The sequence below is a fragment of the Butyricimonas paravirosa genome (genome assembly GCF_032878955.1).
In the GTDB taxonomy this organism is placed as follows: Bacteria; Bacteroidota; Bacteroidia; order Bacteroidales; family Marinifilaceae; genus Butyricimonas; species Butyricimonas paravirosa.
The window spans coordinates 1,326,445-2,249,190 of the sequence record NZ_CP043839.1 but is presented as its reverse complement, the minus strand read 5'-3'; the positions used below and the strand labels follow the sequence as shown (position 1 = coordinate 2,249,190).

739 protein-coding genes, 8 tRNA genes, 3 rRNA genes, 1 other RNA gene, 3 pseudogenes and 1 riboswitch (2 of these 755 cut by a window edge) are annotated in these 922,746 nt (G+C 43.3%); of the genes and pseudogenes, 471 read left to right on the top strand and 283 right to left on the bottom strand.

Going from position 1 to position 922,746, the window contains the following annotated elements; genetic code table 11:
• The 3 genes from F1644_RS09405 to F1644_RS09395 all read left to right on the top strand — a co-directional run.
• On the top strand, nt 1-2,768 hold the 3' portion of the coding sequence (locus tag F1644_RS09405) for a SusC/RagA family TonB-linked outer membrane protein (RefSeq protein WP_087422520.1). Its footprint begins 553 nt before the window's first position; only the last 2,768 of its 3,321 coding nucleotides appear in the window; the start codon falls outside the window, past its left edge; it ends in the stop codon at nt 2,766-2,768.
• 12 nt (nt 2,769-2,780) lie between these two features.
• Entirely contained in the window at nt 2,781-4,121 is a 1,341-nt protein-coding gene (locus F1644_RS09400; protein WP_229782478.1) for a RagB/SusD family nutrient uptake outer membrane protein, read from the top strand.
• A 152-nt stretch (nt 4,122-4,273) separates the two neighbouring features.
• Nucleotides 4,274-5,008, top strand: coding sequence for a LytR/AlgR family response regulator transcription factor (locus F1644_RS09395; RefSeq protein ID WP_168044540.1), 735 nt, complete (start codon nt 4,274-4,276; stop codon nt 5,006-5,008).
• Here F1644_RS09395 and F1644_RS09390 read toward each other — a convergent pair whose 3' ends face one another.
• The 18 genes from F1644_RS09390 to F1644_RS09305 all read right to left on the bottom strand — a co-directional run bounded on the left by F1644_RS09390 (nt 5,009) and on the right by F1644_RS09305 (nt 27,279).
• Nucleotides 5,009-5,911 (bottom strand): helix-turn-helix domain-containing protein, encoded by a 903-nt coding sequence (locus tag F1644_RS09390; protein WP_118260707.1) that lies wholly within the window; start codon nt 5,909-5,911, stop codon nt 5,009-5,011.
• Nucleotides 5,912-5,994: 83 nt separating this feature from the next.
• Nucleotides 5,995-7,302, bottom strand: a complete 1,308-nt coding sequence (locus tag F1644_RS09385) for a TolC family protein (RefSeq protein WP_370818640.1) — start codon at nt 7,300-7,302, stop codon at nt 5,995-5,997.
• Nucleotides 7,303-7,318: 16 nt separating this feature from the next.
• Nucleotides 7,319-10,441 (bottom strand): efflux RND transporter permease subunit, encoded by a 3,123-nt coding sequence (locus F1644_RS09380; protein WP_118305108.1) that lies wholly within the window; start codon nt 10,439-10,441, stop codon nt 7,319-7,321.
• Nucleotides 10,442-10,449: 8 nt separating this feature from the next.
• Nucleotides 10,450-11,571: an efflux RND transporter periplasmic adaptor subunit gene (locus F1644_RS09375; protein ID WP_168044541.1), complete on the bottom strand. Its 1,122-nt coding sequence runs from the start codon at nt 11,569-11,571 to the stop codon at nt 10,450-10,452.
• A 201-nt stretch (nt 11,572-11,772) separates the two neighbouring features.
• Entirely contained in the window at nt 11,773-12,381 is a 609-nt protein-coding gene (locus F1644_RS09370; protein WP_087422527.1) for an outer membrane beta-barrel protein, read from the bottom strand.
• 41 nt (nt 12,382-12,422) lie between these two features.
• Complete coding sequence (locus tag F1644_RS09365; protein WP_027201729.1) at nt 12,423-13,079, bottom strand: DUF4136 domain-containing protein; 657 nt, start codon at nt 13,077-13,079, stop codon at nt 12,423-12,425.
• Between the two features lie 195 nt (nt 13,080-13,274).
• A complete protein-coding gene (locus F1644_RS09360) occupies nt 13,275-13,667 on the bottom strand; it encodes an ExbD/TolR family protein (RefSeq protein ID WP_027201730.1) in 393 nt (130 codons plus the stop codon).
• A 17-nt stretch (nt 13,668-13,684) separates the two neighbouring features.
• Nucleotides 13,685-14,353, bottom strand: coding sequence for a MotA/TolQ/ExbB proton channel family protein (locus F1644_RS09355; RefSeq protein ID WP_168044542.1), 669 nt, complete (start codon nt 14,351-14,353; stop codon nt 13,685-13,687).
• Nucleotides 14,354-14,618: 265 nt separating this feature from the next.
• Complete coding sequence (locus F1644_RS09350; protein WP_087422533.1) at nt 14,619-15,575, bottom strand: ABC transporter permease; 957 nt, start codon at nt 15,573-15,575, stop codon at nt 14,619-14,621.
• Nucleotides 15,568-16,308 (bottom strand): ABC transporter ATP-binding protein, encoded by a 741-nt coding sequence (locus tag F1644_RS09345; protein WP_087422534.1) that lies wholly within the window; start codon nt 16,306-16,308, stop codon nt 15,568-15,570. Before F1644_RS09345 ends, F1644_RS09350 begins: the two co-directional genes overlap by 8 nt.
• Before the next feature lie 3 nt (nt 16,309-16,311).
• Complete coding sequence (locus F1644_RS09340) at nt 16,312-17,457, bottom strand: COG1470 family protein (RefSeq protein WP_168044543.1); 1,146 nt, start codon at nt 17,455-17,457, stop codon at nt 16,312-16,314.
• 263 nt (nt 17,458-17,720) lie between these two features.
• The gene (locus tag F1644_RS09335) at nt 17,721-18,662 is read right to left on the bottom strand and encodes a YeiH family protein (RefSeq protein ID WP_168044544.1); all 942 of its coding nucleotides are present in this window, start codon (nt 18,660-18,662) and stop codon (nt 17,721-17,723) included.
• Between the two features lie 270 nt (nt 18,663-18,932).
• Nucleotides 18,933-22,160 carry a type I restriction endonuclease subunit R gene (locus F1644_RS09330; protein ID WP_168044545.1) on the bottom strand — a complete coding sequence of 1,076 codons (3,228 nt, stop codon included), beginning with the start codon at nt 22,158-22,160 and terminating at the stop codon, nt 18,933-18,935.
• A gap of 12 nt (nt 22,161-22,172) precedes the next feature.
• A complete protein-coding gene (locus tag F1644_RS09325; protein WP_168044546.1) occupies nt 22,173-23,270 on the bottom strand; it encodes a restriction endonuclease subunit S in 1,098 nt (365 codons plus the stop codon).
• 31 nt (nt 23,271-23,301) lie between these two features.
• Nucleotides 23,302-24,348, bottom strand: coding sequence for a PDDEXK nuclease domain-containing protein (locus F1644_RS09320; protein WP_168044547.1), 1,047 nt, complete (start codon nt 24,346-24,348; stop codon nt 23,302-23,304).
• Nucleotides 24,335-25,924, bottom strand: a complete 1,590-nt coding sequence (locus F1644_RS09315) for a class I SAM-dependent DNA methyltransferase (RefSeq protein WP_168044548.1) — start codon at nt 25,922-25,924, stop codon at nt 24,335-24,337. Before F1644_RS09315 ends, F1644_RS09320 begins: the two co-directional genes overlap by 14 nt.
• Nucleotides 25,925-26,001: 77 nt before the next feature.
• Nucleotides 26,002-26,208 (bottom strand): helix-turn-helix transcriptional regulator, encoded by a 207-nt coding sequence (locus F1644_RS09310; RefSeq protein WP_168044558.1) that lies wholly within the window; start codon nt 26,206-26,208, stop codon nt 26,002-26,004.
• A 174-nt stretch (nt 26,209-26,382) separates the two neighbouring features.
• A complete protein-coding gene (locus tag F1644_RS09305) occupies nt 26,383-27,279 on the bottom strand; it encodes a LysR substrate-binding domain-containing protein (protein ID WP_168044549.1) in 897 nt (298 codons plus the stop codon).
• A 733-nt stretch (nt 27,280-28,012) separates the two neighbouring features.
• On the opposite strand from F1644_RS09305, the gene F1644_RS09300 reads away from it, so the two are divergent.
• From F1644_RS09300 to F1644_RS09085, 44 genes are all read left to right on the top strand, one after another.
• On the top strand, nt 28,013-28,534 hold the full coding sequence (locus F1644_RS09300; protein WP_027201723.1) for a UpxY family transcription antiterminator: 522 nt from the start codon (nt 28,013-28,015) through the stop codon (nt 28,532-28,534).
• A 9-nt stretch (nt 28,535-28,543) separates the two neighbouring features.
• Nucleotides 28,544-29,299 carry a hypothetical protein gene (locus F1644_RS09295; RefSeq protein ID WP_118305114.1) on the top strand — a complete coding sequence of 252 codons (756 nt, stop codon included), beginning with the start codon at nt 28,544-28,546 and terminating at the stop codon, nt 29,297-29,299.
• Nucleotides 29,300-29,436: 137 nt separating this feature from the next.
• On the top strand, nt 29,437-31,359 hold the full coding sequence (locus F1644_RS09290; protein ID WP_118305115.1) for a polysaccharide biosynthesis protein: 1,923 nt from the start codon (nt 29,437-29,439) through the stop codon (nt 31,357-31,359).
• Nucleotides 31,360-31,379: 20 nt separating this feature from the next.
• Nucleotides 31,380-32,594 (top strand): NAD(P)-dependent oxidoreductase, encoded by a 1,215-nt coding sequence (locus F1644_RS09285; protein WP_087422543.1) that lies wholly within the window; start codon nt 31,380-31,382, stop codon nt 32,592-32,594.
• A gap of 36 nt (nt 32,595-32,630) precedes the next feature.
• Entirely contained in the window at nt 32,631-33,743 is a 1,113-nt protein-coding gene (locus tag F1644_RS09280) for a sugar-transfer associated ATP-grasp domain-containing protein (protein ID WP_158572075.1), read from the top strand.
• Between the two features lie 25 nt (nt 33,744-33,768).
• Nucleotides 33,769-34,914, top strand: a complete 1,146-nt coding sequence (locus F1644_RS09275) for a CapA family protein (RefSeq protein ID WP_087422545.1) — start codon at nt 33,769-33,771, stop codon at nt 34,912-34,914.
• Nucleotides 34,915-34,923: 9 nt separating this feature from the next.
• Nucleotides 34,924-36,006, top strand: a complete 1,083-nt coding sequence (locus tag F1644_RS09270; RefSeq protein WP_118305116.1) for a sugar-transfer associated ATP-grasp domain-containing protein — start codon at nt 34,924-34,926, stop codon at nt 36,004-36,006.
• Between the two features lie 5 nt (nt 36,007-36,011).
• Entirely contained in the window at nt 36,012-37,013 is a 1,002-nt protein-coding gene (locus F1644_RS09265) for a sugar-transfer associated ATP-grasp domain-containing protein (RefSeq protein ID WP_087422547.1), read from the top strand.
• A 3-nt stretch (nt 37,014-37,016) separates the two neighbouring features.
• Complete coding sequence (locus F1644_RS09260; protein ID WP_118305117.1) at nt 37,017-38,477, top strand: lipopolysaccharide biosynthesis protein; 1,461 nt, start codon at nt 37,017-37,019, stop codon at nt 38,475-38,477.
• Between the two features lie 52 nt (nt 38,478-38,529).
• Complete coding sequence (locus F1644_RS09255) at nt 38,530-39,645, top strand: sugar-transfer associated ATP-grasp domain-containing protein (RefSeq protein ID WP_087422549.1); 1,116 nt, start codon at nt 38,530-38,532, stop codon at nt 39,643-39,645.
• A gap of 204 nt (nt 39,646-39,849) precedes the next feature.
• Complete coding sequence (locus F1644_RS09250; RefSeq protein WP_140402625.1) at nt 39,850-40,932, top strand: hypothetical protein; 1,083 nt, start codon at nt 39,850-39,852, stop codon at nt 40,930-40,932.
• Nucleotides 40,933-40,990: 58 nt separating this feature from the next.
• Complete coding sequence (locus F1644_RS09245; RefSeq protein ID WP_087422551.1) at nt 40,991-41,983, top strand: sugar-transfer associated ATP-grasp domain-containing protein; 993 nt, start codon at nt 40,991-40,993, stop codon at nt 41,981-41,983.
• A gap of 16 nt (nt 41,984-41,999) precedes the next feature.
• The gene (locus F1644_RS09240) at nt 42,000-43,073 is read left to right on the top strand and encodes an ATP-grasp domain-containing protein (protein WP_118305118.1); all 1,074 of its coding nucleotides are present in this window, start codon (nt 42,000-42,002) and stop codon (nt 43,071-43,073) included.
• 2 nt (nt 43,074-43,075) lie between these two features.
• Nucleotides 43,076-43,699: a sugar transferase gene (locus F1644_RS09235; protein WP_027201710.1), complete on the top strand. Its 624-nt coding sequence runs from the start codon at nt 43,076-43,078 to the stop codon at nt 43,697-43,699.
• Nucleotides 43,700-43,713: 14 nt separating this feature from the next.
• Complete coding sequence (locus tag F1644_RS09230; RefSeq protein WP_027201709.1) at nt 43,714-44,211, top strand: GNAT family N-acetyltransferase; 498 nt, start codon at nt 43,714-43,716, stop codon at nt 44,209-44,211.
• A 32-nt stretch (nt 44,212-44,243) separates the two neighbouring features.
• Entirely contained in the window at nt 44,244-45,458 is a 1,215-nt protein-coding gene (locus tag F1644_RS09225) for a carcinine hydrolase/isopenicillin-N N-acyltransferase family protein (protein WP_051465904.1), read from the top strand.
• A 91-nt stretch (nt 45,459-45,549) separates the two neighbouring features.
• Nucleotides 45,550-46,719 carry an aminotransferase class I/II-fold pyridoxal phosphate-dependent enzyme gene (locus F1644_RS09220; protein WP_118305192.1) on the top strand — a complete coding sequence of 390 codons (1,170 nt, stop codon included), beginning with the start codon at nt 45,550-45,552 and terminating at the stop codon, nt 46,717-46,719.
• A gap of 7 nt (nt 46,720-46,726) precedes the next feature.
• Nucleotides 46,727-47,497 carry a polysaccharide biosynthesis/export family protein gene (locus tag F1644_RS09215; protein WP_034502565.1) on the top strand — a complete coding sequence of 257 codons (771 nt, stop codon included), beginning with the start codon at nt 46,727-46,729 and terminating at the stop codon, nt 47,495-47,497.
• A 17-nt stretch (nt 47,498-47,514) separates the two neighbouring features.
• Nucleotides 47,515-49,866 (top strand): GumC family protein, encoded by a 2,352-nt coding sequence (locus F1644_RS09210; RefSeq protein ID WP_229782479.1) that lies wholly within the window; start codon nt 47,515-47,517, stop codon nt 49,864-49,866.
• A 5-nt stretch (nt 49,867-49,871) separates the two neighbouring features.
• Nucleotides 49,872-50,570 (top strand): tyrosine-protein phosphatase, encoded by a 699-nt coding sequence (locus tag F1644_RS09205; RefSeq protein ID WP_118305119.1) that lies wholly within the window; start codon nt 49,872-49,874, stop codon nt 50,568-50,570.
• Between the two features lie 88 nt (nt 50,571-50,658).
• Nucleotides 50,659-51,000, top strand: a complete 342-nt coding sequence (locus F1644_RS09200) for a hypothetical protein (RefSeq protein WP_118305120.1) — start codon at nt 50,659-50,661, stop codon at nt 50,998-51,000.
• Nucleotides 50,894-51,274, top strand: coding sequence for a hypothetical protein (locus F1644_RS09195; protein ID WP_147378876.1), 381 nt, complete (start codon nt 50,894-50,896; stop codon nt 51,272-51,274). The genes F1644_RS09200 and F1644_RS09195 overlap by 107 nt, the downstream gene beginning before the upstream one ends.
• 186 nt (nt 51,275-51,460) lie before the next feature.
• The gene (locus tag F1644_RS09190; RefSeq protein ID WP_168044550.1) at nt 51,461-51,769 is read left to right on the top strand and encodes a nucleotidyltransferase domain-containing protein; all 309 of its coding nucleotides are present in this window, start codon (nt 51,461-51,463) and stop codon (nt 51,767-51,769) included.
• Between the two features lie 329 nt (nt 51,770-52,098).
• On the top strand, nt 52,099-52,734 hold the full coding sequence (locus tag F1644_RS09185; protein ID WP_118305121.1) for a DUF6266 family protein: 636 nt from the start codon (nt 52,099-52,101) through the stop codon (nt 52,732-52,734).
• A complete protein-coding gene (locus tag F1644_RS09180) occupies nt 52,731-53,105 on the top strand; it encodes a 3TM-type holin (protein WP_118305122.1) in 375 nt (124 codons plus the stop codon). The genes F1644_RS09185 and F1644_RS09180 overlap by 4 nt, the downstream gene beginning before the upstream one ends.
• A 120-nt stretch (nt 53,106-53,225) precedes the next feature.
• Nucleotides 53,226-53,831: an N-acetylmuramoyl-L-alanine amidase gene (locus F1644_RS09175; RefSeq protein WP_118305123.1), complete on the top strand. Its 606-nt coding sequence runs from the start codon at nt 53,226-53,228 to the stop codon at nt 53,829-53,831.
• Nucleotides 53,832-53,982: 151 nt separating this feature from the next.
• Entirely contained in the window at nt 53,983-54,615 is a 633-nt protein-coding gene (locus tag F1644_RS09170; RefSeq protein WP_087422559.1) for a hypothetical protein, read from the top strand.
• A 10-nt stretch (nt 54,616-54,625) separates the two neighbouring features.
• Nucleotides 54,626-54,790: a hypothetical protein gene (locus tag F1644_RS09165; protein ID WP_158571966.1), complete on the top strand. Its 165-nt coding sequence runs from the start codon at nt 54,626-54,628 to the stop codon at nt 54,788-54,790.
• Nucleotides 54,791-55,196: 406 nt separating this feature from the next.
• Nucleotides 55,197-55,805 carry a V-type ATP synthase subunit E family protein gene (locus F1644_RS09160; RefSeq protein WP_118305125.1) on the top strand — a complete coding sequence of 203 codons (609 nt, stop codon included), beginning with the start codon at nt 55,197-55,199 and terminating at the stop codon, nt 55,803-55,805.
• A gap of 71 nt (nt 55,806-55,876) precedes the next feature.
• The gene (locus F1644_RS09155; protein WP_118305126.1) at nt 55,877-56,713 is read left to right on the top strand and encodes a DUF2764 family protein; all 837 of its coding nucleotides are present in this window, start codon (nt 55,877-55,879) and stop codon (nt 56,711-56,713) included.
• Nucleotides 56,714-56,776: 63 nt separating this feature from the next.
• Nucleotides 56,777-58,537 (top strand): V-type ATP synthase subunit A, encoded by a 1,761-nt coding sequence (locus F1644_RS09150; protein ID WP_168044551.1) that lies wholly within the window; start codon nt 56,777-56,779, stop codon nt 58,535-58,537.
• A gap of 102 nt (nt 58,538-58,639) precedes the next feature.
• Complete coding sequence (locus F1644_RS09145; RefSeq protein WP_118305128.1) at nt 58,640-59,962, top strand: V-type ATP synthase subunit B; 1,323 nt, start codon at nt 58,640-58,642, stop codon at nt 59,960-59,962.
• A gap of 35 nt (nt 59,963-59,997) precedes the next feature.
• Entirely contained in the window at nt 59,998-60,378 is a 381-nt protein-coding gene (locus tag F1644_RS09140; protein ID WP_118260754.1) for a four helix bundle protein, read from the top strand.
• 36 nt (nt 60,379-60,414) lie between these two features.
• Complete coding sequence (locus F1644_RS09135) at nt 60,415-61,005, top strand: V-type ATP synthase subunit D (protein WP_118305129.1); 591 nt, start codon at nt 60,415-60,417, stop codon at nt 61,003-61,005.
• Between the two features lie 15 nt (nt 61,006-61,020).
• The gene (locus F1644_RS09130) at nt 61,021-62,856 is read left to right on the top strand and encodes a V-type ATP synthase subunit I (RefSeq protein ID WP_158571965.1); all 1,836 of its coding nucleotides are present in this window, start codon (nt 61,021-61,023) and stop codon (nt 62,854-62,856) included.
• A gap of 41 nt (nt 62,857-62,897) precedes the next feature.
• Nucleotides 62,898-63,353, top strand: a complete 456-nt coding sequence (locus tag F1644_RS09125; RefSeq protein ID WP_027201691.1) for an ATPase — start codon at nt 62,898-62,900, stop codon at nt 63,351-63,353.
• Nucleotides 63,354-63,505: 152 nt separating this feature from the next.
• On the top strand, nt 63,506-64,423 hold the full coding sequence (locus F1644_RS09120) for a L,D-transpeptidase (protein ID WP_168044552.1): 918 nt from the start codon (nt 63,506-63,508) through the stop codon (nt 64,421-64,423).
• Between the two features lie 126 nt (nt 64,424-64,549).
• A complete protein-coding gene (locus tag F1644_RS09115) occupies nt 64,550-65,134 on the top strand; it encodes a murein L,D-transpeptidase catalytic domain family protein (RefSeq protein WP_229782481.1) in 585 nt (194 codons plus the stop codon).
• 24 nt (nt 65,135-65,158) lie between these two features.
• Nucleotides 65,159-65,761, top strand: a complete 603-nt coding sequence (locus tag F1644_RS09110; protein WP_168044554.1) for a rhomboid family intramembrane serine protease — start codon at nt 65,159-65,161, stop codon at nt 65,759-65,761.
• A 90-nt stretch (nt 65,762-65,851) separates the two neighbouring features.
• A complete protein-coding gene (locus tag F1644_RS09105) occupies nt 65,852-66,433 on the top strand; it encodes a sigma-70 family RNA polymerase sigma factor (RefSeq protein ID WP_118305132.1) in 582 nt (193 codons plus the stop codon).
• A gap of 45 nt (nt 66,434-66,478) precedes the next feature.
• Nucleotides 66,479-67,639 (top strand): FecR domain-containing protein, encoded by a 1,161-nt coding sequence (locus F1644_RS09100; protein WP_118305133.1) that lies wholly within the window; start codon nt 66,479-66,481, stop codon nt 67,637-67,639.
• 106 nt (nt 67,640-67,745) lie between these two features.
• A complete protein-coding gene (locus F1644_RS09095; RefSeq protein ID WP_118305134.1) occupies nt 67,746-71,318 on the top strand; it encodes a SusC/RagA family TonB-linked outer membrane protein in 3,573 nt (1,190 codons plus the stop codon).
• A gap of 19 nt (nt 71,319-71,337) precedes the next feature.
• Nucleotides 71,338-72,813, top strand: coding sequence for a RagB/SusD family nutrient uptake outer membrane protein (locus F1644_RS09090; RefSeq protein WP_158571964.1), 1,476 nt, complete (start codon nt 71,338-71,340; stop codon nt 72,811-72,813).
• 29 nt (nt 72,814-72,842) lie between these two features.
• On the top strand, nt 72,843-74,027 hold the full coding sequence (locus F1644_RS09085) for a TlpA disulfide reductase family protein (RefSeq protein ID WP_158571962.1): 1,185 nt from the start codon (nt 72,843-72,845) through the stop codon (nt 74,025-74,027).
• A gap of 310 nt (nt 74,028-74,337) precedes the next feature.
• Here F1644_RS09085 and F1644_RS09080 read toward each other — a convergent pair whose 3' ends face one another.
• Nucleotides 74,338-78,348 (bottom strand): DEAD/DEAH box helicase, encoded by a 4,011-nt coding sequence (locus F1644_RS09080; protein ID WP_118305137.1) that lies wholly within the window; start codon nt 78,346-78,348, stop codon nt 74,338-74,340.
• A gap of 657 nt (nt 78,349-79,005) precedes the next feature.
• On the opposite strand from F1644_RS09080, the gene F1644_RS09075 reads away from it, so the two are divergent.
• Nucleotides 79,006-79,899: a lysophospholipid acyltransferase family protein gene (locus tag F1644_RS09075; RefSeq protein WP_087422583.1), complete on the top strand. Its 894-nt coding sequence runs from the start codon at nt 79,006-79,008 to the stop codon at nt 79,897-79,899.
• A gap of 50 nt (nt 79,900-79,949) precedes the next feature.
• On the opposite strand, the gene F1644_RS09070 is transcribed toward F1644_RS09075, so the two are convergent.
• Nucleotides 79,950-80,948, bottom strand: a complete 999-nt coding sequence (locus F1644_RS09070) for a GGGtGRT protein (RefSeq protein ID WP_118305138.1) — start codon at nt 80,946-80,948, stop codon at nt 79,950-79,952.
• A gap of 109 nt (nt 80,949-81,057) precedes the next feature.
• Nucleotides 81,058-81,750, bottom strand: coding sequence for an iron-sulfur cluster assembly scaffold protein (locus F1644_RS09065; RefSeq protein ID WP_027201981.1), 693 nt, complete (start codon nt 81,748-81,750; stop codon nt 81,058-81,060).
• Between the two features lie 244 nt (nt 81,751-81,994).
• Here F1644_RS09065 and F1644_RS09060 point away from each other — a divergent pair, with 244 nt between their 5' ends.
• From F1644_RS09060 to F1644_RS09005, 12 genes are all read left to right on the top strand, one after another.
• Nucleotides 81,995-83,392, top strand: coding sequence for an alkaline phosphatase (locus F1644_RS09060; RefSeq protein ID WP_118305139.1), 1,398 nt, complete (start codon nt 81,995-81,997; stop codon nt 83,390-83,392).
• A 105-nt stretch (nt 83,393-83,497) separates the two neighbouring features.
• Entirely contained in the window at nt 83,498-84,052 is a 555-nt protein-coding gene (locus F1644_RS09055; protein WP_118305140.1) for an RNA polymerase sigma-70 factor, read from the top strand.
• A 110-nt stretch (nt 84,053-84,162) separates the two neighbouring features.
• Entirely contained in the window at nt 84,163-85,329 is a 1,167-nt protein-coding gene (locus F1644_RS09050; RefSeq protein ID WP_118305141.1) for a FecR family protein, read from the top strand.
• A 268-nt stretch (nt 85,330-85,597) separates the two neighbouring features.
• On the top strand, nt 85,598-89,035 hold the full coding sequence (locus tag F1644_RS09045; protein ID WP_118305143.1) for a SusC/RagA family TonB-linked outer membrane protein: 3,438 nt from the start codon (nt 85,598-85,600) through the stop codon (nt 89,033-89,035).
• A 13-nt stretch (nt 89,036-89,048) separates the two neighbouring features.
• Nucleotides 89,049-90,551, top strand: coding sequence for a RagB/SusD family nutrient uptake outer membrane protein (locus F1644_RS09040; RefSeq protein ID WP_158571960.1), 1,503 nt, complete (start codon nt 89,049-89,051; stop codon nt 90,549-90,551).
• 13 nt (nt 90,552-90,564) lie between these two features.
• Nucleotides 90,565-91,302, top strand: coding sequence for a DUF4843 domain-containing protein (locus F1644_RS09035; RefSeq protein WP_087422591.1), 738 nt, complete (start codon nt 90,565-90,567; stop codon nt 91,300-91,302).
• A 16-nt stretch (nt 91,303-91,318) separates the two neighbouring features.
• Nucleotides 91,319-92,974: a PKD-like family lipoprotein gene (locus tag F1644_RS09030; protein WP_118305145.1), complete on the top strand. Its 1,656-nt coding sequence runs from the start codon at nt 91,319-91,321 to the stop codon at nt 92,972-92,974.
• Nucleotides 92,975-93,076: 102 nt separating this feature from the next.
• The gene (locus F1644_RS09025; protein ID WP_118305194.1) at nt 93,077-95,413 is read left to right on the top strand and encodes a S9 family peptidase; all 2,337 of its coding nucleotides are present in this window, start codon (nt 93,077-93,079) and stop codon (nt 95,411-95,413) included.
• Nucleotides 95,414-95,416: 3 nt separating this feature from the next.
• On the top strand, nt 95,417-97,744 hold the full coding sequence (locus tag F1644_RS09020) for a S9 family peptidase (RefSeq protein ID WP_118305146.1): 2,328 nt from the start codon (nt 95,417-95,419) through the stop codon (nt 97,742-97,744).
• A 5-nt stretch (nt 97,745-97,749) separates the two neighbouring features.
• Nucleotides 97,750-100,467: a S9 family peptidase gene (locus tag F1644_RS09015; protein ID WP_118305147.1), complete on the top strand. Its 2,718-nt coding sequence runs from the start codon at nt 97,750-97,752 to the stop codon at nt 100,465-100,467.
• Nucleotides 100,468-100,511: 44 nt separating this feature from the next.
• Complete coding sequence (locus F1644_RS09010) at nt 100,512-100,916, top strand: lipocalin family protein (protein WP_087422609.1); 405 nt, start codon at nt 100,512-100,514, stop codon at nt 100,914-100,916.
• A gap of 62 nt (nt 100,917-100,978) precedes the next feature.
• Nucleotides 100,979-103,597 (top strand): S9 family peptidase, encoded by a 2,619-nt coding sequence (locus F1644_RS09005; RefSeq protein ID WP_158571958.1) that lies wholly within the window; start codon nt 100,979-100,981, stop codon nt 103,595-103,597.
• Between the two features lie 323 nt (nt 103,598-103,920).
• Here the strand turns inward: F1644_RS09005 and F1644_RS09000 are convergent, their stop codons facing one another.
• Together F1644_RS09000 and F1644_RS08995 are read right to left on the bottom strand one after the other, a co-directional pair.
• Complete coding sequence (locus tag F1644_RS09000) at nt 103,921-104,523, bottom strand: LysO family transporter (protein WP_087422596.1); 603 nt, start codon at nt 104,521-104,523, stop codon at nt 103,921-103,923.
• 10 nt (nt 104,524-104,533) lie between these two features.
• Nucleotides 104,534-104,803 carry a LysO family transporter gene (locus tag F1644_RS08995; RefSeq protein WP_087422597.1) on the bottom strand — a complete coding sequence of 90 codons (270 nt, stop codon included), beginning with the start codon at nt 104,801-104,803 and terminating at the stop codon, nt 104,534-104,536.
• A gap of 134 nt (nt 104,804-104,937) precedes the next feature.
• On the opposite strand from F1644_RS08995, the gene F1644_RS08990 reads away from it, so the two are divergent.
• Nucleotides 104,938-105,375 carry a DoxX family protein gene (locus tag F1644_RS08990; RefSeq protein WP_087422598.1) on the top strand — a complete coding sequence of 146 codons (438 nt, stop codon included), beginning with the start codon at nt 104,938-104,940 and terminating at the stop codon, nt 105,373-105,375.
• Nucleotides 105,376-105,392: 17 nt separating this feature from the next.
• Here F1644_RS08990 and F1644_RS08985 read toward each other — a convergent pair whose 3' ends face one another.
• The 3 genes from F1644_RS08985 to folB form a co-directional block, all read right to left on the bottom strand.
• Nucleotides 105,393-105,542 (bottom strand): hypothetical protein, encoded by a 150-nt coding sequence (locus tag F1644_RS08985; RefSeq protein ID WP_168044555.1) that lies wholly within the window; start codon nt 105,540-105,542, stop codon nt 105,393-105,395.
• 190 nt (nt 105,543-105,732) lie between these two features.
• Nucleotides 105,733-105,803: transfer RNA gene (locus tag F1644_RS08980), tRNA-Cys, on the bottom strand.
• 64 nt (nt 105,804-105,867) lie between these two features.
• Complete coding sequence (folB, locus tag F1644_RS08975) at nt 105,868-106,221, bottom strand: dihydroneopterin aldolase (protein WP_087422665.1); 354 nt, start codon at nt 106,219-106,221, stop codon at nt 105,868-105,870.
• Between the two features lie 424 nt (nt 106,222-106,645).
• Between folB and F1644_RS08970 the strand changes: the two genes are divergently transcribed.
• Nucleotides 106,646-108,835, top strand: a complete 2,190-nt coding sequence (locus F1644_RS08970; RefSeq protein ID WP_087422664.1) for a M18 family aminopeptidase — start codon at nt 106,646-106,648, stop codon at nt 108,833-108,835.
• Between the two features lie 190 nt (nt 108,836-109,025).
• On the opposite strand, the gene F1644_RS08965 is transcribed toward F1644_RS08970, so the two are convergent.
• From F1644_RS08965 to F1644_RS08935, 7 genes are all read right to left on the bottom strand, one after another.
• A complete protein-coding gene (locus tag F1644_RS08965) occupies nt 109,026-110,372 on the bottom strand; it encodes a TlpA family protein disulfide reductase (RefSeq protein WP_118305149.1) in 1,347 nt (448 codons plus the stop codon).
• A gap of 18 nt (nt 110,373-110,390) precedes the next feature.
• Nucleotides 110,391-111,497, bottom strand: coding sequence for a TlpA disulfide reductase family protein (locus F1644_RS08960; RefSeq protein WP_158571956.1), 1,107 nt, complete (start codon nt 111,495-111,497; stop codon nt 110,391-110,393).
• Nucleotides 111,498-111,507: 10 nt separating this feature from the next.
• Nucleotides 111,508-113,034, bottom strand: coding sequence for a RagB/SusD family nutrient uptake outer membrane protein (locus F1644_RS08955; protein WP_087422661.1), 1,527 nt, complete (start codon nt 113,032-113,034; stop codon nt 111,508-111,510).
• Between the two features lie 11 nt (nt 113,035-113,045).
• A complete protein-coding gene (locus F1644_RS08950; RefSeq protein ID WP_118305150.1) occupies nt 113,046-116,594 on the bottom strand; it encodes a SusC/RagA family TonB-linked outer membrane protein in 3,549 nt (1,182 codons plus the stop codon).
• A gap of 91 nt (nt 116,595-116,685) precedes the next feature.
• The gene (locus tag F1644_RS08945) at nt 116,686-117,726 is read right to left on the bottom strand and encodes a FecR family protein (protein WP_158571954.1); all 1,041 of its coding nucleotides are present in this window, start codon (nt 117,724-117,726) and stop codon (nt 116,686-116,688) included.
• 151 nt (nt 117,727-117,877) lie between these two features.
• On the bottom strand, nt 117,878-118,450 hold the full coding sequence (locus F1644_RS08940; RefSeq protein WP_209279557.1) for an RNA polymerase sigma factor: 573 nt from the start codon (nt 118,448-118,450) through the stop codon (nt 117,878-117,880).
• 222 nt (nt 118,451-118,672) lie between these two features.
• The gene (locus tag F1644_RS08935) at nt 118,673-119,248 is read right to left on the bottom strand and encodes a DUF4251 domain-containing protein (RefSeq protein WP_087422658.1); all 576 of its coding nucleotides are present in this window, start codon (nt 119,246-119,248) and stop codon (nt 118,673-118,675) included.
• A 139-nt stretch (nt 119,249-119,387) separates the two neighbouring features.
• Here F1644_RS08935 and F1644_RS08930 point away from each other — a divergent pair, with 139 nt between their 5' ends.
• Together F1644_RS08930 and F1644_RS08925 are read left to right on the top strand one after the other, a co-directional pair.
• The gene (locus F1644_RS08930) at nt 119,388-119,612 is read left to right on the top strand and encodes a hypothetical protein (RefSeq protein ID WP_087422657.1); all 225 of its coding nucleotides are present in this window, start codon (nt 119,388-119,390) and stop codon (nt 119,610-119,612) included.
• Between the two features lie 143 nt (nt 119,613-119,755).
• A complete protein-coding gene (locus F1644_RS08925) occupies nt 119,756-120,142 on the top strand; it encodes a pyridoxamine 5'-phosphate oxidase family protein (RefSeq protein WP_118305153.1) in 387 nt (128 codons plus the stop codon).
• Between the two features lie 340 nt (nt 120,143-120,482).
• Here F1644_RS08925 and F1644_RS08920 read toward each other — a convergent pair whose 3' ends face one another.
• The 6 genes from F1644_RS08920 to F1644_RS08895 all read right to left on the bottom strand — a co-directional run bounded on the left by F1644_RS08920 (nt 120,483) and on the right by F1644_RS08895 (nt 131,183).
• A complete protein-coding gene (locus tag F1644_RS08920) occupies nt 120,483-122,780 on the bottom strand; it encodes a Gldg family protein (RefSeq protein WP_118305154.1) in 2,298 nt (765 codons plus the stop codon).
• A 26-nt stretch (nt 122,781-122,806) separates the two neighbouring features.
• Nucleotides 122,807-123,730 carry an ABC transporter ATP-binding protein gene (locus F1644_RS08915; RefSeq protein WP_087422654.1) on the bottom strand — a complete coding sequence of 308 codons (924 nt, stop codon included), beginning with the start codon at nt 123,728-123,730 and terminating at the stop codon, nt 122,807-122,809.
• A gap of 166 nt (nt 123,731-123,896) precedes the next feature.
• Nucleotides 123,897-124,799: a hypothetical protein gene (locus F1644_RS08910; protein ID WP_118305155.1), complete on the bottom strand. Its 903-nt coding sequence runs from the start codon at nt 124,797-124,799 to the stop codon at nt 123,897-123,899.
• Nucleotides 124,800-124,820: 21 nt separating this feature from the next.
• A complete protein-coding gene (locus F1644_RS08905) occupies nt 124,821-126,251 on the bottom strand; it encodes a RagB/SusD family nutrient uptake outer membrane protein (protein WP_118305156.1) in 1,431 nt (476 codons plus the stop codon).
• Nucleotides 126,252-126,277: 26 nt separating this feature from the next.
• On the bottom strand, nt 126,278-129,874 hold the full coding sequence (locus F1644_RS08900; RefSeq protein ID WP_118305157.1) for a SusC/RagA family TonB-linked outer membrane protein: 3,597 nt from the start codon (nt 129,872-129,874) through the stop codon (nt 126,278-126,280).
• Between the two features lie 82 nt (nt 129,875-129,956).
• A complete protein-coding gene (locus F1644_RS08895) occupies nt 129,957-131,183 on the bottom strand; it encodes a FecR family protein (RefSeq protein ID WP_118305158.1) in 1,227 nt (408 codons plus the stop codon).
• A 351-nt stretch (nt 131,184-131,534) separates the two neighbouring features.
• Here F1644_RS08895 and F1644_RS08890 point away from each other — a divergent pair, with 351 nt between their 5' ends.
• From F1644_RS08890 to F1644_RS08875, 4 genes are all read left to right on the top strand, one after another.
• On the top strand, nt 131,535-132,032 hold the full coding sequence (locus F1644_RS08890) for an RNA polymerase sigma factor (RefSeq protein WP_118305159.1): 498 nt from the start codon (nt 131,535-131,537) through the stop codon (nt 132,030-132,032).
• A gap of 163 nt (nt 132,033-132,195) precedes the next feature.
• The gene (locus F1644_RS08885; RefSeq protein ID WP_118305160.1) at nt 132,196-133,029 is read left to right on the top strand and encodes a helix-turn-helix domain-containing protein; all 834 of its coding nucleotides are present in this window, start codon (nt 132,196-132,198) and stop codon (nt 133,027-133,029) included.
• 15 nt (nt 133,030-133,044) lie between these two features.
• Complete coding sequence (locus F1644_RS08880; protein ID WP_118305161.1) at nt 133,045-135,750, top strand: hybrid sensor histidine kinase/response regulator; 2,706 nt, start codon at nt 133,045-133,047, stop codon at nt 135,748-135,750.
• A gap of 387 nt (nt 135,751-136,137) precedes the next feature.
• Entirely contained in the window at nt 136,138-136,593 is a 456-nt protein-coding gene (locus F1644_RS08875) for a hypothetical protein (protein ID WP_118305162.1), read from the top strand.
• 329 nt (nt 136,594-136,922) lie between these two features.
• Here F1644_RS08875 and F1644_RS08870 read toward each other — a convergent pair whose 3' ends face one another.
• Complete coding sequence (locus F1644_RS08870) at nt 136,923-137,474, bottom strand: RNA polymerase sigma factor (protein ID WP_118305163.1); 552 nt, start codon at nt 137,472-137,474, stop codon at nt 136,923-136,925.
• A 121-nt stretch (nt 137,475-137,595) separates the two neighbouring features.
• Between F1644_RS08870 and F1644_RS08865 the strand changes: the two genes are divergently transcribed.
• From F1644_RS08865 to F1644_RS08840, 6 genes are all read left to right on the top strand, one after another.
• Nucleotides 137,596-138,768 carry a FecR family protein gene (locus tag F1644_RS08865; protein ID WP_118305164.1) on the top strand — a complete coding sequence of 391 codons (1,173 nt, stop codon included), beginning with the start codon at nt 137,596-137,598 and terminating at the stop codon, nt 138,766-138,768.
• 77 nt (nt 138,769-138,845) lie between these two features.
• Complete coding sequence (locus tag F1644_RS08860; RefSeq protein ID WP_118305165.1) at nt 138,846-142,166, top strand: SusC/RagA family TonB-linked outer membrane protein; 3,321 nt, start codon at nt 138,846-138,848, stop codon at nt 142,164-142,166.
• 20 nt (nt 142,167-142,186) lie between these two features.
• On the top strand, nt 142,187-143,722 hold the full coding sequence (locus F1644_RS08855) for a RagB/SusD family nutrient uptake outer membrane protein (protein ID WP_118305166.1): 1,536 nt from the start codon (nt 142,187-142,189) through the stop codon (nt 143,720-143,722).
• A gap of 6 nt (nt 143,723-143,728) precedes the next feature.
• Nucleotides 143,729-144,574 carry a DUF4843 domain-containing protein gene (locus tag F1644_RS08850; RefSeq protein ID WP_118305167.1) on the top strand — a complete coding sequence of 282 codons (846 nt, stop codon included), beginning with the start codon at nt 143,729-143,731 and terminating at the stop codon, nt 144,572-144,574.
• Between the two features lie 11 nt (nt 144,575-144,585).
• On the top strand, nt 144,586-146,178 hold the full coding sequence (locus tag F1644_RS08845) for a PKD-like family lipoprotein (RefSeq protein ID WP_118305168.1): 1,593 nt from the start codon (nt 144,586-144,588) through the stop codon (nt 146,176-146,178).
• Nucleotides 146,179-146,186: 8 nt separating this feature from the next.
• Entirely contained in the window at nt 146,187-147,272 is a 1,086-nt protein-coding gene (locus F1644_RS08840) for a thioredoxin family protein (RefSeq protein WP_158581834.1), read from the top strand.
• Nucleotides 147,273-147,370: 98 nt separating this feature from the next.
• On the opposite strand, the gene F1644_RS08835 is transcribed toward F1644_RS08840, so the two are convergent.
• The 4 genes from F1644_RS08835 to F1644_RS08820 form a co-directional block, all read right to left on the bottom strand.
• Nucleotides 147,371-148,465 carry a TlpA disulfide reductase family protein gene (locus F1644_RS08835; protein ID WP_118305170.1) on the bottom strand — a complete coding sequence of 365 codons (1,095 nt, stop codon included), beginning with the start codon at nt 148,463-148,465 and terminating at the stop codon, nt 147,371-147,373.
• Between the two features lie 25 nt (nt 148,466-148,490).
• Nucleotides 148,491-150,008, bottom strand: coding sequence for a RagB/SusD family nutrient uptake outer membrane protein (locus F1644_RS08830; protein ID WP_209279558.1), 1,518 nt, complete (start codon nt 150,006-150,008; stop codon nt 148,491-148,493).
• Between the two features lie 10 nt (nt 150,009-150,018).
• Complete coding sequence (locus F1644_RS08825) at nt 150,019-153,597, bottom strand: SusC/RagA family TonB-linked outer membrane protein (protein WP_158571949.1); 3,579 nt, start codon at nt 153,595-153,597, stop codon at nt 150,019-150,021.
• A 144-nt stretch (nt 153,598-153,741) separates the two neighbouring features.
• Nucleotides 153,742-154,599, bottom strand: coding sequence for a FecR family protein (locus F1644_RS08820; RefSeq protein WP_168044556.1), 858 nt, complete (start codon nt 154,597-154,599; stop codon nt 153,742-153,744).
• Nucleotides 154,600-154,972: 373 nt separating this feature from the next.
• Between F1644_RS08820 and F1644_RS08815 the strand changes: the two genes are divergently transcribed.
• A complete protein-coding gene (locus tag F1644_RS08815) occupies nt 154,973-156,151 on the top strand; it encodes an IS4 family transposase (RefSeq protein WP_168044627.1) in 1,179 nt (392 codons plus the stop codon).
• A 68-nt stretch (nt 156,152-156,219) separates the two neighbouring features.
• Entirely contained in the window at nt 156,220-157,509 is a 1,290-nt protein-coding gene (locus F1644_RS08810) for an IS1380-like element IS612 family transposase (protein ID WP_008766692.1), read from the top strand.
• A gap of 134 nt (nt 157,510-157,643) precedes the next feature.
• On the opposite strand, the gene F1644_RS08805 is transcribed toward F1644_RS08810, so the two are convergent.
• Complete coding sequence (locus F1644_RS08805) at nt 157,644-157,847, bottom strand: hypothetical protein (protein ID WP_168044614.1); 204 nt, start codon at nt 157,845-157,847, stop codon at nt 157,644-157,646.
• Between the two features lie 79 nt (nt 157,848-157,926).
• Nucleotides 157,927-158,484: an RNA polymerase sigma-70 factor gene (locus tag F1644_RS08800; RefSeq protein WP_118305173.1), complete on the bottom strand. Its 558-nt coding sequence runs from the start codon at nt 158,482-158,484 to the stop codon at nt 157,927-157,929.
• Between the two features lie 411 nt (nt 158,485-158,895).
• Here F1644_RS08800 and F1644_RS08795 point away from each other — a divergent pair, with 411 nt between their 5' ends.
• The 7 genes and pseudogenes from F1644_RS08795 (at nt 158,896) to F1644_RS08765 (ending at nt 168,331) form a co-directional block, all read left to right on the top strand.
• Complete coding sequence (locus F1644_RS08795; protein ID WP_147344487.1) at nt 158,896-159,492, top strand: RNA polymerase sigma-70 factor; 597 nt, start codon at nt 158,896-158,898, stop codon at nt 159,490-159,492.
• Nucleotides 159,493-159,550: 58 nt separating this feature from the next.
• Entirely contained in the window at nt 159,551-160,714 is a 1,164-nt protein-coding gene (locus F1644_RS08790; protein ID WP_118305175.1) for a FecR family protein, read from the top strand.
• Between the two features lie 171 nt (nt 160,715-160,885).
• Nucleotides 160,886-164,365, top strand: a complete 3,480-nt coding sequence (locus F1644_RS08785) for a SusC/RagA family TonB-linked outer membrane protein (RefSeq protein WP_245168617.1) — start codon at nt 160,886-160,888, stop codon at nt 164,363-164,365.
• Nucleotides 164,366-164,370: 5 nt separating this feature from the next.
• Nucleotides 164,371-166,098 (top strand): RagB/SusD family nutrient uptake outer membrane protein, encoded by a 1,728-nt coding sequence (locus F1644_RS08780; RefSeq protein WP_118305177.1) that lies wholly within the window; start codon nt 164,371-164,373, stop codon nt 166,096-166,098.
• A gap of 1 nt (nt 166,099) precedes the next feature.
• Nucleotides 166,100-166,762, top strand: coding sequence for a fasciclin domain-containing protein (locus F1644_RS08775; protein ID WP_118305178.1), 663 nt, complete (start codon nt 166,100-166,102; stop codon nt 166,760-166,762).
• Nucleotides 166,763-166,787: 25 nt separating this feature from the next.
• Nucleotides 166,788-167,228: a hypothetical protein gene (locus F1644_RS08770; RefSeq protein WP_118305179.1), complete on the top strand. Its 441-nt coding sequence runs from the start codon at nt 166,788-166,790 to the stop codon at nt 167,226-167,228.
• Nucleotides 167,229-167,590: 362 nt separating this feature from the next.
• Nucleotides 167,591-168,331, top strand: a pseudogene (locus F1644_RS08765) (RteC domain-containing protein).
• Between the two features lie 27 nt (nt 168,332-168,358).
• On the opposite strand, the gene F1644_RS08760 reads toward F1644_RS08765, so the two are convergent.
• From F1644_RS08760 to F1644_RS08745, 4 genes are all read right to left on the bottom strand, one after another.
• Nucleotides 168,359-168,499: a hypothetical protein gene (locus tag F1644_RS08760; RefSeq protein ID WP_158571947.1), complete on the bottom strand. Its 141-nt coding sequence runs from the start codon at nt 168,497-168,499 to the stop codon at nt 168,359-168,361.
• A 72-nt stretch (nt 168,500-168,571) separates the two neighbouring features.
• Nucleotides 168,572-168,850, bottom strand: a complete 279-nt coding sequence (locus F1644_RS08755) for a hypothetical protein (protein ID WP_118305182.1) — start codon at nt 168,848-168,850, stop codon at nt 168,572-168,574.
• Nucleotides 168,851-169,453: 603 nt separating this feature from the next.
• Complete coding sequence (locus F1644_RS08750) at nt 169,454-169,768, bottom strand: helix-turn-helix domain-containing protein (protein ID WP_118305183.1); 315 nt, start codon at nt 169,766-169,768, stop codon at nt 169,454-169,456.
• A 345-nt stretch (nt 169,769-170,113) separates the two neighbouring features.
• Nucleotides 170,114-170,356, bottom strand: a complete 243-nt coding sequence (locus F1644_RS08745; RefSeq protein WP_118305184.1) for a helix-turn-helix transcriptional regulator — start codon at nt 170,354-170,356, stop codon at nt 170,114-170,116.
• Between the two features lie 204 nt (nt 170,357-170,560).
• Here F1644_RS08745 and F1644_RS08740 point away from each other — a divergent pair, with 204 nt between their 5' ends.
• The 5 genes from F1644_RS08740 to F1644_RS08720 all read left to right on the top strand — a co-directional run bounded on the left by F1644_RS08740 (nt 170,561) and on the right by F1644_RS08720 (nt 177,043).
• A complete protein-coding gene (locus F1644_RS08740) occupies nt 170,561-170,962 on the top strand; it encodes a hypothetical protein (RefSeq protein WP_118305185.1) in 402 nt (133 codons plus the stop codon).
• Nucleotides 170,963-171,121: 159 nt separating this feature from the next.
• Nucleotides 171,122-174,463, top strand: coding sequence for a SusC/RagA family TonB-linked outer membrane protein (locus F1644_RS08735; protein ID WP_118305186.1), 3,342 nt, complete (start codon nt 171,122-171,124; stop codon nt 174,461-174,463).
• 4 nt (nt 174,464-174,467) lie between these two features.
• Nucleotides 174,468-175,985, top strand: a complete 1,518-nt coding sequence (locus F1644_RS08730; protein ID WP_118305187.1) for a RagB/SusD family nutrient uptake outer membrane protein — start codon at nt 174,468-174,470, stop codon at nt 175,983-175,985.
• Nucleotides 175,986-176,001: 16 nt separating this feature from the next.
• Nucleotides 176,002-176,622 (top strand): fasciclin domain-containing protein, encoded by a 621-nt coding sequence (locus F1644_RS08725; protein WP_118305188.1) that lies wholly within the window; start codon nt 176,002-176,004, stop codon nt 176,620-176,622.
• 10 nt (nt 176,623-176,632) lie between these two features.
• A complete protein-coding gene (locus F1644_RS08720; RefSeq protein ID WP_118305189.1) occupies nt 176,633-177,043 on the top strand; it encodes a hypothetical protein in 411 nt (136 codons plus the stop codon).
• A gap of 883 nt (nt 177,044-177,926) precedes the next feature.
• On the opposite strand, the gene F1644_RS08715 is transcribed toward F1644_RS08720, so the two are convergent.
• Together F1644_RS08715 and F1644_RS08710 are read right to left on the bottom strand one after the other, a co-directional pair.
• Nucleotides 177,927-178,430 (bottom strand): ORF6N domain-containing protein, encoded by a 504-nt coding sequence (locus F1644_RS08715; protein WP_118305190.1) that lies wholly within the window; start codon nt 178,428-178,430, stop codon nt 177,927-177,929.
• 21 nt (nt 178,431-178,451) lie between these two features.
• Nucleotides 178,452-178,661 (bottom strand): annotated as a pseudogene (locus tag F1644_RS08710) (tyrosine-type recombinase/integrase); the annotation flags it as partial.
• Between the two features lie 285 nt (nt 178,662-178,946).
• On the opposite strand from F1644_RS08710, the gene F1644_RS08705 reads away from it, so the two are divergent.
• From F1644_RS08705 to F1644_RS08695, 3 genes are read left to right on the top strand one after another with little or no spacing between them, the layout of a single operon-like run.
• Complete coding sequence (locus F1644_RS08705; protein WP_004313905.1) at nt 178,947-180,176, top strand: site-specific integrase; 1,230 nt, start codon at nt 178,947-178,949, stop codon at nt 180,174-180,176.
• A gap of 13 nt (nt 180,177-180,189) precedes the next feature.
• On the top strand, nt 180,190-181,410 hold the full coding sequence (locus F1644_RS08700) for a site-specific integrase (RefSeq protein ID WP_004313906.1): 1,221 nt from the start codon (nt 180,190-180,192) through the stop codon (nt 181,408-181,410).
• A gap of 21 nt (nt 181,411-181,431) precedes the next feature.
• Nucleotides 181,432-181,854, top strand: a complete 423-nt coding sequence (locus tag F1644_RS08695; protein ID WP_004313907.1) for a hypothetical protein — start codon at nt 181,432-181,434, stop codon at nt 181,852-181,854.
• Nucleotides 181,855-182,144: 290 nt separating this feature from the next.
• Here F1644_RS08695 and F1644_RS08690 read toward each other — a convergent pair whose 3' ends face one another.
• From F1644_RS08690 to F1644_RS08680, 3 genes are read right to left on the bottom strand one after another with little or no spacing between them, the layout of a single operon-like run.
• Complete coding sequence (locus F1644_RS08690; RefSeq protein ID WP_005822096.1) at nt 182,145-182,450, bottom strand: helix-turn-helix domain-containing protein; 306 nt, start codon at nt 182,448-182,450, stop codon at nt 182,145-182,147.
• Nucleotides 182,451-182,496: 46 nt separating this feature from the next.
• A complete protein-coding gene (locus tag F1644_RS08685) occupies nt 182,497-182,808 on the bottom strand; it encodes a helix-turn-helix domain-containing protein (RefSeq protein ID WP_004312622.1) in 312 nt (103 codons plus the stop codon).
• A gap of 11 nt (nt 182,809-182,819) precedes the next feature.
• Nucleotides 182,820-183,056: a hypothetical protein gene (locus F1644_RS08680; protein WP_168044612.1), complete on the bottom strand. Its 237-nt coding sequence runs from the start codon at nt 183,054-183,056 to the stop codon at nt 182,820-182,822.
• Between the two features lie 314 nt (nt 183,057-183,370).
• Here F1644_RS08680 and F1644_RS08675 point away from each other — a divergent pair, with 314 nt between their 5' ends.
• Complete coding sequence (locus tag F1644_RS08675) at nt 183,371-183,838, top strand: DUF3408 domain-containing protein (RefSeq protein ID WP_004312623.1); 468 nt, start codon at nt 183,371-183,373, stop codon at nt 183,836-183,838.
• A 279-nt stretch (nt 183,839-184,117) separates the two neighbouring features.
• Nucleotides 184,118-184,552: a conjugal transfer protein MobA gene (mobA, locus tag F1644_RS08670; RefSeq protein ID WP_004312624.1), complete on the top strand. Its 435-nt coding sequence runs from the start codon at nt 184,118-184,120 to the stop codon at nt 184,550-184,552.
• A gap of 220 nt (nt 184,553-184,772) precedes the next feature.
• Here mobA (F1644_RS08670) and F1644_RS08665 read toward each other — a convergent pair whose 3' ends face one another.
• Both F1644_RS08665 and F1644_RS08660 read right to left on the bottom strand, forming a co-directional pair.
• On the bottom strand, nt 184,773-185,528 hold the full coding sequence (locus F1644_RS08665) for a LytR/AlgR family response regulator transcription factor (protein WP_004312625.1): 756 nt from the start codon (nt 185,526-185,528) through the stop codon (nt 184,773-184,775).
• On the bottom strand, nt 185,509-186,600 hold the full coding sequence (locus tag F1644_RS08660; RefSeq protein WP_168044615.1) for a sensor histidine kinase: 1,092 nt from the start codon (nt 186,598-186,600) through the stop codon (nt 185,509-185,511). The genes F1644_RS08665 and F1644_RS08660 overlap by 20 nt, the downstream gene beginning before the upstream one ends.
• Before the next feature lie 281 nt (nt 186,601-186,881).
• On the opposite strand from F1644_RS08660, the gene F1644_RS08655 reads away from it, so the two are divergent.
• Genes F1644_RS08655 through F1644_RS08630 form a run of 6 tightly spaced genes read left to right on the top strand, consistent with a single transcriptional unit; the run spans nt 186,882 to nt 196,682 of the window.
• The gene (locus tag F1644_RS08655; protein ID WP_004312627.1) at nt 186,882-187,436 is read left to right on the top strand and encodes a GNAT family N-acetyltransferase; all 555 of its coding nucleotides are present in this window, start codon (nt 186,882-186,884) and stop codon (nt 187,434-187,436) included.
• 15 nt (nt 187,437-187,451) lie between these two features.
• Nucleotides 187,452-188,570, top strand: a complete 1,119-nt coding sequence (locus F1644_RS08650) for an efflux RND transporter periplasmic adaptor subunit (RefSeq protein ID WP_004312628.1) — start codon at nt 187,452-187,454, stop codon at nt 188,568-188,570.
• Complete coding sequence (locus tag F1644_RS08645) at nt 188,567-191,680, top strand: efflux RND transporter permease subunit (protein WP_005822092.1); 3,114 nt, start codon at nt 188,567-188,569, stop codon at nt 191,678-191,680. The genes F1644_RS08650 and F1644_RS08645 overlap by 4 nt, the downstream gene beginning before the upstream one ends.
• A complete protein-coding gene (locus F1644_RS08640; RefSeq protein ID WP_004312631.1) occupies nt 191,681-193,042 on the top strand; it encodes an efflux transporter outer membrane subunit in 1,362 nt (453 codons plus the stop codon). It abuts the gene before it with no gap.
• A gap of 15 nt (nt 193,043-193,057) precedes the next feature.
• Nucleotides 193,058-195,367: an ATP-binding protein gene (locus F1644_RS08635; protein ID WP_004312632.1), complete on the top strand. Its 2,310-nt coding sequence runs from the start codon at nt 193,058-193,060 to the stop codon at nt 195,365-195,367.
• Nucleotides 195,360-196,682, top strand: coding sequence for a sigma-54-dependent transcriptional regulator (locus F1644_RS08630; RefSeq protein WP_004312633.1), 1,323 nt, complete (start codon nt 195,360-195,362; stop codon nt 196,680-196,682). Before F1644_RS08635 ends, F1644_RS08630 begins: the two co-directional genes overlap by 8 nt.
• 166 nt (nt 196,683-196,848) lie before the next feature.
• Here the strand turns inward: F1644_RS08630 and F1644_RS08625 are convergent, their stop codons facing one another.
• From F1644_RS08625 to F1644_RS08595, 7 genes are all read right to left on the bottom strand, one after another.
• Nucleotides 196,849-197,448, bottom strand: a complete 600-nt coding sequence (locus F1644_RS08625) for a hypothetical protein (protein ID WP_008640975.1) — start codon at nt 197,446-197,448, stop codon at nt 196,849-196,851.
• Nucleotides 197,449-197,523: 75 nt separating this feature from the next.
• Nucleotides 197,524-198,414, bottom strand: a complete 891-nt coding sequence (locus tag F1644_RS08620) for an AAA family ATPase (RefSeq protein WP_004312636.1) — start codon at nt 198,412-198,414, stop codon at nt 197,524-197,526.
• Complete coding sequence (locus F1644_RS08615) at nt 198,411-199,277, bottom strand: DNA adenine methylase (protein WP_004312637.1); 867 nt, start codon at nt 199,275-199,277, stop codon at nt 198,411-198,413. The genes F1644_RS08620 and F1644_RS08615 overlap by 4 nt, the downstream gene beginning before the upstream one ends.
• Nucleotides 199,278-199,281: 4 nt before the next feature.
• Entirely contained in the window at nt 199,282-200,667 is a 1,386-nt protein-coding gene (locus F1644_RS08610) for a hypothetical protein (protein ID WP_004312638.1), read from the bottom strand.
• 216 nt (nt 200,668-200,883) lie between these two features.
• Nucleotides 200,884-201,987 (bottom strand): site-specific integrase, encoded by a 1,104-nt coding sequence (locus F1644_RS08605; protein WP_168044611.1) that lies wholly within the window; start codon nt 201,985-201,987, stop codon nt 200,884-200,886.
• Nucleotides 201,988-202,181: 194 nt separating this feature from the next.
• The gene (locus tag F1644_RS08600) at nt 202,182-203,327 is read right to left on the bottom strand and encodes an IS256 family transposase (RefSeq protein ID WP_273493712.1); all 1,146 of its coding nucleotides are present in this window, start codon (nt 203,325-203,327) and stop codon (nt 202,182-202,184) included.
• A gap of 204 nt (nt 203,328-203,531) precedes the next feature.
• Nucleotides 203,532-203,606 (bottom strand) — tRNA-Val (locus tag F1644_RS08595).
• A gap of 558 nt (nt 203,607-204,164) precedes the next feature.
• Between F1644_RS08595 and F1644_RS08590 the strand changes: the two genes are divergently transcribed.
• The 27 genes from F1644_RS08590 (at nt 204,165) to F1644_RS08460 (ending at nt 240,471) form a co-directional block, all read left to right on the top strand.
• Entirely contained in the window at nt 204,165-204,836 is a 672-nt protein-coding gene (locus F1644_RS08590) for a hypothetical protein (protein ID WP_118594352.1), read from the top strand.
• Nucleotides 204,837-205,527: 691 nt separating this feature from the next.
• Nucleotides 205,528-208,857 (top strand): SusC/RagA family TonB-linked outer membrane protein, encoded by a 3,330-nt coding sequence (locus F1644_RS08585; protein ID WP_229782477.1) that lies wholly within the window; start codon nt 205,528-205,530, stop codon nt 208,855-208,857.
• A gap of 11 nt (nt 208,858-208,868) precedes the next feature.
• Complete coding sequence (locus F1644_RS08580) at nt 208,869-210,371, top strand: RagB/SusD family nutrient uptake outer membrane protein (protein WP_118305381.1); 1,503 nt, start codon at nt 208,869-208,871, stop codon at nt 210,369-210,371.
• Nucleotides 210,372-210,391: 20 nt separating this feature from the next.
• Nucleotides 210,392-211,204, top strand: coding sequence for a DUF4843 domain-containing protein (locus F1644_RS08575; RefSeq protein ID WP_118305382.1), 813 nt, complete (start codon nt 210,392-210,394; stop codon nt 211,202-211,204).
• 21 nt (nt 211,205-211,225) lie between these two features.
• Nucleotides 211,226-212,749 (top strand): PKD-like family lipoprotein, encoded by a 1,524-nt coding sequence (locus F1644_RS08570; protein ID WP_118305383.1) that lies wholly within the window; start codon nt 211,226-211,228, stop codon nt 212,747-212,749.
• A gap of 624 nt (nt 212,750-213,373) precedes the next feature.
• Nucleotides 213,374-213,946, top strand: a complete 573-nt coding sequence (locus tag F1644_RS08565; RefSeq protein ID WP_118305384.1) for an RNA polymerase sigma factor — start codon at nt 213,374-213,376, stop codon at nt 213,944-213,946.
• 75 nt (nt 213,947-214,021) lie between these two features.
• Nucleotides 214,022-215,164, top strand: coding sequence for a FecR family protein (locus F1644_RS08560; RefSeq protein WP_118305385.1), 1,143 nt, complete (start codon nt 214,022-214,024; stop codon nt 215,162-215,164).
• A 96-nt stretch (nt 215,165-215,260) separates the two neighbouring features.
• Nucleotides 215,261-218,794: a SusC/RagA family TonB-linked outer membrane protein gene (locus tag F1644_RS08555; RefSeq protein WP_118305386.1), complete on the top strand. Its 3,534-nt coding sequence runs from the start codon at nt 215,261-215,263 to the stop codon at nt 218,792-218,794.
• Nucleotides 218,795-218,805: 11 nt separating this feature from the next.
• Nucleotides 218,806-220,245, top strand: a complete 1,440-nt coding sequence (locus F1644_RS08550; protein WP_118305387.1) for a RagB/SusD family nutrient uptake outer membrane protein — start codon at nt 218,806-218,808, stop codon at nt 220,243-220,245.
• Between the two features lie 58 nt (nt 220,246-220,303).
• Nucleotides 220,304-222,223, top strand: coding sequence for a protein-disulfide reductase DsbD N-terminal domain-containing protein (locus F1644_RS08545; RefSeq protein WP_229782476.1), 1,920 nt, complete (start codon nt 220,304-220,306; stop codon nt 222,221-222,223).
• 292 nt (nt 222,224-222,515) lie between these two features.
• Nucleotides 222,516-222,875 (top strand): hypothetical protein, encoded by a 360-nt coding sequence (locus F1644_RS08540; RefSeq protein WP_118305388.1) that lies wholly within the window; start codon nt 222,516-222,518, stop codon nt 222,873-222,875.
• Between the two features lie 93 nt (nt 222,876-222,968).
• A complete protein-coding gene (locus F1644_RS08535) occupies nt 222,969-223,511 on the top strand; it encodes an RNA polymerase sigma factor (protein ID WP_118305389.1) in 543 nt (180 codons plus the stop codon).
• A 4-nt stretch (nt 223,512-223,515) separates the two neighbouring features.
• Nucleotides 223,516-223,845 carry a hypothetical protein gene (locus tag F1644_RS08530; protein WP_118305390.1) on the top strand — a complete coding sequence of 110 codons (330 nt, stop codon included), beginning with the start codon at nt 223,516-223,518 and terminating at the stop codon, nt 223,843-223,845.
• Nucleotides 223,846-223,857: 12 nt separating this feature from the next.
• The gene (locus F1644_RS08525; RefSeq protein ID WP_118305391.1) at nt 223,858-224,304 is read left to right on the top strand and encodes a hypothetical protein; all 447 of its coding nucleotides are present in this window, start codon (nt 223,858-223,860) and stop codon (nt 224,302-224,304) included.
• A gap of 7 nt (nt 224,305-224,311) precedes the next feature.
• Entirely contained in the window at nt 224,312-224,581 is a 270-nt protein-coding gene (locus F1644_RS08520; RefSeq protein ID WP_118305392.1) for a hypothetical protein, read from the top strand.
• On the top strand, nt 224,578-224,823 hold the full coding sequence (locus F1644_RS08515) for an SUMF1/EgtB/PvdO family nonheme iron enzyme (protein WP_229782475.1): 246 nt from the start codon (nt 224,578-224,580) through the stop codon (nt 224,821-224,823). Before F1644_RS08520 ends, F1644_RS08515 begins: the two co-directional genes overlap by 4 nt.
• A gap of 494 nt (nt 224,824-225,317) precedes the next feature.
• Nucleotides 225,318-225,887: an RNA polymerase sigma factor gene (locus F1644_RS08510; RefSeq protein ID WP_118305393.1), complete on the top strand. Its 570-nt coding sequence runs from the start codon at nt 225,318-225,320 to the stop codon at nt 225,885-225,887.
• A gap of 70 nt (nt 225,888-225,957) precedes the next feature.
• Nucleotides 225,958-227,085, top strand: coding sequence for a FecR family protein (locus tag F1644_RS08505; protein ID WP_118305394.1), 1,128 nt, complete (start codon nt 225,958-225,960; stop codon nt 227,083-227,085).
• Between the two features lie 150 nt (nt 227,086-227,235).
• Nucleotides 227,236-230,652: a SusC/RagA family TonB-linked outer membrane protein gene (locus tag F1644_RS08500; RefSeq protein WP_158572020.1), complete on the top strand. Its 3,417-nt coding sequence runs from the start codon at nt 227,236-227,238 to the stop codon at nt 230,650-230,652.
• Nucleotides 230,653-230,670: 18 nt separating this feature from the next.
• A complete protein-coding gene (locus F1644_RS08495; RefSeq protein WP_158572019.1) occupies nt 230,671-232,176 on the top strand; it encodes a RagB/SusD family nutrient uptake outer membrane protein in 1,506 nt (501 codons plus the stop codon).
• Nucleotides 232,177-232,200: 24 nt separating this feature from the next.
• Entirely contained in the window at nt 232,201-232,893 is a 693-nt protein-coding gene (locus tag F1644_RS08490; RefSeq protein WP_118305397.1) for a DUF4843 domain-containing protein, read from the top strand.
• Between the two features lie 14 nt (nt 232,894-232,907).
• Nucleotides 232,908-234,485, top strand: coding sequence for a PKD-like family lipoprotein (locus F1644_RS08485; RefSeq protein WP_158572018.1), 1,578 nt, complete (start codon nt 232,908-232,910; stop codon nt 234,483-234,485).
• 107 nt (nt 234,486-234,592) lie between these two features.
• Nucleotides 234,593-236,461, top strand: a complete 1,869-nt coding sequence (locus tag F1644_RS08480) for an FG-GAP-like repeat-containing protein (protein ID WP_118305399.1) — start codon at nt 234,593-234,595, stop codon at nt 236,459-236,461.
• A 34-nt stretch (nt 236,462-236,495) separates the two neighbouring features.
• Nucleotides 236,496-237,578, top strand: coding sequence for a TlpA family protein disulfide reductase (locus F1644_RS08475; RefSeq protein ID WP_118305400.1), 1,083 nt, complete (start codon nt 236,496-236,498; stop codon nt 237,576-237,578).
• Between the two features lie 22 nt (nt 237,579-237,600).
• Nucleotides 237,601-238,380 carry a peroxiredoxin family protein gene (locus F1644_RS08470; protein ID WP_118305401.1) on the top strand — a complete coding sequence of 260 codons (780 nt, stop codon included), beginning with the start codon at nt 237,601-237,603 and terminating at the stop codon, nt 238,378-238,380.
• A gap of 26 nt (nt 238,381-238,406) precedes the next feature.
• Nucleotides 238,407-239,405, top strand: coding sequence for a DUF4369 domain-containing protein (locus F1644_RS08465; protein WP_118305402.1), 999 nt, complete (start codon nt 238,407-238,409; stop codon nt 239,403-239,405).
• A gap of 10 nt (nt 239,406-239,415) precedes the next feature.
• Nucleotides 239,416-240,471 (top strand): TlpA disulfide reductase family protein, encoded by a 1,056-nt coding sequence (locus F1644_RS08460; RefSeq protein WP_158572017.1) that lies wholly within the window; start codon nt 239,416-239,418, stop codon nt 240,469-240,471.
• Nucleotides 240,472-240,540: 69 nt separating this feature from the next.
• Here F1644_RS08460 and F1644_RS08455 read toward each other — a convergent pair whose 3' ends face one another.
• A complete protein-coding gene (locus tag F1644_RS08455) occupies nt 240,541-240,957 on the bottom strand; it encodes an acyl-CoA thioesterase (RefSeq protein ID WP_118305404.1) in 417 nt (138 codons plus the stop codon).
• Nucleotides 240,958-240,959: 2 nt separating this feature from the next.
• Nucleotides 240,960-241,622 carry a lactate utilization protein gene (locus F1644_RS08450; protein WP_229782474.1) on the bottom strand — a complete coding sequence of 221 codons (663 nt, stop codon included), beginning with the start codon at nt 241,620-241,622 and terminating at the stop codon, nt 240,960-240,962.
• Between the two features lie 206 nt (nt 241,623-241,828).
• Between F1644_RS08450 and F1644_RS08445 the strand changes: the two genes are divergently transcribed.
• From F1644_RS08445 to F1644_RS08415, 7 genes are all read left to right on the top strand, one after another.
• Nucleotides 241,829-242,887, top strand: coding sequence for a hypothetical protein (locus F1644_RS08445; RefSeq protein WP_118305406.1), 1,059 nt, complete (start codon nt 241,829-241,831; stop codon nt 242,885-242,887).
• Nucleotides 242,888-243,013: 126 nt separating this feature from the next.
• Nucleotides 243,014-244,003 carry a virulence RhuM family protein gene (rhuM, locus tag F1644_RS08440; protein ID WP_118305433.1) on the top strand — a complete coding sequence of 330 codons (990 nt, stop codon included), beginning with the start codon at nt 243,014-243,016 and terminating at the stop codon, nt 244,001-244,003.
• A gap of 279 nt (nt 244,004-244,282) precedes the next feature.
• Entirely contained in the window at nt 244,283-247,537 is a 3,255-nt protein-coding gene (locus tag F1644_RS08435) for a golvesin C-terminal-like domain-containing protein (RefSeq protein ID WP_147344499.1), read from the top strand.
• A gap of 54 nt (nt 247,538-247,591) precedes the next feature.
• Entirely contained in the window at nt 247,592-248,281 is a 690-nt protein-coding gene (locus F1644_RS08430; protein WP_118305409.1) for a hypothetical protein, read from the top strand.
• 214 nt (nt 248,282-248,495) lie between these two features.
• Complete coding sequence (locus F1644_RS08425; RefSeq protein WP_158572016.1) at nt 248,496-249,629, top strand: OprO/OprP family phosphate-selective porin; 1,134 nt, start codon at nt 248,496-248,498, stop codon at nt 249,627-249,629.
• Between the two features lie 110 nt (nt 249,630-249,739).
• Nucleotides 249,740-251,854, top strand: coding sequence for a type IA DNA topoisomerase (locus F1644_RS08420; protein ID WP_118305418.1), 2,115 nt, complete (start codon nt 249,740-249,742; stop codon nt 251,852-251,854).
• Nucleotides 251,855-251,956: 102 nt separating this feature from the next.
• Nucleotides 251,957-252,460 carry a TlpA family protein disulfide reductase gene (locus F1644_RS08415; protein ID WP_087422635.1) on the top strand — a complete coding sequence of 168 codons (504 nt, stop codon included), beginning with the start codon at nt 251,957-251,959 and terminating at the stop codon, nt 252,458-252,460.
• 172 nt (nt 252,461-252,632) lie between these two features.
• On the opposite strand, the gene F1644_RS08410 is transcribed toward F1644_RS08415, so the two are convergent.
• A complete protein-coding gene (locus tag F1644_RS08410) occupies nt 252,633-253,001 on the bottom strand; it encodes a YccF domain-containing protein (RefSeq protein WP_087422634.1) in 369 nt (122 codons plus the stop codon).
• A gap of 133 nt (nt 253,002-253,134) precedes the next feature.
• Between F1644_RS08410 and F1644_RS08405 the strand changes: the two genes are divergently transcribed.
• The 3 genes from F1644_RS08405 (at nt 253,135) to F1644_RS08395 (ending at nt 256,719) form a co-directional block, all read left to right on the top strand.
• Entirely contained in the window at nt 253,135-253,494 is a 360-nt protein-coding gene (locus tag F1644_RS08405; protein ID WP_229128374.1) for a thioredoxin family protein, read from the top strand.
• A 133-nt stretch (nt 253,495-253,627) separates the two neighbouring features.
• Nucleotides 253,628-255,283, top strand: a complete 1,656-nt coding sequence (locus F1644_RS08400; protein WP_118305419.1) for a SulP family inorganic anion transporter — start codon at nt 253,628-253,630, stop codon at nt 255,281-255,283.
• Between the two features lie 20 nt (nt 255,284-255,303).
• Nucleotides 255,304-256,719, top strand: a complete 1,416-nt coding sequence (locus F1644_RS08395; protein ID WP_087422631.1) for an amidophosphoribosyltransferase — start codon at nt 255,304-255,306, stop codon at nt 256,717-256,719.
• A gap of 123 nt (nt 256,720-256,842) precedes the next feature.
• Here the strand turns inward: F1644_RS08395 and cydB are convergent, their stop codons facing one another.
• From cydB to F1644_RS08380, 3 genes are read right to left on the bottom strand one after another with little or no spacing between them, the layout of a single operon-like run.
• Nucleotides 256,843-257,961 (bottom strand): cytochrome d ubiquinol oxidase subunit II, encoded by a 1,119-nt coding sequence (cydB, locus tag F1644_RS08390; protein WP_118305420.1) that lies wholly within the window; start codon nt 257,959-257,961, stop codon nt 256,843-256,845.
• Between the two features lie 29 nt (nt 257,962-257,990).
• Complete coding sequence (locus F1644_RS08385) at nt 257,991-259,541, bottom strand: cytochrome ubiquinol oxidase subunit I (RefSeq protein WP_087422629.1); 1,551 nt, start codon at nt 259,539-259,541, stop codon at nt 257,991-257,993.
• A 4-nt stretch (nt 259,542-259,545) separates the two neighbouring features.
• Nucleotides 259,546-259,755, bottom strand: coding sequence for a DUF4492 domain-containing protein (locus F1644_RS08380; RefSeq protein WP_027201765.1), 210 nt, complete (start codon nt 259,753-259,755; stop codon nt 259,546-259,548).
• A gap of 206 nt (nt 259,756-259,961) precedes the next feature.
• Here F1644_RS08380 and F1644_RS08375 point away from each other — a divergent pair, with 206 nt between their 5' ends.
• Entirely contained in the window at nt 259,962-261,083 is a 1,122-nt protein-coding gene (locus F1644_RS08375; protein ID WP_087422628.1) for an AI-2E family transporter, read from the top strand.
• 41 nt (nt 261,084-261,124) lie between these two features.
• Here F1644_RS08375 and ahpF read toward each other — a convergent pair whose 3' ends face one another.
• From ahpF to lon, 5 genes are all read right to left on the bottom strand, one after another.
• The gene (gene ahpF / locus F1644_RS08370) at nt 261,125-262,675 is read right to left on the bottom strand and encodes an alkyl hydroperoxide reductase subunit F (protein WP_118305421.1); all 1,551 of its coding nucleotides are present in this window, start codon (nt 262,673-262,675) and stop codon (nt 261,125-261,127) included.
• A gap of 86 nt (nt 262,676-262,761) precedes the next feature.
• Nucleotides 262,762-263,328, bottom strand: coding sequence for an alkyl hydroperoxide reductase subunit C (gene ahpC / locus F1644_RS08365; RefSeq protein WP_087422626.1), 567 nt, complete (start codon nt 263,326-263,328; stop codon nt 262,762-262,764).
• Between the two features lie 293 nt (nt 263,329-263,621).
• Nucleotides 263,622-264,722 (bottom strand): Fic family protein, encoded by a 1,101-nt coding sequence (locus F1644_RS08360; RefSeq protein ID WP_118305435.1) that lies wholly within the window; start codon nt 264,720-264,722, stop codon nt 263,622-263,624.
• A gap of 96 nt (nt 264,723-264,818) precedes the next feature.
• Nucleotides 264,819-264,965, bottom strand: a complete 147-nt coding sequence (locus tag F1644_RS08355; protein WP_158572015.1) for a hypothetical protein — start codon at nt 264,963-264,965, stop codon at nt 264,819-264,821.
• Nucleotides 264,966-265,463: 498 nt separating this feature from the next.
• Nucleotides 265,464-267,878, bottom strand: a complete 2,415-nt coding sequence (gene lon / locus F1644_RS08350) for an endopeptidase La (protein WP_087422623.1) — start codon at nt 267,876-267,878, stop codon at nt 265,464-265,466.
• A 209-nt stretch (nt 267,879-268,087) separates the two neighbouring features.
• Between lon and F1644_RS08345 the strand changes: the two genes are divergently transcribed.
• Nucleotides 268,088-269,263: a GlmU family protein gene (locus tag F1644_RS08345; protein ID WP_118305436.1), complete on the top strand. Its 1,176-nt coding sequence runs from the start codon at nt 268,088-268,090 to the stop codon at nt 269,261-269,263.
• A gap of 86 nt (nt 269,264-269,349) precedes the next feature.
• On the opposite strand, the gene F1644_RS08340 is transcribed toward F1644_RS08345, so the two are convergent.
• Nucleotides 269,350-269,550 (bottom strand): hypothetical protein, encoded by a 201-nt coding sequence (locus tag F1644_RS08340; RefSeq protein WP_087422622.1) that lies wholly within the window; start codon nt 269,548-269,550, stop codon nt 269,350-269,352.
• Between the two features lie 434 nt (nt 269,551-269,984).
• Between F1644_RS08340 and F1644_RS08335 the strand changes: the two genes are divergently transcribed.
• Nucleotides 269,985-272,984: a golvesin C-terminal-like domain-containing protein gene (locus F1644_RS08335; protein WP_317147151.1), complete on the top strand. Its 3,000-nt coding sequence runs from the start codon at nt 269,985-269,987 to the stop codon at nt 272,982-272,984.
• A gap of 73 nt (nt 272,985-273,057) precedes the next feature.
• Here the strand turns inward: F1644_RS08335 and F1644_RS08330 are convergent, their stop codons facing one another.
• Both F1644_RS08330 and F1644_RS08325 read right to left on the bottom strand, forming a co-directional pair.
• Nucleotides 273,058-273,321, bottom strand: coding sequence for a type B 50S ribosomal protein L31 (locus F1644_RS08330; protein WP_027201758.1), 264 nt, complete (start codon nt 273,319-273,321; stop codon nt 273,058-273,060).
• Between the two features lie 229 nt (nt 273,322-273,550).
• On the bottom strand, nt 273,551-274,306 hold the full coding sequence (locus F1644_RS08325; protein WP_118305423.1) for a Fic family protein: 756 nt from the start codon (nt 274,304-274,306) through the stop codon (nt 273,551-273,553).
• 137 nt (nt 274,307-274,443) lie between these two features.
• On the opposite strand from F1644_RS08325, the gene pgeF reads away from it, so the two are divergent.
• Genes pgeF through F1644_RS08305 form a run of 4 tightly spaced genes read left to right on the top strand, consistent with a single transcriptional unit; the run spans nt 274,444 to nt 276,839 of the window.
• A complete protein-coding gene (pgeF, locus tag F1644_RS08320; RefSeq protein ID WP_118305424.1) occupies nt 274,444-275,259 on the top strand; it encodes a peptidoglycan editing factor PgeF in 816 nt (271 codons plus the stop codon).
• Between the two features lie 5 nt (nt 275,260-275,264).
• Nucleotides 275,265-275,621, top strand: coding sequence for a CidA/LrgA family protein (locus F1644_RS08315; RefSeq protein WP_087422618.1), 357 nt, complete (start codon nt 275,265-275,267; stop codon nt 275,619-275,621).
• Nucleotides 275,622-275,632: 11 nt separating this feature from the next.
• Nucleotides 275,633-276,331 carry an LrgB family protein gene (locus F1644_RS08310; RefSeq protein WP_087422617.1) on the top strand — a complete coding sequence of 233 codons (699 nt, stop codon included), beginning with the start codon at nt 275,633-275,635 and terminating at the stop codon, nt 276,329-276,331.
• Nucleotide 276,332: 1 nt separating this feature from the next.
• On the top strand, nt 276,333-276,839 hold the full coding sequence (locus F1644_RS08305) for a 3'-5' exonuclease (protein WP_118305425.1): 507 nt from the start codon (nt 276,333-276,335) through the stop codon (nt 276,837-276,839).
• Nucleotides 276,840-277,241: 402 nt separating this feature from the next.
• On the opposite strand, the gene F1644_RS08300 is transcribed toward F1644_RS08305, so the two are convergent.
• Genes F1644_RS08300 through sppA form a run of 3 tightly spaced genes read right to left on the bottom strand, consistent with a single transcriptional unit; the run spans nt 277,242 to nt 280,883 of the window.
• Nucleotides 277,242-278,054, bottom strand: coding sequence for a purine-nucleoside phosphorylase (locus F1644_RS08300; protein ID WP_118305426.1), 813 nt, complete (start codon nt 278,052-278,054; stop codon nt 277,242-277,244).
• The gene (gene lpxK / locus F1644_RS08295) at nt 278,029-279,081 is read right to left on the bottom strand and encodes a tetraacyldisaccharide 4'-kinase (protein ID WP_118305427.1); all 1,053 of its coding nucleotides are present in this window, start codon (nt 279,079-279,081) and stop codon (nt 278,029-278,031) included. Before lpxK ends, F1644_RS08300 begins: the two co-directional genes overlap by 26 nt.
• 8 nt (nt 279,082-279,089) lie before the next feature.
• Complete coding sequence (gene sppA, locus F1644_RS08290; protein ID WP_118305428.1) at nt 279,090-280,883, bottom strand: signal peptide peptidase SppA; 1,794 nt, start codon at nt 280,881-280,883, stop codon at nt 279,090-279,092.
• Nucleotides 280,884-281,173: 290 nt separating this feature from the next.
• Between sppA and murA the strand changes: the two genes are divergently transcribed.
• Complete coding sequence (murA, locus tag F1644_RS08285) at nt 281,174-282,481, top strand: UDP-N-acetylglucosamine 1-carboxyvinyltransferase (RefSeq protein WP_027201748.1); 1,308 nt, start codon at nt 281,174-281,176, stop codon at nt 282,479-282,481.
• A gap of 230 nt (nt 282,482-282,711) precedes the next feature.
• Here murA and folK read toward each other — a convergent pair whose 3' ends face one another.
• The 3 genes from folK to F1644_RS08270 form a co-directional block, all read right to left on the bottom strand.
• Nucleotides 282,712-283,188: a 2-amino-4-hydroxy-6-hydroxymethyldihydropteridine diphosphokinase gene (folK, locus tag F1644_RS08280; RefSeq protein ID WP_118305429.1), complete on the bottom strand. Its 477-nt coding sequence runs from the start codon at nt 283,186-283,188 to the stop codon at nt 282,712-282,714.
• A gap of 82 nt (nt 283,189-283,270) precedes the next feature.
• Nucleotides 283,271-283,900, bottom strand: a complete 630-nt coding sequence (locus tag F1644_RS08275; RefSeq protein WP_087422611.1) for a DUF4290 domain-containing protein — start codon at nt 283,898-283,900, stop codon at nt 283,271-283,273.
• Between the two features lie 143 nt (nt 283,901-284,043).
• Nucleotides 284,044-286,314 (bottom strand): ATP-dependent helicase, encoded by a 2,271-nt coding sequence (locus F1644_RS08270; protein WP_229782473.1) that lies wholly within the window; start codon nt 286,312-286,314, stop codon nt 284,044-284,046.
• A gap of 366 nt (nt 286,315-286,680) precedes the next feature.
• Here F1644_RS08270 and F1644_RS08265 point away from each other — a divergent pair, with 366 nt between their 5' ends.
• Together F1644_RS08265 and F1644_RS08260 are read left to right on the top strand one after the other, a co-directional pair.
• On the top strand, nt 286,681-287,916 hold the full coding sequence (locus tag F1644_RS08265; protein ID WP_004291422.1) for a site-specific integrase: 1,236 nt from the start codon (nt 286,681-286,683) through the stop codon (nt 287,914-287,916).
• 11 nt (nt 287,917-287,927) lie between these two features.
• Nucleotides 287,928-288,290, top strand: a complete 363-nt coding sequence (locus F1644_RS08260; RefSeq protein WP_004291423.1) for a hypothetical protein — start codon at nt 287,928-287,930, stop codon at nt 288,288-288,290.
• Nucleotides 288,291-288,367: 77 nt separating this feature from the next.
• Here F1644_RS08260 and F1644_RS08255 read toward each other — a convergent pair whose 3' ends face one another.
• On the bottom strand, nt 288,368-288,673 hold the full coding sequence (locus F1644_RS08255; protein WP_004291424.1) for a helix-turn-helix domain-containing protein: 306 nt from the start codon (nt 288,671-288,673) through the stop codon (nt 288,368-288,370).
• Nucleotides 288,674-288,704: 31 nt separating this feature from the next.
• On the bottom strand, nt 288,705-289,004 hold the full coding sequence (locus F1644_RS08250; RefSeq protein WP_004291426.1) for a helix-turn-helix domain-containing protein: 300 nt from the start codon (nt 289,002-289,004) through the stop codon (nt 288,705-288,707).
• Between the two features lie 138 nt (nt 289,005-289,142).
• Here F1644_RS08250 and F1644_RS08245 point away from each other — a divergent pair, with 138 nt between their 5' ends.
• The 11 genes from F1644_RS08245 to F1644_RS08195 all read left to right on the top strand — a co-directional run bounded on the left by F1644_RS08245 (nt 289,143) and on the right by F1644_RS08195 (nt 310,749).
• A complete protein-coding gene (locus F1644_RS08245) occupies nt 289,143-289,568 on the top strand; it encodes a helix-turn-helix domain-containing protein (RefSeq protein ID WP_004291432.1) in 426 nt (141 codons plus the stop codon).
• A 3-nt stretch (nt 289,569-289,571) separates the two neighbouring features.
• Nucleotides 289,572-289,922 carry a helix-turn-helix domain-containing protein gene (locus tag F1644_RS08240; protein WP_004291454.1) on the top strand — a complete coding sequence of 117 codons (351 nt, stop codon included), beginning with the start codon at nt 289,572-289,574 and terminating at the stop codon, nt 289,920-289,922.
• Between the two features lie 20 nt (nt 289,923-289,942).
• Nucleotides 289,943-291,514, top strand: a complete 1,572-nt coding sequence (locus F1644_RS08235) for a DUF3945 domain-containing protein (RefSeq protein WP_004291455.1) — start codon at nt 289,943-289,945, stop codon at nt 291,512-291,514.
• Nucleotides 291,515-291,574: 60 nt separating this feature from the next.
• Nucleotides 291,575-293,662: a type IA DNA topoisomerase gene (locus F1644_RS08230; protein ID WP_004291456.1), complete on the top strand. Its 2,088-nt coding sequence runs from the start codon at nt 291,575-291,577 to the stop codon at nt 293,660-293,662.
• Between the two features lie 162 nt (nt 293,663-293,824).
• Complete coding sequence (locus F1644_RS08225; RefSeq protein ID WP_004304266.1) at nt 293,825-294,277, top strand: DUF1896 domain-containing protein; 453 nt, start codon at nt 293,825-293,827, stop codon at nt 294,275-294,277.
• Nucleotides 294,267-300,083, top strand: coding sequence for an N-6 DNA methylase (locus tag F1644_RS08220; RefSeq protein WP_004291462.1), 5,817 nt, complete (start codon nt 294,267-294,269; stop codon nt 300,081-300,083). Before F1644_RS08225 ends, F1644_RS08220 begins: the two co-directional genes overlap by 11 nt.
• A 657-nt stretch (nt 300,084-300,740) precedes the next feature.
• Entirely contained in the window at nt 300,741-302,666 is a 1,926-nt protein-coding gene (gene tet(Q) / locus F1644_RS08215) for a tetracycline resistance ribosomal protection protein Tet(Q) (RefSeq protein ID WP_004291466.1), read from the top strand.
• Nucleotides 302,666-304,984: a hybrid sensor histidine kinase/response regulator gene (locus F1644_RS08210; protein ID WP_004291467.1), complete on the top strand. Its 2,319-nt coding sequence runs from the start codon at nt 302,666-302,668 to the stop codon at nt 304,982-304,984. The genes tet(Q) and F1644_RS08210 overlap by 1 nt, the downstream gene beginning before the upstream one ends.
• Nucleotides 304,977-306,299 (top strand): sigma-54-dependent transcriptional regulator, encoded by a 1,323-nt coding sequence (locus F1644_RS08205; protein WP_004291471.1) that lies wholly within the window; start codon nt 304,977-304,979, stop codon nt 306,297-306,299. Before F1644_RS08210 ends, F1644_RS08205 begins: the two co-directional genes overlap by 8 nt.
• A 48-nt stretch (nt 306,300-306,347) precedes the next feature.
• A complete protein-coding gene (locus F1644_RS08200; RefSeq protein WP_004291480.1) occupies nt 306,348-307,478 on the top strand; it encodes an ATP-binding protein in 1,131 nt (376 codons plus the stop codon).
• A 16-nt stretch (nt 307,479-307,494) separates the two neighbouring features.
• Entirely contained in the window at nt 307,495-310,749 is a 3,255-nt protein-coding gene (locus F1644_RS08195; RefSeq protein ID WP_004291481.1) for a P-loop NTPase fold protein, read from the top strand.
• Between the two features lie 131 nt (nt 310,750-310,880).
• On the opposite strand, the gene mobC (F1644_RS08190) is transcribed toward F1644_RS08195, so the two are convergent.
• From mobC (F1644_RS08190) to F1644_RS08175, 4 genes are all read right to left on the bottom strand, one after another.
• Entirely contained in the window at nt 310,881-312,899 is a 2,019-nt protein-coding gene (gene mobC / locus F1644_RS08190; RefSeq protein ID WP_004291482.1) for a conjugal transfer protein MobC, read from the bottom strand.
• Between the two features lie 30 nt (nt 312,900-312,929).
• The gene (gene mobB / locus F1644_RS08185) at nt 312,930-314,177 is read right to left on the bottom strand and encodes a conjugal transfer protein MobB (protein ID WP_004291483.1); all 1,248 of its coding nucleotides are present in this window, start codon (nt 314,175-314,177) and stop codon (nt 312,930-312,932) included.
• Nucleotides 314,156-314,584 carry a conjugal transfer protein MobA gene (gene mobA / locus F1644_RS08180; RefSeq protein WP_004291488.1) on the bottom strand — a complete coding sequence of 143 codons (429 nt, stop codon included), beginning with the start codon at nt 314,582-314,584 and terminating at the stop codon, nt 314,156-314,158. The genes mobB (F1644_RS08185) and mobA (F1644_RS08180) overlap by 22 nt, the downstream gene beginning before the upstream one ends.
• Before the next feature lie 381 nt (nt 314,585-314,965).
• Nucleotides 314,966-315,130 carry a hypothetical protein gene (locus F1644_RS08175; protein WP_196029218.1) on the bottom strand — a complete coding sequence of 55 codons (165 nt, stop codon included), beginning with the start codon at nt 315,128-315,130 and terminating at the stop codon, nt 314,966-314,968.
• Here F1644_RS08175 and F1644_RS08170 point away from each other — a divergent pair.
• The 19 genes from F1644_RS08170 to F1644_RS08080 all read left to right on the top strand — a co-directional run bounded on the left by F1644_RS08170 (nt 315,129) and on the right by F1644_RS08080 (nt 329,334).
• A complete protein-coding gene (locus F1644_RS08170; protein ID WP_005783105.1) occupies nt 315,129-316,055 on the top strand; it encodes a ParA family protein in 927 nt (308 codons plus the stop codon). The genes F1644_RS08175 and F1644_RS08170 overlap by 2 nt on opposite strands.
• Before the next feature lie 2 nt (nt 316,056-316,057).
• On the top strand, nt 316,058-316,498 hold the full coding sequence (locus tag F1644_RS08165) for a DUF3408 domain-containing protein (protein WP_004291503.1): 441 nt from the start codon (nt 316,058-316,060) through the stop codon (nt 316,496-316,498).
• 2 nt (nt 316,499-316,500) lie between these two features.
• Complete coding sequence (locus tag F1644_RS08160) at nt 316,501-316,854, top strand: DUF3408 domain-containing protein (RefSeq protein WP_004291505.1); 354 nt, start codon at nt 316,501-316,503, stop codon at nt 316,852-316,854.
• 16 nt (nt 316,855-316,870) lie between these two features.
• Nucleotides 316,871-317,599: a hypothetical protein gene (locus tag F1644_RS08155; RefSeq protein ID WP_004304280.1), complete on the top strand. Its 729-nt coding sequence runs from the start codon at nt 316,871-316,873 to the stop codon at nt 317,597-317,599.
• A gap of 201 nt (nt 317,600-317,800) precedes the next feature.
• The gene (locus F1644_RS08150) at nt 317,801-318,118 is read left to right on the top strand and encodes a DUF4134 domain-containing protein (RefSeq protein ID WP_002560983.1); all 318 of its coding nucleotides are present in this window, start codon (nt 317,801-317,803) and stop codon (nt 318,116-318,118) included.
• Nucleotides 318,119-318,128: 10 nt separating this feature from the next.
• On the top strand, nt 318,129-318,461 hold the full coding sequence (locus F1644_RS08145; RefSeq protein ID WP_004291514.1) for a DUF4133 domain-containing protein: 333 nt from the start codon (nt 318,129-318,131) through the stop codon (nt 318,459-318,461).
• The gene (locus F1644_RS08140) at nt 318,458-320,962 is read left to right on the top strand and encodes a TraG family conjugative transposon ATPase (protein WP_004291515.1); all 2,505 of its coding nucleotides are present in this window, start codon (nt 318,458-318,460) and stop codon (nt 320,960-320,962) included. Before F1644_RS08145 ends, F1644_RS08140 begins: the two co-directional genes overlap by 4 nt.
• A 40-nt stretch (nt 320,963-321,002) precedes the next feature.
• Nucleotides 321,003-321,383, top strand: a complete 381-nt coding sequence (locus tag F1644_RS08135; protein WP_004291516.1) for a DUF3876 domain-containing protein — start codon at nt 321,003-321,005, stop codon at nt 321,381-321,383.
• Nucleotides 321,384-321,406: 23 nt separating this feature from the next.
• Nucleotides 321,407-322,036 (top strand): DUF4141 domain-containing protein, encoded by a 630-nt coding sequence (locus tag F1644_RS08130; protein WP_004304283.1) that lies wholly within the window; start codon nt 321,407-321,409, stop codon nt 322,034-322,036.
• 3 nt (nt 322,037-322,039) lie between these two features.
• Nucleotides 322,040-323,044 (top strand): conjugative transposon protein TraJ, encoded by a 1,005-nt coding sequence (traJ, locus tag F1644_RS08125; protein ID WP_004291518.1) that lies wholly within the window; start codon nt 322,040-322,042, stop codon nt 323,042-323,044.
• A gap of 31 nt (nt 323,045-323,075) precedes the next feature.
• The gene (gene traK, locus F1644_RS08120) at nt 323,076-323,699 is read left to right on the top strand and encodes a conjugative transposon protein TraK (protein WP_004291519.1); all 624 of its coding nucleotides are present in this window, start codon (nt 323,076-323,078) and stop codon (nt 323,697-323,699) included.
• Between the two features lie 27 nt (nt 323,700-323,726).
• The gene (locus F1644_RS08115) at nt 323,727-324,014 is read left to right on the top strand and encodes a TraL conjugative transposon family protein (RefSeq protein ID WP_018697145.1); all 288 of its coding nucleotides are present in this window, start codon (nt 323,727-323,729) and stop codon (nt 324,012-324,014) included.
• On the top strand, nt 323,995-325,347 hold the full coding sequence (gene traM / locus F1644_RS08110) for a conjugative transposon protein TraM (protein ID WP_004291521.1): 1,353 nt from the start codon (nt 323,995-323,997) through the stop codon (nt 325,345-325,347). Before F1644_RS08115 ends, traM (F1644_RS08110) begins: the two co-directional genes overlap by 20 nt.
• 34 nt (nt 325,348-325,381) lie before the next feature.
• On the top strand, nt 325,382-326,368 hold the full coding sequence (gene traN / locus F1644_RS08105) for a conjugative transposon protein TraN (RefSeq protein WP_168044536.1): 987 nt from the start codon (nt 325,382-325,384) through the stop codon (nt 326,366-326,368).
• Nucleotides 326,369-326,370: 2 nt separating this feature from the next.
• Nucleotides 326,371-326,946 (top strand): conjugal transfer protein TraO, encoded by a 576-nt coding sequence (locus tag F1644_RS08100; RefSeq protein ID WP_004291523.1) that lies wholly within the window; start codon nt 326,371-326,373, stop codon nt 326,944-326,946.
• Nucleotides 326,947-326,953: 7 nt separating this feature from the next.
• Nucleotides 326,954-327,856 carry a toprim domain-containing protein gene (locus tag F1644_RS08095; RefSeq protein WP_004291524.1) on the top strand — a complete coding sequence of 301 codons (903 nt, stop codon included), beginning with the start codon at nt 326,954-326,956 and terminating at the stop codon, nt 327,854-327,856.
• A complete protein-coding gene (locus tag F1644_RS08090; protein ID WP_004291525.1) occupies nt 327,853-328,356 on the top strand; it encodes a DUF3872 domain-containing protein in 504 nt (167 codons plus the stop codon). Before F1644_RS08095 ends, F1644_RS08090 begins: the two co-directional genes overlap by 4 nt.
• Complete coding sequence (locus tag F1644_RS08085; RefSeq protein ID WP_004291526.1) at nt 328,353-328,880, top strand: glycoside hydrolase family protein; 528 nt, start codon at nt 328,353-328,355, stop codon at nt 328,878-328,880. Before F1644_RS08090 ends, F1644_RS08085 begins: the two co-directional genes overlap by 4 nt.
• 64 nt (nt 328,881-328,944) lie before the next feature.
• Nucleotides 328,945-329,334 (top strand): hypothetical protein, encoded by a 390-nt coding sequence (locus tag F1644_RS08080; protein WP_004291527.1) that lies wholly within the window; start codon nt 328,945-328,947, stop codon nt 329,332-329,334.
• 33 nt (nt 329,335-329,367) lie between these two features.
• Here the strand turns inward: F1644_RS08080 and F1644_RS08075 are convergent, their stop codons facing one another.
• From F1644_RS08075 to F1644_RS08025, 10 genes are all read right to left on the bottom strand, one after another.
• The gene (locus F1644_RS08075; RefSeq protein WP_004304290.1) at nt 329,368-329,676 is read right to left on the bottom strand and encodes a hypothetical protein; all 309 of its coding nucleotides are present in this window, start codon (nt 329,674-329,676) and stop codon (nt 329,368-329,370) included.
• Nucleotides 329,677-329,729: 53 nt separating this feature from the next.
• On the bottom strand, nt 329,730-329,975 hold the full coding sequence (locus F1644_RS08070; protein ID WP_004291529.1) for a DUF6956 domain-containing protein: 246 nt from the start codon (nt 329,973-329,975) through the stop codon (nt 329,730-329,732).
• On the bottom strand, nt 329,972-330,205 hold the full coding sequence (locus tag F1644_RS08065) for a DUF3873 domain-containing protein (RefSeq protein ID WP_004304291.1): 234 nt from the start codon (nt 330,203-330,205) through the stop codon (nt 329,972-329,974). The genes F1644_RS08070 and F1644_RS08065 overlap by 4 nt, the downstream gene beginning before the upstream one ends.
• Before the next feature lie 19 nt (nt 330,206-330,224).
• Complete coding sequence (locus tag F1644_RS08060; RefSeq protein WP_004291531.1) at nt 330,225-330,482, bottom strand: hypothetical protein; 258 nt, start codon at nt 330,480-330,482, stop codon at nt 330,225-330,227.
• A gap of 24 nt (nt 330,483-330,506) precedes the next feature.
• Nucleotides 330,507-331,838, bottom strand: a complete 1,332-nt coding sequence (locus F1644_RS08055; RefSeq protein WP_004291532.1) for a PcfJ domain-containing protein — start codon at nt 331,836-331,838, stop codon at nt 330,507-330,509.
• Nucleotides 331,835-332,251 (bottom strand): PcfK-like family protein, encoded by a 417-nt coding sequence (locus tag F1644_RS08050; RefSeq protein ID WP_004291533.1) that lies wholly within the window; start codon nt 332,249-332,251, stop codon nt 331,835-331,837. The genes F1644_RS08055 and F1644_RS08050 overlap by 4 nt, the downstream gene beginning before the upstream one ends.
• Before the next feature lie 13 nt (nt 332,252-332,264).
• A complete protein-coding gene (locus F1644_RS08045) occupies nt 332,265-332,486 on the bottom strand; it encodes a hypothetical protein (protein ID WP_004291534.1) in 222 nt (73 codons plus the stop codon).
• Between the two features lie 11 nt (nt 332,487-332,497).
• A complete protein-coding gene (locus tag F1644_RS08040) occupies nt 332,498-332,713 on the bottom strand; it encodes a hypothetical protein (protein ID WP_004291535.1) in 216 nt (71 codons plus the stop codon).
• A gap of 161 nt (nt 332,714-332,874) precedes the next feature.
• Entirely contained in the window at nt 332,875-333,261 is a 387-nt protein-coding gene (locus F1644_RS08035) for a hypothetical protein (protein WP_009126113.1), read from the bottom strand.
• Between the two features lie 547 nt (nt 333,262-333,808).
• On the bottom strand, nt 333,809-334,519 hold the full coding sequence (locus tag F1644_RS08025) for a 16S rRNA (uracil(1498)-N(3))-methyltransferase (protein WP_118305647.1): 711 nt from the start codon (nt 334,517-334,519) through the stop codon (nt 333,809-333,811).
• 322 nt (nt 334,520-334,841) lie between these two features.
• Between F1644_RS08025 and F1644_RS08020 the strand changes: the two genes are divergently transcribed.
• The 3 genes from F1644_RS08020 to F1644_RS08010 are packed head-to-tail and all read left to right on the top strand — an operon-like array spanning nt 334,842 to nt 339,770.
• Complete coding sequence (locus F1644_RS08020) at nt 334,842-335,651, top strand: FimB/Mfa2 family fimbrial subunit (RefSeq protein WP_087422005.1); 810 nt, start codon at nt 334,842-334,844, stop codon at nt 335,649-335,651.
• A gap of 17 nt (nt 335,652-335,668) precedes the next feature.
• Nucleotides 335,669-338,605 (top strand): FimB/Mfa2 family fimbrial subunit, encoded by a 2,937-nt coding sequence (locus F1644_RS08015; RefSeq protein ID WP_087422004.1) that lies wholly within the window; start codon nt 335,669-335,671, stop codon nt 338,603-338,605.
• Nucleotides 338,606-338,642: 37 nt separating this feature from the next.
• Nucleotides 338,643-339,770, top strand: coding sequence for a FimB/Mfa2 family fimbrial subunit (locus F1644_RS08010; protein ID WP_118305649.1), 1,128 nt, complete (start codon nt 338,643-338,645; stop codon nt 339,768-339,770).
• 114 nt (nt 339,771-339,884) lie between these two features.
• Here F1644_RS08010 and F1644_RS08005 read toward each other — a convergent pair whose 3' ends face one another.
• The gene (locus tag F1644_RS08005) at nt 339,885-342,044 is read right to left on the bottom strand and encodes an elongation factor G (protein WP_118305650.1); all 2,160 of its coding nucleotides are present in this window, start codon (nt 342,042-342,044) and stop codon (nt 339,885-339,887) included.
• A gap of 217 nt (nt 342,045-342,261) precedes the next feature.
• On the opposite strand from F1644_RS08005, the gene F1644_RS08000 reads away from it, so the two are divergent.
• Nucleotides 342,262-342,951 carry a zinc metallopeptidase gene (locus tag F1644_RS08000; RefSeq protein WP_118305651.1) on the top strand — a complete coding sequence of 230 codons (690 nt, stop codon included), beginning with the start codon at nt 342,262-342,264 and terminating at the stop codon, nt 342,949-342,951.
• Nucleotides 342,952-343,379: 428 nt separating this feature from the next.
• On the opposite strand, the gene metK is transcribed toward F1644_RS08000, so the two are convergent.
• On the bottom strand, nt 343,380-344,666 hold the full coding sequence (gene metK, locus F1644_RS07995) for a methionine adenosyltransferase (RefSeq protein WP_087422000.1): 1,287 nt from the start codon (nt 344,664-344,666) through the stop codon (nt 343,380-343,382).
• A 308-nt stretch (nt 344,667-344,974) separates the two neighbouring features.
• Between metK and F1644_RS07990 the strand changes: the two genes are divergently transcribed.
• Nucleotides 344,975-345,880, top strand: a complete 906-nt coding sequence (locus F1644_RS07990) for a cation diffusion facilitator family transporter (protein WP_118305652.1) — start codon at nt 344,975-344,977, stop codon at nt 345,878-345,880.
• On the opposite strand, the gene F1644_RS07985 is transcribed toward F1644_RS07990, so the two are convergent.
• On the bottom strand, nt 345,859-346,806 hold the full coding sequence (locus F1644_RS07985) for an NUDIX domain-containing protein (protein ID WP_118305653.1): 948 nt from the start codon (nt 346,804-346,806) through the stop codon (nt 345,859-345,861). The two genes, F1644_RS07990 and F1644_RS07985, sit on opposite strands and share 22 nt — an antisense overlap.
• Nucleotides 346,807-347,011: 205 nt before the next feature.
• On the opposite strand from F1644_RS07985, the gene F1644_RS07980 reads away from it, so the two are divergent.
• Together F1644_RS07980 and nagB are read left to right on the top strand one after the other, a co-directional pair.
• Nucleotides 347,012-348,196 carry an ROK family transcriptional regulator gene (locus F1644_RS07980; protein WP_118305654.1) on the top strand — a complete coding sequence of 395 codons (1,185 nt, stop codon included), beginning with the start codon at nt 347,012-347,014 and terminating at the stop codon, nt 348,194-348,196.
• Nucleotides 348,197-348,224: 28 nt separating this feature from the next.
• Nucleotides 348,225-350,147 (top strand): glucosamine-6-phosphate deaminase, encoded by a 1,923-nt coding sequence (nagB, locus tag F1644_RS07975; RefSeq protein ID WP_168044537.1) that lies wholly within the window; start codon nt 348,225-348,227, stop codon nt 350,145-350,147.
• Between the two features lie 234 nt (nt 350,148-350,381).
• On the opposite strand, the gene F1644_RS07970 is transcribed toward nagB, so the two are convergent.
• A complete protein-coding gene (locus F1644_RS07970) occupies nt 350,382-352,019 on the bottom strand; it encodes an ABC-F family ATP-binding cassette domain-containing protein (protein ID WP_118305655.1) in 1,638 nt (545 codons plus the stop codon).
• A 375-nt stretch (nt 352,020-352,394) separates the two neighbouring features.
• Here F1644_RS07970 and F1644_RS07965 point away from each other — a divergent pair, with 375 nt between their 5' ends.
• The 6 genes from F1644_RS07965 to F1644_RS07940 all read left to right on the top strand — a co-directional run bounded on the left by F1644_RS07965 (nt 352,395) and on the right by F1644_RS07940 (nt 358,757).
• Entirely contained in the window at nt 352,395-353,303 is a 909-nt protein-coding gene (locus F1644_RS07965) for a PLP-dependent cysteine synthase family protein (RefSeq protein WP_087422230.1), read from the top strand.
• Between the two features lie 141 nt (nt 353,304-353,444).
• Nucleotides 353,445-354,920: a decarboxylating NADP(+)-dependent phosphogluconate dehydrogenase gene (gene gnd, locus F1644_RS07960; protein ID WP_087421994.1), complete on the top strand. Its 1,476-nt coding sequence runs from the start codon at nt 353,445-353,447 to the stop codon at nt 354,918-354,920.
• A gap of 2 nt (nt 354,921-354,922) precedes the next feature.
• Entirely contained in the window at nt 354,923-356,425 is a 1,503-nt protein-coding gene (gene zwf / locus F1644_RS07955; protein WP_087421993.1) for a glucose-6-phosphate dehydrogenase, read from the top strand.
• Nucleotides 356,422-357,258, top strand: a complete 837-nt coding sequence (locus F1644_RS07950; RefSeq protein ID WP_087421992.1) for a patatin-like phospholipase family protein — start codon at nt 356,422-356,424, stop codon at nt 357,256-357,258. Before zwf ends, F1644_RS07950 begins: the two co-directional genes overlap by 4 nt.
• Before the next feature lie 10 nt (nt 357,259-357,268).
• A complete protein-coding gene (locus tag F1644_RS07945) occupies nt 357,269-357,676 on the top strand; it encodes a DUF2721 domain-containing protein (protein ID WP_027202061.1) in 408 nt (135 codons plus the stop codon).
• Between the two features lie 307 nt (nt 357,677-357,983).
• Entirely contained in the window at nt 357,984-358,757 is a 774-nt protein-coding gene (locus F1644_RS07940; RefSeq protein WP_087421991.1) for a Cof-type HAD-IIB family hydrolase, read from the top strand.
• 107 nt (nt 358,758-358,864) lie between these two features.
• Here F1644_RS07940 and F1644_RS07935 read toward each other — a convergent pair whose 3' ends face one another.
• From F1644_RS07935 to F1644_RS07925, 3 genes are all read right to left on the bottom strand, one after another.
• Nucleotides 358,865-360,637: a 1-deoxy-D-xylulose-5-phosphate synthase gene (locus F1644_RS07935; RefSeq protein WP_118305656.1), complete on the bottom strand. Its 1,773-nt coding sequence runs from the start codon at nt 360,635-360,637 to the stop codon at nt 358,865-358,867.
• A gap of 12 nt (nt 360,638-360,649) precedes the next feature.
• Entirely contained in the window at nt 360,650-361,189 is a 540-nt protein-coding gene (locus F1644_RS07930) for a flavodoxin family protein (protein WP_087421989.1), read from the bottom strand.
• A gap of 166 nt (nt 361,190-361,355) precedes the next feature.
• Complete coding sequence (locus F1644_RS07925; RefSeq protein ID WP_118305657.1) at nt 361,356-361,736, bottom strand: MmcQ/YjbR family DNA-binding protein; 381 nt, start codon at nt 361,734-361,736, stop codon at nt 361,356-361,358.
• Between the two features lie 155 nt (nt 361,737-361,891).
• Between F1644_RS07925 and F1644_RS07920 the strand changes: the two genes are divergently transcribed.
• The 7 genes from F1644_RS07920 to F1644_RS07890 all read left to right on the top strand — a co-directional run bounded on the left by F1644_RS07920 (nt 361,892) and on the right by F1644_RS07890 (nt 373,099).
• Nucleotides 361,892-362,428 carry a sigma-70 family RNA polymerase sigma factor gene (locus F1644_RS07920; protein ID WP_118305658.1) on the top strand — a complete coding sequence of 179 codons (537 nt, stop codon included), beginning with the start codon at nt 361,892-361,894 and terminating at the stop codon, nt 362,426-362,428.
• 68 nt (nt 362,429-362,496) lie between these two features.
• Nucleotides 362,497-363,633: a FecR family protein gene (locus tag F1644_RS07915; RefSeq protein ID WP_158572013.1), complete on the top strand. Its 1,137-nt coding sequence runs from the start codon at nt 362,497-362,499 to the stop codon at nt 363,631-363,633.
• Between the two features lie 84 nt (nt 363,634-363,717).
• A complete protein-coding gene (locus F1644_RS07910) occupies nt 363,718-367,221 on the top strand; it encodes a SusC/RagA family TonB-linked outer membrane protein (protein ID WP_158572012.1) in 3,504 nt (1,167 codons plus the stop codon).
• A gap of 19 nt (nt 367,222-367,240) precedes the next feature.
• The gene (locus F1644_RS07905) at nt 367,241-368,689 is read left to right on the top strand and encodes a RagB/SusD family nutrient uptake outer membrane protein (protein WP_118305661.1); all 1,449 of its coding nucleotides are present in this window, start codon (nt 367,241-367,243) and stop codon (nt 368,687-368,689) included.
• Between the two features lie 27 nt (nt 368,690-368,716).
• Nucleotides 368,717-369,811, top strand: coding sequence for a hypothetical protein (locus tag F1644_RS07900; RefSeq protein ID WP_087421983.1), 1,095 nt, complete (start codon nt 368,717-368,719; stop codon nt 369,809-369,811).
• Nucleotides 369,812-369,833: 22 nt separating this feature from the next.
• Nucleotides 369,834-370,754: an ABC transporter ATP-binding protein gene (locus tag F1644_RS07895; RefSeq protein ID WP_087421982.1), complete on the top strand. Its 921-nt coding sequence runs from the start codon at nt 369,834-369,836 to the stop codon at nt 370,752-370,754.
• A gap of 17 nt (nt 370,755-370,771) precedes the next feature.
• Nucleotides 370,772-373,099, top strand: coding sequence for a Gldg family protein (locus F1644_RS07890; RefSeq protein ID WP_118305662.1), 2,328 nt, complete (start codon nt 370,772-370,774; stop codon nt 373,097-373,099).
• Between the two features lie 76 nt (nt 373,100-373,175).
• Here F1644_RS07890 and F1644_RS07885 read toward each other — a convergent pair whose 3' ends face one another.
• A complete protein-coding gene (locus F1644_RS07885; RefSeq protein ID WP_370818644.1) occupies nt 373,176-373,778 on the bottom strand; it encodes a copper resistance protein NlpE N-terminal domain-containing protein in 603 nt (200 codons plus the stop codon).
• Between the two features lie 780 nt (nt 373,779-374,558).
• Here F1644_RS07885 and F1644_RS07880 point away from each other — a divergent pair.
• The 8 genes from F1644_RS07880 to F1644_RS07845 all read left to right on the top strand — a co-directional run bounded on the left by F1644_RS07880 (nt 374,559) and on the right by F1644_RS07845 (nt 387,339).
• Nucleotides 374,559-375,137, top strand: a complete 579-nt coding sequence (locus tag F1644_RS07880; protein WP_158572011.1) for a sigma-70 family RNA polymerase sigma factor — start codon at nt 374,559-374,561, stop codon at nt 375,135-375,137.
• Nucleotides 375,138-375,210: 73 nt separating this feature from the next.
• Nucleotides 375,211-376,320: a FecR family protein gene (locus F1644_RS07875; RefSeq protein ID WP_118305665.1), complete on the top strand. Its 1,110-nt coding sequence runs from the start codon at nt 375,211-375,213 to the stop codon at nt 376,318-376,320.
• Between the two features lie 98 nt (nt 376,321-376,418).
• On the top strand, nt 376,419-380,111 hold the full coding sequence (locus F1644_RS07870; RefSeq protein WP_118305666.1) for a SusC/RagA family TonB-linked outer membrane protein: 3,693 nt from the start codon (nt 376,419-376,421) through the stop codon (nt 380,109-380,111).
• Between the two features lie 11 nt (nt 380,112-380,122).
• Entirely contained in the window at nt 380,123-381,583 is a 1,461-nt protein-coding gene (locus F1644_RS07865) for a RagB/SusD family nutrient uptake outer membrane protein (RefSeq protein ID WP_118305667.1), read from the top strand.
• A gap of 23 nt (nt 381,584-381,606) precedes the next feature.
• Nucleotides 381,607-382,578, top strand: a complete 972-nt coding sequence (locus F1644_RS07860; RefSeq protein ID WP_087421975.1) for a hypothetical protein — start codon at nt 381,607-381,609, stop codon at nt 382,576-382,578.
• Between the two features lie 88 nt (nt 382,579-382,666).
• Entirely contained in the window at nt 382,667-384,349 is a 1,683-nt protein-coding gene (locus tag F1644_RS07855; protein WP_118305668.1) for a TldD/PmbA family protein, read from the top strand.
• 37 nt (nt 384,350-384,386) lie between these two features.
• Nucleotides 384,387-386,051, top strand: a complete 1,665-nt coding sequence (locus F1644_RS07850) for a metallopeptidase TldD-related protein (RefSeq protein WP_087421973.1) — start codon at nt 384,387-384,389, stop codon at nt 386,049-386,051.
• 94 nt (nt 386,052-386,145) lie between these two features.
• The gene (locus tag F1644_RS07845; protein ID WP_118305669.1) at nt 386,146-387,339 is read left to right on the top strand and encodes a peroxiredoxin family protein; all 1,194 of its coding nucleotides are present in this window, start codon (nt 386,146-386,148) and stop codon (nt 387,337-387,339) included.
• A 162-nt stretch (nt 387,340-387,501) separates the two neighbouring features.
• Here the strand turns inward: F1644_RS07845 and F1644_RS07840 are convergent, their stop codons facing one another.
• Both F1644_RS07840 and F1644_RS07835 read right to left on the bottom strand, forming a co-directional pair.
• The gene (locus F1644_RS07840) at nt 387,502-388,647 is read right to left on the bottom strand and encodes an IS256 family transposase (protein ID WP_273493712.1); all 1,146 of its coding nucleotides are present in this window, start codon (nt 388,645-388,647) and stop codon (nt 387,502-387,504) included.
• 229 nt (nt 388,648-388,876) lie between these two features.
• Nucleotides 388,877-388,950: transfer RNA gene (locus F1644_RS07835), tRNA-Ile, on the bottom strand.
• Between the two features lie 172 nt (nt 388,951-389,122).
• On the opposite strand from F1644_RS07835, the gene rlmH reads away from it, so the two are divergent.
• Both rlmH and F1644_RS07825 read left to right on the top strand, forming a co-directional pair.
• Nucleotides 389,123-389,596 carry a 23S rRNA (pseudouridine(1915)-N(3))-methyltransferase RlmH gene (gene rlmH, locus F1644_RS07830; protein ID WP_118305702.1) on the top strand — a complete coding sequence of 158 codons (474 nt, stop codon included), beginning with the start codon at nt 389,123-389,125 and terminating at the stop codon, nt 389,594-389,596.
• Nucleotides 389,589-393,215 (top strand): sensor histidine kinase, encoded by a 3,627-nt coding sequence (locus F1644_RS07825; protein WP_087421971.1) that lies wholly within the window; start codon nt 389,589-389,591, stop codon nt 393,213-393,215. The genes rlmH and F1644_RS07825 overlap by 8 nt, the downstream gene beginning before the upstream one ends.
• A gap of 85 nt (nt 393,216-393,300) precedes the next feature.
• On the opposite strand, the gene F1644_RS07820 is transcribed toward F1644_RS07825, so the two are convergent.
• The gene (locus tag F1644_RS07820; RefSeq protein WP_168044609.1) at nt 393,301-394,320 is read right to left on the bottom strand and encodes a glycosyltransferase family 9 protein; all 1,020 of its coding nucleotides are present in this window, start codon (nt 394,318-394,320) and stop codon (nt 393,301-393,303) included.
• A gap of 93 nt (nt 394,321-394,413) precedes the next feature.
• Between F1644_RS07820 and pssA the strand changes: the two genes are divergently transcribed.
• Nucleotides 394,414-395,256 (top strand): CDP-diacylglycerol--serine O-phosphatidyltransferase, encoded by an 843-nt coding sequence (pssA, locus tag F1644_RS07815; RefSeq protein ID WP_118305671.1) that lies wholly within the window; start codon nt 394,414-394,416, stop codon nt 395,254-395,256.
• Here the strand turns inward: pssA and F1644_RS07810 are convergent.
• On the bottom strand, nt 395,222-395,929 hold the full coding sequence (locus F1644_RS07810) for an HU domain-containing protein (protein ID WP_118305672.1): 708 nt from the start codon (nt 395,927-395,929) through the stop codon (nt 395,222-395,224). The genes pssA and F1644_RS07810 overlap by 35 nt on opposite strands.
• A gap of 128 nt (nt 395,930-396,057) precedes the next feature.
• Between F1644_RS07810 and galE the strand changes: the two genes are divergently transcribed.
• Nucleotides 396,058-397,074: a UDP-glucose 4-epimerase GalE gene (gene galE, locus F1644_RS07805; protein WP_118305673.1), complete on the top strand. Its 1,017-nt coding sequence runs from the start codon at nt 396,058-396,060 to the stop codon at nt 397,072-397,074.
• A 32-nt stretch (nt 397,075-397,106) separates the two neighbouring features.
• Here galE and glmS read toward each other — a convergent pair whose 3' ends face one another.
• Nucleotides 397,107-398,945 (bottom strand): glutamine--fructose-6-phosphate transaminase (isomerizing), encoded by a 1,839-nt coding sequence (gene glmS, locus F1644_RS07800; protein WP_118305674.1) that lies wholly within the window; start codon nt 398,943-398,945, stop codon nt 397,107-397,109.
• A gap of 72 nt (nt 398,946-399,017) precedes the next feature.
• The gene (locus tag F1644_RS07795) at nt 399,018-399,824 is read right to left on the bottom strand and encodes a glycogen/starch synthase (protein ID WP_087422227.1); all 807 of its coding nucleotides are present in this window, start codon (nt 399,822-399,824) and stop codon (nt 399,018-399,020) included.
• Nucleotides 399,825-399,973: 149 nt separating this feature from the next.
• On the opposite strand from F1644_RS07795, the gene F1644_RS07790 reads away from it, so the two are divergent.
• The 18 genes from F1644_RS07790 (at nt 399,974) to pyrF (ending at nt 423,883) form a co-directional block, all read left to right on the top strand.
• Nucleotides 399,974-400,387 (top strand): YraN family protein, encoded by a 414-nt coding sequence (locus F1644_RS07790; RefSeq protein WP_229782496.1) that lies wholly within the window; start codon nt 399,974-399,976, stop codon nt 400,385-400,387.
• A 210-nt stretch (nt 400,388-400,597) separates the two neighbouring features.
• A complete protein-coding gene (locus F1644_RS07785) occupies nt 400,598-401,005 on the top strand; it encodes an OsmC family protein (protein ID WP_118305675.1) in 408 nt (135 codons plus the stop codon).
• On the top strand, nt 401,005-401,997 hold the full coding sequence (locus tag F1644_RS07780) for an NAD-dependent epimerase/dehydratase family protein (protein ID WP_118305676.1): 993 nt from the start codon (nt 401,005-401,007) through the stop codon (nt 401,995-401,997). The genes F1644_RS07785 and F1644_RS07780 overlap by 1 nt, the downstream gene beginning before the upstream one ends.
• Nucleotides 401,998-402,315: 318 nt before the next feature.
• On the top strand, nt 402,316-402,855 hold the full coding sequence (locus F1644_RS07775) for an RNA polymerase sigma-70 factor (RefSeq protein ID WP_118305677.1): 540 nt from the start codon (nt 402,316-402,318) through the stop codon (nt 402,853-402,855).
• Nucleotides 402,856-403,282: 427 nt separating this feature from the next.
• Nucleotides 403,283-403,534 (top strand): hypothetical protein, encoded by a 252-nt coding sequence (locus F1644_RS07770; protein WP_118305678.1) that lies wholly within the window; start codon nt 403,283-403,285, stop codon nt 403,532-403,534.
• Between the two features lie 124 nt (nt 403,535-403,658).
• Entirely contained in the window at nt 403,659-407,036 is a 3,378-nt protein-coding gene (locus tag F1644_RS07765; protein WP_147344508.1) for an ABC transporter permease, read from the top strand.
• A 182-nt stretch (nt 407,037-407,218) separates the two neighbouring features.
• Nucleotides 407,219-408,403 carry a FecR domain-containing protein gene (locus F1644_RS07760; RefSeq protein WP_168044608.1) on the top strand — a complete coding sequence of 395 codons (1,185 nt, stop codon included), beginning with the start codon at nt 407,219-407,221 and terminating at the stop codon, nt 408,401-408,403.
• Between the two features lie 158 nt (nt 408,404-408,561).
• A complete protein-coding gene (locus tag F1644_RS07755; protein WP_158572067.1) occupies nt 408,562-412,125 on the top strand; it encodes a SusC/RagA family TonB-linked outer membrane protein in 3,564 nt (1,187 codons plus the stop codon).
• 9 nt (nt 412,126-412,134) lie between these two features.
• Nucleotides 412,135-413,667: a RagB/SusD family nutrient uptake outer membrane protein gene (locus F1644_RS07750; protein WP_118305683.1), complete on the top strand. Its 1,533-nt coding sequence runs from the start codon at nt 412,135-412,137 to the stop codon at nt 413,665-413,667.
• Between the two features lie 18 nt (nt 413,668-413,685).
• On the top strand, nt 413,686-414,546 hold the full coding sequence (locus tag F1644_RS07745) for a putative zinc-binding metallopeptidase (protein ID WP_087421958.1): 861 nt from the start codon (nt 413,686-413,688) through the stop codon (nt 414,544-414,546).
• A 69-nt stretch (nt 414,547-414,615) separates the two neighbouring features.
• Nucleotides 414,616-415,935, top strand: coding sequence for a thioredoxin family protein (locus tag F1644_RS07740; RefSeq protein ID WP_158572069.1), 1,320 nt, complete (start codon nt 414,616-414,618; stop codon nt 415,933-415,935).
• An 18-nt stretch (nt 415,936-415,953) separates the two neighbouring features.
• Nucleotides 415,954-417,192, top strand: coding sequence for a thioredoxin fold domain-containing protein (locus F1644_RS07735; protein ID WP_118305685.1), 1,239 nt, complete (start codon nt 415,954-415,956; stop codon nt 417,190-417,192).
• Nucleotides 417,193-417,215: 23 nt separating this feature from the next.
• Entirely contained in the window at nt 417,216-418,331 is a 1,116-nt protein-coding gene (locus F1644_RS07730; RefSeq protein ID WP_118305686.1) for a TlpA disulfide reductase family protein, read from the top strand.
• A 93-nt stretch (nt 418,332-418,424) separates the two neighbouring features.
• The gene (locus F1644_RS07725; RefSeq protein ID WP_118305705.1) at nt 418,425-421,061 is read left to right on the top strand and encodes a zinc-dependent metalloprotease; all 2,637 of its coding nucleotides are present in this window, start codon (nt 418,425-418,427) and stop codon (nt 421,059-421,061) included.
• 165 nt (nt 421,062-421,226) lie between these two features.
• Complete coding sequence (locus tag F1644_RS07720; protein ID WP_087421954.1) at nt 421,227-421,520, top strand: nucleotidyltransferase family protein; 294 nt, start codon at nt 421,227-421,229, stop codon at nt 421,518-421,520.
• Nucleotides 421,504-421,878, top strand: coding sequence for a HepT-like ribonuclease domain-containing protein (locus tag F1644_RS07715; protein ID WP_118305687.1), 375 nt, complete (start codon nt 421,504-421,506; stop codon nt 421,876-421,878). The genes F1644_RS07720 and F1644_RS07715 overlap by 17 nt, the downstream gene beginning before the upstream one ends.
• A 52-nt stretch (nt 421,879-421,930) precedes the next feature.
• Nucleotides 421,931-423,016 (top strand): peptide chain release factor 1, encoded by a 1,086-nt coding sequence (prfA, locus tag F1644_RS07710; RefSeq protein WP_118305688.1) that lies wholly within the window; start codon nt 421,931-421,933, stop codon nt 423,014-423,016.
• Between the two features lie 39 nt (nt 423,017-423,055).
• Entirely contained in the window at nt 423,056-423,883 is an 828-nt protein-coding gene (gene pyrF / locus F1644_RS07705) for an orotidine-5'-phosphate decarboxylase (protein ID WP_087421952.1), read from the top strand.
• Nucleotides 423,884-423,995: 112 nt separating this feature from the next.
• Here the strand turns inward: pyrF and F1644_RS07700 are convergent, their stop codons facing one another.
• From F1644_RS07700 to F1644_RS07685, 4 genes are read right to left on the bottom strand one after another with little or no spacing between them, the layout of a single operon-like run.
• On the bottom strand, nt 423,996-424,565 hold the full coding sequence (locus F1644_RS07700) for an AAA family ATPase (protein WP_118305689.1): 570 nt from the start codon (nt 424,563-424,565) through the stop codon (nt 423,996-423,998).
• A 2-nt stretch (nt 424,566-424,567) separates the two neighbouring features.
• On the bottom strand, nt 424,568-425,392 hold the full coding sequence (locus F1644_RS07695; RefSeq protein WP_118305690.1) for an HAD family hydrolase: 825 nt from the start codon (nt 425,390-425,392) through the stop codon (nt 424,568-424,570).
• A gap of 36 nt (nt 425,393-425,428) precedes the next feature.
• Nucleotides 425,429-426,298: a pyridoxamine kinase gene (locus F1644_RS07690; protein WP_118305691.1), complete on the bottom strand. Its 870-nt coding sequence runs from the start codon at nt 426,296-426,298 to the stop codon at nt 425,429-425,431.
• 38 nt (nt 426,299-426,336) lie between these two features.
• Entirely contained in the window at nt 426,337-428,628 is a 2,292-nt protein-coding gene (locus tag F1644_RS07685; protein ID WP_168044607.1) for a sensor histidine kinase, read from the bottom strand.
• 285 nt (nt 428,629-428,913) lie between these two features.
• On the opposite strand from F1644_RS07685, the gene F1644_RS07680 reads away from it, so the two are divergent.
• Nucleotides 428,914-431,094 carry a glutamine synthetase III family protein gene (locus F1644_RS07680; protein WP_168044606.1) on the top strand — a complete coding sequence of 727 codons (2,181 nt, stop codon included), beginning with the start codon at nt 428,914-428,916 and terminating at the stop codon, nt 431,092-431,094.
• A 3-nt stretch (nt 431,095-431,097) separates the two neighbouring features.
• Here the strand turns inward: F1644_RS07680 and F1644_RS07675 are convergent, their stop codons facing one another.
• Nucleotides 431,098-431,751, bottom strand: a complete 654-nt coding sequence (locus F1644_RS07675; RefSeq protein ID WP_229782495.1) for a hypothetical protein — start codon at nt 431,749-431,751, stop codon at nt 431,098-431,100.
• Between the two features lie 268 nt (nt 431,752-432,019).
• Here F1644_RS07675 and F1644_RS07670 point away from each other — a divergent pair, with 268 nt between their 5' ends.
• From F1644_RS07670 to F1644_RS07650, 5 genes are all read left to right on the top strand, one after another.
• Entirely contained in the window at nt 432,020-432,703 is a 684-nt protein-coding gene (locus F1644_RS07670; RefSeq protein ID WP_168044605.1) for a hypothetical protein, read from the top strand.
• 47 nt (nt 432,704-432,750) lie between these two features.
• The gene (locus tag F1644_RS07665; protein ID WP_087421945.1) at nt 432,751-433,557 is read left to right on the top strand and encodes a KilA-N domain-containing protein; all 807 of its coding nucleotides are present in this window, start codon (nt 432,751-432,753) and stop codon (nt 433,555-433,557) included.
• A gap of 68 nt (nt 433,558-433,625) precedes the next feature.
• A complete protein-coding gene (locus F1644_RS07660; protein WP_168044604.1) occupies nt 433,626-434,054 on the top strand; it encodes a hypothetical protein in 429 nt (142 codons plus the stop codon).
• Nucleotides 434,055-434,158: 104 nt separating this feature from the next.
• Nucleotides 434,159-434,455: a hypothetical protein gene (locus tag F1644_RS07655; RefSeq protein WP_087421943.1), complete on the top strand. Its 297-nt coding sequence runs from the start codon at nt 434,159-434,161 to the stop codon at nt 434,453-434,455.
• Nucleotides 434,456-434,503: 48 nt separating this feature from the next.
• A complete protein-coding gene (locus F1644_RS07650) occupies nt 434,504-435,718 on the top strand; it encodes a sodium ion-translocating decarboxylase subunit beta (RefSeq protein ID WP_168044603.1) in 1,215 nt (404 codons plus the stop codon).
• A gap of 66 nt (nt 435,719-435,784) precedes the next feature.
• On the opposite strand, the gene F1644_RS07645 is transcribed toward F1644_RS07650, so the two are convergent.
• Nucleotides 435,785-437,167, bottom strand: coding sequence for a C1 family peptidase (locus F1644_RS07645; protein ID WP_118305697.1), 1,383 nt, complete (start codon nt 437,165-437,167; stop codon nt 435,785-435,787).
• 70 nt (nt 437,168-437,237) lie between these two features.
• Nucleotides 437,238-438,629 (bottom strand): dihydrolipoyl dehydrogenase, encoded by a 1,392-nt coding sequence (gene lpdA, locus F1644_RS07640; RefSeq protein ID WP_168044602.1) that lies wholly within the window; start codon nt 438,627-438,629, stop codon nt 437,238-437,240.
• A 342-nt stretch (nt 438,630-438,971) separates the two neighbouring features.
• Between lpdA and F1644_RS07635 the strand changes: the two genes are divergently transcribed.
• The 3 genes from F1644_RS07635 to F1644_RS07625 all read left to right on the top strand — a co-directional run bounded on the left by F1644_RS07635 (nt 438,972) and on the right by F1644_RS07625 (nt 442,768).
• Nucleotides 438,972-439,844: an electron transfer flavoprotein subunit beta/FixA family protein gene (locus F1644_RS07635; protein ID WP_118305699.1), complete on the top strand. Its 873-nt coding sequence runs from the start codon at nt 438,972-438,974 to the stop codon at nt 439,842-439,844.
• Nucleotides 439,845-439,943: 99 nt separating this feature from the next.
• On the top strand, nt 439,944-440,963 hold the full coding sequence (locus F1644_RS07630; RefSeq protein WP_118305700.1) for an electron transfer flavoprotein subunit alpha/FixB family protein: 1,020 nt from the start codon (nt 439,944-439,946) through the stop codon (nt 440,961-440,963).
• Between the two features lie 98 nt (nt 440,964-441,061).
• The gene (locus F1644_RS07625; protein ID WP_118305701.1) at nt 441,062-442,768 is read left to right on the top strand and encodes an acyl-CoA dehydrogenase family protein; all 1,707 of its coding nucleotides are present in this window, start codon (nt 441,062-441,064) and stop codon (nt 442,766-442,768) included.
• Nucleotides 442,769-442,825: 57 nt separating this feature from the next.
• Here the strand turns inward: F1644_RS07625 and F1644_RS07620 are convergent, their stop codons facing one another.
• On the bottom strand, nt 442,826-443,041 hold the full coding sequence (locus F1644_RS07620) for a hypothetical protein (protein WP_087421936.1): 216 nt from the start codon (nt 443,039-443,041) through the stop codon (nt 442,826-442,828).
• A 294-nt stretch (nt 443,042-443,335) separates the two neighbouring features.
• On the opposite strand from F1644_RS07620, the gene F1644_RS07615 reads away from it, so the two are divergent.
• From F1644_RS07615 to kdsA, 3 genes are all read left to right on the top strand, one after another.
• Nucleotides 443,336-443,644, top strand: a complete 309-nt coding sequence (locus tag F1644_RS07615) for a DUF3276 family protein (RefSeq protein WP_027201254.1) — start codon at nt 443,336-443,338, stop codon at nt 443,642-443,644.
• A 129-nt stretch (nt 443,645-443,773) separates the two neighbouring features.
• Nucleotides 443,774-445,045, top strand: coding sequence for a replication-associated recombination protein A (locus tag F1644_RS07610; protein WP_118305819.1), 1,272 nt, complete (start codon nt 443,774-443,776; stop codon nt 445,043-445,045).
• Between the two features lie 28 nt (nt 445,046-445,073).
• Nucleotides 445,074-445,877 carry a 3-deoxy-8-phosphooctulonate synthase gene (kdsA, locus tag F1644_RS07605; RefSeq protein ID WP_168044601.1) on the top strand — a complete coding sequence of 268 codons (804 nt, stop codon included), beginning with the start codon at nt 445,074-445,076 and terminating at the stop codon, nt 445,875-445,877.
• A gap of 138 nt (nt 445,878-446,015) precedes the next feature.
• Here kdsA and F1644_RS07600 read toward each other — a convergent pair whose 3' ends face one another.
• Both F1644_RS07600 and F1644_RS07595 read right to left on the bottom strand, forming a co-directional pair.
• Nucleotides 446,016-447,146 carry an AAA family ATPase gene (locus tag F1644_RS07600; protein ID WP_168044600.1) on the bottom strand — a complete coding sequence of 377 codons (1,131 nt, stop codon included), beginning with the start codon at nt 447,144-447,146 and terminating at the stop codon, nt 446,016-446,018.
• Between the two features lie 100 nt (nt 447,147-447,246).
• Nucleotides 447,247-448,218 carry a type I phosphomannose isomerase catalytic subunit gene (locus F1644_RS07595; RefSeq protein WP_168044599.1) on the bottom strand — a complete coding sequence of 324 codons (972 nt, stop codon included), beginning with the start codon at nt 448,216-448,218 and terminating at the stop codon, nt 447,247-447,249.
• Nucleotides 448,219-448,347: 129 nt separating this feature from the next.
• Between F1644_RS07595 and F1644_RS07590 the strand changes: the two genes are divergently transcribed.
• Nucleotides 448,348-449,391, top strand: a complete 1,044-nt coding sequence (locus F1644_RS07590; protein WP_168044598.1) for a hypothetical protein — start codon at nt 448,348-448,350, stop codon at nt 449,389-449,391.
• 10 nt (nt 449,392-449,401) lie between these two features.
• On the opposite strand, the gene F1644_RS07585 is transcribed toward F1644_RS07590, so the two are convergent.
• The 8 genes from F1644_RS07585 to F1644_RS07550 form a co-directional block, all read right to left on the bottom strand.
• Nucleotides 449,402-450,178, bottom strand: a complete 777-nt coding sequence (locus F1644_RS07585; protein ID WP_158572070.1) for an alpha/beta fold hydrolase — start codon at nt 450,176-450,178, stop codon at nt 449,402-449,404.
• A gap of 115 nt (nt 450,179-450,293) precedes the next feature.
• Nucleotides 450,294-451,055 carry a succinate dehydrogenase/fumarate reductase iron-sulfur subunit gene (locus tag F1644_RS07580; protein ID WP_118305811.1) on the bottom strand — a complete coding sequence of 254 codons (762 nt, stop codon included), beginning with the start codon at nt 451,053-451,055 and terminating at the stop codon, nt 450,294-450,296.
• 19 nt (nt 451,056-451,074) lie between these two features.
• The gene (locus F1644_RS07575; RefSeq protein ID WP_118305810.1) at nt 451,075-453,015 is read right to left on the bottom strand and encodes a fumarate reductase/succinate dehydrogenase flavoprotein subunit; all 1,941 of its coding nucleotides are present in this window, start codon (nt 453,013-453,015) and stop codon (nt 451,075-451,077) included.
• Between the two features lie 92 nt (nt 453,016-453,107).
• On the bottom strand, nt 453,108-453,797 hold the full coding sequence (locus F1644_RS07570) for a succinate dehydrogenase cytochrome b subunit (protein ID WP_087421927.1): 690 nt from the start codon (nt 453,795-453,797) through the stop codon (nt 453,108-453,110).
• A 269-nt stretch (nt 453,798-454,066) separates the two neighbouring features.
• Entirely contained in the window at nt 454,067-456,943 is a 2,877-nt protein-coding gene (locus tag F1644_RS07565; protein WP_317147150.1) for a glycoside hydrolase family 3 N-terminal domain-containing protein, read from the bottom strand.
• A gap of 189 nt (nt 456,944-457,132) precedes the next feature.
• The gene (locus F1644_RS07560) at nt 457,133-458,218 is read right to left on the bottom strand and encodes a TlpA disulfide reductase family protein (RefSeq protein ID WP_087421925.1); all 1,086 of its coding nucleotides are present in this window, start codon (nt 458,216-458,218) and stop codon (nt 457,133-457,135) included.
• A 35-nt stretch (nt 458,219-458,253) separates the two neighbouring features.
• Nucleotides 458,254-459,513 (bottom strand): hypothetical protein, encoded by a 1,260-nt coding sequence (locus F1644_RS07555; protein ID WP_168044596.1) that lies wholly within the window; start codon nt 459,511-459,513, stop codon nt 458,254-458,256.
• A gap of 31 nt (nt 459,514-459,544) precedes the next feature.
• Entirely contained in the window at nt 459,545-460,912 is a 1,368-nt protein-coding gene (locus F1644_RS07550) for a DUF4270 family protein (protein WP_168044595.1), read from the bottom strand.
• 232 nt (nt 460,913-461,144) lie between these two features.
• Between F1644_RS07550 and F1644_RS07545 the strand changes: the two genes are divergently transcribed.
• Together F1644_RS07545 and F1644_RS07540 are read left to right on the top strand one after the other, a co-directional pair.
• Complete coding sequence (locus F1644_RS07545; protein ID WP_168044594.1) at nt 461,145-462,305, top strand: Kelch repeat-containing protein; 1,161 nt, start codon at nt 461,145-461,147, stop codon at nt 462,303-462,305.
• Nucleotides 462,306-462,729: 424 nt separating this feature from the next.
• On the top strand, nt 462,730-463,893 hold the full coding sequence (locus tag F1644_RS07540) for an IS4 family transposase (RefSeq protein ID WP_008666211.1): 1,164 nt from the start codon (nt 462,730-462,732) through the stop codon (nt 463,891-463,893).
• A gap of 472 nt (nt 463,894-464,365) precedes the next feature.
• Here the strand turns inward: F1644_RS07540 and F1644_RS07535 are convergent, their stop codons facing one another.
• Nucleotides 464,366-465,079 carry a hypothetical protein gene (locus F1644_RS07535; RefSeq protein ID WP_168044616.1) on the bottom strand — a complete coding sequence of 238 codons (714 nt, stop codon included), beginning with the start codon at nt 465,077-465,079 and terminating at the stop codon, nt 464,366-464,368.
• A gap of 313 nt (nt 465,080-465,392) precedes the next feature.
• Between F1644_RS07535 and F1644_RS07530 the strand changes: the two genes are divergently transcribed.
• Both F1644_RS07530 and F1644_RS07525 read left to right on the top strand, forming a co-directional pair.
• Nucleotides 465,393-466,751, top strand: coding sequence for a sensor histidine kinase (locus F1644_RS07530; protein ID WP_168044617.1), 1,359 nt, complete (start codon nt 465,393-465,395; stop codon nt 466,749-466,751).
• Nucleotides 466,736-467,434, top strand: a complete 699-nt coding sequence (locus F1644_RS07525; RefSeq protein WP_168044618.1) for a response regulator transcription factor — start codon at nt 466,736-466,738, stop codon at nt 467,432-467,434. The genes F1644_RS07530 and F1644_RS07525 overlap by 16 nt, the downstream gene beginning before the upstream one ends.
• Before the next feature lie 274 nt (nt 467,435-467,708).
• Here F1644_RS07525 and F1644_RS07520 read toward each other — a convergent pair whose 3' ends face one another.
• The 3 genes from F1644_RS07520 to F1644_RS07510 are packed head-to-tail and all read right to left on the bottom strand — an operon-like array spanning nt 467,709 to nt 470,502.
• Nucleotides 467,709-468,473, bottom strand: a complete 765-nt coding sequence (locus tag F1644_RS07520; RefSeq protein ID WP_317147149.1) for a restriction endonuclease subunit S — start codon at nt 468,471-468,473, stop codon at nt 467,709-467,711.
• A gap of 8 nt (nt 468,474-468,481) precedes the next feature.
• Nucleotides 468,482-470,287, bottom strand: a complete 1,806-nt coding sequence (locus F1644_RS07515; protein WP_168044620.1) for an HsdM family class I SAM-dependent methyltransferase — start codon at nt 470,285-470,287, stop codon at nt 468,482-468,484.
• The gene (locus F1644_RS07510) at nt 470,278-470,502 is read right to left on the bottom strand and encodes a helix-turn-helix domain-containing protein (protein WP_168044621.1); all 225 of its coding nucleotides are present in this window, start codon (nt 470,500-470,502) and stop codon (nt 470,278-470,280) included. The genes F1644_RS07515 and F1644_RS07510 overlap by 10 nt, the downstream gene beginning before the upstream one ends.
• A gap of 646 nt (nt 470,503-471,148) precedes the next feature.
• On the opposite strand from F1644_RS07510, the gene F1644_RS07505 reads away from it, so the two are divergent.
• Complete coding sequence (locus tag F1644_RS07505) at nt 471,149-473,113, top strand: tetratricopeptide repeat protein (protein WP_229128348.1); 1,965 nt, start codon at nt 471,149-471,151, stop codon at nt 473,111-473,113.
• Between the two features lie 149 nt (nt 473,114-473,262).
• On the opposite strand, the gene F1644_RS07500 is transcribed toward F1644_RS07505, so the two are convergent.
• Nucleotides 473,263-474,621: a methyltransferase RsmF C-terminal domain-like protein gene (locus F1644_RS07500; RefSeq protein ID WP_168044622.1), complete on the bottom strand. Its 1,359-nt coding sequence runs from the start codon at nt 474,619-474,621 to the stop codon at nt 473,263-473,265.
• 104 nt (nt 474,622-474,725) lie between these two features.
• On the opposite strand from F1644_RS07500, the gene murB reads away from it, so the two are divergent.
• From murB to F1644_RS07470, 6 genes are all read left to right on the top strand, one after another.
• A complete protein-coding gene (gene murB, locus F1644_RS07495; protein ID WP_168044623.1) occupies nt 474,726-475,739 on the top strand; it encodes a UDP-N-acetylmuramate dehydrogenase in 1,014 nt (337 codons plus the stop codon).
• A 135-nt stretch (nt 475,740-475,874) separates the two neighbouring features.
• The gene (locus tag F1644_RS07490; protein ID WP_168044624.1) at nt 475,875-476,624 is read left to right on the top strand and encodes an acyl-[acyl-carrier-protein] thioesterase; all 750 of its coding nucleotides are present in this window, start codon (nt 475,875-475,877) and stop codon (nt 476,622-476,624) included.
• Nucleotides 476,625-476,731: 107 nt separating this feature from the next.
• Nucleotides 476,732-476,815 (top strand) — tRNA-Leu (locus F1644_RS07485).
• A 774-nt stretch (nt 476,816-477,589) separates the two neighbouring features.
• On the top strand, nt 477,590-478,618 hold the full coding sequence (locus tag F1644_RS07480; RefSeq protein WP_168044625.1) for an aminoglycoside phosphotransferase family protein: 1,029 nt from the start codon (nt 477,590-477,592) through the stop codon (nt 478,616-478,618).
• Between the two features lie 21 nt (nt 478,619-478,639).
• On the top strand, nt 478,640-479,269 hold the full coding sequence (pyrE, locus tag F1644_RS07475; protein ID WP_027201274.1) for an orotate phosphoribosyltransferase: 630 nt from the start codon (nt 478,640-478,642) through the stop codon (nt 479,267-479,269).
• A gap of 5 nt (nt 479,270-479,274) precedes the next feature.
• Complete coding sequence (locus F1644_RS07470; protein WP_087421917.1) at nt 479,275-479,736, top strand: SRPBCC family protein; 462 nt, start codon at nt 479,275-479,277, stop codon at nt 479,734-479,736.
• A gap of 34 nt (nt 479,737-479,770) precedes the next feature.
• Here the strand turns inward: F1644_RS07470 and F1644_RS07465 are convergent, their stop codons facing one another.
• The gene (locus tag F1644_RS07465; RefSeq protein ID WP_027201276.1) at nt 479,771-480,124 is read right to left on the bottom strand and encodes a DUF3276 family protein; all 354 of its coding nucleotides are present in this window, start codon (nt 480,122-480,124) and stop codon (nt 479,771-479,773) included.
• 365 nt (nt 480,125-480,489) lie between these two features.
• Here F1644_RS07465 and trpS point away from each other — a divergent pair, with 365 nt between their 5' ends.
• From trpS to F1644_RS07410, 11 genes are all read left to right on the top strand, one after another.
• A complete protein-coding gene (trpS, locus tag F1644_RS07460; RefSeq protein ID WP_168044626.1) occupies nt 480,490-481,473 on the top strand; it encodes a tryptophan--tRNA ligase in 984 nt (327 codons plus the stop codon).
• Nucleotides 481,474-481,545: 72 nt separating this feature from the next.
• Nucleotides 481,546-482,127 (top strand): Holliday junction branch migration protein RuvA, encoded by a 582-nt coding sequence (gene ruvA / locus F1644_RS07455; RefSeq protein ID WP_087421915.1) that lies wholly within the window; start codon nt 481,546-481,548, stop codon nt 482,125-482,127.
• Between the two features lie 772 nt (nt 482,128-482,899).
• Nucleotides 482,900-484,424, top strand: a 16S ribosomal RNA gene (locus tag F1644_RS07450).
• A 299-nt stretch (nt 484,425-484,723) separates the two neighbouring features.
• Nucleotides 484,724-487,610 (top strand): 23S ribosomal RNA (locus tag F1644_RS07445).
• A 142-nt stretch (nt 487,611-487,752) separates the two neighbouring features.
• A 5S ribosomal RNA gene (rrf, locus tag F1644_RS07440) occupies nt 487,753-487,863 on the top strand.
• The 16S, 23S and 5S rRNA genes sit together here, the layout of an rRNA operon.
• A gap of 87 nt (nt 487,864-487,950) precedes the next feature.
• Nucleotides 487,951-488,580 (top strand): RNA polymerase sigma-70 factor, encoded by a 630-nt coding sequence (locus tag F1644_RS07435; RefSeq protein ID WP_189021513.1) that lies wholly within the window; start codon nt 487,951-487,953, stop codon nt 488,578-488,580.
• Between the two features lie 77 nt (nt 488,581-488,657).
• A complete protein-coding gene (locus tag F1644_RS07430; RefSeq protein WP_168044582.1) occupies nt 488,658-489,830 on the top strand; it encodes a FecR family protein in 1,173 nt (390 codons plus the stop codon).
• A gap of 161 nt (nt 489,831-489,991) precedes the next feature.
• Nucleotides 489,992-493,486 (top strand): SusC/RagA family TonB-linked outer membrane protein, encoded by a 3,495-nt coding sequence (locus F1644_RS07425; protein WP_168044583.1) that lies wholly within the window; start codon nt 489,992-489,994, stop codon nt 493,484-493,486.
• Between the two features lie 12 nt (nt 493,487-493,498).
• A complete protein-coding gene (locus F1644_RS07420; protein ID WP_168044584.1) occupies nt 493,499-495,013 on the top strand; it encodes a RagB/SusD family nutrient uptake outer membrane protein in 1,515 nt (504 codons plus the stop codon).
• 12 nt (nt 495,014-495,025) lie between these two features.
• Nucleotides 495,026-495,982: a zinc-binding metallopeptidase gene (locus F1644_RS07415; protein WP_168044585.1), complete on the top strand. Its 957-nt coding sequence runs from the start codon at nt 495,026-495,028 to the stop codon at nt 495,980-495,982.
• A gap of 11 nt (nt 495,983-495,993) precedes the next feature.
• Nucleotides 495,994-497,208: a TlpA disulfide reductase family protein gene (locus tag F1644_RS07410; RefSeq protein ID WP_168044586.1), complete on the top strand. Its 1,215-nt coding sequence runs from the start codon at nt 495,994-495,996 to the stop codon at nt 497,206-497,208.
• A 66-nt stretch (nt 497,209-497,274) separates the two neighbouring features.
• Here F1644_RS07410 and F1644_RS07405 read toward each other — a convergent pair.
• Nucleotides 497,275-497,347, bottom strand: a tRNA-Arg gene (locus F1644_RS07405).
• Nucleotides 497,348-497,545: 198 nt separating this feature from the next.
• On the opposite strand from F1644_RS07405, the gene F1644_RS07400 reads away from it, so the two are divergent.
• Together F1644_RS07400 and dapA are read left to right on the top strand one after the other, a co-directional pair.
• On the top strand, nt 497,546-498,055 hold the full coding sequence (locus F1644_RS07400) for a DUF6913 domain-containing protein (RefSeq protein WP_168044587.1): 510 nt from the start codon (nt 497,546-497,548) through the stop codon (nt 498,053-498,055).
• A gap of 1 nt (nt 498,056) precedes the next feature.
• Nucleotides 498,057-498,932, top strand: a complete 876-nt coding sequence (dapA, locus tag F1644_RS07395) for a 4-hydroxy-tetrahydrodipicolinate synthase (RefSeq protein WP_168044588.1) — start codon at nt 498,057-498,059, stop codon at nt 498,930-498,932.
• A 4-nt stretch (nt 498,933-498,936) separates the two neighbouring features.
• Here the strand turns inward: dapA and F1644_RS07390 are convergent, their stop codons facing one another.
• The 7 genes from F1644_RS07390 to folE all read right to left on the bottom strand — a co-directional run bounded on the left by F1644_RS07390 (nt 498,937) and on the right by folE (nt 507,087).
• Nucleotides 498,937-500,436 carry a GldG family protein gene (locus tag F1644_RS07390; protein ID WP_118305594.1) on the bottom strand — a complete coding sequence of 500 codons (1,500 nt, stop codon included), beginning with the start codon at nt 500,434-500,436 and terminating at the stop codon, nt 498,937-498,939.
• A 17-nt stretch (nt 500,437-500,453) separates the two neighbouring features.
• A complete protein-coding gene (locus tag F1644_RS07385) occupies nt 500,454-501,176 on the bottom strand; it encodes an ABC transporter permease subunit (RefSeq protein WP_168044589.1) in 723 nt (240 codons plus the stop codon).
• 3 nt (nt 501,177-501,179) lie between these two features.
• Nucleotides 501,180-502,106 (bottom strand): ATP-binding cassette domain-containing protein, encoded by a 927-nt coding sequence (locus F1644_RS07380; protein ID WP_087421566.1) that lies wholly within the window; start codon nt 502,104-502,106, stop codon nt 501,180-501,182.
• 117 nt (nt 502,107-502,223) lie between these two features.
• On the bottom strand, nt 502,224-503,270 hold the full coding sequence (locus F1644_RS07375) for a LacI family DNA-binding transcriptional regulator (protein ID WP_168044590.1): 1,047 nt from the start codon (nt 503,268-503,270) through the stop codon (nt 502,224-502,226).
• An 18-nt stretch (nt 503,271-503,288) separates the two neighbouring features.
• Complete coding sequence (locus F1644_RS07370; protein ID WP_168044591.1) at nt 503,289-505,349, bottom strand: HD family phosphohydrolase; 2,061 nt, start codon at nt 505,347-505,349, stop codon at nt 503,289-503,291.
• Nucleotides 505,350-505,566: 217 nt separating this feature from the next.
• Entirely contained in the window at nt 505,567-506,442 is an 876-nt protein-coding gene (gene fabD / locus F1644_RS07365; protein WP_087421885.1) for an ACP S-malonyltransferase, read from the bottom strand.
• Between the two features lie 18 nt (nt 506,443-506,460).
• On the bottom strand, nt 506,461-507,087 hold the full coding sequence (gene folE / locus F1644_RS07360; protein WP_087421569.1) for a GTP cyclohydrolase I FolE: 627 nt from the start codon (nt 507,085-507,087) through the stop codon (nt 506,461-506,463).
• A gap of 325 nt (nt 507,088-507,412) precedes the next feature.
• Here folE and F1644_RS07355 point away from each other — a divergent pair, with 325 nt between their 5' ends.
• Nucleotides 507,413-507,919, top strand: a complete 507-nt coding sequence (locus tag F1644_RS07355) for an NfeD family protein (RefSeq protein ID WP_438358287.1) — start codon at nt 507,413-507,415, stop codon at nt 507,917-507,919.
• Nucleotides 507,920-507,922: 3 nt separating this feature from the next.
• On the top strand, nt 507,923-508,909 hold the full coding sequence (gene floA / locus F1644_RS07350; protein ID WP_027201591.1) for a flotillin-like protein FloA: 987 nt from the start codon (nt 507,923-507,925) through the stop codon (nt 508,907-508,909).
• Nucleotides 508,910-508,992: 83 nt separating this feature from the next.
• On the opposite strand, the gene lysA is transcribed toward floA, so the two are convergent.
• From lysA to F1644_RS07330, 4 genes are all read right to left on the bottom strand, one after another.
• The gene (gene lysA / locus F1644_RS07345) at nt 508,993-510,138 is read right to left on the bottom strand and encodes a diaminopimelate decarboxylase (RefSeq protein ID WP_118305590.1); all 1,146 of its coding nucleotides are present in this window, start codon (nt 510,136-510,138) and stop codon (nt 508,993-508,995) included.
• An 18-nt stretch (nt 510,139-510,156) separates the two neighbouring features.
• Nucleotides 510,157-511,473: an aspartate kinase gene (locus tag F1644_RS07340; RefSeq protein ID WP_118305589.1), complete on the bottom strand. Its 1,317-nt coding sequence runs from the start codon at nt 511,471-511,473 to the stop codon at nt 510,157-510,159.
• Nucleotides 511,474-511,788: 315 nt separating this feature from the next.
• Nucleotides 511,789-512,664, bottom strand: coding sequence for a 50S ribosomal protein L11 methyltransferase (prmA, locus tag F1644_RS07335; protein ID WP_118305588.1), 876 nt, complete (start codon nt 512,662-512,664; stop codon nt 511,789-511,791).
• A gap of 49 nt (nt 512,665-512,713) precedes the next feature.
• Nucleotides 512,714-514,075, bottom strand: a complete 1,362-nt coding sequence (locus F1644_RS07330; protein ID WP_118305587.1) for a TrpB-like pyridoxal phosphate-dependent enzyme — start codon at nt 514,073-514,075, stop codon at nt 512,714-512,716.
• 576 nt (nt 514,076-514,651) lie between these two features.
• On the opposite strand from F1644_RS07330, the gene F1644_RS07325 reads away from it, so the two are divergent.
• On the top strand, nt 514,652-514,864 hold the full coding sequence (locus F1644_RS07325) for a hypothetical protein (RefSeq protein ID WP_147344507.1): 213 nt from the start codon (nt 514,652-514,654) through the stop codon (nt 514,862-514,864).
• A gap of 73 nt (nt 514,865-514,937) precedes the next feature.
• Here F1644_RS07325 and F1644_RS07320 read toward each other — a convergent pair whose 3' ends face one another.
• On the bottom strand, nt 514,938-516,128 hold the full coding sequence (locus tag F1644_RS07320; RefSeq protein ID WP_087421575.1) for a 6-phosphofructokinase: 1,191 nt from the start codon (nt 516,126-516,128) through the stop codon (nt 514,938-514,940).
• A gap of 129 nt (nt 516,129-516,257) precedes the next feature.
• On the opposite strand from F1644_RS07320, the gene F1644_RS07315 reads away from it, so the two are divergent.
• The 8 genes from F1644_RS07315 to F1644_RS07280 all read left to right on the top strand — a co-directional run bounded on the left by F1644_RS07315 (nt 516,258) and on the right by F1644_RS07280 (nt 522,584).
• Nucleotides 516,258-517,388, top strand: coding sequence for a glycosyltransferase (locus tag F1644_RS07315; RefSeq protein ID WP_087421576.1), 1,131 nt, complete (start codon nt 516,258-516,260; stop codon nt 517,386-517,388).
• Entirely contained in the window at nt 517,379-517,999 is a 621-nt protein-coding gene (locus F1644_RS07310; protein WP_027201599.1) for an RNA polymerase sigma factor, read from the top strand. The genes F1644_RS07315 and F1644_RS07310 overlap by 10 nt, the downstream gene beginning before the upstream one ends.
• Nucleotides 517,986-518,660, top strand: a complete 675-nt coding sequence (locus F1644_RS07305) for a hypothetical protein (RefSeq protein ID WP_087421577.1) — start codon at nt 517,986-517,988, stop codon at nt 518,658-518,660. The genes F1644_RS07310 and F1644_RS07305 overlap by 14 nt, the downstream gene beginning before the upstream one ends.
• Before the next feature lie 89 nt (nt 518,661-518,749).
• On the top strand, nt 518,750-519,343 hold the full coding sequence (locus F1644_RS07300; protein ID WP_087421578.1) for an OmpH/Skp family outer membrane protein: 594 nt from the start codon (nt 518,750-518,752) through the stop codon (nt 519,341-519,343).
• A 109-nt stretch (nt 519,344-519,452) separates the two neighbouring features.
• Nucleotides 519,453-519,833, top strand: coding sequence for an SRPBCC domain-containing protein (locus F1644_RS07295; RefSeq protein ID WP_118305585.1), 381 nt, complete (start codon nt 519,453-519,455; stop codon nt 519,831-519,833).
• A gap of 89 nt (nt 519,834-519,922) precedes the next feature.
• On the top strand, nt 519,923-521,170 hold the full coding sequence (locus F1644_RS07290; RefSeq protein ID WP_087421580.1) for a YeiH family protein: 1,248 nt from the start codon (nt 519,923-519,925) through the stop codon (nt 521,168-521,170).
• A gap of 139 nt (nt 521,171-521,309) precedes the next feature.
• Nucleotides 521,310-521,966 (top strand): fructose-6-phosphate aldolase, encoded by a 657-nt coding sequence (gene fsa, locus F1644_RS07285; RefSeq protein WP_027201604.1) that lies wholly within the window; start codon nt 521,310-521,312, stop codon nt 521,964-521,966.
• A gap of 9 nt (nt 521,967-521,975) precedes the next feature.
• Complete coding sequence (locus F1644_RS07280) at nt 521,976-522,584, top strand: L-threonylcarbamoyladenylate synthase (RefSeq protein ID WP_118305584.1); 609 nt, start codon at nt 521,976-521,978, stop codon at nt 522,582-522,584.
• Between the two features lie 133 nt (nt 522,585-522,717).
• Here the strand turns inward: F1644_RS07280 and F1644_RS07275 are convergent, their stop codons facing one another.
• The 6 genes from F1644_RS07275 to F1644_RS07250 all read right to left on the bottom strand — a co-directional run bounded on the left by F1644_RS07275 (nt 522,718) and on the right by F1644_RS07250 (nt 528,964).
• On the bottom strand, nt 522,718-524,166 hold the full coding sequence (locus F1644_RS07275) for a TrkH family potassium uptake protein (RefSeq protein WP_118305583.1): 1,449 nt from the start codon (nt 524,164-524,166) through the stop codon (nt 522,718-522,720).
• Nucleotides 524,163-525,506, bottom strand: a complete 1,344-nt coding sequence (gene trkA, locus F1644_RS07270) for a Trk system potassium transporter TrkA (protein ID WP_087421583.1) — start codon at nt 525,504-525,506, stop codon at nt 524,163-524,165. Before trkA ends, F1644_RS07275 begins: the two co-directional genes overlap by 4 nt.
• 64 nt (nt 525,507-525,570) lie before the next feature.
• Complete coding sequence (locus F1644_RS07265) at nt 525,571-527,499, bottom strand: ComEC/Rec2 family competence protein (protein WP_118305582.1); 1,929 nt, start codon at nt 527,497-527,499, stop codon at nt 525,571-525,573.
• A 166-nt stretch (nt 527,500-527,665) separates the two neighbouring features.
• Nucleotides 527,666-528,220 (bottom strand): peptide deformylase, encoded by a 555-nt coding sequence (gene def / locus F1644_RS07260; protein WP_118305581.1) that lies wholly within the window; start codon nt 528,218-528,220, stop codon nt 527,666-527,668.
• Between the two features lie 2 nt (nt 528,221-528,222).
• The gene (gene ruvX / locus F1644_RS07255; RefSeq protein WP_087421586.1) at nt 528,223-528,648 is read right to left on the bottom strand and encodes a Holliday junction resolvase RuvX; all 426 of its coding nucleotides are present in this window, start codon (nt 528,646-528,648) and stop codon (nt 528,223-528,225) included.
• Between the two features lie 4 nt (nt 528,649-528,652).
• A complete protein-coding gene (locus F1644_RS07250) occupies nt 528,653-528,964 on the bottom strand; it encodes an FtsB family cell division protein (RefSeq protein ID WP_229128360.1) in 312 nt (103 codons plus the stop codon).
• A 250-nt stretch (nt 528,965-529,214) separates the two neighbouring features.
• Between F1644_RS07250 and F1644_RS07245 the strand changes: the two genes are divergently transcribed.
• The 28 genes from F1644_RS07245 to F1644_RS07110 all read left to right on the top strand — a co-directional run bounded on the left by F1644_RS07245 (nt 529,215) and on the right by F1644_RS07110 (nt 565,043).
• Nucleotides 529,215-530,183: a carbamate kinase gene (locus tag F1644_RS07245; protein ID WP_087421588.1), complete on the top strand. Its 969-nt coding sequence runs from the start codon at nt 529,215-529,217 to the stop codon at nt 530,181-530,183.
• A 136-nt stretch (nt 530,184-530,319) separates the two neighbouring features.
• Entirely contained in the window at nt 530,320-531,321 is a 1,002-nt protein-coding gene (locus F1644_RS07240) for an ornithine carbamoyltransferase (protein WP_118305580.1), read from the top strand.
• Nucleotides 531,322-531,520: 199 nt separating this feature from the next.
• A complete protein-coding gene (locus F1644_RS07235; protein ID WP_087421590.1) occupies nt 531,521-532,066 on the top strand; it encodes an RNA polymerase sigma factor in 546 nt (181 codons plus the stop codon).
• A 63-nt stretch (nt 532,067-532,129) separates the two neighbouring features.
• On the top strand, nt 532,130-533,311 hold the full coding sequence (locus tag F1644_RS07230) for a FecR family protein (RefSeq protein ID WP_158572061.1): 1,182 nt from the start codon (nt 532,130-532,132) through the stop codon (nt 533,309-533,311).
• 89 nt (nt 533,312-533,400) lie between these two features.
• Nucleotides 533,401-536,826 (top strand): SusC/RagA family TonB-linked outer membrane protein, encoded by a 3,426-nt coding sequence (locus F1644_RS07225; protein ID WP_118305579.1) that lies wholly within the window; start codon nt 533,401-533,403, stop codon nt 536,824-536,826.
• A 41-nt stretch (nt 536,827-536,867) separates the two neighbouring features.
• Nucleotides 536,868-538,352 (top strand): RagB/SusD family nutrient uptake outer membrane protein, encoded by a 1,485-nt coding sequence (locus tag F1644_RS07220; RefSeq protein WP_118305578.1) that lies wholly within the window; start codon nt 536,868-536,870, stop codon nt 538,350-538,352.
• Between the two features lie 16 nt (nt 538,353-538,368).
• The gene (locus F1644_RS07215) at nt 538,369-539,043 is read left to right on the top strand and encodes a DUF4843 domain-containing protein (protein ID WP_118305577.1); all 675 of its coding nucleotides are present in this window, start codon (nt 538,369-538,371) and stop codon (nt 539,041-539,043) included.
• A gap of 19 nt (nt 539,044-539,062) precedes the next feature.
• Nucleotides 539,063-540,649, top strand: a complete 1,587-nt coding sequence (locus F1644_RS07210; RefSeq protein WP_158572060.1) for a PKD-like family lipoprotein — start codon at nt 539,063-539,065, stop codon at nt 540,647-540,649.
• 168 nt (nt 540,650-540,817) lie between these two features.
• On the top strand, nt 540,818-543,505 hold the full coding sequence (locus F1644_RS07205; protein ID WP_118305575.1) for a zinc-dependent metalloprotease: 2,688 nt from the start codon (nt 540,818-540,820) through the stop codon (nt 543,503-543,505).
• Between the two features lie 20 nt (nt 543,506-543,525).
• Nucleotides 543,526-546,099, top strand: a complete 2,574-nt coding sequence (locus F1644_RS07200) for a zinc-dependent metalloprotease (protein ID WP_118305596.1) — start codon at nt 543,526-543,528, stop codon at nt 546,097-546,099.
• Between the two features lie 39 nt (nt 546,100-546,138).
• Nucleotides 546,139-548,754, top strand: coding sequence for a zinc-dependent metalloprotease (locus F1644_RS07195; RefSeq protein WP_118305574.1), 2,616 nt, complete (start codon nt 546,139-546,141; stop codon nt 548,752-548,754).
• An 871-nt stretch (nt 548,755-549,625) separates the two neighbouring features.
• Nucleotides 549,626-550,147 carry a UpxY family transcription antiterminator gene (locus F1644_RS07190; protein ID WP_118305573.1) on the top strand — a complete coding sequence of 174 codons (522 nt, stop codon included), beginning with the start codon at nt 549,626-549,628 and terminating at the stop codon, nt 550,145-550,147.
• Nucleotides 550,148-550,149: 2 nt separating this feature from the next.
• Complete coding sequence (locus tag F1644_RS07185; RefSeq protein WP_118305572.1) at nt 550,150-550,884, top strand: hypothetical protein; 735 nt, start codon at nt 550,150-550,152, stop codon at nt 550,882-550,884.
• A gap of 106 nt (nt 550,885-550,990) precedes the next feature.
• Nucleotides 550,991-552,013, top strand: coding sequence for a polysaccharide biosynthesis protein (locus tag F1644_RS07180; RefSeq protein WP_118305571.1), 1,023 nt, complete (start codon nt 550,991-550,993; stop codon nt 552,011-552,013).
• 2 nt (nt 552,014-552,015) lie between these two features.
• Nucleotides 552,016-553,104 carry a DegT/DnrJ/EryC1/StrS family aminotransferase gene (locus F1644_RS07175; RefSeq protein WP_118305570.1) on the top strand — a complete coding sequence of 363 codons (1,089 nt, stop codon included), beginning with the start codon at nt 552,016-552,018 and terminating at the stop codon, nt 553,102-553,104.
• Complete coding sequence (locus F1644_RS07170) at nt 553,104-554,183, top strand: DegT/DnrJ/EryC1/StrS family aminotransferase (protein ID WP_118305569.1); 1,080 nt, start codon at nt 553,104-553,106, stop codon at nt 554,181-554,183. The genes F1644_RS07175 and F1644_RS07170 overlap by 1 nt, the downstream gene beginning before the upstream one ends.
• Nucleotides 554,173-555,075, top strand: a complete 903-nt coding sequence (locus tag F1644_RS07165) for an LbetaH domain-containing protein (protein ID WP_118305568.1) — start codon at nt 554,173-554,175, stop codon at nt 555,073-555,075. The genes F1644_RS07170 and F1644_RS07165 overlap by 11 nt, the downstream gene beginning before the upstream one ends.
• A 24-nt stretch (nt 555,076-555,099) precedes the next feature.
• On the top strand, nt 555,100-556,569 hold the full coding sequence (locus F1644_RS07160; protein ID WP_118305567.1) for an oligosaccharide flippase family protein: 1,470 nt from the start codon (nt 555,100-555,102) through the stop codon (nt 556,567-556,569).
• A 5-nt stretch (nt 556,570-556,574) separates the two neighbouring features.
• Complete coding sequence (locus F1644_RS07155; protein WP_118305566.1) at nt 556,575-557,747, top strand: glycosyltransferase family 2 protein; 1,173 nt, start codon at nt 556,575-556,577, stop codon at nt 557,745-557,747.
• Entirely contained in the window at nt 557,740-559,017 is a 1,278-nt protein-coding gene (locus F1644_RS07150) for a hypothetical protein (RefSeq protein ID WP_118305565.1), read from the top strand. The genes F1644_RS07155 and F1644_RS07150 overlap by 8 nt, the downstream gene beginning before the upstream one ends.
• A gap of 52 nt (nt 559,018-559,069) precedes the next feature.
• Nucleotides 559,070-560,008, top strand: coding sequence for a glycosyltransferase family 2 protein (locus tag F1644_RS07145; RefSeq protein ID WP_118305564.1), 939 nt, complete (start codon nt 559,070-559,072; stop codon nt 560,006-560,008).
• A complete protein-coding gene (locus F1644_RS07140) occupies nt 560,008-560,829 on the top strand; it encodes a glycosyltransferase (protein WP_118305563.1) in 822 nt (273 codons plus the stop codon). Before F1644_RS07145 ends, F1644_RS07140 begins: the two co-directional genes overlap by 1 nt.
• 109 nt (nt 560,830-560,938) lie before the next feature.
• A complete protein-coding gene (locus F1644_RS07135; protein WP_118305562.1) occupies nt 560,939-561,367 on the top strand; it encodes an adenylyltransferase/cytidyltransferase family protein in 429 nt (142 codons plus the stop codon).
• 83 nt (nt 561,368-561,450) lie between these two features.
• Nucleotides 561,451-562,332 carry a LicD family protein gene (locus F1644_RS07130; RefSeq protein WP_118305561.1) on the top strand — a complete coding sequence of 294 codons (882 nt, stop codon included), beginning with the start codon at nt 561,451-561,453 and terminating at the stop codon, nt 562,330-562,332.
• 27 nt (nt 562,333-562,359) lie between these two features.
• Nucleotides 562,360-562,992 (top strand): sugar transferase, encoded by a 633-nt coding sequence (locus F1644_RS07125; protein ID WP_118305560.1) that lies wholly within the window; start codon nt 562,360-562,362, stop codon nt 562,990-562,992.
• A 126-nt stretch (nt 562,993-563,118) separates the two neighbouring features.
• Nucleotides 563,119-564,288: a DegT/DnrJ/EryC1/StrS family aminotransferase gene (locus tag F1644_RS07120; protein WP_118305559.1), complete on the top strand. Its 1,170-nt coding sequence runs from the start codon at nt 563,119-563,121 to the stop codon at nt 564,286-564,288.
• Nucleotides 564,289-564,409: 121 nt separating this feature from the next.
• Entirely contained in the window at nt 564,410-564,709 is a 300-nt protein-coding gene (locus F1644_RS07115) for a hypothetical protein (protein WP_118305558.1), read from the top strand.
• On the top strand, nt 564,648-565,043 hold the full coding sequence (locus F1644_RS07110; protein ID WP_147344506.1) for a hypothetical protein: 396 nt from the start codon (nt 564,648-564,650) through the stop codon (nt 565,041-565,043). The genes F1644_RS07115 and F1644_RS07110 overlap by 62 nt, the downstream gene beginning before the upstream one ends.
• An 82-nt stretch (nt 565,044-565,125) precedes the next feature.
• On the opposite strand, the gene F1644_RS07105 is transcribed toward F1644_RS07110, so the two are convergent.
• Nucleotides 565,126-566,448 carry an ATP-binding protein gene (locus F1644_RS07105; RefSeq protein ID WP_118305556.1) on the bottom strand — a complete coding sequence of 441 codons (1,323 nt, stop codon included), beginning with the start codon at nt 566,446-566,448 and terminating at the stop codon, nt 565,126-565,128.
• Nucleotides 566,449-566,741: 293 nt separating this feature from the next.
• Between F1644_RS07105 and F1644_RS07100 the strand changes: the two genes are divergently transcribed.
• The 4 genes from F1644_RS07100 (at nt 566,742) to F1644_RS07085 (ending at nt 569,272) form a co-directional block, all read left to right on the top strand.
• Nucleotides 566,742-567,368 (top strand): DUF6266 family protein, encoded by a 627-nt coding sequence (locus F1644_RS07100; RefSeq protein ID WP_118305555.1) that lies wholly within the window; start codon nt 566,742-566,744, stop codon nt 567,366-567,368.
• Nucleotides 567,365-567,745, top strand: coding sequence for a 3TM-type holin (locus F1644_RS07095; protein ID WP_118305554.1), 381 nt, complete (start codon nt 567,365-567,367; stop codon nt 567,743-567,745). The genes F1644_RS07100 and F1644_RS07095 overlap by 4 nt, the downstream gene beginning before the upstream one ends.
• Before the next feature lie 109 nt (nt 567,746-567,854).
• Nucleotides 567,855-568,460 (top strand): N-acetylmuramoyl-L-alanine amidase, encoded by a 606-nt coding sequence (locus F1644_RS07090; protein WP_118305553.1) that lies wholly within the window; start codon nt 567,855-567,857, stop codon nt 568,458-568,460.
• A gap of 179 nt (nt 568,461-568,639) precedes the next feature.
• Nucleotides 568,640-569,272, top strand: coding sequence for a hypothetical protein (locus tag F1644_RS07085; RefSeq protein ID WP_118305552.1), 633 nt, complete (start codon nt 568,640-568,642; stop codon nt 569,270-569,272).
• Between the two features lie 38 nt (nt 569,273-569,310).
• Here the strand turns inward: F1644_RS07085 and F1644_RS07080 are convergent, their stop codons facing one another.
• Nucleotides 569,311-569,655: an STAS domain-containing protein gene (locus tag F1644_RS07080; RefSeq protein WP_118305551.1), complete on the bottom strand. Its 345-nt coding sequence runs from the start codon at nt 569,653-569,655 to the stop codon at nt 569,311-569,313.
• A gap of 240 nt (nt 569,656-569,895) precedes the next feature.
• Here F1644_RS07080 and gcvT point away from each other — a divergent pair, with 240 nt between their 5' ends.
• The 4 genes from gcvT (at nt 569,896) to F1644_RS07060 (ending at nt 574,679) form a co-directional block, all read left to right on the top strand.
• A complete protein-coding gene (gcvT, locus tag F1644_RS07075) occupies nt 569,896-570,993 on the top strand; it encodes a glycine cleavage system aminomethyltransferase GcvT (RefSeq protein WP_087421600.1) in 1,098 nt (365 codons plus the stop codon).
• 225 nt (nt 570,994-571,218) lie between these two features.
• Complete coding sequence (serC, locus tag F1644_RS07070; protein ID WP_087421601.1) at nt 571,219-572,292, top strand: 3-phosphoserine/phosphohydroxythreonine transaminase; 1,074 nt, start codon at nt 571,219-571,221, stop codon at nt 572,290-572,292.
• A 104-nt stretch (nt 572,293-572,396) separates the two neighbouring features.
• Nucleotides 572,397-573,314 carry a 3-phosphoglycerate dehydrogenase gene (locus tag F1644_RS07065; protein WP_087421602.1) on the top strand — a complete coding sequence of 306 codons (918 nt, stop codon included), beginning with the start codon at nt 572,397-572,399 and terminating at the stop codon, nt 573,312-573,314.
• A gap of 114 nt (nt 573,315-573,428) precedes the next feature.
• Entirely contained in the window at nt 573,429-574,679 is a 1,251-nt protein-coding gene (locus tag F1644_RS07060; RefSeq protein WP_087421603.1) for a DUF1015 domain-containing protein, read from the top strand.
• Nucleotides 574,680-574,725: 46 nt separating this feature from the next.
• Here F1644_RS07060 and F1644_RS07055 read toward each other — a convergent pair whose 3' ends face one another.
• The 4 genes from F1644_RS07055 to F1644_RS07040 form a co-directional block, all read right to left on the bottom strand.
• The gene (locus tag F1644_RS07055) at nt 574,726-576,066 is read right to left on the bottom strand and encodes an ABC transporter permease (RefSeq protein ID WP_118305550.1); all 1,341 of its coding nucleotides are present in this window, start codon (nt 576,064-576,066) and stop codon (nt 574,726-574,728) included.
• 117 nt (nt 576,067-576,183) lie between these two features.
• Complete coding sequence (locus tag F1644_RS07050; protein ID WP_118305549.1) at nt 576,184-577,104, bottom strand: ABC transporter ATP-binding protein; 921 nt, start codon at nt 577,102-577,104, stop codon at nt 576,184-576,186.
• Between the two features lie 44 nt (nt 577,105-577,148).
• Nucleotides 577,149-577,463, bottom strand: coding sequence for a biotin/lipoyl-containing protein (locus F1644_RS07045; protein WP_087421606.1), 315 nt, complete (start codon nt 577,461-577,463; stop codon nt 577,149-577,151).
• Between the two features lie 17 nt (nt 577,464-577,480).
• Nucleotides 577,481-579,025 (bottom strand): acyl-CoA carboxylase subunit beta, encoded by a 1,545-nt coding sequence (locus tag F1644_RS07040; protein ID WP_087421607.1) that lies wholly within the window; start codon nt 579,023-579,025, stop codon nt 577,481-577,483.
• Between the two features lie 413 nt (nt 579,026-579,438).
• On the opposite strand from F1644_RS07040, the gene F1644_RS07035 reads away from it, so the two are divergent.
• Together F1644_RS07035 and tamL are read left to right on the top strand one after the other, a co-directional pair.
• The gene (locus F1644_RS07035) at nt 579,439-584,109 is read left to right on the top strand and encodes a translocation/assembly module TamB domain-containing protein (protein ID WP_158572058.1); all 4,671 of its coding nucleotides are present in this window, start codon (nt 579,439-579,441) and stop codon (nt 584,107-584,109) included.
• Nucleotides 584,090-586,411: a translocation and assembly module lipoprotein TamL gene (gene tamL, locus F1644_RS07030; protein WP_118305547.1), complete on the top strand. Its 2,322-nt coding sequence runs from the start codon at nt 584,090-584,092 to the stop codon at nt 586,409-586,411. Before F1644_RS07035 ends, tamL begins: the two co-directional genes overlap by 20 nt.
• Nucleotides 586,412-586,741: 330 nt before the next feature.
• On the opposite strand, the gene F1644_RS07025 is transcribed toward tamL, so the two are convergent.
• The 6 genes from F1644_RS07025 to glpA form a co-directional block, all read right to left on the bottom strand.
• Complete coding sequence (locus F1644_RS07025; RefSeq protein ID WP_027201626.1) at nt 586,742-588,091, bottom strand: porin; 1,350 nt, start codon at nt 588,089-588,091, stop codon at nt 586,742-586,744.
• 19 nt (nt 588,092-588,110) lie between these two features.
• Nucleotides 588,111-589,637 (bottom strand): glycerophosphodiester phosphodiesterase family protein, encoded by a 1,527-nt coding sequence (locus tag F1644_RS07020; protein ID WP_087421610.1) that lies wholly within the window; start codon nt 589,635-589,637, stop codon nt 588,111-588,113.
• A 31-nt stretch (nt 589,638-589,668) separates the two neighbouring features.
• Nucleotides 589,669-591,069 (bottom strand): phosphoglycerate transporter protein PgtP, encoded by a 1,401-nt coding sequence (gene pgtP, locus F1644_RS07015; protein WP_317147148.1) that lies wholly within the window; start codon nt 591,067-591,069, stop codon nt 589,669-589,671.
• Nucleotides 591,070-591,417: 348 nt separating this feature from the next.
• Nucleotides 591,418-592,638, bottom strand: a complete 1,221-nt coding sequence (gene glpC / locus F1644_RS07010) for an anaerobic glycerol-3-phosphate dehydrogenase subunit GlpC (RefSeq protein WP_118305837.1) — start codon at nt 592,636-592,638, stop codon at nt 591,418-591,420.
• A 7-nt stretch (nt 592,639-592,645) separates the two neighbouring features.
• Entirely contained in the window at nt 592,646-593,902 is a 1,257-nt protein-coding gene (gene glpB, locus F1644_RS07005; protein WP_118305836.1) for a glycerol-3-phosphate dehydrogenase subunit GlpB, read from the bottom strand.
• Nucleotide 593,903: 1 nt separating this feature from the next.
• Entirely contained in the window at nt 593,904-595,529 is a 1,626-nt protein-coding gene (glpA, locus tag F1644_RS07000) for an anaerobic glycerol-3-phosphate dehydrogenase subunit A (RefSeq protein ID WP_118305835.1), read from the bottom strand.
• A 530-nt stretch (nt 595,530-596,059) separates the two neighbouring features.
• On the opposite strand from glpA, the gene F1644_RS06995 reads away from it, so the two are divergent.
• The 6 genes from F1644_RS06995 to F1644_RS06970 all read left to right on the top strand — a co-directional run bounded on the left by F1644_RS06995 (nt 596,060) and on the right by F1644_RS06970 (nt 602,862).
• Nucleotides 596,060-596,479, top strand: coding sequence for a helix-turn-helix domain-containing protein (locus tag F1644_RS06995; RefSeq protein WP_118305834.1), 420 nt, complete (start codon nt 596,060-596,062; stop codon nt 596,477-596,479).
• 334 nt (nt 596,480-596,813) lie between these two features.
• Entirely contained in the window at nt 596,814-598,046 is a 1,233-nt protein-coding gene (locus F1644_RS06990; protein ID WP_118305833.1) for a site-specific integrase, read from the top strand.
• 185 nt (nt 598,047-598,231) lie between these two features.
• Nucleotides 598,232-599,632 carry a phosphoglycerate transporter protein PgtP gene (gene pgtP / locus F1644_RS06985; protein WP_317147148.1) on the top strand — a complete coding sequence of 467 codons (1,401 nt, stop codon included), beginning with the start codon at nt 598,232-598,234 and terminating at the stop codon, nt 599,630-599,632.
• 60 nt (nt 599,633-599,692) lie between these two features.
• Nucleotides 599,693-600,634: an HAD family hydrolase gene (locus F1644_RS06980; protein ID WP_118305707.1), complete on the top strand. Its 942-nt coding sequence runs from the start codon at nt 599,693-599,695 to the stop codon at nt 600,632-600,634.
• A gap of 51 nt (nt 600,635-600,685) precedes the next feature.
• A complete protein-coding gene (locus tag F1644_RS06975; RefSeq protein ID WP_087421615.1) occupies nt 600,686-601,852 on the top strand; it encodes a porin in 1,167 nt (388 codons plus the stop codon).
• A 41-nt stretch (nt 601,853-601,893) separates the two neighbouring features.
• Entirely contained in the window at nt 601,894-602,862 is a 969-nt protein-coding gene (locus F1644_RS06970; RefSeq protein ID WP_087421616.1) for a YncE family protein, read from the top strand.
• 190 nt (nt 602,863-603,052) lie between these two features.
• Here the strand turns inward: F1644_RS06970 and F1644_RS06965 are convergent.
• From F1644_RS06965 to ffs, 3 genes are all read right to left on the bottom strand, one after another.
• Nucleotides 603,053-603,124, bottom strand: a tRNA-Thr gene (locus tag F1644_RS06965).
• A gap of 41 nt (nt 603,125-603,165) precedes the next feature.
• Nucleotides 603,166-603,239 (bottom strand) — tRNA-Thr (locus F1644_RS06960).
• Between the two features lie 8 nt (nt 603,240-603,247).
• An RNA gene (gene ffs, locus F1644_RS06955) (signal recognition particle sRNA small type) lies at nt 603,248-603,346 on the bottom strand.
• 227 nt (nt 603,347-603,573) lie between these two features.
• Between ffs and F1644_RS06950 the strand changes: the two genes are divergently transcribed.
• Nucleotides 603,574-604,677: a PAS domain S-box protein gene (locus F1644_RS06950; RefSeq protein ID WP_118305708.1), complete on the top strand. Its 1,104-nt coding sequence runs from the start codon at nt 603,574-603,576 to the stop codon at nt 604,675-604,677.
• Nucleotides 604,661-605,785, top strand: coding sequence for a hybrid sensor histidine kinase/response regulator (locus tag F1644_RS06945; protein WP_118305709.1), 1,125 nt, complete (start codon nt 604,661-604,663; stop codon nt 605,783-605,785). Before F1644_RS06950 ends, F1644_RS06945 begins: the two co-directional genes overlap by 17 nt.
• An 18-nt stretch (nt 605,786-605,803) precedes the next feature.
• On the opposite strand, the gene F1644_RS06940 is transcribed toward F1644_RS06945, so the two are convergent.
• Nucleotides 605,804-606,403 carry a 3'-5' exonuclease gene (locus tag F1644_RS06940; RefSeq protein ID WP_087421625.1) on the bottom strand — a complete coding sequence of 200 codons (600 nt, stop codon included), beginning with the start codon at nt 606,401-606,403 and terminating at the stop codon, nt 605,804-605,806.
• An 11-nt stretch (nt 606,404-606,414) separates the two neighbouring features.
• Complete coding sequence (locus F1644_RS06935) at nt 606,415-606,951, bottom strand: DUF5063 domain-containing protein (protein ID WP_118305710.1); 537 nt, start codon at nt 606,949-606,951, stop codon at nt 606,415-606,417.
• A gap of 1,333 nt (nt 606,952-608,284) precedes the next feature.
• On the opposite strand from F1644_RS06935, the pseudogene F1644_RS22730 reads away from it, so the two are divergent.
• Nucleotides 608,285-608,452: pseudogene (locus F1644_RS22730) on the top strand (IS3 family transposase); the annotation flags it as partial.
• A 203-nt stretch (nt 608,453-608,655) separates the two neighbouring features.
• Nucleotides 608,656-609,417, top strand: a complete 762-nt coding sequence (locus F1644_RS06930; protein ID WP_118305712.1) for a Fic family protein — start codon at nt 608,656-608,658, stop codon at nt 609,415-609,417.
• Between the two features lie 203 nt (nt 609,418-609,620).
• On the opposite strand, the gene F1644_RS06925 is transcribed toward F1644_RS06930, so the two are convergent.
• The 12 genes from F1644_RS06925 to F1644_RS06870 form a co-directional block, all read right to left on the bottom strand.
• Nucleotides 609,621-609,708, bottom strand: a tRNA-Ser gene (locus tag F1644_RS06925).
• A gap of 528 nt (nt 609,709-610,236) precedes the next feature.
• On the bottom strand, nt 610,237-612,414 hold the full coding sequence (locus tag F1644_RS06920; RefSeq protein ID WP_118305732.1) for a S46 family peptidase: 2,178 nt from the start codon (nt 612,412-612,414) through the stop codon (nt 610,237-610,239).
• A 4-nt stretch (nt 612,415-612,418) separates the two neighbouring features.
• The gene (locus F1644_RS06915; protein WP_118305713.1) at nt 612,419-615,229 is read right to left on the bottom strand and encodes a M16 family metallopeptidase; all 2,811 of its coding nucleotides are present in this window, start codon (nt 615,227-615,229) and stop codon (nt 612,419-612,421) included.
• A gap of 264 nt (nt 615,230-615,493) precedes the next feature.
• The gene (locus tag F1644_RS06910) at nt 615,494-617,434 is read right to left on the bottom strand and encodes a 4Fe-4S binding protein (protein ID WP_087421629.1); all 1,941 of its coding nucleotides are present in this window, start codon (nt 617,432-617,434) and stop codon (nt 615,494-615,496) included.
• Nucleotides 617,435-617,465: 31 nt separating this feature from the next.
• On the bottom strand, nt 617,466-619,052 hold the full coding sequence (locus F1644_RS06905; RefSeq protein WP_147344519.1) for a DUF6850 family outer membrane beta-barrel protein: 1,587 nt from the start codon (nt 619,050-619,052) through the stop codon (nt 617,466-617,468).
• Between the two features lie 26 nt (nt 619,053-619,078).
• On the bottom strand, nt 619,079-620,266 hold the full coding sequence (locus F1644_RS06900) for a DUF4876 domain-containing protein (RefSeq protein WP_087421631.1): 1,188 nt from the start codon (nt 620,264-620,266) through the stop codon (nt 619,079-619,081).
• Between the two features lie 21 nt (nt 620,267-620,287).
• Nucleotides 620,288-623,125, bottom strand: coding sequence for a TonB-dependent receptor (locus tag F1644_RS06895; RefSeq protein WP_118305715.1), 2,838 nt, complete (start codon nt 623,123-623,125; stop codon nt 620,288-620,290).
• A 27-nt stretch (nt 623,126-623,152) separates the two neighbouring features.
• Nucleotides 623,153-623,446 carry a hypothetical protein gene (locus tag F1644_RS06890; protein WP_087421633.1) on the bottom strand — a complete coding sequence of 98 codons (294 nt, stop codon included), beginning with the start codon at nt 623,444-623,446 and terminating at the stop codon, nt 623,153-623,155.
• A gap of 71 nt (nt 623,447-623,517) precedes the next feature.
• Nucleotides 623,518-624,105, bottom strand: coding sequence for a Spy/CpxP family protein refolding chaperone (locus tag F1644_RS06885; RefSeq protein ID WP_087421634.1), 588 nt, complete (start codon nt 624,103-624,105; stop codon nt 623,518-623,520).
• Between the two features lie 11 nt (nt 624,106-624,116).
• Entirely contained in the window at nt 624,117-624,662 is a 546-nt protein-coding gene (locus F1644_RS06880; RefSeq protein ID WP_087421635.1) for an RNA polymerase sigma factor, read from the bottom strand.
• Between the two features lie 308 nt (nt 624,663-624,970).
• Complete coding sequence (locus tag F1644_RS06875; RefSeq protein ID WP_118305716.1) at nt 624,971-626,440, bottom strand: bifunctional metallophosphatase/5'-nucleotidase; 1,470 nt, start codon at nt 626,438-626,440, stop codon at nt 624,971-624,973.
• Nucleotides 626,441-626,485: 45 nt separating this feature from the next.
• On the bottom strand, nt 626,486-627,535 hold the full coding sequence (locus F1644_RS06870) for a tyrosine-protein phosphatase (protein ID WP_118305717.1): 1,050 nt from the start codon (nt 627,533-627,535) through the stop codon (nt 626,486-626,488).
• A 178-nt stretch (nt 627,536-627,713) separates the two neighbouring features.
• On the opposite strand from F1644_RS06870, the gene F1644_RS06865 reads away from it, so the two are divergent.
• Nucleotides 627,714-628,025, top strand: coding sequence for a hypothetical protein (locus F1644_RS06865; RefSeq protein ID WP_087421638.1), 312 nt, complete (start codon nt 627,714-627,716; stop codon nt 628,023-628,025).
• Between the two features lie 115 nt (nt 628,026-628,140).
• On the top strand, nt 628,141-628,617 hold the full coding sequence (locus F1644_RS06860) for a YbaK/EbsC family protein (RefSeq protein ID WP_118305718.1): 477 nt from the start codon (nt 628,141-628,143) through the stop codon (nt 628,615-628,617).
• Here the strand turns inward: F1644_RS06860 and F1644_RS06855 are convergent.
• From F1644_RS06855 to rhuM (F1644_RS06840), 4 genes are all read right to left on the bottom strand, one after another.
• Nucleotides 628,607-630,667 (bottom strand): HelD family protein, encoded by a 2,061-nt coding sequence (locus F1644_RS06855; RefSeq protein WP_118305719.1) that lies wholly within the window; start codon nt 630,665-630,667, stop codon nt 628,607-628,609. The genes F1644_RS06860 and F1644_RS06855 overlap by 11 nt on opposite strands.
• A 104-nt stretch (nt 630,668-630,771) precedes the next feature.
• On the bottom strand, nt 630,772-632,130 hold the full coding sequence (locus tag F1644_RS06850; protein ID WP_118305733.1) for a Fic family protein: 1,359 nt from the start codon (nt 632,128-632,130) through the stop codon (nt 630,772-630,774).
• A 95-nt stretch (nt 632,131-632,225) separates the two neighbouring features.
• Nucleotides 632,226-632,993: a response regulator transcription factor gene (locus tag F1644_RS06845; RefSeq protein WP_189021516.1), complete on the bottom strand. Its 768-nt coding sequence runs from the start codon at nt 632,991-632,993 to the stop codon at nt 632,226-632,228.
• Between the two features lie 16 nt (nt 632,994-633,009).
• The gene (gene rhuM, locus F1644_RS06840; protein WP_118305720.1) at nt 633,010-634,413 is read right to left on the bottom strand and encodes a RhuM family protein; all 1,404 of its coding nucleotides are present in this window, start codon (nt 634,411-634,413) and stop codon (nt 633,010-633,012) included.
• Nucleotides 634,414-635,248: 835 nt separating this feature from the next.
• Here rhuM (F1644_RS06840) and F1644_RS06835 point away from each other — a divergent pair.
• The 5 genes from F1644_RS06835 (at nt 635,249) to F1644_RS06815 (ending at nt 644,008) form a co-directional block, all read left to right on the top strand.
• Nucleotides 635,249-638,359, top strand: coding sequence for a SusC/RagA family TonB-linked outer membrane protein (locus tag F1644_RS06835; protein ID WP_118305721.1), 3,111 nt, complete (start codon nt 635,249-635,251; stop codon nt 638,357-638,359).
• 12 nt (nt 638,360-638,371) lie between these two features.
• Nucleotides 638,372-639,847 carry a RagB/SusD family nutrient uptake outer membrane protein gene (locus tag F1644_RS06830; protein ID WP_158572077.1) on the top strand — a complete coding sequence of 492 codons (1,476 nt, stop codon included), beginning with the start codon at nt 638,372-638,374 and terminating at the stop codon, nt 639,845-639,847.
• Nucleotides 639,848-639,858: 11 nt separating this feature from the next.
• Nucleotides 639,859-640,692: a DUF4843 domain-containing protein gene (locus tag F1644_RS06825; protein ID WP_118305723.1), complete on the top strand. Its 834-nt coding sequence runs from the start codon at nt 639,859-639,861 to the stop codon at nt 640,690-640,692.
• Nucleotides 640,693-640,709: 17 nt separating this feature from the next.
• A complete protein-coding gene (locus tag F1644_RS06820; protein WP_118305724.1) occupies nt 640,710-642,320 on the top strand; it encodes a PKD-like family lipoprotein in 1,611 nt (536 codons plus the stop codon).
• A gap of 329 nt (nt 642,321-642,649) precedes the next feature.
• Nucleotides 642,650-644,008: an MATE family efflux transporter gene (locus F1644_RS06815; protein ID WP_118305725.1), complete on the top strand. Its 1,359-nt coding sequence runs from the start codon at nt 642,650-642,652 to the stop codon at nt 644,006-644,008.
• Nucleotides 644,009-644,048: 40 nt separating this feature from the next.
• Here F1644_RS06815 and F1644_RS06810 read toward each other — a convergent pair whose 3' ends face one another.
• From F1644_RS06810 to F1644_RS06790, 5 genes are read right to left on the bottom strand one after another with little or no spacing between them, the layout of a single operon-like run.
• Complete coding sequence (locus tag F1644_RS06810; RefSeq protein WP_168044610.1) at nt 644,049-645,107, bottom strand: ABC transporter permease; 1,059 nt, start codon at nt 645,105-645,107, stop codon at nt 644,049-644,051.
• Between the two features lie 15 nt (nt 645,108-645,122).
• A complete protein-coding gene (locus tag F1644_RS06805; protein ID WP_087421648.1) occupies nt 645,123-646,223 on the bottom strand; it encodes an ABC transporter permease in 1,101 nt (366 codons plus the stop codon).
• Between the two features lie 11 nt (nt 646,224-646,234).
• Nucleotides 646,235-647,695, bottom strand: coding sequence for an ATP-binding cassette domain-containing protein (locus F1644_RS06800; RefSeq protein ID WP_118305727.1), 1,461 nt, complete (start codon nt 647,693-647,695; stop codon nt 646,235-646,237).
• 2 nt (nt 647,696-647,697) lie between these two features.
• Nucleotides 647,698-648,591 (bottom strand): HlyD family secretion protein, encoded by an 894-nt coding sequence (locus tag F1644_RS06795; RefSeq protein WP_118305728.1) that lies wholly within the window; start codon nt 648,589-648,591, stop codon nt 647,698-647,700.
• 55 nt (nt 648,592-648,646) lie between these two features.
• Nucleotides 648,647-649,900 (bottom strand): TolC family protein, encoded by a 1,254-nt coding sequence (locus F1644_RS06790; protein ID WP_118305729.1) that lies wholly within the window; start codon nt 649,898-649,900, stop codon nt 648,647-648,649.
• A 158-nt stretch (nt 649,901-650,058) separates the two neighbouring features.
• Here F1644_RS06790 and F1644_RS06785 point away from each other — a divergent pair, with 158 nt between their 5' ends.
• The 3 genes from F1644_RS06785 to F1644_RS06775 are packed head-to-tail and all read left to right on the top strand — an operon-like array spanning nt 650,059 to nt 651,919.
• Nucleotides 650,059-650,964, top strand: coding sequence for a helix-turn-helix domain-containing protein (locus F1644_RS06785; protein ID WP_087421652.1), 906 nt, complete (start codon nt 650,059-650,061; stop codon nt 650,962-650,964).
• 28 nt (nt 650,965-650,992) lie between these two features.
• Nucleotides 650,993-651,442, top strand: a complete 450-nt coding sequence (locus F1644_RS06780; protein WP_118305735.1) for a GNAT family N-acetyltransferase — start codon at nt 650,993-650,995, stop codon at nt 651,440-651,442.
• 24 nt (nt 651,443-651,466) lie between these two features.
• Nucleotides 651,467-651,919, top strand: a complete 453-nt coding sequence (locus F1644_RS06775) for a DUF2867 domain-containing protein (protein ID WP_118305730.1) — start codon at nt 651,467-651,469, stop codon at nt 651,917-651,919.
• Between the two features lie 140 nt (nt 651,920-652,059).
• On the opposite strand, the gene F1644_RS06770 is transcribed toward F1644_RS06775, so the two are convergent.
• Nucleotides 652,060-653,091: a PDDEXK nuclease domain-containing protein gene (locus tag F1644_RS06770; protein ID WP_118305731.1), complete on the bottom strand. Its 1,032-nt coding sequence runs from the start codon at nt 653,089-653,091 to the stop codon at nt 652,060-652,062.
• A 184-nt stretch (nt 653,092-653,275) separates the two neighbouring features.
• On the opposite strand from F1644_RS06770, the gene F1644_RS06765 reads away from it, so the two are divergent.
• Nucleotides 653,276-654,124, top strand: a complete 849-nt coding sequence (locus F1644_RS06765) for a GNAT family N-acetyltransferase (RefSeq protein WP_189021517.1) — start codon at nt 653,276-653,278, stop codon at nt 654,122-654,124.
• 453 nt (nt 654,125-654,577) lie between these two features.
• On the opposite strand, the gene F1644_RS06760 is transcribed toward F1644_RS06765, so the two are convergent.
• Nucleotides 654,578-655,723, bottom strand: coding sequence for an IS256 family transposase (locus F1644_RS06760; protein WP_273493712.1), 1,146 nt, complete (start codon nt 655,721-655,723; stop codon nt 654,578-654,580).
• A gap of 91 nt (nt 655,724-655,814) precedes the next feature.
• On the opposite strand from F1644_RS06760, the gene F1644_RS06755 reads away from it, so the two are divergent.
• Nucleotides 655,815-656,465 carry an HAD family hydrolase gene (locus F1644_RS06755; RefSeq protein ID WP_118304850.1) on the top strand — a complete coding sequence of 217 codons (651 nt, stop codon included), beginning with the start codon at nt 655,815-655,817 and terminating at the stop codon, nt 656,463-656,465.
• Between the two features lie 72 nt (nt 656,466-656,537).
• Here the strand turns inward: F1644_RS06755 and F1644_RS06750 are convergent, their stop codons facing one another.
• The 12 genes from F1644_RS06750 to F1644_RS06695 form a co-directional block, all read right to left on the bottom strand.
• Entirely contained in the window at nt 656,538-658,205 is a 1,668-nt protein-coding gene (locus F1644_RS06750) for a nucleoside kinase (protein ID WP_118304849.1), read from the bottom strand.
• Between the two features lie 60 nt (nt 658,206-658,265).
• A complete protein-coding gene (locus F1644_RS06745) occupies nt 658,266-659,192 on the bottom strand; it encodes a lytic transglycosylase domain-containing protein (protein WP_118260250.1) in 927 nt (308 codons plus the stop codon).
• Nucleotides 659,193-659,565: 373 nt separating this feature from the next.
• Nucleotides 659,566-660,123, bottom strand: coding sequence for a hypothetical protein (locus F1644_RS06740; protein ID WP_087421131.1), 558 nt, complete (start codon nt 660,121-660,123; stop codon nt 659,566-659,568).
• A 214-nt stretch (nt 660,124-660,337) separates the two neighbouring features.
• Nucleotides 660,338-661,465, bottom strand: coding sequence for an LPP20 family lipoprotein (locus tag F1644_RS06735; protein WP_317147147.1), 1,128 nt, complete (start codon nt 661,463-661,465; stop codon nt 660,338-660,340).
• A 27-nt stretch (nt 661,466-661,492) separates the two neighbouring features.
• Nucleotides 661,493-662,740 (bottom strand): DUF6175 family protein, encoded by a 1,248-nt coding sequence (locus tag F1644_RS06730; protein ID WP_118304847.1) that lies wholly within the window; start codon nt 662,738-662,740, stop codon nt 661,493-661,495.
• 10 nt (nt 662,741-662,750) lie between these two features.
• Nucleotides 662,751-663,665, bottom strand: a complete 915-nt coding sequence (locus F1644_RS06725; RefSeq protein ID WP_118304846.1) for a hypothetical protein — start codon at nt 663,663-663,665, stop codon at nt 662,751-662,753.
• Between the two features lie 39 nt (nt 663,666-663,704).
• Nucleotides 663,705-664,898, bottom strand: coding sequence for a zinc ribbon domain-containing protein (locus tag F1644_RS06720; protein ID WP_118304845.1), 1,194 nt, complete (start codon nt 664,896-664,898; stop codon nt 663,705-663,707).
• 12 nt (nt 664,899-664,910) lie between these two features.
• The gene (locus F1644_RS06715) at nt 664,911-665,252 is read right to left on the bottom strand and encodes a hypothetical protein (protein WP_118304844.1); all 342 of its coding nucleotides are present in this window, start codon (nt 665,250-665,252) and stop codon (nt 664,911-664,913) included.
• Nucleotides 665,253-665,284: 32 nt separating this feature from the next.
• Nucleotides 665,285-667,600 (bottom strand): zinc-ribbon domain-containing protein, encoded by a 2,316-nt coding sequence (locus tag F1644_RS06710; RefSeq protein WP_118304843.1) that lies wholly within the window; start codon nt 667,598-667,600, stop codon nt 665,285-665,287.
• 33 nt (nt 667,601-667,633) lie between these two features.
• Nucleotides 667,634-669,367: a C25 family cysteine peptidase gene (locus F1644_RS06705; RefSeq protein WP_118304862.1), complete on the bottom strand. Its 1,734-nt coding sequence runs from the start codon at nt 669,365-669,367 to the stop codon at nt 667,634-667,636.
• Between the two features lie 12 nt (nt 669,368-669,379).
• Nucleotides 669,380-670,813 (bottom strand): murein transglycosylase domain-containing protein, encoded by a 1,434-nt coding sequence (locus F1644_RS06700; RefSeq protein ID WP_158571928.1) that lies wholly within the window; start codon nt 670,811-670,813, stop codon nt 669,380-669,382.
• A 685-nt stretch (nt 670,814-671,498) separates the two neighbouring features.
• Nucleotides 671,499-672,830, bottom strand: a complete 1,332-nt coding sequence (locus F1644_RS06695; protein ID WP_118304841.1) for an MATE family efflux transporter — start codon at nt 672,828-672,830, stop codon at nt 671,499-671,501.
• Nucleotides 672,831-672,944: 114 nt separating this feature from the next.
• On the opposite strand from F1644_RS06695, the gene F1644_RS06690 reads away from it, so the two are divergent.
• Both F1644_RS06690 and hydG read left to right on the top strand, forming a co-directional pair.
• Nucleotides 672,945-673,394 (top strand): GatB/YqeY domain-containing protein, encoded by a 450-nt coding sequence (locus F1644_RS06690; RefSeq protein ID WP_087421141.1) that lies wholly within the window; start codon nt 672,945-672,947, stop codon nt 673,392-673,394.
• A gap of 222 nt (nt 673,395-673,616) precedes the next feature.
• Nucleotides 673,617-675,122, top strand: coding sequence for a [FeFe] hydrogenase H-cluster radical SAM maturase HydG (hydG, locus tag F1644_RS06685; protein ID WP_087421142.1), 1,506 nt, complete (start codon nt 673,617-673,619; stop codon nt 675,120-675,122).
• A gap of 113 nt (nt 675,123-675,235) precedes the next feature.
• Here hydG and F1644_RS06680 read toward each other — a convergent pair whose 3' ends face one another.
• The 3 genes from F1644_RS06680 to F1644_RS06670 all read right to left on the bottom strand — a co-directional run bounded on the left by F1644_RS06680 (nt 675,236) and on the right by F1644_RS06670 (nt 679,583).
• Nucleotides 675,236-675,985, bottom strand: coding sequence for a hypothetical protein (locus F1644_RS06680; RefSeq protein WP_087421143.1), 750 nt, complete (start codon nt 675,983-675,985; stop codon nt 675,236-675,238).
• Between the two features lie 148 nt (nt 675,986-676,133).
• Nucleotides 676,134-677,522: an MltF family protein gene (locus F1644_RS06675; protein WP_118304840.1), complete on the bottom strand. Its 1,389-nt coding sequence runs from the start codon at nt 677,520-677,522 to the stop codon at nt 676,134-676,136.
• 84 nt (nt 677,523-677,606) lie between these two features.
• Nucleotides 677,607-679,583 carry a putative porin gene (locus F1644_RS06670; RefSeq protein ID WP_087421145.1) on the bottom strand — a complete coding sequence of 659 codons (1,977 nt, stop codon included), beginning with the start codon at nt 679,581-679,583 and terminating at the stop codon, nt 677,607-677,609.
• Nucleotides 679,584-679,662: 79 nt separating this feature from the next.
• Between F1644_RS06670 and F1644_RS06665 the strand changes: the two genes are divergently transcribed.
• The 13 genes from F1644_RS06665 (at nt 679,663) to F1644_RS06605 (ending at nt 691,694) form a co-directional block, all read left to right on the top strand.
• Nucleotides 679,663-681,366, top strand: coding sequence for a glutamine--tRNA ligase/YqeY domain fusion protein (locus F1644_RS06665; RefSeq protein ID WP_118304839.1), 1,704 nt, complete (start codon nt 679,663-679,665; stop codon nt 681,364-681,366).
• A 4-nt stretch (nt 681,367-681,370) separates the two neighbouring features.
• Complete coding sequence (locus F1644_RS06660; RefSeq protein ID WP_087421147.1) at nt 681,371-682,267, top strand: YitT family protein; 897 nt, start codon at nt 681,371-681,373, stop codon at nt 682,265-682,267.
• A 633-nt stretch (nt 682,268-682,900) separates the two neighbouring features.
• On the top strand, nt 682,901-683,848 hold the full coding sequence (locus tag F1644_RS06655; protein ID WP_028729970.1) for a hypothetical protein: 948 nt from the start codon (nt 682,901-682,903) through the stop codon (nt 683,846-683,848).
• Nucleotides 683,849-683,927: 79 nt separating this feature from the next.
• Nucleotides 683,928-686,930, top strand: coding sequence for an N-6 DNA methylase (locus F1644_RS06650; RefSeq protein WP_028729971.1), 3,003 nt, complete (start codon nt 683,928-683,930; stop codon nt 686,928-686,930).
• Nucleotides 686,931-687,238: 308 nt separating this feature from the next.
• Nucleotides 687,239-687,733, top strand: coding sequence for a hypothetical protein (locus tag F1644_RS06645; RefSeq protein WP_005834205.1), 495 nt, complete (start codon nt 687,239-687,241; stop codon nt 687,731-687,733).
• 11 nt (nt 687,734-687,744) lie between these two features.
• The gene (locus F1644_RS06640; RefSeq protein WP_005834203.1) at nt 687,745-688,059 is read left to right on the top strand and encodes a hypothetical protein; all 315 of its coding nucleotides are present in this window, start codon (nt 687,745-687,747) and stop codon (nt 688,057-688,059) included.
• 28 nt (nt 688,060-688,087) lie between these two features.
• A complete protein-coding gene (locus tag F1644_RS06635; RefSeq protein WP_005834201.1) occupies nt 688,088-688,588 on the top strand; it encodes a DUF4313 domain-containing protein in 501 nt (166 codons plus the stop codon).
• 73 nt (nt 688,589-688,661) lie between these two features.
• On the top strand, nt 688,662-689,009 hold the full coding sequence (locus tag F1644_RS06630; RefSeq protein WP_209279531.1) for a hypothetical protein: 348 nt from the start codon (nt 688,662-688,664) through the stop codon (nt 689,007-689,009).
• Between the two features lie 8 nt (nt 689,010-689,017).
• Complete coding sequence (locus F1644_RS06625) at nt 689,018-689,224, top strand: hypothetical protein (RefSeq protein ID WP_005834197.1); 207 nt, start codon at nt 689,018-689,020, stop codon at nt 689,222-689,224.
• 25 nt (nt 689,225-689,249) lie between these two features.
• Entirely contained in the window at nt 689,250-690,272 is a 1,023-nt protein-coding gene (locus tag F1644_RS06620; protein ID WP_028729973.1) for an LPD29 domain-containing protein, read from the top strand.
• Nucleotides 690,273-690,301: 29 nt separating this feature from the next.
• On the top strand, nt 690,302-690,460 hold the full coding sequence (locus F1644_RS06615; RefSeq protein WP_005834194.1) for a hypothetical protein: 159 nt from the start codon (nt 690,302-690,304) through the stop codon (nt 690,458-690,460).
• A gap of 90 nt (nt 690,461-690,550) precedes the next feature.
• Complete coding sequence (locus tag F1644_RS06610; protein ID WP_005834192.1) at nt 690,551-691,534, top strand: hypothetical protein; 984 nt, start codon at nt 690,551-690,553, stop codon at nt 691,532-691,534.
• A gap of 10 nt (nt 691,535-691,544) precedes the next feature.
• Nucleotides 691,545-691,694, top strand: coding sequence for a hypothetical protein (locus tag F1644_RS06605; RefSeq protein ID WP_157395738.1), 150 nt, complete (start codon nt 691,545-691,547; stop codon nt 691,692-691,694).
• On the opposite strand, the gene F1644_RS06600 is transcribed toward F1644_RS06605, so the two are convergent.
• The 18 genes from F1644_RS06600 to F1644_RS06515 all read right to left on the bottom strand — a co-directional run bounded on the left by F1644_RS06600 (nt 691,683) and on the right by F1644_RS06515 (nt 708,848).
• Nucleotides 691,683-694,784 (bottom strand): DEAD/DEAH box helicase, encoded by a 3,102-nt coding sequence (locus tag F1644_RS06600; RefSeq protein ID WP_028729974.1) that lies wholly within the window; start codon nt 694,782-694,784, stop codon nt 691,683-691,685. The two genes, F1644_RS06605 and F1644_RS06600, sit on opposite strands and share 12 nt — an antisense overlap.
• Nucleotides 694,781-695,614: a hypothetical protein gene (locus F1644_RS06595; RefSeq protein WP_137569085.1), complete on the bottom strand. Its 834-nt coding sequence runs from the start codon at nt 695,612-695,614 to the stop codon at nt 694,781-694,783. Before F1644_RS06595 ends, F1644_RS06600 begins: the two co-directional genes overlap by 4 nt.
• A 224-nt stretch (nt 695,615-695,838) precedes the next feature.
• Nucleotides 695,839-696,339, bottom strand: a complete 501-nt coding sequence (locus F1644_RS06590) for a glycoside hydrolase family protein (RefSeq protein ID WP_028729976.1) — start codon at nt 696,337-696,339, stop codon at nt 695,839-695,841.
• On the bottom strand, nt 696,336-696,929 hold the full coding sequence (locus tag F1644_RS06585) for a DUF3872 domain-containing protein (protein ID WP_028729977.1): 594 nt from the start codon (nt 696,927-696,929) through the stop codon (nt 696,336-696,338). Before F1644_RS06585 ends, F1644_RS06590 begins: the two co-directional genes overlap by 4 nt.
• Nucleotides 696,930-696,943: 14 nt before the next feature.
• Entirely contained in the window at nt 696,944-697,513 is a 570-nt protein-coding gene (locus tag F1644_RS06580; RefSeq protein WP_028729978.1) for a conjugal transfer protein TraO, read from the bottom strand.
• A gap of 2 nt (nt 697,514-697,515) precedes the next feature.
• The gene (gene traN / locus F1644_RS06575) at nt 697,516-698,514 is read right to left on the bottom strand and encodes a conjugative transposon protein TraN (protein ID WP_028729979.1); all 999 of its coding nucleotides are present in this window, start codon (nt 698,512-698,514) and stop codon (nt 697,516-697,518) included.
• Nucleotides 698,515-698,540: 26 nt separating this feature from the next.
• Nucleotides 698,541-699,842: a conjugative transposon protein TraM gene (gene traM / locus F1644_RS06570; RefSeq protein ID WP_028729980.1), complete on the bottom strand. Its 1,302-nt coding sequence runs from the start codon at nt 699,840-699,842 to the stop codon at nt 698,541-698,543.
• A gap of 2 nt (nt 699,843-699,844) precedes the next feature.
• Nucleotides 699,845-700,150, bottom strand: a complete 306-nt coding sequence (locus F1644_RS06565) for a TraL conjugative transposon family protein (protein WP_005834178.1) — start codon at nt 700,148-700,150, stop codon at nt 699,845-699,847.
• A gap of 13 nt (nt 700,151-700,163) precedes the next feature.
• Nucleotides 700,164-700,787 (bottom strand): conjugative transposon protein TraK, encoded by a 624-nt coding sequence (gene traK / locus F1644_RS06560; RefSeq protein WP_005834176.1) that lies wholly within the window; start codon nt 700,785-700,787, stop codon nt 700,164-700,166.
• An 18-nt stretch (nt 700,788-700,805) separates the two neighbouring features.
• Complete coding sequence (gene traJ, locus F1644_RS06555; protein WP_028729981.1) at nt 700,806-701,813, bottom strand: conjugative transposon protein TraJ; 1,008 nt, start codon at nt 701,811-701,813, stop codon at nt 700,806-700,808.
• A 21-nt stretch (nt 701,814-701,834) separates the two neighbouring features.
• Entirely contained in the window at nt 701,835-702,464 is a 630-nt protein-coding gene (locus F1644_RS06550; RefSeq protein ID WP_028729982.1) for a DUF4141 domain-containing protein, read from the bottom strand.
• A 74-nt stretch (nt 702,465-702,538) separates the two neighbouring features.
• The gene (locus F1644_RS06545) at nt 702,539-703,555 is read right to left on the bottom strand and encodes a hypothetical protein (protein WP_028729983.1); all 1,017 of its coding nucleotides are present in this window, start codon (nt 703,553-703,555) and stop codon (nt 702,539-702,541) included.
• Between the two features lie 12 nt (nt 703,556-703,567).
• Nucleotides 703,568-706,084 (bottom strand): TraG family conjugative transposon ATPase, encoded by a 2,517-nt coding sequence (locus F1644_RS06540; protein WP_168044341.1) that lies wholly within the window; start codon nt 706,082-706,084, stop codon nt 703,568-703,570.
• A complete protein-coding gene (locus tag F1644_RS06535; protein WP_005834165.1) occupies nt 706,081-706,413 on the bottom strand; it encodes a DUF4133 domain-containing protein in 333 nt (110 codons plus the stop codon). Before F1644_RS06535 ends, F1644_RS06540 begins: the two co-directional genes overlap by 4 nt.
• Before the next feature lies 1 nt (nt 706,414).
• Entirely contained in the window at nt 706,415-706,711 is a 297-nt protein-coding gene (locus tag F1644_RS06530; protein ID WP_005834163.1) for a DUF4134 domain-containing protein, read from the bottom strand.
• A 237-nt stretch (nt 706,712-706,948) separates the two neighbouring features.
• Nucleotides 706,949-707,638 carry a DUF4122 family protein gene (locus tag F1644_RS06525; RefSeq protein WP_005834161.1) on the bottom strand — a complete coding sequence of 230 codons (690 nt, stop codon included), beginning with the start codon at nt 707,636-707,638 and terminating at the stop codon, nt 706,949-706,951.
• A 2-nt stretch (nt 707,639-707,640) separates the two neighbouring features.
• A complete protein-coding gene (locus F1644_RS06520; protein WP_005834159.1) occupies nt 707,641-708,081 on the bottom strand; it encodes a DUF3408 domain-containing protein in 441 nt (146 codons plus the stop codon).
• Nucleotides 708,082-708,086: 5 nt separating this feature from the next.
• A complete protein-coding gene (locus F1644_RS06515) occupies nt 708,087-708,848 on the bottom strand; it encodes a ParA family protein (RefSeq protein ID WP_005834157.1) in 762 nt (253 codons plus the stop codon).
• Between the two features lie 140 nt (nt 708,849-708,988).
• On the opposite strand from F1644_RS06515, the gene F1644_RS06510 reads away from it, so the two are divergent.
• From F1644_RS06510 to F1644_RS06460, 11 genes are all read left to right on the top strand, one after another.
• Nucleotides 708,989-709,189 carry a hypothetical protein gene (locus F1644_RS06510; RefSeq protein ID WP_168044343.1) on the top strand — a complete coding sequence of 67 codons (201 nt, stop codon included), beginning with the start codon at nt 708,989-708,991 and terminating at the stop codon, nt 709,187-709,189.
• Nucleotides 709,190-709,502: 313 nt separating this feature from the next.
• Entirely contained in the window at nt 709,503-709,952 is a 450-nt protein-coding gene (mobA, locus tag F1644_RS06505) for a conjugal transfer protein MobA (protein WP_005834153.1), read from the top strand.
• Between the two features lie 3 nt (nt 709,953-709,955).
• Nucleotides 709,956-711,206, top strand: coding sequence for a conjugal transfer protein MobB (gene mobB / locus F1644_RS06500; protein WP_028728912.1), 1,251 nt, complete (start codon nt 709,956-709,958; stop codon nt 711,204-711,206).
• Nucleotides 711,207-711,240: 34 nt separating this feature from the next.
• Nucleotides 711,241-713,268 carry a conjugal transfer protein MobC gene (gene mobC, locus F1644_RS06495; RefSeq protein WP_005834149.1) on the top strand — a complete coding sequence of 676 codons (2,028 nt, stop codon included), beginning with the start codon at nt 711,241-711,243 and terminating at the stop codon, nt 713,266-713,268.
• A gap of 325 nt (nt 713,269-713,593) precedes the next feature.
• The gene (locus F1644_RS06490) at nt 713,594-713,851 is read left to right on the top strand and encodes a hypothetical protein (protein WP_005834147.1); all 258 of its coding nucleotides are present in this window, start codon (nt 713,594-713,596) and stop codon (nt 713,849-713,851) included.
• 16 nt (nt 713,852-713,867) lie between these two features.
• On the top strand, nt 713,868-714,125 hold the full coding sequence (locus F1644_RS06485; RefSeq protein ID WP_005834145.1) for a DUF6926 domain-containing protein: 258 nt from the start codon (nt 713,868-713,870) through the stop codon (nt 714,123-714,125).
• A gap of 16 nt (nt 714,126-714,141) precedes the next feature.
• The gene (locus tag F1644_RS06480) at nt 714,142-714,420 is read left to right on the top strand and encodes a hypothetical protein (protein WP_005834143.1); all 279 of its coding nucleotides are present in this window, start codon (nt 714,142-714,144) and stop codon (nt 714,418-714,420) included.
• A gap of 11 nt (nt 714,421-714,431) precedes the next feature.
• Complete coding sequence (locus tag F1644_RS06475; protein ID WP_005834141.1) at nt 714,432-714,626, top strand: hypothetical protein; 195 nt, start codon at nt 714,432-714,434, stop codon at nt 714,624-714,626.
• Nucleotides 714,627-714,645: 19 nt separating this feature from the next.
• Nucleotides 714,646-715,416 (top strand): DUF3560 domain-containing protein, encoded by a 771-nt coding sequence (locus F1644_RS06470; protein ID WP_005834138.1) that lies wholly within the window; start codon nt 714,646-714,648, stop codon nt 715,414-715,416.
• Between the two features lie 99 nt (nt 715,417-715,515).
• On the top strand, nt 715,516-715,944 hold the full coding sequence (locus F1644_RS06465; RefSeq protein ID WP_225607944.1) for a hypothetical protein: 429 nt from the start codon (nt 715,516-715,518) through the stop codon (nt 715,942-715,944).
• Between the two features lie 40 nt (nt 715,945-715,984).
• Nucleotides 715,985-716,275: a DUF4120 family protein gene (locus F1644_RS06460; RefSeq protein ID WP_005834134.1), complete on the top strand. Its 291-nt coding sequence runs from the start codon at nt 715,985-715,987 to the stop codon at nt 716,273-716,275.
• A gap of 111 nt (nt 716,276-716,386) precedes the next feature.
• Here the strand turns inward: F1644_RS06460 and F1644_RS06455 are convergent, their stop codons facing one another.
• From F1644_RS06455 to F1644_RS06445, 3 genes are all read right to left on the bottom strand, one after another.
• Nucleotides 716,387-717,460, bottom strand: a complete 1,074-nt coding sequence (locus F1644_RS06455) for a nucleotidyl transferase AbiEii/AbiGii toxin family protein (protein WP_005834132.1) — start codon at nt 717,458-717,460, stop codon at nt 716,387-716,389.
• The gene (locus F1644_RS06450) at nt 717,457-718,179 is read right to left on the bottom strand and encodes a type IV toxin-antitoxin system AbiEi family antitoxin domain-containing protein (protein ID WP_005834130.1); all 723 of its coding nucleotides are present in this window, start codon (nt 718,177-718,179) and stop codon (nt 717,457-717,459) included. The genes F1644_RS06455 and F1644_RS06450 overlap by 4 nt, the downstream gene beginning before the upstream one ends.
• 524 nt (nt 718,180-718,703) lie before the next feature.
• Entirely contained in the window at nt 718,704-718,856 is a 153-nt protein-coding gene (locus F1644_RS06445) for a hypothetical protein (RefSeq protein WP_168044345.1), read from the bottom strand.
• Nucleotides 718,857-718,961: 105 nt separating this feature from the next.
• Between F1644_RS06445 and F1644_RS06440 the strand changes: the two genes are divergently transcribed.
• From F1644_RS06440 to F1644_RS06320, 25 genes are all read left to right on the top strand, one after another.
• Nucleotides 718,962-720,734: a DUF3945 domain-containing protein gene (locus F1644_RS06440; RefSeq protein WP_005834127.1), complete on the top strand. Its 1,773-nt coding sequence runs from the start codon at nt 718,962-718,964 to the stop codon at nt 720,732-720,734.
• Between the two features lie 42 nt (nt 720,735-720,776).
• The gene (locus F1644_RS06435) at nt 720,777-721,037 is read left to right on the top strand and encodes a DUF4099 domain-containing protein (RefSeq protein ID WP_005834126.1); all 261 of its coding nucleotides are present in this window, start codon (nt 720,777-720,779) and stop codon (nt 721,035-721,037) included.
• Nucleotides 721,038-721,099: 62 nt separating this feature from the next.
• Entirely contained in the window at nt 721,100-723,247 is a 2,148-nt protein-coding gene (locus F1644_RS06430) for a type IA DNA topoisomerase (RefSeq protein ID WP_168044347.1), read from the top strand.
• 274 nt (nt 723,248-723,521) lie between these two features.
• Complete coding sequence (locus F1644_RS06425) at nt 723,522-723,749, top strand: hypothetical protein (protein WP_005834122.1); 228 nt, start codon at nt 723,522-723,524, stop codon at nt 723,747-723,749.
• 11 nt (nt 723,750-723,760) lie between these two features.
• Nucleotides 723,761-724,081, top strand: a complete 321-nt coding sequence (locus F1644_RS06420) for a hypothetical protein (RefSeq protein ID WP_028728124.1) — start codon at nt 723,761-723,763, stop codon at nt 724,079-724,081.
• 340 nt (nt 724,082-724,421) lie between these two features.
• Nucleotides 724,422-724,673 (top strand): hypothetical protein, encoded by a 252-nt coding sequence (locus F1644_RS06415; RefSeq protein ID WP_028728122.1) that lies wholly within the window; start codon nt 724,422-724,424, stop codon nt 724,671-724,673.
• A 31-nt stretch (nt 724,674-724,704) separates the two neighbouring features.
• Complete coding sequence (locus F1644_RS06410) at nt 724,705-725,661, top strand: PRTRC system protein E (RefSeq protein WP_028728121.1); 957 nt, start codon at nt 724,705-724,707, stop codon at nt 725,659-725,661.
• 3 nt (nt 725,662-725,664) lie between these two features.
• Nucleotides 725,665-725,886: a PRTRC system protein C gene (locus F1644_RS06405; protein ID WP_005834114.1), complete on the top strand. Its 222-nt coding sequence runs from the start codon at nt 725,665-725,667 to the stop codon at nt 725,884-725,886.
• 40 nt (nt 725,887-725,926) lie between these two features.
• A complete protein-coding gene (locus F1644_RS06400; protein ID WP_028728120.1) occupies nt 725,927-727,012 on the top strand; it encodes a hypothetical protein in 1,086 nt (361 codons plus the stop codon).
• A gap of 4 nt (nt 727,013-727,016) precedes the next feature.
• Complete coding sequence (locus F1644_RS06395) at nt 727,017-727,715, top strand: prokaryotic E2 ligase family D protein (protein ID WP_005834110.1); 699 nt, start codon at nt 727,017-727,019, stop codon at nt 727,713-727,715.
• Nucleotides 727,712-728,500: a PRTRC system ThiF family protein gene (locus F1644_RS06390; RefSeq protein WP_005834107.1), complete on the top strand. Its 789-nt coding sequence runs from the start codon at nt 727,712-727,714 to the stop codon at nt 728,498-728,500. Before F1644_RS06395 ends, F1644_RS06390 begins: the two co-directional genes overlap by 4 nt.
• Nucleotides 728,501-728,595: 95 nt before the next feature.
• Nucleotides 728,596-728,793, top strand: a riboswitch (cobalamin riboswitch).
• A gap of 170 nt (nt 728,794-728,963) precedes the next feature.
• A complete protein-coding gene (locus F1644_RS06385) occupies nt 728,964-729,932 on the top strand; it encodes a DUF4465 domain-containing protein (protein ID WP_028728119.1) in 969 nt (322 codons plus the stop codon).
• Nucleotide 729,933: 1 nt separating this feature from the next.
• On the top strand, nt 729,934-731,835 hold the full coding sequence (locus F1644_RS06380) for a PKD-like domain-containing protein (protein ID WP_005834103.1): 1,902 nt from the start codon (nt 729,934-729,936) through the stop codon (nt 731,833-731,835).
• Between the two features lie 8 nt (nt 731,836-731,843).
• Nucleotides 731,844-733,892: a DUF4971 domain-containing protein gene (locus F1644_RS06375; RefSeq protein ID WP_028728117.1), complete on the top strand. Its 2,049-nt coding sequence runs from the start codon at nt 731,844-731,846 to the stop codon at nt 733,890-733,892.
• Between the two features lie 85 nt (nt 733,893-733,977).
• Entirely contained in the window at nt 733,978-735,057 is a 1,080-nt protein-coding gene (locus tag F1644_RS06370) for a glutaminyl-peptide cyclotransferase (protein WP_005834100.1), read from the top strand.
• A 13-nt stretch (nt 735,058-735,070) separates the two neighbouring features.
• Nucleotides 735,071-737,161, top strand: a complete 2,091-nt coding sequence (locus F1644_RS06365; protein ID WP_005834098.1) for a TonB-dependent receptor — start codon at nt 735,071-735,073, stop codon at nt 737,159-737,161.
• A 4-nt stretch (nt 737,162-737,165) separates the two neighbouring features.
• The gene (locus tag F1644_RS06360) at nt 737,166-738,305 is read left to right on the top strand and encodes an ABC transporter substrate-binding protein (RefSeq protein ID WP_005834096.1); all 1,140 of its coding nucleotides are present in this window, start codon (nt 737,166-737,168) and stop codon (nt 738,303-738,305) included.
• The gene (locus F1644_RS06355; RefSeq protein ID WP_005834094.1) at nt 738,306-739,286 is read left to right on the top strand and encodes a FecCD family ABC transporter permease; all 981 of its coding nucleotides are present in this window, start codon (nt 738,306-738,308) and stop codon (nt 739,284-739,286) included.
• Nucleotides 739,283-740,038, top strand: a complete 756-nt coding sequence (locus tag F1644_RS06350) for an ABC transporter ATP-binding protein (protein ID WP_028728116.1) — start codon at nt 739,283-739,285, stop codon at nt 740,036-740,038. Before F1644_RS06355 ends, F1644_RS06350 begins: the two co-directional genes overlap by 4 nt.
• Before the next feature lie 24 nt (nt 740,039-740,062).
• Nucleotides 740,063-742,390: an ATP-binding response regulator gene (locus F1644_RS06345; protein ID WP_005834090.1), complete on the top strand. Its 2,328-nt coding sequence runs from the start codon at nt 740,063-740,065 to the stop codon at nt 742,388-742,390.
• Nucleotides 742,365-743,678, top strand: a complete 1,314-nt coding sequence (locus F1644_RS06340) for a sigma-54-dependent transcriptional regulator (RefSeq protein WP_028728115.1) — start codon at nt 742,365-742,367, stop codon at nt 743,676-743,678. The genes F1644_RS06345 and F1644_RS06340 overlap by 26 nt, the downstream gene beginning before the upstream one ends.
• 314 nt (nt 743,679-743,992) lie before the next feature.
• Entirely contained in the window at nt 743,993-744,409 is a 417-nt protein-coding gene (locus tag F1644_RS06335) for a hypothetical protein (RefSeq protein WP_028728114.1), read from the top strand.
• 215 nt (nt 744,410-744,624) lie between these two features.
• Nucleotides 744,625-744,945, top strand: a complete 321-nt coding sequence (locus tag F1644_RS06330; protein ID WP_005834085.1) for a helix-turn-helix domain-containing protein — start codon at nt 744,625-744,627, stop codon at nt 744,943-744,945.
• 22 nt (nt 744,946-744,967) lie between these two features.
• Nucleotides 744,968-745,261, top strand: a complete 294-nt coding sequence (locus F1644_RS06325) for a helix-turn-helix domain-containing protein (RefSeq protein ID WP_005834084.1) — start codon at nt 744,968-744,970, stop codon at nt 745,259-745,261.
• Nucleotides 745,258-745,572, top strand: a complete 315-nt coding sequence (locus tag F1644_RS06320) for a helix-turn-helix domain-containing protein (RefSeq protein ID WP_005834083.1) — start codon at nt 745,258-745,260, stop codon at nt 745,570-745,572. The genes F1644_RS06325 and F1644_RS06320 overlap by 4 nt, the downstream gene beginning before the upstream one ends.
• An 84-nt stretch (nt 745,573-745,656) precedes the next feature.
• Here the strand turns inward: F1644_RS06320 and F1644_RS06315 are convergent, their stop codons facing one another.
• Both F1644_RS06315 and F1644_RS06310 read right to left on the bottom strand, forming a co-directional pair.
• On the bottom strand, nt 745,657-746,958 hold the full coding sequence (locus F1644_RS06315; RefSeq protein ID WP_005834082.1) for a site-specific integrase: 1,302 nt from the start codon (nt 746,956-746,958) through the stop codon (nt 745,657-745,659).
• A 30-nt stretch (nt 746,959-746,988) separates the two neighbouring features.
• A complete protein-coding gene (locus F1644_RS06310) occupies nt 746,989-748,212 on the bottom strand; it encodes a site-specific integrase (protein ID WP_005834081.1) in 1,224 nt (407 codons plus the stop codon).
• A gap of 413 nt (nt 748,213-748,625) precedes the next feature.
• On the opposite strand from F1644_RS06310, the gene F1644_RS06305 reads away from it, so the two are divergent.
• From F1644_RS06305 to F1644_RS06280, 6 genes are all read left to right on the top strand, one after another.
• Nucleotides 748,626-749,264, top strand: coding sequence for an MBL fold metallo-hydrolase (locus F1644_RS06305; protein ID WP_118304838.1), 639 nt, complete (start codon nt 748,626-748,628; stop codon nt 749,262-749,264).
• Nucleotides 749,265-749,270: 6 nt separating this feature from the next.
• Entirely contained in the window at nt 749,271-749,966 is a 696-nt protein-coding gene (locus tag F1644_RS06300) for a 5'-methylthioadenosine/adenosylhomocysteine nucleosidase (protein WP_087421149.1), read from the top strand.
• Between the two features lie 10 nt (nt 749,967-749,976).
• The gene (locus tag F1644_RS06295) at nt 749,977-750,456 is read left to right on the top strand and encodes an S-ribosylhomocysteine lyase (protein ID WP_118304837.1); all 480 of its coding nucleotides are present in this window, start codon (nt 749,977-749,979) and stop codon (nt 750,454-750,456) included.
• Nucleotides 750,456-751,337, top strand: coding sequence for a metal ABC transporter solute-binding protein, Zn/Mn family (locus F1644_RS06290; RefSeq protein ID WP_118304836.1), 882 nt, complete (start codon nt 750,456-750,458; stop codon nt 751,335-751,337). The genes F1644_RS06295 and F1644_RS06290 overlap by 1 nt, the downstream gene beginning before the upstream one ends.
• 4 nt (nt 751,338-751,341) lie before the next feature.
• Nucleotides 751,342-752,097: a metal ABC transporter ATP-binding protein gene (locus F1644_RS06285; RefSeq protein WP_118304835.1), complete on the top strand. Its 756-nt coding sequence runs from the start codon at nt 751,342-751,344 to the stop codon at nt 752,095-752,097.
• Nucleotides 752,098-752,170: 73 nt separating this feature from the next.
• Complete coding sequence (locus tag F1644_RS06280; RefSeq protein WP_087421153.1) at nt 752,171-752,971, top strand: metal ABC transporter permease; 801 nt, start codon at nt 752,171-752,173, stop codon at nt 752,969-752,971.
• Between the two features lie 25 nt (nt 752,972-752,996).
• On the opposite strand, the gene F1644_RS06275 is transcribed toward F1644_RS06280, so the two are convergent.
• The gene (locus tag F1644_RS06275; protein WP_087421154.1) at nt 752,997-753,212 is read right to left on the bottom strand and encodes a (4Fe-4S)-binding protein; all 216 of its coding nucleotides are present in this window, start codon (nt 753,210-753,212) and stop codon (nt 752,997-752,999) included.
• Between the two features lie 6 nt (nt 753,213-753,218).
• A complete protein-coding gene (locus tag F1644_RS06270; RefSeq protein WP_027202300.1) occupies nt 753,219-753,521 on the bottom strand; it encodes a GNAT family N-acetyltransferase in 303 nt (100 codons plus the stop codon).
• A gap of 508 nt (nt 753,522-754,029) precedes the next feature.
• On the opposite strand from F1644_RS06270, the gene F1644_RS06265 reads away from it, so the two are divergent.
• Nucleotides 754,030-754,569, top strand: coding sequence for an RNA polymerase sigma factor (locus tag F1644_RS06265; protein WP_087421155.1), 540 nt, complete (start codon nt 754,030-754,032; stop codon nt 754,567-754,569).
• On the opposite strand, the gene F1644_RS06260 is transcribed toward F1644_RS06265, so the two are convergent.
• Nucleotides 754,555-755,628 carry a thioredoxin family protein gene (locus tag F1644_RS06260; RefSeq protein ID WP_118304834.1) on the bottom strand — a complete coding sequence of 358 codons (1,074 nt, stop codon included), beginning with the start codon at nt 755,626-755,628 and terminating at the stop codon, nt 754,555-754,557. The two genes, F1644_RS06265 and F1644_RS06260, sit on opposite strands and share 15 nt — an antisense overlap.
• 159 nt (nt 755,629-755,787) lie before the next feature.
• On the opposite strand from F1644_RS06260, the gene F1644_RS06255 reads away from it, so the two are divergent.
• The 5 genes from F1644_RS06255 to F1644_RS06235 all read left to right on the top strand — a co-directional run bounded on the left by F1644_RS06255 (nt 755,788) and on the right by F1644_RS06235 (nt 764,344).
• Nucleotides 755,788-756,912, top strand: a complete 1,125-nt coding sequence (locus F1644_RS06255; protein WP_118304833.1) for a FecR family protein — start codon at nt 755,788-755,790, stop codon at nt 756,910-756,912.
• A gap of 148 nt (nt 756,913-757,060) precedes the next feature.
• Complete coding sequence (locus F1644_RS06250; protein WP_118304832.1) at nt 757,061-760,456, top strand: SusC/RagA family TonB-linked outer membrane protein; 3,396 nt, start codon at nt 757,061-757,063, stop codon at nt 760,454-760,456.
• Nucleotides 760,457-760,486: 30 nt separating this feature from the next.
• Entirely contained in the window at nt 760,487-761,968 is a 1,482-nt protein-coding gene (locus F1644_RS06245; RefSeq protein WP_158571927.1) for a RagB/SusD family nutrient uptake outer membrane protein, read from the top strand.
• A gap of 30 nt (nt 761,969-761,998) precedes the next feature.
• A complete protein-coding gene (locus F1644_RS06240; RefSeq protein WP_158571925.1) occupies nt 761,999-762,751 on the top strand; it encodes a DUF4843 domain-containing protein in 753 nt (250 codons plus the stop codon).
• 21 nt (nt 762,752-762,772) lie between these two features.
• Nucleotides 762,773-764,344 (top strand): PKD-like family lipoprotein, encoded by a 1,572-nt coding sequence (locus F1644_RS06235; protein WP_118304830.1) that lies wholly within the window; start codon nt 762,773-762,775, stop codon nt 764,342-764,344.
• 97 nt (nt 764,345-764,441) lie between these two features.
• Here the strand turns inward: F1644_RS06235 and F1644_RS06230 are convergent, their stop codons facing one another.
• A complete protein-coding gene (locus F1644_RS06230) occupies nt 764,442-765,029 on the bottom strand; it encodes an indolepyruvate oxidoreductase subunit beta (protein ID WP_118304829.1) in 588 nt (195 codons plus the stop codon).
• 47 nt (nt 765,030-765,076) lie between these two features.
• Nucleotides 765,077-766,669, bottom strand: a complete 1,593-nt coding sequence (locus tag F1644_RS06225; RefSeq protein WP_087421163.1) for a thiamine pyrophosphate-dependent enzyme — start codon at nt 766,667-766,669, stop codon at nt 765,077-765,079.
• A gap of 445 nt (nt 766,670-767,114) precedes the next feature.
• Between F1644_RS06225 and F1644_RS06220 the strand changes: the two genes are divergently transcribed.
• Nucleotides 767,115-769,058, top strand: coding sequence for a SpoIIE family protein phosphatase (locus tag F1644_RS06220; RefSeq protein ID WP_168044349.1), 1,944 nt, complete (start codon nt 767,115-767,117; stop codon nt 769,056-769,058).
• A gap of 31 nt (nt 769,059-769,089) precedes the next feature.
• Here F1644_RS06220 and F1644_RS06215 read toward each other — a convergent pair whose 3' ends face one another.
• The 10 genes from F1644_RS06215 to F1644_RS06170 all read right to left on the bottom strand — a co-directional run bounded on the left by F1644_RS06215 (nt 769,090) and on the right by F1644_RS06170 (nt 784,767).
• Entirely contained in the window at nt 769,090-771,864 is a 2,775-nt protein-coding gene (locus F1644_RS06215; RefSeq protein WP_118304826.1) for a M16 family metallopeptidase, read from the bottom strand.
• Nucleotides 771,861-773,177 carry a thioredoxin family protein gene (locus F1644_RS06210; RefSeq protein ID WP_118304825.1) on the bottom strand — a complete coding sequence of 439 codons (1,317 nt, stop codon included), beginning with the start codon at nt 773,175-773,177 and terminating at the stop codon, nt 771,861-771,863. The genes F1644_RS06215 and F1644_RS06210 overlap by 4 nt, the downstream gene beginning before the upstream one ends.
• A gap of 391 nt (nt 773,178-773,568) precedes the next feature.
• Nucleotides 773,569-774,378, bottom strand: coding sequence for a hypothetical protein (locus F1644_RS06205; protein WP_118304824.1), 810 nt, complete (start codon nt 774,376-774,378; stop codon nt 773,569-773,571).
• Nucleotides 774,379-774,390: 12 nt separating this feature from the next.
• On the bottom strand, nt 774,391-775,086 hold the full coding sequence (locus F1644_RS06200) for a hypothetical protein (RefSeq protein WP_118304823.1): 696 nt from the start codon (nt 775,084-775,086) through the stop codon (nt 774,391-774,393).
• A complete protein-coding gene (locus F1644_RS06195; protein ID WP_118594301.1) occupies nt 775,068-776,648 on the bottom strand; it encodes a RagB/SusD family nutrient uptake outer membrane protein in 1,581 nt (526 codons plus the stop codon). Before F1644_RS06195 ends, F1644_RS06200 begins: the two co-directional genes overlap by 19 nt.
• 11 nt (nt 776,649-776,659) lie before the next feature.
• Entirely contained in the window at nt 776,660-780,235 is a 3,576-nt protein-coding gene (locus tag F1644_RS06190) for a SusC/RagA family TonB-linked outer membrane protein (RefSeq protein ID WP_229782438.1), read from the bottom strand.
• Between the two features lie 73 nt (nt 780,236-780,308).
• Entirely contained in the window at nt 780,309-781,496 is a 1,188-nt protein-coding gene (locus F1644_RS06185) for a FecR family protein (protein WP_158571923.1), read from the bottom strand.
• 210 nt (nt 781,497-781,706) lie between these two features.
• Nucleotides 781,707-782,258: a hypothetical protein gene (locus F1644_RS06180; RefSeq protein WP_087421169.1), complete on the bottom strand. Its 552-nt coding sequence runs from the start codon at nt 782,256-782,258 to the stop codon at nt 781,707-781,709.
• 298 nt (nt 782,259-782,556) lie between these two features.
• A complete protein-coding gene (locus F1644_RS06175; protein WP_118304821.1) occupies nt 782,557-784,125 on the bottom strand; it encodes an ATP-binding protein in 1,569 nt (522 codons plus the stop codon).
• 75 nt (nt 784,126-784,200) lie between these two features.
• Nucleotides 784,201-784,767, bottom strand: a complete 567-nt coding sequence (locus F1644_RS06170) for an RNA polymerase sigma-70 factor (RefSeq protein ID WP_118304820.1) — start codon at nt 784,765-784,767, stop codon at nt 784,201-784,203.
• A gap of 605 nt (nt 784,768-785,372) precedes the next feature.
• Between F1644_RS06170 and F1644_RS06165 the strand changes: the two genes are divergently transcribed.
• Together F1644_RS06165 and rsgA are read left to right on the top strand one after the other, a co-directional pair.
• Nucleotides 785,373-786,149 (top strand): class I SAM-dependent methyltransferase, encoded by a 777-nt coding sequence (locus F1644_RS06165; RefSeq protein WP_118304819.1) that lies wholly within the window; start codon nt 785,373-785,375, stop codon nt 786,147-786,149.
• Nucleotides 786,149-787,204, top strand: a complete 1,056-nt coding sequence (gene rsgA, locus F1644_RS06160; RefSeq protein WP_118304818.1) for a ribosome small subunit-dependent GTPase A — start codon at nt 786,149-786,151, stop codon at nt 787,202-787,204. The genes F1644_RS06165 and rsgA overlap by 1 nt, the downstream gene beginning before the upstream one ends.
• A gap of 3 nt (nt 787,205-787,207) precedes the next feature.
• On the opposite strand, the gene F1644_RS06155 is transcribed toward rsgA, so the two are convergent.
• A complete protein-coding gene (locus F1644_RS06155; RefSeq protein WP_118304817.1) occupies nt 787,208-788,611 on the bottom strand; it encodes a CCA tRNA nucleotidyltransferase in 1,404 nt (467 codons plus the stop codon).
• A gap of 125 nt (nt 788,612-788,736) precedes the next feature.
• Here F1644_RS06155 and F1644_RS06150 point away from each other — a divergent pair, with 125 nt between their 5' ends.
• Complete coding sequence (locus F1644_RS06150) at nt 788,737-789,390, top strand: HAD family hydrolase (protein ID WP_118304859.1); 654 nt, start codon at nt 788,737-788,739, stop codon at nt 789,388-789,390.
• 158 nt (nt 789,391-789,548) lie between these two features.
• Here the strand turns inward: F1644_RS06150 and F1644_RS06145 are convergent, their stop codons facing one another.
• From F1644_RS06145 to F1644_RS06095, 11 genes are all read right to left on the bottom strand, one after another.
• On the bottom strand, nt 789,549-790,121 hold the full coding sequence (locus F1644_RS06145) for an electron transport complex protein RnfA (RefSeq protein ID WP_087421175.1): 573 nt from the start codon (nt 790,119-790,121) through the stop codon (nt 789,549-789,551).
• A 76-nt stretch (nt 790,122-790,197) separates the two neighbouring features.
• A complete protein-coding gene (locus F1644_RS06140; protein ID WP_087421176.1) occupies nt 790,198-790,785 on the bottom strand; it encodes an RnfABCDGE type electron transport complex subunit E in 588 nt (195 codons plus the stop codon).
• Nucleotides 790,786-790,813: 28 nt separating this feature from the next.
• On the bottom strand, nt 790,814-791,395 hold the full coding sequence (locus F1644_RS06135) for an RnfABCDGE type electron transport complex subunit G (RefSeq protein ID WP_168044351.1): 582 nt from the start codon (nt 791,393-791,395) through the stop codon (nt 790,814-790,816).
• Between the two features lie 69 nt (nt 791,396-791,464).
• Nucleotides 791,465-792,439, bottom strand: coding sequence for an RnfABCDGE type electron transport complex subunit D (locus F1644_RS06130; RefSeq protein ID WP_118304816.1), 975 nt, complete (start codon nt 792,437-792,439; stop codon nt 791,465-791,467).
• A gap of 122 nt (nt 792,440-792,561) precedes the next feature.
• Complete coding sequence (rsxC, locus tag F1644_RS06125) at nt 792,562-793,893, bottom strand: electron transport complex subunit RsxC (protein ID WP_118304815.1); 1,332 nt, start codon at nt 793,891-793,893, stop codon at nt 792,562-792,564.
• Between the two features lie 133 nt (nt 793,894-794,026).
• Nucleotides 794,027-794,890, bottom strand: a complete 864-nt coding sequence (locus tag F1644_RS06120) for a Fe-S cluster domain-containing protein (protein WP_118304814.1) — start codon at nt 794,888-794,890, stop codon at nt 794,027-794,029.
• 66 nt (nt 794,891-794,956) lie between these two features.
• Nucleotides 794,957-795,373: a SoxR reducing system RseC family protein gene (locus F1644_RS06115; protein ID WP_118304857.1), complete on the bottom strand. Its 417-nt coding sequence runs from the start codon at nt 795,371-795,373 to the stop codon at nt 794,957-794,959.
• 74 nt (nt 795,374-795,447) lie between these two features.
• On the bottom strand, nt 795,448-796,755 hold the full coding sequence (der, locus tag F1644_RS06110; protein WP_087421180.1) for a ribosome biogenesis GTPase Der: 1,308 nt from the start codon (nt 796,753-796,755) through the stop codon (nt 795,448-795,450).
• A 36-nt stretch (nt 796,756-796,791) separates the two neighbouring features.
• The gene (era, locus tag F1644_RS06105) at nt 796,792-797,676 is read right to left on the bottom strand and encodes a GTPase Era (RefSeq protein WP_087421181.1); all 885 of its coding nucleotides are present in this window, start codon (nt 797,674-797,676) and stop codon (nt 796,792-796,794) included.
• 75 nt (nt 797,677-797,751) lie between these two features.
• Nucleotides 797,752-798,324 carry a hypothetical protein gene (locus F1644_RS06100; protein WP_118304813.1) on the bottom strand — a complete coding sequence of 191 codons (573 nt, stop codon included), beginning with the start codon at nt 798,322-798,324 and terminating at the stop codon, nt 797,752-797,754.
• 232 nt (nt 798,325-798,556) lie between these two features.
• Entirely contained in the window at nt 798,557-799,519 is a 963-nt protein-coding gene (locus F1644_RS06095; RefSeq protein WP_147344481.1) for a hypothetical protein, read from the bottom strand.
• A gap of 168 nt (nt 799,520-799,687) precedes the next feature.
• Between F1644_RS06095 and F1644_RS06090 the strand changes: the two genes are divergently transcribed.
• The 27 genes from F1644_RS06090 (at nt 799,688) to F1644_RS05960 (ending at nt 835,296) form a co-directional block, all read left to right on the top strand.
• On the top strand, nt 799,688-800,140 hold the full coding sequence (locus F1644_RS06090) for a YhcH/YjgK/YiaL family protein (protein ID WP_118304811.1): 453 nt from the start codon (nt 799,688-799,690) through the stop codon (nt 800,138-800,140).
• A 168-nt stretch (nt 800,141-800,308) separates the two neighbouring features.
• Nucleotides 800,309-801,457, top strand: coding sequence for a serine hydrolase domain-containing protein (locus F1644_RS06085; protein WP_118304856.1), 1,149 nt, complete (start codon nt 800,309-800,311; stop codon nt 801,455-801,457).
• Between the two features lie 425 nt (nt 801,458-801,882).
• Nucleotides 801,883-802,440: an RNA polymerase sigma-70 factor gene (locus F1644_RS06080; protein WP_087421185.1), complete on the top strand. Its 558-nt coding sequence runs from the start codon at nt 801,883-801,885 to the stop codon at nt 802,438-802,440.
• A gap of 105 nt (nt 802,441-802,545) precedes the next feature.
• The gene (locus tag F1644_RS06075) at nt 802,546-803,676 is read left to right on the top strand and encodes a FecR family protein (protein ID WP_118304810.1); all 1,131 of its coding nucleotides are present in this window, start codon (nt 802,546-802,548) and stop codon (nt 803,674-803,676) included.
• Between the two features lie 127 nt (nt 803,677-803,803).
• The gene (locus F1644_RS06070; protein WP_158571921.1) at nt 803,804-807,373 is read left to right on the top strand and encodes a SusC/RagA family TonB-linked outer membrane protein; all 3,570 of its coding nucleotides are present in this window, start codon (nt 803,804-803,806) and stop codon (nt 807,371-807,373) included.
• A 20-nt stretch (nt 807,374-807,393) separates the two neighbouring features.
• Complete coding sequence (locus tag F1644_RS06065; RefSeq protein ID WP_087421188.1) at nt 807,394-808,848, top strand: RagB/SusD family nutrient uptake outer membrane protein; 1,455 nt, start codon at nt 807,394-807,396, stop codon at nt 808,846-808,848.
• Between the two features lie 14 nt (nt 808,849-808,862).
• Nucleotides 808,863-809,792, top strand: a complete 930-nt coding sequence (locus F1644_RS06060; RefSeq protein ID WP_087421189.1) for a hypothetical protein — start codon at nt 808,863-808,865, stop codon at nt 809,790-809,792.
• 75 nt (nt 809,793-809,867) lie between these two features.
• Nucleotides 809,868-811,871, top strand: a complete 2,004-nt coding sequence (locus F1644_RS06055; RefSeq protein WP_118304809.1) for a TlpA family protein disulfide reductase — start codon at nt 809,868-809,870, stop codon at nt 811,869-811,871.
• 5 nt (nt 811,872-811,876) lie between these two features.
• The gene (locus F1644_RS06050) at nt 811,877-814,567 is read left to right on the top strand and encodes a S9 family peptidase (protein WP_118304808.1); all 2,691 of its coding nucleotides are present in this window, start codon (nt 811,877-811,879) and stop codon (nt 814,565-814,567) included.
• A gap of 240 nt (nt 814,568-814,807) precedes the next feature.
• Nucleotides 814,808-816,301, top strand: coding sequence for a 4Fe-4S binding protein (locus F1644_RS06045; protein ID WP_118304807.1), 1,494 nt, complete (start codon nt 814,808-814,810; stop codon nt 816,299-816,301).
• A gap of 13 nt (nt 816,302-816,314) precedes the next feature.
• Complete coding sequence (locus F1644_RS06040; RefSeq protein WP_118304806.1) at nt 816,315-817,733, top strand: aldo/keto reductase; 1,419 nt, start codon at nt 816,315-816,317, stop codon at nt 817,731-817,733.
• 18 nt (nt 817,734-817,751) lie between these two features.
• Nucleotides 817,752-818,189, top strand: a complete 438-nt coding sequence (locus F1644_RS06035) for a DUF1893 domain-containing protein (RefSeq protein ID WP_168044361.1) — start codon at nt 817,752-817,754, stop codon at nt 818,187-818,189.
• 6 nt (nt 818,190-818,195) lie between these two features.
• Nucleotides 818,196-820,088, top strand: coding sequence for a TonB-dependent receptor (locus F1644_RS06030; RefSeq protein WP_168044353.1), 1,893 nt, complete (start codon nt 818,196-818,198; stop codon nt 820,086-820,088).
• A gap of 78 nt (nt 820,089-820,166) precedes the next feature.
• A complete protein-coding gene (locus tag F1644_RS06025) occupies nt 820,167-821,084 on the top strand; it encodes a DUF362 domain-containing protein (protein WP_370819001.1) in 918 nt (305 codons plus the stop codon).
• 13 nt (nt 821,085-821,097) lie between these two features.
• Entirely contained in the window at nt 821,098-821,610 is a 513-nt protein-coding gene (locus F1644_RS06020) for an ECF transporter S component (RefSeq protein WP_118304805.1), read from the top strand.
• A gap of 3 nt (nt 821,611-821,613) precedes the next feature.
• Nucleotides 821,614-821,805 (top strand): Sec-independent protein translocase subunit TatA/TatB, encoded by a 192-nt coding sequence (locus F1644_RS06015; RefSeq protein ID WP_183312882.1) that lies wholly within the window; start codon nt 821,614-821,616, stop codon nt 821,803-821,805.
• Between the two features lies 1 nt (nt 821,806).
• Nucleotides 821,807-822,595, top strand: coding sequence for a twin-arginine translocase subunit TatC (tatC, locus tag F1644_RS06010; RefSeq protein WP_118304804.1), 789 nt, complete (start codon nt 821,807-821,809; stop codon nt 822,593-822,595).
• A gap of 127 nt (nt 822,596-822,722) precedes the next feature.
• Entirely contained in the window at nt 822,723-823,049 is a 327-nt protein-coding gene (locus F1644_RS06005) for a DUF6922 domain-containing protein (RefSeq protein WP_118304803.1), read from the top strand.
• Nucleotides 823,004-823,669 carry a nucleotidyl transferase AbiEii/AbiGii toxin family protein gene (locus F1644_RS06000; RefSeq protein WP_118304802.1) on the top strand — a complete coding sequence of 222 codons (666 nt, stop codon included), beginning with the start codon at nt 823,004-823,006 and terminating at the stop codon, nt 823,667-823,669. Before F1644_RS06005 ends, F1644_RS06000 begins: the two co-directional genes overlap by 46 nt.
• Before the next feature lie 212 nt (nt 823,670-823,881).
• Entirely contained in the window at nt 823,882-824,427 is a 546-nt protein-coding gene (locus tag F1644_RS05995; protein ID WP_118304801.1) for an RNA polymerase sigma factor, read from the top strand.
• Nucleotides 824,428-824,618: 191 nt separating this feature from the next.
• A complete protein-coding gene (locus tag F1644_RS05990; RefSeq protein WP_118304800.1) occupies nt 824,619-825,803 on the top strand; it encodes a FecR family protein in 1,185 nt (394 codons plus the stop codon).
• Between the two features lie 87 nt (nt 825,804-825,890).
• On the top strand, nt 825,891-829,304 hold the full coding sequence (locus F1644_RS05985) for a SusC/RagA family TonB-linked outer membrane protein (RefSeq protein WP_158571919.1): 3,414 nt from the start codon (nt 825,891-825,893) through the stop codon (nt 829,302-829,304).
• Between the two features lie 11 nt (nt 829,305-829,315).
• Nucleotides 829,316-830,800: a RagB/SusD family nutrient uptake outer membrane protein gene (locus F1644_RS05980; protein ID WP_158571917.1), complete on the top strand. Its 1,485-nt coding sequence runs from the start codon at nt 829,316-829,318 to the stop codon at nt 830,798-830,800.
• Between the two features lie 11 nt (nt 830,801-830,811).
• Nucleotides 830,812-831,558, top strand: a complete 747-nt coding sequence (locus F1644_RS05975; protein ID WP_118304797.1) for a DUF4843 domain-containing protein — start codon at nt 830,812-830,814, stop codon at nt 831,556-831,558.
• 33 nt (nt 831,559-831,591) lie between these two features.
• A complete protein-coding gene (locus tag F1644_RS05970) occupies nt 831,592-833,187 on the top strand; it encodes a PKD-like family lipoprotein (protein WP_158571915.1) in 1,596 nt (531 codons plus the stop codon).
• Between the two features lie 12 nt (nt 833,188-833,199).
• Nucleotides 833,200-834,198 (top strand): hypothetical protein, encoded by a 999-nt coding sequence (locus F1644_RS05965; RefSeq protein WP_087421203.1) that lies wholly within the window; start codon nt 833,200-833,202, stop codon nt 834,196-834,198.
• Between the two features lie 60 nt (nt 834,199-834,258).
• On the top strand, nt 834,259-835,296 hold the full coding sequence (locus F1644_RS05960) for a TlpA disulfide reductase family protein (RefSeq protein WP_118304795.1): 1,038 nt from the start codon (nt 834,259-834,261) through the stop codon (nt 835,294-835,296).
• An 83-nt stretch (nt 835,297-835,379) separates the two neighbouring features.
• Here the strand turns inward: F1644_RS05960 and F1644_RS05955 are convergent, their stop codons facing one another.
• Nucleotides 835,380-835,877, bottom strand: a complete 498-nt coding sequence (locus F1644_RS05955; protein ID WP_147344480.1) for a hypothetical protein — start codon at nt 835,875-835,877, stop codon at nt 835,380-835,382.
• Between the two features lie 224 nt (nt 835,878-836,101).
• Between F1644_RS05955 and F1644_RS05950 the strand changes: the two genes are divergently transcribed.
• The 5 genes from F1644_RS05950 (at nt 836,102) to F1644_RS05930 (ending at nt 844,812) form a co-directional block, all read left to right on the top strand.
• The gene (locus tag F1644_RS05950; protein WP_118304793.1) at nt 836,102-836,659 is read left to right on the top strand and encodes an RNA polymerase sigma-70 factor; all 558 of its coding nucleotides are present in this window, start codon (nt 836,102-836,104) and stop codon (nt 836,657-836,659) included.
• A 289-nt stretch (nt 836,660-836,948) separates the two neighbouring features.
• Entirely contained in the window at nt 836,949-838,118 is a 1,170-nt protein-coding gene (locus tag F1644_RS05945) for a FecR family protein (RefSeq protein ID WP_118304792.1), read from the top strand.
• Between the two features lie 96 nt (nt 838,119-838,214).
• Nucleotides 838,215-841,922, top strand: coding sequence for a SusC/RagA family TonB-linked outer membrane protein (locus tag F1644_RS05940; RefSeq protein ID WP_118304791.1), 3,708 nt, complete (start codon nt 838,215-838,217; stop codon nt 841,920-841,922).
• A 32-nt stretch (nt 841,923-841,954) separates the two neighbouring features.
• The gene (locus F1644_RS05935; RefSeq protein ID WP_158571913.1) at nt 841,955-843,559 is read left to right on the top strand and encodes a RagB/SusD family nutrient uptake outer membrane protein; all 1,605 of its coding nucleotides are present in this window, start codon (nt 841,955-841,957) and stop codon (nt 843,557-843,559) included.
• 98 nt (nt 843,560-843,657) lie between these two features.
• A complete protein-coding gene (locus tag F1644_RS05930; RefSeq protein ID WP_118304789.1) occupies nt 843,658-844,812 on the top strand; it encodes a TlpA disulfide reductase family protein in 1,155 nt (384 codons plus the stop codon).
• Between the two features lie 214 nt (nt 844,813-845,026).
• Here the strand turns inward: F1644_RS05930 and F1644_RS05925 are convergent, their stop codons facing one another.
• The 4 genes from F1644_RS05925 to F1644_RS05910 form a co-directional block, all read right to left on the bottom strand.
• Nucleotides 845,027-846,505, bottom strand: a complete 1,479-nt coding sequence (locus F1644_RS05925) for a glycoside hydrolase family 10 protein (RefSeq protein ID WP_118304788.1) — start codon at nt 846,503-846,505, stop codon at nt 845,027-845,029.
• Nucleotides 846,506-846,638: 133 nt separating this feature from the next.
• Nucleotides 846,639-848,507, bottom strand: a complete 1,869-nt coding sequence (locus F1644_RS05920; RefSeq protein WP_118304787.1) for a hypothetical protein — start codon at nt 848,505-848,507, stop codon at nt 846,639-846,641.
• A gap of 112 nt (nt 848,508-848,619) precedes the next feature.
• On the bottom strand, nt 848,620-849,678 hold the full coding sequence (locus F1644_RS05915) for a BF3164 family lipoprotein (RefSeq protein ID WP_118304786.1): 1,059 nt from the start codon (nt 849,676-849,678) through the stop codon (nt 848,620-848,622).
• Between the two features lie 6 nt (nt 849,679-849,684).
• Entirely contained in the window at nt 849,685-849,918 is a 234-nt protein-coding gene (locus F1644_RS05910; protein ID WP_087421214.1) for a hypothetical protein, read from the bottom strand.
• A gap of 169 nt (nt 849,919-850,087) precedes the next feature.
• Between F1644_RS05910 and F1644_RS05905 the strand changes: the two genes are divergently transcribed.
• The 3 genes from F1644_RS05905 (at nt 850,088) to F1644_RS05895 (ending at nt 853,155) form a co-directional block, all read left to right on the top strand.
• Nucleotides 850,088-851,461 (top strand): sensor histidine kinase, encoded by a 1,374-nt coding sequence (locus tag F1644_RS05905; RefSeq protein ID WP_158571911.1) that lies wholly within the window; start codon nt 850,088-850,090, stop codon nt 851,459-851,461.
• Between the two features lie 18 nt (nt 851,462-851,479).
• Nucleotides 851,480-852,178, top strand: a complete 699-nt coding sequence (locus F1644_RS05900; RefSeq protein WP_087421216.1) for a response regulator transcription factor — start codon at nt 851,480-851,482, stop codon at nt 852,176-852,178.
• Nucleotides 852,179-852,249: 71 nt separating this feature from the next.
• The gene (locus tag F1644_RS05895; protein WP_230328288.1) at nt 852,250-853,155 is read left to right on the top strand and encodes an Rpn family recombination-promoting nuclease/putative transposase; all 906 of its coding nucleotides are present in this window, start codon (nt 852,250-852,252) and stop codon (nt 853,153-853,155) included.
• Between the two features lie 19 nt (nt 853,156-853,174).
• Here F1644_RS05895 and F1644_RS05890 read toward each other — a convergent pair whose 3' ends face one another.
• On the bottom strand, nt 853,175-854,149 hold the full coding sequence (locus F1644_RS05890) for an N-acetylmuramoyl-L-alanine amidase family protein (protein ID WP_118304784.1): 975 nt from the start codon (nt 854,147-854,149) through the stop codon (nt 853,175-853,177).
• Nucleotides 854,150-854,367: 218 nt separating this feature from the next.
• Between F1644_RS05890 and F1644_RS05885 the strand changes: the two genes are divergently transcribed.
• Nucleotides 854,368-855,234: a NigD1/NigD2 family lipoprotein gene (locus F1644_RS05885; RefSeq protein ID WP_118304783.1), complete on the top strand. Its 867-nt coding sequence runs from the start codon at nt 854,368-854,370 to the stop codon at nt 855,232-855,234.
• 336 nt (nt 855,235-855,570) lie between these two features.
• Here the strand turns inward: F1644_RS05885 and F1644_RS05880 are convergent, their stop codons facing one another.
• The 3 genes from F1644_RS05880 to F1644_RS05870 all read right to left on the bottom strand — a co-directional run bounded on the left by F1644_RS05880 (nt 855,571) and on the right by F1644_RS05870 (nt 864,157).
• Nucleotides 855,571-857,874, bottom strand: coding sequence for a TonB-dependent receptor (locus F1644_RS05880; protein WP_118304781.1), 2,304 nt, complete (start codon nt 857,872-857,874; stop codon nt 855,571-855,573).
• A 236-nt stretch (nt 857,875-858,110) separates the two neighbouring features.
• The gene (locus tag F1644_RS05875) at nt 858,111-858,473 is read right to left on the bottom strand and encodes a hypothetical protein (protein ID WP_118304780.1); all 363 of its coding nucleotides are present in this window, start codon (nt 858,471-858,473) and stop codon (nt 858,111-858,113) included.
• Between the two features lie 221 nt (nt 858,474-858,694).
• A complete protein-coding gene (locus F1644_RS05870; protein WP_229782437.1) occupies nt 858,695-864,157 on the bottom strand; it encodes an alpha-2-macroglobulin family protein in 5,463 nt (1,820 codons plus the stop codon).
• Nucleotides 864,158-864,291: 134 nt separating this feature from the next.
• Here F1644_RS05870 and F1644_RS05865 point away from each other — a divergent pair, with 134 nt between their 5' ends.
• Both F1644_RS05865 and F1644_RS05860 read left to right on the top strand, forming a co-directional pair.
• A complete protein-coding gene (locus F1644_RS05865; RefSeq protein WP_118304779.1) occupies nt 864,292-865,614 on the top strand; it encodes a UDP-glucose dehydrogenase family protein in 1,323 nt (440 codons plus the stop codon).
• A 102-nt stretch (nt 865,615-865,716) separates the two neighbouring features.
• Nucleotides 865,717-866,625, top strand: coding sequence for a diacylglycerol/lipid kinase family protein (locus F1644_RS05860; protein ID WP_118304778.1), 909 nt, complete (start codon nt 865,717-865,719; stop codon nt 866,623-866,625).
• Between the two features lie 15 nt (nt 866,626-866,640).
• Here F1644_RS05860 and F1644_RS05855 read toward each other — a convergent pair whose 3' ends face one another.
• Nucleotides 866,641-867,117 (bottom strand): Lrp/AsnC family transcriptional regulator, encoded by a 477-nt coding sequence (locus F1644_RS05855; RefSeq protein WP_087421230.1) that lies wholly within the window; start codon nt 867,115-867,117, stop codon nt 866,641-866,643.
• Nucleotides 867,118-867,128: 11 nt separating this feature from the next.
• A complete protein-coding gene (locus F1644_RS05850) occupies nt 867,129-867,752 on the bottom strand; it encodes a hypothetical protein (protein WP_027202309.1) in 624 nt (207 codons plus the stop codon).
• A gap of 161 nt (nt 867,753-867,913) precedes the next feature.
• Between F1644_RS05850 and F1644_RS05845 the strand changes: the two genes are divergently transcribed.
• Nucleotides 867,914-869,482 carry an alkaline phosphatase family protein gene (locus F1644_RS05845; RefSeq protein ID WP_229782436.1) on the top strand — a complete coding sequence of 523 codons (1,569 nt, stop codon included), beginning with the start codon at nt 867,914-867,916 and terminating at the stop codon, nt 869,480-869,482.
• Nucleotides 869,483-869,648: 166 nt separating this feature from the next.
• Here the strand turns inward: F1644_RS05845 and gldE are convergent, their stop codons facing one another.
• Both gldE and F1644_RS05835 read right to left on the bottom strand, forming a co-directional pair.
• Nucleotides 869,649-870,986 carry a gliding motility-associated protein GldE gene (gene gldE, locus F1644_RS05840; RefSeq protein ID WP_118304777.1) on the bottom strand — a complete coding sequence of 446 codons (1,338 nt, stop codon included), beginning with the start codon at nt 870,984-870,986 and terminating at the stop codon, nt 869,649-869,651.
• A 158-nt stretch (nt 870,987-871,144) separates the two neighbouring features.
• A complete protein-coding gene (locus tag F1644_RS05835; RefSeq protein WP_027201489.1) occupies nt 871,145-871,558 on the bottom strand; it encodes a single-stranded DNA-binding protein in 414 nt (137 codons plus the stop codon).
• A 340-nt stretch (nt 871,559-871,898) separates the two neighbouring features.
• On the opposite strand from F1644_RS05835, the gene F1644_RS05830 reads away from it, so the two are divergent.
• From F1644_RS05830 to F1644_RS05820, 3 genes are all read left to right on the top strand, one after another.
• Nucleotides 871,899-872,183, top strand: a complete 285-nt coding sequence (locus F1644_RS05830; RefSeq protein ID WP_027201488.1) for an HU family DNA-binding protein — start codon at nt 871,899-871,901, stop codon at nt 872,181-872,183.
• A gap of 187 nt (nt 872,184-872,370) precedes the next feature.
• Nucleotides 872,371-873,918 carry an Rne/Rng family ribonuclease gene (locus F1644_RS05825; RefSeq protein ID WP_087421328.1) on the top strand — a complete coding sequence of 516 codons (1,548 nt, stop codon included), beginning with the start codon at nt 872,371-872,373 and terminating at the stop codon, nt 873,916-873,918.
• Nucleotides 873,919-874,079: 161 nt separating this feature from the next.
• Nucleotides 874,080-876,107 (top strand): protein-disulfide reductase DsbD family protein, encoded by a 2,028-nt coding sequence (locus tag F1644_RS05820; protein WP_118304776.1) that lies wholly within the window; start codon nt 874,080-874,082, stop codon nt 876,105-876,107.
• 63 nt (nt 876,108-876,170) lie between these two features.
• On the opposite strand, the gene F1644_RS05815 is transcribed toward F1644_RS05820, so the two are convergent.
• Entirely contained in the window at nt 876,171-877,406 is a 1,236-nt protein-coding gene (locus F1644_RS05815; protein WP_118304775.1) for an MFS transporter, read from the bottom strand.
• Between the two features lie 339 nt (nt 877,407-877,745).
• Between F1644_RS05815 and F1644_RS05810 the strand changes: the two genes are divergently transcribed.
• The 17 genes from F1644_RS05810 (at nt 877,746) to F1644_RS05730 (ending at nt 902,644) form a co-directional block, all read left to right on the top strand.
• A complete protein-coding gene (locus tag F1644_RS05810) occupies nt 877,746-879,872 on the top strand; it encodes an HRDC domain-containing protein (RefSeq protein ID WP_118304774.1) in 2,127 nt (708 codons plus the stop codon).
• Nucleotides 879,873-880,039: 167 nt separating this feature from the next.
• The gene (locus tag F1644_RS05805) at nt 880,040-880,573 is read left to right on the top strand and encodes an RNA polymerase sigma-70 factor (RefSeq protein ID WP_118304773.1); all 534 of its coding nucleotides are present in this window, start codon (nt 880,040-880,042) and stop codon (nt 880,571-880,573) included.
• Between the two features lie 135 nt (nt 880,574-880,708).
• Nucleotides 880,709-881,884, top strand: coding sequence for a FecR family protein (locus F1644_RS05800; RefSeq protein ID WP_158571909.1), 1,176 nt, complete (start codon nt 880,709-880,711; stop codon nt 881,882-881,884).
• Between the two features lie 78 nt (nt 881,885-881,962).
• Nucleotides 881,963-885,316, top strand: coding sequence for a SusC/RagA family TonB-linked outer membrane protein (locus F1644_RS05795; protein WP_118261173.1), 3,354 nt, complete (start codon nt 881,963-881,965; stop codon nt 885,314-885,316).
• A 13-nt stretch (nt 885,317-885,329) separates the two neighbouring features.
• On the top strand, nt 885,330-886,925 hold the full coding sequence (locus F1644_RS05790; RefSeq protein WP_118304771.1) for a RagB/SusD family nutrient uptake outer membrane protein: 1,596 nt from the start codon (nt 885,330-885,332) through the stop codon (nt 886,923-886,925).
• 11 nt (nt 886,926-886,936) lie between these two features.
• On the top strand, nt 886,937-887,866 hold the full coding sequence (locus F1644_RS05785) for a DUF4843 domain-containing protein (RefSeq protein ID WP_158571907.1): 930 nt from the start codon (nt 886,937-886,939) through the stop codon (nt 887,864-887,866).
• 17 nt (nt 887,867-887,883) lie between these two features.
• Nucleotides 887,884-889,530, top strand: coding sequence for a PKD-like family lipoprotein (locus F1644_RS05780; RefSeq protein WP_158571905.1), 1,647 nt, complete (start codon nt 887,884-887,886; stop codon nt 889,528-889,530).
• 54 nt (nt 889,531-889,584) lie between these two features.
• Complete coding sequence (locus F1644_RS05775; protein ID WP_118261169.1) at nt 889,585-890,673, top strand: thioredoxin family protein; 1,089 nt, start codon at nt 889,585-889,587, stop codon at nt 890,671-890,673.
• Between the two features lie 388 nt (nt 890,674-891,061).
• The gene (locus F1644_RS05770) at nt 891,062-891,625 is read left to right on the top strand and encodes an RNA polymerase sigma-70 factor (protein WP_118304769.1); all 564 of its coding nucleotides are present in this window, start codon (nt 891,062-891,064) and stop codon (nt 891,623-891,625) included.
• A gap of 64 nt (nt 891,626-891,689) precedes the next feature.
• Complete coding sequence (locus F1644_RS05765; RefSeq protein WP_118304768.1) at nt 891,690-892,850, top strand: FecR family protein; 1,161 nt, start codon at nt 891,690-891,692, stop codon at nt 892,848-892,850.
• A gap of 137 nt (nt 892,851-892,987) precedes the next feature.
• Nucleotides 892,988-896,236: a SusC/RagA family TonB-linked outer membrane protein gene (locus F1644_RS05760; RefSeq protein WP_158571903.1), complete on the top strand. Its 3,249-nt coding sequence runs from the start codon at nt 892,988-892,990 to the stop codon at nt 896,234-896,236.
• A 21-nt stretch (nt 896,237-896,257) separates the two neighbouring features.
• Nucleotides 896,258-897,754 carry a RagB/SusD family nutrient uptake outer membrane protein gene (locus tag F1644_RS05755; RefSeq protein ID WP_118304766.1) on the top strand — a complete coding sequence of 499 codons (1,497 nt, stop codon included), beginning with the start codon at nt 896,258-896,260 and terminating at the stop codon, nt 897,752-897,754.
• A gap of 17 nt (nt 897,755-897,771) precedes the next feature.
• A complete protein-coding gene (locus tag F1644_RS05750; RefSeq protein ID WP_118304765.1) occupies nt 897,772-898,482 on the top strand; it encodes a DUF4843 domain-containing protein in 711 nt (236 codons plus the stop codon).
• Between the two features lie 28 nt (nt 898,483-898,510).
• Nucleotides 898,511-899,941, top strand: coding sequence for a PKD-like family lipoprotein (locus tag F1644_RS05745; protein WP_118304764.1), 1,431 nt, complete (start codon nt 898,511-898,513; stop codon nt 899,939-899,941).
• Between the two features lie 67 nt (nt 899,942-900,008).
• Nucleotides 900,009-900,506, top strand: a complete 498-nt coding sequence (locus tag F1644_RS05740; RefSeq protein ID WP_118304763.1) for a TlpA family protein disulfide reductase — start codon at nt 900,009-900,011, stop codon at nt 900,504-900,506.
• Nucleotides 900,507-900,519: 13 nt separating this feature from the next.
• Complete coding sequence (locus F1644_RS05735; protein WP_147344478.1) at nt 900,520-901,608, top strand: TlpA disulfide reductase family protein; 1,089 nt, start codon at nt 900,520-900,522, stop codon at nt 901,606-901,608.
• A gap of 157 nt (nt 901,609-901,765) precedes the next feature.
• The gene (locus F1644_RS05730; protein WP_118304761.1) at nt 901,766-902,644 is read left to right on the top strand and encodes a carbohydrate kinase family protein; all 879 of its coding nucleotides are present in this window, start codon (nt 901,766-901,768) and stop codon (nt 902,642-902,644) included.
• Nucleotides 902,645-902,649: 5 nt separating this feature from the next.
• On the opposite strand, the gene F1644_RS05725 is transcribed toward F1644_RS05730, so the two are convergent.
• The gene (locus F1644_RS05725; protein ID WP_118304760.1) at nt 902,650-903,579 is read right to left on the bottom strand and encodes a DUF1848 domain-containing protein; all 930 of its coding nucleotides are present in this window, start codon (nt 903,577-903,579) and stop codon (nt 902,650-902,652) included.
• On the bottom strand, nt 903,576-904,181 hold the full coding sequence (locus F1644_RS05720) for a GNAT family N-acetyltransferase (protein WP_118304759.1): 606 nt from the start codon (nt 904,179-904,181) through the stop codon (nt 903,576-903,578). Before F1644_RS05720 ends, F1644_RS05725 begins: the two co-directional genes overlap by 4 nt.
• Before the next feature lie 128 nt (nt 904,182-904,309).
• Between F1644_RS05720 and F1644_RS05715 the strand changes: the two genes are divergently transcribed.
• Nucleotides 904,310-905,392: a tyrosine-protein phosphatase gene (locus F1644_RS05715; RefSeq protein WP_118304758.1), complete on the top strand. Its 1,083-nt coding sequence runs from the start codon at nt 904,310-904,312 to the stop codon at nt 905,390-905,392.
• Nucleotides 905,393-905,451: 59 nt separating this feature from the next.
• On the opposite strand, the gene F1644_RS05710 is transcribed toward F1644_RS05715, so the two are convergent.
• The 5 genes from F1644_RS05710 to F1644_RS05690 form a co-directional block, all read right to left on the bottom strand.
• On the bottom strand, nt 905,452-906,186 hold the full coding sequence (locus tag F1644_RS05710; RefSeq protein ID WP_118304757.1) for a class I SAM-dependent methyltransferase: 735 nt from the start codon (nt 906,184-906,186) through the stop codon (nt 905,452-905,454).
• Between the two features lie 44 nt (nt 906,187-906,230).
• Nucleotides 906,231-906,866, bottom strand: a complete 636-nt coding sequence (locus F1644_RS05705; RefSeq protein WP_118304756.1) for a flavodoxin family protein — start codon at nt 906,864-906,866, stop codon at nt 906,231-906,233.
• A 58-nt stretch (nt 906,867-906,924) separates the two neighbouring features.
• On the bottom strand, nt 906,925-907,818 hold the full coding sequence (locus F1644_RS05700; protein WP_118304755.1) for a DUF4261 domain-containing protein: 894 nt from the start codon (nt 907,816-907,818) through the stop codon (nt 906,925-906,927).
• A gap of 149 nt (nt 907,819-907,967) precedes the next feature.
• Nucleotides 907,968-908,543, bottom strand: a complete 576-nt coding sequence (locus tag F1644_RS05695) for an RNA polymerase sigma factor (RefSeq protein WP_118261155.1) — start codon at nt 908,541-908,543, stop codon at nt 907,968-907,970.
• Nucleotides 908,544-908,552: 9 nt separating this feature from the next.
• Complete coding sequence (locus tag F1644_RS05690) at nt 908,553-908,912, bottom strand: hypothetical protein (protein ID WP_189021501.1); 360 nt, start codon at nt 908,910-908,912, stop codon at nt 908,553-908,555.
• A gap of 740 nt (nt 908,913-909,652) precedes the next feature.
• Between F1644_RS05690 and F1644_RS05685 the strand changes: the two genes are divergently transcribed.
• The 10 genes from F1644_RS05685 to F1644_RS05640 form a co-directional block, all read left to right on the top strand.
• Nucleotides 909,653-910,918, top strand: a complete 1,266-nt coding sequence (locus F1644_RS05685; protein ID WP_118304754.1) for a uracil-xanthine permease family protein — start codon at nt 909,653-909,655, stop codon at nt 910,916-910,918.
• 46 nt (nt 910,919-910,964) lie between these two features.
• Nucleotides 910,965-911,687, top strand: a complete 723-nt coding sequence (locus F1644_RS05680; protein ID WP_118304753.1) for an MBL fold metallo-hydrolase — start codon at nt 910,965-910,967, stop codon at nt 911,685-911,687.
• A 47-nt stretch (nt 911,688-911,734) separates the two neighbouring features.
• The gene (locus F1644_RS05675) at nt 911,735-912,115 is read left to right on the top strand and encodes a VOC family protein (protein ID WP_118304752.1); all 381 of its coding nucleotides are present in this window, start codon (nt 911,735-911,737) and stop codon (nt 912,113-912,115) included.
• A 138-nt stretch (nt 912,116-912,253) separates the two neighbouring features.
• A complete protein-coding gene (locus F1644_RS05670) occupies nt 912,254-912,826 on the top strand; it encodes an RNA polymerase sigma-70 factor (protein ID WP_118304751.1) in 573 nt (190 codons plus the stop codon).
• 380 nt (nt 912,827-913,206) lie between these two features.
• Nucleotides 913,207-914,367 (top strand): FecR domain-containing protein, encoded by a 1,161-nt coding sequence (locus F1644_RS05665; protein WP_118304750.1) that lies wholly within the window; start codon nt 913,207-913,209, stop codon nt 914,365-914,367.
• Between the two features lie 104 nt (nt 914,368-914,471).
• Nucleotides 914,472-917,867: a SusC/RagA family TonB-linked outer membrane protein gene (locus tag F1644_RS05660; RefSeq protein WP_229782435.1), complete on the top strand. Its 3,396-nt coding sequence runs from the start codon at nt 914,472-914,474 to the stop codon at nt 917,865-917,867.
• A gap of 12 nt (nt 917,868-917,879) precedes the next feature.
• Complete coding sequence (locus tag F1644_RS05655) at nt 917,880-919,364, top strand: RagB/SusD family nutrient uptake outer membrane protein (RefSeq protein ID WP_087421248.1); 1,485 nt, start codon at nt 917,880-917,882, stop codon at nt 919,362-919,364.
• Nucleotides 919,365-919,381: 17 nt separating this feature from the next.
• The gene (locus F1644_RS05650; protein ID WP_158571901.1) at nt 919,382-920,077 is read left to right on the top strand and encodes a DUF4843 domain-containing protein; all 696 of its coding nucleotides are present in this window, start codon (nt 919,382-919,384) and stop codon (nt 920,075-920,077) included.
• 19 nt (nt 920,078-920,096) lie between these two features.
• The gene (locus F1644_RS05645) at nt 920,097-921,662 is read left to right on the top strand and encodes a PKD-like family lipoprotein (RefSeq protein ID WP_168044359.1); all 1,566 of its coding nucleotides are present in this window, start codon (nt 920,097-920,099) and stop codon (nt 921,660-921,662) included.
• Nucleotides 921,663-921,868: 206 nt separating this feature from the next.
• Nucleotides 921,869-922,746, top strand: partial view of an ABC transporter ATP-binding protein gene (locus F1644_RS05640; protein WP_118304746.1) — the 5' portion only. The gene runs 49 nt beyond the window's last position; only the first 878 of its 927 coding nucleotides appear in the window; its start codon is at nt 921,869-921,871; its stop codon lies beyond the right edge, outside the window.

Sequence of the window (922,746 nt, the reverse complement as noted above, 5' to 3'; positions counted from 1 at the left end):
GTACTGATCCGCTTTGGGTGTTGGATGGGATGATTTTGGAAGGGAATGATATTCCAGAAAATTTTAGTGACAAGGATAATATTGATAACTTGTATAATACTTCCATTGCAGGGGTAAACCCGGCGGATATTGAAAGTATAACAATCTTAAAGGATGCCTCGGCCACGGCTATTTATGGAGCACGTGCAGCAAATGGAGTCATTGTTGTAACTACCAAAAAGGGATCTGCCGGGAAAATGCGGGTGAATGCGTCAGCGGCAATGTTTATAACAACGAAACCTGACTTGGGGAAATTGAATTTAATGAATGCTTCTGAAAAAGTGGATTTCGAGTTAGGTATGGCGAGTATACCTGAGTTGACGTATCGTTCTAACTACGGAAGTGTGGCTCGAATTTTGTCAAATTCGGGAGAGTTAAGTGCTTTCCAAGAAGGAGGATTTAATGCATTGTCTGCACAGACTCAGAACGAGATTAATGCTTTGCGTACAACAGGATCCGATTGGGGAGATCTTGTGTATCAGAATGCTGTGAATCAGCAATATAATATAAGTGTATCAGGAGGCTCTGAAAAAGCTCGTTACTATGCTTCGATCGGTTATTATAATGAAGAAGGTACAACGATTGGGACGAATTTTGAGCGGATTACAGGTACTATGAAGACTGATTTTGATTTGAGAGATAACTTGACTCTTGGTCTTTCTTTATTCATGTCTCACAGTAAACGGAAAAGTTATATCACAGATTCGGATTCTTTCACGAATCCTTCTTATTATACTCGTAATGTGAATCCTTATTTGAATGTTCGTGATGAAAATGGTAAGTATGTTTATGACCAGGATATAAAGGGGTTGGATGATGCTTACTTGGAATTTAATTTACTGGAGGAACGTGAAAATACAGATTATTGGTTAAAGAATCTGGCTTTTAAGCCTATGTTAACTTTAAATTACAAGCCATGGTCTTTCTTATCTTTGACAACACAGTTTTCGATGCAGCTAGAGGATTCGAAGACAGAGAAATTTGCAGACGAAGAAACATATTTCGTGAGAAAATATAGGGAAGATTCTAACTATAACGGGACATATTTTTTACCGGATGGTGGAATTATTCAGAACTGGGCTGCTGATATGTCACAATACCAATGGAAGATACAAGGGGAGTTCAGTCATATTTTTGCCGAGCGTCATTCCGTGAATTTCATGGCCGGTTTTGAAATGCGAGGGAATAAGAATACAAATGTTCATACCAAGGGCTTCGGCTATGATTCCAGAGCTTTGACGACCCAGCCTCTCGTATTCCCGGACGGTTACAGTACTTCTTCCATGTCTTCGTCGAAATGGAAACAATATCAAAAGACCATGAGTGAGGATCGTTATCTGTCTTATTATATGACCGGGTCTTATACTTATGATAATCGATATACATTCTTTGGAAGTATGCGTTTTGATGGTTCGAATTTATTTGGTGTTGCTCGTAAATACAAATATCTGCCATTGTGGGCAGCTTCTGCCGCATGGAATGTTAATCGGGAAGAATTCTTGAGTAATGTTGAATGGTTGAATGATTTGAAATTGCGTGTATCATACGGTCTGCAAGGAAATGTGGATAAGAATACCTCTCCTTATGTTGTCGGGGAGTGGAATTCGACAACGGTTCTGCCTGGTTTAAATGAACCGACGATTAACGTGACCTCTCCTCCTAATCAAAATTTGCGTTGGGAGAAAACTAAAAACTGGAATGTTGGTATTGATATGGCAGTTTTGGATAATCGTCTCTCTTTTACAGTTGATGCTTATTATCGGAAAAGTGAAGATTTGATCGGGGCAAGGGCTTTGCCGCTTGAAAATGGTTTCTCTTCTTCTACGATGAACTGGGCTGAGGTTTCCAATAAGGGTATTGAATTTGCTCTTTCTACGGAGAATATCCGTACTCCGAATTTCCGTTGGAAGATGGATTTCAATATTGCCCATAACACGAGTAATGTGGATAAGATTCAAGTGAGAGATGATTCGTATTCTCCTTCTTTGGAAGGACATTCCATTGGGGCTCTTTTCAAATTAAGAACTGCAGGATTGGATGAAGACGGACTACCGATGTTTTATAATAAAGCAGGCGAGAAGGTGAATTTTGAGACTTTTTATGCTATAACGGATGAATGGAATATTGGCTATCCGACATCTTCGCTGACAAATGCAGAGTATCGAGACTTGTTCGTGTATGCAGGAACAACAGAGCCTAAGTTTACAGGAGGTTGGATCAATCGATTCTATTATAAGAATTTTGATCTTACGGTAAGTTCTAGTTTTGTGATAGATCAGTTGATGCAAGAAACTCCATTTTATTCACCGAGTGAAACGTCTCCCGGTCAGAATTATTCGAAACGGGCTTTAGACATCTGGTCTCCTTCTAATACAACTGGAAAATATCCTCGTTTGGTGAATTATACGATGGAAGAGAATATGCGATTGGTAAATTATTATCAATGGGTAAATGGATTGGATTTAGGAGGAAATTCGTTCAGTAACTATGATTACTGGTTTAAGAATATGAGTTATTGGCGGATAAGTAGTATTCGCTTAGGGTATAATTTACCTCGGGAAATAGCAGATAAGTTACATATAGGCTCTGCCAGAATTAGTTTTGAAGCTCGGAATCCGTTTGTGATTGCTTCAAATTACAAGGGATATTTTGATCCTGAGACTTGGGGAAATATTTACACGCAACCCCTTGCACGGACTTTCTCAATAGGTTTAGATGTGTCATTTTAAAACTAGGTAAAAATGAAAAGAATAATATATATAATAAGTTTACTTGCCTTGTTCACATCTTGTAATTATTTGGATGTGAAACCCGTGGGGAAAGTAATTCCGGAAAAAGTAACGGAATTCAGAGCCTTGATAACTTCTGGTTATACGGCGGTGTCTGGCTATAAATATTTGTTAGCTTTACGGGCTGACGAGGTAATTCCTTCCGGTAGTGCTTACGCTTATCCTCGGTTGATAGATTTTGCTATTTGGAATGACAATTCTGTGAATATGGAAGAATCTTATCCGTGGGGAACTCCTTATAAAGTGATATTTTATGCTAATAGCGTTATTGATGATGTAATGAATGCGGATATTGATACGGAGGATGATTCTCGTGAGCAGATATTAGGAGAAGCTTATCTTTTGCGTGCTTATATGCATTTTGATTTGTTGAATCTTTACGGGAAACCTTACAATCCTTCGACGGCAGAAACGGATCAAGGGATTCCTTTAGCAACCCAAATAGACATAGAACAGGCGTATTCTCCCTCGACGGTAAAAGAAGTTTATGATCAGATATTTGAAGATATTGCTGCGGCTAACGAAGTTTTAACGGTTGACGAGCAACCTGCTTCTACTCTTTATCGGTTTTCCAAAAAATCTGCAAAAGCATTCGAGGCGCGCGTACGTCTTTACCATCAAGAATGGGAGAATGCGATGAATCTTGCTGAAGGGTTACTGTCTTCTTCTCCTCTGGAGGATTTGACTAGTGCAGATTTTACGGAACCTTATAATATCAATTCAAAAGAAGCTATTTTGTGTCTTGAAGAATGGGGAGACAATGATATGACTTCATATACAGAGCTTCTTCCGTCATTGATAGAAAAATATGATGCTGTAAATGATTTACGTTTTAACCTGTATTTTACAAGTAAAAATGATAAATATGTTCCGACCAAAGGAGGCCCAAATTCTAATTACAAGGTTTCTATCCGTTCTTCCGAAATTTATTTGATAGCAGCGGAAGCAGCGGCTCATGTTGATGGAAAACTGGATCAAGCTAAAGACAGGCTGAAAGAGTTAATTAAAGTGCGATTACAACCTGATTACTATGAGGAAAGAGCAGCAGAGATAGATCAAATGACGGCTGAAGAGTTACTAGTAGAGATTGCGAACGAAAGAGCTAGGGAATTAGCTCTTGAAGGGGGACATCGTTGGTTTGATTTGCGTCGTACGGATCGTCCGGAAATAGTGAAAGTTTATACGACAGATCAAGGAAAACAAGATCGTCAGGTTTTGTCTAAAGATGATTCCCGGTATACGATCGCTTTCCCAAAAGAAGCAACGGAATCTAATCCGAATTTGCACAATTAATTTGTATGTTACTAGGTTGATCTAGTAGTTGGAAGGCCGTGGGGGTGGTTCCCCACGGCTGTTTTATTGTTACATGAATTATTTTCGTTATTTTTGTGAATACAGAAACGATGGATGAAAGAATCCGGAGAAAGTATTGATAAAAATAGCTTATGAATGCAATTATAATTGAAGATGAATATCTTGCAGCGGCAGAGTTGGAACGGCTGTTGGGAGAGGTTGCCCCGGAGATCACTATATTGACGAAACTGGATTCGGTGAGCGAGAGCGTGAAATGGTTGAAGAAGAATAAAGCCGATGTGATTTTCATGGATATTCATCTGGGGGACGGGCAGAGTTTTGATATTTTTGAGCAGGTGGAGATCACGGTACCGGTTATTTTTATCACGGCTTATGATGAATATGCGCTCAAGGCATTCAAATATCAGGGGATTGATTATATATTAAAGCCTTTTGACAAGGAAGAGTTACAGCAAGCATTGAATAAGTTGGAATCGCTTTCCCCGGTAAATGCTCCTTTCCCCGTGGCATCGTTGACCGTGTATCAGGAGCGTTTCCTGGTTACCGTGGGGACGAAGATGAAATCCGTGACGGTGGGAGATGTTGCCTATTTCATGGCGGACGGAAAGTATCTGGTACTTTTCACCCGTGACGGGCAAAATTATATCTTGGATCAAACGATCAGTGGTATAGAGATAAAATTGAATCCGGCACAGTTTTTCAAGATCAACAGGAAATTTATTATCAGCTATAATTCGATCAAGGAGATGGTGAAATATTCCAACAGTAGAATCAAGATCGTGTTAACCCCGGCACCTCCTGCCGGAATTGAGGCAATCGTGAGTTCCGAGAGGATTCAAGAGTTCAAGCAATGGCTGAATCAGTAATTATTCTATCGGAATGTTGGTATCAGCTCGGTAAGTAGCGGGAGTTTTTCCTGTATGTTTTTTAAAGAATTTTCCGAACGAGGATTGATCGCAGAAGTGAAGGCGGTCGGCAATCTGTTGCAACGTGTAATCCGGATTCCGGAGTAGTAGTGAGGCTTGGGTGATTAGTTCATTGGCGATCACTTTATTTGCCGCGAATCCGATATATTTATGTGTTATTTTTGTGAGGTAATGAGGGGTGATGTTCAGTTTGTCCGCGTAGAACAAAACTTCGTGCTCTTCTTCTATATGTTGCGTGAGAAGCTGGGTAAATTGATTGCAGAGTAATGAAGAGCGAGAGATTAATCCTTTTTTCTGTTGTTTTTCCATCTCCGCGAAGATCATTTGTGCAACCTTTAAATGATACAGTAAAACTGCATGTTCGAAGATACTTCGGTTTAACGGGCTTTCATTGGTTTGCGAGTTTTCCACGATGAGACGGAAATAGTCTGCCAAAATTTCGATTCCGGCCTTGGGGATTGTGATCGTGTGTTGAAAACGCATGGAAAGGACATCCCGGAAGGGGATCGGTTTGACCCCGTGATCTGCTCTGTCCATGAATGATTTGGGCAGGATGATGATGTGTCCTTTAAAGTCGTTACCCGGTGTCATCTGGGTGATGGTGTTCACCGGTTTAATGTTGACGATATTATTGTTTGAAGGGGTACATTTATGCCGGATGTTATCAATGACAATTTGAAGCGTTCCTTTTAAAATGACAATGTTTATAATGATGTTGGATATGGGTGGGAATTGCTGCAGGACGGTGTGGTCGAAACTATCGGCTTGTAATTCAGCGAACAATACCTCTTGTTCGACTTGTTTGTTGGTTATCAGGGAAGAAAGAATGTCGATGTTTGCCATATCCTTGTTTAATTTATAGTACAAAAATAAGAAATACGGATGAATACAAAAAAATGATTCGATCCGTATTTCAATCTATGAAACTATCTCCCTCCTCCGAGAGCCTGATAGAGCGTAATCGTGTTGGAAATTTCCGTCAAGTGGTTGGTCACTTGATTTACTTGTGCTTCCAACAAGGTTTGTTGGGCTGTCAACACTTCCAGGTAAGTGGTCGACCCGTGTTTCATGAGTAACTGGGTGCTTTTCACCGCATCTTGTAGATGTTTTACTTGTTTTGAGTAATTTTCTGCTTTTTCCCGTGCGCTTTTCACTGCAACCAAGGCGTCGTTCACTTCGATGCCGGCTTCAATGATTGTTTGACGGAAAGATATATCGGCTTCTTTCTGTTCGGCTTTGGCAATGTCAAGATTGGCTTTTAGTGTCCCTCTTTGGAATAGGGGCTGTACGAGCGACCCGACAATATCGTATAGCGAGTGTCGGAATTCGTAGTTTCCCGATATGGTCAAAGCGGGGTAGAAGGCTGCACGAGCCTCGTTCGTGGCATAAAATGCCTGAGCCAAAGTGTACTCGGCTTGTTTTACGTCCGGACGATTGGAGAGAACATGAAGTGGTACTCCCACATGAATCACCTCTGGAGCCAACCAGTCAGCGAGTTCTCCTCGCTCGATCGGGTGGGGTGTTTCCCCGAGTAAGGCACAAAGTTGATTTTCCGTTTGTTGAATCTCTTGTTGGATATCGATCAGGTTATTACATACATTGTAATAATTTGCCTCTGTTTGTGAAAGTGAGGCGGCATTGTATTTCCCGGCTTTCATCAACCGGCGGGTGACTTCCACGTTTTGTTTCCAACTCTGTTCTGTTACCTCGTAGATTTTGTATTGTGCATCGAGGGATAACAAGGTGTAATAGGTGGAGGCTACCGTGGCGATCAATTGCGAGCGTACAGCTTGCATGTAAGCTCCTGATTGGAGGTAAGCCGCCTGTTTTCTTTTCTTGGCATTACGCAGGTTTCCGAACAAGTCGACTTCCCAACTTGCATTTACAGGTAATTGAACGTCCCAGGAACCATCGAAATCTGCACTGGGAGAAACGTTGAACGAGGGGAGAAATGCCAATTTTGATGCTTTGAGAGAGGCTTGTGCTGCCTGAATTTTCAAGATTGCGCTTTGCATATCGGCATTATTCTTTAAGGCGGTTTCTATCAAAGCGTGTAGTTTTTCATCTTGGAAAAAGGTTTGCCAGTGTATATTTCCTGTTGAGGCCGTATCCGGGGAAATGATGTCCCCGTAGGCCTTGTCTGTTATATCGTAGCGAGGCGTTTGGAATGTCTCGTATATGCCGCAGCTCCCCATCGTGAGTATGAAAATACATGAAACGATGGTGCGATGTATCTTGTAAATAATTATTTTATTCATAACGTTCTTCTTTCTTTTTGTGAATGATAAAACCGTATTTTTCCTGAAGTCTTTGCATGATGATGAAAAGGGGAGGAACGATGAATAGCAAGGCTATTGTTCCGATGATCATGCCCCCGACAACTCCGGCTCCCAAAGTACGATTCCCATTAGCTCCCGCACCACTGGCGTAGAGCAGGGGCAACATACCGAAGATCATGGTAAGTACGGTCATCAAGATGGGACGCAGGCGGACTTTGGCAGCGTCGAATGCCGCATCTTCAATACTCATTCCGGTTTGTCGACGCTGGGCTGCATATTCCGTGATCAGGATGGCTGTTTTTGCCAGCAGACCGATGATCATGATCATACCTGTTTGCAGGTAAATGTTGTTTTCAACATCGAATACCTGTGCCGCGATGAAACATCCCAGGATTCCGAAAGGCACGGAGAGGATAACGGCAAACGGGACAAAGAAACTCTCGTAGAGAGAACAAAGTAACAGATAGATGAATACTACACAAACGATAAGGATAAATACTGTATTATCTGATTGGCTTTGTTCACGGGAGGAACTTCCGAACTCGTAGCCGTATCCTTCCGGCAATGTATTTTGTGCCACTTCTTTGATGGCGTTGATGATGTCTCCTGAACTGTATCCGTTGGCCATGGTTACGTTGGCCGAGATACAGTTGAACAGGTTAAAGCGGCTCAGACTTTCCGGACCGGAGGTTTTGGTTAGTGTTACATATTGGCTGACCGGGGCCATTTCATCCCCGTTTTTGAAATAGATGTTGTCTAGGGAATGTGTGTCCAGCCGATATTCCGGGCTGGCTTGGAGGATGACCCGGTATACTTTTGAGAAACGAATGATGTTGGAGGCATAGATTCCACCGTAGTACCCGGAAATGACATCCAGTATATCGGAGGGGGAGATCCCGGCCCGCTTACATTTTGCTGCATCCACGTCCACCACGTATTGTACGTAATCCACTCTGAAGGAGCTGAAAGCGGACATGACTTCCGGGCGTTGGTTCAGTGCGCTGAGAAAGTTTTGGGCAACATCATAGAAATCATTGATTTCCCCGCCTTTCTTGTCCTGCAGGTAGAGTTCCACGGCATTACCCGTACCGTATCCGTCAATCATACTTGGAGCCATGACGAAGACCGAGGCCTCTGTAACTTGTTGCATATCCCGGTTGAGCCGATTCATGATTGCCGTGGAGGAATGTTCGTCACCTTTCCGTTCGGACCAATCCTTGAGCTGGATAATAAGCATCCCGCTGGATGAACCGGAACCACCTGTCATGCTATGGCCTACTACTCTGGAATAGGCTTTTATCTCGGGATAGGACAGAACAATCTTTTCAATCTGGTCCATGACCCCTATCGTGAATTGCATATTACTTCCGGGTGCGGTGCTGACGGAAACGAACAAGGTACCCGTGTCTTCATCGGGAATTAAACCGGTTTTCGTGTTATTCATCAGGAGAACGGCAAGGACAATGGAACAAGCGAGTGCTATTCCGGCAATCCATTTCCGTTTGAACATGAGGCGCAATCCGGATTGGTATTTGTTGTACAGTGCCAGATAGGAAATACTGTATGCTTTTTTGACGAGGGTGGTCAGTTTGCGGTCTTTGGATTTCCGTTGAAGTAATAGTGCGCTTAGTGCCGGACTTAATGACAGGGCGTTGACGGCAGAGATTGCAACGGCAACGGCCATTGTCAGACCGAATTGTTTGTAGAATGTTCCGCTTGTCCCGCTTATGAAGGATACGGGGATGAATACAGCCATGAATACGATCGTGGACGTGATGACTGCTGCCGTGATGTCATGCATGGCGTGACTTGTTGCAGTGGCAGAGTTTGTTTCTCCCGAATCCATTTGAGTCTGTACGGCCTCAACGACGACAATGGCGTCGTCGACAACTGTTCCGATCACCAGTACCAAGGCAAACAACGTGAGTAGGTTCAAGCTGAATCCCATCAAGTAGATGAAAGCAAAAGTTCCGATAAGGGATACGAGGAGTGAAAGTGTGGGTATTAAGGTTAGTTTATAGTCGTGAAGGAAGAAAAATACTACCAGTACGACGAGAACAATGGCTTCCAGCAATGTTTTGACAACTTCACCGATAGAGGCAAAAAGGAAATCATTGGTATTCTGGAGATATAGGTAATCAAGTCCCGCGGGGAACGATTCTGATAATTCTTCCAGTAATGTTTCTATTTGAGAGTTGATTTCCGTGGCGTTGGAACCGGCAGTCTGGTTGATCATCATGGTCACTCCGTGGTGTCCGCTGATCCCTCCGGCATAACTGTAACTCTGGTCTCCCAATTCGATTTCGGCGACATCTTTTAACCTTAGGACTTCTCCGTCTGCGGTGGAACGTACCACCAGTTCACCGAATTCTTCCGGGGTCTGGTAACGTCCCCTGTATTTCAGCGTGTACGTGAATACATTGTCAGAGTTTTCTCCGAAAGAACCCATGGAGGCTTCAATGTTCTGTTCATCCAGCACGGCCGTGATGTCTGCCGGGACAAGTTTGTAGTGGGCCATCGTTTCCGGGTTTAACCAGATTCGTATACTGTACGTGGCTCCCATGCTCCGGACTTCCCCGACGCCTTCGATACGCTGTATCTGTGGGGCAATATTGATATTGATGTAGTTTGTAATGAATGACTCGTCGAATGAGTCATCCGGGCTGTATATACCTAGAATGGCAAGAGTACTGATCTGTCTTTTCCCGACCGTGATACCTACTTTGGTGACCTCACTCGGTAGTTGTCCTTGTGCTTCTGATACCCGGTTCTGCACGTTCACGGCTGCCTGATCGGGATCTGTTCCTTGTTTGAAGTAAATGTTGATACTGGCGGAACCTGATGATGCGGAGGATTCCATGTAGGTCATGTTTTCCACCCCGTTGATCGTTTCTTCCAGGGGGACGATCACGGCTTTCTGGACGGTTTCCGCGCTTGCCCCCATGTAGGATGCGGAGACATGAACTGTAGGCGGAGCGATGTCCGGGAACTTTTCTACTGACAGGGATTGCAATGCCAGTAACCCCAAGAATACGATGGCTATGGATATACAAATAGCCAGTACGGGGCGTTGTATAAATCTATTTTCTTTCATGGCTTCTTTTATTTTTCAGGAGACGTGGTGTTTACACTTTTCACTTGGACTCCATCTTTGAGCAGTCCGGCACCGGATGCAATAATTTCATCCCCGACTTTTAACCCGTCGAGTACGATGTATTCTTTACCGTCATTGGTGGAAGAAACGGTAATTTGTGTTGACTTGGTTTTGCCGTCAATAATCTTGTAAACGAAAACCTTGTCTTGTAACTCGAAGGTCGCTTCTTGTGGAATTAGAATAATATCGGTGTAAGTTTCGGGGATAACCACGCTCCCGTTTGCCCCGCTATGAAGAAGTCGGTCCGGGTTGGGGAAGACTGCCCGTAGGGATGCCGTTCCCGTGTTCTCGTTGATGACACCGCTGATACTGGCCACCCGTCCGGTTTGGTTGTACAGGGTTCCGTCGCTCAATTTGAGTTGAATATCGGGCATTTGTTCCAGTGCTTTTTCCAGAGTTCCGTACTCCCGTGCCATGTTAAGCAGGTTGTTTTCGTTGATGGAAAAATATACGTACATTTCTGAGTTGTCGGACACGGTTGTTAACGGTTCGGACATCGTTGAACTAACGAGTGTTCCCTGGCGATAGGGAATCGTACCGATCACCCCGTCTGATGGACTTTTGATTTCCGTGTAGGAAAGGTTGTTTGCTGCGTTGACTCGAGATGCCTCCATTTGTGCCAGAGTTGCCTCTGCCGTGTGTAACTGGTTTAAGGCCGTTTGGAGTTCATAATCGGATACAACTTGGTTGTCGTATAACTCCTTCGTGTTGTCATAGTCTAAACGGGCGGAGGCGACCCCGACTTTTGCTGCCGCGTAATTGGCTTCTGCCACTCCCAGGGCTGCATTATAGGGTACCTGGTCTATAACGAATAGAATCTGTCCTTTCTTGACCCTTTGTCCTTCCGTGACTTTAATATCGGTGATTTTGCCCGATATTTCTGCATAAATACTGACATCTTGTTTTCCTCGGATCGTTGCGGAGTAGGATGTTGATAGGGTTTTACTACTGTCTTTTACGACAAGGGTTGCGTACTCCTTGCTTATCGGTTGCGATGTCTCGTTCTTGCAGGAAGAGATCATTAGCACGAATCCGATTAATACCAAATAATAATTTTCTTTAATTCTCATATCCTTTTTCGTTTTGTGTGTATTCCAAATAACTGGTGTAAAATAAGCTAATAGAACTTATTTTGTCCATAGCCATACCCGCACGGGTTTGGTTCAAAACGAAACACTTTTTGTTGTCAGGAAAATGGAGATTAAAGTAAATGGAGCCGTGACATTGCCACGGCTCCATTCCCCTATTGATTACCTAGTTGTTTAACCTGTTTAATTTCCCATAAAGACGATACCGACACTGATCGTGAAGTTTTGCATGGCTTCCACTTTCCCGGATTTGGTTCCGTAGGTGTATTTAGCCCCGATGTTGAATGCAAATTGGTCATTGACGGGGATAATGGTACCTATTTCGGGTGCGAAAGCGAATTGCCATCTTGCGTTCGTGGCAGTGAATTGTCCCAGATCGGTTTTTAGTTCTGTCCAACTGGTACCTAATCCGAGTCCTAGGTAAGGTCTGAACATGGTGTTTTGATCTGTCAGCCAGTAACGTCCCATCACCATGATGGGTACCGTGTTGATGTAACGGTATTGATAACCGGTGATCGTGTGTATATCTTTACTGCCTTTGAAAAGGAAGTCTCCCGTTAATTTACCTTTGTCCTTGTAGAACGTGTTCCAACCGATCATACCCCCGATAGAGAATTTCTCGTTTAGGAAATGATGGTATTCAAGATCCATACCCCGGAAACTCATTTTGCCGGCGTAATCATTCATTTTTCCAAGTGGAACAGACATCTGGTAGTTTAAGTTCAGCATTTGTCCTTTTACTAATGGGCTAAGCCCGAATAGTATGAGCGATATAATTAATAACTTTCTCATAATCGTTTAAATTTAAAATTGACAATTAATGATCTATCCTACTATTTTTTCAAGTATGGTGACTGGATGAAACACTGGTCAATCGTTGTTTCCATTCTGTCAATAATAGATTGTTTTGATCCTTGTAGCAAACCGTCGGCGATACCGCTCCAGAGTACAGGAACTTTCTTGGTTGAGCTGGCTTCTTGGTTGGTTGCAATCATGTCAATCACGATGGAACCACTTCTGTAAGAGTATACCGTTACCGGGTACCACGGGTATGAAGGACCCCAGCCCGGACCCCATGTCGGACCCCAGATCCAGTTCCAGCCCGGATACCAACCCCAGTAGTTATACCAGTAGTCAGAGCCATAATAGTAGTTCACGTTAGAGAAAGCTGATACGGTGACAATGAAACTCGGTTGTTGATCCTCCTCGCTAGTCGGTTCGATGTACGAGTATCCGAGTTGGGTAAAATTGTCTTTTACCAGTTGTAAGATTTGGGCATCGAATTCGTGGTTCGGAGTTTCTCCTTTTGCCACGAAATAAACAATAGTGTCGGGGAGCGAGAATGTGGTGTACTTGGTGAAGTCCGCATTTTTGTCATAATTCGTTATGGCAACGTCCATCTCCTCCACGTTGTCAGCGCCTCCGGGATAGCATGATACCAGAAACTGTGCAAACAGCCCGATGAATGATAAAAATAATAAACGTTTCATACTGTGTTAGTTTTAGTTTAACAATTGTTGCTAATATATTTATCTACAACGAGATAATCATTACAAGCGATGAATGTCAAGTTTTGCTCACTTGTGAGGTTGTATACGCCGACTAGGACGATAGGTTTCAGCTACACGATTATTTTTTTTCGTGAACCTGTTCTGTGTTAATCCGGTAGTATGAATTTTTAGAGGCTATTCGGGTTCCGTGCTTAGGATAAGGCGGTAGTTGTGATCTTTGGCGATATTCATCACTTTCACGATTTGTTCCAAGGGAACAGATTTATCTGCTTGAAGAGAGATACACGGATCTTCCAATTCCCGTAGTTCTTCCACGAGTCGGCGCTCCAGCATGGAGAAAGGGATTACTTTTTCGTTCAGGTAGAACGTGTAGTTTTTGTCGATAGACACGACCGTGACAGGTTTGTCCGAAGTTTGATTCGTGCTTTTGGGTAATAATAATTTCAATGCGTTGGGATTGATCAACGTCGAGGATATCATGAAGAATAGCAACAATAGGAAGAATATGTCGGTCATGGACGACATGTTGAAATTCGGGTTGATCTTGCTTTTACGTTTTATTGCCATGACGAAATAATTGAAAATTATTTTTTGGGACGGAGGTATTCGATAAGTTCAGAGGAGTAGTGTTCCATGCGGAAAACGATTTTGTCAACACGGGCAACCAAAAAGTTGTAGGCCAGTTGGCCGATGATTCCGACGATCAACCCGGCCACGGTGGTGATCATGGCGGTGTAGATACCCCGGGAGAGAAGACCGATGTCGATGCTGTTTCCGGCCATGGACATATCGTAAAAAGATTGTACCATCCCGACCACGGTTCCCAAGAATCCGATCATGGGAGCGGTTCCGGCACAAGTGGCTAAGGTCGGAAGACCTCGTTCCAAGTTGGCGACCTCGTAATTGGCCGTGTCTTCCATGGCCTGGCGAATTTCTTGCGGGTCTTCGTTGCTTATTTTGATCCCCTTGGCGATAGTGTGTGCCAGTGGAGAGCCTTCTTTTTCACATTCTTCGAGTGCGACACGTGTGTTTCCGGTTTTCAAAATTTCTTGTATTTTTTCCATGAAAGGGACATCCGTTAGCCCTGTTTTGCGGATAAGCCAGAATCTTTCGCAAGCAATGTAGATAATGATAACAGACAATATAAATATGGGGATCATCAACCAGCCGCCCATCACGACCATATCCCATAGATTCATTCCAGCGTTGTTTGTAGGTGCAGTTTGAACTGCCAGTATAAAAGTTTTAATCATACTCGTTTTTTATCGTCGTGCGAAGATAATGTGGTTTTTACGAATTCACAAATTCGAGGGGAGAAAGTTTGTAAAGTCTATAAAGTTCATAAGGTTTGTAAAGTTAATAGAGGCCTTCGAACAATGTTTAGCGGCAGCTCTGGCTGCCGTCGACAAAGCTAACCGCTAAAGTTAACGGACGTTATGAACTTTTAGAACCGAAGGTTCAACTTTATAACTTTACAAACTAGAGGTGTGTCAAAAGTCTTTTGACACACCTCTTGCATTATCGGGATCTGATCTCCTTTCTCATGAAAGAACCATACGAGAGTGCGAAACAGATGACGGTGGCAGCAATCAGTCCCGTGAGTTGCGGCCAGACAACCATTAAACTTTGTCCCAGTGGTAGCGGGCTGGGGATTGCCCCATGAACCTGTTCCATGGTCAAGGGGCCCAAGCTACGAACCGAGGGCATCAGTAGTGTCGTGGTTGCCTCGTTGAAGAGCATGCTCGGGGCAAAACGCAACAGGTTGAGCATGAATTTCTGATAACTGATGACTTGGTAGGCGCTAGCCATGGCCGAGGGGCTGATGGCTTTACCGACCAAGTTGATAATCATGTTGTAAAAGACGCTGAAGAATAACCATACGGCCACGCATGCTAGAGCCGAGGTGGCGGCCTGTTTGAACTTTATCGAAAAGAAAATGGATAAGTTCAGCCAGAAAGCCACGTAAATAATACTAACCACCACAAAGGCTATAATGCGTAAAAACTCTTCCGCTGTCGGCGGTATTCCTATCGCTATTAGCCCGAATCCCATAACCAGAAGTGCCAGGGCTAGTAACATGCTCCCGATAACGATCAAGGCTCCCACGAATTTGGCGTTGATCAGGTAATCCCGATGAATGGGTTGGGACAGGATGCGGCTAAGCGTTCCTTTACTTTGTTCGGAATTGATGGCATCAAACCCGAGCGCGATGCCTAATAACGGTCCGAGAAAGTTAATGAAGATCACGAACGAGGGCAGGGTGCCGTCGGATACGGTGAATAGTTTCAAAAACAAAAATGAACCGTCGGGATCATTGGGTTTGATGGCTGCTCCGATATTGGTTAATGCCGTGTAGAGGGAACCCATGCAAGTCAGCGCGATAATGGCTATCAGGATAATGAATTTCCAGCTTCTGACATGGTCGGCGACTTCTTTACGGACAATAACCCAGAACGGACTTTGTATTTTATTCATGGCTTTTTCCTCCTCCGAAATAACGGTTATACATATTTTCGAGCCCGTGTTCCTCGTTTTGTAACTCGTTGACGTTGACCTCTGCCAAGAGTTTACCTCCCCCGAACAGGCCTACCCGGTCACAGATTTGCTGAACTTGATCCAGATGATGGGAAGAGAATAGCACGGTCAGCCCGTTTTCTTCTCTTAACTGCCGGATCAAATCCATGAATTCCTGAACCCCTGCCGGGTCAATACCGGATGTCGGTTCGTCAAGGATAATCACTTCCGGTTGCTTGATCAGCACATCCGCCAGTCCGAGACGTTGGCGCATACCCCGGGAGTATTTCCCGGCTTTCTTCTGTGTGTCAACCGGTAGCCCTACCCGTTCGAGCAATTCCTTGGCCTTGGTTCTTGCATCCGCTTCCGGGATCCGGTTCAGGCGGGCCGTGTACAACAGGTTTTCGATACCTGTCATGTCATCATAGAATCCGACGTCTTCCGGCAGGTAACCCACCTTTTCCCGTACCTGTATCGGGTTCCGGGTTGAATTGATCCCGCAGACCTGTACCGTTCCGGAAGTCGGATCCGTCAATCCGAGCATCATTAGGATTGTCGTGGATTTGCCGGCCCCGTTCGGGCCGAGAATCCCGAATATTTCCCCTTTCCGGACGGATAGATTTACGTGATCAACAGCGGTGAATTTCCCGTACTTTTTCGTCAGTTCATGAAGTTCGATGATAGGCTCGCTCATGATCTACCTCCTTCCATATTTGCGGAACAGGTAGTACACGCATCCCAAGGCGACAAGGATGACCAGTACGCCCATCCAACCCCAGATCATGGGTGTTCTCACCGCAATTCTGAAATCTGCCGAGGAGTTTACTTCCGGGGTTTTGGCAGATATTTTAGTCACGTAATCTCCCGGAAGAGCTTTTTTGGATGCTTTTACCGTGGCCGTGACGTTAGCGGTTTCACCTGCTTTCAAGCGATTGATTTTTGCCGGTTCGAAGGTTACTTCCCAGTCAACCGGTTTGTTGGCAGATAGCTGGATGTCCTTTAGTTCTGCCGATCCGGTATTCCGGACAATTAAATCTATATTCTTGTTATCTCCCGCGGTGATCTCGCTGCTGAGCAGGCCACGGGGTGTTGTCAGTTCCATCTGGTAGGTTCCCGTGATCACAACTTCCAGCTCCAGCTCGGCAGAGGTGGTGCTTGTCGTTGCTCGTACCGGAATTTTGTAACTTCCAGCTTCAACGTTGGCCGGAGGGTTAATGTCAATCGTGATGCTCTGTGTGGCATTCGGTTCAACTTGGGCCGATGTGGCTTGCTTGTAGTTTGCCTTGAAGACCACGTTCCAGCCTCTGGGAGCTTGTGCCATCAGCGCATAGAGCTGTTGTTCTGCTGTTTGGTTTTTCAGCGTGGCATTGAAGGTAAACGAGGATTTGGAGTTCCCCTGCATGTTGGGTTGATTCGTGGTAAAATCGGTTTGGTAGGTACCCTGTTTGGAGACCGTGATCGCGATGGGGAGTTCTCCAAGTCCCTCTGCAACAACCGTGAAACGGTAAGTCCCTTTGTTGACTTTTAGCGGGATGTCCACTTTTAGCGAAACGTTCTTTTTCTCGTGGGGTAGGACCGCAAGTTCACTGATGGTCCACGTGCCGGCCTTTAGTTCGTAATTCCAGCCTCGTGGCAGTCCTTTCACGGATAAGTTCACGTTTTTAACTACATCGTAGTTGTTGATAACGTCAATACTGTAGTTTACAGATTCTCCCGGTGGAACAGCGATTTTCGTGTAGGGAGTGTACAGAATCACATTTTTGTCGGATTCCGAGGCCTGCAATTGTATGGGAAGAACACCCATCAGCAGTACCAGTAATAGATTAAGATAATTTGCACGCATTGTCATAAAAATTTTCGTTAGATAATTTTGATATGATTTTCAATACGTTCCCAAATATATATACTATCTGTATTACTTATTTTTAAAAGATTTAAAAAAAAATTATTTTGGTTCATAAGGTTCGTAAAGTTTATAAGGTTTGTAAAGTGACGGGAGTCCTTCGAACCGTGTTTAATGGTTGTTCTAGCTGCAATAGACAAAGCGTCCTGTAAGGACGCTTTGACTTTATGAACCTTATAAACCTTATGAACTTTATACCCCCATCATAGTAACATGATCACGCTAGCCGATAGTGTGCTGATGCAAATCCAAAGGATGATGCCTAACAGGATCGGTTTGAAACCTACTTGTTTGATGGTATCTTTAGAGAGTCCGGCACCGATAAGGAATAGCGTGAATAACATTCCGACTTTAGCGAATCCCACAATCTGAGTGTAGAAATGCCCCCATTGCGGCGTGTAGGTAGCGATGATCATGGCGACAATGTAGAAGAAAATAAAGTAAGGAATGGATATTTTTGATTTGGTGTTTGTTCCTTTATTATAGAAGAAGGCGGCGATCAATGAAACCGGAATGATCCAAAGTGCCCGGATCAGTTTGGTTGTGGTAGCGATAGCCAAAGCCTCGTTGCTGTATGTTTTGGCCGCACCGACCACGGAACTCGTGTCGTGGATGGCAATAGCGCACCAGTATCCGAATTGATGATCGTCCATTTCCAGCCAGCGTCCGATTATTGGGAAGATGAATAGTGCCACGGCGTTAAGCATGAAAATGGTTCCCATGGCCACGGTGATGTCCTTGTCTTTGGCTTTAATGACAGGAGCCAAGGCGGCAATGGCACTTCCCCCGCAGATGGCGGTTCCCCCGGAAACGAGGAATCCGGTGTCCCGGTTGACTCTTAGTTTGCTGGTAAAGAACAATCCCAAACCGATGGTAACGACAATGGAAAATATGGTGAACAGGATTCCTGTTTTCCCGGCTTCGATGGCTTGTTCCACGTTCATGCCGAAACCTAGTCCTACAACGGAAATTTGGAGAAGTATATGGGTGATCCGGCTATTAATTGCCAAGAACGGGTGACCGATAGTCAGCGATAAAATTAGACCTAGTAAAAGGGCAAAGCCCGGATCAAGAAATGGTACAAGAAATAAAGCTACGATGAAAAGTACTTCCTTTTGATTTTTGTTCAGTTGAATTTTGCTCATAATCTTTAGTTATTTGTTCGGTGCAAAATTCTCTCAAATATATGAATCTTGGAAATAAGAAATATTCAGATGGTATAACTAAAAGTAATATATTATTCGTTCCTGTAAATTTGAGATAGGAAAGTTATCCGTTTCATAGAAAGTCTGGCACAATAGAACATTCTACATCATTAATAATCTCATCTATCAAATTATTAGCACGTGATATGGCTTCTTTCAATAGTTTCATATCAATCTCAATGGACACAATGAACAATAATTGCAATGTTACTAATTATTCTTCTTATAATTTTCTACCTGCTCCAATACTTTTTGAAAGACCTCTTCATCCCATTGAGGAGGATAATCCTCTTTGTAGAGAAGGTAGGTGAGTTGACTAGCGAGCTTATTTTTCAGGTTGTCGTTATTCAACCAATCGGCATAAACAGCGGTATCATCAATCAGAGTCTTGATTTTCTTTGCCAACTCAATACAACGTTTATCCGCATATTCAAAACCGTGTTTATCTCGAACTTCAACAAGGACATCAAAGAATGCTTTTTCTTCGAAAGTGATACCCAATTCCTTGAATTTCTCACTATCAGCCTTAAGTTCTTTCAGAATGTTCATCAATTTGTTCGACAGCCCGTTGATTTTGTATGAAACAATGTCATATACATCGTCCACGACGTTCTGTGTCACATCATTGGTAAATGTCAACCTGTCCCGTGTGTTATAGGCATCTATTGTATCTTCAAGCATTTTCTGGAAATGTTCGGCCTGTATCTTGTTTGTCCGGTTGTATGCTCTGATGGCTTTGGCGACAAGTTTACAGAGAATCTGGAACTTGGTGAACGGCATTTTTATTTCATCCACCTCTTTGGCAAACGAGTCACTGAAAATATTTTCTTCAACACCTTCATTCATTACTCGTTCCACGCCGCTTGCAAGAATTGCTTCCTGAACCATCTGTTCCACATACCTGTTCATGCTTTCCGTGTCGTGCTCTGTAGTGGTCATTTTGTTTACGTATGAGCAGATGCCCATGAAACATTGGCTCCATGCAACCTCCTCTTCAGTCAGAATGCCGGCTGGGTTACAGATATTATAAGCTGAGCGCAGGCGTTTGACATGTTCCTTGAAAAGTTTGAGGAAGGAAACCTCTCCTTTCCGTTCAACACTGTTTGCAAGGATATGTTCAGCAGCTTCCTGAATAAACTGAAGGCGGGCAAGGTCATTGTTCCCGAAAAAACGGTCAAATGCTACTCCAGACAATCGCTCTTGCAAAAGTTGCAGTTCGTTCTGCAATACTTCATGTGCAACCTCCAAATCTTCTTGTGGTCCGACTTCTCCACCATATTTTTTCATGGCCTTCTTCATCTCTTCGCGGATGCCTATGTAGTCGATAATAAAACCACATTCTTTTGTGCCGAATTTACGATTGACACGCGAAATGGTCTGAATAAGCGAATGTTTCGATAATGGTTTGTCGTTATAAAGCATTGTTAAACAAGGTACATCGAATCCGGTGATCCACATATCTACATTGATGGAAATATGGAAATTTGACTTTTCCGATTTGAACTCCGTATCAAGAAATTTACGATATTCCTTGTCTCCAAGCAGATTGTAAAGTTCCTTTTCATCATCCTTATCTCTGGTCATAACCATATTGACAAATGCGATGTCGTTCAGTTTGTTCTTTTCGTCTGCTGTCAATACAAGTTCGTTCAATGCTTTCTTTTTCTTGAACCAGTCAGGCTGCATCTCTCGCATGATTTTATACAGTCTGAATGCAATCTTGCGGTCAGCGCAAGTAATCATAGCCTTTTGCAAACGGTCTGTTGTCTCAGTCCGACGCTTATAATCTTCGATAATGTCTTTTGCAACACGGTGCAGGACATCTTCATCACCGATAATCATCTCCATGCTTGACATGGCGGCCTTGCTCTTGGCAATATTCTCCGGTGTTGCACCCTCGTCCGAACATAGACGATAATACTCTTCTACTTTCTCTGCTTGTTCTTTATTAAGGAACACGCGAGCCAATCGAGGGTCATATTTGATTGGGACGGTGATTCCGTCATCCTCCGATTCTTTCATCGTATATTGATCTACTACCTTTCCAAATACATGTATGGTTTCATCAATAGGTGTTCCGGTAAAACCTACGTATGTAGCATTTGGCAACGCATCCCGCAAGTATTTTGCAAAGCCGTATGTGATTTTCGCTCCGATCTTACCGGCCTCTCCTTCGGTTTGTATGGACAGTTTCGAGCCGATATTGTTTTGGGAACGGTGAGCCTCGTCACTCAAACAGATAACATTGGAACGTTCTGTCAGCAATCCTGTAGTTTCTGCGAATTTTTGGATGGTAGTAATATAAACACCTCCGGTCTTGCGCATACTCATCTCTTCTGCAAGTTTTTGCCTTGTCTCGAAGACTTTTACTGCTTCATCCTCAAGATATTGCTTCGAACGACAGAACAGTTTTCCGCTTTGTGTCTCCAAATCCTCCCGATCCACTATGATGAGAATAGTCGGGCTACCTAGTTGTTTTCTGCATCGCAAAGCCAGTTGGCGGGCAAGGAACAACATGGTATAGGTTTTCCCACACCCTGTGGCTCCGAAATATGTCCCACCCTTGCCATCACCTCCGATAGAACGTAAATGGTTCAGGATGTGGTCTCGCAGTTTGCGTGTAGCAAAGAACTGCGGATAGCGGCATACGATTTCAGTCGTGTCGTCTTCTTTTACCGGATCGGGGAAATAGACATAGTCCCGTAATATCTCCAATATACGTTCCGGTGAAAGCGCTCCACGAATGAGCGTACGAAGTGTGTCAAGTCCTTTTCCGGCTTTGTCTTCATTCTCAATCTTTTTCCATTCGTAGAAAAATTCAAATGGCGTGTAGGTTGTACCCAAAGCGTTCTTTGCACCATCGCTGATTACTGCCAATGCGCAATATTTCAGCAATGTCGGAATATCTCGCGTATAACGAATGCAAATTTGCGTATGAGCATCGCGTATGGTGGCATTCTGCTTGGTCGGATTTTTCAGTTCAATGATGCAGACGGGTATGCCGTTTATGAAAAGCAAAATGTCGGGGCGACGGTTCTCACGACCTTGCTCCATGACAAACTGATTGACGCAACGGAAAATATTATGGTCGGGATGCTCGAAGTCGATATATTCCAGGCGGAATGGATTATTCCGCCCATCGCTGTATGTAAAGTCGTAACCATCACGATATAGCAAAAAAGCATTCCGAAGAGCGTAATAGTCATTTTGCCCGCCTGTATTGCGTAGATTGGCGACAATACCGTCAATTTCGGCAACCGTCAATTTCTTGTTTTTGTATTGAGTGGCAAGAAAATTTCTAAGATCCTCTTCGATGAGTGGGTCGGTATATTTCCTGTGAATGTCATCACCGAATGTATATTGCCAATGTGCCTCTCGCAGAAGAGCGATAGTTGCTTCTTCGAATTGACTTTCATAATATTTCCCTTTATTTGCCATGACCGCTGCTATTTAAGAATGTATGATATGTTGAAGCAATGCAGAACAAATCTCACGAGAAAGTCTGTTTGCTTCTTCGGCTATTTGTTTGGCTTCGTTAGCGCATTTGTAGATATTGACGATTGCACGTTGTAACTCAATAGAAAGTTTCGGTATTTCAATATCAATAAATCTGTTCCAATCCAAATTTGCTCTTACACTTGAATCACTGTAAAACCAACCTAATCTATCCATTTCCGGATTTTTGAATATCATCATGAAATACTCTGGAAGAATTGGTTCATTTTCATCAAGAGCGAAAATTGTATAAGCAGGAGATATTAGAGCCGGAAGATCTTTATCATACAATGCTATACGAATACATTTATCTCTGCCTGTCTGCATACCACTAAATGCAAACTCACCTTTTCTAATAACCTTATATTTGCTTGTATTTATAGTGTCTATTGAGGCTACTGTTGGCATAAATGTTTTATTATTATTCAACCCCAAAACCTCATAGGAATACCCTTCTTTATTTATCGTATCTACAATTTTTATCGCATTACCAATACGATACTTATCTACATTATTCTTTTTTGCCTTGTGTATATAACTTTGACAAATTTGCATAAGTGGAACAGCCTTAGCCTCGTTTTGTTCTTTGATTTCCCGAAGTGCTTTCCATGCATTCACCACCTTCTGCTGTTCGTCAGGAGATGGCAACGGAATTTCAATATCAAGGAAACGATCTTCGCGCAGGTTACCTCGAATGGAATTATCTGTATAGAACCATGTTAAACGGTCTATTTCTTTATTGCAAAATATTATATATAAATATTCATTCAAAATCTCATCACACTTATCTTTCTTGACATGGAATACATAATAAGCCGATGTAACCACAAGGTTTGTGCTTGTATTATTATAAGCTATTGGGATTCTTTCATCACGTCCAATATGCATAAGATTACAAGCAAAAAAAGTTGGAGGTACAAGATAATACCCAGATATATCAGTCCCTTCTAAATTTGCTCTTGTTGGAATGAATTGCTTATTAATATCAACCCCGGAAACAATCGCATCATTATTGGCACATTTTTGCCTGAATTGCTCGATGTACTCTCCCAACCTAACCCATTTTACATTACTAGCCCTCATATCACTCTCCCTTTCCATGTTGTTCCAAAAAGAAACGTTTTTGCTGTTCTATCTCCCTACTTAACTCTTCTTCTGTCGGCATATATGCCATATATTTAGCGGCAAAAAGCTGCTCGCTACCGTTAAGGACAGAATATTTTGCCATTACTTTGTCGGTTTCAGTGCAGAGCAGTATGCCTATTGTCGGGTTATCATTCTCATCTTTTACAAGATCATCATACATCCGTACATACATGTCCAATTGTCCCACATCCGCATGTGTCAGAGGATGTGTTTTCAACTCAAACAGCACGTAACGCTTGAGTTTAATGTTATAAAACACGAGGTCAATGTAAAAATCACCAGTGTCCGTTGAAATGTGTTTCTGTCTATCGACAAAAGCGAAACCACGCCCTAATTCCATGATAAATTGTTGCAAATGATCTATTAAGGCTTGCTCCAACTGGCTCTCGTCATATTTGCTGTCCTTGCGGAAACCCAAAAACTCGGCAACCACCGGATTCTTTATATACTCCAATGGATCACTGGCTTCAATATCGGGAGATGGTAATGTCAATCCTTCTCTTGCACAAGCCATACGGCGACCATAGTATTGTGTACCGATATTGCGATTGAGTGTCCTCACACTCCACATCTGTTCTGAGGCTTCTTTTACATACCACTCTCTGGCCTTTGGGTCTGCAACCTGTATAATCGAGCGGAAATGCGACCATGTCAAATTGTGAACACACGTGTTCACAATCTCCAAGTTATCGAAACACGAATAGAATTGACGAAAGTAATCCAGATTTCGCTTGTTGAACGTGTTGCCGTATTTAGGCATCAGTTGCTCTGCCAATGTTTTAATCAACCGGGTGCCATATTGTGCACGGGCCTTCCCATGCTGTTCTTCCTCCACTATCCGCCGTCCGATGTGCCAATAGGTGAGTACCGCAATTTGATTGACTGCTGCGTATGCCCGCCCCCGACCTTGTTCTATGATGCCTCGAATATCATCAAAGAGTTTATCGGTTGCTATATCATGATGTTGCAACTTATTCTTTTCCATACCCTAATACTTTGAAAGCGTTTACGAGTTCCGTTTCGTTTGTATCCCATCTTTTCTTCAGCACATCAAATTTATAACTCATTTCAGAAAGAGCAGATTTATAGTCTATTTCCGTATCGCGGTCAATAAACTCAATATATCTGGAAGGTACGAGGGAATATCCCTTTTTTTGAATTTCGTCGTGATGCGCAGCATAGTATAATTCCGGCTCGGCATACTCGGCAAAATTCTCGGTTTGCCAATTGAAATATATTTGACTTACTCTGTTGATTTCCGTTTCTGACAGACGGACATATTTCTTTTCGTATATATTATTGTTCCAAGTTCGCAAGTCGATAAACAAGACCTCTCCGGTACGGTTACGAAGCTGCCTGCCATGCCAAGGGCCACCTTTCTTGTTATTGTTCAAAATCCAAAGGGTGACGGATATATCGGTAGAATAGAACATGTTTCGCGGCAAAACGATAATAGCTTCTATTTTGTCGCTTTCGATTAGCTGTTTGCGTATTTCCCGCGTATCGCTATCATCCAAAGCTCCATTGGCAAGCAGGAATCCGGCTATTCCACGACTGACATTCAGTTTGTTTAGGATATGAAGAATCCATGCGTAGTTGGCATTGCTGGCAGGAGGAACCCCATAGCCTTGCCACCGAGGATCAGTCTCAAAACCTCCATATTCGGCGTATTTCTTCAAATTGAACGGCGGGTTTGCCATGATGTAATCAAACTTGAGTTCCTTATGCTGATCATCGGAGAACGTGGACACGGCTCTATCGCCCAAATGGTAAGAGATGCCTCGGATAGCCAGATTCATCTTTGCAAGGCGATAGGTTGCCGGTTCTGATTCCTGCCCATACACATTGACAGCTTTCGTGTTTCCACCATGAGCCTCGATGAACTTTGCCGCTTGAACAAACATACCTCCCGAACCACAGCAAGGATCATAGACCGTTCCATCAAAAGGTTCAATAAGAGAGGCGATAAGTTCCACGATAGAATGTGGCGTATAAAATTCTCCTTCCTCTTTGTCTGCGTTGATGGAAAAGGCCTGTAAGAAATACTCGTATACACGTCCTATGAGGTCGTGGTCATTAAATTTTTGTAGGTCTATCTTGTTTATTTCATCCACTACACTTTTCAAAACTCCCGGTTCAAGGGCTGTTTTCGTGAAAATTTGCTGCGGGAGGGCATTTTTCAGCTTGGGTTCGTTGTCATCCAAAGTTTTTATAGCCGTATCGAAAGCAATAGCCATACTGGTAGGCGAAGTAAGAATCAGTTCGTCCCAAAATGTTTCGTCTGTCAGGAAAAACACTCCATCCTGCATATATTGGTTAGGGCGCGAAAGTTGCAACTCGATGAAATCTGTATCATTAATACCCTGCACTTCCACTATTTCATGCCTGATTTTCTCCTTTTGCTGTTTGAATCGTTCTCCTATGAATTTCAGGAATACAAGAGTCAACAGCAAGTCACGCTTATCTGTCATTGCTGCACGCCCACGCAGACTATTACGACAGCTGAAAAGTATCGTTTCAAGGTTTTCTTCCTTTACCGGTTTATTTTGTTTCTTAGCCATTTTACTTTTTTATCAATTCTGCATTTAACTTAAAAGCATTTACATCAATCTTATATGATTTGACTGCTCCCATAAGTTTATTGTTCCGTTCTCAATAAGTCATCCACAGTTACACCCAAAATTTTGGATATTTGAATTAGCGTCTCCACATTGGGTTGTGTTGTATTGGTAACCCATTTGGAGATTATAGCAGGATCTTTATCCAATTGTTCCGAGAGCCACTTATTGCTCTTGTTTTTCTCTGCGAGAACGACTTTGATTCGGTTCAGTAATTTACGCTCCATGTTCATGTGTCTATTCAACATAAATACGAAGGTACAAATTATTTAGGAATATATTTGATTGAACAGGTTATATATTGCGGGAAAACACAAAAAAGTGACTAAAACATCAATTGTATTGTTAGCAATATGGTAACGAAAATATTAGGTATATTCAGTAAATACCTAAATTGTCTATCATCGTTTCGATTTTCTATTTCGGGATTCGCAGAATCTCAGGAGTAGCTCGGCGTAGGGGTCAATGGTGCCCTGCTTGTGAATGGCATAGAGCGTACGGGAGATTTCGAGGTCGTCGATGTCGATGATTTTTAGCAGGCCACAGGACAATTCGTCTTGGATGGAAAACACGGAGACCAAGGCGTAGCAATCGGAGTGTTTGAGGTATTGTTTGATTCCCTCGGTACTTCCGATAACGATCTGTTGGTTTAGCTCGTTGATAGACATCCCGGCTGCGGATAGCTGGCGCTGGATAATATTATATGTTCCGGAGCCTTCTTCCCGAACGACGAATTTTAACGTCTTCAGTTGTTCTTTCGTGATCGATTCCGGGGAATCATTTTTGGCCGAGGTAACCAGGACGATTTCATCTTTTAAAAAAGGGATATAGTGAATGTCCGTTTGCGAGGGTACACCTTCAATGAAGGCGAGTTGGATGTTTTTATCCAGCAATTCCTGCTCGATCTGGTAGGTGTTACCACTGATCAGGTTTATTTCGATATAGGGATGAGTTTCCCGGAAACGGGCCAAGTATTCAGGTAATATGTACTGGGATAGCATGGTACTGGCTCCGATGTGTAAAGTTCCGGAGAACTCTTTTTTCATGTGCTGCAGGTTGAAGGTGATGATGCGTTCCCGTTCAATCAGTTCTTCGCTTTGTTCCAAAAGGTATTTTCCGGCAGGGGTAAGCATCAACCGCACTTTCTCACGATCAAAAAGAGTGATCCCCAATCCCTTTTCCAGTTCTTTGATACTTTTGGAAATGGCCGGCTGGGAAAGCCGTAATATCTCGGCGGCCTTTGTCGTGTTCAAATGTTTTGCCGTGTGATAAAAGATCGTGAGTTTATGGTCTAGCATCTTGTTTGCTTTTAATTCTGAACAAAGGTAGAGAAAAATGGTCAATCTATTGCTTTAAAGTACACGTTCCTTTGCATCGTGGTTATTTTGATGTCATTATTGGTAAAAAGATAGTAATAATCATGTAATAATCTGATGTAAGTCTTTGAGGGGAGTTCATTCGCACTTGTAGTTCTATTGACAATGGGCGATGAAAGGGCGATGAAAGGGTGTGAGATGGGAGAGAGGAGATTATTACGGTGGCTTTTGTATGCCTTTATGGAGAACATATAGTGTTAAATGGATAATTTTTTTCAAGAAAATATTATTTGTTTTTTGTAAAGAATTTTTGGGTAGGGAAAGGGGGTAATTTGTTGTTTATTAGTATGCTGTAAAGATCGAAAAACGATCGTTTAATGCGCTGCAAATATACATCAATTTTAAATATCACCATCTATTTGTCAATTTTTTTTGGATTCTTGTAATTAGATATTTACACTTTTAGGTTATCAATTTAACAGATCTGCTTTGTTAATATCATTAAACGATCGTTTTTTAATTCAAATGAATCGTTCGTGCAGACAGCTTTCATGCATTGTTGCTGTGTAAAGTGAAGTGCGTGGAACACATGGCCGTAAATCAGGACCCGTGACAGGGTTAGTGCGCGAAGCGCGTCCGGGCGGTTCGTGTGTCCGGGGATTACAGAGACAAAGGAAATCATCGTTCGCTAGAAAATAGGGAAAGAATAAAAATAATGGTTGCGTGTAACAAGTTAAACTGGTATGCTGCTTATACCCGTGTAAATCAGGAATTATTGATCAAAAGAAAGCTGGATGAACTGGGGATCGAGAATTTTTTGCCCCAGGAAGAACAGGTGCGAGAAACACCCGTTGGACGTAAAAAGATCCGGGTACTTTTGATTCATGGGTTAATATTTATCCGGACGGATAAGGCAACAAGTTTTTCCTTGATAAATGATCATTCGTTGAATATTGTTTATTTGAAAGATATTGAGGGACGCCATTCGCTGATCGTTCCGGATAAACAAATGCAGGATTTCATGTTTTTGTTGGATTTCTCAACTGGTAGCGTGGAGGTTTTGAACAAAGGAATCAAACGGGGTGATCGGGTAAGAGTTATTAAAGGTCCCTTGCAAGGATTGGAAGGTGAGTTGGTACGTTTGAAAAATCATAAACGTGTAATTATTCGTTTGGATGGGGTAGCCTCTATTGCTACTTCTTATATTCCAAGTTCGTTTCTTGAAAGAATAGAGTGATACAAAAAAATGGAAAAAGGTTTATTTCACGAATTGTATAAACGGTCGTGTGAGTTAGAAATGGGGCGTTGTCCCTCCCCGGCGTTGTCAGGATTCTTGCATGGTTACTTGTCCGTGTACTCGATGGTTCGCGTCTATCCTTGGTTGGAAGAGAGTTTCGGGGAGACGTATGAAATTCATGAACGAGTGCGTGAGATCGCCCGGTTTATAGAGCCTCTGGCTGGAAACAAAAACCTCCCTGCAGATGTTCGGGCCGGTTACGTGGTGGATTTGATGGATGCTTACCAGTTATATTCAGACTTGAATTTCTTAAACACGGCGTTGGATGCGGCTTATGACATACTTACCCCGTGGGGAAGTGACAAAATTGTTTTACCGTGTCGTACTCCGAATATTTGCCGATTGTTATGTAATTGTTACTATTTCACGGGTGAAATGGAGAACGGGGTTTTGGCTGGTAGCCTGATTTCCGAGGCGCTTGGCTCTATTCGTGATTTGGACCGTCAGGGATTGATGGCATGGTGGGATACATTTTGTTTTTATGAAGATGTTGTTGGGGCAATGGAGTTGCCGGAACCGGAACGGGTACGATTGGCCGAAGAGCGAGTTCGGTTGGCCGTCAGTGTAAAGCAGGAGGAGGAGGAAATGATAGAACGTTTTGCCTTGTCTACTCGTGACGATTTGGAGTTGTTCGGCCGGGTGTTTTGTATCTTGGCTAGGCGGGAGTTTGCCATCCATGACAAATTGTATGGTAAGAAGGAATAATTTAGACGTGATTCACAATATAAATCTCAGATTCCGGGAGATGCAACCCCCGGTTATAGCGTCTCCCTCAACGGTACTTCTAAGCCGGATCAGCTATTAATACCGGAGGGGACGCTCCTTTTTGACGTTTGGTATAAATGAGATACTCCATTCATTCCATTTGTGATCGTTTGTGCGAGAGAAAAAAGTACGTTAATTCTTGGACGGTTCTTTTCGTGGACATTTTGTTGTCCGTGGGAAGTTCATTCGTGGCTCTTCTTTTTGTAGACAATTTTATTGTCGACTTGTCAAAGAATGCTTACTTGTTCGTCATTGTGGGATCGTTCTTGATCAGTTTTCTCGTGTTTATGGCGTTGGGAGTGAACAAAAATATAATTCGCCATGCCACTATAAAAAGTATCGGGAAGATGGGCGTTGCGATCTTTTTTAAGGAGATGCTTTTATTAGGATTAGTTTCTCTTGTTGTTTCCCGGATGTTCAATAACCATACTTTCGCGTGTTTTCTTGTTGATTTTCTGGTAACAACGGTGGTTCTTATCGGGTTCCGGGTGATGCTTGTGCTTGTTTATGATTTGGTAATATCTCTGTATCGTTCGAGTAAAACGAGGGTGCTGGTGTATGGGACGGATGATAAAAGTGTGGCGTTGAAAAAAAGGATGCACACGAGTAAGCATTATCACGTGGTGGGATTCGTGAATCCGGATAAGCGACTTAAGTCTTACTCCATTTCGGAACTGCCGGTTTATTATTTTGAAGACGAGGCTAATTTTGCTTGTTTCGTGAAGAAATACAATATAAATGGCCTGCTATTTCCTTCTCCGGAAACAGCTCAACGGGAGGCTGAAGGGTTGGTTCGTTACTGTCAAGCTTATGGAGTGAAAAACTTGGTGGCTCCACCCATAAACGTTTTGGGTGACGGGTTGAAGAAAACTGTTATCCGAGAAATCCGGATCGAGGATTTGCTTGGTAGGGAGGAAATCGAGATAAACACAAAGGAGATTGAGGCGAATTTTGCCGGAAAGGTCGTGATGGTAACGGGGGCAGCCGGAAGTATCGGTAGCGAGTTGTGTCGTCAACTGGCAACTTTTGGTGTAGCTCATTTGGTATTGTTTGATAATGCCGAGACCCCGATGCATGAACTCCGTCTTGAATTGGAACGGAATTTTTCAAGCCTAAAATTTACCCCTTTTATCGGTGATGTCCGGCAGAAAGAGCGTTTGAAAGGAGCTTTTGAGAAATTTCATCCGCAGGTAGTGTTTCATGCTGCGGCCTATAAACACGTTCCGTTGATGGAAGAGAATCCTTGCGAAGCCGTTCGGGTGAACGTGGTTGGTTCGAGACTCGTGGCAGACTTTTGTGTGGAGTACGGGGTGGACATGATGGTGATGATTTCGACGGACAAGGCGGTAAACCCGACTAACGTGATGGGGGCATCGAAACGTTTGGCAGAGATATATGTGCAGAGTTTGGGGCTGGCGATGGAACGAGGAGAGATCAGGGGAAAGACCCGGTTCGTGACCACCCGATTCGGGAATGTGTTGGGAAGTAACGGTAGTGTGATACCGTATTTTCGAAAACAAATAGAACAAGGTGGGCCGGTTACGGTAACCGATCCGAGGATCACTCGTTTTTTCATGACGATTCCGGAGGCATGTCGTTTGGTGATGGATGCGGCAACGATGAGTACAGGTAATCAGATTTTTGTTTTTGATATGGGTGATCCCGTGAAGATTGTGGATTTAGCAGAAAGAATGATTCGATTAGCCGGGTATACGCCAAATGAAGATATTAAGATCAAATTCATCGGGCTGAGGCCGGGAGAGAAACTGTACGAGGAAGTACTAAGTAACGAGGAAAATACGATACCCACGGGACATGATAAGATTCGGGTGGCTAAAGTTCGGGAGTACAAGCGTAAAGAGGTGTTAGAGACTTATGATAAGTTGGCAGAATTGGCGTTGGCGGTGAAAGTGGAAGATTCCGTGCGATTGATGAAACAGGTGGTGCCGGAGTTTAAGTCGAGGAATTCGGAGTTTGAGAAGTTAGATAAAAAAGAATAACAATTATTGCTTGAATAATTATGAGAATTGGTATTATTAAAGAAACAAAAGTTCCTGAAGACAATCGTGTGGCATTATCACCTCAAGAGATCGTTGATTTGCAGCAAAAGTTTCCTGATGTTGAATTTGTAGTACAAAAGAGTGATATTAGAGTGTATTCAGATGAAGAGTATGCTTTGAAAGGGATTAGGTTGGTTGATCATGTGGATGATTGTGATGTTCTTTTCGGGATAAAAGAAGCTGACATTGAATCTTTAATACCTAACAAGCATTATTTTTTCTTTGGTCATATAGCTAAAATGCAACCTTACAATAAGCCATTGTTGAAAAGAATGATGGAATTGAATATTACTTTTTCTGATTACGAATATTTGGTTGATGAAAAGGGATATAGATTGTGTGCTTTTGGTTGGTGGGCTGGTGTCGTTGGGGTATACAATACGTTGCGGGCTTACGGTTTGCGCATGAGGACGTTTGAATTACCCAAACCGGATAAACAATTCACCTTGATCAGGATGCAAAGTGAAGTGAAGGTTGTGGAGTTGCCTGCATTAAAAATTATTGTAACTGGTAATGGTCGGGTATCGCATGGGGCACAACACTTTTTGGATGAGGTTGGAATAAAGCAAGTTTCTCCACGAGAATTTTTAGAGCAGGAATTTGAGTTTCCCGTTTATACTGTGGCAAAGTTGCCTGATACGGTTTGTCGTATAGATGATGAATCTATTTTTGATCGAGAGGAATTTCATTCTCATCCGGAATTATATAAAAGTAATTTTTTACGTTTTGCTAAGGTTACCGATATATTTATTCCTTGCCATTATTGGGGACCTGAAGATCCGATTTATTTAGGGAAGGAGAATTTACGTAATCCGGAGGTAAAGATTAAAGTTATCGGAGATGTTACTTGTGATATCATGGGAAGTGTACAATCAACACTTCGTCCGTCGACACATAAAGACCCATTCTATGATTATAATCCTTGTACTGAAATGGAGGAAATTGCGTTTTCTTCTGAAAGTAATGTGACGGTAATGGCTGTTGATACATTGCCTAACGCATTGGCTTTAGACACGAGTGATTATTTTGGAAAAGCTCTCGTGAAGCATGTCATTAATGATATGTTACGTGGCAATACGGATGAGAGTGATGTGATAAATCGTGCCACGATTTTGAAGAATGGAAAGTTGACGGAACGATTTGCTTATTTGCGAGATTATGTATATTCTGAATGAGGTTTGTTGACTATTTAAATGATATTGCACTTTATTATGGGAAGAAAAGTGGGAAAAATAAAAGTATTTTTGTCTTTTTTGCGAGATGTTCATAAGGATTCTAGAAAGGGGTATTTCTTTTTATTGCGAGATTTTATACGATTAAAAAAAGAAAAAGGTATCAGTATAGAAGAGTATTCTAATTTCAAATTTGAAAGTCGAGGGAAAAAATTTCGAGATTCTTTTTTGTCGGGAGTCGAGCAGCGTCCTTGTTTGAATTTGTTAAATCCTAAAAAGTATTATATATTAGCTCGTAATAAATATCTATCTCATTTAATATTAGGGGCAAATAATATCAGGAAAGCGGAGTTGTATTGTTACTATCATCCGGAAGGAAGAGTAAAAAATGATCATATTGCTTGTGATTATGATTCCGTATTGGCAATATTGAAGTCTAAAAATATACATTCTTGTGTCATTAAGAGTACAGAAACATCTCATGGAGATGGAGTTATCGTTGTAAATGATATAGAGTATACAGATAAAGATTGTATCTTACATCTTTTTGATGGTCGTAAAGTTTGTTTGAAGGATAGATTGAAAGAATACGAGCCACTTATTTTTGAAAGTAAAATATATCAGACCAAACAGTTTGATTCATTTAACTCATCCTCTGTGAATACCATTCGCTTTATGACTACATTATATCCAACGGGAGATGTAAAGATTATTGCGATATGGATGAAGTTTGGTCGGGCGGGAGTTTGTGTTGATAATGCGGGTGCTGGTGGTAATGTTGATGCTGGGGTTGATATTAAAACTGGACGAATTTTTAATGTAACTCTTTTTGATGAGTGGAGAGAAACTCGGTCCATAACCCATCATCCTGATAGTGGTACTCTTTTGGAGGGGGTATTTATCGAAAATTGGAAGCAAATAACAGATGAAATTATTCAATTTCAGAAATCAATACCTTATTTGAAAGCCATTGGTTGGGATATCGCAATAACTCCGGAAGGACCTCTAGTTGTGGAGTTTAATGACTATTGGGATAGGACAGGGCAATTGTTTTTGGGGTATGGATGGAAAAAGGAAATTCAAGATTGTTATAAACAATGGAAGAAGTTGGAAGATGTAGGAAAGGTTTCTTATAAAATGGGGAGGTTATAAGTCGTAAATGTGAAATCAATTTTGTATGTCAGAAAATAAGGTAAGGCTTTTTATTTGTGGAGATTTTTGTTCTACTCCATCTCCATCTTTTATTTCCATAGCGTCAGATTTAAGATCGTTAATTGATTCTTGTAATTTGAAAATATGTAATTTTGAAGGACCGGTGAAGAGTGATGGGAGAAAATTGAATAAAATACCGCCTAATATACAGCAACACCCGGATGTACCAGATTTTATAGAAAACATGGGTTTCAATGTTATCTCCTTGGCAAATAATCACGCTTTTGATTATGGTGATGATGGATTTTTGGCGACCCAAAGAGCTTTTCGTAAGGCGAAAGTAATTGGTGCGGGAACATTTGATGAGGCTTATAAAGTGGAAATAACAGAGGTGAATGGTATTTCTATTGGAATTTTGGCCTTGACTTATGCGAGTTTTGGTGCTTGGGATTTAAGTACTGGTAAATTTGGTTGTGCGGAAATGGATCATTTACGGGTGAATCATTTGATTTTGGAAACCAAGAGTAAAGTAGATTATTTGTTTATTTATTTGCATGATGGGATTGAATATATAGATATTCCGCTTCCGGAACAAAGAGAGCGTTATCGAGATTTTGTAGATTATGGTGCTGATGGCGTGTTTGTACATCATCCGCATGTACCGCAAGGTTGGGAGGTGTATAAAGGTAGGCCGATTTTTTATAGTTTGGGGAATTTCTTTTTTAATTCTAAAAATACACCTGATTATAAGGCATCTAAACGATATTGGTATAATGGTCTAGCTGTGGTATTGGAGATTAGGGAGGAAAATAATTCACTAAAATTTGAAGTGTACAATATATTGAATGATAGAAACAGAAAAATTAGTATTGATACTTCAGAGAAGATGTTGATTCATACGACAGAGATTTGTGACCTTTTGAAGGAAAGTAAACTTTATGAACCGAAAGTTCGGCAAGAAACGGATAATTTGTGGAAAACAAAATATATGGGAGGGATGGTTTCATCTCTTGTTGCTGTCGGTTTGCGAACTAATTTTTTGGGGTGTTTGAAAAGTGTGGTTAAAGCTTTATTGAGTAATAATTCTAAGTTAGTTTATTCATATATACGGAATAAAAATCATCGGAGCAATGTAATTCGTTTGCTTAGGGAGATGCAAAAATATCGTTAAAATTGTATTATGGAGAAAAGTGTAAAACATCTTTTCAAGGCGACAATGAAAAAGTTGTCTCAAGAATGGGTAAAATATCAAAAGAGAAGGATATATAAACAAATGGTTTCTGGGGTGAAACTGAATAAATTATCAAAAGAAGAGAAAGAAGAGATCCGTTCTTATTATGAAAAACATTTGGGGAATGCTGTAAATCCACGTTGGCATCAGTATTATTATTCGATAAATGGATGTTTCACTCCGAAATACGTGCCGTTAGGTTTATATTATGCCGATATTTTGCCTTTGATGAATGATCGTTCCGTGACAAAAGCGTATGCGGATAAGAATTTCACTGAACGTTTGTTCCCTGACGTACTTCAGCCAAAAAGTATTGTGAAAAATATAAATGGTTTTTATTACGAGGGAATGAAAGTCATTTCAGAAGAGCGGGCGCTAGATATATGTTCTAATTTGTCTGATGCTATTATCAAACAGGCGGTAGAGAGTGCTCAAGGTAAAAGTGTTATTCGCTTCTCGTCTGTTCAGGGGAAGACGGATAGTGACAATTGTTCTGTAAAGGAGTTATTCAAAAAATATAAAAAGAATTTTATCGTGCAACAAGCCGTGATACAACATCCGGAATTGAGCCGATTGAATCCGACATCCTTGAATACTGTGCGCTTAACAACATTTAGAAGGGAAAATGAAGTGGTGGTACTAACTTCATTGCTTCGGATGGGACGTAAAGGTTCAAAAGTTGATAATGTTTCAGTAGGTGGCGTTTTTTGTGAGATAGAGAATTCCGGTAAATTGAAATCTCCGGCATACGGGATAAATCCCACGGGTGTATATGAAGAGAATGATTTTGGTTTGAAATATGATGGTGTTGTTGTTCCGCTATTTCAACAAATTGTAGATGAAGCTAAGAGTATGCACATGACATTGCCTTACACGAGAATAATCGGGTGGGATTTTACGGTGAATGACAAGAATGAGGTCGTGTTGATTGAATTGAACTTGCATTCTCCGGGAGTATACCAATTGATAGGCCCTGCATTGGGAAATTATACGGATGAAATATTGGAAATGGTGCGTCAATCTAAAAAATAAACGTGATGAAAGAGTGGAAAAGAAGATACTGTAAATTTTGTCGGTTGAGGGATTTGATGCTTGATGAGGTAAATTGGTGGTGGAAGGTGTATTATTTGGTGGATTATATGTTTGCCTATGGATGTTATAAATTAGGGGTTGAAGAGTATTGGAATTATCGTTTTGATCAATTGAGACGGTCTGGCAGAAAAGAATTCATCGTAGGAGGTAAGCGGGATAGAATTTATAATATATGTAACCAAAAAGAATATCGGCGTTTGGTCTTTGATAAAATAGAATTTAATACGTTATATGATCGATTTATAAAACGTCGTTGGATTAATTTAAGTACTTGTTCTTTTTATGAATTTAATGTTTTTTTTGATTTGTTAAAAGAAAAACAGATGATAATAAAACCAACTTTAGGAAGTGAAGGAAGTGGAGTTGAAATTGTTAAAATTGCAAAAGAAGATGATTTATTTGAATGGTTTACATCATTGCAGACAAAGCTACAAAAAACAAAAGAAAGGTGGGTTGGGGAAGAGTTGTTAGTTCAAAGTGACGAGATGAGATCTTTTTATCCTCACGCAATAAACACTTTGAGAATTTATACGTTATTGGGAACAGACCAAGTTACGAGGATTATGGGTGCAGCAGTACGTTGGGGGAACAATGGTTCACATACGGATAATATTCATAACGGGGGAATTGCTGCATGTGTAGATGTGGAAACAGGGATAGTAGTATCCCCCGGGATAGATACAAATTATAAGACTTATTTATGTCATCCGTATTCGAGTAAACAGATTATCGGATATAAGATTGAACATTGGGATAAAATACTTGCTGTTGTGACAGAGGCTTCGAGAGTGTTACCTCAGGTTAGGCATGTCGGTTGGGATGTAGTGATAGGGAAAAATAGCGAAATTATTATTTTAGAAGGGAATAGTCGGCCTGATCCAATTTTAGTACAATTGACTAATCGGAAAGGAATTTGGAATGATTATAAAAGAAACATTGGGAAATAAGTGATGTCTGATAGTTTACGGGAAAGAACGATTTCAGGGATGTTGTGGAGTTTTATGCAAAAGTTTGGAACAATGGCTATAGCTTTTGTTGCAAATATTGTTTTGGCAAGACTATTAACTCCGGACGATTATGGGTGTATTGGGATGTTGTTGATTTTTATTGCGGTTGCCAACACATTTATAGACGGAGGGTTTGGTTCGGCGTTGATCCAAAAGAAAGAACCTACACAAGAAGATTATTCTACAATATTCTATTGGAATTTATTTCTATCTATTGTGTTGTATGGAATTTTATTTTTTACAGCCCCCTTTATTGCAGACTTTTATGAGATTTCTTTGTTAACTCCCGTGTTGCGAGTTCAAGGAGGTGTGTTGATTTTAAATGCATTAAGTATAATTCAATGTAATCAATTGCGTAAACAATTGAGATTTAGATCAATAGCGTCTGTGAATTTAACCGCATCGCTTCTTTCTGTTGTAATAACAATTGTTCTTGCATGGATAGGCTGGGGAATATGGGCTTTGGTCGCACAACAATTGCTTTTTAGTTTGTTTAATGCCATCTTGTTTTGGAGTTTCAATAAATGGGTTCCGTCTTTTTTATTTTCAAAAAAATCTTTTAAGGAATTATTTGGATTTGGTGGATTTATATTATTATCAAGTTTGATAAATACGTTTTGTGATAATATACATGGAGTATTGATAGGAAAATTTTTTTCGCCGGCAATAATGGGGTTATATACGCAAGCAAGAAAATTAGAAGAGATTGCATCCACAAGTATTTCCAGTGTGGTTAATCAAGTTGCTTATCCTGTTCTTTCTGAGTTTCAAAACGATAATTTATCTATGATTAGAGTGTTACAAAGATTCATAACTTCATTGGCTTTTCTTGTGTTCCCGTTGATGATGTTATTAATTCTTATAGCAAAACCTCTTATCATCTTATTGTATTCAGACAAATGGGTTGCGAGTGTTCCTTATTTCCAGATTCTTTGTATTGCAGGAATGGCTATTTGTTTGCAAATGATAAATTATAATGCGGTTGCTGCAATTGGGAGAAGTGATATCCTTTTAAAATGGACTATTATAAAAAGAAGTTTAGGTTTGATTCTTAATATAGGAGGATTAATTTGTTTTGGTATGTATGGATTATTGTGGGGAGGGGTATTGACAGCGTATTCTCTTTATTTTATAAATTCATATCTCGTATCAAGATATGTGGGGTATAGGATTAAATCTCAGATAAAAGATTTATTTCCAATAATTATTACTGTTTTGTTAACTTTTGTTATTACCTATTTCTTGAGTAATCTTGTCGTCTTGAATATTTATTTCGAAGGCTTAAGCGTTACGATTATCTTCATGATTCTTTATTTAAGCTTGTCAAGTGTTTTTAATTTAAGTTCGTTTAATCAATTCCGGACGTTGGGAGTTGAGGTGATTAAAAAATTTAGAACAGCATAAAATGTGTTTGTTGATATTTTACATTGTGGAAGTTTAAATTGTAATATATTTTATGAGAGGATTATATCAAAGATTGAAAAGTTTTATTGTTTTAATAAAACATTATGATCGTTATATAATAGCTCCATCTTATTATATGGAGTATGAACATAAATCGAGTGTTCGAATATTTTTAGAGCAATTGTATTTTATTTTGCGATATAGAGATTTTGAACCATATTATTTTACCTATGGATTTGATAGGAAAAACATGTCAATTCGGGAAATATGTTTTTCATATATTGTTCCATATTACCTTTTCCAAAAAAAAGTAAATCGATTAAATACGATTAATCCTGTGTATGGAATATTTCATGGAAGGAGTATTACTGCGGATAAGTTCTATTTCAGTATATTTTTAAATAGTTTTGGTATCCCTACTCCGAAAGTGCTCTGCTTTGTAAAAGGGCGGAATATCATATATATGGACTCTAAATTCGTAAACATAGAGGGAGTGACAGATAGAGAGAAATTGAAAATATTTTTTTCCATGGATATGGATGCTTTTGCGAAACCCTCAGATGGACAGTTGGGGAATGGGGTATTCTCTTTGCAGGTGAAAAATAAACAGATTTATAAAAATGGTCATATCGTGACGCTGGATGAATTGTTGGAGGTGATTTTATCTGCAGATTATTTGATTCAAGAACGAGTTTATCAGCATCCTGCAATGTCAGCATTATGTTCATCTACACTAAATTCGATAAGATTACAAACAGTTATGACTAAAGAGGGAAAGGTTATTCCTTTTGGTGCTGGGCTTAGAATCGGAAGGGAAGGTAGTTCGGTGGATAACTGGGCGAAAGGAGGTACGTTTGTTGGAATAGACATGCAAAAAGGTAGGTTATTGGAAAATGGCTTTTTAAAGCCACAATATGGGACGATAACTAAAAGGCACTTGGATTCGGGTGTCGTATTTAAGGATTATGAGATACCTTTTTTCCGTGAAGCTGTTGACCTCGCACTAGAATTACATACAAAGATGTATAGATGTCATTCTGTCGGTTGGGATATAGCCATAACAGAAAAGGGACCGGTATTTATTGAGGGTAATGGATTGTGGGAGATTTCTTTGTTGCAAGCTGTTCATGGAGGTCTTAAGTCTTTTGAAAAATATTTTATTGTTTGATATACTGAATGGTAGGAGTGTTCTTTTTTATGTTTGTAGATGAATGATTTGTTACAAATAAATGTAAAGAAGATAGGAGCATTGTTCTTGTGTTTCTGTTTGTTGGTGATGATCGGTCCCCCTGTTTTGAGATTATTGCCAATGGAAATAATGTTGCATTATTTATCGTTGTTCTTGATGATACTTGTATTTACTCTGTCGTATATGCAAAGACAATTAGTGTTTACAAAACAGCGGTATATTCTTGCTTTTCTTTTCTTTTTGTTAGGGGTTTCTTTTGGGTTACCTGTAGGTGGACATTCTTGGACTGCTAAGATATTTCTACCTTTACTAACAAGCGTATTTATTGTTTTTTTTGATAATCAAGTGTATTATATTACATTTGATTATTTCCGGAAAATGATGATTTTTTTTGCAGCCAGTTCTGTTTTATTGTCTGTTTTATTACTTTTTCTTCCCGCTAATGCTCTACCTTATTTTGAAATGGAACCGGTTTCTGCTGCCCATTTGAACAAACACATTATTTACCGAGTATATGGTTTTATTCTTTCGTATGATACTATTATTTTTGATATAGGCGGTTTCCACTTTTTAAGAACGACGGGACCTATGACGGAGCCGGGGCATTTTGGAATTCTTTTAGGATTAACATTGTCCATGGAAAAATTATTATATGCTAAGCGAACTCCAATTTTAGTAATTTGTGGATGTATGACATTTTCAACTGCCTTTTTTGTGATCTTGGTAATTTTAGAAGTGTATAATATGTTTATCATTCGGAAATTTCATTGGAAATGGTATGTTTGTGCGGTTGTGATCTTACTTGCATTTTTGATTTTAGCCGATAGTGTTTTGCTAAATGCCGTGTGGGAATATTCAATCGGAAGGAATTTCGGTGTGGAAGAAGTAAATATATTGGATGGTAGAACGAATAATACGGCTCTATTTATTTATGATAAATTTTTGAAATCCTCTTTTCCTCTTTTATTATGGGGGCATGGAACGTTTGCTTTGGAAGTGAATGAAAATGTAGTTTTGTCCGATTATCGGGAGTTTTTATATGATAGTGGTTTTATCGGCTTGCTTTTGGTTTGTTTGACGTTTTATGTCATATTTATGAAAGTAAGAGTGAGGTATTTGTGCCTTTTTTTACCAATTATTATTATTATTTTTTTGCATAGAGCCTGGATGTTTTGGTATTGTTATTTGTATATACTTCTCATTGTTGGTTTTGGGGCCTATACTTATAAAGCGAATTGTGGTAAAAATTCTATCTTGAAGAATTAGCAAATTGAATAAGGAGGCTACTGAAGAATAGAATCAATTGTTAGATATTTTGTTAAACATGAAACATCTCATTTATTTTTGTTACTATCTCAAGATTACCAATTGGTGTAAATTGAGAGAGCATCGTAATTTCGTAAAGAAAGCTTACGGTTTATCCTGTGGGTATCAAATATGGGATATGATTTGTACAACGTTAAGATTGGGTACGGCTTTTCACGAGTACTATTATTATGGTTTTTACAAAAAGCCCATGAAAGAGAGGCGAGAGTATGCTTCTATGGGTTTTATGTATGAGTTTCAGAAGAAAAATAATCCACCGCAAAAACGAGTGATACTATCTGATAAAATTAAGTTTTTCGATGCTTATAAGGAATTTTTAGGACGTTCGTGGATGAATCCCTTGTTGGGATCTGTTAAAGATATTGCCGCATTTATTGCGGGGAAAGAGAAGATCGTTCTGAAAGGTTCCACGGGAGGTGGAGGGAAAAACGTGAAAATTTTGAGAATTGCGGGAAATACTCCTGAAAAGATACTGCAACTTGCTCAAGAGTTACATTTTGATATTTTAGAAGAGTTTGTTTATCAGCATAATGATTTACAACGATTGGCTCCCAATAGTTTAAATACGGTGCGTTTTATCACGCAATTGAATCAAGACGGAGGTGTTGATATGATCGGAGCCAGCTTAAGAATGGGGATTTATAAAAATACTGATAATTTATCTTCCGGTGGAATTACTGCTAAAATAAACGTGGAAACAGGAGTAATAGAATCGGACGGAGTGTCGTTTGATATTACGTTACCAGATTATAAGGTTCATCCTGTTTCAAATATGAAAATTCAGGGTTTTAGAGTTCCTTATTGGAAAGAGGTGCGGCAACTTTGTGTGAATGCTACTTCTAAATACGGTGATAATAAATCAATAGGTTGGGATGTTGCCATAAAGCAAGATGGGCCTATTTTGATTGAAGGAAATCATGATTGGGGGGCAAGAGTATGGCAAATGCCGGCAGGAACAGGATTGAAAAAGATTTTATCAAAATATATCTAATCAGATTATTGTACCAATGAAAACAATTTTAATTACAGGTATTGGTGGAATGACTCCTCGTTCCATAGCTCGATTTATAAAAAAGCATTATCCCAGCTATAAGATTATAGGTATTGATGCGAATCCGAAAGCATTGGGTTTTTATATGCAAGGCTTAATTGACAAAGGATATGTTGCCCCAAGGATGGATAATCCTGCTTATTGGGAATTCGTGATAAACCTGATCAAGAGAGAATCCATTGATTATGCTTTTGTGCAACCGGAAGTTGAAGTTATCGGCTGGGAAGTGTATCGTAAGGAACATGGCACTTACCCTTGTCCTACTTTTATACCACCGTTAGAATTGGCAACAACTTTGATGGACAAATCGATCATGGCAGACATCTTGAATGGTTCTGTGTATATTCCCAAGACGATAAAGGTCACTCAAGATAATCCACATTTTGAAGAGGTTGAGAAAGAAATAGGTTTCCCTTGTTGGATAAGGGCGACGAAAGGTTCCGGGGGACTTGGTTCGTTAAGATTGGATAGTATTGATAATTATAAATCTTGGCTTTTTATCAATAAAGAAATTCCCGAATTTACTGTTTGTGAATTTTTGACTGGACGCCATCTTGCCACACAGATGTTATATATTGATGGAGAATACTTAAAGGGTGCTGCATTGGAATGCGCAGAGTATGTGATGGCTAATTTGGTGCCCTCTAAAGTTACTGGTAATACTTCTTTTGGACGTTTTTTGAATGAGGATCGAATCTTGTCGTTTTGTAATAGCTGTATTGAATATATTTGTAATAAATTGAACTTAAAGGCTCATGGTGTATTGAGTTTCGATTTGAAGGAAGATCGGGAAGGAAATATGAAGGTGACGGAGTGTAATATTCGCCATATGGCTTATACAGGGATTATGTCTGAAATCGGTTTTGACTTGGTTGGAGATTCCATGCGTTATATAGAGGCGGGGAATGCTTATGGGATAGAACGAGCACCTTATTATCACTATGAAAAACCTTATATTTTCTTGAGAGACGTTGATATAGAACCTATTATTTTGGATAGAGAAAGTGAATTGTTAGTTTCTTATGAGTGATTATGTACAAGTATTTTTTTAAGCGCTTGTTTGATTTTTTTATTTCATTGGTGGTCCTACTCTGTTTGAGTCCCTTGTTGTTGATTATTACCATTTGGTTGCATTTTGCGAATAAAGGAGCTGGTGTTTTTTTCTGCCAATCCCGCCCGGGTAAAAATGGGAAAATTTTTAAAATAATCAAGTATAAATCAATGACAGATGAGAGGGATGAGCATGGAAATTTTCTTCCGGATGTACAGCGTTTAACTTCTGTTGGACGATTCATAAGGGCAACATCTATAGATGAGCTTCCTCAATTCATTAATGTATTGATGGGTGATATGGCATTGATCGGGCCTCGTCCTTTGCTAACAGAATATCTACCCTATTATAAGGAGCGAGAAAAGTTGAGACATGTAGTTAGACCAGGTATTACGGGATATACACAGGTGCATGGAAGGAATAATCTTTCTTGGGATGAAAGGTTGGAAATGGATGTGTATTATGTTGAGCATCTTTCATTATGCTTGGATATAAAGATTGTATTACGTACGGTCGTGAATGTGATTACACGTAAGGATGTTCAAGTTATTACGGGAGATCAGGTAACCAGTAAACTTAGCCAACAACGGCAGATATGTAAATAATCGACCAATTAATTATGTTTGAGGTAGAAAATGTATTCAGGGGTGTAGAATCCAAACTTCAGATAAATGAAGATGTGAGTATTTATATCGGGCAGCCTCGAGAAGAGTTTTTTTATCAATACGTTTGTGATTATGATAGTGATTTTTATGAACCACTTAGTGTGCGAGTAAATTTGGTCGCTTTTGCAGAGAAAATTAGTCGGTTATCGACCATGTTTGTCGTTGTTTCAAGCAGTCATGTGGCAGGAATTGTGGCTTCGTATTTTTATGATGTTGAGAGTCGAAAAGGTTTTATTACGTTAGTGCATACGAAAAAAGAGTTTAGAGGGAAACGTTTAGCTTATCGCTTGATAGATGCTGTTGTGCATTACGCTAAAATGAAAAATTTTTTGAATGTAGATTTGGTTGTCTATAGAGATAATGTTGCTGCATTCAATCTGTATTTGTCCTCTGGTTTTGATCTGATTTCAGATGACGGTGGTAGATGTACATTAAGGCGTGTAGTGAAATAATTGAGAGATAAATCAAATAAAGATTGTTTGAAATGAAATTTTTCTTGTTTATATTTTTTGTTTGTTTTGTTTATCAAAGTAGAGCTTGTACTTCTGCTATTATTTCGGGGAAAGTGACAAAAGATGGGCGTCCGTTAATGTGGAAACATTTTGACAATGAGCAACAATTGAATAAGAAAGTTCTTTATTTGTCTGGCGGGAAATATTCGGCTATGGCGATTGTAAATGCCGGGTATAAGGAGAATAAAACGATCTGGATGGGATATAATTCAGAAGGATTTGCAATTATGAGTACTGATTCAGGAAATTTGCGTGATTCCGTTCGGGTTGAGACGAATATGTCCGGGGTGTTTATGAAGGAGGCATTACTTAATTGTGCGTCCGTGGAGGAGTTTGAGTCTTTTTTGAAGAATTATCCTAAACCTCATGGTTTTCGGGTGAATTTTGGTGTTATTGATGCGAGAGGGAATGGGGCGTATTTTGAGACGAATAATTTCACGTATGTTTGTTATGATGTAAATGATGCCAGAGTTGCTCCTAATGGTTATTTAATACGCACGAACTATTCTTTATCCGGTTTGCAGGGGAAAGGGCATGGATATATACGTTATAAAACAGTTGAAAAAATATTAGAACGTTATGGAGGTAAAAGATTGGATATTAATTTTTTATTGAATTCTGTTTGTTTTTCTTTGGAAAATTCTTTAAGTGGGCAGAAACTTCAAGATTTTGAAAATGCACGGGAACATGAGAAACATTATATGTATTTTCAGGATTGTATAAATCGCTATTCCACAAGTGCTGCTGCTGTCATTCAAGGGGTGAAAAATAATGAAGATTCGGGGATGACAACGATGTGGACGATAATTGGTTTCCCTTTGACATCGGTGGCGATACCTGTCTGGTTGTCGACCTCGGGAGAATTGCCTTCAATAATTACAGGGAACGGAGAGAAAAAATCTATGCTTTGTAATTTTTCTCTTCAATTGAAAAAAACACTTATTGCTGCAACTTATGGTGATATGAGGTATTATATAAATACAACAGGATTAAAAAATATAGAGGGAACTGGAATTTTACAACGCATTGATCCCGTGAGAAAAGAGGTGTTTCAACGTGGAATTGGATTAAAAGAGAAGTTGAAAAACGAGAAAGGAAGAGACGGGAAGATTAAAATGTATTATGAGTGGTTGGATTCTTATTTAAAGAGGGAATTGCAAGGAATAAAAGAATTGTACGTAAGATAATTATTAAAAAAATTTCAATATAGAGTTTCAAGCGGGACGGGATGAATGAATCTCGTGATGGCCCGTGGCGGGACGTTTACTGTTTACATGTATGGATCGAAAACGAATTTATCTTTGCTTGGCACACATGAGCGGCAAGGAACAAGACTTTATTAAAGAGGCGTTTGATACGAATTGGGTGGTTCCATTGGGACCGAACGTGAATGCTTTTGAAAAGTCCTTGCAGGACTTTCTAATTGAAAATGGAAAGTTGAAAATTGAGAATGAGGGAAAACAGGTGGTGGCGTTGAGTGCGGGGACGGCGGCGTTGCATTTAGGATTGATCTTATTGGGTGTGCAAGCGGGGGACGAGGTGATTTGCCAGAGTTTCACGTTTTGCGCATCAGCGAATCCGGTGACTTACTTGGGAGCAACGGCTGTTTTCGTGGACTCGGAAGAGGATACTTGGAATATGAATCCCGTGTTGCTGGAGGAAGCTATACGAGACCGGATCGCAAAAACCGGACGGGAGCCGAAAGCGATTATCCCGGTGCATTTGTACGGGATGCCGGCAAAGATGGACGAGATTTGTGCTGTGGCCGAGAAATATGGGATCCCCGTGTTGGAGGATGCCGCAGAGGCGTTGGGATCGGAATATAAGGAGCAGAAATGCGGTACTTTCGGGAAGTTCGGGGCGTTGAGTTTTAACGGGAACAAGATGATCACCACCTCGGGGGGCGGGGCATTGATTGTCCCTGATGAAAAGGCGAAAAAGGCGGCGATGTTTTACGCTACGCAGGCTCGGGAACCGTACCCTTACTATCAGCATGAGAAGATAGGTTATAATTATCGGATGAGTAATATTTGTGCCGGGATCGGGTTGGGACAGATGACTGTATTGGAAGAGCATGTGGTTCACCATCGTCATGTACATGAGTTATACGAACAAGCATTTGCCAACGTGAAAGGGATCGAGTTAAAATCGAATCCAGACGAGCGGTTTAATGCTAATTACTGGTTATGTACAATACTAATAGATAAGGAGGAGACAGGAGTGGATTGTGAAGAATTGAGAGTGTTCTTGGATCGTAAAGGGATTGAAACCCGGCCACTCTGGAAACCAATGCATTTGCAGCCGGTGTTTGCGGGCAGTCCTTGTTACGTGGATGGAACTTCGGAGAAATTATTCGAGAAAGGATTGTGTATTCCTGCTGGGCCTTGTGTGATGGATGAGGATGTAGCTTATATTGTGAGTGAGATAAAAAGTTGTATCTGTAAATAGTTAAAATATGCATTTGATAAAGAACGTGATCATGTTGATATGGGCTGCGGGATTGTTTGTTTCGTGTGCTTCGAGCAAGAAGGTGGTGTATTTGCAGGATGTTGATGTAAACAAACGGATTAAAGCGGAGTGTGAATATAAAACCGTGATTCATACGGATGATTTGTTGTCGATTATAGTGTCGTGTGATGATCTGGAATCAGCACTACCCTTTAACACGCCGATGATTGGTTTGGGGCGTGAAGTAAATACAACCTCTAGCCAGCAAATTCCGAGGGGGTATCTCGTGGATAAGAATGGTGAGATTGATTTTCCCGTGTTGGGGAAATTGAAGGTCGAGGGAATTTCGAGAAACGAGTTGGCGGAAATGTTGAAAGAGAAGCTGTCGGAGTACTTGAAGAACCCGATCGTGACTATTCAGTTCCAGAATTTCAAGGTGACGATATTAGGGGAGGTGAAAGCTCCCGGTAGCTATAAGGTCGTTAGCGAGCGGGTATCGTTGTTGGATGCACTTGGAATGGCAGGGGACTTGCAAATAAATGGTAAACGGAAAAACGTTTTGGTGATGCGGGAGCAAGGAGATGAGAAGATTTTTGCCCGAGTAGATTTGACATCAAGTGATTTTATTGATTCACCATTTTTTTACTTGCAGCAGAATGATGTGGTTTACGTGGAACCGAACAAAGGACGGATTGCCGGGGGAAGTGTCAGCACGTTCTTGCCTTATATCTTATCAAGTTTGTCGACAATCGTGGCCTTGATTTCTTTGACAAGATAGTTCCAGATTAATAATATATGAAAATGATCAATCAAGATAATAATTTGTTACAGACAGAAGAAGAGGAGTATTTTGATCTGAAAACTTTTTTCTATAAAATTTTGGCCCGTTGGTGGTGGTTTGCTATTAGCATACCGTTATGCGCTCTAATTGCTTTGTATATTTGTTTTAGTTCTACTCCGGTGTATAAGGTGGGGGCGAAGGTGATGATTAGCGATTCGAAAAAAGGGGAGGTCGGGGTAAATCCGATGTTAAAGGAATTGGGGTTGTTTCAAGGAACGATGATGGTAGAGAATGAGATCGTGGAGTTGAAGTCTAAAAATTTGATATTGGATGTAGTAAAAGAGTTGGAGCTAAATGTGGATTATACGAGGGAAAAGGTATTGAGAGAAGAGAAGCTGTACAAGGATTCTCCTTTTCGAGTACTCGTGGATTTACCGGAGAATATCAAGGATACAACCTTTTACGTGATTGCAAAGGGGGCAGATAAGATTGAGGTATTGGATGCGGATAAGAACGTGATGTTCGAGGGAAATTTTTCTCAAGCGATATCAATGGGAGACTACCGTATGACCGTGGAAAAAAGTGATTCGTTATTACAAGTTGGAGATGAGATTCGAGTGGATTTATTAACTTACGGGAAAGCAGCAACGGATTTTCACAAGCGTTTGGAGATAAGTTTGTTGGAGAAAAATGCTAGCGCTGTGGGTGTTTCGTTAAAGGAAACGAATCCGGGGAAAGGGGTAGATTTCCTTTACACGATGATTCGGCGTTACAACCAAAATGGTATAGAGGATAAACAACTCGTGTCAGAAAAGACGGTTGAGTTTATCAACGAACGTCTTCGGGTCATTAATCAGGAATTAGGGGATATTGAGAATAGTGCGGAAACATTTAAAAAGACGAACCAGTTAACTAACTTGACGTCGGATGCAGCTCTTGCCATGGAACAAAAGAAGGCGACTGATGCTGAATTATTGAAATTGGGTACCGAGATGGATGTGGTGAAGAGTGTGCGTGCTTACTTGGAAGATAGACGAGGAGAAGAGTTTAGAATATTACCGGAACAGTTAGGGTTGACAGATGAATCTCTTAATAGTGGTATCAGTAAGTATAACGAGATGATTCTTCGTAGAGGGAAATTGTTACAATCGGCTCGGGAAAGTAACCCGATCGTGTTGGGTTTGGAAGCTCAGTTACGGGATTTAAAGAGTAGTATTCGGTCGGCTATTGCTAACGTGGAGAATGGATTGGATATAAAGATTAAGAGTTTGGAGCGGGAAAGCCAACAGGTGGAGGATAAATTAACTTCTGTGCCGACACAGGAAAAGCAGTATCGTTCTATTGCCCGAGAGCAGGAGTTGAAGGAGAACTTGTTTTTGTTCTTAATGCAAAAACGCGAAGAGGCGGAGATCGCCAAGTTGATGTATGTGCCGATGGCTAAGATCATAGAGAATCCGGATCCGGGGGAACATCCAGTGGCTCCTAGAAAAATGCTTATATTGTTGTTCGGAATGTTCATGGGAGTGGTGCTTCCCGTGGGAATCATGTTCGTGGCGGATATGTTGGATACAAAAGTGAGAAATGCTGATGAGGTGGGAAAAGTGGTAAATGCCCCGTTACTTGGAACTTTGCCGCAATTGCCGGAAGAGAAAACGTCGATAGAGAGCGAGGACTGGATGATGTCGGAGTCGATGCAGTTGATCCGGGAGAATTTGAATTACCTGATCAAGCGAAAGGACACGCCCGTGATCATGGTGTCATCGACGATACCGAGTGAAGGAAAATCTTTGGTCGCGGCGCATTTAGCGAGTGCCTACGCCCGGGCAGGCAAGAAGGTGATCGTGATCGGTTGTGACTTGCGTAACCCGAGGTTAAACGAGTACTTCAAGAGAGAAGGCCGGAAGGGATTATCGGCTTACCTGGCCGGGATGGTTGATGACCCGGGAATGCTGGTTGAGAAGGTAAATGATAACCTGCACGTGATATTTGGAGGAACGGTCCCCCCGAACCCGACACAGTTGATAGCTAGTCCCCGGATGGGAGAGTTGCTGGCGTGTTTGAAGAGCGAGTTCTCGTGTATTATCCTTGACACGCCGCCGCTGGGTATCCTGGCTGACGGTTTCTCGTTGAGCGAGTACGCGGATGCTTGTGTTTACGTGGTTCGTGCGAACGTGCTTGATAAAAAAGGTCTGAGGGTTGTTGCCGACCTGGAGAAGGGTGGTCGTTTGGCGAACCTGGGAATCGTGGTGAACGGGATCAAGGTCAGTCGTTCCGGTGGTTACGGGTATGGTTATGGCTACGGGTACGGTTACGGGTATGGCTATGGTTACGGACAGGATGGCAAGGATAAAAAGAAGAAAAAATAACGATCATGGACTGGTTTAAAAGAAGGAACAAGCAATATTTTTCTTACGATCATGACATCCATTCTCATATTCTACCGGGATTGGATGACGGGGTGAAACGGGTAGAGGATTCCGTGGTGATCGTGAAAAAGATGTTGGAACTGGGGGTGAAACAGTTTTCTTTTACTCCTCATATTTCTTTTCCGTCACCGATGAACACGCCGGAGATAATTCTTGAAAAACTGAACGAGCTGAAAAAATGTTTATTGAAGGAGAAAATTGAAATTGAGGCGGATGCCGGGGCGGAGTACAAGATCGGTGAATACATGATAGATTTGATCCGTCAAGGGAATATCGCCTCGTTTCACGGAGGAAAGGTGCTGGTGGAACATAGTTTCGTGGCCCCGTCTCCGGTTTTCGAGGAGGTGATTTTTCGTCTGCAGGACAAGGGCTACACGCCCGTGTTGGCACACCCGGAGCGTTACCCGTTTTACGCGAAACATCTGACGGAACGGGTGTGGGAGTTGAAACGACGGGGATGCCGGATACAAGTGAACTTGCTGTCGTTTGTGGGTTTTTACGGGAAAGAGGCAATGGCAGGGGCAAGGGAGTTATTGGTGGCAAGGTTGATCGATCATTTTTCCGGGGACATACACTCGGTGAAACAGGTGGAGTTGTTGGAGAAATTCTTGAAATCGAAAGAATCGGAAAAGTTATTGGTTTAAGATTTACAAATTTGTATTTAAGCGGAGATATAACCTCGGACGAAGAGTGTCCGAGGTTTTTTAATTTATAAATTTTAATATTTAAGTTATGAAAGAGTTATTAAACGCAAGGTTTTTCTCTTGGTTAGAAGAGTGTAGTGGGAAAGATGTCACGAAAGATGAGGTAGAACTGGTCGTCGGGGAATTCGTGGCGGATTTGGAACGGATGTGTGATAAGGAAAAGAACTACAAGGAAGAGGTGCGGGTGTTGGAACGAGTACGAATCCGCCTGCACGTTTGGGATGAAGTGTGCCAAGCGAGTGACGGATCGGGGAAAAAAGGGAATGCTCGGGTATTGCGTGGAGGCCGTGTTACAACGGGTAGAGGCCGAGATCCGGTTTTCCCGAGAGCGGAAGGAATACCCGGAGAGGTATGCCGGGAGTTCGGATGATGGACCGTTGGCGGTCTGGACATCGAACAATAACAAAATGGAGATAGCGGAACTGATGCTGGGAATTTATCTGGCGAAGGTGTTACGCACGCCGGACGGGATGTTGATGGAGTATCGAGAGGTTATCCGGTTGGCCGAACGGGCGTTTGGGGTAAAAATTTCGAATCACAGGGAGTTGAAGCGGGATATTTTTAAACGGACGAACGAGCTGGTGATTTTCCTGAAACGGTTGATCTTTTTGATTGAACAGGAACGGGATAAGAAAGATGCTTGACAGGAGGGAAGGCGTGGTAAAAGTTTTTTGCCACGCCTTTAATTTATACAGTTTAATATCGGTTCTGAAAGAATTCATTAAGTCAATAAATATTTATTTATAATGAATAAAACACGTTTTAGCTGCCTGTATATCTGAGAAAAAATATTAATTTTGTGTGATAACTGATTTATAAGGAGGACTATCATGAATCGATTACAAGTTATATCTCAAATTAGAGAAGCTCTACATCGGATTGCTCCGGGCATTAGGGTTATTCTTTACGGAAGTGAGGCAAGGGGGGATGCTCACCCAGATAGTGATATTGATTTGTTGTTATTGTTAGATAAAGACGTTATTACCTTGGAAGATCGAATGGCCTTGACTGCTCCATTGTATGATATAGAATTACAAACGGGCATACAAATTAACCCGTTCATAGAATCTATGCGTAAATGGGGAAAGCGTTTTACACCATTTTATGAAAATGTAATGAAAGAAGGAGTGGTATTATAATAATCGTTCTGAAGCCGATTATGAAGATTTTAAGAATTTTGACTTGGCTACAGTGGAAGAATTTTATCCTTTGGTTTGTGAGTTTATAAATTTGATCAGAGAGCGGATTATTTCTAATAAGTTAGATTAATAGTAATTTACTCAATAAAAACTTAATAAAAAGAGGCTTGAGCGATGTGCTCAGGCCTCTTTTTTTATTGATAATAATCAGTGGCTTGTGGGAAGATGGAAACACACGTGGGATGGTGTGTAGTGATGAAGTTTCGGGGGTGTTGTAGTTTTGTCGTTAGAAAAATGAGAGAGAGTATTCATTTAAAAAACGAGAAATTATGGCATCATTTAAAAATGATTTTGGATTAAGCGGGAAATTGGGGGATGTGATTATTTATCAGATAGGTAACAAGTCGTATGCAAGAAGAACGTTTCGAGCGAATAATCCGAAGACAATGAAACAACAGGAAGTGAGGGCGAGATTTTTAGTTGCAATCCGGTTTTACCAGAAGTTGAAAGAGACTTCGTTAAGGAGGATATTGAAGGTGTCTGCTCAAGGAAACAGTTTCAATGGTTATACGTTTTATCTTGAAAAAAATATGAAGGTGTTCTGTGCGGATGGGCGTATCGGAGATTTCTCTCAACTTCAGTTTTCCGCGGGAAAGAGACAACGAGTGTTTCATTTAAGAGGACAGATTGATTTGGAAGGTCGTGTTTTATTACAATGGGAAAAGGTGGGTGGACGAGGATTTGTGGAGGATAATGATCATTTGATGGTGGTCGTGTTACATGAAGGGAGGGCGTTTTGTCCGAGGGTGTTGGAGAATATAGGGGGTGTGCGGAAAGATGGTGTGGCGAGTTTTACGATTGACGGGTGGAAGGGGGAAACGTTGCATTTGTATTGTCTCTTTATTTCGCCTGATGAGAAGCAGTTATCTATGAGTCAGTATGTACGTTTACAGGGAAGGAAATGAAGCCGATAGCAGATGTTGTCAATGCTATTAGCGGGGTGATTAATGGCTTGACGCTCCCGGCACGGGAGAAGAAAGAGTTACAGGCGGAGATATTGAGATTGGTGTACGAGCGGGAACGTGAAATGATTGAAGCTCGGGCTGGCGTGATAAGAGCCGAGGCTGCTGGGAATTGGCTACAGCGTTCGTGGCGGCCATTGGTGATGTTGATATTTGCTGTTATTGTACTTATTGGCACTTTCACGAGTTTGCCCATGTTGGCGGATACTTCCCGGTTCTGGGATTTGCTGGAGATTGGGTTGGGCGGGTACGTGGTGGGGAGGAGCGGGGAAAAAATGGCGGGGGCCATTTTTAAGATAAAAGATAAAAACTAATCAATTTTAGATCCTATCGATTAAGTGATTTAATGATTTTCGATTAAGTGATTTTAATCACCCAATCATCGAATCGGCAATCACGGAATCTTTTTCATTCTAAATTTTAAACTTTTTGTTATGGATGTATTTTCAAGTTCTAATTCATCTTTTTCAATTGTCAATCACCGGTTAATGGGTGGTGGGGTGATTCATCTGGAATGCCCGAAGAATAGACGTGGACTAGGAGAGCCGGATATGATTATTTTACATTACACGGCAGGTATGGATGCCATATCTTCAGCAAAATTCTTGGTAAAGCCGGATGTGAAGGCATCGGCGCACGTGGTGATCGGACGAGACGGGCAGGTGATACAGATGGTGCCGTTTAATATCGAGGCGTGGCATGCCGGGAAGAGTAGTTACGGGGGAAGGAACGAGCTGAATCATTGCTCGATCGGGATTGAGCTGGATAACCTGGGGCAGTTGCGACTGGAAGGGGGAAAGTTCGTGGCGGAATGTGGTAAGGAGGTTCTCGTGGGGGAAGTGTACACGGAAGATTCGGGAGAGGTGCCGACGTACTGGCATGATTACACGGACGTGCAGATGCGGGTGTTGAACGAGGTGTGTGGTTTACTGGTGGATACTTATCCCATCGGGGACATCGTGGGGCATTCGGACGTGACGTCGAGGAAAGTTGATCCGGGACCGGCGTTGAGGGTGGCGGACTGGATTAAATTCTACTAATTTTAAATTTTAGATTTTAGATTTCAGCGCACGGGGCTGCGTTTTCATTCTAAATTAAAATAAGTTTCTTGCATTTTTCGTGTAGGGCCCATGCGGGGAGTGCGGAATCATTTTAAATTTTCTGATTTATTCATTTTTAAATTTTAATGTTATGGCAAAATTTGATTCTTATTTATTGGGTAAGGTAACGAAAACCCTTGGTAACGTGACGATGTGTTACATGAACAAACAGAATATCGCTAGGGCGAGGATATTCTCGAGAAAGGATAAGCCGACTTCGGAGATGTTGGATCAGCGAGCCCGCATGAAGGTGTTGATCGAGTTGTCCCGTTTCTTGTTGCCGGTTGTGCAGAAAGGATTCGTGGGAATTGGGAACGGAACTACTTCGAATGCATTCGTCGCGAAAAACATGAAAGCGGTAGACGTGGACGAAAAACACGTGGCAACGGTAGATTACGAACGGTTGAAAATGGCTACTGGAGTTCAGGATGTTCCGGAAGTCTCGGTCACGTATTCCTCGGAGAATAAAATGTATTCTTTCGAACAGGAGATGCAGACGGAGGAGAACGGGTTCGCTTTGGTTGACGATCTGGTGTATGCCGTGGTGTTCGAGAGCGTGTTGATGCGGGTGAAATTGATCTCGTTAAGAAGTCGGGGGGAGAACGGCAATACCAGCGTGGCACTTCCGAAAAATTGGAACCATGCGAACGTGAAGATCTATTGTTTTGCAACCTCGAAGAACGGGAAAAGTATTTCGCCTAGCCAGTATCTCACGGTTGAGTGATTTTAAGGTTATGATGAGCTTATACTTTTTCACGGGAATATTTTTCACGCTGAGTTTGAATGCTTTTTTCACGCAGTTGGCAAATGATTTTGTCGCGGGAGTGTTAAGCATCGTGGGAGGAGTGATCAGCTCGGTCGTGGTGGCTTGGTGCAAACGTCGGTGGGAACAACATTGATGCGGATGGGGAGTGTCAAAATCTTTTGACACTCCCCTAGTTCGTAAAGTTTGTAAAGTCCTTGCTAATTTTAGATCCTACTAATTTTAGATTTTAGATTCCAGCCGCACGGTCCGACGCTTTTTGATTTCCAACTTTTATCTTTTAGTTTTTAACTTATAGTTTATAACACGGCTTCGTTACGCTATGAATTTTGTCTCTTTTATGGTTTGAGTGGAACCCTTGATGGTGGAATTCGTATCTGATACGGGGATATTTTTAGGAGTTTGCTTGTATAATTTTTATTTGTTATTGTCAATGTTTTTTAATATCTTGACGCCGTTTTTCTGGATTACTGGCACATTTATTGACACTTAGTTTTAATGAAAGTTTGTAAGATAAAATTAATATATAACACGTTTTTAGTATGGAGAATAAATTAGATATTTTGACCCAAAAGCTTTACAACGAGGGGGTAGATAAGGCTCGCCAGGAGGCGGAGAATATCATCAACCAGGCAAAGCAAGAGGCCGAAAAGATTATTGCCGATGCGAAAGCGAAAGCAGCACAGATGAATGCTGATGCGGAGACAGAGGTTTCTAACTTGAAAAAGAAGGCCGAGTCTGAAATGACGTTAAGTGCGCGCCAAGCTATCACGGCTTTAAAACAGGCAATCACGAATCTGGTTGCCGGGGATGTTGCCGGGGATGTTGCCAAGATCGGGTTCGAGGAAAAGGCTTTTATTCAGGAGTTGCTTATGACGATCGTGAAGAAGTGGGATGTTGCCGGTGGAAACCTGAACATGGAAATTCTTCTTTCCGAGGATGAAAAGGCGAAGTTCGAATCGTTTGTTGCGGCCAAGTACAAGGATCTGTTGGATAAAGGTCTTGAGGTAAAGGTGGGTAATTTAGAAGAAGGGTTTGTGATCCAGCCTAAAGATGGTGGTTTCCAGATTGCTTTCTCCGAGAAACTATTTGAAGCTTTCTTTAATCAATATATGAAAGGCTTCACGAAAAAACTGTTATTTAAGGATTGAGTGATTGGGTGATTATAGATTAAGTGATTGAATCACAAAATCGTTGAATCATTAAATCACGGAATCACAGAATGAATAATATGATATTAAAAAATAATTACTACTGTTTTATTGCAGGACTACCGGAGGTCTTTCTGGATGATCGGAAACTAGCGTTGTCCGTGAACGGGTTTCGGGAGTTGGCTCGGGAGGCTCTGAAGAAGGAGGATGTGAAGTTGATGGAGTTGTTTTTTCTGCCTGCCGATAATAAACAAGTTCTGCGGTTGCTAAATAAAATGGCTCCCGATACCCATCTTGAAACAGTATATCCATTACAACGTCTGGAAGACGAAATCACCGAACCGACGAATTCTTTACCTGCTTACCTCAATCGATTTATCGCGGATTTTAAAGGGGAACATTTGAAATATGATGTTTCTCCGGAGAATGTGTTGAGTTGGATGTATTACGATCACTTGATGAAGAGTGGTAGTAAGTTTGTCCGGAATTACGCGGAATTCGTGATGAACGTGAAGAATCTGGAGACGGCCTTGACTTGTCGGAAGTACGGGAAAGAGGTTGCCCCGGAGATTATTGGTGATAACGTGTTTTCTAAGGCGCTGAGAACTTCGAACTCGAAAGATTTCGGTTTGGGGATGGAATTCCCGTACGCGGAGAAGGTGATTTCTCTGATGGGAAATACAAACCTTGTCGAACGGGAGAGAGGACTGGATTTACTTCTTTGGGATTATATCGAAGAGGCCGTGGTTTACGAGTATTTCTCCATGGAGAAGGTTTTGAGTTTCATGCTTGAGCTGATGATCGTTGAGCGATGGAGCAAGATGAGTTCCGAATCGGGACGAAAAGTCTTCATGGAAGTCGTGGATAAGTTCAGAAAGAGTTTCGAGTTTGCGGAAGAATTTAAGTAATTGGGTGATTTTGAGATTGCCGATTAGGAGATTAAGGAATCAGAATAATTTACAAATAGAGATATGAATAAGACACAAGGAAAAGTTCATAGTATTATTTCCAACCTTGTACTTGTGCGTACCGAAGGACCGGTATCTCAGAATGAGATTTGCTTTATCCAGCTTGGAAACGAGCGGTTGATGGCCGAGGTGATCAAGGTTGTCGGGGATATTGCTTATGTACAGGTTTTTGAAAGTACCCGGGGATTGAAACCCGGTTCCCTCGTGGAGTTCGAAGACCACATGTTGGAAGTTACATTGGGTCCCGGTTTGCTGTCAAAGAATTTTGACGGTCTTCAAAATGACCTGGATAAGATGACGGGTGTATTCTTGAAACGAGGAGAGTACACGAACCCGTTGGAAGAAGATAAAAAATGGAGTTTTACCCCGTTGGCCAAGGTTGGTGATAAGGTGACCGGTGCCGATTGGTTGGGTAACGTGAAGGAAAACTGGCTGGATCATAAGATTATGGTACCTTTCAAGTTGAAAGGGGAATATACCATCGCGTCAATTGCCGTTGCCGGGGAATACACGATAAAGGACACGATTGCCGTGCTGAAAGATGAGGCCGGAAAAGAGATTCCTGTTACGATGATCCAGAAATGGCCGGTGAAGGTGGCTATCCGTAATTACGTGGATAAACCCCGTCCTTCCCGTCAAATGGAGACCGGAGTACGTGTTATCGACACGATGAACCCGATTTTGGAAGGGGGAACCGGTTTTATTCCGGGACCGTTCGGTACGGGAAAGACCGTGTTGCAGCACGCGTTGTCCCGGTTTGCAGATGCTGATATTATTATCATGGCTGCCTGTGGTGAGCGTGCGAACGAGGTGGTGGAGATCTTTACCGAGTTCCCGGAATTGGAAGACCCTCGTTCCGGTCGTAAATTGTACGAGAGAACCACGATTATTGCTAATACGTCCAATATGCCCGTGGCTGCCCGTGAGGCGTCCGTGTACACGGCTATGACGATCGGGGAATACTATCGTTCCATGGGAATGAAGGTGTTGTTGCTGGCCGACTCGACTTCTCGTTGGGCGCAGGCTTTGCGTGAGATGTCCAACCGTATGGAGGAGTTACCGGGACAGGATGCGTTCCCGATGGACTTGTCGGCTATCATTTCAAACTTCTACGCTCGTGCGGGAATGGTGTACTTGAATAATGGTAAGACGGGTTCCGTTACTTTTATCGGTACGGTATCTCCTGCCGGTGGTAACTTGAAAGAGCCGGTGACGGAGTCCACGAAGAAAGTGGCACGTTGTTTCTACGCTTTGTCTCAAGCACGTGCGGATGCGAAACGTTACCCGGCAATCGATACGTTGGAATCTTATTCAAAATACTTGGAATATCCGGAATTTATCGAGTTCGCCAAGAAGAATATTTCCGATACGTGGATTGCTGATGTGAACGAGGCTCGTAATATGTTGGTTCGCGGTCGCGAGACGGCAGAGCAGATTGATATTTTGGGCGATGATGGTGTACCTTTGGAATATCACGTGGTATACTGGAAGTCCGAGTTGATTGACTTCGTGATTCTGCAACAGGATGCTTTTGACAACATTGACGGTTCTACCGCGATGGAGCGTCAGAAGTATATGCTGAATATGGTACTGGGTGTGGTTCGTTCCGAATTTAATTTTGACACGTTCGAAGAGATTAATCCCTATTTCAAACGTATCATTAATGGTTTCAAACAGATGAACTATTCCGAATATCAATCGGAAGCGTTCAAAAAGTATGAGGCAGAAGTGAACGAGATCATTAACGAAAGAAAAAAGAAATAAATTTAGTGATTAGGTGATATAATGATTAAGTGATTTGACTTTATATTGAGAAGAATCACACAATCATGGAATCGAAAATCACAGAATCAAAAAATAAATTATATGACGACTGCTTTTCAAAAAGTTTATACAAAGATCACCCAGATCACGAAAGCAACGTGTACGTTGAATGCCCAGGGCGTCGGGAATGACGAGCTGGCTATTGTCGACGGACGGTTGGCGCAGGTCGTGAAGATTTGGGGAAATGATATAACCCTTCAGGTGTTCTCCGGGACAGAAGGGATTCCGACGAATGCAGAAGTGACATTCCTGGGAAAAGCGCCTACTCTGAGAGTGGGAGACGATTTATGCGGGCGTTTCTTCAATGCCTTCGGTGACCCGATTGACGGGGGACCGGCTGTTGACGGGGAAGAAAGAGAGATCGGGGGACCATCGGTGAACCCGGTGCGTCGTAAACAACCGTCGGAATTGATTGCAACCGGTATCGCGGGGATTGACTTGAACAACACGTTGGTGTCCGGTCAGAAAATCCCGTTCTTTGCCGACCCGGATCAGCCGTATAACCAGGTGATGGCCAACGTGGCGCTGAGAGCAAAGACCGATCGAATCATCTTGGGTGGTATGGGATTGACAAACGATGACTACCTGTATTTCAAAAATTTGTTTGATAATGCCGGGGTATTGGATCGTATCGTTAGTTTCGTGAATACCACGGAGGCTCCGCCTGTTGAGCGTTTGTTGGTACCGGATATGGCATTGACGGCTGCCGAGTATTTCGCAGTGGATAAGAACGAGAAGGTGTTGGTGTTGTTGACGGACATGACGTTGTATGCCGATGCGCTGAGTATCGTGTCTAACCGTATGGATCAGATCCCGTCGAAGGACTCCATGCCGGGTTCATTGTATTCCGATTTGGCGAAGATTTACGAGAAGGCCGTGCAGTTCCCTGCCGGAGGTTCTATCACGATTATAGCCGTGACCACGTTGTCCGGTGGTGATATTACCCATGCTATCCCGGATAACACCGGGTACATCACGGAGGGACAGTTATTCTTGCGTAAAGACACGGAGATCGGTAAGGTTATCGTTGACCCGTTCCGAAGTTTGTCTCGTTTGAAACAGCTCGTGATCGGTAAGAAAACCCGGAAGGATCACCCGCAAGTGATGAATGCCGCCATCCGTCTGTATGCCGATGCTGCTAACGCCCGGACCAAGATGGAGAACGGTTTCGATCTGACGGACTACGACCGCCGTACCCTGGATTTCGCCAAGGACTATTCCAACAACTTGCTTGCTATCGATGTAAACATCAGTACCGACCAGATGTTGGATACCGCTTGGGATCTTTTCCGCAAATACTTTAACAAGGCGGAATTGGGGATTAAGCAGGAAATCGTGGAAGAGTTCGGAGGATTTAGTGATTAGGTGATTGACGATTCAGTGATTAATTAATACAGTTTATGAATCAGATAGAGTTTAAACGTAGAACAAAACAGTTGGGTTTAGCCGTGATCAGGATGACAGAAAAATTTCCGGAGACACGGTTAGCTTGGGTCGTGAAAGATCAGATTTTACGTTCGGCTTTATCGGTTGGTGCTAACTATCGGGCTGTGTGTCGAGCAAAATCGGATAAGGATTTCATCAATAAAATGAGGATCGTTGAAGAGGAAGCGGATGAAACAGCTTATTGGCTTGAAATTATTGAAGAGTCTGATTTACTAAAATCAGATGATTTGAGAGAACTCAAGAGAGAAGTAAATGAATTAGTGGCTATGGTTGTGGCTTCTATCCGGACTAAAAGTATCGGGCTTAACAAAGAGCAGCAATCACAGAATCATTAAATCGCAAATCACAGAATAATTTAATAATTTGGTAAGGTGATAAAGTTTCAATATAATAAGACATCGCTTCAAGGGCTGGATAAGCAGTTGAAGATGCGAGTGAGGGCATTGCCTACCATCAAAAATAAGGAGTCGGCTTTGCGTTCGGAGGTGAAGAAGGCGAAACAGGTGGCGGATGAGTTTAATGTGAAGTTGGAAGAAACGCTGAATTCATTGAACGATATGCTGCAACTTTATGACGAGTATAAGGAAGATATACTTGTCGTGAAGGATGTCAGGATGTCGGTGAAAAAGATTGCCGGGGTAAAGACGCCTGTTCTCGACGGGGTGGATTACGAGGTGAAGGATTTCAGCTTGTTTAATCAACCCGGGTGGCTACTCGATGGTGTGGAATACATCAAAGAGGTAGTAAGTATCGCTTTGGAGAGGGAATTTTTCACCCGGAAAATGGAGCTGTTGGATAAGGCGAGAAAGAAAACGACACAGAAGGTGAATTTGTACGAGAAAGTGCAGATTCCGGGATTCCAAGAGGCGATTCGCAAGATCAAGCGGTTCTTGGAAGACGAGGAAAACCTTTCCAAGTCGTCACAGAAGATCGTGAAAACCCGTAAATTGATGGAGGAATAGCCTATGATAGTACCTATGATGAAATTGTCCCTGTTGATATTTTACAAGGAATATCAAACATTTCTCGGAGAACTCCGGGAAAAGGGAATGGTTCATATTCATGAGAATACGGAACGTACGGCAGAAGATACGGATCTACAGGCGAAATTGATGTTGATCAGGCGGACCGGGGAAATGATCACGCACATGCAGAGTCGGAATGACGTGGAGCAGGTGGAAAAAGTGAAGGTGGACGACGAGCATTTGCTGGATTATCTGGAAGGTTTGTATAGTCGGCAGGATCAGATCGAGCAACAATTGGCAGGTTTGGAGAAGGACCATGCGGCTTATCGTCCTTGGGGAAAGTTTTCCCGGGAGATGATCCAAAAACTGGAGACTGCCGGATGGGAATTTCATTTCTTTTCCGTGCCGGAACAGAAGTATCAGCCGGAATGGGAAGAGATGTATGACGCTGTTATAATCAGCGAGATGATGGGGCAAAAATATTTTGTTACCGTTACTCCTGCCGGGACAAGCGTGAATCTGGAGGCTGACCCTTATCTTTTCCCTCAAGCCACGGCAGAAGAGCTGGCAAGGCAAATTACGGCTTTGCGAGAGGAATCCGTGAATATCGGGAAAGAGTTGGATGCTGTTTCGCAGGATGCGATTGAACGGCTGAAAAAGTATCGTTTGAAGATTACGGAGGTGGCAGACAAGATTAAAGTGGAGGATGCCGCTCAACATCTGATCGACGAGAAAGTCATTGCTTTGGAAGGATGGATTCCGGTGGAGAGAGAGGCTGAAATGAGAAGTTTTTTGGAAACAAAAGATGTGTACTTCGAATTTACCCGGCCTACTCCGGAGGATGATGTTCCCGTGCAGTTGAAAAACAATGCTTATTCCAAGTTGTTTGAACCGGTAACGGAGATGTTTGCCCTGCCGCAATATCGAGAGTTGGATTTGACGCCTTTCTTGGCCCCGTTCTTCATGCTGTTCTTCGGAATGTGTATGGGTGATGGCGGCTACGGGTTGATCATCTGGCTGGCTTGTTTCATTATTGGCCGGAAAGCCTCGCCTTCGGTGAAGGGTTACCTTGTGCTGGGGCAATATTTGGGAATCATGACGGTTATTGTCGGCTTACTGACGGGTTCATTCTTTGGTATCGCTTTGGATTCCGTGGAATGGCCTTGGCTGGCTGGCGTGAAGTCACTCTTCCTGACGGAGGCGAACTACGGGAAGTATCTGGGAGGATATAACCCGATGATGATTATCGCGGTTGCCGTGGGTATTATCCAGATTCTTTACGGAATGTGCTTGAATGCCGCAAGGTTAACGAAGCAGTTCGGATTTAAATACGCGGTATCGACGTTAGGCTGGGTCGTTGCCATTATCCTGTTGGGCGTGTTGATCGGGTTACCGATGCTAAAAGTCGTGATTCCGGAAGGTTTGAAATACGTGCTTTACGCTCTGTTAGGGCTTTCCGCGTTGACGATTTATTTCTACAATTCTCCGGGAAAAGGGATTTTCTCTAATTTCGGGTCCGGATTGTGGGGAACGTACAACATGGCTACAGGATTGCTGGGAGACACGCTTTCATATATCCGGTTGTTCGCGATCGGGTTAACGGGAAGTATCTTGGGAGGAGTGTTTAACACGCTGGCTTTCCAGCTCACGGATGGACTACCGTTTATCGTGAAATTCATTGCTGTGTTCTTGATCCTGCTTGTCGGTCACTCGATTAACTTCGGGTTGTGTATGATCAGTTCGTTTGTACACCCGATGCGTTTGACCTTCGTGGAATTCTACAAGAATGCCGGATTTGAAGGTGGGGGTAAACAATATGCCCCGTTCAGAAAAAAAGTAAATGATTAAAAATAAAGATTATAAAAATAACAATTAAATAGATTAGAATTATGGAACCAATTTTATTAGCTTATCTAGGTGTTGCATTGATGGTGGCATTATCAGGAATCGGTAGTGCGTATGGAGTTACTATTTGCGGTAATGCCGCGGTAGGTGCTTTGAAGAAAAACCCGACCGCATCGGGTCAGTATATTGGTTTGTCCGCGCTGCCTTCCTCTCAGGGATTGTATGGTTTCGTGGGATATTTCCTGTTAAGTAGTTTCTTGACGAACGTGGATATGGGTTGGGGACCTGCTTCAGCTATCTTCGGTGCCGGATTGGGACTTGGTTTAGTGGCTTTCTTCTCTGCTATTCGTCAAGCACAGGTATGTGCTAACGGTATCGTGGCAATCGGTAGTGGTTACAACGTGTTCGGAACCACGATGGTATTGGCCGTGTTCCCGGAGTTGTACGCCATCTTGGGATTGTTGGTATTGATCCTGATTACCGGGTTGATTCCTGCATAAGTTGCATTTGACATTTTAATTATAAAAACGTGATGGCGCCCGGCAAATTCTTGTCGGGCGTTGTTATTTTTGTTCGGGAACCATGAATTTTGAATACCGGATGTAAACCATTTTTCTTTGCCAGCGTATCTTTTTTAAAAAGGTAATGAAAAATGATGATATTAAGACACTATATTACAATTCTCTTTTTGATGGGGTGGGGCTGGAATAGTTTTGCCGTGAAAATCGAGAAAAAATTGCTATATGACAAACATACGTTACAGGATACCTATAAATACGGAAAACTGGAGAGGCGTTTTCAATGGGATAAAATTTCAGTGTTTCTGGATTCGCTGGAGGCTTTTCAGGAAAGGAATGACGGGTACGGGATGTTGCGGAATTACAAGAACGCAAACGGGGTGGCGCCTCTCACGAGAAAGTACGTGACCAATAAATACAAGCAGATTCAAGATACTTTCGGGGTGAATCGTTACCAGGGAATTCCTCTCTACCGCTTGGATGATGTTCGTGTACCGGAGCGCTACGGACGGGACGGGGCTTATGTTTCCGTGATCAGCGATAGTGCCGATTACTTTCAGGTTATCCCGGCAACATTTGGCGGAATATGGCATGTTCCTAAAAAATACATGAAACTGATAGGGCCTCTTTCGATTAAAAAAGTTATATTTGTTGACCGAACGAATCAGAATATTGCAACTTTGGAACAAGAAGGAGCGACTTGGTTGGTGAGAAGTATGAACCCGATAACGACGGGAGCTAACCGACCGCCTTACCAGCAACCGACACCGCCGGGAATTTATTTTATACAGCGGAAATTGTCGGAGATGCTTTTCTTGAAGGATGGGTCAGACGAGGAAGGAGGTTTCGCTCCTTATGCCAGTCGGTTTACCGGGGGAGCCTATTTACACGGGGTTCCGGTCAATTATCCCGATAACAAGTTGATTGAATATAGCTGGACGCTCGGAACGACACCCCGGTCTCATATGTGTGTGAGGAATGCGACATCACATGCCAAGTTCATGTACGATTGGTCGGAGGTGGAAAAGACTTTGGTAATTGTGTTTGATTGATGAAAAAATAACTTTATGCGTGCGTTATCGCTTATCTTGATTATAGGGGGAATTTGTTGGGGATCGCTATCGGGGATAGCGGCAGAGAGGTCGTCTGTACCGAATAGCCGGGCGCTTTATCACGAGATGGCGTTAGAGGGAACGATTGATTATGCGGTGTTCGAGCGGGCTATCGCGGGGTACAACCGGATGGGTGGTCACGACAAGGACATCCTTACGGTGATTGATTTCACGAAACCTTCCACGGAAAAACGCTTGTTCGTGATTGATCTGAAACTGAAAAAGATCCTGTTTATTTCTTACGTGGCTCACGGTCGGAATAGCGGGGAGAAATACGCCACGTCATTTTCCAACCGGGAAGGCTCTTTCAAGAGCTCGTTGGGTTTTTACAAAACGGAAAACACGTATTACGGGAAGAACGGGTATTCTTTGGTGTTGGACGGTTTGGAGCGGGGAATTAATGACAAGGCGAAAGAGCGGGCGATCGTGATGCACGGGGCGACTTATGCAGACCCGTCAACCATCCGGTCATGTGGTCGATTGGGGCGTAGCTTGGGATGTCCGGCATTACCGTTAGCCGTGTGCAAAAAAATTATAGATACGATTAAAGGCGGGACCCTTCTGTATATTCATGGAGATGACAAAACTTACGCGAGTCGGAGTACGTTCATCAAACAAGATGAGATACGGAAGGACCGGGCGGATATTTAATAATATTATTTTTTAGAGTAGATTATGATGACTTATGTTATACTTATTGTCACGGTTATCGTGTCAATTGCTTGTTTTAATAATTATTCCCTGTTCAATAAATTGTCGTGTAACCCCTACCGGATGGTACATTCCAGAGAGTGGTACCGAATTATTTCTCACGGTTTTGTCCATGCCGATTGGACGCACTTGATCGTGAATATGTTTACCTTTCTCTCTTTCGGGTTATACGTGGAGAACCAGTTTGTCGCGTGGGGATTCGGTAGTTCCAGTTTCTTGATCCTGTATTTCGGGGGAATGGTGGCAGCCTCGGTATATGATGTGTGGAAATACCGGAACAATCAATATTATTCTTCCATTGGGGCATCCGGTGCGGTTTCGTCTGTTTTGTTCACGGCGATATTTTTGCATCCTTGGGATAAGATCTACTTCTTCGCGATCGTTCCGATTCCCGGTATTGTGTTTGGTTTCATCTACTTGCTTTATTGCCAGTACATGGCAAAACGAGACGGAGATAACATCAATCATAACGCCCACTTCTATGGAGCGGTGTTCGGCTTGATTTTTCCCGTGTTACTGGAACCGAGATTATTACAGATGTTCATTCAGCAACTTTTGCGGCATTAATTCGTTGTGTACGGAAACAAGAACTTCATATTATCTTTTGTTCCGGAAATTAAATCTCCTATATTTGTATAGTTCAAGTGTGGAAAAGTTATGCGTCCGATAGATCAAGAGATTTGCTCGTTATTAAAAGTGCGGAAGATTGGCGGAATGGAACTTCTGTTTCGTGAATACTACAAGCCGTTGGTGGTTTGGGCCACGACTTTTTTACATGATACCCAGCGGGCTGAAGATATTGTGCAGGACTTTTTCGTGAAACTTTGGGAAAAACCTTATTCCGCATTACTTCCGGAAACGTTGAAATCTTACCTGTTTACCTCTATTCGTAATCTGGCATTAAACCAGTTAGATAAAATTGATCCTCTGCGCCGGGCTTGTGATGTGACTTACTACGATAGTCCTTGGAAGGAGTATGATAACTTTGAGGACGAAGTTTTTCGGCGTGTAGAGGAAGAACTGGAAAAATTGACTCCCCGGGCGCAGGACGTGATCCGTAAGATATATTTGGAAGGGATGAAATATAAGGATGTGGCAGATAAGTTGGGAATATCTGTTGCCACGGTAAATAGTATTCTGGTAAGGGCATTAAAAAAACTCCGTCAACAGGCTGATAATAAGGATGAGTTGGCAATCTATTTATTTTTTCTTGAAAAAAGTTTGATTTCAGAGCAATGATTTTTGTTGTTGAGCTGTATTATAGTTGTAAAATGGATTATAACTATGATAGAGCAAAACGAAATAGATGAAAAATTACTGGCGTATCTTCTTGATGAGTTGGATGATGTCGGGCGGGAGGAAGTTAAGGCATGGCTCGAAGAGAGTGAACGTAACAAGGAATATTTCCGGGAATTTCAACGGGTACATCTGGAATTTCAATGGGGCGTATATGCCCGGGAGGTAAAATCGGATTTCAATGTCTTGCGGAAAAAATTGAGAAGGCGCTCCTCTCTTCAAGTTTGGTATGGCGTGGCCGCAGCTGTGGTGATATTACTGAGTGTGGGTGGAATGCTATTATGGAATTCGGGAGAGATAGAGGAAAAACCGGTACAGGTGGCAAAAAAGGTAACCATTCAACCGGGAAAATCACAAGCCATATTAGTGTTGTCTTCGGGAGAGGAAGTGGCGATGGGTAATGTTTCCCGGCAATTGGAAGAAAAGGATGGAACGTCTGTTGTGGTGAGTGAGACGGGTCGAATCTCCTACCAGTCAGCCGAGGGTAAAGGAGGAATAAGCAAGGATACGGCAAGAGTAATGAACCGTTTGGTTATTCCGAGAGGAGGAGAATTTAATCTAACCTTGTCCGATGGCACCCGTGTGTGGTTGAATGCCGAGACCGAGTTACGTTATCCGGTACAATTCAATGGAAAAGAGCGGGTCGTTTATTTGAAAGGAGAAGCTTATTTTGAAGTTTCCAAGAATAAGGAAAAGCCTTTCTTGGTACAGGTTGATGATATGTCTGTCAAAGTGTACGGAACGGAATTTAACGTAAACACCTACAACAAGATCGAAACCGTTTTGGTGACAGGAAGTGTGGGTATGAATCAAGGAGGAAAAGAGGTGTTGTTGAAACCTAACCAGAAAGGCGTGTTTGATCAAGTGTCGGGTAAAATCACGGTGGAGGATGTGGATGTATTGGCTTATGTGTCGTGGAAAAACGGGGATTTCATTTTCCGGAATGAATCTCTGAACTCGATCATGGATAAATTGAGTCGGTGGTACGGGTTGGAAGTACTTTACCAAGATGCCGGGTTACAGGACGTACGATTGTCCGGAAACTTGAAACGTTACAAGGACGTACGGGAATTGTTTGTTTCTTTTGAAAAAATATCAGATGCACGTTTTAAAGTACAAGGAAATAAAGTAATAGTAAGTAGTAAATAAAAAAAGTGAAGATGTTTCCCCCATCTCCACCTTTTGAAAGATCAATGAATAGGTCCATTGGCAATCGGATACCTATTCAGAATGTATAATCTTTAATAACAAAGTTATGAAATCTAATTGGAAAAGCGCTGTTTTCAGCGTGAAAAAATCAAAGACTTTTAAAATTATGAGACTGTTGATGATTTTTTGTTTCTTTTTCGTTTCCGGGGCCATGGCGAATGGTTACTCGCAGGAGCAAGTTGTTTCCCTCAATTTGCATCAATGCGACGTGAACACGTTGTGTCAGGAAATATGGAAACAGACTGGGTTACGCTTCATTTATAATGAAGAACACGTGAAAAATCTGACAGCTTTTGACGTGAAGGCGGACAAGAAAACGGTGCGGGAAGTGTTGGATCAGGTTTTTGATAACACTTCGTTGCGTTATTTCTTCGAACAGGATGTGATTTATATCCTTGCGAAGAGCGGTCAGGTGAAAAAGCCGGAAACGAAACAGGCTTCCGGAACGGTAAAGGATAAAAAAGGAGAGCCACTTCCGGGTGTAACGGTGTTGATTAAAGGAACTCACAACGGGGTGGTAACCGACATCGACGGAAACTTTATGATTAAGATTCCAAGTGACACGGTCACTTTTGTCTTCTCTTTCGTGGGTATGAAAAAACAAGAGGTGAAATACGCTCCCGGTAAGAAACTGAACATCGTGATGGAAGAAGACGTGGAGCAGATGGAGGAAGTGGTCGTGACTGGATATCAAACCCTATCAAAAGAGAGAAATGCCGGTTCTTTCGGTATTGTTTCCGGTAGCGAGATTAAAGAGCGTGTTGGATTGACCGGTAGTGTGTTGGAAAGTATGGAGGGATTGACTTCCGGTTTGAATATCAACTATGCCGACGGACAGGATAAATACTTGATCCGGGGATTAACTTCCATTTCATCCAACCGGAGCCCGTTGTTCGTGGTTGACGGGGTGGCCATGAGCTCCGAAAATTTCGAGAACATGGTGAATAGCAATGACATTGAAAACATCACGTTTTTGAAAGATGCAACGGCAGCATCTATCTGGGGAGCCCGGGCGGCTAACGGTGTTGTCGTGATCACGACGAAAAAAGGTAAAGATACCGATCGGAAGATTAAAATCAGTTATGACGGCTCCTTTACTTATAAAGGAATGCCTGATTTTGGTTATATGCAGTATATGTCAAGCGGCACGTTAATCAAAAGTGCGACAGAAATATTTGATCCGGAATTTTATACTTGGAATGCGGTAACGACAACCAACAACGGTATTAGCGGATTCCTCCCGATCGTGTATCCTCACGAACTCCCGATGTACAAGGCTGTCAATAAGGAGTATACCGAAGCCGAAAGGGATGAGGAACTTGCGAGACTGGCCTCTCTGAATAATCGTTCGCAAATTGAAGATTTGTTCATGCAACCGGCTTTTTTCACTAATCATAGCCTTTCCTTCATGGGGGGAAGCGGGGTACATCGTTATTACGGATCCTTGGGTTTCGGTAATGATCAGACCAACGATAAAGTGCGGACAAATAAATACATGCTAAATCTGAAGCAGGATTTTAATTTCACCGATTGGTTGAAAATTGATTTGACGGTCAATTTGGCCATGACGGACAAAAAAAACAAATCGATGTATTCGGTGGATAATAGCATATTACCTTATATGATGTTCAAGGACGAGAATGGAAATGCACTTTCTCATTCTGTGTTGAATTTTTACGAGCCAGATCGCTTGAATTACGAGAATTTAAGTGGAGTTAGTCTGGATTATATTCCTTTGGAAGATAATCGGGATGGATTCAATAAATCGACACTTCTGAATGCCCGGGTGAATGCCGGAATTGAAATTAAACTATGGAAGGGCTTGAGTTATAGCGGTCGTTTCCAATACCAACGCAGCGAAGGTAAAGCCGAACAATTTAATGATCAAGAATCCTTCTCCGTGCGTCGGGAATTAGTGGAATTTGCTCAAGCTGCCACGACAGAGAACGGGGTACCCACGTTCTATTTGCCGGAAACCGGAGGTCATTACACGAATACCTCGACGTATAACACGGACTGGACTGTACGTAACCAGTTAATGTATGATCGGAACTTTGAAGAGAGCGCCTCTCACGTGACCGGTCTTGCCGGAATGGAGGTTCGAGGAACCTTGACCAATAGTCATGGCACCTTCTCTAGGGGATATGACCCGCAGACAATGACGTATAATTCTTATGACGAGGGCGAATTAATAAAGAACGGGATCAAGAATCCGATTTTAAAACAAGGAACGTCTGCCGTGAACAAATTGACAAAGAAACATTTCACGGACAGCGAGACGGAATATCGTTTTGTTTCTTTCTACGCTAACGGGGCGTATACCTATAATTCCAAGTACACGCTGAATGCCAGTATCCGTGTGGACCAGTCAAATCTATTCGGGAGTGATCCGAGTGTTCAATACAAACCGGTATGGTCCGTTGGTGGTGCATGGACCCTGGGACAAGAAAACTTCATGCAGCGCATCGGTTGGTTGGATCGCTTGGTTCTTCGCTTTAGCTACGGTTTGGGTGGAAACTCTCCGGATCCGGGTTTGGGCGGACCGTATGATGTATTGATTGTGACGCAGGATGCTACTTATCCGGGTAAAGGGTATAACGTCGTGACTCCTGCCAATGATAAATTGACTTGGGAAAAGACCCGGACCGTCAATGCTGGGGTGGATTTCTCGGTGTTACAAGGACGTTTGAACGGAAGCTTGGATGCTTATTTCAAAAAAACGACCGATTTGTTGGGTAACGTGCCATTGAATCCTGTTACGGGTTGGGTGAACGCCTTAGCAAACTTGGGAACGATGACGAATAAGGGATTTGAATTCTCGTTGAATAGTCAGAATATGAGTGGCGTGTTTAACTGGTCAACGAATTTTACATTGACTTACAATAAAAACAAGATTGAAGAGTTATCTGTTGCAAATGCCTTATCTCCTTCCAGTATTATCTATGAAAACTATGTAGAGGGATATGCCGCCGGTAGTTTATTTGCTTATCGCTGGGCAGGTTTGGATAATATGGGAGACCCGCAAGTGTACGATGAGAACGGGGAGAAGGTGAAACTGACACAGGACCTTACCGATTTGAAATGTATGCGCTACATGGGAACCATGCAGGCTCCCTGGTATGGAGGTTTGACAAACACGTTTAGCTACAAGGGGATAGAATTGTCATGTATGTTTGTCTATAACTTGGGACATAAAATGCGGAATGATGTCAATCAATTTTATGCGGGGCGTATCACCTCGAACTTGCACAAGGATTTCGACAAACGGTGGCGTCAACCCGGGGATGAAAATATTACGGATATTCCTTCTTACGAGGCGAACACGAAGACTTCAACTACTCGTCGGGATATAAGTCTCTATCGTTTCTCGGATCAACAGGTGCTGGATGCGTCGTACATAAAATTGCGTAATCTATCCTTGGCCTATGCTTTACCTAGTGGAATCTGTGATCGTCTGTCGGCAGAAAATATCAAGATACGTTTTCAAGTATCCAATTTATTCTACTGGGCGGCCAACCATCAAGGTATAGACCCGGAGGCAATGAATCTACGAAATGGCGTGCGGGCAACCCAGTTCGGACCCTCTTGGTCGATTGGATTAACAGTTAATTTTAAGTAATAATATAATGCGAAAAGATATGAAAACGAGATACAATATATTTTTTCTGATATGGGGGCTTTTGCTTTGCGGGTGTGATGATTTCCTCGATGTGAAGCCTAAAGGGAAGGATATTCCGGAAAAGATTGCTCATTATGACGGGTTGTTCAACAACACGATCCTGTCAAACCTGATCTTTTCAAAAGTAAATGAAAACGGTTCTATTACCGCACAGCAGTCCGAGATATATTTTATTTACATGACGGACGAATTGATCACGGATGAGGCTTCATACACTAATATGGGACGTTCGGCCCGGGCGGCATACACGTATGATCCGGATATATTCTTGGAAGAAGATTACAGTGCCGAGTGGAGTGCGGCCTATCAGCAGATTTATTTATACAATGTTATCGCCAACGGTGTGATGGATGCCGAGGACGGAACAACCCAAAAGAAAAAGGAGCTTTTGGCCGAGGCCAGGGTGGGACGTGCATTCATGCATTTTTATCTGACCCAATTCTTCTGTAAACCTTATCAAGAAGCGACGGCTGCAACTGATCCCGGTGTGCCTGTCGTGACAAAGGCTAATTCAGGGGAGACCTCTTTCTCCCGGGGAACGGTAAAAGACGTGTATGATTTTGTTACCAAAGAACTGGAAGAAGCTTGTCCTGATTTACCGTTACAGACTCAACATCGTCAGCGGGTGTATCGTGCCGCCGGTTATTTCATGTTAGGTAAAGTGTATATGGCAATGGGTGAATACGGTAAAGCTTTGAAGGCTTTGGAAATTGCCTACGAGGGAACTCAAAATTCATCCATTATCTTGGAATTGTTTGATTATAACCAAGAGATTTATAATTGGGGTTACACGGGAGCTTCCAATAAATGGGGAATGTCGTGTACTTATCCGATCAACTTGAGTGAAGATAATAATGAATTGATATACAACAAACAGGTAAGCATCCTGCCGATTACCTTATTCCTGTATCCCCCGCAAGTGTACGTGAAACCGGAATACATGGCTTTGTACTCGAAGAATGACCATCGGGCGAAGTTTTTCAGTGACAAGGATTATACCGGGGTAACTCAATGGCCTTATTCGAAGAGAGTATGTCGCTATATGTTTACCGTTTGTGGCGATCTCCCGGATTTGTACTTGATGCTGGCAGAATGTAAGGCCCGTACGGGGGACGAAACAGGAGCGAGAGCGGATTTACTGACACTGAGAGAAAAGAGGATGCCGGCAGCAGAGGCCGCTATCCCGGCAAGCGTGAATAGTAAAGAAAAATTGATTCGTTTCGTGTTGGAGGAAAGAACACGTGAATTCATGATGAGTGGAATGCGCTGGTTCGACATCCGCCGCTTGTGGAATGATCCGCTTTTCCAAGATGATAAGAAAAATTATACCCATAAAGTGGGTGAACAAACCTACACGTTGACCGAAGATCGGTTGACTTACCGGATCCCGCCTAAGGTGATGAGCTTTAACAGCGGATGGGTGGATAATAATTGATAGTTAGTCGTGACATGAACTGAAATATGATGAAAAGAATAGTATTGATCGGATTCATTTGCTTGTTTTGTGGAATACAGCAAATGATGGGGCAGACGGATAGTTACACGGTGAAAGGGAAATTATCCGGGATGAGTGAAGATATAAAAATTATCGTTTTGGACAGGCAGGGTGGAAATTCCAAGTTTGATACCTTGAAAGTGGAGAACGGTGAGTTCGTGTACTCCGGGAAAGCGGATCAACGACAACAACTGACGTTTATGCGTTTATCCCAAAAAGAGCAGGAAGCAAGTCGGGCAAAATGGAAAGGGAAAAGGGGAATGATTTTGTCCGGGAAGTTTGATTTGACCTTTTTTGTCAGCCCCGGGGCCCAAATTGAGATTCAAGGTGACCAGAAAGATTTTCCTTTCGTGGAGGTGGTAAGCGAGGATGAATTTAACCAAGGGATGATGGAATTACAACGTCTGAATCTGAAAGAGCTGAAAGAGATAAATGTTTTACACGATGCGTTGAATGATGCCGTGTTGGCCGATGATTCGGTGGCCAAGATGGATGTTTTCGAGCAACAAAATGCTTGGCGGGCACGAATTTCTCAACGTACAACGGAGTGGATTACTTCTCACCCGAATCGGGAATACGCTATGTGGTTATACTTGAATTCCGGTTTGACCAGTAAGACTGCGGGGGAATTGAAACAACAATATGATCGGTTTTCAAACGAGGTGCAACAATCTGAAGCCGGAAAGAAACTCGCGGAATTGATTCGGGTTAGAACGGCTTTGGCTCCCGGAGCTCCGGCTCCTGATTTCACGTTGAAGAATATTTACACGGGCGAAGATATTCATTTGGCAGATTACAGGGGAAAATACGTGTTATTGGATTTCTGGGCCTCTTGGTGTGTACCTTGTCGGAAAAGTCATCCCCATCTGATTCAAATTAATCAAAAATACAAGGGTGAAAATTTTGTTCTTCTGGGAATTGCTTCGGATCGTAAGGATGAGGTCATTAAAAAAGCTGCCCAAGAAGATAAAATAGACTGGCCACAAATGAATATTTACGAAAAACGGGACCAGCAAAAACAACTCAACGAGATGTATGATATTTCAGCAATTCCGACTAAAATTTTGATTGATCCGGAGGGAAAGATCGTGGTGAAATATGTTGGAGACTCGGCCGGGCTTGATCAAGAATTAGAAAAGATATTCAAAAAATAGTAGAGGGATAAAGTAGGGAATAAGGAGTGTCCCCCAAAGTCATTTTTCAAACTTCCTCCCCCCTTCGGGGTATTGAGCCTGCAAGCAGTCTCGAATCGGCTCTCGCTCGACAGACAACGAGTAAACTCTCTGTCTGTTCTCGCTTACTCGCCGATTTCCCTCTATAAACAGAGGGAGAGCTGAAATACTCCCTGTTTTCGGGAAGAGTCACCAGCTCCTCCTCTGTTTATAGAGGAGGTGGCACGAAGTGACGGAGGAGTTTTTTTCAATAAAATGACTTTGGGGGACAGCTCTATTTTATGGTCATGACCTACTCCTGCCTCAACAGCTCCAGAATCTCTTCCCGTGTCAGCTTGTGTGAAAGATCCGTACCTTCGAGTAAGGAATCGGCGAGATCTTTTTTCGTGTGATGCAGACGGATGATTTTCTCTTCGATGGTACCCTTGGCAATCAGGCGGTAGATCGTTACCGGGCGGGTTTGGCCGATTCGGTAAGTCCGGTCTGAGGCTTGATCTTCGACGGCGGGGTTCCACCACGGGTCCATGTGGATCACGAAGTCGGCTGCCGTGAGATTCAGTCCCAATCCTCCCGCTTTGAGGCTGATGAGAAACAGTAGGGATGTTCCCTCTTGGAATTGAGCCACGAGTTGCTCCCGCTGACGGATAGGCGTACTACCATCCAAGTATAAATAGGAAATACCCGTTTGGTCAAGCGCTTGGCGGATAAGTGCCAAGTGGGAGGTGAACTGGCTGAACACGAGTGCCCGGTGATTGTTTGCCTTGAGTTCGTTGACGATGTTTAAAAAGGTTTCCACCTTGGAGGCCTGCGTGGTGAAGGCTTTGTTGACTAAGTTTATGTTACAGGCGGCTAACCGTAGGCGAGTGATTTCCGCAATAATCTTTAGTTGGTCCCCGTTTGTAGCGTCTGCCAGTGTCATTTCCGCCTCTCGGCGTAACAACTCGTACTGGGCCATTTCCGCTTCGCTGAGTTCCACGTCCCGGATGATCTCCGTTTTCGGGGGTAATTCGTCTAGAACGGCATTCTTCGTACGTCGTAATAGGAAGGGGGACAACAAACGTTTCAGTTGATTCTGGCAGGATTTATCTTTTAGTTGAGTGATGGGCTGCACGTAGCGTTCCGTGAAATGTTCGAGACTGCCGAGTAGTCCCGGGTTGATAAATTGAAATAGGTTCCATAGCTCCCCGAGATGGTTCTGAATGGGCGTTCCGGTAAGAATCAAACGGAAATCAGCTTGTAGCTTCATGGCCGCCTTTGACATTTTGGTTGTTCGGTTCTTGATCGCGTGGGCTTCATCCAAGACGATCATTTGCCACGGTCTCCCTGTCAACCCCTTTTCTTCCGAGACAAGCATTCCGTATGTAGCCAGCAACACGTCGCCCGGTTGCATGGCGGTAATGGTTTGTTGTCTTTCGGTGGCCGAGTTTAGTCGGTAGACATTCAACGTGGGGGCAAATCGTCGTAATTCATGTTCCCAGTTGGGTAACACGGAGGCGGGGCAGATGACGAGTGAAGGGCCTTTACGGGCAACGTGTAGCAACATGGTGATGGCTTGAACCGTTTTCCCCAGTCCCATATCGTCCGCGAGGCATCCTCCGGCTCCCCAGGCTTCGAGGCGGGCCATCCATTCGAACCCGTCTTTCTGGTATTCCCGCAGGTCGGCCTTCAGCGTAACGGGAATTTCTGGTTTTAAGCGGGAGGCCTTCTCGATCTTTTTCTGTAAATCCTTGAACCGTTTATCCGTGGTTAATTGAATTCCTTCTTCTTCCCAGTTGTCAAAAACAGGAGAGGCGAATTGTTGTATCCGGAAACGGTTGTTTTCCTCGACAGACATGGATTCCAGTTCTTCCAAACGTCTCTTCAGGGTTTGCGTGAGCGAGAGATACTCCTTGTCCCCGATGGGAATGAAACGTCCCTTGCTATGGCGACAGGCTTGCAGCAACTCGCTGATCGTCATGATTGTCTCTTCCCCGACACGCAGTTCTCCCTCAAGATCAAACCATTGGTTGCGTCCGGTGAGCGAGAGATGTAAATTATCCCCCGTGATGTAATGCTTTATCCGGTAGCGAACGCCTTCCGGCCATTCGATGGAAGCTATCTCGTCGCGGTGTTTTAGCGTTTCCAGTAGGTTCAGACAACTTTCCGGTGAGTGGAGCACGTAAGCGTCCCCGTCGTAGTCATCCGATAATCTTTCCACGTCCGCTAAAACGGCATCCTTGAATCTCTTTTCTTCATCAAGGTCCCGGGTGGCGAGGCTTTTTTCCTCGTTCACGATCCCCGTGACACTTTTAGCCCCTTTCCCCGGCTTACAATATGGAGGAACTTCCCCGAAAGGTTTACAGAAAAGTTCAGCCCGCAGGGAATCGCCAATCGGGAGGAGTTGCACGACGATACGACTGTCTCCCTTGATTGTCGGGAGTTGTTCTTGATCACCGATCAGATCGGAATGTACGACAATATTTCCGTTCAGATGCTTGATTAATTCCAAAAGACGTTCTTTAGCCTCTGGCGGGAAAGTTTTCACGCGTTGGAGCGTGCTGATGATCGTGTATTGTTCCGTTGTCATGTGAATTACTTTCGCCCGTGTCTGGGTTTCCCACGTGATCAGTATGGTCGAGTCGGGGGCTCCCGCGTTGCTCGTGATCGTGAACCCGTCGGCTTGCTGGCGAATGACGAGTTCCGGCTTTTCTTCCACGATCTCCACGGGGATACGAGGGTTGGAAGCGAGGAACACCAGCGGGTAACCCGTGAGGCAGGCGATGGCTTCCATGTCATTTAAATAGTAGTTGGGGCCATTGTAAGAGTAGCTTTGTTTCACGAGTCGGGCGATTTTTTCATCCACTTCGCTCATGTCTTGGAGACTCCTATCACTATATCGTTTTAAAGCGATATTCCTTCCCGCGCTCCATGTGATTCCATCTTTGGATTGTTGTAACGTCGGTTGTACGTGGTGATATTTGGGATCGATAAGATAGACGATTCGCGAAGTGCTTTTCGTGCCGACCGTTTTTTCCCTTTTCGAGGGAAGCAATAACTCCAGCGTTTTTTCCCATTCCGGAATGACTTTGATCCTGCTGATTAAAGGGGTGATGCCCAACTTTTTTTCTAATTCTACCCGAGTTCCCTGCAATTCGGGATAGGGTGCGGAAGTTTCCAGTAAGAGCAGATCCCACCCGTTCTTCTGCAATTCTGGGACAAATAAATGTTTGTTTGTGCCAAAGGACGAGAGTGCTAGATCGTGATGCTGGAGAATCGTATGTACTAACAACCGGACGAGAGATGTTGAGAACATGATGTCTCGTAACCGAATCGTGTCGTGCAGTTCCTCTGCCGGAGTGTTTTTATGTATCATGAATAATAATGCGGCCGGGAAAGCTTCTTCCTCCTGCATGGATTTTTTCTTACTCAACACGGCTATGCGTTTGTTGCTTTGCTCCGATTTATCCAGCATGAGTGCTATGGCGTACCCGTAGTTGTAGAAAGGCCACTGTGGTATATCCGTCTTCGCGAGTTTCATGCCGGCCTCGAAGTGTTTGATCGCTAGCGGGTAGTCTTCTTTATACAGATGGTACATCCCTTGTAAATAATATCCCTCGGCATTTACCGCGTTTTCTCCCGGGATACGACTTAAGTCACCGGGTAACAGGGCGTTGATTCTGGCAAACGTTTTTTCCAGTTTTTCTAGATATGGCGGGTTATGCCCGATGAATGAAATCGTGCGTTGATACGTGTGTTCGAAATTTGGAGGAAACTCTAACGTTTCATCCATCATGTCGACTTCTGCTTCGAAGGTTTCCAGGAACTTTGTTATCGGGAAAAAATGTTCAATTCCGCTAAATTCCGGCATGTCCAATGCCGCATCCAGCAAGAATTTGGCGTGAATATTTTGGTTTGCGACGGAAAGATAGCTGAAGGGCGTTTGGGTATAATAGTATTTTAATAACGTGTCTCGGACCCGCTTACCAAGGTAATTCGCCCCGTTCCAAAAATTGGTATCGCAAATTTCCTTTTTAAAATCTCGCTTCTGTTTGTCTAGCTGAAGCAAGAGGTGAAGGGAAAGGTGAGGTTCCAGCACGTAGTAGGAGTCTAGTATATTTTTGCTAGGCCAGATAATCTCGGGATAATCTTTTAACGAGAGGATGATTGCTCGGCGTTTTGATTTGGATTTTTCGAAAGGTAATTCAAGCCGTTCCAGTGTACTTTTGGAAATAGGACAACAGGAATAGGCTAGTAATTCCACGATATATTTGATCTCGGGTGGTAAAGCTTGGTATTTTTGTTCAAGGATTTCGCGTGATTCCATGATTATAAGAGGTTTATTATGTACAAAATTAACTATTAATAGGCTCTTATGCAATGGTTCCGTGGAAAAATGCGAAGAGATCGAAAACAGGTACTGACGAGTACAATAGTTATTTCGTGATAAATAGGTGATGACTACTGGATGAAATACGTAAGATATATTCTTCTTAGATTATAAAAATACTTTATGAACCTTATTATATATAAGGTTCATATAAGGTTTCTATAAGGTATCTATAAGGTTCATGACGGTATTCATCAGGTAGTGATCAACTTGTAATAAAGGATTTAGGTATTAATTGGGATTAAAAAGGGGATGTCCTAGAAGTCTATTTTTTGATATATTGGGGGCGCAGTTTAGAAAAGCGGTGATGGTTTGCCGGAAGAAAACAGTGGGATGGAATATTTCTTTGTTTATTATCGGGTGGTATGACTCACATTTGCTGTTCCTTGACTTGAACGAGTAACAAGGGAATCGATCTTGATATTGTTTTTTGATGTAGAGCTTAAAGAATGAACGGGGGCTTTAGAATGCAATTTGTGTAGAAAAAGTATAAATGTTGGATCATTTTCGTCGAATGGCTGATAATTGTATTATCTTTGATTGACTTGGCGTAGGAATCAAGTCTAAAATGCGTGTGAAATTTATACTTTTTAGATGAAATTATTTGTAAATGTATGTTCGTATTTGGGATATGGAATGTTGTGGGTGGCTAGTTTTTTACCTCTGCCCGTGATGTATTTGGTGACGGATGTGTTGTTCGTTATTTTGTTTTATGGTGTTCGGTATCGTCGGAAGATTGTCGATATGAATTTACGGAATTCTTTTCCGGAGAAGAGCGAAGAGGAACGGAGGCAGATTGCCCGGAAGTACTACCGCCATTTGTGTGATACTTTTGCCGAGTTTTATAAATTGTGGCATATCTCGGAGAAAGAGCTAAAAAAACGTTGTGTCATGGTGAATATGGATGTACCACACCGCTATTTTGAACAAGGACGTAGCGTGATCGCTTTTTCCGGCCACTATGGGAACTGGGAGATGATGTATTCATACAAGTTGTGGGAGAAGGATATAGAGTTGATCCCGATTTATAAACCGATACATAATAAGGTCTTTGACCGGATGACTTGTAAGATTAGAGGCCGTTTCGGGGCGACGCCTTTAGCTAAAGCGGATACGCTACGGGTTATGTTGAAGAATCAGCAAGAGGGGAAGATTACGATGACCGGGTTTATCGGAGACCAGACTCCTAATAAACATTCTCTTAATTTCTGGACTCGTTTCCTGAATCAAGATACGGCCGTGTTGGAGGGTACGGAAAAGATCGCCCGAAAGTTGAATCAGCCGGTGGTTTTCGTGAATATGCGTAAAGTGAAACGAGGTTATTATCATGCCGAGTTTTACGACCTGTGTTCTGATCCGAAAAGTCTGGAACCGGGGGAATTGACGCGAATGCATATTCAAATGCTGGAACGTTTTATCCGGGAGGAACCTGCTTATTGGTTGTGGTCACACCGGCGGTGGAAACATAAGAGGGTGGTTGTAGCATAAAAAAATCCAGGACTGAAATCCTGGATTTTTTATGAAGTGATGTCTCAACACTATTTCATTGCTTCCTCGATAGAAACAGCAACAGCAACGGTAGCACCAACCATCGGGTTGTTACCCATTCCAAGGAATCCCATCATCTCCACGTGTGCGGGAACAGAAGAAGAGCCTGCAAACTGTGCGTCTCCATGCATACGACCAAGCGTGTCGGTGAATCCGTAACTAGCAGGACCAGCAGCCATGTTGTCCGGGTGAAGGGTACGTCCGGTACCACCACCAGAGGCAACAGAGAAGTATTTTCTTCCGGTTTCCATACACTCTTTTTTGTAGGTTCCGGCAACCGGATGTTGGAAACGAGTCGGGTTGGTTGAGTTTCCGGTGATGGAAACGTCCACTCCCTCGTGACGCATGATAGCTACGCCTTCCCGAACATCGTCTGCCCCGTAGCATCTTACTTGGGCACGTTCGCCTTTAGAATATGCTTTTTCTTTCACGATTTTCAGTTCTCCGGTGTAGTAGTTGAATTCGGTTTGCACGTAAGTGAAGCCGTTGATGCGGGAGATGATCATGGCAGCGTCTTTACCCAAACCGTTTAAGATTACTTTCAACGGTTGTTGACGTACTTTGTTTGCTGATTTTGCGATACCGATTGCACCTTCTGCCGCGGCGAACGATTCATGGCCGGCAAGGAATGCAAAGCATTTGGTTTCTTCACGAAGCAACATTGCTGCCAGGTTTCCGTGGCCTAAACCCACTTTACGATCGGCGGCAACAGATCCCGGGATACAGAATGACTGCAACCCTTCTCCGATAGCTTCGGCGGCTTCAGCCGCTTTTTTGCATCCTTTTTTAATAGCGATAGCTGCACCGACTACATAAGCCCAAGCTGCATTCTCGAACGCTATGGGTTGAATATCTTTACACATTTTGTACGGGTCGATCCCCTTGGCATCACAGATGGCCTTTGCCTCTTCGATGTCTTTTATTCCGTAATTATTTAGAACCGCATTGATTTGATTAATCCGACGGTCGTAACTTTCAAATAAAGCCATAATTAATTTTAGATTTAATGATTACAAAGTCGCGGGCGACTTTTGTGATTTCAGATTTTTTGATTAGGTGATTATCACTTAATCATAAATCGTAAATCACTAAATTGTTTTATTCTTGACGCGGATCGATGTATTTTACTGCATCCGCGAAACGACCGTATGATCCTGTAGCTTTTTCGACAGCTTCTTTGGGATCAATACCTTTTTTCAACATATCGGTGAATTTACCCAAGTGGATGAATTCGTAGCCGATGACTTCTCCGTCTTCATCAAGACCCATGCGGGTTACATAACCTTCGGCCATTTCGAGGTAACGGGTACCTTTGGCTTTGGTTCCGAACATGGTTCCTACTTGACTTCTCATGCCTTTACCCAAGTCTTCGAGGCTGGCCCCGATGGGAAGTCCGCCTTCCGAGAAAGCGCTTTGGCTGCGACCGTAAACGATTTGCAGGAAGAGTTCGCGCATGGCCGTGTTGATAGCATCGCAAACAAGGTCCGTGTTCAAGGCTTCCAGTAAGGTTTTGCCCGGTAAAATCTCGGAGGCCATAGCCGCAGAGTGGGTCATTCCGGAGCAACCGATCGTCTCGATCAATGCTTCTTCGATAATCCCGTCCTTGATGTTCAAGGTCAATTTACAAGCTCCCTGTTGTGGGGCACACCAGCCGATACCGTGAGTCAATCCTGAAATGTCCTTGATCTCTTTGGAACGAACCCATTTCCCTTCTTCCGGGATGGGTGCCGGACCGTGATTCGGTCCTTTTTTCACAACACACATGTGTTGTACTTCATGTGAGTAAATCATTGTTTTTGTTTTTTTGTTGATATATTGTTAAATACCTTGTCTTTGTTTTAAAGTCGGGCAAAATTAACACATTTGTTTTGGATAAAAAACATCTTATAAAACATAAAATCGTGCATACGTTTGCATGATAAGATATTGTAATATAGTGTATTACTGGTGGAGTTCCAATGGAAAGGAAATAATGATTGTTGTGTTTGGCTTTTTGTTTCTTTATGCCTAGTTTTGAGGAATAAAATGTAAGAGGATGAGAAAGTTGTTATTTATTTGGCTTGTTGGAGTATTGGTTTTCCTTTTCGAAAGTTGTAGTGAGTCCCGGCAGGTAAAGTACGTGTTCTATTTTATCGGTGATGGCATGGGCGTGAACCAGGTGAACGGGACAGAAATGTATCTGGCCGAACGAGATAGCGTTATCGGGGTGAAAGGGCTGAATTTTGCCAGTTTCCCGGTTCGTAATTACGCAACGACTTATTCTTCTTATCATGGTGTTACTTGCTCCGCTGCCGCCGGAACTGCCTTGGCTACCGGGGAGAAAACAAAGAATGGCACGATCGGGATGGATAAGGAACAGAAGGAGCCTTTATATAGTGTTGCCGTACGGGCAAAAGAAGCCGGACGTAAAGTAGGAATCATTACCAGTGTCGGGATGAATCATGCCACTCCGGCGGCGTTTTACGGGCATCAGCCCCGGCGGACGATGTATTTCGAGTTGGGGAAAGATGCCATTGAGGCCGGGTTTGATTTATATGGCGGTGGAGGTATTATTCAATCCGTATCCCCGAAAGATTCCACGAATCTTTTTGATTTGTTGCATGAGTCGGGATATTTGGTTGTCCGGGGAAACGAGATGTTTCGGGAAAAGATGGTCGAGACCTCTAAACTGGTGGTCATTCAGGGTGGGGCTCAGACGACGTTGTCTTACGCGATAGATCGGGAAGAAGATGATTTCACGTTAAGTCAGATGACGGAAGGGGCGATAGATTTTTTGAGTCGGGGAAAACAGGGGTTTTTCCTGATGGTGGAAGGTGGTTTGATTGATTATGCTTGTCATGTGAATGATGCTGCCACGGCTTTTCGGGAAGTGGAAGATTTTGCTGATGCGGTACAAAAAGCATACGAGTTTTATTTGAAACATCCGGATGAGACGTTGATCGTGGTTACTGCCGATCACGAGACGGGAGGCATCGTTCTCGGGACAGGCTCGTATCAATTAAATCTTCGGGTATTGGAGAATCAGAGGGTGTCTCTGGAAAAATTGACTCGTGAGATTCGGGAATTACGAGATATGAAGAGTAATCAGGTGGTGTGGGAGGATGTGCAGGATGTTCTGGCGAAGAATTTAGGTTTCTGGAATACCGTAAATTTATCGGCGGAAGATGAACAGACCTTGAAGAATTGTTATCGAGAAACATTCTCGGGCAAGACCGTTGAGATGGTTAAAAATTTGTATTCGGAGAATGAGCCGATCGCTCAATTGTCCATCAATATACTAAATCGTCTTGCCAAAATTAGCTGGGCTAGCGGAGGACATTCGGCGGGAGTTGTTCCGGTATATGCTATCGGGGTTGGTGCAGAACGGTTTAATGGGCGTTTGGATAACACGGATATTCCTAAACTAATTAGGACTTTAGCAAAATATGAATAGTGTTTAATTAGCAATATTTATTTTTTATTAAATGTTATTGGGTGGCGTGGTGTCGTTGAATTTAATTTCTTTATCAGTTTTTATTTCATCAATAAAATTGATAGAATGGAAAAGCGAGAGATTACTGGTGTACAAGGTCAAGTTAACAATATTGAGGTAATATTCAAAGAGTATTACGGTTCTCTTTGTTATTTCGCTTCCCAGTTCTTGAAAAACGAGGAGGTGATAGAGGATCTTGTGCAGGATGTTTTTATCGCTCTACTGGAGAAGAAGATGCTTTTCCAATCCGAAGTACATTTGAAAAATTTCTTGTATTTATCTATTCGAAACTCTTGTTTAAATTATATCCGCAGTACCCGTTCGAAAGATCGGTATATTGCTTCGTTAGCTCATGAAGAACAGACTGAGGATCTTGAGGAAAGTATTATTTTGACTGAAATCCATAGGGAGTTGGCCGCTGCAGTTGAAAAATTACCGGAGGAGTGCCGGAAGGTCTTTCAGCTTTGTTATTTTCAAGGGTTGGATAATGAACGTGCCGCACAAGAACTTGGATTGAGTGTTAACACTGTAAAAGCACAAAAGGCTCGCGGAAAAAAGATTTTAAGAGAAAATTTGAAAGATATTTTCCCTTTATTAATGTTACTAAATCCCTTGTTCTAAGGGATAAATGTGGTGTATGGAAATTAGGCGTAGGTGTGAATTGTATTTTTTTTAGAAAAAAATGCGATCCCGTTTAATCCTTTCGAGGTTGGGTTGTGTAATAATAATGTATGAAAAATAGTATTAACACATATCCGTATGACATTGCCGCGATAATATTAGCTTATTTGCGGAATGAAATAGATGAGAAAGGACAACAAAAGCTAGATGCATGGTTGGAAGAGGCCGATTCTCATAAAGCTCTTTTTGCCCGGATTCAGGATGAAGGGATGCAATATGAAGACATTCAAAAAATTTTGTCTTATGATGCTGGTGGAGCATGGCAGATCGTGAAACAAAAAGCAGCCCGGAGAAAGAGAAAACGTTTGATGAGGGTATATCAAGTTGCGGCTTCTGTTGTGGTTATTTTGGGAGTGGCAATCGCTTTCTTGTTGAAGGAAGAGGCTACTGTTGTTCCGGTTGCCAAGGTGGAAGAGATTACTCCGGGGCGTTCCATTGCTAAACTAACTGTCGCATCAGGAGACGTCTATCATTTGGATTCATTGAATCAGGTTGATCTCGTTACTTCTTTGGCAGAAAATAACGGAAAAGAGGTTGTTTTTACAGATCGACAGTTGGAGGAAAGTGTGGGAGAAATAAGGTATAATAAAGTCGAGATTCCAAGAGGGGGAGAGTATCAGATTGTGTTGGGTGATGGAACCCGGGTGTATTTGAATGCGCAGACGGAACTTCGTTTCCCGGAAAGTTTTGCTAATAGCGAGCAGCGTTTGGTGTATTTGTCCGGGGAGGCTTATTTCGAGGTGGCTAAAAATCCGTCCAAGCCTTTTATCGTACAATGTAAGGATTATGCGGTGAAGGTTTTGGGGACTTCGTTTAACGTGAATAGTTACGAGGGAGACGAAACATCTAAAACGACGTTGGCTACCGGTAAGGTTGAAATTGATATGGATGGGAAACAGACGATCTTGAAGCCTGGTCAACAGGCGATTATAAAAGATGGAGAAGTGAACGTGAGGGAAGTGGATGTTGAGGTGTACACGACTTGGATGTATGAGAATTTCCGGTTTAAAAGTGAAAGTATTCAGGAGATTATGACGAAACTTTCTCGCTGGTACACGATAGATGTGTTCTATATGAACGAGGCTGTCAAAAATTATCATTTTACCGGTTACTTGCCTCGTTATGCCAAGATTGCTGATGTGTTGGAATTATTGAGTTTAACAACAAATATAAAATTTGATGTAAAGGGTAGAACAGTGACAGTAATGGAGAAGTAGTGAAATAGTAAAGCCGAAGCTGCAACTCCGACTTTACAAAAATGTGTACTAAAATAAACCCAAAGGGGATTTCACAAATATACTTGATTTTTCTCCAAAACAAAATGATGTGTCTCAAACAATGGAAAATAATTTCATTGAACGGGTGTGTTATGTTTGAATTTTTAAGTTTTAATAAACATCAATTGCTTGGGCCAGAGGCAAATTCAAAGAATTTGCCGAAACGTCCGGGTGTATGTGTGCAAAAATGACCTAAATAAAATTATCAATGAAAAGAAAAATTAAAAACTGCATGTTAGGTGGTAGCAAACGATCATTAGTCTGCAAGCTAATGATGATGATGCTATTGCTTACACATTTGGCATTTTCGGGCGAAAATGCGTTCAGCCAGCAGAGCATTACAGTTCGGTTTGAACAACAGTCTTTGAGCGAAGTCTTGAATGTTCTAAAACAAAAAACAGGTTACGAGTTTCTGTATAATGATGAGGAGATTAAAGGAGTGACCGGAATTACACGTTCATTCTCTAATGCCTCTCTTCAGGAGATCCTGAAGAGTTGTTTGACAGGGACGAAGTATACTTTTAAGATTGTTGACAATCTGATTGTAATTACTCCGGATAATAAAAAAGATGAGGTGAAAAAAGTAACAGTGCAGGGAAAAGTCGTTGACGATAGAGGAGAGATCCTCCCGGGTGTAACTGTACTTTTGAAGGGTACTGCAGTTGGAGTTGTGACGGATATTGATGGAAAATTTAAAATTGAATTGCCCAAACAGGATACGCTGGTCTTGATTTTTTCTTTTGTGGGGATGAAGTCACACGAGGTGGATGTGAATAAGATAAAAGATTTGGGTAAGGAGATTTTTATTAAAATGTTGCCGGATACCGAAGACTTGGAAGAGGTTGTTGTAACTGGATATGCTAATGTAAAAAAAGAGAGTTTTACGGGTAGTTCTATCTCGGTGAAACGGGAAGATTTACTGAAAGCTTCTCCGACGAATGTTGTGCAGGCTTTGGCTTCTTTTGATCCTTCTTTTCGGATACAGAAGAGTAATATTTGGGGATCAGACCCGAATGCAGTGCCTGAGATGTATATCCGGGGACGGTCGGGTATTGGTGTGAAAGGATTGGATAAGGATGCATTGTCAAAATCATCTTTGGAGAATAATCCGAATTTGCCGACTTTTATCATGGATGGATTTGAGGTGAGCGTTCAGAAAGTGTATGACTTGGATCCGAACCGGGTGGAAACGATTAATATATTGAAGGATGCTGCCGCTACGGCGATGTATGGTTCACGTGCAGCTAATGGTGTGATTGTGATCACGACAAGAGCTCCGAAACCGGGAGAAGTGACGATTTCTTACAATTTGACGGGATCGCTTTCTTTGCCGGATTTATCAGATTATAATTTGGCTAATGCCCGGGAGAAATTGGAGATAGAGCAGGCTGCGGGGATTTATGAGCCAGAAAACGGATATTATTCTAATCGAGAAGCTGCAATCAGAGCTTATAACGAGCGTTTGGTGAACGTGCAGAAAGGGGTTAATACGGATTGGTTGTCATTACCTTTGCGTAACGCAGTGAATCATAAGCATAGTTTGTCGATAGAGGGTGGTAATGTCGATTTACGTTATAATTTGGAGTTAGGGTACACGAATGAGAATGGCGTGATGAAAGGTTCATACCGAGATAACGTGGACGTGGGTTTCACGGTGGATTGGAGATTGAAGAATAAATTGCAGGTATTGAATAAAATTTCGTATAATTTCACGGATGCACCAGATTCTCCTTATGGAAGTTTCTCTGATTACGCACATTTGCAACCGTATGATCGTTTGTATGATGATGACGGAATTTTGGTACAACAGCTTAAATTTTCAAGAGATCGGAGTGGCAATTCGTTGAATAACCCGTTCTACGAGGCTAAATTGAATAATTATAACTGGGATAAACAGGATGAAATTATTGAACAATTCATGTTCCAGTGGTTTATCAATGATTATTTAACATTAAAAGGACAATTAGCATTGACAAAGACTATGGGGAGAACGGAACGTTTTATTGATCCCAAATCTTCTAATGCTACGGCTAGAACGGCGAATTCTAGTACTAGTACAAATTCTTCTTTATTGGGGGACCTTTATACGACCAGTAGTGATAACACTAAATGGGACACGCAGTTCTCATTGTATTATTCGAGATCGTTGGGCTTGCACAATCTGAACGTGTCGGCTATTGTAAACGCTCAGTCCACGAAGTCGGAATCTACTTCCGCTCATTACAGAGGATTCCCGTCGGGAGCGTTTCACTCTCCGAACTATGCGGCAGAGATTTATCAGAAGCCGAGTAAGAGCGAGAGTTTGAAACGGTTGGTTGGTTTCTTGTTGAGTGCCAACTACACGTGGAATGATATTTATTTGGCTGACTTATCCGTACGTTTCGACGGTTCATCGGAGTTCGGGTCAGATCAAAAATGGGCGCCATTCTGGTCTGCCGGGGTGGGGTTGAATGTTCATAATTATAGTTTCTTGAAAGATAATGACATGATAAATCAGGTGAAGGTACGTGTGTCTTACGGCCAGACGGGTAAAGTGAATTTCCCGTCGTATTCAGCTAAGACGGTTTATGAAACGAATGACCGTTGGTACGCAACCGGATTCGGGACGCAGTTAAAAGCACTGGGTAATCATAATCTGAAATGGGAAACGACGAATAAGTTGAATATGGGTACGGACCTGCAGTTTTGGAACGAACGAATTTCATTGAATTTTGATTATTATTACAACAAGACAGTAGATTTGATTACGGACGTGTCATTACCTGCGTCGGCTGGATTCACTTCTTATAAAGATAACCTAGGAGAAACGTTGAATAAAGGGTTTGATATTCAAGTACGTTTCGACGTGTATCGGGATAAGGATTGGAATGTATCGTTGTGGGGTAATTTGAATCACAATAGAAATGAAATTTTAAAAATCTCGGACGCTTTACGTGCTTATAATGAGCGAGTTAATGAGAAGTATGAGGCGGCAGAAGATGCGCAAGGTAATGTTAATTTATCTGCCTATGGATCGGAATATTCCGAACCGGAAATGAAATATGAAGAGGGTGCTTCGTTGACCTCTATTTTTGCGATTCGTTCTCTAGGTATTGATCCGATGACGGGTAACGAGTTGTTCTTGTATAGAGATGGTTCTGTTTCTTCACTTTGGAAAGCTACTGAAACGGTTCGCGTGGGTGATGAAGAGCCTAAAGCAAGTGGTTCGTTTGGAGTGAACTTGACGTATAAAAATTTGACGTTGTTTGCTTCGTTTGCATACGATTGGGGAAAACAGACGTATAACCAGACCTTGGTGGATGGGGTTGAGAATGCCGACATTGAGAATAGTAATGTGGATCGTCGGGTGTTGACTCAACGTTGGCAGAAACCGGGTGATATTGCTCCTTTGAGAAACATTAAGGATATGAACACTTCAACAATGCCTACCTCTCGATTCGTGCAAGATGATAATGAATTGTCATTAAGCGCACTGACGTTGAGTTATGACTTTAACACGGATTGGTTGAAGAAGATACGTCTGAAAATGTTGCGCTTAGAGTTGAGTACGAACGATCTTTTCAGAGCGTCTACGGTAAGACAAGAACGGGGGACGAGTTATCCGTTTGCCCGCACGTTTAATTTCTCTTTGAGAGCCACTTTCTAAAATGGGAAAAGTTATGAGAAAATATAGATTATTATCATTGTTGATTTTAGTGCTGTTTGCATATTCTTGCAACAGTTGGTTGGATGTGAAACCGGAGGATGAACTTGATGAGAGCGATATGTTTGCTAGCGGAGATGGATATCGTCACGCATTGAATGGTATTTATTATGGTATGAGTGGTCAGACCCTATATGGAGAAGATTTGACTTGGGGACTTGTAGATGTATTTGGGCGTACTTACACGACGTACAGTGTTTATGGTAGTGGCAATCGAGCTCTTGCTATGTTTTATTATGGTGTATATTTGAATAATTGGGATAATGATCAATTGGAGCCGGAGATTGAATCTATCTGGGAGAGTGCTTACAAGATGGTCGCCAATTGTAATAATTTGATCCAAAATATCTCGAAAGAGGACTCCGATAAATTTGCATATAAAGAGCGAGAACAGAAGATGATTTGGGGAGAGGCGCTTGCACTTCGGGCTTTTATCCAGTTTGATATGTTGCGATTATTTGCTGCTTCTCCGGCAATGAATCCTGGGGCAACGAAGTATATCCCATACATTTCAGAGTACCCGTCATACGTATCTATTCCGTTGACCGTGGATAGTTGTTTAAATAGTGCAATTCGGGATTTGAAGGCGGCACGAGAGCTGTTATGGAAGGCTGATTCTGCAACAACTTTCACGGCGCAAAGACGTTTCGAAACGAGTTCTTCGGACGATGACTTTTTCTTGGACCACAAGAGAGGTTATCGGTTAAATTATCATGCCGCAACGGCTATTCTTGCACGGGTCTGCCTGTATGCACAACGGGTAGATGAGGCGTATCAATATGCCAAAGAATTGATTGATTACAACACGGCGACAAATAGCTTTACAGTGAAATATAGTAGCGTTAAAGATGGAGATATCAAGTTGTATGGAGATGTACTTTGGGGAGTGGAGTCATTGGATGTAATCGAGTATATAAATGTTTATAATAATTTGACAGATCCTAGCCCTTATAAACATACCTATTTGATAACAACTAATCTGGATGAGATATTCGAAGGGGAAGGAACTAAGGATATGCGCTATAAGAAATGGCAGAATAATAGTTCAGGCGAGTACCGTTTCAGTAAATATGAAAAATATGATGCAGATAATACAGCAGCTAATATAAGTAATTATTTAGTACCATTGGTGCGTATGTCAGAGGTATATTATATTGCGGCAGAGGCCATTTATAAGAAAAACTTGGATGAAGCAAAGGGGTATTTGCGGGCGGTGAAACAATCTCGATATGCTTCTTATAATAGCCTTTCGTTGGATAAAGTGAATAATGCTACTGAGGGGACTTTTATGGATGTGTTGATTAATGATATGCGTAGAGAGTGGATCGGGGAAGGGCAAATTTTTTATTTATATAAACGTTTGAAAAAAGATATGCCTTTTGAGGGGAACGAGGTTGTGCCGATTGAAGCGAAGTATGTGATTTGGCCGGTACCGGATACAGAAACAAATCTTAAATAAAATAGTAAAGTGTATGGAAAAAATATATGTTTATTCGATCATATTGTTCCTGTTTTTCTTAGGAGCTTGTTCGAAAGAAGAAATAAAACTATATAACGGGGATACTGTGTATATATCTTTCGTGAACAATTCGACACAGGATAGTGCTGTGTATTCTTTCAAAACGTACCCGGATGGGGAAATTGTTGCCGAGATTCCTGTACAAATTCATGGAGCTTATTTGACTGAGCCTCGAAAGTTCACAATTTCTCCGACAGATTCGACCACACTTCCAGGGACAGCCTATGAGTTACCGGAGGTATGTGAGTTTGCCCCCGGCCAGGATGTTGATACGATACAAGTGAAGTTCTTCAATAATTTTGATGAATTGGATGATAAATCGTTCCGTTTGTTTTTGAAAATAGATAATAGTGAGAATGTAAAACAAGGGGATCGAGATTACCAAATAGCAAAATTTTACGTGTCTGATAAATTGGAGATTCCTATTTGGTGGAGTCGTAACGATGGTACGGTAGATCGACCAACTAATATTGTGGAAAAAGTTTATTTGGGTGAGTATTCAGAGACGAAATATATCATGTTTTTAGAGGAGTTAGAAAAAGGTGGGGAGTCGTTTGACGGAACGGATATGAATGTGATGAAGAAGTATGCTATCCGATTGAAATATACTTTGGAAGAGTACGAAAGGGTGAATGGAGAGCCGAAGAGAGATGAGAATGGGCGTGTAATAACTGTGCCTGTTGCAGGATAATTTAAATAGAAAAGTTATGAAATATATATTGTTTATATTTGTATCGGTGTTTATTGCCGTGTCTTGTATTGATGATAAGACAAACTTGGATTACAAGGAGATAAACGAGTATCAGAATTGGAAAATAGAGGGAGTTGACGCAAGTTATTCATTATTTCCTGGAGAATCAGTGACACTAACACCTAAAGTCCGTTTATCTATCGACTCTTTGAATCCGGACGTGAGTTATTCTTGGTTGTTGGATGGAAAAGAGGTGTCTACTCACGCTTCTTATACGTTTACAGCAGATGTGTACGGAGAATACGAATTGATATTTAATGCTATTGATAATAAAACGGGAGTGGCTTTCCCGGAAGCGATTATCATGAATGTGACTCCATTGTATAAATTGGGTTGGTTGTTTTTGGGACGTACGGCTTCTGGTGCCAGTCGCTTAGATATGTTAATCACGAAAAGGCAAACGATTCATTATCTTAATGAGTATGGTTATGATAGATGGCGGGATTCTTTGTTGCATGTACAATTTGCGACTGGACTTGGAGAACAATTAGGAATGGGGCCGATAAAATTAGTTGAAGAATTTTCTTATAATGACTATGTTTCAACCGAAAATTCAGAAGTTATGGTGTTGCAAGAAAGTGGTCCTGTTGAATTAAGTGGTAATGCATTAACTTATGCGGGGCGTCCTTTTGATGAATTTATGGGTACTCTTCCGGAAAATTTAGTTATCCAAGATGCCGCTCTTTCAAAAACAAGTAAATGGTTATTGGCGGAAGATGGCTTGTTATATTATGCTGTTGCTAACGTGTTGACGGATTTGCATTCAGGACGTTATAACGATGATCCAGCATTTAATGGGATGAAATTTACATCTTTAATTCAGACATCGAAGGCTGATAATGATTACCATATAGATGTAGTACCTGCTATCGATGCAGAAGGAACAATGTGGGCATTTTATGATGATGCGGGTAAGGATAATAGTACTTTTATTATTAATCCGCAGAATGAGGTTGGACGGAAGTTGGAGATACGGAATAACACTGCTGGCGAGTTTGATATGAGTTTGTTTCAAAAGTTTAAAGGAAAGCGTATTAAGGATTGTTTTGTCAGTGATTACGATTACCTTTTATCGTTATTGAAGTTGGAAAATGGAACTTATGTATGGCATCGATATGCTTTTGGTGATCATAAAGATGCTGCGGATTTTATAGGCTTAGAAGAGTCTCAAGTGAGAGAATTTGCAGATCAGTCGATGTTTACGAATTTTAAGGATGCTGCTTATTTCCATTACAATTACGGTTATGATCCAAATACTTATGACGATTATGAGTGGTTATTTATTGCTGCCGGAAACCAACTTTACGGGTGTGGTATGGAATGGGAAGGAACAGGGCAACAGTCTAGCGAGCATTTTTACACGGCGCCTGTAGAGATTCAATCCATAAAAATCCGTTATATCTCGGAGTTGGATTACATATTACTTGGTGTGTTAATGGTAGACGGGACTTTTGAAGTGTTGGAAGTGAGACGTTCGGAAGAAGAAAGGTTTGTGTACAAGAGTGTGTATAAAGAAAACTTGAAGACTTTAGATCCGGAGATGGTGGAAGTGGTTGATTTTATTCCTAAATGGGGAAGTGGCGCTAACCTATTCCAAGGAACTTGTTTATAATTTTGGTTGATGGAAGTTAATGCTTAGATGAGCCTCGCTTGCCCGTCATGCGGGGAGGCGGGGTTTATTTTAGATGTTGTATGTTTGTTTGTTTTTACTTGTATGAAAAAGATATTTTTTTTGTTGGTCGGTTTGACGATGACCTCATTGTTGTGGGGACAACAAAAAGCAAATTTTAAGTTAGCAGACCGTTTCACGAGTAGTAATTTTCGGGTAGCAGATGGAAATAGCATGAGTATATACCCTATGTATATCAATGACGGGGAATGTTTTTGGTATTCGTTCACGACAGAAGAGGGAAAACGTTATTACTATGTGAATCCAGAGAAAGGGGAAAAACGCTTACTGTTTAACCCGGAGAAATTGTTTGGATTTTTAAATCAGGAAACACATGGGGTGTGTGATGCAAAGAATTTCACGTTTCAAGAGTTGAAATTTGATAAAAAGGGGACTTCTTTTACGTTCAATTTTGAAAAGCGCAAGTATCGTTATAATATGATAACAGAGGACGTGACGAAATTGGATACCGTGATTAACGAGGGATTTGGGGACTCGTGGAAAAAATATTCACCGGATAGTACATATATAGTGTTTGCCCAACGGCATAATCTCTATGTTATGGGTAATAAGGATAAAGGGAAAGATACCACGATCGTGCAGTTGACGACAGATGGGGAGAGATATTTTTCTTACACCAAGGACGAGGACGAGATTGCGGCAGATACTTTTCCAACGGCACCCATAGCTGTGTGGATGAAGGATTCAAAAAAAGTGTATGCATTACGTTGTGATAACCGACACGTGGATGAGTTGTTTTTGGTGGATGTGATGACAGATCCCCGTCCCACACTGAAAACCTACAAATATGCTATGGCAGGGGACCAGAAATTGGAAAAATACGAGTTAACGGTTATTGACGTGGAAACGAAAGAGGTGAAAACGATCGATATCAATGGTTGGCAAGACCAGTACGTGGATGTACTTTACACCTCGAAAGATGGTAATAAGATTTATTTTGAACGGAAAACCCGGGCTTTTGACGAACAAGAGGTTTGTGTAGCCAATCTCGCAACGGGAGAGGTGAACGTGTTGATTCATGAAATAGACAAACCTTTCATGGATTATAAAATGGCGAATATTATGTTCCTGAACGACGGGAAAGATATTATTTATCGTTCCGAGCGTACGGGATGGGGACATTATTATCTCTACGATAACGAGGGGAATTTTAAACATGCCATTACTTCCGGAGAATGGGTGGCAGGACCTTGTGCGGAAATCGATACGGTGGGACGTACACTTTATTTTTATGCATTGGGGAAAGATAAAAATATTGATCCCTATTATTATATTCCATGCAGGGTAAATATTGATAAGCCGGAGAGCTTGACACAATTGACTTTCGATAATACGAATCATCAAGTGCATTTCTCGAAATCTTTCAAGTATTTTGTGGATATTTACGAGCGAGTGGATATGGTACCCCGTATCGTGTTGAAAAACCGGAATGGGAGAGAGATTATGGAATTGGAAAGGCCTGATATTCGCCGGGCGTTAGAGATGGGGTGGAAGGCGCCGGAGCGTTTTAAGGTGAAAGCTGCCGATGGAATGACAGACCTTTACGGGGTGATGTGGAAACCGTTTGATTTTGATTCGACGAAAGTTTATCCGATTATCTCTTCCGTGTATCCCGGCCCTTTTTATGAATACGTTCCAACACAGTTTCGATTGATTCATGATGAAAATACCCGTTTGGCCCAGTTAGGATTTATCGTAATTGCCGTGGGACACCGGGGAGGAACACCTATGCGGGGGAAATTTTATCACACTTATAGTCATGGGAGATTGCGGGATTATCCGTTAGCGGATGATAAATATGCGATTGAGCAATTGGCTGATCGTTATTCTTTTATTGACGTGACGAAAGTGGGAATTTACGGCCATTCTGGGGGAGGATTTATGTCAACTGCCGCTATTTGTACCTATCCGGATTTTTATAAAGCAGCTGTGTCGTCTGCGGGAAATCATGATAACCATATTTACAATCACTGGTGGGGGGAAACTCACAACGGCGTGAAGGAGGAAAAGAAAGTGATTAAGGATAGCGTGAATGGTGATCGGACCGAATCGACCTTTAAATTTAGAGTGGGGACGAATATGGAATTAGCGAAGAATTATAAAGGCGGTTTGTTGTTGGTACACGGTTGGATGGATGATAATGTACATCCGGCTCACACCTTGCGAGTGGTGGATGCGTTGATTAAGGCCGGTAAGAATTTTGATTTAATTATGCTGCCGAGATCGAATCATGGTTTCAGTGGAGAGGAGAATATTTTTTATGAGCGTAAGATGTGGTTCCATTTTGCCCGTCTCCTGTTGGAGGATAATACCGGGGATTACTATTATGAAATTGAACAATACAAGAAATCTGATAAATAGGATATGTTAAAGAAATTAGTTATTAGTCTGTTTCTGCTTGTTTCTGTTGGAACATTCGGGCAGCAAAAAGCGAATTATGAGCTTGCCGAACGTTTCCGGCGTATAACACAAATGCCTTTGACGAAGAATAGCTTGGAAGTGAATCCTTGTTTTATTAATAACACGGATCGTTTTTGGTATTCTTTCCGCACGAGTGAGGGGAAAAACTATTATTTAGTTGATCCGGCTAAGAAAGAGAAACGTTTGCTTTTCGACAATGCAGAGCTATTAATGAAAATCAGTGAGATCACTAAAAAGGGATACAATCACAAAGATTTAGAATTGAATCTTGATTTCGATGGGGATGGGGAAACTATTCGTTTTTGGTTTGATAGAAAAGATTTTACTTATAATATCAAAACGAAAGAATTAAAACTAGAAGAAAAGCAGAAGGGGCGGACGAAGTATAATCCTTATTGGATGTATTATTGTCAGGATAGTTCTTATATGTTGTTTGCTAAGCGGCATAATCTCTATATCGTGGGAAATGCGAGTAAAGGTAAGGACACGACTGGAGTGCAATTAACGACTGACGGAGAACGTTATTATACTTTTAATCGAGAGGATGAAGGCGAAGTGGATGAACGTATGGGATGTTCTGCCCAATGGTTTAAGACGGGACACAAGTTTTACGCTGTTCGAGACGATTCCCGTAAGGTGGAGGATTTGTGGTTGATCGATGCTTTAGCAGAGCCTCGTCCTCGCCTGAAAACTTATAAGGCAGAATTAGCGGGTGATAAAAACGTGGTTCAATTCGAATTATTAATCGGGGATGCGGATACTCGGGAGGTAAAAAAGATTAATATTGATCGTTGGAAAGATCAATATGTAGATATTTTGTATGCTAGTAATGATGCAAAACGACTTTATTTTCAACGTTACAAGAGAACGTGGGATGAATGTGAGATTTGTGTAGTCGATACGGAAACGGGAGAGGTGAAAGTGTTGATACATGAAGTTGACAAGCCTTATTTAGATTATCAAATGCGAGCAATTCATTTCTTGAATGATGGAAACGAGATCCTTTTCCGTTCAGAACGTAGTGGGTGGGGACATTACTATTTGTATGATAAAGATGGTAATTTGAAAAATCAAGTGACATCTGGGGCATGGGTGGCCGGACCGATTATGAAGATTGATACCGCCCGTCGACAGATTTATTTTATAGGTTTGGGAAAAGAGAAAGAGATTGATCCTTACTATTATGTCCTTTACCGTGCTGATCTGGATAAGGCTAATGCAATAACATTGTTGACCCCGGAAAATGCTTCACATGACGTGGATATATCTCCATCAAGCAAGTATATTGTGGATTGTTATTCCCGGGTGGACATGGAGCCCGTCAACGTGGTGCGTGACCGGAAAGGAAAAGTGATTCTGGATTTGGAGAAAGCGGATTTGGAGAGCCTTTATGCTTTCGGTTGGAAAAAGCCCGAGCGTTTTAAAGTGAAAGCTGCTGACGGGGTAACGGATATTTATGGTGTGATGTGGAAACCAGCGGATTTCGATTCCACGAAAATTTATCCAATTATTTCGTCTGTTTACCCAGGACCGTTTTTTGAATACGTGCAAACTCGTTTCACGATAAATGATGATTTAAATACTCGTTTGGCCCAGGTCGGTTTTATCGTAGTTTCTTTGGGACATCGGGGAGGAACGCCTATGAGAGGTAAATATTACCATACATATGGGTATGGCAACCAGCGGGATTATCCTTTGGCTGATGATAAATATGCAATTGAACAATTAGCAGAACGTTATTCTTTTATAAATGAGGAAAAAGTAGGTATTTTTGGTCATTCCGGAGGTGGATTTATGTCTACGTCGGCTTTGTTGACTTATCCTGATTTTTATAGTGCGGCGGTGTCGTCTGCTGGAAATCATGACAATAATATTTATAATAAAGGTTTTGTCGAAATTCATTACGGGGTGAAAGAGAATAAGCGAGTCGTCAAGGATAGCGTGAATGGAGATAGAGAGGAGATTACTTTCGAGACGAAGAGTAAAACGAATCAAGAATTGGTAAAGAATTATAAGGGAGGATTATTAATTGTGACGGGCGATATGGATAAGATTGTACATCCTTCGCATACTTTACGGGTTGTGGAAGCTTTGATTCAGGCCGGAAAAAATTTTGATATGATTGTATTGCCTGGTAGTACGCATGGTTTCTTTGGAGAAAATGGTGATTTCTTTGAACGGAAAATGTGGTTCCATTTTGCCAAATATTTGTTGGGAGATGATTCTGCCAATTATCAAGGAGATATCGATTACTTCATGAAAAAGCATTGATCTAAATGAGTAAAGGTATTATGTTTTTATGCAGTCTGCTATTTATTGGAATTGCAGACTGTATGTCTCAAAAAAAGCCTTTGGATATGGAGGCTTATAAATTGTGGCGAAGAGTGGAGGGGCAACAGATGTCGGAGGATGGGAAATGGGTAACTTATCGTTTTGTTTATATTGATCAGGAAGGACATGATAAGGATGTTCCTGTTACTTATTTACGAAACATGACGTCTGGTAAGGTATATGAGTTGCCGAATGTTCGGGAGGTGAGTTTTTTTAACCGGGGAAAGGGACTGAGGTACGTGGTACAGCCTTCTCCACTTGATACGTTGAAAGAAAAAAAAGATTCTCTTTTCTTGCTATCCTTGAAGGATATGAGAAAGACTTGTTGGGATAAACCTTATGGTTTTCGAGAGTCTCCCAATTCTCCCTTGATTTCTTATTCCTACCCGATTGATCAGAAGGGTAAGAACCGGGCACTTCGTCGGTTGATTGTTTGGAATTTCGAGACAGGAGATTCTGTACGAATAGATAGTGTGGAAAACTATTTTTCTGCAGATGATTATAAATCTGTGGCTTACATTCAAAATGCTAACGGGAAGAAATCTTTACGAGTGGGGCCGGTACAAGGGCAACATCGGGTTATCTATGATGACGAAAAGGCTGTTGTTACTAATTTTTCTCTGAACCGAGGGGGGCTGGAAGGCGTGTTCTCGGTGGCTTCGGATTCTTCTTATTTGAGTGAACCGGATTTGTTATATATGTTTTCAGTGGTAGATGGGAAGTATCGGTTGGTGATGGACACAAAAGAGGTGATTGTGTCGGATGAGTATAAAGTTCGGGGAGGAATTTATTCTGTTTTCAATAATGGAAAATATATATTCGTGGACGTGGGATTACAGCAGTCGGAGGCACGGAAGCCGAAAGCGAAACCGGATAAGAGTTTTGAGTTGGAGTTGTGGAAATGGGATGATGAAGTTTCACAGAGTAGACAGTCGTATGGATCAGGGGGAGGTAGACGGAAGGTGCCTAAATACGTGTACCATGTGGATACAAAAAAATGCGTCCTAGTGGCCCCACCCCATATGGATCAAATGTATCAGCCGGATTGTGACGAGTATAGTCATGTTATTATTGCAGATGAAACTCCTTATCGGGCGCTTACAGATTGGCGGGATGGTGTAACGGCTGACTTGTATTTAGTAAGTTTGGAAACGGGTGAACGGACATTATTATTTAAAGATTTTCGGCAACGGCCCGTGTGGAGTCCGAATGGAAAATATGCCATGCTGTATCATGCCGAGAAGAAGGTATGGTATAAGTTGAATCCGGAAACGGGAGAATTGACAGATGTTTCGACACCGATAGGATTTGCAGTGTATAATGAAGAGCATGACTTACCGAAACCTGCGGCTCCTTATGGTATTGTAGGTTGGTTGGCAGGTGGAGATCAAGTTGTCCTGTATGATAAATATGATATGTGGGTGGTGGATCTTACTGGTAAACAACCCACGTATTCATTAACGGATGGTTGGGGACGAGAACATGGTATTTCTTTGCGTTTGTTGAAAGCGAATCGAGAGATACGTTGGATTAATCCGAAACAGGATATTTTATTGCGTGGTTTGGATCGGAAGACTTTGGATCAAGGTGTTTATGTGTTGACACCTAACCGGAAAGTAAAAAAACGGATGTCTGGAGCTTATGATTTGTATTTTAACCAACAGTCTGAGGATGGTAAATTTTATCTGTTTACTCGACAAAGCTATACAGAATTCCGGGAGCTTTGGTGGAGTAAGAATGATTTCACACATCCCGTACGAATAACGAACACGAATCCTCAGCAAGAAAATTATTTGTGGGGAAGCGTGCAATTGGTAGAGTGGACGAATTTTGAGGGAAAATCGAATCGGGGTTTGTTGTATTTACCAGAGAATTATGATTCAACGAAACGTTATCCTGTAATTGTAAATTTCTACGAGACTCACACAGGAGATATTCATACTTACCAACTTCCCTCATTGAGTAGTGCGATGATTAATACGGTAACTTATGTGAGTAACGGATATGTGGTGTTTATGCCAGATGTACATTTTACTGTAGGAACCCCAGGTGAAAGTTGTTATAATGTGGTGGTCAGTGGGGCTCAAATGTTGATTGATCGTGGTATTGCAGATAAGGATCGCATTGGAGTACAAGGGCATAGCTGGTCTGGTTATCAGGTCGCTTATCTGGTGACACGAACCAATATGTTTAAATGTGCTAGTCCGGGAGCTGCCGTGTCTAATATGGTCTCAGCTTACACTGGTATCCGAACGGGAAGTGGTATGCCTCGAATGTTTATGTACGAGGAAACGCAAAGCCGGATGGGAAAGACACTTTGGGATGATCCGGAGGCATATATTAAGAATTCGCCAATTTTTTATGCGGATAAGATTCAGACTCCATTGTTAATATTTCATTGTGATGGGGATGAGGCGGTGCCGTATTCCGAAGGGTTAAATCTTTTCTTGGCAATGAGACGGTTGCATAAACCTGCGTGGTTGTTGAATTACAAGGGAGACCGACATTTCCTTTATAATAAGGCGGCAGAGATTGACTGGACAATTCGTCTGCAACAATTTTTTGACTATTATTTGAAAGATACTCCGATGCCTCGTTGGATGAAAGAAGGAATTAATGTGAATGAGCGTGGGGTTGACCAGAAATATGACTTTGTGAAATAAATCATGTGTTTAGATAAATATAATTTAAATTTAAAATGGAAAAAATGAAAAAGTTATTATGTATTAGTTTGATTTTGTTTGCTTTTGCTTGTGCAAGTGATCCTCAAAAGGAAATGGAAAAAGCAATTGTCGGTGAATGGTGTAATCCGTATACATATCAATCTACAGGCGAATTGAAAGGTTTTAATTTCAAAAAAGGTGGTGTTTGTGAGTCAATTAATATTCCTTCTTTGGAATTGAAATCTTGGGAAATAAAAGATGGTTATCTTATCGTGAAAGGATTGGAGGTTACAGAGGATGGAAGCAAGACCGAGTATGCAACAAAAGAGAAGATAGGTCAATTAACCACCGATTCTTTATGTTTGGTTGTGCAAGAGGCGAACCCCCGTCTGGCCTTTTTGTACTTGAATTCAAAGGTTATCAAAGAACGTGTTAATGCTCAGAAGTAGTTTTTTATTGTGATAGACAGATGAATATGTATCGTGTTATTTTTATTTCAATTGTTTTATTTGTGATAACGTTGTCTGGTTATTCTCAAAAGAGAGAATTAGATGAAGAAGCTTATAAGCAATGGCGACGTGTTGATAATTATGAATTAGCAAATAACGGAGCATGGGTAAAGTTTCGATACATGTTTTATGATAATGACTCGTTAAATAGTCTTATTTGCAATACCTATTATTTTTATGAATTAAAGTCAGGGAGAATCCGTATCTTAAGGGATATTGATTCTCCCGAATTTTTTGCGGGGGGAAATTGGATTGCTTTTTTCAGAATAGGAGGGGATGGAACAAGTGTTCGTGTCGCTCATCGATTAAAAGATGGGTTTGAGATTCATATACATGCGGATGCAGAATTGAATTACGTTGTTCCACAGGTGGCCTACAAGGAGGATGATCGCTTGATTATTTTGAATGTGGCCGAGCGTGACAGTACGATATTAACCGGTGTTCTCCAATATTGTTTATATGGTGACCAATGGAAGGTGATTTGCGTGCATCAAGAAGATCAAGGATACGTGTTGCGTTATGGAGGAGACGGGAATAGCGAGGGGAAAGTGCTCTATGTGGATAAAACGAGAAGTTTAGATAACTTTTATTTTTATGAGGGGAAACTAGAAGGGAATTTTTTTGTTTGTACAGACACAAATGATAAAGAGAAACAAGATTATTACACTTTTTCTTTGACGGATGGAAATGTAGAAAAGATTCTTGGAGCTGAACAAATGGCACAATTGTCATTAGATAAATATTCAATACAGTTCCTCGAAGGAAATAAACGATTTATGTATCGGAAAGAAGGAGTACAAAGGGTTAAAGCTAAAAAGCAAGTGAAGGATGAAAGTTTTCAATTGGAGCTTTGGAGTTGGCATGATCCGGTGGTCCCTTCTGAACAGGCTAAAGGAGGTTTTTATAAAAAGCGGTCTCAGCCTGCAATGTATTTATATGATAGAGAAAACGGGAAAGATTATAAAATTTGCGAGGAGAATCATTCGGGGCTATATGTTGCAGAAGGAGAGAATCCTATTTTTGCTTATGAAAAAGATGAAAAGCCTTATTTAGGGCAGAAGGATTGGAGGCATGATCAACGTTTTGATCTTTACCTGGTGGATTTGAGAAATGGGGATCATCATTTGTTGGCGAAAGAATTGACACGGTCTGTTCATTGGAGTCCCCAAGGAAATCATCTTCTTTATTTTGATAATACGAAATTGTCGTGGGTTGTTGTAGATCCATTGACAAAGCAACAAAATATATTAACAGATGTTATCCCCTTTGCTTTGTATGATGAGCTATATGATCGTCCTAATCCAGCACCTCCCTATGGTTTGGCAGGATGGAGCAGGGATGGGAAGAATGCGATTGTTTATGATCGTTTTGATATATGGGTCATTCATTTGGATGAAATTCAGAAATCGTATTGTTGGACAAAGGGAGAAGGACGTGAGAATAATACCATATTGCGGTTATTAGATCCCGGTAGAAATGGGTTATCCGTTGATTTATCACGGGATAATAAGGTGGAGATGTTTGATTGGAAAAATAAGAATCAAGGGTTGGGTAATTTATCTGCCAATGGGAAGTTAATTCCGTTGGTTCAAGGGAATTTTGCTTTTTCTGTTGTTCAAGAGGCAAAAAATGCCAATACTATGTTGTGCATGAAACAGAGTTATACAGATGATCGAGATTTGTGGGTATGTGATGGACAAGGGCGTCGTCTAAGAAAGGTTATTGACGTTAATCCCCAGCAATGTAATTATAAATGGGGTTCTGCTCAATTGGTGGAATGGACAAATTACAAGGGTAAAAATAATCAAGGAATCCTTTATTTGCCTGATGGATACGATAAGAATGAAAGTTATCCGACTATTGTTACTTTTTATGAAACACATTCTTCGGAATTACATATACATCCCGTACCCGGATTGAGTCAAGCTATGATAGATATTCCAACGTATGTTAGCAGGGGATATGTTGTTTTTCAGCCAGACGTTTATATCGAGATTGGAAAACCGGGCGAGAGTGCTTATGATGCAGTCGTTAGTGGAACTCGGGCATTGGCGGATAGAGGAATTATTGATTCGTGTCGTGTCGGTTTACAGGGACATAGTTGGTCGGGTTTTTTAGTTGCTTATCTCGTCTCTAGAACAAATTTGTTTAAATGCGTGAATATTGGGGCGGCGACAGTGAATTTAACCTCTGTGTATACGGCTCTTCGTGAAGGAAACGGTCAGCCGAATATGTTTATGTTTGAGGACTGGCAATGTCGTATGGGAGCAACCTTATGGGAAGATTTAGATGGCTATATTGCTAATTCTCCTTTACTTTTTGCCGATAAGATACATACTCCGGTTTTGATTTTTCATTGTGATCAAGATGAGGCTGTCTCATTTTATGATGGACGTAATCTTTTTTTAGCTTTGAGGCGTTTGCAGCGTCCGGTTTGGATGTTGAATTATATGGGACAAGGACATTTTTTAACTTCACGTCCGGCTGAAGTGGATTGGACGATTCGTCTGCAACAGTTCTTTGATCATTATTTGAAAGATATCCCGATGCCTCGCTGGATGAAAGAAGGGATTAATATTAATGAACGAGGGATGGATCAGAAGTATGATTTGGTAAGATAGTTTTGTGTATAAAGTTGGGACTGTCTAACAATAAAATGTTATTCAGTCCTCTTTTTGTATCCCTCTAATAATATCTCTTCTTTTCATTAAGTTTATGTAGCCTTATTTTCTCTATAATAGTTCGTTTATTAATATATGAGATGGTTCCGTTTGTTTGGAAAAATGTTTTTTGAACTATCTAATTATCAATTAATAAAAAAACGATGCGTTAAATTGGAGAGAAAGTTATTTTTATTACTTTTGATATCAAAAAATGAACGTTTAATAATAGGTCGAGTTTGAATATTGATTGGGAGTATATTCTTGGTATATAGTTAATTGTTTTATATTGTACAAAAAAATGTTACTAGAAATGGGACGCTTAAATCGACCGTAATTCCGTGAACGATTGATATGATTACAAATTCTTTCCCGCAAAATTTTGTGATAATTGGAAGTGTGGTGTCTGCGGTGGTTGCTCCTCCCACGGAAATAGGGGCTAGTTTACCAAAATAGCGAACGAGCAAAGGAGCGGCTAATAGAGCAATTAATTCACGGAGAATATTAGACACCAAGGCAATCGTACCTAGTTCTGCTCCTTTATATTGAGTGATAAAAATAGTAGAAAGGGAATAATATCCAAATCCAGAGCCCACCGCAAGACAATCGGTAAGGCTTTTACCACTAATAACTAGGCTGATTAAAGCGGAGCCGGCTAGAGTTCCGATAATGGTTGCCAATGGTACTAGGACAATTTTAAAGTTCTGGTGTTTTAGTGCTTCTAAAGCTTTTTTATCACTCCCAATACTGATTCCTACGAGGAACATGAGTGCATACAGTGCGTAGAGCGTGGGCTCCTCTGCTGTTAACAAGTTTGGAATGTCAACGAATCGTCCAAGTAATACTCCTACGACAAAGAAAGAAACAATAATTATACTACCTTTCATGTAAATGTATTTATTTGGTGGTCATGAAGAAAAAACGATAAACACCCCATGCGCATAATACACTTCCAGTGACTGCTGCGAGGGTAATAAGTAAGGCATCTGATCCAATAGAGTCGAGATTATTCATCACGTCTCCGTTAGCACCAACCGTGATGCCTAAAAGAAATAAGAGGAGAAATATAGCATAATTAATAAGTTTTTGTACAAACTTCAAATTTCTCTCTTTAAAGGCATATCCTAAAATAATGCCGCAAATCATCAAGCTAATAACTATAATCATGATCTTAGATTTCTTTCCGCGAAACTACGATTTATTTTACAAAACAGCTATATTTATAAATTCATACTTAAAATGTAACATTAATAAAATGTGTTACGTTAATACTATTGTATTTAAATCTTTAAAATGTTGTTATGAAAAAAGTGATTTCGTCTATAATTGCCCCCAATCAAAAGTTTTTAAGTTTGGGATTGTTAATTCTGCGTGTATTTGTTGGGATAACCATGTTAACTCATGGTTTAGCCAAATTAACGTCGTTCTCCGAGTTGTCTGCTACATTCCCAGATCCTATTGGTTTAGGACGTACATTGTCGTTGATTTTAATTATTGGAGCTGAAGTTGGGTGTTCTTTGTTCGTTATCGTGGGAGCTTTCACTCGGTTAGCTACAATCCCGTTGGTGTTTTCTATGCTAGTGGTTATATTTGTCGTTCATGCCAGTGATCCATTTCAGATGAAAGAATTACCTTTACTATATTTAGGTATCTATATCCTATTATTTTTCACAGGTGCGGGGAGAATATCTATTGACACGATAATTTCTAAAAAGATAAATGTAGATATTCGAAAATAAGAAGAAAAGCAGGAATCCTAAGGGATTACCTGCTCTGTTCCGTCTAGAATGGGAATCACGTTTTCGTCTTCTTCTAATATGGTTGCTGTTAATAGCCAGTATATTAATAGAATGATGGCGATAGCAATTCCGATAATAGTCCAGGGATTAGTTCTTTTCTTTTTCATGCTTGCTAATATTATAAATGTTTTGTTAAGTATGAACGTAAATAAATATGTTTTGTTTGTATATTCGAGAATTTTCTTGGATGTATAGACTGGAAAATAGGTAACGGTATTGGTGATGGTTACAAGAGAATTAGGGTCCTAAACACTCCATAAACAAAAATCAGCCACTTCGTAAGTGACTGATTTCCTGAGGTCGGTAGCAGATTTGAACTGCTGTACACGGTTTTGCAGACCGCTGCCTAACCGCTCGGCCAACCGACCCTATTGCGATTTTGCGTGGCAAAGATAAGGTGATATTTTGGATTTTGCAATACCTTGCTACAATTTATTTTGATAAAGTAACACTCGTGGCTGCGATTTTTCCTCCTAGTGGAGGGTTTAGTTTTGAAACCTTGATAGTTACATGAGAAATTTGTGGGAAGGCATTATAGAGTGCGTCGATCATTCTTTTGGCCACGTGTTCCAACAAGTGTGAGGTAATCATCATTTCTTTGGCGATAATCTCGTATGCGGTGAGATAACTTAATGCATCTGCGATGTTATCTGTTTGGGCAGCCTTGCTGCAATCTGTTTCGATACGGGCGTAAACCATGAATTTATTTCCCACGACACGTTCCGTTTCATAACATCCGTGGAAGGCAAAAAATTCCATTCCTTCAATTTCGATGATTCCATTCATAATTGTTAACTTTTGTTTCTGCAAAAATAATAGTATCTTTCGTCTTTAAATACAAAAGAGCCGACGGGGAATGTCGACTCTTAAGATTACATTACTAACTACTAACCTAAACCATACAAACTTATGAAAAATCTTCAATCTCTTAAAGACGGTGCAAAGATAAAGCGCCTGTTGTATATAGACCAATTTTTATTGTTAATAAAAGCTATTAATTGGGTTAATGTTAGTTAATCTTCTCGTGCCTCTAAAGCTATATTTTGAGTGATTATAACTGTATTCCATTGTAACTGATTAATTCATAGTGACGATGGTATTTTTGTCGTGTGAATGCAGATGTATTTTTGTTAATTTCTTGTTAGTGTATGGCCTATAAAATGAATTTTATTTGTAAGTTTAACAAATCGTTTAAGATGAATTAATTATTATGGTAGATAGGATAAAAGTGTCAGATATTCAGTGTATTATTGAACAAGCGGGAGTGTTGATAAAAGAGGTGTATGATAAGAGAAATTTTAATGTAGAGCTAAAGGGAGATAATACACCCGTGACAGAAGCGGATAAAATTTCGAGTGAGTATATTACAAGTGCTTTGAAAAAGTTATATCCGGAGATTCCGGTGATTAGCGAAGAGGCGTCATTACCGGTTTATGAAGAAAGAGAGAAATGGGTGTATGCTTGGATTATTGATCCTCTGGATGGTACAAAGGAATTTATATATCGGAATGGGCGTTTTTGTATTAATATTGCTCTTGTCGAAAAGGGAAAACCCGTATTCGGGATGATTAATAGCGTGTGTGATGGTGAGATTTTATGGGCTTTTGCAAGCGGGGAGAAAGGAATAGTAAAAAAAGGAAAGGAAGAAGCATTGTCGGGAATCGGGGAAAAAAGTTCAAAGTTGAGAGTGGCTGTCAGCCGTTTTCATATAACAGAATGGGAACTACGGTATGTCGATTATTTGAAATCTCTGGGCCATGATGTTGAACTTGTCCCGTTAGGAGCATCATCAAAACATTGCCTTCTTGCTAAAGGAGAGGTGGATATATGTCCTAAATTCGGGAAATGTTCGGAATGGGATGTTGCTGCAGGACAAGTGCTTGTTGAAGCAACTGGTGGTTGTGTGGTAAATGCGGAGACAGGAGGGGAGGTTCGGTATAATAAACAGAATATGATAAGCCCTCCCTTTGTTATGTTTGGTAAACGTGTTTACGACGAAATTAAAGAAGGAAACAAGACTTTTTTAGATTTCAAGGCAAAAAGTGTGGTAAAAAATGATTATCTTGGGGCTCGAAGAAATGAAATAAAAAAACAAGATATAATGGAAAAACAATACGCGAAAGAATTAGTCGAGTTTATACATGAGAGTCCGACGAACTTTCATGCTGTGGCAAATGCCAAAAAAGAATTACTTGGTAATGGTTATAAGCAACTTTTCTCTGGTGAAGCATGGCAAATAGAAAAAGGAGGTAAATATTTCGTGACGAAAAATCACTCTTCCCTTTTTGCTTTCGAGATAGGTAGCGGGGAGATCGCTGAAGAAGGGTTCAAGATTATTTGTGCCCACAGTGATTCTCCGACGTTTAAAATCAAACCGAATGCAGCAATGCCTGTTGCCGGGAAATATTTGAAGTTAAACACGGAAGTGTATGGTGGGCCCATTATGTACACGTGGTTTGATAGGCCATTGTCCATGGCTGGACGGGTCATGTTGCGTAGTTTGAATCCGTTGAAACCTGCGACTCAGTTCGTGAATTTCAAGCGTCCATTAATGGTTATTCCTCACATTGCCATCCATTTTAACCGTGCCGTGAACGATCAGGGAAACCCATTGAGCAAGCAGAAGGATATGCTTCCCGTGATTGCCATGATAAATGAGACTTTCGAAAAAGATAATTACTTGGTTAAACTTATTGCGGAAGAGATGGGTGTAAGTCAGGAAGACATACTTGATTTTGACTTAACTCTATATGAATACGAGAAAGGCTGTTTGTTCGGGGCGAACGAGGAATTCATTTCAAGTGGCAAGCTGGATGATTTAGCCATGGCTCATGCCGGGTTAAAAGCATTCGTGGCTTCAGAGAAATGTCGTAAGACAAAAATCCTTGCTATTTTTGATAATGAAGAAGTGGGAAGTGGAACGAAACAGGGTGCTGGTTCTCCGATTTTGAGAACGATTGTTGAACGTATCGTTTTTGGCTTGGGAGGTAAACCAGAAGATTTGTATCGAGCAATTCATAATTCGTTCATGATTTCTGCGGATATGGCCCATGCTCTTCACCCGAACTACGTGGAGAAACATGATCCTACGAATCACCCGGTAATAAATGGTGGTCCAGTAATCAAGATCAATGCGAATCAGAAATACATCACGGATGGGGATTCTGCTGCCGTGTTTAAGACGATTTGCAAGATGGCGGGGGTACCTTGTCAGGAATTTGTAAACCATTCAGATATGGCAGGAGGTTCAACTTTGGGAAATATATTATTATCGCAAATGGAAATGCGTGGAGTGGATATCGGTAATCCCATGTGGGCAATGCATTCCGTTCGGGAAACGGGCGGGGTTTTGGACCATGCTTACGTGATAAAAGCTTTCACCACGTTTTATAATATTTAAAATTGTTGTTATTTGAAGGAAAAGTCGGGCTGGTAATCGGTCCGGCTTTTTTTGAAAAAATAGAAATGAAAATAGTTTCGATTTAATTGTTGGTTTGACGAAAAATAAATTTGTAAGTATTGAGAATCAAAATATAGAATGATTGAAGCCATCAGATTAAATCGAAACTGTTTTTGAGATTAATTGTATTTTATTTGTTTAAGAGAGATTTTAGGTTGTCAGCACAGCCCAGAGTGGATGGTTTCATGTAATTAACCTCTACAATTTTTCCGTTTTTGTCTATTAGCATGAAACGAGGAATAAATTCGATGGCATATTCTTTATAGAAAAAGGAATCGGTTCCTCCCTCTACAATAAATTGTTGCCATGCAAGGTCCTTTTCTTCGACCATTTTTTTCCAAACTTTTGTCTTTGTGTCAACTGATATACTAATAAATTCAATCCTGTTATCATCTTTAAATTGTTCGTGTAAAGTAGCTACATGAGGAATTTCTGCTTTGCAAGGTGCGCACCAAGTAGCCCATACGTCAATGTAAACCATTTTCCCTTTGAAATCTGATAGGCGAACTTTTTGACCATCAATACCAATCATTTCAAAATCGGGAGCCATTACTCCATTACGAATTTTAAAATAATTTAGATACACGTCCAATTTTTTTTGACAACCAGCAACTAAAGCCGTGTCTGTACAAATAGCTTTGTATTTATCGAAAATCTCTTGAATATTAGGATTTTTTGCTCCTTTCAGTTGTAATTCCATGTATTCTGTGGTATGTCTATTTCTGGTTGATTGATCCGAGATCACATTTTCAATTGTCTCTAGATAATGGATTGATGTGTTGCCTGTATTGGAATTGTTGCTTTTGTCCATATACCAGTGAATAACTCCGGAAATTACGTTGTAGTCAGCTTTACAAGAGTCCGTCAGGTCAATGCTTTGGATGAAAGTTATAAAATCTTGATCTGTGTTAGCTTTGGCTTGATTGGTTTGATAGTAGTCTAATCCGAGATACAGAGGTACGACGTTTTGTAGTTGAGTCCATGTCTTTCTTAATTTCTCATCAGAAACTCTTTTTAGTCTTTCTTCGGCAACACTCACATTTTCTTTTATTTTGACTTGGTATGCTTTGAAAGGAATATTTTCGACAGATGTTAGCCACTTTCGTAACTGACCGAGTTGAGAGAAGGCATACTGGTAATTATTTTCAGCGGCACGATCTCCTTTGAAAATGATTCGTTTTACACCATCTTTTTGCATATTAACGGTCATGTTGATTTCATCTCCGGGTTGTAGGTAAAGAGGCATTTCCTCGCCTGCTATAGATAAAATTTCGGGTATATATTGTTCGTTTTGATAGATAAATTTTCCATTTTTTTCTATTTGTACGGTATCTATCTGTTTTTTTCTGTCTACCCAATAGGACAGATATATATTTTCATCTTCATGCTGTTTGACTGTACCTTGGATTTTTATTTGTGCGTGAATCGTGTTAACTATTCCACTGAATAGTATGAACAGAATAATATATTTTTTCATGATATGTAAAGAAATCTGTTATTTTAAATATTGAGCAATCTTTTCTTCTAATTCTTTTCCTCTTAGGTCTTTTGCAAGGATGCCTCCTGTTGGATCCAGTAATATCGTGTGAGGAATTGCTCCTACCACGTATGTTTTAGATGCTTCTTTATTTTCATCGATCATTTGTGGCCAATTCATTTGTAGCTCCTTGATCTTTTTTTGCCAGGCATCTTTGTCTTGATCAATAGATATGCTGACAATCTCCAAACCCTTCTCCTTGTATTGATGATATAGTTGTTTTAGTTCCGGCATTTCAATACAGCATGGTTTACACCATGATGCCCAAAAATCAATTAGCACATATTTACCTTTACCTGCATAATCGGATAAACGGCTAGGTTGGTCTTGCATGTTTACTGCAATCACATCTTGGAATATCTTGCCTACAGCTACGGCTTTGTACGTGTTTATCCGTTTGGAAATCTGTTGCATAAGGGGATGGCGGAGGCTTATTGAATCGGCTTTTTCAACCACATCGACGAGTAAGCGATCCGGTAGTCCCATAATTTCCATGAGTAAACTTTTACCTGCCGGATTATTAATGTTTTCTTTGACAAATTCTAGCGAAAGTAGTCGCATTTCTCGCATATAACTTTGACTATTTTTGTCTAGGGAATCTAGCGTGTTACGTGTTAGTTGTCCGGCTTGTTCCAAACGGTACATTTCTTCGGAAGATTGCCTCATTTTGTTGTAGGGAATATACCAGCGATTGAAATGCTGTTGCAAGAGTTCGTTGTTAGGAGTTCCTGCAATTAGCGTGTTCCCCTGACTGTCAGAAGTGATCTTGATATTGCCCTCTTCCAATATGAATTGAGTTGTCCATGCAGGTTTCCCCTGTTCGATGATACTCAATAAGGCGGTTTGAGGAGAGACAGAGGTTTGTGCGAACTTGAATTCTCCTTGATTAATTATGGTTGAATCAATGGACTGCGGTCTCATATTTTCTTCTTCAATGATTTGTAAATACACGGTTTTACCGTTCCATTTTGATTCAATTTTTCCTTGTATAACACAAGCAGGCTTACCACAGCCGGCATAACCAAAAGTAAGGAATAATGCGATGTATATTATAAAATTTTTCATCATTAATGTTTTAATAAATATTTTGTTGCATAGCTCCATTGGATAATTCAATCTCGTTCTCTCTGATCGGGAATGCGTATTTTCTAGAGTTCTTTTTCAATGTATAAATAATTGGTTCCTCTTTATCATAGATGGCTGTGGAACTGATGCGGTAGAATGTTCGGGTAACGTCTGCGATGTCGTCATTAGGGTCTTCGTTGTTATTTAGCCTACGAAGGTCGAACCAACGTTGAGAGAATGGCATTTCTCGACGTCTTTCTTCTAAAATTTGACGGATGGCTTCCGTTTGATTATTTGCTTGAAGCTTTACCCATTTACCGGGAACCATACGTTTAGCTCTTAATGTGTTTACAGTCTCTATCGCTTGGGTGTAATCACCTAAACGTGCTTGACTTTCAGCTTTGATCAAATACATCTCAGCGGTAGTTGGTCCGCTAGGAATATGGTTCATAGAAAAGAATGTGTATACCGGATAAGGGTAATCGCAAAGGTACATATCCATCACTCCTTCAGTAAAGTGGTATTTGTAACGAAGGTCATGCTCCGTGTCATATAAATCCTGTAAATCTTCACTTGGGAAAAATAGAGTTGATACATTTGTCGAGTACAGGAATTTCATATAAAGTGTTTCTTTCCATTCAATCCGTTTGGTATATATATTGGCATCCCATTCGAACGTGGTCGGGAAATTAATTCCTATACCCATTGAATCTTCCTCACCCATTTCAGTGTTGTAATCCACTAATGTACTGTATTCTGTTAGAGCATCATTTGCATGCTTTAGTGCATTGGTATAATCATTACGGTTCAGGTAATATCGAGCCATGAAACCGTTAATGCCGGCTGTGTTGGCTCTCCAATGTTTACATTTACCATCTTGTATTAATGTGGTTTTGCATTTAAGGGCCTCTTGTAAATCAGATTCGATAAATTTGTATGTATCTTCAAGAGTTCCTCTTCCTGCGGATTCTTCAAAACTTGTAGATCTTTTCAAAGGTATGCCGGGTTCAGTCTTTGTGGCATCCGTGTAAGGTAGACTATAAGTGTTTACAAGATTCCAATGGCTGTAAGCTCTAATGAAATGGGCCTCCGCTTTTAGCCTAGCTTTGTCTTCATTACTACCTTCAACATCGTTCAAGCAAGAGAGTACCATGTTTGCCCGGAAAATCTTACTGTATTCGCCTGATTTATTGTATCCGTCCCCGCCCCAGAAGACATCACTTCCATTAGCTAAATTCTCGTAGTCCCACAAATAGCTTTGAAGGATTTGGGTTGGTCCGGGAAAGAACATCGGTTGAGCATCATATAATGCGACAGGAAATCCGTAGTCATCATGCCCGCATAGTGCAGCTTTATTGGGTTCTTCGCAAAAATCAGTATATTTAGCTAGGATAGCATCTAACTGTTCAATCGTGCTAACAGGTAGACGTGTACTTTTGGAGGGTAATTCGTCCAAAAAGTCATCACAAGCGGTGAATAGAATGATCCCACAGATGATGGATGCTATTTTTCTTGATATTTCAATTGCTTTTTTCATGGCTTCTTGTTTTAGAAATCTAACTTAAATCCAAAAGTGTATTGAGGCTGCAAACGATAAGTCCCTAATGGTGTTTCCGGGTCCTCATCATATTTGTTATTAGTAATCACGAACAAGTTGTTAGCTTGAGCGTAGAGACGTAAAGAGGAAATACCGATTTTTGCTAATAATTTAGCCGGTACATGGTAGGTCAGGTTGATTTCCTGTAGACGAACGTGATTCGCCTTATCTGCTAGATAGTCCAGGCTCTTGTACATGGGAAACCATGTGCTATACGTCTTTTCCACGTCGTTTTGGGGTAACGGTAACATCTTCATCGGATCACAATTCAGAACTTCTGAATATCTGGCGTTGGGTAATGCCTTTGCGCTGACATCCGGGTAGTTAAACGAATGATGGTTGAATACATGGCCGAATTTGCCCGTGATGATAAAGGAAAAATCAAAATTGTAAATCTTGAATTGATTGGTAAATCCTAGCGTGTAGGGTGCTACTTTCGTGCCCATGTCTAGCATGTAGGTTGTGGCATCTCCTTTGGGAAATCCGTCTGCAAAAGCGAAAAGGGTGTCTTCGTCTGGACCTTGCACCATGGGTTGCCAATCCGGAGATTCTGCGGTTCCTACATTATGAATTCCTGCGTATTTGTAAGCCCATAAAGTTTGTGAATTTTTTCCTTCTACGTAGGCACTGGTGGCGTCTCCGTAAGCTAGGTCGGAAGAAGTGTAATTCTGTTTGAATAGTTTTGTGATCTTGTTACGGTTCCAAGCGAAATTCAGATTGCCTTGCCATTCTATATTTTCTGTGATGGCAAGTGTGGTTCCGATTTCTAATTCGATACCATGATTCTGCATGGCAGCATTGTTAAACTTCTGGCTGGTCGTCCCGTTAATGGAAGGGATAGAAATTTTAGCTAGTAAGTCTTTCCCGTCTTTCCGGTAATAATCCAGTTTCCCGAGTAGTTTCCCAGCAAATATGGAATAATCAAATCCGATATTGAGAGTCCCTACTTTCTCCCAACGGAGAGTCGGATTACCGAAACTGACGATAGTGGCTACGTTCTCGTTCGTGTAAAGGTCCGGGGTAGATTGTAGTGAAATCAAGGGTCTAAAAGAAGTACTATTATCTACGTTACCGTTATAACCATAGGTTACACGTAAAGTTAGGCGATCCAACCACTCGATACTTGTCATGAATTTTTCCCGATAGAGTTGCCAGCGGAGTCCTATTGACCAGAATGGCGAATAACGGTATTTGGGATCGTCTGTGATTAAGTTCGAGGCATCCGTGCGGACGCTACCCGATAACGTGTACTTGCTATCGAATGTGTATGCGACATTGCCATATAGAGAGAAGTATCGGCTAGTCAGATAAGAATAACTGGGCGTGTAGTAAAATGTTTTGTTATAGCCCATCCAGTCCTTCACGGTTGTCCCGTTGGGGAATGTTCCTACTGTTAACCGATCATCATTATACCCGTAAACAGTCGGGGAGGCAGTTCCTTTGATAATTGTATTGCTTATCTCTGTTCCGGCGATAGCATCGATTTCATGTTTGTCGAATCTTCTACTAAAATTCAGTTGATTACGGAAATTATACCCGGTTGTCCGGACTTGACGCTCTTCGAGTATATCTCCTTTCATCAGGTTCGGGGTGACGGTTCCGTCGGTCTTATTCCATGTCGATGATGTGTTCACAAGATTCCTGACGTAATATGAACCTTCTTTGTATAGATTTCGGCTTTCGTCTTGTAAAATTTCATACTGTACTTTCGCATCATAAGAAAGTCCTTTCAATAATTGCAAGGTAATTCCTGCCTGCAAACGAATATTTAGTTTTTGCGTGGTAAGATCACGGTTATCCATTTCTGAAAGAGGGTTATAACTCCAGTCTGAATAAGGGAATTTTTCAACAGGGACTTGGTTCTCAATGATAGGTTGGTAATAATCGTTAATAACATTCAGATAATCTCCGTTTTCGTCTATCAGCATATCATAGGGAGAAAGAGCTTGGATCGTGGCTAATGAGCAACCGTTATTATTGTCTTTGCTATAATGTAACATTCCGGAAAGGGAGAAGTCCATCCATTTCGTGATCTTGGCAAAATTTCGGTAGTTTAGCATATATTCTTGTGAATCCGTATTTTTGAATTGGGATTGATGGTCAGAGAACATAAAAGAGAATATATTGCTACTACGTTGTGAAGCGCTTGATACGGTAAGGTTATATTGTTGGCTTAGAGGTACGACCAGCATATGATGCTTGATTTGGCCACGATTGTCATTCTTGCGGAGGGCATTTAAAATATCGTTTTTCTCAATTTCTGTGATATTCCCCAGACGGTATTCATTTAATGCTGTTAACCCTTGAGAATAAGCCATGTAATAATCTCGTTGCAGATTACCGTTATTCTGGGTGGTACTCCAACGGTCAAAAGCCATTTGCTCGTAATCTATTGTTTCGGAAGAACTAGCCAAAGGATTAACGTAATTGAGATCCAATTTTGGGCTGAATTTTACGAAGCCACTTAGTTCTACTTTCAACCGATTACCAGCTTCGGCTTTTTTTGTGGTCACTACGATAACCCCGTTGGCGGCTCTGGCTCCCCAAATAGAGGCGGCAGCAGCATCTTTTAGTATCGTAACGCTTTCAACATCATTCGGATTGATACTGTTAAAACCACCTTCCACGGGAAAGCCGTCAACGACAAGCAGGGGTTGTGCGTTTGCGTATAGGGACGTTTGTCCTCGTATTTCAAAAGTTGGGTTCCCCTCCGAATCAAGAGTAGATGCCAATCCCGCAGTTGTTCCGATTAACCTTGAAGCAAAGTTTGTTGTAGGTTTGTCCAATTGCTTTTTTGAAATAACGTTGATAGATCCTGTCGCGCGTTCTTTGGGTAAGGATGAATATCCAGTGACCACTACTTCTTGAAGATCCTCGGAGGCGGCTTCTAGTGTAATTTCTATTAATTTGTCTTTTTCGTCAACAACAACTTCTTGTGTTTGCATACCGACAAATGAAAATACCAGTGTCGTTTTTCCTTTTTGGGGGAGCATAAAACCAAAAGTTCCATCGTGGTGTGTGGCTACGCCTTGAGTGGTACCTTTAATTAAAACGGTCACTCCCGGAAGAGGTAGACCTTCCTTGTCCCGTACCATACCTCGGATTTCCCGTTTGGTATCCTGTTCCTGAGGTAAGGCGAATTTGGACGAGATCATGACGATCTTGTCTTCTACACGGTAGCCTAATCCTGTTTCTTTTAAACAAGTTTGTAAAACAACATCCAGATCAGTTTGATTAAAAGAGATCGTTATTCGTTGTTGTTTTTCCAGCAGGTTATCACTATATGCAAAGTGATAACCAGTTTGTCGGGAAATCTCTTCGAATATTTCCGGTAGTGTTGCGTTTGTCAGCGACAAACTTAATTTCACTTGTGCATTGGTACTGCCCATTACGGTTGAGAAGCCCAATGTCAGTAAGCATACGACTAATTTCATCATCACGCAAATCTTTTTTATCATGCTGGAACTTCTTCCAACATCAAATTCTTGATTCTTTTTCATAACTTTGTGTTTGAATTAATAATATGACCCTACGCCAATAGGGAATTAATTGATTACTTACAGGGAAGTAGTGCTAATACTTTCCTGTTTTTCATTCTGGTTTTATAATAATTTCTTGATCATTTGTTTCACATTTTACACGGGCAATATTTTCGATGATATGTAATATTTTCTCTATATTTTCGTATTTGGGTAAATTTGCTGTTAAACGTATTGGTTGAGCATCCTGACGAATAGTGAGGCGAACATTATACCAGCGTTCCAAATCCCGGGCAACTTCTTGTAAGGGTTTATTCTTGAATACGAACCTTCTTTCTTTCCAACTTGTATAAGTGGCGATATCGACCGCATGTACGATCATGCCTGAATCTGTTAATAAGGCTTGTTCTCCGGGGGATAATATCACTTGTTTCTCTTCATATATTGCTTTGATCTTTCCTTTGGCGAGTGTTGCATGGTGCGATTCGTCGGGATAAGCTGAAATGTTGAATGAGGTCCCTAAAACGTTGATTTGTAAATGTTTTGTTTCAACAATGAAAGGCATGGAAGTGTCTGCGGTGACTTCAAAATAAGCCTCTCCTTTTAGCTTGACTCTTCGGTCTTTTCCTGAAAAATAACTGGGATAACTTAATTCAGTTTCCGCATTTAACCATACTCGTGTTCCGTCTGCCAATACCAGAGCATATTCTCCACCTCTGGGCACTTGTAGTAAATGGAAACGTGGAGAGCCGGAGGATTCTGTATGTTTGTAAACAAGTTGTTTTCCATCGCTCTTGAAATCCTCGTGTTCAAGTCTTTGAGAGGAATCTGTCGTGTTTAATTCCAGCGTATTTCCGTCTTCCATTACCAAGCGGACTGTAGGGTTCGATATGTTTTTATGCAGGGATACGGGAATGTTCGTTTGAGGGGAATTTGTGCGTAAAAAGGTAATAATTCCGATGCATAGAATTAAGATTGCAGCATAAGGTAATAAACGATAGAATCGGTTATTGGATTTTGATTTTAACCGAGGTTCTACTTTTTCCCATCCTTCAATAGCGTTGAATTGTGTGTATCTTGAAAAATGTTGTGATTGATAAGCAGGATCTTCTAGGTGTTGAAAAAGTGTTTGATTTTCTTTTCTTTTTTTCAACCATTTATTTAATTCCGACCGCTTCTCTTCGTCTATCAAGTCAAAGAGAGAGAGAAACATCAGGTGCGCTATCTTTTTTCTTTCGGCTAATTTCATTTTTTCTTTTTCTTATAAAGCAAATGAAAAGGAAAAAGGATGACAAAAAAATGAATTAATTTATAGAAAAAATTGCGACAGCCAGAGGGTAAAGGTGTTTTAGCCTGTCTTTCAGTATTTTCTTTGCTCTTTGGCGTTGTGTCTTTATCGTGGATTCAGCGATCTCTAGAGTTTCCATAATTGATTTCGTACTTTTCCCTTCAATGTAACTCATTTTGAAGATGCGCTTACATTCGGTTGGAAGTTCTTCAATAGCTTGAAATATTTCCTCGAATACCTCTGTTTCAATCTGAAATTCTTCATAACTGTTATCTTCCTCGGAAAGAAAGTTTTTCATCTTTTCCCGAATTGCAGCTTGGTTCCGGTTGGTCTTCAAAAAATTTATTGCTTTGTTATACACGCTTCCGTAAAGATAGGATTTAACAGCTAGTAAACTGTCAAAAGAGTTCCTTTTTTCATAAAACCAGGTAAAGACTTCCTGAACAATATCTTGAGCTGCTTCTTTATCGCAGACATATTTGTCTGCAAAATAACACAATGAGTTGTAAAATTGGATAAAGACGTATTCGAATGCTTGTTTATCTTTTGCATTCAAGCGTTCTATTATTTCTTTTTCACTTTTCTCCATGAGTTAAAGCTTTTTTCTCGTTTCGACCGGAATTCCTTCTGCAAATGTATATTAATAAATTTCTTTTTTTAGTACTTTACACAAAAAAACAGTAAGTGAGATTTTCATTATTTATTTTGTCTTTATAAAAGAAACCCTTTTCTTGGTTCTTTACTTAGAATCGGAAAAGGGTCTTTGTTATTTTCGAAAAACATTGTCTTTTAAAAGTAATCAGATGTAGATTTAACGTTTAAATCCTTCAAAGACACGAGCTTTTTCTTGTGTCACTAATTCTCCGGTCATGGTGAGTGTATTGGAGTGGAATGAAGGTGAGATGTTTGCCGATACATTATTTGAACCCCGGTGAAGGGTGAGGCTGACTTGTGCGGAAATGCTGACTCCTTGGACGAGAAAGCTATAAATGATACTTCCTTTTTTATCCTTTTTCATCCGGATGTCTGAAACATTGCCTTCTACGGTAAAACCACCCAACCCGTTTTGAAGTGGGCGAGGGGTGTCAAAACTTACTTGCACCGTGGCTTTTTTGTTTGCCATGGAAATGAAATTTTTGATTGAACTGACATTTGCCGATCTACCTCGCTTGAAGATCAGTCGATTGGCCTCTAGTACGAACGTGTTGTTTTCTAAAGCACGAACAGCGTCTTGGTACAATTCTTCTTTTACTTTTTGTTGAGCGATTTTACGCTCTTGTCTGGTTTGCGTACGTTTTTCCTTTGCCGTCATTTTGTTTTGAGCGGTAAGAGGCGCTAGTGAGCCTAGCACTAGGGCTAATGCGATGAGTGTAGTGATGTGTTTCATAATACTTTATGTTTTATTGCTTTTCTACGGGGAAGAGAATAATGATGTTTTATAAAATACTGTTTTTGTGGTGTCGGATGGCGATAACAACTTAAAGATGTCGTATCTTCGCATATAGTAAATAATAAATTGAAATAAAATGAAAGATCAACATCAAGTTCTGCATAAATGCTTAACGGAGGATGTTCCGGCATTTGTTTTGACGGGAAAAGACGTGTGTGCGATAGCGACATTAAAGACGTACTTGCAGACTGCGATTGAAAAGGGATGTAGTGATGAATTCGTTAATGATATGGTATTAGTATTACGGGAATTTGAGCGGTTTCAGCATGAAGAACCAAAGAAAGTGAAGATACCGGATTGATGTCGACTTGGGGAGAATAGGAGGAATCCCATCTTGAACGACGAAGTTAAATTTTGCATGGGCAAAGTAACAAAAAGCCTTTTGATACGTACATATTAGAATAAGTAAATATATCCAGACAAAATAATCAAGTTGAAAAAAATATGAACGAAAACAAAAGATTACCCGAAAAATTCTTCGATGTATTAGAACATGAAGGTGTTGTGACTGTTATGTCATGGGGTGTTGAACCTCATATTGTTAATACATGGAATTCTTATATCGTGGTTACAGATGACAAACGCCTTCTCATCCCAGCCTACGGTTTTAGGAAGACTGAAAAGAATGTTAATGTGAATAACAAAATAAAACTGGCATTAGGTAGTAGAGAAGTTTTAGGCTATAAGGATTATCAGGGAACAGGTTTTATTGTCACGGGAACGGCTCGATATATCAGTTCTGGTGATGAATATGAATATATGAAAAAGAAATTTCCCTTTCTTACTAGGGTATTTGAAGTTACCGTAGATAAAGCGACACAGATGCTATAAACGTGAAATTATGAATAGTTTTTATTGCATGGCAGGAAATTGTAACATCATGCGGTCAACATCTGTTGTAATGTCGATGAAAATAGGAGACACTCTCGCTTCACTCTCGGTACAAGTTCGGTACATCTTCGCTCACGAGCGAGGATGAAGCGTGGGTTCACCTCAAGTATGTCGGAGAAGAATACTTATCTGAATATTATTTCAATAGATCTACTTACTTTGTAATATTTTAGCAGACCTCCTTCTTGGGAAGTTCACAAGCATTTCAAATTTGGCGTGTGTCGCTAAAATTGAGTTTCGCTTCACACGCCATTTGATCTAAAGCTTTACTTTATTTCCGTTATCTCCCTCGTCGACGCAACCAAATCACGAAAGCCAAAATAATCATTAACGCCGGGATGATCCATCGCAGAATAATTGTCCACGTGGAGGCCTCTTTTTCGCTGAGATAAACCAAGTCATCAGGAGGGGTTGGACGGCGCACGTCAATAGGTACTTCTTCGTCGGACAACCAGAAGAAACTACCCGGGATTAATGTGAAGTTGCTGGCCCGGATTCCCTTGTGGCCGGAACTCAATTCACCGTTACTGATACAATCTGCATCTCCAAATACCATTACTTTTTGTGTCCTTCCGTTCACCTTGCGAGTTAGAGCCAAGGTCGTGTTATAACGTTGTTGTACTTCCCCTAGGTCTGGATTCAAGCGGGCCGTGTCGTCTACGAAATCGGTGGTTTGCATTTCGTTCCACACCAGCGAGTCGGTCACGAATAGCGGTATTGCCTTGTATCCTTTCTCTGGGTTAAATTCCAAACCGGACACTCCGGGATTTACCACTACATACTCCAATTTAGCCATCTGATCGAAGTGGTAAATCAATTCTTGTCCCTCTTTCGTCGGTTTTACTACCACTAAGTCGGGGGCGTGATCTTCCGAGATGCTCACCAGTTGCCCGGGTACCAATTTTACGCCAAACTCGGCCAATAGTGGGTCCATATATTCCTTGCGTTTGGGTTCGCTTAAAATCATTAAATTACCACCACGAGCGATATATTGATCTAGATTCGTTTTTTGAGTAGGGAGTAGTTCGCTTCTCATCTCGGCGATCACCAAGATATTAATGTCTTTCGGGATCGGACTGTTCAGGTTTACTTCCTCTACATCGAAGCCTTGATTCAACAAGGAGTTACGGAAGGGTTTGTCCCAAGTGAAAGTATTGTAATCTCGGTCGCCGATTTTTTTCACGTCCCGTTCGCCGTGGCCTGTCAAGAATCCGACTTTTGGTAATTCCATCACTAAACGTTTGAAAGCGGCCGTGATCTCTGTTTCGAATGGATGATGATACATATCGTTATATACACGCAGGAATGTCTTTTCTCCACTTTCCCGTTCCAGTAAACGCACGAACCTGTTGCCTTCCGGCCACAAATCAATCTGCTTGCGGATGGTTGTCGGTGCGAGGAACATCGTGGAGTCCAAATGATAACCTTTCACAATCTCTTGGAACCGTTCTTGCGTGTTTTTATCCGGCCATCGCTCATCTTGTCGAGGGTCAATGACCGTGTCGTAATAGTACACGTATTTCATCTTGATTTCCGGTTTAAAGCGCACGTATTGGCGGAACCGTTCTTGATCCTGCTTTACCTGTGCAGGCATGGCCGTCCACAAGTCGTTTAAATCCAGAGCATTCACGTATGTCGTGATTGTTAAACCGCCTTTCATCTTCGCCACCACGTCTTGACTATTCTCCGTCAGCGTGTTTGATTTCGTTGCCGTGGCATCATAATAGGTCATCAATGCTGGGCGGGAAGAGAAATATCCGATTACGCTGGCGATCAACAATACACTTGAGTACTTTCCGATCGTCATTGTCCAAGGTGCTTTCTGGCGGTTTGCTTGTAAGCGGATTACCGTTAAAACTAAGAACAAGGCTGATACCGTGATGAAATAAATCACATCTTCGCTGCAAATCAAACCGCGAATAAATTCCCCGGAACGTCCCGAGATGGAAAGCCAGTAGGTGATTTCTCGTACTAACTCGAATTCCTGCCACAAATTTTTCACGTAACTCAATAAACCGAGTACAACCAGAGTCATGATAGCTGCTACCACTTGGTATGACGTCAAACTCGACATAAATAGACCTACTGCGGCATAAGCGCAAATCAAAAAGTAGAGACCCAACAAACCAGACAAAACCATTGGAAAATCGAAATCTTTAATTGTGAAAGAGCCGAACAATGCGATGACCAGTAATACAAAAATTAGTGCCAACCCGTAGATCATCATCGAGAGATATTTCCCAAGGATAATTTGCCAATTTGTCACGGGTGATGAGTACAACAACTTGATTGAACCACTACTTAATTCCCGGCTCATCAGTCCCATGGTTAAAAGTGGGATGTAAAGGTAGAGGTAACCTTGTACGGTCGTGAATAATCCACCCCAAGGACTGGCAAACAATCTGGTCGTGATCGATGATACCGGGTAACCCAGTTCTTGGGATTGTACATACGATTCTATATTCCCCATGAAATTTGTTACCGTCTGGAAGGCAAAAATCACAAGAATCAACCATGCTATTGGTGAATAAAAGAGCGTTTGCAGCTCCATTTTTGCTATCTTGAAAATCTTTTTCATTTCTATCTTTTTCTTTATGGATTACGTTATTTTTTTGATAACTCTGCAAATATGGCATCCAGCGAACTTTTCTCCATGTTCAATTCATTTAACCGCCAGCCACGGGTTGCGCTCACCTCGGCTACCCTTTCCAATGCCTCCTGTGCATCGGCAAAGTGAAGGCGGTACCTTGTTCCTCCTAATTCTTCCACTTGAAGTACACCCGGGATTCCGGATCGTAAATCTTCCACTGGTGGGCGGGCGATCAGTGATACTTCCACGGTACTAGGGACGATATAATTATCAAACTCGTCCACGCTACCGGAGAATACCAGTGTTCCCTGCTCGATCATACGAATGTATTCACATGTGGCCTGCACTTCCGGTAAAATATGGGTGGAAAGGATTACTGTACGATCTTGGGCAATATCCTTGATTAAGTGGCGTACCTCTACGATTTGGTTGGGATCCAGACCATTCGTCGGCTCGTCCAGCACGACTATGGCGGGTTCATGAATGATGGCTTGGGCTATACCCACTCGTTGTTGGTATCCACCGGAAAGGTTGTGAATCACTCGTTTACGAAAATGAGAGATACCGCAGCGATCGAGAGCTTTATCAATAGCCTTGTTTACCTCTTTAGAGGGAACGTCACGCATGAAGGAACAATACTCCAAATACTCTTCCACTGTCAAGTCCATTTGCAGCGGTGGTTGCTGTGGCAGAAAGCCGATATGGCGTTTGGCTGCTACTGGGTTCTCCCGCATATTGATCCCTTTGATATGGACGCTTCCTTCTGTTTGCTTGAGAACACCGCAGATGATATTCATCATCGTTGACTTGCCGGCCCCGTTGGAACCTAATAGGCCGTAAATGCCGTTTTTACTAATTTCTAAACTGATGTCCCGCACCGCCCATTGAACGCTGTAGCGATGGGACAGTCTCTCTACTTTCAAGATCGACTCTTCCATAAACTTTTAAATTAACTTGTTACAATGATTTATTTAATAATACTTCCAATTCAAACTCTTTTTCTTGGGCATAATACCCCCCTTGAGGTGGCTCTTTTGTGTTGTTAAGCCACCACTTGTCAAATCTTGGTTGGAAGGGGATTCCGAGAGTAGAACCCCCATTTTTTTAATTGTACATGATTTCTCCTATTTTCTTTAAATCCACTTTGTATTTGGTTAAAAACCAGCTGTGTAATATGTCATATTTACGCTTTAGTAAAGGGTATTTCGTGAGATAATCACCCCATTCACTTGCGGTACGGGTGATCATGGCATACATAAAATGTTGCAAGTCTTGCTCTGAATCTACTAGTTTGGTTTGATAATTTACATACAAACACCAATCAAAGATGTATTTATTTTGATAAGCGAACCACATTGGCATAAAACCTCGTGCCAAGGCAAAATCCGGATCATCCGGATTTTCGGGATCATAATCTTTGGCGGCCCGCGTGTAGTCGCTCACCTTGTAAAATTCCTCCGGGAACTCTAAAGTTCCCTTGGTGCGCCAGTAATTCCACAAGCACAATTGCAACTCGTTCTTTTTGGCTCGTTTCTCTTCTGCGGACAAATTTTTCAATTCCTCCGAGCAATCATTCACGTAAAATGATTGGCCATCGTTTCCCATGGTTGCGTACGCCCGTGTGCCATAAGTCGTTTCCATGGATTTAGCCACCATGATTTTATAAGGCATATACTTTGCGTGAAACTCCGTAAGATAGAGGTCGAACCAAATATCTTCCAAAAAATCCAATACAACATCCATGCATAAAGGATCAACTTTTTCATAAATGTAGCTGTTGTTGGTTTGTGATAGGCCGTATATAAAATCTGGTTGAGTGTATTCATACAGGATATAACTCTTATATGAGTTGTAATACTCCACGATCCGGTCATCTGCCGGGGATTCTCCTTGCGGTAACACATAATCCTGTGGTAACGTTCCCACGTCGCCCACCTTATCCTCGTCCGTGCAAGCCACGCCTCCGAACAGACATAAAGTAATCAAATATAAATTTATTTTTTTCATCTCTATTACATGATTAAATGGTTATTTAAGTACGCCTTCTCTTTCCGGAGCTTTGGCGGAAGCATTTTGTACCAACTGGATGTTTTTGTTGACAATATCCAACGGGAAAGGTAAAGTGTACATTGGGTCCTTCTCCTTCAAGGTATAGATCTTGTATTGGTCTTGCTGTCGTTGTTTAAACTCCCGGCTGATGGATGGCATCCCGTAGCGGCGCAGGTCGAACCAGCGGTGAAACTCATAGCACAATTCCAAGCGGCGTTCCTGACGGATTTTCTCCAATAAACCCGTCGTGCTTGTTTCGTCCGTGTAACCCACGATACGATGGCGACGTAACTCGTTCAAGTCAGCCAAAGCCCCACTCTCATCCTTGTTTGTGGGCGATAACACTCTGGCCTCTGCCCTCGTTAGGTATGCTTCCGAAATTCGGATGGCATTTCCCGGGGTATTTGCACCGCTATTATTGCCGAGTTCTCCCGGACAGAGTTGTTTGTGTACCCAGGTTGCGTCAACGGGGAACCAAAAGTCTCGACGTTTATCGCCTGCCGTAAATCCGGTCAGTAGTTCCCCCGTCGGACACAAGGACGGATCAATGTAAGTCCTCCCGTACAGCCACTCCACCTCGGAGAGATCGTATCTAGCCAAGCTGAATTCTTTTTCCCCGTGGCTCATCTTCGTGTAGTCGCTTAGTCCCTCGGCAGATTCAATGGCTTGTGTGGCTGCCGTGATAGCTTTGTCGTATTCCTCCATGTAGAGGTAAGCCCGGGCTAGTAGAATGTCCACTGTTGTCCCGTTCAGCCGGTAGTTACCTCTTGTCTTCGGGTGTTTTGCAAACAATTTGGACGCTTCTTCCAGGTCGGCTACAATCTGGTTATACACCTCTTCCACTGTACTCCGGGCGATCCCATTTTCTACTAGGGCGGCTGTCAATTTTAAAGGTACGCCTAAGGCTTTTTTGTTATAATTATAAGGTTCCCCGAACATATTCACGATCCGGAAATAACCGAAAGCACGTAAGCCCAATGCTTCTGCCCGAATCAGATCTCGATCCCGTTGTGTTCCGACTGCATCCCCCACGCCGTCCAAAACAGCATTGATCCCCATGATTTGTGTGTAGGTATACTCGTAGCCGTCATCCGGGGAGGCTCCATTCTCCAGTTCCCACATATCCGGCTGCCAGGTAAAGGTGCGGATTAGGGCTGCCGGCCCCCAAATATAATCTCCTGTCGGTAATTTACTCTCGTTAACCTTTAAATCATCATCCAGATAGTAAAGCACGTTGTAATTGTACTTGGATGTTTTATACATATACATCATTAGCAGTTCGCTGTAATCTGTCGTGGTGGTTGGGATGGTCTCGTCCTGCGAGGACTCTTCCAGAAAATCCGAACAAGCCCCCAGCATCAGCGAGAAGATCAAGTTCAGCACGATATATATATTTCTATACTTTCTCATCTCTTTATCTCTTTATTCGTTAATTATTAGAACATCACTTGCACGAAGAACGAAGTCACCCGGCGGGTCGGCCAGTTGCCCGTTTCCGGGTCCAGTCCGTCCCATTTTTTATCGGATACCCACATGAAGGGATTCGTCATGCTTAACTTCAATTGTAAATGACTTAATCCTATCGAATTCAACGCCTTCTCGCCAAAATTGTAGGCTAACGATAGAGAACGGCAGCGGATAAAGTCTGTGTTAGCAACCCGTGCATCAGATTGATTATACATCACGTAGGAATTTTCACCTGATCTGTAATTCGCTGCTAAAACCGTATTTTCCGGGAAAGAGATAATATCGGTTCGACTACCTATACTGGGAAGTGAGGGAATATTCGTTTTGTCCCCTACTTTTTTCCATCGCTTCAACAATTTCTTGGATGCGTTCTGATGTGGAAGAGGCAAACCGTCTTTACTTGTTGTAGCCTCGTAGAGATTAGGTAAACGATTGTGTCCTCCCCATTGCACGGCGAACAGGGCATAGAGCGTGATATTTTTATACTTGAACATGGTGTTCAATCCACCCGAGAAATCCGGGGTGAATTTACCCGAGTTTACCATGAAATCCTTGATGTCTTCCACGGATTCTAAATCCATGTATTTGAATCGGGGACGGCCGTACTCTTGCTCCAGTTGGTCGAACACGTAAGAATAGAACGTGGAGAAGGCCTCGCCGTCAACGATACAATTACCGTCTAGGTAATCGTCCAGCAGATTTGTCCGACTGTTTTTTGTTACTTTGTTCTTGGTTCGTGATGTATTCAAAGACAGTTGCCACGTGAAATTTTTTGTCCTCACTGGTATCACGTTGATCACGAAATCATACCCGGAATTCTCCATCGTGGAACCGGAAATAATCCCGTTGGCTACTCCGTTTTCCAAAGCAACCCCTTTGGATGAGAGTACATCGCTGGTCTTTTTAAACCAGTTGAAATTGAAATTTACTCTACCATCAAGGAAGGCGGCATCAATACCCACGTTCCAAGTCTTGGTCTTTTCCCAGCCGAGATCCGGGTAAGGCAAGGAAACAATTTCCAACCCGTAAGAATTATATAAATATTCGTACACGTCAGTAGCGATCAATTCCGGAGATACCGTATTTACCGTATTTCCTTGATACCCGTAGGAACCATAAAGGTCCAAGTTGTTCAACCACCAGTGTTTGCCGATAAAGTGTTCGTTGACAACCCTCCATTTCAACCCGGCCGACCAGGTTGGTTGGAAACGTTTATTCTTATCTTGACCGAAACGATTGGATGCATCGAAACGTCCGCTTAGGTTCAACACGTAGCGATTATCATAAGTGTAAACAGCCATTGCGTACTCGCTTAGCGTGTTTTCTATGCGATTTACCACGGTATGAGTTCCTGAAACTTTATCAATATTATCCCTGTAATATTGACTGCCTCCATATTGATAATACTCGGTCGGCGGGATGGCAAACGTTTCTCCCCGGTCGGGCATATATCCCCAGCGTGTGTTGGATTCTCCTTTGGTTTTGGAAGAGTTGGTCTCGATTCCTGCCTGCAACGTGATCCGGTGTTTAAGATTAAACGTCTTGTTGTACACCAGTGCGTTCCGGGTTGTGATGGTCGACACGTTTGTCAAATCCGTCTCTAGCAAACCTCCCATTGGTAAGGGGGTAGAAATCGTCTCTACACTGTTGGGGGCCACGGAACCATACTCGTATCCCCGAATCTCTGAAATATAGTAGGAACGTTCCGTGGCATACTTTTTCGAGTCGGAAGAAGAGGAAGAGTAGGAAAACATTCCTTGGTATTCCAGATCTCCGAATAACTGCCACCGTAAATCGAAAGTGGCTCCCCACGTACGTGTATTATTCTCACTTCCCGTGTGTGCTTGCTCGTTGAGAATATTATAATTGTATGTTGTCTTACCTTGTACGGCATCGCTATTACGGCCGGATTTTTCATGATATAAAAGGGTGCCGTCTTCGTTATAACAAGGGATCACTCGGGAGGTATTGTAAGCATACGAGAAAGGATCTACCCCGTAGGCAAAACCGTCCACTTTACGCATACTGCCGTTTACCGTCATGTTCACGGTTAATTGTTCCCAAAGTCGGACTGTGGTGTTCGATGCTACAGTAAATTGTGATAAATTATTTCCTTTTGCGTCTCCCAATTGGCGACTGTAGCCGAAAGAGGTTCGATTCTGAATTTTTTCCGAGCCTCCATTAATACTCAACGAATGGTTGTGATTGAATGAATTGCGGAATAGAATTTTGAACCAGTCTGTGTTCTGGCGAGACATTTTCTGATACTCCACCTCCATCTCGTCTTTCGTGATTTTCTTGTCCAAGTAACGCTTGAGCAGTCCTTCAAAACCGATCGGTAACACGATGTCTGTTGCGCCAAAACATCTACGCTCCATGTAAATATCCCGTGAAAGATCCATTCGCTCTGCTGAATTCATCAAATCGTACAGACCATAGTGGGGGCGTTGACCGATAGAAAAATCACCGGAATAGTTTACATGTAACTTTCCGGCAGTCGCTTTCTTTGTCGTGATTACGATCACGCCGTTTGCAGCTTTTGATCCATAGATAGCTGTGGCCGAGGCATCTTTTAATACCGTAATGCTCTCAATATCATTCGGGTTCAACCAGGAGATTGCGTTTCCCGCCAGTTGTTTGATGTCATCAGCATCCACGGAGAATTTTGTGTTATCTTCCGAGTTGAATGGCTGTGGGTCCCGTTGGATTACGCCATCTACCACCCACACAGGTTCTTGACTACCCAACAAGGTGGAAGTTCCGCGTACCCGTACTTTTGGAGTGGCTCCCACTAGTCCTGTGGTATTGCGCACCAACATTCCTGACACCACGCCTTGTAACATTTGATCCACGGAAGTTGCCCCTGACATCAGAATATCTTCGGCTCGTACCGTGGTGGTTGCTCCCGTGTAATTCCCCTTGGAAATATTACCGTAACCTGTCACCACGACTTCATTCATCTGTTTCACGTCCTCCCGCAAGACCACGTTTATCGTGTCTTTCCCCGTGTACATGATCTCTTGGGTTTCCATGCCCACGAAGGAGAATACCAAGGTCAGTTTTTCCATTGCTGGTAGACTCAAAACATATTTTCCATTCGTGGTAGTAACGGTTCCCAAGGGTACTCCCTTCACCAGTACCGTGACTCCAGGAAGTGGCATTTTACCATCTGTCACGAGTCCTGTAATTTTCAACGTTTTTACCCCCTCAACCGTGATAATAATCTTACCGTTTCTTTCCACGCATCCTAGGGACGTTCCTTTCAAACATTCTTTCACGACCTCTAGCACGGGTTTGTTTTTCATGTCCAGAGTGATTCGGGTCCTCTCCTTCATAATCTCTTCGGAGCGGAACATGACTAAGTTATCACACAAACGATTCACTTCATGTAGTGCCTGCAAAACAGACACATCTGTTACTTTAAGAGAGATTCGTTTCGTCTTTTCCTGTCCGTAAACTTCCATATTCATGAACGACAACATCCCTACGATACAAACGGTAAAGGATAGTCGCTTAAAACAATAGGAAAAGCCTACAAAACGTTTCCGGTTTCGCATTTTTTTCATAGATTTGTAAATAATTTAATTAAACGATTCACTTGCTTTTTAGCAAGTTGCTTTCCCGAAGCTGCCCCAAACAGCTTCGGTTTTATTTTTTCGTTATATACACGTTCTTACCCACGACGTTAAATATCGGTCCTCCTGCCAATGTCAAATTCTCCAACACGGTCTCCAACTTCTCGTCTTTATTGATCAAACCGTTAAACGTATATTTTTCCATTTGCGTGTCTTTGCAAATGAAATTCACCCCGTACCAGCGGGACAAAGTCCTTAAAACCACCTCTATATCCTCTTCCGTGAAAATGAATTTACCGTCTTTCCAGGCGGCAATATTAGCGACATTTACCGGCTGTACCGAAATGGCCTTACTTCCCTCATGCCACATGGCTTGCATTCCCGGTTCAAGCACAACTCTCGAAGTGGGTACATTTCCATTATCCAGCACTTCCACCGCGACACTTCCCTTAACCAAAGTTGTGAAAACATTTTGCTCGTCTCGGTAAGCTTTCACGTTAAAGGAAGTTCCTAATACTCGTGTCCTCAAACCATTTGCGTCGACAATAAAAGGCTTGTTAACATCTCGTTGCACCTCGAAATAAGCTTCTCCCTGTAATTTCACGACCCGTTCATTTCTCACGAAACTAACCGGAAATTCCAGTTCCGAGTCTGCATTTAACCATACCCGTGTACCGTCACTTAATGTCAGAAAATAATCACCACCGACGTAAGTAACCACTCGGTTGAAAGTTTCCTCCACGGTTTCATCGTTTAAGAGAGAATCCCGTTTTACTTCATACAAAAGTTTACCATTTTCTCCCCGGATAATCGCTCTCTTCTGTTCCACCACTTCCGGGAGATCATGAACCAAATCAATCTGAACCCCGTCTGCCAGTATTAACATTGCCCGGGTATTTGTTTCCGGCTTTGCAGCAATGATTATATTTTCTTCTCCCGAGGTTCTTCGGATTTCTTTGTCCGGTTTATTATTCAGTACAAACAACACGGCTCCCACCAGACATGCGGCGGATATACTCCCGCTCACCAACCTCAAGAATCTTCTTGTTTGTTGTTTTCTCACCAAACGCCGGATGATACCATCTCGTACAAGTACAAAATTAACCGATTCATTGATTTGATCCTCTTCTTTCAGTCTTTTAGCAATACTCTGCCCGCGTACGATTCGCTTGTATAATTGACGATTATTCTCGCTTTCTTCCAACCAATCAGCTAGAGTGGCTCGTTCTTGAAACGTTACATTCCTTAATCTAATCTTGACGATAATCTCGGCCAACTGTCTTGCTTTTGAATAATCCATGATAATTTTTTTGTTCGTTTATATAAATGACGTCGTGACATGAAAACGGGATGAATAGAATTCCATTTTTATTTTCAAAAAAGAATAGTAGTAGGTTCAAATAATTGATTGATAGGTGATTATTTTGTGATGTTAACAAAGAGATCGGTACGTTTGATGATGGTGATTGTATTTACGTCTTACATTAGTCCTCCACGGCCAGAAAGTTGAATAGATGCGGAGCCATATTGAATAATATATTCTGGAAGAGAGAGAGTTCCATGTTTGTTCGGGGACTGGATATTTGTTACTAGTAAATTTTTTTTAAGGAAATTAATACTATATTTGTAAGTGGAACTCACTTGATAGTGCATGGAAGATTATTCAGCTTTAGAGAAATTTATTCGAAATCATTACGCATCTTTATGTGCGGTGGCAAGGCGTTTTGTTGATAATGACACCGCCCAGGACATCACACAAAATGTACTTTTCAAGTTTTGGGAAAAACGGGAGAAATACATGAATCTTGATTCTATCGATGATTTCCTTTTCATCATGATCAGAAATGAGGCAATAAGTCATCTTCGTCAAGTGAAACACGAGAAAGAACGCTATGCTAAACTTCCCCAAGATGAAAGCGAGGATCCTGAAATACTAAACATTTTAATTGAAGAGGAATCCAACCAAATACTGGTCAATGGTATTAATCAACTTCCCCCTCAGGCAGCCCTCATCATGCGTCTCGTTCTCTCCGGGTATGATAATAAAGAGATAGCACTATTAATTGATGTTTCAATCAATACGGTCAAGACATTGAAATACGGAGCCATCCGAAAATTACGGGAATATTTTAATAACCACAAATTTTGACGAGCGATTTTGTTGAAGGAATTGCAAAGCACGAATCTTTGGGGGGGGAATTGTCGTTTTTGATACTCAAACTTATGGATTGCGTTCATTTTTTATGGGAAAATCCGGAATGAAATAGGAATAATGTACTTTTGTATGGATAAAGGCTCTAAATAGCAAATAAGTGGAGAATTTTCAGATACATACGGATATTTCATTACTTCCTGCAAATGAACATGAGGTCTACCTTAAAGAAGGTTTTAACGGAATTTGTACGGGAGGCGGTGCCGTTATACAACTTTTTTCAGTTCGCTATCGGATTTCTGAAGGCGAGTTAATCACCATTTTACCACAACAATTGGTTTCTATTAGTGAAATCAGTGATGATTTTTCCATGACCTTTTTTAAGGTAGACAAAGTGATGTTCTTGGATATTATGAGTGGTCTTGGAAAATTGACTCCTGCTTTTTTCTTTTATATGCGGAAGAATTTTTATACCCGTCTCGGTGACAATGATATCAAAAGGTTTCTAGGGTATTGTCGGGCGCTCGATTTTCGTGGAAACAATGACGATCCTGTTTTCCGGAACGAGACCATTCTTCATTTATTACGGATTTATTATTGGGATCATTACGTGGCCTTCCAAAAAAGAACTTCTTCGGAAAACTATCCCCTTCTCAATTCCCATAAAGAGAGAATTGCTTTCAAATTCGCCATGCTCGTCTCGGAATATTGTGGCACGCACCGGGATGTAGCTTTTTATGCGGATCAATTGTGTATCTCTTCTATATATTTGACACAGGTCATTCAAGAAGTGAATGGTCAGAGGGCACGTGAGATGATTGCAGATTACGTGGTTGTCGAAATTAAATCCTTGTTGCGGAATGCTGACTTGGATATAAAAGATATCGTCCGGCAAATCGGATTTGCCACACAATCTTCTTTAAGTCGCTTTTTCCGGAGGCAGACGGGTATGTCTCCCTCGGAATACCGGCGAACGGTTCACGTTATACGATAAAAACAAAATGTTATCATGAAGGAAACGAAAGAGAATGCCTGTGATGCAGGTAAAATATCATTTGAGAAGGATATGTCTGCATTGCTAAGCGAACAGATTTTCTTTTCGGAAGGGGTGTTTGCACGTCTTCCAATGGGTGTCGAAATTTATGATTCCCAGGGAATTTTGCGTGGATTGAATAAACGAGCCGAGCAAATTTATGGTGTCGAGCCGGGCACAGTAATAGGTACGGTGAATCTTTTTGACAGTCCGTATGTCGATGAACAACTGGAAATGAAAATAAAAACTGGAGAAGAGATTGTACTGGAATTTGAATACGATTTTGACCGAATGAACCGAGAATACTTTCAGACTCGGAATAAAAAATCGATCATTTATGAAGTGAAAATAGTTCCCATTTGCAATAAAGAAGGAGTAATTGCGGGACATATGTTGTTGACTAATGACGTGACTTCTACCAAAGAGGCAGAATACCGTACTGAAGAGGCCAAGAAAAACCTTGAGATGGCGATGGAGGCTGCAAGTATGTCTTCATGGGTGTACGATATCCATAAGCAAGTGTTCTCCCCTTTGTTTGGGGAACCTATTGTTCGGGAGGGGATGACCTTAAATGAATTACAGGAAATGTTGCATCCTAATGACAGGATACCGTTGATGAAACTCTTTTCCCGGTTGGTTAACCGGGAAATTCAACAGGGGCAAATTACAGTTCGTATGTCTGATGGGGAAGACCTTCGTCATTACGAAAGCCGGATGCGGCTTTCCACGGAACACCGGGGTAAACTACAGATTGTTGGGACTCAATTGGATATAACTGAAAAATTCAGGATGGCGAAACGGGCACAGGATCTGCAAGCTAAACGCGAACTAGCCATGAAAGTCAATGATATCGTTCATTGGGATTTCGATGTGAAGGCACGAAAATTCGAATCCTATAACGATCCCGTCAACGACTATGTTGCCGGTCGACCGGTGTCCATAAATGAGTACTTGGAAGTCATACATCCGGAGGATCGGTCTTTGGTCAATGATGTACTGCAAACGATGCTTTCGGGTGAGAGAAGTAATATTAATTTTACCTGTCGTATGCAGACAAAATACGATGAAATATGGCAATATTGTAATATCACTGGAGTGCCTTTTGAAGAAGAGGAATGCGGTAAAATCTCCCGTTTCACGGGTTTCAGACAGAACATCTCTAAACTTCATCAGTTGAATGAAGAACTTAAAGAACGGAATTACAAGATGGAGCTGACGTTTAAAACGGTAGGGATGTCCTATTGGGATTTTGACGTGAAGACAGGACAATATAGAGCATTTAATGATTCTGTTAATGATTTTCGTTCCGAAAAAAACATTTCTCCGGAGGATTATTTGAATGCGGCACATCCCGATGATACGGAACGGATACGTGAGAATATCGAAACAATGTTGCGAGGTGAAGCCAGGGAGTTTACCTTAGAATATCGTTCTCGGACGAAATGGGATCAGGAATGGCAGTCTCTGATAGTGACCGGGCTACCATCCGAGTGGGACAAAAGGGGAAATATCGTCCGTTATACAGGTATCGCTTTCAACAACACGAAATGGGAAAAGATGGCTCGGGAACTGAAAGAGATGAAAGAGAGGGCAGAACTTTCAGATCGGCTCAAATCTGCTTTTCTAGCCAATATGAGCCACGAGATTCGTACGCCACTGAATGCGATTGTTGGATTTTCCGAGCTATTAATCGATAGCGATGATCCGGACGAAAGGGCAGAGTGTGGGCGTATGATTGAGTCAAACAACGAATTGTTGTTACGGCTTATTAATGATATTTTGGACTTATCGAAGATCGAGTCGGGTATACTGGAAAGCAAGCGGGTAAAATTCAGTATCACGCAGTTATGTGATGAACTCTACAGGATGATGTTGCAAAAAATACCAAATATGGATGTTAAATTATTGCAAGACAAATTATTGCAAGATTACTGGGTTTTTCTGGATCGAGATCGACTTAAGCAGGTGTGGATGAATTTCTTGACTAATGCGATGAAATGTACTCGTTCCGGGTATATCCGGATGGGATTCTCTGTTGAAAACGGGGGATTCCGTTTTTATGTTGAAGATACAGGATGCGGCATACCGAAAAAGTTGCATAGTCAGGTTTTCGGACGTTTCCAGAAGCTCAACGAATTTACACAAGGGACCGGCTTGGGACTTGCGATTTCCAAAGCCATCATCGAGGCCGCAGGAGGTGAAATCGGGTTTACATCTAAACCGGGTGTCGGTTCGACCTTTTGGGGATGGGTTCCGTGTGAGATATCCGTGTCCGGAGGTAGCAGTACTCCGGATTTGTCTTCTCTGCCACCGTGTGATAAGTCCGGTGAATTTGAAACTAGAAGAAAAAAGATCTTGGTGGCCGAAGACAATGATAGTAATTATGCATTGTTACTTCATATGCTTAAGGATTATGATCTTATGCGAGCGGAGAATGGTGTGGAGGCTGTTGATGCGGTTCGTAATGGAAATTTCGACTTCGTGTTGATGGATTTGAAAATGCCGATTATGGGCGGTTTGGAAGCTACCCGGAAAATTCGGGAATTCGATACCGAAATCCCGATTATTGCGCTGACGGCCAATGCTTTCGATTCAGACCGAGTGAGTGCCATGGAAGCCGGATGTAACGCATTCTTGACAAAACCCGTGAAGAAGAAACAGTTGCTCGAACTCTTCTTTTGAATAAAATGTTTATGAGATAATTATGGTTGCCAATTTATGACAGCTTTTTGCAAAGAGTATACTTACGAGCATAGGTGGGATATAGAGGTAGGAGTGGGCGGAAGAAAAATCCTCTGATCACTTCTAGAGAGCCTCTTCATTGAAGGATAACGGGGTTATTTTCGTGGCAAAAAACGCATCACTAGCACAAGAGTTTTAAAATTACAAACAAAATATCAAGAAAATACCAATCTCACGAACAAACAACAGAATATGCCTAAAACCTCTAAAATAAGGTAATAAGATTAAACTTTACAAGTAGAATAACAAAAACTGAGGGATAATCCTTCAGTCTTTGTTATTTTACTTAAAAGCATTATCTTAGTCTTTAGAAATAAAATTATTCCTATGAAAAATGATAATGGAAATATACCCAAGACAGAAAAAGAACTTGAAGAATGGATGAAAGCAAATTGCGCAAACTTCAATTCTTATTCTATTAACGGAAACGCTATTTATGAAGGATTCGGGATTGAAATAATCGGGGGAACTTTTATCTGGTATTATACTGAAAGAGGGCAAAAGGACACAATAAAAACCTTCACATCAGAGCAAGATATTATTGAACACGCCTATATACAAATACAATCAGACAAATGGGCTTGGACGCACTGCATCGGTTTTACGAGCGACAAAGCTAAATCGGAGGAATTATGCAGCATTCTTACAGAAATGGATATAGAACATTTTCAAGATGAAATACCTTATTACGGTATAAATCATCCCGTTTACAGGGTGTTTGTTTTGGGATGTGACATAAAAAAGACCATGCACCTGAAAGAAAGATTTCAAACAGAGAAATGATAGTGTCTCAAAAAGTGTGTATTTTCATGGAGTGGAAAAAGTAACCTCAAACAAAAAAAGAGTCTCATTATGAGACTCTTGTGGGCGCTGAGGGATTCGAACCCAATATCTTATAAATCTTAATTTTCAACTATTTACGTGCAAATAACTCCTTGATTTTTAATTGGGGTTACTCTTAAGTAACTTATTCGAGACAAACTTTTGTCATCTATAGTCCTCTAACTATCTCGCAATAAAAATACGATTTTTTCCCAAAATCACCTTATCTTTTGCTATTTTCCTTTTGGATACTAGCTTTGAGGACTGGATAGATGTTCTTTCTATTACGTTTAGAATCCTCCCAAGATAATATGTAAATTCTCTCTCATAAAAGTCATTGCCCGTTTGTAATGAGTTTTTGTAGTGGATTCCGCAACACCGAGTTCTCGAGCGATCTCTGGTAAGGTTTTACGTTCCACGATATGCTTTAACAAAACCTCTTTTTGTTTATCCGGTAAGCGAGACAGGACTTCGTTTAGGCGTTTTAATAAATTCTCATCAGGTTCCTCGTCTGTCATGTTAGAAAAAAGTAAGGCTTCGATCACCTTATCTTGATTATTGTCCCGTATTTTTAAATTGCGAATATATTTCAAACAGCTATTTCGAACAAATGTGAGTAGATAATAAACTACATTACGTTCCTCATCATACTTGTCTAAATTACACCATAAAGAGAGAAAAGCATCTTGAACAAGGTTTTCTGCTTCCTCCCAATCATAAAGGTAGCGCATAGCATAATATTGTAAATTGTAGAAATATTCTACGTACAATATCTGAAATGCTTTTTCATCTCCTTTTTTTATCCTATACCCAAGTTCTTTTATGTCAATATCGTGATTCACACCGAGTAATTTTACTGCAAATGTGTATATAATTTAGTTTGAATGCAAAAAAAATGAATTTTTTTGTCCCCCATTTGAGAGATGAGTGGTTATTATGATCGGATGTAAGAAATAGTAACTCATGGAAAAGAATAAATATATAAATTGGGATTTATTAGTGCGTCACATGAGCGGGGAATTGTCTAAAGAAGAAGAAATTGTGTTCAAAAATTGGATTAAAGTAGATGAAAAACATCGAAAATACTATGAACGCATGGTTGAGGAATGGAATCGAGAAACATTATATGAACGTGATCTTCCTCGCATCTTGTCTAACTTTGATTTATTACTTGAAACACAAAGAAAAAAACGGAAGTTGGTTATTCGTAAAAGAGTTATCAGTTGGAGCGTGGCAGCTGCCTTAATTATAGGTTTTGGAACGTTATTGCTTTTAAGCCGTCAGCAATCGGAAATGTTGACGGTGGCTTCTTCTGTCGTAATTACTCCCGGTGAAAGTAAGGCATATCTTGTCATGTACGATGGTACAAATATTCAATTAGATAAAACAACTGATAGCTCTAATTTAATCGTTGGCTCCACTAAGATCAGAAATAATAAAGGAACCGTGACATTTATTGATAATGATAAATTATCGCAACAGATGGAGTACAATACTCTTGTGATACCTCGAAATGGTGAGTATCATATTGTTCTAAATGACGGGACCGAGGTATGGTTAAATGCTGAATCCAAATTGAAATTTCCTACAGATTTCAAAGGGGATGAACGTCGTGTTTTTCTCTCTGGCGAGGCTTATTTTAAAGTGTCCTATGATAATTCACATCCTTTTATTGTAGAAACAGATCTTGGCAATATCAAGGTTTACGGAACGGAGTTTAACGTGAGACGTTACACGGATGAGCAAACTGTTCGTACGACATTGGTAAATGGCAGCGTGGGATTTCAAAGTAAAGAAAGTGTTACAGAAAATTACGTGAAAATTGAACCCGGATATCAGATCAGTTATGAAAGAGGAGAAGATGTAGTTGTAAAAAAAGTAAAGGTAGCCAATGAAATAGCTTGGCACAAACAATTGTTCTGTTTTGAGAGATGTACATTAGAAGAAATCATGAAAGACGTGGCTCGTTGGTATGATGTAAAAGTGACTTTTGATAACGAAAATTTGAAAGGATTATCTTTCACCTGTACTTTGGATCGTTATGATGAAATAGAAAAACTATTGCGTTTTTTTGAGGAAGTATATAACATTGAATTTAAAATTGAAGGAAAACATATAACTGTCATGGAACAATAAAAAAAGTGCGGGTTGTAGTTTGGCGACATCCTCCCGCACCTTATTCACATATTTATTAACATGTATTCAACAAAAGTATGAAAAAAAAATCACTTGACAGGCGAGAAATTCCTGTTAAATTTAGACGGCCATGCCTAAGTACGAGATTACACGTTGTTTTCACGTTGTTCCTCGTTCTTTTAGTGACGATGCCTTCTTTTGCTCAAGACAAAAAGGTATCGTTACATGTTAAATCGGAATCTTTAAGTACAATTCTAATTCAGATTAAAGATGCAAGTGGAGAACGAATTATCTTTAACGAGAACCAACTCGAAAAGGTAACAAAGGAAAATGTTTCTTTTAAAGATCTTCCAGTAAAAGAAGCTATTGATTTCGTGTTAAAAGGAACAGGGTTCAAATGTGAAGTTCTTGATGGTGTTTACGTGATCAAGAAAGACGTTCAACGTCCCCCTGTAGATGCATTGACAATTACAGGACAGGTAGTTGATATCTATAAAACCCCACTGCCGGGAGTTACCGTCCGGATAAAAAACACGACGATCGGGGTTGCCACTGATATGGATGGTAAATATACGCTTACGGTTGCTGATGGAACGGAAAATCCGACTCTTGTTTTCTCGTTCGTGGGGATGGAAAGTCAGGAAATCGAGTATTCTGGTAAAAACATTATCAATGTGATTTTAAAAGAGGATGCCGCAGAGATTGAAGAAGTTGTTGTTACTGGTATGTTTACTCGTCGGGCCGAGAGCTATACAGGATCGACAGCAACCTATAAAGCAGAAACATTAAAAGAAATTGGGAATCAAAATGTTCTTCAAAGTTTAAGTGCTCTTGATCCCTCTTTCGTGATTGCAGACAATAACATAACCGGGTCAGATCCAAATGCGGGGTGGGATATCACGATTAATGGAACAACGAGTATTACGGGCTTATCGGACACTTATTCGGCTACGGCAAATCAGCCTTTGTTCATTTTGGACGGATTTGAATCAAACCTGCAAACTATTTCTGATTTAAGTATGGATAGAGTTGAGAGCATCACAATATTAAAAGATGCTGCATCTACTGCAATCTATGGTGCTAAAGCGGCCAATGGAGTTATTGTCGTGGAAACTAAAAAGCCTGAAGCTGGGGAATTGCGGTTAAGTTATAACGGGAATTATCAAGTTGCATGGGCAGACCTTAGTGACTATAATCTGATGAATGCGAAAGAAAAGCTCGAATTTGAACGTCTGGCTGGTCATTATGGTAAACTAGACGATGATGGAGGTATACTTGATGATAGTAAGCGTTTTCTTTATAATAAACGTTTGGCCCGTGTTGTTGCGGGACAAAATTCTTACTGGATGAACGAACCGTTACGTACAGCCTATACGCATGAGCATTCTATCAGTATGGAAGGAGGGGATATTGCTCTTCGCTACGGTTTGACATTTCGTTACAAGAACAATCAAGGCGTGATGAAAAAATCAAACCGACAGAATATAGATGGTGTGATCAATTTATTTTATAGAGTGGATAAATTTAATCTAAGCAACCAGACTACGATTAGTTATACTGATGCGGCAAATAATACCGTTCCTTTTAGTTCTTTCTCTCGAATGAATCCGTATGAGGCAAAATATGCTGCGAATGGAGAGATACAGAAAGTGCTTGAGGAAAATGACGTGTATAATCCATTGTGGGATTTTATTCAAAAAAGTTATGATGAAAATGATGCATTAGAATTAAAAAACAATTTTATTATTGAATATCGTCCGATAACGCGAATGCGTGTTCAAGGTAAATTTGGTTTTAATACATCAAGAAGTAGTTCAGAAATTTTTAAGTCTCCTTATAATACTGAATTTATTGGAACAGAGTCTACCAAACAAGGATCGTACAATCGTACGGAATATCGGAATACAGCTTATGATGGGAGCGTGCTTGTCAGTTTTGGTGAGGTGTCGGGGATACATACTTATAATTTAATTGCAGGAGCCCAATTATCAGCCAGCCATAATACCAATGAGGGATATTCTGCCATTGGATACACGACGGATCAATTTTCGAATCCTAATTTTTCTAATAGTTATCCGGAGGGTGAGCATCCTTCTTCGAGTGTGGATAAATACCGTTCTGCAAGTTTTTACTTCAATGGAAATTACGCTTTTGACATGAGATATTTATTAGACGTGAATTTGCGTTCTGATGGAGCTTCCGTGTTTGGTGTCAATAATCCATTTTCTACTACGTGGTCATTGGGGATAGGTTGGAATGTATATAATGAAAATTTTTTGAAAAATGGCAATGTTATAAATTATTTCAAGATTCGTTACTCGTTGGGTAATCCTGGAAATCAAAATATTGATGCCAAGACGGTTCATAGTGTATATACTTATTATACTTCTTATCCAAATATGTTTGGCCTGGCGTCTGTCGTTAGTAAATGGGGTAACAAAGACTTGAAATGGCAACGTACGATGACTCAGAATATCGGTTTCGACATAGAAATATTTGATTCTCGTTTTCGTTTAACCGCGGATTATACATACAAAAATAGTGATCCTATTTTATTGTCCATCACTCAACCTACTTCAACAGGAGTAGAAACAATCCCGATGAATATCGGTGCGACTAAAAATAATAGTTACTCTCTTATAGCTATTTATCAAATTATCAGGCAACGTGATTGGAGATGGCAGGTGAATTTTAATTTGTTACATACTCGTACGAAATATCATAAAATAGGAACATTACTTGAAAAATACAATGAAGAAGGACGTGAAAACCAATCGTTGCGTCGTTATTATGATGGAGTGAGTTCCACTGCTATTTGGGCTGTTAAATCAATGGGAATTGATCCGATGACAGGTGATGAGGTCTTTCAACGAAAAGATGGCTCTTACACTTATAATTGGGATTCAAGCGAAGAGATCATTGTGGGGGATACGAATCCTGATTTTGAAGGAAATTTTGGTTCGACTGTACGATACAAGGGGTTTTCTTTAGGAGTTAATTTCCGTTATCGTTATGGTGGGCAAATGTTTTTATCCACGTTATTTAATAAAGTGGAGGGCTTGAGTGCTTCCGATTTGCAATATAATCAAGATAAGCGTGCTTTGTATGATCGCTGGCAAAAACCGGGAGATGTGGCAAAATTTAAGCGTATCGATGATACCTCGTTGACTAATATGTCAAGCCGTTTTGTCGCGGATGACAATACATTAGAATGCAAGTCGATATCCTTGGGTTATGAAACGACGAATGCAACTTGGTTAAAACCGATAGGACTATCTTCTTTGACTTTTCGTGTTTACATGAATGACATTTTCCGGGTTTCAACTGTAAAGGAAGAGCGTGGTCTTGATTATCCGTTTCAACGTGCTGTTTCTGCGTCTTTAAGCGTTCGTTTTTAATCTTAAAAGAATATAGATATATGAAAACAATAAATGATATAAAACATTTAATCTTGGTGTGTATATTCATCCCGATTTTTACTTCTTGTAATAATTGGCTGGCTGTTGACATGGAAGATGGTATGTTGGAAGACAAACTTTATGAGAGTAATGAAGGTTATATGACCGTGTTAAATGGCGTGTATGCCAGATTGAACGAGAATTATTCTACCACGCTTTCGATGACGATTCTCGATGTGATGGCACAATATTACAATGTCCGCCAAAATACGGATCATATTTTTCATGTTTATGGTAATTATATCTTTGATGATAAAGTATTTGAGGAAACAAGTTCAAGTGTTTGGGCTCGCCAATATGCGCAAATTGCCAATTTGAATACATTGTTAACACATATAGATGCAGAGGATTCAAATATCAAGGTTTCTTATTACTCGTTTGTAAAAGGAGAGGCTTTAGCCTTGCGAGCATTCCTTCATTTTGATTTAATACGTCTTTATGGTCCAATCTATAATTCTGCGACAGAGAATATTACGTGTATTCCTTATCAGGAAAGTGATTCTAAAGAGATTCAACCGTTACTTCCGGCGAAAGATGTGATGGGAAAAATTATTCGTGATTTAAAGGAAGCGGCAGAATTGCTAGAAGAAGATCCAGTACGTACAAAAGGGGTAATGGCTGAAGATTCTGAGGATTTGAATGAAACGAATGATTTTCGTTATAGACAATACCGTTTAAATTATTATGCTGTGAAAACATTGCTAGCTCGTGCTTATTTGTGGGTGGGAGATAAAGCAAATGCCTTACTCGTCAGTAAAGAATTAATTGTTGAGAATGATGAAAAGAAAGTTTTTCCATGGATAACAAAGGCGGACGTTTTAAATGCAGAAATTCCGGATCTTTTATTTTCCACGGAGGTCATATTTGGTCTATATAATACTAGTAGAGTAAGTGTATTTAACCAGTATTTCAAGGAAACGACGACTATTAATAATGCACTTGTATTTAAGGGCGAAAGATTGAACGATATTTCATGTAAGTTACCTTATTATTTTTCAGATGATGATGATTTGCGTCGAGGCTCTAATTTTTGGAGTGAAGAAACATTAGAACAGATGACTAATTCTGGTTCTGCTTCTCAGCCATCAATTTGTTTTAAAAAATATGCAGATATACCCGGAACGACGAAACCTTTTCGTTATATGATCCCAATGATTCGAATGAGCGAGATTTATTTAATGGCGGCAGAATGTACTGATGATTTGACAGAATCGATAGGATATATAAATGAAATACGAAACAATCGAAATTGCGTGGATCTTAACTTGCAACCGGGAGATACGAAGGAGAGCATCCAGCAATATATTACGAACGAGTTTATTCGTGAGGTGATAGGAGAAGGACAATTATATTTTTACTATAAACGTTTGGGAATGGAAGAAATCTTATCTGGGACAGAGTTTAGCGAAGATAGGTGGCTTGAAAGTATAAATCTACAGAATTATGTGTGGCCGTTACCAAAAACTGAGACAGATCAACGTGTTAATGTAAATTAATAAAATATGAAAACATATTTATATTATTTCACTACTCTTGTGAGCATCGTGTTAATCTCGATGGGTTGTGAAAAAGAAATGATGGATTATGAAGGTGAGGATGCCTTATATTTTGATGTACGTTATTCAATGGATGCCCATCAATTTTTTACGGCAGTCCCTTTTGGAAGTACTTTAGAAGATACAGTGCATGTAGAATGTCAGGTCATGGCTTCTGGCTATCCTCGGAATTATGATAGAGAGTTTACTGTTATTGCAAATCCGGATAGTACGACAGCGGTAAACGAACGTGATTACAGGGGACTCCAGAACACGTATGTGATTAAAGCTGGAGAATGTCGTACTACGATCAGATTTATTGCAATTCGTAGTGCGGAAATGGCAGAGGATACTCTTGTCTTGCAATTAAAGCTGCAAGGGGGGAAGCATTTTAAGTTATTATATACCAATTATGAAGATGGACCTAATAATTTTTCCCCCATTTATAATGATAAATTTTCACGTAATCATGATGCAGCTTTCCATAATATTTATATGTACGACGTTATGACACAGCCGCAAGGTTGGTGGAAGGGGCTGTGGGGAGAGTTCTCTGCCACTAAATGGCGATTGATGATGCACTTAACTGAAACAACGTTCGATGATTATTCATCTATTCTAACCACGATGCCTATGGCACGAGCAAATACAATCAATGATGAAGTTGGTAAATATCTGTTGGAAATGGCGAAAAGTCGTGAAACAGTAGTTTTGGATGAAGATGGAACGATGATGTATGTAAAAGCAGTTCAAACATTAGGCGGTTCGTCCGGATGGGGAGCAGGCACAAAACCTGAAGACTATTTTAAATAAAGAATGGTAAGATGAAAAAGATAAATTTATATACAATGCTGTTAATCGCTTTATGGCTAGGCAGCTTCTTGTCTTGTGTTGAAGATAAGGGAAACAATGTGTTATCGGAAATAAATGAGATTAAAATTTCTGGTATAGAGGATCGTTATGATTTAACATCCTACTTGGAAACGCTGAATATAGAGCCGGAGATTGAATGTACTTTAAAAGATTTTTCTGAAGATAACTTGGAGTATTCGTGGTTTTTTTGTAGAGATTCGGCATCAACTTCAAATCATAGTCATGAAAAGATAAGTACAGAACGTGATCTTTCATATAAAGTTGATGTTCCACCGGGGACATACACGATCTATTTACAAGTAACGGACAAACTCTCTGGTTTAAAATTTGAGAAAGCTTTCAAGCTTTATGCCAGTAGTCGTTTTGTTCGAGGTTTTTATCTTTATGGAGATAAAGCAGATGGTACCGTTGGGTTAGATTTTGTAAGTATGCCGGTAGGTAAAGATACGATGTTGATGAAAGATATTTTCATTAATTCTTTACAAGTAAAAGGAGCTAAAGATTTAATCTTTACTGGCCATTACAATAATGGATATAATGCTTTGTGGGCCGTTACACATGATAATCAATACGCCATAGAATATAGTGCTCAACTGGAAAAAGTTGATATTATTCCGGACAAAAATATAGATGATCATATTTATACGACCCTTTCTTCCGTGCAAAGACCATTTCATTTGACGAATATCAGTCCGGGAACTTATGGGCCGATGTGTGTTAGTTTGAGCGGGGAAGCTCGTTCTAGATTGATTATCACGGAGAATGAAATATTTGTAGGAAATCTTTCTTTGTCCGAGGCTTATAGTAATCCGATCAATCGGGATAATGCAAATACCGACCAATTATTCAAACCTTATCCGGTCGCATTCTATTCTGCGGCAGCGTCTACTGTTTCGTACGCTTGCTTTTTTGATATGACGAATCGTTGTTTTAAGAAACCTGGGCATCGAGTATTGTCGAGTGCTACAAAATGTGATAAACCGTCATACGATTCCGAATCCCCTTTCTATTTTGATCAAAATAAATACACTCCCGTGCGTCAGATTGTTCATGGTGAAAATGGGTATGGGAACAATGGACGTTCGTATGCATTGATGAACGATTCTGATGGCAATTATTTTGTGTATGCTTTTACAGCACCGACAGATTATAGTTCAGACCCGATTAAGCATTACGCCAAATCCATTGATATGTCTGTTGCAATAGATTTTGCCCGTGCAGATTATTATGCTTTCTTCTCGATGCAATCAATCATCTTGTATAGTGTAGATAGTAAATTGTATGCTTATGACTATAATCGGAATGATTGTAAATTAATAGAAGATTTTGGGGCGCAAATTACGTATTTGGCGATGGAACATCAATCTACGCTTAGTCCAACAAACTTTGTTGTTGCCACATATAGCGATTCCGGTGGAGGAGTTGTTCGTAAATATTCCATTGCAGATGATATGAATACAATTAAGGTAACCCCGCATGAGAAAGATGTTTGGGAAACGGATCTAAAAGTTGTAAAAGTTTTATGGAAGTATTCAACCTATTAAATTTTTTGATGAGAAAAGTAATATTAAGTCTATTCTTTTGTGCCTTGAACCTTGTGGTTCTGGCACAAACAGAATTTAAGAACTTGAACTATAATGATGCCTTGGCTATGGCGAAGGCTGAGGATAAAATGGTTTTCATCGATTTTTATACAGATTGGTGTGGACCTTGTAAACGCATGGCAAAAGAGGTTTTCCCTCGAAAGGAAATAGGTGATTATTTGAATTCTAGATATGTCTGTATTCAACTTAATGCAGAAAAGGATGGCAAAAATTTAGCAAAGACTTTACATGTAGATGCTTATCCAACCTTTATAGTACTTGATACTACTGGACATCCTCTCTTTCGCATTGTTGGTGGTATGGATGAAACACGATTTATTAATAGGATGGAAGAAAATATCAATCCTGAATTTTCACCTGCTCGTGTTGCAGAACGCTATGCTTCTGGGGAAAGAACGCCTAAAGTCATTGAGTTTTATGTTTCCTCTTTAATGCGAAATGGTAAATATGCAGAAGGAATTGATGTGGTAGAGGACTATTTTAATTCATTATCTAACGAACAACGTATGAGGGAAGAAAATCTTTTTTTATATTTACGTTATACAGTGGATTGGAATAACGATCGGGCGCAATTTTTTATTGATCATCATGATGATTTTGATGGGGCAACAAAAGAGAAAATAAATAAGCATTTTATTTTTTTGTATCAAAATGAAATTAAGCGTTATTTTTTAGGTTCTATATTTCAAAATAAAGAATTTAACGATAGGCAGTATCAAATATTAAAGCAAAAAGCAATTCTTTTGCCTAAAGAAATGCTTAAAGAATTAAAACCAGTTTTTAAGCTAATCGAATATAGTGCTGTTGCTGATTATGAGAAATATATTAAAACCTGTATTGTTGAATTTGATAAATTGGATATTTATAAACAAGAGTTGCTAATTAAGAATATTGCTCGAATAATTAATAATATGAATTATACATCTCAACGGGCAGTAACTAAATTCGCAAGGAGTCAATTAAATAAGCGATCTTCCAAGGCCGTCGTATTTACTAGTAAATTATTGGAAGAATTGTCTCAACATCAAGAATAAGATGGTTATTGCTTTGATTAGAACTCTGAATGTACATTCAAAAGTGTACATTCAGAGTTTTGTATATGATTAAAGTTACTTACTTCGCTAAAAATAAATTATTGTAGCAGTTCAGCTATTTTCTTTTCTAACTCATCACCTCCTCTTAATCCGCTGGCAAGGATAACGTTATTTTCATCGAGTATGATCACATAGGGTATCCCATTTTTTAATTTATACAATTCATGGGCAATATTTTTCGTGTCCATTACTTGATTCCAGGTAAGTTTATCGTCTGCAATGGCTTTTTTCCATGCATCCGGTTGATGATCTAGGGAAATACCCAAGATGACAAGACCTTTATTATGATATTTTTCATACAATTTTATCATGTGAGGATTTTCTGCACGGCAGGGAGCGCACCAGGAAGCCCAAAAATCAAGAAGTTTTATTTTCCCTTTAACTGCATACATAGAAAGAGAATCGCCCGTGGGTGTACTTAACGTGAAGTCTGGTGCCACTCGTCCCGCTACAAACTCACTCATTTCTTGGATGCGGGTAGCTACTTTTTGGGCAAAAACAGAGGTTTTGGCATTCTTTCCTAACCGGTTGTATTCTTCTTGCAATTTATCCATAATCGGGTAATTGTATCTCTTCTTAAATAATAGAAAAGCAGCAGTTTCCGTATCCATTTTAGATGCCATAAATTGTTTGCGTTGCGTAAATATTTTGTTATTTATGACTCCTATCTGATCAAACAATTTTGCCATCAATGCCTTGTCATTCTGTTGTCGGGCCACCATGTATTGGTTCCGTATTTTATCTATTTCTTTACCTTCTTCTTTTCCAATGGCATTGTAAGCGGAGAGAATATCCTGTGAAGGAGTTCCTGTAACTTGGTTTGCTGTCGGGTCTTTTACATTTATATATGCTTTGTAGTTTGCATTTTCCAGCAAGATAACAGAGTATACACGTTCTTCGTTGAAGATGTACAACAATGCTTCAGTGCTTTCATTTACTTTACCTTTCAACACGAATTTCCCATCTTGAATATTAGCCCACCCTAACGTATCTGGAGATTCATTGTATCCGACTAAAAAAACTTTGCCATCTTGTTTACCTTCTACAGTTCCCTCAATGGAAAATTGATCTGTCTGTCCGCAGGAAAACAAGCACCCAAGACATATAAAGTATATAATAAATAATTTTTTCATTACGTCACGCTTTAAAATCTATAAATCAATATTTATTCTGTTCTATTTCTCCACGACTACTCTCGATTTCTGTCGTCAGAATGGGTTGTGCGAACCGTCGTGATTGTTTTTCAAGACGATATGTCCTAAGGGGCTCGTTTCCACGAATGGATGAATTTGTATAAGGATAAAACTCTTTGGTTAAAATCACATCGTCATCAGGATAATCGTTATTATTAAAACGACGAATATCAAACCAGCGCATGGTGAACGGCATTTCACGACGGCGTTCTGCCAATATTTGGGAGATCGCTTCTTTGGGTGATTCTGCCGATAAATTGATTACCGTGCGGGGTGCGTCATTACTCATACGTTTTGCTCTAAGCAAATTGACCGTATTCATGGCAGCCGTATAATCTCCTTCCCGAGCCTGACATTCAGCTTTAATTAAGATCATCTCGGCAACGGTAGGACCGGAAGGAATTCTATCTTTAAAGAAAAAGACATAACCGGGCCATTCATATGCAGGACTGATCACTCCCATGTCGTAGGAATAATTAAGGACGAAATGATACTTGTAACGCAAATCATATTGATGGTCATAGGATGCCAAGAGTTCTTTGCTGGGAACATACCACCAGAAAGAATTATTCAGCATGCGGAAATAATAAAACTCTTTCCAGCCTAGTTTGTCATTCATGTCATTTTGATTATCAAAAGTGTGTGGATACTTGATTTCAACCTCCTGTCCATTGATAATCACAGTCCTTTTTTGTGTGCTATAACGCATCTCCGTGTTATAATCCACTAGATCTGCGTGTTTTTTTAAAGCCAGATCAGCATATTTTAGAGCTTCGTTATAATTGTTCATGAAGAGGTAATAGCGTGCGGCAAAAGCATGCACTGCAGGAAGACTGGCTCTCCATATTTTGTATTTCCCGTTTACCATGGTCAAGTCCACGTTTATTTTCAACGCTTCTTGTAGGTCCTTTTCAATTTGGTCGTAGGTTTTTTCCAAGCTAGCACGTTTCATAGATTCCTCAAAATTGGTTGACAATTTAAGAACCAATCCAGGTTCCTGCTTGTTAATATCGCTATAAGGTAAGCAATAAGTATTAGCTAGTACCCACATACTATATGCTCGAATTAAATGAGCTTCTGCTCGAAGGAGAGCCTTCGTACTTTCATCTCCCTTTACTTCAGGTAGGTAATCCAATATCATGTTAGCTGTGAAGATTTTCTTGTACTCCGTTGTCCAAAAAGCATCGCGACTTGCTGCAGGAAGGTATTCCATATCCCAAGTGGCAAATTCTACCGTGGAAATGTTATACACGCTATTTTTGGCCTCGTAAAGTTCTCGGTATAATCCAAAATCATCCGAACTAAAAGAAGCCGTACTGTTCTCTTCCAAGTAAAAGGAACTATAATCGTTCAACAAGCTTTCCAAATGTCCGGTCGTTTCCGGTACTAAAGATGTTGTTTTAGAAGGTTTTTCTTCTAAAAAGTCATTGCATGCGAACAAGAACAATGATAAAGAGTAGATCAAATATTTCTGTATTTTCATAATCAAAATCTTAAAAATCAAACCTTAAACCAAATGTGTAAGTAGCCTGAGGCTTCACGCTTCCCAAAGGATGTTCCGGATCCTCATCGTATTTATTATTGAACCACGAGTACAGATCATTACCTTGTGCATAAAGAGCTAAAGAATTGATTCCTATACGAGATAGCCAGTGTGAAGGCATTTGGTAAGATATATTAATCTCACGTAAGCGAACGTGACCGGCATTTTCAACCAAATAATCTAAAACGGGGTAAAAACGGTCCCAATATAAGAAACGAGGCTCCGACTTCCCAAAAGGAATGGGTACTCTGTCACTCGGATCTGATGAAACGATTTCTTGATAATACTTGTTAGGTAATGCCTTCCCATCCCACATGCTTGGATAATTGAAGGATTGGCGCAAGAATTTGTGTCCAAATTTTCCTGTTATAAGAAAAGAGATATTAAAATCATATATTTTAAAAGAATTGGAGAAACCGAAACTATAAGGAGCCACCTTCGTCCCTGCATGTTTCATATAATTTCTTCCATCACCAGGAGTCGAAGTTGTAAAGTCATACATATCTCCGTTCGCACCCTCTACTACCGGTTGCCAGTCAGGGTTGTTTTCATTGCCTTTGTTTATAACCCCGGCATACTTAAATACCCATAGAGTGTTTGCGTCATAACCTTCGAGATAACTTCGAGTACTTCCCTCGTACAATTCCGTTGCGGTATACATAGACTTGTGCAACTTACGGATACGGTTTTTGTTATATGAAAAATTCACACTACCGGACCAAGTGATATCATTTTCAAGTATTTTCAGGGAAGTTCCGACTTCCAATTCTATCCCTCGATTTGTCATTTCTGCGGCATTAAGAGCTTGTGTTGAAGTTCCATTTACCGAAGGGATTGTCATAGAAGCAATCAAGTCCTTCCCCATTTTACTGTACACATCAATCTTTCCGAACAATTTACCTTCTAAGAGAGTGTAGTCTACTCCAAAATCCCAAGTTCCGGTTTTTTCCCAACGTAGAGAAGGATTCCCGAAACTTTGTATAGTGGCTGTAACATCTTGTATGTAGGTATTTTGAGTTGGGGAAACATTAATCAAAGGTCGAAAAGAAGTAGACCTGTCCACGTTTCCATTGTAACCATAAGTAAGGCGGACATTTAAACGATCAATCCAATCATATTTTTGCATGAATTTTTCTTTTCCTATCTGCCAGCCTAAACCGATCGACCAAAAAGGAGAATAACGGTATTTAGGATCATCCGTGATTAAATTGGAAGCATCTGTCCGTACGCTACCTGAAAGCGTATATTTGTCATCAAAAGTATAAGCTGCATTTGCGAATAAGGAAAAATAACGATCGGAGATATAGTTAAAACCATTCGTGTAACTGAATGCATAATTGTAATCATTACTACTTCCTTGCCAGTCCTTTGTACCGGATCCCATCGGGCCATTAGGGAAAATCCCCACGCTTAGGGTCTTATTGTTATACCCGTATGTGCGAGCGTAAGTAGTTTGTTCCCGGACACGTTCACTGATTTCCATTCCGGCAATAACATTCACGGCATGGCGTTCCTCAAATGTGCGCACAAAATTCAATTGATTACGGAAATTGAAAGCTCGCACGTCAACTTTGGCCTCATCTCGTATACCTCCTTTAGCTAAATTAGGTGTAACCTCATCACTAATCTTATCCCAAGAAGAAGTAGTATTGATCAATCTGCGAACATAATACGTGTTCTCGTTGAAAACATCCTTGTAATACGTGTTATACATCTCGTATTGTAATTTCGTATCGAAGGTAAAGCCTTCCCATAAACGGACTAAAAATCCTCCTTGAATTCTTGTATTCAGTTCTTTACGGCCTAAATCACGATTCTCGATTTCAGTAATTGGGTTATACGACCAATCTACATAAGGAAAATTTTCACTAGGGACTTGACTTTCTAAAATCGGTACGTAAAAATTCCCACTAAGTTGTGTGCGTGTTCCATCCTCGTTGACTAACATATCATAGGGAGAAAGCTCCTTTATACTACCAATAGCGGCCCCGAAAGAGGGAGATGTATAATTTGCAAAACTAGCATAGCGTGGTAAAGACGAGGCGTTGATACCACTATTCTTGATCTTGTTATATTGAACCATCCCCGAAAAATTGAAATCCAGCCATTTGGATAGTTTGACATCCGTCCTATAATTAACCATCAATTTATCTTTCTTATTTTCCTTGAAACCATCTCGATCACTCTCGTACATTAAGGATAATAAATTGCTACTTCGTTCGTTCGCCCCGGAAATATTTACATTATACTGATGTGTTAGTGGGTTTTGCAATAAATATTTACGGATTTGATCCTTGTTATTTTGGTTTTGAAGTTTATTCAATGCTGTATTCAGCTGGGTATCGGAGAGATGTCCTAAACGATGTTCGTTCAAGGCAACAACCGCTTGAGAATAAGAGACTGTAGCTTCCCAATAATTGCCATTGACAAGGCCTCCTACTCCGAAAAACTCAGTCTCAAACCCTTTTTGTTCATACTCCACTGTTTCTGCTGAGGAGGCTAATGGGTTGTAATAATCTAAATCCAATTTCGGGGCAACTTTTACAAAAGCAGAAACCTCTATCTTCGCACCTTTCTTTGCGGACATTTTTCCACGTTTCGTTGTAACTACAATTACCCCATTAGCGGAACGTGCCCCCCAGATGGAAGCTGCGGCAGCATCTTTTAAGATTGTTACACTCTCGACATCATTGGGATTGATTGAACTAAATTCGCCTTCCACGGGAAAACCGTCAACAACGATTAATGGACGTGCATTATCCTTATTTAGAGAAGTTTGTCCTCGAATCTCAAATATCAGATTACCATCTGCATCCAAATTGCTTTGTACCCCAGCCGTGACCCCAACTAGGCGAGAGGCTAAATCTGATGTCGGTCTTGACAATTGATCCGCTGAGATCAAATCGAAAGACCCGGTTGCCCGTTCTCGAGAGATCGTTTGGTAACCGGTAACTACCACTTCATCAATTTTTTTCGTGTCAGATAATAGTACTACATTTATTTCCGAGCGTTTACCGACAACTTCCTCTTTTGTTTGTAATCCCAAAAACGAGAACTGCAACGTGACTGAATCGCTACTTACGGATATGGAATAATTTCCTTGATTATCGGTTACCACTCCCGTTGTACTCCCCTTGATCAAAACTGCAACCCCTGGTAGGGTCACTCCCGTTTCGTCTTTCACCACTCCTTTTACGGTTCTTTTCGTTTGCTGGGGTTGAGAGGGAATTTTCCTCATTTTAATTACGATTACGTCATCCTCAAAGTCAAAATCGAATCCACGTTTTTCTAAAACATTTTTCAAAACGTCCTTTAAAGCAACATTTTGTACGTTTATAGACACTTTTGACACTTCAGAAAATAATGAAGCATTGTAAAAGAAACTGATGTTTGTCTGTTCCTTTAACTCTTCTATGAATTCCTCCAAGGTGGCATTATCTAACTTTAGAGAAATCCGGTTGTCTTGTGCAAGTGTACTTGCAGACAAATGAAACGTAAAAAATACACATAGAACAAATGTTAATTTCATAATTAAAAAAGTTTTACACAAGGATTTTATCTCCTTCCATTTGTCACACATTCGTTTCTTTTTCATACATTTGTAATTATTAAATGAATACAATAGGAGTATATAGGTTTCGGACGTGAGAAATTTGAATCCTATGTCTCCTTTTTACTTATATAAAATAATTGTTTTTCCTTCTATTCGATAATTAATATCTCCAGAGCGTTTAATAATTTTCATAAAGGTGTTAATCGTATCATACCGTTTAAGATTTCCTGTAAATAATATATTTTTTAATCCTTCATCCTTGTACACGACTTCGATGTCATACCAGCGAGCCAATTCATTCATGATTGATCCTAATGAGCGTCTTTTAAAAATATACAACCCGTCTTTCCAACCAATGTATTCAGCTACATTCACTTTTCTTTTTTCCATCGCCTCGTGCTTGGATGTAATAGCTTGTTCTCCCGGTTGTAATTCGATCTCTTGATTCTCGTATGTACAACTCACTTTTCCGGAAACTAATGTCGTGTAAGTCTTTTCTTCTTCTTTGTAAGATTTCACGTTGAAAGATGTCCCGTGAACATATACATTCCCATAAGTAGATCGAACAATAAAGGGTTTATTTCCCGGTGTTACTTCAAAATAGGCTTCCCCTTCTAGTTCCACAACTCGTTCTGCTCCCACGAATTTTACCGGATAAGTAAGCTTGGAACCTGCATTCACCCATACGCCAGTTCCATCATCCAAAACGATGTAACACTCTCCCCCGATCGGCACTTCCAATTTATTATAAACTAACTCGGTAATCTCTTCACTATTTTTGTAAGAGATTTTCCCTCCCGTATAGTTAATTTCTATTCCCTCCCGAACCTTGAGTCTCAATGAATCATTATCCATGTGAACGATGTCTCCATTAGCCAGTGTAATTTGAGCCTTACTGCTACCTGCCGGGATCACGCTTTTTTCAGCTATAGCAAATGGTTCGTTCGTTGATGGTACAACTGTTTCTACATGATACATCCAAATTGTACTTAATGATATAATTACGATTGCGGCCACGGAGCCTCCCCGAATCAACCATTTTCTAAGTCTTCTTTTCCGTATGGTTGTGACAAATTCTTGATATCCTTTTGCGGGAGAATACCCTTTATAGTCTACCTTAATTCCGCAACACTTTGATTTAAATTAATTTATAAGTTCCTGAGCAACAAAAAGTTGCCCAGGATTTTGCTGTGTCAGATTTTTCACTTATCTTAGTGTTGCAATTATTAGTGGTGCGATAAAAACCACACCACTGTAGTTAAACGATTAATTTTTAGTCAAATATAAGCGTTCATTGATTTTTTGATTTGAAAATGATTTATTAGTCCTGTAGTTTCAACACATCAGGATTATGAATCAAGGCAAGTTTGTATTTTCCCAAGTTGTCGAGTATATACCGCGTTATCAGTTTGATAAACTCGTAAAGCAATATAAAGGAGATTGGCATACCAAAAATCTCAGCAGTTACAATCACCTCCTTCATCTGCTTTTCGGACAGTTGACAGGATGTGATTCTCTGAGGGATATTTGTCTATGCCTCGAAGCCCATAACAAGATGCTTTATCATCTCGGTTTTCGTAAGGCCGTGAACCATACCTCATTGTCTCGTGCAAACGAAAGCAGGGATTATCGCATTTTTGAGGGGCTGGGCCTTTATTTGATTGCCACGGTCAGACCGATGTTCTCAAATATCCAACTGTCTCAAATTACCATTGATAACGTGATATATGCGCTTGATTCCACGACCATATCAACCAGTATAAGGCTTGCAACGTGGGCTTTGGGGAAATACAGCAAAGGAGCTGTCAAGATGCACGCCCTGTTGGATTTGAGAGGCAGCATACCTGCCAATATCCATATCACGGACGGCAAGTGGCATGACAGCAACGAGCTTGATGCACTGGCACCGGAGCCTTATGCTTTCTACGTGATGGATAAGGCCTATGTTGACTTTAAAGCACTTTTCAGATTTCATCAGGCTCAGGCATTTTGGGTATCACGTCCAAAAGAGAACATGAAATTCGAGACTGTCGAGCAGATGGATATTTCCGATGTCAAGTCTGGCGTACTGGAAGACTCCCGTATAAGGGTAACGGGGTATAACTCAAGCAAGCTGTATCCCGAAGCCATGAGATTTGTCCGCGTTTATGACCCTGATAATGATACTATTGTGGACTTTATATCCAATAACTTTGAAGTCAGTGCCTTGGAAATATCCAACTTGTACCGCCATCGATGGGATATAGAGGTATTCTTCAAGTGGATTAAACAGAACATTACCGTAAAAACTCTGTGGGGATATTCGGAAAATGCTGTCAAAATCCATCTTTGGGCTGCCATCATATCGTATCTGACAGTAGTAAGAATAAAGGTTGCCAGCAACAGCCCTTATTCAATCACCGAGGTGGCTACCCTGATTAGAATATCCGCGTTGGAAAGGACTGACCTGCGGTCGTTGATAACCAAGCTAGACTCATCAATCATTTCAAACCAAAATGTCAAAGAACTCTCGTTATTTGATGATATTTAAAACTAATGCGATTTTATCGCACCAGTAGTATGTTGCAATTAGAAAACAAGCGAAAATCGTAACAAGGCATGGCAAAGGTACAAATAAAATCTGAGAAACTCACACCTTTTGGAGGAATTTTTTCAATCATGGAGAAATTTGACTCCATGCTTTCACCCGTTATCGACTCAACACTGGGTCAGAGATGCCGCAGTATCATCGGATATCAGTTCAGCGAGATAGTCCGTTCGCTGATGAGCGTTTATTTCTGTGGCGGCTCATGCGTGGAAGACGTAACGTCACAACTGATGCGCCATCTCTCGTATCATCCTACCCTTCGTACATGCAGCTCTGATACCATCCTCAGAGCCATCAAGGAACTGACAAAGGAAAACATCTCCTATACTTCCGACCAAGGCAAGACCTATGATTTCAATACTGCAGACAAACTCAACACATTGCTTATAAACGCTTTGGTTTCTACAGGCGAGTTGAAGGAAATTGAGGAATACGATGTTGACTTTGACCATCAGTTTCTTGAAACGGAGAAGTATGATGCAAAACCGACCTACAAAAAGTTCCTCGGCTACAGGCCTGGCGTATATGTTATCGGTGACAAGATAGTCTATATCGAGAACAGCGATGGCAACACGAATGTGCGTTTTCATCAGGCAGACACCCATAAGAGATTCTTCGCTCTTCTGGAATCCCAGAACATCCGTGTAAATCGCTTCAGGGCAGACTGCGGTTCCTGCTCGAAGGAAATCGTCAGTGAGATAGAGAAGCATTGCAAACATTTCTACATCCGTGCCAACCGATGCAGTTCGCTCTACAATGACATCTTTGCTCTGAGAGGATGGAAGACGGAGGAGATTAACGGCATCCAGTTCGAACTCAATTCCATTCTCGTTGAGAAATGGGAAGGCAAGTGCTATCGTCTTGTCATCCAGAGACAAAGACGCAACAGTGGCGACCTTGACCTGTGGGAAGGCGAATACACTTACCGTTGTATTCTGACCAACGATTACAAGTCATCGACAAGGGACATTGTTGAATTCTACAATCTGCGTGGCGGCAAGGAACGTATCTTTGACGACATGAACAACGGATTCGGTTGGAGCAGGCTCCCCAAGTCATTCATGGCGGAGAATACTGTCTTTCTTCTGCTTACTGCATTGATACACAATTTCTACAAGACCATCATGAGCAGGCTTGACACCAAGGCTTTTGGGCTCAAGAAAACGAGTCGCATAAAGGCTTTTGTCTTCAGATTCATCTCCGTACCTGCCAAGTGGATCATGACTGCAAGGCAATACGTGCTGAATATCTACACAGAGAACCGCGCTTATGCAAAACCCTTCAAAACAGAATTCGGATAAGAATCCTTTCTTTCCGGTTAGAATCTGCGTATTACCTCAAGTCGCATCGTGGGGTAAGGGGATGTTGGCTACATATTGATGTTGTGCTGTTGCTTTTTACTGAAAGCTACTACTAACGACTCATAAATCTACCCTTAATCGTGTATTGGATGATAGTTGCGGATTTTAGGGTCTATAAATTTTTTGACAAGAAATTCATCATCATGTAAATTCCTGTATATTGGTCCTAGATGCTTGTCCTGCAGTATTTCATCGGATTTTTTATTTGCATTTTGAGCATCTTTTTCGGTCAGTAATTTTCGGAAAAATTCAATAGTAATTATAAATCGTTCTTTCATTTTTACATCTTATATCTACTATAAAATGCAAAAAAGCGAATTGGTGTGACAAAAAAATAATTTTTTTTCAAACGATGTTTCAGAGGAGAAATAACCATACACTATCTTGCAATTTTTCTCGAAGGTATTTAAAGCCTCTGTTCTTTTGCTTTTTTACCGTGTTAATCGTTATTCCCAACGTTTCTGCAATCTCGTTTCCCGAATACCCTTTTAAGCTTAACAGGATAATTTCTCTACGGTCTTTAGGTAGATCATCAATATACACATATAATTGCCTGATTAATTCTTCTTGTACGGTAAAGGCAAATTGTTCGTCATCAAATTCTAACTGTTCCTCTGCCGCTATTTGACGAAAGGCTTTTTCGCGAACTTGTAAAGAACGTAAATGATACAATGAATTGTTATATACTGCCCGGTAAAGAAACCAAGTTAAATCTTTTACCTCCTTAAAATGGCCATTCGAATCCCAAATCTTGATCAATATGTCTTGAACAAGATCTTTTGCTGTTTCACTATCCTTAATTATACTATTGGCATATGAACATAGAGCTGAATAATAAAAATCATAAAGCGTTTTCCAAGATTTCAAATCTTTTTGGTTTACGGCTTTTAATATTTCATGACACTCTATTGACATCCTCGAATTGTTTTTGCAAAATTAAGAAATAAAAATTCTTTCTCAAATATAATGCAAGTCCTTTGTCATGTGAGTCTAAAATAGGAGAATAAAAAAGGGTGCCAAAAGCTCTTTTATGGATGTGGATGTATTCTGATGTGATGTATTATGTGGTTGAATATAATTTGTTTATGTATGAATAATTTCTTGTTTTTTATAGGGGTTACTTTTAAGTTATTTATTCGTGACAAATTTATTATTTACTAGAGTATACACAGCTTAATGGATTATTTGAATGATAATATTTGCATATAGAAATATTTCAATATTGCATGAGGTAGAATTGAAATTGCTAATATTATTGTGATTTTGAATGAAATATATATAAAAAACAAAATTGTTATTATATTTGTAGGAGCAATTTGTGGAGTGATGCTTGATATACAAGAAGAAATGCTTTATATTAATCGGATGCAGCGAGGTGATGCGGCGGCTTTTGAATACTTTTTTAAAAAGTATATGAAGATGCTGTATGCTTATGCACTAGGATTCGTGAATGAGAAAAGTGTGGCGGAGGATGTGATTCAGGATGTTTTCGTGCAATTCTGGCATAAACGAGAACAAATTCAATATACCACTTCAGTTTATAGCTATTTACAACGAGCTGTAAAGAATGCATGTATTAACATGCGTTTGCACGAGGATGTTGAAAGAAAATACGAGCAAGAGGTTAAGTACACGGAAGAGGAAGCTTTTGACTGGCGGGAGGCGGAGGAACTTCAGAAGTTGCGACAAAGATTGTTTGATGCCATGGATCGTTTGCCGGAACGATGTCGGAAAATTTTTATCATGAGTTGCGTGGATGGCTTGAAATACAAGGAAATCGCTGTTCGTATGGGAATTACTGAAAACACGATAAAAACTCAAATCAAGTTGGGCTATAAAAAATTGCGAGATGAAATGAACTTGTCTGATAGCGAGTTATCGGTTTTATTATTATTGTTTTTTGATTTTGTATTAATTTTTTGATTTTCACTTCACCCGTTTGTTCCTTGATCTTGTCTTAAAGATATAAAGACAAGTGAAAATGGAAGAAAAAACATCAACAAATAGCGGGAGTAAATGGCTAAAAGCTTTTCTGGATCGGGAGGAATCTCTCGATATGAAAGCGTTGGCGGACGAATTGCGTGAACGGGGAGATGATGAATTGGTTCAGAAATTTCAGCGTTTACGCGGTATGGAGGATTTATCTCCCGATGAACAAAAAATATGGGGAAACATTCAATCCCGGTTAAAATTCAAATCCCGACGTTTTGTCCGGAATCTCTTGAAATATGCTGCAATGATTATGATTCCTCTGTGCGTGGGAGGTGCTTTATGGTTATTGCAGAAAGAGAGGGGGAATGTACAGCCCGTTTCAGTCGCGTCAACTTCTATCGCCCCCGGGCAGCATAAGGCGTATTTATTATTGTCTAACAAGGTTCAGATGGATTTGTCGCGAAAAGGAGCGGATACGTTATTCGTGGAACGGGGGGTGCAGGTCCGGATAGATTCGTCGGGGAAAATTTCTTATCAGGATGCAGAGCGGCAACCAGCAAACAAGGAATTAGTGTATCATACGATGGTTGTACCCAAGGCCGGGGAGTATTTTCTAGAACTTCCCGATGGGACGAAGGTGTGGTTAAATTCTTTTTCCGAGTTAAAGTTCCCGATAAATTTTAGGGGAGGGGAGCGGAAAGTATATTTAAAAGGGGAGGCTTACTTTGAAGTAGCCAAAGATGCGAGTAAACCGTTTTATGTTATGCTTGATGATATGGCGGTGAAAGTGCTGGGGACCTCGTTCAACGTGAACGCTTACCGGGATCGTGGAAACGTCCTGACGACGTTAGTCACGGGGAAGATCGAGATTCTGGATACTTTGGGGAAAAGTTTGGCGGTTTTGAACCCGAGCGAGCAAGCCGATTTTTCAAACAGCAAGGTGGACGTGACCCGAGTTAACGTGGATAATTGTATCTCTTGGCGGGAGGGAAAGTTTTATTTCGAGGCGATGCGTTTGGAAGATATTATGTTGCAATTACAACGATGGTATGATATTGAAGTCTTTTTTGCTTCAGAAAATTTGAAAAACAAAACGTTCACGGGAGTGGTTCGGAGAGATCTTGTGGCAGGGGAGATCTTTTCGATAATAGAAAAAACGACGCGAGTAAAATTTGAGGAAAATGGAAAATGTGTGATCATTAGTTATCAATGAAAATAAAAACCGGGAATTGCGGTAACAAATCCCGGTTCGTGAAAATCAATTTCTAACCACGTATTGCAGAGTGTGGTTAGAGTAACGTTAATTTCTAATTACAAAAGTATGAAAAAAAATCCAAGAATGTGGCATGGAGTTTTACGAACTCCGCGTTCTAAATTATTTTTAATGATGAAACTGACTTTTTTCTTTTTGATGTTAGGGTTGCTAGAAGTACATGCTTCTGTCAAAGCCCAAGTGAAAACGGTTAATCTGGATGTGAGAAACATGCCTTTGAAAGAAGTATTCGGTGAACTGAAGAAACAAACAGAGCTGGATTTCTTTTTTAGTAATGAAGAGCTGGATATGAATAGCCGGGTGACGATTCAAGTCGAGAAAGCTGATTTAATGGATGTGTTAGCTCGTATTCTGGGGAGAAGTTATCAAGTCGAGATAATCAAGGGGATGGTTATTATCAAGCCGGCAATCGAGATAGATTCAGTTCGAGTCAAGTCTATCACGTTAAGGGGATTCGTGCGGGATGTGAAAAAGCAACCTTTGCCGGGTGTCACGATTCAACTATCCGGGACATCCGTGGGGGTAGCTACGGATGTGAACGGGTGGTTTGCGGTAAAACTGCCTGTACTGAAAGGTAAGTTGGAGTTCTCGTATGTCGGTTACCAAAAAATAGTCATGGAGTTTACTGAAAAAATGGGAAAAGACACTTTGCAAGTAGTTTTGAAGGAAGATGTTGCGGCGTTGGATGAGGTAGTTGTGCGGGCTTATAGCACGCAGAATAAGAAAGAGGTTGTCAGTTCGATAGCCACGATTACTGCGGAGGAGATGAAGGAACTTCCCGCTGCTAGTTTCATCAGTATGTTGCAGGGACGTTTGCCGGGTTTGAATATCGTGAATCAATCCGGGGCCCCGGGGAGTGCGGCGGATGTTGCGATACGCGGCTATAATTCACTGGTTAGTGTCTTGGGAAACAGTGCGAATGGAGCTTCCGATAACCAGCCTTTGTACGTGGTAGACGGTATGCCCATGCAATCCTTTGTTTCACCCCAGACTGGAACGAATACTCTAGCGGATTTGGATCCCAGTATGATCGAGTCGGTTTCTGTGCTGAAAGATGCTGCTGCGGCTGCGATTTATGGTTCACGTGCTGCTAACGGGGTAATTCTGATTACGACTAAAAAGGGGAAAGCGGGATACAATAAGTTTATCGTGAATGGTTCCTATTCTGTATCTAAAATGTTGGAATACCCGGAGCAAACGGGAGGAAGAATGGAACGCAGGATCAAGAGTTTGTGGATTGAGAATCAGAGGGGATCTACTTATAACTCGTCAATGGGGTCTTACGTGTACCCGACTTCTTATGAGGAAGCATGGGAAAATGGAGGGACAAGTAGTTATGACGGCTGGTGGGGAAACGGGACAGTTTCTGCTGCAAGTAAGAAAAAGAAGCCTTTATATCAGGATAGTTTGAATCCTTTTTATAATAACCAGACGAATTGGTATAAATATGCGACCCGGACGGCTAACGTGAAAAATGTAAATTTGCAAGTATCGGGGGGGAGCGACAAGTTTCAATACATGTTGGGGGCAGGGTATTATGACGAAACGGGAATCATGTTAAATTCCAGATATGCCCGTGCTAATGTTTTGTTCAACCTGTCCGCACAACCGGTTCCTCATTTACGAATAGACGGTCGGGTATATGGGGCGTATATGGACCGGAGTTTTAATAGCGGCTCCATGATTTCCAACCGTTACGAGGGGATGACCGTGAATCCCCGTGAAATGAGTACATTGTTGCTTGGAGGCGGTGTCGTGGAGGAAGATTGGTTGAAAGTGCAAAACGGGGAGCGTTCCCGGGCAGATGACTATCGGGCGCAAGGAAGTTTGTTGATGGAATACGAGATTTTGAAAGGTTTATCCATTTCTGTTTCCGGTATGCTTGATTTTACGCAAGGAAATTTGAATCAATTCCGCCCCAGTACGTTAGATCCCCAGTTTAACGAAAATTACTCTAAAGGCGGTATGCTTCGAAAAATTTCTCTTTTGACTGAAGAGTTATTACGCTACAATACAAGCATTCGGGAAAAACATAATATCGAATTGTTGCTTGGATTGAGTGTTTCCAAAGACCAAGAGTTCTCTATGCAAGGTTCGGGGAGGAGAAGTGGAAGTGATTATGTTTACTATTATCCGGTTCAGGTGGAAGGCGGAATTCATAATTACGGAACAGCCACAAGCCCGCGGTATAGGCCCTTGACAACTTACGAGTCTAATTTTAAGGAGAAAACTATGGTTAGTTATTTTGGCCGTATCGGTTATAACTACAAACGACGTTATCTTGTTGAATTTACTTACCGTCAGGATGGTTCGTCTACTTTTGGGGAGAATCACCGCTGGGCAAAGTTCCCGTCAATAGCGTTAGGATGGGCTTTCTCAGAGGAGTCGTTCATAAAAAAATGGACAGAGCGTTGGCTCTCTTGGGGAAAAGTTCGAGCAAGCTACGGGACTTCCGGCCAGATATTTGATGACGCATACTTGGCGCATGGTATCGTGAAAATGGAAGGAGGGAGTTTCAATGGAGTAACGCTGGCAGAACCGGGAGAAAACATCGCTCCGGAATTGACGTGGGAGAAAACAAAACAATATGATATCGGGCTTGACATGGATATGTTTGATAATCGAGTGGGACTAAAATTCGATTACTATTACAAGTACACGGACGGTTTGCTATATTCGGTATCCCTTCCGGGAGACATATACTATAATTCCACACAAATGCAAAATGCGTTGGAGGTATCCAACGAGGGTATCGAGTTTGACGTGCAGGCTGATATTTTTCGGGAATCGGCAGTGAAGTGGCGTACAAAATTTAATGTTTCGCGAAATTGGAACCGTTTTGAAAAATCGGCTAACGGGCGGGATATAGGTAATCTTATACAGGGAAGGCCGGTAAATGCGTTCAACGTGTATGTGGATGACGGTTATTTCCAGAATGAGGATGAGGTGCCCCGATATTATAATATGCAGGGAGATGAGAAATACCTGTCGAATGATCGTCTCATCACGATAAGTGCGAAAACGGGTTATAGTAATCTGGTCGGGACTCCCAAGATCATGGATCTTAATGGAGATGGAGTGATAAATAATAAGGATCGCATGTTTTATGGTACGTCTCTCCCCATGGCTCATGGTGGGTGGGCGAACGAGATTTCGTGGAAAAATTTCGATTTGAATGTTTTGTTTAATATCACGTTAAGTAGACAGATGCGAAATAATAATGCGTGGACTTTAACTCAAGGTAATCCCGTGTTTGTAGACTTGCGTGGTGTCTCTTTTTGGTCGAAAGAAGGAGATAACACGACGTATGGACGTATTGGGACCTATGCGGAGTCTTTACGTTCCCAGATAGAAAAAGTGAATAGTGTGAGCTTGAAACAAATCACGTTGGGGTATAATCTTCCTAAGCAATTCGTGAAGAAAATACGATTGAGCGAGGCTCGTGTTTTTGTTACGGGTGAAAATATTTTTTACTGGAGCAATTATTCTGGGGGGAATCCGGAGGTCATTAGTGTCTACACGGGAGTGGATGATGGAGGACAATATCCTCTTCCTCAGAAATGGACAATCGGTTTAACGCTTAACTTTTAACGTGCATGAAAAAGATTTTTATTTATTTACTTTTGTTTTCTGCTTTGTGGAATACGGGATGCGAAGGTGTTCTGGAGGTAGAACCGGAAAATAGTGTGACTTATACAAATTATTTTAAAACCGTTCAGGATGCGGAAGCGATATTAGCCGGTTGCGAGCGCAAAATAAAAATGATCAAAATGCCGATGGGAGCAATGTATTATGTTGCTACGGCACATTGTGGAGCGGGACTGTTGGTAGATGTGTATGATTACCAAATTGATGCCTATCGGAGTATGGCCCCTTCTCGGTACGAGTGTAGTGTATCCTCGTGCTATGCCATTATAGAACAAGCGCACATGCTTCTTGATAATGCCCATCGTTTTGAGATATCGGAAGAAGAATTACGTCCTTATTTGCAACAAGCTCATTTTGCCCGAGCTATCGGGTATTTTGAACTCGCCCGGGAATGGGGAGAAGTCCCGATAGTGACCGATTACGTGAATTACCCTCCTGTTCCACAAAGTCCTGTGTCAGAGGTGTTTGACGAGGTTGAAAAGAGTGCGCTAATCGCTTTTGAACTGCCTATTTACGAGGAATTAACGGATGGGTATGGTAAGCCTCGTACTTCCAAACAATATGCTAGTAAGGGAGCTGCCGCCGCTCTTTTGGCTCAACTCTATGCGTGGAGGGCAGCCGTGGAGAATAAGCCGGAATACTGGAAAGAGGCTGAAAAATACTGTACGATGATTATAGAGGGTAAGGTAGGGCATTACGCCTTGGCAACTGATCCGCATGAAGTGTGCAATGTAGTGATGAAAGGGGAAAGTAGTGAAGGAATTTGGGAAATTCTGAACACGATTGCCTCCGGTGAATTTGATCCGAATTATGGGTTTGGACAGGACGCTTATTATGAGCAAACTTTCTTCTCGACCTATCCTGTTCGTACGGAGTCTAATATGGGGCCGGATCCGGATAATTATTCCACACAGTTTTATAAAGAACGAGTGAATCGAATGTATGACAAGGAAGATATGCGTCGTGATGCTTATTTTTATGCTGTTGATGCCGATTCCCTCTATGTCATTTACAATCAAGCCTCGGGGGAAATGGTGCAGAAATACGTGGTGAAGGAGAACGGAAGATCTCGTTATTACCGTTTGAATCGGTCGACTTGGAAAGTGGAGGAAGAAAATGGGCTGTTAGGGGCAGGGGAGACGATTAGTGCGGCATACGATAATCGAAGAATAGATATGGCTTTTCTCCAGAAATATCGTTTTCCCTATTATGCGAAAGAGGATAATTCGCTGGAGCCTTTTTACATGGGGATGGAGATGAACCGTGTCGTGTGGCGGCTGGCTGATATTTATTTGCTTCGGGCCGAATGTCGGGCTTATCAAGGTAAAGCGAATGCTGAGGATGATTTGAATATCATTCGTCACCGGGCTTATGGAAATGATAATCATAAATATACGACAGCTGAGGGTGATATAAAACTTGCTATTTTCCGGGAACGGGAAAAAGAATTTTTGTTCGAGGATAATCGTTGGTATGATGTCGTGCGCAACGGGTTCAATCATTTGAACGGGCATACTGATTATGATTATATCCGGAACGAGTTGTCCGAAGCCTACGCGGACTTGACAGACCAGGATATCCGGGATGGGGCATTATATTTATCATTTTCTTCTTATATATTCGTTAATAATGAGTTGATTCGACAGAATGTTTACTGGAACCAAAAAGTGCAATAAAATGAAAAAGATAGCAAAGCAAATAAAAGGATGGATGACGATATTAATTTTTATGTTGTCTGTAAGTAGTTGTATCCAAGATAATTTCTGGTACTCCGGGGTGAGTAATGGTAAGTTTGATGGTAGCTTGTTAGAGTATTTGGAGGCTCCGGGACATTCTTATAATTGGGATTCAACGGCATTGATGGTGCGTCATGCCGGGGAGGAAATAGTTCGGATTTTTGAGGGGAATGATCCCGATTTAAAAGAGATCACTTTCTTCGGACCAACCAATCATTCTATTCGTCGTTATATGTTGGAGAAAGGGATCAAACGGGTGACCGATATGGATCCGACTTGGTGTGCGGCCCAGCTGAAACGTCATATCGTGAAAGGAAAGATATATCGGGATGATGTTCCTGCGGGCAAACCGGCAACCTCTGGAGCGGCGGTAGGAGAAGGTGGAAAGGATTACACTACCTTGGCTGGTAATCGGATTCACCTTTACACGTACAAGACGGACTACAACGGGGTGGCGGAAATGGGACCTGTTACTTTGTTTGGATCTTCGCTGGATTCTCCGTTCGGGGTGAAAAATTTTGAAGAATTAGCTTCAACGAATATAGAACCGAATAATTGTGTGGTTCATTCTTTGGGATATGATTTTACGTTGGGCAATATGTAATTATTAACACTAAAGGAAATGTAAGATGAAAAAATTATGGATAATGTATTTGCTCATGTTTGTGGGAATGGTGCTGGGAGGATGTCATGAGTCTACGGTTGGTTACCTTATCACCAAGGATGCGTCATATAATCCGGATTCAATCGTGATTCGTTTAACTCCTGATCCTTCGTTGGATGCCATGCGGATAGAAAGTAAGGCTCCATGGGTGAGTTTAAGAATGGAAGGATACGTGGGAACGGAGCCGATTTCTTTCTCGATCGATGATGTTTCCTCTACTGCTGGTGATGAGGCTGCCCTTCTTTTTAAGGAAGATGTTTATATTCGGGGTGGTGGTGTGCTACTTTACCCTTTCGAACCCAAAAACAAAATTCCTGCAGGCCGTTATACTGTTTCCGTGCGTGTGACAAATGAAGATTGGAGTGAAGTGGTAAAGGATGCTTTAACTTTTGTCGTGAAACCTTGAAAGAGTAAGCTGATGTTTTAAAGTGTGCTTTTAAGAATTATTGAGAGAACCCGTGGATGCTTTTTTTAGTTATTCACGGGTTTTCTTTGTTGGTCTAGGTGTACGATAGAGTCCTAGAGGTATCTAAGTTTTATTCTTGTGCTAGGAAAATAGACATATAAATAAACCCTTATTTTCTTAATAAGGATTGTTTTTAACTTATTTATGGCAAACTTGTGTCATAAATAATCTTTTAACTATCTCTATATTAAGGTGCGAAAACCTGATATTATAATTTTTTTTTTCTTTTGGATGCTAGCAAGTTATCGTTTTTTCTTTGTATCATTAATTGTTTTTTCATTGCCGCAACAAATTAGTGTATTATGAAAAAGTATTTTATGATGATAGTAAGCGAATTAGAAAAAGAAATTTATTCGCTTAAAGGAATTAACACGTTAAATTTGTCAGTGAAGGCAATAGAGATTATTAATAACGTCGCGAAGAAAGTAAAGGAATACATCTGTTGTAATGGTTTCAAGGACATCGAGGAAGAAATCTTGTTTTTTAAAGAATTGAAACCGATACTGTATAGCAAACTTATTTATTACACGGAACTTAAAGAAATAGAATCTAAACGTGTTTCGTTCGTGAGTAATGAATATGTACGTGTTTATTTGTTAGAGCATACACAACGTTTAATGGATTATTTAAACGATAATATTTACACGTATCAATATTTAAAGCTTGGCTCCACCTTCTTGGATGCCGCTTTATTTACATGAAAGAATGTTTTAGAATCCTCACGGGTTAGTGATTATGATTTGGATGTTTCTTTTATGACCGTGTGGGATGATAAAGTTTCCCGAATACGGGCTTATGAAATGCTTTTAGCATATCTAAATTACGAAATATCTCGCTTAGATAAGCCGTACCCTCCATCAGAATTAATATGGCATGGCTCTAAACGTGGAAATTTCAATGAGGTTCCTTGTATCATCTTTTTCTTGTTGTACCACCTTTTTGCTTTGTACCACCTTTTGGGGTGGTACAAACTATGGCCACGTGCCAATGTCTTTTTCTATCTCCCATGTGCGAGATGTTGCAGGTTTTTGATTTGTTTTTAGACTGTGTAATCTTCTCATAAAATGGTTTTAATGAAGTTGCCGGATGAAAGTTCTTGTCAAAGGGGTTTTTGTTGCCGCCTTTGTTTGCATCATTTTCAAACCGACATCATGGGCTTTCATTTCCTCCAAGTCTTTCATGTCGGCTTCGTCAATCACTTTTCCAAACACAAGAGCGGTAGTGCGTCCATATCAATTGGTCACGTGGTGTGTGACTAGCCAGAAACGTGTTGTAAAATAACCTCATGTACTTAAGCTTCGTGGCGTTGAACGGATATAACGTTCTATGCTTCTTTTGCTTTTTCCTAATCGAACGGCAAGTTTTTTCGTGGTCAGCCCTCCGGTTCCTGTTATTATCTCTAATAAGGTATCTTTGCCTTTTGTTCCCTCATTTACTCTCTCATCTACTCCGCCATTTATACACTCGTTAGTCTTATTATATTGGATAGCAAGTTTAAAGACATCACCTTCTTCAATAACGGGTAGAGCATCTTTAAAATAGAGAGGGCAATATTTGTACATTTATTTATAATTACTTATGCCGTGAAATGGGTGAAAGTAAAATAAGGAACAGAACGAGACAATGATATATGAAACTTTTAAATTGAGATTTATCGAAAAGAATGTTTTGAAAAAAATAGTTGTTAATATGATAGTCATAAGGAGGCAAGCTATTTTTGGCCATTTATGCGAGTAGGTAAAGTGTGTGTTGATTTATCCATTATTCCCAATCTTTACCGGGGATTAATGGCCTGAAATATTATTCTTGCATGTGAAAAGTCTCGTTATTGGTCTAGTTGATGGGTTATTCGTTTGTGTTATTTTTGCTTTTCTTTTGTTAAAACGGCGGCGATAATCGGGCGATGATCGGGCGATGGCGCCTAACTGTCACCCAATAGTCACCCTGCCGTCATGTAACGGGAATGGATAACCCCAGGAAAAGAGAGGCTAAATCCTAGGTTAACTTTAGATACTACTAATTTCTTGATTTATGCTTTTAGATTTATTCTAAACTGATGGTTTTATTTTGCCATTTTTTGATGGAACAAAGTTACCGACTGCATCAAGGATTTAGAAGAATTGTAACCAGAAATAATGAAAAACTAAAAAAAGGAGTATATTAAGTTACTTTTCTTTTCGTCCTCTTTTTTCCTTTGCTTTCCTTCTTGCCTCTGCAAGATAATCTCGATATTCTTTTAAAGAATTTTCTTCTTGATACGGGCGTGGAAAAAAATCTGCAATATCACAGTCAAGAATTTTGGCTAGTTCATTTAGATGATAAATGTTGTATTTTGCTTTTCCATTTGCTTCAACGCCTCCGATATAGCCGGAACCTGTGGCAAATCCAAGTTTGTCATTTATTTCGTCTTGCTTTATTCCTTTTGCGTCTCGAATTTCTTTTACTCTTTGAATGATGTATTTATCAATAGATGTTTTCATTATAGTATAATTTTGATAAAGGAAATATTATTATTGGAATAGAAAACTTTGTCATGGTAAAGTTTTTTATTCTAATTTCTTTGGAAGTGTTTTTTTGAAATCATATCTTTGTTGTATTGTTTACGGAAAAATAATCGTAATCTTGTGGGGAAACGTTTAGTTTGTAAGGATGATCAAAATATTGTTTGTGGATTATACTATCAAAGCGAAACGTGATTTTTGATTTAACCGGATCTAATAATAATTCAAAAACTGAATAATTAGTTTTGCGAGGAATACTATTTGCTAACTTAAATACAATACCATGAAAAAAATATCACAATCTAAAAAGGAGAGAAATGATTGTTATTTTTTGTTGTTCTTAAAAGGTTTATCTGGGAAGAAATCTTTTATAGAACATTCAAGGAGAACAGCTATGTCATTCAAATGATCAAGATTATATGCTTTGTCTGTATCACAATCTTCTATTTTAGAGATAAATTGATGAGACATATTCATACAATCAGCAAAATAGGTTAATTTCATATCTAGCTGTTCTCTGCGTTCTTTTACTTTCTCTATCGTATATAATTCAATTTTTGACTTCATAATGGAAAAATTTAATAAATAAAGAGCTTTTTTTTAAAGTAATTCGCACCCTATAGGGTGCGAATTGGAAAATATGTTGGAGAGAAAAGTTATCAAATGTTTAAGGGGCGAAATTTGATAGATATTTATATGTTTTGATTGATAATATTGTAATGTAGAAGTTGAATAGTGAAGAATGATGTAATAATAATAACTGATAACAAAATGAAAGAAGATCATGAACTTATTGATGATGAAGAATTGAAAGAATTCTTTTTGACTGAAGCAAAATTACTTTGCCCTTCCGTTGAAAAGGAGGAATCGGAATGTGAGAAATTACAAATTCTGTACAACACGCAGCAAAAAATCGTGAAGCTGTTAAGCGTGATGAATCATTGTAATTTCGAGATGCATTACGTGGAGATATACCACGTGTTCGGGTTCTACTTCACGGAGAAGGAGGGAGAGAAAAAGAAGAAACGTAAAATGAGTGAACGCTTGGAATCTTACGGGCAATTCATTGTACCGGTTGCTAAGAATGAAAGCCTTGATCGCTCATTATTACGCTTACAGCCTGCGGCATTTGAGAAGCATGGAGCGAATTATGGAACTCTATTTTCCGGGTGAATTGAGAAATAAAATGAAAGAGATACCGGGAGATGGACAAGTAAATTTGGAAGAGGGGAAGGAAAGTATGGAAAACTAAAAAAGGAGTGTATTCAATGTTTCTCAGGCGAAGAATACACCCCCTAGTACTAATTGTTTTACCAATTAACAATCAAAATTATGAAAAAAAAATTACAACCGAAAGCGAGGGTAAAAAGATTACCAGCGCGAGTAAGAATCAAGCCTTCACGACAGCGGGGGGTTGGAGTGTCAACAATCATCAGTATGCTGATTTTGCCCCTGTTATGTTGCCTGTCCCTAACATCGAAGGCTGTTCTAATCAGAGATAGCACGGGGATAAAAGATTGTATTGTAAAGGGAAAGGTCGTGGATGAAAAGGGGCAGCCCTTGCCGGGCGTAACGGTTCTTCTGGATTCCACGAAAGTGGGTGTCATTACCGACGTGAACGGGAATTTCCAGTTAAAATTAGCCCGATCCGGTGGCGTGCTTGTTTTCTCGTTTATCGGTTATGAAACCGTGAAAGCCACGTTCAAGGCAGAACAACCGCTAAACGTGAGAATGAAAGAAAGTATCTCCAAGCTCGATGAGGTGACCGTGGTCGCTTACGGCACGCAGAGCAAAAGGGAGGTCGTGGGTGCCATGTCCGTGGTGAGGGGTGAAGATATACGAGATGTACCTTCCCCCTCTTTATCCAACTTGTTGCAGGGACGAGTCGCGGGGATGAACGTGACGAACATGACGGGCGCACCCGGTGGTGGTGGAACGGCATTGAATATCCGGGGGTATAACAGTTTCGACATAGAGGGAGAACAACGGTATAGCAATCCCCTGTGGGTGATTGACGGTGTACCGATGCAGGCTTTCACGTCCCCGTTGACAGGGACGAACACGCTGGCGGAAATAGACCCGAACGATATAGAGAGCGTGCAGGTGTTAAAGGATGCCGCTTCTGCCGCTATATACGGTTCACGCGCCGCGAACGGGGTAATCCTCGTGACAACGAAAAGCGGACGGCTGAATCAACGGGCGAAAATCAGCGTGAACGTGTCCCGCACTTTCTCGTTCAACCCCTCGTTACCGGATTTAACGGGAGGAAACGCGGAACGTCTTCTCCGGATGGAGGCGTTGCGAAATTTCGAGCAAGCCATTTTTGACCGTGAAACCAACACGTACAGGTATATCGGATCGAACGCGGAGGCGTACAGGGAACAAATGCACCATAATTATTTCTGGAATAAAGGTGACGGGGCGGGTATAGCCGCCTTTCAAGACAGCTTGAACCCGTTTTATAACAATAGCACGAACTTTTTTAAATACTATTTCAGGACGGCGAAGGTGCTAAACGCTAACTTGCAGTTATCAGGAGGGAGCGTGAATACAAGCTATAATATCGGCTTGGGGTATTACGATGAAGACGGGGTGCTGAGAAACACGGGCTTTAGTCGCGTGAACCTCTTGGGGAATATCTTCATCAAGCCGTTACCTAAAATTGAAAGTAACTTTCGCTTTTATCTGGCTCGAACGGGACGTAAACGAGCCTCTCGGCTCACGGCTTACACGGGCTTTACCTCCGGTGAAGAGTTGGAACAGATCCCCAACGAGTTGCTAACCATGTCAACCTTGCTGCCGGGAAAGGGGACGGTTGCTTTTGACGAAATGATCAAGCGGTTTAACACGATCAAGGAAAACAACGAATCTTACCGTTTGAGAACCTCGCTTGACTTGTCTTACGAGATACTGGAAGGGTTGAAATTGAAATCTTCCGTGTCGTTGGATTACACGCAACAAAATCAAAATTTGTTCATCCCTTCAGACCTTGACGAGTATAACGAGAGTTATTCATCTGGACAGGTCGAGCGAAATTTAATGCTTCTCAATGAAAATCTTTTAACCTATAAACAGACGTTCGCGGAGCAACATACCGTGGACGTGTTACTGGGCGTGTCCTTTCAAAAAGATGAAATGAACATGATCGGGGCGTGGGGAAAAGCGTCACCTTCGGATTTGATACATTATATAAGCTGGTACGGGAATGTTTACGACGTGAACGACAACCGGACGCTAAAAGACGCGACGACCGGGCGTGAGGTTAGCACGATGGTCGGCGTGTTCGGGCGTGTGAATTACAATTACTTGCAACGGTATTTCCTGTCTGTTACCTTGCGACGGGACGCGAGTTCCAAGTTCGGGGAAAACGTGCGTTGGGGTACATTCCCCTCCTACGCCGTGGCTTGGATTTTTAGTGAAGAGAAGTTTTTAGACTGGAGCAGGGGCGTGCTGGATCACGGGAAATTAAGGGTATCTTACGGGACGTCGGGAAAACAATTCGATCAACCCTATATCGCGCAGGGGGTATTGGAACCGGGCGATCCTTACCTCGGAAACCCGACCATTCACCCGGATTTAATGCGAGGGTTAAGTAACCGCGAACTCACGTGGGAAGAAACTTCACAGTATGATTTCGGCTTGGATGTGGGTATGTTCGATTCCCGCTTGAATGTCGTGCTTGATTATTATTATCGTTACACGGATAAATTACTGTACCCCGTTCAATTACCCGGTAATTACTCCGCTTTTGCCCACCAGTGGCGCAACGCTTACGCGATTTCTAACGAGGGTATAGAGTTAGAGATAAAGTACGATATAATCAGGGGTGAAAAATTGAATTGGAACATTGGTTTAAATATCGCCCGTAACTGGAACAGATTGGAAAAAAGCGAGAACAGGCGGGATTTCCAAACGGAAAACAGCAACACGAATTTAAGCATTATCGGCAAGCCCCTGAACGGGATTTATGTTTTAAAAACGGGCAAAATATACGATTCAGACGAGGAGGTGCCGGGTAGGTTTATAAACGGTAAATATACCTTGCTCGGGGGAAATTCAAACACTCAACACTATCGCTCTGGTGATCGAGTGGTACAGGATGTAAATGGTGACGGGGTGATAGATTCCAAGGATCGGGTGTACGCTGGTTCCCCCGTTCCTGTCGCGCAGGGTGGGATAACGTCCTCGCTAAACTGGAAAGGATTCGATTTGAACGTGTTGTTTAACTTCGTGATTAACCGTCATATATTGAACGCGGCTAGGGGCGAGAGCGTGGGAACGGTGTTAGGTCTCTCCCCCGATGAAACCGTGCGTCCGGTGTTCGTGGATTTGGCAAACGTGACTTTCTGGAAAGAACCGGGGGATAAGGCTGATTTCCCGATGAATCGTTTAGAAACGGGATTAGGCTCTTTTAATTCTTACACGACAGCGAACGTCGAGAGCGTGAATTACTTGAAATTAAAAACGCTCGTTCTCGGGTACACCTTGCCTGAAGTTATCAGGAAAAAACTAAAATTGGGTATAAGGTTTTTCGTGTCGGGTGAGAATCTTTTCACGTGGACGAATTACACGGGGGCAGACCCGGAGAGCGTGGGATTGATCACGGGGGTGGATAATCTTGGAAATTACCCGTTAGCACGACGTGTCACTTTTGGTCTAACGCTAAATTTATAATCACATGAAAAAATATTTATATTTATTGATCGGGGCGTTGTTTCTCTCGTCTTGTGAAGATTTCCTGACAGTCGAATCGGACACGGGGGTTACGGACGTGAATTACTGGAAGAACGCGAGTGATCTGGACGCCGCTAATTATGGCTTGTATCAAACTTTCAGGCGTTACATGGCAGACAATATAGTGATTAAATATCGTGATCGTGGGTTACCGTTTGACGTGATGGGGACATGGGCGAACCCCTCGAACAACGATCTTTCGCGATCTTGGACGCCCACGCACCCTTGTATCAACTGGAACACTGAATATTATATTATCAACGAGGCGAATCTAATACTGGATAATATTGACCGAGCCGACTTGACGCCTGAACAGTACAATTTTTTCCGGGGGCAGGCTCTCGGTCTTCGGGCTTACGTGTATTTCTACATGATACAGAACTGGGGGGATTTACCGTTGATCGTCCACGCGGAGGACGTGGGAATGAAGTCCCGTACCCCTTGGCAAGAAGTGGCGGGGCAATGTATTTCAGACTTGAAAGAAGCGGCAAAGTTGTTGCCCGTGGCGAACGAGTTGAAAGATATTAAGGGTAATCTAGTAACGAGTAAACAGGCTGTATCTCGTGGTACTTGTCACGCGATCTTGGCTCACTTGTACGCTTGGAAAGCCGCGTTAAACAAAGAGCCGGATTTGTTACGTTTGGCTATTTTAGAATGTGATAGCGTGATTACTGATAATAGTTACAAGCTAGTGAACTCGATTCGAGAAGTTTGCCAAATCGTGATTCCCGGTAATAGTCGCGAGGGAATTTTAGAATGTAATTTCAAGGAGACGGAGTACGACAGCAACGGATGGTCGGGTTACCTGGCAGGATATTGCCAGTGGTGGCCCGTTGTCCCCTTGACAACAGCATCCACGGCACGCAGGGGATTACTAATCAGTAATAATTCCGTGTATAAAATGTACCGGGACGAGAAAGACCAAAGACGGGAAGAGTATTTCTATAAACTGGATAGCATGGCGAAAGTATCGACTTCTATCACGAAAGGGAATGCCTACGTGTATAAATATCAAAGGATTATAAAGTACGATTCAGGTAATCAAGCGGGTAAAATTAAATCGTACGACGCGAACGAAATTTTAATCCGGCTCGCTGATATTATATTATTACGGGCTGAATGTAAAGTACGCACGGGGGATTACGCCGGGGCGAGGGTTGATCTAAACCATATCCGGAACCGGGCGGGAATGGTTGATTATGCCGGGACGGATGCCAGTTTACAGGACGAGATACAGGACGAGCGAGAGAGGGAATTGTTTATCGAGGGAAATGGAATCAGGTATTTTGATTGCGTGCGTAACGGGACGTTTCGTGAACGTTTAAAGGGAAAATTCAAGACCTTGACTGATAAAGACGTTGAAGACGGGGCTTTGTTCCTTCCTATCGGGAAAATCGCGTTTAATAATAATACCTTGATATTACAAACGCCTTACTGGAAACGAAATGGATACGCTTATTAATTAAAAAACTGAATTTATGAAGAATATATTAATATTGCTTGGATTGTTATTTGCAGTCTGCTCCTGTGACGATTATTTTCACGATAGCGGGTTAGCTGACGGAAAGCATGATTGCACGATGTGGGAATATTTAAACACGCAACCACAAGATTGGGATTCGACGGTACTCTTGATTGAACGGGCTGGATTGGTGGATCTGTTTGACGGGAAAGATCACGAACACCCGGAGATCACGTTTTTTGGCGTGACGGATTTATCCATCGAGCAATTTTTATTGAAAACGGTAGATGAAGAGGACGAGCCCTTGTACGCGAGGGTTGATGACATTCCCGTTGACTTGTGCCGGGAAATGCTTCTCTCTCACGTCGTTCCCGGAAAGATAATGAAAGAAGAATTTGATTACGAGGTAAAGGGAACGCTCACGGGTGGAACGATGGTGACTACCTTATCGGGCGTGGAGTTGCGAGTGTACCGGACGAGATCAGAATACGGCGGGGTTCCCGACATCGGGGCGGAAGGTCTGTCTATTCACGCGATGGTCAGCGGGCAAATGGCAAGTGTCGCCTCCGCGAATATAGAAACGCGAAGCGGTGTTGTACACTCGTTGAGTTACACGTATCAATTTACCGAATTATAAAATAGTGATTATGAAAAAGTATATTATCTTTTTAGGCGTGATGGTCTTGATTTTCACGAATTGTCAAGACATCACGGTCGGTTACTTGGAAACAAGGGACGCGGTTTACGCTCCGGATTCGATGGTCGTTAAATCTGTTCTTGATCCGGTAGAAGATGAATTACAAATTAAATTCAAAATACCTTGGCAATCAACAAGTATCGAGGGTGTTTTGGGGACTGCTCCCGTCAAGTATTCCATTAAAAGCGTTGACAGTGAATACCCGGACGCCGCGAGCCAGTTCACGATGCAAGGGGCAGGGATAATAGAATTACAACACGATCATACAGTGCCCCCGGGACGTTATGTATTTAGCGTGTTGATTGAAAACGAAGGGTATAGTGTCGTGCTAGATTCGATCTATACCGTTATCGTGGAATAATTCCACTTGCTGGCTATGCAGGTGAAATTAGGAATAAAATTTGCAAAGATTGAAAATTTTGTGTTTCTTTGTAACTAAGAAAAGGTTTTGAGCCTTTTAAACGTTCTTAAAAGTATTAGCGTGCAGTATTGCATCTGTGTGGTCGGAAACTAGCTATTTCTCCTTGGATGAAATTTTATCAAGTTTTTAACTTGGTAATATTAATCTTGGAACACCTGATGATTGTTGCAACGCTTGTGCTTCGACCACGTATATATATACTATCTATATATAAAAACTGGTCGGGCACGGTGTTGCTCTTTCGTTTCCAAGGGTTAGCTAGTCCTCCGACGCGATTGAGTACCCGTGTTTGACCTCTGTCTATCCCGGTACTTGAATAGCTACCGGGTTTATTTTTTTCTCCCGGTTTGCACTAGAACAAGAGTTGCCGGTTCACTCGTGGCATAGATATTTACTTCCTTGCCTCTGAATGTATATACACCCGGCACTCTTTTTTAAGACGTTTTTTTGGTGCAAGAGATTTGAACTTACATATTTGCAACCAGAAAAATCTCGTGATTGGAGGAGGCATAATCCCCTTCCAATTTTAAGGTAGCCGTAATCCCTATATAACATCAGTTTAACCCACGGCTACCTTTTCTTATTTTTTGAATTTTGCTAACATGGATAGAGATATATCAAAATTGTTATTTGAAAGTATCAAGATTGCTTGACACGGGTTATTGATTTTATCTTTATCTTCGCGAAAGAGGCTGGTCTAATTTAGAACTCGTACCTTACACGTGACTTTTGCATGTGAAACCCGGCTTCTAATTTGGGAAATGGATTATATCGGTGTACCGAAAGGTACACCGTTTTATATACAAGAGTGGTTAGATTGAGTTTAATCACTAGCCGGAAGGTAGCCGATCGGTCGCCTTTCTTTATCTTTCTCTTGTTTCGATAGTAGTCGTGTTAGGGCTTGATATATCTCGCTAAATTGCGCGTCCGTACTTTCTTCCAACTCCTCGATGCGTTTTAAAATTTCTTCGTAATTAATGATCATTTGTCGCATCAGAACAAAAGCACGCATGATAGATATATTTACTTGCACGGCAACATCCGAGCGTAATACTCCACTTAGCATTGCTATCCCTTCTTGGGTAAAGGCAAAAGGTTCGTAACGAGAGCCTCCCCAACTTGAGGTGCCAATTTGGCACCTCAAGTTGGTAAATTCTTCTCCTGTAAGCGTGAACATGAAGTCTGGGGGAAAGCGTGCGATGTTTCGCTTAACAGCTCTTTTTAGAATTTTTGTCTCTGTCTGGTACAATTCAGCTAAATCAAAATCAAGCATTACTTTGTAACCTCGGATCGTGTAAATTTTGCTTTGGATGATTTGTAAGTCCATGATGATATTTTTAATTCGTTGTTATTGATTTTGTAAATTAAATTCGTTCTCTATGCCTGTCATTTTCGCGTTCCACGCCGCGGCGTCTTTTCTTAGTTTTGAATTTACCACTTTCGCGTAAATTTGTGTCGTGACGGTATTCGTGTGCCCTAACATTTTAGAAACAGATTCCAGTGGTACACCTTCGGTTAGTGTTACGGTTGTCGCGAATGTATGTCGTGAAAAGTGGAATATACACGGCAAAGCAAGCAACAGCGAACAGGTATAGATTAAACGTAAACCGTTAGGAATAAGCGATATTTCGGTATTTTGCGAAGTTGAAAAAATGCAAACGACAACGGAATATTGAGGTTGTTCAGTTACCAAACCGTTAGCCGGGCAGTTACCGAAACGGGAACAGGTAACGGAAAGCGATGAAAAGAAATCCCCACCGTTTTGTTTGCGTTAATACACAGTGTTTTGCGCATCAAGGGACGCTTATATGGCAAGTAAATTTGCACTTAAAAATATAAGCGTATGAAAGTAGAAAAATTCAAGGTGCTGCTCTACCTCAAAAAGAGCGGACTGGACAAGTCGGGCAAGGCTCCCATCATGGGACGCATTACCGTCAACCGCACGATGGCGCAGTTCGGATGCAAGCTGTCATGCCCTCCCGAACTGTGGAATCCCTGTGAAAGCCGTCTGAATGGCAAGAGCAAGGAGGCGGTGGAAACCAACACCAAGATTGAGAAACTGTTGTTGGCGGTAAACAACGCCTTTGACAACCTTGTGAGCCGTAAAATGGATTTCGATGCCACCGATGTGAAGAATCATTTTCAAGGAAGTATGGAAACGCAGATGACACTCATGCGAATGACTGATGTTGTCTGTGACGACCTCAAAGCCCGTATTGGTATTGACCGTGCGAAAACTTCTTACTCGACTTATCATTATATGCGTCTGACACTTGGTGAGTTCATTGGGCATCAGTACAAGGTCAAGGATTTAGCATTTGGGCAGCTTACGGAACAGTTCATCCATGACTATCAGGTTTTCGCTATGGAGAATAAGGGTTATGCAATAGATACTGTCCGACATCACCTTGCCATACTGAAAAAAATATGCCGTCTGGCTTATAAGGAAGGCTATGCAGACAAAATCCATTTCCAGCATTTCACCCTGCCCAAGCAGTCGGATAAAACCCCACGGGCATTGAGCCGTGAATCGTTCGAGAAAATCCGTGATGTGGAAATTGAACCGCATCGTAAATCTCACATACTGGCAAGGGATATGTTTCTCTTCGGGTGTTATACCGGGGTCTCGTATGCGGATGTGATATCCATTACCGATGAGAACTTGTACACGGACGATAACGGAGCGTTGTGGCTGAAATACCGCAGGAAGAAGAACGAACATCGGGCAAGCGTGAAGTTGCTTCCCGAAGCGATTGCACTGATTGAAAAGTATCACAGTGAGGACAGGGACACATTGTTCCCTTTACTACGCTGGCCTAATCTTAGAAGACACATGAAGGCGTTGGCGGCATTGGCTGGCATCAAGGATGATTTGTGCTATCATCAGGCGAGGCATAGTTTCGCCTCGCTGATAACGCTCGAAGCGGGTGTGCCGATTGAGACCATCAGCCGGATGCTGGGACATTCCGACATTTCCACCACTCAAGTATATGCCCGTGTCAGTCCGAAAAAACTCTTCGAGGATATGGACAAGTTCATAGAGGCGACACAAGATTTCAAACTAACCCTATAAATCCAACAACAATATGCGAAGCACATTTTCATTATTGCCATATATTAACCGCAGCAAGGTGAGGGCTGACGGTACGACCGCCGTACTCTGCCGTATAACCATTGACGGCAAGCAGACCGCCATAAGCACAGGTATCTATTGCCGCCCCGAAGACTGGAACGGCAGGAAGAATGAGATAAAGACCGTCAGGGAGAACAACCGCTTACGGGAATACCTGCGTCTGACTGAGGAAGCCTATACCGAGATACTTAAATCGCAAGGAGTGGTCAGTGCGGAAATGTTGAAGAACCATATTTCCCTGAATAATATCCATCCGACTACCTTATTGCAAATGGGTGAATGGGAACGGGAGCGGTTGAAGAAACATTCCGAGGAAATAGATTCCACTTCTTCCTACCGTCACTCCATGTATTATCAGAAATACCTGACGGACTTTATAGCGTCAATCGGGAAAAAGGAAATTCCTCTTGAAGAAGTGACGGAGGATTTTGGCAAGTCCTATAAAGCTTTCCTGAAGAAGTGCAAGAATTTCAGCTCTTCCCAAACCAACAAATGTATGTGCTGGCTTAATCGTTTATTGTATTTGGCAGTCGATAAGGAGATTATCCGTGTGAACCCCTGCGAGGACTTGGAGTATGAACCGAAGCCGGAGGCAAGGCACAGGTACATCAGCCGCGATGAGTTCAAAAAGATACTTTCCACCCCGATGTATGACAAGCGTATGGAACTGGCAAGACGGGCTTTCATCTTCTCGACCCTGACGGGACTGGCGTATGTGGACATCAAACTTCTTCATCCCCATCATATCGGGACGAATGCGGAGGGCAGACGGTATATCCGCATCAACCGCAAGAAGACAAAGGTGGAGGCTTTCATACCCTTACATCCCATAGCGGAACAGATATTGTCGTTGTACAACACAACCGATGATGAGAAGCCCGTGTTTCCTCTCCCAAGCCGTGATTCACTTTGGTTTGACATCCACGAGATGGGTGTTGCCATAGGCAAGGAGGAAAATCTGAGCTATCACCAAAGTCGGCACAGCTTCGGAACTTTCCTGATTTCAGCGGATATACCGATTGAGAGCATCGCCAAGATGATGGGACATTCCAACATCAGAACTACTCAGGGGTATGCACGGATAACCGATGATAAAATCTCCAAAGACATGGACAAACTGATGGAGCGAAGAAAGAAAATATCGGCTGGCGAAAAGAAAGAAAACAGTATATAATCATCATAAAATAAAGGGATTATGAGCAGAGAAATAATAACAATCAGTAAAATGGGAGCGGTCACCGTACCGACAGCCCCAGTGTGGATGACCCAGTTCGAGATAGCCGACCTGTTCGGGGTGTTCTCTTGCAATATCCGCAAGATGATACAGGCAATTTACAAGAACAAAGAGTTGAACGAAACTGATACGATGAAGTATATCAAGCAAACTGACGGCATCAGTTATGATGTGTATAATTTTGAAATGATTATAGCCATCGCTTTCAGAATATGTAGCAAAGAGACCCTTTTGTTCAGGCGGTTCGTAATAAATGAAATCTGCACCACCAAGAAAGGAATCCCGGTTACATTGTTTGTTTCCTATGGTAAGAATGGCAACCTATGGTATAGTCGAGGTTCTTCCCGTCAGCCACCTGTTCCCGATGCACGGATGCAAAGGTAGCGTGTGGCTCTGACAGCATTGGCAAGGTCGGGCGGCATAGCCGTTTCGGGCAGAATCTTCCTCAACGGGGTTGAGCGTATTCAGCCCGAAAACCTTGCCCCTGCCAACCACACGCATTTTGGGCATCCGGCAACGGAAACAAGCGACTGACGGGAAATCAGAAGAAAGAGAAGGAACGGCTTACAGACGAAGCTAAACATTGATGCTTCATCCGTAAGCCGTTCCTTTTTTATTGTACCATTGCTGTCGCAAACATAGGGCAGACGGCAAACTGCGCTCTTTCAAGAAAATCAGATAGCCGTCTGTCGGTAGGCGGTACGGTAGCTGTCAGTCAGCATCCTTTCGATGTCGGACTCTCGGTAGAGGATTTTGCCGCCCAACTGAATGTAGGCTATCCGCCCTTCGTTGCGGTAATCCTGAAGTGTTCGGCGGCTCACTTTCAACCGTGCCGACACCTCCTTGTCCGTGAAGAAACGCTCCCCGTTCAGTGTCGGGCGGTAGCTGGCAGTCAGATGCTCTACGTTGTCCAGCAGACGGTCAAGACTGCCCATGAAGTGGATTATCCACTCGTTGTCTTTGTTAATCAGTTCGTTCATATTACTCTGGATTTAGTGGAATTATTGTCATTACTCTATTCGGTTATCAGATTGTCCTGCCTTTGAACTTTGCTTCCTTCCGTCTGTCCTCCACGATGGAGACGATACGTTGCACATCTTCGGGACGGTAATAGGTCTTGTGGTTGATTTGGCTGTATGCCAAAGTCCCATTGTCCCGAAGCGTCTGCAAGGTTCGTGGGCTGATATTGAGCATCCGGCATACGTCCTGATTATCCATCCACTCGCTCATTTTCTTTTCGCCGTGCCGATGGCAGATGGCATCCATACGGCAGACGAAGCGGTCGAACTTGGCGACCAGCTCCTCAAAGGTCTTTCTTTCGATTGATACGATTTCCATATTGTCTTTTTTTAGTTGTTACTGTTTCTTATGCCGCAAAGGAATGTATAATCCGTTACTTGACAATGGGTTTCCCGGAAGTGGTAGCATGTTGCGCTGATACGGTAGTCATTGTCCGTGATACCGACTTTTCCTTTGGCGGCTATCATTCCTTCTCCCGCAAAGAAATACATAATCCGGCATCCGGCAATGGATTCAATTTGGTCTGGCAGCAAGTGGCACAGGGTGGTAGAGGTTGGCACAGGCATGGTTCACCGATTGCCCAATCCGCCCAGTCCTTAGCCCTTAATTCCTATATTTAATAAGGACACCACAGCCCAAATAAGAGCTTAATTCAAAATCACCCGTAACTAAACCTTTTTCCCTTTCGGTTATATACATCCGGCAAAACGGTGAAGTCTGCACCGTTATTTCTATCACCATAAAGCAAAACCATACAAAATTGCCTAAGAGAACCCAAGTGCTTGACAGACTGCACTGAAGCATCTTACTTTGCTCCCGATAATCGGTCGAGGTGCTTACCAAGACCACAGTTAATAACTTAATCAATTTGTTTTTTACAATGAAGAGAGAACCAAGCATTACAGAGCAGCAGGCTCGTGAAATCGTGGAAAAGATGGGACGCAGGGAATCCTACACTCCCAAGTCGATGAATGACATCTACAGGCGTATCGGCCTGGAGCCGGATGAGCCGGAACAGCCCGGCAAGACCGTCACGGAAGAAACGGAGACCGCTATGGCGGATGAACCGTCAAGTGAGGCGGTCGGGGAAACAGCAATGCCGCAGAAGCGTGTCAGCAGCAAGCAGCGCAGGCTGTCGCTGGAGGAGTACCGCGCCACCTATCTCCAAGTCCCCAAGATTATCAACCGCAAGCCCGTGTTTGTCAGCGAGACGGTGCGTGACGAACTGGACAGGGTTGTCCGCTTCCTCGGAGGAAAGGGTATGAGCGCATCGGGGCTGATTGAAAACCTCGTCCGCCTGCACCTCGACACCTATCGGAACGACATCGAGCAGTGGCGCAAGCTCTGACGGGATTACAGAAAGTCGGTTAGGCTGGTGAATACACTTCATCGGCTTAACCGATACCCAAGATGAGTGATTACACTCGGAAAACAATCCGACAAGCGGAGGATTGTTATGTCTTCAAAGACATAGCAAGATATATTTTCAGTTACCCGAATAATTCTAAGTAACTGAAAACACCTTCACCGCCGTGGGCAGAATTATCCTCCGCAGTCGGATAATTTCGGGGTTCATTAATCAAAGATTAAACAATGGACAAGCCATAAAATTGAAAAAATAAGAAGTATGAAAAAGAAGAGCAAGTACGGGAGAAATCCCAAGTTGAACCCGAAGACGCACTGCGTGATGGTGCGCTTCGATGATGTGGAATGGAACAGATTCCTGACGATGTACGAGGAATCTAACGTGTACGCGAAAGCCGTCTTTCTCAAGGCGCACTTCTTCGGACAGAAGTTCAAGGTGCTGAAAGTGGACAAGACGCTGGTGGACTACTACACCAAGCTGTCGGATTTCCATGCCCAGTTCCGTGGCATAGGCACGAACTACAATCAGGTCGTCAAGGAGCTGCGCATCCACTTCTCGGAGAAGAAGGCGATGGCGTTGCTCTACAAGCTGGAGGAGTGCACCATCGACCTTGTGAAGCTGAGCCGGGAGATAATGGAGCTTTCAAGAGAAATGGAGGCTAAGTGGCAACAAAGACGGGATGATTCTATGGTATAGCTGGATGTCCCTTTGGTTCGCAGTTCGGCAAGTGAACGAAGTCCGACGGGTAACTTCATTGCCGACCATGTCATTGTCGGACATCTGTTAAGAATAAGAACTAACTGAAAGGGATGAAAATATAGTAGAATCAAGTATCTGGCTTTCTAACTGATAAATAGAAATCTAGATACTTGATTTACAAACTAAATATATTTGATACTCTTTTTGCAAGAATAGTCTACCTGTCAATCCATTCTTTAAGCCTCTGCGCCTTTTCCTTGCTCACTTGTATTTCCGTCTTCGGATAACCTTTCAAACGGACAATCAACTTTCCTCCAAAATAATTACCGAGGAACAAAACGTGCTCTACATTGATGATATATTGGCGGTTTGCCCGGAAGAAATAGTCCGGGTTCAGTTGGTGTTCAAGTTCATCCATTGACACATTGACCACTTCGGAAGTGCCATTGTTGAGACGAAGATGTACAATCTTGTTTTCTGTTTCGATATGGTTGATGTCCGAAACTCGCACGGTCTTATATCCGTCACGATAAGGAAGCAGGAAACGCTCCCTATAACGGAACTTGCTCTTCTGTAAGGCGTCAAAAAGCTGTTGCAAGTTTTCGTCGGTATAATTCTTTCCGGCTTTGACTGCCTTGTCAATGGCCGCTTCAAGTTCATCCGGATCCAGCGGTTTCAGAAGATAGTCAAAACTGTTGAACTTGAATGCCTGTACTGCATATTCATCGTATGCGGTGGTAAATATGATGGGAACGGTTGCCTGGGCATGTTTAAGAGCCTCGAAACTCAAACCGTCAGTTAGCCGGATATCAGCAAGGATGAGGTCTGTGGTTTTGCCAGATTGAAAGAATTCGACTGTTTCTTTGATGCTGGCAAGCGGACCTTCAACAATAAATGTTCTGTCAATATCGTTCAGCAGCCTTATGAGGCGTTTGGCATTGCGCTGTTCGTCTTCAAGAATCAGTATTTTCATAAGGGTTGATGTTTTTTATGATGGGCAGACTTACCGAATAGAAGTTTTCGGCATTCTCTATCTTGACCTTTTTATCACAAAGTAAAGCATATCGTTCTATGATATTTTTAAGTCCTAAACCGGTTGATTCGATTGGGGACATCAAAGGTCGTTTCAGGTTGCAGACGGTTATGTAATCATCGGACAACTTTATGTTGATAACCAACGGATGTTCAGATGAAAAGCTGTTGTGTTTTATTGCGTTTTCTACAAGAAGCTGCAATACAGCCGGAGGAAGAAAACCTTTGCATTGTCTGACGCCCGGACTTACTTTTGCAATGACCCCTTCGTTGTGGCGTACTTTCATCAAATACAAGTATGAATCAAGAAACTTGATTTCGTCGGCAACGGGTATCAGATTGCGGTCCAGATTGGTGATGATGTATCGGTACACTTTCGATAGGTTACTCAGGAATTTTCCGGCAAGCTCGGTATCTTCCTCAATCAGTTCCAGCAGGTTGTTGAAGTTGTTGAACATGAAGTGCGGGTTGATTTGCAGTTTCAGCGAGTTGAGTTGCGACTGCAAGGCGATCTCTTTTTCCTTCATCAGCGCCATTTCGAGTGCTTGTTTCTCGTCGCGCACCTTGATGTAAGACTGAAGGTAGAAGGAGTTGGCATAGACGCTTGACAGGAAGGTAGATATCATGGCAAAGGTGTATGCGCCTTTCATGTTGAGGAGTTCGTCGAGAAGCCCGTTGTCGGTTTCGTCCCATAGGAAATTGAACAAGGTTATCATACCGAACGCAACGATATTGTTCAGTGCCATTAGGCAGGATGCATAGACCATTCCCCACACGTAGGATGTCCTGAACGGCAATACCCTGAAGACCAGAAAACAGAATCCTAAGGATATGTAGGTAAAAAGCATACACAGCAGAAAATCGACCATGTAATCAGCGATTGTCATTCCCGGCAATTGGTCGATGGTCTTGTCATCGAGTATAAACCACATGACAAGGTAGAATACATAGGAGACGGCAGATAGCAACAGGCCGTTCTTCCAACTCATTATTTTCATTTTCACTTGGGTCATATCGGGTGCAAAGTTACTCTTGATTCGGCAAAGATAAGGCTTTACTCCTTTGGTTGATAGGATAAACAGGCTGAAACGGATAAAATTACTATCGAAACGATAATAACTATTGGTGAAATACACATTGTATTTGTTAAAACCGATCTGCACTTGAAAGATTATCCTTTTTTCGGTCTTAACTGTCAGTTTGGATAGTTCGGACTTTAATTTATCCGCTTCGATACTCTTTGAATTGCAAGAACTTTTATAGGGGTATAATTTTGCATCTCAAAAAAAAGTGTATGAAAATTGAAACAGAACGTCTTGTAATCAGAGACTTTCAAAAGAGAGACGTTGTTGGACTTTTGGAATATCTTTCAAATCCTCGTGTGAATTGCTTTGCCGCCGACCGCCTTTGTTCTGAAGAGGCGGCATTCGTATATATGCAGTATTCCCAAAAAGATATGCAACGCTATGCAGTGAGTTTGAAAAAGGAGGACTTTATAATCGGTGATGTTTTCGTTTTGCGTGAAAATGAAGATACTTACAATGTGGGCTGGCATTTCAACAAACGTTTTGAGGGCAAAGGATTAGCTCGTGAAGCGGTTATCGGATTGTTGGATTATCTTTTTCGGGAGGCGGGTGCACGGCGTATCTATGGATTTGTGGAAGATGACAATATTCGCTCCAAACGCTTATGCGAACGCCTTGGTATGCGCCGCGAAGGATGCTTCAAGGAATTTGTGACATTTATAAACAATCCTAACGGCACCCCGAAATATGAAGATACCCGTGTTTATTCCATTCTAAAAAAAGAATGGAATTCAATCAGTGCTAAATCAATTACGAATAATTAAGAACAAGAAAAGAATATGAACAAGCGATTCATTATCATTAATTTCGCCGCATTTGCCGTCATGCTGTTTCTGTCGACTGGATGCAAGCAGGACGGTAAGCAGGATGCGGTACCGAGTTATCGGGTCATAACAGTATCGTCCATGCCGGTGGAAATATCCGAATCTTATTCCGCCACTATCCGCGGGCGACAAGATGTGGATATCATGCCGCAAATATCCGGCCGCATCACGCGTCTATGCGTGAAGGAGGGCACACGGGTGACGACAGGGCAAGTACTGGCAGTGATAGACCAAACACCCTATCTGGCAGCCTTACGCACAGCTTTGGCTAATGTCAGCGCAGCACGGGCAAAAGCGGAAACGGCACGAATCGAACTGCAAGGTAAGCAAGCCTTGTTTGATGAGAAGGTAATATCCGAATACGACCTTTCTCTTGCCCGAAACCAACTAGCTGTGGCACTTGCCGAACTCCAACAGGCCGAGGCGCAGGAAGCGGATGCACGAAACAACCTCTCTTATACTGAAATCAAAAGTCCGAGTAACGGCGTGGTAGGCACATTGCCCTACCGCATCGGTGCGCTTGTCAGTCCCAACATGGAGCAGCCTTTCACGGTCGTGTCCGACAATGCGGAGATGTATGCCTACTTCTCCGTGTCGGAAAACATGCTGCGACACCTATCCACTCGCTACGGCTCGATTGACAGCCTGATAGCCAAGATGCCGGAAGTGAGCCTGCAACTCAACGACGGTAGTCTGTACAAAGCGAAGGGACGCATCGAGACCGTAAGCGGTGTGGTGGACCCTGCGACCGGAGCGGTGCAGATCAAAGCCCTGTTCCCCAATCCCGAACGCGAACTGCTGAGCGGCAGCATCGGCAACATCGTCCTTCGGAACCCCCAAACGGATGCCATCACCATTCCCATGACCGCCACCGTGGAACTGCAAGACAAAATCATCGCCTACCGACTGAAAAACGGACGGGCGGAAGCTGCCTATCTCACGGTGGACCGCCTGAACGATGGCAACCGGTTTATCGTAAAAGAAGGTCTCTCGGTCGGCGACACCCTCATCGCCGAAGGCGTGGGACTGGTGAGAGAAGGCATGAGCATAACCCCTAAAGACGAAACGAAATGAAGCTACGATTTTTTATAGACCGCCCGGTGTTCTCGGGCGTTATCTCGGTGGTGATTGTGCTGTTGGGCGTCATCGCCATGTTCTCCCTGCCGGTGGAGCAATATCCCGACATCGCCCCGCCCACCATCAATGTATGGGCATCCTATCCCGGAGCCAACGCCGAAACCGTGCAGAAAGCCGTGATAGTGCCGCTGGAAGAAGCCATCAACGGCGTGGAAGACATGACCTATATGACCTCCACGGCATCGAACACGGGAGACGCCTCCATCAACATCTACTTCAAGCAAGGAGCCAATGCCGACATGGCAGCCGTGAACGTGCAGAACCGTGTGAACGCCGCATTGAGCCAGCTTCCGGCAGAAGCCACCAAGACCGGTGTCACCACCGAAAAGCAGCAGAATGCCGAGCTGCTGACCTTTGCCCTCTACTCGCCCGATGACCGCTTCGACCAGACGTTTCTGAACAACTACATGAAAATCAATGTCGAACCGCGACTGAAGCGCATCAGCGGCGTGGGAAAGGCGCAACTGTTCGGCTCCAATTACAGCATGCGCCTCTGGCTGAAGCCCGACCGTATGGCGCAATACGGGCTCATACCCGACGACATATCCGCCGTACTCGCGCGGCAGAACATCGAAGCCGCCACCGGCTCCTTCGGTGCCAATCACCCCACGGCCAACGAATACACAATGAAGTACCGCGGACGCTTGTCCGGTGCCGATGAGTTTGGCGAACTGGTAGTCAAGTCCTTGCCGGGTGGCAACGTGCTTCGGCTGAAAGAGGTTGCCGATGTGGAGCTGGGCGATGAATACTACAACTACTCCTCCCAAGTGAACGGCCATCCGGCAGCCATGATGATGATAAACCAGAAGGCAGGGTCCAATGCGTCGAGCACCATCAACGAGATTCACGAAGTGCTCCACGAACTGGACCGTGACCTGCCCGAAGGAGCGGAATTCGTAGTGCTTACCGACACCAACAAGTTTCTGTATGCCTCCATCCGCTCGGTCATCCGCACCTTGCTGGAGGCGATACTGCTGGTTATCGTAGTGGTATATGTATTCTTGCAGGACATCAAGTCAACGCTTATTCCTGCCATATCCATCTTCGTTTCCATCATCGGCACGTTCGCCGTGATGTCCATGATAGGCTTTTCCATCAACCTGCTCACCCTGTTTGCGCTTGTGCTTGCCATCGGCACCGTGGTCGACGATGCCATCGTGGTGGTGGAAGCGGTGCAGGCGAAGTTTGATGAGGGCTACCAGTCGGCGGTGCTTGCGGCCGATGATGCCATGAAAGACGTTTCATCGGCCATTCTGACCTCTACCATCATCTTTATGGCAGTGTTCTTTCCCGTTGCCATGATGGGCGGCACTTCGGGAGCCTTCTATGCGCAGTTCGGCATCACGATGGCGGTTGCCGTGGGCATCTCGGCCATCAATGCCTTCACCCTCTCACCGGCACTTTGCGCCCTGTTGCTGAAGCCCTATATCGACGAGCACGGCAATACAAAGGACAACTTTGCAGCCCGTTTCCGAAAGGCGTTCAATGCCGTTTTCTACCGTCTGAGCCGACGCTATGTGCGTGGAGTGATGTTCATCCTCCACCGCCGGTGGCTGATGTGGAGCTCTATAGCAGTGTCCTTTGTATTGCTGGTGCTGCTGGTCAACGCCACCAAGACGGGCCTTATCCCCGAAGAAGACACCGGAACGGTCATGGTGAGCATGAATACGAAGCCCGGCACGTCAATGGCGCAGACCGTCAAGGTGATGGAGCGCATCAACAGCCGCCTCGACAGTATCGGCGAGATAGAATACAACGGTGCGGTTGCCGGCTTCTCTTTCAGCGGTTCCGGTCCGTCGCAGGCCATGTATTTCGTGACACTCAAAGACTGGGAACAGCGTGAGGGAGAGGGGCAGTCGGTCAACGACGTCATCGGAAAAATCTATGCCGCCACCTCCGACATCCCTGATGCCACGGTGTTTGCCATGTCGCCCCCAATGATAGCCGGATATGGCATGGGGAACGGCTTTGAGCTCTACTTGCAGGACAAGGCAGGCGGAGACATTACCGCTTTCAAGAAAGAGGCGGACAAGTTTGTCGAGGCCTTGTCGCAGCGGCCCGAAATAGGCGAAGTCTATTCCTCCTTTGCCACAGACTATCCGCAATACTGGGTGGATATCGACGCCGCCAAATGCGAGCAGTCGGGAGTGTCGCCCGCAGAGGTGCTTTCCACCCTGTCGGGCTATTATACCGGACAATATGTTTCCGACTTCAATCGCTTCTCCAAGCTCTACCACGTCACCATGCAGGCTCCGGCGGAATACCGTGTGAATGCAGAGTCCATTCATCATATCTATGTACGCACCTCTGATGGCGGCATGGCACCGTTGAGCCGGTTCGTGCGTCTGACCAAGACCAACGGTCCGTCAGACCTCACCCGCTTCAACCTGTTCAATGCCATCTCCATCAATGGGTCTCCGGCCCGGGGTTACAGTTCGGGGCAGGTGCTCGAAGCCATCAGTGAGACGGCACGCAAGGTTCTCCCGGCAAATTACACCTACGAGTTTGGCGGCATCTCGCGCGAGGAGAGCAAGACAACCAACAATGCCACGCTGATATTCCTGCTCTGTATGGTCCTGGTCTATATGATTCTGTGTGCCTTGTACGAAAGCGTGTTTATTCCCTTTGCGGTTCTGCTGGCAGTGCCTTGCGGGTTGATGGGCAGTTTCCTGTTCGCATGGCTCTTCGGTCTGGAGAACAACATCTACATGCAGACCGGTCTGATTATGATTATCGGCCTGCTTGCCAAGACCGCCATCCTGCTTACCGAATATGCAGGCAAGCGGCGGTCGGAAGGCATGACACTGGCACAAGCGGCATACAGTGCGGCAAAAGTCCGTCTGCGCCCCATCCTGATGACCGTGTTGTCTATGGTGTTCGGCCTTATCCCGCTGATGCTGGCTCACGGAGTGGGTGCCAACGGTAGCCGTTCGCTTGCCACAGGTGTAATCGGCGGAATGATTGTAGGTACATTGGCTCTGTTGTTCCTCGTGCCTTCATTGTTCATCGTCTTCCAATATATCCAAGAACGTATTAAGCATAATTAAATGAAAAAGACAGCAATATATATCATATTGTCAGGATGGATGCTTACCGGCTGTGGCACGTACAGCCGGTATCATCGCCCCGACCTCTCGATGGAGAATCTGTATAGCACCCTTCCGGCAGACGCCGATACCACCACTCTGGCCTCCCTGTCGTGGCGGGAAATGTTTACCGACCCTAAACTTCAGTCCTTGATTGAAACAGGACTTGACCGAAACACAGACCTCAATGTGGCACGGCTACGGGTGGAAGCGGCAGCCTCCGCCTTGCTGACAGCTAAACTCTCCTATCTACCCTCACTCGGACTGAATGCCGAAGGTAATGCCGGCAAGCACGATGGAGCAACGGCAAAGACATATAATGCAGGAGCGACAGCAAGCTGGGAACTGGACATCTTCGGCAACCTCACAGCTGCAAAACGTGGTGCCGCTGCCGCCTTGCAAGGAAGCCGTGATTACCGGCAAGCCGTACAGACTCAGCTTGTCGCCACTATTGCCGACAGTTACTATACCCTTGCCATGCTCGACGCGCAAATGGCAATAAGCCACCGCACCCTTGAAAACTGGCAGACTACCGTGCGCACTCTCGAAGCATTGAAAAAAGCCGGACAGTCAAACGAAGCCGGTGTATTGCAGGCAAAAGCGAACGTGATGCAGCTCGAATCGTCCCTATTATCCATCCGCAAGAGCATCTCCGAAACAGAAAACGCCTTGTTTGCAATACTTGCCATGCCGTCACACTCAATAGCACGAAGTAATCTGGTCGAAGCAGCTTTCCCCGATACCGTCTCTATCGGAGTCCCCTTGCAGTTACTTTCCAACCGTCCCGATGTGCGTCAGGCAGAAATGGAACTGGCGCAGGCGTTCTACACAACCAATGCGGCACGTGCCGCATTCTACCCCCATATCACCCTTTCGGGAACACTTGGATGGACCAATAACGGTGGCGGTATAATCACCAATCCCGGACAATGGTTGCTCAATGCCATCGGTTCCCTGACACAGCCCTTGTTCAATCGAGGCGCAAACATCGCCAACCTGAAGACTGCCCAAATCCGCCAGGAAGAAGCGAAGTTACTGTTCCAACACTCTTTGTTGAACGCAGGCAAAGAGGTAAACGATGCTTTGACCGCATGGCAGACTGCGAAATCGCAACTTGAAATCAATGCTCGGCAGGTGGAAACATTATGCGATGCCGTGCGGAAAACAGAATCACTGATGCGTCATTCCAATATTACCTATCTGGAAGTATTGACCGCCCAGCAATCTCTCCTTGAAGCGGAAGTGCAACAGCTGCAAACTCGTTTTGAACGCATACAAAGTGTAATCAAACTTTATCACGCGTTGGGAGGAGGACGATTTTAATTCGTAAGAGAATAGATGGAATTTGTACGTAAGGCAATAGCATTAAGTCACACTTTCATAATTCTAATAGTAGTAGCCATTGCATTTACTTGTCATAATGAATGGCAGGAAGTGGAAGCATTGGAGGTTGGCAACCGGCATATAGATGAATTCAGGAAGGAGGTAAACCGTATTCATATCCAACTGATAGAGTTTTCGCTATTAGGAGAAACTGCATTGGATTGGGACGAAACGGATTTGGAGAATTACCATGCCCAACGCATTGCATTGGACAGCACATTGTGCCTGTTCAATGAAACTCATGTAATTGGACGTATTGACAGTGTGCGCAGTCTTTTGGAAGATAAGGAACGGCAGATGTTTCAGATTGTTCGGTTAATAGACGAACAACAATCCATCAACAAGAAGATTGCCAGTCAAGTACCTCTCATTGTTCAGACAAGTATGCAGGAACAGCCCAAGAAACCGAAACGAAAAGGGTTCTTGGGCATATTCGGCAAAAAAGAGGAAACGAAGCCGCCGACAACAACAACTACGCTTCGTTCACCCAATAGAAGCATGGTCAGTGAACAGAAAGAGCAAAGCCGTCGATTGTCGGAACAAGCCGACAGTCTTGCCGCCCGCAATGCAGATCTTAACAGGCAGTTGAAGGGGCTAATCTGTCAAATAGAAAATAAGGTACAAGCCGACCTGCAAGGGCGGGAAGACGAAATAGTTGCCATGCGTGGAAAGTCATTTATGCAGGTAGGCGGTTTAATGGGATTCGTCCTTCTGCTGTTGTTAATTTCCTACATCATCATACACCGTGATGCAAAGAGTATCAAACAATACAAGCGCAAGACAACGGATTTGATAGGGCAACTGGAACAATCCGTACAACGGAACGAGGCACTGATAGCATCAAGGAAGAAAGCGGTACATACCATCACCCACGAACTGCGCACACCACTAACGGCAATAACAGGTTATACTGAGCTGTTACAGAAAGAGTGCAGCAAGGAGAACAATGTGAATTTTCTTCAAAGCATACAACAATCTTCCGACCGTATGCGGGATATGCTTAACACCCTGCTGGACTTCTTCCGCTTGGACAACGGCAAGGAGCAGCCCAAACTGTTGCCCTGCCGCATCTCCACAATCACGCATACCCTTGAAACGGAGTTCATGCCCGTCGCCATGAACAAGGGGCTTTCCTTGACCGTAAAGAACGGAAACGATGCGGTTGTACTGACCGACAAGGAGCGAATCATCCAAATTGGAAACAATCTGCTGTCAAATGCCATCAAGTTCACGGAGAAAGGCGGTGTGTCGCTGACTATCGATTATACCAACGGAGTGCTGACACTGATTTTCGAGGATACAGGCACAGGCATGACAGAAGATGAACAGCAACGTGTATTTGGGGCATTTGAACGCCTCTCAAACGCCGCCGCAAAAGACGGTTTCGGACTTGGACTTGCCATCGTGCATAACATAGTGGCGATGCTTGACGGCAAAATCCATTTGGAAAGCGAGAAAGGGAAAGGAAGTCGTTTCACAGTGGAAATACCCATGCAGAAAGCCGAAGAAATACCGGAAAAAGAGATACAGACTTATATCCACCGGGAGGAGAGAAACCTCAATGTTGTCGCCATCGACAATGATGAGGTGCTGCTCCTGATGTTGAAAGAGATGTATGCACAGGAGGGAATACATTGCGACACTTGCACCGATGCGGCGGAACTGATGGAAATGATACGCCGAAAAGAATACAACTTGTTGCTGACGGACTTGAATATGCCCGGCATAAACGGCTTCGAGCTGCTGGAACTGCTCCGATCGTCCAATGTTGGCAATTCACAGACAATCCCCGTGGTCGTGGCAACCGCTTCGGGCAGTTGCGATGCGGAGGAACTTTTGGAACGAGGCTTTGCCGGATGCCTGTTCAAACCATTCTCCATATCGGAACTGCTGGAAATTTCCGACAAGTGCGCCATTAAAGCGACACAGGACGGTAAACCGGATTTTTCCGCCTTGTTGTCCTACGGCAATGAAGTTGTCATGCTGGAAAAACTGATAACGGAAACCGAGAAAGAAATGCAGGCGGTACGGGATGCGGCAATGCGAAACGATCTGCAAGAACTTGATGCCTTGACACACCACTTACGCAGTTCGTGGGAGATACTCCGTGCCGACCAGCCGCTGAAGGTGCTTTATGGTGTGCTTCATGGAAAGGATAAGTCCGATAACGAGGCGTTAAGTAATTCCGTGACCACCGTGTTGGATAAAGGAGCGGAGATTATACAGTTGGCAAAGGAGGAAAGGAGAAAATACGAAAATGGATAAGACAAGAATAATCGTGGTGGAGGATAACATCGTGTATTGCGAATATGTCTGCAATCTGCTGGCACGGGAGGGATACAGTACCGTGAAGGCTTACCACCTGTCAACAGCGAAGAAACATCTGCAACAGGCAACGGATGATGATATAGTAGTTTCTGACCTGCGCCTAAACGATGGCAACGGAATAGACCTGCTGCGCTGGATGCGCAAGGAGGGAAAGATGCAGCCGTTCATCATAATGACCGACTACGCCGAAGTGCATACGGCAGTCGAAAGCATGAAACTCGGTTCGATAGACTATATTCCGAAGAAACTGATAGAGGACAAACTCGTCCCCCTTATCCGCTCCATACAGAAAGAGCGTCAGTCGAGACACAGCCGGATGCCCGTTTTCGCCCGTGAAGGTTCCGCCTTTCAGAAAATCATGCACAGGATAAAGTTGGTAGCCGTCACCGACATGAGCGTGATGATATTCGGAGAGAACGGCACAGGCAAGGAGCATATCGCCCACCATCTGCACGACAAGAGCAAACGGGCTGGCAAGCCCTTCGTGGCGGTGGACTGCGGTTCGCTATCCAGAGAACTTGCGCCGTCGGCTTTCTTCGGACACGTCAAAGGCGCGTTCACGGGTGCGGACAGCACCAAGAAAGGATATTTCCATGAGGCGGAAGGAGGCACGCTGTTTCTTGACGAGGTGGGCAACCTTGCGTTGGAGACCCAGCAGATGTTGCTCCGTGCCATACAGGAGAGGCGGTATCGCCCGGTCGGTGACAAATCGGACAAGAGTTTCAACGTCCGCATCATCGCCGCCACCAACGAGGATCTGGAGGCGGCAGTGAGCGAAAAGCGTTTCCGGCAGGATTTACTCTACCGTCTGCAAGACTTCGTGATAACCGTGCCGCCCTTGCGTGACTGTCAGGAGGACATCATGCCGTTGGCGGAGTTCTTCCGCGAGATAGCCAACAAGGAACTGGAGTGCAATGTGAGCGGTTTCAGTTCCGAAGCCCGTAAAGCGTTGCTGACCCACGCATGGCCGGGCAACGTGCGGGAGCTTCGGCAGAAAATCATGGGAGCCGTGTTGCAGGCTCAGGAAGGTGTGGTCACGAAAGAGCATCTTGAACTTGCCGTGACGAAACCGACCTCACCTGTCAGCTTCGCCCTGCGCAATGATGCGGAGGATAAGGAGCGGATAATGCGTGCGTTAAAGCAGACAAACGGCAACCGGAGTGCCGCCGCCGAACTGTTGGGAATAAGCAGAGCTACACTATACAGTAAACTTGAAGAGTATGGACTTAAATATAAATTCAAGCAATCATAACTGATAATCAGACACTGTTTCACTGAGTGTGCCTGAGCAAAAGCTCTAAAAGAAACAGTATCTTATTCGGTTAATGAAAGAGAAAGTCTGATTCTGATTATATATCGACCAAGAACCCAAAGAATACTTTCGGCATTTAAGCTCCTTTATTGTGGTCACCGGAAGTTTAGTCATAAATATACCGTTTTATCATATTTTCAAAATTTCTTTTAAACTCTTGTACTTCGATAGGAATCGAACGTAAAAAGGGATTAAAAACCTTATTACCATTTCGTCCCCAATATTCCAACTGACCATTAAACCATTTTTTTGCATCTTGACGCCCCAACTCACCTCCTGCATTTATTTGTTCCATAGTATAGTCTCGGAAACATAATTGTTTGGTATATCCATTTGCTATATTGCCCCATAATGGATCTGCATCAGAGAGATTATACAAATAGGATGCCAGCAGTCTTTCAGGAGAGTTGTTCCCTGGCAATATTAAAATGTTATCTGCATTTTTTATTTTCTTAAGATACGCCCTATTCATCCTAACATCTCCATCCAATATGATGATAGAATATGGGTGTTTAAATGCAGGTATGTTTTTATTTACAAGTTCAGTTAAGGTTGAACACGGCAGAGTTACATCTACAAAATCTAATATAGATGCTTTAGTCTTTAAAATAGCTTTAACGAATAATATATTTTCATTATCCTCTGTATATACAGTAATTTTGTTTTTCTTACGTTTTTTTCCTTCTGCAACAACATTCAAATCCAATTTAATACCTTTAAAATCTACATTTTGTTTGATTGTTATCTTGTCATCGACTTTCTTTAGATAAAGAATCTTTACCTACTTAGCTGTTTCTTCTTGTTTACTTACTTCTTGAACTAAATCGTCCATAACCTTAAGAAGAGACATTGAATGAGTAGTAAATAAAATTTGCAAATTAAGTTTAGACGCATATTTGCGCAAAATCTTTAATAGCTCAACTTGAGACGCTGGATACATTGTAGCATCCATCTCATCAATGGCAAGAATTCCACCTTTATATTGTTGGGGATATTTGTCATGCAATCTTTTAAAAGAAAATAATGCCAAGATAATTTTGCCCAGATTATCTTGTCCCATAGAGTTTTGATTCCAATCGTATAATTCAGTGGATACGCCTATAGATTGCTTATTTTTTGAGGTTATTGTTGTTGCAGAAGAAATGGGAGTTTGTACTATTAGAATTTTATTGTGTAATTGTTTAAACTCACTTAGTTCCTCTGGAGTTAATAATGTGTCATCAGTTATAATCTTGGCCTCCTCTGCCATAGGAACTAACCGCTTTAAACTTAAAAAGATTGTGGGAAAGGAGATATATCCATCCCCTTCTTGCCTTGCTCCTTTCTTCCAAAATCGCACATTAGGGTCTCCAGTACGTTTGATGCTTTCGACAGTAAAGTCATCTACTCCTATATCAAAAGAAATGGTCCATTCATGACCTTTAGGTCTATCAAAAATGGGCGATAATCTAAACTTATCTTTGAATGCAGAAATATAGCTACCACCACACAAAGGTTTTTCCGCTCTCATTGGATCCTCAGGCTTAAGAGTGAAGGTTTGTGTTACAATACCCAGTAATGTTGACTTTTGAGTTCCGTTTTGTCCTGCAATTGCTGTTAATTGAGAGCCTACTTCAAAGTCTTCATTTTGGAAGCCTCGAAACCTTTCGATATGAATGTGAGTTATTTTCACTTTGTTGAATGATTAAATAATTTGTGTTTGGGAATAACTATATCGTCACAAAATATCATTATTTCTTCACCTTTTCCTGAGTTACTCGCACTATAATTCAATTCAAAACATTGTTGCCTATATTTTGAATATAGGTTGGTTATGAATGGCACATTATCATAAGAGACAATCCACTTACAATTTACTATTGCACCTATAGCATTTGCGATGTTTTGATGGTCTGTGTCATTATAGTAGTTCAGATAAAGCCCTTTTCCTTTTATATAGTATGGCGGGTCTAAATATAATAGAGTATTGTAAGGTAATTCATCTTTTAATCGTTGCACTAAAGTAACAGCATCGTCATTTGTTAGATGAATTCTCTCCGCGTAGTCTGCTATACGTTGAATCCTTTTTATCAAATCTTCTTTGTTAAACCTCGCATCAATCTTGTAATTTCCAGTTTGGTCGTATCCACCTATGATTCCAGCTTTTAAAATTCCTGAACGATTTGTTCTATTTAGGAAGAAAGTGGAAAACCCTAAATTTAATAAATCAACATTTCTATTTTCTTTATTCTGCTGAAACTCTTTTTGCTTAAACCATGTTTCGACATTTATGGGAGTATCCTTAATTAATTGGCAAAGAGCATCCGTGTTATTAAGAACACTATACCAAAAGGCATAAATAGATATGTCTTTATCGTTTATATATATATCACTAACATATTCATTAAAGAGCAAGGATAAAGCAACAGAACCACCTCCTACATATGGCTCAACATAAGTACCATCAAGCAATGCATTTTCTTTGATTAAACACTGTACGAAATCAGCGACTTTTGCCTTTCCACCGGGATATCTTAAAGGTGATAAAAACTCCATAATGTCATTCTTTATTTATAGATTCCCATAATTGGATAAAAAAACTTTCTATGTTGTCCCATCCTATAATCAAATTGTCTGCTTTAGGATAGAAAAACTCATTATGAACATATGCATTCAAGGATTCAATGGATAGGACTGAATTTTTATCATTTATTTCAGACCTTATACCTTTAGATAAATCATTACTCATTGTTCCTAATTGGGTCATATGATTTAATACTTTACAAACTTTCCCGTTCAAATCCTCTTTGGAAGAACACGCAGTTATAGCATTGTTTTTTACCAAATCATATCTTTCCAAATAAGCATCAACTGACAATTCTAAAAACACTCTCAGCAGTACAGAAGATGCATTAGGACATGTTTTAACTTGGATATGTTTTAACTCCTCAAAAATTTTATTGATTTTGGGGTTGTTGATATGCAAAATCAAAGTCTTGGGCACTAAGCCAGCTCTGTTTCTAGCTTTCTGATTATTAGCCTTTTTTATTTCTCTGCGTTCACTATTTATTAATACCTGCCCTTTATTGTCTACAATATCTTGAACACTCCATTGTTCAGACGCTTCATTAGATAGGTCTGGCTTTTGGTTCGTGTCAAAATTGTCAATATATTGCTTCCTTTTTTCTCTATTATAGATTTCTGAAACTTTGAATTCTGGATTAAGAATATCCGTAACAACTTTTATAAGCCCCTTGACGACTTCTGACACTTCAACCTTTGAAACTAAAGTTCCATTGTTAATTCCCAAACCAAGGTGTTCTCTAACATAAGGGTCTGACATCAAACGTTGCAGGTTGGTAATATTTAGTTTGGATAACGAATCCTTAATCGTATCAGAAACATTATCTTGTGATTTCAATAAAGTGATAATTTGCAATGGAATCGATGATTTTCCTTCTGTCTTCTCCTCGAATCTTTGCTTTTGTTGAGCATTCCAAGTAACTGTACCGATACCATTCAGCTCTCCCGAGTGTTTACGTTTTATCCAAATATCAGCTTCCGTTGGGTTTTCAAAAACAGCGCAAGCAATATTCTTCAATTCAGAAATAGCATTAGGATTTTCTTTTTGCAATTTCTGAAATTTTTTCCTTAAAGAAATGTACTTGTCATCAATTAATGTTGGATTGTTTAATAATTTTAATGATGTTATTCTCCTATTACCTTCGAGTACTATATATTTGTTGTTATCTTCGTTAGGCGTTACAATGATTAAATCGACTGGACTAAGACCATTAGTTACAATATCGTCTACAAGAGAATATAATTTATCCCCTTGGTCCTCTACCATCTTGTCTATCGCTTCCTTTTGTGAAGACAGAGGCTCAAATCTATAATTTTCAGTATTGACAAATAGTGATGTCAATTTTATTGTTTTTACAACCATGGTAACACTCATACTTATTAAAGTACAAAATTACTCATTTTTAGTGAAGTTAGCAGTAATTGAGCAATAAAAATATATGGAATTCACTTTTTGTAGGCTAAAACCTATTATAATCCAATTATAATGCCTATCTTTGTAATGCTAAAAGGCGTTCTTTTGAATTACTGCAAAACGAAGTGGAATACAGATTTTCGCTGGTTTCTAAATCGTTACCTGTCAAACTGGGATATTTTGTAAGCTATTGATTTTTAAGAAAAAAGAAAATACACTATGGCTTGCCACGTGTGACGTGAGATTTTTATTTATACCACATAAAACGGCGATCTCTTTCAAATACGCGTTTGTTTTCTGGCAGCTACGTATGGGTAATAACTCGTTCCCCCGACGCTCGTTCTTGTATTTCTCGACAATCAAGTGAGGGATGGCACTAAATAAAATTTGCGCGTTCACGCATGTTTTTCCCCGGTCTTTGTCGATCCAGTCGTTCTCGTCATTTTTTAGTTCAAAATCCTCAGTCGTGAGCGACTTTAAATCTCCATAGGATAATCCGGTGAAACAAGCGAACACGAAAAAATCTCTAATCCTCTCCAAGCGGGCATGATAGAATTTTTTTTGCATGATCCGTTTCAGTTCATTCCACGTGAGGCAGGTAGGGTCGTGTTTGTCGTGTTTAAGTTTATGACGAACGAGTTTGTCCGCGACAAGATAACCATTTCCCCACGCGTCAGTCACAACGGTTTTTAATTTTTGCACGTATTTCTGCGCGGTATTATTCCCACATTCATATTTGCCGCGTATAAACAAGTTGAATCTTCGGGCAAATGAGATATTTATTTCATCCAGATACATATCGTCTCGCTCGTACTTTTCTTTCATGTAATCTTTTAACCGATCGCGAGTTAATTCATAGCGTTTGAAGGTTTCGTCGGATAAATCGCCGATATTGACTCTTTCATTTTGCTCTTTCAGGAATTGTTCAAAATATGTCAGGATGGAAACATTCTCTTTGTTTTGGATTTTCCCGTGAATGTAATCCCGAAGGTAGAACGCGTCAAATCGTGATCGCCTCTCTTTGATCGTTTTGTAGGCGTCGTTAATTCTCGTTTCTAGCTTTGAAAGCACGTTGTTGATTTCGATGCTAGATTTTGATTTGCCTTTAGCACGGTTTGTAGCTTGATCCCAGAGATTGGGATTTATTTTTAATTGCGTGGAAAAAGGTGCTTTCGAACCGTTGATGGAAATACGACAATAAATGAGTTTTACACTCATTTCTTTCTTGTAATTTTTGAGGTAAAATAGGATGCTGAAAGTTTCTCTCATAACAAAATAATTTAGCTGAAAATACTTATAAAAAATTGTTTATGAGATAATTATGATTGCCAATTCATGACAGCTTTTTGCCAAAGAGTAACCTCATTCTAGCAAAAAATGCCGGGGTTACTTTTAAGTTACGATAGTGTTTCAAAAAGTGTGTAAATTCCTTCTTTTCTCATGACTGCAAAATTATAAATAGTTCAATAAAATAATCTTGATTCTAAAAAATTATAAATAGGATATTTATAAATATCTGCATTTTGGGCTACCGTTCCCATTAGGAGAATAACGGCTTGGGGGTTTGGCATGGCGCCCCTCATGTTGATGACCCTCTTGTAATCCCTGTTCAGCCTTTCGATCCAGTTTGTGGTGTAAATCATCCCCCTGATTTCCCTCTCGTACTTGAAGTAGGTGAAATAGAACCTGTACCTGTCGTGGCAATATCTTTTCAAAACGGGATAACTTTTCTGCCACCTGGCAATAAACTCTTTAAATTTTTCGAAAGCCTTTTCCGGGGAGATCTCCCACTGGTCGGGAGCGCAAACCTGCTTGAGTTCTTCCATGACCTGTTTCTTGTCCCTGGGCTTGACTTTCCCAGCTATATTCCTCTTCAGGTGCACGGTACATAATTGTAAATCTGCTTTTGGAAAGGTTTCTGCCAGCACGTTTTCAATACCGGGCAATCCATCACACACCAGGAGATCAATCACGGCCACGCCTCTTTCCTTGAGGTCTTCAAACACGTCCTTCCAGTTCGTGGCACTTTCCGTGGGGAAATTCACCACGGCCAGCACCTCGCGGGTTCGGTCTTCTTTCACCCCCAAAACCGTGTAGTAAGCCTCGTTGGAAACGGAATCATCACGACGGGTGAGGACATAGGTGGCATCGATGTAAATTATCGGGTAACGATTATCCAGTTCACGACCTAGCCAGGCATTTACATCCTCGCGGGCCGTGTTCAACAAGCGGCTAACCTGGCTTTTACTGTAATGTTTGCCGTAAAATTGCTCGTAAATTTTACCCACCTGTTCCGTGGTTAAACCGCTGCAATAAAGGCTACTCACTAGCTTTTGAGCCTCTTCTTCCTGGTCTTTTAGCACCCCCAGTAACATCGGGTAAAAATGGTTGTTACGACTACGCGGGACCCGAAGTTCGAAGACCTTACCGCCATGACATACTCGACGACCACGAAAACCGTTACTCACGTCACCACGTGTCTCGTTATGAAGATCACGTTCCGATAACATTAAACTCTCTAAACCTTGTTTAACCAAGCCTTGTAAACCTAGTTCACCGTTTGTGATTTCGGAAATTATTTCCGAGATTTGTTCATGTGTAAATTCCATAATTATTCATTTTTGAAAATTGCATTACAAAAATAATCAATTCGGAATTTACACACTTTTTGAAACACTATCTAAGTTACTTTCTTTACGTGCAAATGGGCATTATTCAGTCAAAAATTGGCGGGGATAAAAGAAAAAAGTCTTGTAAACCCGATGATTTACAAGACTTTGGCATTTTTTTGTCGCCTTTTGGCGTTTGTTCCGTGGGCGCTGAGGGATTCGAACCCCCGACCCTCTGGGTGTAAACCAGATGCTCTGAACCAGCTGAGCTAAGCGCCCGTGTTGCTTGATTGCGGATGCAAATGTAGTGCATTTTTTGAATTCTGCAAAAAATGTATGCCGAATTTTTCAAGAAAAATATAAAATATGGGCGTGTTTTGAGAAAGGTTCTGTTTCTTGGAGTGGATTTGTGTAAAATAAAATCTTCGAAATTATAGCTACAAAGGATTGAAGTGTTTGATTCTGTGAAATAATATCATATATTTGTAGAGATAGAAAGATAAGATGTGGAAGAGTCTGCATGGAAATATAGTGAGTCAGCTCTAATCTTTATCTGAAAATTGCTAAGACATCAGATGCTCGGTAACTAGTGTGGATTGTTGTTTATTTGTGGGTGATGCCTTAGATAAGATAGACGTTGACAATCCTCGCTTTCTTGTTGTATAATTTTTGCTTGGGGGATTGGGCAAAATTGAAATAACAATAATTTATGGACGAGCCACCATACTGATGTGTAAAGAGAAAAGGAGTGTATTCAGAGCCTAGAAAACACAGAATACTCACTTCTCCTGTTAATCAATTTTACAAGTTAATCAACAATTAAAGTTTTCAAAAAATATGAGTAAATATCTAGTTATAATATTATTCTTGGTATGTAGTTGCATGGATAAGAATAAAAATAGTCATTCGGATAAAGTTGGTGAAGGTGTGAATTTTCCTCTGACCGAAGACGTGAATCAAATCTTGGATGCGTTAGTAGAGAGATACTCGACAGTTTCTCGTTCGATGTTGCAATATGAACCGGATAAGACGTTAGTGGAACTTAAAAAGTTTAGTATAGAGGCGTGTCCTTATTATGAATTTGATGTTCAGAAGTTTTATGCCGCTCCATCTCCTGCACAAATCTTGGAAGGTTTATCACTACCTCAAGATAAAGCGTGTCTATTGGGAAAACGGACGGATGGAACAACTTTTTTACTGATAACAATAAAAGAAGGTGGCGTGTGGAAAATGGAATCCATGATTGAGGATTGGGAGAAAGTGGTCTCTTGGCTTCCGGGTAAATTGTTGCAAGCAGATACGCGAGAGTATAAAATGTTTACGCTTTATGCCATGACTTATTTCCTTTTTTATCGAGACGGGGAACCTGTTTATTGTGATTTAACGGGAAAGGAATATACGCCGGATAAAGCTTGCGAAGAGTTGGTGAATGAAGTAAATCGAATGAATTTGTATCAAGAGAAAGTCAAGGAAATGAAATCGAAAACGGATACGGACTTGAAATTGTGAATATTCCGGAGGACTTGGAGTTCCAAGGGAAATTGGATGAGATCCAGGTAGTTGTCTCGGTTGAATAAAAAATAGGTGTAAATATAGCTACGAAGGAATAAAGTGTTTGATTTTATGAAATAATATCATATATTTGCAGGTGTTGAAAAATAAAGTGCGGAAGAGTCCGCATTAAAATATTGTGAATTTGTTCTAATTGCTATCTAGAAATCGCCAATTTAAGGAGCAAGATTAGGCAGTAAATTCACGCTGGCTAGCGTGGATTGTTGTCTATTTGCTCCGAGGCGTTTGGCGATGCCCTAGATAGGATAGAATGTACGATCCTCGCTTTTTTTATTGTATAATTTTTGCTTGGGGGATCGGGCAAAATTGAAATAGCGATAATCTATGGATGAGCCGCCACATTAGTTCGATGAAAAAAAGGAGTGTATCCCGAGCCTAGAAAACACAGAATACTCACTCCTCCTGTTAATCAATTTTACAAATGAATCAACGATCAAAGTTATGAAAAAAACTTATGAGTGGAAAGTTTTACGCCTAAATTGTCGTTCGAGAGGCTGACTGCAAACAAGATTCAAGAGAATATACGTGGATGTAACATGATGAAAAACCGGGTGTTGCGCTAACAACTCCCGGTTCGGACTAGATGTTGGAAGCATCTAGTAAATGTTTAATTTTAAAATACAAATCTATGAAAAAAAGCAAGAAGTATTTTGTTTTTTGGGACCATTGTACCCGTGGAAAAACAAAATTGCAATGGAGGCACGTTTGCCTGATGTGCGTGATTTTGCTGATGTTGCCCTTTGTTGGTAGAGCCCAGCAACAAAAAGTGTCTGTTCGGGTGAATAAAGCGGGGGTACAGGAAGTTTTCCGGCAGATTAAAGAACAGGCGGGGTTGAATTTCGTTTACGACAAGGCGCAGGTGGCCACCTTGCCGCCCGTGACGCTGACCATGCAAGGGGTGACGGTGGATGCGGTTTTGAAACGAGTGTTTCAGGGGAGTCCATTCGAGTACATTTATGAGAATTCAACTGTCGTGATAAAAAAACGGGCTACTGTTCCCCAGAAACCGGGAGAAGTGGTTATCCGGGGAGTCGTGTCGGATCAAGACGGGAACACGATTCCGGGGGTATCTGTCGTGTTGAAAGGAACCACGTTGGGTACGGCGTCGGATGCGGACGGGAAGTTCGTGCTTGCCTTGCCCTCGCTGGATGGCGTGATGCTGACATTCACGTGTATCGGGATGAAGACACGGGAAATAGCCGTGAAGGATGCGAGGACGTTGAATGTTACCTTGGAGGAGGATTCCGAGACGATTCAAGAAGTGGTGGTGACCGGAATCTATTCCCGTAATAAAGAAAGTTTCACGGGATCATTTGCAACCTACTCGAAAGAAGACTTGAAAATGATCGGGAGCCAGAATGTTATCCAGAGTCTGAAAAGTTTGGACCCTTCCATGCTGGTGCTGGAAAGTAAACAATGGGGATCGGACCCGAACCGGATGCCGGACATTGAAATCCGGGGAAAGACGAGCGTGGTAGGTTTAAAGACGGAATTTGATAATGACCCGAATCAGCCTTTGTTTATTTTGGATGGTATCGAAACGACGCTGGAGACGATTGTTAATTTGAACATGGACCGGGTGGCTAGTGTGACGATTTTGAAAGATGCTGCCTCCACGGCTATTTACGGGTCAAAAGCGGCCAACGGCGTGATTGTCGTTGAGACGGTTCAACCGGAAGCGGGGAAATTACGTCTTTCTTATAACGGTAATTACGGGATTCAATTTGCGGATCTTTCTGCCTATAATTTGATGAATGCTTCCGAGAAGTTGGAGTTTGAACGCCTAACCGGGCTTTACGGGGATTTGGAGAGTTACTCGAATACAAGTAATATTGAAAAATATAATCGGCGGCTAGCCGAGGTGAAGCGGGGTGTTGATACTTATTGGATGAACGAACCGCTCCGTACCGTATTCAATCATAGTCACAACGTTTATATTGACGGGGGTGATGATGCCATGCGTTACGGGTTGGGATTCGGTTACAATAATTCCAATGGCGTGATGCAAGGGTCTGATCGGAATGTCATCAGTGCCAACATTGATTTGACTTATCGTCGGGAAAAGTTGTTGTTTGCCAATAAGTTTAGCATGGATGTTACTCATACGGAGCGGGAACCCGTGGCTTTTTCCGAATTTTCGAAAGCGAACCCGTATTATCGGAAGAGACTGGAAAACGGATATATTCCCATGTGGTTGGAGGATACCGGGACGGAACAAAACAAAGGATCATTAAAGAATCCGTTATATGCGTGGGGAATAAAAAATACGAATATCGGGAATTCGATCGCCTTGCGTGATAATTTCTCGATCGAGTGGAGGATGTATTCTTTTTTGAGGGCGACGGCGAGGGTCGGGCTTACCAAGAACGTGAGCCGGGATGAGCAATTCAAATCCCCCAAACATCCTGATTATCTGGAAACGGATAAGTTGAAACAGGGTTCATTCTCGGCTTCAACTTCGGAGGCATTCTCTTATAACGGGGATTTGAATATTGCTTTCGGTAAGTTGTTCGTGGAAAAACATCAAGTGAACGTGGTGGGAGGATGGTCTTTTAGCGAGAATAAAAATAAGCGGGATGGTTATAGTGTTGTCGGTTTTAACGATGATCTGCATATGAATCCGGCTTTTTCCACGGGTTTTACAGATGGACAGAAGCCTAATTACTCTTTGGAGCGTAGCCGTTCGACCAGCTTTTTTATGAATGTCAACTATTCTTTTATGAATCGCTATCTGATGGATTTCAACGTGCGTTCGGACGGTACGTCTAAATTCGGGGCGAATAAACGTTTCTCGACAACTTGGTCTGTGGGATTGGCTTGGAATCTTCATAACGAGGAGTTTATGAAGTCTTTGGGACTTTTCACGAATTTCAAGATCAGGGCATCCGTGGGTAACCCCGGGAATCAGAATTTTGACGCTTATCAGGCGATGAAAATTTACAAGTATAATGTGGAACTGCAAAATATGTTTGGTTCAAGCGCGATAATTGACCAGTTTGGCAACAAGGATTTAGATTGGCAACGTACGTTGGATAAGAATATCGGGGTGGATATATCCATGTTGCGGAATCGAATCCGGGTGACGCTGGATTATTATTACAAGGATACCGATCCTCTTTTGATCAGTGTGCCGATGCCTCCGTCCGTGGGCGTGGGTTCCATTAATGCGAATGCCGGGCGGCAGCTTTCTTGGGGATGGAACGGGAGTTTTTTCGGGACGGTGATCCAGAAACAGAATATGAGTTGGACGTTGAACGTGAATTTTAGAACCTCCAAGTCCGAGTATCGGGATATTGGTGATAAATTGAACAAATTTAATGAATTGGGAAGCGCGCAGAGCTTGGTTCGTTACTATGAAGGAGCCAGTCCCGATGATATGTGGGCTGTGCCCTCGTTGGGAATTGACCCGGCCACCGGGGCGGAAATGTTTAGAAAGAAAGATGGTTCCCAGACCTTTATCTATTCGACATCCGACGAAGTGGTTGTGGGGTGTTCCCGTCCGGACGTGGAGGGAGTTATCGGTTCTTCCTTCTATTACAAAGGTTTTTCCGCTTCGGTAAATTTCCGGTATCGTTTAGGGGGAGAGGTGATGGCCTCGGCCCTGTACTCGAAAGTGGAGAATATATCGGAAGAGCAAATTTATTATAATCAGGATAAGCGGGCGTTACATGATCGTTGGAAACAACCGGGAGATAAGGCAAAGTTCAAGTCGATAAAAGATAATTCTCCGACACCGATGTCTTCCCGTTTCGTGCGAACGGAAAACACGTTCTCCGGTGAATCCATTTCCATGGGATACGAATCTTCTGCCGCGTGGATAAAGAAAATCGGGGCGGAAGGAGTTACTTTCAGGGCATATATGAATGATATTTTCCGGCTGTCTTCTTTCAAGGAAGAACGGGGAACGGATTATCCTTTTGCCCGCACTGTTTCATTTTCATTGAGTTTACGATTCTAAAAGACGAAATTATGAAATTTGCGAGTAAATTATTGAACAAGTTGAAATGCCTCACGATGATCGTGTTGGTCTCCACCGTGGTGTCTTGTGACAGTTGGTTGGATTTGGGATCGGAAGACCGGATTATGGAAAACACTCTTTTCTCTTCTCAAGCCGGGTTTATGACCGCGCTGAACGGGGTGTATATTGAATTGCTGAGTTCCAACTTGTATGGAGGTACGTTGTCCTACAAGACGTTTGATATTCTTGCGCAATACTATGATTGTGATAAAGATGAACAGACGTGGCAAAAGTTATCAACTTTTGACCAAACGGCTAAAAAAGGACAGGTGGCCGGGTTATGGTCGAAGGTTTACACGTTGCTTGTCAACGTGAATACGATTATAGAGGCGTGTGACGGGAGAAAGGATGTGCTGAATAGCGAATATTATCATGTCCTCAAAGGGGAAGCTTTGGCGTTGCGGGGATTGTTGCATTTTGAAGTTTTCCGGGTGTTTGGACCGATTTATTCTGTTGATCCGGAAACAGAGTGTATGCCTTATTCGGAATCTTCTGATTTGAAAGTAAGACCTTTACTGAAAGCATCGGAAGTGGCAAAGTTGATTATGGATGATTTCAAGGCGGCAGAGGAGTTGCTGAAGGATTATGATCCGGTGATTAAAAAAGGAGCGCTTTGGGGGGATGAAGGTCCGGGACTACCCAATGATATGGTGTATCGCTCCCTGCGTTTGAATTATTATGCGGTAAAGGCGTATATCGCCCGGTTGGCATTGTACACGGGGGATAAGGAAACCGCGTTGACCTATGCCCGGCAAGTGATCAAGGAAACGCAGGAGGATAATGACTGGTTTCCTTTTGTCACCCGTGCGGCGGCCACGACTCTCTCGAAATGGGACCGGGTGTATAAAACGGAAATCTTGTTCGGGTTGTATAATTTGAAACGATCGGACGTGTACGAATCCACGTTTTCTAACAAATTGGGAGAGAAGGTAATTCTACGCCCGACAGAGGTTAATATCGAGAATTTGTACGAGGAGGACACGAGGGTGAATGATTGGCGTTACACGGAACAATGGATGACCTTGAAAGACCCGGATGGGAATGAAAAGAAACATTTCGTGAAGTATATGGCTGTGGATGATACGGAAGGACCTGAGGATAATAAAGTTAGTCAGGGATACACGTATCTCATGCCTGTCATGCGGATTTCCGAGATGTATCTGATCGTGGCGGAATGTTCCAACGACGAGGCGGAAGCGTTTGACCACCTGAATCGATTACGGGCGGCACGAGGAGTTGCCAAGGCAAACCAAGCGCTCGGGTTGATGAATCTGGTAGAGGCCGAATTTCGGAGGGAGTTTATTGGAGAGGGACAATTGTTCTGGTTTTACAAACGACAGAATAGGACGCAAATACCTTCAAGTAAAGATCTGAATAACATGATCACGATGGAAAAGAGTTTTTATTTGTTTGATTTGCCTCAAGACGAGAAAGATAAACGAGGTGTGGAATAACGAATTAAACGGATGAGATTATGAAACGAAGATATATAGTAATATTGATCATTGGTCTGGCAACGTGGTTGTGCGCTTGCGAGACAGAGATGATGGGATACGAGGGGGAGAGCGGTATTTATTTTATGATGCAGAAACCTCCGGCCTCCGGGTATGGTGACCCGGAACAGTATGAATACGTGGATACCACTTTGATCCCTTTCGCGATGTTCACGGCCAAGGATACCGTGTTACCGATCCGGGTGAGGATTACCGGGGACGTGGTTGATCACGACCGTTATTTCACGATTCGGGTGGTAGATACCCTCACGACGGCAAAGGCGGGGGAAGATTACGAGCCGTTTGAGAATAGCCAGGTGGTAAAAGCCGGGGAGAGACAGGCGGAAGTCCCTTGTCGGATCGTGTGGACGGAAAAATTAATGCAAAATCCTGACACGGTGATTTACTTGACCGTGCGGCTGGAGGAGAGCGCGGATTTTAAATTGCCGTTGAAAAGGTGGATTCCTTTCGGAAGCATATATGGTTCAACGGATAAAGTAATTAACCCGCTCGTTCACGTGATCGGGATAAATGATCAAGTGGTTGTGCCCAAGCAATGGACCGCGAATTATTGGGGTGCTTTTTCTCCCACGAAATTTAAACTGGTATGCGTGGTACTTGGTTTAACGATGCAGGATTTTGAAGATTACAAGACCATGAACCAGAACAGGTCGAAAGCATTGGCCCAGAATTTTGATCGCTATCTGAAAGAGGAAAAAGCGGCAGGGCGTACGGTGATGGATAAAGATGCTGCGGGTAACGAGTTCGAGATGACGATGGGGCCTCTGATATGATTTATTTTTAAATGAAATGTTATGAGAATGATGTATAAGATTTTTCTGATCGAATTACTGGGAATTTTCCTGTTTGAAAGTTGCTATGATGACAAGGGAAATTATTCCTATCGCGCGATTAACGAGATTACCGTGAAACATGACTTTTTTGGAGACACGATGTTACGTATGTATTCTTTCGTGGATACGTTGCGAGTCTTTCCTGAAATTTCAACGACAGTTAACCATGATCCCGATAATTACGAGTATGAATGGGTGGCCGTGGGTGGCGATCCGACTATTGGGGGACAATATACGCTGGGAAAAGAGAAGGATTTGGTTTATCCGATTACTTTGCCTTCCCAGAGCTATGTTGTTCATTTTAAAATTCAGGATAAGTCCACGGGATTAACCACGATTTCAAGTTTAAGTTTGCAATTGTCAACCTTGTTTTCGCGGGGATGGCTTGTGTTGGGGGAAGGAGATGACGGGCGAACCCAGCTTGATATGGTATCAACGGGAGGAGAGGACACGACTTTGTTGAAGAATATTTTACAAGAGGTTGATTTGCAGGAATGGGGTAAGCCGACTTGCATTTTTGTTCCTCCCTATCGTCCTGCCGCTGCATTGAATTATATTCATGTCGGAACGGATAAGGGTACTTACAGGCTTAGTACTTCAACCCTGTTGCCTATCGAGGGGGCCCATTTGAAATGGTCTTTTTATGATGTATCGGCTGCCGGAGAGTGCGTGATGACCGAGGCTGTACAGATTATGGGATATTATCGGGCTGCCCTTGTGGATGGTAATTTGTATTATACGGAGTTATCCGGACAACAGGCTTGTTTCTTTGGATCCCCAAGTAATCATTACAAGGGTGATTATGATCTCTTCCCGGTGGGGGATAAAATCGGGTATAGCGTGAAAGAACGGGGATATGCTACCGTGTTGTATAATAAGCGGGATGGGCGTTTCGTGTATCAACAAAGTGGTTATGGAACTCCTCTTGGCTACTGTGCGGATATGTCTGATCGGGTGGGGGATCCTTTCTCTTGGAAACCGGAATACGAGTATGTGACAACACTGAATTGTCATAAAGGTTCGGGTTCGACTTACACGATATTAAGGGATGGAGGTGATTTTTATCTGTATAGTTACCGGATTTCCTATAGTTTCGGTATAATAAAGCAGTTAATGGTAAAAATGGATAACGTGATCGACTTGGATAAGGCGGAGTTTTTCGGGGCAAGTAATATGTTGTCCGTGATTTACTATACCGTGGGGAATAAATTGTATGGTTACGATTTCGCGAGGAAGAAGTGTGAACTGTTGAAAACGTTTGATGGTTACGAGATTACCTTGTTTTTATCGGATATCTTGGTAGAGACTTCGAGTGATTATTTTTATATAGCTCTTTATGACCCGTCGAAACCGGCATCAACGGGCGGTGAGATCAGGAAATACGCAATCGTTGATGACGTGGATGATATTGTGATCAAGGAGGAGAAAGGCTCGAAGTGGGAGGGGCTGTGCAAGGTGAAGAGTATTGCGTATAAAACCAGATAATGGAACGTGTGGGTGTTTAGTAGGCGGATTCTGCTGAAACAGGTGTTGTGTCCCCTTCCTTTTTGGACGGGGACCTTTTTATTTGTGACAATGACTTGAAACGGCTACCGTTCTGCCCGGGTAATGTAACCGTATTTTCTAGGTAATAATCTCCCATACTGTTTGCAAACCTCTTGCCCGGGCCTTGTTTGTCTATTGCGAAAGGGCGATGAAAGGGCGATGAAAGGGTAGTGAAAGGAACGGAGGAGATTATTACCTTAGTTAAAGGGTGTGATAACTAGGGCTGATGTGTGTGAATGGATTTTGTGATTTTTGGGTATCAGGGAGAACCAAAAGAGAAGTAAGGGAAATGGGAAGGTAATAATCCCACTCTTTCGATGATTCCTCGAAACTTATTCAGAGCTGCTGCATGGCGTGTTGTGTGAGCCACGAGTAAGCTCTGAATAAGCTCTGGGGAAGGGGGATTATTTGGGTTAGATTACTTCTTTATTTGGGTTCGTTTATACACTTCATGGCTTATCAAATTGGGGAAGGGTATTTTTCGTGTTTTGAAAATTATTCACGTGCTATCCGATTGTATGATAAAAAATGTTATCTTGCGAATAATTTCATAGATTAAGGCTGATGCATCAAGATATTCCTTCTGATATTTCCCAATGGGATGATCAAGACCTACGAGCATTTATTAAAGAGAATGCCGCGGTGTTTCGTGCGTTTGCAAGTAAATATGTTCATGATCTGGACGTGGTGGATGATGTGTTGCAAGAGGCCTACATCAAGTTATGGACGAATAAGGCGAAAATAGGAGAGGTGAAATCTCCCCGGAATTATTTCTTTTCGATTGTAAAACACACGATTTTAGGTAATAAAAACTATTATATGCCGGAGAATATGGAGCGTGACGAGGCTAGCTACATGAATATCTCCGATGAAAATACTTTCCTGCAAAATATTATCGAGGTTGAGGCATCGAATATGATTGCCCAAGCGATTATGAAATTGTCCCCTCAAAGTCAACAGGTGATTTTGATGAGTATAGAGGGGAAAAGTATGAAGGAAATAGCTGAGGATCTTGATATAACAGTAAATACCGTGAAGACGGTAAAATACCGGGCAATTGAACGTTTGGCCGGGTTGCTGTCCAAGGAGGATTTTGTATGCTTGTTGGGGGCGTGTGGCATTTCTCTGATTTTTTGAAATTTTTTTGCTTCACGTGTCATACTTTTTTGATGAAAGGAGTGTCTACTTGTTAGAAACTCTTGAATTTGAAGTATGGATAAAACGAATCATATATCGCGTATCATTGCGGACAAAGTGCTGGGGCAGGAACTTTCGGGAGAAGATGCTCGGGAGTTTGAAGAGTGGTCGAAAGCTACTACTGAAAACGAAATTCTTTTCGAACGGGTTAAAAGTATGAGAACAAGTCGGGAGATTCTTGCGTTGGAACAGGAGGATTACGGGGAAAAGATGGTGGTCCGGGTTATGACGGAGAAGGGACGGCGGGAGAGGCGTACCGTAAGACGTCGTTTTCGTGCTTGGTTGGGAAGTGCCGCAGCGATTTTGTTACTTTTTGTCACGGGATGGGTATTGCTCCAGACGGGACACGATTTATTTCCGGAAAAGCGTGTGCTGTCGTGTAATATGATTGTTCCCGGGAAGGTGGAGGCCGTGCTCACGTTTGCTGATGGTCGGACGATGAATATTACGGATAAATTGAAAGAAGGGGAGTTGCAGGAGAGTTTGAGGAAAGAGGTCGTGGATCAGAATGAATCCGCTTATCACACGCTTTCCGTGCCACCCGGTGGGGAGTTTTATTATGCACTGGCAGATGGAACAAAGATCTGGTTAAATTCGGATTCGGAGCTTCGTTTCCCCGCATCTTTTACCGGGGATAAACGACAAGTGTTCTTGAAAGGAGAGGCTTTTTTTGACGTGGTGAAGAACAAGGAGCAACCTTTTGTCGTTTCGTTGTCCCGGGGGAATATAACCGTCTTTGGGACACGTTTTAACGTGACGGATTACGAGGAGTCCCGATTGTCGACCGTGCTTGTCGAAGGAAGTATCGGTTTCGAGACCCAAGGAGGACAATCGATAAAGTTGAAACCTTCCGAGAGGTTGGTTTACGATGAGGCGAACGGGACGTTTTCCGTGGAGCAAGTGGATCCTGCCCTTTACACGGCTTGGATTGATAAGATGTTCATTTTTAACGGGCAACCGTTGAGTGAGATCATGGACACTCTTTCCCGATGGTATGATTTTGATATTTCTTTCGAGACGGAAGATATTAAGAACATCCGGTTGTCTGGGCGCTTAAACCGTTACCAGGATATACGGGTTTTGTTGAACACATACGAGGAGGTCGCTAATATTAAATTCAAGATAGAAGGAAAGAGTATAACGATTTCGAGAAAATAATTATTTGAACTTTTGATATAAAAAATCCGATCCCTAGCTGCTACCCCGGAATCGGATCTTGTATCAAGTTCATCATTGAACCTAAAATTCAAAATTATGAAAAAAAAATTACATCACGTGTGGAAGTTTCCACAAAAATGGAGAAAAATGTTTGTTCGTGTCGTCTTTCTGTTTGTGATCCTTATCCCTTCGGGGGTTATGGCGCAAGGACTGACGATCCGTATAGAAAAAGGTTCGCTTGATAAGGCGTTCCAGCTGATTATGAAAAGTAGTAATATTCAATTGGTTTATAATACCAATGTGGCCTCTAAAATACCTTGTACAGCCACGGTGTTTGAAAATAAAGAGATCACGACAATATTGAATACTTTGCTGGAGGGAACAGAGCTGGCGTGGTACCGGGGAGAGAATGACATTTACATTATCACGGAAAGGAGGGAACAGCCATCGCAACAAATCGGGAAGGTTTCCGGGAGAGTGGTTGATAAGGGGGGGGAACCTTTGATCGGGGTTACTGTCGTGATAAAAGGTACAAGCACGGGGGCGGCTACCGATGTGGACGGTAATTTCACGATTAATGGATTACGGGATTCCAGCGTGGTGATTGTCGTGAGTTATATCGGGAAAGAATCGAAAGAGGTTACCGCTAAATTGAATGCTCACGTGCTGGTTACGTTGGAAGATGATGCCAGTGAGATCGAGGAAGTCGTGGTGACGGGCTACCAGAGTATTTCCAGAGAAAAGGTGACGGGATCGGCTTCTACGGTGACTTCGGATGATTTGTCCAGACGCCACACAACGAATATCATGGATAATCTGGAGGGAAGGGTGGCCGGATTGGTGAATTACGACGGTAAGATGACCATTCGGGGGACTAGTAGCTTGTACGCCGAAACATCGCCGTTGCTGGTGGTGGATGGCTTACCTATAGAGGGGAAGATCGAGGACCTTAATCCTTATGACATCGAGAGTGTTACTGTTTTGAAGGATGCGGCAGCTGCGGCCATTTATGGCGCTCGTGCCTCTAACGGAATTATTGTTATCACCACGAAAAAAGCGAAAAAAGTCGGTGTCACGGAGATCGATTTTTCCGGGAACCTGACTGTTTACGAGAAACGGAATCTGGATTACTCAGACAATTTTTACATGGAACCGGCACAACAAGTAGATAAGGAGAGCGAGTATTATGATTATTATTTTTTCCATAATGATTCGGGAGAGGATCCGATTGCAACTTTTGAGGGAAAGCTTTCTCAGTTTTCTCCTATTTCCCCGTTGAATTATGCTTATTATCAGTATGCTAAAGGCTTGATTACTGAAAAGGACTTGGAGGATATAAAGAAGTCGTTGAAAAAGAATAATTTTGCAAAAGAATTTTCCGATCAAATTCTTCGGATGCGTATTTTGCAGCAGTATAATTTGGCGATTCGTAATCGTTCGGAGAATTTCAATTCGAGTCTTGTATTTAATTTACGTCGGGATAATAACGGAATTATTAAGTCTTATGATAATCAAATAAATGTTTCTTACCGAGGCTCGTATGATATGAAAAAATGGTTGACTGTTAATTTTGGTATAAACGGGATTCTTGCTAAGGCAAAAAAGAGTAATAGTAAGTATGCGACAGACCCTTTTAATGTTCCTTCTTATTATCGGTTGCTGAAAGATGATGGTAGTTATAATTATTATTCTTGTGATTTCAATGATTATTACACGTTGGATGATGAAAACCCGGCTTTGCGTTCGATGAATTTTAATCATTTAGAGGAGCTAGATCACGATAAGACAACGACTGATCGTCGTAATATGCGCTATCAAGGGGAGCTGATTTTTAAGGTAATAGATGGTTTGTCTATAAATACACAGTTGATTTACGAAACAGAACGTTTGAATGAATCGAGTTATTCCGATGTGGATAGTTACACGATGCGTTTTTTGAGAAATATTTATACTTTGCAGAAGGGTACGGAAGGTAGCTATACTTATGAATATATGATTCCGGAGAGTGGGGGAAAACTAGCCACTGTAGATACCCGTGGGGATTACTGGACGGCTCGCACGCAATTAAATTTTCGGCGTACGGTAGCAGACAAACATGCTGTTGATTTATTGGCTGGTTTTGAATTTCGAGAAACAAGGAGTAAGGGAACGAAAGGGTTGTTGTTAGGTTATGATGATCAATTGCAGACCCAGTCAACCACAAATGTTAATTTTACAGACCTTAGTAACTATCAATACACGACATTTTTTGTTGCTGGCTATCCGGCACGTGAATGGGCCTATTTGGAATATATTGAACCTACTATTGATATGGTTCAGGAGGAATACCATCGTTACGCGTCAGGCTATGCCAATATCACGTATACTTATGACAACCGTTTCAACCTGTTCGCTTCATTTCGCAAGGATTACGCAGACTTGTTCGGTGCAAATGCTAAGTTCCGGGGTAGGCCATTATGGTCTGTCGGGGTCAGTTGGAATCTTTCAAACGAGACTTTCTTGCATTCGTTGACGTGGATGAACAGTTTGAAATTTAGGACAACTTACGGGGTGACAGGGAATATTTATCAAGGGGCAACGAGCTATATGACGGCCACCACGGGAGATGTGAATCATTATACCATGAAACCGGTTGCGGCTGTGGAGTCTCCGGCGAACCCGGAATTGAAATGGGAAAAAACGGCAACGTTTAACTTGGGAATTGATTTTTCTCTGTTTGATAATCGGTTACGCGGGACTTTGGATTGGTACAACAAAAAAGGGACTGATATATTTTCACCTAAATCATTGGATGTATCTAAAGGATTCACCTCTCTAAATATGAACCTTGCCGATATGAAAAATAACGGGGTTGAGTTGGCTTTGGCTTATTCCTGGTATCGTGAAAATAAACCCGGAGATTTTGGATGGAGGACGTCGATCACTATGGCTTATAATAAAAATAAAATCACTTCGATGGAACTTCAAGCCACGACTCCTTATGATTTGACCGAATCCGGTTTTAAAACCGGTTATCCGACAAGTGCTTTGTTTTCCTATAAGCATGCTGGACTGGATGAAAACGGACGCCCCCTATGGTACACTGTTGATGGACGTAAGGTAGGTAATATAGAGAATGAAAGTCCCGATGTACTTATTTTTAGCGGCCAGTCTGAACCGAAAGTGAATTTGGGAATGGAGAATACTTTTCGTTATAAAGGGTTTAGTTTGAATTTTATGATGGTGTATTATGGCGGTCATAAGATGCGAGTACGTCAGTATTACGAAGTGAATAAAATGCCATTTGGACCGATTGACGATTATTATATAGATAGTTGGACTCCTGAAAACACGGAAACTAATGTGCCGGGAATAGGGCAGTACGGGACCAATGTCATACGAGACCTGGTGAATGAATGTAGTGATATTTTCGTGCAACCTGCTGATTTTATCAAGGTGCGAAACATTGTTTTTGGATATAGTTTGCCGCACGAGTTTATTAAACGATTAGGGATAAATCACTTGGCATTGTCGTTCCAGATAGATAATCCTCGAACTTTATGGCAAAAAAATGATATGAAAGTAGATCCGGAAACAAAGTCTATTCGGCGACAAACTTCTTATATTATTGGTCTTAATTTTAACTTCTAATACGTGAACTTATGGAAAAGAAGATATGCGTCATATTGTTGGGACTCGTTTTATTCCTGATAGGGTGTTCTGATTTTACAGAGATTGATCCCAAGGGTAAAAATATATTGAATCGGGTGGAGGAGTTGGATTTATTGCTTAATTATAATTATTCGTTGTATGCCCCGGAGGCTTCGTATTTTGTTAATGATTGTTATGTACAATTGACGAACATTCCAGCGTTGTTAAACGAGACGATAAAAACGAACAAATATGCTTATTTTACTTGGGATGAATCCGTAGACAGGGTTGCATTGACGGAATCGGATCGGAAATATACTTCACTTTACGAGATGATCGGGAAAGTAGCTAATCCGGTATTGTTGAATGTCGATGAGGCATCCGGGGATCGTGGCGTTGCAGATCGGTTGAAAGCGGAAGCGTTGGTATTAAGGGCTTGGTGTCATTATTTGTTGGTGAATTTTTATGCTAAGGCTTATGATCCGGCAACAGCGGTTCATGATGAAGGAATTGTATATAGTAAGGAAAGTGATCCGATAGCGACACCCAACAAAAAATTAAGTGTGGCAGCCGTTTACGAGCTGATTTTGAAAGATCTTGATGCAGCGTTTGAGTTGGAAAGTTTGTCTGCATTACCGGAGAAGATGCGCATCGGGTTACCGTTTGCTTATGCGGTAAAAGCCAAGGTGTTGATGTCTATGCGTGATTACGATGGGGCTTATGCTGCTGCTGGAGAGTCATTAAAGCTGAAGAGTACTATCGATGATTATAATCAATTGCTAGCCCCGGAGACAATGAGCGGGAGTGGTATGATTGAGCTTACCCGTCCATTGTTAACTCTGGAGGAAGAGCTTTTCGAAACCCCCTCTCGTTTGATTTACGAGGCATGGACCCCAGAATTATGGGAGGCGTTTGAAGAGAACAGTGTTTTTAAAAATTATATTATGACTGACGTGAGGTTGCGAGGCTATCCAGTGATGGGTAATACTTTTTATGGATTGAATATCGCTTGTTCGTATAGTCTCAATGTATATTACAGTAGTATGGGTTTATCGACAGTGGATATGTATCTTGTTCGGGCAGAATGTGAAATTCGCAAGGGGAAGATTGATGAGGCAATGGATATGTTGAATCTTATTCGAGAAAAAAGAATTCTAACCGGAAAGTATGTTGCGAAAGAAGCTGTTTCGGAGGCGGATGCTTTTGTGTTATTGAAAAATATTTCTCGGACAGAAAATTTTGCCACAGTGAAGACTTACATTAATTTGAAACGTTGGAACACGGAAGAGGCCTATAAAGAGACCTTACATCGAAAAGTCGAATATACAAAAGATGGACAGGATGTTGTGAAAGAGTATTCTCTATCTCCCGATTCGCCTCTATGGGTGTTCCCGTTCCCGCAAAATGCGACGAATTTTAATCCGAATCTGACTCAGAATTACGGTTTATAGGTATACATAGAATTTGTACTTCTTTTGGGTAATTGAAAATGTGTTTAAATTGAAGGAAATGAAAAATATTATTTTAATAGGATTGTTGTTTGTTTTTAGTAGCGGTTTGCAAGCGGCTATCAAGAAAAGTAATTTAAGAATACTTTACGTGGGAGGTACTCCGGAGATTAATACGATGTTGGATAAGGTGGATTCTCTGACTTACGCACGGAGTGCTAGTCAGCGTATGGCATCATTCGAGAAGATGTTGAAACAGTATTTTAAGTATGTGACCGTGATCCATGCAAAAGATTATAATTATTTACTATCTAATGATTATGACGTGACAATCATGGATGGAGTGCCGCGGCCGCTTGAACCGAAGGTGGAAGAGAAAGATGCTTCGGGAAGAATCGTGAAACGTAAGAGAGCTGCTTATTTGCCACAGGATTTCAGTCGTCCAATGTTATTGATCGCAGAATTAAGTAGCGAAATGGGGTCCCGTATCGGTTTGAAAACAGATTGGTATTGCCTCTGTTTGGATGCAGATGCTCATCATATGCGAATGGAACATCCCATTTTTCACGGACCGTTTCCGGTAAAGATGACAATTGTACAGAAACCTACACCGGAACTCGGCAAGTTCGAGCCTTATTTTAAAGGGGGACCTACTCCAGATTCAATTCCGATGTGGAGGGTGAGGAAAGATAGTTATGGGAATGTCAATAATGGGATACAAATACGCATTGGTTTAGTATCGCGTCCCGGTGGATTTGAAGATTCTCCGGAAGCGGAATTTATTTCGGGAGGTGTTTCGGCTAAAACGTTGGATGCCGTGGCTATCGGACGGCATGGAAATTTTTTCCATTGGGGATTTGCAGCTTCTCCAGCGGATATGACGGAAGAGGCTAAATCTGTATTCGCTAATGCGATTGTTTATATTTCGCAATTTGATGGTCAAAAACCGATAGCCCGGAAATATGACGAGCAAATCATTACTCGCGATGTAGTTAAAAAATTTGCTTATAGGGCTACTCGTGAAGCCTATGAAAAATCCTTGGCTCGGGACGAAAGGTATGATCAGATGAAGAAAAAAGCGCAACAGGCTATTCGGGAGAAACAAGCGAAGGGAGGAACGTTGAATGACGCGGAGTTACTTTTTCTGAATTATCAAACCCCGAAACAAAAAACTCGTGAAGAATTTTTGCAGGAAAATTTTCCGGAATTATACTTCCTGTTCGGGACAGATGAAAAAGGATATATTGATTATTTCCGAAATAATGCTGCTTATTTCCTTCCGAAACCGGGCCAATATGATTTTATCATTGATGAAGATGCTCGAAGTTTGGGAATTGCAAATAATGATATCCATTTATTGGATAAGGCAATTGAATTGATGGAACGGGGAATTGATCCTGCGAAAGGATTACGTTTGTTAAAACGTTATACGCTTTGTCGTTTTGAGACTCCGGAGGAATGGCGTGCTTGGTTTGAGGCCAATAAATCCCGTTTGTTTTTCACGGAATCTGGTGGGTGGTATTTTTTGGTGAATACCCGGGAGAAAGATGTGCTTGGAAATGATTATAGTGTGTTGAATGATTCGCCCTTGTCAGTATCTTCTCTCTCTGCGGAAACAGATGATAACAATCCGGTACTTTGGGTGGCCTCGGTGGAAAATCTGCCTAATGGGAATCGGCAAATAGTTATCCGGGTGAAGATTCATCCCGGTTATCATATTTACGCTAGGGTGGCTGAAAGTGATCCCTTTATTTCGACGACGGTTGACTTTCGTCTTCCGGAAGGAGTTGAAAAAGTGGGTGGATTAAAACAACCTTCCAGTAAGGTATATAATAGTGCCGGAACTGAGGTGTATGAGAAAGAAGGCATTTTCTGTCAAGAGATTCAAGGTGCGGGAGAAATAATTTGTATTGTTGATTACCAGTGTTGTAATGATCAAATTTGTATGCCACCGGCAAAAATTGAATTAAGAGTTAAATAATGAATAATATGTTTTCTCTTCTATTGCGGAAGCGAATAACTACATGATGAAAGTAAATGTTATCCCTTTCCCTAGCTTGAAAAAGACAAGGGGAGAGGGATTAATTATGATTGTGTGTAGGGTGTAATGACCTATGTTTTTATTTACTAGTATTTTAGTGAAAAATTCAAAAAAAATACTTGTTCCATTTTACTTTCATCTTTTTTTCTGGTCTTTTATATAGAACGTCTATTCGAACGAGCTCACGAGAAGGAACGTGGAATATAAATGTATAATGTAATAATAGAAGATTATGAGTACAACAGGAAAATTAAAAATAATGATAGTAACAATAGCTCTAGCTTTGGTTTGTGGAACGGTGAATGCACAACCTCGGCGTTGGTATCATCGTCCGCACAAGGTGGTAACAGTTGTGTCTCGGCCAGCTGTGACCATCCACGTTAGCAATCGTTTTAGCCAAAAGGAACGTTTGGCAATGGTAATTGCCTATTTAGAAACGCATGAATACCTTACAATAAAGAAATATGTCCAAATGACAAAACTTGCAAAAGCGACTGCAGAAACTGAACTTGACGCATTTGCGATGGATAAAAATAAGCCTGTAAAAGTTGTCATAAGAGGAAAAAAGAAGGTCTACATAAAAAATGATTAAAGAATACGTAATCTATGAAGTTTACACATGAAGGCAAAAGTAATCATTGTTTCGCTCTTCTAGAATGTTTAGCTATGGTTAAATCCATGATGTATGGCAGCACAGAATGACAAGAATATAATTTTACTACTGGCGAAAGATCCCGAGAAAGGTTTTCGGTTATTGATGGCGAGATACAAAGAAGCGGTATATTGGCACATTCGTCGAATTGTCGTGTCACACGCTGATGCGCAGGACGCAACACAGGAGACGTTTGTACGTGTATTTCGTTCGTTCTACCAATTCAAAGGCGAATGTGCCTTTACTTCTTGGATTTATCGCATAGCGACGAATGAAGCCTTACGTTTTTTGAGTCGTTACCGAGATGGACGGGTTTCATTGGATAACGCTAATGAAGAAATAAACGAGATGATGGCTGACGATTATGTGGATTACAGCGATTTGGAAACGGTTAAACTACAGAAAGCTATTTTAGCATTACCTACCAAACAACAACTGGCTTTCAATTTGCGATATTATAACGAATTAGGATATGATGAAATAGCTGAAATTCTAGGCTCCACGCCTGATAATGTAAAGTCAAATTATCATATTGCGAAAGAGAAGATAATAAAGTATATGCACTTAAACAATTAGAAATATGGAAGAAAGATTTGATTTCAACCGTATGGGAAAGCGTATGCCATACACTGCTCCCGAGGGCTTTTTGACCGAAATTGAAAAGAATGTATGGGAAATTGTGAAAAGCGAAGTGATGCCTAAATCGAAACATAATTATCGCCTTTTGTACACTGTTTTAGGTGGTGTAATTGCTGCAAGTGTAGCTATATTAATTGTTTTTAGTTTAATTTCTGACAGTCCTGCTACTAGCGATTTTGCGAAGATTGAACAGGCTTTCTCGGATTTGAGTAGTATGGACCAAGCATATTTACTTACGGTCTTTCAAAATGACTTGTTTATAAACGAATAAAAGGAATAAATCATGAAAAGTTTTTTAAGAATTATTTTACTGACAGTGACGATGGCAACTTTCTGTGTAAGTACTTATGCCCAAAAAAGTGATAGGCAGCGTATGACACGTGAACAATTGGCAGAATTTCAAGCTGAATATATAGCAAAGGAGTTGGAGATGGATGATATGACTACCCAACAATTTATCAAGACCTTCTGCCAATTCCAGAAAGATATTTGGGCGCTCGGTCCTCGTCCCAAGAAAGATATTTCAACTTGTACGGACGAAGAAGCAGAACAAGCCATAAAAGAGCGATTCGCCCATAGCCAAAAGATACTCAACTTGCGGCAGAAGTATTATGAGGAATATAGCAAGTTCTTGTCACAAAAGCAAATTGGGCGTGTATATGAATTGGAAAGGAAGATGATGGATCATCTGTTCCATCGCTCTCAAAAGGAAAAATCTCAAAAAAAATGATTTGATTATGAAGAAAATGTTGGAAACTTCCCGTTTGTGTTGTATTTCATTTTTCTTGCTGTCTGCGATGTTTGCATGTCAAGATGACGAAAATGTTGAATTTTCTGGCGAGCAAGGACTGGATCCCGTCCATGAAAGTCTTACTGCAATCATTTCTGATGGACTTCATGATAATTGGAGTGAAGGTGATCCTGTGGAAGAAATGCAGAGTATTGTAGATGAGATGGTTGAAAAATCGAGAGATTCGATTGGAACAACAATTCTTGAGACTTATTGACCCTCGAATTGACGACGGTGGATGCTTACAGTCAGACGACTGGTGCTTGTGGTGGTATCGATTTCTGGGGTAATTGTTGGGAATGGACTTTGTCAACCGATGCAAGTGGTTCGTATATCGTGAAAGGAGGTAGTTGGGATTCTGAGCGTGATGATTACCGTAGCGAGAAATCGGATGTCGTGAGAACGGGTACCCAAGGCTATGTCAATGTCGGTTTCAGAGTGGTACGGGTTGAGCCTTGAAAAAATTGTAAGCGAACTGATAAACTGATTATTAATTGGAATGCCAAAAAGGTGCAGTTCACTATCAAGTGTACTGCACTTTTTTATGTGATCCAAGAATGATGATTTAAAAATTGTTACATCTCTGTCTTTATAGAAGAGTTAGTTGGCAACATTGCTCAACAAATTGTTGAAATCTGCATGGTTGCTAAATCGTTTAAAACCTAAAATAAAATGATCAACAAGTTAGAATCGGGGATAGGGTTTAGATAAGGAAATGCCAGCCTTCTCCTAGGGTTATGATACCTCTCGGACGTTTCAAGTCGCTGACAAAAACGTTATCCTGTCGCCATGTGGCGAGGGTATGGTGGGGAAGAAACGGGAGGGGAGCGATCGAGAGGTAGGTAAACCCTAGTATAACAATAGGATTGGGATAGAAATACTTGCCTCTAGTTGATTTTTGTTTTTTAATCCTTATTTTTGCGAGAAATATATGTGATTTTATCCATCTGACTATGGCCGTTGATTATGATATGAATTCGTCTGTGCTTATCGATGATTTTAATCGACGGGATAATCATGCTTTTGAATATATTTTTCTGCATCTATATGATGCTTTGTATCGATTCAGTTCAAAATTGTACGTGGGTACGGAAGTGGTTCCCGATGATGTCGTGCAGGATGTTTTTATGAACGTTTTAAAGTCTCGTATTTCTTTTGAATCGCTGGAGCATTTGAAGGCCTATCTTTATTTGAGTGTGAAAAATTCGTACAGACGTTATTGGTCTCATCAGCGACATGTGGAGAATTATGTGCAGCATATCAAGCACTTGAGCGAGGAAGAGATGGAGTCGGAGGTTGTGACCTCTGAGGTTATCGCCTATCTGAGTCAGGCTGTTGAGGTCTTGCCGGAAGAATATGCTGCGGTATTGCGGATGTACATAGAGGGTTATTCGCCCGCGGAGATTTCGGAACGGTTGGGAATAGCCCTTAGTACGGTCTATAAGCGCAAGGATAAGGCGGTGGAGGATTTGAAAAAAAGGCTTTCTTCAAATATGCTGGATTTGTTTTTATCTTTTTTATAGAATTTTTACACGTTCTCGGTAGAAAATCGGGTTGTTCAAGTATATATAGTACAGAAACAATCGGAAAGATATGAAGAATACGAGTACTGAAGAACGGGAATTACATACCGCACAAAATATAATAAATGCAGGGACGGGCCAGTCGGCAGACGTGGAGCAAATGTGTGAATGGTTCGAAAAACATCCGAAAGCGAGGAATCTATTAACGGATGCCAAACTGTTGGCAGGAGAGATTGCAGCGATAGATCCGGAACGGAAGAAGCGTAATCTTGTCCGCCTCAGAACTCGGGTACGTGGTTACAAGCGGGCGAGGATGGTTCGATGGACGACGATTTCCGTGGCGACATCTGCCGCGATGGTTTTGTTGTGTTTCGGAATTTTTGAATATGCAGGCGTGGTTCAGCCTGAACCGGAATTGCTGATAGCAAGCGTACCTGTTGTGAAAGATAGTGTGCCGACGTTGATATTTGCCTCCGGAGAGAAGATGGACATGACGGAATATGCGGTGAATAAAAAAGTGATTGATGTGGTTCACGTGGCAGCACGGGCAACGGATGAGACTTCTTCCGTTCTTAACGTGTATAAGGTGCCGAGAATGTTCACGAGCCGTTTGGCTTTACCGGATAGCACGATCGTGTACTTGAATTCGGATTCGGAATTGTCGTTTCCTTCCCGGTTCTCGGATTCCGTTCGGGCGGTGTCTGTTCGGGGAGAGGCTTATTTTGAGGTCCGGCATGGTGAGGTCCCGTTTGTTGTTCGGGCGAATGATGCAGAAATAAAGGTGTACGGGACAAAATTTAACGTCAGGGCTTACACGGAAAAACGGGTTGCGGCAGTATTGGTGGAAGGAAGTATCGGGGTTGAATACCGGGGGTGTAACGTGATGATGCGTCCTAACGAGTTGTGCCGGGTGGATAATATAAATGGAGACATAAGTACCGAACGGGTAGATGTGAGTAAGTATATCGCGTGGACGGAAGGTATGTTTATGTTTGAACGTGACCGTCTGCAAGACATCGTGTCGGAGCTTTCCCGCTGGTACGGGATCGAGATTGTCGTGGAGGGCCAAACGTTACAGAACAGTACAATTACGGCATTTTTTGAGAGAAGTGTCTCGATCGATGAAATTATGACAACTATCGAGCAAACTATAAATGTAAAAATCACTAAAGAAGAAGGGAGGTACGTGATCCGGTAGAGAGGCTGTAAATAAAAAGGGGGATCTTCGTTTTGTAGCAATCCGAAATCCCCGCTGGTTCAAAATTTATCCATCATTACACGAGGTCAGAGGTGTGTTATGAGGGAGTAATTCAATAAAAATACTAGACACAAATTTATGGGAAATTTTATGAAAAAACTAACACGGACGCATAAATCTTTGTTTTTGCGTATGCTGTCGATACTATTGACGTGTATCGCGGTGATTTCTGTAAGCCCGTCAGGGGCTTTCGGTCAGGCGGTGGAGAAGAGAATCACGATCGATTTAAAAAACACTTCCGTCCGGCAAATTATTTACGAGTTGCGTAAGCAAAGCGGTATGAATTTCATGTTCGAGGATTCTCAGATTGATAAGATGGCGCCTAGGACATTGCAGTTGAAAAACGTTTCTATTGAAAAGGCGTTGGACGAGTTGCTGAAGGACACGGAGTACACGTACAAGATCACGGGAAATAGTGTGGCGATTGTGCGTAAGGTGGAGAACAAGCAAGTGGAGGGACATACCGTGTCGGGTGTGGTTACGGACAAGAATGGTGATCCTCTGGTTGGGGTAACTATTGTTATCAAAGGGACTTACCGGGGAACGACGACGAATATAGATGGGAAATATTCTTTGGCGGGAATCCCGGCTGATGCCACGTTGATTTTTACTTTTATCGGGATGGATAGTCAGGAGGTTGCGATTGAGGGACGCTCGGAGATTGATGTCCGGATGAAGGAGACATCCACGGAGATCGAGGGAGTGGTGGTAACGGGTATGTTTACCCGGAGAGCGGAGAGTTTCACGGGGTCGGCAACGACGTTTAAACGGGAGGCTATTTTACGTGCGGGGAATCAGAACTTGTTGAAGAGTTTGAAGAATCTGGACCCTGCTTTTCAAATTATGGAAAATTTGGAGTTCGGTAGTGACCCGAATCGTCTGCCGAATGTCCAGTTGCGCGGGCAGACTTCTTTTTCCAATTTGCAGGGGGATTACGAGGGGAACCCGAATCAACCGTTGTTTATTCTCGATGGTTTCGAGACAACGATCGAGAAAGTGTTCGATCTGGATATGAATCGTGTGGCCAGTGTCACCTTGTTGAAGGATGCGGCGGCAAAGGCGATCTACGGTTCGAAAGCGGGTAACGGGGTTGTCGTGATCGAGACGATTCGCCCGAAAGCCGGGGAACTTCGCGTGTATTATTCCGGAGATTTTGGTATTGAAGCTCCCGATTTGACGGGGTATGATTTGATGAATGCGGCAGAAAAACTGGCTTACGAGGTACAGATTGGTATGTACGGTCCTAACACGGCTCCCGGAGTGATTACGGCGTATGACTCGTACAAGAAAGTGTACGATGATGTGCAGCGCGGGGTGGACACTTACTGGCTTAGTAAACCGTTACGCGTCGGGTTCAGTAACAAGCATTCCTTGACTCTGGAAGGTGGTGACGAGCGGATGCGCTACCAGTTGGGTGTGTCCTACAATAACGTGGCCGGAGTTATGAAGGGTTCGGAACGTAACACGTTGAACGCGAATACGACGCTTTCTTACACGTATAAAAATTTTCTTTTCCGGAACACGATAGAATTTACTCGTAACTGGTCAAAGAATTCACCTTACGGTTCGTTTTCCGAGTACACGTCACTGAATCCTTACTGGGCTCCTTATGATGAGAACGGTAATTTGATTAAAACGTTCAAGGTACATACCGGTTACGGGGAAGGAAGTAATTTCGAACAGGAGGTGTATAACCCGCTGTATAACGCCACGTTGAATACGAAGGATGAAACGGCATACACGGAGATTCGGGATAATTTCTCGATGGATTGGAGTATCAGTAAGGCTTTTCGTGCCGTGGGAAGTTTTTCTTTCACTCGTCAGGAGTCAGGATCGGATGTGTTTTACCCGGCCAGTCACACGAAGTTTGCCAAGTATGATGAAAATGGCATGAGTGACCGCAAGGGGGAATACACGAAAGGAGATGGTTCAAGTCAAACGGTATCCGTGCAGGCGGGACTTAATTTTAACAAGACGTTCGGGGAGCATTTGCTTTTCGCCAATGTGACTTGGAATATGTCAACAGCCCGCACGATTTCGACAACAACCGTGGCGGAGGGATTTGGTAATGACTATATGGATGATATTTCTTTCGCGACAAAGTATCAGAAGGACGGAAGTCCGTCAGGTAGTAATAGCCGATCCCGGGAAATCGGTGTTATCGGGGCTATAAATTACTCGTTCGCTGATCGGTATCTGTTTGACGCTTCGCTTCGCAAAAGTGCATCATCTGTTTATGGAAGTGATAGTCACTGGGGGACTTTCTGGTCTTTGGGTGCCGGATGGAACGTGCATCACGAGAAGTTTCTGGAAGGTAATGCCTGGATCAAACAGTTTAAGTTACGTGCATCCATGGGATATACCGGGACGCAAAATGTTGACCCGTCTCAGTCTCGCGCTCGTTACGAGTATTATGATTACGTGTATGGTGATAAGATCGGGGCTCAACTGGTGGCCTTGCCTAATGACAAGTTAAAGTGGCAGCGGAATATGGATTACAATTTGGGAGTGGATGTTACGCTAAAGCGTTTCTTGACGTTGCGTGCCGATTATTACATTCAGCGGACGGATGATTTGCTTTCCAATATTTCGCTCCCGCCTTCTACGGGGTTCCTTACTTACACGGAAAATTTGGGAAAAATTGAAAATCGGGGGTATGAATTGGCTGTTTCCGTGACTCCGTGGCGTGATGATGAACGGCAGGCATACGTGACCCTTTCTGCGACGGCGTTACATAACAAAAATAAGATCAAGAAGATTTACGATATTTTCAAGAATAGTAATGACGAGCAAAATTCATCGCTTGATGGTAGTTATGATTATAATGACGGGCAGCCCGGGGACACGGAAGTGTTGGAAAAGTATTTGAATAAATTCACGAAACCAGCCACACTTTATTACGAGGGATGTTCCATGACTGCAATATGGGGAGTCCGTTCGTTGGGAATCGATCCGGCCACGGGGCAGGAGATGTTCTTGACGAAGGACGGGAGGAGTACCTATACTTGGAGTTCTGCCGATCAGGTGGTTATCGGTGACACCTCTCCGAAGATGAGCGGGACGCTTAATTTGAATGCCGGCTACAAGGGTTTCACGTTCTCTGCATCTTGTAGCTATAAATTCGGGGGAGATTTGTATAATTCGGAGCTGGTGGCTCGTATGGAGAACATTAACGGCCAGTCGAATCTTGACCGCCGCTTGTTTAAGGCATGGCAGAAGGTGGGAGACGTGGCCCCGTATAAAGTGACCGTGATTTCGTCAGGGTCAACGAACTACACTAAACCAACTTCCCGTTTCGTGCAAAAGAATAATGAACTTTATATTTCTTCTGTAAACGTGGGGTATGATTTTGCCGGGGCTGCCTGGTTGAAGAAGATTGCCTTGGAACGTTTGAAGGTTTCATTCTACATGAATGAGTTATTGCGTTTGTCAAGTATTGACATTGAACGTGGTACATCTTACCCGTTTGCCCGGAATTTCTCGTTCTCATTACAAGCTACTTTTTAACTGTTAAACGACAAGATGATGAAAAGAATAAAAATATTACTGGTTGCGGGCATCCTTTTCTCTTTGCTCACGGGGTGTGAGGATTGGTTGGATGTGAATGCCTCTTCACAGTTGGACCGGAATGATTTGTTTAAATCTGAGAATGGCTACGGGGAGGCGCTTACCGGGGTGTATGCCAAGATGTGTGATAAGTCGCTTTACGGGCGAGAGCTGACATTTGATATCGTGGATATGTTGGCCGGGTACTATAATATTCAAATGTATAATCATATTAATTGGTATGAGTATAGTTATGCCGATCCGACGAATTCTTTTGCGGTGAGTTATTGTGCGGGGTATATTGAAAATTTCTGGAATAATATTTATGCCCAGATCGCAAATATTAATTCCCTGTTGGAGACGATTGACGGGAATAAGGGTGTTTTTTCCGATGATAATTACAATTTGATCAAGGGGGAGGCTCTCGGTTTAAGGGCGTATCTGCATTTTGATTTGTTGCGTTTGTTTGCCGAGGCGTATTCTACGGGGAAGGACAAGGAGGCGATTCCTTATGTCACGAAACTAACCTCTTCGGTGACTCCTTTGTTCACGCAGGAGGATGCGATCACGATGATTCTTGAGGATTTGAAGAATGCCAAGATGTTACTGGCTAATGATCCGATGCATTTAGGTACGAGCCCGGCTAGTTGTCTGGCGTCGTTACCTTCCGGAGCGTATTTGTCTTCGGATAAGATTCAAAGTTGGCATAATCGGCGTTTCCGTTTCAATTATTACGCGGCTGTTGCGACAATGGCAAGGGTATATCTCTGGAAAGGAGACCGGGAAAATGCTTTGCTTTGTGCCGGGGAGGTTATCGCCGATCAGGACTCCAGGTTTCCGTGGGTGTTGAAGGCGAATTTGAGTAATATCGGTAATACCAGTAACGAGTATTACCGGAATCAGGATCGTTCGTATGCCACGGAACATATTTTTGCTTTGAATGTCACGGACTTGGAGGATTGTATGGATAGTTATATTTTTGACGGGGAGATCGGGATGAAAAATTCGATGGAAGGGTTAGAAATAACCACAGATGAACGTTCTCAAGTATATGAAAATTATTCTGCCGATATTCGTTATCAGTACGGTTTTGCCGAGTATGGGAATAAGTATCTGATTTCTAAATTTTACCAGAATTCGGTGACGGCCCGTTATTTTCAAGAGCGGGTTCCTTTGATCCGGTTGTCCGAGATGTACTATATCGCTGCCGAATGTGCTGCGACAACCTCGGAAGGGGTAGATTATCTGGAAAAAGTGCGTACCAATCGGGGGTTACTTAGCTATCCTTTAAGTAAGAGTATGTCTGCAAGTGAGTTGGAGGCGGAGATTCGTAAAGAGTATAAGAAGGAGTTTTGGGGTGAAGGGCAGCTATGGTATTACTATAAGAGAAAGTCGTACATGGATTTTTCTTCATACATGACGAACGTTGATTTCTTCACGTTTGATCGTCCGGATGTGGAGGAGTCGAATGCTGGAAGAGAGTAATGTGTAATCTAAACGTGGAAGAACATGAAAAATATACTATATTTTACGATAGGTTTTTTATTGATAATGACCGCTTGTTCAAAGAGTGAAATTGATACTTGGGATGCCCGGCCGCGGGTCTGGTTTACGAATTCGAATGATACTACGCTATTTTCTTTTTATACGCAGCCGGAAGGAACCACGGAGAGCGTGGTTGAAGTGCCGATTTCCATGGCGGGAAGAGTGGCTGACGAGGATCGTACGGTTACGGTCAAGGATTTAGGAAGTAGTCCCTTTAATCCGGGATCAAGATACGAGATTGTCTCTGCGGTAATTCCGGCAGGAGAGGTAACCGGAACGTTACAAGTGAAGGTGTATAAAACGGAAAATTTGGAAGAGGCAAGTGATACGCTGAATTTTGAGATTTATGGTTCCGAGGTGTTTGAAGTTGGTTTGTCTGACTATCTGCACCATGCGATAATAATTTCTAGTTCTTTAGCCAAGCCATCGTGGTGGGATTCTACTGCCGATCGGTATGTCGGTTATTATTCCGAGAAAAAACTGGAAATTATTTATACCGTGCTTGGATCTGACGAGATATTTAGTAGTGCGAGTAGTTGGTGGAGTGATGATGTGCAAATTGCTATTTATCAATTGAATCAGTATTGCAAGAAAAATAATATTAAATATCATCCGGACGATGAGGACGTGATCACGTTTGATTTTTGGAGTAACTAAAATAGTTGATGATTATGAAAAATATATATATCGTATTGCTGGTAGCGATAGCCTTGTTTAGTTGTTACGATGACAAGGGAAATGATGATTATAAGGAGCTTGAAGAGGTCGAGGTGGTGTTACCCGACGAGACTTATAATCGGTCTTTCGGGGAAAAATTACAGATTACTCCGACGGTTACTACTTCTATTCCAGAAAACGATTTGATGTTTGATTGGGAATTTTATGGGAGTTTAGGGAATTGGTGGAGTAAATATGTTTCCGTGTATCAAGGGAAGGTGATGGATTTTACTTGTGTGCAGGATGATACGTTACTTAAAAATGACGGGACATATAAATTACGGTTGAACGTGACACAACAAAGTACCGGACGGCATTTTTATTCCAATGTTGTTTCTGTGAATTTGGTCAGCCAGGTTAGCCAACTAGGGGCATTAGTCCTTCATGGTGACGGAACGTCAAGTGATATGGGTGTGATTGTTGCCGAGGAGTTCCAACTTACAGCGAGTTCGTCTTCGATCGTGGCCCAGGTTTTTCCGAACTGTTATTCCAATGCGAATGGCGGGGAGAGGATTGCGGGTAAGGGGGTGTGGAACGTGCAGGTGTATCCTTCTTATGGTAGTGATGCGCCTGATAATATTGTTCTCATTGCGGTAACAGACCAAGGTTCTGCTGTTGTCAATAGTAAAACATTTTCTCGAATTGGAGAGTGGAATGATTTGTTTTATAAAGGGTTGAATGACGGGGTCCCACAGGCTTGCTGGAATGATGATTACAACGTGTACGCTTTTGACGGGGGTGATATTTTCCAGAAATCGTACGGGAAGTCTACTTTTACAATTCCATCTCTTTCGGGAGATGAGTATGGTTATGAGTTGTATCCTTTGTTATACAGGTCGTCCGGTTCGTCTTCCATACAAGGAGTGTTGTTTGATCAGAAGAGTCGTGGTTTTATAGCTATTGGGCAGATTTATGATTTTACCCGGTTGGCGCCTATTGATGTGAATTCCGATGAAGAGGAAACTGTTTCCGCACCTTTTAATCCGGCTAATATGCAGGCTGATTTGATTCATATGGATGAGGGAGGGGCTAGTGGTCGGGTTTTGGCTGTCATGAAGAGGGATAACGGGGAGTATTTTATGGCAGAACTTGATTTCAAGGCATCCGGTTATTCCAAGGTTCCCAAGTATATTTACGAGCTGAATCATTTGGATGACGTGAAGAATGGAGAGGTGATTGACTGGGCTTTTGGAAGTTCTTATATTAACATGTGCTATTATGCAACGGCAGATGGTGTGTACCGTTTCTCGGCAGATGCGGGAAAAACCGTGACACCGGAGGCATTAATGACCGTGGACAATACACGGATTCAGTTTGACGGAACGATTACGTTGATGAAGATTTTAAAGCCCGTGGTGGGCAAAGGGTATTATTTGTCGAACGTGGAGATGGTTGTGGGAACGTATGGCGGGACTGCCGGGTCCGGGAAGCTTTATAGCATGGAGATTGATCCTTTTTCCGGACGTGTGCAGACGATGAATACCTACACGGGATTCGATCAGATATATGATGTGAGTATCAAAGGGTGGTAGAGTAAGATATGTTTTTAGAAGATGTACAATACGACCGAAAGGTCGTATATGTACTCTTCATGTGCAAAATTTACGGTATCACCAGTTTTTAATTAATCTTTTTGTATATGAAAAAGCTATTATCTTTTGCCATGTTTGTCATGGCGTTTGTACAGTTGCCGGGACAGGAGATCCCAGAGATAAAGGTTCCCACGCATGATTCGTTGCAATGGCATGTGCGTACGACAAACTTTCCAGTTATGAAAGAGTTGTATTTCGAACCGATAGCCGGAGCCCCGATTCTGAGCCAGCCACAACGTATTGATGGCGGGGAGTGGGAAATCAGGACGGAGGAACACGGGATGATTTATCCCACGCTTTATGATTGGAATAAAGACGGCAAGCCGGATTTGTTGTTAGGGGAGTTTTTAACCGGGGAATCCAGGATAAAAGTGTACCTGAACGAGGGAACAAAGAAGAAACCCAAATTTTCGGGGAAATGGTTTTATGCTACTGACGTGAATGGTAACGTGATGTCCAATTATCAATGGTGTTGTATCGGGATTCACCCGCAAGTGGTTGATATTGATGGGGACGGGTACGAGGATATTATTTCCGGGCAGTATGATCCCGGTGTAATTTCTTTGTGGAGAGGGAGTGCGAATGGATTTTTGCCTCGTGAAGAAATCCCTCAGTTGGGGTACCAGCCCGGTAAGCAATTTGTCAGTTTCAATGAGCCGTGTTGGTCGGTAGAATCCCGTGATTACTGGGTGTATAGTTCGGCCCGTTTGGCAGATTTTAACGGGGATGGTTTACTGGATTTGTTTGTTGCCGGAGGTGGAGGTTTCCGGGTGGCGTTGAATATCGGAACAAAAGAACAGCCTAAATTCGGGCGTAGGGAGTTTCTTTGTCATGTGGATGGCTCTATCTTGTGTACACGAGATCATAACGAGGTGGTTGCCACGGGAGAAAACTTTAATGCCGTGAATGCCAGTGGAGCTGGTGATTTTCATACTTATCTTAATCCGGTGGATTGGGATGGGGATGGAGTGCTGGATATTATTGCCACGGATTCGTATGGAGATGCGAGTAGCTGGGGAGTGTATTTTTTTCGAGGAGTGGAAACGGATGACGGGTTACGTTTTGAACGCCCTCGCCCTTTATTTATGGCGAAAGACGGATCGAAGGCTTTGCCGGGTTGCGCCCCGCAGGTACAGGTTGTTGATTATAACGGGGATGGAGTGAATGATTTGATTATCGGGCTTTCCATCGAGACAATTAACGGTTTCGAGGGGGCCGAGGATGTTTACTGGCGTTGGTTGAGTGATATGCGGATTCAATTTCCGGGTAAAGATACCGGAGAGTCTCTTTATTTCGAAGGGGGAGTAGAATGGATGGAGAAACATTTGAAAGAGGATTATAAGAATTATAAAGGATTTTATTTAGGTAATCTGGATGATTGGAAATATCTGACATTGAGGCATCGAGGTTATCCTTTCATTTTACTGGGAAAAGAGAATCCGCAGAAGGCGGTTGCCATTAGACAACATGCGGCTCCCCGCCATTTTGAGTATGATAAGCCCGCGGCTAAAAAGTATGAACTGCCCCAAATCGATAAAAAGCCGGTAACGTGTCGGGGGCGGGTGATGAAAGATAAAGAAGGGTATTACGCAACTATTTATATGGAGACGACGGGGACATATCATCTTTACACGGCGGCGGCAGTTAATATGAATGAACCCGTGAAGATTGAATTCGAGTTACCGGAGGGTGTGACTCTGAAGGGCGACTTGGAAACACCGCCAACCATCGTGAAGGGGGGAAGTGAAATTTATGACGGTAAGGTACTTGAGTTTGTACAAAAGTTGAACGTGTCCCCGGATTTGAAGGGCGTGCTGGATGTTAAAATTAAAGTTTCCTACCAGAGTTGTGATGACGATCATTGCTTGCCGCCGACGGAAGTCGAGATTGTCGAGAAGTTGGATCTAGGAGAATAGTGTCGGGGGAAGATAATTCTTAATATGTAGAGATATGAAAAAGTTTATAATACTTGCTTTTACAATTTTGTTGGGAGGGACGGTTGGTTATGCCCAAGATTACGAACGTTTGGATAAATTTCTCCGTGAATATGGTTCAAACTGGCGACATGGTTATCAGGAACAGGCTGCGGATGGACAGGTGAAGACCGTGAATCAGTTGGGAATGCCTGCACCCCGTTATTCTTTTAGCAAAGAGTTGAATAGTAAAAAGCTAAAGGGTAAATTCGTGATTATGAATTTCTGGTCGACTTGGTGCGGGGGATGTCGGGCTTTGTGTCAGGATCTTGATTCGATCATGGTGAAAGGTAGTGATGAGTATCGGGATGTGCAAATTATTGGTGTGAATTACAAGGAAAATTTGGTAGACAAAGGTTATAAAGCAAGAGAATGGTGGGAACAGAAGGCATTCGGTTATCCTACGACAGACGATAATAAGGGGGTGGAAGAGTTCAGTACGGCCGTGCATGCAGGGCATCCGACTATGATGTTGATTGATGACCGGGGTATTATTCGCGGACGTTGGGATGCGTGGTCTCCCGGTACGGCGGCTAATGCGGCACTTGCCGTGTGGGTTTTGAAAATTGTTCCCCAGCAAGGGGTGACACTTGATTTGGATCTTGCTCGTCAGTATATGAAAGAGAAAAATTATTTGCGGGTGCTTTATATCCTTGAAGGATTGCCTGAAACGGATGAGACGAGGTTGATGAAACTGGAGGCCCTGTTGCATGAATCGTCTTATCAGGCCGGAATTTTTATTGGTAAGTTGATGGAGAATGCCAAGGAACAGGCAAATTACGGGATGTTATTGGGAATCGCCCAGATCGTGGAACGTACCGAGGTGTATTCGAGCTTTTGTAAAATTGGACTGGAGGCAGTCTCTCTTCATAATCGGCAGAGTAAAAGAGCGGATGACGATAGCTGGATTTTGGAATATAAGTTAAAGTTCCGGTATGGGAAACAAATGCAGATGGAGGCCGAGCGGGCTATTGATGAACGAATCCGTATATACGGTGAAGATAAAAGTAATAAAGATGAGTTGAGCGTATGGGAACAGGCCCGGAAGGAGTTGAAATGAAATAACATTAAGATTGAAATTTATGAAACAATTATTGTTGATGATTTTGTTGGGGCTGGCCGTAACTGCCACAGCTCAGAGCGTGGCGGAAAAAGCACGAGAGGATAAGGCTGTCCGGGAGATCGAGGCTCTTTACGCGGCAAGTACTCCGAGAGTATTGCGGGGAGATGCCGTATTTATTGATAAAATGCGGGCTGTTATAGAGAAAGGTAACGAGGGGTCGTTGTACGTGGCAGATAAGTACAGCACTTTTGCATACGTGGTGGGTTTGAAAGATTGTATTGAAGAGGTGTTGGTCGGGATGCCTGTTGCATTGAAGAGGACGGAGGAAGGAATGAGAGTGCAAGACAGGTGTTATCGTATGCATTTGCTGAAAGTGGGTGAGCGTGTCCCGGATTTTACACTTTCTACTCCTGACGGGAAGGAGGTGAATTTTTATCGTTTTGTCAAAGATAAGAAATGCGTGATTCTTGATTTTTGGGCATCGTGGTGTTCGTGGTGTCGTAAGGAAAGCCCGAATGTAAAAGAGGTTTATGACAAGTATCGGAACAAGGGTGTAGATGTGATCAGCGTGTCGTTTGACACGGACCGGGAGCGTTGGGTGAAGGCTATCGAGGAAGACGGAACTCCGTGGACCCAAGTGTCTGATCTCAAAGGTACGGATAAAGGGTATCTCTATGGCTGGTACGGGTTGAAAGGTATCCCGGCTATTTATTTGATAGATTCCGAGGGGCGAATCATTGTCGAAAACATGAGGGGTGAGGTTATTATGAATAGCGTGAAGAAATACCTTGGTGAATAATGAATTGTGTGTAAATAGAAATAAATATGAATAATTTTATCAGAATTGTGTTGGGTATCATGTTTTTATCCTGTGGTAGGGAAGCATCATTTACGGTTACCGGAGACGTGGAGGGACTGGACGATGTGATGGTTTATTTTGAGCTGGGAGCGCGTCAGGTGGACAGCGTGAAAGCTGTTGGCGGGCATTTTGAATACAAGGGAAATACCCTGGAGGCCCCGGAATACATCACGGTAAGAAGTGGAAATAATCAATGGGGAGGGCGTTTCTGGGCGGAGAATTCGAGGATAAAGATTACGGGTTCAGCAACGGGTAGTTGTGAGATTACCGGTTCGCGGACGGAGGATGAGTACCAACTTTATCGGGAACATATGAAACCTGTCTGGATGGCGAAAGAGGCTGCGAATTCCATGGAAGATAGCGTGTTCATGGAGTTTGCCCGTCGGTATCCCAGAAGTCAGGTGAGTTTGAATCATGTTTATAATTGTCGCCTTCTTCATAAATATTCTTTTCCCCGGTTGAACGTGTTATTCCAATGTTTGGATACTACCGCTTTTAAGGGACGTCAGTGGAATACTTTTATGGAGGTGTATAATATCGATCGGAAATTGCAACCGGGTTGTACATTCCCTGCTTTTAGTTTTCCTGACGTGTTCGACACATCCTTGTCGCTTGCTGATTATAAGGGACGTTATTTACTGGTTACGATAGGTTCAGCCGGGTTGGATGAATACGAGGACGGTTTATTGTCCCGGAAAGAGTTGTATGACCAATACGCGGATAAGGAATTTACAATGGTGGATATTCTCTTGGAACGAAACAAAGAAAAGATGATTAAAGTGATCGCGAACTATGGTATCAAGTGGGACCTTGTTTCTGATTGTAAATATTGGGATTGCTATATTGTCCGGGAATGGGGAATCGATCATATCTGCCAGAATTTTTTGTTGGATCGGGAAGGAAAAATTATTGCCCGTAATCTTTCTTTAGGAGATTTGAAAAAGACGATGAACGATTTAAAATAATAACTGAATGATGAGAAAGATCGTAATTTTATTTATCCTTGTTTTTGTGACAACAGGGATGTTTGCTCAAAAAGTGATGTCATTAAGCGGCGAGGGAAGCACGCTGAAGGAAGGAGAGAAATTGTATTTGTATGCCGGTAGTAATTATCCGAGTGATTCTACTTATGTGAAGGATGGGAAGTTCCGATTTTCACTGAAAGGTATGCAAGCCAGAGAATGTTCTTTGGTGAGGGGGAATGATGAAAAACAAGCGAATATGCTTGTTTATTTAGATAACTGTGATACCTATATAAAAATAGGAGCAGGTACGTATGAGAGTTTTCATAACACGTTTATGGAGGCAGAGGTTCTGGGAAATCCGACTCATGTGAAGGTGCAGGAGGTGAATGATCTTATATTTAGAAATACGGATCATACTAAAGATCCCATGCAATCTCCGGAGTTTGTTGCCAAGTTGAAAGAGGCTTGCTCGCGGGCAGATATGTCTTCGGCATATATACTTGGAAAGTATTGTTCTATTGCCTCTGGTCTGGGATTTATGTCGGACGTGAAACGGTGTTATGAGAATTTATCCGATGACGTGAAGTCATCTGTTCCCGGGGAAAATTTGAGGGAAGGAGTGGAAAAGTATGTCTCCCTGTCTGTCGGATTTGAGGCCAAGGATTTTACATTGGATAATGTGGACGGAAAAGCTATCGGTATGAAACAATATTTGAAAGGGAAGAAATTAGTCCTTCTCGATTTTTGGGCCTCATGGTGTGGACCGTGCCGTAAAGAAGGGGAAAATATTAAAGCTATTTATCAAGATTTTCATGATCAGGGGTTCGATGTGTTGGGAATTTCTTTGGATAGTAAGAAAGAGGCGTGGTTGAAAGGTATTCAAGAGGAGGGGTATAAATGGGAGCAAGTGAGCGATTTGCTGGGGTTCAAATCTCCCGTGTGTAAGGCGTACGATGTTAACGGTATTCCTGCTTTGTTTTTGCTGGACGGAGATGGGAAAGTGATTGGCAAAAATTTGCGGGGTGATGATTTGAGAAAAAAGGTGGCGGAGTATCTGAATAGATAATGAATTTAAAATCCGTGAAAAGAGTGTGTGACAAAATGACTTTTGCCGCACGCTCTTTTATTCGTGTTCTTATTCTTGTTTCTTTTCAACTTTGTTGATGAAGATGGTTTCGAATAGTTCCCCACGGGTAAGTTTACCGTTTTGCAGGCAAATGGCCTCGATTCTTCCTTTGGCACATAGAATGTTTTCGGGGAGCTTGTAGATGTCCTCGAAGAACACCAGTTTGATACCTTCTCTTTGGTAGGCAACTTGAACGACAAAGCGGTCGCTGCCGCGAAGGGAGTGTTTGTAGGAAATGTCGATGCGGGAGACCATCACGTCGATGCCTTGGTCGTGCAGGGCGGAAAAGCTGGTTCCGGTGGTTTCCAAGAATTCGTGACGGGCGTGTTCCATGTAGTGTTGATAGTTGGAATTATTGACCACGCCTTGCAGGTCACATTCGTAGTCCCGTACTTTCATCTCTATTTCAAATGCGTAATCTTTCATGGTTATAAGCCTAATGATTCGTTGATAAGGATAATTTTGATCCGTTTTTTGGGGTGTGATTTTTCCGTGATGGTCCACGTGTTGCACAGGCGGTCGGCACTTTGACAATTCATGCAGGTCCTTGTTGTTTGACAAGGGGTATGCAAGTGAGGGTGGCGGATGGCGTTGAGTGGGGCGGCTGTTGTGCGAATACGCTCCATGGCTTGCTCGATGTTGTCCGTGATCTTGTTGGTGCCGATGAACAGGACGACATGTTCCGGCCCGAAGGTGATGCCCGCAACTCGGTTGCCAACCATGTCCACGTTGACGAGTTGCCCTTGGCGGGTGAGGGCGTTGGTCCCCGTGACGAATAAATCGGCGAGGAGGGCTTGGCGGCGCCAGTATGTTTTCTGGGCCCGGCTGTAACCGTCTTGGAAAGTCCGGATGAGAATACATTCCGGTCGTTGCTCGATCTCGGAAAGGATTCCCGTGGCTTTCATCGTTTCGGAGTCTCCCCATGAAATAGTGGTTGGTTTTATCTTGTCAAAAATTTCTTGGAAGAAAATGTCTCTAGCCTCTTGCCGGTTGTTGGCGAAGTAAACTTCGAAATGGTTCCTTTCCAGGGCTTTTATGGTTTGATCGATAATTGCTTGTTCCATATTCCATAGTTTCTGTTCGAGGAGCAAAGATACAGATAAAAAATGAGAGAACGAGCCGGGAGGTTCAGAAAGCTACAAGTAAATGGCGGCTGTTGATGTGTAAATAAATTGTTGTAAATATAGCTATTGTTCGATGTTTTAGATTAATTTTGTGTGTGGGCGGGATGATTGTCCGGGGATACAGCTGTCCGAGATTTACCATCCGTGTGTGTACAATTCTAAAACGATATATTATGAGGAATAGATTACGATACACTATTTATGGTTTTATCTTGGCGTTTGTTTTATCGGCATGTGGAGGGCCGTTGGATAAATCGGTGACGGAGTCGTTGACTCCGGAAGAATCGGACGAAGTTGGACAAAAGTTCCCCGATTTTGTTGGGGTTTACGAGCGATTTATTTTTCCCGAAGTTCGTAAATGGGATGATCATTCGCTTTACAAACAAAAGTTGAAAAAGCTTACTTACGGGGATTTCATGGAGTTTTATAATTTGGTGTATCACCATGATTGGAAGGAGCAATTAAGTCGTGAATGGGAAGAGAGATTTGACTTAGAGCGGATTACCCGTCAACTTGACGGGATGGTTGATTCTCTTATTACGTATTGGGATAATTACATAGCGGAAAACGCTCCTTCAACCTACGTGTCTGTCGAGTTGTTGGAGATAAAAAAGACGGTTTGGGATGATCCGGAGTGGAATATAAGAAAGTTGGATGCTACGGCCCAGCTAAAGGTGGTGCCATTGCGGGGAACGATTGATAAAATGTCCGGGGAGTTTACTTTGTACCGGACGGATAAAACTGATGCTGATACTTACACGTTGGCAGAACATCTCGGTTCCGGTAAGATCGAGATTGAAACTCCTTTTGATGTTCCGATTGTGGTTGAATGCAAACTCTCGGTTTCCAGTAGTTGGTTTGCTCCTTGGTATGATTATGTCTGTGATACTCCTGCCGATGTCCTGACAAGGAAATGTAAGCTCCACACGGGGCATCCGGAGTTGATGGTTAAAGGGAAGAAAGTTCGTATGCCGGACTTGTGGGATGCGAAACCTTCTTATTTGGAAAGGTATAAGGATGCCAGAAGCAAGGGAGATACTTCTTCTTCGGACTATAAATTGTACCGGGAACAATTTATAAAGGAACATATAGACAAGGAGTATATGGATCGGTTGCCGTATATCGAGAAACGTGAACTTCAGATGTTGTACGAGCATAACCCGCTGGCATTCTCTCTCTTTTACTCGGATGCAGCCACGCAAGAGCTTTTGATGGAATGGGGGTGGAAATAGTTGACGAGATCATTGAAAAGAGATTATTTTGTCGATGATCGTGTGGCTTTTAGGAATAATCAATATCTTTACATGAAGTATCAAGTTCGTGCCGTTGGCATGAAACAGAACTACGATAAAGTGCTTATGGAACCAAAGAATGAAATTATTATATACCAGTCACAGGATGGCTCGATAAAAGTCGACGTGTTATTCTCGGAAGAAACAGTTTGGCTGACGATTGACCAGATGGCCTCTCTATTTGGGAAATCTCGGTCAACAATAAATGAGCATATCTTGAATGCGTATAATGAGGGAGAATTGGATGAGGACAAGACAAAGAGAAAAATCGGAATTTCCGATTTTTCTACCAAACCTACTAATTATTACAATCTAGATGTTATCATTTCGGTCGGTTACAGGGTGAAGTCTTTACAAGGTACGCAGTTTCGTATTTGGGCAACACAGCGTTTACGGGATTATATCATTAAGGGGTTTGCTTTAAACGACGAGCGCTTCAAGAGTGGGTCGTCCATGAATTATTTCCGGGAATTACTGGATCGGATTCGAGAGATCCGTTTATCGGAACGTTTATTTTATCAACAGATTAAAGATATTTATGCCACGAGTGTCGATTATGACCCGTCAGATGAAATGACCTTTGCCTTTTACAAGGAGGTACAAAATAAACTTCTTTGGGCAGTTAGCGGGAAAACTGCGGCGGAACTTGTTTACTACCGGGCAAATGCCTCTTTACCGCAAATGGGGTTGACGTCAACCTCTTTGCCGAATAAGGTTAGTAAAACAGATGTGGAAATTGGCAAAAACTATCTGACGGAAGAAGAAATCGGATTATTAAAATTAATCGTGGAGCAATTCCTTGCATACGCCGAGACGCAGGCCATGCAACACAAAGTGATGTATATGCGGGACTGGATTGAAAAGTTAAAACAGGTGCTGACCATGAATGATAAAAATATATTGGAACATGCCGGGTCGATTTCTCATAAACTCGCAATGCAAAAAGCTGCTGACGAATATGATAAATACAAGGTGGCACAAAAGCAGTTGGAGCATTTGGAGAGTATCAAAGAGCTGGAGCAGGACATACAGAAACTACGTGAGAATAAAAAATAGCTTGTTATTTCTTGTCAATCCGTTGAATATAAATGATTTCTTGTCTGATACGGGGGGGTAGAAAGTAACGTTCGCTACCCTGTTTTTTGATATGGTCATGTTCACGGGTTATCTTTAACTGGAGGAAGTGTCGGGACTTCGCGTGATGGAAATATAATATTTTACCGTTATTTTGTTTTTGATAAACATTCTTCATACATTTGAGTTGTAAATATTGCGATATAGCATGTATTTATTTAATTTGAAAAAGCAATGATCGGCGTCGAGTTTTTATATGAAATGAAGAGGATATTTAGGAATAATATATTTAGGCTATTTATATTATTCTCGGTGGTGGGAGTGATCACGATGCAATACACGTGGATTAATCTTACTATGCTTCACTTGCCTCACATCAGGTTGTACGATTGTTGGATACCTTGGAGTTATAAAGGGTTACCTTTTGCAATGCCTTTTATGAATGCTTTCCTGTTCAATTTTGTTCAGGTGGTGTTTGTTATATTTATATGCAGTAATGATCTTTGCGTTAGGAGCCGGGAAACGGTAGAGGCTTTATATGTTAGACCCGTGAGTAATGTGAAGATCGTGATGGGACGAAATGCGGGAAAACTGGTTGCGGTGACTTTGTTGAATTTCCTTTCCATGGGGGGCGCCTTGTTTTTCAACATCCTGTATAGTGGTTACGCTTTTAATGGATCGCTGTATTTGTTTTATTGGCTGACGTTGACTTTCCCGACCCTTGTGTTTATTCTGGGGTTGTCAAATTGGTTGGGTCAGGTGGTAAAACATCAAGGATTGTTTATTTTACTCGTCTTGTCGATCGTGGGGGCGGGAATATTATTTCTGGCTACTCGTTTAGAGGGGTTTTTGGACCCGTTTGCCAGGGAAATTCCTAACGTGTTTTCAGATATTACGGGACACGCGGGCATCGTTAATTATTTGCTGCAACGCATAACCATTTTTTTGATCGGGATTGTATTTATTTTTTTGACTGTGGGTTTCTATCCCCGCTTGGATAACTCGGTAAATACACGTAAAAAGACAGGGGTGTTGGTCGGCGGGCTTTTGCTCGTTTTGATGATCCCGGTCGTGACTTTTATAAACCGTCATGATGCTAGGTGGGAACAACAAGCGTTTTGTAAATCGTTGCAGGATCGTTATGGAGGTGTTTTGGTGGATCATGTCGTGTCCCAGCGGATCGTGTTGCAGGAAGAAACGCACGGTTTTCATGCTGAAAGCTGGATGCGAATAACGAGGTTAACCTCTTCCGATAGTTCTCTCGTGTTGTTTTTGAACCCGGGGCTTGAAGTTGATGCATTGGAACAAGACGGTATCCCGGTAACGTACTCGCGGACGGGACAAGTGTTAGTCACGGATTTGCATCTGGTCGAGAAGGACACGGTGAATCTTCACGTGACTTATCACGGGCATATCGATGGTTCCGTGGTCTGTTCTGATTTGCCGAGGGAAAGCCGGGGGCGTGAGCTAAGCAAGCGTTTGGGAGGAATGTACCGTTCGGGTACCCGGACCGTGCTTGATCTTGAGAATTACAAGTCATATTCTCCCGCGAGCCTGTGGTATCCCACGTGTGTCATCCCTTCCACTTCATTCTTGCAAGTGAAGGATTTTACCTGTTATTCATTAACCGTGCGGCACAGGGAGGGTGCGACGGTTATTTCACAGGGAATACCGGAAGAGCTAAAAAATGATGAAACGATTTTTCATCACGCCCATGCTTTACCGGGAATCAATCTATGTATTGGAAATTATAATTGTAGAACGATCCGTGTTGATTCTATTCGTTATAACGTGTACTATTTCCCGGGGCATGAATATTTTTTTGAAAGGTTTGGCAAGGTGGATGACAATGTTCTCGTGGAACGAATAAGGGAAATAAAACAGGATATAGAATATCATAAAGGAAATCTTAGTGGTGCCGTGGTCTGGGGCGGGGAGAAGCGTGATCGAAAATATGATCGTGTTGAACGTTATCCTTATGAATGGTTGTATTTGGTAGAAACGCCTATTTCTCTTTATTTCTTCCTGGGGGATCAGGGGGAGGGGGAGAGAGAATCCTGTGGTCTCGTGTCCCTCCCGGAAAATTTGCTTACGAGTTTCTTTTGGGGGTATGAAGAGCAAGAATGTCGGGAGGATGATTCCGATCTCGTGTTTTGTTCGTTCTTGGGGGATCAGGAGTGCGGGTTGTTGGCTAGTGGACCTTGTAGTGTTAGTTCCGCGCTGAGAGGAAACACGTGTTTCATAGCTTCCGGCAAGTATCCGTTTATTCATGAAACGATGTCTCGTGTGTGTAAGGATATAGAATCATTACTTACGTTTACCTTGGATGATAACAGGAAAGTGAACGTGATTAATTACTTGTCAAAACATAGTTTGCAAAACGCCATCGAGAGCAAGCTTCCTTCATCTCTTTTGAACGATATTTTTATCATGAAAACCGCCGAACTGAAAGCATTAATTGCTTTGCAGGTAGATTTAAATGAATTTGAAATGTTTTATCGTGACTTTTTGTTGCGTCATTTGTTTGAAGAGGTGCAATTAAGTGCTTTTGAACAAGAAGTAAAAGATAGTTTGGGGTTGGAGTTGGCTCCTATCTTGGAAAAGTGGTATAAGTCCGATCGATTGGCTTCTTTTGTTGTAAAGGAATGTAAAGTATGTGCGATTTATCATGATATTTTTTACTCTTTTAAAATATTCAATCAAGGGGAAGGTGATGGAGTTATTATAACCGGTGACAATCAAGCTTGGCATATCGAGGCTGGTGCTGCCGTGGAAATAATGTCTCGTAAACGTATGAGGAGACCTGATTATTTGTTCATGCCCCTCGCGTGTAATTTACCTGATGTGTTGTCTTTAAAAAGAGACAACACATTACCTTATTTAGACACGCTTGCTAAAACCATCGAGATGGATCCTCGGGAGTTTGCACTAGATTCGACTGAAATAATTGTTGATAACGAGGATCCGGGATTTCGAATCGTGAAAAATGACTTATTGGAGAAGATATTTCCATTTAAGAATAAAGGAACGGGGAAAAAATACGGGAGTGTCAGTAGATCTGGTCGTTGGGAGTTATTGATTGATAAGAAATATTTTGGGAATCCAATAAAGAGCGCTCTTGTTATTGGAATAGGAGAAGGAAAACACCGGGTTGAATGGCATACCTCCTTGCCTGATGATGGAGAATACGAGGTGCTTTATTACTACTTTCCGGGAAAAGAGTATCATAGTAATAAATTTGCAGATAAAGAGTCTCGTAGTCATGAATTTGTAGATAATAAAAGATATTTTATTGTCGATGATGGCGTTTTTGAACATAAACTGGAAGTGGAGCTGGATCCGGATGGTGGAGAATGGATTTCTCTTGGCGTATTTCATTTCCCAAAAGGGCGAGATGTTAAAGTGGTTTTAAGTGATGAGGGAGACATAAATAGATATGTACGCTATGCTTATTTGGGACTAAGCTCTCCAAAGGTCGTGGCTGACGCGGTCAAATGGAAAAAATGTGATAAGTGACGGAGTATCCAAGGAAGAAGTACAATACTTTTTTATCATTAAAAATCGAAGATTATGAAAATTGTTAATTATTTATTATCCTGCTTGATTGCATTGGTTATATGCAGTTGTCAGAAAAACGAAATGGTTGATTCCACGATTGGAAACGATTTGCCTCAAGTTTTGGCGGAACTTTCGGAAGAATATGGCGTGCAGATCACGGAAAGTGTCAGCCGGGCTGAAAATGCAGAAATCTTGTCATTGGATGAAATTAAGGACAGATTGAACTTTTTCAAAGCATTGTCCCGAGATACGATTTGGTTTAAGAATAGTACAACGGATCAAAATGCTCTTTTGGAAACAAGTACGCGTTCTTTGCCTTTTCAAGATTTAACATATTATGCCACAGAGTATATTACTACACCTGAAGGAGTAAATGATTTTGAGGATCATTTTCCTGAGAGTTATATTAACGTTAGGGTTGAGTTAACAACTCAGTTTTCTCAAATGCGTTTTAAACTAAAACTTTCATCGATAAATTCTACTTATGTTGATTATACGGATTTAGTCCGGAATTATTTGGTATATCACGATTATACAGGTTTCTATGACCTTGACGGAGCTATTAGGATTATTTATTACTATCAATCTCTTGAAACAGGAAATACTTATCGGATTACGGGGAAATATGCTATTAAAGGTAGTATAAATGTTAGTAGTTATGAACTGATATATATAAGTTTTAGTTATACGGATCCTTGGTGATCTGATTAAAATACATTCTTTCTTGGATACTTTTATTTCCTGATTTTGTATTTATAATTTGGGCGTGTTGTGTAATCCGTTGTGGTGTTTTCCAAGTTGTGGACGATATGATTAAATCTCTTCTGAGGAAGAAATCTATGAATTGTTGATTTTTTTGTATTTTTGCAAGGTATTCTAATTCTATACAATTAAATTAATCCTTAAACTATTGATGATGAGGCATACGCTATTGATTTTGATGCTACTGGTTTGTGGAGTGAGTGCTTCGGCGCAGTTGACGTTGAAGTCGGAGAAGGGAGATTTCGAGGCTCGTTTGATTGGTCGGGCGTTATTTGACGGAGGGGTATTTTTTAGTGATAAAACGTCTTTGGGAAATGCGGTTGAGGTATATGATGTCCGTATGGGGACGGTGATTCGTTTCTTGGAAAGGTGGACCGGGAAGATCGAGATGGGATTTGCCAAGAGCAAAGTGTCGATGAAAGATATTTATATCGAGTATAATGACGGGAAGAATTTGTTCCGGGTGGGACATTATTTCGAACCGTTCAGTTTGGAGTACCGGATCGGGACGTCGGATATGAAGTTTAACGGGGCGGCCGTGACCGGGATTGCTTTCGGGGATCGCCGACGGCTGGGAATCAGTTACACGTATAATTGCGACGTGTTGAACGTGTCGGGAGGCGTGTTCAGCGATAAAGATATTGACAACACGGAGAAAGGGGATGAGGGGTATGCGTTTTCGGGGAGAGTGTTGTTCCGTCCTTATTCAAAGGAGAAAAACGTGATTCATGTCGGAGTTTCTTCTCGGTTTGGCGTGCAGGGTGAGGCAGAAGAGAACACATTGACTTATTCGGCCGGGGCTCCCTCGAATTTGATTTCCGAGAAGTTTTTGAAGGCAGAGGTGACCGAGGCAATTAATGAATGGAAGTTCGGGGCCGAGGTGGTGATGGTGCTTGACAGGTGGTATTTCCAAAGTGAATACCTGATGGCTCACGTGAATCGTAAAGCGTCGGTCGAGAACTATACCGGAGACGGTTGGTATGCACAGGTGGGGTATGCCTTACTGAATGGTCGTTATGGTTATAATAAAACGAGTGGTATGGCCACGGCTCCGGGGGAGAAGAGCTTGGAAATCCTGTGTCGCTATAATATCACCAACATGAACGATAAAGATGCCGGAATTATGGGAGGGAAACAAAATGATTTCTCGATCGGGGGTATCTATTATTTCAACAAGTATGTGGCAGCGAAAATGAGTTATAGCTTGGTAAGTTTGGATAAACATGCACCGATAGATGGGAAACAGACGTTTAGCATGATACAGGGGAGGATTCAGTTGAGCTTTTAAGTGATTGAAAACAAATGGATTATGTGATTGGCGATTCAATGATTCGGTGATTAATAATCACTTAATCGGAAATCATTAAATCTCAGAATTTTTAAATCTAAAATTAATCGATGCGTGTTTGTATAGCGGAAAAGCCGAGTGTGGCGAAGGAGATAGCAGAGGTTCTGGGAGCCAAAGTACGTCGGAATGGTTATTTCGAGGGGAATGACTATTGTGTGACGTGGACATTCGGGCATCTTTGTTCGTTACAGGAACCGCACGAGTACACGGAAAAGTGGAGGCAGTGGAATTTAAGTATGTTGCCGATGATTCCGTCCTCGTTCCGGATCAAGTTGATTGATGATGAGGGGATCAAACGGCAGTTTGCCATTATAGAAGAGTTGTTCAACCGGGCGGAGATGGTGATTAATTGCGGTGATGCGGGGCAGGAAGGGGAGTTGATCCAGCGCTGGGTGCTTACGAAGGCAAAGTGCAAGGCTCCGGTGATGCGGTTATGGATTTCTTCGTTGACGGAAGAGGCGATCCGGGACGGGTTTGCCAAGTTGATGTCGTCGAAGGATTTTGACACGTTATACGCTGCCGGGTCAGCCCGGGCGATCGGGGACTGGCTGTTGGGGATGAATGCCACGAGAGCTTACACGTTGCGCTACGGGAACGGGAAGAACGTGTTGTCGATCGGGCGGGTGCAGACCCCGACGTTGGCTCTGATTGTCGATCGGCAGAAAGCGATAGAACAGTTCAAACCGGAAACTTATTGGGAGGTACGGACGGATTACCGGGGAGGTTGGTTCTCTTACACGAAAGGACGTTTCACGGTAAAGGAGGAGGCAGAGGCTTTCATGCAGGAGATTCTACCTTTGGAGTTGGAAATCAAGAGTGTGGAGCGCAAAAAGGCCATGGAACACCCGCCGAAATTGTTCGATTTGACGTTGTTGCAGGTGGAGTGTAACCGGAAGTTTGCTTTCTCGGCGGACACGACTTTGAAAATCATCCAGTCGCTGTACGAGAAGAAGTTGACGACTTATCCCCGTGTAGATACGAATTTCTTACCGAATGATATATATCCCAAAGTCCCCGGGATTTTGAAGGGGCTGAAACCATACGTCACGTTGATCGACCCGATTATTAACGGGAGTAAAATACGCAAGTCTCCGAAGGTGTTCAACGACAAAAAAATCACGGATCACCATGCTATTATCCCGACAGGAGTTTTCAGCTATGATATGACCCCGGATGAAAAGCGGGTGTATGATTTGGTGACCCGACGGTTTATCGCGGTGTTCTATCCGGATTGCGAGATCGCGAACACGACGGTTATGGCTCAGGTGGGGATGAACGAGTTCAAGGCAACCGGAAAACAGATTATTGACCCGGCTTGGCGGGTAGTCTTTCCCGCAGCATCGAACAAACAGAGTGATGAGAACGTGTTGCCCGTGTACGAGGTTGGGGAAAAGGGACCGCACACGCCCGAATTGCAGGAGAAGGAAACGCAGCCACCGAAGTATTACACGGAGGCGGATTTGTTGCGGGCGATGGAGACTGCCGGAAAACAGGTGGAAGACGAGGAACTCCGAGATTTAATGAAGGAGAACGGGATAGGGCGTCCGTCTACCCGGGCGGGGATTATCGAGACGTTATTGAAAAGAGGGTATATTCGGAAGGATAAAAAGCGGTTGGTGGCAACAGCCACGGGTGTTGAACTGATTGATACGATTCAGAATGACCTGTTGAAGTCGGCTGAGTTGACCGGGCAATGGGAGAAGAAATTGCGGATGATCGAGGAGGGGACTTATAACGTGTCGGATTTTATGGAGGAGTTGAAGGTGATGGTGAACGAACTGGTACACGTGGTGAAATGTTCGCCCCGGAAAGCGATCACCGTAGAGGTGGCAGAAGAGGCGAAAAAAGAAACGGCCACGAAAGAGAAAGCCCCGAAAAAGGAAAAAGCTCCCGCGGACCCCGTCGTGTTGAAATGTCCGAAATGCGGAAACGGCGAGATTATCAAGGGACGGGCGGCCTGGGGGTGTAGCCTGTATAGGAAATCTTGTGATTTTATTATCCCCATGGAATTTTTTGGGAAAAAATTAACACAGAAGCAAGTCGAGGCTTTGGTGTTGAAAGGTAAAACCGGGTCGCTGAATGGCTTTAAAAATGAGGACGGTAGTACGTTTAGCGGAGTACTGCGTCTGGACGATAACTTCCGGGTGATCGTGGATAAAAAATAGGGGGTTGTATTAAATCTATCTTAAAACCTTTTTTACGTGATATAGGTCTGAGTTTTAATCCTTAGCTTTGTGTTACAATAAAAAAATAAACAAAGAAAAGCTATGAGATTAAAGCATTATTTATCCTGTATGTTGATCTTGTTGTCATTTGTTACGGTGAATGCACAAGAGAAAAAAGAGTTAAAAGAAGGAGATCAAGCTCCTACGTTTAAGTATTTGGATATTAACGGTAAGGAAGTTTCCTTGAGTGATTTGAAGGGTAAGTATGTTTACATTGATATATGGGCTACGTGGTGCGGACCTTGCACGGGAGAACTTCCTCATTTGAAGGAGTTGGAGAAGAAAATGCACGGTAAGAAGATCGTGTTCGTGAGTATCTCTTGCGACAAGGATAAAGCTGCATGGGAGAAAATGGTGAAAGAGAAAGGATTAGAAGGAGTTCAGTTGCATAATGGCGGAGACCGGGCATTCATGGACGCTTTCGGGGTGAAGTATATTCCTCGTTTTATTCTTTTGGACAAAGAGGGTAAGGTGGTGAATGCGAACATGACTCGTCCTTCAAATGCAGAAACCGAGAAAACGCTGAAGGCGTTGAAGGGAATTTAGGAATTTTAGATTTGATGATTTTAGATTGAGGGAGGGATTGAAGTAACTGGAATTTAAAATTTACAATCTAAAATTTAAAATTAATAAGATCACTGAATTTTTAGTTTGGCTTTGGACAATTGTTTAGAGCTTTTTATCAGACGAGCGGGCCTTAGGGATGGGGCCCGCTTTTTTATAGAACGTCGTGACCGAAGGGGGTGATGGCTAAGCGGGCTAGTTTGAAATGTTGCATACCGAAGGGGATACCGATGATGGTGATGCAGAAGATTACCCCGAAAAGGAGATGGGACAGGAATATCCATACTCCCCCTATGAAGAACCAGATGACATTCATGAGGAAGGAAAGACAACCGCTACTTTGCGGGATGTCTACCACTTGGCTGCCGAAAGGCCAGAGGGCCAGCACTCCGAGTTTTAGGGTTTGTATTCCGAAAGGTATTCCGATGATCGTGATAAACAAGCCGATACTGGATACAAAGTATTCTAGTGCGATGAAGAAACCGCCGAACAGGACCCAGATGATATTTCCAAGAATTTTCATGTGTTATCGTGTTTTATAATGATTTTCCAAAGATACGATAAAGAATGCAATTGGGGAACAGGGTTGGGAAAGAACTTGTAACTTGTTGTGGGAATAGTGCGTATGATTCATGTACTTATTAATTTGTAACAATATGACTATGATCGAGCATTTGACAAAGGATAGTTTTAAGCGGAAAGTGTTTGACTATCAGAATGAGAGGATGTACAGATTTGAGGGGGAGCGTCCGGTTGTGATAGATTTCTACACGAATTGGTGTGTCCCGTGTAAGACCATAGCCCCGATCCTGGAAGAGTTGCAGCGGGAGTACGAGGGGAAAGTTGATATTTACAAGGTGGATAGCGATATGGAGAAGGAGTTGGTAAAGGCCTTCAACGTGCGGAGCATCCCGACCTTGATGTTTGTTCCGGTGGAAGGCCAGCCGCAAGTGGGATGCGGGGCTGTGTCCAAAGGGGAATTGAAACATTTCTTTAGCCAGGTATTTCATATTTGACATGGAGATAATTTCGTGATTTACAGGAAATAATCTTGTGAATGGTGGGATTATTAATTTCTATTAATTTCGGAGCCTTGAATTTGAAATTAATATATACCTTTGTGCGTTTTAAAATTAAGGGTATAATAGTATGGAAAAGGTGTTTAGTCCGAAATTATTCGGATTAATTAAAGACGGTTCGGTAAAGAAGAATTTATCGAAAGATATTCTTGCCGGAATCGTGGTAGGTATCGTGGCCTTACCGTTGGCAATCGCTTTTGCCGTGGCCTCGGGTGTTTCTCCTGAAAAGGGAATTATAACGGCTATCGTGGCCGGATTTCTCATTTCATTCTTTGGTGGTAGCCGGGTACAGATCGGTGGCCCCACGGGAGCTTTTATCGTTATTGTCTACGGGATTGTAAATGATTATGGTCTGGACGGGATGATTATTTCAACGATATTTGCCGGGGTGATCATGATCGGGTTCGGTATGCTGCGGTTGGGGACGTTACTGAAGTTTATTCCTCACCCGTTGATTGTCGGTTTTACTTCCGGTATCGCCTTGACGATTTTCTCCACGCAAATATCGAATGCACTGGGACTGACACTGACGGACGTGCCGGGGAGTTTTATCGGTAAATGGGGTGCTTATTTTGGGGGAATAGATACCGTGAACTGGTATGCCGTGGGAATCACGATCGTGACCGTGTTGATTGCGGTGTATATGCCGAAGATTACAAGTAAGGTGCCGGGTTCGTTCGTGGCAATATTGGTGGTGACGCCTATCGTGGTATTCCTTTTGCCGGAAGGTGCGGTGACGACGATCGGTTCCGAGTTCGGGGAGATTAAGTGTAATTTGACCCCGGTGTTCCCGTCAATCGAGTGGGGACAGTTGTCTCATTACTTGCAGCCTGCCATGACGATTGCCATTTTGGGAGCTATTGAGTCCTTGCTGTCGGCGGTAGTTGCCGATGGTATGATCAGCGGGCATCATCGTTCGAATACAGAGTTGATAGCCCAGGGGATTGCTAATATTGCCTCACCTTTGTTTGGTGGTATTCCTGCCACGGGAGCCATTGCCCGTACGGCAACCAACGTGAAGAACGGGGGACGTACTCCGATTGCCGGTATCACGCATGCCGTGGTGCTATTGCTGATCATGTTGTTCTTCGGGAAATGGGCGTCCTTGATTCCGATGTCATGTCTGGCGGGAATCCTGATTGTGGTGTCTTATAACATGAGTGAATGGCGGTCATTCCGTTCTATCCTCCGGGCATCGATGTCCGATGTGGTGATTTTGCTGGTGACGTTCTTCCTGACCGTGCTAGTCGATCTGACCGTGGCGATTGAAATCGGGGTTGTGTTGGCTGCCCTGTTATTTATGAAACGTATGGCGGATAACGCCCCGAAAGAGATTATCGGAGCCACAAATATGGATAGTGATGTGCTTGAAAATTACAAGGATCTGCCGAAAGGTTTGGGTATATACGAGATTAGCGGGCCATTTTTCTTCGGGTCGGCAAAGACATATTGTGAAACAATTCGTAACTTGGGCGTGAATTACGAAGTCCTGATTATTCGTATGCGTCATGTGCCTTTCGTGGATTCTACCGGGTTGAAGAACTTGAGAGAGACAATCCTTCAATTAAAGAACGAGGGTACGTATATCGTTTTGTCAGGGGTGAGTGAACCGGTGAAAAAGGATTTGTTAAAGGGGGGAATCGGTGAGCTTGTCGGGGTTGAGAATATTTATCCGAAATTCGATTTGGCTTTACAGGCCGCGAAAGAGAAGATTGAAGAGAAATAATTACAAAAAGATATTGAAGTATGAGCGGATTTTTTGGCTGTGTATCTCGTAAAGATTGTGTTGCTGACGTGTTTTATGGCACGGATTACCATTCTCATCTGGGAACGAAACGTGCGGGATTGGCTTTTTATAACGGGGCGGATTTTAATCGCTCCATCCATAGTTTGGAGAGTGCCTATTTCCGGAATAAGTTTGAACCGGAACTGGATCGTTTCGCCGGGTCTAACTTGGGAATCGGGGTGATCAGTGATATGGAATCCCAGCCCATCACGGTGACCTCGCATTTAGGACGGTTCGCTGTCGTGGTGGTCGGACGTTTGGCTAATTTGGACGAGATTGTAGATGAGTTTCTGAAGGAACGAAAGCATTTTGCCGAATTGTCGAGTTCGACGGTGAACCCGACAGAGGCGGTGGCCATGCTGATTAATGCCGGGAATACGTTTAAGGAGGGAATCGAGAACGTGTATAACAAGGTCAAGGGGTCTTGCTCCTTTTTGATCCTGACGGAGACGGGGATTTATGCGGCTCGGGATAAATATGGTCGTACGCCGATTATTCTGGGAAAAAATGAGCATGGTTATGTGGTGGCCAGCGAAAGTTCTTCGTTCACGAATCTGGGATACACGATTGTGCGGGATATTCAGCCGCGGGAGGCTTTGCAGATTACCCGGGATGGGATCACGCAAGTGACGACTCCGGGATGCAAGAAACAGATTTGTTCTTTCTTGTGGGTATATTACGGTTACCCTTCTTCATATTACGAGGGGATTAACGTGGAAGATGCCCGTTATCGTTGTGGAGCGGCTATTGCCGAACGGGATGACGTGAAGGTAGATTATGTGGCGGGAATACCCGATTCGGGAGTCGGTCATGCGATTGGTTACTCGAATGCCCGTTGCCTGCCGTACAAGCGTCCGTTCGTGAAGTACACTCCGACATGGCCCCGTAGTTTTATGCCACAGAATCAGGCGATGCGGGATCTGGTGGCCAAGATGAAATTGTTGCCTAATGAGGCATTTACGCGGGATGCCCGGATTCTGTTCCTGGATGATTCAATCGTGCGGGGAACCCAGTTGAAGGATAACGTGGTGAAATTGAAAGAATGTGGGGTAAAAGAGGTGCATATGCGGATTGCTTGTCCGCCTCTGGTTTATCCTTGTGCGTTCTTGAATTTCTCCTCTTCCCGTTCTAATTTTGACTTGTTTACCCGTCGGGTGATCCGGGATTTGGAAGGTACCTCCGATTTGACGGAAGAGATATTAAAACCATATACCGATCCCGATTCGGAGAAGTACAAGAAGATGCTGGACGTGATGGCTCAACATTTACAGTTGGATTCATTAAAGTTCCAACGTCTGGAAGATATTGTGAAGGCAATTGGATTGCCGAAGGAGGAGCTTTGTACTCATTGTTGGGACAATTCTTCTTATATGTAAAAAAGGGCTGGAAACAGCCCTTTTTTATATATAAGAGGAAAGATAAAAGTTAAAAACTAAAAGGTAAAAGTGGAAAATGTTTTCCGGCTTTTATCTTTTAGTTTTTAACTTTTAGTTTTTATCTTAATATGCATGGTGGTCGTCTTTCACATCTTGTATGTCAATTTGTTTTTTGTTGAGAGCCCGCCAAGCGTAGAATATATAGGCCAGCACGATCGGTGAGGCCAGTGACACGTATGCCATGGTTTTCAGCGTGTAGAGGGAGGACGAGGCATTGTAAATGGTCAATGACGAATTGAGATCCGTGTATGACGGGTAGAATGCCGTGTTATTGAATCCTGCCACGATAAACAAGGCGATTACAGCCAAGACGATTCCGATTCCGGAAAACCAAATCCCTTTTCTCCAGTGGGGTTTCAGGATGGATTGGATGATTCCGAATAAAACTCCGACAACACCGATCAATAAAATAAGCGTGTTCAAAGGCATTTCCAGCAGGTTGTGGAAATATTTGTACGGGACGAGCTGGATGCTCTTGTCTTCCATGATTGCGTAACCTTTGCCTAATAATATGATGGCTAGGAAGGCGAGTAGGAATACCACGAACGGAATGGAGTTGTATAATACTTGTTTTTTACTTCTCTCATAGATCACGTCGTGTTTGATGTTATTCATAAAATAGAGAGAGGCTAATGTACGGGCCAAGAAGAAAATGGCTAGACCCAGACAGAGGTTTGCGACATTGAACAACACCTCGATTCCTCTCCAGGGACTCATCCAGGTAACATCATTCATTTCCCCCAGTTTAAACGGGTTGCCCGTGAAGAAAGAGCCGACAACGGCACCGATACAGATGGTGCCGATGACCCCGTTAATGATCAGGAATATGTTGTATGTTTTTTCCCCGAGCAGGTTTCCGGCTTTCCGGCGATACTCGTAGGAAACGGCCTGCATCACGAAACAGAACAATACAACCATCCAAGCGAGGTAAGCTCCCCCGAAACTGGTTGAATAGAATAGCGGGAAACTGGCAAAAAATGCACCCCCGAACACGACTAATGTTGTGAACGTGAATTCCCACTTACGTCCTAAACTGTTGACCAACAGATTGCGTTCATCGTCAGTCTTGGCAATGGTATATAATAGTGTTTGTCCTCCTTGCACGAACAACAGGAATACGAGCAATCCGCCAAGTAATGATATTAAAATCCACCAATAATGTTGAAGAAATTCCATATTCATTTGCGATTTGTGATTTATGATTTTAGATTTTAATGATTTTCCGGTCCTTTTTTTATCTGGTGGAACATAATTTTCAGTTCTGCAATTAGCAGGACGGTGAAAAGTATGGCAAACATCCAGAATGTGGTCATTACCCAGTCGGACGCTATTTTGGTAACGGCGACATTCGTGGGCATCAGATCCTGTACGACCCAAGGTTGGCGACCAACTTCAGCCACGATCCAACCGCATTGGGAGGCGATGTAAGCCAAGGGAACGCAGACAAGAGCCAAGTAAGGAATGAGTTTGAATTTCTCGAATTTTCTCTTCTTTGCATACCACAGGGAAAGAATGAATAGAAGTGTGAATAACATACCCAGACCGACCATGATTCGGAAACTGAAGAATACGAGCGGCACGTGAGGTATGGCGTCATACGGGGATGACAAGTAGCCGTACCCGAAGTCGGAATAGTTGGCTTTAAAGACTTGCAACGTGCTGTCGGCAAGGGGATGGTTTTCGTCCTTGACGGCTTGCTTATATGTTTTCAAGGCATCGATGGCGGTGCGGCCGTTAGCCATACGTTGTTCCAAAGAGGGATAGGTGATACCTTCTTGTGAGGTGTAACCATCTAAAATATTTTGAATACCGGGAATATAGGCGTTGAAATCATGATACCCCAAGAAGGAAAGCATTTTAGGAACATGGATCGCGTATTCCATTTTTTTCATCTTGGGAGTCGGTAATGACGGATCGTTTGTCGGAATACCGATTACGGTGAATTCTACCCCATTACCACCCTCGTTCAGGCCCTCCATGGCGGCGAATTTCATGGGTTGTGTCTTGGTTACATCCTGCGCGCTGGAGTCTCCCGTGTACATGGTGAGCAGAATACTGATTAACCCGAACACGGAGGCAAGCATGATACTCTTACGAGCGAATTCAAGATTCCTTTTCTTCAGGATAAACCATGAACTCACTCCTACCACGAAACAGGCCGAGAGCGTGTAGGCCGAAGTTACCGTGTGGGTAAATTTACTGATTGCGGTGGGAGAGAAGAGAATTGCCCAAAAATCATCCATTTCATTTCTGGCCGTCAGCGGGTTGAATTCCATACCGACGGGATTCTGCATCCAAGCATTGGCAACCAGAATCCATAGTGCAGAAATGTTTGCCCCGACAAATACCATCCAGGTTGAAACCAGATGGAAGCGTTTGCTTACTTTATTCCAGCCAAAAAACATGACAGCCACGAAGGTGGATTCTAAGAAGAATGCTATAATTCCTTCAATGGCCAGCGGGGCGCCGAAAATATCTCCCACGAACCAAGAGTAGTTTGACCAGTTTGTTCCGAACTGGAATTCCAGAATTAACCCGGTAGCCACGCCGATGGCAAAGTTAATACCGAACAGTTTCATCCAGAATTTAGTGGCATTCAGCCAACTTTGATCACCCGTTTTTACCCACATAGTTTCCATGATGGCGAGCATCAGGGCCAATCCCAAGGTCAGGGGTACAAACATGTAATGGTAGATTGCTGTCATGGCAAATTGCCATCGTGACCACTCCACCAGAGTGGTTGTTGTCAGATCAAGAAGCATAATATTAAGGTTTTGTTGTTAATTCTTCAAAAACATGATTACTTTTCTCCTCGGCACTGTCGTAGTGGGAGTTCAAGTAATTGGGCATTAACCAAAGTTTAAAGACTAAAAACATGATACATAGCTTAATAATGATAATAAGCCAAAGAGTTCTTCCCCACCGGGGCATATTCCTGAATCCGTCGTAATATAGATCCCAAGCTTTTCTTAGCATACACGACTTTATTTTGTTATTTATCCATTAAAGAACGTAATCAAAGATAAAAATGTTTTCTTGATTTCCATGTTTTTTTCGCATAAATAATACCTATGTACTTATAGAGTAAATTTATTTATCTATTTTTGGGCTAAGAAATGTGTAACGTCAAGTTGCTTTTGTCGTAAACGGAGAGTTGTTTGTTACATTGTAAAGATTGAATTATGAATAATATAGGAAAATATTGTCTGGGAGGGTTCGCTTTGGCGGTTGTGGGATTTTTGTGTTGGTATTTTTCTTCCATAATAGCTTATATCTTGATTGCCGTGATCATCTCTTTTTTGGGACGACCGGTGATGAATTGTTTGGAGCGCTTGGAAATTAAGGGGTATCATATACCGGGAGGTTTGCGAGCCGCGATAGCTTTGATTTGTATTTGGGTTGTATTTATCCTTTTCTTTTACACGGTGATCCCGTTAGTGAGCCAAGAATTTCAGTCGTTGAGTGATATTAGTATCACGAATATCGTGAACAAGCTGGAAGATCCTTTGGCTGATTTGGAGCAGGGATTGAAACGGTTTGGAATTCTTGAATCGGATCAGGACGTGAAGGAATATATCGTGACGAACTTGAAGTCGGTGGTGGATGTCACGCAGATTCAAAATATATTCGGTTCTTTGGCGGGTACGATCAGTAGTATTTTTATAGCCTTGTTTTCCGTGACGTTTATGGCATTCTTTTTCTTGAAGGATAGCAAGTTATTTTACCGGATGTTGTTGACCATCGTGCCGACACGTTACGGGGAAGGCGTGGGGAATGCGCTGGATTCGATTCAAAAATTACTGATGCGTTATTTTATCGGGATTACCTTCGAGGTGCTGATCGTGATGGGTTTGAATATACTGGGATTGACGATCGTGGGTCTACCGTTTAATAATGCGGTGTTGATTGGTTTGATCACGGGGATTACGAATGTAATTCCTTACATCGGGCCTCTGATCGGGGCGGCTTTCGGATTGTCTGTCGGGATCGCGACGAATGTGGATGTCGATTTCTACACGGTGGTATTTCCCTTGTTGATATACATGAGTATCGTTTTCATTATTACCCAGTTGATTGATAACGTGGTGTTACAGCCTCTGATTTACGGGAATAGTGTTCACGCTCACCCGATGGAGATCTTTTTGGTGATACTGATTGCGGGAAATCTGGCGGGTATACCGGGAATGATCTTGGCGATACCGGGGTATACGGTTTTGCGGGTAATATTGAGAGAATTCTTTAATAAGTATAAACTGGTAAAGTCATTGACCAAAGGCCTGGAAGATGAAAATAAAAAAAACTAGAAGTGTGGTTAACTTCTAGTTTTTTACTTTTATCTTTTACTTTAAATCACCCCTCGCATCCGATCTTCAAAAGCAGAAAGTGCGGCTTTTGCTCCTTCTCCCATGGCGATGATGATTTGTTTGTAGGGTACGGTGGAGACATCTCCTGCGGCATAGATTCCCGGAATATTTGTGCGGCAATGTGTGTCGATGGCGATTTCTCCCATTCGATTCGTGTCGACTACATCCCGGAAAACGCCGCTATTAGGCATTAAACCGATCTGAACGAAAATTCCGTCCAATTCAATGGTACGAACCTCTTCGGTAGTCCGGTCTTTTACCCGGATGCCTGTTACCTTATCCCCGTTGCCGATAACTTCAAGTGTTTGCGAATTGACAAAGACTTCCACGTTGGGTAAGCTCTTTAGTTTTTCCTGTAACACTTGATCGGCCTTTAAATTGTCCAAAAATTCCAATACGGTAACTTTTGAACATATTCCTGCCAAATCAATGGCAGCTTCTATCCCTGAATTGCCCCCTCCTACAACTGCAACGTGTTTGCCTTTGTAGAATGGCCCGTCACAATGCGGGCAGAACGCAACGCCTCTACCGATATACTCGGCCTCACCTGATACGTTCAGTTTTCTCCAACTGGCTCCGGTAGCTACGATAACAGCCGGTGCGGAGAATTTCTCCCCGGTAGCCGTGGAAAGTATTTTTTGTTTGTCCTCTAATGCTATTTTTTCAATCTGCCGATGTTCCAGCAGGTCAATCGGGTAACATTGTAAATGTGTCCGTAAATTGTCTGCCAATTGATTACCTGTTGTTTCCGGTACGGAAATCAGGTTTTCAATTCCCACGGTCTCTTTGACTTGTCCCCCGATACGTTCCGCTATGATGGCCACGTTCAAACCCTTACGTGCGGAGTAAATGGCGGCTGCCGATCCTGCCGGTCCTCCTCCTAGAACGATGACATCATAACTTTTTTCTTTTACCTCTAACGTGTTTTCTTCTATTCCGTATTGAGCCTCAAGTTTGTTTAATAATTCACCGAATTCCCCTCTTCCGACATGGATGAGTTTTCCATCCGCAAACACGGAAGGTACTCCTTGTATCTTTAATTTTTCTACTTCATCTTGGTAGATTGCCCCGTCGACCATTTCGTGATGGATTTGCGGGTTTAAAGTTGCCATGGCATTCAGTGCTTGTACGACATCCGGACAGTTGGTACAAGTTAAAGATACGTAGGTTGTCAGGTGTATAGGACCTTTCAATGCTTTCACCCGGTTGCAGATGGTCTCATCCGGAAAATTCTTCCCTTTCCCGTCTGCATTCATGATGGCAAGCAGGAGGGAGGTGAACTCGTGTCCGTTGGGGACTCCCCGGAATTTGATGCCTGTGGGTTCTCCGTTTTTCAGTAAAGAGAACTCCAGTTCTTTTCCCTCTTTAATCTGGCAAGATATTTTATCTGAACATTCTGCCACGTCAGCCAACATTTCCGTTAATTCCTGCCGACTTTCGTGGTGAGGAGCCACGGCGATGTCCAACGTGTATTGAGCCTCTAAAACGGCGAAAATATTTTTAAGTTGATCTTTCAAAGAGGTATCTAGCATATAAATGAAGTTTAGAGGTTAAAGGGTAAAAATTAGAGTTTAGAATGTTTTTCACTTTAAATTCTAAACTCTAAACTTTGAATTATTTAAATTTTACCAACCAAATCAATGCTCGGTTTCAGTGTGTTTGCACCTTTTTTCCATTTTGCAGGGCAAACTTCGTTCGGGTGTTCTGCCACGAATTGAGCAGCTTCAACTTTCCGAAGTAATTCGTCAGCGTTACGTCCGATGTTGTTGTCGTGGATTTCTGCAATTTTAATCTTTCCTTCCGGGTTTACCACGAATGTTCCGCGATAAGCCATCCCGTCTTCCTCGATCATCACGCCGAAGGCACGGCTCAATACTCCGGTCGGGTCTGCCAACATCGGGTATTTGATTTTGCGGATGCTTTCAGAGGCATCATGCCATGCTTTGTGTACGAAATGAGAATCCGTGCTTACAGAGTAAACTTCTACTCCCATTGCTTTGAATTGTTCGTATTTCTCTGCCACGTCAACTAATTCGGTCGGGCAAACAAAAGTAAAGTCTGCGGGATAGAAAAAGAAAATTGCCCACTTGCCTTTTACGTCTTCGCTACTTACTGTTTTGAACTCTCCGTTGTGAAATGCCTGAACTTTGAATTCAGGAAGTTGTGAATTGATAATTGGTTCCATTGTTTTTTATTTTTATAATTGATTCTTGTTTTTATTTTCTCGATACAAAAATATATCATTTATTTTTATTAAAACAAGAAATTTGATTGAATTATTCTATGTGTGGATAGGCAAAACTAATAAGCAAAAGTAATTGATTGATTATTAGCATGAATTATCTTTTGCTCACTGCTATTTTATTTATCATTCACCAGGGGGAAAAGAAATGTATTTGAAAGAAGATACAGTAGATATTATTAGTGATTTTTGTCGCAAATTTTGCGGAGAATAAGGTGGTTATTCTCCGCAAAATTCTATAAAGCCAGCTCGTAATTCGTGCTTCGGCCACCTTCATTTGTTTTGCGTAGTACGCCTTTGCCGATCAAATCTTGTATGTCGCGTAAAGCAGTATCGGCGGAGCATTTGGTGATCTTGCCCCATTTGGAAGAAGTTAGTTTCCCGTTAAAGCCATCCCACAATAGATTTACCATCTTGATTTGACGCTCATTCATGGGAACCCGGTGTTTGTCCCAAAAAGCGGCTTTCTGTAAAATGGTACTGATCGTTTTCTCCGTGTCAAGTAAAGCCGTGTTTAAACAGTCAAGAAACCATTCGAGCCAGTTTGTTATATCCAGTTTTCCCTTTTGTGTTTTTTCCAGTATCTCGTAATATTCTTTTCGTTGTTTGCGTATTTCGGCGGACATACTGTAAAAACGATGTGGCATTTCGTCAGCCCGGGCTAAGAATAAGTCCATTATGGTACGGGCGATACGACCGTTACCGTCATCAAACGGGTGGATTGTCACGAACCATAAATGGGCGATAGCTGCTTTCAAGACGGGGTCTATTCTTTGCTCGTCATTCACCCAATCTAAAAATAGTTTCATCTGGTAAGGCACATTGTCAGAATCAGGGGCTTGATAATGTATTTTTTCTTTTCCCATAGCACCGGATATGACTTGCATGGGATCCGAGCCTTGTCGCCAATCTGCAACGGTGATTTTATATGCCCCGCTTCTGCCTGTTGGAAACAGTGCCGCATGCCAATTGAAGAGACGTTCGTTTGTTAACGGTTGTGCGTAGTTTTGAGTTGCATCGATCATCAGTTGAACCACCCCATCCACGTAATGATCGGCTTCGGGCAATCCTTCTGTTTCTATTCCTAGATGACGGGCTACGGAAGAACGTACCTGATCGCTGTTCAATATTTCTCCTTCTATTTCAGAAGATTTGGTGATGTCGGCTGTTAGTGTATCCAGTATGGCGTTATTTTGCAGGTCAAAGCCGAGCATACTCATTTTGCCTACAAGTTTACCTTGCAAATTGCGAACATTGCCTAATTTGTAAGATAGTTGAGTGTTATCCCATATGAAATTAGGCCAATCTTTTTGTTGCCAAATGTAGATCGCTTTCATATTCTCCGTATATTTTGCGGTAAATATACTCATTATATTGTAATGCCGTGATGCTCCGTGTGAAATATTTGTATTCTCCCTGTCCGGTTACAACAATTAATATTCACGTTCTAACCACTTTGAAAAAAATACATCATAGATTTGGTACGTCACTCCTGTTTTATCCACGGTTTCCAGTACCAACTCTTTTTCAATCATCACTTTTGCCAATCGTCTGGCATTGGTGGGGGGGGCCGATTCCATATTTATTGATAAAATATTGTGCTGAGATTTGTTTGACGTCGTGTTCTTTGGCAATGCAATTAAAAAATTCCACTGAATTGGAGTCAATAGTTGACGATATTGCAAGAAAACAGGTTCATTACGTTCCAATAGATCCGGGCAAGCTCATTTTACTTGTTCTGTTGTCACGTGGGATGTGCTCATGGCAAAAATTCGGTTACATAAACTTTGCGTGTAAAATGTATGCCTTCTGCTCCCGTTGATAATTTCTGCAACACAATCCGGATCTATTTATTTTCCGTAACGTTCAAATAAATCAGTAATGAATGCGGCGTACACGTCCTGCTGGATTTTTCCATGACTTCAATTATTTCCTAAAAGATACGAATTAATTCTAAAACTATCTATTTTAGATAGTCTAAAATAGATAGTGTCATCATGTGAGGGGGGAAAAAACGAAGTGCATCTTAAAAACGAAATTTGATTTTTAAGATGCACTTCAAAATGGGTAGATCCCTTTTAGATCAAGGCAATGTCCAATACTTCCCGAATGTGGTCAACGAAATGGAATTTAATGCCTTTGACGTATTCTTTTTTAATCTCGTCAATGTCTTTTTTGTTTTCCCGGCAAAGGATGATTTCTTTGATTCCGGCACGTTTGGCAGCTAGGATCTTCTCCCGGATACCACCCACGGGGAGAACTTTACCTCTCAACGTGATTTCTCCGGTCATGGCGAGGGCTTTCTTTACCTTTCTTCCGGTTAGCGATGAGGCTAACGAGGTGACCATGGTGATACCTGCCGAGGGACCATCCTTCGGTACGGCACCTGCCGGCACGTGAATGTGGATGTTGTGTTCTTCCACGGCTGAGGGCTGGATGCCTAGTTCTTCGGCATGCGATTTAATGTATTCTAATGCCAAGGTGGCAGACTCTTTCATCACATCACCGAGGCTCCCTGTCATGGTTAGGACGCCTTTGCCCTTGCTGATACTTGATTCCACGTAAAGAATTTCACCGCCCACGGCTGTCCATGCCAAACCGGTAACCACTCCGGGTAATTCGTTACCTTGGTATTCTTCCCGGGTAAAGATAGGGGTACCTAGGTATTCTTCCACGGTCGTTTTTGTCGGTTTAATCGTGAAAGACGAGTCCAGAGCCACGTTCTTTGCCACTTGACGCATGATCTTTGCCAAAGTCTTATCCAATCCCCGTACTCCCGATTCCCGGGTGTATTTGTCAATGATGAAATTTAATATATCATCCGTGAACTCGATTTGTTCTGCTTTTAACCCGTGATTCACCAGTTGTTTAGGGATCAGGTGCCGTTTGGCAATCTCTATTTTTTCTTCCATGAGATAACCACTTACTTCGATCATTTCCATACGATCCCTTAGTGGGGCGGCGATTGTTGAAATGTCGTTTGCCGTGGCGATAAACATGACTTTCGATAAATCATAGTCAATATCCAGGTAGTTATCGTGGAAGGCCGTGTTCTGTTCCGGATCAAGAACCTCCAACAGGGCAGACTGTGGGTCACCCCGGAAATCCTGACCGACTTTATCGATTTCATCGAGTATAAATACCGGGTTTGACGTGCCGGCTTTCTTGATACTTTGAATGATTCGTCCGGGCATGGCTCCAATATAGGTACGACGGTGTCCCCGGATCTCGGATTCATCGTGTAAACCACCCAATGACATACGTACAAACTCCCGGTTAAGTGCCCGTGCAACAGATTTTCCTAAAGAGGTTTTGCCGACTCCCGGGGGGCCGTACAGGCACAGGATCGGGGATTTCATATCTCCTTTCAGTTTCAGTACGGCGAGGTATTCGAGAATTCTCTCTTTCACCTTATCCAGCCCGTAATGATCGGCATCCAGTATCTCAGAGGCTTTCTTCAAGTCGAAATTGTCCTCGGAATAGTGTTCCCAGGGTAGCTCGGTCAATTCTTTCACGTAATTGAATTGCACGGAATAGTCCGGGGTGGAGGGATTTTGGCGTTTTAGTTTTTGAAGTTCTTTTTCAAAAATTTCCTGTACGTTCTTTCCCCACTTCTTCTTTTTGGCTGCCTCTTCCAGTTCTTGAAGATCTTCATCCACCGGGTTAGCTCCCAGTTCGTTCTGAATAGTCTTCATCTGCTGGTGGAGTAGGTATTCCCGTTGCTGTTTATCTAAATCGACTTTCACTTTCTTCTGGATATCCTCTTTGAGTTCCAGTATTTTGACCTGTTTGCCCAAAAGTTCCAATAATTTAGTTGCCCGTTCTTTCAGGATGTCAATTTCCAGTAATTCCTGTTTATTCCGGTAGTCAATATCCGTGTTCGAAGAAATGAAATTGATCAGGAATAACATGCTCTCGATGTTTTTCAAGGCGAATCCTGCCTCGTTCGGGATGTTGCTGGAGTATTTTACAATCTTCAAGGCCATGTCTTTTAAAGCCTCTCCGATAGCATTATACTCTTGGTCTTCTTCCGTGATCGTGTCCTCTTGTTTAACAATGATTTTTCCCACGTGATAGGGTTCATCGTACAGGATATCATCAAGTTCAAATCTCTTTTTCCCTTGTATGATAGCCGTCGTTGTTCCATCCGGCATTTCCAATATCTTCAAGACGGTGGCAACTGTACCTATCGTGTATAGGTCTTCCAGTTTGGGATTTTCCGTGTTGGTGTCTCTCTGGGCTATAACACCGAAGGGTACGCTGCTTTTATACACGTACCGGATGAGTTTCAGTGATTTTTCCCTACCAATATTTATAGGAATTATGACGCCGGGAAACAGAACCGTGTTCCGTAGCGGTAAAATTGGCAGAGTGTCAGGAATATCCGTGTGGTCGTTGAGCATCTCCTTCTCGTCTCCTAGGATGGATAAATAATCTTGATTATCGTCCGCCAAGTTTTCTTGTAAAATATCTTTTAAATCTATTTTATTCATTATGATCTCCTTATCTCTATTGTTTTAAACTTTTCCACATTTGGTTTATTTCCGGTTTTCCCGTGGTTAGCCTTGTTTCAAAAAACTGACATTTTGACAAAAAGGCGCTGAAAAATAAACCACTACATAATAGGACAATTCCTATGCCAAAGATTTTTTTGTGAAATATGATGCATTTGTTACTTTTGTGTGCAAATATAAAACACACAATGAAAATAATTTTGTTTGATGATAAGAGTTGGGGTACTTTAAGGCCCTTGACTTTTACTCGTCCGATTTCTGAATTGAGGGTTGGAATTCTCACGATCCGGGAAAAGTGGGAAAAGCGGTTTGGGGATAAGGTTGCATATCTGACCAAAGATTACCTTCAGGAAAAGTTCCCGTTGTCTGTGGAAGACGATAATTTGCTTATCAATAGTTCGGTATGTCCGAATGAAGAATTAATGCAGGAAATCAAGTCTTTGCAGGCTGGAGAGATGTTATTACAGGGTGATTGTCTGATCGCCGTGCGAATGGGTAAACAGGACGTTGCAACCTTTGATCCGGTGACGATACCCGATTTTACACGTAAAGAATACACGGGAGTGTTTACCCGTGTTGTTTATCCTTATCATTTGTTTTCTCTGAATGCCCGAGAACTGGAGGTTGATTTCCGGTTGATCACGGAAGGGCGTGAGAGTGTCCCGTTGAATAGTTGCGTGCAGGTGTATGGAGAACATCCCGTTTTCGTCGAAGAGGGGGCTGTTGTACGTTGTGCGGTAATTAACACGGAGGGTGGTCCGGTGTATATCGGTAAAGATGCCGAGATTATGGAAGGTGTTTTGGTGCGGGGACCATTGGCCATGTGTGAACATTCGGTACTGACGATGGGGGCCAAGGTGTACGGGGCAACGACTCTCGGGCCGTATTGCAAATGTGGGGGAGAGGTCAATAACGTCGTGATGATTGGCTATTCGAATAAGGCGCATGATGGTTTTCTCGGGAATTCCGTGCTGGGCGAATGGTGTAACATTGGTGCCGGGACGAATAATTCTAATCTGAAGAACACTTACGTGGAGGTGAAGTTGTGGGATTACGAGACTAAGCATTTTCGTCGGACCGGACTTCAATTTTGCGGTCTGATCATGGGTGACCATGCAAAACTGGGTATTTCCACCATGATTAACACCGGAACGGTGATCGGTGTGGGAACCAATATTTTCGGTTCGGATTTTCCTCGGAATTTTGTTCCTTCTTTCTCATGGGGTGGAGCCAGTGGGTTTACGGAGCATAAAATGAATCAGTTCGTTTCCACGGCTGAGGCTGTCATGAAACGCCGGAACAAGACGTTTGATGATGTTGATCGCCGGATTATTGAGCATGTTTTTGCCGATCCGGAAAGATAGAATCCCCGTGAAATCCTAAAGTAATTCTAGAAATGATACTTGAATTACTTTAGGAATCATTTATGATCGTGAGGAAAAACTCGTTTTTAATGATCATCTAGTTTATACCAAGTTTCAGGGAGGGGATATTCTACGTCTACACCATACATCCTTATATTTGCCTTGACTTTGAATTCTGTAATATCAAATGGTGCATCTGCGGCAATGTACATTTCCTTAAATTCATCTTTGGATAGGCGTATGGGATCTCCTGGGTCATAACCAGCGACATTCCAATAAGAAAACATTTATAATTTATAGTTATTATTGATTGTAAATATAGTAAAATAATTCATAATCATGTCGTTTTTTGTATATTTGTAAATAGGTGAAATGTGTGTTTAATATTGAATGAATTATGGATTATTTTAATATCGGCGTGATTGCGTCTTATAATATTCGGTTATTATTAAGAGAAAAACTATTATGGTGTTATACATTAGGGGTGTATGTTGTTATTTTGTTTGCTCAATTGAGTAGTCAAAGTGTTTTGATGAGGAACTCATCTGATATTGCAGATTTTTCCTCTTCTGTTCCGTTCATGAATGTATTTTTTTTCTTGGTATTTCAAACGCTGCCTTTAGTGATCCTTGGTTGTCATTTCTTGTACAAGGGACGTGGTGTAGATAGTATGGAAGCGATATATTATCGCTCGGAGAGTAATGCTGAGTATGTATACGGTATGTTTGTTGCTTTTATTAGTGTGTTTGGAGGTGCGGCAATATTTTCGTTGTTGATGGTTCTGTTGGTGCATTTGTTGTTCATGCCTTTTCCTTTGGGAGGGGAATACTATTTGTTTTATTTGTTTTTGATGGTTATACCGGCTCTTGTATTCATGATAGGATTTTCTTTTTTTGTTGTTACATGGATCAGGAATCGGGTACTGAGTGTGATTTTTCTTCTTGGATTCCTGGGAACTACAATATTTTATCTATCAGATTGTCTGTTTGGCTTATTTGATCCGTTGGGACTCTCCTTGCCGAGTGCTTTTTCTAGAATAACAGGGCATTCTGATATATGGGGCTATTTTTTACAGCGAGGGATGTGGTTTTTTCTTGGTCTTAGCTTTGTTGGGTTAACTATTCTCAAATTTGATCGAATTCCCAATCGGGTTTCTTGTGTTGGTAAACGTGTTTTGGTCCTTTTTTTCTTGATCATAGGAATACTTTGTGGAGGTTCTTTTTTCTTTTTGCAACAAAATAAGTTTTGGGAGCGTTTGAATTATAGATCCATTTACGAAAAATATTCTTCTTATCCTAAGGCCTATCTTGAATCTCAAGATGTTGATTATGAGCAGAGAGAAAACGAGATGTTCGTGAATACAAAACTTGTTGTGCGGAATCGTACGGGAAAGGATATGAGTAATGTATTACTTTATTTGAACCCAGATTTGGATATAACTGCTTTATCCATAAATGGGATGACCTCTTTGTTTGAACGGGAAAAGCAGGTGATTGTAGTACCAGCGAGTCTGTCGCCTGGAGATTCTTTGTTATTAGAACTATCTTATAAAGGCCAAATCGACGAAAGAATTTGTTATCTAAATGTTCCGGACGTTGAAATAGCGGATACACGCAAGCGTATGTATTTGGCCTGTCGTTTGGGGAAACGTTATTCGTATTTACGAAAGGATTTTACTTTATTGATCCCGGAGGTTTTGTGGTATCCAACAACCGTTCCTCCTGAAAATCCGAGTTCTCCATATGATAATTCTAGAAATTTTACTCGATATTCGTTACGGGTACGTGGTCATGGAAAAAATAAAGTTATCTCTCAAGGGATGCGAAAAAGAAATGGGGATCAGGTTATATTCAGAAATGAACATCTATTGCATGGTATCACACTTAACATAGGCGATTACATTACCCGGCAGTTGACCGTGGATAGCGTAACTTATGAGTTGCATATGTGGCGTAAACATGCGGCATTATTAAAAATATTGAATGATCGACTAGAACCTTCCCCTGATCAAAAGGTCTCTTCTACCGAATTAATAATCCGTCATGTACGACATATAGCAGAAATATCCACTGGGAGGAAATATCCTTATAAGCGTTTTCAACTTGTAGAAACGCCATTGGATTTCACTTCTTATTTTAGAGATGAGATGAAATCTAGCGGGTTTGTACAACCTGAGGTCTTGTATTTTCCTGAACGTGGATTTAGGACGAAAGTGTTTTTTTCAGAGGTAGAATTGGCCGTTAATTCCTTGTTATTTCAGGAGGATAAATTTCGAAATACTTTTTCATGGGATGGTATCTTAAGATGGAACGTGTTGTTGAAAAGATTTCATTTAGAAGATGGTGTATTTGACAAAAATCCGTACTTGATTCGTACTCAATTTTACAATCAAATTTCGGATATAATTTGTCAAACTTATCCTTTTTTAAATTCTTTAGTGAATTTAATTATTGAAGATAATAACCAGACAAGAATTCAGCCACGGCCTTCTTTAACTCCAATATTGGAACAACAAGCTATTGATTACCTTCGTTCACATAGTTTGAAAGATGCTCTGTATGACCATTCTTTGACCATGGCTGTACTTGGCGCTATTTTTGTGCTGAAGGAGCGGGAGTTGGTGGATATATTTCAAACGAAAGGAGTAGATCAGGATAGTCTTGTGTCTTTTTTAATGAATTTTTTGGATAGGCATCGTTTCAACGTGACAGATTTTGAACAATTGAATGAGGAGTTCAAATCTGTTTTTCATGTCGATTGGAACACGGTATTACCTTCTTGGTATGCACGTAGTAGAATTCCTACATATTTGTTGAAAATTGCAGATGTGATGCGGGTTAAAACTGAAAATCCGAAAGATTTATACTCCCGGATTGAGTTTGCTATTTTTAATGATAGTGATGTGGATGGTGTGGTGAATATTAGAACTTCTACTTATTTACCGGGAGGTTGGGCAGAGATGCAGTTAGCGCATAAAGAGAAGAGACGAGAATCTACTATTAAATATCAAGCGTTTAAAATTAAAGCCAAGACAGGTAAACGATTTGCTTTGGTAGTTGGTGAATTTTTGGATTTCATGATAAATACTAACATAGCTGGAAATTTGCCTAACTCTTTTTTCTTCCATGAGACGGGAATATTTACCCAAGATACTTCTCAGTATATAGAAGAAGTTTCTAGGAGGTATTTTTTGCCTGACACGAACGTATTTATCGTCGATAACACGGATCCCGGGTGTAAACTTACACAGCCTTCAACCTTTTTGAAATTAGTAAATAATGATCATTTAATGTCCCCAAAATCTTGGATTCGGTTTATAAATTTTAAAGAAGGTATATTTATGCCGAGTTCTAGTTGGAAAGAGTTTCTTGCTCAAGATTGCCAGGGAACCACGGTTCGGAGTTTTGTATTTACAAGGGGTGGGGCAGGTGATTATCGTTTGACTTGGGAGGTTGATCTCCCCAAGGAAGGAGAGTATGAGGCTTTCGTATATATCCCGAGTTATTCATTAAATATGAATATACAGAAATATAGAATTTCACCGCTAGGAGATGAGGAAAAAGTCGTTTCTATTGATACTAAAGGCAAATGGTGTTCCTTGGGAATTTACAATTGCCTTCCTGGCATTAGTAAAATATCTCTTAGTAATGAAGGGGAAGAAAATCAAATGATTATTGGGGATGCCGTCAAGTGGGTGTATCAAGGGAAAGCGATAAGATGATCTTGAGCTTATTGATATAATACAAAAAGAGGAGATTCTTAGAATCTCCTCTTTTTGTATTATATCAGAAAAATTATTTCTTTCTGTTTTCCATGTGGTTCTTGTAACGGTTCATGAACTTGTCAACACGTCCTGCAGTGTCGATCAGTTTAATTTTACCGGTATAGAACGGGTGTGAAGAGTTGGAGATTTCCATCTTTACTAATGGATATTCAACTCCGTCGATCTCGATAGTCTCCTTCGTTGCGGCAGTAGACTTGGTGATTGTAGTCGTTCCATTAGACATATCTTTAAACGCTACTAATCTGTAATTTTCAGGATGTATGCCCTTTTTCATTTCGTATATAATTTTAAAATTGTTCCTTGGTTTAACGGGCAGCAAAGATAGTTGATTCATTATAAATCACAAAGAATTTCAGAGACTTTTTTAATTGAGGGCGAGAAAAGTCTGGCGAAAAGGGTTGAAATTCACGAGTTATAGTAGGGAGGGAGGTTTCTGGATTAAAAAGTGATGCCGGAGTTTATGCTTGTTAGAACATACTTCCGGCATTGGGAAATGGATAATATTATTTCCGCGGGGTGACTTCTTTGCGAAGCTGAGAAAGTAATTCCTCACCCACGAAGCGTTCGAATGTTTCGGGTGTTGGGGTGTCCTTTTGCATTTTTATGGCAGCGAGGTATTTTGCCTTGTCTTCTCCCGGGATGATGATGAGCGGTTCCCTGAACATCATCTGGATATAGTTCATCATCAGGAGGCCGACGGTAATATTCCCAGCCTCGAAAGGTTTTATGTGCATGAAGCGATAGTGAAAGTCTGCGGCAAGTTTCACGGTCAGTATGTCGTGAACGTTCCCCAGCTTTTCATTTGTCTCTTTACACAATTGTTCCAGCATATCCGGGATCTGGGCATAGTTGGCGAGGATACCCTCTTCATAGTACTCTTCTCCCAGCCGGAAATCGCCCAGCGAGGTATCGTAACCGCCGATCGTCGTGTACACCTCTTTGCCTGTGTGTTGCATTACTTTTGCGCTGATTTCTCGTACGAAGTCGAGCGAGAACCTTTTGCGTTGTTGCGCGCATTTAACCAGGTAAAGGAATGCGTTGCTCAGGTCTTTTATCCGGTGCGTGTCTTCTCGTGTTACTTTGGGTGAGATCTCAATGTCGTTCAAGATATTGAAAAAGTCCTGTTTTTTGATGTCCATGCCGTCTAGGCGGGCAATCTCGTAAAGTAACGTTTCCGACCGTCGGGGCGAATAGCCTTTCGTGTCCAGTTTCGCTCTTTCGAGGTATTCTTCGCGGGTTTTACATAGTTCTTGCCACATAATCGTTCTTTTTTATCGATGATACGTGTAAACAAAACGGGGGTTTGTTTTTTTATGGTTATTTGTGACAAGGCGATTTATGTTGACAATTTTGTTTGGAATGTTGTATCTTTGTGTGCTCAAAAGAACGAATAAATATGATTAGGGTTGAGAGAGATAAAGTTACGTTCTACCAGTTCTTGGGATTACGGGATTTTCCGGGATTAATTCATTTCGTGTCGGGAAGGGAAGGTGGCGTTAGTGTCGGTGGGCAAGCTGCGTTGAATCTGGGATTCATGGATGAGGACCGGGATGACCGAGTGTTGACTAACCGGATGTCACTGGCGGAGGCTGTTGGTTGTGGTGTGGATGATTTTATTTTAGGAGAACAAAAACATACCACTCACGTAGAAGTCGTGACCCGGTCGCAACGTGGCCGGGGAGGACGGGAGAAAGCGACTCGCTTATCTTCGACAGATGCTTTGATTACGAGAGAAACGGGTGTTTGTCTGATGGTGCTTGCTGCCGATTGTGTTCCTGTTTTGATGTACGATCCCCGGGTACGGGTTATTGCTGCTGTTCATGCGGGATGGCGAGGTACGGTGGGAAGAATTACAGCGAAGACCGTAGAGCGGATGCGGGAGGAATTTGGATGTGACCCCCGGGATGTGATTGTCGGGATAGGGCCTTCTATCGGCCCCTGTTGTTTTGAGGTCGGGGAAGAAATCGTGGAGGCGGCACGTGAGGGGTTGGGAGATTTGACGGGATTGATCGAACCGGGGAAACAGGCCGGGAAGTATCTATTGAATTTATGGGAGGCTAATCGTCGTCAATTACGGCAAGTGGGGGTGGAGGATATTCGTATTGAAGTGGCGGGAATTTGTACCGTCTGTCATCATGATCGATTTTTTTCCTATCGAGGGGACCGGGGAAACACGGGACGATTCGGGGCGGGAATCATGTTAAATATATAGATGGAATGTTAGGAGGAATTTTTATTATTATGGCTTTTTATTTACTGGGTGAATGTTGTGCCTGGTTGATGAACGGTTTTGTGCCGGGGAGCGTGTTGGGGATGATGTTTTTGTTTTTGGCGTTATCCATGCATTGGGTCCGACCGGAGAGAGTGCGTCCGGTGGCTCGTTTTCTTTGTGATAACATGGCGTTTTTCTTTCTCCCGGCGGGAGTGGGGATTATCACGTCTATGGATGTGTTGTCCCGTTATTGGGACATCGTGTTGGTGGTGGGGACGGTGACGACTTTGTTGGTTTTGATCGTGGTGGCGGTTTTGCAACAATGGCAAGAGGATCATCGGGCGCATGGTAAAACGAATTAATTTGTAGGAAGATGCAGTCTATTATTTCGTCAGAGATATTTGTAATAACGTTGGTAGCCGGGGTATACTTGGCTGCGCTTTGGCTATACCGGAAAACGAAGTTGGCGCTGTTACATCCTTTGTTAGTTTCTATTCCGGCGTTAGTGGCGGTGATGAGTGTGATAGGGATTCCGTATGAATCTTTCCAGCAAGGGAGCCGGATGATTAATTTCCTGCTGGGACCTTCTGTCGTGGCCTTGGGCTACGTGTTGTGGGAACAGGTGGAATACATGAAGAGTAATGCGGTGTCGATCATGACTTCTATTTTTGTCGGGAGTTTGGTGGGAATCGTGAGTGTGATTTGTATTGCTCGCTGGATGGGAGCGGACCACGTGTTGATAGCGACATTGGAGCCGAAGTCCGTGACGACCCCGATAGCGATGGGAGTGGCCGAGAAAGCGGGTGGTATTCCTGCCATTGCGGCGGTAATTGTTATCGTGGTGGGGATATTCGGGGGAATCGTGGGGCCTTTCGTGTTGAACAAGTTGAACATTGATAGTAAGATTGCCCGGGGATTATCTCTTGGTGCCGCGGCTCACGGGTTGGGTACTGCCAGAGCGATGGAGTTGGGCGCATTGGAAGGAGCTATTAGTGGTTTGGCAATTGGTTTAATGGGAGTGATGACGGCGATACTGGTACCTGTCGTCGAGTGGGTAATGTCATTATTTTAGTATGTTACGGGATTTCACGGCCATAGATTTCGAGACGGCTAACCGTTACCCGACAAGCGCTTGCTCTATCGGGATTGTTGTCGTGCAGGACGGAGAGATCACGGAAGAGTTTTCGCACTTGATTAAGCCGGAACCTTACTATTTTAACAAGAAGTTTATCGAGATACATGGGATTACTCCCGTGATGGTGAAGGATGCACCTTCGTTTTATGATTTGTGGGGCGTGATCGGGCGTTACTTTGATACGGAGGCTTTGGTTGCCCACAACGCAGGGTTTGATATGAGCGTGCTGAAAGCTTGTTTGGAACGGGCGGATCTGTATGCCCGTTTACCTGAATCTTTTTGTACTTGCCGGTTGTCTCGGAAGTTGGTGAAAGGCTTGCCGAATTATAAATTGAATACTTTGTGTGATCATTTCGGGATTGCGTTAAATCACCACGAGGCGTTAAGTGATGCCCGGGGGGCGGCAAAAATCATGATTGAATTGTCGAAGTTGAGTCTTTTTTAAATATGTTCTGTATTTTCTAAGCTAAAGAGGTGTATCTCAAATGTATTGCATTGGTGTCGTGCTAGAGTCTCGTTAGTAAGTCAACGGGAAGTTAACGGAAAGTCAACGGGAAGTGGATGGGGAAAGTGGCACTTTTGTGGTGGATAAAACCTTGAAGTAAGGTTTATATATTAACGAGACACCTAAGAGTGTATCGTGGGATATATACGAGTGGGGCTGTTCAAAAAGTCATTTTATCTCAAAAAACTCCTCCGTCACTTCGTGCCACCTCCTCTATAAACAGAGGAGGAGCTGGTGATTCTTTCCGAAAATAGGGAGTATTTCAACTCTCCCTCTGTTTATAGAGGGAGTACCCCGAAGGGGGAGGAAGTTTGAAAAATGACTTTTGGGAACCCCTCGAATTTATAGTTTACTGATAATCTCTTTGAATATGGTTCCCATTCGAGGTTGAGCGTGGTTGCCCACGTCCTGTACTTCCGCGTGGTTCGTTTTGATAAGTTCCTCGCTGGCCGTGCTGTTCGTGATAACCGACATCCCGAAACATTCCATGTTCATGTGACGGGCAACAATGACTTCCGGCACGGTGGACATTCCCACGGCGTCTCCTCCGATAACCCGAATCCAGTTATACTCTGCCGGAGTTTCGAAGGATGGCCCTTGCAGTCCGGCGTACACGCCTTTTTGCAATGGAATGTTTAATTTCTTCCCGGCCTCTTCTGCCAGTTGAATCAAGCGTTTGCTATATGCCTCGGCCATCCCGGGAAAACGGGGACCGAGTTCATCGATATTTTTACCCCGTAGCGGGTGTTCCGGGAATAGGTTGATATGATCCCGAATGATCATTAGGTCACCAACCAGGTAATTCGTGTTCACGCCCCCGGCTGCGTTGGAAACGAAAAGAGTCTTTACCCCGAGAGCGTGCATCACTCTCACGGGAAAGGTCACTTCTTTCATGGAATAACCCTCGTAATAGTGGAAACGTCCCTGCATGGCAATGACTTTTTTGCCCCCAAAGGACCCGATAAGCAATTCTCCCCGGTGTCCCTGTACCGTGGAAACGGGGAAGTTTGGAATTGCCATATATGGGATGGCGTGTTCTATCTCGATTGATTTTCCCAATTCTCCCAGTCCTGTTCCTAGGATAATACCGATTGTATGCTCTCCTTTCACGAAGGGGGCTAGGTATTTGCTACTTTCTTGTATCTTGTCTAACATAGTCGTATATATTTTTTATGAGTTGATCTCTTGGAGTTAGGAATTCCGGTTCGATCGGGATATAGAAAATTTGTTGTCTGATCTCTTCCGGTATGTCGCATAACGTGAGGCGGACAGCATCTTTTTCCGTGGTGAAGATACATTTGTCCGTGGAGCTGATTTTATCGTACTCTTGGAGAATACGTTTTATGTCCGTGTCACTGTAATTGTGATGGTCCGGGAATGTGATGTGATCAATCTGGTCTGTCATCTGTTTTAAGTGTTCCACGTAGGGAGCCGGTTGGGCAATCCCGGTGACACAGAGTATGGCCGTTTTCGGGGTTACTGCGTGATGACTGTCCCCGTCCAGCGAACGAGGTCCCCCGTATCTCATGGACGTGAACAAAAGCTGTTGATAGGCTTTTAAATTTAAGTGTTTCAGGATGATCCGTTTCTCTATAGGAGAGATGTTAGCGGGACATTTGGTCACGATGACATAGTTTGCCCTGTCCTTGGCATGGATACTTTCCCGGAGACGTCCAAGGGGAAGTAAATGGTCCTCGTAGATAGGGCGGTTGTAGTCAATCAGCATGATATTTATGTCCGCTTTCACGTAGCGGTGTTGAAAACCGTCATCCAAGATGATTACTTCCGGTTTTTCCGGGAGTTGCATGAGTTTCTTGATGCCACGCACACGATCTGCGTCCACGGCTACCGTGATTTCCGGGAATTTATTCTTTATTTGCATGGGTTCGTCCCCGATGTCGTTTGCCGTGGAGTTTTCCGTTGCCAGCACGAAACCGGACGTCTTTCGTTTATACCCCCGGCTGAGGCAGGCTACACGGTAATCATTTTTCAACTCGTTGATCAGGGATTCCGTGTGAGGGGTTTTTCCCGTTCCGCCCACGGTGATATTTCCCACGCAAATAATGGGGACGTCAAACTCCCGTATCTTTAATATGCCCAAGTTGAACAAGCGGTTACGAATACTGACTCCGATGCCGTACAGTACGCTTAAAGGCCATAAAATGAGATTTTTCAACACAATATTTCGCTTTAATTAAACGTGAGATCGTAAGGTATTCTGGCTACCATGCCTTTTATTTTTAATAATTCTTTCTGTTCCCGGTAAGTATCATAGAAATCGCCCAGTTCTGATTTTAATATGCTGGTTCTGATGCTTTGTGAGAAATTTATCAGAATATCTTCGAAAGGACTGCGTTCAACCGGTAGTTCGGTGATCTGATAGTTGTTCAGACCTGCTTTGTTTGCAGCGATGGCAATGGCATCTTCCAGTCCGCCTAACACGTCAACCAATCCGAGTTTCAGCGCATCCTCTCCTGTCCATACCCGTCCTTGTGCGATTTCGTTTACCGCCTCTTTGGTCATGTGGCGTCCTTGGCTTACCCGATCGAGGAAGGTGTCATATCCCCGGTTGATGTAGGTCTGCATCACGTTGCGCTCGTAATCTGTTAAGGGACGATCACTGATAGGGATGGGTAGCGGGTAACCGCCACCGAAATCACTGTGTTCGTTGGTCTTCACCACGTCGGAAGAAATTCCTAGTTTATCTTTGATCAGTTTCTCTCCGCTGAATAGTAAACCGAATATACCGATGGAACCTGTGAGGGTTGTCGGGTCTGCCACGATAGTGTCTGCCGCGCAGGATATGTAGTACCCTCCGGACGCGGCCACGTTACCCATGGAGGCGATAAACGGTTTAGTCTGGGCGGCCAGTTGTACCTCTTTCCAGATAATATCGGAAGTCAGCGCGCTACCTCCCGGGGAGTTTACACGTAACACGATAGCTTTGATGTTTTTATCTTCACGTGCTTTCCGGATGGTCGTGGCTAGTTCCGGTCCTATACTTTCCGGTCCCTGTTGGAATTCGATATTCCCTTGTGCGTAGATCACTGCGATCTTGTCGGCGGCAAAGTTCACGCTTGGGAAAGTGGCTTTCGTGTAATCTTCGAAATTTGTCAGGGATAGTTTTTCATCATCTGTTAATCCACATGCTTCTCGCAGTTTGTCGAGCATGACGTTTTCGTAAAGGGCTCCATCAAAAAATCCTTCTTTCACGAATTCTTCCGTCGGGTAGATTTTGAAATCATCGGTGATTTGATTGATCTTTTCTACCGGGATATTTCTGCTGGCGGAAATTCCTTTCACGATGTTACCCCAAAGAGAATTTAAATAGGTCTGTACCTGTTCCCGGTTGGCATCACTCATGTGTGTTTCGATGTAAGGTTCCACGGCTGATTTAAATTTACCGACACGAATAACTTCCGGTTGTACCCCGATTTTTTTCAAAAGGTCTTTGTAGAATGATATGTTCGCACTCATTCCGGTTAATAGTAGCGGAGTTTCGGGATTAACGAAAACACTATCGGCAACTGTCGCCAAGTAGTAGCTCTTTTGGGAATACCCCAGATTGGTGTAGCTGTAAATGAATTTACCGCTTTTTTTGAATCTCAACAAGGCATTCCGGATCTCGTCAATTGTGGCGAGAGCCCCGAAATTAGAGTTAATCTCTGTCAGATCCAGGTAAATCCCCTTGATGCGGGAATCCTTGCTGGCGTTGTCAATGTATTCAAGTATTTTATTTAGCCCGATTTGTTTCTCTGGGCTCATGGTCATCAAGTTAAAGTTCTGAAATGGGTTCTCCGATGCCCTGTCTGGGATCGCTGTCTTCAGTGATAGTTTTAGTATCGTGTTGTCTTTGATCTCGATCGTGGGACTGGAGAAACTGGCTATGGCCCCGACGAGCCCGATAAACACGAAAAACAGGATAACGTGTACGATAATAATACCGACAATGGTCGCTAACAAGTATTTCAGAAAGCTTTTCATTATGTGTTGTTTTAAATTATTAATAATCTCGGGTAAAATTTAGAGATACAAAATATGGCTTATATTGTAAATCTTGTTTACAAATGTATGGATATAATTCCGGTCATACAAAATTTTAATTGATTTTGTCGATTCACTATTTTACAAACTTTGTAAACTTATTTTGTTGACATTTGTTTTTTTGATAGTTTTACGTGCAGAATTCGGTTGCGTTTCGGGAGATAGATATACCCTTACGATGCGTGGCTAAAATGTTTGTAGCGAAAACTGTAACTCTTTAATTATACGACATGAGCAAATTTGAAGTTATTGGTGGGAGACGATTGAAAGGTGAGTTGGTTCCCCAGGGAGCAAAGAATGAGGCATTACAGGTGATCTGTGCTTGTTTGTTGACTAGGGAAGAAGTGGTTATCAGTAATATCCCGGAGATATTGGATGTGATAAAATTGATTGATCTACTTCGGGGTATGGGAGTGAAGGTAGAGAGACTTCAAAAAGGTGAGTTTTCTTTCCGGGCGAACGAGATAAATTTCGATTACCTGGAAACAGAAGATTTTTATAGTAAAGCGGCTAGTTTACGCGGGTCGATCATGATTTTGGGCCCGCTGTTAGCCATGCATGGTTGCGGTTTGGTTCCCAAGCCGGGAGGGGATAAAATCGGGCGTCGTCGGTTAGATACCCATTTTCTTGGTTTCGAGAAATTGGGAGCCACGTTCGAGTATGATGCGATTTCGGGGTGTTACAAGGCCTCTGCCCAGAAATTACGGGGAACTTATATGTTACTTGATGAGGCATCGGTGACCGGAACGGCGAATATTATCATGGCTGCCGTGTTGGCGGAAGGGGTGACCACGATCTATAACGCTGCTTGTGAGCCTTACGTGCAACAGTTATGCAGGATGTTAAATGCTATGGGAGCCCGGATTTCGGGGATTGCTTCCAATTTGTTGACGATTGAAGGGGTTGAAAGTCTTGGGGGGTGTCAGCATCGTTGTTTACCCGACATGATCGAGGTGGGTAGTTACATAGGACTTGCAGCATTGACCCGTTCGGAGATCACGATTAAGAATGTCGCTATTCCCCAGTTAGGTATTATTCCGGATGCGTTCCGTAAGTTGGGAATCCGGGTAGAGGAACGTGGGGATGATTTATATATTCCTCGTCAGGAACATTACATGATAGAAGATTTCATTGATGGTTCAATTTTGACAATTGCCGATGCTCCTTGGCCGGGGTTGACGCCCGACTTGTTGAGTGTATTCCTTGTTGTTGCTACTCAGGCAAAAGGAAGTGTGCTGATTCATCAGAAGATGTTCGAGAGCCGCTTGTTCTTCGTGGACAAATTAATCGACATGGGGGCGAAGATTATTCTTTGTGATCCGCATCGGGCCACGGTTATCGGACAAAACCATGAATCTCAGCTACGGGCCACCAAGATGACGTCGCCGGATATACGTGCGGGAATCGCCTTGTTGATCGCGGCGTTGTCTGCGCAAGGGACAAGTGTCATTGATAACATCGATCAGATTGACCGCGGTTACGAGCATATTGATGAAAAGTTGAATGCGATTGGTGCGGAGATCAGACGGGTTGACTGAGGAAGAACGTAATAATTTTAGATTTAGGGATTTTAGATTTTAGATTGAACTCCCCTCCTTCGGGTAGGAGCTGTCCAAAAAGTCATTTCTCAAACTCCCTCCCCCCCCTTCGGGGTACTCCCTCTATAAACAGAGGGAGAGTTGAAATACGCCCTGTCTTCAGGAAGAGTCACCAGCTCCTCCTCTGTTTATAGAGGAGGTGGCACGAAGTGACGGAGGAGTTTATTTTTTCAAATTATCTCCGCTTTTAGCGTGTCCGTGCATTCTGAGAGAAGAGTGGCAATGGTTTTGTGACTGACCGGATGAATGAAGGTCGGCATGATTTCGTTCAGGGGGGCAAGTACGAAATTACGTTGTGCTAGTCTGGGATGAGGAACTGTCAGGCGAGGCGTGTTGATGATTTGGGAATCACAGAAAAGAATGTCTATATCCATGGTTCGGGAACAGAACTGAGTACCGGAGCGAACTCGTCCGAGTTTTTGTTCTGTGGCCTGACATTTATCCAAAACTTCTTCCGGGAGTAGATTTGTTTCGTAAGTAACAATTTGGTTATAAAAAGAATCAGATGATTCGAATCCCCACGGGGCGGTTTCGTAAAGGGAAGAACAGCGTTCGATCTTCCCTATGCTTGACATTTCCGTTATGGCCTCGTCGATCAAGGCTTTCCGGTCCCCTTGATTTCCCCCGAAGATTAGAGTAACTAACATCCCAAGTAATTTTAGATTTGATGATTTTAGATTTTAGATTGAAAGAACATTCAATTTAAAATTTGCAATCTAAAATCTACTATTAGTTGTGTTTTTTGTAAAATTGTTTCTTGTTGTTTTTCTGTTGCTTGTTGTTATTCGTGGGTTTGGTATTTTTCTTCTGCAACAAGTCTTTCGAGTGAGAAAGGATCATTCCTTCCGGCATTTCGATATTGCCACCGTATAATGTATTGATGTCGTTGTAGATTTGATCGTCTTCCACGGAGTCTTTATTCCACGTAAGGAATGATTTTTTCATGTGGTTGGCGGTTAACACCGTGAGTACTCTTTTGATTTCGGGGTCTTCTGTTTCTTTGATTTTCTCGATTAGTTTCTCGGTGAGAAGACCGTAGTGTTTGTATTTGATCCGGTGATTATTATACGGTAACTTTTCCGGTTTTTCTTCCAGAATATCTTTTTCCGGGAGTGGGTAGGGAGAATCAATGTCCAACGTGAAGTTTGACATGATCATCAGGTGATCCCACAATTTATGACGGAAATCCGGAACGTCCCGAAGGTGTGGGTAAAGATTTCCCATCACGCTGATTACTGTTTTGGCTGCACGGGTACGCTCGTCTCTGTCTGTTATTGTTGCCAGGTGGTCAACCATCATTTGAATATTCCTTCCATATTCGGGAAGAATAAGTTTTTTTCTTTGGCTATTATAGTCCATTACAGGATAATTTTGATCTTAAAAATTTTTTATTTTATGGGAAAACGCCGGAAAATCACATTAAAATACCGGAATAATCAATCCCTCGCATCTATTAGAAATTAGAATATGTTGCAAATATAATATTTTTTGTTTATAAGTCATTAATTTGTATGCCCTTGCACGTAAAGTTTTGCAAACTTTAACAATAAAACCTTTTGACCGTGCTTTGGGAACATCACTTTTGCCTTTTTATTTACTCCCAAACCATCTATGGAAATTACCTTTCCCGGGCCAAAATTGGGGTGAAAGATTACCATGTCGGGAATAATCTGTTCCCCGTTGATGGGTACCAGTTTCGAGGTGTCAATGTCCGGCACTTCAACCTTGGGTTGAAGGGTAATGTTAGGACGTGCCACTTTTTCCTGTATTCCGGGACCGTGTAATGAGCGTCCCATGGAGGAACGGGCCGGGGTGAAAAATCCATCCAAGTAGTGCGGGTCGATTTCTGCGATAAACCGGGAGGGTTGCGGATAGACCACGTTACCATTTTTGTACCGGGAAGTGGAATAGGTCATGATCACTCTTTTCTCTGCACGGGTCAGTGCCACGTAAAACAACCTTCTCTCTTCTTCCAAAGCGGAAGGGGAATAGGCACTTTGCTGGGCGGGGAAAAGTTCTTCTTCCATGCCCACGATAAAGACGTTTTCAAACTCCAGTCCCTTGGCGGAGTGGATGGTCATTAGGGTCACCTTATTATTGTCTTCCGGTTTCTCGCTATCCTGATCGGTTAGGAGGGCAACGCCTTCCAGAAATGCAGGGAGTTTGTCATCCCGCCCTTCCTTGTAAGCGGTTTCACAGAAATCTTTGACTGCATTCAGTAACTCCTGTATGTTTTCTCGGCGGGACACCCCTTCCGGCGTGTCATCGGAAGAAAGGTCTTCTATGATACCGGATGCTTTGGCCACTCGATAAGTTGTTTCGTATGCATTCTCTTCTTTGGCAATCTCGGTGAATCCCTCGATTAGTTGCCTAAAATGAGTTAGTTTGGCTGCAGTCATGGCAGAAACCATACCCGGAACTTTGTTCAAGTTGCAAAGTAGCGTCCAGATGCTCACGTTGTATTTTTGTGCCACTTCTTTCAGCTTGTCGATCGTGGTGTCCCCGATGCCTCGCCGCGGATAGTTGATGATTCGTTTTAAGGCTTCCTCGTCATTCTGGTTGATTGTCAGTCGCAGGTAGGCTATCAGGTCTTTGATCTCCTTGCGTTGGTAGAATGAAAGTCCACCGTATATTTTATAAGGTATATTTCTTTTTCGTAAGGCCTCTTCCATGATACGGGACTGGGCGTTTGTCCGGTACAGAATAGCGAAATTGTTGAACTCCGCTTGTTCGTTCTGAGAGATACGGAATATCTCCTGTGCCACTTGGAAACCTTCTTCCTTGTCGGATAAGGCTTTCATCACCCGGATTTTATCTCCTTCCTCGTTCTGGGAGAATGTTTTTTTCGGAATTTGTTCCTTGTTCCGGCTGATGATGCTATTTGCTGCGTCAACGATGGTGGTCGTGGAACGGTAATTTTGTTCCAACTTGCACAACTTGTAGCCCGGGTAATCATTTCGGAAATTCAAGATGTTCTCGATACGGGCTCCCCGGAATGAATAAATACTTTGTGCGTCATCACCTACCACGCAGATGTTTTTATGCTGTTCTGCCAGTCTTTTGATGATGAGGTACTGCGAATAGTTCGTGTCCTGGTACTCGTCCACGAGTATGTAGTCGAACTTCTTCTGGTATTTTTCCAGTATCTCCGGAAAATCTCGGAAGAGAATATTCGTTTGCAATAGGAGGTCGTCGAAATCCATGACGTCGCTTTGCTTGCAACGGGCTTGGTAATACTTGTATATTTCCGAGATCATGGGTTTCTTGGCCGCTTGGTCGGCAGAAGTGATCTTTGCCGATTGGGCATATGCCTGTGCCACGACGAGGTTGTTCTTGGCCATGGAGATGCGCCCTAGCACGTCGTTGGGTTTGTACACCTTGTCGTCCAGTTTCAGGTCCTTGACAATAGACTTGATCAGGTTTTTCGAATCCTGTGAATCATATATCGTGAAATTGGACGTGTACCCGAGATGTTCGGCCTCAACCCGTAGAATTTTGGAGAAAATAGAGTGGAAGGTTCCCATCCATAAGTTGGCAGCGTTACCTTGTCCCACGAGGGTGGCAATACGTTTCTGCATCTCCCGTGCGGCTTTGTTGGTAAACGTCAGTGCGAGAATACGGTAAGCGGGTACTCCCTTGCTCAACAGGTTCGCGATACGATATGTCAAAACCCTTGTTTTACCCGATCCTGCTCCGGCAATCACAAGCGTGGGCCCATCCGTGTTCACGACGGCCTCTCGTTGGTTCTCGTTCAATTCGTTAATAAAATCCACGATAAATAAATTCAGAAAAACATTTAACCTTGTGTCTGCAAAGTTACTACAAAAAAGTGAAATGCGGAAAGATATAGTGATAGAATTGAGTTACAAGGGTTTTGGTTGAAGTGGCGATAATCCGTGAAGCCATTACAATCCCTGCCGAAGCCAAATCCTGACGCCGCTACGTTACTTGTTCGTAACCATGCCCGAAAATGCGACAAACGGGTACGAATAGCGAAACAAGGCTCTAAGGAATAGTGAGTTATCCATAACTCATGCGAAAAATCAGGTTACGGAAAAAGATTGCGCCGTTCCTCCCCGTTTTGCGTACCAACACCGGACTCTTCACCAACTAATTTTGAAACCCAAAAATTAAGGACAATGAAGAGTACATTTTCAGTAATCTACTACCTCAAGCGTCAGGTAGTGAAAAAGGACGGGACAGTTCCCGTCATGGGACGCATCACGGTGGACGGCAGCCAGACACAGTTCAGCTGCAAACTGACTGTCGATCCGAAACTGTGGGACACCAAAGGTGGACGTGTCACGGGCAGAAGCACGGCGGCACTCGAAACGAACCGTATGCTTGACAAGATGCGGGTACGCATCAACAGGCATTATCAGGAAATCATGGAGCGTGACAACTTCGTCACGGCGGAGAAGGTGAAGAACGCCTTTCTCGGACTGGAACACCGCTACCACACGCTGATGCAGGTGTTCCGCCAGCACAACGAGGACTACGAGAAGCAGGTGGAGGCAGGCATGAAAGCCAAAGGCACGCTGCTGAAGTACCGCACCGTTTACAAGCACATGCAAGAGTTCCTCGACATCCGCTACCATGTGAAGGACATCGCCCTAAAAGAGCTTACCCCGGCTTTCATCTCCGACTTCGAGATGTTCCTGCGCACGGACAAGCACTGCTGCACCAATACCGTGTGGCTGTACGTCTGCCCGTTACGGACGATGGTATTCATCGCCATCAACAACGAGTGGCTGACGCGCGACCCGTTCCGCGAGTATGAAATCAAGAAGGAGGAAACAACACGCAGTTTCCTGACCAAAGATGAGATCCGCCTGCTGATGGAGGGGAAACTGAAAAACGCCAAACAGGAATTGTACCGCGACCTCTACCTGTTCTGCGCCTTCACGGGGCTGTCGTTCGCGGATATGCGCAACCTTACGGAAGAGAATATCCGCACCTACTTCGACGAACACGAGTGGATAAACATCAACCGCCAGAAAACGGGCGTGGTGTCCAACATCCGCCTGCTCGACATCGCCAACCGCATAATCGGCAAATACCGGGGACTGTGCGGGGACGGCAGGATATTTCCCGTTCCGCATTATAACACGTGCCTTGCCGGTATCCGTGCCGTCGCCAAGCGTTGCGGCATCACCAAGCATATCACGTGGCATCAGAGCCGCCACACGGCAGCCACGACGATATTCCTCTCCAACGGTGTTCCCATCGAAACGGTCAGCTCCATGCTCGGACACAAGAGCATAAAGACGACGCAGATTTACGCAAAGATAACCAAAGAGAAGCTCAATCAGGACATGGAGAACCTTGCCGCAAGATTGAACGGCGTCGAGGAATTTGCAGGTTGCACCATCTAAAAAGAAAAGCCATGAAACGTGACACAATCATCATCGAGGACAAGGCAGTCAGCGTAACCGGTAACGACGTGTGGATGACCGCCACCGAAATAGCCGGATTGTTCCATACGACCGTCCCGGCAGTGAACGCCGCCATCAGAGCCGTCCGCAAGTCGGACGTGCTGAACGACTACGAGGTGTGCCGCTACATGCAGCTTGAAAACGGGCTGCACGCGGACGTGTACGCCCTTGAAATCATCATCCCGGTCGCTTTCAGGGTGAATACCTACAACACCCACCTGTTCCGCACATGGCTGGTGGGAAAGGCACTCTCACAAGAGAAACGGCAGACATACGTGATGTTCATACAGAACGGAAAAGCCGGGTATTGCTGATTGCACATACCCCATAAGACAAGTAAACGGGTAGCACCACAAAAGGTGTCACCCGTTTACTTTTTCATGAAACCGCCTCACTCCAGCGGCTTGCGGTAGTTCGCTTCCAGTACCCCGCGCAGCCCCGTTTCCGGGTAAAGCACCTTCCCTCCCAAAAGTATGAAGGGCAACACGCGGTTGTTGCGGTATTCCTGCAAGGTGCGCCGGCTCACACGGAGCAGTTCCGACACCTCGCCGTCCGTCAGGTAACGTTCCCCGTCCAGCGGAGGACGGTAGCTTTCCAGAAATGCGGACAGCCATTTCGAGCCTTTGCGCATATCCTGCACCACAGAGGCTATCGGCTCGTCTTCCATCGTAAAAACATCGTTGTTCTCGTTCATCATAACTTCGGATTCAGTGGGTGAATAAATCAAATCATCTGCCGTGCGGATAGAGCGTGCCGACAAGCGGTATCAGCCGCTTCACCTCCTCTGGCTTGTAATAGAACCTGCGGTTTATCTGCGAGTAGCCGATAAGCCGCCTGTCACGCAGCGTCTGCAACGTGCGCGGGCTTATTCTCAACTGCCCGCAGACCTCCTCGCCCGTGAGCCATCTTTCCATGCGCCCCGTGTCGCTTTTGCGCCTCAGGGCGGCGACCTTCTCCGAGAGTGCGCCGAATGCCGCCACCATCATCTCGAAAGTCTTTTTCTCGATAGATACTATTTCCATATTCATGTCATTTAGAGTTTGCCGCAAAGGTAACGAAACGGCATACAAGACGTATCGTTTTCCGCTGAAAGGCTGCCTGTTGCGCCGTTTGACCGGGTTACGGAGCCATCTTCCGCAAAAATCTTACGTGAGTCACGTAGTGAGTTGTTAAAGCCCCTTTTGTTTATTGCCGAATTTTGTCGCAGAAACAAAAAGAAAGGACTGAACATGAAAGTGATAACAATGGAAAGTTCCGCCTACAAGGAGATGATGGCGCAGATTGCGAACATCGCAGGGTACATCCGCGAGGCAAGGGACGAGAAGAAACGGAAGCGGGAAACCGAAGACAAGCTGCTTGACACGGCACAGGCGGCGAAGATGCTCAACGTGAGCAAGCGCACCATGCAGCGTATGCGCACCGACCACCGTATCGAGTATGTGGTGGTACGCGGAAGCTGCCGCTACCGCCTTTCCGAGATACTGCGGCTATTGGAGGACAACACAGTAAGGAACGAGGAAGGGACAATAGACACCCTGTTCCACAACCACACGCTGCGCACGGGCGGCAAACCAAAAGGAAGGAGGACATAGGTCATGGAACTGCTCACACGAAACAACTTCGAGGGCTGGATGCAGAAGCTGATGGAACGGCTCGACCGTCAGGACGAACTGCTGCTGGCGATGAAGGCTGAGGGGAAACAGCCCACTATCACGGAAAGCATCCGCCTTTTCGACAATCAGGATTTGTGCATGTTGCTCCAGATAAGCAAACGCACCCTCCAACGCTACCGCAGCGTAGGCGCATTGCCCTACAAGACGCTGGGCAAGAAGACCTATTACAGCGAGGAGGACGTGCTGACATTCCTTTCCAACCATATCAAGGACTTCAAAAAGGAAGATATAGCCTTCTACAAGGCTCGTATCCATAATTTCTTTCATAAATAACCCATTAAAACATTTTTCAGATGGCAAAGAAAAAAGACGAAAAGGACGTGCTGGTAGTCCGTGACGAGAAGACAGGCGAGATCAGCGTGGTAGCCGGGCTGAACGCGGACGGCACACCCAAGCGCACCCCCGCAAAAGCGGAGAACGCGCAGAGTTTCCTGCAATTCGACCGACATGGCGACGTGCTGGACAACTTCTTCAAGAACTTCTTCCGGCAGTGCAAGGAACCCAGCCGCTTCGGTTTCTACCGCATTGCGGCAGACCAAGCTGAAAATCTCTTAGAGGTGATGAAGCAACTGCTGAAAGACCCCGAAGCGAACAAGGAGCTGCTCGCCCCTCACAAGGTGGACACCTCCGACTATGAGAAGAAGGTGCAGGAAGAGATGGCAGCACAACAGACAGAGAAACAAGAACCTCAAAAACAGGAGAACATGGAACAACGGAAAGAACAGCAACAGGACAAATCCGAACAGATGCAGGGCAAACGTGGCTACCAGCCCATCGACGAGAGTAAAATCAACTGGCAGGAGCTGGAGGACAGATGGGGCGTAAAGCGGGACAACCTTGAAAAGTCCGGCGACCTTACGAAGATGCTCAACTATGGCAAGTCCGACTTGGTAAAGGTCAAACCGACCTTCGGCGGCGAATCATTCGAGCTGGACGCCCGCCTCTCCTTCAAGAAGGACGGTGAGGGAAACATCAGCCTCGTGCCGCACTTCATCCGCAAGGAGCAGAAGCTGGATGAGTACAAGGAACACAAATTCTCCGACAATGACCGGAAGAACCTCCGCGAAACGGGCAATCTCGGTAGGGTCGTGGACATTGTGGACAGGGAAACGGGCGAGATCATCCCCTCCTACATCAGCATCGACCGCAAGACGAATGAAATCACGGACATTCCGGCAAGCAGGGTGCGCATCCCGGAGCGCATCGGCAAGACGGAAATCACCACGCAGGAGCGGGACATGCTCCGCGCCGGACTGCCCGTACGCGACAAGCTCATCGAGCGCAACGACGGCAGAAAGTTCGTCACCACCCTGCAAGTGAACGTGGAGCAGCGCGGCGTGGAGTTCGTGCCGGGAACCGGCAAGTCGCCCCGTACCGCACAGACACAGGAAACCAAAGGCGACACATCGAAAAGTCAGGCGCAGGGCGGGGAAAATGCCGCACAGACCAAGAAGGAGCAACGCCGCAACACGTGGACGAACGAGGACGGCAGCATCCGCCCCATCAGCAAATGGAGCGGCGTGAGCTTCACCGACCAGCAGAAAGCCGACTATGTGGCGGGTAAAGCCGTGAAGCTGGAGAACGTGACCGACAAGCAGGGCTTCCATGCCACGATGTATATCAAGTTCAACCCGGAGAAGGGACGCCCGTACCGCTACGACACGAACCCTGACAATGCACAGCAGGTTGCTCCGTCCAACGAGAGCCGCACGCAGGTGGCGGTGAACAACGATGGCAAGACCAACGAGGCTACAAAGAATCTGAGAGAGCCGTTGCAGAAAGGTCAGACCAACCCGAAGGACGCCCGCCAGCAACAGCAGCAGGAGAAGCCGCAGAAGAAAACGGGCAAGGGCATGAAAATGTAATCCCGTGTCCGCCACTGAATCCAAAATAAAATCCAAAGTATCAACAAAAAAGAAGAAGACATGAAGACAATCATTGCAGAAAAGCCCTCCGTGGCACGTGAAATCGCCCGCATCGTGGGCGCGACAAAGAGAGAGGAAGGATATTTCGAGGGAGGCGGTTATGCCGTGACATGGGCATTCGGACACCTCGTTCAGCTTGCCATGCCCGACGGCTACGGCGTGCGCGGATTTGTCCGTGACAACCTCCCGATTATTCCCGACACATTCACGCTCGTCCCCCGTCAGGTCAGGACGGAGAAAGGTTACAAGCCCGACAGCGGCGTGGTGTCGCAGATAAAAGTCATCAAAAGACTGTTCGACACAAGCGAACATATCATCGTGGCGACCGATGCCGGACGCGAGGGAGAGCTTATCTTCCGCTACCTCTACCACTATACGGGTTGCACCACTCCTTTCGTGCGCCTGTGGATCAGCTCTCTCACCGACAAAGCTATCCGCGAGGGACTGCGGAAACTCGAAGACGGCAGCAAATACGACAACCTCTACCTCGCCGCCAAAGCGCGGAGCGAATCCGACTGGCTCGTGGGCATCAACGGCACACAGGCGTTATCCATCGCCGCCGGACACGGCACGTATTCCGTGGGGCGGGTGCAGACACCAACGTTGGCTATGGTATGTGAACGCTACTGGGAGAACCGCCGCTTTACGTCCGAAGCATTCTGGCAGCTCCATATCGCAACGGACGGTTGCGACGGCGAAGTCGTGAAATTCTCATCCTCCGAGAAATGGAAAGAGAAAGAACCGGCGATGGAACTATATAATAAGGTAAAGGCGGCAGGTTGCGCCACTGTCACGAAAGCCGAGCGCAAGGAGAAGACGGAGGAAACTCCCTTGCTCTACGACCTGACCACGCTCCAGAAAGAAGCCAACGCCAAGCACGGCTTCACGGCGGAACAGACGCTTGAAATCGCGCAGAAACTCTACGAAAAGAAGTTGATAACCTATCCGAGAACGGGAAGCCGCTACATCCCCGAAGACGTGTTTGCCGAAATTCCCAAACTGCTCGCTTTCATCGGCACACAGCCCGAATGGAAAGACAAGGTGCGGGCAAAAGCCGCCCCGACACGCCGCAGCGTGGACGACGGCAAGGTGACAGACCACCATGCCCTGCTCGTCACGGGTGAGAAACCGCTCTTCCTCTCCAAAGAGGACAATACCATCTATCAGATGATTGCCGGGCGCATGGTCGAGGCATTCTCTGAGAAATGCGTCAAGGATGTGACCACTGTCACGGCGGAATGTGCCGGAGTGGAGTTTACCGTAAAAGGCAGCGTCGTGAAGCAAACCGGATGGCGTGCCGTCTATGGCGAGGAAAAAGAGGAAATTACCATCCCCGGCTGGCAGGAAGGCGACACGCTGACACCGAAAGGCTCGTCCATTACCGAAGGAAAGACCAAACCCAAGCCGCTGCATACCGAAGCCACCCTGCTCTCGGCAATGGAAACGGCGGGCAAGGAAATTGAGGACGACGCACTGCGGCAGGCGATGAAGGACTGTGGCATCGGTACTCCCGCCACACGCGCCTCCATCATCGAAACGCTTTTCAAGCGCGGTTACATGGAACGCTGCAAGAAGTCGCTTGTTCCCACCGAAAAAGGACTTGCCCTCAATTCCGTCGTCAAGACGATGCGCATCGCCGATGTTGCCATGACGGGCGAATGGGAAAAGGAGCTGGCGCGTATCGAGCGCGGGGAACTGTCCGACGACACCTTCCGCAAGGAGATAGAGGCGTACACACGTGAGATAACCTCCGAACTGATCTCGTGCGACAAGCTCTTCGGCAGCCGTGACTCCGGCTGCGCGTGTCCCAAGTGTGGCACGGGCAGGATGCGGTTCTACGGCAAGGTGGTACGCTGCGACAACACGGAGTGCGGACTGCCCGTGTTCCGGCTGAAAGCGGGACGCACCCTGTCCGACGATGAAATCAAAGACCTGCTCACCGAAGGGCATACCAAGCTGCTCAAAGGGTTCAAGAGCAAACAGGGCAAGAGTTTCGATGCTGTTGTCGCCTTTGACGGGGAATATAACACGACTTTTGTGTTCCCGGAGGCTAAAAAGGACAAGAAATTTTCAGGACGGAAGAAATAGTATTAACTTTGCCACTTGTTCAGAGTAATGAATTGTTCTTCGATACCGGATTACACTCATACTTTGGATTTAGTGGTGGCACTCGGAGGGATACCGAGTGCCTTTTTCTTCCTTTTTCCAACCGATTATCCCGTTAATTATCAATCCGCTAAATCCAAAGTAATGAACAACAAGAAGAAAAACGAGGGTCAGACCGACTTTTCCTATTACGGTCTGTACCTGCTGGACTATCTCCGCACGAACAAGTTTGAACAGGCTGACGACACCGCTTTCATACGGGAACGGGCCGACCGTGCCGCCGAAACGTATGAGAGGGCACGGCTTGAAGGCTATCCCGCCGATGGTGCGCAGGAACTGGCGATGGACACGCTGCTGCGCGGGCTGCATTATTCCCGTTACGCCATCCTCCGCGAAGTCGTGGAAAACGAGTTTGCCGATGAAGTGCCGGAAGAGAAGCGTGAAGCCTTTGTCCTGAAACTGCTGCCGCTTGTCGGCAACGTGTTCTCCGTCTATGACCTCTCGGATGACAATTTCGCCCTGTCTTCCGATTACGACCTGCTCTACACGGAGCTGACGGGAGCAACCGTCCTTTACTTAGACGAATATGGCGTTTAACCGCAAACAGAAACTGCGGGACAACATCGAGGCGATACGGACGGCATTCATCCTTGACAGGGAAAATAGGACAGCGACAACCGAAGAGCGTGCCATACTTCAAAGGTACTGCGGTTTCGGCGGTCTGAAATGTATCCTCAACCCTGCAAAGGAACTGACGGATGCCGTCCGGTGGGCGAAATCCGACCTCGAACTGTTCGCCCCGACGGTGGAGCTGCACAGGCTTATCCGTGAGAACAGCAAGGACGAAACAGAGTACAAGCGGTTTGTGGATTCGCTGAAAGCGTCCGTGCTGACCGCTTTCTACACCCCCAAAGAGATAACCGACACCATCGCGGACGTGCTGGCAGATTACAGCGTCCGCCCCGCCCGTATGCTCGAACCGTCGGCAGGTGTCGGCGTGTTCGTGGATTCCATGCTGCGGCACAGCCCCAATGCGGATGTGATGGCTTTCGAGAAGGATCTGCTCACGGGTACAATCTTGAGGCATCTCTATCCCGACCAGAAAATGCGCACCTGCGGTTTTGAGAAAATCGAAAGACCGTTCAACAATTATTTCGACTTGGCGGTGTCCAACATTCCGTTCGGTGACATTGCCGTGTTCGACGCGGAGTTTCAGCGGAGCGACTCTTTCGGCAGACGCTCCGCCCAGAAAACCATCCACAACTATTTCTTTCTCAAAGGACTGGATGCCGTGCGTGACGGCGGTATCGTGGCGTTCATCACCTCGCAAGGGGTATTGAATAGCACCAAGACCTCCGTGCGTAACGAGCTGTTCAGTCAGGCCAATCTGGTATCCGCGATACGCCTGCCCAACAACCTGTTCACGGACAACGCGGGCACGGAGGTGGGCAGTGACCTGATTGTCCTGCAAAAGAACCTCAGCAAGAAGGAAATGTCGCAGGACGAGCGGCTGATGACCGTGATACAGACGGACACGAAAACCGCCCTGACCGACAACGCCTATTTCATCCACCACCCGGAACGCATCGTGCATACGATGGCGAAACTTGACACAGACCCCTACGGGAAGCCCGCTATGGTTTATCTGCACGAGGGCAAGGCAGCAGGCATCGCCGGGGATTTGCGCCGTATGCTCGACGAGGATTTCCATTACAGGCTTGCCATGCGCTTGTATTCGGGTTCAATCCGGCAGGCAGGAACGGAAGAAAAAGTTGCCGTTCAAAATAAAGTAGAGCGTCCTGCCATAAAATTGGAAACAGTATCCTCGGCGCAGACGGTGGAAACTCCGACAGAAAAGCCGCAACCCGCAGATGAAAAGCCGGAGATAGAACCGCGCCCGCAATATTCCGCAGGCGTGCAGCTCACCCTGCTTGACCTCTGGGGGATGACGGAAGAGGTCAGCCAACCGAAAACCTCCAAAAAGAAAAAGACGGTGAAAAAGGCAGTTACGGCAAAGTCCACTCCGCCCAAACCGAAAGTCACGGTTACACCGACAGCTCCAACTGCAAAACCCGCAATGGAGAATAAGGAGGTGAAAGCGGAGAACACCGCCAAGCCTGCCGACCCGGACGACATCTATGCCACACTGGACTGGGATACCAATCCTCCCATCAACGGTTTCTATGAAATGATGATGGGTTTGACGCCGGAGCGTAGGAAAGAACTTCGGGAACTGGCAAGGCAGCATAACGAGAAACAAGTGGCGGAAAAGACGGAAGTGAAAGCCGTGCCGGAAACTTCCCGTGAGCAGCCACGACAGGAGGAAACACAGCCGGAGGCAGTCGCCGCACCTGCCGTTACAGATACCCCATCGGAAGCGGTGGGGACTTTCCTTTTCCCCGACATCGAAGCGGAAAAGCCGAAGGAGGAAGTCGTGGACCTTTCTCCGCGTGCCTACCACCGCACGCCGGAGATGCACCTGCGCGAAGGGTCGCTGGTGGCTGACCGGGGGCGTCATAACATCGGCTACCTGAAAGACATCACGCCATACGGGGCGACATTCCAGCCGCTCGACCTGAAAGGATACCAGAAGGAAAAGGCGTTGTTGTATGTGTCGCTGCGTGACGCCTACGAGCGTCTGTACCGTTATGAATCGCTCCGGCGCGAGGCAAATGTTCCGTGGCGAGAGCATCTGAATACCTGTTACGATGAGTTTGTCATGCGCTACGGCAACCTCAACGCCAAGCAGAACGTGAAGTTAGTGATGATGGATGCGGGCGGGCGCGACATCCTTTCGCTGGAACGGATGGAAAACGGAAAGTTCGTCAAGGCGGACATCTTCGAGCATCCTGTTTCCTTCGCGGTGGAGAGCCATGCCAACGTAGGCTCTCCCGAAGAAGCCCTGTCTGCGTCGCTCAACAAATATGGTACGGTCAATCTCGACTATATGCGGGAGATAACCGACAGCACGGCGGAGGATTTGCTCACTGCCCTGCAAGGGCGCATCTACTACAATCCGCTCGTGACCGGTTACGAAATCAAAGACCGTTTCATCGCCGGAAATGTCATAGAGAAAGCGGAACGCATAGAGGCATGGATGGGTGACAATCCCGAAAATGAGCGTATGCCGGAGGTGAAGCAGGCGTTGGAGGCTCTGAAAGATGCCGAGCCGCAGCGCATCGCCTTCGAGGATCTGGACTTCAATTTCGGGGAACGCTGGATTCCGACGGGTGTCTATGCCGCCTACATGAGCCGGCTGTTCGACACGGAGGTGAAAATCGCCTATTCCGCAAGCATGGACGAGTTTTCGGTGGTGTGCGGCTACCGCACCATGAAAATCACGGACGAGTTTCTGGTGAAGGGGTATTACCGGAACTATGACGGTATGCACCTCCTAAAACACGCCCTGCACAACACCTGCCCTGACATGATGAAGTCCATCGGCAAGGACGAGCATGGCAACGACATCAAGATGCGCGACAGCGAGGGAATACAACTCGCCAACGCCAAGATTGACGAGATACGAAACGGCTTCTCCGAATGGCTCGAAGAGCAGTCGCCGCAGTTCAAGGAGCGGCTTGTGACGATGTATAACCGCAAGTTCAACTGTTTCGTGCGCCCGCGCTACGACGGCTCCCATCAGACCTTTCCCGACCTCAACCTGAAAGGGCTGGCAAGCCGGGGTATCAAGAGCGTCTATCCCTCACAGATGGATTGCGTCTGGATGTTGAAACAGAACGGCGGCGGAATTTGCGACCACGAGGTGGGAACCGGTAAGACGCTGATAATGTGCATCGCCGCGCATGAGATGAAGCGTCTGAATTTGGCACACAAGCCGATGATTATCGGGCTGAAAGCCAACGTTGCGGAGATTGCAGCCACCTATCAGGCGGCATATCCCAACGCACGTATTCTGTACGCTTCGGAGAAGGACTTTTCGACCGCCAACCGTGTGCGCTTCTTCAATAATATAAAGAACAACGACTACGATTGCGTCATCATGTCGCACGACCAGTTCGGCAAGATACCGCAGTCGCCGGAATTGCAGCAGCGCATCCTGCAAGCAGAGCTTGACACGGTGGAGGAAAACCTCGAAGTGCTACGGCAGCAGGGAAAGAACGTGTCGCGGGCGATGCTGAAAGGATTGGAGAAGCGCAAGCACAACCTTGAAGCGAAGCTGGAGAAGGTGGAACACGCCATAAAGTCACGCACGGACGACGTGGTGGATTTCAAGCAGATGGGCATCGACCACATCTTCATAGATGAGAGCCACCAGTTCAAGAATCTGACTTTCAACACGCGCCACGACCGTGTGGCGGGATTGGGAAACAGCGAGGGAAGCCAGAAGGCACTTAACATGCTCTTTGCCATACGCACCATACAGGAGCGCACAGGAAAAGACTTGGGTGCGACCTTCCTCTCCGGCACGACTATCAGCAACTCACTGACTGAATTGTACCTGCTGTTCAAGTACCTGCGCCCGAAGGAGCTGGAACGGCAGGACATAAGGTGTTTCGACGCTTGGGCGGCGATATTTGCCAAGAAGACGACGGATTTTGAATTTAACGTGACGAACAATGTGGTCCAGAAGGAGCGTTTCCGCTACTTCATCAAAGTGCCGGAGCTTGCCGCCTTCTATAATGAAATCACGGACTACCGCACGGCGGAGGATGTGGGCGTTGACCGTCCTGCCAAGAACGAGATACTGCACCATATACCGCCCACGCCGGAACAGGAGGACTTCATACAGAAACTGATGCAGTTCGCCAAGACGGGCGATGCCACCTTGTTGGGCAGGCTGCCGCTTTCGGAAACGGAAGAAAAGGCGAAGATGCTCATCGCCACGGACTATGCCCGGAAAATGGCACTCGACATGCGCATGATAGACCCGAATTACGAAGATCATCCCGACAACAAAGCGAGTCACTGTGCCAAGATGATCGCGGAGTATTATCAAAAATACGACGCCCAGAAAGGCACGCAGTTCGTTTTCTCTGATTTGGGGACATACCAGCCGGGCGACGGGTGGAACGTCTATTCGGAAATCAAGCGCAAACTGACGGAGGACTACGGTATACCGCCAAGCGAGGTGCGCTTCATTCAGGAGTGCAAGACCGACAAGGCGCGGAAGGCGGTGATAGACGCCATGAACGCCGGGACGGTGCGTGTGCTGTTCGGCTCTACCTCTATGCTCGGAACGGGTGTGAACGCCCAGAAACGGTGTGTGGCTATCCATCATCTCGATACGCCGTGGCGACCGTCCGACTTGCAACAGCGTGACGGACGCGGAGTTAGGGCAGGTAATGAGATTGCCAAACATTTCGCCGGGAACAACGTGGATGTAATCATCTACGCGGTGGAGAAGTCACTGGACAGCTACAAGTTCAACCTCCTGCACTGCAAGCAGACTTTCATAAGCCAGCTCAAAAGCGGTGCGATGGGTGCGCGTACCATCGACGAGGGGGCAATGGACGAAAAATCGGGCATGAATTTCTCGGAATACATGGCGTTGCTCTCCGGCAATACCGACCTGTTGGACAAGGCGAAACTGGAAAAGCGGATCGCATCGCTCGAAGGGGAACGCAAGTCGTTCAACAAGGGCAAGCGTGATTCGGAGTTCAAGCTGGAGTCAAAGACCGGCGAGTTGCGCAACAACACGGCTTTCATAGATGCCATGACGGAGGACTGGAACCGCTTCCTGTCGGTGGTGCAGACCGACAAGGAGGGCAACCGCCTTAATATAATAAAGGTGGACGGAGTGGATTCCGCCGATGAGAAGGTCATCGGAAAGCGTTTGCAGGAGATAGCCAAGAATGCCACGACCGGAGGGTTGTACACGCAGGTCGGTGAACTTTACGGTTTTCCGATAAAGGTGGTGAGCGAAAGGATACTCAAAGAGGGATTGGAGTTCACCGACAACCGCTTCGTGGTCGAGGGGAACTACAAGTACACCTACAACAACGGGCATCTGGCGATGGCTGACCCGTTGGCCGCCGCCCGCAACTTCCTCAACGCGATGGAGAGGATACCCTCCATCATCGACCAGTACAAGGCGAAGAACGAGGTGCTGGAGATGGAGATACCGCAGTTACAGGAGATAGCGGGTAAGGTGTGGAAGAAGGAGGACGAGCTGAAGCAGTTGAAGTCCGAACTTGCCGCCCTTGACCGAAAAATTCAGCTGGAGCTTGCGCCACCCACGCCCGAAGTCGCAGAAAAGGAGAATGAAGGGCAACAGCTCAAGCCGGAAGCGGAAGATGTGAGGAACAGGCAGGCGCAATATCCCGAAAATGCACCGCCGCAGATACGCAGTCCGGCGGATAGTATCGTTGCCAACCATGTCATAATCGGGCGTCCGGGACTGTATGCCAAGGAGGAAACCCGGTCCAAAGGATTGAAAATATAACCTAAGGAATTTTATCTGAAGTATTAATAAGGGCTATCCCAAAAGGTCTAAAAGTAAATTTTATCCTTTCTGCAAGTATCTATAGGATGGCAACTGCATTTTTTTCTTTTTGGGCAGCCCTTATTAAAATTTATTCTTATTTTAGGTTATATACATTCATGTCCATTTATGTAAAAAATTCCTGCTGACCTTGTTTATGTCTTGTCAGTCACCATTTGCAAAACCATATTTGACCCTCAAAGAGGCTGAATTTGATAAGTAACTTGCTACATACTCATAATAAGGAGCTAAATAGAACACGAATGGGAAATACACAAATGCTAAACTAAAGAAGATATTGGCCAAAATAAACGCTATACCGAGAGAGAAACTTGATTTTTCAACTTCCTAAAACGGTGTTGTTCAAACATTTCTACTTATTTGTACTTGCCAGTTGAACCTACGCTTCCCTAATAAAATGTCTATGGTAAAAAGTTAAAAAATCCTCCCACTTTTGTTAGATATATTTTTTTGTGTAATTTTGTAATCGTTATGCGGCAGTAATAATATACATATTAATACGAGTTAGTAATCCTGTAGTTCTCATATGCTACGAGGAGGTATTAAAAGGTGCGTTTCGACAATGCATCTACTGTAGTATATTATTGCTTAATCCAAATGAATATTATAAATTTAGGAATTCTTGCTCACATTGATGCAGGAAAAACTTCTGTAACCGAGAATCTGCTGTTTGCCAGTGGAGCAACGGAAAAGTGCGGCCGTGTGGATAATGGTGACACCATAACGGACTCTATGGATATAGAGAAACGTAGAGGAATTACTGTCCGGGCTTCTACGACATCTATTATCTGGAATGGAGTGAAATGCAATATCATTGACACTCCGGGACACATGGATTTTATTGCGGAAGTGGAGCGGACATTCAAAATGCTTGATGGAGCAGTCCTCATCTTATCCGCAAAGGAAGGCATACAAGCGCAGACAAAGTTGCTGTTCAGTACTTTACAAAAGCTGCAAATCCCGACAATTATATTTATCAATAAGATTGACCGTGCCGGTGTGAATTTGGAGCGTTTGTATATGGATATAAAAACAAATCTGTCGCAAGATGTCCTGTTTATGCAAACTGTTGTCGATGGATCGGTTTATCCGGTTTGCTCCCAAACATATATAAAGGAAGAATACAAAGAATTTGTATGCAACCATGACGACGATATATTAGAACGATATTTGGCGGATAGCGAAATTTCACCGGCTGATTATTGGAATACGATAATCGCTCTTGTGGCAAAAGCCAAAGTCTATCCGGTGCTACATGGATCAGCAATGTTCAATATCGGTATCAATGAGTTGTTGGACGCCATTTCTTCTTTTATACTTCCTCCGGCATCAGTCTCAAACAGACTTTCAGCTTATCTCTATAAGATAGAGCATGACCCCAAAGGGCATAAAAGAAGTTTTCTTAAAATAATTGACGGAAGTCTGAGACTTCGAGACGTTGTAAGAATCAACGATTCGGAAAAATTCATCAAGATTAAAAATCTAAAGACTATTTATCAGGGCAGAGAGATAAATGTTGATGAAGTGGGTGCCAATGATATCGCGATTGTAGAAGATATAGAAGATTTTCGAATCGGAGATTATTTAGGTGCTAAACCTTGTTTGATTCAAGGATTATCTCATCAGCATCCCGCTCTCAAATCCTCCGTCCGGCCAAATAAGCCCGAAGAGAGAAGCAAGGTGATATCCGCTCTGAATACATTGTGGATTGAAGACCCGTCTTTGTCCTTTTCCATAAACTCATATAGTGATGAATTGGAAATCTCGTTATATGGTTTGACCCAAAAGGAAATCATACAGACATTGCTGGAAGAACGATTTTCCGTAAAGGTCCATTTTGATGAGATCAAGACTATCTACAAAGAACGACCTATAAAAAAGGTCAATAAGATTATTCAGATCGAAGTACCACCCAACCCTTACTGGGCCACAATAGGGCTGACTCTTGAACCCTTACCGTTAGGGGCAGGGTTGCAAATCGAAAGTGACATCTCCTATGGTTATCTGAACCATTCTTTTCAAAATGCCGTTTTTGAAGGGATTCGTATGTCTTGCCAATCTGGTTTACATGGATGGGAAGTGACAGATCTGAAAGTAACTTTTACTCAAGCCGAGTATTATAGCCCGGTAAGTACACCTGCTGATTTCAGACAGCTGACCCCTTATGTCTTCAGGCTGGCTTTGCAACAGTCAGGTGTGGACATTCTCGAACCGATGCTCTGTTTTGAGTTGCAGATACCCCAAGTAGCGAGTTCCAAAGCTATTACAGATTTGCAAAAACTGATGTCTGAGATTGAAGACATCAGTTGTAATAATGAGTGGTGTCATATTAAAGGGAAAGTTCCATTAAATACAAGTAAAGACTATGCCTCAGAAGTAAGTTCGTACACTAAGGGCTTAGGCATTTTTATGGTTAAGCCATGTGGGTATCAAATAACAAAAGACGGTTATTCTGATAATATCCGCATGAACGAAAAAGATAAACTTTTATTCATGTTCCAAAAATCAATGTCATTAAAATAATGGAGCGGTCAGGAAATTTCTATAAGGCAATACGGTTGGGATATATACTTATCTCCATTCTTATCGGATGTATGGCATATAATAGCCTCTATGAATGGCAGGAGATAGAAGCATTAGAACTTGGCAATAAAAAAATAGACGAGCTCCGAAAAGAAATAAACAATATCAATATTCAAATGATAAAATTTTCTCTATTGGGTGAAACAATACTGGAATGGAACGATAAAGATATCGAGCATTACCATGCACGGCGTATGGCAATGGACAGTATGCTCTGCCGTTTCAAGGCCACCTATCCAGCAGAGCGCATCGATAGTGTGCGCAGTCTTTTAGAGGATAAGGAACGACAGATGTTCCAGATAGTCCGGTTAATGGATGAACAACAATCTATTAACAAGAAGATAGCCAATCAAATTCCGGTTATTGTACAGAAAAGTGTGCAGGAACAGTCCAAAAAGCCAAAACGAAAAGGTTTCTTAGGCATATTCGGCAAAAAAAAGGAAGTAACTCCAGCAGTATCAACCACTATCCTTCATTCGGTCAATAGAAACGTAATCAGCGAACAGAAAGTGCAGGATCGCCAATTGTCGGAACAAGCCGACAGCCTTGCAGCTCGTAATGCAGAACTTAACAGACAACTGCAAGAATTGATTTGCCAAATAGAAGAAAAGGTACAAACCGAACTGCAAAGCCGGGAAAACGAAATAGTTGCCATGCGTGAAAAGTCATTTATGCAAGTAGGCGGTTTAATGGGATTCGTTCTTCTATTGTTGTTAATTTCCTACATCATCATACATCGTGATGCAAAAAGCATTAAACAATACAAGCACAAGACAACTGATTTGATAAGGCAACTGGAACAATCCGTACAACGGAACGAGGCACTGATAACGTCAAGGAAGAAGGCGGTACATACTATCACCCATGAACTGCGCACACCGCTGACAGCAATAACAGGCTATGCCGGACTGATACGGAAAGAACAGTGTGAGGATAAGTCCGGGCAGTATATCCAAAACATACTGCAATCCTCCGACCGTATGCGGGATATGCTTAACACTTTGCTTGACTTCTTCCGCCTGGACAACGGCAAGGAACAGCCCCGTCTGTCACCCTGCCGGATTTCAGCAATCACGCACACACTTGAAACGGAGTTCATGCCTGTTGCCGTGAACAAAGGGCTGTCCTTGTCCGTGAAGACTGGACACGATGCCATTGTATTGACCGACAAAGAGCGAATAATACAAATCGGGAATAACCTGCTGTCAAACGCTGTCAAGTTCACAGAAGAAGGCGGTGTTTCTTTGATTACTGAATATGATAATGGAGTTCTGACACTGGTCGTTGAAGATACAGGTACAGGCATGACAGAAGAGGAACAGAAACAAGCGTTCGGTGCGTTTGAACGTCTATCAAATGCCGCCGCAAAGGAGGGTTTCGGGCTTGGGCTTGCCATAATGCGTAATATTGTGTCGATGCTTGGCGGAACAATCCGTTTAGACAGCAAGAAAGGGAAAGGCAGTCGTTTCACAGTTGAAATTTCTATGCAGGAAGCTGAAGAACAGCTTGGATATACAAGCAATACACCTGTTTATCATAACAATAAATTCCATGATGTTGTCGCCATTGACAATGATGAGGTATTACTTCTGATGCTGAAAGAGATGTATTCCCAAGAAGGAATACACTGCGACACTTGCACCGATGCTGCGGCACTGATGGAAATGATACGCCAGAAAGAATACAGCCTGTTGCTGACAGACTTGAATATGCCCGATATAAACGGTTTCGAATTGCTGGAACTGTTGCGTTCGTCCAACGTGGGCAATTCACCAACAATCCCGGTGGTTGTGGCAACCGCTTCGGGCAGTTGTAACAAAGGGGAACTATTGGCAAAAGGCTTTGCCGGATGCCTGTTCAAACCGTTCTCCATATCGGAACTGATGGAGGTTTCCGACAGGTGTGCCATAAAAGCGACACCGGACGGGAAACCGGACTTTTCCGCCTTATTGTCCTATGGCAATGAAGCCGTCATGCTGGAAAAGTTGATAACTGAAACAGAAAAGGAAATGCAGGCGGTACGGGATGCAGCAAAAGAAAAAGACCTGCAAAAGCTGGATTCCCTGATCCACCACCTGCGCAGTTCGTGGGAGGTGCTCCGTGCCGACCAACCGCTGAATGTACTTTACGGATTGCTTCGTGGCGATGCTCTCCCGGATGGTGAAGCGTTAAGCCATGCCGTGACTGCCGTGCTGGATAAGGGAGTGGAAATAATACGGTTGGCAGAAGAGGAAAGGAGAAAATACGAAGATGAATAAGACAAAAATAATTGTGGTGGAAGACAACATCGTGTATTGCGAATATGTCTGCAATATGCTGTCACGGGAGGGCTACCGCAATATGAAGGCTTACCACCTCTCAACCGCGAAGAAACATCTGCAACAGGCAACAGATAATGATATCGTGGTTGCCGACCTGCGTCTGCCTGACGGCAGTGGCATAGACCTTTTGTGCTGGATGCGAAAGGAGGGAAAGATGCAGCCCTTCATCATTATGACCGACTACGCCGAAGTTAATACCGCCGTGGAAAGCATGAAACTCGGCTCGATAGACTATATTCCCAAACAGCTTGTGGAGGATAAACTTGTCCCCCTGATCCGTTCCATACTGAAAGAACGTCAGGCAGGACAACGCCGTATGCCTATATTCGCCCGTGAAGGTTCCGCCTTTCAGAAAATCATGCACCGCATAAGGCTGGTAGCCGCCACCGATATGAGCGTGATGATATTTGGTGAGAACGGCACGGGCAAGGAGCATATTGCCCACCTGTTGCATGACAAGAGCAAACGTGCAGGCAAGCCATTTGTGGCGGTGGACTGCGGTTCACTCTCCAAAGAGCTTGCACCGTCGGCTTTCTTCGGACACGTCAAAGGTGCATTTACAGGTGCGGACAATGCCAAGAAAGGATATTTCCATGAGGCGGAAGGCGGCACGTTGTTTCTGGACGAGGTAGGAAACCTCGCGTTGGAAACCCAACAGATGTTGCTCCGTGCCATACAGGAGAGGCGGTATCGCCCGGTCGGAGACAAGGCAGACCGGAATTTCAATGTCCGCATCATCGCTGCTACCAATGAAGATTTGGAGGTATCGGTGAATGAAAAGCGTTTTCGGCAGGATCTTCTGTACCGCCTGCACGACTTCGGGATAACCGTTCCTCCGTTGCGTGACTGTCAAGAAGACATTATGCCGCTGGCAGAGTTCTTCCGTGATATGGCAAACAGAGAGCTGGAGTGTAGCGTGAGCGGGTTCAGTTCCGAAGCACGTAAAGCGTTGCTGACACACGCATGGCCGGGCAACGTGCGGGAACTTCGGCAGAAAGTTATGGGTGCTGTATTGCAGGCGCAGGAAGGTGTTGTCATGAAAGAGCATCTGGAACTTGCCGTGACGAAACCGACCTCTACTGTCAGCTTCGCCTTGCGCAATGACGCGGAGGATAAGGAGCGGATATTGCGTGCGTTGAAACAGGCAAACGGCAACCGGAGTGTCGCCGCAGAACTGCTCGGCATAGGCAGGACAACACTATACAGCAAACTTGAAGAGTATGGACTTAAATATAAATTCAAGCAATCATAGCCCGTAATTCACTGAATTTGGCTATCTTTGCATTATATTTTATAAGGTATGGAAACAGTAAATAGAATACTTCAAGAGAAGATTACAGCACGAATCGCGCCCAATAAAGCAGTACTGATTTTTGGTGCTCGCCGTGTTGGTAAAACGGTAATGATGCGTAAAATTGTGGACAACTATTCAGGTAGGACGATGATGCTCAACGGCGAAGACTACGACACATTAGCACTATTGGAGAATCGCTCAATAGCCAATTATCGGCATTTATTGGATGGTATTGATTTGCTGGCTATTGATGAGGCACAGAACATACCACAAATCGGTAGTATTCTGAAGTTGATAGTTGATGAAATACCGGGAATAAGTGTCTTGGCAAGTGGTTCTTCGTCATTCGATTTGCTGAATAAGACTGGTGAACCGTTGGTCGGCCGCAGTACGCAATTTCTCCTTACACCATTCTCGCAACGGGAAATCGCACAGACGGAAACGGCACTTGAAACCCGCCAGAACCTCGAAGCGCGCTTGATTTACGGTTCCTATCCCGAAGTAGTAATGATGGAGAACTATGAACGTAAAACAGACTACCTACGTGATATTGTCGGTGCATACCTGCTTAAAGATATCTTAGCAATTGACGGCTTAAAAAATTCGAGCAAGATGCGCGATCTACTGCGATTGATAGCTTTTCAGTTGGGCAGCGAAGTTTCTTACGAAGAGTTAGGTAAACAACTCGGCATGAGCAAGACGACCGTTGAAAAATACCTCGACCTATTGGAAAAGGTCTTCGTTATCTATCGTCTGGGGGCTTATTCGCGTAACCTACGCAAGGAGGTTACAAAAGCTGGCAAGTGGTACTTCTACGACAACGGCATTCGCAATGCCATTATCGGGGCTTTCTCACCGCTGGCCATTCGGCAGGATGTCGGTGCGCTGTGGGAGAACTACATCATCGGAGAGCGGCGCAAAGCGAACTTCAATGAGGGACTGCACAGGGAGTTCTATTTCTGGCGCACCTACGACAAACAGGAAATCGACCTGATTGAGGAGAGTGCCGACAGTCTTACCGCCTTGGAGTTCAAGTGGGGAAATAAAATGCCGGCCGCACCGAAAGCCTTCCAAGAAGCCTATCCCTATGCCGAGTTTCATGTGGTAAATCGGGAGAATTATTTGGAGTTCGTATAATCAATAAATTACGTATATGGAAACAAAACTACAATCCAAACAGCAATATCCGCGGTTTATCCAAAATAAACCGTGTGGTATTGACAAATTCGATGGAGGTTCGCAAGAAAGGTTGGCAAAAACTATTGCTCGCCATTTTTGTCAGAATGATTCATTGGATGAGGAATGTACTTTACCTCGAATTATCGGCATCGAAGGTATTTGGGGATCTGGAAAATCCAACGTGGTTAAAATGTTGGAACGTGAATTATCAGACGACTATTACTTTTTTGAGTATGACGCATGGGGACATCAAGAGGACTTGCAACGCCGCTCTATATTGGAATTGCTTACAAGCAAACTTATTGATGATGGTATCCTATCTGGAAATGCAACAATAAAAGTCAAAGGTGGAGGTACGAAAACCGTATCATGGTCTGAAAAGCTGAAATATTTATTAGCCCGTAAAACGGAGACCGTAACCGAAAAATATCCCCTTATCAGTAATGGTATGGTTGCGGCATTTTTGGTTGCAGTTTTAACTCCGATATTTACATTTATTGCGTATGCAGTAAAACCTACACCCACAACATGGTGGTTTTCTTTATTGTCTATTATCATAGCTGCACTGCCAGTTCTTATTGCATTGTGCGTTTGGAAATGGGCATATAGCAAAGATCATAAATATGGATGGAGTTATATGTTAGCTATTTATCAAGATAAAGTCGAAAAGGACGTTTGCTATGAGACTTTGAGCGAAGACGAACCAACGGTTTACGAGTTCAAAACATGGATGCAAGACATTTCTGATTTTATCAAGGAAAAAGGACAACGTAAATTAGTCCTTGTTTTTGACAACATGGATCGTCTCCCCGCTGAAAAAGTAAAAGAATTATGGTCTTCTATCCATACGTTCTTCGCCGATAGCGGTTTTGAAAATGTTTGGGCTGTTATTCCTTTCGATGAAACACATTTAGCTTGTGCATTCGGAGATGAGACCGACGAACAAACGAAACAACTGACCAAGTATTTTATCAATAAAACTTTCCCTATTGTTTATCGTGTTGCTCCTCCTGTTATTACCGACTATCGAAGTATATTCAACAAACTGTTTGTTGAAGCATTTGGAGAAACAGAAAATGAAGCGAAAGAAACTATAAATCGGATATTCAGATTGGTAAATCCTAATGCCAATGTTAGGGAAATTATATCATATATCAATGAGATGGTCGCTCTTAAACAAGAGTGGTGTAACGAAATTTTGATGATAAACATAGCATTGTTCTGTTTGAAGAAGACGGATATTCTGGCAAATCCAGTAGAACAAATATTGTCCGGCGACTATCTGAATGGCATTCAAACAATAATTAACAATGATCTGCAAACACAACGCGAAATTGCAGCTTTGGTATATGGTGTCGATGTTGAAGATGCTCGACAAATTCCATTGAAAAAATATATTGAAGGCTGCATCAACGGAGAAGAAGACCACGACATAAATCAATATGCAGAGACTAATAAACAATTTGACACTGTATTAGAAGAAGTTATACAATGTATGGACAATGCGCTTATCGATAAGATTATACATTGTTTGCATAAATTAACTCGAAAGAGCGATGTTATTCTGCGTGTATGGCAAAGAATAGCACAATTGAAATTAAAAGAATCCATAGAGAAGCAGGTGTTCCCTGTCGAATACCAAGAACTGCTGTTGCATTTAGACACGGAAAGCCAAAACCATGTGATTGCTCAATTATATAAGAAGATAGTTCGGTTCAATGACTTCAATGGCGGCGACTATTTCAAAACGTTAGATGCAATAGACAGGTTTATTGCGCAAAATAAGTTGGCGTGCGATTTTACGTCATTGATTGAAGCAAAAACAGTCAAGCCAAATACATTTATCGATTATATTCAAGCTGCAAATGCAACAGATGCTGCCTATCGGGATAACGCGACAACTAAAGCATATAAATATTATCAAGTAGCAACAAATTCGGAGGCGCTCGATAATTATTTGGCAAACTTACTACCCGATAATTTCGACCATGCAGATATTGTAAAAACGTTAAAAGATAATTCTACCTATACGTTTCCAACGCTTTTGCAAGCGATCACGAATTGCATTGATGAACAGAATGTAAATAAAGATAATATAGGGGCTATATTTACAACCTATCGTTTATTGGCATCTGACGAAGAAAGACCTTTACCTGTAACGTTAGATTCAACCTACATAAATCAGTTGCATTCTGAATTAGAAACTGATGGCCGAAACATTAAAGAGTCTGGATATTACGATTTAGTCGCCATGCAATTGGCACATGGTCATTCCGTTTCCTTAATAGAGGGTGGAGATATAAAATATGTTGCAGAACTCATGGACTATTATGTGGATCATGGAGACTTATTAGTAAATAGTGTGGGATGGAATATACCGCTATTAAATGAAACACTACAATACATGGTAAATCATAAACTTGGCTATAAATTATTGCTCTCAGACATATTGCCCCAATTTGAAGATATTAAGAACAGAATAGGTGTAACGGATGAGGTATTTATCGAGCATTTAGCAGAGTGGAATACCGATTTGGATAAGTATATCACTAAGAACAATATTAAAGATGTAATTCCTGACGCATCTTTTTACGATTTGACCACTAAAATAAGCAATGTCCTGACCGATCATATCAATAAAATAGCGTTCGAAGCGTTGTCTGAAATAAGTGTTGATACATTATACGCCCAAAGAACAGCACATACATCATATTATTGGTTTGTCGCAATAAAACATTTACTGGCTAAAATCAAATCCTTGCCAGATAACTTGACTGAATTTGGCAAAAAGATTCTGATGGATATTGCTTCTGGAACTCAAAGTTTGAATCCTTTCCCTAATTGTTTCAAGAATATAGTTGAAAGATTGGATAAACGAAAAATTAAATCGACAGTTACCGATATAAGAAATGATTTCTGCATCGGTAAAAAGACTATCAATGCAATAAAGTTTCAATTTTTCGAAACATGGCTTAGATCGCATGGTAATTTGAAAAGTCAAGCTGGAGACGTTATTGATAAAATAGTGAAACCTGTAATTTCCGATGGGGCATGCCGTTCATTGATTCTGCAAAACAAAGATTTTTATATGGATTTAATAAATACAGCAGGGGATGATGCTTATGAATTGAAAAAGAGTCTCCGAAACCTCATACAAAAAGATTCAGATCCGCAATTGGTTAAATTTGTCAATTCGATAGATTCAGTACCTGAGGTTGAAACCGCGTAAGTATTTGTCTAACAAGTCCGAATTTTACGATTTTACCCGTCAGAACTGAAGTGCCCCCCAAAAAAATTGTATCCAACTTTTGGGGGTCACTTCAAACTTCGATAGGGATAATTTTCAATTTTGGGGACTTGTTAGACAGTCTCATTATCTGGTAGCAGTTTACACAGCACCGGATCGTTTTTGATACGCTCCAGTTCCTCCTGCACAATCTGCTTCACCTCTTCCTTGATGCGCCGGTAGTTCGCCTGCACCGTTTCCTTCATGCGGTCGTTGCCGTCCTCGTCCGTGAAGTTTGTAATGACGGGAATTTTCTTGTAGGCACTTTCTTCCCGTTTCACCTTTTCGGCATCCACCACAATCTCGCAATGAAAAATCTTCTGCTCGATACGCTCGTTGAAGTTGTCGGATACAGAACCGACAAACATTCCCTGCGTAAGCCCGGAAATCTTACTCGGTGGAATGAGCGCGTCCATCTGCGTGTTGATGGAGGTGGAAACATCCTGCCGGTTGATGGAGATGGACTGCCGTTTCTGCAACACCTTACCGAACCGCTCGGAGAGCGTCTTGGCTGTTTCCCCCACCACCTGACCGGAGAAAATATTGCCGACAGTGTTCATCACCACTTTCGCCTCTTTGTCCCCGTAGTCACGCACTAACTGGCTGAAATCCTGAAAGCCCAGACACACGGCAACCTTGTTGCTTCGGGCGGTAGCTATAAGATTGTCCAACCCTTTGAAGTATATTGTGGGCAACTCGTCGATGATGACCGATGACTTCAGCATCCCCTTCTTGTTGATGAGCTTCACGATACGGGAATTATACAGACCGAGTGCCGCACCGTAGATATTCTGACGGTCGGGATTGTTACCCACGCAGAGGATTTTCGGCTCTTCGGGATTGTTGATGTCCAGCGTAAACTCGCTGTCTGACATCACCCAGTAGAGCTGCGGTGAAATCATCCTCGAAAGCGGGATTTTTGCCGACGCTATCTGACCCATGAGCTGCTCCGCAGCCCCTCCAAGCCACGCATCCATGAACGGCGAAAGGTAGTTCTCCAGCTCCGGATAAGAGGTCAGTATCGGAAATATATCCTCGTAACGGCGGTTCAGAAACTCGATAGCATGGGGAAACGTGCAAAACTTCCCGTTCTGATAGATTTTGAGATACCAGATAATACTGGCAAACAGAATGATAGGTGACTCCACGAAGAAGTCGCCCTGCTTTTGCACCCACGTTTTATTGAGGTTGAGCATTATTGTGTAGGCACTCTCATAGGCATCCGTAATATCTTCCATAAAATCCGGGTGAATGGGATTGCACCGATGAGAGCGTCGCGGGTCGTCGAAGTTGATCACATAGAACTTCGGCTTTACCTTGTAGCCGTCCGGGTGGTTCAGCAAATGGTTGTAGGCAATAGTAGATAGGTCGGGATACTTGAAATCGTAGATGTATTGACTAAAGCCCTTTTCAATCTGTTGCTTGATAAAATTGTTTACCACGGCATAGGACTTGCCGCTGCCCGGCGTACCCAACACGATGGACGCACGGAAGGGATTAACTACATTGATCCAACCGTTGTTCCAGCGTTTCCTGTAATAGAAACGTGTCGGCAGATTGACCGAATACTCGCTTTCGATAAGCCTCGTTTCCTGCATGAAACTCTCGTTCTCGTTGTTGAAAACATCCTCCATCAAATTGTGTTTCAACAGGCGGCTCATCCACAGACCACCCATCAACAGGCAGACATAGCCCGTTCCAATGGTAAGGACATACAGTCCCGTCACCGCTTCAAGCGGCAGCGGCAGGGGCAGCAACCACCAGTTCAGGAAAAACAGCACGAACCCGACGGCAAATGCTGTCCAGATTCTCCCCCAAGTGATTTTCTCACCCTTGACACCCTTCGTACCCAGACAGGACAAGGCAAGCAAAAGGACGGAAAACAGCTTCGTGTAGAGAATGGAATGGAACAGCCCCGCCGTGCGGTCGAAGTTCAGAAGGATTTTGTCCACCACGCCGATGTTCACGCCCCACAGCCGGATGGCTTCGTAGCAGAACCAGTACACGTTCATGACCACTAAAATGATACTCACGGCACGCAGAAAATCCATGATTTTCGCCAATGCCCTCAAATCGTCTTCTTGTTGTGACATACATTGATTTTTTAATTGTTGATACTCTGATTACATACCCAAGCCCTTGCGTTTTTTCTTCTTTTTGCGCTTCATCGCCCGGATGAAAGCCTCTTCCTCGGCATCTACCGCCGGACCTTCGGGAGTGAGCAAGCCCATACCGCCCGATATATCTTCACTGTCGTAGGCGGTCTGCCCGTGTGCCTTGTCCGCAGCATCCACAGGGATGGATAGCGGTATCGGCGGTTGTCCGGCGTATGGCAGGGTGAAGTGTTCCTGCAAGGCATTCGCCGAAAGCTCCTTACCCATGCGCGAACCGTTCAGCACGCATCCCGTGCGGTGGTCGATGAAGGTAGCCCCATAGATGCGCCCTTCCTCTGTGTAGCGCAGTACGGTGTCGATGCCCTTCTCTTTGAGTTGGGATACAAATTTGTCCTTGTCATAAGTGCCTTGCAGCACGGAAAGGACGGTGCGTTTCGTCATGTCTGCCAGTTTCCTATCCTTGATTTCCGATTTGGAACGGACAAACTTCTTCTGTACGGCTTCATAGCCTGCGGACTTCCCGAAAAGCGAGGATTTGAACGGGTTGCCCACCTTGTTACCCTTGTCGTCCGTGACGGAATAGACCAGCCCGTGATACTCCCGTCCGCGCACGTTGCCCCTCGCTTCCTCCACCGTCATATTATATAAGGAAAGGAGCGCACGGTATTCGCCCATCGTCTGGAAACGGTACTGCCCATTCAGAGCCTTCACGGTGTTGCCTACCTGCTTCTTCACATCACCTGCCGATGCGGCCACCTTGCGCAACGGATTATCCAATCTCTGATTTTTACGTTCTGCCGGATGCAATCCGTACTTCTGTTCCAGTTCCCTGCGGATACGGTCGCTGCGGCGGTAGAGAAAATCCCGGTTGAGCCTTTTCCCGTTCTCGTCCACGTTGACCGTCACGATGTGCAGGTGGTGGCGGTCGATGTCCTCGTGCTTGAATACAAGATAAGGCTGGTTTCCGAAACCGAGTTTTTCCAGATACTCGCGGGCGATATTCTGCAACTCAATATCGGTCAGCACATCCTCCGGGTGCGGGTTGAGAGAGATATGCACCACCGGCTTCTCGATCTTCATCTGCGGTGGCAGGAAGGTGAGAAAACCCTCCATCGCCTTGCCTATGTCCACCGTTCCCGAACCGTCATTGTAGATGCGGTTGGTGGTGAGAAGCCGCCCCTGCGCCTCGTTAATCTTCTCCCCGTTGTAGGCAATCGCGCCGTACAACGAACTTCCTACACTGATTTTTGCGACCATTTTGCCTCCATTTCCCTTGAAAGTTCCACAATCCGGCGGCTCAGTTTCACGAGTTCGACGGTGTGTTGCTCTAATTTGTAGAGCAACGCCATCGCCTTTTTCTCTGAAAAATGCAGCCTCAGTTCCTTCACGACTTGGTTGTAATTCGTACCCACGGCACGGAATTGTGCATGAAAATCCGACAGTTTGGTGTAATAGTCCACCAACGTCTTGTCCACCTTCAGCACCTTGAACGGTTGCCCGAAGAAGTGCGCTTTGAGGAAAACAGACCGTGCATAGACACCCGATTTTCCGAACATGGCGAGGAAACGGTTGTGTTCCTCCTCGTTGAAACGGACGGTGTACCGGTACACCGCCGGATCAAGTTTGGGATTTCTCCCTGATTTGCTTTTCCTTTTCTCTTTCATATTACTTTGGATTTAGCGGATTGACGGCATAAGCCGCCGCTTCGGATTACAGCACCGCAGTTCTGAAAGGCTTCCCGACTTCGGAGGGAAAGCCCGCCCCCTGCAAGGGCAAGTGCTTTTCGTGGCTGCTCAAAATATTTTGAGCGGCTGAAAAGACATCTTGCTATGTTCAGGTGAACATAAAAATCCGTCAGGGGACGGATTGGGAAAATACCTTTCAGGACTCCGGGCCGCGCGTCATCGGCGAACCCTGCTGTCCGGGTGCAAAGTTACGCCCTTAAAGCGGTATCGGACAGATGCTTGACCCGGTCAATGACTGCCAACCGGCGCAACGTGCCGCCACTTGCCGGAGAAGTGATACAGGTTCCAAAATATACTTGTTTATTTGCAGCATGATTCAAGAAACGAACGATTTGAAGATATGATAAACGGAACATTCAAATACCCGGAAATCCGCTTCTTCGGATACTTGCCGAAACGGATACCCGAACCGTCGGAAACCCGGTTCTCCGACAATTCGGTGACGTATGGATTCAATGACTTCATGACGCAATGTCGTCAATCACCATTTGTCCGACGCACCGCTTCACCACAGAACCGGATACGCGACGACCCGCCTGCGTGTGTAGTCACGGAAGCGGATGGTGCGACAGCCAAATCCGTATGGAAACAGAAAAACAAATCATCAACAATTAAAATAAATGGAACTATGAGTAAGGAAATCTTCGTTGCATTCGCAACACAGAAAGGTGGCATCGGCAAATCCACTGTCACGGCACTTGCCGCCAGCTACCTGCACAACGTGAAAGGCTACAATGTCGCCGTCGTGGACTGCGACGACCCGCAGCACAGCATCCACGGGCTGCGCGAACACGAAATGGGGCTTATCGACAGCAGCACCTACTTCAAGGCTCTCGCTTGCGACCATTTCCGCCGGATCAAAAAGAACGCCTACACCATCGTCAAAAGCAATGCGGTGAACGCCCTCGACGATGCCGAGAGGATGATTGCCACTGAGGACGTGAAACCCGACGTGGTGTTCTTCGACATGCCCGGCACACTCCGAAGCAACGGCGTGATAAAGACGCTCTCGCAGATGGACTACATTTTCACTCCGCTGAGTGCCGACCGCTTTGTCGTGGAGAGTACCCTGAAATTCGTCACGATGTTCCGCGACAGGCTGATGACTACCGGACAGGCGAAAACAAAGGGGCTGCATCTGTTCTGGACGATGGTGGACGGCAGGGAGAGGAACGACTTGTACGGCATCTACGAGGAAGTGATAGCCGAAATGGGCTTTCCGGTACTTTCCACCCGCTTGCCCGACAGCAAGAAGTTCCGCCGTGACCTTTCGGAAGAGCGCAAGAGCGTTTTCCGCTCCACCATCTTCCCGATGGACACGGCACTGCTGAAAGGGAGTGGCATCCGGGAGTTTTCCGAAGAGATAAGCGACATCATCAGACCGCAGTGAGCATGGGCAGCAGGAAAGTGAACACGGAAGGCATCGACGAGGAACTGCTGTTAGCCTCCATCGGGCGGCGCACACAGGACGGGACACTGCGCCCCGCACAGGAAGTACCCGCAGCTGCACCGACCGAAGAGGACACCGCCGCACCGGAACCATCTCCTGTGCAACCCGTAACACGGGAAAAAGCGCAGAGGGAAAGTGGACGCCGGAAAAGGCAGGACGAGGACTACAACGAGCTATTCCTGCGCCGCAACGAGATAAAGACCCGCCAATGTGTCTATATCAGCCGTGACGTCCACGGCAAGATCCTCAGAATCGTGAACGACATCGCCGGAGGGGAAATCTCAGTAGGCGGATATGTGGATACCGTGCTGCGCCAGCATCTGGAACAGCACAAGGAGAGAATCAACGAACTGTACAAGAAACAACGTGAAGATCTGATTTGAAAATGGAAAAAGAAATGACACCGAATGAAAAAAGACCACAGCAAGACTGCGGAGGTATGTTTACCCAAGTGCAGGCGAGTGTGGAAATACTGTCGCCTGTCCCGGTAAGCGGCAAATGCAGTGAGAAGGACTATGAACGCCTGTTCATCCGCGACCCGGAAGTAAAGGCACGTGAGGGGAAGATGGCGTATGTGCGCCCGGAGTACCACGAGCGTATCATGCGTATCACCCGTGTAATCGGGCATGACCGGCTTACGCTGTCCGCTTACATCGACCATGTGCTGACGCACCACTTCAACCAGTGCGAAGATGCGATAAAGAGCCTTTATGCCCGAAATTACAATTCAGTATTCTAACCAAAAACGGAAGGATATGAATTACACAATCAGCATGACAGACATTCTGCTGGCGGTATCGGTCGGCTGCAACCTCTGGTTCCTGTTCCTGCTCCTTTACGAGCGCATCATGGACACGCGGATTGTCCGCTTCTTCAAGGGCATTGTCGGATTATGGCGGTCACTGGACGGGAATGAGGCTAAACGCATAGCGGCACACGAGGAAGTCCCTGCGGAAAAGGCGGACATCATCGGCAAGAGCCGTTTCAGGATGGCATCCACCCGGACAACCGCTGCCATACCGACGCAAGAAGCCGCCACTATTGAAAAAGGCATTGAGCTGTCGGAGGAAGAGGCTACTTTTGACGACGGAAAAACGGGAAACGCATCCCGCCCGGCACAAGTCCCGGAGGAAAAACTCGATGAGACCTTCACGAGCATACCGCCGGAGGAACTGGGATACGGGGACGACGAACCGGAAGAGGACGCCTCGGACACGCCACGGGCTTCGGGCAGCAGCTTTGACGAGATTGACGACGCCTGCAAGACCGCCAAAAACCCGGACGCGACACAGGCGGAACGTGAAAAGGCGGCTAAGGTGTTCACCGACATGGAGGGCACGGAGTTGTACGAGAAAATGATGGAAGGCTCTTCGGAGATAGGCATCCGCATCAAGGGGCTTATCGAGATTCGGCTGAAGAAATCTGAAAAGGAGTTCGTCGTGCCGGACAACATCGAGGAGTTCGACATTCGCAACTATGTATGACAACAATAAAAGAAATGAACATGAAAGAATGACATCAACCCACGCGGCGAGGAAACGCAAGGCGCATCCCCATCCGCAACGGACACGCCCACGTCCGTGGAAACAAACGGGCATCCACTAAAACCAAAGTAAAGAAACAAAGTATCAACCGCCCGACAAAGGACCATCCACCCTTTTGACGGCAAAAAACAAGAACAGTTTATGAACAAGAACATCTTGAAAAACAGAAAAGCAATCCTCTCCGCGGCACTTGTCATCGCCGCAACCGCCTCCGCTTTCGCGCAGGGAAACGGCATCGCGGGCATCAACGAAGCCACCTCTATGGTGAGTTCTTATTTCGACCCCGGAACTAAACTGATATACGCCATCGGTGCAGTCGTCGGGCTTATCGGGGGCGTAAAAGTGTACGGCAAGTTTTCATCGGGCGACCCCGACACCAGCAAGACAGCCGCCTCGTGGTTCGGCGCGTGCATCTTCCTGATTGTTGCCGCCACCATCCTGCGCTCATTCTTCCTTTAATAAATAATGTATGGCTGAATACCCAATCAACAAGGGTATCGGCCGTCCGGTAGAGTTCAAGGGCTTGAAGGCACAGTACCTCTTCATCTTCTGCGGAGGTCTGCTGGCTCTCTTCGTCCTGTTCGTCATCCTCTACATGGTCGGTATCGACCAGTGGATATGTATCGGCTTCGGCGCGGCATCGTCCTCCCTCCTTGTATGGCAGACCTTCGCGCTGAACGCCCGGTACGGTGAACACGGGCTGATGAAATTAGGAGCGGCACGGAGCCATCCCCGATACCTTATCAACCGGCGGCGGATAACCCGTCTGTTCAAACGACAACGAAAGGAAGAAAGACAATGAGGAATACATCGAAAATGACAACACTGGAAAACAGGTTCCCACTTTTAGCGGTGGAGCATGGCTGCATCATCTCAAAGGACGCCGACATCACGGTGGCTTTCGAGGTGGAACTACCGGAACTTTACACCGTGACGGGTGCGGAGTACGAGGCGATACACAGTTGCTGGTGCAAGGCTATCAAGGTGCTGCCGGACTACTCCGTCGTCCACAAACAGGACTGGTTCATCAAGGAACGCTACAAACCGGAGCTTCAGAAGGACGACATGAGCTTTTTAAGCCGCTCTTTCGAGCGTCACTTCAACGAGCGTCCGTACCTGAAACACACCTGCTACCTCTACCTGACCAAGACAACAAAGGAGCGTAACCGGATGCAGAGCAATTTCAGCACGCTGTGCCGGGGACATATCATCCCGAAGGAGCTGGACAGGGAAACCACGACCAAGTTCTTGGAAGCCTGCGAACAGTTCGAGCGCATCATGAACGACAGCGGGCTTGTCAGGCTGCGCCGCCTCTCCACCGATGAGATTGTGGGTACTGAGGGAAAGACGGGACTTATTGAACGCTACTTCTCGCTCATGCCGGAAGGTGACACCACCTTGCAGGACATCGAGCTTTCGGCAAGGGAGATGCGCATCGGCGACAACCGCCTGTGTCTGCACACCCTCTCCGACGCGGAAGACCTGCCGGGCAAGGTGGCTACCGACACCCGTTACGAGAAGCTCTCCACCGACCGGAGTGACTGCCGACTGTCATTCGCCTCCCCGGTGGGGCTTCTGCTCTCCTGCAACCATATCTACAACCAGTATGTGCTGATAGACAACAGTGAGGAAACCTTGCAGAAGTTCGAGAAGTCCGCCCGTAACATGCAGTCGCTATCTCGCTATTCAAGGAGCAACAGCATCAACCGCGAGTGGATAGACCAATACCTGAACGAAGCCCATTCCTACGGACTGACCTCGGTACGGGCACACTTCAACGTCATGGCGTGGAGCGACGATGCGGAGGAACTGAAGCATATCAAGAACGACGTGGGCAGCCAGTTGGCAAGCATGGAATGCGTGCCGCGCCACAACACCATCGACTGCCCGACACTCTACTGGGCGGCGATACCCGGCAATGCGGCGGACTTCCCGGCGGAAGAGAGTTTCCACACCTTCATCGAACAGGCGGTGTGCCTGTTCACAGAGGAAACCAACTACCGCAGCTCGCTCTCGCCCTTCGGCATCAAGATGGTGGACAGGCTCACGGGAAAACCGCTGCACCTTGACATCTCCGACCTGCCCATGAAGCGAGGTATCACGACCAACCGCAACAAGTTCGTGCTGGGTCCTTCGGGCAGCGGCAAGTCTTTCTTCATGAACCACCTCGTGCGCCAATATTATGAGCAAGGCGCACATGTGGTATTGGTGGACACGGGAAACTCCTATCAGGGCTTGTGCGGCATGATCCGACGCAAGACAGGCGGAGCGGACGGTGTGTATTTCACCTACACGGAAGATAAGCCCATCAGCTTCAACCCGTTCTACACCGACGATTACATCTTCGACGTGGAGAAGAAGGACAGCATCAAGACCCTGTTGCTGACGCTCTGGAAGTCGGAGGACGACAAGGTGACAAAGACGGAGAGCGGCGAGCTGGGCAGTGCCGTGAGTGCCTATATTGAGCGCATCCAATCCGACCGTAGCATCGTGCCGTCGTTCAACACCTTCTACGAGTATATGCGTGACGACTACCGCAAGGAACTGGCACAGCGTGACATCAAGGTGGAGAAGTCCGACTTCAACATCGACAACATGCTCACCACCATGCGGCAGTATTACCGGGGCGGGCGTTACGATTTCCTGCTCAACTCCACGGAGAACATCGACCTGCTCGGCAAGCGGTTCATCGTCTTCGAGATAGATTCGATTAAAGAAAACCGCGAACTGTTCCCCGTCGTGACCATCATCATCATGGAAGCCTTCATCAACAAGATGCGGCGGCTGAAAGGCGTGCGGAAACAGCTTATCGTGGAAGAGGCTTGGAAGGCCCTCTCATCGGCGAACATGGCTGAATATCTGCGCTATATGTATAAGACGGTCAGAAAATATTACGGCGAGGCAATCGTGGTGACGCAGGAGGTGGACGACATTATCAGTTCTCCGGTGGTCAAAGAGAGCATTATCAACAACTCGGATTGTAAAATCCTGCTTGACCAAAGGAAATATATGAACAAGTTCGACCAGATACAGGCGTTGCTCGGACTGACGGAAAAGGAGAAGTCGCAGATACTCTCCATCAACATGGCGAACAACCCTTCACGGCTCTACAAGGAGGTGTGGATAGGCTTGGGCGGCACGCAGTCGGCGGTCTATGCCACGGAGGTCAGCGCGGAAGAGTATCTGGCGTACACCACCGAGGAAACGGAAAAAGTGGAGGTTTACCGTCTGGCGGAGAAGCTGGGCGACGACATCGAAGCCGCCATCCGGCAGCTTGCCGAAAGGCGGAGAAACAAGGAATAACTAAAAAACAGAATGTATCAACCAAAAAAGAAAAACGCGTATGAATTTACCAAAAGTGAAAATGCTGCAAGTCAGCAAGTGCCTTATCGGATTGGCGGTCATGATGCTGCAATCCTGCGACGTGGCCGACAACCGCCGCGACATGCTGTGCGGGAACTGGGAGAGCGTGGAGGGAAAACCTGACGTGCTTATCTACAAGGAGGGCGAAGCCTACAAAGTGACGGTGTTCCGTCGTAGCGGTCTGCGCCGCAAGCTCAAGCCGGAAACCTATCTCTTGCAGGAGGAGAACGGCAACCTGTTCATGAACACCGGCTTCCGCATCGACGTGTCCTACAACGAGGCCACGGATGTGCTGACTTTCTCGCCAAACGGGGACTATGTGCGGGTGAAGCCGCAGCCGGGACATCCGACCGAAGAATAACAACCACTAAAATCCAAAGTAACATGAGAACAAGAATAACAATGATTATCTGCCTGTGCCTGCTTTTCGCGGGCAGGGCAAGCGCACAGTGGGTCGTAAGCGATCCGGGCAATCTAGCGCAGGGCATCATCAATGCCTCCAAAAACATCATCCATACCTCCAAGACCGCCACGAACATGGTGAGCAACTTTCAGGAGACGGTGAAAATCTATCAGCAGGGCAAGAAGTATTACGATGCCCTCAAATCGGTGAACAATCTGGTCAAGGACGCCCGCAAGGTGCAGCAGACCATCCTGATGGTGGGCGACATCACAGACATCTATGTGAACAGTTTCCAACGGATGCTCCGTGACGGGAATTTCAGACCCGAAGAGCTTTCCGCAATCGCTTTCGGCTACACGAAACTGCTGGAGGAAAGCAACGAAGTGTTGACGGAACTCAGGAACGTGGTGAACATCACCACGCTCTCCATGACCGACAAGGAGCGCATGGACGTGGTGGAACGCTGCCACTCGAAGATGAAGCGTTACCGCAACCTCGTGAGCTACTACACGAACAAGAACATCTCCGTGAGTTACCTGCGTGCGAAAAAGAAGAACGACCTCGACCGCATCATGGGGCTGTACGGGAACATGAACGAAAGATACTGGTAGCCTATGAAGTTCGACAACCTTCATCAGATTTTACGTTCACTTTATGAGCAGATGATGCCGCTGTGTGGGGACATGGCTGGTGTGGCGAAAGGCATCGCCGGGCTGGGTGCGCTGTTCTACGTCGCCTACCGGGTATGGCAGTCGCTGGCGAGAGCTGAACCGATAGACGTATTCCCGATGCTCCGTCCTTTTGCCATCGGTCTGTGCATCATGTTCTTCCCGACTGTGGTGCTGGGCACGATAAACAGCATCCTCTCACCCGTCGTACAGGGCACGGCAAAGATGCTGGAGGCGGAAACGCTGGACATGAACCGATACCGGGAGCAGAAGGACAAACTGGAATACGAGGCGATGGTACGCAACCCCGAAACCGCCTACCTCGTGTCCAACGAGGAATTTGACAAGCAACTGGAGGAACTCGGCTGGTCGCCCTCCGACATGGTGACGATGGCGGGAATGTATATCGACCGGGGAATGTACAACATGAAGAAGAGCATCCGCGACTTCTTCCGCGAGATACTCGAACTGCTGTTCCAAGCCGCCGCCCTCGTGATAGACACCGTCCGCACCTTCTTTCTCGTGGTGCTGGCGATTCTCGGTCCGATAGCCTTCGCCCTGTCGGTATGGGACGGTTTCCAAAACACGCTCACGCAGTGGATATGCCGCTATATACAGGTCTATCTGTGGCTACCGGTATCGGACATGTTCAGCACCATACTGGCGAAGATACAGGTTCTGATGCTGCAAAACGACATCGAGCGGATGCAGGCAGACCCGAACTTCTCGCTGGATTCGAGCGACGGGGTGTATATCGTATTCCTCTGCATCGGCATCATCGGCTACTTTACCATTCCCACCGTTGCGGGCTGGATTATCCAAGCCGGAGGCATGGGCGGTTACGGTCGCAACGTGAACCAGATGGCGGGACGAGCCGGAAGCATGGCGGGCAGCGTGGCGGGTGCAGCCGCAGGAAACGCAGTCGGACGTGTCGGCAAATTGCTGAAATAATCAATGTGCAATCATAAATTGGAAAATATAAATGGAATTCAAATCACTTAGAAACATCGAATCGTCGTTCAGGCAGATACGCCTGTTCGGTATCGTCTTCCTCTCGCTGTGCGCCGTGGTGACGGTGTGGAGCGTGTGGAACTCCTACCGTTTCGCAGAGAAGCAACGGGAGAAAATCTATGTGCTGGACAACGGCAAGAGCCTGATGCTCGCCTTGTCTCAGGATTTGTCGCAGAACCGCCCGGCGGAGGCACGGGAACATGTGCGCCGTTTCCACGAGATGTTCTTCACGCTATCACCTGAAAAAAGCGCGATTGAACACAACGTGAAACGTGCCTTGCTGCTGGCGGACAAGAGCGTGTACCACTATTATTCGGACTTCGCGGAGAAGGGGTACTACAACCGCATCATCGCCGGGAACATCAACCAAGTGCTGAAGGTGGACAGCGTGGTGTGCGACTTCAACGCCTATCCCTACCGTGCCGTGACCTACGCCACACAGAAAATCATCCGGCAGAGCAACGTCACCGAGCGCAGCCTCGTGACCACCTGCCGCCTGCTGAACGCATCGCGGTCGGATGACAACCCGAACGGTTTTACCATCGAGGGTTTCACCATCATTGAGAACAAGGATTTACAGACTATCAAACGGTAACAGGACATGAAAAGTATCAGAAAATCAATGTGGGGCATGTATTGGAAACTCCACGACAAACGGAAACGCTTGGCGGCAAGTCTCAAAGGGTATCTGGACGGCTTGCCGCCGGAAACACGCCGCCGCATCGTGCTGGGGATGTTCGCCGCCTTCGCGGTGCTTGCCCTTTACACCTTCGGCAGAGCCGTCTATGACATCGGCAGGAACGACGGCTCACATATGGAAACGGGACACGCCGGACGGGTGGAACTGCCGACCCCGGCGGAAACAGGCAATCACTTAACACCTTATTTATATGGAACAGACAAAGAATGAACCGACGAAAGAGAACAAAGCTGCTCCCGAAACGGGGAAACCGAAAAAGGAGCGCGAACCGCTGACAGAGGCGCAACGGCTGAAACGGCAGAAGATGATCGTGCTGCCCGCTATGGTGTTGGTGTTCATCGGGGCGATGTGGCTGATATTCGCCCCGTCCTCCGGCAAGGAGCAACCGCCGGGAACGGACGGATACAACACCGAGATGCCCGACGCTGACAAGGCGAACCGGCAGATTATCGGCGACAAGCTGAAAGCCTACGAGCATGGGGAGATGGAAGAGCGTCAGGAGAGCCGCAACCGTGCCATCGGGCAGCTGGGCGACATGTTCGACCGCGAGATAGCGGGAACGGAGAACGGAGTGGACTTCGACCTCGCCAATCCGGGCGGCAAGGAAGAAAGGGCAAAGCCAGCCACGCCGCAGACCATCCAGTCCTCCGCAGCCGCCTACCGTGACCTGAACGCCACGCTCGGAAACTTCTACGACCAGCCGAAAAACGACAATGCGGAGATGGACGAATTGTTGGAGCGCATCGCATCGCTGGAGTCGGAACTGGAAAGCGAGAGGGGCAAGGCTTCCTCTATGGACGAGCAGGTGGCTCTTATGGAGAAGTCCTACGAGCTGGCGGCAAAGTACATGGGCGGTCAGAACGGAGGACAGCCATCGGCGGAACAGAGGGCAGAGCCAACTACCGTGCAGAAAGGGAAGAAGAACAAGGCAATGCCTATCAGACAGGTGGAGCATCAAGTAGTTTCTTCACTCTCACAGCCTATGAGTAACGCGGAGTTTGTCGCCGCCTTATCGCAGGAACGCAACCGGGGTTTCAACACGGCTGTCGGCACGGCGGAGGTATTGGACAGGAACACCATACCGGCGTGCGTGCATGGGGCGCAGAGCGTGACGGACGGGCAGACGGTAAGGCTGCGCCTGCTGGAGCCTATGGCGGTGGCAGGCAGGACAATACCCCGGGGTGCGGTGGTGGTCGGCACGGGCAAGATACAGGGTGAGCGGCTCGACATCGAGATTACCTCGCTGGAATACGACGGCACGATTATCCCCGTGGAGCTTGCGGTCTATGACACGGACGGACAGCCCGGCATCTTCATCCCGAACTCGATGGAGATGAACGCCGTCCGGGAGGTCGCCGCCAACATGGGCGGCTCGCTGGGAAGCAGCATCAACATCTCCACCAATGCCGGGGCGCAGCTCGCCTCCGACTTGGGCAAGGGGCTGATACAAGGCACGAGCCAGTACATCGCCAAAAAGATGCGAACCGTCAAGGTGCATCTGAAAGCCGGGTACAGGGTCATGCTTTACCAAGAAAAATATTGAAAACAATAAAAATTACCACTAAAATCCAAAAGTAATGAGAAAAGTAATCATCATGTTTGCCCTCGCTATGGGCATCATAACTGCCAACGCGCAGGAGAATGTAACCGTTGAAACGACCAACGGAAGTGAACAACCGACCTTGACGAAGGAGGTCTATCCGCAGAAGGAGGCGGACGGCGACCTATATCACGGGCTGTCACGCAAGCTGACCTTCGACCGCATGATACCGCCGTACGGTCTGGAAGTGACCTACGACAAGACCGTCCACGTCATTTTTCCGGCGGAGGTGCGCTATGTCGATTTAGGCTCGCCCGACCTGATTGCCGGGAAAGCCGACGGAGCGGAGAACATCATCCGTGTGAAGGCTACCGTAAGGAATTTTCCCAACGAAACGAATATGTCCGTCATCACGGAGGACGGCAGTTTCTACACCTTCAACGTGAAGTACGCCGCCGAACCGCTGTTGCTCAACGTGGAGATGTGCGACTTCATCCATGACGGCAGCACGGTGAACCGCCCGAACAACGCGCAGGAAATCTATCTGAAAGAGCTGGGCAGCGAAAGCCCGATGCTGGTGCGCCTTATCATGAAGTCCATCCACAAACAGAACAAGCGCGAGGTGAAGCATATCGGCTGCAAGCGTTTCGGCATCCAATACCTGTTGAAAGGCATCTACACGCACAACGGCTTGCTTTATTTCCACACGGAGATAAAGAACCAGAGCAACGTGCCTTTCGATGTGGACTACATCACTTGGAAAATCGTGGACAAGAAGGTTGCGAAGCGTACTGCCGTGCAGGAGCAGATTATTCTGCCGCTCCGCGCGCAGAACTACGCCACCCTCGTGCCGGGCAAAAAGAGCGAGCGCACGGTCTTCACGATGGCGAAGTTCACCATCCCCGATGACAAGTGCCTCGTGGTGGAATTGAACGAGAAGAACGGCGGCCGTCACCAGTCCTTCGTGATTGAGAACGAGGATTTGGTACGCGCGGGTACCATCAACGAACTTCAAGTACGCTGACCATGAGAAAGTACATCGCAATAATCATCGCGTCGCTTGCCCTTTTTACAGGGCAGGCGCACGCCCAGCGGTGTCTGCCGAAGATGCAGGGCATCGAGGTGAGGGCGGACATGGCGGACGGCTTCAATCTCGGCGGCAAGGACGGCGGGTACAGCTTCGGGGCGGCTCTCTCCACCTACACGAAGAAGGGGAACAAGTGGGTGTTCGGTGGCGAATACCTGTTGAAGAACAATCCCTACAAGGACACCAAGATACCCGTGGCGCAGTTCACGGCGGAGGGCGGCTATTACTTCAAGATACTGTCGGACGCCCGAAAGATTGTTTTCGTCTATGCCGGGGCTTCGGCTCTCGCCGGATATGAGGCGGTAAATTGGGGGAAGAAGGTGCTGCATGACGGCTCCACGCTGCACGACCGGGACGCCTTCATCTACGGCGGTGCGCTGACGCTCGATGTGGAGTGTTACGTGGCAGACCGTATCGCCCTGCTTGCCAACCTGCGGGAGCGTTGCCTTTGGGGTGGCGACACACGGAAGTTCCACACGCAGTTCGGGGTCGGTATCAAGTTCATCATCAACTGACACGGGCATGGAAAGGACGGAAATAGATGCTGTCAGAAGGATGCCGCTTGCGGATTTTCTCGCACGGCTGGGGCATGAGCCTGTCAGAAGGAGCGGTAACGAGCTGTGGTATCTTGCCCCGTACAGGGGCGAGCGCACATCCTCTTTCCGTGTGAACGTGGCGAAACAGCTCTGGTACGACTTCGGTTTGGGCAAGGGCGGCGACATCTTCACGCTTGCCGGGGAGTTTCTGCAAAGCGATGACTTCATGAAGCAAGCGAAGTTCATAGCGGAAGCCGCCAATATGACGGTTGCCGGATGGGAAAAGCCCGTCTATCTCTCGAAGCCGACCGAATCCGTTTTTGAGGATGTGGAGGTCGCTCCGCTGCTCCGCTCACTGCTGACGGAGTATTTAGAGGAACGGGGCATCCCTTACGCCATCGCATCCCGTCACTGCTGCCGCTTGAACTACGGTGTGCGTGGGAAACGGTATTTTGCCGTTGGCTTTCCGAACATGGCAGGTGGCTATGAAGTCAGAAGCCGATATTTCAAGGGTTGCATACCTCCGAAGTCTGTATCACTGGTAAAGGCGAATGACATCCCGGCTGACGAGTGCCTCGTGTTCGAGGGCTTCATGGACTTTCTCTCTGCCGTGACGCTTGGTGTAACCGGTAACGCTGACTGTCTTGTGCTGAACTCAGTCGCCAACGTGGAGAAGGCGGCGGGATTGCTGGACGGATACGGGCGCATCGGCTGCTTCCTCGACCGTGACGAAGCCGGACGGCGGACGCTTGCCGCACTTACCATGCGATACGGGGAACGTGTCACCGACCGTTCCTCCCTCTATGACGGTTGCAAGGACTTGAACGAGTACCTGCAACTGACAACGAAAAAACAGAAAAACAACCATCTAAAAATCGAAGAACAATGAACATACTGAACAACAGAAACAAGAGAACATCAATATTCAAGGCAGTGGCGTTATGCCTGATAGCCGCCATGTCATTCACCCTCGTGTCATGTGACGATGACATGGACATCCAGCAGTCCTATCCCTTCACGGTGGAGGTCATGCCCGTGCCGAACAAGGTAGTAAAGGGGCAGACAGTGGAAATCCGCTGTGAACTGAAAAAGGAGGGCGACTTTTCGGGTACGCTCTATACCATCCGCTATTTCCAGTTCGAGGGGGAAGGCTCGCTCAAAATGGATAACGGCATCACCTTCCTGCCTAACGACCGCTACCTGCTGGAGAACGAAAAATTCCGCCTGTACTACACGGCGGCGGGTGATGAGGCGCATAATTTCATCGTGGTGGTGGAGGATAACTTTAGCAACTCCTACGAACTGGAATTTGACTTCAACAACAGGAATGTAAAGGACGACGATCTTACCATCGTTCCCATCGGCAACTTCAGCCCCTTGTTGAAATGATGCGTGTATTCATGACAATGCTCTGTTCACTTCTGACGGTCTGTTCTGTGTCCGCGCAGATCAGCCGCCAAGAGGGAACGGACGGGCAGGCGGCAATCTACCGACTGCCGCTTATGGAACGTGCTTTTTTATGCTGCCGCTACTTTGAAGGCTGGCACTCAGAAAAACACTACCCATACGTCGGTTGGGGTCACAAACTTTTGCCAAACGAGAAGTATTCGGCACGAACCATGACAAAACGGGATGCGGATGAACTTTTGCGGAAAGACCTGCGCAAATTTGTCGCCATGTTCCGTAAATTCGGGGTTGATTCGATTTTGCTTGGCACGTTAGCTTACAATGTGGGACCGGCGAAGCTGTTAGGCAGCAAAACAATCCCCAAAAGCACCTTAATCAAGAAGCTGGAAGCTGGTGACAGGAACATCTACCGTGAGTATATAGCCTTCTGCAACTACAAAGGAAAACGCCACGCCATGCTGCTCAAACGGAGAAAGGCGGAGTTTGCGCTGTTGTATATCCCATAAAAGGACTGACAAAACTGGCAAAAGACGTGCCATATTTAACTTGGCACGTCTTTTGCTCTATCACTTGATAGATTATCGTAGGATTTTCTCGTTAATTGACATCGTTGAGCCATTTTTGCCTATCGGTTTCCAAATAACACTTCAAGTTGTAAGTGTTGTGAGAGCAATACAAAACATAGTTATTAACCATAAAAAGTATAGCGAAATTATGAAGAAAGTATTTAGGAAAATTCAGAAAGGAACAACAAAAATGATTGAACGTATCAAATCGTTGGGGGAAATGGAGACGAAGCAGAAATGTGTAGTTCAACGGTTCGAGATTATCATTCCCCTCCACCAAAAAATAACGACCCAATATATAGCCTCCGCAAGTTTTACTTGCGGATTTTTTAGTTATCGCAGATTGGACAAAGGTTTCTTTGCTACTTTCTTTGTCCGCCATCATGCTCACTGAAAGAAAGTAGGGCGGCTCTCGCCGCCCCGCCACTCAAAAGCGTGTGTAAAGTCCCGTCACCATCGTGAACATTTCCTCCAGCATATCAAAATAGATACCCTCGTGTACGGCAATGTCCTTTGTCTTGCACTCAAAGGTCTTTTTGCTGAACGTCCTGCGGTAGAAGCGCATATTGTAGAGGTCTGCCCCTTCGTCATAGATGATGTCAAGGCGGTTGGCACTTGTTTTGTTCCTTGCAAGGCTCATCCGTAAGCCGTTGCCCATATCTATGAAATCACGGCTACCTGTCATGGCGGTGAAGCGTTTTCCGCCTATCTGCTGTAATATCGTCTTGGCTATCATATCTTTTGTTTTTAGGGTTTTAAGTATTGGCGGTGCGGACACCGCCATCCCGTTCAAAATTCTCGCATTTCGGAAATGGGGGTCTGCCGTTGTAGCCACTCTTTCACACATTCCATATTGTACTCGCTCGTGATGACTGCCGTATGGCTGTCGGTGGCGGTGAAACGTGTGCTTTCGTAATCATCTATCCACCCCTTGAGGGTGTCCGTTCCCCACGCTCCGGTATCGTCAAAGATACCGTCCAATGCCGTGATAGGTTCGCTGAACTTGACTATCAGCGTTTGATAGGTCGTGTTCATAGTCTGTCCTCCTTTCCCTTCTTTGCGTTCAGCCACTTGTCCCGTGCGGCTCGGCACTCGTCCAACGTGGGTTTGACACAAGAGAACAATTCTCTGTCTATGGGGTGGCGGTAGTCGTACTGCACAAGTGTCCGCCTGCGTCTTCCGATACCCGATTGGAAACGCTCGTATTTCTCCGTACCTGCTTCCGCGCAGGTGCTTACTCCGTTGATGGTCATTCGTGTTGTCATAATGTTGCTTTTTAGATGGTTAAAAATGTACTGACAGAACTCTGTTCTTCATCACCATTTCGGGGTTGCTTGTGTAGCGTTGGTGCAGGTAGAAATGGTGTGAGCCGAAGCCGTAAAGGAAAAACTTGTCAAGTTCGTGCTTCTCGGCAAACTCCTTTACGCTCTTTCTCAATTCCCCCTCACTCGTTGTGAGAGTGAGGAGGTTCACAAATTCAAGGAACATCGTGGGGATTGCATCATCCCACACACAAATCATACTTTCAATTCTTACTTCCATATCAATGTTGTTTTAGGGGTTATGCTATGCCGCTTTCATCCGCTCACGGATAAGGTTGGCGTTCTTGTTCACAAGGTCTATGATGCGCTCGTGATATTCGGTGTCCTGGTTGTGCTTGCCGTGGCACTGCACCACTTCGAGGGTTCGCAAGTCCACCTCTACGGTTTCAATAATCTCATCGCCAATCCTTGCCGATAGTATGAGGGTGTCGGCTTTCTTGTAGTATCCACTGCCAAACACGCAGATGCCCTGCGTCTTGCCCTCGTTGTAATACTCGTCTATGCTTTCAAGCACCTTGACGATTATTTCCTCGTCCGTGATTACCAAGCCGAAGAATTTGGATTTGTTGGCGATGAAATCCTCCGCATCTTTCTTTCGTTGGAGTTGTCGCTGTTGCTCACGCTCACGCCTTTCAATCTCCCAACGGCGTTGCTCTGCGGCTCTTTCCTTCTCGTGTATGGCTTCAATTTTTCGGGTTGCGTTGTCGTGTGCCGCCATGAAATCTTCGGGACAGATGTTCTTCGGGTTACGGAGGTCTTGACCGAGTTTTTTGAGCATACGCAGATAGTCGCACCACATTGAGAGGTTGTCTATCTGATACTTGTGACGCTTGGCAATCAGATATGATGCCCAACATTCATCGGCAGTACGGGTATTGAAAAGAAAGTGTTTCATGACCTCAATCTCACCGCCTTTCATAAGGGTTTCAATTCTTGGGTCTGAAAGCAAGGCTTTGAAAAGACGCACGGGGGAGATGCCGTGGAAATCGCCCTTGAAGCCGTTACGTCTGAGTTGGGGCAATATCCTCATCTTTGGATATGCACAGCTTCTTGCCACCACATCATCGTATAGGCTGTTGTGCGGTCTTACCTCCATATCGCTGCCTAATGCCCACACATCGCAATAGCAGAAAAGGAAGCCACGGAGCAACGCCATGTCCGTAACCTTGCCGTCGGGTGAAATCCAACGCTGCACGACCTCGTGGCAGTAGAAACGCATCGGTTCGCCTTTCCTGCTCTCGCATCTGACCTGCGCCACGCGGATTACCTGATACCCTTTGCAGGTGGTTATCACGCTGAAATTCTGCGTTTCCTTGTAGATGCGTCTGCGTGTGTCCTGCACTTTGAGTTCGGCATGGCATTTGGGGCAGGTGCAGCCTTCAAGGGTGTCGCATAGTCCGCTGTCGCTGTGCCACTCGTGACCGCAGTCGGAACAGGTGATGTTCCCTTTCTTGGTGCGGTAGCCGATATGCTCAACGCAGTGGCGGTATGCCCAATCTATTTGTGTCGCTGATATGGGGCGAAGGTTGGCGGAAAGTCTTGCCACCTCTTTCTGTATCTTGGTCTTCGGTTTCATAAGCCTAAATCAAATAATGAGGGTTGGGGTTGGTTTTCTTTTCTCGCTGACGGTCTGTGGCGGTTCTGCAACTTGCGGAGTTCCTCCTCTTGGTATTTGCGGACAGCGTTCTGACGTGCCTCCGCCTTTTCCTCTGCCGTGAGTTTCACAACGTGGTTCACAACCACTTGGCAGTCCATCGGTTTGCCCACCTCTATCTCGTTTTCCTCATAGTAGTGGATGGCTTGCCCGAATATCTCTCCGTCCGTGAAACCGTTGCAACCGCTTTTCTGCACATAGTTCAGAATGTGGGTCACGCACTCGTCCATGTTCTTGGCAGGGTTGCGGTACTTCTTTGCAAATAGCGCATCTTCCTCCGCACGCTGTTCCAAGTACATATATATCGTTCTCTTGAAATGGTCTGTTCCTTTCATATCGCTGTCATTTTTAGATTATCTGTTTCAGTATCTCTCTCCAATAGGTCGGCTCTACCTCGCTGAGAAGGAAGTCCATGAAATCCCTCCGTGCGTCCTTGTTCAGTTCGTGGTACAATCTTCGGAAAGTTTCAAAATTGCCGTTGATGTACGTTTCCACCATATACACGAAGATGTTGTCCACCTCGTAATATCTGCACTGCTGCGCTGCCGTCTTGCTGTTTCTTTTTGCCATGTCGGTAAGGGTTAAAGGGTGAATAACCAAAGGATGAAGCCAAAGAAGGCAATGGTGGAAAGGATAGCCACGATTACACCTATCGCCACTCGGAACACTCCGTTTACAATCTCTCTGATGATGCCCCAAAGGATGCCGAACACCCCGAAGGCGGTGCGCATCATCAAGCCGCATATCGCCAACCCGATGTGTTGCGCCATTTGTCTGAAATTTGCCGTTGCCGTCATATCTTCGCTGTTTTTGATTTTTTTGTTTTTAATGCGGATTCAAGAGCTGAGGGAGTTGAGTTTCAAACTATCTTATCTGCCTCTCGTTTATCCGACATTTTTTTTATGCGTCTTTCTGTCGCATCGGTCGTTTTCGTTTCGGGTGCTTGAAAAGGTAGGGATTAGGGAATGCAAGGTTTTTCGGTCAAAATACTACCCGCAGGGCTGGAGATTTTTACCGAAAACAGGAGGCTTGACCTTGCTTTCCCGTCCAATCCCGGAATTACCTTTGCGCCCAGAACGAAAATGACTGACTGATGCGGCTTACTGAAAGGCGCAAAATGGAGGTAAACGAAAACAGAGGCAGATTGTGTAGAAAAAAACTTCAGGGGAAAATCCGTAAAAAAAAGAATCACCAAAAGGAAAAAGACATCACCGGAAGCGTGAAAAGGGCAAACCACAACAAAGGAAGTATGATTGTTTCCGATCCGACGGAACTTGTTCAGCCGGGTGGCAACAATCATTCTTCCCGGTTTGTCCGGCTGTGTGTGGGCGCCTGTTTCATTCATGGGGCAGGCTGACACACTCTGCATTCACTTTCCGCTTCCGGCAAAAGAGACAGCGAAAAAAGAAAAATCATTTGAAAACCCGTAAAAGCACCTCTTGGCATAGGCGCAAAAGAAAGGGGCATTGCTTCATCTGTCTAAACATCGTTTAGGCGTGAGGCAATGCCCTTTTCTCCAGCTATGCGGTAGTCGGCACACGTTTGTTCCAAACTCGTTTTGGGCAATGGTGTGCCGACGGACAATACCGCTTTTACGGAAAATTCTTATGAATGAGGGGATAAAAAACGGGAGTTTATATCAAAATCTCGAATTAAATAGCTACTTTTGCATACGAAGAGTTCTTTGAAGGTTACGCAACGCGCAGAAGGATAATGCAGTAGATAACTAACTAAATCGTAACCTATTACTATCAAGAGCAATTAACCTACGCTCATTTCCAATAAATTACACTCTTTTCGTAACTTCTACGAAGCAAAAATACAAATAATATGGCAGAATCGTGACATTTTAGGTTTATGTTTTATAACCTCAGGTATGAATGTTTTATGTTTTAGTGATTTATCTCGTTGATAAAATTGATACTATGACAAGCGACGATTCCTGCGGTCTCTGTTCGCAGGCGACTTTCGCCCAGGGTGACGGGAATGAAATTGTTTGCTAAAGCCAACGTGATTTCGTTTCCCGAGAAATCTCCCTCCGGGCCGATAAGAATCGTGGCGTTTTGACCGGGGGTATAAATCTCTTGGAGTGACTTTTTATTTCCTTCATCGCAATGGGCGATACACTTCAATGAGTTTTGATTGTTTTTTACAAAACAAGAAAATTCGATCATGGGATTGAGTCGTGGCAGGTAGGCTTTCAAGGATTGTTTCATGGCAGAAATAATCACTTTTTCCAGCCGTTCTTCTTTGATTACTTTGCGTTCCGAGTGATCGCAAAGTAGAGGTGTAATTTCGTCAATCCCGATCTCCGTGCATTTTTCCAAGAACCATTCGATGCGTTCAATATTTTTTGTCGGGGCAATGGCAATGTGAATATGGTAATCCCGTTTTCCGTAATTTTCTGTTTTTTCAACGCATCTGACTTCACAGCGTTTAGGGTGCGCTTGAATAATCTCGCAACGGTAAAAGCCACCTTTCCCGTCAACAAGGAAAATCTCGTCGCCTATTTCGAGACGAAGAACTTTGACACAATGTTTTGATTCTTCCTCGGGTAGCGTGTACTCGTTTGTTGTGGTGTCAGGCGTGTAAAACAGGTGCATAAATAAGTATTTTGATTTCGATACAAAAGTAAGAAAATACAATGGATTTGAGTATAGGTTTGAGAATCATTTAATGATCGTTTAAAAACATTGCAATATATAAATAAATTCGGTAATCGTAAAAAATTTAGTCATTTATTGTCATTTCTCGTAAACAGATAGTTAGCTAGTGTCGAGAAACGAAACTTTATTCTTACATTATCAATGTCTTTAAACGATCGTTTTTTGACATGATATTTTTAGGTGTGTATTTGTTTTATTCAATTGTATAATAAGTAATTGATAAGAGTGTGGAGTGAAAATAAATTTTAATTGTAAAATTATGAAAAAAATCCTAGTTGCAATTCTGTGTTTAATCTTTTTGGGAGCTTGTACCCAGAAAGATGGAAGAGATCAAACGGGGAATTCTGAAAATTATTTGGAATTGTCCGTACGCTCCGGTTCTGCTGGCATGACACCAGTGACGATGCCGGTGAATGTGTATAATTTTAATGGATTATCCTCGAATCAAGTCTGTGAGCCGGACTATTTTACGGCTGAAGAAAAAATTTCGTATCAAGATTTATTACCGGGAAAATACACGTTTTTTGTTTTAGGAAATGTGCCGGTTAAGGAGATGGCGTCTCTCTATCTCACGGGACGGGAAATGAAAGATGTAAATTTACGTTGGATGTGGGATTCAATTCCTGAACTTTTTGGGGGGATTGCCTATGTGGATGGCTCAGAAGAGACAAAGACGATCGAAATGAAACGTCTGATTGGTAAGGTAAACGTTCATGTGACAAATTCATCTGAATTTCAGACTGTCGAATTGGCGTTACAGTGTGATACATATAGTGATACGATTCAAATCGAGGATTACGTTCTTCGAATTCGCACGGATTACGGTTTTGGAAATCTAATGGTGGATAAAGATATTTCGTTTTTTCCCACGGAGGGACCATTGAGAGGGACTATTATCGCTTCGGATGAGAGCGGAATATATTATTTTGATTTTGTCGCTAAGAATCGTATTCAACGAAATAAGAGATTAGAATTGAATTTAACATTGAACAAGGCTTCTTCTCTTGGTCGTTCCGCAAATGTTGTCAATGGAGCGGTGACTTGTGTGGAAAAAGTAACGGAATTATAATTTAATAAGATAGTGAGATGAAAAGAATACTATATACATTTATTATATTGTCAACCGTTTGGTTTACAGGTTGTCAGAAAGACCAGCTTGACGGGGAGATCCCGGGGCAGGAGATTCCCTTGACTTTTAGCGGTCGGTCGTCCAATTTGTCTTTAGAAGCTTTATCCCAGGAGGTGAATGCTTTGCATTTGTTGATTTTTAACGAGGATGGGACTTTAAGTCAACATAAACAATATGCTGGTTTGAAGGATGTTAAACCGGTTAAATTAGTTTTAGGAAAATATACTTTTGCTTATTTATCTAATATTGATGAGGCTCAAATTAGTGGAATTGAGGAAGGAAAAACGCTGGAGGATGTGACCCTTTCATTGGAAAAAGATACTGATGGAGAGAATGTGTTGCCCGGTAGCATCTTTGCCGGTAAGAGCGAGGTCGTGGTTGGGGAGGACAAGACAAGTAATGCTGAGTTGAGTCGTTTGGTCGGGAAATTAGATATAAACGTAGAGGGTGTGAAAAGTGGTGTGGAAGTTAAAAGTGTAACTTTATTGGGATCACCGGAAAAAATTCGTTTTGATGGTAGTGCCGTGGGTGATCCCGTGCGGTTGAAAGTCCCGATGAAAGAACAAGGGCAACAACTAAAGGGTGAAGCGATAGCTTTTCCTACTTGTCAGGATACTCTTGCCCGTTTAGCATTTCAGATAGAAGTAAACGGAGAAATACAGAATTACGTGGTTGGATTAAAGAATCGGGTGGAAGCGAATAAAATTCACACGATTAATGCGAAAATAAACGTGTCAGGGGGACTCGTGAACGTGACGATCGAGATGGATGTGGAACCTTGGGGAGAAACGGTGTCGGAAGATCTTTCCGTGGATCAAAGGAAATTCGTGGATACATTGACCGTTAAATTATTGATGGAAACTGGTTCTCCCGAGGATTTGCGACAGGTGAGAACCTTGAATATGCATTTCTTGAAAAATGATGGTGACGCCAATGAGTTTTCCATCAATGTTGACAGTTGGAATGCGGAAAGTTTAATGGTTTGGAGTGAAGACACGCTTATCGTGACGCATTTTAATCAGGTGCTTCAAGGGAATTATTCCCTAGTTGCAATTTCATTAAGGGATTCATCCGGAATGAATATGTATGTATTACAGTCTGAAGTCGAAAATGTAATTATTGATTCAACCGGAAGTGTGGTGATCGTGCTACCTAAAATGAAAGATATTGCAGCGGGTGACTTGCAGGCGATGTTGGAAATTCGGGAAGCTTTGAGAGCGGCAAACGTCAGTATGGTAGATAATTGGGAATCAGATAATTTGAATTTGTGGCATAATGTCCATTTGGATGAAAATGGACGTGTGATCGGTATTGGTTATCAAGAATGGGAAGACTTCTTGGAAGATTATGACCAGGTTGACATGACAAAGAAGGCATCCATGAAAGCGAATATATTGACCCGAAGTAGCGAGGAGTATCCTGTTTGGAGTTTACCGGAGTCATTTAAAAATTTAACTGCTTTGAAGTGGTTCAATATGGGAGAGTCATATGGTAGTTTGGCGGAAATTCCCTCTTATATGAAAGAAATGACTGCGCTGGAAGAATTGAGTGTGAACACGGATGCAACTTCTCTTCCGGAATTACCCGCTAATTTGATTTATTTGAACGTTAGTAGCTTGACTTTAACTGCGATACCGACACATATCGGTAATTTGACAAAATTGGAAGGTTTGGTATTCAGCGTTCCTTACGAGAATGATGATGAGGAAATCGGTGATTATTTTCCGATGCTTTCGAAGTCTCGAATTACTTCTGCGGATTTGGATTTTTCAGGATTAACGAACTTGAAATATTTGTATCTTGTTGCGACGCCTTCCTGCGAATTGCCTGCTTCGGTTTGGAATGTGACGAGAAACGTGATTGAATTTGCAATTGCCGGATTTCGTAATGTACAAATTCCTTCTTCTGCTGATTTCTCGTCTATTCGGGAATTTTCCGTGGCTAATGAAAATATGTTACCAGCGGATATTGAGAGAATAAAGAGTTTTCAGGTGACTCGTTTAAGGTTGTATTCTCCTGTTTTCGGGAAAAATGGATTGCCGGATTGGATGGGACAAATGAACTCGTTGAAGAGTATTACACTGGATAGTTGTGGAATTACTTCAATCCCGGAATCTTTCAATAATTTAAATAATTTGGAGGATTTATATTTGCCGAGGAATCCGGAATTGACAGGTATATTACCTGCAGGTTTGCTGGAGGTGTATAATTCGGGTAATTTGTATGTTAGTGCTTCCGATTCTCCTAATTTTAGTCCGGATGGGATCATGTTGAGCGTGGATAATAATTTAATAATGGCGCCTGCGGAAGGTGGAATATATTTTGTAGAAGTCCGGTCAAATGCAGAATGGACTTGTGAAGTCTTATGGGCGGAGTATGTTCATGTCGCTTTACTTGATGGGAACGAGAATGTAACAGATTCGATTGTCGGGGGAAATGGCGTGTTGACTGGGCGAGGAAATGCCAGATTGCGGGTAACCGTGGACCCGAATAACCCGAATAATTATTGGCCAGAAAGAAATGGAGATATTACGATTCATTCGGGGCGGCATGTGGCATATATTAACGTGGTGCAGAAGGAAATGCTGGATCCCGTGCTTGATGTTTCCCAGAGCGTATTTACTGTCCGTTCGGGAGATACGATCGTGTTTGACGTAACCTCCAATATGGGATGGAATGTAGATGTGATGACAATTTCAGGTGACGGGTGGATGGATATGAACATGTGCTATGGAGAAGGAAATCAACGGCTGGAATGTACGGTACATGCTAATCAGTCAAGTGTATATAAGATTATTATTACTGATTACAACCAGTTTAAATCAGCGGAAGTCACAGTAAACGTGGAACCGGATTCCGGAGAGATCCCGCGAGATTCGACAAGAATAAATTAACCGAATGTACAAATAGTAACCATTAAAAATGGAATAAATGAAAAGAATTATCTATACATTGATGACATTCTCCTTGATTGTAGGATTTTGGGGTTGTGGAGGTTCTGGTGGCGGGGAGGATGAACCGGAACCTATTCCGGGAGAGAAAGTTGTTAAAGTCGAATGCGTATTGAAAAGTGGTGTTAGCAGTTTGGACGATACCGGGTTGAAAGGGATCATTTCTCACGTGCGATTATACGTGTTTGATCAGGCAGGAAAACTTCAGGAGAGTTTTAAATATAACTCTGTGGATGGAATTGAAAAATTGGAATTGAACAAAGGAAACTACACGATTGTGTTTGTTGGTAACGTGTTGGAGGATGCCAATATTGCGGGTGATGTGGTTGGAACCGCTCTTTCTGATATGAAAATCCAGTTGACGAAGAAGGAAGGTGCAGCAAATTTCACGCCATTAGGGGATGTGCTTTTTGCGAAAAGTTCGCTAGCTGTAGGAGATGATGATACTAGCGTGGAACTGACAGCGAAGCGAACGTTGGCGACGACAAAGATGCAAGTGACTGATTATTCAGGAAAGATTGCGGAAGTGGGAATACTCGTGCCTAACGTGGGGACGACACTTGCCTTCGGGGAGACCGAATGGAAGAATCCAGGAACTGTATTCGTGACGATGACTAAAGGTGGGAATATACGAGGATTCTCGCGTGCGGAAGAAGAAAACCATTATTCTGCCACGATGAATATTGTTGTGCTTGATGAAGGTACGAGTACTGGTGCGAGCAATAATATTGAGTGTAATATTATTGCAAGGGATGATACTCGAGAGATCGTTTTGACTCAAGCCTTGACTCTGGACGTGAAAACGAAACCAGATATGCAGGTGGTTACGAATATGGAGGTGAACGAGAGTGATGTGGGCGATGGACAACTGGAATCTGCCGTGAATAAAGTGGAGACGACGGATGAAACTGGAAACACGGAAGTTTTACCGGATGATAAAATTGATATTAAGAAAAACGACGTGAATGTGAATGTGTTGCCGGGAGACTGGCAAATTGGAAACACGGAAGATGTGGAGGTTGGAAAACCGGAGAGTGTGGTTCAGCCGGAAGGGACAGAAAAAGATTGGGAAAAAGGTAACGTAGAAGACGTCGTGGTAAAAGATTAAAAAGTGAGGTCATGAATAAAAGCACCATTTTTACCTGAATCAGAGGTAAAAAATGGTGCTTTTTTATGATGAACAATGAGGTTGTCCCAAAATTGAAGTGAACCCTCATTTTATTTATTCATCCTCATCCTTCTCCTCTTGGTAAGCTTTCAACAACTCGTCTTGAACTTCAGCCGGTACTTTTTCATATCCGGAGAAATTCATGGTGAAAGAGGCTCGTCCTCCCGTGATGGAACTCAATGCCGTGGAGTAGCGTTGCATCTCTTTCAACGGTACTTTAGCCATCAATTTCTGGAATCCGGAATCGGCTTCCATACCCATGATGATTGCTCTACGGGTTTGCAGGTCGCCCATGACGTCACCCATGTATTCATCCGGAACGAGAACTTCCACGTCATAGATCGGCTCCAAAATCTTTGGGGATGCTTGTTTGAACGCCGTGCTGAAAGCGTGACGTCCGGCAAGTTTGAACGAGATTTCGTTTGAATCCACGGGGTGCATTTTTCCGTCGTATACGCTGACACGTATATCCCGTGCGTATGACCCGGTAAGCGGTCCTTCTTCCATCTTTTCCATGATCCCTTTCAGAATAGCGGGCATGAAACGGGCGTCGATCACACCTCCCACGATACAGTTGTAGAATACCAGTTTACCGCCCCACGGAAGTTCAACGACTTCAGTGTCTTTCACGGAAATTTTACTATCCACGCCATTGATCTTGTACATGGTCGGGGCGGGCATTCCTTCCGTGTAGGGTTCGATCACGAGATGAACCTCGCCGAATTGTCCGGCACCACCCGATTGTTTCTTGTGGCGATAGTCCGCGTAAGCATATTTCGTGATGGTTTCACGGTACGGGATACGTGGCGGGTAGAATTCGATTTCCAGTTTATCGTTATGCTCTATACGCCATTTCATCGTGTTCAAGTGGAATTCTCCCTGGCCGGAAATAATCATTTGTTTCAATTCTTTGGAATATTCCACGAGGAAGGTCGGGTCTTCTTGGTGAATCCGTTGCAGGACTTCCGCCAGTTTTTCTTCGTCGCTCGTGTTCACGGCCTTGACGGCTGTTCTGAAACGAGGATTCGGGTATTGTATCTTGCCGAACTTGTAATGAACGTCTTTCTCGTTCAAGGTATCGCCGTTATTTGTGTTTTTCAATTTCACGGTAGCCCCGATGTCTCCGGCCATCATTTCGGTCACTTTTGTCCGGTTCTTCCCGGCCACGGCATATAGTGTCGAGATACGTTCTTTCGCGTCATTGGTGGCATTGTACAGGTCGTCCCCCTCGTGGACAGTCCCGGATGCCACTTTGAAGTAGATCACTTCACCCAAGTGAGGTTCAACTGTCGTGTTGAACATATATAAAGAAGTCGGGCCTTTCTCGTCGTACGGAACTTCGTCCCCGTCTTCCGTAATGGAAGGTGGCATGGAGCCGGCACTGGGAGCCACGTTGATCACGAACTCCATGAAACGGCGCACGCACATATCTTTTTCTGCCGATACGCAGAAAACGGGGAACATATCCCGTGCGATAAGTCCTTTGCGGATGCCGGCACGCATTTCATCTTCTGTGAGACTACCTTTGTCAAAGAACAATTCCATCAATCCCTCGTCGTTTTCGGCGGCCGCTTCGATTAGCGCGTTATGTAATTCGTTCGCTTTTTCTTCTTCTTCCTTGGGAATGGGGAGTACGTCGGGTTTACCACCTTCCGGTTTCCATTGATACATCTCCATTTTCAATACGTCGATGACGCGGTTAAAGCCGATTCCCGGGTTCACCGGGTATTGAACTAGCACGACTTTCGAGCCGAAAGCTGCCTTGGCTTGTTCCACCGCGTGATCAAAGTTTGCTTTCTCGTGATCAACCTGATTTATAACGAAAATGAGCGGTTTGTTTAGTCTTTTGGCATGGCGGCTGATGATTTCGGTACCGACTTCAATACCTCTGACGGCGTTAATAACCATTACTCCGGTATCAACAACGTTCAGCGCAGAGATAACTCCTCCGACGAAATCGTCTGCTCCCGGCGTGTCGATGAAATTGAGCTTATGCTCCTTCCATTCTGTATACAATACAGCCGGGAATACTGATGATCCGTATTCCTGTTCTACCGGACGGTAGTCGGATGAAGTGTTTTTTGCACTAATGCTACCTCTGCGCGGGATGACCCCGCCCTCATACATCATAGCTTCCGCTAACGTGGTTTTGCCGGACCCGGCACTACCCACGAGCGCGATGTTTTTAATTTCGTTAGGTTTATAGGTTTTCATTATAATACGGTTTAGATTAATATTGTAAACGTATATAACTCTTCGAATAATTCGAGGGTTACAAATTAGTGAAGATTTTCTAAAAAAACAATAGAGAATGTCATTCTTGACGAAAATAAATGCAGAAAGCCCGTGTTAGTATTTTTTATATATCGAGCCCTAGGGCGATGGCGTACTTTTTGTATATCTTTGAGAAGAATTTTAATGATAATATTTTATGGCAGGATTACCTTTAATTTGGATTATATTTATCGGGTTTACTTTGTTGAGCTGGCTGGTGAGCCATCAATTACAAAGTCGTTTTAAGAAATACTCTAAGATACCTACCGCTAACGGGATGACGGGGCGTGACGTGGTGGAGAAAATGTTGAGGGATAACGGGGTGCAGGGTGTGAAAATCGGTAGCGTGGAAGGACAATTAACGGATCACTACAACCCCACGAACAAAACTATTAATTTAAGTCACGAAGTATATTATGGTGCCAATGTGGCAGCCGCTGCTGTCGCTGCCCATGAATGTGGACACGCTTTACAGCATGCTCAAGCGTATAGTATGTTGCAATTACGTTCGGCTCTGGTTCCGGTAGTGAGTTTTGCGTCGCATTGGGTGCAGTGGATTTTGTTGGCGGGGATTCTGTTGTTACAGCGTTTCCCAGAATTAATGCTGATCGGGATTTGTTTGTTTGCTTTGATGACTTTGTTCAGTATTGTCACTCTGCCCGTGGAGATTGATGCGAGTCACCGGGCTTTGGCTTGGTTGCGTAACTCCGGCATCACGACTTACGAATCACAGGAGAGTGCTAAGGATGCTTTGAAATGGGCCGCTTATACTTACGTGATTGCCGCTCTTTCTTCTTTGGCTACCTTATTATACTATATCATGATTTATTTGGGAAGAAGAGATTAAGATTGGAATATTTTTTCGAAGAAGATTTTCAGAAATAATTCTTTGGGAAGGAGTGGAAACACTCCTTTTCTTTTTGTGCGATGTTGTATAGGTTTTGAATGTGTATATCAAGGGTTGGGTATGGGAAGAGTTTGGCTGTTGAGTGGTTGTTGGGTGACAATTAGGCGCTCTCGCCGCCTACTCGCCGCCTTGTCGCCCGCTTATAGCCGCCATTTTAACAGGATATAAGGAAAAATAATATATATCGGATTCTGGGAAGGGAAAGTAATGATACGTGAATAGGGGAGTAATCAGGATCCTTTTTTGATGTTTAACCCGCTTGGATGGGTAGAGCTTGTAATAACTATCTCTTCTGGCTTTGAAGTGACCCCATAAAAATAGAAGAAGACTTTTTAGCCTTCTTCTATTTTTATTTTATGATGCCTAAATTATTTAAACGCCTCTTTGATTTTCTCGATATAGTCCAGCTTTTCCCACGTGAAGAGTTCTACTTCTTTTTCGATGGTTGGCCAGTAATTCGAGGAGAACACTTTTTTCACGATTCTGGGAGTACGTCCCATGTGGCCGTAGCTTGCCGTTTCCTGATAAATCGGGTTACGGAGTTTCAGGCGTTCCTCGATGGCTTTCGGACGCAAGTCAAAGATTGAAGTGATTTTTTCGGCAATGGCGGCATCACTCAAGTTCACCTTGGCTGTTCCGTAAGTGTTCACGAAAACTCCGACGGGGCGGGCAATACCGATGGCGTATGAAATTTGTATCAGTATTTCATCGGCAATTCCTGCAGCTACCATGTTTTTTGCGATGTGCCGTGCGGCGTAAGCGGCAGAACGGTCTACTTTAGACGGATCTTTCCCGGAGAAAGCACCTCCCCCGTGGGCTCCCTTGCCCCCGTAGGTGTCAACGATAATTTTTCTTCCGGTTAATCCCGTGTCCCCGTGAGGACCACCGATCACGAATTTTCCGGTAGGGTTCACGTGAAGAATCAAATCTTCATCGAAAAGGGCCTGTACCCGTTCCGGCAATTGGCGTTTCACTCTCGGTAACAAAATATTAATGATGTCCCAGCGTATTTGATCCACCATTTGTGCATCAGCCTCCAGTTGGGCTTCCGGGGTGGGAGCCGTGGCTTTGACAAATTCGTCGTGTTGGGTGGAGATCACGATGGTATGAATCCGGGCAGGTTTATTGTCGTCCCCGTATTCGATGGTTACCTGTGATTTGGAGTCCGGACGCAGATAGGTCATTTCCTGGCCTTCTTTGCGGATTTGTGCCAGTTCGTACAATAATAAATGTGATAGTTCGAGAGATAACGGCATATAATTGTCCGTTTCGTTACAAGCGTAACCGAACATCATACCTTGATCTCCGGCTCCTTGTTCCATGGGGTCTTCCCGAACAACGCCGCGGTTGATGTCGGGGGATTGTTCGTGAATGGCACTCAGTACACCACAACTGTTCCCGTCGAACATGTATTCGCTTTTCGTGTAACCGATACGGTTGATCACTTCCCGGGCGATACGTTGTACGTCTACATACGCTTCGGTTTTGATTTCCCCGGCTACAATGGTTTGACCGGTAGTTACCAATGTCTCGCAAGCTACTTTGGCATCCGGGTCAAAGGCGATGATTTTGTCAAGTACAGCATCGGAAATCTGGTCTGCCACTTTGTCGGGGTGACCTTCCGATACAGATTCAGATGTAAATAAATATCCCATAATTCATTTTAGATTTAGTGATTCAGTGATTTGGTGATTTAATGATTTGATGATTTAATGATGTTGTAACAAACGAATCACTTAATCGAAAATCATTTAATCTCTCAATCTCTTTATCGTAAATTAAACTATAGGAAAGTACATGGATGGTTGAATTCAGAATTAAATATGCATTTTAGCGCTTTTTTTCCGTGGTTGCAATCAGCCAAATCTTTCCACTTTTTCGAGGGGCAAAGATAGATTTTTATTAGATAGGAATGAAACTTTCTTTCGTAAAATGAGTATTTTTGTTATTAAAGAATGTAATTATGGGACACGATCATTCACATGCCGGGCATCAACACGCTCATGGAGAGAGTACAAAAAATTTGGGTATCGCTTTTTTCCTGAATCTGGGATTTGCCGTTATCGAGATTGTTGGGGGAATATGGACCAATTCGGTGGCTATTATTTCCGATGCGGTACATGATTTCGGGGATGCTTTTTCTATCGGGGTTTCTTATTTTCTGGAACGTTATTCGAGAAAGAAGAGGACCGTGACATTTACTTACGGGTATAAACGATTTTCGACGCTGGGGGCGTTAATCAATTCGATCGTGTTGCTGGTAGGGTCGATCTTCGTGTTCATGGAGACGATTCCCCGTCTATTTCATCCCGCGGAGGTGAATTACTCCGGGATGATGTGGTTGGCGGTGGCGGGACTTGTCGTGAACGGGTTCGCTGCCTTGCGGCTGATGAAAGGAAATTCGATCAGCCAGCGGGCCGTGATGTTGCATTTGTTGGAGGACGTGCTGGGATGGGTGGCCGTGTTGATCGGTAGCGTGATTATTCGTTACACGGGATGGTATTTTATCGATCCGCTACTTTCGGTTGGTATCGGGGTGTTTATTCTGACGAATGTGTGCCGGAATTTGTACGCAATTTTCAGAATCCTTTTGCAAGCTGCGCCGGAGCATATGCCGGAGGATAAGATAAAGGCCATTTTGCTGGAGGTGCCGAGCGTGAAGGACGTGCATGATCTGCACGTGTGGACGCTGGACGGGGAAAGGAATATCGCTTCGGCCCACCTGATTGTGGCAGATGATATTTCCCGGGCGGATGCCGTCCGGGTGAAACATGATGCCGTGGATCGGTTGAAGGAGGCGGGCATAGATCACCTGACCGTGGAAATCGAGTTCGAAGGGGAGGGATGTTATAGTTGTCCCGTGGAATGACGGGAGGCATCAATCCGTTCCGTGAACTCGGAGATTTCGGGAAGGAAATTCTCGTCGAGACGGGCGAATTCCTTGGCAAAGTTTAGGCCTTTTTCAAGTGCTTGTAATTTCAGGGAATGACGATTTGTTTTTTCGTAGACGGTAGCCAAGTTCCAGCAAGCGGTCAGAATGGATGGCGGTGTCTCGTACTCGTCGTCGTACGTTTCCTCGTAAGCGGAAACAGAGCGACGGAACATCTGTTCCGCAGATTCCCAGTTGCCCCGGTCGTAATGGTGTTGACCTAATCGAAACAAATAGCTGGCTAGGGGTGTTACGAGGTAATCGTTATGGCGAACCAGTTTAATGGATTGTTCGTAACTTTCCAGTCCTTCCAGTAAAATAGAATCGAGTGTTTCGGGAGTTGTCATGATCTCTTGCAGGTAGGGATCGTCAATAGAAAGCCATTTGTAATCGAGGCTTTCGTTCAAGTCTATGTGTATACGTTTATTCCCGGTATACGCGAACACGAAACGAAAATCGTGATGATAGTGCTGATCTTCGTTTTTCTTCTCGTTACGTGGAATCGGGTGGGAATTGATCTCAACGCAATAGGCTTTATTTTTAATGAGGTTGATAGGAATCAGTTGTTCGGCTGTCAGTCCGGTTTCTTCTTCCACTTCCCGTAATGCAGCTTCGAAGAGAGAATCATCGTCGAGGTCCACGTGGCCACCGGGAATATGCCATTTATCAAGGGTCTTGTGATGTAGTAACAGGACTTCACGAGTGGGAATGTGGATGATCGTTCCGCTTGCCGTGATGTGTCCGGTGAAATTTTTACGGTCACACAAATCTTCTTCGTCGAAGTTGTTGAATAGTTCGATGAACTTTTTACTTGCCCCGTTTTTCAGGTATTTCAAGTGTTTTTGTATTTCCAATTTTGTTACCATAGTCGCTAAATCCCCTTTTAATGGTTGATTTGTAAAAATACACTTTTTTTTATTTTCAAGTACTCGTTTGGGGAATGTAATTTTATAAAATAGAGTTTGTAATGAAAATATTTTTCATTTTTAGTGTGACTTACGTAAATATTTTAGAAAGTATTCGTATATTTGTGATGAAATAAACACGATTCTTTTTGAAAAACGGAGAGCTATGAATGACTCGAATACCATAAATAAAGGTTCGCTACCGGGATTGAAAGAGAAACGGTACTTGCAGAAGAAAGCAATTATCGGTTTCCTTTACCGGATGGGAGAGTTGTCCAAGCCTGAGATTTGTCGCCTGACAAACGTGACCACGCCGACGGTTAGTCGCATGATCGAAGAGTTGATAGAAGAGGGATGGGTGATTGACCGGGGATGCGGAAATTCGATCGGGGGTAAACGTCCTCACGTGTTTTCATTAAATCCGGATGCTGCGTATATATTAGGAGTGGATATTGGTCGGGAGTACCTGCGGGTGGCTATCTTTAATTTGAAGAATGAGCCGATTGAGGGTATTCTGGAATATCCCTCGATTTTGGAAGAGCAGGATGATGAGGCGACTCTCCGTTACGTGCGGGAGAAGATTGACGAGACGATCGGGCGTTTGAATGTGGATCGGGCAAAGATCAAGATGGCGGGTTTCGCTCTTCCGGGATTGATCGATCGGGAGGGAACTTCATATACTTATTTGACGTATGAACAACCGGGGATAAAGAGTATTTTGGAGGAAATGCTGAAAATCCCGGTATTTATTGATAACGATTCTAACGTGATGGCCATGGCGGAACACACGTTCGGGGTAGCCAAAGACGTGAATAACGTTTTGTGTATTAGCGTGAACGAGTGTATCGGTTTGGGGATGATCCTGAACTCGAAATTATATCGCGGGGGAATTGGCATGGCGGGAGAGTTCGGGCATATCCGTATTTCAGGGCTGGAGGCTCCATGTCATTGCGGAAAGATCGGTTGCTTGGAAACCGTGTCTTCGGGACGGGCTATAGAGAAGGTGGCTGGTAAGCCGTTACAAGAGATTATCGAGGCGGCCCGGAAAGATGATATTTCGGCTATCGACCTCTTGCATCGTGCGGGAGAGAAGTTGGGAGAGGGAATAGCCACGATGGTACATTTGTTTAACCCGGACATGGTAGTCATCGGTGGGGAGATCGTGCAAGCGGGCGATTTGATGCTGGTTCCGGTTCAACAGGCGATAAATAAGTACGCTTTGGCTCGTATGCGAGGACATTGCGAGTTGAAGATGAGTAATCTGGGTGTTTATTCGGCGATATTGGGTACGTTGATGATGGTCATGGAACATTTGTATGATGATTCTGAATGTGGGTACTCGCTTTATTAACAAGGAAAAAATTAAAGATAAAGATATGATGATTACTAAAAACTACATCGCTAAGGGCGAGGGAGCCAACAGGTTCGAGAAGATTCCTGTTCAGATTTATGAAACAGCGGACGAGGCTGTGAAGGCCGTTGCCCGTGAGATTGTGGATTTGGTACAAACGAAAGCGGCTAGCAGTGAAAAGTGCGTTTTAGGTTTGGCGACCGGGGTTTCCCCGATCAAGTTGTATCAAGAGCTGGTGAGGATGCACCGGGAAGAAGGCGTTTCTTTCCGTAATGTGGTTACGTTCAATTTGGACGAGTATCTGCCGATGCCGAAAGAGTCGGAGCAGAGCTACCATTATTTCATGCACCACCATTTGTTTGATCATATAGATATTGACCCGAAGAATATTCATATCCCGGACGGAACGCTGGAAGGGGATGAAATAGATAAATTCTGTCGGGATTACGAGAAGGCGATCGATGCTGCCGGGGGAATTGACCTCCAGATATTGGGCATCGGACGTACGGGACATATCGGTTTTAACGAGCCGGGGTCTTTTATCACGTCCCAGACCCGGAAGGTGTTCTTGAATGACTTGACGATAAAAGACGCGATAAAGGATTTCGGAAGTAGGAATCTGGTACCCACGAAAGCGATCACGATGGGAGTCGGGACGATTATGCAGGCCCGGAGAGTGATTCTGATGGCGTGGGGAGAGAAAAAGGCCCCGATTATCAAGGCTACCGTGGAAGGACGGGTGTCAGATTCGGTTCCGGCAACTTTCTTGCAGATGCATTCTAACGTGCAATTTATTATTGATGAGAGTGCGGCTAGCGAATTGACCCGGGCGGATTACCCGTGGTTGGTGAGCAAGGTGAATTGGGATGATAAGCTGATTCGTAAAGCGGTGATCCGGTTGTGCCAGAAGTTGAAAAAGCCCATTTTGAAAGTCGAAGATAAAGATTATCAAGATAACGGTTTGAGCGATCTGATCGAGAAGTTCGGTTCTGCAAACAAGGTGAATATTGCCGTGTTTAATGATATGCAGCACACCATTTCCGGGTGGCCGGGAGGGAAACCTAACGCGGATGATTCAACCCGTCCGGAGAGAGCGCATCCTTACCCGAAACGGGTGTTGATTTTCAGCCCGCATCCGGATGATGACGTGATCTCGATGGGAGGAACGGAGGCCCGTTTGGTGGAACAGGGGCATGAGGTGCATGCGGTTTATCAAACATCTGGGAACATTGCCGTGTTTGATGATTACTTGTACGAGATGATGGATATTGCTGACTTGTTCGCCCAAAATATGGGAGTGTCCGGCGAGGGGTACAAGCAGGTGAAGGAGACGATTCGGAATCTGAAACCGGAGGGAAGTGAACCTAAAGAGGTGTTGAAGTTCAAGACGGCCTTGCGGGCGGCAGAGGCTTTGGCCGCTTGTCGGTTTATGGGTATCCCCTCGGAGAGAGTACATTTTTTGAATTTGCCTTTCTATGAAACGGGTTCCGTGAAAAAGAACCCGTTGGGAAAAGAAGATATAGATATTATCGTGAATCTGTTGCGGGAGGTGAAACCTCACCAGATTTATGCTGCCGGAGACTTGGCCGATCCGCACGGAACGCATAGTGTTTGTCTGGATGCGATCATGCAGGCTTTTGACGTCGTGTGTGAGGATGACTGGTTCAAGGATTGTTACGTGTGGTTGTATCGCGGGGCTTGGTTGGAATGGGAGATCGAGAAGGTGGATATGGCGGTGCCGGTAAGCCCGTCGGAATTATCCATCAAACGACAAGCGATTTACCGACACGGTTCACAGAATAACGGACCGGCTTACCCGGGAGATGATCCTCGCGAGTTCTGGCAGCGAGCCGAAGACCGTAACCGTAACACGGCCGACTTGTATAACAAGTTGGGAATGGCGGAGTACGAGGCGATGGAGGTCTTCGTGCGCTACAAGCATAGGAAATAAATGTTGTGTTTTATATTTTTTTTGCTGGAGCGGGGTCTGTTTTTAGACCCCGTTTCTTTTTTCGCCTGTGGCGAGTTGCGAGTTTCAAGTTGATAAGTTACAGGTTTGTGGATGCTATTGTAACGAATGTTACAGTAGTGCCTGTTACGATAGTTTGAGTTGGTGATAAAATAAAAACAACCTCTTGAGTTTTGATAAGAGGTTGTTTGATAAATTTTTTATAGTAATGATATCTTAGCTTTTGCGTTCGATCTCCCGGAGGTTTTCCATTTTCTTTTTCCGCAAGAAACCTTGGATGTCTTCGAGGTGTTCCTTTACTTTCTTGTTACCGAATTCGTAGACCTTGTGGACGAGTCCAGTGAGGAAATCACGGTCGTGGGACACGACGATCAAGGTGCCATCGAACTCTTTCAAGGCATTTTTCAGGATGTCCTTGGTACGGAGGTCGAGATGGTTGGTCGGCTCGTCGAGAATCAACAGGTTCACGGGAGAGAGCAACAACTTGATCATGGCCAATCGGGTACGCTCTCCACCAGACAGAACTTTCACCTTTTTGTCGATGTCGTCACCGCTGAACATGAAAGCTCCCAGCATATCCTTGATTTTGTGTTTCAGCTCCATGGGAGTTACGTCATCGATGGTCTGGAAAACGGTAAGACTTTCGTCCATGAGAGAGGCTTGGTTTTGGGCGAAATAGCCGATCTTCACGTTGTATCCCAATGTCAGTTTTCCGGTATAGGGAATTTCTCCCATGATACATTTTACTAGCGTGGACTTTCCTTCCCCGTTACGACCGACGAAAGCGACTTTCTCCCCCTTCTCAATCGTGAAGTGGGCATCTTGGAACACGATGTGTCCGTCATAGTCTTTCGTAAGCTCTTCTGCGATCACCGGGTATTTACCGGAGTTCGGGGCGGGCGGGAATTTCAGTCTCAGTGCGGAAGTGTCTTCCTCGTCAACTTCCAATATTTCCAGTTTCTCCAACATCTTCACGCGGGATTGTACTTGTAAGGTCTTGGAATAGGTCCCCTTAAAACGCTCGATAAATTCTTTCGTCTCGGCGATCATCTTTTGCTGTTCGTCGTAGGCCTTTTGTTGCTGAATGCGCCGTTCTTGGCGTAGTACGAGGTATTGGGAGTAATTTACCTTGTAGTCGTAAATACGGCCCATGGTGACCTCGATCGTTCGGGTAGTGATGTTGTCAACAAATGTCCGGTCGTGGGAGATCACGACGACAGCTTTCCCGTTATTCACGAGAAAATCCTCCAACCATTGAATCGAATCGATGTCAAGGTGGTTGGTAGGCTCGTCAAGTAGTAATACGTCCGGGTTTTTAAGCAACATTTTAGCCAACTCGATACGCATACGCCAACCTCCACTGAAATCGGCTGTCGGGCGGTTGAAATCTTCCCGTTGGAATCCGAGACCCAACAATACCTTTTCAACATCCGCCTCGTAATGCGTGGAGTCGATGCTATAAAACTTCTCGCTGAGTGCGGATACGTCTTCAATGAGTTTGTAATACTCTGGAGAATCGTAGTCCGTTCTTTCGGTGAGTTGTTGATTCAACCGTTCAATCTCTTTCTCCATCTCGAAAAGGTGGGCGAATGCCTGTGCCGTTTCATCGAAAACGGTTCTTTCGTTATGGGTCATTAAATGTTGTGGTAGGTAAGCAATAACAGTTTCCTTCGGGTAGGAGATATTTCCCCGGGAGGCTTGGCGTTCTCCCGCTAGAATTTTTAGTAACGTGGATTTACCTGCCCCGTTTTTTCCCATGAGGGCAATCCGGTCCTTGTCGTTAATAACAAATGAAATATCTTTAAAAAGCGCTCTGTCTCCAAATTCTACTGTTAATCCGTCTACTGAAATCATATTTAATTGAAAATTGAAAGTTGAAAATTGAAAATGGATTTACATTTTCAAATAGCGGTGCGAAGATAAGATAATTTGTTTATATTTGCGATATGAACGATTGCAAGTCGTTTGATAAATTATAAATCTGAAGTTTATGAAGACAACATTTATTTCTAATCGTCAATTTCAAGTGAGGGGAACGAACTTTGAATCTTTCAAAGGAATGGGCCGTGCTTGTTGTTGCTGTTGTTGTTGTCTTTAATCCTGCCATTTATATTTCTATAAACGTTTTTCGGTAGGCAGTGATTGTCTCTCCGGTAGGTTTGGTGTATTCAGACCGGCGGGTGGGGAGTGTAATCTAAAATCGCAAATCATAAATTAAAAATGATCATGTTGGTAAAGAAGAACATTCTTGAAACCATAGGGCATACACCTATGGTGCGTATTAATCGTCTCGGTCAGAACCCGAACGTGAATATTTTCGCCAAGTTGGAGGGATTTAATCCCACGGGTAGTATTAAAGATCGTATCGCCTTGCAGATGATCGAACAGGCAGAGCGGGAGGGGCGTTTGATACCTGGTAAAACCATTATCGAACCGACTTCCGGGAACACGGGGATCGGTTTGGCCATTATCGGTATCGTGAAAGGTTATCCCGTGGAGATTGTGATGAGTGAGGCGGTGTCCGTGGAGCGAAGAAAGATTATCCGTTCGTACGGGGGCAAGGTCATTCTGACTCCCGCGGCGGAGGGGACGGATGGTGCTATTCGGAAGGCGCATCAACTTGTGGAAGAAAACCCCGGAAAATATTTTATGCCCGACCAGTTCAGTAATGCCGGGAATTATCAGGCACATTACGAGAACACGGCCATCGAGATCTGGCAACAGATGGAGGGGGAGATAGATTACTTGGTGAGTGCCTTGGGAACGTCGGGGACAATCATGGGAATATCCCGTTTCTTGAAAAGATGTAAGCCGGATATAAAAGTCGTGTCCGCACATCCCGTGAAGGGGCATTATATTCAAGGTCTAAAGAATATGGAAGAGGCGATTGTTCCGGCTATTTACGATCCCTCCCGGATAGATATACAGGTGATGGTGGAGAGCGAGGAGGCTATTGCCATGGCTCGTGAGATTATTGTCTGGGAAGGTATTTTTGCCGGGATGAGTAGCGGGGCTGCCATGGTGGCAGCTCTGAAGACCGCAGAACAGATAGATGCGGGCAATATTGTAGTTATTTTCCCCGATAGGGCAGAAAAGTATCTGAGTACTTCGATGTTCGGGAATTTGGTAGATTATTAAGAGTCAGGGATTTTCTGTTTACCGATCAATTTTGGCTCTCTTTTTGTAGGATGTTCTGCGAGTGTAAATTTTGTTATAATATTTAAGAACAAATTAAAAGGAATAGTCGTACAATAGAGTTACGAATAAATTATTGTTATGATGGAAATATCAGATATAGGATTGATCGGATTGGCGGTAATGGGAGAGAATTTGGCTTTGAACTTGGAAAGTAAAGGGTACACAGTCTCTGTTTACAACCGGGTTCACCCGGACCGAGAAAGTGTGGTAACCCGTTTCGTGGAAGGGCGAGGGAAGGGAAAGCGTTTCCACGGGACCTATACGATTGAAGAGTTCGTGGAGTCCATACGCTTGCCGCGGAAGATCATGTTAATGGTGAAGGCCGGGGATCCGGTTGACGAGTTGATCGGGCAGTTACTCCCGTGGCTTTCTCCGGGGGACGTTATTATTGACGGGGGAAATTCGGATTACCACGACACGGAACGTCGGGTGAAAATGTTGGAAGAGAAGGGCCTCTATTTTATTGGAGCCGGAATTTCCGGGGGAGAGGAGGGTGCGTTGAACGGGCCTTCTATCATGCCGGGAGGTTCCGTGACGGCTTGGCCACTAGTGAAAGATATATTACAGTCGATTGCGGCAAAATTGGAAGACGGTTCTCCTTGTTGCGAATGGATCGGTCCCGGCGGGGCAGGGCATTACGTGAAGATGGTACATAACGGGATCGAGTACGGGGATATGGAACTGATCGCGGAGGCGTATTCCATGTTGAAGAAAAGAACCGGGTTGGATAACGACGGCTTGGGAGATATTTTTGAGTTGTGGAACCGGGGAGAACTGAATAGCTTTTTGATCGAGATTACTTCACATATTCTGCATTACAAGGAAGAGAACGGAGACTATTTGTTGGATCATATTCTGGATGTGGCCGGGCAGAAGGGAACGGGAAAATGGAGTGTGATGGCGGCCTTGGATGAGGGGGACCCGTTGACGTTGGTGTCGGAGGCGGTGTTTGCCCGTTTCATGTCGTCTTTGGTGAACGAAAGAGAGAGAGCGTCCGTGCAGTACCCCTCGGGTAAGGTGGGGGATATGGAGGCTTGCATTACCTTGAACACTTCCGGAATCGAGGCTGTGAGGGACGCCTTGTACGCGGCGAAACTGATCTCTTACGCGCAGGGATTTTCCTTGATGCGCAGGGCCTCCGAGCGAAATGGTTGGAATCTGGATTACGGGACAATCGCTAAAATATGGAGAAAGGGATGTATCATTCGCTCTGTATTTTTGGAGAGGATTACCCAAGCATTTACGAAGAGTCCGGGATTGCAGAACTTGTTATTCGATGCTTTTTTCCACGAGAGAATGGAAAATGCCTTGCCGGCTTTGCGGGGGGTGGTCGTGGATTGCGTGTTTAATGGTATCGCGGCACCTTGTTTTTTCTCGGCGTTGAGTTATTTTGACGGGTTACGTAATTTTACTTCTGCGGCGAATCTGATACAGGCGCAACGGGATTATTTCGGGGCGCATACTTACGAACGTACGGATGCCGAAAGGGGTAAGTTTTTCCATACCGACTGGACGGGAAAAGGTGGAAAGACGGTTTCAGGAACTTATAATGTGTAATTATGAATAGACCGGAGGATCAGGTATTAGTCATATTCGGGGCATCGGGTGATTTAACCAAACGAATGTTGATGCCCTCTTTATACGAGTTACACGTGCGGCAGATGTTGCCGGAACGTTTTGTTATTTTGGGAACTTCGAGGAAATCCATGAGTGATGACGAGTTCCGTTTGTCTATCCGTTCGATGTTGCAGGAGTTGAAAGGGGATAAGGGATTGAACGGGGAAGAGGTGGATCGTTTTTTACAGAAAGTGTACTATCAACCTTTTGATCCCGTGGAAGGAGCCGATGAGTTGGGAGAGCGGGTGATGTTTTTGATGGAGGAAAATGCCATCCCGATGCGGGTGGTATATTATCTGGCAACCCCTCCGAATTCGCAACAGGCAATCACGAAATATATCGGGAGAAGTTGCTTGTTTGGTGTTAAGGAACGGGGCGGGTGGCACAGGATTGTGGTGGAAAAACCTTTCGGGACGAGTTTGGAGACTGCGAAAGAATTGGATCAATCCTTGTTGCAGGTATTCTGTGAACAGGAGATTTATCGAATAGACCACTTTTTGGGGAAAGAGACGGTACAGAATATATTGGTTTTGCGTTTTGCGAACGAGATATTCGAGTCCTTGTGGAACCGGAACTACGTGGATTACGTGGAGATATACGCTTTGGAATCGCTCGGAATCGAGAACCGGGGGAAATATTACGAGACAACGGGAGCTTTGCGGGATATGGTGCAGAACCATCTGATGCAGTTGTTGGCTTTCGTGGCTATGGAATCCCCGGCGACGATGGAACCGGAGGTGATTCGGGACGAGACGGTAAAGGTGTTACGTTCACTTCGCCAATGGAAAGGGGAGGATATTCCTCGTAATGTTGTCCGGGCGCAATACGTGGCCGGAGAATCGAAAGGGCAGCCCGTGGTTGGATATTTGCAGGAAAAAGATGTTGCCCCGAATTCCGATATGGAGACTTACGTGGCGTTGAAAGTTTTTATTGACAACTGGCGGTGGAGTCATGTGCCGTTTTATATATACACGGGCAAGCGTTTGAAAAACAAGCGTTCCGGGGTGGTAATTCATTTCAAATCCACGCCGCATAAGTTATTTCAGGGACAATGTGAGGGTTCGTCTTGTAATCAGTTGATTATTCGTATGACACCGGATGAAGGGGTGATGTTGAAGTTTGGGTTGAAAATGCCGGGTGGCGGCTTTACGGTGAAACAAGTGGGGATGGATTTCCTGTATGCCTCGCTTTGTAACAATTATCTGCCGGGAGCCTACGAGCGTTTGTTGCTGGATGCCATGCAGGGAGATTCGATGCTTTACACGCGGGATGATGCCTTGGAGGCCAGTTGGAAGTTTATCGATCCGATCGTGAACTATTGGCGGGAACATCCGGGAGAACATTTGCGAACGTATACCGCCGGAAGTGAAGGGCCGGATTTGAGTGATGTGTGGGACGTGGCTCCACCTGTTTCGAAAGAAGATAAAAATGTTTGTTGGTTATGATATTAGATGCACATACGGGATTAGTACTTGAAGGTGGTGGAATGAGAGGCGTATTTACTGCCGGGGCGTTAGATTTCTTGATGGATAAAAAGGTTTATTTCCCTTACACGATCGGAGTTTCTGCCGGGGCGTGTAACGGGCTTTCCTATGCCTCCCGTCAGCGGGGGCGGGCGAAGACGTGTAATATTGATTTGTTGGATAAGTACCATTATATCGGTTTCCGTTATTTTTTCACGAAACGGAGTATCATGGATTTTGACCTTATTTTTGATGAATTCCCGACCCGGATTATCCCGTACGATTATGATACTTACTTTGCTTCTCCGGAGCGTTTCGTGATGGTGACGAGTAATTGTAGGACGGGAGAGGCGAATTATTTCGAGGAAAAGCATGATCCGGTACGTTTGCTGAATATTTGTCGGGCCTCTTGCAGTCTGCCTTTTGTTTGTCCGATCTCTTACGTGGACGAGGAGCCCATGCTGGACGGGGGAATCTGTGATGCCATCCCGATCCGGAAAGCAATAGCTGACGGATTCGATCGTAACGTGGTGATCCTAACTCGTAATAAAGGTTACCGGAAAGATGAAAAAGAGAAATCATTGCCTTGGTTTATGTATCGTAAATATCCGGCATTACGGGAGAGCTTGAGGATAAAGAATAAACGTTATAACGAGACGCTTGATTTTTTGGAACAGTTGGAACGGGAGAAAAAAGTAATCTTGATTCGTCCGGAGAAACCGTTGGAGGTGGATCGGATCGAACAAGACGTGACGAAATTAACGGACTTGTATAATCAGGGGTACGAATGTGCCCGTAAAGTATTTAGTATTTAATATTGCGGTTATGGAAGAGCTTACATTGACAACACCTTCTATTTTATTCTCGGCTATATCGTTGATCATGCTGGCTTATACGAATCGTTTTCTGGCGTATGCCCAAGTGATCCGGAATTTGAAGGGAGAACATGAGAATCGGCCGAGTGCGATGACCAAATTGCAACTGGATAATTTACGGAAGCGGCTTTACATGGCTAGATCGATGCAAATTTACGGAGTGATCAGTTTATTGCTTTGCGTGGTTTGTACCTTTTTTATCTATATCGGTCTACAAACCTTGGCTGTTTACACGTTCGGTGTGGCCTTGTTGCTGTTGGTGATTTCATTGGGAATTTCCGTGAAAGAGATATTGATTTCGGTGAAGGCGTTGGAATTTAGGTTAGATAACGTGACCCCGGAGGAAGAGAAGAAATAAAAGGAGTAATCTATTGTTGTATGTATGATGAATTTGTCATGATGTTGCTGTGCTGTGATAATTTTGTTGAAAAAAGGATTCAAATTATTGCAATGTTGGAATAAATGCTTTAACTTTGTCAAGAAGACAAATTAGAACTTTAGAAAACAGTCGGCTTCCGGCAGAGATCATCACACCAAAACTAGAAATACTGCCTTCTTTTCGATACCATATCATTCCCGACTGTTTTCTTCTTCCTATAAATTTTGATTTAGGTCAATGAGAATTGTTGTGTAAATCTGTATTTTCGCGTTGAAATTAGGATGATATGATAAAAGCTGTATTTTTTGATATTGACGGGACGTTGGTTAGCTTTAAGACACATCGGGTTCCGGATTCTACGAAGAGAGCAATTGCTATTTTGCGTGCCAAAGGTATTCGGGTATTCATTGCGAGTGGGAGGCAATTGTTGGCTATTAATAATTTAGAAGACTTGCAATTTGACGGTTATGTTACTTTAAACGGGGGCTATTGTATCGTGGGGGAGAAAGTGATTTATAAACATAGTATGCCGTCGGAAGATATGGTTTCTTTAGTGCGATACATGGAAGAACAAGAGAGTTTTCCCTGTATTTTTGTGCATGAAAATACATTTTATATCAATTACACGAACGAACGGACGAACGAGATTTTTCGTTTACTGAATTTCCCGCAACCGCCTAGTCTGCCCTTACGGGAGGCTGTCGAAGGAGAGGTTTTCCAGTTGGTGGCATTTTTCACGAAAGAACAGGAGAAAGCGATTATGGCTGCCATGCCTCATTGTGAGGCAACCCGGTGGAATCCATTGTTTTCGGATGTTATTCCGAAAGGAAGTAGTAAGCAAGTGGGGGTAGATAAAATGTTGGATTATTTTGGAATATCGTTGGAGGAATCAATGGCTTTCGGGGATGGAGGGAATGATGTCCTCATGTTGAAACATGTCGGGATCGGGGTGGCTATGGGAAATGCGGAAGATGAAGTAAAGCTGGCAGCGGATTATGTTACCGATTCCGTGGATGAGGATGGAATTGAAAAGGCTTTACGGCATTTCGGGGTGATTTAGCTGTTTAAATAACTACCCCTACTAACTCCCCCTTGCACAGAGGGAGAAACCGCTTGGTAATCAGCTCTCCCCCTGTGTAAGGGGGAGTTGGAGGGGGTAGTATAGATTTAGTCTTGTTTTTTATCTATGATTTCCCGAATCTCATTCGTGATCTGCGTGTCTGTTAGATGATTTTCTTTTAATAGTTCTTCCAGAACAAAGCGATCGGCAAATTCTTTCTTCAGACCGTAGTTCTTGACCTTCATCTCGGAATCCCCGTAATAGCGGGCAATCTTTTCCCCGAAACCTCCATCCAGTACACCGTCTTCCAGCGTGATCACCAGCTGGTGATTAGCCTTTAAATCTTCCAGCATCTGTTTGTCAAGTCCCGTGATATAACGAGGATTTATCAGTGTGGCTTGGACTCCGGTTGCCTCTTGCAACTTTCGACGCACGGACTCTCCCAGCGGGTAGAAATTTCCAAGCGCGATGATGGCCACCCGTTCCCCTTGACAGGTAATTTTATAACGGTTTAATTCGCTGTAATCCGAGTCAAAGGTTTCACCGCTTTCGATGACAACCGGTCCCGGAACACGAACGGCAACAGGGTGCGTTGTTTGTTTGATACCCCATTCCAGCATGGCGAAATATTCCTCTTTGCAAGTCGGGGCCAAGTACACGATATTCGGTATATTGCTGATAAGTGGAATATCAAAGAATCCGAGGTGTGTTTCATCATTCATCCCGGCAGAGCCGCCAAGGAACACCGAAATGACTGCCGGGTTCCGGTTGATACACAGATCTTGTGACAATTGGTCATAGCACCGCTGGATAAACGTGCTGTAAACACCGTACACGGGTCTCCCTCCATTGGCAGCGATTCCGGATGCGAGGGCTACAGCATGTTCCTCGGCGATCCCCACATCTACAAATTGTTTTCCGGCTTGTTGTCTGCGTTCGGGATTAAAACCGATTACCGCGGGTGTTCCCGAGGAAATAGCCACCACGGTAGGGTCTTTTTGCATTTGTTCCAGTAGGAATTTTCCTGTCAGATTACAATAATCTTCCGTGTTCCCCCCGTCAGATAACGGTTGTCCGGTCTCTAGGTTGAACGGCATACCCCAGTGGTATCTTTCTTTGTAGGTTTCCGCAGGAGTGTATCCCTTCCCTTTTAGCGTGTGGATATGCACGACCACGGGACGAGAAACGTTTTTTACCCGTGTGAAGGCGTGTATCAAAGCGGTAATGTCGTTACCGTTTTTCACGTAGATGTAATCAAGCCCGAGAGACTTGAAAAAATTGCAAGGCGCTTGCCCGTCAGAGTCTCTCAAGGCTTTCAAGTTCTGATACAAACCACCATGATTTTCGGCAATAGACATTTCATTATCGTTGACCACCACGATCAAATTGGTACCTGTTTCTCCCGCATTACTTAATCCTTCATAGGCCTCTCCACCACTTAGAGAACCGTCACCGATCACGGCGATAATATTTTCACGATCTCCCTTCAGGTCTCTGGCTTTGGCTAACCCGCAGGCAAGACTCACAGAAGTTGACGTGTGACCGATCGTGAAGAAATCGTGCTTGCTTTCCCGTGGGTTGGTATAACCGGTTACCTCGTCGTACTCTTCCGCGTGAAGAAAGGCATCCTTACGTCCGGTTAACATCTTGTGGGCATAACTTTGATGCGACACATCATACACGATTTTGTCCACTGGCGAGTTGAACACGTAGTGTAGGGCTATCGTGGCCTCAACCATTCCCAGGTTAGGACCGATATGTCCGCCATGAGCGCTTAGTTTGGTTAGTAAAGCGTGGCGAATCTCATCCGCCAGTATATTTAAATTTTCAATGGAAAGACGTTTCACGTCTTCCGGAGAGTTAATGTTTTCTAGATACATAGTTTTATAAATTTATACTCGTTTTCCTGTTTCGTATGCTTCCTGCATAGCCGGGTTTCCTTTGATTTCTCCGACGTGCCATACGCCTAGTCCGAAGACCACCCCTTTGATGGTAGGATTCTCTAGGCAATCAAGAAATCCTTGGAACGTGTCCACGGTGCGCATCATTTTTTCTTTATCATCTTCTGCCGCCGTGACGATAAAATAGAACTCTTTGTCGTTCATTTCCGTGTAGAGACCACAGCACCGGTCAATCAAGGTTTTCATCTGGGCACTCATCGTGTAGAAATAGACGGGTGTTGCCATGACGATAACATCTGCAGCCACCATCTTGTCAATGATCTCCGCGGCATCATCCTTTTGCGGGCAAGGTTTATGATGCAGGCTACACGTGCTGCATCCCGTGCAGTAATTAATCTTTTTATCTCGTAAGAAAATCTTTTCAACGTCATTTCCCGCTTCTTTAGCTCCCCGCAGAAATTCGTCGCACAAGGTGTCGGAGTTTCCGCCTTTTCGAGGACTGGAAGAAAGGATTAAAATTCTTTTTGCCATAATATGATTTTTTATAATGATTATTCTAGTATGTTGTGTTCATAATTTTATGTTACAAAATTACATTGCCTCTGTCATTTCATTTGTATATAAATTACAGAGATGCATACCAAAATTACAGATTTTGCTATTTGTGGTAGAGAATAAGGGGAGGAATAGAAAGATTTTATTCCTCGGAATTTACTAATGCCTCCCGTTCTTTCTTTGTCAGGCTTCTGACTATAATGTCGTAGGATTTTTTGACCAGCTCTTTGATTTCCTTGTCTGGTACGTCTTGGTTAAAATAAACGCTGATCCAGTGTTTTTTATTCATGTGCCATCCGGGTTTTATGCCCGTGTACGTGGCTCGTAATTCTTCCATTTCATCTGGATTGCATTTGATACAGCAAAAATCAAATACTTCGATATTTACAAAGCAGAACCATTTGCTTGCCACGTAAAAACATAGAACGTCTTGGCTGTATTTATCGGGAACATTCGGGAAGGGCATCTTCTCGTGTACCCCTTTCAATGACAAGCAATATTCTCTGAATTCTTCGATGTTCATGTTGGCAATTTTTAGAATAATACAAAGTTACATATTCCTTCTTTATTGTCAAAAAGAGATGTTTTTTAATCTGAATCTTTTCTAATTCACGATCATATGAATAAATTAATTTTATCTTTGTATCGTTTAATCAGAGGTAACTGGGTGTGAAATTAATGCCATCGTCAGAAGAAAGAAAGCAATTTGAGTCTGTATATCTTGATTATTTTCAAGCTATACATGATTTTTGTAATTCTTTTTTGAAGAATGGGGAATTAGCGCGTGATCTTGCACAAGATACTTTTTTTGCCCTTTGGAATAATTTTAATCCAGCTTATACTGAAAAAGAAATTCTCTCTTTTCTCTATACGACAGCCCGTAATAAATGCTTCGACCAATTACGGCTTCAGAAAGTGGTAGAAAATAAAATTAGAGATTTAAAGGATACTATTTATTCCGACACGTTCTTTTTGGATGAAATTACCCGAAATGAAACGTATCGTATTATTCGAGAATCAATAAATAAATTACCGGATCGATCTCGTCAGATTGCCTTACTGACTCTTCAAGGTTATTCTACTCAAGAAATTGCCGATCAGCTAGAAGTTTCGATCAATACCATAAAGACATTGAAAAAAAATGTTTATGCAAAATTGAGGGAAATCATTAAAAATCAGTATGTAATCCTATTGTTGCTAAAATATTTTATCTAAATTTTATCAGACCATTCACCCGTTTTTTTGACTTCTTCGTATGATAGACGATTTTAATGAAAATTACGATGAAGCATCAAATTGAAGAACGAATGGATTTAGCCAGACAATTTGCTAAACGTCTGATGGACTCGGAAGCAGATTGTAAAGATCTCGAACAAGGATTGGAGGAAAATCCGAAGTTAAAAGAGTTGTACGATGATATTGCGACGAATCTTCATTCTGTTAATTACGAACGGACTGATCGGCAGGAATGGATAGATTTTCAAAACAAATTTTTATCTCGGCCTAGTCGTCATCGGAACTTGATAGTACGCTATGCGGTAGTTGCCTCAGTATGTATTGCGGTGCTGACTGTATTACTGATATATCGCTCTCGGCAGGAGAATGTACCTGTGCAGATTTCTTCTGTAACGAATCTTCCCACCATTTCTGTAAATGATAAAGTTTATACTTTGGACTCTACCGGAATTGGGCAATTTTTACAACAAAATCATGTCGGGGTACAACAAATTGATAAAGAATTGGCTTATGTGGTTGACAGTCTTGTTCCGGTCGAGCAAGAGTGGCATACGATTCGGGTACCGAGACAGGGCGAATTTACTCTTGCGTTAGCCGATGGTAGTCGTGTCCATTTGAATACCAATACCGTCTTGCGTTATCTGGTTCCTTTTTCCGATACAACTCGTGAGGTTTGGATCGAGGGAGAGGCATTTTTTGAGGTCGCTCCGGATAAGAAAAAGCCTTTCGTTGTTCATTTTGAAGATAATAACGTAACGGTATTAGGGACAAAGTTTAATATCTCTTGTTACAAAGAAAGACCGAGTTGTGCAACATTGTTAAGTGGTTCCGTTCGGTTGAGTAATTTACATGATTCCGTTATACTCCGGCCTGGCCAAGAGGGAATTATTTCTTCAACTCAAAAGCAGATTATGGTACAAGATGCAGACGTGAAGGTGACAACGGCTTGGCTTAATAATCGTTTTTACTTTAAAGGTCTTCCTCTGTCCGAGATCATGGAGACGTTATGTGATTGGTATGATCTGGAAGTTCAATTTGACCAAAAAAGTACGGGTGATATGCTGTTTTCGATTGAGACTAAACGTTATGAAGACATAGACAGTGTCTTGAGAATTCTTGAGAGTACTAGAAAAGTAAGCTTTAAACGAAAAAATCAGCTAATAGAAATAAAAAGTAATTTATAAAAAACGGGAAGTCCGTTAAACTTCCCATTTGCAACCTTTCTCATGGTACGAGAAAAATGTTTTAATTTATTACAATTCAAAATTATGAAAAAAACGCGATTTGTTCAAAGGTTTTTCTACCTATTTTCTTGCCTTATTGTCTGGTCAGGAATGACGGTGAGTGCACAGGAGCAGGAACGGCGATTTGACTTGAAGATGCAAGATGCGGAATTAAGTCAGGTTATTGAGAGGTTACGTGAAATAAGTGATCAGACTTTTGCCTTTCATCTTGATGATTTGAAGCCGTATGTCGGGATGAGTTTTGACTTGAAGCAAAAAACGATCACGGAGATTCTGAATGAATGTTTGAAAAAGACAGATTTAGCTTGGCGTCGAGTAGATGATACGATTATTATCTATAAACAGGCAACTAAGTCTGGTATGAGCACTGTCGTTATCAAGGGATTTATTCGAGATAAGGAGAAGAATCCGATTATCGGGGCAACGATCCAGTTGGTTGGAACAACCGTGGGAATGGCTTCTGATGTGAATGGATGGTTTGCAATCGAATTGCCGGTATTGAAAGGAACATTAGAATTTTCCTTTGTAGGATACAAGAACAAACAGGTTCACTTCACGGAAAAAACGGATACACTCCATGTGGTATTGGAAGAAGATATCGAGGCTTTGGAAGAAGTTGTGGTAACCGGTTATCAGGTAATAAAGGAAAAAGGGATGGCCGGGGCTTACGCGAAGGTGAAAGCGGAGGATTTAATCATGACGGGGAATGAAACGGTGGAGCAGATGTTGCAGGGAAAGTTACCGGGTGTAATGGTTACCAACACGAGTGGGTTGACAGGAACCCGTCAGAAAGTACGAGTGCGTGGAACTTCTACATTGGTGGGTAATGCCGATCCGGTATGGGTAGTGGATGGTATTATTCAGGAAGATAACCTACCTTTTGAGGCGAGTGCTTTGGCCGCGATTAGCGATGATAATTTGGATATGATGAAAGATTTTATCGGGGGAGCGATATCGTGGTTGAATCCCAATGATATTGAGGATATTACCGTGCTGAAAGATGCTTCTGCAACTGCGATCTATGGAGTAAAGGCTGCGAATGGTGTTATTTTGATTACCACGAAGAAGGGAGAAAGAGGACGGATGTCGGTGAATTATTCCGGAAATTTTTCTTTGAGTTCTCGTTTGAACTATGATAAGATGGAGATCATGAATTCAAAAGAGCGGGTGGAACTTTCCCGTGAGGCTTTTGAGCGGGGAGCAAGAATTTCGGATGAAACTGTTGGATATACGGGGCTGGCTTTGGCGTATGCACGTCGGGAAATTAGCCTGGATGAATTTCATGCAGGAGTAAAAAAGTTGGAAACCGTAAATACGGATTGGTTTGATATTCTTTACCGGACCCCTTTTTCTCAATCCCATTCTGTAAGTTTTTCGGGTGGAGATGATCGGACGACTTACCGGGCTTCTTTCGGGTATCGTAATCAACAGAATACAGCCAAAGGAAATGGACAAGTTGGATATACGGGAAATTTGAATTTGAGTGCTATATTTTGGAATAAACTCACCATCAATGGTTCTTTGTCCGGTAGTCATACGGAAACAGAGGCTTTTGCTTCTGGGGTGGATCCGTATTCTTATGCGATTAACACGAGTCGGGTGATAGCCTGTTATGATGGGGATGATTTATTTTACTATGACAAAAATGGGTATAATTACAATATATTGAACGAATTGTCAAATTCAGGAAACGAGAATACGGCAAAAAGCTTGAACTTGAATTTGAGTGCCCGATGGTTGCTGACCGAGAGTTTAACCTTATCGGCTACTTTAGGAGGGGCTACGAGTTCCTCTTTTGGGAAGACTTGGTTCGCCGAGCAGTCTCATAATATTTCATCCATTCGTGGGTATGAATATGGAGAATATAGTGTTTTGGATGACGAGTATAAACAATCTCCCCTTCCTTACGGAGGTATGCTAACGGTTACGGAAAGTCGTAATTTTAATTATACCGCCAGATTACAAGCCGAGTACGTGAAATTATTCAATGGAGTTCATTCCGTTAATTTCGTGGCCGGTTTGGAGACTCGGAGTAATAAATATGACGGATTTTCGCAAACGAACTGGGGATATATGCCTGATCGTGGAGAGAGTTTCACGGATGTACCTTTAAATTACGGGATTAATTCTAATATCGAGAATAAAAAGTATGCCCGGACTGTTCCTAAAGTGACGAATCAAATAGCGAACTACGTGTCGTATTATGTCACGGGTAGCTATATGTATGATAACCGTTATTCAATAAACCTTTCACTCCGTGGGGATGCTTCCAATCGTTTTGGAGACTCCGGAAAATTCCAGACGGTGTGGTCAGCCGGACTTCGTTGGAACGTGACGGATGAACCTTGGATGCAAAATCAGAATTTAGTGAATAATCTTTCATTCACGGCAAGTTTCGGTTATCAAGGAAACGTAATTGAGAACATCAGTCCGGACTTTATAGCTAAAATTGAAGCTATCGACTCGAATACGGGAGAATATGTCATGAGTTGGAGTCAGCTTCCTAATCCTGATTTAAAGCCAGAGAAAACGTTATCCGTGAATTTGGGTGCTAATTTCGCTTTGTTTAAGAGTAAATTGAATGGTACATTTAACTGGTATTATAAGAAAACGACAGATGTCATCACGCAAGCGAAAGTTCCTTATGAAAACGGAACGACGAGTATGAATTTGAATGATGGTCACGTGAAGAATGAGGGATGGGATTTGACGTTGAGCGTGGTGCCTGTTCGTACGAAAGATTTTATGTGGAGTTTGGGAACCAGTTTTTCAGGAAATAATAATAAGGTAAACTCTAATTTGGAAACCAATGGCTCTTGGGAGAATGCCGTATCCGGGGCTTTGAACAAAGAAGGTTATCCGGTGGGAAGTTTCTGGGCGTTTAAATTTGCGGGTCTGAACCCGAACAATGGAGCTCCCCAGTTTGATTTCTCTCGGGCAAATACAACGACGGCTGAAAAGGATGCTTCGGAATATATGGTTTACATGGGGACACGCGAACCGACATTTACCTTGGGGATTAACATGGTTTTCCGTTGGAAACGTTTCTCATTCCCCTTGAATTTCTATATCAGTAGAGGAAATTATGAATTCTTGGATTCCCCTTACGAAAACGGGTATATGATGTTAAGTGAATATCAGAATGCCTCTACTCAATTAAAGGATCGTTGGCGGAAACCGGGAGACGAGAAATACACGGATATCCCGTCGATTCCCGTGGGAGATAACTGTCGTCCGTTACGTCCGTTTGTAAATTCTGATGATACGATTTATCCTTTGGAAGCGTGGGCCTATTCTAATGTTCGGGTGGTGAACGCGTGGTATATTCGTTTCAATGATTTTCAATTTTCCTATAACTTACCGGATAAATGGATTAAAGGGTTTGCGAAAAGCGTGACATTATCTTTTTCAGCCACAAATCCCCTACAAATTAAAAGTAAAGATTTTAAAGGACGGGATCCGGAAGTTGCCTTGGGACAACAACCTCGTTCTCAAGATTTTTCGCTTGGTGTGAAATTGAGTTTTTAATACTGAAAAAGAAATTGTTATGAAAGGAAAAATATGTTCATTAATATCAGTTTTGTTTCTTACAGGATGTAGTGACTTTCTGGAGGAAAGAAGCCAGGATGAGGTTCGCCCTTCTATGGTAAATGATTTAGAGCAGATTCTGTTGGGAGACGGGTACCAGGAGAGTAATTTTTATTATGCCACGGAGATTTTTACCGATAACGTGGAGAGCGTGGGGGCACAGAGTGCGGCAGAGAAATCACAACATGATAAGGAAAAATGGCTGTATATGTGGCGTGATAATATGTTTGACGAAGATGGCGGAGGATATGATGTAAGATTTTGGGAAGCGCCTTATTCCAGCATCTTGGGGTGTAATTTAGTATTGGATTACCTGGATGATATGAAGGGGGACGATGATATGCGGGAAAGTATAAGGGGAGAGGCCTTGACTTTAAGGGCATGGTATTATCTTCATTTAGTGAACTTTTTCGGAATAGCCTACAATCAGGGAAATCCGGAAGTGGACTTGGGAGTTCCATTGAAATTGGATGCCACGGTAACGGGAGATTTTTTTGCTCGTAACACGGTGAAAGAAGTGTACGAACAGATTGAAAAAGATTTGTTGGAAGGAAATCGTTTATTAAGCACTTACGAGTATAAACGCAACTTTTTCAGAATAGATCATTTAGCCGCAAAGGCAATTCTGTCACGGATGTATTTATATATGGAAAACTGGGATAAAGCCTTGGCCTATGCTGATTCCGTGTTGATGGTTAAACCGGATTTATTTGATATGAATTCTATTTCATTGAGTAGACCTAACTCTTCGACTGCAAGCGTGTATTCAACAGAAACTCCGGATGAAATCATTTGGGGACGGGAATACGACCGTGGTTTTGAAGTGCCTGGTGCATCCTTACCGCCATTCAGCATTTCTTCGGACTTGGGTGGCTTGTATGTGAAAGGCGAATGGGCAAATTTAGTGGGCCGTACGGTGGAAGATTTGCGGGCTCTTTATTTTTATTGGAAGATCGATATCATGGGGAATAGAGCTTGGAAACGTATCGGGATCACGAAAGGTAAAGGTGATCTTGGTGGGTTCCAAGGAATACGGACGGCAGAATTATATTTGAACCGGGCAGAAGCTTATGCTCAAAAGTTTATCATTGAGGGTAATGATACCTATCGAGAGGCTGCGCTAGCTGATTTGAATATGCTACGGAAAAATCGTTTCAATAAAGAATTTTACAAAGAAATAGATGTGGTTGATAAAGAAGAGTTGTTGGATTATTGTTTGACCGAGAGACGTCGGGAATTGTGTGGGGAAACCAACCATCGCTGGTGTGACTTGCGGCGTTACGGGAAAACGGTGAAACACGTGTTGGTGGAAAGTGAATTGCAGGAATTCGAGCAAAATATGAGCCTTTTTGCTCTACCGATACCGGAAGATGTGTTAAAACAGAATCCGAACTTGAAACAAAACTAAGACGTGAAATTTTAATTCAGAATTTGTATGAAAATGAAATATATGATATCCATTATTCTAGGACTAGTGTTCTGGATGGGATGTAGTGATGATGAAAATTTAAGTCCGTCTGATGTGCCTGAATACGAGATAACTTTGCCTCAAGGAGAACATGAATATGATGATCGTATTGTAAATTGGTTTGATCGTACAGGCGTGTATCTCCTTTATAAATTCAATCCGGCAGATGCCTATTTTAATGTAGATCAGACATGGGCAGAAGCATACAGGGATACAAGTCTCGTGTATACTTGGTATACGTTTGGAGAGGGGGATTACGTGGAAAATAACACGGCCTACGTGGATGGTGTGGCTTATGAATTGGGAATCTCTTTTAAGACGGATGGTTCTTGGTTCGAATATTCAATTGTGGATGGGAAGTTGCTGGAGGTAGAGGCTAGCTTTAAGAATAGCGGGACTTTTAGTGTGCAAGAAGCTGATGAGGCATACGTGGGGGATCAATTGGCATTACTCGAGGAATTGTTCCTGAATTTTTATCCGGACAGCATCCTGCATAATTATATGCCGCTGAAAGTGCTTTTGGGACGTGAATTGAAAAGGTCTGCGGGTACAGATTTATCCTATACAAGCGTTTTTAATAATTTGATTTTGAGCCACGGGGATGAATCAATCACAACATTAACGGTAGAAAAGAAAAAAGAATTAAAGGTTGATCTGCATATGTGGTTCATCAATGAACGGTTAAAGGAGAAACTTTCTTTTGATGAGTTTTTTGAGGCTGCAGATTATTCGTGGGTAGGAGGTTCTTATTCTGATCGACCCGCTAAAAATGAGTGCTATGGACTTGGTTTTGTCGTTTGGCCGAGCAGTTATATAAATCTCGACATTGTTCAAGATGAGGATTTGAGCGCGTATTTAGAAATGATTATTGGGAATTCGTACGAAACGTTGACAGCAGAACCTGAGAATGGAGATTATAATGCCAATGACTACACGGGGATACTTCATCTCAAGAAAGATGTGAACGAGAAAATCAAAGAGAGGTATGATATTTTAATCCAAGAATTTAAACGGTTGGGTGTAGACTTACAGGCAATCGGGAATAGGGTAGTAAAAAATTAAGATAGTAAATAAATAACGTAGTATGGAAAATCCAGTTGTAAAAGTAGAACATTTATATCATCGTTATTCGACACAATGGGCGATTGAAGATATTAATCTTGAAATTGAGGGTGCGGGAGTTGTCGGTTTGTTGGGATCTAACGGAGCGGGGAAATCAACAACGATGAACATTATTTGTGGTGTGTTGAAACAGACAAAAGGTAAAGTGTATATTAATGGCGTGGACACGTTAAAAAATCCGGAAGTAGCACGTGGGTATATTGGTTTCTTACCACAAAAACCCCCTTTGTATCCGGACTTAACGGTAAACGAGTATTTAAACTTTTGTGCGGAAATCCACTGGATGGAGCGTAAAAGCATTAAGGCCGCTGTTAAAAGAGTGGAAGAACGTTGTGGCGTTTACCACATGAAAGATAGGTTGTTACGTAACCTTTCCGGGGGATACCAGCAGCGGGTTGGTATTGCACAAGCCATTTTACATGATCCGAAATTTGTGGTATTGGATGAACCGACGAATGGATTGGATCCGAATCAGATACTAGAGGTTCGTCAGTTAATCCAGAATATAGCAGAGGATCGTACCGTGTTGCTTTCGACTCATATTCTGTCCGAGGTGCAAGCTGCTTGTTCATCTATTAAAATGATCGAACATGGGCATGTTGTTTTTTCTGGGACCGTGGAGGAGTTTGATAATTATATCGAACCTAATACCGTTTACGCGAGATTTGATCTTCCCCCGACGATTGATGAGTTAGTTGCTCTTCCCGGGATAAGAAGAGCCGAATTCTCGGATGACCACGGGGTGCGTTTATCATATGATGGAGACCGCGATACGATTAAAAATATGATTCGGGAGAGTGTGTCTAGAGGTTGGGAGATGACGGAAGTTAAAACAGAAAAAACTTCAATGGAAGCGATATTTGCAAAATTGTCAGGAAAGTAATTTAAATTAGATATAGTATGAGAGCAATATACAAGATAGCTCGTTTGGAGTTATCGAACCTTTTTTATTCGCCAGTAGCTTGGCTTTTACTTATTCTTTTCGTGTTTGTGACCGGTATGGGCTTTGCCGAAGTGTTGGAAAGATTGGCCCGACAACAAGAACTTAGTAGTAATGGTTTGTATGCGATCTCCAAAAAATTATTTTATTTTACCTCAGGGGGCCTTTGGCTTAAAGTCACGAAATTCTTCTATTTATTGATGCCTTTGTTAACCATGGGATTGGTTAGCCAAGAGTTTAACCGCGGGTCGATAAAATTATTATTCTCGGCACCGATTACGGGTCGACATATCGTGTTGGGTAAATATTTGGGAGTTATGCTCTATGGATTGATCATGACGGGGATCTTGTTGGTCTATGTGATCATTGCCGGGAGTATGGTGGAATCTTTTGAATGGGCTACCGTGCTGACCGGATTGTTAGGGCTGTACCTGTTGTTCGGTCTGTACGCTGCAATCGGTCTCTTCATGTCTAGTTTAACGGTCTATCCTATTGTGGCTGCAATCGGAATGTTTGCTTTGTTGACCGTGTTGGAATTGATTTCCGGGATATGGCAAGAATATGCTTTTGTACGTGAAATAACTTACTGGCTTTCCCTTGGTGGACGGACGAATACTTTTATCGCGGGTATGATTTGTAGCGAGGATGTCTTCTATTTTGTTATCATGAGTGCCATGTTCTTGGGATTTGCAATATTGAAATTGCAATTGTGTCGGGAGAGCTGTTCTTTCATGGGAAAATTGGGACGTTACATGGGAATTTTCGTCGTGGCATTGTTATTGGGGTATATTACTTCCCGTCCGATGATGAAATGGTATTATGATGCCACATACACGAAAGATAATACATTAACCCAAGCGAGTCAGGACATCGTTTCAAAATTGGATGGTGGTTTGAAAATGACGACTTATGTGAACTTGTTTGGTAGTATTCATAACATGACGACGAAAGAAATTAAGGATGATCTTGCCCGTTATGATCGTTATGTCCGTTTTAAACCGGAAACGAAGATGGATTACGTGTTCTATTATCATGTAGACACGACTACTGATATTTTCAAAAAGCGCTATCCGGGGAAAACATTGAAACAAGCCGCGAAGGATGAAGCTAAATTGCAAAATACCCGATTAAGCAAGTACTTAACTCCGGAAGAAATTGATGCTAAAATCGATTTGAGTGATGAAGGATATCGTTTTGTGACTTTATTGGAACGAGAAGATGGAAAGAAAGCGTTCATCCGGGTTTATAATGATATGTGGCGTTTACCGAGCGAAGCTGAAATATCGGCAGCATTAAAACGCTTTGCGATGAAATTACCTCGTGTGGGTTTCTTGTCTGACCATGACGCTCGTTCAATCGTGGGGTCTCGAAATAGGGATCACTCTTATATGGTAGCGGCCAAAACTTTTAGAAATTCATTGATTAATCAAGGGTTTGATGTGGTGGATGTGAACTTGGGACGTGGTAGAGAAGTACTGGATAGTTTGGATATATTGGTTGTTTCAGAACCATTGGAACCTTTTACGACGGAAGAAATTGAGATGTTGTCTCGTTACATTGAAGAGGGTAAAAATTTGGTTTTAGCCGGAAAACCCAAGACATACACCTATTTAGATCCTTTAATGGATTTGCTAGGATTGCGTTTTGAACCGGGAGTGTTAGTTCAACGGCAAATAGAAGAATATCCGTCTAATTTGGTATTGAGTCGGGTCACCGAATCCGCTAAAGATATATCTCGTTATTGGGAGATCCTCTATGGATACACGAGCCGTGCGTTCCGCCCCTTGTCCTTGGTTATGCCGGGAGCCGCTGCAATTGCACAAGAGAGTGACAAGGGATTTCAGTTAATTCCGTTATTGGAAACTAGAGACTCTTCCGGTTGGAATGAATTAGAGACGATTGATTTTCTCAATGATACGGTTCGTTTGAATTCTTCTATCGGAGAGGTGGCAGGAAAGCGAATGACGATGGTTGGTTTGGAACGGGAAAAAGCCGGAAATCAGCAAAGAATTATCGTGTTAGGGGATGCAGATTGTTTCAGTATGGGTGAGTTGGCTACGACCCGTCGGGGAATACAATCAGGAAATGGTCATCTCGTCATGTCAATGTTCGATTGGTTGTCTAACGGGGAGTTGCCGGTAGATGTTTCCCGTCCTAGAAATATAGATAATAAATTGGCTTTAAGTATGGCTGGTGGAGCTACGATAAAAACGGTGTTGCAATGGATACTCCCATCGTTGTTACTCATTTTGGGTGTTATCGTGTTGTTTAGGAGAAAAGGAAAATAGACTGGATAAATAATAATTTCTTTGGTGCTAGATTGATTGATAGATTGTAATGAATGAGTTCGGTATTGTACCGAACTCATTTTTCTATAAGTTTTAAACTATAATTTAAACCCGTCTCGCTCTTTTCGAATTTGTCATTTAATAGAGTGAGGGTCTTTTCGTCTTCACGCAAGAAGTTGAAAATGTCTTTCCCGTTATCTGCAACTAATTGCCATACAATAGCATCGTTATTAGTAGCATCTCCACGTTGTGTGAATCTTTTCCCCTTGTAATTAAAAATGGCATCTTTCCCGTTTTCCGCTTCGATATAAGTCATCGTTAACGTGAATGTCCCGTCGCCACTATGTTCTTGATTTTGTATCGTTAAGGAATAACGAATGCCTGGACAAGAAGCTGCGGGCAAGATCCCCTCGTAAGTTCTTGTTTGTAATGCTCCCAATGCTTGATTTTTGTACACGATGAGCTTTGTTGCGGACATTCCTGTCGTGTATTTCCCTTTATAAAAAATCTCGGCGGTGTCGTTTAACAGCAACCCGTTGACTTGACTTTTATCGGCATCTAGTGTGCTGAAAGATAAGGTGTCCTTGTTTGCTGTTACGATGGAAATCGTGTTCATCGTGGCATCACACACGATGCCTTTTGTCTGGTGTTCTTTTGAGGCAGGAGAGCAACAGACCATTGTCAGGGCTGCCAAAATGATGGATGTATTTTTCATGTATGTTGTTTTTGATTCGATCAAGCAAATTTTATACCAATGATGTCATGTGAATAATTAGAATGTATGACCGAGAAGATGGCTATATACACTGATATATATACGTTTAATTTATCTATGAGTTTCTTATATATTTTGTTTTACTTCGTATAAATTAGATTTATAGCAATTCCGAATGAATTAAATGATAGAGGCTAGATTTGTAAGAAAATAATAAGAATAATAACCAAAGTGCATCATTTTTAGTTGATTACTACTTGATGAATACCGTCATGAACCTTATAGATACCTTATAGAAACCTTATATGAACCTTATATATAATAAGGTTCATACAAGATAATAAAAATATATATTAAATGCTATATTACCTATTGCTCCGGAATTCATCAATTATTCATTCTTAATTTCGATATAAACTGGGTAACTGTAGGAATAATCTTTCCTTTGATATTAAAATAAGTGATTTTACAATTGTTTTTGAGAAGAAAATTCCATTAGAATAATTTGTTTCAAAGAGAGGAGAAGAACTTTGGTTGCTACTTGGAAAAATGATAGAGTAGAGAATTGATTTCTCAATGAATTTAGAATGTATGATGTTCTATCCTCAAAAAAAAGAATTTAATTCATGCATTATTTTGGGCAACTATTTCAATCATAGGAAGGAGATATTTTTTATTTGGTCCAATCTGATATGTAGGTATCTGATTTTTTTTACTTTTGTACGTGGTTATGTATGTTTTAGAATGGAAATGAAAGATGTAATACGGGCATTACGTGTTGGAAACAAACAAGTTTTCGAGCAGGTTTTCGAGGAATATTCCCAGGTGATGTTCTTTACCGCAATGGGATTGGTCGGGGATAAAGAAGTTGCGGAGAATGCCGTTCAAGACACTTTTTTATATCTTTGGGAACATAGGAAGAGACTTGATGAAAATGGGTCGTTAGTGGGATTCCTGCATATAAGGCTGAAGCATTATGCATTGAATTATTTGCGCCATGAAAAAATAAAGGTTGTGAATCAAGAGGGTATTATCCGAGAATTGGAATTTTTAAATGAGGACGAAGAGGATTTTGCGCCTCTGTTGGAGGAAATTCGTTGTCAGATAGAGGTATTACCAGAGAATTGCCGAAAAATTTTTGTGATGGCTGTGGTGGAGGGAATGAGCTATGTTGATACAGCACGTGCATTGGATGTATCTGTAAATACGGTAAAATCTCAAGTTAAAATTGCTTATCGTAAGATAAAAGAAGGTGTTGGACATCGTATGAGTGCAATGAATTTATTGATATTGCTCTCTCTTTTAGATGAAAAATTATTTTAATTATTTTTTTTGAAAAATCTTTTCACCCTTTGGGGAGTATCGTGTGTATATGTAGCGAAAAGTTAGTTAAGCTATGTATAGAGATGAATTATTTGAAAAGGTATGGAAGATACTTTTCTCTGATAAAAAGGATCAGGTTGATTGTTCTGATCCTGAAATTAGAGGGATAATCAGGCGGATGAAAAGAACTTTGACAACCACGGAACCTGATTATAAGAGTATGTGGAAAAAGTTGCAGGTCGAGCAGCAAAGGCGTAGATTAAAATTGTTTGTTCGTTGGAGTGCTGCCGTGATTTTGCCTGTATTAGTGTTGTCTGTGTCTTATCTATGGAGGAATGAAGAACCTTCATTAACCTCTATGCGCTTAGCTGAAAATGCTCCTGAGGGAGTTCGGTTGATACTTTCTGATAGCTCGATTGTTAGTTTACAGGCTAGACAACATTTTGAGATTGTTGATGATGAGCGCATGAATGTACGGCAGGACAGGGGAACAAGATTGGTTTATAAGGAACGGAGTGTTAGTGATACTGTGGTGCGTTATAATACTTTGGAAGTTCCAGCAATGGCTGATTATCAGATACAATTATCAGACGGAACAATTGTTTATATGAATGCGAAAAGTCGATTGCATTATCCTGTCGCTTTCTATGGAGAGGAAAGAAAGGTGTATCTTGAAGGAGAAGCGTATTTTGAGGTTACTAAGGATAGCTTACATCCTTTTGTTGTTCAAGCTAGTAATGTAACTGTGCGCGTGTTAGGAACGTCTTTTAATGTGAATGCTTATCCGGATAGCGAAAAGATGACAACCACGCTGGAGGAGGGGAAGGTGCAAGTTGTTTATGGTGGTATGGAAAATATATTAACGCCGGGAAAGCAGTTGATTTGTAAGCTGAGTACTAATGAGATCGAAATGCGTGAGGTTGATACGGAACAGTTTACTTCTTGGAAAGATGGTTATTATGTGTTTTATAAAGAGACGTTGGAAAATATCATGGAACGTTTAGTTCATTGGTATGGAGTGGAGGTTTCTTATCAAAATGAAGAATTGCGGAAGATCGAGTTTGTTGGGCGTTTGCATCGTTATGAACGAATTGATTATTTGTTAAAACGTATGGCAGATACTCAAAATGTGGAATTTGTAATTAATGGAAATGTTGTAGAGGTTAAAAATAAAACAGATTGAAGATACTGCAAATCTCCAACCTGTTGTTTTAGAATATACTTTTCATTGCGTTGACCTCGAATGAATAGTATAAAGTGTCTAATATTTATTACAAAATTATGAAAAAAAATGAGAAGCTACGCTTGTTTTTAAAGGGTATTTTGTGGCGTGAAAGGTTAATGTTTGTAAACCTATTGCCGTTTTTTCTTTTGGGTTTATGCATGATGTTACAAGTGAACGTGCAAGCTCAGACTGTAAAGGTTTCAGTAGATTTCAAAGATAAGACTTTGAATGAAGTGTTGGTGACATTGAGTAGGGTGTCGAAGTGTGATATCTTTTATGGATTTGAGTTAGTGCAGTCGAAAGGGCAAAAAGTGACTTTGAAGGCAGAAAATCGGGAACTAGGGAGTATTTTAAAAGAGTTGTTACCAGCTTATGATTTGTATCACACGTATGACGGGCATGTGGTTGTTATTCGAGAGAAAGGGGTTAACACGAGTAAAATTCCTGAACGGGTTCGTATTCATGGTGTTGTTATGGATGAAAAAAAGGTTCCCATTCCGGGAGTTACCGTGCGTTTGAAAGGAGCAAGTGCAGGTACGGCTACAGATAAGGATGGAAAGTTTTTGTTCATCTATAAGCAGAGTAAAGATATTGTTTTGATCTTTTCTTTTATCGGGATGAAGACTCAAGAGGTGAAGTACACGGGGCAAGATACGATGCGAGTTATTTTGCGTGAAGATCTCATGGAGATGGATGAGGTGGTTATTACTGGTTATCAAACTATTGATAAAAGGCATTTGACAAGTGCCGTAACTTCTTTGAAAGCGGAGAATATTAAAGTTTCCGGAATGAATTCGATAGACCAGATGTTGGAAGGTAATGTACCGGGAATGATTTTTATGCAAAATTCCGGTCAAGTGGGGGCTGTACCCAAGTTACGTATTCGTGGTTCGTCCACGGTATTGGGTAATCGTGAACCGTTGTGGGTAATTGACGGGGTTGTTCAGTATGACCCTGTGGCTGTTGATCCTTCGCAATTGAATGACCCAGATTTCGTAAATTTGTTGGGTAACGCTATTTCAGGATTGAATCCGGAGGACATTGAGCAGATTGATGTGTTGAAGGATGCTTCGGCTACAGCGCTTTATGGGGTGAAAGCGGCTAATGGTGTGATTGTGATTACGACGAAAAAAGGACGGGTGGGACCTCCGTCTGTGGGATATTCATTGACAACTTCTTTTCAACGTCGTCCTTATTATTCCGACCGGGATGTGAACGTGATGAATTCTGCAGAACGAATTGAGTTTTCCCGGGAGTTGATGCGTAATTTGGTGGATTACCCGATGATTGATACTTGGGTGGGATACGAAGCGGCTACCCGAGATTATTATAATGGGGATCTTTCTTTCACAGAGTATCAGAAAGAGGTGAGTAATTATGAAAAAATGAATACGGATTGGTTCGGAATTCTTACGCGTAATACTTTTTCTCATAATCATACATTGAGTATTTCCGGGGGAAGTCAGAATATGCGTTACTATACTTCCGTGGGATATAGTGATATGGGAGGAGTGATTAAAGGAGAAAGTAATCAGCGCTACACGGCTAATATTAAATTGAATATCAATCATGAACGCTTTTCGATGCAGTTTGGGTTAAATGGGAATTTTGGTATCCGGAAGTATATTCCCTCGGAGATAGGAGTGTTGAATTATGCTTACGAAATGAGCCGTGCTGTACCTCTTTACAATGAAGACGGGTCGTTACTTTTTTACCAAAAATCAGATGTTAATTCTGAAGACGGGAAAAATTTTTACCGATATAATGTGTTGAATGAGATTAATAATTCGGATTATAATCACGAGTCAAGCCAGATGGGGTTTAATGCCAACTTGAATTACAATTTTACCCGTTCGTTAAAAGCGAATGTCACCTTCTCCTATTCACTTTCCTATTCTGAGCAAGAAAATTATTATAGTGGAAATTCATTTTATGCTTCCACTTTACGAGGAGCTGAAATAGGGCAGGAAGTGGCTTACAAAAGTAAATTGCCTTCTGGGGGCGAATTGAAAGAGATCCGAGAACGAGGGAATAATTATATGTTGAGAGGACAGTTGGATTATAATAAAATCTTGGATAAAGAGCAGAAGCATAATATTGGTGCTAGTTTTGGGGCGGAGATTAATTCCAGTCACCGACGGGGTAATTCCCGAACTATTCGGGGATACGTGCCTGAACGTGGATTGCTGATCAATCCCGTGGATTATAAGAAATACACGGCTTACGTAACTTGGCTTACGACAGACCCATCGGCATTGGGTGTGCGTACAGATGAATTGACGAATACTGCAGGAGTGTATTTCTCGGCTTTCTATAATTATAAGAATTTGTATTCTTTCAATTTTAATACTCGTATGGATGCTTCCAATAAATTCGGAGAGCAGAGTAATGACAAGATGCTGCCCGTGTGGTCTGTGTCTGGTAGATGGAATATTGCCGAAGATTTATTCTCGAATGTTGCATGGGTCAACGATTTGAACATGAGGGCTTCTTTCGGTTATCAGGGGAATATGCTGGGGATAGGTCCAGAATTAGTAATTGAGAAGGGAGAATTGAATCCTAACCATAATAAATACGGCTCTACTGTTTTCAATTATCCGAATCCCAACTTGAAGTGGGAGAAAACGTTGTCTGTGAATGGGCAGGTAGATTTCGCCTTTTTCCGCAATCGTCTGGTTGGGTCGGTAAGTTATTTTTACAAGCATACGACGGATGCTTATATAAGTAAGAGTGTCTCGGAGGTGAATGGTGTTTCGACTTATACGGTGAATCAAGGAGAATTGACGAATTCGGGATTAGAGTTTAGCTTTAATCTTAATCCGATTGTTCCCAAGGTATCAATAAATGGACAGTCGGATGGTTTCCGCTGGAGTATTGATCCTCAGTTGGGATCCGTTGTAAATAAATTAGTGAATAAATTGAAAAACAACCGGGAGAAAGTGTTGAAGGATGATGTCAAGTATAGTGACTATTTGAAAGGAACTGTTGAGATTCCGGGAGAGCCGTTAAATACGTTTTACTCGTACAAGTTTACCGGTTTGAGCCCGGAAAACGGTTTGCCAATGTTTGCGAATTGTGATGAGTTTACAGCCAATGGCGTGGATAATAAGATACGTTTCGAGGGGATGGGTAAAGAAGAGGTTTTCCGCGAAATCATGGTGAAGTCGGGACGGCGTGAACCTTTTCTTCAAGGATCTGTTGTGAATACGTTTTCGTACAAAGGGTTCGTGCTTAATTTTAAGTTGGATTATAGTTTTGGGGCTAAAGTACGGTTGTTACGTCTTTACGACAATGTGGTAAAGCGATATGGTACGATTGCCCCGCAGCCGCACGTGAATGTACGTAAGGAATTTGCCAATCGTTGGCGAAACCCGGGAGATGAGCGATACACGAATATGCCGGGAATCGTGAGTGGTTCGGAGTTTTCGAGAACTATGATACCATGGTGGAAGGGACAATCATATGCTTTTGCTGATAATATCTGGCAGATGTATGACGATTCCGATATGCGGGTGGTAAGTGGAAATTATTTAAAATTGACGAACATTTCTTTGCGATATAATATTCCGGTGCAATGGTTAAAGAAATGTTATATGAAGTCTGCTTATGTGAGTTTGACGGGAGTAAATCTCTTTACACTTTGCCATAAGGATTTGAAGGGACAGGATCCGAATCAGTCCGGAACTTCTCCGCGTATTAATTTGTCGTTACGTCCTACCTACTCGTTGACTTTAAATGTTTCATTCTAAAATGTATTAAGATGAAAAATTTCTTCTATTTGTTTTTGATATTTATGGTGCTTTCTAGTTGTGGTGATTTTTTGGAAGAACGTTCAGAGGGAAAGGCCTATGTCACTTCTTGTGCCGATTTGGAAGAGCTACTGGTGGGAGAGGGTTATTGGAATTGGGAGAATCAACAAAATGTGTTGGATATGAAAAATTTGCCTTTCCTGCACTTGATGGATGACGATACAGAGATGTGTTTACTCGGTAATGCTCATAGTTATTACGAGAAGCTTCAAGCTATTTATAGTTGGGAAAGACTACCTTTTAATGAAAAAGGTAATCCTTTTCCGGATGAAGCTTGGAAACATTTTTATCATACGATTAGTGTGGCAAATGTGGTGCTTGATAAGCTACCGGAGTTTTCGAATGAATCGCTTGAGTTACGTGAACGGATTGAAGGGGAGGCTCTTTTTATTCGGGCATGGAACTATTATTATTTGATTAATCTTTATGCTAAGCCGTATTCGAAGACAACGGCCTCGATGGATCCCGGGGTACCCGTGAAGCTCGATCCAATGATTGAGGATGTCTTTTTTTCTCGTCAATCGGTAGATAGCGTTTATTCGTTGATTGTGTCGGATCTAGAAAAGGCTGTAGTATTGTTGGATGGGGGGTTGGAAGAGACGATCTATCAAGCGAGTGAAGCTGCCGTGCATGCGCTGTTAGGACGGATCTATCTGTATATGGGAGAGTATGAATTGGCTCTTGTACATTTGGAGGATCCTGTTTTTACTTCTTATGCTTTAGTCGATTTATCAAGTGCTTCACTTTCTTCTTCTAGTATGGAGATGGAGGTTATTCACACTCAGATGGTAGATGGTGGTTTGGTGTCAAAATTGTCAGTTGATTTTCAGGTATCTGAAGAGTTATATTACGATATGTATGATCCTGAAGATCAAAGAGGAAAATTCTTCTTCTCTTCGACATATTATGGAAATCGTATATGTGGAAAATCAGTTCCTTCCGTGGGAGCTTTGCGGGTGGCAGAGCTTTTCCTGAATCGGGCGGAGGCTTATGCTATGTTAGAGGGACAAGAGGAGAAGGCTGTTGAGAATTTGAGAGCCTTACGTTCCAAGCGTTATGTAGAAGGGACGAGTTTGGAAATTGTGGATTCTTTTAAAGGGTTGACAGGAAAGGAATTGGTTGATTTTATCCGGCAGGAACGTCGTCGAGAACTTTGTTTTGAAGGACATCGCTGGTTTGATTTGCGGCGTTATGCAGTGTCTCCGAAATACCCGGAAAGTAAAATGATTCGTCATAATATCTATGGGGAGGGTGCTTCCGCTAGTGAGCAGGTTTTGTTGGGATATTATATTCTTGATACCTATGATAAAGATAACGGTTGGGTATTGCCTATTCCGGATTATGCAATAGAGTTTAATGACGGAGCTTTAGAAAATAATGAACGGGAGGATCGCACATTTTTTGAGCTGTAAGTGTTTGTCTTAAAAATAAGAAGATGATGAAAAGATTTTTATACATGAGTTTTGTTTGCCTGATATTGATGGCGTGCAACAAGGATGAAAATGAGGAGGGGAAAGTTAGTTATGCCGATGTGGATTGGTATGCGATTGAGGATTCCGATGACCCGTTGGATCATTTGATTTACACGTGTTATGATGAATATGGAGTTGCCATATTTTACGAGGATACAATTGGTCGTGTACAAACAGGCACGAGCTTTGATGGGACACCTCGTATGCATTACGAGGTATTAGATGTCAATTACATGATTACCACGAAGAATGATCAGAACTCTTATACAGAGAGTAGGGATCGCGAAGCATTGATGAAAACAGTGGAGTTTCTTAAAACTGATGTATTACCTCGTCTACCGGAATCTGTACAACCGAGGTGTTATTTTTTGACAGATTCGTGTATTACTTACCGGAAAACGTATATTACCAGAGTTGCTGGAAAAATTATAGAAGGTTGTGATGATTTTGCTTGGAGAGCGTTGGCTACAACGATGATCGGACGCGTGGGACGTATGGAGAATGAGTTACCCTCCGTATGGGCAAAATATGCGGGCGAGATTTTAGCTGCAGATGTAACATTGAAACTGGTGAATCATTATGCTTTTGAATTGCAGGAGTTTTATGATTTATCAGAAAATGTTCATGTGCCAGAAGTATTATCTGGATCTAGCAAGAAAACGATATATGGCCAACGGATGAACCGAAGTAATAGAGATTACCCTTTCCAGCATTGGAATTTGTATGGTTTTTTGAATTTTTCGGAGGTGTATAATCCGGATAATCAAGATGCGGATCGGAAAGGATATACAGCTCCACTACAGACGGATGATCTTCGGGCGTTTGTGACCGCTTATTATCAGTATACGGAGGAGGAGTTCAAGGCATTGTATACAGATTATGAGGTGATTCTAGCTAAGTATGATGTGATAAAAAAAATAGTAGAGAAATTGTAATTGAAAGTGATGGAATCGTTTTTAGAGACAGTATTTTATTGTCTCTTGGGATGTTATTGTTGTAAAAAAAATCAAAATCAAGAAAATTATGAGGAAAATTAAATTAATTGTATTTGTTTTTGGGCTTATCGGGTTATGTACTCCGGTAAGGGCCCAGGAGAAATTTTTAGAGATGATAAAGGATGAGATGAATAAGGAATTTGCAGAATTGCAAAAAGAGAAACATGCACCTTATTATATGAATTTTCGGGCCGTGGATGAACGGCGGACATTTGTAATGTCTACCTTTGGAGCTATTATGCAATCCGTGAAAAATCATCGCCGCTATCTTGTGCCCCAGGTACGTATCGGAAGTCCCGAATATGATAATTTTACGACACGTGAAATGGGATCGGGGGCTGGACGTGGAGGTCCATCCGTAGCTCAACTTTCTTTGAATGGAGAGTCTGGCGAGGCGGCTGATCGAAATGCTATCTGGTATGAGACAGAAAGTCGTTATAAGGTTGCTGTAAGTGCTTTGCAGCAGGCGTTGGGGAACGAGCAAATGTTTTTGCAGATGAGTGATAAATCTCCGAGTCTTTCTAAAACAAAAATTGAAAAATATTATGAGCCTCAGTTACCGGCAGAAAAGTTAACGATAGACCGAGAGGCTTGGGGAAAACGTTTGAATGAGATTTCCTCTGAATTTAAGAAATACCCGGAGATTATAGAGGGGTCGGCACATATCGAGTATAATGTTTTGCGTACTTATTTTATCAGTACAGAAGGAGCAGAGATCGTGCATAATTTGCCATATGCCCGAATTATGGTACAGGCTTCGACGATGGCTGATGACGGGATGCGTTTGCCTTTGCATCTTTCTTATTTCGCTTATGACCCGGATAATTTACCGAGTAATGATTCGATTATGAAGGATGTGAATGTTATTGCGAAGAAGTTGATCGCTTTGCGTACGGCTCCGACGGTGGATCCATTTTCGGGGCCAGCTTTAATGTCTGGAGCAGCTAGTGGCGTTTTCTTCCATGAAATTTTCGGGCATCGTACGGAAGGGCAGCGGATGAAGAAGGATGTGGACGGGCAGACTTTCAAGGATATGATAGGAAAACTTGTGTTACCAGAAGGAATGAGTGTTGCAGATGATCCGACATTGAGATATTGCGCGGGAACAGAATTGAATGGTTATTATAAATATGATGAACAGGGAGTCAAAGCAGAACGAGTAGATGTGGTAATTGATGGTAAGATGAATGATTTTTTGATGACACGTACTGCTTTGGAAGGACATGCTAGAAGTAATGGGCACGGTCGCGCCGTGGGTGGTTTTGATCCGGTCTCTCGTCAGTCGAACCTGATTATCTCGATAAAAGATCCAAGGACAGAGAAAGAGTTACGTGCTCTTTTGATTGAAGAAATCAAAAAACAGAACAAGGAGTTCGGTTTTTATTTCAAAGAAGTATCTGGAGGATTTACTCAAACAGGAAGGATGGCGATAAATTCGTTTAATGTTACCCCGTTGGAAGTGTATCGCGTGTATGCAGACGGTCGTCCTGACGAGCTAGTGCGCGGATTAGATATGATTGGCACACCTTTAGCGATGTTTTCAAATATCGTGGCTGCGGGAGGTCAGGTAGAGGTGTTTACTGGTATGTGTGGTGCTGAATCGGGCTCAATCCCCGTGACGGCAGTTTCCCCATGTATTTTAGTGAACCGGATTGAGGTACAGCGTGTAATGAATTACAAGGCAATTCCTCCTATTTTGGAAAGACCGTGATAAGGTATGACATGTATAAATAAAATAAAGAAATATTATGAAAGCATATATTTGGAGTTTATTGGTACTGCTGTTGATGGGCAGTATAAATGTGTGGGCACAAGGAGATGATGATGCGGTTATCTTCAAGGCTATGGAAGATGAGATGAATCGTGGAATGAAGGAGTTGAAACAGGCGGATAGTAAGCCTATCTGTTGTATAGGAGTAAATGCGGTATATGGTCGCACTTTTATGGTACGTGGTATTTTAGGGGGAATTATTCAATCGGATATAATTCCAGTGTCTTACGGTTCCGTGAATGTATTAGCCGGGGATTATAACTTTACCAGTCAGATCAAGTACCCGAATGAGTTGGAACGGCATCAACTATTCAGCTTGCCTGTTGTTCCAGATTATGAACAGATTCGCCGTGGGATCTGGGGAGCAATGGATGCAACATATAAAAATGCGCAAAAGCAAATTTACCGTAAGCAGGCATATTTTGATAATATCATTATACCGGAGGAAGAGAAAAAGATTATACCGTTCCCGAAGATTGAACCTGTTAGCCGTATTGTAGAACCTCGTGATGAGTATAGTATAGATCAGGCTTATTGGGAAAACTATATCAAGGAGTTGAGTGGTATATTTAAAAATTATAAAGATGTGATATTTTCTTCTATTTATGTCATGGGGAAGGATTTGGAGATTTACCAAATGAATACGGAGGGGATAAAGGTAAAACAACCCGTGAGGTTTGTCTATCTTTTTTGTAATGCTTCAATACGTGATGCCGAGGGGGTGTCAAGTAATTATCAGTTGACAGAATCTGCTATTTGTCCTCAAGATATGCCTTCATTGGATGAGATGAAGAAAAAAGTAACCGATATGGCGGAGACTTTGGTGAAAATGAAGAATGCACCGAAATTTGAAGGTGATTATACAGGGCCGGTATTATATTTGGATGATGCTTGTCAAACTTTTCTACTGGGAGGGGATTTATTTGGGGTATCTTCTCGTTATGTGGCAGCAAGAAAAACGGAAGATCCTGGTTTGTACTCGCAATACAAGCCGACGTTGGAAAATAAAATCGGTCAGTCTGTGACTCATACGGCATTAACGGTGAAAAACTATTCGTCCATGTATGATTATAAAGGTTTTAAACTTATGGGAGCTTACGAGGTTGATGCCGAAGGTATTATACCCGAAAAGGAAATGACTTTGATAGAGAAAGGGGTTTTAAAACAACCGTTGAGTAGTCGGACGCGTTCTGTTTATACAGAGAAATCGACGGGAAGTATGCGTTGGACCGGTAATGGTAGTTCAATCGTTTGCCCGGGAACATTACATGTGAGTGCAGATAAAGGATATTCTCAAGAGGAATTGAAAAAAATGTTGATTAAAGAAGCTAAAAAACAAAAGTTAAATTGTGCTTATATTGTAAGAGGAAATTCTGGAGCCTATTTTGAAGAGATTTATCGTGTGAATTTGAAAACAGGGGAGGAAACGTTGGTTTTTGCCGCCCAAACACCCCGGGAGAGCTGGGGATGGATGGGAAGTGCTATGGCTTTTTCTGAAGAGGAAGGTATAGTCAACATTCCGGCATTTGAATTACCTGTTTCTCTGATTTATCCCAATGGCGTTCTTTTTAAGAAAGCGAAAATTAGCGAGATAAAAGAAAAAGAGAAACCAATGATATTGACGCGTCCGCTGGATCGGTGAGTGTATAATTATTTATTTTTATACGGGATTTGCCGGTAATAATGGCCGGCAATCCGTTTTTATATGAGTTGTCTAAAAATGTAAGTTTATTTTTATGAGATTAATTATTTTTTTATTCTTAGTATTTTTTTGTTTCAGTGCTTGTTCAGTGAAGCAAGATGCTCTTCGGGTGGCAGGTCTATATGATAAGGGTACTCAATTGGATGTCTATCTTGTAGCACGAGATGGTGTAAATAAAGATACTTTGAGTAAAGGGGAGGTTTTGGATGGATTTTTTTCTCTTTCAGCAAAAATGGGTTCGAAACATCCTGTTTCTGTGGAGATATGTCAAAAAAAAACAGGACGTAATATGGGAAGTCTAGAACTTCCAAGGGGAGAAGGAAGTTATTTAGTATACTTAAATCAGGATTCCCGATTGAACTGGCAACAAGAAGGAGATTTGTTATACGAGGATATGGATTCCTATTATCAGAATCATTTACGGTTGGATACTATTTCTCGAAATTTACGGAATGCTAGTGCTAAAACTAATAAGCAAACACATGATTCATTGGCAAAGGAACTTGTAAAGGAGATAGAAAGTTATATGGCTAATGAGCAGAATCTGATGAAGCGTAATGTGGCATCCTATGTTTCTGCAATGGTATTACAGGGGAAATTAAATTATTTTATATCAGGGGGGCACGTGAAACACTTTAGTTTGCAACGAAGTATGGATCGGGATAAATATTCCCTTCAAGAGTGGGAATGGTTGATGAGTTATTATAGATATATGCTTAATGATTCGCTAAAAAATTGGTTAAAAGAGAGGTATTTTTTTGTCCGTTTGGGAAAGATGAGTGCGGATATGCAAGTGATGCAGGTAAATCGCATGATGGATATTGGACATTTGGCACCTAATTTTTCAATGACTGATTTGAATGGCAATGTGTTTAAGATGCATGATATAAAAGCGAAGGTGAAATTTCTTGATTTCTGGTCATCTTGGTGTGGAAAATGTCGGGCGGATATGTCTGAAGTGATGCAATATTATAACGAGTTTCGAGATCAGGGATTTGAAGTGCTTGCTGTTTCTGTTGATTATATAGAAAAAAGTTGGAAGGAGGCAATTAAAATGGATAAATTGGATTTTAAATATCATGGGCTTTTTAATCGTAGCCTGCTAAGTTATCTTTATGGGGTGGCAGCTCTTCCGGCGACTTATTTGTTAGATGAACATAACAATATTATTGGAAAAAATCTTCATGGACAAGAATTACGGGAAGCAATTCGTGAAAATTTGAAATGAGATGGATGTTGAAGTGATTGACCGCTAGTACTCGTCATCTTCACCACCTCGAATGAATCGAGGATCGCCCGGGGTAAGATTAAATCTAGAAGTTCTTTCGGATAGTGTTTCAAAAAGTGTGTAAATTCCTTCTTTTCTCATGACTGCAAAATTATAAATAGTTCAATAAAATAATCTTGATTCTAAAAAATTATAAATAGGATATTTATAAATATCTGCATTTTGGGCTACCGTTCCCATTAGGAGAATAACGGCTTGGGGGTTTGGCATGGCGCCCCTCATGTTGATGACCCTCTTGTAATCCCTGTTCAGCCTTTCGATCCAGTTTGTGGTGTAAATCATCCCCCTGATTTCCCTCTCGTACTTGAAGTAGGTGAAATAGAACCTGTACCTGTCGTGGCAATATCTTTTCAAAACGGGATAACTTTTCTGCCACCTGGCAATAAACTCTTTAAATTTTTCGAAAGCCTTTTCCGGGGAGATCTCCCACTGGTCGGGAGCGCAAACCTGCTTGAGTTCTTCCATGACCTGTTTCTTGTCCCTGGGCTTGACTTTCCCAGCTATATTCCTCTTCAGGTGCACGGTACATAATTGTAAATCTGCTTTTGGAAAGGTTTCTGCCAGCACGTTTTCAATACCGGGCAATCCATCACACACCAGGAGATCAATCACGGCCACGCCTCTTTCCTTGAGGTCTTCAAACACGTCCTTCCAGTTCGTGGCACTTTCCGTGGGGAAATTCACCACGGCCAGCACCTCGCGGGTTCGGTCTTCTTTCACCCCCAAAACCGTGTAGTAAGCCTCGTTGGAAACGGAATCATCACGACGGGTGAGGACATAGGTGGCATCGATGTAAATTATCGGGTAACGATTATCCAGTTCACGACCTAGCCAGGCATTTACATCCTCGCGGGCCGTGTTCAACAAGCGGCTAACCTGGCTTTTACTGTAATGTTTGCCGTAAAATTGCTCGTAAATTTTACCCACCTGTTCCGTGGTTAAACCGCTGCAATAAAGGCTACTCACTAGCTTTTGAGCCTCTTCTTCCTGGTCTTTTAGCACCCCCAGTAACATCGGGTAAAAATGGTTGTTACGACTACGCGGGACCCGAAGTTCGAAGACCTTACCGCCATGACATACTCGACGACCACGAAAACCGTTACTCACGTCACCACGTGTCTCGTTATGAAGATCACGTTCCGATAACATTAAACTCTCTAAACCTTGTTTAACCAAGCCTTGTAAACCTAGTTCACCGTTTGTGATTTCGGAAATTATTTCCGAGATTTGTTCATGTGTAAATTCCATAATTATTCATTTTTGAAAATTGCATTACAAAAATAATCAATTCGGAATTTACACACTTTTTGAAACACTATCTTCTTTCGTCGTCGTTATTTTGATTAAATACGCGAAGATAATATATTTGAATCCTCTCCACCTAATTTTTCATGTGAGCCCAAATTCGTCGATTTGTTCGTCGATGGTAAAAGAAAAGCAGTTACAAATCTAATGTAACTGCTTGTTTTTCAAGAAGTGGTCCCACTTGGGCTTGAACCAAGGACCCCCTGATTATGAGTCAGGTGCTCTAACCAGCTGAGCTATAGGACCTACACTTACGTGTGTTAAAGTGGTTAGCCTTTAACGGGTGCAAATATAGTGTTTTATTGAAATTTGGGCAAATATTGAGGGGCTTTTTTTTGAAGGTTCGTGGGAGATACCGTAAATTTATTTACATTTGCGTGTAGATGAACTTATTAGTATAATTGATAAAATTCGTGGTGTGAAAGTTTGTTTGTTAGTGATAGGAAAGACAGATGCGGAGTTTGTACGGGCGGGGATTGCCGAGTACGAGAAACGTTTGAAATATTATATCCCTTACGAGATGAAGGTGATCCCGGATGTGCGGAACACGAAAAACATGAGCGAGATACAGCAAAAAGAACGAGAAGGAGAATTGTTGTTGGGGCAGTTGGAGGCGGCGGATTATGTGATTTTGTTGGATGAGAAGGGAAACGAGTACACTTCAAAGGCTTTCGCGGACTTTTTGGCACAGAAGATGCTGACAAGTATGAAGCGACTTGTATTTATCATCGGGGGACCTTACGGTTTTTCGGAAGAAGTATATAAACGTGCAAGCATGAAAATATCACTATCCAAGATGACCTTTTCTCACCAGATGGTGAGGATGATCTTCACGGAACAATTATATAGGGCTATGACTATATTGAAAGGAGAACCTTATCATCATGAATAAAGCGAGGGTGAAAAGCATGAAGAAATTTTGGCTTGTACTGTCACTTGCCATATTTTGTTTGGTCGTGGGCTCTTTGTGGGAGTATTCTCTGAACGATTGGTCCGTGGATAAGAAATTATTTCTTTTTCAGGAGCGGTTGAAATTTGAGGAGAAACGACTTGACGATCAGTTGCGGAAACTGGATCATGAGGCAGAGCGGCAAAAGCCGGAATGGAAAGGTAAACAGTCTGTGCTGGTTGGTTTTAAGGAGGGAAAGTTGGTTTACTGGAGTAACGAGAGAGTCGGTTCGCCCCACTTGTACGAGATATTGTCAGCGGGAAATGACTTCGTGAAGATTAATAATCTTTATTTTGATGTTCGCAAACATGCCGTCGGGGACACGGTTTATTACGCACTCCTGTTTATAAAAGAGGATTACCCGTATTCGAGTAATTACGTGAAAAGTCATTTTAACCCGTCGTTAGGGGAAAATCTGGATGATGCGAGTAAGGTGGTTATCCGGGAGACGTGGGAAAAAGGAGGGCAACTCGTGTACAACCGGGATGGAAGGCCGTTGTTCAAGATTGAGAGTCAGGTGGAGCATGGGGATGTTGTGCCCACTTATTTCCTGTTGATTCCTTATATCATGTTCCTTCTCCTGCTGTTCTATGCTTACGAAATATCCTTGGATCGGGCCCGGTCGTTCCGGATGCAATTGTTTCACGTGTTCGGATTCTTCTTTTTCATCGTGCTGTTGCGTTCCTTGATGGTAGATTACAAGGTCCCGCAAGTGCTTTATTCTCTGCCTATTTTTACTACCAGTCAAATCGGGGGACGGTTTATCGTGTCGGTGGGAGATTTATTTGTCACAATGTTCTGTCTGGCACATTATTTCTTTATTACCTTTAACAAACTGAAAATTAAGTATGACGAGCCTCGTTTGGTGCGTTATAAATATATATTCCTCGTGGGATTCGTGATAGGCGTGTTCTTCTACACGAATTTGCTACATTTTTCGATTAACACGCTGATCGAGAGTACGCAGGTTAGTTTGAATATTGCCCGTCTTATTAATGTTGATTTCTCGTCGATCGTGGCTTTTATCACGTTGATTATTGCCGGGATGGGATTTATCGTGTTGATCAACAGTTCTGTGCGTTATTTCCAGAATTTGTTCTCTATCAGTCAGGCGTTTTTCGGAGTAACTGGAGTGCTTGTTTTTTGTGCGGCTCTTTGTTATTTCTTTAATTTTTCGTTGTCCCCGTTGGAGTGTCTTTTCCCGTTATCGCTTTATTTGTTGTTTATTCTGGGGGTGTACCTAATGAAACAGGATGCCCAAAAGAGTATTTTCATGATTGCACTTGTGGTGGTCTGTATTTACATCATTTTTCTGGCAAAGAGTAGCGAGATTCACCGTGAACAAGGGGTGAGGGCAAGTTTCGCAAACGAGATTATCAAGGAGAGAGACCCGATTTTTGAGCATAAGCTATTGGAAGTCAATGATGAAATAAAACAAAGTCAAAAAGTAGATTCACTGGTAAAAGTGGGGGATACGGATTTGTTGTCTGCTTATATTTCAAGCGAGCTGCTGGATATGACGGGATTTTATTATACTTGCAAGGCGATGATATGTGATCCTCGGGACACGATATTATTGACTCCTACTTACGAGAAGTATGGTTGTGACGAGTATTATGACAAGTTGATTGATAGTTTGGGTACTCGTGTCGGTTACACGTCATTTTTCTATATAAAAGATTTTGACGGGGTGGTTGAGTACCTCGGGCGTTTTTCTTTCTCAACTCCTCGGGGTGGTAGTTGCGTGTATATTCGTTTCGAGTCGAAAAACAGGCATGAAGGGATCGGGTATGCTCAGATTCTATCTAGGGAGATTGGAGCCGAGAAGGAGGCTCGTTATCCTTATTCTTACGCGAAGTACAAGGATGGGATACTGGTGGATTCCAAAGGGGATTTTAGTTATCCCCGTTCTCTGGAACGTTTCGGAAAGATCGAACATGCCCGGATTATGAATATGGATGGGTTCTCGCACATGGTGATTCCCGTGGAGAATGATGGGGTATGTATCGTGAGTTTGGGGGATGATGTGTTTGCACTTTACTACTTGAATTTGTTGTACGCCATTTTTGTCAGCGCTATCCTGACTTCTTACGGGATGTTCTTCCGATTTGACGGGGGATGGGGAAGTTTCCGACAGACAAGCCTCACGTTGAGGATCAAAAGAAATATCATCACGTTGATTGGTGCATTATTCCTGATCATGACGATTATGAGTATTATCGTGAATGCCGAGAGTTTTGAACGTCGGCATAGTTCGAAGGTGATCGAGTTGTCGCGGTATATAACGGATGAACTGGAACATAATGATTGCGTGGATGCCGCGAAGTGTCCCCAGATATTGAAGAAATTGAAAGATATGTCCGAGGTGCTTTGGGTAGATATTAATATCTATAACTGGGAAGGGGTTCTCGTGGCAACTTCCCGGCCAGTGATATTCGAGAAGGGGTTTGATGGGACGTTGTTGAATCCGAAGGCCTTTGAGCAGATCGTTAAGAAAGAGCAGATTAATTTTGTTCAGGATGAACGAATCGTGGAATTGACATACATGGCCGTGTATATGCCATTGGTGTTGGAGAGCGGGGAGAGGTACGTGTTGAGTATCCCGTATTTTACCCGTGGGGAGGAACTGAACAAGGATATTTTGCTGATCGTGATTATAGCGGTAAATATTGCCATGATCGTGATGGTGCTTGCCTTTATTCTGTCGAGTATCGTGGCCGAGCGGATCACGAAACCGCTACAAGTGGTGAATGAAAAATTGCGTCAGATGAGGGTGGGGGGAAAGAACGAGAAGATTGTGTACCACGAGCGGGATGAAATCGGTATGCTGGTGAAGGAGTATAACGAGATGGTTGATAAACTGGAGGCGAACGTGAAGAAGTTAGCGAAGTCGGAACGGGAGAGTGCTTGGCGGGAAATGGCCCGGCAGATTGCTCACGAGATCAAAAACCCGTTGACCCCGATGAAGTTGAATTTGCAGTTCATGCAGCGCACGTTGCAGAAGGGGGATATGGAGGAAGTGCGCCAGCGGTTTAAGGATATTTCGGCCGTGTTGATCGAACAGATTGATCATATGGCATCGATTGCCTCGGCTTTCTCTGATTTTGCCAAGTTACAGGAGGCGAATAACGAGTGGTTCGACCTGAGTGAATTGGTAAACGGCTGTGCAAAGTTGTTCCATGAGAACGTGGATGCCATGGAATGCGATATAGAGCCGAATGTTTCCGTGTATGGTGATCGGGATCAGGTGAACCGGGTAATCGTGAATTTGTTGAAGAATGCGGAACAGAGTATCCCGGAAGGACGGGAAGGGCACGTGTTGGTGCGACTGAAAACGGTGTTAGGCAAGATCATATTGCTTGTTAAAGATAACGGTTGCGGGATACCGGAAAGTATCCGGGATCGAATTTCCGAGCCTAATTTTACGACAAAGTCCGGGGGAACGGGACTAGGCTTAGCGATGTCCTACAAGATTATAGAGGCGATGGGTGGCTCGATCACTTTTGAAAGCGTGGAGAATGAAGGTACGACGTTTTATGTGGTACTGAAACAAGACAATTGAAATGATTAAGTAATTGACGATTTAATGATTAGGAGATTAAAAAAAGGATAGAAAGGGATCACCTAATCGGAAATCATTGAATCATTTAATCCATAAGATTTAAAATTCTTAGGGCTGTGTTGACTACTTGTTTTGGGAGAATGTCGACTATACATTTTTGCCAGATGGATTGTTTGCATTTGCCATGCCCGTCTTTGGTACAGGGACGGCAGGGAAGATCGACTTCGATGACTTCGACTTGTTTGCCCGTGGGGTAGCCGAAGGCCGTCGGGCCCATCAAGGCGATGGCTTTCGTGTGGAACAAGTCCGCGGCGTGAAGAAATCCGGTATCCCCGCTGATCACGAGGTTGGATTGTTTCACGAGGTAACAGGATTCCAATAGACTGGTTTTTCCTGCCAGGTTGTTGACTCTTTCGGGTGCGATGGCCTTGATGGTTTCGCAGAACGTGTCGGTCGGGCCAGCCAGAATGATGAAACGGTAGTCGGGCATAAGTTGGATCACTTGCTGCCAGTTACTGACCGGCCAACGTTTCATTTCCCAGTTGGCGGAAGGGACGAGCGTGATGGTCTTCGGGGTAAACGTACGGTGAAAACGTTCCTCGTATTCTACCGGAAAATTCCAATCACTGTAATCGGATTCAAAATTCGTAATTCCCCACGTGGCTAGTGGTTTCTGGTAAGAAACGATGCCTCGGAACGGTTTGTCGAATTTGTTTATCCGTAGTTTAAAAAGCAAGAATCGTTTCCAGCGATCCTTGTGGCGTAGCGTATAATGCGGCCCTCTTGGAAAAAGATGGTAAAAGGGCGGGAGTAACACGGCTTTCAAGATGTTGGAGCGAATGTTGCTGTGAGCGTCGTAGATATAATCAAATTTCTCGGCTTTCAGTTGATGGGCCATTTGTAGTAAACCTTTGAATCCCGTTTTCTTATCGTATCCCCATACCCGGTCGATGCGTTTGTCCATGTTAAGAAAAGACCCCATGTCTTTCCGGGCAATCCAGTGAATTTCAGCATCGGGGAAATGGTTCTTGATGCCGTTCACGGCATTCATGCATTGGATGATGTCTCCGATGGAGCTGAACCTGATAATGAGAAATTTAGCCATATCTAAAACGAATTTGCAACAAAAGTAATAAAAATGTAGTTTATCTATCGTAAAAAGAACTATTTTCGTGTTCAGATCATAAAAAGTAATACCATGAAGAAACATATACCTAATCTGATTACCTGTATGAACGTTACGTCCGGCACGGTGGCTATTTATGCTGCTTTTCACGGGCATCTGTACCTTGCTGCCTGGCTCGTGATTCTGGCGATGGTATTTGATTTCTTTGACGGTTTTGCCGCTCGCTTGCTGCACGTGAAATCGGAAATGGGCAAGGAACTGGATTCCTTGGCCGACATGGTTAGTTTCGGGGTGATGCCTTCCGTGATGGCTTTTTTTCTGATTCGTGATTTGGGATATAGTGGTGGGGAGTTGTTCGCGGTAAATTCTTGGCAGGGGGCGCTTATGTACGTGCCGTTTCTGGTTCCGGCTTTCTCGGCTTATCGCTTGGCTAAGTTCAATCTGGATGTGCGACAAACTCATTCGTTTATTGGTTTGCCTACCCCGTCGAACGCTTTGTTTTGGGTGATGTTGGTATTTACCCGTTATCATCAGGAAGAGTTTTTCATGGCGATGTGGGGTAAACCGTGGTTGTTGGCTCTTTTTGCCTTGGTGCTGGCCATTTTGCTGATCAGTGAAATCCCGATGTTCTCGTTGAAGTTAACCAGCTTTTCGTGGAACGGGAATGCTCTTTTATATTGTTTCTTGGGGGCAGTGATCATCGGTTTTGCTGTTTGGGGTGTGAAAGCGTTATCTTGTATGATCCCCGTTTATATCTTGATTTCTTGTTATGATTTCAAGAAAAAATGGAACTGGAGGTTCTGGGGAATACTTGTGGTACTCTTCTTGTTATTGAAGTGGGCAGCGTTGTTAATCGTTTTCCCGGCTTATTTGATTGTACTTATCGTGAAACTGACAACCCGGGCAGATCAATAACCGGATCATAATCCACGAAGTCATAGTTCGGAGAGATCACGGCAGGGTCTTCCACGATGATTGTTTTGTTTTTCACCGGGGAGGGTTGCATGTTTGTCATGTTCGTCATTCCGTCTCCTTGGAATATGTCCTGTTGGGAGATCACCACGATTCCGGCTACGACGGCTGCCGATAAACCGAATTTGAATAAACGGGTAACGAGGTTACCGGATTCGGTGTTAATCAGTTCATCTTGAGTTTTGCGGGCCTTTTTCCCGTTGACAGTTGCCAAAGGCAAGGATTCCATACCGATCACGTCCGGCAGGAAATTGTGGTTCTTGGATTCGAAGAGAACGTTGAACCGACGGTCAACCGAGAAGGTTCCGATTGTTCCGAAGTCCACTTTTTGTTTCTGATTCAAGCGTACCTTGATTTCTTCACAAAATAGAGCCAGACGTCGTTGCGCTTTCTCGTAATCGATCTGTTCTTTACGTGCGATCCAATCAATCAAAAGGCCGTCATTTTGTTTTAGGTGCTTGTTGAACACGACTTTTTTAGACGGGGGAACGATGGTCCCCGTTTTCTCGTTGATGTTTGCGGACGTGTAGTCACAAATGAACCCTCCGAGCCCCGGAACGATCACGCAATCATGCAGATAGAGCAATTCTTCAATGTGTTCAACATATTTATTCATGCCACAAAGGTAAGAAAAAACGTAAGGTTGTCAAACTCATTTTAGGCATTTCGGATTATTATTATTTACTTTGTTGTGTCTATTGCAGACACTCAGAATGTTATAAATTGAGATAAAATTATTGGCGTATGAAAATTTTTGTGACAGGAGGTACAGGGTATATAGGTTCCCACACGGTGGTCGAACTTCAGAAAAATGGTTATGATGTAATTATTGCTGACAATCTCGTGAATTCGAGTCTGGACGTGCTGGACGGGATAGAAAAGATCACGGGGATACGTCCCGAGTTTGAAGAGATAGACCTTACTGATGGGGAGGTTACACGGGATTTCTTTGCCCGCCATTCGGATATACGGGCCGTGATTCATTTTGCCGCTTTGAAGGCCGTGGGTGAGTCGGTGAACAAGCCTTTGGAGTACTATTTCAATAATTTGAACTCTTTGATGAATGTGTTGACTTGTATGCGGGAATTTAAGGTGCCGAATCTGGTGTTTTCCTCTTCTTGTACGGTGTACGGGCAGGCCGATGTGTTACCGGTAACGGAAAAAACACCTCGTCATGAGGCTGAATCTCCTTACGGGAACACGAAGGTGATGAGTGAAGATATTATTCGGGATCTGATGCGGGTGGAACCTGACATGAAAGCTCTGGCATTGCGCTATTTTAACCCGATCGGGGCCCACCCGACAGCGTTTATCGGGGAGTTGCCCAATGGAGTACCTAATAATTTGATTCCTTATTTGACGCAGACGGCTATCGGGATTCGTGAGCAATTGAGCGTGTTCGGTGACGATTACAACACGCCGGATGGTTCTCCGTTACGCGATTATATTGACGTGGTGGATCTGGCCCAGGCGCACGTGGTAGCTATCCGTCGGTTGTTGGAAGGGAAGAATAAGAAGAATTACGAGTTTTTCAATATCGGTACGGGAAAGGCACTTTCCGTGCTGGAAATTATTCACGCTTTTGAACGGGCAACCGGGGTAAAAGTGAATTACAAGGTCGTGGGACGCCGTGCCGGGGATATCGAGAAGGTTTGGGCTGATACGACGTTGGCCAATAACGAGCTGGGATGGAAGGCTGTCACACCGATCGAGGAGACTCTGGCAAATGCTTGGAAATGGCAGAAAGCATTGGATAAGTAAAAAAGGTGGGATTTTCCCACCTTTTTTAGTCTTTATTCTACCGTTACGGATTTAGCCAAGTTCCTCGGCATATCCACGTTACAGCCTCGCATCACGGCAATGTGATAGGAGATGAGCTGTAATGGAATTACGTTCAGAAGTGGGGAAAGATATTCCAGTGTTTCAGGAATTTCGATCACGTGTTCCGCCAGTTTTTTCACTTGTGCATCGTTATCATTGACAAGAGCGATCACGTGTCCTTTCCGGGATTGGATCTCTTTGATGTTGGAAACGATCTTGTCGTAATAGTTGTCATTCGTGGCGATGGCAAAAACCGGCATATTCTCGTCGATCAAAGCGATCGGGCCGTGTTTCATTTCCGCTGCCGGGTAACCTTCCGCGTGAATGTAAGAAATCTCTTTCAGTTTCAACGCACCTTCCAGGGCAACCGGGAATTGACAACCTCTTCCCAGGTAAATGGCGTTCGTGGAGTCCTTGTAAATGGCCGCGATCTCCTTGATCTTGTCATTCTTTTCCAGAATCGCTTTCACCTTGTCCGGTAAGTTATACAGTTCGTTGATATATTTTTTGTACAGTTCGTCGGATAATGTTCCCTTGCGGTGGCCGATCTGTAAGGCCATCATGGCCAACACGGATATTTGAGCTGTGAATGCTTTCGTGGAGGCAACCCCGATTTCCGGGCCTGCGTGAGTGTACACCCCTGCATCGGTTTCCCGGGCGATACTTGATCCCACGACATTACAGATGCCGATAACCGTGGCTCCGTGTGCTTTGGCATACTTGATGGCTGCCAGCGTGTCGGCCGTTTCACCACTCTGTGAAATGGCAATAACAATGTCGTTGGCATCTACTATCGGGTTCCGGTATCTGAATTCCGACGCGTATTCCACTTCTACCGGGATTCGGGTAAATTCTTCCAAGATGTATTCGCCTACCGTTCCGGCGTGCCATGATGTACCGCAACCGATAATGATAATGCGGTGGGCGTTGACCATCTTCGGGATGATCTCGGAGATTCCCCCTAGGTAGATTTCCGATGCCTCGGCATTTACGCGTCCGCGGATCGTGTCGTATATTGAATTTACCTGTTCAAAAATCTCTTTCAACATGAAATGTGGGAAACCGCCTTTCTCGATTTTTTCGATGTCGATGTCCACTTGCTGAATACTTAATGAAACAGGGGTGTTTTTGATCGTTTTTAGGATCATTTCGTCCCTCTTCAAAATGGCAACATCGTCATCGTTTAAATAGATCACGTTTTTCGTGTATTCCACGATGGGCGTTGCATCCGAGGCCACGAAATATTCGCTTTGGCCCACACCGATCACGAGCGGGCTACCTTTTCTTGCCACCACGAGCTGGTCCGGTTCGTTCTTGCATAGAACAACCAGTCCGTAGGCTCCGATAACCTTAGTCAAAGCAAGACGCACGGCATTCTCTGCGTTGACTTGGCCTTTTGTGTAAATGTACTCGATCAGGTTTGCTAGTACTTCCGTGTCGGTTTCACTTTGGAATGAATAGCCTCTGGCCTGTAATTTTTCCTTTAATAAAGCGTGATTCTCGATAATTCCGTTGTGGACGATAGAGAAAAGACCGTTCATAGAAGTATGGGGGTGAGCGTTTGCGTCATTTGGTTCCCCGTGGGTAGCCCAGCGAGTATGTCCCATACCGATCGTTGCGCTGGTATCTTCCAGTTCCATGTGCTGTTCTAGGTCTTGCACCCTTCCCTTGCACTTGTAAACTTGGATGTTATTATTATGGATCAACGCGATTCCGGCAGAGTCATATCCCCGGTATTCCAGGCGTTTCAGACCGTTAATTAAGATCGGACAGGCTTCTTTGGGCCCGATGTATCCTACAATACCACACATAAATGTTATGTTTTAATGATTTATATTAATGAAAACAAGCGGCATAACAACCATTGCCGCTTGTTTATATTGTTATTCAATAATCTTGTCGAAAAAGTCGGAATAAGCCTCGATGTAACTTTGCTCGCCCGGGTATTCCAAGGTAGGTTTCTTCAGATCGGTGGCAAAGGTACGGAGTTCATCGTCCACGTCTTTGTGGTTGAAAATGATTCCGTCAGCGTATTGGAATGCCAATTTATTAATATTCGTGTATGTCGGGTCTTTTAAAAGCGCCACGTCTTTCCGGGCAACCCCTTCCGTGATCGCTTTTTCCCCGAATTTTTCATCCAGTTTCCCCTCGAATTTGTCGTTATAAGTAGAGAATACTACTTTCGTTTTGGAGAAAACAGGGTCATCATGATATTCTTTTTTCAAGTAAAGAGGAACTAGTGCGGTGAACCATCCTTGGCAATAGATCAAGTCAGGAGCCCATCTTAGCTTGCGCACGGTTTCGAATACTCCCCGGGCGAAGAAAATAGATCTTTCATCGTTGTCCGGGAAAAAGTTTCCTTCCTCGTCGGAGATCGTGTGCTTACGTTGAAAATAATCCTCGTTGTCGATGAAATAAACCTGCATTCGTGCAGCTTGGATCGAGGCGACCTTGATGATTAGCGGATGATCCGTGTCGTTGATGATCAGGTTCATTCCGGAAAGGCGAATTACCTCGTGAAGTTGATTCCGTCTTTCATTGATGCAGCCGTAACGGGGCATGAATGTTCTAATCTCTTTACCTTTGTCTTGTATCCCTTGAGGTAGAAATCTTCCAATATTTGCCATTTCTGATTCCGGCAGATAAGGAACTATCTCTTGAGAAATGAATAAAACTCTTTTTTTAGCCATAACTACTACTTTTCCCAAAAACCATACAAAGATAGGCATTTTGGTTCAGATTTCAAAACTACTTTGGAATAAACCTCTCTCGAAATAAACCACTTGAATCTTAAAAACGATGCGGGGTATAGGATTTTTGACTAAAAAATTTTGCTTTTATGATAGATTTATATAACATTGCGAAACTCTTTTTAGGCTGTAAATTAGGGGAAGACTGTACTATGGCGTGGCATAATAAACTGGGCGAATACGGGGAAGAAAAGGTGAACCGGTATCTTTTGGATATGGGGTACACGGTTCTAGAGAGAAACTGGCGGGTGGGACACCGGGAACTGGATTTCGTGTGTCTTGATGGGGAGGTACTGGTCGTGGTGGAGGTGAAAACCCGGGCAGATGACAATGTGTCACTTTTCGATTTGCTGGATTACAGAAAAAAGAGGAATCTGCAAGCTGCAGGTGCCGCTTATCTAACGAAAAAGAACGTTCACCGGGAAATACGATTCGATTTGGTTGTGGTCACTGGGGCCGAAATGCATCTGGAATATATAAAAGAAGTCATTGACTTGTTTTAAAGAACCGGGTGGCTTTTGTCGTGTGTGTGGTGTGGTAGGAATATGAAAAGCCACCCGGCATAAGAAAAGTGTCAATAGGGATATTTGTGTATTATCAAAAATTGTGCTAGAAATTCGGATTTCCGGAAAAAATATCAAATTTTCTTTCGGATGGATGATTTTGTGTGAAATTTACTATCTTTGAAAAATAAAACATAAAAGAAAAAGGATATGGCAACAGTAAAAGCAAAATATTTAGGAGATTTGCGTTTGGAGTGTACGCATTTGCAGAGTGGTACAAAGATTATCACGGATGCACCGACAGATAATAACGGGAAAGGTGAGGCTTTCTCTCCAACCGACTTGTGTTCCACGTCATTGGCCGCTTGTGCCATGACAATCATGGGAATTTATGCTAAAAATAACGGTATTGATTTGGCGGGAGCCGAGATCGAGATTACCAAGAAGATGGCGGCAGAACCTCGTCGTATTGCTGAGATTGACGTGATCTTTAATATGCCGGCTAACGGTTATTCCGAGAAGGAGAAAAAGATTCTCGAACGTGTGGCACATACTTGCCCAGTGCATTTGAGTTTACATCCGGATGTGAAACAAAATTTCGTGTTTAATTGGCAGTAATGGTAACCGGGGCTACCGGTTTACTGGGTAGCCATTTACTGTGTCATTTGGCACGATGCGGTGAGACGATCATCGCGCTAAAAAGAGATAAGAGCCACGTTGAAGAGACGATGGCTCTCTTTTCGTGTTATTTTGATTCTCCGGGAGATGCCATATCCCGGGTGAATTGGGTGGTTGGGAATGTGTTGGATGGGGAATCTGTGGCCCCGTTTGTGGAAAAAGTGGATACCGTTTATCATTGTGCGGCCATGGTTTCTTTCAATGGCAGCGATCGGAATACTTTGCTGGAAACGAATATCAAGGGGACGGAAAATATTTGTAAGATTTGTTTGGAACGTGGGGTACGCCTGTGTTTCGTGAGTTCGATTGCCGCTTTGGGGGACGCTCCCAACGAGAGTGTCGTGATTGACGAGAATACACCGGAGATTCCGGGGTCGGTCCACTCGCTTTATTCTGGTAGTAAAGGGGAGGCTGAGAAAATTGTCTGGAAGTATGTCCGTCAAGGACTGGATGTTGTGATCGTGAACCCGGCTATTATTTTGGGGGCGGGGTTACGGGGACGAAGTAGTGTCAAGTTGTTTGAACAGGCGAGTAAGGGGATGCCTTTCTACACGGAAGGCGTGAATGGATACGTGGATGTGCGGGATGTCTGCGAGTTGATGATTCGTTTGGCGAAAGACAGTGCTATTCGGGGAGAGCGTTTCGTATTATGTGGGGGAAATTATTCTTATCGGGAGTTGTTTACCGTGATTGCCCGTGTCGTGGGCAAGCGCCCACCTCGTATTCGGATGGCACCGTGGATGACAGGTTTGGCGTGGCGGTTACTGGCTTTCGTGGCTCTGTTCACGGGAAAGAAACCGGCTTTCACGGAGGAAACGGCTCGCTCGTCTCAACATAAATCCCGTTATTCCAGTGCGAAGGTGTTGTCTCTTTTTCCCGATTTTCATTTTCATACGCTTGAAGAGACGACTCGTTTTTTCAAGGATTTGTGAAGCGGGTTGTCTAGGTCGGGGTTCATGAGGTCCGGTAGGAGCTTTCCCTGTCCCGAGGCTATCTTCTCGAAAATCTCCATTTAAATATAGGTTGGAATATTCATGAAGTCGTGGTTCATGGTTTTGCCATGAATAGTAAAGGGAACCGGGCCTCTATTAGCGTGGGATTGGTGGTAGGGGATGAGGTGTAGTTGTTGTTCGTGTTTATTTTGATTAAATAATTTTCTTGTTTGTTATATGTTTCTCGTTAGAAAAATGTATTTTTGATGCGAGAGGTAGGGCGAGTCGCAATGGTTTAACGACTAAAATAAGATATTAGTGGATATACTGAACGTGAAACAACCGGAAATATTTGAAAGTGTATTTCATAAATATTATGCGTCACTATGTTATTTCGCCAATAAGTTCGTGCGAGATGATGAGGCGGCAAGGGATATTGTGCAAGAGGTGTTTCTTCGTTTTTGGGAATCCAAGGGAAAATTCGAGAATCAATCGGCGTTAAAATCATTCTTGTATAATTGTGTCCAGAATGCGGCATTGAATTATCTGGAAAAATTGCAGGTCCGGGCAAAAGCGAATCGTCGTTTGGGGTTGAAAGCTCCTGATGAGGAAGATGTTTTTTGTTTTCAGGTAGAAACGGATGTTTTCGAGGAAATCTTTGCCGCTATTGATGAATTACCTACTGAATGTCAGCGTATTTTCAAGATGAGTTATATCGAGATGTTGGATATTAAGACCATTTGCGAGCAACTGGATGTGGCCGAGTCAACCGTGAAGACGCAACGTCAGCGAGCTAAAAAGTATCTGCGGGAGCGGTTGCAACATCTTTATCCGGTGGTGATACTTATGTTTTTTTGATCGATAGAGGTGTGAATGGAGCTATATGGTAAATTCTAGTCATATAATATTCCTTTTTTGATTAAGGTAGTATTCATGATGGTTTTGAACTTAATCATGGTATTATTTATTGTGTATTTTGCGTAATTAAATTACACAATAGAAATATATAGAAAGAGAAAAATAATTTATATTTACTGTCATCCTTTTGAGAGAGTACCTGTTTATTGTTATAAGTTGGGGAACTTATAATTAATAATTAAAACATTATAACGTTATGAAAAAGGTGATTTGTCTTTTGTTTATATCCTCTCTTGGATGGATGTTTTCTCCTTGGAATTTATCTCAAGGGTAAATATTTGAGAATCGTGTTGAACTTTCTTCAAAAACAGTATATACTATTTGTGATGTATTGGATTTTACTTATGTTAGTCCTAGTATAACAGAAATGGAAGCAAGGTATAATATTGAAAATTCAATAAAAAAGATTGCAGAAAATTTGAAAGAACATATAGGACTTGTTGTCATTTATGGGGATGATTGGACAAGTATTTCTCTTGGGTATCAATTTACATTGTATATGGGACATACTGATCCACAATATTTGGAACAAGTGATGTTCGATTTGGCGGAAGGATTTGCTAGAATGTTTGAGGAATTTTATCCAGGATTAATTGTTTCATGGATTACGCAAAATTAAGTTTGTAAATAATCTTGTAGCTAGGAGGCTTATGGACTTTAATACGGTCATACACATTGCGAGAATTAGTTGTCGGCTCGTTTTTCGGAGTTGGTTATTTCGTTTTTTTCTAATTTTTTCTTGCGTGGGAATATTCATATTTCAATTAATTTTTCAAGGAAATGTGACCCGCTACAATATTTCGGGGTTAATTACGATGGCTTCTTTCATCCCGTACATGAATTTGTATATTTATACAATATTGCAGGCTTTTGTCGTTATTTTTCTAGCAGGAAATTACTTTACTCGGGAGCGAGGGCTTGACACGATGGAGACGGTTCATTATCGTTCGGTAAGTAACTGGGAATTGGTGTTGGGGTATTATCTAGGGTTCTTGGTCAGTTTTGGAGTAGGTGCATTATTTTCGCTTTTCTTGGGGCTTTGTGTTCACTTGTTTTTTAGTACAGCTCCATTTTCTTTGTGGGCGTATTTATTTTATTTTTTGACATTGTTTATTCCCTCTATGGTATTTTATACCGGTTTTTCCTTTTTCTTGTTCTCTGGATTTAGAAAACAGAGTATTGGTCTGGTAATCCTTTTCTTTTGTTTTTTTCTGAACCTTTATTTTACACGGGAGGGAATAATGGATTCTTTGGGAATATCCTTGCCTAATGCGTTATCGGGACAGGTTGGACACCCGGAGTTATCTTACTATCTTTTTCAGCGATCTTGTTGGTTCTTGATAGGTAGTTTCTTTTTAGTTTTAGCGATAAAATGTTTTTATCGCCTGCCGAATTGTTCGCGTGTTTCAGTAGGGACGGTTTTTCTTTTGTTCTTATTTTTAGGTGGAATCTGTTGTGGTTTCGTGTGTTACAAGGAAAAGTACGATGAGAATAAGACGAGAGAGTTTTATCGGGATATATATACTCAATATCGGGAGAAAGATTACCTTGCTTTAGTGAATCAAGATATAGAACTTTATCATGCAGGAGCAACAATTTCTTGCAAGAGTCGATTATTCGTGGAGAATCGATTGGGTCGAGAATTGGATGAAATCGTGTTTTTTTTGAATCCGGCGTTAAAGATAAGTTCTTTGAAAGTTCAGGGAGAAGAGATGTCATTTAGACGGGAAGGTCAGGTGGTTATCGTGAATAAGAGGGTCTCTTCCGCTGGCAAAATGAAAATAGAGATCGTGTATGCGGGAGGAATTGATGATCGAATTTGTTATCTTGATGTGCCTGATATATCTTATCAAGATACACGAACGTGTAGTTATCTGACATGTCGTTTCGGTAAACGGAATGTTTTTTTAGGAAAAGATTACACGCTATTGTTGCCTGAGTGTCTTTGGTATCCTGTGACGGTCCCCCCGGTGAATCCTGTTTCTCCGTTTGATGTTTCCCGACAGTTTACGATTTTCAATTTGACTATATCCGGACATGGAAAACAGAAAGTTATCTCGCAGGGGGAAAAAAGCGTGTATAGAGATCGGGTGGTATTTAAAAATAGGAATCCCGTAACCGGTTTATCTCTTTGTATGGGAGATTATATCGGCCGGATGATAAATGTGGATGGGATACGTTACGAGTTGTATATGTTTAAGAATAGCCTTGATGTGTTTCGTGGTTTAAATCACGTGGAGGAATTTTTATCAGAAACCATTCGGGAATCCAAAGGGACATTGGAAGAAATGATGGGGCGTCCTTTTCCCTATTCTCGGTTTCAAATTGTAGAAACTCCACTCTCTTTTACATCATATTATCGGGAGTGGCAAGGAGGGAGTGGGTACGTGCAACCTGAAATTGTTTTTCTGCCGGAGCGAGGTGTCGGTTATTGCATGGACATGAGGCAGGAGAAAAAAGGAGGACAAGTTAAAAGGATGACGATTTCTGCTTGTTATATACCGTTAATAGCGGATAGATATTCTGATAAGGAAAAGGAACAGTTCATCATTAAACAGTTGATCGAGGGCTTGTTTTTGAGAAAGTATCATTGGAAGACTTTGCTTACCGGGTATATGGAGTTTAATCCTTTCACGTTAGGGTGGGAAGAGAAGAAAGGGGAGCATTTGGAGCAGAAATTAAATAATTATTATTTATCTCCGATGTTTTATGAGCAGGTGTTTCAAGTAAAAAGTACTGATTTCCCTATATTGGATCATATTTTCTTGGGAGTGGTGAAGTCTGAATCAGCGAGAGTGGCGAAGAAAGATTATTATAGACAAAAATTATTGGAAGGAAAGGCTATCAACTATTTGAAGAATCATAGTATGGCTGATGCTGGTGATGATTCATCATTATCGGGCGAAGTGTACGAGAAGATTCTTTCTCTAAAAACGGACGATCTATTTCGACATTTTACATTCTATGGAATACAGCCTAAAGAGTTATATGCATTTGTTGATTCCTGTACTCGTGGTTTGTATTTTCAGGAAATGAATTTTGAGAATATAAGTCGTAAGCTTGAAATTGCCCGTGGTGTGGATTGTAAAGCGATATTGTCAGGGTGGTATAATCAGAAGTCTATACCAGTGTATGTCCTTAAAAAATTTCGAGTAGAGAAAATTGATGAATGTGTAGGGGATATAGAATTCGATCAATTTCTTAAGTTATCTGGTTTATTAGCTTCAGAACCGAATAAAACCGGGAAATATCGTGTGGTATTAGAATTGTATAATGATAGTGAGGTTGATGGGATTGTCTCGTTAGTAGAACAAAAGAATACGGGGCTTTTTTCTAGAGCTTATTATTCTAGTGATAACATTTATTATCGGAATATCAAGATTAATGCAGGGACAGGAAAAGTTTTAACCCTGTTGTGTAAGCAAATACCGGTACTTGATTTAGGAATTTCTAAAAATTATCCTCGGCAGATTAAAAGTGATTTCAGTCACCAACTAACGGGAGAGGTAAAAGAGAGCGTTTATCTGAAAGAAAAAGCGTATTTTTTACAACGTGGAGGATCCTCTGAGATTATTGTGGATAACGAGGATGCCGGATTTTATATACCTAAAAAACGTGAATTGTGGTTTCGGGATTTATTCGGGAAAGAAGAGAAAAATATTAATGATATATATGATTATGAACCCGTTGCTGATGGTAAAGAGGGTTGGCGGGTTTATGTGAATGAGAATGCCTACGGTTCTCCTGTTCGAAGTGCTGTATATAAATTGGTCGGTGAGGGAAAATCGGTTGTATCTTGGAATACTGAGATCTTGACTGATGGAAATTATGAGATTTATATTTATAGCCCAGTAGGGGGAATTTCTAAGACGATAAAAGTACAACGGGACCCTTATGCGTTAGCGAAACTAAAATATATGCAGTATTATACTGTCAAAAGTGGGGTAAACGTGTATTCTGCTGAGCTAAATGTGAGAGAGAGGACGCTTGATTCTTGGTTTTTACTAGGACAATTTTATTTGGAGAAAGGAAAACTGAGTATCGAGTTGAGTGATAAAGGGAGCGAGATTGATCAAATTATTCAAGGAGATGCTGTAAAAATTGTTTACGTGAGTAAATAAAAATCATTTTTTTTGTCATCCTTTTTCAATGTTATCTGTTTTAGTAATAAATGAAAAAACGATCGTTTAATGAGATAAAAAAGATAAATGATAAATTTTGTTGAATATATTTCAATAAACAGTTATAAATCAAGTCATTAAATATAGTTGATAATTTGTTGTAAAAAGAAAAGTTGATCGAAATGAAGGCAAAAAGAGAATATAAAAAAACGATCGTTAAAAAATATAAGCGAGAGGAAATTGTTCGTTTCATATTGGCTTATTTGAGGGGAGATATGACGAAGGGGGAATCTGATGAGTTTACGGAATGGATAGAGGAAGATAGAAGAAACCGTGCTTTATTTGAAAGATTGCAAAACTCTGGTTATGTGGGGAATAGTTTGCAGGAATTTCGTGGATATGATTCTGTGGAGGATTGGGAAAAGCTACGTGTAAGGTTAACGCCTCGTAGAAAAATAGGGCGTTGGGCTAGGGTTTGTGCGGCGTCCGTGGCTATTTTGTTATGTGGGGGAATGGTATGGCATTTTTGGGGAGGACAGGAGCGGGATATGAAATACGCTAGTTCTTTACCTATAGAATACGGACGTTCCAAGGCAATGCTCTTTCTGGAATCAGGAGAAATGATCCAGTTAGAAGCCGGCCGGGAGACTATTATACGGGAGGTAAAAGGGGAAAATTTCGTGAATACCGGGAGTAAATTAGTATATTCAGATACAGTAGAGGAGAAGAATGTGGAATGGCACACGTTACAAATACCAAGAGGTGGAGAATTTGTGTTGTGTTTGGCTGATGGAACGGTGGTAACCTTGAATGCGGATTCTAAAATCCATTATCCGGATCGTTTTATAGGGAATGAGCGTCAAGTTTCATTAGAAGGGGAAGCGTTTTTTGAAGTAGCGAAAGATAGTTTGAGACCTTTTGTCGTGAAAACAAACGGTATTGATGTCCGGGTATTGGGAACCGCTTTTAACTTGAAAGCATATCCGGATGAACATCAACAAACCACATTGGTACGGGGGGCTGTAGAAGTGTTGTTGGATAAACAACAGGTGTTATTACATCCCGGAGAGCAAGTGACGTGTATTGATAAGGAGTTAAGAGTTGAACAAGTAGATGTAAGACCTTATATAGCCTGGAAAGACGATCGTTTTGTTTTTGAAAATGAACCGTTGGAAGATGTATTGAAAAAATTAGAACGGTGGTATAATATAACCGTTTTTATTCAAAATCATGCGTTGACGGAGAAACGGTTCACGGGTAATTTGCCCAAGTATGAAGATATTAGTAATGTCCTGAAAATATTGGCTCTTACAACCAACATAAAATTTGAATTGAATGACCGAACGTTAATCGTTCAGCTAGAGTGATGGAAAACGGGAACTTGCGCTAACAAATTCCCGTGTTGAATAACTGCCATTGGGGAATGGCAAATTATTAATAATTAAAACTGTACAAATCTATGGAAAAAAATCGAGATTTTGACATAGGATGGGGATCTAATGTCATAAAGAAAATGTTTCGAACTATGAAAGTCTTTATTTGTATTTTAGTTCTAAGTCTATCTTCCGTTACTGCAAGTACTTTTTCTCAAGTACGGGTGAGTATAGACGTGAAAAATGCGACTCTTAAAGAGGTTTTTAAAGAGATTACCAAACTTACGGGGTATGAATTCGTGTATAGTAATAACGAGATTGAACGCATTGGAAAAGTGTCTTTAAATGTCAGTAATAAGGATTTGAAGGATGTATTGGCTGAATGTCTCAAAGGAACTCAATTATGGTATATGATTGAGGAACAGGTGGTCGTTATTTCTCCGAAATTGTTACAAGCAGAGTCTAAGGATGTTAATAAAGCTACGATTGCATCTGGAAGGGTTGTAGGAGAGGATAAAAAGCCGATACCGGGAGTAACTGTTTTGTTAAAAGGAACATCTACGGGAGTTACAACAGGTGTTGATGGCGTGTTTTTTATCATGGTTCCTGATACGACGGCAAATGTTGAATTTATTTTTTCTTTCGTTGGAATGAAAACTAAAACCGTGGCTTACAAAAGTCGTCCTAAAACGGGAGAGTGGTTGATTACGATGGAAGAAGATTTATTGGAAATGGATGAAGTTGTTGTTACCGGATACACCACGTTATCCCGTAGGGAAACGGCGAGTGCCGTTAGTCAAATAAAGGCGGACGATGTGATGTTAAATTCAAAATCGTCAATAGACCAAATGTTGATCGGACAGATCCCGGGGATGACAATCGTACAGACATCCGGGGAACCGAGTGCAACTCCTAAAATTCGTATCCGAGGAATATCTTCAATTACATCATCGAAGGCTCCCGTTTGGGTGTTGGATGGGGTTATTCTGGAAGACCCGGTAAATGTAGATTATTCCCAGATCAATGGAGACGATGCAGCTTACTTGATCGGTAACGCTATTGCTGGTATTAATCCTCGGGATATAGAAACAATCACCGTTTTAAAGGATGCTTCGGCAACGGCAATATATGGTGTCCAAGCGGCAAATGGGGTGATCGTGTTGACAACCAAACAAGGAAAAGAGGGTAAGGCTCAATTGAATTATAATACTTCCATGACTTTAAATCAACGCCCTTCATACGGTGATTTTTATTTGATGAATGCTGCGGAAAGAATTCAACTTTCTCAAGATATTATTGCTAAGTCTTTGGAATACGGACGAGTACCGGTTTCTTTGGGGTATGAAGGGTTATATATGGATTATATGAATCGTAAAATATCTTATGAAGATTTTGCCCTTGGAACCAAACGGATGGCTAAGCGTAACACGGACTGGTATGATATATTGTTTAGAAACGTTTTGAGTCATAATCATACATTGAGTATAAACGGAGGCTCCAAGGATACCCGGTATTATGCATCAATTGGTTTTGATCAAAATTTTGGAACGGCCGAAGGAAGTGTCAGTAAACGTTATACGACAATGATGAAATTGAATTCATGGTTGAATGACCAAGTATTTGTTGGTGTGACTTTGAATGGGAATGTTACTGAGAATAAAGGTTTTCATAGTTCGGTGAATCCTAACCAGTATGCTTATGAAACTTCCCGGACGATCCCTTGTTATAACGAGGACGGATCATTATTTTATTATGAAACAAGGCAGAAAGGACAACTTGCAAGTAGTCAGGCTCCCAAAGAAGAAATGTTATATAATATTGTACATGAGTTGGGACAAACAGGATCTGCGGGAAAAGTTGCGGGTATAACCGGTCAGGTTAATCTTCAATGGAGAATAAAATACGGTTTTAAATATGATTTTTTAGGTTCATATTCTTACCAGCAATCTAAACAAAATTCATATGCAAAGGAGGCTTCCAATTACGTGGGGATAAAACGTAAATATAATATAGGAAGTATTGAACCGAATTCATTAGCTGAAGATAACAGTGTCATTCCTATCGGTGGAATAATTGATAAGTCCGAGACAGAACAGACTACTTATATGATTCGGAACACGATCGGATTTTCCGGTCATTGGGGGGATCATGAAGTTTCTGCATCTGCTCTTTCGGAGATTAGAGGGGTAAAGCAGACGGGATTCAGTGGCACGTATTATGGTTGGATGCCGGAGCGGGGACAGACCCTTACTCCCATGTTAACGTCCGCGTATGTTGCAGAATTAGCAAATCTAAGACCGCGTATCTCTGATAATTTGACAAATTACGTGTCATGGGCAGGAACTTTGGCTTATACATGGCGGGAAAAGATCACTTTAAACGGAAATATTCGAATGGATGGTTCCAATAAATTTGGAGAGAACCCGAAATACCGTTTTTTGCCTATTTGGTCTATTGCCGGAAGGTATACGTTGACAGAAGAACCTTTTGTGAAAGGAAGTAATATCATTTCGCTATTAGCTTTAAAGGCTTCTTACGGAATTCAGGGAAATATAGATAAAAGTACATCCCCGGAATTGGTTATTCAGGTAGGAGCGTTAAATACGGTTACTCGTTTGAACGAGTCCTTCTTTGAATACTTGCCTAATGCCGATTTACGTTGGGAAAAGACAACATCTTATAATCTGGGTTTGGAAATTGCTTTATTGAAAGATCGGATACAGGGAGAATTTAACTACTATTTCAAGAAGGGTGAAGATATGATTATGAGTAAAAAAGTATCTCAATCCATGGGATTAAGTACGGTTAAAATTAATGGGGGAAGGATTGATAATAGTGGTTGTGAGTTAACGTTCAGATTTTATCCTATACGAACGGCAGATTATGCCTTTAGTGTGAATTTTGTTTATTCTTACAATAAGAACGAGTTAGTATCAGCTAATAGTGACAGTGATATTACAAATTCGGAAATGTTGAACGGTTCAGCTTTGATAGAAGGTAAACCCATGGGAACGTTTTATTCTTATCGTTTTGCCGGGTTGAACGGGGAAACAGGTTACCCGACATTTTACGATAAAGATGGCAAGAACTATTCGGAAGTGGATGGAGTAAAGTATCCTCATTATGCTCTTTATGAAGAAGAAATCGATTTGGTGAAATCAGGTTGCTTGGACCCGACAACAAGTGGTAGTTTAGGACTTAATTTCCGATATAAAAACTTCCGGATTGATTTAGGATTTACCTATACTTTGGGGGCCCATAGACGTTTACCGAATATTTATCGACAAGAATATTATAAAATATTTGATCCGTTGATCAATGTGACGAAGGAATTAAAACATCGGTGGAACAATCCGGGTGATGAGAATTCTACAATATTCCCGGCTCTATATGATAATAGGACTTATAACCAGTTAAATCAGAAGAGTGCTTTGGATGGTAGAGGGTCTGTTTATTATGGAACACAGTTATATGATAAGACTGATGTTCGAGTTGCCAAGATTGATAATGTCCGTTTGAGAAATCTTAGTTTGATGTATCGTATTCCGACGAAGATCTTGGAAAAAATAAAGATACAAGATATATCTTTTAATTTCCAGGCAACCAATTTATTCCAAATTGCCGCGAAAGAATGGAGGGGACGCGATCCGGAGTCGGGTGATTCCAATACTCCTATACCAAGAACTTATTCTTTAGGGCTAAATGTAACATTTTAAAAGGAAACTATGATGAAAGCGATATGTAAATATATTTTAGTAGTCATACTAATGACAATGGCGATTAGTTGTGATGACTTCTTGGAGACGACTTCTCAGGATTTGATCGTTCCCAAGACCGTGGAGCATTACAAAGAATTATTACAGGGCGAAGGTTATTTTAAGGAATTCTTGGCAAAAAGTGTTTTTGCATTGTACATGACAGATGATGTCGAGTATTTTGATGCTGTTGCCGGGGGATCATGGGGAGGTTTTGGAGATTCTAACTTTGAAAGTTACGGGGATTCTTATAAGTGGGAAACTGAAATTGAGAATGACGTGATGACAGATCGGTGTTACCAGTATCTCTACAAACAAATTCTGGTGGCGAACACTTGTATAAGTGCGTTGGATGAGATGGAAGGAACAGATGCGGAAAAGAAGATTTTATCGGGACAAGCTCATTTTACTCGTGCTTTTGGATATTTTTTGTTAGCTAATTTTTATGCACAGGCATATAATGAGGCCCAAGCGACAGATCCTTGTGTTCCTTTAGTATTAGACCCGACTCCGACAATGGAAAAATTTCCTCGGGCAACGATGGAAGAAGTATGGGGAAGGATAAAATCAGATGTCGAGGAGGCTATAAGTTCTTTAGAGAAAGCTAATATATCTGGAATATATGAGATTAACTATGGAGCGGCGTTGATATTAGGAGTGCGAGTAGCTTTGTTTATGGAAGATTTTGATCTCGTTATTGAGTATGGTGAAAAAGTTTTGAAAATTAATAGTTCGTTGTATGATATTACGGATAAACCGGTATCGACGGGAACAAGTTCTCCCACCTCATCTAATTTTCAAGATAAATTTATTTATCCGGCTAATAATCCGGAAATAATGTGGCTATATGATAATGGAGAAAAAGAATCTCATTATGATGTTTTCTATGTCGGTGGAATTTTAGCTGGGGATTGTATCAGTATATCTTCTGCTGCTTCTAATTCGATCGTGTCCATGTTTGATTACCAAATTGTTGAAACGGAAGGAGGGAACGTGATTGAAGGAGATAAACGTTTCACGTATTGGATCATAGCTCCTTCTGCAAGTTATTATCCGTATGTACCGATAAAATATGATCATTACAATATTGTTGGGGAAGATTATCAGAGTAGTTTTAGAACAGGGGAAGTATATATCTCTCTTGCAGAGGCGTATGCTCGTAAGACAAATCCGGAAATAGATAAGGTGTTGGAATATTTAAATGCATTGCGGTCTCACCGGATTAAACCTTATACGAGTTTGAATAGCGGTGATTTTGCTTCCGTGGATGCGTTGATAAAATTCGTATGGGATGAGCGTAGAAGGGAACTTTGTTTTGAAGAGCATCATCGGTGGTGGGATTTACGTAGAACTGGACAACCAGCCTTGTCGCATACGTGGATGGGGGGAGAAGTATACAAGTTGAAAGAAAAAGATCCGGCTTATGTGATTAATTTCCCTCAATTGGAGAGAGAATTTAATTCGGCATTAAATAATGCTCGTCCGATAAGACTTCCTGAATAATGAATTAAAAAGTACGATATGAAAAATATAATCATTTTTATGTTGTTGTGTTTTATATCTGTATCTTGTGTGGATAACGATGATTCTGATATAAAACTGGATGTTCCTTCTCAGCCAGAATTGACGGATAAGACCCCTGTTGATTCGAAGATTAAAAAAATGTATGAAAATTATGGATGTTTCATTCATTATGAATTTACAAAAGAGGAGTTTACTTATGATTGGTCAACACATTTCTCAACGCCGTCTTATTCTCCTGCTAAAGCGGATAAAGTTGTTGACGTGTTAGACTTTATAGAGGAAAAAGTTCTTTCTATTTTTCCGACAGAATTCTGTCAGAAATATGTCCCTTTAAATATCTATTTAACAGATACTTTGATGGGGTTATATAGTGATTGGAATGGTCATGCTGTGAATAGTAAGTTGATCATTGGGCGAGTGGGAGAACAGTTCGATGAATTAGATAAAGACGAGTTACGTGATGCTTGGATTTCGATATTTGTGGAACGGATGCTTGCTGTTTGGCCTTATCCGACAGATTTTGCGATTATCAGTGATGCCGGGTATAATCCGAGTTCAATTCTAAGTAACGGGACTGTTATCACGTATCAATACGTGGCAGCCACGACGGATATGGTTGCGACATATGCTATATTGAAATTTGGAAGGAGAGGAAAATATAATGCTAATGGGCGCAATATGTACACGACAAGTTATGCACAAGATTTTGGAGATTACGTGGCATTTATTGCTTTCAAGAAACCTTCGGAGAAAGAAACATATTATGCAAAGAATGCAGATGTGAAGAGAAAAGTAGAATTGGTGAAAGAGTACTTCCTTGAGAACTTTGGTATTACGTTACCAGAGGCCACGGAATAAATAAACGTAGGTTCCGTGACCTGACCCGGTCACGGAACCATGAAGAAGATCATTATAAAATTATATTGTATGAAAAAATTGTTGCTTGTTAGCATACTTATCGTGCTTAGGTTTACTGTTTTTGGACAGGGTACTGAGTTTTTAGAGGGGAAAAAATGGAGTGATGTCTTAAAAACGGCACAAGAACAGGGAAAGTATATTTTTATGGATTGCTACACCTCTTGGTGTGGTCCATGTAAGGGATTGGCACAAAACGTATTCCCGCAACCGAAAGTCGGGGCGTTTTTGAATTCTAACTTCGTGTGTTGCAAGTATGATATGGAAAAGGGAGAGGGGATTATGCTGTACAAGAAGTACAAGGATAACATTCCGGGATTCCCGACGATGTTAGTGATCAATCCTGCCGATGAAAGTATCGTTCATAAAGTTGTGGGATACACGGAACCGGATGCTCTTATTGCGGCTTTGCAGGACGGGTTGGATGGAAAGACGTTGGCTGTATTTCAAAAAAGGTATGAGGCGGGGGAACGTTCTTTGGAATTGATCAAGGATTATTGTAAAGCGCTTGACGTGGCGTATGATCAAGGTACAAAAGAGAAAATCGTGAGAGACTATATTGAATCTATGCCGTTGGACTCATTGATGAATAAAGAGTTGCTGGAATTGTATTTACCTTATTTAAATGATGCTTATTCTACGCAGTACGGGTATGTTCTTAAAAATCTGGATAAGCTCCAATACTGGCTTAAAATAAATCGGTATGATATTGAATCTCGTTTACAGAGGGCTATGTCGGATGCCGTGCGTGAGATCGTGAATGTAACGCTTGCGTATACTAATGCAGACACTTTAGCTTTGATGAAAACGAAAGAAGAAAAGTTGAAAAAATTATTACAGGGAGTGTCCGTGAAAGGTTTTGGTGAATTGAATGCCAAGCTTGCTATTAATGATATACGGATGAATGGAGATATTCTGGCTCTTGATGCGATACTAGAGGCTGATAAGACTTTACAGGCTACAAGAGACGAGTATTCTTTCCGACCGGATATGTACAAATTCATGATTGAACACGCTGATGCCGGAACTCAAAAAGAGATTATCCGGAAATACTTGGCAATCATGCAAGAGAAACAGGATGTTGCAGATGAAAGAAGTAATGGCAAAGTTACTCTTTTTACTGAAAACGCTTACGATATTTTGGCTATCGGGTATTATCGTTTAGGGGATAAGAAAAAGAGTGAGGCGTGTGCGAAAAAATTTGATGAGTATTATAAACTTCGGTTGGTAGATATGAAGAAGATGTTTAAAGATGAGAAAACTCAAGCTCAGATTGATGATGAATATCGTCAGAGAATGAATGATCTTCACGAGAAAATTGGGATGAAGTAACACGAAAAATGGTATTGTATGAAAAGATTGTTAATCATTTGTATGCTTGTGGTGTTAGGAAACGGCGTTTTCGGACAGGGTATCGAGTTCATGGATAATGAACCGTGGAGCAAGGTTTTACAGCGAGCGAAAGAGCAAAATCAGCTGATATTCATGGATTGTTACACGGTGTGGTGCGGCCCTTGTAAAGGGTTGGCGCAGGATGTTTTCCCGCAGAAACAGGTGGGTGATTTTTTCAATGCCCATTTCGTGAACGTGAAGTATGATATGGAGAAAGGTGATGGGAAAATGTTACGTGAAAAATACAAGGAGTATATCATTGGTTTTCCGACTTTATTATTACTTGATGGTGATGGAAATGTTGTGCATCAAATGGCTGGTTACCAAAAGGCGGAGAACTTGATTGCCGGAATGAAAGCGGGAATGGAGGGGAAATCATTACCGGCCTTGCAGAAAAAGTACGAGGCTGGAGTTCGTGATTTTGAAACGATTCGTGATTACGTGGCAGCATTGAACGGGGCTTTTAAAAGAGAGAATATCCCAACGATTATTTCTGAATTTATTGCGACGATCCCGATGGAGAAACTAAAGGATAAAGAGATTTGGAATCTAGTGGGAAAATATATTACTGATCCTTATTCGGAAGCCTATCAATATGTTTTCAAGGAGATTGAGAAATACCAGTATCGTATGGATGTAAATCGTTACGATTTGGAACGTCAGTTAGCAGATGGAATGGGGAGAGCCGTGAAGGAAATTATAAGAGTCACCACGAGTACGACTGATCCTGACACGTTGAAAATGATGGCAGAGAAAGCAGATATTCTCCGGGGTATGTTGATTCAGAATACCGTAAAACGTTTTCCAATGCTCTTGTGTAAGTTGAGAATTAATGATTGTCGTTTGGCTGGAGACGTGGAGGGTATGTATAGTTGGATCATGTTTGCCGATGATTTGAATTTATTGAATTACGAGAATGATTTTCGGGGAGATACCTATATGTATATCACGGAACGAACCAAGGATAAAAAAGTTTTGAATTCCATATTGGACGTGATCGGCAAACAACAGGAGAAAGAAGATCAAGTGAAGAGTGATCTGGTGAAACAGAATTATTATGATTTGATCGCCACGCTTTACACGAGACTTGGACGAAAGGATAAGGCCGTGGATGCCCGGAAGAAATACGAACAGTTGGAAGAGGAAAAGAAAGCTGCCATGAGAAAATTATTTGGGGCGGATAAGGACAAGAAATGATGTTATATTAAAAAGATAGAAGTATGATAAAAAATGTATGTTATGGGTTATGTGCCATTATTTTACTAGTTATGGGATGTGACCAAAAAAAGACTTACACGATTTCGGGAACATGGGAGAATGGAAATGGAAAGGTCGTGTATCTGAAAAAGGAAACTAGGGAAAAGCAATTCCAGATTATAGATTCCGCAGTTGTGAAAGATAATCAGTTTAAAATGACGGGGGATATTCCGCAGGTTGAGAAATATTTACTTGCACTTGAGAAAAATGAGCAGGAGATTTTGTTGGATGGGGAACCGATCGAGGTTGTGGCTACCCAGATGACGAATAAAAATGGAGACAAGATTGATGCTTACAAAATGGCAATCCAGGGAAGTCACGAGCAGAAAGTTTTAGAGATGGCTCGGGGACTTTCAATGAGTAAAAGTATGGTCGGATTGGGGGGTATGTTTGCCATGGTACAGGTAAAAGATGATTCCGTGAAACTGGATTCCACGTATAAAGCGGTGGAGATGATGAAAAGAGCGGTTGATGAAAGGATTAAGAATTTCGTGGATTCGAACAGTAATAGCTTGGCGATTACGTATGTGATCGGGGACTTCATTGCTAGGGAATATCCTTTTGAAGACGTGGAGCGCTACTATAACAATCTGACCCCGGAAGTGAAAGCATCCTATCCGGGACAGTTGCTTAAGGAAAAAATGACAAGTTTGCGCTCGATCAACGTGGGTGGCATTGCTCCCGATATTGATTTGATGGCTCCGGATGGAAAACATGTTAAGTTATCTTCATTGAGAGGCAAGTATGTGCTGTTAGATTTCTGGGCATCTTGGTGTGGGCCGTGTTTGGCGGAAGTGCCGAATGTGAAAGCGGTCTATGAGCAATATAAGGACAAAGGGTTCGAGATATATGGTGTGTCATTGGACAACAAGAAAGATGCGTGGGTGAATGCCATTGAAAAGCACGATTTACCTTGGATACACGTCTCTTCTTTAAAGGGATGGGAATGTCCGGTGGCGAAGATTTACAACGTGACGGGAATTCCGAAAATGTATTTGTTGGATAAAGAAGGTCGGATCGTGGCCATGGACTTGAGAGGTGAGGCATTGAAGGAAAAAATGGCGTCTTTTTTTAATTGAAAAAGAGACTCTTCTTGTCAACCGTTTTGACTTTTTTAGTCTATAACAAGAAAAAGGTGTTTTATGAAACACGAATTATTTAAAACAGTATGTATGAAAAAATGGATGATTGTATTGTTGGCAATGATTATTGTCATGCCGTTGTCGTCAGACCTGTATGCGGCGAGTAAGAAGAAAAAGAAAAAAGGAACCGCCACGGCAACTCTGCCGGCCCCTAAGAAAGTAAGTCCTTACGAGAAGTTATTGAAGGGGAAGAACGTGGAGACTTCAAAAAGTGATTTTATCACGTTGCATAAAGTAGGCAGTAAATTGTATTTCGAGATACCCTTGAAGTACATGGATCGTGAGATATTACTGGCGTCAACCGTGACGAACGTGACTTCTCCGGAATTTTGTGACATCGGTTACAAGGCGAATAATCCCTTGCATCTGAAATTCACGAAACGGGACAGTTCTATTTTTCTGCGTTACGTGTCAACGGGCGTGACGACCGATAATTTGCAAAAGGCGATGAATAACGTGTATGGAGACCCGATCCTGTATGCCTATGACGTCAAGGCGTATAACCCGGACAGTACGGCCGTGGTGATTGACATGACCACGCTGTTCACAACAAACGTGAAAGATTTGAGTTTTTTCGCGGATGCCATGATGGGGGGAATGGTGAAAATCTCTTCTTCTTTTAAAAAAGAGGCATCTTACTTGGACGAGATCAAGGCTTTCGATGATAACCTGAGCGTGAAGACGGTGATGTCTTACGGGGTGTCGTTGAGCGTGATGGGTATGATGAAATTGATGGATGATTATCCTTTCACGGCCACGGTGACCCGTTCGATCTTGCTTTTGCCGGAAGATAAGATGATTCCCCGAATCTCGGATTCCCGCGTGGGGATTTTCAACAGTACGAAAACCCGTCTTTCTATCACGAAGGAGGATGAAATCGGGAATTATTCCGTGGCTCATCGCTGGAGATTGGAACCGAAGGACGTGGAGGCTTACAAACGGGGCGAGCTGGTGGAGCCCGTGAAACAGATTGTGTTTTACGTGGATGACGCTTTCCCGGAATTGTGGAAAGAACCGATTCGTCAGGCGGTGACTACCTGGAACGCCGCTTTCGAGAAAATCGGTTTTAAAAACGTGATGGTTGCGAAGGATTTCCCGAAGGATGATCCCGATTTTGACCCGGATAACTTGAAATATTCCTGTATTCGTTACGTGGCTAATTCCACGGCTAATGCAATGGGACCCTCTTGGACAGACCCGACGACGGGTGAGATTATTAATGCCTCCGTGTTGGTTTACGGTAATATCATCCAGTTGATCAATAACTGGCGTTTCGTGCAGACCGCCCAACTTGATCCTTCCGTGAGAGGCAAGAAATTGCCGGATGACGTGGTGAAAGCCTCTTTGATCTACGTGGTGGCACACGAAGTAGGGCATTGCTTGGGATTCATGCACAACATGGCCTCTTCGGCAGCTTTCCCGGTTGATTCGTTGCGTTCTGCATCGTTTACTCAAAAATATGGGACGACACCTTGTATTATGGATTACGCTCGTTTCAATTACGTGGCGCAACCCGGGGATAAGGGTGTGAAATTGACTCCCCCGAATTTAGGTGTTTATGACGAGTTCTTGATTAAATGGAATTATCAATATATTCCCGGAACGAGAGACGAGTGGGAGGAACAACCTATCGTGGAACAATGGGTGGACGAACATGCGGGAGACCCGATTTATCGTTATGGTCGCCAACAGATACAAAGCCGTTATGACCCGAGTGCTATCGAGGAAGATTTGGGTGATGACCCGATGAAGGCCAGCGAGTATGGCGTGAAGAATCTGAAGTATATTCTTTCCAACTTGCAAGGATGGATTAATGATGATCCGGATTATTCTCATCGTCAGGCCCTGTATGGTCAGATTATGACACAATATTATCGTTATCTGAAGAACGTGATGTATAATATCGGGGGAATCTATCTGACAGAAGTGAAAGAAGGTACTCCGGGTAAGCGTTATGAGGCTGTGCCGAAAGCTCGTCAGAAAGCATCTATGGCGTGGGTGTTGAAACAGTTTAAATCCATGGATTGGTTGAATAATGCGGAATTGAAGGCTCACTTCCCGTTAAGTGTTGACGGGAGTGCAATTGTTCGGAGTAGAGTGGCCGGGGATATTCAGGGATTGATCGGTAACGTGATTCTTTCTTCTCACGTGGCATCCTCTCCTTACTCGATTAATGAGTTTATGACGGACTTGTATAATGGCACGTGGAGTAACTTGTTACAAGGGAAGGTATTGACAGAGGGAGACAAGATTTTGCAAAACACGATGGTGGATATGGTTTGTGCATCATTGAATGATGGTGGTGCCAAGAAAAGCGCCTCTCCTTTTGGTTTTGTACCTTCTGTTGACGAGATCGTGGCTTACGGGTTGGATGAGAGTGGTTTGATCAGTCGTTTTGCCGACCAGTTCCGTGCGGTTGATGAAGAATATGGCCGGGGATACGTGGCCTCAAACATGGTGGCCGATCAGTTCGGAACTCCCGGTTACGGTTGGCAGAGAACGGTTGCCACGACGGCAATTGACGATTCTAAGGCCTATTTGCAGGATATGGCCGTGAAATCCCGGAATTTATTAAGAAGTAAAATAGGAGGAATGTCCGGAAACGCGAAAGTACATTATCAGTCTCTTCTTATCAAATTAAACAACGCGTTGAAGGACAAACTATAGTGTATGTTTTCTAGTTTGTGTTCAGAGTATGACGTCTGAAATTGATCTGGGGCAGTTCGTTTATCGAGCTGCCCTTCTTCTTTGTCTTTGTCGTATGTAAAAATGAATGATGGATATTTGATTGTTTTTCATATCTTTGTAAAAACGAATAGGAAAAGGCAATATATGAAGACAAAAGAAGAATATTTGGCAGATTTACGACTGTTTAAAGAAAAGTTTGCTGCAAAATATGGCATTCGTTCTATCGGAATCTTTGGTTCTGTGGCTCGTGGAGAACATCGGGATGATAGTGACTTGGATGTTTTTGTCGAGTTGGAAGAGCCTGATTTTTATACTATGCATGATATTCGGGATGCTCTTCAACAAATCTGTGGCTGTAAGGTTGATTTGTTGCGCCTGCGTGAGGGACTTCGGGAATTGTTAATAAAAAGAATCGAAAAAGATGGACTCTACGCTTAAGGAAGAGATTATAGATAAGTTGAAACAGATACTGGATTCAATAAATGTCATACGGGAGCGAAGTGTGGAGTTTCATAGTGTGTCTGATTTTTTACGGACTTCGTGGGGGGTGACGGTGATGGATTCTTGTGTCATGCGTTTACAAGTGATTGGTGAAACGATCAAGTCGATCGAGGACAAAACCCATGGAACGTTATTGGGGAGGTATCCACAAATTCCTTGGTTAAAGGTCATCGGGTTACGCAATATTATTTCGCATGAATATGCAAATATAGATTATGATATTATCTGGAATGTAATCAATAAGCATTTAACTCCTTTAAAGGAAGTTGTCGAGCAATTGATCGAAGATTTGTAATATCAATGGATAATTTATTAAATTCGCGTTCGATTATAATTTAGATATATATATGAGCGACAATTCCCTATTAGAGAAATTAGAGACATTTTATATTCGTTTCCGTGAGATCGGGCAGTTGATAACCGACCCGGAGGTGATACAGGACATGAATCGTTTTGTGAAGTTGAATAAAGAGTATCGTGATCTGGAACAGATCGTGGAGGCGGGAGACGAGTTGAAACGTGCGGTGAGTTCTTACGATGAGGCACGGGAAATATTGAACACGGAGACCGATAAGGAGCTGAAAGAGATGGCCGAGATGGAGATCGAGGAGCTGGATGCCAAGATTCCCGAATTGGAGTCGAAGGTGAAGATGTTGTTGGTGCCTGCTGATCCGGAGGATTCAAAGAACGTGATTCTTGAAATTCGTGCCGGAACTGGGGGTGACGAGGCCAGTCTTTTCGCGGGGGATTTGTTCCGTATGTATACGAAATTTTGCGAGTCCAAACGTTGGAAAATAGAAATAACCAATTACAGTGAAGGAACTTCCGGGGGATACAAGGAAATCGTGGCGAACATCACGGGTGACGGTGTCTACGGGATTATGAAATACGAGTCGGGAGTACACCGAGTACAGCGTGTTCCGGCAACAGAGACTCAAGGACGGGTTCATACCTCTGCGGCCACGGTGGCTGTACTGCCGGAGGCAGAAGAAGTGGATGTGGTGTTGAATCCGGCAGATATTCGGAAAGATACTTACTGTTCTTCCGGTCCCGGGGGGCAGTCCGTGAACACGACGTATTCCGCTATCCGTTTGACGCATATTCCCACGGGTATCGTGGTGACTTGTCAGGACGAGAAGTCGCAGTTGAAGAATTTGGCGAAGGCAATGACCGAGTTGCGTTCTCGTATTTACGCGATCGAGCATCAGAAATATTTAGACGAGATAGCTACAAAACGGAAAACAATGGTTTCCACGGGTGACCGTTCTGCCAAGATTCGTACTTACAATTATCCGCAAGGACGTGTGACTGATCATCGTATCAATCTGACGCTTTATAACTTGGCTGCCGTTATGGATGGCGAGTTGGGCGAGATTATCGAGAAATTGCAGATCGAGGAGAACACGGAAAAATTGAAGGAAAGCGGATTTTAAAGATAAAGGTTAAAAACTAAAAGATAAAAGTTAGAAGGTATGACTTATAACGAGTTATTTGAACAGGTAAAAAATAAAAAGTCCTTCCTTTGCGTGGGCTTGGATTCAGATATAAAGAAATTACCTCAACACCTGATGGGAGCGGAGGATCCCGTGTACGAGTTTAATAAAGCTATCGTGGATGCAACGGCAGACGTGGCAATTGCCTATAAACCTAATATCGCATTTTATGAGAGCAACGGTGTTTCCGGGTGGATCACGTTGGAGAAAACGGTGAAATACATCAAATCAAAATATCCTGAGATCTTCTTGATTGCCGATGCTAAACGCGGGGACATTGGAAATACATCCGAGATGTACGCCCGTGCTTTCTTGGAGACTATGGAATTTGATTCTATCACGGTGGCTCCTTATATGGGAGAGGATTCCGTGACCCCGTTTCTGAAATACGAGGGCAAATGGGTGATCCTGTTGGCATTGACCTCTAATAAAGGAGCTTTTGATTTCCAATTCTTTGAAGAGAATGGCGTGAAATTGTATGAACGGGTTTTGCGTAAATCTCAGGAGTGGGGAAATGACCAGAACATGATGTATGTCGTGGGGGCCACGAAAGCGGAAATGTTGAGCGGTATCCGTGAGATCGTTCCGAATCACTTCTTGCTGGTTCCGGGAGTGGGAGCGCAAGGTGGTAGTTTGGAAGAGGTCGCAAAATACGGTATGAACTCCCATTGTGGGTTGATCGTGAATTCTTCTCGTGGGATTATTTTTGCGGATAAGACCGAGAATTTTGCCGTGAGAGCGAGAGAAGAGGCCGTGAAGTTGCAACAACAGATGGCAGGATTGCTTGCTGCCAAAGGGGTGATTTAAGAGAAAGAGATTGAACTATATGTAGGAGGTGTGTTGCTTGGCGACACACCTTTTTGATTTATAAAGAGGGGCGTTTAAATTGTATATTTATAAGAGTGTCAGTTGTACGATTTCAACGTACAGCTGAGATCTCCTTCGTTTGATTGTAACGATCAATGACAAAATTTGCTCGCTCTTCTGGTGTCCCTTTAGGCACGATTATGGGCGAGTAATCAAGTTGTTGGTAGGTGACGAGCATAACATCGTAGGTTTCGACGGCTTCTTGGTAGGTTTGTTTGCGTTCGGAATCGGTTTCGTAGATCTCGGGCCAAGGGGGAAGAATGAATACCTGCGGATTGTAGCGGAAATCTTGAACGGCATGTTGGAGTTCGGGAGATGGGGATTGATGGGTGAGGTGTACGTAAGCGAGGGTGTCGGGGATACCCCGGTCGAAGAAAAGAACAGATTCCTGTTTTTGGTGCTGTTCGAAGGATTCCACGGAGCGGGAAAGCATGAGGTGGGTGTAAGCGGGTATATTTACCCAAGGGAGGGCGTCTCCGTTTCGGGAGGCTTGTTCCCGGATAATCTCCCGGGCTACTTCGGGAACATACGGAAAACCTTGTTTGGCCAATGCCTCTAGTAAGGTCGTTTTGCCAACACCGGGTCCCCCGGTGATGACAAAGAAGTTCGGTTTATAAATCATGTTTACAAGTTTAGAGCGTGCCGGATGAAAACGGCGAGTCCGTTATCTTCGTCCGCGGGCATGTTATCGAATTGATCCCGTAGTGGTTTCGGGGCATTGGACACGATGAACGGGTGACCGCAACGTTTGAGAAAATCAAGGTCGTTATAGTCATTCCCGAGTCCGGCACATTCATCGTAATGAATACCTAGCTGATCAAGGAGTAACTGGCAAGACGTACCTTTATTGACATCGGGAGCGAAAACTTCGGTCCAGATGGCTTGGTTGTCGATGGGGGACGTGGAACGGATCACGGAGTAGGTTGATAATTTTTGTTGAATATCACCGTGAAGTTGAAGTTGTTGTGCGTCTAGGATAACAAGAAATTGAGTGGCCCCGCCCTGTATCTCGTCGATTGAAGAGATAGGGATTCCCAAGCCGGGATAATTTTCGATACGGCGTCGGAAATCTTCGTGAAGAGAGGAGATATTCCGGTAATAAAAATGATGGTTGTCGGGAATTCTTTGCTGTATGGTAAAATTTATATCGTATTTCCAGAGGTGGGTAGCGATGTCTAGTGTTTCTTCGGCCGATAATTCCCGGGTGAGAAGAATCTCTTTGTCATCCCAGTGCATGATGCCGGCCCCGGAAGAAAATACCATATAATCCACCGGAAGGCCCTCGGGTAGCGTGTTGTTGAGAGAGAACACGGAACGTCCCGTGGCTAGGATGCGAACCACGCCTTGTTGGCCCGCCTCTTCCAGTGCAACTCGGTTTCCCTCGCTTATCTGGTGCCAGTTGCGGGGAAGTGTGGTTCCATCCAGATCAATAATGATAGCTTTAATCATGTAATAAGTTTAAATATTATTTTCAATTCTCCATTTTCAATTTTCAATTGTCTCAACGAGTTCATACTTGTAATAAGGTAATGGTTCGTTGAGGTAGTGGAGTACTTTTTCTTGATTCATGCCGTCGAGGGGATTATGAGCGTAGCCGAAGGTGGCTTTAATTCCCATATTGATAAAGTGTACGGCCCGGTCGAGGGCTTCCGGGAGACTGTCTCCATTGAGCATACATCCCGTGATCACGCTGGCGAAAGCGTCGCCCGTGCCAGGATATGAGGCCGGGATGTAGTCACATAGTACTCTCCAAGTCCGGTGATCCAAGCGGTTATAAGCGAGAGTGGCCACGTTTTGAGCATTGCTTCCGGGTGCGGAGGTGATAATCACGTGTTTCGGGCCGAGTTCGCTCAACTGTTTGCACCATTGTATTGCGGTTTCCACGGAGATCTCTTGTTGTGGGTTATGCCCGAGCAGAAAGGCTGCTTCCGTCAAGTTCGGGGTGATCACCTTGGCTTGGGAACAAAGTTTCCGCATTCCTTCCACCATGTCGGGTGTCATGCTGGAATATAATTCCCCGTGGTCTCCTAGTACGGGATCGACGAGAATGAAATTTTGGTCATTCTTGAAATGTGCGAAGAAATCACTGACGATGCCCATCTGTTTCACGGAGGCCAGGTAGCCCGTGTAAATGGCGTCAAATTGGAGTTGTAACTCTTTCCAGTGAGAGATAAAACTTTCCATGTAATCGGTCAGATCCAGCGAGCGGAAATCCTTGTATTCGCTATGAGCGGATAGTATGGCGGTGGGAAGGGGGCAAACCTGGAATCCCATGTGTGTCAGTATGGGGATGGCCACGGTCAATGAAGCTCTTCCGTAGCCAGACAGGTCGTGAATGGCGGCAATTTTCTTCATGATTAATCGTTTTCTTTATTCCCCAAAGGTAATAAAATTTATTTCAGTGGAACATACGGCAAGGTGAACCAAAAAGTGGAACCTTTGCCTTCCTCTGAATCGACGCCTATTTTTCCCCCTAGTTTCGAGATAATTGTTTCACTGATGGCTAATCCCAGTCCCGTTCCCTGGGCAAAATTATTCAGTTTGATAAAGCGGCCGAATACTTCCTCTTTTTTATCGGGTGCAATCCCGCAACCCGTGTCCGAGACGTAAAAATAGAGCGTGCCGGGTGACGAGAGTCTGTAACCTAGTTTTATGCTCCCTTGGTGAGTAAACTTGATGGCATTCGTGATGAAGTTGTTTATAACTTGGAATACGCGATTTCGTTCTGTTCTGATAATGCACTGTGGCAAACGTTCTTCCACGCTGAACGTGACATCGGGATTTATCATTTTAAGCAGGGTCGCTTGGGCGATTTCTTCAATGAGGCTATTTATATCTACTTTCGAGTACACGAACTCCAACGTCCCTGCCTCAATTTTAGAGAGGTCGAGAATGTCATTGATTAATTGTAGTAACAGGTTATTATTATTTTTTATGATTTTAATATATTCCTGCCTTTCTGTTTCATCTTCCGTCATGGCGAGAATCTCGGAGAAACCCACGATCGAGTTGAGTGGAGTGCGGATTTCATGACTCATGTTTGCTAAAAATGCAGATTTCAAGCGGTTGCTTTCCTCGGCCTGCTCTTTGGCATGTAATAGCTTTTGTTCCATTTGTTTACGTTCCGTGATCACGATACTTGACCCGATGATGGTTTTCGGTTTTCCCGTGCTATCGTATTCGTAAACGGTTCCTTGCTTGTTGACCCACTCGTATTCCCGGTCATTGTACCAGTGTACGAGGTATTCCTCGTGAAATTCTTTGCGTTTACCTGTTAGGAGTTCATTGAACACGTCACGCATATGTTCCCGGTAGTCGGGATGTATCGAGTTGATATACTTTTCGACTTTACAGTAGTATTTGCCGTCAATGGCAAAGAGAGCGTCTTCATGATGGTAGATGTCGTAATCACAAGAGAAGGTTAACGATGGAACGTCGCAATCCCATGGGAGGACGTTTGCCAGGCTGAGGACGGAGGAAAGCGAGGAATTCGTGATTTCCAGTTCCTCTTTGGCATCCCTCAATGAAGTTTCCAGCCTTTTGTAATCATCAATAGAACAGGATGTCCCTATTAGACGGTTCGTGTTTTTTTGCGCCCCATCTTCTTCCTGCAAAGCGTTAATTTCAACCCATTTATAATTTCCGCAATGTCTGAAATCCGCCCGGAAGGTGAATCTTATCCGGTATACTTTTCCCCGGATAAGGTTGTTAAACTCTTTCGTTACACGTTCCCGATCGTCCGGGTGAATGGCGTTGTAGAATTTAGCCATCGGTATTTTCAGGTCCCATTCGAGGGTGTCCCTGTAAATGCCTTTTAATTGCAGGGAGTTGGTTATGAACACTTGTTCTTCGATATCATACATCCAAAGGGCGTGTTTCGTGATATTCAGGGCGAGAATCAATTTTTGGGTAAGGGATTTGATTTCTTCCTGTTGTTTTTGCATATTACTTATATCCAATGCTGTACACACGAGCCACTTCACGTTATCTTCCGTGAAGAGATGTTTGGTGATTAACAGCGTGTGTTCCAAGTTGTCGGAGAGAATGAATTTCTCGGCTCCTTGATAAGATGTTTTCCCCGCGGCCAGTTTCCGGTCGAATTCTTGCATTTGTCGGGCTCTTTCTTCACTTGTGATCAGCTCTTCCGAGTTCCCGATCATTTCTTCGGCTGTACGCCCGAATATGGCCGATCGCTCGCTCCAGAATATATAACGTTCCGTGTTCATGTCTTTGATTGAAATGGGGAACTCTATACTTTCGAGTACCCGGTTCAAAAAGAGCTGTAATTTTTCGGTCTCTGTTTTTCTCAACGTGTAATCGGTGATGTCTCGCATGAAAGCGATCACTTGATTGTTCGGGAGTAGGGCAGTGTGAACATCAAAAAAGTACTTGATATTTTTTACCGGGAGATAGATGTCAAAATATCGGGGAGCCTTTTCCTCCCGTGTCTTTTGGAGTTGTTCCTGAAAATAGTTTTTGCTTTCCGGTTCTTCAATGAGTTCTTCCAAAGTTTTACCGATCATCTCTTCCGGGGGATAAGGGATATGCTCGAGGATGGGATTGAGTAAGCTGACTAGATGATATGACTCATCAAAGATAATCATCATGTTCGGGGTTGCGGCCAGTATAGCCTCCTGCATTTCCACCGACGGTTTTGTTCCGAAAGTTGAAGAATATTCTGACATATATAATACTATTTTGTACGCCTTTACTCCCTGTTGGGGGGATGTTCTTCAAATGTACGTTTTTTTTATTTATTTAGTCATGTATATAATTGTTTATTTTTATGGGGGCGGGTATTATAAAGTGAATATAAATAATCGTGGGTGTATTTTATGAGGGTGTGTCTCGTAAAATTTGATTTTTTAGAGAGTTCGTGTCAAAAATATAGGGGTGTGTATTGAAAATAAATAATATTTTATATATTTGACCCCTGAAAATATAGGGTTCACTTCTTAAAATACAAATTTATGGCAAAATTTAGATTCTTAGCTTTACAAGAGATTGCCCGTCGTAAACCCGTGGAGTGCGGGGAACGTCCCAGGTGTTCTGTCGTGTTTGGAGAAAACGTGTTTTCAATGGATAAAATGCGTCACTATCTTTCCATCGAAGCCTATAAAAAACTGGAAAAGGCAATGTCTGAAGGATTGGCGATCGATCGAGGATTGGCTGATCAAGTGGCTGCCGCGATGAAGGCTTGGGCTGTTGAGCGGGGAGTTACTCACTACACGCACTGGTTTCATCCTTTGAATGGTGCCACGGCAGAGAAGCATGATTCTTTTATTGATTTGTTGCCGGATGGTGACGTGATCGAATCATTTGACGGGCGACTACTTGTCCAGCAAGAACCCGATGCATCCAGTTTCCCGAATGGGGGAATTCGTAACACGTTCGAGGCTCGCGGTTACACGGCCTGGGACCCGGCGTCCCCGGCTTTTATAAATAATCGCACGTTATGTATTCCCACGATATTCGTGGCCTACACGGGTGAGGCTCTTGATTTTAAAACACCGATGTTGAAGTCGTTGGCCATGATCGACCGGGCAGCGGTAGATATTTGCCAGTATTTCGATAAAGACGTGCAGCGAGTGATTGCCACGCTGGGATGGGAGCAGGAATATTTTCTGGTGGATGAGGCTTTGTATAATGCCCGCCCTGATCTGAAATTATGTGGTCGCACGCTCATGGGCCATTCTTCCGCAAAGGATCAACAGCTGGAGGATCAATATTTCGGTTCCATCCCGGCACGGGTTACGGCCTTCATGGAAGAACTGGAATACGAGTGTCATTGCCTGGGAATCCCGATCAAGACCCGCCATAACGAGGTGGCCCCGAATCAATTCGAATGTGCCCCTATTTTTGAAGAGGCGAATCTGGCTGTCGATCATAATCAGTTGTTGATGTCCACCATGAAAAAGGTGGCTCGTCGTCATAATTTCCGGGTGCTGTTGCACGAGAAACCCTACAAGGGGGTGAACGGTTCGGGTAAACACAATAACTGGTCGTTGTTGACGAACACGGGAGTGAACCTATTGTCTCCGGGCAAGAACCCGAAATCGAACATGCAGTTCTTGATCTTTCTGGTATCGACGATCAAGGCCGTGTATGAACATGGTGATTTGCTGAAAGCATCGATCGTGTCGCAAGGAAACGAGGCCCGGCTAGGAGGGGACGAGGCGCCACCGGTAATTATGTCCGTGTTCTTGGGGAATTACTTGTCGGGTGTGCTTGATGAGTTGGTGGAGAAGGTGAGCGACCGGAAGATGAGTCCGGACGAGAAGACCGAGTTGAAATTGAACGTGGGTAAAATTCCGGAAATTATGCTGGATAACACGGACCGTAACCGTACGTCACCTTTTGCGTTCACCGGGAATCGTTTTGAATTTCGCGCGGTGGGGTCGTCAGCCAATTGCGGGGGGCCGATGATCGCGTTGAATGCCGCTGTTGCCGAGCAGTTGATTGCTTTTAAAAGGGAAACGGATGCTTTAATCGAGAAAGGCGTTAAGAAAGACGAGGCAATTTTCCAGATATTGCGTAAATACATCATCGAGTCCAAACCCGTACGTTTTGAGGGGAATGGTTACAGCAAGGAATGGAGGGAAGAGGCCGCCCGTCGGGGATTGTCCACGGAGATGGATTGTATCCCGGCTTTAAAGGCTTATTGTTCGGAGAAGGCCAAGCGGTTGTTCGTGGACAACGGGATATTGAGTGAACGGGAGCTGGAAGCGCGTTTCGAGATCAAGAATGAAATTTATTTGAAGAAATTGCAGATAGAATCTCGTGTATTGGGAGATCTCGTCTTGAATCACATTATCCCGACCGCGATCACTTACCAGAATACTCTGTTGACGAACGTGACGGCGCTGAAGAATATCCTGCCGGACTACGAGTCTGTGGCTGACGTGCAAATTGAGGCCATCCGCACGATTTCCTATCATATCCGGGAGATCCAGACGATGGTGTCTGATATGACGGAAGCTCGCAAACAAGCTAACGCGATTGCCGATGAAGTGGCACGGGCCGAGGAATACACGGAAAAGGTTCGCCCCTATCTGGAGAAGATCCGTTATCACGTGGATAAGCTGGAATTACTCGTGGACGACGAGATCTGGCCGTTGCCGAAATACCGGGAACTGTTGTTCTCCCGGTAGATTTTATACTTGGGTGTACTCGCTTGGTGAAAATCGGGCGAGTTCGCTATCTCCAAAAAATAAATAAAGATGTAGTGGTGTCCCTTCCGGTTGATCCCCGGAGGGGATTTCTATGGTTACGTTTTCGTCGCCCCTGCGAGCGGGTATGTCACGAAGTAGACAGGGAGAACGTCGTAGCGTGTCGTAGAAATAGCCCACGAACACTTGGTCCGAGGCGCTTGCTTTCGGGCAATCGATGCCGTTTTCCCAGTTCAAAGTGACCGTCCACCCGTTGCGTTCCGTGCCGGTGATGACGGGGGCTTCTAGTGTTCCCAAAGAAAAACGGAAAGTTTTGAATGCCCATACTCCTTTGCCTGGGAGTAGGCACCCTCCGTTGGTTGAATGGAATAAAGAGTCGCTCTTGGAAACCCCTCTCTCCCGGGCCGCGATTCGCCATATTAGTAAGTCTCCGATAGCCCGTTTGTAAATTTTCCACATTTTGCGGGCTTCCGTGAATCGGTCCGTGGTTTGCTTCTCTCCCTCTGTTCTGGATTTTCTGGGTCCCCGGGTGGATTTGCATTTCCGGACTTTCCCTCCGTACAAGAAATAAGTATACCCGTCGACTTTAACCGGGCCGTTTGCAAGTATGGCTAAAAATAGAGGAGAGGTTATGTCCATGTCAATACTGATTTAAAAATGAATAATTGATGAATACCGGTGCAATAGTAGTAATAATATTTTGAATAAACAATACTTATACTTTATGAACCTTATTATATATAAGGTTCATATAAGGTTTCTATAAGGTATCTATAAGGTTCATGAAGGTATTGATCTGGTATTCTTCAAAAAATGAAGATAAATTTTTATTTCAACTTTTCTACTATTTAGCTTTATTTTAGAATTAATTGTCGTATATTGCGGGTCTTAATTAAATAAAAGGATTATGGCGGAATTTGTAAACTCTATTGGTCAGGTGCGGGGAAAATTCGGAAACGTGGTTGCCTATGTGCGGGCTAACGGTAAGAATTATTGTAAAGGTGCGAGTATTTCTCGTAAACCTAGCACGGAGTCGCAAAAGCAACAGGCTGCGGCGTTTGCTGTTGTGGTGAGTAGAAAGGGATGGATGGCTCGGGCGATTCGATTGGGATTTCCGGGAAATCAATACCCGAAAGGCTTTAATGGGTTCACGAGTGCGAATGTGACAACGGCAGTGACGGTTGAAAAGGTTAATCCCATGAAACCGATGGTCCGCTATAAGAAAGCTACCCAGGAATACCGGGGTATTATTGATTACTCGAAACTTCGTGTGGCGGCGGGTGCGCTTGTCAGCCCGGTAGTTGTTTGCAAGGTGGAGGCCGAGAACCGGAAGGTGCATTTTTCGCATCAAGGAATGGTTGTGGAGGCTATAGATTGTTTCTTGGATGACGAGATTTATGGCGTACTTCTTCACGAAGCGACATATTCCTGTAAAGTGATGCGATTAGGAACGCGTGGGGAGGATTGGACCGAGAGCGTGAGTTTTCCGGAAGAGGCAGAAACGGAGGGGCTGGTTGTTTATGTTTTTGCCCGAGCGGCGGATGGGAAGGACACTTCTGATTCGGTGTGTTTGTGGAATAAAGGGAAATGAAAAGATTATAATGTATTTTTGTAAATATAAATTAGAAATTAAGGATCATGGCGAAAATAACAGTAAAAAATACGAGTGTTTCGGTGATTAAAGTGGATGATTTTGACTATATTTCTATCACGGACATTGCTAAATATAAGACCTCCGAGCCAGATATCGTGATTGCTAACTGGATGCGTAACAGGATGACGATTGAATATTTAGGATTGTGGGAAATTCTATATAATCCTAATTTTAAACCCCTCGAATTCGAGGGGTTTAAAAAAGAGGCAGGTTTAAATGCTTTTACTCTTTCGCCTAAAAAATGGATAGAGACGACAAATGCCATGGGTATTATTTCTCGTTCCGGACGTTATGGCGGAACATTTGCGCATAAAGATATTGCGTTTAAGTTTGCCAGCTGGGTTTCTGTTGAGTTTGAATTATATATAATCAAGGAATTCCAGCGTCTGAAAGAACAGGAGCAAGCTCAACTCGGTTGGTCGGCCAAACGGGAGCTTTCAAAAATCAACTACCATATCCACACGGATGCGATTAAGCAAAATCTGATCCCGGAAGAGCTTTCTCCGGCACGGGTTTCTCAAGTGTATGCTAATGAGGCTGACGTACTGAACGTGGCCATGTTCGGGATGACGGCTTTCGAATGGCGGGAGGCGCATTCGGATTTGAAAGGTAATATTCGGGATTATGCCACGATCAATGAGTTGATCTGCCTTTCGAACATGGAAAATTTGAATGCCGTTTTTATTCAGGAAGGTATGGCTCAACAAGAGCGTTTGTTGAAATTGAACCGGATTGCCATCCAGCAAATGCGAGTGTTGGCGGACATGGACGGACGGAAGCTGATGAAATAAAATTGCTCAAAAAAATGTGTCTGAAAAATTGACAATTCACATAGAATAATTGTAAGTTTGTGCCCGCAATGAAAAAATTCATTATAGGCATATTAATTGGCTTTGTGGCTATTTTTTGTTTGAATGAAATTTCAGACAAAAAGGGACAGTTATCCTCAAGCGTGCTGACTGTTACAGAGCAATATGCCGATGATGCGGAGCATACTTGCGAGCTGTCTTCGCATTCCAGACAAACGCTTGCCAATGAATGGCGTTTTTCGTTTGAGGGGCTGGATGCCGTTAATTTAAGGAGAGATGATACATCGCTGTCTTCTTCCTCCGGTCCGAGAGGGACGAATCCTTCCCGAAGCTTGAAGTTTGCATCTACGATCTTAATGTTGTCTTTCTATGATGTTCCGTTGACCAATTGGGATACGAAAAATTTATATTATCATTATTGTTTCGTGAAATCATCGTGTAGGTATTTTGTCTACACATTGAGGAAAATAATTATTTAGCGTCTGGTTTATTTATGAGTGTACGTGCAGGTATCCGGTGGGGTAGCTGTGATGAGGTGTGTATTCATTTTATTTACGTTGTTCATATTTAAACTTATATCGCTATGTCTAATTTATTTTTATTCACATTTATAATGTTGATCATTACTTTCTTTATCGGTTTTTTTGTTGCCTTGATTATAAAAATAATTGCTTCTTGGGCTGATCTCCTTGATTTTTGTCAATTACATAGGGAGGAACTTGCAGAGATAAAAAGGATCAAGAAATTGCAGCGTCAGACGGTGGCTGTTACGGTTCAATCCGGAAGGGAGAACTTGGTTGCCGAGAAGAATCAACATATGGCTCATCGCTTGCAAGAGACTGTTCACGGCGTGAAATCGGATAAAAGAGCCGCTGTTTAATTTTGGCAGGTCGTATTCTTTCTATAATCTTATCAGATTTATATTGCGATGGAAAATATAGATGTTCTTAATTTATTCCAAGGTATTGGAACGATGGTCGCTAGTGGATGGTTTCTTGCCATTGCTCGGGTGGTGCTGGTCATGATTGGTTTTTTGTTGATTTATTTGGGATGGAAGGGTATCCTTGAACCCATGATTATGATTCCGATGGGGTTGGGTATGATCGCGATTAATTGCGGAACGTTGATCATGCCTGACGGTTCATTAGGGAATCTTTTTTTGGACCCGATGCTCACGGATACCGATGAGTTGATGAATGTGATGCAGATTGACTTCCTGCAACCGATATATACCTTGACATTTAGTAATGGGTTGATTGCCTGTTTCGTGTTTATGGGGATCGGGACGCTGTTGGATGTCGGGTATTTGCTCCAAAGGCCTTTTGTTAGTATTTTTTTGGCCTTATGTGCGGAACTTGGGACATTTCTGACCGTACCGATTGCGTCGGCCATGGGATTAACGTTGAAAGAGAGTGCCTCCGTTGCCATGGTAGGTGGAGCTGACGGGCCGATGGTCTTGTTCACTTCTTTGGTGCTTGCCAAACATCTGTTTGTACCGATTACGGTGGTAGCTTACCTGTATTTGGGATTAACGTATGGAGGGTATCCGTATCTGGTTAAGTTGTTGATCCCGAAACGTCTGCGTGCGATTAAAATGACCAATCGGAAGGAGCCAAAGCAATACGGGGCCAAGGTAAAACTGGCTTTTGCCGTCATTCTTTGTGCCGTGTTGTGTTTTATGTTCCCCGTGGCTTCCCCTCTTTTCTTCTCGTTGTTTATCGGGGTTGCCGTTCGTGAGTCCGGGATGAAGCATGTTTATGACTTTGTGAGTGGGCCGTTGCTGTACGGGTCAACGTTCATGTTGGGAATGTTACTAGGTGTTTTGTGCGATGCGCATTTGTTACTTGATCCAAATATTATCAAATTGTTGATTTTAAGTGTGCTGGCATTACTACTCTCCGGTATCGGTGGTATTATCGGTGGTTATGTGATGTACTTTATCAAGAAAGGAAATTATAATCCTGTTATTGGTATTGCAGCCGTCAGTTGCGTGCCGACCACGGCAAAGGTGGCTCAGAAAATAGTCAGTAAAGAAAATCCTGAATCCTTCATATTAGGAGATGCTCTGGGTGCTAATATTTCGGGAGTAATTACTTCCGCTATTATCACCGGAGTATATGTTTCTTTTATTCCGTATTTATAGTAAGTGTTTTTGAAAAGTAACGCCCGGAGGAATCTCCGGGCGTTATGCTTTTTGTTTGAATTTCTTTTAGAACATATAGTCCCACATCGGCAGCAAGATCGGTTTCTGATCTAATGCTTTCAATGCCTTTTCTCCCAAATATTTTTTGTGAATAACTACCCGGAAGATGTATTCGTCAAACCATTTGTCGGTGAAGGTGAGGTAACCGTTGTGTCCGGCTTGCGGACCCCAGCTGTTCTCGAATTCCCATTTCGTGGGTTTGCCGTTCGCATCAACATCCACTGCAACCAATGACATGGCGTGAGCAGAACCGCTTTGGCGGGTCAGGATACGGGTTTTCTTGTCCATGGAAAAGTCTACACCCATCAACGAGTTGTAGTCGTACATTTCCGGATCAAGAATTCCGGTTTCACGGTTGAAATATTTGCCCACGTCGCTGGAGGTATACATGGCCTCGTTGCCTTTGATAGAGGCGATGGCTGCTGCTTTGATGTCTTCGTTCGGCAGGTTCAGATATACCCAGTTGATCCCCTCGACGGTGTTCCGGTAGTTCTGAATATCATATACTTTATAATATTCCCGGGTTGGGTCGTTCATGATCATGATGTAATTTTTCGGGCTGTAATCGGTTGGTGTGATCTCCTTGTAGAATTGTTGGGGAGTGTAATTTGCCAGCTCCTTGATTTCCCCGTTTCTATCCTTGTATCTCCAAGTGAATGTGGTTGGCGGTTCGCCTAGGCAAAGAGCCAAGATGCGGTAAATGTCTTTCAGAATAGAGACTTTCTCAGCACGTAGTTCTTTGATCTTTTTACCTTGAGCGGCCATTTCCCGGATGGTGTAGCCACCCTTGCGGAGACGCTCGTTGATCAATGATCCCATGGCACTCGTGTTGTTCGAGTGAGCGGTTTCCGGCATGACTTCCTTGGGTACAACACCGTATTTTTCTCCCAGGTTGTAATAGAGGTTCCATACACCGCCGTCACCCACGGGAGCTTGGAACATGAAGGTCACGTCCCGGTCGTCCATCGGCTTGTTGGCCGTGGCAATCATGTTTTCCAGGAAAAGATTAGATTTCTCGAACATATCCCAGAAGTAAAGGTAGTTGTGAGAGAAATCGAATCCCGTGAGGTTATATTTCTCGATGATGCTCGGACGTAACACGTTCATGGAGGTAAACATCCAGCAGCGTCCGGAACTTTGCTGATCCGTGATACCCTGTACTTTTACCCGGTATTTGAAATAGTGGTCTATTTTTCCTTGAATCTCCCGATTAAGGGCGTTATCCCGGATATTCTTGTCATTGGTCAACACGTTCTGAATGGCTTTCGTGGAAGCGTCTTTCTGGAAACTCCCCTTGATGTCATTCAGTTCTTTTTCACCGATCGTCTGGGCGCACAGCGACGCCCCGGTCAGTAATAAAGTAACTAATGTAACTTGTATTTTCTTCATAGTTTATTTATTATTGAATTTTATTAAACCTGTAACCTGTCAACTTGTAACCTGTAACGTTGCGCTGCAACTAAATATGGATTACTTCGTCGTAAGCGGCAGCAGCAGCCTCCATCACGGCCTCGCTCATTGTCGGGTGCGGGTGAACCGTTTTGATGATGTCATGAGCGGTAGCTTTTACCTTGCGGGCAAGTACCATCTCGGCGATCATTTCGGTCACGTTCATACCCACCATGTGAGCGCCCAGCAGGGTATTGTCGGCAGCGTTGAAGATCAATTTGATGAATCCTTCGTTTGCTCCGGCCGCGCTCGCTTTGCCTGATGCGGTGAACGGGAATTTACCGATCTTGATTTCATAACCGGCTTCTAAGGCTTTTGCCTCGTTCAGACCAACGGATGCAACTTCTGGAGTCGTGTAGGTACATCCGGGGATGTTAGTATAGTCGATGGGGGCCGTGTGTACTCCCGCGATGTGTTCCACGCAGCAGATAGCCTCGGCAGATGCCACGTGAGCCAATGCCGGGCCGTGAACGATGTCACCGATAGCGTAAACGCCTTCCACGTTCGTGCGGTAGTAGTCGTCTACTTTTACACGACCTCTTTCCATTTCAATATTCAATTCTTCCAGACCGATATTTTCCACGTTCGGGGCGATACCCACGGCGGACAACACGATCTCAGCCTCGTGTACTTCGATTTCGCCTTTCTTATTTTTGATGTTCACTTTCAACAAACCTTCTCCGCTTTCCACGCTTTCCACGGAAGATTTCACCATCACGTCGATTCCGGCTTTCTTGAAAGAACGACCTACTTGTTTGGATACTTCTTCGTCTTCAAGCGGCAGGATAGTTGGCATGAATTCAACCAATAATACTTTGGTTCCCATTGCATTGTAGAAGTATGCCAATTCGGAACCGATTGCCCCGGAGCCTACCACGATCATGGATTCCGGCTTGTGGTCAAGAGTTAAGGCCTGACGGTAACCGATAATCCGTTTTCCATCCTGAGGGATATTCGGTAACTGACGGGAACGGGCGCCCGTGGCTAAAACGATATGTTGAGCCTCGAAAATGGTCTTTTCTCCGGCAGCATTTGTTACCTCTACGGTTTTGTCTGCGGTCAGTTTTCCATGACCTTCGATCACGGTGATGTTATTCTTCTTGAACAAGTATTGGATTCCTTTGCTCATCTTGTCGGCAACACCCCGGCTGCGGGCGATGATGGCATCGAAATCGGGTGCGGCATTCTCGATTTTTACCCCGTAATCAGCAGCGTGATGGGCGTATTCCAACACTTGTGCGGATTTAAGCAGGGATTTCGTGGGAATACATCCCCAGTTCAAGCAAATTCCACCCAGTTCGGCACGTTCTACGACGGCCACGGTCATTCCTAATTGAGACGCACGAATGGCAGCCACGTATCCTCCGGGACCACTACCAATTACGATTAAGTCGTATTTCATTTCTTATATTTTTAATAATGTGAATAATTTTAGTGTTGAATCATCGGGACACAAAATTAGGGGAATTGTTTAGAATAGAAAACAAATTCACTTCAAAAGTCGCTTGTAGTACAAATGTCTGTGTGTTATATATTTTATTTCAGAGGTTTATATGGTCATTTTGACAAGAGTTGATGTTAAAATTTTGGTTTTATAAGTTGAAATAGTATCTTTACACGCTTAAAATTTTATTAGTGTTGAAAATATTTGGTATATGGAGTATTCCGTAGCGTGGATTCATGTCTCTGGTTGTAAATCAAAGGAATATTTCATGTCACTTGGAACATAAAATTGGATATTAATATGAAAGGACTAAAAATTGTTGTTCTTGCTAAGCAGGTTCCCGATACGAGAAACGTGGGGAAAGATGCGATGAAAGCAGACGGAACTGTAAACAGGGCAGCTTTACCTGCCATCTTCAATCCTGAGGATTTAAATGCTTTAGAGCAAGCTTTAAGATTAAAAGATACAATTGAAGGGACAACCGTTCATGTACTGACGATGGGACCCGGCCGTGCTGCCGAGATCATCCGTGAGGCTATGTACCGGGGTGCGGATGGAGGTTATTTATTGTCTGATCGCGCTTTTGCCGGTTCGGATACGTTAGCAACTTCTTACGCTTTATCTTGCGCGTTACGCAATTTGGAATATGATCTGATTATTTGCGGTCGTCAGGCTATTGACGGGGATACCGCTCAAGTGGGGCCGCAGGTGGCTGAGAAATTGGCTTTACCGCAGGTTACCTATGCTGAAGAAATTCAAGGGTGTGATGGGAAAATCGTGACGATCAAACGCCGTTTGGAAAGAGGTATTGAAGTGGTGACTTGCCCGATGCCTTGTGTGGTGACCGTGAACGGTTCTGCCGCATCTTGTCGTCCGAGAAACGCTCGTTTCGTGATGAAATACAAGAATGCGAAAGGTACTCAGGAGGCTCAGGATGCTAACGAGGATTATTTTGCACTGGTGAACGAACGCCCGTATTTGAAATTGACCGAATGGAGCGTGAATGATATTCAGAGTAATCCGACAGATCTCGGTTTGAGCGGATCACCAACCAAGGTAAAGAATATCGAGAGTGTGGTGTTCCAGGCTAAAGAGGCTAAAGTACTTTCCGGTACGGATGCTGAATTGGATGCCATGATGAAAGAGTTGATAACTAACCATACAATCGGGTAATTTTAGATTTTAAATTGTAAATTTTAAATTGAAAACTTCTGAAACGTGGCAATTGGAATTTACAGAATCTAAAATCTAAAATCTAAAATTTTAAATGATATGAACAGTGTATTTGTATATTGCGAAATAGAAGAGGGTACGGTTGCTGACGTGAGTCTCGAATTATTGACCAAAGGACGTGCCCTTGCAACAAAACTTGGAGTAAAGCTGGAAGCTATTGTTCTGGGCGAAGGACTGAAAGATGTTGAAAAACAAGTATTTCCTTATGGAGTGGATGTACTTTGGGTAGGTGACGATGCTCGTCTGGCTCCTTACACGACGTTACCTCACACGAAGATGTTGGTACGTTTGTTTGACGCTGAGAAACCACAGGTGGCTTTGATGGGAGCAACCAGCGTGGGACGTGATTTAGGTCCTCGCGTGTCCTCTGCATTACATAGTGGTTTGACGGCTGACTGTACGAGCCTTGAAATCGGTGAGTATACCGATGCCAAGAGCGGAAAGAAATACGAGAATTTGTTATACCAGATTCGTCCGGCATTCGGAGGAAATATCGTGGCCACGATCGTGAACCCGGAATGTCGTCCGCAGATGGCTACGGTTCGCGAAGGTGTGATGAAGAAAGAAATCTTCAATCTTCAACATCAGGGAGAAGTGAAGAAATTGAACGTGGACGAGTATTTGGATGATACCGACTTGGTGGTAAAGGTGATCGAGCGTCACATGGAAAAATCCAAAGTGAATATCAAGGCTGCTCCGATCATTGTTTCCGGTGGATATGGTGTAGGTTCTAAAGAGAACTTTAACTTATTATACGAGTTGGCCGCTGTTTTAGGCGGGGAAGTAGGTGCTTCTCGTGCTGCTGTGGATGCCGGATTCTGCGAACACGAACGTCAGATCGGACAGACAGGAACAACGGTTCGTCCTAAATTATATATTGCTTGCGGTATCTCCGGACAGATCCAGCATACTGCCGGGATGGAAGAGTCTTCTATGGTAATTGCTATTAACACGGATGCAAATGCTCCGATTAATAAATTTGCCGATTACGTGATCACGGGTGACTTGAACGTGGTTATCCCCAAGATGATCCAGTATTATAAGAAGAACAGCAAGTAGACAATTGTAAATTTTAGATTGTAAATTTTAAATTGAAATGGAGCTGTCGGAAAATACAATCTAAAATCTAAAATTTAAAATTTAAAATGGAATAAGGTATGGCAAATTTCTATACAGATAACGAGGATTTAAAGTTCCACTTGGGACATCCCTTGATGCAGAAGATTGTTGCTTTGAAAGAGCGCAATTTCGAGGATGCAGGGAAATGCGAGATCGCACCGCGTGATTTCGAGGATGCAATGGATAATTATGACAGAGTGTTGGAGATCGTGGGAGATATTTGTGGTAACGTGTTGGCTGAAAATGCCGAGGGCGTGGATCACGAGGGACCGGAAGTAATTGACGGTCGGGTAAAATACGCTCCCGGGACTCAACAGAATCATGATATGCTGGCTCAGGCCGGATTGTACGGTATGTCATTACCGCGTGAGTATGACGGGTTGAACTTCCCGATGGTACCTTACGTGATGGCAGCAGAGTTGGTGTCCCGTGGTGATGGCGGTTTCGCTAATATCTGGGGATTACAGGATTGTGCTGAAACGATTCACGAGTTCGCTAACGAGGAACAAAAACGTCAGTATTTACCCCGTGCGGCAAAGGGCGATACTTACGCCATGGACTTGACCGAACCGGATGCAGGATCGGATTTGCAGTCTGTACAGTTAAAAGCGACCTATTGCGAGAAAGATGGCAAATGGTATCTGAATGGTGTGAAACGTTTCATCACGAATGGTGACGCTCATATTTCATTGGTACTTGCCCGTTCTGAAGAGGGTACGCACGACGGACGTGGTTTGTCCATGTTTATTTATGACAAGGCTAACGGCGGAATGACCGTTCGTCGTATCGAGAATAAATTGGGTATCAAAGGTTCCCCGACTTGCGAGTTGGTGTTTAAGGATGCTCCGGCTGAATTGGTTGGAGAGCGTAAACTTGGATTGATCAAGTACGTGATGTCTTTGATGAATGGTGCCCGTTTGGGTGTCGGGGCTCAATCTGTGGGTATTGCCGAGGCTGCTTACCGTGAAGGTTTGAAATACGCTCAGGAAAGACGCCAGTTCGGTAAAGCGATTATCGAATTCCCGGCTGTATACGAGATGTTGACCAACATGGAGGCTAAATTACAGGCTGCACGTTCTGTGCTTTACGAGACGAGCCGTTTTGTAGATATGTACAAGGCTTACACGCACATCGCTAACGAGCGGACCTTGAACAAAGAAGAGCGTGAGGAGATGAAGAAATACCAGAAGTTGGCTGACATCTTCACCCCGCTATTAAAATTGTTCTCCAGCGAGTATGCGAACGAGATTGCTTACGACGCTTTGCAGATACACGGAGGTTCCGGGTTCATGAAGGATTACCCGATTGAGCGTTTGGTTCGTGATGCACGTATCACGAATATCTATGAGGGAACTTCTCAGTTGCAGGTCGTAGCAGCCATTCGCGGTGTGACCACGGGACAATTCTTGAAACAAATCCGTGAGGAATACGAGCAAGCTTCTATCCGTCCGGAACAGGAATATGTTCGTGAGATATTGAAAGGTATGACCGGGGCATTCGAGGCTGCCGTGACGAAAGTAACGGCTGTTGGAGAAACTGAATACGTGGATTTCCATGCACGTCGTTTGGTTGAGATGGCAGGATATATCATTTTGGGGTATTTACTGTTGATTGATTCTCAACGTTGTGATCGTTTTGCTAAATCTGCCGAGATCTTTGTGAAATACGGTCAAGCAAAGGTTGCCGGATATGCTGCATTTATCAATGACTTCGAATTGAAGGACTTGGGAATGTATAAAAAATAATAATCTACGAAAAGTATGATCATGAAAAAGGGAGGTTTCAAAGCCTCCCTTTTTTATTTATTCTCCTCTTTTTATTTCAATTGGTTTATAACTTGCTCTTTCCTTGCGATCAGTCGTAGCTGCACAACTGATGCCCCGTTCCCTCATGGCTTTGTTTTTCCCGATGTGAGTATCCGGGAATTTCTTTTTCTTACCGAAAAAAGTAGAGATTCCCAGTCCTATAAAAGCCAGACCGATTAACACGGCTATGATGATAAAGTAGGTTCCTATCATAATTGTTTATTTTATATATACAAAAATACCAATATTACTTCGCTTTCCCAAAGAAACGAGCGGGATTCTCGATAGTGATATTTTAAAGATAACCAATGAATTGTAATTTTAATAATAAAAGGGATTTTGATTCGAAATTAGAAAGAAAAGGCCGTAAATTCGTTTTTATATGGTGTTTTACGATGTTTTTTCCGTGTAAAAACGAGAATCGTTAAAAAAAAAGATTAAAAAAGGCTATTTATTACTTTGTTTTTTCTACATTTGAGGTGCAAAGTCAAATAAAATTGAGAAACAATGGAAGGATACGAACAAAACGACGGAATGGATACGAATGATAGAGATGAAATCTATTCCAATGCAGTGAAAGCAGGGAAAAGAACTTATTTTTTTGATGTGAAGGCGACCCGTAATAATGATTACTATTTGACGATCACCGAGAGCAAGAAAAAATTTGATAATAACGGTAATCCAAGCTACGAGAAACATAAAGTGTTCTTGTATAAAGAAGACTTTGACAAGTTTGTCGAGGGCTTAGAAGAGGCTATTGGCGTGGTAAAAGCTGCAATCAATGGCGAACTTCCGGAAAAGAATACTGACCTGTAAATAGTACTGTAATAAAATATTGAAGCGGGATGCACGATAAGTGAATCCCGCTTTTTATATGAACTCCCTTTTATGTTTTTTCTCCACTGAATTTTTGAGTATCTTTGTGTGGACAGAAAGAAGAGAAACATGGAGAATAAGCCGTTGGCAGAGCGAATGAGACCGAAGTCTTTAGAAGACTATATCGGGCAGCAACATCTGGTGGGACCGGGCAAGGTGCTACGAAAGATGATTGATTCGGGAGTTGTGTCTTCCTTTATTTTATGGGGGCCTCCGGGAGTGGGGAAAACGACGTTGGCGATGATTATCGCGGAACAGTTGAAACGTCCGTTTTACGTGTTGAGTGCCGTGAGTTCCGGGGTAAAGGATGTGCGCGAAGTGATTCAGAAAGCCGAGGGACAACGTTTCTTTAATACACCGAATCCCATCCTGTTTATCGATGAAATTCATCGATTCTCGAAGGCCCAGCAAGATTCTTTGCTGGCAGCCGTGGAGAAAGGTACCGTGACGCTTATCGGGGCCACGACTGAAAATCCTTCCTTCGAGGTGATTTCCCCGCTTTTATCCCGTTGTCAGGTGTACGTGCTAAAGTCTCAAGAGAAAAAGGATCTCGAAGACCTGATAGACCGTGCCGTTGCTAAGGATTATTACTTGAGCAAGCGTAATATCACGGTGAAGGAGAAAGAGGCCATGATCTCTTATAGTGGCGGTGATGCCCGAAAATTGTTGAATATCTTGGAGCTGGTGGTAAACGGATTGGGAGAGGGGGATATTGTTATTGACAATGAGGCTGTGCATCGGGAGTTACATGAGAACCCGTTGATGTATGATAAGGACGGAGAACAGCATTATGATATAGTTTCTGCCATGATCAAATCCATCCGGGGAGGCGACCCGAATGCGGCGGTTTATTGGATGGCTCGTATGTTGCAAGGGGGAGAGGATCCGAAGTTTATAGCTCGTCGTTTGATTATTTCCGCGGCGGAGGATATAGGATTGGCTAACCCGAATGCAATTTTGATCGCGAATACTTGTTTTGAGGTCGTGCATAAAATCGGTATGCCGGAAGCTCGGATTCCTTTGTCGGAATGTGTGATTTACTTGGCGACTTCTCCGAAGAGTAATTCCGCTTACCTGGCTATTGATGCGGCCATTGCAACCGTGAAACAGACCGGAAATTCTCCGGTACCGTTACATTTACGTAATGCCCCGACGAAGTTGATGAAAGATTTGAATTACGGGCAGGATTACAAGTACCCGCATGATTATCCGGGAAATTTCGTGGAACAACCATATTTGCCGGAAGAATTGAAAGACAAGAAGTTCTATCAACCCCAACAGAATGCACAGGAAGTGAAGATTCTGGAGCGTTTGAAGGCTTGGTGGAGAAAATATAGATAATGGGAAGAATCTAAAATCTAAAGTTATTATGGTATATAATGAATTGATAAATCAGGAGATGTTTTTTTTGTTGGCCGGACCTTGCGTGATCGAGGGAGAGGAGATGGCTTTAAATATTGCGGAACACGTGAAGAAGGTGACGGATCGTTTGGGAATCCCGTACGTGTTCAAGGGATCATTCAAAAAAGCTAACCGCTCGCGTTTGGATTCTTTCACGGGGATCGGGGACGAGAAGGCGTTGAAGATATTAGCCAAGGTGAGAGCTGAATTTGGTATTCCGGTGGTGACGGATATTCACACGGAACGGGATGCGGAAATGGCTGCCGAGTACGTGGATGTATTACAGATACCGGCTTTCTTATGTCGCCAGACCGATTTGCTGGTAGCTGCTGCTAAAACGGGAAAGATTGTGAATATCAAGAAAGGGCAGTTCCTTTCTCCCGAGTCCATGAAATTTGCCGTGGACAAGGTAAGAGAATCCGGGGATGATCGGGTAATGGTAACAGAACGGGGAACGACGTTTGGGTATCAAGATCTGATCGTGGACTACCGCGGAATCAGTATCATGCAACAGGCTTGCCAGTGTCCGGTGGTTGTGGATGTGACGCATTCTTTGCAACAACCGAATCAGGCTTCCGGGGTAACCGGGGGACAGCCTGCATTAATAGAAACAATAGCCAAGGCTGGAATTGCCGTGGGTGCCGATGGTATTTTTATTGAAACACATGCTGATCCTAGTTGTGCGAAGTCGGATGGAGCAAATATGTTACGTCTGGACTTGATTGAAGGATTGTTAGAAAGACTGGTTCGCATCAGAGAAGCGATAAGATAGTTTATAAAGTTATAAGGTTCATAAAGTTATAAGGTAATTTCCACTTTATAAGCTTTATGAACCTTACAGATTATTATTATTCAGTGGGTTTAATGTCCTGTACTTGTCCTGTAATCCACGTTTTGTTTCTTTCCCGTATTACATTCGTAACTCCCGTTTCAACCATACGGCCATTACGGGATCGGGAATAATCACTTGACGTTTTTCTATTTCTATAAGTTCTTTCTTTACCAAGGCTCGTTTTACGATGCTAACATTGGCCGACGATCCGAGTTGGTACTTATGCAAAATCTCCTGTGTGGTAAACTCACTATGAACTCCATCTATGATTGCTCGTAAAAAATTCATTTGATAAGTTGTAAGACTCTCGGTTTGCTTTTCGAATAGCGGTGTATTTTGGTCGATAATATCTTGATATGCTGTCTCGAAATCTTGTTCCGTGGCAATTTTGTCCGTATGAATCCATACTAACCATGCCAACTGCTGCACGTATGAAGAATGATTATCTACTATTTGGCAGATTTTTTCGGCTAACTTTTCTGAAATTCGTTTGCCTGTAGCTTTGAAACGCCTACATATATAGTCTATCCAATCCCGAGTCTCGATTTTTGACAAATAGATAGCATCCCCGAATTTATAGAAAGGAAGGCTCTTTTTTTCGAAGAGTTCATTCATCAAATGTTTCTTGCTACCGAATAGACAATACGATACCGACTTTTGTAATTGCCAAATAGAGCGTAATCGCTTCTGGAAGGTTTTGGAATCTTTGAACTCGGCAATCTGCTGGAATTCGTCGATACAAACGACGATATTGTAACCTTTTTTTTGGGCTATTTTTTCAGGGAGCTGCAAGATTTCATCGATATTGTTACTTTTGGGATTTATTTCAAGCGATATGGAAAAATCCGTCATAGGATCGGTCCCCATCGAAATTTTAGGACTGATACGGGAAAGGAACAATTTAGCGTGCTCAAGCCATTCATCCAATTTTGAAGATGTCTGTTTGAGAATAGCGGAAGCGAATGCGTCATAAAAATCTCGATCGCTGCGACAAGAAAAAATGTCGAGATAGACGATTTTTAATTTATCTGATTGTGCCAAACTGCACGCTTTCTGTACTAAAGAGGTCTTCCCCCAGCGGCGAGGTGAGATTAGTACCGTATTTACACCATGCTGAAAATTTAATACCAAGCGTAACGTTTCTTTCTCTCGGTCCGTGAAATTGTCGCCTGATGTTGCAACTCCAAATATAAAAGGCTTATTCTCCATAATTCTTCGAGTGTGATTCAAATGTAAAGATAAGTAATATTTTTATTACTAACAATGTTATTACTAATAAAAGTATTACTTATATTGTGCCTTTTAACTCTTACTCTTCCACGTAAATCTCTAGGACTTGCGTTATGTCATCCGGGTATAGCGTGAGATTTTTAAAACAAGCGGGTACAAGAACGGTTTCTCCCTTGTTGACCAATACCGGTTCGCATTCCCCGGTTGTGATGGTGAATTTTCCTTGCAGGCACATGTAGATTACAAATGAATCAAGGTGAACGTACTCTTTCTCTATGTCCCGGTCAAATACGAGTAAATTCGTGGTAAAATAAGGGCATTTCACGAGTTTTGCGGATTGATTATCCTGTGGGGTATAGTTTACTCGGTGTTGTGGTTGATAGCTGTAATCGATCACGTCTGTGGCTAAATCCGTGTGTAGTTCACGTGTGTTCCCGTTGGCATCTTTCCGGTTGTAGTCGTAAATTCGGTATGTAATGTCGGAAGTCTGTTGAATTTCTGCGATCAGGCATCCTTTCCCAATAGCGTGTACCAATCCGGCAGGAATAAAGAAACTTTCCCCTTTCTTTACTTTTTGGACATTCAATAAATCCATGAGTTTGTTCTGGTGTAATGCCTGAAGATAGGTTGCCTTGTCAATTTCGTGATTGAATCCCAACACGAGAGAGGCATCCTTTTCTGCATCGACGATATACCACATTTCAGTTTTACCATAGGCATTATGACGTTCTTTTGCCGTCTCGTCATCCGGGTGTACTTGGATGGACAGATCGTCATTCGCATCAATATATTTAATTAATAGGGGAAATTCAATGCCGAATTTCTCGTAGATATGATCCCCGACGAGGTCTCCCATGTATACTTCGATTAACTCTTGTAAATCGTTGTCAGCAAGGATTCCGTTTGATACCACCGAGATATTGTCCTCCACGGCCGATATTTCCCAACTTTCACCAATGGATTCTTCGTGTTCTTCACTTTTATAAGCTAGTCTTTCACCTCCCCATATCTTTTTTTTGAGAATTGGATGGAATTTTAACGGGTATAACATGATTTATTATTTTGTTAGGCATAATTATTGTACTAAGAACAAAGATAGGAATTTTGTGAATGGGGGATTATAATTTATGGATTAATTTTGCGAATAGAATTACGGTTAATGATATAAAAACGGAGTGAAATGAAGAAATTAGGAATGTTAGGTCTCATCGTGGGGAGCTTGTGGTTGGGTAGTTGTAGTGACGATGATAAAGATTTTATGTTAGATGTCAATCGAATGACAGGTGTTGATTGGTATTACAATAGAACTACGAGTAAAAATTATTCGTCATTCTCGGATGAAAACGTGCTGGAAATAAATCGTTTTGATAAGAGCGGGGAAATAAAGGGCGTTGATTTGCGAGGTGTGATTGATTCAGTGGCAGGAACGTGGCGGGATGAAGGGGAGAATATACTTGCCGTGGATTGGAAGAATGGAAATGCCGAGACGTGGACCGTGGAAAATTGTACGTCCAAGAAGTTGGTGGTGAATAATGGATGGGGAGAACGTGAGTATATCACGAAGCCATCTTACCTTGAAAACTTGACAGGCGACGCTTTCTGGGTAAATAAGTTTGTAGATGGAGTAAGTAACCCCCAACTTGGTTTCCGGATTTCAAATGATCGGAGTATGCGTGCGGGGTACGTGCTTGCTTTGTTATCGGATGATGAGTCGGTAAAACTGAAAAATTATAATAATGTTTGGAAAGGAGAGGCGGATATTAGCCGGGTAGAAGATCGGAGAATACGTTTTTCCTGTCGCATTGGTTCTGATTACGTGAAATTTGATGAATTTATTACGGCAGATAATTTTCCATCCATGCGATTAACGGATATTGATTTTACTTCATCAATAAAAGCAGGATATCCTAATCAATTGGAAATTGAATGGAATAAATTTGAAGGTGAAAACGTGTATTATAAAATGGAGGTGTATTCAAAGGATAATGAAGCCGACGTGTATTTTGAGAGTGGATTATTCTCTTATGATAATGGTAAATATACCCTTAACGAGAGTACTATCGGGAAAATTAATAAATTGAATAAAATTGATTCAAAGAAAGAATACACCCTTCGTTTGACTGCGGTTATGTTGGAGTCCGGTGTAGCCTCTAATAGTGTGATCGCTGAGAGTCGTATCCAAGCTGTTGTGTATGTCACGGATAAATGCTTGCTTGGCAGATAACAGGTTGGGATTATTTTATAAGGAAATTTTTAATTGCTTGAGCCAGTTTTTTCGGCTGTTCGCTATGAATCCAATGACCACATTGTGGGAGTTCGACGAGGCGGGCAGCCGGAAATTCTTTTTGCAGGCATTCTATCCCTGTGATTAGGTTGGATTGTTCACCTTTAATGAATAGGATTTCTTTGTCGTACGTGCTGTTGGGCAGTGAGGACGGGCAACCGCTGATCTCGTCAAAATGCTTGCTGATCACCCGGTGGTTGATTTTCCATTCGAAACCGGAGGTAGTCTTTTTGATGTTCTTTAAAAATAATTGTTGAGAGCGTTCCGTTCTGAAATGTTGCTGAATGGCTTCCTTAACTTCTTCTCGACTATGTAACCGGGAAAGGTCAAAATTCGCCATAAAATCAATAATCCGGTTATGACTTCCCCCGTCCCGTTGGGAATAGGATACTGGAGCAATATCCACGACCACGGCTCGATTCACAAGTTCTGGTCTTTTCAGTAATAAAGCCATCACGATTTTTCCTCCCATCGAGTGGCCCACGATATGGGGACGGACGGGGAGTTTAAGGTCCTTAATGAGTTCAATGACGTCATTACTCATCTCCTCGTAATTCATGGCCTCGTCATGGGGAGATTGACCGTGATTACGGACATCAGGTAAGATGACTTGGAATTTATCTTCTAGTAAATGGGCAATGGGAAGCCAATTTTCAGATGCACCCCATAGACCGTGAAGTATAATTAGAGGAGTCCCCTCTCCAATGGTACGAAAGAATAATTTCATATTAATTCGGTGTGATTTGCGATACAAATTTACAAATAGAGAATGAATAATAAGATGTACAGTGCAAAAAAAAGACCGCAATAAAGCGGTCTTTTTCATATTACACGAAGTAAAATTAGTCTTTCAATTTAGCTTTCAAGAACTCTCTGTTCAAGCGAGCGATGTGCTCGATAGAGATGCTCTTCGGACATTCTGATTCGCAGGCACCCGTGTTGGTACAGTTACCGAATCCGAGTTCGTCCATTTTAGCCACCATAGCTTTAGCACGGCGAGCAGCTTCGATCTTTCCTTGCGGAAGAAGAGCCAACTGGGAAACTTTAGCAGCCACGAAAAGCATAGCTGAAGAGTTCTTACAAGTAGCGGCACAAGCTCCACAACCGATACAAGCGGCAGCGTCCATAGCCTCGTCGGCAGCCGGTTTCCCGATTGGAATTGCATTTCCGTCAGGAACACCACCGGTATTTACTGAAACGTAACCACCGGCTTGCAGAATCTTCTCGTAAGCACCACGGTCCACGATCAAGTCTTTAATTACCGGGAAAGCCCCGCAACGCCACGGTTCGATGGTGATCGTTGCACCTTCTTCGAAACGACGCATGTGTAATTGACAAGTGGTTACGTCATCATCCGGTCCGTGTGCACGTCCATCGATGAATAAACTACAGGTTCCACAGATACCTTCGCGACAGTCGTGATCGAAAGCCACCGGTTCTTTGTTCTCGCTAACCAGTTGTTCATTCAGAATGTCAAGCATTTCAAGGAATGAGCTACCGGTTGAAATATCATGAATCTTGTAAGTTTCAAACCCACCTTTTGATTTTGCATCTTTTTGACGCCAGATCTTTAGGGTTAGTTCTTTTAATATTTTATCTGCCATAACGATTTTTCATTTAAGATTATTTATAAGAACGTTGAGCTACCTGAATATTTTCAAATACAAGGGCCTCCTTGTGTAATTCAGGTTCTTTGTTGTCTCCCTTGTATTCCCAAACGGAAACATACTGGTAGTGTTCGTCATCACGTTTTGCTTCACCTTCTTCGGTAACTGATTCCAAACGGAAGTGACCTCCGCAGGATTCGTTACGATCCAAGGCATCCAATGCCATCAGGTGTGCGATGTCGATGAAGTCTGCCACACGACCGGCTTTTTCAAGCTCGTTGTTCATAGCGGTAAACTCTCCGGTTACGCGCAAATCCTTGTAAAATTCTTCTTTCAACTCGGCAATTAATTTGATTGCTTTTTTCAAGCCCTCAGCCTCGCGAGCCATTCCGATGTAATCCCACATGATGTGTCCCAACATTTTGTGGAAGTGATCCGGTGATTTTGTACCCTTGATGTCATACAATCTACGCAAGTGATCGGTAACGTTCTTTTCAGCGGCGTCGAACTCCGGCGTGTTAGTTTTGATTTTCGGGGTTTGAATATCGTGTGCGAGATAATCTCCAATCGTGTACGGCAGAACGAAATATCCGTCAGCCAAACCTTGCATCAAAGCAGATGCCCCCAAACGGTTAGCACCGTGGTCAGAGAAGTTACATTCTCCGATAGCGTACAATCCCGGAATGGTCGTCATCAAGTTGTAGTCAACCCAAAGACCTCCCATAGAGTAGTGGATTGCTGGGTAAATCATCATCGGGTTGTTGTACGGGTCTACAGCAGTGATCTTTTCGTACATCTGGAACAAGTTTCCGTAACGTTCTTCAATCACGTGTCTTCCCAAACGGTCGATAGCGTATTTGAAATCCAAGAATACGGCTTTACCGGTGTTGTTTACTCCGAATCCGGCGTCGCATCTTTCTTTAGCAGCACGGGATGCCACGTCACGCGGAACCAAGTTTCCGAATGCCGGGTAACGACGCTCCAAGTAGAAGTCACGGTCTTCGTCCGGAATATCGTTCGGGTGTAACGTACCAGCCTGTAATTTCTTGGCATCTTCCAATTTTTTCGGAACCCAAACACGTCCGTCATTACGTAATGACTCGGACATCAAAGTTAATTTACTTTGTTGGTCTCCGTGTACCGGAATACAAGTCGGGTGGATCTGCACGAAGCAAGGATTTCCGAACATAGCACCGCGTTTGTAAGCTTGCCAAGCAGCACTACCGTTACATCCCATGGCGTTGGTTGACAAGAAGAACACGTTACCGTATCCTCCGGTAGCCAGTACCACGGCATGAGCTCCGAAACGTTCGATCTTTCCGGTAACTAAGTCACGGGCAATAACACCTCTTGCTTTTCCGTCCACGATAACGATATCCAATACTTCGTGACGGGTATATGATTTGATTTTACCTTTTTCAATCTGACGGTTCATAGCCCCGTAACATCCTAACAACAATTGTTGTCCGGTCTGACCGCGGGCGTAGAACGTACGGCTTACCAATGCTCCACCGAAAGAACGGTTGTCCAAAAGACCGCCGTAATCACGAGCAAACGGTACACCTTGAGCGACACATTGGTCGATGATGGCGTTACTTACTTCAGCCAAACGATACACGTTAGCCTCACGAGCACGGTAGTCACCACCTTTGATAGTTTCATAAAATAGCCTGTATACAGAGTCGTTATCATTCGTGTAGTTCTTAGCGGCGTTGATACCTCCCTGAGCAGCAATAGAGTGAGCACGACGAGGAGAGTCTTGGTAACAGAACGTGGTTACGTTGTATCCCAATTCAGCAAGACTGGCAGCAGCCGATCCTCCGGCAAGTCCGGTACCTACGATGATAACATCAAGTTTTCTTTTATTAGCAGGGCTCACAACATTGATATGGGCTTTGTGATTCGACCATTTCTGGGCTAGCGGGCCTGCAGGTATTTTAGCGTTTAATTCTGTCATAACCTTAGTAATTTTAAATTTTAAGTTTTAAATTTTAAATTTAGATCGTTGATTCATGCAATTTAAAATCTACAATCTACAATTTAAAATGGTTAGTTTGCCAGTCCAAGCATGAAATAAAGCGGAATGATGCTAAAGCCTGCAGCAATGATGAAAGCGAAGATTTTAGCCAAACATTCCAGTCTTTTTCTCCAAATTTGGTTACAGAAACCGATAGATTGGAAAGCTGACCAGAAACCGTGGGTCAAGTGTAATCCTAAGAAAATACCTCCCAAGATGTAAAGGAAACAGTAGATGATACTTGATTTAAATAGTCCGGAAACCAAAGCATAGGTGTTTTCCATGGTAGTACCGTCCACGTTGATCTCGGTTAAGAGAGGATCTCCGGCAAACTTGATTTTCCACCAGAAGTTCCAAAGGTGAACAAACAAGAAGATCAAAACCAGACCTCCCAAGATGTACATGTTTCTGGATGACCATGTACAATTCCCTGATTGTCTGCGAAGATCGTACTTGATAGGACGTGCGCCTCTGTTTTGAAGAGTCAGGATAGAAGCCAAGATGATATGGATAATGAATCCTATGGCAAGAATCGGTTCTACGATTTTAATGATAGGATTCGTAGCCATGAAATGGGCCCCGATGTTAAATAACTCTCCACTATTATCTACAATCAAAAGTAGATTCAGTGCTAAGTGGACGCACAAAAACGCAATAAGAAAAAGGCCTGATAAACTCAGAATGATCTTTTTCCCGATCGACGATGTTAAGAAATTACTCATAATTAGGTCTATTTATTGATAACTATTTAAATTCTTTATCCGGCACAAAAGTATCTATTTTTCCGTCATTTTAAACGGGTTTATCTATTTTAAAATCATTCTAAATATACAGAATTTTTTCCGTAATGAAATGAGTTATTAAGGTTTATAAAGTTTATAAGGTTCATAAAGTATTTACAGCGTTTTATCCCTTGTACACGATGATTTACAATAAATGTGCCAAGGGGTCTTTTTGTTATGCGAATACTTGAAATATTACTTTATAAACTCTATTTCAGGATTGCTTTATAAATGACCTCTTGAATTTTTGTACGGATATTGTCTTTGATAAGTTTGTCGTTGAATTCGTTGGGGTAAATCCGGTTGGATAGAAAGATGTAGATTAATTGGTTGTCCGGATCGTTCCACGCGATGGCTCCCGTGAATCCCGTGTGTCCGTAACTGGAACAAGGGGCTTCCTTGCAGGTCGGGCCTGATTTGTTGGGCAAGGTTTCCGGTTTGTCGAATCCGAGACCCCGTCTGTTTTGGTCGAGAGGTAATTGTGTTTGAGTGAAAAGGTCAATAGTCGTAGAATCGATAAGACGTTCCCCCCCGTATGTCCCGCGGTTCAGGTAGACGCTCATGATTTTGGCTAGATCTTCTGCCGTGGAGAACAAACCGGCATTACCGGACACTCCGCCCATAAGTGCTGCGATCGGGTCATGCACGTACCCGTGTAATTGAGATTTTCTGAAAATATCATCTTCATTGGCGGGAACCACTCTTTTCATGTCGAGATTAAAATGAGCGTTGAAGTCCGTGTTATAGGCTCCCAGTCTTTTAAAGAAATGTTTCCGGCAATAAACGTCAAAAGGTGTGGCGGACTGTTCTTCCACGATGTCTTTTAATAGTACGAATCCAAGGTCGCTATACGTGTATTTTTTCTGGGGTAGCAGTTTGGAGTTTAAAATCAAATCGTGAATGGAGTCTTGGAAATGTTTGTGAATGTAGAAATGTGGGGAAACGACCAAATAGCCTTCGCCCCCCGTGAAATTAAACGTGCTGTCCCGGTACGTGAATTTGGGATTCAGGTAAAGTCGATCTCGGAGTTTGCGGGTATTGGTTTTCGTGTATTTTGTCGTGAACAACCGACCTTGCATTTTATCCCAGTCAATGGCGTGCTGGAAGAAAGAAAAAGATGCCCTTAATCCGGCTGAATGTAACAACAATTCCTTGACGGTAATATCTTGCTTGTCGGTTTCCCGAAGAGAGTAAGAGTATCGGACAATCGGGGAGTCGAGTGTTATATATTGCTGGTCATAAAGCATCATGACAGCCGGAAGAGTAGCCGCTATTTTCGTGATGGAAGCGATGTCGTATATGTTGTCGGTCGTGTTTTTCTTTTTTCTATCATACGTGTTGAAACCAAAGGCTTTGTTGTAGACAATATAACCGTCTTTTGCCACGAGAACCTGGCAGCCGGGAGTTGCTTTTGCTTTTATGGCGGCTTGGCATATGCTGTCAATTTTAAGTAGGATCTGTGAATCCATGCCGCAACTTTCCGGCTGGTAATATCCTAACCGCAGTTTCGGGGTGGATAACCCGGTACCGGCGGGATAATAGCGGTTAATGCTCACGGGTAATTTTCCGTTCACGTTGATTCCCCCGAAAATGGCTTGGGCGGCAAATTGTTGTGCGGGAGTGTCGTGTGAATAGCTCACGATGATGGCATCCATGGGAAGATAGCTGTACAGGTCGATTCCGTAGGGTGTGGCCGGATGGCAGAACACGATGTGTTTTCCTTTCAGTTGCTTGATAATATTGACAAGTTCCATGGTCGCCCCGAATTGCCGGGATGCCGTGTTACGGGCGGCACTGTTATATAGGATAACACAATTGTATTCCGATAGATTGTTAATCAGTTTCTCCATTTTTTCTTTTGAAGCACCAGGAGATAGAGAAAAGTGAGCGCAAGGGGCGTATTTCTCTAGTGTACTCTCGAAAACGGGGGCTTTCCGGTCTCCAAAATTTAATGAGGCAATGCGTAGCGTGTCTAAATGTGTCAACGGGAGCAGGAGACCGTCATTTTTCACGAGAGTAATCGCTTTGGCGTATGTTTCTTGTAATAGAGCTTTGGCTGATGGGGAACTCAATCGTTCGGTTAGCCGGGCGGTATCCACGGGAGCAACATACGGGAGTACGAATTCTGCTTTTGCTTTAAGGACTTTCCGGCATTTTTCGTTGATCATCTCTTCCGTGAGAACGCCTTTTCGGATGGCTGCTTTGATTTTCCTCACGGAAGCTTCCACGTTTTCCGGGAATAACAAAATGTCGTTTCCTGCTGCTAGCGCCTCTACATCAGCCTCTCCGGGAGTTCTTCCTTTGGTGACACCTTTCATGTTCATGGCGTCCGTGAAACACAGACCATCGAAGTGTAATTTATCGCGTAGCAGGTCCGTGATGATCTGTTTGGATAGAGAAGCCGGGATATTGGCCGTATCGTAGGAAGGTACGTTTAGGTGGGCAATCATGACACCCGGTATCCCAGCCTCGAAAAGTTGGCGGAAGGGGTACAATTCAACCGTGTCAATACGTGCCGCGGAGTGGCGAATTAAGGGTAGTGCCAAGTGGGAATCGACGTCTGTGTCCCCGTGTCCCGGGAAGTGTTTAGCCACGGCCATCACGTGCTGGGATTGCAGGCCTCGCATGTATTGCAGGGTCCGGTTGCCAACTTCTTCTTTCTTTTCCCCGAATGACCGGATGCCGATGACCGGGTTTTTAGGGTTAACATTAATGTCGGCCACGGGAGCAAAGTTCACGTGAATACCCATTGTCCGGCATTGTTGTCCGATGGCTGCTCCCAGACGGTAAATCAGATTCGTGTCTCGAATGGCTCCCAACAAGGTCTGGTTGGGAAATTCCATGGCGGGTTTGATCCGCCAGCCGACCCCGTTTTCTGCATCCATACCGATCATGAGGGGAATTTTAGCACTCTGTTGATAGGTGTTTGTCATCAAAGCCTGACTTCGTGGGCTGCCTTGAAAGAAGATGATGCCCCCGATATGATACTTTTCAATGGTTGCTTCCAGGTGGTTCTCGTACACGCTGTCTTTGTTGCTATAGGCTGCAACCATGATCAGTTGTCCGATCTTTTCATCCAGGCTCATGGTATTTAGCGTCGAATCGGCCCACGAGGACTGAGCCTGACCGTGGAGAGAGAGGAGGAGCATGCAAAATAGTCCGATTACGGGAAGGAGCTTGTGCATGGTAGTTACAAGTTTTAGCGTTAGAGGTTGGTTAAATAAAAGTGCGGCAAACATGAATTGATTGCCGCACTTTTATAGGTGGATTGGAAATTATTTCAATAATTCAGCAATCTTTTGTTTTAATTCGTCACCTCTCAAGTTCTTGGCGATGATTTTGTTGTTTTCGTCTAACAAGATCGTGTGAGGAATTCCGGTTACGCTGTATAATTTAGCAGGAGCTGATTGCCAACCTTTCAAATCAGAACCATGTTTCCATACCAAACCGTCATCAGCGATAGCTTTTACCCAAGCCTCTTTGTTGTTATCCAAAGATACACCGAAGATTTCTAATCCTTTCGGGTGATATTCTTTGTAGATTTCAACTACATGAGGATTTTCTCCGCGGCAAGGACCACACCATGATGCCCAGAAGTCAACTAATTTCACTTTACCCTTGATGTCGTACAAAGAGATTGATTCTCCTTCCGGGGTAGTTACCGTGAAGTTCGGAGCGATTTGACCAATTGCGGTACTTTCTAATTTGGCGATTTGAGCAGCGATAGCTTTACCGTGTGCGGTAGCTTTGGCTTTTTCACCAAGTAAAGCATATTTTTCTTTCAATTGCTCGTATTCCATTTGTCCCATTCCTGATACGATAACAAAAGTTGAAACGTAAGAGTCCGGGTTTGCTTTAATCAATTCAGCTTCTTTTGCTTGAGCAGCCTCAACCACTTTTTGGAATTGATCTTGGATTTCTTGCATTTTAGCTTGATCCCCAGCTTGGTTAGCTGCTTGGAATTCAGGCATCAATTTTTGTTGTTCTTGTTGAATAGACATATTGAGTGCCATGAATTGGTCATATATTTTTTGACCTTCACTACCGGTTACATTTAATCCGGCTTGTCCGGCATTAACGGTAATGTTTGCGTTTTCCAGCATGATCGGTAAGCTGAAACGTTGTCCAACTACCATAATGAAAGCTCCTGTCGGTTCGCTTACTTTACCGGTAAATTCGAATGCTCCGTTAGTGATGTCTGATTTTGCTAACGTGTCAAGTTTCGTCCCATCGAAATTGGCGATGAACGCTTTACCGTCAGGCATCCCTTCGATTGTCCCGGTTACTTTATAACCGCTTTGGGCATTACATGCTGCAAGCGTCATACTTGCTGCAACGATTGATAATAAAAGTTTTCTCATGTGTTTTAGTTTTCTAAATATGAAATATTGTGTCTTTAATGAATCTTAGCTTTCATGAACCAGATTTCTTTAAAGGCAATGTTTATTCTTAATTTTGCGTACTTCTCCAAAATCTGGTTATTTCGGTGAGTTCCGCGCATACCTAAATCAACGGCAACTCCCAACATCAACTCTTGGCGGGCTAGGCGAAGAGGCATTTGGGTTCCGACGGTTAGTCCATAAGTGTTGATATCGGTATAATTGAATCTGTGTTGCGAACGAGTAAAGTAAGCACCTGCAGTATACTTATTTCTTTGCCACCAGTAACGGCCAGTTTCGTTGGGTTGCAATGATCCTCCAATAGCTGCTTTATGGTAATCTTGAAATTCTTGATTAGTACCAAATTCTTTATAGGCAGACATTTTTTGGAAGGTGTAATCTCCAGAGAACATCCATTTCCTAGCATATTGATAGGTTGCCCCTATGATCATTCTGAATGGATAAAATATTTCTCCATTGTCCCAACTTTCATTATTAACATTTATGATTGCACCACTTGTATTACTTATTTTATTTGCTACGAAAGTTCTGTTTCCATGCAAAGAGGTTCCAAAATTGAAACTACCTCCGAATGTCAATTCTGATTTCTTTGTTAATGGTAAAGGTAATTGAAAACCCAAAGTGAATAGACCACTACTGATATGAGTTAATGTTTGTGATTTTAGATAGTAACCACTTGTTGCAGGTTGCATTACGAGTGTTAATCGATCTTCTACCTTTCCAAATACATAGGCCGCATTAACGCCTAATGATAATTTACCTAATTGATAAGCAACACCAAGGTAGGCCTCATTTAAACCTCCTAATCCTTCCAATTGTTGTACATAATACATTGAAGGCTCTCCACTTACAGGATAGGAATAAATTAAATCGAATCCTCTGTCAGATCTTTGAGTTAATCCTAAAGACACGAATGTCTTTTTATATACTCGAAATGCCATATTTAATGAGGCATTTTGAGCTACTTTATAATTAGAATGGTCTTTATAGGTTGATACATCTACGTATTCTCCTGTAATTCCCATTTGAAAATAGAATCGATTTGAATCTAATGCCGTGTAGGATGCAGGGTTTAAAAAATTGATATTGTAATTATCTCTCATCGCAGCAGAAACTCCACCCATACCCGTATAGGCTCCATAGTTATCTGGCAACAATCCTATTCCAAATTTAGAATAGGGAGTACCCATATTGTTTTGACCTAATGCTCCTAAGGTAAAAAGTAATATTACTATACTTGTAAATATTTTTTTCATACTCAATTATTATAAAACGGCAATATTTTTACTAATAGTTAGCGTAATAAATTCGTAATACTGGAACTTCATCAATAATAAGTCTTTGAAAGGAAATATTGTTCATCCCTACGAATGTTTTAATTTCAGAAGTTCCAACTTGTACCGGAGTCCCTTGTAAACCAATCAATAAATTAAGTTCAGGATCAATACCGCCTGTACCTCCACTTACCATACTATTGTAATAATCCGTAATATCTATTTTATATTTTCGGTCTTCTTTGTAGTTCGGATTTGTTTCGACATAACCATATATCGGATTACCGGATAAATCTGTAAGATTACCTGTGATTCTAGAATATTTATCTAATGTGAACACTTGAATCGTTGTAGGTTCAGAAATATCTTCAAAATTATCTACTTTAGGTTCTAAAACAATTTCAGCTTTTATGATTGTTCGATAGGGGTTTACGTCTGACCTGAAAGGCAATTTCATTTTTAACATATATCCGTTTAGTCCTTGAATGACGGCTTGACCAGCTTTCGTGTATGATAAAGAATCTTTCCATGTGACGTCTTTAAGCCATTCAGATGGGGTATGTTTAATATTCGTGAAAGCATAATATCCTCCACTAGAGTAGGAGGCAAGCGCTCGGAATGGGTATGTATAACTCGTCTCATCCAAATGATAATGGCACCTTAATTGTAAAGAAGAAGCATCGAGTGGCAATAATGCCATGTTTGTTTCATCAGGAATAATTGTTAAACCTTTGAAATATTGCATGAAATCTAGTGCATATGACGGGTTTAATATAGAATCTTGGGCTCGAATAAGGTTAAAAAGAGTTTTCCCCAAATTATCGTTTAATTTAAAGTACCACGTGGTTTTTTGCGAAAGGAAGTGTTGTTCCAATCTGATTTTTAATTCTGCTAATTGTTCTGGAAAATATGGTAGAGTTTCATGATTGTAAATACATGGATCATCGTAATCAGTACGCGGAAAATCTTTTAGACGGTATACGCGATAGGTTTGCACTGTTGCGGTGTCTCCTGCTAAAATCTTTGTTTGGGTATAATCAAATGGAAACGTTAGGGTTAACGAGTCATAGACATAGTTGTCATCAAAATTGGGGATTCCACTATTTCCATTTCCAATAATTTGAAAATAGGGAGTAGCACTTGTAATCCCCGTAACTCGATCAGTCATTTTACCCACTATAAGTTGATTACTATTTAATATGCTGGATAAAACATTAAGACTTGTAGGAAAGGAATCTAATTGTACTGTGGAAGTTTCTATATCAAAAGTTTCAACATCTACGTATCCTTCTGCAGGTACTAACGTATCACCAATTGTGTTGAGGTCATTGTTGCATGAATATAGAGCGAGTAAAAAAGCTGCCAGAAAAATTATTCTCATGTTATAATCTGTTTTGATTTAATCAAGATGCGAAGGTATAACTATTTTCTAAAAATCGGAAAAACTTGGATTCATTTTATTTGAATAAATTGTAAAAAAGAGAAATAAGATATATTTCATCTTTTTTTTATTGGATTTGTTTTTAAAATGTGTAGTTTTGCCTACTGTTTTTGTAGCAACAAAGAAATGGAAATAAAGTAAATAATTTAAATAACTAGGTAAATAGATAAGTATGAGAACATTAAATTTATTGGTTCTGGCTGTATTAGGTTTAATCTTTGCTTCTTGTGATGATGATGATCATTTGGGAGATTGGGAAAAATCAGTAGAGTTTGCTGGAGCCCCTCGTGAGGCAGCTGTATGTTTTACAGATCCAGAAACAGGAACTGTTTTTGTGAGTTTAGGATTAGGAGCTAAAAGTGCGGAGCTTACAGATACGTATTATTTCAACGATGAGGGGGGAGAGGGATTAAATTGGAAAAAAGTAACAGGGGTTAATTCTGAATTTCCTGCAGAAGAGAATCCTGGAGAAGGAACTAACATAGGTAATGGTCGTCACTCTGCAGTTGCTTTTGTAATTGGTGAATGGGCTTATGTTGGAACAGGTTATGTTCCTGCTTTTTCTGATAATGAAAAATATGTGCGTAATCGTACTTATTTTAATGATTTCTATAGATTTAACATGAAAACGAAACAATGGGATTCCAAACGTTTTGTAATGAGGGTTAACGGTGTTGAAGTTGAGGGGCGTCGTGATGCAGTCGCTTTCAGTGATGGAGAATATGGTTATGTAGGAACAGGGTATGGAGAAAATAATCGGGTGTTCAAAGATTTTTATCGTTTTGACCCGAATACTGAAACATGGGAGGAAATTTCATTTCCAGGGGAATCTCGTTATGGTGGTACTGCATTTGTCGTGAATAATGCTGCTTATGTATGTCTAGGAGCAAAGAGTGTTGGAGGATCGTCTAGTTATGCCACAGATGTTGTGAAATTTGATTTTGCTACTAAAACATGGGAAAAAATGTTTAATTCTTTAACCGATAAACCTGGGGTAAAACAAGATAAGGATTATGATCGAATACCACGAGTATATGCTATTTCATTTGTTTCAAATAAAGGAAATGATGGAGAAGAATATGCTTATGTCGCAACTGGTAGTGGAAGCAATTCAAGAACAGTTTGGAAATATAACCATAAAAAAGATCAATGGCATCAAATGGAAGATTTAGCTAGTATTACAAATGGTATTGTGATGGGAGTTGGATTTACTTATGAAGGTTATGGATATTATACTACAGGTGGTGGTAGTATTGATAATGGTGATAATTTGTATACTGCAACTTGGAGATTTATCCCAGATGTGAAAGAGACTCGTAGAAACGACTATTAATTTAGTTCGGTTATATAAAAGTTTGTGAATTCTGACAAGATCATTTTTCTTGTCAGAATTTTTTTATTGTAACGATATATACTTTCTGATTGTCATTATGGAATGAAAAAGAAGAGGGCTAAAAAGGGATTATAAAAAATTGTAGCAATGTAACAAATGGGAATACTAGTGTTATATATTATCAGTGTCGTCCGAGTTGTGTATTATGTTCAGCAACATTTTGATTGGGCTAGTTATGGTGATATATGTTGAAAAGAATATTTGAATGTATACAATTCAAACATTTTTCAATTATGGAGCACCGTTCATTAGTGTCCACTAAAAAATCATAGTCGTTCTTTGAAATTGTTGAAATTCAGTTTGTTGTAATGGTATTTGGTGCGCAACGATTTGAAATTACTTTTGCAGTCTGAATCAGACTGTTATGAATAAAGACAAATATGTTTTTTCTCAATTAGTCACATTTCTTGATGAGTTCAAGTTCTTGCGTATCGTCAAGAAGTATGAAGGCAACAAATACATTAAAAGCTATACCTGTTGGAATCAGTTGCTTACGATGATGTTCGGTCAACTTTCCAACCGTGAGAGTTTAAGAGACCTCATCGTGTCACTGGAGGCTCACACCGGAAAACTCTATCATCTGGGAATCGGCAAGTCCGTAACACGAAGCAATCTTAGCAAGGCTAACGAGCAACGTGACTATCGCATCTTCCAGGAATATGCAACCTTCATGATAGCCGAAGCGCGCAAGCGTAGAATCGAAAGAATCTTTGAGCTTGACGGTCATGTCTATGCTTTTGATTCCACCACGATTGACCTTTGTCTGTCAGTGTTCGAGTGGGCTAAATTCCGCAAGCATAAAGGCGGAATCAAGATGCATACGCTCTACGATGTGGAAGCGGAAGTTCCTGCATTTGTGCATATTACTCCTGCTAATATTCACGATACAAAAGCGATGTCTGTGATTCCTTATGAACGTGGTGCGCATTATATATTTGACCGTGGTTACAACGATTTTGGCAACTTGTATACGATAGACCGCATAGGTGCTTTCTTCGTTGTACGAGCCAAAACCAATGTACGCATCAAGCCCAAAACGTGGAAGCGAAGATTGCCTGAAGGTGTCATTTCTGATGTCATCGGATGTTTTACGGTTTATAAAAGTTCCAAGGATTACCCCGATGAACTTAGAAAGCTCATTGTTGAAGACCCCGAAAGTGGCACACGATACATTTTCCTGACGAACAATCTTGACGCTTCGGCTGAGCTGATTTCTCGGTTATACCGAAATAGATGGAGTGTGGAGCTGTTTTTCAAATGGATTAAACAACACCTTAAGATAAAGAGGTTTTGGGGAACTTCGGAGAATGCTGTACGCATACAAATATATTGTGCCATAATTACTTACTGCCTTGTGGCGATAGTACAACACGATATGAAGTTAGAGCGAAGCATCTACGAAACCTTGCAAATACTCGGCATCTCGCTAACCGATAAAACTCATCTTAGAGATTTGTTCGACAAATCGAATTTCAAAAATATCAAAGAGCTAAATGATTCAAGTGAATCGAATTTATTTAATTTTTAACCGACTAGTGACCAAAAAATTTTTAGTGGACACTAGTGAGCACCGTTTTAAAATTATTGAAAATACATTCAAATATTTGGTGTTGTTCATTTAAATGATAGTGTACAAGATACTCTTTATTTTTATACGTTCAACTCGAATACAGAATATTCATGTATATTTTTCTCCAATGGAATACATTGTGCGATGTCGTTTTAAGCATCTTCTACTGAAAAGTATTTGGAAATACGGATAGAACAAGGATATATAATATTTTCACCTGAAAATGGAACTCTTTGTATCGTATTTTAAGGAAAATGTTGATGTAGTTCTGTATATGAATAATGATAATAAATTGTATCCTATACGTTTTTCGTAAAATCATTAGAATTTGTCAAGTGTCGAAAGTGTAAGATTGTATGTTAATGATGAAAAAGAAATGGGAGGAAAAACTATAAGTATTCCCCCCATTATAATAGTTTATTATTTTGTATTAGAATGCTTTTAACGATGAGATGCGGTCATTCCAGTTGATTTTTTTCTTAACTTTATAATTGTGGAAATTTTCAACTAGTAAGAATACATAATTATTCCATGTCGGGTCTCCTAAAGGAAAGGCATATGTGAAAGTTATTGACTGTGCTTGATAATTCGGGTCTCTAAAAAATGTTACAGAACCGATTGTACCTGGATTTAGACTATTAGTGACGGCACACGATGATATCATGTCATTCATTCCGTATGACTTTAGCTCAGGAAGTAAGACTGGCATTTCAAAGTTTTGTATTTTTCCTGTACGATCACGATTATAATTAGCGTGTTCGTATACGGTAAGGGTATATTTTATTGGATTTACAAGGGAATTGCGTTGGGTTTGTTTGGGCAATTTTTCTAATAATTCATTATAAGTGTCATAGTATGCGATATCCCCGTTAGGAGTAACATAAGTCGCTAAATCCGGCAACTCTAGGAGTCTATCGTAGATTACTGCAACTTCTTCATCCTCTAATATCATGATCGTGTCATTTTCCATGTAGAAAGGTGAAGAGTAAGTTTTTCCATTGTACGTGAAATCAAATGTCTCTCTTAGTGGAATAAGTCGGTCATTGCTCTGTAAATTTTCTGTCGGAGCTAGTTCTAGATCTGAATTTTGGCATCCAAACATGATACCAATAAACAAGGCGATTAAAATTGTGATTTTTCTCATAATCTTTAATTTTTATTGATAAATATTGATCCCGGTATAGAAACATAAATGAGTTATTTATGTGAAGATTACGGTTTTTCTTCAACTGTTTGTTTTACTTTTTTGCTACACCTCACTTTCTTGAAAGTTTAACTAAATGATGAAATTTTGATAATTTATTGCTCTTTGTGTTTCGTGCGTTTTTATTTGTTACATTTGCAAATGTATGATAATAAATCGTTGCAGAATAGGTTGATTTGTGGCGAAATTGTTCCTTTTTTTATGATGTTTTTATTTGTGTTATATGATAAATATGTTATAGTAAATCTTGTTTATGAATAAACATTTTGGTGTAAGTTGGGGTATAGCGGTAATTGCTATTTTAGGAGTACTCGTTTGGCAGGCACTTTCGATTGTTGAATTATATCATTTCCAGAATGAGAGATTTATCACTAAAGTGAATCATAGGATTACTCGTACTGTTAACGAGTTGAATTTGTTTGCAGTGCAGAAGTCTACTGCCGTTTCAGTTGTACGTTCTGTTCCCTGTTTGACACTTACAAAAGGGGAAAAAATCGAAAGGTGCCGGCTGCAGAGAGATGATGATTTGGCTGATGCTGAATATCGGGCAACATATGATATCCGGGATACAACTCTTTGGACATTGGAAAAATTTTATTCACTTCTTAGACAAAGCAGGAGGATGGGTGATAAATCTTTTCCTATTGTGATTAATTTGTTGGATAGTTTGGGGAATAGGATTGATAGTCTTAGTTGTGGATACATTCCTCCTTGGTTAAGGATGAAAGCAGAACCTGTCCGGTTGGGTTTTCTAGAAAAACACGTGTTGGAGGTTGAGTGTATGTTTCCGGTACATCAGTTTTGGAACCGTTCAAAAAATTCTTTCGTCCTTGTATTCGTGTTTACGGTTTTGTTGATCGTTTGTGTGATGTTTCTAACACGTAAAATTAATCGAGAGAGAAAACATACTATTGGGCAGCATTTTTTTCTTGATACCGTGATGCATAATTTGCAATCACCATTGGATTATATGAGTTTTACACAGGAAGTTCTTAGCAAGAAGTACGGAAACATGATGGAAATAGAGGATCAGCAGGCTCTGGAAGGAATTCGGGAAAAGCAATCGGATATGGGACGTGCCATTACTCGTTTGTTAACTTTGTCGGATATATTTCACCGGATTCAAATTTATCCTTGTCCTCTCTGTTTGAAAGAGATGCTTGAAAAGCTACGTGCCTTGAATTTTGTGAAAATTCCACATGGGAAACAGGTAAACGTGAATATTTCCTGTGAGATGGACAATCCGGAAGTTTCTGTCGATCCGGTCTATCTACCGATTGTTTTTGAAAATTTGATTGGTAATGCCATAAAGTACTCCGGGAAAAGTGTGAAAATAGATATTAGTTGTCAAGAAAAAGGAAAATGGATTGAAATTCGGGTAAAGGACAATGGGATTGGGATTCCTCCCCGTAGTTTAAAACATATTTTTGAAATTTATTACCGTGATCCTTCCATGCGGGATGATCATTCTAGAAAAGGTTTCGGGATCGGTCTATCTTTTGTACATTCTGTTGTGAAAGCTCATCATGGAAAGATAACCGTTCATAGTGTTGTAAATGTGGGAACTGAATTTATTATTATTTTACCTCGTAAACAATGGAAAAGAAAGTAGATGTTTTGTACGCGGAAGACGATGACAAGATGGCTGGCGTTGTGAAAAAGTTGTTGGAAGATAATGAATTTCATGTCCGGATTGCCTGTGACGGAAGGCGGGCATGGGATATTTTTCAGCGTAGTATTCCGGATTTGTTGTTACTGGATTTGGAAATGCCGAGAAAAGACGGGTTGGAAATCGTTAAGTTGGTTCGAAGGGTTAATAAACGAGTTCCGATTGTTTTTTATAGTTCGTACATGAATGTCGAAAAAGAGTTGGAGGCAATAAGATTAGGAGCGGATGATTGTATTCGGAAAGGTTGTCCGATGGAACTATTGTTGGAAAAATTGAGAAGTATTTATCGTCGAATTATAAGGGATGAAGGAAGCCCCCAAATATATTTCTTGTCAGAAACGACAAAATTTAATGCCGTGGTAGGGCTGTTAGTGATAAATGGAAAAAATTTACTTCTGAAATCAATGGACTCTCGTTTACTTCATTTGCTTTGTGTCAAGATGCACGAGATTGCAAGTAATGATTATTTGATTCGTGGGTTATGGGGCAATTATAGCTATGCCGAGAAAGGAAATGCGTTGAGAAAGGGAATTAGCCGTTTGAGAGATATTTTGGAGGTTGATACTGCTTTGGTGGTCGGAAATTCTTTTGGGGAAGGGTATTTTCTGACTTCTCGTGTAATTTAGTTTAAATTAATATTTCCCTTTGCATCTTTCTGTTATCCTATCGTTGAAGTAGGGCTTCATAGGAACGAATGGTTAACGAGGAGGTAACGAAGGCATGGAACAAGAATGTAAATTAATACGGGAAAAAGAGTGTGATGGAGAGGTTTTGAAGCGCCCTGCCTTTGCTTGTAGAGAAACGGCATTAGTCCGAGCTACAAAATGGAAAATCCGCACTAATTTGCCTCTTCTTTTCCAATAGAACTTGGTCCTTGAAATCCACTCGAAATTGCCCCGGTTAATCCTCTTGATAAAAGAACGTAGCATTCTCTGAACCAAAAGAAATGACACCGCAAGGCGAAGTCGTAATGCTACTGTATTTAGAAACCCTATATTTTATGCCGTTGCCGAATTTCGAACGTACAACATAAGGGATGCCATTCGGGTTTTCTTTTACTTCGTATGTATGATATACTTGAGGTTTGTAGATTTCAAACAACTTGCCAACCATGAATGTTCCCCACTTGCTTATGTTTAAATACTTTTTACCCCCCCCTATAACTTTTATTAACTTATCAAGGGATATCTGTGTTCGCTTCTCTACGGCTTTCATATACTGCTCTATATACTCCCAGTTTGGCTGATTATTATCCTTGGTAGGCAAATAGATAACACTGGCTTTCATGTCTTCTATCTTCCATTTGTCCGTATAAGCATAATTTCTCCCAACAGACCTTATCAATGGGGCAATAAACAATGCTGCATATTTATTCATTGGGAACTTGGGGTATAACACATTAACATCATCTGTTGCCCAAAATTCCTTGTCCTGATAATAAGTCTGACCGATTGAGCCATTGTAACATACCGTCAATGTCCCTGCTGGATGGGTTTCTTCATTGTTGCCAATGTGATTGGTTATCCCGTTATTGAAAGCCGTAGCTCCAATATACCGTATATCACCCTCTTTCATATCTTTTTTTGTCAATCGGCTTCCTTTGACAATATCAAAAAGGGTTTCCAACTTGAACGGCTCCCAGTTCTGTATATCTATCCTGTTCATTTTTCTGCTTATTTTGGAAATTCTATCACTACTACGTCATCATTTTCTTTTATAGTACTGCTGTACAATACGGATTTCATAACCTTTTCATTAAATTCTTTCACGTCTATACCACGTTGGAACATTTCGTAATCCATCATCGTTTTAATGAAATCCTCCTCGAATATTTCAAACGGAGCGGTAGGCATTTGGTACGAAATATGTTCTAATGGATTAATGATTTGCCGGGTATTGTAAAGGTTATCTTCACCATCTCTGATGGCTGTAATCCAGTAGTCCTCTTTTTCTTGCCAACGGTCTTTGATGTCTTGCCGCCCTTGGTTCTTCACGGTTTCTAATCCGTCTTCCTCAATGTAATATCCTATGATGTTGCGCCCGTTTTGTGGTTTCCCTGCCTCAAAAACAAAGATGGAGGTTGTCACTCCAACACCAAAAAACAAATTTTCAGGCAGTTTAATTATTGTTGTGAGTGTATTGTTTTTTAAAAGTTTGTTGCCGTATTTTTTATCTGCGCCATCTTTCTCCAATTTCTTGTCAGGTAGGATGAACGCACATTTCGTTCCTATGGGTACAGATTTCAATACATTTTCGACAATCTTCAAACATCCGTACTTTCGTTCATATGGAGGGTTCATCAGCACCTTTGTTATTTTCTTGCCCTTAATCCATTCGCAAGCCTCCTCTGTGCGCGTGTCCAGTTGCTCAAGATTTGTTTTCCCGTCTTTGTGGATGAGCATGTTCGCACAGGCAAGCGCAAAAATTTCCCTGTCAAATTCGATACCGAATAATTGGCTTGATTTTATCACCATTGCTTCCGATGTGTTTACGCCACCTGCCTCTTTCACCATATTACACATCGCTTTCACAAGAAAAGCCCCTGAACCACATGTTGCATCCAGCACTCGGTCATGTTGGTTTACCTCTATGAGCCTATACATGAAAGATGTAATATGGTCAGGCGTGAATACCTGTCCGCTTTCCGACTTTTTCTTGTAACGGTTAAACTCGTTGAAGAATATACCCATTACATCTTCACCATTCCAATAATCGGAATTAACACAATCGGAAATTTCAGAGACCCATGTTATAAAGTTGTCTATTGCCTCTTGATTGTTTGTCATATTCATTTTTATTTCTGAATAGACTTCAACAAGAAGGTCTAATTTCAAGTTCTGCTTTCGGTCTTTTTCAAGCGACTTAGACAAGGTATTCAGTATGGAAGATGTCATGAGAGAATATTCCATTCCCTTTTCAAGCATTGCTCCATACCTTTTTGCGACCAATGCACAAGCAGTGATAATCATCCTATGGTATAGATTCTTTATGCCAAATTGGACATGTAAACAGTCATTTATTTTTTTAGTAAGCGAATATATCAACTGCTTATTAATCCGATTTTCTTTGAATAATGCAATATAATAGCGTTTGTTTTGTAGAGTTTTAGCAACATCCGCTATTTCTTCATATTGCCCGCTTCCTTTAATGTATTTGATAACACGAACATCCGTTCCGTTGTAAAGAATACCCACAACACATTTGTATTGCTGGGCTGCTATTTCTACATTTTTGACTAACTCCGCATAGTGCTTTTCAGAAAAGATATCCTCTTTTTCGGATTTGGTTTCTAAAATAATAGCTATATCTTGTTTGTCATTGGGAAGATACCAACCATCGGGCTTGTCTGAAACACCTTTAAAGCCCAATTGATTGAAAGTTGTTATTTGCCCTGTTCCTTGCTTTACACCAAGGTCTTTTTCGTCAAAACCAAGTATAACTTTTGCGTTATCTCTTATTTCGTCTTCTGTCAAATACATTGTTCAAGATCGAGGATTCCATTATTAGGTAACAATAATTCCCGTACATCCATTTTTAGAATGTCTGCAATTTGATATAGTACAAGAATAGTAGGCTGTACTTTGTTTGAGGCATACAGATTGACCATGTTGAAAGTCTTTCCAAGCTTATTTGCCAATTCGGTTTGGCTGATACCTCTTGCCGCCAAGGCCTCTCTTATACGATTCCTGCACATATTATGTTTTGCACATCATTGTTTATTGAGTGCAAAAATATAAAATTTAATTTGGTAATCTTCGTATAGTATCGAAAAAATACTACTTTTGTACCTGAAAGAGTTACTCTATGAAGTAAAACAAAGCAGAACAAGGCAATAGAGACGGTTGCCAACTCATTACCTGAAAACAAGGTAATTATTCTAATCTTCTTTATTCTAAGAGGTTATAAATCATATACAGATTTACTATAAAACTTTGATATATCAGCGGATTAGCCTACTTTTCAGAGTGATTAAGTTGAAAATGGTACTCTATCTTGAAATAAGAGTATTCAATTACCTCTGCAAGATGTGTTTGTACTATACTGTCGTTGTTTTATTTCTTTATGATTTTGTAAATATATGAATAAAATTGAAAACTTAAATAGGGGGGCCGTTATGTGTTCGTTATTCTATCGTTGAAATATGGCTTTATAGGAACGGACAATTAGCGAGGAGGTAGCGAGGACGTAGAACAAGTATGTAAGTTTTGGTATGCAGGAAAAAGAGTGATGGAGTTGATAATATCATGCGGGAGAGAGATTTTTGGGAGGGTAAAAAGGGGGATATAATGAAGATGCGAACTTTTTTATTATCTTTATCCCCGAAAATATATGTTTATCGAATGAAGAAATTTGGCGTTATTATATTCTTCTGTTTGGCGACATTGGGGGTGTCGGCACAATGGAATACGGCAAATATGTTGCGAGTGGGAAAGAGTGCGATCATGTTTGACGACTACGTGAGTGCGATCGAGAATTTCAATAATATCATACGGATAAAGCCCTTTTTATCCGAACCTTATTTTTTCCGGGGACTGGCAAAGTTGAACCTTGATGATTTCGAGGGAGCTATCCGGGATTACACGCAGGCGATAGAGCTGAACCCGAACTATTTCCATGCTTATATGTACCGGGGGATTGCCTATCATAATATGAAACAGTACGAGGAGGCTATGCATGATTATAACACGGCGATCGCGATCAATCCGGGTGAGGCTTACGTGTATGCGAACAGGGCAATTACTGAGGCTGATATGGGAGATTACAAGGCGGCGGAGAAGGATTATTCGAAGGCGTTGATTATCGATAAAAATTTATTACCGGCATATTTGAACCGGGCAATCATGCGGGAGAAACTGGGTGATCAAGAAGGAGCCATCGCGGATTGTAACATGGCCATCAAATTGAATATGTTTTCGGATGATGCTTATGGTTTGAGGGGATATTTAAGGTTTCAAGCAAAAGAGTATCACGATGCGATAGAGGATTACAACAAGGCTTTGAAGATTAACCCGGAAAATAAGCGGATTCTTATGAGCCGGGCGATTACGTGGTACGAGATGAAGAAATATCCCGAGGCATTGGAGGATTACACGGCAGTCTTGAAGGTGGATAGTACTTACGCGTATGCTTATTATAACCGGGCTTTGTTGAGGTCGGAAATCGGGGATGTGAATAATGCCATTCAAGATTTTGACCAAGTGTTGGAAATGAACCCGGATAACATACTGATTTATTTCAATCGCGGGTTGTTGAAGATGGAGATTAAGGATTACGAGGGAGCTTATAACGACTTTTCTCAAAGTATATCAATATACCCGGATTTCGTGAAGGCGTATCTGGCAAGGGCTGCGACGAGCATGGATATGCGGGATTACGATGCGGCCGAAAAGGACCGTTACAAGGCGGAGGAGATCATGGATCGGTATCGACGGATGAAAGACGGAGACCAGAATGCCTTGGTAGATACCACAGAGAATTTCAAGCGATTGATAGATATAAACTCCCGGGATGACCGGATGAAAGACGTGATTAACGGACGTTTGCAAGACCGGAACGTGATTATCGAATTGCAGGATATGTTTATCGTGCAATACCTGTCGCTGGATACATTGCGGAAAGGGAAAGTGCAATATTTCGACAAGCGGATCATGAAGTTTAATCAGGAGCATAATTATAACCCGGCCTTGACAGTTTCAAATAAGAAATTTAATTACCCGAGGGAATTCGAGGATAATTATATCGAGAGTTTGTCTTCGGATATTCGGAAAAACAAGAATGTCACGGATGCTTTGTTGCTGCGCGGTTCGTTGTATCTGAATCGAGGAGATTACACGAAAGCGATCGAGGATTTCCGTGCAGTGTTGGAGCGTGACCCGAATCATCTGTTCGCTTTGATGAACTTGGCAAGCGCCCGTTCCCGGATGTACGATTACATCGAGTCGATAGAAGAGAAGACTTCCCGTGTCGTGGGTGAGGAGAAAAAAGTGGAGCGAAACGTGGATTATTCTTTGGTGCTGGAGGGGAATAACAAATGTTTGGAGATTGATCCGGAGTTCGTTTTTGCCATGTTTAATATTGCTAACGTGTATGCCAAGAGCGGAGAGATTCAGAAAGCAATCGATATGTACACGAAAGTGCTGGAAGTGGATAAGGATATTGCCGAGGCTTATTTTAACCGGGGCTTACTCTATATATACCAAGGAAACCGGAGTGCTGCTAACGTGGATTTGAGTAAGGCCGGGGAGCTTGGATTAACGGATTCTTACAGTATCATCAAGCGCTATTGTTCGGTGGAGGAAGAGTAAGAGGAGATAGAAGTTCATAAGGTCTATAAAGTTTATAAGGTTCATAAGGTTCATAAGGTCGGTGGAGCCCTGCGAGGCTCTTTGGTTACGGTTACTGGGGCAGCCGGGGGGCCTTGTGTGGTTGGAATCTAAAATCTAAAATTTAAAATCTACAATTTTTTAATTCTCCATTCTTTGGGGTAGTAGTTATTTACCCGGTTGCCGACTTCTTTTACCCAGCCTAGCCCGATGCCTTTGTAGGTGATGAGAATCCATTCCCCTTGAGGGGCCTCGAAACGGATGTCTTCTTTGCGTAGGAATTGGAGGGCCGTGGAGAGGTCCACTTCTTGACGGGTAACGTGTTTTTGTTGCAGTTTGTGGTATAGAGCCAGAGCGTGGGCGGGTTTCGTCTTCCCTTTAATACATTCTCCGATTTCACATCCTTTATAAATGACCCCGGCTTTGGAGGAAAGGTATTGGATAAATTCGGCGTGTTGTTTGGGAAGGATGCCTAATGTTTCTCCCGCGATGTAAGGTGTGTATTTTGTCATGTCCGACAGGAGGGGGAGGATGTCTGCCGGGAGTTTGACCGCGGGGGACGGGGTAGCTCGCTTTTCTTTTTTCATGGTAAAGGGTGTCCCGTCATTTTTTTGAATGACTCCCATGAATAAACCTTCTCCGCTAGTTTTGTGCGGGTAGAAATGGTACCCGTGGAGAGGAGAGGGGGACGGGGTGATGGCTGTAAAATTATGCCGGATTTCAACGGATGATGCATCGAACGTGGTTAAAATCCAGTTTAATATATCTTCATTTTCTCCGGGGTTGTAAGTACACGTGCTATACACGAGATAGCCCCCGGGGGCGAGAGCATCCCACACGTCGGAAAGTATTCTTTTTTGACGCTCTTCGCAAAGACGCAGATTATTCTCGCTCCATTCCATGATGGCTTTTTCGTCTTTCCGGAACATACCTTCCCCGGAACAGGGTGCATCCACGAGAATCATGTCGAACGCTCCCTTCATTCCCGTGAAACGATTGGGGTCGCTGTTGGTGACAACAATATGATCATATCCCCATTTAATAATATTTTCTTTGAGAATGGAGGCTCTTGATTTGATTATTTCGTTGGAAACCAGTAGTGAATCCTTGGGTAGATTGTTTGCCAGTAACGTGGATTTACCACCCGGAGCCGCGCATAGGTCGAGAACCCGGAGAGGGGTATCCCCGGTTATCTGCTGAAGAACGACTTGCAGAAACATGGAGGAGGCCTCTTGCACGTAATAAGCTCCCCCGTGTAGCAACGGATCGGAGGTGAACGAGGGACGCTCCTTCAAGTAGTATCCATTACTGCACCAGGGTACTTGTCGGGAAAGTAATTCCGAGAAGGGGAGATCGGTGTTTGCCGTTTTCTCCGGGTTTAACCGGATGGAAGTGGGGGACTCCGAAACTAACGCTTGGAAAAAGGTTTCCGATTCGTTTCCAAGGAGCTGCTGCATCCTTTCTGTAAATGCTGGCGGTAATGAGATCATAGACACTTTGGATTAATGGGGCAAATTTAGTGATTTATTTCCTGATATATTTTACCTTTGCGAGAGAAAAGAGATCGTGGAGTTGATTAATAGACAGAAATAGAATGATTGAGATTAACGAAAATTTTAGTTTAAAAGAATATAACACGTTTGGTATAGACGTGACTTGTAAATATTTTGTGAAGTGTGATCAAGAGAGCGAATTATTGGAATTTGTGGGATCATACGAGTTAGACCCGGAGGAAATTCTACTTTTGGGAGGGGGAAGTAACTTCTTGTTCACGGAGAACTTTGATGGGGTTGTCTTTTATCCCGTGATGCAAGGGTGTGAGATCGTGAGGGAAGATGATAAGTACGTGTTTGTCCGGGTAGGAAGTGGTGTTGTGTGGGATGATTTCGTGGCGTGGGCTGTCGAACACGGGTACGGAGGGGTGGAGAATCTTTCACTGGTTCCCGGCCATGTGGGAGCAACCCCGGTGCAGAATATCGGGGCTTACGGGATGGAAGTCGGGGAATGTATTGACCGGGTGGAAGCCGTGGATATTGTGAAGGGTGAAAGGGTGACGATTGATGCCGAAACATGTCGTTTCAGTTACCGGGACTCTATTTTTAAACATGAGTGGAAGAACCGTTTTCTAGTAACGTATGTCACTTTCCGTTTGGCAAAACATCCCGAGTTCAGATTACATTACGGGAGCGTGAAAGATGAAGTAAACCGTTTGGGTGAACTTTCGTTAAAAACGATACGGCAGGCCATTATTCGCATACGGGAGGCTAAATTGCCGGACGTGAAGGTATTACCTAATGCCGGGAGTTTTTTCAAAAACCCGATGGTTGAACGTGCCGTTGCGGATGCCTTGCTGGAAAAGTATCCCGCGCTGCCGATTTATACCGTGGATGAAGGGCATGTGAAATTGGCTGCCGGGTGGTTAATCGAAACTGCCGGATGGAAGGGAAAAGTTGTCGGCAATGCCGGGGTACACGACAAACAAGCGCTGGTGTTAGTGAACACGGGCGGGGCAACTGGCATAGAAATTGCACATTTAGCTAACGAGATAAAGAAATCCGTGTTCCTTCAGTTTGGAGTATGGTTGGAACCGGAAGTAAACGTGATATAAAAGTGATATTAAAAATTCTGTGATTGACGATTCAATGATTAGGAGATTAAAAAGGAGGGGTGAGGTTGTGGGTGGAAATCACTTAATCGTAAATCATTAAATCACTCAAACGATAGGATCTAAAATTAGAACGGGATGGTAAAATATTCGGAAGAGATAGATATTCGGGGGCATTATACGGATTTGGAAGGACACTTGATCATGAAGTCCTTGTGCGATCTGTTTAATGACGTGGCGAACGTACAGACTTATGCGCTGAAAATAGACGTGCCCACGTTGAACGAGCAAGGATTGACATGGATGCTACACAAGTTACATATTTTGATTAACCGGATGCCGGAACAGGGGGAGAACGTGACGTTGGAAACATGGCCGTCGGGTATTGATCGTTTATTCGCGATTCGTGATTTTAGAATGGTGGCAGGAGAAGAGGTTTTATTGCGGGCTACTTCAGAGTGGATGGTGATAGATGTAAATCGTCGCCGTCCCGTGCGTTTACCGGCTTGCGTGACGGAGACCGCCGCTTTCTGCGTGGATGGTATTCGGGAAATTCCTTTCGAGTTGGATACGAAAAAAATGCCGATAGACTTCGAAAGCACCCGTCGTTTCACGGCAACATACGATAATATCGATTTCAACAAGCACGTCACTCAAGCCACGTATGTGCGCTGGGTTACTAATTCTTTGTCTTACGAGTTCTTGAAGGACCACGAGATCACGGAGTTAGAAATTATTTACGAACATGAAGTGTTACCGGATAGTGTTGTGTGTGCCGGATGTCATGTTGAGGAGGAAGAAAATCGTGTGAAAGTATATCACCAAGTGAGAAATGAAAGTTTGGATAAAACGCATTGTTTTGCTGTTAGTTACTGGAAAAAGCGGTAAGAATTGGGTGCATCTTTTACTGTTTATTTCGTGAAATTCGGGTTAAAATACCGCTTATTTGTTTTGCGATAACGAGAAAATACTATATATTTGCGCCGTTAAAAAATGCCCAAGTGGTGAAATTGGTATACACGCTACTTTGAGGTGGTAGTGGCCGTTCGGCTGTGCAAGTTCGAGTCTTGTCTTGGGCACAAATACCCTTCCTAATCGATTGATTTTGAAGGGTATTTTTGTTAAAGAGAATCCCTGTTGGAATGATTACGATTTTGGATATCGTTTTCTTTAAAGCCTGTTTAAATTTTGTTGAACAAAATCTTGTCGTTGTTTGATTACCTCTAGGTCATGCCAATGTTCCTTCGATGTTCCTATATGTCTTCTTCTTGATTCGTGCTGCGTTTAAATGTGTTTCCTCCGGCGATCACTCGCAAGTGACACGGAGAAAGCACGGAGAAGACACGGAGAAAACCTAGCCAAACAATAGAGTAACAGCGTATTATAGGAGTAATAAAGCACTTGTTGGAGGATAACTATCTTATAACGAGATGGTTGGTCTGAAAAGTATATGTAAATTCGAGAAATTTTCTTCCTGCAAGGTCGTTAGATAAATCCTATTTGACGGGGCAGTCTAAAAAGTCCTGCTTGTATTTGCCAACTACCCCCTCCAGCTCCCCCTTACACAGGGGGAGAAACCGCTTGGTAATCAGCTCTCCCCCTGTGTAAGGGGGAGTTAGTGGGGGTCGTTGTTTAAAATTGACTTTTTGAGACAGTCCCATTAGTTTCGCCTTTATATTGTATGATGGCGTGAATTGAGGTTTTTTCTTTACTTTTGCCTGCGAGATAAAAATTAATATATATTTTTAGTACATCGAACATGCTTAATATGGCTGATCAACGTTACTCGGAATGATATAAATACGTGTTGGATTGTCGGAAAAAGAAACGAGAGAGAATGAATAATCAGAGTTATGGAAGAAAAAATAAAAACTCTTTTCAAACAATATAGTGGTAGTGATGCACGGCGAGTGGAGCCGTTGCCGGTGTCCGGTTCGGCCCGGAGATATTACCGGGTGTTTACGGGAGACCGGACATACGTGGGTGTGTACCACGAGAATTTGCGGGAGAATCGTTTGTTCGTGGATTTTACACGGCATTTTGAAAAATCCCGTTTGCATGTTCCGCACGTGTATTGTGTTTCGGAGGACGGGTTTTGTTATTTACAGGATGATCTGGGGCCGGATATGTTGCTGGATGTCGTGGAGCGGGAGCGAGAGGGTGAATTCCTGAGCGAGCATACCATGGAATTGTATCGGAAAGCCTTGTCCGAGTTGTTGAAATTCCAGTTGGAGGGAGGAAAGGGACTGGATTATTCGGGATGTCTGCCTCGTCCTGTTTTTGATGAACGTTGTATCCGGTGGGATTTGAACTATTTTAAATATTGTTTTTTGAAATTGGCGGGAGTGGAGGCTGACGAGGATCGACTGGAGGATGATTTCGATCGGTTGACGGCGAAACTGGTCATGGCCGGGGCGGATGGTTTCATGTTCCGGGATTTCCAGTCCAGAAATATCATGGTCCTTGATAACGAGGTGTATTTTATCGATTACCAGGGAGGAAGGCAAGGGGCTTTGCACTATGACGTGGCGTCCTTATTATATGACGCGATAGTGAAAATTCCTGAAAATCAAAAGGAAGAATTATTAGATTTCTATATCCGGGAATTGACGGAGAGCGAGCCGGGATATGCGGAAAAGTTCCGGGAAATATATTATCATTTCGTGCTGGTGCGTTTGTTACAGGCTATGGGTGCGTTTGGATTACGCGGTCTGCACGAGGGAAAACCTCATTTTATTGACTCGATTGTTCCCGGTTTGCAGGGGATTAGCACGTTGTTTGAATCCGGCAAGCTGGAAGGAGAATATCCCGAGATTCAGTATGCTATCCGAATGGCTTTTGAAAAATACTTTGTACCTTTGCACCCTGAAAGTAAAGAATAACCATTAAAATAATAGACAGATATGAACACTGTTGCAGAACAAGTAGCGTCACATTTGCTACAGATCAAAGCGATAAAATTAGAACCGAATCACCCTTTTACATGGGCTTCCGGGTGGAAATCTCCCATTTATTGTGATAACCGGAAGACGTTGTCTTACCCGGAAGTACGTACGTATATTCGGGACCAGTTCGTGAATTTGATTAAAACAAAATACCCACAGGTGGAATTGATCGCCGGGGTGGCAACCGGTGCTATTGCCCAAGGAGCTTTGGTTGCACAGGAATTGGGGTTGCCGTTCGTGTACGTGCGTTCTGCTGCCAAGAATCACGGGTTGGAAAATCTGATTGAAGGTGAATATAAAGAAGGTCAAAAAGTAGTCGTGGTGGAGGATCTGATCTCTACCGGGGGATCCAGCTTGCAGGCCGTGGAAGCGTTGAGAAATGCAGGATGTGACGTGTTGGGAATGGTGGCTATTTTCACCTATGGATTCCAGAAAGCGATAGATAATTTCACGAATGCTCATTGCGTACTGGATACGTTGAGTGACTACAACGCCATGATTGACCTGGCCCAGAAAACCGGGTACGTGCAGGAGAGCGATGTGGCCAAGTTGAAGGAGTGGCGTCTGAGCCCGGAATCTTATAAATAAAAGGTATGGCAACACGAGTTGTTAGTGACGTTCAGAAAATAAATAGTGCGATTGCAGACGTGTACGCATTTCTTTCTGATTTCTCGAAGATCGGGAAATTGATCGAGACGGCTCGCCAGATGGGGGCCGGTAATCAAATGCCGGAACTGGCTGACAAGATCGAGGATGTTCGCACCACGGAAGATGCCTGCACTTTTATGGTAAAAGGCGTTGGTGAAATGGGGATGAAAATCGTGGAGAGGGAAGAACCGAAATTGATTAAACTGGAGGGGGATGGACGTTTGCCTTTTGAATTTCAAGTATGGATTCAGTTGTTGGATAACGGCCCTTATGATACCCGGTTACGAATAACGGCAGAGGCGGAGTTGAACATGATGATGAAAATGTTGCTGAAGGGAAAACTGGAAAAGGGAATCAATCAACTGGCAGAAGGTCTGGCAAAAATTCCTTACGGGTATATACGATAATAAAAAAGCTCTTCATCGTGAAGAGCTTTTTTGGTTATTTGGATAGATCGTCAAAATCAATGTCGTCAAATTTGTTTGTTTCAACTTCTTCTTGGACTGCCATTGTTTCTCCGTTAAGAGCTGCTTTGATGTAAGCGACAGCGTTGTCAAGCCCCTCTGCAAATTTATCAAAGTCTTCTTTGTATAAAAAGATCTTGTGCTTTTCGTAATTCTGAGAACCGTCTTTTTCGAGTTTCTTTTTGCTTTCAGTAATCGTTAGATAGTAATCGTTATTACGAGTAGCTTTTACATCAAAAAAATAAGTCCTTTTCCCTGCTCTCACCGGTTTTGAATAGATCTCATCCCGATCATTCATTTCCATACCGTCATTCTTTTCGTAACCTTCCATGTTTAAATTAAAATTATTAATTAGACTTTGCGTTTCAAAAGTAGGAAAAATAATATAACAACATCCATTTTTGTAATATTTTTTTCTCCTTGTCTATCAATATCTTACTTTGCTGAAAACGTTTTAAAAAGCGTGTATTTGTTTGAAATGGGTGTAATGTATTGGTAATCATTGTGTTGATCTGGATAAGGTAAGCGAGAGACGGTTGTTTTCTCCAAGTACAATGAAAATGAATTTTACCGGTTCATGGGTAGGTGGTTATATAGTGTGATGATGAATATTGTTTCCGGGGCATTTTGATACATAGTTGTACAAAACGAATAAAACCGTATCTTTGTATGTTTTAAATTCGTAAATTTCAGACAATGGAGACAGTAGTAAGTGGAATTAGGCCTACGGGTAATTTGCACCTGGGAAATTATTTTGGTGCGGTGAAGAATTTTCTAAAAATGCAGGACGAGTATAAATGTTTCTTTTTTATTGCCGATTGGCACTCGTTAACGACGCATCCTCACCCGGGTAACGTGGTGGAGAACGTGCGGAAGATTCTGGCGGAGTACCTCGCTTGTGGTTTGAATCCAGAGAAGGCGACAATTTACGTGCAAAGTGACATAAAGGAGATTGCCGAGTTGTATTTGTATTTAAACATGAATGCTTATCTTGGCGAGTTGGAACGTACGACTACTTTTAAGGAAAAGGCTCGTAAACAGCCGGATAACGTGAATGCAGGTTTGTTGACCTATCCCACGTTGATGGCCGCGGATATTATTATACACAGGGCTCATAAAGTGCCTGTCGGAAAAGACCAGGAGCAAAACATGGAGATGGCCCGGAAATTTGCCCGGAGATTTAATACCATATACGGGAGTGAGTTGTTCCCGGAACCGGCATCTTTCTCCTACACGGGAGAAGGAATCAAGATTCCGGGGTTGGATGGTTCCGGGAAGATGGGAAAATCAGAGGGAAATGCTATTTATCTGGTTGACGATGCTGCAACAATACGTAAAAAGGTGATGAAAGCCGTAACCGATAGCGGGCCAACCGAGCCGAACAGCGTGAAACCGGAGGTGATCCAGAATTTATTTACCTTGATGGATGTCGTTTCTTCGAAAGACACGTATGATTATTTCAACGAGAAGTATAATAATTGTGAAATTCGTTACGGAGATTTGAAAAAACAGTTGGCGGAAGATATTATTAATTTCTGCTCTCCGATTCGGGAACGAATCATGGAATACGCTGCTAACCCGGATAATCTGGATAAGGTTGCTGCGGCCGGGGCCGAAAAAGCAAGGGCTAGTGCGGCAACTACGATGAAAGAAGTGCGTAAACTTATCGGTTTCCGCTAGTAGTATAAACATAGAATTGAAAATTGAAATGCCCTGTCATTTTCAATTTTCAATTTTCAATTTTCAATTGTTATGTACGAATATATAAAAGGTGAATTAGTGGAGGCAACTCCGGCAAATGCGGTTGTTGATTGTGGCGGGGTCGGGTATTATATTCATATTTCGGTTAATACTTATTCTAAGATCGCTTCCCAGAATCAGGTTATGCTTTATATTCACCAGATCGTGCGGGAAGATGCTCATTTGTTGTATGGTTTTTTTTCTAAGGAGGAGAGAAGTTTGTTTCGGGCATTGATTTCTGTTTCCGGGATTGGCGCTAACACTGCGAATGTCATGTTGAGTTCAATGTCGGTGGAGGAGATAACTGGAGCGATACTTACAGAGAATGTAAATGCTATAAAGAGCGTGAAGGGAATAGGTGTGAAGACTGCTCAGCGTGTTATTATAGAGTTGAAGGATAAAGTAGGTAAAGAGGGTGTTCCTGTAGAGGGGTTGAGTCTTTCTACGAGTGCGGTTCGGGAAGAGGCACAAGCAGCTTTGGTGATGTTGGGCTTTGCTCGAGCCCAGGTGGCGAAGACTTTGGACAAGATTTTGGCTTCGGAAAAGGTCGAAACAGTTGAGAATCTTATCAAGTTGGCTTTAAAACATTTGTAATTTTACTATCTCCTGTTAGTGTTTTCCTCGGCGCTAGTTCGCCGTTGGGCTATACCATGAACATAGCATATACATAGCATATACATGGCATGAACACTGGCGTGTGTGGTTGTCGAGTTCTTGGAGAGCAGTTGTCGAGTTCTCGTGGTAGCCCGTTCCCCTTTTAACCCCGAGTAAGGGGTGATGACAGGGTGCGAACGGGTAGAAGACAGGAGTTAAAGGCGTTTCACACTCGAATCAAGGACGAATCAAAGACGTTCACGGGTGTCCATGAAAGGTGCTTGCCGGGCGAGAGCGCGGTCCCTTTTCCCGGTCGTGCCGCCTTTCCCTCCCTTTTCCCGGTGGTCTTTCCCGTTTTCCCGGTAAAATTTTTTCTCCCTAACGTTTTGCCAGTCACGGTATTGGTCGGGGGCTTGAAAAAAAGATGAAAAATAATGGTGAAAAAATTTGGAAAAGGGGGAATCATTGCCTTATCTTTGCACCCGCTTTCGAGAGAGAGGGCACGAGGGAAAGAGGTTAAACGAGGGGACGGGAAAAAAGTTTGAAAAAAAAGCTTGAAAAGTTTGGAGAATGAAAAACAAGCCTTACCTTTGCAGCCGCTTTCAGAACGAAGGCTTAGGGGATCGGGAGAAGGGGAGATAAAAATTGAAAAGAAGAGTTCTTTAAGATATTGAAATGAACAAAACGTAGCGAGCGTGAATCGAAATCGACGGTAGTCGAGATTCAAGAAACACATGACCCGGCCAGAACAAAATTTCTGTAAATAACTTTTACCATGAAGAGTTTGATCCTGGCTCAGGATGAACGCTAGCGACAGGCTTAACACATGCAAGTCGAGGGGCAGCGGGGAGTAGCAATACTTCGCCGGCGACCGGCGCACGGGTGAGTAACACGTGTGCAACCAACCCCGTACCGGGAGATAACCCGCGGAAACGTGGACTAACATCCCATAACACTGGAGGATCGCATGATCTTTCATTTAAAATTCCGGTGGTACGGGACGGGCACGCGCGACATTAGGTAGTTGGCGGGGTAACGGCCCACCAAGCCGACGATGTCTAGGGGTTCTGAGAGGAAGGTCCCCCACACTGGAACTGAGACACGGTCCAGACTCCTACGGGAGGCAGCAGTGAGGAATATTGGTCAATGGGCGAGAGCCTGAACCAGCCAAGTCGCGTGAGGGAAGAATGGTCTATGGCCTGTAAACCTCTTTTGCCAGGGAAGAATAAATTGCACGCGTGCGATCTTGCCAGTACCTGACGAATAAGCATCGGCTAACTCCGTGCCAGCAGCCGCGGTAATACGGGGGATGCGAGCGTTATCCGGATTTATTGGGTTTAAAGGGCGCGTAGGCGGGACGCCAAGTCAGCGGTAAAAGACTGCAGCTAAACTGTAGCACGCCGTTGAAACTGGCGACCTGGAGACGAGACGAGGGAGGCGGAACAAGTGAAGTAGCGGTGAAATGCTTAGATATCACTTGGAACCCCGATAGCGAAGGCAGCTTCCCAGGCTCGATCTGACGCTGATGCGCGAGAGCGTGGGTAGCGAACAGGATTAGATACCCTGGTAGTCCACGCCGTAAACGATGCTCACTGGATCTTGGCGATACACCGCCAGGGTTCAAGCGAAAGTATTAAGTGAGCCACCTGGGGAGTACGTCGGCAACGATGAAACTCAAAGGAATTGACGGGGGCCCGCACAAGCGGAGGAACATGTGGTTTAATTCGATGATACGCGAGGAACCTTACCCGGGTTTAAATGTATTTTGCATGAGGTGGAAACACTTCTTCCCTTCGGGGCTAGATACAAGGTGCTGCATGGTTGTCGTCAGCTCGTGCCGTGAGGTGTCGGGTTAAGTCCCATAACGAGCGCAACCCCTATCGCCAGTTGCCAGCGGCTGAGGCCGGGCACTCTGTCGAGACTGCCACCGTAAGGTGCGAGGAAGGCGGGGATGACGTCAAATCAGCACGGCCCTTACACCCGGGGCGACACACGTGTTACAATGGCCGGTACAGAGGGCAGCCACGGGGTGACCCGGAGCGAATCTCTAAAGCCGGTCGTAGTTCGGACTGGAGTCTGCAACCCGACTCCACGAAGTTGGATTCGCTAGTAATCGCGCATCAGCCATGGCGCGGTGAATACGTTCCCGGGCCTTGTACACACCGCCCGTCAAGCCATGGAAGCCGGGAGTACCTGAAGATCGTGACCGCGAGGAACGGGCTAGGGTAATACCGGTAACTGGGGCTAAGTCGTAACAAGGTAGCCGTACCGGAAGGTGCGGCTGGAACACCTCCTTTCTGGAGACGAGTTCATGTGGCTCGCTACCGGCAGTTCATTATCAACGGGATTCCCTCGAGGGATCTTTAGAGACGAGGCTCGTTGCCTTGGTCCCGGCGTTAAATTTTAGATTTAAAGATTTTAGATTTCGATTTAAAATTTAAAATGGCTAGATTTAAAATTGTAAAGTTCTTTGACATGCTGGAACGTTAATGGATCATTTGATCCACGAAGTAAAAATGTAGTAGAATAACACAGAGCCGTCCCTGTAGTGATACACGGGACAAGGTAAAATTATTAAAAAACACGACGCTAACGAACGTGAACAACCAAGGGCGCGCGGTGGATGCCTAGGCTCTCGGAGGCGATGAAGGACGCGATAAGCCGCGATAGGCCACGGCGAGGTGCAAGTAACCCTTGACCCGTGGATTTCCGAATGGGGCAACCCGGCCGTCTAGATGACGGTCATGCAGTAATGCAGGCGAACGCGGGGAACTGAAACATCTCATTACCCGCAGGAGAAGAAAACAACATGTGATTCCCCCAGTAGTGGCGAGCGAACGGGGAAGAGCCCAAACCGCTGCCGTTTCGGCGACAGCGGGGTCATGGGACCGCGACATTCGACGATGGACGAAGTGCAATTACCTGGAAAGGTAAGCCGTGGAGGGTGACAGCCCCGTGCACGACACCTCCATCTAAGATAGCGGAATCCCGAGTAGGGCGGGACACGAGAAATCCTGCCTGAATTCGCCAGGACCTCCTGGCAAGGCTAAATACTCCCGAGAGACCGATAGTGAACCAGTACCGCGAGGGAAAGGTGAAAAGTACCCCGAGCAGGGGGGTGAAATAGACCCTGAACCCGCGCGCCTACAAGCGGTCGGAGCCATGAAATATGGTGACGGCGTGCCTTTTGCATAATGAGCCTACGAGTTAGTCGTCACCAGCGAGGTTAAGGGCTTCAGGCCCGTTAGCCGAAGTGAAAGCGAGCCTTAACAGGGCGTTCAGTTGGTGGCGCTAGACGCGAAACCTTGTGATCTACCCACGAGCAGGTTGAAGTCGCGGTAACACGTGATGGAGGACCGAACCGGTAAACGTTGAAAAGTTTTCGGATGACTCGCGGGTAGGGGTGAAAGGCCAATCAAACTGGGAAATAGCTCGTACTCTCCGAAATGCATTTCGGTGCAGCCTGTGATGTTCTGTTCCAGAGGTAGAGCTACTGGTTGGACGCGAGGGCTTCACCGCCTATCAAATCCGGATAAACTCCGAATGCTGGAACACGAAATCATGGAGTGAGCCCGCGGGTGCTAAGGTCCGCGGACGAGAGGGAAAGAACCCGGACCACCGGCTAAGGTCCCGGATGGACAGTTAAGTTGATCAAACGAGGTGGGATCGCGGAGACAGCTAGGATGTTGGCTTGGAAGCAGCCATTCATTTAAAGAGTGCGTAACAGCTCACTAGTCGAGCGATCCCGCGTGGATAATACACGGGCATCAAACTGTCAACCGAAGCCGTGGGGTTAGTTAATGACTGACCGGTAGGAGAGCATTCCTGCCAGCTTTGAAGGTCACCCGCGAGAGTGACTGGAGCGGCATGAAAAGCAAATGTAGGCATAAGTAACGATAATGGGGGCGAGAACCCCCCACGCCGCAAGACCAAGGATTCCCCGGCAATGTCAATCAGCCGGGGGTCAGCCGGCCTCTAAGGCTCACCCGAAGGGGGATGCCGACGAGAAACGGGTTAACATTCCCGTGCTTCTCGTCACCGTGACGCGGTGACGGGGTGATGAATGGACCGCGCGCTGACGGAATAGCGCGTTGAAGGCCGTACCCTGTGACGGTGGTAGTCAAGCACGCCACCGGAGGCGAAAGTCGATAGTACCTCGAGGCCTCGGCCGAGGGGATAGCGTCCAGGCAATTTACCCCCTAGAAAACCCGCTAAACTTCAAGTGACGAGGAACCGTACTGTAAACGGACACACGTGGTCGGGTAGAACATACCAAGGCGCTCGAGTGATTCATGGTCAAGGAACTAGGCAAAATAGTCCTGTAACTTCGGGAAAAAGGACGCTCTAGTGATAGAGCCGCAGAGTAATGGCCCAGGCGACTGTTTACCAAAAACACATGGCTATGCCAAATCGAAAGATGACGTATATGGCCTGACACCTGCCCGGTGCCGGAAGGTTAAGAGGAGAGCTCATCGGAAACGAGAAGGTTTGAATTGAAGCCCCGGTAAACGGCGGCCGTAACTATAACGGTCCTAAGGTAGCGAAATTCCTTGTCGGGTAAGTTCCGACCTGCACGAATGGTGTAACGATCTGGGCACTGTCTCGACCATGAGCTCGGTGAAATTGTAGTTCCGGTGAAGATGCCGGGTACCCGCGACGGGACGGAAAGACCCCGTGAACCTTTACTGCAGCTTCGCGTTGTTCCCGGGCACGGGACGTGTAGGATAGGTCGGAGGCCATGAAGCGGTTTCGCCAGGAATCGTGGAGCCATCGTTGAAATACGACCCTTCTCTTGTCTGGGATCTAACCCATTGTAATGGGGACACCGCGTGGTGGGTAGTTTGACTGGGGTGGTCGCCTCCAAAAGCGTAACGGAGGCTTCCAAAGGTACCCTCGGGTTGGTTGGTAATCAACCGTAGAGTGCAATGGCACAAGGGTGCTTGACCGGGAGACCAACGAGTCGATCGGGTGCGAAAGCAGGGCATAGTGATCCGGTGATCCCGCGTGGAAGGGTCATCGCTCAAAGGATAAAAGGTACTCCGGGGATAACAGGCTGATCGCCCCCAAGAGCTCATATCGACGGGGCGGTTTGGCACCTCGATGTCGGCTCGTCACATCCTGGGGCTGGAGAAGGTCCCAAGGGTTCGGCTGTTCGCCGATTAAAGTGGCACGCGAGCTGGGTTCAGAACGTCGTGAGACAGTTCGGTCCCTATCTGTCGTGGGCGCTGGAGATTCGAGAGGTCCTGACTCTAGTACGAGAGGACCGGGTTGGACGCGCCGCTAGTGAACCTGTTATGACGCCAGTCGTACGGCAGGGTAGCCACGCGCGGACGGGATAAGCGCTGAAAGCATCTAAGCGCGAAGCCTGCCTCGAGATGAGATCTCCTTACAGGGTCGTCGTAGACGACGACGTGGATAGGCCACAGGTGTAAAGCCGGTGACGGCAAAGCCGAGTGGTACTAATCACCCGAAAGTTGACGTTCGGTGGGTGAGATGATTCAGTTAACGTTCCAAGCGATTGTCAATCAAGGTGATTGGCGGTCGATAGAAAAGCATGAATAAATGAACTTTAAAGATATTGTCACGAGCGGCCGGAGGGCTCGATGAAGTGACTGGAAAACATTAAAAGGTGTCTATAGCGACGGTGATCCACCTCTTCCCATCCCGAACAGAGAAGTTAAGCCCGTTAGCGCCGATGGTACTGCCGACAGGTGGGAGAGTAGGTCGATGCTGAATTTAGAAGAGAGGGCGAGTTCAAGTGACTCGCCCTTTTTTATTTTCTTTCATTTTCAATTTTCAATTGTTTTGTTTTATATTTGTCAAATGACGGATGCATTGTGTGAAATAGAAATTGATAAAAAATTATTTGCGGCGATTATTCAAGGAGATCGTAATGCTTTTGGAAACTTATTTCAGAAGTATTATCAGGTATTGTGTAATTACGCTTTAACGTATCTGGACAGCACAAGTGAAGCGGAGGATGCCGTTCAGGATGTATTCGTGTATGTGTGGAATAACCGCGAGGTGATTGTTGTAGGAGTTTCTGTAAAATCATATTTATATACATCTGTAAAACATCGGGCTTTAAATGTATTAAAACATCAGGCGATGGAACGTAACCATAGTCGTTTGTTGGTTGAATTCTTAGAGGACTTAGCTAGGGAAGAGTATTCAGAGGAAGAGACTATGCAATTGGAGAAAATTCGTCAAGCGCTTCAAGTATTACCATCTCAATGCCGTACAGTGTTTATGATGAGTAGTTTGGAGGGGAAAAAGTATAAGGAAATAGCTGAAGAATTGAATATATCTGTAAATACGGTAAAATCCCACATACTTAAAGCCTATCGCACGATTCGTGAATATGTTGGGGTGTCTATATCATCTTCATTTTTATTTTTTGTCACTCATAAGATCTGTTCTTTAAGGGTGAAAACGAATGGTGATGAAAAATAAATTGTAAAAAGTTCATTTTTTACTCACCCTTTTTTGAATTCCGGTTGCCTTAAGAGAAATTTTAAAACAATACGGAGATGAAGTTGCAATTTTCAGAGGATATGTGGGAGAAGATTTCTTTATTATGGAATAAAGAAAAGATGGGGGATGATGACGAACTTGAATACTCTCATGAACAGGTAAAAGAGTTAATGAAGATGTTGTTTCGAGTGCGAAGAGCTGCTAAACCTGTTAAAGAACAAAAATATGATGAGAAACGGGCTTGGTTGAATATTGAATCTCGCACCCGGGAACATCGAAGAGGGATAACTAGTGTATTCAAATATGCCGCTGTTTTGATCGTGATGGTCGGTATTGTCTTTTTATGGATGGTTTATCAGAATAAGAATAATCTTCCTTTAGCGACGGTTTCAATGGACTCTATTTCTTCTGGGACACATAAAGCGGAATTAATATTGGCTAACGGGAAAAGGGTGGTTCTGGATTCAGATATGGATGTACACGAGGTGGAGGTTCTTGGAATGAAATTCGTGAATGATGATGAGAATGGTGAATTAAGATATGATGGATCTTTTGTTGCGGAGGATTCAAGTAAGATGTCTTATAATACATTGTATATACCTAAGGGTGGGGAATATTCTTTACAATTACCTGACGGATCAAGGGTGTGGTTAAATTCAGAAACGACGTTGCGTTTCCCAGTTCGTTTCTTGAAGGATAAAAGGGAAGTTTATCTTTGTGGTGAGGCTTATTTTAAAGTTGCGAAGAATGCTTTGTCCCCTTTTCATGTGCGAGTGGAAGGAGGAGATATTACGGTTTTAGGTACGAGTTTTAACGTTTCAGCTTACAAGGAGGATGTAACTTGGCAGACGACGTTGGTTGAAGGACGGGTGCAAGTGGCAGATGCCGAAGGACAAGTGATCATGAAACCTACGGATCAATATACGGTGGATAAACAGACGGGGAAGGGGGCGTTAAGTACGGTTGACACTGAATTGTACACTTCTTGGGTAGATGGGAAATTTTATTTTAATACCTATGCTTTTGAAGATATTGTCAAAAAGTTAGAGCGTTGGTATGATTTCACGATGAGTTATCAAGATGATGAGATCAGAAAGATGCGTTTTTCCGGTACGATAAATAAACATCGTCCTTTGACTGAGGTGTTGCAGTTCTTGGAGAAGACGACGGACATTCATTTTGAGATTTCCGGTAAAAATGTAACAGTAAGTAAAGTAAAAAAGGGATAAGAGGTTGCGACTCCTATCCCGAATAATTGATAATGTCTTTAACGATTCATTGGTGTGACAGTTAAAGACGATTACTAACTTCAATGATCAAATGTATGAAAAAAAATGATTACAAGGAATTTTTTTGCCCGTTGGGTAAAATTAAAAAATGGTTGTTTCTTATGAAATTAATTACTTTTTTCCTTTTTCTGGGATTATTCCACGTGAGTGCAGCAACATTTGCACAACGGGAAACAGTTACTTTTTCGCTGGATCGAATGACCGTGGACGAGGTGTTTTCTACCATCCGAAAACAACTGAAGTACGATATTTTTTATAGTAACGAGGAATTGGATGCCACGAAAGTTGTGCAACTATCCTCGAAGGAAATGAGCGTGGAGGCGGTATTACGGGAGATCCTTCAGGGAAGGTATTCATTCGAGTTTATTGAGAAAACGATCGTGATTCGTCCGGTTGCTCTACAAAAAGAAAAGCGGGTAACCATACAAGGTGTGGTGAAGAACACGAACGGGGAAACTTTACCGGGGGTGTCGGTTCTTGTGAAAGGTACTTTGGTCGGGGTCTCTACAGATACTACCGGGAGATTTGAATTAGGATTGACGGCAAGGGAGAACATCGTGTTGATTTTTTCTTTTGTAGGAATGCAAACAAAGGAGGTCGTTTTTAAAGGAGAGTCTTTCTTGAATGTTGTATTGACAGAAGCAAAAGAAGAACTGGAAGAGGTAGTAATTACGGGATACCAGCAGATAGAGAAAAGACAATTGACTAGCGCTGTGTCGACAGTGAAAACAGAGGATTTAAAAACGATAGGGGCTACGAGTATCGAGCAGATGTTACAAGGACAGTTGTCGGGACTTTCTGTCGTAAATACTTCTGCAGGACCGGGGGCTAGTCCTAAAATTAGAGTACGGGGAACTGCGACGATAGCTGGAAATGCAGATCCATTGTGGGTATTGGATGGTGTGATGTTGGAAAATTCAGTACCAATTTCTGTGGCGGAGTTGAATAGTCCGGATGTGATGAATATGTTTAATTCTGCTATCGGGGGAATTAATCCGACGGATATAGAAAGTATTACAGTTTTGAAAGATGCTTCAGCTACGGCAATTTACGGGACCCGTGCAGCAAATGGTGTTATCGTGGTGACTACGAAAAATGGAAAAAGGAATGGTTTTAATATTTCCTATCAACATACTTCGACGGTGAGCCTGAGACCTTGTTACAAGGATTTTAATCTGTTGAATTCGAAAGAACGAGTGCGATTATCTCAGCAAATATACGATGAAGGTTTGGGTAATATGGGTAGCGTGGGATTAGAACATCTGCTCGGTTTGTACGCTTCCGGGAATATTTCCAAAACAGAGTTGGCTCTTAGAACAAAAGAGGTGGAAGAGATGAATACAGATTGGTTCAAGTTATTATTTCGGAATGCTTATTCTCAAACTCATAATTTAAGTATTTCCGGAGGAACTGATAAAACGGATTATTATGTTTCACTGACTTATAATGGGGAAGACGGGGTTGATAAGGTTAGTGATTATGAGCAGTTCGGAGGGTTGATGAAATTTAATGCAGAAATGTTTCGGGGGGTAAAGTTGGGTACGACACTTCAGGTCGGACGTCGGGACAGGGAAAGTTATCATGCTAGCGTAGATCCTTTTAGCTATGCGGTAAGAACAGCTCGGACGATTCCTGTTTATGACGAGTATGGGAATAGATTTTTCTATTCAAATTCTGAAAATAGAATCGGAGACTTTAATATCTTACATGAATTGGAGAACACGCATAAAGAGTCCACTCAGACAGATATAAAAGCAATTGTTAATTTGTCTGTTGATTTATATAAAGGATTGAAATATAAAGGTTTGTATAGTTATTCTTCTTCGAACTCTTCTAGTATAGATTATGCCACAGAGCAGAGTGCTTACATAGCGCAAGTACGAGGGTATGGATATGGAAAAGGTTCTCTGGAAGAGATTGAAAAATCATCATTACCATTCGGGGGAGTTTACAATGAGACAACGTATGAACAGCGAACTTCTTTGATTCGTAATAGTTTGGAGTATAAAAAAATGTTGTTTGCAGACTTCTCGATAGATGCCATGATCGGGCAGGAATTCCGTACTACAAAATACAAGGGATTGACAACGAATGGATGGGGATATATGCATGATCGGGGAAATATTTTCTATGAGCCAGCGGAAGGGGTAAGCACGGGAGGGTTGAAACGGAACGGAGTGAACCGTACGATCCCGAAACGTTCATATATTTCATATTATGGAGTATTTTCCGCTATGTATAAGAATCGTTACGTAATTAACGGGAATGTTCGTTTTGACGGGTCTAATTTATTCGGTTCAAACCCGAAATATCGATACTTGCCTTTGTGGTCTGTTTCTGGGAAATGGATTGTGAGTGGGGAAAATTTTATGAAGGATATAATGATTATTTCAAATCTGGCCATTCGGGGATCTTACGGGTTGCAAGGAAATATCGTGGAGGAGAGTACTCCGCAATTGATTGCTTCGTCATTGCCACCTAATGAATTTAATCAGTTGTTAGAAATGGAGATTGTGCAGGCTCCGAATCCTGATTTGAAATGGGAAACAACCTCTTCTTTAAATATTGGTTTGGAGTTAGGGTTGTTTGACGACCGTTTAACGCTTGATGTAGATTATTATAGGAATTATAGTCGGGATCTGATTGCTTCGAAAAATGTATCAGCGGTAACCGGATTCTTGGATAAGTACGTGAATTATGCAGATGTTAAAAATCAAGGTGTTGATGTGAGTTTGTCCGGGATGATTATCCGTAAGGATGATGTATCTTGGTTTTCATCGCTTAACTTCGGGTACGTGAAAAATAACGTGGAAAAATCGTACATAAAGCCACAGGCTCAGAATTTGGTAAAGACTTTGTACACACCGGGAGAAGTATACGAGGGAAAACCTGTAAATGCAATGTTTTCGTATCGTTTTGCCGGGTTGAACGAGGATGGGATGCCTCTCTTTTATGATGTAGAGGGTAATAAGTTGGATTCTTCTAATCCGGATATTGCGATAGAGGTGTATAGTAATGTAGATAATCTTAAATATGAAGGAACCCGGGATCCGGTTTTTTTCGGCGGTTTCAATAATGTTGTGCAGTACAGAAATTTGACGTTCTCTGCCTTGTTTTCTTTTGGTTTAAAGAATGTGGTTCGATTACCAGATGTTGCTTTTGCAAGTAAGCCGGCTGCCGACGAAAACGTGAATCGCTCAATATTGGATCGTTGGATGAACCCCGGAGATGAAGTGACGAAACGAATACCCCGCTTGTCTAAAGGAGAAGGGTTGTTTAGTATCGGGGGATCGGAAAATGTTTATTCGACACAGTTATTTAATCAGAGTACGGAAACAGTTGTACCTGGTGATTTCCTTCGTTTGCGGAACGTGATGGTGGAGTATCGTTTACCCAACCGTTGGATTAGGAAGGTTGTGTTAGGAGATCGTCCGCTAGGGGCTATTTCTTTAAAATTTCAAGCTCAGAATTTATTCGTGTTGGCGGATAAGCGGTTGAAAGGTTATGATCCGGAAACGATTAATTATAGGACAACGGGCTATGGTTCTTTACCACTACAGACAACTTTCACTTTAGGATTGAATGTTAACTTCTAAAATGATGAGATGATGAAAAAATGTAATTTATATAGAGACATGCTATTTTGTGGTTTGTTATTATGTTTTTCTGCCTGTGAGAAATACTTGGAGGAAATGCCACAGAATAAATTGAAACCTTCGACAACTGATGATTACGAGCAATTGCTGAATAAAGCTTATTTGACAGAACAAGTGATGCCTTATCTGGATATTTTGTCGGATGATGTGGAACTAATAGAGGCAAATCATGCTATGCCCGGTGCAGATCTGGGAGATACACAATTAGCAGCCTATATGTGGAGGGATAGGCATGATCTTACGATGCCGAATGAAGATATTGCTTTCGAGAAATTTTATGAGAGTATATTTTACTGTAATGTAGTGCTAGAAAATATTCGGGATGCCAAAGGCGTGGAGTTGAATGAGGAGAATGTGCAACGAACTCGCAAGAATATAGAAGGGGAAGCTCATGCATTACGAGCATATTCTTATTTTTATTTGGTGAATTTGTATGCAAAGGCGTATGATCCTGCCACGTGCGAGACAGAACCGGGAATTCCGATAAATAATAGTACGAGTGCAGAAGATAAAATCTATACCCGGAATACGGTTCTAGAAGTGTACGAACAAATAGAGGGTGATCTGATAGAGAGTATTCGCTTGATGAAGGAGAATCCGATTGTGAAGAATGAAAAATTGAAGTTTACTGCGTTGTCTGCGAAAGCGATGCTGGCGAGGGTATATCTTTATATGCACCGGTGGGATGAGGCGATCCAATGTGCGAAAGAAGTCATCACGGAGAATCCGTCCATATTTAGTTTGCATGAGTACGGAGAGATTCTTTCGATGGAAAATAACGAGGTTATGTTTTGGGATGATGAAACGATACCTGGTGTGGATTATTTAGCGAAAGATAATAGTAACGTACTTTTTGTAAATGGGGTGAGTGAGTTAGTGCCCACGATGGCATATGGGCGTTTCTCTACATTTAGTGTGAATCGAGATTTGGCAGATCAATTTGACCCGAATGATGTACGACGTTATTATTTCATGAGTACATATGCTAATATCTATTCGATTCAGCCATCAACAAAGTTGACTTATGCAAAGAATCGGTATGTATGGTTGAATCAGGTTATTGCTATAGGTGCGGGAAGTGGATATACTCGTGTGATCAGGACAGAAGAGATGTATTTAATTTTGGCAGAAGCATACGCACACAAGACGGATGGGATAGTCTCAGCTATCAGTTATCTGAATCAGCTAAGGGAAACGAAATTTAGGAATGGAACTTATGAGTTACTAAAAGCGTCGGATTTTAACCTGCAATCATTACTTGAATATGTGTGGGAAGAACGTAGACGGGAGTTATGTTTTGAAGGACACCGTTGGTTCGATTTAAGAAGGACGACTCGTCCTGCTATGGAACGGGTAGGGTACGAAAATGAGGTTGCTCGTCTGAGAATGGATGACCCTCGCTATGTGTTACAAATTCCACAACGGGAGTTGAGTGTGAATCCTTCTATTGGTTCTAATCCTCGCTAAAATAGAATAATTATGAATATGAGAAATATACTGTTTATTGGGATCATGGTGCTTGTATTGGGTGCTTGTACAAAAGAAGATGCCTTGAAAGGTGAATGGCAATATAAGGGACCCGTTCCGGAAATTAAGGATGGACCGACTGAAGCGCATAAAATGTGTTATGCGTTATATCAAAAATATGATTTGCATGTCTATTGGGATATTGCCGGAGAGGATGCGTTAAAAACGGATCAAGGAGTCGTGGCAGAATATAATATTACTTATAATAACCGGGCAGCTCTTCCGATCCAGGCTGCAAACGAGCAAACGGCTGAAAAATTCTTAAAATTGTTGACGGGTTTTTACTCGTTATTGCCGGAAAATTTGGTAAGACAGGATTTACATCGTCGTCATTTGCTCGTAAAAGTGAATCCTGGGAAAAATACTTATACGAACGAGAAAGGAGAGGCATATTTCGGAAATACCTATGGAGAGTCTGGAATCGTTTTTTATGGATATTTGAAGGATGATACCGATGAAACTGGGGATAAGTTAGATACAGATTTAACGGGATGGAAGTGGGGAATATGTTATGAATTTTTTAAAGGTGTAGTTTCCGTGCGTTACAAAGAGAATATTGTTTTTCCGGAAGAGTATGGATTAATATCGAAAGGTTTTTACGCTTATGAGGTTGAGGGTACCGGAAATTCATGTATGAGTCGGGATTTGTTTAATACAGAGAAGGGGGGAGAACAAGGGTTCATACACCCAGTGGCTGCCGTAAACCCGACGTATGATGAATGTAATCAGGATTGGGGGGCAATGGTTGCTTGTATCTTGACGCAACCTAAGGCAGAACGAGTAATCGTTTTCGAAAAATTCCCGAAGTTGAAGAGTAAATACGAGATTATCAAATCTTACTTTACAGAGTATTACGGGATAGATATTGAAGATTTAGCAACTCGGTGGCAGGCTTTAATTATTGATTAAATATGAAAGTAATGAGAAAATTTTTATTGATAATGAGTTATTGTATTGTTCTAGCTGGATGCGGGAGTACAACAGGTTATCGGATTACTGGGATGATTCCTGGGATGCAAGATGGTGTGAAAGTTTATCTGGAAATGATCGATGAAGATTCTGCGGAGAAAATTGATTCAACAATTGTTCTAGGAGAGAAGTTCGTATTGGAAAGTACAAAATCTTTATCTTGTCCGAGAATGGCGATGTTGATTTATAATTTAACTCCAGATGAACAGAATCAAAGGAAGGTGGAGTTACGAAGGACAGTTCTTTTTTTGAGTGATGGGGTTGAGTTGCATTGTACGTGTCCGGTGGATAGTTTACCTTCTTGTTATTTTTCTCCCAAAATTCAGGATCATAATGTGCTGATAACAGGCTCTTTGGATGTAGATTTATATATGGATTATTTAAGGCAAACAACGAATCTTCGCCAACAAAGGTTTGATGCTAGAAATGATTATTTAGATGCTTATAAAAAAGTTGAAACAGGAGAAATTACGCTACACGAAGTGATGGAGATGGTACGGGAGAGGGATAAGACAGTAAAAGAATTGAACGATCGGATTTTGCGATTTTTGAAAACACATGGTAATTCTATTGTTGCGGTAGACGGTCTTATTTGGTTATTGGATGCTAATCCTTCTTGTTTTACATTGAAGGAGATTAATCAATACATCGAGATGATTGCCCCTCAATTGTTGGAGACTCCTTTGGGAAAAAGATTACAGATAGCGATAGAGAGAGCTAAAGCATGTGCTAAAGGAGAGTTGTATAAGGATATCGAATTGACGAATCTAGAGGGTAAGAAAGTGAAATTATCCGAGTATATTCTACCGGGACAATGTAATATGCTAGAATTTTGGGCTTCATGGTGTGCCCCTTGTCGAGGAGAAATTCCTCATTTGCGACATATTTATGAGTTGTGTGAAGATGGCAACTTTAACATGATCAGTATTTCGCTGGACCAAAAGGAGACAGATTGGAAGAAAGCTGTGCAAGAGGAAAATATGATTTGGGCTCAACTAAATGATCCATTAGGATTCGAAGGTCCGGTCCGAAAGGATTATCGAGTGAATGGCGTTCCTTTTTGCTTGATCTTAGATAAGGAGGGGCGTATTGTTTGTGCCGGAGTTCGGAAAGTTGAGTTAGATGTGGCGTTGTCTGATTTATTGGGAGATAAATTGAAAATATAAAAGAAGGTTTTGATTTGAGGTATATAATGAAAAATCCCCCGAAAGACATCTTTCGGGGGATTTTCGTGAACTCGGCGGGAGTCGAACCCACAACCTCTTGGGCCGTAACCAAGTGCTCTATCCATTAAGCTACGAGTCCTTCTTGATTTGCGTGGCAAAGATAGGGAATGTTCTTTTTTCCTGCAAGAGTTAACGGAATTTTTTCAAATACTTTTTTTATGTTTGAAAAATAACAAAGTGGAGTGCATATAGTTTTTATTACTACATTTGTGTTACTCTGTTCATGTACAAATGAATATGATAAAGTTAGGAGTAAGAGTCAGATAAATAGTTTTGTATGTTTAAATGTATTGCAGAAGGGTTTAAAAAGCACCATTTGAAGAATATAGTGGTAAAAGATGAACGGGTATTGTCGTTTTATAATTTAGATACGGCCAAAAAATGTGTCGTGTTTTGGGTAGCTGGTGATGTCCCGGTGTCTTCTGTCAATAAGGTGCGGGAGGCTCTGGCCAAACATATGGACGTTTGTTTGCTTGCTTTTATCCGGCAGCCTAAGTTGAATACGGAGCAAATACAAGATGCTATTTATCTGGATAGTTCTGCTATTTCTTACAAGGGAGGATTTCGTGATCCCCGGGTGCAGGAAATACTGAACAGGAAGGAGGGACTGTTGATTGATTTGTCGTTGAAGCCGGATGTGTGGGGGGATTATATCGTGAAGTCGGCCAAGGCGTCTTGCAAGATTGGTTACGGTACGGGACATGATATTGATTTTGACGGGGTGCGGGATATAGATGATTTTATGGAGCGATTGTTTAAATTATTAACTAAGATAAATACGTATTGAAATGAAAAAGTTTTCGGGAGTAGGGGTTGCTTTAGTGACTCCATTTGACGAAACGGGACGTGTGGATGAACATTCTCTGAGGAACCTGGTGAATTACGTGGTTGATGGTGGGGTGGATTATCTGGTAGCTTTGGGAACGACGTCCGAGGCGGCAACGATGACAGCGGACGAAAGAGCTTTTGTCGTGCAAGTCATTGCCGAAGAGAATGCCGGACGTTTGCCGATTGTTTTGGGAATCGGGGGGAATAATACGGCTCAAGTGATCCATGATCTTGCCACACTGCCTTATCTGCGGTCGGGAGATGCCATTCTGAGTGTTACCCCGTATTATAATAAACCTTCTCAACAAGGGTTGTATAATCATTTTAAGGCGATAGCCGAGCATACACCTCTTCCCGTGATCTTGTATAATGTTCCGGGGCGTACGTCCGTGAATATGACTGCCGCGATAACCTTGAAGTTGGCTCGTGATTTTGAGAATATCATCGCCATTAAAGAGGCTTCCGGGAATTTTGAACAGGCTACGGCAATTATTTCCGGTATGCCGGAGAATTTTATCTTCCTGTCGGGAGATGATGGTATTGCCTTACCGTTAGTATCTATAGGGGCCAGTGGCGTTATTTCCGTGATTGCTAATGTGATGCCGAATGAATTCTCCACGATGCTGCATTTGGCATTGGAAGGCGAGTACGGGGAGGCTCGGCAGATTCATTTGCAGTTGGGTGAGATGTTTAAAGCTCTCTTTGAAGAGGGAAATCCCGCAGGAATAAAAGCTGCGTTACATGCCAGAGGCGTGATTGCCTGCCAGAAGTTAAGATCTCCGTTATGCGAGGTGAGCGAGGCCTTGTATCAAAAAATAAAACGATTAGGTGAGTAATCACCTAATCGATACGACCCGGTTGAGAACGTCTCAACCGTTTTCTTTTATATTCCCTGTATTGATATAGTCCGATAAGTAATACCAGCATGATGGGCAGGAAAAAGTTGGTATATTTTAAGAATCTCCTGTAAGAATCGCTTACTACTTTTAATGACTGATTCTCGATATATTTGTTTCTCAATTTAATTAATCCGGAATCGTCCGCCAGCCATTCAATGGAGTTTACGGCAAAATTGATATTGCTGATATAGAACGGGTCAAAGAATTTGTCTTCCATGAAATCGGCATCCGTGATGACAACAATAGCACTGTTGTTATCTTCGTTGCTTAATAATGCGGCAACAGTATTGTAGGGTTGATTAAAGTCGTGTTTTCTTGTCCAAGTTTTATAAATATCGAAGAATACCGGAACTTTTTGCACGCCTGAAATGGAAGATGATTTTGCCAACGGGGTGAACGTGTAAGCGGAGGTCGTTTTTACATTCGTGATACTACTGGCAAATTGTAATAGCATGGCATTCAGTCCTTTCGTGATTACGTGAGAACTGAAGTTCTGGATGATAGGTATATACGGGAAATGGCGGTCACTTTGGAGTTGTAGAAATCCTTGATCCTGAGTAACGAGTATGCGTCCGCAATAGTTATCCACGACGAAATCATAGTTGATTTTTAGCCCGAATTCTTCCAGCATATCTTCTATGCCGACCCGGTTGATGAAACCGTTATTCTGGCTGTAACTGATTTGTCCGACCGCGTGATTCAAAGCAATGTAGAGTCTTCCCCCTTGTTCCAAGTATTGCCCCAATCGAACGAGTTCTTCCTTGCTGAATGATTCTTTCGGTCCCACGATACAGATTACTTTGTAGTCATTCAAATCTGTAAACTGGTCTATGCGCATGGATTCAATCTTGGCACTATGGGATAGCTCATGCTCGATTAATTGAGTTTTTTGTCTCAACATTTCGTTATGTCCACGTAAGAAACCGATAGTCGGTTTGGTCGTGTCGCAAGCTTCTTTTAAACGGCGGGTAACCTCGTATTCTAATGCCGTGGTCGGGAGAATGTTTATTGCCTCTTTTTTGTTGCCAATCTGGATGACGGCTCCAAAGTATACTTTTTGAATTTTCACCATGTCTCTCTCGGCTATTTCCTGGGCCATTGGTTCTATCCCTAGTTGTTCAGCCAGAGCTTCCTTGTCACTATTATTCGGTATGATCGTGTTTATGGTGAATGCTTTGTTACTGATTGTCTTGTACTCTTTCAGCAAGTGTCGGAATTCTCGTCCGAGTTTTATTTTGTCGGGCGTGAGACCTTCGGACATGAATAGGGTAACGGAAATATCCTTGTCGATTTTTTTGATCATCGTTTTGCTGACAGGGCTTAAAGAATATTTTTTGTTACTCGTGAGGTCGATCCTGATAAATAGGAAATAGGAAATAATATTTACCGCTATCAGTGATAAAATCAGGTAGGTCGGATTGTATATCAATTTCTTTTTCATCACTTTCGTACTAAATATTAAAACCGATTTTTACAGATATAATGTTTTGCTAATGCTAAAAATATAATAATTACGCTGATAAAGTATATCAAGTCTTTCGTGTCGATCACTCCGCGGGGGATGGCATCAAAATGTTCTCCAATGGAGAGATACGTGAATAATGCCGCTATAAATCCGGGCCCCCATAGTTCAGCAATGAATTCAAATAAAAGCACGAATCCTATCTCGATAGCAAACGTGATGAAGAAGGCCACGATCGTGTTCGGGGTGAGGGACGAGGCGAACATCCCGATACTGATGTAACATCCACTGACCAGAATAAGCCCCAGGTAACCGCAAAAGCCAACAGCATGATCTACATTACCCAGTGAGGCAATCGTGATATAGTAGGGAAGTGTCAATGCCAGACATATAACTACTTGTAATAGTATAGCAAAGAATTTCCCCATGATTAACTGCCATGTTTTAATCGGCTTTGAGAATAAGAGTTCAAAGGTTCCGTCCTTGCGTTCTTCTGAAATACTTCTCATCGTGAGTGCCGGTATTAGGAAAAAGAGCGTCCAGTAAAACACGTTGAACAGGTTGCTTAGAGAAGCTTGTCCGCTTGAAAAGATGTTTTTCCCGGAGAACCAGCAAGCGAATCCCGTTACACAAAGGAAAGCCGTGTATGCGATGTATATCAATAATGAATTAAATGCTACTTTTAATTCTTTGTTTATTATAACTTTAACTGCACCCATGAATTATTCATTTTGTGTAACTTTACGAAATATATCTTCCAATCTGGTTTGTACGGGAGTTAACTCGCTGATGTACCAGTTGTTTTCTTGGCAAAGGTTAAAGATTGACTTTTCGATTTCTACATCGGGTTTACATTGGAGTTCAAAATTTTGTTTATGAATAATCTCGATATGGAGTACTCCCGGCAGGTCGTTCAGTGCCTCGTGTATGTCGGTTGTTTCCCCACCCTTGATGCCTATTTTCAGGCAATATTCGGCATCCGATTTGCGACGAAGTTCGGATGTCGTGCCATTGGCCACGATTTTCCCGTTACTCATGATCATCACTTGATCGCAAGTTGTTTCGATTTCAGAAAGAATGTGGGAACTTAAAATAACTGTTTTTTCTTCCCCGATTTCTTTAATGATTTTACGGATTCCAAAAATTTGGTTGGGGTCAAGTCCTGTTGTCGGTTCATCGAGAATGACCACTTCCGGATCGTGAATTAGTGCCTGGGCAATTCCTACCCGTTGGCGAAATCCCTTGGATAATTCGCCGATCTGTTTGTGCTTATCGTTGTCTAACCCGCATAAACGAATCATATCCAAAACACGTGACGTGATTTTGTATTTAGGAATGTTGTGAAGTTTTGAAATAAAAAATAGAAAATCAATCACGTTCATTTCGTCATACAAAGGGTTACGTTCCGGGAGGTAACCGATGATGTTTTTTATTTTACCTGCCTGTTTCCAAATCGAATAGTCCCCGAATGTTATATTTCCGAAATCCGGTGTCAGTAGCCCTGCCATGATCTTCATCGTGGTTGTTTTACCCGCACCGTTAGGCCCTAGGAATCCAAGGATTTCACCTCTTTTTGCTTTAAAAGAAATTGAATCCACGGCTTTCTGATTCTCGAAAGATTTCGTCAGATTTTCCACAACTACATCCATGGGCTGCTGTTATTAATTTCTACAAAAATAGTCATTCAAACCATTGATTTTTAGGTTTAATAATCTTTAACCGAGTAATTAACAAGGTTTTAATTTATATTGTTAAGATTTTAGCAATTATGTTAGCATTTGTCGTGTTTTACATAGTCTGTCCGAAGATTCTCTAACGATCAGTTCGCAGTTAATGATTTCTTTTTTAATCTGTGCGTGCTTGCTGTTCAGAATCTGATCAAACAGAAGTTCAGCTGCGGCCCGTCCGATTTTTTCCGGGAACTGGTTGATGGAACTTACCGTCGGGTTCATGTAGCGTGAGCGTTTCGTGTTGGAGAAACCGACAACGGCAATGTCTTCCGGGATGTTAAGTCCTTTTTCCTTGATCGCCTCAATAGCCCCGATGGCCAAATCGTCTGTGATGCCGAATATAGCATCCGGTCTCTCTTTCCGGGAGAGTAACTGACGTGTCGCTTCTTTTCCAGCCTCTACCGTGAAATCGGAACAATGCCAGATTAGTTCTGTTTTAGCCGGAAGATGGTTGGCTTCCATGGCTTTTTCGTAGCCTTCCATGCGATTGCCCCCGATGGCAACGTTTTCGGGACCGCATAATAAAGCTATTTTTTTGCAACCTTCGGAAACGAGGTGTTGAACGGCTTGGAATGCGGCAGTGACACCATCCGTTACGACCCGTGACACGTTGAGTTCATTCGTGGTACGGTCGAACAGCACGATAGGTGTTCCGGATTCCTGTATCATTTTAATGTGTTCATAGTCTTTCGTCTCGTGTGATAAGGCAAGGATAATTCCATCCGCCCGGTTGGCCATGAGTACTTCCACGCTTTTTTGTTCTTTTTGGAAACTTTCGTTCGAGGATATGACTAAAACGTTGTAGCCGTGACCGTCTGCTACTTCCTCAATCGTTTTCACGACTGTGGCAAAAAAAGTACTCACGATCTGGGGTACAATAACTCCGATCGAATGACTTTTATGGGTTTTCAGGGCTACAGCGATAGGATTGGGTTTGTAACCGAGTTGTTTAGCCAGTTCCTGCACGGTTTTACGTGTTTGTGCGCTGATTTCGTGATTGTCTTTTAGCGCACGGGAGACGGTAGACACGGATATATTTAATTTCTCTGCAATGTCTTTGATGGTTATTGGTTTTTGTGTCATATATTTAGGTCTTGAGGGTTATGCTTTGGTTTGTAATTTCGGGTACGCGATACGGGCATGGTACACGTTTATAAGCATTTCTGTAAATACTCGTTTCACCGTGGAAATGTCCTTGAATGTCAAGTCTGCGTTAGCGAATCGTCCATCTTGGAGAAGGCCGTCAATCAAGTTATTCACCAGTTTGGTCAGGTTTTCTTCATCCTTTATTTCCAGAGCCCGGGAGGCTGCTTCCACTCCATCGGCCATCATGACTACGGCACACTCTTTTCTCACGGGGTCCGGACCGGGATAAGTGAACAGGGATTCATCTATTTCCTTGTCCGGGTATTTGTTTTTGAATGAGTAGTAGAAGTATTTTACTTTACTTTTACCATGGTGTGTGCGGATAAAGTCTTTGAGGACTTCCGGTAATTTGTATTTATTGGCAAGTTCCAAGCCTTGTGTCACGTGTTTGATAATGATCTGGGCGCTTTCGTCAAAATCCAGAGAATCGTGCGGGTTTAAGCCTCCTGTTTGATTCTCCACGAACATGATCGGGTTGTATGTTTTCCCGATGTCATGGTACAATGCTCCGGTACGGGCTAAAAGCGGGCTACCCCCGATGTGATAAATTGCCTCTTCCGCTAGGTTGGCAACCATGAGGGAGTGTTGGAATGTTCCCGGGGCTTTTTTCGTCAGGTTACGTAAGGCCGGGTGATTCGGGTTCGAGTATTCCAGTAAACTGATTTCAGACGTGTATCCGAAGAGGCGTTCTACCAGGTAAAGGGCGGGATAAATTAAGCTTAACAAGCCGGTATTTATGATGAGGAACACGACAGCGAACAGATGTTTGGGTGCGAGAGTTCCCTCTTGTATGAGCGTGAAAGCCCCGTATACCAATATATAAGTTAAGAATATCAGACCTAGTGCAATAAATAGTTGAGAACGGCGTTGCAGGTGTGAGAGGCTGAACATGGCTACGATCCCGGCTGATATTTGCATGAAGAAGTACATATAATTGTTGGGAGCGTAGTAGGAAACCAGCAAGCTTGTACCGATCAATAGATAAAGAGCCGGTCTTGTCCCGAATAAAATGTTCACGATGATTGGGAAGAATAAAACGGGAATCGTGAGGATATTGATGTGTTGGAAGTAACTGATACTTCCCAGGGCAATGGTTAGCAAAAACATACTATACAGGAAAAAGAAATCCCTGTTGTTGTAGAATAGTCGTTTCCGGGAGACATAAAGGAAGATGGAGAAACTCATGATGGCGATCAAGGTCAACACGGTTTGAGCTACCGAGATCCGGATTCTGTCAATGGTTGATCCCAAACTTTGCTCGTGTTCTATCCGGAAAGATTCCAATACTTTATATTTTTCGGGGGTTACCAGGTCGTTTTTGGATATGATAATATCTCCCCGGTTGACCATCCCTTGGGTTGGAGTAATACTTTTCACGCTGGTTTCAATGGCAAGGCCCGTTTTTCCGGCATCGTATTCGAGGTTTGGATTGATGTAATTGTTCAAGCCTAGACTGAGTATTCCTTCCTCTGTTGATTTAGCCAGGTGCAGGCTTTCGATGTATTTAACCAATGTTTCGTAGGCTTGCTTTAGCGTGTACACGTTGGAAAACTTTTCGTCGAAGGCAATGTTGTTTTTGACGATAAGAATATTTTTGATTTTAGCCGGATCCATTTTTTCCGGCATCAGTAAGATGCCTTTGGAATAAATTTCCCGTAGTTTTTGAATGATTTTATCCATATCTTTTCCGTTGTTTGCGGTTCGATATGTGTTTATTTTTTCTGAAAGTTTGTTGATCTGAGCTTCAATATTTGTTTCTTTGAAGTTGAAAATGGGGGCTTGCTCTTCTTTGATTTTTTCAATATCAGCGGCAAGTTCTTCAGCACTTTTATGCAGAGGAAAATCTAAGGGTGCGATCAATGTCTCGTATTTCCAAGGCATCCCTTTTTGGTAAGAATATTTAAAACCCTCTATTTTAGGAAGTAATAAGACTATGAGACCACAGATAATGATGATCGTACTGATTTTAAACACGTATTGAATCGTACGGTGTTTTTTAGTTTTATTGTTTGGCATATCCCGGTTTTATCTTGAATTATCTTTGTTCAAAGATAGTAATAAAATTTTAAAGCCTCCCATGGGAGGCTTTAAAATTGTTACAAGTTTCAGGTTGAGCCTTCGGCTCTGCAGGTTACAAGTTCATGAGTTAGGCGGTTCTTGATATGTAAGATTCATGAACTTGTAACTTGCTAACCTGTAACTTGTAACCAGTAGATTTTGTTTTAAACAAAATCTATTGCATTCCTGCTGTTTCAACTTCGGTACTTACTTTTTTGATCAATCCTTGAAGTACGTTTCCAGGACCGATTTCTAAGAAAGATGATGCCCCGTCTGCCAGCATATTTTGTACGGTTTGAGTCCAACGTACAGATGCTGTTAACTGGGCAATCAAGTTCTTTTTGATCACCTCCGGGTCAGACACTGGTTGTGCGTTCACGTTCTGGTAAACCGGGCATGAAGGTTGTGAGAAATGGGTGTTCATGATGGCATCGGCCAGTTCTTTCCGGGCAGGTTCCATCAGCGGAGAGTGGAAAGCACCCCCGACTTTTAACGGGAGAGCCCGTTTGGCCCCGGCTGCTTTTAATTTTTCGCAAGCGGTGGCAATTCCTTGTGTCGTTCCGGAAATAACGATTTGTCCCGGACAGTTGTAATTGGCAGGAACAACTACATCATCTATTTCAGCTAAAATGTTTTCGACAGTTTCATCCGGTAACCCGAGGATGGCTGCCATCGTGGATGGATTAGCCTCGCATGCTTTTTGCATGGCAAGCGCTCTGGCGTGAACAAGACGCAAGCCATCTTCGAAAGAAAGTGTACCGTTGGCAACAAGTGCAGAGAATTCTCCCAGCGAGTGACCCGCTACCATATCCGGTTTCTCGTTCAACGATTTTGCAAGAATCACCGAGTGAAGGAATATCGCCGGTTGAGTTACTTTGGTCTGCTTTAAATCTTCGTCGGTTCCCTCGAACATCAGGTCCGTGATGCGGAATCCCAGAATTTCATTTGCCTTTTCAAATAACTCTTTTGCTTCGGGTGAGTTCTCGTACAAGTCCTTGCCCATACCTACGAATTGGGCTCCTTGGCCCGGGAAAACAAATGCTTTTTTCATACTCGTCATGTTTATTTCTTAATGAAATTTGTTACTAATTAATCGGATGAACTCTTCCCGCGTGGCAAGTTTTTCGAATGCCCCGCTGAAATCGGAAGTGGTCGTTACCGAATTTTGTTTTTGCACACCCCGCATCATCATGCACATATGCTGGGCCTCAATGACCACGGCAACGCCGAGGGGATTGAGTGTATTCTGTATACAATTTTTTATGTCATTCGTCAGTCTTTCCTGTACTTGGAGCCTTCTGGAAAAGGCCTCAACTACCCGTGCGATTTTACTCAGCCCGGTGATGTATCCGTTCGGGATATAGGCCACGTGGGCGTGTCCGATGAACGGGAGCATGTGGTGTTCACATAGAGAATAAATTTCAATATCCTTGACGATCACCATCTGGCGATAATCTTCCTTGAACAGGGCGGAGCGAAGGATTTCTTCCGGATTTTCCGTGTAGCCTCGTGTCATGAATTGCATGGCTTTTGCAACACGGTATGGGGTTTTCACTAATCCTTCTCTTTCGGGATCTTCTCCCAATAATTTGAGAATTTCTTTATAATGATAGCTTAATTTTTCAGTTCTTGCCTTGTTGTAATATTCTACTTTGCGGTAGAATTCTTCATTGTCATCCAATTCAGTGTATTTCATTCGTCCTCTCTTTTATGTACTTGACTCATTGCCTACATGGGTAATGAAAAATTGGCTACAAAGTAAAAGATAATAATTGAGAATTGAAAATCGTATGTTGAAAATGTGCGGGTTCAAACTCGCTAGCACTGTAACCCGTGCCAGAGGGCGGGGAAATAATTTCGGGGTAATTAAAATCTGATTTCTCCTACTCGTTATATTGGTAGTTAAACAGGTATTTCAGGGTGTAGCCTTCCTTTGTCACGTTCGGGTGTCACGGCCTAAGCAGTTGGGAAGGTGGGGTGGGGGTGTGGAAAATATTTCAGTACGATGATACTATTATTAAATAAAAAAATGTATCTTTATCAAACAAAAAATGTTGTATATGGAGTGGCTTGTTTTATTCATGCTGATCTTGATAGGCTTTGTCCTGTTAATACTTGAGTTTCTTGTTTTCCCGGGAGTGAACGTGGCAGGGATTTTAGGTTTCGCTTGCGTGGGAATCGCTATTTATATCGCTTATTCTACGATGGGAACGACGGTCGGGCATTTCACTTTGTTGGGGACGGCTCTTTGTGGTTTCGGGGTGACTTATTACGTCTTGCGATCGAAGACGTGGAAGCGTATGCAGTTACACACGCAGATTGATAGCACGGTGGAAGGTGTGGATGAATCCATTCGGGAAGGAGATGTTGGGATGACGCAGGGACGCTTGGCACCGATGGGAAAAGTACGGGTGGGGGACAGTGTGGTCGAGGCGGAATCCCGTTCTGGGTATATCGAGGAAAACCGGGAAGTCGTCGTGTTGAAAGTGTATAAAAATAAGATTGTAGTTAAATTAAAAACTGAATAGAAGATGGAGAGTAGTTTGTTTTTTCTGGTAGCGGTTATCGCCGGAGGTCTTTTTTTACTTTGGATGATCCTCTACTTTATTCCGATCGGCTTGTGGTTTCAAGCGTTAGTGTCTGATGTGAAAATATCTTTGTTGCAATTGGTTTTGATGCGTTGGCGGAAAGTGCCTCCCACGGTTATCGTTCGTGCCATGATCGAGGGGAAAAAGGCAGGCTTGGAGCTTTATCGTGACTTGTTGGAAGCTCATTATCTGGCAGGGGGACACGTGGCTCAAGTGGTACATGCCTTGGTGTCTGCGTCTAAAGCAAATATCGACTTGACGTTTCAAATTGCAACGGCCGTGGACCTGGCCGGTCGTGACGTGTTCGAGGCTGTACAGATGAGTGTGAACCCAAAAGTGATTAATACCCCGCCGGTGGCTGCCGTGGCTAAAGATGGTATTCAGTTGATAGCTAAAGCCCGGGTTACGGTACGGGCAAATATCCGTCAGTTAGTCGGGGGTGCCGGGGAGGAAACTATTCTGGCTCGTGTCGGGGAAGGTATTGTGTCTTCAATCGGTTCTGCAGCCTCGCACAAGGAGGTTTTGGAGAATCCGGATTCTATTTCGAAGGTGGTGTTGAACAAGGGATTGGATTCTGGTACTGCTTTTGAAATTTTGTCTATTGATATTGCAGATATTGATATAGGTAAAAATATCGGGGCGGAATTACAGACCGATCAGGCAGAGGCCGATTTGAAAATCGCTCAGGCGAAAGCGGAGGAACGCCGTGCAATGGCTGTTGCTACCGAGCATGAAATGAAGGCGCTTGCACAGGAAATGCGGGCGAGAGTGATCGAGGCTGAGGCAGAAGTTCCTCGTGCTATGGCAGAGGCTTTCCGTAGTGGTAATTTGGGTATCATGGATTACTACAAGATGAAGAATATCGAGGCTGATACGCAAATGAGAGAATCCATTGCCAAGCCGAATGATAAGAAAAATAACCAGAAATAGTGAATGGACTTGAAAATGTGAAACAGACCCGGTTTCCCCAGGTCTGTTTCACATTTTTCATCTATTGGCAGGAATATCACGAATTACTGGGAAAAATAACTTCCCGGTAATTCTCGGAGATTGTATCGTGAGGCCATGACTTCTCCGTATGCACCACAGGAGCGAATGGCGATCAAGTCTCCTCGGTTGGTGAGGGGGAGTTTCCGGTCTTTGCCGAAACAATCAGATGATTCACAGATAGGGCCAACCACGTCGTATTTTTCATGTTCTCCCACGGAGGTCAAGTTTTCTATCCGGTGGAAAGCTTGGTAGAGTGCCGGACGTAAAAGGTCGTTCATTCCCGCATCCAAGATGACAAACTTTTTATGTTTCCCTTCCTTCACGTACAGGACACGAGAGATAAGGGAACCGCATTGTCCGACAAGGGATCGGCCTAGTTCGAAATGAAGTTGCTGACCCGGCTGGGCCTCGAAGAAATCAGCAAAAATTTGAAAATAAGAGGCAAAGTCGGGAATCAGCCCACACGTGGGGCAATCGTAATTGATGCCTAATCCACCGCCGAAGTTCACGTGAGGGAGAATGATTCCCCGTTCTTTCAGGCGGGATTGTATTTCGTTTACTCTCAAACAAAGTCCTCGGAATACCGTGAGATCGGTGATCTGGGAGCCGATATGAAAATGTAGTCCGATAAGCCTGATGTGTTCCATTTCCCGGCAGGCCGTGATGGCGTGGTCGAGGTCGTAAAGGTAGAATCCGAACTTGTTTTCTTCGATTCCCGTGGTGATGTAATGATGCGTGTGGGCGTCCACGTTGGGGTTTACCCGAAGAGCAACAGAGGCTTTTTTCCCCATTTCTCCGGCCAGCATGTTGATCACCTCTATTTCGGGTAAAGATTCGCAGTTGAAACAGAATATCTCTTTTTCAAGAGCCAGCCGGATTTCCTCGTCGCTTTTCCCGACTCCGGCATACACGATCTGTTCCGAGGGAAAACCACTTGCTACGGCTTGAGCCACCTCGTTACCACTCACGCAGTCCGCACCAATTCCGTGGCTTTGAATGATGTCAAGAATGTGTGGGTTGGCATTCGCTTTTATCGCGTAATGCAAATTGAATCCATGTTCGTTAGCTGCTTGGGAGGCGGCTTGAAGCGTGGCTTGTAGAAGAGTCGTGTCGTAGTAGTAAAACGGGGTCTTCAAGGTTTGAAATGTTTTGATGGTTTCTATATTCATGTGGGTGGGTTTATGAACTCATTTATTTAACAATCTTTCGCTAAGAGCCTCAAGTGCTTTTTGTTTGTCTGCTTGTTTCACGAGTAGAGAAATGCTGTGTTCGCTGGCCCCGTAGGAGATCATGTGCAGGGGAATATCTTCCAGCGCGGTGAGAGCTCGAGCCGCAAGTCCACTATTGTTGATCGAGCAATCCCCGACGATGCAGATGATGGAAAGAGATTCTTCGACCTCGATTGTACCGTATTTCGTGAGGTCTTTTTTGATGTCTTCCAAGTGGCATGTACTGTCGATTGTGAGAGATATGGCAACTTCCGACGTGGCAATCATGTCGATCGGGGTTTTCCAGGATTCGAATATTTCGAATACTTTCCGTACAAAACCGTAAGCGAGTAACATATTGCTGGATTTGACTTTTATGGCCGTGATCCCGTCTTTCGCTGCCACGGCTTTGAAATCTTTGATCGGGCTTTCTTTCGTGATCAGGGTTCCTTCGTCACTTGGGTTCATCGTGTTTTTCATGCGGACGGGGATATTGGCTTTTTTAGCGGGCTGAATGCTTGACGGGTGGAGAATCTTTGCTCCGAAATAGGCAAGTTCGGCTGCTTCATCAAAAGATAGAGAACGAATGGCTTTCGTATTTTTCACATACCGCGGGTCGCTATTATGTACGCCATCAATGTCGGTCCATATCTGAATTTCATCCACTTTGAGTGCGGCTCCGATTAATGCGGCCGAGTAGTCACTACCCCCTCTTTTCAGGTTGTCTATTTCCCCGTAAGCGTTTCGGCAGATGAATCCTTGGGTGATGATAATACGTTCCGTGGCTGGGTTGGATAATAGTCGTTTTAAGTTTTGCTCGATATAAAAATAGTCCGGTTCACAGTCTTTGTCGATACGCATGAAATCCAAGGCGGACAGGAGCGTGGAAGGTATACCTTGTTCTTGTAAGTAATAATGCATTAGTGTGGTGGAAATGATTTCTCCTTGTGCAACAACGGCTTTTTCCTGTAACGGGTAAAAGTCCTTGTTGATGAATGAACGGAGATAGGTGAAGATGGTTTGTACAAATTCTTGTCCCCGGTGCTTGAATTCTTCGGTACTGTAAAGGTCGCTGATGGTCATCAAGTAATCCAGTTCGAGATTTTGGATTGTCGTCAAAGCTTCCTGCCTATCATTGCGGTACAGATAGTTAGTTATGTCTACTAACGTGTTGGTCGTTCCGGACATGGCCGAAAGAACGACAATTTTGGGTTGGTCATCCGAGATTAATTTTGCCACTTCTTGAATTCGTTGTGCGGAGCCAACCGAGGTTCCTCCAAATTTTAATACGTTCATAAGTTTATTGTTTTTAAATCATTTATTTCTTTACATGAAAAAAGCCCGTGTATTCACACAGGCTTTTTTCGACAGTTTTTTGACAACAGTGCGTTAGCCTGCAAAAAGCCTTTGCATGCACATCATCTGTTTATAGTTATTAGTATATCTTGTTCTCATTCTTCTTTTGTGTTTTTCACGATGCAAATATTGCATATTGAAATTGAAAAAGCAAGCCTTTGTTAAAATATTAACAAATATGTGGCTACGCCACGTTACAAGTTACAGGTTGGATGGTTACAGGTTCTTTTTTAACAACCTGCAACCTGTAACCTGCTAACCTGTAACTTTCCGCGAAAAGTCATTTTTGTGGAAAACCGTGGCAGTCCAGTTGTCTTTTACTTTGTTGGATTGATAGGTTAGTTGCAATAGTTCGGCTTTCTCGCAAATAACGGGAAGATCTTCGGTGTAAAATCCGCTCATGATGAGGTAACCGTTGTCATTGAGTACCTTCACGTACGCGGGCATATCATTCAATAATATATTCCGGTTGATATTGGCCAAGATGATGTCATAGTGTTCTACCCCGTTTAGTAATGTTGCATCCCCGATGAGAACACGTATATTGTTCATGTTGTTGGTGGCAATGTTTTCCATGGCGTTGTTGTAAGCCCATTCGTCAATGTCGATGCCGGTAACCGATTGGGCTCCGGCTTGTGCGGCCATGATAGATAGAATACCAGTGCCACATCCCATGTCAAGGACTTTTTTGCCGGAGAAATCAGGTTTCATGTCTAAGATCGTTTCGAGCATGAGGGCTGTTGTGGCATGATGGCCCGTGCCAAAACTCATTTTCGGGTCAATGATGATTTCGTGTTCGATGTTTTCAATCGTGGGATGGAATCCGGCTCTTACCAGAATCCGGTCTTGCACGAGGATAGGTGTGAAGTTTTCTTCCCAAATTTTATTCCAATCTTGGTTCTCGATTTCTGCTTTTTCCCAGGTGATCGTGTATAGAGACTGGAAGAAAGAAAGGATTTCTAATGACTTTACTTGTTCCTCGTTGAAGTTTTTGCTTGGTATGTAAGCTTTGAAACCGTCATCCGAGTATGAAAAACTGTCGTATCCGAGGTCGCCGAGTTCGGCAATAATCGCATCTGCAATGTCCTCCACGTAAGGGGAGATATGGAAAGTGAGTTCTGTATAAAACATACTATCTGATTTTTTGCAAATGTAGCAAAAAATCAGATAGCTATGCTCTTCACATGATTTTCTCTAGTTTATCGAGAGATTGAGCTATTTCTTGATCAGAAAGCTCGAAGTTCTGGAGATTTCCCCCAAGGTATTGTTCGTAGGCGTAGAGATCAATCATACCATGTCCGGATAGATTGAACAGGATAGTTTTGGTTTTCCCTTCGACTTTGGCAATTTTCGCCTCCCGAATCGCTTGTGCTATGGCATGAGTGGATTCAGGTGCAGGAATTATCCCTTCGGTTTTGGCAAATAATATTCCGGCCTCGAAGGTCTCCAGTTGCGGAATGGCAACGGCTTCCATCAGCTTGTCCTTGAGTAATTGACTGACGATAACCCCGGCTCCATGATAGCGTAAACCTCCGGCATGGATACTTGCGGGTTGGAAATCATGTCCCAGCGTGTACATGGGAAGTAAGGGGGTTAACCCGACTGTATCACCGAAATCGTATTGGAACTGACCACGGGTTAATTTCGGACAGGATTGTGGTTCTACGGCAATTACTCGGGTACGTTTTCCTTCTTTCAAGTTCCTGCGGATGAATGGAAAACTGATTCCGGCGAAGTTTGAACCTCCCCCGAAACACCCGATCACGATGTCCGGTTCATCTCCCGCTTTTTCTATCTGGAGAAGTGCTTCCTCGCCGATGATAGTTTGATGTAATAGTACGTGATTTAGCACGCTCCCCAGGGAGTAATTGGTTAGAGGATCTTGTGCGGCAAGCTCGACTGCTTCTGAAATGGCGATACCTAGGCTACCGGCCGAATCCGGATATTCCCGTAGGATTTTTCTTCCGGCCTCCGTCAAGTTACTCGGTGACGGTATCACGTCTGATCCCCAGGTGTTCATCATCAATTTGCGATAGGGTTTCTGGTTGTAGCTTACTTTTACCATGAACACTTTCAGGTCCAGACCGAAATGTTGGCAGGCAAAGCTTAATGCTGTACCCCATTGTCCCCCGCCGGTTTCTGTGGTGATGCGTTTGATGCCTTGTTTGTAATTGTAATAGGCTTGCGCGATGGCCGTGTTTGGTTTATGAGAGCCGGCCGGGCTTGTCCCTTCATTTTTGAAGTATATTTTGGCAGGAGTATCCAAAGCTTTTTCTAAAGCATAGGCTCGTACGAGAGGGGTCGATCTCCATATTTTGTACAAGTCCTGGACTTCATCAGGGATCTCGATGTAGCGTTCGGTAGCGAATTCCTGCTTTGCCAATTCTTGGGCAAATAGCGGGTAAAGGTCTTCCGGTTTTAACGGTTGTTTTGTTCCCGGATGGAGAGGGGGAAGAGGTTTGTTGGGCATGTCTGCCACGATGTTATACCATTGGGTTGGCATTTCTTGCTCGGTGAGCATAAATTTCTTGATTGGTTTCATGATTTTTGATTTTAAAAAGGTGAATAAAAAAAAGAGAGCCTACTGTTCGTAAACAATAGGCTCTCTCTATATTAATTATGCAATACAATCACATAACCTCATTGTTTACTATGAAGTTTAAAGAGGTGCCACCACCAAGTTTGGGTTATGTGTTGATTGTATATCATGTTTCTTTGTTTTTACAGGGACAAAGCTATATAGAGATTTTCTTTTTTCCAAATTCTCTCGTAAAAATAATGTTGTTAAATGAAATTTAATGCTTACATTTGCAGCATCCCACTCGAATTGAAGTTATAAAGACGTGTATTGCACAAAAGAGATTGCCTCCGGTGTGCATGGCACGTCTTTTTTGTTAAATTCAGAGTGGGATCTAATTTAATAAAGAGCCGGAGGCATTTCTTAATAAAGTTAGTTAAACGTTTGTTTTGAAGTTATTGTTATGTTTTTGCATAACAATTTTCGAAAATTCTAAATTGTCTTTGGTGGGGCCGTGATGGTGACCCACCTTTTTGTAACCTATACCGTCTTGATTACGTATCATTTCACGTTGAATTTCTAGCTAAACTAAATTTGAATATGATGAAAACTTTTGGAAGAATTGGATGGATTTGCATGGTGGCGGTTGCTGCAACTTTGATGTTTGTTTCTTGTGGGAATAGTCAGAAAAGCAAGGTGCAGTCGGGGAAACAAGTACAAGAACCGGTAGGAACCGTCGTGGAGGAGTCGGAAGTTGTCGTGGAGGTAGATAGTATCACACCCGATTCAACCACTCTGAACACTACAAGATAAAAGCTAAAAACTAAGAGTTAGTACTATTCTTTTATCTTAAAGAAAAGCTCCCGGGAAACCGGGAGCTTTATCTTTATAGTATCATCTGTGGCATGAATTCGAAACTGTTGTATTGGGGACGTAATCTCTCCGTGTTATAGAATTTGGGAACATCCACGATCTTTTTACTGCTGGTTACAATCTCGATCGGGGCGTTGTCATAACGTCCGTTTCTTAGGATAACTAGCCTGCCGTGTAATCCTTTGTTAATTAAATCCAGAGCAAGGTTCCCGTATGCCATAGGTACGATGGAATCCAGTGCATCCGGATCTCCACAGCGAACCAGATATCCCAGTCTTTGCGTGATGGTGTTGATTACTTGTCCGTGATTAAACTGTGGGGTAAGTTCTTTTAATTGTTGAGAGATCATGTTTCCGATACCTCCCAGCTTTTTATGTCCGAACATGTCTGTTTCTTCACTTTGGAAAATCATGTTGCCACCGGAAAAAGTGGCTCCTTCGGATACGAGAACCACCGAGTATTTGCTGGGATTCGTGAAACGATCCTCGCAAAGTAGTTCGGTCAGACGTTCGATGTTAAATTCGTATTCCGGAATCACACAACGGTTGGCAGCTCCGGCTAAGGTTGGTAGCATTGCCGTGAACCCGGCATAGCGTCCGAAGACTTCCAGAACCAGTATTCGTTCGTGAGATCCGGCAGATGTCCGGAGATCATGCGTGAGGGCAATCGTACGGGTGATGCAGGTGCTGAATCCAATACAGTAATCTGTTCCGGGAACGTCGTTGTCCATGGTTTTGGGTATGGCCACGACTTTCACGCTTTCCTTGCTCAAGCGTACCGCGTAACTCAACGTGTCATCACCCCCGATCGGGATCAAGTAGTCGATACCCATGAACTCTAAGTTCTTTAATACTTCCGGGGTCAGATCGTTGATGTCGTCCGAGTATTTATCCTGTAAATGCTTGGGTACATTTGCTTTAGGTACGTGGGAAGCCCTGGTTCTGGATGTATGCAGGAAAGTCCCACCAGTGCGTCCGGCTTTGTTCACGATTTCCTCTGTTAATTCAAAAAAATTACCAGAGTTGTCATATTGTGGATCTCGTACGATGTCAATCAGGCCACCCCAGCCTCTTTTGATTCCAATAACTTTATAGCCTTCGCGCAGGGCTCGAATGGTTACCGCTCTGATGGCTGGATTCAGGCCGGGAACGTCTCCTCCGCCGGTGAGTATCCCTATAATTCCTCTGTTTTTTTGTTGTCCCATAATGTAGTTGCTTTATGTTAGTAAAATCGAACTAATGTACACAAAATTGTTCAATTAATACGTTAAAATCACCATTAAGTAAGTATATTTGTCTGTTTTTTATGGATAAAAGAATGTTAATATAATGATATGGAGAGTTTGAGAGTCTTTTGGGGAGAACTGGGAGCTTTTAGGTATGGGGTAATACTTCTGTTTGTATTGACACTCACCTATATCTATCACGTTATTCGTCGGTGTGTGATCGTGTCTCGCAAAGTAAAACCGATGGATAAACAAGAGCATGAAGGGGTGTCGGTTATCATCACGTCACACAATAACGCAGAGTGTTTGAGACGGAATTTACCGAGTTTTTTGATGCAAGCATACGATAATTTTGAGGTGATCGTGGTTGATGAATGTTCAGAAGATGACACGCAGGATGTATTGACCGAGATACAGAAAGATTATCCACAGTTGAGGTGTACGCGAATATTTCCGGACACTAAATTCAGATTTACTAAAAAATTGGCTATAAATATAGGTGTATTGGCTGCCAAGCACGATATATTGTTGTTTTCAGAGATTAATTGCCGTCCCTCTTCGATGTATTGGGTGAAGACCATGGAGTCATATTTTGATGAAAATACGGCGGCTGTCGTCGGTTTTGCAAATTATGATTTCACCGAACAAAACGTGAGAAATTTGCGTATGTTTCGTTTCTTGCGCTTTATAAAAATGATGGTCATGGTGAAAAATAAAAAATATATTTTTGGGGATGGATGTAACATGGCTTACCGAAAATCGTATTATATAGAAAACCGTGGGTTCGCGAAGAATTCACAATCGTATTTAGGATACGATAATGATATGGTTAGAGAATTATCAAGGTTTGGGGCAATAAAGATGACAAAAGATCCGGACTCGTATGTGATAATTGATAAGAGTGACAAAAAAGGAGAAATAAACGAAGTTTCATATTATTATGCTAGCAAGATGAGATTGGCAATGACGGAGAGGATTATGATAGATGGCGATATGATCGTGCGTTTGTTCTTTTATTTGACAGCTATTTGTTTGATTGTCTTAGGTTTTTACCCAATATACGTGTTTCTTGTCATGTTGACAGTATTTTTAACGGATGTAATTTTGTTAAATATTTGCGCTATTTGTCTGAAACAAAAAAAATTATTCCTAACTTCGTTTATTATTAGTACGATCGGTTTTGTTTATCGAGTGTACGAAAATGGATATTCATTTTTTAACAAGAGGAAATGGAGTTAACAAACAACTTGTCAGAGAAAGCTCTTTATGATTATAAGGTCGTGAAGAGGGCAATAACGGGAGATGAACAGGCTTATGCCGAGTTATTTAAGAGGTATAAGGATTCAGTATATTTTATGATACTGAAGATGGTGAATAACAGAACTGATGCGGAAGATTTAATGTTCGAGGCTTTCGAGAAAGCTTTCACGAGTTTGAATTACTATTCGCCTCAGTTTGCGTTTAGTACGTGGTTATTCAAAATTGCCTCTAATAACACGATTGATTTTATTCGGAAGAAAAAAGCCAAAATTGTTTCTTTGGATAAGGATGATATAAACCCGGATGATCGCGGGTATATCAATAGTGTACCGGCAGACGTGTTGAATCCGGAAGAGGAAACGATCCGTAAGCAGCGAGCTGAATTTATGCGGGAAAAAGTTGCCATGTTGAAAGGGCGTTACCGTAAATTGATAGAATTACGTTATTTTGAAGAGTATTCTTATGAAGAAATTGCTCAAGAGCTGGCCATTCCGTTAGGAACCGTGAAAGCTCAATTATTCCGTGCGAGAGAATTGCTATTGAACATTTTGCAGAATAGTGAAATCGCCCGGGAAAATGAAAGAGTTTAGCCTTCTATTTTTTTTTATATTCTTTTGCTTGGGAGTGCAAGGGCAGAGCCAAGATAAAGGCAATGTGTTTGTCACGGGTGTAGTTTGTGACCGGGACAGTATACGGCCATTACCGGAAGCAATCTTCCGGTTGGGGAAAGAGGTTCGAGGGGTTGATAAACAAGGGCGATTTTCATTGAGTGTACAAGTGGGGGATACCTTGCGTTTTTCGCATATAGGCTATGCTCCCATGCAAGTTGTTATTCCGGACAGTTTAAGAGAAAATGATTTCTTACTGGGGGTTTTTATGGTACGAGATACTGTTTTACTGTCGGAAGTTTTAATCTTGCCGCGTTTCCTTACGGGGGATTACAAATCGAATACTTTTTTGTTGAATGCCCAAAACAATCTAAATCAAGCTATACATGCCGCATCAAAACCGGTGAAAGTGATGGATCAGGAAATGAACAGGAGTATGATGATCGAGGATTTTGCCCGTAAGGTAGAAATGAAAGGAATGGTTGATGTGAAGTTAGGTGTTGGAACTCAGTCTATCACGGCATTACAAGGATTAATGCGGGCGCGTCGGCAAGCGGAGAGAGGGAAAGTCATTAATATTGAGGAAATAGACCTGTTAAAGAAAATTTTTTATATAGAAAAAAGAGAAAAATCGGATAACTAAAAGAAGAAAGATTATCTTTGTATTCGAAACAAGCCTCGTGTGGGCCGAGATTTCAATGAATCGATTTATTAATAACAAAGTTACATTTTATGAAGAATTTGTCGATAGGATTAAATGTGTTATTGTTGATTGCTGTGATAGTTTTGTATATTTTGCATTTCAGTGGAAATAGTAAAAGTACGAGCAATCAAGGCGGTACTGTAACTGTGAACGCTGATGCAAAAATTGTCTACATTAACATGGATACATTGCTTAACAATTATACTCAATCGAGAGAGTTGAATGAAGCGTTTTTAAAGAAATTGGAAGCCAATCGGACAGAGTTGAACATAAAAGTGAAGAACTTCGATCGTGAGGCAGCAGAGTTTCGGAATAAAGTGGAAAACGGTGGTTTTATGACTCGTGAAAGAGCCGAACAAGCCCAGATGGATTTGATGATCAAACAACAAAATTTGCAGAAATTGCAACAGGAAATGACCGAGAATGCTCAACGCGAGCAAATGGAAATAAACCGGAAGTTGTATGATGCAATCACAAATTTCTTGACGGAGTATAATAAAGCGAAAGGTTTCCAATTAATACTGAGTACGACGTTAGGCGGTAACGTGCTTTTCGCGCAAGAGGGATTTGATATTACCAATGATGTGGTAAATCAGTTAAATGAACAATACAAGAAGAAATAAATAATAGCGAAGTGTGATAAAAGTCATTTTATCACACTTCTTGTTTATTAGGTCCATATAGTTGAGTCTTCGGTTCTGAAAGTTCCTAAAGTCTATATTTTTATTATAAATGAATTTTAAATACACAATTGATATTACGGCTGATCCGGAGGAAGTCTTTACGGCATTGACGAATCCTTTTCAAATCGAACTGTGGAGTGGTTATCCTGCGGAAATGAAAGCAGAGGAAGGATTCGTGTTTTCTTTATGGGAGGGAGATATTTGTGGCGTGAATCTGGAGGTAAAGCCCAATCATTTGCTTGTTCAGGAATGGTTTTTCGGGGAGACGGATCAACGTTCTATTGTGACCATTAAATTAAAAAAAGACGGTCCCCGGACTCGTGTAGAATTAGAACATACGAATATTCCAGATGAGATCTTCGAGGAGATCGTTGAAGGTTGGAAAGAGTATTACTTGGGCTCTATTAAGGGCCTATTGGAAATGTACTAATTCAGAATTAGTAAAAATACGGATTATTTTTTTGATTCTCGGTATTAACTTTGCCACAGAAATTATTCACTAAATTAATAAATTTCCAGATGAGCAAGTTAAAGATTTCCGAAGATTGGACCTCTACTATCGTGGGGTGGTTTATAATTCTTTTAGTAGTATTTCAATTAAAACCTCATTGGCCTTCTTTCAGTTGGCCGGATGCTGACGCATTAATGAATAAGGTTTTCACGTTGGATAACGTGGGGCATGCTCTGATTGTTTTCTGTTTTATGTTCCTGATGGCATTGATTGCCGGATTATTTACGGGTAAAAAATTGAAAATGATTGCTGCAAGTTTTCCGGTCGTGTTCTTCCTTACGCTTTTGGCCATGGTTGTCGGAGGAAATAAATTCCTAAAGGATTGGGGATTTGAAACCGTGATATTTAGTTTATTGATAGGACTTTTCATTAGTAATATATTTTCTATTCCCAAGTGGTTGAAGGAGTCACTTTCTTCTGAACTTTTCGTGAAGATCGGTTTGGTGTTACTTGGGACGACTGTACTCTTTGATGATTTGTTGAAAGCCGGGGCATTAGGATTGATACAATCTTGTGTCGTTGTCTTTACCGTGTGGAATTTTTGCTTTTGGTTATGTCGTAAAATGAAAATTGACAAAGAAATGTCATTGATGCTTTCCAGTGCTGTGTCCATTTGTGGAGTGTCTGCAGCTGTTGCTACTGCCGGAGCTATCAAAGGGGATAAAACAAAATTGTCATACGTGGTATCGTTAGTATTGGTCGTGGCCGTGCCGATGATTTTGATCATGCCCGGTTTGGCTAAGTTGATGGGATTACCTGAGGATATGGCAGGGGCTTGGATTGGGGGAACAATTGATACGACCGGGGCCGTGGCTGCAACTGGCGCTATATATGGAGAAGTAGCCTTGCAGACGAGTACGATCGTGAAATTCTCTCAGAACGTGTTGTTGGGAGTTGCGGCCTTCTTAATCAGTATTTATTGGTCTTATTCGAAGAAAGAGGTTACAGAAGAGAAACCGACGTTAAAAGTAATTTGGTTGCGTTTTCCGAAATTCGTGTTGGGATTCGTTGCTGCTTCTCTTGTTTTTTCATTCTGCGTTGCTCCAGAGGTCGTGTCTGATGCTAAACCAATTTTGAAGAATATTCAGGGTATGTGGTTTGCCTTGGCATTTATGTCTATTGGGTTGGAAACGGATTTCAAGAGCTTGATAACCTCTGAAAATCGTCGTTCCACGTATGCTTTTCTGGGTGCGCAAGCGTTTAATGTGGTATTTACTTTACTTGTAGCCTGGATTCTTTTCGGACTAATCGCGTAATGGAGTTATAGAGTTTATAAGGCTACTTTATAAACTTTATGAACCTTGTGAACTTTATAAACTAAATATGATCGGATTACAGATATTGTTTGTAATTTTGCCTGTGATATTGAAGTTAAACAATAAAACCAGATAGAATATGAAATTTTTTATTGATACGGCAAATCTTGACCAGATTCGCGAGGCAAATGACCTTGGTGTGTTGGACGGTGTTACTACCAATCCGTCTTTAATGGCAAAAGAGGGTATCAAAGGTGACGAGAATTGTAGAAAACATTACGTTGAGATTTGCAATATCGTGGATGGTGATGTAAGCGCGGAGGTAATTGCGACTGATTACGAGGGCATGATTAAAGAAGGGGAAGAATTAGCCGCTTTGCACCCGAATATCGTGGTAAAAGTACCTTGTATTGCTGATGGTATTAAGGCTATCAAATATTTTACCAACAAGGGAATTCGTACGAATTGTACGTTAGTGTTCTCTCCGGGACAGGCTCTGTTGGCTGCTAAAGCAGGTGCAACTTACGTGTCTCCTTTCGTAGGACGTTTGGATGACATTAGTAGTGATGGTATCGAGTTGGTGGAAAAGATTGTGGATATGTATGCTTATTACGGTTTCAACACGCAAGTATTGGCCGCTTCAATTCGCCACACACAACATATTATTCAATGTATTGAGGCCGGGGCGGACGTTGCAACCTGCCCGTTGAGTGCGATCAAAGGTTTGTTAAAGCACCCGCTGACGGATTCCGGTTTGGCTACGTTCTTGGCTGATCACAAGAAAGTGAATTCATAATTTACGATCATGCTTGTACGTTTATTCGAGGACAATCCCAATGATCGGGAGATTCGAAAGATCGTTGAGCTCTTGCGTAATGGTGGTGTTATCATTTACCCGACCGACACGATTTATGCGATCGGGTGTGATATAAATAGCGTGAAGGCTGTCCAACGGGTTTCGGCTATTCGTGGTGTGAAAGCAGAGAAAGCAAATTTCTCGATGATCTGTAAGGATCTGGGAAACATCGCTGCTTATGCAAAAGTAAGTAATGAAGAGTTTCGGTTGATGAAACAATATTTACCGGGACCGTATACTTTTGTGTTGCCGGCTACCAGTAAGTTGCCCAATGTCTTAATGAATAGACGTAAAACGATAGGTATTCGAATACCCAAAAATTTTATTGTTCAGGCTATTGTCGAAGAGCTGGGCGGGCCTTTGCTGACCACTTCTGTGAAAGCTGCTGAAGGTGAAGTTGAGGAATATATCACTGATCCGGAGTTGATTCACGAGAAATATAATCGTCTAGTTGATCTGGTCATAGACGGAGGATATGGGAATAATATTCCTTCGACAGTGATTGATTGTACGGGCGATGAAATTGTTGTCACAAGGCAAGGATTGGGTGAATTGTAGGATATTTTTCTAAGAATAAAAAAGGACTGTTGAAATGGCAGTCCTTTTTTATTTTTGCAACGAGGTATCCCGGAATCTAAGCTCCGAAAATACCTCTCTTTGGGTGAGATCCAAATTATCTTGTGGGTAGAGATTACTTTTTCCAGAATGTTTTACTGAATAGAACGAGGACCGTGAATATTTCCAGACGTCCGACCATCATCAGGATGGATAGAAATATCTTGGCAAAGTCGTGTAGATTAGCAAAATTGTCCATAGGTCCAATCTCACCGAAGCCGGGACCAACGTTACTCATACTAGAGATAACAGCACTACAAGCGGTGGCTATATCCTGAGTAAATAGTGACATGATCAGGCTGGAGATAGCGAAAATGAACATGTACAAGATAAAGAAACCCATCACTCCGGTCATAATATTGGGGTGAACACTTTTCCCGTTATACTTGACATTGATAATTCCGTTAGGATGAATGATTCGTTTCATCTCGATAAACGAGTTCTTGAATAATAGATTGAGTCGAATACATTTTAATCCTCCCGAAGTTGAACCGGCACATGCCCCGATAAATAAGAGGGCAAAGATGATGGCACTCGTGAGAGGTGGCCATAGTAGATAGTCCGCAGTGGCGAATCCTGTTGTTGTTAGAATGGTAACTACTTGAAATATAGATTCCCGTATGCTTAATTCTAAGTTTGCATAACCGTTTAAGAATAGTACGATTGCGATGATTGCACTAGCCCCTAACGTGATGTAAAGATATAGTTTAAACTCTTCATCATGAAATAATTTGCGGAATTTACCGTGCAACATGACATAGAGTAAACCGAAATTCGTTCCGGCAATGAACATGAATATGATAACCACGTATTGGATGTATGCGGAATCCCAATAAGCAAGGCTGGCTTGTTTAGTCGAATATCCTCCGGTAGCCATCGTCGTGAATGAGTGACAGATGGCATCAAAGAGATCCATATCTCCTAGTAACAGTAAAATAGCTTGGGCGGCAGTTAGTGAAATATAGAGATACCACATACGTCGGGCTGTTGATTTGAAGGTTGCCGTGAACTTGTCATGTGTCGGGCCTGGTACTTCGGCCACGAAAAGATCACGCCCCTCGATTCCCAAGCCGGGAATGATAGCTAAAAGTAACACGATGATACCCATTCCGCCCATCCATTGAGTTAGGGAACGCCAGAATAGAGTGGCATGTGGCAAGGCCTCGACGTTGTTTATCACTGAGGAACCTGTCGTCGTGAAACCGGACATGGTTTCGAATATGGCGTCAACAATTGACGGAATTGTTCCTCCGAATAAGTAAGGTAAGCAACCGAAGATGGTGAAGATGATCCACGTGCAGGTTACAATAAAATAACCGTCTTTTTTGGCAAGTACCCGGTCTTTGACTTTCACTGTAAATGTCATGAGGCTCCCGACTCCCAGCGTGATGATTGCAGAGTAAACAAAAGCCATGAGATCGTTCTCCCCGTATATCAAGGCTACAATAATACATAAGATCAGGAAAGCACTTTCTACAAATAATAGTTTTCCTATGATGTTGGTAATGAACCTAAAGTTAATCATTTCTGGAATAGTTTGATTACTTTTTTCACTGCACTGGGCAAGGCAAAAATGACAACTTTGTCTCCGGCCTCGATTTGTACGTCTCCTTTCGCTATAATGGCATCCCCGTTGCGGATAACACCCCCGACGGTTGCGTTCTCAGGGAAATTCATATCAGCCAAAGTTTTACGGGTAATCTTAGAACCCGGCTCTGCTGTAACTTCGAATACCTCTGCTTCCGAAAATGTGAGGAATTTTAAATGTTTCACATCCACGTTCATCGTGTAACGATAAATATGAGAGGCGGCAATTAATTTCGTGTTCACGAGGGTTCCAATGCCGATGTTTTCAGCCAGATCAATGTAGTCAATGTTCTCGACTTCGGCTACGCTCTTTTTTACCCCAAGCTTTTTCGCTAACAAGCAGGAAAGAATGTTGGTTTCTGACGAGTGGGTTACACTGATAAAAGCATCGGTGTTTTTTATTCCCTCTTCTCGTAATAAGGCTAAATCTCGTCCGTCACCATTGATTACCAGCGTGGATTTTAATTTGTCGGCGATGAGAATACATTTCTCCCGATCCTTTTCGATAATCTTCACGTTGTAATTTTTCTCTAATAGGGAAGCTGTTTTGATGCCGATACGGGAGCCCCCCACGATGACGACATTCTTAACTTCATATTGTGATTTGCCACAAAGAGCGAATACATTGGGGACATAGAAAGGCTTGGTTACAATAAATACCAGGTCTCCGTAGCGGAAAGAGTCATTTCCTCGCGGGATAATTGTGTGGTCTGCTCGTTTGATAGCCACGACGCGGAAATGCTGGGCACCGTAACGTTCTGCCATTTTTATCAAGGTCAAGTTGAGTACCGGGGCATTCTCCCAAAGTTTGATTCCTAATAATTGCAGGCGGCCATCCGAGAATTCGTGTAACTGCCTTGAACCACTCTGTTTTAAGGAGGCTACAATTTCTTCTGCGGCCAATCGTTCCGGGTAAATCAGCGAATCAATACCGATCATTTTCAAGTACTCTTTGTTCTCGTCTTCCAAGTACTCACTATTGTTTACCCGGGCAATGGTTTGTTTGGCCCCGAGTTTTTTAGCCAAGATCGCTGAGTTGATATTTTGATCTTCTTGGTGATTGACAGCAATAAATAAATCACACTTATGTACTCCTGCATCTTTCAATGCACCAATCGAGGTACAAGATCCCACGATTGACATAACGTCTAATTGATTGCCTAATAGTTCCAGCTTTTCTTCATCGCTGTCAATCAACATTATATTATGTTCTTGCTTACTAAGCATGTTCGCGAGATGTGTCCCCACTTCTCCTGCTCCCGCTATGACTATGTCCATTTTAGTTAGGTGTTAATTAACGAGCAAAATAAAGCATTATAATCCGAATTCCATAAAAAAATGCCTATATTTTCAAGATAATTGTTCCCACTTCGCTTGTTTTGAAAAACGGAATTTGGTTCTTGAAACAGAATTTTTGCCAGGCTTTCGTGCAGTGGCTTGTGTTCGAGTTGTCCATGATAATCTGTTGCGGATGGAACTCGAGGAAGTTGGGAGGGTAGATATTTTCGGTAATGATGACTATATCTTCATGAGAAAATGTAGGATTGGTGTGGTCGATTATTGATATGGAACATTGAGAAGATGACAGGTGATTCTGAATGAATTTTATTTGTTGTCCTACAAAAGCTTCATGGGTGGGTAAAGCTTGTAAATGATTGGCTGTGATATAAGTGGACAAACCATCATTGGGACTTGTGGTTTTGAGGTAAGTGTAATAACCTTTGTAATTCAATAAGATAGCAGATTGTTTGTAGAGATTACGAATCACGATTTCCTGATGGTTTTGGATATAGTACGTGAAACAACCATGAAAAACGAGCAATATACTCATGCTGCAACAGATAAACCTAAGAACGTGACGTTTTCTTGTGATCAAATAAATGATGACAAGGACGATGATGAGGTAAAATAGTATGACGTGAGTTGCCGTCGGGTATAAATCCGGTAAGTTTATCACGATTCTGGAAAATAGTTGTAGGCTGAAAATAAATAGGTGTGTTAGACCTATGATGATATATGACAAATAAAAACTGATGAATTCCGGTAATGCAAGTAGTATGATTCCTCCATATAAAAGGAAAGAAGCGGCGGGTACTGCGATAAGGTTTATGAAGATACTGTTCAAACTGATGGAATGGAAATAGTAAGCCATGATGGGTAGTGTCATGATCTGTGCAGAAAAACTGATGCAAAGTAGCGTGTATAATGGGCGAAGGAACTTGTGCATCTTTTTAATTTGCATCAACGGGTAAATTAAAATGATTCCGGTGTAGGCTGCGTATGACATTTGAAAACTGACAGAATAGAGTAATTCCGGATTGATAAGAAGTGAAAAAAAGGCAGCAGCGGCAATGGCATTCAAAGGAATTGTTTCTTGCCTGAATGCCTCTCCAATGGTAATAAAGCTTAGGATGGTTGCTGCTCTACAAGCAGAAGGGGAGAGGCCGGTAATGCAAGCAACAAGCCATATTAGCGGGATCAGAATCAAGTGGAATTTTTTACTTTTAAAATGGAATAACTTTAATAGACCCAAGAAAAATGCGAATATGGCTCCTATATGTAATCCCGATATAGCAAGGATGTGAATTGTTCCTGTGTTTTGGAATAGTTCTTTCGTATCGGGAGTAATTTCTTGCCTACATCCCAGACAAAGAGCTGCTAATAGCTTGTACGTCATGCTATCTGGGATGACCTGTTGTAGTTTAGTTGCTAAGTTATTTCGAATCATGTGACACACAGAATAAAGGTCTTGCGAGTGTCCGGTTTTATGGATTTCACCAACCGGAAAGCCTTTGGCCTGTATGCCTTGGTGTTGTAAGTAGTTGTTGTAATTGAAATCATGACGATTATGTGAGGTTTGTAAAGGGTATAATCTTATCAGCCCGGAAAGGGAATCCCCAACCGAGACTTTCATGGAATCTGGAATTTGTAAATACGTGCATAAATGAGGTGAGGAAATGACAAGCTTTCCGGGGGAAAGAATTTGATTGCAGCGTCCTGTTAATTGATAAGTTTCGCCTGAAATGATCGGGGGTGTCTTGGTTTCCGATAGATATATCCCCGTGGAGAAAAGCCCGGTAAAAGCGAGTAGTACAAACGGAAGTCCGGAACGAACTTTCTGGATAATGAAAAGCAGGGAAAAAGATATAATAATGACACCTAAAATGAACGTCGAAGGAAAGCTTGATAAATATTGACTGGCAGTAATTCCCAAGATCAACGGGATCACGAGAAAGAGAAAAGGAAATCTATGCCAGTAAATAGGGCGCAAACTAGTTGTAAATTAATTATAGTTTATAAGGTTCATAAGGTTTATAAAGTTTATAAGGTCTATCGTCTCACAGGGCACTTCCTTTACGGTAGCTTGAGTATCGTTAAGCAGGAACCGAAGGATACCTGTTACTTTATGAACCTTATAAACTTTATACTTTATAAACTTACTTGGGTAATACTACCCTGTAACTTTGTTTGAATTTTCCGGCACTGATGTTATTCAGTTTTCCTTTGAGTAAACGTTTTTTCAGTGCAGACAGGTGATCCGTGAAGACAATCCCGTCTAGATGATCGTACTCATGCTGGATAATGCGGGCACGAGTTCCCGTGAATTCTTCCACGTGTTCCACCCAGTTTTCATCCCGATAGGCAATTTTTATCCGGTCTTTTCGCATAACATCTTCGTGAATTCCGGGGATACTTAAACAGCCTTCGTTGAAAGGTACATCATCTCCCGAACGCTCTAAGATATGTGCGTTGATAAAAACTTTTTTAAAATCCTTGCAATCCGGATCCAGTTCCTCGAACGGGGAGCCGTCGATCACGAAAATACGAATGTTTTTTCCGATTTGCGGGGCAGCCAGTCCGACTCCGTCTGATTCGTACATTGTTTGCCACATATCGTCGAGTAATTTACTCAATCCCGCATATTCCGGGGTGATGTCTTCGGAAACTTTCCGAAGAACCGGATGTCCATAAATGTAAATAGGTAAAAGCATTTTTAAATATTCAGATTTCTTTGTGATTCCATATACGACTGCAATATAATCGTGGCACTAATAGCATCGATTATCGCTTTGTCCTGACGTTGTTTCTTTTTTGCCCCTCCTTCGATCATGGCTTTATGGGCCAGTACGGAAGTGAAACGTTCGTCATACATAACGATGGGTATGTCTGGTAGCTTGCGACCGAGAGCGGTAAGAAAGGGTTTGATATAGGTCATGCTTTCCGAATCCGTGTTATCCATTTGCTTGGGATGTCCCACAACAATCAAGTCTACTTTCTCTTTCAAGCAATAGTCCTGCAAAAATTGCAATACCTCATGTGATCTGACCGTGGTTAGACTGTTGGCAATAATTTGGCATGGATCGGTAACGGCTATGCCCACTCTCTTTTTCCCGTAATCAATAGCAATAATTCTTCCCAATCGATTATTCCTTTACAATGATGAAAATATCCTCGTTTTCTTTCTTCATTAAATACTGCTCTCTAGCAAACTTCTCCAAGTTATCCCGGTTTCCCAACAACTCCTCTTTCTTACGTTTGTCCTCTTCTATCTTCTCCCGGTAATACTTTTGTTCATTCTCCAATTGGTTGATTTTTGAACGCAACTGTAACCGATCGATAAAACTGTATTTATCGAACAGAGCGATCCAGATAACAAATAGCAACCCCACGAAAGTGTATTTGTTTGCAAATCGCTGGAACAAATTTCTCGATGATGGTTTGTTTTCGTTTTGCATATCGCAAAGGTACAAAAAAAGAGACGGTTAAGAGAAATAAATGATAAATTTTTTCCGGATGGTCAAAAGTCCGGTTTTTACGCTGCATATTTATAAAAATGGGGAGAATATTTATACAGTAATTTGATTTACAGTATTTTGTGTTTTGATAAAAAAGGATTTTACCTATTTTTTGTATAACTAATTTCGCTAGCTTTGTGGACGCAGAATTTTTCGAATAGAAAAGAAAATAATAAATAAAATACGAGTAATGGAAAAAAAATTAGCAGTTATCGCGTTGGGAGGTAATGCTCTTTTGAGAGGAAATCAAAAAGGTACTATTGAAGAGCAAAATGCCAATACCATCGACACTTTGGAGAATTTGGTATATTTAATAAAAGAAGGATATAATCTGATTATTTCTCATGGAAACGGTCCTCAGGTTGGAAACGTTTTGATGGATAACGCTGCCGGTGTGGAGAAATATGACAATGCCGCTATGCCATTGGATGTTTGTGTGGCTTTCACGCAAGGACAAATCGGGTACATGATTGAACGCAATTTACGTAATATCTTGAAAGAACACGGGTTGCAACGTAACGTGATCTCTATGGTGTCACAGGTGATTGTTGACAAGAACGATCCGGCTTTACAGAATCCGACCAAACGGGTAGGAAAAATTTACATGAAGGATGAGGCTGATAAATTAGCTCAAGAGAAAGGTTGGGTGTTCAAAGAAGAGATCAAGGTAGAAGGTGGTTGGCGTCGTGTGGTTCCTTCGCCGGATCCGAAAGATTTTATGAATGCTGATTTGGTAGAGCGTTTGGCTCGTGAAGGAAACATCGTGATCACGACCGGTGGGGGTGGTATTCCGGTATATATTGATGAGAAAGGTGATATTCAGCCGATCGAAGGGGTAATTGACAAGGATTTGGCTTCAGCTATGGTTGGAACCCGTGTAAAAGCGGATGAATTCTATATTTTGACGGATGTACCTTATATTTATAAGGATTACAAGAAACCGACCCAGCAAGTACTGGAATTTTTGGACTATGCCGACACGATGAAATATTTGGAAGATGGAACCTTTGCCGAAGGTAGTATGGCTCCTAAAATCCGTGCTTGTCTGCGTTTTGTTAAGGATGGCGGTCAGAAATCAGTGATCACCGAGGCTACCAAGTTGGAAGATCGGAGATACGGTTCAAAGATCACCATGGAATACGAAGACGACAGAAGATAATTGAATATGGAGAATTGAAAACTGAAAATGTTTTTTTATTCTCGATTGGATATTGTAATTTTGACCTGATTTTAATACAAGGTATGGAGTCCTTGAATTTGGAATCTAAAATCATAAATCTAAAATAAATAAAGTTATGGCTTTTAATTTGAGAAACAGAAACTTTTTAAAGTTGTTGGACTTTAGTCCGAAGGAGATAAAATACATGTTGGACCTGGCTGCTGATCTGAAGAAAGCAAAATATGCAGGAACCGAGCAACCTCGTTTGAAAGGTAAGAACATCGCTTTGATTTTCGAGAAAACTTCTACTCGTACCCGTTGTGCTTTCGAGGTAGCTGCTCACGATCAAGGAGCCCAGGTAACTTATCTTGGTCCTTCAGGATCTCAAATTGGGGTAAAAGAATCTATGGCAGATACGGCTCGTGTATTGGGACGTATGTACGATGGTATTGAATACCGCGGTTTCGGTCAGGCTATTGTTGAGGAATTAGCTCGTTACGCTGGTGTTCCGGTATGGAACGGTTTGACTAACGAATTCCACCCGACTCAGATTTTGGCAGACTTCTTAACCATGATGGAGCATACCGACAAACCGTTGAACAAAGTAACTTTCGCTTATCTTGGCGATGCACGTTTCAACATGGGTAACTCGTTGATGGTAGGTGGTGCTAAAATGGGTATGGATGTTCGCATCGTTGCTCCGAAAGAATTGCAACCGGATGCAGAATTGGTTGCTACTTGTAAGGCTATTGCAGAAGAGACCGGTGCTATTGTTACCATCACGGATAATGTAGAAGAAGGTGTGAAAGGTTGCGATTTCTTGTACACTGACGTATGGGTATCTATGGGTGAGCCTGCAGAAGTATGGGCAGAGCGTATCAAATTGTTGACCCCGTACCAAGTGAATAAGAGAGCTATGGAATTGACTGGAAACAAGAACTGCAAATTCATGCACTGCTTGCCGGCATACCATAACTTGGAAACTCAAGTAGGACGTGACGTTTACAAACAATTCGGAATGAACGGATTGGAAGTAACCGAGGAAGTGTTTGAATCAGAGAACTCTATCGTGTTCGACGAGGCAGAAAACCGTATGCACACGATTAAGGCTGTGATGGTTGCTACTTTGGGTGACTAATTACGTATAGGTCTTTTTACTAAGAATATATTCCGAGCGGTCCTGTTATTGTTTGACAGGGCCGTTTCTTTTGTTTTCTAATGATGTTAGTGGTTGAGAAATAAACGTATACAATTAAAAATTACTTGTTTGGCGGAAAAAATAGAATAATTTTATACTTTTATCCCCGATAGATGGAATATAGATAAAGTATAAATAGATGTCTTCGGATTTGACTATAAAGGAAAAATTGTTTGTTGATGTTTTCAATAAAAATTACAAAGCGCTATGTTTGTATGGGGCGAAGCTTTGTGGTGATTTTTCCGAGGCAGAGGATATCGTGCAAGAGGTATTTGTTAAGTTTTGGAATGTATTTAAAGAAGATTCAGAAGGAATTTCCGTGCGTTCCTATTTGTACCGAATGGTACGTAATGCCTGTATTGATCTGGCCCGGGCAAAAAAATACGATACTGTTGATGTAAACTCTTTAGCAGACCAATTGGAAGATTTTTTTCAAGCAGAATCGGAGGAAGATTCCAAAATAGATAAATTATTGGAGGCAATAGAGAATCTTCCGGATAAATGCCGATATGTGTTTACCGCAATCTGCGTGAATAACAGAAAATATAAGGATGTTGCAGACGAGATGCATATTTCTTTGAATACGGTGAAAACACAACTATCTAGAAGTATTCGTATCTTGCGTGAAAATCTAAACAAGGACGATTTCAAATTATTTCTTGCTTTTTTTGCTGTTTCCGAGTAAATTCTTTCACCCATTTCCATTTTTTTTCGTCTTCTCTATAGTAATAGCAAGATGATTTCTGTTATGATGATAAAGGAAGACATAGAAGATATTATATGGCGAGACTACCAGGGCATCTGTTCAGAAGAGGAAAAACTTTCTTTACAAGAATGGATAGAAGCCTCTGAAAAAAATAGGCTTGTCTTTGAACAGATTCGCTCGATTATAGAATCAGGAGAACTTGTAAAAGGATATGATGTATTGAACGAGCAAAATGCTTTGGAAAAGGTGATGAGGCGGATAAAACCTCGTTCCATTCATCGGTATGTGTGGTTACGTTATGCTGCTGGAATTCTTCTGCCCTTGATACTCGTTGCCATAGCTTATTATTTTATGGCTCCTAATGAGACTATGGAGTCCCCGGTAATAGCCCATCAGATTCAGCCGGGTATGTCGAAAGCCACTCTTTATTTATCAGACGGTCAGGAAATCGATCTTTTACAATTAGGCGATTCCACTTTACGAGATGGATTAGCCGAACAGGAAATTTTATTGCGAGGAACGAGCAATACTTTGAATTATTATGACCCTTCTCGAGGCATAAGGCAAGTTGAAAAGGTCGTTTATAATAAAATCGTGGTTCCTCGGGGAGGGGAATACATGTTGATACTGTCTGATGGGACGAAAGTCTGGTTAAATTCAGAGACAGAAATGGAATACCCGTTATGTTTCGGTTTGGATGTTCGGGAAGTTCGTTTGAAGGGCGAGGCTTATTTTGAAGTGAAGAAAGATGTAAAACGGAAATTTAATGTTGTGATGGATGGGGCAACCATTGAAGTTACTGGAACCTCGTTTAATGCATCCTGTTATCCGGATGAGTATAACTGTTGCGCAATACTTGAAACTGGACGCATCAATCTGTTGGCAAACAATACCGTAAATAAGGTGAATATTGGGGAACGGGCGGTTTATGACAAGAAATCAGGTGAGGTGACAATTAATCCGGTCGATTTGAAATATTACACCTCTTGGAGACATGGGACTTTCCATTTCTACAATACCCCGTTGTCAGAAATTGTGCGAGCTTTGGGGCGCTGGTATGATGTCGAATTTCGTTTTGAGGACGAATCCTTGCAAGATGTTTGTTTCTCGGGGGCAGCTTTACGGAACAGACCGATAGATTTTATGCTCAGATTATTAGAAAATACTCAATCAGTAAAATTTTCAATACAAAAAGATGGTATGATATGGATAAGTAAAAAATGAAAAAGAGGAAGATTGGCCTCTTCCCCTTTTTTCGCTTTAATAACCCTCTCCTGCAAGAGAGAATTTTAAACAAATAGTTACACAAATCTATGAAAAAATTTTTAAAGGATAAACTTTTCCGGACGGGAAAAGTATGGTCCAAATTTTGGAAAATTATGCGATTACAATTATTGATCGTTTTTGTAACTCTGTTTCAGTTACATGCTGAAACGGGAGTTGCACAGGAAAAAGTTAGTATTTCCTTTAAAGATGCTTTGATCGAAGACATCATAAAGGAAGTGGAAGTACAGTCCGGTTACGTGGTGGTGTATAATAACACGTTGTTAAAAAACATGGCCCGTGTAACCGTTCGCTTGAATAACGTGAATGCCAAAGATGCTTTAAATGAGGCATTAAAAGGAAGTGGTTTGGAATGTAAATTAGTCGAGGACTTTTTGGTTATTTCGAAGAAAGACGGAAAGGATGAGGAACAGAAGGCAACATTCCGGAAAATCAAAGGAAAGGTGATGGACGAGAAGGGATTAACCCTTCCGGGGGTAACGGTGCTTATCAAAGGAACTACGTTAGGGGTTGTTACGGATATTGACGGGAAATTTTCGCTTGAGGTCCCGAAGATGGATAGTACGATATTGGTATTCTCTTTTGTCGGTATGGTTTCTCAGGAATACCGTTTATCCAATGATCCCAAGAATGATGAGAAAGAAATTTCTATCCGTATGAAAGAAGACGTGAAAGAAATGCAGGAAGTTGTCGTGACAGGATATGCCAATATTAACAAAGAAAGTTTTACAGGAAATTCCGTAACCGTTAAAAGAGAGGATTTGCTGAAAGTGTCTAAAACAAACGTGCTACAGGCATTACAGACCTTTGATCCTTCTTTTCGTATTCAACAAAATAATCAATGGGGATCGGACCCGAATAATGTACCTGAATTATATATCCGTGGGCGTTCTGGTATTGGAGTGAAGGATTTGGATCGAAAGAATAATCTTTCAAAATCCGAATTGGAAAACAATCCTAATTTACCCACTTTTATTATGGACGGTTTCGAGATTAGCGTGGAAAAGTTATATGACATGGACCCGAATCGTATTGAAAGCATTACCATCTTGAAAGATGCGGCAGCATCAGCCATGTACGGGTCGCGGGCTGCTAATGGGGTTGTTGTTATAACGACCGTGGCTCCCGTTCCGGGGAAAGTTTCTGTATCTTACAGCATGACCGGGACGGTAACTGCTCCGGATCTGACCGATTACAATTTGATGAATGCGAGGGAGAAATTAGAGGCAGAGGTGGCAGCAGGTATTTATAAAGGAGAGAATCCAACAGCTCAGAATAAGTATGATGTGGAGTATAATGGCAAATTGAATAATATTGTACACGGAGTTGATACTTATTGGTTGTCCAAACCTTTACAAACGGCATTCAATCATAAACATAGTTTATATATAGAGGGAGGAACCAATGATATTCGTTTCGGTTTGGATATGCTCTATAATAACGAAGACGGTGTGATGAAAGAATCTTTCCGTGATCGAATGGGAGCTGGATTTTACATAGACTATCGGGTCGGTTCTTTGCAGGTAAAAAATTATATCTCTTATAATATCACACGGTCTAAGGAATCTCCTTACGGAACTTTCTCTGATTATACTTCCAAGCAACCGTATGATATGTATAAAGATGAGAACGGGAATTATTTAAAAACGACTCAAAAGTGGCATGGAGAATCGGATTCAGAGGTGAAAAATCCTTTGTATGAAGCTGGATTGCAAAGTTTTAATAAAACGCAGGTAGACGAGTTGATAAATAATTTGAGTGCCAACTGGTATGTTAATAATTATTTACAGATAAAGGGACAATTCAGTTTGACCAAGAAAAACACAAAAACAGAGGACTTTATTGACCCGAAGTCAATGCGTAATACAAAGGTGTTAGGTTCTACTAATAGTAGTTCCGGTGAACTTAGAACTAGTACGGGAGACGGGTTTGACTGGGATTTGAATGCTTTTTTGGCTTACAACCGTACTTTAGGAGGTCACAATATTAACTTGAATGTTGGTATCAATGCCACTTCTACGGAGACATCGACTACTTCTGCTTATTATCGAGGTTTTCCTTCCGGGACGTTGCATTCTCCTAACTATGCACAAGAGATTGTGGAGAAACCGACCGTTAGTCAGAACAGGACCCGTTTATTTGGTTTGTTGGCAAGCTTGAATTATACCTATAATAATATCTATTTGTTAGACCTTTCCGTGCGAACAGACGGTTCTTCTGAATTCGGTTCTGATAAGCGTTTTGCTCCTTTCTGGTCTGGCGGTCTTGGTATCAATCTTCATAATTACGAGTTTATGAAGAAATTCGGTTACGTTGATATGTTGAAAATCCGGGGGTCTTACGGGATAACAGGTAAAGTAAATTTCCCACCGTATGCAGCACAAACAATTTACCAGATTTTGAGTGATGAATGGTATAAGACCGGTTTCGGGGCCTCATTAATGGCTTTGGGGAATAAGGATCTTGCTTGGGAAAAAACGAAAGAGTTAGATTTAGGTATAGATATACAACTGTTTAATGGAGCCTTCCAACTGGAGTTCTCTTATTATCGTAAGAAAACGGTGGATCTAATTAATGATGTGACCATTGAAAGTGCGGCAGGGTTCACGACTTACATGGATAATTTGGGAGAGATAATGAATAAAGGGTATGAGATTCAATTTAAAAGTGATCTTTTCCGTAACAATGACTGGTATGTTTCCGTGTTTGCTAACCTAGCTCATAATAAAAATGAGATATTAAAAGTTTCCGAGAGCTTGAAAGCTTATAATGATGCGGTTGACAAGGATTTTGCCGAGTCGAATGCATTCGACGGGTCCACTTCCAAACCCATCACAAAATACACGGAAGGAGGATCGTTGACCTCTATCTATGCGATGAGATCTTTGGGGATAGATCCGGCTACCGGACAGGAGATTCTAGTCAATCGTGACGGTTCTGTTACTTACACGTGGAATAGCTCTGAACAGGTTGTTGTGGGAAATACAGAACCCAAGGCACAAGGAACGTTTGGTTTTAACGTGAACTATAAAAACTTCACATTGTACACGACGTTTATGTATGAGTTCGGGGGGCAACAATATAACCAGACTTTGGTAGACAAAGTGGAGAATGCTAATTTATACAGCTCAAATATAGATAAACGGGTGTTTACCAGCCGTTGGAAAAATCCGGGTGATAAAGCAAAATACAAAGCTTTGGAAACCGGGAGAGGATCCATTGAGACTACGAATCCGACCGAGCGTTTTGTACAGGATTATAATGTTGTGACATTAAATTCGATTACACTAGGGTATGATTTTGATCAAGAATTGATTAAAAAGGCTCATTTAGGTATGTTACGTTTGGAAATAGGGGCTAATGACCTTTTGCGGATCTCTTCCGTTAAGGCGGAACGCGGACTTAGTTATCCTTTTGCCAGATCCGTGAATTTTTCAATAAAAGCGACGTTCTAAAACGGCTCAACGTTATTTAGAAAATTAGAAATCAATAGAATATGAAGATAAATAAGATAATATTAGCTGTACTGTTGCCGATCATGTTGAGTTCATGTGAGCAATGGTTGGATGTAGCACCTGACGACCAGGTAAACGAAGAGACTCTGTTCGCCAATGGAGACGGTTACCGGAATGCGTTGAATGGAGTGTATCGGGATATGGCAACCACCCAAATGTACGGAAGGGAATTAACTTGGGGATTTGTGGACGTGATGGGATGGGTGTATGATCCGTTGACGATTTATTATGATTGTAGTAATCACGAGTATTATGATGTGTTACTGGGGAAATACAATGTTCAAGTCGTGAAGAATATCAGCGAGGCTTTTTGGTCTCAAGCCTACAATTCTATCGCAAACTGTAATAATATCATTGCCCGGATTGACGGGGAAAATCCGTCCAAATTTGCTGGTGGAGAGGAAGAACGGAATATGATTCACGGGGAGGCACTGGCCTTGCGGGCTTATTTGCATTTCGATATGTTACGTTTGTTTGCCCCGGCTCCTAAAGTTGCGGATGACAAAGGATATATCCCGTACTATGAAAGATACGGATCAACCTCTGAGGCTAGAGCAAGTGTTCCCGTGATTTTAGAAAAAATAGAACGGGACTTGCTTAAAGCCAAAGATTTGGTTGCTCCTTTTGATACGACCGGCAATCATAAAGTATGGATGAGTACCAGATTAAGAATAGAAGGGGGACGGGGATCCGGTGATTCCTATTTGCCGGATGATTTGTTCTATATGTACCGGGGATTTCGGATGAACTACTATGCTATTTGTGCGACCTTGGCACGTGTGTACTCATATGGGGATAAACAAACTCTGGCGAGAGAATGTGCAGAAGAAGTGGTTGAGGCCACCTATCCCCAGAGTAGTTATAATACCCAATGCTTCACGTTTACCGGAGGTGGGAGTTATAATAGTAATTATAAATTGTATGATGGGGTGATCTTTGGACTTTCCAATCAGAAATTAATAGACGATTATAGCAATTATCTGGGAACGGCTAATGACATTAAATTGCCGGTATACTATGATGCCATTATTTATAATGAAAATTATGATGAGGTTGATACAGAGGATGCCCGCCTGACCTTATTTTCGGTTGTGGATGATTATTATTACTATTCAAAGAAATATACCACGCAAGTCGGTAATTCTTACGGGGAGGATCTGATTCCGATGATTCGTTTAAGCGAGATGTACTATATCATTAGTGAAGCTCTTTACACGGAAGGACAGACTCAATCAGGTATTGACAAACTGGATGAGGTGAGAATGGCAAGAGGGATTCGGGGTGGAAAACTTCAGATTGAGAGTTTGGAGGAAATGCAAAAAGCTATTTTGAGAGATGCTAGAAGAGATTTTATCGGAGAAGGACAGTTGTTTTATTATTATAAAAAATATGATATGACTCCGAATGACTGGGGATACACGATTGGCAGGGTGTTGCCTCTTCCGGACAATCAACTGATTCATTAATAAAAAAAGGATACTTATGAAAATATATATAATTCTAATTGCGATAGTGTTTGCTCTTTTTTCCTGTAGTGAAGAGGAAATAAAAACTTATCATTCAGAACGCTATCTTTATTTCACGACAAGCTTGGATAGTGCTGATTTATCCGTGTCTTTTTCCCACTATCCGACCAATGAAGAATATAAGGCCGGTTTCGAGGTGAATTTGATGGGTGATCCTCTTGCAGAAGATGCTGTCTATCGTATCTCGGTGGTAGATACGGGGACTACGGCTCTTCCTGAAGAGTATGTTCTGAACATGGAACCGAAGTTCGGGGCCAACCAGCTGAAAGATACGCTTTATGTGACCTTGAAAAAAACGGAAAGATTGAATGATGGTCCCGTGACGTTAATGATCAAACTGGAAGAGGGAAATGGCTTTACCCCGGGGTTAAGGCGTAATCGCACGGTAAAGGTTCATTTTGATAACGTGGAAAGCAAACCTCTCTGGTGGGAAGGAGATATTATAACGGTATATTTGGGTGAATATTCTCCCGAAAAATACAAGTATTTCCTGATCGTTACTCAGGTTGATGCAACCGAGATCCCTGTTTTGTTAAAAGAAAACCCGACAAAATTGCGGGTGTTGGCATTGGAATTTAAAGACTATCTGGCTTTACATCCTGAATTGAATATGACGGTGCCTATTTATTAATAACTAAAAAGTGATGGTGATGAAAATAAGATATATACTTCTGTTAATCATTACAGTACTGGGAGTGAGTTCCTGCTATGATGATAAGGGAAATTATTCGTATGATCCCAAGAATGATATTAAGATTACTTTTGATGCAAGTTATTTTGAGGCTATTCTAGGAGAAAAAATTAAATTGACTCCGAGATTGACGTTTGCCATTGATAGCAATGATGTCGATTTGAGTTACAAATGGACGTTCCTTGGAAAAGAAATTTCCGATCAACGAAATTTGGAATGGGTTGTTGATACCGTGACTAGTAACCATAACGTTTATTTGAACGTGACCGATAATCGTACCGGAGTAACTTTCTCCGGGGGAATTTCAGCGATGTTAAGTTCTGCGTATGCCAAAGAGGCTTGGGTTGTTCTTGCGAAACAGAACGGAAAGTCTGTTTTGTCATATATCCGAGAAACCCAAGAAGATGATGGAAGTGAGTATGGTAAATTCACGTATACCGATATTCCTGATATTTATCAATTGGTTAATGGGGAAGAGTTAGGAACGGAACCGGTTCGAGTGCTGGAACATTTTGCAGCAAGAGGCGGTATCGGGCATTTTTGGGTACTACAAAATGGAGGTCAAGGATGCGTGGATCTATCCGGAGAAGATTTCACGAAAGATATTCTGTTGAATGATATTTTTCTGGATGGAAATTTACCGGTAGATTTTAAACCGATTGATATGATTGATATGAAGTGGCTGACTTGTGTGGTTAATCACGATGGAAAGGTATATACGCGTAAGAAATTAACGAATCAATTGTACAATTCCGGTTATTTTATCGACCGTCCGTTGGAATTCGAAAATGAAGAAGTAGATGGATCTCGTATGGTGTTGGCTCCTTTCTCTGATTTGAATTATACCGTTATGTATGATAAGGTGCATAACCGTTTTCTGGCTATTGCGGATTTGAAAAAGGAAACAGCAGGAAAGGTAGTGAAATTTACGGTGGATGAATCCGGGTATGCGCCTGATTTTGCCCGATTGGATAATTTGGGGAATATGGAGGTGTTGCATACTGGTTATTATGAGGTAAAAGAGGGAGAAAGTGGAGATCAGGGATATTACTCTATTTTACGAGACCGGACAACCGGGAATTATTACACGCATGATTTTCGTGTGAATGCGATGAGTGAATCTTCTAATCCTTCTGCATTCCCGGTATTACAGTGTCAGATAGATCTAAATCAAGTGATAAACGGAACCTCTAAAAATGTATTTAATGTATTACGTTCATGGGTGTACGGGGATGATTTTGGAACCCCTTACGTTTTGATTTCTAAAGATAATGAGTTGTGGTTGTATGATCGGGACGCTAAGATGCCCGTGGAGAAATATTATGAATTCCCGCAAGGGCAGATTATCACGGCGATAGATTCCGAGAGTGTTGGTAGCCGTCGGGTGGCTATAGGAATGCAATCCGGAGAGTTTTACGTGTTGGATCTGACAAGAAAGGCCGTGAATGGTCAAAAAGAGAAGTTGATTTATGCGTCAACTCATAATTTTGGCGAAATCGTACATATCCGCTATAAAGTATGTAGTGGTAATGGTTGGGGATATTAATCGGTAACAAGTAATCAAGGAGATCCAGAAGTATTTCATTTTGAAACGCTTTTGGACTCCTTCCACTCGACTGTGGCAGAGACTTTTTTACGTCTTGTTTGCTCCAGACGGAAAGACCTTTGTATAAATATCGGGACGAAATAAATTGTATGTAAATTAAATGTATTTATGAAAATCAAAGTTTTAGTTGTTTTGATGGCCCTTGTCTGTGTTCCATTGATTACAGATGCTAAAAAGAGAGAGAAAAAGAAGAAAGCAGGAAAAACGGAGAATGTTCAAACTCCTAAAGAATCTGCTTATGACCAACTCTTTAAGGGTAAAGAATGCACCACGGTGAAAGGGATGATTACCCTTCACAAAGTGGATGGAAAATTGTATTTTGAATTCCCGCTGAGTTTGTTGGGACGAGATATGTTGCTTGGATCAACTGTTTCCAGTATTAGCGATAATTCGAATGCGTTGGTGGGACAAAAAAATCAGACCCCGTTACACGTTGCTTTTACCATGACGGATAGTATGGTGTATTTGCGGGAAGTTACTAATCCTTCCCGGGCACAAATATCAAGCCAAAGTAAAGATAAGCATATTGAACAGGCCATGGAAATGGGAACTCGTTTACCAATTATGGAAGGATTTGCAGTGAAGGCTTATAATGCCGATAGTACTGCGGTTGTGTTTGAGGCAACTAAATTCTTCGTGAGTGACGACTCTCGGATGGATCCTTTTGATCCTTACGGAAAAAAGGTGTATTACGGGCAGGGAACCCGTAGGAAGCGTTTCCAGTCAGAACTGTCTTATGTCGGGGATATAAAGGCTTTTTCAGATAATGTCTCGATTACTTCCTCGCTTTCCTATTTACAGGATATTGCGCTTCATGGAATGTTCGTGCTGGTTATTGATGAGCCTGTGACGGTAGGAGTAAATCGTTCATTGGTATTGTTGCCGGAAGAACCGAGGATGCGTCCCCGTTTGGCAGACCCTCGTATCGGTTATTTCGTTTCCGGTAAAGAGGTGATTACGGATGATCTGGATGGCGTGAAAGACGTTTATTATATTAATCGCTGGGACCTTCAACCTAAGGATGTGGAGGCTTATAAGCGGGGAGAACTGGTGGAACCAGTGAAACCGATCGTTTATTACGTGGACGATGCATTTCCGAACGAATGGAAGACTGCCATTCATGCGGGAATCAGACTTTGGAACAAGGCTTTTGAAAAAATCGGTTTCAAAAATGCTGTTCAATCTTATGATTTTCCGAAAGATGACCCGGAGTTTGATCCGGATAATATCAAATATTCTTGTGTACGTTATTGTCCTGTCGGGATGGCTAATGCTCAGGGACCATCTTGGGTTGATCCTCGTAACAGTGAAGTGGTCAATGCTTCCGTGTTGATTTATCATGATGTGATCAAGTTGATCAATAATATGCGTTTCGTGCAGACAGCTCAGGTGGACGAGCGAGTGCGAACGACAAAGTTACCGGAAGATGTTTTGTTTGAAAGTATGCGTTATATCGTGGCACACGAAGTCGGACACACGTTAGGCTTGATGCATAACATGGCTGCCTCTGCCTCTATTCCCGTGGAATCCTACCGGGATGCGGAATTTATGGAAAAATACGGGACAACTCCTTCTATCATGGACTACGCTCGTTTTAACTACATCGCGCAACCTGAAGATAAGGGGGTCTCTTTGACTCCCCCGGAATTGGGTGTGTATGATTATTACGCTATCGAATGGGGATATAAACCCTTGTTGGATGCACGCACCCCGGAAGAAGAATTACCTGTTTTGCGGAAAATGATTTCAGATAAGATCGGGGATCCGATGTTCCGGTATGGTAAGCAACAAATCGGGTATGGTACTTTTGACCCGTCATCTTTGACTGAAGATTTGAGTAATGATGCTGTCAAGGCTGGTGAGTACGGGATTAAGAATCTGAAATATATTCTGAAAAATCTCAATCATTGGATGGACAGTCAGGATAAGGATTATACTTACCGGGACAATATCTACCGGGAAATTTGTAATCAATATTCTCAATATATCTATACTGCTTTGGCAAACGTGGGAGGATTCTATATTAACGAACACTTCGTGGGAGATCCTTATAAGACTTATCAAGTTGTTCCGAAAGAAATTCAAAAACGGGCTTTGCGTTTTGCCATTAACGAGTTGAAGAATATGGAATGGTTGGATTGCCCGGAAGTGGTAAAAAACTTGGAATTTGACGGTTCTAATGCCCGGTTGCTATTAAAGGCCTTTGCCAGTTCACTCGTTTCGACCAAACGTTTGGCATTAGGTGTGTATCGTGATCCGAATGGTTATTCTCCCCAAGAATATTTGGATGATCTTTATAATATGATTTGGGCCTCAACTCTTTGCGGAAAGAATCCGACGGAGGCAGAACGTATTCTGCAGACGGAAGTTGTAAATTCTTTAATCAGTGGGGTAAATCCGGCTGCGGGCAGGAAGAGCATGGCCGATATGGTGTTGGCTAAATCTCGTCCGGCATTTGGTTGTGCCTGTGGAGGGCACCAGCAGTTACCGGACTATCAGATTCGGGAAATAATGGAAAAATTACCGATGAGGAAAGCAATAAGTATGAAAGCTACGAATTTTGATCAATTCTCCAACTTGGTTGAACGCCGACAAGATTTGAATGACAGGTTGGGATATGATTTTATTCAATACGTGGCGAACATATCGAATGATAATAACCAGCATCTTTTGCATCAGATGATTTTGAAAATACAAAACCTGATGAAAGTAAATAAAAACAATGGCTCTTACGAGACTCGGGGACATTATGCTTATTTGTTATCGCAGATAGAGGGATTTCTAAAAAATAAATGATGTACTTTAAAACAAGATATATGAATAGAAGATTCCTTTTAATCCTCTTCTGTCTTTTTTCCTTTTTGTTGACGGTTTCTGTTGAGGTTCAGGCTGAAAAACGGAAAAAGAAAGGAAAGAAGGAGAACGTGGAACAAAAAAAGGAGAGCAAATATGACCAGCTTTTTGAAGGGAAGGAATGCGTGACCCGAAAGGGAATGATCACGTTGCATAAGTTTGAGAATAAGGTCTATTTTGAGCTGCCCTTGACTTTACTGAAAAGAGAGTTTCTGTTAGGGTCGACCGTGGCCGGGATTAGTGACAATAGCAATGCTATTGTCGGGCAAAAAACAACAGATCCTTTGCATATAGCCTTTCAGAAAAGGGACAATAAAATTGAGTTGATCCAGATGAGTTTGCCCTCCGTGCTACAAGTGTATAGTGACATAGAGCAAGAGGCATATAATCGGGCTATTCGGAATAGTAACGTGCCGCCCGTGCTGAAAGCGATGGAAATTATGGCTTACAATGCGGATAGTACAGCCGTCGTGTTCGATATGACTTGGTTGTTTCTGGCAGATGATGCTCGTCTGACACCTTTTGATCCGTATAGTCGTTCAACCGGTTACGGGAAGTTAAAACGAAGAGCTACTTTTAATAAAGAGGTTTCTTATATAGATGAGGTGAAAGCCTTCGAGGATAATATTGCGGTAATTTCTTCTTTATCTTATGACCAGAGCGTGATGTCTCCTATAACGGGGAAAAGCGTGAAAACGGCTGTTACCGTGAAAATGAATCGTTCAATGATTTTGTTACCGGATAAGGATTTGATGCGTGAACGTCTGGCTGATCCGAGAGTAGGACTTTTCTATTCCGTGAAGGAAGATATGACCACCCGTACGGATGGAGCCAAATATACTTTTTTGATGAATCGTTGGAGAGTGGAGCCGAAAGATATGGAGGCTTACAAGCGGGGAGAACTGGTGGAACCGGTAAAGCCCATCGTGTTCTACGTGGATAATGGTTTCCCGGAAGAGTGGAAGGCTGCCGTACATGCGGGAATTAAAGAATGGAACAAAGCTTTCGAGAAAATCGGTATGAAAAACGTCATGATCAGCCGTGATTTTCCGACAGATGATCTGGAATTTGATCCGGATAACTTGAAATATAGTTGTATTCGTTATGCCCCAATTAGTATCGCTAACGGGATGGGTCCCTCGTGGACGGATCCGAGAACGGGAGAAATCCTGAATGCGTCGGTCTATATATACCATGACGTGATCAGGTTAGTAAATGATATGCGTTTCATGCAGACGGCGCAAGTTGACGAGCGGGTGAGAACAACTAAATTGCCGGATGACGTGCTTTATGAAAGTTTACGTTATATCGTGGCTCATGAGGTTGGGCATTGCTTGGGCTTGATGCACAACATGGCGTCGTCTTTTTCAATTCCGGTTGATTCACTTCGTTCCGTGACCTTCACTGAAAAGTATGGAACGACACCTTCCATCATGGATTATGCCCGGTATAATTACGTGGCCCAACCCGAAGACAGAGGGGTACGTTTAACCCCGCCGGAGTTGGGGGTATATGATTATTATGCCATAAAAGTCAATTATCAACCGATACCGGAGGCAACTACAGCGGAAGAAGAGAATCAGGTGGTACAAGGGTGGATTGCCGAAAAAGCGAGTGACCCGATGTACCGTTATGGAAAGCAACAAATCCGAGGTGTCTATGATCCCAGTGCTTTGACGGAGGATCTAGGTGATGATGCAGTGAAGGCTGGTAATTACGGGATGGATAATTTGAAATATATCTTGAAACATCTGAACGAGTGGATGCAATCACAGGACAAAGATTATTCTTACCGTATGCATATCTATAACGAGTTGGTCTACCAGTGCCGGGGATATTTGTACAATGCCTACGTGAATATTGGGGGAGTCTATTTAACAGAACGTTTCGTGGGTGATCCGAAGCCGAGTTTTCAGGTTGTACCGAAAGAGGTGCAGAAACGTAATACCCTTTTCTTGTTGAGGCATCTGAAAAATTTGGAGTGGTTGGATGATTTTGTTTATACCGGGAATTTACACGTGGGCGCTCCTAAATCACAGGAGGTGATTAGTTTCTTTGCCGGAGCATTATTGAATACCAAGCGAGTGTCCCTTTGTGCTTACTGGGAACCGAATACCTATACCCCGAAAGAATTTTTGGATGATGTTTATGCAGAGGTGTGGGAATCAACATTGAAAGGAAGAAAACCGAAGCTTTCCGAACGGTATTTACAGCAAGCCATGTTAAGCGGGTTATTCGCCCGGTTGATGCCTGCCTATAAAATAGATCCGGAACAACAGTCTCAGGGACCGATGTTTATCGGGCGGCGAGAGTGTATGTTAGGAGAGACCGGGATTAATCATGAAGAAGTTGCCGGTTTTGGTCTCCATTACGGTGTGTATAACGTGGCTCATGATTATTCCATGCATCTCTATTACCCGTTATTGCAAAGGATTGAAAAACTGTTGAGGCAAAAAGTCGGGACTGTCGACAGGGAAACGAATCTTCATTATTCCTATTTGCTTGAAATGATTGAAGATTTCAGAAATGCCCGGTGATGAAATTTTAATGAACGATATAAATTATAAATAGAAGATATGAATAAAGGTTTTATATTATCAATACTCCTGTTGGCGTTCTTTATTCAGGTAGATCCGGCAAGTGTGGTTGCGGGAAACCGGAAAAAGAAGGCAGCGAAAGAAACCGTGCAGAAGGAGCCGGAAACGAAATACGAAAAGTTATTTAAAGGGAAGACCGTGAAAACGGCAAAAGGCTTGATAACATTGCATCAAGTCGGGAAAAAATTGTATTTTGAATATCCTTTGTCCCTGTTGGGACGGGAATTCCTGTTGGGGACCACCTTTGTCGAGACCAGTGATAACGGTAATGGGGCTGTCGGGCAAATGATCAACGATCCTTTGCACATTGCTTTCACGTTGAGAGATTCAACCTTACAAATGCATGAGGTAACCCGTAAATGGGGAACAAATCCGATGCTCACCGATTCTTCGGAAGAGGGAGTACAAAAAGCGGTTCACGTGAGCACTCTGCCACCGATTCGTTATGCTTTTAAAGTGGAAACTTATAATCCGGATAGCACGGCCGTGGTGGTGGATATGACGGACTTTTTCTTGAAACAGAACAATGACTTGACTCCTTTTGCCGATGAGGGGAAGCGCGTGGCAGAATTAGGCGATGCTCAAAGGGATGTCAAGTTAAAGGAAGAACTGACACGTTTGGATGATATTAAGGCATTCGAGGATAATATTTCAATTATTTCAACCGAGACCTACACGCAGGATTTGTTGGTAAACGGTCAATATCTGGTTGTACAGGATGAACCTGTGACGGTAAAATTGAACCGGACGTTGTTGATCTTACCGGGAGAAGATCAGTTAATGAGACCACGTTTAGGTGATCCTCGTGTGAATGTTGTGACAGTAGAACGAGAAAACATGACCACTAAGGTGGATGGTTCTAAGGTTACCCATTACATGACTCGTTGGAATATACAACCGAAAGATGTTGAGAAATATAAAAATGGCGAACCTGTAGAGCCAGTGAATCCAATCGTGTTTTACGTGGATAACAATTTTCCGGAGGGATGGAGTGATTATATTAAAGCTGGCGTAGAAGAATGGAATAAGGCTTTCGAGGCGATTGGTTTTAAAAACGTACTTCAAGTGAAAACTTTTCCGGTTAACGATTCAACGTTTGACCCGGATAACATGAAATTTTTGTGCATCCGTTACGCTCCGATTGGGGTCGGAAATTTTAAAACTGGCCCTCATTGGATAGATCCTCGTTCCGGACAAGTGATAAACGCCTCTATCGAGATATTCCATGATATGTTGAGACGTATAAACTTGAAACGTTTTGTTCAAACGGCATCCTGTGATGAGGCGGTACGTACGATGAAACTGCCGTTGGAAAAATATGGGGAAGGTTTAAAGGGAATGATTGTACATGAGGTAGGGCATATTCTTGGATTCGGTCATAATCTACCGGCATCTCATGCTTACCCGACAGATTCATTGCGTTCAGCAACTTTCACGCAGAAATATGGAATCACGCCTTCTATCATGGATAATATGGGGTATAATTACGTGGCTCAGCCGGGAGATAAAGATGTCGTGTTAATTCCGGAAAGATTAGGGGTTGCGGATTATCATACCGTGAAGGTAGCCTATCAGCCTATATTTGATGTAAAGACGCTTGAAGATGAACAGAAAGTGGTAGAAAAATGGATTTCAGAAAAGGTGGGCGATCCGATGTATCGTTTTGACCCGGAACCGTATACCCTGACCATGTTTGATCCAACATCTTTGCCGGAAGATCTAGGGGATGATGCGATTAAAGCAAGTGCTTACGGGATTAAGAACCTGCAATATCTAATGGAAAACATGAACGAGTGGTTGGATAAGGAAGATATTGACTACACGTATCGTAATATGATTTACCGTTACGTGGGATATTACTACAAACGTTATATCTTCAACGTGTTCATGAACTTGGGTGGTTTCTATTTGAACCAGCATTACGTGGGAGATCCAGTTGCTACTTTTGTTGCCGTCCCGAAGGATATACAGAAGAATTCGTTGAAATTCGTGGTTGAGCAATTAAAGAATATAGATTGGATAGATCGGCCGGAAGTGGTGGAAAATTTAGAATTCGATGGTTCCAAGGCCCGCCAGATTTTAAAAGACTTCTTGTCAAAAGCTGATGAAGAGACCGATTTGTTTAGTACTCGTCGCATTTCTTTAGTCGCTTACCGGGATAAGGGTAATTATAGTCCGGAAGAGTATCTGGAGGATTTGTATAAACTGATTTGGGAACCGACAATCAAGGGACGTAATTTAACAGAGGCAGAACGGGTATTACAAATTGCATTCCTGACAAACGTGCGTAATACTGTTGACATTAATGGAAATCGGGAAAACGCTTCTCGTTATTACGCTAAATCACAATCTATGCTACAAGAGTCTGCCGAGCTGGTGCGTAATCGACAGGGTAACCGTATACCGGAAGTTTCTGGTTTCGGTAGCCGTTGGTTGGTCGAAAATTTGGCTGTTGATAACCCGAATCATTTGTGGTATAATCTTTATTTGAAGGTGATAGAACAAGTGAAAAAATGCCAAGGTTCCGGTAATGCGGATACAAAGGCCCATTACGATTATTTAATGTTTTTGATCAATCGCTCGTTAAGAAGTTGATTGTATCTGTTGATTTGTGGTTGACTAGGTCATTTCGGGTGGTTCCGAAATGTTTTAAGAGGGTGCTTCGGCATCCTCTTTTTTTGTGATGTGGTGTAAACTAGGGAAGAGTTAGGGTAATATAGTCCTTTTGCTAGGGTTAAACTATCTCTGGGGCGTTTCAAGAGTCTTTTAAAAGCGTTGACCCGGCATTGGGGGATGAGGCAGAAACGGGATGGAATGGTGGGAGTAACGTTTGAGAGAGAGTATAAGCTTGGGATAAGGGTGGGTTTACCTTGTTAAAAGGCAACGTGTGTGTTGAAATTAAATTTACTTGTTTTGTGGAAGTTTCTTGTCATAAAATGTGCCTATTAAAATTTGGGTTGATACAGCAAATTTTATATATCCGACTTTTATCTATTTGAAAGATTGTATATTATGTTTCGTGTCTGATGAAAAATATTGATGAGAATTCAATGAAAACATACTTAAAAAACGATCGTTTATTGCGTCGCAAATATAAGCTATTTTTGGCTATCTAAAAATTTTTTGCGAAAAATTTCTATCCAAGTAATCAATGGGTTGCATTTTCATCTCAATGTAAAATTTTTGATTAAAATTAATATTAATAAACGATCGTTATTTGATTCTAATATAATATCAATTCTGTCGTTTTTTGTTCGATTACTTGCTAATGCAAGTTTTGATGAGTGTATGTTTTTACACGGGACAGTTTCCGCAGCATTACGACTGTTTAAGTGTGGTGCCCGGAACGCATGGAACTAATTAGAACCCGAATTAAGGGTTTGTGCGCGAAGCGTATTTAATCGTTTCATGAATATATTCGAAAAATGAGGTTCTAATCAGACCTTGTAAAATCAAGAACATTTCAATGGATGAAAGTCATGAATTGCACTGGTATGCGGCTTATGTTCGTGTAAACCAGGAATTAATTATAAAATCAAGATTAGATGAACTTGGGATAGAAAATTTTCTACCCATGAATGAACAGGTTCGGGATACTCCGGGTGGGAAAAAGAAAATACGGGTAGTTCTTATTCACGGGCTAATCTTTATTCGAGTAAGTCGTACAATGAGTTTTTCCCTAATTAATGATTATGCTTTGAATATCTGTTATATAAAAGATCGGGAAAATCGGCATTCTTTGATTATTCCTGATAAACAAATGGAAGATTTCATGTTTTTGTTGGATTTTTCCCCGGAATCTATTGAATTGGTGAATAAGAACTTGAAACATGGTGATCGAGTTCGAGTGATCAAAGGGCCCTTAACCGGGCTTGAAGGTGAATTACTTCGCATCAAAGGACATAAACGAGTGATTGTACGATTGGAAGGGGTTGTCTCTATCGCAACTTCTTATATTCCGGGATCTTTTTTGGAGAAAATTGTGTAGTTATGGACATGAATGTTTTTATTGATTTGTACAAGCGGGTGGGAAAGATTCGTGTGGACTCGTGTCCGCCTTCGGCTCTGTCCGGTTTATTACATGGATATTTGTCTGTTTGTTCAATTGTCCGGGTTTATCCTTGGTTGGAAGAAGAATATGGGACGTGGTGGGATAATTATTTGCGGATACAGGAGATTGCGAGAGAATTGAATAAGCTGGTGCAAGACGAGTCTTTGGACTTTGATGAACGTGTGGGATATGTGGTAGATTTGTTAGATGCTTACCAGACGATTGATGATATGCCATTTGTCGAGTTGGGTTTGGAGATTGCTTATACTTTATTGGCATCGGAAGAAGGGAAAACTGTAGTTATGCGTGGTGGAACTCCGAATATGTGTAGAATGTTGTGTTATTGTTTTTATTTTGCCGAGGATGAGGATAGTAAGAGTGTGGCAGGAAATATGATAAAAGGGTGGTTGGAAGAATATAAAACGGGTAAATGTTCTCGTAAAATCTGGCAAGCGATATCATTTTATGAGAATGTGGTGAATGATAATCAGGATTATTATCAACGGGGAGAACGGGGACAATTGATAACTTGTAATGTTCAAGTGGAGGATGAGATAATTAATTTGTATATAAATAAAGGACAAGAAGTTGATGTTTACTTGTTGACAAATGTTTTTCAATTGTTAGCTGGGAGGATGTTCGAGAATTATGATAAAGACGCTTTATTGCAATAGAATAAAAATGTTAGTTGATTTTTAAAGTTACTTCGATCTGTGAATAAATAGAAGATCTCTTAAGTTTATATATACGAGATGTAATTTACTTGTAAATAACTATAATATGTTTAAAAATAAAATATTGATGATTACTGGAGGGACTGGTTCTTTTGGTAATGCCGTTTTGAAACATTTCCTAAATTCTGATTTGAAAGAAATTCGTATTTTTTCTCGTGATGAAAAGAAACAGGAAGATATGCGAATTGAATTGAAGAATGACAGGTTAAATTTTATTATCGGTAATGTTCGGGATTTCGATAGTATAAATAATGCGATGAGAGGGGTGGATTACGTATTTCATGCAGCGGCATTAAAACAGGTCCCCTCTTGTGAGTTTTATCCCATGCAGGCTATATGTACAAATTTGTATGGTGCAGAAAACGTTTTGGAAGCGGCGGCAAGAAATAACGTGAAAAAGGTGGTCGTGTTAAGTACGGATAAAGCAGCCTATCCGATTAACGCGATGGGGATGACAAAGGCGTTAATGGAAAAATTGGCTGTTTCTAAAGCGCGTGATCAGCGAGTTCAAGATAACGAGGGTGTTATCTGTGCAACACGTTATGGTAATGTTATGTGTTCTAGAGGTTCAATAATACCTTTATTTATTAAACAGATAAAGGAAGGACTACCTATGACTGTGACTATCCCGGAAATGACTCGTTTTATGATGTCTTTGGATGATGCTGTGAATTTAGTTCTGTATGCTTTCGCACATGCGGAACCGGGAGATCTTTTTGTTCAAAAAGCTCCGGCTGCTACAATTGGTGATTTAGCAATAGCGGTACGGGAATTATTTCAGGCGGATAACGAGATAAAAATAATAGGGGCTCGCCATAGCGAGAAAATGTACGAGACGTTGTGTACAAAAGAGGAAATGTCCAAGGCAATAGAGTTAGATGGTTTTTATCGTGTTCCGGCAGATTTTCGAGATTTGAATTACACGAAATATGTCCAAAAGGACGGTCCTAAGTTAATTCATGACGAGTATAACTCGGAAAACACGCACCGGTTGTCTATCGAGGAGTTAAAACAACTATTATTAACTCTTGATTATGTGCGGGAGGAATTAAAAACTTATAGGAAATAATCATGATACCATTAGTTAAACCGTTTATCCCCGCTAGAGAAGTATTGATGGCAGAACTGGAAAAGATTCTTTATAGTGGTTATATAGCCGAAGGGGAAGCCGTGTATCAATTTGAAGATAAATTTCGAGAGTATATAGGAAATCCTTTGAGTTTAGCTTTACATTCCGGTACGGATGCACTTCATTTGGCTCTTATCCTAGCTGGAGTGAATTTTGGGGACGAGGTGATCAGTACCCCGATGACTGCGGAGCCGACGAATACTTCAATCGCGATGGTTGGAGGCAAAGTTGTTTGGGGAGATGTGGATCCTCGCAATGGATTACTTGATCCTTGCGACGTGGAAAAAATGATTTCCGAGAAAACGAAAGCGATTCTACTCGTTCATTATGCCGGGATGGTATGTGATATGAACGAGTTTTACCGTATTTCACAAAAATATAATATTCCCATTATTGAGGATGCGGCACACGCATTGGGGAGTAAATATAAGGGACAAATGACAGGTTGTAATTCTCCTTACACGATATTCTCTTTACAAGCAATCAAGCACATGACCACGGTGGATGGTGGTTTCCTGTGTTTACGAAATTCAGAGGAATTTGATCGGGCTAGAAAATTACGTTGGTTCGGGTTGGATAAAAAACATTCTCGTTTGGAGAATGATATTACGGAGGTCGGTTTCAAGTACAGCATGAATAACGTGAATGCAACAATCGGGAACGTGCAAATGATTTACCTGAGGAATGTAATGAATCGTTATATTGTTAATGGGAAATATTATGATCAAGAACTAGAGAAGGTGGATGGTGTTCAGCTGGTATGTTATTCTCCCGACACGGAAGCCTCTTACTGGTTGTACACGATGAAAGTAAAGGATCGAGAAAATTTTATTAAAATGATGGAAGCTAATGGAATCTCGGTTTCTCCTTTACATCATCGTAGTGATACGCATAGTATATTTCAAAAATCCAAAAGAAGTTTACCTAACATGGACAAATGGTACAAGGAATTTGTTCATATCCCTTGTGGATGGTGGGTCGGAGACGAAGAAAGAGAGAGAATCGTGGAAACAATAAAAAAAGGTTGGTAATGATACCACTTTATAAACCTTACATGCCAAAAGATTTGCCAGAATTGGAGACAATTCTTCATTCTGGAGCATTATCTTATGGGAAATGGGGAAAATTATTCGAGAATAAGTTACGGGATTTTATAGGAATAGAGAATCTGTTAACCACGAATAGTTACACTTCTGCAATTCAAGTGGCTCTAACTACATTGGGATTACATCCGGGAGATGAAGTGATAACCTCTCCAATGAGTTGTTTGGCTTCGAATCAACCTTTACAAACATTTGGACTGAAAATCGTGTGGGCAGATATTGTCCCGTTAACGGGAACCTTGAATCCGGATAGTGTGCGTCAGAAAATAACAGACAAAACTCGTTTGATTTTCCACAATCATTTTTGTGGTTATGTAGGGTATGTCGATGAAATTAATATGATTGGGAGAGAGTATGGTATTCCCGTGCTAGATGATTGCGTGGAGGCTTTTGGTAGTAAATATAAAGGGAATTATACTGGTAATTTGGGAACGGATGTGACTATTTTTTCTTTTCAAACAGTTCGTTTACCCAATACAATAGATGGAGGGGCGATTGTGTTTAAAGATTCAGACCTTTATAAGAAAGCGTTATTAACTCGTGATTTTGGAATTCGAAGAGATATTTTTCGAGATAGATATAACGAGATTTCATCCGAATGTGATATTTCTCTTCCTGGTTATGGGGCGACAATGAGCGATATGAATAGCTATATCGGTTGTTGTCAAATGAAAGATGTTGTGATGTTATTGAATAAACAACAGGTAAATGCGGAAGAGTGGGATGAGAATATAAAACGATTGTATCCGAAATTTTATAGGTTGAATCAAAAAGAAATAATAAGACCTAATTATTGGGTGTACGGTTTTTTGTGTGATTATAAAATTAAGGTGATTCTTGACTTCCGACAACGAGGTTATTACGCTTCAGGAGTACATTTAAATAATAACTGCTATTCTGTATTTGGAGATACAATGGAGCAACCGGGAGTGAATGATTTTATGAAAAAATTTGTGGCTATTCCCTGCGGATGGTGGTTTGATAAATCGAAAAATCATGCAATATAGAGAAATTTGGTTAAATGAAATAGCACAATTAATAGGAGTACCTTTTGTTGGAGAAGATATCGTAATAAATGGTCTGAATTTGTGTAATCGGAAAACTGTTTATTCTTCGGTTGTTTCATATATTACTTCAGAGAGTTTTATTGATACGGTCAAAAATAATAGTGCTATAAAAACTCTATTTTTGACAGAAGAATTAGCAAAGAGAGTAAGGGAAGATATTCCTCGTGATATTGCTTTGTTTATTGTAAATAATCCAGAAGAGGAATTTTATAAGTTACATGAAATATTATGTGTATATGGATTATACCAATATGAGGAGAATCCTCCTAAAGTAGGACACAATTGTAAAATACATCCATCGGTAGTATTAGAGAATAATGTGATTATTGGTGATAATGTGATTATTGGTCCTAATTCAGTAGTAAGAAGTCGTGCAATTATAGAGAATGATGTGAGAATAGGGTGTTGTTCTGTAATTGGGAGTGAAGGTTTTCAATGTATTCGTTTTATTAATGGTGATACACATGTGGCAACTCATGTAGGAGGAACACATCTTTGTGTGAACGTTTCTATTGGGGATAATGTAACAGTGGGGAATGCATTGTTTGAGGGAGAAACAATTATAGGTAAAAATACAAAAATAGATAATCATGTGTATGTTGCACATAATTTAGTAATAGGAGAAAATAATATTATTACAGCTTGTTGTTTGTTAATGGGATCTTCTGTTTTGGAGAATAATGTATGGTTAGCTCCTAATGCCGTTGTGATGAACAAAAAGGTAATTCATGATGGTGGTTTTGTCGGGTGTATGTCTCTTGTGACAAAGGATGTTTTACAAGGTTCGATAGTGGTGGGAATTCCGGCTAAAGAGTGGAAAAAGAGATTTTAATTATAGGGTAGTATATTTGTTATAATGTCTCAATCGTATAAGAATATCTTTAAAACAACATTCCTTCTTGGTTTTGTACAGATATTTAATATTCTAGTTAAAGTAATTACTAATAAAATTGTATCAGTTTTACTTGGAGCAGAGGGTATGGGAACAATAGGTATTTATAATAATACAATTGATCTTCTTAAATCTGGGGCGGGATTGGGTATTTCACAAAGTGCAGTAAGAGATATTTCTGCTGCAAATAGTAATGGTGATAAAGAATCTTTTTCTAGAATAATATCTGTGACTAAAAGAATAGTCATGTTCTCAGGCTTATTGGGTATAATAATAACTATCATTTTATCTCCATGGTTGAGTCGGTGGGTTATGGGAAGTAAAGGACATACGTTTGTTTTTATGTGTCTTGCTGTTGTTGTCGCAATAAAGATTGTAACAGATGGACAACTTGCTATTTTAATCGGTATGAGGCAATTGAAATACCTTGCCAAAGCGAATGTTTGGGGGGCCTTTATGGGGCTTGTTACAAGTGTTCCAATGTATTATATTTATGATTTACAAGGAATTGTACCATCTTTATTTATTTGTGCATTTATTCCTTTGTTATTTTCTAGTTTTTATGTAAAAAAAATCAATTATAACCGGATCGTATTATCTGTACATGAAATCTTAGGAAATGCTTCACCAATGATAAAAATGGGAATAGCATTGGTCTTTGCATCATTCCTATCTAATATAGTAGCTCTTGTTATATCAGCTTATATGAGGGCATATGGCGGTTTACAAGATGTTGGATTTTATAATGCTGGGATTATGATTTTAAATGGTTATTTTGGTGTTATAATTACAGCACTAACAACAGATTATTATCCTAGAATAGCATCAATTAGTGATAATAATATATTATTGCAAAATGAATTAAATAAACAAGCAACTGTTAGTTTAGTACTTTGTTGTCCGCTTGTTGTGTTATTTCTTTTTTTATTACCATTTTTTATTCGAGTATTGTATTCTGAAGAATTTTTTCTAACGGTAAATTTTATTCGAGTCGCAATTTGGGGTACATTGATAACTATTTGCTCCAATCAAGTCGATATGATACTAGTAGCTAAATTTAAAATGAGATTATTTACAATAATATCAATTGTTTATAGATTTTTGCAATTGGTAATAAGCCTTGTATTTTATAAGTATTATGGTATATTAGGAATGGGGGGAGCTATGACAATAATGGGTGTACTCCATTTCTCGATTATGACGATTAGTGTTTATCAGCTGTACAAGATTTGTTTTAATTGGCTGTTTATTAAGATCGCTTTAGTTGTTTTCGGTTTGGCTATTATAGCAACATTTGTTTGTATGTTTGATAATGTGATATTGAAATACATATTAGGAGGAGGATTGGTGATTGTTTCTTGTACTTTTTCTTTGTATATCTCGAAAAAACACTTTGAAATAGATTTATTGAAATATTTATATGATAAATTTTGAAAGATATGTTGGATAAGCCTCTTTTAAGTATTGTAATACCAACAAAGGATCGGTATGTTTATATAAAAGTATGTGTGCTAACTCTTCTTGAATTAAAAAAGAAATATGCTAATATTGAAATTGTAGTTCAAGATAATACAAAAGATAATACTGAGTTTTTAATGTTTTTGGAACAGGAAAAGTTAGATCAAATAATGTATTATCATACACGTGAAGTTCTTTCTGTTGTTGATAATTGTAATTTAGGTATTAGTCATGCTACGGGAGAATATGTTTGTATGATTGGTGATGATGATAGTGTTACAGATGCTATTGTAGATGTGGTTAATTGGATGAAAATAAATTCGATAGATTCATGTTTAGGGAATTTAGTTCGTTACAATTGGCCAGATTTGCAATATAAACATCATCGATTCCCAGATTTGACAATACCTCATAAAAAGTATTCAATGCTTACGATTGATCCTAAAAAAGAATTGCAAGGTTGTTTACAAGAAGGAGCATTTCAAATACGGAGATTACCTCGAGTGTACCATGGTGTAGTTGCTCGAACAATTCTTGAGAAAGTAAGAAGTCAAACAGGATGTTATTTTCCCGGTCCAAGTCCAGATATGGCAAATGCAGTAGCTTTATGTATGAATTTAGGTAAACATGTTGTTGTAAATATTCCAATTATTATTGATGGCTTTTGTTATAAAAGTACAGGTGGAATGGGAACTCGAGGTGCTCATATAGGTCAAATTGAAAATATGACACATCTGCCTAAGAAGACTGCAGTATTATGGGAATCTAAAATTGTAAAATACTGGACTGCTGAAACAATTTATGCTGAATCTACGCTGAAGGCATTAAGAGCATGTGGCATAAAAGCAGAGAAATATTTTTTAATGTTTAATTACATAGCTTCTTATGCTGCTTTTGTTTCATATAATCGCCATTTTTGGAAATTGATACTTCCTTATATTTCCTTAAAAAAAGATATGATTTCGTTGTTATATTATTGTTTGCGTATATTAAAAAAACGTGGACGTAATTATATATTGAATTTTTTTAAAACAAGAATGAGAATTACTAAAGATACAATTAGATATGATATAAAAAGTTTATCTGATGCTGTAGATTTTGTAAATCAATTCTATATAGCGAATAAGAGTAAGGCTTTAGGAAAATATGAGTAGAGAGTTTAGGATTAATAGTTTTAAATTATTCTCTCTTTTTTTTGCGCTATTTCCTTTGTTAGGAATTTATGCATCAGGAATTCAAGGAGTTTCTTTAGGAGATTTTTGTCTATTAATTACTGCAATCCTAATTATGACTCAGAAAGGTATATTATTTACTATACCTCAAATATATAAACCTTTATATCTATATGCTTGTTATGGATTTTTAATTACAATTGTATCAATAGGAATTTATTCGTGGTTAGATGTTTATAGCGTATTGTATGAATTAGCAGGAAAATGTCTATATTATATTTTGTTATTTCTATCTTTTCATTTTGTTCGGAGACACTTCTTTGATTATTATCTTTTACGAATATCAGATGTGGTTGTTTTATTCTTTTTTGTTCAATATGTTGGATCTTTGCTGGGGATTCATTTATCAGGAATAATTCCGTTATTACCTCTATCTAATGAAGTTGATACAACTTTTTTTATACAACATCAGTTGGAAAGTATTCGTTTTTCTTCTTTGTTTTGTGAACCATCTCACTATGCACAATTTCTTTGTATTCCAACAATTTTGCTTTTGTATCAAGAGAAGAAAGCAAAATTACGTATTTTAATGTATAGTATTTCTATGTTATTGAGTCAATCTGCTAATGGTTTTGCCATTGTTGTTATTATTGGTTTGTATTATTTTATATTTTATCTACGTAATATAGTTTCTTTGAAACGAAGAATTCTATTTATATTTTCATTTTTATTGGTGGGAGTGTGTTTGTTTATTTATTTAAATGAGGTTATCGGTAAAGTTTTAATTCGTTTTTCTGAAATTTCTTTTGAAGGATCTCCTGGAAGTATAAATGGAAATTCTAGCTTTATTCGAGTGTTAAGAGGATACATCCTTTTTGATGAATATGATTGGTTGCATAAGTTATTAGGCTATGGTTGGGGAAGTATCGGATGTTATGTGAAAATGCATCCGGAAACAGCTTATTTAGATGTAACGTCATCTTTGCCAACTTATGTGAATTCTCTGCAATATATGTTATTGTCAACAGGAGTTTTGGGTCTAATAATGATATTATTTACTTTCTACAAGATGTATTCTAAAAATACGGATACAGCTAAGAATATGTTACTTGTATTATTTATATTACTTTTTTCTTCTGATGTTTTTGGAGGGTATCTTGCTATGATAACATTTTATATTGCCTATACGGAAAAACGACAGATAGAATTTCGTTTAAAGAAAAATGTTTTAGGGTACATACTTGTTAATTGATGCGTGAGGGTTAATTAGGACATCAAATTATGTTTTAGATATTATCATAGGTATGATTAGTTTTATTATTCCATGTTTCAATGTGCAAGAAACAATAGAAGAAACCGTTGTTTCTATTACACGAGAAACTGATTTGTTTTGTGAGATTATATTGGTTAATGATGGTTCTTCAGATGCGACTTTAGAAGTTCTTCAGAAGATTTCATTTGGGCATTCTAATGTAAAGGTAGTGAATAAGACGAATGGAGGCGTTTCTTCTGCTCGTAATTTAGGTTTACATTTTGCTACTCAAGAATATGTCTGTTTTCTTGATGGGGATGATACTATGGATAATTCGTTTTTTGAAAAGGTAACAAGTTATTTGTACCAAAATAGGGATATTATCATGTATGGTTTTGATAAAGAAAATAAGGATTTGTCAAAAAGAAGTTATAAAGTTTATTACTCTAAAAATTACATATTAGATTATTTATTGGGGAAAATGTACATTCATATATCTTCTTTACTTTTGAAAAGAAGTATGTTATTACGTAATCATGTTGTTTTTGATGAGGATATATATTATTCTGAAGATAGAGAATTTATTGTAAAGTGTTTACGATGTTCAACGTCATTGGCAATTGTGCCTAATATCTTATTCCATTATAAATTTCGATCTACTTCTGCAATGAATGTAGCTAAATTTACAATGAAACGTATGACTTCAATAGTGGCAATGGAAAGAGTGTTGAATATGTTCGCTTCAAATTCTCTTGAAGCAAAGGCTGCACTACTTCAATTGCAATTAACAATAATATTAGTGCTAAAAAAGTATTTACATTTTGGACAAAAGGATAAAAATATTGAAAATGTTTTTGATAAATACTTTCAGTATTTGAATAAAATAAGTTTATTGAAAATGAATAAATACTCAATGTTTGTATTGTTGTTGATATTTGTTCGAAAATTTTCAGACAAACTATTCTTCTTTGTGCTAAAAAAATATAAGTAATGGATTTTTCTGTATGTACATCTGTTTATCGAAATGATAAACCAGAATATTTAGATTTGGCTTTAAAAAGTATTATTAATCAAACAGTTCCACCAAATGAGATTGTTCTGGTTATAGATGGGCCAATTTCAAGCAAGTTAGAGAAAATAATACAGGACGCTTTGGAACATTTTAAATTGAAAGTTATTCGTTTACAAGAAAATCAAGGTTTAGGCATTGCAATGAAAATAGGGGTCGAAGCTGCGTCATGTGAACTAATTGCACGTATGGATAGTGACGATATTGCTTTGTCTGATCGTTTTGAAAAACAAATAAATTGTTTTAAAGCAGATGAAAATTTGTCTATCGTAGGAGGTGCTATTACAGAATTTATTGACGAACCAACAAATATTGTTGCTAAGCGACAATGTCCTAAGTCGGATGAAGAAATAAAGAAATATATGAAATCTCGTTGTGGCTTAAATCATATGACAGTGATGTTTAAGAGGTCAGAAATATTGAAAGTTGGTAATTATCAAGATTGGTTTTGGAATGAAGATTATTATTTGTGGATTCGAATGATATTAGCTAATTGTAAATTTTACAATCTATCTGATGTGTTAGTCAATGTTCGAGTTGGGAAAGATATGTATGCTCGTCGGGCTGGCTGGAGATATTTTAAAAGTGAAATGGCCTTGCAAAAATATATGAGAAAAGAAAGGCTAATATCTTTATGGCATTTTGGATATAATGTTGGGATTCGTTTTGTTATTCAGTTGCTTATGCCTAATAATTTGAGAGGAATTATTTTTAGAAATTTCTTTAGAACCAAAATCCAGTAATCAGGTATTCTATTTTTTGAGGGATAATCAATATGAATTATAAAAATATAAATGAAAAGGAGTGTCAGCGTTTCGAATCACTTTTTCTAATGTATATTATTAAAGGTTTATGAATGGTAAAAAGTATAATGTCGGATATACGACTGGAGTGTTCGATATGTTTCATATTGGACATCTCAATATATTGCGGCGAGCTAAGGAACAATGTAGTAAATTGATTGTCGGCGTGAGTACGGATGAGTTGGTGCGATCGTACAAACAAAAGGTTCCAGTAATTCCTTTTGAAGAACGTTTTGCAATCGTTGCAGCCTGCCGTTATGTAGATGAAGTGGTTTCTCAAGAGGATCGAGACAAGATTGCAGCATTTCATCGCATAGGGTTTGATGTAATGTTTGTGGGTGATGATTGGAAAGGGAAACCGCTTTTTGTGGATGTGGAGAGATATCTCAACGAGCATGGAGTTGAAGTTGTGTATTTTCCGTACACACAAGGGACTTCATCTACTATTTTACGAGAAAAAATTTTGAGAGAGAGATGATTCCTTATAACAAAAGAAATATTTGTAAATTGTTTTTATGCATGCTATGGGTGTGAAAGGGGACATTTATAAATTATAAAAATATGAAAAATTTAATGTCTTCCCATGAAGATACATGGGGATTCTTGCGATTACAGAATTGTATTCTGAATATTGCGCAATATATTGATGAATTTTGTTCGAGGTATGGGATTTCTTATTACTTAATGGGAGGAAGTGCGTTAGGGGCTGTTAGACATAAGGGCTTTATACCTTGGGATGATGATTTGGATATCTTCATGCGTCCAAATGATTACAAACGTTTTAGAGAATTGTTCTCGAAAGAGGGTGATCATGAGATGTATTACTTGCAAGAATGGGGTAATCGTGTGGGGTTGGCGTCTTTCGCAAAACTGCGATTGAATTATTCGACATATATAGAACCTGATCTTGAAAAATATGATATTCATAAAGGAGTATATGTTGATATTTTTATTTTGCATACGTGTCCGGATAATGTGATTAGTCGATATAATCAATACTTCTGGGCGAAATATCTCGTGTTTAAAAGTTTGGCAACAAGAGGGTATAAACGTCGAGGGCGGGCAGTATGTATAATGTTGAAAATATTGAATTTATTTCCTAAACGTTTTCTAGTTGATTTCGCTTTGCAGCAAATTTATAAATATGAAAAACAGCCCTCGCAATATTTGTGTCATTTTCTTGGGCGAGCATGGATGAAAAATGCGTTATATTGTCGAGCATATTTTGAAAAGATGAGGCGCGTGAATTTTGAGCAAATACAGTTGTGTGTTCCAGGAGAAGTTGAAGCCTATTTGAGAGATCGTTGGGGAAATTTTATGCAAAGCCCGTCATTAGAAGAGATTAAGTATTATCAACATAGTTCTGAGTGGAGTGATATGTATCCCTTTAAGGGGTATCGCAAGAATGGTAAATATGCTGATGAAAAATATCTTATCACTTAATTGTTAGTTTTGTTAAAACCATAAATTATGTTTGTCAAATGTTTCTTTGACCGAGGGATGGCATTGTTTGGTTTATTGGTGTGTAGTCCGATTTTCTTGATTGTGAGTATGCTTATTAAAATAAAGATGCCAGAAGGTCCTGTGATTTTTAAGCAGAAACGAGTTGGAAAAGATGGTAAATTGTTTACAATGTATAAATTTCGAACGATGGCAATGGAGCATGGAGGTTCATCAATTTCTGTGGCGGGGGAAAGTCGTATCACGCCTTTGGGAGCTGTGTTGCGCAAGTATAAGTTGGATGAGTTGCCCGAATTATGGAATGTATTGGTTGGCAATATGAGTTTTGTTGGTCCTCGTCCTGATGTGCCAGGATATGCGGATCATTTGAGAGGTGAAGAACGATTGATTTTAAAACTTCGTCCAGGAATAACAGGGCCTGCTTCGTTAAAGTATGCTAACGAAGAAACAATATTAGCTTACGTTGTAGATCCGGTAAGGTATAATGATGAAATTATATTTCCGGATAAAGTGAAAATTAATCTTGATTACTATTATAATCACACGTTTTTTGGCGATATCCGTTTGATTCTTCAAACAATATTCCGTTCGTATGAGTTTGCAAAGTTATCTATAATATCTCAAGTTAGAAATCAAAAATGAAGAATTTGTACTATAAAATAAAAGATTGATTGGATAGGATATTGTTCAATGCAGAAAGTTTATTTGCCGATGCAAAAAATGAAGATTTCTGTAGGGAGTGTATCATAATAAATAATTGTTGATATTATGTTAGAAAGGATATGGCTTTCTCTTGCTCATATGAGTGGGCGGGAGCAAGGATTTATACAAGAGGCATTTGACACGAATTGGGTGGTTCCACTGGGACCCAATGTTAATGCTTTTGAGCAATCTTTACGGGATTTTTTAATTGGAAATAAAGGAGAGCAAATAGAAAATGAAGGGCTGCGGGTGGTGGCATTGAGCGCAGGGACTGCGGCATTGCATTTGGGGTTGATATTGCTAGGGATACAGCCGGGAGACGAGGTGATTTGCCAGTCATTTACTTTTGCGGCATCAGCGAATCCGATTGCTTATTTGGAGGCAACCCCGGTTTTCGTGGATAGTGAGAAAGAGACGTGGAATATGGATCCGGTGTTGTTGGAGGAGGCGATCAAGGATCGGTTGGAGAAGACGGGGAGGCTGCCGAAGGCGATTATTCCGGTGCATTTGTACGGGATGCCTGTGAAGATAGACGAGGTGATGGAGGTGGCGAATCGTTACGGGATTCCGGTGCTGGAGGATTCGGCGGAGGCCTTGGGGTCGGAATACAAGGGACGGAAATGTGGTACGTTCGGGGAGTACGGGGTATTGTCATTTAACGGGAACAAAATGATCACGACGTCGGGAGGTGGAGCTTTGATATGTCCTAGCGAGGAAAAAGCGAAAAGAGCTTTGTTTTATGCGACGCAAGCGAGAGAACAGGCTCCGCATTATCAGCACGAGAAGATCGGTTATAATTACCGGATGAGTAATATTTGTGCGGGAATCGGAAGAGGACAGATGTTCGTGTTGGATGAACACGTTGCCCGGAGACGGGAGATTCATGACTTGTACGTGAAGTTGCTGGCCGGGATGAAAGGGGTGAAAGTGATGTGCCAGCCGGAAGGGGAAGGTTTTAATTCGAATTACTGGTTGACGTGTATCACGGTGGAACCGGAAGAGGCCGGATTCACGAGAGAAGATGTCAGGTTAGCCTTGGATGCGGATAATATAGAGAGCCGTCCGTTGTGGAAACCGATGCACTTGCAGCCGGTGTTCAAGGATGCACCATTCTATGGTAACGGGACAAGTGAACGGTTGTTCGAGATAGGATTGTGCTTGCCGTCGGGGCCGACATTGACGGATAAAGATGTGGAGAGAGTGGCGAAAGTTGTGAAACAACTTTCTAATTTATGATTTACGATTTAAAATTGAACGATTAAAAAATATATGATTTAGTGATTCATTTGTGAATCAAAATATACCTCGGGCAGTGAGTGTCCGAGGTTTTTTGTTTTTATACCTAAAATGTTTAATGATGAAAAATTTATTGATGACGAGATTTTTCGCTTTGCTGGCGGAGGATTGGAAGGAGAATTTGGAGCCGAGGGTGTACGAGGATGCTATCCGGGAATTCACGAGTGAGATCAGGATGTTATGTGACACGGAGAAGGATTACGTGGGGTTGGTTAGAATGTTGGAGCAAACTCGCATTGGTCTGGAATATTGGTTGGAACGTGTTTCGGGAGATAGCGAGACTGAAAAAAAATGGACGGGTGCGGTGTTATATCAACGTGGCTTTGAAGTTGGTGGTGGCAGAGGAGCGTTCGTTACGTAAGCGTATGTCTTTAATGAAGGATTTCGGTTGCTTGAAGGGGGGACAGGTGGATATTCGTTGGAAGTCGAAGGCCTACAAGATGATGATCTTGGAGATGATTGAGGGGTTGACGCTCGTGCAGGAACTTTATTCTCCACAGGGGAATTTACTTGATGAAGAGATGTTGGCAGCTATGGTGGCGAATGTTTTTGGGGTGGAGTTCCCGAATTGCAGACAGTTGATCGATCAACTTTTTGCCCGAAAGAAAGGTGTCACGCCATTTTTAGACCAGATGGTGATGGCGATTCGGCTGGAGGCGGATAAGAGAAATGAATGGAAGGGGAAGAAAAAATGATTGATTGAGGGATTCTGATAGGTAAGGATTGCCGATTTGATGATTCTTGTGAAGGATGATCAGATCGGCAATCGTTTATATATTACATGTCATCTAGCGTATAGCAAGTTGTTTCAATTGAATAGTGGGGTAAGGTTTTGTTTGCTAAATGTTGTACTTTCTCGGCTAGCAGTTGTGGTTTGAAATTTTTCTTTTGTCTTTTGACTTCAGCGACAAGTGCTTTTTTCCCTTTTAGTTCAATAGCAACAATATCTATTTCATTTTGTTCTGATTTTGAGGTCCACCAAGAACCAATTTCTCGGTACTTATGGGTGGCAGCTAATTTTTGAATGAAGTATTTTTCAAGGATCAGCCCGGAATAAGTGGCGTAATCTTCTTTGATTATTTCACGTAGACCGACGTAATTTTTTAGTTCAATGATGGATCTGTTTTTGTCAATATATTTGAACCAAAAGCGTAAAAAATTATCTTCAATGGTATATCTTACGGTTAAGGAATTCGGTTTTGCCATGACAGGGCGTTGTTTATGTATCAAGTTATAGTCTTCTGTCAGTTTAATTAGATACCCGCCAACGCTGGACACCCCAATTAGTTGTTCTATTTGTGATTGAGTGTTAAAGCCTGAGGATATTGCAGATAAGACAGAAAAGTAAATCCCGAAATTTTTCCCAAATTCTTCAATTAATAAGAAACTTCCTTCTTCTATAAATGGAGAATTATCCCTGATCATGAATTCTATCATTTGATCTTTTGTTAATGCATGATTGTCACAGAAGAGTTCGACATATTTAGGAACGCCTCCTGTGAATGCGTAAAGTGCTAATAAATCATCGTTGTGATATTTTGGAGAGTAATCTTGCATGATTTGTTTTAATACTTCAATACTGAAAGTTGATAATTTGATGATGTTATCGGCTCTGCCAAATAGCGGTTCTTCTTTGTCGAAGAATATTTTGTGCATTAGAGAATAGATGGAACCACAAACAATTAAGTTCACGTGAGATTGTTTACGATAGGCATCCCAAATGTTTTGCATGTCACTATATATAGATGGATTTACTTTATAGAATTCTTGAAATTCATCAATGACGAGGTTGAAAGATTTTCTCGTACCTAGTTGCATGAGGTATAGGAAAATGGAATTGAAATCGTTAAGTTCTCCTGCAATTTTTTCTCCTAGGGAGCTTTCGATGGTGGCCGCGAAGTTTTTACATAAAATGCCTTCACTTTTTCGTGATACGAACAGGTATACTGTGATCTGATTCTTTAAGGCTTTTGTGATTAGGCTGGTTTTTCCGATGCGCCTACGTCCTGTGACCACGGTTAATCGTGAGTTTTCTTCAAATGAAAGTTTTTGGATTCTATTTAATTCTTCTAGTTCGAGTGTGCGATTGTAAAATTTCATATTTGATAGTTTAGAGTTACAACGTGTATTGTTACAACGTGCATTGTAAGTGTAAAGATAATGTATTCCTTAGTTTATTGCAAAATAAAAGAGATATTATTTCGGAATAAGAAAGGATATTTGTGTGTTTGCGAGTCTCTGAAAAACGGATGCTGATAATGAGGTATTTGTAGGTATTATTTATGACATAATTATTACGTCTAGTAATCAGGTCTTTGGGATGCACTAATATTGCATTCAGAAATTAAACACGTGTTTACGAGTAAATGTAGTATGAATTAAAAATTTGAATTATGGCATCAATTGACAATTTATTCAATTTGAGAGGACGAGTCGGAAATGTCGTTTTCTGCGAGCGGAAAGGAAAGTCTTACGTGCGGGCTCAACCGATGGTCGTGCATAACCCGAAGACCCGCAAGCAACAGGCGGTGAGATCAAGGTTTCGAACGGCAGTCCGGTTTTATCAAAGGATCCCAGAGGTGGCAATTCGTGCGGTGCTGAATATTTCAGCGGGAGGTGTCACTACTAACGGGTATGCTTTATTCATGAAGTTGAATTTGAAGGTGTTCAAGGCAAACGGGAGAGTCGGGGATTTTTCTCAGATGCGTTTTACCGTGGGAAGTCGACAAAAGGCTTATGATTTGGCAGGAAGGGTGGATACGAGTGATGGAGTGGAGTTGAGTTGGCAGAATGATGAGAACGTGGGATTGGAAGAGATGGAAGATCGGTTACGGGTGATCGTGATTTACGGGGATCGGGAGTTTATGCCGAGGTGTGTGGCGGATTTGGTGGCAACACGGAAAGAAGGACGAGCCGAGTTTCGGTTGGACCGGGAGAAGGGCGTGAAAGCTCATTTGTATTGCTTTTTTGCCTCTCCGGATGGAGCGACGTTCTCGAATTCTCAATACATCTGTTTATGACGTTGCGAGTAGATCCGGTGACGAATGTGGTCGATGCGGTTAGCCGGTTTGTGGATCGGCTGACTCTCCCCGCGAGGGAAAAGAAACAGTTGGAAACTGACTTGCAAAAGTTGATACAAGAGATAGAACGGGATTTGGTGCAGGCTCGTGCGAGTATCGTGGTGGAGGAGACGAGGGGAAATTGGTTGCAGCGTTCTTGGCGACCTTTGGTGATGCTGACTTTTGCCACGATTGTTTTGGTCGGGACATTTATAAATGTACCGATACTTTCAGATACTTCTCGTTTTGGGGATTTGCTGGAGATCGGGTTGGGCGGGTACGTGGTGGGGAGAAGCGGGGAAAAAATCATGCAGGCATTCGCACGAAAGCCACGCTAATTTTAGATCCTATCGATTAAGTGATTTAATGATTTTCGATTAAGTGATTTTAATCACCTAATCATTGAATCGGCAATCACGGAATCTTTTTCATTCTAAATTTTTTATTATGGATGTATTTTCAATTTCTAATTCACCATTTTCAATTGTCAATCACAGGTTGATGGGTGGTGGGGTGATTCATCTGGAATGCCCGAAGAATAGACGGGGGCTAGGAGAGCCGGATATGATTATTTTACATTACACGGGAGGTACTAGTGCCATGTCTTCGGCAAAATTCTTGGTAAGGCAGGACGTGAAGTCCTCGGCGCATGTGGTGATCGGACGGGACGGGCAGGTGATACAGCTGGTGTCGTTTAATATCGAGGCTTGGCATGCTGGGAAGAGCAGTTACGGGGGAAGGAACGAGCTGAATCATTACTCGATCGGGATCGAGCTGGATAACTTGGGGCAGTTGCGACTGGAAAGGGGAAAGTTCGTGGCGGAGTGTGGGCGTGAAGTTCCCGTGAAGGAGGTGTACACGGAGGATTTGGGAGAGGTGCCGACGTACTGGCATGACTACACGGACGTGCAGATGCGGGTGTTGAACGAGGTGTGTGGTTTGCTGGTAGCTACTTACCCGATCGGGGATATCGTGGGACATTCGGACGTGACGTCGAGGAAAGTGGACCCGGGACCGGCGTTGAGGGTGGCGGACTGGATTCGGTATTATTGATTTTAGATTTTAAATTTTGGATTTTTGATACCAGTCGCACGGGCTGAGTTTTTGTTCTACATTTTAAATTCTACATTCTAAATTAAAATAAGTTTTTCGCATTTTTCGTGTAGGGCCCATGCGGGGAGTGCGGGATCATTTTAAGTTTTCTGATTTATTCATTTTTAAATTTTAATGTTATGGCAAAATTTAATTCTTATTTATTAGGTAAAGTAACGAAGTCGGTTGGTAACGTGACGATGTGTTACATGAACAAACAAAATATCGCAAGAGCAAAAATCTTTTCAAGAAAGGATAAGCCTACGCCGGAGGTGCTTGCACAACGGGCGAAGATGAAGGCTTTGATCGAGTTATCCAGACGTTTGCTTCCCGTGATTCGTAAAGGATTCATTGGAATCGGGAGTGGGACCACGTCCAATGCCTTCGTATCATTGAACTTGGGAGCTACGAGTGCGGATGAGAGTTATATGGTAACGATTGATTTTGCCCGACTTCGGATGGCATCAGGATTGATGTACACGCCCAAAGTTACGGTGACGTATAGTGAGGAGAATAAGATGTATTCTTTCGAACAGGAGATGCAAATGGCCGAGGAAGGTTATTCTTCTGCTGACGATCAGGTGTATGCCGTGTTGTACGAAACCGTGTTGAAGAGAGGTAAGCTTATTTTGTTGAGAGCTCGTGGAGAGAACGGGAACACGAGTGAATCCTTACCGGAAGAGTGGGATTCCACGAATGTGAAAGGGTATGCTTTTGCTACCACGAAAAATGGAAAGGCTGCATCGGATAGTGTTTGTCTGACGATAGCTTAATAAAAAAGTGAAGCCTCCTGAAAGGGAGGCTTTATCTTTTATTTTACGTAGTCTGCCATGCAGCTTTCACGAGTTCCGGTGATATCGAAGATCACTTGCAGGTGCAAGAGCTCAAATATTTTCAACACTTCCGGCGTGAGGTTGCAAAGTTTTAGGTTGGAGCCGACGCTTTTCGCTGTTTTGAAAAGGGCGATGATGCAACCGATGGCACTACTATCTACAAATTCAATGTCGTGAAAGTCGAAGAGCATTCGACAATCTTTATTATTTAACAAAGGTCTGAGTTCCGTTTTCACTTCGTCAGCCGACGCTAACGTGAAACGAGTCACGTCTACGAATTCGACAATGGTGATACCATTTTGTTCTGTTACTTTTAGAATCATTGTTCAATTAGTTTCTAAGGATTAATATGTAGTAAATTTATTCACAGTTGAATTGAACAAAAGTAATCATTTTTACCGAGATTGCAAATAAGTTAACGGGCGGTTTGTTTCTGATTTCGAAGATTCAATTGACGTGCTAATATTTTTTTAGAAAGGGTAGGCAAGAACAATAAAAGTTTTAACTTTGCGGAGTGTTATAGTTATACTTTATAATATAATGAATATTTAAACGATATAAAAATGAAGACTACTCCATTTACACATTTCCATGAGGAGCTTGGGGCAAGAATGGCTCCTTTTGCCGGCTACAATATGCCGATTGAATATACCGGTATTAAAGACGAACACAACACGGTTCGTGAAAAAGTGGGTGTATTTGATGTTTCTCACATGGGTGAATTCTGGGTAAAAGGCCCGAAAGCTTTCGAATTGGTACAGAAGATTACTTCTAACGATGTAGCAGCTCTCACGGATGGTAAAATCCAGTATAGCTGTTTTCCGAATGAAACGGGTGGTATCGTGGATGACCTTTTGGTATATCGTTTCAGTGCCGAAAAATATTTGTTGGTTGTGAATGCTGCCAATATCGAGAAGGACTGGGCATGGTGTACGAAATGGGCAAAAGAATTAGGTATGAACGTGGATACCGATTTGGAAAACGCTTCTGATAATATTTGCCAGCTTGCCGTTCAAGGTCCTTTGGCATTGAAGGCAATGCAAAAATTAACCACGGCTAACGTGGTAGATATGGAATATTATACTTTCCAAGAGATCCCGTTTGCAGGAATCGATAAAGTGATCTTCTCCACGACTGGATATACCGGAGCGGGTGGTTGCGAGATTTATGCATACGTGAAAGATGCCGAGAAACTTTGGCATGCCGTGTTTGAGGCTGGGGCTGAATTCGGAATCAAACCTGCCGGGTTAGGTTCTCGTGATACCTTGCGTTTGGAAGCAGGTTTCTGCTTGTACGGACACGAAATTGACGATGATCATTCTCCTATCGAGGCTGGTTTGGGCTGGATCACGAAATTCGTGCCGGGAAATGATTTCATTAACCGTGCTTATCATGAAAAAATGAAAGCAGATAAGCCGAGCCGTTACATGAAACCGTTCGAACTTCAAGATAAGGGTATTGCTCGCCAAGGATACGTGATCGAGGATGCAGAAGGAAACGAGATCGGGGTTGTTTGCTCCGGAACTGTTTCTCCCTGGACCGGGAAGTCAATCGGTACGGGATACGTGAAGAGTGGTTTCCACAAGCTGGATACGGAGATCTTCATTCGTGTAAGAAACAAAGCTTTGAAAGCTAAAATTGTCAAGACCCCGTTCTTTTAGTCGGGTGCTTTTGAGCTAGACGATAACTAAGCACCCGGGAACGGGTGCTTAGTCTTTTTATAGAAGCAAAAACGTTTTCGAAGATGTTGAAACTGTTGATTATTAAGCGGTAAGAAAAACGAATAAAAATTACGGAAAAAAGTCTTTTATATGGACTTATTTTGCATCTTTGTAACGCGATTGCAAACAAGATTTTAATTAATTATCTACTTAAATATTTTAGAGATGAGAAAACACATTTTTAATGCCGGACCATGTAAATTGCCGGATTCTACATTGGAAAATGTATCAAAAGCAGTATTAGAGTTCGGTAACACGGGACAATCAATCATGGAAGTGTCTCACCGTTCTGCAGATTTTCAAGCTGTTTACGAAGAGGCTGTTGCCTTGTTCAAAGAAGTATTGAATATTCCGGAAGGATACTCGGTTCTTTTCTTGGGTGGTGGTGCTAGTATGCAGTTCTGCATGATCCCCTTCAACTTCTTGAAAACGAAAGCTGCCTATGTAAATACCGGAACTTGGTCAACTGCAGCTATTAAAGAGGCTAAAATGTGGGGTGAAGTTGAAATCGTTGCTTCTTCTGAGGCTGACGGATTTACTTATTATCCTGAATTCACGATTCCTTCAGACGTGGATTACATGCACATCACTTCAAACAACACGATCCGCGGTACGGAAATTTTCTATGATCCGACTTCTCCGGTACCTTTGATTTGTGATATGTCTTCTGATATTTGCAGCCGTCCGGTTGACGTGTCTAAATATGCCATGATCTATGGGGGATGCCAGAAGAACCTCGGACCTGCCGGTGTTACCTTCGTGATCATTAAAGATGATTTCTTGAACAACGTGGTAGCTGACAGAATGATCCCGACTATGTTGAGATACAAAACTCACGTGGATAAAGAATCAATGTACAACACTCCTCCATGTATCAATATTTTCGGGGTGAAAGAAACCTTGAAATGGGTAAAAGCAATGGGTGGTGTTGAAGCTATGGAGAAATTAGCTATCGAAAGAGCTGATATGCTTTATGCTGAATTGGAAAGAAGCAAAGTATTCCGTCCGGTTGTAAAAGAAGGTTCTCGTTCAAGAATGAACATTCCTTTCTTGTTAAGAGAAGGATACGAGTCATTGGAGAAAGAATTCCTTGATTTCGCTAAGACTAAAAACTTGGTAGGATTGAAAGGACACCGTTCAGTAGGTGGATTCCGTGCTTCTACTTACAACGCTTGTACAATCGAAGACGTGAAAGCTTTGGTTGCTGCAATGCAAGAATTTGAAGCAAAACATATCTAATAATTGACGATTTACGATTTCGGATGTAGAATTGTCTTTCATGAAAATGAAGGCAATGATGGTCTGAAATCGTAAATCTTTTTTCATTTAAAATTGTAATTATCATGACTAAAGTATTAATCGCTACAGATAAACCGTTTGCTCCGGTTGCCGTTAACGGAATCAGAGAAATCGTAGAAGCTCAAGGATATGAGTTAGTTTTATTAGAAAAATATACTTCACAAGACGAGTTGATCGCTGCCGTTGCTGATGTTGACGCTATGATCATTCGTTCAGACAAAGCTACTAAAGAAGTAATCGAGGCTGCAAAGAATTTGAAAGTAATCGTTCGTGCCGGTGCAGGATACGATAACATCGACTTGGCTGCTTGTACTGCTCACAATGTAGTGGCTATGAACACTCCGGGACAAAACTCAAACGCTGTGGCCGAGTTGGCTTTCGGTATGATGGTTTACATGGCTCGTAACTTCTTCAACGGAAAATCAGGTTCCGAGTTGAAAGGTAAGAAGATCGGTATCCACGCTTACGGAAACGTTGGACAAAACGTTGGACGTATCGCTCGCGGATTCGGAATGGAAGTTTACGCTTTCGACCCGTTCATGACGGACGAGCAAATCAAAAATGCCGGGGCAACCCCGTTACATTCAGCTGAGGAAATGTATAAGATGTGTCAATACATCTCTTTGCATATCCCGGCAACAGAACAAACCAAGAAATCAATCAATTATGATTTGTTGAAAGATATGCCGAAGGGTGCTGTTTTGGTGAACACCGCTCGTAAGGAAGTTATCGACGAGGAAGGTTTGGCTAAATTGATGGAAGAAAGAGCTGATTTCCACTATATCACGGATATCGCTCCGGATTGTGATTGTTTCAGCAAATTCGAAGGTCGTTTCTTCGCTACCCCGAAAAAGATGGGTGCTCAAACAGAAGAGGCTAACGTTAACGCAGGATTGGCTGCTGCTCACCAGATCGTGAACTTCATCGAGAAAGGTGACGAAAAATTCAGAGTAAACAAATAAATCAATTTTAGATTTACGATTTATGATTCTGTGATTTTTCACGGCGCTATTTGAAGCGTGGATCTGTGTGGTTGGAATCATTAAATCGTAAATCGTTAAATCATAAATATACTTATGGCAATAGTAAAACCATTCAAAGGATTACGTACACCATCTCAAGAAGTTTGTGAGGAACTGGCGTGTCTACCTTACGATGTGATGAATTCAGAGGAAGCAGCACAAATGGCTGCAGGAAAACCTCGTTCATTATTACATGTTACCAGAGCTGAGATTGACTGCCCTGCAGGAACTGATATTCACTCCGAGACTGTTTATAACAAGAGCGTGGAGAATTTCAATATGTTCCAGGAAAAGGGATGGTTAGTTCAGGATGAGGATGCTAAATTTTATATCTACGCCCAGACGATGGACGGAAGAACTCAATATGGTATCGTAGGTTGTGCTGCTTGTGAGGATTACATGAACGGAATTATCAAGAAACACGAGTTGACCCGTCCGGATAAGGAAGAGGATCGTATGATCTTGACCCGTTATGTAAAAGCTAACCTGGAACCGGTATTCTTTGCTTACAAGGCTGTTCCGGAAATTGATGCTATCGTTGAAGATATCGTGAAGAGCAAAAAAGCTGACTATGATTTCGTGGCGGAAGACGGGTTCGGTCATCATTTCTGGGCAATCAACTGCCCGGAGACCAACAAACGTTTGGAGGAATTATTTGCAACAAAAGTTCCTTACACGTATGTTGCTGATGGACACCATAGAACTGCTGCTGCTGCTCGTATCGGTGCCGAGTTCAAATCAAAGAACCCGAACCACGACGGTACGGAAGAATATAATTTCTTCATGGCTGTTCACTTCCCGGATCATCAGTTGAAAATCATTGATTACAACCGTGTTGTAAAAGATTTGAACGGTTTGACTGAAGAGCAATTGTTGGCTAAATTGGGCGAACATTTCACGGTTGAAGATATGGGTACGGAGATATATCACCCGGCTAAATTACATGAATTCAGCATGTACTTAGGTGGAAGATGGTATAAGCTGACGGCTAAACCGGGAAGTTACGATGACAATGACCCGATCGGGGTATTGGATGTAACTATCCTTTCTAACCATGTATTGGCTGACATTTTGGATATTCAGGATTTGCGTACTTCTAAACGGATTGATTTCGTGGGAGGTATCCGCGGATTGGGAGAATTGAAACGTCGTGTTGATAATGGCGAGATGAAAGTGGCTTTCGCTTTGTACCCTGTTTCTATGGAGCAATTGATCAATATTGCCGATACCGGTAATATCATGCCTCCGAAGACGACTTGGTTCGAACCGAAACTTCGTTCTGGAATGGTAATCCACAAGATCTAATAAGACTTGGACTCAATAAAAAAGCGACTCGAAAGAGTCGCTTTTCTTATGCTTTATAGCGAAGCCATTTGTATAATTCTTTCCAGGTGACTTTCTTCCCGTACATGAGGATACCTACCCTGTAAATCTTACCGGATAACCATGTGAAGAAAAGGAAGGATCCGACGAGTAAACCCATTGAAGTGATGATTTCCCATGCAGGAACACCGAACGGTATACGTACAAGCATGACGACCGGAGAGGTGAAAGGGATGAGAGAACTCCAGAATACCATGGGTGATTCGGGGCTTTTCATGGCAGCAACACCGATGTAGAGAGCGACAACCAGAATGATAGACAGAGGGGTCATGAATTGCTGGGAGTCCGTTTCATTATCAACGGCAGCACCAATGGCGGCAAATAAGGATGCATATAATAAATATCCTCCGATGAAATAGAATAAGAAGGCTCCCACGAATTTCAAGATAAACATGGGATCAATAGTTTTTACGAGATTTTGGATGATCGCCAATTGCTCGGGGTTAATTTCTGTTCCTTGAGCAAACATATTTAGGTCGTTGGCATTTTTTAAGGCTTCCAAGTCAAGATTCGGCATGAAAAAAGCTTGAGAAATTAAAATAATACCTCCTCCCAAAACAATCCATATCAAAAATTGTACAAGTCCCACGGCTGCCACTCCGATAATCTTTCCCAATAGGAACTGGAAGGGTTTTACCGAAGAAACTAACACTTCAATAATCCGATTCGTTTTTTCCTCGATAACACCTTTCATGACTTGAGAGGCATACATGAAAATAAAGAAGTAGATGATTAGCCCGGCAACCAGTCCGATGATTGACGTGATTTCGGACGAACTTTCTTTGGCATCTCCGGTGTCCGTGACGAGTAATGTCCTCACCAGTACGGGGGTTTTGGTGGCATCCAATTCCGTTTCCAAATTCGGCATCTGGGTTTTAGCAATCACTTCAGCACGTTTGACAGTTTCTATTTTCTGGCGTAATTGTGATGCAATCTCGTTTTTCAGTTCCATGGGAACTTGAGACGTTGAGAATACCGGGATTTCGGCATGGGTCATGACATTGGCCGGGATACGGGTAATGGCGTAAAAATCGTTCTTTTTCAGAAAATCAATATAGTCTGATTCCGGTATCTCCCGATCGATATATGTGAAACTCGTGTTATTAATTTTTTGAAGCGGGGTTTCTAACGTTGATTCGTTGATAACGGCAATTGTACGCTCTTGGCTGTCGTCTCGTAGTAGCATCCACATGAGGAAAGCATAGAATAATGCGAACAGGATCGGGACAAAAATTGTGACGACAAGGAAGGTCTTTTTACGGACTCTTGTGGTAAATTCCCGATTTATGATAATGAGTATCTTGTTCATTTTAATTGAAAATTGAAAATTGAAAATTGAAAATGAGGTTTTGGAAACGTCATTCTGATTTTCAATTTGGGATAATTATTTTAATTTAAAATTTGAAATCATAAATCTAAAAATTATTTAGGCTTGCTCTTTTACGAGTTTTATAAAGATATCGTTCATGCTGGGAATGATCTTTTGGTAAGAGATGATGTCTGTTTGGGGCAGGACTCTTGACAAAAGGGTGTTTGCCGGGCAATAAGTGTTTTGTTGCAAAATAATATCCTGACGGTCTCCTTCGACACGTTGAGATACTATCTCGAATTCTGAGCCGATTGTTTGTGCGGGTGAGAATTCCGGGTTGTAGCGACAGCTGAGCTGGTATGTGTTACTGGCATACTTTTCACGAATCTGATTGATTGGTCCCTCGATGATCTTGCGTGATTTGTTGATTAAGGCGATATGGCTACAGATTTCTTCTACCGATCCCATGTTGTGTGTGGAAAAGATGATGGTTGTTCCTTTCTTGCGTAATTCGAGAATTTCCCGTTTCAGTAATTCAACGTTGATGGGGTCGAAACCGCTAAAGGGTTCGTCAAAAATCAGCAATTCCGGTTCATGAAGTACCGTGGTGATAAATTGTACTTTTTGTGCCATACCTTTGGATAGTTCTTCTACTTTTTTATCCCACCAAGCCTCAATCTCGAATTTCTCGAACCACATTTTAAGACGGACGATCGCCTCGTGTTTACTGATTCCTTTTAAGCGAGCCAAGTAAACGGCCTGTTCTCCGACTTTCATTTTTTTGTAGAGTCCTCGCTCTTCAGGAAGGTAACCAATCCGGTTGACATCAGACGGTTTCAGATGTTCATTTCTGAAAAATATTTCTCCTGAATCAGGGGCTGTGATTTGGTTAATAATTCGAATTAAGGAAGTCTTTCCGGCTCCATTAGGGCCTAGTAGCCCGTAGATGGCTCCCTCCGGGATGTTGATTGACACGTCATCCAATGCCTTGTGGTTTGCATAGGTTTTGACGATGTTCAAGGCTTTGAAGAAACTCATAATCGGATATTTGTCAAAGGCTGCCGATTCGGCAGCCTTTGAAGTTATTTTATTTCAAACATTAAAGCGTCTTTAGGGAGTTTATCTCCTTTGTTGACATGAATCTTCATGATCGTACCACTTATGGGAGCCAGGATTTTATTGTGCATTTTCATGGCTTCCAAGAGGCAAAGTAAATCTCCTGCTTTAACTTCTTGACCTTCTTTTACATACAAATCGATGATAGATCCCGGTATGTATGTGATAACGGCTCCCGGATCGGGTTTTTCCCATTGTTTCCGATTAATAAATTTTTCGGTAAACTGGGTTTTATATTTTAAGCCGTCGATTTCTAATAAATCGTATTTTGGTGTACTCATCGTGGTATAATTTTAGTTTAAAATGGAGGAATTCCATGTTTTTTAGCCGGGGTTAATACCGACTTGTTGCTGGATACCTCGATGGAGTGTTTCAGGATCTTCCGGGTTTCCTCGGGTTCGATCACGGAATCGATATAGCCTTTAGAGGCGGCCACGTAAGGATTGGCGAATTTTTCACGATATTCGGCAACTTTGATTTTACGCATTTCTTCCGGATTTTCGGCAGCCATAATCTCTTTTTTGAAGATGATGTTGGCAGCACCTTCCGGTCCCATTACTGCAATTTCTGCAGTTGGCCATGCGAACATAAAGTCAGCTTTCAAGTGACGTGAGTTCATAGCGATATAACCACCACCATATGCTTTTCTAAGGATTACTGTAATCTTAGGTACCGTAGCCTCACTATATGCATAAAGAACTTTCGCCCCGTGACGAATAACACCCATATACTCTTGTTCAACACCCGGTAAGTATCCTGGCATATCCTCGAATGTTACGATCGGAATATTGAAGGCATCGCAGAATCGGATAAAACGTCCGGCTTTATCAGAAGAGTCACAGTCTAACACTCCGGCAAGTACAGAAGGCTGATTAGCCACGAAACCGATAGTTTCCCCGTCGATACGTCCGAATCCGACAACGATGTTTTTTGCGAATTCTTGTTGAATTTCCAAGAAGTCAGAATCATCGGCAACAGCACGGATTACATCGCGCACGTCATAAGGCTGGGTGGGGTCAGACGGAATGATTTTCTCGATCTTGTATTCCGGTCTTGGCGGTTTGGAGGGGAAAGGTTTAGCTTTTGCCTCGTTACTCCAGGGAATGAATGTCAATAATTTTTTGATCTGTTCGAAACATTCATACTCTGAATGAGCGAAGAAATGGGCATTACCGCTGATTTCACTGTGAACTCTAGCTCCTCCGAGTTCTTCCATGGTCACGACTTCTCCTAATACCGTTTTTACAACTTCAGGTCCGGTAATAAACATTTTGGAAATGTTGTCAACCACGAACACGAAGTCGGTCAAGGCGGGAGAGTATACGGCTCCACCAGCACAAGGACCGAGGATTACAGATAATTGAGGAATTACTCCGGATGCCTGGGTGTTACGGAAGAAAATTTCTCCGTATCCGGCTAAGGAGTCAACACCTTCTTGAATACGAGCTCCACCAGAATCGTTGATTCCGATCAAGGGTACTCGCATTTTTAAGGCATGATCCATGATTTTAGTGATTTTACGAGCATGCATCAAACCAAGAGAACCACCGGCTACGGTGAAATCTTGCGCGTAAATACATACAGGTTCTCCATAGATTGTTCCGGTACCGATGATGACACCATCACCATGAAGAACTTTCTTATCCATATCAAAATCTTTGGACTGATGCTCAACGAACATGTCGTACTCATGGAAAGAGTCTTTGTCCAAAATTGCTTCAATACGCTCCCGGGCTGTCAATTTTCCCATTGCAGCTTGCTTCTTAATCGCCTCTTCGCCACCTCCTTGAAGAACAATTTCTTTTCTCTTTCTTAAATCAAGAACATTTCTTTTAAGTGACATAAGTATTATTTTTTATTTATAAATGATAGGTTCTATTCAATGTTAGATTCCGCCTACCAAAATGCAAGATTACGAAAAAAAAATGAAGAAAAAAACACTATTCCGAATGGTTATGAATAAGGTGTTGTCGGATAGTGTTTTAGGGAATGATATTCAGCATATAAATTTGCACTACTCCGTAACTCTATGGTTTAGTTGTTCGTTAAATTAAGCATTCAGTTTGTGGGTAGAGGAAAAGTATTATTGGGAAATGTGAGGTAAAAGCCTTATTCCTAGTGGTCGAATTGGAGAAATAATTGTAATTTTGTAATTAATTAATCTTTGATGAAGAAAGGAAAATGAGATTTTTGCGAAAGCTTTTTAAATATATATTGAGAATTATCCTGGTTCTTTTTTCATTGATAGTTCTTGTCATGATTCTTTTATATGTTCCTGCCGTCCAGAATTTTGTGAAAGGGCAGGCGGAGCAGTACGTGAATAATAATTTGGACATGAAACTGTCGGTTGGCCGGATTCTGTTGAAATTTCCACTTGACTTGGCTGTTGAAAATATTTATCTGGGACAGACGGAAAAAGACACGATGCTGTATGCCGATGTGATTCAGGTGAATGTTGCATTGACAAAACTTTTAAAGAAGGAAGTTGAAGTTCGTCGTTTAGTCGTGGAGAATGCAGCGGTTAATTTCGGGGACTCTCTTTCCGGATTGAAAATGAATGTCGTTTTGAAGGAACTGAATCTTCGGGTGGATCGGTTGAATCTGTCCCAACAGGAGGCAGAGATCCCTTTCGTTGCTTTAAAAGGAGGAAAAATCCGGATGAATTTGGGCGATGGGGAGTCTGCGGTTGATACAACCGGGGGGAGTGAGCCGGTTCGCTGGCGTTTTAAGGTTGGAGAGGTAACAATCGATAGCGTTGATTATCAGTTACAGGGGCTGCCTATGGGGGAATTCCATGCTGGGGTGGGAGAGGCTCGACTGCAAGGAATGGATGTCGGTTTGGAAAAACAGACTGTTGAGCTGGAGAAAATCATGTTGGTTCGTGGTTTTTGCGATTTACTGATGGCAGAATCTACGGGGGAGCAAAGTGGGGCAGGGGTGGCCACGGAAGAAAGTATGCCTTGGCAAGTGCGGGTGGGGACGGTCGAGTTGGAGGATAATCGTTTTTTGATGAAACCGATGAGTGTCCCTGTTGACGCGGAGCGGTTTCCGGAAACAATTCGTATATCAGCGCTTTCGTTGAAGGTGGATAGCGTGTTCAATCGGGGAACTGAGGTGGCGGCAATTGTTCAAAATTTACGTTTCAAGGAAGGAAATGGATTAGATTTGAGAGATTTGTCTTGTCGGGTCAGTTTGGAAAGTGAACAGACTAACGTGTCGAATCTGATTTTAAAAACGAGTAATAGTCAATTGAAAATGAATGTTCGGGCGGAATCCGGGATAAGTGATTTCGGCATGGAAACTCCTTTTCAGTTATCGATTGATGGAAATATTGCCGGGCGGGATGTGCTATTATTTATGCCGGACTCCAATGATCAGTTAAATAATTGGTTATCGGATAAAGTTTTTTCTTTGTCAGGATTGATAAAGGGTAAGGTCGATCAGTTGAATATTGCTCATTTTGATGTTGGTGCAACGGGAGGTTTTTCTTTGAGGAGTGAGGGGAATGTAGCATTCGTGACAGATATGGAAAAGGTTGCGGGAAAATTGGATATAGCGTTTGTCGTTGATCGGGGAGAGTATTTCGCACCTTTATTGTCAGGGGATGGGGAGGCCGGATTGGTTATTCCGGATCATCTGTCATTAGTGACCGATGTTAATATTGCGGAACAGACGGCAAAAGTGGATATGGAGTTGAATCCCGGACATGGGATATTACGTGCTGTTGCGGGCTATGGTTGGAAAGAAAATATCTATCGTGCAGAAGTTCATTTGAAAGATTTCGCTTTGGATAAATTCATGCCGAATGATTCGTTGGGGGCGATCACGGCTAATCTTTTGGCATCGGGCCGGGGCCTTGATTGGAAAGAGGCGATGGCGAAAGTGGATTTTGAATTAGCCTCCTTATATTATAACGGGTACGATTATAAAAATGTCGTTTTGGATGCGGCATTGAAGGATCGGGAGTTAACCGGGGAACTATGGAGTGATAATCAGGAATTGAATTTGGGAATGAAATTCCGGTTATGGGCAGATGAGAACGCGTACAAGATAAATTTGAATGGAGATATTAAAAATGTAGATCTGAAAGGATTACATTTTATGTCGGAAAATATGGCTTTTTCCTTGGGACTGAATGTTGATGCAGAATTGAAGGCGGACAGTACATCGTCTTTACGAGCTAATTTTTCGAATATTGTTTTGCAGGATCTTGCTACCCGTAAGTTGGGAAATCTGGATATTACTTTTTCCGGTTTGCGAAACAAGACGTTGTTGGATGTCAAGGCGGGAGACTTGACCATGAAGTTTGAAGGGGATGGTGGAGGCTACACGTTAGTCGATCGTTTTAGTGCAGCTAGCGGATTGTTGGTTGAGCAGATTGAGAAACATGATTTTAACATGGTGAAATTGAACGAACTGTTACCTGATTTCCGGTTAACCATAGATGCCAAGCAAGAAAATATATTGAATGGTTACCTGAAAAGTAACGGAATTCGTTTTGAACGAATGGCTATAGATTTAGGGACAGATGTTTCCCATGATTTCGGGTTAAGTTCAAAGGTTTATGGATTGAATATCGAGGGAATCGTTCTGGATAGTGTGTTGATGTATGCAAAACAGAAGGACGTGGCTTTACGTTATGGCGTGGATGTTTTCGGGGCTAAAGATCAATTGGAAGGATTGGCCCAGCTGACCGTGGAAGGAAACGTGGAGTATGATCAGATAAACGTGAGAATACGTGAACACGCGAACGAGGATGGGGAAATATTCAATATCGGGGCTAATATTGCTTTGCAGGATAGTGCTTTTAGCGTGAGTATTTCTCCCGATCCTCTTATCTTGGGGTATGTTTCATGGCAGATAAACCGGGGTAATTTTATTCGTTTGAAACAAGGGGAAATTCCGGCAGCTAACTTGCAATTGCTGAATGGAGACAAGCGGATTCGTTTGATTTCGGAAGAAGGTGCAGATCACAAACCGGCCTCCTTAATTGTCGACATTAAAGGTGTTGATTTAGGCGGTTTCTCTAAAGCACTGTCATTTATCCCGGATATATCCGGTTTGTTAGGGATTGATGTGCAGATGTATAGCAAAAATAACGTGATTGATGTTAACGGGACGGTCAATGTGGACGAATTTTATTACGGGAAAGAGCGTGTGGGAGATTTGGGATTAGGTATTAAATATCGATTGTCGCAACAGACAGAGCATGACGTGGATTTTTCCTTGTCGGTGGATGGGGTAAAGGCGCTTTTGACCAAAGGTAGATTAATGACAGGGGTTGAAGATAAAAATATGGCCTTGGATATAGACATCCCTAAATTCCCTTTGCGCGTTGCGGGAGCTTTTACTCCACCGGGTATAATGAAATTGGATGGAGACATGATCGGGGCTTTTCAGGTGAAGGGACAAATGGATCAACCATTGATAAATGGAGATTTGCGTTTCAAGGACGGAACCATAGAAGCTTTGATGATCGGGACGACTTTTAAGATAGATTCTTCGGCTATCGTGATTCATGATAATCTTTTGGATTTTAATCATTTCGGGTTGATAGCTCCTAATAAACAGCGATTAGAACTATTGGGAACGGTTGATTTCGCATCCTTCTCGGCCATAAAAATGGATGCCTCTGTTCAAGCGAAGAATTTCCAGGCCATGAAGGTGAAAGAAAATACGGAGACCATGGTTTACGGGAAAGTGTTTGTTGATCTCTCGGCAACCTTGAAAGGAATGCTGGATAATCTGAAGGTCAGGGGAAATATTAACTTGCTGGATAATAGTGAAGTCTATTACACGTTGAAATCTTCGCCTTTGGAATTGACGGACCGGAGTGCGGATGTCGTGCGTTTCGTTTCGTTCAGCGACACGACTCAATTGGCCGCGGCCGATGAGTTGCAGCAGGTTAGTTCCGTGAATCTGGATTTGCTCATGTCCGTGAATATCGCACCGTTAGTCGGGTTGAACGTGTTACTGTCATCGAACGGGCAGAACCGGGTAGCAATAAATGGCGGGGGAAATCTGACTTATACATTGAATCCGGTGGGAGAGACCCGCCTCGTGGGAAGATACGTTTTGACGAGTGGAATCGTTTCTTACGGTCTGCCGGTGATCGGGCAGAAGGATTTCAAGATACAAGACGGTAGTTTCGTGGAATGGACCGGGGATCTGGCTAACCCGACCTTGAATATAACGGCCGCAGAGACAATTTCGGCTAGCGTGACGGATGATAGCCAGAAATCCCGCCTAGTGACGTTCAATGCCATGATCAAGATTTCAAACACGTTGGAGAAGCTGGACATCACGTTTGATCTTGCTGCGGAAGGGGATATAACGATACAGAACCAATTAGCAGCGATGACTGCCGAGGAGCGCTCAAAAGAGGCGATGAACATGATGATTTACGGAACTTATTCCGGGCCGGGGACGGTGGCAAAGTCCAATGCCTCTGATAATGCCCTGAATAATTTCGTGGAAAACGAATTGAATCAATGGTCTCGGAAACATTTGAAGAACATGGATCTGACGTTTGGTATTAATACCTATAATCAAGTGTCAGAGGCAGGAGAATCCAAGAAAACGGATTATTCTTATCAATTTTCGAAACGACTGTTTAATAATAAGGTACGGGTGAAAGTCGGGGGGCGAATCTCCACGGATAATGACCCCGCGGCCGGGGGAGTAGAGGAGAATCTTGTGGATGACATTGCCATCGAGTACGTGTTTGGAAAGAATCCGAACTTTTTTCTGAAGATATTCCGGCACACGGGCTACGAGAGCGTCTTGGAGGGAGAAGTGACACAAACCGGTATCGGTGTGGTATTAAGAAAAAATTTCCAAAAATTCATGGATATATTCCGCCGTAAAAAGAAAGTACAAGTAGAATCCAAAATAGAACCGATAGAAAATGAAAAGTCTGGGAAATAGTTTATTTGTTATTATAGTATTCATGCTATTGGGTAGCTCTTGTTCTCAGACGAAGAGGTTGACCGAAGGCGAGGTGTTATACACCGGGGTGAAAAAGATGAATATAGAGACTGCCAAAGGGGTAAAATTGGAGGGACCGAAAAGTTCGGCTATTTCCGGGCCGTTAGGTTTCCCGCCTAATAACCCGTTGTATGCTCCTTACATACGTTCCCCGTTTCCGGTTGGGTTGTGGGTGTATAATTGGAACGTGAAGAAAGAGAAGGGATTAAAACATTGGTTATACAAAAAATTGGCCAAGAAACCCGTGTTAATCTCTGATGTACAACCGGAACTACGTTTGAAAGTGGTGGAGAATGCTGCCAGTGAATACGGTTATTTCGGGGTGAAATCCAGTTACGAGATTATTCCGAACAAACGGAATCCCAAGAAAGCGAAAATCAGTTATAATGTTTACGTGCCGGAAGCTTACTTGCTGGGAACTGTTGAATTTTGGGGCTGGACGGGGAGAATGGATAGTCTGATACAGAGAACGCAACGGGGTTGCTTGCTAAAATCCGGGGCAGAGTATAATTTGTACACGATGGAAGATGAGCGAACCCGGATAACTAAAATGTTCCGGAATAGTGGGTATTATTATTTCCAATCGGATTATATCGAATTTTTGGTCGACACGACACGGGAAAGACGGGTAGCAGATGTCCGTATTGCTTTGAAACATGGTATCCCGGCGGTAGCCTTGCAACCGTACAAGGTGGGAAACGTGGAACTTGTACTGGAAAATTCCGATCAGTCAGAAACTCAAGATACCTTGTCTTATAAGGGGATAGAGGTGAAATATACGAAACCGTTGGACGTGAAGCCCAAGGTTCTCGCTCGTTCCATGCATTTACTTCCCGGAGACACTTATTCGTTCTGGCGACAAAATCGAACGCAAACGAGTCTGGCCCGGCTTGGAATTTTTAAATATACCAACTTGAATGTGACCCGGGCGGATAGCGTGAAAAAGTCCGGTTTCGGAAGTCTAGACTTTAGTATTAATGCTGTGTACGACTTACCGATAGAGACGGAAATAGAAGTAGATGTTTCCTCTAAATCCAATAATTTGCTCGGACCTGGTTTGTCGTTGGGAATAACGAATAAGAATTTATTCCGGGGCGGGGAGAACCTGACCTTTAAGTTGAATGGGGCTTACGAGTGGGAAGTTGGGGATAAAAAGACAAATTCAAATTCCGGGTTAATCAATTCTTACGAGTTAGGAGTGAACGTCGGTTTGTCATTGCCTCGCTTGCTGGTACCTAACTTCCTGAAAAGTAGCAAGGATTTTGCCGAACGTACGAATTTCCAAATAGGAGTAGATTTTTTGAATCGCCATACTTTTTTCCGGATGCTTTCTTTCACGGGATCTCTCAGTTATGATTTTCAAAGCTCGTGGCGAGTGTATCATACGATAACACCTTTGAAGATCACGTACACCCATTTGTTGCAGACTTCGAAAGAGTTTGATGAAACGATGGAGAATAACCCGGCGATAGCGATGAGTTTCAAGAATCAGTTGATACCTTCCATGTCCTATTCGTACACTTATGACAGGGCGGCAACAAGACGGAATCCCAATCGATTGTACTGGCAGAATACGATTATGTCAGCAGGAAACATTCTTTCCGCCGTACAATATATCACGGGAAATCATCAGGGGCAAAACAAAAAATTGTTCGGTAATATCTACTCGCAATTCTTGAAATTAACCTCTGAAGTAATCGTGTACCGTAAAATAACGGAAACCTCTCTTCTGGCAACCCGCTTTATGGGGGGCATCGGTTGTGCTTACGGGAATTCCCGGGTGATGCCGTATAGCGAGCAATTTTATATCGGGGGAGCGAATAGTATCCGGGCGTTCACGATCCGGTCAATAGGCCCCGGTAGCTATCATCAGGAAAGCGATAACAAAACGGCTTATTTGGATCAGACGGGAGATATTAAATTGGAAGGGAACGTGGAACTTCGTTTCAAAATCATGTATCAACTGAATGGGGCTATCTTTTTAGATGCCGGTAACGTGTGGTTGTTGCGGAATGACCCGAAACGTCCGGGCGGAGAGTTTAAGTTAGCAGGTTTGTTAAAAGAGATTGCTTTGGGAACAGGTTTCGGCCTGCGTTATGACTTTGGTTTTATCGTACTCCGGGGTGATCTGGGAATTGCTTTGCATACTCCTTACAAGAATCCGGATAAGTCGGGATATTATAATATCCCCAAGTTCAAGGATGGTTTAAGGTTCCACTTGGCGATCGGTTACCCGTTCTAAAGAAAAATATTGGCGTGAGATGACTTGAATTGTCATGCTTTTATCGGCTTGATATTTCCTTTCGTACCCTTCTTTTGTTGATTATATTTTGAATGAAGTGAGAGTTAAGGGGGAGTTAAGTTATCAAGTAAGAGGGATTGACGTGTCCCCTAGGTTTTAAACCCGTTTAGCAACTGGCTTTGCTGTTTAGATAGAATATTTGTGAGATATTTGGAGTGGCCTATTTCCCCGTTACTTCCCCTTTATTTTGTTCCGGGTTTAAAATAAAAGAGCGTGCCATGCGGACACGCTCTTCTGGTGTGATTTCTTTTTCTAAAATTTTCCTGACAATTAGAATGCAAACATTACTCGTAATTGCAGTTGATGAAAATTCTCGTCATCCGGGAAATATACGTTACTCAAGTTAGCATATTGATATTCTCCCATGATTTTAATGTATTGATTGAAAGAATAATTCAATCCAAGTGTTACCGAGTGCATGGTCCCCCCGTCAATACTAGAAGAATAGGGGTAGTCTACAACTTTTCCGTTCGGGTAGAACTTGTGATTACCAATCAAGAAAATGTCCCCGTCAGTAATATCTGTTAAGTTCGTGCAAGAGTAGCGAGCTACGAGTTCCAAGCCGCCTTTGTCCCCCATGCCTTTTAATAAACCGTATTCGTCATCGTAGGTATAAGCTTTACCGCAAAGCAGGTAACCGAATTCCACGTAACCACCGTTCATGATCGTGGGACGTAATTTGTTTCCACTTCTCCATCCTTCAACATTTGTCCAACTTTGTTGGCCACCTAATTGACTTTCAAACAAGGTTTGATCATCACGGTCTTTCCATACTTTTTTCCAGATGAATTCTCCGCGAGCAAATACACGGTCGCTCTTGAATAAGAATTCGGGACTGATGGTGAAGGCATCTTTTGCCCAAGGAAGGTCACAACTTAAAAATTTAGTAGTTTCATCCACGTAAGTTTGCATATTGGCTGCCACGTGCATGTTCGTTTTATAAACGCCATCTTGGTAAACCTCTCCACCGTTAATTCTTTGGTAACGTAATCCTGTACCGAATTGTAAGGTGATGTTGTTATCGTTGATGGGTTTCCATAACCAACGTCCACTTAAGCTGAATCCCTGGTACCCCTCTTCTTGCTCGTTGTATTTCAGTTGAGAGAAAATACCTTGATCGGCAAAGAAATGTCTGTTGAAGAATTTGTAAGTAGCTCCCAGCGATCGGCCCGGATCCAATGCTTGGGAAACTGACGGACGGCTGATAAAGTGATAGTTATATGAACTAGTCATCATGCTCATACTTGACGGCTCGTTATAATAACCGGCTTTTACCAAGTGAATACCTTTTAAACTTTCTTTGAAGGTATATTGTGCGAATAGGTTTTTTTGGCTGAACTCGCCATTCCCGAAACCGAAGTCCGCGTAGATAAACAATTTCCCGTAAGTTAAAGAGGCATGAATACGAGCGTCCGTGATGGCAGCACCGGATTTCATCGGGGTCCATTCCGTGTGATAATAAGCTACGTCTGCAAACATACGACCACCGATGCTTGCTTTAAGATCGTTTTCTTTATTGACATATTTCAATAAAGGATTTACATCTTCTTGGGCTTTCACTGCAGTGGTAGATAACATTGCGGCTACCATCATGGCAGGTAATAATATGTATTTTTTCATTACAATAATCGATTAAAAATTATTTTTCGTAACCTAAATTATCCAGTACCTCGCGAGCATCAGGAATTTCTGTTGGTGCAGGAGATTTTCTGTAACCAAAGTCAACCATGTATTGAAGACTCATATCCGTGTGGTTCGTGAAGAATGCATCCAAGTAAGGAGCTTCGTAGCGGGAACCACCATCACTACCCCAGTTGTATTGGCCGAAATATTTAGCCATTTGGTCATAAGTATCGAATGAATACGGGTGATTCTTCATTTTTGCACGGTGAATCAAGTTGTGTTGCCACGGATAATTTAATTCAGGATAATTGTTCGGAGCTCCGGCAATGCAGGGTCCAATGAAATGTGCTTTGTATTTTACTGCCAAGTTGATGAAAGAGGCATATCCTTGAGGATCATCGTAAGTTAAGTCTGTCGCTCCGGTTCCTTTCCATAACAAGAAACACATTGGAACTTGACCATCAAATAGGTCGCATACGCGAGTTAAACTTTGTAACGAGAAAGTTTGAAGAATAACTTTTCCATTCGTGTTACCAACGTTAATTTTACCGTCTTTGTAGAAAGGATTGCTTTCAGGTTCTTCACCTCCGGCGATAATGTTCATGTTAAGCTTTTCAGCGAATCCGGTTACATTTTCCATTTTTAACTCGTTGTATACCATTTGTTCAAAGTTCGATGGATTTAACCACGGCTCTTTGAATTCGATATAAATTCCAGGGATGTTTCCACTCGTGCCGAGATCATCTTTAACATAGCCGAATCCATAACGAACAACTTTATCTTTTACACCGAAGTTTACCGGATTACTGAATTCTTCATTCGTTGCAACCATCGTTTTTACGACTCTTTCATTTTGGTAAGCATTTCCCCAGATATTTACATGACCCGTGGGTTGTGGGGCATCTTGAGCATATCTTTCCAATTTGAATCCTTTGGAATACATGATCAAGTCTTGAAGGGTAGAGATGTATTGATGATTTCTAGAAAATCCTGTACGGGCTTGTTCTTGACTAACAGCATCTTGATTGAACCAAGTTCCTGCATCCAAAAGCATCAATTCATAGTAAGTATAAGAACAGGGATAGTTGGGAACGAATGCTTTTTTATCCGCGTCAATCAACGAATCGATCTTTTGTGCGCTGTAACCTAAAAGGTCATAATATTCCCTTCTTGTTTTTTCCGGGAATCTTTCACCAAAAACATCTTCAATATTTGTGGTACGTTTTAAGTCCGTGTCATGCAAGGCTAGAATAACACCATCTTTAGAAACTTGTAAGTCTGCCTCCAGATAATCGGCGCCCATTTCACGAGCCCAACGGTAAGCTGCTTCGGTTTCTTCCGGAGTCCAGTACGTGGAACCACGGTGAGCTACTACTGCATATTGGGGAACGTAATCCCGCACTTTTTGTAATTCTGTTGATAGGGTGTCTACATGTACACGCTCAGAGTCAACAAACGTGTCGTTAAATTTCTGATTTTCGCATGACATGAAAGCCAAGGCTATGCTACATGCCATTGCAATTCTCCATGATTTATTAACCATAATTTATTAAATTTGAATTATTTGGTATTCATTATTTTCTATTTTGCACCAGGTATTGTTCCTCCTTGTAAGTAAAGCCGACGAAGACGATCGACAAGGCACAAGCAATAAGCAACAGCACGAATGTCCCGTCCCACCCAAAGGAACTTTCCGCCACGTATCCCATCACCACGTTCGCCAGGATAGCCGTCCCGAAGAAGTACCCGAAGAACCCGGTCAACCCGGCCGATGTCCCGGCCGCGTTCTTGGGAGCCAGGTCAAGCGCCTGCACCCCGATAAGCATCACCGGGCCGTAGATGAAGAAACCGATGGCGATCAAGGATAGCGTGACAATCATGTAGTTATCCGAGAACTGCCAGTAAAGGAAGATAAACAAGGCCACCAGGGCCATGAATATGATCGTCGTGATAGCGCGGCGTCCCTTGAACACCACGTCACTCAACCACCCGCAAACAAGCGTGCCCGGGATGGCGGCGAACTCGTAGGCGAAATAAGCCCAGCCGGCCTCTTTAATATCGTACCCTTGCGCCTCCTTCAAGTAGGTCGGGGCCCAGTCCAGGCAACCGTAACGAACCATGTAAACGAAGGCGTTAGCGATGGCGATAAACCACAACATCTTGTTATTCAGCACGTACTTGAAGAAAATCTCTCTCGTGGTGAGGACCTCTTCCTGTTTCTCGCTGTAATTCTTGGGGTAATCGTTCCGCCATTTCTCTATCGTCGGTAACCCGCAGGACTGCGGGGTGTCACGAATCAACACGTACGCCAGCAGGGCCACGAACAGGGCCACCGCCGCCGGGAAAATATAGGTACCAATGATAAAGTACTTTGAATTGTCCACCCCGTAGAACCACGACCCGAACCACATGGCCCCGTACACGGCCATCGGGCCCACGAGAGCGCCACCCACGTTATGGGCGCAATTCCAGATAGACATTTTCGTCCCGCGCTCCTTCACGGAGAACCAGTGAGTCATCACGCGGCCGCAGGGAGGCCATCCCATCCCGTTAAACCACCCGACCAGGAAGTTCAACACCGCCATGATCACGATGGAAGTCGTGCTTGCCCCGAACAGCTCGATCGGCACGGCCATGAACATCATGGACAGGGCCGCCAGTACCAACCCCAGGGGAAGGAACACCCGCGCGTTGCTACGATCCGAGACGCTCCCCATCAAGAACTTCGACAGGGCGTAGGCCACCGCGTTCAACGACAACACGATACTCAGCGATCCCTTGTCGAACCCGTAAGGTCCGGCGGGGTCTGTTAGAAACGGCATCGCCATCGAGAAGTTCTTCCGCACGATGTAATAGCCGGCGTAACCGATGAAGATGCCGACGAAAACCTGCCAACGCAGGCTCTTGTAAGTCGAGTCGATCTTACCTTCCGGTAATAAATCCTTGTGAGGTGCTGGTTTTAAAAAATTCCACATGTTATTAGATTTTTTATTGTAAAAATATTTTGTTATAAACACACTTCCACGTTTTTTTTGCTTTACGGACTTGTTCTATCCTCCCCCAAAAATACATTCTTGTATCGTGTTTCTTTGCCGATTCATAATTATCATTCTTTTAATGGACGCCGCACTTATTCCTTCCTCGAATGAAATCGAAATCGATTGCTTTCTTTTTCGCAATCACTTTGTTTCATTATGCAACAAATGTATGAGAATTGAATTTTAAAACAAAATGTTTTTCGAAAAAAAATCGTTTGGATTTTGATTTTAACACATTGATTTTCGATATATAATCAAAAATGCATTAGAGTGATGGAATTAAAATCACTCTAATGCATTGGCTAATATTGATATAGGATGTTCGCAACGTTTTGAGGTAGACATTTCGATTTGCCATTTGCATGTTTCGCAATCGGTAACCACGTAATCAATGTCAAGTGCTTCTATTTGCTTGAATAAAGGTTCTCCTATGTCTTGAGAGGTTTTATAATTCTCTTTTTTGAAACCGTAAGTTCCCGCAATACCGCAACATTGCGAATCTAATATGGTTAATTCGATATTCGGGATTAATTTCAACAACTCGATAGAATAGTAAGCCCATCCCAGTTTTTCCATGTGGCAGGGTGTGTGGTAGGCAACCTTGATTTTCTGCCCTGTTTTAAAATTCAATTTTGTTTTCTTTTGGCTTAACAAACGATAGATATACCGAGTAGCCAACTCCACGTCCTCACGAACATCAGCGTTATCAATATCCAACAAGTGGGGATACTCGTCTCGAATCGTAAACGTGCAGGTTGAAGAAGTTGCTATCACGGGTATTTTCTTCTCCAACACGGACTTCCGAATCGAATTTATATTCGTACGAGCCTGTTTTTGTGCTTGTTTGATCAATCCGTTGGAAATCAAGGCGACCCCACAGCACTTTTCTTTTTCTAGAAGTTGCACCCCGATACTAAAAGCATTCATGACCTTAATTAAATCTTTTCCCAGTTGAGGATTATTGTAATTCACGTAACACCCATGGAAATAACTTACTTGGCTTGGGTAGGCGGCTTGTTTCTCTGCGACTTTTTTATACCAACTTTCGAAAGTGCCGAAAGCGTATTTGGGGAACGTGCGTCGATGATCGATTTTCATAACCCCATCCAAAATTGCCTTCACTGGCTTTAGGCCCAAAGTTGTATTCACGATCGGGGCAAACGGGGTGGATAACGTTCCGACAAGATCTGTATTAGCTAGAATATAGTCCCGGAGTTTCGGTTGTTTTTTGCTATATTTAATTCGAGCTGCTTGGATAATGTCTCCGATTTTCACGTTCGAAGGACAAGCGACTTCACATCTTTTACAGTTAATACAATATTTCAAGGATTCATCATAGAAGTTGAATTTCTTCAACCGTAGGCGTTCTCCATCGGGGCCTGCTTGTTTGGGACCCGGATAATTGGGATTTACTGCTGCTACAGGACAATAAACGGTACAGATCGTACATTTGATACATTGTTCAAAATTGTTGTCGCTGATATTATTATGTTGTTGGAGATTCATGGCTTCTTTATTTACTTAAAATCTGTTCTGCTATATACATGGCACTCAAAATGGAAACTCCAGCCCCGCATCCCTCTTTCAAAGGATTGAATCCCTCAAGGATTGCCCCGGCTGCATAAAGATTCTCAAAGAGTTTGCCTTCTCGGGTACAACGGAACGTGCTGTCGGTTTTGATCCCGAAAGATTGATAAGGTTGTGTGTCAAACACGTCGCTGTTATACCATTGTGTCCTATTCGGGGTAAATGTTACATCGAGATCAAAAATTGGTTCGTATATTTTTTCTGTACTGGCAATCAATCCTTGGCTGAAATAACTTCCTGTGGCAAGAATAAAATTTTGTCCAACGAAAGGAATGTCCCCATGATTGAAAGAGTAAATCTGTGAAATCCTGTTTCCTTTTATGTCTGCGCGTAAAACATTATCTCCCAGCATGAAAACTCCTCCATTTTGCTGGAAAACAGAACGAAGTTTTTGTTGTGTATGTATACCAGGAACGGAAGGAGGAAGAGTTGGCAAGAGATAGATTGGCTTGTTGATTTCTTTTCGCAAGTAATCTACCACATCTTCCCGATTCAACCCCGTGATCGCGGGTAAAATAATTGAATCACAATCTCCGCTTTCCGCTTTTAGTATTCGGGCTAATTCTTCTATATTTTCCTGCTTGTCAAATACCCGGGCAATATTAACGGAGCGCATCTCTGTCGGATTCTTGCGCAAATTTTCAAGAGCCGGGAAATTGATAGAATGAATACTGCATTTGGCTCCCATTTTTAGGAATTCATCCGCGATGAATCGCGTGTAAAAATCAAGGAATCCCGTGATGTTAAAGATGCCCGGATGCTGGATTGGTAAGCATTTTTCGTTTTCGCTTATTAATAAATTTTTAAGCGTGAGCCAGGTGGGCTTCAATGTCCCCATTGGAGTCACTCGATAATGATTCTCTTCGTGATCCCCTTGGGTCGAAATTCCTGCATTTTTAAAAAATTCTTCCGCTTGTTGGGCTAATTCCTTAAACTTGGTTTCGCCAAGCTTGGCATAAGGATGCGTGGGAGCTTGTTTGACAAGTTCGCTTATCGCATCCAATGGCTTTTGGACGCTTGTCCCATCGGGTAAATTATTTAACAAATCAAATGAACCGGAAGAAAAATGCAAAGCACTTTGTCCCGATGATATGATAACACATCGCTGCCCCCGTTGGGACAAATAAATTCCACTGATTAAGCCGGATAAGCCACCACCGATGATGATTGTATCGAATTTCATGTTATTTCTTAGATGATGATGTTAAACCACAAACGCCTTCATAAATCCAGGCCGTATACTCACTCTCGCGCAACGTGTCTCCCCAGGCAATGGGCGACATCCCTTTCCATCTTTCGTTCAAGAAAGAAGCAAGATCTGCCTTGGCTCTATTCGTGCATACTTTATTCATATCGCTCATTAAACCGGCGGCACGACACGCACAAAGTTCTCCTTGGCAGGTTCCCATGCCAACGCGAGTTCTTCGTCTCAAGTCAACCAGATTGTTTACATCCAGCTCGTTTAAGGCGTATTTTGCCTCGCCAACAGAAACCTCTTCGCATTCACATATCAAGCTATTGTCTAATGGCGTATTTTCAGAAAAACGATCGGCCATATCCCCATGCCTGTAAATAGTCGAATTGCGTTGCGTAAGAGGTACGGATATAATTTTTTTGCTGATTTCTTCTATGCTCTCCCTTGAACCTGGAAGCTTTTCCGTGGCTGTCGTACAAATGGCTGAAAGGTTGAGTTTTTTACATATCAAATCTGTTGTCCACTCGGCCATTAACCGGTAGGTCATTAATTTCCCCCCCGTGATTGTGATAAATCCCTCCAACCCGTCACGGGTTGCATGATCCAAGAGCACGATTCCTCGACTTACACTTCGGCCGCTTGGATCGTTGTCGGACGCAACTAGCGGGCGCACTCCGGCATATGCTCTTAATATACGAGTTTGAGCCAGAATGGGTGCCATCTTTTCCCCTTCTCGTAACAGCACGTCAACCTCTTCCGGGGTTACTTTCATGTGATCAATTTCTTCAAAAGGTACTTTACTAGATGTTGTTCCAATGAGGCAGATCGTGTCGCCCGGAACAAGAATGTCAGCATCGGCTGGCTTGCGACACCTGTTCAAGACGATGTTGTTTACTCGGTGTCCAAAAATCAGTAATGCTCCTTTCGAAGGCAGCATATTTATATTAATATCCACAAGTTTTGCTATATTATGTCCCCAGATCCCTCCGGCATTGACAACAATAGTAGCATAATAGGATTTGATTTCGTTTGTTTTATGATCTAGAACTTTTACTCCAATCACCCGATTTTGCTCTCGTATGATCTCGATGACTTCTTGGTATGTGAGTATCGTTGCTCCATGCAGTTTGGCGTCCATCACATTGGATGCCGTCAGGCGAAACGGGTCCACGGCTCCATCCGGTACTCTTACCGCCCCGATAATATCCCGGTTTGCAGATGGTTCTAGACGTAATGCTTCTTTCGGGTCAATGATGTCCGCACGAATTCCCGCCTGCTTACATGCCTCGACAAATTTGGCCTGATAGCTGAGATCATCCTCGGGTAAACTGAGGAATAAACCATCTGTTTCTTCTACACAATGACTGGCAATTTTGCGGAGCGTCATATTCTCTTTGATACATTCTTCTGCGGACTCTTTGTCAGTCACGGCGTAACGGGCTCCACTATGCAATAAACCGTGATTTCTCCCCGTAGCACCGGTAGAGATGTCGAATCTTTCCAATAGAAGTGTCTTTATACCCCTGCGAGAGCAATCTCTGGCAGTTCCGGCGCCGGTAGCGCCACCTCCGATGATTATCACATCAAACGATTGTGTAGTTTCGTTCTGCTTCATGTGTATGAAATTTTATTTTTCACTACAAAGAAATGAATAAAACGAAACATATCAAAATTAAAAAGCAACTTTTTTACTAGAATCGAAACAAAAGAAAAGCATTTTAGTTTCGATTGAAATGAAGTAATCTGGAAAAAGAAACATGTGCAGATCTTGTTTCAATAGATTCTGAATTCCATATTAAGAAAACCGAAGGATATGATTATTATTTAATTCTTTGTGTTATAGAAATATATGTGAGGTAGTTATGCGAAGAATTGTTACTATAAATATAGTATGTGAATTTTGTGTATAATAAATAGGTATACCTGAGAAATACAAAGAGGAGACAAAAGCATAACGGGAAAATGCTTTGTCTCCTCACATCACCAACCGATTAACATACCCCAATTGCTTGGGGATTTCACCAATAATCGCTATATTTGTAACAAACGATGTACGAAGGTAATACAAATTTGGATGAAAACAAATTTATGTTGGATTATTTTCGACAAAGTAACATAATTTATAGTAATTCTAAATAACACGATATGTCATTTTCAGAAAGATTACAAAAGGTAATGGACGAGCAGGGGTACACAAAATATAAAGTAGCGAAAGCTTTACATATGTCTGCAACAACGATTTCCAACTACTTAAAGAATAAAACAAAACCAGACACCACAAAGTTGGAAGTGATGAGTCGTTTATTGGGAGTAAATCGAAGATGGCTTCTAACAGGTGAAGGTGACAAATATCGTAAGGGTAATGCAGCAATGACGGAAACTTCTGGAGATCTTTCTGTACGGGATAACGACGAACTCACGGTTCGCCATCTTGTAGAAATTGTAGACAAACAGGCGTCCTCATTACAAGCTAGAGATGAAGAAGTCAGAAAGTTAATGACAATGAATGAAGTCTTGTTAGGAAAGTTGACTATCTTGTTGGAAAAATTGTTTGAAAAGCTTTAAGCGTCATACAATATTGGATTATATAAACTCCCTGTAATTTATCTTTGCAAGATGAAATATAGAGATTGCATTTTTGTTTCCTTTCAAATATTGAAATATAATAAAGAGTTTGTTCAGTTACTTATCCGTTACCTTGATTTAGCAAGCTGCAAATATACTTTAAACAATTCTTGCACTTTAAGTTTTACTTTTTAGAGATGAAAGAATTGCTTTTTTATATGTACTCTTGAATGATAAATGATGCAAGAGTAAACTTCATTATATCTAAAATTTGTCAAATGGGAAGTGTTTACTTTATTTCAACTTCTTATCAATTATAAAAAAATTAAGAATTATGCGTAGTACATTCAAGTTGTTATTTTACGTCAAGCGTAACGTTCCCAAAAGTGATAACAGCCTACCATTAATGGGAAGGATAACTATAAACAAGGGAATTGTTCAATTCAGTCTTAAAATGAGTGTTCCCCCTGAATTATGGGATAGTAAGGCAGGGAAAGCCATGGGAAAAAGTGAGAAAGCGAAAGATATAAACCGGCAGTTGGAACAAATTCGGGTAACAATAAACAATCGTTATCAAGAAATCATACAAGCGGGTGGAGGTGTTACAGCAGAACAAGTAAAAAATGCTTATTTGGGAATTGGTATAAAGCAAGACATGTTTCTCAAGTTGTTCGCTTGGCATAATGAATTATTTGCTCGTAAGGTAGGTAACGGTCGAACCTTGAATACGTACAAAAAATATTGTAATCTTTATAAACTAATGCAAGCTTACATTCTGAAAGAATATAATCGTGAAGATATATCATTAAAGGAATTAAATCTCTCTTTTATTAACGGTTTCGAGCATTTTTTACGTACGGTCCGGGGGTGTTGTACAAATACAATTTGGTTGTATATGATCGGAGTAAAGCATATTATCTCCGTTGCACGAAATGAAGGTTTGCTTGTTGTTAATCCATTTGCAGGTTATATGATCAGTCCTGAACAAGTGGATCGGGGCTTTCTTTCGGAAGAGGAATTACAATTGTTAATGAAAGCCCCCATGAAAAATAAATCCTATGAGCTTGTACGTGATCTATTTGTTTTTGCGGCATTTACGGGATTAGCCTATTCCGATATTAAAAATTTAACTAAGAATAACCTGCAAACATTTTTGGATGGCCATTTATGGATCATCACGCGTAGGCAGAAAACAAATGTCGATTCGAATATCCGACTATTGGATGTGCCCAAACGAATAATTGCAAAATATGAAGGCAAAACCGGGGATGATCGTTTATTTGCCGTTCCAAGTAACTGGTCATGTAATAATATATTGAAAAACATCGGTAAACAATGCGGATTCAAGATTAAACTTACTTTCCACGTGGGACGCCACACCTTTTCAACTTCGCTTACATTGGCGAAAGGTATGCCCATTGAAACCGTAAGTCGAATTCTAGGCCACACAAATATAAAAACCACGCAGATTTATGCAAAGATAACGAACGAGAAGGTGAGCAGGGACATGGAACTTCTTTCACAGAAATTAGCTGGATTAGAAAAACAACTAACAGCGACAATCTAGGCTTGTCGTGAACAACAAAAAGGATGAATAAATTTTTGAGGTTTTATCCATCCTTTTTATGATACAAAATACAAGTTAGAATAGCTACTAAGGCATTACCTCTTTATCAATCGAATTTTATTAACATACTTGTATTTAAGTTATTAGGTGGTTGTAAATGGTTTTTACAATAAAAATCTAATAACATGTGGAATTTTTTAAAACCAGCACCTCACAAGGATTTATTACCGGAAGGTAAGATCGACTCGACTTACAAGAGCCTGCGTTGGCAGGTTTTCGTCGGCATCTTCATCGGTTACGCCGGCTATTACATCGTGCGGAAGAACTTCTCGATGGCGATGCCGTTTCTAACAGACCCCGCCGGACCTTACGGGTTCGACAAGGGATCTCTGAGTATCGTGTTGTCGTTGAACGCGGTGGCCTACGCCCTGTCGAAGTTCTTGATGGGGAGCGTCTCGGATCGCAGCAACGCGCGGGTGTTCCTTCCCCTGGGGTTGGTACTGGCGGCCCTGTCCATGATGTTCATGGCCGTGCCGATCGAGCTGTTCGGGGCAAGCACGACTTCCATCGTGATCATGGCGGTGTTGAACTTCCTGGTCGGGTGGTTTAACGGGATGGGATGGCCTCCCTGCGGCCGCGTGATGACTCACTGGTTCTCCGTGAAGGAGCGCGGGACGAAAATGTCTATCTGGAATTGCGCCCATAACGTGGGTGGCGCTCTCGTGGGCCCGATGGCCGTGTACGGGGCCATGTGGTTCGGGTCGTGGTTCTACGGGGTGGACAATTCAAAGTACTTTATCATTGGTACCTATATTTTCCCGGCGGCGGTGGCCCTGTTCGTGGCCCTGCTGGCGTACGTGTTGATTCGTGACACCCCGCAGTCCTGCGGGTTACCGACGATAGAGAAATGGCGGAACGATTACCCCAAGAATTACAGCGAGAAACAGGAAGAGGTCCTCACCACGAGAGAGATTTTCTTCAAGTACGTGCTGAATAACAAGATGTTGTGGTTTATCGCCATCGCTAACGCCTTCGTTTACATGGTTCGTTACGGTTGCCTGGACTGGGCCCCGACCTACTTGAAGGAGGCGCAAGGGTACGATATTAAAGAGGCCGGCTGGGCTTATTTCGCCTACGAGTTCGCCGCCATCCCGGGCACGCTTGTTTGCGGGTGGTTGAGTGACGTGGTGTTCAAGGGACGCCGCGCTATCACGACGATCATATTCATGGCCCTGGTGGCCTTGTTTATCTTCCTTTACTGGCAGTTCTCGGATAACTACATGATTGTCACGCTATCCTTGATCGCCATCGGTTTCTTCATCTACGGCCCGGTGATGCTTATCGGGGTGCAGGCGCTTGACCTGGCTCCCAAGAACGCGGCCGGGACATCGGCCGGGTTGACCGGGTTCTTCGGGTACTTCTTCGGGACGGCTATCCTGGCTAACGTGGTGATGGGATACGTGGCGGAAAGTTCATTCGGATGGGACGGGACGTTCGTGCTGTTACTGATCGCTTGCGCCTTGTCGATCGTCTTCGTCGGCTTTACTTACAAGGAGGAACAATACCTGGTGCAAAATAGAAAATAATGATGCCTTATTGAGGTGAAGAAATAGAATTATTCTGATCAACAATAAAAAATAAATTGTATGAATACAAAACATTTGACGAAAGGAATAGTGGTTATATTGTTGCTATTCATTACGTCCTCGATTTATGCGCAGACTTACCGGGAGATCAAGGGATGGTCAAAGGAAATTAATGAGAGAATTGAAACATTCTTGAATACGACTTTGACCATGAATATTCGTAAAGTAGCGGTATTCGACGGGGATGGAACTGTGATCGGGCAAGCACCGCACTATTTGGCGGATGAAGCTTTATATCGTTATGCCGATAAATATTATAAGGGCAAAAATGATAAAGTTTCCAAGGAAAAAATGGCTATTTTGAATCGGATGGTAAAAGACGGTAATAACGTGGGGAAAGTTTATGTCGAAGATCGTGCCCACTTTTTGGCGGGAATGACTCCGGAGGAAGTGGCAAAGTTGGGGTATGATTGCTATGTGGAGTCATATCAAGGAAAGTTTTACCCGGAAATGAAACAGCTTATAGCTAATTTGAAAGAGTATGGATTTGAGGTTTGGATATTGACAGCTTCTCCCGAGTTTTTATATCAAAAATTTTTATCAGAGGAATTGGGAATCCCTGAAGTAAATATTCTCGGGATGAAGTCTGTCGTGGTAGATGGGGTGTTGACAAATGAGATCGTGTTACCGATTCCGCAAGATGATGGGAAAGCGAATGTTATCCCGACTTTCATTAAAACTCGTCCACTTGTAGTAGGGGGGAATAGCCGGGGAGACATGGATATGCTAAACCAGTCTTGTGGTTTGAAGATTGTGGTAAACCCGGATGATAAAACTGTCCGAGGGCCGGAAGATGGTCCAATGCATGGTCTAACGGTGAAAGAGTACTGGGAAAAAGAAGGAGCCGTTATTGTTCGGTGCAATGATGTCCGAGATCCGAAAGTGCGTTTCCATACTTCGGAGTGGGGAATCAGAGAAAATGTGATTAATCCTAAAGAATAATTCTGTGAAGAATTATCCCGCATAGTTACAATAAACTTAATTTATGTCATTATGAAAAAAAACTATTTATTAAATGTATTGGTGTTATGTTGTGCCCTTTTTGTATGTACAATTGCCCGGGCCGAGTCTGATAAAGACGAACCTTCTAACACGAAAAGCGAGGTCGCGCAAGCCAATAACGACGACCTTACAAAACAAGTAAATAAACTTCTTTCGATATTGCCTAAATTCTCTGGTTATATTCAAACCGGTTATAACTGGGGGGACAAGAATGGGGACAACAGATCATCATTCCAATTGAAACGTATGCGTTTGATCATTGATAAAAAAGTTTCAAAAACCTTTGATTTTCGTGCCCAGTTGGAGTGTTTCTCCGGATCGGTTGATAATTCTGCCTACAAGAAAAAAGTGATCACGGTAATGGACGCTTTTGTTAACGCTCATATCACTGATGCTTTGCATTTCCGTGCAGGTCAATACTATTTGCCGCTTGGTTTCGAGAATTATGATATTTCCCCGTCTACTTTAGAGACCGTGGATTTCTCGAACATCTGTTATCGTATGGTGTGTCGTAATGCGATCTCTTCTGCAGATCTTATTGATTATGGTCGTGATCTTGGAGTGATGGCTTATGGAGACCTTTTCAAAAGCAGAGATCAAAAATTTAGCTATCTGAGTTATCAGTTATCATTGACGAACGGTTATCTCCCGACATTGAACGATGACAATAAATCGAAAGATTTTGTGGGTCGTATCACAATCCGTCCGGTAGAGAAATTGCGTATCATCGGTTGTTACAATTGGGGAGAATATAAAGGTTTGAACGAAAATGGAGATGCGAAGGATTATCTTCCGATGAATCGTTTTATCACCGGTGCTTGGTATTATGATCCGAATGGTCTTGACGTTCGTGCAGAATACGGCCATATTCAAAGTGATGATGCTAACGTGAAAGAAGATGGTTTTTATGTGCTTGCGGCGTATAAAATTGGTAAGTTCTTACCGGTTGTACGTTATGATATGTACCGTGACAAAGCAGCCAAGACTTCTGCAAACAACAAGGATAACTTCCTTTTAGGTTGTACCTATGAAATAATCAAGGATGTTAAGTTCCAGGTAAATTATACCATTTCGGCTTATCCTGATAAGGTAAAAGATGCTGGAACAAGAACCGGTACGGGTAATAGCTTGCAAATCATGTGTCTTCTTAAATTCTAATAATACTCAATCTTTTTACCAACAAATTAAATTATTGGATTATGAATAAATTATTTTTCGCTCTGGCATTACTTTTTGTAGGAATGTCTGCAAGTGCCCAACATCTGGGAACTGAGTATCGATTGAAAAGAGTTATTCCCGTGGCAGGACGTCAAGGAATTGCTATCGACAGTAACTATTATTATGTTTCCGACACCAAAGTTCTTTATAAGTATGATAAGCAAGGTAATCTTGTCATGAAGAACGATCAACCGTTCCAGAATCCTAAAATTGCTAACCACTTTGGTGATATTGACGTGTACAATGGAGAGATCTATTGCGGTATTGAGAAATTTGAATACGGACGTGGTTACAATATTGCCGTGTCAATTTATGACGCAGAGACTTTAAAATGGAAACGTGATCTTCCTTGGTCTCCTGAATCAGGACAGGTAGAGGTGTCTGGGCTTGCTGTTGATCGTGAGAAAAATATGGTTTGGATGTCTGACTGGGTGGATAGTCGTTACGTGTATTGCTATAGTCTTGAAACAGGACAATACTACACGAAAATGCAATGTCGTCCGACTCCCTACTGGTGCCAAGGAATCTTTATCGCTGACGGGAAAATGCTTTTCACTTCAGATGATGGAGAATCTTTATATAATATTCCTGATAATATTTATGTTGCTGACATTACGGAAGTGCATTTCACCGGTTTGCAGGAAGGAACTGAAGTGGTTAAAGATACTCCGTTCAGTGTGAAACTTGACAAAAACGGAAAGCCTGTAATGCGTAAAGGTAAAATTGCTGCAGGGGCAAAAGCCGGAAGAGTTGAGTTGTTTCGTGAGATGAGTGATTTCCGTCGTTCTGGAGAGATTGAAGGTCTTTCAATTGACCCGGTAAATGATGATTTGGTTGTTTTAAATAATCGTGGTACATTAATCGTTCTTGGTATGTCGCAAGGTCCGTTCAAGGAAGAAGGGTATACCGGAGAAATTCATGAACTTTATATCTACGAGAAAGTAAAATAATTTTTAGCGAAGGAATTTGAGTTAGAAATAGACGATCCCCGAAGGTTTTATAAAAAACTCTGGGGATCGTCCTTTTTTATGTTCGACTTTAGAAATCAAGAGTAGTTATTTTGGCAGATTACCATTTGAACCCTAGCTATTTAAATATAATAAAACAAAAAAGCAGCCAATTTATTGACTGCTACCTCTGAGCTGTTAATGGGATTTGAACCCATGACCTCTTCCTTACCAAGGAAGTGCTCTACCCCTGAGCTACAACAGCAACTTAAAAAAGAACTCACTCACTTTTCTTCCCTTCTTTTGAGCCTCTTGTCGGATTCGAACCAACGACCCCGAGATTACAAATCACGTGCTCTGGCCAGCTGAGCTAAAGAGGCATTTCCTAAAAGGGTAAGCTTACTATGTCGCACCGCTCAACCATCTACCCTTGCTGTCTTCCGACCCTGGGGGAGTTCGACAGGAGCTGGTCGCATAGGACTTACCCGGGCACAAAAGTACAAAAATCTTCTCAGTTACCAAATGTTTTCAGAGTTTTTTATAGACTAAATTTAGGGCCTATATTTAATATATTGGCTTATAGAAAGTTGTTTGTAAATGAATTTTAATCTTGTTATATAAAAATGTAGAATCATGTAACCTGAAGTGTGAAATTCGTGTATAAATACTAGAAAAAGAAACAAATATTGAGGACTAAACGATCCAAACAAGCGTATGCAGACAGAAAATAACATAACAGGAGCAGAGTTTTTATCTGATTTAAACGTTTTATTATCCACTAGCGTGGGTTTGAATAGAAACGTGAAGTTGGCATTAAAGAAACTGGGCGAACACGAGCGGGCCGATCAGGTTTATATCGTGAGTATTAATCACGATATGACATTTACCATATCGGAAGAATGGACCCGTACCGGGGAATCTGTTTTCCCGGAGTCAGGGGAGAAACGCGGTTTCTATTATGACCGGAAGTTAGAACAGGATTTAGAGAGGGACAATTATATATATATTCGGGATATAAATGACGTGACGAACGAGAGTTTGAAGAATATCATGCAGGCGACGGGGGTCAATTGTGCTATATTTTTACCCTTGTATATATCCAGTCATCTTTTTTCCTTTTTGTGCTTAAGCCGTTGTCACCACGAGGAACCGTGGTCGGGGGACGAGATTTCCTTTTTGGTACAGGTAGCCTCCGTGCTATCCGGAGCGCTCGAAAAAGAGTTGATTTTAAGAAAATTGGTGAAACATCATGCCTTGTATCAGGACTTTGTCGAAAACCGGGTGGATTACATTCTTCGCTTGAACCGGCATTTACATATCAGTTTCTCGAACAAGACATTTTATTCCTTATTCGGGGATAGTCCGGATGATATTATCGGGAGTCGGATCGGGGAGCTAATGACTGAAATGGATATTTCATCAAAGAAATTGGAGGAAGTGGTGAAGTTCCCCGAGGATTTGTTGACGTTTAATGCCAAGGTAATGCGTGATGATGAGGTGGTATTTATCGAGTGGTATGCTTATCCGGTCAGGTTAGATCGGGATCACACCGAAATTCACTTGGTCGGGCATGACGTGACTCGTTTCAAGGAGATGGAACGTGAATTAACATTGCTGAAAACTGAATTGCAAACTTTCTCCGAAACCATGTACCCGATGTGGAAATCAATCAAAGATAATTTATCGGGAGAGAACGAAATTGGTAATAATGAATCATTTGATAATTTAAGTCAAAAAGCTATGGCATTTAATAAGCTCTACGAGGAACTTTTATCAAAAATTGGTTATAAATTTGTGGCGAATGCATATAGATCATAGCGAATATACAATCCTTTTGGCTGACGATTCTGTTTCGAATTTGGAAAAGATGAAAAGCCTGCTGGCTGGAGAGAATTTTAAATTATTACCTACTCTGGAAGCGGACGAGGTATTTCTACTCGCGAAGTTGAGGCTACCGGATATGATTATTATTCGCTTGGCGCTAGAGGAAGGGAAGGGGGTTACGGTTGTCCGCCAGTTGAAACAGAGCGCCTTGACCAAGCAGATTCCGATACTCTACATGACGATCCCCAACCGTTATGAAGATTTCCGGAAGGTGGTCGATTACGAGGGGGTGGAGTTCGTTTCCCGGCCGTTGAGTAAAAGGGAGCTGATCCTTCGCATAAATAATCAATTGCTTTTACTGGAATCACAGCGTATCATCGAAAGGCAGAATGAACGTATTCAAAGCGTATCCCATTCTAAAGACAAGCTGTATTCTGTTATCGCTCATGATTTGCGGGCCCCGATCGGTACGCTTAAAATGATTCTTGAAGCGCTTGATCACCAGAAAGAGAAAATTCCGGATGATAATATAAAGAATCTTATCAAGATGTTGCAGGAGACTACGGATGAGGCTTTCTTGTTGCTGGAAAACCTGTTGTTATGGAGCAATAGCCGGAATGGATTATTACAGCCGTACAGGCAGGCATTTTCTTTCACGGAGGCGGCGAAAGAAGTGATCGTGTTGCAGGAGAATATAGCAGGGGCGAAGGGAATAAAGATTTACAATCATATTGATCGACCTTTTACCGGGTACGCGGACGTGAATATGATGAAGACCGTGTTGCGTAATTTATTATCCAACGCGATTAAATTCAGCTACACGGGGGGAAGGATTGATGTGGACTGTCGGGAAGAAAACGGGGAACTGACGGTAATTGTGAAGGATCGGGGGCAGGGAATCAGTGAGGAACATCAGCAAGGCTTGTTGGATGATGGATTACATTTTATTTCTTACGGGACGCAGAAAGAGAAGGGGAGCGGGTTGGGGCTACAACTCTGTAAGGATTTCGTGAGAATGAATCACGGGAAATTGTGGTTTGAATCGAAAGAGGGGAAAGGTACCACGTTTTATTTTTCCGTACCCGTGGGAGAGAGTTTATAAAGTATTACTTTACAAACTCTAGGACACTTGTTGTAACTGGCTGTTGCCGGATTTTAACGCCTTGTACATTTTTAGCGCCCCCCACGCATCGGTTGCCGCGTAATGTAATTGTGCAGGGGTCAATCGAGGGGCTTCCCAGTTTGACGTTCGTTGTCGTTTGGATATTTTCACCTTGAAAATAATCGACATTAATTTAGAGAATGACATCTCTTCTATGCCGAATGCCTTGGCAAATATTTGTAAATCCAGAAAGCTTGCCGGGATGAAATTGGCTAGTTTCCTAAGTCCCCGAATGTCATCGCGTATCCCGACACCGATTTTCATTATATTTTCATTGGCCAAAAGGTCCTGTAACGATTCGGACAGGCCGCATTTGTTCAAACGGAATAAGTATACCCGTTTATCGGTGGCCAGTTGTAACAGGCCTACCTGATGTGTTACCCCTTTCTTGAATGCCGGTTTGGTTTCCGTGTCGAACCCGATGTACGGGTAGGACGATAAATCGTCCACGGCCGCATCAACTTTATCCTCATGATCAATCACGATGATCTCCCCGTCAAACGTGAAGTTTGGTAATTCCTCTATTTCTTCCTCGCTGATCTTCGTCTTGTATTCCATGTCTATCTCTCTTACATGGAGTCGTCCGTGTCTACTACTTTATATATTGCCAGGTGTATCGCTCTTAATACACTGGTACACGCCTTCCCCCAGTATAATTCAAAACTGTTATTTAATTGCCATAATGCTTCCTCGATGACATCGATCATCCCACTGCGATACGCGGAAATGAAATTTTTCAAATCCTGGTAAATATCACAAAGTTTCTCGGAAATCGAGTTCACGACCGGAGTTTCGCTGTATTGCATGTTGTCGTCGAAAACCTCCAGATATTCGTCATTCTCGCCCAGTGTCCGGCTTAATGTCGCGAGCAAGGCGTTGTAATCCTCTTCGGTCACCACCTCTTCCATCATACCGAGGTTGTCACTTTCGCACGAGGGTAATAAGCTACCTTTCAGATAAATTAGCGGGATGAACTTTTGTAATTTCGAAAGCAATTCGCTGGCGTCTTCTTCGTGAGAGCCTTCCAGGTAACCGCAAAACTCTTTAGCAACGGCAACGAATTCAATGACCTCCCGGCGATATCCTATATGTTGTAAATCGTCCATAATCTTTTTTATTTTTCACCACAAAATTACCAAATATCTTAGACTATCCGTAATATGCGGGAAAGTTTTTCATGATTGTTCAATAATATGGAATAAAAAAGTGCGGCTACGTTCATCACGAAGTAACCGCACCGAGACTAGCAACAATCTACATTCACTATACTCCCTGGCTGTGACCCCGGGAATTCTCACTCTCTACCTATGCTAGCAATCTCTTTATTTCCCTTTTGATATTATCATCTGTCTGGTGAAATTGTACTATTGATACGCTTTGCAGGAAATATCGTTGTAGAATTCCCGTTAAAAATCGATAAGAATTGGGATTGTTTGTAGTCCTCGTGAAAAATAAGAAGAATTAGAATCTATTTTCTCGTCAGAATTATGGGAATTTTCCGGTTGTAGAGTGACAGTTGGGTACTATCGCCGCATACTCGCATCTTATCACTTGATGATAACCACCATTTTAAAGAGCGATAAGTAAAATTAATAGGAGGTGATTTCAATTTCGTCGTGCAACAAGGATGCCTCCGGCAAACATATGCTTATAAATGTTGTTCGTGCTAGTTGGTGGAAAATTATCAACTTCCATATATAAGTCAGTTTTTCAAATTTACCACCATGTATAAAAATGGGTGATAAACCTCATCATCTTCTAAAAGCTGATCCGTTGAAAATCCATCAAAGGCGCTTTTGAACAAATTTATTTTGTTCTGCTTTTCAGTTTGTGTAGAGAATCAAGTATAATCTAACCGTGAAGTGATCGAGAAACTACCTCTCGTTCGTTGCTTATTTAGAGCTTAATCGGGGCTTATTCTATCCGGGCTGCATGAGCCACGAGTAAGCTCTGAATCAGTTTCGAAAAAGAGGTATTTTCTCTCTTAATTCTCGGTAGGATTCCTATTACTTCTTTTATTTTAACGCGTACATGGGGAGCCGGATAATGATTTGGTTTATATCTTGGTTTACACAGGGCTTATTTTGCTTACATGAGGGGATAAAACCATGAAAATGGCCTGGAATGAAAAAACATCTACAAACGTAAGTGCTTTAAAATGAGAGCGGAAAATGGGACTCAAACCCGCAATTCCCAGCTTGGAAGGTAGTGTTCTCTCTTCGGCAATGTCCCTTACTTCGACAGAGCTATCACCGCTTTGCACTTATTTAAAATGCTCTTATTTTGTATCCAGTTTTAAACATTTGCTTTACCGATGTTGATTAATAATGTTGTCTAACTATCTAATTATAATCGTGTAATCGTTATTCTAAAAATGTGTTTTTCTTCTCCATACGTGTATGTTTTTCATGTTAATATTTACTCTACCGTAAGGCGACTTTAGATGAGTATATTGAATATTATAACAAAAAAAGAATTAAAACTCGATTAAATGAAAAGGGGTTGTCCCAAAAGTTATTTTTCAAACTCTCTTCCCCGATAAACAGAGGAAGAGTTGAAATGCTCTCTGTCTTCGATAAAAGTCACCAGCTCCTCCTCTGTTTATAGAGGAGGTGGCACGAAGTGACGGAGGAGTTTTTGGAGGATAAAATGACTTTTTGGATAGCCCCTTCGTCAAATAAATTGATAATTTTGTGTCCAACTTTTGGGGGGTATTTCAAATGTATATATCGACCAGAATTTTGTATTTTCCCACTAGATATAAACACTGATAATTTCTTACCTTTGTAATCAACTAAAAATATGGCAACATGAATAGCAAGTTGGTTGATTTATTAAAAGAAGTGGATTCATTGAAACTGCGGTTATCGTCCTTGCGTCCTTTACCCGTTGAGGCGTTAAAGAAAATACAAGATGCTTTGGATATAGAATACACTTACGAGAGCAACCGTATAGAGGGAAACACCCTCACTTTACAAGAAACAGCACTTGTCGTGAATGAAGGAATCACCATTTCTGGTAAATCCATGCGTGAACACTTGGAGGCAATCAATCATGCAGAGGCTATTGGCTATATAAAGGAGGTTGCTCAACAGGATATTGAAATAAGCCAAAGGACAATCAAGGAGATTCATGCACTTGTGTTACATGGCATAGATAGAGAGAATGCTGGAAGTTATAGAACCGTACCTGTAATGATCTCGGGTAGCACACACGTACCGTCTCAACCTTATTTGTTAGAGAAACTAATGGAAGATTTCATGCTTGCATTTCAAAGCATGGAAAAAGAAAATATTCATCCTGTTATTATCGCCGCTTACTTGCATGATGAACTGGTGAGGATACATCCATTTATAGATGGTAACGGGCGTACTTCTCGACTTCTGATGAATCTTTATTTACTGCAAAAAGGTTATACTATTGTTACTTTTAAAAGTGATAATGATATGAAGTTACGTTATTACAAGGCTTTGGAGGTTTCTCACACGGAGCAACAACATGATGATTTTTACTTGCTAGTTGCCGAAGCGGAAAAAGCTTCTTTGGAGAGGTATATTTCTATTTTAGAATGAAAAATAACTTCATTTGTTTTGCAAGAGTTTTTGATTTGTAATACAAGACATTAATGGTCGTATTCATGTTTGTTTTCGGTTAAACTCTTGGTTTAACTTTCAGTCGAAAACAGACATTAAAGCACCCTAAAACAGACTATGCTATTAAAACAAAAGAGAGTTAGAATTTAACTTCCAACTCTCTGAAATTCAATATTTCCTAGCGGAAAGAGGGGGATTCGAACCCCCGAAACCCTTTAGAGGTTTACACGCTTTCCAGGCGTGCCAGTTCAGCCACTCCTGCATCTTTCCAAATGCGGGACAAAGATAGAAATTATTTTTAATGAATGTGTATGTTTGGGATTATTTTTGATGTTAAATCGTTGTGAGTTGGAAATCAGTGAATAATATGCTGGATCCTTGCTTTGGCTTGCGGGTTACCGTTGGTGGTCTTGTTTTTCGGACGATCTATATATTTGTCGGTTACTTGCGTCGTATCCTTTTGAGTGTCTCGTTAGTAAGTTAACGGGAAGTCAACGGGAAGTTAACGGGAAATCAACGAGCGAATGCGGAGAACTTGTCACGGTTCTTTACTCGTCTTGTAATGGACAAACTAACGAGACTCCCAAGAAAGTATGCTACAATACAGGCGAGAGTGTGGTGAGTGAAATACGAAAAAAGCGGTCCCGTTCGGAGACCGCTATGTCAAGGAATCAAACTAAGATCACTTTTTTGGTGCGTGCTTCAGTGACCGATTGATTAAAAACATTAAATAATCGTAGTGTGCTTTTCGTATCAAGATTACTCACTCCTTGACCAAACAAATATAGTAATTTTTTATTATTCAACAATGCTAATTTCGTTTAGTAAATTTGACGCCCCTGCGTATTTGTCTATAATCCACAGAACAAAACGAATGTCAACGCATACACATTTATTATATTTCGGATTGTAATAAAGGTCTCCGGCCATGGATTCCCAGTTGCCGTCGTATGCCAAACCGATCAATTCGCCCTTGGCATTGATTACGGGGCTACCGGAATTTCCTCCCGTGATGTCGAGATCCGTGGCGAATCCAGTATAAAGTTTGCCGTCTTTATCGGCATAGCGTCCCCAGTCTCCTTTTTGGATAGCAGCCAAACAATCCGGGTTCAAGTCGAATTCCGGGTCGTTTTTCACGTATTTCTCCTTGTAACCGTCGATAGAAGAACGGCAATGATAAGTGACGCCGTCTTTCGGGGAGTAACCGCCAACCGTTCCGTAGGTAATTCGCATTGTCGAGTTCGCATCCGGGGGAAGTACAGTTCCCTTGTTCATTTCGACAAGAGCCTCCATGTAAAGCGTGCGTAAAGCACCTATCTTTTGGTTATTGTCTTTTAAATAATCACGCAGCTCGTAGTTTTTCGTTTGGGCTGATTTCGTGATCAGGTATGCCGGGTCTTTGTCGATTGTTTTTTGGTCAACCCCCTTGTCTAACCAAGCAAACAAACGGTCTTTTGTTGTTAGCACGGAATTTTTGTAAACATAGTCCGTTAATTTCTGGTAGTCACCTTTGAATTTTTTCACTAGGTTACCGATTTCTTCCGGGAAGAATTTCGGGTCGATATTATTCACGTATAGTTCGATCATGGCGGCGAAAACCTTGCGGTCAACCTGCTCGTCATAATCCTTGAAATATTGTTCGCAGAAATGTCTCAGGTTCTTGCATTGTGCGCAGTCTTTGTGTAGGACACAACATCCTTGTTTTTCCATGGCACTTTCGAATCCTTTAAAACGCATGGCGAGGCGGGTCAAGTCAGCCCCGTTTATGATAGCCTCCCGATGGTAGATAGCAGTAGCCATGTACGGAGCGGAGAATGCGTAGCAGGCTCGCAATTCCTCGACCAAATCACCGTATTTAGCTTTGCGTGCGGGGTCAGCGTTGATCCACGCGGTTAGTTTTGCCTCTTCGGCTGTTTTAAGGCCGACGACATTATATTTTTTTGTGTATTCACATTCACCGATGGCGTATTTCCAGTAGTTACTGTTCATGAAGTATTTGGAAGCGTATTGGATGTTGATCTTCTCGTCGGCATTCATGGCTTCCCGAAGGATAGCTAACTTCGTGTCCCGAACCTTGATCATGGCGGGATTCGTGATGTTAATTTTCTCGCTAACCCCGAATGATGGCGTGTAGCGGGCAGTTGATCCCGGGTAACCCAAGACCATGGCGTAGTCACCTTCCTTAATCCCGGCTACTGACACGGGTAGCACGTATTTTGGCGTGATCGGTTGGTTATCCGGAGAGTATTTGGCCGGGTTCCCATCCTTGTCACCGTATACCCGGTACATGGCAAAATCCCCTTTATGCTGTGGCCACGACCAGTTATCCGTGTCTTTCCCGAATGCCCCGAAACAAGTGGGGGGAGCTGCTACAAGACGTACGTCTTCGTACACTTTATAATAGAATAAATAATATTTGTTGCCTCGCAACATGGCCGCACACGAGGTCTCGTATCCTTTCTTCGCGTATTTCTTCTCGATCACGGAGTTGGCCCTTCTGGAAGTGTAGGGGGCCGTTTCGTCGTCTTTCTCGAAACTTTTCAGTACTTCCCGGTATTCGTCCGTGACGTCGATCACCCGGTCCAGAAACATGACCGTTTTGCCCGGAATACGGATTTCTTCGCCTTGATTCTTTGACCAAAAACCATTTTTCAAGTAATCATGTTCAAGACTACTCAACTTCTGGATGTCGTCGTAAGCGCAATGGTGATTCGTGATCATCAAGCCGTTTTTGGAGATCATACTTCCCGTGCAGCTTCCGAAATCTAGGGCCACGATAGCATCCTTTAAAGAAGGAACGGTTTCACTGTAGATTTCTTCAGCCGAGAGTTCGACTCCCTTGGCTTTCATTGCCTCGTAATTGGTTTGGGCCATAAGATGGATCAGCCACATTCCCTCGTCAGCCTTTACCGTGAAAGTGCTGCTTACGATTAAAAGGGTGGCAATAATACTTTTGATAAATGTTGTTGTCTTCATCCCGTTATTTTTTTGGTAATAATACGAATTCCATTTTATTTTTCTGTCCAAACACGGTTTTGGCGAATTTACGAATATCTGATGGTGTTAAACCATTCATCGTGTTTTCGTAATTCGTGAAATTGTCAATTCCGTATCGGTAATAGTCTGATAAAGTTTCCTGCCAATAGGAATTGGTGGAAATGTTTGTCTTGTAAAGTTTGTTGAAATAGCGTTGCGCATTTTCCAATTCGGAAGATGAGGGGCCATTTTTGACGAGATCATCGATTTCTTTCTGGACAATCTCCAGCATTTCGTCGGCCATGAAGGGGGCCGTGTCGAAATTCACCTCTATCGTGACCTGGTTTGTCGGGACAGCCTCTTCCGTGGCATTTACGCTGACGCTGTATGCTCCCCCTTTTTCCTCACGGATGGATTTCATGTATCTGTCCCGGAGAATATAGCGGAAGGCAGCCGAGAGAATTTTGTTTTCGGCGGAGTAGGGGAGTTTTGCCGTGTAAAGCACACTGATTGAAGCTTTGTCGGTTGTCAACTCTTTCTCGATATGCCGGATGATTTTTCCCTTGGCGTAACGCACGTGGTTATCTTTGTATTCCTGCTTTACCCCTGTTGTCGGTAGAGAGGCGATGTACGTTTCCACGAGTGGTTTTAATTTTTCTAAGTCAATGTCTCCCGTGAAAATGAACGTGAAGTCTCCGGCATTGGCAAAACGTTCTTGGTATATTTGTTTTGTCTTTTCGAAGGTGATCGTGTTTACTTTTTCAAGGGTCAGGCTTGTTTTCCTCGGGTGATGGTTGTATTTCACGCCTTGAACTTCTTGACTATACTCGGCTTTTGGGAGGCCCTTGCGATTATTTAGTGTACTTTTTATTTTTTCGATTTGATGGTTAAACTCTTGTTGGTCAAAGTTTGGTTCCGTGACATAAAGATGGATCATTTGCATCAAGGTTTCCAGGTCCCGTTTGGCCGCATATCCACTCAATGTTTCGTAATACTCCCCGATTTCCGGCGTGAGGGAGATGACTTTGCCGACATTAATTTGTTTTAAATCGGTCCGGGAGAAATTCTTCACTCCCATGAGCTGGCAAAAATTGTTGGCCATGAATCCGTTGGCAAGTTCTTCTTCCGGTAGAGTGGAAGTCCCTCCTTTGCTAAATCCTTTGATGTCAACAATGTCTTTTTTGTTCGGGTATGATTTTATGATGACCTTTGCGCCGTTTGAAAGAGTCCATTCGATAGTACCCATCGTGTCATTTTTCTTCTCTTCCAGAATGTTCCCGGCTTCTGGAGTCTTCGTGATTAGCCGGGTGTCTTTCAGTGTCCGGTGGACATAAGGTGCGATGTTTTGGTCTTTGGCGTTTCGGACGGTGGCGATTAACTCTTGTTCGCCGGGATAACTGATGTTTTCTCGCCGGGGACCGAGTATCGTGATGAGTATGTTGTCATCAGAGAACATCTCTAGGGCTGTACGGTTCAGTTCCTCTAAGGTCAGATTTTGTAGCGTGAAGACTGACATCTTTTCTAAGAACTCATTCGGCGGGATTGGGGTTCCCGTGGTGAAATGGGCCAAACAGGCTTTCACCATATCTACGCTTTTGAGGTTCTTTCTCTGGTTCATCTGGAGTTTAACTGATTTAAGCATGTTGGCTTGTAGTTCATTGAACTCCTCCGGGGTAAATCCGTACTTTTTTACTCTTTCCACTTCGATAGCCAGTTCGTTCAAGGCTTCATTGACTTTATTGTCTTTCACGGCTCCCATGATGAATACCATCTTTTTGTCGGGTGTTAAGTCCGTGTAGTTGACTGATCCCTGACGGATATAAGGATTACCTTGAGTGGCTTTGTTGATGATTCTTTTTTTGAATAATTCCGACACAAAGCTTCTTTCCAAGTCGGTTTTGTAGGCCTTCACCGTTTGTCTTTCGCTTGGAGAAGGAAGATCCAGTTTATACATGAGTCTGACTACCATGGCACCGGCATCCGGATCGGTCGAGATACCAACGAGAGGCTCCCGGTTGTCGGGAACCGAATACACTTCTTTTTGTACCGGATGCTGTGCTTTAGGTAGTGGTGATAGAATTTTCTTAATTTTATTTTCCATCATGTTCACGTCAAAATCACCGATCACGATCACGGCCTGCAAGTCGGGCCTGTACCATTTGTGGTAAAAATCCAACAAGGTCTGACGTTTGAAGTTCATGATGATATTTATGTCCCCGATCACGTTACGTTCGGCATACTTCGAATGGTTGTACATCACGGGGTTCAGTTGTTCCGACAGGCGCATACGGGGGATGTCCCGGGTTCTCCACTCTTCCCGAATAACCCCTCTTTCTGCCTCGATTTCAGCCGAGTCACAGGTGATGTAACTGGACCAATCGTGAAGCATCAACAACACGGTATCGATGATCGTTTCCCGAATTAAGGGAACTTCGGAGATATTGTATGCCGTCACGTTTCTGGACGTGAAAGCGTTCACGTTGGTGCCGAATCGTACACCGATGCTGGCAAGGTATTCCAACATGGTTTTCTTCGGGAAATGCTTTGTTCCGTTAAAGGCCATGTGTTCCAGGAAATGGGCTAAGCCGTTCTGGTTATCCTCTTCCTGCATTGCGCCCACGTTATGAACAATATAGAATTCACCCCTGTTTTTGGGATTCTCGGAGTGGCGAATGTAATAGGTCAGTCCGTTATCCAACTTCCCGATCCGTATATCGGGATCCATCGGAATTGTTTGGTCTGCACCGATGTCCTGCGCCACCAGGGGACTGATGATCAGGGTGAATAATATGGTGTAGATGATGTATTTTATCATGGTGATTTACAATTTGTATGGGTATAAGTCTCGCGGGGTAATCCAAACGGATTACTCTGACAAGATAAAAGCATAAAAAATGATTTCAAGTTTTCCGTGGAGGATGTGTTAAAAGTCGTATTTGTATTTATCAACTACCCCCACTAACTCTCCCTTGCACAGGGGGAGAAAACGCTTGGTAATCAGCTCTCCCCCTGTGCAAGGGGGAGCTGGTGGGGGTAGTTTTTAAAATTGACTTTTTGGAAGCCCCACGAAAACGGTTGTTCATTCAACGGTTTTACCCGGTGTTTTAAAGGTTAGAGTAGCATCAATCTCTTTGGTTGTCCCGTTCGTGTAATGGATTTTCCATTTTGGGGTTTGAAGAATCTCCCAGATTTTTTCATCATCCAGAACCTCTTTCACGTACGTGATTCGGATAACCGGGATGTCACCGTTCAGAGCCGTGGCGAATTCCATCACTCCATCTTGAGTTGAAAGGAAACTTCCCAAATAGGGAACCTGACGCTGAACTAACGGTTTATCCAATCCCGGATAGGGCATCTCGTAAACTGCCGTGGCGGCGTCTTCCCCGTATTTCTTCAAGGCAATTTGAAAACGAGATTTGGTTGCCGGGAACATCATCTCGAGGAATGCCTGACGACCGATCGTGTCCACTTGATTCGAGATGTTTACCAGTTCGTAGTCACATTCGATCTTCTTAACTCCACCACCATGCACCGGCATCTCGAATTCACGGGTTTCGACGATACTTCTTAATTCTTTTTTATCAATCGGTTTATTGATGTCCATGAATAATTTCACTCTTACCGGGCAGTCATATTCGGTTTGTATTCCATAGAAACCTTCTTTTTCACGGATGATGTTTCCTAGGAACGTCACGTCCATTTGGTCGAATAGTTTTTCAACGCCTAAGGTGATTATTTTTAATTGTTCCACTCCGGCAGGAGGCGTATTCAGTTTCCGTTTTACCGGGGTAAACATGGCGTTCTCTACTTTTTCTTTACTCGTTTCACTCGGGTCATAATAAACCACGACGGCGAATCGATTCACGTAAGTCGTTACCCCGTAAACTCCCGGAACGTTTTTCATTCGTGCGGCAAATGCCTTGGAGCTACCGAAACATTTCACGGTTCTCATGCCGTCGCGTTCGAAGGATTCCAAGTGTTCCAATTTTGCCGGGTCTCCCCAACGTTCATCTATAGTCGGCAATTCCCAATGGGTACCCATCCACAGCCCGACGAAGAAGAGAACAACGACTAGAATTGCGGGTAACCATCGGAATGCCGGTTTACGGTTTATCTGTAAAGCATTTTTATTACATGCTCCCATACATTCGCCACATAAGGTACAATCGATGTCTTTCACGACTTTCAGATTGGCCACGTCAATTTGTTGCGGGCATTTTTTGCTACACAAACCGCAATGGTTACATTTCTCGTCATCCCGAGTGATGCGGAGTAACGGGAATACCTTGCTTTCGTGGTACACGATTTCGAAGATATAACCGATCACGCAGCTTGCACCGAGTAACCAGTACCATTGCATCGGTAGGCCGAAATAGCCTAGAATTAATGAAAGTATCAATAAGCCTAGGAACGTGAGCGTGAATTTGAACACGTTGCTCAACGCTCCGAGCGGGCAGATGTATTTACACCAGAACATATTGATGAACAAGTTGCCTAGAAATAGGCAAGCGATGGAAATTAACGCCATCCACGCGGTAAGTTCGCCTTTGAATCCGGTTGCGATAGCATAGTACGGGTCAAAGTTCTTACAGAATAGTTCGCTGCTTGAAATCGTCATGTAGAATATCCAGAATAACAGGATATACTTGATCGCTCTTAAAATTTTGTCGACGACTGAACCCGTGGTGATGTTGATGTTTATCTTCATCTTTTTGCGTAAAACGGCCATCCATTCTGTTACCGTGCCTAAGGGACAGAGATAACCGCAGAACAGTTTACTGAAAAGAATAACGCCGATTGCCAGGGTTACCCCCATCATGATCTGTACGATCGACATGCTACATGCCAGTGTGTTTGAATTCAAGTAGGTTACGAGAGATTGCAGTCCCCCGAACGGGCAATAGGCCTCGACGTCGGCTGGCGCTCCCCCGAAAAATACTTTCAGAATAAATCCGGCAATGACCGCAATTACACCCAATTGCAGTACATGTCTCCATAAGTTTTTCTTAATCTTGCTCATTTCTTTTTTGATATTTGTTGTTTTTGATCCCCTAGAATGATAGTCCTATCGTGGCTTGCAACGTTGTCCAGTCTTTACCGTCATACAGGCCGCTGGTGGACTTTTTGTAATTGACATTGCCGATAGCGTACAAGTTCATTCCTTTTTCCTTGTTGAGGAAATAAGTGTAGCGAACGTTTACTCCTCCGGCTATTTTGTCCGATGTGATATACTCGAATTCCTGTTCCAGTAAATCTTTCCGTTGCGGGTATTCGTCGATATTCGGTAAGACGGTTTCGGATTCCTGTTTCATTTTTAACATCGTGCCTCCCCCGATGGTGTAGGCCCCGTTTATGCCGCAATCCAACATTCCTTTTTTGAAAAGGAAATTCTTCTCGAATGAAAGATAACCTTCCGTGTTTCTCAATATTTGTTGGAATTTAGCCGGATATAGACGATATACCCTTTCGGCGTAAAAGCCTTTAGCCCCGATTTGTGCGTTCCAGCAACTGTTATACGCGGTGCGATTGCGGAACAGGTTATAGTTTGCGTCATAAACGGTAGACTCGATGGAAGATTTATTCTTTTTCCCGAATTGTGTCCAGGTACTATTTTGGTTTATGACTTCCTTTTGCTGGATGTTCTCGTAGCCTAACATATTGGAGAAATCGGCTTGCAGGTTAATGTAGTGGTTGTACTTTTCTCCGCTGACGTTGAAGGCTCCGGTGTAATTGTATGCGCGTTGTTTCATTTCGCCTCCGCGCTCTTTGTTATAATTCGCCTTGAAAATCTCCTGTTTCTTTTCCAGCATGGAGAATTGGTTAAAGAATCGGGTTCGGTGGGTATGGAATTCCACTTGTGCGGCGCCTCCTAGCGCTTCATCCCGAATGTCCCGGATGATGCTTACGCTTGAACTTACCTGTTCCGACGTGTAGAACCATAATCCCTCGACGGAAAGAAGTTCCGGTGTTCGGCCTGTTCCGATTGTCCTGATGTCAATGTTCTCCGTCTCTTTCTGGTAAATGAAGTTCAGTCCCAAGTTCAAGTATTTGGAACGGTAAACCACTCCCGGGTACACTTTTAGGTTCATGTACGTGTTCTTGTTTCGGGCGTCTTTCTTCTTGGCATTACTGGCGGTCAGGTAATCGATTTTGGCCCCAATACTCCAGCGCTTTCCAATCATATAACCGATTCCACCTTCCAAGATGTAAGTTTCCATAGTCTGACGTCCCGGCATACTGTCTGCAAAGAATATTGGGGAGCGGTACGGGTTGATAACGTTACACCATCCCATTTTCAGGCGGTTCATGTAGTCAAAACTGAACTTCCCGTAGAAGAATACTTTATTCAATCTTCGGAAGGATTCTGTTTGCAGGTTCGTTTTATTGAATGCCGTGGGGGCGTTTACATTTCTGAGACTACCTTTTCCATATTGAAAATCGACTTCTACGATGGTGAAATCCTGATTTTCGTTGAATGTTAATCCAGCGTAGTTTAAAGACTTCGTCCAAGGATTGTTCGCTTTGACCCGATCCATTCGGTAAAAAATCTTCTCGTTGTCTTGGGTTTGGGCATTTACTGCCGACATCCCGGCAATGAGTAGGCCCAGACCAAGTGTATATATTTTTTTGAATTTCATAATCTTCATTTTTAGATACAGTTTGTCTATCTGTTTTTTAATGTATTCGGAACGACTTCGAAATCCTCGCTGGAATTGTTGGAGTCCATGTATATGGTCCTGCCATCGACAACTTCATCTACTTTTCTGCAAACGGAATTGCCCAGGTAACTTGTCGGTATATAGGTGAATCCGGCATCTATATTGTTGGGAATTCGTTTGTTGGCTTTGCTGGCACTCGTCACGCATTCAACTCCATCGATTACCCAATCTTTGTGAATCATTAGGAATTTTTGAGAGGCGTTGGGTTTTACCGGATCCAGTTGAAGATTTCCGGGATCTTCGGCGTAAGCCTGTGCACTTTCAGCTACGGTGGTCGGAATTTTGAATATCACCATGGCCGGGCCTGTCAAACTGATCGTGAATGCTGTGCCACTATTTCTCCAGAGCATTTTTAAGGGTTCAACTCCCGGAGCGGGGACGGATGCTCCTGTTAACAGCGGGTCCCAGAATGCAAAATCGGCTTTGGAAAGATCCACGGATTGCGAGGCGATATCCACGTGATTGATGGCATTAAGCGCGATAATCGTTTCTTCCCCGGGTTGTAAGGGGTAGTCTGTACCTGTTCCGGGGAATTGCCATGCCATCATGAATAGCGGAATTTCATCCCATAAACTTCCGTCCGGTTTGGTGAAGTTACTTGGACTGCTACTTGTGACAGGGTTTACGGTTCCTATACAAAGACTATCCAGGTAGGCGATTTCGTCGGAATTGTTGTAGATTGACATGTAAGCGTCTTTCGTGTAATTCGTTCCGTCATCTTTTTTACAGGCTGCGTAGTAAATCTCTTTGATGATTAATTGCTGTAATTTGGCGTGAGTTAGGTTTATCGTGTAGGTATCCCCATCTTTTGTTCTTTCACTCAGTACAATTCGCTCCATTCTCCCGTTAAAGATGTCGATGGTGTTTTCTCCCCTTTCCCGGTGTTGAGCTACTGCCTCGTAGAAACCGTATTCTACATTGAACGTGGCGATACCGGAGGCATCACATTTGCTCGTGTAGGTCAGACCTGACGTAGTACTGTATAATTTCACATCAATCCCTTCCGGGCTGGTATTTTCAAAACCTTCCGGCATGTTCACCTTGATCAGGGCTCCGATACTCATTTTTTCTTCTTTCAGACATCCCGTGAAAAGGAATACGACCAGAAGCGTAAGTATATGATATGTTTTCATCTTTATTCCTTTTTTAATCCGTTAAAATTTCAGACTGATTTCGGCACCAAAGCTGATGTCGCTGTTTACTCTAAAGTCGGAACCGCTGGATTTGTAATATCTCCAAGGTTTGGCGTTCGTGAAATTGTTTGCATAGAAAGAAAGAGAGGCAAATCTTCCGATTTCTTTCGTCATGCGCAGATTCAACATGAAGTACGGGTCAAGGGAGTCTTCCACGAAATAGGTGGATTTACCGCTTTTGATCATGTGTTGGAATACCGGATCGTTTGCTTCTGTTTCCGTGAACGGGTGGATTGTACCCTCTCGGTCCATGTATGCTACCGGATTAATATACTTGTTGTAGGTTTTGTCTTTTTCGACATTTCCTTCGACAATATTTCCGTCGTCGTCTTTCATGTAAGCCAGACATTGGCCCTGGTATTTGGATAAGGCTTTCGATTTATCCATCCACACGCATTGGGCTCCTAACGTGAAAACGAGACGTAATTGGGGAATGTGGGTCACGAGGCGTAAGTTCGTGTTCAAACGTTGATAGAGATTCCCGTTTCCGACGTTGTTCCCACCCACGTATAGGCCGACATAGGGATAAGGTTCATTATTTATATATCGGGTTTCATAACTCATCTTGAGACTATTGTCGAATGTTTTGGTGTGGAAAAATGCTCCGTCCACGAGAATTGATGTTTTGATCACGTCGATCTTTCCGAAATCAAGGGAGTATTCGATACCCCATTTATCGGTCGTAATCCCGTTATCCGGGCGTTGGAAAACTCCGAATGTTTGTAAGGTACGGTAACCCACGGGGGTTCCGTTTTCCACGACTTCCCCGTTCACGTATTCCGGGTGGGTTAGGCTGGAACTGTAATTGTATTCTCTATATTGATAGGGAACGGCATAACCGGCTTGGTTATATCCATTCGTCAGTTTTTCCTTGAAGTAGGCTAGGCTGGCATTGACGCTGAGAACCTTGAAGTCCACGCCGATCTCGAAGTTGTTACTTTTCGGAATTTTCAGACGGTCGTTGTCTGTTTCGAAAACATTGGTGGTAATCACGGCCAATTTGTAATTGTTGGCATCATCTTTGAACGAGAAACTGGCTTTGTCGATATAGGCCGGGTCCGGGTACAAGTAAGCAAGTGTCGGCATTTTATGCTGGATCCCCCATCCGGCACGAATACTCAGGTTTTGCCAACCTTTCTTGTTCCAGCGATTCTCAAATAATGTCAGTCGAGCGTTAAAACGAGGGTCCACGATTACATCAAAATCAGCTCCTTTCGTGTCAATCTTGGTGAATCGGCTTCCGGCAGAAAGTTCTAATGATCTTTTGCCCATTTCGATTTTTACTTTGTCCTCGACGAAGCCGCTGTATTCATTGATGTAGGGAATGTCTTTGAACGAGCGGGGACGTATGCTCTGGGTCGGTGGGTTGTTCGGGTCGAAACTCTTCCCTTTTCCTTCATTTCCTTTCGTACTCCACTCGCCACCTAGCATGAAATTATTGTAGAAAATTCCGTATTTCCCGGAGATATTGGCCGTTAACTTAGCTTGTGCGTAAACGGGTTTTCCCTCGATCTTCAAATCACTATAATATTCGTAGGGGAGGAATCCTGCCACGTGTTCCCCGGATTCCATGGAATTCGTGTTGGCGGCCCCGACGGTTGTATGTTGTTCGTGGTCCCAGTTATATTGTTTTCCCAAGGAACCGGCCACGGTGTATTTCAGACTGGTTAGCCACGCCTTGTTTATCATCCAGTTACCGTATATATTCAAGCTGATTTCCTGATTCTCGACTTTTGTCTTTTCTTCGGATTGCTTGTCCGGGTCACTTTTTTGTTTGTCCAAGGTGGTCAAACCTTTAAATTTAGCGTTTAGGCTAAAGGCTCTTCCCTGCGGGTTGAACACGTTGGAGTAACCGATTTGGGCGGTCAATCGGTTGTAAGACTTTGCCGGGGTACGAATGTCATTCTGCGATTGCACGTAATCAGCGTCAATATTTAGAAATCCTTTATTTTCTCCTAAGGCAAAACCTTTACCGGCATAGACCTGTTTGATTTTCGGGTCTGTCTTGAAACGAACCTCCAAAGGTGATTTTCCTGCCTTTGTTTTGACGATCACGGCTCCCGAGTTCAAGTCCCCGTATTCGGCAGAAGCGATTCCCCGGATTACCTCGATAGACTCGATGTTATCGACAGCTATCTGGCGGGCGTCGATACCGGTTCCGGCTGATGTGCTTATTCCTTGGGTTGACAAGGCGGTGGAGGCCATTTGCATATTGGCGTCATTTGACATTCGTGCCCCGTCAACGATCACGGCAGTCCCGAAAGCATTGGTGGCGTCTTTCCCCGTGACGTCACGGATAGTCAGTTTCGAGATGTCGTTCAAGTTTGGATTGACGGTCAGCGATCCGGGTAACAATTGCATCACGTCCACGATGCTGGAAGCTTGCACGTGTTCTAACGCCGCTTTTTTTATAGAGGAAGAACTGTTGAGTTTGTTTCCGGCTGTTGCGGTCACGGTGACTTCTTTCAATGCCAGGGTTTGTTCCTCTAATTTTAGGATGTATTTTTCAATATTTTTACTCAGATTAATTTTCATTTCATAATCTTTGTAACCGAGACAGGATGCCGTTAAGGTATATTCGCCTTTTTTTACGTCTTTAAAAGAAAACTTTCCGTTAATGTCAGACGTGGTCCATAGGTTTAAGTCCTTGATATTGACCACGACGAAGGGTAGTGTTTCACCGGATTTTGCGTCTTGTATCGTTCCGGATAGGTTGACCTTTTCAGATTGGGCAAACAGGTTCATATGCCCGATCAAAAAGATAACCGTGCTTAAAAAAAACAATTTTTTCAAACTCATAGTAAGATCTTGTAGGTTTAGCTGTTTTTAATTAAAAAGTCTGTCCTCAATACATTCAAGTTTAGTGTCGTTAATATTATACTTTCCTAGCCACTCCTGCATCGCCACTTGCCGATCGGTCTTGTGCATGTGGTGGTGTATACTGCCCACCAGAATGCCTAGTGCAATTCCCGCGGCAATGCTCATGCCTAGGTGTCTTTTGCGGATCACGGGACCGGCATCATCCATTTTATTCCGGGCCATCTTTTCCATGATCCCGTTATAAAAGTCTTCACGTACTTCCCTTACCTTGTCCTTCTCGATGATCTCTTCAACTTTCATGATTTTCTCTCTCTTTGGTTATATGACAGACTTCATTTTAAAAACTTGCGCTGGCAAGATACTTTTTTTCATTATTTTGTGATATTTTTTGTAGAATCCCTGTTTATTTCTAGAGAATCGGATTCTATGTTCTTGTAGTGGTGAAACTTAGGGCATCTTTTACATTTTTCTTGATCCGTGCATTTTTCTGCACATTCCGCACAATGTTTGTTGATCTCCAATAAATCGATGAACATTTTTTCGAGTTTTTTTGATTGCTCCGGGGTGCATACCTTTTTTATATTGAGTAAATGTCGGGCCGTTTGTGTCTTCAATGCTTTATGCAAATGCCCCACGGATGTGGCAATTTTGTTCAGCTCTTCCAAGGAAGGGTTGGGTTTTGCCAGTTCGTTCAACATCTGATAGCGTCTTTGACAGAGTAATTTTAAAACGGTTTGATGCCTTCTCAAGACGATTGAATCCAATTCATTAATGAGTTTATATTGTTCATCCGTGAAATCTAATTCTTTGCGAAGGAATTCATTAGAGATGGTGGAGTCTTCATTCTTATAGATTGTTTTTTCGGGGGTAAAACAAAAGAATACGAGGAGTGCCGTATTCAACATTAGCAGAATAATGTTTACCCAGTAAATCAAATATTTTTTATTTATCTTTTTCATGACAATGTCTTTTATTTCGTGTTGAATATTTTCTCAAGATTATTTTTCGCACGGAAAAGAAGCGATTCCACGGAAGAGAGAGTAATCCCCATGACCTCTGCAATTTCCTTGTATGAAAGTTCTTCATACTTGTTTAAAATTAGCGCCGTGCGTTGATTTTCAGGAAGTCGGTCGATAGCCCGGTGTAATAATTCCAGTTGTTCCTGTTCTTCCAATAACTGTTGTTGTGGCATTTCAACCGATTGTGCCACCTCTTGTTGTTTCCATGATTCTATATCGACTTTTATGGCCCGCCCTCTGGGGGATTTGCAGTGATTAATAGACCTGTTCACTGCTATCCGGTATAGCCACGTGGATAATTTACTTTCAAACCGGAATTTACCTAAAGATTCGAAGACTTGGATAAACACGTCCTGGGCAATGTCTTCCGCCTCATCCCGATCGTGTATGAAAGCATGACAAGTGTTGACAACCATCACCTGATAGGTGTCAACCAATAACTTAAAGGCTTTCTGGTCACCTTCAAGTATCGCTTTTATCATCTCTTTCTCGCCCATTCCAAGATTTTATCGCACTTCCCGCCCGGGGAAATATCACTCAATCCATACAGGTAAATGGCATTACAACATTTGTTGTAATATCATAAAACGTTCAATAAATGATACATTAAAAAAAGGATGCCGGATAATTATCTAAACACAAGTCCTTTAATGCAGATTACTGACAATCAGTATATATTAAAAATGAACATTGTTTTTTGAACATTCAATATTTTTACTACATTTGAGATCAATAAATGAACGTTTTTTAAAATAGAGGAAAATGTTTAACTCCTGCACCGTGTGAGGCCTACCTTGCGATTGTGTTATTTAACTGATGATAGATAAGTGCGTTTGTCTGTCGGGGAGAGAGGTGTGTTTGTCCGGATGAAATCAATCATGGCATTTACTACTGAAATGTCTGTGTGTAGCCCTTTCCCTTTACCTGGGAAGTCATATTCGACACTTACATAGTTATTTAATGCAACTTTATACGTGGCTTTCTTGACGAGTGGTCTGCCGTTACGGTCTTTAAAAATGACATCTGTTCCTTTTCCTTGTTCGTCTTGGACAATCGTGTAACTTCCGGGTGATACATACAGGTCTATTATGCGGTCTTCTTGATTGAAATGATTGAGTATTAATGTTTTTATATCGCTCAAAGACAATTCGTGAATGACAATATGGTTACCGAAAGGTTCTATGGAGAGAATGGTTTCTAGTGTGATGTTTCCTTGGGGAAGTTCGGAAAGACGAATGCCGCCTTGATTGTAAAAGGCAAAATCGGATGCCGTTGAGTGTGTCATTGCATCTGTCACGATGTTTCCGATGCTCTCTTGAGATTTGAATGGGAGAGAGGTTGCCCCGATCACTTCTTTAAACTTGGGTTGATCAATGAAATATTTAACTTTTTGTGTCATGGAAGAATCAATCCGTGTAATCGTGTCAATCAAGCAGGATTGGTAAGAGCGTTCCGAGAGCTTGCCTTGTTTGAATTTTAATATGGTCAGACCGGCATATTGCAATTTGAGGCCTGTTTGACCGATCATGACATTATTTACTTCTTTCGGGGTTTTTAAGAGGGTATGGGAATGTCCCCCGATGATTATATCCAGTTCCGGCATTCGTGTGGCTAGGGTGGAGTCCTCGTCAACCCCAAGGTGCGTGAGACCGATTAGTACGTCACATTGTTGCTTTAGTGACCTGTAATCCGCTACCTTATCGAGATAATGGTCGAAAGTGATGTCCTTCAATTGTTCCGGGTTGACGCTTGGTATATGGTCAGCCCCCGTTTGTACAAGGCCTAGAAAACCGAGTCTAATACCGTCTTTCTTGATAATATAATAAGGAGGGATACTGTCGAGTTCTCCCCGGGAGGAATTGATGTTAGCGCAGACGATCGGGAAGGTTGCGTCGTTTATTCTGGCCCGAAGAGTTTTTTGTCCGAAATCGAACTCGTGATTTCCTAGCGTTCCGACCTCGTAACCTAGGTCGTTCATTAATGAGATAACAGGTAGTCCCTTTTCTTTTGCATGGTCCACGTACGGGTTCCCCGTGAATCGATCCCCGGCATCCACTAGAATCACGTTTGGATGTTTTGCCTTTATTTGTTCCACGAAAGTGGCCAGTTTTGGGAATTGTTCGATTCTCCCGTGTATATCATTGGTGGATATGATCACGATCTCTTTTTCCCCTGTATTCTGACAACCGAAGAGTAATATGATCCATGATAAGACCATGCACACGTGCAATTTTGAAAGCACGGAAATATGTAGCTTGAAATAATCGTGATTCATATCATTGTATTTTCAAGCGACAAAGATAATTTAAAAGTGGAATTCTTAGTACAGGAATTGTTTCCGAAATGCCGGAATATCCACTTCGAGAGTTGTCTCCAAGAATTTCTCCACGCTACCATGTGTTGTCTTGATCTGGTCTAGTCCGGCTTGCAGAAACTCTTTCTTGACGGAGAGTACGGATTTCAAGTTTGGGTTCATGGCGATCTCTTTGGCATATTTATCACTCAAGTAAACGTTAGAGGCGAGGTAATCTTCCATGATGGTTTGTTCATCAACCCCCAAGGCATATAATATCAGAGCAGCTCCCATACCCGTGCGGTCTTTCCCGGCAGAACAGTGAAAAAGGAGGGGGAGATTTTTTTCTTGCTGCAATAGCTTGAAAAATTCTTTATAATATCCGATAAAATCTTTGTCCGTGACGAAGAGAATATTCATGCGCATCATGATGCTATCCATCTGTGTCGAGTCAAGATCGGTCAATCCCATTAAGGAGATCACGTTTCCCGGATCGATGGGCAATTTGAATTCGTTTACTACTGACACGGGTAACTTGTCCGGGGCAAATTTCTGTTCTTCTTCCCCTCTGAAATCCACGATACTTTTGAGGGGAATACTGGCTAAATAATTCAGATCATCTTCTGTCAGTTTGTGTAAATCGTCGGAACGGAAGATTTTTCCCCACCTGACAAATCGTCCGTCTTTTGTTTTTATCCCGCCTAGATCTCTGAAGTTGTAACCTCCTGCCATCGGCAGATGTCTTTCCGCGACGGTTGCTTTCCCTTCGTCCGTAATGAGTTGATAATAACGCCTTGAGAGAGAGGAAAGGGTGATTCGGTTATAATCTTGTCCTTCTGGTTCCGGGTGCTTGGCTATCGGGTTTGAAAAATCGATATTATCCACGGAAGAACCGGAATAGAGCGCCCATTTCCCGTTTGTCTCAATAGTTAGCGTGGACACTTTCGTATCCTTATCGATGGAAATCCGGATGATTCCTGAAATATCCTTTCCCTCGTATGCAGTCTCCTGTTGCATCGTGTTCTTGCATGAACAGCACACTACGGTCGTGGTCAGAATGACATAAATTACTTTCATCGTGTTACAAATATTAATCGTGTCGGTGTTTATTTTCCTGATCTTTACAAAGATGGGAAAATTCTTTAGAAAACCCGTGATATATTAAAGAATAAAAATAAACTTTTATTGTTCTTCATTCGTATAATTCTGGTGTGATTTTTGTGATAACAATGATATAAACCATTAAAATAAAGTTATGAAAGCAGCTTTGTTTTTTGAAGATAACCAACTCTGCCACCTCGGTGAAAACATCGGGAAAAAGGCGATTAAAGTATCTACAATTACGACAGAAGATGATAAAGTCGTTTCTATAAAGAATAGTGAAGTGAAAAATCGGAATATGAATTATTTTATCCAGTGGTTAGTGGACTGCGGTATAAAAATGATTTATGTCTCCGGTATTGACGAGAAAATAAAACGATTCTTTGAACAAATGAAAATCATCGTGAACGTGAAGAAACAGTCTGATAAGACTCTTTTATTGGCTGAAATTACTTCTCAAAAGTAATAAATTGGATTTTGCAGTTCATCCCGGGTCTCAAGCCCGGGATTATTTTTAGATTACTTCTATTACAATTATTTTTACTTTATCTTTGCTAGACGATAATTGCTGAGGAATTGTTATGTCACTGGAAAAAGTAAAACAATATTTTGATAGCCTGGGGTTAGGGCAACGGGTGCATGAATTGGCCCAATCGAGTGCCACCGTGGAAGAAGCGGCTGTTGCCGTGGGATGTGAGCCGGAGCGTATTGCTAAAACGATGTCTTTCCTGTTGGGGGAGGAGCCGATATTGATCGTTACGGCCGGGGATGCGAGGATTGATAATAAAAAATACAAGGAATATTTTCATCAAAAAGCGAAAATGATTCCGGGAGAGTTGGTGGAACAATATGTCGGACACGCGCCCGGGGGAGTTTGCCCTTTTGTTATTCCGGAGAAAACTCGTGTATTCTTGGATGTTTCGCTCAAACGCTTTGATATTGTTTACCCGGCCGCGGGGACGAGTAACAGTGCGGTTGAGTTATCTATCAAAGAACTGGAGGATTGTTCTCGTTCCCGGGAGTGGATTGACGTGTGCAAGGATTGGTCTAAGGAATAAATCGACTGGGTTTGCCCCAATGCGTGATGGTTAGTTTGTGCATGGCTCTTGTCACGGCAACGTAAAGCATACTTTTATCTATAAGCGTGTTGTAGTTGGTACTGCTCGCTTGTGGAATGATTACCTCATCGAATTCCAATCCTTTCGCCATGTGGGATGAGGTGACGATGATTCCTTTGGCGAAAGCCGTACTCTGATGGGATAGGAAATAGAGGTTGTCCGTGTACGATTTGAGTTCCTCTGTGATTTCTTGTGCTTGCATCTCGGTTTTGCATATTATCCCCAATGATTTGTAAGTTGACTTTTTGAATGTGGTAATTAATTCCGAGATAGCGGAAAGTTCTTTTTCCGGGTTCTTGAAAGAGAGAATGGTTGGCTTTTCCCCGTGTCGGGTGATGGCTTCCAGTTCCTCGTTTGTTTGAATTCTTTGTGCAAAACTCGTGATCTCGAACGTGGATCGGTAACTTTTGCAGAGTTTCATCACTTCTCCCGTGATGAATGCCTTCTGAATCATATCGGCTGTTGATGACCCGTAGGGGTTGACCGACTGACAGGTATCCCCGAGAATCGTTTTCCGACAAGGATAAAGTTTCTGAATGATTTTGTATTGTATCGGCGAATAATCTTGCATTTCGTCAATCAAGAGGTGTTTGACCCGAGAAGGGGTAGGAGAGCCCTCTAACGCTATGTGGAGATATGCCAAGGGGGCCAGATCTGCGTATTCCAAGGTACGGTTCTTGCGCATTTTGAACATTTCGGGTTTCTCGATCCACTCGAAGAAGTCTTTGTAAACTTGGATGTCGCTGTTTCTGGAGAACATCTTTTGTATCTCCTTCTTCAGTAGATTCCTCTCGGCGGTTGTCGCTTTGAAATAATGTCTTAAGGCCATCATCTCCAAGATATAATCCGTCATCGTCTCGAAACGTTTGCGCATCGGGTAGCGATTGAACCGTCGGAATTGTTCATCGATAAACTCGGCCGGAACGGTAATATGTTTGGTCAGTTTGACATCTGTTGCTTTAAAATAGTTGTTCTCCATGTAAAGAATAAACTTCTCTAATTGCGAGATGAAATCAAAGGAGGCTTTGTATTGAATCCGTTCAATAAATTCTGGTGTCGGTTTATCTAGTAGTTCTGTTACTTGTTCAAAGAAATTTTGATATTTGTATTTGTGATCAAGAATCCCCGAAAGGATTTGCTCCATGCTGGTTTCAGGAACCGTTTCTTCGCCGAGTTCCGGGAGGACGTTCGAGATATAGTCGGCGAAAACCTTGTTCGGGGAGATGATCAGAATATCTTTTGAGGTAATCTCCCCTTTTAGCGTGTAAAGTAAATAAGCGATACGATGCAGGGCTATGGATGTTTTCCCTGATCCTGCCACTCCCTGAATGATGAGCGCTTGTGCTTCTTCGTTTCGGATAATCCGGTTTTGTTCCCGTTGTATCGTGGTCACGATATTTTTCATTTTATCGTCTGCATTAGAACTTAGCTCTTTTTGCAGGATATCATCGTGAACGGTCAATGAACTCTCGATCATGTACTCCATCTTACCTTTGCGGATACGATATTGTCGTTTGAGGGAAATGTTTCCGTCAACCTCTCCGGAGGGGGAAGAATAGGACGCATTCCCTAGTTCGTGGTCGTAAAACATACTGGATATAGGCGCTCTCCAATCGTAGATTAGGTTGGCTTTTTTTACGGGATCATAGAACGTGTGAATCCCGATATATAATGCCATTGTTCCGCATCTCTCTTTACTCTCCGTGAAATCTATTCGTCCGAAATAGGGAATATCCAGAATCTTTCCAAGGCGTTTGCGTTTATCAATGACACTCTCACCTGTTGCAAAATGACGTAGGATGCTTTCTCTCATGGAGCGTATCTCGTGTGGATCGATGTCTTTATTCGACCACAGATATTCTTTGTACTCTTGTAACGTGTCAACGTGTTCCTTGACGGATTTGTCCGTGTTATTGATCGAATCGTTTATCGTGTTGATAATCTGTCGTAAATATTCTTTTTCCTGTTCTTCCGTTTTGTTGAATACCATAGACTCCTAGTTGTTTTAATTAAAATTGTGCGAAAAGAGGAACAAAGTTAATGCAACAACGTGGAGGGGAAAATAGTTATTTATAGCTATTCAATGAGTTTGATTTATCTATTGTAATCTTTCTTTATTTGTTCCCCTTGCTCTGTTAGGCGGTATCTTTGAGATCTACTGTTGGGTTTATCTGGTTTTGTCATTTCGATAACACCACATTCTAGTGCAGGTTTTAAATAACTTCGCCGGAAGTGTTCTCTATCTACAAGATTTAGTTGTTCTTGTAGTTCTAAACGATTCATCTCTCCCGTCAATACTTTTAAAAGTTCTTTGACTTGCGGGGTAACTTGCGGGGTAACTTGCGGGGTGACTTGCGGGGTGACTTGGGGGGTAACCTTTTCTAAAGCTGGGAATGTCATGCGTAAAAAGTTCTCTGTGAATTTGAAACATTCTTTTCCGTAACTCCTTAAAATACGGGGGATTCCGGAGCCTAGATGTTCGACTAAATCCAAATCTCTGAATACTCGCATCAATTCTTTGTTGCGGGGTACGGAATATCCTTCAAAGAATTCTTTTTCGGTCATGCCTTGTGGTAAACTTCCAAATGAAGTGATTTCTATTCTGTCATCAAAAAATTCAAATTTAGGAGGTATTTCTGAAGTATAATCGTTGTGTACGATGGCATTAATTACCGCTTCTCGTAGGGCGACGGAATTCCATAATCTTTTTTCCTCTCGTTCTTTGGGGGTAATTCTTGCTAAGGTTTTATTTTCCACGTTGATTTTATCTAATACTTGCTTGGTCGCTTTGACTAACGAGCAATAACCATATTCATTATTCTCCATTAGGTCTACCCGATCAACCCCTTCGTATTTGGCAACTTTCATAGACATTCCATTCAAGTCGGCTAATAAATAAGCCACGTAATTATATTGTCCTTCTTCTGAGAGCAATTCAAGGTTTGATGCAAATTGTTGATTTAATGCTTTGTTAGCACCCTCATAATATATCTTTAATTGTTCAAAAGTAAGATTCTGATTGGGTGATTTTATCTTGCCAATAGAGTTCCGGATTCGTTTGGCAAAGAGTGATTCAATCATTTTTACAGGCATTGGTTCTGCAGCTGTCCCGACTCGGATGAATGTGCCTTTTTCTGACATTCCAAGCCTTTTTATATAATAAGGTTTTTCCGGACCACTGGCAAATGTAATTTTTATTACATCCCTAGAATCAATATTTTCCGTCGCTATATCAAATAACCCCATACAAGATGGTGTAATGTTATTTTTCAAACGATCTTTGATTTTGAGCATATCGCTATCAATATCAATAACTCCGATTGCTGTACCCGTTTTTTCAATTCCGATATAGAGTACCCCTCCTTCCGGGTAATTGAGAAAGGCTACGGCTTCTTTTTCTAAATCATCAGTGAGTTCTTGTTTGTATTCTATGCGGTTTGTCTCGGAATTCATAAACTTGATATTAGCTTTAGAGATCATGATTCTTATTTCTTACAAAGATACTATTTTGTAGCTGTTTAGTCAACAGAAATGACGACAAATACGAATTATTTCAATAGCCCTAATTCGATCCCTTTGTTGATTGCCTCGATAGAATTCTGTACTTCCAGTTTGTGTAGTAAATTCTGACGGTGAATGTTTACCGTGTGAATACTGATTTGGAGTTTGTTGGCAATCTCTTTGCTTAGTAAGCCTTTTTGAATCAAGTGTAATATTTCCGTTTCCCGTTCTGTCAGGTGGATGGTCGGGGAGGATAATAATGTCGGGGAAAATAGTTCTCCGTTTCTGAGATTGAGAACGGTACAGTCAACGTGTTCTGAATTCTTCTGATCCGGAGAAATACTCATGTTACCTAGTATGAGCCATGCTTTTCCTGAAAGTCCTTGTTCCAAAACTTGCAATCTGTTGGTTACCCTTACATATTGTTGTTTGGTGTTACGTACCCGGAAACTGTATATATTACAATAGTCGTTTCGTTGTTCCAAGGGTAGGCTATAAATAAATTGTCCCAGTTTGATCTGTAAATCCACCAATTGATCGAAGTCATCCGGATGGAACCGGGATTCTAGGTAATCTCCTTGCCTTTCCAATGTGGCAATTTTGTTTGCATCATATCCTAGTAAATCTGCGAAGTTAGAGGAGGCATATACATACTTACTCTTGTAAACATCAACAACAAACGTGCAGCTCTGACTTACTTTTGCCGTCTGGTGGAGCATGGCTTTATCCCGTTCCCACACGGCATAATCGATGTCATGTATTGATAAATGCTGTCTGGCCCACATTTCTTCCCGGGAAATATTGGTTGGTTTCATGCTAAAATATTTCTGTTCATTGATTTTCGTTATCAAATAGCCCTCTGTCCTTCCAATTCTTTATTTCTTTATCAAAATCAGAAAGATATTCTTTGTCTTGTATTAATTTGAATTTGTCGTATTCAGCGTATGCTTTTTCCTTGGCTTCTTCTGTTGATATACTTCCTGCATTTTGTAATACTTCATAATCATTCATCGAAAGGAAATTGTCTAAACGATTTTTCCAGTCAGACATTGTAGTTATTAGGTGGCGTTCTGCTCGTATTTCAGCCAGGTCAAGAAATGCGTTTGATAGACGGTCTAGTTGCGATACTTCTTTATCGGATAGATAATTTTTAGCAATAACAGAATCGGATTTTTGTACTCGTCCGTCTGGAGCGTTCTTCCAAGTTGTTAGTCCCATATGAGGCATTTCAGCATCAGCTCTTGTGTAGATTATTTCAGCGGCGGTCTGGTGAGTTACGGCCCAATGCATCATATTCTGTACCATTTTGAAAAAGTGTTGAGTTATTTCTGATTTTGAGTCATAGTCAGCACTACATTCTGCATAAATATCAGTTATTTTTTGGTAATACCTGCGTTCTGAAGTTCTTATTTCCCTGATTCGTTCTAATAAGTCATCAAAATAATCTTTACCAAAATGCTTTCCTTGTTTTAAACGCTCGTCATCTAAAACAAAGCCTTTTATCAGATATTCCTTTAATACACTGGTTGCCCAAATACGAAATTGTGTGGCTTGATAGCTGTTCACTCGGTAGCCAACGGCGATGATGACATCAAGGTTATAGAACATTTGTGGACGGTTGACTTCTCGATTTCCCTCGATTTGAACTATCCCAATTTTTCGGATAGTTGTTTCTTGTTGAAGTTCTCCCGATTCATATATTTGTTGTAAATGGTAATTTATGGTTCGAGTATCTACTCCATAGAGTTCTCCCATCTTTTTTTGAGACATCCAAAAAGTTTCACTATTGAATACAACTTCAACATGAACTTTGTTTTGTGGAGTTTTATATATTAATATATTGGAAGATAAATGATTATAAATTAGTTCAGACGTCTGTATTTGTTGTTTAAAATAGTCTCTTGCAGCCTGTACTAAAAGTTTTTTAGAATCTGCATTTTCTGTAATTATCATGCAAGCCATGCGTGATAGATGAAAGTTTTCTACTTTTCTATAAGTATTCGATCCCAGCTTAACCATTTCAACCGTTTGGTTAAAATGGTCGTTCATATTCATGCCTCTACTTTTTGCTATTTCAATAGCTTTGTCTAAAATGCGGCTAAATTTTTGGTAAGTGCTATATCCCATCGCAGAACACAATTCTCTTGAAGTCCAATACTCTTTCCCATCCTCTGATTGTTTCTTGATTTGCTCAAAGTCGGATTGCATTCGTGATATATTGTTGTGTTCTTCCATGTTACGAAATTTGATATGGTTAATTAAGGAAATATGTGGATTGAAATTATTCCTTTTCATTCATGTGCTGTATAGTGCAAATATAATGATAAGTTATGAAATTCTCTTTGTGCCTTAAAGAATAAGATATGATTATTTTGTGGAAGTAGTAAATATTGCTATGTTGTTTTATTTTGGTCTGTTAAATTATGGAGTAATATTTGTTTTTTGTAAAAATGTTACTATATTTGTGATGTCTAACATATTCAGCGGGAGGGAAACCTGCCACTACGTAGCGGGCATTTTTTTTGCCTGTTAACTCCATACGGCGGTTCCGAACCCCCGTGTGGAGTGTTAATGCACCCACAACCGCTGAAGGTGTTAGACAACGGGACAGGCGGAACCGTTTTTTTTCGTCCTAATCTTTAATAAAAAAGGCTTATGGAGGTAAATCGTAATTGTATCTCTGCGTGTAAAAGGGGGAATCCGGCTTTAATAATTCTTTTGACTTTGTTATTAGACGAGTGGTGTAGAGCAACCATCTAATTTGTAATGAGATCGGCGTGACGAACATTCGTGTTGTGAATTGGGAATGTCCAGATCTTTCAATTTCTTCATCAGTTTTTATAGAATCCTTGTCTTGAATGGCAAGGGGGTAGTTTGTTGTGCCGTCGTTGTCATGATGGAGCGGAATTGTAATCGTTTGACTGATATGAGAATAAAATGGAATAATTAAAATAAAGTACGTTGAGAAAAGCAACGGAAGAATAGAAGAGGGAGGTATCCTCTGCCTGGAAAACTTTGAATACCATCCCTTTGTGTAATCAATCTTATCAATTAATTAACAATCAAAGTTATGAAAAAAACTTATGACAGGAAAGTTTTTAAGCGAAAGTTACTGTCGGACCGAAGGACGGTAACCGTGACAATCCGGTTATGTATGATTTTATTGTTGAGCTTCCCGCTATTGACGAGGGCCGGAACGGTGGATTCCACCCGTGTGGCGAGCCGGGAAGTGAGGGGAAAAGTGGTGGACGAGAAGAAGCTACCGATACCAGGAGTCTCGGTACGTTTGGGGGGAACGTCGATGGGAACGGCCACGGACGTGGACGGGAAATTCAAGTTGTTGATCCCGGCTGACACGGCCACGCTGGTAGTTTCCTTTATCGGGATGAAGACCGAGATCGTGAAGATTCCCCGGTTGAAGGTGGGGGCGGAACAAAAGGAGTTGACGATCGTGCTGCGGGAAGAGGACGTGAAACTGGAAGACGTGGTGGTGACGGGTATCTTCACTCGTAAGAAGGAAAGTTTCACGGGATCGGCTGCCACTTACTCGGCTGCCGAGTTGAAAACGATGGGTACGCAGAATGTCCTGCAAAGCTTGAAGACTTTGGACCCGGCTTTCGCCATTATCGAGGATAACCAGTTCGGTTCTGACCCGAACCGCTTGCCGAACATGGAAATCCGGGGGAAGTCGAGCATGTTGGGATTACGGGACGAGCTGGATGCCGACCCGAACCAGCCGTTGTTTATCCTGGATGGTTTCGAGTCAACGTTGGCAGCGATTAATGATCTGGATATAAACCGGGTGGCGTCGATCACGATCTTGAAAGACGCGGCCTCCACGGCAATTTACGGTTCAAAGGCGGCTAACGGGGTGATCGTGGTGGAAACGGTGAAACCGGAAGCGGGGAAGTTACAGGTGAGCTATACCGGAAATATGAATCTCTCGATGCCCGATTTATCGAGTTATAACTTGATGAATTCAAGGGAAAAACTGGAATTTGAACGATTGGCAGGAAGGTACGACCCTACGACTTGGTCCACGACGAACGAGGTGGAATTGACCCGTTTGTATAACGAGAAATTGAAGGGAATCGAAAGCGGTGTAAACACGTACTGGTTGGCAGAACCTTTACGTGTGGGAGTGAACCAGAAACATTCACTCTACGTGCAGGGAGGTGAAGGGAATTTCCTGTTCGGTTTAGGAGCGGGGTATAACGGGATTTCCGGGGTGATGGAAAAGTCGGAGCGGGATGTGGTCAGTGGCAATATCGACTTGATTTACCGGATGTCGAAATTCCAGTTCTCGAACAAATTCTCGTTGACCTCAACTCATTTCAAGAACCCGATCGTGGCATTCAGCGCGTATGCTGCTGCGAATCCTTATTACAAGAAATATAATGACGAGGGAACGGTGGATAAATGGTTGGAATATAATGATTACTTCAAAGCTTCGAACCCGCTGTGGAACGCGAGCCAAAATAGTCGGGATAAGGGGAGTAATCTCTTGTTGAGCAATTATTTCATGGCGGAATATTTCCCCACAACTGAATGGCGGGTACGTGCCCGGTTGGGATTGACTTACGGGAATGATGACACGGAGAAGTTTTATTCCCGGAATGACACCCGATATGAGAACGTGGAAACTACTAAAAAGGGAGAGTTTCATTCAAATAACGTCCGAACAAATCAGGTTGAGGCGGAGTTAAGTGTCACGTATGCGAAAGTACTGGGAAAACACCGGATTAATTTGGTTGCCGGGGGAAATATTTCCAGCAATAAATCGCTTACACAGGGGTATTCTGCGGTAGGATTCCCGGATGGAGATTTTTCTTACCCCTCTTTTTCGAACGGTTACCCGGAATACGGGACTCCTGCATATTACGAGTCGGTTTCCCGTTCCGTGAACGGTTATTTCAATGCGGGGTATTCTTTTGACGATCGTTACTTGATGGATTTCAGTTTGCGGACGAGTGGTTCATCGGTTTTCGGTACTTCCCGGAGATACAACACGACGTGGTCGGTCGGGTTGGGCTGGAACTTGCACAAGGAGAAGTTTATCATGGATCACGTGGCATGGATTAATATATTGAAACTGCGGGCCTCGATAGGAAATCCGGGGAACCAGAGTTTTGACTCCGCGCAATCCTTGTTGACTTACTCGTTCCAGTTTGGCTCCATGAACTATTTCGGAATTGGGGCGGAATTGTCGCAGATCGGAAACCCCGATTTGGAATGGCAGATCACGGTGGATAAGAATATCGGTTTGGACGTGACGCTGTTTAATAAACGCTTTTCGTTGACGGCGGATTACTATTACAAGGTGACCGACCCGTTGTTGATCAAGGTAAGTACACCGCTTTCTTCCGGGACATCTACTTACATGACTAACGCGGGAGAACAGGTGTCACAGGGATTGACGGCATCGGTATCCTATTATATTTTCCAGAATTTCGAAAAGCGTTTCTCGTGGATGGTGCGGGCGAACGTGCGAACTCAGAAAACCCGGATTGACAAGATCGGGAACAAGCTCTCCACGTTGAACGCCAGTGGAAAGGGAGAAAACACGGTGAGGTATTATGATGGGGCAGACCCGGATGACATTTGGGCGGTAAGGTCCGCAGGGATTGATCCTTCGAACGGGAAGGAATTGTTCTATGCCAAGGACGGGAGTTACACGTACGATTTCTCGTATGATGACGAGGTGATTTGCGGGAATACCCGTCCGGACGTGGAGGGTGTAATCGGTTCATCGTTGAACTGGAAAGGATTCTCCGTGAGTTTGAATTTCCGTTACCAGATGGGGGCGGACGTGTTTAACGAGGCTCTTTATAACAAGGTGGAAAATATTTCGAGAAATGATCTGAATAAGAATCAGGATAAGCGGGCGTTGTACGAGCGTTGGCAGGAAGTGGGGGATATCGTGCATTTCAAGGATATTGCCAGTGCGGAGACGACCCCGATGTCTTCCCGTTTCGTGCAGGAAGAGAACGTGTTAACCTTGGAATCCATTTACGTGGGATACGAGTTCTATGACGGATGGATCAAAAAAATAGGGTTAAGTAGTTTGAAGATTCAAGCATCCATGCGTGACGTGTTCCGGGCATCGACGATTCGGTCCGAGCGAGGAATTGCCTATCCTTTTGCCCGGAGTATGGAGGCAGGGCTTTCGTTTAATTTTTAAAGATGAATGGTTATGAAATTATGGAATATCATTTGGATCGGGGTTGTACTCGTTTGTGGTGTAGGATGTTCGGATTTTCTGGATGTTCAGCCCAAGGATAAACAGTCTGAGGAACAGTTGTTTTCGACGAGAGGAGGATTCTACACGGCGGTAAACGGGATATATAACAAGGTGGCCTCCACGGCTCTTTACGGGAAAAATCTTTCTTACGAGTTGGTGGATGTGATCTCGAAACGGTACGCACCGTTACAATCAAACACGTACTTGACAGCGTTGAGTACCTTCGATTACACGGAGACTTCGGTGCAGACCGGATTATCGAACACGTGGACTGCGGCTTACAACACGATTTTGAATTGTAATGTGGTGTTGGATAATCTTGAAAAGAGTGATGGCGTGTTGTTGCCTCCTGAATACCGGATGTTGAAAGGAGAAATGCTGGCTCTCCGTGCCTTTTTGCATTTTGATATGTTACGTTTGTTCGGTCCGGTTTACAAACTTCATCCGGAGATGGAGTCAATCCCTTACAACGAATCATCGAGAGTGTCAGCCTTACCTTTATTGACAGCCGATTCGGTGATGCATGAAAAAATTCTACGGGATTTGGATGTGGCCGAGAGTTTATTGGCGGATAGTGACCCGGTGATAGAAAACGGACCGATGGCGTCGCAGGAGGGGGATTTGGATGTTTACCTGCGCTATCGCCAGTTACGGATGAATTATTATGCCGTGTTGGCATTGAAAGCGAGGGGGTACCTGTATGCAGGTGAAAATACAAAAGCCTTGGCAGTAGCTCGTAAGTTATTGACGGATCCGAAGGTGGATGAACATTTCCCGGCCGTAGATCCCAATAAACTGCTGGCGAATCAGGATAATCCGGACCGGGTGTTCTCGACGGAAGTGCTGGCAGGAATCTATGTAAAAGATCGGGCCGATATTCATACTACTTATTTCAGTTCGGAACAAGCGGGAACGAATTACCTGCATCCCCGAAAGAATTACGTGAACACGAACCTTTTTGCGGAAGAAACGCAGGATTACCGTTTCCAGTCGTGGTGGCGCACGGCCTCTAACGAGAGTGAGGGCGGGTATGACTTTATCAAGTACGAGGAGATTGCTAAACCTACTCAAGCGGGAGAGTCCGAGTATTTCTATGCTGTTTTCATGTCGTTGATTCGGTTGAGCGAGGTGTATTATATTGCGGCCGAGTGTGAACCCGTGCTGGCAGATAAATATGGTTGGTTGAATAAGATACGGGAACGCCGGGGTTTGAGCACCTTAACCGTGGTTTCGGATGAAGATTTCATGAAGCGTTTGCGTACGGAATATTTGCGGGAGTTCATGGGTGAAGGACAGATATTCTTCATGTACAAACGGTTGTATGCCCATCTCCTCAGCGATGAAAACGGGAATGATGCAAATGCTTATGAAGCCCGGGAAGAGCGTTACGTGTTACCATTACCTTCCGGGGAAATCGCTAATCGTTAAATAGTAAGGTTATGAAATGGAAAATGATATTGTTTGTTTTAAGCTTGAATATTGCTTTTAGTGCTTGTGAAAAGAAAGATATTTCGGTATTCTCCACGGATGATACCGGGATCTATTTTCAAATGATAAAAGGGTATTACGGGACGAACACGGAAGTGTATATTGATTCACTGGACTTTTCTTTCGCTTCGGTTCAGGCTTCTGTAAAAGACGTGATTCTTAACGCCACGGTTCGGACGATGGGGAAGGTGGCCGATCATGACCGTCCTTTCAAAGTGGTCGTGGATAAAGAGGGGACGACTGCCATAGAGGGAGTGCATTACGAGATTGACGTGGACACGGTGGTGGTTCCCGCCGGGGAAAGTAAGGCGGATATCAACGTGCGTTTCTTCCGGACAGATGATTTAATGGAAAAATCGGTCCGTCTGGCTCTTCGTTTGGAAGATAACGAGTATTTCAAGTGTTATTTCCCGGAGTATAAGAACATGAATGCCTACACGGCCACGGGAGTGCAGATTCACGGGGATTCATTCTCTTTCACGTTGAGTGAAATGTACACGATTCCTTGGTATTGGAGAGCTATTATTGAAACTGATTATTTCGGAGAGTGGACGCCTAAAAAGTTCGTGCTTATCAATACGGTTTGTGGTTTTACCATGTCAGATTGGAATAGTGCAGGAGGAACCGGGGCCAAAATAATATACGGGCGTTGTGGTTTTTTCGCGACGATGGTTCAAAAGTATTTGCAGGAACAGGCGGATGCCGGAACTCCGGTACTGGACTCGGATGGGAAATATATGCAGCTTCACCCGGATTACGCGGTGGATTATTCCCGGTATGAATAATATTAAAAAGTGATGTTATGAAAATAAATCGTATGATACTGTTTTTGTTTGGTGTTTCTCTTTGTGGCTGTTTTGACGATAAGGGAAACTATGATTACCGTGATATGGCGGATATAACGATAGAGAATGTCCCGGAGGTGATCGAGGTGTTGGGGAATTCCGATCGTATCATTGTGACCCCGAAAGTGATCTCTTCTTTGGATGGAGAGGTGAAGGAGGATAATGGCAATTTCGAGTTCTCGTATAAGATCGAGAAGAAATCCGGGGGAACGATGGTTGCCGGGCAGAAGTGGGTGGATTTGAATCCTTCGAAAACCTTAAATTTGGACACGCTGGCGGCTTTTGCGGCCGATACGTATGTCGGGTGGTTTGCCGTGACAGACAAGCGTTCGGGGGTACAGACGTCGACCACTTTTGATATTAAAGTGTCTTCCCCGACTTACGAGGGATGGATGGTGTTGTGTAACGAGGGTGAACAGGAACGGGTGCGTATGGATATGATTTCGGTGATCTCTGCGGAACGGGTTATTCCGGCTTACAATGTGTTGGCACCCTTGGGATTCCCGGAGGTGAAACACGCGAGAGGGATCGGTTTCTATCCAACCCGACTGGCGAATCCGGATGACGTGATCTACGTGATGTCGGAAGAGGGAACGTATAAATTGAACAAGGAAACGTTCAAGACAGATGAATCTTGGAATATGAATAACGTGGATTTCATTATTCCTCCGGCCGATGAGCATGTCGTGTATTATAACACGGTGAATAGTAGTAATGCCTCGGCTGCATTGGCCTGTCTTTGCGTAACGGATGCCGGAAATGCCTACGCGCAGGTATTGAGTACCCCCGGGGCTGCTTTCGAGAAACCGATCAATACTTCCGCCCGGGGAGAAGCACCGACTTACCGGGTTGCCCCGTATATCGGGGTGAGCATGGCTCGTCCCGGAAATGGGAAAGCGGCTATTTTTTATGATGTGGATAACCAGCGTTTTATGGGATGGAAACAAGGATATGTAGATTTTTTGATGCAGGTATTGAATCCTATCCGGGATAAGGATGGGGCTTTGTTTACATTTAAAACGGGAATGGATTTGGTGTACATGGAGAGTACCCGTTATTCCAACGGATTGGTATACGCAATCTTACAGGATGCTGTGGGGAAACGTTGTATTTACGGTATCAATATGTCTGGTAACGGGTATGTTCCGGAATCGAAGTACGAGGATTTGAATGCTCCCGATTTTGATAAGGCGACGCTCTTTGCATTCCATTCTCAATTCCCTTATATGTTCTATGCAGTGGGAAATAAGATATATCTGCATAACTTGGGAACAAACACGACTTACCCGGTGAATAATATTGCTTTAGGGGAAAACGAGACGGTTACGATGCTGAAATTTAACCTGTACAGGCAATGTTCATTGAAAGATCTGAACAACCAGTCGGAGGAATTTATGGCCCGGCAGTATGAACTGATGGTAGGCTCTTATAATGCTGCGGCTCCGGATAACAATGGTGGTAGATTGGGATTTTACCCGGTGGATGGGGTGAATAACAGCGTGACGAAAAGGATCGAGTATAGCGGTTTTGCGAAGATTCGGGATGTGGTGTATCGTGAACGACGGTAAGTAGTAGTAAATCAAAATGTAGCAATGGGGCTATCCAAAAAGTTATTTTTCAAACTCCCTCCCCCCTTCGGGGTACTCCCTCTATAAACAGAGGGAGAGTTGAAATACTCCCTTTCTTCGGGAAGAGTCACCAGCTCCTCCTCTGTTTATAGAGGAGGTGGCACGAAGTGACGGAGGAGTTTTTTGAGGATAAAATGACTTTTGGGACAGCCTCATTTTTTATCGTGACTTATTTGTCCTACATTTGCACCCGCTAATTGCATTTGGTGTGCAATATATTGTAAAACAGATCACGGGGAGCCGTGATTCTTAAAGTGCGAGAACGATAAATGAAAGAGTTGGATTTGACACAAGGCCGGGTGCCAAAGGTATTACTTCAGTTTGCAGTCCCGTTTTTAATTGCGAATGTTCTTCAAGCGTTATATGGTGGTGCGGATTTATTTGTCGTGGGACAATATGATGATGCGGCCAGCGTTGCCGCAGTTGCTATTGGTAGTCAGGTGATGCAGACCATCACGGGAATCATTCTTGGGCTCACGACGGGGACGACGGTGTTGATTGCTATTGCCACGGGAGCGAGGGACGATCGACAGGTGGCCTCAACAATCGGTTCATCTATTTGGTTGTTTGCCTTGTTGGGTATATCGCTTACATTGGTTATGACTCTGAGTCATGGAGCGATAGCTTCGCTAATGCATACACCCGTGGAAGCGATGCGTGACACGAAACATTACATTTTGATCTGTTCCATTGGAATTCCTTTCATCATGGGCTATAACGTCATTTGTGGTATTCTCCGCGGACTGGGCGATTCCAAAACTCCCCTCTATTTCGTGGGATTAGCCTGCGTGATTAATATCGTGCTTGATTTCATCCTGGTCGGGTATTGCGGTATGCGGGCGGCGGGGGCTGCCATAGCGACCATCTCGTCACAGGGAATCAGTTTCGCCACGGCGTTATGGTTCCTCTACCGGAAAGGCTTTCGTTTCGAGTTCTCGAGACATGATATTCGCTTGGATCGTATTCTTTCGAAAAAGATCGTGACCTTGGGGGCTCCCATTGCTTTGCAAGATGCTTTGATTAATGTCTCCTTTCTCTTGATCACTGTAATCGTGAACCAGATGGGAGTGATTGCGTCGGCCTCTTTAGGCGTTGTTGAGAAAATCATTGTATTTGCCATGTTGCCCCCGATGGCCATATCCTCGGCGGTAGCTACGATGACGGCACAGAATTACGGGGCAAAATTAATTTCTCGTATGAATCGTTGTCTTTATTCGGGTATCGGGATGGCATTGGTCTTCGGGCTATCAGTTTGCATATACTCGCAATTCCTGCCGGAAACCTTGACGGGAATATTCACGAACGATCCGGCGGTTGTTGCCGTGGCGGCGGAATATTTGCGCGGTTATAGTATTGACTGTGTGCTGGTGAGTTTCGTGTTCTGTATCAATTCCTACTTCAGCGGACAAGGAAATTCCGTGTTCCCGATGATTCACAGCCTGATTGCCACCTTTTTGGTGCGAATACCACTTTCGTATCTGTTCAGTCTGATCGACCCCTCTTCCTTGTTTATCATGGGATTCGCCCCGCCCATCTCGACTTTCGTGTCCTTGCTGATTTGCATTTGGTATATGCGATACACCCGGAACAAAAATCGAATGGTAGTAAACGTGGCGACTTCGTGTTAATCAATCGGAAAACCATACGAGGCCGGGTTACGGGAACATACTATTGTTGTTTCCTGTAACTATAAATCGCCCAGCAATATAACCCGGTGGCAAATGCTCCCAGCGTGCAAAGTTGGGACATGATGTCACCGATGCCGCTTCCTTTCAGGTAAACCATACGCATGATTTCCATGAAATAGCGTAGAGGATTGGCATAAGTGATGCATTGCGCCCACGTTGGCATACTACTGATGGGGGTGAACAAACCGCTCATCAAGATAAAAATCAGCATACAGAACCACATGACAAACATGGCTTGCTGCATGGTGGCCGAATGGTTAGAGATGATCAACCCCAATCCCGAAACAACGAGAATGAAAACCAGTGTTGCCAGATAGATGGTGAACAGACTACCGACGGGAACAATCCCATATATAAGCCAGGCCAAACCGATACACAAGTTAAGCACGAGAAACCCGATCAGCCAATAGGGAATGAGTTTGGACAGCGTGAATGCGAAACGGCTGACGGGAGTCACGTTAATCTGCTCGATCGTGCCGACTTCCTTTTCTCCCACCACGTTCAAGGCGGGAAGGAAGCCGCAGAGCATGACTAGCACCATGGTCATGAGTGCCGGAACCATGAATACTTTATAGTTCAGATGCGGGTTAAACTGGTATCTTACGGAAGTCGATATGCTTTGAGGTGACAATATCTGAGAGAGGTAAGAACTCCCCAAACTGCCTTTGGTCCCGTTGACGGCATTGACTGCCACGAGTGTTGATGCCGGGCGTCCGTTGGCTTGTTCCTTCTCAAACCCCCTCGGAATCTCCAGGATAATGTCGGCCTCATCTTTTTCAATAGCAACCATACCCTCTTTATAGGTTGCCGGGGTTTCGGTTAACTGGAAATAGCGTGATGCTTCGATTTGGTGAACCAGCCTTTGAGATGAGGGGCTGTGGTCGTTGTCTATAATAGCAATGCGCAGGTCTTCAATTTCCAGCGTAGCTGCCCAAGGCATGACGAGCATCATCATAACGGGAAACATCAGGATAAGACGGGGTAGAAAACTGTTGCGTTTTAACTGTTTGAATTCTTTTTCGATCAGATAACGTAATATCATGATTATTCCTCCTTACTCTAAACGGTTTTTGAATGTTCGGGTCGTGATCCCGATGAGTACCACGGCCATGAAAAGTAGTATTGCGGTTTCCTTCCACACGTACATGAATGGAACTCCCTCGATCATGATTCTGCGGACGATGCTGACATACCAGCGTGCCGGGATGAAACATGAAATACCCTGTAATATGCCGGGCATGCTCTCGATCGGGAAGATAATCCCCGATAGAATAATCGTGGGGAGCATCAGCACCATTCCGGAGGCCAGCATGGCGGCAACTTGTGTCTGCGTTACGTTGGAAATCAACAATCCGAGGGCGAGCGACACAAAGATGAATACGAGTGACACACCTACCAGAGCCGTGAGACTTCCTGCGATCGGGACATCCAGCACGAAGAATGACAGGAGTAGAATGGTTGTCAGGTTCAATATGGAAAGTACGAAATAAGGTACGGCTTTCGAGAGAATGACAAACAAGGAATTCATGGGGGAGACCAGTAGTATTTCCATCGTCCCGGTTTCCTTTTCCCGGACAATAGAGATAGAAGTCATCATGGCACAAATCAGCATGAGAATCAGTCCCATGACTCCCGGTACGAAGTTATAGGCACTTCGCATTTGCGGGTTGTAGAGCAATTTTGTGTGCATGACAATCGAGGGGTGTTGGATGCCCGCTTGCCGGAGTTCTGCCGCGGCTGTGGCGATAATTCCGTTGGCATAACTACCGCGGGTGATTGCCAGATTGGGATCGGTGGCATCGGCTATAATTTGTATGCTTTCCGAATCGAATCGCTGCCTTTGCAGTTCCCGGGGGAAGGCAATCCCCAGCTCGATCTTTCCTTTGCGGAAGAGCTGGTTCAGTTCCTCGTTGGTATGAACGACGTATTTCACGGTGAAGTACTCGCTGGCATCCAGACGATCGATAATATGGCGGGTGTCCGAGTTTACGGACGACGTGAGAATGGCTGTCTGCACGTTCCTTACTTCCGTGGATATGGCGAATCCGAACAGGATGATCTGCACGATAGGCATCCCGATAAGGATCAGCATGGTGCGTCGGTCCCGTAGGATATGGTGGAATTCTTTTTTGACAAAAGCGATAAACTGTTTCATAAGCGGTACGATTAATCGGATGAACGGGTGGCATTACGAGCCAGTTGGTGAAAAACTTCGTCCATATTAGCGGCATGGAAACGGGTCTTTAGTCCTTCCGGGGAATCCAGAGCCTTGATTTGCCCGTCGACCATCATGGAGATGCGGTCGCAATATTCGGCTTCATCCATGTAGTGAGTGGTGACAAAAATGGTGATACCCCGGTCGGCCGCTTGATAAATCAATTGCCAGAATTGCCGTCGGGTAGCCGGATCGACACCCCCGGTCGGTTCGTCAAGAAACACCAGTTGCGGGTTGTGAAAGATGGACACGGAGAATGCCAGTCGCTGTTTCCAGCCCAGGGGAAGTTCCCGCACGAGAGTTTCCCGTTCATCGTGTAACCCGATGCGTTTCAGCATCTCTTCCGTCCGGGGAGCGATTTCCGATTCCGGTACCCCGTATATCCCGGCAAATAACCGGACGTTTTCCCATACTTTCAGGTCTTCATAGAGCGAGAATTTCTGACTCATGTAACCGATGTGTTTCTTTATATCCTCGCTTTGAGTGCGGACATCGTAGCCCATCACTTCGGCCTTACCGGAAGTGGGACGACTCAACCCGCAGAGAATCCGCATGGCGGTTGTTTTCCCGGCACCATTGGCTCCCAAGAAACCGAATATTTCCCCTCGCTTGACCTCGAACGAGATATGGTCAACGGCCGTAAAGTTCCCGAATGTCTTGACCAGTTGTTCGACCCGGATAACGGTTTGTGCCTCTTGGTGAGATGTGTCATGTTCCAGTCCGGGAGGGCAAAGTATATCTTTGAATCTTTCCAGAATAACTGCCGGGGTATCGATTCCCTGAATGTGTCCGTGTTGTAGAAAAGCGATGCGGTCACATTGCCGGGCCTCATCCATGAAAGGGGTGGAGACGACAATCGTGATTCCTCGTTCCTGCAAGCGATGGAGCATTTGCCAGAATTCTTTACGTGATACGGGATCGACTCCGGTGGTCGGTTCGTCAAGGAAAAGAACTTCCGGGTTGTGAATCAAAGCGCAACATAAGGCGAGTTTTTGTTTCATCCCACCCGACAAAGCTCCGGCCCGTCGGGCTTTAAAAGGGGCAATCTGATCGTAAATTTCTTTGATTTGGTCATAATGGGCCTCTACCGTGGTGTTGAAAACCGTGGCAAAGAAATTCAAGTTTTCTTCTACCGTCAAATCTTGATAGAGTGAGAATTTTCCGGGCATATAACCAATGCTCTGTCTGATCTGTTTATAGCCCGTGACGACATCATTGCCATTCACTCGAGCCTCTCCTTCATCCGCAACCAGCAAGGTCGTGAGAATACGGAAAAGCGTGGACTTTCCGGAACCGTCCGGGCCGATAAGCCCGAACAATTCCCCTCGCCCGACTTGAAAAGAGACATCATGCAGGGCTTGCACGTCACCGTATCGCTTTCCGAGGTGGCTCGTTTCGATAAGATATTCCATAATCAGAATTTTACTTCTCCGTACATACCTATTTTGATTGTTCCGTCATTGCGGACGGCTATTTTTACGGCATAAACCTGGTTGGCCCGCTCGTCATCGGTCAGTATGGTCTTCGGGGTGAACTCCGCCTCGTCGGCGATCCACGTCACCGTGCCGTTATACTCTTTTTTCTCCCCGTTACCGAAGTCCGCGAAGACTTTTACCGGGTCGTTCAACTTGACCGTGGCGAGTTGGGAAGAGGTGATGTATGCCCGTAGGTACATATTCTCGATGTCAGCGATTTTGAAAAGAGGTTTTCCGACGGAGGCCAATTCTCCGGGTTCTGCGTATTTGGCAAGAATCGTTCCGTTGATAGGGGCGAGAATGTGGCACTTTTGTAGTTGGTCTTCCACTTGGGCCACTTGTATTGCCACGGAAGAACTCTGTTCATTCAGACTGGCGGTACTGTTCTGTAAGGAGGAAACTTGTGCATCGAGCTGACGTTGCAGCACGGTTAACTGAGAGTCCCAGTCGTCCAGTTGCTTTTGATTAGCGGCATTGGCTTTCAGCAAATTTGCCACGCGGGCCCGTTCTCGTTTCGCTGTTGCGATTTGTTCCTGTAGGGCAGCAATCTGTTTACGTATATCGGGACGTTGCTTGTCAACTGATTTCATACTGGCTTGCAGTTGTAATTTTTTCAGGTAGAGTTGTACGGTATCGACTAGCCCGATTTCCGTTCCTTGGGATAACCGTGTTCCTTCTTCGGCGTTCAGGTAAAAAAGTTTTCCACTGGCCTCGGAGGACACGATGATTTCCGTGGCCTCGAATGTCCCGGTCGCGTCATATTCTTTTTCTGAGTTACAGGCGGACAAGAGAGTTGCGATTACCGCCATGAGGATCATATTTAGAGTTTTCATATACTTGAGTGTTTGTAAATTTGTTCGTATTGTACTTTTTAATCTTCACACCGGGTTAATTGGTGAGATGTTTTTGTTGATACATATCCATGAGTAACTGAATCTCGTGCAGGGCCTTGTTCTGCCGGGCCAGATTTTCATTCGTCAGTTCCCGTAGCATCTCGGTCACGGTCAACGTGCCGTTGGCTACTTTCGCCTCGGCCGACTTACGGATATTGGTGCGGAGGCGGATGATCTCGTTATCCGTTTTCATCTGTTTTTGCAGGGCGGAGATGACACCTTGTTGTTCTGCCAGCTGCAGATGGGTGTTGAACAAGAATAAATCCCGGTTACTTTGGATGCGTTGTCGTTCGGTCGTGAATTTGCGCTTGTCGTTTTTCAAGGTGTACAGGCTACCGAAATTCCAACTTAGTCGTGCGCCTACAATATAGTAGGGTTCAAACGAGTTCTTCAGCATATTTAACCCCGGATTACCGTAAGCGCCTTGTGCAAACAGGCCGAGCTGGGGACGATAGCCGGTTTTTAAGGCTTGTTCCTTCACGTTGATACTGTTTTCCTGAGCGGTATACAGGGATAGTTCCGGGCGGTTGATCACGTCAGAACTATTACCTTGTGGGACGATTGGTTTTACCAGTCGCGTGTCGGTTGCCAAATTTTCCCCGATGAGGAGGGCGAGCATACGCAGGTAGGCGACCCGGTTGGATTCCAAGCTGACCCGTTGTTGTTGCGTGTTGAGAATTTCAACCTGCACGGCATCGACATCAGCGTCGTTGGCGATACCATTATCCCGGTAAGCCATAACGTTTTTCAAATTGCGTTGCAGTTCTTCATTTAATAGTGTGTTTTGTTCCAATTGTTCGTCCAGCAAAAGAATGCCGAAATAAACTTGATTCACCCGTTCATTTAATGCATACATATTCACGTCTAACTGGCTCTTGGCCTCTTGGGATGTGGCTTTTGTTTGTTGCTTTTGCGACCGGATATGTCCACCGTCCCAGAGGTTCTGTTTCACTTCCAGCATAATTTGGTACTGGTCTTTGGGCAAGCCCTTGATGGAAAGTTCGGGGATGTCGAAAGGGATTTGCGTGACATCACTTTGATAAGAGGCTTTCCCGCTGAGGCTGATCTGGGGAAGGTTGCCTTTGGCGGCATTGGCAAGACTGTAACTTTCCGACAACTCGATCAGTTTGTACTGACGGGCAAGCGGGTAATGGTCTTGGGCCTTTTGCCGACATCCTTCGAGGGTAAGTTGCCCGGAAGCTTGTAGCACCAGGCTGGCAAACAGGATCAGAAAAAAGGTTCGTATCATATATTTATGTTTTTAATTATTTCCACGACAAAGGTACGTGACGGATGCATATATTAAGGCTCTATTAGTAGTGGTGAATGTTCTATTTGTTCGAAAAATGCGATTTTTTGTTTGTATTTCGGGTAAAATATTATCTTTGTAGGAAATCGTCATGTCTTATGAAACAAAACGGATTATTGAATTTAGCCTTGAAACAGGTGCAGGCTTGGCCCATACAACCTTGTAACGATTATCGTTTCATTTCAGAGGAGTTTGTTATTGTCCGTTCCGTGGTTGGAATGAGGGATTTGAACAGTTCTCTGATCGTTTTCGGACAACCTTATCGATTGACGGAAGGGCGTATCGTGCATCTGCGTTCCGGGTATGTTCGGATTCGGGCCAATTTGCACGATCTGACCATAAAGGCTCATCAAATGGTGGTGGCGTCTCCCGGTACGGTGGCCGAGTTCGTGGAAATGTCTCCGGATTGTGAATTGTCGATGGTGGGAATTGCCAATAGTTTCATGGAAGGCTGGCAGAAAGAGGAGCAATTGATGGCTTATCTCCAAGGGCGGCTTTACTTGTGGCTGTCGTTGAACGAGGTGATTGAGCGACGGTTGGAGACTATTTTTTCTTTGCTGTGGGAAGTGGTACATGATGTTCCTTTTCCTAAAGGTACGGTGCAAAGTCTGATTTCAACCCTGTTTCATCAAATAGCCTATTTACAACAAAACGGTCATTCCGTCGGACATGCGAAATATACCCGCCAGGAAGAAGTGTTTAACCGGTTTCTCAGCTTGGTGAATAAGTACGCAATCCGTGAGCGTAACGTGGCTTTCTACGCGGATCGTTTGTACCTAACTCCCCGTTATTTGAATACCTTGATCCGGCAGGTTAGTGATCACACGGTGATGGACTGGATCAACGAGGCGGTTATCCAGGAGGTTAAAATTCAGTTGCTCCATAGTGATAAATTGGTGTACCAGATTGCCGACGAGTTGAATTTTCCCAATCCCTCTTTTTTCAGTAAGTTTTTCCACCGCATGACCGGGAAAACGCCCAATGAATACCGGGCAGGAAAGTAATGTATAATAATTAAAATATGAATTGATGATGAGAGTAATATCCGTACGGGAAAACCCGGAATATAAAGAGGTCGCCATAAAATATTTCCCCAGCAAGTGGACGGAAGTAGCCCCGGAAATATACGAGGATTGTATCACTCATGCCGTGGGGAGTGAGGATGTTCTACCACAATGGTATCTGTTGGAAAAAGAGGGGATTATCATGGGATGTGCCGGCTTGATCACGAATGATTTTATCAGCCGGATGGACCTGTATCCTTGGCTTTGTGCCTTGTATATCGAAGAGGCGTACCGGGGAAATGCTTATGCCGTGCTGTTGATTGAAAAAGCGAAAGAAGATACCCGTAAGGCGGGATTCAGCCGCATGTACCTTTCAACGGAACACGTGGGGTATTACGAGAAATACGGGTTCCGCTATATCGGACAAGGGTACCATCCGTGGGGCGAGAACTCCCGGATTTACGAGATCGAAGTTTGAACTTCTATTTAAAATGTCACACTAATGAATGATACGAACGAAACGGGGCGGCTAATTGAAAAATATCTTCCGGTGGATTACCATGACACATTTTCGGTACAAACCGACGTGAACGGGTTATCTCCGGCGGAGATCATTACAAGAATATTCTCGTATAATCCCGTGTGGCTCCGGGCCTTGTACAAATTCCGGGCCTTTCTCGTGAAACCTTTCGGGATCGAAACGAGAACTCCGCAGGTAAAGAACCTGATCGTGGAGGAAAATGAACGGGAGGCGATCATGCGAATGGATGATAGTCATTTACTTTTTTACGTTTCGGTATTTATTTGCCCGGAAGAAAGAGGCAGGCAGACCACGGAAATCTCCACGTGGGTGAAATATCACAACCGGATAGGGAAAGTCTATTTTTTCTTTATCAAACCGTTTCATCGGGTGATTGTCCCACGGGTCTCGAAACGGGTATTAATGAAAGAGTGATGTTTTCTTGTTTTGGCTATCTTTGTACAATATGCTAATGATTGATAACATTTTAATCCTGACATGGGTTTATTCCATTTGCAGTAAACTTTTTCAAGGATGACATAATTTATTGGAATCTTATTAAAACTTACTTGTAATTACTTCTTTCTTCTTGATTTTTTGATTTCATCAGTAACCAACTCCTGCAACTTATTCTTGGGTAGCAAGTATTGATATTCAGCAACTCCTATCGGCTTATGTATATCTTGCAGAGCTAATTCTACTTCCAAATGGTCTTTTTCTGCACATAGGATAATACCGATGGATGGATTTTCATCGGGTGCTTTCTCCAGCTTATCCAATAGAGACAAATAGAAGTTCATTTTGCCGACATATTCGGGTTTGAATTCACCGATTTTCAGCTCAATCGCAACCATAGAACGGAGACGACGATGGAAAAACAACAAATCAACCCGATACTCCTTATCATTGTATGCTAATGTATGTTGATTACCGATGAAACTGAATCCGCTTCCCAACTCCATTATGAAAGTGGTAATTTTCTTGACAAGACGACGTTCCAACGCCAGCTCTTTAAGCGGCTCGACGGCATCAACAAATCCTAGATTATAGCTGCTTTGGAATACCTCATTGGCATATTCCGCTTGCTTGATTGGCAATGTGGCTCTGAAATTATTGGATTTCTCGTTTGTTTGTATCGAAAGATGATAATCAGACTTCAAAGCATGTCGCAACATATCACGTGACCACCCTTTGGTGACCACTTCATTGGCATAGAAAACAACATACTCGGCAGGCAAATTATAACTCATTATAAGTAAGTTATGTCCCCATGGTAAAAGTGCTACAGCTTGTTGCACTTTTGTATCATCCTGATTATATTGAAGATAGAAACGTTTCATGTTCCATAGGTTTCTTGGAGACAAACCCATTTCCGGGTACCTTGATTTCAAATCGACAGATAATCGTTTGACGACGCTATCGCCGTGCTCACTCTCAAGTTTGCGTTCAGCTAACAATTTTCCAACTTCCCAATAGGAAGATATGGCTATTGTATTCAGTTGCTTTGCTATCTGTAGGCGAGAAGACTCGATTACTGCTACAGCCTGTTGCAGTAATGCATTGTACTCCTCTTCACTGAAAGGTCTTGATACGGTTAAATCCTTCATACTCTTATCTCTATTGCTTAAATCTCTACAAAAGTATAAAAGATTTTCGGTTACGATGCCAACCGGATAGACTTTAATGTTTCTAATATGCCTGTACTCTTTAAAATCATGATATTAAGTGAGTGATGTTTTCCTGTTTTGGCTATCTTTGTACAATATGCTAATGATTGATGACATGACGGATATTGAAATTAAGTCTTTGAAGAATACGAGTTTCGATGAACTATTCGAGGCGTTCCGGCAGGCTTTTGCCGAGTATGAGATGCAATTGAATCGCACGGAGTTACAGGCCATGCTGAAACGACGAGGTTTTGATCCGGAACTTTCTTTTGCCGCTTTTGACGGGGATAAGATCGTTTCGTTTACTTGTAATGGGATCGGCGATTTCAACGGGACTCGGACAGCATACGACACGGGAACCGGGACGCTAAAAGATTATCGGGGAACCGGGTTGGCAACACGGGTGTTTGAGTCCTCCATTCCTTATTTGAAGGAGGCGGGAGTTAAAGAGTACTTGTTGGAAGTGTTGCAACATAACACGGGAGCGGTTTCCGTTTATCGGAAGATTGGGTTCCGGGTGATGCGGGAGTTTTATTATTTTAGGGCGGAGAACAGACAGGTCCGGAACGAGGTACACGTTGATATTCCTTACACGTTACAGGCTATTCGGATCGAGGATCACGTTTCGGTCTCTGATTTCTGGGATTTCAAGCCGTCTTGGCAGAATAGTTTGGAGGCGATAGGCAGGGCGGCTGATACTTTCGTTTGCTTGGGTGTTTTCACGGAAGACAGGTTGGTTGGGTACGGGGTTTTCGAACCCGTGTCCGGGGATGTTACCCAGATTGCTGTTGACAGATCGTTCCGTCGTAAGGGCATCGGCTCCTTGCTGTTCCAAAAGATGCTCGAAATGAATAAATTAAATTCCGTAAAGATATTGAACACCGATGTTACTTGCGATTCGATGACCGCATTCTTGCGCTCGAAGAATATTGAACCGACGGGAAAACAATTCGAGATGATAAGGCAGTTGTAGGTGCGGTTACCGTATCGCGGTTCGACAATTCGTGTGGCCTTTTTTTATTGAAGAGCCCGGTAGGTGAACCCTTTTTTATAGGATTTAATGGGGTTTTCCTAGGGTAAATCATGGAAATTGCCAGGTCGTTGGGCGACTGTTGGGCGGCTGTTAGGCGCTGTCGCCCCATTGTCGCCCGATCATCGCCCGATTATCGCCGCCATTTTAACAAGATATAAGCAAAGATAACATTTGCCGAGAAAAGATGTGGGGAGCTAACAGGGAGGCAACCTGCAGGCAAGAATAAACCAACGGTTACTCGTAATCCCGAGACAAGGGTAAATGTTGTTTATGTTTTTCCATTTTTGATGTATCGTTAAGGAATGAGATCAAAATCTTGGTTGACATTCTGGATAGTGTTTCAAAAAGTGTGTAAATTCCTTCTTTTCTCATGACTGCAAAATTATAAATAGTTCAATAAAATAATCTTGATTCTAAAAAATTATAAATAGGATATTTATAAATATCTGCATTTTGGGCTACCGTTCCCATTAGGAGAATAACGGCTTGGGGGTTTGGCATGGCGCCCCTCATGTTGATGACCCTCTTGTAATCCCTGTTCAGCCTTTCGATCCAGTTTGTGGTGTAAATCATCCCCCTGATTTCCCTCTCGTACTTGAAGTAGGTGAAATAGAACCTGTACCTGTCGTGGCAATATCTTTTCAAAACGGGATAACTTTTCTGCCACCTGGCAATAAACTCTTTAAATTTTTCGAAAGCCTTTTCCGGGGAGATCTCCCACTGGTCGGGAGCGCAAACCTGCTTGAGTTCTTCCATGACCTGTTTCTTGTCCCTGGGCTTGACTTTCCCAGCTATATTCCTCTTCAGGTGCACGGTACATAATTGTAAATCTGCTTTTGGAAAGGTTTCTGCCAGCACGTTTTCAATACCGGGCAATCCATCACACACCAGGAGATCAATCACGGCCACGCCTCTTTCCTTGAGGTCTTCAAACACGTCCTTCCAGTTCGTGGCACTTTCCGTGGGGAAATTCACCACGGCCAGCACCTCGCGGGTTCGGTCTTCTTTCACCCCCAAAACCGTGTAGTAAGCCTCGTTGGAAACGGAATCATCACGACGGGTGAGGACATAGGTGGCATCGATGTAAATTATCGGGTAACGATTATCCAGTTCACGACCTAGCCAGGCATTTACATCCTCGCGGGCCGTGTTCAACAAGCGGCTAACCTGGCTTTTACTGTAATGTTTGCCGTAAAATTGCTCGTAAATTTTACCCACCTGTTCCGTGGTTAAACCGCTGCAATAAAGGCTACTCACTAGCTTTTGAGCCTCTTCTTCCTGGTCTTTTAGCACCCCCAGTAACATCGGGTAAAAATGGTTGTTACGACTACGCGGGACCCGAAGTTCGAAGACCTTACCGCCATGACATACTCGACGACCACGAAAACCGTTACTCACGTCACCACGTGTCTCGTTATGAAGATCACGTTCCGATAACATTAAACTCTCTAAACCTTGTTTAACCAAGCCTTGTAAACCTAGTTCACCGTTTGTGATTTCGGAAATTATTTCCGAGATTTGTTCATGTGTAAATTCCATAATTATTCATTTTTGAAAATTGCATTACAAAAATAATCAATTCGGAATTTACACACTTTTTGAAACACTATCACTAAAAAATAGAGGAACTATGACGAAGTTGGTAATTTTTGATCTGGATGGAACATTGTTGAATTCTTTACAGGATTTGGCGACGAGTACGAATTATGCTTTACGGCGACATGGGTATCCGACACATGAATTGCCTGCTTTTCGTTATTTCGTGGGAAACGGAATTGACAAGTTGCTTGAACGGGCATTGCCGGAGGCTGAACGCTCGCACGAGAATATGTTGAAGATCCGGAAAGATTTCATGGCTTATTATGCCGAGCATAAGGCTGACTTTACGGCTCCTTATGATGGGATTTGTGAGTTACTGAAGACGCTGAAACGTCGTCATTTATTGTTAGCTGTGGCCTCTAATAAATATCATGCGGCTACAAAAGAGTTAATTCCGGAATATTTCGGTGAGGGACTTTTTGATTTTGTTTATGGACAACGGGAGGGGATTCCCGTGAAACCTGATCCCACGATTGTCTTCGATATTATGAAAGAGGCAGGAGTCACGAAAGAGGAGGTCCTTTACGTGGGAGATTCCGGCGTGGATATGCAAACGGCAGTAAATAGCGGTGTAACTTCGATTGGAGTGACATGGGGATTCCGTGATCGGGAAGAATTATTGGCAAACGGGGCTCAATACATTGCCGACGAACCTTGCGAGATTATGAGGTGGGTTCGTTAGTGAATGGAGTAGAGGTGAAATATTTATAAAGAAGTGGAGCTTTTTAAAAATAAAGTCCACTTCTTTGTTCGTTTAATATTTAAACGAACTTCCGCCCAGGAATTCTCGGAGAATGGAAGTCGGTGGTATTTCACGGGTAGGTACGGCTTGGACGTACGAGAAGAACTTCAACAGGCGTTTCGCCTTGGAGTGTTCCGGGTATTTTACCAGCACTTCTTCCAAAAGTGGAACGGCTTGTTGCTTCAAGGCTCCCAGTTCGTACACGAGTGCCGAGTTAAACATGACATCGGCCTCTTCCTGATAGGGGGTGATGTGTTTCTGTTCACCGGAAAGTACGCTTTCCCATCTTTTCAAGGTGTCGAGAGCCGAATATCCCCGGTATTTGTGATCCCGAACCATACGGCGGATCAAACGGTTATCCGATGGGTTGATAATGTTGTGATTATCGATAGAAATCACCGTAAGAGCCGAAATAAATATTTTGAACAGGCTTTCATGGGGCAGATATTCGGTTAATTTGGGGTTCAGCCCGTGAATACCTTCCACGATAACCACGTTATTACTGCTCATCTTTAATTTCTCTCCGTCGTAGAAACGTTGACCTGTTTCGAACGAGAATTTGGGTATTTCCACTTCTTCACCTCTCAATAAACTCATGATGTTATCGTTGAAGGTGTTGATGTCCAAGGCATCGATCGTCTCGAAGTCGTATTCTCCTTTTTCATCCCGGGGAGTATCTTCCCGGTTCACGAAATAATTGTCCAGAGATAAATTGACGGGTTTGATGCCGTTCACTAATAGCTGGATGGCTAATCGCTTTCCAAACGTGGTCTTGCCCGAAGAGGAGGGACCGGCAATAAGCACAACTTTTACCTTTTTCTGTTTCTTGATTTGGTCAGCGATCTGGGAAATCTTTTTCTCGTGCAGGGCCTCGCTTACCTTAATCATATCCCCGGCGTGTTTATGTTCGATGGCTTGGTTTAAATGCCCAATTTGCATAACCTCGGAGATCTTTCCCCAGCGTTTGAACTCGCTGAACGTGCTGAACAGCTTTTCTTGGGGTACAAACGGGACTATTTGTGTCGGGTTCGTGCGTTTGGGTGGCATTAATAACATTCCATCCTTGTAATCCATCAGGTCGAATACTTTCAAGCATCCGGTGGAAGGAGCCAGCGTCCCGTAGAAATAGTCACAGGTGCCGTCAATGGAATAAACGGAGGTAAACATCTTTCCTCGTGTGGAAAGTAATAACTCTTTATCCTTTAGACCCTGTCTGTTAAAAAGTTTGATTGCTTCTTCCGTGGGAGTTTCCGTACGCATGATCTCGTAATCGTGGTCGATGATGCGTTGCATTTCTTTTTTTATCTCGGTGATCCTGTCCCCGGTGAGAACGAATTCCTTGTTTGCCAGACGGCAGAATATTCCGTTAGAAAGGTGATATTCCACGACAAGCGTTTTTTTCGGGTAGAGATTATGTATCGCCTTGTAAAGTACGAAAATAAGAGAGCGTAAGTACACGCTATATCCGTCCAGCGTGGTGACATCGACGAAATTCACGTATTTGGGGTTATATATCTCGTAATGCAGGTCCTGCACCTCGTTATTAACTAATGCCCCCAGAATGTTCTGATGATTCATAGGGAACACGATTTTCTTGAATTCTTTTAAACTAGATCCCGTGGGTATCTGGTATTCTTGTCCATTGTTTTCACAAAAGACGGTTATTTTATTCTTTTCCATGTTGGGAGTTTTTTTACATCCAATATAGGCAGGGTGGTACAAATAGCGTGCCGAATATTTTTACTTGTATGCCTGCTTGTTTTCGGGAATGGCAATATAATACGTTTTATGTTTCCCGACTTTTAACGAGGTCTGCCGTAACCAGGGATTAAAGCGTTTCAACGTTTTATAGGATATTCCGTGTTCTTGTGCGAAATCCGCCAGATCCTTTATATTTTTGGTTACTTTGACCTGCGTGGTCGGCTCCACGGGATACAAGTGATCCACGTAAAAATCGTACAGGTGAGGTTCTTCCATGATTTGCTTTAAAGCCAACATGCGGTACACGTATCTCCCGGTTTCCTCACCTAGCAGGAGGTCGTAAAAGTTTTTTTCCTTTTGTCGGTCCATTTGTCTGGAGAGCATATTCATACCTCCGTTATAAGAGGCGGCGGCCAGTGTCCAGGAACCGAATTTCTGGTAGGCTTTTTTCAAGTAGGTACAAGCGGCACGTGTAGCTTTTTCCACGTGATAGCGTTCGTCCACGTCATTCGTCACCTCTAACCCTAGTTCTTTAGCCGTCGCACTCATGAGCTGCCATATTCCTGCGGCTCCGGCGTAAGATACGGCCAGTGGGTTCAAACTACTCTCGATGACGGCCAAGTACTTGAAATCATTCGGAACTCCTTCCGCTTTTAGGATGGGTTCGATGATATGAAAATAGCGGGGGGCGTTTTTTAAAACTTGGATCGTGTGTGAATGTAAGTAGGTATTCACGATTAACTCTTTTTTGAATGCCTCTGCCACGTCGATTCTTTCCAGTGGGACCTCTTCCCCAGCCAGGCTGAATGTTGTCGGGAAGTCCACGTCTGATGATTTCATGAGGTGGAATGGTGGTTCCTCGTTCTCTTCATGTTCCTTCTGATCATGATAAACGTAATATCCGATCGCCGCACTATTTAATAAGACAAGAATTGTCAGAAATGCAAGTAAAATGTTCCTTTTCACAACCAATGATTTTATTTTTTCGAAAATACATCTTTTTCTTGATTTTTACGGTAAAATGGAGAAAAAAGTGTGTGTAGAATCGCTAAGAATTGTACTTTTTAGGCGGGAGTGGGATGGTTGTGGGAGGGGATTTTGGGGGTATATGTTTGAGGATGAGAGGTGCTATGTTAAAATAAAGAGGCTGTGTCAAAAGGTATTTTATCCTCCAAAACTCCTCCGTCACTTCGTGCCACCTCCTCTATAAACAGAGGAGGAGCTGGTGACTCTTCCCGAAGACAGGGAGTATTTCAACTCTCCCTCTGTTTATAGAGGGAGTACCCCGAAGGGGGGAGGGAGTTTGAAAAATGACTTTTGACACATCCTCATTTATTAATTACTTTTTCGAATTCTCGTCAATGTGTTTCAAGAAAAGGCGTTGCAGTAAATCCCGATCTACGGTAGCCGCATCATTCTTTTCAAGCTCCTTATACAGATTTTTCAAGTAATCGTCTCCTTTGAGTTCCAGAACGATATAATTAATAAATTGTCCGGTTTTCTCGTCTTTGTCCCAGCGGTCGAATACAATCGTAGCTCCCGCTAAGGTTTGATTCACGGTTATTTTCGTTTTATCCGTAAGTAAAGACTTGGATTCGGAAGACATACCTTCCGATAGGATCGTCGAATACTCTTCGGTGGTAGATTCCACCGTTTTAGCTAAAATAGCGGCTAATTCTGCAGAAGCGGCCATTTGGGCTTTTTTCCGGGCAGAGGCTTCGCTATCGGATCTGCCTGAACCCCATCCCCGAAGGATGCCATTGCCGCTGATTAGGTCTGCACCCGGCATGATATAAGTGGAAATCGGACTTTTTTCTTGGATTTTCTTTGATGAACCGCAACTACTTAATAAAAAGAATGCAGCTACAATCAATCCCCATAAGACATAGTGTTTCATAATATTACCTTTTAATTGATTTTTAATTTTTTAATCTGGGCCGGCAATTCCCGGTTCACTCGTTTCATCATTTCCCGAATACACGTCGAGAGTGATGCTGTTGCCGATTTATTTACGGGTATTAATACTTTAACTTGGTTTACCGAATAGTTCAGAAGCATTTGCTGGTTCTTGTTGTTGTAAATCTTGAGAACCAGCGAACAATAGCACGTATTCAAGTCATACGTCCCCCGGTAACGACTTCTCCCATTTCCAGTTTGGTGGATAAATCCACGAAGCACGTGGCAGCATCCGGGTCTTCCGATAGGGTGAAATAATTATTGGTCAGTAGACTACCGATCTGTCGTTCGATACCTTCCAAATCGTTATCTTCATTTATGTATAAATAGGCGGTAATCGGTGAACTCTTCAATGAAATCGTGACTTTTGCCGAAGGCCAAGTTTGATTTTGTAACAGCTGGCGATACGCCTTTGGCAGGCTGTTCATGAACGAGTCATCAATGGTGATGCGTAATTCCTGCACCTCTTCCTTCGAGGCGATATTGGTCACGTAGAATTCCGCAGTACCCGTGTAGTCCGTCTGAATGGCGGGAGACACGGTGCCATTACCCGACACGAACGAGGCATTCAGCTTTACATTCGGAACGACAGTACCATTTTTCGACAGACATCCGGCAATAGGTTCTGCAATTGCTTTAAAAGCCTCACCTTCTACCAGCACGACATTTGTCGTGATTGTCATACCGTTGAACACATTCACGTAGGCATTGTAGAGTTCAATGGGAACATTCACGGCATTTGTCGTTAAATCCATGAAGGCCCACGGTTCCACGGCTTCCAGTCCTTTACCGTAAAGTTGGGCAGCTTGTGAAAGATTCATGGCATTCTCCTCGCTACGCCCTTTTTGTAGGTAATCCATCCCCGTCCTTATGGCCTGTTGCCGACGTTCTTCGGCCTTACGGGCATACACTTTTTTGTCCAAAGCGTAGTACACGTAATATTTTTGATCTGACTGGTAGCTACCTTTCAGTTCTTGCCCTTCCAGCCAAGCTGCCATTGAGCTTTGTATTTTGTCTTCCAACATCTCGCGAGTCTTGCCATCCACGTCCACCCGGTGTAAAAAAGAATTGTTTTCAAGTTTTACAGCGATCTGTGAAACGATGTCCGACAAGGCGCTTTGGGTTGCTTTCTTTATGTAGTCATTGTCCGATAACGATGCAACTCCAATACCGATGTAAGCGTCAGACGAGGTCGGGCGTTGGGTTACCCATTCGGGCGCTTGTGCTTCGGCATGGAAAACACAGCATATCGAGAGTAACAGGCCTAAAATAACCTTTCGCATAGTTTTATTTTTTATTGTTATCACTTGTTACAGGTCCAGCATCAACAAAATCGTATTCCCGTCAATGCGAACGGTTCCTGAAACGTCTTGTGCCTTGAGCTGATCGTTCAGGTCTTTCGCAAACTTCGAGGAGGTCATTTTGAAGCCGTTTTTGTCTTCCCTCGGGATCATCACGTAATCAAATATAGCCGATTCATCCATGATACCTTGTATATGATAGTCGCCTTCGTGTGCGTTGCGGTCCAACCAATTCTGAATGAAATCTACAATTCTTTCCCCGTTGGCACAGCAAGCGTCTTGCAAGGAACCCGTCGAGTTTCCACTAATGGAGATTTGCAAAACAACACGGGCAGGCTGGGAGAAATTTTTAATGATTTGCTCCAAGAATGGGGAAAGATTATCTTTCACGGCATAGGAACATAACACCTCGGTTTGTGTTGTCTGGAAACGATTGGTCCAGCCGTCCTCCGATGCCCAGATCGTTCCGCTTGCGGTTTCATAGGCTTTCATGACTAATGCTACGCGAGCACCTTGTGCCGTGTAATCTTTCATTAAATCCACCGTGACATAAACGTCAGCCCCGGAAGACATTAAAAGTTGTTTGTCATTCGATTCCGCTGCTCCGGCATTATCTTCATATTGGCTCCGGCGATTCATGGCGTCAATCCGTCCTTGCAAATCAATGGTTTTGATGTCACAAGATTCGAGCCCTTTCTGCACGGCTCCCACGGCGATGCGGTAATCGCTGTCATTTTCCAGTTTTGACTCGAAACTCTCCCCTTTTTTCTTGTAAGGCACCACAATAATGGTTGGTTTGGGAAGGCGAGTTTTGGGTGTTTCTGCCAACATTGCATCATAATGTGTATTTTTCCGTACATCATTAATCAACTGACGAAGACGCAAAGTGATCCGCATTGTTCCTTGGAAACGTCCGCCAACCTTTGTTGATTTATCGGATTCTTCCACGCTGACCACGTAAGGTGTGTAGCGGGCCTGATTATTAAAAAAGGTATTGGTATAAGCCTCGTTAGGCTTGCTGACCAAAGGTTTGCCGTCATTAACACCTTCTACTCCCTGAAAGAACAGGGTGTAGATAAGTGATTTGATAGCGTCTGTTTCAACCCCTTTTTTGCTATCAGCGATCCCTGCCGAGGTAAAAACGGCGGTTGCACCTTTGTCGGTTTCCAAGGAAACAATCTGAAGGTACTCCTGCGCTTTCGCTGAAGTTGTACAGAGGAATAACAGTATGCCAAGTATGGTTATTACTTTCTTCATAAATAAACGATTACAGTGAGAATAATGGTGCTACGGTTGCTTTCACTTTTAGGGCTTGTTGGTTTTGTGCAGCCTCGTCAAGAGCTTGGAAAGCCTCCATGGCGGTGAATATTTTTTTATCTCCTTGAACAATCTTGCACTGAGACATGGTTCCGTCTACCACTTCTTCCACTTTCATTTTACCGATCTCGCTGTATGTCGTGCGACCGGCTCTCATGCTGGGAGCTAAAACAGAGAAATAGTCTCCTTTTTTCACCCCGTGATCCGAGCCTAAGTTGATATAACATTTCACGAGTTTATCTTTCTTTACCTCATAATCCATGGGTACGATTGTGCTTTCCAATGGAAATTCTTTGATCAGGAAATCTCCGATGTCACTGTTGATCATGTTGACTGCGCTGGTGATCGCTTTATCTTTTGAGTCTGATAAATCCAAAAATTTACCTACCGTACCTCCAAGGCCGGAGGGAGAATGGTCAAACGTGGCTGTTGCGACGGTAGTTGAGGAAACTACTTCTGTTACGGTTATAGAATAATTCAGAACACAGGAATACATCGTTTTTCCATCTTTTTGTTCGGATTTCACAGAACAAGCTAACACGTTTCCATTTAAAATATAATCATGGGCAGCGGCAGTGATGGTTTGCGTGCGTGCTTTTTCATCACTCAACGCTTTTTCATCCGAGCGACGCTCTCCTTCTTTCTTCATGGAATGTTCTGCGTCCTGATCCACCAATTCAAAACGTTTTGTCTTATTGAGGGCAGCCATGACTGCGTGACGAATTTTGTCACTATCGCTTTCACTAACACCGTTTGCTTCCGTGAAGTGTTCAACGTACATTCTCGGTTTCTTTGCTTCTTGTGCTTTCACCACGATCATCGCTACACAAAGTAACACCACGCAGGTAATAATTCTCTTTAACATAGTAGTAAAATTTAAATTAAAGGTTAATAGTATATTGTTTTATAATTTTGCTTTAGCATCCTTATGTCCCATGTCTGCGGCCTTCTTGAAATTCTTCCGGGCCATCATTCCGTTGCTTCCCACCGTACCACAGCCGTTTTCATAGATCAGTCCCAGCATGTAGTATGATTTTGCGCTACCGGATTTTTTGAAGAGGCGGACAGCATCCAGTCCTTTCCCATTGTCGAAAGCGGTCATTCCGGCGTCATAATCGGCATCCTTCTTTTCCGCAACGGGTTGCGATGGCACTTTCTCCGTCTGCACTTCTTTTTTCTCGGAAGCGGTTATCGGGGGAGTGGTTTGAGACTGCACGGTGGGAGTCTCTTGCTTTGTTCCCGTTTGTTTTTGTTCTGTCGGGGGAGTCACGGGTACATTCTTAACTGGTTCGTCCTTTTTAGACATGAAAATGTAGCCGACTACAACGGCGAGTAGAATAACACTCAAGGGGATCCATTTACTTTTACTTGAACCCGACTTGGGAATGGGACGTTGGTGTGACCCGGTTAAAGCTCCTACGCCTTTCTGGCTAGCTTCCTGTGATTGAACAGGTCGGTCTGAAGACGAGGCGGAAACCACCGCCGGTTGAGTGGCTTTATTCGCGGGTTTATATAATTCCGTCATCTCTTTTTCAATGTCGGCTTTCGTATCCTCGACGTCCAGTTCCCTGGCTTTTTGATCCATCATCTGGCGTCCGGCAATACCGATATTGCTATTGGTCGTCAGGAGTAGTTGTTGGAAAGCAAGGCGATATTCGTTGATGGATTTCTTTTCACATTCCACGCAACGGTTCTTTCCTTTTACTTTACAATCAAAGCAAATCTCTTTCCCGCATTTGGGACATCGGGCGTGTCTGTCGTCAAAAGGATTTCCACATACTTCACAGTATTCGGCCTCATCCTTTTCCATGACAATGGTCGTGTTATGGTGAACCGTGGAAGAGTTATCGACACTTGACGTATTGATGTTGGCATGGGTTGTGGAGGATTGATTAATTCCCCCGGAAACATTAGCACGTGCTCCCGCCCCTATAATCGGTTCTGTCGTTCCTGAAGGTTTCACTTTATTCAACATCTCTTCTGCGGTGGTCGTGTCGTCGTTTGACTCAAACGGGACTTCAGCCCCGCAATCCCGGCAAAAACGTTCGTCTGCATCTGCGGGCTGACCACATTCCGGACAAAATCTCTCTTTACTCATGATCTTGTATGTTTATTTATTTTTCTTTTTTATTAATTTCTTTGGTTTACGCGGTGGAGGAAGTTCAATGGGCTCACCTGCGGGGATTTCCGGTGTTTGCGGAAAGACTTCCGTGCCGTCCTCCAGTAAAAGGGAGGTGACCAGAAAGTTTCCGGTTTCTTCCTCTAGGCTTCCGGTAACCCCGATATGCATCCCGTCATAAGGGATAAAAAACGGGTCTCCGTATGGTAAAATCCCGGCCCGGTAAAGCTTGTATTTTTTACCGTCATCATCCGTGAGGATTGCCCTCCGACCTTCGGATTTCGACCCGTGGTCCAATAGGGGGCATTCCAGGATTCCGTGAATGGTTGTCATATCTTTATGTGTTGAATTGAAAAATCATTTTGCTATATACTGGCTCCACAATCAGCGCAGAATTTCATTCCGGGTTCCAGCGAGGCTCCACAATCCGGACAGAGGGTCGAAGTGACTGTTTTTGCCGCGGGGGCTTGTGGTGTTTGCGCCTGTTGTGGCCGTGGGGCTTGTTGTTCGGGTTGTGCCGGAGCTACCTGTTGAGGTGTCTGTGGTGGCATATTATTGTGAGTCGTGTAATCCAACGCCCGGTCATAAGCCGTGTCCATTCGTCCTTCCTGACGGAGTATACGCTCATCCCGTTCACGTAGCTGGCGTTCTTTTTCGGCCATTTCTTCTTGAGCCCGACGTTCCTTGTCTTCCACCTTCTGTGCTTGAATTCCTCCGGTCATAGTCATCATGTCCCGCATCATCTGGAACATTTGGGCTTGATTCTCCCGGTGATCCGTGTCACGAGAGGCCCGTTCGGCTTCCAAGCGAGCGTCCATTTCCCGGCGTTGAGCTTCTAGTCGTTCACTAGCCTCACGTTCGGCCTCCGAGCTGTATTTATTTTCCGCGTAAGCCACGGCAGCATCCCCACCGTTTAATGCCCACACTTTTTCATCGGAAAGTTCTTTGGCATTTTCCCATTTCAGACGTTCCATTTCTTCGGCTGTCTTTAAGCGGTTTTGTTCTACTTCCGCCTCATGCTTGCGTTGATTTTCTTTTGCTTGTTCCTCCGCGTTTTGCATGGCCATAAATTGTTGGAACTGGTTGTCGTCATCTTCCCGGTCCATATCATGCATCCGTTTGGCATCATTGTAGTCCATGTCTCGCTGGCGTTGATCCAGATCGAGGTTCGTTTCGGCCACCACGCGTTGTTTGTCAACTTCTTTATAGAAACGGCTATCCTCGTAATCGTCTTGAAGACCTTGTAGCTCAAGTTCTTTTTTGATAATTAGAGTCGCTTTTTCAGCTTCGCCTTCCATACGGGTGCGCTCGAACTCGATACCGTCACGGAGTTGCATCATCTGGAACATCATCCCTCGTTGGTAATCGTTTGTTTCCAGTTGATTGTGGAGAGCACGGGCTTCATCTTCACGAATTAATCCTGTCTTGACAATTTCCAGAAGGGCCGCATCCCGCTCTCCATCGTTTTGAGCCTCCCGTACGATGCGTTCGTTTTGCAGGAAATGTTTGAATTTTTCCACTTCGTCTTCATGTAGCAACCGGTCATGATTAATCGTTTCCAGTTGTTTATCCAGGTCGAGGTCGGTCGTGGCTTCGTGTAGACGTTGTTCATTCACTGTGTCTGCCATTCGGTTCTTGAAATCATTGGTACGTCGGAGGTAATCCAATTCTTTATCCGAAAGGTAAAGCTCGCGGCTCAACACTCTAAAACGCTCTAAATCCTCGCTGGTCGCTGAAATCTCAACAATACGCACGATGGATATTCCGAAGAAGGCTTCCGGTGCCACGGCATTGATTTTGTCTTTCAGTAAAGCATGAAGTTCCTGCGGTATACGATTCGATGTAAGTTCCGTGTCATACAACGTATCTTGTAACACGTTCCGGATGGTATCCGTGATTTCGTCCACGATAACGGTCGTGTTCAACATCTGGCGCTCGGTCAGGTAATGAACGATGAAGCGCTCCGGGTCTGAAATCTTGAAATATGCGTTCACTCCCAGTGCCATATCGAGGTACCGGGTTTGTATCTTCATAGGGACAAAATCCTTGTAATTGTCGAGTTCGCCTTGTCGGGAACCGAAAAGAAGTGGGAAAGACTTATCCAGTAGGATAACAACCGAGAAAGCGGCTCCTTTCCGGGCGTTTTCCCGAATCAAATTTTGTTGTTGCAGGTAGAGTTCCTCCGTTGTCGTTTTCTCTTCTTTTTTCTTGTTTTTGAATAGGTTGACAATAAATGACCATCCCTTGCGTAACGAATCTGTCGAGGGACCGGAAGAATCACCGGACGAGCCTTTGAAATTATACGTTCCTCCGCTGATGGAGGCAATCGTGCGTCCGTTGGCACGAATATAGGCTGTTGTCCCTTCCGGGATGATAATACCTTGAATATCGTTATACGAGTCGAATTCCGTTTCGTTAATCACACGGGCCACCTGTCCCGGTTGTATGTTCCAGTATATACGTCCCTTGACTGAATTGATGTCTGACGTCGTTTCCGGTGACGGGGTAGATGTCTTTTCCGCAAGAACAACTTTCTGACCGCATTTGATACAGAATTTAGCTCCTGGTTTTAACGGGGTTCCGCATTGGGAACACGTGGTTGATTCCTCTATTTTTTGTCCGCAAGAAGTGCAAAATTTTACTCCCGGACGAAGACTTGTGTTACATTTAGGGCAATTCATATTGTATAGTTTTATAGTTTCACGTTTAGTAGATTATCTTGTGGTATATACACTCTTAATTTTTCCATCCGAACTGGTCGTGACAACAAACCGAGCGGGGATCTGCCTTTCGGAAGTCAGGTCATAATTGAATTTCATCTCTTCCTGCCCGTTACTGTACTTGATCTTTAAAACTTCTTCCATCGGACGAGGTTTGATTCCATAGCTTGCGTACAAGTGTTGTCCTATTGTGGCATGAATTTGTTGGATGTTGGCATTTACAGCACCCCGTACCTGTTCCAGAATAGAGCCGTTCTCTTTTTCTGTTTTTATTTTCTCGATCGTGCATCCTATTTTAGTATTCGGATCGACCAAGGTTGTTTTGGATGTAATTTTATTTCCGGATTTCAAGTTTGTACGAACGTTCATCGTGGTCATCGGATCACCGAAAAGATTGAACTCCACGACGGTCAGCGCTGCATGAGGGTCTCCCGGAACGGTTCCTTGCAACACGGCACTGCGGGCAATAAATAATGCTTCAGCCACTGTATAGCCTTGTAGGATGGCACTGATGAAATAACCGGCGATGATGTCGGCGTAACTTACCGATACTCCGGATTGGGGAGAAGAGGCGTCATCAACGGCACCCCAAGCCACGCGTGATGATCCGACAAAGGCCAGCGTGTTCGTGAACAGGGAGGCAAGCATCATGCTGTGGTGTTGGTCCAGCCCGATAAAACGTCCCCCGTAACAGGCTTCACTGATAACGATATTGGGTTCCTCGCAGGTCATCATGTGTTCCGGTTCTATGGCCGGTAATGCCCCGTACTCTTCCTTGTTGAGCATAACTCCCGCGTAACCGCGTGATTCCAATCCTTCTCCGCCGTGAAGATTGAAATAGTATAACGAGGCGTTCGTGTGGAAAACTTGTTGTAGATTCCCTTCCACGACCATGGGGGAAAGGAGTAACCGGTTATAATAGTGATCCGGAGACAGGTAACGGCTCAGATCACGGAAATAATTCCCGTTCAGAAGATCATTTGCCACGTAACTGGACACCTTCTTCCAGTGCGGGTCACATTGACCGTAAGCCTCGTTCATCGGGAATCCGTTGGAATAATCGATGTTGCGCTCCAGATAACCACACAAATCTTCGAGTGAAGCGTCTTCTCCGAGGGGTAACCTTCCCACGAAAAAGAGCTGGTCATATGTAAATGCTGCTTGATTCTCGAGCAAGGTAATCATCTCCTTCCCATAGGGGTAAGCGTAGAGCATATCCGTGTCGATACTGTCATCGTTACTGTCGTTGGGAATGTAGTGATGGATGCATGGCATGGGAATAATGTCACTACCTCCTATAATAAATAGATATTGCGATATTTCGTCTCCTGCCGCCTGCTCCCCGTTATGGACATCCATCAGAATGTCCATGTAATCCCATAATGGGCTGGTTATCTTTAAATGTACTTTTTTCGAGTTGCCCCAAAAACCACTTTTCCGATACGTGTAATTACCCGCATCAACGAGTTTATACGAGATGCCGTATTCCCGTTTCTGTCGGATGAATGCATCAAAGATGGCCATCAGGCTTTGCTCGTCTGTTCCCGTCTTTTCGGCTAGTAAACCCAAGTTCGTGAAAATCAATCCGTGCATACTCATTCCTTGAGGGTGAGGTTTGACGGGTGCCTTTTTTTCGGTGTTACTCTCTTGTTCTATTCTTGCTCCGCATTCCGGACAAAAATGTATATTCTGATCTTCGATACGATTACCACACTCTGGACAAAACATTGGTATTTCTTTTTATGGTTTGAGATATTTTTCCCGTCGCTTGCTAACTCCTGAAACATAATTGCGGGCCTCACTCGTGCTTAAACGATTCGTGAGGTGGCTGTATAACTGTTCGTAATTATATTTATTAATCAACGGGATTGCTTTGTTTAAATTCGTAGCCCCGGTAAAGGCTCTACTCACGTTTCCCGCTCCGGTATTATAGCTGGCAATGACACAAAGCCTGCGACAATGCGGGTCGGTAACAGAGGAAAATTGATTCATGAGAACACGAAGATAGGCCGTGCCCAGCTCAATATTATTGCGGGGAACGAAAAGATAGCTCCGTGTCGGGGCCCAAGTGTTTCTATACACGTAATTATAGGCATCCAATCCCCCGGACTTGGGCACCAGTTGCATCAGCCCGTAAGCGGGTACCCAACTCGTTGCCTCGGGGTTGAAACGGGACTCTTGTTCCATCACGGCAAAAATCAGCGGTTGCTCGATTTGGAATACTTGTGAAAATTCTGCCACGAGGTCTTTATAAAGTGTTGCGTTTTTTGATAGATTGTCGGAAACAAGATTCATCTCTATTTGAACCACTTGACGTACTTTCCCGTCGTCTCCTTTCACTTTCGTGATCTTTTTGGGGCTTTGTGCGGCTATTGTTTTTACTAAAATGGCCTTTTCAGCTTCATTTTGCCAACCCTGTGTTTTTTGTTCAGCCCGTTTGTGAGCTTCTTCCCGTTTGTCCGCTAGCGGATTGCCGGAATTCTTGTTACCTTCTTCTTGTACGCGACGAGCCATAGTTGTTCCCGTGGAGACCGTGTCCCCGGATGATTCTTTCTTTTGATTGGTATTGAGGGACAATTTTTGTCCTTTCACCGTAGGGGTGGGAGGGGCTGCACGAACGGGTGTTGTCTCTTTCCCCGTTGAACTTAAGGTTTTGTCGGGTTTATACATGGAAAAATCGACCAAACCGTCCAGTACGGGATTATTGGTTAAAGGCTTTGAGACGTCAACGGATGATTGGTAAGGGCAGGTTGATCCTTGACTTTTCAGTAAATGTTCAATGGCGGTAGCCAAACGTGTGTTTATAGCGTTGGTATCTACCGTGTTGTTGTCATCAAGGGCGACTTCCACGAGGATTTTTCCTTGGTCAAAATCAACAATCGAGCGATTTTGATAGTCATTACTGTATTCGACCCATTTTGTCGGGGTGTTGTCTACGATCGTATCACTACCCCAGGTCTGTTTGATAGAGCGGGTATAGCGAGAATAGTCCGCACGTGCCTGTGCCTCGTATTTTTCGTATTCTTCCAGTGCTTTTTTGCTATATTCTTCAAAATCAGCAACAGTTTGTGTTGCATCCTTTTCGAATTGCCTGCGGAGGGAATCGACAGCTGTCGCACCTGTTGATCCTACGGATTGTGCATGACTGATAGACGGTAAAATGATGATGCACAAAAGAAATATAAATTTCTTTGTGCTTAAATAATACTTAAATTTTAGTTCCACGCTTAAATGAAATTATTCCTATTGGTATTTCTTAATTTTAATCAAAAAAAAGGTGTTTAAAAGCATTGCAATATACAAACATTTTTGTTAATATAAATGGTATTGATTATTAATTAATATGTGCGTGTAAAATAAAGTTATTCAATAAGTTAAAATCGGCTTTGAGAGCCTGTTGTTGAATTTTATTTTAACTATTATTAATTATTTGTTTTAGGATTAAATAGAGGTATCTTTTCTTTCTTAAAAAGGCTTTCTGTAGCCTTTTTTAATGTGAATAGTGAAGTTTTTTAACGTTCTATAAACCTCAATTATATATTTCAAGATGGTTTCATTTTGTGTGTTTGGGCAAGGGATGAATGAGGGGAGAAAGTAAGTGAGTTTTGTATAGGAAGTCTATTCTGATTTCATGTTGATTAATGGATGAATAGCACATCAATACCGTCATGAACCTTATAGATACCTTATAGAAACCTTATATGAACCTTATATTAAATAAGGTTCATAAAGTATAGATATAATATATTGAAAAGATTACTTGCGGTATTGATGACTTGTTGATACCCTATCAATAAGGTTACCTTTGAGCTGCTGTTTGGTATCTGCGGACTATCCCCTTATAAATAGAGTATCATCTTCAAACTTTCTTTTGTTGCCATTTCGTGTACTTGAGGTAGAGTAACGAAACGACACCGATTAATATGCCATAAGTGATTTCTACAGTCCACACGAATGCCACATCGGAACGAACGGCCGTGGTGAATAGCCACGTTTGGAACGTGTAAAAAATAAGGACAAAACTCTCAAGGATGAGTGCATGCGTGGTGTTTCCTGTCCCGGAAATGGCCTCGAAGAACGTGATTCCGAAACAGAAACTGAGGGCTGCCAGACCGACCACGTAAAGAGACGGAATAGATGCCGCGATCAGTTCGCTACTATTGGAGTAGATGGATAGCACGTAATGTGGGAATATGTAGCATATAAGTAGAACGGGAAGGACACTTAGCATGGAGAGTTTCACGATCCGGCGCAAGGTTCTCATGATTTCCGGTTGTCTTTGTTCCCCGATCAAGCGGCTGGTTAGCGTGTTTGCAGTCGCACCGTAACCGAATACCGGGATGAGGATAAGCATATAGACACTACGTACGATAATGGTTATCGCGATGGGGCGTTCTCCCATGTGTTCGATGAGCATGAAAAATATGTACCATGTTCCAAATGACAATAGCTTTTGCAACATGGTCGGGAAGGCCGTTTTCAGCACGGTGAGCATGAGCCAACCTTCCAATTTGTGGAACGAGAAAAGTGCATATTGTTTGATCGGGAGTTTTAATAAAGTATAGAAAATGAAAATAAGACAGGCGGAAATCTCTGCCATTACGGAGGCAAGTGCCGCGCCACCGACTCCCAATTCCGGAAAACCGAATTTCCCGAAAATGAGTAGATAGTTGAAAATCACGTTAATGGTGGCCATGGCTGCCGTTGAGTAGCCGATGATCTTCGTGTTGGAGAGTCCGATGTAAAGGGCTCGGAACAGGAAGTTGAAACACACGAATATAATCCCGTAATGGCGGTAGGACATGTATTCCATGGCTGCCGCGTAAATTTTGGGTGACTGGATGGAGGCTCCAAGCAGTACATCACTGTAATACCGTTGAATAAGAAAGAGTGTCATGGACAGGAGAAACACGAAACATAGCCCGTGTTCGAAAACAACCCCGATCCGGTTTAGTTTACCTTCCCCGAGTCGCCGGGCCACGATAATTTGTATCCCGATAGAAAATCCCCAGGCTAGCGTGGAAAAAACATAATAGTAGATTCCGGCCATGGCGGAAGCTCCCAAGGCAACTTCGCTGACTCGTCCCAAAAATGCCGTGTCGGTAAGGGTAATGAGAGTTTGTGCCAAACTACCCAATATGATCGGGTAAGCTATGTTCCAGATGGTTTTGTTCGTGATGATTGTTTTCATGTAGGTGTTTTTACGATACAAAATTACGTTAGTATTTCGAAAATTAAAAATGGCTAGTGGAAATTTGAGGAATAAATAGTAACTTCGTGAGTTTAAATTTTAAATACAGAAACAATGACAATAGAAGAACAGGTTAGCAAAGGCATCATGGCTGCCATGAAGGCTAAAGATACCATTCGTTTGGAAGTTTTAAGAAATATAAAGAAGGTTTTTATCGAGGCAAAATCTGTTGCCGGGGCTCCGGAGCAAATTGCTGATAGTGAAAGCGTGAAGATTATCCAGAAGTTGGCTAAACAAGGACGCGAGTCGGCCGAAATATATAAAAATCAAGGACGTGAGGATTTGTATGCTCACGAGATGGCACAGGTTGAGGTGCTGAACGAGTTCTTGCCGAAGCAGTTGAGCGAGGAAGAATTGAGAACTGCGTTAAAAGTGATCATCGAGAAGGTTGGGGCGACTTCTGCTAAGGAGATGGGAAAAGTGATGGGTGTTGCTTCCAAAGAATTGGCCGGGGTTGCTGACGGGAAAGCTATTTCAGCTATTGTGAAAGAATTATTAAGCTAAGGTTCATAGGGATTTAGCAGGAAAGTCTACGGATTTAACGATCAGGTTATTGATTTTCTTTATGGACTGATTGAAAATAAATATCAGGAATAGAGAGCATTGATGAAATAATTAACGATCTTTGTATATACGTAAAGATATTCACGTGACGGTGGGGAGGGAAACGTGTATGGTGAGCTTTGTAGACTTTAGGACTTTTATGAACTTGTAATTAAGTGAAAAATGAGTAGTGTGAAAGATTGGACTGCCAGCGTAATCAAACAGGCAGAGATCGATAAATATCTGGATGGAGGAAAGGATTTTATTGACGAGGAACAGATATTTGCGGATATTGAAAAGTATAAAAATCCCGACAAACAACAAGTTCGGGATATTTTACAGAAATCTTTGGATATAAAGATTTTAACTCCAGCAGAAACGGCCACCTTGCTGAACGTGGAGGACCCGGAATTATTACATGAAATGCAGGAGGCGGCGTTGGAAGTGAAGAAAAAAGTATATGATAATCGTATCGTTTTCTTTGCTCCTTTGTATTTGTCGAATCTTTGCGTGAACAGCTGTAAATATTGCGGGTTTCGTGCGGAGAATAAAGACGAAGTTCGCCATGTCCTGACGATGGATGAGGTGCGGGATGAGGTGGCTGCCGTGATTGACGAGGGACATAAGCGAATGATTGCCGTGTATGGCGAGCATCCTAAAAATGGAGCCGACTATATCGCGGATTCTATTTCCACGATTTATTCCGTGAAACGCACGACTCCTACGGGGAATGGTTTTAATAATATTCGTCGGGTAAACGTGAACGCGGCTCCCATGGAGATTGCCGACATGAAGAAATTATGGCGTGCGGGAATCGGTACGTTCCAGGTGTTTCAGGAAACCTACCACCGGGGAAGATATGCCGAATTGCATCCGGCAAACACGGTGAAAGGAAATTATCGCTGGCGGCTTTATGCCATGCATCGAGCTATGGAGGCCGGGGTGGATGACGTGGCTATTGGGGCTTTATTCGGCTTGTACGATTGGAAGTTCGACGTGATGGGGTTGGTTCACCATGCTTGGGATTTGGAGAAACATTTCGGTATCGGACCGCATACCGTGTCATTCCCGCGTATGCAACCGGCTCCCGGTTCATTCTTGAGTGAACATTCTCCTTATATCGTGAGTGACGAAGCCATGAAACGGGTGGTTTCCGTGTTGCGTCTGGCAATTCCGTATAGTGGGTTGATCGTGACGGCACGTGAGAATCCGGATCTGAAACGCGATCTGATCAATCATTACGGGTGTACGCAAACGGATGCTTCTTCTAAGTTGGGGATCGGGGCTTATGCCAAGAAGTTGAAACAAGAGGAGAACCCGGATAAGGTGCAGTTTATGTTGGGCGATCAGCGTTCTTTGGACGAGGTAATCCGTGAATTGGCCCATGACGGGATGATTACTTCTTTCTGTACGGCAGGGTATCGCTGCGGTCGTACGGGGGATAAGATCATGAATTTGTTGGAGAAAGGTGTGGAAGGGAAATTCTGTAAACTAAATGCAGTATTGACGTTCCGGGAATATCTGAATGACTACGCTTCTCCGGAGACTCGTGAGATCGGAGAGAAGTTGATCGCACAGGAGTTGCAGGAAATTGAAAATATGCCATTCTTTACAGATAAAAAATTACTCCCCACGTTCCGTTCCTATTATGATAGAATCGCGAGAGGGGAGAGAGATCTGTATATGTAATTTAGATTTAAGGTTTAGAATGAAAAAGATTCCGTGATTGCCGATTCTATGATTTGGTGATTAAAATCACTTAATCGAAAATCATTAAATCACTTAATCGATAGGATCTAAAATTAAAAAGGGAGTTTGAGCGTGATGCGTTCAGCTTCCTTTTTTCTTTTTATTTCTTCTTTTTCACCTTTGCGGAAGACGTAGACCAGACCGAAATGTTCGCATTTTTGGCGGCGTATTTCTTCGTCTTCGAGGTCTGCGTAATGAGCTTCGATTTCGTTCCACAAGGTTAGAATGTATTCGTCGGCCTCGCCCCGGTATTGTGCTACTTCGGCACTGCAACGTGCGGAGTTCTGCTGGAATTGCTTTTGGGCGGCATAGGCTTGTTTGAAGTTTTCATAGTTCACTTTCACCAGAGCGATGGAAGGACTGTACACGGGATTTCCCCCGCCATTACGAGTACGTTCTTGTTCTCCGGTTATCACTTTTGCTCCCCATTCCAGTAAATCCTGATCAGAAACCAGTGACGGGAGTTTAGTATCATTTTCATCAATTCCATAAAAAGTTCTTGCCACGGGTTTTAATTCTCCCCGGGCTATCGTGAAATTCAGTACTTGCAGAAAATGAGAAATGTATAATTTTGCTTTTCGTGTATATTCTGCATATTTCCGGCTGTTCACGTTTTGTTTATCTCTGGCGCATTGAGAATTCGTGATTGCCGTTTTGAATCTTGGTAAAAAGAATTCAATCTTTTGCCTAAGATTTAATGAAAACGGTAAGTTGTTGATATTAGAAAACTCTTCGTTATTCAAGGCTGTTTCTAATGCCCTTATCCTTGCTGCGTCTGTATTCGGTAATCTTCTGTAAGGCATATCCTTAGCAATTAGTTAAATAATGATCAAAACTCTGATGCGAAGGTATGAAAAATATTAATGTAAATCAATATTCGCCCGTGAGATTTTGTGATTTATGATTTACGATGAAGTGATTCCTCCCCACAAGCTAACTTTTTATTATAAATTATTTTTTTATTGTGTTTTTATAATGGGTATAGTTTTCCATGATGTTGTTGACGAAATTAAATGTTTGTTTCCCGTCGCAATAGCCGAAACGGACAACAGAATCCCGGTATATTTCCGGTTGGGATTTATGGAGCATGAAATAATCCACGTTGTTATCCCAGACTTTTGGGTTTTTTCCGTATGATTCGGCTAAGCGGATTGCATCGAGTACGTGTCCCAGACCTGCATTATAGGCAGCCAAAGTGAACTTAATTTGTTCCAGCGTGTCGAGGTCGAATTTGTTGAACTTGTTTTCCAGGTATTTTAGATAGTAAGCCCCGACATGAATGTTGTCTTTAGGTTCTTCGTATTCTTCGAATCCGAGTTGCAGGGAGGTTTCCGGCATAACTTGCATCAGACCGACAGCCCCAAGGTGGGAAGTGGCTTCCGGGTCGAAACCGGATTCTTGGTAGATAACGGCTGCCAATAGGCGCCAATCCCAACCGATTGTCCGAGCCTCTTTTTTGATGATTGGGTCAAAGCTGGAGATAACTCCATTTTTCAGTTTGTAGTATTTGGAGTTGTGTAATGACGTGATGTAACTGTTTTTGTAATAACGGTTATACAGGACATTTAGTTTTCCGCTCTTTTTAATGGCGTCCAGCCAAGTATTGATTTCTTCATCCAATAGAGTAGCTTTTTTCGTGACGGCCCAAGCCACAGGGCTCTCGGCGGATAGCTGAAGAGAGTAATCAATATGTTTCATGTACTGGGAGGCGATCTGGGCAATATTTTTATCGATGACCGTGTAGGGAATTTCCCCGTTTTCTATTTTTAGTAAAATGTCTTCGAACGTGACATCTTCTAGTTCGGTGATTTTCAGATTTAATTGTAAGGAATCGTTTAAGTGTTGCAGGAATCGGGTGAAAGAGGTGCCTTCCTGTAAAAATATTTCTTTACCCTTGAGGTCATCTACCGATTGGAGAAGCGTGTCCGACGTGTGTTGAACGAGTACTTGGCTGGTGGTGAATAGGGGGAGGCTGAATTGCACGTCTTCTTTTCGGGAATCCGTGACAGAGAGGCTCATGGCGATCAAGTCATATTGGCCTTCATTCAGTTTTTGAATACTTTCGTCAATATTCGTGTTTATTTCGATATTTAGCTTCACTCCCAGATAATCGGCGAAATCTTTTACCAATTCGTAGTGAAATCCTTTGGGAATACCTTTATACACGTAGTAGTCTGTCGTGTTGTAATAGCTACATACATTTAATACCCCGCGTTGCTCTATTTTTTCCAACGTTCCGGGTTCTGGTATGACTAGCGGTAGTTCTTCTTGTTTTGTTTTGCACGAGGCGAAACAGGATAAGAACAACAGCGTGTACGTAATAGTTTTTATTATATACATACTGCAAAAATACGGAAAATGTTGTAAACTACCAAATTAGTAAAAGTAGTTTGTGGTTTTCATCACGTTAGCGAGCTTCTTGTGTTAGTCAAAAAAGTTCCACCGGATACCGAATTTCACCTTTGCCGGGTTGATTGGATAGGTGTATGCCGAGAAATAATCCCTGCTGCCAAAGAACTCGTTAAAGTGTTCGTATTTAACAAATAAGTCGGCTCGTTTTATATTTAACGTGACGAATACATCCATTTTCGGATAGTTTCCGGTTTTCTCGATTTCCTGGTTGTAGAACTGCATGATTGCCGGGTCGTACGCATTTGCATAGAACGAGGTGTTGTAGAACAAGTCGATACCGATCTGGAAACCCAAAGCTTGTTTAAAAAAGCGGTTCTGGTAGTAATTGTGCGAGTGAAGTGCTACTTGGGGTAATGGTAGTATCTTTTCCTTGTTGGTCACTTGGTAATACACTTTCTGGTCGAAGTAGAAATGTCCCAGTCGGAATATTTGTTTTGCCCATGCCGTGAATACCATAAGGTCTCCATCATATTGACGGGGCATAGCGGTTGTGTCGAAATAAATATAGTTCTTTGTGTTGTTGAGGGCCACCCCGACTTCTGTCCGAAGGCGTTTATTCGTGTAATGCCCTCGTAAATTGTAGGCGTGTATCTTGTCAAAACTATTCTCCCATTGATTGTGGTTCCCTTGGTATTGGAGATAGTAGTGATTCGGGGTTTGCGTTTCCAGCAAGGCATGGACGGTGACGGAGGAATTTCTTCCTTTATTCAAGTACTGGATAATTTGTCCTTCTAATGAATAGTCGGCAGAATAATCTCCGGCTAGGCAGAAACTCCCCCAGATGTCGAAATTAAACATGGTGGTACTGTCCATGTTAAAGGTTCCTGCTGTCAGGTATGTCCCGGTGTATTTGCTGGTTCCCCTGTTATTAATTGTGTCCAGCGAGACCCGTTGATCGTAACTCAGGTATTTGAATTTAAGTCCGGCATACACGCCCGGTAAATATTTATATTTGGGATGTTCATTCAAAATGAATTTGGCATCGATTTCATATTTCCGGTTTTTGATCATGTCGGAATTTCCCTGTTTACTAATGTAGGTGGTATCAGAGAAAAATCCTTCTTCGACACTTTCTTCTTTGAACGAGTAACGATTATCCTCTGCTTTGAGGGCCAAGGCAAATTTCATGGGATAGGTGATCGTGGTGTCTATCGTGGCACTATCTTTTTGCGTGATGATTTCTTTGGGATTACCGATATTATATTGCGCTAGAGCCTTGAAATTGAAATTCATGAGGTTGTTCTTTGGCTCCATGGCAAGCCGTGTGCCGACAACTTTGGGATCAAGCGAGGTATCCCGAATATCGGCTAGGTTTTCGATACCACCATTCTCGGTGATGTGTGCCATATTCTGGTTTATGAACATGGATACTGCCATCCGGTCTTTTTCGTATGAACTGAAAAAAGAAAAATTGTAAGTTTTGGATTTTTGATAAGAATAGGCACCATCCGATGAAATGAGGTTATACCGGAATCCGGCATTCCAATAGGGGCGTATGTTCTGGATGTGCCACACGTCCAGCCAGTCCTCTGTTTTTCCCCGGCCCCCGCCGTTGAAATAACTTAATTGCGTGAAAGGCGTGGTAGTGTTGTAATCTAACGCGTCTTCCGGTTTAAAGAAATAATCTCTTAGCCGATCTTGCGGTAAGAAATCTTCTCCTCGGGGACGCAGGATGTAAATGTCTGATACGTAAGGTGCCGGGAAGTTTCCCAGGTATGTATTGGAAACACTGTGTTTGAATATCAAGTTCGTGTTTTGTAACCCGTCTTGGAGAGTGTCAATTTGGTAAAATTCTTTATACACACCGTCGTGTACCCATTTCCAAGTTAAACGATGATGCGGAACGTAACGTTGTTCTTTCGTGGAATCACGTTGCATTCCTTCTTCCCGGGGATCCCTTCCATCGGGGTTTTCGTAACCAAAATCACTCTGGGCTAGCGACGTGAGTGAAATCAGACAGCATACTATGGTATAAAATATATTTTTCATGGCCTGCAAATATACAGAAACTTTTAAAACTCTCATAAATTAATTACCTTCGCGTCGAATATGTTATAATAATTTTAGTATGGATAAAAATCATCTCGTGGAAGAAGAAGGTGAAGGTAAATCGTTAAACTTCATCGAACAGATTATTGAAGAGGAGTTGGCCGAGGGAAAGAACGGCGGTCGGGTACATACTCGTTTCCCGCCGGAACCGAACGGGTACTTGCATATCGGACATGCAACCTCTATATGCTTGAACTTCGGATTGGCAACCGAATACCAGGGAAAATGCAACCTCCGTTTTGATGACACAAATCCTTCAAAAGAGGATGTCGAATATATTGATTCCATACAACAAGATATTCAATGGTTAGGTTTCCAATGGGAAGGAGAACCGCATTTTGCATCTGATTATTTTCAACAGTTATATGACTGGGCTGAAAAATTGATTCTGGAGGGAAAGGCTTACGTGGACGATCAGCCGGCAGAAGTGATCAGCGCTCAACGTATGACTCCCACGGAACCCGGAGTAAATAGTCCTTACCGGGATCGGACTCCGGAAGAGAATTTGGATTTATTCCGCCGGATGAAAAACGGTGAATTCCAAGCCGGAGAGAAAGTTTTGCGAGCAAAAATAGATATGGCATCTTCTAATATGTTGATGCGTGACCCGATCATGTACCGTATCATGCACGTGGCTCATCACAGAACCGGGGATAAATGGTGTATTTACCCGATGTATGATTTCACGCATGGTCAGAGCGATTATCTGGAAGGTATTACACATTCGATATGTACATTGGAATTCGAGGTTCACCGTCCTTTGTATAACTGGTTTCTGGATCAGTTGATTGACACGGAGTATCGTCCCCGGCAGATTGAGTTTGCCCGTCGTAACTTGAGTTACACGGTGATGAGTAAACGTCGTTTGCTGGAACTCGTTCAGAAGGGAATTGTGGCTGGTTGGGATGATCCCCGTATGCCGACGATTACCGGGTTGAGACGTGCCGGATATACCCCTGAATCTATCCGTAATTTTGCGGAAAAGGTGGGTGTTGCCCGTCGGGAGATCGTGGTGGATATGGCTTTATTGGAGTTCTGTGTCCGGGAGCATTTGAACAAGATCGCTCCCCGCGTGATGGCCGTGTTGAATCCGGTTCGGGTGGTGATTGACAATTACCCGGAAGGACAGACGGAGACCGTGGAGATCGAGAATAATCCGGAGGACGAAACAGCCGGAACGAGAATGGTTCCTTTCTCTCGTGAACTATATATCGAACGGGATGATTTCATGGAGGATGCTCCGAAGAAATTTTTCCGGATGACTTTGGGTAACGAGGTTCGCTTGAAAGGGGCTTATATCGTGAAGTGTGAGAGCGTGGAGAAGGATGCGGAGGGAAATATCACGACAATTCATTGTACGTATGATGCGGATACCCGTAGCGGTACCGGATCGGCAAGTAACCGGAAGGTGAAAGGTACTTTGCATTGGGTGTCAGCCCCGGATGCTATCGAGGCGGAAGTACGTTTGTACGATCGATTGTTTAAAGATCCGGACCCTGCCGGGCATAAAGATGTTGATTTCAAGGAATTCTTGAATGAAAACTCATTGAAAGTTTTGACGGGCTGTAAGTTGGAGCCGAGTTTGAAGGAGGCGAAAGAAGGTGACCGTTTCCAATTCCAACGTCTGGGATATTTCTGCGTGGATAAAGATTCCAAGCCGGGAGCGCTGGTGTTTAACCGGACTGTTGGTTTGAAGGATACGTGGGCAAAACAAAATAATTAATGTGATGAAAGTTACAAAGGAGAAGTTGATGAGTGAAATCCGGGCGTATCTGTTGATCACGTTCGGTTTGTTGATATACACGTTTGCCGTGACGGCATTTTTGGCTCCGCATCGTATGGTCGGTGGTGGAGTGACCGGTATTTCAACAATTATTTATTTCCTTTCCGGAGAGGTGATTCCGATCGGGTATAGCTATTTCGTGATCAACTTTTTGTTGGTGGCGATTGCTATCAAGATTCTGGGACCTCGTTTCGGTTTTAAGACCATTTACGCTATTTTCATGAGTTCTTTCCTGTTGAGTTTGTTTCAGAACCTGATACACGAACCTCTGCTGGAAGATAAATTCATGTGTGCTGTGATTTCCGGTATCATGTGTGGTGCGGGTATCGGTATTTCTCTGGTGAACGGGGGAAGTACTGCCGGTACGGATATTGTCGCCATGATTATCAACAAGTACCGGAATATCAGTCCGGGTAAAATTATCATGTACATCGATGTGTTTATCATCGGATGTAGTTACTTTATCGGGGAGGATACTGCGATAGATCCCACGGCAAAAATAGCCACTATTATCTATGGTTACGTGGTGATGGGGGTCAACTCCTACACGATTGATTTGGTATTTACGGGACAGATGCAATCGGTACAATTCCTTATATTTTCTCAAAAATACGAGGATGTGGCGAATTCCATTACCCGTGATTTGCGACGCGGCGTTACCGTGGTGGATTGTCAGGGATGGTACACCGGGGAGGCGCGTAAGATGTTGATCGTGGTTGCCCGTAAGAGCGAGATGCAAAATATTATGCGTGTAACGAAGATGGCAGATCCGGATGCGTTCTTGACGATGAACACCGTTATGGGGGTTTATGGTCGGGGATTCGATACGTTGAAAATCTGACGATTCAAATTATAAGAGAGTTAAAGGTTCATAAAGTTTATAAAGTTCATAAGGTGACGGGAGCTTTTCGGACTTTATGAACTTTCGGAACCGAAGGTTCGACTTTATAAACCTTATGAACAAGAAGTGGATCAAAAGCCTTTTTGATCCACTTCTTTTTTTCGTATATTTGATACAGTCTGACGCTATTTATTTGACTGTAAATAGATTAACAAGAATTCGCGTGAGGTGTGGGCAACGGATAAGAAATTAGTAAGCCTCTGTGGAACACCATGTTTCTCACGCTTTCAAATAACTCTCTTACTGGGTACAAAGGTAACATTTATTCCGGAAAAAACAGTCTGTTTCAGTCGGAAATCCATCTAAAATCTTATCATTTCATGTTCTGTGGAGTAGAATGCAGCTACTCGTCATAGAGAGACCGTAGTTTCCATAGCCACAGGCAAAGGTAGCCCGTGTTCTTGTCGGACATTGCAAGGTCAAGCCCTTCGGGTTTCGGGGAAAATCATCCTCGCCCGGAGGGCTTGCGGTATTTTCCCTCGAAAACCTTGCATGTCCTGAACACGACCTTTTAAGCCTGCGACTATGGGAACTCCGGCCCCATAAGCCGGACTAACTAAAAAAAATAAGATTATGCAGACCGACAACATTGCAAAAAGAGGAAACACTCCCGACCTGCTTTCCGGCATCTTAAGTGTACAAGTAAGAAACGAGGACAAGATTACGGAACATGACCGTATCTATTGTCAGAGCCAGCAGGATTTGCTCTACGAGACGCTCGACCAGATCGACCGATGGTATGCCCTCTTCAAAGAGGACGCGGAACAGTACAAAGAAAAATTCAAGTTCAAATACGAGGAGAACGGCAAAACCACGTACAAAAACTATCATGCGTATAATCACTACGATGACGAAAGCTATTCCCACAACGAGTTCAAACCGTTCGACATCATCAACGATCTGGTGGATAAGAACTGCAATGCAAATGCAAATTTCGCCAACCGTATCATTTCCTATTTTAACAAGACCTATAACGTGTCCGTACCTGTTCCGAAGATTGACGAGAAGACACTGCACATGGGATTCCGTCCCGTCTATGAAACCTATGTGGATATGGTCATAGAACATCTTGGCGGCAAAAGTTTCCGTGAAACTGCGGAAGAGGAACTGCTCAAACGTTTTTTGCAAACGGTCACGCCTTCCTGTTGGAGCAAGGTCAAGCCCGAACTGAAGAAAGACAAAATCATATTCCCTGACATCGTTCGCTGGGATAATATTCATCTTGAATATCACCAAGAGTACGAGTTTGAATATGGTACAAAACAAAAGGTGGATACCTTCTGCGAGGGCATTGCTTTCGGTACGGATGACGTCTTATGTGGAGGTATCGGAATGATTGTCGGCTTATGTGACAGAAATGTCGATATAACTGGATGGTACGACCTCACGACCACCAATGCCGAGCAGATTAAGTTCTACAAGAACGGTCGTATAGACGTCAAATTCAAGGACAGCATAGCTGCCCGTAACTGTTTCGACCGTCTTCGATTGGGCGAAATCAAACTGAGAAACGAGAACTGACCATGAGAGACCAGCCACAGCCACCCCGTAAGGAAGTCCTTGCGGGGTGTTTTTCGTCTTACCAACAATCATCAAAGATATGTATGCAATCATTCCCCAACAGATACCGCAAGACAAGCGGGCTGAAGTCAACGAGAAGATCCTGTTTGCCATAAACTCCGGCAAGGACCTGATTCCCGCGGAGAGCATCTACAACTGCTATACCGGCGTCGGCGGGCTGCATAACCTCAGGCAATCAGACTTTGCCAGCTATCACGAGTATGCCCGGGCCAAGAAAGAGTTCGAGCTGGGACAGTTCTTCACCCCTCACGAGATATGCCGGGAGATGGTCGATGTATTGTCGCCAACTTCCTCGGAAATGGTTCTTGATATGTGCTGCGGCATGGGCAACTTCTTCAACCACCTGCCCAACCGGCACAACACCTACGGTTTCGATATCGATGGCAAGGCTGTCGCCGTTGCACGGTATCTCTATCCGGACGCACATATCGAGAAGTGCGACATACAGCAATACCGTCCGGAGCAACGTTTCGACATCATCATCGGCAACCCGCCGTTCAACCTGAAGTTCGACTTCCGGCTGTCACAGGAGTATTACATGGATAAGGCCTATGACCTGCTCAATCCGGCGGGCATCCTGATGATTGTCGTCCCGTCTTCGTTCATGCAGAGCGAGTTCTGGGAGAAACGCAGGATAACGGGCATCAACGATAAGTTTTCCTTTGTCGGGCAATGCGGGCTCGCACCCCATGCTTTCACATCGGTCGGCGTGGATAACTTCAACACGAAGGTCATGGTATTCCTGCGGCATTCCCGGCATATAGGGATGCAGCCCTACAATGCCGACGAGTTTGTCACGATGGAGGAACTGAAAGAGCGCGTCATGCAAGCCCGTGATATGAAGCATCGTTTGCGTTTTGACCTGATGCGTGAAACCAACCGGATAGACAAGGAAGAGCTGGAGCAGTTCGAGTACAAGCTCTCCAAGTATATGTACGAGTTGAAAGCCCACGCAAGTCTGAACAGGCATATCGACAAGGCGACGGCTCTTGTCACGAAATTCCGTAACCAGAAGCCACCCGAAAATGCCACCAACGAGCAGGTCAAGGAGTGGGAACGCAAGAAGCTGACGACTGCCAAAGTGCTTGCCGTCATCCGCAAGTACATCACAACACAGAATGTCGTGCCCCGGAAGGAAATCGCGCTGGTCAAGACCTCCTACGGTTTCAAACTGAAAGCCTATGCGCCACGTCTGCTGGATAAGGTGGAACACAAGGCGGCCGGCATCAACAGCCTGATACTGGAGCGGACAGCATTGCCGGAACCGGAATTTCTTACCGAAGCCAATATCAGACAACTGCAAGCCGCCCGCAAATTCATCGCACGTAAACAGCGGCAGTATGACATACAGAACCGGGAATTTCCCGATATGCAGCCCGACCACAAACTGGCGGAGTATCTGGACAACGCGACATTCGTCAATAAGGACTACGAAACCTGCCAATTCACCCACCTGCAAAAACATGACCTCAATCTTGTCCTGCAAAAGAGGTACGCCCTTCTTAACTGGCAACAAGGTTCCGGCAAGACCGCCGCCGCGTACCACCGGGCCAAATACCTGCTTAAATTCCGCAAAGTGCGCAATGTAGTCATACTGGCTCCTGCCATCGCCATCAACATGACCTGGGACGCTTTCCTGAAAACCAATAAGGAACGATACCGTGTGATCCGTACCTCCAAAGACCTCGAAGATGTGCCGGAGGGCATCTTCCTGATTGTTTCCACCTCCATGCTCGGCAAACTGAAACGGAGTCTTGCCCGGTTCATAAAGCTCCGCAGCCGTAAGCTGTGCCTTATATTCGACGAGTCGGACGAAATCACCAACCCCAACTCACAACGGACGAAATATGTCCTCTGCCTCTTCCGCAGGCTGAAATACAAGCTGCTCGACACGGGAACCACTACACGCAACAACATATCGGAACTGTACAGCCAATTCGAGTTGCTGTATAACAACTCCGTGAACATGATATGCCGGTGTGACCGCATCTACCGCGAGAACAAGGAGCGTGAAATAGAATCGGAAAGCAATCCTTATTATGGAGAACCATTTCCTGCCTTTCGGGGACATGTGCTGTTCAAGGCCTGCCACTGCCCCGGCAAGGCGTCCGTGTTCGGTATCGAGAAGCAGAACCAGGATGTGTATAACAAGGACGAATTGTTCTCGCTTATTGCCAGGACAATCATCACGCGCAAGTTCAAGGACTTCGCCGGCGAGAAATACAAGGTCAGGATGCACACCGTTACCCCGTCGGACGGCGAACACGAGGTGTACCGTGTCATCATCGAGGAGTTCTGCCGTATCTGCGAACTTTATTATAACAGCACCGGCGACACCCGCAAGGAAGCCGGTCTGCGGCTGATGCGCCAAATCAAGCTGCTGATAAAAGCCTGCTCGGTCCCGCATCTGATAGAGGGTTATTCGGGAGACCCCTATCCGGGCAAGACGAGATACATACATAAACTGGTCAGGAAAATTCCGGGCAAGGTAGCCATCGGCTGCACCTCCATCGCCGCTTTCGACCTCTACCGCCGATACTTTGAGGAACATTTCCCCGAACGGCCGCTATTCATTGTCCGGGGGGACATATCGTTCAGAAAACGGCAGGAAATCGTGAGCCGTTTCGATGCCACGATAAACGGCGTGCTGATATGCACCCAGCAGAGCCTGAGCAGTTCCGTAAACATCCCTTCCTGCAACGATGTCATTCTCGAATCGCTCCAATGGAACATACCGCGTATGGAGCAATACTACTTCCGTTTCATACGGCTGGATTCCCGTGACACGAAGAACGTGCATTTCATCACTTACGAGGATTCCGTGGAACAGAACCTCATGGCACTGGTGCTGACCAAGGAGCGGCTGAACGAGTTCATCAAGAGCGGCGAGGTCAAGGAACAGTCCGAAATATTCGACGAGTTCGACATTACGATGTCCGTTATAGACAGCCTGCTCATACGCACGCAGGACAGCGAGGGCAAGATACATATCAGCTGGGGCAGTCAACGCATAGCAAACTGACCATGAAAACGAATCCGCACATATATCCGGCATCCGTCCTCCCCGAAGGCAATGCCGGATTTTTCGTACCTGACAGCAGGAAGGAAATAACCATGTCAAATCCGCAGAGCCCACTCCCACAGGCAAAGGTAACTCCGTGTTCTTGTCGGCTGTGCAAGGTCGGGCCGCAAGCGGTTTTGCGGAAAATCATCCTCGCTGCGCTCCGGTATTTTCCGCAAAAACCCTGCACCGCCGGAACACGGACCTTTTGAAGCCTGTGGAAGTGAACCCTGCGGATTCATCATCCATAATCATAAAAAATAAGAACCATGAATCTGAATGAAGCAGAAATAGCAGTAACGACAAAACGGCTGGTAACGGTCAATCCGAAGAAAAGCTACCGGATGGAATTGGCCGACTATTGCGACATTGACGAGTTCCACCATGCCTGTGCCACCCGTTTCCCGGAAGAAGCCGAGCCCGAATACCGTTACACGGACTGGGAGAACATTCCGGAATACATGGTCAGCAGCGAATGGCTGTGCCCGAACTTTTTCGAGGTACGTGACGCAATGGAACGGCTGGACGAGTTTCAGCAGGACTGTTTCGAGCAGTGGTGCGGACATTACGGCTACAACCTGGCGACGGAAGATCCGCACCTGCTCGTATCCTACTTTCAGGACAGCCCCCATGCACGGATGGTTGTGCGGGAGGAGGAAGAACCCGATGTGGAGGAGGACAACCTGGTCTATCAGGGTATCTCTTCCTACTATTCATTCGTGACGAGTTACCCGTATGAGGTATTTGATGACAATTACGACTAACACATACAATTATGAATATGAATTTCATAGGACCGATATTCCCGATAGACCCTTGCGCGCCGAGGGCGTTTATCGAAATCATGAACATCATCCTGATGTCGGCCAACATCATGGAGGTAAACAGGCGACTAATAGAGAGAAACGTCCACCCGCATTACAGATCGCTTTCCGGTTATTTCCGGTGGTCGTTCCGCAATGACCGTTTCACGCTGTGGCAGAGGGCGGAGTACAACTCGGATGTCTGTTTCGGACACAAGATAATGGAAATACACTTCGTGGCTCTCGTGTGCGAAGACCGCGTAAAGGCAAATACCATAAGCAATTAACCAGTAATAACTCAAAAACAACCGAATCATGAACACTTCATTTGAAATCATCCGTTCGGCAGGAACGGACCACCTGTGCTACCGGGTGAAGAACGATACATTCGTGGCAGTCCATAACCAGATGCTTTCTTTCACGGAAATGGAAGACGAATTTGAAATCGTTCCGACTGACAAATCCTATCGGGATAAGCTCTACATCTATCAGGGGCAGGCTGTACGGCTGGTTCCGCAAATCTATCGCAACGGCTGGCTCGCCCTCTGTCTGGAACTGGCCGATACGGAAGAGCCTTACACAATTCTGACGGTCAATCTGGAAGAGACGGATGCCATCGGACTGCCCGACAAGGCTTTCATCGACATCAACAACAATCCCGACGCGATGGAGTTTCTGGTTTTGAATAACCTCGCTACCGATACCGGCTACCGGAGAGGCAGCGGCTGGGTGGAGTACCCGATGGTACACGTCAATCTGCCGCTTGTCTTCCAGCATTGTCCGGAATCGTTCAATCGCATCAATATCTACGCGTAATGTTTCCGATAAATAAACCGAATGTCTAATCGTGGGAGTCCGCTGGCGGCTCCCGCATTCATTTTTATGCCTTATGAAAACAGATTTCAGCGAACAAGTAGACAAACTCCGCAAGGAGATTACAGCCGCCATAAAAGCGGTATTGGAGGAATATGGGAAAACGGAAATGGAGTTTCCCGATACGGTGGACGCTGTGTACGTGATATGGTTCGACCATGACGGCGATCCCTATGAGTGCCTGGTGCGCAGGATACAATTCTTCGGGGAGGAACTTCATCTCGTTGTGGAAGACAAACATACCCATGAGTTGTACGAAATTGACGGTCCTTTTGAACTCGGGGCACGTTGTATCAACTGGCTGGACGAGATACTCCGGACAACCGTGCAGCTTTTATCCGATTCCAATACAAAAACTAAATAAAAATAATGATGGAAACAATAATCATTGACAGGATATGCACTTCTTGCGGGTGTGACAAAGAGACGGCTCGGGAATACCTTGATGCCGAAGTAAGAAACCTGCGTGAATTACGCGACGCGAACGATTTGCGGGAAGGTGATTTGGAATCGGCATGCGATAACCTCGGCATCGAACAGGACTTCCTGCCTTTTTTCTGCGAATCACTCATTTTTTAATGGTCATCAATTAAAAATCAACATTATGGGATACTTTCAGAATATAAACAGCCTTGCGGAACTGAAGAAGAGTTACCGCGTACTGGCATTGCAGAACCATCCCGACAAGGGTGGCAGTACGGAAACCATGCAGCAGATCAATCTCGAATTTGAAAGATTGTACGCCAAATGGAAGGATGACACGACCGTATCGGCCGCTGCATCCGGTTATGAAAACGACTATGCCGGCGCATCAGCCAACGAGTACACGGAATACGTCTATAACGAATACCGTTGGAAAGGCAGGAACTACAACGGACAGATGCGCGGGGAAATCGTGGAGATTATCCGCAAATGGCTCAAGGAGACCTATCCGCGGTATAAATTCTCCGTCACACAGAACGGTTACCGTTCCATCAACATCTATCTGGTCAAAGCGGATTTCGAGGCCTTCACGAAAGAGTCCGGTCTTATCTATAAAGATATCAACCATTATCACATTGGAACAGACCGGACCATTACGGAACGGGCACGCGAGGTCATGCTCAACGTCTGTGATTTTACCATGTCGTACAACTACGACAACAGCGACATCATGACCGACTACTTCGATACAAATTTCTATCTGACACTGGGCATCGGACGGTATGACAAGCCCTATCAGACGGAACTGCCGAAGCTGCAAACCAAAGATAAACTGCCTGAGGTTTTCAAGCATCCCGAAGGAGCCGCCCACAAGGCCATACGTCAGGCACTCGGCAAAGCCCGCTTCGACTTTATCCAAAGCCGGGCAAATGCCGGGAAACTGATTCTCGGTGAAGACACCTACGGGTCGAAAGGCGAGCATTACTTCTGGCCCAAGCAGTATTCCAGTGCCAAGACCGCACAAAAGCGGATTGACAAACTCACCGAAGCGGGTATGCGATGCCGGATGACCGGTTATAACGGAGGATGTATCGAATTTCTCGGTTATACCCCCGAAACGGAAGCAAGGCTGGAACAGGAACGTCAGGAATATATTGTAGCACATCGGCAATGGAAGGCAAAACAACAGCCTTTGGCAGTATAACCAATATAAACCGTAAAAAAATAAAGATTATGAAAGTCGGAGATTTGGCAACATTGATACGCCCATACAGGGGCTATCGTAACATCGAACTGGTAGAACGCCTGCAATACACCTGGCTTGTACGCATTTGTGAAAGCGGTCTGGAGATAGAAGTTTATGAAGATGAATTTACTATTGACGAACCATGAACCGAGGCGAACGAACTGAACAATGAGGCTCTGTCGAAAACCGGCAGGGCTTCATTGCTTTTATCAAACATATTAAAACGAATGAAAGCTATGACAACAACAGCCATACAACCTTGGGAGTGCCACGTGCCCAAATCGGTAAGCCTTTATTTCGTGGATTATAATGAGTCACTTGACGAACACGAGGATTTGCAGGAAAAGTGCATCCGGCAGAACAGTATGCTTCCGTTGGATGAAGAATCTTCCGAGTGGTACTCGGAGCAATTCTCGGAAAATCTTCGTACCGAGATGCGTGACATTAAAGAGTCTATGGAGAAAGCCGGACTTGGCACCGATTATGTCGAAAATGAAGATAACATCTGTGACATGCTCTATGAGCGGAATGACACCTATCCGACTGAAGGCCTGATAAAAAACACTTCCACGACCACCATGTTTTATTCGTTAGGATTGGAGATCGAAGGATACCAGTACGGCAAGTGCCATCGCAGTAAATCGGAAGCATACTGGTGCAACAGGATAAGACGGATTATCAGGTTGCGAAAGGGGCCGTATGACGACAGGATTCTTGAAATGCTGATGGCAGCCGCATACGGTGGAGAGCTGAGAATTTATTTCAATGCCATGTTCAACGATCTTGTTTCCAAAGATTCCGGACAGGACTTCAAGACCATCCGTTTTTATGGCAATGTCGTGGTTGCGATAGCGGACAGCCGTATCGGTTCGGGGGATCATACCATGTTACCTATTGACATCACACTCCCGTTCAACAGGGATAATCTCTTTGTGGATTCGCAGGTGCATTATTCCTATGCAGACGAAATCTGCGGTATGGTGCATGACTGGTGTGACTCCACCAAATGGGAAACCGGAATGAAGTCTGTTAAAAAGAAACTTTCCAAAAGCCACATGACGGAACACCAGCGGCAAGAGGCCGAATATGTCAAAACATTCAGGAAAGGAGGTTGTACAGCCGGGGATATAAATATTAGCAGACATAGGGATGTGTATTATATAAACGACTACCCGTGCGGGCACAAATGTCCGCATTGCGGGACATTCTGGGTTGATTAAATTATCTGTTATGGTACAAGAACGAATTGACGACTGGTGGGAATATGCCAAGGACCTGGCAAGAGCCGAGAGGGAATTACAGATTGAACGCTGGGTGTATATCTCCATCGAGTATAAGGATGAAGCCGGCACTTCTGTCCAGCTTCATTTATTTCATTAGAATACTTACAATATGCTTCCATTCTTCTCCAGACAATTTTGAACGTGTTGGTTTTAAGGAATCCCAATCATTTAATGATAGCGAATTAATTATATTACGCAATTTTGTAAATGAGTAATCTGAGATAGAACCTGTAATTATTTGCGATAAAGATAATGATAAAGAACGTGGTATACCCAACATTCTCATAGCTAAAGCTGGATTATTATCTACACCATAATAAACATAAGATGGGATGTATGAATCTTTCATTTCATCCTCATTTCCTTTTACTATACCTTCAAGTGCGCTTAATCCCCACGATGCTTTAAATCGTAGCTGATTCATATATGAAACAAATTGAGTTAAGCGTTTATCCGCATCATTGTCTGTAAAATGGGGATGGATTGAGGATATGGCATTTATTTTATCCCCTTTAACCCAACGTATTATCATTTTTGCAACCAATTCTGGATTAAATGGGGCTGTCGTATCATCAGTTCCCAGTCCCGTTTCTCTTAATTCTGAAATAGCTTTGATCTTCTCTGTTAAGTTTTCAGCATTTCTTCGATTAAACATTACATTCACATTCCATGTGTCTAAGTCTGCAATAGCCGGATTTGTTGCTTTTTGAAGCATAATCTTTAAAACAGATGGAACGGAAAAACCTGTCTTATCTGCATATTTCAAAACCCCAATATTATCTGCATATCGTGCTTGGATTGTTAAATATATCTGCTTACATAAATCTATGAATTTATTCCTTTGCTGTTCATTATCCAGCATAAAATACACCAATGAATCCTTAAAAAGCTCATCAATATCTACAGCAAGCTCGTTGTTGGAAACATTTAAAAGATGTACGAAGTATTGAAATATAGGGCTGAATGCATCGGTATATTCAGCCATTAATATTTCTATTCCCCTTTTTTTTATCAATGTCTCAAGTATATATTCTCTATCAAGAAATAGTTTCGCTAAAACACTTGTTAATTCTTCTGCACCTTTGCTAAGAATAGCTTTGCCTGTTTCTGCATTCGTATGAGTGTTAAATGGTAAGATAATCTTTCCAAAATCATCTACCATAGTCCGTCCAGATCTACCTGCTATATTCCAAAAGTCATTAGCTGATAATAAATTATCTCGACCACGTTGATATGTATCAAAATAAACAGAAGATACGGGAAAATTAACACCTTCAGCAATGGTTGTAGTTGCACATACGTAGTTAATTAATCCTTGACGAATAAGATGTTCTGTTAGTAATTTAGTTTCATCTGATAAGCCTGCATGATGAACAGCAACCCCCTTTCCTAAAAACTTAGAAAAGGATGTTGAGCATCCCAATTCTTCATCAATATATTTTTGGACTAAATGAATTTCATCACTATTAATATTATCGTCAATCCAACTATAGATTTTTTCTGCTACATTGTTAGCCGAACCTTTACCTTTGCAAAGTATAAGTTCCGTTTTTCCTTTCGAGGAAAAATGACGACATGAAAATTCCAATATCCTATCTTTAGGAGTTGTTGATACAAGTTGATATGGATTTTTTATTACTTGCTCATTCTCCTGATATAGATTGAAACTATAAGCAGATGGTAGTAAATTGAATGTAGCTTTGGCTTTAGTTACTTTCAATCCAATAACTATTTTTTCAGAAGGCCTCCAATCTACATTAATAATGTTACCTCCTCCAAGCCAGTCTTTTAATGCCTCTGTATTGCCAGGTAGGAACGGCGATAAAAGCATATATTTTGCATTGGGTCTCTCTCGACGTAACATAGCAATAAGTAATTCCAGTCGTGCACCTCGTTCTCCGTTTTCAATAGTATGAGCCTCATCAATGATAAATAACGAAACGTCTTCAACGGAAGGATGAGAACGGCGAATTAATAAATCTAATTTTTCTGGCGTTGAAACTATAACATCAACATCGTCTGCAATCAAGAAATCGGCCTCAGTCGGGTCTATTTCACTTGCAGAAGATGTGCGTTCAACATTGAAGCCTATCGCGGATAAGTCTTTACGTAGATCAAAATATACCTGATTAACTAATGCTCTGGATGGCACGACGTATACAACCTTAGCGTCTTTTCGTAAAGATTTTGTCAAAACAATATTGAATTCTGCCAACATAGTCTTACCGGCACTTGTTGGCATCTGCACTATTGAAGCATTTGCATAGACATCAAATAAATTTTGCTGCATAGCCTGTCTTTGCGATGGTAAAAGCTCCAATATATTATGAGAACTTTTGAACTCACAAAGTTTTTTAATTTGATCTTGAAAGGCTGTCCCATTCCAAATGGAATTCCGTATTAAAGATTGCAAGTCTTTGTTAATTATAGAGATAAAGTCTCTTAACCGGATGTCCGAAGGTATTAAGTCTAATGCAATGTCAATATGTTGTCTTACAACATTATCAATACGTTTTTTATAATTATATCCGTTAATTAGATATTCAGCTGTTTCTGTTAAAGCTTTTGAGGTATGATATAATCCAACCAATATAAGAGCCTCTTCTTTTTGTGCTTGAACATCGAATTGGTTCAAATATTGATCCTCGAATTTTACTTGTTCCTTTTGTAGATTAGAGATTTCGGATATGGCTCTACGAATATCTTCAAACCCATCACTTTTACGAATTAAGAAAAAAAGTGCTTTAAAAATACCAGCCAAAACACGTTGACTCCAAGACGACTCAACATCTTTGAAATCAACAAATTGTTTTAAATCAAGACGGGCGGAAATAGTTTTATCTAAAATAAGGGCAAGACTTGACAAATAAAAATAATATATTAACGAAACATTGTCTAATTCATAGCCCATTATTTTGTCAAAAATTTCCCTATCTTCCTTTTCCTCTATGTGTACATTTTTTAATAGCTTATAAGCATGTTCTGCCCACTTTAGGTTAGTGTTCTCATGAAATGAAAGACCTATAAGTAAAAATGCAAGGCGACAAGATAATTCAATATCAGACGAAGTAAAATTCGAATTGTTTATACATATTGATTGAAGATGATATGTTTGATTACTCTTTTGTAAGAGCATATTGATATCATCATCATTTAGAATCTGCTGTATGTAGTCCATGCCATTCATTGTACCATTTCTTTGACTTTTTGATAAAACAAATCGACTGTTTCATCAATAGTTTTTTCAGTAAATGAAAAAATGGCAAAATCAACCAAACCAGGCTCAAATTCGTGCGCTAAAGATTGCATCTTTCCAAAATCTTTTGCTTCATTCACGCAACTGGAATCTCGAACAAGACCGCAACCATAGGTAATGTCATATTTATCGACATTACCAGCTTTCATATTGATTACAACGCCTGCAATAACATAAAAATGTTTTGTTGAAGATAATCTACGCAAGTAATCCGTCAAACGTTGTAAAACTATACCTATATCGTCATGATGGTTCTTTTGAGACTTATAAATCGAGTCCTCGTGAACATCTACTACATGTGGAGGATTTTCTTTCTGTGAGGATACTTTAGCCTCTCCAATCAGAATATTAACTTTATCTCCTTCAGTCCTATATCCTATAGCATCAAAACCTCGACCCGGCAAATCCAACCTTTCTCGATATGATATATTTTTTATTGGAATTAAAAATCTCCTATTTTCTTCTATTTTCTCTTCAAAATAATAGGTCGTTAATAATTCTCCCAGATCACTTCTATATATATCTTTAAAAGCTAATGGTCTTTTACCTTCTTCTCGGGCAAAATCTGTTGCGATAGAATTCTGTTTGATTATTTTAAATAGAGCCTCTAAGTTGAAATCGCATCCGATTGATTCTGCTTGTTGTAACAATTCAGCATTAATGCCACTAAAAACCTCTGACCGTTGTTTAATATAACGGTCTGCAAATTTGTCTATGAATCTATCAAAGACTCGTATGTCAATTTTATCAAAGTGGTTCATTTGAGGCATCTATTTAATATGCAAAGATATGAATTTATTTTGTGATGCCCCAATTTCCGAGAAGGTAATCTCTTTTAAATACCAAATTCTTTATTATTAATAGGGAGGCTAAAAAGTCAGAATGACTTTCTGAGAATTGAATATTTGGAAACCAGGTCGAGATTGACCTTACCGAAAATAAGAAAAAGGGGCTTTACTAACACTTTAGTCAGCCCCTTAATAATTTAATGTATATACAACAATTCAAACTCTTTCTTCCGTCGTCGCTCGATGCTCGGCACCACCTTTCCCTTATAGCATCGGAACGAGATATACTCCTCGTAAATATCCCTGTTGCCGGATTCCAACTTTTGGATCAACCTGCTTTTCGGTATCTTCCCGTACCCGACCAACCGGTAATATCCGACATTATAGGCCAGCGTTGCGACCAGGAGGGCATCTTTTCCGAAGCGGCTGCACATCTTATGCAATTTCCTCAAATCGGCTCTCAACAGTGAATCCGCCTGCGCTTCCGTCATATCGGTCGTCAGTTTCTCGTGGGGAAGAATTTTGTGGCCGTACCCTACATAAGGCAGATGGTTTCCGTGCCAGCCTTCCGCTTCCTTGATACAGGCCACCGCCTTGTTGAACAGCCCGGCATCCGGTGGGGAAATCCCAGTCTGGGCAAACAGCCCGGGAACAAAGGAAAAGGCCAAAAGCCAAAGGGCAAACAGTTTGCTTCTCATAAGGCGGTTTTGTTGTAAAGACCGGTTTCCATTGTCAGCGGAGTGAAAAAGGGTTCATCCGGCGAATCGGGCGGGAAGCGAACAGGTGTCGTATCGATCTGCATGGTCGGCAGGTCTTTACTCTTTTCCGTTACTTCGGTCATCTCTTCCTCTTCATTTTCATTGTTGAAGGAGAAAGAGAGCAATACCACCTGCCCTGCATTGTCCTCGAAATAGATGTCGATGGTCTGCCGGTCCGTACATCCGGAGGTGTAATAGAGGCGGAACACCTCACGGTCCAACGGGTAACGGTCATTGGGTAGCAGTTTCATGCCGTTATCCAGAAGCAGCGAGCCTTTTCCGTTCGGCTGGAAATAGCGTATGGTGTAGCGTGCATCCTCGAAACGCCCGGCACGCTTCAACTCGCACCTGATTTCCGCCGTCTCGCCCAACACAAGACGAGTGGGCACAGGCATGGTTTCCACGGTGAAAGGGAACGCCTGCTGCACGTCAATTTTATCGTTGCAGGCTGTGAACAGACAAGCCAACAGGCTTACGAACAGGACGGACACCAGTCCGCTCCATACTCTTTTTTGATTCAATGTATTCATATTCATTCTTGTTTTTAATTGATGATAAATTTGACGCCCAGGCCGAACTGCGTACTGAACAGTCTCACCTTGCTGCCCCAGAGACAGCGCTCTCTAATGGAGGCGAGTAGCACGATACGGTCGGTAATGTAACTCTCCAATTCCAGCGTGACCGCCCCTCCATAGATGAAGGCGTCCTTTGTCGTGAGCAGCGAGCCGTCGGGTAACTGTTTGTCGCCCCAGTTCACCGTTTCATAACCGGCAAGGGCGGAGCCGCCGATGGAAAGGAAGAAGGTCTTGGACGGATCGGAGAGGAATTTCAGGAAATAGCCGCCCTCCAGCGTGAACTGGGCACGGGGAATCTGCATATTTCGGTATCCGTAGCTCTTCTGAAGATATTCCGCACCGACCACCCAACGGTTCGCGTGCTTGGTATAGGTCGACATCGCGATACCCGTGTAGAAATCCACCGGCTTGCCGAAACCGTCCGTGAAACCTCCCCTCAGTTCTATCCCCCGCATACCGGGCAGACAGCGTTGGGCGTTTGCCTGTCCCCCGAAGAGGACAAGCATTGCCGCAACTACGATAAACATGTACTTTTTCATGGTCATTTCACTTTAAGTTCGTTGATGACCTTTGCCCGGACGATATCCTCGTTCTCCACCGTGAACGACTGGTGGCGTCCGCCGTTTTTCTCATGCAGTTCCACAACCAGCATCTTGTCATCGGGAATCGTGAACTTGTCCAGCGTGAAAACGGTACGTTCGTCCTTCTTTCCGGCCACCACGGTGGCATAGTTGTATGCCCTGAGCGGGAAGATGACCTGCTCCTGGATAGCCGTGCGCTTCATGACCTTCTTGTCGACAATCTTGAACGTGATAAAATCGACATCGAAAGGCACGTGTGAGGTGTTGCAGAGCTGCGTGTGGAAATAGAGCAGCCCGTTGTGGGTGTACAGTCCGCGGAGCAGGTACTGGATGCCGAAAGACTTGCTGCCGATATGCTTGATGTTGCGCTTGTTGTCCTTATGAATGGCCTCCATAATCAGACGCACCAGTTTCGGCGACTCGCTGCCCAAATCCTGCAAATAGATGTCAAGGGCATTGTTCGGACGGTTTACCGTGCTTCCGTCATGGATAAAGTCTTTCATCTCAACGCTCAGAAGCAGCGGTTCTTCCGCGTATTTCACGTTGAAGGTGTAGAAACTCCCGCTTTCGGTAATGACCGAGAAATTGGTTTCCTCCCTGAAATTCCTGACTGTGGCCTTGACACGGATAACATTCTCCGCCCCGTCCGCCTTTCCGGCAATCAGGTGCGGGGAACCGAGGTCCACATAGCGCACCGCCGACGGGAAGATAATGTGTGTGGTCTTGTCATAAGTCACTTCCAGACCATACGGCGGAATCAGTCTGTCAAACGTCAGTTTGCGTGTCAGACCGTGGTACAAGTCCCCCTCTGTCTCCATCCGGGGATAGGCCTCCTTAGTCAATTTCACGGAATTGCCGGTTTGGCACTCCGTTTTCCCGTTCACTTTGTCCGTTTCCTGTGCGAAAGCACTCATCGTCATGCCCAGTACAAGGGCAAACATTACAATTACTTTGTTCATACGCTTAAAAATTAAATGGTGAATAATCAGTTGTTTTTCTTTTGGCTCAACATCAGAGTATAGCCTGATTTGAGATGTACCTTTTCCTCCCGCAGTTTTTTGGAGACATATTGCGACACCCCTTGAATCGCCCCCTTGCCGAGTTCCGATAACAGTTGGTCCCCCGCGGACTGGTTGGTGATGGAGATGCTCGTACCGAGGTTCTGTCCCAGATTGGCGGCCACCTCTTTCGCCGCGCTGACCTCCGCGGAATTAGGGATGTAGATGCCTTCCTGCCCATCGGAGTCATAGACCGTCAGTTCGACCGGGATAATCAATCCGCCGTATTCCAGCGAGACGATGCCGATACCGAGCCTGTCACCCTGGATACGCCCCGTACCAGTTACGAGGGTGTTGCGGGGCAGCAGGGTGTTTCCCGCACGCATCGGTTCCAGCAGGCGGAGCCGCACACTCTGACCGTTGAGTACGGTCTGGTCGCCATGCACGCAGATACGGATGGTGTTCTTCTCCGCAGTACCCCCGTTTCCTACCGGAGTGGCGAAACCCCGGTTGCGGGATTCCGATAGTCCGGCGAGAATCCGCTCGTCGCTCATGGGTTGCGAGAGGGAGGAAACGACCGGAACGGACACCTGTCCGATAGGTACGATGTCGGCCTTGCCGTCGGCTTTTCCCGGAGCTTTATCCGATGTTTCCCGGGCAGCACTGTTTTCCCCTGAGGTGTATTGGGCGGCGAGCTGGTAGGATTTCTCCAACAGGGCAACCTGCTCCTCGTAGGATGGCTGGATACTATGCTGCTGCACCATCGAATTGCGTAATTCCTCGACTTCCTTGCGCAAGGCCTCCTTTTCCGGGTCTTCTTTCGGCTCCTCGTAGAAATTGCCCAGAGTCCGGTTGATGTCCCGGTAAGCTGAGGTCGAAGATTGAAAAGAGCCGCTGCCACGGTAGACCGTTCTGCCTGAAGACGCTGTTTCCGCTTTCGTCCCGCCTGCATCAAGAGAGAGAATTTCATCCTGCCCGGACAGCCGTACCGTGCTGTCCGGTTTTTCCGTACCGAAAGATAGTTCTTCGAGTGTGCGCATCTTCTCCTCCTGCTTGCGCCGCATCATATCCTGCTCGTAGGCCGTCTTCTTGTCCCCGACAATCCCGGCATTGCGGGGATCGGGCAGTTCGGTGTTGAACCCGACCGATTGCTCCTGCTCCTTCCTCCCTTTTTCGGAGGGCGCGAAAATCAGCCATAGGGAACCTACGAATACGGCGAACATCAGCGCGAAGACCAGGTACTTCTTCAAGTCCTGCTTCCGTTTGAGTTTATTTGCTTCCTGTGTCATCGCTAATCGAAATTAAATTGGTTAAAGAACTCTTCCATTTCCCGCTGTGTCCGCCGGGAGAGCGTGTCCGTACCGTGAGGCACGATGTCCGGCACACTGAGCGGTGTAATCTCAATCACCTTTTCCCGCCTTGCGTCTTCCCGGCCGATGTTATAGACCGCCCGGAAGAGCATATAGAAATTGACTCCGGCGAACACCACGACCATCCCGACGATGGCAGCCACCCGTTTTCCGGGTGTCAGACGGCCGCACATCCCGCGCAGTCCGTCATCCAGATAATCTCTGGCCTTGATAAATAATTTTCTCATGTTGTATTGAATTTTATCTGTCCGTCACACGCAGGTCCCGGTTTTCGATGACCTGAAAGGCTTCGAGGATGAAACCGTGCGGATTGTTGTCGCTCCGGTTTGAATTGAGCAGGCGGCCTTTTGTCACAAGGCTGCGTTCCGTAATGCTTTTCTCGCGGATAATCAGCTGCCGTGCGTATGTCATGACCTCATAGGGGTACACGTTGAAGTTGCACGCCATGCTGTCAATCTCCACACGCTGGTTGATACCGGCTGAAATGATACGGTTGTAGTATCCCTGCTCCGCCAAATCCCGGTAACGGGTATAGGCGGAACGGTCGGCCAGGAACAACGCCCGCCGTATGTTCTCCTCAATGGCACTCTTGTCCGGCGACAACGAGAAGAAAAGCTCATGGAAACGCCGGGTATGCTCCCGTGCCTCCACCGGCCTGTTCTGCGACAAATCCTGGGAGAGAGCCAGCATCAGCGATTTACCCTGGTCGAGTACATAAATCTTTTCGCGCTGCAACTCCGCAAAGCCGTATGCCTTCCACACGGAATAGCACATGACGGCGCAGCACATGCAGACGAACACGATTCCGAACAGGCGTATTTGCCTGAAGCTGCTCTCGATGTTGTTTAATGATTTGAACTCCATAATGAAAATTTTGATAGGTTATCTTTTAATCAGCCTACCACCGATGTTGCCGATGACCGCACCAGCCGTTCCTGCCGCCACGGAGCCGGTACGTGCCGCTGCTTGGCTGACATTCCTGCCGTAGTTTCCTGCGCCTCCTCCGGCCTGCACGATCCAGTTCGCAACGGTGGGTATCGTGAAATACCCGATGATGCCGATGATTAGAAATGTGATATACACCGCATTGGAGCCGTCCGGAATGAACGTGGGGTCGGACAATTGTTCGATGTCCTGCCGGAGCATCAGCACCTGTATACGTGCCAGCACACTGCTGAAAAGGTCGCTGACCGGAAGCCACAGGTAGATGCTGATATAGCGGACGAACCACTGGGTGAGCGAGGCATGGAAGCCGTCCCAGACGGAAATGGCGAAGGAGATAGGTCCCAGTATCGAGAGGACGATCAGGAAGAACGTGCGGATGGTGTCTATCACGAGGGCCGCCGCCTGGAACATCAGCTCCAGCAACTCCCGGAAAAACGCCTGCACCGACCTTTTCATGTTATACATCGCCCGGTCTATATACATGCCGCACACTTCGATGGCGTCCAGCACGCCGAGTTCCTCCAGCCGTTTGTCGAACTCCTCCTTGTCCACCAGATAGGCCATCTCGGGATTGCGCTTCATCGCCTCGTATTCGAGCCGGTCCTTCTGCTCACGGTACTCGTTCATGTCGAATGTCTGGGTTTGCAGGATGTTGTTCGTCCCCTTGACCACAGGCGACAGCACGTTGTTGATGGTGCCCAGCACGACACTGGGAAAAAACATGATGCAGAACCCCAGCACGAACGGCCGGAGCAAGGGATACACGTCGACGGGTTCAGCCCTCGAAAGGGACTGCCATACCCGGTACGCGACATAAAACAGCGCACCCAGCCCGGCGATGCCTTTCGCCACTCCCGTCATCTGGGAGCAGAGCGGCATCATATCCTGATACAGATTCCGCAGAATCTGGTGCAGGTTCTCAAAATCTATTGCCAATAACATCATAACTCTTATGATTTTGAATGGTTACCAATAGCGTTCTGCCGGACTGCCGTACAGGGCAAGGATACGGTCCTGGTCGCTCTTCTTTTTCGCACGCAGGTAGGATACGCCGATATTCTTGTTCGTGTAATACTGCACAAGTCCCCGGTAGCTGTAAACCCGGTTGTAGCAGAGGTCGATGACCTCCATGCGCTCCTTGTCACTCATGGACAGGCCGTTTTCGTTGACGATGGTCCTCAGGTCGTTCAGGACATTGGCGGACTCTTCCAGCAGAATCGTATAGCCCGCCGCTATCGCACTGAGCTCCTCCGCGCTGAAATAGGGATCGGAGAGCATACGCTCGAAATTGGTCACGTAGATATCCGTGATGTCCCCGACCATCAGGATGGTCTGCTGTACTTTCCGGGCATCCTTGACCAGATTCTTCACTTTCTTCAGACCGTCATAGAACTCTTTTCCCTGCTGGTAAATCTTGACGGTTTCCTGAAAATTCTTCACCATGTTCGTGGCCGTCGTGGAGGTCTGCACGATGTTTTTGGTGGCGTTGATGATGCCCTGGGCAAGGTTCGTGGGGTCGGTGACGACCCACTGTGCCCGGGAGGTATGCGTGATGAACAAAGCACCCACGCACAACATAAAAATCTTTAATCTCATACTGTTGAATTTTTAATGATTGATACTCTTTGTCTGCCGGTTCAAAAAGCGGGTTTCATCCCGCCTGACGATTGCTATTTCGGTGGCAGCCGGGGCAGATGCGGGGCATGTTTCCGGTCCACTTCCCATGCCTCGGTCTGTCTTTTCTTGGCGGAGAACAAGTTGTCCGCGTAAGGACTCCGGCCGCATAGCCGGACAATCCTGTCGTCCAGCGACCGATAGGCTTCCTCTATCTGCTTTTCCAGCTCCGGCACAGGGCTGTCCGCACGGATGCCGTGTTTTTCCAGGAAGCCGCCGTAACAGTCCTCAATCCGGCGCGGGTCCCATACAAGTCCGGCAAGTCTACTCAGTTCATCGTCCAACTCTTTGAGGTACTCATCCGGCACACGCGCTCCTTCGATGCTGTCCAGAGCCTTTTCAGACTTGCGTTCAAGGGTGGTTTCCATCTTTCCGATGGCTTCCATCAATTTCTTTTCCCGGTCTTTATCTCCCGTTTCAATCGCTTTCAGACACTCCTCGTTCAGTTTGGAGTACCTGTTGAAATCCTCCGCGAGTCCGTACCGATACATGACATAATCCGACGGGAAAGTCCGGACAAGAATGAACTGACAGAGTTGCCAGTCTGCCTTTCCCTCGTACCGCCGGTCGAGAATCCGGCGGGCGGCATCCACCTCTTCCGGTTCCGGACGGGGTATGCCGCATCCCGGATGACGTTCCACATAGGCATCGAGCATAAAGACGTGCATGGCAAGCATACCGTGTATGCCGTCGGCTTCCTCAACCGGAAGCGAGGCAAGAGTGCCTTGCTGCTGCACGAACCAAGTGGATTTCAGGCTTTCCATCGCAGCCAGGATATCCTTGTCTGCCGCATCTTCCGGAGTAAGTATGAAATTCTTCCTCGCTATCCCCATTGCTATTTCTTCGGGGATATCGTAAGACCCGGCATAGGTATCCAGCAGGCCCTTCAGTCCTTTTATGTCCCTGTTTTCCAGCATTTCCATTGTATCTTTCCGAATGGCTTTCAACTGCTCGTAACCGATTCCGTTACGTGCCCGCCATTGCCATTCATGCGCCCAGTCCCTTAATCCCATATCCGTATTGCTTTAGTTGGTCAATGATGATTTTCCCTCCCGTTTGCTTGCCGCAAGCTGCCTGATGGCAAGCTCGATATTGCCCCCGAGTTTCTCGGTCAGGCGCATGAGTTCCAGCTTTTCCGTTTCTTCGGTGGTGTAGCAGTAATACTCGTCGAGCGATACTTCTGTGGCGTACACGGCAGACTGGGAGCTGCCAAGCCCTATCCAGACCTCTTTGTACCTGCGGGAAGGGTTGTTGGCCATATTGATGGAGAGGATTTGCGCACGTTCCTTGTCGGTCAGCCCCAGCAGGGACTGTATCGAATCGAACTTGTTGGCATATTTCCGCTGGTCCAGCAGAATCTTGCAGTCGCTGTTGTTAATGATCGTACCTTTCACGATGTCCGAGGAGATGATGTCCTCGACCTCCTGCGTGACGACCACGGCTTCGCCGAAAAACTTTCTGACCGTCTTAAAGAGGTATTTCAGATATTCCGCCATGCCCTCCTTGCTGATGGCCTTCCAAGCCTCTTCCAAAAGGATCATCTTACGGATACCTTTCAACCTGCGCATCTTGTTGATAAAGGTTTCCATGATGATGATGGTTACAATGGGGAATAAAACCTTGTTGTCCTTGATATTATCCAGTTCGAAGACGATGAACCGCTTGCCCAGCAAATCCAGTTGTTTGTCTGAGTTCAGCAGAAAATCATACTCCCCGCCGCGATAATAAGGTTCGAGGACATTCAGGAAATTGAAGACATCAAAATCCTTCTCCCTTGTCCGTTTCTCCTTCAGTATCTCCTGATACTCGTCCCGGATAAACTCATAGAAGGTATTGAACGAGGGAACCAGCCTGCCGTCCGTGCGTATCTTCTCCAGAAAGAGATTCACCGCGTTGGAGAGGGCGACTTCCTCGGCCCGTGTCGGCGGTTCGTCATCCCGTTTCCAAAGGGTGAGGATAAGCGTCTTGATGCTCTCCTTTTTCTCTATGTCGAAAACGCCGTCTTCCACATAGAAGGGATTGAAGGCAATCGGGTCGTTCTCCTCGTAGGTGAAGTAGATACCGTCCTCGCCACCGGTCTTGTTGTGAATCAGGTTGCAAAGCCCCTGGTAGGAGTTTCCGGTGTCTATCAGCAGGACGTGTGTTCCCTGCTCGTAGTATTGCCTAACCATGTGGTTGGTAAAGAACGACTTGCCGGAGCCGCTCGGCCCTAAAATAAATTTGTTGCGGTTGGTAATCACGCCTTTGCGCATCGGCAAATCCGAAATGTCGAGATGGACGGGTTTGCCAGTCAGACGATCCACCATGCGGATACCGAACGGGGAAAGCGAATCCCTGGAACAGCTCTCGCCGATGAAGAAACAGAGAGCCTGTTCGATGAAAGTGTAATAACTCTCCTCGAAAGGGAAATCCCCCGCGTTTCCGGGGATGGCCGCCCAGAACAAGGTCGGGGTATCGACGGTGTTATGGCGGGGCTTGCACTCCATCAGCGCAAGCTGGCTTCCCACATCGTTCTTGATCTGTTTGAGCCTGTTGCGGTCGTCACTCCATGCCAGCACGTTGCAATGCGCACGGATGGAGGTAAGTCCGAGGCTGTGCGCCTCATTGAGATATTCCTCAATCCATTCACGGTTGATCTGGTTGCTGCGGCTGTACCGTGACAGCGAGTGCATGTTGCGCGCCTGCTTCTCGAACTTCTTCAGGTTCTCGGCCGGGTCGTCGATAAAGAGATACTGGTTCACGATGTGGTTGCACGTGAGCAGTACCCCGATGGGAGCCGCGAACGAAAGACGGCAGTCGCTCCGGTCGGTGGACAGGCGTTCATAGCGCATGTCCGTCGCCACCTTGCCCGGCAAATCGTCCGTATCGGACAGGGTGTGCAGGCAGAGGCAGTTGTCGCCGACCTTCATCTCTGCGGCCCCGAGCGTGAGGTCCTGCAAGCAGGTCGTTTCCTCCTGCGAGAGCGAGAAATACTTCTCGATGATGCCCGCGCTGTTTTCCGTCCCGGTAATCTCGTCTTTCCGCATCCGCGTGATACGGACAAAGCCGCTGTCGTTGATGATGCGCTCGAACTGGTCGCAACTCTCCAGGAAACGTGTCACCGTATCCTTGTCCTGCATCTCCTTCGGAATGATGAAATTCCGAGTGAGTGCCGTGAAATTGCTTTGGGTACGGCTGCGTTCCTTCGTCGTCTTGGTCAGAAAGAGGTAGCTTGTGTGCCTCAAATACGGCCGCTCATTGAAATGCCTTTCAAAGGAACGGGAGAGGAAACTGAGGTCGTCCCTTTGGATGTCGGGCGTGTAGTTCTCCTCGATGAACCAGTCCTGCCGGTGCACGATGCTGTAATTCGGCAATACCTTTACCGCTTTCGCCCATGCCGAGTGGATGGCCTCGTATTCGTTCCGCGTCACCGTGAAGAGTTCGGGCAGTTCCACCTTATAGGCTACCGTAATATCCGCGTCCTTGCTGATGATGCAGTCGTGTTCCACCGCCAGAATCGGAAACTTGCTTTCCAGCGTGGCTGCTTTCATTACATTTCTCATACGCTTCGTGTGTTATGGTTACGGGAAAACAACCGGAAGAAAGCCCTCCGATTGATGATGTACCGGGGATGGCTGCCGCGGGCCTGCAACTTCATCAGGCCGTACTCTCCGAACCTGGCATTGAGGTGGAATGTGCCCCATACCAGCAGAAAGGCCGACAGGACACCGAATGCGATGCAGGTCCATTGTCCCACTCCGGCCATGTACATGACTACGAAAATCACGAACACGGCGAGCAGTCCGCCCGCAAAGACAAACAGGTACATACTCTTCAATCCTTTGAACTCAGGACTGCGGCCGATTCCCTTGTTGATAGAATACTCCGCCATATTACAGGAAGAATGAGCGTAAGATGGTCGCTGCCACAATCAGGAAAATACACGCCCCGAACCAGCTGGCCGCCGTCTTCGAGGTGTCGGGGTCGCCGGATGAGAATTTTGAATAGACCTTTACCCCTCCGATCAAGCCGACCACGGCCCCGATTGCATAAATCAGTTTGGTTGCGGGATCAAAATAGGAAGTGACCATGTTGGTCGCCTCGACGATACCGCCGACTCCGTTACCCTGGGCGAAAGCCCCCGTTGCCGCAAGCAGCATGGCTGCCGAAAAAATGACTCTCTTTTTCATTGTCGAAAACTTTAAATTGTGAGACAAAATTTGATTTCGACAGCGAATATATAGGCTTTAATTCGTTGATTTACAAAGCTGACGATGCGTTACACCGGATGTCGTCACGTTACATCGGAAGCTGATTTTGAGGATTAGAAAAAGAGAGGTGAAAGGCTGAAAATCCACCTGCCGACAAGGCAAAAGAAAAATGGCAGATGTTGCTCTGCCATTTTACCTGTATCCAATTGTTGCGTATCAGACATATTTATCCCAATCGAACTTTTCCTCCGATTCCGGCGGTGCTTCCTTTTTCCGTTGCGGCAAAGGCTCACCGTATTCGTCCAGACACTCCTTGAAAAGACTCTCCACCAGTTCGATGTTACTCACTTCGGTGGTGAAAAAATCGAATATCTCGGTCTGCCGGATGTCGTATATCGACTTGACGGTACGGATAACCTTTTCATCGTTCATATTGCGGTTTTCCTCCGTCAACACGCCGACGGCATTCATCATGTCCTCGTAGGTCATACCCGTGGAAAAGTCCTCGTCCACTTCCGATACATAATCCGACATCAGTTCCGCTTTCTCTTCTTCGGACAATCCGCCCGGAGGGTTACCGGTAAAAGTGGATTCCACATCATCCGCGGAAATATCCTCCTCTTCTTCCATCTCCTCCGCCGGAGGAAGCGGCTCGCTACGGGCCGGAACCTTGCAGTCGATTTCCGGATCTTCCAGATAGACGATATTCGTCTTGCCGATGACCTCGTTGTCATCAACCTTCGGAGCGGTGACCGGCTCAGCCGATTTCCCTTTCTTTTTGGGAAGGTATTTTACCATATCCTCCCACAAGCCGTATATCCGCTGCCTGAACAGAAAAATCCACAGGCGATAAAAGAGATACCCGCAGCATACCGTCTTGACACTGAAATAAAAATAGGTTTCCATGGTTACAACGGTTTAGAAAGTTCCCGACTGTACATTTCATTGATTTCTTCCCAATGCCGCTCTATGTGGTCACCCAGGATATTGCTGATGTAACTGGCGATGCTGACCTCCGGCGCGATAAGCGGCAGGAAGCGTTTGATTCGTTCGTATATATCCCGGTTGATATAGGTCTGCGAACGGTTCGGACTCGGCGTATTGACCAGAAAAAGCTCCCGGTAATCCGAACCGCTTTCCTTTTTTCGTCGGTTCCTGACTGACTTCGGTTGCTCCGAGATCTCTCTTTCCGCCGGAGCGTCAGAGATATTTTCCGGTTCGGCTGTCGCCGCTTTTTTCGGTGCAGGTTCCGTTTCCTTCCGTTCCGTATCCCTTCCATACAGGGGGATATCGCTCGTCATCATTCCTTTGAGGAGGTCTTCATCCACCTCGACTATTTTCTTTGCCATACGCGTTACAGTTTAAGTTTCTCTTTCAGTTCGTTTGCCAGCTCCACGAATCCGCTCCCTTTCAGCAATTTGGCCGGAGGCGGCAGCAGTGTACAGCGGAAATAACTCTTGCTGCTGACGGACAGCTCCTTATCGTAGCGGCACGTGTCGGGAACAGTGGTTTCCAACACTGTCAGCTTCAGTCGCTGCATCATCATCCGGTAGATGTCGAACACCTCGGTATTGGCCCTGCGTTCTATCTTGTTCCAGAAGAAAAGGATGTCCTTCAGCGGGATTTCAGGTCTGTCGCGAATATAGTCCAGCACGGTGGTGGAGAAAGAGAGGCTGCTCTGCATGACCATCTTGTCCGCCGTAATCGGGGTAATCACGTAATCCATATTGACAATGGTACGGAACACGCCCTGCGCGTCCACCGTACCCGGCAGATCGACCAGAACCAGGTCGATGGGATGTTCGCTGTTTTTCACCAGCTCATCGGCGGCTTCCCTCGCTTTCTCCGCCCTGACACCGATAATCGGATAGGCTTTCTTTTTGATGCGTTCCCACTGCGCCATCATCTGCTGCTTATAATGGTCGCTCCGGTCAATGGCCTTTTTGTCCCTCTCCCGCATACGTACGAGGCTGTGCTGCGGAGAGTCGCAGTCGATGACCGCCACATTCAGATTTTCCACGTAATGAAAATAACTGGCGAGCAGAATCGTGAAAGCCGATTTTCCGACGCCGCCTTTCTGGTTGCTGAGTGCAACAAATAATGTTTCCTTGTCCATAATCATTATTGTTTTAAGTTATTACTGGTTGTTTGCATCACTGTTTGCTTATATGGTTTACCGGCTGCATGAACGGTTGCGTGCATCACTGGCCGGTTGCATGTCCGGGTGGTTACACCCTTGAATGATTGCACGGTTACATGGTTGATTGCATGGTGGCATGGTGGCACGGTTATATGGTTGCAACCAATAATGCCCGGTTGTATGGTTGCCTTCATGCAACCGTCCGTGCAATCATGCCCCAAACCGTTGTTGTCCGGTGTGCTGCAACCGTTCATGCTGCAAATAAACGCCTTTATCGTCTATCCCGTGCGGAATCGGAGCCTGATGCCGATATATGACACCGTATGACATTCTGTTACACCGACTTAACTATTTATCACACAGATTCTTACCGGTAACTTTGCAACCGGTCCCGTCATGGTTTGCAGAGGCATCGGATGTACCCCGCGAAACCCGAAAGTTTCACCGGCCCCGATAATTTGACGAAAGGCAAATTCATGTTCAAGCGAACATAGCAAGTTGTGTTTTGGGCCGCCCGAAATAATTCGGGCATCCCAAAACAACTTGCCGCTCGCCTGACGGCTCGGGAGGGATTTCCTCCAAAGTCGGAAATCCTGACGGACAGACAGGAACAACAAAAAAACAAGTGATATGGCAACAGAAAACAACCCTAAAAAGAGAAGGACGGCAGGCAGAAAGCCCAAGAGTGATCCCGCCGTTTTCCGCTACGGCATCAAACTGAACTCGGAAGAGAACGGGAAATTCGAGCTTCTTTTCGAGCAGTCGGGATTTTCCCAACGGTCGAAATTCATCAAGTCCATGCTTTTCGGACGTGAAATCAAGGTGGTAAAAATCGACAAGGCAACGATGGATTACTACATCCGGCTGACCAATTTCTACCACCAGTTCCAGGCGATAGGCAACAATTACAACCAGACGGTAAAGGCTGTCAAGAGCAATTTCAGCGACAAGCGTGCGCTTGCCTTACTGTATAAATTGGAGAAAACCACGATGGAATTAGTGGTTCTCAGCAGGCAGATCATCGCGCTGACCCGGGAATACGAGGAGAAATACCTGAACCGTAACCGTCAATCCCTATAAGTTATGGTAGCGAAAATCAACCGCGGCGCATCGCTCTACGGGGCGATAGCCTACAACCAGCAGAAGGTCGGCGATTCCCATGCCCGCATCATTTCCGGCAACCGGATGATTGCCGACATCACGGACAGTCCCGAGCGTCTGATGCAACGGACGATGTGGGCGTTCGAGAGTTACCTGCTCGCCAACAGGAACACGGAGAAACCCATCCTGCACATCTCGCTCAACCCGTCTCCCGAAGACAAGCTGACGGACGCGCAATTTGCCAATCTGGCAAAGGAGTACATGGATAAAATGGGGTACGGCGACCAGCCGTACATTGTATATATGCACGAGGACATCGGCCGTCGGCATATCCACATCGTTTCCACCTGCGTGAACGAGAAAGGCGAAAAGATAGATGATGCCTACGAGTGGAACCGTTCGATGAAAGCCTGCCGGGAACTGGAACGGGAGTTCGGGTTAAAGCAACACGCGGACAAGAAGGATGAACAGCTCGGCATTTACCTGAAAAAAGCTGACTACACGCAAGGCGACCTGAAACGGCAGGTATCCAATATCCTCAAAAGCGTCTTCACGGCCTACTGTTTCCAGACATTCGGCGAGTACAGCGCCCTGCTTTCCTGTTTCAACATCGAAGCCAAACAGGTCAAGGGGGAACACGGGGGCGTTCCCTACACGGGCATTGTCTATGCCGTTACGGACGACAACGGCAAGGCGGTCAGCGCACCCATCAAGTCCTCGCTTATCGACAAACGTTTCGGGTATCAGGGGGTGGAGAAACGGCTCCGATACAACACCGGGGAGTTCAAGGCGAAGAAATGGCAACCGAAAATCCGGAACGATGTGGCACTTGCCATGCACGGCTGCATGGGCAGTAAGGAAGCGTTCACGGAGCTGTTGCGTGAACGGGGCATCGACACGGTTTTTAGAACCAACGATGAAGGCCGCATCTACGGGGTCACGTTTATCGACCATAACAACAAGGAGGTGTACAACGGTTCCCGGTTGGGAAAAGAATTTTCCGCCAACGTGTTCGAGAAACTATTCCGCTCTCCGGAAGATGCCGTCCTGCCGCAAGCCCCCTTGTTCGGCGAGGATATGCAGTCGCTCCGCTCCGGTGACATGGAGAGTTCCATCGAGCAGGTCTTCGGCATGTTTTCTTTCGATGCCAACGGTGCTGACGCGCAAGAGGAAGCCCTCGCGCGAATGCTGCAAAAGAAGAAAAAGAAAAAACGCCGTTCACGCGGCCTTTGAAACCCGATTATTCATTCAATTAAAATCTACGATTATGCAACAAGAAGACGACATTCGCGGATTGGCCAAGACAATGGAGTTCATGCGGGCCGTATCCATCCTGTTTTTAGTGATTCATGTGTACTGGTACTGTTATCAGGCATTTTCCGACATGGGTATCTCCATCGGAATTGTGGATAAGATCCTGCTGAACTTCCAACGGACTGCGGGACTGTTCAGGAGCCTTCTATTGACAAAGGTATTCGCGCTCATATTTCTCGCCCTTTCCTGTCTGGGCACGAAAGGGGTCAAGAACCGGGATATGACCTGGAATAAAATTTATGCCTTCTTTCTCGGCGGGCTGGTGCTGTTCTTCATGAACTGGTGGATGCTGGAACTGCCGGTATCTTCCATAGCCAAGGCCGGACTGTACACGGCAACGCTCACGACCGGATATATCCTGATGCTGATGGCCGGCGTGTGGGTAAGCCGTATGCTGAAAAACGACCTGATGGATGACGTGTTCAACATGGAGAATGAATCATTCATGCAGAACACCGTCCTGATGGAAAACGAATACTCGGTAAATCTGCCCACCAAGTTCGTGTACCAGAAGAAAGAATGGGACGGCTGGATCAATATCGTCAATCCTTTCAGGGCCACTATCGTGTTGGGCACTCCCGGATCGGGAAAGAGTTTCGCGGTGGTAAACAGCTATATCAAACAGCAGATATCCAAAGGGTTCGCTGTATATATCTATGACTACAAATTCGATGACCTCTCCATTATCGCCTACAACGAACTGCTCAAGAATCTCGACAAATACAAGGTGAAGCCCGAATTTTACGTCATCAATTTCGATGACCCGCGCCGCTCGCACCGTTGCAATCCCATCAACCCGAAATTCATGGCGGACATCTCGGACGCCTATGAAAGTGCCTATACCATCATGCTCAATTTGAACAAGACCTGGATACAGAAACAGGGTGATTTCTTCGTGGAGTCGCCGATTATCCTGCTTGCGGCAATTATCTGGTATTTGCGGATTTACAGGGGCGGGAAATACTGCACGTTCCCGCACGCCATCGAATTTCTGAACAAGCCCTACGCGGATATCTTCACGATTCTGACCTCTTATCCCGCTTTGGAAAATTATCTGAGCCCGTTTATGGATGCCTGGCAAGGGGGCGCGCAGGACCAGCTCCAAGGCCAGATCGCGAGCGCGAAAATCCCCCTTTCGAGGATGATTTCCCCGCAACTGTACTGGGTGATGACGGGCGATGATTTCACGCTTGACCTGAACAATCCCGAACACCCGAAAATCCTTTGCGTGGGGAATAATCCGGACAGGCAGAACATTTATTCCGCCGCGCTCGGACTGTACAACAGCAGAATCGTGAAACTGGTAAACAAGAAAGGACAGCTTAAATCCTCTATCATCATTGACGAACTTCCTACCATATATTTTCGGGGTATCGACAATCTGATCGCCACTGCCCGAAGCAACAAGGTGGCCGTCTGTCTCGGTTTTCAGGATTTCAGTCAGTTAGCAAGGGATTACGGGGACAAGGAGGCGAAAGTGATCCAAAATACGGTGGGCAATATTTTCAGCGGGCAGGTCGTGGGAGAAACGGCCAAGAATCTCTCGGAACGTTTCGGTAAAATCCTGCAACAACGGCAGTCGCTCTCCATCAACCGGCAAGATACCTCGACTTCCATCAACACGCAGATGGATTCGCTTATTCCTGCATCCAAAATCGCCAATCTCTCGCAAGGTACGTTCGTGGGCAGCGTGGCGGATAATTTCGGGGAGGAAATCGAACAGAAGATTTTCCATGCCCGCATTATCGTGGATACCGAGAAAGTGGCGGCAGAAACCAAGGCTTACAAAAAGATACCCGTCATCAACGAGTTCAAGGACAGCGAGGGCAACGACATCATGCAGCAACAGATAGAACGGAACTACACGCGTATCAAGGCGGACGTGGTGCAGATTATCGAGGATGAGATGGAGCGTATAGCCAATGATCCGAACCTCAGGCACCTGCTTCCGCAGGAGGACGGAAAGCAAGAGAAGCAGTAACTGTCATACCTATATATTATATCATCGTGGCGGAATGTGTCGGACGGCATGTTCCGCTTTTCTTTTTTTATGCTTTCATCACAAGCACTTCTAAAAAACAAATGCACTATTTCTTTTCTACCTGCAAAGGTAGTCCTGCGCCCCGACGGATAGTGCAAGGCCGGGGCCCCGTTGGGGTTTGCTGAAAAAATCATCCTCGCCGTTCCGGCTCCGGTATTTTTTCGCAAAGCCTTGCACTATCCGGGCACAGGACGGTCAGGCAGGTAAGAAAAGGAAATAGTGGCTCCCCGGAGCCTCAGATGTTTAACTCAAAAAGAATGCAGTTATGAGCAGAAGCAACTTCACACCGATGAAAAGATTCCACGAGATTCTCAACCGTTACGGTCTGAAACTGATGGAAGTCGGAACCAATCACCTGAGAGTATTCTTCGGAAACCGGAAACTGTTCGACTATTATCCGCTCCGAATGAAAGTTTTCGATTACCGTCAGTGGCAGCAACTGACCTACCCGTCGATGACAGACGGAACAGGAAAATGGGAAACGGAACTGGACGGCATTATCCGTGAACTGATGGTTCAATGATATAAAAACAGATGCCATGAGTGAGGACCGCAGAGAAACAATCGTATGGGACAACATTCCCGAATGGGCGCTCTACGCGCTGGAATACGGTATGGATGAAGACCTTTTCATCACCGACGAAGACCGGGAAATGGTAACCGGGTTCATCACCGAAAATTTCCCCAAAGGTTATGTCATGTCGGTGGATTGGGAATCGTACAGCGAGTTCGACCGCTATCCGGCATTCGGCAAGCCCTGCAAGACCTACAAGGTCACTTTTGTAATGGAACCATAACAGAAAATGAAACGGTATGGCAGAGAAAAGACAGCTGACGAGAGTGGTATTCAGAAGGTTCAAAGAGGGAGAGATAATCGCCCTCTTTCCATATATGCCGTGGAATGCGCATGGAAATGCCGTCACATCCTATATGCACACGGGACAGCATGCCGCGGCGGATTATGCCGGCGTGATTGCCGTAACAAGACCCGCCACCGCGGAAGAATACAGGGAACTGCTGGCTGAACTGACATCGGTCGGGTATGATAACCTGCATATCCTGAGACGGGCAAAACCCAAGTTTAACCCATAAATTAAAAGACGATGGAAAGTCATGTAAAAATCAAAGCATCACAGAAGGAAATGGAGTATCTCTTTGAAAATGACGAGTTCATTTCCGTGAGATTGTATGAACGGACAGATGCCGGTTTGTACAAGTGTATCCTCCGGCACAAGGAATTGGAGAAGCCCTTGAAAGGAATATTTACCATCAAAAGAATCAAGGAATTACTTTATTGACAACTTAAAACAAAAAGCGATGAACAGAGAAGAAAGACAACAGGCAAGAACGGACAGATACCGTGAGCTTGCAGACAATGCGAGAAAGCAATCCGAACAATGTTTCAGGCAGTCCGAATCCATGGCAAGCGTAATCCCGATGGGACAGCCCGTGCATGGGAAAGCGGACAGGAACTATCGGGAGAAAATCTGGAACAAGATGGGGCAAAGCGTGAAGGCTTCCGAGAAAGCGGATTATTATGAGCGGAAAGCGGAAGCGGCGGAGAACAACAACGCCATCTATCTGGATGACGACAATGCCGTGGAAAAGCTGGAGCAGAAGCTGGCCGAACTGGTCAAGGCGCAAGAAGACATGAAAGCGGCAAACAAAGTGGTCAAGAACAAGAAACTGACCGAAGAGGAGAAAAAGGTCCGGCTGATGGAATTGGGATACTCGGAAAAAAGTGCCGTCGAACTGCTCACCCCGTGTTACGGGCACATCGGTTTTCCGTCATTCTCACTTTCCAACAACAACGCCAACATCAACCGTATCAAGAAGAGGCTGGAACTGGCGAAACGGATGAAAGGCACACCGGAAAAGGAATACACGATTAACGGTGTGCGGGTGGTGGAAAATTATCCGGAAAACCGCCTTCAGGTATTTTTCGATGATATCCCCGCCAAGGAGATCCGGGATTCTCTCAAACAGCACGGGTTCCGCTGGTCGCGTCACAACAGTTGCTGGCAGTCGTACATGAACCGCCGGAACATCGACTTCATTAAAGAACTGCTTGAAGAAACGGAAGCGTAGACATCGTATGAATGAATCAATCTCCCGGCTTGCGACTTGCGGACGTAAATGCTCCTCCCGGTCTGCAAGCCGGATTTTATGATCTGAAAATGAAATGACATGAATGTAATCTGTACAAAATGCGGCGGCACGAAAGTAAGTTGTGAAGCCATGATTGACCCCAACACAAAGGAGTTCCACAATTATACCGACGAGTCATTCCAATACGGCTGGTGCGGGAAGTGCGGTCACGGAACCGTGTTGACCGACACGGACGAGGTAAAGGAGGATATCGACCGGATATATCAACGGTACGTGGAAGAAAAGAAAGAGGAACCCGAATACGCCGTTTGCGTTGTCGTGTGGAAAGACGACAATAACAGCGAACATGTAAAAATCCGGCTCTCTTCAGACTGCAATCCCGATGAAGAGGATGATATTTTCTTCTACTGCGACGGCCTCTCCGGTCTCAAATCATTGTGCGAATTTGGCGGCGAGGACTTCATCGTAACGGAAATCCATGACTTAGATAAATGCTGTAACGGCTAAATCCCACACAATCGTCAAACCCATTAAACAATATTGCAATATGAAAATTCTATGTCAGGAACACTACGACAAGGTAGTGAAATATGCAAAGGAAATCGGCGACACATCGCTGGATAATTGCCTGAAAAGGTTGGAACAGTGGGAGAACAATCCCAACTGCCCGTGTGAAATAGAACTTTACCGGGATTTCGCTCCCCACTCGTTCGGGTTCAGGGAATGCTATCCGGACGGAAAGACAGGTATCGTCGGGGGATTAATCTATCACGGCAATCCCGACCGGTCGTATTCCGTTCTGTTGGAACCGTTTCATGGATGGAGCATCCACACCTGATACTCATTAAAATACCTGTTTATAGAAAAAGCCGGTTCAAGTCCGTATGCAATTTGAACCGGCTTCTCTTGTATTGTGTTAATCCGCCACCGCAAGTTTGGGTATTCCTTTTCAAGATTCCAGCAACTCACTCGTTTTAGCCCAATAGTAGTAGGCTTCCGGCAAATTGGATTTCAGCTTGTTCAACTTGTTTGTCAATGAAGTCCGGATAACCAAATCTTTTATATCGTTCGGATTTTCCGGGTACGGTTCCACTTGTGTAACGCCTTTTTCAATCAGCGTGGCCAGGTAAGCCGCCCGTGCTGCATCAATAATGGCGTTGTCTATCAGATAACGTTGTTTGTACATGAACGACTTGACACGGATGATACCGTCCTGCATCAGATTGAAATCTCCTTCTCCTGCTTTGCCCCGTGTGGATATGCAAAGAGCCGTCTGGCGAATATCGTTGAACACCAGTCCTGCATCAGTCCCTAAAGAACGGTATGAAAGTTCCACCGCTGCAATCTTACGGAACGCCTGTGAGGTGATCTGCAAATCCGATACATTCTCGAACAGCCTGCCCACGTCATAGAGCTGTTTGGCAATCTCCATCGAGCAGGACTTGCCGTTTTTATAATAAGGTATTCCGGTCGTGTTGGGAGCGAAAGCCGTCAGCTTGTCCCCGAGAATATCTTCCGCGGAAGGAACCGTTACCATTAGCGGCTCTCCCTCCAAACGGATGAACGGGCTGTCTATGGCTATCTGCCGGGTCCGTAAATAATGAACATCTTCGTACAATACGTCCAGCAAGATGTAGGATTGCGCGTCCGTATCATTCCGGTAGGCTATCTGGTAGAAAAACTTGGAATGGCTTTTAGGGATGTTGGCGTCATTCCTTTGCTTGCGCTCTACAAGTTCCAGATCGGTAAAACCGAAATCGGCAAACGCTTTCAGGTAATCCTCGATATTTGTCCCCGGAGGACAAATCACATCAATGTCGATGGACAGACGATGGGCCGACTTTCCGAGTATGAGCATCAGTGCCGTTCCGCCCTTGAAAACCAAAGGACAGCCGGCCCCGACCAACATTTCAAGCAGCGACAATGCGCGGATTACTTTTTCTATCAGGTTCTTGTCATTGTAATGCAATGCGGATGAGACCTGCCCGATCCATTCTGTCGTGAAACATTCTTTCTTTATCATTGTATATTCAAATTATTCAGGATGGACGATAATTCTTCCTTCACCTTCCGTCTGCCGGCATACCTGAAAAGCCGGCTTCGGTTAACGGCATAAAGGTTAAAGGCATTTTCTATGATATGTTCGCTTTCACTGCCTTGCAGATAGAAAAAGTCGGAGTCCCTCAATATATCGACCAGCAATTTTTCCAATGTAGGCATCGGTACATCGGACACTTTCTGCAAGGGTGCTTCCGAAACCAGATTTTTGACAAAGAACGCCCTGCGGTCCATATCCACGTAACGGTATATCATTTCCTTGTCCGGTCGAAGGTAAGCCTCCCGGCCTTCGTTTTTCAGAAAATTGAAAACGGTTTCCGCCGAATCCCTTTCCGTTTCCACGTAGATTACACTGTTGGAAGAAAGATGATGTTGTAACGGTGCGATGATTTCACCTTGATAGACACAAAACCTGGCAAACGGGAAATTGGCTTGCAGCAGTTCATATACCTTTTTCACTTCATCTGTCGGTTTCGGAGAAAAGGATTGCTTCACCACTTTGCCATACATGCCGCGTCCGATTCTGACGAGTGCGTTATCATCTACAAGTTTGAACAGATACCATGACAAGGAAGACCTGTTGATGCCGGTTCTCTCGTGAAGATAGGCAAACAAGTCCTCTATGCTGAAATCATGGTGCATTTCGGCATAATCGAGTATGGCTGTTGTCGTTTCGTTACTCATCTTGAATCTGTTTTCTCTGCAAAGTTAGCAAAATTTCGGCACTAATTCAAAATAGTGCCAATAATTTGTATTTCCAATACCACGTCTCAACAATCAGTCCAATCGAAATCCCATTATTCACAAAATTTCGGCACTAAACCGGAATAGTGCCGATAATTTGCAGACTTCATCCATCCTTGCGCCACAGGCATCATGGTACGCTCCGCCGGCCAAGTCCTTTTTGAAGGTAACTCGGAAGTCCGAACCGTGTCGCGTTCAAGCCCTGCGGGTTTTAGGCAAAAAATTCCCTGCGGTAATTTTTCCGCCTAAAAAACGCGCAGGTTCAGCCTTTCCGAGTTGGGGAAAGGCCTGGGACTTAGCAGGCGAAGCCGAACGATGACGCATAATACGGACAAGGACGGGAAAGCCGTATTCCGTCCGCTCCCCGAAAAATCCCGGGTCTTTCCCGATATTATCACGCTCCCACAAAAGTCTGTTTCCTGTTTTCATCCTCCCGAAGAAGGCGGGGACAAAAGCGGCTCGCCTCACTCTTCTGCATAATACTGTTTCTTTGCTTGCGGGCGTCCTGCCCCTTGCGTTCCCTTTGCACCCCTTGTCGTGTCCGCCGCTCTTTTTTCGTGCCTTTCCGGCTTTTTCTCCACTACGGTTTCCCCTTTTGCGGTGTAACGTGATGTCATCCGATGAAACAAATCGACAACTATTTGTATATCAATATTTTGAATAGATTAAGCCTATATATTTGCATCGACAAACGATTTTATTAACGCTTAAAACATCCGTTTATGGCAGCAGAAAACATCAGGGGCGACACCCCGAAGCAAAGCCCTCCGGTCGTTGAGAACGAGCAGTTCAGCGACATCATCCTCATTCTTGACAAAATGGAACTGCTCCTGCAAGCAGTCACCAAACTCGACAAGAACGGCAGGTATGAATCCGTACCCGCCAAAGAGGAAAACCGCAACTCGTTCCTCAAACTCGACCGTTACGCGAACATGTTCGAGAGTTTCGTCAAGAACCTCTGGAGCCAGCTGAAAGACCCGACCCGGTTCGGCATCCTCTCCGTCAAGGAGCAGGCGCTCGATGACCCGAAAGTCAGACAGGCCATCGAAGACCTCGCCGCAGGAAAGAAGACCGACGCGGTGGAGGAGTTCCTCGCGAAGTACGACATCACGCCGAAAGGCAAAGAACAGAGTATCAACAATCAAAATGACAAAGAAATGGCAAAGCAAGAACAAACCACCCAGGCGCAGACCGCACAGGACGGCCAGCCCAAGTACCGGTTCAACGAATCGATGATCGACTGGGAACAGCTCAAGCACTTCGGGCTGTCCCGTGAATACCTTCAGGAGCGCGGGCTTTTGGACTCGATGCTCAAAGGCTACAAGACCAACCAGGTCGTGCCCATTACCATGAACTTCGGCTCCGCCGTACTCCGCACGGATGCCCGTCTCTCTTTCCAGCAATCCCCGCAAGGCCCCGTGGTGCTGGGCATACACGGCATACGCCAGCAGCCCGACCTCGAAAGGCCGTTCTTCGGGCATATCTTCTCCGAAGAGGACAAGAAAAACCTGCGTGAAAGCGGCAACATGGGACGTGTGGTGAACCTCAGGGTACGTAATGAGGAGGTGCCCTCGTTCCTCAGCATCGACAGGCTGACCAACGAGATCGTGGCCATGAAGGCGGAAAATGCCTATATCCCCGAGAAAATCAGCGGCGTGACGCTGACCGACCAGGAAAAGGCCGAGCTTCGTGAAGGCAAGGCCATCTACGTGGAGGGCATGACATCGAAAGCCGGTAATTCGTTCGATGCCTACCTCCAGTTCAACGCCGACCGCAAGGGACTCGAATACATCTTCCCGAACGACAGGATTTTCAACCGTCAGGAACTCGGCGGCGTGGCACTTTCCCCAAAACAGGTCGAGGCGCTGAACGCCGGCAAGGCGATTTTCGTGGAGGACATGAAGCGCAGGGACGGCGAGGTTTTTTCCGCTTTCGTCAAGCTCGACGAGGCCAGCGGCCGTCCCGCGTACACGAGATATAACCCCGACTCCCCGGAGGGAGCAAGGGAAATCTATATCCCGAAGGAACTCAACGGGGTCAAGCTGACACCGGAGGATAAAAAGGAACTGAGCGAAGGCAAGGCTATCTTCATTAAGGATATGATCAGCCGCAGAGGTGAGGTCTTTTCCTCGTTCGTCAGGCTCAACATGGAAACGGGCAACCCGCAGTATTCCAAGACTCCCGACGGTTTTGACCAGCGTGAGGAGTTCAAGATTCCGGCAGAAATATGGGGCGTTGTCCTGACGGCCAAACAGCGGGGACAGCTCCAGGACGGCAAGGCCGTGCTCGTGGAGGGCATGACGGGGTACGACGGCAAGAAGTTTTCGCAGTATGTCAAGGCCGACTTCAACAGCGGTAAGCTGAACTACTACAACGGAAATCCCGACCGTGACCGCAGCGCGACGCAACGCAACGTGGTAGCCGAGGCCAACAAGAACAAACAGGCAGAGAGCCAGGGCAACAAACGCTCTTCCAGACGAAGCGTAAGCCAATAAGGCCGGATAAAGCAGTATAAACCGATTAAAATTTTCACGAAGATGAAAGAAAACAAGAACAACACGCCTTTCAAGGCGGAAGACGTGAACTGGGAAGAGCTCGCCGCCATCGGCATCCTGAAGGACGAACTGGAAATGGCGGGGGAACTTGACACCCTCCTCAGAGGCGAGAGAACGAACGTGATAGCCCTCAGCCTGGTATTGCTCGGTGTGGATGTCGTTATGGACGCCACCCTTCAGCTGGTGCGGAAGAACGACACCCCGTTACTGGAAATCAACGGTATCAGACCCATCGGACAATAGTATTCAACCTGCCGTTTCCCTGAGCTTAAGCGTTTCGGGGAACGGCTTAATCTTTTTCACTTATGATAGCAATTATAGCAGAAAAACCGAGTGTAGGCCGGGAGATAGCACGAATCGCGGGCGCGACGGAAGCGAAAGACGGGTATATGGAAGGTAACGGCTACTCGGTCACATGGGCGCTGGGACATCTGGTACAGCTCGCCCTTCCGGGCACATACGGTTACACGCGTACATCGGGCGACAACCTGCCCCTCTTGCCCGACCCGTTCCAGCTCGTCATCCGGCAGCGCAAGACCGACCGCGGTATGGCTACCGACCCGGTGGCCGCCAAACAGCTCCGCACCATCGATTCCGTGTTCAGCAGGTGCAGCGCCATTATTGTGGCGACGGATGCGGGTCGCGAAGGCGAACTTATATTCAGGTACATCTATTCCTACCTGGGGTACACGAAACCTTTCCGCAGGCTCTGGATCTCCTCGCTCACGGACGAAGCCATCCGCAAAGGGCTCTCCGAACTGAAAGAGGGAACGGAATACGACAGCCTCTACCATGCCGCCGACTGCCGGGCAAAGGCGGACTGGCTGGTGGGCATCAACGCGAGCCAGGCCCTTGCGATAGCCTCCGGCACGTTCAACCAGTCGCTCGGACGGGTGCAGACCCCGACACTCGCCATGATTTGCGCCCGTTTCAAGGAAAACCGGGAGTTCGTGCCGACCGATTACTGGCAACTCTCCGTGACCCTCAAAAAAGGGGACGATTTCAGGCAGTTCCGCCATGTGGAGAATATCCCGGAGAAAACGGAGGCCGACAGGCTCTACGACCGGATCACCATCGATTCGATGGCGGCGATTACGAAAACGGAGCGCAAACGGGGTTTCCAGGCTCCTCCATTGCTGTATGACCTGACGGCACTCCAAAAGGACTGCAACGTGCATCTCGACCTTTCGGCGGAAAAGACGCTTGCTGTCGCCCAGTCCCTCTACGAGAAGAAACTCATCTCGTATCCCCGTACCGGAAGCCGCTACATCCCGGACGACGTGATGCGGCAGGTTCCCGATTTGCTCCGCGGGGTCATCGGCATGAAAGAGTTCCGGGAATACGGCGGCACATTGGATTGGGACAATCTTTCCACCCGTAGCGTCAACGCGGGGAAAGTGACCGACCACCACGCGCTGATCGTCACCGGTGTACAGCCGGTCATGGAAACGCTTACTGAGCAGGAGCAGGCCGTTTACCGGATGATTGCCGGGCGTATGCTCGAAGCATTCTCGCCCGTATGCGAAAAAGAGACACTGGTCATCGAGGCTGCGGTGGACGGGCTGACGTTCCGTTCCCACTCCGTTTCCGTGGTCAAACCGGGCTGGAGAGCCGTATTCAACCGTTCGGAAGACAAGGAGAACGACGAAGAGACGGAAAACAAAGGCACGGCCCGATTCGACGAATCGGAAACCGTCCCCGTGTCGGGGCGCAGTCTTGCAAAGAAAAAGACCATGCCCAAGCCGCTATACACGGAGGCCACCCTGCTCGCGGCCATGGAGAGTTGCGGCAAGGAGCTGGCAGACGAGGAGGCGCGCGAGGCGATGAAGGAGCTGGGCATCGGAACTCCGGCGACCCGTGCGGCCGTCATCGCCACCCTTTTCAAGCGGGAATACGTCGAACGTTCCGGGAAAGCACTCGTGCCGACCGACAAGGGAATGGCCGTCTATGAAGCCGTCAGAAAAATGCGCGTGGCGGACGTGGAACTGACCGGCAGTTGGGAAAAGACGCTCATGCAGATCGAGCGGCACAAGCTCTCCCCGGAAACCTTCATGCGCTCCATCAGCGTCTATGCCCGCCAGGTCACCGAAGAGGTACTTTCCATCCGTTTCCCCGAAACGGCAAGCGGCGGCATCGTATGCCCCAAGTGCGGAAAAGGGAAAATCATCCTCCGGCAGAAACTTGCCAAATGCAACAACGAGGGGTGCGGACTGCTCGTTTTCAGACGCTTTCTGAACAAGGAGCTGACCGACCAGCATCTCGCGCAGCTCTTTTCTTCGGGAACCACCAAGCTCATCAAGGGCTTCAAGGGCAAGAAAGGGACGGCGTTCGACGCTGCCCTGGCATTCGACAAGGAGTATAACGTTACGCTCTCGTTCCCCAAACCGCAGGCAAGGAACGCCCCGAAACAGTCGGGACGGAAGAACACGGGCAGGAAGTCCACGGGACATTGACGGACCATACAACCGGTAAGATATAGCGTGGAGCCGTTACACGCTATTCTTGTAGAAGACGAAAGACGGAGAAAGGCATCCCGCCGTTCCGATTCTTGGCAAATGTAGCTCCGTGCCCTTTTCCGCAGCGCAAGGTCGGGGCCTTTCAGGTTTCGGCAAAAATCATCCTCGCTCCGCTCCGGTATTTTTTCCGAAAACCTTGCGTGCGGGGGCGCTCCGCTGTCTTGCCCCCGAATCGGAAACGACGGGATGTTTCACATAAATAAGGAATACAATGAAGACAACGACCGCATCAAAAAGGAAGAAACGGATATGGAGAATTATCCTCATACTGCTCACGGCACTTGGTTTCAGCTATCTCTACACGCGGGGAGTATCTCCCGTGTGGGCGGCTGTCGCCATCGTCTTTTGCAGGGGATTCTTCCGGTTCCTCTACGCGATAGCCTGCCTCCTGGTAACACTGGCCATCATCGCCGCCATACTGAGTTTTCTAATCTTCTAATTATATAATGTATGGAAATAAAAGCAATCACTTTGCCCGAAAGCCGTGACAAGGATGCCTGTTACGACTTCTTTTTTCGCGTCTACCGCTGGTGGTACAACCATAACAACGATGAAGCCCTGTCGGAAGAACTGTTCCGGGAACGTTACGGCAGACGCATGGGAAGCCACTATCACGAGAAATGGAAATCCTATGACCGGAATATCTGGCGGATGGTCGGGTATTTCGGGAACGACCGTAAGAACGGCGCATTGTTCATGGATATGGTCATGGCCAGGGTGACGCAGTACGAGAACCGCATCAAAGAAGAAAGTTATGAACAGGTCGTGTGAATACAAACCGTGCATGATTCATCCGTTCAGGGGAGCTGCCTTTTCAGGGCGGCTCTTTTTGCTTTGGGAGGATAAGGACAACCGGCACCGGGAGAATCCCGAAAGGAAAAAGGGAACACATCAGCCCTTGGCAACCCGCATTGAACTAACGGGCAAAGGTAGCGACCGCTTCTGTACGGCAGGCAAGGTCGGACCTTTCAGGTTTCGGCAAAAATCATCCTCGCTTCGCTCCGGTATTTTTCCCGAAAACCTTGCCTTGCCGGAAGCGGCCGCTGTACCGCCCTTATAGTTCAAAGGGGCTGCCAAAGCCCCGAGTATCCACAATTTAATAAATGAAAATATGGAACAACAAGCAATGACAACTCAGACAAGGCCGATGATGCCCCTGACAGTGGGAATGCCGGCAAGTATCCGGATCAGGAAAAACACGCCTCCGACCGCACCCGCTGTACCCGAAATGCCGGAAATCAAACTTCCGCCCCGTGGAACGACCGGACCGGTGCATATATCAAAACTGCTCGAACCCTTGCAGCAGATCATACGCCACCCGGACAGGAACCGGCTGTTGGCGGAATTTTTCAAGGACGCATAAAATCAATGTCTAACATTTAATACTTCAAGTTATGTTTTTTACTCAAATCAATCAATTGATGGCCCAGAGCGTGGATATCACGATGGTCATCCGCAAGTCAGCCACCGGCATGACGGTATCCGTATTGCCGAAGTCGAACGGTCTCAAGGACGAGGCCCAGAACCACATCGTCCCGCTTACGCTGTCGGGACTGCCCGAAGAACTTGATGCGGGATTCATGAACGCGATTGCCAATCCTGTACGGAAGGTTTCCGGACTCCTGACCAACATGGCGGAGTTCGAGAAGCAGGCGGACAAGGCTGCGGCAAACAGCAAGGCCTCGAAGGAAGAGAAAGCCAAGGAGACGAAGGAAGAGAAAGATAAGCGTGAGAAATACGAGAAGCACATGAAGAAGGCGGAGGAACTGATTGCCGCGAAGAACCACAAGGAGGCCATCACCGCGCTGGGACAAGCCCGGTTATACGCCACCGAGCAGAACCGGAAGACGGTGGACGAGAAAATCGAGGAGCAGAAAAGGGCGATGAATCAGGGCAGCCTGTTCGACCTCATGGAGCAGGCCGAGCAACAGCCTCCGCAACAGGAAGTCCAGTATGTAGCGGAACAGAAACCGGTGGCCCAGCAGCCGGTCGGACAGATGCCTCCACAGCAACCCCGACAGTATGTACAACAGCCTCCACAGCAACCTGCACCGCAGCCGATGCAGGGACAGCAACCGGCGTATCACCGGCCGGCACAACCGCAGATGCCGCCGCAACAGCCGTACCCGTATCCGCAGCAGGGAGCCTATCCCCAGGACGGACAAGGCGGACAGCAGCCGCATTACGGGGAGCAAATGCCGCCTTATTACACTGAACGGCAGGCGTCGTACCAGCACCAGCAATATCCGCCACAGGATGAACCGACTTACCGGCCGGAGGATTACGAGGAATACCTGGACTTCCCGGCAGACATGATTCAGACACCCCATTACCAACATCAAACAGCATAAGTTATGGCAATGACAGTAAACGGTCTCAATCGGACCTTCAAATTCAGGAAAGGAAGTGAAACAATCGTACTGGCCGACCCGATGCCGGGTGAGATGCCGGACGCGGTGATGAACTATTATGCCAACATGTATCCGGAGCTGACAACGGCAACGGTACACGGTCCGGTCATCGAGAACGACACGGCAGTGTACGAGTTCAAGACGACCATCGGAACCAAAGGTTAGGAGATATGGATAAAAAGAAAAGCAAAAGAAAGGAAAAGTCATGTACGCCCTTGAAAAAATATCAACTGGAACAACTCGCGAGGCTGGCCATCAGCCAGACGGAACGGAATATCCGGCATGGAGTGGACAGGACGGAAAGAATTACGGCTCCGAGCGGGGCTGTAATTCTTTTCTAAACGTATCATTCGTCCCGATAGCCCCGCAATCGGTCACGAGGGAAGACCATGACGGGATATCGCACAATCTGATCACGCAGGAGAATTACGAGTTCCTGCGTGATTCTTATTTCCGCTATGCCGGACTGCTGAATGTCGATGCACCGCATGACCGGGGCAAAAGTATCGGGGAAGGCATTGCCAACCTCTATAATGAATTCGCGGCACTCCTGGATGAAACGGTGCATGTAAATTATGAAGAACGGAACGGCCGGTTGTATTTCAACTTGTGGCAGGCCCATACGTGGGGAAAGTATACCCTGTATTATTTCCCGGTCAAATTCGTGGAAGCCCTGAATCCGAAATTGAGACGCATCGCGTTGTCCTTCCTGCATCACCTGATGAGTGCGAACGGTTTTTCCACCATAAACGACGAGGAGGATACGAACTGGGTGTTTGAAATGTTCTCGCAGGATGATGACGGCGAGGACAAGAAAGAACGTGCGGAACGGCACAGGTTGTTGCAATCATACAAGGAGGGCAGGATTTACAAACTGCTCGACAGGGTGTGTCGCAAATCCTATTACAAGAATCTGCCGGAAGCCATTGACAAGTACGAGTGCCGGAACGGCTTGGAACAGGAACTCATCGCCCTCATGAGGCAAGGGCTGGAATTCGTCAACCCAGACAAATCCATCATGTCCTATGCCTATGACCCGTGGTTCGATGAAGAGCCGGAGTATTATCCTAAGGGGCTGGAGCAACAAATCCGGGTGGTTTATAATTGTGAGGACATAATGACGGAATACCTGATTGATTTCTATAATTCGAGCAGGCAGGAGACGTATGACATAATTCCCATTACGACATTTGCCTTGTCTCCGGAAACGGATAAGGTATTCTCCAAGGAAGACAACTATCCGGAACGTTTCTTCAGATGGGCGGACAGATTCATAAACTTTATTTACTGACAGCATGGAGACGAACAAACTTACCAAAGAAATCAACGACATACTGCATCCGCGTGTTGCGTTGATTGCCTATGCTTCCCGAGAGGGAGAATCCTTTTTTGTGGAAGCGAGGGAAATAGACGGAAAAGGTAAAATGGGTGAAGGTGTGCCCGTGACGGTAGAGTTCATGAACGAACTTGTACGGGGGTATTCCGAACATCGCAGCAATACCCCTTACGGGAGAATCCCCTCCAATATGCTGTGGTGCGACTCACGCAAAGGCAGCGAGAAGTACGTCTGGTACAATCCTCCACGGAAAAGAATGATGTTCTTCAAGGAATCGCTCAAGGTTGAGAATGCGGAATACAACCTGCCGGGAATCATTTACGAGACAAACGGGAACAGCCTGAATGTCTATGCCTGCAAGGGCAAGGTTCTGACGGATGAGACAGAACTGTATACTGCACCGTTCTTCAATGTCACAGGCGCGAGCGTCTGTTTAGGTTCGGCTAAAATAGAGAAACCGAAAAACCTGACCTATGAAAACCTGTTGGAATACTGGGAAAAGAAATTCTGGCTGACGGAGTTCTCGCATCTGGGAGGTGGCGGGAACCCCACCAAGTCCAACCTGGTGCTGGTGACGAAAGCGGCCAAAGACAAGCCCTTCGACCTTGAAGAGTTGAAACCGTTAAGAAATTTGAAACTTAAAGACATACTGAAATGAAAAGAGTACATTATATCGACAACTACCTGATAAACCCGCAGCATCCGGTAACGGTTAACCTGATCGGTGCGGGAGGAACCGGCTCGCAGGTGCTGACCGGCCTGGCACGGCTCGATGTGACACTCCGGGCACTCGGACATCCGGGATTGTTCGTGACACTTTACGATCCGGACATTGTAACCGAGGCCAACATCGGACGCCAGTTGTTCGGGTATTCCGACATGGGACTGAACAAGGCGCAATGCCTTATTACCCGTATCAACAACTTCTTCGGAAACGACTGGAAAGCAGTACCGGACATCTTTCCGGCCATGATGAAGAATGCTTGCCGGGATAATATGGCAAACATTACCATCACTTGTACGGACACGATCAAATCACGCCTTGATTTATGGAACATCCTGAAGGCCGTACAAATCCCGGATTACCGCGATTATACAACCCCGCTTTATTGGATGGATTTCGGGAACACGCAGACATCGGGACAAGTCGTTCTGGGAACCGTACCGAAAAAGATAAAGCAACCCGCATCTCAGTTATATGAAACGGTAGGCTCCCTAAAAGTCATTACCCGATTGGTTAAATACGCAAGAGTAAAGGAAGAGGATTCCGGTCCGAGTTGTTCGCTGGCGGAGGCATTAGAAAAGCAGGATTTGTTCATCAACTCTACGCTGGCGCAACTCGGATGCAACATTCTCTGGAAAATGTTCCGGAACGGAATGATTGAACATCACGGACTATTTCTGAATTTGGGAACGATGAAAGTAAATCCGGTTTTGATTTAAATGTCATATCCCTGAAACTCAAATTTCTGGGTCACTTATGGATTCAGTTGCTGAAATTTTTATTGGGTTAATAATTGGACTTTAAAACATTTTTGTTACCTTTGTGGCGTTGTAGTTCCTTGACGGTCTGAAGACCCGACAAGGATTAAAAGGGAATCCGGTGAGAATCCGGAACAGTACCTGCTGCTGTAAGTTCCAACAAAAGGTTGCCGCAACCTGCCACTGGTCGTAAGACTGGGAAGGCGTGGCAAACTGGAATAAGTCAGAAGACCTGCTGCAAACGCGATGAGATAACCGCCACGGGTATTTGGCGTTTGTTCAATTACAGCATAATAGACTGTGGGCTTCCGGCTTCAAGGCTGACTCCCCGAAATTGATACAGGCACTGCATCCGTTTGATACGATTATCCATCGTGACAAACGGATTTTTTTGTATATATATGTTTCACTAAAACAACTGAATATGAGAAACTTTTACAAAATCATGGCAATGGCCGTTGTAGCAATGGCCGCCGCAGTGTTCACGGGATGTTCGTCCGACGATGACTTCCTTACTCCGTATGAGGAGAGTGCGATTCAAACCCGCGCGATAAGTTCTACCAATGCGATTATCGATTTTGATAACGTACCATCCAGCGTAATGGCTTCCGATCAGTATGGAAACAATCTCTATTCTGCCACAGCCAACGGCAATCAGGTAACGACCGGCTACATCACTCAAATCGAGCAAACCGGTACGTACATTCAGTTCCCGATTAACTATTTGAAACAGGAATGGGTAAGCGGACAACCTTGGGAATATGAGTTTTGGAATGGTGGTTTTGCCATCTCTAATTTTCATAATCTGACACAGGGGGATTATCAAAACCAATGTAGCGTGTACTGGCCCAACGGCGGTCATAGCGGTAAAAATTTTGCTGTAGCTTTCGGTTATAGCGATTCATACAATGATTCACAAGCAACTTATGACAAATGTGCGAAGATTTACCTGACCGATGCAACCGGCTACAGAGTCGTTACCACAAACACTCCTGTCAAGGGTACACCGAAATATGGTAAATTCAACAGCGTATGGGTTTGCAATACGACTTATACCTACTTAGTCATGAAGGATGGCAACTCGTTTACACAAGGCTCTTTGTCGGCACAAAAAGGATGGTTTAAGGTGGTATTTGTTGCGTTGGATGCGACGGGTAAACCTACAGGTAAAGAAGTAGAATACTATTTGGCAAACTTCGATTCCAGTAAAGATGCAGAATCAGGTTTGACCAATAAAATCCGCACCGGATGGAATCAATTGGATTTAAGCGGTTTAGGTGACAGCGTATGTACTGTAGCTATCAATTTCGAAGGAAGCGATTCAAGCGCATACGGATTGAACACTCCTGCTTACGTTGCTATAGACGATATTGATGTAACCGTAAACGAATAACATGAATTTGGGGCAAATGCTTTTTAACGGTAAGTGCAAAGTATTTGCCCCTTTTTATTATATCCCAATGGAGATTGAAATCAAATACTTTCTTCAAGGGAATTTCAGCGTTAAAATTATAAATATAATGAAGAAGTATTTGCTTTTATTCTCCTTGACGATATTTCTATTTGCTTGTAACAAAGACGAAGAAATATCGCAGGACGTGGTCGTGCCTCCTGTCATTGAGTTGGATAGCGAGGACGGAATCTATGTTGTAAAGATAGGGAAAGAGATCGTTATTGAGCCGACCTATCAGAATGTCGATTACGCCGTTTATTCATGGAAATGCAACGGTCGTATTATTTCCGACGAGCCTCAATTGAAATACATTTTTAACGAATGCGGCTCGTATTATGTTACTTTGCGGGTAGATACAAGAGACGCCAGCGCGGAAGAAGAAATCCGCGTGGATGTCAATGAATTGGCTCCGCCCGTCATTTCATTGGTAACCCCCTCTATAGGGCTTAAAGTCGTCGCAGGACGTGAATATATCCTTACTCCCGACATTCAAAATGCAGAAGGAGCTACTTATTTGTGGACTCTTAACGGGAACGAAGTCGGAACGGAAAATACTTATACATTCAAGCAAGATGAGTTGGGAACTTATGAACTGATCTTAACCGTAACAAATGAAGACGGACAATCAGAGAAGACAGTTTCTATTGAGGTTGTCGATAAACTTCCGATTGAAATCGTAGTTCCGTCATCTTTATATTTCACCGAGGATAATACCAAATACGTAGAATTAGGACGTACTTTGTTTGTCCGCCCCTTTGTATCAATAAGTGCCGAGCCTTCTTATCAATGGAGTTTGGACGGGCAACCGATTGAGGGAGCCAATTCCTTGGTTTACGGTTTCAAACCCGCTAAAACCGGAGAACACACGCTTACCTTTACTGTGAAATACGACAATCAAAGAACAAAAGCAGCCCTCACTCGTAATATTGCTGTTTCCGGTGTCGATGAAGTCAGTGTCAATATTCCGGTGAAATGTTGTGAAGCGACCGGAAAAAGACCTTTTGCTGCCGGAAATTCCATTTACAGCAATAAAGTATATGAATTTGTTCCGGCTCCGGGACAATTTGTAAACGAAACGAATACAGCAGGTTTCAATGGGGAAAGCACGCACGAAGCAGCCTGTGCTTACGCACAAAAACGTCTTGATAATGAACAATATGTTTCTCTCGGAGGTTGGGGAGGATATATTGTAGTAGGATTCGACCATAGTATCGAAAACAAAGGCGGTTATGATTTTTCCATCAAAGGAAATGCCTTTGATTCGTCAAATGAACCGGGCATTGTATGGGTAATGCAAGATGTCAATGGAGACGGCTTGCCCAACGATGAATGGTATGAACTGAAGGGTTCTGAATATGGAAAACCCGAAACCATTCAGGACTATGCCGTAACTTATTTCCGTCCCGGTCCCAACATGGACACCCAATGGCAAGACAACAAGGGAAATAAAGGGGCGATTGACCGTCTCGGCAACTATCACCCGCAAGAGTTTTATTATCCTTTGTGGATTGAAGAGGATTCCTATACGCTATACGGCACATGCCTGAAAGCACGTACCGAACAAAGCCCGTCGACAGGTATGTGGTCCAATAATCCGTTTGGATGGGGATATGCCGATAATATCGGTGATGATATGCCCAATAAAGACAATCCTAACGCGGGAGCACTTGGAAACTATTTTAAGATTTCCGATGCAGTCAATATCGACGGCACGTCTGCAAATCTTTCCCATATTGACTTTATCAAGGTGCAGACCGGTGTCAATGTAAAAGCTGGATGGTTAGGGGAAAATTCCACAGAAGTTTTCAAGTTCTGTGATGAAAACAACAATAACGACAAATAAAATTCATTATGAACAAAATATATCATTTCATCCTATTCTGTTTCGCTACGCTCTGCCTTGCTGCATGTAGTGATGACGACCCTGAAGTAAGCGGAATAGACGGCAAGGATCACTTCATCTCCGAGTTTGCTCTAACTGTAGATGGCATTACCTATCAAGCCATGATAGTCGGGGACAAGATTACAATTGAGATACCTTATAATGCCAGTCTGAAAGGGGCTACCGTAGAGTATGCCCTTTGCGAGGGAGTCTCTATTAACCCGAATCCATCGACCATTGAGGATTGGGAGAATGAATGGAAATTCGTAGTTACCTCCAAAATGCAGGATAGCAAAGTATATTCCTATACTTATCAATATGCAGACATCGAACAGAGCGGCAGCGTAGTACTTGCCACGCAAGCCGAGGTTGATAATTTTGCAAAGACAGGAATAAACAAAATCGAAGGCAGCCTGACCATCGGAACGGCAGACGGAGAAGAAATCACCAATCTGGACGGACTTGCCAACCTGAAACAAATCAGTAACTCTCTTGTTATCAATCCGTCTTACAAAGGAGCGGATTTGACGGGGTTGGATAATCTGGAACAACTCGGAAGTTTCAAATTAGGATCGACAACTTCTACCAGTAAAAACATAACGCTCAAAACGGTTAATCTGCCCTCTTTGCTTGGAGTGACCGGCGATTTTGTCGTTAACAGTTCTGTCATTGAAAAAATATCCATACCCAAAGTCGAGTTCATTGGTGAGGATATGTATATAACCTCCGATGCTTTGCTTGATTTGGATGCAAATGCCGTTGAATCTGTCGGAGCTTCCTTAATTGTCAAAGGTTCGGTAGCACAAAAAGAATCAGCGACAACCGAAGCCATTGTTTTCTCAGCACTAAAACAGATCGGGAATGAACTTACAATCCAATATTTTCCCAAACTGCAAGGAATTTATCTACCGGCATTGGAAAGTGTGGCCGGTACTGCCTCATTCTCCGATATGTCCTCCATCGGAAGTCTTGCAATGACCGAATTACATTCGGTTGGAGGACTGGCTATAAAAAATTGCAAAGAGATTTCCATTGTTGAACTTCCCGGTCTTATTTCCTGCGGAGAGACCAGTGTGGATGCGAATAAAGTCAATAAACTCAATATAGCTTCTTTGAAAGATGTACTCGGTGATATGACTTTAACTAATCTGCTCATAGAAGAACTGGATTTGTCCCAGATAAATTTTAACGGGAATACACTTACCCTACAATGTAAGCAACTAAATAAAATCGTAGGATCGGAAACATTTAACGGTAGCCTTTTTCTACTTCCTAAAGATTGTCGATTGACAGAATTGACTCTTGAGGGAATCTCAAATATACAGGGAGACTTCCAATGCAAAGATTATTTTTATGTAAAAGAATTTGTTATGCCATTTATTCGTGTGGCAGGAAATATGACTATTGCATTGAATTCGGGAAGTGTTAATACGGAGGCGGAAATCGAATTTCCTAATTTGCTGGAAATTGGAGGAACCTTAACATTAGAAAATAATAAGAATGCAAATAATATTACCTTTCCGTCATTGAAAAAAATTCTCGGTTCATGTTCAGTTACGACTTCCCACCTTAAGAATGATATTGAGTTTACCAATCTGGAAAGCATTGGAACGGATGGAGCAAATGCACAAATTAAGTTTGAGATTGATGGTACTAATATTCTATGTCCCAAATTAAAAACAATAAATGGGAAGTTTGATATTACAACATCTACTGTTATATTTGATATGGAGGCAGATCAGGTATCTTATCCTAACGTAGAATCAATATCCGAAAATCTTTCAATAACATGCCCGTATTCTGATTTTGGTTCTAATGGTATTTTGTCCATTGATTTTTCAGGTCTCAAATCAGTAAAAGGGATTAGTATAAGCGGGCAAGGAGATGTTACCGATTTTAGTTCTTTCAAATACCTGTTTGAAAACAATGTTCTAACAGGAGAATCTCAATGGTCTGTCAGAGAATGTGCTTATAACCCCACATACCAAGACATGAAAAACGGGAAGTACAAGCAATAAATAACCAAACAATAAATTTTCTGCCAATCCTCGGTATGCTTACCGTAAGGTAAGACTACCGGGGATTAACTATAAAAATAACGGTATGACCTATCACCAATTGAAATATCTGCTATGGAGCGTAGTTGTCGGAGTGACACTATCCTTGACATCCTGCATGGAGTGGGACTACGGCGATGCCGTAGAAGACTTCAATGCCACGGGAGCCGGACTGTTCATCACCAACGAGGGCAACTTCCAGTACGGCAATGCTACCTTGTCCTATTACGACCCGGCAACCAAACAAGTGCAAAACGAGGTCTTCTTCCGAGCCAACGGCATGAAGCTCGGCGACGTGGCGCAGTCGATGACCATCTACGACAACAAGGGCTGGGTCGTGGTGAACAACTCCCATGTGATTTTCGCCATCGACCTGAACACCTTCAAGGAGGTAGGACGCATCGAGAATCTGACCTCCCCGCGCTACATCCATTTCCTGAGCGACGAAAAAGCCTACGTCACCCAACTGTGGGACAACCGCATCTTCATCATCAACCCGAAGAAATATGAAATTACCGGCTACATTCAAGTGCCGGACATGACGATGGAGAGTGGCTCCACCGAACAGATGGTGCAATACGGCAAATACGTCTATTGCAACTGCTGGAGCTACCAAAACCGCATCATCAAAATCGACACCGAAACCGACCAAGTGGTCGATGAACTGAAGGTCGGCATACAACCGACATCGCTGGTCATGGACAAGTACAACAAGATGTGGACGGTGACTGACGGCGGTTATGAGGGCAGCCCCTACGGTTACGAAGCCCCGTCGCTCTACCGCATCGACGCCGGGACATTCACGGTGGAGAAGCAGTTCAAGTTCAAGTTGGGCGACTGGCCCTCGGAGGTGCAGCTCAACGGTGACAGGGACAAACTCTACTGGATCAACAAGGCCATTTGGAGTATGGACGTGACAGCTAGCCATGTGCCGGTGCGTCCGTTCCTCGAATACAGCGGCACGATTTATTACGGACTGACGGTAAACCCCGCCAACGGGGAAGTATACATCGCCGATGCCATCGACTACCAGCAGCAGGGCATGATTTACCGCTACTCGCCCGAAGGGAAATTGATAGATGAATTTTATGTCGGGATTATTCCCGGTGCATTCTGTTGGAAATAAGAAAGGAGGCAATATGAAAAGACTATATCTGTTATTCGCTTTGGCGGCATGTCTCCCCACGGCACTCTTTGCGCAGCAGACGGAAAGCAAAAAGCGGTCGACCTGGCATCTTACCATACCGGAAGTCACGGTCGTCGGCCATCGGCCGATGAAAGAAATCGGCGTGCAGAAGACGAAGTTCGATTCGCTCGCACTGAAAGAGAACATCGCCCTCTCGATGGCCGACATCTTGACGTTCAACTCGTCCGTATTCGTCAAGAGCTACGGACGCGCCACGCTCTCGACCGTCGCATTCCGAGGAACGTCGCCTTCACACACGCAGGTGACATGGAACGGCATGCGCATCAACAACCCCATGCTCGGCATGACGGACTTCTCCACCATTCCGTCCTACTTCATAGACAACGCATCGCTGCTGCACGGTACTTCATCGGTGAACGAAACGGGCGGCGGACTGGGCGGTCTGGTTAAGCTTGGTACCACCCCCACCGTTGCCGAAGGGTTCAACGCCCAATACGTGCAGGGCATCGGATCGTTCCGGACATTCGACGAGTTCGCCCGCTTCACCTATGGCAGCGAGAGGTGGCACGTCTCCACTCGTGCGGTCTATTCTTCCTCGCCTAACGATTACAAGTACACCAACCACGACAAGAAGATAAACATCTACGACGAGGACAAGAACATCATCGGGCAGTATCATCCTAAAGAGCGCAACCGCTCCGGGGCGTTCAAGGACCTGCACCTGCTTCAAGAGGTCTATTACAACACCCGCAAAGGCGACAAATTAGGCCTGAACGCATGGTATATCAATTCCAACCGGGAACTTCCGATGTTGACGACCGACTACGGAGATGCAACCGACTTCGAGAACCGCCAGCGGGAACAGACTTTCCGCAGTGTCCTTTCGTGGGATCATATCAAAAGCAACTGGAAACTCGGCGTGAAAGGCGGTTACATACACACATGGATGGCCTACGACTACAAGCGTGAGGTCGCACCTGATAACTGGGCGTCGATGACCCGTTCCCGCAGCAAGGTAAATACGTTCTACGGGCAAGCTGAAGGTGAATACAGTCCGACAAAACGTTGGTTTTTCACCGCTAACGTATCGGCTCACCAGCATTTGGTACGCAGTGAGGACAAGAATATCATCTTGCAGGACGGAGGCAAAGCCATCGTGGGCTATGACAAAGGACGCGTGGAACTTTCAGGCTCCGTATCTGCCAAGTGGCAACCGATAGACCGGCTTGGCATGTCGGTTGTGTTGCGAGAAGAAATGTACGGTTTCGAGTGGGCTCCGCTTATACCGGCTTTTTTTATTGACGGCATCATTTCTCCGAAAGGGAATGTGATGCTCAAAGCTTCTGTTTCACGCAATTACCGTTTCCCGACGCTGAATGACCTCTATTTCCTGCCCGGTGGCAATCCCAATCTGAGAAACGAGCATGGTTTCAGCTACGATGCAGGTGTAAGTTTCGAGGTCGGCAAAGAAAATGTCTATAAGTTGAACGGCGGCGTGAACTGGTTCGATTCCTACATCGACGACTGGATTATCTGGCTGCCCACCACCAAAGGATTCTTTTCGCCCCGCAACGTGAAGAAGGTACACGCCTACGGCATCGAGGTCAAGGCGAACCTGGCCGTGCAGCCGGCAAAGGATTGGCTCATTGACCTGAACGGTTCCTATTCGTGGACACCCTCTATCAACGAGGGCGAGAAAATGTCACCTGCTGACCAGTCGGTGGGCAAACAGTTACCCTACGTGCCGGAGCATTCCGCCTCGCTGACAGGACGGTTGTCGTGGCGGTCGTGGGCGTTCCTTTACAAGTGGACGTTCTACTCGGAGCGTTTCACCATGTCGAGCAACGACTACACATTGACAGGACACCTGCCCGAATATTTCATGAGCAACGTCTCCTTGGAGAAAAACCTCTTTTTCAAACCGGTGGACGTGCAATTGAAATTCGCTGTCAACAACCTTTTCAATGAAGATTACCTCTCGGTACTCTCGCGCCCCATGCCCGGCATCAACTTCGAGCTGTTCATCGGTATCACCCCGAAGTTCGGGAAAAACAAGAAAAAGTCCGTAAACACAAATTTGTAACGATATGAAAGCATTGAAAAATCTGAGCCTGATATTGCTGCTTGTACTGACATTCACAGGCTGCCATGATAAGAGTTCCAAACTTGCCGATTTCAACCGAGCGGTCTATACACCCGAATACGCTTCGGAGTTTGACATAAAAGGTGCAGACGGTAAAAAGAGCGTATTGGTTACCGTCACGAACCCTTGGCAGGGAGCTGACAGCATTACCACATACCTGTTCATCGCCCGTGACGGAGAAAGCGTACCCGAAGATTTCACAGGTCAGGTGCTCGGAAAAGATGCCGAGCACATCATCTGCATGTCCTCTACCCATATCGCCATGCTCGATGCTATTGACGAAGACCGTTGCGTCGTTGGCGTATCGGGTATCGACTACATTTCCAATCCCGATATTCAGGCTCGTCGTGACAGCGTCGGCGACGTGGGCTACGAAGGGAACATCAATTACGAACTGCTGCTCTCGCTCGACCCCGACCTCGTGCTGCTTTACGGCGTGAACGGCGCGAGCTCGATGGAGGGAAAACTGAAAGAACTGAACATCCCGTTCATGTATGTTGGCGATTACCTGGAAGAGTCTCCGTTGGGCAAGGCCGAATGGCTGGTGGCATTAGCGGAGGTTACAGGGAAACGGACAGAGGGAGAGAAAGTGTTTGCCGATATCCCGGTTCGCTATAACGCTTTGAAAAAGCGAGTAACCGATGCAGCCATCGATGCCCCTTCAGTGATGCTCAACACGCCTTACGGCGACAATTGGTTCATGCCCTCGACCGAAAGCTATGTCGCCCGGTTGATCAAAGATGCCGGAGGCGATTACATCTACAAGAAGAACACGGGAAACGCTTCTGCGCCCATCGACCTCGAAGAGGCGTATCTGCTGGCCTCGCAAGTCGATATGTGGCTGCATGTGGGTATGGCGAACACGCTCGACGAACTGCGAGCCGCCTGCCCGAAGTTCACCGACACCCGGTGCTTCCGCAACGGATACGTCTATAACAACAACGCCCGCACGAATGCCGCCGGCGGCAACGACTACTACGAGTCGGCCGTGGTGAATCCCGACCTCGTGCTACGAGACCTCGTAAAGATATTCCACCCCGAACTGGTCGCAGAAGATTTCGTCTATTACAAGCAATTGAAATAAATGCGCTCCCGTTCCGTCCTATTATTTACCGCACTGGTTGCCCTCACCCTCTTCCTGTTTCTGCTGGATTTGGCGGTGGGGGCTGTCGCCGTGCCGCTCGGCGATGTTTGGGCGGCCCTGACGGGTGGCGATTGTCCGCGAGCGACGGCGAAAATCATACTGAATATCCGACTGATTAAGGCGGTGGTCGCGTTGCTGGCCGGAGCCGCCCTGTCGGTCAGCGGTCTTCAGATGCAGACCCTCTTCCGCAATCCCCTTGCCGGGCCTTACGTGCTCGGCATCAGTTCGGGCGCGAGCCTCGGCGTGGCACTCGTCGTACTTGCCGGTGTCGGCTCGTCGATAGGCATCGCTGGGGCGGCATGGCTCGGAGCGGCAATCGTGTTGGTTGTCATCGCCGCCGTCGGACACCGCATCAAGGATATCATGGTAATTCTGATTCTCGGCATGATGTTCTCGTCGGGAATCGGTGCGGTCGTCCAAATATTGCAGTATGTTGCCAACGATGAATCCTTGAAAATGTTCGTCGTCTGGACGATGGGGTCGCTCGGCGATGTGACCCTCAACCAGCTTACAGTGCTTATCCCGTCGATTGTCACCGGACTGTTGTTGGCGGTGGTGACGATCAAGCCGCTCAACCTGCTGCTGTTCGGCGAGGAGTATGCCGTGACGATGGGGCTGAACGTCCGTCGCTCACGCGGACTGCTGTTCCTCTCCACGACGTTGCTAGCCGGCACTGTGACCGCCTTTTGCGGTCCGATAGGTTTCATCGGGCTGGCCATGCCCCACGTCACGCGGATGCTGTTCCGCAACAGTGACCATCGGGTGCTCGTGCCGGGAACCGTTCTTTCGGGTGCTTCCGTGCTGCTGCTTTGCGACCTCGTTTCCAAACTGTTCACCCTGCCGATCAACGCCATCACCGCATTGCTGGGAATCCCCATTGTGGTGTGGGTGGTCTTGCGCAACAAATCCGTTACAGCATGATAGAGTTACACGATTTTTCCATAGGCTACGGCGAGCGAACTTTGCTCTGCGAGGTGGAAACCACCATAGAAAAAGGCAAACTGACAGCCCTTATCGGGCGCAACGGCACGGGCAAATCGACGCTGCTCCGCGCCATCGCCGGACTGAACCGCCGTTATGCCGGTCGAATCCTGCTCGACGGGCATAACGGCGCCGATATGCGGGTTGCAGAGAGGGCAAGAACACTGGCATTCGTCACGACCGAGCGCACTCGCATCGCCAACCTCAAATGCGAGGACGTCGTGGCTATCGGCCGCGCACCCTATACCAATTGGATAGGAAGGATGCAGAAGGCCGACACGGAGATCGTTATGCGGTCGCTCGCCTCGGTAGGCATGGAGGACTATGCGGAACGCACGATGGACAGGATGTCGGACGGCGAGTGCCAGCGCATCATGATTGCCCGCGCATTGGCACAGTCCACACCCATCATCCTGCTGGACGAGCCTACCTCGTTCCTCGACATGCCCAACCGTTACGAACTCTGTTCGCTGCTCGCCCGGCTGGCCCATAACGAAGGAAAGTGCATCCTGTTTTCCACCCACGAACTCGACATAGCCCTCTCCCTGAGCGACAGAATAGCCCTCATAGACACCCCCGGACTTCATTGTATGCCAACAGAGGAGATGCGCCGGAGCGGTTATATCGAACGGCTGTTCAGCAACCAAGCCATGCGGTTCGACCCGCTGAGCGGAATCGTAAAGGCTCAATAGTATATAATAAAGACTCAAAAGCTAATGAAATTACTATTGCAGCATAAGATATTCATAGGATATTTTCTTCTAATGGCGATTATCGGTAGTATGGTCGCCATCGTTTTACACGAGCGTAAACGTGTGGCGGAGATAGAGCAGGAGTCGATAACCATATTCCAGACACAAAGCAATATCAGCACTACCCATCGCCATATCACCGTGCTTGCTACTTTCGGGGAATCCGTCATGACGTGGACAGATAAAGATTGTGAGTTATACCGTACACGTCGTCTGAAGGCGGATTCCCTGCTGCAAATTTTACGTGAACAATGCAAGGAATTTGTACGTCCGGAACAAGTGGATTCCCTCCGTTCCCTACTGCTCAACAAAGAGGAACATCTGTTGCGGATGAAAGAGATTTTCCGGCAACAAAAACAAATCGACAGCCTGCTGGCCGGCCAATATTCACTTGTCACATCACAAGCAAATACCTCCCGTACTGTCACCCGCAAGAAAAAAGGGATAGCCGGATTATTCGGAGGCAAGGAAACCGTACAATTGCCATCCGCTAATACCAAAGTGAGAGCACGGGGGAACGAGCTTATTTCCTTGCAGGAAGAACGCAGAAGAAACATCGAGACCTATACGGACAGTCTGCGGTTGCATAACCGTGAACTCAACGGTAAGTTGCGCACGTTAATCACAAGCCTGGATGAGCAGGCATTGTCCGCCCTCCGGAACAAAGAAGTCCGTTTGAAGGATTCATACGAGCATTCCACCCTTGTAATAACCGGCCTGATAATCTTCTCCATAATCCTGTTGTTTGTCTTGTATCTTATCATACAACGGGATATCAAGATTAAGGCAAGGAACAGGAAACGCCTGGAAGAAACGATAGAACAGAACTATGCGTTGCTGGAAATGCGGAAGAATATTATCCTGACCATTTCCCATGACATCCGCGCCCCGCTGAACATCATCAGCGGGAGTGCCGAACTGGCTATGGATACTCGTGAAAAGAAACGCAGGAACAATCACATGAACAACATCCGAATTGTATGTAAACACGTGGTACACTTGCTCAACAACCTGCTGGACGTGTACCGTCTGAACGAGGCCAAAGAAACCCGCAACGATGTGCCGTTCAGCCTTAAAGACTTGTTGGAACGTACCGTTTTCGGATTCTCCCACGTGGTCAATAACAAGGGAATCCTGTTCTGTCACGATTTCAAGGATACCGATGTCAAACTTTACGGCGATGTGGACCGTATCGAGCAGATTATAGACAACCTGCTCAGCAATGCAGTCAAATTCACGGAAGCCGGTACAATCAGTCTGAATGCCTGTTATCATGAAGGAGAGCTGCTGTTAGAAGTCAAAGATACCGGTATTGGTATGAGTGAGGAGACGCTCTCCCGTATCTTCCGTCCGTTCGAACGTTTGAGTTCAGTGGCCAACGCCCATGGATTCGGATTGGGGCTGCCAATCACGAAAGGACTTGTCAACCTGCTTGGCGGAACCATCAATGTGACAAGCAGTATAGACCAAGGCAGTACTTTCCGCGTGACACTTCCCATGAAGATGACGGATGAACCGATAGAAAGCGAGAACCGGATAATCCCACACCCGGTGCACCTGCCCCAAAATGTACTTGTCATTGATGATGACACCATGTTGCTGGATGTGATAAAGGAGATGCTGGAGCGTAACGGAATGAACTGTACAACCTGTGCCACCTCCAAAGAGGTCGTAAAGGCAATGCGGGGCAAGGATTATGACTTGCTGCTGTCCGACATCCAAATGCCGGGCACCAACGGCTTCGATCTGCTGACTCTGTTGCGGAACTCAAATATCGGGAACTCCCGTACCATACCTGTTGTGGCCATGACAGCACGCGGTGACAGTGACAAGGAGGCATTTCTCCATGCCGGATTTACAGACTATATCTACAAGCCTTTCTCTTCCTCCGAGTTGCTCAGCCTGCTTTCAACGATAAGAAGAAACCGGCAGGAAGAGACCCATAGCGTCGATTTCAGTCTGATACTCTCTGAAGTCAGCGACAAATCAAAAACGCTTCTTTCCTTTATATCCCAGTCAGAAAAAGACCGGGAGGAACTCGGTACGGCAATGAAAAACGGTGACAGGCAGAAATTGCGTGAAATCACCCACCGGATGCAACCGATGTGGGAATTACTGCAAATGGAAGAAGCCTTGTCGGCTTATCGCGCTTTACTGAAAAACGAGACTATAAACGATAAGATATTGAATGAACATACCCGGCAGATTATGGATTACGCCGCCATACTGATTAAAGTGGCGGAAGCCGAGATAAAAAGAGTGACGAATGAAACGGAAAATACTGATAGTTGAAGACAATGTAGGTCTGTCACAGATGCAGAAAGACTGGCTCTCACAGGCCGGTTATGATGCCGTGACGGCCATGAACGAGACGATAGCACGCTCGTTGATACGCAGAACGCAGTTCGACCTGATATTGTCGGATGTGCGGTTACCTGAAGGGGACGGCATTTCCCTGCTGGAATGGTTGCGCAAGGAAAGGAAGGACATCCCGTTCATCCTGACCACGGAATATGTTTCCGTTTCGGATGTGGTGCGTACCATCAAGCTCGGAGCCAGGGATTACCTGCCCAAACCGGTACACCGGGAGCATCTGCTGGAGTTGGCGGAAGATGTGTTCCGCCCGGTGGCTACGGTGCGCAGGAAAGAGAAGGAGCTGTTTCACCGAACAAGCCCCAGGATTCTGCAAGCGGAAAAGTTTGCCAGGCTGGTTGCTCCGTCCGATATGTCGGTAATGATTCTCGGTGCCAACGGAACCGGCAAAGAATCGATAGCACAAACCATCCATAACAACAGCGAACGCTGGAATATGCCGTTCGTCGCGATAAACTGCGGGGCGTTACCGCGTGAACTGGCCGCCTCGCTCTTCTTCGGGCACGAGAAAGGGTCGTTTACCGGTGCCGACAGCGCCAAGACCGGATATTTCGACATGGCGAAAGGCGGCACGCTGTTTCTGGACGAAATAGGGACGATGTCCTACGAGATACAGTCCTTGCTCCTGCGGGTATTGCAGGAGAATACCTATGCTCCGGTAGGCGGCAGGGAACGGACAGCCGATGTGCGGATAATTGCCGCCACGAACGAGGATATGCAACTGACCATCCGGGAGGGACGTTTCAGGGAAGACCTCTACCACCGGCTGAACGAGTTCGAGATTCGGCAGCCGTCGTTGGCAGAGTGTCCGGAAGACATCCTGCCGCTGGCCGAATTTTTCCGTGAACGTCATTCCAAAGAACTGAAACGGGAAACGCAAGGCTTTACGGACGATGCCAGGCGCAGGATGCTCGCCTATCACTGGCCGGGCAACGTGCGGGAGTTGCAGAACCGAATCAAACGTGCCGTACTGGTCACGGAAACGCCGATGCTGAATATGGAAGCGTTGGATATGGAAATCCGTCCATGCGTAAATGACGATGCCCCTTCACGTACCGTCCTGCCCCTGAGAGATGAATCGATGGAGAAAGAGAGCATTATCAATGCTCTGAAGGTTTGCAACGGACACCGGGAACAAGCCGCGGCGATGCTGAATATCAATCCGGCAACGCTGTACCGGAAAATGAAGAAATACGGGCTGAAGTGAAATTGATAACTGTAATTAATGGAAATATCGCTGAATATATGTAATTTTGCAATTAAATAGAGAAAAATCGGCTTACTGTCAATAGGGCAGTTGCCGACGATATATAACATAAGACCGCAAGGCGTTTCTAATGGGAATCTGGTAAATTAACATTAACAGGAACTATTGCGTGATTGCTTATGCTATGCCTACGCATAGCGTGCATTCACCTATTCCTGTTAAGGCATTCCAGAGCCTCCATTAGAAGTAGCGTGTTTGCACGCTTCTTTTTTTTGACGGCTTCCGGTTGAGAGTAAAATTAAAAACCGGGGTATATGCCAAAAATCCAAGCAGTAACGGCTATGACACTGGACGGCTTTCTGCCGGATGCCGCCGATATGTCGATGCGATGGGTAATGAACCACAGGAAAGGTTTTGCCCATTGGCGGGAACGCTGTGACGCAAGGATTTTACCCCATTCCATTTTGGACCTGCTTTGCGAAAAAGACGGCAAAGGCAATACCTTTACCTATTTGGCCGAAGTTTCCGATTCCGAATCGTTGGAACTGCTCCGAGGGCTTTCCTTTTACAACCTCGTGGACGAACTGATCGTTTACCTGCTTCCCATTTCCTCCGGCGGGGGAACTTCCATACAAAACATTCTTCCTACTCTGCAATGGCGGTTGCATGAAGCCACTACCTTTTCCAACGGTATCTGCCGGTTGATTTATCGCAACCCTCGCAAGATGTAACTTGCACATTGCGGGAATCCTTGCATTTTGCAAGACCGTTTTTTCATTTCAACTTTCCTCTGATAATTTTTATTTCGCTGTATTTCAGCGGAATGCCTGTGTTATTCCGTGAAATGCAGGGTCATTGGTATGCCATTAGCCCTATATCATAGTATAACCTGTTGCGCGACAAGGTGTAATCAGTCATTATTTACACTCAAAAGACAGATCATATTATGATACAGATAGACCGTGAGACGTTCCAGATGATGCTTCACCAAATCATGGAACGGTTCGACAAGATTGAAGACAAGCTGAGCCGCATGAACCGGCAGACCTCTGCCCTTGACGGCGACAAGCTGCTGGATAACCAGGACATGTGCGAGTTGCTCGGTATCACGAAACGTACCCTTGCACGGTACCGCCAGAAAAAACTCGTGACTTACTACATGATAGACGGGCGTACCTATTACAAATCATCCGAGGTCAAGGAATTTCTGAACCGGAAAGGCAGGCTCTCCCTCGCGGAAATGGAGCGAAACAGAATCAATGTTTAACAAATTAAAATGAAGAATTGCAATGGAAATTATCAGTATGGACATCCGGACTTTCGACGCGCTCATGACGCGTGTGAAAACCATCGAGGAAAAGGCCGACATACTATGTAAACGGCAGGAAGACCTCGGCTTGAAAAAATGGCTGGACAACCAGGAGGTATGCGACATTCTTGGCATATCGAAGCGTACCCTACAGGAGTACCGGGCCAAAGGATTACTGCCTTTCGGCAGGATCAAGAACAAGCTGTTCTACAAGCCTGAAGACGTGGAGAAAGTATTACAGTCGTATTATCATGCTAATTCAAAGAAACTATGAACCATTATTTCATTGACAAGCAAGACCCGCGTGTAGCCGACCTTCTCCGCCGTCTGGAGAATACCGGCAGGGCACTGAAGAAAATGGAACCGAACTGTCAACGCTCGTTCAACGGCGAACGTTTCATGAATGATGTGGAACTGGCAAAACTCCTGCGTATCAGCCGCCGCACCTTGCAGGAATACCGGTCATTGCGCATCCTGCCTTACTACCTGATACAAGGCAAGGTGCTGTACAAGGAATCGGAAATTCAGCAACTGCTGGAAGAGGCGCATAGAAAGTGCCTTGACGAACAACAGAAATGGTTATGATCTGAGCAAGCGGTTCCAACGGAACAGTACGAGAGGAACAGCCCGATAATACGGATTGTTCCTCTCATTTTTATTGCCGCTTGTTTACACAGTCTTTCTTTTCCGCTTGGGCTTGGCGATAACTTCTTCTTCGTAGAGGTTTACCGGCCGTTTTGCCGACATTTCACGTAATGCTTTCGTGTCCTCGTCCACTTTCCGGCTTTTCACCTCAGCATATATCTGGGTAGTCGTGATGCTGGTATGTCCCATCATGCGGCTCACGGTTTCTATCGGAATACCCAACGAGAGCGTGATATGCGTTCCGAAATTATGCCTCGCCTTGTGGAAAGTCATGTAGAATCCGTATTGTTTTCCGACCTCTTTCGTGAGTTTAATCAAATATCCGCGACAATACACGTTGAAAATCTTGTCGCTCCGACGTTCCGGCTTGTACTTCTCTATAATCCGCAAGGGAATATCCAACAATCGGATATAAGAGGCGACATCCGTTTTTTTTCGCCGGATACGAATCCACTGACTTCCGTCCTCCTTCTGTATGATATCCTTTTCCGACAAGCGTTTCAGGTCGGCATAAGCCAGACCCGTGAACGTCGAAAAAATGAACCAGTCACGGACACGTTGCAGGTTGGGTTTATCGAGTTGTGTCGCCATCAGTTTCGTCAGGTCCTCGTATTTCAGATGGCGGCTTTTGCGCTTCGGAAGTGCCGGATGCAGTTCATCGTAAGGGTCGCGGCGTAATGTTCCCTGGCTCACCGCTCGTTTGGTCATCTTTTTCAAGCGGTACAAGTGTTCATGCACGGTTTTCTGCTGCATACCGCAATTGCTTCGCAGGTACAACTCGAAATCATCATAAAAATCCTGGTCGAGACTTTTCAGGGTGACATCTTCCGTTTTCTTTTTATCCCGTATAAACTCATGCAAGTGTCTGTAGGAACGGGTATAGCTTTCGTAACTCCCTTCCTCCCGGTCCACGCCGATTCTTTTCTTGAACTCCTCGTTATGTTCCGTAAACAGTGCCAGTAAGGTCAGTTTTTTCTCACCGATACCCAGCATGGCATTCTTGATCAATTCCGCTGTAACGAAACCCAGACTGTTTTTGATACGCTTGTAATGTCCACGGATCTGTTTGTCCAGGTCGACTATGGCGCGGTTCACGGTAATGGCATTTTCGCTTCTGCCGTCGGCACGTCCTGTTTCCGGATTCCACAGGGCGGGATTTACGGCTACCTTGATGCCTATTTGTTCCCATTTGGCATCGACACTTACCTTGCACAACAGCTGGCATGTTCCATCTTTGCGTACCTTTGTGCGGTTGATATAGAACAGGATGGCAAACGTGCTGCGGTGCTTTATCTCTTTATTCCGAATGTTGTTATTTACGTTCATGGCTGATAAGTTTAATATTAGACATACAGGTTAAATGGCAACCGAGAACCGCTCGGCAATCTTGGCATCGAGCATACGGGTGTCGTTCTCTACTTTATCATCGGTCACATGGGCATAAATCTGGGTGGTGCTTATCCGTTCATGCCCCAATATCTTGCTCACGGTTTCAAGCGGGACTCCGTTCGACAGAAGTACGGTCGTCGCGCTGGTATGGCGGGCCTGATGGAATACGAGTCGTTGCTTGATACCGCACAGGTCTGCGATGGTTTTCAGCGCGTTATTCAATTCGCTGTTGCTGTACATCGGCAGCAGTTTTCCTTCCGGTGCGGCATCCCTGTACTTTTCAAGGATATAGAGCGGAATATCCAGTAAGGGGACCTCATAGCTGATTTTTGTTTTCTTGCGGGAGGTCTTAATCCACAATGTGCCGTCCTCGACAGCCACGAGGTCTTCATCCGACAAGCGGCACATATCCCCGTATGGAATGCCGGTAAAGCAGGAAAAGAGAAACAGATCACGGATATGGTAGAGTTTCCTGTTATGGAGCGGTGTCGACATGATGCGTTCCAGTTCATGCTCCGTGAGATACTTTATTTCCCTTGCCGGTCGTTCCGCCTCATAGCCTGCAAACGGATTGGACGTCAGGATACCTGCCGACTTCGCTTTCCGGATAACCGTCATCAGCTGTGTGGTCAGCAGCAGAATAGTTCCCGCACTCAGTTGGCAGTCCGTCCGCAGGTATAGATCATATTTGTCTATGAAAGACCTGTCCAATGCCGTGAAGGGAATGTCCGAAAGGTTGTATTCCTTGTTGAGAAACTGCATGAGTTGGCCACAAGCATACTTGTAGGATGTGGCCGTGCTTTCCTCACGATTGATTCCGACTTTTTTCTCGAATTTCTTTATGAAACTGAGGAAGAACGCCACCAAAGTTTCCTGCCCGTAAGCCATGCCCAAAAGGATACATTTCACCTCCTCGGCTGATACTTTCTCCCGAAGGGCAAACAAGTCCTGATAGATGGAGAGTGCCGAAGCGCGTATCTCGTCCAACTGCCGGTTGATTTCCCTTGACCTTGCGCTCTTCCCCGTGGCACGACCGGAAAGCCATGCCGATTCCGGAGCCGTCATCTTCATGCTGAAGGCCGCCTCGGAATACTTGCCTACATTCAACCTGCCCATAATCGGGCACTCTCCCTGCTCGTCCGCTTCGCTCTTTTTCAGGTAGAACGAAACCCTTACATCTTCTTGATTCATAGCTCTATACTTTTAATTGCAAAATTAACCGGTATAGAGTTACCTGTCAGCATGAAAAATATGGCAGAACATAGAAACAGCCCCTTGAAACAGAAAACAATAGGCATATTTTACCGATATACGGAAAATTCTGCGTATCTTTATTCTCTCAAACAAGGGTTCTTTGAGATGGCAGAGGCGAAATCAGAGTAGTTTCACGTTTCATTTTCGATGTCGTTCGACACTAAAAAAGGCAACGGATAGGTAGCAAAATTACCTCACAACTCCTCAATATCCCGCTTTTTTGGAAAAAGGAAGAATACAGTCATTCAACACCCAATTCCTTTAGTCTCCAACCACTTACTTTATTCCGCCAAAATCTGCCTGAATCTCACGAATTCTTCGTATATTTGTCGGGTTAAAATGTACGACAGATGAAAATTAAAGTATTTACAAATAATCCATGGCAAGAGAACACGATCGTGTTGTATGACGAGACAGGGGAGGCCGTAGTGATTGATTGCGGTTGTTTTTCGAAGGAAGAAGGACAACGTTTGAAGAGTTTCTTAGTGGAGAATCAGTTGACGCCGGTAGCATTGTTAAATACACATTTGCATATCGATCATATTTTCGGGAATAATTTCATGCTGGATGAGTTTGGGCTATCAGCCCGGGCGCATGAGGCGGATTCGTTTTGGGTAGAGGATGCCGAAAGGTATGCGGCTATGTTAGGTGTGAAAGGAATTACCCCGCCACCGGCTTTGGGGGAATACCTGAAAGATGGGGATATCGTGAAGTTCGGACATTCGGAATTGAAGGTGATCCATGTCCCGGGACACTCTCCGGGAGGGCTTTGCTTTTATAGTGAAAAGGATAAATTACTGGTTGCGGGGGATGTTTTGTTCCAGGGAAGTATTGGCCGGGCTGATTTGCCGGGTGGGGATATGAATCAGTTGTTGAATGGTATCCGGGAAAAATTGTTTGTATTACCCGATGATGTTCGTGTCATTCCCGGGCATGGAGGATTCACGACGATCGGAGAAGAAAAAAGAATGAATCCATTTTTTCAATAGAGTTATATGAGAAGGATCGGAATAATTGTGGCCATGACGTCCGAATACGGACTGGTGAAATCATTATTGGAACAGACAAAAGAAGAACCTGTTCGCGGACTTCTTTTTACGGAAGGACGCATCGGGAACGTGGAAGTTATCTTGGTTAAAAGCGGTATTGGAAAGGTATGTGCTGCTGTCGGTACGATGGAGATGATACAGCGTTACACACCGGATATTATTGTCAATACCGGGGTTGCGGGGGGGATAGATCCCTTGACAGAAGTGATGGATATTGTCGTGGGCGAGAATATGGTTTATCATGACGTGTGGTGTGGAGAAGGAAATGAATATGGCCAGGTGCAAGGTTTGCCGGCTCGTTTCGTTTCGGATAAGGAGCTGTGTAAATTGGCATTATCTGTTGCTCATGATGGTAATGTTTACGGAGGTTTGATATGTAGCGGGGATAAGTTTATTACCGATAAAGAGGAGTTGACGGAGATTAAAAAACGTTTTCCGGAAGGAATGGCGGTCGACATGGAATCATGTGCCATTGCACAGGTTTGCTATATGTGTGGGGTTCCATTCTTGAGCTATCGTATTATCAGTGATACTCCCGGGGTAAAAGATCATTACAAACAATATTTGAATTTTTGGGAAGAGGCTCCTAAACGTTCTTTTGAAATGATTAAAGTGTTAATCAAAGCCTTATCAGAAGAATAAAATTTAAAGCATGGAAAAAATACCGAGTTTTACGATTGATCACCTGCGCTTGTTGAGGGGAATTTATGTTTCCCGTAAAGACTATTTAGGTGATCAGGTGGTCACGACGTTTGATATACGCATGAAGGAACCGAACCGGGAACCCGTGTTGGGACAGGGAGAGTTACATACGATAGAGCATCTGGCGGCGACCTATTTGCGCAATCATAAGGAGTGGGGTGACAAGATCGTGTTTTGGGGACCAATGGGGTGCTGTACGGGAAATTACTTTTTGATGAAAGGCGACTTGGAGTCCCGTGACATCGTGGAGTTAATGCGGGAGACCTTCCGTTTTATCCGGGATTTCGAGGGAGAAGTCCCCGGTGTTGCCGCTAAAGATTGCGGTAATTATTTGTTGCACAATTTACCCATGGCAAAATACGAGGCTGCAAAATATCTTTCCGAAGTGTTAGACGTGATCGAAGAGAAGAATTTGATATATCCAATATAATGAAAATAGGAATTATAGTTGTTTTGATAGCCTTATTAACGGCTTGTGGGGAGAATAAAGACAAGGAGAGAACGATTAGCGTGAGTATTTTACCACAGCGTTATTTCGTGGGGAGAATTGCGGGTGATTACGTGAAGGTGAACGTGATGATTCCACCGGGAGCGAATCCTGCGGTGAGTGATCTGAGTACGGAGCAGTTGAAGGCTTTACACAATAGCTCTGTTTATTTTGCCGTGGGATATTTGCCTTTCGAGTTGAGTAATTTGTATCCTTTTCTGGAAACTCAGAAAAATATGTTACTCGTGAAGCAATCTGTCGGGATGGATTTGGAGCAAGGAGCTTGTAATCATGACCACGGACATGGACATCAGCACGATCACGGTTCGCATGGCGGGAATTTTGATCCTCACGTGTGGATGTCTCCCCGGTATGCGGAGATGATGGCTCGCACGATATTGGATGTGTTGGCGGCAAAATTCCCCGATCAGAGGGAGGCGTTTGAAAAAAACTATCGTCAGTTCCGGGTGGAGATTGATAGCATTGATCAGGCAGCCCGTCGAATTATTCCGAAGAAAGAGAATAAAACTTTTCTAATTTATCATCCGGCACTGACTTATTTTGCCAAGGATTACGGGATGGAACAAATCTCTATTGAAGATGAGGGAAAGGAACCGAATCCTTCGCACTTGAAAGCGGTGATCGATACTTGCCGGGCTAAAGGAATAAAGATTGTTTTCATTCAGAATCAATTTGATGTGGCCAATGCCAAGGCTATCGCCAAGGAGATTGATGGAGAGGTGATAACCATAGACCCGCTGAGTCCGGACTGGAAGGCCGAGATGTATTCTTTATTGGGTATCATTGAACAGAAAATGAAATAGAAGAATGAATGAACTTCTGGAGTTAAAAGGGATTACAGCGGGATACGAGCAGGCGGTCGTGTTGCGGGATGTAAATCTTACCATTCGGGAACATGATTTTATCGGGATCATCGGACCGAACGGGGGTGGAAAAACAACTTTATTGAAGGTGATTTTGGGATTGTTAAAACCTTTCTCCGGTGAAATTGTTTATCATGTTACTAAACAATCTTTGTTTGGTTATTTGCCTCAGAACAGCCGTTTTGACGCAAGATTTCCGATTAGCGTGAAAGAGGTCGTTTTGTCCGGTTTGATGTCGGAGAAGGGAATTTTTAAGGGTTACACGAGGGCTGATCGGGAAAAGGTGGATGAGCTTTTAAAAACATACGGAATGGGAGGATTCGGGAATCGCCCGATAGGAGAGCTTTCCGGGGGACAGATGCAGCGGGTATTCTTGTGTCGAGCTATTATTTCTTCCCCGAAGATTCTTATTCTGGATGAGCCTTCTACTTACGTGGATGCGAATTTTGAGAATGAGTTCTATTCCGTGTTGGGCGAATTGAACAAAACGATGAGTATCGTGATGGTTTCTCACGATTTGGGAACAATCTGCTCTTACGTGAAGACGATAGCCTGCGTGAATGGCGGCTTGCATTACCATGAATCAAATCTGATCACGCCGGAACAATTGAAATTATATAATTGTCCGATTGAATTGATCTCTCACGGTACGGTGCCTCATCGGGTGTTGTTGAAACACGATCGTACAATTGAAAATTGAAAGTGAAGGGAAGCACTAGATTGATTGTTTTTTCAATCTAAAATCTAAAATCATTAAATCTAAAATTAATAAGGTGTTTGAATTATTAGAATATACTTTTTTCCAGAATGCATTGTTGTGTACAATTCTGATTGGCGTGAGTTGTGGATTGATAGGAACTTATATCGTGGCCAAACGGATGGTCTTTATCAGTGGGGGAATCACACATGCTTCTTTCGGGGGATTGGGATTAGCCTATTTCTTAGGGCTATCGCCTCTTTTCGGAGCGGCCGTGTTTGCTTTGGCCGCCGCTTTCTGTATTCTATATCTTTCGGATAACAAGCGATTTAAGGAAGATTCCTTGATTGGGATATTCTGGTCTGCGGGTATGGCCATCGGGGTGTTGTTTATTTATCTGACACCGGGGTATGCTCCTAATTTGTTATCTTACTTGTTTGGTAATATCCTCACGGTGACGGGGGAGCAGGTTATTCTCTCGCTTTTGTTGTGTTTGGTGATCATCGTGTTTTTTGCTAAATTTTATCGTCCTCTATTCTATATCGCTTTTGATAAAGAATACAGCCGGACACATTTCGTCGCATTGAATGGTCTGGAAATCGGAATTACGGCATTGATCGCTTTGTGTATCGTGTTGTGTATGAAACTAGCGGGAATCATTCTCGTGATTTCGTACCTCACCATGCCACAGGCTATTGCCGGGATGTTTCATAAGAATTTCACGAAACAGCTCGTGTGGGCAACGATTATCAGTTGTGCTGGTTCGGTTATCGGCTTATTTACTTCGGCAGCGCTGAAATTACCTTCGGGAGCAACTATCGTGCTTTGTTTCTTGTTGATATTTATTGTTTGCTATTTGTGGAAAAGGAAAAAATAAAAGTCGCCGAATTCGGCGACTTTCACTACTTATTCATTTTGTAACTTAATGCTCCAGAAGGACATTTGTTAATTTGTTCGATTAATTCTGCCGTCGTGGCATTCTCGATTTTGACCCAAGGTCTTTCTTTGGGATTGTATACCTTGGGTAACATTTTCACGCACACTCCGGCGTGTTGGCATAAACCCGGTTGCCAGATAATGGTTAACTCTCCGTTTGTATATTCAATTTTCTTATCCATGTGTGCTTATTTTATATTAATACCTTTCATCACGATGCGTCTCCATTCGGGGTGTTTCTTGATATAAGCTGCCACGAAAGGACAAAGTGGAACTAACCGCAAACCTTGCCGCTCAATGTCTTGTAACGTTTTTTCTACCAACTGGCTACCTATCCCTTTCCCTTCCAGTTCCCGCGGGACTTCGGTATGGGTAAGATATATCTCTCCGTTGATTGATTTTATATATTCGATTTTCGGGGTATAGTTCCCGATACGGAATTCATATTGTTGCCGATGTACGTCATCTTTTAATTCATAATCCTCAGTCATAGCCTTAATTTTTAAAGTTTAATTATAAATTAAACGTTTTGAAAAGCGATTTTGTTCTGTTTTTAGAGAATTTTTTGAACATGGATATAGTTATTCATTAACACGTGTTTTATTACTCTCATGGTACGTTGTTACTCTATTGTTTGGCTAGGTTTTCTCCGTGTCTTCTCCGTGCTTTCTCCGTGTCACTTGCGAGTGATCGCCGGAGAAAATACATTTGAATGCGGAATGAATCAAAACGGAGTTATATTGAAACATCGAAGGAACATAGGTATGACCTAGAGGTGATTGTATGTTAAAGTTTTGTTTCAATTGTTTTTGCTGGAAATTTATTTCTAGCTTTAGTCTGGTGTTTCCTTTTAGGATCTATGTATGATATGGGGTTTGTGACCTAAAATAATGTTAGGGTACGATAGTACCTTTTGTGGGTTTGTGGATAGTTATTTTGTTGGAGGTAAGAAACGGAATACAGGAAAGTCAATAGTGGATATGTAAATAAAGTTGTTTTATGGATGAGATAATTAAAAGATTTCGGGAAGGAAATCAACGTGCATTCGAAGAGTTATTCTGGGGTTTTTTCTCTGCAGGACGCCAGTTTGTCAAGTCTTTCCAAGTTGACGATTCTTCTGCAGACGATATTCTTCAAGAGGTGTTCATTCATATCTGGGATAAACGACAAGCTTTCAAGAGTGAAGATCATTTTAAGGCTTATTTTTATAAAGCGTTGAGAAATAATACGGTGAAATACATCACGAGAAATAAACATGTACTGAATCTCGAATCTGCCGAGAACAAGGAGAGTGATGATGTATTGCTCAAAATCACCGAAATCGAGTTTAATCGTGAAATATCCCGGGCCATTTCCTTATTACCTGAAAAGCGTCGGGAGATCATTCTGTTGTCGATGTCCGGCATGAGCGAACAGATGATCGCCGACACTCTCAATATTTCTATCAATACGGTAAAGAACCAAAAAACAAAAGCCTATGCCTCTTTACGTCAAGAACTTAAAGATATTAGTAGTTTTGTTCTTTTATTTGGGTTGTGAAGTCTTTTTCTGACGTTCCAGCGTGTTTATGATCCGGGTTCGTATATCGTCTTTGTTAATCAGAGCGACAATTTGTTTACTCTGGTCTTCACTCCATACTTCGTTTACGGCCGGAATGGTGAAGTATAGGAATCGATCGATGTCATTATTTTCAAGGTCACCGGATACCTTTTTAATCATTTCGAAAAGTGCTTCCCCTCCTTCTTTCGTCAGATAAGTGGCTACTGCCGCTTGATAGAGAGGTAAAGAGGTTACTCCAGTAAGGTGAAGTGCTTCCAGTTGTTTGTTAACTTGTTCTACATCAGTCGTGGTTGCAGCCATTTGTTTGCCAAGAATACCACAATAATAGGCTTCGTATTTCCGATTTAGGATTTGATCCACTTTATCTTGCCCCACGACTTCACGGAATTTTTCCACGTGTTGTGTAAGGAATTTCTCTCGTGGAGAACCTAACCGTGCGTGTTCGTCGAATAGAAACAAACACTCCTCGCATATCAATTCATCATCACTTAGAGAGTTGGCAAACTCTTCGATGAGGGGACCCACGTTCGTCGTGTAGGTATGTTGTAATGCTTGAAGATAGCTAGAGGTTAGCTTTTTACTCCGTTCGCCTGCATTGTATCGCTTTTGAAGTTCTCCGAATGCGAGTTCCGGATTAAAGGATTCTTCAACTTTATCAATAAACTCAAGTCCCAGCACTCCACCGGCAAACATATGTATCAGGTTGCCATCGTTGTTGAGAATGACAAATGTCGGGTACGCTTTGATCCCGAATTTTTCTTTGATGGCGGGACCTTCTTCACCTTTTTCAGCATTTGCTTTAATACATATGTATTTCGGGTTGAAATAGTCTCCCATTTCTTTCATGGGGAATATTTCTTCGGTCATCAACCGGCATGGCCCACACCAATCTGTATAACAATCTATGAATACAAGTTTGTTTTCGGCCTTTGCTTTTGCACATGCTTCCTTGAGTGTTAATTCTTGAAAATTAACACCTTGGGCAAAAGGAGCTACTGATGATAATACAATAGCTAGTACTAAAATACATTTTTTCATAATTTCAAATTGATAAGTGTTTTTACTTCCTTAAATATCCAGAAGAGATGAAAAGGTATTATCCTGTTATCTTTTTAAATGTAAAAACATTTTTTGGGTCATAGGATAATACCTTTTGTCCGGTTGTGGATATTAGAAGTGTAAAAACATTGTTGAAACATGAAAGAGTATTATAAATCGACAAGGCTTGCACGGCTGCTAACGAAGTTCGTCATGCAGGATATATCTGAAGGGGAGAAAAAAGAGCTTGTCTCGCTGGCGAGGAAAGCGGGTGTGAACATTCAGAAAATTATTCAGGATGTTGCCGAAAAGGAAATGACATTGGGTAATGATGATGCAGAAATAGAAACCGGGAAAAAAGTGTGGTTGTCTATAGAGAATGAACTGAAACGTCCGAAACGTCATGTCGGGAGGCTTTTGTTACGGTATGCCGCAATTATTATTGTATGCCTCGGGCTTTCCGGTGGGTTTTATTTGTATATGAACCAGGTTGATGATACGGGAAGAGAGATTGTTTTGCTGGAAAATGAGACGGTACTTGAGTTTCCTTCCGGTCATAGCGTGGTGTTGACGGATAAAACGAACGTACTGGATATTATCCGACAAAATACGGTCCCCTTGGAAAAAAAATCGACATCTGCTCCGGAATTATATAAAGTGAGGGTTTTGTGTGGTGCAACACGAACCATCATCTTGGAAGATAGTACGACCGTAGTGTTATATCCCGGTTCTGAATTGCAGTTCCCGGAATTCTTCTCGTTGGATGAGCGTTCCGTGATGTTGTTGGGTGAGGGGTACTTTAACGTGAAACGTGATTCTACTCGACCCTTTACAGTAAATACGGAACAGGTTTCGATTGAAGTCTTGGGAACGAGTTTTAATGTGAGAGCTTACAAAGAAGAACAAACGATAGAAACCGTGCTTGTTACTGGTAAGGTGATGCTGAACGGTACGACGGTCTTGCAACCGAATCAGATGGCCATCTTCGATTGCGGGAATCGGCAAATCAAAATTGAGGAGGTGAATGCGGATGTTTACAGGGAACGATCCCGGGGAATGTTCGTGTTCGACAACCGAACTCTTGACGAGATTATGCATGAATTCAGTCAGTGGTTTGGTTTCGAGTATAGCTTTGAGGATAGTGCGTTAAAAAACAAGAAGTTTCGGTTAAGGCTTCCACATATGGATCGTTTTGACCAATTAATGAGTCTGATGGAAAAGACTGGTGAGATTAGATTTTTAGTATCTGGGAATCATATAAAAATTAAGAACGGCAAAGAATAACTGTAACACAAATGATGAACCCGAATTCGGGCAGGAATTCGGGTCAACCAAACAGGGGAAAGAAGGTTAACGAGTTCTTCTTCTTTTCACCCTTCGACTTTTGCAAAGATAATAATTTTAGAACTCGATAAACCTACCAATTAAATGTATGAAAAAAAAGAGACAAGAGTGTCTTTGGGGAAATAGAATTTCTTCCCCAAGAGCAAGATGTTTGCTTGTTATTGTGGTGTTATGTTTCTTTTCTCTGTTTTCTTCGCAAGTGTCTGCACAGGAAAACCGAAACATAAGTATCAATAAACAAAATGTTCCGTTCGAGGAAATCGTTCGGGAGGTCGAAACACAGACTGACTATTCATTCATGTATAGTACGGAAACAGTACAGAGTATTGGGAAAGTCAGTGTGAACGTTACCAATGTTTCCATAAAACGTTTGATGGATGCCGTTTTGATCGGAAAGCCTTGTACATACCAGATTGAGGGGAAAGTGGTCATTATTAAAATTAAGGAACAACCGGTGCAAGATACTATTAGACAAAAAGCTGTGAAAATAAAAGGAGTTGTTACCGAGGCTGATGGATTGCCTCTTATCGGTGCGACGGTTGTTGTCAAAGGTACAAGCGTGGGAGTGGTTACAAATGCTACCGGTAATTTTGAACTGGAGGTCCCGGCTGATCACGATCTGGTAGTGGTTTCCTTTATCGGGAAGACTTCGCAGGAAGTTCGTATTACCGGAAAAACGGAAATCAATGTCGTGTTACAGGATGATGTCCAATCAATAGATCAGGTTGTCGTGACAGGTATTTTCAATAAATCCCGTGAAAGTTACACAGGGGCAGTTAAAACGATTTCTGCCAGCGATCTGAAAGCATCGGGTAATCGTAGTATTTTGTCTCAGATTAGTAATATTGATCCGAGTTTTAATATAGCGGATAATATTGAATTTGGATCGGACCCGAACCAGTTGCCGGATATTACCATTCGCGGGCGTACCAGTATGGATGTCAATGTGCGCAATCTTCAAGAGGAGAGTAGCGTGAAGAGTACGGCTAACTTACCTTTGTTTATCATGGATGGTTTCGAGGTGTCACTTCAACGAGTGATGGATATGGATGACGAGCTTGTTGAAACAATCACGCTGCTGAAAGATGCAAGCGCTACTGCGATGTATGGGGCTCGCGGGGCGAATGGGGTGGTAGTGATTACTCTCAAGCGTCCAGAAGCCGGTAAGTTGAGAGTGAGTTATCGCGGATCTGTCAATATAGAGGCTCCTGATTTCACATCTTATAACTTGATGAACGCCCGAGAAAAGCTAGATTATGAAGTAGCGGCAGGAATGCTTGATGATAAGTACAATCCCAATAACCAGAATCTGATGGAACTGTATAATCGTCGTTTGATTGAAGTCGAACGGGGTGTGAATACCTATTGGCTGAAGTATCCGGTGAAGACGGGTGTCGGGAATCGACATAGCTTGCGGGTAGACGGGGGCTCAGATAACTTCAAATATGCGATCGGACTTTCTTATAATAATATCAATGGAGTGATGAAAGGATCGTCACGTAACACGTTATCGGGAAATTTGTATTTCCAGTATGAACTTAAAAATCTGAAGTTTCAAAACGATTTGACTATTAGTTATAATAAAAATAAAAATTCTCCGTATGGAAGTTTTTCGGAATATTCTCTGGCGAATCCAATTTATACTCCTTATGATGACGAGGGGCATATAAAGAAACAGTTGGTGGAAACTATATCCCAGACCTCCCGGACTCCGGATCCGGCTGGTAATCCGCTTTACAATGCGTCGCTGCCTTCTCGGGATGATGGTAGTTACACGAATATCCAGAATAACTTTGCCATAGAGTGGAAAATCACTTCCGACTTGTTCGTGCGGGGAAACTTCGGTTTCACGAAACAGGATTCTCGTACGGATAAATATCTTTCCCGCGAGCATACCAGTTTTGACACTGACGAGTACAAGGGTGAGAATTCCAATATGAAGGGAAATTATACCTACACGACCTCCTATATGTTTTCATACGAGGGGAATTTAACGGTCAATTACACGAAAATTTTCAATAAAGTTCATCAGCTTTATGCCGGGTTGAGTGCCAATCTTGCAGAAGATAAGGATGAGAGCTATTCTGTTACCGGGCGAGGTTTCTCGTCGTTGAATATGAAGAACTTGGGAATGGCCGGAGCTTATGCTTTAGGAAAGCCTACCAGTACGGAGGCTCATTCCCGTCGGTTAGGTTTGATATTTAATGTCAACTATACTTACGATCGTCGTTATTTTGTCGATTTCTCTGGGAAGATCGAGGGATCGTCCAAATTTGGAAGTAATGACCGTACGGCTCCTTTCTTTTCTGCCGGGTTGGGATGGAACGTACATAATGAAAATTTTTTGAGTTCGTCAAATGCTATTAATTTGCTTCGTTTTCGCTTCTCTTATGGTACTATCGGGTCCCAGAATTTCAGTTCGTATCAGGCACTGACCACTTACCGGTATTTTGGACAGGAGAACTATAAGTATTGGAACGGGGCATATATGCTTGGAATGGGTAATCCGGATTTGTCTTGGCAGAAGACAAAGCAATTGAATCTGGGAGTTGAAACCTCTCTTTTCAATGGTTTGGTACGTTTGAACGTGGACTATTACAATAAGCTCACGGAGGATTTGCTTACAGATATTAATCTGCCCACGGCCGGAGGTTTCTCCAGTTATAAGGCAAATGTCGGGGAGGTACGCAACAGGGGTATCGAGCTTGACGCTAATGTGTTTTTGATCAGAAATAGTGAAAGTCATATTATGTGGTCTGTCGGAGGAAATCTTGCACACAATGTAAACAAGATACTGAAAATATCCAATGCGTTGGAATTCCTTAATTCAGAATTGTTAGACGAGGCCGGACCTAATCCGAGCTTTCTTTACCAGGAGGGACAGTCCATGAATACGATTTTCGTGGTTCGTTCACTTGGAATTGATCCGGCAACAGGTTCTGAATTGTTTTTGAACAAGGATGGGGAGAGAGTCTACACGTGGGACCCGAAAGACAAGGTGCCTTTCGGGGTGAATGAACCTAAAGTTCGGGGCAATCTCAGAACCATGTTCCGATGGAGAGATATTACGTTGAATGCTACGTTCTCTTATCGTCTTGGGGGCCATATCTATAACCAGACGCTTGTGGATAAAGTGGAGAACACTACAACTGCAGTGAAACGCTGGGGAAATCTGGACAAGCGGGCTTTGTACGATCGCTGGCAGAATGAAGGTGATGTTACGAAATTCAAGAATATTAAAGATTTCAATACCACAAATGCCTCTTCCCGTTTTGTGATGAAGGAAAATGCCCTTAGTCTTAACACGCTAAATGTTAATTATGAATTCGATACAGAATGGCTGAAGAGACATTGCCGTTTGGACTATCTGGCCATCGGTTTTTATGCCGAAGATGTTTTCTACCTTTCGACGGTTAAGCAGGAACGCGGACTTTCCTATCCTTTTGCCCGTAAATTCTCGGTTTCACTATCGGTAAGGTTTTAATACTAGAAACAATAATCAATCAGCATGAAGATGAAAAAGATATATTTATACTTATCAGTTGCAGTGGCCTTGACGTTTACCTCGTGTAACGAATGGCTGGATATACAACCGGAACTCGAAATGCGGCAGACTACGATGTTCGAGTCCGAGCAAGGGTTCAAAGATGTACTTACCGGAGCTTATATCAGAATGGCGACTCCGGAGCTTTACGGGCTCAACACGACGATGAAACTGCCGGAAATGATGGCCCAGCACTGGACGATACCATCTGCCAATTCGACACAGGCAGAGATCTATCATATCAGTAATTTCGATTTTACACAGACTTCAACGAAAAAGCTTCTTGAGGATGTTTGGTTGCAATATTACCAGACGATTATTAATATCAATTCTCTTCTGGAGAATATTGATGCGAAGAAGGATCTCTTTACAAATGGAAATTATGAATTGATAAAGGGGGAGGCCTTGGGCTTACGAGCATTCCTGCACTTGGAAATTTTACGTTATTGGGGACCTCTTCCGAGTAAGGCTAAGAGTTCCGATAAAGCTATTCCTTACGTGAAAATAGTCACGAAAAATCCACAGGAATTATTGGCCGTGTCATATCAGGAAGTGCTTGATAATATTTTGATGGACTTGAACAATGCAGAGGAGTTGTTGGTTGATGATCCGATCCTGACTTATTCGAATACCATCCTAAACTCTCCGGATGACTTGCAGGGAGTGAACCAAGATTTGCCACATCCGGCTGATGAATACCATTATTTCCGCCAGTCAAGGTTTAACTATTATGCCTTGAAAGCGACGAAGGCTCGTTATTATCTTTGGATAGGGAAAACTTCCGATGCGCTTGAAAATGCCTTGGTTGTGATAGATGCTTTGGATAGTGATGAGAAGTCAAAATTCACTTTGGGAAGTGATGCGGATGCCAACAATGGACAAATGACTTTCCCTGCCGAGCATATTTTTGCAGTCAGCAGTACTTTGGCAACCCAAACGTTAACACCAGTATTCTTTAATTACAGTACGGCATATACCCAGACGGTAGCTTATCTTGACGAGGCCTTTGAAGCTTCTCTTCACACTTCTGATATTCGCTATCGGAATAGTCGCTTGTGGGAAAACCGGATTGTTCCTTTGGCCAGTTCCGCTTTTAATTTTTTCAAAAAATACAATGAAACTGGTAGCACAGTGACTGCCGTAACGGATATTCCTTTGATCCGGCTTGCCGAGATGTATTTTATCGTGACGGAATGTGGGCGGGATGATTTGTTTAAAGTATATCGTATGGCTCGGGTATTGGATGCCTCTATTGATGGAACTTTGACAACTCCTGCGGCAATAAAGAGTCGCCTTGAGAAAGAGTACCGAAAGGAATTTTATGGTGAAGGTCAAATGTTTTTCTTTTATAAACGGCTTACGTATAATAGCTTGACATGGCCCGTGACGAAAGAGGTGCCGGATGCGTCTTATAAACTTCCTTTCCCGGAATCCCAAATGTCGTTTGAATAATTTTATGCTTAGATTATGGTCAATAAAATAATGAAATACGGATTTTTCTTTTTTATTTCGGTGCTGGCCTTTGTTGCTTGCCAAGAAAATGAAATCAGTACGTTTGATAACGAAAGTTCCCTTTTCTTTTTCCGTGATATTTATAATAACAATAGCAAGGGAACGCCACAACTTGATAGTACATCCTATTCCTTCTTTTTGGCGGGATCTATTCAAATAGATACGGTTTGGTTGGACGTGTTGCTTACGGGGTCGCCTTCCGCTCAGGATCGCCCGTTTCGTATCGTGCAGTCCAATGTCGGGGAACCCGGAGCCGCTGTTGCAGGAACTCATTATGTTGCATTCGATGATCCAGAAATGGTGAAGAGAATGGTGATGCCGGCAAATAAGGTGTCTGTCGCCTTACCGGTGATCATGACTCGAACACCACAGATGGATACCGAGGAGTATCGGCTGGATATGGAAATTCTTCCTAATGAATATTTCATCCAGGGAATTAAGGATCGTGTCGTGTATGTCCTTAAAATTACTGGTAAAGCCACGAAACCAGCTAACTGGGATTCACCGAATAGTTATCTGGCCACCTTCGGGGAGTGGGGACAAGAAAAGATGAGGTTCATCATCGATTATGTTGGGTATAATACTTTCGACGAGACCTTAATTACGGATTACAGGTATTATTTACAGCTAAAAGCGCGGGAAAAGTTAGCCGAATATGAGGCCGTTAAAGGGCCTATCTATGAGGCCGACAGTACACGGGTAACATTCCCTGCAGCATCTTAAACATCTTAAAGATTGAAGACTATGAAACAAATAATATATTTATTTGCCATGCTGCTGGGTATATCTTTTGCAGCTTGCGTGGAGGACACCGGGAATTACAGTTATGAGAACCCGGATGTAGTTGCTCCTATTATCAAATCGGGGATTGACGAGAACTATTCTGTTCTCGTGCTGGAAAATTTGGTTATCGATCCGACTATTGAAGGAGATGAATCTCAATATGATTACGTGTGGTACGCTTTCCCGGGGACGGTAACGAGTAGTGCGCCTAATGATACGCTTGGAGTAAGTAAGAAACTTGATTGTACAATTTCGATGGAACCGGGGACCTATCAATTGGTGTTTAAGGTGACAGATAAATCGAATGGGACTTCAGCATTTTATAAATCGAAGTTAGTGGTAGCCAGTTTCTTCAGTGAAGGTTATTATATTCTCAAATATGAGAATGGATATACGGATGTTGATTTTATCGATCGTAACGGGGAACTGAACGTGGATATTCTTAAAACAATTAATGGTGAAAGTTTGTCCGGTAAACCGATACGAGGTACTTACGAATATAACCAATATGCATATTACGTGTATGATGCAGAAGGAAATAGGACGAGGAAGAACTTGCAACCGGCCTATATGATTTGTACCGATGAAGATTTGGGTATCTACGAGGGGACCAGTATGAAACAGTTGAAAAGATGGAATGATGCCTTTCTTGAAGTACCCGCTGTTAAAAAGCCGCAAGGCGTGTGGGCAACTACAAGTGGTTTTATGTTGATGAATAATAATGCTGTTCATTTTGCTTATCTTGGTGGTGGTGGCGGTGGACATTTCGGATACGCATATCCGAATGACGATATGCAGCTTAATTCGATGGTAACGGCAGGTAGTAGTAGTTGCTTGTGTTACGATGATCGTGCCGGAGAATTTGTCGGGTATTATGTGCAGAAACATTATCCGATAAAAAATGCGATTGAATCTGCTTCTCCGCTTTCCCTGAAACCGGTTGGTGAGGTGTACTTCACAAATTGTGATTTGATTTATATGGGGGTGCAACCTTATTCGTCGACTTCGGTAGGAGGAACGTATGCTATTGTGAAGGATCGTACGACTGGTGTGGCCTCTTTGTGGCAGATAAATGTCGGTGTCATGCAAAATTATTATGCCGTGTATGATAAAGGTTATCGCGGATTGACGATTCCTGCATCATTCGATGTTGTAAATGGTAGGGTGTTTGCCGTACAAGGATATGGCGTTTTATCTACACCTCCGGCATATAGTGGTGTCATTTATTATTCGAAGGGAGATAATGTGGTACATTATTATAATCCAAGTAATCAGACTGAGAAGAAAAATATGATCTCTATTCCTGCGGATGAAGAGATTGTGTACCTTGCACATTCTTCTGATCCGAGTACGGTGACTCCGGTGGATGTGTTTAGCATTCTTTCTAACAAGGGTGGTAACTGGGTACTGCGAACATATAATCGGGAGGGAGCGACTCCTGATATTAATCCGAAGGCGGTTCGTACCTATACGGGAAAAGGGGTCGCAAAGAATTTCATTTATCGAAATTCGGGTACTCGCATCACCTATTAATTTACTTCTGTTTAAAATAAAAATACCGGTATTGTTTAAGTAGACAATACCGGTATTTTTAAAGCAGGGGAGTCATTGCCAACTCCCCCAGATCCGATTATTTAATGTAGTTTTGTGCGAATTCACGTCCGGCACGTAATGCCTTCAAGTTCATCTCTACGACATCGGCACCTTTACGTTCGAAAATAGCCATGATACCTTTTTCCAAGTATTCGAAAGGAATTTCGATGAAAGGAGAACCGGCACCCATCATCACGAAGTTGCTGGCACGTACGTTGCCTGCAGCCTCTTTAGCGATGCTGTCAGCGTCAATGATTACTTGGTGAGGAAGGGCTTTCAACGTGGCCATCAAGGTTTCAATTTCCGGATAGTTCGGGATATTGATAAACGGGGTGGCGTTCGTTACCACGTATCCCCCTTTTTTCAAATAGGGAAGATAACGTAATGCCTCCATCGGCTCAACTGAAAGGATAATATCGGCTGTTCCTTTGGCGATCAGGTCAGAGAAAATCGGTTTGTCGGAGATTCTCATGAAAGACTGCACATCACCCCCGCGTTGACTCATTCCGTGAGTCTCGGCTTGTTTCATGTACAGGTTATTGTTGAGGGCGGCAGACCCCAATGCTGCAGCGATAGAAAGGATTCCCTGTCCACCTACACCCGCTAATATAATATCTGTCTTCATAATTTTAAATTTTAAGTTTTAGATTTTAAATTGATCTTTGAATCAATTTATTTTTTCTTTTTCTTAGCGTCTCTTGCAGCTTTCTGGATACAAACTCTTCTCGGGATGATCACGGATACACCCTTGTATTCGATCTCGTCACGGATGATCTTGCACAATTCATCGTGATTTTTCGGTACGGGAAGTAGAACACGGATATGTTCCGGTTCAACACCAATACCGCGACAGATAGATTCCAGGTGTCCTAATGCTGAAGATTCCTGACCTCCGGTCATGGAGATGGATTCATTGTCGGAAATGATAATCGTGATGTTAGCTTTCTCGTTCACAGCGTCTAGTAACCCGGTCATTCCGGAGTGAGTGAACGTGGAGTCTCCGATAACGGATACAGCCGGGTATAATCCTGCATCTGCGGCACCTTTTGCCATGGTGATAGAGGCACCCATGTCCACGCAAGAGTTGATTGCTTGGAATGGAGGAAGGGCTCCTAAAGTGTAACAACCGATGTCAGAGAATACACGTGCATTCGGGTATTCGGCAACAACTGCATTCAATGCGGCGTACACGTCTCTGTGGCTACATCCCACGCAAAGGGCCGGTGGACGAGGTGCCACGATCTCTGGTACAGGCGATCCTTCGATAGAAGGTAAGCCGAATGCTTTCGCCACGTGATCCGGGTTCAACTCTCCGTCTCTGGGGAGCGTGCCATCCAAACGTCCGAGTACACATTCTTTTTCCAGGTAACCTTTCAAAGCCTCTTCAATTACCGGGTAGCCTTCTTCTAAAACGAGCAATTTTTCAGTGCTTTCTGCCAACTTGGTGATCATCTTTCTCGGAAGAGGATATTGGCTTACTTTTACTACCGGGTAAGGACAGTTTCCACCGAACACTTCCATCAGGTAGTTGTAACCGATACCGCAAGCGACGATACCCATTGATTTGTCAGCCCCGTCAATATATTGGTTGAAAGAAGAGTTATCAGATGCCTCTTCGAAAGCGGTTTGTTTCTCTAGTAATAATTTATATCTTTTTTTAGCGATAGCGGGAAGTAACACGAATTGACGTTTGTCTTCCGGTAAACGCATTTCATTTTCGGCTTTAGCCTCTCTTGGTTCAACACCGGAACGAGAGTGTGCCAGACGAGTCGTGATTCTTAATAACACGGGAGTTCCCATTTGCTCTGACAAGTCGAAAGCGTAGCGGGTCATGTCGTATGCCTCTTGTTGGTTAGAGGGTTCCATGATTGGAATTAAGGCAAATTTACCGTATACACGTGAATCTTGCTCGTTTTGAGATGAGTGCATAGATGGGTCGTCGGCAGCGATAATAACCATACCTCCGTTAGCCCCGGTAATAGCAGCGTTCATGAAACAGTCTGCGGCCACGTTCATTCCCACGTGTTTCATACATACCAAGGCTCTTTTTCCTGCATAGGACATTCCTAATGCGGTTTCCATGGCAGTCTTTTCGTTAGCAGACCACATCCGGTGAACGTTACGGGCGATAGCCTGCTTCGATTCCTGAATGTATTCCGTGATCTCTGTTGAAGGGGTTCCCGGGTATGCGAACACGCCGGATATACCTCCGTCTATAGCACCTTGTGCAATAGCTTCAACACCTAATAATAGTTGTTTTTGCATAATTAAAAGATTATTGATTTAAGTTGTTTGTTTTGCTTAAAAGAGAGCAACATACCTGTTGCCAAAAGATGCCTGAAATTACTCCGGCGGAATTTTCATAGTCCCCCGAACAATTTAAGTACGCCCACGATGTAGGCTAAAACGAAATAATATTCTGATGGTTTATACATCTACTAAATATTTAAAACGTTTTCGTTTGTAATTCGCGACTAAATTAGTATTAATATTTAATAAGAACAAATATTTCAGATGAGAAGTATTCGTGTGTGGAAATTCTTTTACAAGTTTATTTTTTCCAATCAGTACTGATGGAGCTTGTTAGCCGGAATCACTTGGGAAAAGACTCTTGAATAATTATTTTTTTGTACTAGTTTTATAGTTTTTTTGTATATTCGTGGCTTATTATAACGGGGTATAATAAGGAACTTTTCATCAATTGATAATTATGATATTTGATCGATATAAAAAATCTTTTCCTGCTAAATTGAGTTTGTATGTGATTTCGTTCATTACAATTCTTTCTTTTGTTTTAGTGGGCGTATTTTATCACTACTCAACGGAAACGTTGTCGCAAGAGGCCGAGGATAAGATAGAGAGTATGGCTGCTCAGGCAAATTTACGTGTGAGTGCGTTATTGAGTAAGGTGGAAAAGATTCCTGAAAATCTAGGATGGATGATCGTTGAATATGTAAAGGAGCCGGATTCTTTGTTTGGTATCACTCGGAGGATTGTAAAAGATAACCCGGAGATTTTTGGTTGTGCGATTGCTTTTGAACCTTACTATTTCCCGGAAAAGGGACATTACTTTGCCCCTTATTCATATATGGTCGGAGATTCCGTGAAGACCATTCAAGTCGGGAGTGAAGATTACAATTATTTTGAAAAAGGCTGGTACAAAGGTGCGAGGGAACACCGGTACTGGAGTAAGCCCTATCGGGATGCGGGTGATCCGGATGTGATCACGACGTCTTACGCGGTCCCGGTTCATGGGGAAAAGCATGAACTAATTGGTATTTTATCCGTGGATTTAACCAATCGATGGTTGCGTGATCTGGTCGATTCGATCAAGCCTTACAAGGGTAGTTATACCGTGGTTATTGACAAACAGGGACGTTATATCTTGCGCAGGGAAGGGGAGGTGATGATTGGTCAAAATATGTTCGAAACGGCAAAAGAGGCACGGGATACGAATGTTACTATTCTGGTAAACGAGATGGCAGCCGGGAAAAGCGGTAGTATCATCGTGGACGATGGGGGAGTTCTGTCCTATGTGTATTACACGCCGGTGGTGGCAACCGATTGGTATATGGCGGTAATTTGTCCATACGATCAGGTGTTTGGTAAGTTGAGCAAATTTAATATGTATCTGCTGATTGGCTTTGTCCTGTTGTTGTTATTTGTTTATTTTATTTGTTTTGTGGCCGTGCGACGAATCACAAAACCATTGACGATATTTGCTGCTTCAGCTCGGGATGTGGCACAAGGGAACTTTAACACACCGTTACCGCGTATCCGGTCTAAGGATGAATTAGGGGAATTGTATGAATCATTTCTTTTCATGCAGCAACAATTGACGGAATACGTGGATCAGTTACGTCGGACGACGACAGCGAATGAAAAGATCGAGAGTGAGTTGCGTATCGCCCATGATATTCAATTGGGAATGGTTCCGAAACAATTTGTCCCCACCTTTGGAGCCGAATGTATTGATATTCATGCCGTGTTGCATCCGGCTCGTCAGGTCGGAGGGGATTTGTATGATTATTTGATGCTGAACGAGGATGAGTTTGGTTTCGCCATTGGGGACGTTTCGGGGAAAGGAGTTCCTGCCTCCTTGTTTATGGCAACCACGATCAGCCAGATGCGATCTTTGGCTCTGCGGGATACCTCTTTGAATTATATCATGAATCTAATGAACCAGAGTTTGATTCGGACCGGGAACACGAGTATGTTTATTACTTTTTTTGCAGGGGTATTGAATCTGAACACGAATCGTCTGAGATTTTGTAATGCGGGACATCCTTACCCGTTATTGATTGCTCCGGATGGAACCGTGTCTTTCTTCAAGACTGCGGATAATTTACCTTTGGGTGTTACTTCCGATTATGATTACGAGGAACAGGAATGTTATTTTGCTCCGGGTTCTCAGTTGCTTTTGTACACAGATGGGGTGTCGGAAGCTCAAAATGAACGATCTAAATTTTATAAGATAGATCGGTTGTTTAACTTGGTGGCAAGTCATTCCCAACTAGCACCACGGCAAATGGTGGAGAAAGTGGTTGGGGACGTGAAACGTTTTGTCGGGAAGGCTGAGCAATCGGATGATTTAACTGTGATGAGTTTCCGGCTCAATGCCCGTGGGAAAAAGAAAACAGAGGGGCTTTTGTAGGCCCCTCCATTGAGAAAATTAAAGTTGCACCTTATTTGGATCTCACTACGATGTCGATACATTCAGCCGTTGCAAAGAATTTCTTAGCGACTTCTTGTACTATTTTTGCATTTAATTTTTTAATCGGATTCTCGAATAATTCGGGCGAATCTATATTTTTGCCCGTTTCAGCATAGAGGCGCAAGGCATCCTGCCAGTGGGCATTACCCCGGTTTTCCAGCACCCCGACACGTCCTTTCTTCATCATCAGCACCATATCTTCCACGTCTTCCTCGCTCACGCCCTCGGCAACGAGTTTATCAATCTGTTCGTGGACGATGGCTCGCATCCGGTCACCTTTCTCCGTGTTACTCTGAAAGTTGATAACGATATTCTGTGCCGGTCTCGGATAGTTTTCGTATGCTGCACCGACATTCACCCCGTATGCTCCGCCTTCATCTTCCCGAATGATCTCTTGGTACCGGTTGGATAGTACCGTGCGGATCACGTCGATAGCCAAGTCCTCCACCGGCTTCAATTTCAACGTGTTTGAGAATTCGATGGTCGTCATGTACTTGTTGTCCGGGATATTTGCCAGGATCGTTTCGGTCATGGAACCTTTTATCCGCAAGTCATGATGTACGGCTTTCTCTTTCCGGAAAGTGGATGGGATAGCTCCCAGGTATTTCGCTACCAGTTCCCGAGCCTCTTCCCGTTGAATATTCCCGGTTAGATAGAAATGAAAATCCGAGGCATCCTGGAAACGATCTTTGTAAATAGACACCATCTTGTCAAAGTCCATTGCATTATAGAACACCGTACTCTCTTTCCAGAGACGAGGAGAATCCTTAATTCGGAGTTTCTGCATTTGTTCCGAGATCGTGTCATTCACCGTACGGGGTGTATTTTCTACACGGAGACGATTGACGTACACGTACTTGTCAAAATCACCCCGGTCAAAACGGGGATGCTCGAAGAAAAGATAAATAATCTGGAGCAACATTTCTGTTTCGTTATTGTTACAGAACCCGCTCACGCCCTCGAATGTCTCGCCCAGTGTCACGTTGGGGTGTATCTGGTGTCCTTTCAATATAGCCTGCATCATCGGCATGGTGTGTTTGTACAGCCCGGAATACATTATCAAGGTAGATAATGCCGAGGCCGAGGGAAGATCTTCTGCGGGGAGCAAAGATAATCCTCCCGCGCTCTCTCCGAGCAGACTTACTTTAATCCCATCTTGGTCCGTAAATTTGTAATACACCTTACAGCCATTGGATAAAGTCCATTCTTCCGCGTCTAGTTCTTTTATCTTTTTGGTTTTCACGATTTCCCCGCCTTTCACCTCGTAGTCCAACAAGGGGACGGCTTTCACCTCTTCTTCCGCGCCGGCGGACAATTCACCTTCCCGAACTTCCTTCATAATATCGAGAATTTCATCTTGAGTCGGGAAATTATAGGTCGGATCATTCCCTTGCATGATAAACACCCAATTCTTGTAGTTACTATTCCATGAGGCAATCCAATCATGGAAATCCTTTGCCGTCAATTCCGACAAGATTTCTCGCGAGTAAGCGATGTCTTCCTCGATACTCGTGATCGGTTTTCCTTCTAAGAAATTATTCTGGTAGAGTTGCACGTACACCTCGTTCGGGAACTTATCCTTGTACTTCTCTGATTCTTCCAATCCCGGCAAATAAGCCTCCACCTGTTCCTTTACTTCCTTGTCGTTGATGGCGTGGCGATGTATGCGCTCTATCTCCCCCAGTAATTCTTTTAAGGCTTGTTTCTCCTTGCCCGGGTAAGCCTGCATATAGATGTTCCAGCGATCGTAATTCCGTACTAACCCGTTGAAACCAACCATTGTTTGCACGAACGACGGGTTTTTACTTTCGATATACTTTTGCAAGTATTTCTCGACAATCTGGTTGTAAAAACGATTGATCAGATTCCTTTTCATCATTTCCTTCAGGGATGTCGGGGGAGTCTGTTTCACGCGTTTCAATAGAGTGACGGATGATTCCGTCATTTCCTTGTCGAAAGCTTTCGTGTAGAGAGGTTCCTCGTTATCCGGGATCCCGTACACCAACCGGGGTTTCGGGTTCACCCGTTTCGGGATCGGGTTGAAAAGTTTCCGGATGTCCGCCTCCATTTTAGCGGCATCCACGTCCCCGACCACGATCACGGCCTGCTGATCCGGACGGTAGAAGTCCTTGTAATAAGCCCGCAACTCGTCCGGTGTGAAGTTCTGTATGATCTCTTCGCTACCGATGATATTTCTCGTGGCATACTTGCTGTGATTGAACACGTAGGGATCTGTCTGTTCTCTCAAGCGCATCCCTAGGTTCCGGCGACTCCGGCGTTCTTCTTTAATCACGCCTCGCTCCTTGTCAATCTCCACCGGGTCCAGCAACAGGAAACCCGACCAGTCTTTCATCACGAGAAGGCAGGAATCCACCAGTCCCGTGTCGGCCGTCGCCACGCCCGTCATGTAGTACACCGTTTCGTCCTGTCCCGTCTGGGCATTGAACTGGGTCACACCCCGGCGTTTCAGGAAATGAGGAATACCCTCCTTGAAACTCTTGGTCCCGTTGAAGGCCATGTGTTCCAGGAAATGGGCCAGCCCGTTTTGATTATCCTCTTCCATGAGAGCCCCCACGTTTTGCACGAGGTAAAAATCGGCTTTTCCCGGTTGCATCGTCGTGTGGCGTACGTAGTAAGTTAACCCGTTATCCAGTTGCCCATGACGAAATATCTTGGTGTCATCCTGCGCGTACAGGAGGCCCGGAATTTGAATACTTATTATAATAAGGAGTAAAATTTTTTTCATAAACCTTGTAACGATTGTTGAATCATTTGTTGTAACTGTTTCATTTCTGCTTTATTCTCGATCCCGGCACTGGCAATGAATGCTTGGTTATAGGATTGTTTTGCCTTCGCGGTTTCACCCGTGTTCTTCAGGCAGTCGCCCATCATCATAAGTAAACGTACACGGGTAGGAACAACCATCTCGTAGGTTAGCGCTTTGGCAATCCAGTCGATACATTTCCCGTAAGCGTTTTCAGACATTTTCCCCTCGTACACGGTAGCCAAGTCCTGCAAAGGTTGCGTGTAGTCCGCCAACTCCGTGGCCTCACCTTTCCCCGCAAAATAAACGTTCATTTTCTCGAAGAACGTGTTTTCGTCGTGACGGTACAAACCATACGTGGCATCAGCCAACAATGTAATGGCATCCAGAACGGATAGCGAACCGAAAGAGATTCCCGCATAGGCATTTTTCAAGTCTCCATTAACCCGGGCCAGCCGTTTTTTATAGTTAATATCACCTCGTTTGCAAAGTTGAATGATATAGCTGTTGTTCATGGAAATCAAGTAGTGAGCCACCCGGTCTCTTCCCGTCGGGGTTTCTTTCCCGTCTCCCGGTGCGTCTTTTTGCACCCCCTCGGCAAACTTGTCGAAGTTATTCGCGATGCAATCAAAGATAGGGTCCTCTTTCGATGTACCTCTATGATATAGGGTTAGAATCAGGAAATCCGCCCCGTTCGCCATGTTCTCGATCTTCTTGTTTTTCAAATATTCCGGGAACAGGCTTTCGATACGGGCACCCCATTTCTGCTGGTCGTACCCTACTTGCGTGGGGATAAACATGGGTGCCTCAAGTAGCAACTGTTGCTGTATGTCGAAATCGTTTTTCTTTTTCTTGTACTTGTCATACAATTGTTCAAAACTCAATTCATCACCCGCGGCAATTTTCGCCTCCTTGATTAACGCATCGGCAGGAACACCTCCCCGCACACGGCGCATTTCTTTCCCTTCGCGGCTGATGAATACCATGGTCGGCAATGCCTCCACGTTGTATTTTTTGACAATATCTTTGTTTTCCTTGGCATCCACATCCACTTGTACGCACACGAAACGAGAGTTGAAATACTCGCCTATTTCCGGTTGTGTGAATACCTCGCTGGCCATAGCTTTGCACGGCCCGCACCACTCCGCACAGAAGTCCACGAACAAATCTTTTTTCTCTTCCCGTGCTTTCTTTATCGCCTCGTCAAACGTGCCCTTGAACAGCGTCATTTGAGCTGACAGATTTCCCAGTATTCCCACGATTAGGAATACCATCAAGTAAAATGTTTTTCTCATTATGTATAAAATTAATGTTTATCGATACAACGATCTCTCCGGGTTCTGAAAGTTCATAAAGTTCATTGCTAACAGGCGTTTGGAGGGTATGTCAAAAGTTATTTTATAACAAAAAACTCCTCCGTCACTTCGTGCCACCTCCTCTATAAACAGAGGAGGTGTTGGTGACTCTTCCCGAAGATAGAGCGTATTTTAGCTCTCCCTCTGTTTATAGAGGGAAATCGGCGAGTAAGCGAGAACAGACAGAGAGTTTACTCGTTGTCTGTCGAGCGAGAGCCGATTCGAGACTGCTTGCAGGCTCCATACCCCGAAGGGGGGGAGGGAGTTTGAAAAATGATTTTTGACACCCCCTCACCTCGTGGACTTTATGACTTCACAGAACTTTATCCTGCTATTCTTCAGGCATGGGGATTGGCTCTTCTGCGGGGACCTCTTTCGCTACAATTGTGAAAACATCTTCCAAAATTCGACTTCTTCCCTCGTTCTCTATTTTTAGAGTTATGGTGTAAGTACCTCCCGCAATCTCCGAGTCATATTTCACGCAAACCATTCCCGCTCCCAGTACCTCAACGTTCTCCATGAATTTTGCGATATTCTCTTCCTTCTCTGTTTTTACACGAACAACCGAATAAAGAACAGGTTCTGTGCCTTGCACTCCCTCTATTTTAGAGGAAACCCAAGCAAGTTTATAGTCAACTTTTATTTGGTACTCCTCAATTTGCGTTTTTAATATTTCAGGAGATTCAATGCCCATGTCTTTAGCAAGGTTTTCTTGTTGTTCTTTTAATTCAGCTATGCTCGTTTCTATTTCTGCGAGAATTGGATCATACTTCTCATCCATTTCTTCTTCTATAGCCATTTGTTGATCCATGAGTGCATCAAAATCAGCATCCTCTTCTTCCATGGCATCCCATATCGGCGTCAATCGTTCATCCAATTCCTCGTATTTCTGTTCCTTTGTTTCTTGAAGAGTAGCTTCTTTTTCCTCAAGCTCTTTTTTTAAACTAATATTATTTGAATAGAATGTTGCCAAAATGTTTTCCAATCTTTGTAACTCGTTTTCCGTATTCGTTACAATATACATGGTATCTTTCGCGTACCCTGCTGTCTCGTCGACAACCAGATAGCCGACCGTGACATCCTGACAAGCGGAAAACGACCAGGCAAAGCCCAAAACAATCCAATAAATTAAATTTCTCATTGTTCCGTTGTTTTAGAAGTTAATGATTTTAAAGTCATACCCTAGTGCATGTACCACGCCCGTCGTGGTTTGAATATCGGTAGAGGCGACCCTCCAGTTTTTCCCGGTATTCACCTGCCTCGCGATGTAGAGATTCTTTGCACCCGCGTCTTCAACACCTGCGTAATCTTCCGGTTCCATCCAGATAAAAAGATTACCGGATAATGCGGTGAAAACCTTTCCGCCTGTTTCGACATATTCCGCCCCGTCCGCCGTCTTGAGACGCGTTCCTTGAGGAATATCCTTCAACATGAATCGTTGCTGTATAATTAATTGTTCGAGGACTTTCACGCATTGCTCTTTCGGAATGTCCTTTACCCGATGCCAGTAGTCCTCGGGGCTTACTTCTATCCCGTGTTCTTTATCGTAATCCACTTTGGCATTATGGTCTAGCATGTATCTCACGATGGAGAGATCCGTGATGCCCAAGAACGTGATGTCCTTGTATTGCCCGGAGCCATCGAAGATGGACTTCATCCCGGCGTGTTCGATCATGATTCTCGTGGAATCCCAATCCACGGTTTGTTGCTCGAAATACTCCCACATGCTGCAATCGTGTACCCCGGATGCCACTCCCCCGTCGATGTAGTTGTATTTAGTACAGGAGCACAAGCTGATGAATGCCAACAGTGCGATTCCCTTTAGTGTGTTTAATCTTGTAGATGCCATGACCAGTATGTATTTTGTTTCATTAATGTGTTTTTATTAAATGCGTTTTGACTCACGGGATAATAGAGGGCGCCTTCTTTCACGTCGGATTCCGTCAGCGTTTTGAAATTACCCTCAAGTAATTCCCGGTAATACCCGAACCTCACCACGTCATAGTAGCGACAAGTTTCCCCGAAAAGTTCCCGGTCACGTTCGTTAAAAATCTCTCTCAACAAATCCTCTTTCACGGTAGAACCCACGTATTCCATCAAACCGGCACGTTCGCGAATACGATTCAAGTCCTTCACGGCGTCAGCGTTATCCAAGTGCGCACGACATTCAGCCCGCAACAAGATCAAGTCTGCCAGTCGCCAGTAAACCCGGTTGCCTTCCATGCCTATTAGGGGGCGATCTCCAAGGTTGACATCCGGATTCACCGAGTAGATGGCTTCTCTCCATTTATTCAGGTAAGCAAAGTTCGGGTAGAACCATCTGATCGTGTCTAATTTTTGTTCACTATTCATTTGTGTTACAGGAATCGGTTCGCCCAAGTTCAACCAGTACTCTTTGATACGCGAGTCATTCTCGTCATTATACAATTCCCGCACTTTTGCTACCGAGATCCGAGTTTCCTTCGTGGCATTCTCTATATTCTCGAAATTTGTTGTCGTGTGTGGGTAATTAAACAAAGCAAATCCCGGGTACGAATTCCAAAAAGTTCCTTGGTAATACCGGTCATCATCCTGCCCGTTCATTTCAATGGTATGTATGACCTCGGTCACGTCACGAGCCTTCCCTAATGTCTTGGTAACAAGATCTTTCATGCTCACGAGCGAGTAAGCACCCGCTTTGCCATCGATCACGAGAGAGGCCTGTTCTTCTGCTTTTTCCCAGTATTTATTGTCCCCGTGCAAGCCGCCCATCCACGCGTAGATATTGGCAAGTAACGTGCGGACGGAACCGATGCTGGCAAATTGCCTGCTGGTGACCGCTGCCCCGCTGGCATCCGTCAACTGGTCATATTTCGGTAAGACTAAAGCGGCTTCCGCGGCTCGAAGGGCGTATGCCAGTACAGTGTCCACCGGGCTTTTGGCTTGTGCGCTGGCATCCTCCGTTGCTGGGGCAATCGGTGCCTCGCCCCAGCGACGAGCCAACTCGAAATACATCAATCCCTTGAAAAAGTTCGCTTGGGCAATCCAGTAATTAATCCGTTCCTCGGAAACATTTTGAAAACGGTGACGATTTTCCTCCAGCATGTTAGCAAGATAAATAATACTGTAAAAACCTCCCCAGTTCGTGTAATTTCCCAGGCTGGAAGAATAAGCACTCCATTCCAAATTCCGGAAACCTTTTACACCATCTGCCACGTCATCACAATACATACCCGTCCAGTCAAAAGGCTCCTGCGAGAGGGGAGCAAATATCTTCTTTTCATTTCCGAGGATCGTGATAAAAATATCCTCTATATCCTGTTCGCTCTGGAAATAGTTGCGGTAGGTAACAGAAACCTCAGATTCGACATCCAGCCAGTCGTTACAGGAAAACAGCGGGAAGAATAATACAAGAAATATTAATTTTTTCATAATCATAGACTTTAGAAATTAATGGTCAATCCGACAGTAAATTTCCGCGGTAGCGGGTAAGATTGCAATTGATCTATTCCCGAGGTGATGTCCACGATTTCCGGATCGAGTCCCGAGTAATTCGTGATCAGTAACAGGTTCTCTCCCGTGAGGAATACGCGGGCTCCCGATAAACCGAGTTTTTTAGCAATCCTCTCGTGCAAGTTGTAACCCAACGTGAGTTGTTTCAATCGTAACATATTTACTTTTTCTATGTCCGTGTCGTATTCTCCTGAATACTGGTTTTTTAGCGAGTAGGAAATCAAACGAGGGTAATCCGGGTTTTTGTTGTCAGAACTCGTCCACGCGTTCACTTTACGGATGTCCAGTGTCAAAGGCCCTCCTTCTGTGGAAGGGGTGATCGCCCTGTCATCATACTCCTTGAGAATATGCCTTCCTATTGAATAGGTGAAGAAAATGTTTACATCGAATTGTTTCCACCGGATCTCGTTAATGAATCCACCGTGCGCGAGTGGAAGAGGACTTGCGGCATAATATTGATCCTCCGACGTGATCACCCCATCGTTATTCCTATCGACTAACTTCCGTGTACCCGTGAAAAATATGCCAGCAGTTTCACGAGTCGGTAGTGGATAACCATGCGGCTGGGGATAATAGGTAAGTTCCTCCATCGAATTGTAGTAACCATCCGTCTGGTAAGCTTTGATATTATACAAGGACTTCCCGATGACATTATTCCCAAAATCGAACCCGTCGCTACTTTTCTCGAAACGGTTCCAGTTACGTGAGCCGTTCAGTTTCATCCGCCATTTCACGGCAGTCTCCCGTAAAATATCAGCCGTTAATTCTATTTCCAATCCCTCGTTTGACACGTCGAGCGCGTTCTGCCATTGAAATTGTTGGTAGTTCAAGTCACCCGGTAAATCAAGTCGTTGCAATTGTCCCTCCGTGTACCGGTAATAGTAGTCCAATGTCATCTTGATCCGGTAATTGAGGAAACTCATGTCCAACCCGATGTCATACTGGTCTGTTTTTTCCCAGCTTAATTTCCGGTTCAACAATCCCCCGGTAACATCGGGAGCCATACCTTGTTGCCCGAAAAATTGCACATTCGAGTTACTCATCATCCCGTGGGCAAGATAGGATTGAGTGAATTTCTGTCCGGAACGTCCCCAGCTGGCACGGATTTTTCCGAAACTCAACCAGTAGAAGGGTTTCATGAAAGCCTCGTCCGAGAAAGCCCAACCCACGGCAACAGAAGGGAAAGTAGCCCATCGCACGTCCTCTCCGAACACGGATGATCCGTCCCGCCGAAGGGTGGCCTCCACCATATATTTTTCCTTGTAATTGTAGCGGAAACGCCCGAAATAACTATTCATGCGTTCCTCTTCCAAACTGGATTGAAAGGTGAAGGCAGATGACCAACTTGGATTCGTGTCTTTCTCTGCACCCAACGTGCCATTCAATAACCCGTTGGCATCACCCCATGACCCAGAGGCATAGTGAACGTAATCGTTCGGACCGTCGGTCGCGCTACCTTTGTTTAAATACGATTGATCCTTCTGGAAGGATAAACCTAACAATATATTGAAATGATGATCTTGTTTGATCTTGAAATCATAGGTCAACAAGTTCTCGTTCAGGATAGAAATGCTTTTGGAGATCGTTCCCTTGGTGTAAGAACGATGATAATTCTTGTCCGCCGTGCTGGGCATAAAATTATTCTGGTTTTGCTGGTTATAATCCAGACCACCTGTGACACGCAAGTTCAGACCGCGCATGAACTCGTAGTCCAGCACGAGGTTGTAACGCAACGAATAACTTTGGTTCTTTTCGATATTGGAATTGAGCTCGGTCAACAAATATTTCTCCACGTAGCCGGTACCCGGTAGCAAGGAAGATTGTTTTTGCGGGCTGACTGAAATTCCTTCTACTTTTTGCCCGCTACCTCCTTTTCCTCCCCGGCTGCGGTCACTGTAAGTAAGAGAAATCTGGTTGTTCAACTGAAGACGTTTCGAAGGATTTGCCGACACGTTCGAGATGACATTCACACGTTGGAAATCACTCCCGATCATGATACCTTCCTCCTTGTAAAACCCTGCCCCGATCATGTAGCGCATATTTTCAGTTCCGCCACTGGCTTGTAAATTAGCGTTGTACACGTTTGCCGTGCGATACATATATCGCCACCAGTCCGTGGAGTTATTGTAGAACTCGTTCAAACTGTCCTGCAGTGCATAGGCATTGTTCCCCTTGCTGGCATTCCCGAAGAAATAGTTGAACATGGGAATATTGGAATCTTTATTATAATTGTACACTTCCTCGTAAGACGTGGGAATGACCCATTTACCGTCGTCACCCTGATACGGCTTCACGGAATTGCGCAAAGCATTTATATTATAATGGCGCACCAACTGCCCACCGCTTTGGGTAGGAGTCTCCGGTAACCAAGAGGCCGAGTACGACACGTTTGCCGTGAATTGTGCTTTCCCTGCCCGTCCTTTCTTCGTGGTAATCAAGATCACCCCGTTCCCGGCACGAGACCCGTAGATGGCTGCCGAGGCGGCATCTTTCAGTACCTCGATGGATTCAATCATTGACGGGTCAATATCCGAAAGCGTGTTGGCACCCGTGATGGGTGAACTGAATGCCTGCATCGGCACACCGTCGATCACGTAAAGTGGGGTTCCGTATGCCCGGTCGTCACCTTCAGCGTTGGTGTCACCATCGGCTCCTTGCCCTTTCGTGAAAAAAGAGTTATATCCCCGGATAGCCACGATGGAACCACCGCCACCGGGAGCCCCGGACAGGTTGTTGACTTCCACGCCGGCCATGTGGCCTTGCAACAGGCTCTCCAAGCTATGCGTCGGGAGTTCCTTCATCTCGTCGGCTTTCAACGTGGAAATAGCACTGATCACTGTACGTTTCTTCTGGGAACCGTAAGCGATAACTTGCACTTCATCCAATCCTGATACATCGGGTTGCATTTTCACAATAACCAGTTTCCCGTCGGTATATTTTACTTTTTGAGTTTTGTAACCGATAAAAGAGAAAACCAATATTCCCTTAGGTTGCGGTAGGGGTAACACGAAGTGTCCGGCAGTATCCGTGGCCGTTCCTACTTTTGTGCTATCGAGAAGCACGGTTACTCCCGGCATGGGACGATTATTCTCGTCTAGTACTTTTCCTTCGATCAGGTAAGATTTCTTTTTCTCATCTTTCGCCTTTTCCCGGAAGAGAATGATCGTTTTGTCAAGTACCCGGAACGAGAATCCCGTGTTCTTCAAGCACGTTGTCAATACCTCTTCAATCGAGGCCCCTTTCAGGTCCAGCGTGATGTTCGAGATCTTTTTCACGGCTACATCATCGAAAAAGAAGCTGTACTCCGATTGTGTGCGGATGTTGTTCATCACACTTTCGAGGGTGGCATTCTTCACCTTTAAATCCAGTCGTGTATCTTGTGAATAGGTGGCTGCCGAAAGGTGCATGATGCCGATAAATGTCAAGATAAAGCATAACTTCATAACTCTTACTTGTTTTTGCCATAATCCACCCGAGGAATGGCTGTTTTTGTCCATTTTTTTCATACATTTGTAATGTTTTTAATGAGAACTAGAAAATAGTTTGGGCATTTGATGTTGCGAGCGTCAGATGCCTTTTTTATTTTGCTTGAATAAAAACTGTGCGTTGATTTACTGTAAATGTTACTCGTTCATTTTGTTCGATTATTTTTAGTATGGATTTGAAATCATCGGTTTTGTTCAAATCACCCGTGAACCGGATGTCTTTGGCTTCCGAGGACTGGTAGAAGATACTGAGATCATACCAGCGGGCGAGGATACTGAACAAGTCTTCCAACCGTGCATTTCGGAAAGCGAAACGCCCGTCTTTCCATGCCGTGTAGAGGTACGTGTTCACTTTCTGTTTCGTGAGCTTGGCAGAATTCTTTTCCAGCACTCCCTGTTCACCGGGAATCAGCTTGATTTGTTGTTTGTATTTTTCTGATTGCATGATCACGGAACCGGAAACAAGTGTTGTCTGCACGTCCCGCTCGTCGGGATAAGCCCGGAAGTTGAATTGTGTTCCCAGTACGGATACGCTGGCATGAGTGGAGACAACCGTGAAGGGCTTGTTCTTGTCCGGGGCTACCGTGAAATAGGCCTCCCCGTCAAGGTAAACGATGCGCTTGTCGCCGGTAAACTGCACCGGGTAACGGATTTCCGTTTCGGCGTTTAGCCATACTTCCGTGCCATCGGCAAGCGTCAGGAAATATTCTCCGCCACGAGGAATTTGTAAGGTGTTGAATATAGGGCTTTCTTGTGTGCATAAGCTATCTTTCGGTAGGGTATAGGAGACCTTGTTGTTCATGACGTTCACGATCATCCCGTTTTGTTCCTGTATCGGGGATAACGTGCTATCCGATAACGTGATTCGCTCACCTCCACCCGTGATTAATACTGCCTTGTGTTCTCCCGGCTTGATGACTTCTGAAATAGAGACAATGGCTTGCTGATCATTCTTTTGGAGTAGGAAAATACCTGCTGCCACGATCGGGAGTGTGAGTATTGCTGCGTAACGGATGATCGTTTTCATCCTTCTGTTCTTGCGGGCGCGTTGCCGTTTGGTGATGAAATGTTGATAATCGTTTTTCCAGTTGATTTGTTGGGATTCGACTATTTTTTGTTCCAGACGCTTTCCGTCTTTGAATCCGTCATAAATCTTTTTGTTTCTTGTGGAAACGGATAACCATTCCCTCAAGGTACGTTGTTCTTCATCATTTGCTTTCCCTCTAAGAGACGCTGCGATGATGCGGGCTAACTGAAATATGTTATTCTCTTTTTGACTCATCTTTTCGCTCATTTGGTAGTAAGTCCCCTTGAGCGTAAAAAAGAGTGAGTCAAAAATGAATTATTTTTGAATATATTGCAATATTGTGATTACGGTGATGAATTTTGTTTGGAAAGTTAAAGTTTGTAGGCCCATTTCGTCTAAGAGCTGGAAAGATTTTCTTTAATTAATTGGGGGTGACTCTATATTGTTAGATTTATCTTGTAATTATTATATATTGTGTAAATCATCATAGGTTTCTTTGAACATATTTTCAATTTCTCTTTTCTTTACAGAAACATTTCTCGCTTGGTTATTGATCAATAAGTATGAACTTGCTTGTTCATTAACAAAATGAGAGAATGTTTGTGTACCTATTTTCTTGGACACAATATTTTTGTAAATCCTAAATCTTTGTGTATTTACATGACTTTCTACTTTTAAACTTTTTGTGTCAACAGTTCTTGCTCCGGTAAAAGCAAACGAAACTGTTGATTGTTCTTGTAAAAGTATTGGAATTACTTTTAAACAGGTAATAATTATATTACCAAAATCTCCTTTATTAACTATTTTAGAATATTTAAAATCGCTATGACGAAATTGTTTACAGTAAAATTTAATTGCGTACACATCTAATTCATGATACTCTGCACGTATTATATAAGAATAATGAGTTATCGGAGAGAAAAACTTGTATATTTTTGTATATAGATGCTTGCTTTCATCATTACATTTATCACATTGGATGAATTTTAAATCATATCCATTGTAATCAAATGTCACGGTATCAATAGAGTTGTAACGTTTCTATTTATCTTAGACAAATCCCGTTTAGACAATTTACGAGAAGAGGTTGAACATTCTTTCAACTTTACAGGTTTCACGTCTCGTAATGGAGTCCAATTTAATCTGTCTCCTTTAGAACGCTTTTTTTCGCTACTTGATATATTTGTCATATTTTTCATATTACAAATGTATGAATAAAATAATAGATAGGCAATAGTATGTTTATTATTAATCTTTAAATTGCTATGACGTTTCAAACAAAGTATTCAAAAATCATTTGGATTATGGTTCTCTTTCAGTTGCCTTTAATCTTCCATTCCCCGATATTTCTTTTTTCGGCATTGAAATTAACTCCGACTTTCACGAGTTGTCGGCTGTCTGCCGTGTACGGAATCAAATAACCCCGATCATCGATTTGTTGCAGGGCTTGTTCTGTGCTACCATCTAGTTTGAATTCAAATACGTAGATGTATTTGGGAGTTTTAACCACGGCATCAGCCCGTCCGGTGGCACTACGTACTTCTGCATCTACAAACTGTCCCATGAGTTTGAAAACGAGATAGAACACGACTTGATAATGTCGTTCTGTCTGGGCATTTAACTCGTAGGGGAAATCGGCAAAGAAGGCTCGCAACCGGGTCATGAAAGCATCGATATTACCTTTTTCTAGTTCATCCACGAATTTTCCAATGTAAAATCCTCTTTCTTCACTGGGTAAGGTTGTATAAAAAGGGAGTAAAAAATCGAGAAAACCGTATTTTACTTCTTCGTTTGGGAAACCTAAAATATAGTTTCTAAAGCGTTTATCGTATTCTTTAATCGTCAAGTAGCCGCTTTGATAAATCAACGGAATAGGATTATCGGTATTCATCCGGTATTCCGTGAAAGAAGATGCGGGTGCTTCGATCCCGTCAATTAATAAGCGGAGGTCATAATCACTCTTTTTCAGTAGTTCCACGAGGAATGTCGGGGTACCCGTTTGAAACCAGTAGTTACCGAATTCCAGTTTGTCGAAAGCGTTTAGCACGCTGAAAGGGTTTAACACACCTTCGCCATCCGGATGGAAATGATAACCATCATATTGCCGGATCATTTCGTTCACAATTTCTTCCTCTGTTGATTGGTTTCTTTGTGCCATTTGATGGATTTCCGGTTCAAAAACAGCGGTTAATTCATTCGGTGTAATCCCACACAACGTTGCGTAGGAAAAATCCATACTGATGTCGTTTAGTTGGTTCAAGTCGCTGAACACGCTGACTTGTGAGAACTTGGTAACACCCGTCAAGAACACGAACCGCAGGTATCGGTCGGCACTTTTCAGTACACCGTAAAAAGCCTTCAGAGTCTGCCGATAGTTTTCCGTTAGTTCCGGGTTATTAATGGCTTGCAACAGTGGTTTATCGTATTCGTCTACCAACACTACAACCCCACGTCCTGTTTGTTCATACGCTCGCTGAATGACTCCGGCAAAACGTCTGGAGAGTGTAATTTCGTCTTTCCCTTCCCCGTACATGGTTTCCCATTGTGTGAGATAATTACTCAATATGGCGTGTAATTGTTCCGGGGCATCGTATCTCTCCGCATTCAGATCAAGATGCAGTACGGGATAAATTGTCCAGTCATGTTCCAGTTGCTCAATAGCCAACCCTTTAAATAAATCCTTGCGTCCATTGAAATAGGATTCGAAAGTTGAGAGTAACAAGCTTTTCCCGAAACGCCGCGGACGGCTAAGGAAGTAGGGCTTACCCATGTTGGCAATACGCCATGCTAATGCCGTCTTATCGACATAGAGGTAATTATTGCTGCGAATATCCTCGAAGGTCTGGATTCCGATGGGTAACTTTCTGGTTATGCTGGTATTCATGGTCTTTATGTATTTAGTAACAAAGGTAGAGAATAAATTGTAAACGGGCAAACACAAATAATGGGATGAGGCTGTCTAAAATTCCAGTAAGAAAATGAGAATCCCGACGGGAATAATGTGTTTCAGTTGATCGTAAAGCAACTTTTTTCCGACCTGCTTGTGGGATTTGACGGTTTCGATGTTTAGTTGGAGTTGATAGGCAATCTCTTGATTGCTTTTACCTTCTAAAACAAGCAAGTACACTTTTTGGCATTGTTCCGGTAAGTTCTGAATGGCTTTTATCAAGAGAGCGTAAACCTCTTCTTCAAGAACACGTTCTTCGTAAGTTTTGGTTTCATCCGGAGCCTCGCTTTGCATATATTTCTGGTAGCGTCTTTTTACCTCTTCGTGGCGGAGATATTTCAGGCATTTGTGCCTGACCGTACCGTATAGATAGGCTTTTAGATTATCCACGTCATTGAATGTCTCTTGGGATTCGATTAACGAGAGAAACACTTCCTGCACAACATCTTTGTCCGTGTCCAAGTCGGGAATATAGCCTTCTGCGAATAACACCAAGGGCGTGTAGTGCTGTTCGAAAAGTTCCCGAATGACTTTTTCGTCATAGATGGAACTAGAATTTAAAGGTGTTATTGTTGCCACGTGTTATTATTTTGCCGATATGAACGTGAATCTTTTTATTTATTCGTTGCAAATATAAACTAAATTGGGATATTTACAAAATATTGAATGCGTTTCTGCAACGGTTTCTGCTAGGCCGTATCATTAAAATTGCACTGGGACTACCTTCGTGTTAGGCTATCCTCATTTTACTTTTTCTTAATAGTTTCCTGATAGTTCATTTAGACTACGGAGCATTCCTCTTGCATTCTTGTTCGATAAAATTGATTTTCGATACGATTATATTTGCCGGATGGCTCGGTCGTGTAGTATATTTATTCATTGGAGAGATATGCTTGAGCGACAGTGTACGTATGACGAGGGGATGACCAACTTATACGGAAATAGCGACAATTATTTTCAAATGAATAAAATATGTGTATCTTTACATCATGTTAAAAACTAGATTACAATCGGATTTGGTGTAATAAACAATCTGTATTTCTGATACAGGTTGTCCCTTCGCTTGCTTTCGGAAAGCTCTTTCCGGGGGTAATTTCTCTATTATTATAATTTGAATTTTTAATCCGTGTACAACGAGGAATGTAGAATTATGCTTTCACGTGTATGCTTTATATTGATCAATCATGAGTAACGAAAATAATACCATTCTTGGAATCGACGTTAATTTAATTTGCGAATTCTTCTTGAATACAGAACGGCAGGGGCCCGGAAGTCCCGAAGTAACGCTTAAAGCGTTAAGCTTTATAGACCATCTTACGGATCATTCCCGGATTGCAGACTTGGGATGCGGGACGGGAGGACAGACGATGACGCTGGCACGGTACGCTCCGGGGCAGATTACAGGACTCGACTTTTTTCCGGGATTCGTGGAGCGTTTTAATCATAACGCTAGGGAGTTGAATCTCCAGGAACGGGTGAAAGGCATTGTCGGTTCAATGGATGCGTTGCCTTTCGGGGAGGAAGAATTAGACTTGATCTGGTCGGAAGGTGCTATTTATAATATCGGTTTTGAACGAGGATTGAACGAGTGGCGCAAATATCTGAAGACGGGAGGATATGTTGCTGTTTCCGAGAGTTCGTGGTTTACCGAAGAACGTCCGGCAGAGATCCATGATTTTTGGATGTCCGTTTACGCGGAGATCGACACGATACCCAATAAAGTTGCCCAGATTCAGAAGGCGGGGTATATCCCCGTGGCGACTTTTATCCTGCCGGAGTATTGCTGGACGGAGAACTATTTTACCCCGTTAGTTAAAGCTCGGGAGATATTCAGCCGGAAATATGCCGGGAATAAAACAGTCGAGGAACTAATAAGTTTTCAGCATCACGAGGCTGAACTATACCGTAAGTACAAGGAGTTTTACGGTTATGTATTTTATATCGCTAAAAAAATGAAGTAATGATAGATTTAAATTATTATGGTTGGAATGATAAGTTAAACCAACTGAAACAGGAATCGACGTATGGAACTCTCACGCATGGGCGTGTCGCTATTGTACACCGGACGTGTTACGAGGTGGTTGCCGGGAGCGGAGTGTTCCGGTGCGAGTTGACAGGAAACATGATGTACGGGAAGTCGGATTTCGAATTACCCTGTACCGGGGATTGGGTGATCTTTCAGCCGTTTGATGAGGGGATGGGGATTATTGTGGATATGTTGCCTCGGTCACGTACTTTGTGTCGTAGGGAAACCGGAACGGTTGCCGAAAAACAAGCCATAGCGGCTCATGTTGACAAAGCCTTTATTGTGCAAAGTCTGGATGATAATTTCAATGTCCGTCGTGCCGAGCGCTTTATGGTTCAGATGTGGGAAGAAAATATTACTCCTGTACTAGTACTTAATAAAGCCGACTTGGGTTTTGATCAACAAAAAGTGGAAGAACAAATACGGCACGTTACCCGGCAGATTCCGGTGTTTTACACGAGTATTCACGAGTCTCGGACGATTTTTCATTTAAGGGAATTTATCGCAGTGGGGGAGACGGTCGTGTTTGTCGGTTCTTCGGGTGTCGGGAAAAGTTCTCTGGTGAATGCACTTTGCGAGAAATCCGTGTTACTCACGTCCGGAATAAGTCAATCCACGGGAAAGGGGCGCCATACTTCGACCCGTCGGGAGATGGTGTTGATGGATGGAGGCGGTGTCTTGATTGATACTCCTGGGGTTCGGGAATTCGGTCTCGCAGTTGATGATCCCGGTGCGCTTGATGAGATACTGGAGATTGCTGACTACGCACAATCGTGTCGTTTCAAGGATTGCGAGCATATCAATGAACCGGGTTGTGCTGTGTTGGATGCGGTGAGTCGTGGCATACTAGATCGTCAGGTTTACGAGAGTTATTTGAAACTTAGACGGGAAACGTGGCATTTCTCTGCCTCCGAACATGAGAAACGGAAAAAAGAGAAATCTTTCACGAAACTCGTGGATGAAGTGAAGAAGCGCAAGGATCATTTCTGATCCCTATTCACCTTTTTTCTGAATCCCTAGTTCTGCCGCTACTTGGAACATGTATTCCCGGGCCTCAGTGGGATTATTGCTGATTATGCCATCAAGGATAGCCTCTTTGATGGCATTTTTAATATCCCCGATTGCCTTGCAGGGTGGGAGTTGAAATGTTTCCATGATTTCTTCCCCGCTGACGGGAGGTTGGAAATTCCGGATCGCATCCTTCTCTTCGACTTCTTTCAATTTCTGGCGCACGATCTGGAAGTTTGCAAGGAATCGACGAACTTTCTCTTCATTTTTGGACGTGATGTCCGCCTCGGCAAGTGTCATCAGGTCGTCGATGTCGTCACCCGCATCAAAAAGGAGGCGACGCACGGCAGAATCTGTCACGGTGTCTTCCGAGAGAACGATTGGGCGCATGTGGAGGCCGACCAGTTTTTGCACGTATTTCATCTTTTCATTCTGGGGGAGTTTCAGGCGGTTGAATAATCTTCCGACCATACGTTCGCCCACGTGATTGTGGCCGTAAAAAGTCCAGCCTTGTCCCGGAATGAATTTTTTGGTGACCGGTTTGGCTATGTCATGCAGTAAGGCTGCCCAGCGTAACCACAGGTTGTCGGAAACACGGCTTACCGAGTCCACGACCGTCAGAGTGTGGTAAAAGTTATCTTTATGCCCGATGCCGTCCACGTGTTCCACGCCTTTTAAAGCGGATAGTTCCGGGAAGAAGACACTCAACAGGCCGGATTGTTCCAGTAATTTTAATCCCACGGAAGGTTTCGGTGAGGCCATGATCTTGTTAAACTCGTCCATGATGCGCTCTTTGGAGACGATTTTCAACCGATCCCGATTAGCGTTGATACTTTCAAATGTCACGGGTTCGATCGTGAAATTCAATTGTGAAGCAAAACGGACGGCCCGCATCATACGCAAGGGATCATCGGAAAACGTGATGATCGGATCAAGGGGTGTTTTTAATATCCCGTTCTCCAAATCCTGAAGCCCCCCGAACGGGTCAACAAGTGTCCCGTAGTTCTCTTGGTTCAAGGATATGGCCAAAGCGTTGATCGTGAAATCACGCCGTTTCTGGTCGTCGTCGATGGTGCCTTCTTCGACGACGGGTTTACGGGAATCGAGATGGTAGGATTCCTTGCGGGCTCCCACGAATTCAATCTCTACCCCTTTATAGCGGAACATGGCCGTTCCGAAATTTTTAAACACGGAAACCGTTAAGTCTCCGAGTTGTTTGGCAGCCGTCTCAGCCAATTCGATCCCGCTCCCCAACACGACAATATCAATGTCTTTGGAGGGACGGTGTAATATCAGGTCGCGCACGTATCCCCCGATAACGTAAATTTCCAACCCTTTCTCTGCTGCGATTCCGGATAATATCTTAAAAATAGGATGAGTTAACTGCATATTCTTTATTTTGGTTGCAAAATTATCAAGTTATCCCGTACAGACCAAATAAATTGTTTCGGATTTGTCCGGATTACCCTTTTTTCGATATTTTTGTGACCTATGTATTATTGAGATTAAAGATTATGGATAGAGAGCGACGATTAGCGGCATTATTCGATATGGACGGAGTGGTGCTTGACACGGAAGGGCAGTACGATAATTTTTGGCGGGAACAGGGAAGACGTTACCATCCGGATAAACCGGAATTTCATAAGATGATCAAGGGGCAAACGACGGAATTGATTCTGAAGAATTATTTCAAGGGAAATGTTGCTTTGCAACAACAGATTTCACGGGAACTTGACGAGTTCGAGAGCCGGATGGATTTCCCCTACTTCCCCGGTGTGGAGCTTTTTATCCGGACGTTACAGAAACATGGGGTGAGAACTGCGCTGGTTACCAGTTCAAACAATAAGAAGATGGCTCATGTGCTAATGGCCCATCCGGAGTTTACCGAGTTATTTGAACGTGTGATTACGGCAGATAAGATTACCCGGTCTAAACCCGATCCGGAGTGTTATTTGCTGGCAGCACGGGAGTTGCAGATGGAAGTGGATGTCTGCTGTGTCTTCGAAGACTCTTTTTCCGGGATCGAGGCCGGACGACGTGCGGGAATGAAAGTTGTCGGTCTGGCAACCACGAATCCGAGAGAGAAGATACAGGATAAAGTCGATTGGGTGCTTTCTGATTTCACGGGATGCGTGTATGACGAGTTTATCGGCTTAATGGAAAGGTGAGTCGAAAGTTTGTAAAGTTCATAAAGTCCATAAGGTTCATAAAGTGACGGGTGTCCTTCGGATAATATTGAACGGCAACTCAGAATTGCCGTTGACAAAGTACCTGCAAGGGTCCAAGGACCTTATAGACTTTATAAACCTTATGAACTTTTGACCCATTACACGATCCCCGAAAATCCCATGAATGCCATGGCCAGCAATCCGGCTGTAACCAGTGCGATGGGGGTTCCTTTCATGCCTTGAGGAATGGAGGATAGTTCCAGTTGTTCCCGAATTCCGGCAAAGATGGTTAAAGCTAACCCGAAACCTAATGCAGTTGAGGCTGCAAACACGACGGATTCCAGTAAGTTATAATCTTTTTGAATCACCATGATGGCTACACCAAGTACGGCACAGTTTGTCGTGATCAAGGGTAAGAAAACTCCTAATGCTTGATAAAGTGACGGACTTACCTTCTTCAGAATGATTTCCACCATCTGAACGAGGGCGGCAATGATCAAGATAAACACGATGGTTTGCATGAATCCGATGCCGAACGGGTCAAGTACGGTTTTCTGTACGATAAATGTTACCATGGTGGCCAGAATCATCACGAACGTAACGGCTCCTGTCATACCGAGTGCCGTGGGTACGCTCTTGGAAACCCCTAGGAACGGGCAGATTCCCAAGAATTGTGCCAACACGATGTTGTTGACAAATACGGCGGCTATAAATATAAAAACGTATTCCATGTTTCTAATTTTAGATTTTAAATTTTAGATTTTAGATTGCTTTTTCAATTTACAATTTACAATCTAAAATTTACAATTAGTTGGTTTTTCTTATTCTGTTGATGAATGCGATCAGGTAACCCAAAGCGATAAACGCTCCCGGAGCCAGAACGAAAACGAGCATTCCGTAATTTTCATTGTAAAGGGTCATGTTGAAGAACTTCCCACTACCCAGAATCTCACGGATAGAACCTAATATCGTTAATGCCATTGCGAAACCAAGGCCGATACCCAAACCGTCCAGCATGGAAGGAATGGCTTTGTTTTTGGATGCGAATGATTCAGCTCGTCCCAGCACGATACAGTTCACTACGATCAACGGAATGAATAATCCCAAAGATTCGTGCAAGCTCGGCAGGTAAGCTGCCATACACATATCGACCACGGTAACGAATGCAGCGATGATCACGATAAAACCGGGAATTCGGATTTTGTCGGGAATCAGGTTTGCCACGAGCGAGATGGCCAGGTTGGATAGTACCAGAACGAAAGCCGTGGCTAAGCCCATCCCCAAGCCGTTAATGGCAGAGGTGGTGACTCCCAGCGTGGGACACATCCCGAGCAGGAGTACGAAGGTCGGATTTTCCTTGAAGAACCCTTTGGTAAAAGTTTGCCAGTTGTTCATATCTTTATTCTTTCATTGATTTTACGTGTTATTTTGCGGATTCTGCCAATGCTTTTGCCGCCCGGTTTACTGCATCCAGGAAAGCTCTGGATGAAATCGTGGCGGCCGTGATGGCATCCACGTTTCCGCCGTCCTTTGAAACCTGAAGTCCTTGCGCACCCGGAGTTTTTCCGGTAATATCACCTTTGGCACCTTTCACGAACCAGGTGTCCATTTTGGAACCCAATCCCGGGGTTTCTTTGTGGCTTAGCACGGAGTAGTTATATATACTTCCGTCTGGGGTGAATCCTACCATAAGTTCAATAAGCCCGCCAAACCCGTTATTTGTGAACGTTTTAATGGCTGCCCCCACGAGTTGCCCGTTTGCTTTAGCCGGATAGAATTCTAATTCCCCTCCATCTGCTTTCACGATCTGTTTTTCCGTCATCGGGTCATTATCGAAAGCGGGAACCACGGCACGAATGGCCTGTACTTGTTTTTCAATTTTTACTTTTTCAATTAACCCGGACGTGAGTGAGTTCACGACTCCCACTGCGGCTGAGGAAACCAGTGTTACCAAGAATAACACCAGTACCATATTCTTAAAGCTTGATTCTAATTTCTTTCCCATTAGTTTAAATTTTAGATTTTAAATTTTAAATTCCATTTGTAAGCAATTTGCAATCTACAATTAGTAAATTTAAAATCGTCGGGGTTTACAATATCTGTTTATCAGCGGTGTGAATCCGTTCATGATCAGGATGGCGAAAGACATACCTTCCGGGTAAGCCCCGAATACACGGATGATTACGGTCAACAACCCGATACCAACACCGTAAATAAGCATCCCTTTATGTGTCATGGGAGAGGTTACGTAATCCGTGGCCATAAAGATGGCTCCCAACATCAAACCTCCTGTAAAGAGATGGAAAACCGGACCGGCAAATTGTGCCGGATCAGCTAGGTTCAGAATCCCGGAGAATACGATAACCGTGGCGAAAATAGCCACCGGGATGTGCCAACTGATGATCTTTCGGATCAGCATATAAGCGAATCCTAATAAAAGTCCGATAGCGGCAACTTCTCCCAAACTACCCCCCATGTTACCGAGAATCAAGTTACCGGTAGAGAATCCGGCTGAAGAGAGTGCATCTCCAACGGCTTGTCCGTTCTTAACAGCCTCTTTCACGAGTGCCAAGGGAGTAGCCCCGGTTACTGCATCAGCCGTGGCGAATCCGTTCGGTACAGGCCAAGTGGTCATTTGTACCGGGAACGAGATCAACAGGAAAACACGACCCACGAGAGCTGGGTTGAAAATATTGTTTCCTAATCCTCCGAAACTCATCTTGCCGATACCGATGGCGACCAATGCCCCGATGACCACGATCCACAAGGGAAGAGACGAGGGAAGGTTAAATGCCAGCAATACTCCCGTGATGATGGCTGACCCGTCCCATATCGTGGGACGTTGTTTCATGAGGTATTTTTGAATAACGTATTCGAATACAAGGCAGGCAACTACCGAGGTGAGGGTTACCAGAATGGCTCCCAACCCGAAAAATACGATAGAAAAGATAAACGTCGGTACTAATGCGATAAGCACGCCGTACATGTTTTTTTCTATCGAATCCCCGCCGTGAACGTGGGGGGAGGGGGATATGGTGAAATTACTCATATTTTTTTATTTAGTGATTTAGTGGTTTCCGATTGTGTGATTTCCACCCACGAGTCAACGCTTGTTAATCATTAAATCATTTAATCGGCAATCTCTGAATCGATTCATTCTAAATTAATTTTTTATTTTTTTCTCGACCGGATCATTTGACCTGTTCTGGCTTTTCCCAGACGGATCACGTCAAGCAACGGACGGTTTGCCGGACAGGTAAAACTACATGAACCACATTCGATGCAATCCATGACCTTTTCTGATTCCAGCATTTCCAGCTTGTTGTGTTCTCCAAGTAACATCAAATAATAGGGTTCCAATCCCATGGGACACACACTAACGCATTTCGAACAGCGGATGCAGTTCCGATACTCTTTGCGGGCAGATTCTTCCTGACGCATAAGTAAGATGCCACTCGTGCCTTTCGTGACGGGAATGTTCGTGTTAGTTAGTGCTTTTCCCATCATGGGACCTCCTCCAATCACTTTACCCGTGTCTTCGGGTAATCCCCCGGCAGCCTCGATCAGTTGTGAGATCGGGGTCCCGATGCGGCAAAGGTAATTACCCGGTTCTTTTAAAGATTTTCCGGTAACCGTGACTACTCGTTCGAACAAGGGCTTATGTTTCATGACAGCCTCGTACACGGCATACACGGTGCCCACGTTCTGCACCACAGCCCCAACGGCAATGGGGAGTCCGCCCGATGGAACGAATTTTCCGGTGGTGGCTTGTATCAATTGTTTCTCACCTCCTTGCGGGTATTGTATCTTTAACGGGCATATCTCGATTCCGTCCGCCAGTCTGGCTAGTTTATCCAGTTCTTCAATGGCGTCTCGTTTATTGTTTTCGATTCCCACGATCGTGCGTTTCACGCCGAGGGCTTTCATGATAAGTTGTATACCAATGATCAACTCTTTCCCGTGTTCCAGCATCAAGCGATGGTCTGCCGTGAGGTAAGGCTCACATTCCACACCGTTGATGATAAGTACTTCGGCAGTACTTCCGGGAGGAGGCGATAGTTTCACCTGTGTCGGGAAGGTGGCACCACCCATACCGACGATTCCTGCTGCACTGATAGCTGCCAGAATCTCTTCTTTCGTGAATGTGCTAGGTTGTTTGTTGATGGGATCTTTTAGAATATTTTCATCCCATTCGTCACCTTCAACTTTAATGGTTACAGCCGGGCGGGGGTAACCGCTGGCGTCGATCACCGGATCAAGTGACATAATGGTTCCGGACACGGAACTATGAATGTTTGCCGATATAAAGCCGGCAGCCTGACCGATGATTTGTCCTACTTTTACTTGATCTCCTTTTTTCACCGTGGGAACGGCAGGAGCCCCGATATGTTGTGATAAGGGTATGGTTACTTGTTCGGGGAGGGGAAGGGTGATAATTTCCCCTTGTGCTGATAATTTATTTTCTGGTGGGTGAACTCCCCCAATTTTAAATGTCTTAAGCACGGTGTATTAGTTTTAGGTTTTAAATTGAATGATTCTGTGATTTCGTGATTTTAGATCCTATCGATTAAATGATTTAATGATTTTCGATTAAGTGATTTTAATCACCCAATCATTGAATCGGCAATCACTAAATTTATTCGTTTTTCGCTTCTACTTCAGTTGGTTCGGTGATTTTCCGGGGAGGAAAATTAACTTCGTGGATCGCGTGTGTCGGGCAAGCACTGACACATTTCCGGCAAAGTTTACATTTTCGGAAATCAATGTATGCCAAGTTGTTCTCTAGGGTGATGGCCTCAAAAGGACATTCTTTCACGCATTTTCCACATCCGATGCAGGCTGCTGTACAAGCTTTGCGAGCAATGTTCCCCTTGTCTTTGTTCACGCAGCAAACAAAAACTCGCCGATCTTTCACTCCTTTGTTTCGTAACTCGATGATGTTTCTCGGACAGGCCTTCACGCAGGCTCCACACGCTACGCACTTCTCCTCGGAAACGACCGGGAGACCGTTCTCGTCCATGTGAATGGCATCGAACGGACAGGCTGTTACGCAATCCCCGCAACCCAGACAACCGAAAGTACAATCGGTTTCACCCCGGTAAAGGGAATGCTCGATGGCGCATGATTTGTAACCGTCATATTGACTGGTACGTTGACGATGGTCACACGTGCCGTTGCATCTTACCACCGCGATTTGCGGGGTTTGTACCGTTACTTCCATGCCTAAGGCAGCGGCAACTTTCGTCATGGTTTCCGCCCCTCCAACCGGACAAAACAGTCCATCTAAAGAAGTAGCCTTTACCGTGGCTTCCGCAAATCCCCTACACCCGGGTTTGCCACATCCTCCGCAATTTGCTCCCGGCAGGATGCTTTCCACGGTATCAATTCTAGGGTCTTCCTCGACCTTGAATTTTTGCGCGACAAAATAGAGAATCACGGCAGACGCGATCCCAATAGCGCACAAAGAAATAATGGTGTAAATAATGGTAGTAGTCATCATAAAGGTGTTTGTTTTGTCTCCTCTAGTTTGTTATAACGCCCGTAAAGTTATTATTTTTTTTCTAGGTTATGCTATTTTAACCTTGAATTTTATTTTTTGGGCAAACTTGTTTCTTAGTAAATACAAGCAAATAAAGTAGGCCGATATTGCAATCAGGGATAATGTAGCGGCCATAACTTCACTGACTCCAGCAAGGATAAGCAAGGTCAAAATAACGATAATTAAAACGGAAGGAACAATGTATGCCAACAGCACGGAAAGCATGGCATTTTGAGTACTAGCACTGACGATTACTTTGTCTCCTATTTTGACGTCTTCATTCGGTTTTTCTGCCGTGATGCTCTTTAAGGCCATTTCCGACATACCACAAGCTCCTTTGGCATGACATCCCGCACAGGCTGTTTGGCTTTGTATGGTTACTATAATAAAGGTATCAGCTACCTGTGTCACGACTCCATCATGTTCTATTGTATTTTTTGCCATAATATGATTCTTAGAATAGAGCAAATATAATGATAAAATAAAAACCATCCTGCAGCGAGGATGGTTTTCATTTTTTATTTTTTACGCATAAAAATTTGAATCGGTACACCCGTGAACTTCCAGTGTTCCCGGATTTTGTTTTCCAGAAAACGCTTGTAAGGTTCTTTCACGTATTGCGGTAAGTTGCAATAAAATGCGAAAGTTGGGGTTTTCGATGGTAGTTGTGTCACGTATTTTATGCGGATATATTTTCCTTTCAAGCTGGGGGGAGGGAAGTTTTCGATCTCTTCCAGCATGATGCGGTTCAGTTCGGATGTTTTCAGTTTTTGTTTCCGGTTTTCGTAGGTCTGGATGGCTGATTCAAGCGCTTTCAACAGACGTTGTTTCGTGAGAGCCGAGGTGAAAATGATCTCCACGTCGTTGAAGGGGGCCATTTTTGCCCGCAGTTCTTTCTCGAAATTGATTGTCGTTTTGTTATCTTTCTCGATCAAGTCCCACTTGTTCACGAGGACTACCACGCCTTTCTGGTTACGCTCGATGAGGTGGAATATGTTCAAGTCCTGAGATTCCATTCCCCGGGTAGCATCAATCAGTAGCATACACACGTCACTGTCTTCGATGGCACGCACGGAACGCATCACGGAATAGAATTCCACGTCTTCATTGACTTTTGCTTTCTTGCGTAATCCTGCGGTGTCTACCAGCAAGAAGTCGTGTCCGAAACGATTGTAGCGGGTGGTGATCGTATCGCGAGTTGTTCCGGCAATATCGGTTACGATATTACGTTCTTCCCCGATAAGGGCGTTGATCGTGGAGGATTTTCCCACGTTAGGGCGTCCCACGATAGCGATCTTGGGAAGTTCTTCCATGTCTTCGAGCGGGTCGGTGGTGAAGTGTGAAACCAGCTTGTCAAGTAGTTCTCCTGTTCCCGAACCGTTGATGGATGCTATGGGGAAAATCTCTTCTCCGACTCCCAGTTTATAGAATTCGTGGACATCGTAGAGACGTTCTCCGTTATCTACTTTGTTTGCCACGAGATAGATGGGCTTGTTGACTTTCCGAAGCATACGGGCGAAGCTATGGTCCAGATCGGTAATACCGAGTTCCACGTCGCAGACGAACAGGATCACGTCGGCCTCGTCCATGGCGAGTAATACCTGTTTGTTGATCTCCTCCTCGAAGATGTCCGAACTGTTGGAAACGTATCCTCCAGTGTCAATTACCGAGAATTCTTTGCCGTTCCACTCTGATTTTCCGTAATTCCGGTCACGGGTCACCCCGCTTTCCTCGTTTACGATGGCTTTCCGGCCACCGACCAAACGATTGAAAAGTGTTGATTTTCCCACGTTGGGACGTCCTACTATTGCAACAATATTACTCATTGGAAAGATAAAAGTTAAAAGATAAAAACTAAAAGATTAAAGTTGTTTGTAACCGAAGCGTTTCAGGTCGTTTTCCTTGTTCCGCCAGTCTTTGAGGACTTTGACGTACAGGTTCAGGAATACTTTTTTCCCGAAGAAGGCTTCGATGTCAACACGGGCTTCCGTACCGACTTTTTTCAACGCGGCACCCTGATGCCCGATAATGATACCTTTCTGGGAATCCCGTTCCACGTTGATCACGGCCATGATGTTGATACGTTTGGTTTCTTCCTTGAATTCTTCCACGACAACCTCGACAGAATAAGGAATTTCTTTATCGTAGTTCAACAAAATCTTTTCCCGGATAATTTCGGTTACGAAAAAGCGTGCCGGCATATCGGTCATTTCTTCTTTGTCGAAATAGGGTTCTCCCACGGGTAACAATTCCAGAATGCGCTTGTATAAATTGTCTACATTGAAATTCTCGGTAGCCGAGATCGGGAATATTTCAGCTCGCGGGATGATTTCTTTCCACTTGTCGAACAGGGCATCCAGTTTATCCGGGGTGGTCAGGTCAATTTTGTTCAACACCAGAAGGATGGGAACCTCGCTTTGTTTCACTTTCTCGATAAAGTCCGCGTTCTTTTCGATATTCTCCACCACGTCGGTGACATAGAGGATGATGTCGGCATCGATAATGGCACTTTTCGAGAAATCAAGCATATATTCCTGCATCTTGTAACTGGGTTTCACGACCCCCGGGGTATCGGAAAACACGATCTGAAAGTCCTCTCCGTTCACGATCCCCTTGATCCGGTGACGTGTGGTTTGGGATTTGGACGTGATAATCGATAATTTCTCCCCGACTAGTCGATTCATCAAGGTTGATTTTCCCACGTTGGGGTTTCCTAAGATATTGACAAAACCTGCTCTGTGCTCCATTTATTTAAAAATTAATTGGGCACAAAGGTACGATAACTAATTGAAAATTGAAAGCCTAAACGAAAATGTACGGGTCTATTTTTTGTTTTGCTTGTAGACATAAGCGATTTTCTCGCTGTCCGCCGGGTTCGTTTTGCTCGTTTTACTGGTCCATGCTCCGGTCTGGTCGTAAGTATATTGGTAATTAGGATTGATCGGGTTGCCGAATTCGTCGTAGGTTAGTGTCATGTTACTTGTTATTTTTTCATTTTGCAGATTTTCCTTCACGTAGGAAATGCTTACAAGGTAGCCGAATGGATCATACGTGTAAAGGGTGACTTGTTTCGTGGCGGGATGGTCGGTATCCGGTCGATTATTTATCCATGTTTTACCGGAGAGACGGCCCCGGGCATCGTAAGTGTAGTCCGTTTGCGCACAGATTAACCCGTTCCGGTATTCTTGGGTTCGAGTGACCTGTCCTTGGTGATTATAATAGTCAATGGTGTTTTGCCCGTGGTTCCACTTGGTTGTTTTCATGACGGGACGGGAGGTCGTGTCATACTGATAATTGATCAAGCATACGGTTGCTTTAGCGAGGGAATCAATGGTTTCTTCTTCGTAGCATTTACCGAGGTCATTATACCTGAATGTTGTGACAATCAAGTTCAACGGGGTGGTGGTAGTGGAATCTTTTTGCAGCTGTGTACTTTGAATGATCCGTGTTAAAAGTCCTTGAGGGGAGTACTGGTATGTAGTGATTGTAAGTGAGTCATTGTGAATTCTGGTCTCCCGGGCGATGTTAGTTCCGGAGTAACAACGGGTGATCGTGGGGGAGATATAAGTTATCGAGTCGATAAATTGTTCCCTTAACTGCTGGGCTTTGTCCCGAAATTGCTTGTATTTATGTGTTTGAAGGTAAGTTTTGATTTGCGGGAGGCGTGGAAAAAAAATCCACCTGTGAAACGAGAATGACCAGATCTATGCTGTCGTTAGCGTATTCCACTTGTGGCAGGTATCTGCGGTTGCATCCGGCTAGATAGGGACATTCGATATAAGCATTGATACAATGTTTTTGTACTTCCGGGGAAGTGGCTGTTTGTATCGCTTTGAACAGGCAGTCGTCATAGAGTTTTTGTACTTCAGTCAGGTAGGGACGCGGTTCCTTGGAGTTAGCGTAGAATGTTTTTAGCGTGGTGTCGTTAAAATAACAGAGAATGGTTGAATCGTTTTGCTTGTCAAGGGCGGCTCTGTATAACAGATCATTGTATATTTGGGCCACCTCGACATAGTTGTATTGGTTGTGAAAGTCTTTGAAATAAGTGTCACATTTTGCCTGTGTCGGCTGGGCTTTCAGGTCTGCATATTGCACTTTTTCCTTTAGCCGGACGATCGCCTCGTAAATATCGGGGTCAATGTTGTAAGCGTATTTCTTTATTTGTGCAAGTACTGTACGGGAATCTTCAAGTTGATCCTTGGAATAAACAAGCAAAGCAAAGATCGTGGAGTCTGCTTTGTGACGAAAAAGGTTGACGTTGAGATTTGCTGCTTGGCAGAACGAACGTAACCGGGCGCCGCCGTCTTGTTGCTGGATGGCCATGTCGCTTTTCAGGTAGGGTTCGATGGCATTGATGCCGGGTGTCAGTAACAATTGTCTGAGGGCATCGGCCAAGGTGATTTCATTTTTGTAGGCATCCATACTTTTGGTGTCCATTTTTTCTCTCAACCGATCGTACTTGTCTCCTTCGGACCAGGCGATGTGTTGGTATAGTCTTTCCACGCGGCTCTGTTTTTGTGCCTGCGTTTTGGAGCAAAAACTGATGGTAAAAATCGTGAAAACGATCATCGTAAGGTATGAGTTTTTCATAGTGACTAAAATTTATGTAGTTCTAAATATAACGTTTGGCCTAGAATATGATGGAAACCGGGCAATGAACACATTTTTTAGAAGAAAATGTGCGTTGTTCTTGCTTGGTTTTCTTGTTGTTAACGTATTTTCGTTATCTTTGTTGTATAAAAAAATTGAAATAAAATTATGATTGTAGACGTACTGGCTAATAGCGAACGAATTGAGGGGTTGAACCCGTATTTTAAAGTTGTTTTTGACTATATAAAAACGCATGATTTGGCAAGTATGCCCGTGGGACGAATTGACATTGACGGGGATAATGCCTATCTGAAAATTGAAGATGCCAAAGGACGAAAAATAGAGGAGGCCGTGTACGAACGGCATGATAAATATATTGATATTCAGATGCCTTTGTGTATGCCGGAAGGATATGGCTGGAAGGCTAAAAGTCTGTTGGGCGAGGAACGGGCGCCGTATGATGGTGCGGGTGATTTTACTTTTTACCGGGATCCGGTGGAGCGGGTGTTCACGTTATCTCCCGGAGAGTTCGTGATCTTTTTCCCGGAAGATGCTCATGCTCCTTGTATCGGGGAGGGGATAATTCGGAAAATGGTGGTGAAAGTGAAAATGGGTTCATAAAGTCCATAAGGTTCATAAGGTCTATAAGGTCCTTGGACCCCTGCGGGGCGCTTTATAGACGGCAGCGGGGGCTGCCGTTAAAAACTGTCCGAAGGACACCCGTCACGTTATGAACTTTATAAACCTTATGAACTTTACGGACCTTACAAACTTTGTAAATTGATTATGATGAAGAAAAGATATAAGATACTTTTGACGGTTGTGGTGCTGCTGGGGATTGCTTATTTCTGTCTGCCTTATTATGCACGGCAGGCTTTGCTTTATTGGTACCCGTCGATAGATGATTTGTCGATGTTTGACAAGCATACGGTGCGGAAAGCCGACACTTGCTGGACGTGGGGGATTGCCGAGGATTATAACACGTACGAGTTGAGTCCGGAGGATGATGCCTACTTGAATGATTTTCGTACGGTTTCTTTTCTGGTGATCCAGAATGATAGTATCGTGTACGAGGAATATCGGTCCGGTTGGAATGACACGAAAACATCAAATATATTTTCATCGACCAAGAGTATCGTGGGGCTGTTGGTCGGCATTGCTTATGACGAGGGAAAAATTGCCAGTCTGGATGATTCGGTGGGGAAATATATCCCGGAATTTAACGAGGGAAAAAAGAAAAATATCACGATTCGCAATTTGTTAACCATGAGTGGCGGGTTGAATTGGGATGAGGCTTATGCGTCGTTGTTTTCGGTAACTACACATGGTTACTATGGGAACGATCTTTATGATTTAGTGACTACGTTGGACGTGATCGAGGAACCGGGGAAACAATTTTCATACCGGAGCGGGGATACGCAGATATTGGCTTTTGTCGTGGAGAAAGCGACCGGGAAGAGCATTAGTGATTATGCCGAAGAGAAGTTATGGAAGCCGATGCAAGCTTGTCAGGACGCCTATTGGTTGCTGGATAAAAAAGACGGGGACGAGAAATCTTTCTGTTGTTTTCACACCACGGCGAGGGAAATTGCCCGTTTTGCCCGTTTGATGTTGCATCATGGGAACTGGAACGGGAGACAGTTAGTTTCGGAAGAATATATTAACGAGGCCATGAGTCCGGCGGGGTATCTGAAGGACGAGTGGGGGAAGGATTCATTGGATTATTATGGCTTTCAGATTTGGATTATGAACTATAAAGGACAACAGAATCCCTATTTCCGGGGAATGTTGGGACAATATATTGTCGCTATTCCCGAAAAGAATGCCATTATTGTCCGGTTGGGACATAAAAAGGACGAGGAACGTATCCGGGAGACCACCCGGGATGTGTATCGTTACATGGATATCGGGACGAAGATTCTGGATAGTAGAAAATAGGAGGGTGACTTGTTGATTGATTTATAAAGAGAACCTAACGAGTTCCTAAGGAGAACCTAAAGAAATAATCCCACATATTCGAACATCATTCGACGTTTACTCAGAGCTTACATATGTCGTAATGCATGAGCAACGAATAGACAACGAATAAGCTCTGTATGAGTGGGATTATTAGGGTAGGATTACCTCATTATTTGGGTTAGATTGGTGTGGGAATAGAGTGGTGGTGCGCGTGTTTGTTGCTGGTGCGAAGAAGAAAATAGCTTGGATGAAATCCCGTTGAGCGATGTCGTTAATTGAAGGTTCATCTTTATGTAGTCTGTGATCTTTTTGGTAATAGAAAAGTTAATATTTATCGTGGGGAAGAGCATTTTTAAAAGAAAGATTTATATTTGTGTATTCAACACGAGTAGACAAGGATACCTATGGGATTTGATATGGAAAATGTTTTGCAGGCGATAAGGCGGAGGGAGCAGGGAGTGTTTAAACAACTTTTTGAATCTTATTTCAAGAAGATGACGTTGTTTGCAGAATATTTTTTGTTGGATCGTGGTGAGGCTGAGGATATTGTTCAGGAGGTATTTATAGATTTATGGAATAATGCTCCGACACTTCCGGAGGTATCTAATTTGAAATCTTATCTTTTTACTCAGGTGCGTAATCGTAGTCTGAATCGTTTGAAACATCTTCATGTGGAAGATAATTATAAACAATGGTTACTTGAGGCTCAAGCTTATGCAGAAATTCCGGAGGTAGAAATTGATCAGGATATGTTGAAGAAGGTGTATGATGTGATCGAAGAATTGCCGGATCAGTCTAAAATTATATTTAAGCGTTGCGTGCTGGACGGGAAAAAATACAAGGAAGTAGCGGAAGAAATGAATATTTCCGTGAATACTGTAAACACGCAGATGAGCCGGGCGTATAAATTTATCCGTTCTCGTTTGGGAGCTTCTTTCCTAATCCTTTTGTCTGTTATTTAGTTCATAGTATCAATTTGTTACAAGAAAAATAATTTTTTTCTTGAAATTTTGTCACTGTATTTTTTGTTGAAGTTGTCTTATGTATGTAAGCAATAAATACAAGCTATGCAAAAAATTGATTGGTCCATATTAAGGCGGTCTGTAAATGGCGATTTAACAGAAAAGGAGAAACAGGAAGTGGAGGCGTGGAGAAATGAGTCGGGAGAGAATGAGCGCTATTACCAGAAAATGAAGAACTTTTTTACTCAAGAGAAAAGTAAAGAGGTTGACGTCCGGAAAAATTTGAAGAAATTTGAACAAAGAACCTATGGAAAGCAAAGAAAGGTATTCATCGGGTTGTGTAAGTATGTAGCTGTATTTATCTGTCTGGTCGGAACGATCGTTTTGTGGCAAAAATTCGACACTGTACAACCGGAAGTTAATTCGTTGGCATTGGCTCCCGGCAAGGATCAAGCCGTGTTGTATACCGGTTCTGGGAAAGCGATTGTTTTAGAATCTAGGTTACGTACGAATATTGTTATTTCCGACAGTCTATTCGTGGAACAGGATAGTAACGTGTTGAATTACGAGGGGATCGAGGCGAAGGGAAAAATGGTGGATGAGTTTCACTTGATGCGAGTTCCGAGAGGGGGAGAGTTCTCCATGAAATTAAGTGATGGGACGATGGTTCATCTGAATGCTGAAACGGATTTACGTTATCCGGTACGGTTTAGCGGTGAGGAGAGACGGGTGGTGCTTTCCGGAGAGGCTTTTTTTGATGTGGCAAAGTCCGGGACTCCTTTTATTGTAGAGCTTAACGGGTTTGAAGTGAAAGTACTTGGAACTCGGTTTAATATAAATGCTTACGAGGGAGAGAGTCGTTTTGAAACAACACTGGAACGAGGAAGTGTGGAAATAAACGTGAAGGGAAAAACGTTATTGTTGGAACCGGGGGAACAGGCCGTGTTAACAAATACAGGAGAACTGAGTAAACAAAAGGTGGATGTCAGTCTCTATACGGCATGGAAGGACGGGTATTTCGTGTTCGAAGACGAGCGTTTGGAGGATGTGATGAATACGGTTGCCCGGTGGTATGACGTGAATTTGTTTTATCAGAATCCCGGTGTGAAGGAGATTCGAATTAACGGAAACATTAGCCGATACAAGGATTTCTCCGTGTTATTAGAGAAAATAGAAAAACTGGATATTGTTCATTTTGATATAAAAGGAAATAATATAACTGTGATCGATAAATAAAGGAAGAGGAGTGTCCCCACACTCCCCATTCCTGACAAATTAAATTGTATTCTACAACTACAAAGTTATGACAAAAAAATGGAAAGATGACTTTCTCCATTCGAGAAAGTACGCACAAATTATGCGAATGATGAAATTTTATGTCTTGTTTATGCTGTTCGGAATGTTACATACCTACGGGAATGTACATTCGCAGAACCTCACGTTAAGCGTGGAGAATGCTTCATTAAAAGAAGTTTTCAGGGAAATAGAGAAAAATTCCGATTACCGGTTTTTATTTAAATCGGATGATGTTGTCGGAATTAAGGGATTAACACTTTCGGTATCACTGGCTGATATTGATAATGTCATGGCCTTGTGTTTGAAAGGAACCAGATTGGTTTATGAAAAAGATGGTTCTTTAATTATTATCAAGCGGGGACAGGAGGATAATCAGCCCAAAAAACGGATTGTGAAAGGTAAGATTCTGGATGAGAAAGGGGAATCTTTGCCGGGAGCGACCATTGTTTTAAAAGGAACGGCTCTTGGTGGAGTGGCTAATGTTGACGGAACGTTTACGCTTGAAATTCCACAGATGGACACGACTGTTCTGCTCGTGACCTTTGTCGGTTACCAGATGCAAGAGGTGGCTTTGAAGAAGAACGATAACAAAGAATTGGTTATTCGCCTGCAACCGGACGTGACGGAGATTGAAGAAGTGGTGATTACGGGGTATGGTAAAGTAGACAAACGGTTATCAGCCAGTGCTACTACCTCGGTGAAAATAGATGATATTTTGATTCCTAACGTGGCCTCGGTAGACGCTATGTTACAGGGACGTGTTCCGGGATTAATGGTTATGACAACTTCCGGTAGCCCGAATGCGACTCCGAAAATGCGTATCCGGGGTTCTTCAACCATTCATGGGAATGCTGCTCCGATATGGGTTGTTGATGGAATTATTTATGAGGACCCGGTGGATTTATCTAACGACGAGATAAATGACGTGTTAACGGGATCGGCCTCAACCATACGGGAACAAGCGGGAGAAAATGCCAGTCTGAGTTTGTTAGGTAATGCCATTTCCGGGGTGAATCCGATGGATATTGAATCGATTACTTTTTTGAAAGATGCTTCCGCTACGGCTATTTACGGAACGCAAGCTGCTAATGGCGTGATTGTTGTGACAACTAAAAAAGGTAAAGTAGGAAAGCCGTCAGTTACTTTTTCAGCATCTTTCGGGTTTACGGAACGTCCCCGGTATTCGGATTACCAATTGATGAATTCTAAGGAACGTATCGGGGTGTCCCGGGAAACGGCAGAGTACGGTTATCTATATGGGGCAATGCCTTATTCTGCAGGGTATGAAGGGGCTCTGTTTGATTATTATGACGGTAAAATTACAAAGTCTGAGTTTGATGCGAAAGTTGCCGATTTGGAGACAATGAACACAGATTGGTTTAAGATTCTTTGTCAGAATGCTTTTAATCAGGATTATACATTAAGTGTTTCCGGGGGAAATGAAACTAGTCGTTACTATTTTTCAGTAGGTTACAATAATAGTAAAGGAACGACGAAGGGAGACAACCTGGAACGATATAATTTAAATTTGAATTTAAGTACCGATATCGGGAAGTTTGTCAATGTGGAGGGTAAATTGAGTTTTTCGGATAGAAAATCAGATGGTTTTTATATGGTAAATCCTTCGGATTATGCTCTTTCTGCATCAAGAGCCATTAGTAAAGATGAATTCTACACGACACAATATTCTACTGTACCCGGATTGTCTTCAAATTTTCCGCTTTCTTATAATATCTTGAACGAAATAGAGCATACGGGTAATGAGGCGAATATTCGTCAAGTGAATGCCAGTGTGGGGATAAATGCGAAATTACATCCTCGGTTGACTTTAAATACTCTTTTTGGTGTAAATTATTCGAACACGGTAAACAAGAAATGGGCAGATGAACGTTCTTATTATATTGCGGAAATCAGAGGATATGACTACGGGGCAGTTACTCCAAATAGTGAAGAGGAAAAAGCCTCGCGTTTGTCTAAGGGAGGTATATTGTTATATGAAACAAATAATAATATAAGTTATACGGCTCGCGCCCAGTTGTCTTATAATAAGATATTGAACGAGAATCATATTATTAACGCGATGGTGGGATATGAGGTCCGTTCGGTAAAAAATGATGGATTTAATACTGAGGAATGGGGATATTTCCCGGATCGGGGATTGGGAATTAGTTACGAGTATGATACCAATACGTCCGGCTCAACTTCATTGAGTGGAAATTCATCTTTGGAGAAACATACGGCTAAACTTAGTAATACGTTATCTAATACGTTATCCGGTTTTGCGACGTTAGTTTATGCATATAGAAATCGTTATGTGTTGAATGCAAATATCCGTATGGATGCTTCCAACCGTTTCGGACAATATACAAATAATAAAGCTTTACCCGTGTGGAGTGTTGCGGGACGTTGGAGTGTTTCTGAGGAACCGTGGTTTAAATTGTTGGGAGAACGGGCAGACTTGAGTCTGCGTTTGTCCTATGGTAGTCAGGGAAATGTTCCTACCACGGTGGGACCCAATCTTGTCGTGAAATATCCGACAACCGTGATTAATCGTTGGTCCGGGGAGTACGTGCTGAACGTTAGTCGTTACGCATATCCGGATTTGCGCTGGGAGAAGACAAAGACAATAAATATCGGAACGGATTTTTCATTCTGGAAAGGAAGAATCAGTGGAACAATTGATTACTATTACAAAAAAGGGAAAGATATTATTTTTAGTTTGGATGTTCCTGCGGAATATGGAGTTAAGACGACCTATAAAAACGGAGCGGATATAAAGAATACGGGTTTTGAGTTGGCCGTGTCATTTGTACCCGTACAGACGAAAGATTTCAAATGGACAATTACTCCCACGTATTCAAAGAACACGAATAATGTGCAGAATACAGGAAAAAATGAATATACTTACACGGATTATCTGGCCGGAAATGCTTTTGAGAACGGAAAGCCTGTAAATGCGGTTTATTCATGGAAATTTACCGGATTAGATCCGCAATATGGATACGCTACTTTTGCTCATACTTCTCGTGACCAGAGCCAGATTGTTAAAATGGATGACCCGAAGGATTATTTGGTGTATTCCGGACAGGCTGATCCTAAAATCAGCGGTGGATTTACCACGAGTTTGCGATATAAGAATCTGACGTTGAATGCTAATTTCGCTTATAGCTTGGGTAGTGTAAAGAGATTGAATTTCTTGTATAGCGGGGCTCTCACCATGCCCGCTCCACAGGATAATTTGCATAAAGATCTTTTGAAACGTTGGAAGAAGCCGGGTGACGAGCTTACGACAAATATTCCAGGATTCGTGTTTGATGGTTCGACAGAGTATAATTTATATGTTCCGATTCCTTCTACCGTGTCTTTGAATTCTTATGAAATGTATAATTATTCAGATATTCGGGTGGTGAAGGGAGATTTCCTAAGATGTCGTAATTTATCTCTGTCCTATACGATTCCCCAGAAATATTTGAAAAAATTTGGGGTATCCATGATGTCTTGTATGTTTAATGTTACCAATCCTTTGACGATTTGTAGCTCGAAGTTTAGGGGACAAGATCCTGAACAAGGCGGAACCGGAGGAACGGCTCTACCAATCACGCAGACGTACTCGTTCTCTTTAAATGTTAGTTTTTAACCTAGTAAAGATGATGAACTATGATTTCAGTATTTAATAAGTTTATATTAGGAGCGTTTTTTATCATAACGTTCTGTGCGTGTGGGAATTTCTTGGAGGAAGTTTCTCAAGATGAATTTGAACCGGAAACAACGGATGCTTATTCAGAATTATTGAACGGGGCAGGGTATGCATTTGCCGAATTGGATGGTTTGACTTGGTATATGGATGATGATATTGATGGCGTATCTTCCTATTCATACACGGATGTCTATAATGCTTGCCGGGATATTTTTACTTGGCAATATTACATGTATCAGTCTTTGAAGGATGCAAATGTGACTGATGCAACATACGAAAATTACTATGAGAAGATTATGGTATGCAATGTTATCATTGATGATATAGAGATGTCAGTGGGTACGGAATCACAGATTAATATGGTGTTGGGAGAGGCTCTGACTTTACGGGCGTATTATTATTTGCAGTTGGTGAATATCTTTGCAACTCCTTACAACGATTCCCGTTCAACTCCCGACCAGCGTTTAGGAGTATCTTTGGTCACGAAATCCGAAATTCGGGATGAAGGAATTGCTCGTAGTTCGGTGGCAGATGTATACAAACAGATTACAGCGGATATTGAGCGGGCTGTGTCATTGTTGGATCAGAATAAAACAAATAATGGGGTTTACCGGATCAATTATGTTTCCGCACATTTGATCGCCTCCCGTATTTATCTGTACATGGAGGAATGGGATAAAGTGATTGAACATGCCACCCAGGCTCTTGCAGGGGCTCCGGATTTGGTTTATTTACCGACTTATGCTTACACGAATGTGAATTATCCCACGAATTCTACGAATCCGGTCGTTTCTTCCAGTTTCCCGGAAACTATTTTTGTCTTTGGAAGTATGCCCGGACGGATGGGATTCATGGGAACGCCTGTATGCCTGTCTACGGATTTGGTGAGTAGTTTTTCAGAACCGAATGATAGTCGTAACGGGATGTATTTTAAGGCCACGGCAAGCGGTTATATTTATCCTTATCAAGAGTATAAACACGGGGTTGCGGAAAGAGGGTACGTGTGGAGAACGGCTGAACTTTATTTGAACCGAGCAGAGGCATATATGGAGAAATATAAAGCGGGAGCTGCTGAATGTGGTCAATTAGCTGTAAATGATCTAAATAAATTGCGGGAAAACCGGTTTACAAATTATTCGAATTACACGTTGAGTACGGCTGATGATTTGGAAAACTTGTGTAAGTTGGAACGTCGTCGTGAACTTTTTATGGAAGGACATCGCTGGTTTGATCTTCGTCGTTACGGGATGCCTAGAATTGAACATACGTGGGTTAGTGAAAATGGACAGCGGACAACATACGTGTTACAGGAAAAAGATCCTGGATATACCTTACCGATTTCGCAGGATGTTTTAGATCGGAATTCTAAATTGGTACAGAATGAATTAGCTACGGATCGAATTGGAACCAATTGATAAATTGAAGTACTATGAAAAATAATATACTGTTTATACTGTTGATTTTTACAGGTTTATTTTTTGCCTGTGGGGAAAAAGATTTAACTCCATCGGAACCTCAGACTTTTTATGAATTTCCCCAAGGGAATGCGGATTATGATCAGGAATTTCTTGCTTATTACGAGAAATATAACGTACAATTTTTGTATAAATATAAGGAATCGGATTTTCGTTGGAATGTGACGGAATATATTCCCTATTATTCGGTTCAAGCGGATGAGGCGTATGCTGACAAGGCTTTTCATTTTATAACAGAGAATAGTTTTGCTATATGGGATGAAGATTTCTTACGGAAAATATTACCTTTAAGAGTGTTATTGGCCTCGGAAATATATAGTGTAACAGAAAGATACGATTACGTGTATGATGAAGAAACACAAGAATGGGGGAGTGTGAAAGTGTATGATACCACGTATCATGCAGCTGCAAGTGGTTTAAATCATATCGCATTCGGTTATACGAGTGAAAAGTTCGATCAATTGACTGAAAATGAGAAATTAAATGCGACCGGGGAGATTACAAAATCTTTGATCGTGTATGCGGCTTCTCGTGATAAAATAGAGATTCCGACGGAATTTTCTGATTTGTTTAATAACTCGTCAAATACCGAGAATCAAGGACAATGGGGGTATAATGGTTGTGGGTTCTTGGAATATTATAAAAATATTGATGTGAATTATGATTTCGGGCTTTACGTGAAGTATTTGACAATCATGAGCGAGGATGAGTTTAAGGCTTGGGCGTTATCTGATAGTTTTGATGTCAGTGCAGAATGGGATCAAAGTAGCGGAACCTATAAACGTACTTACCTGATAAAACAAAAATACGAGATCGTGTTGGATTATTTTAAAACAAAGTATAATATCGATCTGCACGCGATCGGGAATCAAGCAAGTAAATAAACATTTGAATTTGAAATTGATATATTCCGGGGCTTTATAATAGCCCTTGGAATTTTATGTCCAAAATTTATTACTATGAGGAATAAGTTCGTAATTATTGTAATGCTGTTATGTGGTCTTGCCGTGAACGTGTTAGGGCAAGAAGAAAAGTCTCGTTTATCCGGTTTTACGGGGAGTCCTGTGGCAGGAACTCGGTTGGAAATACAATATGATCCGACGGGAGGACCGTTGGTCGGAAAGGAGGCTATTACCGGAGTTGCCTATATGTATAATGATTATTGTTGGGAAGTGGCAGATGTGGATTTGAGCGAATACAAGGGAATTTGGTATGGGAATTTTTATGTACCGAGAAATTGCGCTTTTGTTGCCTTTAAGTTTGTCCCGAAGGATGTGAATGATATGGGTGTTGCGGATAATAATGATGATAAGGGTTTCATGTGGGTAACCCTTGACCAGAATGGACAACAACTTCCCGGAGGAAGACTGGCTTGGGCTATATTTCGTAAACCTTCTTTGGGGAAAGGTGTGATGGGGTATTTTAATCAGTACGATATTTCTGATGAGGCGGTGGAAATGTGGATGTATAAAGAGTTGGAATACTTCCCGCAGAATATGCCGAAAATGTTCGACTGTTTTATGGCGATGGTGAAATTGAGAAGTGGAGACCAATATTCGGATGCGGCTCGTCGGTATATTACTCAGTTTTTGAGTATCCCCGGCTTGGGTGAACAACAATATTTGTGGGCTAGGGATCTTTACCGTTTTGAATTACGAGATACGGAAAAAGCCGATTCGCTGGAACAAATGATTCTTGCTAATTATCCTCACGGTGCTGCGGCTCGCTTTAAGACTTTTAAGACTATCGAGCAAATGCCGCTGGATGACGTGAAACTGGATTCAACCCGCAAGTTTTTGGCTGACTTCCCGATCAGTGAATGGCGTAAGCACCCGGAACAGGGGCAACATGCTTTTATTTATTACAGTACATTCCGTGTTTTGGAAGAGGCTTTGTTTGCCAAGCACGATTACGAGGGATTTGCCTCTTGGTTTGATCAAATGAATTTCCAGACATTGAATGAGGTGTATCGTTGGAATATTTTCCGGATGTTTAAGTTGAAATTAAGTCCTGATGAGGTCATTTATCCTTTATCTACCGCAATGATAGAAGAGATGATGAAGAAACAAGATGATCTTTCTTTTATGGAGGATGTCAGATATACTCCGGGGCAGGCGAGGGAAATTGCTCGTCGCCAGCTTGATGATAAACTGACAAGTCATATTCTTTTGTTGACCCGGATGGAAAAATACGAGGAGACTCTTCCTTATTTTGAAAACTTGTCGAAAGAAGGATTGTATAGCAATTCGGACTTGAATGAGGCCTATATCCAAATTTTGGAAAAGACCGGGAATAGATCGAAGATATTTTCCGTGTTGGAGGAGTGTGTGCGAGAGAATGTGGTGACTCCGGCTATGTTGGAGATGTTGAAAAAAGTGTATACGGAAAAGTATGGAAAGTCTGAAGGTTTCGAGGAATATGTGCAGTCGCTGAAGTCCATGAAAGAACTGGAAGAGATGAAAAAGGAGGTCAAGGCGGGATTGACGAATGTAGCTGTTGAACCTTTCGTGTTAGAAAGTATGACGGGAAAAAAGGTGAATAGTAAAGACTGGAAAGGAAAGATTGTGGTACTTGATTTTTGGGCAACTTGGTGCGGTCCGTGTAAGATGGCCTTCCCCGGCATGCAAATGGCTGTGGATAAATATGCTAAAGATAAAGAGGTGGAGTTTTATTTTATTGCTACCCAGGAAAGCGGGGATAAATATAAACAGAAGATTAAGGAGTACTTTGCAAAAAATGATTTCACGTTCAATGTGTTGTATGACAATTATAATGAAAAGAGTCAATCGGCCAATGTCGTGTTCTCACGCTTTGCCAAAATGTTCAATGATTCGGGGATTCCGCGAAAAGTAATTTTGAAAGATGGCGTGATGCGTTATACTTCAGGAGGGTATTGCGGTAGTCCCAGTAAGTTGGCTGATGAAATATCTTATGTCATTGAGTTGTTGAAAGCTGAAAAGTAGTAGAGATGAAACGAATCGTATTTTGTATTTTGTTATTTCTTGCATTGCCTTCTTTACTGTTTGCGCAGAAAAAAGCATTGCAACAGGAAGAATGTAAATTATGGCGAACGTTGAGAGAACCGAATTTGTCTCCTGACGGGAGATGGGTAACTTATCGCTACGCTTATCTTTATGATGCTGGGAATCAGGATTCAGAGTTGTATCTATATGATGCGGAACGGAATCGGACAATTGCTTTGAAGAATGTTTCAGAGTTCTTCTTTTTCAATAACGGGAAATGGGTAAAAATGGTACAAAAAACTCCCGTTGATACCACGGGGACAACGGTTGATTCTACTTTTATCGTGCGTTTGAAAGATTGGAAAAAGATCGTTTGGGATAAAACGGCTTTTCCCAATGTGGATGTCAGTTCTCCTTGGATTGTTTATACCGAGTTCGTGAATGAGGGGAACACTTCCTATAATCGTTTGTACGTGTGGAACGTGGAAACTGGGGAGAAGATCGAGATAGATCGGGTTGGGAGTTATACTTTTTTTAATGGGAGACGTTCTCTTGTTTATGAATACAAAGGGGATGACGAGACTGTTTTGCGTGTTCGGGACTTAAAGGGGAAATCCCGGGATATTTTCAAGACTGGTAAAAATCTCTTTGGCCGGGTATGGTTTGATGAGGAGAGAGAAGTTGGTACTTTCACGGTTGCTTCCGATTCTTCCCGGGTGAATAATCCCGATCTGCTCTATTCGTTTTCTTTAGCTCCTGCGGATTGTCATGTGGTGGTCAACTTTGAAGAGATTACAGGACTTCCGGAAGGGATGAAGGTGACTCGTAATCCTTATCCTTTACTCAACGGGGGACGAGATATAATGTTGGAGATAGAGCCGGTAAAAATGCCGAGACCGGCACCAAGAAAAAAGTCTGATCTGGGTTTTGAATTGGAATTATGGAGTTGGAACGAGCCATTGTCTCATCGGAGGCAAAGACCGGCCCGAGGTGGTTTTAATCCGATGGATTATCCCAAATTCATATATCACGTGGATTCCAAAGAATGTGTAAAGTTATCTGATCCGGGTATGAGTGCTTTTGTTATACCTGAAAGTAAGGATTTTGATTATATATTTGCGACTTCTTCAACTCCCTATCTTACACAATTTGATTGGAGGCACGAACTGAATTCAGATATTTATCTGATTCGTTTGGCGGATGGAAAACAGACGAAGTTATTGACCAATGTGCGAAATGTTCCTGTTTGGAGTCCGAACGGAAAGTATGCTGTGTGGTATGATGTAGAGGCTCGGACATGGTACAATATAGATATGGTTTCGGGAGAGTTGAAAGATATATCTTCTGCTATCGGTTATCCGATGTATGATGAATTACATGATATGCCTAAAGCCCCTTCGGCCTATGGTTATGCTGGATGGATAAATGAGGGTAAGAGTCTGGTGTTATATGATCGTTATGACATGTGGGTTGTGGATTTGACAGGCCATAAACAGCCTTATTCGCTTACAGGTGAATATGGTCGGAAACATGATCTAGAGCTACGTTTAGTTGAAGCGAAAGGAAATGATCTTACGAAAGGAGCGATTCTAAGTAGTTTTAATACCCGGACAAAGAGTAAAGGTGTGTATGCTTTGGAAGCTAACGGGAAAGTTAATAAATTACTGGAAGGGGAATATGCTGCCCGGATCGTAAAGATGGCTGATGATGGTAAAACTTGTGTTTGGAGTAAATCTAGTTTTAGTGAATACGGGGATTTGTGGTGGAGTAATCTGAAGTTTACGAATCCTCGCCGAATAACAAATACCAATCCGCAGCAGACGAATTACCTGTGGGGAACGGCAAGGTTGGAACGTTGGAAGACTTTTGACGGCCGGGAAAATGATGGAATCCTGTTTTTGCCGGAAGGGTATGATCCCAATAAACGCTATCCGGTGATCGTGACGTTCTACGAACGACATACAGAGGAGTTATACAGTTATCGTTTACCGGAGTTGAGTAGTTCGGTAATAGACGTGCCAACTTATGTAAGTAACGGGTATGTGGTTTTCATGCCGGATGTACATTTTAAGATTGGCGATCCTGCCGAGAGTTGCTATAATTCCGTGGTAAGTGGGGTACAGATGTTGATTGATAAGGGTATTGCGGACAAAGATCATATTGGCGTTATCGGGCATAGTTGGGGAGGCTATGAGGTGGCTTATTTGGTTACAAGGACAAATATTTTCCGTTGTGCCAGTCCCGGAGCTGCTGTTTCTAACACCATTTCTTCCTATACGGCACTGAGAGGGGGAGGAATGCCCCGGTTGTATGTTTATGAAGATGCTCAGGGACGATTGGGCAAGACGTTGTGGGAGGACTGGGAGATGTATATTCGTAATTCTCCTATATTTTATGCGGATAAAATCAAGACTCCCTTGCTGATATTCCATTGTGATGGAGATAATGCCGTGCCTTTTGCTCAGGGGTTGGATCTTTTTATGGCCATGAGACGATTGCAACGTCCTGCTTGGTTGTTAAACTATAAAGGAGAGAGCCATGCCTTGAATAGCGAGGCAGCCATGATAGATTGGGGAGTGCGGATGCGGCAGTTTTTTGATCATTATTTGAAAGAGAGCCCGGCTCCCCGTTGGATGACGGAGGGTATTTCAATTGATGAACAAGGGTATGAATTGAAATACGAGTTGACGGAATAAGACAAGGAAATATTATCAAAAGAGTATAAACACTTCTGGTTTCTTTCCAACAAGGATTTAGAAACCGGAAGTGTTTTTTGTATTTTGCTGATTGGTGAAAATGAAGAGTTTTATTTGAAATCGTAAATCAAGAAATTATTTCAATCAGTAATTTTGGTATTTTAATCTGTAATTCGTGTACAAATTATAGTGTAAACATTCCATAATTTTGTAATGTTTTAATAACTAAAATAACAGCTTATGCTACGCAGAATCAGATTAATAGTAGCCCTTGTGTTTTTTATCTTGATCACCTTGTTGTTTCTCGATTTTACGGGAACATTACATGCGTGGTTCGGATGGCTGGCGAAAATACAGTTCCTGCCGGCCGTGCTGGCCTTGAATGTCGGGGTCATTCTTTTATGGGTGGTATTGACGCTCGTGTTTGGACGGGTGTATTGTTCGGTGATTTGTCCGTTGGGTGTGTTTCAAGATGTGGTGTCTTGGTTTAGCGGACGGCGAAAGAAAAAGAAGTATCGTTTTTCGTATTCTCCCGCGGTTTCGTGGTTGCGGTACGGGATGTTGGGAGTGTTTATTATTGCCATGATTGCCGGAATTGGTTCGGTTGTGGCATTGTTGGCTCCGTATAGTTCTTACGGGCGAATCGTTTCGAATCTTTTCGCTCCCGTGTACCAGTGGGGAAATAACGTGTTGGCTTATTTTGCCGAAAGGAGTGATAGCTACGCTTTTTACGAGACTTCGGTATGGCTGAAGAGTTTACCGACGTTTATTATCGCAGCAGTCACGTTTGTTGCGTTAGTTGTACTGGCATGGCGAAATGGTCGAACCTATTGCAACACGATCTGTCCGGTAGGTACGGTGTTGGGATTCTTCTCCCGGTATTCCTTGTTTCGTCCAGAGATTGATGCGGAGAAATGTACAAATTGTAGTTTATGTTCCCGTAAATGCAAGGCGGCTTGCATTAATTACAAGGATCATCGGATTGATTATAGTCGTTGTGTGACTTGTATGGATTGTATTGATTCCTGTAAGCATGGTGCGATCAGTTATAAATATCGGTTTGGGAAAAAAGAGATAAAAGAAACTTCCGAAACGGGAAATACAAATAATGCTCGTCGTAGTTTTTTGACCGGGATGGGACTGGTTCTTGTTTCCTCGGCTGTCAAGGCACAGGAGAAAAAGGTGGATGGCGGTTTGGCTGTTATTCTCGATAAGAAAGTCCCTGCCCGGACGACACCGCTTGTACCACCGGGAGCCAAAGGGCTACGTAATATGCGGACACGTTGTACCGGTTGTCAGCTTTGTGTTTCGGTATGCCCGAATCAGGTGTTACGTCCCTCTACCAAGTTGGAAACGCTTATGCAGCCGGAAATGTCATACGAGAGAGGGTATTGCCGACCGGAATGTACGAAATGTTCGGAGGTATGTCCGGCAGGAGCAATCTTGAAACTTACCCCGGCGGATAAGTCGGCCACGCAGATCGGTCATGCCGTGTGGGTAGGGAAAAATTGTATACCACTTCGGGATAAGGTAGAGTGTGGCAACTGTGCCCGGCATTGTCCGACGGGAGCGATTACGATGGTTCCTTCCGATGCTGATGACGCGGATTCGTTGAAGATTCCGGTTGTGAATGTGGAACGTTGTATCGGTTGCGGGGCTTGCGAGAATCTTTGTCCGGCACGTCCATTCAGTGCCATTTACGTGGAAGGACACGAGCAGCACAGAACGATCTAAAAATTACGAGTACATGGAAAAGAAAGATAGAAAAGAAGAGATAAACCGCCGGGAATTTTTAAAGCGATTAGGGGTTGGTGCGGCTGCATCGACGATCGGTTTGGCGGGTTGTAATTCGAGAAATAATATCGTGTCGGGCAATCGTTCGGCACAAGGGGAAATCCCGACAGATCAAATGACTTACCGGACGCATCCGAGGACGGGTGATAAAGTCTCCTTGCTGGGATATGGTTGTATGCGCTGGCCGGATACGAGTGGCGGGGCGGGACGGAATCCTGATGCGGATTTGGATCAGGAGACGATTAATCGGTTGGTGGATACGGCTATTGCACATGGTGTTAATTATTTCGACACATCTCCTGCTTATTGTATGGGGCGTTCCGAGCGTGCCACAGGTATTGCCCTTAAACGTTATCCGCGCAACACGTATTTTATTGCTACCAAGTTGTCTAATTTCGCTCCTTCCACGTGGACACGTGAGGCTTCTATCGCGATGTACCGCAACTCGTTTAAAGAATTGCAGGTGGATTACATCGACTATCTGCTACTGCACGGGGTTGGGATGGGAAACGGGATGGCAGAATACGAGGCCCGTTACGTGAATAACGGTGTGTTAGATTTCCTGCTTGAAGAACGTGAGGCGGGGCGGATTCGTAACTTGGGATTCTCTTATCACGGGGATATAAAAGTCTTTGATTACTTACTCTCGATACATGATCGGGTAAAATGGGATTTCGTGCAGATCCAGTTGAATTACGTGGACTGGAAACACGCGAAGGAGGTGAATACCCGGAATACGGATGCCGAGTACCTTTACGGGGAGTTGCAAAAGCTGAACATCCCGGCTATTATCATGGAACCCCTGTTGGGAGGTCGTCTTTCGAACGTGCCGACTCATGTGGCGAACACGTTGAAATTGCGTAAGCCCGAATCTAGCGTGGCCTCGTGGGCGTTCCGTTTTGCGGGTTCGTTTCCCGGGGTGTTGACTGTTTTGAGCGGGATGACTTACATGGAGCATTTGGAGGATAACTTGCGTACTTTCTCGCCGCTGGATCCGTTAACAGATGATGATAAGGTGTTTTTGGAGGAAACGGCACAACTGATGTTGCGATACCCGACCATCCCTTGTAATGATTGTAAATATTGTATGCCTTGTCCTTACGGCTTGGATATTCCGGCCGTGTTGTTGCACTATAACAAGTGTATTAACGAGGGTAACGTGCCTGCCTCGTCACAGGATGAGAATTACCGTAAGGCCCGGCGGGCATTCCTTATCGGGTATGACCGTTCGGTTCCTCGGTTGCGACAGGCCAGTCATTGCATCGGTTGTGACCAGTGCGTGCATCATTGTCCGCAGGGAATTAACATCCCGAAAGAGATGCAACGAATTGATCATTTCGTGGAGGATTTGAAACAGGAACGGGTATTTTAAATAGAGAAAATGAGCATGATGGTTGAAACGGACCGAAAGGCATTGATTGAGCGCTTGGATGCGGAACAATGTTCCTGCGTGATTTATAACGGGGGAGAGACCCGGTTGTTCTGGGAGCGGGGTGTACAGGATTTGTACCGGTTGTTGAAGACGGAACCGGATTTTCTTCAGGGAGCGTTTATCGCGGATAAAGTGATTGGCAAGGCTGCTGCCGCCTTGATGGCTTTGGGGGGCGTGGATGAGGTGTTTGCCCGGGTTATCAGTAGCCCGGCCCGAGAGCTTTTGGAACGATCCGAGATTAAGGTGGATTTCTTGGTGGAAGTGCCTCATATTATCAATCGCACCCGAACAGGCTGGTGTCCGTTGGAGACTCGCTGTTTCCGGATGCACACGGCAGAAGAGTGTCTGCAACAGATAGAGGATTTTATACATACGATGAATAACGTAACAAAATAATAGAGGATGAAAAAGATACTATTTACCGTGCTATTTTTGGGTGGGCTTGTTTCCTTGCGGGCTGAGGAAGTGCCTGATAGCTTATCGGTGCAGAAAAAAGTGACCATAGAAGAGGTTGTTGTTACCGGAACACGAAACGAGACGGACGTGCGGCATTTGCCGATGACCGTTTCCGTGGTGAACCGGGAACAGATAGAATATCGTAACGATCCCTCGTTATTGCCTCTTTTGACCGAGTATATACCGGGACTTTTCACGACTTCCAGAGGGCTGATGGGATATGGGGTATCCGGAGGGGCTGCCGGGGGAATGAGTTTACGGGGAATCGGGGGTGTGCCACAGGAGGGATTACCGACAACGGGGATGCTCGTGTTAATTGACGGACACCCGCAATACATGGGACTGATGGGACACCCGATTTCCGATGCTTACCAGTCTTTGCTGGCAGAACGTGTAGAAGTGCTGCGGGGCCCGGCGTCCGTGTTATACGGGTCGAACGCGATGGGGGGAGTGATCAATATTGTAACCCGGAAGATGCAACAGGATGGAATCCGGACACATGCTAACGTGGGGTACGGTTCGTATAACACGTTGCAATCGGAGGTTACCAATCGCGTCAGGAAGGGGCGTTTCACAAGTATTGTCAGTGGTTCCTATAATCGTACGGACGGCCACCGGAAAGATATGGAGTTCGAACAATATGGTGGTTATGCCAAATTCGGGTACGAGATTTCGGATGCGTGGAATGTTTGGGCCGATGTGAATCTGACTCATTTTGATGCCTCGAATCCGGGAGAAATTTCCAATCCATTACTTGATAACGACCAGCGAATTACACGAGGAATGACCTCTTTTGCCTTGGCTAATAATTATGCGAAAACGTCGGGAACGTTGAGTTTCTTTTATAACTGGGGGAAACATTGGATTAATGATGGTTATAATTTAGGGGGTGATCCTCTTGATTATCGGTTTCATTCACGTGACCTGATGTTGGGTGTCTCTTGGTACCAGAGTGTACAGCTTTTCGAGGGAAATCGCCTGACCGTGGGATTTGATTATTTCCATTTCGGGGGAGAGGCTTGGAATAAGACGTTAGCAGGAGAACGAGATACTCAAGCGGATAAAACACAGGATGACGTGGCAGGATATATTGATTTCCGGCAGAATTTGGGAGATTGGCTTACTTTTGACGTGGGACTCCGTGTTGACCATCATTCGCAAGTGGGGACGGAATGGGTTCCGCAGGTCGGATTTTCTTTCCATTTGCCGGAAAACAGCGAGGTGAAGTTGATGGCAAGCAAGGGATTCCGTTACCCGACGATTCGTGAAATGTATATGTTCCGTCCGGCTAACCCGGATCTGAAACCGGAGAGGTTATGGAGTTACGAACTTTCATTTGCACAGCGGTTGCTGGATGGGCGATTGTCATACGGTGTGAATGTTTTCTATATTGACGGGGAGAACCTGATCATGCGTATGCCGATAGACGGACGTCCCTTGAACGTGAACACGGGAAAGATTGAGAATTCCGGCGTGGAGGCTCAGGTGGCTTACCGGATTGTTCCCGCTTGGTCCGTGGATGCGAATTATAGTTATTTGCACATGGATAATCCCGTGTTAGCCTCTCCGGAGCATAAACTTTATGTAGGAACGGCTTTTTCAAAGGGACGTTGGAATGTGTCAACCGGATTGCAATATGTGGCCGGGTTGTATAAAGAACTTGATCCGGAGGAAACCGAGGATTTCCTGTTATGGAATGTACGCGGGTCTTTCCGTGTTCTGGATGGGTTTGATGTTTGGGTGAAGGGAGAGAATCTACTCGCTCAAAGATACGAGATCAATGCCGGATTCCCGATGCCTAAGGCGACGGTGATGGCGGGAGTGAATATAAAATTTTAAATCGTAATACATAATATCATGAAAATGAGAAGGAATATTTGTATGATTTTGTTCTCCGTGTTGTCAACCGTGACAGGGATGAATTGCGCTAATGCGCAAGAACAGAAATCCGATGGAAATACTAATGTACCGAAAGTGTATATGTTCAAGGAGATTTCCCCGGAGAATTTGGTGAAGATTTACGAGGCTTTAGGCCGGGAGGCAACAGGAAAAGTTGCCGTGAAATTATCCACGGGAGAACCGGGTGGACATAATTTCCTGCAACCGGCTTTGATCAAGGATTTGGTGCAGAAAGTGAAGGGAACTATCGTGGAATGTAACACGGCTTACGGGGGCGGACGTGCCGATACCGAAAATCATTTGAAAGCGGCTAAAGATCACGGGTTCACTGCCATTGCTCCGGTAGACATCATGGATGCGGAGGGAGAAGTGGCACTTCCCGTGAAGGGTGGTAAGCATTTGAAAGAGGATTTTGTCGGTTCGCATTACTTGAACTATGATTTCACGATTGTTCTTTCACATTTTAAAGGCCACGCGATGGGTGGTTTCGGGGGAGCTATCAAGAACATATCCATTGGTATTGCATCCTCTGCCGGAAAAGCTTGGATTCATTCAGCCGGGAAAACGAAAGGCAACCCGTGGGGTAATTTGCCCCCGCAGGATGATTTTCTGGAATCTATGGCCGAGGCCGCGAAGGCAATCATAGACCATTGTGGGGACAAGATTTTGTATATCAGCGTGGCGAATAATCTTTCCGTGGATTGCGATTGTGATTCTTCCCCGGAAGATCCCAAGATGGGAGACATCGGTATTCTGGCCTCTCTTGATCCGGTTGCTTTGGACAAGGCCTGCACGGATTTGGTTCGGGTTTCCGAAGATCATGGAAAGATTCATCTGATTGAGCGTATTGATTCCCGTAATGGAATGCACACGTTGGAATATGGTGAAAAGATCGGTTTGGGAAGTCAGAAGTATGAATTGGTGAAATTGGATTAAAGAATATAAGAGTATGAGAACGACGACAGTAAAACTTTATGCTTTGGAATATAATCAGTTGAGGACCTATCTGGCCGTGACTTTATTCGTGGCGGGTAATATTATCCTGCCGCAGTTGTGTCATCTGGTTCCGCAGGGCGGTATTCGCTGGTTACCGATTTATTTCTTTACCCTCGTGGGGGCTTATAAATACGGTTGGAAGGTGGGTTTATTGACGGCACTCGTTTCTCCGTTGGTAAATTCGGCTCTTTTCGGGATGCCCGCGGTGGCCGTGTTACCTGCCGTGTTGCTGAAATCGGTATTGTTGGCCGTGGCTGCCGGGTATGCGGCAACCCGTTTTCGGAAGGCCTCTTTGGTATTACTCGTGGGAGTGGTACTTTTTTACCAGATCGTGGGAACGTTAGGCGAGTGGATGCTGGAAGGTAGTTTTTATGTTGCCTTACAGGATTTTCGTATCGGGTTACCCGGAATGTTGATGCAGGTTTTGGGTGGTTGGCTATTTATTAACCATATAATTCGTAAATAGAGTATGATGAATTCATTATTTATTGGCAGTGTCGGTATGCCGGAAGTGCTGCTTATCGTGTTAGTCGTGTTGCTGTTATTCGGTGGCAAGAAGATTCCTGAATTGATGAGAGGAATTGGCAAGGGCATACATTCTTTCAAAGAAGGAATGAACGGGGTGGAGAAAGAAATTACTTCAGAAGAGAAAAAAGAGTAGTATGGAACAAGTCGGTAAGTCTGAGAATCAGAGTTTTTGGGAACACCTGGACGTGCTGCGGGCCTCGTTGGTGAAGATTGCCATCGTGACCGTGGCTTTTGGTGTTGTTGCGTTCTTTTTCAAAGATGAGTTGTTTGCTGTTATATTAGCGCCCAAGGAGGCAGATTTTATTACTTACCGGCTTTTATTTTCGCTTAGTGGATGGATGACGGGTGCCGAATCCCCGGACTTTTTCGTGAAATTGATCAATACCGGGTTGGCGGAACAGTTTTTGATCCACATGAAAGTGGCGATGTGTATGGGGATTTTATGTGCCTCTCCTTATATTTTGTATCAATTATTCCGTTTCGTGTCCCCGGCTCTCTACTCTAACGAGCGCAAGTATGTCGTGAGAGTGGTGGGGAGTGGGTATGTCATGTTTATGCTGGGTGTCCTGCTTAGCTATTTTCTAATCTTTCCGTTAACTTTTCGTTTCTTGGGAACTTATCAGGTGAGTAGTGACGTGGAGAATATGATTGCGTTGCAATCGTATATTAGTACCTTGATTTTGATGAGTCTTGCCATGGGAATCGTCTTCGAGATACCTATACTTTCGTGGTTATTTGCCAAGCTGGGATTTATCTCTGCCGATTTTATGAAACGTTATCGACGTCATGCCGTGGTAATTATTCTTATCGTGGCTGCTGTTATAACCCCGACATCAGATATATTCACGTTGTCATTGGTGGCATTGCCGATGTGGTTATTGTACGAGGTGAGTATTTGGATTGTGAAACGTACTGTTCGGTAAATATGAAAAGTATTATTTTGTCTTAAAAGATGATTTCCTGAAGAATGAGACTGATAAAAGATACCTGAAAAATTGTATGTCCCAACGAAATGTAGTAAATTTGTATATCATTAAAAATGAATGATAAATGACTATATTTGATGAATATAAGACATATACGGGTGAAGTCTCAATTTCTCCATCTTTACTTTGGGAATATGATTTGTCTTGTTTTGACTGGTGGAAATCAAGAAAGATTGTGGTTCAACGTGTCATTGAAAGAGGATGGCTGAAGGATTTCTATGCGGCATTCAAATTATACGGGGGAATAGAAGGATTCAGGGAAATCATAAAGGAGGTTCCGAGCTTGTCTCCACGAGATATGAATTTCGTTTGTGTTGTCTTTAATTTGAAAAAAGAAGAATTGAAATGTTATACACGGAAACTGTTACGAGATCGACTCTTGAACTCCTGAAAAAATTGGAAGCAGAAAGAATGATGGTCGGTTTTAACTTGGCAGGAGGCACCTCTTTATCTCTATATTTAGGACATAGACTGAGTTTGGATTTAGATCTTTTCACTCCGGAATCTTTTGATGCAGTTCAATTGGAACAATTTTTGAAAGAGGAATATGGATTTCGTACAGATTTTATGGAAAAAAATACTCTGAAAGGTACGATAGATGGTGTAAAAATAGATTGTATTACCCATTCTTATGACTATCTTGAGAATCCATACATTGAATCCGGTATAAGGTTGTATAGTATGGAAGACGTTATTGCCATGAAGCTTTCTGCTATTGCTGACAATGGATCACGATTAAAGGATTTTATTGATATCGCTTTCCTCTCTACTCGTTTCCCTTTCAGTTCAATGTTGAAAATGTATGAACGTAAATTTCCAAACTCAAATGTCATAAGACCTTTTAAGGCTATTACCTATTTTGATGATATTGATTTTGAGGAGGATATTATCATGGTGAATGGAGAATATGATTGGAGGTCGATCGAAAAGAGATTGATTGAGATGACCAAAATTCAAGATAAAACTTTCGAAGCGTTTCCATTTCCTAAAAAGAATATAAAAAATAGGTGATGGTAAGAATTTTTTTTATTGATCTATAATTTTGATTTTGAACCGAATAAAACATATAAGGTGATATTAAATATCGATAACTGATCTGTGTTAGAGAATATAGGTGGTAATTGTGTTATTTACATATGTTACTTCTATGAATATTAATTTATTTGGTTTTTGAAAATCATTTTATACTTTTACACGGGTAATGTGTGTAAAAGTATAAAGTTATGGCTTTTGTTGAACAGGATAAAGAAAGGACTTTCACGATGGTTTTCGATAAGAATTACGAGGCCCTGTGTTTGTACGCCGTAAAGTTTACCGAGGATTTTTTGGAGGCGGAGGATATCGTGCAGGAGGCGTTTGTACGTTTTTGGGAAATGTATCGAGATCGTTTGACCACGGAAAATGCCCGGCCTTTATTGTATCGGATGACACGAAATATGTGTGTGGATCGTGTCCGGGAGAAACCCAAAAGCGTTGTGGGTGTGGAAGTCATGACAGATCAACTAATCTATTATTTTCAGCCGGAATCTGAAGATGATTCCAAGATTGATTTGTTGATGAAAGCCGTTAAAAATTTGCCTGTTAAATGTCAGCAAGTGCTTGTTGCGATCTGTTTCAATGAAAAAAAATACAAGGACGTGGCAGAGGAAATGCAAGTCTCTGTTAATACCGTTAAGACCCAACTAGCGAGGGCTTTGAAGTTGTTAAGGGAAAATTTGAACAGAGAGGATTTCGAGTTATTTCTTACTTTTTTTGTATTTTCTTACTAATTCTTTTCACCCATTTTTCGTTTTTTTCGTTGTATTAATAAACGATCCTTTAATAATAGTTAGAATTTAGCTGTATTAACAGCTATTATTCAACAATTGAAATCTCTTTTTCTCTCGTAATCAGTTCATTGTAAAAAAGTCTTTTTTCCCACGTTTCTTTCTCAATAATTGATCATTTATTTAGATTTTATATGAACCAAAATTGGGAAGAAATTGTATGGAGGGCCTTGCGGAACGAGTGTTCATCGGAAGAGCTGATGAAGTTACAGGAGTGGCGTAATGAGACTCCCGAAAATGAACAGATGTACGAGGATATAAAGGGAATTGCAGGGATGGGAAACTTTTTGAAGGGGATTGATTCCTTGCACAAAGAAAATGCTTTAGAGAATATTCTGAAAAGAACAAGGCAGAGATCATTGGGGTATTCTCGACTTCTGAAATATGTGGCAGTATTTCTTTTACCCTTATTGTTAGGTGGTACGTTATTTTATTTTCTCAAGTTTAAACAACAAGCTGGTGAAAAACTTCCTGTATCTGTGGCTAAACAGATCCTACCGGGAGGACCTAAGGCGATTCTTTACCTTTCAGATGGGCAAGTGATTGATTTGAACCGGACTATTGATTCGGTTATCGTGGATAAACATTCAGGACAGGAAATTACGTTATCAAAGGATATAAACGCCTTGAATTATAGTGGTGTGACAGGGAATACAGCTCAACCCAAAGAATTAGCATACAATCGAATTGAGGTGCCGAGGGGAGGCGAGTATATGTTGGTGTTATCTGACGGAACAAAAGTGTGGCTAAATTCAGAAACCCGCTTAGAGTACCCGCTTGCATTTGGCGAGTATAGCCGGGATGTACGTTTAAGCGGGGAGGCTTATTTCGAGGTGACAAAAGATGAGGCAAGGCATTTTAATGTCATCATGGAGGGGGCGACAATCGAGGTCACGGGAACCTCTTTTAACGCATCTTGTTACCCGGGAGAAGGACAATGCAGGGCCGTGTTGGAAAGTGGTAAGATCAATTTAAGAACAGAGCATGGGGTGGCAGCCGTTGACGTGGGCGAGTGTGCCTCTTATGATATTGTTTCGGGTAAAGTGACCGTGGAGGCCGTTGACTTGAAATACTTCACCTCGTGGCGATACGGTACATTTTATTTTTACAACACGCCCTTATCCGAGATCGTTCAGAAGTTGGGACGCTGGTATGATGTGAATTTTAAATTTGCTGATGAATCCTTGCGAGACGTGTGTTTTTCCGGGGCTGCACTACGAAGTAAATCAATTGATTTTATGTTAGAATTGTTGGCGAGTACACAATCATTAAAATTTGATATACAGAGTGATGGAACAATCTTGATATATAAAAAATAAAAGAGGAAGAATTGGTCCTCTTCCCCTTTTCTATTTAACTAAATCTCTCCGGCAAGAGAGAATTAATAATTAATGGTACACAAATCTATGAAAAAAAAATCAAAAGATGGCACTTCCCTATGCGGGAAAGTGACATACAAATTTTGGAAAGTTATGCGATTGCAGCTATTAATGATTTTTGTGACGCTATTTCAGTTACATGCTGAAAATAGTTACACGCAGCAAAAGGTGAGTATCCTGTTCAAGGATGCCGCGATCGAGGAGGTTATCAAGGCGGTCGAGGCTCAATCCGGTTACGTGGTGGTGTATAACAATACACTGTTGAAGACTGTAAAACGGGTTACCGTGACTTTACGGAATGTGAATGCCGTGGAGGCTTTGAACGAGGCTTTAAAAGGAAGTGGTTTACATTGCAAGCTGGTAGAAGATTTCTTGGTAATCGCCAAGGATAACGTGAAAACGGCTCCGGAAGATGATAAGGGGAGAAAGATTGAGGGGAAGGTGACGGATAAGGATAAAATGCCACTTCCGGGAGTAACTGTTTTGATAAAAGGAACTACGGGGGGAGTCGTGACGGATACGGCAGGAAGATTCCGGCTGACTTTGCCTGGTAATAAGGAAATTACTTTGCAATTTTCTTTCGTGGGAATGAAGACGAAAGAGATTAAAGTTACGGATGATAAACCGCTTTTGGTTATTTTGGAAGAGGACGTGACAGAAGTGGAAGAAGTCGTTGTGAATGGTATCTTTCAACGAAAAGCGGGAAGTTTTACCGGTTCGGCTTTGACCATGAAGGGAGAAGATTTGAAAAAGGTAAGTAATTCAAACGTGTTTGCCAGTTTGAAAAATCTGGACCCGTCATTGATGATTTTTGATAACTTGGAATATGGATCGGACCCGAATAAAATGCCGACAATGGCATTGCGGGGAAAGACGGCCTTTGATGTTAGTTCGGATGATATAGATTTGAAAGGAAGTTATGCTAATGACCCGAATGCACCTTTGTTTATCTTGGATGGTTTTGAAGCCTCTATCCAAAAAATTGCGGATTTAGATATGAATAGGGTCGAATCATTGACCATCTTAAAGGATGCTTCGGCAAAAGCCATTTATGGGTCTAAAGCTGCTAACGGGGTGATCGTTATAGAGACAATCAAGAATACGGATGCCTCTTTGCGTATTTCGTATAATGGCAGTCTGGAAATTCAGGCTCCTGATCTTTCTTCTTATAATTTGACGAATGCAGCTCAGAAGTTAGAATTGGAGAAAGATGCGAATATGTTTTACGATAAGAATCCGGATACCTATTATAATTTGCAAAGAGAGTATAACCAGAAGTTAGCAGCGGTGGTTTCCGGGATTGACACGGATTGGTTATCCAAGCCTTTGCGTAATGGTGTCGGTACAAAACATGGGCTTTCGTTTGAGATGGGTAATGAACGTTTGAATCTGATTGTTGGATTTAATTATAATAATGTACAAGGTACGATGAAGGGATCTGACAGAACCAATTACGAGGGAAGCGTATCGATCTCTTATCGGTATAAAGGATTGAACTTCAGAGATAACCTCACGATTACTTCTAACGTGGCCAATGATTCTCCTTATGGGGCATTTAGTGAGTATGCAGCCGTTAATCCTTATCTTTCTCCTTATGATGAAAAGGGACAGTTGGTACAGAATGCCAACATTATTCCGGGGGCGGATAATTTTGTGGCGAATCCATTGTATAATGCCTCCTTGAACACGAAGTTACAATCGAAATATATTGACGTGACGAATAACTTGAGCGTGGAATGGATGATCGTGATGGGATGGAAAGTAACGGGACGTTTTGGAATTACAGAAAAACGAGTACGTGCGGATGAATTCTATCCGGCTAATCATTTAAAGTTCAGGTCCTATAAAGATGATGAATTTTTCCGTAAAGGAAGTTACCAGATTAACGAGGGAGAAGAAAAACGATTGAGTGGTGACGTAAATATGCAGTACTCTAAGCAATTTTGGGAAAAACATTACGTGTTTGCCAATGTGGGATATACTTTGTCTGAAGCTTTCTTCGAGGAAATTATTTACAAGGCAGAAGGTTTTCCGCATGATCGGATGAACGATATTATTTTTGCCCGTCAGTATGCAAAAGATGCCATCCCGACAGGACGTGAATCAACGATTCGGGATATGGGTATCTTGTTTGCAGCGAACTATGCTTTTGACGATCGTTTTTTAGTAGATGGTTCTTACCGGACGAGTGCCTCCAGTCAGTATGGAAAGAATAACCGTTGGGGATCATTCTGGAGTGTCGGATTGGGATGGAATATTCATAACGAGGCTTGGTTAAAGGATTCTAAGATTCAACAATTGAAATTACGGGGATCTTTGGGATATACCGGTTCTCAGAGTGCGGATGCTTATGAGTCTTTGGCGACTTACGAGTACGATTTGCAGAGGGTTTACGGTGGATTTTTGGGCGCCATGTTGAAAGGAATGCGTAACGATGATCTGAAATGGCAAGAGAAATTTGATTACAATATTGGGGTAGATTTTAATTTAGGACGAGTATTGGGGGTAAAGTTTGATTATTATATCGGCAAAACGAAAAATAACTTGTTGGATTTTGACATCCCGACTTATACCGGATTTGAAACCGTGAAAGAGAATATAGGTGATGTGGAAAACAAGGGATTCGATATTCGTTTGAGTGTTACACCTTGGAATATGCCTAAAGAGAGAGGCTATTTCACGATCACGACGGCCATATCACGTAATAAAAATAGAGTGACGGGCGTGTCCTCTGCCATGAAGAACTTCAATGCAAAACAGAATGAAGTCGTTTCAGATGTATTGAATAATAATAAGCCGGTTCAGAAATATTATGATGGTGTTTCACTAGATGCAATTTGGGCTGTTCGGTCTTTAGGAATTGATCCATCAAACGGTCAGGAAATTTATTTGGATAAAAATGGTAACCGGACTTACACGTATCGAGTAGCAGATCAAGTCGTTTGTGGTGATGAAATGCCGGATTTCCAAGGAACGGCTGGATTCATGTTCAGCTATAAAGGAATAGAGCTGAATGCCACTTTCCGTTTCCAATACGGGGCTCAGATGTACAATCAAACTTTGGTGGATAAAGTGGAAAATGCCTCACTTACAGGGAACGTGGATAAACGTTTGTATGCTGGAAGATGGAGAAATCCGGGAGACATAAAGCCATACAAGACATTACCTAATCGATGGGTGGAAGAAGAGCGCGAGTATAAGGATGAGAAAACTCAACCGACTTCCCGTTTCGTGCAGGATCGTAACGAGTTTAGTCTTTCTTCGTTAAGAATCGGTTATGACTTCTGGAAATACGATTTTATCAAGAAACTTTCCATGGAGCGCTTGCGGGTAGAGTTTTATATGAATGATGTGTTTATGCTGTCTTCTATCAAGACAGAACGAGGTACTTCCTACCCTTTTGCTCGGTCATTTAATTTCGCTATACAAGCTACATTTTAAATTTAATGATTATGAAGAGATTATGTAATATATTATGCGTTTTGTTACTTTTAGGAACAATGACGTCATGTGAAGATTGGTTGGATGTAGATCCGAAGTCGGAGGTTAAGGCCGATGTGATGTTTCAATCCGTGAGTGGTTTTAAAGATGCCTTGACCGGGATTTACCTTTTGATGAGTGATCAGGATTTATATGGGCGAGAGGCTACTTGGGGATTCGTGGATGCCTTAGCGCAACAAACTGATGTGAAGGGGGGAGAGTCTTCTGCCTGGTATAATGCGACTCGTTATAATTATTCGGCAACAACAACTTCATCCAATGGAATTTGGAGTAAAAGTTACAATATTATTGCCAACGTGAATTTTTTATTGGAAAATCTGGAGAAGAAAAAAGAGATGTTTTCCCCAGCCATGTACGCTGTCATAAAAGGAGAGGCTTTAGGATTGCGGGCATTCTTGCATTTTGATTTGTTACGTTTGTTCGGATGGGGAGATTTGGACAAACGTCCTGAAAATTTGGAGCGTTTGTGTTTACCTTACATGAAGGAATATTCTCGGGAGTTACAAAAGCAATTGACAGTGGGGGAAGCGTTGGAGAAAGTCATTGCTGATTTACAGGAGTCCATGGAACTCTTGAATGATAATGATCCGTTTGGATTGACTCCTAAACCGGATGATTATGATTTACCGAATGAGGATAAATTTTTCGAGAATCGGCACAAGCGTTTTAATTATTGGGCTGCTGTTTGTACATTGGCCCGTGTGTATATGTGGATGGGCAACAAAACCGAGGCATTACCATTGGCCGAGTTATTTGTGAAAGAAGGTGGTGAAACCTCTTGGATTAGTTCTTACGTGATTGATGCTTACGATCCGGCAGATCGGGATTTGACCTTTACTACCGAGCATGTGTTCGCGTTGGATATTACCAAGCTATTCGAGAATATGCAGTACTATATGAATCCGAGGGCGAATGATCCGAATGAGAATGCCGATTTGTTATACCATACAAAGGCTAGAGCCACCGGTTTATTCGAGTCCACGGACTATCGTTTGGCTCGTTGGTATGACCAAACTGGAAACGAGCATTATGACGGATGGGCTTTTGTGAAATTTTGGGAAGTAGAAAAATACAAATACGGTAGTACCATGCCTTTGATTCGGAAATCAGAGATGTATTATATTGCGGCAGAGTGCTTGCTGGCTACCGGAAAGGATGCAGACCGTTTGTTGGCTATCGATAGATTGAATATCGTTCGCGAGAAAAGAGGAATGTCTGTTTTAGGTAACGACTTAACTGTGGCTTCCGTGCAGAATGAGATCACGAAGGAATATCAACGTGAGTTTATCAACGAGGGACAATTGTTTTACTATTACAAACGCTTGGGATTCGAGAAAATTCCTTATGCGACAAAAGCCGCAACTGATGCTGTTTACGTAGTGCCGTTACCCACGTGGGATGTGGATTTAGGCGGAATGGAAGATTACAAGAAATAAAAAGAACGAATATGAAAAATATAAAGAGAATTATTAGCAGATGGCTGATGGGCGCTCTGTTTTTAGGTCTTTTGTCTGCTTGCGAACAGGAAAAAACATTGATGTACGAGCAAGCAGCCGGCGTGTATTTTTATGGAAAGGCAGAGAGCGAGTATAGTTTTGTAACCAATTTGGGTGGAGATGTTTACGTGCAAAACATCCGGGTGGTGACAACGGGTGATTCTGTGAATTATGACCGGAAAGTCATGATTGCTGTCGTTGAAGGTGATACGAACTACGTGAATACTGCACGTCCGGAGCAATACCAATTGTTGGAGGGAATAGTGCCTGCCGGTAAGTTTGAAGGTTCTGCGGCAGTTGAACTCCATCGCACGAAGGATATGAGTGATAGCACTTTTATCGTTCACGTGAAGTTGGTGCCCAATGAGGATTTTCCCTTAGCTGGTTTCGATAGACGTTATTTTTCTTTGTCTGTAACTGATCAATTAACACAACCATCCAATTGGAGCTATCTTTCTTGGTATTTCGGTAATTTTTCTGTTAGTTGGTATCGTTTCATTTTAGGAGTGCTAGACTTGCCGTTAATTCCTTTTGATATTGAGGTGCCAGAGGGAATGGTTGAGTGGACTTACACGGAGTTGGATGCTGCGGTGGCACAAGTGAGAGCTGCATTGTATAAATATAATCGGGAACATCCCGGAGAACCCTTGCGACATGAGGATGGCAAGTATGAGGGGGATGAAGTCGTGATGCCTTAATTGATGATGTTTAATGCGATAAAGAAAGAAATAATGAAAAAATTATCCATATTCTTCTTATTATTCATGACGGTCGTGGCGACTTCTTGTTATGATGACAAGTCGTCCACTGATTTCGAAGTTGTGAAGCCCATTGTGATCGACTTTGGAGATGCATCGACTTCGGTGAATGTTTTTCAATTCGACACGTTGAAGATTAGCCCAATCATTTATAAAAATGGGGTAAAAGATGAAAACTTGACATACGAGTGGAAAATACAGGGAGACAAGTATCCGGAAACAGTGTTGTCACACAAGATGACGTTTAGCGAGCCGATTTCCGTGGTTCCGGATAGTAAAGCGTATAATTTGATTTTGACCGTGACAGATAAAACAACCGGGATTCAGGAATTTGCCCGAATTTCAGTTTCCGTGCAGGCATCCTTAGGAACGGGATTGTTCGTGGCAGACACGCGTGACGGGCAAAATTCGGATATTTCCTTGATCATGTCGATGAACTTTTCCACGCGTAATTTCACGGATAAGGATACCCGTATTTTCAGAAATGTCTATTCTTCCGTGAATCAACATTTGTTGGATGGAGTTGTAACAGGAATGTCTTCATTGATTAGATCCGGTGATTGTCGTACTTTGACCTTCGTTACAGCGGAGAATGTTTATCGGGTAGATCCTTATGAGTTGGTCGATAAGGAAAAAAACAATGATATATTTGTTTTCCCGATAGATGAATCTGAATTTGTGCCTAAAGGGATTCTTTTGTGGAATTATAAAGGATTGGAATTATTAAATTTAGATGGTCATGTTTATCGGAGAACAACCAACTGGGGAAATTTGACGTATGATTTTTATCTTTTACCACCGGATTTTGATGAACGGGATTATTATGTCACGATGATGGGAGTCTGTGGTTCATATTATAATGAATTCCCTTATGTTTTTGATAAAAAAAATCAACGAATATTGGTTGTGAGCAGTTGGTATGATTCCTTCCAACAATTCCCGAAACAGAGTTCAAGTGCAGCTTTTGACGTGAATAATATTGGTGCATACGATGCGATATGGATGGGAGAGGGTGAAAATTCTCAATTGTTGACGGTTTTCAAGGCTGAACAAGGAAATGAAAGATGGTTGGGAATGATGAAATACGACTCTTACGGTTCTAATGAAAAAGTTGGGGTTGGGAAGTTTGATTTATCTCATTGTCCTGGTATAAGCGAGGCTGTCGGCTTTGCCTCATCTCCGGTATCTCCTGATTTTTATTATGCAACCAAAGATCAGATTTATACATTCTCGTTGGGAAATGCAGGTGAAGTTGTGGCAGAGCCTCGTTATGCAGTGGATAAAGAAAGGGATGGTGATATTACTTCGATGAGATTGTGGCGTGAAGAGTATTCCCGAATGAACGTGTCAAATTCTGGTTCTTCTACCGGAATTTCTACTCAGAGTGCGCAAAATAGATTGTTGGTGATAACGACTTACAAGGAGTCAACAGGAGAGGGTAAAGTGATCACGATCCCTATTACACAATTGAGGAGTGGAACGTTGGAACCCAATCGTGACGTTCATGGAAGATACGAGGGTTTTGGACGGATTACGAGCGTGACTTATAATAATACGAGTGGTTATTAAAATATATTGGTTATGAAATTGATGTTAAGAAATATAGGATGTCTGTTGTTATTTGCTGTTGTCTGGGTTTCTTGTAATGATGACGATGATGTCAAAGTGGGCAAGCAAGTTGTTAACCCGGTTCGTGTCAAAGAGATCACGGGGCATAATGAGCATTGGGGGGATTACACGCTAAAATTGGCGTATGAGAATGATAAGATCTCGACCATAGAGCGATTCGATAAGAACGGACGCCAGAAAGGAGAACTTGTGATCACGAAGGAACAGGGTGTGATGACATATTCTCTGGATGATTACGTGTACAAGATTGATGCGAATGCCATCGCTGATTTGGATCAAGAGTTAGCCCGGAAATATGGAGCGGGAAATTATTCGTTAGAAGATAGTATCCCGTTGGTTGCGAAAACTATTTACGAAGTAGCACTTACGCTTGATGAAGAGAGTGTAGTTACCAGACAGAAAATCTCTTATTTTACACCGAAAAAAGATTTTGGGGTGGGTGAGGATTTTAATAATGATTATCCTTTGGAACGGGTTGAAACTTATATATACGAGTACGACGAGAAAGGAAGCGTGTTGAATGTTCGTTTGTTTGTTGATAAGTATAGCCCGGGAAATGCGAAAGATTACGTGTCTCGTGAACTTTATAAATGCGAGTATGAATATCACGGGGGGAAGATCGTGACGAATCGCATTTACACGGTGAATAACCAGAGTGAGGAAAGTTGGGTTTTGATGGAAGATCGGATTTACACGTATTCAGGTAACAATTTGGTTTCGGTAAAGGGTGATGGTTACTCGTTGGAAAAAAATTATAGTGATACCCGAACATTATCGTTGAACTTGAATGGAGAAACGACTTCTTACGCGTTGGATGAATATGGTTTCCTTGTTAAAAGTGATAATGGTAAGGGAGAGGTGATGAATGTAACTTATGAATCCGGAAACGGTAATTTTTATCATTTGTATCGTTTGGATCGGGAGCAGGAAGGATTTCCGGTTATAAAATAGTGATGAATGTAGTTTCGAGGAGTCGCTTGCGACTCCTTTTTTACTTGTAAATGAGAAGATATGACGAATTATTTGAAATGCCTGATATTGCTTTTGTTCGTGGGAAATCTGGCTATCGCGGGGGAGAAAAAGGTTCGTTGCGTGATTCGTGGCGAGTTGATCGGTATGGAGGCAAAGGAGGTGCTTTTAGTAGATGCCACGGTGGATTCCCGTTACCACGGGACGTACGTTCCGGTAGAGGATGGACGTTTTAAATACGTGCTGGAATTACCGCACGTGGAGGGTTACAAATTGATCTTTGTAACTAAGAATCCGAGAGTGTGGTACACCGTCCCGTTTATCGTCGAGAACGGGAAATTGCATATCACGGTGAATGTCGATAAGAGCTACGAGATACGGGGAGGGATTTTTAATGATAGATACCGGAAATACCAAGAATTGCAACAACAGGAGATCGGCTGGAAACGTTTCTCTTTCATGCATAAATTCTGTGCGGGGCAATGGGATGAGTTGTACTATTTCCTCGTGGTGGACGAATTGCAACGGCGTCAGGTGTATCAGGCGGAGCTGGATGATGAATTGGAAAATGCTTATCACGTGTTGGCAGAAAAATTCGCGTCCAGTAAATATACCTGTTTGGGAAAGATGTTGATCGATGGTTTTCATTCCGTGAAACCGGGCGGGCATTACGTGGAATTTGAGGCTCCGGATTTGGAGGGGCGTGTGGTAAATGTTTCGGAGGTGATCAAAGGGAAAATTGCGATCATTGATTTATGGGCCTCATGGTGTATGCCTTGCCGGGCAAAGGCGAAAATGATGATCCCGATTTACGAGAAGTATAAGGATAAAGGTTTCGAGATTGTCGGTGTTGCTAGGGAATTCAAGAATACAGAGCGGATGAAGCAGGCTATTGCTCAGGATAAATACCCTTGGTTGCAACTGGTCGAGCTGGATGATGGGCAGAAATTGTGGACCCGTTATATGTTGGGAAATGCCGGGGGCGGTGTCTTTCTGGTCGATCGGGACGGGACGATTCTTGCTGTGAATCCGAAGCCGGAAGAGGTGCGGAAGATTTTAGAGCAAAAATTGGGGGAGTAGAGGATTTCTATTCATAAATAAAGCCGAATCATTTCTGCTAACGAGAAAATGGTTCGGCTTTATGATTTGATCAATATATGGGATTACTTGTGTTTACCACAACCACCGCAACCGTTACATTCGTGGTCTTCATTCACGGTAGCAGGGGCGCCGTGGCCGCCTCTTTGTCCGCCACGTTTATCCATCATCTCTTTCCGGCGTTTTTCCATTTCTTGTTTTCTCTTTTCCAGATTAGTCAAATAAGTTTTATATTGCTCTTCTGTCAAGATTTTCTTTAGGGAAAGGTTTTGCTGGTCTTCCATCTTTTTCATGTAGACCATCACGGAATCTCGTTGTCCTTGATATTTTTTCATGAGTTCCTCTCTCTTCTTGAGGTTTTCGGTAAACAAATCTTTCACCTGTTTTTCTTGTTGCTCGTTGAGTTTCAACTCGGTTTTCATTTGTTCAACCTGTTTCTTTACCATTTCTTCGGGGTTCATGTGACCTCTTTGCCCGCGATGTTGTGGGCCGTGTTGTTGTGCGCTTACTCCTAATGCCATGAAAAGAAAAAGCGACGAGATAATTAGGGTTACTGTTTTCATACTTTGTTTTATTAACGTTTGTAATGGCATGGAATTTAGAATTTTAAGTGGTCGATAAATTTCATGCGTTTTAAAAATGCATTTACATTTAAGACAAAACGGGAGTGAAAAGGTTTATTGCCGGGTCTCTCTATTTTTATATCTCGTTCTGAAATAAAAGTTTTATCTTTGTAAACGGTTGGGAAGGATAAAAGTTAGATCGAGTAGTTTTAAATAATATCAATTTGGGTGATAAAGAGCTAGATATTATCATTGATTTTTCTCAAGGGGACGAGAAGGCTTTCCGTGTCTTGTATGACAAGTTTGCGGTCGCATTACGTTATTTTGCTGCGAAGTACTTGAACGAGGACACGATGATTGATGATGTCGTGCAGGATGCTTTTGTCGATTTATGGGAGAAGAGAGCTGATTTCCGGGGGGAATATGCCGTGAAGGCTTATTTGTATAAAGCCGTCCGGAATGACTGTCTCAATTTGATGCGCCATCAGCAGGTGGAGGATAAATATGCTAGGCGGGTGGTAACAGAGGGGGAGGATTCCGAGTCATTTCTGGATCGGATTCTGGAATCGGAGATATTTCAAACCCTATCGGAGGTCTTTAACGAATTACCCCCGGCATGTAAAGAAGTTTACCAGATGAGCCTCGACGGGAAAAGTCATGAGGAGATTGCACAAACGTTGAATATCTCGGTCAACACGGTCAAAAAGCATAAGAATAATGCCAATCATTATATGAGGGAACGGTTGAAAAACGTTCTTTCTTTACTTACCTGGATTTCTTGAATACTTACTAATACTAAGGCTTTACTACTGTAATACTAGGGTTTAACTACCAAACGGGCGTTACAAGACCTATTCTTTAACCTTTCCTCGTCCTTCCAGAACGGCGATGAAAGGGCGATGAAAGGGCGATAGAAGGGCGATGGGGTATTATAACCTTGTGAAAAGGGTTACTTAACCCTTGAAATAAGGTATGATTAGAAAAATATTTTGATTCGAGTAAAAAATAATTGGTTTTTGTATTACACCAAATGAATGTTTGCGTGCTTTAGTATAAAATGAATATCAGAATATGGAGATTCAGAATAATGACCGGATAAAACAATTGGTCGTCCGTTACGTGAAAGGAGAGTTAAGTGAGGGGGAGATGGACGAGCTAAAGCGTTGGAGAGACGAGCGAGCGGAACATGAAGAATTGTTTCGTAACGTGGTTTCCATGGAACGATTGGAGAGCGGGATTCGTCGTTTCGTGAAGACCCCGGAACAGCAAGAACTGGAATGGAACCGGATTTTAAGCCGGACAGTACGGAAGAAACGATCTTCTCGGAAAATGTTGTGGATGCGTTATGCAGCCTTGTTTATTTTGCCTTTGTTGGTAGGTGGGATCGTGTATCTTTCGTGGGATAGTACTCGGGAAGTGAAGTCGGAGAAAACTTCTTCACGGATTGTTCCCGGAGCATCCATGGCAGAATTGGTGTTGCCTGACGGTACGAAAGTGATGTTGGATCGGGAAATGAACAGGGCTTTGGAAGAGGGCGTGAGAAATAGCGGTGATACGTTGAATTACACGGAGGTTGTTTCCGGTGGGCTACAAGATTCCTGCGAGATATATCATACACTGCGTGTTCCTCGCGGGGGAGAATATACTTTGGTGTTAGCTGACGGAACAACGGTTTATCTGAATGCCGAATCGGAATTGAGATTCCCGAAACAATTCAGGGGAAAGAAGCGGAAAGTGTACTTGACGGGAGAGGGATATTTTGACGTGCAACGTAACGAGAAACAGCCTTTTATTGTCGAGGCGCAGCAGGTGGCGATTCGGGTGTTGGGAACTTCGTTCGGGGTACGGGCCTACACGAGGGAGGTGAATGTGTTGACGACTTTGGTACAGGGACGGGTGAACGTGGAGGCTGACGGGCAACAAGTGGAGTTGAATCCCGGGCAGCAAGCTGACTTTAATCGAGAAAATGACCGGTTAACCGTGGCCGAGGTTGATGTTGAACAATATGTTGGTTGGAAAGATGGCCGTTTGGTATTTGATAACAAGCCCTTGGAATTTATTTTGGAGGAATTGGGCCGCTGGTATTCGTTCGATGTGTTTTATACGAACAAGGAGTTGAAAGAAATTCCTTACTCGTTGAACATCAAGAAACATGAGGATATTGCTCACGTGCTGAAATTTATCGAACGAACCGGGAAAGTGAAGTTTGAAGTGAATAAAAACATGATTATTGTGAAATAAACAAAGAGCCGTGCTGCAAACACTGCTCCTTGTCAAACTCGTTCAATCCTGCTGCAAACAGGAATTGAATTATTGTAGAATCTTAATTACAAAGTTATGAAAAAAAATCTTTATGCCTGCATGGACAGGCATAGAAAAGTAATGAAGCTTATTTTAATGATGAAAGCGACGTTTATTTTATCGGTTTTGTTTGCGCTGCAAGTGCATGCCGGGGTTTATTCCCAGCAGGTACGGTTGAGCATGAACTTGGAGAAGGCTACGATCAAACAAGTTATCGGGGAGATCAAGCGGAACACGGAATTCAGTTTCGTGTATAGCGATGCGGATATTGCGGGAATGGAATGTGTGGATGTCTTTTTTAAGAATGAACCTGTTGAGAATATTTTGACAGTATGTCTGAAAGGGACGGGATTGAAGTTCGCAATCGAGGAAAAGACAATTATTATATGGAAGGGTACTCCGGTGAAACAGGATGTGAAAGAGGAAAGAATATTGAAAGGGCGAGTTGTTGATGAGAAAGGGATGCCTCTGCCGGGAGCAACCGTGATATTGAAAGGTACGACGTTAGGAGTTGTTGCGGATACAGCCGGAGCTTTTAATATTATGTTACCGAAGGAGGGAAAGCATATGTTGGTGTTTTCTTTTGTGGGAATGAAAAAGCAGGAGATTCCGGTGACCGATAAGGAATTTATTGAAGTTGTGCTGGAAGAGGATAGAGAGGCATTGGCAGATGTGGTGGTGACGGGATACCAGACGATTGCCAAGGAGCGGGCAACGGGGGCTTATTCGATCGTGGATGAGGAGACGTTAAGGAAGAAACCGACGTCCAATCTTGCACAAGCGTTAATTGGGTTGGTGCCGGGATTAACAGTAGTCAGCGCCCCCGTGGATGGGCAGGTGCGGTTTGCTATTCGGGGGCAGGGTACCATATCGCAAGTCTCTATGGGAAATGCCAATTTTAAGCCGGACAATGATCCGTTGATCGTGGTAGACGGGTTCCCGATCAGTGGCTATAGGCTTGATAGCGACCCGTTTTCAACGATTAACCCGAATGATGTAGAATCGGTGACGGTGTTGAAAGATGCGGCGGCAACTTCTATCTACGGTGCACGTGCTGCCAACGGGGTGATCGTGATCACCACGAAAAAGGGACGAACGGGGAGAAAGTTGGAGATTGCGGCAGATGCGTACTGGTCTGTGAGTTCACGGACAGATTTGGACTATTTGTTCAATATGGCTTCAGCGGAGAATCAATTCCGATTCGAGGAATTGATGCATAAATATAATCCGATTAATCTTGCAAGTAATGATCCTTACACGAAACTTTCCTCCCGGAGGCGATATATGTCGGCTCCATTCGGTATGCTATACGAACGGGATAATAAAAAGAATCTCTCTGCGGGAGATTATGAGGCTAAAAAACAGGAGCTTATCGAATTAGGAAACCGGGAGGTGTGGAAAGATGATTTGAACGAGTATATGTTCCAGCGGATGATGCGTCAGCAATATAACGTGTCGTTGCGGGGAGGTTCAGAGAAGTTGGATTACGCATTCTCGGCTTCTTATGATGATGAAGATAGTTACTTGCAAGAAAATGGCAAGCGACGTATATTGTTGAACTTGGCGAGTAATGCCCGGTTGACGAAGAACTTGACGTTCGAGTTTGCGGTGAGTACTATGTTTGATCGGGATGAGAACAATGGGACGAGCATTGAAAGTATGCGGGGGTGGCTTAGTCCGTGGACGAGACTGACGGATGACGAGGGAAATTTCGTACACGTGGCAACCTCTCAGACGGTATATGAGCCTTTGTTGATGTCGGGGGAATATTATGCAGGAAAAACTCCGACGGACTGGACGTACAATCCTGCTGCCGACCGGAAATACACGGATAACTATTCGAAAACGATGAATTACAGGGTACAGGGAGGTTTTGAATACCGGACAAATTGGGGATTGAACATGAGTGCCAAGGGACAATATGAACAGCGAAGATATACCAAGCACGTGTCTTACGAGCCGGAATCGTTTTACGTGAGAAATTTGTATAACACGTATGCCGAGCCGTTAGAGTCCGGGAGGTATGTTTCTTATTTCCCGACCGGGGGCGTGTTTTCCAACGAGGGACACACGTATGAGGCTTATAATTTGCGCGGGCAGGTGGACTATACGATGATAAAAGATAAACATATGTTCAATGCCTTGGTGGGGACGGAGGTTATTTCCGCCACGACGGAGGCTGATCCGAAAGTGACACGCTACGGGTATAACAAATACACTAATTCCGTGTTGACAGAGTTGGATTACGTGACGAAACGGAATAATATTTTCGGGGTATCCGAGTATATGCCTTTCGAGAAATTGGGAAGTCTGTCAACATTGGAGGATCGCTTTTTCTCGGTGTATGCGAATGCATCATACACTTATGACGATCGTTATTCGGTGACTGCCAGTTTCCGTACGGATGCGTCCAATTTTCAAGCGGAAGACGTGCGTGATAAATTCTCCCCGTTTTGGTCGATGGGAGCTAGTTGGTTGATTTCGAACGAACGTTTCATGCAAGAGGTCTCTTGGGTGGATCAGTTGAAGTTGCGGGTATCATATGGTATTGCGGGTGTGGCAGCCGGTAAACAGGGAACGTCCAGTGTGACGACGGTGGCTGTATATCCGGGTAGCTTGGTTTATTCTGGTAACGAGGCTTTTAATACGATCGCTGCACGCGGAAACAACACGTTGACATGGGAAAAGTCGAGGACGCTGAATATCGGGGCGGACGTGGCGTTTTTCGGGCATAAGTTGAGCGGTAGCATAGAGTTTTATAACAAGTTTTCGTACGATGTACTGGCGAACACGACGGTGCCGGTGATTTCACAGGGAGAGACATCCATGTTGTTGAATAATGCAGAGATATTGAACAGAGGAATCGAGTTTACCATCGGTTCGGATCTTCCGGTAGCGGGAAATTTGATTTGGAGCGGGATGTTGAATTATTCCTATAATCACAATGAGTTGAAAAAATTCGGTTACACGGGGCCTTATATGCCGGTGGGACCTGCATACGTGGTAGGACACCCGATCGGTTCTGTGGGAGTGCTGAAAGCGGTGGGGTACACGCCGGAAGGTTACGTGTTGTTGGAAGGGAAAGACGGTACACAAGAGATCATTATGGATTATAATTCTTCGCATTCGATGGATTACGTGATACCTCGGGAAGGAGAGACGTTTAATGATAGTAATTGGGCTTATTATTTGGGAACGTTGGCCCCGACGAGTTCATTAAGTTTTAGTAACCAGTTTAGCTGGAAAGGATTGACACTCTCTTTCATGATCACGGGGCAGTTTGGTTATTATGTCAATACGACTTCTTCTGACAGTTTTTCACCTGCTAGTAGAAACTCGGCGGCCTATTCTAAACGCTTGGACAAGGCTTTGGAGGTATATGATGAAGGATATGCCAATCAGACGTCTTATTCTGAGTTGCCGCTTTACACGGATAGTAATGTGGATGCATTCCGGAGTGGAGAGACATATTTGGCCACGATAGGGGCAGCGATGTATTTTAAGAGCGGTTTCGTGAAAGGCGATCATATTCGCTTGAATGAAGTGTTCTTGGGATATGATCTACCGGAAAACCTGTTAGCAAAACAAGGGGTGTTCAGTCGGGTGAATATTTACGCGCAAGCAAGTAATTTGGGGCTAATTTGGAGTGCTAACGGGAAGATGGATCCCGATTATCCTCTTGGAAGTTTGAAACCAATGCCCGTGTTCACGTTTGGGTTGCGACTCGGTTTTAAGAGTTGGTAGAATGATTATGAATGGATAAAACAATAAGAAATATGAAAAAGATATACGCAATTATCACCTTGTTGGGAACCATGATATTGGGGGCGTGTAGTGACTTTTTGGATGAGGCAACGGACAAGTCGGGTAGCGCTTACATTTATCACATGGATCAGCTTTACGGGCTGATGGGAAGTATTGATCTTTATTTGTTTAACAATATAGATTCGGATACGGGGGAAGGATCTTCTTCCGGGGCTTACTTGACGGAAGCGCTACCGCTGTCAGATGCGGTGGAGTTGTCTCCGGAGTTTTACGTGTACGGATTGTTGTCGGGAGAGCCTACGACTTACGAGGCGTATTGTTGGCAAGGGGAGACGTTGATGACGTCGGACTGGATGATATGGACTTGGACTCCGGTTTGGGAACGGATTTATCGTTTCAATACGGTGCTGGAATATTTGGATGAGGTCGTGCAGACGACAGCGGCTGTACACGATCAAGTGGAGGGAGAGGCCCGTTTCGGTAGGGCGTATTACCACTTTATGTTGTTGACGCAATATTGTTTGTGGGATGAAGACAAGCCGGGGATCGGTTATCGGGATAATGCCAAGGCGGGAGAGATTCCGGGACGGGAGACTGTCGGTTACACGTTGGAGCATATTTACGAGGATTTAAGGTTGGCGGAAGAAGCATTGACGAGAGCAGGACGTACGACGTTTGATCAGACGCGTAATTTCCGTCCGACAGTACCGACCGTGCAAGCATTCCGGGCGCGGGTTGCCTTGTACCGGGGGGATTACGAGTTGGCGTTGGCGAATGCGACCGAAGCATTGAAAGCCCATCATGTTCTAGTGGATTTCAAGAACGAACCGGAGTACGAGTTGGAAGAGTGGAGTTGGATTAGCGTGTTAGATGAAGAGGGTGAACCGGTGGATGAGATTGTTATAAGTTCTATGTTTGAGTTGGACGATATGGATGTGGAGGCGGTAGCCAAGTATGAAGAGTTGTACTTACCCAACGTGTCTTGGGAAGGGCTAGGGGGAACTTGTCCGATATCAAAGTCTTTTTATGAACTTTGGGATCGGGAGAATGATGCCCGCTGGATTTATTTCTATAGTTCTTGTACGCCTCTTTTGATGGCTTATGCTAATCTTGTCGAATTGGATCCAGAGACATGGACCGAATATATCACTCATGAAAATTGGCAACGTTTGAAACCTTGGAATTTGTATAGCTATTCACGTTTTGCCGGTAACTCGCTTATCGGGATGACCACGGCCGAGATGTATCTGATCAAGGCTGAGTGCGAGGCTCGAAGTGGCAATACAGGTGAGGCGGCCGAGACGTTGCGAACGTTGAGATACACTCGTTTCATGGACGAGGCGTCTGCCGAGGCCGGGGTTACAGGTAGCGTGCAGAACGTGCTGGATGAGCGGTTACGGGAGATGGGTGCATTCTGGAGATTCTTTGATGTTAAACGTCTGAACGGGGCGGAAGATGCCGGTATTTATGTACGTCGTGAAATTTTGACAAACCCTGTTGATTTGAACACGCGTACCGTATTGGAAATTGCCCCGGATGATCCTCGTTGGGCATTACCGTTCTATACCTTTGAAGCGGAGATGATGGGGTGGGAACAGAATGCCGGTTGGGAATAATGTATAGAATGATAAGTTGTATAAAATTGAAAAAGAGGGTGGATAAGTAATTGAAGACGTGGAATATAGAAGTGTAATTAATTTAAAATAGGATAAAAATGAAAAGCTTTTTAATATTATTGGTGATCAGCGTGTTGTTCTCTTGTGGTAGTCAGGCGGGATACGTGTTGAAAGGGGAGTTTAAGGGAGCGGGTAACGGGCGTGCCGTGTTATTGATGAGTAGTGAAGGTCAGCGGGTGATCAGCGATACGGTGGAAATGAAGGGAGGAAAGTTCGTGTTTGAGGGAGAAGTGCCGGATGCCGGATGGGCAACCGTGGTGGTGGAACCGGAGGGGAAGGAGGGTGTTCGAATGATGTTGGCATTGGAAAATAGCCGGATCGAAATGCGAGGTGATTGGAATAATTTAGGAATGGATGAAAACGAGGAGCTGGCTGTCCTTGGGATGCAAATTATCGGTTCGAAGAATCAAGACGTGTACGAACAAGTGGAGGGGCAGTATAAAGCGGTAAAAGAATTGCCGGAGTTTACAAAATTTGCAGAGATACTAGAAAAGGTGCTGGAAACTCCGGAAATATTGGAAGATACTACTTTTTATTGGGAGTATAAGAAAGGGTATGATGTATGGATTGCACGTGTAAAGAAAGAACAGTTGAAAATAATGGCAGCTAATCCGTCCGTGGAAATGGTGGCTTATGAATTGGGTTATATGAAGGATAATATGACGTTGGAGCAACTGGAGCAGGTTTTCGGGCAGTTCGACGTGAAAGTGCAGCAGAGCAAATGGGGAAAAGCGATTCGGGAAAGTATCGAGTTGCGGCAACGGATTGAACCGGGACGCTTGGCTCCGGAGTTTACACTAGCCCGGCGTGATAGTTCTTTGGTGAGCCTTGCTGATTACCGGGGTAAAGTGGTGGTGCTTGATTTTTGGGCAAGTTGGTGCAGGCCGTGTCGGGCGTCTTTTCCTTGGGTGCGGGAATTTTATGAAGAGTATCGCGAGAAAGGGGTCGAGATTATTGGAGTGAGTATTGATGAGAATAAGGCCTCATGGGAGAAAGCATTGGATGAGGAGAGGTTGCCGTGGCCGCAGGTGATAGATGAAATCGAGAAGGGGAGGTCTCGTGTGGGAGGTTTGTACCACGTGTTGGCCGTGCCGATGTTCGTGGTCGTGGATAAAGAGGGAAAGATCGTGGTGCGAGCCCACATGGAGAAAAAGGAGCTGTCGGCAGTAGTGGAGAAAGTCTTGGGAAAGTAACAACAAGTTAATAATATCGCAGGCATGCATATCGCTAAATTATAAACGGCTTCTCGAAACGATGCATGCTTGCGTTTTAGGCGTTGGTTTGGGAAAAAAAGCATATAAAGCGTTGATGCCAAAGGGGGAAGGCTAGCCAGGGAGGTTGTTGAAGGAAATGCTGAAATAAAGGTGAGTGCAAAATAAACAGCGGTAAATTTCACCACGGTGAAATTTACCGTATACCTTTTATCTTCTTTCCTTTCGATTCGTTGTGAAAGCGGTCAACAGCCGTGATCACGTAACGGCATTTGAATTTTTTGTTCGGGATGTAACATTCCGTGTAGCGGGTGACAGCGACGATGTGAGCCGGGTCGTTCAGGTTGATTTTCTGGCCGGGGAAGAAACGGTAGATGACGAAATACTGGGGATTACGGGGATCTTCCCGGTCTCCGCGGGCGAACCATTTCACCGTGTAGCCTTTTTCCGAGCGTTCGGCTCGGGGAGAGGCTATTTTCTTGGGACGGCCGTTGTGCATGTGGGTATAGGCTGGGATTAATGCGGGGCTACGGTGGTAATGTTCCCGGAGGCTATCGGTAATCCCACCGTTATTCCAAAGAATCTCGTTCGCAGGCCAGAAACAATTGCCTTTCACGTGACGTAAGGAACGAGCGAGTTCCATCTTTTGGGTGAGATCATTGGCTTTCATCGTGCGGGCAACGTCCTGCCCGATGTATAGGTGAACATCATGAGCATTTTTGTCCCACCATTCAGCCAGCGTGATATAGTCTGCGGCCGGGTGGCCGATTTCCCAGTATATTTGGGGTATGTTGTAATCAATCCATTTCTTTTTGACCCATAAGGTTACGTCGGCATACAGGTTGTCATAGTTCTGCAACCCGTTGGTGTTGCTGCCGCTACCGTCGGGAGTACTTTTTTTGTTTCGGTAGATACCGAAAGGACTGATCCCAAAGCGTACCCATTCTTTGGTTGTCACGATGGTGTGTTTCAGCTCGCGGATGAGTTTATTGACATTCTCCCGGCGCCACTCGTCCCGTTCTTCGGGTTTGTAGCCTTTCCCGTAGGTGCGGAAACTGTTGTCGTCCGGAAAAGGCATCCCGTTCACGGGATAGGGATAGAAGTAATCGTCCATGTGAATGGCGTCCACGTCATAGCGGCTCACGATGTCTTCCACGATCCGGCAAATGTACTTCCGGCAAGCGGGTATGCCCGGATCGAAAAGTAACTGTTTGTTGTAGGTAACGAACCATTCGGGATGTTCGTGGTACACGTGGGTTTCTGCCAGCGTGGAGGTGCCGGAAGTCCCGGCGCGAAAAGGATTAAGCCAAGCATGAAATTCCATGTTACGGCGGTGACATTCCTTGATCAGGAAAGCCATGGGATCGAACAGGGGATCGGGGGCAACACCTTGCTTGCCCGTGCAAAAACGACTCCAAGGTTCTATTTCCGACAAGTACCAGGCATCGGCTTCCGGGCGGACTTGGAAAATTATAGCGTTGATCCCACATTCTTGCAATTGGTTGAGTTTACGAATAAAATCGGCTTTCATCTCTTCCGGTGTCATTTTAGCATATTCGCTTTGGAAAACGGTTTGAATCCATGCCCCGCGAAATTCTCGCTTAGGGGACTTTTGTGCCGATAAGGTGGTTATACCTAAGATCAAAAATAAAATGAGTAACCGGATATGTTTCATGCGTGTTGATTTATGATGTCGCGAATATAGTTATTTGTCAGAATAAAAGAAAGGGAGACTATGATGTCTCCCCAAAGTGATGGATTTAGATGTACTATGGTGTGAATGGGATCCGGTCGATCCCTCGGCGGGATTAATCCAGTCGTTGGATTAATTGTTCCATTTGTGCTTTTATATGTAGTGTTTCTTCTGATTCTTTTTTAGGTTTCAGCGTGAGTATCTGACGGGCACATTCCAGTGTCTTGTCCCGCAGGCCCATTTCAAGGTACAATTGGGCCAGTAGGAAATTGGGATACACAAGGTTGGGAACCATGTGATGTGCTTTTTGAAAATACTGTTCTGCCAGTTGATATTCGCCCAGTGCTTGGTAGCTCTTGCCGATACGATTATAAATCTGCGGGTCAGGGAGAATTTGTGCCACTCGTTGAAGGATGGCGATACTCTCTTCATGTTGCCCGGTTTGTGACAAGGCGTACCCGTATTCCATGAAAAAATAGGGGTGACGTAGCGTGTTTGTTAGCGGGGCGTATATCTTAGCTGCCGTGGCATATATTTTCATTTTATAATAAAGACGTCCGTGGGCCCATTGTTTGTATGCTTTGAACATCGTGAACTGGGGGTAAACGATGGTGGTCGTGATCCCGATCAAAAGTAGAGAGGTCATGATCGGTATAACTTTGGGAATTCTTTTTCTTGCGGGCTGAATGTCTGAGGTCCCGAGAGAGATTAACAGTACCAACAAGATCGAGAGGGATAATGATTGAATAGGGGAATTGATGAATCCCGCGAGGATAAAAGCAATTAAGGCTCCCGTGATAGCCAGTTTCTCCGGGTGTTTATCCATGTTCCTGAATCCGGAGAACAGGACGGAAACGATGAGGCCGATAAACAATAATATCCCGATGATTCCCGTGCCGGTTGCCAGTTGAATGAAGTCGTTCACCGGGCAGTTGGGATTCCCGGCAAGGGCTACTTCCTGTTCGGTTGGTTCTCCTTGTTCAAAATAGATTGTTTGGGCATCCCCGAATGCTTTCCGGAAATTGCCGATCCCGACACCAGTGATCGGTTTTTCCTTCAGCACTTGCAGGGATATTTTCCAGGTTAACAGATGTTCGTTTATTTCATCCTTCCGTAATCGATAAAAACCGGTGGTAAGCAAGCCTATCACGAGTAAAAGTGTGATCCCGGATATGGCAGTTCTTTTGTGACTTCGGAGTATAGAGGCCTTTATAAAGGAGTGAAGGTTCAGTTTAAAGTACAGGACAAATAGCCCGCTACATCCCGCGATAAACCATGCGGATGGGATTCCCGTAAACGGTAGTATGGATAGAATCCCGATTAGCCCGAGGGCAGAAAGAAGGAATAAAAGAATGTCGTCAACAATTTCCAATCTCACATGTTCTTCATCGGCTTCGGTAAGGAGACGAGAGTAACCGTATTTTAATTTCTGGAATAACGTGATGGTCCAATAGAGAGCTATGGGTAGAGTGATGGCCAGAAACATGGCATAGGAGTTCGTGTGGGGTAGCGAGCCTGAGAGCGTGAAGTCTTTTTGCATATCGGGGATATAGGCGTACAACTGGCAATATCCCCAGATTACCTCCAGTAGTGCAAAAGCGATCAGTACGAATTGGAATACCTTGGTGGCTTTTTTATAGTGGTGGAAAAAGGTGTCGAAGAAGAAAAAGGAAATGATTACTAGCAAAAATATTTTCGCGTTCATCATTTCCATGTTAGAGTAGCGGGATATGTCAATAATCACTACAGTCAAAATCCCTATCATTATTGACTTGGTTATGTCGATACTCGCGACCGACATAGAGTAAAAAGCAAGACCGAATGTTATAACTCCCGTGAGTAATAACGTGGAATAGAACCAGAAATATTTGGCAAGCGTTAGCCCGTTCATTCTGTCAGGATCAATTACCAGTATGGTCATAACCAGTAATATGAATCCGGTGAAAGCGATCGGGTATGCTATGTCTCGTGTTTCTCTTGCCATGGTTTAATCTAACGATTCAATTTTCCGTGGTATTATTTGCCGTTTCCGGGTAAAGGTCCTTGGAAGGAGACCTATCAGAGACATCATTCCAAGGCCTGGTCTCACGCGGAAATTAATCCAATGTATATTTGATTAACACTGAATTTGGGTTGTTTGTCAAACCGTAAATTGCATTCTCTTCTTTGTTGAAAGAAATAGAGGTGAACGGATTTCTTAATAAATAAGTGTGGACGTGATTGCCCTCCCAGTCGAACACAACAATCCGTTCACCGTATACTATCTGGTCTTTATATTTGCGGTAACTTCTACCGGAATACAAGGCGTATATGTACTCGTCAGTAACTTCAATGTCACAGAACCCGAAGAGATTGTCTGTGGAATAGGCAACGGGCGTTCTCCGCATGTTTTTAACTGTGGCTTTCGGAGAATAAAGATTCAGCTCGGCAACGCGAGTGATATTGGTGCAAGGTATGAGAGAGCAGAAATCGATGATGCCACTCTGCATATTCGCACAGACAAATTTTGTTCCGTCGGGTTTTATCTTGATGATATTACTGGCAAATAAAGCACTTCTTAAAGTATCGTTTATGGTGCGATAACTCGGTATTTCTGGGTAACTTAAAAAGTATTCTTCGCTATTGTTGTTCATTAAACCGTATCTACCTTCGTCAAACATTCCGGTAGAGATAATTGTCGAGCCTGATTTTGCCACGCAAAGGTGTTTTTTATCCTTGGGCATATCAATAAATTTAGGCCCGAATTCAGATTGTCCGAAGTGATTTAGATCGAATTCAACTAATCTGTCATTTCCAAAGTCATAGGCGGAAAGGAGTCCTTTGTCGTCAAGGGTCATCGTGAGAATATAGAGTCCCCGATCCGCACCCATTCCCGTTGGCAGATAACTACCTAGTAACTTCCCGTTTTCTTGGTATATGGAGATTTTATTAAGTCCGTTTCGATCCAATACAATAAACAAGGAATCCTTCTTGATAATTTTTGTTGGGTTATAGATTCCAATTTCATCTAAGTTAATTGTTTCTCCTAATTGGTTCAAGGAGATTGCACGACTTGTACTGAATAATGGATTATCCTGTTTAGTAACCTCGTGTTTCTCTTCAGAACAGCCGAATACGAGAAATAAAGCTATAATTATAAATGCTACTTTTTTCATGATATATTATTCGAGTGATAAACCTGCGTAAAATACGGGATTGCCATCTTTGTCGTATGTCATACATACTCCTCCGGGAGATTTGCATGGATTGTCATCATCATCTTCGTTATTTCCAAATGCTTCGATATTTTGGATTTTTATATCTATATTCGTAGAATCTTTCCTTAGACCTACATTTGTTAATGTAAGTACTAATGTTATAGATATGAAGATTATTATTAATACTATTTTTTTCATTTGTACTGGTATTTGATGTGAGACAAAAATAGAGGATGGATTTGATTTAAATTGTATCAAATTTGTATCTATTTTTTGTTAATTTATCTAAATGGTTTTAGGCTGTGCTAATATGTGTAATAGAGAATATTTTCTATATTTTTGTGTGTATTTATTAAAACAAGGGTTTATGAATAGAAGAATTCATGTTGTTTGGGGTGTTTCGATTTTTGCTATACTTTGTTTGTTGATATTTCAAGGTTTTTGGCTGAATAGAATGATTGAGTTCAAAAAAATAGAGTATTTGAATTTGATTAATAATATTTTATCTGGAGCAATAGAATCAGGATTTGAAGAATATGTGGTTGGAAATCGAACTATATCTAAAAATCCTGTACGTGTTAGTATTCATTCTAGTGATAATACCGTAAAGTTTGTTTGGAAAGGAGACACGACAATTGTTGATTACGATAAGGATGCTGGTTATCTAGGTGTGTTTCGGAAAGTATGTTATGACTTGATACAAGAACAGTCCTCTGAAAATATTAATATGTTAGATAGTGTATGTGGTTCTATTTTTAGGAATAATGGTATTAAGGATGAATATGTATTAGAATTAGTAGATACAAAAAGTGGGGATATAATTGCATCAACAGGTAATAGGGCTTTGGGGATAGAAAAGAAACTTGTTTCTAATATGGTGGAATTAGGATTGAAAAGTCATCATGGTGTGATTGTTTATTTTGATACACCTTATAGAACGTTTTTTACCCAAATGACAGGAGCTCTAATTAGTTCTTTTCTCTTGTTAGTTTTGTTAGTCGTGTGTTTTATTTACCAGATCAAAACGATCCTCGTTCAGTACCAAATATCCAAGATTCGGGAAGAATTTATGAGTAGTATGGTTCACGAGTTGAAACTTCCGTTATCTGCCGTGCAAAATGCTTTTTCCGGGATTATTTCGTATGGAACTGAAAATTTGAAGGATGCACAGAGAATATTGTTAAATGCGGCACATAAACGGGTGGATCAATTGAATAATTTCGTGTATAAATTATTAATTGTTTGGAAACAAGGGTTTAAAATATCGTGGAATAGATTAAATTTGCGAGAAACTATTGATTCACTGGTTGCATTGTTTGATCCGATGTTAATGGGGAAGAATGTCTCTATCAAGGTTGACTATCAGTTGAGCGTTGATGTAATTGAAGCGGATGATATTCATTTCCCGAATGCCATAAGTAATTTGATAGAGAATGCTATCAAGTATTCGGGTGATCCGGCAAAAATAGAGATCGAGTGTAAAGAGGTGGACGGGATGGTCGTGATTGCCATTAAAGACAACGGGATTGGAATTCCGGAAAAGTTGAAAGAGAAGATCTTTGAACGGTATTACAGGATTCACCGCGGGCGTTCGACTGATGTGCATGGTTTCGGGATCGGGTTAAGCTACGTGAAACAGGTAATCGAGGCGCATGAAGGCGTGATTCGGGTGGAAAGCGAGGTCGGTGTTGGCACGACTTTCACCGTGATGATCCCTTTGGTGAAAGATGAGAACGATTAACAGTTGACAAACGGGAAAATGATTAAGATTTTGTATGCCGAAGATGACGCCATGCAGGCGAAAACGTGTATTGATTATTTGAAAAGAGCCGGGTATAAGGTGGTTCATGCTGCCGATGGAGAACAGGCCTTGTGGTTGTATCGCAGGGAAACGCCCGATTTGATCTTGATGGACGTGATTATGCCCAAGATGAGCGGGTTCGAGGTGGCCAAAAAGATTCGGGAAGAGGATTTTTCGACGCCAATCCTGTTTATCAGTTCCTTGACACATTCTCAACACGCTATTGATGGTTTTGACCTTGGAGCGAATGATTACATACGTAAAGAGGTACTTCTGGATGAAGTGGGTGCTCGGGTGAACCGGTGGTTGAGGAATATGGGAATGTTGAAAGTCGAGACCGATTTCATGAAGATTTCAGATGATGTTTCGTTTAACCCGATTCGTCGGTACTTGATTATAAAAGGGGAGACGAACCAGCTGACTCCTATGGAGGCAAGAGTGTTGAAAACCTTGTGTTTGAAGAAAAATCAATACGTGAGTAAGGATGAACTGGTCAAAGAGGGATGGGGTAATGATTTTAAAGAGTCCTATCGTTACTTGGATAGGGTGATCGCTCGTTTGAGGAAGTTCTTCCCGAAAGGTGATCCGGTTGAGATTGCCACGTCGTGGGGGAAAGGGTTCGGGTTGATGGTTAAGAAAAAGACTTCTCTGCAATAGCAAAAGCGACTCTAAATGATGGATTTATCGAAATAATGCCTATCTTTGTAATAGGTATAAAAAGAATAGCCATGAGATCTAATTTAATACATTTCGATTGGGCGATGAAACGCTTGCTTAGGGACAAGAGTAATTATGTCGTTCTGGAAGGATTTTTGTCAACGTTATTGCAAGAAGATATACATATTTGTCGGTTCTTGGAAAGCGAATCCAATCAATCGGATGCGAGCAACAAGTTCAATCGGGCAGATATTCTGGTGGAGGATACCAAAGGAGAATTGATGATTATTGAGATCCAAAATAACCGTGAATTGGATTACTTCCATCGGATGCTATACGGGGTGTCTAAAACGATCTCGGAATATATAGGGTTAGGCGATGCTTACAGTGAAGTGCGAAAAGTCTACTCAATAAATATTGTTTATTTCGATTTGGGACAGGGTAAGGATTACGTGTATCATGGGAAAACTTTGTTTCGGGGATTGCATGACCCGAACGACGAGTTGAAATTGTCTGTCCGGCAACGGGAATTATTCGTGGGTAAAGATGCTGGAGACGTGTTCCCGGAGTATTACGTGTTGCGAGTGAATGACTTCGATACGGTGGCTCGGACGCCTTTGGATGAATGGGTCAAATTTCTTAAGACCGGAGAGATTGACCGAACTGCCACGGCGAAGGGATTGCCTGAAGCGCGTGAACGTTTGCGGGTGGATGCCTTGCCGGAGCATGAAAAACGTGCTTATTACCGGGATATGGAAGCTTTACGTTATCAAAAAAGCGTCATTGAAACTGGTCGGATAGAAGGAAGAGCGGAAGGAAGAGCAGAAGGCAGGGAAGAAGGTAAGGCAGAAGGATTCGTGGAGGGAGAAAAGAGGAAACAACAGGAGATAGCCGGAAAAATGAAATCCTCGGGGATAGCTTTAGAGACGATAATTCAAATAACGGGTCTTTCTCGTGAGGAGATAGAACAATTGTGATGCATGCAGATTTGATAAATTATTTATTCTTGTAGTTTTTATAATCTTCGATAAGTCCCTCGCACATCCAGTTTGCTAGAGCCTGTCGGTTATCGTCCAGTAGGAAACGTTGCTGGTCCTGGCTGTTCTGGATATTGCCAAGCTCGACGAAGACAGCAACGGGCAGGGATTGCTTGATTACGAACAAGTCACGTGGGGACACGGTGCCGGAAAAACCCCGGAGAGGTTGGTGCTTGTCGTATTTCCGGTTGAAAACATTTTGTAGCGTGTTTGCCAGATGTTTGCCCTTGGCACTTCCGTCGTAATGATAGAAAAACACGTCAATTTGCTTACTCTCGCTTCGGCTGTCGAGGTGAATAAAAAGAGCCCGGCGATAGTGTTCCTTGTCTTTCTTGAATAGTTCGTTGATCTTGTCGCAACGTTGTTGCAGACGTTTGACTTGGTTCAAGGGAATGACTTGTCCCATGCAGGTTTCCCTGTCGCTGATGTCAAGGAATTTGTCGTTGCGAATACCGTCTTTTGCGTCTTGGATAATGATGTGTACTTTGGCTCCTTTTGACATGAGGTTACGGGCCAGACGGAGCATGATGTCATAGGCGTACTCGTCTTCGTGTAACGGGTGGCCCCGTAATTCTCCGATGGCCCCGGGGTCCGGTCCCCCGTGTCCGCTCACGAGATAAAAGCAGGCCCCGTTTAACTCGTCAGAGTCAATGGTATATTTTGCCAATTTCTCTCCGAATAGAGGTTCGTTGCCCTCGTTTTTCAAAGGGGGAAGGGTGTACGTGACACCGAGTTTTAGCCCGTTATTTTTGTCCAGCTTATCCCGGTTCAGTTCGACGAAACGGTCGAAATGAAATGATTTCGTGCGATTGAAACGTTTTAGAAATTGCAGAACTCCTTCTCCCTTGTTTGCCTTGGCCGTTTCCTGTGCCGTGGAGGAAAACGTGAAAATAATCAGAAATAAGAAAGAAAATATAACGAGCGAGTATTTCATAGGCATTATTTTGTTACAAAGATATAGATTTAGTTGTATGTTGCAAGTTACAAGTTGTCGGTTTTGGCCTTGTTCCGGGGTGTTTTAATATTTAGTAACTTGTTGCTTTTGAGGGTCTGAATATTTTGAAACGAATTTTAAAAAAAGCAATAATATAGCCTGTTGACGCAACTTTTTAAAAATGTAAGCATCTATTTAATGTATTAAAAAAAACAGCTATGAAAAATAAAACATGGAAATTTGCACTTATTTGTTCGTTGATCGTGATGGGTTTTACGGCTTGTGACGATGATGACGAATATTACTACGTGGGCGGAGGTAGCTCATGGCTTAGTTATGGTAACCTCGAAAAAATTGATAATGGAAGCCGTTCCAAGTTTGCCATTCGTCGGGACGATGGTAACCGGCTGATCGTGACGGAAGGGATGCCTATTAATTTTGACGGGGCGGAGGAAGATCTTCGGGTGTACGTGAATTACTCGATCGTGGGTAGCGAACGTGACGAGACCGGGTTGGAAGGTAATATGAATTATTACATTCGTCTTTACGGGTTTGATGACGTGTTGACGAAGGTGCCGGTAAAACAGTCTTTTATTAATGAAGATGAGGAAGTACGGCAAGATAGTATTGGTAACGATCCGATCAACGTGCGGGAAGCGTGGTTCGGTGGAAGATACTTGAATGTCGAGTTCCGGATTCCGGTAAAAGACGGGTCTAAAGAGAAACACTTCATTAATTTGGTACAGGACGACGTGGTGGCTCATAATGACACGGTTTACGTGACCTTGCGTCATAACGCTTACGGAGAAAGGCCTGACACGGGTAACGATCGAGGGAATTATTCCTGGGGTCGGGGACGGGTTTCTTTCGACTTGACATCTATCGTGCCTGAGGGACAGACGTCTGTACCGGTAAAACTGCTCTGGACTGAATACGGGAAAAACACTTCAGAAACGGTTAACCGGGAAGATAGTGGAACCTATACCCTGAAAAATACTGGTGAAACGGGTGAAAACAAGGGTTTGAACCAGGATAAGAGTAAGATGGTGGCGACAGAAGAAGTTAGTGAATGTGTGGTTGAATAACGGGAAAGATCAGATAACCAACATACTATATTCAATAAAAGCCATGCCGAAAAGGTATGGCTTTTTTCATGTACTTTCGTTGGTATCTTGCCGTGGTTGAATAGGTGTTGTAGGTGTGTCTCGTTAGTAAGTCAATGGAAAGTCAACGGGAAGTTAACGGGAAGTGGATGGATGGCGGTGGTGTATTTTTATTTGATTTTATCTTGAAACGTGAAGGATATATTAACGAGTCACCAGTGAAATACCGAGGCAAGTACGCTTTAATACTAAGGAGGAAGAGCCGAACCTTGCGAGTTCGGCCCTTTGTCGATAAAGTGAAATCTTGATACTGTATTTTTAGAATATTCCGAATTTCAGGCCTGCAAAATAAGTTCTTGGCAAGCCCGGACCGTAAATGTAACCGGAATCTCGGAATTCCCCCTTGTCGAAATCGTTCTGGTAACTGTCGAACACGTTTTGCATCCCGATATTGAACTGAATTGTGTAACCTCTGCCAACCTTGATGTCGTATGCCAGTTTAATCGTGGCGTCGAAGAAGGAGTCCGTTTTTTCCAACACGTCTTTCTCGATGTACCCGGCCGAGTGCCCCACGTACATGGAACCCGTGTAAGTCCCGGAGAGGGCTGCCGAGAAGTTTTTGAACGGGAGCAGGTTTAGCGTGGCGTAGCCGTATTGATCGGGTGAGCGTAACAGTTTGCGACAGGCTTCCACGTCCGGGTCTTTACTCCATGCGACGGGTTCATCGTATTTACTACTTTGCAGGGTGGCCCCGAATTGTAGTTGTACGGATTTGTGCGGGGCGATCTTGCCTTCAAGGTTGAATCCTTTCACCACGGCGTCCGACCCGTTACGGCGTTCCAGTATTTTGTTCTCGTCGTCCGATTCGATCTCTTCCAGCACGAAGGGGTTGTGGAGGCTGGTGTAGAATCCTTCCAGTAGGAGGTTGATCTGTACGGGGCCCCAGGTGGTGTAGTAATCCACGGATGCACTGTAACTACGGGAACGTTCGGTCTTCAAGTCCTTTGCCACTTGTATTAGGGTCACTTCCCCGCCGACGGCTGCCACGTGAAGGTCTTCATCGTAGGTCTGGGGAGCCCGGAACCCCTCGGAATAGCTTGCCCGCAGGCTTAAATCGGAGATCGGGTTATAACGAATGTTCAAGCGGGGGCTGAATATCGGATCGTCGATTTCCGAGTTTTTATCCAGACGTCCGCCTAATAGAAAACTGAATCGTCCGGTTTTCCACTCGTTCTGAAGGTATGCGCTGTACACGGAAACTTCTTGATTGATTTCCCTGTGGTAACCCAGCATGAGGTCGTTCAGTTTGTTGTAGGAGTACTCTACTCCCGCGGTGAGGGAAGAGGGCATGAACAGGAAGTTGTCGAAGTCGTAGGAATACTGGGCTCCGCCCACAACCGTGAAGTCTTTGGTCTTCCCGTAAGCGTTCGTGTCTTGTCCGGCTCCATAGTAGGATTCACGTCCTATGTTCTGGATGGAAGAGTACACGTTCAAGCGGTGTTTGTAGTCTTTTGACGAGAGTGTGTAGTTCAAGCTCCCGCCATGAATGTTGTGATCGGCTTGCTCTGCCACGTCGGCCTCGTGAGGTGGTCTGTCTAAATTGTTTCCTCCTCGACGGAATTCCTTGATATGATGGTATTCTAGGGTGAATTTACTGAAATGGGTCGGTTTGTAGTACGTCTTGAAACCGAGTGTCGTGCTGTTTATTTTTCCCAGTTCGGAAAAACCATCATCGTCGTGGTCGTAAGCTTGGCGGTCACGCACCATGCCGAACAGGTAGATTCCGGCATCCCGTTGATCGTTGACGATGGCCCCGTTGAAGGAGGTCACGTTGTCAAAACTTTCCCCGTCAATGGCGGAAAGGGTGTGTCCAACTTGAAAAAAATTGTACAAGGGTTCTTTCGTGATGATGTTGATTGTTCCGGCGATGGCGTTTGACCCGAAGAGGGCGGAGCCTCCACCCCGTAGTACTTCTACTCGTTCAACCATATTGGCGGGAATTTGTTCTAAGCCGTACACTCCGGCAAGCGAGCTGCACATGGGGCGACTGTCAATCAATATCTGGGAATAGGGGCCGTCCAGCCCGTTGATGCGCACTTGCTGGAAACCGCAGTTTTGGCAGTTGTTTTCAACCCGTAGTCCCGGCTGGAAGTTTAAGCCTTGGGACAAACATACGGAGTTCGTGTTCTCGAATACTTTGGGTGATAGTACATTGACGATAACGGGGGCTTCCCTTCTATCCGTTTCATTCCGGTTAGCGGTGACCACTGCTCCATCAAGCATAACGGCATCCTCGCTGATTTCGAAGTTAACTTCTTGGGTTTTCCCTCTCACGATCACGATTTCTTTCTCTGCACTTTTATAACCAACCCCTTGTACGCGGAGTGTGTATTTTCCTTCCGGCAGGTTTTTCAAGAAAAAATGCCCGGTTTCGTCCGTGGCCGTACCGATGTTGGTTCCCTTCAACAATATGGTCATGAAGGGGAGATGTTCACCGGTTTCTTTCAGGATAATGTGTCCGGTGATATGAGCATCCGTGGTTTTCTTCACGGTGTTTTCTTCATCAGCCCAACCGTAAAGGGTTGGGAAAAGTAATATAACGAGTGTAAGTAAGTTTTTCATTTGTACGTAATTATTTTATACCTCATTCCTGTCCGGGAAAGAGGGGTATTTTTTTCTAAGAATGAAAGCACGCAATTTTGTGCTTACTAGACTGATAACAAGAGGGATGTCCTAATGTTTGGCCATAGTTTTCCTTTCTTGGAAAAAGTATGGCTTGGCATGAGACGTACCTGCCTGGAGACAATTATAGTCCCTTGCATTTCTTTGAGAAATGCTTTTTAGTCTGAATGAAATAATTACGCGAGAATGGGAGGAGCCCGGAGTTGGCTTAAGGTGAAAATATGTTTGTCCGGTTCATCTGCCTGATTCCGGATATGGTAATGTCTCTGGGTTATCGAGAAAGAGATCAGTATGAGCAATGCGGCACTGATCAAGGTGATGAAAGTGGTTAAGTAGGCGATTAATGTCAACTCTTTGGGGGAGTGCGTGTGATTGGCTTTCCCGTCGGCATCGGCGTGACCGCAAAAGAAATGGGAATGGACAATCGTGACCCCGTTAACCACATGATAATGCGAGAAAAAGGTGATACTTCCGTAATAGCTCAAAAACAGAGCTAGTAGGAACAAGTGTATCAGTTTATTTACATTTTCTCGACGCATATCTAAATCGTTTGCTTGACAAATGTAGACTATTTCTAAATAATAAGCATGAATTTTTTCTTAAAAATGTATTAAATGTTGCCGAAGGCAAGTTACAAGTTGGTAGGTTACAAGTTGCAGGTTATTAATTTAGATTTTAGATTGAAGAAACTGAAAACTGGTACACAAGGCCTTTGTTTATTCAGAAATCATTCAATCTAAAATCTAAAATTTAAAATTAATCACTCTCTGTTTATCGTGATCGTGTTCCCCGGTAGGGTGGCGGTAATCGAGTTATCGTACATCGCCGAGCAGGTGATGGCCGGAAGTAGGTAAGTTCCGGAGTACGCTGCATTAAAGCGAAGTTTGAAAGTTTTCGATTGGCCTTGTTTCAACGAGAAATAGAGGTATGCCCGGTCATCCCGGATGTCCACGTTGTCGGTTCCTTGGAACGGGTTCACGCCTGTCGTGAGACGTTCATTGAGGAACTCGAAACCGGAGGGGAACATGAAAGTTAATGCCAATTCCTCGTATAAACCGATATTTCCGGTATTCTGGATCGTGATTTCGGCCACGATGTCTTCTCCTTGTTTATAATTGGGTTCGTTGTTCCGAGTGCCGTTGCGGTAGTAGTTGACCGTCATTTTCAACCCGGACATTTCGCTTTGCGTGATCACTCCCAATGGCGTGGAGCTGTTGATGGTGCGCACGTGGAGCGTTCCCGAAGAGTTGTTTTTCACGGTCACTTCCGATTTGTTGTTCTTCACGGCCAACTCTTTTTGCAACACGGTTTTTGCCGTCTTGTAGTTGTCTTTCCCGATCTGGACATCAATGCCGTTACCATCCTTGAAGTATCGTTCCACGTAGTTACCGATAGCACACAGGCCAAAAGCACTTTCTTGTGTACTTAACCATTCGTTGGATGCGAATTTGCGGGCCATTTTCTGCATGAGTTTGTATGCCTCGTCTTTCATGTCCATGTTGATCATACTTTGCATGATGATCGCATTGTCACGAAGGTCAGAGCCGTAACATCTGCCAAGCTGACGATATAGTTCAGCTTCTGCCGGAAGATTGGCGATCAACGCTTTGGCAATCTTTTCGTGTTTGCCCAAGGCGTAGGCTCCTGCCAGTTGCCAACGGGCGATCGGGTTTTTGTAGGTATCTTCCTTCATCCGGTTCATGGCTGCCATATTGGGTTTGCCGGCAAGAGCAAGCACGTAGAGGCGGTAGGATTGTTCGATTTCCGAGTAATAATCCCCCCGTCGCCAAGCATTTGCTTGTTTTGCCAGGTAGTCAAGAGCGGAGTTTTTCATGGAAGTCGGGATTCGATAACCGACTTTCTCGGCTTGAATCAGGAAGTCCGTGATGTACGTGGAAACCCAGTCTGAAACGTAGCTGGAGTTCGACCAGTAGCTGAACCCACCATTGCTTACTTGGTAGTTGCGCAAGCGGGAAATGACGTCTTTTACATGCAATTCTGCGGTTACTTTCTGAGCCTCGCTGAGATCCATGATTCGGTCAAGCATGAGCTGCGGGAACACGGCAGAGGTGATTTGCTCTCCGCATCCGTGCGGGTAACGAATCAAGTAGCCGAGACGTTGTTCCAAATTAAGCGCCGGGATAGAGGTGATTTCGAGGAATGAGGCGGGTTCCAAACCTTCCATCGTGTTGTTGAATGTGATGGATTCACCGCTTGCCACTTCCCGCGCATCTACCCGGGTCACCTTGGGATTCGGTATGCGGATGTCAACATCACAGCTGAAATGGGCTTTCTCCGAACCGCTTTGTGCCGTGAAGGTCAACGTGGATTTACCAATGTTTTCCTTGATTTTTACCTTGAAGAATATGATCTGTTCTCCCGTGCCGGAGAAGTGGGCTTCTTTGCTTGCGGGTTCAATGATTTCAATCTTATCGTCGGTCTTGATGTTCACGGTAACATTCTTGATGTTCTCTTTCATGGCGAACAGGGTTACCGGAATTTCGATCACGTCTCCCGGGGTGAACAGACGAGGCATCGTGACGTTGAGCATCAACGGTTTGTTGACTTTCGTGCTTTGCGAGGCAGAACCATAGCGTCCGTTGTCCTCGGCAACGACCATTGTGCGTACTTCCCCGATGTATTCCGGCATCCGGAAGGTGTGTGTTTTCTTTTCCCCGCTCTTGATAGTAAACGGACCTTTAAAGATTACCACGGGAGTAAAACGATCGCTTTTCCGGTTTTCTTCCGGTTCCAGGGATTCGTCACCTCCCACGGCAAATGCTTTCTCCAAGCGTCCCCCGAAGGCTCCGATAACATCGTCATAGAAGTCCCACGTTTTCACGCCGAGTGCTTCTCTTGCATAGAATGCGGGGAAGGGGTTCGGGGTCTTGAACGAGGTCAGGGATAACAATCCTTCATCGACAATAGCAATGGAATAAGTCATCGGTTTGCCGTCCTTTTCGCTCACGGAAACCGTGAAATCCTGTGACGGGCGAAGTTCCTGTGCCATATCGATCTTTGGGGTCAAGCGTAAGTTAGGATCGTCAATATTGATGTTCAGTACGCCATACAGACGAATCGGCTTGTCATTGTTCCGGTTTTTGTGAGGTTGAATGAGGGAGACATTGACGTAGATATTGGGACACATTTCACTGGTCGCCTCGATCTCGAAAGAGGTGGAACCGGCAGATGTAGGTACACGGAATATGTCTTTCACGGTTTTCCCGTTTTCAACGCTCACGAGCGCCACGCTACCCTCGGAAGAAGGGAAGGTGATTTTTATTTTCTCTCCGGCACGGTATGCTTTCTTATCGCTGGTTAAGGTGAGTAGGGTGGCCATACCCGGGATGTTCATGTCGTTCCGCCAAGAACTCACGTAGAAGGTAGTTCCGGAGGAATGGCCGGAGAATTTATCTCTCGCGATCACGTAGTAGCGTCCCCACTGGTTGCAGGTAACGTCAATATTGAATTTGCCATTTTGGCTTTTCACGATTTTATTGAAGACCGGTTTACGGTAGGAGCGGTTCACGTACGATCCGATGTTGTCTCTTTCGGAATCCCACCACCAGCGCCATTCCAAGGTATAGACTTCAACTTCGATTTCCCTGTCAGATACCGGCTTCCCGTCGGCCGTAAGCACGGCTCCCGCGATGGGGATCGGTTTGCCTGCGGAGTACCAGTTATCCTCGGAATCAGGAAGTTTCACGCCGACATATTCTTCATAAGGTGAATATTTGAATCCGGCTGTCGTGATGCTGAAGTCCCCGCCGGGTTCGAATACCCGTAGCGTGAGGAGTGCATTCAGCATTCCCGGTGCGTTCTCCGTGCTGATTTCATCAGCCGATAGGGTAAAATTACCCTCCGCATCAGTAGTTCCTTCAAAGAAGGTCGTTGTGGTCGCGTTAAAATAACGAGATCGATCATCAAAACTATATTCTTTGTATCCCGGGAACGTGGTGTTACTCTGGGATAACTTTAATTCGGTGTTGACCTTCAGCGAGCTGGTTTTGGCTCCATGCAACCAACGGGTCTGCACGGGAATGGAATTATCCGGAATACCATTTCCCAGAATGTTATTCGGCAGGTTGGTCACGATACTGAGGCGATTCGGTTTGATACTTTCGATCCGGACGGTTTTCCAGAAGGAGACTCCCCCGATACGTACAACTGCCCGCCAGTAACCCGTGACGGCTTGCTCGTCTGTTTTGAAAGTGAAACAATAGAGACCGTGTTCGTTACGTCCTTCACGTTTCGTTTGAACCACGTTACCATTCGGGTCGTAGAGTTCGGCAATGATGGGGTGTCCCACGGGAATCACCTTCTCTTTGTCTTCCAGCATGAAAGAGAGGTGTATTTCATTTCCCGGACGCCACACGCCCCGTTCTCCATAAATGAAACCTTTTATTCCCTGTTGCACGACTTCGCCACTGATGTCAAAGTTGCTGTATGATAGAGAATTTGCATCGCTTACTTTTAAATAGGCTTTGTCGTTTCCCTTGACGGCAAGCACGATGAACGGTTTCCCTTGTACTCGTGCGGTTGCGATTCCCAAATTGTTGGTTACGGCAGAATCAATCTTCTGGTTCTGGTAATTGAAGAAGAGTATTTTGCAACTTTCCACGGGAGCGGCCGTGAGCAGGTCGTTCACGGCTACCACGTATTTACCGTCACTTCCGGTTTTGGCGGTAAGGCCGAGTGAGGTGACAATCAAGTTTCTTCTGGGGAAACGATCGGACACGTAGTAATAAGAGTTGGAACAGGGATCGTCCCGTTCTTCCCACGAGTAGTCGGACGGGTAATTATAGTAATAATCGTCGTCATCATAATAGTCATAATCAGACTGGGAATCCCAATCGTTTTCCGTGATTCCATCCCCCTCGTTAGCGCAGGCTAGGGTTGTGTAGGACTTTTGGAATTTCAGTTGAACCCGGTAGATAACTCCTTTTTCCAGTTGTATATGGTCTGCCAGGTTTATCGTGTAGTCCTGCCATTTGTTCGCATTTATTTGGTGTCCTTCTTTCTCAAGTGGGATTTTCTTATCCAGAATGATACGTCCCACCCGGCGTAGTTGGTAATCGCTACTGTAATTATAATTACCGTCTTGCAAGTAGAAGTTCATGTTTTGGTTGAATACCTTCACGACCCGCAATTGCACGGCTTTCAACGCTACCGCGGAGAAGGGGATCAGCACGTTCCCCTCGGCTGGCGTAAATGTTCCCTCGCCGATAAAGGCAACAGCAGGTTTGGCGGAGGCGAAACTGACGTTGTAGGTGGCATCCGATTTCAATTTTTCACCGAATGAGTTTTTGATACCTTTATAGATATTTACTTGAACGACACCTTGCATCTTATCCCGTTCATTGGAATATATTCGGATGATGTTACCCTGCACGTTGAAGTTTAGGCGATTCACCCCGTCCACGGTGATTAATCCCTGTAAATCCTGAGAGGCATCCACGTTGTCTGAGAGGGTGACGTCTATGGTCTGGGAGTTTTCATCACTCGCTTTGACTTCCAGTACGGAAAATATTTTTGAACCGGGGATCTCCACGATCAAGTCGTTCCCGTTTTTCACCTTTTTATTGAAACTTAACTCCAGCGATTGTGTTTTGTCTGTCCGACTGATGTCCGGAACAGTGAAGTAGTGGATGTAGGGCGTGTGTTCCCATTCTAGTTTGTGGGACAAACCATTGATCGTTGCTTTTACAAGTAACTCTATTTCGGCAGGGGCCACGGCATCGGAATTCGTGATGGAGGCCCGGTAGGAAAATCTGTTGTTATCCGTGGGGTCGATGTTCAAGCTGCCTTCTTGGAACGCGAATACGAGAGGGAGGACTTTCACGCTGAAACGGAAGGTTGACAAGTCGGAAGGGACTTTGCAGAGTTTGTCCAGGTAGAGACTGATGTCGTATGTTTGCCCGTTTTTTAGAGGCTTGGTGGGGGTAAACTCGATAATGTTACCGTCCCGTAGAGATATGGTTCCCTCTGCTTTCGGGGAGATCTTTAGTAGTTTTTCGATCTGCGTGGGAAGACTGTCCCCAGCCTGCAGAACGTTATTTTCCAACCGAACATAGATCGGGTCGGAGGATTTTATCATTCCCTGGGTAAAGCCGGAAATGTATTTGCTATACTCTAGCTTGCTTTGTTCCTTGGTTTTATCTTTGCACGAAAAGATCGTGATCATCAAAAACAGTAAAGGAAAAAGAAGAATTCTTTTTTTCATGCTGGTAATGTTTGATTTATCATTAAGACAAAATTAAATAAAAAAACGGTATGGGAACTTATTGTTCGTTTTAAATTTATATTTTTGCGAGAATGAAAAATCAGACCCTAATTAGGGAGGTAAAATAAGATAATATGAGAATAGCTGTTGTTGGAACCGGTTATGTCGGACTTGTATCCGGAACGTGTTTAGCCGAAACGGGAGTAACTGTAACGTGTGTCGATGTTAACAATGCCAAGATCGAGTTGTTGAATAATGGGGGAATGCCTATTTATGAACCGGGGTTGGCAGAGTTGGTTACCCGGAACCGGGAAGATGGACGCCTCTTTTTCACTACATCGTTGAAAGAGGCATTGAAGGATGCAGATGCTGTTTTTATTGCCGTGGGAACCCCACCTGATGAAGACGGGAGTGCCGACTTGCACTACGTGCTGGATGTGGCTCGTGAAGTCGGGGAACTCATAAATGACTATATTGTTGTGGTGACGAAATCAACGGTACCCGTGGGAACGAATTACAAGGTGAAAGGAGTAATTCAGGCTGCTTTGGGAAAACGAGGAGTGGAAGTGGCATTTGACGTGGCTTCTAACCCGGAATTCTTGAAGGAAGGGGATGCGGTGAACGATTTTATCTCTCCGGATCGCGTGGTGATCGGGGTGGAGAGCGATCGCGCCCGTCGGGTCATGGAACGTTTATATCATGCTTTCATATTGAATAACACACCGATTTATTTCATGGATATATTATCGGCGGAAATGACTAAATACGCGGCGAACTCGATGCTGGCTACCCGTATTTCGTTTATGAATGACATTGCTAATTTGTGCGAGATTGTCGGGGCTGACGTGGAGGCCGTGAAGAAAGGTATCGGTAGTGATTCTCGTATCGGGAAGAAGTTCCTGAATGCCGGATGCGGTTACGGGGGATCTTGTTTCCCGAAGGACGTGAAAGCGTTGATTCGTACGGGAGATGATCATGGACATAGCTTAGAGTTACTGAAAGCGGTGGAGCGGGTGAACGAGAAACAAAAGAGCGTGTTGTTTAGAAAGATCACTTCACACTTCGGGACGGATTTGACGGGAAAACGTTTTGCCATGTGGGGTTTATCGTTTAAACCGGGTACGGATGATTTGCGGGAAGCGCCTTCATTGGTGTTGATTGATAAATTAGTGGAGGCCGGAGCCGTGGTACGAGGATTTGATCCGGTGGCCATGGAAGAGTGTAAGAGACGGATTGGGGATCGTATCGAATACGCGGATAATATGTACGATGCGCTGACCGATGCCGATGCCTTGATCGTGGTGACGGAATGGGCCGAATTCAAGATTCCCAAATTTACTTTTATCGAAAAAGCATTAAAGCATAAAATTATATTTGACGGAAGAAATATATACAGCCCGGAACAAATGAAAGAATTCGGTTATATGTATTACGGAATCGGACGGAAAGACAATTAGCAATTGAAAATTGACAATGAATAGATTTATGATTTGCGACAAAAAAGTGTCAGGTTTGTGCGTGGAAATCTAAAATCTAAAATCAATAAATCTAAAATTGAAATGGTTCATTATCGAATATTGTTTATCGTGAATCCTATATCGGGGTTCGGTTTGGGCTGGGAGATTCCTTACCGGATAAGGCATATTGCGGCGTACAAACACATCGAGTACAATATACGTTTCACGGAATATGCCGGGCACGCGAAAGAGATCGTGGAGCAGGCCAAGCATCAGAATTACACGCATATCATTGCGGCAGGTGGAGATGGTACGGTAAATGAAATCGGTACTGCCTTGATAAATACAGGAATTGCTTTTGGCGTGATTTCTTTGGGGAGTGGTAACGGCTTTGCCCGTCATTTAGGCTTTTCCCAGATGATGAATAAAGCGTTGAAACAGATTTTGAAAAGTGAAACCACGGATATTGATGTCGTGGAGATTAATGGCCACTACTCGTTGAACGTGAGTGGTTTCGGCTTTGATGCCGAAGTGGCTCACTTTTTTAGTAGGATGAAGATCCGGGGTATATTCTCCTACATCTATTCAATCATACATATGTGGTTTCGTTACCCCGGTAAGCGTTACGTGTTTCATATAGACGGGAAAACGTGGGAGGAAGATTGTTTCGTTTTGAGTGTTGCCAATAGTTCCCAGTATGGAAATAATGCCTCGATAGCCCCCAAAGCCTCGTTACGGGACGGGCTGGTTGATATTTGCATTTTGAAGAGGCCTAAATATTATCAAATACCTCGTTTCCTCTATTGCTTTATGAATTCCAAGATCGCCCGACTTCCTTATTTTAGCGAAATCCAATGCAAGGAGGCGATTTTGGAAGGAGACTTGAATAAAGCCCATATTGATGGAGACCCGTATATTTTGGAATCCCCGGTAAAGGTAAAAGTACTTCCTGGAGTATTGAAAGTAATTGCCCCAAAACTATCCAGGAAGAAGAAAAATATGACGGTTTGATTTAACTTAAAACGACTATTTGTCCTGTGGAGATAGGGCTATCTGTTTCTCGATAAGCTGATCCAAGGAGATGAATGTTTCGGTTTTAGCGATACCGGGGATGTTCTGTAACGTGTTGATCAGAATATCCATCAAGTGCTGGTGATCGTTGCATCTTAATTTAATCAAGAAGGTAAAGCCGCCCGTGATAAAGTGACATTCTGTAACTTCCGGGATGCTTTCAATCTCTTTCACGACAGTCTTGTAGGTGTGAGCGTGGTCAAGGATAACCCCGATAAAAGCACATACTCCAAAACCAAGTGCGTCGGGTTTCACGATAAAACGGGAACCTTCGATAATACCGGAGTCTTCCATCTTTTTCACGCGTTGGTGGATGGCGGCTCCGGATATGCCACATTCCCGGGCTATTTCCAAAAAGGGAATTCTTGCATTTTTTACAAGATGAGACAAGATCTTGCGATCAATGTCATCGATTTGATATTTTGCACTCATTGTTTTCTTTTTTACCTGTTAAAACTTAATACGCTATACAGTTGTTTACGCTGTTTGTAATATTGCCATCCATCCTCGTTCGTGATGGTTTTGATTACCCCGTCAATCAAATTGTTGAAAATGGTAGCGAAGTCAAAGACTTCGGGAGGGTAGATCTCTTGATTGTGAATATCATTCAGTTTAGCAATATACATGCGGGCAACCATTTCACTTGATACGTCGTTTTTATACATACCTTGTTGCATCCCCTTTTCGATGTTAATTTTAATCTTTTCATAGATAAAATTGGAACGTTCCAGCTTGTGCTGTTCGAATAGTTCCGGGAACGCTTCGGCTAATTTGTAGCTGACAGAAGGTGACACGTTAAAAAAGCGCTGGTGGATTTCGTTTCCAACCAGTAGTAGAATGTCAATCGCGTTCCATCCGTCGAAATCGTATTCTTTGAATATCTTTTCAAAAGCAATACGCTCTTGCTCGAAGATACTCTTCGCGATGTCTTCCATGTCTGAGAAATTCTCGTTAATCTCCTCAAGAGAAGTTCCCATTTTCTTCAATTTATCGTCCGATAATTCAGTTCCGTAGCGATAAACATAGTTCCTCAGTTTTTCTGTCAACTGGCACTTTTTCTCAGTCATAATGGATATGGTTATTTTAGATTCTTGCCGTAAAGATACGAAACAATTAAGAATTGAAAGAATTATAAGTTGTAAATTATCATATTCTGATTATTTTTGTGTCTATACTGAGGATTTGAAACTTGGGATCAGAAATACGAATTTATAAAATAGAAACGATCGTGAAAAAGTTATTGTTATTAGCGAGTGTATTGGCTTGGGTATCTGGTGTCTTCGCGGAAGAAAAACCGAAATTGATAGTGGGAGTGGTGATCAGCCATTTTTATCCGGAATGGATGGATATGTATGCTAACGAATTGTCGGATAATGGTTTGAAACGGATCATGAAACAAGGAGCCAGGGTGAATATGAATTATAACTATTTTTACACGCAAACCGGGGTGGATCACGCGTCGATTTACACGGGTATGTTACCCACGGAACATGGGATCGTGTCGAGGGCGTGGTACGATCGTTTACGCCGGAAACGTCAGTATTCTACTCAATCCGATCGTTATACGGAAATCGGTGATCAACAGGCGGATAGTATAAAAAGTTTGTCTCCCGATTATTTACAGACGATGAGCTTGGGGAGCGCCATGAAATGGAATAATCCCATGTCCCGGGTGTTCAGTATTGCCATGAATGGTGACGAAGCTGTTCTAAGTGGGGGAAGTAGTGCCGATATGGCCATCTGGTTCAGCGAGAAAACGGGTAAATGGGTGTCCTCTTCTTATTATCGTTCGGAATTACCCGAATGGTTGAGAATGTATAATACATGGGTCGAGAGCGATCATTTTGTGAATAAAGGATGGATGATGTTGTCTGACGAGGATAAGTCGGCTGCCCGTATTCGCCTGACGAATCATTTCTATTATGATATAGCCCGGGCAAAGAAGGAATATAATACTTACCGGGTTTTGAAAGCCACACCTTACGCGAATACATTGGTACGGGTGTTGGCCGAAAAATTGATTGACGAGGAAAGGTTGGGAGTGGATAATGATCCGGATTTGCTGGCCTTGAACTTTTCCTGTTTAGACTATATGTCCCGGGATTTCACGATAGATTCGAGCGAGGAGAAGGATATGTTGATCCGTTTGGATATGGATATTGCGGCATTGGTAAGTAAGTTGGATACCCGGGTCGGGAAAGGAAACTATACGCTGTTCGTGACCTTTTCCGAGATGCGGGAATTGATGCCGGAGGATTTGCGGAAGATTAAAGTGAATTCTGATTATTTTAGTATATTTAAATCTGTGGCCTTGTTGAAGTCTTACTTGGGTTTGGTTTACGGGCCGGGTGACTGGATTTCGGATTATGATCAGGGACAAATTTATTTGAACCGGGATCTGATCGAGCAGAAGAAGATAAATCTGAAAGAAATGCAGGATAAGGTGGCTGATTTTATGATCGAGTTCGAGGGGGTAGCCAAAGTCATGACAGCCTATTCATTAACGCACACATCCTTCCCGGAAGGGGTAAATCGGTTGGTTCAGAATTCGTTTTCTCACAAACGTAGTGGAGATGTCTTTTTCTGTATCCATCCGACTTGGGTTTCGGAATTGAAAGAGTTGGAGGATACTTATTTCCGGCATACCAAGCGTCCGATTGTTCCCCTGTATTTATACGGTGCGGGAGTGAAGGCCGATTTGAAAGGGAACTACACGATGTCGGATTTATTACCTACCTTGTGTAAGATATTGGGAATAAATGTTCCTTACACGGCACATGGAAAGGCAATGTTTTAGTGGGAATTAAAAGTGTTCGATGAACGTCCCTTTGTCCGCCTTTGGGTATCCCTTCCCCCGCCGATAGTCTAGCTCATGAACATAGCATGAACATAGCATATACATGGCATGAACACGAACCGGTGTTCATGCTATGTAAGGGGTGTATATTTGTAGAGTACTTGTCCTAGCTTATCGGCGGGGCAGTTATAGACGAGGGAGGGACTTGCCCGGTCTTTTTGTATTGAATTTTCTTGATTCGCCTGTTGTCAACTTCGAGTACTTTGAATTGATGTTCTTTGTATGTAATCACCTCGTCCTTGTGAGGAAGTTCCCCCTTGATTTCAAGGATCAGTCCGGCCAAGGTATCTGCATCTCCCTCCACTTCTTGGAATGAATCCTCCTCTATGTCCGTGATTTTGTAGAAATCGTTCAGCAGTGTGGAAGCCTCGAAAATATATGCCCCATTCTTGTCCCGCGTGTAAACAATTTCCTGTTCGTCGTATTCGTCATTAATGTCGCCCACGATCTCTTCGATAATATCTTCCATCGTGACGATTCCGGAGGTTCCCCCGTATTCATCAACAACAATCGCCAAGTGTACCTTTTTCGTTTGGAACTCTTCCAGCAGGTCGTTGATCTTTTTGGTTTCCGGGACAAAATAGGCCGGACGAATTAAGGTCTGCCAGTGAAAGTCCTCTTTCTCATCCAGATGTTGTAATAAATCCTTCACGTAGAGGATTCCCGTGATGTTATCCAGATTTTCCTCGTACACGGGCATACGTGAGTAACCGTGTTCCGTGATGATCTCTTTCACTTGTTGGTAGCTTGAACTCCCGTCAATGGCGATCACGTTGATGCGGGGACGGATGATGTCAACCGCGTCAATATTACCAAAACGGACAATGCCTTCCAAAATGTCTTTTTCCTCGTTGATTGCCGTGTCCTTGGTTAATTCCAAGGCTTTGGATAATTGGTCGATGGATAAATTATCCTTTTTATCCATGCGCTTGCTGATAATAGAGGTGGAACCGATCAACAGGGCGGATAGCGGACGGAACAGGTGAGACAGGAAGGTCAGTGGACCTGCCATGAAAATCACCATGTTCAACTGGGAGCGGTTGGCGTATAATTTAGGAATGATTTCTCCGGCCAGTAAGATCACGAACGTTACCACGATCACTTGGATAATGAAACCTAACGTGGGATAAGCCGAGAAATCAAATAATGAATTTACCAGATAGGTGGACAACACGACAATGGCCACGTTCACGAAATTGTTGGATATTAAAATCGTGGCGAGTAGTCGGTTGGGTTTCTGTTGCAGGTTGCGGGCCTTCTCGTACCCGTTGTCTTCCAAGTATTTTAATTGCGAAGGAGAAAGTGAGAAATAGGCAACCTCCGAACCGGAAATTAATGCCGAGCATAATAATAAAAGCAATAAGATAATGACGAAAATTAAATCGATGAGGGTGAATGCACCTGTAAAAATCTGCCCGGCAAGGGGAATATAATCTGTGTCCAAAATTTATATAATTGGTTAAACTTAAATATCGCCGAAAGATACATAGAAAAACTAAAAGATAAAAGATAAAAACTAAAAACTAATCGTTTAAAGCCTGATTTCCTTGTTCGAAATCGTTTACTTCAAACTTTTAGTTTTTAATTTTTAGCTTTTATCTTTCAGAACGGGAGATCGTCACTGTCGTCACCACCGCTTAAATCGGGTGCTTGTGGCATGTGCGTGTCTTGAGGTTTATCCCCGTTATCCTGTTTGCGGGATAGCATCTGGAAATTATCCCCGTAAATCTCGGTCGTGTATCTTTTCACCCCGTTTTGGTCGTCCCATGAACGGGTTCTGATACGTCCCTCGATGTAAAGCATCATCCCCTTGCGAACGTATTTTTCGGCTATTTGAGCCAGATTCCGCCAGAGAACGATATTGTGCCATTCGGTTTGAGTTACACGTTCTCCGTTTTTATTATTGTACACCTCCGACGTAGCAAGGCTGAATCTTGCCACGGCAACACCTCCTTCGAGATATTTTACGTCCGGGTCAGCCCCGACATTACCGATAAGAATAACTTTGTTTACCATGTATAATATGTATGGATTAAAATTTGTCACAAATTACGGAATAATTTCGGAGAAAAAAAATAATCCCAATGCCATCTTGTTATGATTCGTGATTTATTCCCGATCATTGAAAGTAATAACTTTGTTGTTACCAGTTTAAATGAGGTACAGGCAAGGTAAAGGCTTGTTGGAAAAAGTGGTGCAGGGATGTGTCCGATGTTGACAATTAAAGATATAGAACACAAAAAATATTGACAAAAATGCGGTAGTTTGTTTCATTGTTTGTGGAAAAGATATATATTTGCAGTCTGAAATTTAGAAGAAATGAAATATAATATTGAATACTAAATACTTAAAGAAAATGACAAAGGCGGACATCGTGAATGAAATTTCAAGAACCACTGGTATCGAGAAAGCTGCGGTACAAACTACAGTTGAAGCTTTTATGGAAGCAATAAAAGGTTCTGTGATTGATGGAAAAAATGTATATTTAAGAGGTTTTGGAAGTTTTGTAGTGAAAAAGAGAGCTGAGAAAACCGCTCGTAATATTTCTAAAAATGTAACGATCAAGATTCCTGAACACTTTATTCCTTCGTTCAAGCCTTCGAAGAGTTTCGTCAATCAGGTGAAAGATCAAGTAAAATAAGAAAGGAGTGAAATTATGCCAAGCGGAAAGAAAAGAAAGAGACATAAGATGGCCACTCACAAACGGAAAAAGAGACTGAGAAAGAACAGACACAAAAAGAAGTAGTCATCGTTTGTGAGTTAGAGATTATAAACCTAAGGGCTATGCCTTTAGGTTTATTTTGATTAATACATTAATTGATCAGGTAGTGAATACTGAGTTAGTCATAGATGTAAAAGCGGAAGAAGTAGTAATCGCCTTGTTAAAGGACAAGCGGTTGGTAGAGTTGACAACGGAGAAGACTAGCGTTAAATTTGCGGTAGGTGACATCTATTACGGGAAAGTGAAGAAAATCATGCCCGGTTTGAATGCCGCTTTCGTTAATGTCGGCTATGAAAAGGATGCCTTCCTGCATTACCTTGATCTCAGTCCCCAGTTTTATTCTTTGGATAGCTATATAAAGCAATGTATAGCCCGGAAGGGGATGCCTGTAGCCAAGTTAAAACTGGAGCCGGAAATCAGTAAAAACGGGAAGATCGGGGACGTGCTTTCTGTCGGCCAATATGTTGCCGTGCAGGTTGCGAAAGAACCTATTTCCACCAAGGGCCCGCGCTTGACCTCCGAGTTGAGTATTGCCGGGCGCCACCTAGTTCTGATGCCTTTCTCGGAAAAGGTATCCGTGTCACAAAAGATAAAATCGGTCGAAGAACGGAAGCGTTTGAAAAGACTGATTGAAAGTATACGCCCCAAGAATTTCGGGGTGATCGTGAGAACTGTCGCTGAAGGCAAGAATGCCGAGCTATTTGACAGTGAATTAACAGAACTTGTTGAACGTTTCGAGACCGCGTTCAAACATCTTCGGGATATAGAGCCTCCCAAGCTGATTTTGGGAGAGATTGACCGAACCAGCGTTATTCTCCGGGATATATTGAATCCCTCGTTCGAGAACATTTATGTGAATGATTTAGCATTGAGTAAAGAAATTAAGCGTTATATCAGCACGATAGCTCCGGAGAAAGAAGGTATCGTTAAATTTGTGTCAACCGAGGTACCGATCTTCGATCATTTTGGGGTGGACAAGCAAATCAAGTCTTCGCTGGGACGTACCGTTTCGTTTAAAAACGGGGCATACCTTATTATAGAACATACGGAAGCTTTTCACGTGATAGACGTGAATAGCGGAAATCGTGTGAAATTGGGCGACGATCAGGAATCAAATGCCCTGGAAGTAAACTTGGCTGCTGCCGACGAGGTGGCTCGTCAGTTACAATTGCGAGACATGGGAGGTATTATCGTGATCGACTTTATTGACATGCAACAAGCGGAAAACCGCCAGAAGTTGTTCGATAAGATGCGTTCGGCAATGGAACTCGATCGTGCCAAGCATACCATACTCCCTCTGAGTAAATTCGGATTAATGCAAATCACGCGCCAGCGGGTACGTCCGGAAATGACCGTGACGACCACGGAGACTTGTCCCGTGTGTCATGGAACCGGTAAAGCAGATGCAGCTGTTTTAGTGATTGATAAGATTGAAGACCAGCTTGAGTTCTTGGTCGAGGAGAAGAAAATCAAGAATCTGGTATTGAAAGTACACCCCTTTGTGGAGGCGTATTTGAAAAAAGGTTTCTGGTCTTTGCGTAGGAAGTGGGCTTTCAAGCACCATATCCATTTAAAGGTGGTCGGAGTACCCTCTTTTTATATTTACGAATATAAGTTTTTTAATCGTTTTAATAGAGAAATAGAACCTGAGTAGGTGTTTTTACTTACAGTTTCGTCATTCCATCTTAAAACGATGTTAAAATAGTACCATGAATTTGTGTGAGAACAAATTATATGGTACTTTTGCGTCCACTGTGTGATAATGCATACGATTTCGAGAAGCATGCAAATTGATGTTTTATTAAATAATTTTTTATGAAAAAGAGACTATTGACGTTGATCTTTACGTTGTTCGTGGGAACCTTTTCGGTTTTCGCTCAAATGTCTGACCCGACAAGTTGGACGTTTTCACAGAAGAAAACCGGGGATAACGAATACGCTTTAACCTTTAAAGCAACCATTCAACCCGGGTGGACGGTTTACTCCATGTCAACCCCGGCAGGTGGTCCCATGCCTACATCAATTACCATTGAGAAAGTGGGAGAGGGAATCGAATTAGTGGGTACGGCCGAGGAGAGTGAACCAAGTAAAAAGCATGATGATGTTTTCGGAGTCGATGTGTGGTATTATTCAAATAATTACACCATAACCCAAAAGATCAAAGTTACCGATCCTTCCATTACTACCGTGAAAGGAAGCGTTGAATTCCAGGCTTGTCAGGAAGGTGCTTGTGTGCCGGGGGAGAAGGATTTCGCGATCGAGTTGGGTAACAAAGGTGCCGATAAAGCTACTGTTGCTGCTGCCGATGAAACGAAGGATGCAACCGAGGATGATTCCTTGTGGCTGTTCTTCTGGGTGGCTTTTGGTAGTGGATTACTGGCAGTTGTGATGCCTTGCGTGTTCCCGATGATCCCGATGACGGTGTCATTCTTCATGCATGGGGATAGTAATAAAGCAAAAGCAAAGGCAAAAGCTATTTTCTTCGCCTTGTCTATCGTTGGTATCTATACCGCTTTAGGATTGATCATTTCGTTCTTGTTAGGACCGGGATTCATTAACTGGTTGAGTACGAACTGGCTGCCTAATATTTGTTTCTTCATTATATTCATGATCTTCGCTGCATCTTTCTTTGGAGCGTTCGAGATCGTGTTGCCGTCTTGGTTGGTAAATAAATCGGACAAACAAGCTGATAAAGGTGGTTACATCGGAGCTTTCTTCATGGCATTCACGTTGGTATTGGTGTCATTCTCTTGTACCGCCCCGATCGTGGGAACCGTGTTGGTAGAGGCTGCACGCGGATCTGTATTACGCCCGATCATCGGTATGTTAGGATTCTCTATCGCCGTGGCATTGCCTTTCGGATTCTTCTCTTTCTTCCCTTCAAAATTAAGCAATCTACCGAAATCAGGAGGTTGGTTAAATGCGGTGAAAGTTGTATTAGGATTCGTGGAGGTTGCCCTTGGATTCAAGTTCTTGATGGTAGCAGACCAGACTTACCACTGGGGATTGTTAGACCGTGAGGTTTACATCGCTATCTGGGTAGCCGTGTTCACGTTACAAGCATTGTACTTGATGGGTAAAATCAAATTCGCTCACGATAGCGATTTACCATATATCGGAGTACCTCGTTTGGTGATGATTATTATTACCATGTCATTCGTGATCTATTTGATCCCGGGTATGTTCGGGGCACCGTTGAAAGCTTTGGCCGGATATTTCCCGCCACAAGAAACGATTGACTTCGATATTAACCGTATCGTGCGTGACAATGCGAAAGAGATCATGAAGAGTGGCGTGCAGGTAGGTGGAACACAAGGTGCCGCTAGTGCCGCATCCAACGAACCTGTAAAATACTCTGATTTCTTGCACTTGCCCCACGGGTTGGATGGTTATTTCGATTATGATCAGGCATTGAAAGCCGCACAAGCTCAAGATAAACCCTTGTTCATTGATTTCACCGGTCACGGTTGTGTGAACTGTCGTGAGATGGAACAAAGCGTTTGGTCTGATCCTCGTGTGCTTGAAATGTTGAAGAATGATTATATTATCGTGGCTCTTTACGTGGACGATAAGACTAAATTACCAGCAGAAGAGGTTTACGTGTCAGAGTATGACGGAAAGAAGAAAAACACGCTTGGAAAGAAGAATACAGACTTCCAGATCAAGCAATTCGAGTCGAACGCTCAACCGAACTATATCTTGTTAGATAGCCGTAAAGGTAACGAGAAAGTATTGAAACCGCATGTATTACAACCCGCTAGAGGTTATAATAAAGATCGGGATGCTTTCGTGAAATTCTTGCAAGACGGTTTGAAAGAGTATAAAGCTCGTGCCGGAAAGTAATCTATCGAATTGATCAGATATTTGAAAGCCACCTTTTTCGAGGTGGCTTTTAATTTATATACTTTAGATATTGTGGGTTTTCCCGTTAACGGTCAATTTACCCACTTGCAACAAGGACGGGAGGCAGAATGATATAACCCCGATAGCTAATATCACGAGCCCACCAATGACGAACGTGTTTGTAATCCCCACGTGATCGGCAATAAACCCGGTACTCATTAATCCGAGCATGGAGGGGAGCATACTAAGGCTCATGTATATGGAAAATACTCGTCCGAGTATTGCCGGGTTGATTTTCGTCTGGATAACGGCTGTGAACGAGGCAAAGTATAATGACCCGATCACGCCTTCAAATGCGGTAAACATGACGAACCAGACAAAAGCATTGGGAGATAGTAGGCCAGATGCCGTGAATCCGGCTCCCAAGAGGATGTATGTCAGGTTGATCAGCGTGATTTTGTTGATCTTGTATTGTTTGATACTCAAGGCTACTCCCCCAAATAGGGCTCCGACTCCCCAGATGGCTTCAATCAGACTCATTTGGAAAGCATCGCCTGAAAAGTGATTGAGGGTCATTAAAGGGAAAAGCACGCTGACTGGCATGATAAAAAATGTGGCTATGATCGAGAGGATTAACAATAATGGCATCCCCCGGTGGCTGACAACCTCCCGTTGAGCCTCTTTTAAGTCTTGAAGGACATTGTTTTCTCCCGCATGTTCACCGGGTGGTGGGTTCGGTATTTTGACGAAAGCCAGCGAGGTACAGGCGAGTATGGCTCCGATCACGTCGAGCATAAGCACGACAGGCATGGCGAGCGTGGTAATTGCCAAGGCTCCTAAAGCTGGTCCGGCTATATTACAGGCAGAATTGATCATCTGGTTGATCCCGGCGATCCGTAATAATTGAGATTCTGGAGCGAGTAATGGGATAGATGCTTGCATTGAAGGAGCATGGAAAGCTGAACCTATCGATCGTAGTGCTAACAATAGATAGATTTGCCAAACTTCCGCTTGTTCGAAATAAAATAAAAAGGCTAGAATAAGCGTGCAGAAAGCAATGAAACTGTCAGACAGGATCATGATTTTCTTCCTGCTCCACCGGTCAATAAATACTCCGGAAAACATACCTAAGATGCCTTGCGGTAACATGGCGGCAATCGTGGCGAAAGCCAAAGTTTCTGCCGATTTAGTTTCAAAGGTTAGCCATAAAATGATGGCAAAATTAACGAGAGAACTGGTCAGTATGGAGAAAAACTGTCCTGTCCATATAATTGCGAATACCTTTTTCCAGTTATTCATGGTAATTTATTAAAAGTGAGAAAACAATACCTTGATACTTCCCGGTTAGGAGGAAAGTTTTAAAAAAGTCCGGAGGAATTTTTCCGGGATTAAATTAGGCACGAACCCGATACGGAATGCCCATAATGAAGTTTTGAAATCTCATAAATGGTATTGTATATAATTTCTACAAATATATGAATCTGTAAAGAATAATCCTAAAAAATAATCGAAAATATCAAGAGGTGTACGTGATTGTGTATAATTGCCGTGATACGAATAGATTATTTTCATACCTTTGTACGAGTTGCGTGTCTGTGAAGGCCGAATAGAATGATAATTCGTGTAAAATCTTGATTCATGGAAAGTAATCCTCAACTGGAATTGGCGTATGACTTTTTGGAATATACGGGAGTGAACGTGTTTCTTACAGGAAAAGCGGGAACAGGAAAAACTACGTTTCTGCGGGAATTGAAACGGAGATCACCCAAAAGGATGATTGTGGTTGCTCCCACGGGAGTGGCGGCAATTAATGCGGGTGGGGTGACGATCCACTCTTTCTTCCAGTTGCCGTTCGGGCCATACGTGCCGGGAAGTTCGGATACGGTGGAGCGAGGTGAAAAATTGCAATACACGCACAAGTTTAACCGGGAAAAGATCAATATTATCAAGACGATTGATTTGCTGGTGATTGACGAGATCAGTATGGTACGGGCAGATTTGCTGGATGCGGTGGATGATATGTTGCGTCGTTACCGCTCCAAGAACGAGCCTTTCGGTGGGGTGCAGTTGTTGTTGATCGGTGATTTGCAGCAGTTGGCTCCCGTGGTGAAAGAGGACGAGTGGGCGTTGTTGAAACAACATTACGCATCGGCGTTCTTTTTCCATAGTAAGGCTTTGGCAGCCACCCGTTACGTGGCAATCGAGTTGAAACACGTTTACAGGCAACAGGATCGGGAATTCGTGGACCTGTTGAACCGGGTACGGGAGAACCGGGTGGATGCCGCGGTGTTGGGGATGTTGAACCGGAGGTATGTACCGGGCTTTAAGCCTTCGGATGACGAGGGGTATATCACGTTGACAACACATAACCACCAAGCACAAAGGATTAACGACGTGAAAATGGCAGAATTATCGACTAGGGCTTATTCGTTCAAGGCAGAAGTGAAGGATAATTTCCCCACTTATTCTTATCCCACGGAGGAGACGTTGGTGCTGAAACAGGGGGCGCAGGTGATGTTCGTGAAAAATGATTCATCACCGGAAAAGCGTTACTACAACGGGAAAATCGGTAAGATCACGGCTATTAATGACCGTTCCATCGAGGTGGTAGGAAAAGAGGATGGTCTGAAGATTCAGGTGACCCCGGAGGAATGGACGAACACGAGATACACGTTAGACGAGGAGACTCGGGAGATCACGGAGACGGTGGAGGGAACGTTTAAGCAGTACCCGTTGAAAACGGCGTGGGCGATTACGATTCATAAAAGCCAAGGGTTGACGTTTGAACGGGCGATCGTGGATGCCAATGCAGCATTTGCTCACGGGCAGGTGTACGTGGCGTTGAGCCGTTGCAAGACGTTCGAGGGACTTGTGTTGAGTTCCCCAGTAACCGTGCGTTCACTGGTGAGTGACGGGGCAATAGATGAATTCGTGCGGGAGGCGGAACTGAAGGAGCCGAATAAGGAGGAATTGCAACAGGCCCGGCAGTCTTATTTCAGGGAGTTGTTGCTGGAACAATTCGATTACGAGACGATCCGGTGGAGGTTACATTATTTGTACCGGGTGCTGGATGAGCAGTTGCGTCGGTTGTATCCCGATTGGGTGGAACGTTACCGGGTGGCGGGAGCCAAGTGTGCGGAGGAATTGTTGGCGGTGGCCGAACGGTTTCAGAACCAGTTGGAACGGTTGATGCCGGAAGATGGGAATTACGAGGCGGACCCGGTGATCGCAGATCGGGTGAAGAAGGGGGCGGAATATTTCCGGGAACATACGATGTCTATTTTTGGAAAATTCTTGGAAGAGGCTATTCCGGAGATTGATAACAAGGAGGTGAGGAAGTTGGTGGAACAAAATATGGAACGTTTTCGGGGAGAGGTGAACTTGAAACTTGAAACGTTGAAAGTGATCGGGAACGGTTTTTCTGTAAAAGATTATTTACGAGCGAAGGCGAAGGCGTTAATTGATGCCCCGAAGGTGAAGATTAAGGCGAAACGTGCCGGAGCGGAAAAAGTGGAGATTTCTCCTGATATATTACACTCGAAGTTATATGAAACTCTTCGAGCTTGGAGGAACAAAGAGGCTGAACGATTGAAATTGCCCGTGTACACGGTATTGCAGCAGAAAGCTTTGTTGGGAATCAGTAACACGTTGCCCACGAATTCAAAGGAATTGCTGGCAGTTCCCGGAGTTGGGAAAAAGATCGTGGAACGTTACGGGGCTGTGTTACTGGATATGGTGGATGAGTTCCGCTTTCAACAGAAGTAGGGATTCTGGTTATCTCGTAAGTGAGTAGGCTGATGTATGAAATGGTTAGAATAAGCAAGGCTGAAAAATGCAATAAAGGAAATAATTAACAAATTTGTAAGTTAAGTTTAAACCTTTTTATTGAATTCTTTGTATACTTGTATCGCAAATGTGAGCTAAGAGATTCTATGAAGAGTAAGCAAATAATATGCGAAGAAAATTTTTTCCATGATTTATTTATGGATTATTATCCTTCTTTGCTTTCTTTTGCGTGTTATTACGTGGAGGAGGAGGTCGTGGCGGAAGACTTGGTGCAGGATGTGTTCGTAAAGATGTGGGAGCAACGGGGGAGATGGAAGGCCGTGGAAAATTTTTCGGCTTATGTTTACCAGATGGTGCGTTTTCGGTGTTTCAATTATTTACGTGGGGAGAAGTTGAGGGAAGAGATGATGCGTTCGTATAGGGAGGAGAAGGTGGATGTGATGGAGGCTAACCGGTATATGGAAGAGGAGATTTTCAGGTTAGTGAACCAAGCGATGGAGGCGTTGCCACCGACCTACCGGCAGGTAATCACGATGTCGATGGAGGGGTATCGAGTGAAGGAGATTGCCCAGAAGTTGAATGTCGGGGAAGAGACAGTGAAAAAGCGCAAGCAGGCCGCCAAGCAGGTGTTGAAAGAAAAATTAGGAAAGTTGTATCTTTTTTTGGCTCCGTTGATTTAATATTATCTTTTTGATTCATTGTATTTTACTTGAGGTGTTGGAAGAATTGAAGTGTTAAAATGAGAAAATAATCACTTTTTTTAATACCTATTTTTGTTTTTGATGTGTCGTATGCGTGAAAATTATGAATACGATATGTTTGAGAATTATTCAGAAGTGGTGATGTTGCTGGTGAAGGTGCGGCAACAAAATTTAACGGAGGAGGAGGAAGAGAAGGTGCGGTCTTGGCGTGAGGAAAGCCCAGAGAACGAGGTGTTGTATGCGAAGGTGATGTCGGTTGAGTTTATGAAGATGAAGATGGCTCAACGGGCGCGTACGGATAGCGAGCGTGCTTATGCGAAGGTAAAAAGACGTGCTCAGAGACGAGTGCGGGTACGAAGGTTTTGCTATCTCTCTTCAGCGGTTGCCTCCGTGTTTTTGTTGTTAGGGGGATGGTTTTACTTTGATCGGATGGAATTGTCGGGTTTAGAGCGTTTGAATGCCGCTTCCGAGATTATCGCAGAGGGGTCGAAGGCCGAGTTGATTTTATCGAGTGGTGAATGCGTGATGTTGGGGAAAGGGCAGTTGGATTCGGTGTGGATGCACGAGGGAATGGAGGTGCATTCGACGGAGGGCCGAGTGAGTTATACCGGGGAGAGGTTGTGTCGGGAGAAGTGTGACACGGAGGAGTTGCAATACAATATTTTGCGGGTACCGCGGGGTGGTGAGTATTCGGTTGTGTTGGGTGATGGGACTTCGGTGTGTTTGAATTCGGAATCGGAGTTGCGTTATCCGGTGCAGTTTGATCGCGGGGAGCGACGGGTGTTTTTACGTGGAGAAGGGTATTTTGAAGTGGCAAAAGATCCGGAGCATCCGTTCGTGGTGGAGGTGGAGGATGCCAAAATCGAGGTGTTGGGAACTATTTTTAACGTGAGCGGTTATGCGGAAGAAGAGCGTGTGGTGACGACGTTGGTGGAGGGGGTAGTGCGTTTATCGTCGGATAATGAGAGTGTGTTGTTGGAGCCGAACGAGCAGGGAGTGTTGGATAAGGATGGACATTTGAGCAAAGTGGAGGTAAATGTGTTCCCCTATGTGGCGTGGCAAAAGGGACTATTCGTGTTTCGGCAGCAATCTTTGGAGCGTGTAATGCAGGTGGTGTCGCGGTGGTACGATGTGAAGGTCGTGTTTAAAGACGAGGAAACGAAAAGAATTTCATTCACGGGAAATATGCGGCGTTATGGTAATTTTGAACAAGTCGTGCGGATGTTGGAGATGACCGGAGGATTGAATTTTAATATAGAAGGTAGGACGATTTATATAACCGAAAAATGAAAAACAGTTATAGGGCCCAAGGCTGTGTCGTGAATCGGGGAAGAAGACCGTTCGTTAGTTTAATTTAAATTAAAAAAAATGGTGAAAATGAAACATGGAGCGCTTTTTGGTAAAAGGGGCTTGTGGGCGTTGTGTCGAAAGGTGATATGCGTTATCTTTTTGGCGTCGTCGTTCTTGAGTACCTATGCTCAGGAGGAGAAGGTCTCTTTCGAGGTGCAGAACGCGAATTTGACGGAGATTATTTCCATTTTGGAGAAATCGACGGGTTTTACTTTTTTGTATCAGGACGAGCAAGTGGCGGCGGTGAAGAACTTGACATTGCGGTTTACGAACGAGCGGTTGAGTGTTGTGTTGACGAAGTGTTTGGCAGGGACCGATTTGGAGTGGTCGATAGAGGATAAGACGATCGTTTTGAAGCGGCAAGAGAAGGCTAAAGCACCGCAACAACAAGTGAAGTCTCGAAAAATTACGGGACAAGTGAAGGACGAGACGGGGCAGCCGTTGCCGGGTGTGACGGTTATGCTCGAGGGAACGAAATTGGGGACGACGACCCGCGTGGACGGGACGTACACGATAGAGTGCGGTGATTCCAAGAATCTGGCGTTGTTGTTTTCGTTCATGGGAATGAAAAGCAAGCGGGTGGTAATTGGAGACAAGAATGTGATAGACGTAAAGTTGGAGGAGGACGTGACAGAGTTGGAGGAGACTGTGATCACGGGTATTTATACGCGTAATATAGAGACTTTTACTGGTTCCGTTTCGACGTTTAAAGCGGAAGAATTGAAGCAGATTAGCCCGCAAAATGTGTTACGGAGTTTGAGTATATTGGATCCTTCGTTTATTATCACGGAGAATCGTGCACAAGGATCTAACCCGAATGCAGCCTTGGATATCAGTATCAATGGTAAGATTAACGTGACGGATTTGTCTCAGGAGTATAGCACAGATCCGAACCAGCCGTTGTTTATCTTGGATGGTTTCGAGACGACGCTGGAGACGATTCAGGATTTGAATATGGACCGCGTGGAGAGTATTTCTATTTTGAAGGATGCTTCGGCCACGGCGATTTACGGCTCGAAGGCTGCAAACGGTGTGGTTGTTGTTGAAACTATAAAGCCGAAACAAGGGCAGTTGCGTTTTTCTTATACCGGTAATTTTACCGTGGGTTGGGCGGATTTGAGTGATTTTAATTTGATGAATGCCGCGGAGAAGTTGGAGTACGAGAAGTTGGCCGGGGTGTACCGGGAAACTTCTGGAGGTAATCTGGATGAGAACGGAGAGATTATCAACGAGTCGAACCGGGCACGTTATTATGCTCGGTTGAAGTTGGTGCAGGAGGGGTATGACACGTACTGGTTGAACGAGCCGTTACGCACGGCATTCACTCAAGGACATAATGTTTTCATTGACGGGGGGGACCAGACGTTCTTGTATGGCGTGGGAGTTTCTTATAATAACACGCAGGGTGTGATGAAAAAGTCTAGCCGTGATATTTTGAACGGTAATATACGTCTTTCTTACCGGGTGAAAGATTTGTCGTTTTCCAATCAAACGATGATCGGGAAGACGAAGGCGATAAATAACCCGGTGGATTTTTCTTCATATTCGCAGATGAATCCGTTTTACGCAAAGCGTACGGTTGACGGAGAGGTGCCCAAGTACGTGTACCGGGAGAGTCTTGCTGGAGCGAATAATTACGATTATATTTGGAACCCGTTGTGGGATTACCAGCAAGCGAGCACGAACGAGACGGACACGTGGAATATCACGAATAATTTCCAGATCGAGTATCGTTTCCTGACCTATTTCCGAGTTCGCGGTAATTTGCAATACCAGATGTCTAAGTCGGAAGCAGAGCGTTTCCGTTCACCGAACGAAACGGTTTTCTCGAAGACCGACGCAGATAAGAAGGGGACTTACACGAAGAGTTCGACCACGAGTAATTCGGTTACGGGGCGCGTGAACTTGACGGTGGGGCGTTCTTTCGGGGAGCACACGTTGAACGGGGTTGCCGGTATGCAGTTCTCGGACAAGACGCAGGAGTCATACGGTTTCGGGGCGCAAGGATATACCACCGACCAGTTTTCGAGTCCGAATTTTTCATCTAGTTATGCGACGGGGAAACCGAGTGCCTCGGACAGTAAGAATCGTAGCGTGAGTTATTATTTCAATGCGAATTACGCTTATCATATGCGTTATCTGCTCGATTTCAACCTGACGACGAACGGGGCTTCGCAGTTCGGTATCAACGACCCGTTCACGACGACTTGGGCTGTGGGTGTCGGTTGGAACGTGCATCAAGAGAATTTCTTGGCGAACAGTAAGGTGATTAATTATTTGAAGTTGCGTTATTCTTTGGGTAATCCTGGCAACCAGAATTACGATGCGAAGTTGTCGTCCAGCATTTACATGTACAATACGGCTTATTCGAATCCTTTCGGGCTGGCAGCCTCGGTGGAGACGTGGGGTAACAACAATTTGAAGTGGCAACGCACGGTGACGCATAATTTCGGGGTGGATGTTCAGTTCCTTGATAGCCGTTTGAATTTGAATTTCGATTATCAAATGCGTAATACGGATCCGTTGTTGGTGCGTATCGATATGCCGACTTCTACCGGAGCATCGACTGCCCCGATGAACGTGGGAGCTACGGATAACCGTTCGATTTCGGTGCGTATGACCTACTATTTTTTCAAACAACGGGATTTTAACTGGTATGTTAGCGGTAATTTGAATCATAACACGACGAAATATAAGAAAATCGGTAATTTGTTGGAGGAGTACAACGAGCGCGGGCAGGCAAGTACCTCTTTGTTGCGTTATTATGATAATGCAAGCACGACCGGGGTGTACGCCGTGCGTTCGGCAGGTATCGACCCTGCCACGGGTAACGAGATTTTTATTAAGAAGGACGGTTCGTACACGTATGAATGGAAGCAGAGTGACGAGGTGTTGATCGGTGACAGTAACCCGAAGGTACAGGGGGCTTTCCAGACTTCGTTGGTGTATAAAGGTTTTTCTTTCGGGGCTTCTTTCTCTTATCGGGTGGGCGGTATGATTTCGTTATCCACGTTGTTTAACAAGGTGGAGAATATCAGTTCGTCGCAGTTGAAGTATAACCAGGATAAGCGTGCGTTGTACGATCGTTGGCAGAAGCCGGGAGATAAGGCTCGCTTCAAACGTATCGACGATACGAAATCGACGAATATGAGTAGCCGTTTTATCGAGGAGGAGAACACGTTCTCTTGTAATTCAATCAATATCGGTTACCGTACCTCTACGGCCGAGTGGTTGAAGTATATCGGGGCGTCGGCATTTAATTTCACGGCTTATATGAATGATATTTTCCGGATTTCTTCGATCAAGGAGGAGCGGGGAACCAGTTATCCGTTCGAGCGTTCGGTGTCATTCTCGATAGGGCTTAATTTTTAATTAACTTGTAATTATGAAGATAAAAAGGATATTTAAGGTGTTGGCGATGGCCGGTGTTTTGGCGGTGCCGACGACTTCTTGTTCCGATTGGTTGGACGTGAAGATGAGCGACAAGATCATGGAGAATGCTCTCTTCTCGACGAACAACGGGTTTATGACTGCCTTGAACGGGGTGTATATGGGGATGATTGACGTGTACGGGGATGATTTGAGCGTGGGGATTATTGATGTGATGGCACAGTATTATGATATGGTGAACGGTAACCACACTTACAAAGTGTTTGCCAATTACCAGTACGAGGATGAAGCTTTCAAGACGAAATCCAATAACATCTGGACGAAGATGTATGCGTTGCTTGCTAATGTTAACAATTTGCTTGAGCATTGCGACGAGGAGGGGTCCGCTTTGCGTTCGGAGTATTATCCGATCGTGAAGGGGGAGGCGTTGGCGTTGCGTGCGATGATGCATTTCGATTTGTTGCGTCTTTACGGACCTTCTTATAACGAGAATACGAAGTCGACGACTGCGATTCCTTACCAAGAGGATGCGAATCGCGAGATCTCTCCGTTGCGTTCGGCGGAATATATTGTGGATCGGGTGATTGAGGATTTGAAGGCTGCCAGCGAGTTGTTGAAAGACAACGACCCCGTTTTTACCACTGGCGTGGGAAATGCCGTGACTTCGGATGACGGATTGGAACGGGCGGATTTTACTTATCGTCAGTTGCGTTTGAATTATTTTGCGGTGCAGACGCTTTTGGCTCGGGCGTATTTGTGGAAAGGGGATAAGTCGACCGCTTACCGTATTGCCACGGAGGAGGTGATCAAACGGAATCAAGTGGATGAGGAGAAGATGATTTTTCCGTGGACGACGAAGGAACAAGTGGAGGCTGACAATAAAAACGACTTGCTGTTCTCTTCCGAGGTGTTTTTCGCCATATACCATTCTAAGCGTTCGCAATTGGATTCGCGTTATTTCACGGGGGCTTTGCCGAAGACATCCCGATTGGCTTTTTGGGGAACCAACCCTACTAATTCACAGCTTTCGGTTTTATTTGATGACCCGAATAACGATTGGCGTTCGACATTGATGTGGGCGGTACAAACCTCGTCCGAGGATGAGGGTGGTGATGGAGAAGAAGGGGGCGATGGAGAAGAAGGAAATGAAGAGGAAGGCGGCTCGAGTGGAAGCGGTTCGCTCTATCTGTTGAAATACGCAGATGCCGGGCGTGAGGCGGAATTGGATGGGACGGAGACTTACCTGTACATGATTCCTTTGATTCGATTGAGTGAGGCTTATTTGATTGCTGCCGAGTGTGCGGCTACGCCCGAAGAGGCTTTGGAGTATTTGGTGGCTATTCGGGAGCATCGAAATTGCCACATGGCGCTGGAGGCTACTTCCATGGATGGGGTGAAGGAGTTGGTGACGAAAGAGTTTGCCCGCGAGGTGTTGGGAGAAGGACAGTTGTTTTTCTATTATAAACGCCTGAATATGGATAAGTTTTTGGACGGTTCGAAGCTTGGCAGTATGTATGAGATGTTGACGGACAATTATCAATGGCCATTACCGGACGTGGAGATTAACAAGCGTGGTTCGACTAACAATTAAAAGAGATGATTATGAAAATGTATAATTGTAGTTTAATGATATTCCTGCTCGCAATAGGAGGGCTTTTGTTGGCAAGTTGCGAGAAGAAAGAGGTAATGGAGTACGAGGGGCTAGACGGGATCTATTTTGATGTGCAATACGGGGCGGCTCACGGGGACGAGAGCGTGTGGGCTCGACAAAATTACACGTACGTTTCTTTCGGTACGATAGAGGCGGAGGAGGCGGATATCACGATGAAAGTGGGGATTGCCGGTTCCGTGAAGGATTATGATCGTCCGTTCCGGGTGGAGATCGTGGCAGACAGTACGACAGCCATTCCGGAAGAGGAGTATGCGGATTTCTCCGAGGAACAGGTAATCAAAGCGGGCGAAAATCACACGTACGTGACGTTGAAGGTTTTCAAAACGGCCCGCTTGACAAGGGACACGGCCCGGATTCAATTTCGTATAGACCCGGGAGAATATTTTACGTTGCCTTTTTCGGAGGTGGGAAATATTCCGGGACGTTGGAATGATACGAAAACGCAGTTTGCCACGAGCGGAAATCCGGCACTGCATGACGTATTTTTCAATAATATTTTGCAAAGACCTGCCGGTTGGGGAGCTAACGAGTATTCCTCCTATTTCGGGACTTTTTCCCCGGATAAGTATCAGTACTTGATGGATGTAACCGGATATACGAAAGCTCATTTCGAGCAGTTGTCGGCAATGACTCAGGGAGGACGCGGAACGAAAATCAGAAGTATTGCCATGAAAGATTTGCAAGCTCGATTCAACAAAGGATACTACAGGCTTCAAGCGGGAGATGCCGATGGTTGGGAAGAGTGGATGTTGGAAGGAAATGGCAAGATGATGTGGGTGCCCGGTATAAGTTGGTGGAATGAAAATACGTTGCCGGAAGAGTTGGTGAAACAATATTATAAACCTCAAGCGAAAGAATAGATATGAGAGGGAAAGATATGAAATATAGATTATTTTTACTGTTATCCTTGTTTGCATGGCAGGCTTGTGACGTGAAGGATAAGGGAAATTATGATTACACACCTTTGAACGGGGTAACGATTACTTTTGCCAATGAAGAGGCTAACCAAACATTGGAAAAAGGTATAGACACGTTGAGAATTCACCCGACCGTGAAGGGAGATATATATGGCGAGAACGAGGAAAATTATGAGTACAAGTGGTTTTTCTGTTCCGGCAAAGAGCATGAACACACGGTGGTAGGAACGAGCAAGGATTTGGAATGGCCGGTTTCTTTTCACCCGGGAAGTTACTCGCTTTATTTCCAAGTGATAGACAAAAGTACCGGATTGGAGTGGATTACGAGTACGGGGGTTACCGTGTTCAGTGAGTTGACACAGGGATGGTTAGTGTTGGGAGAGTTGCCCGATAAGGAGGTACGAATGGATATGGTGGTGAGTAAACCAAGGCAGGGGAAAGGCGATACGCTTGTGTTTATTGAGAATATATTCGATAATTCGGAATTGCATTTGAAAGGGGCAAGAGGCTTGATTTTTACGGGATATAGAAGTGTTAAGGTTCCTGCAGTTCAGCTTTATTTGATGACTGATGATCGGGATTTTAGATTGACGTGGGGAAATAATTTCTGGCCTGTAGCAGAGTTCCATGAATTTTCGGCAGTAGAGGAACAGGAAGTGTCGAGAGAGACGCCGAGAATCCGCGATATGTTCCCGCGTCAGGCTAATGTGAATTATTCGTTAGGAAATACGATGCGGAGTTATACTAGTCGAGGTGTCGTGACGGATTGCGCTATTTATATGACAACGATCGGGTATGATAATAGTGAAACTTATGTCAATGCGATGAATCATTACGGGGATAAGAAGTTTTTCAAACCGTATCCCATGGCATTCGTGCAATTAGGGACAAGACCTACCGGTAACATTTATCCTCTTTTTTATGATATGGATGGAGAGTGTTTCGTGAAGCCGAATGCGGTTTACGGTAGTAATGCAACTCAATGTCAGAAATTGGCAGATAAACAAGGAGATCCGTTCCCTTGGAATCAATATGGACGGACTATTGTGTACGGGGAGAATCTGCGGAATTCGACAATGGATAATTATTGCAATTGCGTGGCATTGATGAAAGATAAGGAGGGTGAGGATATTAATTATTATGTTTATGAATTCCGACCGGGATCGAAAAGTGTTTTCGGAACCATGCTTTATGATCCGGTTAAAAGTGCTGGTTTCACGATCGATAAAACGGTGGCTGTTGATTTTGATAAAGCGACGCACTATACTTTTATTTCCAGTGGAAAAGTTGTTTTGTATTCGGTAGGGGCAACCTTGTATGCTTATAATTATGCTTACAAGACGGTGACTTCGATGGATATGGGGGCTGATATTTGCTGTATTGATGCTGATATTATGAAAGGGATGAATGTTTTTTGGCTTGCAACATACGATGAGGGAAGTCAAAAGGGTGAGTTGAAGTATATGGGTGTTGACGGTACACAAACTCCGATATTGGCAGTGGATGATGAGGTAGGATTTCCGGTGACGATGAAGATAAAGGACGTGGAATGGAAGTACGGGGAGGATCCGGCGGAGGAAGAACCGGAAGTGGGAGAGAATAAATAGAGTCTGAATGCCCCCGAGCAGGAAGGTCCGGGGTGTTTAAATTAATTTGATGAGATGAAAAGATTAATGTTGTTGATGATGATTTTAGTCGTGGGGATGACGACTTTTGCTCAGACTAAATTCAGGGCTCTTTCGTGGAAAGAGGCGATCGAAACGGCGAAGCGGGAAGGTAAATTGGTGTTTGTTGATTTCTATACGGATTGGTGTGGACCTTGTAAAGTGATGGCTCGTGATGTATTCCCGCAGAAACAGGTAGGGGATTTTTTCAACGCTAAGTTTGTTTGTTTAAAGTTGAATGCAGAGAAGGAGGGACGAGAGTTGGCTAAACGTTTTTGTGTTTCAGCTTATCCGACTTTTATCGTGGTGGACACGGATGAAAAGGTGCGGGTGGAGTTGAAGGGATCGATGAATGCGGATAAGTTTATCGCCCGCATGGAGGATGCGTTGACTCCTGGGTGTGCCCCGGATCAGTTGGCCGCACGGTATGCCGCCGGTGAACGTACGCCGGACTTGGTGAATCGTTATGCCTTGTATTTGATGGAGCAAAAGAAGGAGCCGGAGGGTTTTAAAGTGGTGAATGATTATTATGCATCTTTAACGGAAACACAACGGTTGGAGCCTCAGAATTCTTTTTTGTTTACTCGTTACACGTTGGATTTGTCGGATGAGAAGTCCGGTTTCATGGTGGACCACCGGGATGAATTTGATGTTTCAGTTCGGGAGTTGATTCATGAGAAGGTTGAGAAATTGTATCATTCGGAGCTTGGACGTTATTTTTCTGGGTATATTTTTCGGGAAGGAGCGTACAAGGAGGAAAATTACCAGGCCTTGAAGCGGAAGATTCAGGAGTTGGGATTGGTGGAAAAGAATAAGTACGAGCCGATGTTTCGTTTAATCGAGGGGCGTGTGAAGGAGGGGGATGCTGCCTTTTTGAAGTTGTGTCGAGAGAATATGGGTGCGTTGAGTGATGTGGGACGCAATTTGTTGATTATGAATATTACGCGATTGGTTCAAACGGAAGATCAAGAGATTTTACAGCAGATGGCCGAGTTTGTCCGGGCGAATTTGAGCATATTGCCTCCGGCGATTATTTCTTTTGCCGGACGGATGTTGGACGGGATCGAGGAGAGAATAAAAAAGTAGAAAGACAACGTGTAAGGTTGTAATTTAAACTGTGTCGGCAAAGTTAGTAGTGTCTCTTTGCTGACACGGTTTTTATATGGAACAAGCATTTGACTTTGAAAGAATCGAAAACAAGATATTGGTGTAACTTAATTCAGGTAAGTCCTTGTAGAGCAAAGATAGTGTGCCCCGTTGGTGGAAAGCATATTAAACACGGTCATCGATAGCGAAATGGAATGGCCCCAATAGTTGTACTAATTTTTCAGTTAAACCTTATCTTTGTATGGTTTATATAACTATCTAATATTCAGTTGTTCGTTATCATTCCTCTAATTTTTTTCGATAATTCCATCCTTTTTGCGTAAGTTTGTAACGGACATGGTAAGTTGTGTTCCAAATTCTTTTAGGAATGGACCAAAAAATTCAAGATTTTATCAAAGGTGTCAACATGAAGGATGCCAGGGCATGGGAGAGAATTTACATGGATTATTACTCGCCTCTTTGTCATTATGCCATGAAAATCTTGAATGACCAGGAACAGGCGGCGGATTTGGTGCAGGGAGCGATTATTAAGTTGTGGGAAACCCCACTTCATTTTGATGATATATCTGCATTCAATGTCTATCTATACCGGATGGTGAACAATAATTGCTTGAAAGAGATTCGGGATAAGGGACGGGAAGATCAACGCTTGAAAGAGTGGGCTTTTTTCACGGAAGAAATGGAATCCGAATCTTTGTCTGCGGTTGTTTTCGAGGAAGTTATACGTAAGTTACGACACGTGATTGACGAAATGCCCCCGAAACGCAAGGAAGTGATACTGATGAGTATGAGGAAGATGAAGAACGAGGAGATCAGTGAGGAATTGAATATTTCGTTGAACACGGTCAAAAAGCATAAAAAGGAGGCTTACGCTGTTATCAAGAAGGCAATGCAATCAGACTTTTTTTTATTTGCTATCTTTTTTTGTTAAAAATGTATTTTTGAGGTACCCGTTTTTGTTTTTTGGGATTTATAGATAAAATAAGTTTCAAAAGATGATGAACGATTTGAATATATACGGGAGAATATCCGATTTATTCTATAAAGATATGCTTGGATTAGCTGACGAGGAGGAAAAGCGGGAGCTGGATTCTTTGTTGGTTACTTATAAATTGAAAGGTTTGGATCGAGAGAAGATCATCGCCCGCTTACAGGAGCAGGAGGTATTTGACGGGAAGGAGGCTTATCGGGAATTCAGAGCGCTGAAACAGTTGGGAGGAAGAAATCGTCGCTTGATCTGGTGGACATCGATTGCTGCCTCAGTTGTCGTGTTGGTTGTTGCCGGTTGGTGGTTCGGGCGGGAGCCGGAGCCAAAGAGTGGGAACGTGCAGATCATGGCTGAGGCGATCCAGCCGGGACAAAGTCGAGCTGTGGTTACGTTGGCGGATGGACAACAAATTGTGTTGGAACAGGCTAATCGTAAGATCGAGGAGAGCGATGGGACTGTGTTACATTCTGATTCCGGGGCACTTGTTTACACGGCAAATGCTGAAAAGACGGTGGCTAAAGTGATGTATAACAAGGTGTCAATCCCAAGAGGGGGCGAGTATAGGCTGGAATTGGCCGACGGGACAAAGGTGTGGTTGAATGCGGCGACGGAATTGAGGTTTCCTGTTAATTTCACGGGTGATATGCGAGAGGTTTATCTGAAGGGAGAGGCGTATTTTCAGGTAAAGCGGGATGAAAAGCATCCTTTTATCGTACACACGTCCATGGGGGCGGTAGAGGTGTTGGGAACGAGTTTTAATGTTCGGGACTACGAGGATGAACGGGAAGTGGTGACCACGCTGGAGACCGGGAAGGTGATGTATGTTTCGGGGAACACGAGGGAGAAAGTAACTTTGAACCCGGGTTATCAAGTATTGGAAAAAGAGTCGTCTCCGGTGGAGGTGAGAAAAGTTGATCCGTTGCAATATACCGGGTGGAGAGAGGGAAAATATGTATTTGAAGATGTTGCTTTGGAAGATATTATGCGGACGTTGTGCCGATGGTATGATATAGATGTAGTTTACGCGAATCCTGCCGTGAAGAAGTTTCATTTCACGGGTGACTTGGAACGTTACGAGAGTATAAGTATATTTTTGAGTTTTATTGAAACGGGTGGGGATGTAAAATTTAAGACAGAAGGAAAAACGATTATAATCGATAAAAAATAAATACGGGTGTTTGTTGGCACTGGACCCGTATTTATCAGGTGAACATTAATAAATTAATGAAACATTACAAAGGTATGAAAAAAAATTGTTTCTATGGGCGAGCTGTGCCCTTTCATTTGAAAAAATGCTTGGTAGTGATGAAGCTATGTTTGTTTTTTATGTTTGTTTTGCATTTCGGGGTGTCTGCAACGGGATATGCCCAGCAAAAAGTTTCCCTGTCGATGGAGGATGTTACTCTTGAGCAGGTATTGAAGGAGTTAAAGCGACAAACAGGCCTTCGCTTTTTCTACAGCGTGGAGAAAGTAAGGAATGAGCAGAAAAAAGTGGTAAATATTAAAAATGATGTTCTTGAAGATGCTTTGAAGAATGTGTTGAAAGGTACCGGGTTGACATTCTCGATCATGAATGATGTGGTGGTGATCAAGGATGAAGTTTTGGTTGTGCTTGATAGTACCAAAAAAGAACCCGTGGTAGTAAGGGGTGTTGTTAAAGATAAAGCAGGTCTTCCTTTGCCCGGGGTGACGATTGTTATCAAAGGAACTCAGGTTGGGTGTGTGAGTGATGTTGATGGGAAATTTAGTTTCTCGGTTCCTGAAATTAATAATTTAGTTCTTCAGTTTTCTTTTGTCGGGATGATTACGAAGGAGGTAAAAGTATCTAATAATAAACCTTTGAATGTTGAGTTGGAAGAGGATGTACAGAGTATGGAGGAGGTGATTGTAACGGGATATTTTACGAAGTCCAAGAGTTCTTACACGGGGTCTGCCGTTGTGGTAAAGGCTGAAGAGTTGAAACGAATCAGTCCGACAAATTTGTTTAAAGCGTTGTCTGCTTATGAACCCTCTTTCCAGATCGTGGAGAACAAGGAGGTCGGGGCAGACCCGAATGCCGTACCGGAAATCTTGATTCGTGGGAAATCGAGTTTTGAAGGTAAATCGAATCAGCCTCTTTTTATCATGGACGGTTATGAGATATCTATAGAACAAGTATTTGACACTGATATCGAACGAATCAAACAGGTTACGATTCTGAAAGATGCGTCAGCTACCGCTATATATGGTTCGAGAGCAGCCAATGGCGTTGTCGTGATTGAAACCAAGATGCCGGAACAAGGGAAATTATCCGTGAGTTATTCGTTTAATGCAACGATCGAGGCACCAGATTTAACAGATTACGATTTGTTGAACGCTTCCGAGAAACTTCAGTTTGAAGAATTAGCCGGGGTGTATAAAGATTCGGAAGGAAATGTGGCTAATCAAATGAAGTTGGACAAGCTGTACGAGCAGAGGCATAAAGAGGTTGAGCGTGGCGTGAATACATACTGGTTGTCTCAACCTTTACAGACCTCTTTTCGGCATACTCATTCCTTGTCTTTGGGTGGTGGTAATGAGAGATCTCGTTACGGGGTGAATTTGAATTACGGGGCCAATCCCGGGGTGATGAAAGGATCAACTCGTGATCGGTTTGGTATAAGTTTCACGTGGACTTACAATATCGCCAGTAAGTTTCGTATTGGAAATGTTTTGTCAGTCAATCAGATAAAATCAGAAAAGACTCCGTACGGGGAGTTCAGTACATACACGAAATTGAACCCGTACGAGCGGGCAAAAGACGAGAAAGGAAGATGGATTTATCTTTTGTCAAATGGGAATCCTAATCCGTTGGTTGATGCTCACTTGAATAGTTACGATAAGACGGAAAGTACGTCTTACACGAATAATTTTGATATTGAGTGGTATATTGTTGAAGGGGTGCGTTTGACAGGACGTTTTTCGTATTCTTTTGGAAATAATGATGCGGATAGGTTTATTTCACCGAAAGATAGCCGGTATTTACAGAAGGAAAATAACGAAAAAGGATTTTATTCATCGACATCGGGAAGGACAAATTCGATGGATGGTAATCTTGTCTTGAATTTCTATCATCAATGGGATAGGCATATGGTTACCCTTGTCGGCGGTTTGAATATGCAGAGTAATAAAAATCGTTCAACTTATTTTTCAGCACAGGGTTTTTTAAATGATAATCTGACAAATCTGGATTTCGCATCACAATACGAGGTAAACACGAAACCTTCCGGGAAAGTGGAAGAAGATCGTTTAGTCGGTTTTTTTGCCAACGCAAGTTATGCTTACGATAATCGGTATATGTTTGATTTGTCTTATCGTACGGACGGTTCTTCGAAGTTTGGTAAAAAAGATCGTTTTGCTCCTTTTTGGTCTGCAGGTTTTGCTTGGAATATTCATAATGAGCATTTCTGGGGAGAACAAGGTTGGCTAACACAGGCAAAGATACGAAGTTCTGTGGGGTATACGGGGAACGTGGAGTTTAGTCCTTACCAGTCACAAACGATGTATATATATGATAAGGATAATATTTATATGCATGGTGTGGGGGCGGATATAAAAGCTCTCGGGAATGATAATTTGAAATGGCAGCGAAAATTTAGCTTTAATGTAGGGGCGGATCTTGATTTTTGTGAAGGACGTTTTTCGATGTCAGCAGAACTGTTCCGGGAAAAAACGAAAGATTTGTTGCTGGATATGAGTATTCCGCCTTCTTTGGGGTTCGCAACTTACACGGAGAATATCGGAGAGATGAAGAATCAAGGTTGGGAGTTGAGTTTACGGACCCAGATTCTTCGGAATGCGAAACGGGATTTATACTGGTCATTGAGTTTTGGTACGAGCAATAGTAAAAATAAGATCACGAAAATTAGTAATGCTCTCGGCAAGAAGAACGAGGAGAATAATCAGGAGGAAACGAAAAAGCCCGTTCCTTTGTACGAGGAGGGTGAATCAACAGAGGCGTTAAAGGCTGTACCTTCATTGGGAATTGATCCGGAAACGGGGAAAGAGGTCTTTTTGAAAAAGGATGGAACCTACACGACAGTTTGGGATTACCGGGATAAAGTGGTTTGCGGAAGTACTATGCCGGATTTCCGGGGAAGTGTCAATTCATTCTTGAGTTTTAAGGGTATCAGTTTGAATTTTTCTTTGAGTTTTGAATACGGGGCAAAAACATATAACTCGACTTTGGCAGAGAGAGTGGAAGGGGTGGACCCGAATAATAATGCGGATCGCAGGGTATTGAAAGATCGTTGGAAACAGCCGGGTGATAAGACGTTCTTTAAGAATATAGCCTTGAAAGAGGATGTTTCCAATTTAACAACTCGTTTTGTACAGGATTATAATCATTTAAGCATAGGCAGTGTTTCACTCGGATATGATTTGAAAAAGAATATTTGTAAAAAAATAGGTCTTAACGGTTTGCGTTTTTCGTTCAATATGAGTGACATCGGACGTTTTTCTACCGTGAAGGAAGAACGGGGATTGAGTTATCCTTTCTCTCGTCAGTTTACTTTTTCATTGTCAGCCCAATTGTAGTAATAATAAAAATTCAAGGATATGAAATTAAAGATACATTTAAAGGCCTTGGGAATAGTTTTAGGTGTCGTGCTATTCTGGGGGTGTGATAATTGGCTGGACGTTCGGCCAGAGTCGGAGTTGAACGAGGATCAGATGTTCGCTACTGAACAAGGGTATATGGATGCCCTGTATGGGGTATATGTTAATATGGGGAAGAATGAGTTGTATGGTGGATCTTTACCATTGACAATGGATCTTGTGGCCCAGACTTTTGATGTTGCTCCCGGAAGTGATTATGAGTATTTCAAGACTTTTGAGTACCAGAATCCATTATGTACGGGGATTATGGATTACGTGTGGGAACGGTTGTATTATTGTATTGTGTTGACAAATAATATATTAAAGCATTTAGAAGATGTGACTCCTGAACAATTTGACAGTTATTACTATTTGCGTGGAGAATGTTTGGGACTTAGAGCTTTTTTGCATTACGAGTTGTTGCGTATTTTTGCTCCTGATATTAAGGACAAGCCGGATTATTTGGCAATTCCTTACAAAAGGTTGTATTCTAATGATATAGAGCCTCAGTTGACTGTTGCTCAAGTTTTTGAAGATATTATTATTGATCTGGAGGCGGCTAAAGAAGCACTTAAAAATGATGTGATTCGTACCAATCCTCCCGAATTTCTTGAGAACCAGAAGGAAAATGGAACATCGGAAGACGTGACGGAAAATAATGATCAATATTATATTTCCACTTTCTTGGAAAACCGCAAGTATCGGATGAATTATTACGGGGTGTTGGCAACGTTGGCAAGAGTTTATATAGATCGGGCCCAAGGTGATGATGTTGAAAAAGCTTATCAATATGCTAAAGAGGTTATTTCTTCCGGTAAATTTCGTTTGATTCAGAGAGATGATTTTATCAAGCCTTCCAATGAAGTGAAACAACGTGATGCTCTTTTTTCTGATGAATTTGTTTTTGCTCTTTTCTCTACGAAGGTGGATGCATTTTATACTTCTTGTTGTTATCCCGCATCTACTTTTACAAAACGTTTCCGGGTTCGGGATATTGCCTCTATTTTCGGGACAGAGGTAAATGATTTCCGGTATATGCTTACAGAGCAAGACGAGGGGAATAGCCAGCATATTTTATTGAAGAAACATCATGCCGATTACGAGAATTCCAAACAAAAAATTCGGATGTTAGGTTTGGCTGAAATGTATTATATTGCTGCAGAGGCTAAGCCGGGAGAAGCTTACGAATTGATGGAAGAAATTATGGTATCTCGGGGGATTGCGTGTCCTCTGACAGAGATTTCCAGCCGGGATAAGGTGATGGAAACGATCGTTAAGGAGTATCGGAAAGAGTTTATGGGAGACGGACAGTTGTTCTTTATTTTCAAACGGTTGGTGAAGGAATCTTTTTTGTTGAATTTGAATCTGAATATTCGCAAAGATGATAAAGGATTGGTATTTCCTTTACCGGAAGCCGAGATCGAGTATGGAGAACGAGTGTCTGAAATTTGGAAATAATTGTAAAGCGTGAAGTTATGAGTAGAATAATATTTTTTGTAGTGATTATATTGGCTTGTATGAGTCAAGCATGCGAAAAAGATCCCACTTTTGAATTCAAGGGTGATGATCGAATCTATTTTGTATTTCCGAAGTATATGTATGGGTTGGGTGTAGAGGGGCATGAGTTGGATAGTGTTGTTTTTTCTATGGTCGGGGAGCCGGCCTCCGTGTTACAGGATACGTGTTGGATGAAAGTGAAACGAGTTGGTGAACGTACGGAAATAGATAAGCGTTACGTGGTGACTGTCGTGAAAGATAGTTCTACGGCTGTAGAGGGTATTGATTTTGAAACATTGAAACCGGAATATGTTTTTCGGAAGAACGTGGGGATTGACTCTTTTCCCGTTATTGTAAATCGGGAACATTTGAAGACGGTTTTGAGTAAGAAGATCATGTTTGCGTTGCAGGAAACAGAAGATTTTAAGCTTGGTTTCGTGGAATATTCCCGGATTAAATTGGTGGTAACAGATTTTTTGCAAGAACCTGAATGGTGGTATACTGTAAGCGGATGGTTGGGAGCTTATCATTATATGAAATATGAGAAATGGATTGAATTAACAGGAAGTATGGATAAAAGTTCTTCCCAATCCTATCGACAATATTATTGTTTGCAGATCAAGGATTATTTTAATAATAATGTAATTATTGATCCGATAACCAATGAGCGGGTAACTTGTGATTTATAAGCATCTAGTTAAATTAATTGAAGAACGTATGAAAAAAATATTAGCTGTTGTATATATAATTATAACTTTTGGGTGCGTTTCCTGTTACGAGGACAAAGGAGATTATGATTATAAGGCGATTAATGAGATTAGTATATCTGGTATTCAGGAAAGTTACGAACGGATGAAATGGCAAGATTTGCGAATTGCTCCAGAATTGAAATTTTCATTACATGAAAATGATTCTTTGGCTTATCGTTGGGAGATAGATGGGCGTGCCGTTTCGACCGAACGAAATCTGGATTACAGTGTAGATGTAAATATTGCTGACGATGCTTATAAATGTAGGTATGTTGTAACAAATACGAATGGAAATGTTCGTTATTTTCAAGAGTTCGAGTTGAAAGTTGTGACTGCATATAACAGAGGATTGCTTGTACTCTCGGAACAGGATGGAGAAAGTATGCTCTCTTTCCGTCCGGAGGGCGAGGATAGTGAGTTCTTGCATTGGGGGGATTTGTTTGCGGGTAAGCCTTTGAGTTTGGAACAACCTTATTCGATGGATGCAGATGTTACTGTGACAACATCAAAAGCAATTTATAGATTGGATAAACAACGAATGGAAGAAAAGAAAAAGTATGATGGTGAGACAATGCTTGTACCAGAATCTGCTTTGGAAATAAAATTCTGTAAATTCACGGATCATGTGGACGATGAAGATTTTGGCTGTATGATTAGTAAAAAAGGGCAGGTGTACGTTTATAAAAGTAGAAATGATTTTTTTAGTTCACCTTCCCCTGTTCCTGTTCTTGAAACGATTTCTGAAGAGCTGATTGATTACGAACTTTCCGATATTTGTTTAATATATACTTTGTTTTATGGGCAGACGGGATATTTCTTGGGATATGACAATAAAGTCGGTCGTTTCTTGCATTTTGCAAATAAATCAAGTGCATCCACGGATCGTGACCAAATGAATTCTGTAACAGCTCGAGAGCCGATAATTGGTTTACCGTTATTTGCATTGGGACAATGGGATTATGGGAAGTGTATTTCTATTTTTTATGATCCAAAGTCGAATGTTGCAAAGGTGGTTGCCTCTCATGCGAAGGATTTTGCGAAGGTGACAGAAGAGCAAGTGGTGACCCTAGATAATCATAAGTTTACTCCGGAAAGTAAAGTTGTCGTTTGTGATGCTACAGCTCGGGTGCTTTTTAATAGTGGGATGGTTATTTATCAATCGAATGTGAGAAGTATGACGTCAGTACCGACAGTCTTGAGTAATAAGTTACCGACTACAGGTAAGATTACGATGTTGAAATTATCGAATAATCGTAAATCTTTATATGTGGGAGTGGATTCCGGACGAGAGGGTGAATTTAAAGGGGATGTTTACGTGTTGGATGCTGTTACGGGAGAAATTCTAACGACTTACTCGGAAGTTGGAGGGGCTCCGGTAGATATTCTTGAGAAATATTAATTAATAATATGAACAATCCTTGGGAGTTCATGCTCCCAAGGTATTGTTTTCAAAATCGAAAAATGTGATGAAAGTAATAGGATTGTTTTTGTGTTGCTGTATGTTTATGACAGTTTTTGCTCAAAAAGAAGAGGTTTTAAAAGCCGGAATGACATCTCCTGATTTCAAATATAAGGATGTGAACGGAAAGACGGTAAGTTTAAAGGATTTGAGAGGAAAATATGTTTATATTGATGTTTGGGCTACTTGGTGTACTCCTTGTCGGGGAGAATTGCCTTATTTAAAAGAGTTGGAAAAAAAACTGGAAGGAAAGAATATTTGTTTTTTAAGTATATCTTGCGATAAAGACGTGGAGAAATGGAAACAGATGGTGAAGGATGAAGAATTAGAAGGAATTCACGTGAACACGGGAGGAGATCAAACTTTTATGAAAGCTTATGGGATTAAAGGTATTCCTCGGTTTATTCTGTTGGATAAGGAAGGAAAAATTGTTAATCTAGAGATGACACGTCCTTCTCAAAAGGTTACTTTGGAGACATTGATGAAATTAGAAGGTATTGATTAAGCTGTTATTGAAGATGAAATATAGCTATTATTTATTTATCTTGATATTGTTTTATGCGTGTCAGAAAAAGGATGAGGGGTTTGTTGTACGAGGGGTTATAACGGGATATTCGGGGACAAAATTATTTGTTCGGGAGATTATTCCGGGTAATGATGCGTGGATGAATGATACGATTGAGGTGAAAGATGGTACATTTGAGTATCGGGGAAAGGTGGAATCTCCAAGATTGATTTATTTCATTCCTCAAGATTTTTTAGGAAGATATGAGTTGTTTCTGGAAAACTCGGAAATCAAGTTAAATGTGGAAAACGGTCATTACAGAGATATGAAAGTGACCGGGAGTAAGTCACATGAAGAGTTTATAGCGATTAGTCGGGACTCTAGAGAGTTGTTGATACGTTGTGGGCAATTCGAGAAACAAAAAAATGAGGCATTTAAAACGGATACGGAATTGTATAAAAGGTTGGAGGATTCAACGAGTGTTTGGTCCGGACGTTTGTTGCGTTTTTTAGTTGAGCGGATTAATTATTCAAACAGTTTGGTTTTGCCTTATTTTGCGAGTGAGTGGATTAAGAGTGAAGATATTCAAAATATGGAACGTTTTATAAATGGACTTACTCCGGATGCAAGAAAGAGTGTTTATACTCAATATTGCGAGAAAGCTTTGGAACAAGCAAAGAAGGTTCAGTCTGGTAACGATGCGTATGATTTTGTATTGCAAGATATTGATGGAAAAGAGTATCGTTTGTCTGATTTCAAGGGTAACTATGTTTTATTGGAATTTAGTGCCTCTTGGTGTGGGTGGTGTAAGTTGGAGATTCCTTATTTGAAACAAGTATATGATCTGACTAAAGGGAAGAAATTTCATATGTTCACGATAAATTTGGATAAAGAACGGAAATTGTGGGAGGAAGATGTGAAAAAGGAGAGTTTGCCTTGGCCTGTATTGTCTGATCTGAAAGCTTTTGATGGAGGCGTTGCTGGAGAATATAATGTGAGTGGAATTCCTGTGATTTTTTTGATCGATCCTGAAGGGAAGATTGTAACGAATAAATTACGGGGGGAGGGTATGATTTCTTTTATTAAACAATTGTCCTTTTAAAGAATGATAAAAGTCAACTGATTTGTAAGGATCGGTTGACTTATTTGAATAATCACCGTCATCATGAGGGTATTAAAACTTATCCGTAGTTCTGTTTGTTTTTTCATATCAATTGCCTTCTTTTGTATATGCATTTTATGACTAAATACACGTGATGATGAATGATATTATCGTGGGAATCGGAGAGGTCCTTTGGGATGTGTTTCCGGAAGGAAAAAGGATTGGCGGGGCTCCTGCTAATTTTGCTTATCATATGTCGCAATTCGGTTTTGATAGCCGGGTGGTGAGTGCTGTGGGGGAAGATGTGTTGGGAGATGAGATTCTGGAAAATTTTAACGGGAAGGGGCTACGCTATTGGGTGGAGCGGGTGCCTTTCCCGACGGGTATCGTTGAAGTTACGCTGGATGGAGAGGGGATTCCTTGTTACGAAATAAAACAGGGCGTGGCGTGGGATAACGTACCGTACACCCCGGAACTTGATCGATTGGCTTGTCAGATTCGTTGTGTTTGTTTTGGGTCTCTGGCTCAACGGAATGTGGTAACTCGTACAACGTTGAACCGATTCTTGGAGGCCATGTCCGGGGAGTCATATAAAGTTTTTGATATAAATCTTCGTCAGCATTTTTACACGGTAGAGGTTTTGAAAGATTCTTTGGCCCGGTGTAATATATTGAAGTTGAATGATGAAGAATTGGTTATTTTATCCGATTTATTAGAATTGTCGGAAGAATCGGTAGAAAAGAGGTGTAGGGAGATGATGGATCGGTTTGATCTGGAGGTGTTGATACTTACGTGTGGGGTGCAGGGAAGTTACGTGTTTGCGGGCGATATACGGTCATTTCTGGATACCCCTCATGTGAAGGTGGCAGACACGGTGGGAGCAGGGGATTCTTTCACAGCAGCATTTTGTGCTGCGGTTTTGAAAGGGAGATCAATGGTTGAGGCTCATCGTTTTGCCGTGGAGGTTTCCGCTTTTGTTTGTAGTCAGACGGGGGCAATGCCGATGTTGCCCAATGAGCTGAAAGGGTGGCTTTAATTCTGTCAGAATAACGTGGGATCACGTCTGAGGCTATACATGGCTCGATCTTTTATGATGTCGTCATCGTTTACCTGTCCAATGAGTTTCGGGGAGGCGGGATCATGCTTTTGTAGGTTACGGAGCGGTTTGTGTTCGGCCGTGTTAGCGTAACAATAGAGGCAGCCATTGAAACAGGTGTCATAGGTGCCGATGTCTATACTTTCAATACAGCGACAAACGTCTCGTTGGTTTTTATCTTTCTGTGTGGAAATCGGATAGCCTGTGAGTCTTTCTATTAATTCCCGGTCAATACACATTCCGGCAGGAATTCCCATGGCGGAAAGGTCTACTTTCCGGGTACAGGTGTTTAGTTGAATTGGGGTCGAGGAGATGGACTGCCGGAAAGAATATGCCATTTCCCGGATCTCTTCCAGGGTAAGCGGGTATATATTCTGAGAAGAGAGGGACGGACGGATATGTTTGTAATAGTCAATAAAGCTAATCATACATTTTTCGGTGTGATTTTTGAGCTGTGTAGCAATTTTGAAGAAAGTAGTTTTGTGAAAATCAGTGTTATAGGTTTTGTTTGTCAAGATCGGATCATAACGCCAGATAACCCTCTCTTTACCAATGAGGTCTGAGAGGCGTTTGAAGGTGTCTATTCTTTGTCCGAAAGAGGGTAGATTGGTTTCAATTTCTTTCCCGTAGGCGTTAAGTGTGAATTGAAAGTAATATTTGAAATCTTTTAGATGGTTAAGTTTATCGAGCATAGGAGCCGGATTTTTGGTCCAGAATACAATACAGTCCACCACATCCGGTGTTAGTTTGACCCGGCTGATTTGTTTCGGGTTGAAAGGGTTTGGGACAAGAATGTATTTTTCCCGGATACGGTTCAGAAACCATGTCGAGTAGAATGAGGGGATGTCTGTTCTTCTGCTTGCACTGATGATCATATAGAATAGTTTAACTTTTTATCTTCAATCACCTCGATAAAATGGACCGGATATTTATCCCAGTATTTTTTATAAACTCTATCCTCTTGTCCATCGAAATTTAATTGGTACATTCTGAACGTGACTAGGATGTTTTTGGGCTGCCATAATTCCTCGTAAGAGTATTGGTAGTGCATACCAATATTTTGCATCACTTTTCCACTTCTTGGATTTTTAACATCATGTGTTGCCGTGATGTAAGGAATACCTGATTGTTTTACCACATTTATGATAGTCTGGCAAGCTTCTGTACAAATTCCTTTATGCCAGAACTCTTTTCTAAGCCCGTAGCCTAAATCATGACTATCATCACTGGATACGTGAATATAACCGATCGGTAGATTATTTTCTTTCAAACAGATAGCATAGTGGAAACCTCTGTTTTGAATGTGGTTCGAGATGTATTTGTTTTGAATGTACGCCTTTGTTTCTTCTATGTTTTTTAAAGGGAACATGGGTAAAAATGTATTTACTTCTTTGTCACTTAAAACGAGAAATAAGGCATCTGCATCTTTTTCTGTAAATTGTCGTAAAATTAGCCGTTCTGTTTCTATATAATTCATTGTTCCGTATTTGTATTCTGTGCAAAGATACGAAAAGAGCCAAAGTAATTGTTCCTTCACAAGAATGTAATCGTTCGGTAATATTACAAGCTTTTCTTTGTGGCGTCAAATGAAAAGAAAAAAAGATTATGAAAGAGTATTTATTAAGAATGAGTAAGTGGTGTTTTGTTTCTGCCATGTTGATTGGAGTGGTAGCCTGTTCGGATGATGATTCAATCGATACGAGTTTGTATTCGGGGACGGATATAAGTTCTTATGCGACAATAAAAGCCGATAAAGAGTCTAAAAAGACCAATATCGAGATATTGAAAGAGGGGGAGTGGAAAGTGTATGGCGGGGAAAATAGTAATTCTATTCTTTTTGATGAACCTTTGTTACAAGGAAATACGAAGGGAACGACAGAATTGAACACGGGAAAATATCAGCTCTATTGCTTGGAATGGGCCGGTGGAGCTAGAACGGCCTTGGGATTAAGACAATTGCCGATGGTGGGACAGTCTAATTTCCGGGATCTGGGAGGTTATAAAACGAAGGATGGACGCCGGGTGAAGTGGGGATTAGTGTTCCGTTCAGGAAAATGTAACAGTCTCACGGAAGATGATTTAGCGTATTTGGCAACGATCCCCTTAAAGACTGTGATCGATTTCCGTTCAAGTAGCGAACAAGAGGCAGAACCGGATAAGGTTCCCACGACAACAGTGAATTGTATTAATTATCCGATCGAACCCGGAAATTTGTCTTCCATTGATGTTTCGGATGTTATCAGAAGAGGGGATGTGGAGGGGGCTAAACAATATCTGGTAGACGGGAACCGGGAGTTTGTTATCAGCTTTCAGGCAGAATATAAATCTTTTTTCGAAACGTTGATGGAGACGGACAAGACCCCGTTGATGTTCCATTGCACGGCTGGAAAGGATCGGGCCGGATTTGCGGCAGCCTTGTTTTTGGCAGCTTTGGGTGTTGAGCGGGAAACGATAATTGAAGACTATATGCTGACAAACGAGTTGACAGGTGTGACCATGGAAGCGATGAAAGCTCTTTACGGGGATAATAAGATGGCAGAATGTATGTATTATATTAGTTCCGTGCAGAAAGAGTATATCGAAATGGCATTAACCACGATAGACGAGAATTATGGCGGAATGGATAAGTTTTTAGTGCAGCAGTTGGGGGTGGACGTGGAGAAACTTCGTAAGTTGTATCTGTATTAGAATTAGGGGTTTTGTGTTGAGGCTATTCCCGGAAAAGGGAATAGCTTTGTTGTTATGTTTTATTTCTTGATAGCGGCGATGATTAACATCATGGGACGTCGTAGTTCGTCACGCATACCCGGAATGGAATCCAGAAGAGTTTTATCCGGTTCCGGTTCCACGAGTCCGGTGATTTCAAAACCGTTTTGGATAAGTCCATTTACATAGGTAGTTAGTGTTTTGTGGAATTTGGTCACGTTTTCGCCCAAGAAAATGGCCTCTCGTTTTCCTTCCGAGAAATAGCGGTCCACCGGCCAGTGGAGTATGTTTCTTTGTTTGTCATAGAACCAGTCTTGACTACCGTAAGCTGTAAACACGGGATGCTCGACAGAGAAAACAAAGGCTCCCCCGGGAGTGAGGCATCGGTGTACCTTCTTGCAAATATCCGGAAATGATTCCAAATAATGAAAGGTAAGAGAGCTGATGACAATGTCATAACTCTCGGGTGTGTAATCAAAGTCTTCGATCGCCATACATTTGTATTCGATGCGAGGAGAGTTGTTTCGTTTGGTGGCCTCTTCCAACATTTTGTGTGAAAGATCAATTCCCAAGGCGTGGACTGCGCCATGTTCAATAGCATATTGACAATGCCACCCGAAACCACAGCCTAAATCCAGTACTCGTTTCCCTTGGAAGTCCGGGAGCATTTTTTGTAATACGTGCCATTCCCCGGCTCCTTTAAGGCCATCTACGGAACGGGACATTTGACTATATTGATGGAAGAATTTCTCGTCGTCGTATTTATTTTCTTTCATGATAAAGTATAATTTCTCTGCGAAAGAGATTGGTGTGTTTACATTTACCGGATAAAGTTTGTCATTATTTTGGTTTCAGTTTCCGGGGCTGCAAGTGTATCTTTTGTTTGCTCTCTCATTTTCAGTAGCCATGCCATGTTTTTCCCAAGTACTCGCATGATTTGGTTTCCTTCTGCATCTTGAATGGCCTCTCCGGCTTTCAACCCGTGGATGATGTTCCAGTAATTAGATGAGGGAATAAGCATTTCAGAATACGTGAGATAATGATACAGCCCGTCGAGTGTATGGGAACCTCCTGAACGACGAACAGCAACAATTGCTGTACCGACCTTGTGACGGAACCAGTTGCCATTAGCCCCGGAAACGTAGAATGCCCGGTCGAGAAAGCATTTCATGGTTCCGGCAATACCGGAAAAATGAACGGGTGAACCTAGGATAATGCCGTCAACGTCTTTGATCTTTTGTAGTAGTTCGTTGAATGAGTCGTTTGTGATTACGCATTTCTCGTTTTTGTTCCGGAAACACATATTGCATCCCATGCACCCGTGAATATTCTGGCTCCCGACTTGGAGTATTTCAAACTCTATGTTTTCTTTTTTTAATTCCTCACCAATGTTTTTTAAAGCATGGAAGGTGTTCCCCTGTGGATGGGGACTTCCGTTGATTGCTATTACTTTCATGTGTTTTTTGTTTTTGATTGTTGTTCTCTTTTACGAGTATTTTTGATAGATGTTCGGATTATTCCCTTTCACCTGCCGCGTATTCTCCGGGACAGATGTCCATGACTTCCCGGTCGGGTTGGATGAGGGATCGTTCGTATTGGCATTTCCATTGTATGCTGCGGTCAATGCCTTGTTCCGAGATCCCGTCGATGGTTTCCCCGTCCTTGATGGAAGCGTTCGTGTCGAAAATGTATGCCGCAGCGTTGTAGGCATGGTTAACCACGGCGTTGGGATCCAGATCGTGGAAATGGTACTGGATGTCGGGTAAACCGATAGCGTATAGCCCGAGCGTGTCCACCATCATGTCGTTCGTGTTTTGTATGTTGAAAAAACGAATGTTCATCCCAAAATGAAGGAATCGTGCTGGAGCGGCCCACGGGTTGTTTAAAACCTGTTCACGGGTTAGCAGTTTGCCGCTTGAGGGAGTCCACACGGCAACACAGTCCGGAAATAGTTCGAGGGTAGTTTCCAGCCATTCCGTTAACATGGCACAACGTTCTTTATAAGGGAGACCGGAAGCCATGAAGTCGGAAAGCATGATTTTATATTTGCAATTGGCGAGAATCTCGTCTTTTTCCGGGCAATCCCATAACTGACTGCGTTGCATCAAGTCGATATTGTTTCCATCGAAGTTTTCGAAGTCGGACATCAATACTTGTGCGGGCAGTCGTTGATTATCCTTGTATTCCACGATGTATTTCCAGATAGCAAAAGTTGAGAGAGAATCCTTCACGTTGGCTACTATATCTACCTTTTCGAATTTGGATAATAATGTTTTCTGAATATCCTTCCCGTCAGGGCGTGAACCTTTGTGGGTAAATAGCAGGTATATTTGGAATAGAGTTTGGAAATTTCCTTTCTCGTTCAGATTTTGGCGAAATACTTCCTGATCTTTTTGCTGATCGTCCATGTGTCGTGTTGTTTAAATGGTTAAAACTTTACTCGCAAACATACGGATTTTTTGTAGAAATACTTGCGCCTCATGTCTTGAAAATGTTAAGGGAATAGGGCTTTTGATGGTGAGTGGTGATCGCTTGACTGTTTCGGATGCAGAAGTACTTATTCGCCAAGTAGTTCTTCGTATATATTGTAAAGTCTTTCCCGGAGATATAGAACGGCATATCGTTTCCGGGAAATAAGGGTGTTGACTGGAATACCGGAACTTTCTGATATTTCTTTGAATGAAAAGTTCTGTAATTCATTCAACTCGAATACAATTCGTTGCTCGTCGGGAAGTTCTGCCAAGGCCTTGTCAAGTTCTTCCCAGACCAATGAGCGCATGTATTCTTTTTCCGGAGAATTGTCCGCATCAAAGAGACATTCGGATACTTCTTTCAGGATAAACGTTTCTCCCTCTTCTGTTCGGGCTTGCGGTATTTCTTTTTCCCGATGTTTTCTTTTCCGGTCAATGATAAGATTGCGGGTAACTGTGTAGAGCCAAGCCGAAATTTGTTGCACGGGAGGAGCCACCGGGTCCGTTTTAAGTAACTGGTAAAAGACATCTTGTAGGATGTCTTCCCGGTCTTCTTTGGCGGTAACCCGTTTGGCAATGAAACTTTTTAGTTGCCCCTGATATTTCTTGAAAACCTCTGATATGTTTATCTTACGGGGAGGCTGGTCTTGTTGCTTATCCATTGTCAAGGGTTATTCTTTTGGCTTTTCTTCTCCGAAAATGTCATCGTTGAATACTTGTTGGCGTTCTTCAAATCGTTGACGGATATAGTTCCGTCGTTCTTCCGGAGACATATTTTTGACTTTCCCCCATAAATGGTGTAAATGTTCGGGTTTTCCGGGAGGTCTCATGAATCCGTGACCATGGAAACCACCGAATAATAAGCGGGTGAGGACGAAAAGTCCAAGAGCTTGCCAGTAATTGATAGTTGTCCAACCGATGATGGAGGGAATCAAGTAATTCCATAAAAGCATGATGGCGGCAACAATGGCAGTCAGACCGATAAGCATGAATAGGGAGAATACTCCTCTGTTTTGTCTAAAATTTCTCATGACGTTTATTTTAGCATGTCGTGTAAATTTGATATATCTTCGTGAAATCTTGCAACAAATATACGGATATTGCAAGTAATACTAGAACTCCCAAAAGAAGAATGTAAGGAAGTAATATTTCGAAGTCTTTGAGCAGTGTTTCTTGATAGCGTTTCATGGCTTTGTTTGTTTTAAATTTATATTTATTGACTAGCCTTTCTATTATTGTAGACGAATGAGAAATAATAATATTTTAAAAACCTGTTTAAATTTTGCGTTGATAAGATAAAAATGTTGGGGCCAGTTGTTCAAGAGACAGGTTATTCCAAGGTTTAAGCTTACCACGTCATTAAATGACCATGAATAAGATTTATCTAACAACCTTGCAGGAAGAGGAATTTTTGAGTCTATATGTCTTTTTTTTAGATCAACTATCTTGATATAAGATAGTTATCTGCCAACAAGTGCTTCGCTACTCATCTAATACGCTGTTACTCTATTGTTTGGCTAGGTCTTCTCCGTGCTTTCTCCGTGCTTTCTCCGTGTCACTTGCGAGTGATCGCCGGAGGAAACACATTTAAACGCGGCATGAATCAAGACGAAGACATATAGGAACATTGAAGGAACATTGGCATGACCTAGAGGTAATCAAGCAACGACAAAAGTTTGTTCAACAAAATTTAAACAGGCTTTAAATGTTCTCGTTTTTTTTGAATAGGAATCTATAAAGTGCTATTTTTACGTACTAAAATTAGAAGAATATGAAATACGAGTTGAATGATAAGCCGGGGATGTTACCCATGTTGATGTACGGGTTGCAGTGGTGGATTGTCTCCCTTCCTTGTGTGGTGATCATGGGAATTATCGTGTCGCAACTTCATTACACGGATGTGATGGAGCAGACATTTTATTTGCAAAAATTGTTCGGGATCATGGGGATAGCGATGATTGTACAGGTGTTGTGGGGACATCGTTTGCCGCTGATTATCGGACCGGCATCGGTGTTGTTGATTGGGATTCTATCCACCGTGTCGTCGGGGATTCCGGCTGTTTACACGGGGATTATGGTGGGCGGTCTCGTGTTGACTGTGCTGGCATATAGCGGGTTATTGGGAAAGTTGCAATTCGTGTTTACGCCCCGTATCGTTACGGTGATCTTGATTTTGATTGCATTCACGCTGACACCGGTAATCTTGAAACTAGTGTTGGGAGACGCGGTACATGCTTTGTTTAATTTGTTTCTCACGCTGGTGATGGTGCTGGCTTTGGTAATCGGGAATAAATTGTTGCGGGGAATATGGAAGTCAACCACGGTGTTATGGGGAATTGTGGGGGGCGTGTTGGTGTATTACGGGGTGTTTGGTTTTCCGATGTTGCCTTCAACGGAAGCCGGGATAATACCGGAACAAGCGACTGTTTTTAATTTCCCATTGGACTTCGAGGCGGGGACGATTCTGGCCTTTTTATTTTGTTATATAGCTTTGATCGTGAACGAGCTTGGTTCAATACAAGCCGTTGGACATATGTTACAGGCTGATCGAATGGATCAGCGTACAACTCGGGGTGTCGGGATCGTGGGAGTGACGAACGTCCTGTCCGGTTTGTTCGGCGTGATTGGCCCGGTGGATTACTCCATGAGTCCGGGAGTGATTTCTGCCACGGGGTGCGCTTCTCGTTATACCTTGTTACCTGCCGGGGCTGGATTGATTTTGTGTGCCTTTTTTCCTTCTGTTGTGGGTATGTTGGTGACGATACCGGGTGTGGTGATGGGTGCGATTTTGCTCTATTTGATGGCGACGCAATTGGCCGCCGGCTTACAGATGTTGGTAAGGGAGAAGGCGATCACGGATTTTGATAGCGGGGTCGTTGTGGGGTTACCGTTGATGGTTGCCCTGTTGTTATCGTTTGCCCCGGAGGAGGTGTTGAATTTGATACCTTCTTTGTTCAAGCCGATCGTCGGGAATGGTTTCGTGATGGGGGTGATTACCGTGTTAATCATGGAACACTTGATTTTTAAGAAGAAATAACTTGTGACAGGAGTGTTTCGTATATAATGGAAAGATAGAAAATAGGATGAAATTAATTTATATATACCATAGTTGTTTTGCCTTGGTGGGAGAGAGTTTTACGGTAATCATTGATTATTATAAAGACTCGGCATCGCAACCATTGACGGGAGTTGTACACGATGAGTTGATCAAACGACCCGGAAAATTGTACGTGTTGTCCTCTCATTCTCATGCTGATCACTTTAACCCGGAGGTGTTGAAGTGGAAGAAGATGCATCCGGATATTCAATATGTTTTTTCAAAAGATATTCTTGAAAATGGGTTAGCTCGATTGAATGATGCTTGTTATTTATCAAAAGGTGAGACCTGGTCGGATGGGGTGTTGGAGGTAGAGGCCTTTGGATCAACGGATTTAGGTATTTCTTTCCTTTTACGGCTGGATGGGAAATTGATTTTTCATGCCGGGGATTTGAATAACTGGCATTGGAAGGAGGAATCGACAGAAGAGGAAGTTCGTGAGGCGGGAAACGCTTACTTGGCTGAATTGGAGATACTTGCCCGGAGAACAGACCGGATGGATCTTGTGATGTTTCCCGTTGATCCCCGGTTAGGACGGGAATATATGTTGGGAGCCAAGCAATTCGTGGATCGTTTTCGTGTGGGGATGTTTGTCCCGATGCATTTCGATGAGAAGTATGCCCATACCCATGCTTTTCGAGAATATGCGGAAAGTCGGGGCGTGCGTTTCGTGGAATTGACTTATAGGGGGGAAGAGTTTAAAATTTAGAATGGGTAAATTTCTTCAATCTAAAATTATAAATTAAAAATTAATATATGGAAGTAAAGGGTAGATTTGATCATTTCAATTTTAATGTACTTGATCTGGATAGGAGTATTCGCTTTTACGAGAAAGCGTTGGGATTAAAGGAAGTACGTCGGATGGAAGCTCCGGATGGTTCTTTTATTTTAGTGTATATGGGAGAAGAGAAGACGGGTTTTCTATTGGAATTAACTTGGTTGAGGGATCGCAAGGAACCCTATGATCTAGGGGAAGGGGAGTTTCATCTCTGTATGCGTGTCCCTGGGGACTATGATGCCGTCCGGGCCTATCACAAACAGATGGATTGTGTGTGCTACGAGAACACGGATATGGGACTTTATTTTATCAATGATCCGGATGGTTATTGGATAGAGATTTTGCCGGAACAAAAATGATGAGAGCAAAAAGAGTTGTAATTGTAGTTTATTAGATGAAAATAAACTATTTTTGAGAATGGAAGTGTATTTTGGTGGTTAAAAATTTATTTAGGGAGAGTATTTGGTAGTTACATGGGTAGAAATTAGGAAATCTTTATGAAAGAATGTGACATATACGAGCATGATATTCATGTATTGATAAGTGATTTGAAAAGTGGTCAAGAATCAGCGTTTGACTATTTATTTGTAACTCGTTACAAGGAATTATGTCGGTTTGCCCGGGCGTTTGTTGGTTCGTACGAAGCCGCAGAGGATATTGTGCAAGATGTTTTTATAAAGATTTGGGAGAATAATTTGAGGATTAGTAATGGTGTCTCGCTGGATAGTTATTTGTATGTTGCGGTTAGAAATGGTTGTGTCAGTTATATTCGTCGTGTAAAACCGAGTGAGGGATTGGAGGTTATTGCAGAACGAGAGGTGGAAGAAACGTTGTTAGAGGATTGGAAGTTTGTTTGGGATGCTGTGGAGGAGTTGCCCGAACGTTGTCGTCTTGTTTTGAAGTTGGTTGTTTTGGAAGATATGAAATATGCTGAGGTAGCAGAGAGATTGGATATATCGATTAACACCGTGAAAGGTCAAATGAAAATAGCTTATCGAGAGTTAAGGAAGAAATTTTCAACGGGGCAACTTGTGTTACTGTATGGTCTGTTTCGTTTGAATCGCTATTAGATTAGAATATTGGTACTTATATACAACTTTGTAGCGAAATCTGAATTCCTAAATATAAGAATACGTATGTTACCACGTGAAGAAAGGATAGACACTTAAGGTAATTACCAGATAATCATAGGGCAAAAGCCTACTAATTTCGTATCAAAGACGTTCTCGAACGTCTTTGATACGTCTTTGTAACGAAGTTGATACGTCATTGATCCCTGTCTTCTGCCTGAATTCACCCTGTATTGTCCTAAAAAAGCTACTGTAAATCAGGGCAAACCTATGTCAGCATTGCTAAAATTTATTTTTTTTGAAAATTCTTTCATTTTTCTTTTACCCTTTTTTTCTTTTTGTGCGTCCTCTTGTTGAGTAATAGATAAGCTGATATTTGTATGGATGAGAGAATAGAAGAATTATTGATAAAACGTGTGGATGGAGAGCTTTCGTTTGAGGAAGAGCGAGAGATTCAATTATGGATTGAAGAGTCGGTGGAACATGAACGTGTGTACCGGGAATTTGAAACTGTACGTAAGCATTTGGATGTGATGAGAGTGGAATTTCATCCAGATGTTCAAGAATGTTTACAAATCATCAAAAAACGAGGAAAGAAACGGGTGCGTCTTATTGCAACTTGGATGCGTTATGTGGCTTTATGGATATTGGGGGCAAGTGTGGGGGGATATTTGTTTTGGTGGAATTTGGAAGATGAGGAGAAAATGTATCGTTTTTTTGCGGAGGGGGCTGTTCCTAGAAATGAACGTGCTTATTTGGTTACAGCTGGCGGAGAGAAAATAGTAATAGATGAAGGAATGAGAGATACCGTATTGTTAGGAAGTGAAGAAAAGATCGTACGCATCGATTCTGATAAAGTGTTACGTTATGAAGGGTACAAAATTGATGAGGTAAAAGAGAATAAAATGTATGAGTTGGTCATTCCTCGAGGGGGGGAGTATCGTGTTGTTCTGGAGGATGGTACGATTGTCTGGTTAAATTCAGCCTCGTCGTTGAAAATTCCAGAGCGCTTTATAGGAGAGGAACGGCAAGTGTATTTAACGGGAGAAGCGTATTTTAAGGTGAAACGAGATTCATTACGGTCGTTTTGTGTGGTAACGGAACGAGCGAAAGTGCAAGTTTTAGGGACTGAATTTAACGTGTCTGCATACGGGGATGATCGAGATGTGGTAACTACATTGGTAAATGGAATGGTACGGGTGGAATTGCAGAAGGGGGAGTTCGTGGAGTTGAAACCGGGAGAGCAAGCTCGGACAGCGGGAGAAGATATTGAGGTTCGTAAGGTGGATGTGGCATTCGAAACCTCTTGGATAACAGGGAAATATAGTTTCGATAATGTTCGGTTGGAGGAGCTTGTGCGTCAGGTATCTCGTTGGTATGACGTGAATATATCTTTCGAAGAGGAGGCGTTAAAGGAAGTCCGTTTTTCGGGTGCGGTGTTGAAATTCCGTCCTTTGGAGGATTTGATTGAAATGATCGAGGCCACGAGTTTCGTGCAGTTTCGAGTAAAGGATAATAGTATAATTATTTCAAAAAGATAAAAGTCGAAAGTGTGGCTAGACACTTTCGACTTGAATAAGTCAATTGCTTTGATTCCCAATAGTGTAACGGAACCAAGGCTATGTATAACTTTAATTACAAATATATGAAAAAAAATCGAGAGCCTAATCCGTTATTGCGGTTAGGACGAAAAAAAATCATTGTAATGATGCGGTTGGTAATATCCTTCTGTTTGTTGGGGCTCGTGCATATTCCCGAAATAGCGTGTGCGCAAGTGAAACGGGTGTCTTTAGAGGTAAAAGATATGTCGATAAATCAAGCGTTACGGGCGTTAGGAAAGGAATTTGGCAAAGATTTCTTTTATAGTAATGTGCAAGTGGATATGAATGAGAAGGTGAGTGTGAATTTGAAAAACGTGACTATTGAAGATGCGTTGAAACAGATATTTAATGGTAAACAGGTTCGCTATGAGGAAAAGGAGAATTTCGTGTTGATCTTGGAAGTGTGGGAAGAGAAAAAGGGGCAATTGGTAAAAGAGGTTAATGGTTTCGTGTATGACGAAAATGCGCAGCCCTTGCCTGGGGTGACGGTTTTAATTAAAGGTACGAGCGTGGGATTTTCTAGCGATGTCAACGGGAAGTTTAAATATGCTTTGGCAATGAAACTACCCGTGACGTTGGTATTTACATCAATCGGTTACGAGAAGCAGGAAGTGGTAGTTGAGGATAGTACGAAGGTTGTGAACGTGAGGATGAAACCGGATGTGACGGAAGTTGAGGAAGTCGTTGTTACAGGATATGCAACCATTCGTAAATCTAGTTTTACGGGAGCTTACACGGAAGTAAAGCGGGAAGAATTATTGAAGGTTTCTCAAGGTAATGTGATTGCAGCTTTGCAGGTTTTTGATCCTTCGTTACGTATCATGGAGAATAACGAGATGGGATCTGATCCGAATACATTACCAGAGTTTTACGTGCGGGGGCGTTCTGGGATTAGTGGAGTCTCCGAGTTAGAGGTGTTGCAATCTGAAACGTCGGAATATGCGTTAACAGCTAACCCGAATTTACCTGTTTTTATTTTAGACGGGTATGAAGTGTCTGCGGAGAAGATTTATGATATGGACCCGAATCTGATTGAGAATATAACGATATTGAAAGATGCGGCGGCAACAGCGATTTACGGTTCTCGTGCAGCTAACGGAGTGATTGTTATCGAATCGGTGGCCCCGACCGTGGGAAAATTGAACGTGACGTATAATTTGACAGGGTCTATAACGCAGCCGGATTTGACATCTTATAGCTTGATGGATGCCCGGGAAAAGTTAGAGGCAGAAGTTGCAGCAGGTTTGTTGGATGCGGATGATCCTTTGGGATTGGGGACTACTTATGCTTCCCGGTTGGCAGATTGGAGAATGAAGAATAATTATGTAACTCGCGGGGTAGACACTTATTGGCTTTCTAAGCCTTTACGGACGGGAGTTAATCATAATCATAGTTTGAATATAAACGGGGGGATGGAGGCGATTCGTTTTGCGTTGAATTTACGTTATGGAATGGATAACGGGGTGATGAAGAAGTCTTTACGTGAACGTTTTAGTGTTGGGTTGAAGTTAGATTACCGGATGAAATCGTGGCAAGTGACAAATGATGTCTCTTTTGCTCGTACGGTTTCTGAGAATTCTCCTTACGGTTCTTTTGGAGATTATGTAAAAATGCAACCTTATTTTGCCCCATATGATTTGGAAACCGGGGAGTTAGTAAATCGTTTACCCAAAGTTTACGGGCAGAATTCCGGATCGGTGAATCCGCTTTACGAGGCGTTGATGGTGAATAACGAGAGTGGAAGTAGCTATAATCAATTCACGAATAATCTAGGGTTTAATATTACTTTTTTAGAGAATTTCTTGTTGAAAGGTACGTTGAGTATAAACTATAAGGATACGAAAACACGGAACTTTAAAGATCCAGCTTCCGCGACTTTTGATGGTAAGGATGTTTTGGAACGAGGTACGTTGAGCGAGTCGCGATCGGAAAATTTTAGTTGGGATATGAGTCTTTTGTTGAGTTATAATCGGGTGTTCAAAGATCATAATGTTAATTTGAGCGTGGGGATGAACGTGCAGGATTCTAAAAGTGAGTATGAGTCAACAAAATATATAGGATTCCCTTCTTCTGATTTGAATAAACCTCAGTATGCTAATAAATTATCTAGTAATATACCCACTTTTTCTGATAACCACACGAGGTTATTCGGGGTGTTTATGATGGGGAATTATTCGTATAAGAATATTTATTTGGTAGATGTTTCCGTTCGAACGGATGGATCGTCCGAGTTCGGTAGTGACCGGCGTTTTGCAACTTTTTATTCTGCCGGATTGGGAGTTAACATGCATAATTATAGATTTTTAGTGGATAACCGTGTTTTTTCTCAGTTACGAATTCGAGGGACATGGGGAGAGACTGGTAAGGTGAATTATCCTCCTTTTGCCGCTCGTCACACGTATACGGTGCAGGCGGGAGCTTGGCATACGACCGGGATGGGAGCTACATTGACTTATATGGGGAATGAGAATTTGTCGTGGGAGAAAACGTCAACGTTGAATTTAGGGTTGGATTTGACTCTTTTTAAACGTTATACACTTAATTTGTCGTGGTATGATAAGGTTACAAATGATTTGATCACGGATGTAGCTATTGTGCCGTCTTCGGGTTTTACGAGTTATAAAGATAATATGGGTAAAGTGAGAAACCGGGGTGTTGAGGTTAACCTAAACGTGAATGCGATTCAAAAGCAGGATTGGGGATTGAACGTGTTTTTCCGTGCATCTCATAACAAAAATCGAATAATGGAGATTTCTGATGCGTTGAAAGAATATAATCAGAAGGTGGATGATTATTATTCGAAGTATCCTAATTATAATAAACCGTTGTTGAAATACACGGAAGGGGCTTCATTGACGTCAATCTATGCTGTTCGGTCGTTGGGAATATCTCCGGCGAACGGGCAAGAAGTATTTCTTGATGCAAATGGAAATGTTACCTATGATTGGAATACGACGAATCAGGTTGTAGTGGGTAATACGGAGCCTAAGTTGCAGGGATCTTTTGGATTCAATTTCCGTTGGAAGAGGTGGACATTGTTTACGGCAGCTTTGTTCGAGACAGGAGGTGATTTGTATAATTCAACTTTGGTGGATAACGTGGAGTGTGCCGATATATGGGGTAGTAACGTGGACAAAAGAGTGTACACGCAACGCTGGCTGGAGCCGGGGGATGTTGCCCCGTTGAAATCGATCAAGGATCGTTACCAGGTGACCCGTCCAACTTCCCGTTTTGTTCAAAGAAATCGTTTGGTGAATTGTAACTCTCTTTCTTTAGGATACGAGTTCGATCCTCATTTGGTTAGTCGAATTGGTTTTAGCCGGATGAAACTTCAGTTGAATATGAACGAGATTGCTTACACGTCCTCGGTAAAACGAGAAAGAGGGTTGTCTTACCCGTTTGCGAGAACATTTAATTTTACCTTGAATGCAACTTTTTAAAGGAATTTAGTTATGAAAAGAACATGGAATAAAATATGTGCAGGGATCATAGCTTGCGTCACGTGTTGGTCTTGTAATGATTGGTTGGACGTAGATTCCAGTACAACCGTGACACAGGAACAATTATACGGGAGCTATGAGGGGTTTCGGACAGCGATAAACGGGTTGTATTATTTGATTAGTCAGCAGGATTTGTACGGGCGTGATTTGACCTGGGGGGCAGCCAGCGTGTTGGGGCAAAATTATGACAATGATAATGTTAATTCTCGTTACTGGGACCTGGCAAGTTATACCTACGGTACTTCGAATGCGAATAAAATAACGGATCCGATATGGAAACGGGCGTTTAACGTGATTGCAAATTGTAATAATTTGATACAGCAGGTAGAAACGAAGGATACAACGTTTTTCCCTTACGGGAAAGTGGAACGGGATTTAGTGTTGGGGGAAGCTTTGGGGATGCGTGCGTTGATGCATTTTGAGATCATGAGGTTGTATGCTCCGGCACCCGTGCAGGATGACGGCAAGAGGTATATTCCTTACGTGACGAGTTATCCTCTTCATTTTCCAGAGAAAGAGACTGTTGATTACGTGATGGGAAGGATTATCGAGGATTTGGAATCAGCAAAGACGTGTTTGGCATATCATGATACGTTGTATAATGTGACAGCTGTTAAAAGTGTGGAAGCCAGGATTAAAGCGAATATGTCGACGGTAAGAGGCGGGTTGTTTTTTAACGGGCGTGCTACGCGAATGAATTATTTTGCCGCTTCGGCCTTGCTAGCCCGGGCATATTTATGGAAAGGGGATAAGGTGAACGCTTTGCGGTGTGCAAGTGATGTTTATGCTTACGGGCCGGATGGTTTGTCTGGAAAGAATTGGTTCTATTTCACGAAAGTGACTAATATGGGGGAAGCTAGTACTAAAAATGATGTGTATCGTAAGATGTATGAGGATATCTTGTTCACTGCGGTAAATCAAACCGAGTATGAGTTATTCGAGGCAGACCGGGGACCGGGTAGTTTTTATTATTTGAAAAACACGGATTTGTTGTTTGGAGAAGATAAGGATGATTGTAGGTTGAAAGTGTTGATTGGTAGTGATTATACTTCCTTGAGATGGCAAAGTCCGGATGCGTTAACTGATAAGGCTAAAGAGATAATTGCGTATCAAGGGCCTTTGGCTCCGGTGATTCGCTTGAGCGAGGTGTATCATATTATGTGTGAATGTTTGGCTGATACGGATTTGCCTCGTGCGGTATCGATTCTTCAAACTTTAAGAATGGCTCGTGAAGCGAAAATTCCTTTGAACGTGACGAGTAAAGACGAGTTCTTGGAAATCTTGTATAATGATATAATCCGGGAGACATTGTCGGAAGGTGGTAGTTTTTATATGCATAAGCGCCTAGGACGGGATATGTATAATGGGGAGGAAGATCCGATTGATATGACTGGTCATTGGGTTGTTCCCGTACCGGAGAGTGAAACTGATATTTAATGATAGAGTGTAGAGTTATGAATAAGATATATGTTATTTTCCTTGTTTTGGTGTTTTTCTCTTGTAGTGAAGAGAAGATTATGAGGTATAATGCACCGGAGAATTATATTCGCTTTACGAGTACCTACCAAGATTCGGTAAGAGTGTCGTTTGTTAATTACCCGACAGCAAGTTCGTTCGAGGTAAAGTTGCCGGTAGAGATTGTGGGAAACGTGCTCGCTTCGGCTTTGGATTACGAGGTGGTTGTGGATAAAGATATGAGTACCGGTATTGAGGGTACTCACTTTTCACTGGAACGAGTGACTTTCGGGGCCGGTGTTTTTTCTGACACTTTACGGATGAAATTAAATCGTACGGCAGATATGAAAAAGGATGAGTTCCGGATTGTTTTGCGTTTAAAAGATAATGGGAATTTCACGGTTATTCCTTCGGATAATGATTATGCCATCGTGCGAGTTAGTGATAAAATATCTCAACCGGATTGGTGGGATCGGGGTATCATAAATGATTATTTGGGTACGTATAGTGATGATAAATATACGTTATTTATTATCGTTACGAATCAAACGGACTTAAGTGAAAAGTCACCAGCCGAGAAACGTGCTTACGCTTTGCAGTTTAAGTATTGGTTGGAAGATCAGGAAAAAGCTGGTGTGACAGAATATAATGGGATTAAATTGGCGGACATAACAGAGGTTCCGGTGAGAGGTTAATATTTAATTGGAAAAAGTTATGAATAAAATTAGTTATATCAGTCTTGTGGCCGGAGTATTGATGCTGAATGGTTGTTACGAGGATAAAGGGCATTATGATTATACCCCCACGAATGGGATTACTTTTGAAGTGAATCCGCAAAATAAGACGTATTATTTGGGAGAGCGTTATTTTTATTCTCCAAAGGTGATATACGAGCAAGAGGGAGATTCCGTGAATTACAGTTATTGGTGGGAGATAATGAATAAAAAAGAAGGCATTGCCGCTGTTGACACGGCCTGTGTCGGTTTCGATCTGGATTTTTATCCTAATGCGGAGAAGAGTGTAGGGGTGAGAATGTGTGCTATGGATTTGCGCACGAAGGTTGTGCATTCTTCCGATGAGGTGACGTTGACAGGACAGGCGGCTTTGAGTCAAGGCTGGTTGATTTTGAGTGAGAAAAGTGGAGAGTCTGCCTTGTCGTATATTCGGCCGGAAATGACGGATGATAAAAAGCGTTTCTATACGGAGTACTCGGATTTGTATAAAACACTTTACCCGAATGAGAGTTTGGGGAGTGGACCGAAACGATTGAGACAGATCATACATAATAATAGTACGGTTGTGGTCGTGATTCAAGAGAGTGGGGCATTGTATTTGAATGGGTCTTCTTATATCAAAGAAATGACTGTTGCCCAGGATTTCGTGGGGGATGTACCTGTCGGATTGAATGTGAAGGATTTCTTTTGGGGAAACGGGGTGGATTTTTTGTTGGATGAGAATGGAAATCTATATTCTAGGGATTATTTTGATGATGGTAGAAAGGTCGATTTATTCACGACTCCTTTCACGGGTGTACGTATGCAGTTGGAAGGAGAGCGTTTGAATATTCGGGATATCATTTTTACCGGAAAACCCACGGCAGCTTTTTTTAATGCTTTTAATGATGCTGAAAATCGTCGGTTGTTGTGGTTTGGGAGCGGGTATAATACTTCTGCTATCAAGAAGTTTTATCCAATTCGTATGCTTGACGTGGACACGTTGATAAATTTGAATGACTACGGGGACTGGGATTTGTTGTATATGCGTTCCGGACAAGAAGCATCGTGGAGTGATATACCCACTTTTGCCCTTTTCAGGAAAGGAGATGTCGTGAAAGCTTTGAATATGCGAGTGGCTTATTTTGTTCCCACGGTAAACCCGCCTTTTTCTGCAATAGCTATGTCTAGCTGTGACCAATCGAATTTTGACGGGACGAAATATTTGAGTGAAGATTCTAAGTTTTATCGGTTAAGGCAACGTGCGTACTTTTTCTTTTCGAGTGGTAATACGATTTATTGGTATGATTTGTCAACCAAGAAAGCTTACAAGTTTGATGAGGTTGAAGGGGGAGATGTGATTGTGGATATCGAGACCAACTCGTCGGAAACAGAGTTAGGTGTTGTGACGGCTAATGGAATTTTCGCAACGTTTACGATAAAGAATGAACATCTTTTTGACCCCAAGCATTTGATTTATCAAAAAGATGGTTTCGGGCGAATTGTTGATCTTGAATTTAAATGGTCGAATTGGAATAAATATAATATGCCGAAAACCGATGAGTAAAAAGAGTTTGTCGGGGGAAACAAGTTTGATATTATAATCATGTAAATTTAATGTGTAATGTTTGGTAGAATGATTCAGTGATTGTAAAGGGGACTTTGCGATGCGAGTGAAATTTGAAATCACTGAATCTATTAAATCGAGAATTGATAAAGATCTATAAAAGACCTTTAGTGGAATGTATTGTGTAAATCTTATAACAAAAATGTATGGAACAATCTATTGTGAAGGTGGAGCATCTTTTTCACCGCTATTCGGTTCATTGGGCCGTTAAGGATATAAGTTTGGAAATAAATAAACATGGTATTTACGGGTTATTGGGGTCGAATGGAGCGGGAAAGTCGACCACGATGAATATTATGTGTGGGGTTTTGAAACAGACCGAGGGTGATGTGTTTATCCGAGGCATTGATACTCGTAAACATCCGGTGGAGGCTAAACGTCTAATCGGTTTTTTACCGCAAAAGGCCCCGTTGCATGTAGATCTTACGGTGGAGGAGTATTTGAAACATTGTGCTAATATGCGGGATATTCCGGGTAGACAGGTGGGAGAGGCGATAGATCGGGTCTTGGAACAATGTAATATAACACATTTCCGTAATCGGTTGATTCGTAATCTTTCCGGTGGTTATCAACAACGGGTCGGGATTGCTCAAGCTATTATTCACAACCCTGATTTTGTTGTGTTGGATGAGCCGACAAACGGGTTGGATCCGAATCAAATTGCTGAAGTTCGGAATTTAATTAAAAAGATAGCCGAGGAGCGTACGGTGATTCTTTCAACACATATATTGCCGGAGGTGCAGGCGGTGTGTGATCATATTTTTATGATTGAAAACGGACAATTAATTTTCTCGGGAACGGTTCGGGATTTTGATAATTATATTATTCCGAATACGATATTCGTTTCTTTACGAGAAAATCCGGGGGAGGCTGAATTGAAGGAGTTAGAGGGTGTGCTTGACGTGAATTATTTAGGTGGAATCCATTATCGGTTGAAATATAATGACGCTATGGATGTGATAGACCGGGTGGTGGAAGCCAGTGTGCGTAAGGGGTGGCATTTAACAGAGATTCGTCAGGAAAA

What these genes read in the sequence shown, in the direction of transcription:
- F1644_RS09400 (WP_229782478.1), top strand. Translation starts at nt 2,781, where the DNA reads ATGAAAAGAATAATATATATAATAAGTTTACTTGCCTTGTTCACATCT.
- F1644_RS09395 (WP_168044540.1), top strand. Translation starts at nt 4,274, where the DNA reads ATGAATGCAATTATAATTGAAGATGAATATCTTGCAGCGGCAGAGTTG.
- F1644_RS09390 (WP_118260707.1), bottom strand. Translation starts at nt 5,911, where the DNA reads ATGGCAAACATCGACATTCTTTCTTCCCTGATAACCAACAAACAAGTC.
- F1644_RS09380 (WP_118305108.1), bottom strand. Translation starts at nt 10,441, where the DNA reads ATGAAAGAAAATAGATTTATACAACGCCCCGTACTGGCTATTTGTATA.
- F1644_RS09375 (WP_168044541.1), bottom strand. Translation starts at nt 11,571, where the DNA reads ATGAGAATTAAAGAAAATTATTATTTGGTATTAATCGGATTCGTGCTA.
- F1644_RS09370 (WP_087422527.1), bottom strand. Translation starts at nt 12,381, where the DNA reads ATGAGAAAGTTATTAATTATATCGCTCATACTATTCGGGCTTAGCCCA.
- F1644_RS09365 (WP_027201729.1), bottom strand. Translation starts at nt 13,079, where the DNA reads ATGAAACGTTTATTATTTTTATCATTCATCGGGCTGTTTGCACAGTTT.
- F1644_RS09360 (WP_027201730.1), bottom strand. Translation starts at nt 13,667, where the DNA reads ATGGCAATAAAACGTAAAAGCAAGATCAACCCGAATTTCAACATGTCG.
- F1644_RS09355 (WP_168044542.1), bottom strand. Translation starts at nt 14,353, where the DNA reads ATGATTAAAACTTTTATACTGGCAGTTCAAACTGCACCTACAAACAAC.
- F1644_RS09350 (WP_087422533.1), bottom strand. Translation starts at nt 15,575, where the DNA reads ATGAATAAAATACAAAGTCCGTTCTGGGTTATTGTCCGTAAAGAAGTC.
- F1644_RS09345 (WP_087422534.1), bottom strand. Translation starts at nt 16,308, where the DNA reads ATGAGCGAGCCTATCATCGAACTTCATGAACTGACGAAAAAGTACGGG.
- F1644_RS09340 (WP_168044543.1), bottom strand. Translation starts at nt 17,457, where the DNA reads ATGCGTGCAAATTATCTTAATCTATTACTGGTACTGCTGATGGGTGTT.
- F1644_RS09335 (WP_168044544.1), bottom strand. Translation starts at nt 18,662, where the DNA reads ATGAGCAAAATTCAACTGAACAAAAATCAAAAGGAAGTACTTTTCATC.
- F1644_RS09330 (WP_168044545.1), bottom strand. Translation starts at nt 22,160, where the DNA reads ATGGCAAATAAAGGGAAATATTATGAAAGTCAATTCGAAGAAGCAACT.
- F1644_RS09320 (WP_168044547.1), bottom strand. Translation starts at nt 24,348, where the DNA reads ATGGAAAAGAATAAGTTGCAACATCATGATATAGCAACCGATAAACTC.
- F1644_RS09315 (WP_168044548.1), bottom strand. Translation starts at nt 25,924, where the DNA reads ATGGCTAAGAAACAAAATAAACCGGTAAAGGAAGAAAACCTTGAAACG.
- F1644_RS09310 (WP_168044558.1), bottom strand. Translation starts at nt 26,208, where the DNA reads ATGGAGCGTAAATTACTGAACCGAATCAAAGTCGTTCTCGCAGAGAAA.
- F1644_RS09305 (WP_168044549.1), bottom strand. Translation starts at nt 27,279, where the DNA reads ATGCTAGACCATAAACTCACGATCTTTTATCACACGGCAAAACATTTG.
- F1644_RS09300 (WP_027201723.1), top strand. Translation starts at nt 28,013, where the DNA reads ATGGTTGCGTGTAACAAGTTAAACTGGTATGCTGCTTATACCCGTGTA.
- F1644_RS09295 (WP_118305114.1), top strand. Translation starts at nt 28,544, where the DNA reads ATGGAAAAAGGTTTATTTCACGAATTGTATAAACGGTCGTGTGAGTTA.
- F1644_RS09290 (WP_118305115.1), top strand. Translation starts at nt 29,437, where the DNA reads ATGAGATACTCCATTCATTCCATTTGTGATCGTTTGTGCGAGAGAAAA.
- F1644_RS09285 (WP_087422543.1), top strand. Translation starts at nt 31,380, where the DNA reads ATGAGAATTGGTATTATTAAAGAAACAAAAGTTCCTGAAGACAATCGT.
- F1644_RS09280 (WP_158572075.1), top strand. Translation starts at nt 32,631, where the DNA reads ATGGGAAGAAAAGTGGGAAAAATAAAAGTATTTTTGTCTTTTTTGCGA.
- F1644_RS09275 (WP_087422545.1), top strand. Translation starts at nt 33,769, where the DNA reads ATGTCAGAAAATAAGGTAAGGCTTTTTATTTGTGGAGATTTTTGTTCT.
- F1644_RS09270 (WP_118305116.1), top strand. Translation starts at nt 34,924, where the DNA reads ATGGAGAAAAGTGTAAAACATCTTTTCAAGGCGACAATGAAAAAGTTG.
- F1644_RS09265 (WP_087422547.1), top strand. Translation starts at nt 36,012, where the DNA reads ATGAAAGAGTGGAAAAGAAGATACTGTAAATTTTGTCGGTTGAGGGAT.
- F1644_RS09260 (WP_118305117.1), top strand. Translation starts at nt 37,017, where the DNA reads ATGTCTGATAGTTTACGGGAAAGAACGATTTCAGGGATGTTGTGGAGT.
- F1644_RS09255 (WP_087422549.1), top strand. Translation starts at nt 38,530, where the DNA reads ATGAGAGGATTATATCAAAGATTGAAAAGTTTTATTGTTTTAATAAAA.
- F1644_RS09250 (WP_140402625.1), top strand. Translation starts at nt 39,850, where the DNA reads ATGCAAAGACAATTAGTGTTTACAAAACAGCGGTATATTCTTGCTTTT.
- F1644_RS09245 (WP_087422551.1), top strand. Translation starts at nt 40,991, where the DNA reads ATGAAACATCTCATTTATTTTTGTTACTATCTCAAGATTACCAATTGG.
- F1644_RS09240 (WP_118305118.1), top strand. Translation starts at nt 42,000, where the DNA reads ATGAAAACAATTTTAATTACAGGTATTGGTGGAATGACTCCTCGTTCC.
- F1644_RS09235 (WP_027201710.1), top strand. Translation starts at nt 43,076, where the DNA reads ATGTACAAGTATTTTTTTAAGCGCTTGTTTGATTTTTTTATTTCATTG.
- F1644_RS09230 (WP_027201709.1), top strand. Translation starts at nt 43,714, where the DNA reads ATGTTTGAGGTAGAAAATGTATTCAGGGGTGTAGAATCCAAACTTCAG.
- F1644_RS09225 (WP_051465904.1), top strand. Translation starts at nt 44,244, where the DNA reads ATGAAATTTTTCTTGTTTATATTTTTTGTTTGTTTTGTTTATCAAAGT.
- F1644_RS09220 (WP_118305192.1), top strand. Translation starts at nt 45,550, where the DNA reads ATGGATCGAAAACGAATTTATCTTTGCTTGGCACACATGAGCGGCAAG.
- F1644_RS09215 (WP_034502565.1), top strand. Translation starts at nt 46,727, where the DNA reads ATGCATTTGATAAAGAACGTGATCATGTTGATATGGGCTGCGGGATTG.
- F1644_RS09210 (WP_229782479.1), top strand. Translation starts at nt 47,515, where the DNA reads ATGAAAATGATCAATCAAGATAATAATTTGTTACAGACAGAAGAAGAG.
- F1644_RS09205 (WP_118305119.1), top strand. Translation starts at nt 49,872, where the DNA reads ATGGACTGGTTTAAAAGAAGGAACAAGCAATATTTTTCTTACGATCAT.
- F1644_RS09200 (WP_118305120.1), top strand. Translation starts at nt 50,659, where the DNA reads ATGAAAGAGTTATTAAACGCAAGGTTTTTCTCTTGGTTAGAAGAGTGT.
- F1644_RS09195 (WP_147378876.1), top strand. Translation starts at nt 50,894, where the DNA reads ATGCTCGGGTATTGCGTGGAGGCCGTGTTACAACGGGTAGAGGCCGAG.
- F1644_RS09190 (WP_168044550.1), top strand. Translation starts at nt 51,461, where the DNA reads ATGAATCGATTACAAGTTATATCTCAAATTAGAGAAGCTCTACATCGG.
- F1644_RS09185 (WP_118305121.1), top strand. Translation starts at nt 52,099, where the DNA reads ATGGCATCATTTAAAAATGATTTTGGATTAAGCGGGAAATTGGGGGAT.
- F1644_RS09180 (WP_118305122.1), top strand. Translation starts at nt 52,731, where the DNA reads ATGAAGCCGATAGCAGATGTTGTCAATGCTATTAGCGGGGTGATTAAT.
- F1644_RS09175 (WP_118305123.1), top strand. Translation starts at nt 53,226, where the DNA reads ATGGATGTATTTTCAAGTTCTAATTCATCTTTTTCAATTGTCAATCAC.
- F1644_RS09170 (WP_087422559.1), top strand. Translation starts at nt 53,983, where the DNA reads ATGGCAAAATTTGATTCTTATTTATTGGGTAAGGTAACGAAAACCCTT.
- F1644_RS09165 (WP_158571966.1), top strand. Translation starts at nt 54,626, where the DNA reads ATGATGAGCTTATACTTTTTCACGGGAATATTTTTCACGCTGAGTTTG.
- F1644_RS09160 (WP_118305125.1), top strand. Translation starts at nt 55,197, where the DNA reads ATGGAGAATAAATTAGATATTTTGACCCAAAAGCTTTACAACGAGGGG.
- F1644_RS09155 (WP_118305126.1), top strand. Translation starts at nt 55,877, where the DNA reads ATGAATAATATGATATTAAAAAATAATTACTACTGTTTTATTGCAGGA.
- F1644_RS09150 (WP_168044551.1), top strand. Translation starts at nt 56,777, where the DNA reads ATGAATAAGACACAAGGAAAAGTTCATAGTATTATTTCCAACCTTGTA.
- F1644_RS09145 (WP_118305128.1), top strand. Translation starts at nt 58,640, where the DNA reads ATGACGACTGCTTTTCAAAAAGTTTATACAAAGATCACCCAGATCACG.
- F1644_RS09140 (WP_118260754.1), top strand. Translation starts at nt 59,998, where the DNA reads ATGAATCAGATAGAGTTTAAACGTAGAACAAAACAGTTGGGTTTAGCC.
- F1644_RS09130 (WP_158571965.1), top strand. Translation starts at nt 61,021, where the DNA reads ATGATGAAATTGTCCCTGTTGATATTTTACAAGGAATATCAAACATTT.
- F1644_RS09125 (WP_027201691.1), top strand. Translation starts at nt 62,898, where the DNA reads ATGGAACCAATTTTATTAGCTTATCTAGGTGTTGCATTGATGGTGGCA.
- F1644_RS09120 (WP_168044552.1), top strand. Translation starts at nt 63,506, where the DNA reads ATGATGATATTAAGACACTATATTACAATTCTCTTTTTGATGGGGTGG.
- F1644_RS09115 (WP_229782481.1), top strand. Translation starts at nt 64,550, where the DNA reads ATGGCGTTAGAGGGAACGATTGATTATGCGGTGTTCGAGCGGGCTATC.
- F1644_RS09110 (WP_168044554.1), top strand. Translation starts at nt 65,159, where the DNA reads ATGATGACTTATGTTATACTTATTGTCACGGTTATCGTGTCAATTGCT.
- F1644_RS09105 (WP_118305132.1), top strand. Translation starts at nt 65,852, where the DNA reads ATGCGTCCGATAGATCAAGAGATTTGCTCGTTATTAAAAGTGCGGAAG.
- F1644_RS09100 (WP_118305133.1), top strand. Translation starts at nt 66,479, where the DNA reads ATGATAGAGCAAAACGAAATAGATGAAAAATTACTGGCGTATCTTCTT.
- F1644_RS09095 (WP_118305134.1), top strand. Translation starts at nt 67,746, where the DNA reads ATGAAATCTAATTGGAAAAGCGCTGTTTTCAGCGTGAAAAAATCAAAG.
- F1644_RS09090 (WP_158571964.1), top strand. Translation starts at nt 71,338, where the DNA reads ATGAAAACGAGATACAATATATTTTTTCTGATATGGGGGCTTTTGCTT.
- F1644_RS09085 (WP_158571962.1), top strand. Translation starts at nt 72,843, where the DNA reads ATGAAAAGAATAGTATTGATCGGATTCATTTGCTTGTTTTGTGGAATA.
- F1644_RS09080 (WP_118305137.1), bottom strand. Translation starts at nt 78,348, where the DNA reads ATGGAATCACGCGAAATCCTTGAACAAAAATACCAAGCTTTACCACCC.
- F1644_RS09075 (WP_087422583.1), top strand. Translation starts at nt 79,006, where the DNA reads ATGAAATTATTTGTAAATGTATGTTCGTATTTGGGATATGGAATGTTG.
- F1644_RS09070 (WP_118305138.1), bottom strand. Translation starts at nt 80,948, where the DNA reads ATGGCTTTATTTGAAAGTTACGACCGTCGGATTAATCAAATCAATGCG.
- F1644_RS09065 (WP_027201981.1), bottom strand. Translation starts at nt 81,750, where the DNA reads ATGATTTACTCACATGAAGTACAACACATGTGTGTTGTGAAAAAAGGA.
- F1644_RS09060 (WP_118305139.1), top strand. Translation starts at nt 81,995, where the DNA reads ATGAGAAAGTTGTTATTTATTTGGCTTGTTGGAGTATTGGTTTTCCTT.
- F1644_RS09055 (WP_118305140.1), top strand. Translation starts at nt 83,498, where the DNA reads ATGGAAAAGCGAGAGATTACTGGTGTACAAGGTCAAGTTAACAATATT.
- F1644_RS09050 (WP_118305141.1), top strand. Translation starts at nt 84,163, where the DNA reads ATGAAAAATAGTATTAACACATATCCGTATGACATTGCCGCGATAATA.
- F1644_RS09045 (WP_118305143.1), top strand. Translation starts at nt 85,598, where the DNA reads ATGAAAAGAAAAATTAAAAACTGCATGTTAGGTGGTAGCAAACGATCA.
- F1644_RS09040 (WP_158571960.1), top strand. Translation starts at nt 89,049, where the DNA reads ATGAGAAAATATAGATTATTATCATTGTTGATTTTAGTGCTGTTTGCA.
- F1644_RS09035 (WP_087422591.1), top strand. Translation starts at nt 90,565, where the DNA reads ATGGAAAAAATATATGTTTATTCGATCATATTGTTCCTGTTTTTCTTA.
- F1644_RS09030 (WP_118305145.1), top strand. Translation starts at nt 91,319, where the DNA reads ATGAAATATATATTGTTTATATTTGTATCGGTGTTTATTGCCGTGTCT.
- F1644_RS09025 (WP_118305194.1), top strand. Translation starts at nt 93,077, where the DNA reads ATGAAAAAGATATTTTTTTTGTTGGTCGGTTTGACGATGACCTCATTG.
- F1644_RS09020 (WP_118305146.1), top strand. Translation starts at nt 95,417, where the DNA reads ATGTTAAAGAAATTAGTTATTAGTCTGTTTCTGCTTGTTTCTGTTGGA.
- F1644_RS09015 (WP_118305147.1), top strand. Translation starts at nt 97,750, where the DNA reads ATGAGTAAAGGTATTATGTTTTTATGCAGTCTGCTATTTATTGGAATT.
- F1644_RS09010 (WP_087422609.1), top strand. Translation starts at nt 100,512, where the DNA reads ATGAAAAAGTTATTATGTATTAGTTTGATTTTGTTTGCTTTTGCTTGT.
- F1644_RS09000 (WP_087422596.1), bottom strand. Translation starts at nt 104,523, where the DNA reads ATGAAAGGTAGTATAATTATTGTTTCTTTCTTTGTCGTAGGAGTATTA.
- F1644_RS08995 (WP_087422597.1), bottom strand. Translation starts at nt 104,803, where the DNA reads ATGATTATAGTTATTAGCTTGATGATTTGCGGCATTATTTTAGGATAT.
- F1644_RS08990 (WP_087422598.1), top strand. Translation starts at nt 104,938, where the DNA reads ATGAAAAAAGTGATTTCGTCTATAATTGCCCCCAATCAAAAGTTTTTA.
- F1644_RS08985 (WP_168044555.1), bottom strand. Translation starts at nt 105,542, where the DNA reads ATGAAAAAGAAAAGAACTAATCCCTGGACTATTATCGGAATTGCTATC.
- folB (WP_087422665.1), bottom strand. Translation starts at nt 106,221, where the DNA reads ATGAATGGAATCATCGAAATTGAAGGAATGGAATTTTTTGCCTTCCAC.
- F1644_RS08970 (WP_087422664.1), top strand. Translation starts at nt 106,646, where the DNA reads ATGGTAGATAGGATAAAAGTGTCAGATATTCAGTGTATTATTGAACAA.
- F1644_RS08965 (WP_118305149.1), bottom strand. Translation starts at nt 110,372, where the DNA reads ATGAAAAAATATATTATTCTGTTCATACTATTCAGTGGAATAGTTAAC.
- F1644_RS08960 (WP_158571956.1), bottom strand. Translation starts at nt 111,497, where the DNA reads ATGAAAAATTTTATAATATACATCGCATTATTCCTTACTTTTGGTTAT.
- F1644_RS08955 (WP_087422661.1), bottom strand. Translation starts at nt 113,034, where the DNA reads ATGAAAAAAGCAATTGAAATATCAAGAAAAATAGCATCCATCATCTGT.
- F1644_RS08950 (WP_118305150.1), bottom strand. Translation starts at nt 116,594, where the DNA reads ATGAAAAAGAATCAAGAATTTGATGTTGGAAGAAGTTCCAGCATGATA.
- F1644_RS08940 (WP_209279557.1), bottom strand. Translation starts at nt 118,450, where the DNA reads ATGGAGAAAAGTGAAAAAGAAATAATAGAACGCTTGAATGCAAAAGAT.
- F1644_RS08935 (WP_087422658.1), bottom strand. Translation starts at nt 119,248, where the DNA reads ATGAAACACATCACTACACTCATCGCATTAGCCCTAGTGCTAGGCTCA.
- F1644_RS08930 (WP_087422657.1), top strand. Translation starts at nt 119,388, where the DNA reads ATGAAAGATCAACATCAAGTTCTGCATAAATGCTTAACGGAGGATGTT.
- F1644_RS08925 (WP_118305153.1), top strand. Translation starts at nt 119,756, where the DNA reads ATGAACGAAAACAAAAGATTACCCGAAAAATTCTTCGATGTATTAGAA.
- F1644_RS08920 (WP_118305154.1), bottom strand. Translation starts at nt 122,780, where the DNA reads ATGAAAAAGATTTTCAAGATAGCAAAAATGGAGCTGCAAACGCTCTTT.
- F1644_RS08915 (WP_087422654.1), bottom strand. Translation starts at nt 123,730, where the DNA reads ATGGAAGAGTCGATCTTGAAAGTAGAGAGACTGTCCCATCGCTACAGC.
- F1644_RS08910 (WP_118305155.1), bottom strand. Translation starts at nt 124,799, where the DNA reads ATGAAAAAAATAAATTTATATTTGATTACTTTATGTCTGTTCGGAGGC.
- F1644_RS08905 (WP_118305156.1), bottom strand. Translation starts at nt 126,251, where the DNA reads ATGAGAAAGTATAGAAATATATATATCGTGCTGAACTTGATCTTCTCG.
- F1644_RS08900 (WP_118305157.1), bottom strand. Translation starts at nt 129,874, where the DNA reads ATGAAAAAAATGCGAAACCGGAAACGTTTTGTAGGCTTTTCCTATTGT.
- F1644_RS08895 (WP_118305158.1), bottom strand. Translation starts at nt 131,183, where the DNA reads ATGGATTATTCAAAAGCAAGACAGTTGGCCGAGATTATCGTCAAGATT.
- F1644_RS08890 (WP_118305159.1), top strand. Translation starts at nt 131,535, where the DNA reads ATGGAAGATTATTCAGCTTTAGAGAAATTTATTCGAAATCATTACGCA.
- F1644_RS08880 (WP_118305161.1), top strand. Translation starts at nt 133,045, where the DNA reads ATGAAGGAAACGAAAGAGAATGCCTGTGATGCAGGTAAAATATCATTT.
- F1644_RS08875 (WP_118305162.1), top strand. Translation starts at nt 136,138, where the DNA reads ATGAAAAATGATAATGGAAATATACCCAAGACAGAAAAAGAACTTGAA.
- F1644_RS08865 (WP_118305164.1), top strand. Translation starts at nt 137,596, where the DNA reads ATGGAAAAGAATAAATATATAAATTGGGATTTATTAGTGCGTCACATG.
- F1644_RS08860 (WP_118305165.1), top strand. Translation starts at nt 138,846, where the DNA reads ATGAAAAAAAAATCACTTGACAGGCGAGAAATTCCTGTTAAATTTAGA.
- F1644_RS08855 (WP_118305166.1), top strand. Translation starts at nt 142,187, where the DNA reads ATGAAAACAATAAATGATATAAAACATTTAATCTTGGTGTGTATATTC.
- F1644_RS08850 (WP_118305167.1), top strand. Translation starts at nt 143,729, where the DNA reads ATGAAAACATATTTATATTATTTCACTACTCTTGTGAGCATCGTGTTA.
- F1644_RS08845 (WP_118305168.1), top strand. Translation starts at nt 144,586, where the DNA reads ATGAAAAAGATAAATTTATATACAATGCTGTTAATCGCTTTATGGCTA.
- F1644_RS08840 (WP_158581834.1), top strand. Translation starts at nt 146,187, where the DNA reads ATGAGAAAAGTAATATTAAGTCTATTCTTTTGTGCCTTGAACCTTGTG.
- F1644_RS08835 (WP_118305170.1), bottom strand. Translation starts at nt 148,465, where the DNA reads ATGAAAAAATTATTTATTATATACTTTATATGTCTTGGGTGCTTGTTT.
- F1644_RS08830 (WP_209279558.1), bottom strand. Translation starts at nt 150,008, where the DNA reads ATGAAAATACAGAAATATTTGATCTACTCTTTATCATTGTTCTTGTTC.
- F1644_RS08825 (WP_158571949.1), bottom strand. Translation starts at nt 153,597, where the DNA reads ATGAAATTAACATTTGTTCTATGTGTATTTTTTACGTTTCATTTGTCT.
- F1644_RS08820 (WP_168044556.1), bottom strand. Translation starts at nt 154,599, where the DNA reads ATGTATCATGTAGAAACAGTTGTACCATCAACGAACGAACCATTTGCT.
- F1644_RS08815 (WP_168044627.1), top strand. Translation starts at nt 154,973, where the DNA reads ATGAATCAAGGCAAGTTTGTATTTTCCCAAGTTGTCGAGTATATACCG.
- F1644_RS08810 (WP_008766692.1), top strand. Translation starts at nt 156,220, where the DNA reads ATGGCAAAGGTACAAATAAAATCTGAGAAACTCACACCTTTTGGAGGA.
- F1644_RS08805 (WP_168044614.1), bottom strand. Translation starts at nt 157,847, where the DNA reads ATGAAAGAACGATTTATAATTACTATTGAATTTTTCCGAAAATTACTG.
- F1644_RS08800 (WP_118305173.1), bottom strand. Translation starts at nt 158,484, where the DNA reads ATGTCAATAGAGTGTCATGAAATATTAAAAGCCGTAAACCAAAAAGAT.
- F1644_RS08795 (WP_147344487.1), top strand. Translation starts at nt 158,896, where the DNA reads ATGCTTGATATACAAGAAGAAATGCTTTATATTAATCGGATGCAGCGA.
- F1644_RS08790 (WP_118305175.1), top strand. Translation starts at nt 159,551, where the DNA reads ATGGAAGAAAAAACATCAACAAATAGCGGGAGTAAATGGCTAAAAGCT.
- F1644_RS08785 (WP_245168617.1), top strand. Translation starts at nt 160,886, where the DNA reads ATGATGAAACTGACTTTTTTCTTTTTGATGTTAGGGTTGCTAGAAGTA.
- F1644_RS08780 (WP_118305177.1), top strand. Translation starts at nt 164,371, where the DNA reads ATGAAAAAGATTTTTATTTATTTACTTTTGTTTTCTGCTTTGTGGAAT.
- F1644_RS08775 (WP_118305178.1), top strand. Translation starts at nt 166,100, where the DNA reads ATGAAAAAGATAGCAAAGCAAATAAAAGGATGGATGACGATATTAATT.
- F1644_RS08770 (WP_118305179.1), top strand. Translation starts at nt 166,788, where the DNA reads ATGAAAAAATTATGGATAATGTATTTGCTCATGTTTGTGGGAATGGTG.
- F1644_RS08755 (WP_118305182.1), bottom strand. Translation starts at nt 168,850, where the DNA reads ATGTACAAATATTGCCCTCTCTATTTTAAAGATGCTCTACCCGTTATT.
- F1644_RS08750 (WP_118305183.1), bottom strand. Translation starts at nt 169,768, where the DNA reads ATGAAAACATCTATTGATAAATACATCATTCAAAGAGTAAAAGAAATT.
- F1644_RS08745 (WP_118305184.1), bottom strand. Translation starts at nt 170,356, where the DNA reads ATGAAGTCAAAAATTGAATTATATACGATAGAGAAAGTAAAAGAACGC.
- F1644_RS08740 (WP_118305185.1), top strand. Translation starts at nt 170,561, where the DNA reads ATGAAAGAAGATCATGAACTTATTGATGATGAAGAATTGAAAGAATTC.
- F1644_RS08735 (WP_118305186.1), top strand. Translation starts at nt 171,122, where the DNA reads ATGAAAAAAAAATTACAACCGAAAGCGAGGGTAAAAAGATTACCAGCG.
- F1644_RS08730 (WP_118305187.1), top strand. Translation starts at nt 174,468, where the DNA reads ATGAAAAAATATTTATATTTATTGATCGGGGCGTTGTTTCTCTCGTCT.
- F1644_RS08725 (WP_118305188.1), top strand. Translation starts at nt 176,002, where the DNA reads ATGAAGAATATATTAATATTGCTTGGATTGTTATTTGCAGTCTGCTCC.
- F1644_RS08720 (WP_118305189.1), top strand. Translation starts at nt 176,633, where the DNA reads ATGAAAAAGTATATTATCTTTTTAGGCGTGATGGTCTTGATTTTCACG.
- F1644_RS08715 (WP_118305190.1), bottom strand. Translation starts at nt 178,430, where the DNA reads ATGGACTTACAAATCATCCAAAGCAAAATTTACACGATCCGAGGTTAC.
- F1644_RS08705 (WP_004313905.1), top strand. Translation starts at nt 178,947, where the DNA reads ATGAAAGTAGAAAAATTCAAGGTGCTGCTCTACCTCAAAAAGAGCGGA.
- F1644_RS08700 (WP_004313906.1), top strand. Translation starts at nt 180,190, where the DNA reads ATGCGAAGCACATTTTCATTATTGCCATATATTAACCGCAGCAAGGTG.
- F1644_RS08695 (WP_004313907.1), top strand. Translation starts at nt 181,432, where the DNA reads ATGAGCAGAGAAATAATAACAATCAGTAAAATGGGAGCGGTCACCGTA.
- F1644_RS08690 (WP_005822096.1), bottom strand. Translation starts at nt 182,450, where the DNA reads ATGAACGAACTGATTAACAAAGACAACGAGTGGATAATCCACTTCATG.
- F1644_RS08685 (WP_004312622.1), bottom strand. Translation starts at nt 182,808, where the DNA reads ATGGAAATCGTATCAATCGAAAGAAAGACCTTTGAGGAGCTGGTCGCC.
- F1644_RS08680 (WP_168044612.1), bottom strand. Translation starts at nt 183,056, where the DNA reads ATGCCTGTGCCAACCTCTACCACCCTGTGCCACTTGCTGCCAGACCAA.
- F1644_RS08675 (WP_004312623.1), top strand. Translation starts at nt 183,371, where the DNA reads ATGAAGAGAGAACCAAGCATTACAGAGCAGCAGGCTCGTGAAATCGTG.
- mobA (WP_004312624.1), top strand. Translation starts at nt 184,118, where the DNA reads ATGAAAAAGAAGAGCAAGTACGGGAGAAATCCCAAGTTGAACCCGAAG.
- F1644_RS08665 (WP_004312625.1), bottom strand. Translation starts at nt 185,528, where the DNA reads ATGAAAATACTGATTCTTGAAGACGAACAGCGCAATGCCAAACGCCTC.
- F1644_RS08660 (WP_168044615.1), bottom strand. Translation starts at nt 186,600, where the DNA reads ATGACCCAAGTGAAAATGAAAATAATGAGTTGGAAGAACGGCCTGTTG.
- F1644_RS08655 (WP_004312627.1), top strand. Translation starts at nt 186,882, where the DNA reads ATGAAAATTGAAACAGAACGTCTTGTAATCAGAGACTTTCAAAAGAGA.
- F1644_RS08650 (WP_004312628.1), top strand. Translation starts at nt 187,452, where the DNA reads ATGAACAAGCGATTCATTATCATTAATTTCGCCGCATTTGCCGTCATG.
- F1644_RS08645 (WP_005822092.1), top strand. Translation starts at nt 188,567, where the DNA reads ATGAAGCTACGATTTTTTATAGACCGCCCGGTGTTCTCGGGCGTTATC.
- F1644_RS08640 (WP_004312631.1), top strand. Translation starts at nt 191,681, where the DNA reads ATGAAAAAGACAGCAATATATATCATATTGTCAGGATGGATGCTTACC.
- F1644_RS08635 (WP_004312632.1), top strand. Translation starts at nt 193,058, where the DNA reads ATGGAATTTGTACGTAAGGCAATAGCATTAAGTCACACTTTCATAATT.
- F1644_RS08630 (WP_004312633.1), top strand. Translation starts at nt 195,360, where the DNA reads ATGGATAAGACAAGAATAATCGTGGTGGAGGATAACATCGTGTATTGC.
- F1644_RS08615 (WP_004312637.1), bottom strand. Translation starts at nt 199,277, where the DNA reads ATGGAGTTTTTATCACCTTTAAGATATCCCGGTGGAAAGGCAAAAGTC.
- F1644_RS08610 (WP_004312638.1), bottom strand. Translation starts at nt 200,667, where the DNA reads ATGGTTGTAAAAACAATAAAATTGACATCACTATTTGTCAATACTGAA.
- F1644_RS08605 (WP_168044611.1), bottom strand. Translation starts at nt 201,987, where the DNA reads ATGAGAGAAACTTTCAGCATCCTATTTTACCTCAAAAATTACAAGAAA.
- F1644_RS08600 (WP_273493712.1), bottom strand. Translation starts at nt 203,327, where the DNA reads ATGGAATTTACACATGAACAAATCTCGGAAATAATTTCCGAAATCACA.
- F1644_RS08590 (WP_118594352.1), top strand. Translation starts at nt 204,165, where the DNA reads ATGAGTAAATATCTAGTTATAATATTATTCTTGGTATGTAGTTGCATG.
- F1644_RS08585 (WP_229782477.1), top strand. Translation starts at nt 205,528, where the DNA reads ATGAAAAAAAGCAAGAAGTATTTTGTTTTTTGGGACCATTGTACCCGT.
- F1644_RS08580 (WP_118305381.1), top strand. Translation starts at nt 208,869, where the DNA reads ATGAAATTTGCGAGTAAATTATTGAACAAGTTGAAATGCCTCACGATG.
- F1644_RS08575 (WP_118305382.1), top strand. Translation starts at nt 210,392, where the DNA reads ATGAAACGAAGATATATAGTAATATTGATCATTGGTCTGGCAACGTGG.
- F1644_RS08570 (WP_118305383.1), top strand. Translation starts at nt 211,226, where the DNA reads ATGAGAATGATGTATAAGATTTTTCTGATCGAATTACTGGGAATTTTC.
- F1644_RS08565 (WP_118305384.1), top strand. Translation starts at nt 213,374, where the DNA reads ATGCATCAAGATATTCCTTCTGATATTTCCCAATGGGATGATCAAGAC.
- F1644_RS08560 (WP_118305385.1), top strand. Translation starts at nt 214,022, where the DNA reads ATGGATAAAACGAATCATATATCGCGTATCATTGCGGACAAAGTGCTG.
- F1644_RS08555 (WP_118305386.1), top strand. Translation starts at nt 215,261, where the DNA reads ATGAAAAAAAAATTACATCACGTGTGGAAGTTTCCACAAAAATGGAGA.
- F1644_RS08550 (WP_118305387.1), top strand. Translation starts at nt 218,806, where the DNA reads ATGGAAAAGAAGATATGCGTCATATTGTTGGGACTCGTTTTATTCCTG.
- F1644_RS08545 (WP_229782476.1), top strand. Translation starts at nt 220,304, where the DNA reads ATGAAAAATATTATTTTAATAGGATTGTTGTTTGTTTTTAGTAGCGGT.
- F1644_RS08540 (WP_118305388.1), top strand. Translation starts at nt 222,516, where the DNA reads ATGAGTACAACAGGAAAATTAAAAATAATGATAGTAACAATAGCTCTA.
- F1644_RS08535 (WP_118305389.1), top strand. Translation starts at nt 222,969, where the DNA reads ATGGCAGCACAGAATGACAAGAATATAATTTTACTACTGGCGAAAGAT.
- F1644_RS08530 (WP_118305390.1), top strand. Translation starts at nt 223,516, where the DNA reads ATGGAAGAAAGATTTGATTTCAACCGTATGGGAAAGCGTATGCCATAC.
- F1644_RS08525 (WP_118305391.1), top strand. Translation starts at nt 223,858, where the DNA reads ATGAAAAGTTTTTTAAGAATTATTTTACTGACAGTGACGATGGCAACT.
- F1644_RS08520 (WP_118305392.1), top strand. Translation starts at nt 224,312, where the DNA reads ATGAAGAAAATGTTGGAAACTTCCCGTTTGTGTTGTATTTCATTTTTC.
- F1644_RS08510 (WP_118305393.1), top strand. Translation starts at nt 225,318, where the DNA reads ATGGCCGTTGATTATGATATGAATTCGTCTGTGCTTATCGATGATTTT.
- F1644_RS08505 (WP_118305394.1), top strand. Translation starts at nt 225,958, where the DNA reads ATGAAGAATACGAGTACTGAAGAACGGGAATTACATACCGCACAAAAT.
- F1644_RS08500 (WP_158572020.1), top strand. Translation starts at nt 227,236, where the DNA reads ATGAAAAAACTAACACGGACGCATAAATCTTTGTTTTTGCGTATGCTG.
- F1644_RS08495 (WP_158572019.1), top strand. Translation starts at nt 230,671, where the DNA reads ATGAAAAGAATAAAAATATTACTGGTTGCGGGCATCCTTTTCTCTTTG.
- F1644_RS08490 (WP_118305397.1), top strand. Translation starts at nt 232,201, where the DNA reads ATGAAAAATATACTATATTTTACGATAGGTTTTTTATTGATAATGACC.
- F1644_RS08485 (WP_158572018.1), top strand. Translation starts at nt 232,908, where the DNA reads ATGAAAAATATATATATCGTATTGCTGGTAGCGATAGCCTTGTTTAGT.
- F1644_RS08480 (WP_118305399.1), top strand. Translation starts at nt 234,593, where the DNA reads ATGAAAAAGCTATTATCTTTTGCCATGTTTGTCATGGCGTTTGTACAG.
- F1644_RS08475 (WP_118305400.1), top strand. Translation starts at nt 236,496, where the DNA reads ATGAAAAAGTTTATAATACTTGCTTTTACAATTTTGTTGGGAGGGACG.
- F1644_RS08470 (WP_118305401.1), top strand. Translation starts at nt 237,601, where the DNA reads ATGAAACAATTATTGTTGATGATTTTGTTGGGGCTGGCCGTAACTGCC.
- F1644_RS08465 (WP_118305402.1), top strand. Translation starts at nt 238,407, where the DNA reads ATGAATAATTTTATCAGAATTGTGTTGGGTATCATGTTTTTATCCTGT.
- F1644_RS08460 (WP_158572017.1), top strand. Translation starts at nt 239,416, where the DNA reads ATGAGAAAGATCGTAATTTTATTTATCCTTGTTTTTGTGACAACAGGG.
- F1644_RS08455 (WP_118305404.1), bottom strand. Translation starts at nt 240,957, where the DNA reads ATGAAAGATTACGCATTTGAAATAGAGATGAAAGTACGGGACTACGAA.
- F1644_RS08445 (WP_118305406.1), top strand. Translation starts at nt 241,829, where the DNA reads ATGAGGAATAGATTACGATACACTATTTATGGTTTTATCTTGGCGTTT.
- rhuM (WP_118305433.1), top strand. Translation starts at nt 243,014, where the DNA reads ATGGAACCAAAGAATGAAATTATTATATACCAGTCACAGGATGGCTCG.
- F1644_RS08435 (WP_147344499.1), top strand. Translation starts at nt 244,283, where the DNA reads ATGAAGAGGATATTTAGGAATAATATATTTAGGCTATTTATATTATTC.
- F1644_RS08430 (WP_118305409.1), top strand. Translation starts at nt 247,592, where the DNA reads ATGAAAATTGTTAATTATTTATTATCCTGCTTGATTGCATTGGTTATA.
- F1644_RS08425 (WP_158572016.1), top strand. Translation starts at nt 248,496, where the DNA reads ATGAGGCATACGCTATTGATTTTGATGCTACTGGTTTGTGGAGTGAGT.
- F1644_RS08420 (WP_118305418.1), top strand. Translation starts at nt 249,740, where the DNA reads ATGCGTGTTTGTATAGCGGAAAAGCCGAGTGTGGCGAAGGAGATAGCA.
- F1644_RS08415 (WP_087422635.1), top strand. Translation starts at nt 251,957, where the DNA reads ATGAGATTAAAGCATTATTTATCCTGTATGTTGATCTTGTTGTCATTT.
- F1644_RS08410 (WP_087422634.1), bottom strand. Translation starts at nt 253,001, where the DNA reads ATGAAAATTCTTGGAAATATCATCTGGGTCCTGTTCGGCGGTTTCTTC.
- F1644_RS08405 (WP_229128374.1), top strand. Translation starts at nt 253,135, where the DNA reads ATGACTATGATCGAGCATTTGACAAAGGATAGTTTTAAGCGGAAAGTG.
- F1644_RS08400 (WP_118305419.1), top strand. Translation starts at nt 253,628, where the DNA reads ATGGAAAAGGTGTTTAGTCCGAAATTATTCGGATTAATTAAAGACGGT.
- F1644_RS08395 (WP_087422631.1), top strand. Translation starts at nt 255,304, where the DNA reads ATGAGCGGATTTTTTGGCTGTGTATCTCGTAAAGATTGTGTTGCTGAC.
- cydB (WP_118305420.1), bottom strand. Translation starts at nt 257,961, where the DNA reads ATGAATATGGAATTTCTTCAACATTATTGGTGGATTTTAATATCATTA.
- F1644_RS08385 (WP_087422629.1), bottom strand. Translation starts at nt 259,541, where the DNA reads ATGCTTCTTGATCTGACAACAACCACTCTGGTGGAGTGGTCACGATGG.
- F1644_RS08380 (WP_027201765.1), bottom strand. Translation starts at nt 259,755, where the DNA reads ATGCTAAGAAAAGCTTGGGATCTATATTACGACGGATTCAGGAATATG.
- F1644_RS08375 (WP_087422628.1), top strand. Translation starts at nt 259,962, where the DNA reads ATGAATAATATAGGAAAATATTGTCTGGGAGGGTTCGCTTTGGCGGTT.
- ahpF (WP_118305421.1), bottom strand. Translation starts at nt 262,675, where the DNA reads ATGCTAGATACCTCTTTGAAAGATCAACTTAAAAATATTTTCGCCGTT.
- ahpC (WP_087422626.1), bottom strand. Translation starts at nt 263,328, where the DNA reads ATGGAACCAATTATCAATTCACAACTTCCTGAATTCAAAGTTCAGGCA.
- F1644_RS08360 (WP_118305435.1), bottom strand. Translation starts at nt 264,722, where the DNA reads ATGAAAGCGATCTACATTTGGCAACAAAAAGATTGGCCTAATTTCATA.
- F1644_RS08355 (WP_158572015.1), bottom strand. Translation starts at nt 264,965, where the DNA reads ATGGAATCGGCCCCCCCCACCAATGCCAGACGATTGGCAAAAGTGATG.
- lon (WP_087422623.1), bottom strand. Translation starts at nt 267,878, where the DNA reads ATGAATAAAATAGATTTAAAAGATATTTTACAAGAAAACTTGGCGGAC.
- F1644_RS08345 (WP_118305436.1), top strand. Translation starts at nt 268,088, where the DNA reads ATGAAAATAATTTTGTTTGATGATAAGAGTTGGGGTACTTTAAGGCCC.
- F1644_RS08340 (WP_087422622.1), bottom strand. Translation starts at nt 269,550, where the DNA reads ATGTTTTCTTATTGGAATGTCGCTGGTTATGACCCAGGAGATCCCATA.
- F1644_RS08335 (WP_317147151.1), top strand. Translation starts at nt 269,985, where the DNA reads ATGTTTGTTGCTTTTATTAGTGTGTTTGGAGGTGCGGCAATATTTTCG.
- F1644_RS08330 (WP_027201758.1), bottom strand. Translation starts at nt 273,321, where the DNA reads ATGAAAAAGGGCATACATCCTGAAAATTACAGATTAGTAGCGTTTAAA.
- F1644_RS08325 (WP_118305423.1), bottom strand. Translation starts at nt 274,306, where the DNA reads ATGTGGCAAGAACTATGTAAAACCCGCGAAGAATACCTCGAAAGAGCG.
- pgeF (WP_118305424.1), top strand. Translation starts at nt 274,444, where the DNA reads ATGATTAGGGTTGAGAGAGATAAAGTTACGTTCTACCAGTTCTTGGGA.
- F1644_RS08315 (WP_087422618.1), top strand. Translation starts at nt 275,265, where the DNA reads ATGTTAGGAGGAATTTTTATTATTATGGCTTTTTATTTACTGGGTGAA.
- F1644_RS08310 (WP_087422617.1), top strand. Translation starts at nt 275,633, where the DNA reads ATGCAGTCTATTATTTCGTCAGAGATATTTGTAATAACGTTGGTAGCC.
- F1644_RS08305 (WP_118305425.1), top strand. Translation starts at nt 276,333, where the DNA reads ATGTTACGGGATTTCACGGCCATAGATTTCGAGACGGCTAACCGTTAC.
- F1644_RS08300 (WP_118305426.1), bottom strand. Translation starts at nt 278,054, where the DNA reads ATGTTAGACAAGATACAAGAAAGTAGCAAATACCTAGCCCCCTTCGTG.
- sppA (WP_118305428.1), bottom strand. Translation starts at nt 280,883, where the DNA reads ATGAAAAGCTTTCTGAAATACTTGTTAGCGACCATTGTCGGTATTATT.
- murA (WP_027201748.1), top strand. Translation starts at nt 281,174, where the DNA reads ATGAGCAAATTTGAAGTTATTGGTGGGAGACGATTGAAAGGTGAGTTG.
- folK (WP_118305429.1), bottom strand. Translation starts at nt 283,188, where the DNA reads ATGTTAGTTACTCTAATCTTCGGGGGAAATCAAGGGGACCGGAAAGCC.
- F1644_RS08275 (WP_087422611.1), bottom strand. Translation starts at nt 283,900, where the DNA reads ATGGACTATAATAGCCAAAGAAAAAAACTTATTCTTCCCGAATATGGA.
- F1644_RS08265 (WP_004291422.1), top strand. Translation starts at nt 286,681, where the DNA reads ATGAAGAGTACATTTTCAGTAATCTACTACCTCAAGCGTCAGGTAGTG.
- F1644_RS08260 (WP_004291423.1), top strand. Translation starts at nt 287,928, where the DNA reads ATGAAACGTGACACAATCATCATCGAGGACAAGGCAGTCAGCGTAACC.
- F1644_RS08255 (WP_004291424.1), bottom strand. Translation starts at nt 288,673, where the DNA reads ATGATGAACGAGAACAACGATGTTTTTACGATGGAAGACGAGCCGATA.
- F1644_RS08250 (WP_004291426.1), bottom strand. Translation starts at nt 289,004, where the DNA reads ATGAATATGGAAATAGTATCTATCGAGAAAAAGACTTTCGAGATGATG.
- F1644_RS08240 (WP_004291454.1), top strand. Translation starts at nt 289,572, where the DNA reads ATGGAACTGCTCACACGAAACAACTTCGAGGGCTGGATGCAGAAGCTG.
- F1644_RS08235 (WP_004291455.1), top strand. Translation starts at nt 289,943, where the DNA reads ATGGCAAAGAAAAAAGACGAAAAGGACGTGCTGGTAGTCCGTGACGAG.
- F1644_RS08230 (WP_004291456.1), top strand. Translation starts at nt 291,575, where the DNA reads ATGAAGACAATCATTGCAGAAAAGCCCTCCGTGGCACGTGAAATCGCC.
- F1644_RS08225 (WP_004304266.1), top strand. Translation starts at nt 293,825, where the DNA reads ATGAACAACAAGAAGAAAAACGAGGGTCAGACCGACTTTTCCTATTAC.
- F1644_RS08220 (WP_004291462.1), top strand. Translation starts at nt 294,267, where the DNA reads ATGGCGTTTAACCGCAAACAGAAACTGCGGGACAACATCGAGGCGATA.
- F1644_RS08210 (WP_004291467.1), top strand. Translation starts at nt 302,666, where the DNA reads ATGGAGCGGTCAGGAAATTTCTATAAGGCAATACGGTTGGGATATATA.
- F1644_RS08205 (WP_004291471.1), top strand. Translation starts at nt 304,977, where the DNA reads ATGAATAAGACAAAAATAATTGTGGTGGAAGACAACATCGTGTATTGC.
- F1644_RS08200 (WP_004291480.1), top strand. Translation starts at nt 306,348, where the DNA reads ATGGAAACAGTAAATAGAATACTTCAAGAGAAGATTACAGCACGAATC.
- F1644_RS08195 (WP_004291481.1), top strand. Translation starts at nt 307,495, where the DNA reads ATGGAAACAAAACTACAATCCAAACAGCAATATCCGCGGTTTATCCAA.
- mobC (WP_004291482.1), bottom strand. Translation starts at nt 312,899, where the DNA reads ATGTCACAACAAGAAGACGATTTGAGGGCATTGGCGAAAATCATGGAT.
- mobB (WP_004291483.1), bottom strand. Translation starts at nt 314,177, where the DNA reads ATGGTCGCAAAAATCAGTGTAGGAAGTTCGTTGTACGGCGCGATTGCC.
- mobA (WP_004291488.1), bottom strand. Translation starts at nt 314,584, where the DNA reads ATGAAAGAGAAAAGGAAAAGCAAATCAGGGAGAAATCCCAAACTTGAT.
- F1644_RS08170 (WP_005783105.1), top strand. Translation starts at nt 315,129, where the DNA reads ATGACGCAATGTCGTCAATCACCATTTGTCCGACGCACCGCTTCACCA.
- F1644_RS08175 (WP_196029218.1), bottom strand. Translation starts at nt 315,130, where the DNA reads ATGAAGTCATTGAATCCATACGTCACCGAATTGTCGGAGAACCGGGTT.
- F1644_RS08165 (WP_004291503.1), top strand. Translation starts at nt 316,058, where the DNA reads ATGGGCAGCAGGAAAGTGAACACGGAAGGCATCGACGAGGAACTGCTG.
- F1644_RS08160 (WP_004291505.1), top strand. Translation starts at nt 316,501, where the DNA reads ATGGAAAAAGAAATGACACCGAATGAAAAAAGACCACAGCAAGACTGC.
- F1644_RS08155 (WP_004304280.1), top strand. Translation starts at nt 316,871, where the DNA reads ATGAATTACACAATCAGCATGACAGACATTCTGCTGGCGGTATCGGTC.
- F1644_RS08150 (WP_002560983.1), top strand. Translation starts at nt 317,801, where the DNA reads ATGAACAAGAACATCTTGAAAAACAGAAAAGCAATCCTCTCCGCGGCA.
- F1644_RS08145 (WP_004291514.1), top strand. Translation starts at nt 318,129, where the DNA reads ATGGCTGAATACCCAATCAACAAGGGTATCGGCCGTCCGGTAGAGTTC.
- F1644_RS08140 (WP_004291515.1), top strand. Translation starts at nt 318,458, where the DNA reads ATGAGGAATACATCGAAAATGACAACACTGGAAAACAGGTTCCCACTT.
- F1644_RS08135 (WP_004291516.1), top strand. Translation starts at nt 321,003, where the DNA reads ATGAATTTACCAAAAGTGAAAATGCTGCAAGTCAGCAAGTGCCTTATC.
- F1644_RS08130 (WP_004304283.1), top strand. Translation starts at nt 321,407, where the DNA reads ATGAGAACAAGAATAACAATGATTATCTGCCTGTGCCTGCTTTTCGCG.
- traJ (WP_004291518.1), top strand. Translation starts at nt 322,040, where the DNA reads ATGAAGTTCGACAACCTTCATCAGATTTTACGTTCACTTTATGAGCAG.
- traK (WP_004291519.1), top strand. Translation starts at nt 323,076, where the DNA reads ATGGAATTCAAATCACTTAGAAACATCGAATCGTCGTTCAGGCAGATA.
- F1644_RS08115 (WP_018697145.1), top strand. Translation starts at nt 323,727, where the DNA reads ATGTGGGGCATGTATTGGAAACTCCACGACAAACGGAAACGCTTGGCG.
- traM (WP_004291521.1), top strand. Translation starts at nt 323,995, where the DNA reads ATGGAACAGACAAAGAATGAACCGACGAAAGAGAACAAAGCTGCTCCC.
- traN (WP_168044536.1), top strand. Translation starts at nt 325,382, where the DNA reads ATGAGAAAAGTAATCATCATGTTTGCCCTCGCTATGGGCATCATAACT.
- F1644_RS08100 (WP_004291523.1), top strand. Translation starts at nt 326,371, where the DNA reads ATGAGAAAGTACATCGCAATAATCATCGCGTCGCTTGCCCTTTTTACA.
- F1644_RS08095 (WP_004291524.1), top strand. Translation starts at nt 326,954, where the DNA reads ATGGAAAGGACGGAAATAGATGCTGTCAGAAGGATGCCGCTTGCGGAT.
- F1644_RS08090 (WP_004291525.1), top strand. Translation starts at nt 327,853, where the DNA reads ATGAACATACTGAACAACAGAAACAAGAGAACATCAATATTCAAGGCA.
- F1644_RS08085 (WP_004291526.1), top strand. Translation starts at nt 328,353, where the DNA reads ATGATGCGTGTATTCATGACAATGCTCTGTTCACTTCTGACGGTCTGT.
- F1644_RS08075 (WP_004304290.1), bottom strand. Translation starts at nt 329,676, where the DNA reads ATGATAGCCAAGACGATATTACAGCAGATAGGCGGAAAACGCTTCACC.
- F1644_RS08070 (WP_004291529.1), bottom strand. Translation starts at nt 329,975, where the DNA reads ATGAACACGACCTATCAAACGCTGATAGTCAAGTTCAGCGAACCTATC.
- F1644_RS08065 (WP_004304291.1), bottom strand. Translation starts at nt 330,205, where the DNA reads ATGACAACACGAATGACCATCAACGGAGTAAGCACCTGCGCGGAAGCA.
- F1644_RS08060 (WP_004291531.1), bottom strand. Translation starts at nt 330,482, where the DNA reads ATGGAAGTAAGAATTGAAAGTATGATTTGTGTGTGGGATGATGCAATC.
- F1644_RS08055 (WP_004291532.1), bottom strand. Translation starts at nt 331,838, where the DNA reads ATGAAACCGAAGACCAAGATACAGAAAGAGGTGGCAAGACTTTCCGCC.
- F1644_RS08050 (WP_004291533.1), bottom strand. Translation starts at nt 332,251, where the DNA reads ATGAAAGGAACAGACCATTTCAAGAGAACGATATATATGTACTTGGAA.
- F1644_RS08045 (WP_004291534.1), bottom strand. Translation starts at nt 332,486, where the DNA reads ATGGCAAAAAGAAACAGCAAGACGGCAGCGCAGCAGTGCAGATATTAC.
- F1644_RS08040 (WP_004291535.1), bottom strand. Translation starts at nt 332,713, where the DNA reads ATGACGGCAACGGCAAATTTCAGACAAATGGCGCAACACATCGGGTTG.
- F1644_RS08035 (WP_009126113.1), bottom strand. Translation starts at nt 333,261, where the DNA reads ATGAATGAAACAGGCGCCCACACACAGCCGGACAAACCGGGAAGAATG.
- F1644_RS08025 (WP_118305647.1), bottom strand. Translation starts at nt 334,519, where the DNA reads ATGCACCTGTTTTACACGCCTGACACCACAACAAACGAGTACACGCTA.
- F1644_RS08020 (WP_087422005.1), top strand. Translation starts at nt 334,842, where the DNA reads ATGAAAAAAATCCTAGTTGCAATTCTGTGTTTAATCTTTTTGGGAGCT.
- F1644_RS08015 (WP_087422004.1), top strand. Translation starts at nt 335,669, where the DNA reads ATGAAAAGAATACTATATACATTTATTATATTGTCAACCGTTTGGTTT.
- F1644_RS08010 (WP_118305649.1), top strand. Translation starts at nt 338,643, where the DNA reads ATGAAAAGAATTATCTATACATTGATGACATTCTCCTTGATTGTAGGA.
- F1644_RS08005 (WP_118305650.1), bottom strand. Translation starts at nt 342,044, where the DNA reads ATGAAAACCTATAAACCTAACGAAATTAAAAACATCGCGCTCGTGGGT.
- F1644_RS08000 (WP_118305651.1), top strand. Translation starts at nt 342,262, where the DNA reads ATGGCAGGATTACCTTTAATTTGGATTATATTTATCGGGTTTACTTTG.
- metK (WP_087422000.1), bottom strand. Translation starts at nt 344,666, where the DNA reads ATGGGATATTTATTTACATCTGAATCTGTATCGGAAGGTCACCCCGAC.
- F1644_RS07990 (WP_118305652.1), top strand. Translation starts at nt 344,975, where the DNA reads ATGGGACACGATCATTCACATGCCGGGCATCAACACGCTCATGGAGAG.
- F1644_RS07985 (WP_118305653.1), bottom strand. Translation starts at nt 346,806, where the DNA reads ATGGTAACAAAATTGGAAATACAAAAACACTTGAAATACCTGAAAAAC.
- F1644_RS07980 (WP_118305654.1), top strand. Translation starts at nt 347,012, where the DNA reads ATGAATGACTCGAATACCATAAATAAAGGTTCGCTACCGGGATTGAAA.
- nagB (WP_168044537.1), top strand. Translation starts at nt 348,225, where the DNA reads ATGATTACTAAAAACTACATCGCTAAGGGCGAGGGAGCCAACAGGTTC.
- F1644_RS07970 (WP_118305655.1), bottom strand. Translation starts at nt 352,019, where the DNA reads ATGATTTCAGTAGACGGATTAACAGTAGAATTTGGAGACAGAGCGCTT.
- gnd (WP_087421994.1), top strand. Translation starts at nt 353,445, where the DNA reads ATGGAAATATCAGATATAGGATTGATCGGATTGGCGGTAATGGGAGAG.
- zwf (WP_087421993.1), top strand. Translation starts at nt 354,923, where the DNA reads ATGAATAGACCGGAGGATCAGGTATTAGTCATATTCGGGGCATCGGGT.
- F1644_RS07950 (WP_087421992.1), top strand. Translation starts at nt 356,422, where the DNA reads ATGATATTAGATGCACATACGGGATTAGTACTTGAAGGTGGTGGAATG.
- F1644_RS07945 (WP_027202061.1), top strand. Translation starts at nt 357,269, where the DNA reads ATGGAAGAGCTTACATTGACAACACCTTCTATTTTATTCTCGGCTATA.
- F1644_RS07940 (WP_087421991.1), top strand. Translation starts at nt 357,984, where the DNA reads ATGATAAAAGCTGTATTTTTTGATATTGACGGGACGTTGGTTAGCTTT.
- F1644_RS07935 (WP_118305656.1), bottom strand. Translation starts at nt 360,637, where the DNA reads ATGTATCTAGAAAACATTAACTCTCCGGAAGACGTGAAACGTCTTTCC.
- F1644_RS07930 (WP_087421989.1), bottom strand. Translation starts at nt 361,189, where the DNA reads ATGGCAAAAAGAATTTTAATCCTTTCTTCCAGTCCTCGAAAAGGCGGA.
- F1644_RS07925 (WP_118305657.1), bottom strand. Translation starts at nt 361,736, where the DNA reads ATGAACATCGAAGAATTCAGAGAATATTGCTTGTCATTGAAAGGGGTA.
- F1644_RS07920 (WP_118305658.1), top strand. Translation starts at nt 361,892, where the DNA reads ATGCCATCGTCAGAAGAAAGAAAGCAATTTGAGTCTGTATATCTTGAT.
- F1644_RS07915 (WP_158572013.1), top strand. Translation starts at nt 362,497, where the DNA reads ATGAAGCATCAAATTGAAGAACGAATGGATTTAGCCAGACAATTTGCT.
- F1644_RS07910 (WP_158572012.1), top strand. Translation starts at nt 363,718, where the DNA reads ATGAAAAAAACGCGATTTGTTCAAAGGTTTTTCTACCTATTTTCTTGC.
- F1644_RS07905 (WP_118305661.1), top strand. Translation starts at nt 367,241, where the DNA reads ATGAAAGGAAAAATATGTTCATTAATATCAGTTTTGTTTCTTACAGGA.
- F1644_RS07900 (WP_087421983.1), top strand. Translation starts at nt 368,717, where the DNA reads ATGAAAATGAAATATATGATATCCATTATTCTAGGACTAGTGTTCTGG.
- F1644_RS07895 (WP_087421982.1), top strand. Translation starts at nt 369,834, where the DNA reads ATGGAAAATCCAGTTGTAAAAGTAGAACATTTATATCATCGTTATTCG.
- F1644_RS07890 (WP_118305662.1), top strand. Translation starts at nt 370,772, where the DNA reads ATGAGAGCAATATACAAGATAGCTCGTTTGGAGTTATCGAACCTTTTT.
- F1644_RS07885 (WP_370818644.1), bottom strand. Translation starts at nt 373,778, where the DNA reads ATGGTCTGTTGCTCTCCTGCCTCAAAAGAACACCAGACAAAAGGCATC.
- F1644_RS07880 (WP_158572011.1), top strand. Translation starts at nt 374,559, where the DNA reads ATGGAAATGAAAGATGTAATACGGGCATTACGTGTTGGAAACAAACAA.
- F1644_RS07875 (WP_118305665.1), top strand. Translation starts at nt 375,211, where the DNA reads ATGTATAGAGATGAATTATTTGAAAAGGTATGGAAGATACTTTTCTCT.
- F1644_RS07870 (WP_118305666.1), top strand. Translation starts at nt 376,419, where the DNA reads ATGAAAAAAAATGAGAAGCTACGCTTGTTTTTAAAGGGTATTTTGTGG.
- F1644_RS07865 (WP_118305667.1), top strand. Translation starts at nt 380,123, where the DNA reads ATGAAAAATTTCTTCTATTTGTTTTTGATATTTATGGTGCTTTCTAGT.
- F1644_RS07860 (WP_087421975.1), top strand. Translation starts at nt 381,607, where the DNA reads ATGATGAAAAGATTTTTATACATGAGTTTTGTTTGCCTGATATTGATG.
- F1644_RS07855 (WP_118305668.1), top strand. Translation starts at nt 382,667, where the DNA reads ATGAGGAAAATTAAATTAATTGTATTTGTTTTTGGGCTTATCGGGTTA.
- F1644_RS07850 (WP_087421973.1), top strand. Translation starts at nt 384,387, where the DNA reads ATGAAAGCATATATTTGGAGTTTATTGGTACTGCTGTTGATGGGCAGT.
- F1644_RS07845 (WP_118305669.1), top strand. Translation starts at nt 386,146, where the DNA reads ATGAGATTAATTATTTTTTTATTCTTAGTATTTTTTTGTTTCAGTGCT.
- F1644_RS07840 (WP_273493712.1), bottom strand. Translation starts at nt 388,647, where the DNA reads ATGGAATTTACACATGAACAAATCTCGGAAATAATTTCCGAAATCACA.
- F1644_RS07825 (WP_087421971.1), top strand. Translation starts at nt 389,589, where the DNA reads ATGAATAAAGCGAGGGTGAAAAGCATGAAGAAATTTTGGCTTGTACTG.
- F1644_RS07820 (WP_168044609.1), bottom strand. Translation starts at nt 394,320, where the DNA reads ATGGCTAAATTTCTCATTATCAGGTTCAGCTCCATCGGAGACATCATC.
- pssA (WP_118305671.1), top strand. Translation starts at nt 394,414, where the DNA reads ATGAAGAAACATATACCTAATCTGATTACCTGTATGAACGTTACGTCC.
- F1644_RS07810 (WP_118305672.1), bottom strand. Translation starts at nt 395,929, where the DNA reads ATGAATAAATATGTTGAACACATTGAAGAATTGCTCTATCTGCATGAT.
- galE (WP_118305673.1), top strand. Translation starts at nt 396,058, where the DNA reads ATGAAAATTTTTGTGACAGGAGGTACAGGGTATATAGGTTCCCACACG.
- glmS (WP_118305674.1), bottom strand. Translation starts at nt 398,945, where the DNA reads ATGTGTGGTATTGTAGGATACATCGGGCCCAAAGAAGCCTGTCCGATC.
- F1644_RS07795 (WP_087422227.1), bottom strand. Translation starts at nt 399,824, where the DNA reads ATGGCTAAAAAAAGAGTTTTATTCATTTCTCAAGAGATAGTTCCTTAT.
- F1644_RS07790 (WP_229782496.1), top strand. Translation starts at nt 399,974, where the DNA reads ATGATAGATTTATATAACATTGCGAAACTCTTTTTAGGCTGTAAATTA.
- F1644_RS07785 (WP_118305675.1), top strand. Translation starts at nt 400,598, where the DNA reads ATGGCAACAGTAAAAGCAAAATATTTAGGAGATTTGCGTTTGGAGTGT.
- F1644_RS07780 (WP_118305676.1), top strand. Translation starts at nt 401,005, where the DNA reads ATGGTAACCGGGGCTACCGGTTTACTGGGTAGCCATTTACTGTGTCAT.
- F1644_RS07770 (WP_118305678.1), top strand. Translation starts at nt 403,283, where the DNA reads ATGGAAGCAAGGTATAATATTGAAAATTCAATAAAAAAGATTGCAGAA.
- F1644_RS07760 (WP_168044608.1), top strand. Translation starts at nt 407,219, where the DNA reads ATGAAGGCAAAAAGAGAATATAAAAAAACGATCGTTAAAAAATATAAG.
- F1644_RS07755 (WP_158572067.1), top strand. Translation starts at nt 408,562, where the DNA reads ATGAAAGTCTTTATTTGTATTTTAGTTCTAAGTCTATCTTCCGTTACT.
- F1644_RS07750 (WP_118305683.1), top strand. Translation starts at nt 412,135, where the DNA reads ATGATGAAAGCGATATGTAAATATATTTTAGTAGTCATACTAATGACA.
- F1644_RS07745 (WP_087421958.1), top strand. Translation starts at nt 413,686, where the DNA reads ATGAAAAATATAATCATTTTTATGTTGTTGTGTTTTATATCTGTATCT.
- F1644_RS07740 (WP_158572069.1), top strand. Translation starts at nt 414,616, where the DNA reads ATGAAAAAATTGTTGCTTGTTAGCATACTTATCGTGCTTAGGTTTACT.
- F1644_RS07735 (WP_118305685.1), top strand. Translation starts at nt 415,954, where the DNA reads ATGAAAAGATTGTTAATCATTTGTATGCTTGTGGTGTTAGGAAACGGC.
- F1644_RS07730 (WP_118305686.1), top strand. Translation starts at nt 417,216, where the DNA reads ATGATAAAAAATGTATGTTATGGGTTATGTGCCATTATTTTACTAGTT.
- F1644_RS07725 (WP_118305705.1), top strand. Translation starts at nt 418,425, where the DNA reads ATGAAAAAATGGATGATTGTATTGTTGGCAATGATTATTGTCATGCCG.
- F1644_RS07720 (WP_087421954.1), top strand. Translation starts at nt 421,227, where the DNA reads ATGAAGACAAAAGAAGAATATTTGGCAGATTTACGACTGTTTAAAGAA.
- F1644_RS07715 (WP_118305687.1), top strand. Translation starts at nt 421,504, where the DNA reads ATGGACTCTACGCTTAAGGAAGAGATTATAGATAAGTTGAAACAGATA.
- prfA (WP_118305688.1), top strand. Translation starts at nt 421,931, where the DNA reads ATGAGCGACAATTCCCTATTAGAGAAATTAGAGACATTTTATATTCGT.
- pyrF (WP_087421952.1), top strand. Translation starts at nt 423,056, where the DNA reads ATGACTTATAACGAGTTATTTGAACAGGTAAAAAATAAAAAGTCCTTC.
- F1644_RS07700 (WP_118305689.1), bottom strand. Translation starts at nt 424,565, where the DNA reads ATGATTTATAAACCGAACTTCTTTGTCATCACCGGGGGACCCGGTGTT.
- F1644_RS07695 (WP_118305690.1), bottom strand. Translation starts at nt 425,392, where the DNA reads ATGATTAAAGCTATCATTATTGATCTGGATGGAACCACACTTCCCCGC.
- F1644_RS07690 (WP_118305691.1), bottom strand. Translation starts at nt 426,298, where the DNA reads ATGAAGAAAATTGCCGCCATTCACGACCTGTCTGGCTACGGAAGAGCT.
- F1644_RS07685 (WP_168044607.1), bottom strand. Translation starts at nt 428,628, where the DNA reads ATGTCAGAATATTCTTCAACTTTCGGAACAAAACCGTCGGTGGAAATG.
- F1644_RS07680 (WP_168044606.1), top strand. Translation starts at nt 428,914, where the DNA reads ATGGCAAAATTTAGATTCTTAGCTTTACAAGAGATTGCCCGTCGTAAA.
- F1644_RS07675 (WP_229782495.1), bottom strand. Translation starts at nt 431,751, where the DNA reads ATGGACATAACCTCTCCTCTATTTTTAGCCATACTTGCAAACGGCCCG.
- F1644_RS07670 (WP_168044605.1), top strand. Translation starts at nt 432,020, where the DNA reads ATGGCGGAATTTGTAAACTCTATTGGTCAGGTGCGGGGAAAATTCGGA.
- F1644_RS07665 (WP_087421945.1), top strand. Translation starts at nt 432,751, where the DNA reads ATGGCGAAAATAACAGTAAAAAATACGAGTGTTTCGGTGATTAAAGTG.
- F1644_RS07660 (WP_168044604.1), top strand. Translation starts at nt 433,626, where the DNA reads ATGAAAAAATTCATTATAGGCATATTAATTGGCTTTGTGGCTATTTTT.
- F1644_RS07655 (WP_087421943.1), top strand. Translation starts at nt 434,159, where the DNA reads ATGTCTAATTTATTTTTATTCACATTTATAATGTTGATCATTACTTTC.
- F1644_RS07650 (WP_168044603.1), top strand. Translation starts at nt 434,504, where the DNA reads ATGGAAAATATAGATGTTCTTAATTTATTCCAAGGTATTGGAACGATG.
- F1644_RS07645 (WP_118305697.1), bottom strand. Translation starts at nt 437,167, where the DNA reads ATGAAGAAAATACAAGTTACATTAGTTACTTTATTACTGACCGGGGCG.
- lpdA (WP_168044602.1), bottom strand. Translation starts at nt 438,629, where the DNA reads ATGAAATACGACTTAATCGTAATTGGTAGTGGTCCCGGAGGATACGTG.
- F1644_RS07635 (WP_118305699.1), top strand. Translation starts at nt 438,972, where the DNA reads ATGAAAGGACTAAAAATTGTTGTTCTTGCTAAGCAGGTTCCCGATACG.
- F1644_RS07630 (WP_118305700.1), top strand. Translation starts at nt 439,944, where the DNA reads ATGAACAGTGTATTTGTATATTGCGAAATAGAAGAGGGTACGGTTGCT.
- F1644_RS07625 (WP_118305701.1), top strand. Translation starts at nt 441,062, where the DNA reads ATGGCAAATTTCTATACAGATAACGAGGATTTAAAGTTCCACTTGGGA.
- F1644_RS07620 (WP_087421936.1), bottom strand. Translation starts at nt 443,041, where the DNA reads ATGATAGGAACCTACTTTATCATCATAGCCGTGTTAATCGGTCTGGCT.
- F1644_RS07615 (WP_027201254.1), top strand. Translation starts at nt 443,336, where the DNA reads ATGGAAGGATACGAACAAAACGACGGAATGGATACGAATGATAGAGAT.
- F1644_RS07610 (WP_118305819.1), top strand. Translation starts at nt 443,774, where the DNA reads ATGGAGAATAAGCCGTTGGCAGAGCGAATGAGACCGAAGTCTTTAGAA.
- kdsA (WP_168044601.1), top strand. Translation starts at nt 445,074, where the DNA reads ATGGTATATAATGAATTGATAAATCAGGAGATGTTTTTTTTGTTGGCC.
- F1644_RS07600 (WP_168044600.1), bottom strand. Translation starts at nt 447,146, where the DNA reads ATGGAGAATAAGCCTTTTATATTTGGAGTTGCAACATCAGGCGACAAT.
- F1644_RS07595 (WP_168044599.1), bottom strand. Translation starts at nt 448,218, where the DNA reads ATGTTATACCCGTTAAAATTCCATCCAATTCTCAAAAAAAAGATATGG.
- F1644_RS07590 (WP_168044598.1), top strand. Translation starts at nt 448,348, where the DNA reads ATGAAGAAATTAGGAATGTTAGGTCTCATCGTGGGGAGCTTGTGGTTG.
- F1644_RS07585 (WP_158572070.1), bottom strand. Translation starts at nt 450,178, where the DNA reads ATGAAATTATTCTTTCGTACCATTGGAGAGGGGACTCCTCTAATTATA.
- F1644_RS07580 (WP_118305811.1), bottom strand. Translation starts at nt 451,055, where the DNA reads ATGGCAGATAAAATATTAAAAGAACTAACCCTAAAGATCTGGCGTCAA.
- F1644_RS07575 (WP_118305810.1), bottom strand. Translation starts at nt 453,015, where the DNA reads ATGACAGAATTAAACGCTAAAATACCTGCAGGCCCGCTAGCCCAGAAA.
- F1644_RS07570 (WP_087421927.1), bottom strand. Translation starts at nt 453,797, where the DNA reads ATGAGTAATTTCTTAACATCGTCGATCGGGAAAAAGATCATTCTGAGT.
- F1644_RS07565 (WP_317147150.1), bottom strand. Translation starts at nt 456,943, where the DNA reads ATGAGCCTGGATGAAAAGATCGGACAACTGATCATGGTTGCAGCCTAT.
- F1644_RS07560 (WP_087421925.1), bottom strand. Translation starts at nt 458,218, where the DNA reads ATGAGAAAACTTTTATTATCAATCGTTGCAGCAAGTATGACGCTTGCA.
- F1644_RS07555 (WP_168044596.1), bottom strand. Translation starts at nt 459,513, where the DNA reads ATGAAAAAAATATTTACAAGTATAGTAATATTACTTTTTACCTTAGGA.
- F1644_RS07550 (WP_168044595.1), bottom strand. Translation starts at nt 460,912, where the DNA reads ATGAGAATAATTTTTCTGGCAGCTTTTTTACTCGCTCTATATTCATGC.
- F1644_RS07545 (WP_168044594.1), top strand. Translation starts at nt 461,145, where the DNA reads ATGAGAACATTAAATTTATTGGTTCTGGCTGTATTAGGTTTAATCTTT.
- F1644_RS07540 (WP_008666211.1), top strand. Translation starts at nt 462,730, where the DNA reads ATGAATAAAGACAAATATGTTTTTTCTCAATTAGTCACATTTCTTGAT.
- F1644_RS07535 (WP_168044616.1), bottom strand. Translation starts at nt 465,079, where the DNA reads ATGAGAAAAATCACAATTTTAATCGCCTTGTTTATTGGTATCATGTTT.
- F1644_RS07530 (WP_168044617.1), top strand. Translation starts at nt 465,393, where the DNA reads ATGAATAAACATTTTGGTGTAAGTTGGGGTATAGCGGTAATTGCTATT.
- F1644_RS07525 (WP_168044618.1), top strand. Translation starts at nt 466,736, where the DNA reads ATGGAAAAGAAAGTAGATGTTTTGTACGCGGAAGACGATGACAAGATG.
- F1644_RS07520 (WP_317147149.1), bottom strand. Translation starts at nt 468,473, where the DNA reads ATGAACAGGATAGATATACAGAACTGGGAGCCGTTCAAGTTGGAAACC.
- F1644_RS07515 (WP_168044620.1), bottom strand. Translation starts at nt 470,287, where the DNA reads ATGTATTTGACAGAAGACGAAATAAGAGATAACGCAAAAGTTATACTT.
- F1644_RS07510 (WP_168044621.1), bottom strand. Translation starts at nt 470,502, where the DNA reads ATGTGCAGGAATCGTATAAGAGAGGCCTTGGCGGCAAGAGGTATCAGC.
- F1644_RS07505 (WP_229128348.1), top strand. Translation starts at nt 471,149, where the DNA reads ATGAAGAAATTTGGCGTTATTATATTCTTCTGTTTGGCGACATTGGGG.
- F1644_RS07500 (WP_168044622.1), bottom strand. Translation starts at nt 474,621, where the DNA reads ATGATCTCATTACCGCCAGCATTTACAGAAAGGATGCAGCAGCTCCTT.
- murB (WP_168044623.1), top strand. Translation starts at nt 474,726, where the DNA reads ATGATTGAGATTAACGAAAATTTTAGTTTAAAAGAATATAACACGTTT.
- F1644_RS07490 (WP_168044624.1), top strand. Translation starts at nt 475,875, where the DNA reads ATGGTAAAATATTCGGAAGAGATAGATATTCGGGGGCATTATACGGAT.
- F1644_RS07480 (WP_168044625.1), top strand. Translation starts at nt 477,590, where the DNA reads ATGGAAGAAAAAATAAAAACTCTTTTCAAACAATATAGTGGTAGTGAT.
- pyrE (WP_027201274.1), top strand. Translation starts at nt 478,640, where the DNA reads ATGAACACTGTTGCAGAACAAGTAGCGTCACATTTGCTACAGATCAAA.
- F1644_RS07470 (WP_087421917.1), top strand. Translation starts at nt 479,275, where the DNA reads ATGGCAACACGAGTTGTTAGTGACGTTCAGAAAATAAATAGTGCGATT.
- F1644_RS07465 (WP_027201276.1), bottom strand. Translation starts at nt 480,124, where the DNA reads ATGGAAGGTTACGAAAAGAATGACGGTATGGAAATGAATGATCGGGAT.
- trpS (WP_168044626.1), top strand. Translation starts at nt 480,490, where the DNA reads ATGGAGACAGTAGTAAGTGGAATTAGGCCTACGGGTAATTTGCACCTG.
- ruvA (WP_087421915.1), top strand. Translation starts at nt 481,546, where the DNA reads ATGTACGAATATATAAAAGGTGAATTAGTGGAGGCAACTCCGGCAAAT.
- F1644_RS07435 (WP_189021513.1), top strand. Translation starts at nt 487,951, where the DNA reads ATGACGGATGCATTGTGTGAAATAGAAATTGATAAAAAATTATTTGCG.
- F1644_RS07430 (WP_168044582.1), top strand. Translation starts at nt 488,658, where the DNA reads ATGAAGTTGCAATTTTCAGAGGATATGTGGGAGAAGATTTCTTTATTA.
- F1644_RS07425 (WP_168044583.1), top strand. Translation starts at nt 489,992, where the DNA reads ATGAAATTAATTACTTTTTTCCTTTTTCTGGGATTATTCCACGTGAGT.
- F1644_RS07420 (WP_168044584.1), top strand. Translation starts at nt 493,499, where the DNA reads ATGAAAAAATGTAATTTATATAGAGACATGCTATTTTGTGGTTTGTTA.
- F1644_RS07415 (WP_168044585.1), top strand. Translation starts at nt 495,026, where the DNA reads ATGAATATGAGAAATATACTGTTTATTGGGATCATGGTGCTTGTATTG.
- F1644_RS07410 (WP_168044586.1), top strand. Translation starts at nt 495,994, where the DNA reads ATGAGAAAATTTTTATTGATAATGAGTTATTGTATTGTTCTAGCTGGA.
- F1644_RS07400 (WP_168044587.1), top strand. Translation starts at nt 497,546, where the DNA reads ATGTTTAAATGTATTGCAGAAGGGTTTAAAAAGCACCATTTGAAGAAT.
- dapA (WP_168044588.1), top strand. Translation starts at nt 498,057, where the DNA reads ATGAAAAAGTTTTCGGGAGTAGGGGTTGCTTTAGTGACTCCATTTGAC.
- F1644_RS07390 (WP_118305594.1), bottom strand. Translation starts at nt 500,436, where the DNA reads ATGAAAAAGAAATTGATATACAATCCGACCTACCTGATTTTATCACTG.
- F1644_RS07385 (WP_168044589.1), bottom strand. Translation starts at nt 501,176, where the DNA reads ATGGGTGCAGTTAAAGTTATAATAAACAAAGAATTAAAAGTAGCATTT.
- F1644_RS07380 (WP_087421566.1), bottom strand. Translation starts at nt 502,106, where the DNA reads ATGGATGTAGTTGTGGAAAATCTGACGAAATCTTTCGAGAATCAGAAA.
- F1644_RS07375 (WP_168044590.1), bottom strand. Translation starts at nt 503,270, where the DNA reads ATGACACAAAAACCAATAACCATCAAAGACATTGCAGAGAAATTAAAT.
- F1644_RS07370 (WP_168044591.1), bottom strand. Translation starts at nt 505,349, where the DNA reads ATGCCAAACAATAAAACTAAAAAACACCGTACGATTCAATACGTGTTT.
- fabD (WP_087421885.1), bottom strand. Translation starts at nt 506,442, where the DNA reads ATGAAAAAAGCATTTGTTTTCCCGGGCCAAGGAGCCCAATTCGTAGGT.
- folE (WP_087421569.1), bottom strand. Translation starts at nt 507,087, where the DNA reads ATGAAATACACTGAATTGGATGACAATGAAGAATTCTACCGCAAAGTA.
- floA (WP_027201591.1), top strand. Translation starts at nt 507,923, where the DNA reads ATGGAGAGTAGTTTGTTTTTTCTGGTAGCGGTTATCGCCGGAGGTCTT.
- lysA (WP_118305590.1), bottom strand. Translation starts at nt 510,138, where the DNA reads ATGAATATAGAAACCATCAAAACATTTCAAACCTTGAAGACCCCGTTT.
- F1644_RS07340 (WP_118305589.1), bottom strand. Translation starts at nt 511,473, where the DNA reads ATGAACGTATTAAAATTTGGAGGAACCTCGGTTGGCTCCGCACAACGA.
- prmA (WP_118305588.1), bottom strand. Translation starts at nt 512,664, where the DNA reads ATGTTTTATACAGAACTCACTTTCCATATCTCCCCTTACGTGGAGGAC.
- F1644_RS07330 (WP_118305587.1), bottom strand. Translation starts at nt 514,075, where the DNA reads ATGAAACCAATCAAGAAATTTATGCTCACCGAGCAAGAAATGCCAACC.
- F1644_RS07325 (WP_147344507.1), top strand. Translation starts at nt 514,652, where the DNA reads ATGATGAAAACTTTTGGAAGAATTGGATGGATTTGCATGGTGGCGGTT.
- F1644_RS07320 (WP_087421575.1), bottom strand. Translation starts at nt 516,128, where the DNA reads ATGGGACAACAAAAAAACAGAGGAATTATAGGGATACTCACCGGCGGA.
- F1644_RS07315 (WP_087421576.1), top strand. Translation starts at nt 516,258, where the DNA reads ATGGAGAGTTTGAGAGTCTTTTGGGGAGAACTGGGAGCTTTTAGGTAT.
- F1644_RS07310 (WP_027201599.1), top strand. Translation starts at nt 517,379, where the DNA reads ATGGAGTTAACAAACAACTTGTCAGAGAAAGCTCTTTATGATTATAAG.
- F1644_RS07305 (WP_087421577.1), top strand. Translation starts at nt 517,986, where the DNA reads ATGAAAGAGTTTAGCCTTCTATTTTTTTTTATATTCTTTTGCTTGGGA.
- F1644_RS07300 (WP_087421578.1), top strand. Translation starts at nt 518,750, where the DNA reads ATGAAGAATTTGTCGATAGGATTAAATGTGTTATTGTTGATTGCTGTG.
- F1644_RS07295 (WP_118305585.1), top strand. Translation starts at nt 519,453, where the DNA reads ATGAATTTTAAATACACAATTGATATTACGGCTGATCCGGAGGAAGTC.
- F1644_RS07290 (WP_087421580.1), top strand. Translation starts at nt 519,923, where the DNA reads ATGAGCAAGTTAAAGATTTCCGAAGATTGGACCTCTACTATCGTGGGG.
- fsa (WP_027201604.1), top strand. Translation starts at nt 521,310, where the DNA reads ATGAAATTTTTTATTGATACGGCAAATCTTGACCAGATTCGCGAGGCA.
- F1644_RS07280 (WP_118305584.1), top strand. Translation starts at nt 521,976, where the DNA reads ATGCTTGTACGTTTATTCGAGGACAATCCCAATGATCGGGAGATTCGA.
- F1644_RS07275 (WP_118305583.1), bottom strand. Translation starts at nt 524,166, where the DNA reads ATGATTAACTTTAGGTTCATTACCAACATCATAGGAAAACTATTATTT.
- trkA (WP_087421583.1), bottom strand. Translation starts at nt 525,506, where the DNA reads ATGGACATAGTCATAGCGGGAGCAGGAGAAGTGGGGACACATCTCGCG.
- def (WP_118305581.1), bottom strand. Translation starts at nt 528,220, where the DNA reads ATGCTTTTACCTATTTACATTTATGGACATCCGGTTCTTCGGAAAGTT.
- F1644_RS07250 (WP_229128360.1), bottom strand. Translation starts at nt 528,964, where the DNA reads ATGCAAAACGAAAACAAACCATCATCGAGAAATTTGTTCCAGCGATTT.
- F1644_RS07245 (WP_087421588.1), top strand. Translation starts at nt 529,215, where the DNA reads ATGGAAAAAAAATTAGCAGTTATCGCGTTGGGAGGTAATGCTCTTTTG.
- F1644_RS07240 (WP_118305580.1), top strand. Translation starts at nt 530,320, where the DNA reads ATGGCTTTTAATTTGAGAAACAGAAACTTTTTAAAGTTGTTGGACTTT.
- F1644_RS07235 (WP_087421590.1), top strand. Translation starts at nt 531,521, where the DNA reads ATGTCTTCGGATTTGACTATAAAGGAAAAATTGTTTGTTGATGTTTTC.
- F1644_RS07230 (WP_158572061.1), top strand. Translation starts at nt 532,130, where the DNA reads ATGATGATAAAGGAAGACATAGAAGATATTATATGGCGAGACTACCAG.
- F1644_RS07225 (WP_118305579.1), top strand. Translation starts at nt 533,401, where the DNA reads ATGAAAAAATTTTTAAAGGATAAACTTTTCCGGACGGGAAAAGTATGG.
- F1644_RS07220 (WP_118305578.1), top strand. Translation starts at nt 536,868, where the DNA reads ATGAAGATAAATAAGATAATATTAGCTGTACTGTTGCCGATCATGTTG.
- F1644_RS07215 (WP_118305577.1), top strand. Translation starts at nt 538,369, where the DNA reads ATGAAAATATATATAATTCTAATTGCGATAGTGTTTGCTCTTTTTTCC.
- F1644_RS07210 (WP_158572060.1), top strand. Translation starts at nt 539,063, where the DNA reads ATGAAAATAAGATATATACTTCTGTTAATCATTACAGTACTGGGAGTG.
- F1644_RS07205 (WP_118305575.1), top strand. Translation starts at nt 540,818, where the DNA reads ATGAAAATCAAAGTTTTAGTTGTTTTGATGGCCCTTGTCTGTGTTCCA.
- F1644_RS07200 (WP_118305596.1), top strand. Translation starts at nt 543,526, where the DNA reads ATGAATAGAAGATTCCTTTTAATCCTCTTCTGTCTTTTTTCCTTTTTG.
- F1644_RS07195 (WP_118305574.1), top strand. Translation starts at nt 546,139, where the DNA reads ATGAATAAAGGTTTTATATTATCAATACTCCTGTTGGCGTTCTTTATT.
- F1644_RS07190 (WP_118305573.1), top strand. Translation starts at nt 549,626, where the DNA reads ATGGATGAAAGTCATGAATTGCACTGGTATGCGGCTTATGTTCGTGTA.
- F1644_RS07185 (WP_118305572.1), top strand. Translation starts at nt 550,150, where the DNA reads ATGGACATGAATGTTTTTATTGATTTGTACAAGCGGGTGGGAAAGATT.
- F1644_RS07180 (WP_118305571.1), top strand. Translation starts at nt 550,991, where the DNA reads ATGTTTAAAAATAAAATATTGATGATTACTGGAGGGACTGGTTCTTTT.
- F1644_RS07175 (WP_118305570.1), top strand. Translation starts at nt 552,016, where the DNA reads ATGATACCATTAGTTAAACCGTTTATCCCCGCTAGAGAAGTATTGATG.
- F1644_RS07170 (WP_118305569.1), top strand. Translation starts at nt 553,104, where the DNA reads ATGATACCACTTTATAAACCTTACATGCCAAAAGATTTGCCAGAATTG.
- F1644_RS07165 (WP_118305568.1), top strand. Translation starts at nt 554,173, where the DNA reads ATGCAATATAGAGAAATTTGGTTAAATGAAATAGCACAATTAATAGGA.
- F1644_RS07160 (WP_118305567.1), top strand. Translation starts at nt 555,100, where the DNA reads ATGTCTCAATCGTATAAGAATATCTTTAAAACAACATTCCTTCTTGGT.
- F1644_RS07155 (WP_118305566.1), top strand. Translation starts at nt 556,575, where the DNA reads ATGTTGGATAAGCCTCTTTTAAGTATTGTAATACCAACAAAGGATCGG.
- F1644_RS07150 (WP_118305565.1), top strand. Translation starts at nt 557,740, where the DNA reads ATGAGTAGAGAGTTTAGGATTAATAGTTTTAAATTATTCTCTCTTTTT.
- F1644_RS07145 (WP_118305564.1), top strand. Translation starts at nt 559,070, where the DNA reads ATGATTAGTTTTATTATTCCATGTTTCAATGTGCAAGAAACAATAGAA.
- F1644_RS07140 (WP_118305563.1), top strand. Translation starts at nt 560,008, where the DNA reads ATGGATTTTTCTGTATGTACATCTGTTTATCGAAATGATAAACCAGAA.
- F1644_RS07135 (WP_118305562.1), top strand. Translation starts at nt 560,939, where the DNA reads ATGAATGGTAAAAAGTATAATGTCGGATATACGACTGGAGTGTTCGAT.
- F1644_RS07130 (WP_118305561.1), top strand. Translation starts at nt 561,451, where the DNA reads ATGAAAAATTTAATGTCTTCCCATGAAGATACATGGGGATTCTTGCGA.
- F1644_RS07125 (WP_118305560.1), top strand. Translation starts at nt 562,360, where the DNA reads ATGTTTGTCAAATGTTTCTTTGACCGAGGGATGGCATTGTTTGGTTTA.
- F1644_RS07120 (WP_118305559.1), top strand. Translation starts at nt 563,119, where the DNA reads ATGTTAGAAAGGATATGGCTTTCTCTTGCTCATATGAGTGGGCGGGAG.
- F1644_RS07115 (WP_118305558.1), top strand. Translation starts at nt 564,410, where the DNA reads ATGAAAAATTTATTGATGACGAGATTTTTCGCTTTGCTGGCGGAGGAT.
- F1644_RS07105 (WP_118305556.1), bottom strand. Translation starts at nt 566,448, where the DNA reads ATGAAATTTTACAATCGCACACTCGAACTAGAAGAATTAAATAGAATC.
- F1644_RS07100 (WP_118305555.1), top strand. Translation starts at nt 566,742, where the DNA reads ATGGCATCAATTGACAATTTATTCAATTTGAGAGGACGAGTCGGAAAT.
- F1644_RS07095 (WP_118305554.1), top strand. Translation starts at nt 567,365, where the DNA reads ATGACGTTGCGAGTAGATCCGGTGACGAATGTGGTCGATGCGGTTAGC.
- F1644_RS07090 (WP_118305553.1), top strand. Translation starts at nt 567,855, where the DNA reads ATGGATGTATTTTCAATTTCTAATTCACCATTTTCAATTGTCAATCAC.
- F1644_RS07085 (WP_118305552.1), top strand. Translation starts at nt 568,640, where the DNA reads ATGGCAAAATTTAATTCTTATTTATTAGGTAAAGTAACGAAGTCGGTT.
- F1644_RS07080 (WP_118305551.1), bottom strand. Translation starts at nt 569,655, where the DNA reads ATGATTCTAAAAGTAACAGAACAAAATGGTATCACCATTGTCGAATTC.
- gcvT (WP_087421600.1), top strand. Translation starts at nt 569,896, where the DNA reads ATGAAGACTACTCCATTTACACATTTCCATGAGGAGCTTGGGGCAAGA.
- serC (WP_087421601.1), top strand. Translation starts at nt 571,219, where the DNA reads ATGAGAAAACACATTTTTAATGCCGGACCATGTAAATTGCCGGATTCT.
- F1644_RS07065 (WP_087421602.1), top strand. Translation starts at nt 572,397, where the DNA reads ATGACTAAAGTATTAATCGCTACAGATAAACCGTTTGCTCCGGTTGCC.
- F1644_RS07060 (WP_087421603.1), top strand. Translation starts at nt 573,429, where the DNA reads ATGGCAATAGTAAAACCATTCAAAGGATTACGTACACCATCTCAAGAA.
- F1644_RS07055 (WP_118305550.1), bottom strand. Translation starts at nt 576,066, where the DNA reads ATGAACAAGATACTCATTATCATAAATCGGGAATTTACCACAAGAGTC.
- F1644_RS07050 (WP_118305549.1), bottom strand. Translation starts at nt 577,104, where the DNA reads ATGAGTTTCTTCAAAGCCTTGAACATCGTCAAAACCTATGCAAACCAC.
- F1644_RS07045 (WP_087421606.1), bottom strand. Translation starts at nt 577,463, where the DNA reads ATGAGTACACCAAAATACGATTTATTAGAAATCGACGGCTTAAAATAT.
- F1644_RS07040 (WP_087421607.1), bottom strand. Translation starts at nt 579,025, where the DNA reads ATGTCACTTAAAAGAAATGTTCTTGATTTAAGAAAGAGAAAAGAAATT.
- F1644_RS07035 (WP_158572058.1), top strand. Translation starts at nt 579,439, where the DNA reads ATGATTCTTTTATATGTTCCTGCCGTCCAGAATTTTGTGAAAGGGCAG.
- tamL (WP_118305547.1), top strand. Translation starts at nt 584,090, where the DNA reads ATGAAAAGTCTGGGAAATAGTTTATTTGTTATTATAGTATTCATGCTA.
- F1644_RS07025 (WP_027201626.1), bottom strand. Translation starts at nt 588,091, where the DNA reads ATGAAAAAATACATATTATTACCTGCCATGATGGTAGCCGCAATGTTA.
- F1644_RS07020 (WP_087421610.1), bottom strand. Translation starts at nt 589,637, where the DNA reads ATGGTTAATAAATCATGGAGAATTGCAATGGCATGTAGCATAGCCTTG.
- pgtP (WP_317147148.1), bottom strand. Translation starts at nt 591,069, where the DNA reads ATGTGGAATTTTTTAAAACCAGCACCTCACAAGGATTTATTACCGGAA.
- glpC (WP_118305837.1), bottom strand. Translation starts at nt 592,638, where the DNA reads ATGAATCTCCAACAACATAATAATATCAGCGACAACAATTTTGAACAA.
- glpB (WP_118305836.1), bottom strand. Translation starts at nt 593,902, where the DNA reads ATGAAATTCGATACAATCATCATCGGTGGTGGCTTATCCGGCTTAATC.
- glpA (WP_118305835.1), bottom strand. Translation starts at nt 595,529, where the DNA reads ATGAAGCAGAACGAAACTACACAATCGTTTGATGTGATAATCATCGGA.
- F1644_RS06995 (WP_118305834.1), top strand. Translation starts at nt 596,060, where the DNA reads ATGTCATTTTCAGAAAGATTACAAAAGGTAATGGACGAGCAGGGGTAC.
- F1644_RS06990 (WP_118305833.1), top strand. Translation starts at nt 596,814, where the DNA reads ATGCGTAGTACATTCAAGTTGTTATTTTACGTCAAGCGTAACGTTCCC.
- pgtP (WP_317147148.1), top strand. Translation starts at nt 598,232, where the DNA reads ATGTGGAATTTTTTAAAACCAGCACCTCACAAGGATTTATTACCGGAA.
- F1644_RS06980 (WP_118305707.1), top strand. Translation starts at nt 599,693, where the DNA reads ATGAATACAAAACATTTGACGAAAGGAATAGTGGTTATATTGTTGCTA.
- F1644_RS06975 (WP_087421615.1), top strand. Translation starts at nt 600,686, where the DNA reads ATGAAAAAAAACTATTTATTAAATGTATTGGTGTTATGTTGTGCCCTT.
- F1644_RS06970 (WP_087421616.1), top strand. Translation starts at nt 601,894, where the DNA reads ATGAATAAATTATTTTTCGCTCTGGCATTACTTTTTGTAGGAATGTCT.
- F1644_RS06950 (WP_118305708.1), top strand. Translation starts at nt 603,574, where the DNA reads ATGCAGACAGAAAATAACATAACAGGAGCAGAGTTTTTATCTGATTTA.
- F1644_RS06945 (WP_118305709.1), top strand. Translation starts at nt 604,661, where the DNA reads ATGCATATAGATCATAGCGAATATACAATCCTTTTGGCTGACGATTCT.
- F1644_RS06940 (WP_087421625.1), bottom strand. Translation starts at nt 606,403, where the DNA reads ATGGAATACAAGACGAAGATCAGCGAGGAAGAAATAGAGGAATTACCA.
- F1644_RS06935 (WP_118305710.1), bottom strand. Translation starts at nt 606,951, where the DNA reads ATGGACGATTTACAACATATAGGATATCGCCGGGAGGTCATTGAATTC.
- F1644_RS06930 (WP_118305712.1), top strand. Translation starts at nt 608,656, where the DNA reads ATGAATAGCAAGTTGGTTGATTTATTAAAAGAAGTGGATTCATTGAAA.
- F1644_RS06920 (WP_118305732.1), bottom strand. Translation starts at nt 612,414, where the DNA reads ATGAAGACAACAACATTTATCAAAAGTATTATTGCCACCCTTTTAATC.
- F1644_RS06915 (WP_118305713.1), bottom strand. Translation starts at nt 615,229, where the DNA reads ATGATAAAATACATCATCTACACCATATTATTCACCCTGATCATCAGT.
- F1644_RS06910 (WP_087421629.1), bottom strand. Translation starts at nt 617,434, where the DNA reads ATGAGCAAGATTAAGAAAAACTTATGGAGACATGTACTGCAATTGGGT.
- F1644_RS06905 (WP_147344519.1), bottom strand. Translation starts at nt 619,052, where the DNA reads ATGAAATTCAAAAAAATATATACACTTGGTCTGGGCCTACTCATTGCC.
- F1644_RS06900 (WP_087421631.1), bottom strand. Translation starts at nt 620,266, where the DNA reads ATGAAAACATATCATATACTTACGCTTCTGGTCGTATTCCTTTTCACG.
- F1644_RS06895 (WP_118305715.1), bottom strand. Translation starts at nt 623,125, where the DNA reads ATGAGTTTGAAAAAATTGTTTTTTTTAAGCACGGTTATCTTTTTGATC.
- F1644_RS06890 (WP_087421633.1), bottom strand. Translation starts at nt 623,446, where the DNA reads ATGAAAGTTGAAGAGATCATCGAGAAGGACAAGGTAAGGGAAGTACGT.
- F1644_RS06885 (WP_087421634.1), bottom strand. Translation starts at nt 624,105, where the DNA reads ATGAAAAAGATAAATAAAAAATATTTGATTTACTGGGTAAACATTATT.
- F1644_RS06880 (WP_087421635.1), bottom strand. Translation starts at nt 624,662, where the DNA reads ATGGGCGAGAAAGAGATGATAAAAGCGATACTTGAAGGTGACCAGAAA.
- F1644_RS06875 (WP_118305716.1), bottom strand. Translation starts at nt 626,440, where the DNA reads ATGAATCACGATTATTTCAAGCTACATATTTCCGTGCTTTCAAAATTG.
- F1644_RS06870 (WP_118305717.1), bottom strand. Translation starts at nt 627,535, where the DNA reads ATGAAAGTAATTTATGTCATTCTGACCACGACCGTAGTGTGCTGTTCA.
- F1644_RS06865 (WP_087421638.1), top strand. Translation starts at nt 627,714, where the DNA reads ATGAAAGCAGCTTTGTTTTTTGAAGATAACCAACTCTGCCACCTCGGT.
- F1644_RS06860 (WP_118305718.1), top strand. Translation starts at nt 628,141, where the DNA reads ATGTCACTGGAAAAAGTAAAACAATATTTTGATAGCCTGGGGTTAGGG.
- F1644_RS06855 (WP_118305719.1), bottom strand. Translation starts at nt 630,667, where the DNA reads ATGGTATTCAACAAAACGGAAGAACAGGAAAAAGAATATTTACGACAG.
- F1644_RS06850 (WP_118305733.1), bottom strand. Translation starts at nt 632,130, where the DNA reads ATGAATTCCGAGACAAACCGCATAGAATACAAACAAGAACTCACTGAT.
- F1644_RS06845 (WP_189021516.1), bottom strand. Translation starts at nt 632,993, where the DNA reads ATGAAACCAACCAATATTTCCCGGGAAGAAATGTGGGCCAGACAGCAT.
- rhuM (WP_118305720.1), bottom strand. Translation starts at nt 634,413, where the DNA reads ATGGAAGAACACAACAATATATCACGAATGCAATCCGACTTTGAGCAA.
- F1644_RS06835 (WP_118305721.1), top strand. Translation starts at nt 635,249, where the DNA reads ATGAAAAAAACTTATGACAGGAAAGTTTTTAAGCGAAAGTTACTGTCG.
- F1644_RS06830 (WP_158572077.1), top strand. Translation starts at nt 638,372, where the DNA reads ATGAAATTATGGAATATCATTTGGATCGGGGTTGTACTCGTTTGTGGT.
- F1644_RS06825 (WP_118305723.1), top strand. Translation starts at nt 639,859, where the DNA reads ATGAAATGGAAAATGATATTGTTTGTTTTAAGCTTGAATATTGCTTTT.
- F1644_RS06820 (WP_118305724.1), top strand. Translation starts at nt 640,710, where the DNA reads ATGAAAATAAATCGTATGATACTGTTTTTGTTTGGTGTTTCTCTTTGT.
- F1644_RS06815 (WP_118305725.1), top strand. Translation starts at nt 642,650, where the DNA reads ATGAAAGAGTTGGATTTGACACAAGGCCGGGTGCCAAAGGTATTACTT.
- F1644_RS06805 (WP_087421648.1), bottom strand. Translation starts at nt 646,223, where the DNA reads ATGAAACAGTTTATCGCTTTTGTCAAAAAAGAATTCCACCATATCCTA.
- F1644_RS06800 (WP_118305727.1), bottom strand. Translation starts at nt 647,695, where the DNA reads ATGGAATATCTTATCGAAACGAGCCACCTCGGAAAGCGATACGGTGAC.
- F1644_RS06795 (WP_118305728.1), bottom strand. Translation starts at nt 648,591, where the DNA reads ATGAAAACTCTAAATATGATCCTCATGGCGGTAATCGCAACTCTCTTG.
- F1644_RS06790 (WP_118305729.1), bottom strand. Translation starts at nt 649,900, where the DNA reads ATGATACGAACCTTTTTTCTGATCCTGTTTGCCAGCCTGGTGCTACAA.
- F1644_RS06785 (WP_087421652.1), top strand. Translation starts at nt 650,059, where the DNA reads ATGAAACAAAACGGATTATTGAATTTAGCCTTGAAACAGGTGCAGGCT.
- F1644_RS06780 (WP_118305735.1), top strand. Translation starts at nt 650,993, where the DNA reads ATGAGAGTAATATCCGTACGGGAAAACCCGGAATATAAAGAGGTCGCC.
- F1644_RS06775 (WP_118305730.1), top strand. Translation starts at nt 651,467, where the DNA reads ATGAATGATACGAACGAAACGGGGCGGCTAATTGAAAAATATCTTCCG.
- F1644_RS06770 (WP_118305731.1), bottom strand. Translation starts at nt 653,091, where the DNA reads ATGAAGGATTTAACCGTATCAAGACCTTTCAGTGAAGAGGAGTACAAT.
- F1644_RS06760 (WP_273493712.1), bottom strand. Translation starts at nt 655,723, where the DNA reads ATGGAATTTACACATGAACAAATCTCGGAAATAATTTCCGAAATCACA.
- F1644_RS06755 (WP_118304850.1), top strand. Translation starts at nt 655,815, where the DNA reads ATGACGAAGTTGGTAATTTTTGATCTGGATGGAACATTGTTGAATTCT.
- F1644_RS06750 (WP_118304849.1), bottom strand. Translation starts at nt 658,205, where the DNA reads ATGGAAAAGAATAAAATAACCGTCTTTTGTGAAAACAATGGACAAGAA.
- F1644_RS06740 (WP_087421131.1), bottom strand. Translation starts at nt 660,123, where the DNA reads ATGAAACACTATGTCTTATGGGGATTGATTGTAGCTGCATTCTTTTTA.
- F1644_RS06735 (WP_317147147.1), bottom strand. Translation starts at nt 661,465, where the DNA reads ATGCGAAAGGTTATTTTAGGCCTGTTACTCTCGATATGCTGTGTTTTC.
- F1644_RS06730 (WP_118304847.1), bottom strand. Translation starts at nt 662,740, where the DNA reads ATGAAGAAAGTAATAACCATACTTGGCATACTGTTATTCCTCTGTACA.
- F1644_RS06725 (WP_118304846.1), bottom strand. Translation starts at nt 663,665, where the DNA reads ATGTTAAAGAGAATTATTACCTGCGTGGTGTTACTTTGTGTAGCGATG.
- F1644_RS06720 (WP_118304845.1), bottom strand. Translation starts at nt 664,898, where the DNA reads ATGAGTAAAGAGAGATTTTGTCCGGAATGTGGTCAGCCCGCAGATGCA.
- F1644_RS06715 (WP_118304844.1), bottom strand. Translation starts at nt 665,252, where the DNA reads ATGACAACCATTCACGGAATCCTGGAATGCCCCCTATTGGACCACGGG.
- F1644_RS06710 (WP_118304843.1), bottom strand. Translation starts at nt 667,600, where the DNA reads ATGAATTGCCCTAAATGTAACACAAGTCTTCGTCCGGGAGTAAAATTT.
- F1644_RS06705 (WP_118304862.1), bottom strand. Translation starts at nt 669,367, where the DNA reads ATGTTTTGTCCAGAGTGTGGTAATCGTATCGAAGATCAGAATATACAT.
- F1644_RS06695 (WP_118304841.1), bottom strand. Translation starts at nt 672,830, where the DNA reads ATGAAAACAATCATCACGAACAAAACCATCTGGAACATAGCTTACCCG.
- F1644_RS06690 (WP_087421141.1), top strand. Translation starts at nt 672,945, where the DNA reads ATGACAATAGAAGAACAGGTTAGCAAAGGCATCATGGCTGCCATGAAG.
- hydG (WP_087421142.1), top strand. Translation starts at nt 673,617, where the DNA reads ATGAGTAGTGTGAAAGATTGGACTGCCAGCGTAATCAAACAGGCAGAG.
- F1644_RS06680 (WP_087421143.1), bottom strand. Translation starts at nt 675,985, where the DNA reads ATGCCTTACAGAAGATTACCGAATACAGACGCAGCAAGGATAAGGGCA.
- F1644_RS06675 (WP_118304840.1), bottom strand. Translation starts at nt 677,522, where the DNA reads ATGTATATAATAAAAACTATTACGTACACGCTGTTGTTCTTATCCTGT.
- F1644_RS06670 (WP_087421145.1), bottom strand. Translation starts at nt 679,583, where the DNA reads ATGAAAAATATATTTTATACCATAGTATGCTGTCTGATTTCACTCACG.
- F1644_RS06665 (WP_118304839.1), top strand. Translation starts at nt 679,663, where the DNA reads ATGGATAAAAATCATCTCGTGGAAGAAGAAGGTGAAGGTAAATCGTTA.
- F1644_RS06660 (WP_087421147.1), top strand. Translation starts at nt 681,371, where the DNA reads ATGAAAGTTACAAAGGAGAAGTTGATGAGTGAAATCCGGGCGTATCTG.
- F1644_RS06655 (WP_028729970.1), top strand. Translation starts at nt 682,901, where the DNA reads ATGCAGACCGACAACATTGCAAAAAGAGGAAACACTCCCGACCTGCTT.
- F1644_RS06650 (WP_028729971.1), top strand. Translation starts at nt 683,928, where the DNA reads ATGTATGCAATCATTCCCCAACAGATACCGCAAGACAAGCGGGCTGAA.
- F1644_RS06645 (WP_005834205.1), top strand. Translation starts at nt 687,239, where the DNA reads ATGAATCTGAATGAAGCAGAAATAGCAGTAACGACAAAACGGCTGGTA.
- F1644_RS06640 (WP_005834203.1), top strand. Translation starts at nt 687,745, where the DNA reads ATGAATATGAATTTCATAGGACCGATATTCCCGATAGACCCTTGCGCG.
- F1644_RS06635 (WP_005834201.1), top strand. Translation starts at nt 688,088, where the DNA reads ATGAACACTTCATTTGAAATCATCCGTTCGGCAGGAACGGACCACCTG.
- F1644_RS06630 (WP_209279531.1), top strand. Translation starts at nt 688,662, where the DNA reads ATGAAAACAGATTTCAGCGAACAAGTAGACAAACTCCGCAAGGAGATT.
- F1644_RS06625 (WP_005834197.1), top strand. Translation starts at nt 689,018, where the DNA reads ATGGAAACAATAATCATTGACAGGATATGCACTTCTTGCGGGTGTGAC.
- F1644_RS06620 (WP_028729973.1), top strand. Translation starts at nt 689,250, where the DNA reads ATGGGATACTTTCAGAATATAAACAGCCTTGCGGAACTGAAGAAGAGT.
- F1644_RS06615 (WP_005834194.1), top strand. Translation starts at nt 690,302, where the DNA reads ATGAAAGTCGGAGATTTGGCAACATTGATACGCCCATACAGGGGCTAT.
- F1644_RS06610 (WP_005834192.1), top strand. Translation starts at nt 690,551, where the DNA reads ATGACAACAACAGCCATACAACCTTGGGAGTGCCACGTGCCCAAATCG.
- F1644_RS06605 (WP_157395738.1), top strand. Translation starts at nt 691,545, where the DNA reads ATGGTACAAGAACGAATTGACGACTGGTGGGAATATGCCAAGGACCTG.
- F1644_RS06600 (WP_028729974.1), bottom strand. Translation starts at nt 694,784, where the DNA reads ATGAATGGCATGGACTACATACAGCAGATTCTAAATGATGATGATATC.
- F1644_RS06595 (WP_137569085.1), bottom strand. Translation starts at nt 695,614, where the DNA reads ATGAACCACTTTGATAAAATTGACATACGAGTCTTTGATAGATTCATA.
- F1644_RS06590 (WP_028729976.1), bottom strand. Translation starts at nt 696,339, where the DNA reads ATGAGAAGCAAACTGTTTGCCCTTTGGCTTTTGGCCTTTTCCTTTGTT.
- F1644_RS06585 (WP_028729977.1), bottom strand. Translation starts at nt 696,929, where the DNA reads ATGAATACATTGAATCAAAAAAGAGTATGGAGCGGACTGGTGTCCGTC.
- F1644_RS06580 (WP_028729978.1), bottom strand. Translation starts at nt 697,513, where the DNA reads ATGAAAAAGTACATGTTTATCGTAGTTGCGGCAATGCTTGTCCTCTTC.
- traN (WP_028729979.1), bottom strand. Translation starts at nt 698,514, where the DNA reads ATGAACAAAGTAATTGTAATGTTTGCCCTTGTACTGGGCATGACGATG.
- traM (WP_028729980.1), bottom strand. Translation starts at nt 699,842, where the DNA reads ATGACACAGGAAGCAAATAAACTCAAACGGAAGCAGGACTTGAAGAAG.
- F1644_RS06565 (WP_005834178.1), bottom strand. Translation starts at nt 700,150, where the DNA reads ATGAGAAAATTATTTATCAAGGCCAGAGATTATCTGGATGACGGACTG.
- traK (WP_005834176.1), bottom strand. Translation starts at nt 700,787, where the DNA reads ATGGAGTTCAAATCATTAAACAACATCGAGAGCAGCTTCAGGCAAATA.
- traJ (WP_028729981.1), bottom strand. Translation starts at nt 701,813, where the DNA reads ATGATGTTATTGGCAATAGATTTTGAGAACCTGCACCAGATTCTGCGG.
- F1644_RS06550 (WP_028729982.1), bottom strand. Translation starts at nt 702,464, where the DNA reads ATGAGATTAAAGATTTTTATGTTGTGCGTGGGTGCTTTGTTCATCACG.
- F1644_RS06545 (WP_028729983.1), bottom strand. Translation starts at nt 703,555, where the DNA reads ATGGGATTAAGGGACTGGGCGCATGAATGGCAATGGCGGGCACGTAAC.
- F1644_RS06540 (WP_168044341.1), bottom strand. Translation starts at nt 706,084, where the DNA reads ATGAGAAATGTAATGAAAGCAGCCACGCTGGAAAGCAAGTTTCCGATT.
- F1644_RS06535 (WP_005834165.1), bottom strand. Translation starts at nt 706,413, where the DNA reads ATGGCGGAGTATTCTATCAACAAGGGAATCGGCCGCAGTCCTGAGTTC.
- F1644_RS06530 (WP_005834163.1), bottom strand. Translation starts at nt 706,711, where the DNA reads ATGAAAAAGAGAGTCATTTTTTCGGCAGCCATGCTGCTTGCGGCAACG.
- F1644_RS06525 (WP_005834161.1), bottom strand. Translation starts at nt 707,638, where the DNA reads ATGGAAACCTATTTTTATTTCAGTGTCAAGACGGTATGCTGCGGGTAT.
- F1644_RS06520 (WP_005834159.1), bottom strand. Translation starts at nt 708,081, where the DNA reads ATGGCAAAGAAAATAGTCGAGGTGGATGAAGACCTCCTCAAAGGAATG.
- F1644_RS06515 (WP_005834157.1), bottom strand. Translation starts at nt 708,848, where the DNA reads ATGGACAAGGAAACATTATTTGTTGCACTCAGCAACCAGAAAGGCGGC.
- F1644_RS06510 (WP_168044343.1), top strand. Translation starts at nt 708,989, where the DNA reads ATGGTTGATTGCATGGTGGCATGGTGGCACGGTTATATGGTTGCAACC.
- mobA (WP_005834153.1), top strand. Translation starts at nt 709,503, where the DNA reads ATGGCAACAGAAAACAACCCTAAAAAGAGAAGGACGGCAGGCAGAAAG.
- mobB (WP_028728912.1), top strand. Translation starts at nt 709,956, where the DNA reads ATGGTAGCGAAAATCAACCGCGGCGCATCGCTCTACGGGGCGATAGCC.
- mobC (WP_005834149.1), top strand. Translation starts at nt 711,241, where the DNA reads ATGCAACAAGAAGACGACATTCGCGGATTGGCCAAGACAATGGAGTTC.
- F1644_RS06490 (WP_005834147.1), top strand. Translation starts at nt 713,594, where the DNA reads ATGAGCAGAAGCAACTTCACACCGATGAAAAGATTCCACGAGATTCTC.
- F1644_RS06485 (WP_005834145.1), top strand. Translation starts at nt 713,868, where the DNA reads ATGAGTGAGGACCGCAGAGAAACAATCGTATGGGACAACATTCCCGAA.
- F1644_RS06480 (WP_005834143.1), top strand. Translation starts at nt 714,142, where the DNA reads ATGGCAGAGAAAAGACAGCTGACGAGAGTGGTATTCAGAAGGTTCAAA.
- F1644_RS06475 (WP_005834141.1), top strand. Translation starts at nt 714,432, where the DNA reads ATGGAAAGTCATGTAAAAATCAAAGCATCACAGAAGGAAATGGAGTAT.
- F1644_RS06470 (WP_005834138.1), top strand. Translation starts at nt 714,646, where the DNA reads ATGAACAGAGAAGAAAGACAACAGGCAAGAACGGACAGATACCGTGAG.
- F1644_RS06465 (WP_225607944.1), top strand. Translation starts at nt 715,516, where the DNA reads ATGAATGTAATCTGTACAAAATGCGGCGGCACGAAAGTAAGTTGTGAA.
- F1644_RS06460 (WP_005834134.1), top strand. Translation starts at nt 715,985, where the DNA reads ATGAAAATTCTATGTCAGGAACACTACGACAAGGTAGTGAAATATGCA.
- F1644_RS06455 (WP_005834132.1), bottom strand. Translation starts at nt 717,460, where the DNA reads ATGATAAAGAAAGAATGTTTCACGACAGAATGGATCGGGCAGGTCTCA.
- F1644_RS06450 (WP_005834130.1), bottom strand. Translation starts at nt 718,179, where the DNA reads ATGAGTAACGAAACGACAACAGCCATACTCGATTATGCCGAAATGCAC.
- F1644_RS06445 (WP_168044345.1), bottom strand. Translation starts at nt 718,856, where the DNA reads ATGACATCACGTTACACCGCAAAAGGGGAAACCGTAGTGGAGAAAAAG.
- F1644_RS06440 (WP_005834127.1), top strand. Translation starts at nt 718,962, where the DNA reads ATGGCAGCAGAAAACATCAGGGGCGACACCCCGAAGCAAAGCCCTCCG.
- F1644_RS06435 (WP_005834126.1), top strand. Translation starts at nt 720,777, where the DNA reads ATGAAAGAAAACAAGAACAACACGCCTTTCAAGGCGGAAGACGTGAAC.
- F1644_RS06430 (WP_168044347.1), top strand. Translation starts at nt 721,100, where the DNA reads ATGATAGCAATTATAGCAGAAAAACCGAGTGTAGGCCGGGAGATAGCA.
- F1644_RS06425 (WP_005834122.1), top strand. Translation starts at nt 723,522, where the DNA reads ATGAAGACAACGACCGCATCAAAAAGGAAGAAACGGATATGGAGAATT.
- F1644_RS06420 (WP_028728124.1), top strand. Translation starts at nt 723,761, where the DNA reads ATGGAAATAAAAGCAATCACTTTGCCCGAAAGCCGTGACAAGGATGCC.
- F1644_RS06415 (WP_028728122.1), top strand. Translation starts at nt 724,422, where the DNA reads ATGGAACAACAAGCAATGACAACTCAGACAAGGCCGATGATGCCCCTG.
- F1644_RS06410 (WP_028728121.1), top strand. Translation starts at nt 724,705, where the DNA reads ATGTTTTTTACTCAAATCAATCAATTGATGGCCCAGAGCGTGGATATC.
- F1644_RS06405 (WP_005834114.1), top strand. Translation starts at nt 725,665, where the DNA reads ATGGCAATGACAGTAAACGGTCTCAATCGGACCTTCAAATTCAGGAAA.
- F1644_RS06400 (WP_028728120.1), top strand. Translation starts at nt 725,927, where the DNA reads ATGTACGCCCTTGAAAAAATATCAACTGGAACAACTCGCGAGGCTGGC.
- F1644_RS06395 (WP_005834110.1), top strand. Translation starts at nt 727,017, where the DNA reads ATGGAGACGAACAAACTTACCAAAGAAATCAACGACATACTGCATCCG.
- F1644_RS06390 (WP_005834107.1), top strand. Translation starts at nt 727,712, where the DNA reads ATGAAAAGAGTACATTATATCGACAACTACCTGATAAACCCGCAGCAT.
- F1644_RS06385 (WP_028728119.1), top strand. Translation starts at nt 728,964, where the DNA reads ATGAGAAACTTTTACAAAATCATGGCAATGGCCGTTGTAGCAATGGCC.
- F1644_RS06380 (WP_005834103.1), top strand. Translation starts at nt 729,934, where the DNA reads ATGAATTTGGGGCAAATGCTTTTTAACGGTAAGTGCAAAGTATTTGCC.
- F1644_RS06375 (WP_028728117.1), top strand. Translation starts at nt 731,844, where the DNA reads ATGAACAAAATATATCATTTCATCCTATTCTGTTTCGCTACGCTCTGC.
- F1644_RS06370 (WP_005834100.1), top strand. Translation starts at nt 733,978, where the DNA reads ATGACCTATCACCAATTGAAATATCTGCTATGGAGCGTAGTTGTCGGA.
- F1644_RS06365 (WP_005834098.1), top strand. Translation starts at nt 735,071, where the DNA reads ATGAAAAGACTATATCTGTTATTCGCTTTGGCGGCATGTCTCCCCACG.
- F1644_RS06360 (WP_005834096.1), top strand. Translation starts at nt 737,166, where the DNA reads ATGAAAGCATTGAAAAATCTGAGCCTGATATTGCTGCTTGTACTGACA.
- F1644_RS06355 (WP_005834094.1), top strand. Translation starts at nt 738,306, where the DNA reads ATGCGCTCCCGTTCCGTCCTATTATTTACCGCACTGGTTGCCCTCACC.
- F1644_RS06350 (WP_028728116.1), top strand. Translation starts at nt 739,283, where the DNA reads ATGATAGAGTTACACGATTTTTCCATAGGCTACGGCGAGCGAACTTTG.
- F1644_RS06345 (WP_005834090.1), top strand. Translation starts at nt 740,063, where the DNA reads ATGAAATTACTATTGCAGCATAAGATATTCATAGGATATTTTCTTCTA.
- F1644_RS06340 (WP_028728115.1), top strand. Translation starts at nt 742,365, where the DNA reads ATGAAACGGAAAATACTGATAGTTGAAGACAATGTAGGTCTGTCACAG.
- F1644_RS06335 (WP_028728114.1), top strand. Translation starts at nt 743,993, where the DNA reads ATGCCAAAAATCCAAGCAGTAACGGCTATGACACTGGACGGCTTTCTG.
- F1644_RS06330 (WP_005834085.1), top strand. Translation starts at nt 744,625, where the DNA reads ATGATACAGATAGACCGTGAGACGTTCCAGATGATGCTTCACCAAATC.
- F1644_RS06325 (WP_005834084.1), top strand. Translation starts at nt 744,968, where the DNA reads ATGGAAATTATCAGTATGGACATCCGGACTTTCGACGCGCTCATGACG.
- F1644_RS06320 (WP_005834083.1), top strand. Translation starts at nt 745,258, where the DNA reads ATGAACCATTATTTCATTGACAAGCAAGACCCGCGTGTAGCCGACCTT.
- F1644_RS06315 (WP_005834082.1), bottom strand. Translation starts at nt 746,958, where the DNA reads ATGAACGTAAATAACAACATTCGGAATAAAGAGATAAAGCACCGCAGC.
- F1644_RS06310 (WP_005834081.1), bottom strand. Translation starts at nt 748,212, where the DNA reads ATGAATCAAGAAGATGTAAGGGTTTCGTTCTACCTGAAAAAGAGCGAA.
- F1644_RS06305 (WP_118304838.1), top strand. Translation starts at nt 748,626, where the DNA reads ATGAAAATTAAAGTATTTACAAATAATCCATGGCAAGAGAACACGATC.
- F1644_RS06300 (WP_087421149.1), top strand. Translation starts at nt 749,271, where the DNA reads ATGAGAAGGATCGGAATAATTGTGGCCATGACGTCCGAATACGGACTG.
- F1644_RS06295 (WP_118304837.1), top strand. Translation starts at nt 749,977, where the DNA reads ATGGAAAAAATACCGAGTTTTACGATTGATCACCTGCGCTTGTTGAGG.
- F1644_RS06290 (WP_118304836.1), top strand. Translation starts at nt 750,456, where the DNA reads ATGAAAATAGGAATTATAGTTGTTTTGATAGCCTTATTAACGGCTTGT.
- F1644_RS06285 (WP_118304835.1), top strand. Translation starts at nt 751,342, where the DNA reads ATGAATGAACTTCTGGAGTTAAAAGGGATTACAGCGGGATACGAGCAG.
- F1644_RS06275 (WP_087421154.1), bottom strand. Translation starts at nt 753,212, where the DNA reads ATGGATAAGAAAATTGAATATACAAACGGAGAGTTAACCATTATCTGG.
- F1644_RS06270 (WP_027202300.1), bottom strand. Translation starts at nt 753,521, where the DNA reads ATGACTGAGGATTATGAATTAAAAGATGACGTACATCGGCAACAATAT.
- F1644_RS06265 (WP_087421155.1), top strand. Translation starts at nt 754,030, where the DNA reads ATGGATGAGATAATTAAAAGATTTCGGGAAGGAAATCAACGTGCATTC.
- F1644_RS06260 (WP_118304834.1), bottom strand. Translation starts at nt 755,628, where the DNA reads ATGAAAAAATGTATTTTAGTACTAGCTATTGTATTATCATCAGTAGCT.
- F1644_RS06255 (WP_118304833.1), top strand. Translation starts at nt 755,788, where the DNA reads ATGAAAGAGTATTATAAATCGACAAGGCTTGCACGGCTGCTAACGAAG.
- F1644_RS06250 (WP_118304832.1), top strand. Translation starts at nt 757,061, where the DNA reads ATGAAAAAAAAGAGACAAGAGTGTCTTTGGGGAAATAGAATTTCTTCC.
- F1644_RS06245 (WP_158571927.1), top strand. Translation starts at nt 760,487, where the DNA reads ATGAAAAAGATATATTTATACTTATCAGTTGCAGTGGCCTTGACGTTT.
- F1644_RS06240 (WP_158571925.1), top strand. Translation starts at nt 761,999, where the DNA reads ATGAAATACGGATTTTTCTTTTTTATTTCGGTGCTGGCCTTTGTTGCT.
- F1644_RS06235 (WP_118304830.1), top strand. Translation starts at nt 762,773, where the DNA reads ATGAAACAAATAATATATTTATTTGCCATGCTGCTGGGTATATCTTTT.
- F1644_RS06230 (WP_118304829.1), bottom strand. Translation starts at nt 765,029, where the DNA reads ATGAAGACAGATATTATATTAGCGGGTGTAGGTGGACAGGGAATCCTT.
- F1644_RS06225 (WP_087421163.1), bottom strand. Translation starts at nt 766,669, where the DNA reads ATGCAAAAACAACTATTATTAGGTGTTGAAGCTATTGCACAAGGTGCT.
- F1644_RS06220 (WP_168044349.1), top strand. Translation starts at nt 767,115, where the DNA reads ATGATATTTGATCGATATAAAAAATCTTTTCCTGCTAAATTGAGTTTG.
- F1644_RS06215 (WP_118304826.1), bottom strand. Translation starts at nt 771,864, where the DNA reads ATGAAAAAAATTTTACTCCTTATTATAATAAGTATTCAAATTCCGGGC.
- F1644_RS06210 (WP_118304825.1), bottom strand. Translation starts at nt 773,177, where the DNA reads ATGAGAAAAACATTTTACTTGATGGTATTCCTAATCGTGGGAATACTG.
- F1644_RS06205 (WP_118304824.1), bottom strand. Translation starts at nt 774,378, where the DNA reads ATGAGAAATTTAATTTATTGGATTGTTTTGGGCTTTGCCTGGTCGTTT.
- F1644_RS06200 (WP_118304823.1), bottom strand. Translation starts at nt 775,086, where the DNA reads ATGGCATCTACAAGATTAAACACACTAAAGGGAATCGCACTGTTGGCA.
- F1644_RS06195 (WP_118594301.1), bottom strand. Translation starts at nt 776,648, where the DNA reads ATGAAAAAATTAATATTTCTTGTATTATTCTTCCCGCTGTTTTCCTGT.
- F1644_RS06190 (WP_229782438.1), bottom strand. Translation starts at nt 780,235, where the DNA reads ATGAAAAAAATGGACAAAAACAGCCATTCCTCGGGTGGATTATGGCAA.
- F1644_RS06185 (WP_158571923.1), bottom strand. Translation starts at nt 781,496, where the DNA reads ATGAGTCAAAAAGAGAATAACATATTTCAGTTAGCCCGCATCATCGCA.
- F1644_RS06175 (WP_118304821.1), bottom strand. Translation starts at nt 784,125, where the DNA reads ATGAATACCAGCATAACCAGAAAGTTACCCATCGGAATCCAGACCTTC.
- F1644_RS06165 (WP_118304819.1), top strand. Translation starts at nt 785,373, where the DNA reads ATGAGTAACGAAAATAATACCATTCTTGGAATCGACGTTAATTTAATT.
- rsgA (WP_118304818.1), top strand. Translation starts at nt 786,149, where the DNA reads ATGATAGATTTAAATTATTATGGTTGGAATGATAAGTTAAACCAACTG.
- F1644_RS06155 (WP_118304817.1), bottom strand. Translation starts at nt 788,611, where the DNA reads ATGCAGTTAACTCATCCTATTTTTAAGATATTATCCGGAATCGCAGCA.
- F1644_RS06150 (WP_118304859.1), top strand. Translation starts at nt 788,737, where the DNA reads ATGGATAGAGAGCGACGATTAGCGGCATTATTCGATATGGACGGAGTG.
- F1644_RS06145 (WP_087421175.1), bottom strand. Translation starts at nt 790,121, where the DNA reads ATGGAATACGTTTTTATATTTATAGCCGCCGTATTTGTCAACAACATC.
- F1644_RS06140 (WP_087421176.1), bottom strand. Translation starts at nt 790,785, where the DNA reads ATGAACAACTGGCAAACTTTTACCAAAGGGTTCTTCAAGGAAAATCCG.
- F1644_RS06135 (WP_168044351.1), bottom strand. Translation starts at nt 791,395, where the DNA reads ATGGGAAAGAAATTAGAATCAAGCTTTAAGAATATGGTACTGGTGTTA.
- F1644_RS06130 (WP_118304816.1), bottom strand. Translation starts at nt 792,439, where the DNA reads ATGAGTAATTTCACCATATCCCCCTCCCCCCACGTTCACGGCGGGGAT.
- F1644_RS06120 (WP_118304814.1), bottom strand. Translation starts at nt 794,890, where the DNA reads ATGATGACTACTACCATTATTTACACCATTATTTCTTTGTGCGCTATT.
- F1644_RS06115 (WP_118304857.1), bottom strand. Translation starts at nt 795,373, where the DNA reads ATGGCAAAAAATACAATAGAACATGATGGAGTCGTGACACAGGTAGCT.
- der (WP_087421180.1), bottom strand. Translation starts at nt 796,755, where the DNA reads ATGAGTAATATTGTTGCAATAGTAGGACGTCCCAACGTGGGAAAATCA.
- era (WP_087421181.1), bottom strand. Translation starts at nt 797,676, where the DNA reads ATGGAGCACAGAGCAGGTTTTGTCAATATCTTAGGAAACCCCAACGTG.
- F1644_RS06095 (WP_147344481.1), bottom strand. Translation starts at nt 799,519, where the DNA reads ATGAAAAACTCATACCTTACGATGATCGTTTTCACGATTTTTACCATC.
- F1644_RS06090 (WP_118304811.1), top strand. Translation starts at nt 799,688, where the DNA reads ATGATTGTAGACGTACTGGCTAATAGCGAACGAATTGAGGGGTTGAAC.
- F1644_RS06085 (WP_118304856.1), top strand. Translation starts at nt 800,309, where the DNA reads ATGAAGAAAAGATATAAGATACTTTTGACGGTTGTGGTGCTGCTGGGG.
- F1644_RS06080 (WP_087421185.1), top strand. Translation starts at nt 801,883, where the DNA reads ATGGGATTTGATATGGAAAATGTTTTGCAGGCGATAAGGCGGAGGGAG.
- F1644_RS06075 (WP_118304810.1), top strand. Translation starts at nt 802,546, where the DNA reads ATGCAAAAAATTGATTGGTCCATATTAAGGCGGTCTGTAAATGGCGAT.
- F1644_RS06070 (WP_158571921.1), top strand. Translation starts at nt 803,804, where the DNA reads ATGATGAAATTTTATGTCTTGTTTATGCTGTTCGGAATGTTACATACC.
- F1644_RS06065 (WP_087421188.1), top strand. Translation starts at nt 807,394, where the DNA reads ATGATTTCAGTATTTAATAAGTTTATATTAGGAGCGTTTTTTATCATA.
- F1644_RS06060 (WP_087421189.1), top strand. Translation starts at nt 808,863, where the DNA reads ATGAAAAATAATATACTGTTTATACTGTTGATTTTTACAGGTTTATTT.
- F1644_RS06055 (WP_118304809.1), top strand. Translation starts at nt 809,868, where the DNA reads ATGAGGAATAAGTTCGTAATTATTGTAATGCTGTTATGTGGTCTTGCC.
- F1644_RS06050 (WP_118304808.1), top strand. Translation starts at nt 811,877, where the DNA reads ATGAAACGAATCGTATTTTGTATTTTGTTATTTCTTGCATTGCCTTCT.
- F1644_RS06045 (WP_118304807.1), top strand. Translation starts at nt 814,808, where the DNA reads ATGCTACGCAGAATCAGATTAATAGTAGCCCTTGTGTTTTTTATCTTG.
- F1644_RS06040 (WP_118304806.1), top strand. Translation starts at nt 816,315, where the DNA reads ATGGAAAAGAAAGATAGAAAAGAAGAGATAAACCGCCGGGAATTTTTA.
- F1644_RS06035 (WP_168044361.1), top strand. Translation starts at nt 817,752, where the DNA reads ATGGTTGAAACGGACCGAAAGGCATTGATTGAGCGCTTGGATGCGGAA.
- F1644_RS06030 (WP_168044353.1), top strand. Translation starts at nt 818,196, where the DNA reads ATGAAAAAGATACTATTTACCGTGCTATTTTTGGGTGGGCTTGTTTCC.
- F1644_RS06025 (WP_370819001.1), top strand. Translation starts at nt 820,167, where the DNA reads ATGAATTGCGCTAATGCGCAAGAACAGAAATCCGATGGAAATACTAAT.
- F1644_RS06020 (WP_118304805.1), top strand. Translation starts at nt 821,098, where the DNA reads ATGAGAACGACGACAGTAAAACTTTATGCTTTGGAATATAATCAGTTG.
- F1644_RS06015 (WP_183312882.1), top strand. Translation starts at nt 821,614, where the DNA reads ATGATGAATTCATTATTTATTGGCAGTGTCGGTATGCCGGAAGTGCTG.
- tatC (WP_118304804.1), top strand. Translation starts at nt 821,807, where the DNA reads ATGGAACAAGTCGGTAAGTCTGAGAATCAGAGTTTTTGGGAACACCTG.
- F1644_RS06005 (WP_118304803.1), top strand. Translation starts at nt 822,723, where the DNA reads ATGACTATATTTGATGAATATAAGACATATACGGGTGAAGTCTCAATT.
- F1644_RS06000 (WP_118304802.1), top strand. Translation starts at nt 823,004, where the DNA reads ATGTTATACACGGAAACTGTTACGAGATCGACTCTTGAACTCCTGAAA.
- F1644_RS05995 (WP_118304801.1), top strand. Translation starts at nt 823,882, where the DNA reads ATGGCTTTTGTTGAACAGGATAAAGAAAGGACTTTCACGATGGTTTTC.
- F1644_RS05990 (WP_118304800.1), top strand. Translation starts at nt 824,619, where the DNA reads ATGAACCAAAATTGGGAAGAAATTGTATGGAGGGCCTTGCGGAACGAG.
- F1644_RS05985 (WP_158571919.1), top strand. Translation starts at nt 825,891, where the DNA reads ATGAAAAAAAAATCAAAAGATGGCACTTCCCTATGCGGGAAAGTGACA.
- F1644_RS05980 (WP_158571917.1), top strand. Translation starts at nt 829,316, where the DNA reads ATGAAGAGATTATGTAATATATTATGCGTTTTGTTACTTTTAGGAACA.
- F1644_RS05975 (WP_118304797.1), top strand. Translation starts at nt 830,812, where the DNA reads ATGAAAAATATAAAGAGAATTATTAGCAGATGGCTGATGGGCGCTCTG.
- F1644_RS05970 (WP_158571915.1), top strand. Translation starts at nt 831,592, where the DNA reads ATGAAAAAATTATCCATATTCTTCTTATTATTCATGACGGTCGTGGCG.
- F1644_RS05965 (WP_087421203.1), top strand. Translation starts at nt 833,200, where the DNA reads ATGAAATTGATGTTAAGAAATATAGGATGTCTGTTGTTATTTGCTGTT.
- F1644_RS05960 (WP_118304795.1), top strand. Translation starts at nt 834,259, where the DNA reads ATGACGAATTATTTGAAATGCCTGATATTGCTTTTGTTCGTGGGAAAT.
- F1644_RS05955 (WP_147344480.1), bottom strand. Translation starts at nt 835,877, where the DNA reads ATGAAAACAGTAACCCTAATTATCTCGTCGCTTTTTCTTTTCATGGCA.
- F1644_RS05945 (WP_118304792.1), top strand. Translation starts at nt 836,949, where the DNA reads ATGGAGATTCAGAATAATGACCGGATAAAACAATTGGTCGTCCGTTAC.
- F1644_RS05940 (WP_118304791.1), top strand. Translation starts at nt 838,215, where the DNA reads ATGAAAAAAAATCTTTATGCCTGCATGGACAGGCATAGAAAAGTAATG.
- F1644_RS05935 (WP_158571913.1), top strand. Translation starts at nt 841,955, where the DNA reads ATGAAAAAGATATACGCAATTATCACCTTGTTGGGAACCATGATATTG.
- F1644_RS05930 (WP_118304789.1), top strand. Translation starts at nt 843,658, where the DNA reads ATGAAAAGCTTTTTAATATTATTGGTGATCAGCGTGTTGTTCTCTTGT.
- F1644_RS05925 (WP_118304788.1), bottom strand. Translation starts at nt 846,505, where the DNA reads ATGAAACATATCCGGTTACTCATTTTATTTTTGATCTTAGGTATAACC.
- F1644_RS05920 (WP_118304787.1), bottom strand. Translation starts at nt 848,507, where the DNA reads ATGGCAAGAGAAACACGAGACATAGCATACCCGATCGCTTTCACCGGA.
- F1644_RS05915 (WP_118304786.1), bottom strand. Translation starts at nt 849,678, where the DNA reads ATGAAAAAAGTAGCATTTATAATTATAGCTTTATTTCTCGTATTCGGC.
- F1644_RS05910 (WP_087421214.1), bottom strand. Translation starts at nt 849,918, where the DNA reads ATGAAAAAAATAGTATTAATAATAATCTTCATATCTATAACATTAGTA.
- F1644_RS05905 (WP_158571911.1), top strand. Translation starts at nt 850,088, where the DNA reads ATGAATAGAAGAATTCATGTTGTTTGGGGTGTTTCGATTTTTGCTATA.
- F1644_RS05900 (WP_087421216.1), top strand. Translation starts at nt 851,480, where the DNA reads ATGATTAAGATTTTGTATGCCGAAGATGACGCCATGCAGGCGAAAACG.
- F1644_RS05895 (WP_230328288.1), top strand. Translation starts at nt 852,250, where the DNA reads ATGAGATCTAATTTAATACATTTCGATTGGGCGATGAAACGCTTGCTT.
- F1644_RS05890 (WP_118304784.1), bottom strand. Translation starts at nt 854,149, where the DNA reads ATGAAATACTCGCTCGTTATATTTTCTTTCTTATTTCTGATTATTTTC.
- F1644_RS05885 (WP_118304783.1), top strand. Translation starts at nt 854,368, where the DNA reads ATGAAAAATAAAACATGGAAATTTGCACTTATTTGTTCGTTGATCGTG.
- F1644_RS05880 (WP_118304781.1), bottom strand. Translation starts at nt 857,874, where the DNA reads ATGAAAAACTTACTTACACTCGTTATATTACTTTTCCCAACCCTTTAC.
- F1644_RS05875 (WP_118304780.1), bottom strand. Translation starts at nt 858,473, where the DNA reads ATGCGTCGAGAAAATGTAAATAAACTGATACACTTGTTCCTACTAGCT.
- F1644_RS05870 (WP_229782437.1), bottom strand. Translation starts at nt 864,157, where the DNA reads ATGAAAAAAAGAATTCTTCTTTTTCCTTTACTGTTTTTGATGATCACG.
- F1644_RS05865 (WP_118304779.1), top strand. Translation starts at nt 864,292, where the DNA reads ATGAGAATAGCTGTTGTTGGAACCGGTTATGTCGGACTTGTATCCGGA.
- F1644_RS05860 (WP_118304778.1), top strand. Translation starts at nt 865,717, where the DNA reads ATGGTTCATTATCGAATATTGTTTATCGTGAATCCTATATCGGGGTTC.
- F1644_RS05855 (WP_087421230.1), bottom strand. Translation starts at nt 867,117, where the DNA reads ATGAGTGCAAAATATCAAATCGATGACATTGATCGCAAGATCTTGTCT.
- F1644_RS05850 (WP_027202309.1), bottom strand. Translation starts at nt 867,752, where the DNA reads ATGACTGAGAAAAAGTGCCAGTTGACAGAAAAACTGAGGAACTATGTT.
- F1644_RS05835 (WP_027201489.1), bottom strand. Translation starts at nt 871,558, where the DNA reads ATGGTAAACAAAGTTATTCTTATCGGTAATGTCGGGGCTGACCCGGAC.
- F1644_RS05830 (WP_027201488.1), top strand. Translation starts at nt 871,899, where the DNA reads ATGACAAAGGCGGACATCGTGAATGAAATTTCAAGAACCACTGGTATC.
- F1644_RS05820 (WP_118304776.1), top strand. Translation starts at nt 874,080, where the DNA reads ATGAAAAAGAGACTATTGACGTTGATCTTTACGTTGTTCGTGGGAACC.
- F1644_RS05815 (WP_118304775.1), bottom strand. Translation starts at nt 877,406, where the DNA reads ATGAATAACTGGAAAAAGGTATTCGCAATTATATGGACAGGACAGTTT.
- F1644_RS05810 (WP_118304774.1), top strand. Translation starts at nt 877,746, where the DNA reads ATGGAAAGTAATCCTCAACTGGAATTGGCGTATGACTTTTTGGAATAT.
- F1644_RS05805 (WP_118304773.1), top strand. Translation starts at nt 880,040, where the DNA reads ATGAAGAGTAAGCAAATAATATGCGAAGAAAATTTTTTCCATGATTTA.
- F1644_RS05800 (WP_158571909.1), top strand. Translation starts at nt 880,709, where the DNA reads ATGTTTGAGAATTATTCAGAAGTGGTGATGTTGCTGGTGAAGGTGCGG.
- F1644_RS05795 (WP_118261173.1), top strand. Translation starts at nt 881,963, where the DNA reads ATGGTGAAAATGAAACATGGAGCGCTTTTTGGTAAAAGGGGCTTGTGG.
- F1644_RS05790 (WP_118304771.1), top strand. Translation starts at nt 885,330, where the DNA reads ATGAAGATAAAAAGGATATTTAAGGTGTTGGCGATGGCCGGTGTTTTG.
- F1644_RS05785 (WP_158571907.1), top strand. Translation starts at nt 886,937, where the DNA reads ATGAAAATGTATAATTGTAGTTTAATGATATTCCTGCTCGCAATAGGA.
- F1644_RS05780 (WP_158571905.1), top strand. Translation starts at nt 887,884, where the DNA reads ATGAAATATAGATTATTTTTACTGTTATCCTTGTTTGCATGGCAGGCT.
- F1644_RS05775 (WP_118261169.1), top strand. Translation starts at nt 889,585, where the DNA reads ATGAAAAGATTAATGTTGTTGATGATGATTTTAGTCGTGGGGATGACG.
- F1644_RS05770 (WP_118304769.1), top strand. Translation starts at nt 891,062, where the DNA reads ATGGACCAAAAAATTCAAGATTTTATCAAAGGTGTCAACATGAAGGAT.
- F1644_RS05765 (WP_118304768.1), top strand. Translation starts at nt 891,690, where the DNA reads ATGATGAACGATTTGAATATATACGGGAGAATATCCGATTTATTCTAT.
- F1644_RS05760 (WP_158571903.1), top strand. Translation starts at nt 892,988, where the DNA reads ATGAAGCTATGTTTGTTTTTTATGTTTGTTTTGCATTTCGGGGTGTCT.
- F1644_RS05755 (WP_118304766.1), top strand. Translation starts at nt 896,258, where the DNA reads ATGAAATTAAAGATACATTTAAAGGCCTTGGGAATAGTTTTAGGTGTC.
- F1644_RS05750 (WP_118304765.1), top strand. Translation starts at nt 897,772, where the DNA reads ATGAGTAGAATAATATTTTTTGTAGTGATTATATTGGCTTGTATGAGT.
- F1644_RS05745 (WP_118304764.1), top strand. Translation starts at nt 898,511, where the DNA reads ATGAAAAAAATATTAGCTGTTGTATATATAATTATAACTTTTGGGTGC.
- F1644_RS05740 (WP_118304763.1), top strand. Translation starts at nt 900,009, where the DNA reads ATGAAAGTAATAGGATTGTTTTTGTGTTGCTGTATGTTTATGACAGTT.
- F1644_RS05735 (WP_147344478.1), top strand. Translation starts at nt 900,520, where the DNA reads ATGAAATATAGCTATTATTTATTTATCTTGATATTGTTTTATGCGTGT.
- F1644_RS05730 (WP_118304761.1), top strand. Translation starts at nt 901,766, where the DNA reads ATGAATGATATTATCGTGGGAATCGGAGAGGTCCTTTGGGATGTGTTT.
- F1644_RS05725 (WP_118304760.1), bottom strand. Translation starts at nt 903,579, where the DNA reads ATGATCATCAGTGCAAGCAGAAGAACAGACATCCCCTCATTCTACTCG.
- F1644_RS05720 (WP_118304759.1), bottom strand. Translation starts at nt 904,181, where the DNA reads ATGAATTATATAGAAACAGAACGGCTAATTTTACGACAATTTACAGAA.
- F1644_RS05715 (WP_118304758.1), top strand. Translation starts at nt 904,310, where the DNA reads ATGAAAGAGTATTTATTAAGAATGAGTAAGTGGTGTTTTGTTTCTGCC.
- F1644_RS05710 (WP_118304757.1), bottom strand. Translation starts at nt 906,186, where the DNA reads ATGAAAGAAAATAAATACGACGACGAGAAATTCTTCCATCAATATAGT.
- F1644_RS05705 (WP_118304756.1), bottom strand. Translation starts at nt 906,866, where the DNA reads ATGAAAGTAATAGCAATCAACGGAAGTCCCCATCCACAGGGGAACACC.
- F1644_RS05700 (WP_118304755.1), bottom strand. Translation starts at nt 907,818, where the DNA reads ATGGACGATCAGCAAAAAGATCAGGAAGTATTTCGCCAAAATCTGAAC.
- F1644_RS05695 (WP_118261155.1), bottom strand. Translation starts at nt 908,543, where the DNA reads ATGGATAAGCAACAAGACCAGCCTCCCCGTAAGATAAACATATCAGAG.
- F1644_RS05690 (WP_189021501.1), bottom strand. Translation starts at nt 908,912, where the DNA reads ATGAGAAATTTTAGACAAAACAGAGGAGTATTCTCCCTATTCATGCTT.
- F1644_RS05685 (WP_118304754.1), top strand. Translation starts at nt 909,653, where the DNA reads ATGAAATACGAGTTGAATGATAAGCCGGGGATGTTACCCATGTTGATG.
- F1644_RS05680 (WP_118304753.1), top strand. Translation starts at nt 910,965, where the DNA reads ATGAAATTAATTTATATATACCATAGTTGTTTTGCCTTGGTGGGAGAG.
- F1644_RS05675 (WP_118304752.1), top strand. Translation starts at nt 911,735, where the DNA reads ATGGAAGTAAAGGGTAGATTTGATCATTTCAATTTTAATGTACTTGAT.
- F1644_RS05670 (WP_118304751.1), top strand. Translation starts at nt 912,254, where the DNA reads ATGAAAGAATGTGACATATACGAGCATGATATTCATGTATTGATAAGT.
- F1644_RS05665 (WP_118304750.1), top strand. Translation starts at nt 913,207, where the DNA reads ATGGATGAGAGAATAGAAGAATTATTGATAAAACGTGTGGATGGAGAG.
- F1644_RS05660 (WP_229782435.1), top strand. Translation starts at nt 914,472, where the DNA reads ATGAAAAAAAATCGAGAGCCTAATCCGTTATTGCGGTTAGGACGAAAA.
- F1644_RS05655 (WP_087421248.1), top strand. Translation starts at nt 917,880, where the DNA reads ATGAAAAGAACATGGAATAAAATATGTGCAGGGATCATAGCTTGCGTC.
- F1644_RS05650 (WP_158571901.1), top strand. Translation starts at nt 919,382, where the DNA reads ATGAATAAGATATATGTTATTTTCCTTGTTTTGGTGTTTTTCTCTTGT.
- F1644_RS05645 (WP_168044359.1), top strand. Translation starts at nt 920,097, where the DNA reads ATGAATAAAATTAGTTATATCAGTCTTGTGGCCGGAGTATTGATGCTG.